Annotated in this window: 738 protein-coding genes, 4 tRNA genes, 3 other RNA genes, 8 pseudogenes and 1 riboswitch (1 of these 754 running past the window's edge); of the genes and pseudogenes, 426 read left to right on the forward strand and 327 right to left on the reverse strand. The window is 67.4% G+C overall.

Translation table 11 applies throughout. The features are described from left to right. The 6 genes from UCD39_RS22060 to UCD39_RS22085 form a co-directional block, all read left to right on the forward strand. Nucleotides 1-327, forward strand: partial view of a F0F1 ATP synthase subunit gamma gene (locus tag UCD39_RS22060; protein WP_145729825.1) — the final stretch only. It extends 564 nt beyond the left edge of the window; the window shows 327 of its 891 coding nt (coding positions 565-891); its start codon lies beyond the left edge, outside the window; its stop codon occupies nucleotides 325-327. A 44-nt stretch (nucleotides 328-371) separates the two neighbouring features. Next, nucleotides 372-1,811, forward strand: coding sequence for a F0F1 ATP synthase subunit beta (atpD, locus tag UCD39_RS22065; RefSeq protein WP_145729824.1), 1,440 nt, complete (start codon nucleotides 372-374; stop codon nucleotides 1,809-1,811). Nucleotides 1,812-1,929: 118 nt separating this feature from the next. Then, nucleotides 1,930-2,355: a F0F1 ATP synthase subunit epsilon gene (locus tag UCD39_RS22070; protein WP_145729823.1), complete on the forward strand. Its 426-nt coding sequence runs from the start codon at nucleotides 1,930-1,932 to the stop codon at nucleotides 2,353-2,355. A gap of 415 nt (nucleotides 2,356-2,770) precedes the next feature. Then, a complete protein-coding gene (locus tag UCD39_RS22075; RefSeq protein WP_330497891.1) occupies nucleotides 2,771-3,628 on the forward strand; it encodes an acyl-ACP desaturase in 858 nt (285 codons plus the stop codon). A 142-nt stretch (nucleotides 3,629-3,770) separates the two neighbouring features. Then, nucleotides 3,771-4,040, forward strand: a complete 270-nt coding sequence (locus tag UCD39_RS22080; RefSeq protein WP_145729822.1) for a ribbon-helix-helix domain-containing protein — start codon at nucleotides 3,771-3,773, stop codon at nucleotides 4,038-4,040. Then, nucleotides 4,037-4,366 (forward strand): type II toxin-antitoxin system RelE/ParE family toxin, encoded by a 330-nt coding sequence (locus UCD39_RS22085; protein WP_330497892.1) that lies wholly within the window; start codon nucleotides 4,037-4,039, stop codon nucleotides 4,364-4,366. Before UCD39_RS22080 ends, UCD39_RS22085 begins: the two co-directional genes overlap by 4 nt. A 40-nt stretch (nucleotides 4,367-4,406) precedes the next feature. Here the strand turns inward: UCD39_RS22085 and UCD39_RS22090 are convergent, their stop codons facing one another. Further along, nucleotides 4,407-4,886 (reverse strand): RNA pyrophosphohydrolase, encoded by a 480-nt coding sequence (locus UCD39_RS22090; protein WP_330497893.1) that lies wholly within the window; start codon nucleotides 4,884-4,886, stop codon nucleotides 4,407-4,409. 415 nt (nucleotides 4,887-5,301) lie between these two features. On the opposite strand from UCD39_RS22090, the gene UCD39_RS22095 reads away from it, so the two are divergent. Further along, nucleotides 5,302-8,793, forward strand: a complete 3,492-nt coding sequence (locus UCD39_RS22095) for an indolepyruvate ferredoxin oxidoreductase family protein (protein ID WP_330497894.1) — start codon at nucleotides 5,302-5,304, stop codon at nucleotides 8,791-8,793. A gap of 272 nt (nucleotides 8,794-9,065) precedes the next feature. Beyond that, the gene (locus tag UCD39_RS22100; RefSeq protein WP_330497895.1) at nucleotides 9,066-10,313 is read left to right on the forward strand and encodes a threonine ammonia-lyase; all 1,248 of its coding nucleotides are present in this window, start codon (nucleotides 9,066-9,068) and stop codon (nucleotides 10,311-10,313) included. A 24-nt stretch (nucleotides 10,314-10,337) separates the two neighbouring features. Here the strand turns inward: UCD39_RS22100 and folB are convergent, their stop codons facing one another. The 4 genes from folB to rnhB all read right to left on the reverse strand — a co-directional run bounded on the left by folB (nucleotide 10,338) and on the right by rnhB (nucleotide 12,770). Next, nucleotides 10,338-10,673 (reverse strand): dihydroneopterin aldolase, encoded by a 336-nt coding sequence (gene folB, locus UCD39_RS22105; RefSeq protein ID WP_330497896.1) that lies wholly within the window; start codon nucleotides 10,671-10,673, stop codon nucleotides 10,338-10,340. Beyond that, complete coding sequence (locus UCD39_RS22110) at nucleotides 10,655-10,801, reverse strand: hypothetical protein (protein ID WP_330497897.1); 147 nt, start codon at nucleotides 10,799-10,801, stop codon at nucleotides 10,655-10,657. The genes folB and UCD39_RS22110 overlap by 19 nt, the downstream gene beginning before the upstream one ends. 44 nt (nucleotides 10,802-10,845) lie before the next feature. Further along, nucleotides 10,846-11,883 carry a site-specific DNA-methyltransferase gene (locus UCD39_RS22115; protein WP_330498503.1) on the reverse strand — a complete coding sequence of 346 codons (1,038 nt, stop codon included), beginning with the start codon at nucleotides 11,881-11,883 and terminating at the stop codon, nucleotides 10,846-10,848. Between the two features lie 197 nt (nucleotides 11,884-12,080). Then, entirely contained in the window at nucleotides 12,081-12,770 is a 690-nt protein-coding gene (rnhB, locus tag UCD39_RS22120; RefSeq protein WP_330497898.1) for a ribonuclease HII, read from the reverse strand. Nucleotides 12,771-12,948: 178 nt separating this feature from the next. Here rnhB and hemN point away from each other — a divergent pair, with 178 nt between their 5' ends. The 6 genes from hemN (at nucleotide 12,949) to UCD39_RS22150 (ending at nucleotide 19,031) form a co-directional block, all read left to right on the forward strand. Then, nucleotides 12,949-14,355, forward strand: coding sequence for an oxygen-independent coproporphyrinogen III oxidase (gene hemN, locus UCD39_RS22125; protein ID WP_330497899.1), 1,407 nt, complete (start codon nucleotides 12,949-12,951; stop codon nucleotides 14,353-14,355). Nucleotides 14,356-14,979: 624 nt separating this feature from the next. Next, complete coding sequence (locus UCD39_RS22130) at nucleotides 14,980-15,642, forward strand: energy transducer TonB (RefSeq protein ID WP_145729811.1); 663 nt, start codon at nucleotides 14,980-14,982, stop codon at nucleotides 15,640-15,642. Between the two features lie 81 nt (nucleotides 15,643-15,723). After that, nucleotides 15,724-16,647 (forward strand): MotA/TolQ/ExbB proton channel family protein, encoded by a 924-nt coding sequence (locus UCD39_RS22135; RefSeq protein ID WP_246130146.1) that lies wholly within the window; start codon nucleotides 15,724-15,726, stop codon nucleotides 16,645-16,647. A 3-nt stretch (nucleotides 16,648-16,650) separates the two neighbouring features. After that, nucleotides 16,651-17,097 (forward strand): ExbD/TolR family protein, encoded by a 447-nt coding sequence (locus UCD39_RS22140; RefSeq protein WP_211101905.1) that lies wholly within the window; start codon nucleotides 16,651-16,653, stop codon nucleotides 17,095-17,097. A gap of 25 nt (nucleotides 17,098-17,122) precedes the next feature. Further along, on the forward strand, nucleotides 17,123-17,545 hold the full coding sequence (locus UCD39_RS22145) for an ExbD/TolR family protein (RefSeq protein WP_145611263.1): 423 nt from the start codon (nucleotides 17,123-17,125) through the stop codon (nucleotides 17,543-17,545). A gap of 238 nt (nucleotides 17,546-17,783) precedes the next feature. Further along, the gene (locus tag UCD39_RS22150) at nucleotides 17,784-19,031 is read left to right on the forward strand and encodes a hypothetical protein (protein ID WP_330497900.1); all 1,248 of its coding nucleotides are present in this window, start codon (nucleotides 17,784-17,786) and stop codon (nucleotides 19,029-19,031) included. 98 nt (nucleotides 19,032-19,129) lie between these two features. Here UCD39_RS22150 and UCD39_RS22155 read toward each other — a convergent pair whose 3' ends face one another. The 8 genes from UCD39_RS22155 to fdxA form a co-directional block, all read right to left on the reverse strand. After that, nucleotides 19,130-20,233, reverse strand: coding sequence for a PA0069 family radical SAM protein (locus tag UCD39_RS22155; RefSeq protein ID WP_330497901.1), 1,104 nt, complete (start codon nucleotides 20,231-20,233; stop codon nucleotides 19,130-19,132). Between the two features lie 150 nt (nucleotides 20,234-20,383). Then, nucleotides 20,384-21,619, reverse strand: coding sequence for an acyl-CoA desaturase (locus tag UCD39_RS22160; protein WP_330497902.1), 1,236 nt, complete (start codon nucleotides 21,617-21,619; stop codon nucleotides 20,384-20,386). 194 nt (nucleotides 21,620-21,813) lie between these two features. Continuing rightward, nucleotides 21,814-22,545, reverse strand: coding sequence for a cell division ATP-binding protein FtsE (ftsE, locus tag UCD39_RS22165; protein WP_330497903.1), 732 nt, complete (start codon nucleotides 22,543-22,545; stop codon nucleotides 21,814-21,816). 89 nt (nucleotides 22,546-22,634) lie between these two features. Continuing rightward, entirely contained in the window at nucleotides 22,635-23,465 is an 831-nt protein-coding gene (locus tag UCD39_RS22170) for a hypothetical protein (RefSeq protein WP_246130145.1), read from the reverse strand. 256 nt (nucleotides 23,466-23,721) lie between these two features. Then, entirely contained in the window at nucleotides 23,722-24,258 is a 537-nt protein-coding gene (gene moaB / locus UCD39_RS22175) for a molybdenum cofactor biosynthesis protein B (protein WP_330497904.1), read from the reverse strand. Between the two features lie 63 nt (nucleotides 24,259-24,321). Beyond that, complete coding sequence (locus tag UCD39_RS22180) at nucleotides 24,322-25,137, reverse strand: metallophosphoesterase family protein (RefSeq protein WP_330497905.1); 816 nt, start codon at nucleotides 25,135-25,137, stop codon at nucleotides 24,322-24,324. Nucleotides 25,138-25,304: 167 nt separating this feature from the next. Further along, nucleotides 25,305-25,805, reverse strand: coding sequence for a CarD family transcriptional regulator (locus UCD39_RS22185; RefSeq protein ID WP_145729803.1), 501 nt, complete (start codon nucleotides 25,803-25,805; stop codon nucleotides 25,305-25,307). A 384-nt stretch (nucleotides 25,806-26,189) separates the two neighbouring features. Continuing rightward, nucleotides 26,190-26,528: a ferredoxin FdxA gene (fdxA, locus tag UCD39_RS22190; protein WP_145729802.1), complete on the reverse strand. Its 339-nt coding sequence runs from the start codon at nucleotides 26,526-26,528 to the stop codon at nucleotides 26,190-26,192. A 327-nt stretch (nucleotides 26,529-26,855) separates the two neighbouring features. On the opposite strand from fdxA, the gene UCD39_RS22195 reads away from it, so the two are divergent. Then, nucleotides 26,856-28,739: a PAS-domain containing protein gene (locus UCD39_RS22195; protein WP_330497906.1), complete on the forward strand. Its 1,884-nt coding sequence runs from the start codon at nucleotides 26,856-26,858 to the stop codon at nucleotides 28,737-28,739. 184 nt (nucleotides 28,740-28,923) lie between these two features. Beyond that, nucleotides 28,924-30,507: a peptide ABC transporter substrate-binding protein gene (locus UCD39_RS22200; RefSeq protein WP_330497907.1), complete on the forward strand. Its 1,584-nt coding sequence runs from the start codon at nucleotides 28,924-28,926 to the stop codon at nucleotides 30,505-30,507. A 183-nt stretch (nucleotides 30,508-30,690) separates the two neighbouring features. On the opposite strand, the gene UCD39_RS22205 is transcribed toward UCD39_RS22200, so the two are convergent. The 6 genes from UCD39_RS22205 to ffh all read right to left on the reverse strand — a co-directional run bounded on the left by UCD39_RS22205 (nucleotide 30,691) and on the right by ffh (nucleotide 35,173). Next, nucleotides 30,691-31,083 carry a hypothetical protein gene (locus tag UCD39_RS22205; protein ID WP_330497908.1) on the reverse strand — a complete coding sequence of 131 codons (393 nt, stop codon included), beginning with the start codon at nucleotides 31,081-31,083 and terminating at the stop codon, nucleotides 30,691-30,693. Nucleotides 31,084-31,345: 262 nt separating this feature from the next. Further along, nucleotides 31,346-31,732, reverse strand: a complete 387-nt coding sequence (rplS, locus tag UCD39_RS22210; RefSeq protein WP_145729941.1) for a 50S ribosomal protein L19 — start codon at nucleotides 31,730-31,732, stop codon at nucleotides 31,346-31,348. 43 nt (nucleotides 31,733-31,775) lie between these two features. Then, the gene (gene trmD, locus UCD39_RS22215) at nucleotides 31,776-32,612 is read right to left on the reverse strand and encodes a tRNA (guanosine(37)-N1)-methyltransferase TrmD (protein WP_330497909.1); all 837 of its coding nucleotides are present in this window, start codon (nucleotides 32,610-32,612) and stop codon (nucleotides 31,776-31,778) included. A gap of 4 nt (nucleotides 32,613-32,616) precedes the next feature. Further along, nucleotides 32,617-33,258 (reverse strand): ribosome maturation factor RimM, encoded by a 642-nt coding sequence (rimM, locus tag UCD39_RS22220; protein WP_330497910.1) that lies wholly within the window; start codon nucleotides 33,256-33,258, stop codon nucleotides 32,617-32,619. Between the two features lie 135 nt (nucleotides 33,259-33,393). Then, complete coding sequence (gene rpsP, locus UCD39_RS22225; protein WP_145729793.1) at nucleotides 33,394-33,747, reverse strand: 30S ribosomal protein S16; 354 nt, start codon at nucleotides 33,745-33,747, stop codon at nucleotides 33,394-33,396. A 70-nt stretch (nucleotides 33,748-33,817) separates the two neighbouring features. Further along, entirely contained in the window at nucleotides 33,818-35,173 is a 1,356-nt protein-coding gene (gene ffh, locus UCD39_RS22230) for a signal recognition particle protein (RefSeq protein ID WP_322482821.1), read from the reverse strand. 548 nt (nucleotides 35,174-35,721) lie between these two features. Here ffh and UCD39_RS22235 point away from each other — a divergent pair. The 13 genes from UCD39_RS22235 (at nucleotide 35,722) to UCD39_RS22295 (ending at nucleotide 47,567) form a co-directional block, all read left to right on the forward strand. Next, complete coding sequence (locus UCD39_RS22235) at nucleotides 35,722-36,561, forward strand: pentapeptide repeat-containing protein (protein ID WP_330497911.1); 840 nt, start codon at nucleotides 35,722-35,724, stop codon at nucleotides 36,559-36,561. Continuing rightward, entirely contained in the window at nucleotides 36,504-37,028 is a 525-nt protein-coding gene (locus UCD39_RS22240; protein ID WP_330497912.1) for a pentapeptide repeat-containing protein, read from the forward strand. Before UCD39_RS22235 ends, UCD39_RS22240 begins: the two co-directional genes overlap by 58 nt. A gap of 123 nt (nucleotides 37,029-37,151) precedes the next feature. Beyond that, nucleotides 37,152-38,852: a hypothetical protein gene (locus tag UCD39_RS22245; protein ID WP_330497913.1), complete on the forward strand. Its 1,701-nt coding sequence runs from the start codon at nucleotides 37,152-37,154 to the stop codon at nucleotides 38,850-38,852. A 26-nt stretch (nucleotides 38,853-38,878) separates the two neighbouring features. Then, nucleotides 38,879-39,856: a glycosyltransferase family 2 protein gene (locus UCD39_RS22250; protein WP_330497914.1), complete on the forward strand. Its 978-nt coding sequence runs from the start codon at nucleotides 38,879-38,881 to the stop codon at nucleotides 39,854-39,856. 6 nt (nucleotides 39,857-39,862) lie between these two features. Next, a complete protein-coding gene (locus UCD39_RS22255) occupies nucleotides 39,863-40,327 on the forward strand; it encodes a GtrA family protein (protein WP_330497915.1) in 465 nt (154 codons plus the stop codon). 86 nt (nucleotides 40,328-40,413) lie between these two features. Beyond that, complete coding sequence (dapF, locus tag UCD39_RS22260) at nucleotides 40,414-41,256, forward strand: diaminopimelate epimerase (RefSeq protein ID WP_330497916.1); 843 nt, start codon at nucleotides 40,414-40,416, stop codon at nucleotides 41,254-41,256. Then, a complete protein-coding gene (gene mtaB, locus UCD39_RS22265) occupies nucleotides 41,256-42,584 on the forward strand; it encodes a tRNA (N(6)-L-threonylcarbamoyladenosine(37)-C(2))-methylthiotransferase MtaB (protein WP_330497917.1) in 1,329 nt (442 codons plus the stop codon). The genes dapF and mtaB overlap by 1 nt, the downstream gene beginning before the upstream one ends. 202 nt (nucleotides 42,585-42,786) lie before the next feature. Beyond that, entirely contained in the window at nucleotides 42,787-43,728 is a 942-nt protein-coding gene (gene ftsY, locus UCD39_RS22270; RefSeq protein ID WP_330497918.1) for a signal recognition particle-docking protein FtsY, read from the forward strand. Between the two features lie 238 nt (nucleotides 43,729-43,966). Next, nucleotides 43,967-45,475: an AMP nucleosidase gene (locus tag UCD39_RS22275; RefSeq protein WP_004273344.1), complete on the forward strand. Its 1,509-nt coding sequence runs from the start codon at nucleotides 43,967-43,969 to the stop codon at nucleotides 45,473-45,475. 76 nt (nucleotides 45,476-45,551) lie between these two features. Next, nucleotides 45,552-46,046, forward strand: coding sequence for an inner membrane-spanning protein YciB (locus UCD39_RS22280; protein ID WP_330497919.1), 495 nt, complete (start codon nucleotides 45,552-45,554; stop codon nucleotides 46,044-46,046). Between the two features lie 2 nt (nucleotides 46,047-46,048). Beyond that, complete coding sequence (locus UCD39_RS22285; RefSeq protein WP_330497920.1) at nucleotides 46,049-46,717, forward strand: hypothetical protein; 669 nt, start codon at nucleotides 46,049-46,051, stop codon at nucleotides 46,715-46,717. Next, entirely contained in the window at nucleotides 46,666-47,079 is a 414-nt protein-coding gene (locus tag UCD39_RS22290; protein ID WP_330497921.1) for a hypothetical protein, read from the forward strand. The genes UCD39_RS22285 and UCD39_RS22290 overlap by 52 nt, the downstream gene beginning before the upstream one ends. 161 nt (nucleotides 47,080-47,240) lie before the next feature. Continuing rightward, nucleotides 47,241-47,567 carry a hypothetical protein gene (locus UCD39_RS22295; protein ID WP_330497922.1) on the forward strand — a complete coding sequence of 109 codons (327 nt, stop codon included), beginning with the start codon at nucleotides 47,241-47,243 and terminating at the stop codon, nucleotides 47,565-47,567. Here UCD39_RS22295 and UCD39_RS22300 read toward each other — a convergent pair. The 6 genes from UCD39_RS22300 to sdhC all read right to left on the reverse strand — a co-directional run bounded on the left by UCD39_RS22300 (nucleotide 47,551) and on the right by sdhC (nucleotide 56,421). Further along, entirely contained in the window at nucleotides 47,551-50,199 is a 2,649-nt protein-coding gene (locus tag UCD39_RS22300; RefSeq protein ID WP_330497923.1) for a hypothetical protein, read from the reverse strand. The two genes, UCD39_RS22295 and UCD39_RS22300, sit on opposite strands and share 17 nt — an antisense overlap. Nucleotides 50,200-50,207: 8 nt before the next feature. Then, nucleotides 50,208-52,832, reverse strand: a complete 2,625-nt coding sequence (locus UCD39_RS22305) for a hypothetical protein (protein WP_442943689.1) — start codon at nucleotides 52,830-52,832, stop codon at nucleotides 50,208-50,210. 166 nt (nucleotides 52,833-52,998) lie between these two features. Beyond that, on the reverse strand, nucleotides 52,999-53,781 hold the full coding sequence (locus UCD39_RS22310) for a succinate dehydrogenase iron-sulfur subunit (RefSeq protein ID WP_145611292.1): 783 nt from the start codon (nucleotides 53,779-53,781) through the stop codon (nucleotides 52,999-53,001). Nucleotides 53,782-53,807: 26 nt separating this feature from the next. Then, entirely contained in the window at nucleotides 53,808-55,595 is a 1,788-nt protein-coding gene (gene sdhA / locus UCD39_RS22315) for a succinate dehydrogenase flavoprotein subunit (RefSeq protein WP_322482836.1), read from the reverse strand. A 12-nt stretch (nucleotides 55,596-55,607) separates the two neighbouring features. Then, complete coding sequence (sdhD, locus tag UCD39_RS22320; protein ID WP_330497925.1) at nucleotides 55,608-56,006, reverse strand: succinate dehydrogenase, hydrophobic membrane anchor protein; 399 nt, start codon at nucleotides 56,004-56,006, stop codon at nucleotides 55,608-55,610. Nucleotides 56,007-56,022: 16 nt separating this feature from the next. Next, entirely contained in the window at nucleotides 56,023-56,421 is a 399-nt protein-coding gene (gene sdhC / locus UCD39_RS22325) for a succinate dehydrogenase, cytochrome b556 subunit (protein ID WP_330497926.1), read from the reverse strand. A gap of 356 nt (nucleotides 56,422-56,777) precedes the next feature. Between sdhC and UCD39_RS22330 the strand changes: the two genes are divergently transcribed. The 3 genes from UCD39_RS22330 to UCD39_RS22340 all read left to right on the forward strand — a co-directional run bounded on the left by UCD39_RS22330 (nucleotide 56,778) and on the right by UCD39_RS22340 (nucleotide 59,683). Continuing rightward, on the forward strand, nucleotides 56,778-57,530 hold the full coding sequence (locus tag UCD39_RS22330; RefSeq protein WP_330497927.1) for a GNAT family N-acetyltransferase: 753 nt from the start codon (nucleotides 56,778-56,780) through the stop codon (nucleotides 57,528-57,530). A 74-nt stretch (nucleotides 57,531-57,604) separates the two neighbouring features. After that, the gene (locus UCD39_RS22335; RefSeq protein ID WP_330497928.1) at nucleotides 57,605-58,636 is read left to right on the forward strand and encodes a hypothetical protein; all 1,032 of its coding nucleotides are present in this window, start codon (nucleotides 57,605-57,607) and stop codon (nucleotides 58,634-58,636) included. A gap of 12 nt (nucleotides 58,637-58,648) precedes the next feature. Then, nucleotides 58,649-59,683 carry a hypothetical protein gene (locus UCD39_RS22340; protein ID WP_330497929.1) on the forward strand — a complete coding sequence of 345 codons (1,035 nt, stop codon included), beginning with the start codon at nucleotides 58,649-58,651 and terminating at the stop codon, nucleotides 59,681-59,683. 12 nt (nucleotides 59,684-59,695) lie between these two features. On the opposite strand, the gene UCD39_RS22345 is transcribed toward UCD39_RS22340, so the two are convergent. Continuing rightward, nucleotides 59,696-60,592 carry an HpcH/HpaI aldolase/citrate lyase family protein gene (locus UCD39_RS22345; RefSeq protein ID WP_330497930.1) on the reverse strand — a complete coding sequence of 299 codons (897 nt, stop codon included), beginning with the start codon at nucleotides 60,590-60,592 and terminating at the stop codon, nucleotides 59,696-59,698. Nucleotides 60,593-60,794: 202 nt separating this feature from the next. On the opposite strand from UCD39_RS22345, the gene UCD39_RS22350 reads away from it, so the two are divergent. Together UCD39_RS22350 and UCD39_RS22355 are read left to right on the forward strand one after the other, a co-directional pair. Next, the gene (locus UCD39_RS22350; protein ID WP_330497931.1) at nucleotides 60,795-61,322 is read left to right on the forward strand and encodes a hypothetical protein; all 528 of its coding nucleotides are present in this window, start codon (nucleotides 60,795-60,797) and stop codon (nucleotides 61,320-61,322) included. Between the two features lie 86 nt (nucleotides 61,323-61,408). Continuing rightward, complete coding sequence (locus tag UCD39_RS22355) at nucleotides 61,409-61,825, forward strand: thioredoxin family protein (RefSeq protein WP_330497932.1); 417 nt, start codon at nucleotides 61,409-61,411, stop codon at nucleotides 61,823-61,825. Between the two features lie 75 nt (nucleotides 61,826-61,900). Here the strand turns inward: UCD39_RS22355 and UCD39_RS22360 are convergent, their stop codons facing one another. Then, complete coding sequence (locus UCD39_RS22360; protein ID WP_330497933.1) at nucleotides 61,901-62,920, reverse strand: aspartate-semialdehyde dehydrogenase; 1,020 nt, start codon at nucleotides 62,918-62,920, stop codon at nucleotides 61,901-61,903. A gap of 187 nt (nucleotides 62,921-63,107) precedes the next feature. Here UCD39_RS22360 and UCD39_RS22365 point away from each other — a divergent pair, with 187 nt between their 5' ends. The 3 genes from UCD39_RS22365 to UCD39_RS22375 all read left to right on the forward strand — a co-directional run bounded on the left by UCD39_RS22365 (nucleotide 63,108) and on the right by UCD39_RS22375 (nucleotide 65,192). Next, nucleotides 63,108-63,449: an Mpo1-like protein gene (locus UCD39_RS22365; RefSeq protein ID WP_330497934.1), complete on the forward strand. Its 342-nt coding sequence runs from the start codon at nucleotides 63,108-63,110 to the stop codon at nucleotides 63,447-63,449. A gap of 44 nt (nucleotides 63,450-63,493) precedes the next feature. Beyond that, on the forward strand, nucleotides 63,494-63,754 hold the full coding sequence (locus UCD39_RS22370) for a hypothetical protein (protein WP_145729771.1): 261 nt from the start codon (nucleotides 63,494-63,496) through the stop codon (nucleotides 63,752-63,754). 145 nt (nucleotides 63,755-63,899) lie between these two features. Beyond that, on the forward strand, nucleotides 63,900-65,192 hold the full coding sequence (locus UCD39_RS22375; protein WP_330497935.1) for a pentapeptide repeat-containing protein: 1,293 nt from the start codon (nucleotides 63,900-63,902) through the stop codon (nucleotides 65,190-65,192). Nucleotides 65,193-65,275: 83 nt separating this feature from the next. Here UCD39_RS22375 and leuB read toward each other — a convergent pair whose 3' ends face one another. Together leuB and leuD are read right to left on the reverse strand one after the other, a co-directional pair. Beyond that, entirely contained in the window at nucleotides 65,276-66,385 is a 1,110-nt protein-coding gene (gene leuB / locus UCD39_RS22380; protein WP_330497936.1) for a 3-isopropylmalate dehydrogenase, read from the reverse strand. 235 nt (nucleotides 66,386-66,620) lie between these two features. Next, nucleotides 66,621-67,235, reverse strand: a complete 615-nt coding sequence (leuD, locus tag UCD39_RS22385; RefSeq protein WP_322482848.1) for a 3-isopropylmalate dehydratase small subunit — start codon at nucleotides 67,233-67,235, stop codon at nucleotides 66,621-66,623. Nucleotides 67,236-67,534: 299 nt separating this feature from the next. Between leuD and zapE the strand changes: the two genes are divergently transcribed. The 5 genes from zapE (at nucleotide 67,535) to sucD (ending at nucleotide 73,624) form a co-directional block, all read left to right on the forward strand. Further along, nucleotides 67,535-68,659 carry a cell division protein ZapE gene (zapE, locus tag UCD39_RS22390; RefSeq protein ID WP_145729767.1) on the forward strand — a complete coding sequence of 375 codons (1,125 nt, stop codon included), beginning with the start codon at nucleotides 67,535-67,537 and terminating at the stop codon, nucleotides 68,657-68,659. Nucleotides 68,660-68,758: 99 nt separating this feature from the next. Beyond that, on the forward strand, nucleotides 68,759-70,036 hold the full coding sequence (locus UCD39_RS22395) for a DUF2336 domain-containing protein (protein WP_330497937.1): 1,278 nt from the start codon (nucleotides 68,759-68,761) through the stop codon (nucleotides 70,034-70,036). Between the two features lie 328 nt (nucleotides 70,037-70,364). After that, the gene (gene mdh, locus UCD39_RS22400) at nucleotides 70,365-71,324 is read left to right on the forward strand and encodes a malate dehydrogenase (protein WP_330497938.1); all 960 of its coding nucleotides are present in this window, start codon (nucleotides 70,365-70,367) and stop codon (nucleotides 71,322-71,324) included. Between the two features lie 225 nt (nucleotides 71,325-71,549). After that, nucleotides 71,550-72,746 (forward strand): ADP-forming succinate--CoA ligase subunit beta, encoded by a 1,197-nt coding sequence (gene sucC / locus UCD39_RS22405; RefSeq protein ID WP_145620517.1) that lies wholly within the window; start codon nucleotides 71,550-71,552, stop codon nucleotides 72,744-72,746. A gap of 2 nt (nucleotides 72,747-72,748) precedes the next feature. After that, nucleotides 72,749-73,624 (forward strand): succinate--CoA ligase subunit alpha, encoded by an 876-nt coding sequence (sucD, locus tag UCD39_RS22410; protein WP_004274388.1) that lies wholly within the window; start codon nucleotides 72,749-72,751, stop codon nucleotides 73,622-73,624. A gap of 137 nt (nucleotides 73,625-73,761) precedes the next feature. On the opposite strand, the gene UCD39_RS22415 is transcribed toward sucD, so the two are convergent. Together UCD39_RS22415 and UCD39_RS22420 are read right to left on the reverse strand one after the other, a co-directional pair. Beyond that, entirely contained in the window at nucleotides 73,762-74,634 is an 873-nt protein-coding gene (locus tag UCD39_RS22415) for a hypothetical protein (RefSeq protein ID WP_330497939.1), read from the reverse strand. An 87-nt stretch (nucleotides 74,635-74,721) separates the two neighbouring features. Beyond that, complete coding sequence (locus UCD39_RS22420) at nucleotides 74,722-75,603, reverse strand: hypothetical protein (protein WP_330497940.1); 882 nt, start codon at nucleotides 75,601-75,603, stop codon at nucleotides 74,722-74,724. A gap of 35 nt (nucleotides 75,604-75,638) precedes the next feature. On the opposite strand from UCD39_RS22420, the gene UCD39_RS22425 reads away from it, so the two are divergent. The 4 genes from UCD39_RS22425 (at nucleotide 75,639) to lpdA (UCD39_RS22440) (ending at nucleotide 83,125) form a co-directional block, all read left to right on the forward strand. Further along, the gene (locus tag UCD39_RS22425; RefSeq protein WP_330497941.1) at nucleotides 75,639-76,883 is read left to right on the forward strand and encodes a hypothetical protein; all 1,245 of its coding nucleotides are present in this window, start codon (nucleotides 75,639-75,641) and stop codon (nucleotides 76,881-76,883) included. Nucleotides 76,884-77,261: 378 nt separating this feature from the next. Then, nucleotides 77,262-80,186, forward strand: coding sequence for a 2-oxoglutarate dehydrogenase E1 component (locus tag UCD39_RS22430; RefSeq protein ID WP_330497942.1), 2,925 nt, complete (start codon nucleotides 77,262-77,264; stop codon nucleotides 80,184-80,186). 86 nt (nucleotides 80,187-80,272) lie between these two features. Next, on the forward strand, nucleotides 80,273-81,505 hold the full coding sequence (odhB, locus tag UCD39_RS22435) for a 2-oxoglutarate dehydrogenase complex dihydrolipoyllysine-residue succinyltransferase (RefSeq protein ID WP_330497943.1): 1,233 nt from the start codon (nucleotides 80,273-80,275) through the stop codon (nucleotides 81,503-81,505). Between the two features lie 207 nt (nucleotides 81,506-81,712). Continuing rightward, nucleotides 81,713-83,125, forward strand: coding sequence for a dihydrolipoyl dehydrogenase (gene lpdA / locus UCD39_RS22440; RefSeq protein WP_145729760.1), 1,413 nt, complete (start codon nucleotides 81,713-81,715; stop codon nucleotides 83,123-83,125). Between the two features lie 69 nt (nucleotides 83,126-83,194). Here the strand turns inward: lpdA (UCD39_RS22440) and UCD39_RS22445 are convergent, their stop codons facing one another. From UCD39_RS22445 to fsa, 6 genes are all read right to left on the reverse strand, one after another. Beyond that, complete coding sequence (locus UCD39_RS22445) at nucleotides 83,195-83,860, reverse strand: DUF8453 domain-containing protein (RefSeq protein WP_330497944.1); 666 nt, start codon at nucleotides 83,858-83,860, stop codon at nucleotides 83,195-83,197. Then, nucleotides 83,832-84,734: a DUF2167 domain-containing protein gene (locus UCD39_RS22450; RefSeq protein ID WP_330497945.1), complete on the reverse strand. Its 903-nt coding sequence runs from the start codon at nucleotides 84,732-84,734 to the stop codon at nucleotides 83,832-83,834. Before UCD39_RS22450 ends, UCD39_RS22445 begins: the two co-directional genes overlap by 29 nt. Nucleotides 84,735-84,745: 11 nt before the next feature. Next, nucleotides 84,746-85,117 (reverse strand): tyrosine-type recombinase/integrase, encoded by a 372-nt coding sequence (locus UCD39_RS28595; protein WP_442943690.1) that lies wholly within the window; start codon nucleotides 85,115-85,117, stop codon nucleotides 84,746-84,748. After that, nucleotides 85,006-85,710 (reverse strand): site-specific integrase, encoded by a 705-nt coding sequence (locus tag UCD39_RS22455; RefSeq protein ID WP_442943691.1) that lies wholly within the window; start codon nucleotides 85,708-85,710, stop codon nucleotides 85,006-85,008. Before UCD39_RS22455 ends, UCD39_RS28595 begins: the two co-directional genes overlap by 112 nt. 61 nt (nucleotides 85,711-85,771) lie before the next feature. Then, nucleotides 85,772-86,482 (reverse strand): DUF484 family protein, encoded by a 711-nt coding sequence (locus UCD39_RS22460; RefSeq protein WP_330497946.1) that lies wholly within the window; start codon nucleotides 86,480-86,482, stop codon nucleotides 85,772-85,774. Between the two features lie 111 nt (nucleotides 86,483-86,593). Then, nucleotides 86,594-87,274 carry a fructose-6-phosphate aldolase gene (gene fsa / locus UCD39_RS22465; RefSeq protein ID WP_088871978.1) on the reverse strand — a complete coding sequence of 227 codons (681 nt, stop codon included), beginning with the start codon at nucleotides 87,272-87,274 and terminating at the stop codon, nucleotides 86,594-86,596. Between the two features lie 340 nt (nucleotides 87,275-87,614). Here fsa and UCD39_RS22470 point away from each other — a divergent pair, with 340 nt between their 5' ends. Further along, nucleotides 87,615-89,855, forward strand: a complete 2,241-nt coding sequence (locus UCD39_RS22470; protein ID WP_330497947.1) for a primosomal protein N' — start codon at nucleotides 87,615-87,617, stop codon at nucleotides 89,853-89,855. Here the strand turns inward: UCD39_RS22470 and UCD39_RS22475 are convergent. Together UCD39_RS22475 and UCD39_RS22480 are read right to left on the reverse strand one after the other, a co-directional pair. Continuing rightward, entirely contained in the window at nucleotides 89,848-90,747 is a 900-nt protein-coding gene (locus UCD39_RS22475; protein ID WP_330497948.1) for a hypothetical protein, read from the reverse strand. The genes UCD39_RS22470 and UCD39_RS22475 overlap by 8 nt on opposite strands. A 45-nt stretch (nucleotides 90,748-90,792) precedes the next feature. Then, complete coding sequence (locus UCD39_RS22480; RefSeq protein ID WP_330497949.1) at nucleotides 90,793-91,950, reverse strand: helix-turn-helix domain-containing protein; 1,158 nt, start codon at nucleotides 91,948-91,950, stop codon at nucleotides 90,793-90,795. A gap of 215 nt (nucleotides 91,951-92,165) precedes the next feature. Here UCD39_RS22480 and UCD39_RS22485 point away from each other — a divergent pair, with 215 nt between their 5' ends. After that, nucleotides 92,166-92,870, forward strand: a complete 705-nt coding sequence (locus UCD39_RS22485; protein WP_330497950.1) for an RT0821/Lpp0805 family surface protein — start codon at nucleotides 92,166-92,168, stop codon at nucleotides 92,868-92,870. Between the two features lie 123 nt (nucleotides 92,871-92,993). On the opposite strand, the gene UCD39_RS22490 is transcribed toward UCD39_RS22485, so the two are convergent. Beyond that, nucleotides 92,994-94,001: an alpha/beta hydrolase gene (locus UCD39_RS22490; RefSeq protein ID WP_330497951.1), complete on the reverse strand. Its 1,008-nt coding sequence runs from the start codon at nucleotides 93,999-94,001 to the stop codon at nucleotides 92,994-92,996. 10 nt (nucleotides 94,002-94,011) lie between these two features. Beyond that, a complete protein-coding gene (locus UCD39_RS22495; RefSeq protein ID WP_330497952.1) occupies nucleotides 94,012-95,364 on the reverse strand; it encodes a TldD/PmbA family protein in 1,353 nt (450 codons plus the stop codon). Nucleotides 95,365-95,846: 482 nt separating this feature from the next. Here UCD39_RS22495 and UCD39_RS22500 point away from each other — a divergent pair, with 482 nt between their 5' ends. The 5 genes from UCD39_RS22500 to UCD39_RS22520 are packed head-to-tail and all read left to right on the forward strand — an operon-like array spanning nucleotide 95,847 to nucleotide 99,803. Next, a complete protein-coding gene (locus tag UCD39_RS22500; protein ID WP_330497953.1) occupies nucleotides 95,847-96,590 on the forward strand; it encodes an amino acid ABC transporter permease in 744 nt (247 codons plus the stop codon). After that, on the forward strand, nucleotides 96,590-97,261 hold the full coding sequence (locus UCD39_RS22505; protein ID WP_330497954.1) for an amino acid ABC transporter permease: 672 nt from the start codon (nucleotides 96,590-96,592) through the stop codon (nucleotides 97,259-97,261). Before UCD39_RS22500 ends, UCD39_RS22505 begins: the two co-directional genes overlap by 1 nt. Nucleotides 97,262-97,275: 14 nt before the next feature. Further along, nucleotides 97,276-98,082 carry an amino acid ABC transporter ATP-binding protein gene (locus UCD39_RS22510; RefSeq protein ID WP_330497955.1) on the forward strand — a complete coding sequence of 269 codons (807 nt, stop codon included), beginning with the start codon at nucleotides 97,276-97,278 and terminating at the stop codon, nucleotides 98,080-98,082. Next, nucleotides 98,079-98,996 (forward strand): glycosylasparaginase, encoded by a 918-nt coding sequence (locus UCD39_RS22515; RefSeq protein WP_330497956.1) that lies wholly within the window; start codon nucleotides 98,079-98,081, stop codon nucleotides 98,994-98,996. The genes UCD39_RS22510 and UCD39_RS22515 overlap by 4 nt, the downstream gene beginning before the upstream one ends. A gap of 9 nt (nucleotides 98,997-99,005) precedes the next feature. After that, nucleotides 99,006-99,803 carry a transporter substrate-binding domain-containing protein gene (locus UCD39_RS22520; protein ID WP_330497957.1) on the forward strand — a complete coding sequence of 266 codons (798 nt, stop codon included), beginning with the start codon at nucleotides 99,006-99,008 and terminating at the stop codon, nucleotides 99,801-99,803. Here UCD39_RS22520 and UCD39_RS22525 read toward each other — a convergent pair whose 3' ends face one another. Next, the gene (locus UCD39_RS22525) at nucleotides 99,804-100,790 is read right to left on the reverse strand and encodes a LacI family DNA-binding transcriptional regulator (RefSeq protein WP_211101902.1); all 987 of its coding nucleotides are present in this window, start codon (nucleotides 100,788-100,790) and stop codon (nucleotides 99,804-99,806) included. On the opposite strand from UCD39_RS22525, the gene UCD39_RS22530 reads away from it, so the two are divergent. From UCD39_RS22530 to UCD39_RS22545, 4 genes are all read left to right on the forward strand, one after another. After that, the gene (locus tag UCD39_RS22530; RefSeq protein ID WP_330497958.1) at nucleotides 100,759-101,862 is read left to right on the forward strand and encodes an ROK family protein; all 1,104 of its coding nucleotides are present in this window, start codon (nucleotides 100,759-100,761) and stop codon (nucleotides 101,860-101,862) included. The genes UCD39_RS22525 and UCD39_RS22530 overlap by 32 nt on opposite strands. Before the next feature lie 17 nt (nucleotides 101,863-101,879). Further along, entirely contained in the window at nucleotides 101,880-102,623 is a 744-nt protein-coding gene (locus tag UCD39_RS22535) for a copper homeostasis protein CutC (protein ID WP_330497959.1), read from the forward strand. 73 nt (nucleotides 102,624-102,696) lie between these two features. Further along, nucleotides 102,697-102,963: a plasmid mobilization protein gene (locus UCD39_RS22540; protein ID WP_330497960.1), complete on the forward strand. Its 267-nt coding sequence runs from the start codon at nucleotides 102,697-102,699 to the stop codon at nucleotides 102,961-102,963. Further along, the gene (locus tag UCD39_RS22545; protein ID WP_330497961.1) at nucleotides 102,960-103,196 is read left to right on the forward strand and encodes a hypothetical protein; all 237 of its coding nucleotides are present in this window, start codon (nucleotides 102,960-102,962) and stop codon (nucleotides 103,194-103,196) included. Before UCD39_RS22540 ends, UCD39_RS22545 begins: the two co-directional genes overlap by 4 nt. A 116-nt stretch (nucleotides 103,197-103,312) precedes the next feature. Here UCD39_RS22545 and UCD39_RS22550 read toward each other — a convergent pair whose 3' ends face one another. Genes UCD39_RS22550 through ubiA form a run of 3 tightly spaced genes read right to left on the reverse strand, consistent with a single transcriptional unit; the run spans nucleotide 103,313 to nucleotide 106,498 of the window. Beyond that, nucleotides 103,313-104,842, reverse strand: coding sequence for a UbiD family decarboxylase (locus tag UCD39_RS22550; protein ID WP_330497962.1), 1,530 nt, complete (start codon nucleotides 104,840-104,842; stop codon nucleotides 103,313-103,315). A 58-nt stretch (nucleotides 104,843-104,900) separates the two neighbouring features. Then, nucleotides 104,901-105,560: a class I SAM-dependent methyltransferase gene (locus UCD39_RS22555; protein WP_330497963.1), complete on the reverse strand. Its 660-nt coding sequence runs from the start codon at nucleotides 105,558-105,560 to the stop codon at nucleotides 104,901-104,903. After that, nucleotides 105,557-106,498, reverse strand: coding sequence for a 4-hydroxybenzoate octaprenyltransferase (gene ubiA, locus UCD39_RS22560; RefSeq protein WP_330497964.1), 942 nt, complete (start codon nucleotides 106,496-106,498; stop codon nucleotides 105,557-105,559). The genes UCD39_RS22555 and ubiA overlap by 4 nt, the downstream gene beginning before the upstream one ends. A gap of 193 nt (nucleotides 106,499-106,691) precedes the next feature. Between ubiA and UCD39_RS22565 the strand changes: the two genes are divergently transcribed. Then, nucleotides 106,692-107,483 carry a 16S rRNA (uracil(1498)-N(3))-methyltransferase gene (locus UCD39_RS22565; RefSeq protein ID WP_330497965.1) on the forward strand — a complete coding sequence of 264 codons (792 nt, stop codon included), beginning with the start codon at nucleotides 106,692-106,694 and terminating at the stop codon, nucleotides 107,481-107,483. 118 nt (nucleotides 107,484-107,601) lie between these two features. Beyond that, nucleotides 107,602-108,969 carry a glutamate--cysteine ligase gene (locus UCD39_RS22570; protein WP_145729737.1) on the forward strand — a complete coding sequence of 456 codons (1,368 nt, stop codon included), beginning with the start codon at nucleotides 107,602-107,604 and terminating at the stop codon, nucleotides 108,967-108,969. 95 nt (nucleotides 108,970-109,064) lie between these two features. On the opposite strand, the gene UCD39_RS22575 is transcribed toward UCD39_RS22570, so the two are convergent. The 4 genes from UCD39_RS22575 to tldD form a co-directional block, all read right to left on the reverse strand. After that, nucleotides 109,065-109,292 carry a hypothetical protein gene (locus UCD39_RS22575; RefSeq protein WP_330497966.1) on the reverse strand — a complete coding sequence of 76 codons (228 nt, stop codon included), beginning with the start codon at nucleotides 109,290-109,292 and terminating at the stop codon, nucleotides 109,065-109,067. Nucleotides 109,293-109,427: 135 nt separating this feature from the next. Then, entirely contained in the window at nucleotides 109,428-109,796 is a 369-nt protein-coding gene (locus UCD39_RS22580) for a hypothetical protein (RefSeq protein ID WP_330497967.1), read from the reverse strand. Between the two features lie 86 nt (nucleotides 109,797-109,882). Then, nucleotides 109,883-110,470: a DUF5655 domain-containing protein gene (locus UCD39_RS22585; RefSeq protein ID WP_330497968.1), complete on the reverse strand. Its 588-nt coding sequence runs from the start codon at nucleotides 110,468-110,470 to the stop codon at nucleotides 109,883-109,885. Between the two features lie 22 nt (nucleotides 110,471-110,492). Next, nucleotides 110,493-111,926 (reverse strand): metalloprotease TldD, encoded by a 1,434-nt coding sequence (gene tldD / locus UCD39_RS22590; protein ID WP_330497969.1) that lies wholly within the window; start codon nucleotides 111,924-111,926, stop codon nucleotides 110,493-110,495. A gap of 556 nt (nucleotides 111,927-112,482) precedes the next feature. Here tldD and coxB point away from each other — a divergent pair. From coxB to UCD39_RS22630, 8 genes are all read left to right on the forward strand, one after another. Next, a complete protein-coding gene (gene coxB / locus UCD39_RS22595) occupies nucleotides 112,483-113,373 on the forward strand; it encodes a cytochrome c oxidase subunit II (protein ID WP_330497970.1) in 891 nt (296 codons plus the stop codon). 54 nt (nucleotides 113,374-113,427) lie between these two features. Further along, complete coding sequence (gene ctaD / locus UCD39_RS22600; RefSeq protein WP_145729731.1) at nucleotides 113,428-115,041, forward strand: cytochrome c oxidase subunit I; 1,614 nt, start codon at nucleotides 113,428-113,430, stop codon at nucleotides 115,039-115,041. Nucleotides 115,042-115,195: 154 nt separating this feature from the next. After that, nucleotides 115,196-116,107, forward strand: coding sequence for a heme o synthase (gene cyoE / locus UCD39_RS22605; protein WP_330497971.1), 912 nt, complete (start codon nucleotides 115,196-115,198; stop codon nucleotides 116,105-116,107). 43 nt (nucleotides 116,108-116,150) lie between these two features. Further along, nucleotides 116,151-116,336 carry a cytochrome c oxidase system small membrane protein gene (locus UCD39_RS22610; RefSeq protein WP_330497972.1) on the forward strand — a complete coding sequence of 62 codons (186 nt, stop codon included), beginning with the start codon at nucleotides 116,151-116,153 and terminating at the stop codon, nucleotides 116,334-116,336. A 134-nt stretch (nucleotides 116,337-116,470) separates the two neighbouring features. Next, on the forward strand, nucleotides 116,471-117,109 hold the full coding sequence (locus tag UCD39_RS22615) for a cytochrome c oxidase assembly protein (protein WP_330497973.1): 639 nt from the start codon (nucleotides 116,471-116,473) through the stop codon (nucleotides 117,107-117,109). 183 nt (nucleotides 117,110-117,292) lie between these two features. Continuing rightward, nucleotides 117,293-118,162: a cytochrome c oxidase subunit 3 gene (locus tag UCD39_RS22620; protein WP_330497974.1), complete on the forward strand. Its 870-nt coding sequence runs from the start codon at nucleotides 117,293-117,295 to the stop codon at nucleotides 118,160-118,162. 42 nt (nucleotides 118,163-118,204) lie between these two features. After that, nucleotides 118,205-118,606 carry a DUF983 domain-containing protein gene (locus UCD39_RS22625; protein ID WP_330497975.1) on the forward strand — a complete coding sequence of 134 codons (402 nt, stop codon included), beginning with the start codon at nucleotides 118,205-118,207 and terminating at the stop codon, nucleotides 118,604-118,606. Continuing rightward, the gene (locus UCD39_RS22630; RefSeq protein ID WP_330497976.1) at nucleotides 118,603-119,388 is read left to right on the forward strand and encodes an SURF1 family protein; all 786 of its coding nucleotides are present in this window, start codon (nucleotides 118,603-118,605) and stop codon (nucleotides 119,386-119,388) included. The genes UCD39_RS22625 and UCD39_RS22630 overlap by 4 nt, the downstream gene beginning before the upstream one ends. 34 nt (nucleotides 119,389-119,422) lie before the next feature. Here the strand turns inward: UCD39_RS22630 and UCD39_RS22635 are convergent, their stop codons facing one another. Together UCD39_RS22635 and UCD39_RS22640 are read right to left on the reverse strand one after the other, a co-directional pair. Next, nucleotides 119,423-119,992 carry a hypothetical protein gene (locus UCD39_RS22635; RefSeq protein ID WP_330497977.1) on the reverse strand — a complete coding sequence of 190 codons (570 nt, stop codon included), beginning with the start codon at nucleotides 119,990-119,992 and terminating at the stop codon, nucleotides 119,423-119,425. Further along, entirely contained in the window at nucleotides 119,989-120,567 is a 579-nt protein-coding gene (locus UCD39_RS22640; protein ID WP_330497978.1) for a hypothetical protein, read from the reverse strand. The genes UCD39_RS22635 and UCD39_RS22640 overlap by 4 nt, the downstream gene beginning before the upstream one ends. Before the next feature lie 349 nt (nucleotides 120,568-120,916). Here UCD39_RS22640 and thrC point away from each other — a divergent pair, with 349 nt between their 5' ends. The 3 genes from thrC to UCD39_RS22655 are packed head-to-tail and all read left to right on the forward strand — an operon-like array spanning nucleotide 120,917 to nucleotide 124,235. Beyond that, on the forward strand, nucleotides 120,917-122,338 hold the full coding sequence (gene thrC / locus UCD39_RS22645; RefSeq protein WP_330497979.1) for a threonine synthase: 1,422 nt from the start codon (nucleotides 120,917-120,919) through the stop codon (nucleotides 122,336-122,338). Then, nucleotides 122,335-123,606: a M16 family metallopeptidase gene (locus tag UCD39_RS22650; RefSeq protein ID WP_330497980.1), complete on the forward strand. Its 1,272-nt coding sequence runs from the start codon at nucleotides 122,335-122,337 to the stop codon at nucleotides 123,604-123,606. The genes thrC and UCD39_RS22650 overlap by 4 nt, the downstream gene beginning before the upstream one ends. A gap of 38 nt (nucleotides 123,607-123,644) precedes the next feature. Next, complete coding sequence (locus UCD39_RS22655) at nucleotides 123,645-124,235, forward strand: GNAT family N-acetyltransferase (protein ID WP_186455596.1); 591 nt, start codon at nucleotides 123,645-123,647, stop codon at nucleotides 124,233-124,235. Nucleotides 124,236-124,314: 79 nt separating this feature from the next. On the opposite strand, the gene UCD39_RS22660 is transcribed toward UCD39_RS22655, so the two are convergent. From UCD39_RS22660 to UCD39_RS22675, 4 genes are all read right to left on the reverse strand, one after another. Further along, nucleotides 124,315-130,320: an autotransporter domain-containing protein gene (locus tag UCD39_RS22660; RefSeq protein WP_330497981.1), complete on the reverse strand. Its 6,006-nt coding sequence runs from the start codon at nucleotides 130,318-130,320 to the stop codon at nucleotides 124,315-124,317. A 420-nt stretch (nucleotides 130,321-130,740) separates the two neighbouring features. Further along, nucleotides 130,741-131,253, reverse strand: a complete 513-nt coding sequence (locus UCD39_RS22665) for an NUDIX hydrolase (RefSeq protein ID WP_330497982.1) — start codon at nucleotides 131,251-131,253, stop codon at nucleotides 130,741-130,743. 291 nt (nucleotides 131,254-131,544) lie between these two features. After that, the gene (locus UCD39_RS22670; RefSeq protein ID WP_330497983.1) at nucleotides 131,545-132,402 is read right to left on the reverse strand and encodes a DUF3108 domain-containing protein; all 858 of its coding nucleotides are present in this window, start codon (nucleotides 132,400-132,402) and stop codon (nucleotides 131,545-131,547) included. Between the two features lie 57 nt (nucleotides 132,403-132,459). Beyond that, a complete protein-coding gene (locus UCD39_RS22675) occupies nucleotides 132,460-133,032 on the reverse strand; it encodes a YqgE/AlgH family protein (RefSeq protein WP_322482898.1) in 573 nt (190 codons plus the stop codon). Nucleotides 133,033-133,344: 312 nt separating this feature from the next. Here UCD39_RS22675 and UCD39_RS22680 point away from each other — a divergent pair, with 312 nt between their 5' ends. Continuing rightward, a complete protein-coding gene (locus UCD39_RS22680; RefSeq protein ID WP_322482899.1) occupies nucleotides 133,345-133,827 on the forward strand; it encodes a peroxiredoxin in 483 nt (160 codons plus the stop codon). A 78-nt stretch (nucleotides 133,828-133,905) separates the two neighbouring features. Here UCD39_RS22680 and rnhA read toward each other — a convergent pair whose 3' ends face one another. Both rnhA and UCD39_RS22690 read right to left on the reverse strand, forming a co-directional pair. After that, a complete protein-coding gene (gene rnhA / locus UCD39_RS22685) occupies nucleotides 133,906-134,382 on the reverse strand; it encodes a ribonuclease HI (RefSeq protein WP_330497984.1) in 477 nt (158 codons plus the stop codon). Then, nucleotides 134,379-135,371: a homoserine kinase gene (locus UCD39_RS22690; RefSeq protein WP_330497985.1), complete on the reverse strand. Its 993-nt coding sequence runs from the start codon at nucleotides 135,369-135,371 to the stop codon at nucleotides 134,379-134,381. Before UCD39_RS22690 ends, rnhA begins: the two co-directional genes overlap by 4 nt. Before the next feature lie 297 nt (nucleotides 135,372-135,668). Between UCD39_RS22690 and UCD39_RS22695 the strand changes: the two genes are divergently transcribed. The 3 genes from UCD39_RS22695 (at nucleotide 135,669) to UCD39_RS22705 (ending at nucleotide 136,902) form a co-directional block, all read left to right on the forward strand. Continuing rightward, on the forward strand, nucleotides 135,669-135,830 hold the full coding sequence (locus UCD39_RS22695) for a hypothetical protein (protein ID WP_330497986.1): 162 nt from the start codon (nucleotides 135,669-135,671) through the stop codon (nucleotides 135,828-135,830). 56 nt (nucleotides 135,831-135,886) lie between these two features. Continuing rightward, nucleotides 135,887-136,564, forward strand: coding sequence for a PspA/IM30 family protein (locus tag UCD39_RS22700; RefSeq protein ID WP_330497987.1), 678 nt, complete (start codon nucleotides 135,887-135,889; stop codon nucleotides 136,562-136,564). 65 nt (nucleotides 136,565-136,629) lie between these two features. Further along, on the forward strand, nucleotides 136,630-136,902 hold the full coding sequence (locus UCD39_RS22705) for a PspC domain-containing protein (RefSeq protein ID WP_330497988.1): 273 nt from the start codon (nucleotides 136,630-136,632) through the stop codon (nucleotides 136,900-136,902). A gap of 135 nt (nucleotides 136,903-137,037) precedes the next feature. Here the strand turns inward: UCD39_RS22705 and UCD39_RS22710 are convergent, their stop codons facing one another. Then, entirely contained in the window at nucleotides 137,038-137,625 is a 588-nt protein-coding gene (locus tag UCD39_RS22710; protein WP_330497989.1) for a methylated-DNA--[protein]-cysteine S-methyltransferase, read from the reverse strand. A gap of 131 nt (nucleotides 137,626-137,756) precedes the next feature. Next, on the reverse strand, nucleotides 137,757-138,704 hold the full coding sequence (gene ispH / locus UCD39_RS22715) for a 4-hydroxy-3-methylbut-2-enyl diphosphate reductase (RefSeq protein ID WP_145729714.1): 948 nt from the start codon (nucleotides 138,702-138,704) through the stop codon (nucleotides 137,757-137,759). Between the two features lie 314 nt (nucleotides 138,705-139,018). Here ispH and UCD39_RS22720 point away from each other — a divergent pair, with 314 nt between their 5' ends. From UCD39_RS22720 to UCD39_RS22750, 7 genes and pseudogenes are all read left to right on the forward strand, one after another. Beyond that, nucleotides 139,019-139,516 (forward strand): hypothetical protein, encoded by a 498-nt coding sequence (locus UCD39_RS22720; protein ID WP_330497990.1) that lies wholly within the window; start codon nucleotides 139,019-139,021, stop codon nucleotides 139,514-139,516. Nucleotides 139,517-139,657: 141 nt separating this feature from the next. Further along, a riboswitch (glycine riboswitch) is annotated at nucleotides 139,658-139,752 on the forward strand. Between the two features lie 223 nt (nucleotides 139,753-139,975). Beyond that, nucleotides 139,976-141,090 (forward strand): annotated as a pseudogene (gcvT, locus tag UCD39_RS22725) (glycine cleavage system aminomethyltransferase GcvT). Nucleotides 141,091-141,162: 72 nt separating this feature from the next. After that, nucleotides 141,163-141,537 (forward strand): glycine cleavage system protein GcvH, encoded by a 375-nt coding sequence (gene gcvH / locus UCD39_RS22730; protein WP_442943692.1) that lies wholly within the window; start codon nucleotides 141,163-141,165, stop codon nucleotides 141,535-141,537. Then, nucleotides 141,537-142,880 carry an aminomethyl-transferring glycine dehydrogenase subunit GcvPA gene (gene gcvPA / locus UCD39_RS22735; protein ID WP_330497991.1) on the forward strand — a complete coding sequence of 448 codons (1,344 nt, stop codon included), beginning with the start codon at nucleotides 141,537-141,539 and terminating at the stop codon, nucleotides 142,878-142,880. Before gcvH ends, gcvPA begins: the two co-directional genes overlap by 1 nt. After that, nucleotides 142,880-144,433 (forward strand): aminomethyl-transferring glycine dehydrogenase subunit GcvPB, encoded by a 1,554-nt coding sequence (gene gcvPB, locus UCD39_RS22740; RefSeq protein WP_330497992.1) that lies wholly within the window; start codon nucleotides 142,880-142,882, stop codon nucleotides 144,431-144,433. The genes gcvPA and gcvPB overlap by 1 nt, the downstream gene beginning before the upstream one ends. Nucleotides 144,434-144,689: 256 nt before the next feature. After that, the gene (locus UCD39_RS22745) at nucleotides 144,690-145,067 is read left to right on the forward strand and encodes a hypothetical protein (RefSeq protein WP_330497993.1); all 378 of its coding nucleotides are present in this window, start codon (nucleotides 144,690-144,692) and stop codon (nucleotides 145,065-145,067) included. Nucleotides 145,068-145,204: 137 nt separating this feature from the next. Beyond that, nucleotides 145,205-146,374 (forward strand): aminotransferase, encoded by a 1,170-nt coding sequence (locus tag UCD39_RS22750; protein ID WP_330497994.1) that lies wholly within the window; start codon nucleotides 145,205-145,207, stop codon nucleotides 146,372-146,374. Here the strand turns inward: UCD39_RS22750 and UCD39_RS22755 are convergent. From UCD39_RS22755 to trxB, 4 genes are all read right to left on the reverse strand, one after another. Beyond that, on the reverse strand, nucleotides 146,343-147,476 hold the full coding sequence (locus UCD39_RS22755) for a tetratricopeptide repeat protein (protein ID WP_330497995.1): 1,134 nt from the start codon (nucleotides 147,474-147,476) through the stop codon (nucleotides 146,343-146,345). The two genes, UCD39_RS22750 and UCD39_RS22755, sit on opposite strands and share 32 nt — an antisense overlap. A gap of 197 nt (nucleotides 147,477-147,673) precedes the next feature. Continuing rightward, the gene (locus tag UCD39_RS22760; protein WP_330497996.1) at nucleotides 147,674-148,177 is read right to left on the reverse strand and encodes a PAS domain-containing protein; all 504 of its coding nucleotides are present in this window, start codon (nucleotides 148,175-148,177) and stop codon (nucleotides 147,674-147,676) included. A gap of 418 nt (nucleotides 148,178-148,595) precedes the next feature. Continuing rightward, a complete protein-coding gene (locus tag UCD39_RS22765) occupies nucleotides 148,596-149,510 on the reverse strand; it encodes a LysR family transcriptional regulator (RefSeq protein ID WP_145617095.1) in 915 nt (304 codons plus the stop codon). Nucleotides 149,511-149,808: 298 nt separating this feature from the next. Further along, nucleotides 149,809-150,777, reverse strand: a complete 969-nt coding sequence (gene trxB, locus UCD39_RS22770; RefSeq protein ID WP_330497997.1) for a thioredoxin-disulfide reductase — start codon at nucleotides 150,775-150,777, stop codon at nucleotides 149,809-149,811. Nucleotides 150,778-151,081: 304 nt separating this feature from the next. On the opposite strand from trxB, the gene UCD39_RS22775 reads away from it, so the two are divergent. Then, nucleotides 151,082-153,199, forward strand: coding sequence for a protein-disulfide reductase DsbD family protein (locus UCD39_RS22775; protein WP_330497998.1), 2,118 nt, complete (start codon nucleotides 151,082-151,084; stop codon nucleotides 153,197-153,199). 72 nt (nucleotides 153,200-153,271) lie between these two features. On the opposite strand, the gene UCD39_RS22780 is transcribed toward UCD39_RS22775, so the two are convergent. From UCD39_RS22780 to UCD39_RS22800, 5 genes are all read right to left on the reverse strand, one after another. After that, a complete protein-coding gene (locus tag UCD39_RS22780; protein WP_145729702.1) occupies nucleotides 153,272-153,562 on the reverse strand; it encodes a type II toxin-antitoxin system RelE/ParE family toxin in 291 nt (96 codons plus the stop codon). After that, nucleotides 153,562-153,771, reverse strand: coding sequence for an addiction module protein (locus UCD39_RS22785; RefSeq protein ID WP_330497999.1), 210 nt, complete (start codon nucleotides 153,769-153,771; stop codon nucleotides 153,562-153,564). Before UCD39_RS22785 ends, UCD39_RS22780 begins: the two co-directional genes overlap by 1 nt. A 108-nt stretch (nucleotides 153,772-153,879) precedes the next feature. Continuing rightward, nucleotides 153,880-155,811 carry a hypothetical protein gene (locus tag UCD39_RS22790; protein ID WP_330498000.1) on the reverse strand — a complete coding sequence of 644 codons (1,932 nt, stop codon included), beginning with the start codon at nucleotides 155,809-155,811 and terminating at the stop codon, nucleotides 153,880-153,882. Nucleotides 155,812-155,907: 96 nt separating this feature from the next. Continuing rightward, complete coding sequence (locus UCD39_RS22795; RefSeq protein ID WP_145729699.1) at nucleotides 155,908-156,600, reverse strand: 2OG-Fe(II) oxygenase; 693 nt, start codon at nucleotides 156,598-156,600, stop codon at nucleotides 155,908-155,910. Between the two features lie 205 nt (nucleotides 156,601-156,805). Next, the gene (locus UCD39_RS22800) at nucleotides 156,806-157,831 is read right to left on the reverse strand and encodes a mitochondrial fission ELM1 family protein (RefSeq protein WP_330498001.1); all 1,026 of its coding nucleotides are present in this window, start codon (nucleotides 157,829-157,831) and stop codon (nucleotides 156,806-156,808) included. A gap of 132 nt (nucleotides 157,832-157,963) precedes the next feature. On the opposite strand from UCD39_RS22800, the gene UCD39_RS22805 reads away from it, so the two are divergent. Continuing rightward, nucleotides 157,964-158,479 (forward strand): Lrp/AsnC family transcriptional regulator, encoded by a 516-nt coding sequence (locus UCD39_RS22805; protein ID WP_330498002.1) that lies wholly within the window; start codon nucleotides 157,964-157,966, stop codon nucleotides 158,477-158,479. Between the two features lie 101 nt (nucleotides 158,480-158,580). Here UCD39_RS22805 and greA read toward each other — a convergent pair whose 3' ends face one another. The 5 genes from greA to carA all read right to left on the reverse strand — a co-directional run bounded on the left by greA (nucleotide 158,581) and on the right by carA (nucleotide 165,139). Further along, nucleotides 158,581-159,054: a transcription elongation factor GreA gene (greA, locus tag UCD39_RS22810; RefSeq protein ID WP_145617113.1), complete on the reverse strand. Its 474-nt coding sequence runs from the start codon at nucleotides 159,052-159,054 to the stop codon at nucleotides 158,581-158,583. A 159-nt stretch (nucleotides 159,055-159,213) separates the two neighbouring features. Further along, complete coding sequence (gene carB, locus UCD39_RS22815) at nucleotides 159,214-162,507, reverse strand: carbamoyl-phosphate synthase large subunit (RefSeq protein WP_330498003.1); 3,294 nt, start codon at nucleotides 162,505-162,507, stop codon at nucleotides 159,214-159,216. A gap of 244 nt (nucleotides 162,508-162,751) precedes the next feature. Then, nucleotides 162,752-163,348, reverse strand: coding sequence for a DUF8265 family protein (locus tag UCD39_RS22820; protein ID WP_330498004.1), 597 nt, complete (start codon nucleotides 163,346-163,348; stop codon nucleotides 162,752-162,754). Nucleotides 163,349-163,483: 135 nt separating this feature from the next. Further along, nucleotides 163,484-163,816 (reverse strand): hypothetical protein, encoded by a 333-nt coding sequence (locus tag UCD39_RS22825; RefSeq protein ID WP_145729695.1) that lies wholly within the window; start codon nucleotides 163,814-163,816, stop codon nucleotides 163,484-163,486. A 153-nt stretch (nucleotides 163,817-163,969) separates the two neighbouring features. Continuing rightward, nucleotides 163,970-165,139 (reverse strand): glutamine-hydrolyzing carbamoyl-phosphate synthase small subunit, encoded by a 1,170-nt coding sequence (gene carA, locus UCD39_RS22830; protein ID WP_330498005.1) that lies wholly within the window; start codon nucleotides 165,137-165,139, stop codon nucleotides 163,970-163,972. A 391-nt stretch (nucleotides 165,140-165,530) separates the two neighbouring features. On the opposite strand from carA, the gene UCD39_RS22835 reads away from it, so the two are divergent. The 6 genes from UCD39_RS22835 (at nucleotide 165,531) to UCD39_RS22860 (ending at nucleotide 171,047) form a co-directional block, all read left to right on the forward strand. Further along, nucleotides 165,531-165,989, forward strand: coding sequence for a GatB/YqeY domain-containing protein (locus UCD39_RS22835; protein ID WP_322482923.1), 459 nt, complete (start codon nucleotides 165,531-165,533; stop codon nucleotides 165,987-165,989). 87 nt (nucleotides 165,990-166,076) lie between these two features. Beyond that, nucleotides 166,077-167,519, forward strand: coding sequence for a DNA primase (gene dnaG, locus UCD39_RS22840; protein ID WP_330498006.1), 1,443 nt, complete (start codon nucleotides 166,077-166,079; stop codon nucleotides 167,517-167,519). Next, nucleotides 167,429-167,941 carry a hypothetical protein gene (locus UCD39_RS22845; RefSeq protein ID WP_330498007.1) on the forward strand — a complete coding sequence of 171 codons (513 nt, stop codon included), beginning with the start codon at nucleotides 167,429-167,431 and terminating at the stop codon, nucleotides 167,939-167,941. Before dnaG ends, UCD39_RS22845 begins: the two co-directional genes overlap by 91 nt. A 390-nt stretch (nucleotides 167,942-168,331) precedes the next feature. Further along, nucleotides 168,332-170,323 carry an RNA polymerase sigma factor RpoD gene (gene rpoD / locus UCD39_RS22850; RefSeq protein ID WP_330498008.1) on the forward strand — a complete coding sequence of 664 codons (1,992 nt, stop codon included), beginning with the start codon at nucleotides 168,332-168,334 and terminating at the stop codon, nucleotides 170,321-170,323. Between the two features lie 132 nt (nucleotides 170,324-170,455). Then, nucleotides 170,456-170,743, forward strand: a complete 288-nt coding sequence (locus UCD39_RS22855; protein ID WP_330498009.1) for a BrnT family toxin — start codon at nucleotides 170,456-170,458, stop codon at nucleotides 170,741-170,743. After that, nucleotides 170,730-171,047: a BrnA antitoxin family protein gene (locus tag UCD39_RS22860; RefSeq protein WP_330498010.1), complete on the forward strand. Its 318-nt coding sequence runs from the start codon at nucleotides 170,730-170,732 to the stop codon at nucleotides 171,045-171,047. Before UCD39_RS22855 ends, UCD39_RS22860 begins: the two co-directional genes overlap by 14 nt. A 129-nt stretch (nucleotides 171,048-171,176) precedes the next feature. On the opposite strand, the gene UCD39_RS22865 is transcribed toward UCD39_RS22860, so the two are convergent. The 5 genes from UCD39_RS22865 to ssrA form a co-directional block, all read right to left on the reverse strand. Continuing rightward, nucleotides 171,177-171,482 (reverse strand): type II toxin-antitoxin system RelE/ParE family toxin, encoded by a 306-nt coding sequence (locus tag UCD39_RS22865; protein ID WP_330498505.1) that lies wholly within the window; start codon nucleotides 171,480-171,482, stop codon nucleotides 171,177-171,179. Beyond that, on the reverse strand, nucleotides 171,479-171,658 hold the full coding sequence (locus tag UCD39_RS22870) for a hypothetical protein (protein ID WP_330498011.1): 180 nt from the start codon (nucleotides 171,656-171,658) through the stop codon (nucleotides 171,479-171,481). Before UCD39_RS22870 ends, UCD39_RS22865 begins: the two co-directional genes overlap by 4 nt. Nucleotides 171,659-171,712: 54 nt before the next feature. Then, nucleotides 171,713-172,114 carry a TfoX/Sxy family protein gene (locus UCD39_RS22875; protein ID WP_330498012.1) on the reverse strand — a complete coding sequence of 134 codons (402 nt, stop codon included), beginning with the start codon at nucleotides 172,112-172,114 and terminating at the stop codon, nucleotides 171,713-171,715. A 40-nt stretch (nucleotides 172,115-172,154) separates the two neighbouring features. Further along, a complete protein-coding gene (locus UCD39_RS22880; protein WP_330498013.1) occupies nucleotides 172,155-172,637 on the reverse strand; it encodes an SspB family protein in 483 nt (160 codons plus the stop codon). A 128-nt stretch (nucleotides 172,638-172,765) separates the two neighbouring features. Next, nucleotides 172,766-173,091, reverse strand: a transfer-messenger RNA (tmRNA) gene (gene ssrA, locus UCD39_RS22885). 140 nt (nucleotides 173,092-173,231) lie between these two features. Between ssrA and thyA the strand changes: the two genes are divergently transcribed. Then, nucleotides 173,232-174,122, forward strand: a complete 891-nt coding sequence (thyA, locus tag UCD39_RS22890; protein WP_330498014.1) for a thymidylate synthase — start codon at nucleotides 173,232-173,234, stop codon at nucleotides 174,120-174,122. Nucleotides 174,123-174,134: 12 nt separating this feature from the next. On the opposite strand, the gene UCD39_RS22895 is transcribed toward thyA, so the two are convergent. Then, complete coding sequence (locus UCD39_RS22895) at nucleotides 174,135-174,902, reverse strand: COG4705 family protein (protein WP_330498015.1); 768 nt, start codon at nucleotides 174,900-174,902, stop codon at nucleotides 174,135-174,137. Nucleotides 174,903-175,189: 287 nt separating this feature from the next. Between UCD39_RS22895 and UCD39_RS22900 the strand changes: the two genes are divergently transcribed. The 11 genes from UCD39_RS22900 (at nucleotide 175,190) to UCD39_RS28600 (ending at nucleotide 183,508) form a co-directional block, all read left to right on the forward strand. Next, the gene (locus tag UCD39_RS22900; protein WP_330498016.1) at nucleotides 175,190-175,720 is read left to right on the forward strand and encodes a hypothetical protein; all 531 of its coding nucleotides are present in this window, start codon (nucleotides 175,190-175,192) and stop codon (nucleotides 175,718-175,720) included. Between the two features lie 132 nt (nucleotides 175,721-175,852). Beyond that, nucleotides 175,853-177,352, forward strand: coding sequence for a serine hydrolase (locus tag UCD39_RS22905; protein ID WP_330498017.1), 1,500 nt, complete (start codon nucleotides 175,853-175,855; stop codon nucleotides 177,350-177,352). Between the two features lie 68 nt (nucleotides 177,353-177,420). Then, entirely contained in the window at nucleotides 177,421-177,717 is a 297-nt protein-coding gene (locus tag UCD39_RS22910) for a nucleotidyltransferase family protein (RefSeq protein WP_330498018.1), read from the forward strand. A gap of 25 nt (nucleotides 177,718-177,742) precedes the next feature. Further along, nucleotides 177,743-178,402 (forward strand): hypothetical protein, encoded by a 660-nt coding sequence (locus UCD39_RS22915; protein ID WP_330498019.1) that lies wholly within the window; start codon nucleotides 177,743-177,745, stop codon nucleotides 178,400-178,402. 140 nt (nucleotides 178,403-178,542) lie between these two features. Next, entirely contained in the window at nucleotides 178,543-179,076 is a 534-nt protein-coding gene (locus tag UCD39_RS22920; protein ID WP_330498020.1) for a dihydrofolate reductase, read from the forward strand. Further along, the gene (locus tag UCD39_RS22925; RefSeq protein WP_330498021.1) at nucleotides 179,073-179,720 is read left to right on the forward strand and encodes an elongation factor P hydroxylase; all 648 of its coding nucleotides are present in this window, start codon (nucleotides 179,073-179,075) and stop codon (nucleotides 179,718-179,720) included. Before UCD39_RS22920 ends, UCD39_RS22925 begins: the two co-directional genes overlap by 4 nt. A 137-nt stretch (nucleotides 179,721-179,857) precedes the next feature. Further along, entirely contained in the window at nucleotides 179,858-181,273 is a 1,416-nt protein-coding gene (locus tag UCD39_RS22930) for a pyridoxal-phosphate dependent enzyme (RefSeq protein WP_330498022.1), read from the forward strand. A gap of 48 nt (nucleotides 181,274-181,321) precedes the next feature. After that, on the forward strand, nucleotides 181,322-182,515 hold the full coding sequence (locus UCD39_RS22935) for a cystathionine gamma-synthase (protein ID WP_330498023.1): 1,194 nt from the start codon (nucleotides 181,322-181,324) through the stop codon (nucleotides 182,513-182,515). 193 nt (nucleotides 182,516-182,708) lie between these two features. After that, entirely contained in the window at nucleotides 182,709-182,927 is a 219-nt protein-coding gene (locus UCD39_RS22940; protein WP_330498024.1) for a hypothetical protein, read from the forward strand. A gap of 75 nt (nucleotides 182,928-183,002) precedes the next feature. Continuing rightward, nucleotides 183,003-183,230, forward strand: coding sequence for a hypothetical protein (locus tag UCD39_RS22945; protein WP_184796784.1), 228 nt, complete (start codon nucleotides 183,003-183,005; stop codon nucleotides 183,228-183,230). After that, nucleotides 183,227-183,508, forward strand: a complete 282-nt coding sequence (locus UCD39_RS28600; RefSeq protein WP_442943693.1) for a type II toxin-antitoxin system RelE/ParE family toxin — start codon at nucleotides 183,227-183,229, stop codon at nucleotides 183,506-183,508. The genes UCD39_RS22945 and UCD39_RS28600 overlap by 4 nt, the downstream gene beginning before the upstream one ends. Before the next feature lie 2 nt (nucleotides 183,509-183,510). Here the strand turns inward: UCD39_RS28600 and UCD39_RS22950 are convergent, their stop codons facing one another. Both UCD39_RS22950 and UCD39_RS22955 read right to left on the reverse strand, forming a co-directional pair. Next, a complete protein-coding gene (locus UCD39_RS22950) occupies nucleotides 183,511-184,194 on the reverse strand; it encodes an MT-A70 family methyltransferase (RefSeq protein ID WP_330498025.1) in 684 nt (227 codons plus the stop codon). A gap of 120 nt (nucleotides 184,195-184,314) precedes the next feature. After that, nucleotides 184,315-185,229 carry a uracil-DNA glycosylase gene (locus UCD39_RS22955; protein WP_330498026.1) on the reverse strand — a complete coding sequence of 305 codons (915 nt, stop codon included), beginning with the start codon at nucleotides 185,227-185,229 and terminating at the stop codon, nucleotides 184,315-184,317. A 162-nt stretch (nucleotides 185,230-185,391) separates the two neighbouring features. Here UCD39_RS22955 and UCD39_RS22960 point away from each other — a divergent pair, with 162 nt between their 5' ends. The 3 genes from UCD39_RS22960 (at nucleotide 185,392) to UCD39_RS22970 (ending at nucleotide 189,858) form a co-directional block, all read left to right on the forward strand. Beyond that, nucleotides 185,392-187,053: an electron transfer flavoprotein-ubiquinone oxidoreductase gene (locus tag UCD39_RS22960; protein WP_330498027.1), complete on the forward strand. Its 1,662-nt coding sequence runs from the start codon at nucleotides 185,392-185,394 to the stop codon at nucleotides 187,051-187,053. Nucleotides 187,054-187,221: 168 nt separating this feature from the next. Next, entirely contained in the window at nucleotides 187,222-188,910 is a 1,689-nt protein-coding gene (locus UCD39_RS22965) for a tetratricopeptide repeat protein (RefSeq protein WP_330498028.1), read from the forward strand. Nucleotides 188,911-188,964: 54 nt separating this feature from the next. Further along, nucleotides 188,965-189,858, forward strand: a complete 894-nt coding sequence (locus UCD39_RS22970; protein ID WP_330498029.1) for a 4-(cytidine 5'-diphospho)-2-C-methyl-D-erythritol kinase — start codon at nucleotides 188,965-188,967, stop codon at nucleotides 189,856-189,858. A gap of 155 nt (nucleotides 189,859-190,013) precedes the next feature. On the opposite strand, the gene UCD39_RS22975 is transcribed toward UCD39_RS22970, so the two are convergent. Next, nucleotides 190,014-190,994: a peptidoglycan-binding protein gene (locus UCD39_RS22975; protein ID WP_330498030.1), complete on the reverse strand. Its 981-nt coding sequence runs from the start codon at nucleotides 190,992-190,994 to the stop codon at nucleotides 190,014-190,016. Between the two features lie 142 nt (nucleotides 190,995-191,136). On the opposite strand from UCD39_RS22975, the gene UCD39_RS22980 reads away from it, so the two are divergent. The 3 genes from UCD39_RS22980 (at nucleotide 191,137) to UCD39_RS22990 (ending at nucleotide 194,172) form a co-directional block, all read left to right on the forward strand. Further along, a tRNA-Gln gene (locus UCD39_RS22980) sits at nucleotides 191,137-191,211 on the forward strand. 507 nt (nucleotides 191,212-191,718) lie between these two features. Beyond that, nucleotides 191,719-192,966, forward strand: a complete 1,248-nt coding sequence (locus UCD39_RS22985) for an EAL domain-containing protein (protein ID WP_330498031.1) — start codon at nucleotides 191,719-191,721, stop codon at nucleotides 192,964-192,966. 165 nt (nucleotides 192,967-193,131) lie between these two features. Then, nucleotides 193,132-194,172: a DUF349 domain-containing protein gene (locus UCD39_RS22990; protein ID WP_330498032.1), complete on the forward strand. Its 1,041-nt coding sequence runs from the start codon at nucleotides 193,132-193,134 to the stop codon at nucleotides 194,170-194,172. A 33-nt stretch (nucleotides 194,173-194,205) separates the two neighbouring features. On the opposite strand, the gene UCD39_RS22995 is transcribed toward UCD39_RS22990, so the two are convergent. The 4 genes from UCD39_RS22995 to UCD39_RS23010 all read right to left on the reverse strand — a co-directional run bounded on the left by UCD39_RS22995 (nucleotide 194,206) and on the right by UCD39_RS23010 (nucleotide 201,044). Further along, complete coding sequence (locus UCD39_RS22995) at nucleotides 194,206-196,341, reverse strand: hypothetical protein (protein WP_330498033.1); 2,136 nt, start codon at nucleotides 196,339-196,341, stop codon at nucleotides 194,206-194,208. Then, nucleotides 196,338-199,109 (reverse strand): DUF4159 domain-containing protein, encoded by a 2,772-nt coding sequence (locus UCD39_RS23000; RefSeq protein WP_330498034.1) that lies wholly within the window; start codon nucleotides 199,107-199,109, stop codon nucleotides 196,338-196,340. Before UCD39_RS23000 ends, UCD39_RS22995 begins: the two co-directional genes overlap by 4 nt. After that, nucleotides 199,109-199,966 (reverse strand): DUF58 domain-containing protein, encoded by an 858-nt coding sequence (locus tag UCD39_RS23005; RefSeq protein ID WP_442943694.1) that lies wholly within the window; start codon nucleotides 199,964-199,966, stop codon nucleotides 199,109-199,111. The genes UCD39_RS23000 and UCD39_RS23005 overlap by 1 nt, the downstream gene beginning before the upstream one ends. 115 nt (nucleotides 199,967-200,081) lie before the next feature. Next, nucleotides 200,082-201,044, reverse strand: coding sequence for an AAA family ATPase (locus UCD39_RS23010; protein WP_416211147.1), 963 nt, complete (start codon nucleotides 201,042-201,044; stop codon nucleotides 200,082-200,084). Between the two features lie 228 nt (nucleotides 201,045-201,272). Here UCD39_RS23010 and UCD39_RS23015 point away from each other — a divergent pair, with 228 nt between their 5' ends. The 3 genes from UCD39_RS23015 to UCD39_RS23025 all read left to right on the forward strand — a co-directional run bounded on the left by UCD39_RS23015 (nucleotide 201,273) and on the right by UCD39_RS23025 (nucleotide 203,870). Next, complete coding sequence (locus tag UCD39_RS23015; RefSeq protein ID WP_330498035.1) at nucleotides 201,273-201,893, forward strand: DUF1285 domain-containing protein; 621 nt, start codon at nucleotides 201,273-201,275, stop codon at nucleotides 201,891-201,893. Beyond that, nucleotides 201,890-202,522 carry a CoA pyrophosphatase gene (locus tag UCD39_RS23020; protein ID WP_442943695.1) on the forward strand — a complete coding sequence of 211 codons (633 nt, stop codon included), beginning with the start codon at nucleotides 201,890-201,892 and terminating at the stop codon, nucleotides 202,520-202,522. Before UCD39_RS23015 ends, UCD39_RS23020 begins: the two co-directional genes overlap by 4 nt. 85 nt (nucleotides 202,523-202,607) lie before the next feature. Continuing rightward, on the forward strand, nucleotides 202,608-203,870 hold the full coding sequence (locus tag UCD39_RS23025) for a CCA tRNA nucleotidyltransferase (RefSeq protein WP_330498036.1): 1,263 nt from the start codon (nucleotides 202,608-202,610) through the stop codon (nucleotides 203,868-203,870). Between the two features lie 78 nt (nucleotides 203,871-203,948). On the opposite strand, the gene UCD39_RS23030 is transcribed toward UCD39_RS23025, so the two are convergent. The 3 genes from UCD39_RS23030 to UCD39_RS23040 form a co-directional block, all read right to left on the reverse strand. Continuing rightward, complete coding sequence (locus UCD39_RS23030) at nucleotides 203,949-204,389, reverse strand: c-type cytochrome (RefSeq protein ID WP_330498037.1); 441 nt, start codon at nucleotides 204,387-204,389, stop codon at nucleotides 203,949-203,951. A 26-nt stretch (nucleotides 204,390-204,415) separates the two neighbouring features. Continuing rightward, the gene (locus tag UCD39_RS23035; protein WP_330498038.1) at nucleotides 204,416-205,987 is read right to left on the reverse strand and encodes an NAD(P)/FAD-dependent oxidoreductase; all 1,572 of its coding nucleotides are present in this window, start codon (nucleotides 205,985-205,987) and stop codon (nucleotides 204,416-204,418) included. A 328-nt stretch (nucleotides 205,988-206,315) separates the two neighbouring features. Further along, a complete protein-coding gene (locus UCD39_RS23040) occupies nucleotides 206,316-207,302 on the reverse strand; it encodes a hypothetical protein (protein WP_330498039.1) in 987 nt (328 codons plus the stop codon). Nucleotides 207,303-207,486: 184 nt separating this feature from the next. Here UCD39_RS23040 and UCD39_RS23045 point away from each other — a divergent pair, with 184 nt between their 5' ends. Continuing rightward, nucleotides 207,487-208,074, forward strand: coding sequence for an EF-hand domain-containing protein (locus UCD39_RS23045; protein ID WP_330498040.1), 588 nt, complete (start codon nucleotides 207,487-207,489; stop codon nucleotides 208,072-208,074). 352 nt (nucleotides 208,075-208,426) lie between these two features. Here the strand turns inward: UCD39_RS23045 and hemF are convergent, their stop codons facing one another. After that, entirely contained in the window at nucleotides 208,427-209,368 is a 942-nt protein-coding gene (gene hemF, locus UCD39_RS23050; protein WP_330498041.1) for an oxygen-dependent coproporphyrinogen oxidase, read from the reverse strand. A 21-nt stretch (nucleotides 209,369-209,389) separates the two neighbouring features. Next, nucleotides 209,390-209,899 carry a tRNA (cytidine(34)-2'-O)-methyltransferase gene (locus UCD39_RS23055; RefSeq protein WP_330498042.1) on the reverse strand — a complete coding sequence of 170 codons (510 nt, stop codon included), beginning with the start codon at nucleotides 209,897-209,899 and terminating at the stop codon, nucleotides 209,390-209,392. A 291-nt stretch (nucleotides 209,900-210,190) separates the two neighbouring features. Between UCD39_RS23055 and petA the strand changes: the two genes are divergently transcribed. The 5 genes from petA to UCD39_RS23080 all read left to right on the forward strand — a co-directional run bounded on the left by petA (nucleotide 210,191) and on the right by UCD39_RS23080 (nucleotide 214,620). Then, complete coding sequence (gene petA / locus UCD39_RS23060) at nucleotides 210,191-210,763, forward strand: ubiquinol-cytochrome c reductase iron-sulfur subunit (protein WP_330498043.1); 573 nt, start codon at nucleotides 210,191-210,193, stop codon at nucleotides 210,761-210,763. A 23-nt stretch (nucleotides 210,764-210,786) separates the two neighbouring features. After that, entirely contained in the window at nucleotides 210,787-212,118 is a 1,332-nt protein-coding gene (locus UCD39_RS23065; protein ID WP_330498044.1) for a cytochrome b, read from the forward strand. Beyond that, nucleotides 212,118-212,900: a cytochrome c1 gene (locus UCD39_RS23070; protein ID WP_322482961.1), complete on the forward strand. Its 783-nt coding sequence runs from the start codon at nucleotides 212,118-212,120 to the stop codon at nucleotides 212,898-212,900. The genes UCD39_RS23065 and UCD39_RS23070 overlap by 1 nt, the downstream gene beginning before the upstream one ends. A 107-nt stretch (nucleotides 212,901-213,007) precedes the next feature. Next, nucleotides 213,008-213,559, forward strand: a complete 552-nt coding sequence (locus tag UCD39_RS23075) for a DUF924 family protein (protein ID WP_330498045.1) — start codon at nucleotides 213,008-213,010, stop codon at nucleotides 213,557-213,559. A 134-nt stretch (nucleotides 213,560-213,693) separates the two neighbouring features. After that, the gene (locus UCD39_RS23080) at nucleotides 213,694-214,620 is read left to right on the forward strand and encodes a tetratricopeptide repeat protein (RefSeq protein ID WP_330498046.1); all 927 of its coding nucleotides are present in this window, start codon (nucleotides 213,694-213,696) and stop codon (nucleotides 214,618-214,620) included. A 4-nt stretch (nucleotides 214,621-214,624) separates the two neighbouring features. Here the strand turns inward: UCD39_RS23080 and UCD39_RS23085 are convergent, their stop codons facing one another. After that, entirely contained in the window at nucleotides 214,625-215,020 is a 396-nt protein-coding gene (locus UCD39_RS23085) for a VOC family protein (RefSeq protein WP_330498047.1), read from the reverse strand. A gap of 100 nt (nucleotides 215,021-215,120) precedes the next feature. Between UCD39_RS23085 and UCD39_RS23090 the strand changes: the two genes are divergently transcribed. Next, nucleotides 215,121-215,882, forward strand: coding sequence for an AraC family transcriptional regulator (locus UCD39_RS23090; protein WP_330498048.1), 762 nt, complete (start codon nucleotides 215,121-215,123; stop codon nucleotides 215,880-215,882). On the opposite strand, the gene UCD39_RS23095 is transcribed toward UCD39_RS23090, so the two are convergent. Continuing rightward, nucleotides 215,815-216,765, reverse strand: coding sequence for a LysR family transcriptional regulator (locus UCD39_RS23095; protein WP_330498049.1), 951 nt, complete (start codon nucleotides 216,763-216,765; stop codon nucleotides 215,815-215,817). The two genes, UCD39_RS23090 and UCD39_RS23095, sit on opposite strands and share 68 nt — an antisense overlap. 152 nt (nucleotides 216,766-216,917) lie before the next feature. On the opposite strand from UCD39_RS23095, the gene UCD39_RS23100 reads away from it, so the two are divergent. Beyond that, nucleotides 216,918-217,943 (forward strand): aldo/keto reductase, encoded by a 1,026-nt coding sequence (locus tag UCD39_RS23100; protein WP_330498050.1) that lies wholly within the window; start codon nucleotides 216,918-216,920, stop codon nucleotides 217,941-217,943. A 157-nt stretch (nucleotides 217,944-218,100) separates the two neighbouring features. Here UCD39_RS23100 and ychF read toward each other — a convergent pair whose 3' ends face one another. The 4 genes from ychF to gloB form a co-directional block, all read right to left on the reverse strand. Further along, nucleotides 218,101-219,198 carry a redox-regulated ATPase YchF gene (ychF, locus tag UCD39_RS23105; RefSeq protein ID WP_330498051.1) on the reverse strand — a complete coding sequence of 366 codons (1,098 nt, stop codon included), beginning with the start codon at nucleotides 219,196-219,198 and terminating at the stop codon, nucleotides 218,101-218,103. A 73-nt stretch (nucleotides 219,199-219,271) separates the two neighbouring features. Further along, nucleotides 219,272-219,748, reverse strand: coding sequence for a cupin domain-containing protein (locus UCD39_RS23110; protein WP_330498052.1), 477 nt, complete (start codon nucleotides 219,746-219,748; stop codon nucleotides 219,272-219,274). 19 nt (nucleotides 219,749-219,767) lie between these two features. Further along, a complete protein-coding gene (locus UCD39_RS23115) occupies nucleotides 219,768-220,373 on the reverse strand; it encodes a glutathione S-transferase N-terminal domain-containing protein (RefSeq protein ID WP_330498053.1) in 606 nt (201 codons plus the stop codon). A gap of 39 nt (nucleotides 220,374-220,412) precedes the next feature. Further along, a complete protein-coding gene (gene gloB / locus UCD39_RS23120; RefSeq protein ID WP_330498054.1) occupies nucleotides 220,413-221,201 on the reverse strand; it encodes a hydroxyacylglutathione hydrolase in 789 nt (262 codons plus the stop codon). A 138-nt stretch (nucleotides 221,202-221,339) separates the two neighbouring features. On the opposite strand from gloB, the gene UCD39_RS23125 reads away from it, so the two are divergent. The 6 genes from UCD39_RS23125 to UCD39_RS23150 all read left to right on the forward strand — a co-directional run bounded on the left by UCD39_RS23125 (nucleotide 221,340) and on the right by UCD39_RS23150 (nucleotide 226,417). Beyond that, on the forward strand, nucleotides 221,340-221,963 hold the full coding sequence (locus UCD39_RS23125; protein WP_330498055.1) for a hypothetical protein: 624 nt from the start codon (nucleotides 221,340-221,342) through the stop codon (nucleotides 221,961-221,963). A gap of 8 nt (nucleotides 221,964-221,971) precedes the next feature. After that, nucleotides 221,972-222,508: a hypothetical protein gene (locus UCD39_RS23130; RefSeq protein WP_330498056.1), complete on the forward strand. Its 537-nt coding sequence runs from the start codon at nucleotides 221,972-221,974 to the stop codon at nucleotides 222,506-222,508. Between the two features lie 222 nt (nucleotides 222,509-222,730). After that, the gene (locus UCD39_RS23135) at nucleotides 222,731-223,216 is read left to right on the forward strand and encodes a hypothetical protein (protein ID WP_330498057.1); all 486 of its coding nucleotides are present in this window, start codon (nucleotides 222,731-222,733) and stop codon (nucleotides 223,214-223,216) included. A gap of 151 nt (nucleotides 223,217-223,367) precedes the next feature. Continuing rightward, nucleotides 223,368-223,742 (forward strand): c-type cytochrome, encoded by a 375-nt coding sequence (locus UCD39_RS23140; RefSeq protein WP_330498058.1) that lies wholly within the window; start codon nucleotides 223,368-223,370, stop codon nucleotides 223,740-223,742. A gap of 207 nt (nucleotides 223,743-223,949) precedes the next feature. Next, nucleotides 223,950-225,809, forward strand: coding sequence for an autotransporter domain-containing protein (locus UCD39_RS23145; protein ID WP_330498059.1), 1,860 nt, complete (start codon nucleotides 223,950-223,952; stop codon nucleotides 225,807-225,809). Nucleotides 225,810-225,913: 104 nt separating this feature from the next. After that, nucleotides 225,914-226,417 carry a hypothetical protein gene (locus tag UCD39_RS23150; RefSeq protein ID WP_330498060.1) on the forward strand — a complete coding sequence of 168 codons (504 nt, stop codon included), beginning with the start codon at nucleotides 225,914-225,916 and terminating at the stop codon, nucleotides 226,415-226,417. Nucleotides 226,418-226,549: 132 nt separating this feature from the next. Here the strand turns inward: UCD39_RS23150 and UCD39_RS23155 are convergent, their stop codons facing one another. The 10 genes from UCD39_RS23155 to UCD39_RS23200 all read right to left on the reverse strand — a co-directional run bounded on the left by UCD39_RS23155 (nucleotide 226,550) and on the right by UCD39_RS23200 (nucleotide 242,819). Next, entirely contained in the window at nucleotides 226,550-228,928 is a 2,379-nt protein-coding gene (locus UCD39_RS23155; protein ID WP_330498061.1) for an efflux RND transporter permease subunit, read from the reverse strand. 68 nt (nucleotides 228,929-228,996) lie between these two features. Continuing rightward, nucleotides 228,997-230,049 (reverse strand): WD40/YVTN/BNR-like repeat-containing protein, encoded by a 1,053-nt coding sequence (locus UCD39_RS23160; RefSeq protein ID WP_330498062.1) that lies wholly within the window; start codon nucleotides 230,047-230,049, stop codon nucleotides 228,997-228,999. Between the two features lie 108 nt (nucleotides 230,050-230,157). Further along, nucleotides 230,158-232,383 (reverse strand): DUF1302 domain-containing protein, encoded by a 2,226-nt coding sequence (locus tag UCD39_RS23165; protein WP_330498063.1) that lies wholly within the window; start codon nucleotides 232,381-232,383, stop codon nucleotides 230,158-230,160. 238 nt (nucleotides 232,384-232,621) lie between these two features. Then, nucleotides 232,622-235,636, reverse strand: coding sequence for an EAL domain-containing protein (locus UCD39_RS23170; RefSeq protein WP_330498064.1), 3,015 nt, complete (start codon nucleotides 235,634-235,636; stop codon nucleotides 232,622-232,624). Between the two features lie 126 nt (nucleotides 235,637-235,762). After that, nucleotides 235,763-236,161: a hypothetical protein gene (locus UCD39_RS23175; RefSeq protein WP_145729636.1), complete on the reverse strand. Its 399-nt coding sequence runs from the start codon at nucleotides 236,159-236,161 to the stop codon at nucleotides 235,763-235,765. A 63-nt stretch (nucleotides 236,162-236,224) separates the two neighbouring features. Next, nucleotides 236,225-236,644, reverse strand: coding sequence for a VOC family protein (locus tag UCD39_RS23180; protein ID WP_330498065.1), 420 nt, complete (start codon nucleotides 236,642-236,644; stop codon nucleotides 236,225-236,227). 114 nt (nucleotides 236,645-236,758) lie between these two features. Then, nucleotides 236,759-237,541 carry a GIN domain-containing protein gene (locus UCD39_RS23185; RefSeq protein ID WP_330498066.1) on the reverse strand — a complete coding sequence of 261 codons (783 nt, stop codon included), beginning with the start codon at nucleotides 237,539-237,541 and terminating at the stop codon, nucleotides 236,759-236,761. A 182-nt stretch (nucleotides 237,542-237,723) separates the two neighbouring features. After that, complete coding sequence (ligA, locus tag UCD39_RS23190) at nucleotides 237,724-239,982, reverse strand: NAD-dependent DNA ligase LigA (RefSeq protein WP_330498067.1); 2,259 nt, start codon at nucleotides 239,980-239,982, stop codon at nucleotides 237,724-237,726. Between the two features lie 54 nt (nucleotides 239,983-240,036). Beyond that, nucleotides 240,037-241,719, reverse strand: a complete 1,683-nt coding sequence (recN, locus tag UCD39_RS23195) for a DNA repair protein RecN (protein WP_330498068.1) — start codon at nucleotides 241,717-241,719, stop codon at nucleotides 240,037-240,039. Between the two features lie 113 nt (nucleotides 241,720-241,832). Beyond that, on the reverse strand, nucleotides 241,833-242,819 hold the full coding sequence (locus tag UCD39_RS23200; protein ID WP_330498069.1) for an outer membrane protein assembly factor BamD: 987 nt from the start codon (nucleotides 242,817-242,819) through the stop codon (nucleotides 241,833-241,835). A 300-nt stretch (nucleotides 242,820-243,119) separates the two neighbouring features. Between UCD39_RS23200 and UCD39_RS23205 the strand changes: the two genes are divergently transcribed. The 6 genes from UCD39_RS23205 to UCD39_RS23230 all read left to right on the forward strand — a co-directional run bounded on the left by UCD39_RS23205 (nucleotide 243,120) and on the right by UCD39_RS23230 (nucleotide 245,499). Further along, nucleotides 243,120-244,037 (forward strand): hypothetical protein, encoded by a 918-nt coding sequence (locus UCD39_RS23205; protein ID WP_330498070.1) that lies wholly within the window; start codon nucleotides 243,120-243,122, stop codon nucleotides 244,035-244,037. A 242-nt stretch (nucleotides 244,038-244,279) separates the two neighbouring features. Next, the gene (locus UCD39_RS23210; RefSeq protein WP_186455587.1) at nucleotides 244,280-244,417 is read left to right on the forward strand and encodes a hypothetical protein; all 138 of its coding nucleotides are present in this window, start codon (nucleotides 244,280-244,282) and stop codon (nucleotides 244,415-244,417) included. Nucleotides 244,418-244,449: 32 nt separating this feature from the next. Then, nucleotides 244,450-244,596, forward strand: coding sequence for a hypothetical protein (locus UCD39_RS23215; protein ID WP_330498071.1), 147 nt, complete (start codon nucleotides 244,450-244,452; stop codon nucleotides 244,594-244,596). Nucleotides 244,597-244,663: 67 nt separating this feature from the next. Further along, the gene (locus tag UCD39_RS23220) at nucleotides 244,664-244,804 is read left to right on the forward strand and encodes a hypothetical protein (protein WP_186455585.1); all 141 of its coding nucleotides are present in this window, start codon (nucleotides 244,664-244,666) and stop codon (nucleotides 244,802-244,804) included. Nucleotides 244,805-245,158: 354 nt separating this feature from the next. Next, nucleotides 245,159-245,296, forward strand: a complete 138-nt coding sequence (locus tag UCD39_RS23225; RefSeq protein WP_330498072.1) for a hypothetical protein — start codon at nucleotides 245,159-245,161, stop codon at nucleotides 245,294-245,296. Nucleotides 245,297-245,373: 77 nt separating this feature from the next. Continuing rightward, nucleotides 245,374-245,499, forward strand: a complete 126-nt coding sequence (locus UCD39_RS23230; protein WP_330498073.1) for a hypothetical protein — start codon at nucleotides 245,374-245,376, stop codon at nucleotides 245,497-245,499. A 179-nt stretch (nucleotides 245,500-245,678) separates the two neighbouring features. Here the strand turns inward: UCD39_RS23230 and lpxC are convergent, their stop codons facing one another. The 18 genes from lpxC to UCD39_RS23320 form a co-directional block, all read right to left on the reverse strand. Next, a complete protein-coding gene (gene lpxC / locus UCD39_RS23235; RefSeq protein ID WP_330498074.1) occupies nucleotides 245,679-246,635 on the reverse strand; it encodes a UDP-3-O-acyl-N-acetylglucosamine deacetylase in 957 nt (318 codons plus the stop codon). A gap of 495 nt (nucleotides 246,636-247,130) precedes the next feature. Continuing rightward, a complete protein-coding gene (ftsZ, locus tag UCD39_RS23240) occupies nucleotides 247,131-248,888 on the reverse strand; it encodes a cell division protein FtsZ (RefSeq protein ID WP_330498075.1) in 1,758 nt (585 codons plus the stop codon). A gap of 157 nt (nucleotides 248,889-249,045) precedes the next feature. Beyond that, complete coding sequence (ftsA, locus tag UCD39_RS23245; protein ID WP_145729628.1) at nucleotides 249,046-250,323, reverse strand: cell division protein FtsA; 1,278 nt, start codon at nucleotides 250,321-250,323, stop codon at nucleotides 249,046-249,048. 13 nt (nucleotides 250,324-250,336) lie between these two features. Then, entirely contained in the window at nucleotides 250,337-251,299 is a 963-nt protein-coding gene (locus UCD39_RS23250) for a cell division protein FtsQ/DivIB (protein WP_330498076.1), read from the reverse strand. Next, nucleotides 251,287-252,219: a D-alanine--D-alanine ligase gene (locus UCD39_RS23255; RefSeq protein ID WP_330498077.1), complete on the reverse strand. Its 933-nt coding sequence runs from the start codon at nucleotides 252,217-252,219 to the stop codon at nucleotides 251,287-251,289. Before UCD39_RS23255 ends, UCD39_RS23250 begins: the two co-directional genes overlap by 13 nt. A 248-nt stretch (nucleotides 252,220-252,467) precedes the next feature. Next, a complete protein-coding gene (murB, locus tag UCD39_RS23260; RefSeq protein WP_442943696.1) occupies nucleotides 252,468-253,442 on the reverse strand; it encodes a UDP-N-acetylmuramate dehydrogenase in 975 nt (324 codons plus the stop codon). A gap of 1 nt (nucleotide 253,443) precedes the next feature. After that, nucleotides 253,444-254,889 carry a UDP-N-acetylmuramate--L-alanine ligase gene (gene murC, locus UCD39_RS23265; RefSeq protein WP_330498078.1) on the reverse strand — a complete coding sequence of 482 codons (1,446 nt, stop codon included), beginning with the start codon at nucleotides 254,887-254,889 and terminating at the stop codon, nucleotides 253,444-253,446. Between the two features lie 106 nt (nucleotides 254,890-254,995). Further along, on the reverse strand, nucleotides 254,996-256,105 hold the full coding sequence (murG, locus tag UCD39_RS23270) for an undecaprenyldiphospho-muramoylpentapeptide beta-N-acetylglucosaminyltransferase (RefSeq protein WP_330498079.1): 1,110 nt from the start codon (nucleotides 256,103-256,105) through the stop codon (nucleotides 254,996-254,998). Next, entirely contained in the window at nucleotides 256,102-257,226 is a 1,125-nt protein-coding gene (locus UCD39_RS23275; RefSeq protein ID WP_330498080.1) for an FtsW/RodA/SpoVE family cell cycle protein, read from the reverse strand. The genes murG and UCD39_RS23275 overlap by 4 nt, the downstream gene beginning before the upstream one ends. Next, entirely contained in the window at nucleotides 257,223-258,650 is a 1,428-nt protein-coding gene (gene murD, locus UCD39_RS23280; protein ID WP_330498081.1) for a UDP-N-acetylmuramoyl-L-alanine--D-glutamate ligase, read from the reverse strand. The genes UCD39_RS23275 and murD overlap by 4 nt, the downstream gene beginning before the upstream one ends. A 6-nt stretch (nucleotides 258,651-258,656) precedes the next feature. Next, nucleotides 258,657-259,739, reverse strand: a complete 1,083-nt coding sequence (mraY, locus tag UCD39_RS23285; protein WP_442943707.1) for a phospho-N-acetylmuramoyl-pentapeptide-transferase — start codon at nucleotides 259,737-259,739, stop codon at nucleotides 258,657-258,659. A gap of 13 nt (nucleotides 259,740-259,752) precedes the next feature. Continuing rightward, nucleotides 259,753-260,232 (reverse strand): glutamate ligase domain-containing protein, encoded by a 480-nt coding sequence (locus tag UCD39_RS23290; RefSeq protein ID WP_330498083.1) that lies wholly within the window; start codon nucleotides 260,230-260,232, stop codon nucleotides 259,753-259,755. Between the two features lie 11 nt (nucleotides 260,233-260,243). Next, nucleotides 260,244-261,218 carry a UDP-N-acetylmuramoyl-tripeptide--D-alanyl-D-alanine ligase gene (locus UCD39_RS23295; RefSeq protein WP_330498084.1) on the reverse strand — a complete coding sequence of 325 codons (975 nt, stop codon included), beginning with the start codon at nucleotides 261,216-261,218 and terminating at the stop codon, nucleotides 260,244-260,246. Continuing rightward, nucleotides 261,215-262,711, reverse strand: a complete 1,497-nt coding sequence (locus UCD39_RS23300; protein ID WP_330498085.1) for a UDP-N-acetylmuramoyl-L-alanyl-D-glutamate--2,6-diaminopimelate ligase — start codon at nucleotides 262,709-262,711, stop codon at nucleotides 261,215-261,217. Before UCD39_RS23300 ends, UCD39_RS23295 begins: the two co-directional genes overlap by 4 nt. A gap of 104 nt (nucleotides 262,712-262,815) precedes the next feature. Continuing rightward, a complete protein-coding gene (locus UCD39_RS23305) occupies nucleotides 262,816-264,567 on the reverse strand; it encodes a peptidoglycan D,D-transpeptidase FtsI family protein (RefSeq protein ID WP_330498086.1) in 1,752 nt (583 codons plus the stop codon). Beyond that, nucleotides 264,564-265,271 carry a cell division protein FtsL gene (ftsL, locus tag UCD39_RS23310; RefSeq protein ID WP_330498087.1) on the reverse strand — a complete coding sequence of 236 codons (708 nt, stop codon included), beginning with the start codon at nucleotides 265,269-265,271 and terminating at the stop codon, nucleotides 264,564-264,566. Before ftsL ends, UCD39_RS23305 begins: the two co-directional genes overlap by 4 nt. Further along, a complete protein-coding gene (rsmH, locus tag UCD39_RS23315) occupies nucleotides 265,268-266,269 on the reverse strand; it encodes a 16S rRNA (cytosine(1402)-N(4))-methyltransferase RsmH (protein WP_330498088.1) in 1,002 nt (333 codons plus the stop codon). The genes ftsL and rsmH overlap by 4 nt, the downstream gene beginning before the upstream one ends. After that, nucleotides 266,244-266,759 carry a division/cell wall cluster transcriptional repressor MraZ gene (locus tag UCD39_RS23320; RefSeq protein WP_330498089.1) on the reverse strand — a complete coding sequence of 172 codons (516 nt, stop codon included), beginning with the start codon at nucleotides 266,757-266,759 and terminating at the stop codon, nucleotides 266,244-266,246. Before UCD39_RS23320 ends, rsmH begins: the two co-directional genes overlap by 26 nt. Nucleotides 266,760-267,552: 793 nt before the next feature. Here UCD39_RS23320 and UCD39_RS23325 point away from each other — a divergent pair. The 3 genes from UCD39_RS23325 to UCD39_RS23335 are packed head-to-tail and all read left to right on the forward strand — an operon-like array spanning nucleotide 267,553 to nucleotide 271,575. Continuing rightward, nucleotides 267,553-270,390, forward strand: a complete 2,838-nt coding sequence (locus tag UCD39_RS23325) for a PAS domain S-box protein (protein WP_330498090.1) — start codon at nucleotides 267,553-267,555, stop codon at nucleotides 270,388-270,390. Nucleotides 270,391-270,422: 32 nt separating this feature from the next. Further along, on the forward strand, nucleotides 270,423-270,620 hold the full coding sequence (locus tag UCD39_RS23330; protein WP_330498091.1) for a hypothetical protein: 198 nt from the start codon (nucleotides 270,423-270,425) through the stop codon (nucleotides 270,618-270,620). Beyond that, the gene (locus UCD39_RS23335; RefSeq protein WP_330498092.1) at nucleotides 270,613-271,575 is read left to right on the forward strand and encodes a response regulator; all 963 of its coding nucleotides are present in this window, start codon (nucleotides 270,613-270,615) and stop codon (nucleotides 271,573-271,575) included. The genes UCD39_RS23330 and UCD39_RS23335 overlap by 8 nt, the downstream gene beginning before the upstream one ends. Before the next feature lie 13 nt (nucleotides 271,576-271,588). On the opposite strand, the gene rnpB is transcribed toward UCD39_RS23335, so the two are convergent. From rnpB to UCD39_RS23380, 9 genes are all read right to left on the reverse strand, one after another. Further along, nucleotides 271,589-272,018: RNase P RNA component class A (gene rnpB / locus UCD39_RS23340), an RNA gene on the reverse strand. A 117-nt stretch (nucleotides 272,019-272,135) separates the two neighbouring features. Further along, nucleotides 272,136-272,846 carry an N-acetylmuramoyl-L-alanine amidase gene (locus UCD39_RS23345; RefSeq protein ID WP_330498093.1) on the reverse strand — a complete coding sequence of 237 codons (711 nt, stop codon included), beginning with the start codon at nucleotides 272,844-272,846 and terminating at the stop codon, nucleotides 272,136-272,138. Then, on the reverse strand, nucleotides 272,846-273,718 hold the full coding sequence (locus UCD39_RS23350) for a DMT family transporter (RefSeq protein WP_330498094.1): 873 nt from the start codon (nucleotides 273,716-273,718) through the stop codon (nucleotides 272,846-272,848). The genes UCD39_RS23345 and UCD39_RS23350 overlap by 1 nt, the downstream gene beginning before the upstream one ends. Then, nucleotides 273,715-274,245: a GNAT family N-acetyltransferase gene (locus UCD39_RS23355; RefSeq protein ID WP_330498095.1), complete on the reverse strand. Its 531-nt coding sequence runs from the start codon at nucleotides 274,243-274,245 to the stop codon at nucleotides 273,715-273,717. The genes UCD39_RS23350 and UCD39_RS23355 overlap by 4 nt, the downstream gene beginning before the upstream one ends. A gap of 8 nt (nucleotides 274,246-274,253) precedes the next feature. Continuing rightward, nucleotides 274,254-274,559 (reverse strand): type II toxin-antitoxin system TacA family antitoxin, encoded by a 306-nt coding sequence (locus UCD39_RS23360; RefSeq protein ID WP_330498096.1) that lies wholly within the window; start codon nucleotides 274,557-274,559, stop codon nucleotides 274,254-274,256. Nucleotides 274,560-274,612: 53 nt separating this feature from the next. Next, nucleotides 274,613-276,430, reverse strand: coding sequence for an ATP-binding cassette domain-containing protein (locus tag UCD39_RS23365; protein ID WP_330498097.1), 1,818 nt, complete (start codon nucleotides 276,428-276,430; stop codon nucleotides 274,613-274,615). 27 nt (nucleotides 276,431-276,457) lie between these two features. Then, nucleotides 276,458-277,240, reverse strand: coding sequence for a TerB family tellurite resistance protein (locus UCD39_RS23370; RefSeq protein WP_330498098.1), 783 nt, complete (start codon nucleotides 277,238-277,240; stop codon nucleotides 276,458-276,460). 143 nt (nucleotides 277,241-277,383) lie between these two features. Beyond that, nucleotides 277,384-277,728: a cupredoxin domain-containing protein gene (locus UCD39_RS23375; RefSeq protein ID WP_330498099.1), complete on the reverse strand. Its 345-nt coding sequence runs from the start codon at nucleotides 277,726-277,728 to the stop codon at nucleotides 277,384-277,386. A gap of 26 nt (nucleotides 277,729-277,754) precedes the next feature. After that, nucleotides 277,755-278,978 (reverse strand): hypothetical protein, encoded by a 1,224-nt coding sequence (locus UCD39_RS23380; RefSeq protein WP_330498100.1) that lies wholly within the window; start codon nucleotides 278,976-278,978, stop codon nucleotides 277,755-277,757. Between the two features lie 244 nt (nucleotides 278,979-279,222). Between UCD39_RS23380 and UCD39_RS28605 the strand changes: the two genes are divergently transcribed. The 6 genes from UCD39_RS28605 to UCD39_RS23405 all read left to right on the forward strand — a co-directional run bounded on the left by UCD39_RS28605 (nucleotide 279,223) and on the right by UCD39_RS23405 (nucleotide 282,721). Next, on the forward strand, nucleotides 279,223-279,534 hold the full coding sequence (locus tag UCD39_RS28605) for a DUF4339 domain-containing protein (protein WP_442943697.1): 312 nt from the start codon (nucleotides 279,223-279,225) through the stop codon (nucleotides 279,532-279,534). After that, complete coding sequence (locus tag UCD39_RS23385; protein WP_330498509.1) at nucleotides 279,516-280,259, forward strand: AIM24 family protein; 744 nt, start codon at nucleotides 279,516-279,518, stop codon at nucleotides 280,257-280,259. Before UCD39_RS28605 ends, UCD39_RS23385 begins: the two co-directional genes overlap by 19 nt. Nucleotides 280,260-280,310: 51 nt before the next feature. Then, the gene (gene fumC / locus UCD39_RS23390) at nucleotides 280,311-281,717 is read left to right on the forward strand and encodes a class II fumarate hydratase (protein ID WP_330498101.1); all 1,407 of its coding nucleotides are present in this window, start codon (nucleotides 280,311-280,313) and stop codon (nucleotides 281,715-281,717) included. Nucleotides 281,718-281,825: 108 nt separating this feature from the next. After that, nucleotides 281,826-282,056: a hypothetical protein gene (locus tag UCD39_RS23395; protein ID WP_145729606.1), complete on the forward strand. Its 231-nt coding sequence runs from the start codon at nucleotides 281,826-281,828 to the stop codon at nucleotides 282,054-282,056. A gap of 101 nt (nucleotides 282,057-282,157) precedes the next feature. After that, nucleotides 282,158-282,292: a type II toxin-antitoxin system HicA family toxin gene (locus tag UCD39_RS23400; protein ID WP_330498102.1), complete on the forward strand. Its 135-nt coding sequence runs from the start codon at nucleotides 282,158-282,160 to the stop codon at nucleotides 282,290-282,292. 21 nt (nucleotides 282,293-282,313) lie between these two features. After that, nucleotides 282,314-282,721, forward strand: a complete 408-nt coding sequence (locus UCD39_RS23405) for a type II toxin-antitoxin system HicB family antitoxin (protein ID WP_330498103.1) — start codon at nucleotides 282,314-282,316, stop codon at nucleotides 282,719-282,721. Between the two features lie 2 nt (nucleotides 282,722-282,723). On the opposite strand, the gene bioD is transcribed toward UCD39_RS23405, so the two are convergent. Then, nucleotides 282,724-283,422 (reverse strand): dethiobiotin synthase, encoded by a 699-nt coding sequence (gene bioD / locus UCD39_RS23410; protein ID WP_330498104.1) that lies wholly within the window; start codon nucleotides 283,420-283,422, stop codon nucleotides 282,724-282,726. After that, a complete protein-coding gene (locus tag UCD39_RS23415; protein WP_330498105.1) occupies nucleotides 283,419-284,600 on the reverse strand; it encodes an aminotransferase class I/II-fold pyridoxal phosphate-dependent enzyme in 1,182 nt (393 codons plus the stop codon). The genes bioD and UCD39_RS23415 overlap by 4 nt, the downstream gene beginning before the upstream one ends. 481 nt (nucleotides 284,601-285,081) lie before the next feature. On the opposite strand from UCD39_RS23415, the gene bioB reads away from it, so the two are divergent. From bioB to UCD39_RS23430, 3 genes are read left to right on the forward strand one after another with little or no spacing between them, the layout of a single operon-like run. Beyond that, nucleotides 285,082-286,179, forward strand: coding sequence for a biotin synthase BioB (bioB, locus tag UCD39_RS23420; protein ID WP_442943698.1), 1,098 nt, complete (start codon nucleotides 285,082-285,084; stop codon nucleotides 286,177-286,179). A gap of 2 nt (nucleotides 286,180-286,181) precedes the next feature. Next, a complete protein-coding gene (locus UCD39_RS23425; RefSeq protein ID WP_330498106.1) occupies nucleotides 286,182-287,492 on the forward strand; it encodes an adenosylmethionine--8-amino-7-oxononanoate transaminase in 1,311 nt (436 codons plus the stop codon). Next, the gene (locus UCD39_RS23430) at nucleotides 287,489-287,704 is read left to right on the forward strand and encodes a ribbon-helix-helix domain-containing protein (protein WP_330498107.1); all 216 of its coding nucleotides are present in this window, start codon (nucleotides 287,489-287,491) and stop codon (nucleotides 287,702-287,704) included. Before UCD39_RS23425 ends, UCD39_RS23430 begins: the two co-directional genes overlap by 4 nt. On the opposite strand, the gene UCD39_RS23435 is transcribed toward UCD39_RS23430, so the two are convergent. Then, nucleotides 287,705-288,505, reverse strand: coding sequence for a helix-turn-helix transcriptional regulator (locus UCD39_RS23435; protein WP_330498108.1), 801 nt, complete (start codon nucleotides 288,503-288,505; stop codon nucleotides 287,705-287,707). A gap of 132 nt (nucleotides 288,506-288,637) precedes the next feature. On the opposite strand from UCD39_RS23435, the gene UCD39_RS23440 reads away from it, so the two are divergent. Continuing rightward, entirely contained in the window at nucleotides 288,638-289,432 is a 795-nt protein-coding gene (locus UCD39_RS23440) for a class I SAM-dependent methyltransferase (protein WP_330498109.1), read from the forward strand. Between the two features lie 54 nt (nucleotides 289,433-289,486). Here UCD39_RS23440 and UCD39_RS23445 read toward each other — a convergent pair whose 3' ends face one another. Further along, nucleotides 289,487-289,672 (reverse strand): DUF1192 domain-containing protein, encoded by a 186-nt coding sequence (locus UCD39_RS23445; protein ID WP_040847295.1) that lies wholly within the window; start codon nucleotides 289,670-289,672, stop codon nucleotides 289,487-289,489. 142 nt (nucleotides 289,673-289,814) lie between these two features. Here UCD39_RS23445 and UCD39_RS23450 point away from each other — a divergent pair. Both UCD39_RS23450 and UCD39_RS23455 read left to right on the forward strand, forming a co-directional pair. Beyond that, nucleotides 289,815-290,791, forward strand: a pseudogene (locus UCD39_RS23450) (NAD(P)H-quinone oxidoreductase). A gap of 215 nt (nucleotides 290,792-291,006) precedes the next feature. Further along, a complete protein-coding gene (locus UCD39_RS23455) occupies nucleotides 291,007-291,642 on the forward strand; it encodes a DUF1013 domain-containing protein (RefSeq protein WP_330498110.1) in 636 nt (211 codons plus the stop codon). A gap of 144 nt (nucleotides 291,643-291,786) precedes the next feature. Here the strand turns inward: UCD39_RS23455 and UCD39_RS23460 are convergent, their stop codons facing one another. Continuing rightward, the gene (locus UCD39_RS23460) at nucleotides 291,787-292,875 is read right to left on the reverse strand and encodes an alkene reductase (protein WP_330498111.1); all 1,089 of its coding nucleotides are present in this window, start codon (nucleotides 292,873-292,875) and stop codon (nucleotides 291,787-291,789) included. A gap of 247 nt (nucleotides 292,876-293,122) precedes the next feature. Here UCD39_RS23460 and UCD39_RS23465 point away from each other — a divergent pair, with 247 nt between their 5' ends. After that, nucleotides 293,123-293,719: a UbiX family flavin prenyltransferase gene (locus UCD39_RS23465; RefSeq protein WP_330498112.1), complete on the forward strand. Its 597-nt coding sequence runs from the start codon at nucleotides 293,123-293,125 to the stop codon at nucleotides 293,717-293,719. Between the two features lie 71 nt (nucleotides 293,720-293,790). Here the strand turns inward: UCD39_RS23465 and UCD39_RS23470 are convergent, their stop codons facing one another. Continuing rightward, nucleotides 293,791-294,867: a glucokinase gene (locus UCD39_RS23470; protein WP_330498113.1), complete on the reverse strand. Its 1,077-nt coding sequence runs from the start codon at nucleotides 294,865-294,867 to the stop codon at nucleotides 293,791-293,793. A 742-nt stretch (nucleotides 294,868-295,609) separates the two neighbouring features. On the opposite strand from UCD39_RS23470, the gene UCD39_RS23475 reads away from it, so the two are divergent. Then, complete coding sequence (locus tag UCD39_RS23475; RefSeq protein ID WP_330498114.1) at nucleotides 295,610-296,677, forward strand: cellulase family glycosylhydrolase; 1,068 nt, start codon at nucleotides 295,610-295,612, stop codon at nucleotides 296,675-296,677. 195 nt (nucleotides 296,678-296,872) lie between these two features. Further along, a tRNA-Val gene (locus UCD39_RS23480) sits at nucleotides 296,873-296,947 on the forward strand. Nucleotides 296,948-297,091: 144 nt separating this feature from the next. On the opposite strand, the gene UCD39_RS23485 is transcribed toward UCD39_RS23480, so the two are convergent. After that, nucleotides 297,092-297,844: an enoyl-CoA hydratase-related protein gene (locus UCD39_RS23485; RefSeq protein ID WP_330498115.1), complete on the reverse strand. Its 753-nt coding sequence runs from the start codon at nucleotides 297,842-297,844 to the stop codon at nucleotides 297,092-297,094. Between the two features lie 347 nt (nucleotides 297,845-298,191). Between UCD39_RS23485 and UCD39_RS23490 the strand changes: the two genes are divergently transcribed. Further along, a complete protein-coding gene (locus UCD39_RS23490; protein WP_330498116.1) occupies nucleotides 298,192-299,157 on the forward strand; it encodes an RNA polymerase factor sigma-32 in 966 nt (321 codons plus the stop codon). A gap of 133 nt (nucleotides 299,158-299,290) precedes the next feature. On the opposite strand, the gene ggt (UCD39_RS23495) is transcribed toward UCD39_RS23490, so the two are convergent. The 3 genes from ggt (UCD39_RS23495) to UCD39_RS23505 all read right to left on the reverse strand — a co-directional run bounded on the left by ggt (UCD39_RS23495) (nucleotide 299,291) and on the right by UCD39_RS23505 (nucleotide 303,799). Beyond that, nucleotides 299,291-301,144, reverse strand: a complete 1,854-nt coding sequence (gene ggt, locus UCD39_RS23495) for a gamma-glutamyltransferase (RefSeq protein WP_330498117.1) — start codon at nucleotides 301,142-301,144, stop codon at nucleotides 299,291-299,293. A 312-nt stretch (nucleotides 301,145-301,456) separates the two neighbouring features. Next, nucleotides 301,457-302,044 (reverse strand): cold-shock protein, encoded by a 588-nt coding sequence (locus UCD39_RS23500; RefSeq protein WP_145729590.1) that lies wholly within the window; start codon nucleotides 302,042-302,044, stop codon nucleotides 301,457-301,459. Between the two features lie 294 nt (nucleotides 302,045-302,338). Then, on the reverse strand, nucleotides 302,339-303,799 hold the full coding sequence (locus UCD39_RS23505) for a sigma-54-dependent transcriptional regulator (protein WP_330498118.1): 1,461 nt from the start codon (nucleotides 303,797-303,799) through the stop codon (nucleotides 302,339-302,341). 277 nt (nucleotides 303,800-304,076) lie between these two features. Here UCD39_RS23505 and UCD39_RS23510 point away from each other — a divergent pair, with 277 nt between their 5' ends. Together UCD39_RS23510 and ykgO are read left to right on the forward strand one after the other, a co-directional pair. Next, a complete protein-coding gene (locus UCD39_RS23510; protein ID WP_330498119.1) occupies nucleotides 304,077-305,075 on the forward strand; it encodes an SAM-dependent methyltransferase in 999 nt (332 codons plus the stop codon). A 97-nt stretch (nucleotides 305,076-305,172) separates the two neighbouring features. Further along, nucleotides 305,173-305,298 carry a type B 50S ribosomal protein L36 gene (gene ykgO / locus UCD39_RS23515; protein WP_012973122.1) on the forward strand — a complete coding sequence of 42 codons (126 nt, stop codon included), beginning with the start codon at nucleotides 305,173-305,175 and terminating at the stop codon, nucleotides 305,296-305,298. Nucleotides 305,299-305,518: 220 nt separating this feature from the next. On the opposite strand, the gene UCD39_RS23520 is transcribed toward ykgO, so the two are convergent. The 4 genes from UCD39_RS23520 to UCD39_RS23535 form a co-directional block, all read right to left on the reverse strand. Beyond that, nucleotides 305,519-307,573, reverse strand: coding sequence for a M13 family metallopeptidase (locus UCD39_RS23520; protein ID WP_330498120.1), 2,055 nt, complete (start codon nucleotides 307,571-307,573; stop codon nucleotides 305,519-305,521). 98 nt (nucleotides 307,574-307,671) lie between these two features. After that, nucleotides 307,672-309,771, reverse strand: coding sequence for a M13 family metallopeptidase (locus UCD39_RS23525; protein WP_330498121.1), 2,100 nt, complete (start codon nucleotides 309,769-309,771; stop codon nucleotides 307,672-307,674). 179 nt (nucleotides 309,772-309,950) lie between these two features. Then, complete coding sequence (locus UCD39_RS23530; protein ID WP_330498122.1) at nucleotides 309,951-310,442, reverse strand: TIGR02444 family protein; 492 nt, start codon at nucleotides 310,440-310,442, stop codon at nucleotides 309,951-309,953. 7 nt (nucleotides 310,443-310,449) lie between these two features. Beyond that, complete coding sequence (locus UCD39_RS23535) at nucleotides 310,450-311,544, reverse strand: ATP-dependent 6-phosphofructokinase (protein WP_330498123.1); 1,095 nt, start codon at nucleotides 311,542-311,544, stop codon at nucleotides 310,450-310,452. 185 nt (nucleotides 311,545-311,729) lie between these two features. Here UCD39_RS23535 and UCD39_RS23540 point away from each other — a divergent pair, with 185 nt between their 5' ends. From UCD39_RS23540 to UCD39_RS23550, 3 genes are all read left to right on the forward strand, one after another. Beyond that, on the forward strand, nucleotides 311,730-311,930 hold the full coding sequence (locus UCD39_RS23540; RefSeq protein WP_145729585.1) for a YdcH family protein: 201 nt from the start codon (nucleotides 311,730-311,732) through the stop codon (nucleotides 311,928-311,930). A 164-nt stretch (nucleotides 311,931-312,094) separates the two neighbouring features. Further along, a complete protein-coding gene (purE, locus tag UCD39_RS23545) occupies nucleotides 312,095-312,559 on the forward strand; it encodes a 5-(carboxyamino)imidazole ribonucleotide mutase (RefSeq protein ID WP_145729918.1) in 465 nt (154 codons plus the stop codon). Further along, nucleotides 312,556-313,635 (forward strand): 5-(carboxyamino)imidazole ribonucleotide synthase, encoded by a 1,080-nt coding sequence (locus UCD39_RS23550; RefSeq protein ID WP_330498124.1) that lies wholly within the window; start codon nucleotides 312,556-312,558, stop codon nucleotides 313,633-313,635. The genes purE and UCD39_RS23550 overlap by 4 nt, the downstream gene beginning before the upstream one ends. 22 nt (nucleotides 313,636-313,657) lie before the next feature. Here UCD39_RS23550 and UCD39_RS23555 read toward each other — a convergent pair whose 3' ends face one another. Next, complete coding sequence (locus tag UCD39_RS23555) at nucleotides 313,658-313,846, reverse strand: DUF4169 family protein (protein ID WP_330498125.1); 189 nt, start codon at nucleotides 313,844-313,846, stop codon at nucleotides 313,658-313,660. Between the two features lie 285 nt (nucleotides 313,847-314,131). On the opposite strand from UCD39_RS23555, the gene UCD39_RS23560 reads away from it, so the two are divergent. Both UCD39_RS23560 and UCD39_RS23565 read left to right on the forward strand, forming a co-directional pair. Beyond that, on the forward strand, nucleotides 314,132-315,250 hold the full coding sequence (locus tag UCD39_RS23560) for a patatin-like phospholipase family protein (protein WP_330498126.1): 1,119 nt from the start codon (nucleotides 314,132-314,134) through the stop codon (nucleotides 315,248-315,250). Nucleotides 315,251-315,510: 260 nt separating this feature from the next. Continuing rightward, nucleotides 315,511-317,409 carry a propionyl-CoA synthetase gene (locus tag UCD39_RS23565; RefSeq protein WP_330498127.1) on the forward strand — a complete coding sequence of 633 codons (1,899 nt, stop codon included), beginning with the start codon at nucleotides 315,511-315,513 and terminating at the stop codon, nucleotides 317,407-317,409. A 325-nt stretch (nucleotides 317,410-317,734) separates the two neighbouring features. On the opposite strand, the gene UCD39_RS23570 is transcribed toward UCD39_RS23565, so the two are convergent. Next, nucleotides 317,735-318,211: an Hsp20 family protein gene (locus UCD39_RS23570; protein ID WP_330498128.1), complete on the reverse strand. Its 477-nt coding sequence runs from the start codon at nucleotides 318,209-318,211 to the stop codon at nucleotides 317,735-317,737. A 337-nt stretch (nucleotides 318,212-318,548) separates the two neighbouring features. On the opposite strand from UCD39_RS23570, the gene UCD39_RS23575 reads away from it, so the two are divergent. Further along, nucleotides 318,549-319,001, forward strand: coding sequence for a DUF1465 family protein (locus UCD39_RS23575; protein ID WP_276509081.1), 453 nt, complete (start codon nucleotides 318,549-318,551; stop codon nucleotides 318,999-319,001). Between the two features lie 226 nt (nucleotides 319,002-319,227). Here UCD39_RS23575 and rpmE read toward each other — a convergent pair whose 3' ends face one another. Continuing rightward, nucleotides 319,228-319,449, reverse strand: a complete 222-nt coding sequence (rpmE, locus tag UCD39_RS23580; protein ID WP_040848326.1) for a 50S ribosomal protein L31 — start codon at nucleotides 319,447-319,449, stop codon at nucleotides 319,228-319,230. A 286-nt stretch (nucleotides 319,450-319,735) separates the two neighbouring features. On the opposite strand from rpmE, the gene UCD39_RS23585 reads away from it, so the two are divergent. From UCD39_RS23585 to UCD39_RS23595, 3 genes are all read left to right on the forward strand, one after another. Then, nucleotides 319,736-321,535 (forward strand): ABC transporter transmembrane domain-containing protein, encoded by a 1,800-nt coding sequence (locus UCD39_RS23585; protein ID WP_330498129.1) that lies wholly within the window; start codon nucleotides 319,736-319,738, stop codon nucleotides 321,533-321,535. A 71-nt stretch (nucleotides 321,536-321,606) separates the two neighbouring features. Beyond that, entirely contained in the window at nucleotides 321,607-321,990 is a 384-nt protein-coding gene (locus tag UCD39_RS23590) for a type II toxin-antitoxin system RelE/ParE family toxin (protein ID WP_330498130.1), read from the forward strand. Beyond that, entirely contained in the window at nucleotides 321,971-322,303 is a 333-nt protein-coding gene (locus tag UCD39_RS23595; RefSeq protein WP_330498131.1) for a helix-turn-helix domain-containing protein, read from the forward strand. Before UCD39_RS23590 ends, UCD39_RS23595 begins: the two co-directional genes overlap by 20 nt. On the opposite strand, the gene UCD39_RS23600 is transcribed toward UCD39_RS23595, so the two are convergent. From UCD39_RS23600 to UCD39_RS23635, 7 genes and pseudogenes are all read right to left on the reverse strand, one after another. Continuing rightward, nucleotides 322,304-323,029 (reverse strand): ABC transporter ATP-binding protein, encoded by a 726-nt coding sequence (locus UCD39_RS23600; RefSeq protein WP_145729574.1) that lies wholly within the window; start codon nucleotides 323,027-323,029, stop codon nucleotides 322,304-322,306. Beyond that, a complete protein-coding gene (gene livG / locus UCD39_RS23605; RefSeq protein ID WP_330498132.1) occupies nucleotides 323,029-323,859 on the reverse strand; it encodes a high-affinity branched-chain amino acid ABC transporter ATP-binding protein LivG in 831 nt (276 codons plus the stop codon). Before livG ends, UCD39_RS23600 begins: the two co-directional genes overlap by 1 nt. Continuing rightward, nucleotides 323,859-325,159: pseudogene (gene livM, locus UCD39_RS28610) on the reverse strand (high-affinity branched-chain amino acid ABC transporter permease LivM). Before livM ends, livG begins: the two are co-directional and overlap by 1 nt. Before the next feature lie 4 nt (nucleotides 325,160-325,163). Then, nucleotides 325,164-326,096, reverse strand: a complete 933-nt coding sequence (locus tag UCD39_RS23620) for an ABC transporter permease subunit (RefSeq protein ID WP_004273582.1) — start codon at nucleotides 326,094-326,096, stop codon at nucleotides 325,164-325,166. Between the two features lie 213 nt (nucleotides 326,097-326,309). Beyond that, the gene (locus UCD39_RS23625; RefSeq protein ID WP_330498134.1) at nucleotides 326,310-326,858 is read right to left on the reverse strand and encodes a GNAT family N-acetyltransferase; all 549 of its coding nucleotides are present in this window, start codon (nucleotides 326,856-326,858) and stop codon (nucleotides 326,310-326,312) included. Nucleotides 326,859-326,875: 17 nt separating this feature from the next. Continuing rightward, a complete protein-coding gene (locus UCD39_RS23630; protein ID WP_330498520.1) occupies nucleotides 326,876-327,247 on the reverse strand; it encodes a cupin domain-containing protein in 372 nt (123 codons plus the stop codon). An 83-nt stretch (nucleotides 327,248-327,330) separates the two neighbouring features. Further along, nucleotides 327,331-327,468: pseudogene (locus tag UCD39_RS23635) on the reverse strand (helix-turn-helix domain-containing protein); the annotation flags it as partial. 172 nt (nucleotides 327,469-327,640) lie between these two features. Between UCD39_RS23635 and ggt (UCD39_RS23640) the strand changes: the two are divergent. From ggt (UCD39_RS23640) to UCD39_RS23660, 5 genes are all read left to right on the forward strand, one after another. Continuing rightward, nucleotides 327,641-329,353, forward strand: coding sequence for a gamma-glutamyltransferase (gene ggt, locus UCD39_RS23640; protein WP_330498135.1), 1,713 nt, complete (start codon nucleotides 327,641-327,643; stop codon nucleotides 329,351-329,353). A gap of 194 nt (nucleotides 329,354-329,547) precedes the next feature. Continuing rightward, nucleotides 329,548-329,841: a hypothetical protein gene (locus UCD39_RS23645; protein ID WP_330498136.1), complete on the forward strand. Its 294-nt coding sequence runs from the start codon at nucleotides 329,548-329,550 to the stop codon at nucleotides 329,839-329,841. Nucleotides 329,842-329,968: 127 nt separating this feature from the next. Further along, on the forward strand, nucleotides 329,969-330,181 hold the full coding sequence (locus tag UCD39_RS23650; RefSeq protein ID WP_145729569.1) for a YMGG-like glycine zipper-containing protein: 213 nt from the start codon (nucleotides 329,969-329,971) through the stop codon (nucleotides 330,179-330,181). A gap of 270 nt (nucleotides 330,182-330,451) precedes the next feature. Further along, nucleotides 330,452-331,021: an elongation factor P gene (gene efp / locus UCD39_RS23655; RefSeq protein WP_145729568.1), complete on the forward strand. Its 570-nt coding sequence runs from the start codon at nucleotides 330,452-330,454 to the stop codon at nucleotides 331,019-331,021. Between the two features lie 140 nt (nucleotides 331,022-331,161). Beyond that, nucleotides 331,162-331,971 carry an inositol monophosphatase family protein gene (locus UCD39_RS23660; protein WP_330498137.1) on the forward strand — a complete coding sequence of 270 codons (810 nt, stop codon included), beginning with the start codon at nucleotides 331,162-331,164 and terminating at the stop codon, nucleotides 331,969-331,971. A 57-nt stretch (nucleotides 331,972-332,028) separates the two neighbouring features. Here UCD39_RS23660 and UCD39_RS23665 read toward each other — a convergent pair whose 3' ends face one another. Continuing rightward, nucleotides 332,029-333,417, reverse strand: a complete 1,389-nt coding sequence (locus UCD39_RS23665; RefSeq protein ID WP_330498138.1) for an ATP-binding protein — start codon at nucleotides 333,415-333,417, stop codon at nucleotides 332,029-332,031. Next, complete coding sequence (locus tag UCD39_RS23670; RefSeq protein ID WP_330498139.1) at nucleotides 333,414-334,142, reverse strand: response regulator; 729 nt, start codon at nucleotides 334,140-334,142, stop codon at nucleotides 333,414-333,416. The genes UCD39_RS23665 and UCD39_RS23670 overlap by 4 nt, the downstream gene beginning before the upstream one ends. A gap of 202 nt (nucleotides 334,143-334,344) precedes the next feature. Between UCD39_RS23670 and UCD39_RS23675 the strand changes: the two genes are divergently transcribed. Continuing rightward, a complete protein-coding gene (locus UCD39_RS23675) occupies nucleotides 334,345-335,184 on the forward strand; it encodes a MipA/OmpV family protein (protein ID WP_330498140.1) in 840 nt (279 codons plus the stop codon). A 60-nt stretch (nucleotides 335,185-335,244) separates the two neighbouring features. On the opposite strand, the gene UCD39_RS23680 is transcribed toward UCD39_RS23675, so the two are convergent. Then, nucleotides 335,245-335,754: a glutathione peroxidase gene (locus tag UCD39_RS23680; protein ID WP_330498141.1), complete on the reverse strand. Its 510-nt coding sequence runs from the start codon at nucleotides 335,752-335,754 to the stop codon at nucleotides 335,245-335,247. 243 nt (nucleotides 335,755-335,997) lie between these two features. Between UCD39_RS23680 and UCD39_RS23685 the strand changes: the two genes are divergently transcribed. The 3 genes from UCD39_RS23685 (at nucleotide 335,998) to UCD39_RS23695 (ending at nucleotide 339,165) form a co-directional block, all read left to right on the forward strand. Further along, the gene (locus tag UCD39_RS23685; RefSeq protein WP_330498142.1) at nucleotides 335,998-336,867 is read left to right on the forward strand and encodes an OmpA family protein; all 870 of its coding nucleotides are present in this window, start codon (nucleotides 335,998-336,000) and stop codon (nucleotides 336,865-336,867) included. A 69-nt stretch (nucleotides 336,868-336,936) separates the two neighbouring features. Next, nucleotides 336,937-338,112, forward strand: coding sequence for a flagellar motor protein MotA (locus UCD39_RS23690; protein ID WP_330498143.1), 1,176 nt, complete (start codon nucleotides 336,937-336,939; stop codon nucleotides 338,110-338,112). 3 nt (nucleotides 338,113-338,115) lie between these two features. Continuing rightward, on the forward strand, nucleotides 338,116-339,165 hold the full coding sequence (locus UCD39_RS23695) for a peptidoglycan -binding protein (RefSeq protein WP_330498144.1): 1,050 nt from the start codon (nucleotides 338,116-338,118) through the stop codon (nucleotides 339,163-339,165). Here UCD39_RS23695 and UCD39_RS23700 read toward each other — a convergent pair. After that, the gene (locus UCD39_RS23700; protein WP_330498145.1) at nucleotides 339,162-340,148 is read right to left on the reverse strand and encodes a lipid II:glycine glycyltransferase FemX; all 987 of its coding nucleotides are present in this window, start codon (nucleotides 340,146-340,148) and stop codon (nucleotides 339,162-339,164) included. The two genes, UCD39_RS23695 and UCD39_RS23700, sit on opposite strands and share 4 nt — an antisense overlap. Before the next feature lie 116 nt (nucleotides 340,149-340,264). On the opposite strand from UCD39_RS23700, the gene epmA reads away from it, so the two are divergent. The 3 genes from epmA (at nucleotide 340,265) to UCD39_RS23715 (ending at nucleotide 342,029) form a co-directional block, all read left to right on the forward strand. Then, entirely contained in the window at nucleotides 340,265-341,320 is a 1,056-nt protein-coding gene (gene epmA / locus UCD39_RS23705; RefSeq protein WP_330498146.1) for an EF-P lysine aminoacylase EpmA, read from the forward strand. 65 nt (nucleotides 341,321-341,385) lie between these two features. Beyond that, nucleotides 341,386-341,643 (forward strand): type II toxin-antitoxin system Phd/YefM family antitoxin, encoded by a 258-nt coding sequence (locus UCD39_RS23710; protein ID WP_330498147.1) that lies wholly within the window; start codon nucleotides 341,386-341,388, stop codon nucleotides 341,641-341,643. Between the two features lie 5 nt (nucleotides 341,644-341,648). Beyond that, nucleotides 341,649-342,029 (forward strand): type II toxin-antitoxin system VapC family toxin, encoded by a 381-nt coding sequence (locus tag UCD39_RS23715; protein ID WP_330498512.1) that lies wholly within the window; start codon nucleotides 341,649-341,651, stop codon nucleotides 342,027-342,029. A 14-nt stretch (nucleotides 342,030-342,043) separates the two neighbouring features. On the opposite strand, the gene thiE is transcribed toward UCD39_RS23715, so the two are convergent. From thiE to tkt, 6 genes are all read right to left on the reverse strand, one after another. Next, nucleotides 342,044-342,673, reverse strand: a complete 630-nt coding sequence (gene thiE, locus UCD39_RS23720; protein WP_330498148.1) for a thiamine phosphate synthase — start codon at nucleotides 342,671-342,673, stop codon at nucleotides 342,044-342,046. 4 nt (nucleotides 342,674-342,677) lie between these two features. Further along, entirely contained in the window at nucleotides 342,678-343,607 is a 930-nt protein-coding gene (locus UCD39_RS23725; protein WP_330498149.1) for a class I fructose-bisphosphate aldolase, read from the reverse strand. 145 nt (nucleotides 343,608-343,752) lie between these two features. Continuing rightward, the gene (locus UCD39_RS23730; protein ID WP_330498150.1) at nucleotides 343,753-346,887 is read right to left on the reverse strand and encodes a ligand-binding sensor domain-containing diguanylate cyclase; all 3,135 of its coding nucleotides are present in this window, start codon (nucleotides 346,885-346,887) and stop codon (nucleotides 343,753-343,755) included. Between the two features lie 229 nt (nucleotides 346,888-347,116). After that, the gene (locus UCD39_RS23735) at nucleotides 347,117-347,518 is read right to left on the reverse strand and encodes a hypothetical protein (protein WP_330498151.1); all 402 of its coding nucleotides are present in this window, start codon (nucleotides 347,516-347,518) and stop codon (nucleotides 347,117-347,119) included. Nucleotides 347,519-347,611: 93 nt separating this feature from the next. After that, nucleotides 347,612-348,619 (reverse strand): type I glyceraldehyde-3-phosphate dehydrogenase, encoded by a 1,008-nt coding sequence (gene gap, locus UCD39_RS23740; protein WP_322483077.1) that lies wholly within the window; start codon nucleotides 348,617-348,619, stop codon nucleotides 347,612-347,614. Nucleotides 348,620-348,822: 203 nt separating this feature from the next. Continuing rightward, complete coding sequence (gene tkt / locus UCD39_RS23745; protein ID WP_330498152.1) at nucleotides 348,823-350,838, reverse strand: transketolase; 2,016 nt, start codon at nucleotides 350,836-350,838, stop codon at nucleotides 348,823-348,825. 447 nt (nucleotides 350,839-351,285) lie between these two features. On the opposite strand from tkt, the gene UCD39_RS23750 reads away from it, so the two are divergent. From UCD39_RS23750 to thiD, 21 genes are all read left to right on the forward strand, one after another. Continuing rightward, nucleotides 351,286-351,540: a hypothetical protein gene (locus UCD39_RS23750; RefSeq protein WP_330498153.1), complete on the forward strand. Its 255-nt coding sequence runs from the start codon at nucleotides 351,286-351,288 to the stop codon at nucleotides 351,538-351,540. A gap of 6 nt (nucleotides 351,541-351,546) precedes the next feature. After that, nucleotides 351,547-351,897 carry a cell division protein ZapA gene (locus tag UCD39_RS23755; RefSeq protein ID WP_330498154.1) on the forward strand — a complete coding sequence of 117 codons (351 nt, stop codon included), beginning with the start codon at nucleotides 351,547-351,549 and terminating at the stop codon, nucleotides 351,895-351,897. 14 nt (nucleotides 351,898-351,911) lie between these two features. Then, nucleotides 351,912-352,071, forward strand: a non-coding RNA gene (gene ssrS / locus UCD39_RS23760) — 6S RNA. Nucleotides 352,072-352,139: 68 nt separating this feature from the next. Continuing rightward, nucleotides 352,140-352,850, forward strand: a complete 711-nt coding sequence (locus UCD39_RS23765) for a 5-formyltetrahydrofolate cyclo-ligase (protein WP_330498155.1) — start codon at nucleotides 352,140-352,142, stop codon at nucleotides 352,848-352,850. Between the two features lie 26 nt (nucleotides 352,851-352,876). Then, entirely contained in the window at nucleotides 352,877-353,707 is an 831-nt protein-coding gene (locus UCD39_RS23770) for a TIGR00282 family metallophosphoesterase (protein ID WP_330498156.1), read from the forward strand. A gap of 240 nt (nucleotides 353,708-353,947) precedes the next feature. Next, entirely contained in the window at nucleotides 353,948-354,697 is a 750-nt protein-coding gene (locus UCD39_RS23775; protein WP_330498157.1) for a YebC/PmpR family DNA-binding transcriptional regulator, read from the forward strand. 26 nt (nucleotides 354,698-354,723) lie between these two features. Continuing rightward, on the forward strand, nucleotides 354,724-355,248 hold the full coding sequence (gene ruvC / locus UCD39_RS23780; RefSeq protein ID WP_330498158.1) for a crossover junction endodeoxyribonuclease RuvC: 525 nt from the start codon (nucleotides 354,724-354,726) through the stop codon (nucleotides 355,246-355,248). 22 nt (nucleotides 355,249-355,270) lie between these two features. Further along, on the forward strand, nucleotides 355,271-355,897 hold the full coding sequence (ruvA, locus tag UCD39_RS23785; RefSeq protein ID WP_330498513.1) for a Holliday junction branch migration protein RuvA: 627 nt from the start codon (nucleotides 355,271-355,273) through the stop codon (nucleotides 355,895-355,897). Further along, on the forward strand, nucleotides 355,894-356,979 hold the full coding sequence (gene ruvB / locus UCD39_RS23790; protein WP_330498159.1) for a Holliday junction branch migration DNA helicase RuvB: 1,086 nt from the start codon (nucleotides 355,894-355,896) through the stop codon (nucleotides 356,977-356,979). The genes ruvA and ruvB overlap by 4 nt, the downstream gene beginning before the upstream one ends. Continuing rightward, the gene (locus UCD39_RS23795; protein WP_330498160.1) at nucleotides 356,972-357,562 is read left to right on the forward strand and encodes a YbgC/FadM family acyl-CoA thioesterase; all 591 of its coding nucleotides are present in this window, start codon (nucleotides 356,972-356,974) and stop codon (nucleotides 357,560-357,562) included. The genes ruvB and UCD39_RS23795 overlap by 8 nt, the downstream gene beginning before the upstream one ends. Before the next feature lie 8 nt (nucleotides 357,563-357,570). Further along, a complete protein-coding gene (gene tolQ / locus UCD39_RS23800; protein ID WP_330498161.1) occupies nucleotides 357,571-358,299 on the forward strand; it encodes a protein TolQ in 729 nt (242 codons plus the stop codon). Nucleotide 358,300: 1 nt separating this feature from the next. Beyond that, nucleotides 358,301-358,750, forward strand: a complete 450-nt coding sequence (gene tolR / locus UCD39_RS23805) for a protein TolR (RefSeq protein WP_145729544.1) — start codon at nucleotides 358,301-358,303, stop codon at nucleotides 358,748-358,750. Between the two features lie 20 nt (nucleotides 358,751-358,770). Then, complete coding sequence (tolA, locus tag UCD39_RS23810; RefSeq protein WP_330498162.1) at nucleotides 358,771-359,727, forward strand: cell envelope integrity protein TolA; 957 nt, start codon at nucleotides 358,771-358,773, stop codon at nucleotides 359,725-359,727. Beyond that, a complete protein-coding gene (gene tolB / locus UCD39_RS23815; protein WP_186455577.1) occupies nucleotides 359,727-361,061 on the forward strand; it encodes a Tol-Pal system beta propeller repeat protein TolB in 1,335 nt (444 codons plus the stop codon). Before tolA ends, tolB begins: the two co-directional genes overlap by 1 nt. A gap of 173 nt (nucleotides 361,062-361,234) precedes the next feature. Further along, entirely contained in the window at nucleotides 361,235-361,738 is a 504-nt protein-coding gene (pal, locus tag UCD39_RS23820; protein WP_330498163.1) for a peptidoglycan-associated lipoprotein Pal, read from the forward strand. Between the two features lie 295 nt (nucleotides 361,739-362,033). Further along, the gene (gene ybgF / locus UCD39_RS23825) at nucleotides 362,034-363,065 is read left to right on the forward strand and encodes a tol-pal system protein YbgF (protein WP_330498164.1); all 1,032 of its coding nucleotides are present in this window, start codon (nucleotides 362,034-362,036) and stop codon (nucleotides 363,063-363,065) included. A 21-nt stretch (nucleotides 363,066-363,086) separates the two neighbouring features. Continuing rightward, complete coding sequence (gene tilS, locus UCD39_RS23830) at nucleotides 363,087-364,511, forward strand: tRNA lysidine(34) synthetase TilS (RefSeq protein ID WP_330498165.1); 1,425 nt, start codon at nucleotides 363,087-363,089, stop codon at nucleotides 364,509-364,511. Between the two features lie 155 nt (nucleotides 364,512-364,666). Further along, entirely contained in the window at nucleotides 364,667-366,607 is a 1,941-nt protein-coding gene (gene ftsH / locus UCD39_RS23835; RefSeq protein ID WP_145729540.1) for an ATP-dependent zinc metalloprotease FtsH, read from the forward strand. 156 nt (nucleotides 366,608-366,763) lie between these two features. Then, nucleotides 366,764-367,879 carry a dihydropteroate synthase gene (gene folP / locus UCD39_RS23840; protein WP_330498166.1) on the forward strand — a complete coding sequence of 372 codons (1,116 nt, stop codon included), beginning with the start codon at nucleotides 366,764-366,766 and terminating at the stop codon, nucleotides 367,877-367,879. Nucleotides 367,880-367,901: 22 nt separating this feature from the next. Continuing rightward, a complete protein-coding gene (gene glmM / locus UCD39_RS23845; protein WP_330498167.1) occupies nucleotides 367,902-369,281 on the forward strand; it encodes a phosphoglucosamine mutase in 1,380 nt (459 codons plus the stop codon). A 4-nt stretch (nucleotides 369,282-369,285) separates the two neighbouring features. After that, nucleotides 369,286-370,098, forward strand: a complete 813-nt coding sequence (gene thiD / locus UCD39_RS23850; RefSeq protein ID WP_330498168.1) for a bifunctional hydroxymethylpyrimidine kinase/phosphomethylpyrimidine kinase — start codon at nucleotides 369,286-369,288, stop codon at nucleotides 370,096-370,098. A gap of 6 nt (nucleotides 370,099-370,104) precedes the next feature. Here the strand turns inward: thiD and UCD39_RS23855 are convergent, their stop codons facing one another. Then, nucleotides 370,105-371,496 carry an aminotransferase-like domain-containing protein gene (locus tag UCD39_RS23855; RefSeq protein ID WP_330498169.1) on the reverse strand — a complete coding sequence of 464 codons (1,392 nt, stop codon included), beginning with the start codon at nucleotides 371,494-371,496 and terminating at the stop codon, nucleotides 370,105-370,107. Between the two features lie 115 nt (nucleotides 371,497-371,611). Between UCD39_RS23855 and UCD39_RS23860 the strand changes: the two genes are divergently transcribed. The 6 genes and pseudogenes from UCD39_RS23860 to UCD39_RS23885 all read left to right on the forward strand — a co-directional run bounded on the left by UCD39_RS23860 (nucleotide 371,612) and on the right by UCD39_RS23885 (nucleotide 379,609). Next, nucleotides 371,612-372,421, forward strand: a complete 810-nt coding sequence (locus UCD39_RS23860; protein ID WP_330498170.1) for a PhzF family phenazine biosynthesis protein — start codon at nucleotides 371,612-371,614, stop codon at nucleotides 372,419-372,421. Between the two features lie 400 nt (nucleotides 372,422-372,821). After that, nucleotides 372,822-374,528 (forward strand): hypothetical protein, encoded by a 1,707-nt coding sequence (locus UCD39_RS23865; RefSeq protein ID WP_330498171.1) that lies wholly within the window; start codon nucleotides 372,822-372,824, stop codon nucleotides 374,526-374,528. Nucleotides 374,529-374,799: 271 nt separating this feature from the next. Next, nucleotides 374,800-375,968: pseudogene (locus UCD39_RS23870) on the forward strand (phosphoserine transaminase). Nucleotides 375,969-376,084: 116 nt separating this feature from the next. Then, on the forward strand, nucleotides 376,085-377,668 hold the full coding sequence (gene serA / locus UCD39_RS23875) for a phosphoglycerate dehydrogenase (protein WP_145729532.1): 1,584 nt from the start codon (nucleotides 376,085-376,087) through the stop codon (nucleotides 377,666-377,668). A gap of 250 nt (nucleotides 377,669-377,918) precedes the next feature. Then, entirely contained in the window at nucleotides 377,919-378,266 is a 348-nt protein-coding gene (locus UCD39_RS23880; RefSeq protein ID WP_004273812.1) for a methyl-accepting chemotaxis protein, read from the forward strand. Between the two features lie 293 nt (nucleotides 378,267-378,559). Further along, nucleotides 378,560-379,609, forward strand: coding sequence for a GGDEF domain-containing protein (locus UCD39_RS23885; protein WP_145729531.1), 1,050 nt, complete (start codon nucleotides 378,560-378,562; stop codon nucleotides 379,607-379,609). Nucleotides 379,610-379,662: 53 nt separating this feature from the next. On the opposite strand, the gene UCD39_RS23890 is transcribed toward UCD39_RS23885, so the two are convergent. Further along, the gene (locus UCD39_RS23890) at nucleotides 379,663-380,019 is read right to left on the reverse strand and encodes a hypothetical protein (protein ID WP_145729530.1); all 357 of its coding nucleotides are present in this window, start codon (nucleotides 380,017-380,019) and stop codon (nucleotides 379,663-379,665) included. Nucleotides 380,020-380,242: 223 nt separating this feature from the next. On the opposite strand from UCD39_RS23890, the gene UCD39_RS23895 reads away from it, so the two are divergent. Beyond that, the gene (locus UCD39_RS23895) at nucleotides 380,243-382,672 is read left to right on the forward strand and encodes an ATP-dependent helicase (protein WP_330498172.1); all 2,430 of its coding nucleotides are present in this window, start codon (nucleotides 380,243-380,245) and stop codon (nucleotides 382,670-382,672) included. Nucleotides 382,673-382,726: 54 nt separating this feature from the next. Here the strand turns inward: UCD39_RS23895 and UCD39_RS23900 are convergent, their stop codons facing one another. Further along, complete coding sequence (locus tag UCD39_RS23900; RefSeq protein WP_330498173.1) at nucleotides 382,727-383,386, reverse strand: YbhB/YbcL family Raf kinase inhibitor-like protein; 660 nt, start codon at nucleotides 383,384-383,386, stop codon at nucleotides 382,727-382,729. Between the two features lie 113 nt (nucleotides 383,387-383,499). Here UCD39_RS23900 and UCD39_RS23905 point away from each other — a divergent pair, with 113 nt between their 5' ends. From UCD39_RS23905 to UCD39_RS23915, 3 genes and pseudogenes are all read left to right on the forward strand, one after another. Beyond that, entirely contained in the window at nucleotides 383,500-384,138 is a 639-nt protein-coding gene (locus tag UCD39_RS23905; RefSeq protein WP_330498174.1) for a TetR/AcrR family transcriptional regulator, read from the forward strand. A gap of 95 nt (nucleotides 384,139-384,233) precedes the next feature. Continuing rightward, nucleotides 384,234-385,091 (forward strand): 2OG-Fe(II) oxygenase, encoded by an 858-nt coding sequence (locus UCD39_RS23910; RefSeq protein WP_330498175.1) that lies wholly within the window; start codon nucleotides 384,234-384,236, stop codon nucleotides 385,089-385,091. Then, nucleotides 385,073-385,330: pseudogene (locus tag UCD39_RS23915) on the forward strand (2OG-Fe(II) oxygenase); the annotation flags it as partial. The gene UCD39_RS23910 and the pseudogene UCD39_RS23915, both read left to right, overlap by 19 nt. On the opposite strand, the gene UCD39_RS23920 reads toward UCD39_RS23915, so the two are convergent. Next, nucleotides 385,327-386,952, reverse strand: a complete 1,626-nt coding sequence (locus UCD39_RS23920; RefSeq protein WP_330498176.1) for a tetratricopeptide repeat protein — start codon at nucleotides 386,950-386,952, stop codon at nucleotides 385,327-385,329. The pseudogene UCD39_RS23915 and the gene UCD39_RS23920 sit on opposite strands and share 4 nt — an antisense overlap. 222 nt (nucleotides 386,953-387,174) lie before the next feature. Here UCD39_RS23920 and pepF point away from each other — a divergent pair, with 222 nt between their 5' ends. The 4 genes from pepF (at nucleotide 387,175) to UCD39_RS23940 (ending at nucleotide 393,641) form a co-directional block, all read left to right on the forward strand. Next, entirely contained in the window at nucleotides 387,175-389,076 is a 1,902-nt protein-coding gene (gene pepF / locus UCD39_RS23925) for an oligoendopeptidase F (RefSeq protein WP_330498177.1), read from the forward strand. 112 nt (nucleotides 389,077-389,188) lie between these two features. Beyond that, on the forward strand, nucleotides 389,189-390,058 hold the full coding sequence (locus UCD39_RS23930) for a 50S ribosomal protein L11 methyltransferase (RefSeq protein WP_330498178.1): 870 nt from the start codon (nucleotides 389,189-389,191) through the stop codon (nucleotides 390,056-390,058). Nucleotides 390,059-390,435: 377 nt separating this feature from the next. After that, on the forward strand, nucleotides 390,436-392,475 hold the full coding sequence (locus UCD39_RS23935; RefSeq protein ID WP_330498179.1) for an aminopeptidase P family protein: 2,040 nt from the start codon (nucleotides 390,436-390,438) through the stop codon (nucleotides 392,473-392,475). Between the two features lie 89 nt (nucleotides 392,476-392,564). Further along, nucleotides 392,565-393,641: a S66 peptidase family protein gene (locus tag UCD39_RS23940; protein ID WP_330498180.1), complete on the forward strand. Its 1,077-nt coding sequence runs from the start codon at nucleotides 392,565-392,567 to the stop codon at nucleotides 393,639-393,641. Nucleotides 393,642-393,651: 10 nt separating this feature from the next. On the opposite strand, the gene UCD39_RS23945 is transcribed toward UCD39_RS23940, so the two are convergent. From UCD39_RS23945 to UCD39_RS23965, 5 genes are all read right to left on the reverse strand, one after another. Further along, on the reverse strand, nucleotides 393,652-395,160 hold the full coding sequence (locus UCD39_RS23945; RefSeq protein ID WP_330498181.1) for an ABC transporter permease: 1,509 nt from the start codon (nucleotides 395,158-395,160) through the stop codon (nucleotides 393,652-393,654). Continuing rightward, on the reverse strand, nucleotides 395,157-396,131 hold the full coding sequence (locus UCD39_RS23950) for an ABC transporter ATP-binding protein (RefSeq protein WP_330498182.1): 975 nt from the start codon (nucleotides 396,129-396,131) through the stop codon (nucleotides 395,157-395,159). Before UCD39_RS23950 ends, UCD39_RS23945 begins: the two co-directional genes overlap by 4 nt. 178 nt (nucleotides 396,132-396,309) lie before the next feature. After that, a complete protein-coding gene (locus UCD39_RS23955; protein WP_145729520.1) occupies nucleotides 396,310-397,719 on the reverse strand; it encodes an NAD(P)(+) transhydrogenase (Re/Si-specific) subunit beta in 1,410 nt (469 codons plus the stop codon). Nucleotides 397,720-397,734: 15 nt separating this feature from the next. Beyond that, on the reverse strand, nucleotides 397,735-398,163 hold the full coding sequence (locus tag UCD39_RS23960) for an NAD(P) transhydrogenase subunit alpha part 2 (RefSeq protein ID WP_040848625.1): 429 nt from the start codon (nucleotides 398,161-398,163) through the stop codon (nucleotides 397,735-397,737). Between the two features lie 5 nt (nucleotides 398,164-398,168). Beyond that, nucleotides 398,169-399,353 (reverse strand): Re/Si-specific NAD(P)(+) transhydrogenase subunit alpha, encoded by a 1,185-nt coding sequence (locus tag UCD39_RS23965; RefSeq protein WP_330498183.1) that lies wholly within the window; start codon nucleotides 399,351-399,353, stop codon nucleotides 398,169-398,171. 531 nt (nucleotides 399,354-399,884) lie between these two features. Here UCD39_RS23965 and UCD39_RS23970 point away from each other — a divergent pair. The 3 genes from UCD39_RS23970 (at nucleotide 399,885) to UCD39_RS23980 (ending at nucleotide 402,423) form a co-directional block, all read left to right on the forward strand. Beyond that, nucleotides 399,885-400,085, forward strand: coding sequence for a hypothetical protein (locus UCD39_RS23970; RefSeq protein ID WP_244909245.1), 201 nt, complete (start codon nucleotides 399,885-399,887; stop codon nucleotides 400,083-400,085). A gap of 42 nt (nucleotides 400,086-400,127) precedes the next feature. Continuing rightward, the gene (locus tag UCD39_RS23975) at nucleotides 400,128-400,484 is read left to right on the forward strand and encodes an HNH endonuclease signature motif containing protein (protein WP_330498184.1); all 357 of its coding nucleotides are present in this window, start codon (nucleotides 400,128-400,130) and stop codon (nucleotides 400,482-400,484) included. Between the two features lie 229 nt (nucleotides 400,485-400,713). Next, the gene (locus UCD39_RS23980) at nucleotides 400,714-402,423 is read left to right on the forward strand and encodes a methyl-accepting chemotaxis protein (RefSeq protein ID WP_330498185.1); all 1,710 of its coding nucleotides are present in this window, start codon (nucleotides 400,714-400,716) and stop codon (nucleotides 402,421-402,423) included. Nucleotides 402,424-402,607: 184 nt separating this feature from the next. Here the strand turns inward: UCD39_RS23980 and rpsU are convergent, their stop codons facing one another. Beyond that, complete coding sequence (rpsU, locus tag UCD39_RS23985; protein ID WP_012567245.1) at nucleotides 402,608-402,811, reverse strand: 30S ribosomal protein S21; 204 nt, start codon at nucleotides 402,809-402,811, stop codon at nucleotides 402,608-402,610. Between the two features lie 301 nt (nucleotides 402,812-403,112). Here rpsU and def point away from each other — a divergent pair, with 301 nt between their 5' ends. Together def and UCD39_RS23995 are read left to right on the forward strand one after the other, a co-directional pair. Next, on the forward strand, nucleotides 403,113-403,652 hold the full coding sequence (gene def / locus UCD39_RS23990; protein ID WP_330498186.1) for a peptide deformylase: 540 nt from the start codon (nucleotides 403,113-403,115) through the stop codon (nucleotides 403,650-403,652). Nucleotides 403,653-403,773: 121 nt separating this feature from the next. Next, nucleotides 403,774-404,514 carry a COQ9 family protein gene (locus tag UCD39_RS23995; RefSeq protein ID WP_330498187.1) on the forward strand — a complete coding sequence of 247 codons (741 nt, stop codon included), beginning with the start codon at nucleotides 403,774-403,776 and terminating at the stop codon, nucleotides 404,512-404,514. 94 nt (nucleotides 404,515-404,608) lie between these two features. Here UCD39_RS23995 and UCD39_RS24000 read toward each other — a convergent pair whose 3' ends face one another. Beyond that, entirely contained in the window at nucleotides 404,609-406,279 is a 1,671-nt protein-coding gene (locus UCD39_RS24000) for an MFS transporter (RefSeq protein ID WP_330498188.1), read from the reverse strand. A gap of 572 nt (nucleotides 406,280-406,851) precedes the next feature. On the opposite strand from UCD39_RS24000, the gene UCD39_RS24005 reads away from it, so the two are divergent. Continuing rightward, nucleotides 406,852-406,927: transfer RNA gene (locus UCD39_RS24005), tRNA-Ile, on the forward strand. 151 nt (nucleotides 406,928-407,078) lie between these two features. Here the strand turns inward: UCD39_RS24005 and UCD39_RS24010 are convergent. Beyond that, a complete protein-coding gene (locus UCD39_RS24010) occupies nucleotides 407,079-408,299 on the reverse strand; it encodes an ATP-binding protein (protein WP_330498189.1) in 1,221 nt (406 codons plus the stop codon). Between the two features lie 299 nt (nucleotides 408,300-408,598). Between UCD39_RS24010 and UCD39_RS24015 the strand changes: the two genes are divergently transcribed. From UCD39_RS24015 to UCD39_RS24030, 4 genes are all read left to right on the forward strand, one after another. Further along, nucleotides 408,599-409,819: an FAD-dependent oxidoreductase gene (locus UCD39_RS24015; RefSeq protein WP_330498190.1), complete on the forward strand. Its 1,221-nt coding sequence runs from the start codon at nucleotides 408,599-408,601 to the stop codon at nucleotides 409,817-409,819. A gap of 158 nt (nucleotides 409,820-409,977) precedes the next feature. After that, nucleotides 409,978-410,742 (forward strand): class I SAM-dependent methyltransferase, encoded by a 765-nt coding sequence (locus UCD39_RS24020; RefSeq protein WP_330498191.1) that lies wholly within the window; start codon nucleotides 409,978-409,980, stop codon nucleotides 410,740-410,742. Nucleotides 410,743-410,846: 104 nt separating this feature from the next. Further along, nucleotides 410,847-411,752: a phosphorylase family protein gene (locus UCD39_RS24025; RefSeq protein ID WP_330498192.1), complete on the forward strand. Its 906-nt coding sequence runs from the start codon at nucleotides 410,847-410,849 to the stop codon at nucleotides 411,750-411,752. Between the two features lie 113 nt (nucleotides 411,753-411,865). After that, the gene (locus UCD39_RS24030) at nucleotides 411,866-412,870 is read left to right on the forward strand and encodes an LLM class flavin-dependent oxidoreductase (RefSeq protein ID WP_330498193.1); all 1,005 of its coding nucleotides are present in this window, start codon (nucleotides 411,866-411,868) and stop codon (nucleotides 412,868-412,870) included. 85 nt (nucleotides 412,871-412,955) lie between these two features. On the opposite strand, the gene UCD39_RS24035 is transcribed toward UCD39_RS24030, so the two are convergent. From UCD39_RS24035 to rimO, 3 genes are all read right to left on the reverse strand, one after another. Then, complete coding sequence (locus UCD39_RS24035; RefSeq protein ID WP_330498194.1) at nucleotides 412,956-414,632, reverse strand: M28 family metallopeptidase; 1,677 nt, start codon at nucleotides 414,630-414,632, stop codon at nucleotides 412,956-412,958. A 173-nt stretch (nucleotides 414,633-414,805) separates the two neighbouring features. Beyond that, nucleotides 414,806-416,482, reverse strand: coding sequence for a M28 family peptidase (locus UCD39_RS24040; RefSeq protein ID WP_330498195.1), 1,677 nt, complete (start codon nucleotides 416,480-416,482; stop codon nucleotides 414,806-414,808). Between the two features lie 148 nt (nucleotides 416,483-416,630). Then, nucleotides 416,631-417,986, reverse strand: a complete 1,356-nt coding sequence (gene rimO / locus UCD39_RS24045; protein WP_330498196.1) for a 30S ribosomal protein S12 methylthiotransferase RimO — start codon at nucleotides 417,984-417,986, stop codon at nucleotides 416,631-416,633. A gap of 540 nt (nucleotides 417,987-418,526) precedes the next feature. Here rimO and rpsL point away from each other — a divergent pair. From rpsL to UCD39_RS24215, 34 genes are all read left to right on the forward strand, one after another. Next, nucleotides 418,527-418,898 (forward strand): 30S ribosomal protein S12, encoded by a 372-nt coding sequence (gene rpsL / locus UCD39_RS24050; protein ID WP_004274236.1) that lies wholly within the window; start codon nucleotides 418,527-418,529, stop codon nucleotides 418,896-418,898. Nucleotides 418,899-418,909: 11 nt separating this feature from the next. After that, entirely contained in the window at nucleotides 418,910-419,380 is a 471-nt protein-coding gene (rpsG, locus tag UCD39_RS24055) for a 30S ribosomal protein S7 (RefSeq protein ID WP_004274237.1), read from the forward strand. Nucleotides 419,381-419,410: 30 nt separating this feature from the next. Next, complete coding sequence (fusA, locus tag UCD39_RS24060; protein ID WP_330498197.1) at nucleotides 419,411-421,480, forward strand: elongation factor G; 2,070 nt, start codon at nucleotides 419,411-419,413, stop codon at nucleotides 421,478-421,480. A 32-nt stretch (nucleotides 421,481-421,512) separates the two neighbouring features. Continuing rightward, complete coding sequence (gene tuf / locus UCD39_RS24065) at nucleotides 421,513-422,703, forward strand: elongation factor Tu (protein WP_330498198.1); 1,191 nt, start codon at nucleotides 421,513-421,515, stop codon at nucleotides 422,701-422,703. A gap of 76 nt (nucleotides 422,704-422,779) precedes the next feature. Further along, a complete protein-coding gene (gene rpsJ / locus UCD39_RS24070; RefSeq protein WP_040848411.1) occupies nucleotides 422,780-423,088 on the forward strand; it encodes a 30S ribosomal protein S10 in 309 nt (102 codons plus the stop codon). Between the two features lie 58 nt (nucleotides 423,089-423,146). After that, complete coding sequence (gene rplC, locus UCD39_RS24075; RefSeq protein WP_145729958.1) at nucleotides 423,147-423,854, forward strand: 50S ribosomal protein L3; 708 nt, start codon at nucleotides 423,147-423,149, stop codon at nucleotides 423,852-423,854. A gap of 5 nt (nucleotides 423,855-423,859) precedes the next feature. Next, complete coding sequence (rplD, locus tag UCD39_RS24080; RefSeq protein ID WP_145609111.1) at nucleotides 423,860-424,480, forward strand: 50S ribosomal protein L4; 621 nt, start codon at nucleotides 423,860-423,862, stop codon at nucleotides 424,478-424,480. Beyond that, nucleotides 424,477-424,794: a 50S ribosomal protein L23 gene (locus UCD39_RS24085; RefSeq protein WP_044564206.1), complete on the forward strand. Its 318-nt coding sequence runs from the start codon at nucleotides 424,477-424,479 to the stop codon at nucleotides 424,792-424,794. Before rplD ends, UCD39_RS24085 begins: the two co-directional genes overlap by 4 nt. Before the next feature lie 11 nt (nucleotides 424,795-424,805). After that, the gene (rplB, locus tag UCD39_RS24090) at nucleotides 424,806-425,633 is read left to right on the forward strand and encodes a 50S ribosomal protein L2 (RefSeq protein ID WP_145729959.1); all 828 of its coding nucleotides are present in this window, start codon (nucleotides 424,806-424,808) and stop codon (nucleotides 425,631-425,633) included. A gap of 11 nt (nucleotides 425,634-425,644) precedes the next feature. Beyond that, a complete protein-coding gene (gene rpsS, locus UCD39_RS24095) occupies nucleotides 425,645-425,923 on the forward strand; it encodes a 30S ribosomal protein S19 (RefSeq protein ID WP_004273665.1) in 279 nt (92 codons plus the stop codon). Between the two features lies 1 nt (nucleotide 425,924). Next, entirely contained in the window at nucleotides 425,925-426,320 is a 396-nt protein-coding gene (gene rplV / locus UCD39_RS24100) for a 50S ribosomal protein L22 (protein WP_004273664.1), read from the forward strand. Nucleotide 426,321: 1 nt separating this feature from the next. After that, nucleotides 426,322-427,002, forward strand: coding sequence for a 30S ribosomal protein S3 (gene rpsC, locus UCD39_RS24105; RefSeq protein WP_040848406.1), 681 nt, complete (start codon nucleotides 426,322-426,324; stop codon nucleotides 427,000-427,002). A 29-nt stretch (nucleotides 427,003-427,031) separates the two neighbouring features. Next, nucleotides 427,032-427,457, forward strand: coding sequence for a 50S ribosomal protein L16 (gene rplP / locus UCD39_RS24110; RefSeq protein WP_044564203.1), 426 nt, complete (start codon nucleotides 427,032-427,034; stop codon nucleotides 427,455-427,457). Continuing rightward, nucleotides 427,454-427,660, forward strand: a complete 207-nt coding sequence (rpmC, locus tag UCD39_RS24115; protein ID WP_145729960.1) for a 50S ribosomal protein L29 — start codon at nucleotides 427,454-427,456, stop codon at nucleotides 427,658-427,660. Before rplP ends, rpmC begins: the two co-directional genes overlap by 4 nt. A gap of 13 nt (nucleotides 427,661-427,673) precedes the next feature. Beyond that, nucleotides 427,674-427,943 carry a 30S ribosomal protein S17 gene (gene rpsQ / locus UCD39_RS24120; protein ID WP_145729961.1) on the forward strand — a complete coding sequence of 90 codons (270 nt, stop codon included), beginning with the start codon at nucleotides 427,674-427,676 and terminating at the stop codon, nucleotides 427,941-427,943. Between the two features lie 25 nt (nucleotides 427,944-427,968). After that, on the forward strand, nucleotides 427,969-428,337 hold the full coding sequence (gene rplN / locus UCD39_RS24125) for a 50S ribosomal protein L14 (RefSeq protein ID WP_004273662.1): 369 nt from the start codon (nucleotides 427,969-427,971) through the stop codon (nucleotides 428,335-428,337). Continuing rightward, a complete protein-coding gene (gene rplX / locus UCD39_RS24130; RefSeq protein WP_145729962.1) occupies nucleotides 428,338-428,652 on the forward strand; it encodes a 50S ribosomal protein L24 in 315 nt (104 codons plus the stop codon). It abuts the gene before it with no gap. Between the two features lie 8 nt (nucleotides 428,653-428,660). Next, nucleotides 428,661-429,203: a 50S ribosomal protein L5 gene (rplE, locus tag UCD39_RS24135; RefSeq protein WP_040848402.1), complete on the forward strand. Its 543-nt coding sequence runs from the start codon at nucleotides 428,661-428,663 to the stop codon at nucleotides 429,201-429,203. Between the two features lie 16 nt (nucleotides 429,204-429,219). Further along, on the forward strand, nucleotides 429,220-429,525 hold the full coding sequence (gene rpsN / locus UCD39_RS24140) for a 30S ribosomal protein S14 (protein WP_004273661.1): 306 nt from the start codon (nucleotides 429,220-429,222) through the stop codon (nucleotides 429,523-429,525). 15 nt (nucleotides 429,526-429,540) lie between these two features. Continuing rightward, on the forward strand, nucleotides 429,541-429,939 hold the full coding sequence (rpsH, locus tag UCD39_RS24145) for a 30S ribosomal protein S8 (RefSeq protein WP_004273660.1): 399 nt from the start codon (nucleotides 429,541-429,543) through the stop codon (nucleotides 429,937-429,939). 12 nt (nucleotides 429,940-429,951) lie between these two features. Continuing rightward, nucleotides 429,952-430,485 carry a 50S ribosomal protein L6 gene (gene rplF, locus UCD39_RS24150; RefSeq protein WP_004273659.1) on the forward strand — a complete coding sequence of 178 codons (534 nt, stop codon included), beginning with the start codon at nucleotides 429,952-429,954 and terminating at the stop codon, nucleotides 430,483-430,485. Nucleotides 430,486-430,496: 11 nt separating this feature from the next. Next, nucleotides 430,497-430,859: a 50S ribosomal protein L18 gene (rplR, locus tag UCD39_RS24155; RefSeq protein WP_145729963.1), complete on the forward strand. Its 363-nt coding sequence runs from the start codon at nucleotides 430,497-430,499 to the stop codon at nucleotides 430,857-430,859. A gap of 12 nt (nucleotides 430,860-430,871) precedes the next feature. After that, a complete protein-coding gene (gene rpsE / locus UCD39_RS24160) occupies nucleotides 430,872-431,474 on the forward strand; it encodes a 30S ribosomal protein S5 (RefSeq protein ID WP_145729964.1) in 603 nt (200 codons plus the stop codon). Next, nucleotides 431,474-431,665, forward strand: coding sequence for a 50S ribosomal protein L30 (gene rpmD / locus UCD39_RS24165; protein WP_040848399.1), 192 nt, complete (start codon nucleotides 431,474-431,476; stop codon nucleotides 431,663-431,665). Before rpsE ends, rpmD begins: the two co-directional genes overlap by 1 nt. A 33-nt stretch (nucleotides 431,666-431,698) precedes the next feature. Further along, nucleotides 431,699-432,172 carry a 50S ribosomal protein L15 gene (rplO, locus tag UCD39_RS24170; protein WP_145729965.1) on the forward strand — a complete coding sequence of 158 codons (474 nt, stop codon included), beginning with the start codon at nucleotides 431,699-431,701 and terminating at the stop codon, nucleotides 432,170-432,172. A 180-nt stretch (nucleotides 432,173-432,352) separates the two neighbouring features. After that, a complete protein-coding gene (gene secY, locus UCD39_RS24175) occupies nucleotides 432,353-433,687 on the forward strand; it encodes a preprotein translocase subunit SecY (RefSeq protein ID WP_145729966.1) in 1,335 nt (444 codons plus the stop codon). After that, the gene (locus UCD39_RS24180; protein ID WP_330498199.1) at nucleotides 433,684-434,331 is read left to right on the forward strand and encodes an adenylate kinase; all 648 of its coding nucleotides are present in this window, start codon (nucleotides 433,684-433,686) and stop codon (nucleotides 434,329-434,331) included. Before secY ends, UCD39_RS24180 begins: the two co-directional genes overlap by 4 nt. Nucleotides 434,332-434,743: 412 nt before the next feature. After that, entirely contained in the window at nucleotides 434,744-435,112 is a 369-nt protein-coding gene (gene rpsM / locus UCD39_RS24185; protein ID WP_004273657.1) for a 30S ribosomal protein S13, read from the forward strand. A 19-nt stretch (nucleotides 435,113-435,131) separates the two neighbouring features. Further along, complete coding sequence (rpsK, locus tag UCD39_RS24190) at nucleotides 435,132-435,530, forward strand: 30S ribosomal protein S11 (RefSeq protein ID WP_004273656.1); 399 nt, start codon at nucleotides 435,132-435,134, stop codon at nucleotides 435,528-435,530. 230 nt (nucleotides 435,531-435,760) lie between these two features. After that, nucleotides 435,761-436,777: a DNA-directed RNA polymerase subunit alpha gene (locus UCD39_RS24195; protein ID WP_040848396.1), complete on the forward strand. Its 1,017-nt coding sequence runs from the start codon at nucleotides 435,761-435,763 to the stop codon at nucleotides 436,775-436,777. Between the two features lie 179 nt (nucleotides 436,778-436,956). Next, nucleotides 436,957-437,379 (forward strand): 50S ribosomal protein L17, encoded by a 423-nt coding sequence (gene rplQ, locus UCD39_RS24200; protein ID WP_040848395.1) that lies wholly within the window; start codon nucleotides 436,957-436,959, stop codon nucleotides 437,377-437,379. A gap of 152 nt (nucleotides 437,380-437,531) precedes the next feature. Beyond that, the gene (locus UCD39_RS24205; protein WP_330498200.1) at nucleotides 437,532-439,127 is read left to right on the forward strand and encodes an aq_1923 C-terminal domain; all 1,596 of its coding nucleotides are present in this window, start codon (nucleotides 437,532-437,534) and stop codon (nucleotides 439,125-439,127) included. Nucleotides 439,128-439,266: 139 nt separating this feature from the next. Further along, complete coding sequence (locus tag UCD39_RS24210; RefSeq protein ID WP_330498201.1) at nucleotides 439,267-439,530, forward strand: hypothetical protein; 264 nt, start codon at nucleotides 439,267-439,269, stop codon at nucleotides 439,528-439,530. A 55-nt stretch (nucleotides 439,531-439,585) separates the two neighbouring features. Further along, a complete protein-coding gene (locus UCD39_RS24215; protein ID WP_330498202.1) occupies nucleotides 439,586-441,025 on the forward strand; it encodes a DegQ family serine endoprotease in 1,440 nt (479 codons plus the stop codon). Between the two features lie 33 nt (nucleotides 441,026-441,058). Here the strand turns inward: UCD39_RS24215 and UCD39_RS24220 are convergent, their stop codons facing one another. Continuing rightward, complete coding sequence (locus UCD39_RS24220; protein ID WP_330498203.1) at nucleotides 441,059-441,721, reverse strand: TlpA family protein disulfide reductase; 663 nt, start codon at nucleotides 441,719-441,721, stop codon at nucleotides 441,059-441,061. Nucleotides 441,722-441,914: 193 nt separating this feature from the next. On the opposite strand from UCD39_RS24220, the gene UCD39_RS24225 reads away from it, so the two are divergent. Together UCD39_RS24225 and UCD39_RS24230 are read left to right on the forward strand one after the other, a co-directional pair. Continuing rightward, complete coding sequence (locus UCD39_RS24225; RefSeq protein ID WP_330498204.1) at nucleotides 441,915-443,240, forward strand: replication-associated recombination protein A; 1,326 nt, start codon at nucleotides 441,915-441,917, stop codon at nucleotides 443,238-443,240. A gap of 122 nt (nucleotides 443,241-443,362) precedes the next feature. Then, nucleotides 443,363-444,361, forward strand: a complete 999-nt coding sequence (locus UCD39_RS24230; RefSeq protein WP_330498205.1) for a proline iminopeptidase-family hydrolase — start codon at nucleotides 443,363-443,365, stop codon at nucleotides 444,359-444,361. A gap of 41 nt (nucleotides 444,362-444,402) precedes the next feature. Here the strand turns inward: UCD39_RS24230 and UCD39_RS24235 are convergent, their stop codons facing one another. Continuing rightward, on the reverse strand, nucleotides 444,403-446,520 hold the full coding sequence (locus tag UCD39_RS24235; protein WP_330498206.1) for an FUSC family protein: 2,118 nt from the start codon (nucleotides 446,518-446,520) through the stop codon (nucleotides 444,403-444,405). A 189-nt stretch (nucleotides 446,521-446,709) separates the two neighbouring features. Between UCD39_RS24235 and UCD39_RS24240 the strand changes: the two genes are divergently transcribed. Together UCD39_RS24240 and UCD39_RS24245 are read left to right on the forward strand one after the other, a co-directional pair. Beyond that, complete coding sequence (locus tag UCD39_RS24240) at nucleotides 446,710-447,111, forward strand: hypothetical protein (protein WP_330498207.1); 402 nt, start codon at nucleotides 446,710-446,712, stop codon at nucleotides 447,109-447,111. A gap of 11 nt (nucleotides 447,112-447,122) precedes the next feature. Beyond that, on the forward strand, nucleotides 447,123-447,713 hold the full coding sequence (locus tag UCD39_RS24245; protein WP_330498208.1) for a hypothetical protein: 591 nt from the start codon (nucleotides 447,123-447,125) through the stop codon (nucleotides 447,711-447,713). A gap of 9 nt (nucleotides 447,714-447,722) precedes the next feature. On the opposite strand, the gene UCD39_RS24250 is transcribed toward UCD39_RS24245, so the two are convergent. After that, on the reverse strand, nucleotides 447,723-449,513 hold the full coding sequence (locus UCD39_RS24250) for a tetratricopeptide repeat protein (protein ID WP_330498209.1): 1,791 nt from the start codon (nucleotides 449,511-449,513) through the stop codon (nucleotides 447,723-447,725). Nucleotides 449,514-449,600: 87 nt separating this feature from the next. Next, a complete protein-coding gene (locus UCD39_RS24255) occupies nucleotides 449,601-450,656 on the reverse strand; it encodes a hypothetical protein (protein ID WP_330498210.1) in 1,056 nt (351 codons plus the stop codon). 578 nt (nucleotides 450,657-451,234) lie between these two features. On the opposite strand from UCD39_RS24255, the gene UCD39_RS24260 reads away from it, so the two are divergent. The 3 genes from UCD39_RS24260 (at nucleotide 451,235) to UCD39_RS24270 (ending at nucleotide 452,635) form a co-directional block, all read left to right on the forward strand. Next, entirely contained in the window at nucleotides 451,235-451,543 is a 309-nt protein-coding gene (locus tag UCD39_RS24260) for a flagellar motor protein MotB (RefSeq protein ID WP_330498211.1), read from the forward strand. Nucleotides 451,544-451,599: 56 nt separating this feature from the next. Next, entirely contained in the window at nucleotides 451,600-452,064 is a 465-nt protein-coding gene (locus tag UCD39_RS24265; RefSeq protein WP_330498212.1) for an OmpA/MotB family protein, read from the forward strand. A gap of 79 nt (nucleotides 452,065-452,143) precedes the next feature. After that, nucleotides 452,144-452,635, forward strand: a complete 492-nt coding sequence (locus tag UCD39_RS24270; RefSeq protein ID WP_330498213.1) for a heme-degrading domain-containing protein — start codon at nucleotides 452,144-452,146, stop codon at nucleotides 452,633-452,635. 1 nt (nucleotide 452,636) lies between these two features. On the opposite strand, the gene UCD39_RS24275 is transcribed toward UCD39_RS24270, so the two are convergent. Next, nucleotides 452,637-453,098, reverse strand: coding sequence for a hypothetical protein (locus tag UCD39_RS24275; protein WP_330498214.1), 462 nt, complete (start codon nucleotides 453,096-453,098; stop codon nucleotides 452,637-452,639). A 218-nt stretch (nucleotides 453,099-453,316) separates the two neighbouring features. On the opposite strand from UCD39_RS24275, the gene UCD39_RS24280 reads away from it, so the two are divergent. The 6 genes from UCD39_RS24280 to UCD39_RS24305 all read left to right on the forward strand — a co-directional run bounded on the left by UCD39_RS24280 (nucleotide 453,317) and on the right by UCD39_RS24305 (nucleotide 457,564). After that, on the forward strand, nucleotides 453,317-454,327 hold the full coding sequence (locus UCD39_RS24280) for a hypothetical protein (RefSeq protein ID WP_330498215.1): 1,011 nt from the start codon (nucleotides 453,317-453,319) through the stop codon (nucleotides 454,325-454,327). Continuing rightward, on the forward strand, nucleotides 454,324-454,704 hold the full coding sequence (gene crcB, locus UCD39_RS24285; protein WP_145729979.1) for a fluoride efflux transporter CrcB: 381 nt from the start codon (nucleotides 454,324-454,326) through the stop codon (nucleotides 454,702-454,704). Before UCD39_RS24280 ends, crcB begins: the two co-directional genes overlap by 4 nt. Continuing rightward, the gene (locus tag UCD39_RS24290; protein WP_330498216.1) at nucleotides 454,701-455,714 is read left to right on the forward strand and encodes an RluA family pseudouridine synthase; all 1,014 of its coding nucleotides are present in this window, start codon (nucleotides 454,701-454,703) and stop codon (nucleotides 455,712-455,714) included. Before crcB ends, UCD39_RS24290 begins: the two co-directional genes overlap by 4 nt. A 15-nt stretch (nucleotides 455,715-455,729) precedes the next feature. Then, nucleotides 455,730-456,407, forward strand: a complete 678-nt coding sequence (locus tag UCD39_RS24295; protein WP_330498217.1) for an HAD-IA family hydrolase — start codon at nucleotides 455,730-455,732, stop codon at nucleotides 456,405-456,407. Nucleotides 456,408-456,456: 49 nt separating this feature from the next. After that, nucleotides 456,457-457,167, forward strand: coding sequence for an ATP12 family chaperone protein (locus UCD39_RS24300; RefSeq protein ID WP_330498218.1), 711 nt, complete (start codon nucleotides 456,457-456,459; stop codon nucleotides 457,165-457,167). Between the two features lie 97 nt (nucleotides 457,168-457,264). After that, nucleotides 457,265-457,564, forward strand: coding sequence for an SCP2 sterol-binding domain-containing protein (locus UCD39_RS24305; RefSeq protein WP_145729983.1), 300 nt, complete (start codon nucleotides 457,265-457,267; stop codon nucleotides 457,562-457,564). A gap of 63 nt (nucleotides 457,565-457,627) precedes the next feature. On the opposite strand, the gene UCD39_RS24310 is transcribed toward UCD39_RS24305, so the two are convergent. Together UCD39_RS24310 and UCD39_RS24315 are read right to left on the reverse strand one after the other, a co-directional pair. Continuing rightward, nucleotides 457,628-459,160, reverse strand: coding sequence for an FAD-binding oxidoreductase (locus UCD39_RS24310; RefSeq protein WP_330498219.1), 1,533 nt, complete (start codon nucleotides 459,158-459,160; stop codon nucleotides 457,628-457,630). 98 nt (nucleotides 459,161-459,258) lie between these two features. Continuing rightward, the gene (locus UCD39_RS24315; protein ID WP_330498220.1) at nucleotides 459,259-459,957 is read right to left on the reverse strand and encodes an NUDIX hydrolase; all 699 of its coding nucleotides are present in this window, start codon (nucleotides 459,955-459,957) and stop codon (nucleotides 459,259-459,261) included. Between the two features lie 134 nt (nucleotides 459,958-460,091). Between UCD39_RS24315 and UCD39_RS24320 the strand changes: the two genes are divergently transcribed. Together UCD39_RS24320 and UCD39_RS24325 are read left to right on the forward strand one after the other, a co-directional pair. Next, nucleotides 460,092-461,111, forward strand: a complete 1,020-nt coding sequence (locus UCD39_RS24320; RefSeq protein WP_330498221.1) for an SPFH domain-containing protein — start codon at nucleotides 460,092-460,094, stop codon at nucleotides 461,109-461,111. Between the two features lie 3 nt (nucleotides 461,112-461,114). Then, nucleotides 461,115-462,068 (forward strand): diacylglycerol kinase catalytic domain-containing protein, encoded by a 954-nt coding sequence (locus UCD39_RS24325; RefSeq protein ID WP_330498222.1) that lies wholly within the window; start codon nucleotides 461,115-461,117, stop codon nucleotides 462,066-462,068. Between the two features lie 10 nt (nucleotides 462,069-462,078). On the opposite strand, the gene UCD39_RS24330 is transcribed toward UCD39_RS24325, so the two are convergent. Then, nucleotides 462,079-463,455: a tetratricopeptide repeat protein gene (locus UCD39_RS24330; protein ID WP_330498223.1), complete on the reverse strand. Its 1,377-nt coding sequence runs from the start codon at nucleotides 463,453-463,455 to the stop codon at nucleotides 462,079-462,081. Between the two features lie 30 nt (nucleotides 463,456-463,485). Further along, nucleotides 463,486-464,241, reverse strand: a complete 756-nt coding sequence (gene lepB, locus UCD39_RS24335) for a signal peptidase I (RefSeq protein ID WP_330498224.1) — start codon at nucleotides 464,239-464,241, stop codon at nucleotides 463,486-463,488. A gap of 164 nt (nucleotides 464,242-464,405) precedes the next feature. Between lepB and UCD39_RS24340 the strand changes: the two genes are divergently transcribed. After that, nucleotides 464,406-464,723: an acylphosphatase gene (locus UCD39_RS24340; protein ID WP_330498225.1), complete on the forward strand. Its 318-nt coding sequence runs from the start codon at nucleotides 464,406-464,408 to the stop codon at nucleotides 464,721-464,723. A 72-nt stretch (nucleotides 464,724-464,795) separates the two neighbouring features. Here UCD39_RS24340 and ctrA read toward each other — a convergent pair whose 3' ends face one another. Then, nucleotides 464,796-465,500 (reverse strand): response regulator transcription factor CtrA, encoded by a 705-nt coding sequence (gene ctrA, locus UCD39_RS24345; protein WP_145729990.1) that lies wholly within the window; start codon nucleotides 465,498-465,500, stop codon nucleotides 464,796-464,798. 211 nt (nucleotides 465,501-465,711) lie between these two features. Here ctrA and fliI point away from each other — a divergent pair. The 3 genes and pseudogenes from fliI to UCD39_RS24360 all read left to right on the forward strand — a co-directional run bounded on the left by fliI (nucleotide 465,712) and on the right by UCD39_RS24360 (nucleotide 467,897). Further along, a pseudogene (fliI, locus tag UCD39_RS24350) lies at nucleotides 465,712-467,051 on the forward strand (flagellar protein export ATPase FliI). Between the two features lie 16 nt (nucleotides 467,052-467,067). Continuing rightward, nucleotides 467,068-467,505, forward strand: coding sequence for a flagellar FliJ family protein (locus UCD39_RS24355; RefSeq protein WP_145729992.1), 438 nt, complete (start codon nucleotides 467,068-467,070; stop codon nucleotides 467,503-467,505). A gap of 8 nt (nucleotides 467,506-467,513) precedes the next feature. Next, on the forward strand, nucleotides 467,514-467,897 hold the full coding sequence (locus UCD39_RS24360; RefSeq protein WP_330498226.1) for a hypothetical protein: 384 nt from the start codon (nucleotides 467,514-467,516) through the stop codon (nucleotides 467,895-467,897). Nucleotides 467,898-467,911: 14 nt separating this feature from the next. Here the strand turns inward: UCD39_RS24360 and UCD39_RS24365 are convergent, their stop codons facing one another. Next, a complete protein-coding gene (locus tag UCD39_RS24365; protein WP_330498227.1) occupies nucleotides 467,912-468,739 on the reverse strand; it encodes an aldo/keto reductase in 828 nt (275 codons plus the stop codon). A gap of 106 nt (nucleotides 468,740-468,845) precedes the next feature. Next, nucleotides 468,846-470,858, reverse strand: coding sequence for a hypothetical protein (locus tag UCD39_RS24370; RefSeq protein WP_330498228.1), 2,013 nt, complete (start codon nucleotides 470,856-470,858; stop codon nucleotides 468,846-468,848). 454 nt (nucleotides 470,859-471,312) lie between these two features. Here UCD39_RS24370 and UCD39_RS24375 point away from each other — a divergent pair, with 454 nt between their 5' ends. After that, nucleotides 471,313-471,519, forward strand: coding sequence for a hypothetical protein (locus tag UCD39_RS24375; protein WP_330498229.1), 207 nt, complete (start codon nucleotides 471,313-471,315; stop codon nucleotides 471,517-471,519). Between the two features lie 194 nt (nucleotides 471,520-471,713). Here the strand turns inward: UCD39_RS24375 and UCD39_RS24380 are convergent, their stop codons facing one another. From UCD39_RS24380 to fliF, 8 genes are all read right to left on the reverse strand, one after another. Further along, a complete protein-coding gene (locus UCD39_RS24380) occupies nucleotides 471,714-472,529 on the reverse strand; it encodes a MinD/ParA family protein (protein WP_330498230.1) in 816 nt (271 codons plus the stop codon). Then, nucleotides 472,526-473,518, reverse strand: coding sequence for a flagellar biosynthesis protein FlhF (locus UCD39_RS24385; RefSeq protein ID WP_330498231.1), 993 nt, complete (start codon nucleotides 473,516-473,518; stop codon nucleotides 472,526-472,528). Before UCD39_RS24385 ends, UCD39_RS24380 begins: the two co-directional genes overlap by 4 nt. Nucleotides 473,519-474,024: 506 nt before the next feature. Beyond that, nucleotides 474,025-476,181, reverse strand: a complete 2,157-nt coding sequence (gene flhA, locus UCD39_RS24390) for a flagellar biosynthesis protein FlhA (RefSeq protein WP_145729998.1) — start codon at nucleotides 476,179-476,181, stop codon at nucleotides 474,025-474,027. 38 nt (nucleotides 476,182-476,219) lie between these two features. Then, complete coding sequence (gene flbD / locus UCD39_RS24395) at nucleotides 476,220-477,644, reverse strand: sigma-54-dependent transcriptional regulator FlbD (protein ID WP_330498232.1); 1,425 nt, start codon at nucleotides 477,642-477,644, stop codon at nucleotides 476,220-476,222. Between the two features lie 58 nt (nucleotides 477,645-477,702). Continuing rightward, a complete protein-coding gene (locus UCD39_RS24400) occupies nucleotides 477,703-478,638 on the reverse strand; it encodes a motility protein A (protein ID WP_330498233.1) in 936 nt (311 codons plus the stop codon). Between the two features lie 29 nt (nucleotides 478,639-478,667). After that, nucleotides 478,668-478,970 carry a flagellar motor switch protein FliN gene (gene fliN, locus UCD39_RS24405; protein WP_004273939.1) on the reverse strand — a complete coding sequence of 101 codons (303 nt, stop codon included), beginning with the start codon at nucleotides 478,968-478,970 and terminating at the stop codon, nucleotides 478,668-478,670. Between the two features lie 119 nt (nucleotides 478,971-479,089). After that, nucleotides 479,090-479,800, reverse strand: a complete 711-nt coding sequence (locus tag UCD39_RS24410; RefSeq protein WP_330498234.1) for a FliH/SctL family protein — start codon at nucleotides 479,798-479,800, stop codon at nucleotides 479,090-479,092. Nucleotides 479,801-479,816: 16 nt separating this feature from the next. Continuing rightward, nucleotides 479,817-481,478 (reverse strand): flagellar basal-body MS-ring/collar protein FliF, encoded by a 1,662-nt coding sequence (gene fliF / locus UCD39_RS24415; RefSeq protein ID WP_330498235.1) that lies wholly within the window; start codon nucleotides 481,476-481,478, stop codon nucleotides 479,817-479,819. 288 nt (nucleotides 481,479-481,766) lie between these two features. On the opposite strand from fliF, the gene UCD39_RS24420 reads away from it, so the two are divergent. Continuing rightward, a complete protein-coding gene (locus UCD39_RS24420) occupies nucleotides 481,767-482,075 on the forward strand; it encodes an autorepressor SdpR family transcription factor (RefSeq protein ID WP_330498236.1) in 309 nt (102 codons plus the stop codon). A 183-nt stretch (nucleotides 482,076-482,258) separates the two neighbouring features. After that, the gene (locus UCD39_RS24425) at nucleotides 482,259-482,756 is read left to right on the forward strand and encodes an SdpI family protein (protein WP_330498237.1); all 498 of its coding nucleotides are present in this window, start codon (nucleotides 482,259-482,261) and stop codon (nucleotides 482,754-482,756) included. A 3-nt stretch (nucleotides 482,757-482,759) separates the two neighbouring features. On the opposite strand, the gene UCD39_RS24430 is transcribed toward UCD39_RS24425, so the two are convergent. Both UCD39_RS24430 and UCD39_RS24435 read right to left on the reverse strand, forming a co-directional pair. Next, nucleotides 482,760-483,191, reverse strand: a complete 432-nt coding sequence (locus tag UCD39_RS24430; RefSeq protein ID WP_330498238.1) for an MAPEG family protein — start codon at nucleotides 483,189-483,191, stop codon at nucleotides 482,760-482,762. Between the two features lie 152 nt (nucleotides 483,192-483,343). Continuing rightward, a complete protein-coding gene (locus UCD39_RS24435; protein ID WP_330498239.1) occupies nucleotides 483,344-485,623 on the reverse strand; it encodes a TonB-dependent receptor in 2,280 nt (759 codons plus the stop codon). A gap of 312 nt (nucleotides 485,624-485,935) precedes the next feature. On the opposite strand from UCD39_RS24435, the gene UCD39_RS24440 reads away from it, so the two are divergent. From UCD39_RS24440 to UCD39_RS24450, 3 genes are read left to right on the forward strand one after another with little or no spacing between them, the layout of a single operon-like run. Further along, nucleotides 485,936-487,255 carry an efflux RND transporter periplasmic adaptor subunit gene (locus tag UCD39_RS24440; RefSeq protein WP_330498240.1) on the forward strand — a complete coding sequence of 440 codons (1,320 nt, stop codon included), beginning with the start codon at nucleotides 485,936-485,938 and terminating at the stop codon, nucleotides 487,253-487,255. Continuing rightward, nucleotides 487,252-490,395, forward strand: coding sequence for an efflux RND transporter permease subunit (locus UCD39_RS24445; RefSeq protein ID WP_330498241.1), 3,144 nt, complete (start codon nucleotides 487,252-487,254; stop codon nucleotides 490,393-490,395). The genes UCD39_RS24440 and UCD39_RS24445 overlap by 4 nt, the downstream gene beginning before the upstream one ends. Nucleotides 490,396-490,400: 5 nt before the next feature. Continuing rightward, nucleotides 490,401-490,643: a DUF6968 family protein gene (locus tag UCD39_RS24450; RefSeq protein ID WP_330498242.1), complete on the forward strand. Its 243-nt coding sequence runs from the start codon at nucleotides 490,401-490,403 to the stop codon at nucleotides 490,641-490,643. Between the two features lie 81 nt (nucleotides 490,644-490,724). Here the strand turns inward: UCD39_RS24450 and UCD39_RS24455 are convergent, their stop codons facing one another. Then, the gene (locus UCD39_RS24455) at nucleotides 490,725-491,063 is read right to left on the reverse strand and encodes a DUF1491 family protein (protein WP_330498243.1); all 339 of its coding nucleotides are present in this window, start codon (nucleotides 491,061-491,063) and stop codon (nucleotides 490,725-490,727) included. Nucleotides 491,064-491,203: 140 nt separating this feature from the next. On the opposite strand from UCD39_RS24455, the gene surE reads away from it, so the two are divergent. Both surE and UCD39_RS24465 read left to right on the forward strand, forming a co-directional pair. Then, nucleotides 491,204-491,971 carry a 5'/3'-nucleotidase SurE gene (gene surE / locus UCD39_RS24460; RefSeq protein WP_330498244.1) on the forward strand — a complete coding sequence of 256 codons (768 nt, stop codon included), beginning with the start codon at nucleotides 491,204-491,206 and terminating at the stop codon, nucleotides 491,969-491,971. 123 nt (nucleotides 491,972-492,094) lie between these two features. Beyond that, the gene (locus tag UCD39_RS24465; RefSeq protein ID WP_145730011.1) at nucleotides 492,095-492,289 is read left to right on the forward strand and encodes a hypothetical protein; all 195 of its coding nucleotides are present in this window, start codon (nucleotides 492,095-492,097) and stop codon (nucleotides 492,287-492,289) included. A 29-nt stretch (nucleotides 492,290-492,318) separates the two neighbouring features. Here the strand turns inward: UCD39_RS24465 and UCD39_RS24470 are convergent, their stop codons facing one another. The 3 genes from UCD39_RS24470 to UCD39_RS24480 are packed head-to-tail and all read right to left on the reverse strand — an operon-like array spanning nucleotide 492,319 to nucleotide 494,356. Beyond that, nucleotides 492,319-493,500: a diguanylate cyclase gene (locus tag UCD39_RS24470; protein ID WP_330498245.1), complete on the reverse strand. Its 1,182-nt coding sequence runs from the start codon at nucleotides 493,498-493,500 to the stop codon at nucleotides 492,319-492,321. Continuing rightward, nucleotides 493,464-493,952 carry an Hpt domain-containing protein gene (locus UCD39_RS24475; protein WP_330498246.1) on the reverse strand — a complete coding sequence of 163 codons (489 nt, stop codon included), beginning with the start codon at nucleotides 493,950-493,952 and terminating at the stop codon, nucleotides 493,464-493,466. Before UCD39_RS24475 ends, UCD39_RS24470 begins: the two co-directional genes overlap by 37 nt. Next, a complete protein-coding gene (locus tag UCD39_RS24480; protein ID WP_330498247.1) occupies nucleotides 493,949-494,356 on the reverse strand; it encodes a response regulator in 408 nt (135 codons plus the stop codon). Before UCD39_RS24480 ends, UCD39_RS24475 begins: the two co-directional genes overlap by 4 nt. Before the next feature lie 391 nt (nucleotides 494,357-494,747). On the opposite strand from UCD39_RS24480, the gene fusA (UCD39_RS24485) reads away from it, so the two are divergent. Next, on the forward strand, nucleotides 494,748-496,889 hold the full coding sequence (gene fusA, locus UCD39_RS24485) for an elongation factor G (RefSeq protein WP_330498248.1): 2,142 nt from the start codon (nucleotides 494,748-494,750) through the stop codon (nucleotides 496,887-496,889). A gap of 216 nt (nucleotides 496,890-497,105) precedes the next feature. Here the strand turns inward: fusA (UCD39_RS24485) and UCD39_RS24490 are convergent, their stop codons facing one another. Together UCD39_RS24490 and UCD39_RS24495 are read right to left on the reverse strand one after the other, a co-directional pair. Further along, the gene (locus UCD39_RS24490) at nucleotides 497,106-504,695 is read right to left on the reverse strand and encodes a hypothetical protein (RefSeq protein WP_330498249.1); all 7,590 of its coding nucleotides are present in this window, start codon (nucleotides 504,693-504,695) and stop codon (nucleotides 497,106-497,108) included. After that, nucleotides 504,692-505,336, reverse strand: coding sequence for a hypothetical protein (locus tag UCD39_RS24495; RefSeq protein WP_330498250.1), 645 nt, complete (start codon nucleotides 505,334-505,336; stop codon nucleotides 504,692-504,694). The genes UCD39_RS24490 and UCD39_RS24495 overlap by 4 nt, the downstream gene beginning before the upstream one ends. A gap of 518 nt (nucleotides 505,337-505,854) precedes the next feature. Here UCD39_RS24495 and UCD39_RS24500 point away from each other — a divergent pair. The 3 genes from UCD39_RS24500 to UCD39_RS24510 all read left to right on the forward strand — a co-directional run bounded on the left by UCD39_RS24500 (nucleotide 505,855) and on the right by UCD39_RS24510 (nucleotide 509,447). Continuing rightward, nucleotides 505,855-507,567, forward strand: coding sequence for a methyl-accepting chemotaxis protein (locus tag UCD39_RS24500; RefSeq protein WP_330498251.1), 1,713 nt, complete (start codon nucleotides 505,855-505,857; stop codon nucleotides 507,565-507,567). A 179-nt stretch (nucleotides 507,568-507,746) separates the two neighbouring features. Continuing rightward, a complete protein-coding gene (gene argC / locus UCD39_RS24505; protein ID WP_330498252.1) occupies nucleotides 507,747-508,790 on the forward strand; it encodes an N-acetyl-gamma-glutamyl-phosphate reductase in 1,044 nt (347 codons plus the stop codon). 105 nt (nucleotides 508,791-508,895) lie between these two features. Continuing rightward, nucleotides 508,896-509,447: a gamma carbonic anhydrase family protein gene (locus UCD39_RS24510; protein ID WP_330498253.1), complete on the forward strand. Its 552-nt coding sequence runs from the start codon at nucleotides 508,896-508,898 to the stop codon at nucleotides 509,445-509,447. A gap of 443 nt (nucleotides 509,448-509,890) precedes the next feature. On the opposite strand, the gene UCD39_RS24515 is transcribed toward UCD39_RS24510, so the two are convergent. From UCD39_RS24515 to UCD39_RS24535, 5 genes are all read right to left on the reverse strand, one after another. Continuing rightward, entirely contained in the window at nucleotides 509,891-510,661 is a 771-nt protein-coding gene (locus UCD39_RS24515; RefSeq protein ID WP_145730019.1) for an Hpt domain-containing protein, read from the reverse strand. Nucleotides 510,662-510,804: 143 nt separating this feature from the next. Beyond that, a complete protein-coding gene (hemA, locus tag UCD39_RS24520) occupies nucleotides 510,805-512,022 on the reverse strand; it encodes a 5-aminolevulinate synthase (protein ID WP_145730020.1) in 1,218 nt (405 codons plus the stop codon). Between the two features lie 383 nt (nucleotides 512,023-512,405). Continuing rightward, a complete protein-coding gene (locus UCD39_RS24525) occupies nucleotides 512,406-512,597 on the reverse strand; it encodes a hypothetical protein (RefSeq protein WP_330498254.1) in 192 nt (63 codons plus the stop codon). Next, nucleotides 512,555-513,943 carry an aminotransferase-like domain-containing protein gene (locus UCD39_RS24530; protein WP_330498255.1) on the reverse strand — a complete coding sequence of 463 codons (1,389 nt, stop codon included), beginning with the start codon at nucleotides 513,941-513,943 and terminating at the stop codon, nucleotides 512,555-512,557. The genes UCD39_RS24525 and UCD39_RS24530 overlap by 43 nt, the downstream gene beginning before the upstream one ends. 243 nt (nucleotides 513,944-514,186) lie before the next feature. Further along, the gene (locus UCD39_RS24535) at nucleotides 514,187-514,453 is read right to left on the reverse strand and encodes a hypothetical protein (RefSeq protein ID WP_330498256.1); all 267 of its coding nucleotides are present in this window, start codon (nucleotides 514,451-514,453) and stop codon (nucleotides 514,187-514,189) included. A 328-nt stretch (nucleotides 514,454-514,781) separates the two neighbouring features. Between UCD39_RS24535 and UCD39_RS24540 the strand changes: the two genes are divergently transcribed. The 4 genes from UCD39_RS24540 (at nucleotide 514,782) to UCD39_RS24555 (ending at nucleotide 518,765) form a co-directional block, all read left to right on the forward strand. Next, entirely contained in the window at nucleotides 514,782-515,498 is a 717-nt protein-coding gene (locus UCD39_RS24540) for a response regulator (RefSeq protein WP_145730023.1), read from the forward strand. Then, nucleotides 515,495-516,814 (forward strand): ATP-binding protein, encoded by a 1,320-nt coding sequence (locus tag UCD39_RS24545; RefSeq protein WP_145730024.1) that lies wholly within the window; start codon nucleotides 515,495-515,497, stop codon nucleotides 516,812-516,814. Before UCD39_RS24540 ends, UCD39_RS24545 begins: the two co-directional genes overlap by 4 nt. Before the next feature lie 172 nt (nucleotides 516,815-516,986). Continuing rightward, on the forward strand, nucleotides 516,987-518,165 hold the full coding sequence (locus UCD39_RS24550) for a M20 aminoacylase family protein (RefSeq protein WP_330498257.1): 1,179 nt from the start codon (nucleotides 516,987-516,989) through the stop codon (nucleotides 518,163-518,165). 234 nt (nucleotides 518,166-518,399) lie between these two features. Further along, nucleotides 518,400-518,765 (forward strand): hypothetical protein, encoded by a 366-nt coding sequence (locus tag UCD39_RS24555; RefSeq protein WP_330498258.1) that lies wholly within the window; start codon nucleotides 518,400-518,402, stop codon nucleotides 518,763-518,765. A 117-nt stretch (nucleotides 518,766-518,882) separates the two neighbouring features. Here UCD39_RS24555 and UCD39_RS24560 read toward each other — a convergent pair whose 3' ends face one another. Both UCD39_RS24560 and UCD39_RS24565 read right to left on the reverse strand, forming a co-directional pair. Next, nucleotides 518,883-520,649 (reverse strand): polysaccharide biosynthesis protein, encoded by a 1,767-nt coding sequence (locus UCD39_RS24560; protein ID WP_246130170.1) that lies wholly within the window; start codon nucleotides 520,647-520,649, stop codon nucleotides 518,883-518,885. A 586-nt stretch (nucleotides 520,650-521,235) separates the two neighbouring features. After that, nucleotides 521,236-521,571 (reverse strand): hypothetical protein, encoded by a 336-nt coding sequence (locus UCD39_RS24565; protein WP_330498259.1) that lies wholly within the window; start codon nucleotides 521,569-521,571, stop codon nucleotides 521,236-521,238. A gap of 345 nt (nucleotides 521,572-521,916) precedes the next feature. On the opposite strand from UCD39_RS24565, the gene UCD39_RS24570 reads away from it, so the two are divergent. Further along, nucleotides 521,917-522,720 (forward strand): BglII/BstYI family type II restriction endonuclease, encoded by an 804-nt coding sequence (locus tag UCD39_RS24570; protein ID WP_330498260.1) that lies wholly within the window; start codon nucleotides 521,917-521,919, stop codon nucleotides 522,718-522,720. Nucleotides 522,721-522,760: 40 nt separating this feature from the next. Here UCD39_RS24570 and UCD39_RS24575 read toward each other — a convergent pair whose 3' ends face one another. Then, on the reverse strand, nucleotides 522,761-524,047 hold the full coding sequence (locus UCD39_RS24575) for an NAD(P)/FAD-dependent oxidoreductase (RefSeq protein WP_330498261.1): 1,287 nt from the start codon (nucleotides 524,045-524,047) through the stop codon (nucleotides 522,761-522,763). 1 nt (nucleotide 524,048) lies between these two features. Beyond that, nucleotides 524,049-524,714: a phosphatase PAP2 family protein gene (locus UCD39_RS24580; RefSeq protein ID WP_330498262.1), complete on the reverse strand. Its 666-nt coding sequence runs from the start codon at nucleotides 524,712-524,714 to the stop codon at nucleotides 524,049-524,051. Between the two features lie 278 nt (nucleotides 524,715-524,992). Here UCD39_RS24580 and UCD39_RS24585 point away from each other — a divergent pair, with 278 nt between their 5' ends. Beyond that, nucleotides 524,993-526,333, forward strand: coding sequence for a glutamine synthetase family protein (locus tag UCD39_RS24585; protein WP_330498263.1), 1,341 nt, complete (start codon nucleotides 524,993-524,995; stop codon nucleotides 526,331-526,333). A gap of 175 nt (nucleotides 526,334-526,508) precedes the next feature. Here UCD39_RS24585 and UCD39_RS24590 read toward each other — a convergent pair whose 3' ends face one another. Further along, nucleotides 526,509-528,194: a methyl-accepting chemotaxis protein gene (locus UCD39_RS24590; protein WP_330498264.1), complete on the reverse strand. Its 1,686-nt coding sequence runs from the start codon at nucleotides 528,192-528,194 to the stop codon at nucleotides 526,509-526,511. Nucleotides 528,195-528,325: 131 nt separating this feature from the next. Then, nucleotides 528,326-528,811: a GNAT family N-acetyltransferase gene (locus UCD39_RS24595; protein WP_330498265.1), complete on the reverse strand. Its 486-nt coding sequence runs from the start codon at nucleotides 528,809-528,811 to the stop codon at nucleotides 528,326-528,328. A 298-nt stretch (nucleotides 528,812-529,109) separates the two neighbouring features. On the opposite strand from UCD39_RS24595, the gene UCD39_RS24600 reads away from it, so the two are divergent. From UCD39_RS24600 to UCD39_RS24635, 8 genes are all read left to right on the forward strand, one after another. Then, nucleotides 529,110-529,388, forward strand: coding sequence for a hypothetical protein (locus UCD39_RS24600; RefSeq protein WP_330498266.1), 279 nt, complete (start codon nucleotides 529,110-529,112; stop codon nucleotides 529,386-529,388). 12 nt (nucleotides 529,389-529,400) lie between these two features. Further along, nucleotides 529,401-530,612, forward strand: a complete 1,212-nt coding sequence (locus UCD39_RS24605) for a glutathionylspermidine synthase family protein (protein WP_330498267.1) — start codon at nucleotides 529,401-529,403, stop codon at nucleotides 530,610-530,612. Nucleotides 530,613-530,767: 155 nt separating this feature from the next. Then, nucleotides 530,768-532,591: a monovalent cation:proton antiporter-2 (CPA2) family protein gene (locus UCD39_RS24610; protein ID WP_330498268.1), complete on the forward strand. Its 1,824-nt coding sequence runs from the start codon at nucleotides 530,768-530,770 to the stop codon at nucleotides 532,589-532,591. Nucleotides 532,592-532,781: 190 nt separating this feature from the next. Beyond that, nucleotides 532,782-533,864 carry a polyamine ABC transporter substrate-binding protein gene (locus tag UCD39_RS24615; protein ID WP_330498269.1) on the forward strand — a complete coding sequence of 361 codons (1,083 nt, stop codon included), beginning with the start codon at nucleotides 532,782-532,784 and terminating at the stop codon, nucleotides 533,862-533,864. A gap of 378 nt (nucleotides 533,865-534,242) precedes the next feature. Continuing rightward, nucleotides 534,243-535,370, forward strand: a complete 1,128-nt coding sequence (locus UCD39_RS24620) for an ABC transporter ATP-binding protein (protein ID WP_330498270.1) — start codon at nucleotides 534,243-534,245, stop codon at nucleotides 535,368-535,370. Between the two features lie 82 nt (nucleotides 535,371-535,452). Beyond that, nucleotides 535,453-536,388 (forward strand): ABC transporter permease subunit, encoded by a 936-nt coding sequence (locus UCD39_RS24625; protein WP_442943708.1) that lies wholly within the window; start codon nucleotides 535,453-535,455, stop codon nucleotides 536,386-536,388. Next, nucleotides 536,388-537,218 carry an ABC transporter permease subunit gene (locus tag UCD39_RS24630; protein WP_330498271.1) on the forward strand — a complete coding sequence of 277 codons (831 nt, stop codon included), beginning with the start codon at nucleotides 536,388-536,390 and terminating at the stop codon, nucleotides 537,216-537,218. The genes UCD39_RS24625 and UCD39_RS24630 overlap by 1 nt, the downstream gene beginning before the upstream one ends. Before the next feature lie 98 nt (nucleotides 537,219-537,316). Further along, the gene (locus UCD39_RS24635; protein ID WP_330498272.1) at nucleotides 537,317-538,345 is read left to right on the forward strand and encodes an agmatine deiminase family protein; all 1,029 of its coding nucleotides are present in this window, start codon (nucleotides 537,317-537,319) and stop codon (nucleotides 538,343-538,345) included. A 41-nt stretch (nucleotides 538,346-538,386) separates the two neighbouring features. Here the strand turns inward: UCD39_RS24635 and UCD39_RS24640 are convergent, their stop codons facing one another. After that, complete coding sequence (locus UCD39_RS24640; protein ID WP_145730040.1) at nucleotides 538,387-538,719, reverse strand: hypothetical protein; 333 nt, start codon at nucleotides 538,717-538,719, stop codon at nucleotides 538,387-538,389. Nucleotides 538,720-539,044: 325 nt separating this feature from the next. On the opposite strand from UCD39_RS24640, the gene UCD39_RS24645 reads away from it, so the two are divergent. Continuing rightward, nucleotides 539,045-539,977, forward strand: coding sequence for a bestrophin family protein (locus UCD39_RS24645; RefSeq protein ID WP_330498273.1), 933 nt, complete (start codon nucleotides 539,045-539,047; stop codon nucleotides 539,975-539,977). A gap of 55 nt (nucleotides 539,978-540,032) precedes the next feature. On the opposite strand, the gene UCD39_RS24650 is transcribed toward UCD39_RS24645, so the two are convergent. The 12 genes from UCD39_RS24650 to UCD39_RS24705 form a co-directional block, all read right to left on the reverse strand. Next, complete coding sequence (locus UCD39_RS24650; protein WP_330498274.1) at nucleotides 540,033-540,392, reverse strand: hypothetical protein; 360 nt, start codon at nucleotides 540,390-540,392, stop codon at nucleotides 540,033-540,035. Between the two features lie 144 nt (nucleotides 540,393-540,536). Then, complete coding sequence (locus UCD39_RS24655; RefSeq protein ID WP_330498275.1) at nucleotides 540,537-540,995, reverse strand: SRPBCC family protein; 459 nt, start codon at nucleotides 540,993-540,995, stop codon at nucleotides 540,537-540,539. Between the two features lie 72 nt (nucleotides 540,996-541,067). Further along, complete coding sequence (locus tag UCD39_RS24660) at nucleotides 541,068-541,880, reverse strand: anti-sigma factor family protein (RefSeq protein WP_330498276.1); 813 nt, start codon at nucleotides 541,878-541,880, stop codon at nucleotides 541,068-541,070. Continuing rightward, the gene (locus tag UCD39_RS24665) at nucleotides 541,877-542,443 is read right to left on the reverse strand and encodes a sigma-70 family RNA polymerase sigma factor (protein ID WP_330498277.1); all 567 of its coding nucleotides are present in this window, start codon (nucleotides 542,441-542,443) and stop codon (nucleotides 541,877-541,879) included. The genes UCD39_RS24660 and UCD39_RS24665 overlap by 4 nt, the downstream gene beginning before the upstream one ends. A gap of 29 nt (nucleotides 542,444-542,472) precedes the next feature. After that, nucleotides 542,473-543,012 carry a cytochrome b gene (locus tag UCD39_RS24670; protein WP_330498278.1) on the reverse strand — a complete coding sequence of 180 codons (540 nt, stop codon included), beginning with the start codon at nucleotides 543,010-543,012 and terminating at the stop codon, nucleotides 542,473-542,475. Beyond that, the gene (locus UCD39_RS24675) at nucleotides 543,009-544,139 is read right to left on the reverse strand and encodes a catalase family peroxidase (RefSeq protein WP_330498279.1); all 1,131 of its coding nucleotides are present in this window, start codon (nucleotides 544,137-544,139) and stop codon (nucleotides 543,009-543,011) included. The genes UCD39_RS24670 and UCD39_RS24675 overlap by 4 nt, the downstream gene beginning before the upstream one ends. A gap of 120 nt (nucleotides 544,140-544,259) precedes the next feature. Then, nucleotides 544,260-544,556, reverse strand: a complete 297-nt coding sequence (locus UCD39_RS24680) for a hypothetical protein (protein ID WP_330498280.1) — start codon at nucleotides 544,554-544,556, stop codon at nucleotides 544,260-544,262. Continuing rightward, nucleotides 544,514-546,277 (reverse strand): methyl-accepting chemotaxis protein, encoded by a 1,764-nt coding sequence (locus tag UCD39_RS24685; RefSeq protein ID WP_330498281.1) that lies wholly within the window; start codon nucleotides 546,275-546,277, stop codon nucleotides 544,514-544,516. Before UCD39_RS24685 ends, UCD39_RS24680 begins: the two co-directional genes overlap by 43 nt. Nucleotides 546,278-546,551: 274 nt before the next feature. Beyond that, nucleotides 546,552-547,748: an MFS transporter gene (locus UCD39_RS24690; RefSeq protein ID WP_330498282.1), complete on the reverse strand. Its 1,197-nt coding sequence runs from the start codon at nucleotides 547,746-547,748 to the stop codon at nucleotides 546,552-546,554. Between the two features lie 195 nt (nucleotides 547,749-547,943). Beyond that, on the reverse strand, nucleotides 547,944-550,913 hold the full coding sequence (locus tag UCD39_RS24695) for a TonB-dependent receptor (RefSeq protein WP_330498283.1): 2,970 nt from the start codon (nucleotides 550,911-550,913) through the stop codon (nucleotides 547,944-547,946). Between the two features lie 257 nt (nucleotides 550,914-551,170). Further along, nucleotides 551,171-551,947 (reverse strand): hypothetical protein, encoded by a 777-nt coding sequence (locus tag UCD39_RS24700; RefSeq protein WP_330498284.1) that lies wholly within the window; start codon nucleotides 551,945-551,947, stop codon nucleotides 551,171-551,173. A gap of 99 nt (nucleotides 551,948-552,046) precedes the next feature. Beyond that, nucleotides 552,047-552,682 (reverse strand): ATP-dependent Clp protease proteolytic subunit, encoded by a 636-nt coding sequence (locus UCD39_RS24705; RefSeq protein ID WP_416211127.1) that lies wholly within the window; start codon nucleotides 552,680-552,682, stop codon nucleotides 552,047-552,049. 281 nt (nucleotides 552,683-552,963) lie between these two features. Here UCD39_RS24705 and UCD39_RS24710 point away from each other — a divergent pair, with 281 nt between their 5' ends. From UCD39_RS24710 to UCD39_RS24725, 4 genes are all read left to right on the forward strand, one after another. After that, the gene (locus UCD39_RS24710; RefSeq protein WP_330498285.1) at nucleotides 552,964-553,770 is read left to right on the forward strand and encodes an ABC transporter ATP-binding protein; all 807 of its coding nucleotides are present in this window, start codon (nucleotides 552,964-552,966) and stop codon (nucleotides 553,768-553,770) included. Next, complete coding sequence (locus UCD39_RS24715) at nucleotides 553,767-554,063, forward strand: ABC transporter permease family protein (protein WP_330498286.1); 297 nt, start codon at nucleotides 553,767-553,769, stop codon at nucleotides 554,061-554,063. The genes UCD39_RS24710 and UCD39_RS24715 overlap by 4 nt, the downstream gene beginning before the upstream one ends. Before the next feature lie 8 nt (nucleotides 554,064-554,071). Continuing rightward, nucleotides 554,072-554,545 (forward strand): ABC transporter permease, encoded by a 474-nt coding sequence (locus UCD39_RS24720; RefSeq protein WP_330498287.1) that lies wholly within the window; start codon nucleotides 554,072-554,074, stop codon nucleotides 554,543-554,545. Between the two features lie 97 nt (nucleotides 554,546-554,642). Beyond that, the gene (locus UCD39_RS24725; RefSeq protein ID WP_330495033.1) at nucleotides 554,643-555,740 is read left to right on the forward strand and encodes an IS5 family transposase; all 1,098 of its coding nucleotides are present in this window, start codon (nucleotides 554,643-554,645) and stop codon (nucleotides 555,738-555,740) included. 251 nt (nucleotides 555,741-555,991) lie between these two features. Here UCD39_RS24725 and UCD39_RS24730 read toward each other — a convergent pair whose 3' ends face one another. Then, entirely contained in the window at nucleotides 555,992-556,507 is a 516-nt protein-coding gene (locus tag UCD39_RS24730) for an adenine phosphoribosyltransferase (RefSeq protein WP_145730052.1), read from the reverse strand. Between the two features lie 245 nt (nucleotides 556,508-556,752). On the opposite strand from UCD39_RS24730, the gene UCD39_RS24735 reads away from it, so the two are divergent. The 7 genes from UCD39_RS24735 (at nucleotide 556,753) to bla (ending at nucleotide 563,516) form a co-directional block, all read left to right on the forward strand. Continuing rightward, on the forward strand, nucleotides 556,753-557,892 hold the full coding sequence (locus UCD39_RS24735) for an MlaE family lipid ABC transporter permease subunit (RefSeq protein ID WP_330498288.1): 1,140 nt from the start codon (nucleotides 556,753-556,755) through the stop codon (nucleotides 557,890-557,892). A 32-nt stretch (nucleotides 557,893-557,924) separates the two neighbouring features. Further along, nucleotides 557,925-558,698 (forward strand): ABC transporter ATP-binding protein, encoded by a 774-nt coding sequence (locus UCD39_RS24740; RefSeq protein WP_330498289.1) that lies wholly within the window; start codon nucleotides 557,925-557,927, stop codon nucleotides 558,696-558,698. Between the two features lie 20 nt (nucleotides 558,699-558,718). Further along, nucleotides 558,719-559,687, forward strand: coding sequence for an MlaD family protein (locus tag UCD39_RS24745; RefSeq protein WP_330498290.1), 969 nt, complete (start codon nucleotides 558,719-558,721; stop codon nucleotides 559,685-559,687). A 41-nt stretch (nucleotides 559,688-559,728) separates the two neighbouring features. Continuing rightward, nucleotides 559,729-560,367, forward strand: coding sequence for an ABC-type transport auxiliary lipoprotein family protein (locus UCD39_RS24750; RefSeq protein WP_330498291.1), 639 nt, complete (start codon nucleotides 559,729-559,731; stop codon nucleotides 560,365-560,367). A gap of 20 nt (nucleotides 560,368-560,387) precedes the next feature. After that, entirely contained in the window at nucleotides 560,388-561,167 is a 780-nt protein-coding gene (locus tag UCD39_RS24755) for a DUF6969 family protein (protein WP_330498292.1), read from the forward strand. A 229-nt stretch (nucleotides 561,168-561,396) separates the two neighbouring features. Beyond that, nucleotides 561,397-562,503, forward strand: a complete 1,107-nt coding sequence (spbR, locus tag UCD39_RS24760) for a SpbR family protein (protein ID WP_330498293.1) — start codon at nucleotides 561,397-561,399, stop codon at nucleotides 562,501-562,503. A gap of 5 nt (nucleotides 562,504-562,508) precedes the next feature. Beyond that, nucleotides 562,509-563,516 (forward strand): class A beta-lactamase, encoded by a 1,008-nt coding sequence (gene bla / locus UCD39_RS24765; protein ID WP_330498294.1) that lies wholly within the window; start codon nucleotides 562,509-562,511, stop codon nucleotides 563,514-563,516. 22 nt (nucleotides 563,517-563,538) lie between these two features. Here the strand turns inward: bla and UCD39_RS24770 are convergent, their stop codons facing one another. Then, nucleotides 563,539-564,204 carry a response regulator transcription factor gene (locus UCD39_RS24770; protein WP_330498295.1) on the reverse strand — a complete coding sequence of 222 codons (666 nt, stop codon included), beginning with the start codon at nucleotides 564,202-564,204 and terminating at the stop codon, nucleotides 563,539-563,541. Next, nucleotides 564,201-565,100, reverse strand: coding sequence for a sensor histidine kinase (locus UCD39_RS24775; protein ID WP_330498296.1), 900 nt, complete (start codon nucleotides 565,098-565,100; stop codon nucleotides 564,201-564,203). The genes UCD39_RS24770 and UCD39_RS24775 overlap by 4 nt, the downstream gene beginning before the upstream one ends. 1,146 nt (nucleotides 565,101-566,246) lie before the next feature. On the opposite strand from UCD39_RS24775, the gene hisE reads away from it, so the two are divergent. From hisE to UCD39_RS24790, 3 genes are all read left to right on the forward strand, one after another. Next, a complete protein-coding gene (hisE, locus tag UCD39_RS24780) occupies nucleotides 566,247-566,645 on the forward strand; it encodes a phosphoribosyl-ATP diphosphatase (protein WP_330498297.1) in 399 nt (132 codons plus the stop codon). A gap of 4 nt (nucleotides 566,646-566,649) precedes the next feature. Beyond that, nucleotides 566,650-568,524, forward strand: a complete 1,875-nt coding sequence (locus tag UCD39_RS24785; protein WP_330498298.1) for an NRAMP family divalent metal transporter — start codon at nucleotides 566,650-566,652, stop codon at nucleotides 568,522-568,524. A gap of 417 nt (nucleotides 568,525-568,941) precedes the next feature. Beyond that, nucleotides 568,942-571,272 carry a TonB-dependent receptor gene (locus UCD39_RS24790; protein WP_330498299.1) on the forward strand — a complete coding sequence of 777 codons (2,331 nt, stop codon included), beginning with the start codon at nucleotides 568,942-568,944 and terminating at the stop codon, nucleotides 571,270-571,272. 13 nt (nucleotides 571,273-571,285) lie between these two features. Here UCD39_RS24790 and hrpB read toward each other — a convergent pair whose 3' ends face one another. Next, the gene (gene hrpB / locus UCD39_RS24795; RefSeq protein ID WP_330498300.1) at nucleotides 571,286-573,793 is read right to left on the reverse strand and encodes an ATP-dependent helicase HrpB; all 2,508 of its coding nucleotides are present in this window, start codon (nucleotides 573,791-573,793) and stop codon (nucleotides 571,286-571,288) included. 57 nt (nucleotides 573,794-573,850) lie between these two features. Further along, nucleotides 573,851-574,273, reverse strand: a complete 423-nt coding sequence (locus tag UCD39_RS24800; RefSeq protein ID WP_322483241.1) for a response regulator — start codon at nucleotides 574,271-574,273, stop codon at nucleotides 573,851-573,853. Nucleotides 574,274-574,608: 335 nt separating this feature from the next. On the opposite strand from UCD39_RS24800, the gene UCD39_RS24805 reads away from it, so the two are divergent. Together UCD39_RS24805 and pssA are read left to right on the forward strand one after the other, a co-directional pair. Continuing rightward, nucleotides 574,609-575,301, forward strand: a complete 693-nt coding sequence (locus tag UCD39_RS24805) for a phosphatidylserine decarboxylase (RefSeq protein WP_330498301.1) — start codon at nucleotides 574,609-574,611, stop codon at nucleotides 575,299-575,301. Continuing rightward, entirely contained in the window at nucleotides 575,301-576,251 is a 951-nt protein-coding gene (gene pssA, locus UCD39_RS24810; protein ID WP_330498302.1) for a CDP-diacylglycerol--serine O-phosphatidyltransferase, read from the forward strand. Before UCD39_RS24805 ends, pssA begins: the two co-directional genes overlap by 1 nt. Here the strand turns inward: pssA and UCD39_RS24815 are convergent. From UCD39_RS24815 to UCD39_RS24825, 3 genes are all read right to left on the reverse strand, one after another. Further along, nucleotides 576,191-577,060, reverse strand: a complete 870-nt coding sequence (locus UCD39_RS24815; RefSeq protein ID WP_330498303.1) for a class I SAM-dependent methyltransferase — start codon at nucleotides 577,058-577,060, stop codon at nucleotides 576,191-576,193. The two genes, pssA and UCD39_RS24815, sit on opposite strands and share 61 nt — an antisense overlap. Then, nucleotides 577,023-577,340: a hypothetical protein gene (locus UCD39_RS24820; RefSeq protein WP_145730071.1), complete on the reverse strand. Its 318-nt coding sequence runs from the start codon at nucleotides 577,338-577,340 to the stop codon at nucleotides 577,023-577,025. The genes UCD39_RS24815 and UCD39_RS24820 overlap by 38 nt, the downstream gene beginning before the upstream one ends. Nucleotides 577,341-577,453: 113 nt before the next feature. Beyond that, a complete protein-coding gene (locus UCD39_RS24825) occupies nucleotides 577,454-577,792 on the reverse strand; it encodes a hypothetical protein (RefSeq protein ID WP_145730072.1) in 339 nt (112 codons plus the stop codon). A gap of 326 nt (nucleotides 577,793-578,118) precedes the next feature. Here UCD39_RS24825 and UCD39_RS24830 point away from each other — a divergent pair, with 326 nt between their 5' ends. Beyond that, nucleotides 578,119-578,721, forward strand: a complete 603-nt coding sequence (locus UCD39_RS24830) for a response regulator (protein WP_330498304.1) — start codon at nucleotides 578,119-578,121, stop codon at nucleotides 578,719-578,721. Between the two features lie 64 nt (nucleotides 578,722-578,785). Then, nucleotides 578,786-579,343 carry a hypothetical protein gene (locus UCD39_RS24835; protein WP_330498305.1) on the forward strand — a complete coding sequence of 186 codons (558 nt, stop codon included), beginning with the start codon at nucleotides 578,786-578,788 and terminating at the stop codon, nucleotides 579,341-579,343. Nucleotides 579,344-579,417: 74 nt separating this feature from the next. Here UCD39_RS24835 and UCD39_RS24840 read toward each other — a convergent pair whose 3' ends face one another. Beyond that, nucleotides 579,418-581,850 (reverse strand): Tex family protein, encoded by a 2,433-nt coding sequence (locus UCD39_RS24840; protein ID WP_330498306.1) that lies wholly within the window; start codon nucleotides 581,848-581,850, stop codon nucleotides 579,418-579,420. A gap of 532 nt (nucleotides 581,851-582,382) precedes the next feature. Between UCD39_RS24840 and UCD39_RS24845 the strand changes: the two genes are divergently transcribed. From UCD39_RS24845 to UCD39_RS24860, 4 genes are all read left to right on the forward strand, one after another. Further along, entirely contained in the window at nucleotides 582,383-583,039 is a 657-nt protein-coding gene (locus UCD39_RS24845) for a tetratricopeptide repeat protein (protein WP_186455630.1), read from the forward strand. Next, nucleotides 583,036-584,463 carry an outer membrane protein assembly factor BamB family protein gene (locus tag UCD39_RS24850; protein ID WP_246130172.1) on the forward strand — a complete coding sequence of 476 codons (1,428 nt, stop codon included), beginning with the start codon at nucleotides 583,036-583,038 and terminating at the stop codon, nucleotides 584,461-584,463. The genes UCD39_RS24845 and UCD39_RS24850 overlap by 4 nt, the downstream gene beginning before the upstream one ends. A 12-nt stretch (nucleotides 584,464-584,475) precedes the next feature. Beyond that, on the forward strand, nucleotides 584,476-585,864 hold the full coding sequence (gene der / locus UCD39_RS24855) for a ribosome biogenesis GTPase Der (protein ID WP_145730077.1): 1,389 nt from the start codon (nucleotides 584,476-584,478) through the stop codon (nucleotides 585,862-585,864). A 251-nt stretch (nucleotides 585,865-586,115) separates the two neighbouring features. Beyond that, complete coding sequence (locus UCD39_RS24860; protein ID WP_330498307.1) at nucleotides 586,116-587,324, forward strand: hypothetical protein; 1,209 nt, start codon at nucleotides 586,116-586,118, stop codon at nucleotides 587,322-587,324. Between the two features lie 8 nt (nucleotides 587,325-587,332). On the opposite strand, the gene sciP is transcribed toward UCD39_RS24860, so the two are convergent. From sciP to UCD39_RS24890, 6 genes are all read right to left on the reverse strand, one after another. Beyond that, complete coding sequence (gene sciP / locus UCD39_RS24865) at nucleotides 587,333-587,671, reverse strand: CtrA inhibitor SciP (RefSeq protein ID WP_330498308.1); 339 nt, start codon at nucleotides 587,669-587,671, stop codon at nucleotides 587,333-587,335. A 169-nt stretch (nucleotides 587,672-587,840) separates the two neighbouring features. After that, complete coding sequence (locus UCD39_RS24870; RefSeq protein ID WP_330498309.1) at nucleotides 587,841-588,557, reverse strand: flagellar hook assembly protein FlgD; 717 nt, start codon at nucleotides 588,555-588,557, stop codon at nucleotides 587,841-587,843. A 25-nt stretch (nucleotides 588,558-588,582) separates the two neighbouring features. After that, nucleotides 588,583-590,709, reverse strand: a complete 2,127-nt coding sequence (locus tag UCD39_RS24875) for a flagellar hook-length control protein FliK (protein WP_330498310.1) — start codon at nucleotides 590,707-590,709, stop codon at nucleotides 588,583-588,585. 299 nt (nucleotides 590,710-591,008) lie between these two features. After that, nucleotides 591,009-591,512: a hypothetical protein gene (locus UCD39_RS24880; protein WP_330498311.1), complete on the reverse strand. Its 504-nt coding sequence runs from the start codon at nucleotides 591,510-591,512 to the stop codon at nucleotides 591,009-591,011. Next, nucleotides 591,509-591,979 (reverse strand): rod-binding protein, encoded by a 471-nt coding sequence (locus UCD39_RS24885; RefSeq protein WP_330498312.1) that lies wholly within the window; start codon nucleotides 591,977-591,979, stop codon nucleotides 591,509-591,511. The genes UCD39_RS24880 and UCD39_RS24885 overlap by 4 nt, the downstream gene beginning before the upstream one ends. Next, complete coding sequence (locus UCD39_RS24890) at nucleotides 591,979-593,070, reverse strand: flagellar basal body P-ring protein FlgI (RefSeq protein WP_330498515.1); 1,092 nt, start codon at nucleotides 593,068-593,070, stop codon at nucleotides 591,979-591,981. Before UCD39_RS24890 ends, UCD39_RS24885 begins: the two co-directional genes overlap by 1 nt. Nucleotides 593,071-593,485: 415 nt before the next feature. On the opposite strand from UCD39_RS24890, the gene UCD39_RS24895 reads away from it, so the two are divergent. Both UCD39_RS24895 and dksA read left to right on the forward strand, forming a co-directional pair. Beyond that, the gene (locus UCD39_RS24895; protein ID WP_330498313.1) at nucleotides 593,486-593,908 is read left to right on the forward strand and encodes a flagellar assembly protein FliX; all 423 of its coding nucleotides are present in this window, start codon (nucleotides 593,486-593,488) and stop codon (nucleotides 593,906-593,908) included. Between the two features lie 277 nt (nucleotides 593,909-594,185). Then, entirely contained in the window at nucleotides 594,186-594,605 is a 420-nt protein-coding gene (gene dksA, locus UCD39_RS24900; RefSeq protein ID WP_145730085.1) for an RNA polymerase-binding protein DksA, read from the forward strand. Nucleotides 594,606-594,642: 37 nt separating this feature from the next. Here the strand turns inward: dksA and UCD39_RS24905 are convergent, their stop codons facing one another. After that, the gene (locus tag UCD39_RS24905) at nucleotides 594,643-595,638 is read right to left on the reverse strand and encodes an AraC family transcriptional regulator (protein ID WP_330498314.1); all 996 of its coding nucleotides are present in this window, start codon (nucleotides 595,636-595,638) and stop codon (nucleotides 594,643-594,645) included. A gap of 414 nt (nucleotides 595,639-596,052) precedes the next feature. Here UCD39_RS24905 and UCD39_RS24910 point away from each other — a divergent pair, with 414 nt between their 5' ends. Continuing rightward, nucleotides 596,053-597,528 carry a methyl-accepting chemotaxis protein gene (locus UCD39_RS24910; protein ID WP_330498315.1) on the forward strand — a complete coding sequence of 492 codons (1,476 nt, stop codon included), beginning with the start codon at nucleotides 596,053-596,055 and terminating at the stop codon, nucleotides 597,526-597,528. A 220-nt stretch (nucleotides 597,529-597,748) separates the two neighbouring features. Here UCD39_RS24910 and flgH read toward each other — a convergent pair whose 3' ends face one another. From flgH to UCD39_RS24935, 5 genes are all read right to left on the reverse strand, one after another. Then, complete coding sequence (gene flgH / locus UCD39_RS24915) at nucleotides 597,749-598,504, reverse strand: flagellar basal body L-ring protein FlgH (protein ID WP_330498316.1); 756 nt, start codon at nucleotides 598,502-598,504, stop codon at nucleotides 597,749-597,751. Nucleotides 598,505-598,515: 11 nt separating this feature from the next. Continuing rightward, on the reverse strand, nucleotides 598,516-599,490 hold the full coding sequence (flgA, locus tag UCD39_RS24920) for a flagellar basal body P-ring formation chaperone FlgA (RefSeq protein ID WP_330498317.1): 975 nt from the start codon (nucleotides 599,488-599,490) through the stop codon (nucleotides 598,516-598,518). A 25-nt stretch (nucleotides 599,491-599,515) separates the two neighbouring features. Further along, the gene (flgG, locus tag UCD39_RS24925) at nucleotides 599,516-600,301 is read right to left on the reverse strand and encodes a flagellar basal-body rod protein FlgG (RefSeq protein ID WP_330498318.1); all 786 of its coding nucleotides are present in this window, start codon (nucleotides 600,299-600,301) and stop codon (nucleotides 599,516-599,518) included. A 37-nt stretch (nucleotides 600,302-600,338) separates the two neighbouring features. After that, nucleotides 600,339-601,058 (reverse strand): flagellar basal-body rod protein FlgF, encoded by a 720-nt coding sequence (flgF, locus tag UCD39_RS24930; protein WP_145730091.1) that lies wholly within the window; start codon nucleotides 601,056-601,058, stop codon nucleotides 600,339-600,341. Nucleotides 601,059-601,355: 297 nt separating this feature from the next. Next, entirely contained in the window at nucleotides 601,356-601,832 is a 477-nt protein-coding gene (locus tag UCD39_RS24935; protein ID WP_330498319.1) for a peptidylprolyl isomerase, read from the reverse strand. 356 nt (nucleotides 601,833-602,188) lie between these two features. Here UCD39_RS24935 and UCD39_RS24940 point away from each other — a divergent pair, with 356 nt between their 5' ends. Genes UCD39_RS24940 through UCD39_RS24950 form a run of 3 tightly spaced genes read left to right on the forward strand, consistent with a single transcriptional unit; the run spans nucleotide 602,189 to nucleotide 604,682 of the window. Beyond that, complete coding sequence (locus UCD39_RS24940) at nucleotides 602,189-602,752, forward strand: hypothetical protein (protein ID WP_330498320.1); 564 nt, start codon at nucleotides 602,189-602,191, stop codon at nucleotides 602,750-602,752. After that, nucleotides 602,707-604,458 (forward strand): intermembrane phospholipid transport protein YdbH family protein, encoded by a 1,752-nt coding sequence (locus UCD39_RS24945; RefSeq protein WP_330498321.1) that lies wholly within the window; start codon nucleotides 602,707-602,709, stop codon nucleotides 604,456-604,458. The genes UCD39_RS24940 and UCD39_RS24945 overlap by 46 nt, the downstream gene beginning before the upstream one ends. Then, the gene (locus tag UCD39_RS24950; protein ID WP_330498322.1) at nucleotides 604,449-604,682 is read left to right on the forward strand and encodes an intermembrane phospholipid transport YdbH family protein; all 234 of its coding nucleotides are present in this window, start codon (nucleotides 604,449-604,451) and stop codon (nucleotides 604,680-604,682) included. The genes UCD39_RS24945 and UCD39_RS24950 overlap by 10 nt, the downstream gene beginning before the upstream one ends. Before the next feature lie 95 nt (nucleotides 604,683-604,777). Here the strand turns inward: UCD39_RS24950 and UCD39_RS24955 are convergent, their stop codons facing one another. From UCD39_RS24955 to UCD39_RS24990, 8 genes are all read right to left on the reverse strand, one after another. Beyond that, nucleotides 604,778-605,515, reverse strand: a complete 738-nt coding sequence (locus tag UCD39_RS24955; protein ID WP_330498323.1) for a hypothetical protein — start codon at nucleotides 605,513-605,515, stop codon at nucleotides 604,778-604,780. A 50-nt stretch (nucleotides 605,516-605,565) separates the two neighbouring features. Beyond that, entirely contained in the window at nucleotides 605,566-609,255 is a 3,690-nt protein-coding gene (locus UCD39_RS24960) for a hypothetical protein (protein WP_330498324.1), read from the reverse strand. Nucleotides 609,256-609,338: 83 nt separating this feature from the next. Further along, entirely contained in the window at nucleotides 609,339-609,659 is a 321-nt protein-coding gene (locus UCD39_RS24965) for a hypothetical protein (RefSeq protein ID WP_330498325.1), read from the reverse strand. A gap of 667 nt (nucleotides 609,660-610,326) precedes the next feature. After that, the gene (locus UCD39_RS24970; protein ID WP_145730094.1) at nucleotides 610,327-611,091 is read right to left on the reverse strand and encodes a PilN family protein; all 765 of its coding nucleotides are present in this window, start codon (nucleotides 611,089-611,091) and stop codon (nucleotides 610,327-610,329) included. Between the two features lie 140 nt (nucleotides 611,092-611,231). Further along, nucleotides 611,232-611,849, reverse strand: a complete 618-nt coding sequence (locus UCD39_RS24975; protein ID WP_330498326.1) for a glutathione peroxidase — start codon at nucleotides 611,847-611,849, stop codon at nucleotides 611,232-611,234. A gap of 93 nt (nucleotides 611,850-611,942) precedes the next feature. After that, entirely contained in the window at nucleotides 611,943-614,246 is a 2,304-nt protein-coding gene (locus UCD39_RS24980) for an LPS-assembly protein LptD (protein ID WP_330498327.1), read from the reverse strand. Between the two features lie 233 nt (nucleotides 614,247-614,479). Further along, nucleotides 614,480-614,722 carry an Lrp/AsnC ligand binding domain-containing protein gene (locus UCD39_RS24985; protein ID WP_330498328.1) on the reverse strand — a complete coding sequence of 81 codons (243 nt, stop codon included), beginning with the start codon at nucleotides 614,720-614,722 and terminating at the stop codon, nucleotides 614,480-614,482. Between the two features lie 32 nt (nucleotides 614,723-614,754). Then, nucleotides 614,755-616,341 (reverse strand): DEAD/DEAH box helicase, encoded by a 1,587-nt coding sequence (locus UCD39_RS24990; RefSeq protein WP_330498329.1) that lies wholly within the window; start codon nucleotides 616,339-616,341, stop codon nucleotides 614,755-614,757. 541 nt (nucleotides 616,342-616,882) lie between these two features. On the opposite strand from UCD39_RS24990, the gene UCD39_RS24995 reads away from it, so the two are divergent. From UCD39_RS24995 to UCD39_RS25005, 3 genes are all read left to right on the forward strand, one after another. Beyond that, a complete protein-coding gene (locus UCD39_RS24995) occupies nucleotides 616,883-617,032 on the forward strand; it encodes a hypothetical protein (RefSeq protein WP_186455631.1) in 150 nt (49 codons plus the stop codon). A gap of 506 nt (nucleotides 617,033-617,538) precedes the next feature. Continuing rightward, entirely contained in the window at nucleotides 617,539-618,924 is a 1,386-nt protein-coding gene (locus UCD39_RS25000) for a tetratricopeptide repeat protein (RefSeq protein WP_330498330.1), read from the forward strand. Between the two features lie 61 nt (nucleotides 618,925-618,985). Next, entirely contained in the window at nucleotides 618,986-622,633 is a 3,648-nt protein-coding gene (locus UCD39_RS25005) for a beta strand repeat-containing protein (RefSeq protein ID WP_330498331.1), read from the forward strand. A 150-nt stretch (nucleotides 622,634-622,783) separates the two neighbouring features. Here the strand turns inward: UCD39_RS25005 and parE are convergent, their stop codons facing one another. Next, nucleotides 622,784-624,772: a DNA topoisomerase IV subunit B gene (gene parE, locus UCD39_RS25010; protein ID WP_330498332.1), complete on the reverse strand. Its 1,989-nt coding sequence runs from the start codon at nucleotides 624,770-624,772 to the stop codon at nucleotides 622,784-622,786. A 146-nt stretch (nucleotides 624,773-624,918) separates the two neighbouring features. On the opposite strand from parE, the gene UCD39_RS25015 reads away from it, so the two are divergent. Further along, nucleotides 624,919-625,314 carry an acyl-CoA thioesterase gene (locus UCD39_RS25015; RefSeq protein WP_145730100.1) on the forward strand — a complete coding sequence of 132 codons (396 nt, stop codon included), beginning with the start codon at nucleotides 624,919-624,921 and terminating at the stop codon, nucleotides 625,312-625,314. Nucleotides 625,315-625,656: 342 nt separating this feature from the next. Here the strand turns inward: UCD39_RS25015 and UCD39_RS25020 are convergent, their stop codons facing one another. The 3 genes from UCD39_RS25020 to UCD39_RS25030 form a co-directional block, all read right to left on the reverse strand. After that, nucleotides 625,657-625,908, reverse strand: coding sequence for a hypothetical protein (locus UCD39_RS25020; RefSeq protein WP_145730101.1), 252 nt, complete (start codon nucleotides 625,906-625,908; stop codon nucleotides 625,657-625,659). Nucleotides 625,909-626,182: 274 nt separating this feature from the next. Then, nucleotides 626,183-626,611 (reverse strand): response regulator, encoded by a 429-nt coding sequence (locus tag UCD39_RS25025; RefSeq protein ID WP_330498333.1) that lies wholly within the window; start codon nucleotides 626,609-626,611, stop codon nucleotides 626,183-626,185. 171 nt (nucleotides 626,612-626,782) lie between these two features. Next, entirely contained in the window at nucleotides 626,783-629,392 is a 2,610-nt protein-coding gene (locus UCD39_RS25030; RefSeq protein ID WP_330498334.1) for a M1 family metallopeptidase, read from the reverse strand. Nucleotides 629,393-629,745: 353 nt separating this feature from the next. Here UCD39_RS25030 and UCD39_RS25035 point away from each other — a divergent pair, with 353 nt between their 5' ends. The 6 genes from UCD39_RS25035 to UCD39_RS25060 all read left to right on the forward strand — a co-directional run bounded on the left by UCD39_RS25035 (nucleotide 629,746) and on the right by UCD39_RS25060 (nucleotide 635,038). Next, on the forward strand, nucleotides 629,746-630,963 hold the full coding sequence (locus UCD39_RS25035) for a YdcF family protein (protein WP_330498335.1): 1,218 nt from the start codon (nucleotides 629,746-629,748) through the stop codon (nucleotides 630,961-630,963). Between the two features lie 116 nt (nucleotides 630,964-631,079). Then, complete coding sequence (locus tag UCD39_RS25040) at nucleotides 631,080-631,472, forward strand: RidA family protein (RefSeq protein WP_330498336.1); 393 nt, start codon at nucleotides 631,080-631,082, stop codon at nucleotides 631,470-631,472. Nucleotides 631,473-631,486: 14 nt separating this feature from the next. Further along, nucleotides 631,487-632,020, forward strand: coding sequence for a GNAT family N-acetyltransferase (locus tag UCD39_RS25045; protein ID WP_330498337.1), 534 nt, complete (start codon nucleotides 631,487-631,489; stop codon nucleotides 632,018-632,020). Between the two features lie 90 nt (nucleotides 632,021-632,110). After that, the gene (locus tag UCD39_RS25050) at nucleotides 632,111-634,354 is read left to right on the forward strand and encodes a molybdopterin-dependent oxidoreductase (protein ID WP_330498338.1); all 2,244 of its coding nucleotides are present in this window, start codon (nucleotides 632,111-632,113) and stop codon (nucleotides 634,352-634,354) included. Nucleotides 634,355-634,424: 70 nt separating this feature from the next. Continuing rightward, nucleotides 634,425-634,649 (forward strand): AbrB/MazE/SpoVT family DNA-binding domain-containing protein, encoded by a 225-nt coding sequence (locus UCD39_RS25055; protein ID WP_330498339.1) that lies wholly within the window; start codon nucleotides 634,425-634,427, stop codon nucleotides 634,647-634,649. Further along, nucleotides 634,646-635,038, forward strand: coding sequence for a type II toxin-antitoxin system death-on-curing family toxin (locus tag UCD39_RS25060; RefSeq protein ID WP_330498340.1), 393 nt, complete (start codon nucleotides 634,646-634,648; stop codon nucleotides 635,036-635,038). Before UCD39_RS25055 ends, UCD39_RS25060 begins: the two co-directional genes overlap by 4 nt. A 10-nt stretch (nucleotides 635,039-635,048) precedes the next feature. Here UCD39_RS25060 and UCD39_RS25065 read toward each other — a convergent pair whose 3' ends face one another. Then, nucleotides 635,049-635,432 carry a thiol-disulfide oxidoreductase DCC family protein gene (locus tag UCD39_RS25065; RefSeq protein WP_330498341.1) on the reverse strand — a complete coding sequence of 128 codons (384 nt, stop codon included), beginning with the start codon at nucleotides 635,430-635,432 and terminating at the stop codon, nucleotides 635,049-635,051. Nucleotides 635,433-635,564: 132 nt separating this feature from the next. Here UCD39_RS25065 and UCD39_RS25070 point away from each other — a divergent pair, with 132 nt between their 5' ends. The 3 genes from UCD39_RS25070 to dcp all read left to right on the forward strand — a co-directional run bounded on the left by UCD39_RS25070 (nucleotide 635,565) and on the right by dcp (nucleotide 639,167). Next, nucleotides 635,565-636,191 carry a LysE family translocator gene (locus UCD39_RS25070; RefSeq protein WP_330498342.1) on the forward strand — a complete coding sequence of 209 codons (627 nt, stop codon included), beginning with the start codon at nucleotides 635,565-635,567 and terminating at the stop codon, nucleotides 636,189-636,191. Between the two features lie 44 nt (nucleotides 636,192-636,235). Continuing rightward, a complete protein-coding gene (locus tag UCD39_RS25075) occupies nucleotides 636,236-636,835 on the forward strand; it encodes a hypothetical protein (RefSeq protein WP_330498343.1) in 600 nt (199 codons plus the stop codon). A gap of 190 nt (nucleotides 636,836-637,025) precedes the next feature. Beyond that, nucleotides 637,026-639,167, forward strand: coding sequence for a peptidyl-dipeptidase Dcp (gene dcp, locus UCD39_RS25080; RefSeq protein ID WP_330498344.1), 2,142 nt, complete (start codon nucleotides 637,026-637,028; stop codon nucleotides 639,165-639,167). A gap of 97 nt (nucleotides 639,168-639,264) precedes the next feature. Here dcp and UCD39_RS25085 read toward each other — a convergent pair whose 3' ends face one another. Both UCD39_RS25085 and UCD39_RS25090 read right to left on the reverse strand, forming a co-directional pair. Continuing rightward, nucleotides 639,265-640,329, reverse strand: coding sequence for a hypothetical protein (locus UCD39_RS25085; protein WP_330498345.1), 1,065 nt, complete (start codon nucleotides 640,327-640,329; stop codon nucleotides 639,265-639,267). 56 nt (nucleotides 640,330-640,385) lie between these two features. Next, a complete protein-coding gene (locus UCD39_RS25090) occupies nucleotides 640,386-641,477 on the reverse strand; it encodes a hypothetical protein (protein WP_330498346.1) in 1,092 nt (363 codons plus the stop codon). Nucleotides 641,478-641,624: 147 nt separating this feature from the next. Here UCD39_RS25090 and UCD39_RS25095 point away from each other — a divergent pair, with 147 nt between their 5' ends. Together UCD39_RS25095 and UCD39_RS25100 are read left to right on the forward strand one after the other, a co-directional pair. Continuing rightward, nucleotides 641,625-641,972, forward strand: a complete 348-nt coding sequence (locus UCD39_RS25095) for an ArsR/SmtB family transcription factor (RefSeq protein WP_330498347.1) — start codon at nucleotides 641,625-641,627, stop codon at nucleotides 641,970-641,972. Next, nucleotides 641,969-642,940 (forward strand): SRPBCC family protein, encoded by a 972-nt coding sequence (locus UCD39_RS25100; protein ID WP_330498348.1) that lies wholly within the window; start codon nucleotides 641,969-641,971, stop codon nucleotides 642,938-642,940. Before UCD39_RS25095 ends, UCD39_RS25100 begins: the two co-directional genes overlap by 4 nt. An 81-nt stretch (nucleotides 642,941-643,021) precedes the next feature. Here UCD39_RS25100 and UCD39_RS25105 read toward each other — a convergent pair whose 3' ends face one another. Continuing rightward, nucleotides 643,022-644,764 (reverse strand): J domain-containing protein, encoded by a 1,743-nt coding sequence (locus UCD39_RS25105; protein ID WP_330498349.1) that lies wholly within the window; start codon nucleotides 644,762-644,764, stop codon nucleotides 643,022-643,024. Continuing rightward, nucleotides 644,761-646,461 carry an Hsp70 family protein gene (locus tag UCD39_RS25110; RefSeq protein WP_330498350.1) on the reverse strand — a complete coding sequence of 567 codons (1,701 nt, stop codon included), beginning with the start codon at nucleotides 646,459-646,461 and terminating at the stop codon, nucleotides 644,761-644,763. Before UCD39_RS25110 ends, UCD39_RS25105 begins: the two co-directional genes overlap by 4 nt. A gap of 219 nt (nucleotides 646,462-646,680) precedes the next feature. Here UCD39_RS25110 and glsA point away from each other — a divergent pair, with 219 nt between their 5' ends. Then, entirely contained in the window at nucleotides 646,681-647,736 is a 1,056-nt protein-coding gene (gene glsA / locus UCD39_RS25115; protein WP_330498351.1) for a glutaminase A, read from the forward strand. A 112-nt stretch (nucleotides 647,737-647,848) separates the two neighbouring features. Further along, on the forward strand, nucleotides 647,849-648,760 hold the full coding sequence (locus UCD39_RS25120) for a hypothetical protein (protein WP_330498352.1): 912 nt from the start codon (nucleotides 647,849-647,851) through the stop codon (nucleotides 648,758-648,760). A 45-nt stretch (nucleotides 648,761-648,805) separates the two neighbouring features. On the opposite strand, the gene tnpC (UCD39_RS25125) is transcribed toward UCD39_RS25120, so the two are convergent. Genes tnpC (UCD39_RS25125) through tnpA (UCD39_RS25135) form a run of 3 tightly spaced genes read right to left on the reverse strand, consistent with a single transcriptional unit; the run spans nucleotide 648,806 to nucleotide 651,230 of the window. After that, entirely contained in the window at nucleotides 648,806-650,458 is a 1,653-nt protein-coding gene (gene tnpC / locus UCD39_RS25125; RefSeq protein WP_442943529.1) for an IS66 family transposase, read from the reverse strand. A 59-nt stretch (nucleotides 650,459-650,517) separates the two neighbouring features. Then, a complete protein-coding gene (tnpB, locus tag UCD39_RS25130; protein ID WP_330494124.1) occupies nucleotides 650,518-650,865 on the reverse strand; it encodes an IS66 family insertion sequence element accessory protein TnpB in 348 nt (115 codons plus the stop codon). Further along, nucleotides 650,862-651,230 carry an IS66-like element accessory protein TnpA gene (gene tnpA, locus UCD39_RS25135; protein ID WP_330494123.1) on the reverse strand — a complete coding sequence of 123 codons (369 nt, stop codon included), beginning with the start codon at nucleotides 651,228-651,230 and terminating at the stop codon, nucleotides 650,862-650,864. The genes tnpB (UCD39_RS25130) and tnpA (UCD39_RS25135) overlap by 4 nt, the downstream gene beginning before the upstream one ends. A 654-nt stretch (nucleotides 651,231-651,884) precedes the next feature. Between tnpA (UCD39_RS25135) and UCD39_RS25140 the strand changes: the two genes are divergently transcribed. After that, nucleotides 651,885-652,040: a hypothetical protein gene (locus UCD39_RS25140; RefSeq protein WP_330498353.1), complete on the forward strand. Its 156-nt coding sequence runs from the start codon at nucleotides 651,885-651,887 to the stop codon at nucleotides 652,038-652,040. 128 nt (nucleotides 652,041-652,168) lie between these two features. Here UCD39_RS25140 and UCD39_RS25145 read toward each other — a convergent pair whose 3' ends face one another. Beyond that, nucleotides 652,169-654,019, reverse strand: coding sequence for a DUF885 domain-containing protein (locus tag UCD39_RS25145; RefSeq protein WP_330498354.1), 1,851 nt, complete (start codon nucleotides 654,017-654,019; stop codon nucleotides 652,169-652,171). Between the two features lie 297 nt (nucleotides 654,020-654,316). Here UCD39_RS25145 and UCD39_RS25150 point away from each other — a divergent pair. Next, a tRNA-Ser gene (locus tag UCD39_RS25150) sits at nucleotides 654,317-654,404 on the forward strand. 157 nt (nucleotides 654,405-654,561) lie between these two features. On the opposite strand, the gene UCD39_RS25155 is transcribed toward UCD39_RS25150, so the two are convergent. Together UCD39_RS25155 and UCD39_RS25160 are read right to left on the reverse strand one after the other, a co-directional pair. Beyond that, nucleotides 654,562-654,948, reverse strand: coding sequence for a nuclear transport factor 2 family protein (locus tag UCD39_RS25155; protein WP_330498355.1), 387 nt, complete (start codon nucleotides 654,946-654,948; stop codon nucleotides 654,562-654,564). Nucleotides 654,949-655,034: 86 nt separating this feature from the next. Further along, nucleotides 655,035-655,772: an SDR family oxidoreductase gene (locus UCD39_RS25160; RefSeq protein WP_330498356.1), complete on the reverse strand. Its 738-nt coding sequence runs from the start codon at nucleotides 655,770-655,772 to the stop codon at nucleotides 655,035-655,037. A 102-nt stretch (nucleotides 655,773-655,874) separates the two neighbouring features. Between UCD39_RS25160 and UCD39_RS25165 the strand changes: the two genes are divergently transcribed. Beyond that, nucleotides 655,875-656,813: a LysR family transcriptional regulator gene (locus tag UCD39_RS25165; protein WP_330498357.1), complete on the forward strand. Its 939-nt coding sequence runs from the start codon at nucleotides 655,875-655,877 to the stop codon at nucleotides 656,811-656,813. A gap of 43 nt (nucleotides 656,814-656,856) precedes the next feature. Here UCD39_RS25165 and UCD39_RS25170 read toward each other — a convergent pair whose 3' ends face one another. Further along, nucleotides 656,857-657,708, reverse strand: coding sequence for a helix-turn-helix transcriptional regulator (locus UCD39_RS25170; RefSeq protein WP_330498358.1), 852 nt, complete (start codon nucleotides 657,706-657,708; stop codon nucleotides 656,857-656,859). A 153-nt stretch (nucleotides 657,709-657,861) separates the two neighbouring features. On the opposite strand from UCD39_RS25170, the gene UCD39_RS25175 reads away from it, so the two are divergent. Further along, nucleotides 657,862-658,758 carry an SDR family oxidoreductase gene (locus UCD39_RS25175; RefSeq protein ID WP_330498359.1) on the forward strand — a complete coding sequence of 299 codons (897 nt, stop codon included), beginning with the start codon at nucleotides 657,862-657,864 and terminating at the stop codon, nucleotides 658,756-658,758. Between the two features lie 258 nt (nucleotides 658,759-659,016). Further along, entirely contained in the window at nucleotides 659,017-660,333 is a 1,317-nt protein-coding gene (locus UCD39_RS25180; RefSeq protein WP_330498360.1) for a sensor histidine kinase, read from the forward strand. 41 nt (nucleotides 660,334-660,374) lie between these two features. Here UCD39_RS25180 and UCD39_RS25185 read toward each other — a convergent pair whose 3' ends face one another. Continuing rightward, nucleotides 660,375-662,264: a hypothetical protein gene (locus tag UCD39_RS25185; RefSeq protein ID WP_330498361.1), complete on the reverse strand. Its 1,890-nt coding sequence runs from the start codon at nucleotides 662,262-662,264 to the stop codon at nucleotides 660,375-660,377. Nucleotides 662,265-662,400: 136 nt separating this feature from the next. Then, nucleotides 662,401-663,042, reverse strand: coding sequence for a hypothetical protein (locus UCD39_RS25190; protein WP_330498362.1), 642 nt, complete (start codon nucleotides 663,040-663,042; stop codon nucleotides 662,401-662,403). Between the two features lie 296 nt (nucleotides 663,043-663,338). Between UCD39_RS25190 and rpsB the strand changes: the two genes are divergently transcribed. From rpsB to lpxB, 15 genes are all read left to right on the forward strand, one after another. Next, nucleotides 663,339-664,118 (forward strand): 30S ribosomal protein S2, encoded by a 780-nt coding sequence (rpsB, locus tag UCD39_RS25195; protein WP_040843524.1) that lies wholly within the window; start codon nucleotides 663,339-663,341, stop codon nucleotides 664,116-664,118. A gap of 271 nt (nucleotides 664,119-664,389) precedes the next feature. Continuing rightward, a complete protein-coding gene (tsf, locus tag UCD39_RS25200; RefSeq protein ID WP_330498363.1) occupies nucleotides 664,390-665,307 on the forward strand; it encodes a translation elongation factor Ts in 918 nt (305 codons plus the stop codon). 374 nt (nucleotides 665,308-665,681) lie between these two features. After that, nucleotides 665,682-666,404, forward strand: coding sequence for a UMP kinase (gene pyrH, locus UCD39_RS25205; protein ID WP_322483299.1), 723 nt, complete (start codon nucleotides 665,682-665,684; stop codon nucleotides 666,402-666,404). A 17-nt stretch (nucleotides 666,405-666,421) separates the two neighbouring features. Next, on the forward strand, nucleotides 666,422-666,964 hold the full coding sequence (gene frr / locus UCD39_RS25210; RefSeq protein WP_145730452.1) for a ribosome recycling factor: 543 nt from the start codon (nucleotides 666,422-666,424) through the stop codon (nucleotides 666,962-666,964). Between the two features lie 123 nt (nucleotides 666,965-667,087). Beyond that, the gene (locus UCD39_RS25215; protein WP_330498364.1) at nucleotides 667,088-667,768 is read left to right on the forward strand and encodes an isoprenyl transferase; all 681 of its coding nucleotides are present in this window, start codon (nucleotides 667,088-667,090) and stop codon (nucleotides 667,766-667,768) included. Next, a complete protein-coding gene (locus UCD39_RS25220) occupies nucleotides 667,704-668,639 on the forward strand; it encodes a phosphatidate cytidylyltransferase (protein ID WP_330498365.1) in 936 nt (311 codons plus the stop codon). The genes UCD39_RS25215 and UCD39_RS25220 overlap by 65 nt, the downstream gene beginning before the upstream one ends. Then, nucleotides 668,630-669,859, forward strand: a complete 1,230-nt coding sequence (locus tag UCD39_RS25225; protein WP_330498366.1) for a 1-deoxy-D-xylulose-5-phosphate reductoisomerase — start codon at nucleotides 668,630-668,632, stop codon at nucleotides 669,857-669,859. The genes UCD39_RS25220 and UCD39_RS25225 overlap by 10 nt, the downstream gene beginning before the upstream one ends. A gap of 204 nt (nucleotides 669,860-670,063) precedes the next feature. Next, a complete protein-coding gene (gene rseP, locus UCD39_RS25230) occupies nucleotides 670,064-671,206 on the forward strand; it encodes an RIP metalloprotease RseP (protein ID WP_330498367.1) in 1,143 nt (380 codons plus the stop codon). 13 nt (nucleotides 671,207-671,219) lie between these two features. Next, nucleotides 671,220-673,550 (forward strand): outer membrane protein assembly factor BamA, encoded by a 2,331-nt coding sequence (gene bamA, locus UCD39_RS25235; protein ID WP_330498368.1) that lies wholly within the window; start codon nucleotides 671,220-671,222, stop codon nucleotides 673,548-673,550. 17 nt (nucleotides 673,551-673,567) lie between these two features. Next, nucleotides 673,568-674,209, forward strand: a complete 642-nt coding sequence (locus UCD39_RS25240) for an OmpH/Skp family outer membrane protein (RefSeq protein WP_330498369.1) — start codon at nucleotides 673,568-673,570, stop codon at nucleotides 674,207-674,209. Between the two features lie 73 nt (nucleotides 674,210-674,282). Continuing rightward, nucleotides 674,283-675,326 carry a UDP-3-O-(3-hydroxymyristoyl)glucosamine N-acyltransferase gene (gene lpxD / locus UCD39_RS25245; protein WP_330498370.1) on the forward strand — a complete coding sequence of 348 codons (1,044 nt, stop codon included), beginning with the start codon at nucleotides 674,283-674,285 and terminating at the stop codon, nucleotides 675,324-675,326. Beyond that, entirely contained in the window at nucleotides 675,310-675,792 is a 483-nt protein-coding gene (gene fabZ / locus UCD39_RS25250; protein WP_330498371.1) for a 3-hydroxyacyl-ACP dehydratase FabZ, read from the forward strand. The genes lpxD and fabZ overlap by 17 nt, the downstream gene beginning before the upstream one ends. A gap of 12 nt (nucleotides 675,793-675,804) precedes the next feature. Beyond that, nucleotides 675,805-676,605, forward strand: coding sequence for an acyl-ACP--UDP-N-acetylglucosamine O-acyltransferase (lpxA, locus tag UCD39_RS25255; RefSeq protein WP_330498372.1), 801 nt, complete (start codon nucleotides 675,805-675,807; stop codon nucleotides 676,603-676,605). 91 nt (nucleotides 676,606-676,696) lie between these two features. Further along, nucleotides 676,697-677,434: an LpxI family protein gene (locus UCD39_RS25260; protein WP_330498373.1), complete on the forward strand. Its 738-nt coding sequence runs from the start codon at nucleotides 676,697-676,699 to the stop codon at nucleotides 677,432-677,434. Beyond that, the gene (gene lpxB / locus UCD39_RS25265; protein WP_330498374.1) at nucleotides 677,431-678,624 is read left to right on the forward strand and encodes a lipid-A-disaccharide synthase; all 1,194 of its coding nucleotides are present in this window, start codon (nucleotides 677,431-677,433) and stop codon (nucleotides 678,622-678,624) included. The genes UCD39_RS25260 and lpxB overlap by 4 nt, the downstream gene beginning before the upstream one ends. A gap of 39 nt (nucleotides 678,625-678,663) precedes the next feature. Here the strand turns inward: lpxB and UCD39_RS25270 are convergent, their stop codons facing one another. Further along, complete coding sequence (locus UCD39_RS25270) at nucleotides 678,664-679,590, reverse strand: DMT family transporter (RefSeq protein WP_330498375.1); 927 nt, start codon at nucleotides 679,588-679,590, stop codon at nucleotides 678,664-678,666. 143 nt (nucleotides 679,591-679,733) lie between these two features. Here UCD39_RS25270 and UCD39_RS25275 point away from each other — a divergent pair, with 143 nt between their 5' ends. Beyond that, the gene (locus UCD39_RS25275; protein ID WP_330498516.1) at nucleotides 679,734-681,122 is read left to right on the forward strand and encodes an aminotransferase-like domain-containing protein; all 1,389 of its coding nucleotides are present in this window, start codon (nucleotides 679,734-679,736) and stop codon (nucleotides 681,120-681,122) included. Here UCD39_RS25275 and UCD39_RS25280 read toward each other — a convergent pair. The 4 genes from UCD39_RS25280 to gltX form a co-directional block, all read right to left on the reverse strand. Further along, a complete protein-coding gene (locus tag UCD39_RS25280; RefSeq protein ID WP_330498376.1) occupies nucleotides 681,110-681,817 on the reverse strand; it encodes a 2-phosphosulfolactate phosphatase in 708 nt (235 codons plus the stop codon). The two genes, UCD39_RS25275 and UCD39_RS25280, sit on opposite strands and share 13 nt — an antisense overlap. A gap of 257 nt (nucleotides 681,818-682,074) precedes the next feature. Beyond that, complete coding sequence (locus UCD39_RS25285; RefSeq protein WP_330498377.1) at nucleotides 682,075-682,299, reverse strand: hypothetical protein; 225 nt, start codon at nucleotides 682,297-682,299, stop codon at nucleotides 682,075-682,077. Nucleotides 682,300-682,318: 19 nt separating this feature from the next. Continuing rightward, on the reverse strand, nucleotides 682,319-683,638 hold the full coding sequence (gene gltA, locus UCD39_RS25290; RefSeq protein WP_145730134.1) for a citrate synthase: 1,320 nt from the start codon (nucleotides 683,636-683,638) through the stop codon (nucleotides 682,319-682,321). Nucleotides 683,639-683,750: 112 nt separating this feature from the next. Continuing rightward, on the reverse strand, nucleotides 683,751-685,157 hold the full coding sequence (gene gltX / locus UCD39_RS25295; protein WP_330498378.1) for a glutamate--tRNA ligase: 1,407 nt from the start codon (nucleotides 685,155-685,157) through the stop codon (nucleotides 683,751-683,753). A gap of 462 nt (nucleotides 685,158-685,619) precedes the next feature. On the opposite strand from gltX, the gene UCD39_RS25300 reads away from it, so the two are divergent. Next, nucleotides 685,620-687,656 carry a ComEC/Rec2 family competence protein gene (locus tag UCD39_RS25300; RefSeq protein ID WP_330498379.1) on the forward strand — a complete coding sequence of 679 codons (2,037 nt, stop codon included), beginning with the start codon at nucleotides 685,620-685,622 and terminating at the stop codon, nucleotides 687,654-687,656. 48 nt (nucleotides 687,657-687,704) lie between these two features. On the opposite strand, the gene lexA is transcribed toward UCD39_RS25300, so the two are convergent. The 7 genes from lexA to UCD39_RS25335 all read right to left on the reverse strand — a co-directional run bounded on the left by lexA (nucleotide 687,705) and on the right by UCD39_RS25335 (nucleotide 692,817). Then, nucleotides 687,705-688,418 (reverse strand): transcriptional repressor LexA, encoded by a 714-nt coding sequence (lexA, locus tag UCD39_RS25305; RefSeq protein WP_145730137.1) that lies wholly within the window; start codon nucleotides 688,416-688,418, stop codon nucleotides 687,705-687,707. A gap of 152 nt (nucleotides 688,419-688,570) precedes the next feature. Further along, on the reverse strand, nucleotides 688,571-688,750 hold the full coding sequence (locus UCD39_RS25310; protein ID WP_330498517.1) for a hypothetical protein: 180 nt from the start codon (nucleotides 688,748-688,750) through the stop codon (nucleotides 688,571-688,573). Next, nucleotides 688,672-689,769, reverse strand: a complete 1,098-nt coding sequence (locus tag UCD39_RS25315; protein ID WP_330498380.1) for a molybdopterin molybdotransferase MoeA — start codon at nucleotides 689,767-689,769, stop codon at nucleotides 688,672-688,674. The genes UCD39_RS25310 and UCD39_RS25315 overlap by 79 nt, the downstream gene beginning before the upstream one ends. 31 nt (nucleotides 689,770-689,800) lie before the next feature. Next, complete coding sequence (gene moaC / locus UCD39_RS25320) at nucleotides 689,801-690,307, reverse strand: cyclic pyranopterin monophosphate synthase MoaC (RefSeq protein ID WP_330498381.1); 507 nt, start codon at nucleotides 690,305-690,307, stop codon at nucleotides 689,801-689,803. 1 nt (nucleotide 690,308) lies between these two features. Further along, nucleotides 690,309-691,115 carry an indole-3-glycerol phosphate synthase TrpC gene (gene trpC, locus UCD39_RS25325; protein ID WP_330498382.1) on the reverse strand — a complete coding sequence of 269 codons (807 nt, stop codon included), beginning with the start codon at nucleotides 691,113-691,115 and terminating at the stop codon, nucleotides 690,309-690,311. Continuing rightward, complete coding sequence (trpD, locus tag UCD39_RS25330; protein WP_330498383.1) at nucleotides 691,115-692,200, reverse strand: anthranilate phosphoribosyltransferase; 1,086 nt, start codon at nucleotides 692,198-692,200, stop codon at nucleotides 691,115-691,117. Before trpD ends, trpC begins: the two co-directional genes overlap by 1 nt. Continuing rightward, complete coding sequence (locus UCD39_RS25335) at nucleotides 692,197-692,817, reverse strand: anthranilate synthase component II (RefSeq protein ID WP_330498384.1); 621 nt, start codon at nucleotides 692,815-692,817, stop codon at nucleotides 692,197-692,199. The genes trpD and UCD39_RS25335 overlap by 4 nt, the downstream gene beginning before the upstream one ends. 258 nt (nucleotides 692,818-693,075) lie before the next feature. Here UCD39_RS25335 and UCD39_RS25340 point away from each other — a divergent pair, with 258 nt between their 5' ends. The 6 genes from UCD39_RS25340 to UCD39_RS25365 all read left to right on the forward strand — a co-directional run bounded on the left by UCD39_RS25340 (nucleotide 693,076) and on the right by UCD39_RS25365 (nucleotide 701,158). After that, nucleotides 693,076-694,215 (forward strand): divergent polysaccharide deacetylase family protein, encoded by a 1,140-nt coding sequence (locus tag UCD39_RS25340; RefSeq protein ID WP_330498385.1) that lies wholly within the window; start codon nucleotides 693,076-693,078, stop codon nucleotides 694,213-694,215. A 40-nt stretch (nucleotides 694,216-694,255) separates the two neighbouring features. Further along, a complete protein-coding gene (locus UCD39_RS25345) occupies nucleotides 694,256-695,590 on the forward strand; it encodes a hypothetical protein (RefSeq protein WP_330498386.1) in 1,335 nt (444 codons plus the stop codon). Between the two features lie 174 nt (nucleotides 695,591-695,764). Continuing rightward, nucleotides 695,765-695,968, forward strand: coding sequence for a heavy-metal-associated domain-containing protein (locus UCD39_RS25350; RefSeq protein WP_330498387.1), 204 nt, complete (start codon nucleotides 695,765-695,767; stop codon nucleotides 695,966-695,968). 170 nt (nucleotides 695,969-696,138) lie between these two features. Next, nucleotides 696,139-699,141: a tubulin-like doman-containing protein gene (locus UCD39_RS25355; protein WP_330498388.1), complete on the forward strand. Its 3,003-nt coding sequence runs from the start codon at nucleotides 696,139-696,141 to the stop codon at nucleotides 699,139-699,141. Continuing rightward, nucleotides 699,141-700,709 carry a phosphate ABC transporter substrate-binding/OmpA family protein gene (locus UCD39_RS25360; protein WP_330498389.1) on the forward strand — a complete coding sequence of 523 codons (1,569 nt, stop codon included), beginning with the start codon at nucleotides 699,141-699,143 and terminating at the stop codon, nucleotides 700,707-700,709. Before UCD39_RS25355 ends, UCD39_RS25360 begins: the two co-directional genes overlap by 1 nt. A 26-nt stretch (nucleotides 700,710-700,735) precedes the next feature. Continuing rightward, nucleotides 700,736-701,158 (forward strand): hypothetical protein, encoded by a 423-nt coding sequence (locus UCD39_RS25365; RefSeq protein ID WP_330498390.1) that lies wholly within the window; start codon nucleotides 700,736-700,738, stop codon nucleotides 701,156-701,158. Between the two features lie 71 nt (nucleotides 701,159-701,229). Here UCD39_RS25365 and trpE read toward each other — a convergent pair whose 3' ends face one another. Together trpE and UCD39_RS25375 are read right to left on the reverse strand one after the other, a co-directional pair. Further along, the gene (trpE, locus tag UCD39_RS25370; RefSeq protein ID WP_330498391.1) at nucleotides 701,230-702,756 is read right to left on the reverse strand and encodes an anthranilate synthase component I; all 1,527 of its coding nucleotides are present in this window, start codon (nucleotides 702,754-702,756) and stop codon (nucleotides 701,230-701,232) included. 6 nt (nucleotides 702,757-702,762) lie between these two features. Continuing rightward, nucleotides 702,763-704,646: a peptidylprolyl isomerase gene (locus UCD39_RS25375; protein ID WP_330498392.1), complete on the reverse strand. Its 1,884-nt coding sequence runs from the start codon at nucleotides 704,644-704,646 to the stop codon at nucleotides 702,763-702,765. A gap of 303 nt (nucleotides 704,647-704,949) precedes the next feature. On the opposite strand from UCD39_RS25375, the gene tpiA reads away from it, so the two are divergent. The 10 genes from tpiA to UCD39_RS25425 all read left to right on the forward strand — a co-directional run bounded on the left by tpiA (nucleotide 704,950) and on the right by UCD39_RS25425 (nucleotide 712,822). Next, a complete protein-coding gene (gene tpiA / locus UCD39_RS25380) occupies nucleotides 704,950-705,699 on the forward strand; it encodes a triose-phosphate isomerase (RefSeq protein ID WP_330498393.1) in 750 nt (249 codons plus the stop codon). 127 nt (nucleotides 705,700-705,826) lie between these two features. Beyond that, entirely contained in the window at nucleotides 705,827-706,240 is a 414-nt protein-coding gene (gene secG / locus UCD39_RS25385; protein ID WP_145730147.1) for a preprotein translocase subunit SecG, read from the forward strand. A 108-nt stretch (nucleotides 706,241-706,348) separates the two neighbouring features. Continuing rightward, the gene (gene pyrG, locus UCD39_RS25390) at nucleotides 706,349-707,980 is read left to right on the forward strand and encodes a CTP synthase (protein ID WP_145730148.1); all 1,632 of its coding nucleotides are present in this window, start codon (nucleotides 706,349-706,351) and stop codon (nucleotides 707,978-707,980) included. A 77-nt stretch (nucleotides 707,981-708,057) separates the two neighbouring features. Further along, nucleotides 708,058-708,897 (forward strand): 3-deoxy-8-phosphooctulonate synthase, encoded by an 840-nt coding sequence (kdsA, locus tag UCD39_RS25395; RefSeq protein ID WP_330498394.1) that lies wholly within the window; start codon nucleotides 708,058-708,060, stop codon nucleotides 708,895-708,897. Nucleotides 708,898-709,061: 164 nt separating this feature from the next. Further along, the gene (locus UCD39_RS25400; protein WP_330498395.1) at nucleotides 709,062-709,340 is read left to right on the forward strand and encodes a lysophospholipid acyltransferase family protein; all 279 of its coding nucleotides are present in this window, start codon (nucleotides 709,062-709,064) and stop codon (nucleotides 709,338-709,340) included. A 36-nt stretch (nucleotides 709,341-709,376) separates the two neighbouring features. Further along, nucleotides 709,377-709,811 carry an IS66-like element accessory protein TnpA gene (gene tnpA / locus UCD39_RS25405; protein WP_330494635.1) on the forward strand — a complete coding sequence of 145 codons (435 nt, stop codon included), beginning with the start codon at nucleotides 709,377-709,379 and terminating at the stop codon, nucleotides 709,809-709,811. Continuing rightward, nucleotides 709,808-710,155 carry an IS66 family insertion sequence element accessory protein TnpB gene (tnpB, locus tag UCD39_RS25410; protein ID WP_044559820.1) on the forward strand — a complete coding sequence of 116 codons (348 nt, stop codon included), beginning with the start codon at nucleotides 709,808-709,810 and terminating at the stop codon, nucleotides 710,153-710,155. Before tnpA (UCD39_RS25405) ends, tnpB (UCD39_RS25410) begins: the two co-directional genes overlap by 4 nt. Before the next feature lie 96 nt (nucleotides 710,156-710,251). Beyond that, nucleotides 710,252-711,847, forward strand: a complete 1,596-nt coding sequence (gene tnpC, locus UCD39_RS25415) for an IS66 family transposase (RefSeq protein WP_330494634.1) — start codon at nucleotides 710,252-710,254, stop codon at nucleotides 711,845-711,847. Then, nucleotides 711,844-712,419: a plasmid pRiA4b ORF-3 family protein gene (locus UCD39_RS25420; RefSeq protein ID WP_330494633.1), complete on the forward strand. Its 576-nt coding sequence runs from the start codon at nucleotides 711,844-711,846 to the stop codon at nucleotides 712,417-712,419. Before tnpC (UCD39_RS25415) ends, UCD39_RS25420 begins: the two co-directional genes overlap by 4 nt. Continuing rightward, nucleotides 712,343-712,822 (forward strand): 1-acyl-sn-glycerol-3-phosphate acyltransferase, encoded by a 480-nt coding sequence (locus UCD39_RS25425; protein ID WP_330498396.1) that lies wholly within the window; start codon nucleotides 712,343-712,345, stop codon nucleotides 712,820-712,822. Before UCD39_RS25420 ends, UCD39_RS25425 begins: the two co-directional genes overlap by 77 nt. A 46-nt stretch (nucleotides 712,823-712,868) precedes the next feature. On the opposite strand, the gene UCD39_RS25430 is transcribed toward UCD39_RS25425, so the two are convergent. Both UCD39_RS25430 and UCD39_RS25435 read right to left on the reverse strand, forming a co-directional pair. Continuing rightward, nucleotides 712,869-714,230: a DUF6438 domain-containing protein gene (locus UCD39_RS25430; protein WP_330498397.1), complete on the reverse strand. Its 1,362-nt coding sequence runs from the start codon at nucleotides 714,228-714,230 to the stop codon at nucleotides 712,869-712,871. Continuing rightward, nucleotides 714,227-715,885, reverse strand: coding sequence for a DUF6438 domain-containing protein (locus UCD39_RS25435; RefSeq protein ID WP_330498398.1), 1,659 nt, complete (start codon nucleotides 715,883-715,885; stop codon nucleotides 714,227-714,229). Before UCD39_RS25435 ends, UCD39_RS25430 begins: the two co-directional genes overlap by 4 nt. Before the next feature lie 249 nt (nucleotides 715,886-716,134). Between UCD39_RS25435 and eno the strand changes: the two genes are divergently transcribed. The 9 genes from eno (at nucleotide 716,135) to UCD39_RS25480 (ending at nucleotide 726,216) form a co-directional block, all read left to right on the forward strand. Next, nucleotides 716,135-717,415: a phosphopyruvate hydratase gene (gene eno / locus UCD39_RS25440; protein WP_330498399.1), complete on the forward strand. Its 1,281-nt coding sequence runs from the start codon at nucleotides 716,135-716,137 to the stop codon at nucleotides 717,413-717,415. Between the two features lie 196 nt (nucleotides 717,416-717,611). Continuing rightward, entirely contained in the window at nucleotides 717,612-717,983 is a 372-nt protein-coding gene (locus UCD39_RS25445) for an FtsB family cell division protein (protein WP_330498400.1), read from the forward strand. Between the two features lie 204 nt (nucleotides 717,984-718,187). Further along, nucleotides 718,188-719,201, forward strand: a complete 1,014-nt coding sequence (gene pdhA, locus UCD39_RS25450) for a pyruvate dehydrogenase (acetyl-transferring) E1 component subunit alpha (RefSeq protein ID WP_330498401.1) — start codon at nucleotides 718,188-718,190, stop codon at nucleotides 719,199-719,201. 22 nt (nucleotides 719,202-719,223) lie between these two features. Then, nucleotides 719,224-720,609, forward strand: a complete 1,386-nt coding sequence (locus UCD39_RS25455; RefSeq protein ID WP_330498402.1) for a pyruvate dehydrogenase complex E1 component subunit beta — start codon at nucleotides 719,224-719,226, stop codon at nucleotides 720,607-720,609. A 116-nt stretch (nucleotides 720,610-720,725) separates the two neighbouring features. Beyond that, nucleotides 720,726-722,057 (forward strand): pyruvate dehydrogenase complex dihydrolipoamide acetyltransferase, encoded by a 1,332-nt coding sequence (locus UCD39_RS25460; RefSeq protein ID WP_330498403.1) that lies wholly within the window; start codon nucleotides 720,726-720,728, stop codon nucleotides 722,055-722,057. A 134-nt stretch (nucleotides 722,058-722,191) separates the two neighbouring features. Beyond that, the gene (gene lpdA / locus UCD39_RS25465; protein WP_330498404.1) at nucleotides 722,192-723,592 is read left to right on the forward strand and encodes a dihydrolipoyl dehydrogenase; all 1,401 of its coding nucleotides are present in this window, start codon (nucleotides 722,192-722,194) and stop codon (nucleotides 723,590-723,592) included. 274 nt (nucleotides 723,593-723,866) lie between these two features. Then, nucleotides 723,867-724,850: a lipoyl synthase gene (gene lipA, locus UCD39_RS25470; protein ID WP_330498405.1), complete on the forward strand. Its 984-nt coding sequence runs from the start codon at nucleotides 723,867-723,869 to the stop codon at nucleotides 724,848-724,850. Nucleotides 724,851-724,855: 5 nt separating this feature from the next. Then, nucleotides 724,856-725,317, forward strand: a complete 462-nt coding sequence (locus UCD39_RS25475) for a type II toxin-antitoxin system RatA family toxin (protein ID WP_330498406.1) — start codon at nucleotides 724,856-724,858, stop codon at nucleotides 725,315-725,317. Nucleotides 725,318-725,487: 170 nt separating this feature from the next. Then, a complete protein-coding gene (locus UCD39_RS25480) occupies nucleotides 725,488-726,216 on the forward strand; it encodes an SDR family NAD(P)-dependent oxidoreductase (RefSeq protein WP_330498407.1) in 729 nt (242 codons plus the stop codon). Nucleotides 726,217-726,219: 3 nt separating this feature from the next. Here UCD39_RS25480 and rtcR read toward each other — a convergent pair whose 3' ends face one another. Then, complete coding sequence (gene rtcR, locus UCD39_RS25485) at nucleotides 726,220-727,812, reverse strand: RNA repair transcriptional activator RtcR (protein WP_330498408.1); 1,593 nt, start codon at nucleotides 727,810-727,812, stop codon at nucleotides 726,220-726,222. A 249-nt stretch (nucleotides 727,813-728,061) separates the two neighbouring features. Here rtcR and UCD39_RS25490 point away from each other — a divergent pair, with 249 nt between their 5' ends. From UCD39_RS25490 to rtcA, 3 genes are all read left to right on the forward strand, one after another. Continuing rightward, a complete protein-coding gene (locus UCD39_RS25490; protein WP_330498409.1) occupies nucleotides 728,062-729,621 on the forward strand; it encodes a vWA domain-containing protein in 1,560 nt (519 codons plus the stop codon). 640 nt (nucleotides 729,622-730,261) lie between these two features. Then, nucleotides 730,262-731,491 carry an RtcB family protein gene (locus UCD39_RS25495; RefSeq protein WP_330498410.1) on the forward strand — a complete coding sequence of 410 codons (1,230 nt, stop codon included), beginning with the start codon at nucleotides 730,262-730,264 and terminating at the stop codon, nucleotides 731,489-731,491. A 30-nt stretch (nucleotides 731,492-731,521) separates the two neighbouring features. Further along, entirely contained in the window at nucleotides 731,522-732,535 is a 1,014-nt protein-coding gene (rtcA, locus tag UCD39_RS25500; RefSeq protein ID WP_330498411.1) for an RNA 3'-terminal phosphate cyclase, read from the forward strand. Between the two features lie 16 nt (nucleotides 732,536-732,551). Here rtcA and UCD39_RS25505 read toward each other — a convergent pair whose 3' ends face one another. Together UCD39_RS25505 and UCD39_RS25510 are read right to left on the reverse strand one after the other, a co-directional pair. Next, nucleotides 732,552-733,211: a hypothetical protein gene (locus UCD39_RS25505; protein ID WP_330498412.1), complete on the reverse strand. Its 660-nt coding sequence runs from the start codon at nucleotides 733,209-733,211 to the stop codon at nucleotides 732,552-732,554. A 4-nt stretch (nucleotides 733,212-733,215) separates the two neighbouring features. Further along, a complete protein-coding gene (locus UCD39_RS25510; RefSeq protein ID WP_330498413.1) occupies nucleotides 733,216-734,214 on the reverse strand; it encodes an MBL fold metallo-hydrolase in 999 nt (332 codons plus the stop codon). Between the two features lie 176 nt (nucleotides 734,215-734,390). Here UCD39_RS25510 and UCD39_RS25515 point away from each other — a divergent pair, with 176 nt between their 5' ends. Continuing rightward, nucleotides 734,391-735,167, forward strand: a complete 777-nt coding sequence (locus tag UCD39_RS25515; protein ID WP_330498414.1) for an alpha/beta hydrolase — start codon at nucleotides 734,391-734,393, stop codon at nucleotides 735,165-735,167. Between the two features lie 11 nt (nucleotides 735,168-735,178). Here UCD39_RS25515 and UCD39_RS25520 read toward each other — a convergent pair whose 3' ends face one another. Continuing rightward, the gene (locus tag UCD39_RS25520) at nucleotides 735,179-735,670 is read right to left on the reverse strand and encodes a CinA family protein (protein WP_330498415.1); all 492 of its coding nucleotides are present in this window, start codon (nucleotides 735,668-735,670) and stop codon (nucleotides 735,179-735,181) included. Between the two features lie 5 nt (nucleotides 735,671-735,675). After that, nucleotides 735,676-736,851, reverse strand: coding sequence for a bifunctional 2-C-methyl-D-erythritol 4-phosphate cytidylyltransferase/2-C-methyl-D-erythritol 2,4-cyclodiphosphate synthase (locus tag UCD39_RS25525; RefSeq protein WP_330498416.1), 1,176 nt, complete (start codon nucleotides 736,849-736,851; stop codon nucleotides 735,676-735,678). A gap of 243 nt (nucleotides 736,852-737,094) precedes the next feature. Here UCD39_RS25525 and dusB point away from each other — a divergent pair, with 243 nt between their 5' ends. The 16 genes and pseudogenes from dusB to UCD39_RS25605 all read left to right on the forward strand — a co-directional run bounded on the left by dusB (nucleotide 737,095) and on the right by UCD39_RS25605 (nucleotide 755,202). Next, nucleotides 737,095-738,195 (forward strand): tRNA dihydrouridine synthase DusB, encoded by a 1,101-nt coding sequence (gene dusB / locus UCD39_RS25530; protein ID WP_330498417.1) that lies wholly within the window; start codon nucleotides 737,095-737,097, stop codon nucleotides 738,193-738,195. Continuing rightward, nucleotides 738,195-739,318 (forward strand): annotated as a pseudogene (locus UCD39_RS25535) (two-component system sensor histidine kinase NtrB). Before dusB ends, UCD39_RS25535 begins: the two are co-directional and overlap by 1 nt. A 3-nt stretch (nucleotides 739,319-739,321) precedes the next feature. Then, the gene (gene ntrC, locus UCD39_RS25540; RefSeq protein WP_145730170.1) at nucleotides 739,322-740,776 is read left to right on the forward strand and encodes a nitrogen regulation protein NR(I); all 1,455 of its coding nucleotides are present in this window, start codon (nucleotides 739,322-739,324) and stop codon (nucleotides 740,774-740,776) included. A gap of 288 nt (nucleotides 740,777-741,064) precedes the next feature. After that, nucleotides 741,065-743,395 carry a sensor histidine kinase NtrY-like gene (locus tag UCD39_RS25545; protein WP_330498418.1) on the forward strand — a complete coding sequence of 777 codons (2,331 nt, stop codon included), beginning with the start codon at nucleotides 741,065-741,067 and terminating at the stop codon, nucleotides 743,393-743,395. Between the two features lie 30 nt (nucleotides 743,396-743,425). Then, a complete protein-coding gene (ntrX, locus tag UCD39_RS25550) occupies nucleotides 743,426-744,829 on the forward strand; it encodes a nitrogen assimilation response regulator NtrX (RefSeq protein ID WP_145730172.1) in 1,404 nt (467 codons plus the stop codon). Between the two features lie 65 nt (nucleotides 744,830-744,894). Beyond that, entirely contained in the window at nucleotides 744,895-745,767 is an 873-nt protein-coding gene (locus UCD39_RS25555; protein WP_330498419.1) for a D-amino-acid transaminase, read from the forward strand. Then, a complete protein-coding gene (locus tag UCD39_RS25560; protein WP_330498420.1) occupies nucleotides 745,764-746,459 on the forward strand; it encodes an HAD family hydrolase in 696 nt (231 codons plus the stop codon). Before UCD39_RS25555 ends, UCD39_RS25560 begins: the two co-directional genes overlap by 4 nt. 147 nt (nucleotides 746,460-746,606) lie before the next feature. Then, nucleotides 746,607-746,855: an RNA chaperone Hfq gene (gene hfq / locus UCD39_RS25565; RefSeq protein WP_040843434.1), complete on the forward strand. Its 249-nt coding sequence runs from the start codon at nucleotides 746,607-746,609 to the stop codon at nucleotides 746,853-746,855. Between the two features lie 70 nt (nucleotides 746,856-746,925). Beyond that, nucleotides 746,926-748,332: a GTPase HflX gene (hflX, locus tag UCD39_RS25570; RefSeq protein ID WP_503629722.1), complete on the forward strand. Its 1,407-nt coding sequence runs from the start codon at nucleotides 746,926-746,928 to the stop codon at nucleotides 748,330-748,332. A 139-nt stretch (nucleotides 748,333-748,471) separates the two neighbouring features. Then, the gene (locus UCD39_RS25575; protein ID WP_145616338.1) at nucleotides 748,472-748,759 is read left to right on the forward strand and encodes a co-chaperone GroES; all 288 of its coding nucleotides are present in this window, start codon (nucleotides 748,472-748,474) and stop codon (nucleotides 748,757-748,759) included. 157 nt (nucleotides 748,760-748,916) lie between these two features. Further along, nucleotides 748,917-750,575, forward strand: a complete 1,659-nt coding sequence (groL, locus tag UCD39_RS25580; protein WP_145730174.1) for a chaperonin GroEL — start codon at nucleotides 748,917-748,919, stop codon at nucleotides 750,573-750,575. A 163-nt stretch (nucleotides 750,576-750,738) separates the two neighbouring features. Then, nucleotides 750,739-751,602: an inositol monophosphatase family protein gene (locus UCD39_RS25585; RefSeq protein ID WP_330498421.1), complete on the forward strand. Its 864-nt coding sequence runs from the start codon at nucleotides 750,739-750,741 to the stop codon at nucleotides 751,600-751,602. A gap of 63 nt (nucleotides 751,603-751,665) precedes the next feature. Beyond that, on the forward strand, nucleotides 751,666-752,265 hold the full coding sequence (locus tag UCD39_RS25590) for a hypothetical protein (protein WP_330498422.1): 600 nt from the start codon (nucleotides 751,666-751,668) through the stop codon (nucleotides 752,263-752,265). Between the two features lie 45 nt (nucleotides 752,266-752,310). After that, on the forward strand, nucleotides 752,311-752,676 hold the full coding sequence (locus UCD39_RS25595; RefSeq protein ID WP_330498423.1) for a cupin domain-containing protein: 366 nt from the start codon (nucleotides 752,311-752,313) through the stop codon (nucleotides 752,674-752,676). Nucleotides 752,677-752,779: 103 nt separating this feature from the next. After that, on the forward strand, nucleotides 752,780-753,388 hold the full coding sequence (locus UCD39_RS25600; RefSeq protein ID WP_330498424.1) for a hypothetical protein: 609 nt from the start codon (nucleotides 752,780-752,782) through the stop codon (nucleotides 753,386-753,388). A gap of 20 nt (nucleotides 753,389-753,408) precedes the next feature. After that, nucleotides 753,409-755,202, forward strand: coding sequence for a S9 family peptidase (locus tag UCD39_RS25605; RefSeq protein WP_330498519.1), 1,794 nt, complete (start codon nucleotides 753,409-753,411; stop codon nucleotides 755,200-755,202). Here UCD39_RS25605 and UCD39_RS25610 read toward each other — a convergent pair. Then, on the reverse strand, nucleotides 755,199-755,906 hold the full coding sequence (locus UCD39_RS25610) for a glycosyltransferase family 32 protein (RefSeq protein ID WP_330498425.1): 708 nt from the start codon (nucleotides 755,904-755,906) through the stop codon (nucleotides 755,199-755,201). The genes UCD39_RS25605 and UCD39_RS25610 overlap by 4 nt on opposite strands. Then, the gene (locus tag UCD39_RS25615) at nucleotides 755,903-756,703 is read right to left on the reverse strand and encodes a glycosyltransferase family 2 protein (protein WP_330498426.1); all 801 of its coding nucleotides are present in this window, start codon (nucleotides 756,701-756,703) and stop codon (nucleotides 755,903-755,905) included. Before UCD39_RS25615 ends, UCD39_RS25610 begins: the two co-directional genes overlap by 4 nt. A gap of 791 nt (nucleotides 756,704-757,494) precedes the next feature. Between UCD39_RS25615 and UCD39_RS25620 the strand changes: the two genes are divergently transcribed. Beyond that, nucleotides 757,495-757,749: a hypothetical protein gene (locus UCD39_RS25620; RefSeq protein WP_330498427.1), complete on the forward strand. Its 255-nt coding sequence runs from the start codon at nucleotides 757,495-757,497 to the stop codon at nucleotides 757,747-757,749. Between the two features lie 235 nt (nucleotides 757,750-757,984). Here the strand turns inward: UCD39_RS25620 and UCD39_RS25625 are convergent, their stop codons facing one another. The 3 genes from UCD39_RS25625 to UCD39_RS25635 all read right to left on the reverse strand — a co-directional run bounded on the left by UCD39_RS25625 (nucleotide 757,985) and on the right by UCD39_RS25635 (nucleotide 760,543). Continuing rightward, complete coding sequence (locus UCD39_RS25625) at nucleotides 757,985-758,761, reverse strand: SDR family NAD(P)-dependent oxidoreductase (RefSeq protein ID WP_330498428.1); 777 nt, start codon at nucleotides 758,759-758,761, stop codon at nucleotides 757,985-757,987. Nucleotides 758,762-758,773: 12 nt separating this feature from the next. Further along, nucleotides 758,774-759,610 (reverse strand): nucleoside triphosphate pyrophosphohydrolase, encoded by an 837-nt coding sequence (gene mazG / locus UCD39_RS25630; protein WP_330498429.1) that lies wholly within the window; start codon nucleotides 759,608-759,610, stop codon nucleotides 758,774-758,776. A 93-nt stretch (nucleotides 759,611-759,703) separates the two neighbouring features. Further along, nucleotides 759,704-760,543 carry an isopenicillin N synthase family dioxygenase gene (locus UCD39_RS25635; protein ID WP_330498430.1) on the reverse strand — a complete coding sequence of 280 codons (840 nt, stop codon included), beginning with the start codon at nucleotides 760,541-760,543 and terminating at the stop codon, nucleotides 759,704-759,706. Between the two features lie 265 nt (nucleotides 760,544-760,808). Between UCD39_RS25635 and UCD39_RS25640 the strand changes: the two genes are divergently transcribed. The 3 genes from UCD39_RS25640 (at nucleotide 760,809) to UCD39_RS25650 (ending at nucleotide 763,164) form a co-directional block, all read left to right on the forward strand. Continuing rightward, nucleotides 760,809-761,336, forward strand: coding sequence for a hypothetical protein (locus UCD39_RS25640; RefSeq protein ID WP_330498431.1), 528 nt, complete (start codon nucleotides 760,809-760,811; stop codon nucleotides 761,334-761,336). A 27-nt stretch (nucleotides 761,337-761,363) separates the two neighbouring features. Next, nucleotides 761,364-761,801: an EamA family transporter gene (locus UCD39_RS25645; protein WP_330498432.1), complete on the forward strand. Its 438-nt coding sequence runs from the start codon at nucleotides 761,364-761,366 to the stop codon at nucleotides 761,799-761,801. 94 nt (nucleotides 761,802-761,895) lie between these two features. After that, the gene (locus UCD39_RS25650) at nucleotides 761,896-763,164 is read left to right on the forward strand and encodes a hypothetical protein (protein WP_330498433.1); all 1,269 of its coding nucleotides are present in this window, start codon (nucleotides 761,896-761,898) and stop codon (nucleotides 763,162-763,164) included. On the opposite strand, the gene UCD39_RS25655 is transcribed toward UCD39_RS25650, so the two are convergent. The 6 genes from UCD39_RS25655 to UCD39_RS25680 form a co-directional block, all read right to left on the reverse strand. After that, a complete protein-coding gene (locus UCD39_RS25655) occupies nucleotides 763,161-763,754 on the reverse strand; it encodes a YdeI/OmpD-associated family protein (protein WP_330498434.1) in 594 nt (197 codons plus the stop codon). The genes UCD39_RS25650 and UCD39_RS25655 overlap by 4 nt on opposite strands. 77 nt (nucleotides 763,755-763,831) lie before the next feature. Continuing rightward, a complete protein-coding gene (locus UCD39_RS25660; protein ID WP_330498435.1) occupies nucleotides 763,832-764,896 on the reverse strand; it encodes a transglutaminase family protein in 1,065 nt (354 codons plus the stop codon). Beyond that, nucleotides 764,874-767,420, reverse strand: a complete 2,547-nt coding sequence (locus UCD39_RS25665; RefSeq protein WP_330498436.1) for a circularly permuted type 2 ATP-grasp protein — start codon at nucleotides 767,418-767,420, stop codon at nucleotides 764,874-764,876. The genes UCD39_RS25660 and UCD39_RS25665 overlap by 23 nt, the downstream gene beginning before the upstream one ends. Before the next feature lie 7 nt (nucleotides 767,421-767,427). After that, complete coding sequence (locus UCD39_RS25670; protein ID WP_330498437.1) at nucleotides 767,428-770,754, reverse strand: transglutaminase family protein; 3,327 nt, start codon at nucleotides 770,752-770,754, stop codon at nucleotides 767,428-767,430. 154 nt (nucleotides 770,755-770,908) lie between these two features. Beyond that, nucleotides 770,909-772,813: a tetratricopeptide repeat protein gene (locus tag UCD39_RS25675; RefSeq protein WP_330498438.1), complete on the reverse strand. Its 1,905-nt coding sequence runs from the start codon at nucleotides 772,811-772,813 to the stop codon at nucleotides 770,909-770,911. 137 nt (nucleotides 772,814-772,950) lie between these two features. Then, a complete protein-coding gene (locus UCD39_RS25680; protein WP_330498439.1) occupies nucleotides 772,951-775,923 on the reverse strand; it encodes a TonB-dependent receptor domain-containing protein in 2,973 nt (990 codons plus the stop codon). On the opposite strand from UCD39_RS25680, the gene UCD39_RS25685 reads away from it, so the two are divergent. Beyond that, complete coding sequence (locus tag UCD39_RS25685; RefSeq protein ID WP_330498440.1) at nucleotides 775,904-776,101, forward strand: hypothetical protein; 198 nt, start codon at nucleotides 775,904-775,906, stop codon at nucleotides 776,099-776,101. The genes UCD39_RS25680 and UCD39_RS25685 overlap by 20 nt on opposite strands. A 245-nt stretch (nucleotides 776,102-776,346) precedes the next feature. On the opposite strand, the gene UCD39_RS25690 is transcribed toward UCD39_RS25685, so the two are convergent. Beyond that, nucleotides 776,347-776,799 carry an Lrp/AsnC family transcriptional regulator gene (locus UCD39_RS25690; RefSeq protein WP_330498441.1) on the reverse strand — a complete coding sequence of 151 codons (453 nt, stop codon included), beginning with the start codon at nucleotides 776,797-776,799 and terminating at the stop codon, nucleotides 776,347-776,349. A 105-nt stretch (nucleotides 776,800-776,904) separates the two neighbouring features. Here UCD39_RS25690 and UCD39_RS25695 point away from each other — a divergent pair, with 105 nt between their 5' ends. The 4 genes from UCD39_RS25695 (at nucleotide 776,905) to UCD39_RS25710 (ending at nucleotide 781,480) form a co-directional block, all read left to right on the forward strand. Further along, nucleotides 776,905-778,017: a saccharopine dehydrogenase family protein gene (locus UCD39_RS25695; protein ID WP_330498442.1), complete on the forward strand. Its 1,113-nt coding sequence runs from the start codon at nucleotides 776,905-776,907 to the stop codon at nucleotides 778,015-778,017. 44 nt (nucleotides 778,018-778,061) lie between these two features. Next, a complete protein-coding gene (amaB, locus tag UCD39_RS25700) occupies nucleotides 778,062-779,585 on the forward strand; it encodes an L-piperidine-6-carboxylate dehydrogenase (protein ID WP_330498443.1) in 1,524 nt (507 codons plus the stop codon). 14 nt (nucleotides 779,586-779,599) lie between these two features. Beyond that, on the forward strand, nucleotides 779,600-780,613 hold the full coding sequence (locus tag UCD39_RS25705) for a 2-oxoadipate dioxygenase/decarboxylase family protein (RefSeq protein WP_330498444.1): 1,014 nt from the start codon (nucleotides 779,600-779,602) through the stop codon (nucleotides 780,611-780,613). A 192-nt stretch (nucleotides 780,614-780,805) separates the two neighbouring features. Beyond that, nucleotides 780,806-781,480: an invasion associated locus B family protein gene (locus tag UCD39_RS25710; RefSeq protein WP_330498445.1), complete on the forward strand. Its 675-nt coding sequence runs from the start codon at nucleotides 780,806-780,808 to the stop codon at nucleotides 781,478-781,480. Between the two features lie 66 nt (nucleotides 781,481-781,546). On the opposite strand, the gene UCD39_RS25715 is transcribed toward UCD39_RS25710, so the two are convergent. Then, a complete protein-coding gene (locus tag UCD39_RS25715; RefSeq protein WP_330498446.1) occupies nucleotides 781,547-782,884 on the reverse strand; it encodes a pectate lyase family protein in 1,338 nt (445 codons plus the stop codon). A 291-nt stretch (nucleotides 782,885-783,175) separates the two neighbouring features. On the opposite strand from UCD39_RS25715, the gene UCD39_RS25720 reads away from it, so the two are divergent. The 5 genes from UCD39_RS25720 (at nucleotide 783,176) to UCD39_RS25740 (ending at nucleotide 789,031) form a co-directional block, all read left to right on the forward strand. Next, complete coding sequence (locus tag UCD39_RS25720; protein WP_330498447.1) at nucleotides 783,176-784,288, forward strand: LacI family DNA-binding transcriptional regulator; 1,113 nt, start codon at nucleotides 783,176-783,178, stop codon at nucleotides 784,286-784,288. A 167-nt stretch (nucleotides 784,289-784,455) separates the two neighbouring features. Continuing rightward, nucleotides 784,456-785,874, forward strand: coding sequence for a glucuronate isomerase (gene uxaC / locus UCD39_RS25725; RefSeq protein WP_330498448.1), 1,419 nt, complete (start codon nucleotides 784,456-784,458; stop codon nucleotides 785,872-785,874). An 84-nt stretch (nucleotides 785,875-785,958) separates the two neighbouring features. After that, nucleotides 785,959-786,804, forward strand: a complete 846-nt coding sequence (gene kduI / locus UCD39_RS25730; RefSeq protein WP_145730197.1) for a 5-dehydro-4-deoxy-D-glucuronate isomerase — start codon at nucleotides 785,959-785,961, stop codon at nucleotides 786,802-786,804. Between the two features lie 14 nt (nucleotides 786,805-786,818). Continuing rightward, complete coding sequence (gene kduD / locus UCD39_RS25735) at nucleotides 786,819-787,616, forward strand: 2-dehydro-3-deoxy-D-gluconate 5-dehydrogenase KduD (RefSeq protein ID WP_330498449.1); 798 nt, start codon at nucleotides 786,819-786,821, stop codon at nucleotides 787,614-787,616. A 176-nt stretch (nucleotides 787,617-787,792) separates the two neighbouring features. Beyond that, entirely contained in the window at nucleotides 787,793-789,031 is a 1,239-nt protein-coding gene (locus tag UCD39_RS25740) for a hypothetical protein (RefSeq protein WP_330498450.1), read from the forward strand. Between the two features lie 18 nt (nucleotides 789,032-789,049). Here the strand turns inward: UCD39_RS25740 and UCD39_RS25745 are convergent, their stop codons facing one another. The 8 genes from UCD39_RS25745 to UCD39_RS25780 form a co-directional block, all read right to left on the reverse strand. Beyond that, entirely contained in the window at nucleotides 789,050-790,381 is a 1,332-nt protein-coding gene (locus tag UCD39_RS25745; RefSeq protein WP_330498451.1) for a carbohydrate porin, read from the reverse strand. Between the two features lie 196 nt (nucleotides 790,382-790,577). After that, complete coding sequence (locus tag UCD39_RS25750; RefSeq protein ID WP_330498452.1) at nucleotides 790,578-791,858, reverse strand: TRAP transporter large permease; 1,281 nt, start codon at nucleotides 791,856-791,858, stop codon at nucleotides 790,578-790,580. 4 nt (nucleotides 791,859-791,862) lie between these two features. Beyond that, nucleotides 791,863-792,387 carry a TRAP transporter small permease gene (locus UCD39_RS25755; protein WP_330498453.1) on the reverse strand — a complete coding sequence of 175 codons (525 nt, stop codon included), beginning with the start codon at nucleotides 792,385-792,387 and terminating at the stop codon, nucleotides 791,863-791,865. Nucleotides 792,388-792,390: 3 nt separating this feature from the next. Then, nucleotides 792,391-793,386 carry a TRAP transporter substrate-binding protein gene (locus tag UCD39_RS25760; protein WP_330498454.1) on the reverse strand — a complete coding sequence of 332 codons (996 nt, stop codon included), beginning with the start codon at nucleotides 793,384-793,386 and terminating at the stop codon, nucleotides 792,391-792,393. 79 nt (nucleotides 793,387-793,465) lie between these two features. Then, complete coding sequence (locus tag UCD39_RS25765) at nucleotides 793,466-794,287, reverse strand: 2-keto-4-pentenoate hydratase (protein WP_330498455.1); 822 nt, start codon at nucleotides 794,285-794,287, stop codon at nucleotides 793,466-793,468. Nucleotides 794,288-794,533: 246 nt separating this feature from the next. After that, a complete protein-coding gene (locus UCD39_RS25770; RefSeq protein ID WP_330498456.1) occupies nucleotides 794,534-796,006 on the reverse strand; it encodes a mannitol dehydrogenase family protein in 1,473 nt (490 codons plus the stop codon). A gap of 45 nt (nucleotides 796,007-796,051) precedes the next feature. Beyond that, nucleotides 796,052-797,068: a sugar kinase gene (locus tag UCD39_RS25775; protein WP_330498457.1), complete on the reverse strand. Its 1,017-nt coding sequence runs from the start codon at nucleotides 797,066-797,068 to the stop codon at nucleotides 796,052-796,054. A 217-nt stretch (nucleotides 797,069-797,285) separates the two neighbouring features. Next, complete coding sequence (locus tag UCD39_RS25780; RefSeq protein ID WP_330498458.1) at nucleotides 797,286-798,317, reverse strand: alpha/beta hydrolase; 1,032 nt, start codon at nucleotides 798,315-798,317, stop codon at nucleotides 797,286-797,288. A gap of 136 nt (nucleotides 798,318-798,453) precedes the next feature. On the opposite strand from UCD39_RS25780, the gene UCD39_RS25785 reads away from it, so the two are divergent. The 3 genes from UCD39_RS25785 (at nucleotide 798,454) to UCD39_RS25795 (ending at nucleotide 804,141) form a co-directional block, all read left to right on the forward strand. Continuing rightward, the gene (locus UCD39_RS25785; RefSeq protein WP_330498459.1) at nucleotides 798,454-800,076 is read left to right on the forward strand and encodes a carboxylesterase/lipase family protein; all 1,623 of its coding nucleotides are present in this window, start codon (nucleotides 798,454-798,456) and stop codon (nucleotides 800,074-800,076) included. A 539-nt stretch (nucleotides 800,077-800,615) separates the two neighbouring features. Then, complete coding sequence (locus UCD39_RS25790; protein WP_330498460.1) at nucleotides 800,616-803,519, forward strand: TonB-dependent receptor; 2,904 nt, start codon at nucleotides 800,616-800,618, stop codon at nucleotides 803,517-803,519. 406 nt (nucleotides 803,520-803,925) lie between these two features. Beyond that, on the forward strand, nucleotides 803,926-804,141 hold the full coding sequence (locus tag UCD39_RS25795) for a hypothetical protein (RefSeq protein WP_330498461.1): 216 nt from the start codon (nucleotides 803,926-803,928) through the stop codon (nucleotides 804,139-804,141). 4 nt (nucleotides 804,142-804,145) lie between these two features. Here the strand turns inward: UCD39_RS25795 and UCD39_RS25800 are convergent, their stop codons facing one another. From UCD39_RS25800 to UCD39_RS25810, 3 genes are all read right to left on the reverse strand, one after another. Beyond that, nucleotides 804,146-805,234: an NAD(P)H-dependent flavin oxidoreductase gene (locus UCD39_RS25800; RefSeq protein WP_330498462.1), complete on the reverse strand. Its 1,089-nt coding sequence runs from the start codon at nucleotides 805,232-805,234 to the stop codon at nucleotides 804,146-804,148. Continuing rightward, nucleotides 805,231-805,557 carry a SlyX family protein gene (locus tag UCD39_RS28615; RefSeq protein WP_442943699.1) on the reverse strand — a complete coding sequence of 109 codons (327 nt, stop codon included), beginning with the start codon at nucleotides 805,555-805,557 and terminating at the stop codon, nucleotides 805,231-805,233. The genes UCD39_RS25800 and UCD39_RS28615 overlap by 4 nt, the downstream gene beginning before the upstream one ends. Nucleotides 805,558-805,682: 125 nt before the next feature. Next, nucleotides 805,683-806,240, reverse strand: coding sequence for a helix-turn-helix transcriptional regulator (locus UCD39_RS25810; protein ID WP_330498463.1), 558 nt, complete (start codon nucleotides 806,238-806,240; stop codon nucleotides 805,683-805,685). Between the last annotated feature and the right edge of the window lie 174 nt (nucleotides 806,241-806,414).

An 806,414-nucleotide genomic window follows, 5' to 3' on the forward strand; every position in this document is an offset into this window, starting at 1 on the left:
ACCGTCCAGCAGATCGTCCCGTTCGCCGTGACGGCCACGACGGAAGAGGCCCCGGCCTCCACCGAGCCCAAGGCCATCTACGAGTTCGAGCCGTCGGAAGAGGACATCCTCAACGACCTGCTGCCGCGCAACCTTTCCATCCAGGTGTACACCGCCCTGTTGGAAAGCTCGGCCTCGTTCTTCGGCGCGCAGATGACCGCCATGGACAACGCCACGCGCAACGCCGGCGACACGATCAAGAAGCTGACGCTTAACTACAACCGCACGCGCCAGGCCTTCATCACCAAGGAGCTGATCGAGATCATCTCCGGTGCTGAAGCGGTCTGACGGCGCCACGACAACATTCGCAAGGGTCCGAGGGAGCTTACCCCATGGCTACGACTAACCAGGCGACCAACGCCGTCGGCCGTATCACGCAGGTGCTGGGCGCCGTGGTGGACGTGCAGTTCGATGCCGAACTGCCCGCCATTCTGAACGCCCTCCACACGCAGAACGAGGGCAAGACCCTTGTGCTCGAAGTCGCCCAGCATCTGGGTGAGAACACCGTCCGCTGCATCGCCATGGACAGCACGGACGGTCTGGTGCGTGGCACCTCGGTGTCCGACACCGGCTCGCCCATCCAGATGCCGGTGGGCCCCAACACCCTGGGCCGCATCCTGAACGTCATCGGCGAGCCGATCGACGAGCGCGGTGCCGTCGCCTCCGAGAAGACCTACCCCATCCACCGGTCCGCGCCGGAGTTCGCCGAGCAGGCGACCGACGCGCAGATCCTGGTCACGGGCATTAAGGTCATCGACCTGCTGGCCCCGTACCTGAAGGGTGGCAAGATCGGCCTGTTCGGCGGCGCCGGCGTGGGCAAGACCGTCACCATCATGGAACTGATCAACAACGTCGCCAAGGCGCACGGTGGTGTGTCGGTCTTCGCCGGCGTGGGTGAGCGCACCCGCGAAGGTAACGACCTGTACCACGAAATGATCGAGTCGGGCGTCATCAAGCTCGACGGCCCCGGCTCCAAGGTGGCGCTGGTGTACGGTCAGATGAACGAGCCGCCGGGGGCCCGCGCCCGCGTCGCCCTGTCCGGCCTGACCATCGCGGAATACTTCCGTGATGAAGAAGGCCAGGACGTGCTGCTCTTCATCGACAACATCTTCCGCTTCACGCAGGCCGGTGCCGAGGTGTCGGCGCTGCTGGGCCGCATCCCCTCCGCGGTGGGTTACCAGCCGACGCTGGCCACCGACATGGGCGCCCTGCAGGAACGCATCACCTCCACCAAGAAGGGCTCGATCACTTCGGTGCAGGCCGTGTACGTGCCCGCCGACGACCTGACCGACCCGGCTCCCGCCACCTCGTTCGCCCACTTGGACGCCACGACGGTGCTGAGCCGCGCCATCGCCGAACAGGCCATCTTCCCGGCCGTGGACCCGCTGGACTCCACCTCCCGCGCGCTGGACCCGCGCGTCGTGGGTGAGGAGCACTACCAGACGGCCCGCTCGGTGCAGAAGGTGCTGCAGACCTACAAGTCGCTGCAGGACATCATCGCCATCCTGGGCATGGACGAACTGTCGGAAGAGGACAAGCTGACGGTCGCCCGCGCCCGTAAGATCCAGCGCTTCCTGTCCCAGCCCTTCCATGTGGCCGAAGTGTTCACCGGCACGCCCGGCGTGCTGGTCAGCCTGGAAGACACCATTCGCGCGTTCAAGGGCATCGTGGCCGGCCAGTACGACCACCTGCCGGAAGCGGCCTTCTACATGGTCGGCACCATCGAGGAAGCCGTCGAGAAGGCCCGCAAGATGGCCGCCGAGGCCGCTTGATCGCCTGAGGAGTGCCAGGACGGAAGGGGCCGCCCCTTCCGTCCGTTTTCTTACCCGTGCGATCGGCCGCAGGCCGTGAATCGCACGACGAAACAAGTCGCCGAACGGAAGCCCCATCATGGCCGATAAGGTTGAATTCGAGCTGGTGTCGCCGGAAAAGCTGCTGGTTTCCCAGCCGGTCGACATGGTGGTCGTCCCGGGCAGTGAAGGCTACCTGGGCGCCCTGCCGGGCCACGCCCCCCTGATCACCACGCTGAAGCCGGGCGTCATCGACATCTATGCCGATGGCATCACCACCATCAGCAACCGTATTTTCGTCGCCGGCGGTTTCGCCGAGGTGACCGAGACGCGCTGCACCGTCCTGGCGGAAGAAGCGGTCGAGGTCACGGCCCTGGACCGCGCCGCCGTTGAGCAGCAGGTGAAGGATCTGGCCGAAGATCTGGCCGACGCCGCCAGCGATGTCGAGAAGCGGGCCGCTGAGGGCAAGTTGCTGGTTGCCCAGGCCAAGCTGGAAGCGCTGGGCGGCACCCAGACGGCCCACTAAGGCCGGCGCCAGACGGGTTGAGAGCGAATCGCAAGACCGCGTTCGCGGGCTAGGACACAGGGCCTAGCCCCCTCGGCCTTGGGGCCGAGGCTTGAGGGTCAGACCTAGCCCGTTGATTTAGCACAATTGTTTCCGCCCCTGTCGGGTGCGCATATTGCCAATCCGGGACGTCGTGCTAGTTTGGCCCCTGCCAAGCGTGGCGGATGTTACGGATTTGTGGCATACCGGCCGGCGGGGCATCATGGAAAGCCCACCGGCCTTTTTGCTTTCAGGCGGACTTTCCGAAAAATCGAGTGGGGTCTGATCGTCGCAGTGGGGGCGCGGCGGCGGTATCGGCCCCGTATAATGGTCATAGGTTGCCGGCGCTCCGCCCAGTGGACCGCGCCGGCCCTGGGGCACAAAGAACGGAACGCGCATGGCAGACGTCAACGGCATGGACTCCCCGGCTACCGATCCCCGCAACGGCCACTGGACGGTCGCGGGTTTGCCCTGGGACAAGCTGGACCCCTCCAAGGTCGACGCCGATATCCTGAAGCTCATCAAGGCCGCCGCCCTGGTGGAATACAACGGCGACAGCTACGCCGATTACCTGTGCAACGTGTTCGCCGACAACGCCGATTTCTGCGCCACGGCCCGCCAGTGGGCGGTCGAGGAGGTGCAGCATGGCGAGGCGCTGGGCACTTGGGCGGAGCGCGTGGACCCCAGCTGGAGCTTCCAGGCGGCGGTGAAGCGCTTCCGTGAGGGCTACAAGATCGACATCAATGTCAGCCAGTCGGTGCGCGGGTCCCGCGCGGGTGAGCTGGTGGCGCGTTGCATCGTCGAGACCGGCACCAGCAGCTATTACACCGCCCTGGCCGAGGCCACGGACGAGCCGGTACTGAAGCAGATCTGCCGCCACATCGCCGCCGACGAGTTCCGGCACTACAAGCTGTTCTATGACTACCTGGGCGACTATCTGGCGCAGGAGCGTCTGGGCACCTTCGGTCGCCTGCGCATCTCGCTCTCGCGCATCAACGAGACGGAGGATGATGAGCTGTCCTTCGCCTACCACGCCGCCAACAACGGCGACGCCCCCTACCACCGCGAGACGGCCTTCGCCAACTATGTGCGCCGGGCCTACAGCTATTACCGGCCCCACCACCTGGACCGCATGGTCGCCATGGTGTTCAAGGCCAGCGGCCTGAACCCCCAGGGTTGGCTGCGCGACATCGCCTCGCGCTACGCCTACAAGCGCATGATGAAGAAGGCCGGCGTGCCGCCCTTGGCCGCCTGACGCCTCTTCCGCGCTAAAAATCAGAACGCCGCCCTGGATGACCGGGGCGGCGTTTTTGTTTTCGCGGCGCATGCCATTTTGCGGAGCTGTCCTCCAGTGCCTAAATAGGATTTAATCCTATTTCAGCCCAAGGGACCCAACCATGCGAACCACCCAGCAAATGAGCATCACCTTGCCCAATGACATGGCGGATGTCGTGAAGGCGAAGGTGCGGTCTGGTGAATACGCCAGTGAAAGCGAAGTGATCCGGGATGGTTTACGGGCCTTGATGGCGCGGGACCGTGCCGTGGAAAGCTGGCTGCGTGATGAGGTCGGCCCCGCCTATGACGCCTTGAAAGCCGACCCGTCCCGCGCCGTCACCGCAGAGGACGTACGTGCCCGTTTGGCAGCCGAACACGCGAAGGCGCGATGAGCCAGAGTGTCGTCTTCACGCCCGAGGCGATGGAGCAACTCGCTGCGCTGTACCGCTACGTTGCCGAGGCGGCCTCGCCTGACATTGCGGCCCACTATACTGACGCGATCGTCAGCTACTGCGAGAAACTGACGACATTTCCCCATCGTGGCATTGTCCGGGATGACGTCCGGCCCGGCCTCCGCATCACCAATTACAAGAAGCGCGCGATCATCGCCTTCAACGTGGACGCGGAGTTGGTTTCCATCATCGGTGTCTTTTATGGCGGTCAGGATTATGAGGCCATCCTGGGAGACGACACGGGCAACGACGAAGGGTGGGGATAATCGCTGGTTTAATCGCCCGTAGCCCTCAACCAGATCGCGCTTACGTCACCAAATGCCGGAAGGCCGCGACCACCTGCACATAAATCTCCCGCTTGAAGGGCACGATCAGGTCCACCGTCCGCTCCAGCGGCACCCACTGCCAGGCGTCGAACTCGGGATGCTCGGTCTCCAGGTTGATGTCGCCGTCCTGGCCGGTGAAGCGGCAGGCCAGCCATTTCTGTTTCTGGCCGCGGTATTTGCCCTTCCACGCCACGCCCACCAGTTCGGGCGGCAGGTCATAGCGCAGCCACTCCGCCGTTTCCTCCAGCAGGGCGGCTTTGTCGGTGCCGATTTCCTCCATCAGCTCGCGCAGGCCGGCCTCCGCCGCCGTCTCGCCCTTGTCGATGCCGCCCTGGGGCATCTGCCAGGCGCCGGGCGTGTCCCGCCGCTGCCCGACGAATACCAGGCCTTGGGCGTTGAACAGGCAGATGCCGACGCAGGGGCGGTAGGGCAGGGTGCTGGGGTCGACCGGCTTGGCCATGGGATGCTCATCATCGCTGGGGGTGTCGCCCGCAGACTAAACAGGGACGGGCCGTCAAGCCAGCGCCGGCTCCCGAGTCGCGGGCCCAAAAAACGGCTGGATGGTGGCTGGGGCGGCGTGCGCGCATGGCTGGGTCGCGCCTACGTAAGGATCGAACCCAAATGGCGCCCTCTGGGAACGAGTCGGCGCGATTGCTGCGGTGCTTCCGACAGGAAATATGTCAGCATAGGTGACCTATTTTCGGGGCCTTGCATCCCTGCTTAGATGGATGGGTAAGCCGGGAGAACATCGGCGCCGGACCTTGCGGACCCCCAGGCCGCCAGGCTCCGTTCCCTGGAAGGTTGCCATCCGACCGCATCGGGCCGGCGCTCCGGGGCCAGGCAGGGGACAGGTTCACCCGAGTGGGAGATGCGTTATGACGCTGGCCGCCGTTACCCTCGATGACAAGTACGTCCTGCGGGACGGCCGGGTCTATATGACCGGGACCCAGGCGCTGGTGCGCCTGCCCATGCTGATGCGCGACCGCGACCGTGCGGCTGGCTTGAACACCGCCGGCTTCATCTCGGGCTATCGCGGTTCCCCCCTCGGCGCCTATGACCAGGCGCTGTGGCAGGCGCGCAAGCACCTGGCCCGGCATGACATCCATTTCCAGCCCGGCGTGAACGAGGAACTGGGTGCCACCGCCGTCTGGGGCAGCCAGCAGGTCAACCTGTTCAAGGGCGCCAAGGTCGATGGCGTGTTCGGCATCTGGTACGGCAAGGGCCCCGGCGTCGATCGCTCGTTGGATGCGCTGAAGCACGCCAACTTCGCCGGCACCGGCCGCTACGGCGGCGTGCTGGCCATCGCCGGCGACGACCACGCCTCCAAATCCTCCACCCTGCCGCACCAGTCGGATCACGCCTTCATCCACGCCTTCATGCCGGTGATGAGCCCGGCCGGCGTGCAAGAGTTCCTGGATTACGGCCTGATCGGCTGGGAGATGTCGCGCTATTCCGGCTGCTGGGTGGGCTTCACCGCCCTGGCCGACACCATCGACACCTCCGCCATCGTGCGGGTGCCGGACATCACCAGCGGCGTGGTGCTGCCCGCCGATTTCGAGATGCCGCCGGGCCGGTTGAACATCCGCCTGCACGACACGCCGCTGATCCAGGAAGATCGCATGATCCAGTGGAAGCTGGACGCGGCGCGTGCCTTCGCCCGGTCCAACCGCCTGGACAAGGTCATTCTGGGGGCCGCCAAGCCGCGCCTGGGCATCGTCACGGTGGGCAAGTCCTATCTGGACGTGCGCCAGGCGTTGGATGAGCTGGGCATCACGGCCGAGATGGCGGCGGACCTCGGCATCGCCATCTTCAAGGTGGCCATGACCTGGCCGCTGGAGCCCCACGGCATCCGCGACTTCGCCGAAAGTGCCGAAGAGCTGCTGGTGGTGGAGGAGAAGCGCGCCCTGATCGAGGCGCAGCTGAAGGAGCAGCTGTACAACTGGGACCGCCGTCCCCGCATCCTGGGCAAGACCGATGAGGAGGGGCGCCCCCTGCTGTCGGAAAAGGCGGAGCTGTCGCCCACCACCATCGCGCTCGCGCTGGCCGGCCGCATGGCCAAGCTGGGCCTGATGGTCGACCGCGTGGCGGAGCGGGTGAAGGCTTTGGAGGCGCAGCTACGCCCCTCCGCCTCTGCCAGCACCGTGGTCCGCGCGCCCTTCTATTGCTCCGGCTGTCCGCATAACACCTCCACCCACCTGCCCGAGGGCAGCCGCGGCCTGGCCGGCATCGGCTGCCACTACATGGTGACGTGGATGGGCCGCAACACTGACGTCTTCAGCCAGATGGGCGGCGAGGGCGTGCACTGGATCGGCCAGGCCCCGTTCGCGGGGGAGGAGCATGTCTTCGCCAACCTGGGCGACGGCACCTACTTCCACTCCGGCATCCTGGCGGTGCGCGCCTCCGTCGCCGCCAAGGTCAACATCACCTACAAGATCCTCTACAACGACGCCGTGGCCATGACCGGTGGCCAGAAGGTGGACGGCAGCCTGTCCGTGCACCAGATCGCCCGCCAGCTGGAGGCCGAGGGGGTGGAACGCATCGTCGTGGTCAGCGACGATCCGGAGAAGTATGGCCTGGGCCAGGGCCTGCCGCCCTTCACCACCATCGAGCACCGCGACGACCTGGACCGGGTGCAGCGCGAGATGCGCGAGATCAAGGGCGTCAGCGTCCTGATCTATGAACAGACCTGTGCGGCCGAGAAGCGCCGCCGCCGCAAGCGCGGCACCTTCCCCGACCCGGCCCGCCGCGTGGTGGTGAATGAACTGGTGTGCGAGGGCTGCGGCGATTGCTCGGCCAAGTCCTCCTGCCTGTCCGTGGTGCCGGTGGAGACGGAGTTCGGCCGCAAGCGTCAGATCGACCAGTCCAGCTGCAACAAGGATTTCTCCTGCCTCAAGGGCTTCTGCCCCAGCTTCGTGACGGTGGAGGGCGGCTCTTTGCGCAAGCCCAAGCCGGTGGGGGGCAAGGCCGACGCGTTCGAGGCCCTGCCGGAGCCGGTGCGCCGCACCCTGGACCGTCCCTGGAACATCCTGGTGACGGGCGTGGGCGGCACCGGCGTGGTCACCATCGGCGCCATTGTCGCCATGGCGTCCCACCTGGAAAGCCGGGGCTGCACCGTGCTGGACATGGCGGGCCTGGCGCAGAAGGGCGGGGCGGTCACCAGCCATCTGCGCATCGCCGAACGGCCGGAGGACATCCACGCCACCCGAATCGCCGCCGGCGGCGCCGACGTGGTGCTGGGCTGCGATATCGTGGTGGCGGCCAATGCCGACGCCCTGACCAAGATGGCCAAGGGCCGCACCCACGCCATCCTGAACACCCATGAGGCCATCACCGCCGCCTTCGTCACCAACCCCGACTTCCAGATGAATGGCGGGTCCATGGTGGCGACCGTGGCCAAGGCTTGCGGCGCTGACGCCGTCAACGCCGTGGATGCCACCCGCATCGCCACCGGCCTGTTGGGCGACAGCATCGCCACCAACCTGTTCATGCTGGGCTACGCCTACCAGAAGGGGCTGGTGCCGGTCAGCGCCGAGGCCCTGGAGAAGGCCATCGAGATGAACGGGGCGGCGGTGAAGATGAACACCGACGCCTTCCGCTGGGGCCGTCGCGCCGCCCTGGACCAGGCGGCCGTGGAAAAGATCGCCACGCCCAAGGGCCCGGCCGCCGACCAGCCCCACCGCCGCCTGTCGCAGACGCTGGATGAGGCCATCGAGCGCCGCGCGGCCTTCCTGACCGACTACCAGGACGCGGCCTATGCCGACGCCTATCGCCAGTTCGTGGCCAAGGTGCGGTCGGCGGAGACGGCCAAGGTGCCGGGCGCCGACCAGCTGACCGAGGCCGTGGCCCGCACGCTGTTCAAGCTGATGGCCTACAAGGACGAGTACGAGGTGGCGCGCCTCTACACCCAGACCGGCTTCCTGGACCAGGTGCGCCAGCAGTTCCAAGGCGACTACAAGCTGGTCTTCCACCTGGCCCCGCCCACGGCGTCGCACACCGACCCGGCCACGGGCGAGGTGCGCAAGCGCGCCTTCGGCCCCTGGATGCTGACGGCCTTCCGCGGCCTGGCCCGCCTGAAGGGCCTGCGCGGCACGGCCTTGGACATCTTCGGCCGCACGGCGGAACGGCGTATGGAGCGCCAGCTGATCGTGGACTTCCGCGCCACGGTGGAGGAACTGCTGGCCGGCCTTGCCGAGGACAACCACGCGCTGGCCGTGGAAATCGCCGAACTGCCGCAGAAAATCCGCGGCTACGGCCACGTCAAGGAGAAGGCCTACGCCGAGGTCAAGGCCAAGGAGCAGGCCCTGCTGCGCGACTGGCGGGCCCCCGCTGGCACGCCCGGCCGCTCCGCGCCCCTGGCGGCGGAGTAGGCATGAATGGGCACCAGCGGCTTGAGGCTGTGCCTTAGGCCGCTGTAGGCCACGACCGTGGCCGCCGGACCTTTCCGGGTAACGGAGTGGACCGGAAAGGGAGGATAGCCAAGCCAGCGGATGCTGGCGCCGGCGTCTGAGGCGATAGCATAGCCACCGCGACAAATACCCTGTCGCGGGCCGTTGCTTGAGGTCTATGGTTGGCGCCCCGGTGGTTGGCGCCCAGGGTGGCTGGCGCCAAGTGGGACGCCTCATTTCCAAGGACGGATGGCATGGACAGCAAGGTTGGCGTGGGGGAAGCCGGTATCGAGCCGGTGACCCTGGAGGATGTGCGGGCGGCGGCCCTGGCGCTGGGCGGCCAGGTGATCGACACGCCCTGCATCCCGTCGCGCACGCTGTCACGCATCGCCGGCTGCGAAATCTGGGTGAAGTTCGAGAACCTGCAGTTCACCGCCAGCTTCAAGGAACGCGGCGCCCTGAACCGCCTGCTGTCCCTGACGGAGGAGGAGCGCCGGCGCGGCGTCATCGCCATGTCCGCCGGCAACCATGCCCAGGGTGTGGCCTATCACGCCGGCCGCCTGGGCATTCCCGCCACCATCGTCATGCCCGAGGGCACCCCCTTCATCAAGGTGGAGCATACGGAGAATTTCGGCGCCAAGGTGGTGCTGAAGGGCGCGGTGCTGGCCGAGGCGGCGGCGGAGGCCGAGCGCCTGCAAAAGGAACACGGCTACGTCTTCGTCCATCCCTATGACGACCCGCTGGTCATCGCCGGCCAGGGCACTGTGGCGCTGGAGATGCTGAACGCCGCGCCCGACCTGGACGTGCTGCTGGTGCCGGTGGGTGGCGGCGGCCTCATCTCCGGCATGGCCGTGGCAGCCAAGGCGCGCAAGCCGGACATCGAGGTCATCGGCGTGGAGGTCACGGCCTACCCGCCCATGTACCAGGCCCTGCACAACCTGCCGGTCAGCGTGGGCGGCGACACCATCGCCGAGGGCATCGCCGTCAAGAACGTGGGCGCCACCACGCTGGAGATCGTCCGCCGCAAGGTGGACGACATCATCCTGGTGGAGGATTGGGAGGTGGAACGGGCCGTGGCCCTGTTCCTGAACATCGAAAAGACGGTGTCGGAGGGGGCAGGGGCCGCGGGCCTGGCCGCCGCCCTGAAGCATCCGGAACGCTTCGCCGGGCGCAAGGTCGGCCTGGTGCTGTCCGGCGGCAACATCGACAGCCGCGTTCTGGCCAGCGTCATCCTGCGCCAGCTGGTGCGCGAGGGCCGCATCGTCACCCTGCGCGTGGTCATCCCCGACCGCCCCGGTGCGCTGGGCCGCATCACCACCCTGATCGGCGAGGCCGGCGGCAATATCATCGAGGCCGTGCACCAGCGCCTGTTCAGCACCGCCAACGTCAAGGCCACCGACATCGACATCACGGTGGAATGCCGCTCCGCCAACCACGCCGGACGGGTGGTGGAGGCGCTGCGCAGCAATGGCTTTCAAGTCAAAGCGTTGGCGGGGGAGTAATCCCCCACCACAACTGTCGCCGGATCACCGCTGCCGCGTGATCTCGATCCCGGCGGAGGCCGCGTCGGGGAAGACGTCCAGTTTTTCCACGCGCACGGTGACGCTGTGCACCCGGGTGTCCTTCAGCAGGCGCTGGGCCACCGTTTCGGCGAAGGTTTCCACCAGGTTCAGGTGGCCCTGGGCCGCCAGGTCGCGGACGATGTTGACGCCGTCCTCATAGGACACCACGTCGGCGATGTCGTCGCGGCGCTGGCCGTGGCGGTCCAGCACCATCATGTCCAGGTTCACGCGCAGGCGCTGGGCCTGACGCTTCTCATGGTCGTAAATGCCGATGACGGCCATCACCACCAGGTCGCGCACGAAGATGCGGGCCAGGGGGGGGCGGCCACCTGCGGGTTGGCCAGCGGCGGATTGGCGACGGCGGGCCGGGCCTGGGCGGGCGCGGCCTTCGCGGCCGTGCCCGTCACTTGGGCGAAGAGCTTGTTCATGGGCCGCTCCTCTACCACCGCCGGCGGATGGCGGGAAGGGCCGCTCAATGCATCTCGGCGATGACGCGCTGGCGCAGCATGTCGATGGGGGCCAACTGGCCGCCCTCGACATAGTGCCAGAAGGTCCAGCCGTTGCAGGCCGGCAGGCCCTGCATGGCGGCGCCGACCTTGTGGATCGACCCGTTGTGCTCGCCCAGATGGTTGGCGCCCACCAGGGTGCCGTCGGCCTTGATGCGGGCGCTGTGGCGGCGGCGGGTGTCATAGAGGGTGGTGCCGGGCTGCAGCAGGCCGCGCTCCACCAGCCAGCCGAAGGGCACACGCGGCTGGGCGCGCTTGGACGGCGGCTCCAGCAGTTCGGCCTCTGCCGCCGGCTCCACCGCCGCGATGCGCGACAGGGCGACCTCGGCGTAGGTCTTCTCCCGCTCGATACCGATCCAGTTGCGGCGCAGGCGCTTGGCCACCGCCCCCGTGGTGCCGGTACCGAAGAACGGGTCCAGCACCGTGTCGCCCACGCGGGTGGAACTGGACAGCACGCGGTACAACAGGGCCTCCGGCTTCTGGGTGGGGTGGGCCTTGTTGCCGTCGGCGTCGCGCAGGCGCTCCGACCCCGTGCACAGGGGGAACAGCCAGTCGCTGCGCATCTGCAGCTCTTCATTCAGGTTCTTCATCGCCTCATAGGCGAAGAAGTATTTGGCGTCCTGCGACTTGGCCGCCCAGATCATGGTCTCGTGGGCGTTGGTGAAACGCTTGCCCCGGAAGTTGGGCATGGGGTTGGTCTTGCGCCAGATGATGTCGTTCAGGATCCAGTAGCCCAGGTCCTGCAGGATGGCGCCCACGCGGAAGATGTTGTGGTAGCTGCCGATGACCCACAGCGTGCCATCGTCCTTCAGCGCATGGCGGGCGGCGGCCAGCCAGTCGCGGGTGAAGCGGTCGTAGGTGGCGAAGTCGGCGAAGCGGTCCCATTCCTCATCCACGCCGTCGACGCGGGTGTGGTTGGGCCGCATCAGGTCGCCCGACAGCTGCAGGTTATAGGGCGGATCGGCGAACACCATGTCGACCGATCCAGCCGGCAGGTCCTGCATCAGGGAAACGCAGTCGCCCACAAGTATCCGGTTGGCGGGGGCTGCCGCGCGCACCTTGGATTTGGTCTTGGAGTCAGTACGGGTTTCCGGGGTCTTCAACATGGGGAGTATTCGCCGAATCGGGGGTTGATTTTTGCCGACAATGAGTTGGCCCCGAGTCGCCGTCAATGTAAATTTTTAGCCAAGAGTCAGTAGAGTCAAAGGTTTAGGGCGAGTTGTTCTGAAATTGGAGCAAATGTACGGCGGTGAACGGGTGTGACCCCCAATATCTTGATTGCGTCACGATGTTCGGCCGTGCCGTAACCAGCGTTGCGTTCCCACCCGTAACCGGGGTGCGACAGGGCTAAATCGGTCATCAGGCGGTCGCGGGTGACCTTGGCGATGATCGACGCGGCGGCGATGGACAGGCTCAGCGCGTCGCCGCTGACCAGGGTGGTGATGCGGGGGCAGGGCAGGCCCGCGGGACGCTGGTTGCCATCCACCAGGGCATGAACGGGGGCGGGGCCGCCATCGGTCGCCAGCTGCTCCACCGCCCGGCGCATGGCCAGGAAGGTGGCCTGCAGGATGTTGACGGTGTCGATCTCCTCCACGCTGCTGATGCCGACCCCCACGCGGGCGTTGGCGCGGATGGCGTCGAACAGGGCCTCGCGCGCGGCGGCGGTCAGCTTCTTGCTGTCATTGATGCCGGCGCACCAGGCGGGCGCCTCGGATGCTACCGGCAGGATGACGGCGGCGGCCACCACCGGGCCCGCCAGGGGGCCGCGCCCGGCCTCATCCACGCCGCAGACCAGGCTATCGGGCCCGTGGCCGGCGTCCAGCTCATGCCGCAGGGTGGGCGGGCCCAGCTGGATGACGATTTCGGAGGCGGGTTTGCGGGGGCGGGGCATAAGACACAGGCTTTGGCAGGGGGAACGGAGGGTCGCCATGATGGCGGTGCCGCCGATCCCGGGCAAGGCCCCCGGCGTCATCGACGGGCGCGGTTGAGGCAGATCATTTTGCCACCGACGCATCAGGCGCAGCATGCGGCCATCCCGCTTCCCGCCCCTTTTTGCGTCAGGCCGTCCCATGCGCCCCGATCTCGTCGCCAAGTACCGTAACCAGCGCGTTCCCCGGTACACCAGCTATCCACCGTCGCCGCAGTTCGGCGCGGCGGTCACGGCCGACGACTACCGCCGCTGGCTGGGACAGCTGACCGCGGCCGATACCCTGTCGCTCTACCTCCACGTCCCCTTCTGCCGCAGCATGTGCTGGTACTGCGGCTGTCACACCACCGTGGTGAACCACGAGGCGCCCATCCGCCGCTATCAAGCGGCGTTGGAGGCGGAGATCGACGCCGTGGCGGGCGCCCTGGTTCCCGACCCCACGCTGTCCAGGGGGGGCGGCCTGCCCCTCGTCACCCATATTCATTTCGGGGGCGGAACGCCCACCTTGCTGCCGCCCGATGCCTTCCTGTCGCTGATGGACCGGCTGGCCCTGCGCTTCGGCCGCCCGGCGGCCACGGCGGAGATCGCGGTGGAGATCGACCCGCGCACCCTGACCCCGGCCATGGCGGAGGCCCTGGGGCAGGGGGGCGTCACCCGCGCCAGCCTGGGCGTACAGAGTTTCGATGAGCGGGTGCAGCGCGCCATCAACCGCATCCAGCCTTACGCCGCCACGGCGGAGGCGGTGGCCCGCCTGCGCCAGGCCGGCGTCGGCGGCATCAACCTGGATTTGATCTACGGCCTGCCCCACCAGACGGTGGAAAGCTGTGTTCAATCCGTGACCAAGGCCCTGGAATTGGCGCCGGATCGGCTCAGCGTCTTCGGCTATGCCCACATGCCCTCGCTGAAGGGGCACCAGGGGCGCATCGACACCAGCGCCCTGCCCGGCGCCACCCAGCGGACGGAGCAGGCGGCCGCGATGGCGGCGGTGCTGGAGGCGGCGGGTTATGTCGCCATCGGCCTGGACCACTACGCCCGCAAGGACGACGTCATGGCCACGGCCTACGCCGCCGGGCGCCTGAAACGTAATTTCCAGGGGTACACGGTGGACACGGCCACGGCCCTGCTGGGCTTCGGCGCTTCCGCCATCGGCCGCACGCGCGGCGGCTACATCCAAAACCGGGTGGAGGTGCCGGCCTACCTCAAGGCGTGGGAGTCCGCCGCACAAGGGGATGGTGACGGCTGGGCGGTGGCCAAGGGCCTGGCGCTCACCGATGACGACCGGTTGCGCGCGGATATCATCGAGCAGCTGATGTGCCGCTTCTCCGTCGACCTGGAAGAGACGTGCCGCCGCCATGGCGGTTCTTTGGATGAGGTGCTCACGCCGGCGACCCGCCACGCCTTGGCCGCGCTGGCGGACGATGATATGATCATCTGTGACAAAACGAGGGTGGAGGTACGGGAGGAGGCCCGGCCTTTGGTCCGGAGTGTCGCGGTCCTGTTCGATGCCTATTTCGATCCAGGATCGGGTCGTCACAGCTACGCCGTGTAGATTTTTTTCAGAAATTTTCAAGATGGGGCGGATTGACGCGCCCGCGAAGCGCCCCTGGTTGCCTGCCTGCTTTCACAATGCGCCTTAGAAGACTGAAAACAAACAGTCCCACAGGTTAACGGAGGAGAGCCCCGAACCCGCTGCTGCAATGCAGCATTATGGCGATCGTGCCCCGCGAAAGTTGCATGAAATTACGAAGGCTGGCTGGTTTAAGACAGGCAGTGACCGAGAGAGTCATTTCCTGCATACCTGCCGCTTGCGTGCGTCTTAGAAATCGGGCATACGAAAACCCAACAAGGTTCGACTGTGAAGGTCGACAACGATCGCGAGCGGTGTTCAGGTCCGGGTAAGACGGGCCGTGGTGCTTGGGGCTAGCGCTCGTCAGGTTATGAAATAACCGGATGCGCGTTACGGGTGCCGGATACTGCTTCGCAAACGAATTGGAGGCAGATGTGGGAAGGTCGGTGTTGGTCGACCCCAGGAACGCAGTTCGATGTCCAGGTGAACCCTCGGTTCCAGACGTCGCGGATTCCGCCCGCTCTGCCACCCATGAATCACTTCCGCTCGGATGCGCCGTGGCGTTTTCCGATGCGGTGTCTTCCTTCGTGATGTGACCGCAGGAAAATGCCTTACACCGCAAAACAATCGTCAAGCAGCCGGTTGATCGGGCTGGTCGCCACGGTCCTGATCCAGGCCGGTATCGTTTACGCTCTCGTCACCGGCCTTGCGAACAAGGTCGTTGAGGTGGTCAAGGGTCCTGTCGAGACCAAGATCATCGAAGAGATCAAGGACGAGACCCCGCCGCCGCCGCCGCCGCCGCCGCCGCCGCCGCAGACCGTCCAGCCGCCTCCGTTCGTGCCGCCCGTCGAGGTCAATATCGAGACCCCGCCGCCGCCGGTCATGCAGCAGGTGGCGACGACCAAGCCGCCGGCGCCCCAGCCGCCCGTCGCTCCGGTGCAGCCGAGCGCCCCGCCGGCGCCGGCTGCCAGCCCGGTCAAGATCGACCCGAGCAGTTTCTCCCGCTACCTGCCGGAATACCCGTCCGCGTCCTCGCGCCTGGGTGAGGAAGGTCGTGTCGTGTTCGTCGTGTACTGCGACGCCAGCGGCAAGGTCACCGACGCCAAGGTCGTGGAATCCAGCGGTCACGATCGCCTGGATGAGGCGGTGGTCCGCCAGGCCCAGCGCGGCGTGTGGAAGTGCACGGCGGAGCAGCAGGAAGGCAAGTCTGTGGGTACCTGGTCCTCGACCCGTGTCCCCTTCCGCTTCCAGCTCAAGGACGCGCGTTAACAGTTCAAGAAAACCGGGGCCTCTTAGACGCTGATGCGCAAGGGTTCCTCATCCCCTCAACCCAAATGTGTTGGAATTGTCATGAGCATTAGGGAGCGTTTCAAGCTGACCGCCGGTTCCATGGTGCGCTTTGCCATGGTCGCCCTGGTCGTCGGTACCTTCACCTCGGTCGCGGTCGCCCAGACCACGACCCCGTCCACCGACAGCTCGGCCCCGGCCGCCGCCGCTCCGGCCGCTGACCAGGCCGCCCCGGCCGCCGCGCCCGCCGCTGACGCCGCCGCCAGCGACGTCGCCGCTCCGCCGGCCGCCACCGAGACCGTCGAGAACCCCTACGGCCTGAACGCCCTGTGGAAGGGCGGTGACTTCGTGTCCCGTGGCGTTCTGATGATCATGGTCATCATGATGACCGGCACCTGGTACATCATCGTCACCAAGCTGATCGAGCAGACCCTGCTGCTGCGCTCCGCCGCCCAGGCCGACAAGTCCTTCTGGACCGCCCCGTCCCTGGCCGATGGCGCCGCCAAGCTGAACAAGAACAGCGTGTTCCGCATGCTGGTCGAAGACGGCCTGCGCGCCACCGAGCACCATGAAGGCACCCTGGTCGACCAGATCGACCTGCACACCTGGGTGACCATGCAGCTGCAGCGCTCGGTCGACAGCATCAGCAACCGCATGAAGTCCGGCCTGGCCTTCCTGGCCACCGTGGGCTCGACCGGTCCGTTCGTCGGTCTGTTCGGTACGGTGTGGGGCATCTATCACGCCCTGACCAACATCGGCATCGCCGGTCAGGCCTCGATCGACAAGGTCGCCGGCCCCGTCGGTGAAGCCCTGATCATGACCGCTATCGGTCTGGCCGTCGCCGTGCCCGCCGTGCTGGGTTACAACTGGCTGCTGAGCCGCAACAAGACCGCCATGGACCGCGTCCGCAACTTCTCCGCCGACCTGCACGCCCTGCTGGTCAGCGGTGGCCGCCTCGGCGCTGGCAAGTCCGCCCGGAGCGCGTAAACCATGGGGATGAACGTCGCTTCCGGCGATGCTGATGATGATGGCGAGGTCGTATCCGCGATCAATACGACCCCCCTCGTCGACATCATGCTGGTGCTGCTGATCATTTTCCTGATCACGGTCCCCGTCGTGACCCACACGGTGCCGGTGGACCTTCCCAAGGAACGTAATCAGCCAACCAAGACGAAACCGGAGAACATCGTCATCGCGGTAAACCGGGACGGCGACATCTTCTGGAACGAAACCAAGATGCCGGACTACACGACCCTGCTTGACAAGCTCAAGCAGCGGGCCGTGGAGCAGCCCCAGCCGGAAGTTCACATCCGTGGCGACAAGAACGCGCGCTACGAATATGTGGGCCGGGTCGTGGTTGCCGCCCAGCGGGCTGGTATCGTGAAGATCGGTTTCATCACCGAGCCGCCGGCGGGCGCGATCCCGGCCGCGCAGTAACGGTTCCGCCGAAGGAGTTTAAGCCATGGGTATGAACGTTGGCGGAGGTGGTGAAGACGAAGCCATGATGGACATCAACACCACGCCGCTTATCGACGTGATGTTGGTGCTGATCATCATGCTGATCATCACCATTCCGATCCAAACCCATGCGGTGAAGTTGGACATGCCGTCGGCGACCCCGCCGCAGTCCAATACGACACCGCCTGAGGTGGTCAATATCATGGTGGATTTCGACAACACGATTCAGTGGAACGGAACCACCGTTGATCGCCATGAACTTGAGCTGCGTCTCAAGGACGCCGCCCTGAAGAACCCACAGCCCGAGGTTCATCTTTGGCCGAATAAGTTGGCCAAGTACAACACCGTGGCGATGGTCATGGCCTCGGCCCAGCGCTTGGGCGTGACCAAGCTGGGCCTGGTGGGTGCGGAACAGTTCATGGATTAAGTCCGTGTCGACGGCGGCCTCTCGTTACCCAAGCTTGTCTGGGGTGCGGGGCCGCCGTTACCGTTTCCGCCGTTACCATGTTCCAGGGTCCGTGATCTTTTGGGGCGCGGGCCTTGCATCGGGTTGTCGTCCCGATTTCACCCCAATCATCGATTAGATTTCCCGCCAGTCTCGATTTCCCGACATGAGGGGCCGCTCGTCGGTCCAGCCCTTCAACAAAGCAGGTAGAGTCCTCGGAATGATCGCCACGCACTTCCTTCGTGCCGCACTGCTCGCCTCGGCGCTCACCATGGGCGGCGCCGTTGTCATCAGCGCCACCACGCCGGCCCACGCCGCCGAAGCCAAGAAGTTCAGCCCGGAAGTCGGCAAGCCGCTGCAGGAAGCCCAGACCGCGCTGAAGGCTGGCAAGTTCAAGGAAGCCTTGGACAAGATCGACGAGGCCGAGAAGGCCAGCAAGACCAAGTCGCCGTTCGAGACCTGCACCTTCGAGACGCTGCGCGCCTCGGCCTACAGCGGCCAGAAGGACATGGGCAACTTCGCGAAGTCGCTGGAAGCGACCCTGTCCAGCTGCCAGCTTCCGGACACGGACAAGGTGAACCGCGACAAGCTGATCGCCGAGGCTTATTTCAGCGTGAAGAACTATGCGAAGTTCTCCGCCGCCTCCGACCGCTATTACAAGGACGGCGGTACCGACAACCGCCTGAAGGAACTGGCCATCCAGATTTATCTGGACCAGAAGGACTACGCCAACGCCTCCAAGGCCGCGCGCGCCATGATCCAGGCCCAGGGTGGCAAGCCGTCCAAGGTGCTGCTGCAGACCATCGCCAGCGCCGAATACAACATGGATCACAAGCCGGCCTTCGTTGAGGCCATGGAACGCATCCTGATCAACTACCCCGATCAGGAAAGCTGGGAGAGCGTGATCCGCGGCGTGCAGAAGCTGCCGGGCTTCAACTCCAACCGTCTGCAGATCGACGTGCTGCGCCTGCAGCTGGGCGCCGGTCTGGTCAAGGATCCCGGTCCGTACCTGGAATTCGCCCAGCTGGCCATGAGCGACGGCCTGGGCGCTGAGGCCAAGGCCGTGATGGACAAGGGCTTCAAGGCCGGCATCCTGGGTAAAGCCCAGGGCGACCGCGAGAAGCGTCTGGCCGACATGGCCGGCAAGCAGGTCGATGACGATCAGCGCAAGCTGCCGGATGACGAGAAGGAAGCCAATGCCCAGCCGGACGGCAAGCAGCTGGTCCGCGTCGGCACGCAGTACCTGGCCCTGGGCAACGCCGCCAAGGCCATCGAGGTTATTCAGGCCGGCATCAAGAAGGACCAGCTGAAGTACCCGGAAGAGGCCAAGCTGCGCCTGGTCCAGGCCTACATCGCCGCTGGCCAGAAGCAGAAGGCCGTGGACACCATGAAGGCCATCAAGGGCACCGACGGCACCGCCGACATCGCCCGCCTGTACCTGATCCAGGCTGGCATCACCCAGTTCTGATCCGCTTGCTTCCAGCGCCCCCGGCGCCCGTGGAAACAGCAAAGGCCGGTCCCTCGCGGGGCCGGCCTTTTGGCATTTCAGGGCCGTGGGAGCGGCCGTCAGAACAGCGCCAGTTGGTTGCCCGGCTGCGGCGGCGGCTGGAACAGGTCACAGCGCATGTCCCAGCGCCGCTGATCCAGGCCCAACCGCCGCGTTGCCAGCCTGTGGCGCGCGGCCAGCAGTTGGGCGTAGGCGCCGGTGCCGCGCATCCGGGTGCCGAATTGGGAGTGGTTGTGGCCGCCATCGCGGCATTGCCGGATAAGGCTCAGCACACGGTCGGCCCGGTCGGGTACGTGCAGGCGCAACCATTCCTCCATCAGGCCCGCCAACTCGCGCGGCAGCCGCAGCAGGATGTAATGGGCCTGGTGGGCTCCCGCGTCCTTGGCTGCCGCCAGGATGGCTTCCAGTTCATTGTCGTTCAGGGCAGGGATCATGGGGGAGGCGAGCACGCTGACCGGCACGCCGGCCTGGGACAGCTGGCGTACCGCTTCCAGCCGGCGTTGCGGCGTGCCGGCGCGCGGCTCCAGCCGGCGGGCCAGATCGCGGTCCAGCGTGGTGATGGAGATGGCGACCCGGGCCAAGCCGTCGGCCGCCATGGGGGCCAGGATGTCCAGGTCACGCAGCACCAGGGGGGACTTGGTGATGATGCCCACCGGGTGGCGGAAATCTCGCAGCACCTCCAGCACGCCGCGGGTGATGCGCTCCGCTCGCTCCACCGGCTGGTAGGCGTCGGTGTTGGCACCCAGCGCGATGGGGCGGGGAACATAGCCCTTGGCCCGCAGTTCCTTGGCCAGCACAGCGGGGGCATCCCGTTTCGCATAGAGGATGGTTTCGAAATCCAGGCCGGGGGAGTGCCCCAGATAGGCATGGCTGGGCCGGGCGAAGCAGTAGACGCAGCCATGCTCGCATCCCCGATAGGGGTTGATGGACCGGTCGAAATTGACGTCCGGGCTGTCGTTGTAGCTGATGACACTGCGTGAGGTGTCCAGGCGCACCTGGGTGGCCGGCGCCATCTCCAGGTCCGCCTCCCCGTCCCAGCCATCGCTTCCCACCCGGGCCCAGCCGTCATCGGTCCGCAGGCGGCTGTGCGCCTCGAACCGTCCCGCGCGGTTGGAGTGCGTGCCTCGGCCTTTCAGCGGGCGGTCATCCAGGATGTCGACCATGGCTTCCTCCGTTACCCGGAGGATAGCCTATCGCCGTCAAAAACAGAACACAACATGAACATTAGGGTGGGCGCAGCGGCCAACTCCGAGTTCCAGATAGCAAAAAGGCCGCCAGGGAAAGCCCCGGCGGCCTTTTCACGCTGGTTGGTGTCAGGCGGCGGCGACGGCCAAGCGGGCGCAGACGGCCTCGATCAGCAATTGCCGGGCCCGGTCGACGATGTCGTCCATCGACGGCGTGCGCACGAACATGGCGGCCGCCCGGTCCTTCAACTCATCGCGCGTCGGCAGGGTGGGCATGGTCGGCATGTGCAGGTCGGGCAAGCTGGGCATGTGTAGCTCGGGCATATGCAGCGAGGCCAGCATGGCCTCCGCCTGGGCCCGGGCGTTTTCCAGCTTGTGCTGCAGTTCGGCCTTCACGTCGGCCAGCGAGGGCGTGTCGGCCAGCGTGGCCTGCAGCCGGGCGGCGATCTGCTCCACATGGAAGGTGGCGACCAGTTGGCTAGCGGCCTTTTCGATGATGGCCTTCCCCAGCCGCTGCTCCCCCCGCACCACGGCGGCGGGCGGGCGATGCAGGTCCCAGGTGATGCCCACCCAGGACAGCGCCTTCAGGATGTAATAGGTGGTGTCGATCTCCCACCAGCGGAAACCCTGGCAGGCGGCGCTTTGATAGGCGTGGTGGTTGTTGTGCCAGCCCTCGCCCATGGTCAGCAGGGCGAACCACCAGTTGTTGCGGCTATCGTCGCCGGTCAGGTAACGGCGGCGGCCGTACACATGGGCCAGGGAGTTGATGCAGAAGGTGCCGTGATAGGTGGCGACGGTGCTCCAGAAGAAGCCCACCACCAGGCCGGACCAGCCGGCCGCGAACCACACGGCGACGGCCAGGATGAAGGCCGGCAGGTAGTGGAACCGATCCAGGAAGCGCAGCTCGGGGAACTTGGCCAGATCCGGCACGGCGGCCAGGTCGGTCTTGTCATGGCGGGCCGTGAAGATCCAGCCCATGTGCGCGTACCAGAAGCCGCGCTGGGCCGGGGAATGGACGTCCGCCGGGGTATCGGAATAGCGGTGATGGTGGCGATGCTTGGCCGCCCACCACAGGATGCCGCGCTGGGCCGAGGTCTGGGCGATGAACGCCAGGATGAACTGGAACCAGCGGCTGGTCTTGTAGGCGCGATGCGAGAAATAGCGGTGATAGCCGCCGGTGATGCCGAACATGCGCAGGCCGTAGAGGCCCACCGCCAGGGCCACGTCTTGCCAATAGACCCCTGTCCAGATGGCGCCCAGGCAGGCCAGATGCACGAGGATGAAGGGCAGGGCGCCGGCGGCCTGGATATCGTCCAGGTAATGGTCGGCCGGCTTTTGGGCGGCGTCGCGGGCGGGCTTGGTCACCGGGGTCGGTACTCCGTCAGGGGCGGCCGAAAGGCCGCGAAGAGGGTGAGGCGATCGATTGAATACCAGGAATCGGCGGCCAAGCCGACTCCGCGTTTGGTACGGATGTCCCCGACGCCGAGGGTAAAGGACAACCCTGAAGGGGAGATTAACACCAGGGGCCGCATCCGCGATTTGTGCTGGGTCAAAAGGGCTCAGAAGTCGGGGGACAGATCGTCCGGCAACTCCTGGCCGGGGGCGCCGCCACTGACCACCCCCTGCATCCACCAGCCGGATTCGGCCAGCTTGCCCTCGTAAAGCTCCATCACCGGCTTCTGCAGGCGATCGACCAGCACCATGTCGTGGGTTGCCACCAGGCAGGTGGTGCCCAGCTTGTTCAGCTCGATGAACAGCCGCATGATGCGCAGGCTCATCTCGCGGTCGATGTTGCCCGTGGGCTCGTCGGCGATGATCAGCTTGGGCCGGGTGACCACGGCCCGGGCGATGGCCACCAGCTGCTTCTGGCCGCCCGACAGGCGCAAGGGGCGCTCATCCAGCTTGGCCTTCAGACCCACCCACGACAGCAGCTCCGTCACGCTTTCCTGCACATGGGCCTCATCCTGGCCGGCCAGGCGCAAGGGCAGGGCGACGTTGTCGAACACCGTCAGGTGGTTCATCAGGCGGAAGTCCTGGAACACCACGCCGATCTGGCGGCGGAGGGCCGGCAGAGCCTTGCGCGGGGTCTTTGACAGTGGATGGCCCAGCAGGGTGATGAGGCCGCGGGATGGGCGTTCCGCCAGGTACAGCAGCTTCAGCAGGCTGGATTTGCCGGCGCCGGTGGGGCCGGTCAGGAAATGAAAGGACCCGGGCGCCAGTTCGAAGCTGATGTCGCGCAGCACCTCAGGCCCGGTGCCATAGCGCAGACCGACATTCTCGAAACGGACCAAAGGCGGGGCATCCTTGAAATGGAAAGAGCCCGGCCCGCCCGCTTATGGGCGGGGCGGGACCGGGCCCGATCCAGAAAACGGAGGGGCGCTTACTCGGCCGAGGCCGCTTCGGCGTCCGCGCGATCGGTGGTCGGGAACAGGCCGGCCTTCTCGAACGCGGTCAGGGTTTCCTGCGCCCAGGCGCGCAGGTCGGTCAGGCCGCTGTGGCCGGTCCACACGTCGATGCCGTAGCGCTTCTCCAGGTCGGCGTCGGTCATCTTCAGCGCGTCACGGACGGAGATGAACTCCTTTTCCAGCAGCTTCCAGATGTCGCTTTCGCAGCGCTTGATGGTGATCAGGCCGACGCCCTGGCTCTGGAAGCTCTTCAGGCGGCGGAAGGACTGGTCGTTCTCATAGGGGCCGAAACCGCCGGCCACCTCGTTCAACACCACGAAGCGGCGGCCGAAGGGCAACCACTCGTTCTTGTCGAACGAATACTGGATCAGGGCGCGGGCATCCTCGATGGCCTGGGCCTCGGCCTTGGTGGTGACGATCAGGTCGATGGGGTTGCTGTTGCGGCGGCGCAGCAGGGCGCCGGCGTTGCGCGCCTCGGCCCAGGCGAACAGGTCGGCGGCCACGTTGGCGCCCACGTCCACGACGTAACCACCCTCCAGCAGGGTGCGGCCGAACTCGTCCCAATACTTGATGGCCAGGTTGGGGTCGGTCGAGGTCTTGATATTGGTCAGCTGTTCGCCGATGCCCAGTTCCTTCACGCCGGCGAACAGGCGGCCGAACTTGGACCGCTGGTTCAGCGTGTCGCTGTCGGCGGCGGCCAGCTTCACGGGCGCGCCCTTCTGCTCGTGCTGCAGGACCAGCATCTGGGCCACCAGCGTCTTGCCCTGGCCGCCGGTCTTGGCCATCGAGATATAGGTTCGCGTCATGGGGTCGTTCTCCTGGTCCCGCATTCTTGGTGCCGGCGTCCTTGGCCGCCCACGTCCTGCCGCCTGTCGCCGATGCCGGCCGCCGGCGGTTTCCCTCGGGGACGGACCTCGGAACGCGTCTGGCCACGGGGGTGGACGGCGTCGGGAGGACCCGTCCGGCCGGGCCTTGAATCGATACAGGTTTTCCCCCCGCGCTTCAACTGCGGGGGGCGGTCTTAACCGAAATCGCGTCCCGCCGGCCCCGGCGCCGCCGTCCTCAGGCGCGGTGTTCCTGCAGGCGGGGCATGATTTCCACCAGGTTGCAGGGGCGGAAGCGGTTGTCCAACTGATAGCGCAGGATCAGGTCCCAGCCGTCGCGGCAGGCGCTGGGGCTGCCCGGCAGGGCGAACAGGTAGGTGCCCCCCGCCACGCCGGCCGTGGCCCGGCTTTGCAGGGACGACGTGCCGATCTTCTCATAGGACAGGGTCCGGAACATCTCGCCGAAGCCGTCGATTCGCTTCTCGTAAACGCTCTCGAACGCCTCGGGGGTGACATCGCGGCCGGTCAGCCCGGTGCCGCCGGTGGAGATGACGACGTCCACCGCCGGGTCGGCGATCCAGGCGCGCAACTGCGCCGTGATGGCCGCCTGGTCATCCCTCACGATGGTGCGGGCCACCAGCACATGACCGGCGCCGGTCAACCGTTCCGCCAGTGTGTCGCCGGATTTGTCCGTGGTGGAGTTGCGGGTGTCGGACACCGTCATCACGGCGATCTGCACCGGCAGGAAGGGGCGGGTTTCGTCGATGCGGGACAAGGGGGCGCTCCTGTTCTGAACGCCCCTTAAGTGAGGCGCCGGGCGCCGGTCGTCAACCGGGGATCAGACCTCGACCACTTCCAGCAGTTCGCCATCGGGGCCGAAGCAGCCGCAGACCAGGGCGCCGTTGAAGCCGCAGCCGCCGTCCAGCGTGACGGCATGGGGCGTGGCCGCCGGCCCGCCATGGCTGGGGTCATAGCCGCGCACCACGCGGCGGAAACCAGCGTAGGCGCCCTCGATGCGGTGCCAGGCGCCACCGCCCCACCAGAAGCTGTCGCCCTGGGCGGCCAGTGGGCGGGAGATGTCGATGCCGGCGTTCACGAACAGAAGCTCGGGCAGGCCGTCCTGCCGCCGCTCGGTATAGGCCGCGCGGCGCAGGGCGGCGAACAGGGTGTCATGGCCGGGGGCGGCGCGCTGGGCGGCGCGCAGTTGCCCGGTCCAGCGCGCCAGCGACACCGCACCGTCGCGCGCGGCGGCCACCCCCTGGTAGGCGCTGCCGCCGTAGGCCGCCAGGGTGGCGTCCACGCCCTGGCTCATCATCCATTGCAGCACTTCGATGGGGTTGGGCGCGAATTGCAGCTGCAGCAGCTTCTGCCACATCTCCTCCTGCCCGCCGCGCAGGTAGACCAGGTCGCTGACGATGACCCCGCGCACCGACAGCACGGCGCGACGGAAGGACAGCAGTTCATCCACCGTGTCCCGCACGCGCGGGCCGCGACCGATCAGGTTGCCGAGATAGACCAGCCGGTCCCCGGGCTGAAAACGGGCGCCGATGTCGTCGTGCAACGCGGCCAGCCGGTCGACGTCGCCATGAATCGCCCCCACGGCCCAGATGCGCCGTGGACGGCCCAGCACGACAAAGCGCTCTTGTTCGTTCATGCGAAGGGTCAGACCGGCAGGAGAAAGTTACCGGTCAGTGTATGCGCCACCGCCCCATGAAAAAAGGGGCGATCGACCGGGATCGCCCCTTTTTCCACTAAGTATAGTGATGTCGGCGCACCGTACCCCCAATGGGCGGGGATAGACGAGCCTTGGCGGCGGACGGCTTACGCCGCCTTCGCCAGCACCGCTTCCAACCGCTCGGTGGCCTTGCGCTCATCGATCTTTTCCACGGCGGCAAGCTCGCGCGCCAGGCGCTCCAGCGCCGCGTGGTAGATCTGCCGCTCGCTGTAGGACTGGTCGGACTGGTCGGTGCCGCGATGCAGGTCGCGCACCACCTCGGCGATGGACACGGGGTCACCGGAGTTGATCTTGGCCTCATACTCCTGGGCGCGGCGGCTCCACATGATCCGCTTGATCTTGGACGGACCCTGCAGGGTCTCCATCGCGTCCTTGATCCGGTCCTTGCTCGACAAGCGGCGCAGGCCGGCGTTCTTCGCCTTGGTCACGGGGACCTTCAGCGTCATGCGCTCCTTCTCGAAGGTGATGGCGTACAGCACCACCTCCATATCGGCGATGGCATGCTTTTCGATCGCCACGATGCGTCCAACCCCGTGGGCCGGGTAAACGACGTAATCACCAGTGACGAAATCGAGCTTATCGGTCATTTGGATCGGCTCTCACAATTCGGCTTTTAAAGTCCCGCCTCGGGGAGGCGGGCCTGGACGCCCGGAACGGCATGCAAAGGTCGCTGTCGGCCTGCCAGGGGCCGCGACAACGGACAGACAGCACGAAGGCGCTGGGGGAATGGGGCACGCTTAAGCGTTCGCGAACGGCGTGCCTATTCTCGCGTCCAGAACTATAACCGATATGACGATGCGATGACAGGTCAACAAGACCGCGTTCGACTTAAGTTCCTGGTATGGGCCAGGATGTCGGACATGCGAATCGCGCATGTCTTAGGCAGAAGCCGCTTAAGATTTGGGCGGCTCCGCCCAAAGGAAAGACAAAGCGCCGCCCGGCCCGGTGGCTGGCGGCGCCTGACGCCTGTCTCAGTTGCCGTTGCCGGGCTTGTCGCTGAAATAGGTCTTGAACTTGTCCGGCACGCCCTTGAAGGCGTCGGCGTCCGCCGGGGCGGGCTTCTTGCGGTTCAGGTTGGGCCAGGCGGCGGCGTACTGCCGGTTCAGTTCCAGCCATTCCTCGGCCCGGCCGTCGGTGTCCGGCAGGATGGCCTCGGCCGGGCATTCCGGTTCGCAGACGCCGCAGTCGATGCATTCATCGGGATGGATGACCAGCATGTTGTCACCCTCGTAGAAGCAGTCCACGGGGCACACTTCCACGCAGTCGGTGTACTTGCACTTGATGCACTGCTCGGTCACGACATACGGCATTGCTCGCACTCTCCTTGAAAACCCGGTTCCCCAGGCGCCCGGATCAGGGCAGCCTCCAGCGGGGTGGCACGGGGGCACGTATAGCCCGATATCGCCCGAGGGTATAGCACCCGCGAGCGTCGGCGAAACCTACGTCCTCCGGATAGCGGCCGGATGACAGCGGGAGAGGTAGAACATGCGTGGGGCGGGCGCAACAGGGTTCAGCGTGCGCGGGAGGTGGCCCGCGTCCGCGTCCAGCGCACGCCACACGTAAAAAGAGCACGTCCGATTGAAATTGACTTACCGTTACGGATAGTCTGGCCAGGGACCGGGAGAGGCAGGAACGGTATGACGGCGCACGGCAACAACGGCCAAGCGGAGGACCCACCGGAAATGTCCAGGCGGTGGGACTCGGGCTCCATCGAGCCGTCGCCGGCCATGGCGGCCGAGCTTTATGCCGTCCTTCAGCGCTTTTCCCAAGCCATCGTCGTGTTCGGTCCCGACGACCGGGTGGTGTTCGCCAACGACCGCTATCACGACATGTTTCCCCGGTCGCCGCCGCCGGGAGCCATCCTGGGCTGGCGCTTCGAGGATCTGCTGCGCCATTCCATCGCCGCCGGCCAGGTGCCGCAGGCGGAGGCGGATCCAGAGGCCTACATCGCCCGGCGCCTGGCCCAGCGCGGCATGTCCCAGCGCGGCCTGGCGCGCGAGGGGCTGATCGGCGACCGCTGGTACCGCGCGGTGGAGGAGCGCATCCCCGGCGGCGGCCTCGTCCTCAGCTACAACGACATCACCGACCGCCGCCTGGCCGAGGACGAGGTGCGGCGCAAGTCCGCCATCCTCAGCGCCGCCATGGAGGCGGTGCCCGGCGGCTTCATGGTGATGGACGAGGACTTCAATTTCGTGGTGTGGAGCCGCAATTGGCCCGCCATCGGCGGCGCCACGGACGAGATCATCCGCACCTATCCCAACATGCCCGATCTGGCCCGCTGGCAATCGCGCCGGGGTGACTATGACGGCATCCGGCTGGATCCCGGCCAGTTCGACCCCGCGGCCATCGCCTCCATCCCCTGGCTGGGTCGTCTGCTGGCCTTGCAGGCGGCCCGTCCCCCGCAACTGATCCCCAGCGATGAGGAACGGGAGCTGCTGGTGCAATGGCAATTGCTGCGCTACCGGCCCGAAGGCCGGCCCGATGGTGAGCGCGCGGAAGGCACCGGCACCATCCACATCGGGGGTGAGGACGGCCGCATCGTCGAATTCCGCCGCAACCGCATGCCCGGCCTGGGTTGGGTGTCGATCTACAACGATGTCACCGAACGCTACCGCCATGAGGAGGAGACGGCGCGCGCCCACGCCGAGACGGCGCGCGCCCTACAGGAACTGCGGGACACCCAGGAAAGCCTGGTGCAGGCGGAAAAGCTGGCGTCGCTGGGCGAACTGGTGGCCGGCGTGGCGCATGAGCTGAACACGCCGGTGGGCATCAGCTATACCGCGGCCACCTTCCTGGCCGACCGCCTGCGCGACTTCCGGGCGGAATTGGCGAACGGCCCACCCCGCCGGGCGGCCCTTATGGACTTCCTGGATTTGGTGGAGGAGACGGCCAGCCTCATGACCGTCAACGCCGGCCGCGCCGCGCGTTTGGTGCAGAGCTTCAAGAACATCGCCGTCGACCAGACCAGCGATGAACGGCGCCTGCTGTCGCTGAAGCCGTATCTGGAGGAAATCGCCATCAGCCTGGGCCCGCAATGGAAGCGGCCGGGCCACACGTTGACGATAGAGTGTCCCGCCACCCTGGTGCTGGACACCTACCCCGGGGCGCTCAGCCAGGTGCTGACCAACCTGATCGTCAACGCCACCTTGCACGCGTATTCGCCGGGGCAGGCGGGGCGGCTGACCATCACGGCCTCTTCCCTGCCGCCGACGCCGGGGGCGGTGGGGCGGCCGCCGGCGGAGCATGTGGAAATCCTGTTCGCCGACGATGGCAAGGGTATCCCGGCGGAGGCCTTGCCCCGCATTTTCGACCCGTTTTTCACCACCCGCCGCGGGGCGGGGAGCACGGGCCTGGGACTGAACATCGTTTTCAACCTGGTGACCCGCACCCTGGGCGGCCGCATCGAGGTGGACAGCGCCCCCGGCCGTGGCACCCGCTTCTTCCTGCGCCTGCCCAAGGTCGCGCCCCAGCCGCCGGCATCGCCACCCGCCGAGGCGGAGGTCGTGGCCGTCCCGGGCTGACCCCGGCTGGTGGGGCATCGGCGGGCAGCCAGGGCTTGCCCCCGTTTGGCCGCCCCACTACGGTGGAACGGCGGCCGGCACCAACGCCAGCGCGCGGGGGGCTTTGGGGGCCGTGCCTATGGGGATATCGTCGCGCTGCCGGGCGGGGGGCCGCCGTCTGGCGCTGTGGGCTGGCCTTCTCCTGATGGCTGGCCATCCGCTTCCTGTCATGGCCGCCAATCCCCAGCCCGGGAAAACGCTGGTCCGCTCCATCGGCGGGGTGCCGCTGACCTTGGATCCGCAACGCGCCGACCTGGGATCGGAAGGCCTGGTGATCAATGACCTGCTGGAAGGTCTGCTGGCGCCCGATGGCCGTGGCGGCGCCCGGCCCGCCTTGGCGGAAAGCTGGACGGTCTCACCCGATGGCCGCATCTACACCTTCAGGCTGCGCGGGGACGCCGCCTGGTCGGACGGCACGCCGGTGACGGCGGATGACTTCGTCTTTTCCTGGCAGCGCCTGGCGGACCCGCGCACGGCGTCGCCCTTCGCCTTCTACATGGGCATCGTGGTGAATGGGGAGGCCATCGCCAAGGGTGTGATCAAGGACCCGCGTCGCCTGGGCGTGACGGCCCTGGACGCCCACACCTTCCAGGTGGAGCTGGTGCGGCCCACCGCCTATTTCCTCGCCATGTTGCAGCACCAGGCCTTGTTCGCCGTGCAGAAGGCCAGCGTGCAGGCCTATGGCGACGCCTTCACCCAGCCCGGCCATTACGCCGCCAGCGGGCCCTATGTCCTGGTTGAAGACGTGGCTGGCGATCACCTGACCCTGGCGCGCAATCCCGCGTATTACGACCGGGCCAAGGTTGCCATCGACACCGTCCGGGACCTGCCGCTGGAGGACCGCGAGGCGGAGACTCGGCTGTTCCAGGAGGGACGGCTGCAGGCGACGTACGAGTTGCCGGTGGATCAGGTGGCCTGGGCACGGACGGCATTGCCGGACGCCTTCGTCAGCGCCGAGGCCTACGACACCTATTTCCTGAGTTTCAACCTGCGCAATGAGCCGTGGAAGTCATCCCCCGCCCTGCGGGAGGCGCTGACCCTGGCCGTGGACCGGGAGGCGCTTGCCACCGGCGTCCTGGCGGGGGAGAGGCCGGCCTACAGCTATGTGCCGCGCCTGGCGCCCAGCCCCGGCGTGCCGGGGTATGAACCGGGCTGGCCCGCCTGGCGCGACCTGCCGCAGGCGGAGCGGGAGCGGCGGGCGCGGACCTTGATGGCCGAGGCCGGTTACGGCCCCGGGGCCAAGCCGCTGCCGGTCATCACCCTGTTGCATCCCACGGGCGCCAACTGGCAGTCCGCCGCCGCCGCGGTGGCCCGCCAGTGGCACGCGGTGCTGGGTGTCGAGGTGCGCCTGGAGGATCGGGACTTCCAAACGGTGACCACCAAGGCCAGTGAAAAGACTTTCAAGGATGTGGTGTTCGCCTCCTGGATCGGCGACTACCCCGATGCCAACAGCTTCCTGGCGGTGATGCGGGCGGATGCCGGCCGCGAAAACTACCCAAGCTATGCCAATCCCCTGTTCGACGCGCTGATGGAGGAGGCCAATGGCGAGGCCGATCCGGGGCGCCGCGCCGGCCTGCTGCGCCGGGCGGAACGGTTGATGATGGATGACACCCCCATCATCCCGCTGTTCCACAAGAGCATGCGGCGGCTGGTATCGCCCCATGTCACCGGCTGGGTCCCCAATCCCCTGGATCTGACGCCCAGCCGCTTTCTGGATGTGTCGCCCTGACTGGGTGTGACGCCCTGAGGCCAGCGGCACGAGGCGGAGGCTCGTGCTGCTGTAGCCCGCGACCGCGGGCACCGGAGCGAGCACCGCAGGGCGCAGCGAGGAAGCCAAGCCAGCGGATGCTGGCACCCGGCAAGGGGGTGTTTGAGCGGCCACGATCAAACACCGCGCGCATAAGGCCGGCCGCTATCGCCCCTTATCCACGGCCGGACGGCGGGCGTTGGGCGCCGTGGGCGGGCTGTCAGGCTCCGGCGGCGTGTCCCAGCCATGGGCAAGGGTGCTCTCCGCCATGGGGATCAGGAACTGCCCCAAATCCACCGGCACCTGGAACCCGGGTCTGCCTGGATCGGGACAGGAGGCGGACTTGGCGCGCAATGCCCAGCCATCGGGCAGGGGCCGGTCCCAGACGAACACGGCGCAGTGCCCCGTCAGCGGCGGCCGGGGCCTGTAGGTCTCGTCGATCTGGAAACCGGGATAGTTGCCCCGGATGCTGCCTGCCGCGCCGGCGAAGGTCTGCGGGGTGAGCGGCGTTGCCGCCGGGGGAGGCGGCCCCGGTTCGGCGCACGCCGACAAGCCCATCAACGCGCCACCCACGCACCACCATCGCTTTGCCATTGTGCCCCCTTGCGCGACCTATGCGCGCGCCCATTCCGACGATGGATGCGGGGCGACGGCGGCGGCCGTGGGGCGGAACTGTGGCATTTCGGGGGCGACCGGGGGACGCCGATCCCCAAACGAAAACACCCGCCGGACGCGCTGTCCGGCGGGTGTCTTGGTACTTGGTCAAGCGTGCGACCGGGGCGGCGCCTGAGGGCTGCCACCTGGGTTCACAACAGGCGCCTTAGGCGTCCTTGTTGTTCATGCCACGGCCGGTGGTGCGCTCGGAGATGCGGGCCGACTTGCCGCGGCGATCGCGCAGGTAGTACAGCTTGGCGCGACGCACGTCACCCTTGCGGATCAGCTCGATGCTGTCCAGGCGCGGGCTGTACAGCGGGAACACGCGCTCCACGCCTTCGCCGTAGCTGATCTTACGGACGGTGAAGCTGGAGTTCACGCCGGCGTTGCGGCGGGCGATGACGACGCCCTCGTAGGCCTGCACGCGCTCGCGCGAGCCTTCGACGACCTTCACGTTCACCTTCACGGTGTCGCCCGGGGAGAATTCCGGGACCGCACGGGTGGCGGTCAGCTTTTCAATCTGCTCTTGCTCGAGCTTCTGGATGATGTTCATGGCACTCAACTCCACATGATGACAATGGCCAGCCTCACGGCGGTCAATCCAGGTTTGGCACAGGCGCCGTTTCCGCAGTGGAGTCCACCAGGGAAACGCCATCCTCTAGGGTCGAACCGCTTCGCGGCTTGCGCCGGCGGCGGCTCTTGGTTTCGACCTTGGGCCGGCTCTCCTCGTAGCGCTGCCACAGGTCCGGTCGCCGGTCCCTGGTGATGCGCTCCGCCTCGGCCAACCGCCAGGCTTTCACCTTCTCATGGTGCCCGGAGAGTAGAACCTCGGGCACCGCGCGGTCCTGCCAGACGGCCGGCCGCGTATAGTGGGGATACTCCAGCAATCCCCGCTCGAAACTCTCTTCGCCAGCCGTCTCGACGTTGCCCATGACGCCCGGCAACAGCCGAACGCAGGCGTCGATCAGGCAGAGCGCCGCGGGCTCGCCCCCCGAAAGCACGAAATCCCCGAGGCTCACTTCCTCGAGGCCCTGCGCTTCCAGGACCCGTTCATCCACCCCTTCATACCGGCCGCATAGCACTGTGAGGCTGGGCGCCGATACGAGTTCCCGTACCAGCGCCTGGTCCAGCACACGGCCACGCGGCGAGAGGTAGATCGCCCGGCCCCGTTCCCTCTGGTCCTGGCTCAACCGCGACCGGCTGGCGGTCAGGGCTGCGTCCAGGACGTCGGGCCGCATGACCATACCTGGTCCGCCGCCGAACGGGGTGTCGTCCACGGAGCGGTGTTTATCACTCGCGAACGACCGGATGTCCACTGATTCCAGTGACCAGGTGCCATTTTCAAGCGCTTTCCCTGCCAGGCTCATGCCCAGCGGCCCCGGAAACATCTCCGGGAACAGGGTCAGCACCGTCACATGCCAGACGGCCGTCATCGAATCAGCCCTCGTGGGCCTCGGGCGCGTCGTCATCCGACGCCACCGCCTCGTCATTTTCCGAGGCTACCGCCTCATCGGCGGCGGGCCCGCCTTCCATCTCGGCCAGTTCCTCCGGCGTCGGCTTGACCTTCTCGAACAGGCCGGCCGGCGGTTCCACCGTCACCACGCCCGCCTTCACGTCCACCACCGGCACGGCGGCGCGGGTGAAGGGGATGGTGACCGTCTTGCCCGAAGCCGCGTGCGCGATCTCCAGCATGTCGCCGCCACCGAAATCGTAGATGGCCTTGATCTCACCGAAGGGCTCGCCATCCGCGGTGGTCGCCACCAGGCCGATCAGGTCGGCGTGATAGAACTCGTCCTCGTCCTCGGGGGCCGGCAACTGGTCACGGGCGATGTACAGGCGGGTGCCCTTGAGCGCGTCGGCCGCGTCGCGGTCGCGCACGCCCTGCAACTCCGCCAGGAAATGATCCTTGCCCATGCCGGTCATGGTCAGGGCGAAGGCGCGGGCGCCCGATTCGTCGGTCAAGGTGCCATAGGCGAACAGCGACTCCGGCACAGCCGTGAAGCTCTTCACCTTGACGCGGCCGCGCACCCCGTGGCTGCCCACGAACTGCCCGACGCAGATGCGCGTGGCGGTTTCCATAACGATACTCTCTCGAAGACTGTAAGCGGCGGAAAAGCTGAACGGGGGCGGTCACCCGCCCCCGTCGCAACCCGTCAACCTGGATACCGGCCAACCCACCCCTGTCGCCAAGGGGGGCGGCTGGCGTCAGGTCAATCAGCCCTCGGTGCTGGCGGCGGCAGCGGCGGCCAGCTTGGCGCGCTCCTGGGCCTTCGCCTTGGGGGCGGACTTCTTCGGGGTCTCGCGGACCTTCGGCAGCTCGATGATGTTGGCGCGGCCCAGGAACAGGGCGACGCGGTCGGTCGGCTGGGCGCCCACAGACAGCCAGTGGCGGGCGCGCTCTTCCTTCAGGGTGACGCGCTCGGCGTGCTCACGCGGCAGCATCGGGTTGTAGGTGCCGATCTTCTCGATGAAGTTGCCGTCGCGGGGCGAACGGCTGTCGGACACGACGATGCTGTAGAACGGACGCTTCTTGGCGCCACCGCGGGCCAGACGAATCTTGAGGGACATTTCTTACTTCCTGACTCTGATGTTGAACTAACGATGAGGGTGAAACGCGGATACTAAATTTGGCTGGGGATCAGCGGCCCTTGGGCATCAGGGCCGACAGGCCCTGGCGCATCAGGCCCTTTTTCCCCAGTTTCTTGAACTTGCGCATCATGTCGGCCATGTCCTGGTACTGCTTCAGCAGCCGGTTGACGTCGGCCACCGTGGTCCCGGACCCCAGCGCGATGCGGCGCCGGCGCGATGCGTTCAGCAACTTGATGTCGCGGCGCTCTTTCTGGGTCATGGAGGTGATGATCGCCTCCTGACGCTTCAGCATGCGCTCGTCGATGTTGGCCTTGGACAGCTGGTCCTTGATCTTGCCCACGCCGGGCAGCATGGACAGCATGCCGCCCATTCCGCCCATCTTCCGAATCTGGCGCAGCTGGGACAGCATGTCGTCCAGGTCGAAATTGCCCTTTTCCATCTTCGCGGCAAGCTTCTCGGCTTCCTCGCGGTCGATGGTCTCGGCGGCCTTCTCCACCAGGCTGAGCACGTCGCCCATGCCCAGGATGCGGCCAGCGATGCGGTCGGGGTGGAAGGCCTCTAGCGCGTCGATCTTTTCGCCGGTGCCCAGCAACTTGATGGGGCGGCCGGTGATCTGGCGCATCGACAGGGCGGCGCCGCCCCGGGCGTCGCCATCGATGCGGGTCATGACGATGCCGGTGACGCCGACCTTGTCATTGAAATTGGTGGCGACGGTGACGGCGTCCTGGCCGGTCATGGCGTCCACCACCAGCAGGCTTTCCACCGGCTTGGTGACGTCGCGGATGCGCACCACCTCGTCCATCAACTCCTCGTCGATGGCAAGGCGGCCGGCGGTGTCCAGCATGACGACGTCATAGCCTTCCAGCCGGCCGACGCGCATGGCGCGTTGGGCGATGGTCACCGGATCTTCGCCGGGAACGATGGGCAGGGTGGCCACGTCCACCTGCTCACCCAGCACCCGCAGCTGTTCCTGGGCGGCCGGGCGTCGCGTGTCCAGCGACGCCATCAGCACCTTTTTCTTCTCGCGGGTCTTCAGCAGGCGGGCGATCTTGGCGGTGCTGGTGGTCTTGCCCGAGCCCTGCAGGCCCAGCATCAGCACCGGCACCGGCGCCTCGGCGTTGAGGTTGATGCCCTCGTTCTGCTCGCCCAGCATCTCGACCAGATGGTCGTGGACGATCTTGATGACCATCTGGCCAGGGGTGATGGAGCGCAGCACCTCCTGCCCAACGGCCTTTTCCTTCACGCCGTTGATGAAGGACTTGACCACTGGCAGGGCCACGTCGGCCTCGAGCAGGGCCACGCGCACTTCGCGCAGCGCCGCACCAACGTCCTCTTCGGTGAGGGCGCCGCGCCGACGCAGCCGGTCGAAGATATCGCCGAGCCGTCCTGTCAAGCCGTCAAACATAACCCGTCCTGGCCATTGCCGTTCCGATCTTCACACGCCCCCCTAGTCCAAGCGTCCGCTCAGGCCCATTTGCCCAAACGAAAAGCGCCAGTGCACGAAACTCGTGGACTGGCGTCGCGCCTTGGCGCGGGGTGCGGTTCAACCTGGCTTCCGAACCGGAACCCGTGGTCGAGGTTGGGCTATCTAGACCGATGGTGGGCGTATGTCAATGCTTCAGAAGGGCGGCGAGATGCGCGAAACAGACGATGGACGGCCCACCAGGCACGGTATGCCGGCGGCGGGGGCCAGGCAAAATGGGGGACGACCAAAGGCCTGCGGATGTGTGACAGATCATATACGGCGCCCGCCATTTCACTTAAAGCCTAGCCTCGTGTGCGCGGGGCCTCTTCCAGCCAGCATTTAAGATAATGTATGAACGGATTATCGGGATAATCTTAGATTAATCTCACCGCCCCGAGGCGAAGATGGATTGCGGGGGAGGACCGGCCCCCGCGGAGGCTTGTATGTCGATGTCGTCCGGCAGAAATGCCGAACCCGAACGGTCAAGGATGAGCCAGACGGAGTTGCTGGCGATCATAGGCAAGCATCGGGCCTTCCTGATGAAGCAGCCCGGGGGCGTGCGTGCCAGCTTCAAGCTGCGTGACCTGTCCCATATGGATCTGTCGGGCCTGAACCTGGCGGAGGCCGACTTCTCCGGCGCCAAGCTGTTCGGCGCCCGCATGGTCGACTGCATCCTGACCGGCGCGTCCCTCTATGCCGCCGACTTGCGCCTGGCCAACCTGGAACGCTCGGACCTGCGCCGGGCCGACCTGCGCGGCGCCTGCCTGCGTGGGGCCGTGCTGAACCAGGCCTCCATGGCGGAGGCGGACCTGCGCGAAGGCACGATCATGCACGTCCGCAAGGACGGCAGCATCACCCCCCATGAGTTCGACGACGTGCCGGTGCAGACAGAACTGTCATGCGCCACGGTGGTGGGGGCGGATCTCAGCCGGGCCAAGCTGTCCAACACCTTCCTGGTGCAGTCCGACCTGACCGATTGCATCATGCGCGGCGCCAAGATGGCGCGCGCCAACCTCACCAACACCAACCTGACCGGCTGCGACCTCAAGGGCGCCGACCTGACCGGCGCCAACCTGACCGGCGCCAAGCTGCACGGGGCGGATTTGTCGGGCGCGGAACTGGGGTTGGCCCGTTTTGCCGGCGCCCTGATGATGGGCACCATTCTGGACGACAACGCCCGGCGCGCCGAAGAGGTGCTGGAGGGCATTCACGCCCCGACGCCGGAGGACGCCGGCCTGGACCTGTCCGCCATGCTGGTCCTCCATACGGAATGGGTGGAGACGGGGGGCGCGAGGGCGCCCGCGCCGACCTGTCCAGCCTGGATCTGAGCGGTGTGGATCTCGCCGGGGCGAACCTGTCGGCGGCGCTGCTGCATTGCGCCTGCCTGCGCAAGGCCAGCCTGGTGGGCACGTCGCTGCCCATGGCCGACCTGTCGCTGGCCGACCTGCGCGACGCCGACCTCAGCCGGGCCGACCTGCGCGGGGCTTCGCTGGAGCGGGCCACCCTCAATGGGGCGCAACTGGTGCGGGCGGATCTGGGCCCCGTGCTGATCCAAAGTTCCACCGGCCGGTTGTGGAGCGCCAACCTGCACCGCGCCCGCCTGGACGGCGCCAATCTCACCGGCGCCATGCTGAAGCGCGCGGTGCTGTCCCAGTCCTCGCTGGTGGGGGCGGTGCTGAAGGACGCGGAACTGTCGGATGCCAAGATGGCGGGGGCGGACCTGCGCGATGTCGACCTTGCCGAGGCGGACCTGGACGGAGCCGACCTGGCGGACGCGGTCGGCATGGTTCACTGACCTGGGTTCACTGATTCGGGTTCCCTGATCCGGCATCCTTTCCTGGGCCTAGTTTCGCCCTATTTTCTGGCAAATCTGTCGCACGATTTCCGCCGCCCGCCTTCCCCTGTTTGACGGACGCCCATGTTGCTGCCCACACAAGACCGCCCCGTCCGCCGCCTCACGCTCGGCCTCCTGGTGGCCGGCCCCTTCCTGTTCGGCCTGTGGGCCGTGCTTCTGGGCCAGGACGGCAATTGGGACCTGCGCAACTATCATTGGTACAACGCCTACGCCTTCCTGACCGGGCGCTGGGGCATGGACGTGGCGCCGGCGCAGGTGGCCAGCTTCTACAACCCCACCCTGGACCTGCCTTTTTTCCTGGCGGCGCAGGTCTGGCCGGCCCGGGTGGTGGAATTCCTGCTGGGCAGCATCCAGGGTGCCAACCTTGTGCTGCTGTACGGCCTGGCCTGGACGGTGCAGCGCCCGGCGACACCCGAAGGCCGGCGGGCGCTGGTGGCCTTGGCCGTGGCGGTGTGCGGCATGGTGGGCGGCGGCCAGGTGGGCCTGCTGGGCACCACCTTCTATGATAACGTCATCAGCCTGTTCGTGCTGGGCGGCCTGCTGGTCGCCATCGGCGGTGGCCAGTTGGGCGGCGAGGGTGCCGCGTGGACCGCGCCCGGCGGCCCCGCTTTCCGCCGTGTGGCGTTGGCGGGATTGCTGGTCGGCAGTGGCGTGGGCCTGAAGCAGCCCACCATCGTCTTCGCCGTGGGCACCTGCGCCGCCTTCTTGCTGGCCGGCGGCGCGCCGTGGCGCCGCCTGTTCCTGTCCTTTTTCTTCGGGCTGGGGGTGCTGGCCGGCATGGCCCTCTTCTCCGGCCATTGGATGTGGTTCCTGTGGAGCCATTTCCAGAACCCCCTGTTTCCTTATTTCAACAACGTCTTCCATTCCCCCTGGGGCACGCCCGATCCCTACCGGGACGACAAGTTCATCCCCAAGGGGGCCTTGGCCGCCGCCGCGTTCCCCTTCGCCTGGGCCCGCGACCCCAAGCTGGTGGGCGAGATCATTTTCCGCGATTACCGGGTGCTGGCGGCCTATGTCGTGCTGCTGCTGACGGGGACCATGGCCCTGGTCCGTTGGGTGCGAGGGCTGTTCGCCGTCCAGGCCCCGGTGGTCGACACCACGGGCCACGCCCGCGCCCGGCGCTACCTGCTGCTGGCAGGCGCCTTGAGCTACCTGGTGTGGCTGAAGCTGTTCGCCATCTACCGCTATCTCATCCCGCTGGAGATGCTGGCGCCGGTGCTGATCCTGGCGGCCGTGTCGCTGTGGCCGGCCCCGGCCCGGGCGCGGGGCGCCTTCATCGCCCTGCTGTTGCTGTTGCTCGCCGTCACCGGCCAGTCGGGCACCTGGGCCCGCGTGCCCTGGGGCGAGCGCCCCTTCGGCGCCAAAGTGTCGGAGGTGCAGGCGCCCGTCCTTCCCCGGCCGGACCATACCGTCATCCTCATGACGGGCTACGCCCCCACCAGTTTCCTTATCCCCGGCTTCCCGCCGCAGATCCCGTTCCTGAGGGTGCAGAGCTATTTCATCCACCCCGACCAGGGCGACATCCTGCTGAACCGGCAGATGCGCCAGCGCATCGACCAGGGCATCGCCAACGGGGACGATTTCTATCTGCTGGTGGCGCATTGGGAGACGTGGACCATGGACCAGATTTTGCCACGCTATGGCCTCAAGGGTGCCGGGGAACCCTGCCAGCCTGTGACATCAACCTTGGACGAACCCATGCTGTTGTGTCGCATCATCCCGCTGCAACCGGCGGCGGCCCGTGATATGAACCCCGTCAACTGACGCCTATTTTTCGAGGATTCCCCGCGATGGTAGACACCACCGCCGCCCCCCTGGACGCCGTCCGCCGCCCCACCGTGGCCGTCCTGGTGCCCTGCTACAACGAGGAAGCCGCCATCGCCAAGGTGGTCGCCGATTTCAAGGCGGCCCTGCCGGACGCCACCGTGTACGTCTACGACAACAACTCCAAGGACCGGACGGTGGAGGTGGCGCGGGCCGCCGGTGCCGTCGTGCGCACCGAGCCGCTGCAGGGCAAGGGCAATGTGGTGCGCCGCATGTTCGCCGACATCGAGGCGGACGTGTATGTGATGGTCGATGGTGACGACACCTATCATGCCGCCAGCGCCCCGGCCCTGGTCGACCGGCTGGTGACCGAGCAGCTGGACATGGTGAACGGCGCCCGTGTCACGGAGATCGAGGCGGCCTACCGTCCCGGTCATCGGTTCGGCAACCTGTTGCTGACGGGCCTGGTCACCTTCATTTTCGGCAAGCGCACCAACGACATGCTGTCGGGCTACCGCGTCTTCTCCCGCCGCTTCGTGAAGTCCTTCCCGGCGCTGGCCGGCGGCTTCGAGACGGAGACGGAGCTGACGGTGCATGCGCTGGAGCTGCGCATGCCCATCGCGGAGGTGGAGACCCCCTACAAGGACCGGCCGCCTGGGTCGGTCAGCAAGCTGTCCACCTACAAGGACGGCATGCGCATCCTGTGGATGATCACCAAGCTGGTGAAGGAGGAACGGCCCATGCTGTTCTTCGGCGTGGCCGCCCTCCTGTTCGCGCTGCTGTCGGTCATCCTGGGCATCCCCATCTTCGTCACCTTCGTGGAGACGGGCCTGGTGCCCCGCCTGCCCACGGCGGTGCTGGCCACCGGCCTCATGATCCTGGCCTTCCTGTCGCTGACCTGCGGCCTGATCCTGGACACGGTGACCCGTGGCCGGCGCGAGATGAAGCGCCTGCGCTATCTGGAAATTCCGGCGCCGGATTTCGCCCCGCTGGGCCGGGGCTGAGTGGCGGTGACGCATCAGCCTGAGGTCCAGCCTCCCGGCACCCCGAAGCAGGTGAAGGCGGAGGTCATGTCCTTCGCCCTCATCGGCGTGGCCGGCCTGTTCGTGGACATGGGCGCCCTGTGGGTGGCCATGAACCCGCTGGGGCTGGACAAACACAGTGCCGGTTTCTTCTCCTACTTCGTGGCGGCCACCTTCACCTGGTGGATGAACCGGCGGTTCACCTTCACCGGTGCCAGCCGGCGGCGGGCCTTGCACCAGTGGGCCAAGTTCCTGGCGGCCAACGCCGTGGGCGGCGTGGTCAACCTGACAGTCTACAACCTCATCGTCTGGCTGGACGCCCCGGCCTTCGCCGTGGCGATGATGCCTTGGCTGCCCGCGCTGTGGCCCTACGGGGCCAAGGGCGCCGGTTCCCTCGCCGGCATGGGCTTCAACTTCGTCCTATCCAAGATGCTGGTGTTCGGCCGGAAATAATCTCTCCAACCTGCAGTGGGGACAGAACCGCTCTGCCGGGCACGCCCATGGACAGGGGGCGGATCGTCGCCATATAACCGGGCATCATGGCGCGCCGGTTTCTCAAGATGCACGGGCTGGGCAACGACTTCGTCGTTCTGGATGCCCGCACCACCCCCCTGTCCTTGACGGGCGCGCAGGCGCGCGTCCTCGCCGACCGCCGCTTCGGTGTCGGCTGCGACCAGATCATCATCCTGGAGCCGCCGCAAACGGCCGGCGCCGATGTCTTCATGCGCATCCTGAACCCCGATGGCAGCGAGTCCGGCGCCTGCGGCAACGCCACGCGCTGCGTCGCCTCGCTGATCGCCGCCGAGGGGGCTGGACGCGACCGCCTGACGGTGGAAACCATCAGCGGCCTGCTGCCCGCCGTCCGCCATGCCGACGGTCTGGTGACGGTCGACATGGGCCCCGCCCGCCTGGACTGGCAGCAGATCCCCTTGGCTGAACCCGCCGATACTCTGTCGCTGGACGTGGCCGCCGGCCCGCTGTCGCGCCCCTGCGCCGTCAACATGGGAAATCCCCACGCCGTGTTCTTCGTGGACGATGCGGAGGCGGTGGATCTTCCCCAGTGGGGACCGCAGTTGGAACATCACACCGCCTTCCCGGAGCGCGCCAATATCGAGGTCGCGACCGTTGTCGCGCCCGGCCGGGTGCGCATGCGGGTGTGGGAACGCGGGGCCGGCATCACCTTGGCCTGCGGCTCCGGCGCCTGCGCCACCCTGGTGGCGGCCGCCCGGCGGGGCCTGACCGGCCGCAAGGCCGACATCGTCATGGATGGCGGCACGCTGACCATCGAGTGGCGGGAGGACGGGCATGTGCTGATGACCGGGCCGGTGGCCACGGCCTTCAGCGGCGAGCTGGATGACGCCTTGCTGGCGGGCGCCACGTGATGAGTGCCGAGCACGCTGACACTGATCATGGGCACGAGCACCGCCAGGAAGGCTCCGGTCCGGAGATTTCCGGCGAGGCCGGCGGGCCGCAGGTGGTCACCTTCGGTTGCCGCCTGAACGCCTACGAGTTCGAGGTGATGCGCGACCACGCGCGCGCCGCCGGCTTGGGCCCGGTGCTGATCTTCAACACCTGCGCCGTGACCTCGGAAGCCGAGCGCCAGGCCCGCCAGGCCATCCGCAAGGCCCGGCGCGAGAACCCGGACACCCGCATCGTCGTCACCGGCTGCGCCGCCCAGGTCAACCCCGGCACCTTCGCCGCCATGCCCGAGGTGGACCAGGTTTTGGGCAACGATCTGAAGCTGAAGGCCGACAGCTGGACCAGCTTCGGCGCCGGCCAGGCGGAGCGGGTGATCGTCAACGACATCATGTCGGTGCGCGAGACTGCCAGCCACCTGATCCAGGGCATGGAGGGGCGTGCCCGCGCCTTTATCCAGGTGCAGAACGGCTGCGACCACCGCTGCACCTTCTGCATCATCCCCTATGGCCGGGGCAATTCCCGCTCCGTCCCCATGGGCGAGATCGTGACCCAGGTGCGCACTCTGGTGGAGCAGGGCTACCGTGAGGTGGTGCTGACCGGCGTGGACGTCACCAGCTACGGCCCCGACCTGCCGGGCGCGCCCACCCTGGGCCAGATGATCCGCCGGCTGCTGGCCCTGGTGCCGGAACTGCCGCGCCTGCGCCTGTCCTCGCTGGACCCGGTGGAGGTCGACGACGACCTCTGGCGCCTGATCGCCGAGGAACCGCGCCTGATGCCCCACCTGCACGTCAGCCTGCAGGCCGGCGACGACATGGTGCTGAAGCGCATGAAGCGCCGCCACAGCCGCGCCGACGCCGTGGCCTTCTGCCAGCGCGCGCGCGACCTGCGGCCCGACATGGTGTTCGGCGCCGACCTCATCGCCGGCTTCCCCACGGAAACCGATGAGATGTTCCAGAACACCCTGGACGCCGTGGCCGACTGTGGCCTGACCTGGCTGCACGTCTTCCCCTACAGCCCCCGCCCCGGCACGCCCGCCGCCCGCATGCCGCAGGTGGACAAGGCGGTGCGCAAGGAACGGGCGGCCCGGCTGCGCGCCGCGGGGGAGGAGGCGGTGCGCCGGCACCTGGCTAGCCAGCAGGGGCGCACCGTCGCGGTGCTGGTGGAAAAGGGCCGTATCGGCCGTACGGAACAATTCGCCGAGGTGCGGCTGGATCGCGATTTCGCGCCGGGCACGCTCGTGGAGGCCCGCATAGCCGGGCTGGATGGCGACATGCTGATGGGTTGCTGCTGATGTTCGATTGGATCAAGCGTAAGAAGCCCGCCGCCGAAGCCCCGGCCGCCCCGTCCACGCCTGAGACCCCAGTCGCCGTCGAGCCTGTTGCGCAACCGGAACAACCGCCGGCATCGCCTGAAATGGCCGAGGAGTCGGTGGTGGTGGCGCCCGTCGCGGCGCCCAAATCCGCCCTGGTCCTGGACGCCCCCCGGCGGCGCCGGTGGAAGAGGCGCCCCAGGGCGGCTGGCTGTCGCGCCTGCGCCGGGGGTTGTCCAAGTCCACCTCTCGCCTGACCGACGGCATCGGCGGCATCTTCACCAAGCGCAAGCTGGATGACGAGACGCTGGAGGAGCTGGAGGAGCTGCTGATCCAAGCGGACCTGGGGCCCGCCATGGCGGCGCGCGTCACCGGCGACCTGGCCAAGAGCCGCTTCGGCAAGGAGATTTCGCCCGATGAGGTGAAGCGCTTCCTGGCCGATGAGATCGCCAAGGTGCTGGTCCCCGTGGCCCAGCCCCTGGTGCTGGACGGCAACCACAAGCCCCATGTCGTGCTGGTGGTGGGCGTCAACGGCACGGGCAAGACCACCACCATCGGCAAGTACGCGCGGGAATTGCGCGCCGCCGGCAAGACCGTGTGGCTGGCCGCCGGCGACACCTTCCGCGCCGCCGCCGTCAGCCAGCTGCAGATCTGGGGCGAACGCACCGGCGCCCCCGTGATCGCCAAGGAGACGGGGGCGGACGCCGCCGGCCTGGCCTATGAGGCGCTGGAGAAGGCGCGGGCCGCCGGCGCCGACGTGCTGCTGATCGACACCGCCGGCCGCCTGCAGAACAAGCAGGGCCTGATGGATGAGCTGCGCAAGATCGTGCGCGTCATCAAGAAGGTGGACCCCACCGCCCCCCACACCACCCTGCTGACCCTGGACGCCACCACCGGCCAGAACGCCCATTCGCAGGTGGAGGTGTTCAAGGAGATGGTGTCGGTCAACGGCCTGATCCTGACCAAGCTGGACGGTTCGGCCCGCGGCGGCGTGCTGGTCTCGCTGGCGCAGAAGTTCGGTCTGCCGGTCCATGCCATCGGCGTGGGCGAGGGCATCGACGACCTTCGCCCCTTCGACGCCCAGTCCTTCGCCGCCTCGCTGGTTGGCCTGGACGAGGGGCGCTGAGGGGGGCTGGCCCGGTGTCTGGCCCCGGTGGCTGGCCGGATGACGGAAGGTCGCGCAACGGTCATCAGGGTGCGCTTGACACCTTCCGTTCCTTGACGGACTATCTTTGCAAAGCCGCACACGGGGACAGCCCGGTGCGGCTTTTGTATTTTTAAAAGACTTTGCTGACCCAGGGGGTCCGCCGGCGGCAATCCGGTCGCGGGCGTGTAGGACCCCAGAATAAAAAAGGAGTTCTCGATTGAACGCACCGGTTTCCCTGCAGACGGACAAGGTCGTCACCTTCACCGACGCGGATGCCGCCTTCACCCACGTGCTGGCGCTGTACAATGACGCGGTGGGGCATTTGCGGGCCCGTTTCCAGGATTACGCCAAGGGCGACAGCTTCACGGGCCGGGTGCGGCGCTTCTATCCCTTCGTGCAGGTCACGGTGGACCATGAGCCCCGGGTGGACAGCCGCCTGGCCTATGGTTTCGTTTCAGGCCCCGGCACCTACCGCACCACGCTGACGCGGCCCGACCTGTACGCCCATTACTACCGCCACCAGTTCCAGCAGCTGCTGCGCAACCACACCACCAGCATCGAGGTGGGGGTGAGCGACATGCCCATTCCCATCCAGTTCGCCTTCCCGGAAGGCATGCATGTGGAAGGCGACCTGCCGCCGGAACATCTGCGCAAACTGCGCGAGGTCTTCGATCTGCCAGACCTGGCGGTCATGGACGACAGCATCGTCAACGGCACCTATGAATGCCCGCCGGGCTCGCCCGAGCCGCTGGCCCTGTTCACCGGTCCGCGCGTGGACTACAGCCTGCACCGGCTGAAGCACTATTCCGCCACGGCGCCGGACCACTTCCAGAACTACGTGCTGTTCACCAACTACCAGTTCTACATTGATGAGTTCGTGCGCCGCGGGCTGGAGACCATGCAGCCGTCGGACGATCCGGAGGTGCAGGCTTATCGCTCGCAGTATGTGGCCTTTGTCGAGCCCGGTGACCATGTGACCTTCAACCAGGCGCTGGAGCCCGGCCGGGCCGCTGAGGGGGAGCGGATCAAGCGCCTGCCGCAGATGCCCGCCTATCACCTGAAGCGGGCCGACGGCAACGGCATCACCATCGTCAACATCGGTGTCGGCCCCAGCAACGCCAAGACCATCACCGACCATATCGCCGTGCTGCGGCCCCACGTCTGGCTGATGCTGGGCCACTGCGCCGGCCTGCGTGAGACGCAGCGCCTGGGCGACTATGTCCTGGCCCACGGCTATGTGCGCGAGGACAAGGTGCTGGACGCCGACCTGCCCACCTGGATCCCCGTGCCGCCCCTGGCCGAGGTGCAGGTGGCCCTGGAAAAGGCGGTGGGCCATGTCACCGGGTTGGAGGGGTGGGAGCTGAAGAGCCTCATGCGCACCGGCACGGTCGCCACCATCGACAACCGCAACTGGGAACTGCGCGACTACCGCGAGCCGGTGCAGCGCTTCAGCCAGAGCCGCGCCATCGCGCTGGACATGGAATCGGCCACCATCGCCGCCAACGGCTTCCGCTTCCGGGTACCGTACGGCACCCTGCTGTGCGTATCGGACAAGCCGCTGCATGGCGAACTGAAGCTGCCCGGCATGGCCAACCACTTCTACCGCGCCCGGGTGGACCAGCACTTGGCCATCGGCATGCTGGCCATGGAACTGATGCGGGAGAACGGGCTGGAGCGCCTGCACAGCCGCAAGCTGCGCAGCTTCGTCGAGGCGGCGTTCCAGTAATGTCGCAACTGATCCGTCTGCTCCTGGAATGGGGCCCGTTGGTCATCTTCTTCGTGGCCAACGCCAAGGGGGGATCATGGTCGCCACCGCCGCCTTCATGGCGGCGGCGGTGGTGGCCCTGCCCATCTATCGCAAGCTGGATGGCAAGTGGCCGCTGATGCCCCTGGTCACCTGCGGCTTCGTGGTGGTGTTCGGCGGCCTGACCCTGTGGCTGAACGATGAGACCTTCATCAAGGTGAAGGCCACCATCATCTACCTGCTGTTCGCCGTGGCCCTGGCCGTGGGCGTGGCCCTGCGCCGCAACCTGCTGGCCCACGTGCTGGTGGGCGTGGACCTGGACCCCGTCGGCTGGCGTCGCCTGACCGTGCGGTGGATGGCCTTCTTCCTGGTGCTGGCCGGCGCCAACGAGGTGGCGTGGCGCTTCCTCACCACCGACCAGTGGGTGACTTTCAAATCCTTCGTCGTCATTCCCCTGTTCGTCCTGTTCAGCATGGCGCAAGTGCCCCTGATCCTGAAGCACCAGAAGCCGGAGGCGGAGGCTGGGGCGGACCGCAAGGGCGGAGAGGGGTGAGGATGCGCAACCGGCGGACCGCGCTTGCTGGGGCGATGATGCTGGGCTTGGCCGCGTGCGCCGGCAACAATGCCCAGGAGCATGGCACCGCCCTGCATCACCTGGGCGGCCCGGCCGATGGGGTGATGGTGCCGCCGGCGATGACCGTCCCCCCGACCCAGGCCGAAGGGCCCGGCACACAGCAGGCGCAGGCGAATGGGGCCACGCCGTCCGGCGGCACGCCGCGCAACCGCGCGGCCGCATCAATCCGGCCGGCACCCGCCCCCGACACCGCATCCCCCACGGCCGCCGGGCCGTTCGCGCCGCCGCCGGATACCGAAATGCGGGAGGTGGTGATCACGCCGCTGGACGTCAGCGGCTATTGGAAGATCACCGCCCGCTCCACCTTCGGGTTGGGCGAATCGGCGTTCTACAAACGCTATGAGAACGACACCCATATCTGCCGGTTCGAGCAGACCCGCGCCCGCCTGCTGGCTTACTGCCCCCTGCTGGATTCGGTGGGGGAGGGGGAGTTGCGTGAGCGCCATCTCAGCCTGTCGTGGAGCCTGGCGGGTGGCATCGCTTTCCATGTCGATGCCGAGGTCGAGGGGGGGCCCGGTAGCGGGACGGGGGACAGCAATTGTCCTTCACCGGCCAGGCCGCCGGCCGGCTGGTGGGCATCCTGCCGGTGACGGCGGAGGTGCCGGCGCGCGGCGTGCGGTTCGAGCCGCCGGCGGACGCGGCCCCACCCAGCCTTGGCCCCTTGCGCCAGGCCCTGGCCGATTGGGACAGCGGCCATCTCACGCCCGACCTCTACACGCCCAACCTGCTGCCCCGCCTGGCCAAGCTGCTGGCTCGCCCGAACCGGGCCGCGGGACGGGGCGCCTTGCAGGGCCTGCGCTACATCGGCAGCATCGAGCGCGCGCTGAACAAGAAGGACACCCCCGACGCCCGAGTCAGCCATGACGTCTATGAGGCACGCTACGCCGCTGGTACCTGGCTGTGCGTGGTCCATCTGGAGGGCGACGGCAAGATCAGCGACTTCGCGTGCTGATCCCTGTTTGTTGGCTGGCCCGTTACCAAACGGCCTGCCGCGTTACCGTCCGGTAAATTCGGGTAACCCCCTGGTTTCGCAGCCTTGTCCTTCCCCACCGTCCTTGTAGAGAGGGTGGGGGCGCCGCGTTGCGCCATCGCCATGTAAGGGGAGAACGGGGCATGCGTAACCGGGTGATCATGGGCGCCGCCGTCGGCTGCCTGTCCTTGGGGGGCTGCGTCATCAATGCCGATGACAGCGGCCATCACTATGACATGCCGCGCACCGCCACGACCGTGTGCCGGCGCGAGGTCGATCACGTGTACGACGATTATTACAAGATCGCCTTCGACCTGCCGGTCCTGTCCACCGAGGTGGATGGCCGCCAGACCGTGGTCCAGCCCTTCACCCTGATGCCCCGCCGCGACATCACCGCCGCCGCCGGCCGCCATGTCATGCGCTGTGTCGTCAAGGATACGGCCCTGATCTCGGTCAGCGAGGATCGGTGAGGCTTCGTTGCCGGCCTGGACCCGCGCCGAGCAGGGTCAAGGCCACGCCGGCGGCCAAGGCGGCGTAGCCCCAGCCCATGTGGGGCGGGCTGTACCGGAAAACCACCTCCGACTGCCCGGCGGGTAAGGCCAGTTTCTGGAACAGCGGGCCGTCTGTCGCCACCGCCTGTTCCCGGCCGCTCACCGTGGCCGTCCAGCCCGGCATGAACAGTTCCAGCCGGGTCAGGCTGGATGGCGCGGCGCAGTCCGCGGTCAGCCGCTCCCGCGTGGTCGGTGTCAGTCGGCAACCGTCAGCGTTGAAGTATGGCCGGGGGTTCGTGAGGGCGTCGACCTGCATCACCTCGTCGCGGAAGACGGGTCCACCGCCGTCGGCTGGCGCCGCCGCCACCAGGGCAAGGGCGAGATGGGGTTCCATGCCCCCGACCGGGGCGCCGTTCAGGGTAAGGGTTCGGCCCGCATCGGCGGCCATCGTCCACATGGCCAGGCCAAAACGCTTGTGTCCGCCCACCCGGCGCATCTCCAGCGTCAGGGGCATGTCGCCCGCCAGTGGGACGGTCCCGGACAGTGGGATCAGGACGTAGCCGCCCCCCGCGATATCCGACAATCCGCGCCCGCCCTCCGCGCAGGTGCCGCCGCCGCACAGGCGCAGCGTCAGGCGGCCGTCGGCGGCGCCGTTCTTCAGGGAACGGACAGTCAGTCCCACGGCGGCCACCTGGTCGCGCCTGGCATCGAATGGCGCCCTGCCGGCATCCGCCGGCAGGGTCAGGATGGCCGCGTCCCCGTCAGCCAGGACCAGGGGGCGCTGCTCCTGGTCGCTCATCCCGGAAGGCTGCCAATCGAAGGGGCCCTGGCCCGGTATGGAAACAACATAGCGAACGCCCACATCGCGGTAGGCGTCCATATCGCGCCGCACATTCTCCACCGCGCTGGCTCCGGTGGCAGAGCGGCGATCCCGTCCGTCGAAAGCGATGGAGTGCGTGTTGTCGTCCAACCGATGGATGACGTGGTCCACCCAGGCGGCCGGCAAGGGCAGGTCGTTGTGGTTGATGCCGGCAATGCCGTAATAGGCGCCATAGTTGGGTTGGACGGGGCCCACGGTGTAAAAGCGCTGCAGGCCCAGATGGCTTTGCAGAAAGGCGATGCCGTCCTCCCGGAGGACGCCGGCGCGCGGATAGAACACGGTGGGTATCAGCAGCAGTAGCATCGCCTCCGCCACCGCCAGACCACCCAGCCAGCGGGCGCGACGATGGCCGTCCAGGGTGGGCCGGCGCAGCACGGCGGCCATGCCGCCCAGGACCAGGACGGCCACGACCAGCGAACCCCACAGCCAGGGCCCACGGTAGGGCTTCAGCGCCAGCAGCGGGGCGGCAAGGCCCAAGGCCAGGGCCGCGAAGGCCATCACCGCAGTGACACCAAGCCGCTGCCGGCGGGTCGGCTTGGCCGCGCCCGCCACATCCTGGCAGCCCAGCCCCGCGAGGATGGCCAGGGCGAAGGCCACCGACGGGGCGAAATAGCGAAAGAACATGGCCCAGCCGACGCCCGGGATGGCGGTCACCACGGCGTTGACCAATGGCAGGCCATAAATGGCGCCGGTAACGATGGCGACCCACGCGGCCAAGGCCAGGCGCAGGGGACGCAGGTGGCCTCCGACGGCGCCGATCGCCCCCAAGGTGAGCAGACCGATGCCGGTATAGCCACCCACCGCCCCCCAAAAGCCGAAGCTTTCCGCCGTGCCGGGGTCGCTCAGCCGGCCCAGGCCGTAGGGCAGGATCAGCGTGATCAGGCGGGCGGCGGAGAGATGCACATGGCGGAAGCCGCCATCGCTGTGATCGCCCAGGTTGGCGTACGGCAGATAACCCAGGAAAGCGATCAGGATCGGGGCCGCGACCAGCAGGCCCCCGAGGGCGCCCAGCGCCACCCGCGCGAGATAGGCCAGGCGCTGGCGCCCGGCAAGGCCGGCCAGCCGCGCCAGTGTCCAGACGGCTATCAGCAGGCCGTTGAAATAGGCGACTTCGGGAAAGCCGGCATAGAGGGACAAGGCCAGCCCCAGGATGATCCAGGACCAACCGCCCCGCCCGCCCGACTGGACGCGGCTTCGCACGGCTTCCACGCCCAGAAGGGTCATGGGCAGGAAGCAGATGGGGTTGACGACGGCGTTGGCCAGCCAGGCGTAGGTGCCGTTGAACTCGAACAGCAGGGCCGCGACGGCCGATGCCATCGGCGCCAGGCCCAGCCGCCGCAGCAGCAACCAGGTGAACAGGCCGGCCAGGATCTGCAGGCTGATGTGCATGTAGAGCTGGCCGTTGGGCAGGGCCAGCAGCAAGGTTGGCGGGAACAGGGCGGCGGATTGCATGTCACCGGCCAACGGCATGCCGACGCCGGAATAGGGATTCCACCAGGGAATGGTGCCCGACAACCAGTCCAGCGCCGCGCGGTGGCCCAGGGCTTGGCTGGTATAGGCGATGTTGGGGTCCAGCGTGGCCAGGCTGCGCCTGAGGACGTTGGCGGCGATGCCGCTTTCCAGGAAGCGGGCATCGGCCAGCCGCCAGCCCAGGATCAGGTGCAGTTTGGCCAGGATGGGGGTGAGGATGACGAGGAGCAGCCCCCGGCCGCTGGTGGTGTTTGATGTCATCGGTACCATCACGGCATCGCAGGAGCGCGGCGGTTACGGCCGAAGGGCGGCGCGCTGGCCGCCGCCAGGGCAAGCCCGGCAAGGAAGGCGGCATAGCCCCAGGCGATGTGCGGCGGCTGGTATTGGAAGCGCACCTCCGACCGGCCGGCGGGCAGGTCGACCGTCTGGAACAGCGGGCCTTCCCGGCCAACCGGCCGCGCCGCCCCGTTCACGGTCGCGGTCCAGCCCGGCATGAACAGTTCCAGACGTGTCAGCGTGGCCGGGGCGCTGCAGTCGGCGGCAACGCTGTCGCGGCTGATGGGGGCCAGCTGGCATCCCTCCGCCGTGAAATAGGGCCGGGCGCCGGGCAGTTCGACGATGTCCATGATGCCGTCGCTGGCCGCGGGTGAATCGAAACGCAGGGTCACCTGGGGGTGCCGCCCGGGTGCCGGTGTGGTCCACAGCCCCACCGGGACGTCGCCGCCGACCTTGCGGAAGGTGATGGTCAGCGGGCCGGCGAAAGGCACTGGGGCGTCAAGGGGAATGGACAGGTACTGGTTGTCGACCGCCGTGGCCAGGTCCCGCCGACCCTCGGCGCAACGGTCGGCCGCGCAGAAGCGCACGGCCAGCGTGCCGGTGCTTGTCCCCAGATATGTCGCCACCAGGACGCCGACCGATCGCACCTCGCGGTCGGCGTTCATCGACGGGTCAGGCGGCAGGGGCAGGCTGGCGCTGTCGCCGTCCTCCAAGCGCAAAACCTCGGTCCGATGGATGGCCGTGCCCGGGGGCCACCAGTCGAAGGGGCTTTGGCCGGTGGGCGCCACCAGGTACTTCACGCCCAAGGCCCGGTAGGCGTCCAGATTGGCGCGCAGGTTCTCCGCGGCGGTTGGTCCCGACGGTACCTTGCGATCTTGGCCATCGAAGGCCGACTCGATGGTGTTGTCGTCCAGATGATCGTGGACGTAATTCACCCAGGTCGCCGGCAAGGGCAGGTCGTTGTGGTTGATGCCCGCGATGCCGTAATAGGCGCCGTAGTTGGGTTGGATGGGCCCCAGGGTATAGAAGCGTTGCAGGCCCAGGTTCTGTTGCAGGAACTCTATGCCTGCGGTCTGTAGCTGCCCGCCCTTGGGATAATAGCGCAGGGGCAGCACGAACAGGACCACGGCTTCAGCCACGGCCACCGTGCCCAGAACCAATGCCCGGGTGCGGTTGCCGATGAAGGTGGCGCCGCCCAGCTCGCGGATGCCCAGCATCACCACCACGGCGTAGATCAGGGATTTGGCCAGGATGGGCGTGAGGGGAGCGTTCATATACAGCATCCGGGACAGCCACAGCGCCGCCGCCAAGCAGGTCCACCCCACTGCCCAGCCGACCCAATAGGTGCGGTTCGGCCGCCGTTCCGTCCCACACTCCACCAAGTCCTGGCAGGCCAAGCCGGCCAACACGGCCAGCGCGAAGGAGATCGAGGCGCTGAAGTAGCGGTAGAACATCGCGTCGCCGACGGCCGGGATGGCGGTGAGCAAGAACACCGTCGCGTGCTGACCATAGATCGCGGTCGTCACCACCAGGCACCAGCCGGCCAGCGTCAGCCGCAAGCTGCGCAACCAGGGGCGCCAGACCGCCATCACGGCGGCGACCACCAGGACCAGGCCGGTATACCCGCCAACGCTGCCCCAGAACACCACGTCCTCAGGGGTCTTGGATTCGCCCGCCTCGCCCAGTGCATAGGGCAGGAACAGGGTCAGCCCCCGTTGGATGTTGAGATGCGACTGGCGAAAGACGCCCGTGGCATGGTTGCCCAGATAGGCGTCGCCCATATAGACCAGGAAGGCGATCAGGATGGGGGCGGCCAGCAGCAGGCCGGCGACCGCGCCGGCGGCGACACGCGCGAGGTACGCCACGGAATGGCCCCGCAGGTCCGCCAGCCGCGCCAGGGTCCAGGCGGCGATCAGCAGGCCGTTGAAATAGGCGACCTCGGGAAAGCCGGCGTAGAGTGACAGCGCCAAGCCGCCGGCGATCCATCCCCATCCGCCCGGGCGGCCGGCCAGCGCGCGGGCCCGCGCCTCCTCCACCCCCAGCAGCACCATGGGCAGGAAGGGGATGGGGTTGATGACGGCGTTGGCCAGCCAAGCGAAGGTGCCGTTGAATTCGAACAGCAGGCCAGCCACCGTGGCCCCCAGCATCGCCACCCCTAGGCGGCGCATGAGCAGCCAGGTGAACACCCCCGCCGTGATCTGCAGGCTGATGTGCATGTACAACTGGCCATGGGGCAGGGCCAGCAACAGGGTGGGCGGGAACAGGGCGGCCGACTGCATGTCGCCGGCCAGCGGCATGCCGATGCCGGAATAGGGGTTCCACCACGGGATATGGCCGGACAGCCAGTCCAGGGCGGCGCGGTGGCCCAGCGCGTGGCTGGTATAGGCGATGTTGGGGTCCAGGGTGGATAACCCCCCGCGGACCACACCGGTGGCCAGCCAGCCTTCGATGAAGCGGGCATCCGCCAGGCGCCAGCCCAGGATCAGGCCGAGCTTCGCCAGGATGGGGGTGGCGATGAGCAGGGCGATTGCGCGGAAGCCGGCGGAACGCCACAGAGCGGGGCGGGACCGCGCGCCGGCGGGCGGTGGCGGCAGGGGGGGCGTCAAGCTATTCGGCAAGGCTTCCATCACGGCGCTGAAGAGGCGAGGGGAACGCTTCCTCATCGGCTATGGCGGACACTTTTTCAATCGCCCAGTGCCGTTGATGCCGCCCCTGCAGGCCAAGAAAACGCCGCGGCGGGCGAACCGTCGCGGCGTTTGTCATCGTGGGCCTTATCGGCTGGCGTCAGGCGGCGCGGGCCACCATCAGCTTCTTGATCTCGGCGATGGCCTTCGCCGGGTTCAGGCCCTTGGGGCAGGTCTGGGTGCAGTTCATGATGGTGTGGCAGCGGTACAGCCGGAAGGGGTCTTCCAGGTTGTCCAGGCGCTCACCGGTCATTTCGTCGCGGCTGTCGGCGATCCAGCGGTAGGCCTGCAGCAGGATGGCCGGGCCCAGGTACTTGTCGCCGTTCCACCAATAGCTGGGGCAGCTGGTGGAGCAGCAGAAGCACAGGATGCACTCATAGAGGCCGTCCAGCTTCTCACGCTCCTCCGGGCTCTGCAGCCGCTCACGCGACGGCGCCGGGCTCTGGCTCTGCAGCCAGGGTTTGATGGAGGTGTACTGGGCGTAAATCGTGTTCAGGTCCGGCACCAGATCCTTCACCACCGGCATGTGCGGCAGCGGGTAGATCTTGACGTCGCCCTTCACGTCCTCGATGGCCTTCAGGCAGGCCAGCGTGTTGCGCCCGTCGATGTTCATGGCGCAAGAGCCGCAGATGCCCTCACGGCACGACCGGCGGAAGGTCAGCGTGCTGTCGATGTCGTTCTTAATGTGGATCAGGGCGTCCAGCACCATGGGGCCGCACTTGTCGAGATCGATCTCGTAGCGGTCCTCGGTGGGGTTGCTGCCCTTGTCCGGGTCATAGCGATAGATGCGGAAGGTCTTGGCCCGCTTGGTGGCGGACGTCTTCACCGACGTGGTCTTGCCGGCGTGAACCTTGGAATTGGCGGGAAGGGAGAACTCGGCCATGGCATCGGGTCCGTTCGGCTAAGGCGTCAGTAGACGCGCTTCTTGGGCGGGATGACGTCAATGTCACCGGTCAGGGTGTACATGTGGACGGGGCGGTCACCCAGGGTGACGGTGCCCTTCTCATCCACCCAGGACGTGGTGTGCTTCATCCACTCGTGGTCGTCGCGCTCGGGGAAGTCCTCGCGGGCATGGGCGCCGCGGCTTTCCTTGCGGTTGGCCGCCGAATTGATGGTGACCACGGCCTGGCGCATCAGGTTGTCCAGCTCCAGCGCTTCCACCAGGTCGGAGTTCCAGATCAGCGAGCGGTCGCTGACGGCGATGTCGTCGCGCTTGGCCCACACGCCCTTCATCAGCTCCACGCCTTCCTCCAGCACCTCGCCGGTGCGGAAGACGGCGCAGTTGTTCTGCATGATCTTCTGCATTTCCAGGCGCAGGTGGGCGACGCGGGTGCCGCCCTTGGCGTTGCGCACCTTGTCCAGGTGGGCCAGCGCCTTGTCGGTCACGTCCTGCGACAGCGTCTTGTGCGCGGCACCCTTCTTCACCGTCTCGGCGGCGCGGTTGGCGGCGGCACGGCCGAACACCACCAGGTCCAACAGCGAGTTGGAGCCCAGGCGGTTGGCGCCGTGCACCGACACGCAGGCCGCCTCGCCGATGGCCATCAGGCCCGGGACCACCTGGTCCGGGTTCTCGGCCGTCGGGTTGATGACCTCGCCATGATAGTTGGTCGGGATGCCGCCCATGTTGTAGTGCACGGTCGGCAGCACGGGGATGGGCTCCCGCGTCACGTCCACGTTGGCGAAGACCTTGGCGGTCTCGGCGATGCCGGGCAGGCGCTCGTGGATGATGGCCGGGTCCAGGTGCTCCAGGTGCAGGTGGATGTGGTCCTTGTGCTCACCCACGCCGCGGCCTTCGCGGATTTCCACGGTCATGGAGCGGCTGACCACGTCGCGGCTGGCCAGGTCCTTGGCCGACGGGGCGTAGCGCTCCATGAAGCGCTCGCCCTGGCTGTTGGTCAGGTAACCGCCTTCACCGCGCACACCCTCGGTGATCAGACAGCCGGAGCCGTAGATGCCGGTGGGGTGGAACTGCACGAACTCCATGTCCTGCAGGGGCAATCCTGCGCGCAGCACCATGCCGCCGCCGTCGCCGGTGGAGGTGTGGGCCGAGGTGCAGCTGAAGTAGGCGCGGCCGTAGCCGCCGGTGGCCAGCACCGTCTGGTGGCCACGGAAGCGGTGGATGGTGCCGTCGTCCAGGTTCCAGGCCAGGACGCCCTTGCACTCGCCATCTTCCATCAGCAGGTCCAGGGCGAAGTATTCCACGAAGAACTCGGCTTCGTGCTTCAGGCTCTGCTGATACAGGGTGTGCAGGATGGCGTGGCCGGTGCGGTCGGCGGCGGCGCAGGTGCGCCGGGCCTGGCCTTCGCCATAGCGGGTGGTCATGCCGCCGAAAGCGCGCTGGTAGATCTTGCCTTCCGGGGTGCGCGAGAAAGGCACGCCGTAGTGCTCCAGCTCGATGATGGCCGGGACGGCCTCACGCACCATGTACTCGATGGCGTCCTGGTCGCCCAGCCAGTCCGACCCCTTCACGGTGTCGTACATGTGGTAGCGCCAATCGTCCTCGCCCATGTTGCCGAGCGCGGCGGAGATGCCGCCCTGCGCCGCCACGGTGTGGCTGCGGGTGGGGAACACCTTGGTGATGCAGGCCGTCTTCAGGCCCTTTTCGGCCATGCCGAAGGTCGCGCGCAGACCGGCGCCGCCGGCGCCGACGACGACGACGTCGTACTGATGGTCGATGATGGGGTAGGCGTTAGCCATGACAGTCCTTCCTCACGCCCCGAAGGCGATCTTGAGCACGGCGAAGACGCTCGCGGCGGCCAGCAGGATGGCGGCGCCGTTGGTCAGCCCGATGGCGACCAGGCGCGCCAGCTTGCCGTGGATGTAATCTTCATAGACTTCCCGCATGCCGTAGGCGGCGTGGTGGAAGGTGGCGATCAGGGTGACCAGCAGCAGGACGGCGTGCACCGGCTGATGCAGCCAGGCGATGGCGTCCGCGTGTTCCGCCTTGGCCAGGCGGACGATGGACACCAGGAACCAGACGGTCAGCGGGATCAGCAGCGCCGCGACCATGCGATAGGCCAGCCAATGGGCGCCGCCGCTTTTGGCGGAGCCAAGGCCGCGCACGCGGCCGAGACGCGTGCGGAAGCCGTTGTCGGACGTAGAAGCCATGGAATGCGCGCTCCCGTCAGAGGGCGAAAGCGGCGATCCAGACGATCGCCGTGAGAACGAAGGACCCGCCGAACACCAGGGCGGAGTTGCGCTGCGCGCTCGCGGTATTTACGCCGACGCCGGCGTCCCAGATCAGGTGCTGGATGCCTTTCAGCAGGTGGTAGCCGAAGGCCCAGGTCCAGCCCAGCAGGCAGAGCAGGCCGATGGGGCTGCCCAGTACGCGCTGCGCCGTGTCGAAGTCGTCCGGGCCGCTGGCGGCGGCGACCAGCCACCAGGTCAGCACCAGGGTGCCGACGGCCAGGGCGATGCCGGTGAAGCGGTGCGTGATCGACGACACGGCCGGCAGGGGTAGGCGATAGACCTGGAGGTGGGGCGACAGCGGCCGTGCCTTTTTGGCCACGCTGGTCTCGCTCATGATTCGCGCGTCCTCGTCCTTTTGGATTATCAGGTGCCGGTGCCGCACCGGCCACGTGGCGCCCCCGACATGCGGGTCGGGACGCCGGCCGAATTGTTGCACCGCCGGGGGCGGATAGGATGTGAAGTCAATTACGCCCCTGCCTCCGGTCCGTCAACGCTCTGTCTGGGGACGACTTTTTGGGAATGCAAGGGGGTGGCGCATAGGTGCGTGATTTTTTTGGCATGGCTGGGGACGCCCTGTCGCCGGGGGCTTCCTCGACCGGACCTGGGGCCGGACCTGGGCCGCGTTGCGGCGCAGCATCGGGGCCGGTACAGTCCGACCGTCAACGCCCCGGCTGTCCGAAAGTTTCCGTCTTGCCCGCCAACGACTTGTGCCGCCTGCTGGAAGAGCTGTGCCTGACGGCCTGGCCCGCCCTCAAGACCATCCATGACGACGGCTGGCTGTTGCGCTTCGCCCAGGGGCATACCGGCCGCTCCAATTCTGTCACTTGCCTCGCGGAGGGCGCGCTGCCGATGGCGGAAAAGGTGGACCGGGTGGAGGGGGCCTACATCCGCGAAGGCCTGCCCCCGCGTTTCCGCATCACCCCGCTGGCGCCGGCCGGGCTGGCGGCGGAACTGGACCGGCGCGGCTATCTGCGGCAGGAGGAGAATTTGGTGCAGGCGGCCGCCATCCCGCCGGGCTTGGCGCCAACGGCGGATGGCTTGGACTGGCGGGTCGAAACGGCGCCCGCCGCCGACCTGCTGGACGGCTACGCCCAGGCCTTGCCGCTGCCGTTGGGGGAGGTGGGGCCGATGCGCCGCCTTTTGGACGCCATCGCCGTCCCCACCCTGTATGTCAGCGCTTGGGAGGGCGGCCGCTATGCCGCCAGCGCCCTTGGAGTTGCGGATCGCGGTTGGCTGGGCATCTACAAGGTGCTGGTGGCGCCGGAGCAGCGCGGCCGGGGCCTGTCGCGCCGCCTGCTGACCCGCCTGCTGATGGCCGGGGCGCAGGCGGGTGCCGCCCATGCCTATCTCCAGGTGGGCGGCGCCAACCACCCGGCCCTGGCGACATACGCCCGGGCCGGATTCCAAACCGTTTATCGCTACCAGTATCGGCAGAAATCTTAGTTGCATCATTGATAAGGTAGGCGCCCACAAGTAGATTGCCGGGAGGGCAACCTGTGGGTTGGAGCATAGGAAGGATGAGCGGCGTCGTCGTCGTCCTGGTTTCGAGCGTGGCTTTGGTCCTGTTGGGCACCGGCATGGCCAAGGCGGAGGAACCGACCAAGGAGTCGCTCACCAAGACCGTTCAGGCCCAGCTTTATCAGGATGATCCAGAGGGGCGTGGCGGCTTGGTGGCAGTCAGTGACGGCTACAAGTTCGTTCAGTGCTGGCATCTGCCACACCAGACCCTCATCACCTGCGAAGCGGCTGGAAAGCGGGGGCAGCCCTGGATGCGCCACGTCCTGACCAAGGAACGCCGTGCCGCCTTGAAGGAGATGGGTTTCACCGCCGACCGGCAAACAGGGAACTTCATCCGGCGTTGGGATCCGCCGCCGGGGCCCGAGGCGCTGTTGGCCTTCATGGTCCGCACCCTGGAGGTTGGATACGGCAAGAGTGGCCAGGACCCCATGATCCGACATGGGTGGTTTCCGGCCGCCGAGTGCCCGGCGCGGGTTGCCGCGGGCAACCCTAATGGCGGGGAGATCGTGGCGTTCGGCGCCTCGGTGAAGAACGTGGCCGAAGGCTGCCACCTTGAAGGGCAGGATGACGACGGTGATGACGATTCCCTGCCACTCCGGCCGCCCCTGCCGGACAACGCGGCGGATCTGCTGTCCGGGCAATACAAGACCATCGCGGAGGCGGTGGACTGGGTGGCCGGCGGCACGGGGCCGGAGCATCACATCGCCATCTTTTCCTGGGGCGACTTCTACATCCAATGCATGAAGGCGGGGGACCCGTCGATGCAGTGCGAGGTGGTGTCCGCCGACATCATGCCGCGGTTGAAGCCGGTGCTGAACGCCGCCGCCGGCCGCCGGCTGGAAAAGCTCGGGTTCCTGGAGCCCGGCTATTCCCTGAACTACGCCCAGAACTTTCCGCTCCACAAGGGTGCCCGGGACAAGGACACCAAGGCCATCGCCGACACGCTGGCGCAGGCGGCGCGGCAGGGCTTTGGCAACTACGTGTTCCTGCCGTTGCAGGTGGAACGCCATACCTCCAAACCCGCCAAATAAGGAAGGCTTCGAATGAAGGTTCTGAGGATCGTTGTCGTGGGCATGGCGATGGCGTTTCCCACCATCACCGGGGCCCACGCGAAAGGCTCGCCCCAGGAGGCGTTGGCCAAGGCGGTCGCGGTGCTGGCCCATGCCGACCAGATGGATGGGCGCGGCGCCGCGGTGGAGGCGCATGATGGTGACCAGTTCGTGCAGTGCCGGCGGGCGCCCCATGAGACGGTCATCACCTGCGAGGCGGCCGGGCCACGGGGGCAGCCCTGGATGCGCCATGCCCTGACCAAGAAGCGACGGGCGAACCTGAAGGAGCTGGGCTACGTCTCCGACCGCAAGACCGGCAATTTCGTCGCGCGTCTGGACCCGTCGCAGTGGTCGGACGGCAAGCTGGCCGGCTTCATGGTCGCCACGCTGGTCGGTGGCTACGACGTGAGTCTGGGGGACATCGAGACCGAGACCGGATCCTACCCCGCGGTGGCCTGCCCGCCGCGCAATCCCTCCGGCCGCGACTTCGGCGGGGAGGTCGCGTTCAACGACCGCTCCCCAAAGGACCTGGGGGAAAACTGCGAGGTCGCGGGCATGGATGACGAGGATGAGGACGAGTCGCACATGCCCAAGCCGCTGAAGTCCATCCCCGTGGAGGCGGACGCGGCAGAGGCACTGGTCAAGCAGAACGTCAAGGAGATCGCTGACGCCTACACCTGGCTGCTGGGGGTGAGCGGTCCTGGCCGCCGGGTCGTCATCCTCAGTTGGGGCGAATTTCATATCCAATGCAGCAAGACGGGTGAGCCCGTGATCCCATGCGAGATCGAGTCCGCGGAGGCCAATCCAGCCCTGCGCCGCGTGATCACGGCGGCGGTGGGCCGTAAGTTGAGCAAAATGGGGTTCCGGGAGCCGGGATATTCCAAGAACTACGTCGGGTGGTTCAGGCTGAACGATGGCAAGCCCGAGAATTGGGCCTGGTCGACGATGCAGGCGGCGCTGACGGCTTTCGGTGGCTACGCCATCCAGCCGGTGACCGTGGAGCGCCGCGTCACCAAAGGGGAAACTTGAGCGCGCACCGTGTCAGCCGCTGATCGCGTCCGCCCCAATCGCCGCCGCCCCAATCGCCGCCGCCAGCGTCACCAACCGGTGGGCCTCCGCCACATGCAGGGCCTCCACCAGCCGGCCATCCACCAGCACCACGGCCTTGCCCTGGGCCATGGCCTCGGCATGGGCGGCGATGACGCGGCGGGCGCGGTCTAGGGACGCCGCGTCGGGGGCGAAGGTGGCGTTGGCGGCCGCCAGCTGCTTGGGATGGATCAGGGTCTTGCCGTCGAAGCCCAATTCCATCCCCTGGCGGCAACTGGCCTCCAGGCCGGAATCGTCGTCCAGGTCCAGATGCACGCCGTCCAGGATGGCCAGGCCGTGGGCGCGGGCCGCCAGCAGGCACAGGCCCAGGGCCGTGATCATGGGCAGGCGCAGGGGCGTGTGATGGGCGTGTAGTTCCTTGGCCAGGTCCGAGGTGCCCAGCACCAGGCCGGCCAGCCGGGGGGAGGCGGCGGCGATCTCCTTGGCGTTCAGCATGCCCAGCGCCGTTTCCATCATGACCCACAGGGCAAGCTCCCGAGGCGCGCCATGGGCCGCCAGCAGCCGGTCCGCCTGGCGCACCGCCTCATCCGACTCCACCTTGGGGATCAGCACCCCATGGGCCCCGGACCGGGCGGCGGCCGCCAGGTCGGCATGGCCCCAGGGCGTGTCCAGGCCGTTGGTGCGGATCAGCACCTCGCGCCGGCCAAAGCCGCCGGCGGCGACGACGGCCAGCACCTGGGCGCGGGCCTGCTCCTTGGCGTCCGGCGCCACCGCGTCCTCCAGGTCCAGGATCAGCACGTCGGCGTCCAACTCCCTGGCCTTTTCCAGCGCGCGGGCGTTGGATCCGGGCATGTACAGGGCGGAGCGGCGGGGGCGGACGGATGCGGGCATGGCGGCTCACAAAAAAGGACGGGCGAGGGCGATAGTGTGACGGCGGCGACGGCTGGCCGCCATCCCCGCGTGGTAACAGGGTTTGCGTCCCTATGTCCCGTGTCTTGCGGCTTGCCGACAGGCCGCCGCGGGGCTACCCCTAGGACAGGCCGCCGCCCTTCCCGCAGGGGCGCGGTCCATTGCCACGAGGAGCCGTTCCCCGATGCCGTCGCGCACCCGCCGTCCTTCCCCTTTTTCGCCCCTCTACGCGGCGGCCCTGTTTTACCTGACCGCCGGTGTCGCCGTGGCCCAGGTGGCCCCGCCGCCCCAAGGAACCGGACAGTCCGACGGCGCGCCCGGCGCCGGTGAATCGGTGACCGCCAACCAGCCCCTGCTGCGCGATCCCCGTCTGGTGGGCAATGCCAAGGCGCCGCCGCGCGACGTGGAATGCGTGGTGGGCGTGGGCAGCCCCTGCGCCGGGCGGCTGGATTTCAACGACGGCCGCAGTTTCGGCTTCAAGATCAGCGGCCCGGGCGAGGCGATGTTCCACAACACCGGCAACCGCCGCTGCACCCTGGAATACATTCTGACCGACAGCACGGTGGCCACCGCCGGCCGCACCATGGACCTGGCGGCCGGCGCCGCCACCACCCTCAAGGTGCGCGACGCCCAGGGCATGCATGTCCGCCTGTCGGCGCGCGGCATGGCCTCCCCCGTTTGTGAAATGGAAGTGACGGCCAAGCAACCCTGAAAGGACAGCCCATGCGGCCCTTCCTAACCACTTTATCTCTGGGGGCATTCCTGGTGGCGGCGCCCTTGACGGTCCAGGCGCCAGCCATGGCCGCGAACGCTGCGGTGGAGCCGTTCGATCCCGCCCGTGACGCCGCGCAGGACGTGGCGGCGGCCGTGGCTCAGGCCAAGGCGCAGGGCAAGCGCGTGCTGGTGGACGTGGGCGGGGAGTGGTGCGTGTGGTGCCATCGCTTCGATGCCCTGTTCGCTGACGAGTCCCGTCTGCACGCGTTGCGCGACCAGGGCTTCGTCACCGTCAAGGTGAACTGGAGCAAGGAGAACAAGAACGAGGCGCTGCTGAGCCAGTGGCCCAGGGTGGCCGGCTATCCCCACCTGTTCGTGCTGGATGGGGACGGCAAGGTGCTGCACTCCCAGGACACCGGCCTGCTGGAGCGGGGCAACGGCTATGACGCCGGCAAGGTAGCGGCCTTCCTGACCCAATGGAGCGTCAAGGCGCCGTCCTGATGTCGAAGCGGCAAGATGAAAAAGGGCGCCGGCTTGGCGAAGGCGGCGCCCTTTTTGTCAGCCGGCGGCCGAGGCTCACTTCTTGGCCAGATGATCCTTGATCAGGCGTTCGGCGATCTGCACGGCATTCAGGGCGGCGCCCTTGCGCAGGTTGTCGGACACCACCCACAGGTTCAGCCCGTTCTCCACCGTAATGTCCTCGCGCAGGCGGCTGACGAACACCAGGTCGTCACCGGCTGCCTCGACCGGGGTGACATAGCCCTCGTCGGCGTGGTGGTCGATCAGCGACACGCCCTTGGCCTTGCGCAGGACGGCGCGCGCCTCGTCGGCGCTGATGGGGTTCTCGAACTCCACATTGATCGCTTCGGAATGGCTGATGAACACAGGCACGCGCACGCAGGTGGCCGTCACCTTGATGGACGGGTCCAGGATCTTCTTGGTCTCCACCGTCATCTTCCACTCTTCCTTGGTGGTGCCGTCGTCCATGAAGACGTCGATGTGGGGGATGACGTTGAAGGCGATCTGCTTGGTGAACTGCTTCTTCTCGACCGGGTCGTTCACATAGATGGCGCGGGTCTGGGTGAACAGCTCGTCCATCGCTTCCTTGCCGGCACCCGACACGGACTGATAGGTCGACACCACCACGCGACGGATGCGGGCCAGGTCGTGCAGGGGCTTCAGCGCCACCACCATCTGGATGGTGGAGCAGTTGGGGTTGGCGATGATGCCCTTCTTCTTGTAGCCGGCGATGGCCTCCGGGTTCACCTCGGGCACCACCAGGGGCACGTCCGGGTCCATGCGGAAGTGGCTGGTGTTGTCGATGACCACGGCGCCGGCGGCGGCGGCCTTGGGGGCGAACTGGGCCGATACCTTGGCGCCGGCCGAGGACAGCACGATGTCGGTGCCGGTGAAGTCGAACTTGGCCAGGTCCTGCACTCGCAAGTCATCGTCGCCGAAGCTGATCTCCGACCCGATGGACCGTTCGGACGCCAGGGCCACGACCTCGCTCACCGGGAATTCCCGTTCCGCCAGGATCTGCAGCATCTCGCGCCCGACATTGCCCGTGGCGCCCACGACGGCGACTTTATAGCCCATGGTCATGCTCCTCATATCTCTGGCGGGGATCCCCAGGGGCCGCCGCTTGCGGGGGCGGGGGCCGCTCTGGTCTAATTCGGCGGAGACTTAAGACGGGCAGGCGGGCTTTGCAAGCGCGCAGGCGTCAGTGCCGCCCCGCGAGCGGATTGACTGCGGGTGGCGGCGGCCGGGACGGGAAGGAAAAGCCATGACGGTGCACGAACCGCGCATCACCACCTATGAGGCGTTCTGGCCCTTTTATCTGGGGGAGCACGCCCTGCCAGCCACGCGGGCCTGGCACTTCGTGGGGACGGGCCTGGTCCTCCTGGCGTTGGCGGCCGGGGTGGTATCGCGCGACTGGCGCTTTTTCGCCGCCGCGCCCATCTGTGGCTACTTCTTCGCCTGGGTCAGCCACTTTTTCGTGGAGCACAACCGCCCCGCCACCTTCACCTATCCCCTCTGGTCGCTGGTCAGCGATTTCCGCATGTTCTTCCTGTTCGTGGCCGGCCGGCTGGGGGCCGAACTGCGCCGCCACGGCATCGGTCGCTGACGACCGTTCCACCACCCAGGCCAGCCACCGAAGGATAAGCCGCCTTGGCTCAAATCGTCGAAACCATCGCCCAGTCCATCAAGCGGGCCGACAAGACCTTCTTCAATGAGAATTACGTCAAGCAGGCCCAGGCCGTTGTTGATGGCCTGCGCAAGGCCGGTTTCGAGATCGTCCCGGTGAAGCCGCCGGAAGTCCTGGTGGAATACGCGATCGAGAACATACCCTTCGGTCGCTTGCGCCCGTCAGAGTTGATCAGGGCGCTCTATGGAACAATGGTAGAGAATTGTCGAAAGTTCGTTTCCTGATTTGGTAAGTTTATTTCAGTTTTTGTCAGATTCTTTTGCCGAATACAGGAGTGAATCCCCTTCTAAAAACTCCGTTTGGGGTGCAACAATGCGGTAACGCACCGGCTGATCGGGGCGATGGTGGTAAGTCGGGTGGCTAATCCGCATGCATCCTGAACGGCAGTACCAGGACGGTTTCGAATGGCGACGGGTAACCCCGACGGAGGTGTTGGAAGCGGCCCGCAAGCATGAGCGGCTGATTGAGGGGCGCATTGGCGGCGCCCGCTTCGCCTTTGTGCTGCATGACCTCCGGGGCGCCGTTCTTTCGACCCTGAACCTCACCGACGCCGATCTGACCGGCAGCCGCCTGGATCAGGCCCAACTGGTGGGGACGCGGCTGCGCAGCGCCTCTCTCTTCGCCTGTGATTTCCGCTTGGCCTGTCTGCGCCAGGCCGACCTGTCCAAGTCCGACCTGCGGGGCGTCAGCATGCGCGGTGCCGACCTGACCAAGGCGCGCATGCGCGAGGCCGACGTGCGCGAGGCGGTGCTGGCCGTCTATCGCGGCGGCAAGCCCCTGCCCGAGACCTTCGACGGCCGTATTCCCGACCTGACCTCCGCCATCGCGGTCGGCACCGACCTGTCCGACAGCCGCCTGAACGGTGCCTGGACGCTGAACGCGGACTTCAGCGACGCCAACCTCACTGGCGTGGATTTGCGCGGCGCCGATTTGCGTGGCGCGGTCTTCAAGGGCGCCAACCTCCAGGGCGCCAACCTGTCGGAAACCAAGCTGAGCGGCACCACCTTCGCCGGTGCCGTGCTGACCGACGCCATCTTCAACGACGCCCTGCTTGAGGATGCCAATTTCCGGGGCGCCATCATGGAAACCGGCTTGATCGGCCGCTTGCGCGGCAAGGGCGCCGTCCTACCCGGTGAGGGGGAGGAGGGCGCCCGCCCGGTGATGGATATCGTCGAGGATCACGCCACCTGGGTCGCCGCCGCCGGGCGATCCGGCACCCGGGCCGACCTGTCGGGCCGTGACCTCACGGCGCTCAACCTCTCCGGCCGCAACCTGACGGCTGCCAAGATGGCCTACGCCATGGCCCGGCGCCTGGTGCTGACGGGGGCGTCCCTGGTCATGGCCGACCTGGAATGCACGGACCTGCAGGACGCGGTGCTGGTGGGCGTGGACGGGCGGGGCGCCAATTTCGAGCGCGCCCACCTCAACGGCGCCGACTTGCAGGATGCCAACCTGGGCCTGTTGGAAAGCGCCGAGCAGCCGGACCGCAAATGGCCGGCACGGTTCACGCGGGCCCGCCTGCGGGGCGCCAACCTGCGGGGGACCAACCTGCGCGGCGCGGTCTTGCGCGAGGCCGACCTGACTGGTGCCGACCTGCGCGACGCCCAGGTGGAGGGGATCGTCCTGGACGGCGCCATCACCGCCCAGGTCCGGTCGAAGTAGCGTCGGCGGAATGCACGAAAAGGAAAGGCCTGGAGCCGGCGTGGCTCCAGGCCTTTCCTTTTCACGGGTGTGAGGCGTGGGCCTCAGCCCACCAGCTTGTCCAGCTCGCGCAGGATGCTGTCGCCCATCACGGAGGTGGAGCAGCGGGCCATGCCCGGGGACATGATGTCGGCCGTGCGCATGCCGCCCTTCAGGACGTTCTGCACCGCCTTGTCCAGGAGGTCGGCTTCCTCGCCCCGGTCGAAGGAATAGCGCAGCGCCATGCCGAAGCTCAGCAGCGAGGCGATGGGGTTGGCGACGTCGCGGCCGGCGATGTCGGGGGCGGAGCCGTGCACCGGCTCATACAGCGCCTTGCGGCGGCCATTGGCATCGGCGGCGCCCAGCGAGGCCGACGGCAGCATGCCGATGGAACCGGTCAGCATCGCGGCCTCGTCCGACAGGATGTCGCCGAACAGGTTGTCGGTGACGATGACGTCGAACTGCTTGGGATTGCGCACCAGCTGCATGGCGGCGGCGTCGGCCAGCATGTGGCTCAGTTCCACGTCCTTGTATTCCGCCGCGTGCAGGGCCGTGACGTCCTGGTTCCACAGCAGGCCCGACTCCATGACGTTGCGCTTCTCGCAGGAGCAGACCTTGTTGCCGCGCTTGCGCGCCAGCTCGAAGGCGACGCGGGCCACGCGCTGGATTTCCGGGGTGGTGTAGACCTGGGTGTTCACGCCGCGGCGGATGCCGTTGCCCAGGTCCTCGATGCCCCGCGGCTCACCGAAATAGACGCCGCCCGTCAGCTCACGGACGATCATGATGTCCAGGCCGCGCACCACCTCGGGCTTCAGGGTCGAGGCGTCGACCAGGGCGTCGAACACCACGGCCGGGCGCAGGTTGGCGAACAGCTCCATCTCCTTGCGCAGGCGCAGCAGGCCGGCCTCGGGCCGCTTGTCGAAGCTGACGCCATCCCACTTCGGGCCGCCCACGGCGCCCAGCAGCACGGCGTCGGCGGCCAGCGCCTGGGCCATGGTCTCGTCGGACAGGGGCACGCCGTAGGCGTCGATGGCGCAACCGCCCACCAGGCCTTCCGACACGGTGAACTCCAGATCACGGCGCCGGGCCATCCAGTCGATGACGCGGCGGACCTGGCGCATGACTTCCGGCCCGATACCGTCGCCCGGCAGCATGAGAAGAGAGTAAGCGGCCATGGATGAACCCTTTTTGTCGGATGGTGCGGCGCCGCCACGGCTGCCGGCTTCCCGTCCCCGGGAAGGCCCAGCCGGGCATGCGGCCTAGCGGCTGCTGGTTAGCGAAAATATCGGGTGGGCCCGCGTCCTGCAAACCCCCCGTTGGGCCGGAACCCGCGCCAAAGGCGCGCGTCCCTGGGCCGTCACAGCGAAATCACCGGCGAGGGCAGGCGCCCCCTCCGGGCCGGTCAAGCGGTCAGCGGGCCCAGCGCCAGGGCTGGCCTGTCTGCTGCTGCGCCTCGAACGCGTCGATGGCGCTGACCTGCTGCAGAGTCAGGCCGATGTCGTCCAGGCCGTTCAGCAGGCAATGGCGGCGGAACGGCTCCACATCGAAGCCGACGCTTTCGCCATCCGGGGTGGTGATGGTCTGCTTCTCCAGATCCACGGTGAAGGTGGCGTTGGCGCCCTTGGACGCCTCTTCCATCAGGCGGTCCACCACCTCTTGCGGCAGGGCGATGGGCAGGATGCCGTTCTTGAAGCAGTTGTTGAAGAAGATGTCGGCGAAGCTGGGGGCGATGACGCAGCGGATGCCGTAATCCAGCAGGGCCCAGGGCGCATGCTCCCGCGAGGAGCCGCAGCCGAAATTGTCGCCCGCCACCAGGATGCTGGCCTTGCGGTAGGCCGGCTGGTTCAGGATGAAGTCCGCCCGGTCGCTGCCGTCCTCGTTGAAACGGAGGGAGGAGAACAGCCCGCTGCCCAAACCGGTGCGCTTGATGGTCTTCAGATACCGCGCCGGGATGATCATGTCCGTGTCGATGTTCTGGATCGGCAGGGGGGCGGCGACGCCGGTCAGGATGGTGAACTTGTCCATGGGCTCTCGTCCGGTGACTGTAAAACGGGTGACGCTGCCCCTTTCTGCCACAAGGCGGATCGGGCCAACAACCATCCGCGATGATACGTCAACGCGCGACTGACCCCACCGAAACGCAAGGGAAGTACGACAACGGGTCAATTGACGCACTTATATTGCGCCGTGGCGTCGGTGCACCGGGCCCGCTTCCGACGATGGCATGGGCGGCGCAAGGGTGCGTTGAGGCCGCGTCTGTTGTTGGCGGCGAACCGTTTCGATATGAGGAACCGCCCGTTTCCCAGCACTGCGGTGGCCGCCCCATGACTGAAGGTCCCTTGTCCGTCTACCGCGCCCGGCGCGGCACCGGCACGTTGAAGGACGACCCCGCGCAGGAACTGGCGGCGGAAAAGCTGCAAAGCCTTTACCAGGCGCTGAAGGACTACCGTCCGGCCCAGGGCCAGTCCGGCTGGCGCGCCCGTTTCGGCCTGGCGCGGCGGCCCGATCCGGCGCCGCAGGGCCTGTACATCTACGGTGATGTGGGGCGGGGCAAGTCCATGCTGATGGACCTGTTCTATGAGACGGCGCCGGTGCTGCGGCGCCGCCGCGTCCATTTCCACGCCTTCATGCAGGAGGTGCATCAGTCGCTGCACGCCCTGCGGCAGCGTCCGGACCTGCGCAAGAGCGGCGCCGACGAGTCGCTGCCCGAACTGGCGCGCACCATCGCCGACCAGGCCTGGCTGCTGTGCTTCGACGAATTCCATGTCACCGACATCGCCGACGCCATGATCCTGGGCCGGCTGTTCACCCACCTGTTCGAACTGGGCGTGGTGGTGGTGGCGACCAGCAACTGGGCGCCCGACGACTTGTACAAGAACGGCCTGCAGCGCGACCTGTTCCTGCCCTTCATCGCCCTGCTGAAGGAAAAGCTGGACGTCCTGCACCTGGAAGGGGCCCGCGACTATCGCCTGGCCCGCATCCGGGGCCGTCAGGTCTACTTCGACCCGTTGGGGCCGGCGGCCACGGCGGCGCTGGAAAAGACCTTCACCGAGCTGACGGACACCCAGCCCACCGCCACCCACCTGATGGTGCAGGGGCGCACGCTGCCGGTGCCGCGCCAGGCCAAGGGTGTGGCCTGGTTCACCTTTGACGAGCTGTGCCGCCAGCCCCTGGGGGCCGGCGACTACCTGGCCATCGCCACCCACTATCACACCGTGCTGCTGGACGGCGTGCCCATGCTGGACCCGAGCTTGCGCAACGAGGCCAAGCGCCTGATGACCTTCATCGACGCGCTGTATGAGCACAAGGTGCACCTGATCATGGCGGCGGAGGCGGCGCCGGGCCAGCTCTACCCCGAGGGCCAGCACGCATTCGAGTTCCAGCGCACCGTCAGCCGCCTCATGGAAATGCAGGCGGAGGATTATCTGGCGGCGGGGCATCTCACGTAACGGGGTGCCCCGTTGGCGGTGTTCCCCTCGGGCGCGCTGACGGTTCCCCCGCCGACATGTTAATGTACCTCCGACCCTGTGACCCAGCCGGAGGGGCCCTTGCCGCCGTCCACGCCGACCATCGATTATGAGACCGCCAAGACGGTGGCCGCCGGTGGCGATGTCGCGGCGCGCGTGGCGTTGGCCAACAGCCCCGACACGCGGCCCGAACTGCTTTATTACCTGGCCGATGACGATGACGAGCGGGTGCGTGGCGCCGTCGTGACCAACGCCATGACACCGGTGCGCGCCTTCGGCCGCCTGGCGCGCGACCCCAGCGAGCGGGTGCGGGCTCTGCTGGCGGACAAGCTGACCCGCCTGTTGCCCGACCTGTCCCGTCCCGAGGTTGGGGCCATGCGCGACGTTGCCTTCGCCGCGCTGGAATTGCTGGCCGCCGATCAGGTCATCCGTGTGCGCACCGCCTTGTCCAGCGCCCTGGCCGATGTGGAATGCGCCCCGCCCAAGCTGGCGGTGACCCTGGCCCGCGACGTGGCCCAGGATGTGGCGGGGCCGGTGCTGCGCTGGTGCATGGCCCTGTCGGATGAGGAGCTGCTGGACATCCTGTCCCGCCGGCCCGAGCCCTGGGTGGTGGAGGCGGTGGCCGGGCGGCGCACCGTGTCCCAGCCCGTGGGCGACGCCGTGGTGGCGATGGGCGATCACCAGTCCTGGGCCACCCTGGCCGGCAACCCCGGCGCCGACCTGTCGCCCAAGGCCCGCCGTCTGCTGGCGGAGCGGGGCCACACGCCCATCGGCGGGGTCGCGGCCGGTGACGGTGCCGAAGAGGTACCTGATCCGAATGCGCTCATCGGTGGCCCTGGGGCGCCGCCCGCCGGTCCGGCGCAAGTATCGCAACGCCTGGCCGACGCGGTGCAGGACGCCATCCGGGACGGCCTGGCGGGGCAGGGGCTGGACCGGGAAGGGGTGGAGGCGGTGGTGGCCGCGGCCGCCCGCCGGTTGGATTGGGCGGCGGGCTACGCCAAGCGCGAGGGTGCCGCGGAGAAGGCGGCGCGCCTGGCGGCCGGCGGCGGCCTGAACGAGGATGTGGTGTGCGACGCCCTCAGCTGGGGCGACCGCGATTTCGCCCAGGAGGCGGTGGCGCTGCTGGCCCGCGTGCCGGCGGACGCCGTGCGCCGCATCCTGGCGACGCAAAGCCCCAAGGCGGTGACGGCGCTGGCCTGGCGGGCGGGCTTCTCCATGCGGGGGGCCCGTACCCTGCAGGCCCGGGGCGCCGGCATCGCGCCGCGCAAGCTGCTGAACGCCCGGCTGGGAACGGACTATCCCATGACCGATGTCGAGATGCACTGGCACCTGGAACTGTTCGACATTCGGCCCAAGTGAGGCTTTTCGCTGCTGGGGGCCGCCAGGGATTGGAGATCGTGCGCCCGCCCCTCGGTTCCGGGCCATACCTTTTGCCGGAAGCCTGCCATGGCGGCGGCGCGCGCCTGCGGCTGCAAGGGGCGCCTTGCCCGGCGGGCGGATTCAGGCTAAGCAGCCCGCCGCGGGCTCCCTCGTTCCTCGGGCCCCGAAGGCCGGGCGCCCTGGCGCCTGGGACCCCGCACGGCGACTTTCCGGGACCTTGCCCGATGCCTTTCCGTCATTGGCCGGGCGTGGTCCCCTTGGTTTCGTGACGCCTTTTCATTCAACCCGAAGTTCGAGGAACCCAACCATGGCACGCAAGAAGATCGCGCTGGTCGGCGCCGGCCAGATCGGCGGCACCCTGGCCCTGTTGGCCGGCCTGAAGGAGCTTGGCGACATCGTCCTGTTCGACATCCCTGATTTCGAGGGTGTCGCCAAGGGCAAGGCGCTGGATATCGCCGAAGCCGCCCCCGTGGAAGGGTTCGACAGCGCCCTGACCGGTGCCTCCGACTATGCCGACATCGCCGGCGCCGACGTGGTGATCGTCACCGCCGGCGTGCCGCGCAAGCCGGGCATGAGCCGTGACGACCTGGTGGGCATCAACGCCAAGGTGATCAAGAGCGTCGGCGCGGGCATCAAGGAACACGCCCCGAACGCCTTCGTCATCGTCATCACCAACCCGCTGGACGCCATGGTCGGCCTGATGCAGCAGGTCACCGGCTTCGACCCGGCCAAGGTGGTCGGCATGGCCGGCGTGCTGGACAGCGCCCGTTTCCGCCACTTCCTGGCGGATGAGTTCAAGGTCTCGGTCGAGGACGTCACCGCCTTCGTGCTGGGCGGCCACGGCGACACCATGGTCCCCTCCGTCCGTTACTCCACCGTCGCCGGCATTCCGCTGCCCGACCTGGTGAAGATGGGCTGGACCACGCAGGAGAAGCTGGACCAGATCGTGCAGCGCACCCGTGATGGTGGCGCCGAGATCGTCGGCCTGCTGAAGACCGGTTCCGCCTTCTACGCCCCGGCCGCCTCCGCCATCGCCATGGCCGAGAGCTTCCTGAAGGACAAGAAGCGCGTGCTGCCCTGCGCCGCCAAGCTGACCGGCCAGTACGGCGTGGACGGCCTGTACATCGGCGTGCCGGTGATCATCGGCGCCGGCGGCGTCGAGAAGATCATCGAGATCGAGCTGAACGCCGAGGAAAAGGCCAACTTCGACAAGTCCGTTGCCGCCGTGCAGCAGCTGGTCGAGGTGACCGCCAAGGTCGCCGGCTGATCGTTCGGGTTCCGGTATGACGTTCTGAATGGCCCCGCCCGCCGCGCGCAGGCGGGGCCATTTGGCAAAGAGATACCGGAATAGCGTTCAAAGCCACCCTTCCGTCACTTACGCGGTTGATCGCCCCGGCATTGCTCTCTACAGTGCCCGCGGCGCGGGGTTGGCCCCGCGATCGGCCGCAAACTTTGCGAGGCCGTTTCCCAACCGGAAGCGGGCGATCCCCGAATGAATATTCATGAATACCAGGCCAAGGGCCTGCTGAAGAAATACGGCGTCGCGGTACCCCGCGGCGGCGTTGCCTACACCCCCGAAGAGGCCAAGACCGTGGCCACGGACCTGGGCGGCCCGGTTTGGGTCGTGAAGTCCCAGATCCACGCCGGCGGCCGTGGCGCCGGGCGGTTCAAGGAGAACCCCGAGGGCAAGGGCGGCGTCCGCGTCGTGAAGTCGATCGACGACGTCGTGTCCAACGCCAAGGAAATGCTGGGCCACACGCTGGTGACCAAGCAGACCGGTCCGGAAGGCAAGGAGGTCAAGCGCCTCTATGTCGAGGAAGGCTGCGACATCAAGCGCGAGCTGTACCTGTCCCTGCTGCTGGACCGCGCCACCTCCCGCGTCACCGTGATCGCCTCGACCGAGGGCGGCATGGAAATCGAGGAAGTGGCCCACAGCCACCCCGAGAAGATCGTCAAGATCGCCATCGACCCGGTCGGCGGCCTGCAGGGCTACCACGCCCGCCAGATCGCCTTCGGCCTGAAGCTGGAAGGCAAGCAGGTCGGCGCCGCGGTGAAGTTCCTGTCCGCCATGTACAAGGCGTTCGTGGAGCTGGACGCCTCGCAGGTCGAGATCAACCCGCTGGTCGTGACCGGCGCCGGTGACATCATCGCCCTCGACGCCAAGATGAACTTCGACGACAACGCCCTCTACCGTCACAAGGACATCGAAGAGCTCCGTGACGAGAGCGAGGAAGAGGCGTCGGAGACCGAGGCCACGAAGCACGGCCTGAACTATGTGAAGCTGGACGGCAACATCGGCTGCATGGTCAACGGTGCCGGCCTGGCCATGGCCACCATGGACATCATCAAGTTGTACGGCGGCGAGCCGGCCAACTTCCTGGACGTGGGCGGCGGCGCCACCCGTGAGCGCGTGACCACCGCGTTCAAGCTCATCCTGTCCGATCCGAATGTCGAAGGCATTCTGGTCAACATCTTCGGCGGCATCATGCGCTGCGACGTCATCGCCGAGGGCGTGGTGGCGGCGGCCCGTGAGGTCAGCCTGCACGTTCCGCTGGTCGTCCGCCTGGAAGGCACCAACGTCGAGCTGGGCAAGAAGATCCTGGCCGAGTCCGGCCTGCCGATCCTGTCCGCCGACAACCTGGCCGACGCCGCTGAAAAGATCGTCAAGGCCGTGAAGGAGGCCGCGTAATCATGGCCGTGTTGGTTGACAAGAACACCAAGGTGATCTGCCAGGGCTTCACCGGCGCGCAGGGCACCTTCCACTCCGAACAGGCCATCGCCTACGGCACCAAGATGGTTGGCGGCGTGACCCCCGGCAAGGGCGGCACCACCCACCTCGACCTGCCGGTGTTCGACACCGTGGCCGAGGCCGTGCACACCACCGGCGCCAACGCCTCGGTGATCTACGTGCCGCCGCCCTTCGCCGCGGACGCCATCCTGGAAGCCATCGATGCCCAGATCCCGCTGGTGGTCTGCATCACCGAAGGCATCCCGGTGCTGGACATGGTGACGGTGAAGCGCGCCCTGGCCGGGTCCAAGACCCGCCTGATCGGCCCGAACTGCCCCGGCGTCATCACCCCGGACGAGTGCAAGATCGGCATTATGCCCGGCCACATCCACAAGCGTGGCAAGATCGGCATCGTCAGCCGTTCCGGCACCCTGACCTATGAGGCCGTGGCGCAGACCACCGCGGCCGGCCTGGGCCAGACCACCTGCATCGGCATCGGCGGCGACCCGGTCAACGGCACCAACTTCGTGGACAGCCTGCAGCTGTTCCTCGATGATCCGGAGACCGAGGGCATCATCATGATCGGTGAGATCGGCGGTTCGGCGGAAGTCGACGGCGCCGAGTTCATCCGCGACAGCAAGACGAAGAAGCCGGTCGTCGGCTTCATCGCCGGCCGCACGGCCCCCCCGGGCCGCCGCATGGGCCACGCGGGCGCCGTGATCTCCGGCGGCAACGACACGGCCGACTTCAAGGTCGAGGCCCTGCGCGCCGCCGGCATCCATGTCGCCGACAGCCCCGCCAGCCTGGGTTCCACCATGCTGAAGGCGCTGAAGGGCTAAGGCCTGGCGTCGGCCCCCTTTGGGGTGGTTTTGATGGAATGGAAAACGGCGGTCCCCGGTAACGGGGCCGCCGTTTTTCTTTGCCCGGGCTGGCGGGGGTGGCTACGCCGAGTTGGGGAGGGGCGGCTCGCCCCGGATTAGGGTGTGGTGGGAATGGTGGTGAAGTCGCCTTTTTGCTGGATTCCCTGTGGCATGCGCCAGGGTGCCCATGGCTTCTGGATCGAATACTGAATGCCATGATCGTTGGCCTGGTTGACGATCAGCGTCAGCATGAGAGGAGCCAGGGCGGGTGCCGAGAATGCCTCCGGTATCGACATGCCATCGAAGGGCAGTAGCGGGATGGTCAGCGTGACGGGCTGCTGTTGCGGAACGGGGGCGAAGAATTTGCGCCGGTAGACGATGGCGTCGTCACGGCCCTCTTCGTGCAGGCGATGCTCAATGACGGCGTAGCCGTCCTGCACGCCGTCGAAAACCAGGTCACTCTGCACCGACATTGGACCGAACGGAACCATGCCCGCGTGATAGGGGGCGGGCGCGACCGTGAAGGTCATGAGAAAGCGATAGGCGGTGGCGGATGAATGCCCCCCATGGGTATTGGTGAATTCGAACATCTGAATTTTGGTGAGATGCCCGTCCTTATTCTCATCCACGAAACAGAAGCTGTTGGCGTCAAGCCCCGAGCTGGTGGGGGGCTCGCTCTGGGGGCAGTAATAGTTGGTGTTGTTGTAGGGGTAGGTGATCAGCGTGTCGCCGGGGTGGAACTTAATGTCCCCAAACAGGCGATTGAAATCGATCTCTCCATCGAGGATCACACCGGGGACGAGGCGGGAACTGACATCACTGTAGAGGACGGCACCCTTGTTCCTGGTGGTCTGGGTGTTGGCAGCCAATGAATGCGTGATCATGGGGGGCCGGGGCGTGTTGAAAGAGGCATCGGGCGGGATGGTGGCTCCGCAACCCGTCAGGATCAGAAGGCCGGCGGCTAGGGCTATGCGCGTCTTGTGCGTCACGTGTCGCTTCCCAAGGAAGGTGGGGGCCAAGGAAGGTGGAGCCCAAGAAAATTGAGGGGTGGTTACGCGGGCCGGTGCCCGCGTTCGCTAGTGGCCGGCCGGCGTCGTGGGCGTGGCCGCTGTGGCTGGAATGGTCGTGAAGGCGCCACGTTCCTTGATGCCCTGGGGCATGCGCCATGGTGTCCAGGTTTTCATCACGGAATACTGGATGCTCTGCGCATCGGCCTTGGTGATGACCAAAGTCAGCATGAAGGACTGGAGGAGGGGGGAGCTAAAGCTGGCGGGCACGCTCATGCCATCGAAGGGCAGCAGCGGGATGTTCAGCGAAACGGGATTCTGCTGCGGCACCGGGGCAAAGAATTTCCGGCTATAAGGAATGCTGCTTTGCTGCACGTCCCCATGCAACCGATGCTCGATGACGACGTAGCCATCCTTCACTCCGTCGAAGACCAGGTCGCTTTGCATGGTCATAGCGCCGAAGGGGACAAGCGCCGTGTGATAGGCGGCAGGGGCGGGTGCAACGTCGAAGGTGGGCCCCAAGTTCATGACTTGGGTGCTGGTCTTGAAACCAAGCACGTGGATTTTGTTTAGGTGCCCGTCGCCCTTTTCATCGACAAAGCAAATGCTGCCGATGCTGAGTCCGCTGTCGGAATTCTGATCCCCTCGAGTACAATAATAATCGACCATGTTGTAGGAAAATTTAAGGAGACTGTCGCCCGGAGAGAATTTCATGTCCTTGAAAATTCTCTGAAAGTCGATGGGACCATCGACAATGGCGCCCTCCGTAGTTCCCGAGCTGGTCTCACTGTATATAACGTCACCAGCCTTCCTGGTGTCGAATACGCCGACAGTGTGTGAGCGGGTCATTATTGGTGTACGTATCGAATTGAAAGAAGCGTTTCTGGGCATTTCGTGTGAGCAGCCGGCCAGCGCCATCGCTATGGCCGCGGCGGTATAGATCTTGCGCATTCCCGGTCCCAAAATGTTGCTAGAGGATACAATATATGGCAATTATACATAATTTTTCTGCAAAAAGAATTTACATATTCAAGGGGCGGCAACTTATGCGACAGGGACTTTGTGCGGCGGTCGTCGTCGGACTGGCATTGACAGTGGCTGGCGCAAGCGCGGCTGTAGACTCCAAATCGGACGAAACGTGGATTCAGTGCGATGGGCGCCCGCGTCCCCCCGACGCCGGAGTGATCAAGGCCGCGCATGTTCTTTTCTTTCTGCCGCGCATGATCTGGAAGAACGACAGCCCGGCTCAGCGTGGGGCAGCGGACCAGGCCCATGTCGCCCACGGGATAGAAGGGGTGGCTGCATGCGAGGCGGCCATGTCGGACGTCCGTTCGCGTGACTGGCCGTTGCGCCGGGCCAGCCAATGGGTCGCCTTGACACTGCATGCCCTGACTGCCGGCTTGCAGGACCCGGCGCGCCTGCCGGCTTTCGCCGACGTGGTCGCCCGGTATCAGGCGGAGCGGGCGCAGGCGAAATGGCCAGATACCGTCCTCTGGGAGGCCGACGGCTGGATCGACGCCATGACGGCGGTGGCGGCCATGGCATCCGGTGAAAAGGATGGAGGCTCCCGCCTGGCGACCCTGGTGGCGCGCCGGCCCGCCGACTTCGACTTGCTGCGCTTCGTGGCTACGGCCGCCCTGTTGCCTGACTGCGACCAGCCTACCCGATTGGCCCTCTGGATGCGGCTGGCCGCTTTCGATCGTAGCCAGCGCCCCATTGTCAACGCTCTGCAAACTGCGCCTAGCTTGCCCTTCCTGCCGTCGGGGGAGGAATTGGTGGCGGAGCTGTGGCGCCAGTTGGTGCCCAACCTGAACCTGGTGGAAGGTGCGGCAGAGGTGGACAAATATGGACAGTCGGGCTTCGGTGGCCGCGGTTTTGACTCTCAGTCCATCGACCAGGGGACGGGCGCCAGGGTGACATACGAGGGCTCCGTCACGTCACCGGAGATGGTGCAAGAAATGGCCCTGTACCGGGCGGCCGAGATGGCTGAGGCTGCCGGCGCCCCCCGCTTGCGCATCAAGGCTTTTCTGCCCTGGAAGACGATAATGACGTCGCACACGTTCATGAACGGGGCCATGATTGGGGGCAGTAGCCATATCGTCAGTTACAAGGTCGCTTACGATGTGACCTTCGTGCGCGACGACGCCGACGCAGACTCGACGATCGAGGTGGCGTCGCTGGTGACAAGCCTGCGCCAGGACTTCATACCCATGCTGAACCGACAGCGTTAGGCGCCGTGCCTTTTTTCACCATGGCTGGCATGCCGCCCAGGCGCCCGCATTGTGGCTTGACCCTGCGTAAAGCTGGTGCCACCTCACTATTGGCATCCGGTGTCACTTGTTTGATTTCGGCGCCTTACGTCGAAGGTGGCCATCGTGTTGAACATCGCGCAACAAAAGGCACTAGCGTTTCTCGCCCTTGGTGGCTTTGTTGCGGGAACTGGGCGTTTCTTATGCGTGGTAGGCGTTTTCGTGGCAACGGCCCCCGCGCCGTCGCATATTGAAGGCGCTGGTATCATGGCGTAAAAGAACGCGAATTTCGGTCCCATCGGGACGCCCTGCCACGTAGACGCGGGCGCCCTATCCCTCCCAGATCAAGCGCAGAGCGCCATGGTAACCGATCAAAGCTCCCTGTTTTTCGCCGGCAACGCGACCTTCCTCGCCGAGCTTTACGCCCGCTACCTGCAGGATCCGGCCTCCGTCGATCCTTCGTGGAGCAGCTTCTTCGCCGGGCTGGATGACGATGCCCGCGTCGTGCTGGGCGAGATCAAGGGGGCGAGCTGGGCGCCCAACAAGGCCGCCGTCATCGGCGTGCCCGACCCCGACGCCAAGCCGGCCGCCCCGGCCAAGGGCGCCAAGGGTGCCAATGGCGCCGCCGCCCCGGCCGGGACCGGCGCTGTGGCGGGGGGCATCACGCCCGAGCAGTTGCGCCAGGCCCAGTTGGACAGCATCCGTGCCCTGATGCTCATCCGCGCCTACCGCGTCCGCGGCCACCTGATGGCCAAGCTGGACCCGTTGGGCCTGGAGAAGCGCAGCGAGCATCCGGAGCTGGATCCCAAGTCCTACGGCTTCACCGACGCCGACCTGGACCGTCCGATCTTCATCAACAACGTGCTGGGGATGGAGACGGCCACCCTGCGCCAGATCGTGGACGCGGTGCAGCGCACCTATTGCGGCCACATCGGCGTGGAGTTCATGCACATCCAGGATCCGGAGCAGAAGGCCTGGATCCAGGAACGCATCGAGGGCATCCGCAACCAGACCGACTTCACGCTCCAAGGCAAGAAGGCCATCCTGCAGCGCCTGACGGCCGCCGAAGGCTTCGAGCGCTTCCTGCAGCTGAAGTACACCGGTACCAAGCGTTTCGGCCTGGAGGGTGGTGAGGTCTGGATCCCGGCCATCGAGCAGATCCTGAAGCGCGGCGGTCAGCTGGGCCTGAAGGAACTGGTGATCGGCATGGCGCACCGCGGCCGCCTGAACGTGCTGGCCAACGTGATGAACAAGCCGTACAAGGCCATCTTCTCCGAATTCCAGGGCAACGCCGCCAATCCCGAGGACGTGCAGGGCTCGGGCGACGTGAAGTACCACCTGGGCACCTCGGCCGACCGCGAGTTCGACGGCAACTCCATCCACCTGTCGCTGACGGCCAACCCGTCGCACCTGGAAGTGGTGAACCCGGTCGTGTGCGGCAAGGTCCGCGCCAAGCAGGTGCAGCGCTCCACCATGCCGCCGTCCGATGAGGCGCGGCATGAGGTCATCGGCCTGCTGCTGCACGGCGACGCCGCCTTCGCCGGCCAGGGTCTGGTGCCCGAGACGCTGCTGCTGTCCGAGCTGAAGGGCTACCGCACCGGCGGCATCATCCACATCATCACCAACAACCAGATCGGCTTCACCACCGCTCCGCAGTACGCCCGGTCCGGCCCGTACCCGACGGAAGTGGCCAAGGCCATCCAGGCGCCGATCTTCCACGTCAACGGCGACGATCCCGAGGCCGTGATCCACGTCACCCGCATCGCCGTGGAGTTCCGTCAGAAGTTCCTGAAGGACGTGGTGCTGGACATCGTGTGCTATCGCCGCCAGGGGCACAACGAAGGCGACGAGCCGGCGTTCACCCAGCCGCTGATGTACAAGGCCATCCGCAACCACCCCACCACCCGTGAGCTGTACGCCAAGCAGCTGATCGCCGAGGGCGTCATCACGGCCGAGGAGGCTGATGGTTTCGTGACGGACTTCCATAAGGCCATGGAAGTGGAGTTCGAGGCCTCCACCACCTACAAGCCGAACAAGGCCGACTGGCTGGAGGGCAAGTGGCAGGGTCTGAGCGCCGCCAAGAACGACGACCGCAAGGGCAAGACCGCCGCGTCCATGGACCTGCTGCAGGAAGTGGGCAAGGCCATCTCCGCCGTGCCGGAAGGCGTGGACGTGAACGCCAAGGTGGTGCGTCAGCTCAAGGCCAAGCAGGAGATGTTCGCCACCGGCAAGGACCTGGACTGGGCCACGGCCGAGGCGCTGGCCTTCGGCACCCTGCTGGTGGAAGGCGTGCCCGTGCGCCTGTCCGGCCAGGACGTGGGCCGCGGCACCTTCTCCCAGCGCCACTGCGTGCTGGTCGACCAGACCACCGAGGCCAAGTACGTGCCGCTCGATCACATCCGGGGTGACCAAGCCCGGTTCGAGGTCCACGACAGCCCGCTGTCCGAAGCGGCGGTTCTGGGCTTTGAATATGGCTTCACCCTGGCCGAGCCGCATGCCCTGGTCCTGTGGGAGGCGCAGTTCGGCGACTTCGTCAATGGCGCCCAGTCCATCATCGACCAGTTCATCAGCTCGGGCGAAAGCAAGTGGCTGCGCATGTCCGGCCTGACCATGCTGCTGCCGCACGGCTATGAGGGCCAGGGTCCGGAGCACAGCTCCGCCCGCCTGGAGCGCTTCCTGCAGCTGTCCGGCGAGGACAACTGGCAGATCGTGAACTGCACCACCCCGGCCAACTACTTCCACGTGCTGCGCCGCCAGGTGAACCGCGAGTTCCGCAAGCCGCTGGTGGTCTTCAGCCCCAAGTCGCTGCTGCGTCACAAGCTGTGCGTCAGCGACCTGGCCATGTTCACCGGCAACGAGTCCTTCCACCGCGTCCTGTACGAGACCGGTGTGGACCTGGTCGAGCCGGCGAAGATCCGCCGCGTCGTCCTCTGCTCGGGCAAGGTCTACTACGACCTGTTCCAGGAGCGGGAGAACCGGGGTGTGAAGGACGTGGCCTTCCTGCGTCTGGAGCAGCTGTACCCCTTCCCGCACGACGCCCTGAAGGTGGAGCTGGCCAAGTATCCCAACGCCGAGGTGGTGTGGTGCCAGGAAGAGCCCGCGAACATGGGCGCCTGGAGCTTCGTCGACCGCCGTATCGAGGCCGTGCTGAAGGAGCTGAACCACAAGGCGGGCCGTCCGTCCTATGTGGGCCGCGCCGAGGCCGCCTCGCCGGCCGCCGGCCAGCTGAAGCGCCATAACCAGGAACTGGCCAAGTTCCTGGACGAGGCGCTGACCATCGCTTGATCCAATGACGTTCCGGGGCCCGTTGCGGCCCCGGAATGATTTTATTCTGAAACCCTTTGTTAGAAACGAACCAAGGTCCCAAAAACATGGCGACGGAAATCCTGGTGCCCACCCTCGGCGAGTCCGTGTCGGAAGCGACGGTCGCGCGGTGGCTGAAGAAGGTTGGCGACAGCGTCAAGGCGGATGAAACGCTGGTGGAGCTGGAGACCGACAAGGTCACCTTGGAAGTGAACGCCCCGGCCTCCGGCACGCTGGGTGAGATCCTGGCCGCCGAGGGCGCCAACGTGGGCGTCAGCGCCGTGCTGGGCCTGATCACCGAGGGTGGCGCCGCCGCGGCCGCCGCTCCCGCCCCGGCCCCGGCCAAGACCGCCGCCCCGGCGCCGGTCGCCGCCCCGGTTGCCGCTCCGGCCGCTGGCGCCTCGGCTGGCGTGATGCCCGCCGCCGCCAAAATCGCCGCCGACGCCGGCGTCAACCCCGCCGCCATCGCCGGCACCGGCAAGGACGGCCGCGTCACCAAGGGTGACGTGATCGACCACCTGGCCGCCCCGAAGGCCGCCCCGGCCCCGGTCGCCGCTCCGGCCCCGATCGCCAAGGCCCCGGCCGGCCCGCGCGCCCGCGCCGACCTTGAGGAGCGGGTGCGCATGACCCGCCTGCGGCAGACCGTCGCCGCCCGCCTGAAGGATGCCCAGAACACCGCGGCCATGCTGACCACCTATAACGAGGTGGACATGACCAACGTGATGAAGCTGCGCAACGAGCTGAAGGACCAGTTCGAGAAGAAGCACGGCGTGAAGCTGGGCTTCATGTCCTTCTTCGTGAAGGCCTGCCTGGTCGCCCTGAAGGAAATCCCGGCCGTCAACGCCGAGATCGAGGGCACCGACATCATCTACAAGAACTACTATGACATCGGCGTCGCCGTCGGCACGCCCACCGGTCTGGTGGTTCCCGTGGTGCGTGATGCCGACCAGATGGGCTTCGCCAAGATCGAGCAGAGCATCAATGAGCTGGGCAAGAAGGCCCGCGACGGCAAGCTGTCCATCGCCGACATGACCGGCGGCACCTTCACCATCTCCAACGGTGGCGTGTACGGCTCGCTGATGAGCTCGCCCATCCTGAACGCCCCGCAGTCGGGCATCCTGGGCATGCACAAGATCCAGGAGCGTCCGATGGTCGTCGGCGGCCAGATCGTCATCCGCCCGATGATGTACCTGGCCCTGTCCTACGATCACCGCATCATCGACGGCCGCGAGGCCGTGACCTTCCTGGTGCGGGTCAAGGAATGCCTGGAGAACCCGGAACGCATCCTGCTGGATGTCTGATCCGACGGACGGGGGGCCCACGGCCCCCCGTTTGCTGACTGCCTGATCGCAAACTCAAAAGTTCGGTGCCGAGTTTCTCCTTTTTGGGAGCGCAGCGACTAGGACGCGACCGCGTCCGCCGGAGCTTTCCGGGAAGCGTAGCGGACTGGAAAGCGAGGATAGCCAAGCGGGCGGATGCCCGCGCCCGGCGCCTGAGGGAATCTAAACATGACCACCGAAACCCAATTCGACCTCGTCGTCATCGGCAGCGGCCCCGGCGGCTATGTCGCGGCCATCCGCGCGGCCCAGCTGGGCATGAAGGTCGCCTGCGTCGAGATGCGCAAGACCCTGGGCGGCACCTGCCTGAACGTGGGCTGCATCCCCTCCAAGGCCCTGCTAGTGGCCAGCGAGAAGTTCGAGGAGGCCAGCCACTCCCTGGGCAACTTCGGCGTCAAGGTGTCGGGTGTCGAACTCGATCTGCCGACGATGATGAAGCACAAGGACGACGTGGTTAAGTCCAACGTCACTGGCGTGGAATTCCTGTTCAAGAAGAACAAGATCACCCGCTTCACCGGCAAGGGCAGCATCGCCGCTCCGGGCCAGGTGACGGTGACCAAGGAGGACGGCGCCACCGAGACCGTCACCACCAAGAACATCCTGATCGCCACCGGCTCTGACGTCATGCCCCTGCCGGGCGTGACCATCGACGAGAAGCGCATCGTCTCCTCCACCGGAGCGCTGGAGCTGGCCGGCGTGCCGAAGCGCCTGGTGGTCATCGGCGGCGGCGTCATCGGGCTGGAGCTGGGCTCCGTCTGGCAGCGCCTGGGCGCGCAGGTCACGGTGGTGGAGTTCCTGGACCGCATCCTGCCCGGCATGGACGGTGAGGTTTCCAAGCAGTCGCAGCGCATCCTGGCCAAGCAGGGCCTGTCCTTCAAGCTGTCGACCAAGGTCACCTCGGCCGTGGCCAGCGACACCGGCGTCACCCTGACGGTCGAGCCCGCCGCCGGCGGCACGGCTGAGACCATCGAGGCCGACGTGGTGCTGGTGGCCATCGGCCGCCGCCCCTACACCGAGGGCCTGGGCCTGGACAAGGTCGGCGTCGAGCTGGACGAGCGCAAGCGCGTCAAGACCGACCACCACTTCCGCACCAACGTGCCCGGCATCTGGGCCATCGGCGATGTCATCGCCGGCGCCATGCTGGCTCACAAGGCCGAGGAAGAGGGCGTGGTCTGCGCCGAGGTGATGGCGGGCCAGTCCGGCCACATCAACTACGACGCCATCCCGGGCGTGGTCTACACCTGGCCGGAAATCGCTTCCGTCGGTAAGACGGAGGAGCAGCTGAAGGCCGCCGGCGTCAACTACAAGGTCGGCAAGTTCCCCTTCACCGCCAACGGCCGCGCCCGCTCCATGCAGGCCACCGAGGGCTTCGTGAAGCTGCTGGCCGACGCCCATTCCGACAAGCTGCTGGGCGCCCACATCATCGGCGCCTCGGCCGGCGAGATGATCGAGGAACTGGCGCTGGCCCTGGAATTCGGCGCCTCGTCCGAAGACATCGCCCGCACCAGCCACGCCCACCCCACGCTGACCGAGGCCATCAAGGAAGCGGCCCTGGGCGTGCTGGGCCGCACCATCCACATGTAAACCTTCCCATTCGGGAATGCTGAAACGGCGCCGGGGTGACCCGGCGCCGTTTCTGCTTGAGGAGGATCGTTAGGGAGTTTCGTCGTTATACCAATCGCACCATTCGAAACGGTTATTTGTTATCAGGCCTTTGTTGAAGTTGATGCAGAAATGCAGCGTATGGTTCTCTCCAAACGCGTCAGAGTATTTCGCTGATCCCCAAACATACAACCTTTTTCTATCGGTTATTAAATCAAGATAATTGTCACCAATATTGCGTTCTGCCATATAATTGGCGAATGTTTCTTTGTATAACATAACCCGATTCGGGGTGGCTGAATCATTCATGTACTGTTGAGCTTCTACATCAAATTTATTGATGGGAACTGTTAACGGATATGGCAATATCGCAATGAAGACCTCACCCATTACGCCGTATGCAGGTGTTTCCCCGCCGTTTTTAATTTGAATATTCACACGGAATGGATTTTTTGGGGGGCTTTCCCATGAGACTGTGCTAAGAAACAAGTATGCTCGTAGGCTTCGTTTTTCTGTATTCTGCGCCGTATCCAATTGTCGGCCGGCATAGAAGGCAGCAAATCCAGCCGCTAAAGCTCCTATAACAGTGCAAAATAATGTTACGTGAGCTATAAAATTCTTCTTAATATTTTCCCACATCTTTCTTTCTCGTGTTGTGTGAAATGACTTGCTGAGAAATAACTGTGTCTTAAGACCAGGGCCCTTTGTGGCCGTCATGATCCTCGTGCCTGGGCGGTGAGGGCGGCGGGGCGGGCGGCTCTTGGTCCCGCGCCGGCGCCGGGGGCGGCTTCGGCCCCCAATAGCGGCTGAGGCGGGGGGCCCCGAGCATCACGATCAGCACCGCCACCAGATAAATGAAGCTCTGGCTGCGGATGCCGGCCCACAGATGGTCCAGCAGGCCGCCCTTCACCAGGGCGTCACCGGCGATCAGGCCGCTGAGGCCCAGGGTGACGGATCGGTCGGCGATGGCCACGTAGTCGCGGTAGCCGTTGCCCGGCGTGAAACGGATCATGGACAGCAGCGCCGGCATTTCCCCTTCGATGGTGGGCAGGTCGTTCATGCGGGCGGCGATGTCCAGGTTCAGCACGCCGCGCCGGCCCAGCAGGCGGACGTGATAATCCAGCGCATCCACCGCTCCGCCATCCGCCAGGCTGCGGGTTGCCCAGACCAGGGTGTGGCTGGAGTCATCATACCGGGGCGGCTGGGCCCAGCCGGTCAGGCGGGGTGTGCCGCCACCGGCGGACTTCAGCGCGGCCAGCAGGGCGTCGGCATCCAGCCGGCCGGCATCCAGGTCGCTGACATGGCCGCCGCCGTCATAGCTCAGGACCACCAGCCAAGCCGGCTCCGGCGCTGATCCGACAGGGATCAGCAGGCCCAGCCCGGCGCCGCCGGCCAGGGGACGGCCCCGCCAATGCCGCTCCAGGAAGGCTTTGGTGTCGCCGGCGGCCACATAGCGGAAGGCGGGGTTGGGCGTCAGGGTGACCGCCTTGTCCGCCAGCGACAGGGGCGTTTCCTCGGTGGCGCGCGCCGGTGACGGAATGCCGGACAGCAGCGCGCACACCAGGGGGATGACCAGATTCAGCAGCCGCATGGGGCTTGTCCTCAGGAACGGGGCCCGCCGCGCCGGGCCCGGGGGTGCGCCGTCTCATAGACCGACAGCAGTTGCTCGGCGTCCACGTCGGTGTAGCGCTGGGTGGTGGACAGGCTGGCATGGCCCAGCAGGTCCTGGATGGCGCGCAGATCGGCGCCCCCGCCCAGCAAGTGGGTGGCGAAGCTGTGGCGCAGCGCGTGCGGCGTGGCGGTGTCGGGCAGGCCCAGCAGTTGCCGCAGGGTCTGCATGGCCAGGCGCGCCACCCGGTCGTTCAGCCGGTCCCCGCGCACGCCCACGAACAGCGGCCCGGTGGCGGGCAGCGGGTGGGGGCAGGCCTCGATATAGGCCGCCAGCGCCTGTCGCACGGCCGGCAGGACGGGCACGTCGCGCTGTTTGGCCCCCTTGCCGGTGACGCGCAGGGTGTCGCTGTTAAGCGGCGCCTCCCCCGGGTCAGGCGCAGGGCCTCATCCATGCGCAGGCCGCAGCCGTACAGCAGGGTGAACAGGGCCCGGTCGCGCAGGCCCACCCAGGGCGATTCGGGAATGTCGGACGACTCCTCCAGCAGCGTGCCGGCGTCGTCCACCGTCAGCGGTCGGGGGATGGGGCGCTTCACCTTGGGGGCGTTCAGCAGGCCGATGGCCGGGTTGTGCAGCCGGCCGGAGCGGTCCAGCCAGCGAAACAGGTTGCGTACACCGGAAATGGCGCGGGCCCGGCTGGCGGCGATGGCGCCATCGCTTGCCCGGTCGGCCAGCCAGGCGCGGAAGTCGCCCAGCTTCGCCCCGCCCAGGTCGTTCAGGCTGGGCGCCCGGCCCAGATGCTCCGTCAGGAAGGACAGGAAGGCGGCGACGTCGCCCTGATAGGCGCGCAGCGTATGGGGCGAGGCCGTCTTATCCGACGTCAGCCAGCGCCGCCACTCCTCCAGCGCCGCCGCCACGTCCGGCGCGCAGGAATATCCCAGGGCGGGGGGCTTGGTCATGATGATCTCTCTAGCGCACCTTTTATAGGCGCCGACTGAGGCCGCCGGTGCTTGAGGCAACTCAAAGAGCCAACCAACCTTTTATACACCGCTCCACCACGCGCGCCAGGAAGCTCAGCAGCTCGGTGCCCTGGCCGGGGTGGAACAGGTCGGCGTCGCGGGAGCCGAAGGCCAGCAGGCCCGTCGGCGCGTCGGGGGCCACCTGCAGGCGGACCAGCGCCTCGGAGCGGACGATGGGGGCGGCGGGGCCGTAAATCTCGGGCATGCCCTGGATGTTACCGCGCAGGATGACCTCGCGCCGGTGCATCCATTGGCCGATGGTGCCGGTTCCCACCAGTTGCAGGCCGCTGCGCTCGGCATGCAGGACCAAGCGGCTGTCCTCCGGCTGTTCCATCACCAGGCAGGCCATGTCCAGGTCCAACAGCACGGCCAGGTCGGTGGTGATGGTCTGGATCAGGTGCTCGAAACTCTGCGCGTCCATCAGGTACAGGGCCGCGGCATGTACCCGGTTCTGGTTGTTGATGTTGGCGCGGGCGGTGGCGATCAGCTCTTCCTGTTGGGCGGTCAGGTCGGCCACTTCCCGCCGCAGCTTCAGCAGCATGAAATGCTGCAGGTCCGCCACCCCATTGCCCCGGTTCTCGGGCGGCGGGATCAGGTGGTGGACCACGTCCGGGTGCTGCTGCAGGAAGTCTGGGGTCTCGCGCAGGTATGTGGCCACATCCTCCGCGGTCAGGGCGTCGCCCAAGGCGCTGTGCGGTGTCTTGCCGCCCATATGCTGCTCTTCCCTTCAGGCCGGTCGCCCGGCGTCCCATGGGTTCAAACGCAAACCGGCCCGCCCATCGCTGGGCGGACCGGTCAGGCATCCGCTGGAACGCGACAGGGATCAGCGGGTCGGCAGCGGCTGATCCAGGATAGTCTGCCCGGTCTTGGCCCAGTCCGCAACGAACTGCGCCAAACCCTTGTCGGTCAGCACATGGTTGAACAGCTGACGGATGACCGAGGGCGGCATGGTGGCGACGTGGGCGCCCATCTTGGCCGACTGGGTCACGTGGATGGGGTTGCGGATGGACGCGACCAGGACCTCGGTCGTGAAGTCCGGGTAGTTGTCATAGATGGTGACGATCTCTTCGATCAGGCTCAGGCCGTCCTGGCCCATGTCGTCCAGGCGGCCGACGAAGGGGGAGACGAAGGTGGCGCCGGCCTTGGCGGCCAGGATGGCCTGCGCGGCGGAGAAGCACAGGGTCACGTTGACCATGGTGCCTTCCTGCGACAGGTGGTGGCAGACCTTCAGGCCGGCCGGGGTCAGGGGCACCTTCACCGCCACGTTGGGGGCGATCTTGGCCAGGTGCTTGCCTTCCTTCAGCATGGTCTCGAAATCGGTCGAGGCGACTTCGGCGCTGACCGGGCCCTTCACCACGTCGCAGATCTCGGCGATCAGGTCGATGAAGCTGCTGTGACCGGACTTGGCGACCAGCGACGGGTTGGTGGTGACGCCGTCCAGCAGGCCGGTGGAGGCCAGCTCGCGAATGTCGTTGATGTCCGCGGTATCGACGAAGAACTTCATGGGGGAATGCCCTCGAGATCTGAATGGGACCGGGGCCCGCCCCCGGGTTGGCCGGCACTCTAACGGAGGGGGCGCCCGGGTGCACGGGCAGAAATGGCGGGGCGGGGGATAGGGGGCATGCGCGCTTGAAGGCTGCTCCTCATGCCGTTGTAGGCCCCGACTGGGGCCGCCGCAGGTTTCCAGGGAGCGTAGCGGACTGGAAACCGAGGAAGCCAAGCGGGCGGATGCCCGCGCCCGGCATCTGAGGGCGGTATTTGACCGGCCACGGTCAAACGCCCTGGTATAAGACCATATAGGGAACAGTGGCGCCCAGGGGGCGCCCGGTGGTAACAGCAGGATCATGGATCTGTTGACGGCAAGCGGGATGGAGACGGCGGCCCCACCGGTGCGGCGGGTGCGCGTCCTGCTGCCCTTGCCGCTGGCCAGCCCTTACGACTACCGCGTGCCCGACGACATGGAGCTGGAGGCCGGCGCCTATGTCGAGGTGCCGCTGGGCCCCCGCCACGTCTTCGGCGTGGTCTGGGCCGTGGGCGGTCCAGGGGACAATTGGGAGGCCGGCGTGGCGGCCAACCGATTGAAGCCGGTCATCCGCCGCTTCGACCTGCCACCCATGCCCGAGGTGTCGCGCCGCTTCGTCGACTGGGTGGCGGCCTACACCCTGTCGGCGCCCGGTTCCGTGCTGCGCATGGCGGTCAGCGTCTCGGCGGCGCTGGAGGACCCCAAGCAGATGCTGGCCTATCTGCCATCGGGCGAGGGGCCCCCGCCTGGCTTCAAGATGACGGACGCGCGCCGCCGCGTGCTGGCGCTGATGGAGGAGGACGGGCCGCCCCGCACCCCCGCCGACCTGGCGCGCGACGCCGCCTGCGGCATCGGCGTGATCCGGGGCCTGGCCGAATTGGGCCTGCTGACGCCGGTGGCCCTGCGCGCCCAGCCGCGCCCGCCCATCCCCGACGCCGACATGCCGGGCCCGGCGCTGTCGCCTGACCAGGCGGCGGCGGCCGATGCCCTGCGCGCCGCCGTGAACGACCATCGCTATTCCGCCACGCTGGTCGACGGCGTCACCGGGTCCGGCAAGACGGAGGTCTACTTCGAGGCCATCGCCGCCTGCCTGAAACAGGGGCGCCAGGCCCTGGTGCTGCTTCCCGAGATCGCCCTGTCCAGCCAATGGCTGGACCGCTTCGCCCGGCGCTTCGGCGTGCGGCCGGTGGAATGGCATTCCGATCTGGCCGGCGCCCACCGCCGCGCCGCCTGGCGCTCCATCGCCAATGGCGAGGCGCCGGTGGTGGTGGGCGCCCGCTCCGCCCTGTTCCTGCCTTATCCCGACCTGGGCCTGATCGTGGTGGATGAGGAGCATGAGGCTGCTTTCAAGCAGGAGGACGGCGTCATCTACCATGCCCGCGACATGGCGGTGGCGCGCGCCTTCCTGGGTGGCATCCCGGTGGCCCTGGTCAGCGCCACCCCGTCGCTGGAGACGCTGACCAACGCGGAGACAGGGCGCTACAGCCGTATCGACCTGCCGGCCCGCCACGGCGGCGCCAGCCTGCCCGAGGTCACGCTGATCGACCTGCGCCGCCCCGACAGCCGGCCGCCGGCCCGGCACTGGCTGTCCCCCATCCTGACGGAGGCGATGGCCGAGACGCTGGCGGCGGGCGAGCAGGGCATGCTGTTCCTGAACCGCCGGGGCTATGCGCCGCTGACCCTGTGCCGCAGTTGCGGCTTCCGCCTGCAATGCCCCAACTGCACCGCCTGGCTGGTGGAGCACCGCCTCAGCCGCCGGCTGCAATGCCACCATTGCGGCTACACCGACCGGCTGCCCGAAACCTGCCCGTCCTGCGAGGCGGAGCATTCCTTCGTTGCCTGCGGCCCGGGGGTGGAGCGGGTGGCGGAGGAGGTGGCGCAACTGTTCCCCGACGCCCGGGTGGCGCTGATGACCAGCGACACCCTGGTGGGGCCCCACGCCATCCAGACGGTGATCGAGGAGGTGCGGGCCCACAAGGTCGACATCCTGATCGGTACCCAGGTGATGGCCAAGGGCCACCATTTCCCCATGCTGACCCTGGTGGGGGTGGTGGACGGCGACCTGGGGCTGGGCGGTGGCGACCTGCGCGCGGCGGAGCGCACCTTCCAGATGCTGCACCAGGTGGCGGGGCGCGCGGGCCGCGAAAGCCGGCCGGGTCGGGTCTTCCTGCAAACCCATATGCCGGAACATCCGGTGATGCAGGCGCTGGCCGCCCATGACCGCGACGCCTTCCTGGCGGCGGAGGCGGAGCAGCGCCGGGCCATGGACCTGCCCCCCTACGGCCGGTTGGCGGCGCTGATCGTCTCGGGCGAGGATGAGCGCCAGGTGGACAAGCTGGCCCGCGACCTGGCCCGCGCCGCGCCGCAGGGGGATGATGTGCTGGTCCTGGGGCCGGCGCCGGCCCCCCTGGCCCTGCTGAGGGGCCGGCACCGGCGCCGCCTGCTGCTGAAGACGGCGCGCGGCGTGGCGGTGCAGCCGCTGCTGCAATCCTGGCTGGCAGCGGTGCCCATCCCGGCGGCCCTGCGGGTGCAGGTGGATGTGGACCCCTACAGCTTCATGTAGGGGGAACCCGGCTCAGCCAATAGGCGTGGCGCAGCAGCGCCGGCCTGCCGGGTTGGGCGCTGGACGTGCTGAAGGACAGGGTGCCATCGCGGCGGGCCAGCACCAGGCGTAGCGTCACCGCCCGCCCATTCTCCGTCCCCGTTCCCTCCGCCACCAGGGTGATATCGCTCGGCCCCGGGCCGGCGTGGAACGTCACCACGCGGTAGCAGTGGCTGGTGGTTTCCGCGATGCACCAGGCCGTTGGGTCCAGGGACCAGGACTCGCGGGAGCGGACGGTCTTGCCCGGCCCGTCATCGAAGGTGAAGGCCAGTACGGGAACCGGCCCGCCGGTGGCGGTCAACCGTGTCGGCAGGATGACGCGGCGGTCGTTGCCATAATCCCGATAGTCCAGCGTGCCGACCCAGGCGCCGGCCAATGCCGTGCCAAGGCGCACCGCATCCGCCGGCGTCTCCTGACCGAGGCGGTCCATGCCGCGGACCAGGTCGATCACCGTGGAAATGGATCGATTGTACGCGTCGGAACCGGCTGGCGGTATTGGGGCGGTGGCCGGGGCCAGGTCGGACTGTGTCAGCCGGCTGTCACCCAGCCGCTTCCATTGGATGGACCAGCGGTCGGGCGCGCCACCGGGGGCCGGCCAGCGGTCCGCCGGGGCGGCGGCCAGGCCCAGCCCGGATAGGGTCATGGGCACGGGTTCGCCGTTGATGGCGGTGACCTCCGCTCCCGACGGCGGCGCCCCCGGCTGCCCGTCGTTGGATAGGACGATCATCCGCCCCTCCACCAGCGCGAAGCGAAAGGGCAGGGGCGCGTCATTCGACGTCTGGGGCGCGGCCAGCGGCGACCGGCACAGGGCTGCAGCCAGCAGCAGGGGGGCGAGAAGGCGGTGCGGGCGCATTGGCTTCCTCAAATGGGCGCCGGACCACCCGGCACGCCGCCCCACCTAGGCCGCATCGCCGCCCGCCGTCGCCTCATTCCCCGTAAATCCGCGACTTTCCGTCTTTTGAGCCGCGCGCCAGGCGCTGGGACTCATCCCCGTGTGGTCCCGGAACACGCGGTTGAAGCTGGCCTTGGAGGCGAAGCCGCAATCCAGCGCCATCGACAGCAGTTCCCCCTGTTCGGTCGTCGGCAGGCGGGCCTGGACCGCCTCCACCCGCAGGCCGTTGATCAGGGCGCTGAAGGTGCGGCCCAGGCCCTGGTTGAGGGCGCGCGACAGGTAGGTCTCGTTGGTGCCCAGGCGCTGAGCCACCTGGGCCAGGGTCAGGCCGGGTTCCCGCCACCACCCCGCTTCGCGGATCGTGTCGCGCCAGCGCCCCGCCTGGGCCGTCCAGTCACGGTCCCGCGCCGGGCTCGATACCGATTCCGGCAGGGGGCTGGCGGTCATGACGGGGAACGCGGCGCCGGCATGACGCCAGCCCTCCAGCCCCAGGCCCAGGATGATGGCGGCGAACGCCAGGTATTGGGGGAAGCGGTCATAATAGCTGAGGGGGGCCACCAGGCCATCCACCGCGTCGAAGGCCACCGCCACCAACAGCCACAGCGCCAGGGCCGCCAGCAGGGTGCGCAGCCAGGGCTGGCGGTGGTCCGCCGGGTTGCCGACCGCGCCGGCCAGCCAGGCTTGATAGCGGCGATGGAACCGGGCGGTGATCACAAGGTACGCCGCCAGCGACAGGGTGGTGGCCCAGGTCTCCGCCGGGGCTATCCACCGCATGTGGATGGCGTCGTTCCAGCGCATTTTTTCCGCCAGCGGCAGGCTGAAGGCCCAGGCGGTATAGGTCAGGTTCAGCGCGGCGGGCGCCAAGTGCCCGGCCCAGCCACGCGGCAGCCCAGGCTCCACCAGGCGCCGGACATACAGATAAAGCAGCGGGCCGGTGGCGAGACCCAGGTTGAAGGGGGCGAAGGACAGCCAGGGATAAGCGTCGTAGAAGCCGGCGAAACCCAGGACATAAGGCATCAGCCGCAGCACGGCCACGGCCAGCAGGGCGGCCAACAGGCGGTTGGCGACGCGGTTGCCGGGGGACGCCAACAGCAGCGCCACCACCACGGCGCCGAAACCGGCGGCCATGCCCAACATGGTACTCCAGGGACCGAAGCGGATCATGACCCCTCCGACCAATAGTCTAAAACATTCCGCCTGCCGGCCGAAGTGCCAGCCACTTCACCTACACCGGAAGCACAGATGGCGGCCCGACGGCGACTGCCCCAAGGTCGCCATGATCGGCGGCATAATGCCGCTGGTACGACCCCCTGTCCGGTGGCGCGTCCCTTGCTGGGGACCCCGCGCCACCCCAGCACCGGAAGAAATCGAAGGCCATCATGAAGCGCGCTTCCCGTCTCATCGCCGCCGCCGCGACCGCCGTTGTCGCCCTGGGCGCCACCCTGCCGGCGTGGGCTGATCCGCCGCCGTGGGCGGAGGCGTCGGGCTATCGCTACCAGGATCGGGACTGGCATGACGATCATCGCGGCGATGACCGCCGGGATGACGACCGCTGGCGCGACGATCACCGGGGGGATTGGCGCGACGACCACCGGGGCCCGCCGCCCCGCTATGTCGATCACCGTTCCCCCCATTACCGGGAGTTCTACGCCACCGATGTCGGTATCGACCAGGGGCGCTGCGACCGGGGGGCGGTGGGCCTGAACGTCGGCACCCTGGTGGGCGCGCTGCTGGGTGGCCTGGCCGGCTCGCAGTTCGGCCACGGCGGCGGCAAGGCCGCCATGACCGGCGCCGGCGTGCTGCTGGGCGCCCTGGCCGGCAACGCGGCCTTCAACAGCATGGACCAGAGTGACGAGGGCTGTTTCGCCCAGGCCATGGAAAAGGCGCCGGACGGCCAGCAGATCGTCTGGAACAACCCCGACAACGGCGCCCGCTATCAGATGACCCCGGTCAAGACCTGGCAGGAATCATCGGATACCTATTGCCGGGAATACCAGAGCGTCGCCGTGGTGGGCGGCCGACGGCAGAACGTGACCGGCACGGCCTGCCGTCAGCCCGATGGCCAGTGGAAGATCGTGAATTAAGGTCAGTACGCAGACTGGCTTAGTCACCAACCAGCGGCATGAGGTTCGTCCTCATGCCGCTGTAGGCTGTGATCGCAGCCGCCGCAGGTTTCTGGCGAGCGGTCAGCTGAGGCAACGCTAAACTCACACAAAACCATGCCGGCCGAGCCAGCGGTGGTACAGGTCTGGCCAGGGTTCGGCGGGGCGGCCGGGTATTTCGCGCAGGGCGAAGCCGTGGCCGCCGGATTCGAAGATGTGCATTTCCGTCGCCACGTTCTGGCGGCGCAGGGCCTGGAACATCGCCAGGCTGTTGCCCACCGGCACGGCGCCGTCATCGGCGGCGTGGAACAGGAAGGTGGGGCAGGTACCGGCCCGCACCGTCTGGTCCGGTGAATAGGCGGTCACCTGGGCGGCCGTGGGCGCGTTGCCCAGCAGATGCTGCCGCGATCCGGCGTGGGTCAGCGACTCGTCCATCGAGATGACGGGATAGGCCAGGCAGGCCAGCTGCGGGCCGGCCGGCAGGGTGTCGGCCTCATCCACGGGCTGATACACGGCGGCGTCATGGCGGGTCAGCAGGCTGGCGGCGAGGTGGCCGCCGGCGGAAAAACCGATGATGCCGATGCGACCGCCATCCACCGCCCAGGTCTTGGCCTTGTGGCGCAGCAGGCGCATGGCGCGCTGCGCGTCCTGCAGCGGCACGTCGGGGCCGTTCTTCCAGCCCTCCGCCGGCAGGCGGTAGGTCAGGACGGCGGCATGCACGCCGGTGGTGTTCAGCCAGCGGGCGATTTCATAGCCTTCCTTGTCGAACCAGACATTGGTGTAACCGCCGCCGGGAATGACCAGGATGGTGGCGCGCGGGCCGGGGCTGGCGCTGCGGAAGAAGGCCAGGGTCGGCATGGCGACACCGTCCGCCGAACGGTCGGGCGGGCCGCCCACAGGGCCATGGTCGATGACCAAATCCTTGACCGCCAGGCCCTCGCCACCCGGCGGGGTGCCGGGCCACAGGGGCAGCACGACATCGGGATCGCGGCGCTGGCGCGACAGCCGCACCAGATCGGCGGCGGACGTGCCCTCGGCTTTCGCGGTTCCGGCCAAGGTGGCGCCGGCCAGTGCTGCCAGGGCCAGGCCCCGGCGGTTCAGGGTGAAGGTCATAGGGGCTGCCTCAGGTGCCGGCCACGGTCATGCCTTCCACCCGCAGGGTGGGGCTGTCCACGCCGTGGCGGAACTCCAGGTCGTTGGCGGGCCGCAAGGTCAGGTACATGTCCTTGAGGTTGCCGGCGATGGTGATCTCGGCCACCGGGTAGGCGATCTTGCCATCCTCGATCCAGAAGCCCGAGGCGCCCCGGCTGTAGTCGCCGGTGATGCCGTTGACGCCGCTGCCCATGAGCGAGGTGACGTAAAAGCCCTGGCGGATGTCGGCCAGCAGCTGTTCCGGCGTTTCCTCGCCCGGCGCCAGATAGACGTTGGTGGCGCTGGGGCCGGGGGGGCCGCCGGTGCCCCGTGAGGCGTGGCCGGTGGAGGTCAAGCCCAGCTGGCGGGCGGAGCGGCAATCCAGCAGCCAAGTGGTCAGGACGCCGCCGTCGATCAGGTTGCGGCGCTTGTTCGCCTGCCCCTCCGCATCGAAGGGTTTGGAGCGCAGGCCCCGGCGGATGTGCGGGTCATCCACGATGGTGATGCCGGGCGCGAACACCGCCTGGCCCATCTTGTCCTTCAGGAAGCTGGTGCCGCGCGCGATGGCGGCGCCGGAGATGGCGCCCGTCAGGTGGCTGACCAGGCCGCCGGCCACGCGCGGGTCAAACACCACGGGCACCGCCTGGGTCGCCACCTTGCGCGGGTTCAGGCGGGCCACCACCCGCTCCCCGGCGCGGCGGCCGATGGTGGCCGGGGCTTCCAGATCACCGGCATAGACGGCGGAATGATAGTCGTAGTCCCGCTCCATGCCCGTGCCGCTGCCCGCCAGGACGGAAACGGACAGGCTGCGCCGGCTGACGCTGTAGCCGCCGGAAAAGCCGTTGCTGGCCGCCAACGTGACGGTGGAGCGCGACCAGCTGGCGTCCGCCCCCTCGGAATTGCTGACGCCGGGCACCGCCAGCGCCGTCTCCTCCAGCTCCGCGATCTGGGCCAGCAGATCCTCGGCCACCGGTTCCGCGAGATCGCACAGGTCCAGGTCCGGCCAGTCGCGGGCCAGGCTGTCAGGGTCGGCCAGGCCGCAGAAATCATCCTCCGGCACCAGGCGGGCCATGGCCACGGCCCGTTCCGCCAGCTCCTTCAGCAGGGTGGGGCTGCGGTCGGTGGAAGAGACGATGGCCTGGCGCTTGCCCACGAAGACGCGCAGGCCCAGGTCACCCGATTCGGCGCGCTGCACCTCCTCCGGCTTGCCCAGGCGCTGGCTCATGGACATGGCGGCGCTGTCGACCAGCAGGGCGTCGGCGGCATCGGCGCCGGCCTTGCGCGCCAGGATCAACAGGTCGTCCAGGATGCCGGCGGCGGTGGCGTCGGGGGGCAGGGGAGGCATGGGGGCGTAGGCTCCAGGCTTCAGATACGGGCGCCGCCGGGGTGATCCCGCCGGGCCATCAGGGGGCCAGCTTGCCAGTCCTGGGGGGCGAGGGGGAAGCCTGACGTTGGATTGGGGTGGAATGTTTCTGAACGGTAACAGGCGGCACAATTGCAACGATCTGTTTCTTCACCTATTAAAGGCTGACATCCGTCTGTTACCGACCGGGGCTAGGGTGCCCGAGCCAATGCGCGAAGGCTGCCCCGCCTGGCGCGTTCGGTCGGCCGGACGGACCATCCGGGGATTTGCCTCCCCGGTTCGTTCGGTCACCTTTCGGGTTTCGTTCCCGGAAGTAGTCCATCTACCTTGCAGGGCCGCGGGTGCCAACTCCGCGGCCCTCTTTATTTTCCGTCATCGGCTGCAGACAATTTCCGTGATAACGGCCCAAAAAAGCGGTAGTTGTATATGCAACTGAAACCGATTTCACCGAACAGGGATCGTCTTTGTCCTTCGACCTCACGGTGCTGACCCCCCATCTGGAGCCGCTGCTGGCGGGCGCCCTGCTGACGGCCGAGGTCTGCGCGCTGGGCATCGTGGGCGCGTTCGGCCTGGCCACGGTCCTGGGGCTGGCGGCGGCGGGCGGGGGAGGAGGCCGGGGATGGGCCCAGCGGTCGGCGTGGCTCTACGTCGACGTCTTTCGCAACGTCCCCTTCGTGGTCCAGGTCTTCTTCCTCTATTACGGCCTGCCGGAGATTGGCGTTTACATCGACGCCTTCTGGACCGGCGTGCTGGCGCTCAGCCTGGTGGGCGGCGCCTATGGCGGCGACGTGGTGCGCAGCGGCATCCTGGCGGTCGACCCCGGGGTGGTGGAGGCCGCGCGGGTCGGCGGCCTGCCGCGCCTGGACATCATCCGCCGCATCGTCCTCCCCATCGCCCTGCGCGCCGCCATCCGGCCCCTGGGGTCCGTGTTCGTCAACCTGGTGCTCAGCTCCTCCATCCTGTCCATGATCACCCTGGATGAGGTCACGGGCACGGCCCGGGGGGTGGCGGCCGAAACCTATCGCCCGTTCGAGGTCTACGCCTTCCTGCTCGTGGCCTACGCCGTGCTGACCTACGCCGTGTCGCTGGGCATCGCGGCCCTGCACCGGCACCTGAACCGGCACATGGCGGCGGGCAACATCACAGGGGGCCACGGGGCAGCGGGGCCTGGTGTGGCGGGCCCTGAAGTGGCGGGGAAGGGGGCCTGATGCGGCACGCCGGCTTCACCTGGCACGACGGTGCCTTGCTGGCCCAGGGCCTGGGCGTCAGCCTGGGCCTGTTCGCGGTCACCTTCCTCATCGGCCTGGTCCTGGGCTCGGGCGCGGCCGTGGTGCGCCATTTCCGGGTGCCGGCGCTGTCGCCCCTCCTGCATGCGGGGTTGGAGCTGCTGCGCAACTCCCCCGTCCTGGTGCAGCTGTTCCTGGTCTTCTTCGGCATTCCGGCCCTGATCCACCAGCCCCTGGCGCCCCTGTCCGCTGCGGGGCTGACCTTGTCGGCCAACACGGCGGCCTTCGTCTATTTCATCGCCGTCGCCGGCCTGGACGCCGTGGGCCGCGACCAGGTGGAGGCGGCGCGCGCCTTCGGCCTTACCCGGATGCAGGTGGTGCGGCACATCCTGGCGCCCCAGGCGGCGGCCTTCGCCGTGGCGCCCCTGGTGGGCCTGGCGGTCAACCAGCTTCAGGTGACGTCGCTGGTTTCGGTCATCGGGGTCATGGACCTGACCAAGGCCGGCGACATCCTCAACCTGCGCACCCTGCGGCCCTTCGCCGTGTGGACCATGGTGGGCGCCCTGTACTTCGCGGCGGCCAAGGCGCTGACGCTGTTGGGCAATCGATGGGAGCGGCGGCTGCGCGCCCACGCCGCCCCGCTGGAGCTTTGAGGGGGATAGTCCGGATGATCGCGGTGGAGGGGGTGGTCAAGCGTTTCGGCGCCCAGACGGTGCTGGACGGCGTCAGCCTGGCGGTGGCGCCGGGCGAGGTGGTGACCATCCTGGGGTCCAGCGGGTCGGGCAAAAGCACCCTGATCCGCTGCATCAACGGGCTGGAACGGCTGGACGGCGGGCGCATCACCGTGGACGGGCTGGACGTGGCCGACCCGCGGCAACTGGCCCAGGCCCGACGCCTGTCCGCCACGGTGTTCCAGCTGTTCAACCTTTATCCCCATATGACGGTGCTGCGGAACGTCACCCTGGCGCCGGAGGTGGTGCTGAAGCGCCCCCGCGCCGAGGTGGAGGCGGAGGCCCGCGCCCTGCTGGCCAGCGTCGGGCTGGCCGCCAAGGCCGACGCCTATCCGGCGCAGCTCTCGGGTGGCCAGCGCCAGCGGGTGGGCATCTGCCGCGCCCTGGCCATGAACCCGCGCTACCTGTTGCTGGATGAGGTGACCAGCGCCCTGGATCCGGAAATGACGGCGGAGGTGCTGTCCATCCTGGGCCGGCTGGCCGGCCGGCCCAGGGGGGACGGGGTGGCGGCGGATGGGGTGGGGGACGCGGGTACCACCATGCTGTTCGTGACGCATGAGGTGGAATTCGCCCGCCGCATTTCCACCCGCATCGTCTTCCTGGACCAGGGGCGGTTGATCGTCGACCTGCCCACGGCCCGGTTCTTCGCGGATGACGGGGGTCTGGCCCACCCGCGCATCCGACAATTCCTGTCCAAGATGGCGCCATCGAACACGGTGGCCGGCGCCGAGGTAACCGTATGATCCTGATTGCCAATTCCGAGGCCTGGCCCGGGTTCCAGACCACCGTCGACCGCCTGAAGGCCGGGGAGGGGGGGCCGGACCCGCTGGTCGCCGGCATCGCCCATGTGGAACGGGAAGTGACCGTGCGCAGCGTGGGCTATGGCGGCTGGCCCAACATGCTGGGTGAGATGGAGTTCGACGCCGGCGTCATGGACGGCACCACCCGCCAGGTGGGCGCCGTGGGCGCCCTGCGGGACATCATCCCGGCCAGCGCGGTGGCCTTGCAGGTCATGCGCCGGCTGCCGCACACGCTGCTGACCGGCGACGGCGCCCGCCGCTTCGCGCTGGAGTGCGGCTTCACGGCGGAACCGACCCTGCTGGAGGAGTCGCGCCGGGTGTGGTGGGAGCGGCTGGAAAAGGAGCTGCCGCCCCAGGACTTGGCGGCCTTCCCCAACATCCCGCTGGCGCCCTTGAGCCGCGCCATCACCGACCCCGAGCGGGTGCGTGACACCACGGTCTTCCTGGGCCAGGACGCCGCCGGCGGCCTGCACGCCGCCACCAGCACCTCGGGCTGGGCCTGGAAATACCCGGGGCGCCTGGGCGACTCGCCCATCGCCGGCGCCGGCTTCTACGCCGACAGCCGCTATGGCGCCGCCGCCTGCACCCATACGGGCGAGATGACGGTGCGCTGCGGCACCGCCCGCGCCATCGTGCTGGCCCTGCAATTGGGCAAGACCCTGACCGAGGCGGTGGACATGGCCGTCGCGGACTTGGCAACCTTGAGCGAGGGCTTTCTGGCCGGCGTGGTCATCCATGCCCTGGACGCCCACGGCAAACACGAGGTGGTCAGCTTCCGCTGCGGTCCCGCCATCCGCTATTGGTACTGGGACCCCTCGCTGTCCGCGCCTGAGGAGCGGGTCGCCCGCACCGTCTGAGGAGCCCCCATGCTGCGTAAGTTCCTGCCCGCGCTCGCCGCCCTTCTCCTTGCCCTTCCCCTTCCCGCCTGGGCGGGCAAGCTGGACGATATCCGCCAGCGCGGGGTGCTGCGCGTGGGCGTCTCCCTGGGCGGGGAGCCCGTCGGCTTCCGCGATGACCGCAACGCCCCCGCCGGCTATGACGTGGACGTGGCCAAGCGGCTGGCGGACAAGCTGGGGGTGGCGGTGGAGTTCACCGACGTTTCCGGCGACGCCCGGGTCAGCATGCTGGTGTCTGGCCAGATCGACGTGGCGGTCGCCAACCTGACGGCCACGCCGGAACGGGCCAAGACCATCGCCTTCACCATCCCCTACAACCGTGTCGGCCTGCGCGTCATCGCGCAGAAGAGTGCCGGCATCAACCAGCTGTCGGACCTGGCCGGCAAGAAGGTGGTGGTGGGCCGGGGTACGACGGGTGAGGCATTCCTGCGCCAGGCGGTGCCGGGGGCGAAGCTGGTGTTCACCGACACCTTCGCGCCCGACGGCGTGCTGCTGCTGGTGCAGCGGCGGGTGGACGCGGGCATCGAGGATTTGTCCATGATGGATTACCTGGCCAGCACCAACCCCGCCCTGAAGACGCTGCCCGACCTTTATTCCAACGCCCCCATCGCCATTGGCCTGGCCCAGGGCGACCCGGACTTCCTGCGCTGGCTCAACGGCTTCGTCGCCGACTACATCACCTCCGGCGCGTACCAGGCCAACTACCGCAAATGGTGGGGAAAGGACGCGGCCGTGCCGGCGCTGTCCGCCGTCCCCCCGGCGGGCTGATCAGCCGGTCAGCCGGGGATGGAAGCGCGTGGGCAGGGTCAGGGGCCAGGGGCCGGTGGCGGCCCCGGTCAGCACGGCGATGACCGCGGCCACATAGGCCTGCTTGTCGAAGCCGATGGACGAGATGGGATAGGCGTCGAAATCCGTCAGCGACAGGTTGTCGAAGCCGTACAGCCGGGTTGTCGTGGCGCGCCCGCCGGGGAAGTCGCCCCGCAGCCGGTCCAGCACGCCCATGGCCATGGCGTCGGAGGTGCAGAAGATGGCGTCCGGCCGGGGCGCCTGGGCCAGCTCCTCCCCCGCCTTGTGCCCGCTGGCATAGGAATAGTCGCCCTGCAGGCTGGCGGTCAGGCGGATGCCGTGGGCGGCCAGCGCTGCGTGATACAGCCGGATGCGCGCCTGTTCCAGGACGGAGGTGGGGCGCCCCGTCACCAGGGCGGCCGTCCTGACCCCCTGGGCGGCGGCATGGGCCACCGCCTCGGCGATGCCCACCCGTTCATCGGGGATGACGGCGGGCGACTCAGGGTCATGCCGGCCGTTCAGCATCAGCACCAGCTCGCTGCGGAACAGGGTGCGGACGGTGGCGGCGTCGGCGAAGTCGGAAAAGACGATGGCCGCGTCGACGTGATAGGCGACACCGGTGCGCAGGAAGGACTCCACCCGGTCGCTGGACCCGACGCGAACGAAGATCACCTGCTTGCCCGTGTTCTGCACCGCCGCCAGCAGGGGGTCGAACAGGTCCAGGTCGCTCAGGTCGTGGATGTGGTTGACGACGACGGCCACCAGATTGACGCTTTTGGTGGTCAGGCTGCGGGCCAGCAGGTTGGGGCGGAAGCCCAGCTCCTGCGCCGCCTGCAGCACGCGCGCCTTCTTTTCCGCCGAGACCGGGCGCTGTTCATCCGACAGGGCCCGGGACGCCACCGCCCGCGATACCCCGGCCCGCTGGGCCACGTCGCTGATGGTGGGGTTGGTCGGCAGGGGCGCACCCAATTTGTCAGTCCCGGTCCCATCCATCCCAGCCACGACCTCCCCATCCCTTTCCGGCACTGGTAACGCGCAGCCGGTTTCCTATAAAACCGGGTGCCACGGTGAAAGAAGATTTCAAATCTTGATATACTGTTTCGATATCGGCGGGTCATACATTTCCCTGGGGACAGCCCATACGGATGTCGCGGTGACGGGTGCCGTCACCCGCGTGGGCCGGGTGCCCACCCCGGCCCATGACCGCGCCGCCTTTATCCAGGCGCTGGCGGACCTGCTGGCCCAGGCGCCCGGTCCCGCCGACGCCCCTGTCGCCGACGCCCCGGTGGCCGACGCCCCGGTGGCCCTGGCACTGGCCGGCGGCATCGACCCCGCCACGGGCCTGGCCAGTTGCGCCAACATCCCTTGTCTGACCGGCACGCCCCTGGTGGCCGACCTGACCGCGGCGCTGGGGCGGCCGGTGGTGGTGGGCAACGACGCCGCGTGCTTCGTCCTGGCGGAGGCGATGGTGGGCGCCGGGCGCGGCCAGGATGTCGTGTTCGGCATCATCCTGGGCACGGGCGTGGGCGGCGGCCTGGTGGTGGACGGTCGCCTGGTGCCGGGGGCGGGGGAGTGGGGCCACGGCCCGGTGGTGAAGCATATCGCGGGCGATCCGCCCGTCACCCTGCCGCGCCTGCCGTGCGGCTGTGGCCATGCGGGCTGCGTCGATACCATCGGCGGCGCGCGCGGGCTGGAGCGTCTGCACCAAGCCCTGCATGGCGTCCGGCGGGACAGCCAGGCGCTGACGGCGGCCTGGGCGGAGGGGGAGCCCGCGGCGATGCGGACGATGGAGATCTATGTCGATCTGGTGGCGGATCCCCTGGCGGTGGTGGTGAACGCCATCGGCCCCGGCCTGGTGCCGGTTGGGGGCGGATTGTCGTCGGACGCCGCCCTGGTTTCGGCGTTGGACCGGGCCGTCCGGGCCCGTATCCTGCGGCGCACCAACGGTCCGCTGTTGGTGCCCACGGCCCTGGGGGGCGCCGCCGGCATGCTGGGCGCCGCCATCCTGGGGGCGCAATGGTTGAACTCGAACAGGGCTTGAAGAAGGGGAATGCGGGGATGACGCGGGTGGAGACGAATTGCGTGCGGCTGGAAGTGTGCGTGGACAGCCCGGCGGGGGTGGCCGCCGCCGTCAAGGGCGGGGCCGACCGGCTGGAACTGTGCGCCGCGCTGGTGGTGGGCGGCCTGACCCCGTCCCGCGGGCTGATGGCCCTGGCGGCGGCCTGCGGCAAGCCCGCCTACGCCATGATCCGCCCCCGGCCCGGCGACTTCGTCTATGGCCCGTCCGACCTGGACGTCATGGGCGACGACATCGATACGGCGCGGGCCCTGGGCCTGCCGGGGGTGGTGCTGGGCGCCAGCCTGCCCAACGGTGAACTGGACGCGGCGGCGCTGTCCATCCTGGTGGACCGGGCCGGCGGCCTGGGCCTGACCCTGCACCGCGCCATCGACCTGACCCCCGACCCCATCGAGGCGCTGGACATCGCCATCGAACTGGGGTTCGAGCGGGTGCTGACCTCCGGCGGCGCCCGCTCGGCGGTCGAGGGGGTTGAGACCATCGCCGACTTGGTGGAACACGCCCAGGGCCGCATCAGCATCATGGCCGGCAGCGGCGTGAACGCCGACAACGCCGTGGACCTCATCCGCCAGACCGGCGTGACCGAGGTCCACGCCTCCTGCGGCATGGCCCCGGCGGTGGTGGATGAGCATCTGCTGCACTTCGGCTTCGTCCAGCCCGGTGCCCGCGAGACGGACGCTGCCACGGTCATGTGGCTGGCGGCGGCGATCCGGGATATTTACTGACGGCGCCTTGCCGTCGTCGGCCCTTGGTGTGATCATGTCCATGGGATGTCCATGGACATGAAGGAAAACGGCGATGGCTGCGACAGCCCGACTGGTGGTTCAGATGACGCCGACGGAAAAGCGGCGTCTAACGGCACAGGCCAAGCGTCTGGGCGTCTCCACTTCCGAGTTCGTGCGCCGGCGGGTCGCTGAAGACGATCTGGCGGAAAACCGCGATGAGATCGAAGCGCTGCTGGCTACCCTGGCGGACGCCGCCCCGCGCATCCTGGCCAGTCTGGACCGATCCATCGCCGAAGCCGAGGCGGCGATAGATGAGGTGCGGGAGCGTCGCTCCTCATGAGTTTCGGCGAAAAGATCCTGAGCGGCCTGCGCACTGTCGTGCTGATTGAGGAACGGGTGCAGCGGCTGGATGGCACCGTTTCCGATCTGCGCCGCGAGACGACCAAGGCGCTGGCCGATCATGAGCGCCGTCTCACCCGGCTGGAGACCATTGTCGAGATCGCACGGCCGGATGGCGCCACTCTGCGCATCAGCCGCCAACCGGAAAACGACAGCGGTTCCGGCGGCGGCTGAATTTAGAGCCGAGCGCGTTTAACCAGAAACGCGCTCGGCTCTAAGTCCTTATTAAGCGAGCGGATTCACGCTCCAAAGCGATTCCGCTTTTCCGCGATCCGCTCTGGGCATCCGGCTCACTTCCGCCAGATCGGCTTGCCACTGCCCGGCAGGCCGTAGCTGGCCCATTTGCGGCTGACCTCCTCCACCGTCTTGGCGTCCATGGCGATCTTCTCACCCCATTCGCGGTGGGTTTCGGGGGGCAGCTTGTTGGTGGCGTCCAGGCCGACCTTGCCGCCCAACCCGGACTCGGGGCTGGCGAAGTCCAGATAGTCGATGGGCGTGCCCTCGATGACGGTGATGTCGCGGGCCGGGTCCATGCGGGTGGACACCGCCCACATCACGTCCTTCCAGTCGCGGGCGTTGATGTCGTCGTCCACGACGATCACCCATTTCGTGTACATGAACTGCCGCAGGAAGGACCACACGCCCATCATCACCCGCTTGGCGTGGCCGGGATAAGCCTTGCGCATGGACACCACGGCGATGCGGTAGGAACAGCCCTCCGGCGGCAACCAGAAATCGATGATCTCCGGGAACTGCTGGCGCAGCAGGGGGATGAAGACTTCGTTCAGGGACTCGCCCAGGACCGAGGGTTCGTCCGGCGGCCGGCCGGTGAAGGTGGAGAGATAGATGGGGTCGCGGCGCATGGTGATGGCCGTGACCTGGAAGACGGGGAACTTCTCCACCGAATTGTAATAGCCGGTGTGGTCGCCGTAGGGGCCCTCGTCGGCGTATTCGTCCAGCGAGACATAGCCTTCCAGGATGATCTCGGCCTGGGCCGGCACCTTCAGGGGCACGGTCTTGCAGTCCACCAGGTCGACCTTCTTGCCGCGCAGCATGCCGGCGAACTGGTACTCCGACAGCGTCTCGGGCACCGGGGTCACGGCGGCCAGGATGGTGCCGGGGTCGGCGCCCAGCACCACGGCGGCGGGCAGGGGCTCCCGCTTGCCGGCGGCCTTCCAGCGGTGATGGTGCTGCGCCCCGCCACGGTGCTTCAGCCAGCGCATGATGGTGCGGTCGCGCCCCAGCACCTGCATGCGGTAAATGCCCAGGTTGAAGCGGTCCTCCGCCATGCCGTCCCGGTCGTTGGCGGTGGGGCCCTGGGTCACCACCAGGGGCCAGGTGATCAGGGGACCGGGCTCACCGGGCCAGCAGCTCTGGATGGGCAGGCGGCCCAGGTCGATCTGGTCGCCGGTCAGCACCACCTCCTGGCACGGGGCGCTGCCCACCGTGCGCGGGCGCATGGCCATGACGGTCTTCACAAGGGGCAGCATCTCCCACGCGTCGCGCAGGCCGCGCGGCGGCTCCGGCTGCTTCAGGAAGGCCAGCGTCTCCCCCACGTCGCGCAGCTCATGCGGCTCGCGGTCCATGCCCCAGGCCACCCGCTCCACCGTGCCGAACAGGTTGACCAGCACCGGCATCTCCGACCGGGTGCCGTCCGCCTTGGTCACGTTCTCGAAGATCACGGCGGGGCCGCCCTCGGCCAGCAGCCGGGTCTGGATCTCGGTCATCTCCAGCACGGTGGACACCGGGGTCTTGACCCGCACCAGGCGGCCCGACTGTTCCAGCCGGTCGATGAACTCACGCAGGGAGGCGTAGGGCATGGGGAAACGTCCAGGGTAGGGAATTAGGCGGTAAAGGAGCGGATGCGGCCCCGCCAGGTCAAGCCTCCACCCGCCAGACGACGCTGTCGCGGTGGGTGCGGTCCTCCAGCTCCAGCGTCGTGGGCACGCGATAGGTCGCCAGGGGGACCAGGCCGTCCTTCGGCAGGTATGTACGGCCGGGATCCCCCATCAGGATCACCAGCCCATCGCCGGCCAGGGCGCGCAGCCAGGCCATGACCCGCTCGGCCATCGGCTTCTCGTAACAGACATCGCCCACCAGCACCACGTCGATGTCCGCCAGGGGCTGGCCCACCACGTCGCGCTCCTCCGCCGTCACGGACACGCCGTTCAACTGGGCATTCAGCGCGATGGCGGCGATGGCGTAGGCGTCGATCTCGACGGCGGTGACGCTGGCGGCGCCGGCCTTGGCCGCCGCGATGGCGATCAAGCCGGACCCGGCGGCGAAATCCAGGACGCGGCGGCCGCGCACCAGCTCCGGATGGTCCAGCACATGGCGGGCCACCGCCTGGCCGCCGGCCCAGGGGAAGGCCCAGAAGGGCGGCGGCAGATCCTTGGCGGCCAGCGTCTCTTCTGTCGCCAGCCACAGGGGCGTGATCTCGGTCGCGGTCAGCAGGGTCAGCTCCGGCACCAGGGCCGGGGCCTCGGGCGCCGTGTTGGCGCGGATGAAGGCGGGGCGGTCCACCGGGCCGCCGCTCAAGACGCGCCCGCCATGCCCAGGATAATGCTGCCCAGCAGCACCCAGCCGGCGATGCGCGCAGCCTTGAAGGCGGCCAGGCTGTCGGCCGGGTCATCGGGCCGCCAGTGCCAGGCCTGGCGCAGCAGCAGGGCGCCGGTGGCGCCCACGCCCAGATAGGCCAGGGGGTGGATGCCGGCGGCGGCCACCGCCGCCACCCACAGCGCCGTGGCGCCGGCGTAGAAGCCCAGAATCCAGCGCTTGGACGCCGCCCCCAGGCGCAGCGCGGTGGACTTCACGCCCACCTTCACATCGTCCTCCCGGTCCTGGTGGGCGTAGATGGTGTCATAGCCTAGGGTCCACAGGATGCCGCCGGCGTAGAGCAGGACGGGCGGCCAGGCGATGTCCCCCCGCACCGCCATCCAGCCCAGCAGCGCCCCCCAGTTGAAGGTCAGGCCCAGGAAGGCCTGAGGCCACCAGGTGATGCGCTTCATCAGGGGATAGGCCGCCACAAGGACCAGCGAGGCCGCGCCCAGCGCGATGGTGGCGCCGTTCATTTGTACCAGAACGCCCAGGCCCACCAGGCATTGGGCGATCAGGAAGGCGATGGCCTGGGGCACGCTGACGGCGCCGCTGGGGATGGGGCGCACGCGGGTACGCTCCACCAGCGCGTCGAACTTCCGGTCCAGGATATCGTTGATGGTGCAGCCGGCCCCGCGCATGACCACGGCGCCGATGGCGAACAGGACCATCAGTCCCAGGTCCGGCGCGTGCCCCGGCTGGACGGCCAGCGCGATGGACCACCAGCTGGGCAGCAGCAGCAGCCAGGTGCCGATGGGCCGGTCCAGCCGCGCCAGGCGCGCGTAGGGCCGCGCCGGGGCCGGCAGGTATCGGTCCACCCAGTTGCCCCGCCGGATGTCGGTATGGCCGGCGCCTAGGGGTTCGCTGGTCTCGCTGGGCATGGAGTGGGGCCTCGGCTTCGGGTCGGTCGGCGGGACCTTAGCGGGAACGGGCGGGCCGGTCACCTGTCCGGCGGCTGGGCAGACCCATGAAAAATGCTTGAGTGTTAAATGGTAGAATGGACAAAAGGACGAATGTTCCGCATCTAGTCCGTACTCGTTCCGTCTACTTTCTCCATCCCCGCGATTGACACCCATGGCTGACCGTCCCCGCACCCGCCTGCATCTCGACGCGCCCCTGGCGGCTGGCCAGGCGGCCGGGCTGTCGGGCGACCAGGCGCATTACCTGCGGGGTGTGCTGCGCCAGGCGCCTGGGGACCGGCTGCTGGTTTTCAACGAGGCGGGCGGGGAATGGCTGGCGGAAATCGCCACCCTCACCAAATCCGGCGGCACGGTCGCCGTGCTGGAGCGGACGCGCCCGCCGGCGCCCGTGCCGGACGTGTGGCTGCTGTTCGCGCCGCTGAAGGGCGGGCGGACGGAATATGTGGTGGAAAAGGCCACGGAGCTGGGCGTCGCCCGCCTGTGCCCGGTACTGACCCGCCGGGGCGACGTGCCCCGCGTCAACCTGGACCGGCTGCGCGCCAACGCGGTGGAGGCGGCGGAACAGTGTGAGCGCCTGTCCGTGCCGGTGGTCGATCCGCTGGCCGATCTGGACGACGTGCTGGACGCCTGGCCCGACAATCCCGCCACCCAGGACCGCCCACTGTTCGTGGCGGCGGAAACGGGGGCGGCCCAGCCCTTGGCCGCGGCTGTGATGGCGGCTACTGCGGCGGGGGGCAAAGCGGCGTTCCTTGTGGGGCCGGAGGGGGGCCTCCATCCCGGTGAGCTTGACCGGCTCGCCAAAACACCTTTTGTTGTCCCGGTAGGACTGGGTCCCCGCATTCTGCGGGCGGATACGGCCGCCTTCGCCGTGCTTGCCGTTTGGCAGGCGCTGGCCGGTGACTGGACATCCGCCCCGGGGCAGGACGCGCGCCCGCCGTTCCGCTGAGTATGGTTCGGCGATATGGTGGGGCGGTGGCGCCGCCATCATCACCCCCGCCGTCCCGCCGCCTTGTGCCTCTACCCCGTGCCTTGTGAACCAAGCCTTGTGAAGAAGGACTGACCAGATGTCTGCGCCGCCTAAGAGCCCGGGTACCCCTGTCACTGACCGCCGCGAGCTGGTCGAATACCTGGAACAGGGCTGCAAGCCGGCGGACGCCTGGCGCATCGGCACGGAACATGAGAAGTTCGCCTTCCGCCTGGGCGACAACCGCCCGCTGCCCTACGAGGGGGAGCAGGGCATCGGCCGCATCCTGACCGAAATGGCGTCGCGCTATGACTGGACCCCGGTGAAGGAGGGCGACAACATCATCGCCCTGACCAGGGGACAGGCCAGCATCACCCTGGAGCCGGGCGGCCAGTTCGAGCTGTCGGGCGCGCCGCTCAGCACCATCCACCAGACCTGTGGCGAGGTGTCGGAGCATCTGGCCCAGGTGCGGGCCATCGGCGCGGACCTGGGCATCGGGATGATCGGCCTAGGCTTCAACCCGAAGTGGGCGCGGGAGGACATTCCCTGGATGCCCAAGGGCCGCTACCGCATCATGCGCGACTACATGCCCAAGAAGGGCACCATGGGCCTGGACATGATGACCCGCACGTCCACCGTGCAGGTCAACCTGGACTTCAGCTCCGAAGCCGACATGGTGAAGAAGTTCCGGGTCAGCCTGGCGCTGCAGCCCATCGCCACGGCGCTGTTCGCCAACAGCCCCTTCAAGGAGGGCAAGCCCAACGGCTTCCAGAGCCTGCGCAGCCATGTGTGGACGGACACCGATCCCGACCGCTGCGGCGACCTGCCCTTCGTGTTCGAGGACGGCTTCGGCTTCGAGCGCTACGCCGATCACGCCCTGGGCGTGCCCATGTACTTCGTCTATCGCGATGGCCAGTACATCGACGCCTCGGGCCAGGACTTCCGCGCCTTCCTGCGCGGGGAACTGCCGGCCCTGCCGGGTGAGCGGCCGCTGATCACCGATTGGGTGGACCATCTGACCACCCTGTTCCCGGAGGTGCGGCTGAAGCGCTTCCTGGAAATGCGCGGCGCCGACGGTGGACCGTGGCGCCGCCTATGCGCCCTGCCGGCCCTGTGGGTGGGCCTGCTGTACGACACCACGGCGTTGGACGCCGCCTGGGACCTGATCAAGGACTGGACGGAGGAGGAGCGGGCGCAGTTGCGCAACAACGTGCCGCGCCTGGGCCTCGACACGCCGTTCCGTGGCGGCACGGTGCTGGATCTGGCGCGCCAGACGGTCGCCATCTCCCGCGCTGGCCTGGATGGGCGGGCGCGCATGGCGGGCATGGGTGACAACGAAAGCCACTTCCTGGACGCGCTGCAGGAGATCGTGGATAGCGGCGTCTCGCCGGCCACTGAGCTGCTGAACAAGTTCAATGGGGAATGGGGCGGCGATATCGACCGCGTTTACGCCGAGTACGCTTACTGAGGCTGGTCCGTTGACGGACCTTGGCTTACTCCCGGCCTGGGCGGGCCGGGATTCCTCCCTAATTTGGCGCTCTTTCAGCCGCGCTTGGCGGGGCCTCAGGAGCCGGGGGTCTTGCCGGTCATCGGACGGTTCAGCAGGTCTTTCGGGTCGGCGTGGCTGACATCGTTGCAGCTGCGGGCCAGTCGGCTGCCTGTGTTCACGCACTGTGTCTGCGCGGCTTTCGGGGCCGCGTTGGCGGTCTGCTCAGGGGCGGGCTGAGTCTGGCAGCCCGCGGTCAGCAGGGACAGGGAGAAAGCGGCCAGCAAAAGCGGATGACGACGCATGAAACCTCCGTTTGTTTTGTGAGCGGTAACAAACGGATTAATGCGCGCTATGGTCGTGTGGGCAAGCCGTATCTTAATCCCAAGCATTGCTCAGCGGGCGCCCCGTTCCAAAAAGGATGAGCGCGTCCAAAAACCTCAATGGGGCGGCAGCATGCCCGAGGGGTTGGTGCGATTCTCCAGCACCTGGCGCGGGTCCGCCTGCCCGCCCGCCTGGCAATCGCCTCCCAACCGGCTGCCCGTGGTGGGGCAGTGTTTCTTGACTGGCTTCTGCTTTGGCTGATTGTCCGTCGACTCCGGGGCGGTTGTTGCCGTGGCATCCGCCGGGGTGGCGGTCGCAGAGGGGGGCGCCGCCTGATCCTTTGTCGGGTCGGAGGCCGCCGAGGCCGAGGAGGCAGGGGCCGGGGTGGCGGGCGTCTGTGTGGTCGCGTCTTGGGCCGTGGCCCCGATGGCGGGCGCCGCCAGCGCGATCATGATCAGAAACGACGGAACCAAATACTTGCCCATGGCGGATGCCCCCTGCTCACCTGTGTCGCCCTTACACGGGTGAGGATGAGGCCCGCTGTCGCCGTTGTGTCCTTAGGGGCGCGATCTCAGGGCCCGCGGCCGCGTGTCCGGGCGTGGGCGCGCGACAGCCAGTCGGCCACGTCGCCGGTGATGGCGTCGACCGAGGTCAGGGGGATGCGATAGGTGATGCGGTCGCGGGCGTCCGCCGTCTTCACCGGGATCAGGGGCAGGGAGATCATGGGACCCGGATCGCGTCCCAGCGCCAGGCCCAGATCGATCCGCCCCTTGCCGACCGGCTTCGCCTCCGCGAACTTCAGACCCGCGCTGAAGGAGATCATCGTGGACAGGACGGTGCTGGTGACCTCCGCCCCCAGGCCCTGCGCCAGGATGGTCAGGCGGTCGCCGATGGGGCGCAAGGCCTCCCGCCCGTCATACAGCTTGTCCAGGCGCTGGGCCGGGGGCAGGTCATGGATGCCCCCCAGGGCGTGGGCTGCCAGCACCTGGGCGGTGGCGCCGCCCAGGCCGTGGATTTCTTTCAGCCAGCGGGCGCAGACCTTGGGTTCCACCAGCCCCTCGGCCTTGATTAGGGCCGTCCAGGCATCCGCATCCCGGCCGGTCTTGGCCGGCAGGTTGCGCAGGATGGCGGCCATCATCTCGTCCGGGCTCTTACCCATGGCCGCCTCCCGTTTGCCTGGATCAGGCCGCCGTGCCGCCGACGGTCAGGCCGTCGATTTGCAGGGTGGGCTGGCCCACGCCCACCGGCACGCTCTGCCCCTGCTTGCCGCAGACGCCGATGCCCTCGTCCAGGCAACTGTCATCGCCGATCATGGTGACCTTGGTCAGGGCGTCCGGGCCGTTGCCGATCAGCGTGGCGCCCTTGACCGAGGGGCCGATCTTGCCGTCCTCGATCAGATAGGCTTCAGAGGCGGAGAAGACGAACTTGCCCGAGACGATGTCCACCTGGCCGCCGCCGAAGTTCACGGCGTACAGCCCGCGCTTCACCGAGGCCAGGATCTCCTCCTTCGTGCGGTCGCCGGAGCGCATCATGGTGTTGGTCATGCGCGGCATGGGCACGCTGCTGAAGCCCTGGCGGCGGCCGTTGCCGGTGGGCTTCACCCCCATCAGGCGGGCGTTCATGCGGTCCTGCATGTAGCCGACCAGGATGCCGTCCTCGATCAGGGTGTTGCACTGGCTGGGCGTGCCCTCGTCATCCACGGTGATGGAGCCGCGGCGGCCTTCCAGGGTGCCGTCGTCCACCACGGTCACGCCGGGGGCGGCCACCCGCTGGCCGATGAGGGAGGAGAAGGCGGAGGTGGCCTTGCGATTGAAGTCGCCCTCCAGCCCATGGCCGATGGCTTCGTGCAGCAGGACGCCGCACCAGCCCGGCCCCAGCACCACGGGCATTTCCCCCGCCGGGGCCGGGATGGCCGCCAGGTTCACCAGCGCCTGGCGCAGGGCCTCGTCCACATGGCGACGCCAGGTTTCCGGCTGCATGTACCGCTCATAGGCGACGCGGCCGCCGGCGCCGAAGCTGCCGGCCTCCATGCGGTCGCCTTCGCCAACGACGACCGAGACGTTGAGGCGCACCAGCGGGCGGACGTCGGCCACGCGGTGGCCGTCGGCGCGGATGATCTGCACCGCCTGCCACTCGCCGCTCAGGCTGGCGCTGACCTGGCGGACGCGGGGGTCGCGGCCCCTGGCGTAGGCGTCGATGTCGGCCAGCAGCTTCACCTTGGCCTCGAACGGCACCAGGGCCAGCGGGTTGTCGGCGGCGTAGAGGGCGCGGTTGGTGCCCACCGGCGGCTCGGCATAGGTGCCGCCGTGGCCGGCCTGGACCGTGCGCACGGTGGCGGCGGCGCGCTTCAGCGCGTCCTCCGACAGGGTGGAGGCGTGGGCGAATCCGGTGGTCTCGCCAGCGACGGAGCGCAGGCCGAAGCCCTGGGTGGTGTCGAACGAGGCGCTCTTCAGCTTGCCGTCATCCCAGAAGACGCCTTCGGACTGCGCATATTCCAGGAACAGCTCGCCGTCGTCGCCGCCCTTCAGCGCGTCGGCGACGATCGATTCGGTGCGCGCGCGGTCCAGCCCCGCACGGGTGAAGAACAGATCGTCGGTCTGTGCGAGCAAGCTCATGGGTCAGGAACTCCAAACAGCGGGCAGGGGGCAAAGGGCGACGGGCCAATGCCCCAGGTGGGCGTGTCCCTCTTAACATGGCGTGCCGGTGCCGCCATCGCCAGGGGAAAGGCGCTGCGCGCAATTCGCGGTGCCGTTCCAAGACCATGGCGGCAATGCCCGGCCGCGCCACCTTGGCGGGTTCGGCCGGTGGCCCTGTACGCCCAACGGTGTCGGCTGGGACGCGTTGTCCGCTTTACGTCAAGGATTGGGGACGGTATGGTCTGCCATGATGCAGGTGTTCCTTAGCCATAGGGAAGGCTTGCGATGCTGGGTCTGAACTCCCGGGCAGGTGCCTCGATAGCCGAACGCCATCTCCGCTCCGCCCGCCGCAACGGGAGGGAGGGGAGGGCCCAGGCGATAAACGACGGGGCCCCATAATAATCGGGAGGATGGGGCGGCATCCCGCGCTTTGGCTGGCGCCTGAACAGGGGGCGCGCAAGGCCGGCGTGGGTCACCAGGACAATCTTCGGGTGGGACGTGTCACGCGTCCCCGTCAACGAGAGAGTGGTAAGGGATGTCCGTACGCAAGAACGCCGCCGCCTTCGCGGCCCTTTTGACGGCCCTGGCGGGGCGCGCTTCCGTGGCGCTGGCCGACCCGGTGGTGAGCATGCCCGAGGCGGGCAAGCTGAGCATGCAGCATGCCTATTCGCCCGTGGCGGTGCAGTTGGAGAATTTCCACAGCCTGCTGCTCTACATCATCATCGGCATCGTCGCCTTCGTGTCGCTGCTGCTGCTGACGGTCATGGTGCGCTTCAACCGCCGCGCCAATCCCGTTCCGTCCAAGACCAGCCACCATACCTTGCTGGAGGTGGCGTGGACGGTGGTGCCGGTGCTGATCCTGGTGATCGTGGCCGTGCCGTCCTTCCGTGTCCTGTACTATGGCGACCGCACGCCCAATCCGGAACTGACGGTGAAGATCACCGGGCACCAGTGGTACTGGTCCTACGAATACCCGGACAACAACGACATCGCCTTCGACAGCAACATCGTCTCCGACAGCGACCTGAAGCCGGGCCAGCCCCGCCTGCTGACGGTGGACAATGAAATGGTGGTGCCCGTGGGCACGCCCGTGCGCCTGCTGCTGACCGGCGCCGATGTCATCCATTCCTGGTACGTGCCTTCGCTGGGCGTGCAACTGCACGCCGTGCCCGGCCGCATCAACGAAACCTGGCTGCAGGCCAGTGTCGAGGGAACCTTCTACGGCCAGTGCACGCTGATCTGCGGCACCAACCACGGCTTCATGCCCATCGTCGTCCATGCCGTCAGCAAGGAGGACTACAAGACCTGGGCGGAGAAGACGAAGACCGCGGGCATCGATGCGGGCCGTGAATTCCTCGCGTCGCTGGAAGCGGCGAAGGCGACCACCAAGACGGCCCTGGCGACGGATAATGGCGCCGCGCGCTGAACCGTCCCTGTCTGATTTAAACCCCGGCAGAGATTAACGAGGGGAACTGGAATTATGGCGCACGCAGCCCACGATACGGCTCACGACGCGCATCACGACCATAAGCCCGGGTTCGTGAAGCGGTGGTTGTTCTCGACCAACCACAAGGATATCGGCACGCTCTACCTGATCTTTTCCGTGATCGCCGGCCTTATCGGCGGCGCCATCTCGGTGGTCATGCGCATGGAATTGCAGGAGCCGGGCATCCAGATCCTGAACCACCTGTCCGCTGATATCGGCCAGCAGTGGAACGTGCTGATCACCGCCCACGGCCTGATCATGGTGTTCTTCGTGGTCATGCCCGCCGTCATCGGCGGTTTTGGCAACTGGTTCGTGCCGTTGATGATCGGCGCGCCGGACATGGCCTTTCCCCGGCTGAACAACATCAGCTTCTGGCTGTTGGTGCCCGCCTTCCTGCTGCTGGTTTCCTCCTCGCTGATCGGGCCGGGTGCTGGCACCGGGTGGACCATCTATCCGCCGCTGTCCTCCGCCCTGGGGCACAGCGGGCCGTCGGTCGACATGGGCATCTTCGCCCTGCACCTGGCCGGCGCCTCCTCCATCCTGGGCGCGGCCAACTTCATCACCACCATCTTCAACATGCGCGCGCCGGGCATGACCCTGCACAAGATGCCGCTGTTCGTGTGGTCGATGCTGGTGACCGCCTTCCTGCTGCTGCTGGCCGTGCCCGTGCTGGGCGGCGCCATCACCATGCTGTTGGCCGACCGCAACTTCGGCACCCACTTCTTCGACCCGGCCGGCGGTGGCGACCCGCTGCTGTTCCAGCACCTGTTCTGGTTCTTCGGCCACCCCGAAGTCTACATCATGATCCTGCCGGCCTTCGGCATCATCAGCCAGATCATCTCCACCTTCTCGCACAAGCCGGTGTTCGGCTACCTGGGCATGGCCTACGCCATGGTCGCCATCGGCGTGGTCGGCTTCATCGTCTGGGCGCACCACATGTTCACGGTGGGTCTGAGCGTCGACACCCGCGCCTATTTCACCGCGGCGACCATGATCATCGCCGTGCCCACGGGCGTTAAGATCTTCTCGTGGATCGCCACCATGTGGGGCGGCTCCATCGAGTTCAAGCCGCCCATGGTCTGGGCCATCGGCTTCATCTTCCTGTTCACCGTGGGTGGCGTGACCGGCGTGGTCCTGGCCAATGGCGGCCTGGACGTCATGCTGCACGACACCTACTACGTCATCGCCCACTTCCACTATGTGCTGAGCCTGGGCGCCGTCTTCGCCATCTTCGCCGGCTACTACTACTGGATCGGCAAGATGTCGGGCCGGGAGCATCCGGAGTGGGCGGCCCACCTGCACTTCTGGACCACCTTCATCGGCGTGAACCTGATTTTCTTCCCCCAGCACTTCCTGGGGCTGCAGGGCATGCCGCGCCGCATCCCGGATTACCCGGACGCCTTCCACATGTGGAACCAAATCTCCTCCATCGGGGCCTACATTTCCTTCGGCTCCACCTTGTTCTTCGTCGTGATGGCCCTTTATACCCTGATGTTCGGCCGCCGCGTCGGCGCCGACTACTGGAACACGGGTGAGACGACGCTGGAATGGACCCTGTCCAGCCCGCCGCCGTTCCACCAGTTCGAGGTTCTGCCCCGCATCAAGTGAGGTGCTGAGGGTGGCACCGGCTGCATAGGCGACGACCGCGCGGGAGGGGTGGCTTCCCGCGCGGTTTTGCCTGATTAAAGGCGCTGCCCTTCCCCCGCATGGGAAGGGTCCCCTATCATCCAGGGGTACAGGCGTCAGATGAGATGCGAGACAGATGACCGATACCGCCTTTGAAGGCCAGACCGTTCCCGCCCAGGCCACCGGCCTGCCGGGTACCGTTGCCGACTACATCGCCCTGCTGAAGCCCCGGGTCATGTCGCTGGTGGTGTTCAGCGGCCTGGCCGGCCTGGTGGTGGCGCCGGGAACCCTGCATCCCGTGCTGGCGGTGGTGGCCCTGCTGTGCATCGCCGTGGGCGCGGGCGCCGCGGGCGCCATCAACATGTGGTACGACCGCGACATCGACGCGGTCATGGAACGCACCCGCGGACGCCCCATCCCCCAGGGCAAGGTGAACCCGGATGAGGCGCTGGCCTTCGGTGTGGTGCTGTCGGTCGCGTCCGTCCTGCTTATGGGCTTGGCCGTCAACTGGGTGGCGGCCGCCATCCTGGGCGTGGCCAACGCCTTCTATGTCTTCGTCTACACCATGTGGCTGAAGCGCCGCACGCCGCAGAACATCGTCATCGGCGGGGCGGCCGGGGCCTTCCCACCCATGATCGGCTGGGCGGCGGTGACGGGCGATGTCAGCATCGGCCCCATCCTGCTGTTCTGCCTGATCTTCTTCTGGACGCCGCCGCACTTCTGGGCGCTGGCCCTGTTCCGCAGCGGCGATTACAGCCGCGCCGGCGTGCCCATGCTGCCCGTCGTGGCGGGCGAGGCGGCGACCAAGCGCCAGATGCTGGCCTACACTCTGCTGCTGCTGCCCATCGCCATCGCCCCGCACTGGTTCGGGGTCGGCGGCGTCGCCTATCTGGTGGGGGCCACGGTGCTGAGCCTGCTGTTCATCCTGTGCGCCGTGCGGGTCATGCTGGACAAGACCCACCGTGCCGCCAAGCAGATGTTCGCCTATTCCATCCTCTATCTTTTCCTGCTGCTCGCCATCCTGATCGGTGAGAAGCTGGTGGCCTGACCTCTCCGTCGAGAGGGCCCCTCCGCATAGGAACCCTGACCGTATGGCTGACACCACGACCTCCTCCAACGCTCCCCCTTCCGCCGCAGAGCCTGTGGTCGACGCGGCGGAGCGGGCGCGCCGCCAGCGTGGCAAGAACCTGACGCTATTCTTCTCGCTGTTGGGGTTCGTGGCATTGATCTATGTCGTGGCCATCGTGCGCATGGGGCTGCACGCGCAAGGCCAGTAAACCGCCCTTCCGGCGGTTCGAGAGTGTTCAGAACAAAAGTGGGCGGGTGAAACCCGCCACCGGCGTCAAGGCCAGGGCCATCCATCACGGGCAATCGCCCGGATGGCCGCTGTCAAAGCCAGGGAGGTGACAGGTTGAGTGAGACCCCACGCCCCGAGTTCCCCATGAAGCCGCCCGCGTCCGACTTGGCCCGGCGCAACCGCCGCATGCTGGCGGGGGCGTTCACGCTGGTCGCCGGCATGGTGGGCCTGAGCTTCGCCGCCGTCCCACTCTATCAGGTGTTTTGCAAGGCCACGGGCTTCGGCGGCACCACCCAGGTGGCGGAAAAGGGGGCGGACCGCGTGGTCGACCGCACCGTCACCGTTCGTTTCGATGCCGAAGTGAACCGCGAGTTGCCTTGGCAATTCAAGCCCGTGCAGAACGCCGTGCAGGTCAAGTTGGGCGAGGTGAGGGAGATCCGCTACCACGCCAAGAACCTGTCGGACAAGGCGCTGGTCGGCACCGCGACCTTCAACGTCACCCCCGACAAGGCCGGCATCTTCTTCAACAAGATCCAGTGCTTCTGCTTCACCCGCCAGCGGCTGGAGCCGGGGCAGGAACTGGACATGCCCGTGACCTTCTTCGTCGACCCGTCTCTTGCAGACGACCCCCATATGAAGGACGTGGCCACCATCACCTTGTCCTACACCTTCTTCCTGGCGGCCGACCAGACGGCGGCAGCCGTGCAGGACCAGGCCCCGGCCGGGGCCGCCGCTGTTCGTCCAGGGGGCTAAAGCGTCCCCGGGCAATGGCTTCGCCACCGTACAACCTCTGGACGGGGGGCGTAGGAAAGTTTACCAAGGGAGTGTCCAATCCCCGAACAGGGGATCAGGGAGGGCACCAATAAGGACCGGGGCGGCAATGACCGCCGCAATCTGACGACCACCGCGTTGTTTTGATCCGAGGGAAACAAGAACATGGCTGACGTCCAGGCTCACACCGCTCCCGGCAACTCTGAGGGCATCAAGCAGCCCTATCACCTGGTGGACCCCAGCCCATGGCCCTTGGTCGCCTCCATCGCGGCCGGCCTGCTGACCAGCGGCACCGTCCTGGGCATGCATGGCCATGGTTGGTATCTGGCCATCGCCGGCGGCCTGGGCGTGCTGGGTGTTATGTTCGCCTGGTGGCGCGACGTCATCGGCGAATCGGTGGTGCGCAAGCTGCACTCCCCTGTCGTGAAGATCGGCCTGCGCTACGGCATGACGCTGTTCATCGCCTCCGAAGTGATGTTCTTCGTCGCCTTTTTCTGGGCCTTCTTTGACACCAGCATCTATTTCAACGAGGCGCAGCAGGTGGGGCGCGTGGCCGCCAACGGCGGCATGTGGCCGCCCAAGGGGATCGAGCCCGTCAATCCCTTCGACATGCCCATCCTGATGACTGTCATCCTGCTGCTGTCCGGCACCACGGTCACCTGGGCTCACCACGCGCTGGTCGAGGGCCGCAACAAGGAAGCGGCCAAGGCCCTGGGCTTCACCATCCTGTTGGGCCTGCTGTTCACCTGCTTCCAGGCTTACGAATACATTCACGCCGAATTCGGTTTCGCCCAGAACGCCTACACCTCGGCCTTCTTCATGGCGACTGGCTTCCACGGCTTCCACGTCATCGTCGGAACCATCTTCCTGATCGTCTGTTTCTTCCGCACCCGCGCCGGCCATTTCACGCCGAAGAGCCACTTTGGCTTCGAGGCCGCGGCCTGGTATTGGCACTTCGTCGACGTGGTCTGGCTGTTCCTGTTCGTCAGCATCTACTGGTGGGGTTCCACCCCGCGTGGCGTGATCCCCCATTGATCCAGGAAGCCGGCCCTTCCGCCCATCTGACGGAAACCTGTCTTGGACTCTGACGCCTCCACCGTCGCCCCGATCCTGGCGGGCTTGCGCTGCAAGTGCCCGCGCTGCGGTCGGGGCGATTTGTTCACGGGTTACCTCACGGTGGCGCAGCGGTGTTCCGTGTGCGGCCTCGAATTGGCGCGGGGCGACAGTGGCGACGGGCCGGCCGTTTTCCTCATCTTCATCCTCGGCTTCATCATCGTGCCCGTCGCGCTGATGGTGTCCATGCGCGTGGACTGGCCCCTGTGGTTGACGGGCCTGGTCTGGGGCGTGGTCATCCTGGGCGGCACTCTGGGCCTACTGCGCCCGGCCAAGGGCGTGGTGTTCGCCCTGCAATACCGTTACCGCCGGGCCGAGTTCGAGGGGCCGGACGACAGTGACAGCGATAGGACTCCCGGCGCATGACTTCCTCCCCCATCACCGCCGCCCCGGCCGCCGCAGGCAAGGCCCCCGGGACTAAGGCCCCCGGAACCAAGGGACGCCGGCGCTTCCGGCCCACCTTCTGGGGGGGGCTGGTGGCCGGTGGGGCCATCGTCTTCATGGCCGGCCTCGGCACCTGGCAGGTTCAGCGCCTGTTCTGGAAGCAGGGTATCCTGGACCATATCCAGCAACAGATGGCCGCCGCCCCCGTCGAATTGCCCGCCAAGATCGACGACCCCAAGGCGTGGGATTACCGCCGGGTGCGGATCAACGGGCATTTCCTGAACGATCATGAACTGTACCTGGGCGCCCGGTCCCTGAAGGGCGCGCCCGGCTATGACGTGGTGACACCCTTCGTGCGGGCCGATGGCGGCGGCGTGGTGCTGGTCGATCGCGGCTGGGTCCCCACCCAGGGCAAGGACCCCGCCCGCCGGCCGGACGGCCAGCTTGAGGGGGAGGTGACGGTGCAGGGGGTGGCGCGCGTGCCGCCGCCGCGCGGCTGGATGCAGCCGGACAATCTGGTGAACGACAATTTCTGGCTGTGGTACGACCTGCCGGCCATGGCGGCCAAGGCGGGGACGGACGTGCCGGAGCCCGTGGTGGTGGAGGCCGATGCCACGCCCAACCCCGGCGGTTTCCCCGTCGGTGGCCAGACCCGCGTCACCATTCCCAACGATCATCTGCAGTACGCCATCACCTGGTACTGCCTGGCCATCGCCCTGGCCGTCATCGCCTACCTGCGCTTCAGCCGGGTGGAGACGGACTGAGCCGGCTCGGCGCTGCTGCCGCCTGAGTACCAGATCAACTGGTGGCCAGCCGCGCCGCCTTGGCCGCGCGGGTTTCCAGTTTGGCGGCCGGCGTGGCTGCGGCGTGGCTGGGGCGCAGCATCAGCTGGGTGATGCGGAAGCCGCTGCCGTGGGGAAACCGCCGCTCCAGGCGGGCGCGGGCGGCCTCGTCGTCCGCGGCCCACAGCAGGAACTGGCGGCGTTGCCACGGCACGGCGGCGGCCACGGCGCTGTCGGCGACGGTGCCGCCCACCTCCACCGTGGCCAGCCAGGCGGCGTCGGCGGCATTGCGCCGTTCCTCCAACACGAAGATGCGGTTTTCCGGGCGGGACGCGCGCTTGATGTCCTGCTCCAGCCGCGTACACTCATCCTCCAGTGTCTCCAGGGTCAGCCGGACATGGCGGCGCTGCTGCTTCATGGCATAGGTGGCGCGGGCCAGGCGGCGGATGCGCTGGCTCTGCTCCCGCGCGCGGGTCAGTATCTGGCGGCGGCGGGTCTTGGCTTCGGCCACCCGGTTCCAGGCGCGCTCCCCCGTCAGCCCGGCGGCCACCGTCACGGCCAGCAGGGTCAGCAACAAGGCCATCATGCCATGCTCTCCGTCTCGGTGACCGTGTCCTTGGCGGCCTTGCCGCTGTTGGCCAGCTGTATGCTCAGCAGCACATAGCCCAAGGGGGCGGGAAAATAGCGCAGGAGGTCGCGCCGGGCATCGGACAGGTTCTCCGACCACACCTCGATCACCTGCGGGCCGGCCCATTCGGGGTCCAGCGCGATGACGGTCCTGGCGTCGGTCTGGGCCTGCTGGACCAAGCGGTTGACCATCCAGGCGACGAAGCGGTTCAGGCCGGCATCCTCCCGCCCGACCACGCGCACAGGGGCCTGGGCGCCGCGCCGCGCGTCCTCCAGCTCCTTATCCAGGGCGTAGCGGCGGCGGCGCGCTTCGCCCAGGGCGTTTTGCAGGGCGGCGAGTTCGGCGCGCACGTCGGCCTCCCGCCCCTCCAACCGGTTTTCCATCTGCGCGCCAAGCGGCAGGCGGCTGGCGGCACGGCGCATCTCGGGGTGGCGCTCCACCGCCGCCTCTCCCAGCTTGCCGATGACCATGATGATCAGGCCCACCACCACCGCCAGGGTGCCGGCCAGCAAGATCGCGTGCAGAAGCCCCATGGTGCCCTGGGATGCCCCATCCAAAAGACCCCGGCGCGTCCCGGAGTCGCTGCTTCGATCCGGGTCGGCCAGTCGGGACTGTTGCGAGTGAATGGCGGATCAACCGCCCACCCTATTGCACCGCAACCAAGGCCGGTTTCCAAGTGTCATTTCCAGGAAATTTAGACGCACCCCACCCTGAGGCTGCCGTCAGGGATGTGAGGGGCGGGTAGGGCGGGGAATGCCGCCCTCGGGGCCGCTGCCCATCCATGCGAATCCCCCATGCGGATCCTGGGGGTTTGGCGGACTTGCGGGACATTGGCGGCACTGGCTACTGTAGGGGTTCGAGTTAAGCCAAGGGATGCCTAGGGTGGATTATATCAGCACGCGGGGCCGGGCGCCGGTCCTGGGCTTTGAGGACGCGCTCCTGGCGGGGTTGGCCCGTGATGGCGGCTTGTACGTGCCGGCCACTTGGCCGACCTTCGATTCGGCCGATCTGCGCGCCCTGCGTGGCCTCAGCTATGGCGAACTGGCCACCCGTGTCATGGCGCCCTTTATGGGCGGGGCCATTGCGCCGGATGAGCTGCGTGCCCTGGTGCAGGACGCTTATGGCAGCTTCGCCCATACCGCCGTCACGCCGCTGATCCAGCTGGGTCAGGAGGAATGGGTACTGGAGCTGTTCCACGGTCCCACCCTGGCCTTCAAGGACGTGGCGCTGCAGTTGCTGGGCCGCCTGTTCGACCATGTGCTGGCCAAGCGGGGACGCCGCATCACCGTGGTCGGCGCCACCTCGGGTGACACCGGGTCGGCCGCCATCGAGGCCTGCCGGGATCGTGAGTTGGTGGACATCGTCATCCTGCACCCCAAGGGCCGCACGTCCGAGGTGCAGCGCCGGCAGATGACCACGGTGCTGTCGCCCAACGTGCACAACGTGGCGCTGGAGGGGACTTTCGACGACTGTCAGGCCATCGTGAAGGCCCTGTTCAATGACCAGGCCTACCGGGATGAGCTGAACATCTCCGCCGTCAATTCCATCAACTGGGCCCGCATCCTGGCCCAGGTGGTGTACTACGTGGCGGCGGGCGTGGCCCTGGGCGCGCCGGACCGGCCGGTGGCGTTCTCCGTTCCCACCGGCAACTTCGGCAACGTCTATGCCGCCTATGGCGCGCGGGCCCTTGGCCTGCCCATCCAGCGCCTGGTGGTGGGCACCAACAGCAACGACATCCTGACCCGCTTCTTCCAGTCCGGCACCATGGCCACCAACGGCGTGGTCCCCACCATCAGCCCCAGCATGGACATCCAGGTGTCCAGCAACTTCGAGCGCCTGCTGTTCGACCTGCTGGGCCGCGACGGTGCCGCCGTGACGGGCGTGATGGACGGCTTCGCCGCCAGCGGCCGCTTCACGGTGGAAGAGGGGCAGCTGGCCGAGGCGCGCGGCCTGTTCGACGGCTTCCGCGCCGATGAGCATGAGACGGCGGAAACCATGCGCCGGGTGTTCGAGACCACGGGTTACCTCTTGGACCCGCACACGGCGGTGGGCGTGCATGCCGCCGCCCAGGCCCGCGCCGCCGGCACCGTGCCGGCCGAGGTGCCGCTGGTGTCGCTGGCCTGCGCCCATCCGGCCAAGTTTCCGGATGCGGTCAAGGCCGCGACCGGCGTTCATCCGCCGCTGCCCCGCCACCTGGCCGACCTCTATGAGCGGGGGGAGCGGGTGACCGTCCTGCCGAATGATGTGGAGGCGGTGAAGGCCTTCGTGCGCGCCAAGTCGCGTGTGACGGGAGGCGCCCAATGAGCGACGGCAGCGGAATCCAGGTCACCACGCTGGACAATGGCCTGCGCGTCGTCACCGACAGCATGGCCGGGGTGGAGACGGTGTCGCTGGGCGTCTGGGTCGGCGTCGGCACCCGGGACGAGGCGCCGGAGGTCAACGGCGTCGCCCATCTGGTGGAACACATGCTGTTCAAGGGCACGCCCAAGCGCGACGCCTATCAGATCAGTCGCCAGATCGAGGATGTGGGCGGCCACCTTAACGCCTACACCACGCGGGAGCACACGGCCTATTACGCCAAGGTGCTGAAGGAGGATGCGGCCCTGGCGTTGGACATCGTGGCGGACATGGTGCAGCACGCCAGCCTGGACGCCGAGGAGCTGACCAAGGAGCGCACGGTCGTCCTGCAGGAGATCGGCCAGGCGGAAGACACGCCCGACGACATCATCTTCGACCATTTCCAGGCCACGGCCTTCCCCGGCCAGGCGCTGGGTCGCCCGGTGCTGGGCCTGCCGGACATCGTGGAGAGGCTGAGCCGCGACGACCTGGTGGCCTATGTCCAGGGCCATTATTCCGGCCCCGCCATGGTGGTGGCAGCCTCGGGCCGCATTGAGCATGCCCGCATGGTGGAGATGGCGTCCGACATGTTCGGCGCCCTGCCCAAGCCCCAGGCCTGGACGCAGGAGGCGGCGCGCTACAGCGGCGGCGACTTCCGGGATGAGCGCGACCTGGAACAGACCCATGTCGTGCTGGGGTTCGAGGCGGTGGGCGTCCATCACGAAGACAACTACGCGACCCAGGTGCTGTCCACCCTGCTGGGGGGCGGCATGTCGTCCCGCCTGTTCCAGGAGGTGCGGGAGAAGCGCGGCCTAGTTTACAGCATCTACAGCTTCGCCAGCCATTTCGCCGAGACCGGCCTGTTCGGCATCTATGCCGGCACGGGACCGGACCAGGTGGCCGAACTGGTGCCGGTGGTGTGCGGCGAGGTCGCCAACCTCGTGGGGGACATCCGCGAGGAAGAGGTGGCCCGCGCCCGCGCCCAGCTGAAATCCAGCCTCGTCATGGCCCTGGAAAGCAGCATGGCCCGGTGCGAGCAGGTGGGGCAGCAGATGCTGGTTCACGGCCGGCCCGTTCCGACGGCGGAGATGCTGGCCCGGGTGGACGCGGTCGACGTGGCGGCGGTTGAGCGCTGCGCCCGCCGGCTGCTGGACAGCGTGCCGGTGGTCACCGCCCTGGGGCCGGTGACGGGTTTGGAATCGTACGACCGCATCCGTGCCCGGCTTGGGCACTGAGCAACCGCGGCAACGGGGGTAGGGAGGGGCTGGAGGCGGTGATACGGCTGTTGCACGCCGATATCCTGAGCGCACCGTCCATACGGCTGGACGGACCGCAGACCTATCTGCGTCCCGCCCAGGTCAAGGACTGGCGGGAATGGGCGGATTTGCGGGAACGCAGCCGCGACTTCCTGGCGCCGTGGGAGCCCACCTGGCCGGCCGACGCCTTGCTGCGCTCCTCCTTCCTGCGCCGCGTGCGCCGGCATACGGCGGAATGGCGCAATGACGAGGCGTACAGCTTCCTGATCTTCGAGCGCGCCAGCGACCGGTTGGTGGGCGGCATCGGCCTGTCCAACGTCCGCCGGGGCGTGGCCCAGATGGCCACCATGGGCTATTGGGTGGGCAAGCCCTATGCCCGCCGGGGCTACACCAGCGAGGCGGCGAAGGTCAGCCTGGGCTTCGCCTTCGGCCAGCTCGGCCTGCACCGGGTGGAGGCCGCCTGCCTACCCACCAACCAGCCCAGCCAGGGCCTGCTGGAAAAGGTGGGCTTCGTGCGCGAGGGCTATGCCCGGGGTTATCTGCGCATCGACGGCCGCTGGGCCGACCATGTGCTGTACGGCATCCTGCGCGACGACTGGCGCGGTTAGAAAGCAGATGGGGCGCCCATAAACAAGTGGCCCGGCAGGTTTCCCCGCCGGGCCGTTGTTGTTTTGAGACTGCCCCGTCTTACCAGCTAAGGCGGAAGCCGGCGGTGAAGACGTGGTCGGTTTCATGCCGGCGGAGCGTGCCGTCGTAGTTGGCGTAGAGGTTCAGGTTGTCGCCTTCCTGCAGGGTCAGGCCGCCGCCGATGCCTAGCGCGTTGGCGCCGGTGTAGGGGCCGGTCACGGCGAAGGGGGTGCCGGCCCCTACACCGGATAGGCTCGCCTGGCTGGTCAGGGCCCGGTCGCGGAAGTCGTGCAGCCAAGCCGCCCGCAGGGCTGGGGTGATCACCGTGCCGCCGTCCGTCTTCCAGCTGGCCGAGGCGCGGCCGCCCACGCTGCTCTGCAGGGCCGTGGCGTCCAGGTCCTGCAGCACCAGGTTCAGGGCGCCGGCGCCCGTCTCGGTGAAGCCGTCGCGGCCCACCTTCAGCCACTGGATGCCGGCCTGCGGCTCCAAGGTCAGGTTGGACACCCGCACTCGGTAGCCGGCCGTGACACCCGCGCTCAGCTCATCCCCGGTGGTGTGGCCGAAGGCCGTGCGGCTGAGGCCGCCGAAGCCCATGGTCCGCGCCGTGTCGTACCGGTCGTAGGTGTAGCCGGCGTTGCCGGTGACGAACGGGCCGTCCCCCAGATCGACGTTACCGTAGGCCGACAGGCCATAGCTGCTGGTCTCGTTGGCGCCGCCGGAGGTGCTTTGCAGCAGCACGCCGGCCAGGCCCACGGTCACGCCCGGCGCCACCGCCCGGTCGCCGCCGAACAGGCCGCCGCCGGTGTTGCTGTGGCCGCCCGCGGCGTTGCCGTCGCTGTCCACCCGGGTGAACGCCCCCAGGCCCTGGGCCCAGAAGTGCCAGCCCTCTTGCGGTGCCGAGCCGGCCGCCGCCCCCCGCTCATCCCCCACCGGGGCGCCATCGCCGCCGCTGGCGACGCTGGTGTAGAGGGTGCGGCCCACCAGCTGGGCCTGCATCGTGCCCTGCATGCCGCCGGCCACGCCGTCGCGCACCGCCGCCAGGCGCTGGCCCAGCACCTGCGTCACCGCCAGGCCCCGGTTCAGGCTGTAGGCGACGATGTTGGCCTGGCTGCTGCCGCCGATCTGGGCCAGGGCGTCCAGCGACGCGCCCACCGTGGGCAGGCTGTACAGCGCCTTCAGCACGGTGCCGAGGTCGGCGTTGCCGGCCCCGGTCAGGCCCGCCACCACGCGGCCCAGGGTCTGCTGGTTGGCGCTGGCGCCCAGGCTGGCCAGGGAGCCATAGGTGGGGGTGACGAACAGGTCGATGGCGTTGCTGCCGTACAGCGCCGTGAACTGCGTGCCGGCCAGCAAGCCGTTGGCCGGCTGGGTGACGCTGGCGAAGGTGCCGGAGACGCCGCCCGCGGCCTGCACGATGGCGAAGTCCGTGCCCAGGCCGGGGGTGTAGGTGTTGCTGGCGCTGCCGGTCATGCCGCGCAGGTTGGGTTGCAGCACGGCACCGGAGCCGATGACGTAGCTGCCGCCCGTGACCAGGACGCGGGAGTAGTTGCCGACCCCCTTGCCTGTGCCCGTGCCGTCGATGTCGATGGACAGCACCGACTTGGCGCTTTGCGTCAGGCCGTTGGTGAAGGTCAGGGTGCCGGGCGAGTTGCCCGGACGCAGCACACCGGCCACGGTGGCCGCCCCGGTGATGACGCCGGACCCGCGCAGGGTGCCGCCGCTGCCCACGGTGACGGGGCCGGAGGCGGTGCCGTTCAAGGCCACCAGGCCGCCGTTGATGGCCAGGGGCGCCTGCACCGTGCCGCCCAGGGTCAGGCTGCCGCCCTGGACCAGCACCGCCGTGGTGCCGGCGATGGTGGACCCGACGCTTTGGATCAGGGTGCCGCCGCTGATGGTGCCTAGGGTGGCGCTGCCGCCGGCCAGCGCGATGGTGCCGCCCGTAACGGTGCCCACCGTCGGCGTGCCGCCGGTGATGGCCAGGCTGCCGCCCGTCATCTGGTCCAGGGTCCCGGCGCCGCCGGCGATGGTGGCCGTGCCGCCTGCCGTCAGGCTGCTGTTGCCCACGCGGACGATCAGGTCGGTCTGGCCGCCCACCACGGTGCTGGTGACGGTGGTGGAATTGTAGCCCGGGGCCAGCGCGGTGACGCTGGTGTAGCTGGAGGCGGCGTCGCCGGCCGCCACGATGGTGTAGCTGGCGCCGCTGGTCAGGCCATAGGCGTATTGCGAGGTCAGCACCACGGTGGCGCCGCTGATGCTGGCGCTGCCGCTGATCTGCAGGCCGCCCACGGTGCCGCCGGCCGCCAGAGCCGTCAGCGTGCCGCCCGCCTGGGCATAGTTGCCGGTGACGGTGGTGGGGGCCGTCAGCACCAGGCTGCCGCCAGTCGCCACCAAGGTGTGGCCGGCGATGCTGACACTGTCGTTCAGCACCAGGTTGCCGGCCAGGGTCACATTGCTGGCGGTGCTGGACAAGGTGCCGCGAGCGCCATTGACTCCCGTCAGGGTGCCGAATGTGGTGCCGCTGCCGCCGGTGATGGACAGGTCGGATGCGGCGGTGTGGATGATGGCGCCGGCGATGACGCCGGTGTTGCTGACCGGGCCCAGCGTGCCGCTGTCCCGGATGGCTGCCCCGGCGCCGGTGAGGGTGCCGCTGTTGGTCAGGGTACCGATGGTGCCGGCGTTGATGATGCCCGTCTGGCCGCCCTGGATCAGGCCGCTGTTGACCAGCGTGCCGATGACGGCGGCGGCGGCGCCGTTGTCGATGCCGGCGGTTGCCGTGCCCAGGATGGTGCCACTGTTCAGTAGCGTGCCAATGGTGCCGCCGACGGGGCCCGTGGTGCTGACAACCGAACTGGCCACCGTCTGCGGGCCGCTATAATAGGTGGATGTCACGGTGGACAGGGTGCGCGTCCCCGTCACGCCGTTGACGATGCCGCTTTGGCCACCGGTGACCAGCCCAACATTGGTCAGCGTCCCGATGGTGCCGCCTCGGCTGCTCACCGTGCTGATGGTGGTGTAGCCCCAAGAGAAGCTGTTGGGCAGATAGTTATAAAGGATGGTGGAGGACGTTACCGAGCCGATGTTGTGGACGCCGTCCCCTGTTCCGCCGGTGATGGTGCCGCTGTTGGCCAGCGCGTCGATCCGGCCCGCCACCTGAACGCCATTCACGCCGCCCCCAAGGACCCCGCTGTTGTTCAGCGTCCCAATGCTGCCGGAATGGGTGGCCGCCGTGCTGGAATAGGTGGACGCCTGGCCCAGGCTGACTGCGGCGACACCACCCCGGATCACGCCTTGGTTTTCCACGGTGCCGATGGTGCCCGAGACCTGCAGGCCGGCGCCCGGCGCGGTTATGGTGCCAGCCGCGAGATTGAGCAGGGTGCCCAGGGTGCCGCCGACCACGGCCACCGCGGAGGCGAGGGTGGAGGTGCCCTGGTCGGCGATCAGCCCAGCGTTCCGCAGGGTATCGACCGGCCCGTTAAGCATGACGGCCGCTTGAGAGCCGGTGCCGATAAGCGAGCCGCCCACCAGATTGTCAACCAGGCCGACGCTGCCCACCGCCACGCTGTTGTTCAGCGTCGTGGCGGATGCGTAAAGGGCCATCGCGCCTGAAATCAGGCCGCTATTGGAAAGGGTGCCGACGTTGACACTGCTTAAGATGACGGCCGTCCCGGAAATCGAGGAGGCTTGCACAGCACCGGTGGCGGTCAGGGTTCCGAGGTTGATGATTTGGCCAATAGAGGGTGTGATGGTGACGTAGGCGTAGGCATTGAGGTTGCTGGCCACGATCGCCCCTTGCGTGCCCGTGACTAAGCCTCGGTTCACCAAGGTGGACAGCGTGCCCGACGAGACAAATATGCCTGCATAGCCCCCGGCGATGGTGCCCGTGGTCCCGTTGACCAGGGTATCAAAGGCCGGTGTGACGGAACCGGCACCATAATAGTAATCCCCAATCTTGACGCCGCCGTTGGTCGATCCTTGGATCAAGCCATCGTTGCTAAGGGTGCCGATGTGGCTGGCGCCTGTCAGCTGGACCCCCGTGGCGCCCGTGATCGTTCCGGAAGCGCTATTGGTCAGGGCGGTGATCTGCGCGGCGACGTAGGTGGTCCCATAGGTGCCGTGAACGGTGTCGTACGTGTAAAATCTGTTCCCGGCGACCGAAATGCCGCTGCTGCTGCTGCCTAGCGTGGCGGCGATCAAGCCATCATTGATCAGCGTTCCGATGGTGCCCTTATACAGGATGCCGCCGTAGTAACCCTGGATGGTGCCGCCAGCCGCATTGGACAGGGTGCCGATGCTGGCCGTCGAATACTCATAGCTCGACGTCGCAGTGTTGTAAGAGGACTTGAGGCCGCCGGTGATGGCGGCGTCGTTCCGGCTCGTGATAAGGCCGCTGTTGCTCAGCGTCCCGACATCCGTACCGTTCAGGTTCAGACCGACCAAACCGGTGAGGGTGCCACCCGCCTCGTTCGTGATGACACTGGCCGTGGAGTTGCCGGCAAGGTACAGGCCATAGGGGTTGTAGGAGGAGGTGCCGATGGAGCCGATCATGCCCGCATTATCGAACGTTCCCAGCGTGCCGCCGATGTAGACGCCACGGGTGATGCTGGCGTTGGCCTTGTTGATCAGCGTGCCGATGGTGGAGTCCACGCTGGAATACGTACTGCTGTACGTCGTCCCGTTGGAGCTGAAGGTGGAGGTGCTGGCCCCGGCGAGATACACGCTGCCCTGGATCATGCCGGCGTTGGTGAGTGTGCCGATGGAGGCGCCGGTCGCCGTCAGGCCGCCGCCACCGGTGATCCCACCGGTGATCGTGGCGCCGGCCGCGTTGGTCAACTGGCCGATGGTGGAGGTCACCGCGCCGTAGACATAGCTGTAGCCCGTCCCGTTGCTGGAATAGGTGTAGGGGGTCGCGACGCCCAGGTTGACGCCGCCGCTGATCAGGCCGGCGTTGGTGAACGCGCCGATGGTGGACGCCACAGCGGCCAAGCCCCCCGAGATGGTGCCGCCGGCCTGATTGTTGATGGTGCCGATGTTGCTGGACGTTACGCTTTCGCCGTACCCGAAATAAGAGATGTTCGCACCCAGATTGACGCCGCTGTTGAACGAAAAACTGCTAGGGGCCGGTGCGACGACGCCGCTGTTGATGAAGCTGCCGATACTGCCGCCGGTCAGGCTGACCCCCACCAGACTTCCGCCCACCTCGTTACGGAACGCACCAATGGATGTTAAGGAGCCGGTTATGGCGCCGGTGACAATGCCGGCGTTGTCGAGCACGCCCACTGTGCCACCGCTGATCCACACGGTACCGACGATGCTTCCGCCAGCGGCGTTGGTGATGGTCCCTATTTGACCCAGGGCGACCACCGGCTGATAGCTGGAAACCGATCCGTTATAAACCCAGGGGGAGAGGAGGGCGTTTCCGATGGAGATTGCCGTGTTGGAAAGATTGCTGCCCGCGCTGATGGTGCCCGAATTGACCAGGGTGCCGATCGTACTGCCGGCGAAGCTGATTCCGCCTACGATGACGCCGTTGGCGGCATTGGTCAGGGTGCCGACATTAGCTGTTCGCAGGGTCAAGTCCGAGGGGAAGCTGGCGGCACCATTAATGCCCCACCCCCAGTAGCTTGGTTGGTCGGTCTTTATCGTGCCGCTGTTCGCAATAGTGCCGATGGTGGCGCCATCGATCCGAATGCCCGAGGCCCCGCCCTGAATGGTCGCGCCCACCCCGTTACTCAATAGGCTGATGCTGCCCGGTTGGTAGGTGCCGGCGATTGTGGAGCCCTTGATTGACATGCCGACGCCGAGAAACTCCACATAAGGCAGGGCCTGTTTGATTGTACCGGTGTTGGCGATGGTTCCCAGGGAACCGGAGGCGCTCACCGCGGGGACGTACGTGCTGCTGCTGATGATGGTGCCGCTGTTCGCCAACCCACTCGAGGTGATGGTCACCGGTCCCGAATTGCCCGTGTTGACGGTGTCCGCACGCGCGGCGCTTTGCCACGACGTGGCGAGCGCCAGGACGGAGGCGCCCAGCAGCAGGGCCTTGGTACGGGTGGGGGCAGCGATGCGCATGCGGGGAAAGCTCCTGGCAATATGGATTTGGCATAAAGAGAGGGCCCGGGGCCGATGGCGCGCCGGGATGGATGTGTTTCAAAGGCGGGGGAATGACGTAAGTCCGGTGCGGGGGACATTCGGGCAGTGGCGCGACTGGATAAATTCGCCACGACGCGCGGGGAGGGGGCCCGGCTGGCGGTAACAGGCATCAACCATGGACTGTCACACCCATCCCGTATGCAATTTGGTCTAGCTTATCGGTCGGATGGGCAATTTGTTAATTCATTTTTGTAAATTTCTAATGGCGTCTGACGCGGAAGCGTTACCCCGGCTGACCGATGAGGCGTTGCCACTACACTTGTAGCGGGCAAGGCGCTTGGCGGGCGTCCGCTACCGCCTGGGCGTGAAACGCAGGTCTGCTCTGGAACGGACTCGGCCTCAGCCTTCCTCGTCCACCGCCATGCTGGCCAGCGACAGCAGGATGCTGACCAGGCCGCCTTCGGCCACCATCAGGGCGGCCTGGGACGGGCTGACCCAGCGGCGTTCGCGCTGGTGCTTTTCCGGCCAGTCCTCCAACTCCCGCTCCACCTCGAAGAGGTAGGCGTCCACGGCGCAGGGCAGGTGCTTGCCGGAGGGCATGACCTTGAAATAGTGGAAGGTGCCCAGGGGCTTCTTATGGATGGTGCCGATCAGGCCCGCCTCTTCGAACGCCTCGTTCGCCGCCACACCGCGCGCGTTCAGCTTCTTTTCCGGCCATCCCTTGGGCACCACCCAGCGCCGCGTCTCCCGCGAGGTGATCAGCATCACCTGCAGGTGCCCGTCCCGGATGCGGACGGGAATGGCGGCGTATTGGCGTTCGGTGGCCTCGCAGGGCGTGCTCGGCGGCTCCGAAACGAGGATGGGGGCGGCGTGGGGCAGGGGATGACACCTTGTCGAACGGGGTTGGTCCAAAGAGATAAGAAGCGATGTTGCCAAGGCATCGCCGGATATAAGATAGCTCCCCATCGTACACCAGCGGCCTTGTTTCATATAATCCCCGAACGGTTGCCAAGCCGTAAACGTTTTCAGTCCCCTACACCGAATAACCTGGTGTGCCGGCCTATATGGCCGATGCGGCGTCATTCGACCTATCCTGACCAGATGGTCAATCAAAACAGGGAGACCGAGGCGGATTGCGGCATGGCCGCCCAGTCCGTTTGCGCTGGGCGCTGGGGGAAGGCGGCAACTCGGGACTTTGGCGGGTCAGGGCTGTGGCGGCACCACCTCGACCTGCGCCAGGTGGCCCACGACGTGGGTGAAGAACAATTCCCCCGCCTCCAGCCGCACGGGCACCACCGGCCCTCCCGGCACCGGCCGGCCGATCCACAGATCGAAGCCGCGCGGCTTGCCGTCCGGCGCCGCCGTCCAGAAGTTCTGGCTCCCACGGCCGGCCGGCTTGAAGCCCGCCACCGGCACGATGGCGACATGGCAGCCGATGGCGTCGCCTGCGAACACCGTGTAGTCGGACTTCTCAATGTGTCGGCCGGGCCGGCTTTCCATCACCACGTCATAGCGGCGGCGGCCGTCATAGACGGGCAGGCGGCTGGCGCAGTCGCCCCCCTCCGCATGGCGGCTGATGGCGGCCGCGGCGCTCAGCAGGTCGACGGTGCCGGGACGCTGGTCCAGGGGCACGGCGTCCGCGTCCTCCGGCGACGGGGGTGGCGTCTGGGTGAAGCTGACCGCAGTGTCGCGGGAGCCGTAGGGGGCGGTGTAGCTCAGCGTGGCGTCCCAGCTTTTGTCGCGCAAGGTGCGCAGGCTGTGGAAGTGGCGTGGGGCCACGCCGTGCACCCCGCCGAACGTACCCTCCGCCTCGGCGGTGTAGGACCATTTGATCAGGCGGGCCAGCATGTCGCCGGCCTCCGCCGCCACGCTGACGCGATAACCGTCGCCCTTGATGTCCGTTTCCAGGGTCATGCGACCCAGTTTCAGGCCGCCGACATAGACATCGTAGCCCAGCCGCAGATGCTGGGGGGCCTCCGCCGCGCCGGCCCTGGGCGGCAAGGCCAGCAGGAGCACCAGGACGGACGCGTGCAGGGGCGGCGGGCGGGACGGGGGTTTCATGACGCCCATCCTCCGGCAGGAAGATGGCGGCGGCAAGGCGGCCAGTCCGGGCGCGGGTCAGGCGTGTCCCACCTCGGCCGATAGCATGGGCAGGCTGACGCCCAGCTTGGCGATGGCCCGTTCCCACTTGGTATCCATGTCGTCATCGAACAACAAGGTGGGATCGGCCGGCACGTGCAGCCAGCCATTGGCCTGCATTTCCTGATCCAGCTGGCCGGCGGCCCACCCGGCATAGCCCAGGGCCAGCAGGCATTGACGCGGCCCGCGTCCCTCGGTGATGGCGCGCAGGATGTCCACCGTGGCGGTCAACGCCACCTCATCCTCCACCTTCAACGTACCCTCGCGCTGATAATCGGTGCTGTGCAGCACGAAGCCCCGGCCGGGTTCCACCGGCCCGCCGAAATGCACGCGCAGCCGGTCGTCCGGGTCGCCGCCATCGATGCCCAATTGTTCCAGCAGGCCCCCGGCGTCGATGCCGTCGAACAGCCGGTTGATCACCAGGCCCATGGCGCCGTCGTCGGTATGGGCGCACACATAGATGACGGTCCGGGCGAACCGCTCATCGGGCATGGACGGCATCGCGACCAGCAGCTGCCCGGTCAGGAAACGTCGGATGGTGGTGTCCTTCATGGCCGGCGCCTTCCCTCTTCACTTCGCGGCCGGCCCACATGGCCGGCACTGTCATACTGCCTGTCCCTATCGTTCAGCCTAACATGGGCATCACGCGCCGTCGCTGCCGCTCGCCAGCCGGAACAGGCTTCATTCTGGTCATATTGAGCGGCGCACCCGGGTGACAAGGGGGGACATCCGTTTCCCTTGCCGCCCGGCCCTCTGGGACATAGAACCACGGGTGACCAGAACAATTTCCCGCCGGCGGCATTACCTATGCTCCGTGCCTCCGTCCAGAACCCAAACGTCCACCACCCCAAGGGACCCCAGACCATGACCATCAAGGTTGGCGACACCTTCCCCAGCGTCACGATCAAGCACCTGACCGAAGCCGGCATGCAGGAAACCAGCACCGACGCCCTGCTGAAGGGCAAGAAGGTGGTCCTGTTCGCCGTTCCCGGCGCCTTCACCCCCACCTGTTCCGCCAAGCACCTGCCGGGCTTCGTCCAGAATGCCGGGGCGCTGAAGGCCAAGGGCGTGGACACCATCATTTGCCTGGCGGTCAACGATCCCTTCGTGATGAACGCCTGGGCCAAGGCCAACGACGTGGGCGACACCGTGTTCATGTTGCCCGACGGCAACGGCACCCTGACCAGCCAACTGGGGCTGACCATGGACGGCACCGCCTATAACCTGGGCCAGCGCAGCCAGCGCTTCGCCCTGGTCATCGACGACGGCGTGGTCAGCCGCGTGGATGTGGAAAAGCCAGGCGCCTTCGAGGTGTCCAGCGCCGAAGCCGTGCTGAAGAACCTGTAAAACCAAGCATATAACGCCAAGTGGCCCGCGCCGGTTCCATGAACCCGCGCGGGCTTTTTTGCGTCTGAGGCAACCGGCCTACCTACCGCGCGCTTCCGCCAGCCCTTCGCGGGCCAACTGGTCGGCGCGTTCGTTTTCCGGGTGGCCGGCATGGCCGCGCACCCAATGGAACACCACCTCGTGCCGGTCGGCCTGGGCGGACAGGCGCTGCCACAAGTCGACGTTCTTCACAGGCTTCTTGTCGGCGGTGAGCCAACCCTTGGCCCGCCAGCCGTGGATCCATTTTGTGATGCCGTCGCGCAGGTATTGGCTGTCGGTGTGCAGATCCACCTTCACCGGCCGCTTCAGCGTTTCCAGCGCCTGGATGGCGGCCATCAGCTCCATGCGGTTGTTGGTGGTGTCGGGCTCCCCGCCCTTCAATTCGCGCTCCGTGCCGTTCCAGCGCAGGATGGCGCCCCAGCCGCCGGGGCCCGGGTTGCCGCTGCAGGCGCCGTCGGTGAAGATCTCCACGCGCGGGCTGGCCGGTTTCGCGGCGGTGGTGGGCGTATCGGTCACGTCAAATCCTCGGGCGCCAAGCCGTAATCCGCCAGGCTGCGGGCCTGCTGGTGGAAGCGCAGCTTGTGCAGGTATTCCAGCGGGTCCTTGCGTTTCACCAGGGCGCCCGCCGGCGTGTTCACCCAGTCATAGAGCCGGGTCAGCAGGAAGCGCAACGCGCTGCCGCGGGCCAGCAGCGGCAAGGCAGCCACCTCCGCCGCCGTCAGCGGCCGCACCTTGGCGTAATTGGCCAGCAGCAGGCGCGACTTGGTGACGTTGAAGGCGCCGTCGGGCTCGAAGCACCAGGCGTTCAGGCAGATGGCCAGGTCATAGGCCAGCATGTCGCTGCAGGCGAAGTAGAAATCGATCAGCCCCGACAGGGCGCCGTCGCGGAAGAAGACGTTATCGGGGAACAGGTCGGCGTGGATGATGCCGCGCGGCAGGTCCGGGCGGCCGTCCCGGCCGGGCCATAGCGCGGAGAGCGCCGCCAGCTCCTCAGCCAGTGCCGCTTTCAGGCCGGGCTTGACGCCATCGGCGCCATCCGCCGTTGCCGTCACCAGGGCCCGCCAGCCGTCCAGCGACAGGCTGTTGGCGCGGGGGACGGGATAATCCGCACCGGCCAGGTGCAACCGGGCCAGCGCCGTGCCCAGGGCCGCGCAATGGTCGGGCAGGATGCGGCGCGGCCACATGCCGGTCAGGAAGGTGACGATGACGGCCGGCCGGCCGGCCACGACACGCAGGGCCTCGCCATCGCGTCCGGGCACCGGCTGCGGGCAGGTGATGCCCCGCGCCGCCAAGTGGCGCATCAATCCCAGGAAGAACGGCAAGTCGGCCGGGTTCACCCGCTTTTCATAGAGGGTGAGGATGTAGGGCCCCTGCGTGGTCACCAGCAGGTAGTTGGAGTTCTCCACCCCCTCGGCGATGCCCTTGCACGAGATCACCTCGCCGATCGCGTAATCGGCGATGAACGCGCGCAATTCCTCATCGGTGACTTCGGTATAGACGGCCATGCCTTGCGAGGTAGCGGGATTCCCGGCTGGGGTCAATGGCCGCCGGGCGTCGGGTGAGCCTTTTCAGGCGGGCAGATGGCTCGCAAATGGCGCGAATGGCGAATTTGGCGATTTAGTGGCACAAAGATTCACCGCATCGTCCTTTGCGGATGGGGGTGAAATTTTTTATTAAGCAAAAACAATACATTAGGGATCGGCCCCGCAACTGGCACGGCGGTTGCTTTTAAGGGGACATGGCCGACCCCGCCACCGGCGACCGGCCCCCGAGACAACCAAGCTTCCTCTACGGAGATTGACATGACCGACCTGACCATGACCGCCGCCGCCCGCACCTTCAACGCTTCTGCCGGCAACGCCCACGCTGGTGACACCCCCCGGCGCCTGGCCGCCCTGGCCCGCCACCTGCCGCTGTTGGCGGTCACCGCCCTGCTGTCGGTCGCCATCGTCAGCCTGTTCTAAGCGCCCGCGTTCACCGCTTCCGTCCGCCACCGCCTCATCTCTTAAGGACGCCTGCCATGGGACTGTTTTCCCGCCTCGGCGACATCATCGATGCCAACCTGAACGCCATGCTGGACCGCGCGGAAGATCCGGAGCGCCTGATCGGCCTGGTCATCCAGGAGATGGAGGACACGCTGGTCGAGGTGCGGGCGGAGGCCGTCCGCTCCATGGCCCGCCGCAAGGAGCTGGAGGCCCGTTACCGCGACGTGGAGTTCGAGCTGCTGGAATGGGACCGCAAGGCCGAGCTGGCGGTGACCAAGGGCCGGGAGGATCTGGCCCGGGGCGCCCTGGTGGCCAAGGCCCGGCTGGCCGATGCCGCCGACCCCATCCGCCGCGAGATCCAGGCCATCAGCGACAGCCTGGTCAAGGGGGCGGATGACGTGGCGCGGCTGGAGGCTAAGCTGGCGGATGCCCGCGCCCGCCAAGGCGCCCTGCTGGCCCGCCACCGCAGCGCCACCGCCCGCCTGCGGATGCGCAGCCAGATCCACGACAACCGTCTGGAAGAGGCGCTGTCTCATTACGGCACCCTGCAGCGCGACATCGACCTGCTGGAAAGCGAGGCCGAGGTCATGGAGATGGGCCGCCAGCCGCGCGGCCTGGCCGCGGAGATCGACGCCCTGGGCGACGACAAGGTGACCGCCGAGCTTGAGGCGCTGAAGGCCCGCGTGGCCAGCCGCAACAACCCGCAAGGGTAAGACAAATCTGTAAACGACCCGGGCGCCGCCGGTGCCCACCATCATCGAACAGTGGAGAGGGGATTATGAGGAGCTTTGAGCGTATTTCCGCCACGATGCGCCGTCATCGCCTGGCCAAGGACCCCAGCCGCGCCGTGCTGTTCGGCGTCTGCGCCGGCCTGGCCCGTTACACCGGCCTGCCGGCCACCTTCATCCGCATCCTGACGGTGCTGAGCCTGTTCTGCTTCTTCGGCGCGACCCTGGTGGTCTATGCCGCCCTGGCCCTGGTGCTGGACAGCGAATACGCCGACCGCGAGGAAATCCACGTCAGCCGCAGCTTTTACCGCGCCCACTGGTAATTGAGGCTTAGGTGACGATTGGACGGTTCGCGGGGGACCGTCCCGACCGGCCTCCACCGCCACGGGAACCCGGCCCATGGGCCAAGGGAAGCCCGGCCGTGCGGTGGGGGCCGGTTTCACTTTCAGCGTTTGGGTTCAGCGTTTGGGCTTGATCGCCAGTGGCAGCGTATCGAACAGGCTGGGTGGCTCGTTCTCCGGGCGGGCCTGTTCGATGGCCAGGATGCGGAACTTGGTATCGATGCCGCCTTGGGCGGAAAAGCCGCCGGTGCCGCCCCCTGACGCCAGCACGCGATGGCAGGGGATCAGGATGGGGATGGGGTTGTGGCCCAGCGCCTGTCCCACCGCTCGCGCCGCGCCCTTGGGCGCCCCGATGCGGGCGGCGACCGTTCCATAGGTCAAGGTCTGTCCCCGCGGAATGGCGCGGGTGACGGCATAGACCTGCAAGGCGAAGGGATCGATTCCGGTGAGGTCCAGGGGGATGTCGGCGATGTCCACCGCCTCCCCGGCCATCAGGGCCCGGATGCGCGCCCGGACCTGGGCGATGACGGGCGGGAGAGCATCCTCATCCGCGGCCGTGGCGCCGGGAAAGCGCCGCGCCAGGCGGGCCCTGGCCTGCTCGGGCCCACTCTCCGGCAATTGGGCTCCCACGATCCCGTCCGGCCCCCACACCAGCACGCAGGCGCCGATGGCGGTGTCGAACAGGATATGGGCATGCGCCGTCATCACTTTCCTCGTCCCGCCAAAGGCGAAGCACCCTTAGGCCGCGACCGCGGCCGCCGGAGCGTTTCCGGGAAGCGCAGCGGACTGAAGCCAAGCCGCCGGATGGCGGCGCCCGGCGATTGCGGGACCCGGAATTACTCCGCCGCCAGGCCGCGCGGCAGCTTGAAGGTGATGTTTTCCACCGCGGTCACGACTTCCTCGATCTGGACGTCATAGCGCTCACGGCAGGCCTCGATGACCTCCTGCACCAGGATGTCCGGGGCCGACGCGCCGGCGGTGATGCCCAGCACCTTGACCTTGTCCATCATGGACCAGTCGATCTGGGTGGCCCGCTGCACCAGCATGGAATTGACGCAACCGTGCTTGGCCGCGACCTCCACCAGGCGCATGGAGTTGGAGCTGTTGGGCGCGCCCAGCACCAGGATGGCGTCCGCCTTCTCGGCGATGGCCTTCACCGCCGTCTGGCGGTTGGTGGTGGCGTAGCAGATGTCTTCCTTGCGCGGCCCGGCAATGGCGGGGAAACGGGCCTTCAGCGCCGCCACGATCTGCACCGTGTCGTCCACCGACAGCGTGGTCTGGGTGACGAAGGCCAGGTTCAGCGGGTCGTCCACCTGGACGGTGCGCACGTCCTCCTCCGACTCCACCAGCAGCACGGCACCTGGCGGCAGTTGCCCCATGGTGCCCACCACCTCGGGGTGGCCGGCGTGGCCGATCAGGATGATCTGGCGGCCGTCGGCGAAATGGCGTTCCGCCTCACGATGGACTTTGGACACCAGCGGGCAGGTGGCGTCGACATACATCAGCTTCCGGTTTTCAGCCTCGGCCGGGATGGATTTGGGCACGCCATGGGCGGAGAAGACCACCGGACGGCCATCCGGCACCTCGTCCAGTTCCTCCACGAAGATGGCGCCCTTGGCCTCCAGGCCCTGCACGACGTAGCGATTGTGCACGATCTCGTGCCGGACATAGACCGGCGCGCCGTACCGCTGCAACGCCACCTCCACGATCTGGATGGCGCGGTCCACACCGGCGCAGAAACCGCGCGGGGAGGCCAAGAGGATGTTGAGCGTCGGCTTGGTCATGGTGATCAGGTCTACTCGGGTTCCGGTAAGCCCCGGCGCGCGGGGCCGATCATGGCGGCGGATCATAAAACGGTGCGGCTGAGGATCGCCAGCGCCGATACGTTAAATCTCGTCGCCCATCAATATAAGGATGGCGCAGGCGATGTCTTGTGCCGGTATGGCTGCTTCTCTATTGTCGCGGGGCCCCGACGCCGGCCGGCGTCCAACTCCAGACGAGCCCCGCTTCAATGAACATCCACACGGACACTAATATAGGTTGGCCCCCCAGGAAAGGCACCCGCAGCCGCCTGGCCCTGCTTTTGGGGATGCCTCTCATGCTGTCGCTGGCGGCATGCGCCAACAAGAACGTCGGTTACCGTCCCGGCTGCCCCACCGTGGCCATCGTCCGCGACGCGTCGTCGGTGGGCGTGCCCGGCGCCAACGGCCAGCTGAGCTACACCGCCGTGATGCCCAATATCGAGGGTCGCTGCGAGTACAGCGAAAAGGGCGTCACCATGACCGAGAATCTGCGCGTGGGCGCCAGCACCGGTCCCGCCTACACCGGCGGCCCGTTGCCGCTAACCTATTTCGTCGCGGTGACCGACGCCGATCGCAAGATCCTGACCAAGCAGACCTACAACGTCACCCTGGATGTCAGCGGCGGCAGCGGCGGTTCGGTGGAGCGGCTGACCCAGTTCATCCCGCTGAGCCCGGAAGTCGACGGCCGCTACTACGAGGTGCTGGTGGGCTTCCAGCTGACGCCGGAGCAGTTGGAGGCCAACATCCGCTTCAATTCCAAGCCGCCGGCCCCGCCGGTTCCGGCCGGGAAATAAGCAAAGGCACAAGGCGTACGGGTTCGACCGGCCGGGCAGGGGCGCCCAAGGCCGGGGACCCTCGGGGAAGGCGGGTCGCGGGGCAGCGGCCCGCCTTTACTTTTGGGGGGCCATTGGATTAGGGTGCGTGCGCGAAGCTGATGACACCTCGCGGGAGAGACTGGTCCCGTTCGGGTCTGGCGCCGAAGGAGCAACCGCCCCCGGAAACTCTCAGGCAAAAGGACCGCGAGGAAGAAGCGCATCTGGAAAGCGGTCCGGCCTCACGGCAATGCCTGTCGCCACCCCCTGCGGGTGGCTTTCCGGCGTTGGAGGCCAAAGCCCACCGACGGAGTAAGCGGGTCCGACCTGATGACAGGGTCGTCCCCCGTGAATCTCTCAGGGTCCGGGACAGAGGGGGGCGAGCCCACACGGAATCCGTCCGTGCGGGATGAACTCGTCCGCCGGGAGTCCTTGGCACCTATGGTTACCGAAACCAATTCGCCCCTGCTCACTACGCCGCTGAACGCCCTCCACCGCGAGCTGGGTGCCAAGATGGTGCCCTTCGCCGGCTATGACATGCCCGTCCAGTATCCGCTGGGCGTGCTGAAGGAACACCTTCACACCCGGGAGCAGGCCGGCCTGTTCGACGTGTCGCACATGGGCCAGGTCGTCCTGCGCGGCGACGGTGTCGTCGAGGCGCTGGAAAAGCTGGTGCCGGGCGAGCTGAAGGCGCTGAAGGAAGGCCGCATCCGCTACAGCTTCTTCACCAACGACCAGGCCGGCATCCTGGACGATCTGATGATCGCCAACCGGGGCGACCACCTGTTCCTGGTGGTGAACGCCGCCTGCAAGGTGCAGGACATCGCGCACCTGACGGCCGGCCTGCCGGGTATCGAGGTTGAGTATCTGGGCGACGACCGGGGCCTGCTAGCCTTGCAGGGCCCCACGGCGGCGGCCGTGCTGGCCCGCTTCGTGCCCGAGGTCGCCACCATGCCCTTCATGTCCATGGTCAACGCCAGCCTGAAGGGCATTCCGGTCACCATCGCCCGGTCCGGTTACACCGGCGAGGACGGGTACGAGATCGGCATTGATGGCGCCCGCACCGAGGATGTCGCCCGCCTGCTGTTGGCGGAACCCGAGGTGGCGGCCATCGGCCTGGGCGCCCGCGACAGCCTGCGCCTGGAGGCCGGGCTGTGCCTCTATGGCCATGACATCGACACCACCACCACGCCTGTCGAGGCCGGCCTGACCTGGGCCATCTCCAAGCGCCGGCGGGAGGAGGGGGCTACCCCGGTGACGCCATCGTCCGCCGCCAGCTGGCCGAGGGGGCCGCGCGCTACCGCGTCGGCATCCAGCCGGAGGGCAGGGCGCCGGCGCGCGAACATACCGAAATCCAGGACGCCAGCGGCCAGACGGTGGGTGAGGTCACTTCCGGCGGCTTCGGCCCCAGCGCCAACGCCCCGGTCGCCATGGGCTATGTCACCGCCGCCAACGCCGCCGTGGGCGCGCCCCTGTCGCTGATCGTGCGCGGCAAGGCCCTGCCGGCCAAGGTGGCCGCCCTGCCGTTCGTGCCGCAGCGCTACTACCGCGGCTGATCCCGATCGCGCGGCCCGGCCTGCGCCGGGCCCGCCTTGCCATTGAACGCCTTTCCCCCGAGGAGCAGAATCATGACCATCCGTTTCACCGAAGACCATGAGTGGATCAGCCTGGACGGCGACGTCGCCACCGTCGGCATCACCACCTTCGCCCAGAGCCAGCTAGGCGACGTGGTGTTCGTCGAGGTGCCCGAGGCCGGTCGCGCCCTGACCAAGGGCAAGGACGCCGCCGTGGTGGAATCGGTGAAGGCCGCCAGCGAGGTGTTCGCGCCGGTGGATGGCACGGTGGTCGAGGGCAACCAGGCCGTGGTCGATGACCCGTCCCTGGTCAACAGCGACCCGCAGGGCGCCGGCTGGTTCTTCAAGATGAAGCTGGCCAGCCCGGCCCAGCTGGACGGCCTGATGGACCAGGCCGCCTACGACGCCTTCGTGGAAGGTCAGCACTGATGCGGTATCTGCCCCTTACCGAGGCCGACCGGCAGGAGATGCTGGCGGCCATCGGCGCCCCGTCGGTGGACGCGCTGTTCGGCGACGTGCCGGCGGCGGCCCGCCTGGATCAGCCCATCGCCGGCCTGCCCGCGCACCAGGGCGAGCTGCAGGTGGAACGCGCCCTGTCGCGCCTGGCCGCCCGCAACGTGCCGGCGGGCAGCTGCCCCAGCTTCCTGGGCGCCGGCGCCTACCGCCACCATGTGCCGGCCTCGGTGGACCAGCTGCTGACGCGCGGTGAGTTTCTCACCAGCTACACGCCCTACCAACCCGAGGTGACGCAGGGCACCCTGCAGTACCTGTTCGAGTTCCAGACCCAGGTGGCGCTGATCACCGGCATGGATGTGGCCAACGCCTCCATGTACGACGGCGCCACGGGCTGCGCCGAGGCGGTGCTGATGGCCAACCGCGTCACGCGCCGCAACCGCGCCGTGCTGTCCGGCGGCCTGCACCCGCACTATCGCGACGTGACGGCCACCACCACCGGTGTGCTGGGCGTGGACCTGGTGACCCTGCCGGTTGATCCCAAGGGAATCGAGGACCTGGCGGCTGCCATCGACGACAAGACCTCCTGCGTCGTGGTGCAGAACCCCACCCTGTTCGGTCATGTCGCCGACCTGACCCCGCTGGCGGAGGCCTGCCACGCCAAGGGCGCCCTGCTGGTGGTGGTGGTGACCGAGGTGGTGAGCCTGGGCATGATGCCGTCGCCCGGCTCCATGGGCGCCGACATCGTGGTGGCCGAGGGCCAGAGCATCGGCAACGGCCTGAACTTCGGCGGGCCCTACCTGGGCCTGTTCGCCACCCGCGACAAGTTCGTGCGCCAGCTGCCCGGCCGCCTGTGCGGCGAGACGGTGGACGCGGATGGCAAGCGCGGCTTCGTGCTGACCCTCTCCACCCGCGAGCAGCACATCCGCCGCGAGAAGGCCACGTCCAACATCTGCACCAACTCCGGCCTGTGCGCGCTGGCCTTCACCATGCACCTGTCGCTGCTGGGCGAGGTGGGCTTCACCGGCCTGGCGCGGCTGAACCATGCCAAGGCGGTGCAGCTGGCCGACAAGCTGGCCGCGGCCGGCGTGACCGTGCTGAACCAGGGCTTCTTCAACGAGTTCACTGTCCAGGTGAAGGGCGACGCCGCCGTGCTGGTGGACAGGCTGGCGGCGGAACCCCTCTTGGCCGGCGTGCCCGTTTCCCGCCTGCACCCCGGCGAGAAGGACCTCGCCGACCTGTTGCTGGTGGCGGTGACGGAGACGACCACCGAAGACGACATGGACGCCCTCGTTCAGGCCCTGGGAGGGTCGAAGTGATGAACACCCAAGGACGCAAGACCACGCCGGACGTGGAATCCGCCGCCGGCACCGACGTGGCCACCTACACGGGGAACCGGGCGCTGGTGCATGAAGAGCCGCTGATCTTCGAACTGGACAACCCCGGCGTCACCGGCGTGGACCTGGAGGCGGCCCCGGCCGTCGCCATTCGCCTGGGCGGCCTGAAGGCCCGCGAGGGCATCGGCCTGCCCGGCCTGTCGGAGCCGACGGTGGTGCGCCACTACACGCGCCTCAGCCAGAAGAACCTGGGCATCGACAGCACGATGTACCCTCTGGGCTCGTGCACCATGAAGCACAACCCCCGCCTGAACGAAAAGCTGGCGCGCCTGCCGGGCTTCGGCGACATCCACCCGATGCAGCCGCAGTCCACCGTCCAGGGCGCCTTGGAGCTGATCGACCAGCTGGCCCACTGGCTGAAGACCCTGACCGGCATGCCGGCCGTGGCCATGTCGCCCGCCGCCGGTGCCCATGGCGAGCTGTGCGGCCTGATGGCCATCCGCGCCGCGTTGCAGGCCCGGGGCGAGACCAGCCGCACCCGCGTGCTGGTGCCGGAATCGGCCCACGGCACCAACCCGGCCACGGCGGCCTTCTGCGGCTTCACCGTGGACGCCATCCCGGCGGAGGCCAATGGCCGCGTCAGTGTCGAGGCGGTCAAGGCCAAGCTGGGCCCCGACGTCGCCTGCATCATGCTGACCAACCCCAACACCTGCGGCCTGTTCGAGCCCCAGGTGAAGGAGATCGCGGACGCGGTGCATGCCGCCGGCGGCTATTTCTACTGCGACGGCGCCAACTACAACGCCATCGTCGGCCGGGTGCGCCCGGCGGACCTGGGCGTGGACGCCATGCACATCAACCTGCACAAGACCTTCTCCACCCCGCATGGCGGTGGCGGTCCGGGCTCCGGCCCGGTGGTCCTGTCGGACGCGCTGGCCCCCTACGCGCCGCTGCCCTTCGTGGTGCATGGCAAGGACGGCCTGCGCCTGGTGGAGCATGCGGGCGAGGTGGACGGGGCGGCCAAGCCCTTCGGCCGCATGAAGGCCTTCCACGGCCAGATGGGCATGTTCGTCCGCGCCCTGGCCTATATCATGAGCCACGGTGCCGACGGCCTGCGCCAGGCTTCCAGCGACGCCGTGCTGAACGCCAACTACCTGAAGGCGCGGTTGCAGGACCTGATGAGCGTGCCGTTCGACGGCTACTGCATGCATGAGGCCCTGTTCGATGACCGCTTCCTGAAGGACACGGGCATCACCACCCTCGACTTCGCCAAGGCGATGATCGACGAAGGCTTCCATCCCATGACCATGTACTTCCCCCTGGTCGTGCACGGCGCCTTCCTGATCGAGCCGACGGAAACCGAGTCCAAGGCCACGTTGGACCAGTTCGTCGGCGCCATGCGGCACCTGGCGGGTAAGGCCAAGGCGGGCGATGCCACCCACTTCCTGGCGGCCCCCCGCTACACTCCGCGTCGTCGCCTGGATGAGACCGCGGCGGCGCGCAAGCCAGTCCTGCGCTGGACGCCGCCGGCGGCGTAACGATGGCTTCGGGCCACCACCATGGCCCGGCGGCATGATTGGAAAAAGGGCGGAATCCTTGGGTTCCGCCCTTTCTCTTTTGGCGTCCCCCCTGGTTTGGTGGCCTCTCCATCGGATCACCTGAATGGGTTGCAGCGCACACAAATCGGCATTGCCCCGCGGGGGCCTAGCTTCCATCTCAATTTCGGCCAAATCTGCCGCCATCACTGATCACGCGGCCGATCCGACGCCGCGACCTTCCGCCGGGACCATCCCCATGTTGACCGTTGCCAGCTTGCCCAGGGTTGAGATTGCCCGCCTGCGCCGTCCGGCGCTGCAGGCGTCCGGCTGGCTGGTCATGGGCCTGGGTGTACTGTCCCTGCCCATTCCCGGCCCGGTCTCCACACCGCTGCTGGCGGTGGGTGGCCTGATGGTGCTGCGCAGCTCCGTTTCCGCGCGTCGGCATTATGTCCGGGCCCGCGACCACGCCCCGCGCCTGGTTCGCCCCCTGTTCGGCCGCTTTGACGCCTGGCGCCATCGTCACCGTGCCGCCCAAGTCCGGGTGCCCGCCAAGGTGCTGGCCGCGGCCAACGACGTTGCGGCCAACGACAGCGCTCGTGCCCTGGCGTTGCAGGCGCCCGCCGGCAACGCCTGAATCACCCTTTCTTTTTGCCGATGGGCCGGAGCGTGATTTTCGCTTCGGCCCTTTGCTTTTCAGCACCTTGACCATTGCCTGTTTGCCCAGGACCATAAGCGCCGCCGCGCGGGGCTGAAAAAGTTGGGAGGAACTGGGTGCGATCGGGCAACGCCATCCTGTCGGGATACGGAACCACCATCTTCGAGGCCATGTCGCGGCTGGCGGCCACGCACAACGCCATCAACCTGGGCCAGGGCTTCCCGGACGACCGGGGGGCGGAGGATGTGCTGCAGGTGGCCGCCCGCGCCCTGTTGGAAGGCAATAACCAGTACCCGCCCATGATGGGGCTGCCAGCCTTGCGCCAGGCCGTGGCGACCCACGCCGCGCGCTTCTACGGGCTGGAGGTGGATTGGGAGCGCGAGGTGATGGTGACCTCCGGTGCGACCGAGGCGCTGGCCGCCTGTCTGTTCGGCTTGATCGAACCGGGCGACGAGGTGGTGCTGTTCCAGCCGCTCTACGACAGCTACGTCCCCATCATCCGCCGGGCCGGCGGCATTCCCCGTTTCGTGCGGCTGCAACCGCCGGGCTGGACCGTGGACCCGGACGAACTGGCCGCCGCCTTCAGCTCCCGCACCAAGCTGGTGGTGCTGAACAACCCCTTGAATCCGGCGGCCAAGGTCTGGTCGGCCGACGAGTTGCAGTTGCTGGCCGATCAGATCATGGCCCACGACTGCCTGGCGGTGTGCGACGAGGTCTATGAGCATCTGGTGTTCGACGGTCGCCGCCACCTTCCCCTGATGGCGCTGCCCGGCATGCGGGAGCGGACTTTACGCATCGGTTCCGCCGGCAAGACCTTCTCCCTGACGGGATGGAAGGTGGGCTACGTCACGGCGGCGCCGGATCTGCTGCAGCCGGTGGCCAAGGCGCACCAGTACCTGACCTTCACCACCCCGCCCAACCTTCAGGCGGCCGTGGCCTATGGTCTGGCCAAGGACGATGCCTATTTTGGCCTGTTGGCGGCGGCGCTGGAGGCCAAGCGCGACCGGCTGTCGGCGGGTCTGGCCTCCTCCGGCCTGCCCGTGCTGCCGTCGCAGGGGACCTACTTCGTCGTCGCGGACATCAGCGGCGTTGGCGGACGGCGCGCCGCCGAGGATGACGCCGCCTTTTGCCGGCGCCTGACCACCGACGCCGGCGTGGCCGCCATCCCGGTCAGCGCCTTTTATGAGCAGGACGCGCCCCCCCACCTCATCCGCTTCTGCTTCAGCAAGCAGGACGCCATCCTGGACAGCGCCGTCATGCGCCTGAAGGAGTTCTTTGGCCGGTAAGGCTTTGCGCCAGCGCGATCAACCGTTGTGGCGCCGGGTGACCATTAGCCATCGCTGTCTCAACCGTCCGCCACAAGTCGAGTGTATCAGACGCGGCCTGTGCGGGGACGGGGGCGTCTTCCAGCGCGAGGAGGGCGGCGTCCTGTTGGGCCGCGTCGCCATGGGCGTAGCGCAGGAAATTCACGGCCGCCGTGAACCAGCTTGATAAGAGCGGGCCGAGGTCGGCCAGGCGGGGATGTGTCGCCACCTCCGCCGCCAGCTTAAGGCCTTCCGATTCCCGCCCTGTCGCCGTCAGCATATGGGCAAAGGCCAGGGTGGCATACACGTCGCCCTTGGAGCGGGTCCGCGCCAGGCGAAACCAGGTTTCCGCTGTGACCGCGTCGCCGTTGCGCCAGGCCATGGTGGCGTAGATGCCTTGGTAAATGGCCTGGGCGAGGGGATGGGGGGTATCGCCTTCCGCAGCGATGCGCGCGAACCGCAGGGCTTCGCTTGGGTTGCCCCGTTCATGCCAGAGGAAGGCGGCGTAATGATGGGCGGCCAGCAGGTTGTCGCCCATGGCCAAGGCCCGGCGATAAATCTCCTCCCGCCCTTGTAGGTCGACCATGCCGGCGGCTTGGGCGAAGGTGGCGTAAAGGGCAAGGATGGTGGCGGTGGGCATGCGCAGCAGCCGGCGGAAAATGGCGCGCGCCTCAGCCCTGCCGTCAGGGCGGGTTAACAGGAATAGGGCGAAGTTCGCTTCCAATTCCGCCAGACCGGCCGGGTTCCGCGCGATCAGGGCGCGATAAGCCGACTCCACCGCTGAGCCATCTCCCCGGGCGTGGGCTTCGGCCGTCATGCGTGCCAAATCCCAACCCCAGTCATAAGGCAATTCAGGCGTATTGGCGGCGATAGGGCGCAGCAAGGCCACCAGCCGGCGCCAGCTTGTGAACCCGTAATCGCGGGCCACATCGCGTTGCGCCTCAGCCAGCAAGGCGCCGGGTGCCGACTGGCGCAAATCCTTGAGGCGTCGTTTCGCCTCTTTGCGCAGATGGTCGAGATTGGGATGGGCGGGCAGTGCCCGCACGGGGCTTTGCCGCGTGTCGCCGGGCGACTTGTCGGTCATGATAGCCTTCCTTCCATGGGCCCGGGGTCCGCGATGATCGGGCAGGAAGTCAGGGAGGAGAGGATGCTATCGACTGGGCTGAGCCCTTTACGCGGACCGTGGGCCTGTCGATTGGCCGTTGGCTTAGGTTAGCAGTGCCCGCCGCGTTGGTCCATGGCGAGCCAGTTGATAGCGTTACCAGCTGCACCGCAAAAAAATCAGCCGATGACCTGCAAGCCCCGGCGCTTGCGGTCGAAGGCGCAGCCGACCAGCAGGCGGGCCACCTTGCCGTCCGGGCCGCCCAGGGGCAGCACCACCAGTTCGACGGCAGGAATGTTCATGGAAGGCGCGGCCGGCAGGCTGCGGGCCTGGGGCTGGCAGTTATCAGCGGCCCGTCTCAGCATTTGCGCAAAGGGCACGGTGTTGGGGGAGGGGGGCAGGTCCTCCAGCTGCAGGCCGGTGGATTCCCGGCGCAGCCATAAAACATAGTCCGTTCCCACCCAGTGCAGGGTGAAGGCCATCTGGTTGGGCGCCACGTCCACCAGCATCACGCCACCGGGCGACATTGGAAGATCCACCACATCCACTTCGGATGTTTCGGGAAAGGCGCGATCACCGCGCATGATTTCCCAATAGTCGTGCAGAAGGCGCAAGTTGTTGCTTTGAATCTGCAAGGGGAATCGGGCGACCGATGTCGCATTCCACATGGCTGGGCCAGTCATTTTTCGTCCCTATCCTTATATTCCACAGAGGCGCCACATATCGGCGTGGCCTTTTTCCTGTAAGGCCTGGATGGGGCGCAAAAAACGGCAACAACCCGTCCTCATCCCGGCGTGGAATGTGCGACGGCTGTTTTGGATCAGGCAAGTGAACCAGAGTGCCAGGTCCGTGGCGTTTCACAGAAGCCTGGTGGTAACCCCAGCGGGTTACTTTAAAACCACCTAGTAAAAAAACTGCCGGTAAGTCGATGACTTACCGGCGAGTTGAACAGGGAGGCTTCACGTCTGGGAGACGTTGGGCCCGAAGGCCCACTCCAGGACGGGCATCCTGGAGGAAACATCGGATGCTGCGTCGCAACATCCGATGACCAGATATTTAATCTTTTGATGCCCCGTTTAAAGGGGTGATTAGCCGTCTCAGCTATGCGGTAGGCGCATGCGTCGCGGGGAAAGTTTCCGCGACCTTCTTGACCAGGAAGTCGCGGAAGACCGCGATGCGCTTGGAATGGCGCAGTTCCTCGGCATAAACGAAGTAGGCGTCGATGCGCGGGCCCGTCACGTCCGGCAGGATGCGCACCAGGTCGGGATTGCTTTCGGAGATGATGTAGTCGGGGATGGCCGCGATGCCCAGGCCGCTCTCCACCGCCTTGTACAGGGCGTACAGGCTGTTGACGCGGAAGATGGTGTCGCGCTCCCCGCCCGGCGGGTCGCCCAGCGCCAGCAGCCAGTTGATGTTGGGCACCGGCGCCTTGGCGTCGGACGGATAGGCGATGAGGTCGTGCTTCTGCAGTTCCTCCACCGTTTCCGGCGTGCCGCGCTTCTCCAGATAGGTGCGGTGACCGTAAAGGTGCGTGCGCACCGTCATCAGGTGGCGCTGGATCAGGTCGGGCTGGCGCGGCGGCACCATGCGGATGGCGATGTCCGCCTCACGCATGGACAGGTCCAGCTCGTTATCGTCCAGCAGCAGGGTCAACTGCACGTCTGGATAGATCGACAGGAATTCCCGGATGCGGGGCGTCAGCCACGTGGAACCGAAGGCGACCGTGGTGGTCACCTTGAGCGGGCCCTTGGGGTGTTCCTTGCTTTCCGAGAGCATCGCCTCTGTCATCGACAGCTTGGCGAACACCTCGCGGGCGGTGCGGTACAGCAGCTCGCCCTGTTCTGTGAGGATCAGGCCGCGGGCATGGCGATGAAACAGCGGCACATGGAGGCTTTCCTCCAGCGCGCTGATCTGCCGGCTGACGGCCGATTGGCTGAGGTTCAGGGTCTCGCCAGCATGCGTGAAGCTGCCGGCCTCCGCCACCGCGTGGAAAACGCGAAGCTTGTCCCAGTCCATTCCCGGTCCTTATGCGTCAAAGACGTTGCGGTCCCGCAGGGCGGGACCGTCGGAAATGACGGCCTCAAGCGGGCCGCCATGCAAAGAATATATACCCAGCTTGTCCGGGACGCTACCGATTGTGGGTGTCCACACGGTTAGGCCATAGACTGATAAGGCATTTTAGCCCCATAGCGTGCCGTTTTGGCAACGCCCAACCGTTCATCCCCTGAACGGATACCATACACCGGTACAAAGAAGGGCGCCGCCGTACCAGGGCGGGGCGCCCTTCCCCCTGACTCGGGAGCCTGGGTGGCGGTCAGTGGCCGCCGAGGAAGCGTTCCGCCTCCAGCGCGGCCATGCAGCCCATGCCGGCGGCGGTGACCGCCTGGCGGAAGACCTTGTCCTTCACGTCGCCGGCGGCGAACACGCCCGGCACGTTGGTGCGGGTGCTGTCCGGGGCGGTGACGACATAGCCTTCGTCATCCATCTCCACATGCCCCTTGAAGATGGCGGTGGCCGGGTCGTGGCCGATGGCGACGAACACGCCGTCCAGCGGCAGTTCCCGTCCTTCGCCGGTGACGGTGTTGGTCAGGGCCAGGCCCGTGACCTGCTTGGGGTTGTTGATGTCGAAACCGCCGTCGGCGGCCCCGCCCTTGCCCAGCACCCGCTCGACCTTGTGGTTCCACAGCACCTCGATCTTCGGGTTGGCGAAGACGCGGTCGTGCAGGATCTTCTCGCCGCGGAAGCTGTCGCGGCGATGGATCAGGGTGACCTTGGCGGCGTGGTGGGTCAGGTAAAGCGCCTCTTCCAGCGCGGTGTTGCCGCCGCCGATGACCGCGACCTCCTTGCCCCGGAAGAAGAAGCCGTCACAGGTGGCGCAGGCCGACACGCCGGCGCCCTGGAACTCCTGCTCGCCGGGCACGCTCAGCCAACGCGCCTGGGCGCCGGTGGCGATGATGACGGTGTCGGCCACGAATTCGTCGCCGCTGTCGGCCTTGCAGACGAAGGGGCGCTGGCTGAAATCGACGGAGGTGATGACGTCGTAGACCAGGGTGGTGCCCACATGCTCCGCCTGCTGACGCATCTGTTCCATCAGGTCGGGACCCTGAACCGCCTGGGCGAAGCCCGGGTAGTTCTCCACCTCCGTGGTGATCATCAGCTGGCCGCCCGGCTGCATGCCCTGAACCAGGATGGGCTGAAGGTTGGCGCGGGCGGCGTAGATGCCGGCGGTGTAACCGGCGGGGCCGCCGCCGATGATCAGGACCTTGGTGCGATGGGTGGTCATGGAAACTGTTCCTGGCCGGGGAGGGGGCCCCCTTCATTGGGGGCCGGGCCCTCGCCGCCCTCTAGATATGGTGGGACAGGCGCGGAAGTTCACGTCGGGGCGGACGATACCGGCAAGCGGCCCGGCGCTCAACGGCAGACGTCACAGAGAGGGCCGCGCAGCCTTGCTTCCGCATCGGGGCGGCTGGGCTTGGACGTGCGGCCATTCCCCCATGGCGGCGGGCGCCATCATGCACTACATCAGGGGGATGGGTTTTGTGGACGAACTGTGGGATGCGGCGGTGATGGGCGGTTTCAGGAAATGGATGGCGGCTTTCTTGGCGCTGGCCGGCCTGGCGGGCGGTTCGGCGCTCGCCGCCCCGGTCAAGACCGAGCATACCCTCAGCCAATTGGTGGCCGAGGGGCCCGCCGTTCCCGGCCAGCCGCTGTGGGTGGCGCTGGACCAGACGTTGCAGGAGGGCTGGCACACCTATTGGGTCAATCCCGGCGACTCGGGCCTGCCGACGGAGGTCACCTGGACCCTGCCGGTGGGCTGGTCGGCGGGGCCGCTGACCTTCCCGGCCCCGCATCGCTTCACCACCGGGCCGCTGGTCAACTACGGCTATGAGAAGGCCACGCGCATCCTGGCGCGCCTGGACGTGCCGGCCGATGCCAAGCCCGGCGAAACCGTCACCCTGACCGCCGCCGCCAACTGGCTGATCTGCGCCGATGTCTGCGTGCCCGAGGACGCTACCCTGACTTTGGATGTACCGGTCACCGCCAGCGGAGGTGCTGACCCGGCCGTGGCGTCCCTGTTCGCGGAGGCGCGGGCGGCCCTGCCGGTGCCCAGCCCCTATGCCGCCAGCGTCAGCAGCACCAAGACCGCCGTCACCCTGCGCCTGGCCGCCCCCGGCCTGACGGAGGCCCAGGTCAAGGATGCCTATTTCTTCGCCGAGAACCCCGATTTGGTCGAGGCTGGCGCGCCGCAGCCGCTGTCCGTCACCAAGGATGGCCTGACGCTGACCTTGAAGCCCACGGGCCGCGCCAAGCCCGGCCCGGTGAGCGGCATCCTGGAGGTGACCGAACTGGTGAACGGGCAGCCCACCACCCAGGCGCTGGCCATCGCCCTTCCCGCCGAGGGCGCAGCGGCGACGCCGGCGGGTGGGACAGCGGCCCCTGCCACCTCTGCCGACGGTGCCGCCCTGCCCCTGTGGCAGGCGGTGCTGTTCGCGTGCCTGGGCGGCATGGTCCTGAACCTGATGCCGTGCGTCTTCCCCGTGCTGTCGATGAAGGCCATGGCCCTGGTGCGCCACCAGGGCGCCCACGCCCGCGTGCACGGCCTGGTCTACACCGCCGGCGTCCTGGCCTGCTTCGCCGCCATCGCCATCGTGCTGATGGCCCTGCGTGCCGGTGGGCAGGAAATCGGCTGGGGCTTCCAGCTGCAGTCGCCCCTGGTGGTGGCGGTGCTGGCCTATGTCATGTTGCTGCTGGGCCTCAGCATGTCCGGCGTCTTCACCGTGGGCGACCAGTTCATGGGTGTGGGGCAGGGGCTGACCCAGGGGGACGGCTATGCCGGCTCCTTCTTCACCGGCGTGCTGGCTTCCGTCGTCGCCACGCCGTGCACGGCGCCCTTCATGGGGGCGGCTGTGGGCTATGCCCTGGTCCAGCCCTGGTATGTGGCGCTGGCCGTCTTCCTGGCCCTGGGCTTCGGCATGGCCTTGCCCTTCCTGGCGCTGGCCTGCAGCCCCTGGCTGCTGCGCCACCTGCCCAAGCCCGGCGCGTGGATGGAGCGGCTGAAGCAGGTGCTGGCCTTCCCCCTCTATGGTTCCGCCGCCTGGCTGGTCTGGGTGTTCGCGGTGCAGGTTGGGGCGGAAGGGATGGTCTGCATCCTGGTGGGCATGGTGCTGGTGGGCTTTGCCGCCTGGCTCTATGGCGCCACCCATTATGTCGACGGCTGGGGGCGTCGCGCCGGGGCTATCGGCGCCGCGGTTGCCTTGGTTCTGGCGGTGGTGGGCGTGACGCCACAGACCGGAGGCAACGCCACCCCGGCGGCGGGCGGCAAGGCCGTGGCCATGACGGATGGGTTCGAGGCCTTTTCCCCCGCCACCCTGGACAAGCTGCGCGCCGATGGCCGCCCGGTGCTGGTGGATTTCACCGCCGCCTGGTGCATCACCTGCCTGGTGAATGAGCGCGTCGCCCTGTCCAGCGACACGGTGCACGCCGCGTTCAAGGCCCACAACGTGGCCCTGCTCAAGGGCGACTGGACCAACCGCGATGCCGAGATCACCCGCGTGCTGCAGGCCCACGGCCGCAGCGGCGTGCCCCTCTATCTGTTCTACCGCCCCGGCCAGGCGGAGGCCGACGTTTGGCCGCAGATCCTGACCGAGGCCCAGGTGCTGGAGGCCGTTGGCAGCCTGCCCAAGCAAAGCGCCAGCGCGCAGTAACATCCCGATGCGTCAATGGGAAAGGGCCGACGGAGAGATCCGCCGGCCCTTTTCCTTACTGGGGGCTCCCCGTCACATCCGGCGTTGCCACCGCCGCGGGCTGCGACTGGTGTGGAAAAAGGCGATCACCTGCACGGTATCACCCGCGAGCCGGTAGACGACAAGGTATGGAAAGTCCCGGAGCCGGGCACGGCGGGTGTCCGCAATCGCTGCCGGGAAGCGCAAAGGACCGGCGGCGATCCGTTTGCGCGTATCGGTAAAGGCTGCACGAAGGCGTTTATCGAGACCGGGCGCCTGCTGCCGATACCATTCAATCGCTTCGATGTATTCAGCCTGTGCCTGAGGTGTGAGGATCACCCGCATTACGGAAAGCGGCGGTCAATCTCCGCCTCCAAGGCGTCAGCATCGATGCCGTGACGGATATCGTCATCCAGCGTATCAAGCCGTCGCTTGATTTCGGCGTTTTGCGCTTCGGTCAGGGGAATCGCGTCGGCCTCGATGCTTTCCCAAATCTCGCCAATAAGGGAGAGCTTCTCGGCGGGCGTCATGTGGCTATAGTCGATCGTGGCCATGTCCAAATGCTCCCAGCGGTGGGCAGAAGCGGAGTGGATGGAGGCATTAGACACCCAAGCTGAAACAAGGCGCAACCGTGCGGCTTGCTCGCAACGCCACCCCCACCCTCAGAACCCGAACATATGATCCAGCGCGAAAGCCCCCTGGGCGCCCTCGCGGATCAGGCCGTGATAGCCGAACAGGCGGCAGGTGGTGTCGCGGATCAGGACATAGGCGTCGCGGCCGGCCTGTTTGATCTCACCGCTGGTGAAGGTCTGGCCGACGCGGAAGTGAAAGCTGCCGGAGCAGGCGATGGCGACCATGCGGCGGGCGACCTCCTCCCCGTCCTTGGTCATCAGGATCAGCGCGGTGTTGGAGCGCGCGTTCCAGGGGGTGCTGGCGGGGTAGATCAGGTGGCACAGCGTGTCCACGTCCGCCGCCATGCCGGTGCGCAGGAACAGCCGGGTGGACAGGCCCGGCGCCCGGCCGGAATAGGACTGCGGCTCATTCTTGTAGGTCAGCACCGTGTTGAACATGTGGGCGCCGAAGCTGGTTTCCGCAGCATGACCGCTGATACCATCCTCATAGCGGAACAGGGCGTGCAGCCAGCCGTCGGCGTCGTTCTCGCCGGCGGCGAAGTCATAGATCAGTTCCAGGTGGCCATAGCCCGAGGGCAGGCTCTTGCCGTCCAGGATGTCGGCCGCCTCGAACACCGTCTCATGGTCGCGGGGCAGGCGGCCCAGGTCGCGGCGCGCCACCTCCGTGCCATCGGCGTCATAGACGATGGCGGTCAGCGGCAGGTGCGTTTGCGTCGTGCCCATGGGGGTGGGCAGGGCGATGGTGCGGAAGCGGCCGGCCGGGAAGATGGGGGCGGGCAGGATGAAGCCCTTGCCCATCAGGTTGGTCAGGGTGGCCAGCTTGGGGTCCGGCTTCAGGTCCACGCGCTCCACATTCGGATGCGCGATGCGGTGGCGGGTGGCGCCGGCGGCATCGGTGCGGATGACCTCATAGCGCGGGCGGACGAAATGTTTGCCGGCGCGGATCTCCACCTGCTGCGGCCAGCGGGCGTCGGGCAGCAGGTCGGCCACGTCCAGGGCATAGGTGGCGTAGGGCGGCACCTCGCGGTCCAGCGCCACGGCCGTGTCGTGGCCCATCAGGTTCAGGGCGACGGCACCGGCGGGGATGGAGCAGGGGTGGCTGTTCTGCACCCACAGGATCACCCGTTCGTCCGTGCGCGGGGCGGGCAATCCCGCATAGAAGTCCGACGGCCAGGCGTTGGCGTCGTGGGTGCAGGACAGGGTGTCGGCGGCGTCACCGTAGGTGTCCAGCGCGTACTTCACCACATCGTGGCCGGCGGCCCCCACCACATGGATGAACAGCTGGCCGGTGAAGTCGGCCAAGTCGAACTTCCGGCGCACGGCGGCGCTGTCGATGACCACGGTGCCGTCGGCGCCCGGCAGCTCCTGCGTCCAGCGCGCCAGCACCTGGCCATCCTCCCCGAACAGGCAGAGCCATAGATAGGGCTCGGCGGCGCCATAGCTGGACCAGTAGTTGGCGGTCACCACCCGGGTGTGGTGGCCGGCGCCATCGCGGAAGAAGGCGTAGTTGGTGGCGAAGTTTAGCGGCGCCAGGTAGGTGCGGCGGTCCGTCAGCAACTCCTCCGGCAGCTTCAGCGGGTCCAGGGAATAGACCTTGGCGCCGGCGGGGATCAGGTGCCGGATGTGGGCCAACAGCCGATCGGCATCGAAGGCGGCCACGAACACGGCGTCCACAGCCGTCCCGGCCAGGGCGGTGACCGGCTGCGCCGGGCGACCCAGCAGCGGCTGGCCGATCTTGGCCACGTCCTGGGCGTAGACCGCCACCACGTCGACACTGGTGAGGTGGTGGATCTCGTCGAACGGCTCCAGCATGTTCAGCGGGTCGTACACGGCGACCCGGCCGGCCGCCCGCAGATCGGCCAGCAGCGCCTGCGCCGGTTCCGCCGCCAGCGGGTGGCCTATGGCCTTGAAGTAGCTGCTGCCGCCGGTGACGTTGCTGAAGGTTTCGATCTTGAGGGGCATGGACGGGTCCAAATGACGAGGGGACCGCCGGCCCTTGAGCCGGCCGGCGGTGACGCATCAGGGCGTTATACGGGCAGACGCGCCGTTTTCACAGATTCAGCGGAAGGGGTTCAGCCGCTTCATCTTGGCCGATAAGGCGTGGCGGAACTGCTCCCGCTTCACCACGCCGTCGTCCTGCACCCAGTTCAACTGGATGACCCGGCGGGGGCCGACGAAGCTGGTGTGGCCGTGCCAGGCGGTGGGGCCGTTGACGAAGGCCAGCAGGGTGCCCTCGGCCGGCGGAATCTCGGCCACCGCGTTGTCCAGGCTCTCCGGCCCGCGCAGCAGGCGCAGGCGGCCATCGGCGGTTTCCCAGGCCGGGTTCATGTAGATCAGCACGGTGATGATCTTGCTCTTGCTGTCGACATGGATTTGGCCGTCCTGGGCCTTGGCCCGGCCGCGCACGGTCACCATGGTCGGATGGCCGGTCAGGTCGATGCCGAATTTCTCCTCGAACGCCGCCGTCATGGCCGGTCCCTGGATTTCCTCCAGCAGGGCGGCGAAGGCGGGGCCGAAGCTCAGTTCCCGCGCGGGGAAGCTGCCCGGCTGCGCGATCTCCGGAAAGTCGCGGTGGATGGCCTCCCGCACCTCCGCCCGGACGAAGCCGGGGATGATGACATGGGCGAAGGGGTTATGGTCCACCGGCTTGGCGCGGAACGCGTCCAGGTCGATGGCCCGGCCGGGATCGGTCGTCCGGTTGGCCGGGGTGGCGCCAAGGGGGGCGGACGAGGGGGAGGAGGTGCCGATCATCGTGCTGCTTCTTTTAGGCTGGCGCCCAGCGGGCCGAAAGGGGACGGTACTTTAGAATCGTTCTTGATGAGATGGGTTCGCAAATACCGCACCCCAGATGGGGTGGCGATGCATCGGGGTCAATGATCGCCCGCCACATCGGGAAAGGACGGCCAAGGATGCACGCACCATAGCACAGGCCGTGCCCATGCGTCCCGTCGGGGCCCTAATGCCGGGCGGCCATGCGTCGCACCACCTCGGCCGCCACGCGCGGCGTGTCGTCCAGCGGCGCCGGCGTCCAATCCTCGACAACGCCGGTGAAGGGGCGGGTGACACCGCGTTCCACCATGAGCGCGTGGAAGCGGTCGAACTTCGCCGACGTGCCCTCCAGCCCGATGACGTAGGTGGGTTTGCCGGTGCTGGCCGCCTCCGACACCATGGACACGCTGTCGCCGGTGCACAGCACGGCGTCGGCCAGGCCCAGATAGCCGAAATAGGGGTTGGGACCCGTGCCGTCCCAGACCACGGCCGCGTTCGGGGGCAGATCCGGGCCGGCCAGGCGGTGGCGCAGGACCGCTTCGTTCTCCGCCCCCGTGCGGCGGGAAGGGGTCACCATCAGGCCCATCCCCCGGCGCGCCAGGTCGGCCAGCCGGTCCGCCAATTGCGCCGTCACCGCTGGTGTCAGCTGATAGACGCCATTGGAACCGCCGACCAGCACGGCGACACGCGGCCGGGGCAGGTGGTCCAGCTGGGGGGCGAACCGTGCCGCCTCCGTCGCCAGGCGCGCCGTTGTCACGCGGTGCAGGGCCCCCAGGCTTTCCACCACGTTGGGTCCGTCCTTGCGGTCATGCGCCGGCATGACCACAAGATCCAGCAGGCCGAAGGGCACGCCGGGGTTCTGGATGTGGACGCAGAAGGTGTGGCCGCCGCTTCGGCGCCGGATCGCCAGGGCCGCCCCCACCGCTTGCCGGCCCGACGTGATCAGCAGATCGGGCCAGGGTGGCGCCAGGGGATCGGAGTCGGGCGCCAGACTACTGTCCAGGCTCAGCGGCAGATAGGGGCTGAGCTGCCGCCAGGGTGTCTTCAGGTGGATGCGCTTGACCACCGGGGTCGCGCCCACCGCCTCCGCCAGGCCGAGGCACTGGTTTTCCATGCCGGCCTTGCCGTCGGATAAAACCCAGCAGGTGGGCGGGCTTGCGGGCGTCGGGGTGGGGGCGGCGGCCGATGCCGCCAGGGGGCTCTGGGCGTTCATGCCGGCACTGTAGCGCGCATCGCAAAAGGATGGGACCGTTTCGCGCGCAACAATCTTTCTTGCCTGGGGGCGCACGGCATTCTATGTAATATCCTTTCCACCCCACCCCTCCCGGGAGCACAAGACAATACCATGCGGCGGGTCAAACTCGACCGAATTGATCGGCGTATCCTGCGCGACTTGCAGGCGGACGGCCGAATGACGAACGTGGAACTTGCCCGGCGGGCCGGCATTTCTGCGCCCCCTTGCCTGCGGCGCGTCCGCGCGCTGGAAGAGGCTGGCTTCATCCGGGGCTACCATGCGGACATCAATCCCGAGGCCCTGGGCTTCGGCGTGACCGTGTTCGCCCAGGTCGGCCTGTCCTCCCAGGCGGAGGCGGATCTGAAGAAATTCGAAGGCATGGTCAACAGCTGGCCCGAGGTTCGGGAATGCAGCATGCTGGCCGGCGAAACCGACTTTCTGCTGAAGATCGTGGCCGCCGACTGGGACAGCTACCAGCGCTTCCTGACCACGAAGCTGACCGCGGCCCCCAACGTCAGCCACGTGAAGTCGGCCCTGGCCATCCGCCAGTCCAAATACACCCCCGGTGTTCCCATCGACGTGGACGTCGGGCCGGAGATCTTGGAGGACGAGGACGACGAGGAATAACCTCGTCCCTTGCCCCGATCCAGCGATCGCCATGAAAGAAAGGCCCCCGCCGGTTATCCGGCGGGGGCCTTTCTTTCATGTGTCGTGAGTGCGTTCCCGCGTCAGCGGAAAGCGATCTCGACGATCTCGTAGCTCTTTGAGCCGCCGGGCGTCGTCACTTCGACATTGTCGCCGACATGCTTGCCGATCAGCGCGCGGGCCAGCGGGCTGGTGATCGACAGGAAGCCGTTCTTGATGTCGCTCTCGTCCGCGCCGACGATCTGGTACGTGGACTCCTCATCGGTGTCCTCATCCGCGAGGCGGATGGTGGCACCGAACTTCACGGCGTTGCCGGTCAGCTTGCTGACGTCGATCACCTCGGCCCGGCTGATCTTGTCCTCAAGCTCCATGACACGCCCTTCGATGAAGCTCTGGCGTTCACGGGCGGCGTGGTATTCCGCGTTTTCCGACAGGTCGCCGTGTTCGCGCGCCTCGGCGATGGCCTTGATCACGGCCGGCCGCTCGATGACCTTCAAATGCTTCAGTTCTTCCTGGAGGCGGGTATAACCCGCAAACGTCATCGGGATTTTTTCCATAGCCTTCGATATTCCGTTACTCAGAACCCAGGGGCGTTGCCCCTGGGGCGAGCCCCGAGGGGCCGCATCGCGACAACGAGAAACCCTCCCGAGGGTGATCTTGATCCCGGGATGGCGGCCGGTCGGCCGTCATCCCCAGGTCGATCGATCACCCGCAGGTTAGTAAGTCCCGCTCAGATAGGACTGAAGCGGCGCAACCTCAAGGCTGCCGGTACGCAGCGCCGAGATGGCGTCCACGGCGGCGCGGGCACCCGCGACCGTCGTGTAATAGGGAATGTTATTGACGAGCGCGGTGCGGCGCAAGCTGAAGCTGTCGGAGACGGCTTGCGCCCCCTCGGTGGTGTTGAACACCAGCTGGACCTCACCGTCGATCATGGCGTCGACAATGTGGGGCTGGCCCTCCAGCACCTTGTTGATCTGGCTGACCGCGATCCCGGCCGCCGACAGCACCTTGGCGGTGCCGCAGGTGGCGACGATCTTGAAGCCCATATCGACCAGGCGGCGGGCCACCGGAACCAGGGCAGGCTTGTCTCGTTCGCGAACCGAAATGAACACCGTGCCGGTGGTCGGCAGGGTCACGCCAGCGCCCAGCTGGGCCTTGGCGAAGGCCATGGCGAAGTTGGGGTCCAGGCCCATGACCTCACCGGTGGAGCGCATCTCCGGCCCCAGCAGGATGTCGACGCCGGGGAAACGGTTGAAGGGGAACACCGCCTCCTTCACCGCCGTGTGCGGCGGGAAGGCGCCACCCAACTTGAAATCCGCCAGCTTTTCGCCGGCCATGACGCGGGCGGCGACCTTGGCGATGGCGGTGCCGGTCGCCTTGGCCACGAAGGGCACGGTGCGCGAGGCGCGCGGGTTCACTTCCAGGATGTAGATGTCCTGGCCGGCCGGGCCGGTGCCGTCGGGGTTCGCCTTGATGGCGAACTGGATGTTCATCAGGCCGACGACGTTCAGACCGTGGGCCAGCGCCTCGGCCTGGCGGGACAGCTCGTCCACCACCGGCTTGGGCAGGGTGTAGGGGGGCAGGGCGCAGGCGCTGTCGCCGGAATGGATGCCGGCTTCCTCGATGTGCTCCATCACGCCGGCGACATAGACCTGGGTGCCGTCGCAGACGGCGTCCACGTCCACCTCGATGGCGTCCTGCAGGTAGCTGTCGATCAGCACCGGGTTCTTGCCCGACACCTTCACGGCGTTGCCCATATAGCGCTTCAGGCCGGCCTGGTCATGGACGATCTCCATGGCGCGGCCGCCCAGCACGTAGGACGGGCGGATGACGACGGGGAAGCCGATCTGCTCCGCCACCTTCTCCGCCTCTTCCAGCGACCGGGCCAGGCCGTTGGCCGGCTGGCGCAGGTTCAGCTTGTGCAGCAGCTGCTGGAAGCGCTCGCGGTCCTCGGCCAGGTCGATGGCGTCGGGGCTGGTGCCCAGGATGGGGATGCCAGCCTCTTCCAGGTCGCGGGCCAGCTTCAGCGGCGTCTGGCCACCCAGCTGCACGATGACGCCCAGCACCTCGCCGTTGGCCTGCTCCGTCCGCACCAGCTCGATCACGTCCTCGGCCGTCAGCGGCTCGAAGTACAGGCGGTCGGCGGTGTCATAGTCGGTGGAGACGGTCTCGGGGTTGCAGTTGACCATGATGGTCTCATAGCCGGCCTCGCGCAGGGCGTAGACGGCATGGACGCAGCAATAGTCGAACTCGATGCCCTGGCCGATGCGGTTGGGACCGCCGCCCAGGATGACGACCTTCTTCTTGTCCGTCGGTTCGGACTCGCAGTCGCCGGGGACGCTGCCGTCACCCTCGTACGTGGAGTACATATAGGGCGTCTTGCTGGCGAACTCGGCGGCGCAGGTGTCGATGCGCTTGAACACCGGGCGGATGCCCAAACCGCGGCGCGCGGCGGCCACGGCGGCCTCTGTGCTGCCGGTCAGGGTGGCCAGGCGGGCGTCGGAGAAGCCCTGGGCCTTCAGCGCGGCGAAATCGCGCTTGGTGAGGCCGCTCAGGCCGCCCTTCTGAACAGCGGCCTTCACCCCGGCCTCGGCCTTGATGATCCCTTCGATCTGGCGCAGGAACCACGGGTCGACGCGGCAGGCGGCATGGATTTCCTCCACCGTCAGGCCGTGGCGGAAGGCCTGGGCGATGACCAGGATACGGTCGTGCGTGGGCTTGGACAGGGCGGCGCGAATCTTCAGCGGGTCGACTACGCCGGTGCCGCCGGTCAGGTCCACCTCATCGAAGCCGGTCAGGCCGGTCTCCATGGAGCGCAGGGCCTTCTGCACCGATTCGGCGAAGCTGCGGCCGATGGACATGGCCTCGCCCACCGACTTCATCGAGGTGGTCAGCAGGGCGTCGGCGCCGGGGAACTTCTCGAACGCGAAGCGCGGCATCTTGGTGACGACGTAGTCGATCGTCGGCTCGAAGCTGGCCGGCGTGGACCCGGTGATGTCGTTGTCCAGTTCGTCCAGGGTGTAGCCCACGGCCAGCTTGGCGGCGATCTTGGCGATGGGGAAGCCGGTGGCCTTAGAGGCCAGTGCCGACGAACGGCTGACACGCGGGTTCATCTCGATGACGACGACGCGGCCATTCTCCGGGTTCACGGCGAACTGGACGTTGGACCCGCCGGTGTCCACCCCGATTTCGCGCAGCACGGCGATCGAGGCGTTGCGCATCAGCTGGTATTCCTTGTCGGTCAGCGTCAGCGCGGGCGCCACGGTGACGCTGTCACCGGTGTGGATGCCCATGGGATCGATGTTTTCGATGGAGCAGATGATGATGCAGTTGTCGCGGCAGTCGCGCACAACCTCCATCTCATACTCCTTCCAGCCCAACACCGATTCCTCGACCAGCACCTCGCTCACCGGGCTGGCGCGCAGGCCGCCGCGGACGATCTCGATGTACTCCGCCTTGTTGTAGGCGATGCCGCCGCCGGTGCCGGCCAGGGTGAAGCTGGGGCGGATGATGGCGGGCAGGCCGACATAGGCCAGGGCGTCGGCGGCCTCGGCCTCCGACTTCACCATGCGCGACTTGGGGCTTTCCAGGCCGATCTTGTCCATGGCGTCGCGGAACAGCAGGCGGTCTTCCGCCTTCTCGATGACGTCGGCCTTGGCGCCGATCAGCTTGACCCCCAGCCGATCCAGCGTGCCGTCATGGAACAGCTTCAGCGCCGTGTTCAGCGCCGTCTGGCCGCCCATGGTGGGCAGCAGGGCGTCGGGACGCTCCTTCTCCAGGATCTTGGCGACGACGGCCGGGGTGATGGGCTCGACGTAGGTGGCGTCGGCCAGGCCCGGGTCGGTCATGATGGTGGCGGGGTTGGAGTTGACCAGGATGACCCGGTACCCCTCTTCCTTCAGCGCCTTGCACGCCTGCACACCGGAATAATCGAATTCGCAAGCCTGGCCGATGATGATCGGGCCGGCGCCGATGATGCAGATGGACTTGATGTCTGTGCGTTTAGGCATGAGGGTCAGCCGCCATTTTTTGAATTCTACCGTCCGGTCCGTCCGGCATCCGCAAGGGACGCTCCAGACGCCGGCCACACAAAACAATCCCCCGCCCTGGAGTGGTGGCGCGGGGGATTGTTCGGCTGAGCCGCTTATATAAAGGGGCGCCGCCCCGGGGGAAGCGCTGCATATGGGGTGGGGGGGTGCGCCTACCGCAACCCCAAGGCCGAAACCAGGGCTTGATCCGCGTGGGACCAGGGGTTTAGGGGGCTTGGGGCGGCCCGCCGGGAACCGGCGCCGCGCCGGCCGGGTCCTTGCCATAACCGCCGCCGGGGCCGTAGTACCAGGGCAGCAGCACGTCCTGCCGGGCGGTGTAGACGGTGCAGCGCGCCGTGTCCTGCTTGTCGAAGAAATAGACCGTGCCCGCCTCGCGCTTGCGATCAGGGTCCACCAGGTTGATGGCCCAGGTGCCATAGGCCACGCCCAGCGGCGTCTCCTTGGTGCCGAAGGCGCGGTACAGCATGTTGATGCGCTGGGTGAAGCGGCCCCGGCGGCAGGCGTCCGACAGCTCCCGCGACACCGTCATCATGCGTGCCGCCGGCCCGGCGAAGGCGTAGACGATGCGCGATTGGGTATGAGGCGGCGGCAGGGGCAGGGCGACCGCCGGCGGCGGGCTGGGATCGTAGGGGCCCGCGCCCATGTGGCCCGGCTGGGGCTGGGCCAGTTTCATCGGGTCTTGCGACGGGGTGGGGCGCACCATCCACTGCGCCGGGCTGCCGGACACGGGTGTCACCTGCGGCGTCATCTGCGGCACCGTTTGCGCATGGGCCATCGTGGCGACCAGAAAGGTCACCGTCATGATTGCCGGCAGAAGACAGGAATAGACGCGCATCACTTGAGACTATCACCGATCGACCTTGGGCGGGAGTCGGTGTGTCAAATGATGGAAACTGTATTAGATGGATTTATTTAAAATTTTATCAGACTGCGTCGATCAACGGGACCGCAGATAGCGCGTCAGGAATCCAGCGACCTTCAGGCGGCGGGCCTCATCCAGGTTGACGAAGTTGATCTTGGCATCCTTGCCCACCACCGACGCGACCTGGCCATCGCAGATGAAGGCGATGTTTTCCTTGCTGTCCTTGAACGCCACCTTCATGCGGAAGGTGGCCCCCTGGCCCAATCCGCCGGCGCCGGTGGCGGTAAAGCTGTTGGCCGCCATGTTGTTGATGGCATAGGTCTTCGAGTTGATGACGACGCTGGCGGCCAACGCCGGCACCTTCACCTTTTCAATCACGTCCTTTTTCAGGAAGTCGAACACGCCCATTATTGGCCTCACGCCGCTGTCAAACGAAATTTATAACAGCGGTTCGGAATTTTTACGAGGGGGTCGGCCGGGCGCAAAAGGTGAGGGCCGGTGAAGCTGGCTTCACCGGCCCTGCAACCCTAAACCCGTCAGTATTTCCGCCAGTATTGCGGCTTAACGGGCGGCGATGTTCTCGATGAACCGATCGAACAGGTAATGGCTGTCCTCCGGGCCGGGGCTGGCCTCCGGGTGATACTGGACGGAGAACACCGGCTTGTCCTTCAGGCGGATGCCCTCGTTGCTGCCGTCGAACAGCGACACGTGGGTCACCTCCACCGTGTCCGGCAGGCTTTCCGGCAGCACGACGAAACCGTGGTTCTGGCTGGTGATCTCCACCCGGCCGGTGGCCAAGTCCTTCACCGGGTGGTTGGCGCCGCGGTGGCCCTTTTCCATCTTGGTGGTCTGGCCGCCGAGCGCCAGGGCCAGCAACTGGTGGCCCAGGCAGATGCCGAACAGGGGCAGGCCGCTGGCCACGATCTGCTGGATCATGGGTACGGCATAGGTGCCGGTGGCGGCCGGGTCGCCGGGGCCGTTGGACAGGAACACACCGTCCGGCTTGTAGGCCAGGATCTCCTCCGCCGTGGCGGTGGCGGGCACCACCGTCACGCGGCAGCCTGCATTGGCCAGGCAGCGCAGGATGTTCCGCTTGGCGCCGAAATCGACGGCCACGACGTGATGCTTGGGGTCGGTCTGGCGGCCATAGCCGCCGGCGATGGTCCAGGCGCTCTCATCCCAGGTGAAGGTCTGGCCGCAGGTCACGTCCTTGGCCAGGTCCATGCCTTCAAGGCCCGGCCACGCCTGGGCCTGCGCCACCAGGGCGTCCAGGTCGAACTTGCCGTCAGGGGCGTGGGCGATGACGCCGTTGGGGGCGCCGCCGTCACGGATGCGGCGGGTCAGGGCGCGGGTGTCCAGGCCGCCCAGGCCCACCAGGCCGTGGCTTTTCAGCCAGGCGTCCAGGCCACGCGTGGCGCGCCAGTTCGACGGCTCCGTGATGTCGGCGCGCAGGATCAGGCCGCGGGCCGCCGGGGTCACCGTCTCGATGTCCTCGTCGTTGGTGCCGACATTGCCGATGTGCGGGAAGGTGAAGGTGATGATCTGGCCGGCGTAGGACGGATCGGTCAGGATTTCCTGGTAGCCGGTCATAGAGGTGTTGAAGCAGACCTCGCCCACCGACTGGCCGGCGGCGCCGATGCCCTTGCCCCAGTGGACGCTGCCGTCCGCCAGGACCAGCACGCCGGTGGCGCCCTCAGGCTGCGGGGGTCGGGTGGGGGCGGCTGCGGTCATGTCGTCAATCCATTCGCTGCGGGGCACATTCTGGACGGCGGTCGTGGCAACCGCCCTTGAATGTGCCCTCTCAATCTCTTCCGGTTCGACCTTGTGGGCGCGCGTCTAGGCGGGGCGGGAACCGCCCCCTGGAGCGCGGGCATGCCCCATGGGCCGCCCCAATATCGTCGGAAATTCTCTGTGACATAAAGAAGGCGGGCGGCCGGGTCAAGCGATGGCCCCCATGCTTGCGGCGCGGGGGCGCCTCCGTCATCTGGGCGCTGGCGCTCAAGGGATAGGGCGGTTAAGGTTCGTCCTTCCCCATTGATTGGCTTCAGTCCCGTGCGCGCCCCGAACCAGGGTCACCGGGCTGGATGCCGGTTGCCGTGATGCCTCTTGAGGAAGCCGACCCATGCTGCGCGAACGTTTCACCCAGGCCATGAAGGACGCCATGAAGGCGAAGGACGCGCAGACGCTGTCCGCCGTCCGGATGATCATGGCGGAACTGAAGAAGCGGGACATCGACGCGCGCCCCAAGGGCCAGATGGATGGCATCCCCGAGGCCGAGATCGGCAGCATGCTGCAGAGCATGGTGAAGCAGCGCCGTGAGTCGGTGGCCCTCTACCGCCAGGGCGGCCGTGAGGAGCTGGCGGCGCAGGAGGAGGCGGAGATCGCCGTCATCATGTCCTTCCTGCCCAAGCAGCTGACGGAGGAGGAAACCAAGGCCGCCGTCGCCCAGGCCGTGGCCGATACCGGCGCCGCCAGCGTGAAGGACATGGGCAAGGTCATGGCCGTGCTGAAGGACAAGTACACCGGGCAGATGGACTTCTCCACCGTCGGTCCGCTGGTCAAGGCCGCCCTGAACGGCTGAGTTCCGGCCGGGGCCGGCGGCATGCGTCCGCCCCTTCCGAGTCCTTATTGCTGATCAACCCAACATTTCCGGATCCGTCCACGTCCCATGGCCCTGCCGCCCCAATTCCTGGAAGAGCTGCGGAACCGGCTGACCCTGTCGGACGTGGTGATGCGGCGCGTGCGCCTGCAGCGGGCGGGGCGGGAGTTCCGCGCGCCTTGCCCCTTTCATAACGAAAAGACGCCCAGCTTCTACGTCAACGACCAGAAGGGCTTTTTCCACTGCTTCGGCTGCGGCGCCCATGGCGATGTCATCGGCTTCGTCATGCGCAACGACAATTTGTCGTTCATGGAGGCGGTGGAAGCGCTGGCGCCCGAGGCCGGCCTGACGGTGCCCAAGGCCAGCCCGCAGGAGCGGGAGCGGTTCGAGCGCGAGAAGTCGCTTTATGATCTGGTGGAACGCGCCACCCGCTGGTTCGAGGGGCAACTGCGCGCCCCCGTGGGACGCCATGGCCTGGCCTACCTGCGCGGCCGCGGCCTGGATGACGAGGCCATGGCCCGTTTCCGCCTGGGCTACGCGCCCAGCGACGGCGCCGGCCTGAGGGCGGAACTGGTCACCGCCGGCTATACCGAGGCCGACATGGTGGAGGCCGGGCTGTTCAAGCGGCCGGACGACGGCCGCGCGCCCTTCCCCTTTTTCCGCAACCGGGTGCTGTTCCCCGTCACCGACCGGCGGGGCCGGGTGGTGGCCTTCGGCGGCCGCATCCTGGAGGGGGAGGGGCCGAAGTACATCAATTCCGCCGAGAACCCCCTGTTCCACAAGGGCGACATCCTCTACGGCATGAGCCGGGCGCGCCAGGCGGCGGCGGACGGCAAGCCGGTGATCGTCACAGAAGGCTATATGGATGTCATCGCCAGCGTCATGGCGGGGTTCGAGGGGGCGGTGGCGCCACTGGGCACGGCGCTGACGGAGACGCAGATCCAGGCCCTGTGGAAGCTGGCGCCCGAGGGGCAGCGCATGCCCATCCTGTGCTTCGACGGCGACAACGCCGGCCGGCGCGCCGCCTTCCGCGCGGTGGAGCGCGTGCTGCCCCTGTTGATGCCCGATCATTCCGTGCGTGTCGCCTTCATGCCGGAGAAGGAGGACCCCGACAGCCTGATCCGCGCCGGCGGCGCCGCCGCCTTCCAGGCGGTGCTGGACCGCGCGCGGCCGCTGACGGACGTGCTGTGGGACATGGAGGCGGCGGAGCGCGACCTGGCCCAGCCCGACGCCCAGGCCGGCATGCAGGCGGCCCTGGAGGCGCAGCTGGAGCGCATTCCCGACGCCCGGGTGCGCAACGCCTATCACCGCGCCTTCAAGGATCGCCTGTACCAGTTGGGCCGTCCCCCGCGCCCGGCGTTCCAGCCGGGGGCGGGGGAGGCTTCACGCGCGGGCAGCGCCCCGGCGCCCCGCCTTTCCCAGTGGCGCGGCAGTGGGACAAGCGTTTCCGCGCCCGCGTCGAGATCGGGTCGGCGCGCTGGCGCGAGCGCCTGCTGCTGGCCGTGGTGCTGAACCATCCCGTGCTGTTCGAGACACTGGGCGAGACGCTGGCCATGATCAGTTTCGCCACCGAGGGGCTGGAACGGCTGCGCCAGGCCCTGGTCGAATGCCTGTCCCACGATTCGGGACTTGACGCGGCGGGTTTGCGACGCCACTTGTCAGCGTGCGGCTTTGCCGATGAACTGGATGAAACGTTGGGGGCGGACCTGCCCTCCTACGCCCGTCCGGAGGCGACGCCCGAGTCCGCCCGGGCGGGCTGGCAGGAGGTTTGGCTCAATTCCCAGGAATTGGTGTTCCAGACCGAGTTGCGCGAGGCGGAGCGGCGCCTGGCCGAGGATCCCAGCGAGGAGACCCTGGCCCGGCTGATGGCCCTTAAACGGGAAGAGTTGATACGCCGGGGCCATGCCCTGGATCCGGAGGGTGAGGGCGTCTGACGCCGCCACCCGAGGAACGTTTGATGTTGGCGCTGGGGAGCGACGATTACGCGAAAAGGCGATGCGGGTCCGGCCTGGACGGACGGTTAGGATGTCGAGGGGGTGGCGTTACCGGGGGATTTTGTCCGGTGCGGCGCCTTTTTTCGTCCCAAGCCCTGTTTTTGGTGGGAACGCGCGCTTTCTTTGGGTATCGGGTGTCCGCGGTATTGGCAATGCCGGCTTCGTCGCCCTGGTCGCGGCGATCCGGTGCCGACGGGCTCAGGCCCCGGTTTCGAGTAAAGGGCCTGGTTTGGAGTAAAGGGTATGGGCCGGCGCCCATGAAGGCCGGCTGTCAGGGTTGAACCGGCGTTCAGTTGGTTTGCATTTCAGTTAGTCGGGGACATTGAGCGAATGGCCACGAAAGCAGCGCAGAGTGCGGACGTTTCCGAGGCGCGTGAGGAACAGTTGGACGGCCCGCTGATGGACGGCATGGGCCTCGCCTTCAAGAAGATGATCCAGCGCGGCAAGGAGCGGGGGTTCGTCACCATTGACGAACTGAACGCGGCCGTGCCCCCCGACCAGTCCTCCTCCGAGCAGATCGAGGACACGATGGCCATGCTCAATGAGATGGGCATCAACGTCATCGAATCGGAGGAGCAGGACTCCGAGGCCAGCGGTGAAGGCGGCGGCGACGGCGAAGGCCGCGTCTCCGGCAACCTGGACGATGACGACATCGGCCGCACCGACGACCCCGTGCGCATGTACCTGCGCGAGATGGGCTCGGTGGAGCTGCTGTCGCGCGAGGGCGAAATCGCCATCGCCAAGCGCATCGAGGCCGGTCGCGAGATGATGATCGGCGCGATCTGCGAATCGCCCCTGACCATCCGCGCGATCATCCAGTGGCATGAGGCCCTGAACGAAGGGAAGATGCTGCTGCGCGACATCATCGACCTGGATGCGACCTATGGCGTCGACCCGGAGTCCGGTGAGCTGACCGAGGCCGTGCTGGGTGCCGAGGAGGCCCCGCGCGAGGAAGGTGCCGCCGAGGGTGGCGAGGGCGCCGGCGACGGCGAGGGCGGTGAGCGTCCCGAAGGTGCCGAGGGCGGTGAACCCGGCGAGGGCGGCGAGGAGGAGGGCGGCATTTCCCTGGCCGCCATGGAGGCCGAGCTGAAGCCCATGGTGCTGGAGACCTTCCAGACCATCGAGGACACCTACGAGAAGCTGCACAAGATGCAGGAGCTGCGGCTGGCGGCCATCCAGCGCGGCGAGGATCCGGGCAAGGCCCAGGACAAGAAGTACGACAAGCTGAAGGCCGAGCTGACCGAGCTGGTCAACTCCGTGCGGCTGAACAACAGCCGCATCGAGGCCCTGGTCGAGCAGCTGTACGGCATGAACCGCAAGCTGATGGGTCTGGAAGGCAAGCTGCTGCGCCTGGCGACCGACTGCAAGGTGAAGCGCGAGGACTTCCTGCACCACTACTACGGTTCCGAGCTGGACCCGAACTGGCTGGACCGGGTGAAGGGCAATTCCAAGGCCTGGGCCAAGTTCGCCGAGCGCAGCGCCACCGAGATCGTGAAGGTCCGCGAGGGCATCAACGAGATCGCGGAAGGCGTGCGCCTGCCCATCGGCGAATTCCGCCGCATCGTCTCCACGGTGCAGAAGGGCGAGAAGGAAGCCAGCCGCGCCAAGAAGGAAATGGTGGAGGCCAACCTGCGCCTCGTCATCTCCATCGCCAAGAAGTACACCAACCGCGGCCTGCAGTTCCTGGACCTCATCCAGGAGGGCAACATCGGCCTGATGAAGGCCGTTGATAAGTTCGAATACCGCCGCGGCTACAAGTTCTCGACCTACGCCACCTGGTGGATTCGCCAGGCCATCACCCGGTCCATCGCCGACCAGGCCCGCACCATCCGCATCCCCGTGCACATGATCGAGACGATCAACAAGCTGGTGCGCACCTCGCGCCAGATGCTGCACGAGATCGGCCGCGAGCCGACGCCGGAGGAATTGGCCGAGCGGCTGATGATGCCGCTGGAGAAGGTCCGCAAGGTCCTGAAGATCGCCAAGGAGCCGATCAGCCTCGAGACGCCGATCGGCGACGAGGAAGACAGCCACTTGGGCGATTTCATCGAGGACAAGAACGCCGTCCTGCCGCTGGACGCCGCCATCCAGGCGAACCTGCGCGAGACGACCACCCGCGTCCTGGCCTCGCTGACCCCGCGTGAGGAGCGTGTGCTGCGCATGCGCTTCGGCATCGGCATGAACACCGACCACACCCTGGAAGAGGTGGGCCAGCAGTTCAGCGTGACCCGCGAGCGTATCCGCCAGATCGAGGCGAAGGCGCTGCGCAAGCTGAAGCACCCGTCCCGCTCGCGCAAGCTGCGCAGCTTCCTGGACACCTGATCCCCACCGGGGTTGGGTATTGAGTAGCGACAAGGGCGGCTCCCACCGGGGTCGCCCTTTTTGTTTGGGCCATCTTGTCGCCAGATATGTTTGTAGCTACATTTATGTAGCTACAAAGAGGGGCTGGATGCCTTGCGCTGGACATGGGATCCAAAGAAGGCCGAGGCCAATTTTCGGAAGCACAAGGTCGGATTCGAACTGGCCGCCCTGGCGCTTGATGATCCCTATGCCTTGACCATGGAAGATCCTTATCCCGATGAGGAACGCTGGGACACCGTATGCTCTGTGGTCAAAGGCGCTGCGGATCTGATTTTGTTCGTGGTTCACACCCTTCCCGATGATGGGGGAGGGGCCGCCGGCCGGATCATCAGCGCCAGAAAGGCGACGGCAAGGGAAAGGGCTGATTATGAAGATGGCTGAGAAGCGGGCGATCTTCAGGGCGCGCAAGCGGCGCGAATCTGCCGCTGATCTGTCCCCTGAATTGGAAGCGCAGATTAAGGCCCTGGTCGCGATGCCGGATGAGGAAATCGACACGGTCGACATTCCGGAACGGACCGACTGGACTGGCGCGCAACGAGGCATGTTCCGGCCGGTGAAGCAGCAACTGACCCTGCGTCTGGATGCGGATTTGATTGCCTGGTTCCGCAAGCATCCCCAAGGGCGGGGCTATCAAAGCCGTATCAATCAAGCCCTGCGGGAATATGTGGACCGCCACGAGGACTGATCGGGGGGCGCGTGGCATGTCCCGCTTGCGCAAGCTGCGCAGCTTCCTGGACACCCGATCCCCACCGGGGTTGGGCACTGATGCGAAAAGGACGGCTCCCACCGGGGTCGCCCTTTTTGTTTGGTGGGGTTAAAGGCGGCGTGGAATGTTGGCGGTATCGTAGATCACGGCCTGAATGACGGCGGGTTGCGTAAGTGTATAGGCGATCCAATATGCGCCAATGTGCAGCCACAGGCGGCCAGGTTTGGCCAGGGTGTGATAGAGGCGCGGTGCCGACAGTCCCGCAAGGGGATTGGCCTCAATGCGCTGGGCGACTGTTTCCAGGGGAGCCAGGAGATTGTGTGCGGCGGCCAATCGACCCAGCCGCTCATAGTGCGCGATCAGCGCGTCCACCTGTGCTTCGGCTCGAGGACTGAGGCGGACGGTTACAGTCAGGCTTTACGGGGCTGAGCCTGCGATTTGCCCTGCCGCGCTTCCATCCTGGCAATGCTCGCCTTGATCCGGCCGAGTACGGGTGCCAGGGGCACGGTATCGCCGCGTGCGGTCTCGGCCTCGCTGGCCGCAAGAACCGCCTCGACTTCGGACAGCGTGTGTTTGGTTGGGCTGTTCATGCGATTACAGTGCCACGGCGCCGGTCAACTGTCGAGGCGGTCCCAAGAACCCCTCTACTCCAGCAGCATGTCCGCCAGGGTCTTCTTTTTCGCCACCGGCCCCTTGGCCTTCTTCGGCGCCTTGGCCGGGGCGCGCAGGGCGGCGTCGACGGCCAGGCGGGCCCAGCGCAGCAGTTCGTCGGGCTCGTCCAAGGCGCCCTCGGGCGGGGTGTAATAACCCAGCGAGCGGTGGGGCTTGTCGGCCCAGGGGGTGAAGCGGACGCAGCCGGCGGCCTCGAACGTGGCCTGGCTGATGGCATCGGCCTTCAGGTAGAGGGTGTCGTCACCGGTGATGAGGCCGAAATTGCGGCCATGCAGGGTCAGGCCCCGGCCGCCGAACAGGCGCGGGGCCTCCACCGGCCCTAACGGAGCCAGCAGGTCCAGGACGTGGTCCAGGAAATCGGGGGAGACGGCCATGGTACTCCCCCTTCTCGCGGGCGCTTACGTCCTGCGGCCCTTACTTCTTGCGGAAGGCGTCCAGCGCCACGACGGTGCCGCCCTGCTTGGGCGTGTCGTCATCCTCGGCCGCAGGCGCGGCCTCTTCCTCGACGGCCTCGTCCACCACCTCTTCCGCCTCCTCCTCATCGGGGGGCTGGAACTGCAGGGCGAAGTTGACCGAGGGGTCGGCGAAGGTGGTGATGGCGGCCATGGGCACCACCAGGCGCTCATGGTTGCCGTTGAAGCTCAGCGTCACTTCCACCCGCTCATCGTTCACGTCCAGTCCGTAGAACTGGTACTGCAGGACGATGGTGATCTCATCCGGGTACTTGGCGCGCAGGAATTCCGGCATGCGCACGCCCGGATACTGGGTGCGGAAGCTGATGAAGAAGTGGTGTTCGCCGGGCAGGCCATGCTCCTGCACTTCCTTCAGCGCATCGCGCACGACCCGGCGCAGGGCGGCCTCGACCATACGGTCGTAGCGAAGGAGATCAGTGGACATGGTAGGCAAAACGCTCCGGTAGCGGGATGACGACGCCACCAATAGACCCGCCCGGCGCGCGATTTGCAAGCCTGGGCGCGCGAACCGCTGTTGGCGGGGCCAGGGGCGAGGCGATTGGTCGCCGATTCAGTGGGGGGCTTCTGTTGCCGGGTGCCCCCCGAACCCCGTTCTTAGCTAACCACTAATACCCCGTTGAGGGTATTAGGCGGCCATGCGAAGAGCAGGCGCCGTGTTATCGTTGGCACCTATGAAACGGCCCGATGACGGCGGAACCATGCCGAGCGAAAACCATGCCTTTACCACGCACGTCGATCCTGATTCGCCCCCATGATGGTGGAGGCGCCGGGTACCGCCCCCGGGTCCGCAACGCTTATTCCGCAAGGCGTTTATCGCCATAGTCGGAGCAAGCCCCGACATCCCTAATATAGGGACGCGGAACCAAAAGTGAAAGCCCTTCGGGGAATGGCAGGGCCGCGCCCGGCCGATCCCTGCCGCGCCATGAGATATGGGGTTCCGGCGACCCGGCCGCTACATTATGTAGGGACACCGTTGACAGCGCCGGGCCACCCGGCGCGCACCTGCGAGGGGGCCGCCATGGCGCATCCGGAACACCAGTACCTGTCGCTGCTGCGCCGCCTGATCGACCAGGGGGCGACGCGGGTCGACCGCACCGGCGTGGGCACCAAGGCGCTGTTCGGGGAGCTGATGCGCTTCGACCTGTCGGCCGGCTTCCCCCTGCTGACCACCAAGAAGATTTTCCACCGCCAGGCCATCCACGAGATGCTGTGGTTCCTGTCGGGCGACACCAGCATCCGCCCGCTGCTGGCCAACAAGGTGCGCATCTGGACGGACTGGCCGCTGGCCAACTACCGCAAGAAAACGGGCGAGGACATCAGCCAGGAGGATTTCGAGGCCCGCGTGCTGGCCGACGACGCCTTCGCCGCCCAGTGGGGCGACCTGGGGCCCGTCTATGGCAAGCAGTGGCGGCGTTGGCAGGGGCCGGACGGCACGGTCATCGACCAGATCCAGGAGCTGGTGGACGGCATCCGCACCAACCCCACCAGCCGGCGCCTGCTGTTCACCGGCTGGAACGTGGCCGACCTGCCGGCCATGGCGCTGCCGCCCTGCCACATGACCTATCAGTTCTTCGTGGCGGACGGGAAACTGTCGGGCCTGATCTTCCAGCGCAGCGCCGACACCCTGCTGGGCCTTCCCTGGAACCTGTGCGAGGGCGCGCTGCTGATCCACATGCTGGCCCAGCAGTGTGGGCTGGGCGTGGGGGACCTGGTGTGGCAGGGCGGGGACGTTCACCTCTACCTCAACCACATCCCCCAGGCGGAAGAGCAGCTGACGCGTGAGCCGCGGCCCTTCCCCCAGCTGGTGATCAAGCGCAAGGCCGACAGCCTGTTCGACTATCGCTTCGAGGATTTTGAGATTACCGGCTATGACCCCCACCCGCACATCAAGGCCGACGTCGCGGTGTGACTCGGGGCGGCCTCAGTGCCGGCTTGACGCGGCGCGCTGCGGCACCAGCACCAGGCAGGCGGCCACGAAGGCCAGCAGCAGGGCGGAGGCGGCGTAGCGGCTGAGGTCCAGGCCGCCCGCGTCCGCCGGCTTGTCCAGGAAATCGCCCACCACGGCGCCCAGGGGCCGGGTCAGGATGAAGGCCGCCCAGAACAGGGCGGTGCGCGACAGGGACGTCCAGGCATAGGCGGCCGCCACCAGCGCCAGCAGGCCGGCGAACACCAGGATGCCGCCGCCATATCCCAGCCCCTCGCTGTCCGCCGCCCAATCGCCCAGGGCCGTGCCCAGCGTCTGGGAAAACAGGATGGTCACCCAGTAGAAGATTTCCGCCCGGGCGCCGGTGACGCTGGCGACCGAAACCGTGCCCAGCGCCAGCCGCCAGCCGGTGAGGCTGAGCGCCAGCAGGCCCGTCAGCAGCGCCGTGCCGCCGGCATAGCCGATGCCCAGCGAGCGGTCGGCGAAATCGGCCAGGGTGGTGCCCACCGTCGTCGTGGCCAGGATGGTCAGCCAATACAGGGCGGGATGGAAACGGCGGGCGCCGATCTGCGCCGCCACGGCGGCTGCGAAGGCGACGGCGAAGACGGCGGTGCCGGCCAGATAGCCCAGGCCCATGGACAGGGTGACGGCATCGCCGCCCGTTTCCCCCAGGGTGGTGGCGGCGATCTTGATGACCCAGAACATCAGGGTCACCTGCGGCACCTTGGCGCCCTCGTCGGTCTTGGGGGCGTCTGTCTTGGGCATGGCGGTCACGGGGGCGGCTTAGGCGGCGGTTATGGGTGCGCGCATGCAGCCTGAGCCTGGCCACCGGGACAAGGCCGGGGCAGGGGGTGCGACATTTTGGCCTGCTGAAGTCGGCAATTTCTGCCTAGCCAGGGGCGGATTCTGCCGACCCGCCCCCTTTTTGCCCGGCTGGCTTCGCGTCTTGAACGAGAGAACCATCCCGTATTCCCCAGCGGGGCGGCGGATCGCCGCTGTCTGGCACGGCGGGTGCTTGCACTTTTGTCATCACCGATGAAAAGGGGGCGAAAGTGACGGTCAGTTCGGTATCCAACCTGTACGCCGGCCTCGGCCAGGTGGGTTTGGGCCAGATGGGTTTGGGCCAGATGGGCCTGAGTAAGGGGATGGTGCGGGGCACGCCGCTGGGCCAGACGCCGGCGCAAAGCGGCGCCGCGCCGGCCAGCGCGACCCCGAAGGACATCATCGGCCAGGACGCGAGCGCCGGCGGCGCCAAGGCGGACGACAGCAAGGCCGTCGACTATCACCACATGACCCGCAAGCAGATGATCGCCGCCTCGAAGGAGTTGGCCAAGGCCGGCAAGATCGACCTGACCGAGATGGGCATGCTGCAGATGGCCGGCCCCATCGGCAAGGTCGGTCCCAACGGCGAATTCGTCCCCTTCACCGCGGCGGAGCGCGCGCAGATCGACAACCGGCCTGTGGATTACGTCGACACGGCCCAGCAGGCCATCCGGGGCCTGGAAAGCCAGGGCCGCAGTTCCGATCCCACCTCGGGCTATCAGGGGTGGAAGCATATCCTGCTGGCCTTGCAGGAGGTCTGACCCGCCCGCTCCGAGTTCCCGGGCGCGTCCGGGCCGATCGTGCCGGCCTTGGGGCCACCGGAGTGGCCCTCCGCACCCCGTCCCGCCCTTGCTAGCATGACGCCCGTTGAGCGAACGATGCGGGGACGGATCATGCGCGCACGGGTGGGGATCGCGGCGGTGCTGCTGCTGGGGATGCCCATGGCCGGCCTGGCCGGCACGGGCAAGGCGGTGGTGGCCGCAAACCGGGCACCGCCGGCCGCCGTCGCGGTGGATACGGTGGCGGCCCAGGTGGACGCCTTCCTCCAGGGGCAGATGCGGGCGCTGGGCATCCCCGGCCTGCAGGTGGCCGTCATCCAGCAGGGCCGCTTGGTGCTGTCGCGCAGCTATGGCGTGGCCAACCTGCAGACGCCGGTGCCGGTGACGAATGAGACCATCTTCGCCGTCAATTCCATCACCAAGGCCTTCACCGGCGTGGCCGCGATGCGGCAGGTGCAGGCCGGGCGGATGGACCTGGACGCGCCCGTCGGCCAGTACCTGGACGACCTGCCCGCCGCCTGGCGCCCCGTCACCATCCGCCAATTGCTGACCCACATGTCCGGCCTGCCCGACATCAACCGCGCGCCCGGCGACCGGGATGAGCGGGTGGGGGGTGAGGCCATTTGGGCCTGGGTGCAGGCCCAGCCCCTGAAGTTCACGCCCGGCGAACGCTTCGACTACTGCCAGACCAACTACACCCTGGTGCAGCGGGGGGTGGACAGGCTGACCGGCCAGGCGCCCGACACCCCCATCATCGGCTGGGAGATCGAGGCGGCGGGCATGACCCACACCGCCTTTGGCGACAGCAGCATGGTCACGCCCGGCAAGGCCGCCGGCTATCGCAACAGCTATGCGCCCAATCCCGCTGGGGGGCCGGATGGCGCCCCGGTGGCCACACCCCACCCGGTCTATGAGCTGTTCCGCCCCATGCACCGCGCCTCCTCCGGCCTGGACAGCACGGCGGAGGATATGGCGCGCTGGATGATCGCCCTGTCCCAGGGCCAGTTGCTGGACGCCGACAGCCTGCGCCTGCTGTGGACGCCCGCCGCCTTCAACGATGGCCGTTCCGGCCAGTGGGGCTTGGGCTGGGAGGTGCTGGACCATGGCGGCCACCGCGCCGTGGGCATGACGGGCGGCGGCCGCTCCGCCTTCTTCCTCTACCCTGAGGACGACGTGGGCGTGGTCATCCTGACCAACCTGTCCGGCGCCTTCCCTGAGGACATGATCGACCAGGTGGCCGCCCTCTACGGCGCCAAGCTGGCCGGCTTGGCCGCCCTGCGTGTGGACATCCAGCGCCACGGCTTCGACCAGGTGCCGGCGCTCTACGCCGCCTTGCAGGCGCGCGAGCCGGGCGTGACGCTGGCGGAGGCGGAATTGAACGACTGGGGCTATCGCCTGCTCAGCAATGGCCAGCCCCGGAATGCGTTGGCCATCCTGAAGCTGGCCGCCGACCTCTATCCCGACAGCGGCAACGCCCAGGACAGCCTGGCCGAGGCGCTGGCCGCCAGCGGTGACAAGCCGGCCGCCATCCTGGCCTACCAGCGCGCCCTGGAACTGGACCCGAAGAACCAGAACGCCGAGCGGCGGCTGTTGGCGCTCAAGGCGGGCGGCTGATGGGCGTGGACAGGGCAGGTGGGCGGACTTACCTTTAAGGCGTCCGTTGCCGATACGATCACGCCCAAATGAACCGCGCCCACGCCATAGACTTGCTGAGGCAGCACGAGCCGGAATTTCGCCACGCCGGCATCGGCGCGCTGTTCCTGTTCGGCTCCGTCGCGCGGGATGAGGCGACCGACACATCCGATGTGGATGTCTTCTTCGACCTGGACCGGCCCCAGGGTTTCACCTTGTTCAGCCTGGCAGCAGTGCAAGAGCGCCTGCAGGATATCCTGGGTGCCAAGGTGGACGTCATGACCCGCGAGGGGATTCATCCCCGGCGGCGGGGACGGATCGAGGCGGACGCCGTGCGGGTGTTTTGATTAATAAATATATTGGAGAAATACATTGGAAACACTTAAATTATTTCTGGATTTCTTAAAAGGTGTATCTTGGCCGGCGCTTGTTTTATTTTTTATTCTCACGTTCAGAGAAGAGTTAAAAAAATTATTCCCTGCGATCGAGGCGCTTATTGGTAGGATTTCGAGTATAAAGAAAGATGGCGTTACATTTGATCCGACAAAAGAACAAGAGAATGAAAAAAATAACGCCAATATTCTGGAGAATATTTTCTCTAAGATCGACTATGATAAAAATAAAATAGTTGAAATGGAAAGAATTGCAATTAAATCAGAAATTGATTCGAAGAGCATTTCATCAAACACAGATGAAAAAATTGATTATCTTGTGACTCATCTAGCGATACTGAGAGTTATTTCTGAATTCTCAAACATATTCTCTGTTATATTTTCCAGTCAGATTAGCGCCATGAGAGAAATGAGAGTTCGCGGTTTTCTTGATAAATCCAGCGTTATGGAATTCTTTAACGCCGCAAAGGCTAAATACCCAGAAGTTTACAGTAATTATAGCTTTGATAATTGGGCTAGCTTTCTGATTAACAAAGGCCTGGTCCATTCCGCTAACGATATTTTCTCAATCACCGACCTTGGTCGAGAGTTTCTTAGGTATGTGGATATAGCGCGGCCGAATGAAATTAAGGCATTTTAGCCGGCCCTGAAAAAGCTTTAGACTGCGCTCCCGGTATTCCTCAACGCACCCCCGCCCTTTGATCTTCCGCATTCTCACCACCCCCCATTTGCCGTAAAACCGCAGGCCTTGAGCGTTCATCAGCCAGGCCCCTTGATCCCATGCCCGATTCCGCGCCCATTCCCTTGGCCCTCATCGCCGCCGTGTCGACCAACAACGTCATCGGGGTGGAGAACCGCCTGCCGTGGCGGTTGAAGGGAGACCTGAAGTATTTCAAGGAGATGACCCTGGGCAAGCCGGTGGTCATGGGCCGGCGGACGTGGGAGAGCATCGGGGCCAAGCCCCTGCCGGGCCGCACCAACATCGTCGTGACGCACAAGAAGGACTACCGCGCCCACGGCGGCGTGGTCTGCCACAGCCTGGAGGCCGCCATCGAGCAGGCCCGCCTGGTGGCGGCGGCCGATGGCGCGGCGGAGGTCATGGTCATCGGTGGGGAGCTGCTGTTCGCCACCGCCCTGAAGACCGCGCACCGCCTGTACCTGACCGAGGTGCACGCCAGCCCGGAGGGCGACGCCTTCTTCCCCACCTTCGACCGGGCGGAATGGCGCGAGGTGTCGCGGCGCGATGTCCCGGCCCTGGAGGTGGAGGCCGACCCGGCCCCGGCGCACAGCTTCGTAGTGCTGGAGCGGGCATGATCCTCACCCCCATTCCCCTGGAGGAGCTGCCGCCCATCCTGGCCGACCTGCGTGGTCGCCTGGCGGGGGCGGACCCGCTGGTCGCCGAGGTGTTCGAGCGCATCGCCGGCACCCTGGACCTGGTGCCGCTGGGTGTGGACACGGCCCAGCATCGCGCGGACGGCATCGCGCTGGCCCATCGTTTTGGTATCGAAACCATCGATGAGCTGCCCATGCAGGCCTATAGCTGGGACGGCCGCGCCATCCGCACACAGAGCGAGTCCTATGTGCTGATCCATGAGATCGGCCACTGGCTGGTGGCGCCGCCGGAGCGGCGGGGCCTGGTTGATTTCGGCCTGGGCGCCGGGCCGGAGACGGGCCGGGTGAATGAGGCCAACGCTGCCATCTGCGTCGACCAGGAAACCCAGATCGAGGAAGAGGCCCTGTCCTCCCTCATCGGCATCCTGTGGGAGGTGGAGCTGGGCCAGCCCGCCATCATGGCCTTCCTGGAGCAGAATTGGCTGGAAGGCTGGGATCGCGCCGCCTGCATCGACAATCTGGCCGACAATCTAGCCACTTTGCATAGTCGCGGATTGATTGATGCGAATTACCGCCCCATTCCGCCAGAACATTTCGAAGTAAAGCGGCACGTCGCAAGCTTGTAATATTTTGCGCTGCGGCAAAAGCAATAAGCCTTTCCGGCCGGCGTGATTGTCCCAGGGGTCTATACAGACGGGGGATTGCCAGCCCCCCGCCCATCGGTCACTGTTTTGTTTAACAAACAGACCGAGAGGGTTGCCCCATGTCGATCGCGCACGCGTCGTCCGCCCCCGTCCCGTCAGCAGAGAACACCTCGGATGGCCCCGCCATCCTGTCCCTGATCGGCAACACGCCGCTGGTCCGCGTCACCAAGATCGATACCGGCCCGTGTGAGCTGTACCTGAAGCTGGAAAACCAGAACCCCGGCGGCTCCATCAAGGACCGCATCGGCCTCGCCATGGTGGAGGGGGCGGAGAGATCCGGCCGGCTGAAGCCCGGCGGCACGGTGGTGGAGGCGACGGCCGGCAACACCGGCCTGGGCCTGGCCCTGGTGTGCGCCGCCAAGGGCTATCGCCTGGTGCTGGTCATCCCCGACAAGATGGCGGCGGAGAAGATCAACCACCTGCGGGCCCTGGGGGCCGACATCCATGTCACGCGCAGCGACGTGGGCAAGGGCCATCCCGACTATTACCAGGACATCGCCGAGCGGCTGGCGGCCGAGATCCCCGGTGCCGTCTACATGAACCAGTTTGCCAACCCCGACAACCCGTCGGCGCATGAGCGCTGGACGGGGCCGGAGCTGCTGCGCCAGATGGACGGGCGCCTGGACGCCATGGTGGTGGGCGTGGGCTCCGGCGGCACGCTGACCGGCCTGGGGCGCTATTTCCGGCAGGCCAGCCCGCGCACCCGCATGGTGCTGGCCGACCCCCAGGGCTCCATCCTGCGCGACCTGGTGAAGACCGGTCGGCATGATGAGCCCGGCAGCTGGGTGGTGGAGGGCATCGGCGAGGATTTCGTGCCGCCCAACTGCGACCTGCAGTATGTGGAGGACGCCTACACCATCCCCGACGCCGAAAGCCTGAACGCGGCGCGGGAGCTGCTGCGCCGGGAAGGCATCCTGGGTGGTTCCTCCAGCGGCACGCTGTTCGCCGCCGCCCTGCGCTATTGCCGGGCGCAGACGACACCGAAGCGCGTGGTCACGCTGGTGTGCGACACGGGCAACAAGTACCTGTCCAAGATGTTCAACGACGGCTGGATGGCCGACCAGGGCTTCCTGCCCAGCGAGCGCACGGGCGACCTGCGCGACCTCATGACCCGCCGGGTGGACAAGGGTCAGGTGGTGACCGTCTCCCCCGACGACACCCTGCTGACGGCGTACAAGCGCATGCGCATTTCCGACGTGTCGCAACTGCCGGTGATGCAGGGCGGCCGCGTGGTGGGCCTGCTGGACGAGTCCGACCTGCTGCTGCATGTGGAGCCCGACCCCGCCCGCTTCCGCGAGGCGGTGCGCGCGGCCATGACCTCGCGCCTGGAAACCGTGCCGGTGACGGCACCCATCAGCGCGCTGGACGCCATCTTCAGCCGCAACATGGTGGCCCTGGTCACGGAGGGCGACGCCTTCCTAGGATTGCTGACCCGCGTCGACCTGCTGAACCATTTGCGCCGGCAGCTGGGCTGACGCCCGCCCTCTGTCCCGCGCCCCCGCTTTCATTCCCAAGGAATCCCCATGGCCGATCGTAGCCACAACCGTCCCCTCTCCAACCAACGGGCCTTCGCCACCCGCACGGTGCACGCGGGGCAGGAGCCGGACCCCAGCACCGGCGCCATCACCGTGCCCATCTACGCCACCTCCACCTATGTGCAGGAAAGCCCTGGCGTCCATAAGGGTTATGAGTACAGCCGCAGCCAGAACCCCACCCGTATGGCCTATGAACGCTGCGTGGCGGATCTGGAGGGCGGGGCGCGGGGCTACGCCTTCGCTTCCGGCCTGGCGGCGGAGGCCACCATCCTGGAACTGCTGGACGCCGGCAGCCACATCGTCGCCATGGACGACCTGTACGGCGGCAGCTATCGCCTGCTGGAACGGGTGCGCAAGCGCTCCATGGGCCTGACCTCCCGCTTCGTCGACATGACCGACCCGGCCAAGCTGGAGGCGGCGCTGACGCCCCAAACCCGCATGCTGTGGGTGGAGACGCCGACCAACCCGCTGCTGAAGCTGGTGGATTTGGAGGCGGTGGCCGCCTTCGCCCGGCGGCATAACCTCATCTCGGTCTGCGACAACACCTTCGCCACGCCCTATGCCCAGCGGCCGCTGGAACTGGGCTTCGATATCGTCGTGCATTCGGCCACCAAGTACCTCAACGGCCATTGCGACATGGTGGGTGGCGTCGCCGTGGCGCGGGAGGAGGGGGAGCTGGCCGACCGCCTGGGCTTCCTGCAGAACGCCGTGGGCGCCGTGGCCGGCCCCTTCGACAGCTTCCTGGCCCTGCGCGGCCTGAAGACCCTGGCCCTGCGCATGGAGCGGCACAGCGCCAACGCCGCCGCCATCGCCGAATGGCTGGAGCGTCATCCGGCCGTGGCGGGGGTGCGCTATCCCGGCCTGGCCAGCCATCCGCAGCACGCCCTGGCCCAGCGCCAGATGCGAGGCGGCGGCGGCATGGTTTCCGTCAGCCTGAAAGGCGGGCTGGAGGCGGCGCGGCGCTTCCTGGAGCGGACGGAGCTGTTCTCCCTGGCCGAAAGCCTGGGCGGGGTGGAAAGCCTGATCGAGCATCCGGCCATCATGACCCACGCCTCCATCCCGGCGGAGCTGCGGGCCGCCGCCGGCATCGACGACGGTCTGGTCCGCCTGTCGGTGGGCATCGAGGATGTGGACGACCTGATCGCCGACCTGGACGCCGCCCTCAGCACCACCCTGACCTAATCTTGTGGCCTAGCCTGGCGGCTAGGCCTGTCAGTTGTAACAGCCTAACCTTTTGCTACATGGTCTTTGCCGGTAAAACGCGGCATCCCATGGGCTGTTGTTTTGTCATCGTGCCCATGAAAATCGGCCCCGGGACTCGGTCCAGAATCGGGAAGCCGTTCGAATGTTTGGCGGTTTGGCTTGAGGTTAGGCGATGCGGCGTCTGTTCGGTTCTGATGCGAAGCGGGCCCCCGCTCATCGGGGCGCCTCCGGTGGGCGCGTGGCCAACCCCGCGTCCGACATCGATTACCTGCCCCTGGGCCTGACGGCGGAGCAGATCGCGGCGCTGGAGCAGGCCTTCCTGGAGGAGCAAGCCGCCACCCGCGCCACCGGCCGCAAGGCCGGCCTGTTCTGGGGACGGCGGGGGCGCTGAACCGAGCCCGCGTCTCGACACGGCGTGGCGTCGATGCCATCTTCAGGGAGTTTGGCATCCTCCGGAGTATGGGCAATGACCCGCTTACTTGAACAAGCCGTTGAAGCGGTGCGCGTTTTGCCGGATGCGGTTCAAGACGAACTCGCCCATGTCCTTCTCCAACTTGCTGGTTTGGATCAGGCGGCGGTCGAATTGACGGATGAGGAAATGGCGGGGCTGGAGGAGTCGCTGGCTCAGGCTGAGCGTGGTGAGTTCGCCAGCGATGAGGAAATTCAGGCGATTTGGGCCAAGCACGGTCTATGAAGGTCCGTTATACGCGGGCAGCCAGTGCCGAACTTGCGGCCATACTGGATTATATTGACGAGCACTCGCCGTCAGGGGCTCTGAACGTCAAGCGCAGACTTCAGGACATTGTCGCCATATTGGCGGCCCACCCTTATGTCGGGCGTCTGACGAAGCGCCCAGGCATTCGACGCGCGGTGGCCACCCCATACCCGTACCTGATTTTCTATCAGGTCATTGGGGACAGTATCGTCATCCACGGTTTCCGCCACACTGCCCGGCGCCCAAGCGAAGACTGAGCCTACTCCGCCGCCGCCACGCGGCGCTGGGTGGCGGAGTTGTGGGCGTAGGTGTCCCAGGTGGGTTCGTAGCTGTCGTCGGCCTGGTTGCCCCACACGGTCCATTTGGGCCGGGCGCCGCGGGCGAACATCTCCAGATAGGGGCCGGGGCTGCAGGCCTCGATCAGGTCGTACTGCTCATCGGGCTTGCGCGAATGCTCGCGCTTGCGCGTGCCCAGATAGTTCACCTGGGTGCGGCCGGGGTTCAGGGTGCGGGCGTTCTTGCCGCGCACGCCGAACAGGATCAGTTCGGTGACGTTGCGGAAGTAGAAGCCCACGCCGCGCCCGTCGGAGCCGCCGTCCTTGCGCAGCTTGTGCCACACCAGGTTGGTCTTGTACTGGAAGCCCCAGGCCTGCATGACCTGCAACCCCTCCGGCAGCAGGGCGTTGGGCACCCACAGGTACAGATGCGCCGTATCGGCCAGCACCTTGGACACCGGCAGGGCGCAAATCTCATCCACCGACATGGTGCCATAGCGCGACAGGCGGTGATGCTCCGGCGCCATCTTGCCGGTGCGGTTCACGAATCGCCAGGGCGGATCGGCCAGCACGGTGGCGAAGCGCTTCTTGCCGGCCACGGCCAACAGGTCGCGCGCCGGGTCCAGATCTTGCGCCGGGGACGGGGAGGAATGCTGCGGGGAAGTCATGGGGCCATGCTGCCTATTGCGGACCGGCCCGTCAATCATCGGCCTAGGAACATAGATAGAACAAGGGTGTGCCAAAACGCAAGCCCGCCCCGCTTGGGGTTCCTCCTCTGGGAGGTGGCTTCAGGGGCGCTGCGGCAGGGCCCGCAGCTTCTCCCGCAGGGACAAGAGGTCCCGCCAGGTCTCGCGCTTGGCGCCCGGGTTGCGCAGCAGGTAGGCGGGGTGCAGCAGGGCCAGGGCGGGCAGGGGGCGGGTCAGGCCCGGGCTGCCGTAATCGAACCAGCGGCCGCGCAGGCGGGTGATGCCCTCCGTCTTGGCCAGCAGGGTCTTGGCCGAGATGCCGCCCAGGAAGACCAGGATGTCCGGGTCCGCGATCTCCACATGCCGCTGGATGAAGGGCAGGCAGGCGGCGATCTCGCTGTCCGTGGGGTTGCGGTTGCCGGGCGGGCGCCAGGGCAGGATGTTGCTGATATAAACCGCCTTGTCCGGTTCCTCGGCATGGCGGTCCAGGCCGATGGCGGCCAGCATCTTGTCCAGCAGCGCGCCGGCCGGCCCGACGAAGGGCTTGCCCTGCCGGTCCTCCTGCTCCCCCGGCGCCTCGCCCACCAGCATGACGCGCGCCTTGGGGTTGCCGTCGGCGAAGACGGTGGAACTGGCGGTTTGCTTCAAGGGGCAGCCGTCGAAGGCCAGCAGGGCCTTGTGCAAATCCTCCAGCGTGGTGGCGGCCATGGCGGCGCCGCGGGCGCTGGCGCGGGCCTCGGTCATGCCCAAGGGGCTGCCGGGCGGGGCGTCGGCACCGCCCAGGGCGGGGGCGGCCGCCAGGGCGGGCGAATTTTTTTCCGGGGGTGTGGCGGAACGGCCAGGGGCGGCGGCGGGCGGAGCGCTGGCCGGCGATCGGGCCGGGCCGGCCTCGCGCGCAGTAGGCGCCCTGCGGCTGACCACCTGGGTCCAGTCCGTCGGCTGGTCGTTGATCGCTTCGTCGGCACCGATCTCGACCAGCCAGGCCAGATCCGCGACGGCTTTTGCCGTGTCAATCATGATTTGACCCTACCATCGCCGTTGTGTTTCTTCATCAACCGCATGGAGCGGTCGCGCGCGAATAATGACGCGTCCCCCGGTGGGACCCATCCCGCGCGGGTCCCCATCGAAACGCCACGGGAACTCCGCACCGGTAACCAGGGAAGAAGAAGGCGACAGGACATGGAACGGGAGTCGATGGAGTATGACGTCGTCATCGTCGGCGCCGGCCCCTCGGGGCTGTCGGCCGCGATACGGCTGAAACAGCTGGCCGCCGCCGCGGACAAGGACATCAGCGTCTGCGTCATCGAAAAGGGATCGGAGGTCGGGGCCCACATCCTGTCGGGCGCCGTCATCGACCCCATCGCGCTGAACGAGCTGATCCCCGACTGGAAAGAGAAGGGCGCGCCGCTCAACACCCCCGTCACCGACGACCGCTTCCACATCCTGACCGAGGTCGGCTCCATGCGCATTCCCAATGCGCTGCTGCCGCCGCTGATGAACAACCACGGCAACTACATCGTCAGCCTGGGCAACGTCTGCCGCTGGCTGGCGCAGCAGGCCGAGGAACTGGGTGTGGAGATCTACCCCGGCTTCGCCGCGGCCGAGGTGCTGTACCACGATGACGGCTCGGTCAAGGGCATCGCCACCGGCGACATGGGCATCGGCAAGGACGGGGAGCCGACGGACCGCTACACCCCCGGCATGGAGCTGCACGGCAAGTACACGCTGTTCGCCGAGGGCGTGCGCGGCAACCTGTCGAAGGAGCTGATGGCCCGCTTCAACCTGCGCGACGGCGTGGACCCGCAGAAGTACGGCCTCGGTATCAAGGAACTGTGGCAGATCGACCCCGCCAAGCATAAGCAGGGCCTGGTGCTGCACAGCCAGGGCTGGCCCCTGGACAGCAAGACCGGCGGCGGTTCCTTCATGTACCACCTGGAGGACAACCAGGTGGCCATCGGCTTCGTCGTCCACCTGAACTACACCAACCCCTATCTGTCGCCCTTCGAGGAATTCCAGCGCTTCAAGCAGCACCCGCTGATCCGCCCCTACCTGGAGGGTGGCAAGCGCCTGTCCTACGGCGCGCGCGCCATCAACGAGGGCGGGTTGCAGTCAGTGCCGAAGCTGACCTTCCCCGGGGGCGCCCTCATCGGCTGCGCCGCCGGTTTCGTCAACCTGCCGCGCATCAAGGGCAGCCACAACGCCATGAAGACCGGCATGCTGGCGGCCGAGGCGGTGTTCGACCGCCTGGCGGCGGGCGGCGAGGGCCATGACGAGCTGACGGCGCTTGAAGCCAAGTGGCGCCAGAGTTGGGTCTTCCAGGACCTGTACAAGGTGCGCAACGTGAAGCCCAGCCTGAAGCACGGCCTGTGGCTGGGCACGGCGCTGGGCGGCCTGCACATGTGGCTGAACGACCTGAAGCTGGGCTTCCTGGTGGGCTGGACCCAGCATCATGGCAAGCCGGACCATGAGAGCCTGGTGCCGGCGGCCGACGTCAAGAAGATCGTCTATCCCAAGCCCGATGGCGTCATCAGCTTCGACCGCCTGTCCTCGGTGTTCATCTCCAACACCAACCATGAGGAAGACCAGCCGGCGCACCTGAGGCTGAAGGACCCGACGGTTCCCATCGCCTTCAACCTGCCCACCTATGACGAGCCGGCGCAGCGCTACTGCCCCGCCGGGGTCTACGAGGTGACGCGCGATGACAACGGGCAGAACCCGCGCTTCGTCATCAACGCGCAGAACTGCGTGCACTGCAAGACCTGCGACATCAAGGACCCGACCCAGAACATCAACTGGACGGTGCCGGAGGGCGGCGGGGGCCCGAATTATCCCAATATGTGAGCCCGTTTCAGGAAAAGGCGCCCCGCACCGGGCGCCTTTTTCGTTTCCGGGTGGGGCGACCGGGGCGGTTGTTCCGGCCGCGTTTCCCGATTAGCTTGAGGGATCGGGACTTAAATAGACGGCGGCGATCTCGTGCGGTTCTTGCGGCGGACATCATCCGGATTGGTTTTGGCGGGCTTGCTGGTGACGGCGGCTCCGTACGGTTCCGCCTGGGCGGCCAAGGCGCCGGAACAGACGGGCGGGCCCGACCCGCTGGCCGCCTTCGTCGCCGGCAAGGTGGCGCAAGGGGCGGGGGACTGGACGGCGGCGGCCGATTTCCTGGCCCTCAGCCTCAAGTCCGACCCCGATGACCTGACCCTGCTGCGCCGCGCCGTGCTGATCAATGTCGGCCTGGGGCGCACCAAGGTGGCGCTGCCGCTGGCCAAGCGCCTGATCGCGGCCAAGGATGGCAACCCCGTGGCCCTGACCCTGCTGGCGGCCGACGCCGTCGCGGCGGGGGATGAGCCGGGCGCCCTGCGCGCCATCGACCTGCTGCCCAAGGATGGCTTGGGCACCTTCATGCGCCCGCTGGTGACCGCCTGGGTCAAGGCGCGCAAGGGCGACTGGCCGGCGGCCAAGGCGGCGCTGGAACCCTTGGAGGCGCAGCCCAGCTTCCGGGCCATGGCGGCGCTGCACGCCGCCCTGATCGAGGATCTGGCCGGCCATGAGGAGGCGGCGCGCACCTGGTACGCCCAGGCGTCCGATGGCGGGCAGGTGCTGCGCGTGGCCATGCTGCGCGCCAATTTCGAGATGCGCATGGGCCATGCCGACCTGGCGCAGGCGGCGGTCGCGGCCATCCTGCAGGCCGATCCCAAGGGCCCCATGGGCGATGCCGCCCGCGCCCTGCTATCCCGCCCGCACCCCGGCCGCATGGTGGCCAACGCCCCCGAAGGCCTGGCGGAGGCGCTGTTCGACGTGGCGGCGGCCATCAACCAGGAAAAGGTGGCGGAGGTGGCGCTGCTCTACGCCCGCCTGGCCCTGCATCTGGACCCGTCGCTGGCCCCCGCCCGCATGCTGGCGGGTGAGACGCTGACGGAGTTGGGCCGCGACCCGGAGGCGGCGGCCGAATACGCCGCCGTGGTCGCCGACCTGGGCATGAAGACCGGGGACAAGGCGGATGTGGGCCTGTTGTGGGCCGCCCGCCTGCGCCAGGCCGACGCCCTGGCCCGTCTGCAAAAGACGCAGGAGGCCGCCGGCATCCTGCGGGCGATGGCGGCGGAGCGGCCCGACCGCAGCGACGCCCTGGTGCGCCTGGGCGACCTGCTGCGGGCCGACCGCAAGCTGCCGGAGGCGCTGACCGCCTATAACCAGGCCATCGAGCGCCTGGGCGGACGGCCGAGCGGCGGCGACTGGTTCCTCTACTACGCCCGCGCCACGGTGCAGGACCAGATGGGCCATTGGCCGGAGGCGGAGTCGGACCTGCTGCGCGCCCTGCAACTGCAGCCCAACCAGCCCGGCGTTCTGAACTACCTGGGCTACGCCTGGTCGGAGCGCGGGGAGAAGTTGGATCAGGCGCGCCAGTTGCTGGAGCAGGCGGTGAAACTGCGGCCCAATGACGGTGCCATCATCGACAGCCTAGGCTGGGCCAAGTACCGCTCCGGCGACATCCCCGGCGCCGTGGACCTGCTGGAGCGCGCGGCGGAGCTGAAGTCCCGCGATCCGGCCATCAATGACCATCTGGGCGACGCCTATTGGGCCACCGGCCGCCGGCTGGAGGCGCACTATCAGTGGCAGCGCGCCGCGCGGGAGAATCCGGAGGACAGCCTGAAGGCCGCGTTGGATGAAAAACTGAAGCGCGACCCCACCGCTGCGCAGTAAACCCCTGACATCCAAGATTTGTTACACCCGAGATTTGTTGAAGGACCTATCCCCGTGACCACGGTAAGTGCCGCCGCCGCCGCCAAGCTGAACCTGTACCTGCACGTCCTGGGCAAGCGGCCGGACGGCTATCACGAGCTGGACAGCCTGGTGGTGTTCGCCACCGCCCACGACCTGATCACCGTGACCGAGGCGCCGGGCTTCAGCCTGGCCATCGACGGACCGTTCGGCAGCACCCTGGTGGCGGAGGGTACTGGCCGCAACCTGGTGTCGCGCGCCGCCCATGCCCTGGCGGAGATGCTGGGCCGCGACCCGCATGTTGCCATCCGCCTGACCAAGAACCTGCCCGTGGCGTCGGGTATCGGCGGCGGCTCGGCCGATGCCGCCGCCACGCTGAAGGCGCTGGCCCAGTTGTGGGGCGTGCCGCAGGACGATTCCCGCCTGGTGGAACTGGCGCCCACGCTGGGTGCCGACGTGCCCGTGTGCCTGTTCGGCCGCACCGCTTACTTTGGTGGCGCGGGGGAACAGGTGGTGGCGGGCCCGGCCCTGCCGCCGGCGGCCTTGCTGCTGGTGAATCCGGGCGTCCACATGCCGACCAAGGATGTGTTCGCCGCCCGCACCGGGGCCTGGTCCTCCGCTGGCCGGCTGGAGCGTGATCCCGTCGACGTCGTGGACTTCGCCCAGTTGCTGCGGGCGCGCGGCAACGACCTGGGGGCCGCGGCCGAGAGCCTGTCGCCGGCCATCACCGACGTGCTGGCGGCCCTGGACGCCACGCCGGGCTGCCTGCTGGCCCGCATGTCGGGCAGCGGCGCCACCTGCATCGGCCTTTATGCCGATGTTGAAGCCGCGGCGTCGGCCGCGGCGCTGATCAACCGTGTGCGCCCCACCTGGTGGGTCAAGGCCACCGCGTTGCTGCCGGAGGTGCCGCCGGCCGAAGTGGTGGACTGATAGGCGCGGCATTTGAACGTGGCCGTTCAAATGCTCCCTCAAGCGCCGGGCGGCGGACGTCCGTCCGCCTTGGCTAATCCTCGCTTTCCAGTCCGCTTCGCTCCCCGGAAATCTCCGGCGGACGCCGTCGCGTCCTACCCTGCCGGATGGGGGCGTCAGTAACGCACCAAGCGTGCCAGCAGGTCGCGGCTGGGCCAGCCGTCCGGCGGTGGCGCGGATTCGTCCCACCGCGCCGGGTGCGCCACCTGATAGGCCAGGATGGCGTTGGCGGTGCGGGCGCCCATGCGGCCATCCGCCGGCGCCGTCAGATACCCCAGGGCGTGCAAGCGCCGCTGGATAAGGCGCAGGCCGTCCCGGTCCACGGCGGGCGGCGGCGTGCGCGCTTGGCCGGGTGCAAGCTGGGGCGGTGGCTTGGCGGTAGCGGGGTCCTGGGTCTGCGCCGCCAAGGCCACACCCACCAGCTCCGGCGCCCGCCCACCCCGCCGCAGCCGGGCCAGGGCTTGGTTGGCGGCGGTGTCGCCCTGGGCGGCGGCCCGGGCGTACCAGCGCGCGGCACCGGCGCGGTCGCCCGTCCGCTCCGCCAGCGCGCCCAGGCGTTCCAGGGCCAGCACCAGGCCGCCCCGGGCGGCGCGGCGGTACCAGGCGCGGGCCCTGGCGCCATCCGGCGGCACGTCCACCCCCTCGTCATACAGCAGGCCCAGGGTGAACTGCGCCTGGACGTCGCCCAGCTTGGCGGCGCAACGGTACCAGGGCAGTGCCGCCGCCACGTTCTCCGGCCACCCCATGCCGCCGGCTTCGATCATGCCCAGGGCGGCGCAGGCCTGGCGGCGGATGGCGCCGTCCCGCGCGGTGGCCGCCAGACGGTACCAGGCGCTGGCGCGCGCCACGTCGGTGGCCCGGTCGAAAGGGACGTCGCCGTAGGCGTCGGCCAGGTCCAGCTGTGCCTGCGCGTCACCGCCACGGGCTCGGCTGTCCAGCGTCATCAGCGCGGCGTCGGCCTCCTTCGGCGGCGATTCCGGCAGGGGGGGTGACGCCAGGGCCGCACCCGCCAGCATCAGGGCCATCAGCCCGGCGATGGCGGGAAGGGGGCGCCTCAGGGCGGGGCGTCCGGCTGGAAGGGGCGGGATGAGCGGCATGGGCTGACCAACGGGGAAGGGCCCCGCCATAGTGCCATGTCCCGGTCCGCGTGCCAGCGGTGACGCGATGGGCGATTTGGGGCGTTGCGTCCGCCGGGCTTTCTGATTATGGTGCCGCCCTCCCCGACGGGAGGCCCGGTGATGGGGCGTCGCCAAGCGGTAAGGCAGCGGATTTTGATTCCGCCATGCGGAGGTTCGATCCCTCCCGCCCCAGCCATCCCCTTTTCTATTACGTAATTCATGATGTGGCGCGCCTGGGGTGTGCTACCTGCGGTGGCGTTACTGCCCAGCGACCCGATGTCATTGCCGGCGGTCCCAACCAATACTCCGGGATGCTTTGAAAAGGCGCGCGCCGGCCGCCCGCTGTCAGAATTTGTCAAATTTTATGTATCGCCTGCGGCCCTTCCAAAGTAATATTGCCGCAAGGATAGGTTTTCCCTACGCGGGTGCCATCCCGAAGGGTAGCGGGATATTGAATTGGCACCGGTATCGGCCATGATATCCTGATAGGTAAGGTTGTGCGCCAGCGGTTTGGGGGAAGGGGCGGCGATGGGTTCCACCCCCCGGTTCGCGGTGCATGCAGCCGTTTTGCGTTACTTGGGGCTAAGCGCGTCGGCCCGTCCGTGGTGGAATGAGATGCGCGCGCTAGTTGTTGGCCGGGGCGTTGGAAGCCCGCGGTTGCGGAGATGAAATGAATTGTCCGAATGCGCCAAAACGGGATTGGGTGCGGGTGAAGCCCGGCGAACGCCCCGTGGCGTTGCCTGAAAAGCCGGAATACGACGATCAGAAGTTGCTGACCCTGTTGCAGTCCGCGAAGCGTGAACTGCAGGGCTTGCGCCTCATTCATCTGCATTTGTCCCTGCTGAAGGACAAAAGCAACCTCGACCTCCTGTCCATCAAGCGCGCGATGCAGGAAACGGCGGATAATTCCTCCTACCTGCAGGTTTTCAATCTTTCCAACGATGACGTCATCGTCCTGTACAAGGGTATCAAGTTCTCCCTGATCAGCGATGTCTGCTCGAAGATCGAGAAGCTGCTGCTGTCGCGCACGACGATGACGAAGCAGAATCCCTACCGGGAAGACAGCCTCTATTCGATCATGGAGCTGTCGCTCAACTTCGTGAACGTCATCCGCTTCATCGAGGGCCTGCAGAAGGGCGAGGGCGGCGACGCCCCGGTGGAGCAGACCAAGCCCCCCATCACGCTGGAGGAGCTGGGCAAGATCGAACGCGCCGTGCAGATGTTCGACCTGTCGCCCTTCATGTTGAACCAGCCGGTGGTGAACATCCAGAACCCCACCGAGAACGAGCACGAGTATTTCGAACTCTACATCGCCATCAAGGCGCTGGAGGAGCGGCTGTCGCCCGGGTACGACATCACCGCCAACCGCTGGCTGTTCAGCTATTTCACCTCGCAGCTCGACCAATCCGTCCTGCGCGCGCTGAACTACGGCGTGGATTTCCTGCGCGGCAAGCGGCTGGGCCTGAACCTGAACCTGTCGACCATCCTGTCGGCCAGCTTCGTGAAGTTCGACGAGCGGCTGACGACGGACCTGCGCGGCAACGTCATCCTGGAAATCAACAAGACCGACCTGATCGAGAATGTCTCGATGTACAAGGAGGTCGTCGATTTCGCCGCCACCCGCGGCTACAAGATTTGCATCGATGGCTTGAACGACTTCTGGGTCACGCACATGGACCTGGAATACATGGCCTGCGATTACGCCAAGATCATCTGGTCCCCCGACATGGAAAGCATGAGCGAGGAGGAGATCGACGCGTTGCAGGAAAAGGTGCGGCAGCAGGAAAACTGCCGCTACATCCTGGCCCGCTGCGGCACCGTTTCCGGCCTGATCTGGGCGGAGAAGATGGGCATCAGCCTGGTCCAGGGCCGCGTCATCGACAACATCCTGCGCAAGGGCGTGCTGGTCCGCGACGCCCTGAAGACGGCGCAGGTGATGAACGACGACTGAGCCGGTCCATTTCGGAAAGGCCCGTTAAAACGAGATTATCGCCGCGCCGGCAAATCTGTGTCACCTTCAGCCCGGAAAGGGCGCCCGGTCGCGGCCGGGGGCGAAGCCAAGCCCCCCAGGTCGATAAGGGGGCGCCTCCGTTTGGGGCGGAACTGACCGGAGACGATGTTGGCACGTGACTTCCCGGCGCAGGCGGTGGATGCGGAGGATGGCGCGGGCGAGGGTGCGACGCCGGCCGCCGGGGCGCCCGCCGCCGCCGCAAGCGAGGCGCACGCCAGCCGCAGCACCCACTTCCTGTTTGAGAACAAGGTCTTTTCCGTTCCGGGCGCCTTCTTCTCCTTCGCCTATGACAGCAACGAGGCGGTCTACAACGTCCAGCTGGGGGATGTGTGGGGCAAAATCCCATTCCGCACGCTGCGCGAGGCCTTCGGCATCGACGACACCAGCTCCGACGCCGTCTTGCTGGGCGTGGTCGAGCGCAGCCTGAAATACGTGAAGACCATCCGTCCCGGCGACAGCATCCCGCGTGAGCTGTTGGACGGCACCGCGTCCTGGCGGGTGGAGGACAGCCACCTGCAGATCGCGCGCGGCCGCATCACCGTGCAGCTGGTGTCGTGGATCACGGGGAAGGAAACCCTGGTCACCGACCGCGGCCAACTGGAACAGGTGGTCGAGGATCCGCAGACCAAGCAAAGGGCGCAACAGGCCTTCAGCGAACTGGCCCGCCAATTCGGCATCCCCGAGGAACGCAAGCAGGAGATCGTGGACAAGGTCGAGTCCATCGCCCGCGAGCTGTCCTATATCGAGGCCTTGCGCGACCGATACCACAAGCTGCAGCAGATCATCACCGGCATGGGACAGGCGGGACGCATCTACAAGACCGACCGCCAGATGCAGTCGGACCTGTCCCGCATGATGGCCCTGGTCAAACAGCCCATCCTGGATTTCGAGGATATCTTCGGCCAGCTGGACGCCCAGACCGGCGAGATCATGGCGGTGCTGAAATCCTATGACAGCCAGGTGAGCTTCATCCGCCGCATGCGCGACGAACTGCACACCCGCCTCATGCTGTGGGACGACGTGATCTATGCCTGGGATGGGGAACCGGTGGAGCGTGGCCCGGAGCTAGAGGCCCGCCTGAAGAAGACCTACCATTTCCTGGCGCAGCATTTCCTGGTGACCAAGGTCTGGCAGCGGGGGGCGTGAGACGCCCCCCGGCCGCACCGTTCCGGTGCCGTGTCAGCGGCCCTCGCGCCGCCAGCCCAGCACCAGCAGGGCCGCCATCGCCAGCAGCGCGATCCAGGCCGGCACCAGCGGCACCCGGGCCACGCCCGTAACGGTGTAGTCGCCGTTGGCCCGCAGGCCCAGCCAGCCGCTTCCGGCGGCGCTTTGCCCCGCGTCCACGCGGCGCAGGTCGGGCAGGCCGCCATTGCCGGACCGGTCCACCAGCCAGAAGACGCCCCCGCCCGTGGCCTTGGCCAGGGGGGCCAGGCGGTCGGGTGTGGTGCGCATGTCGGCCAGCTCCGGCGGGTTCAGCGCGCCGACCACGGCCAGCGCCGTCCGGTCGCCGTCCTTCACCCGCCACAATCCGGGTTCGCTCGCCTCCAGGCTGCCGCGCGCCACGCCATCGGGGCTGTCGACCAGGGGTAGGCTGGTGACGGCGTCGCTGGGGGACCGCACCTCCACCGGATCGGCGTCCGGCTTCAGGGAGCGGCGTTCCACCACCAGGCGGTCGCCGTCCACATGGGCCTTGAGGTCTTCCTCCTCCAGCGCCGGCTCTTTCATCAGCCAGTGGGCCAGGCGGCGCAGCAGCTCCGCCGCGGGTCCGCCCCCCTCGAAGCCGCGTGACCACAGCCACATATGATCGGACGCGATCTGGGCCACGCGGCCCTTGCCCACGCGGTCCAGCACCACCAGCGGCTGGTTGTTGGCGCCCGTCATGACCACCGTACCCTGGCGCGGCACGATGTCGATCTGGCGGAACCAGCGGCCCCAGGGCGCCTTCTGCTGTCCGGCCTGCGCCGGGGCGGTGTCGCCGTAGCCGTCCAGGCCGGCGGTGACAGGGTGGCGGCGGCCGGCATCGGTCAGGGCGGGGGTGAAGGGCTGTTCCGTCACCGTGCCCGTGGGCTCACCCGGCAGGATGGCGCCCAGGGGCGTGCGGTACAGCGACAGCGGCGTGGCGTAGGCGGGGCCGCTGGCCTCCAGGAAGGCGCCGCCGTTGCGCACATACTCCGCGATATTGGCCAGATAGCCCATGGGCAGGACGTTGCGCTGGCGATAGCGGTCGAAGATGACGAGGTCGAAGTCGTTCAGCTTCACCTCGAACAGCTCGCGGATGGGGAACTGGATCAGCGACAGTTCGCGGATGGGGGTGCTGTCGGATTTCTCCTGCGAGCGCAGGATGGTGAAATGCACCAGGTCCACCGCCGGGTCGGCCTTCAGCAGGTCGCGCCAAGTGCGCTCACCGGCGTGGGGTTCGCCCGATACCAGCAGCACGCGCAAGCGGTCGCGCACGCCGTTGACGATGAAGGCGGTGCGGTTGTTGGCCATGGACAGCTCGGCTGGGCCGGCGTTGACCGACAGTTCCAAAAGGTTGGGGCCGCCATGGCCCACGGTGACGGTCAGGGGCACGTCCTCCCCTACCGGCACCGGCACCTGCCGCTCGGGCTGGCCGTCCTGGCGGATGGTCAGCAGGGCGCTGTCCGCACCCTTTCCCGCCCCATTGGTGTTCAGGGGCAGGTCCTCCACCCGCACGGTGGCCGTGACCGTCTTGCCGACGATGCCGTAGCTAGGGCCGTGCACCAGCACCAGGCGGCGGTCGCCCTCGCCATGCTCGCCCGTCAGCAGGGTGTGGATGGGGCCCAGGTCGGCCAGGCTGTCCGGCTTGTCCGGCACATCGTGCACCTGCCCGTCGGTCAGCAGGATGGCGCCGGCCAGCCGCCGCCGGGGCACGTCGGCGACGGCCTGGGTCAGGGCGTCGATGGCGCGGGTTTCCTCCCCCTTGCCGCCGGCGGTGGAGGTGCCGGTTTCCACCACCCGCAGGTCCAGGTCGGGCACCTGGGACAGTTTGGCCTTCAGCGCGGCCAGTGCTGCGTCCGTGCGCTCCTGCCGGTGGCCCACCTTCTGGCTGGCGGAGGTGTCGACCACCACCACGGCCACGTCCTTCAGCGGGTGGCGGTCCTCCCGCACCAGGGCGGGGTCCAGCAACAGCAAGGCCAGCGCCGCCAGCGTGGCCAGGCGCCAGGTCAGGCCCCGCGCGCGGCGCCACGCCATGAGGCCCAGGCCGATGAGCGACAGGACGCCCAGCAGGATCAGCAGCCAGGGGGGCAGCAGGGGCTGGAAACTGACGCTGAGGCCGGAAAACAGGTTCATCATTGGCCCAGCCGCTCCAGAATCGCCGGCACATGCACCTGGTCGGCCTTGTAGTTGCCGGTCAGGGCGTACATCACCAGGTTGATGCCGAAGCGGTAGGCCATCTCACGCTGGCGCTCGCCTCCTGGCACCACGGCGTTCAGCGGCCGCCCCTGGCCGTCGATGGCCCAGGCGCCCGCCCAGTCGTTGCCGCCCACCAGCACGGGCGAGACGCCGTCGTTCACCCGCCCCTCCGACGCCTCCGCCCACACCTGGCCGCCGGCCTGCCGGCCGGGGAAATCCTGCATCAGGAAGAAGGTGCGGCTCAGCACATGGTCGGGCCCCACAGGGGCCAGGGGCGGGACGTCCAGCCCGTGGGTCAGGTCGCGCAGCCGCGCCTGGACGGCGCTGTCGGGCGCGCCCTGGTCGCGGGTGTCGAACAGGATCATGCCGCCGGCGTGCAGGTACTGGTTCAGCTTGGCCACCGCCGCGTCCGACAGGGAGGGCTGGCCCGGCGTCACCACCCAATAGAGCAGGGGGAACAGGGCCAGGTCGTCCTTCTCCACGTTCACGCTCATGGCGCCCGCCACCTCCACCGCCGTACGGCGGTTCAGCTGTTCGCCCAGGCCCAGCAGGCCGGCCTTGGTGGTGGCGTCGGCGGTGCGGTCGCCCGTCTCGACATAGGCAAGCCAATTGGCGGTGGTGGCCTTCACGATCTCACTGTCCGGTGTCGCGGCATGTCCGCGCGGGGCCGCCAGCACGGTCGCCAGCGCCAGCACGGCCGCTGTCGCCCCCCGGCGCCAGTTGCGGCCGGGCGACGGCCGCAGCGAGGTGGGCAGCAGGCCGCGCACGAACAGCGACAGGAACAGGTCCGCCACCCACAGCGCCGCCGCCGCGCCCAGGAACCAGGGGCGCAAATCCGTCTCCCGCATGCCGCCGAAGCCCTGGTAGGTGACGCCGGCCAGGGTGGGCAGGGGCACCAGCGGCGCCACCGCCCCGGCCAGGTTCAAGGCGCGGCGCCGATCGCCCACGCCGTAATAGCCCGGCGGGTGCAGCGGGCCCACCTGGACCTCCGTCCCATCCTTGCCCTCCGGCTCCAGCGGCTGCGCCAGGGCGGAGGGGGCGACCAGCCGGCCCTGGCCGTCCAGCAGCATAAGGGGGGGCAGGGCGCCGCCGGCATTGCCGCCGATGCCACCCGGCAGGCCGTCGCTGAGCGCCACCAGGCGCCGCAGCATGTCGACATACAGACCGGACAGGGCCAGGTTGGACCAGGCGGGATCGGCGCTGGTGTGCACCAGGACCAGCCAGCCCTTGCCCCGCCGCTCGCCCGTCACCAGGGGCGTGCCATCCTCCAGCCGGGCCCAGACCTTGTCGCCCAGGTCGGGGCCGGGCTCGGCCAGGACCTGGCGGCTGACGGTCACGTCGGGCGGCACCTCCAGCCCCGCGAAGGGGCTCTTGTCGTCGAAGGGCGACAGGTGGGCGGGCGTGGTCCAGGACAAGGCGCCGCCCAGCGAGCGGTCACCGCCGCGCAGGCGGACGGGCAACAGGGTTTCGGCACCGATGGGTTCCTGCTCATGGGCCAGGCGGGTGCCGCCGAAGCGGACCAGCACGCCACCCTGGTCGATCCACCGGCTGACGCGGTCCGTGTCGCTGTCGCTCAAGGCGCCGGTGTCGGGCAGCACCAGCACGGAAACGCCGCCCTCCAGCAGGGCGGGGATGGTTCCGCGCCGCACCTCGGCATACGGGGCCAGCGCCCGGTCCAGATAATACAGGCTGGACAGCAGCGGCTGGCTGTCGCCGCCCGGCCCGGCGGTGGCCAGGCCCACGGGCCGTCGGCGCCAGCGGTCGTCCAGCAGCAGGCTGGCGCCCACGCCGGTGCGCTCTTCCAGATGCAGGCGGACGGCGGCGTTGCGCAATTCGCCAGGCAGGGTCAGGGGCAGGGTCAGTTGACGCTCGCCCGGGGCGAAGATGCCCTCGGCCCGGCCCAGGGCCCGGCCATCCTCGCCCAGCGCCTCCACGGCGATGGGCTGGGCCTGTGCGCCCTCCGCCCGTTCCACCGGCACCATCAGGGCGCCGCCATCGGTACGGGCATCGCTGTTGGGCGCCCGCAGCAGCAGGGGGCCGTGGTCGGCGCCGGCGGTCAGCACCGTGACGCGACCCAGGGCGCGCAGCCGGCCGGCCAGGGCTTCCACGCTGCCGTCGTGCAGGCCGTCGGCCAGCCAATAGCTGTCGGCGGCCAATCCCGCCAGCGGCCCGGTCTTCTGGGCCGTGTCCAGGGCGGCCAGGGCCGCCGCGCGGTCGCTGGGCCAAGGCTGGGGCGCCAGGGCCTGCGCCAGGCGGCGGGCCGCCGTGGCGCTCATGGGGCCCTGCACCTGGGGCGCCTGCCCATCGGCGCCGGCGGCGGTGGGCAGCAGCAGGACCGGGCGGTCCTGGCGTTCGGCCTGGGTCACCAGCCGGTCCAGCGCCTGTTGCCGCTCCGGCCAGTCGCGGCCAGCGGCCCAGCCGGTGTCAACCACCAGCAGCATGGGCGCGCTGCCGGGGGCCGGCGCCGCGTCCGGATGCAGCAGGGGACGGGCCAGGCCCACGACCAGCAGGGCGCACAGCGCCAGGCGCAGCACCAGCAGCCACCAGGGCGTGCGCGCCGGCGTTTCCTCCTTCGCCGCCAGGCCCAGCAGCAGGCGCAAGGCGGGGAAGGTGACGCGCTTGGGGGCCGGCGGTGTCAGGCGCAACAGCCACCACAGGCCCGGCAGCAGGATCAGGGCCCACAGCACCAGCGGGCTGGCGAAGGCCATCAGACGCCCCCCTCATTCATGTGCGCCACGCCGGAATGGGCGGCGGCACTGCGCATGCTTTCCTGGGACAGGGCACCCCACAGGCCCAGCAGGGCGGCCTGCGGCGGCGTGTCGGTGCGGTGCAGGGAGAAGGTCCAGCCGCAGGCGCGGGCGATTTGGGCCAGGCCGGTGCGGTGGGCGGCCAGCCGCTCCCGGTACGCATCGCGCAGGGCGTCGACCCGGGGCACCAGCAGGCGCCGCTCCCCCTCCGCCGCCCCTGCCACGGACTGGAACTCCACCCGCCCGTCATAGGGCAGCGTTTCCTCCGCCGGATCGAGGATCTGCAGAAGGTGGCCGCGCACGCCATGGCCGGCATGGAAATCGACGGCCGCCTGGATGTCCTCCAGCGGCGACAGCAGGTCGCCCATCACCACCAGCCGCGCATGGCGGGCCAGCGGTTGGGCGGGCGGCACCGGCGGTGGCGGGGCAGGCTGGGCGCGGGTCAAAGCCAAGGCCAGCGGCTCCAGCGCCGGGCGGCCGGGCAGGGGGCGGGGACCGCCCATCAGGCCCACCCGCTCCCCGCCGCGTACCAGCAGGCAGGCCAGGGCCAGTGCCAGCAGGTCGGCGCGCTCACGCTTCAGGGGCAACTCCCGGTCCGACCGCCAGTCCATCGACGGGCCGGCGTCACGCCACAGCCAGACGGTTTGCGCCGCCTCCCACTCGTTTTCCCGGACGTAGACGTGATCGCCCTTGGCCGATTGGCGCCAGTCGATCTGGTCGGTGTCGTCGCCCTGCTGATAGCGGCGGAACTGCCAGAACGCCTCGCCCGTGCCGACGCGGCGGCGGCCGTGCAGGCCGGGCGACACGGTGGCCGCCACCCGCTCCGCCGCCACCAGCAGCGGTGGCAGGCGCTGTGCCAGCGCGTCGGCGCGGTCGCGCAGCCGGCTGGCCGCCGGCGCTTTATCGAGAGGGGCCTTTGGGGGGCGGCAGACATCAGGCCAGCGGCGCGCACAGGCGGTCGATGACGGCGTCCAGGGTGATGCCCTCGGCCCGCGCGCTGAAGTTCAACGCCATGCGGTGGCGCAGCACCGGCTTGGCCAGGGCCACCACGTCATCCCGCGACGGGGTATAGCGGCCATCCATCAAGGCGCGGGCGCGGCTGGCCAGCATCAGGGCCTGGGCGGCGCGGGGGCCGGGGCCCCAGGCCACATGGCGCCGCACCTCCGCCACGTCGCTGGTCTCAGGCCGGCCGCTGCGCACCAGGTCCAGGATGCCGTCGACCACGCTGTCGCCCACCGGCACCCGTCGCACCAGTTCCTGGGCCGCCTGCAATTCCGCCGCCGTCAGCACAGGGCGGACGGTGGCGGAGGCGGCGCCGGTGGTGGCGATCATCATCAGCCGCTCGGCGTCGCGCTCGGGATAGGTCACGTCCACCTGCAGCAAGAAGCGGTCCAGCTGCGCCTCCGGCAGGGGGTAGGTGCCCTCCTGTTCCAGCGGGTTCTGGGTCGCCAGCACATGGAAGGGGCGGGGCAGGGGGTGGTACTGCCCGGCCACGGACACGCGGCCCTCCTGCATCGCTTGCAGCAGGGCCGACTGGGTGCGCGGGCTGGCACGGTTGATCTCGTCGGCCATCAGCAGCTGCGCGAAGACCGGACCGGGGATGAAGCGGAAGGCGCGGCGGCCGTGCTCCCCCTCCTCCAGCACCTCGGACCCCAGGATGTCGGCCGGCATCAGGTCGGGGGTGCATTGCACCCGGCGCTCATCCAGGCCCAGCACGGTGCCCAGCGTTTCCACCAGGCGGGTCTTGGCCAGGCCGGGCACGCCCACCAACAGCAGATGGCCGCCGGCCAGCAGGGTCACGAGGCTAAGGTCGATCACCTCTTCCTGGCCGAAGATGGCCTGGCCGATCATGGCGCGCACACTGGCCAATTTCAGGCCGGTGTTTTCGATGTCCAACGCCAGGCTTGCATCCGGGTACACGTGGTCACGGGGCAGGTCGGTGATGCTCAACACGGGGTCTCCCAGGGAATGGTTCACCAGCAATGCCAAAAACGCCGGCTCCGGGCCTGTATGCCAGCCCCCTTTATGCTAGCTTTGTGGCCGAAATCGGAAAATTTTCCGGACCACCCACCTCGGCAGATAGGCTGAGGCGGTGGTTCCTGCGGCTTGATGGTTGATTGCGTCATGACGGAAAGCAAGCCCGATGCCGGTTCCCAGGCCGGCCAGCAGACGGCCGGTACGGCCGCGCCCGCCGCCGAAGGCCCCGCCGATCTGACCGGCTTAAGGGCGGCGACGACCTCGGACGGCGGGGCTTCTGACACCCGCCCGGATGAAGGCTACGATATCCGCATCGCCCGGGACGGCACCTGGTTTTACCACGGCAGCCCCATTGGCCGGCTGCCCTTGGTCAAGCTGTTCGCCACCGTCCTGCGCCGGGACGAGGCTGGCGACTATTGGCTGATCACCCCAGCGGAGCGCGGCCGCATCCGGGTGGACGACGCACCCTTCGTGGCGGTGGAGATGCGGCGGGAGGGCGAGGGCCCGAACCAGGCGCTGTCCTTCCGCACCAACCTGGACCACTGGGTGACGGCGGGGGCGGAGCATCCGATTCGGGTGGCCATCGATCCGGAAACAGGGGAGCCAGGCCCCTACATCCACGTTCGCGGCGATATCGGCCGTGGGCTGGAGGCGCGGCTGAACCGGCCCGTCTTCTATGAGCTGGCCGATCTTGCCCTGGCTGGTGAGGGCGAAGGACCGGCGGGGGTGTGGAGCCAGGGCGTGTTCTTCCGGCTGGAGGCGGCGTGACCACGGCGGCGGCGATCCGCCGCGCCTTCGCCGGGCGCTGGCAGGGGGCCTTCGCGTTCGACGGGCCCGGCATCAATGCCCGGGGCGACCGCGACGGCAACATCCCGGACGCCGTGTTCGATGTGCCGGCGGTGCGCGATGCCGCCGTGCTGGTGCCCCTGGTCGACCGGCCCGATGGCATGACCGTGCTGCTGACCCAGCGCACCGCCCACCTGGCGGCCCATGGCGGCCAGATCAGTTTCCCCGGCGGCCGGGTGGAACCGGAGGATACCGACGCGGTGGCGACGGCCTTGCGCGAAACGGAGGAGGAGGTGGGCCTGGCGCCCACCCAGGTGGAGGTGGTGGGGCGCCTGGACACCTACTATACCCGCACGGGCTTCCGCGTCGTGCCCGTGGTGGGCCTGGTCCACCCGCCCTTCTTCCTGCAGCCCGACCCGTCGGAGGTGCAGGAGGTGTTCGAGGTGCCGTTGGCCTTCATCCTGGATCCCGACAGCCGACAGCGCCAGTCGCGGGAGTTCAAGGGTGCGCTACGCCACTTCTGGGTCTTCCCCTACAATGAACGCTACATTTGGGGCGCTACGGCGGGGATGCTGGTGAATCTCTGCGATGTGCTGGGCGTATCCGGCTGACCCCAGGCCCCGGGCGAAGCGACGGAGCGTTGCCCACCGACCGGTGGCTTGCTAAACTCTCATCGAAATACAACCATTAGGCGTCATGACTTCCGTCCGCTCCCTGGTGCCCGCTGGCCCCTTGGCCTCCGTGGCCAGCCGCCGCGTCCTGCAATCGCTCATGCGCACCGGGCAAGAGGCGCGATTCGTCGGCGGCTGCGTGCGCGACTGCCTGCTGGAGGTGCAGGCGGCGGACATCGACATCGCCACGCCGCTGCCGCCGGAGGAGGTGATGCGCCGCCTGAAGGCCGACGGCATCCGCGTCATCCCCACGGGCCTGAAGCACGGCACCGTCACCGCCATCATCGGCAGCGAGACGTTCGAGATCACCACCCTGCGCCAGGATGTGGAAACCTTCGGCCGCAGCGCCCGGGTGGCCTTCACCGACGACTGGCTGGCCGACGCCGCCCGCCGCGACTTCACCTTCAATGCCCTGTCGCTGACGGTGGATGGGGAACTGTACGACCCCTTCGGCGGCGTGCCCGACCTGATGGCGGGGCGCGTGCGCTTCATCGGCGACGCCGAGACACGCATTCGTGAGGATGTGCTGCGCCTGCTGCGCTTCTTCCGCTTCTACGCCCGCCTGGGCAAGGGGCCGCCGGACGCGGCGGCGCTGGACGCCTGCACCCGCCTGGCGCCCCTGGTCAGCGGCCTGTCCGGCGAGCGGGTGCGGGAAGAGGTGCTGAAGCTGCTGGCCACCGACCGCGCCGCCGATGTGTGGCGCATCATGGTCGACCAGGGAATCATGGAGCATGTCCTGCCCCAGGCCATGGCGGTGGACCGGCTGGCCGCGCTGGACCGCCTGGAATGGATGGTGGGGGAGACGGAGCCGCTGGCCCGCCTGGCCGCCCTGCTGCCCGCCGGCCCCCTGGCCCACGGCGCGGCCGAGGCGGTGGCCGACCGCCTGCGCTTCTCCAACTTCCAGCGGGAGCGGCTGAAGGCCATCGCCGCGCCGACGGTGGATGTCCATCCCGAGCTGCCCTTCAAGTCGCGGCGAATCGCCCTGCACCGCCTGGGACCGGAGGTCTACCGCGCCGTGCTGCTGCTGTCGGCGGCGGGCATGGGCACGCCGGCCTTCGAGCTGTTCGAGCCCCTGGCCGAGGCATCCGCCTGGCGGGAAATCCCCTTTCCCCTGCGGGGACAGGATGTCCTGGACCGGGGTTTGCCTCCGGGACCGGAGGTCGGCCGCCTGATGGCGGAGCTGGAACGCTGGTGGATCGCCCACGATTTCCAGCCCGACCGCGATGCCTGCCTGGCGGAGCTGGAGCGGCGGTTGGTTCAATCACCATCGTCGCCGAGCGGGAGCTGATGACAGCGGCATAAGTCTTCGCTCATGCCGCTGTAGGCCACACCAGCGGATGCTGGCGCCCGGCGATTGAGGGAACGACTAACGCGCCGCCTTCACGTCCGCCGCCGTGACCGCGTCGGTGTAGTGGTTGCCGAAGTTGGTGCGGACATAGTTCACCACCGCCGCCACTTGGTCGTCGTCCAGGAATTCGCCGATGGGCGGCATGGCGCGCTGGCCGTGCACCACCATGGCGACGGGGTAGCCCGCCGCCTCCAGGTTGGGGTTGCCGGCCAGGGCGGGGTAGGTGCCGGCGCCGGTGGCGCCCTTGGCGTCCGGCATGTGGCAGCCCTGGCAGATGGCCTGGTACAGCGCGGCGCCGTCCTTCTGGCCGAAATGATGGGGGCTGGCGAAGGCGGCGGAACTGGCGTCCGATGCCTGGGCGTGGGCGGCGTGGGGCAGGCAGCCCGCCGCCCCGTAAAGGCCGGCCAGCAGCGCCGTCAGGCTGGCCGCCTTCACCGTGAAAGACTTGAAGATCGTCATGGATGGGTCTCTCGGGATAGGGGGCGTCAGGCGGTCACGACCCGCTTGTGCAGGCGGGTGATGGCGTCGAGGGAGGACAGGACGGCCCCCTCCTGCCAGCCGGTGATGTAGCTGGCGTGCTCACCCGCCAGGGCGATGCGCCCGTCCACCTGGCACAAATCCTGGTAGTGCGCGGCCCGCGTCTCCTCGGTCCAGGCGGCGTGGCAGCCCAGGGTCCAGGGCACGCGGTGCCAGCCCACGGCCACGCCGGTGTCGAACTCCTTGGTGTATTGCGGGTGGATCTGGGCGCCATAGGCCAGGGCGCGCTTCACACGCTCCTCCGGCGGCATGGCGGTGTACTCCATGGCGTAGGGGCCGAAGACGTAGGTGCCCAGCAGCACCCCCTTGCCCGGGCTGCCATAGCCGCTGTTGGGATAGCCAATCATGGCGATGGGCAGGTCGGTGAAGCTGATGCCGCCGTAGATGGCCTCGTCCTGTTCCCAGAAGCGGCGCTTGAACTGCAGGCCCACCTTGGCCGCGGCCTCATAGGGCACGGCGTTGATGGCGTTGGCCATCTTGGCGCCGACGTTCAGCTTGATCTGGCTCAGCACCGTCAGCGGGATGGTGCATAGGCACCAGTCCGCCTTGGCCGTCTGGGGCGCGCCGCCCTTCACGGTGTCGGTATAGGTGACGGTGACGCCGTGGTCGTCCTGCCGGATCTCCGTCACCTTGGTGTTGTAGCGGATCAGGTCCTTCACCTGCCGTGCCAATGCCGCGGGGAACTGGTCCATGCCGCCCACCGGCTGGAAGATGGTGGACTGGAACTCGTCGCGCATCCCCATGCCCAGGAAGCGCCACAGGCCGCCCTGCATCACGTCGCTGAGGCTGGCGGGGGTGGAAGGGACCGGCGCACCGTTCACGCCGCCGCCCGGCGCCTTGGCATAGCCGCGCACGTTGCTGGACTCCAGGCCGGCGGTGTAGGCGTAGTTCTTGTCCAGGCCGCCCCAAGCGCGCAGCGATTCCAGCAGCTTTTCCTGGTCCTCCTTGCCCACCGTGCCGTCCAGCGCCCGCTGGTTGGTCAGCTTGGCCAGCAGTTCCGCCACATGGCCGTGGTAGTCGGCCTGGATTTCGCGGAAGCGCTGCGGCTTGCCGCCGTAGGCCTGGCTGGAATGAAGGTAGGCGTTGTAATTGACTTGGTTGAACGGCTCCAGCGCCACGCCGTAGCGGTGGCAGTAATCCAGCACGGCGCGGTGGTGATAGGGAATGCGCCAGGGACCGGGGTTGATGTACAGCCCGGGATCGAAGCCCACCGTCTGCTTGAATCCGCCCAGTTCGGTGTAGGTGTCGCCGCCGCGCAGGGACCAGCTGCGGCCGCCGGCCTTCTCCCGGTATTCCAGCACCTGGACCTTGTAGCCCGCCTTGCGTAGCTCGATGGCCGCGACCAGGCCGGCCACGCCGGCCCCCAGGATCAGGATGGAGGCGCCCTTGGCGTCGCCGTCCAGCTTGATGGGACCAGTGTAGGTGGTCTCCGCCGCCAGGCCCAGGCTGGTGGCCGCCTGATACATCACGGCGCTGCCCGCCACCGTGCCGATCATGGCCAGCAGGTCGCGCCTTTTCATGTCCCTAAAACCCATGCCCGTTCCGCCTCCGTTATTTTGGAAAGGCGGCGAGTCTCCCTGTTTATTTTTTCGCAGGCGGCATGACCGCCCGGCTACCTGACATCCCCCAAGCCGGGGAACGGGACGCCAACGACCGAACGCGATGGAATCCCCGGGTTAGATGTCTGATTTAATTAAATGAACTGCCCGATTTTCCCCGTTTTCACGGAATTTCGCTGACATGCCGCCGGCCCCTGTGAAACCGCGTCCAACAGCGGAATTCAGCGTTACATGGGCCGGCGGGGCTGTCAATTCGATTGCCGGGTCGATTGCCGGGGGACCAGCGGGCCTATTCGCCCAGGGTCGCGGCGTAGCTTTGGATGCCGCCGCTGGCCGGCTGATAGATGCCGATTAGCGTGTTCCCCAGAATGGAATTGGCGGTGCAGAGGCCGGTGGTGGCGGGGTTGGTGCTGGCCAGCCAGCGCGCTTCGCCGAAGCCGCCGCCCGTCTCCCGGGCCACATGGGCGAAGGCCGCCCCGGCATCGGTGGTGGCGGCCAGGGCATAGCCGCCGGGGATGCCGGTGATGCCTTCGAAATGGGTGATGATGCCGGGCAGGTTCTTGTAGCTCAGCTCCGTGATGTTGCTGAGCGCGCCGGTGGCCGGGTCATAGTCGGCCAGCAGGCCCACGTTCAGGCCCTTGCCGTTCTTGTAGCCGCCGGCCACGGTATAGGCGGCGGGCCCGTCGGCGGCATTTTGCCAAATGCCATACAGCGTGGCCAGGGGCCCGATGTCCAGTATCTGGAAGGTCCCGGTTTTCAGGTTGTGGATGAAGCCGTTGCCAGAGGCCGGGTTGCCCGCCACGTCATAGTTGCCCACGACCAGGTCGCCCATGGTGCTGTGGGGAATGGTGTTCGCCACCGTGCCGCCGGCCACGTCCGCCGGCACGTCGATCTGGGTCCAGGTGCCCGACCCGTCCGGGGCGCCTTGGTAGATCATGCCGTGGTCGGCCTTGCCGCCCTCGCTGTACTTGTAGCTGCCGACCGCCCGGATGTTGCCCTTACCCAGCGTGGGATCGAACAAGGGGGTGTTGGGCCCGTAGAAGATGGACGAGGTAACGGTCTGGCCGGGGAAGGTGGGCGTCAGGAAGATATAGCCGTCGCTGTCGGTGGGCGACAGCGGCCCGCGATACAGCAAACACTGGGGCGCTTTGCTGTCGCTTGTCTCATAGCTGCCGGTGATGACCACCGGGTGGCCATCGCCCCCGTCCTGCCGGATGCCGGTGACGGAGTAGTTCGGGGCGAAAATGTCGGTGTAGGTGACGGTCGGCGTGCTCATGACGGGCAACTCCCGCTCGGGTTGTGTTCCACTGGCTTATATACACGAGCGTGACATGGCATCTCTTTCTCTTTTGGGTAGTAAATCCTTCTCCGCAGGCGGGGCGCGTGGTTTTGGCTTGCAAATGCGAATGACTCTCATTAGTGATGGTGTCACACGCTGATGACTGCGGTTGAGGGATGGGATGATGAGGGAAGCGGAACGAAAGGCTGATGGCTGGCATTCGGCCTCGCGCGCCTTGGCCCACAGCCGAACCGCCTTAAGCCGCAGTCCGGCCCGTTTCGCCGCCACCGCTCTGGTCGGCGCGGCTTTCCTGGCCTTCGGTGTCGCCCCTATCGGGGATGCTCATGCGGCGTCCCACGACATCGCCAGCTTCATCAAGGAACATGACCGGAACGGCGACGGCGTGGTCACCGCCCAGGAATACCAGGCGGTGCGGGACCAGCAGTTCAAGGCGCTGGACACCAACGGCGACGGCTGGGTGAGCGAGGCGGAGTACTCCGCCGAGTTCGAGGCGCGGCTGACCAAGGAGAACGTGCCGGCGGAGCGCAAGGCCCAGCAGTTGAAGCAGACCCACATCCGCTTCGCCGCCATTGACCTGGATGGCGATCAGAAGATGTCGCGGGAGGAGTTCATGGCGTCCGGCTGGCGCATGTTCGGCTTCCACGACAAGAACGGCGACCAGAAGGTGGATCCGGCCGACGTGGCCCTGGCCGCGTCTTTCAAGCCGCTGTTGGACAAAGATCGCGAGGTGGCCGGCAAGGCGCCCTGAGTTTCAATTTTCGAGTTCCTATCGGTGCCTGGGGCCTGGGCGATGCGGAGTCCACGCCCCCGTTTAGACAGGGCACCGTACAGCCGGTCGGCGGCGTGCTAGTCGTGTGGCGCGACGGGCGGAATGGCGGCCTCCTTTCCCCTTCCGTCGACCGGCTCTTTTTATCGGGCCCCGGAGTTCATCTCCGGGGTCCTTGTTTTTCGCCCTCAGACGGCGGGCGGATGCATCCGCGTCCTTGCCTTGTCCTCGATTTCCAGTCCGCCTTCGGCTCCCCGGAAATCTCCGGCGCCCGCCGTCGCGGGCTGCCAGCGGCTTTGCCGCTGGGGCGACGCCCGGCGTTTGAGGGCCTGCATCAGGGCCACTTCACTTCCGGCGGCAGGCTCATCAGGATGGCCTCGATGTTGCCGCCGGTCTTCAGGCCGAACAGGGTGCCCCTGTCGTGCAGCAGGTTGAATTCCACGTACCGGCCCCGGCGCACCAGCTGGTGATGGCGCTGCGCCTCGGTCCAGGGCAGGCGCATGCGGCGGCGCACGATCTGGGGATAGACCTCCAGGAAGGCCTGGCCCACCGCGCGGGTGAAGGCGAAGTCGGCCTCCCAGTCGCCGGTGTCGTGCCGGTCGTAGAAGATGCCGCCGATGCCGCGCGGCTCGTTGCGATGCGGCAGGAAGAAATAGCGGTCGCACCATTCCTTGAAGCGGGCGTAGTAGTCGGCGCCGTGCGCGTCACAGGCGGCCTTCAGCGCCGCATGGAAGGTGGCGGCGTCCTCCGCCGTTTCGGCGCTGTCCAGGAACATGGGCGTCAGGTCTGAGCCACCGCCGAACCAGGCCTCCTGCGTCACCAGGTGGCGGGTGTTCATGTGCACCGCCGGCACCAGGGGGCTGCGCATGTGCGCCACCAGGCTGATACCGCTGGCCCAGAATTGGCCGGTGGCCGCGGCGCCGGGAATCTGGGCGCGGAACTCCTCGCTGAAGGTGCCGTGGACGGTGGAGATGTTGACGCCCACCTTCTCGAACACCCGGCCGCGCATCAGCGACATGACGCCGCCGCCGCCTTTGCTCTCGCCATCGCTGTCCGGTCGATTCCAGCTTTTGCGCTCGAAGCGGCCGGGCGCGCCCTCGCCATAAGCGGGTAGGTCGGCCGCCTCATCCTCGATGGCCTCGAAGGCGGCGCAGATGCGGTCGCGCAAATCCTGGAACCAGGCGGCGGCCCGGGCCTTGCGCTCCTCGGCCAGGGGGGCGTCGCCCGCGAGCGCTTGCGGGGACAGGAGGCTGGCGGACAGGGGGATGTCGGTCATGGGTCGGGATTCCGGAGCAGGTCAGCGGGGCCAGGCGTCCAGCTGGCGTATGGCCTCACCCACCACCATGGCGGCGGCCATGGCGACGTTGAGGGAGCGCAAGCCCGGGCGCATGGGAATGGCGAGGCGCGCGTCGGCGGCGGCGTGAACCTCCTCCGGCACGCCGGCCGATTCCCGGCCCAGCAGCAGGATGTCGTCCGGCTGGAAGACGAAATCGGTGTACCACATGGCGGCACGGGTGGTCAGCAGCAGCAGGCGCGGCATGACCGCACCCTGCCCGGGGCGGGGCTGCCCTGCGTCGCCCCCGGATTGACCGTTCGCCCGCCGACGGGTCTCGAACGCCGCCCAGGACGTGTGGCGCACCAGGTCCACACCCTCTAGGTAGTCCATGCCCGACCGGCGCAGGCGTTTATCGTCCAAAACGAATCCGCACGGCTCGATGATGTCGATGCCCACATTCAGGCAGGCGCCAAGGCGCATCAAGGTTCCGGCGTTCTGGGGGATGTCTGGTTGGTAAAGGGCGATGCGCACGGGAAAGTAGTCCGGTAAGGTGTTGGAAAGACTAGCTCTTCGGCCGCCAAACCTTTCGTTTGTGCAGCTAAGAATAGCGCTGGGGCTGCATACACACGCTTCCCAAGCCACGGGGGCGCATGTATATGGATTTACCGCGACCGGACAAGACGCCGGCCGTCAACCTTATTCTCGGGTGCACCTGCGCAAGGCAGGTTCGCTCAGGATAGGGTTATAACAATATTGGGAAACCCTTGTGAGGCGGGCGCCGGGGCGTTTTCAGGTGCCCCTGACTTCGAGGAGAAGCTTGGTATGGCGGACACGACCCAAACGGCCGGTCACGGGCCGGGGAGCGGCTCTCACAGCGGCGGGGATCCTACACGTCGCGACTTCATTTATCTTGCTGCCGCCGCGACCGGTGTCGTGGGTGCCGCCGTCACGGCCTGGCCCTTCATCGACAGCCTGAACCCGGCGGCGGATACCCTGGCCTTGGCCAGCACCGACGTGGATCTGTCGCCGGTGCAGGTGGGGCAGTCCATCACCGTCACCTGGCGCGGCAAGCCGGTGTTCATCCGCCATCGCACGCCTGAGGAAATCAAGTCGGCCGTGGACGTGAACGTCTCCGAACTGCGCGACCCCCAGACGGACGCCGCCCGCGCCAAGAAGCCGGAATGGCTGATCGTCGTCGGCATCTGCACCCACCTGGGCTGCATCCCGCTGGGCCAGAAGAATTCCGATCCCCGCGGCGAATACGGCGGATGGTTCTGCCCGTGCCATGGTTCGGTCTACGACACGTCCGGCCGCATCCGCAAGGGTCCCGCGCCGCGTAACCTGGAAGTGCCCAGCTACGCGTTCAAGACCGACACTTCGATCCGTATCGGCTAAGCCGGACCCCCAGGGAGCGAGAAATGGCTCACGGCCCTTCATCCTCTTTCAAGAACCCGGTGGTCAACTGGCTCGACCAGCGGCTGCCGATCTTCACCATGATCCAGAAGGAATACGGGGTGTTTCCCACCCCGCGTAACTTCAACTACTTCTGGAACTTCGGCGCCATCGCCATGATCATGCTGGTGACGATGATCGTCTCCGGCATCGTGCTGGCGATGCACTACACGCCCAACACCAACCTGGCCTTCAACTCCGTCGAGCGCATCATGCGCGACGTGAATTTCGGCTGGTTGATCCGCTACATCCACATGAACGGCGCGTCGTTCTTCTTCATCGCCGTTTATATCCATATCTTCCGTGGCCTCTACTACGGCTCCTACAAGAAGCCGCGTGAGCTGCTGTGGATGATCGGCGTGGTGATCTTCCTGCTGATGATGGCCACGGCCTTCATGGGCTACGTGCTGCCGTGGGGCCAGATGAGCTTCTGGGGCGCCACCGTCATCACCAACCTGTTCTCGGCCCTGCCGCTGGTGGGCCAGGACATCGTGACCCTGCTGTGGGGCGGCTTCTCCGTCGACAACCCGACGCTGAACCGCTTCTTCGCCCTGCACTACCTGCTGCCCTTCGTCATCGCCGCCGTCGTGTTCCTGCACGTCGCCGCCCTGCACATCACCGGCTCCAACAATCCGCTGGGGGTGGAGCCCAAGGGCCCGCAGGACACGCTGCCCTTCCACCCCTACTACACGGTGAAGGACAGCTTCGGCACGGTGGTCTACCTGGCCATCTTCGCCGCCTTCGTCTTCTACGCCCCCAACTTCTTCGGCGAGCCGGACAACTACATCCAGGCGAACCCGATGGTGACCCCGCCGCACATCGTGCCGGAGTGGTACTTCCTGCCCTACTACGCGATCCTGCGCTCCATCACCTTCGACATCTCCATCCCCTTCACCGGGCTGAAGCTGATCGAGGCCAAGCTGGGCGGCGTCATCGCCATGTTCGGTTCCATCGCCATCCTGTTCATCCTGCCCTGGCTGGACACCTCGCCGGTGCGCAGCGCCCGCTTCCGTCCCATCTTCAAGAAGGGCATCCTGGCCTTCCTGGTCGCCTTCTTCCTGCTGATGTACGTGGGCGCCCAGACGGCCGATGCCGCCTGGCACCTGGGGGGCCTGGAAATCCCGCTGGTCTATGTTGGCCAGTTCGCCACCCTCGTCTACTTCGGCTTCTTCCTCTCGCTGCCGTTCGTCGGCCTGATCGAGAAGCCCCTGCCGCTGCCGGCCAGCATCGCCAAGCCCGTCCTGGGTGGTGGGGCCACCGCCGCCGGTGCCGCCGCCAAGCCGATGGAGAAAGCCTGATGCGTCGTCTTCGGTCCCTGATCCTTGCCGGTCTCGTCGCCGTCGCTGCGGCCGCTCCCGCGGTCGCCAGCGAAGAGATGGAGTATCCGAAGAACGAATGGAGCCACGGTGCCGTCACCCGCGGTTTCAGCAACATCTTCGGCACCTTCGACCGCAAGGCGCTGCAGCGCGGCTTCCAGGTCTACAAGGAAGTCTGCTCCGCCTGCCATTCCATGAACCTGCTATCGTACCGCAACCTCAGCGCGCTCGGGTACAACGAGGCGGAGATCACCGCCATCGCCGCCGGCTACGACATGACCGACGGGCCCAATGACGAGGGTGAGATGTTCACCCGCAAGGGCGTGCCGGCCGACCATTTCAAGGCCCCGTTCCCCAACGAAAAGGCAGCAGCCGCCGCCAACGGCGGCAAGGCCCCGCCGGATTTGTCGCTGATCGTGAAGGCGCGCAAGGGGGGTGAGGATTACATCGTCGCCCTGATGACGGGCTTCGAGCCGGCCCCGGCCGGCTTCACCGTCCCGTCGGGCGGCAACTACAACAAGGCCTTCCCCGGCCATGTCATCGCCATGCCGCCGCCCCTGTCGGACGGTGGCGTGACCTTCGCCGACGGCACCAAGGCCACGGTGGAGCAGCAGGCCAAGGACGTGGCCACCTTCCTCGCCTGGGCGGCCGAGCCCAACCTGGAAGCCCGCCACGAAATGGGCCTGAAGGTCATGATCTTCCTGATCGTGCTGGCCGGCATCCTCTACGCCGCCAAGCGCGCCGTGTGGGCGGACCAACATTAAGCCGGTCCCCCGGACGGGAGAGTGAAAAGGGCGCCTCGGGATGACCGGGGCGCCCTTTCTGTTTGATCCGCTTGCCCAGGCGGCGGCGAAAGGAATGGAGGGACGGCATGGGCGTGCTTACTGCGGCGGAGGTCTTGGCCTTCTGGTTCCAGGGCCTAACACCGGACGATTGGTTCAAGGGCGGGGCGGACGTCGACGCGCGTGTCCGCGACCGGCTGGCCGGCAGCTACCACGCGGCGGCCGAAGGGGCGCTGGACGCCTGGGCCGACACGTCGGACGGCGCCTTGGCCTTGCTGATCCTGCTGGACCAGGTGCCGCGCAATATCTTCCGGGGCGACGCGCTTGCCTTCGCCACCGATGCGCGGGCGCAAGCGCTGGCCAGCCGCGCCGTGGCCCGGGCGCAGGATCTGGAACAGCCGGTGGAGCGGCGCCTGTTCTTCTATCTGCCGTTCGAGCATGCGAAGGAGATCGTGCTGCAGGATTGCTGCATCGCCCTGGTGGGGGAGCGAATCGGTGCTGGTGATCACTTGGACCATGCCGAGCGCCACCGCGAGATCATCCGCCGCTTCGGCCGCTTCCCCCATCGCAACGGCATCCTGGGCCGCGCCTGCACGACGGCGGAACGGGAGTATCTGGACCAGCCCGGGGCCGGCTTCTGACGGTTGAGGTGCGGCGTACCGCCGCAGGCCATCCCGCCAATGGGCACGTCCTTAAGTGGTTCTATGACCGATCTACCATCGCCCTTACCATTCCCGCCGAAGGGTTCGACCGAACCCATCGCGGGGAGCATGAGATGAGCGCGTATACCAAGGCATTGACCTTGAACGGGATTTTAATGGGCGTCGGTTTGGGGCTGCTGCTGGGGGCCAGTGTTCCGGCCTGGGCGGCGGCGACGCCGGAGCAGGTGAAGAAAGCGGTGGACGCCGGCGACCTGCCGGCGGCCGAGCACATGCTGCGCGACGCCATTCGGGAGCATGGCGACAGCGCCCGCGCCCATTATGAGTTGGGCGAGGTGCTGGGCATGGAGGGCCTGCATAAGGACGCCGTGGGCGAACTGGAACTGGCCCGTAAGATCGACCCGACCCTGCATTTCGCGCGCAGCCCGGAGACGTTCCAGCAGCATCTGGCGCGCGAACAGTCCTTCCTGAAGCCGGCGGCGGCGGAACCGGCGGTCCAGCCCACCCCGGCGCCCAAAGCCACCGCGCCGGTCGCGTCGCAGACGGTGTCCCATCCGCCAGCCTCAGCGCCCAAGACCTCCGACGATGGCGGCATGACCATCATCCTGGTGGTGGGCGGGCTGCTGCTGGCGGCCCTGGCCATCTTCATGGTGTTCCGCCGCAGCCGTCCGGCCTATGGCGGCGGCTATCGCCCCGCCACTGGCCCGGTGCCGCCGCCCTATCCCCAATCGGCGCCCCCTGTCTATGGCCAGCCGGGCTATGCCCCGGTGGTGGTCCAGGACAACAGCGGTTCCAGCTTCCTGACCGGCATGGTCGTGGGGGAACTGATGTCCGGCGGCCATCACCACGACACCGTGATCCACGAGACGGTGGTGAACAACGTCACGGAAAACCGCGTTTATGAGACCGAGCGCCGGCCGGACCCCAGCTTCGATTCCGGCAGTTCGTCCAGCGATGGCTGGGGCGGTTCGTCGGACGGGGGCGCCTCGTCCAGCAGCTTCGACAGCGGCAGCAGCAGCGGGAGCGACAACAGCAGCTGGTGAGGTGTCAGAAGAACGCGGCGGCGTAGGCCGGGTCGTACTGCATGGCGCCGACCCGGTTGCCCTCCGTGTCCTCCAGGTAGATCAGGCGGCCCACGCCGTCGATGGTATAGGGCGGCATGGCGATGGTGCCGCCCTGGGCCGTCACCTTGGCCATGATTGCGTCCAGGTCATCCACGCCCACAGTGCATTCAAAGCCCTTCATGCCCGTGCCGGTCACGGGTTCGTGCCGTTGCTGCAGAGCGCCGCCCACGGCCCGCTCCCCCTCCACCCCGGTCTGGATCAGGTAAAAGCCGGGCGGCCCCCAGGGGGTGATGCGCCAGTCGAACACCGCTTCATAGAACGCCTTGGCACGCTCCACATCCTCGGCATGGATGGCGAAGAAGCGCAGGTGGTTGGCCATGGGGACCTCCGGCCGTTGGGGTTGGGATCAACGGATGATGCCCTAGGGGGCTTTGGCCGTCTTGCGCTAGGATGACGATCCCTGTCGCAAAGGCGCCAAGATGGCCGACCCCTTCCTTATCCGCAGCCTGGCCCTGACCTTCAGCGATGGTCACCGCCTGCACGCGCACCGGCATGACTGGGGCCAACTGCTGTACGCCGCGCGCGGTGTCATGCGGGTGACGGCGGGCGATGTCGTCTGGCTGGTGCCACCGGCGCAGGCGGTGTGGCTGCCCGCTGGAGCCGGGCATGCGGTGGACATGCGCGGCGCCGTCGCCATGCGCACACTGTACATCGCCCCGACCCTGGCGGCTGATGGCCATGCCTTGCCCACCGCCTGCCAGGTGCTGGGCGTGGCGCCGCTGCTGCGCGAACTGATCCTGCATGTGGTGTCCGTGGGCATGCTGCGCGCCGACCAGCCCGATCAGGCGCGGTTGGCCGGGGTGCTGATGGATCGGTTGGCGGTGGCGGAGCGGCTGCCCCTGTCGCTGCCCTGGCCGCGTGACCGCCGGGCTATCGCGGTGGCCGAACGCCTGCGCATCGATCCCGCCGACGAGGCGGACCTGGATGCGCTGGCCGCCGCCGCGGGCGCCAGCGCCCGCACCCTGCAACGCCTGTTCAAGGAGGAAACGGGCCAGCGCTTCGGCGAATGGCGGCAGCGCTTGCGCCTGTTGCACGCCGCCAGTTTGCTGGGAAGCGGCCTGTCGGTCACCCAGGCTGGGCTGGAGGCTGGCTACGACAGCACCAGCGCCTTCGTCAGCGCCTTCCGCCGCCGTTTGGGCGTGACCCCGGCGCGCTACCGGGCGCCCATCTCCGCCTCATAGGTCTTCCGCATGAAGTCGATGAAGGCGCGCAAGGGCGCCGGCACATGGCGACGGCTGGGGTAGTAGAGATAAGGGCCGGGGAAGGGGGCAGCCACTCCTCCAACGCCGGCATCAGCCGCCCGGCGGCCAAGGACGGGGCTAGAAAGCCCTCGAAGGTGCAGATCCAGCCCAATCCAGCCTCCGCCGCGCTGACGGCGATGGGCACGCTGTTTCCCACAAGGCGCCCGTCGGGCACGATGCGCACCACCTCATCCCCCCGCTCGAACTCCCAGGGCAGGACGGCGCTGTCGGCGAAGCGGTGACGCAGGCAGGGGCGGCCGATCAGGTCGCGCGGGTGACCGGGCAAACCTTCGCGCGCGATCAGGTCCGGCGATGCGGCCAGGACGTAGCGCTGCGGCGGGCTGATGGGCACGGCCACCACGTCCTGGGCCAGCGCTTCGCCATAGCGGATGCCGGCGTCGAAGCCCTCGGCGAAGACATCGACGAAGGCGTTGTTCTCGATCACCTCCAGCGTGATGCCGGGATAAAGCGCCAGAAAGCGGGGCACCAGCGGCGCCAGGGTCAGCCAGGACACGACGACGGGCACGTTCAGGCGCAAGGGGCCCGTGGGCGTGTCGCGGAAGCTGTTCACCTCGTCCAGCGACTCCGCCACCTCGGTGAACACGGGCGCCAGCCGGGCCACCAGCCGCTGGCCCGCCTCGGTCGGGGTGACGCTGCGCGTCGTGCGGTTCAGCAGTCGCACGCCCAAATCCTCCTCCAGCCGTTTCAGCGCCAGGCTGAGGGTGGAGGGGGCCACCCCCCGTTCCTTGGCGGCGCGCCGGAAACTGCGGTGCCGGGCCACGGCCAGGAACAGGTCGAGATCGGCCAGATTGGGCGCGGGCATGGGGCTCACCATTGTTCGATTAGTCGAACAGCACATTGAGGATTAGCCAGATTATCACGCGGCATGCGTTGGCGGCATAGTCTGGTTCATCAACGCCCCGCCCACACGCCTGGGCCGCGTCGCACCCACCCGTTTTTCCAAAGGAATCAACGATGCAGCAGCGCTTTCTCGGCATGCCCGGCGGTGCCCAAGGTCTTGCCACCTCCGCCCTCGGTCTCGGCTGCATGGGCATGTCCGGCATGTATGGCCCCAGCGACCGCTCCGAAAGTGTCGCCACCCTGCATGCCGCCATGGACGCCGGCATGGTCCTGTTGGACACCGGCGACTTTTACGGCATGGGCCATAATGAGATGCTGATCGGCGATGCCTTGGCCGATGCCGGCTTCACCCGCGCCCACCAGCGCGATGAGGTGCAGATCAGCGTGAAGTTTGGTGCCCAGCGTGACCCGGCCGGAAACTGGATCGGCTTCGACGCGCGCCCCTCGGCAGTCAAGACCGCGCTGTCCTATACTCTGCAGCGCCTGCGGGTGGACCATATCGACATCTATCGTCCGGCTCGCTTGGACCCCAACGTTCCCATTGAGGACACGGTGGGGGCCATCGCCGATATGGTGAAGGCAGGCTACGTCCGCCACATCGGCCTGTCTGAGGTGGGTTCCGACACATTGCGCCGCGCTGCGGCTGTCCACCCCATCGTCGACCTGCAGATCGAATATTCCCTGATCTCTCGCGGTATTGAGCGGGACATCCTACCCACCTGCCGCGACCTTGGCATCGGCATCACCGCCTATGGCGTGCTGTCGCGCGGCCTGATCAGCGGGCACTGGAACAAGGAGTGGGAGAGCAAGGGCGCCGACTTCCGCGCCCACAGCCCCCGTTTCCAGGGGGAAAACCTGGACCATAACCTGGCCCTGGTGGAGGAACTGCGCCGCGTGGCGGCGGAGAAGGGCGTCAGCGTCGCCCAGATCGCCATCGCCTGGGTGTTAGCCCAGGGCCAGGACATCGTTCCCCTGATCGGCGCCCGCCGCCGCGACCGGCTGGCGGAATCGCTGGGGGCTTTGGACGTGACCCTGACGCCGGACGACTTGGCTGCCATCGAACGGGCGGTGCCCAAGGATAGTGCCGCCGGCGATCGCTACAATGCGCACGCCATGGCCTCGCTGGACAGCGAGCGCTGAAAACAGGAAGGGCGGCTGGGTCACCCCGGCCGCCCTTTTTCATTTCGTTCGCGTAACCAAGCTGTGCAGCTAAGGGTTCCTGTTCCTAAACTCTCTAGGACCCTAAACTCTCTAGGAAGGCACGGCCCCGGATGGGGCCGCCCGCCGCTTCAGGGCATCAAACGTTAAACCGGAAATGGAAGATGTCGCCGTCGTGGACGACGTATTCCTTGCCTTCGATGCGCAGCTTGCCGGCATCCTTGGCGCCGGTTTCGCCGCCCAGGGTGATGTAGCTGTCGAAGTCCACCGTCTCGGCCTTGATGAAGCCCCGTTCGAAGTCGGTGTGGATGACGCCGGCGGCCTCGGGGGCCTTGGCGCCGCGGCGCACGGTCCAGGCGCGCGCTTCCTTGGGGCCGACGGTGAAGAAGGTCAGCAGGTTCAGTAGGCCGTAGCCGGCGCGGATCAGGCGGTTCAGGCCCGGCTCCTCCAACCCCAATGAGGACAGGTACTCGGCCTTGTCCTCATCGCTCAGCTGCGCCAGTTCCGATTCGATGGCGGCGGAGATGACAACCGACACGGCACCCTGGGCCTTGGCCATCTCGGCCACCTTGGCCGACAGGCTGTTGCCGGAGGCGGCGGACGCCTCCTCAACGTTGCAGACGTACAGCACGGGCTTGGCCGTCAGCAGCTGCAACTGGCGCCAGTATGGGCGCTCCTCCTCCGACACCTCGGACACGCGGGCGGGCTTGCCATCGCGCAGCACGACCAGCGCCCGTTCGATCAGGTCGGCGAAAATCTTGGATTCCTTGTCGCCGCCCTTGGCCTTCTTCTGCAGCGCGGGCAGGCGCTTCTCTAGGCTGTCCATGTCAGCCAGCATCAGCTCGGTCTCCACCGTCTCCGCGTCGCGGGTGGGGTCGATGGAGCCTTCGACGTGGGTGATGTCGCCATCCTCGAAGCAGCGCAGCACATGGACGATGGCGTCCACCTCGCGGATGTTGGCCAGGAACTGGTTGCCCAGGCCTTCACCCTTGGAGGCGCCGCGCACCAGGCCGGCGATGTCCACGAACTCCAGCTGGGTGGGGACGGTCTTCTGCGACTTGGCGATGGCCGCCAACTTGTCCAGGCGCGGGTCGGGCACGCCGACGCGGCCCACATTGGGCTCGATGGTGCAGAAGGGGTAGTTGGCCGCTTCCGCGGCCGCCGTGCTGGTCAGCGCGTTGAACAGGGTCGACTTGCCGACATTGGGCAGGCCGACGATGCCGCAATTGAATCCCATGGGAATACTCTAGATGTAAGGGGCCGCTTTGGCCGCGTTTATCAGGCAAAGACGGCCGGATTGCAAACCGCCGTTACGCAGATCCGCCATCGGCGGGATGGCCGTTCCCAGGCGCCCAGCCGGCGGGCGCCATCTCGAACGCCTGGAACTCGAACGCCGGGGCCACGGTGCAGCCGACCAAGGTCCACGCGCCCAGGGATTCGGCCGCCTGCCACTGCCCGGCCGGAACCACGCCTTGGGGCCGCTGGCCGGCGATCAGGTTGGCGCCCAGCGCCAGATCGGCCGTGGCCAGGCCATCGGCCGACAGCGACAGGCGCAGGGGGGCGCCGGCATGCCAGTGCCATACCTCGTCCGCGTCCAGCACCCGGTGCCAGTGCGACCGCTCCCCGGCCTTCAGCAGGAAGTAGATGGCGGTGGAGCTGCCCCGGCCACCCTCCGCTGGGGCATGGCGGTAGGTTTCCACATAGTGCCCGCCCTCGGGATGGGGCTTGAGGCCCAGCAGGCGGATGATGCTGTCTGCGTCCAGGGCGGCATCCAGGGCGGCGTCCAAGGAGGTGGGCTCCATCGGCTCAGCCCCGCGGCGGCACGGTCAGGCGGAAGCTCTCCCGGTCCGACGCCTGGGCGAACCAGGTGGCCAGTTTGGGCGCCCGCTCACGCCAGTGGTCGCAGTCCCAGCGCAAGTCCAGGTAGGCGAGGGCGATCAGCACCGACAGGGTGCCGATGGTCAGGCCCTGCAGCTGGTCGACTTCGGCCTCCAGCAGGTCCACGGCACGGATCATGGCCTGGCGCTGGCGTTCCGTCCAACTGGCGGAACGCAGGTTCTCCGGCCGCAGGCCCTCCATGCGGCGCAGGATGGCGGCGTCGCATATGCCGTCGGCGATGGCCTGCTGCCGCAGCGCCAGCCAGCGCGCCGGCCCCGCGGCTGGGAACAGGGGCTGGCCCACCGTGCCCAGGCTGTCCAGGTACTCGGCGATGACCGGGCTGTCGAATAGGGTCAGGCCGTCATCCGTCACCAGGGTGGGGATCTTGCCCAGGGGGTTCAGGGTCGGCACCACCGTTTCCGGCGACCAGACATCGGTTGGCGACAGGTCGATCCGGGATGCCAGTCCCCGCTCATGGGCGACCATCAGCGCCTTGCGCACGAAGGGGGACGTCTGGCTGTAGAAGAGCTTCATGAGGCGGGCTTTCGGGAAAGGCTGGAACGCAAGGGCTTCTTATCCCCGGAAATCGTCTTTCCGGCGGCGGATTTCGGCGAAGACGGCCACCGGGTCGCCACCCGCCAAACCCACGGCGGCGGCCAGGGCGGGCAGGTCGGCGCGCAGGAAGGGGTTCGTCGCCCGTTCCACAGCCAGCGTGGTGGGCAGGGTGGGGCGATCATTGGCGCGCAGGGCGGTGACCTCCCTCATGCGGGCCGCCAGGTTGGTGTTGTCCGGCTCCAGCGTCAGGGCGAAGCGGCCGTTGCCGGCGGTGTATTCGTGGCCGCAATAGACGGTGGTTTCCGGCGGCAGGACGCGCAGCCGGGTGAGGGAGCGCCACATCTGCGCCGGCGTGCCCTCGAACAGGCGGCCACAGCCCATGGAGAACAGCGTGTCGCCGGAAAACAGCACCGCGTCCTCCGGCCCATGGAAGGCGATGTGACCCCGGGTGTGGCCGGGCACGTCGATGCCGATGAAGGGGCAGGCACCCACGGTGAAGCTTTCCCCATCCGCGATGGCGCGGTCGATGCCGGGGATGCGGTCGCGGTCGGCGGCGGGGCCGACGATGGCGGCGCCATAGCGGGCCTTCAGCTCCAGGTTGCCGCCGACATGGTCGCCGTGGTGGTGCGTGTTGATGATCAGGTCCAGGGTCCAGCCGCATCGCTCCAGCGCCGCCGTCACCGGGGCGGCCTCGGCCGGGTCGACGACCGCCACCGTGCCCGTGGCGCCGCAGCGCAACAGGTGGATGTAGTTGTCGCTGAGGGCGGGGATCAGGGCGACGTCCAGGCGGGGTGGGGTCTGTGTCATGGGCGCAAACCTATCGCAGCGTGGCATGTAATGCTAATCCTTGCGGCAGGCGCCCGCGCCATCGCTTGACAGCGCCGCGGCGCCGGGATTGCCTACAAGGGAAAGCCCTTTGCAACCATATCTGAACCGAAACGGCTCATGAGCGATCTGCTGACGGCGGTGGCGATCTTTATGATGGTGGCGGGGCTGTCCTACCTCGCCGCCCTGGCCGTTTCCCATCTGGTCGAACGCCACCTGCACCTCAGCGAAGGGGTGGACCGGGTGGATGAGCGCTTTCAGGAGGCGAACATCCTGCACCGCAAGTTCGAGGACCGGGGCGCCAAGATCATGCCCCGCGTCGCCCGTCTGGACAATACGCTGAAGTCCGCCCGCCGCCAGAACTACATGTCCACCCGCCGCGTCGCGGATTTGGAGGCCAGGCGCGACCAGTTGATCCGCGTGCTGGGGGAGGAGGAGGCATTCTCTCGCCCTGGTCGTCCCGCCCGCCATTTCGTGGCGGCCGTCATCAACCGTCACGTGCAACGAGCCGTTCTGGAGCAGAAGGAGGTGCTGGGCCTGTCGCGCAGCTGGGCGCGCACCCAGAACGTCCACGCCTGGGCCCCCAACGCCGGTGACGCCAAGACCCTGGTGGAGAGCTATTACCCCCATTCCATGGGCTTCCACATCATCGAGATCCGCGAGCCGTCGCAGGACGCTCCGGGGGACGAGGAGGGCGATCAGGTCATGCTGGACGAGGTGGATGCCTCGCCCGCCCGGTCCTAAGCCCGCCCATGTCCATCAGCTTTTCCCTGCTGTTCGGTATCGCCGCCGGTCTCACCGCCGCGGGACAGGTGGCCAGCACCACGGCGCGGCGCATCCGGCGCATGCGGCGTGACACCCGCGCCCGCCGCACGCAGGTGGAGGAGCTGTTCCAGGCCGTGCGCGCCAAGGCCAAGCTGACCCTGGATCTGAAGCGCGAGGAGCGCAAGATGACGGCGGAGCTGGAGCAGTTGCGCAGCAGTGTCACGGAACATGACCGCCTGGCCGAGGCTCGGCGCGCGGATGAGGCCCTGCTGTATGTCTATGACGAGCGCCGCATGCCCAATGACAGCGGCTTCACCGTCACCATCAGCCATTCCAATTTTCAGATGGTGTCGCGGGGCGCGCCGGAGCAGGTGGTGACGTCCTGGCGCCTGGGGCGTCGCTATCTGGTGTGGGCGTCCAGCGCCAAGCTGGCCGTATCCAAGACCTTGCAGCGCTTCCCGCCCGAGCGGGGCTACGCGGTCAAGGGCGGAGAACCCTATCCCAGTGACCCGGAAGAATTGTAGGGCGGATGGTGCGGGATGACGCGGGGCGATGCGTCGCCTTGCGGTGGGTGTGTGACCGCCCCGAACGCCCCGGCATGGTCCCAGCCTCGCCCGCCTTCTGCCGCAATCCCGGTGTTGAATAAGACCATCAACGGTCGCTTCCCCCCACGCTCCCACCAATGGTGGCCGCCAATCGGGGTAGGGGCCGGCCAGATGTTCCTCCTTCGGGATCAGCGTGACGCCATGTTGCTCAAGACAGTCTTCCTTCCCCTAACCGCTGCGGGCTTTGGCGCCGTGGCCGGGTTGTGGGACCTGACGTCCGCCAGCCTGGACGGCACCTTGGTCATGCTGGCCCTGGCGGGCTTCCTATTGGCCGTGGCTGCGCCCCGGCAATGGGGCGTGTGGGTCCTGGTCATCGGCGTGGGCGTGTTGCTGGCCCATTTGGTGACGCCCGCGCGTCCCGGCATGCTGTTCGATCTGACGGTGGTGTCCGGCTTGGTGGCGGGTGCTGTGGCCCTGTTGCCGGCGGCGGTGGGAGCGGTGGTGGCCCTGGCCCTGCTGTGGGTCCTGCGCCCCACGCTCTCGCCCGCCACCCTGTCCCCGGCCACCCTGGCCCACCGGGGCGCGGACGCCGCCCGCCGCATGGCCGGCCGGGTGGCAACCTTTAACGGCAGTTCCCTGGGTGTCAGTCACTTGGGCGGGCGGCCCAGCCTGGACGCCGGCGACTGACGCTCCGCACCATCCGGTGGACGTCTGGAATGGTGCCAGGGATTGTACCCAGGGCGTTGGTTGACAGCGTCATCGCGCACCCCCTACGGTCACGCCGCCCCCGCCGCCGCAGGGTGGGGATGGACACACGCAACGCCGTAGGGACCCTCCCATGAAAATTGCCGCCGCCGTCGCCTTCCTGGCCGTCGCCGTCGCCGGTTCCGCCGCCGCCGATCCGGCCGGTGATCCCGTGAAGGGTGAAAAGGTCTTTCGGCGCTGCAAGGCCTGCCACAGCGCCGAAAAGGATGGCGCCGACAAGCTGGGCCCCAACCTGTGGGGCGTGGTCGGCCGCGTCTCCGGCAGCAAGGACGGCTTCAACTACTCCCCCGCCATGAAGGGCGCCGGCAAGACCTGGGATGCCGCCACGCTGGACACCTACCTGACCAACCCACGGGCCTTGGTCCCGGACAACCGCATGGCCTTCCCCGGCCTGCCCAACGCCCAGGACCGCGCGGACGTGATCGCCTATCTGTCGACCTTGAAGTAAGCGCCGGTATCCGGTCCGGGCCCCGATGGGTCAGGGCCGGATCGTTGCAGTCGCGCGACTGCTGCCGCCGCGACACAACCGGGGACATTCGCCGGAATGTGACTTTTGATCCCTTGACGGCAGGGGATGCTTTCATGGGACTCTGCCTCCGCGTCAAGAACGAGCAGGCCGCCTGAACGGCCCGCCGTGGAGGGATAGAGGGAGCCCATGACCAGCCGGATGTTACGCACGACCACCGCCATGGCGGTGGCGATGATGGCGTCTTTCGTCGGTTTCACCGCGCACGCGCAGCAATATTCCGCCGGCATCGTCTTCGGCGACAGCCTCAGCGATCCGGGCAACCTGGTGCCGCTGGGCCTGGCCCCGCCGCCGCCCTATTACAACGGCCGCTTTTCCAACGGGCCGTTGTGGGATGAAAAGGTGGGCGCGCTGATCGGCGGCGTGCCGTTCAAGAGCTACGCCTATGGCGGCGCGCGCTCGACGGCCGAGCGGCCCATCGACTTCCTGAACCAGATCAACGCCTTCCTGGCGGCCAAGCCGACCATTACCAGCAGCCAGCTGTATTCCCTGTGGATCGGCGCCAACGACTATTTCCAATACGCCACCAGCGGCTCCTCCGTCGATGCCGCGACCGAGGCGGCCACGGTCGTGGGCAACATCGGCACTGGCGCCAGCAAGCTGATCGCCGCCGGCGCCCGGAATTTCCTGATCTTCAACCTGCCCAACCTGGGCAACACCCCCTCCATCTCGGCGCAGGGGGCGACGGCGGCGCTGCAGGCCAACCAGCTGACGGCCATCCACAACGCCGACGTGCTGAACCTGACCAAGAGCCTGAACGGCACCAGCGGCGCCCGGGTCATCCTGGTGGATGTGAACACCATCTTCAGCATGATCCAGGCCAACCCGTCGGCCTATGGCATCACCGACGCCACCCATTCCTGCCTGCTGGGTGGCAAGGCCACGGGGTACTGCACCGCGTCCAACATCAACACCATGCTGTTCTGGGACGACGTGCACCCCACCACCACCGGCCATACCCTGGTGGCGGAATATGTGGCGGGCACCCTGACCACCGTGCTGCAGGCGCCGCAAGCCGCCGTGGCGGCCACGCAGCTGAACTTCATCGCCGATGACGGCATGACCGGCGCCGTCCGCGCCCGTCTGAACGGCATCCGCTCCGGCACTGCGGTGGCCGGCGTCGGTGGCGGCATGGGGACCGGCACGTCGACAGGGCGCGACGGCCGTGTCGGCGTCTTCCTCTACGGCAACTACGGCACCGGTGACCGTCAGGCCATCGACGGCCAGATGGGCTATAATTACGACAGCTACACCGGCGCGCTGGGCGTGGACTACCGGGTGTCGGACTTCGTCACCACCGGCATCGCGCTGGGCTATGGCGACAACCGCATGCGCTTCCAGAACAATTTCGGGAAGGATGAGCTGCACGCCTACAACCTGATGGCCTACGCCACCGCCACCATGGGTTCGTTCTACGCCGACGGCATGATCACCTACGGCTATGACGAATTCACCCAGATGCAGCGCCAGACCGGCTTCGCGCCGCAGCCCTGGGGTAACGCGACGCCCAACGGCACGACCTATGGCGCCAGCCTGTCGGGCGGGTACAGCGTCACTCTGGGCAACGTGGCCCTGGGGCCCACGGCGGGCCTGCGCTACACCCGCGCCAGCATCCACAGCTACACGGAAAAGGATGCCGGCGCCCTGGCGATGAGTGTGCCGGACTTCGATGCCGAAAGCTTCCGCGCCCAGGCGGGTGGGCAGCTGGCCGTTCCCTTCGTGATGGGGGACGTGGTGGTGGCACCGCAGATCCAGGCCGGCGTGCAGCATGAGTTCCTGAACTCGGGCCGCATCTTCCAGGCCACCCTGCCGGGCGGCCAAGTGGCGGAGACGAATGGGGGCGCCGGCAAGCGCACCTCCTACTATGGTGGTGGCGGCATCGCCATCCAGGCCAACGGCTTCAACGTCGCCGTCTCCTACCAGGGGACGTTCGACAATGGCGACCGCACCGACCATGCCGTCATGGGCCATATCCGCGTCGGCTTCTGAGTCCAGAAGGACAGCGCAAGGTTGACTGAAGGCGCGGGATATTCCCGCGCCTTCTTTGTTGCTACCCTGGCGGTCAGGACAAGGACGCCAGGGAGGATAAGCTTATGTCCCGTTTACGTTTTCCCCTGGGCCTGGCCGCCTGTGCCCTGGCTGTGCCCTTGGTGGTGGGCGCCGGCCCTCTGCCCGGCGCTTCCGCTGCCACTAACGCCGCTCAGGCGATCCTGGACGCCGACCGCGCCTTCGCCGCCAAGGCGCGGGAGGTCGGGGTGGGGGCCGCGTTCCAGGCCTTCGCCGCCGATGAGGTCACCCTGCTGAACCGTCCCCAGGCCAAGGTGGACAGGGCGGCGCTGGCCACCCTGTTTCCCGCCGGGCTGGAGCTGGAATGGGCGCCGGAGGATGCCGCCATCTCCGCCGACGGCACCCTGGGCTATAGTTGGGGCAAGGCCCGCTCCCGCTTCACGAAGCCGGACGGCACGGTGGTCGAGCGCCCACCCGTGCGCTACGTCACCGTCTGGCGCCGGGCGACCGGGGATGCCCCCTGGCGCTTCATCCTGGACGGCGGCACGGTCGATCCGGAATGGGAGGCGGCGCAGTCGAAGGCGCAGTAAAGGTGCCGAAAACGAAAGCTCCGTCGGACGTAGCTTCAGGCCTGCGACTGCAGGCCCCGGAGTGAGCACCGCAGGGTGGAACGAGGATAGCCAAGCCAGCGGATGCTGGCGCCGGCGCCTGAGGCAAACGATCTAGTGCGCCGCGAAGGTCCGCTTCTGCGCGCGCTTGACCTCGCCCTCGAACAGGCGGGGGAACAGGCGATAGAGCGTGGCGGCGATGGCGGGCAGCAGGATGATGGCGCCCAACATGTTGGCGATGAAGACGAAGGTCAGCAGTTCGCCCATGTTGGCCTGGAACTTCAGGGCGGAGAAGGACCAGGTGGCGACGCCCACCGCCAGGGTGAGGGCGGTGAACAGGATGGAGCTGCCGGTTTCCTGCAAGGTCTTGTAGTAGGCCTCGGCGAAGCCCAGGCCATGCTTCAGGTAGGATTGCAGGCGGTTGAAGATGTAGAGGCCGTAGTCCACGCCGATGCCCACGCCCAGGGCGGTGACCGGCAGGGTGCTGGTCTTGAGGCCGATCTTCAGCTCGGCCATCAACGCGTCGCACAGCACCGAGACGACGATCAGGGGCAGGACGGTGGCGATGGTGCCGACGACGGAGCGGAAGGTGATGGCGCAGAACACCAGCACGGTGGCGTAGACCCACAGCAGCATGGGCGTCTCGGCCGCCGTCACCGCCTGGTTGGTGGCGGCCATGACGCCGACATTGCCCGTGGCCAGGCGGAAGTGGATCGCCCCCTTGTCACCGGCGTCCGTGCCGTTGGCCTTGTTGTAGGCTTCCACCGCCTTGACCACACGGTCGATGGTCTCAGCCTTGTGGTCCTTGGTGAAGATCATGACGGGCATGACCGAGCAGTCGGCGTTCAGCAGGCCGGTGGACGTCTCGACCGGCGAGACGGCGCGCACCAGCACCTGGCTGTTGCGGGGCAGCACCCGCCAGTTCAGGTTGCCCTCGTTCCAGCCCATGTTGACGGTCTTCATGACCTGGGGCAGCGACAGGGTGGACTGCACGCCATCGACATTGCGGATCCGCCAGGCGAAGTCATCCACCTTCGAGATGACGTTGTAGTCGATGCAGCCGTTGGCCGGCGCCTCGGCGATGACCTGGATGATGTCCACGCCAATGGCGAAGTGGCTGGCGATGAAATCCGCATCCTTGTTGTAGCGGCTGTCCGGCCAAAGCTCCGGCACGCCGGCCTCGGCGTCGCCGATGACGCGGCGGCCGGACTCGTGGTGCGCCCAGGCGAACACGGCCAGGCCGATCATCAGGGCTGGAATGGCGCCCTTGGGCCGGGCGAAGACGGTGAAGACCTTCCACACCGCGTCGAAGCGATCCACCTGGCCCGACACCCGCCGGCGGTAGCTGTCGCCCAGCGACAGGAAGGACAGGGCCACCGGCAGGATGACGAGGTGGGTAACGACGATGATGACCATGCCCACGGACGCCGACAGCGCCAGTTCCTGGATCATCTGGATCTTGACGATGCGGATGGTGAGAAAGGCGATGGCGTCGGCCACCAGGGCGCTGGTGCCCGGCACCAGCAGGCGCTGGAAGCTGATGCGGGCGGCGGAAAAGGCGTCGGCGCCCTTGCCGATCTCCTGCGTGATGGTGCCCACGTTCTGCACGCCATGGCTGATGGCGATGGCGAACACCAGGAAGGGTACCAGGATGGACATGGGGTCCATGGCCAAACCCATCAGCACCAGCAGGCCCAGCTGCCACACGACGGTGACGACCGACAGGGCCAGCAGCACGGCGGTCATACGGAAGGACCGGCCGTAGACATAGACCAGGATGGCGGTGATGACGAAGGCGACGCCGAAGAAGCCGATGACGCCCACCGTGCCGTCGGCCACGTCGCCCATGGCCTTGGCGAAGCCGATGATATGGATCTCGACGGCGTCATCGGCGTACTTGGCGCGGATGGCCTCCAGCTTCTTGGCCACCTCCATGTAATTCAGCTTGGCGCCGGTGCTGGGGTCGCGGTCCAGTAGCTGGATGCTGACCAACGCCGCGGTGAAGTCCTCCGCCACCAGGCGGCCCACCTGGCCGGATTTCAGCACGTTGCCGCGCACCACGTTCAGCCAGTCCGGCGTGGCCTGGAACTCCGCCGGGATGACGTTGCCGCCGCTGAACCCGTCCTCCACGATCTCGATGAAGCGGACGTTGGGGGTGAAGAGCGAGGTGACGCTGGCCCGGTCCACGCCGGGAATGAAGAACACCTCGTCCGTCACCTGCTTCAGCTTGGTGAAGAACTCCGGCGTGTAGATGTCGCCCTTCTTGACGCTCAGCGCCACCACCACCCGGTTGGCCCCACCGAACTCCTTCTGATACTGCAGGAAGGTCTTCATATAGGGGTGTTCTTGCGGCAACTGCTTCTCATAGGCCGTGTCCACCGCCAGGTGGCTGGCCTGCCAGGCGAAGAAGGCAGTGGCCAACGCGAACAGAACCAACACCACCTGCCGGTGGCGGAAGATCACGGCGTCGAGGAAACGGGGCAGGGAGGTCATCGGGCACTCGGGGAAACGGGGAAACCGGAAAGGGCGTAAGCGGCCGGGGAGCCGGATTGTCAGGGGCGTTAGGGCAGCGCGCCCACCAGCTTGGGCCCCTCGTCGCCCAGCAGGACCAGGCTGCCGTCGGCGCCCCGCACCGCGTCGGCCAGCGCCAGGCGATCGGGCCGGTAGCTCAATGTGAAGCCGCCGCCGCCGTCGGCGCTGCTCAACACCGTGCCCAGGGCGCCCACCAGCACGACATGGCCGTCCGGGGTGGCGACCCCGCCCATCAGGCCGGCCTTGGTGCCGGTGTCGATGGACTGCCAGCTTTGGCCGCCGTCGGTGGAACGGAAGGCATGGCCTTGCAGGCCAAAGACCAGGACCGTCTTGTCGTCCACCACCAAGCCGCCGAAGAGCGAGCCCTCATAGGGCAGGGCGCGCTTGGTCCAGGTGTGGCCCTTGTCCGGGCTGGTGTAGACGCCGCCAGCCTCACCCACCACCATGCGGCTGTCGCCGCCGGTGGCGAAGATGGCGTTGAGGTGCAGGTCGTCGTCGGTGATGCGGCGCTTGGTCCAGGTCTTGCCGCCATCGGCCGTTTCCAGGAACAGGCCGTAGGCCCCCACCGCGATGCCATGGTCGGCATCGTCGAACAGCACGTCCATCAAGGGCTGTTCCCAGTCGGGCGCGAAGTTCTGCAGGGTCCAGCTTTCGCCGCCATCGGTCGTGTGCAGGATGGTGGCGTCGTGGCCCACGGCCCAGCCCTGCTTGGCGTCGATGAAGCGCACGCCGGTCAAGGTGGCGTTGGCCGGGGCCGGCACCTGGCGCCAGCTGTGGCCGTTGTCGTCGGACAGCAGGATGTGCCCGCGTTCCCCCACCGCCACCAGCCGCGTGCCCGCCAGCGTGCCGGCCAGGATCAGGGAACGCGGGGCGAGAGGGGCCAGCAGCGCCGGGATGGGGGCATTGGCGGCCGGGGTCTTCGCGGCGATGGGCGCGGTGACCTTGATCGCGGACGATGAGGGGCTGTCGCCGGCCGCCATCTCCCTCGCTCTTAGGTTGTCCCCAGGGGCAAGGCTGAAGGCCAGGACCAGGGACAGGGCGCCGGTGGCAAGCCGGGCGGCGAGGGGGCGGCATCTCATCATTCAAGTCGCCGGCCACCTCTCGGCGGCCGACGCCCATAAAACCGGGAAAGGGATTCTGCTCTGTCACGGACCGCCGGGAAAATCCGGCGGTCCCGTGACGGCGCAGGATTAGAAGGAATACTTCAGGCTGAAGCTGATGAAGTCACGGTCGTTGATCAGGTTGAAGTCACCACCGCCGAAGAAGTTGGTGTAGTTCACATCGGCCGACCACTTGTCCAGGAAGGTGGCGGTCAGGCCCACGGACACGGCCTTGCGGCCATCGATGAAGGTGCCGACGGGCAGCGGCGTGGTGCCGTGGACGTCATGCTCCCACACGATGCGCGGCATCAGGTTGACGCCGCCGATGGCGTTCAAATAGTCGAAGCGGGCGACGATGCGGTAACCCCAGGAGAATTCGGTGCCGAAGCCGCTGGTGGCCACGCTGTCCATGCCGCCCAGGCCCAGGAAGTTGGCGTTGCCGCCCACATTGGTGCCCGTGCCGCTGAAATGCACGCCATCGGGCATGTTGTGCACGATGTCGGCGCCCACCTCGCCCAGCAGGATGACCTGGCTGGCGCCCATCATGGGCGGCAGGTCCTTGGTGAAGGTCATCTGCACCTGGCTGATGTCGTAGCGGCCATAGCCCTGGATGGTGCTGCCGAACAGGCGGGACGCGCTTTGCTCGATTTCCGCCGTCGTCGTGCCCTGGATGCCGCCCAGGCGCTTGATCAGCGCGTTGGTGTTGAAGATGTGGGCGGCGGCGGTGGCCGCCTGCTGGGCACCGGCGGTGGCGCCGGCGGTGCGGCCGGCGGCGGCGCCCTGGGCGGCGCCCGCCGCCTGGGCCGCGGCCAGCGAGGCCGGCCCGCCAGCGGCGGCGATGGCAGCCTGCACCGATGCCTGCACCGGGGCCGGCAGCGAGCTGAAGCTGGTGCCCACCAGGGACGGGGCGGCGACGGACAGGACCCGGTTCACCGCCGTCTGATAGGCGGCGGTGGCCGCGGCGGTGCCCTGGGCGGCACCCTGGGAGGCGCCCAAGGCCGCGCCCTGCTGCGTGCCGGTCTGGATGAAGCCGAAGACCGAGGGTGCGGCCAGCATGGCCTGCAGCACGTCCACGGCGTCATACTGCAAGGGTTGGCCCTGGCGGAACGAGTATTCGCCCTGGATGGCGATGCCTTCAACACTGGTGTTGAAGCTGACGCCGTACATCTTGATGTCGTTGACGTAGTCGGCGTAGTAGCCGCTGTGGTTGCTGAACGTTTCGGGGTTTGAGGCGAAGTCACCGAAGCTGCCCACCTTCACCGACAGGTCCGGCACCCGGTTGTTGTACTTCATGAAGAAGAAGCCGAAGTCGGTGTCGTCCAGTTCCGGTACGGAATAATGGACGCCGAAGCCGAACTGCCCGTCGTCGCGGCCATTGTGGTCGTTCAGGCGCGGCACGTTGGTGCCGAACGGGGCGATGGGGGTGACCTGGCCCAGGATGGGGTTCTTGACGGTGCCGTTGGTCTCGATGGCGCCCTGGAAGGGGCTGTCCTTGGCCAGCGGGTTGCCGAAGGGCAGGGACAGATAGCGAGCGCCCGGTGACAGCGCGTCGTCGCTGCTGAAATAGGTGCCCGCCGGGTCCAGCAGCGTCTTCTCCCATTTGAACTGGTAGAAGGCTTCCAGGCTGAGGTTGTTGGTCAGGCCCAGGTTGGCGCTGATCATCGGCACCGGCAGGAACACTTCCTTCAGTTCCGTGCCGGGCTGGTGCAGCGCCGAGACGTCCACCGGGTTGATGGCGTTGATGCCGTTGGGGATGAAGGTGCTTTCACCCCAGCTCAGCACCTGGTTGCCGAGGCGCATGCTGAGCGAGGTGCCGCCGCCCAGGTCGAAGTTGCCATAGGCGTAGGCGTCCAGCAGCCGGGCGTAGGCCGCCGACTGGTCGCGGGCGGTGGAACTCAGCGTGAAGGCGCCGGTGCGGGCGCCGGCCGTGCTGTTCGCGTCGTTGTTGATGGGGTCGTAGAAGAAGGTCGCGCGGCCGAAGAAGCCGATGTTGTCGTAATCCAGCTTCAGTTCGTTGGTCATGCGGCCGGTGGCCGACACCAGGCCGGTGCCATAGTTCAGGTCGCCGTTGTCCTGGTTGATGGAGGCGGCGTTACCGCCGTTGGCCTTGCCCACCAGGTTCTTGTCACGCTCCTGCACGCGGATCAGGCCGCCGAAGGTCAAGGTGGTATTGAAGCTGCCCTGAAGGTCGCCGGAATTGAAGTCCAGGGCGCGTGCCGGCGTCGACGCGAACAACGACGTGCCCAGCGCGGCAACGCTGACGCCCGTCAGAATACGAGATTTCAGGCACGACTTTCCAAAGACGTTCGCCACCATGCGTCTTTCCTCCCTGCACGTTATTTTTTGAGACGCGGCCGTTCCTGGCATTCCTGTCAGGGACCGTGTCCAGCCTCTCTGGGCAAAGCGTCGGTTTTCCCGTTCGGCTCGTCAAGCATTGATGAGCCGGATCAAGGGATTCCGGGGCGAATAGGGCAAATCTGCAACGCCGTTCAACTCGGATTCCGAGGGGCGGGCAGGGGTGTTTGGAGGGTTGCCAGTAGGCGTCAAGCCGGGTTCAGGAGGCCACCGCCTGCATCTTTGTCGGCTTCAAAAAAGTTTTGCAGAAGTCGTCCGCGGGCCGCGGTTTTGAGAAGAAGAAGCCCTGAAGCTGGTCGCATTGGTGCCGGCGCAGGAAGTCCAGCTGCTCTTCCGTCTCGATTCCCTCCGCCACAACCGTCAGGCCCAACTGCCGTCCCATGGCGATGATGGTGGCGGCGATGGCGGCGGTGTCGGTGTTCGACGTGGCCTCCGACACGAAGGACCGGTCGATCTTCAGCGTGGTGATGGGCAGCCGGCGCAGATAGGACAGCGAGGAATAGCCCGTGCCGAAATCGTCAATGGCGATGGAGATGCCCTGCGACCGCAATTCAGCCAGGGTGTCGGCGATGTAGGCCAGGTTGGACATCATCGCCGTTTCGGTGATCTCCAGCTCCAGGAACTCCGGCCCCACGCCATACTCCTGCAGCAGCTGGCGCACCCGTTCCGCGAACTGGCCGGACGACAATTGGCGGACGGAGACGTTGACCGCCACGGGCAGGGGTTGCAGTCCCTGCTCCTGCCAGGTGCGGATCTGGGCCAGGGCGGTGCGCATCACCCATTCGCCGATGGGTACGATCAGGCCGTTCTCCTCCGCCATGGGGATGAAGCGGGCGGGGGAAACCGAGCCCATCTCCGGGTGGTTCCAGCGGATCAGGGCCTCGGTGCCCACCGGATTCAGCGTTTCCAGGTCGATCTTGGGCTGGTAGTGCAGGCTGAACTGGTTGAGGTCCAGGGCTTCCCGCAGCGCGTGCTCCATGGACAGGCGGGCCACCGCCTCCTCGTTCATGCGCGGGGTGAAGAACTGATAGCTGTTGCCGCCCGCCGCCTTGGCGTTGTCCATGGCGGTGGCGGCGTCGCGCAGCAGGGCGTCTGTGTCCGTGGCGTCGCCCGGGAACAGGCTGATGCCGATGGACGTGGTGATGAACAGCTGCTGGCCGTCGATGGCGAAGGGCCGGGTCAGGCCCACCAGGATGGCCTCGGCGATGCGGGCGGCCACCTGCGGCTCCGGCAAATCCTCCGCGATCACCATGAACTCGTCGGCCCCCATGCGGCCCACCGTGTCGGCGGCGCGTACGCAGGACACCAGGCGCTGGCCCAGGGCGCGCAGCAGCTTGTCGCCCACCTGGCTGCCCAGGCTGTCATTGACCAGCTTGAACCGGTCCAGATCCATGACCAGCACGGCGACGGAGGTGCCCTTGCGGGCGCCGTGGGCGATGGCGTGCTGCAACCGGTCCTGCAGCAGGGTGCGGTTGGCCAGACCGGTCAGGGGGTCGTGGGTACTGACGTACAGCAGCTGCTCCTCGAAGCGCTTGCGGTCGGTCACGTCCGTCATGGTGCCGGTGAAGCGCATGGGGCGGCCCCGCTCGTCCCGGATGGCCAGGCCGCGCGCCTCGATCCACAGCCAGCTGCCATCGCTCTTGCGCAGGCGGAAGACGCTGAGATAGTCGCCGCTTTCCCCAGACAGATAGCGCTCGATGGTGCTCATGGTCGCCGGCGCGTCGTCGGGGTGCAGCAGCGCTTCCAGCGGCTTGTCGTGCCAGGGGCTGGCGCCGCCAGGATAGCCCAGCATCTCCAGGAACTCCGGGCTCCACCACGTCAGGCCGGTGGCGAAGTCGGCGTCGAACACGCCGGAGCGGGTGGCGCTGACGGCCTGCTTCAGCCGCTCTTCGCTTTCCCGCAAGGCCCGTTCCGACCGTTTGCGCTGGGTGATGTCCTGGACGACGCAGATGGCGGTGCGACGATCGCCCAACCGCATCTGGCTGACGCCGAAGGCCATGGCGAAGGTGGTGCCGTCCTGCCGGCGGCCCTGCACCTCCGCCCGCTGCTCGCCGCCATGGCTGCCCCCCTGGCGGCGCAGGCAGGCCATCAGTTCCGTCGAAACGCGCGGCCAATCCTCATCGGCGATGAAGCCAACGAAGGGCTGGCCCGCCGCCTGGCCCGGCTCATAGCCGAACAGCAGGTGGGCCGCGCGGTTCATGGTGGCGACCCGCAAATCCTCATCCAGGGTGATGATGCCAACGGCCACGTTGTCCATGATGCCGGACAGGTGCGTCTCCCGCTCGCGCAGGCGGGCCTCCACCCGTTCGCACTCCACCAGCGCCCGGTCGAATTCCAGCAGCAGGTCGTTGGTGGTGCGGGCCAGCAGGCCCAGCTCGTCATCGGCATGCTGCGGGGGCACGGTCAGCAGCACATCGGCCGGACGGCGGGCATCCACCGCGGCGATGCCGTGGGTCAGCCGCAGGAAGGGCTTGGACAGCGAGATGTAGAAGACCACGACCAGGATCAGGGCCAGGGCCACCGTCCACACCAGGCCGACGCCCAGCACGATGGCGGAACGACGGAAGAAATCCAGCGCGATCAGGTAGCGGTCGACGCTGACCTTCAGCACGCCCACGTTCTGGTTATGGCGCTCGATCACCAGCTGGATCGAGAAGGTCTTCTCTTGCGGCAGCAGGATCTCCGCCAGCCATTTCAGCCCACCTTCCGCTTCCGGCCGGTCCTTGGCGGCCAACTGGTTGCCGAAGTCCTCATAGATCACGGCGTGATACAGCGGCCGGTATTCGAACAAGCCGGTCAGCACCCGTTCCGCCAGCGCCTGGTCGAAGGCGTAGGCCGCCTCCGCCGCCGGCTGGCGCGCCGTGCTCAGCACCTGTTGCACCAGCTGATCGGTCTGCTGCTCGACATTGAACAGGTCATAGGTGATCTGGGCGGTGTTGAGGATGACGCCCAGCGCCAGGGTCAGCAGCGCCGTGTTGCGCGCCTGCTTGTACGAGAGGCGCTTGCGCAGCGGCAGCCGCCCCTTCCCGCCGTCGCCGCCCTTGCCGTCCGTCTCCGTGCCTGTACCGGTGTGTTGGGGGTCCGTGTGTTGGGAAGCCGTGTCCTGGGGGCGCGCTCCATCGCGGGGGGCGCCGTTGGTGACGGCGTGCGCGGTACCGAACCGCGCCAGGATGCGGGACGACGACGGTGCCTCGGAGGACGGTGGGGGCGTCATGCCAACCTTCTGGTCACGGGGCGTTCACGGGCGGCGGGGGCGGCGACACCGCCCCTGGGTCGACCTTAAGACTTATGGGGGGCCGGAGTCTCGCACTTCCGTATGATTGACCCGCTGGGATAGGTGTCAGCGACCCTCCACGATGTTGCGGAAAATCTTGAGCCATTCGTCCGCGGTAGCCCGTTTGCGGAAGCTGACGACAAGGGGTTGGGGGAAGCGGCGCGCCCGGAGGGTCATCTCGAAATGCTGGTCCTTGGCCTGGTAGCGCCAAGCCGTCAGATCCTTGGCCGCCAGCAGCACGGGTGGTCGTCCGCCCAGGCCCTTGCCGATCACCGCGACTAGCCCGCGCGCCTCATCGGCGGCGATGCCGGTGCCCTCATGCGCGTGGCGTTCGGTGATGGTGAAACCGTCCAGCGCGTCGAAGCGGCGGAAAATCTCCCCCTCCGACGGGCCACGCGTCGCTAGCCAGGCGACCAGCGCCAGGACCAGCCCCACCCCCATGACGGTCAGCACGATCAACAGCATGGGGTATGGATAGAATGAACGGGCGCCCCCCCGCAACCCTGCGCTGCGGGGGGCGCCTTTCCCTTACCAGGACCCGGTGTTGGGCATGGAGACCCAGGGCTCCTGCGGGGGCAGGGCGTCGCCGGCCTGCAGCAGCTCGATCGAGATCTGGTCGGGGGAGCGGACGAAGGCCATGTGGCCATCGCGCGGCGGGCGGTTGATGGTGACGCCCGCGTCCATCAGACGCTGGCACGTGGCATAGATGTCATCCACGGCGAACGCCAGATGGCCGAAGTTGCGGCCGCCGGTATAGACCTCCGGATCCCAGTTCCAAGTCAGCTCGACCTCCGACTCCGGGGAGCCGGGGGCGGCCAGGTAGACCAGGGTGAAGCGGCCCTTCTCGTAATCGCGGCGGCGCACCAGTTCCAGCCCCAGCTTGTTGACGTAGAAGTCCAGCGAGGCGTCCAGGTCGGTGACGCGGACCATGGTGTGCAGGTATTTCATCGACGCATTCCCGGATGATGGCGTGTGCGCCGACCTTAGGCCCTTGGCCTCAAAGACGAAAGCCCACCGGTTTCCCGGCGGGCTTTTTCCGATGGCACCGGGGTGGAGCCTGGCTCAGCGACCGTTGCGGATATGCACCTGACCGGACCCGTGCTGACTGATGGACTGGTTGGTGGCGACCCCGTCCAGGGTGAAGTCGCCCGAACCGGCGATGTCCACCGACAGGGGGTCGGCCTTGCCGGCATGAATGGTGACGTTGCCGCTGCCGTGGATTTCAGCCGACACCGCGCCGTTGACCGAGGCCATGTCGACATTGCCCGAACCGCTGATCTCCAGCGACACCGCGCCGCTCGTCTTGCCGGTGCGCACTTTGCCGGAGCCTTTGATCTCCACCGAGACGGCCTTGGCGACGTCGCCCACGGTGATGTCGCCACTGCCTGTCACGTCCAAAGCGGCCGCCTGCACCCGTCCCACGGTGATGGAGCCGGAGTGCAGATCCGCCACCGCCAAATCGGCGTTCAAGTCACCGGCGGTCAGGTCCCCGACGAAATCATCGACCGACAGGGCGGTGCCGGCGGGCAGGGTGACGCTGACCTTCATGAAGTCGCGGTCGCTGTAGTGTTCGCGGTGGCGGTGCTCCTGCTCCACCTTGGCCTTGTCGCCCTCGCTATGGAAGGACAGTCGGCTCACCTGGTCATCATCGCCGGTGGCGGTGACGGAGATCTCCTTGGCGGAGGATGACACCGTGATCTCGACATGGGCCACCAGGCCCTCCAGCTCCAGCGTGCGGCCATGCAGGGTCTGCGGGCCGACGTTGGCGGCTTGGGCCGGGATGGCCAAGGGCAGCGTGGACAGGACGACGAAGGCGGCGGCCAAGTGGTGGGGCATACGAAACATGGAACGGGATTCTCCCTCACGGATGGGTCCGGGGCCCGGATGTCGTCCGGGCAATCGACCCCCTTTACGCAAGGGGTATGCCAATGCCGCAGCCTACGGAAAGCCTAGGAGGAGAGTCCAGGATCGGCAAATAAACGGCGATTTAATCGCCGTTCAGGCCAATAGCATGGCGAATCTCGCGACTATTCCGACGTGGCGCTTTTGCCGCTGATGAGGTCCACCCACTCCTGTTCCGTCAGGATGGTCAGGCCCAGGTCGCGTGCCTTGGTGGCTTTTGAGCCCGCGTCGGCACCGACGACGACATAGTCGGTCTTGGCGCTGACGGAACCCGCGACCTTGGCGCCCAGGCTTTCCGCCTTGGCCTTGGCCTCGCTGCGGCCCATGGTTTCCAGCGTGCCGGTGAACACCACGGTCTTGCCCACCACGGGGGACCCGGTGGTGCTGGGCCGCTGGTAGGTCTCCACGGTGATCTGGGCCAGCAGGCGGTCCAGCAGGGCGCGGTTATGCTCTTCGCGGAAGAAGGCCATCATGTCGTCGGCCACGCCCACGCCGATCTGCTCGATGGCGCACAGCTCGGCATAGGCCTCGCCCACCAGTTCCGGCTTGCGCTCGGTGGGCTGGGCCGCCCGTTCCTCCGCCGCCTTGATCATGGATTCCTGCCAGTGGTCCACCGTCAGGTAGTGGCGGGCCAGCAGCTTGGCCGTGGCCTCGCCCACCTGGCGGATGCCCAGGGCGTAGATCAGACGGTCCAGGCCGATGGTGCGGCGGGCCTCGATGGCGGCGAACAGCTTTTCCACCGACTTCTTGCCGAAGCCGGTCATGGTGACGATGCGGTCCAGCCGCTCGTCTTCCCGCTTTTCCAGGGTGAAGATGTCGGCGGGTTCGCGGATGCGCCCCTGGCTGAAGAACAGCCGCATGCGCTCGATGCCCAAGCCCTCGATGTCGAAGGCCAGGCGGCTGGTGAAGTGGATGAGGCGCTCCACCGCCTGCGCCGGGCAGATCAGGCCACCGGTGCAGCGGCGCACCACGCCGTCGGGCTCGGCCGCCGTTTCAATGGACTCGCCCGGCGGGGCTTCGGCCGCGTCCGTTCCGCCTTCCACGGCGGCCGTTTCCGCCGCCATGTCCGCCTTCTCGGCGGTGGAACGCACGGCCAGGCTGCCGCAGGCGGGGCAATGGGTGGGAAATTCATAGGGCTTGGCGTCGGCCGGGCGCAGGGACGCCACCGAACTCACGATCTGCGGGATGACGTCGCCGGCGCGCTGGACGATGACCGTATCGCCCACTCGCACGTCCTTGCGGCGGATCTCATCCTCGTTGTGCAGGGTGGCGCGGGAGACGACGACCCCGCCGACGGTGATGGGCTCCAGCTCCGCCACCGGGGTCAGGGCGCCGGTGCGCCCCACCTGGATGCTGATGGCCTTGAGGATGGTCTGCGCCTGTTCCGCTGGATATTTGTGCGCCGTCGCCCAGCGCGGCGTGCGGGTGCGGAAACCCAGGCGTTCCTGCAGATCCAGCCGGTTCACCTTGTAGACCACGCCGTCGATGTCGAAGGGCAGGGTGGCCCGCTGGGCGCCAATGGCACGGTAATAGTCCAGCAGCTCGTCCGCCGTGCGACACAGGCGCGAGGGCTCACTGAGGGTGAAGCCCAGCTCGGCCAAGCGCTGGCGGCTTTCCGACTGGGTGGCGCCCAGCGGTTCCGACAGCTCCCCCCAGGTATAGGCGAAGAAACGCAGGGGCCGGCCGGCGGTTATGCTGGCGTCCAACTGGCGCAAGGACCCGGCGGCGGCGTTGCGTGGATTGGCGAAGACTTTCTCGCCCTTCTCCGCCTGGGCCTTGTTGAGCGCCAGGAAGTCCTCGCGCCGCATATAGACCTCGCCCCGCACCTCCAGGACGGCCGGGGCCCCTTTTCCGGAAACTGGGCCCGTCAGCGTGTTGGGGATGTCGCCGATGGTGCGCACGTTGGCGGTGACGTCCTCGCCCTCCGCCCCGTCGCCGCGCGTGGCGGCCTGCACCAGCCGGCCGTCCTCATAGCGGATGGACAGGGACAGGCCATCGATCTTGGGTTCCGCGACGAAGTCCAGCGGGGCCTCGTCATCCAGCACCAGGAAGCGGCGGATGCTGGCGACGAAGTCGGTGACGTCCTCATCCTCGAAGGCGTTACCCAGCGACAGCATGGGCACCCTGTGCTTCACCTTGCCGAAGCCGGCGGCTGGGGCGGCCCCCACCGTGGCCGTGGGGCTGTGGGCGCCGGCCAACGTCGGGAAATGCTTCTCCAGGGCCGCCAGGCGCTTTTCCAGCGCGTCATACGCGGCGTCGGAAATCTCCGGCGCGTCCTTCTGGTAATAGAGGGCGCGGTGGTGCGTGATTTCCGCCACCAGGCGGGCGTGTTCCGCCTGGGCATCCTCAGGCGTCAGGGTGTCGATGGCTTGCGTGGCGGCCATGGCATGTACTCAGGCAGAGGCGAGGGGGCAAGGGCGGAGAGAGGGGCGCCGGGCTCAGCCGGCGGCCATCAGTTCGGACGCGGCGGCGCGGGCGGCGGCGGTGATCTCGGCGCCCGACAGCATGCGGGCGATCTCCTCCCGCCGCTCCTCGGGCGATAGCATGACCACGTCGGTGGTGGTCTTGCCGGCGGCCACGCGCTTGCGCACGTTCAGATGCTGCTGGCCGCGCGCCGCGACCTGCGGGCTGTGCGTCACCACCAGCACCTGGACACCGGCTCCCAGGCGGGCCAGGCGTTCGCCCACGGCGTTGGCCACGGCGCCACCGATGCCGGTGTCGACCTCGTCGAACACCAGGGTGGGCACGGTGCCGACCTGGGCCAGGATGACCTTCAGCGCCAGCATGAAGCGGGCGAGTTCGCCGCCCGACGCGATCTTGGCCAGGGGCCCCGGCGGGGCGCCCGGGTTGGTGGCGACGGTGAAGGCCACGCGGTCGCCGCCGCCAGGTCCCCAGTCGGCCTCCGCCACCGCCTCCACGGCGGTGACGAAGCGGGCCCTGTCCAGCTTCAGCGGCGCCAGTTCGGCCATCACGGCCTTGTCCAGTTTGCCCGCGGCCTTGCGCCGCTCCTCCGTCAGGGCGGCGGCGGCGGTGGCATAGGCCTGCTTGGCCTCGGCGGCGTCCTTGGCCAGGCGGGTCAGCAGGTCGCCCTGATCCTCGATCAGCGACAGCCGACGGGCGAAGTCGGCGCGCAAGGTCGCCAGGCCGGCCACGGCGATGCCGTGCTTGCGGGCGCAGGCGCGCAGGGCGAACAGCCGTTCCTCCAGCTTTTCCAGGCTGGCGCCATCATGGTCCATGTCGCCAGCCATGACCTGGAGCGTGCGCGCGGCCTCCCCGATCTCGGCGGCGGCCTGGTCCAGTACGGCGATCAGCGGGTCCAGCTGGCCGGCGGCCTTGTCGGCCACGCGGGTCAGGTGGCGCAGGGCGTTGGCGAGGGCGCGTTCCGCCCCACGCTCGCCGGAGATTTCGCCGGCCGCCCCCGTCAACGCCTCCACCAGCTTTTCCCGGTGCATCATGACGGCGCGCTTTTCCGCCAGCGCCTCTTCCTCATTGTCCTTGGGGTCCAGCGCGTCCAGCTCGGCCAGCGCGTGGCGGACGTAGTCCTCCTCCTCGCGCGCCCGGGCGGCCTCGCGGTCGGCGTCGGCCCGCGCCGTTTCCGCCGCCTGCCAGGCGCGGTAGAGCGCGGTCAGGGCGGCGCGCTTCGGCGCCAGCCCGGCGTAATCGTCCAACAGGTCGCGGTGGGTCAGCGGGTTCAGCAGGCCATGGGTGTCGAATTGGCCGTGCACCTCCACCAGCGTCTCGCCGATCCGGCGCAACAGCGCCACGCCAACCGGCTGGTCATTGATGAAGGCGCGGGAGCGGCCATCGGCGGTGACGGTGCGGCGCAAGACCAGCGTGGTGTCGGCGTCCAGATCCTGTTCACGCAGCAGGGTCAGCGCGGGGTGGCTGTCGCCGCCCTTGGCGAAGGCGCCAAGATCGAACTCCGCCACCACCGTCGCCTGGTCGGCGCCGTGGCGCACCAGGCCGCTGTCGCCCCGGCCGCCCAGCGCCAGGCCCAGCGCGTCCAGCAGGATGGACTTGCCGGCGCCGGTCTCGCCGGTCAGCACGCACAAGCCTTGGCCGAACGACAGGTTCAGCCGTTCGATCAGGACCACGTCACGGATCGAGAGGGACGCCAGCATGGCACTCACCCGGTTTTGCGAGCCTTGGGACGATACTCCCCAGACGACAAGGGCCCCGGACCGGTCCGCGACCGATCCGGAGCCCCGCTGTCGGGATATGATTTTTCTAGGGCTTAATCGCCGAAAAGCCAACCCAAGAAGCCACGGCTCTTGCCTTCCTGGCGGGGCTTGTCGGCTTTCTCGTCCGCCGGCTTCTGGTCGGCGGGCTTGTCGGCCGCCGGGGCCGCTTGGTCCGCCGGCGTCGCGCCGGCCGCCGGGGCGGCGGCATCGGCAGGGGCCTTGGCGGTCAGGTTGACCGGGATGATCCGCGGCTTGGGCAGATCCTTCATCAGGTCGTAGGTGTTCTGGTACCAGTCGCTGCCCGGGTAGTTGTAACCCAGCACGGCGGCGGCCTTGCGCGCCTCATCCAGCATGCCCAGGGACAGGTAGACCTCCACCAGGCGGTGCAGGGCCTCCGGCACATGGCTGGTGCTCTGGTACTGGTCCACCACCTGGCGGAAGCGCTTCATGGCGGCCAGGTTCAGGCCCACGCTCTGGTAATAGCGGCCGATGTCCATTTCCTTACCCGCCAGATGGTCGCGGGTCAGGTCGATCTTCAGCTTGGCGTCGCGGGCGTAGGGGCTGTTGGGGAAGCGGCGGATCACCTCTTCCAGGGCCTTCAGCGACTGCACGGTCGGGGTCTGGTCGCGCCGCACGTCGGAGATCTGCTCATAATAGCAGAGGCCCTTCAGGTAATAGGCGTAGGCGACGTTGGGGTTGCCGGGGTGCAGGCTGATGAAGCGGTCCAGCGAGCCGATGGCCTCTTCATACTTGTTGGCCTGGTAATAGGCGTAGGCCGCCATCAGCTCGGCGCGCATGGCCCAGGTGGAGTAGGGGTGCTGCTGCTCCACGGCGCCGAACAGCAGGGCCGCCTTCTGGTATTCGCCCCGGTCGATGGCGTTGCCGGCTTCGGAATAGATTTGCTCCACCGGGCGCTCGATGTAGGGCGCCTCCTTCTCATCGCTGGAGCAGGCCGCGACCGCGAGCAGCGCCACGGGGGCGGCGAGCGGGATCAGGCGGCGGAGGCGACGGGGCGACAAGGCAATGCGAGGGAAGGACAAGGGCATCTTCTCGGAGCGGAATAGGCGGCGGGATGCGCGACGGCGTGTTATAGCACGGTCATCCCGCCCATCGCCAAGCGGCACATTGTCGGGCGAACAGCGAATTTTTTCAAAAAACCCGTCCGCTCGACAGGGCGGGATGCCGTTCCCCCACCCTACACGGGCGTATAGGGTTGGCTCTCGCGGGGCATTTTCGCCTCGACAGGCGCGTTCGATGGCGCTGGATGTGCGATACGTCAATCTCCACTTTACTATTTGGACGCTATCGTAAAACGCCTCCCAGGACAGCTTTCCATCGCCATGTTCGACAAGTCGGCCAAGCCCAACGTCACGGAATTCCGCTTCGCGCACCCGGCGTTGTGCCTGCCCAATTCCTTTTTCACGCTCAGCCACGGTGAGCCGGTGCTGCAGGTCGACTTGGGCGACGCCCGGGGCGCCATACCCTTGCGCCAAGTGTCGCAGATGTTCGCCATCGCGCCCGACAGCGGCGACGGCCAGTTGCTGGGCATGATCGCGCAGAGCCTGAAGTTCGTGCGCATCATCCATAATGGCGACCGCATCCCGTCGGAAATCCTGGACGGCAGCGCCAGTTGGTCCATTGAACCCCGCCACCGCGACATGGCTTTCCTCAAGATCGGCGGCTCCCTGTTGAAGGCCATCGCCGGCGCGCGCGACACCGCCACCCTGGATGAGAGCGAGGAAGCCAAGCGCCGCATGCGGGAGCAGGCGGCGGAGATCGCCGCTCTGGTCGGACTGGCGGTGGAGCGCAAGCAGGAGGTGGTGGACAGGGTGGAGGTGCTGGCCAATGAGCTGGCCTTCCTGGAAGCGCTGCGGGAGTACTTCAAGCCCGTGTTCGACATCGGCCGCAAGCTGCGCGAGATGCAGAAGCTGGCGCGCGGTGACCGGGAGCTGGACCATCAGCTGCGGCGCATCCAGTCCCTGCTGAAGGTGCCGGTGGATAAATACCGCGGCTGGTTCGATGAGGTGGAGGCCGGCACCGGCGAGGCTGTGGCCGCGCTGAAGCAGTTCGAGGGCACGGTGGCCATGCTGCGCCGTCACCGGGACAACCTGCACGCCGAAACCCTGGCCTGGGAGGACATTCCCCAGCGCTGGAAGTCCGTGGACCCGGCCAAGGACGAGGCGATGCTGGAGATCGGCCGCCTCTATCAATTCCTGGCCTCCCGCTATCTCGATACCAAGGTGTGGTTCGGCGCCTGAGCGGTGCCGATGTCCAGCGGTGGACGATGAAACTGTCCGTTTGCGGACAGTGGGCGATTCCGGACGCTGGAATGGTAGCCGTATTCGCCAAATGTGGCGAATGCGGCCATTTAGTGGCGACCACTCGTCAACGACCCATAAACCTTAAGCCGTGACCGACGGAAATCCGCGGGTTTCGGCGGTTGGCACACCCCTTGCTGATATGGGGTCATCCTCACCAACCGCCTCCGATGGAGAAAAAGATGTCGTCCTTCACCGCCGCGCCCCGCACCGCTTCCTTCCGCTTTTTCAAGTACTTGCCCAGCACCGACCTCATCGAGTCCGTCGCCATGCTGGCCGTGGCGCTGGTGATCAGCGTCAGCGTCAACGCGATGCTTTGATCCAGACAGCTTGACCGAAGGGAAACGCCATCATGACCATCCTGACCGCCACCCGTCGCGCCGCCGCCCGCCGTACTGTCGTCCCTGGCCTGATGAGTCGCCTGACCGGCCTGGTTGAAACCGCCGGCATGCTGGGCGTCGCCGCCGTCATCGCGCTGTGCATCAACGCCATGCTGTAAGCCTGACCGACCACCGTTCAACCGCCGCCCGACCCGCGGCCCGCCAGAAGAGAAGGGGATAGCCATTATGACCACCATCACGACCAGCCATACCGCCAGCCGCACCGCCACCCCCAACCTGATGAGCCGCATGACTGGTCTGGTTGAGGTCGCCGGCATGCTGGGTGTCGCCGCCATCATCGCGCTGTGCATCAACGCCATGCTGTGACACCGCTGAATAATCCGCGCGCCCTGCGGTGATGGGGCGCGCCGGCCGGGGTCCGGCGCAAACGAAAAGGCCTTCTTCCCTAATGCGGAAGAGGGCCTTTCGCTTTTGGGGGTGGGTGGTGGCGTCCGCCGGCGGACAGCGCGGGGTGTCCGTATACGGACAGTGTTCGTCACCGCACAGCGGGAAATATCTGGAATCGCCACTAAATCGTCATTAAGGCAAAAATCTGGCACTGCTGTGGTGGGGGTGCGGAGCGGCAGGGTCTAAACCCCAGGATTTCCGCCATTTCCATTGGTTGGCACACCCCTTGCTATTATGGGGACATCACCGACCAACGCACCGATGGAGACAGAAATGACCGCCTTCGCCGCTTCCAGCCGTACTGCTTCCTTCCGCTTTTTCAAGGGGTTGCCCGACATCGCCGTTGTCGAGGGCGTGGCCATGATGGCCGTGGCCCTGCTGATCGCCGCCAGCATCAACGCCATGCTGTAACCGCCGCCGGACCCGCCACTTCCTGCCAACCGACCATCGCCCGACCAGCGATCATCATTAAAAAGGGGACCAAGATCATGACCACCGCCACCGAAACCGCTGTCACCACCGGCTTCGCCACCCGCCTGTCTGCCATCGTTGAGGCCGCCGGCATGCTGTCCATCGCCGCCGTCATGGCCCTGTGCATCAATGCCATGCTGTGAGGGGCGCGCCGATCCAGACCTGGCGGCGGGGCAGTCCCGGCCGGAAACGGAAAAGGCCTTCTTCCCGGGATGGGGAAGAAGGCCTTTCGTTTGAGGCTCAGTTATTGGTGTTTGTTTGATTCTGGTGCTTGTTGGCCGGACGGAGAACGGCGTGGTTTCGCCTGATCCGTAATGACGGATCAGGCGGTGGCGGCCAGGCGCGGACGCTCCCAGGCCGGAACGAAGGCGGCATCCACCTCTTCGACGATCTCGTAAGCGGAGGCGTCGGCGAACAGGGCATGCAGCAACTTGTTGTTCAGGGCGTGGCCCGACCGGATGCCGGAGTAGTGACCGACGATGGCGTGACCCGCCATGTACAGGTCGCCCACGGCGTCCAGGATCTTGTGGCGCACGAACTCGTCATCGAAGCGCAGACCACCCTCATTCAGGATGCGGTCACCGTCGATGACGATGGCGTTGTCCATGGAACCGCCCCGCGCCAGGCCGGCACGGCGCAGCATGTCCACTTCCTGAAGGAAGCCGAAGGTGCGGGCCTCGGCCACCTCATCCTTGAAGCTTTCGGCTTCCAGCTGGACGAAACCTTCCTGGCGGCGCACGGCGGCGCTGGCGAAGTCGATCTCGAACGCGAAGCTGGAGCCCGAGGCGGGGGTCAGGGTGGCGACCTTCTCGCCCTCTACCACCGACACGGGGCGCAGCACGCGGATGACGCGGCGGGCGGCGTCCTGCTGGGTCACGCCGGCGCATTCGATCAGGAACACGAAGGGGGCGGCGCTGCCGTCCATGATGGGAACTTCGGCCCCGTCCAAGTCGATGACCAGGTTGTCGATGCCGCAGCCGCGCAGGGCCGACATGACATGCTCAACGGTGCCCACCGTCGCGCCGGTGGCGTTGGCCACCACCGTGCACAGGCGGGTGTCCACTACCGCGTCCCAGCGGGCCGGGACGGTGGCCTGGGCCTCCGTCGCGCCGCCGCGCAGCAGGTCCACCCGACGGAAGACGATGCCGGTGTTCACCGGCGCCGGGCGCATCGTCATGGCAACGGGCAGGCCGGAATGCAGGCCGACACCGGTGCAATTGATGGGGGCCTTCAGCGTCTGCTGGCGGGCGGCGATGATGGGTTCACGATCGGCGTACACGGTTCCAACTTCCTTATTCGGCCGTGATACGGATGGGCCGGGGCCTTTCCTGCATCACGCTCGCCCCAAGGTTTCATCCCTGGGGGCTTGGGTTCGGACGGGGAGGGACGGAGCGGGCGGTCCAACCGTGACTGCCTCAATCGCGACTGCGAGCCCTGTCATCCACGTCCGGCGACCGGTCCGGCTTGCGGTCTAATTTTCGACCGTGCCGCCTTGCCGCCTTGGACTTGACCCTCCGCCTTATGGCTTTCACCGCGTGTTGCGGTGCATCCAAAGCGGAACGTCACGCTGCCTAAGTAACAACGTAGGCGCCAGGCATCAAATCACTCTTTGTTACCGAATGTTACGCGGCGCTATGCGTATCTATTTGAGCACAAATGCAATTTCGCCTTCTTTTCGCCGCAAATGAAAAGGGCCGCTTCCCTGCGGAAGGCGGCCCTCGACATGATGCAATGCAGTGATGCCAGTCACACGACGGGCATCAATTCACCAGGGTCAGTTCGCCTGGCGACGCAGGAAAGCGGGGATGTCCAGCGAGCTGTCCTCACCCGGCGCGCGGCCCAGGCCCGGCTCCTGGTGGACGGCGGGGGCGGGTTGGCGGGGGGCCATCTGCGGGGCCGGGGCGTGCTGCTGCACCGGCTGCTGATGCTGGACCTGCGGGGCATGCTGCTGCGGCGCGTAATGCGCGGCGGGGGCCGGCTGACGCGGCATCGGCTGCGGGTGCTGGACCTGCGGGGCCGGAGCCGGCTCGTCGCCGCCAAAGCCGAACATGCGCTGGAAGATGCCCTTCTTGCGCGGCTCCGCCTGCGGCGGCGCGTAACGCTCTGGGTTGGGCGCACCCAGGCGCGGACCGGCATCGGCCGGACGCGGCGGGATGAAGCCGCCGGCGCTGCGCTCGCCACGCAGGGCACCCGGGGCCGGCGCGCGCATCGGCACCTCGGCACGGGGGGCGGGCTGCTCGGCCACCGGCTCCGGCGCCATCTCGGCGACCGGCGCCGGTGTCGTCTCAACCGGGCTGTAGGGCGACGGCGCGGACACGGCCACCTGCGGCGCCGGGGCGGCGGCCGCGACCGGGGCCGCGGCGGGCGTCGCGGCCGGCGCGGGGGCCGTGGCCGTGGGCGCCACCGGGGCCGGCGTCAGCGTGGAGTGATAGCTGGCCGTGGCGGGGCGCACCGGCGTGCTGACCGACGGCGTGGTCGCCGGGGCGGGGGCGCGGCGCACGGCGGTGGTGCTGACGACGGACAATTGCGGGGCGGCCGGCTGCTGGCGCGGCTGCTGGCCGGCCAGGGTCTCGATACCCGTGGCCACCACCGACACCCGCATCTTGCCATCCAACTGGGCGTCGAAGGTGGAGCCGAAGATGATGTTGGCGTCGGGGTCGACCTCGTCGCGGATGCGGTTGGCCGCCTCATCCACCTCGAACAGGGTCATGTCGTAGCCGCCGGTGATGTTGATCAGGACGCCGCGGGCACCCTTCATCGACACGTCGTCCAGCAGCGGGTTGCTGATGGCGGCCTCAGCGGCCTCCACGGCCCGGCGCTCGCCCGTGGCCTCGCCCGTGCCCATCATGGCCTTGCCCATCTCCGTCATCACGGTGCGGATGTCGGCGAAGTCCAGGTTGATCAGGCCGGGCATGACCATCAGATCGGTCACGCCGCGCACGCCGGAGTGCAGCACGTCGTCGGCCATCTTGAAGGCGTCGGCGAACGTGGTCTTCTCATTCGCCACCCGGAACAGGTTCTGGTTGGGAATGATGATCAGCGTGTCGACGTAGCCGGCCAGCTCATTGATGCCGGATTCGGCGATGCGCATGCGGTGCGCGCCTTCGAAGTGGAAGGGCTTGGTCACCACGCCCACGGTCAGGATGCCCTGTTCCCGCGCGGCGCGCGCGATCACCGGGGCGGCGCCCGTGCCCGTGCCACCGCCCATGCCGGCGGTGATGAAGCACATGTTGGTGCCTTCCAGGTAGGAGAGGATCTCCTCCAGCTGCTCCTCGGCGGCGGCCCGGCCCACGTCCGGGCGCGAGCCGGCGCCCAGGCCGCGGGTGATGGTGCTGCCCAGCTGCAGGCGCTTGGTCGCCTCGCTACCGGTCAACGCCTGCGCGTCGGTGTTGGCGACCACGAACTCCACCCCTTCCAGGTTGGAGCGGATCATGTTGTTGACGGCATTGCCGCCGGCGCCGCCGACACCGAACACGGTGATGCGCGGGCGGGTCAGCACTTCCACCGGCGGAATGGTGACTTTGATGGTCATGGCGTTGTCCCCTTTGCGGAGCGTCCGGAATACGGTGCGGTTAGGTCTTTGGCGTGTTTCGGTCTTCGACCGACGGATCGGGGGCCGGTACATCGGCCCGTCCTGGCGGACGGGCGCGATGGGGGCGGCCTGAATTTCTGAAGGGAAATGGCTGAGGTCATAGGTTGTCCCTCAGCCAGTTGCCCATGCGGCCCAGCCAGCCGGTGCCGGCGGGCTCCATCAAGGGGGCCAAGGCCGGGGCCTCGGCATGTTGTTGGACGGCGTAGGCCAGCAGGCCGGCGGCGGCGGAAAAGGCGGGACCGCCCACGGATTCCGCCAGGCCCCCGATGCGCAAGGGGCGGCCCAGCCGCACCTGCTTGTCCAGCACCTGCTGGGCCAGCTCGCGCATGCCGGGCAACTGGCTGGCGCCGCCGGTCAGCACCACGCGGCGGCCGGCCAGCTTGGCGAAGCCCGAGGCGTCCAGGCGGCCACGCACGAACTCGAACACCTCCTCCAGCCGGGGCTGGATGATGCCGACCAGCAGGGACTTCGGGACGTGGTGGGCCTGGGCCCGGTCCTCTTCCCCGATCTGGGGCACGTCGATGATCTCGCGCTCATCCGACGGGGCGGGCAGGGCGCTGCCGTACAGGGTCTTCAGCCGCTCCGCATGGGCCAGCGGCGTGGTCAGCCCGCGGGCGATGTCGCTGGTGACATGGCTGCCGCCGATGGGCACGCTGTCCGTCCACACCATCTTGCCGTCGAAGAAGACGGAGATGCTCGTGGTGCCGCCGCCCATGTCGATCAGGGTGACGCCCAGGTCCATCTCATCCTCCACCAGGCAGGACAGGCCTGCGGCGAAGGGGGACATGACGAAGCCTTCCACACCCAGGTGGCAGCGGCCGACGCAGGAGTTGAGGTTGCGCACCGGGCCGGCGGCCGCCGTCACCACATGCAGGCGCACGCCCAGCCTCTCCCCCACCATGCCGCGGGGATCGCGGATGCCGCTGGAGCCGTCCACCGTGTAGCCCACGGGGATGGAGTGGATCAGCTCCGCGTCGGCGGAGACGTTCAGGTTACGGGCATGGGCCAGGGCGCGGCGCAGGTCGTGGTCGGTGATCTCGGAACCGGAGATGCCCGTTTCCACCGTCAGGGTCTGGCTTTCCGGCTGGCCGCCGGACAGGCCCACCAGCACTTCACGGATCTGTTCGCCGGCCATGGTCTCGGCGGCATGGACGGCCGTGCCGATGGCGGTTTCGGCCGCCTCCATATCCACGATGGCGCCGGCGCGCACGCCGCGCGACACCTGGTGGCCGATGCCGACCACGCGGATGGCCCCGGGCTCTTCCACCCGGGCGATGAAGCACACGACCTTGCTGCTGCCCACGTCGAGCGCCGCGATGGTGCCGCCGCGCGCCACGCGCTTAGGCTTGGACCGGCCGGTTACGGTGAATGCCATGGTCTGGTCCGCCTCAGTTCTTCTTCGCCGCCGCCTGGGCGGCCGCCTGGCGCTTCTTGTCCGCTGCCTTCGCCGCCGCTTTGGCCGCGATCGCGGCGGGTGACGCCTGGACAACAAGCCGGTCCGGCACGCGCAGGTCGATGGCGACCGCATCGCGTTCCAAAATCTTATCCGATGCTTCAAGGGCGGCCAGCTGATGGATGGCCGCGTCGTAATTCAATTCCGGCAGGCGCACTTCCATCCCACCCTTGAGGTGCAGGTCCCAGCGCCGGGCGCCCACCAGCACGGCGGCGTCGACGCGGGACTGGATGGCGGGCTCGGACGCCAGTGCCGCCAGCAGGGCACGGCCCTGCTTGGGGGCACCCTCGCCCACCAGGATGGGCAGGTTGGGGAAGTGGTCCAGGTTGTGGTCGGTCAGCACCGTGCCCTCGGCGTCCACCAGGGCCAGCTTCTGGTCATGCTGCCAGATGGCCATGGGCTGGCGCTCCGTCAGCACGACGAACAGGGTGTCGGGCAGGCGCCGCTCGATACGGGCGCTGGCGATCCAGGGGATCTGCTCCAGCTGCTTGCGCGCCGCGTGCGGATCGAAGCCCAGGATGGGCGAGCCGCGCTGGACCCCCAGCGCCGCCAGGACCTGAGCGCCGTCGGTTTCCTTGCGGCCCTTGACCAGCACTTCCTGCACCTGCAGGCCGCCCCGGGCGGTGATGTCCAGGAAGGCGGCGTCCACGGCGTTGCCGGCAGCGGTCAGCTTGCCGCTGGCCCAGCCCCAAAGCGCAAGGCCGCCGACCAAGGCCAGCGGCACGATGATGGTGGCCCGGCGGCCCAGGAACTGCTGCCAGCGCGGAACGGCGCGGCGGCGGTTGGCGGCCTGGGCGGCCTTCTGCGTCGTCCGCCGCGTCTCGTACGCGATGCGGCTGCGCGGGGTGTCGCCCTCGGGGAACAGCCCGGGGCTGGAGGGATGCGTCACCCGTGGCATGCCGCGTGCTCCACAATCCAGCCGCACAGGTCGGCGTAGCTGAGGCCAACGTAAGCCGCCTGTTCCGGCAGCAGCGACAGGGGCGTGAAGCCCGGCTGGGTGTTGGTTTCCAGGAAGCAGAGGCCGGTGACGCCGGGCTTGCCGTCGTCCCAGCGGAAGTCGCTGCGGCTGACGCCGCTGCAGCCCAGGGTCTGGTGCGCCAGCAGGGCCAGGCGCTTGGCCTCCTCCGCCACCTCGGCCGGGATCTGGGCCGGGCAGACATGGACGGCGTGGCCCTCGGTGTACTTGGCCGTGTAGTCGAAGAACTCGGTGCTGGCCACGATCTCGGTCACGGTCAGGGCGCGGTCGCCCACCACGCCCACGGTCAGCTCCCGACCGGGGATGAACTTCTCCACCATCACGGTGTCGCCGTAGACCCAATGCTCCGCCTCGACGGCCGGCCCGTTGTGGCCGGCATGGACGATGCGCACGCCGACGCTGGAGCCTTCGTCCACCGGCTTGATGACGTAGGGCGGTTCCATGACGTGGCCGGCCAGCACCGCCTCGCGGGTGGCGATGACGTCCTCGGCGATGGGCATGCCCACGGTGCCCAGCACCCGCTTGGTCATGGCCTTGTCCATGGCGACGGCGGAGGCCATGACGCCGGAATGGGTGTAGGGCACGCCGAGATATTCCAGGACGCCCTGGATCAAGCCGTCCTCGCCGCCACGCCCGTGCAGGGCGTTGAAAACGACGTCCGGCTTGGGCGTCAGGGCTGCCAGCAGGCCGGCCAGATCGCGCTGCACGTCCACGGCGCGCACGACATATCCCTTGGATTCCAAGGCGGTGACGATGGACGCGCCGCTGACAAGCGACACCTCGCGCTCGGCAGACCACCCGCCCATCAGGACGGTGACATGCTTAGGCTGGTGACCACTCATCAAACGGCTCCCTATCGGCTGAGGCGGTTCAGCCAGGCGACACAATCCCTAGAGGATAGCCCACCTTTGCAGAACCGCTGGGAAACGCAACATTTTGTGAGTTTCTTGGCGCCTCTTTTTGAAAACCGCTAGCTATAGCGTTGAAATGTCCAGGCCGCTGCAACCGGGGTATAACTACCCGTAGTCTTTCCCTATGTCCTCTGGATGGGTCGAAAATCGACTCGGGCTCCAGAGGTTGCTGCACCCGCTCAGGACTGATTCGCAGGCGTGTCACACGTGTCCAAGGGCACCCCGATGCGGCGGATTTCCCAGCGCAAGGTGATGCCCGAGGTTTCCAGGACGCGGCGGCGCACTTCCTCGCCCAGGGCCTCGATATCGGCCGCGGTGGCGTCGCCCAGGTTCAGCATGAAATTGGCGTGCTTTTCCGACATCTGGGCGCCGCCCACCACCAGGCCACGGCAGCCGGCCTTGTCCACCAGGGCCCAGGCCTTCTCCCCTGGCGGGTTGGCGAAGGTGGAGCCGCCGGTACGGGCGCGCACGGGCTGGCTGGCTGCGCGCGCGGCCGCGATCTCGTCCATGCGGGCCTGGATGGCGGCCTTGTCGCCGGCCGTCCCGCGCAGGGTGGCGGCGGTGAAGATCACCTCCTCCGGCACGCCGCAGTGGCGGTAGGTCAGGTGCAGGTCGTCGCGGCTGTAGACGTGACGGCGGCCCTGGCGGTCGATGCCCACGGCGCTTTCGATCACGTCCACCGTTTCCCCGCCATAGGCGCCACCGTTCATGCGGATGGCGCCGCCGATGGTGCCGGGGATGCCGGACAGGAACTCCAGCCCCGACAGGCCGGCGGCCTGGGCCGTCTGCGCCACGGTCAGGTCCAGGGCGCCGGCGCCGGCGCGGACCCGGTCACCCTCGACGGAAACCTGGGCGAAGCTGCCGCCCAGGCGGACGACCACGCCCCGCACGCCGCCGTCGCGGACCAGCAGGTTGCTGGCGACACCGATGACGGTGAACGGCACGTCGGCGGGGCAGGCGGCCAGGAACTGGGCCAGGTCGTCCTCGTCCGCCGGGCGGAACAGCACGTCGGCCGGGCCGCCCACGCGGAACCAGGTCAAGGGGCCCAGGGGGGCATCGGGCGTCAGGCGGCCGCGCACGGCTGGCAGGCGGCGCAGCAGGGCGGTGCCCCGGCTGATCTCTCCTTCATCCATCGTGCGCCGTTCCGCCATCATGTCAGCCCTGGCTCCCCCCGTGATGCGAACCGGGAATGGCCGTGCCGAACAGCCGGTCCAACTCCGCCGGCAGGGCGTTGGCCCAGCTGGTGATGTTGCCGGCACCCAGGCAGACCACCAGGTCGCCCGGCCGTGCCATATCGCGGATCATGGACGGCAGCGCCTCGGGCGAGGGCAGGGGCAGGGCGTGGCGATGGCCGTGGGTGCGCAGGCCGTCGACCAGCGCCTCCTTGGCGACGCCGGGGATGGGCGTCTCACCCGCGGCATAGACATCGGCGACGATGACGGCGTCGGCATCGTTGAAGCAGGTGCAGAACTCCTCGAACAGGCTCTGCAGGCGGGTGTAGCGGTGGGGCTGGACCACGGCGATGGTGCGGCCGGTGCCGGCGGTGCGGGCGGCGCTCAGCACCGCGGCGATCTCCACCGGGTGGTGGCCGTAATCGTCGATGACGACGATGCCGTTGCTCTCCCCCGTCTTGGTGAAGCGGCGCTTCACACCGCTGAACTTGGCCAGGCTCTGGCGGATGCTGTCGTCGCGGATGCCCATGTTGAGGGCGACGGCGATGGCGGCCAGGGAGTTCTGCACGTTGTGCAGGCCGTACATGGGCAGGTGCAGGCCGGTGATGGTCCGCTCCTCCCCCGCCACGCGGTCGGAAACGACGACGTCGTAGAAGGCACCCTGCACCGTGGTCTGCAGGTTGGTGGCCCGCAGGTCGGCCTGGGGGTTGAAGCCGTAGGTCACAATGCGGCGGTCCACCCGGCTGATCAGGGCTTGCACCTCGGGATGGTCGATGCACAGCGCCGCGAAGCCGTAGAACGGGATGTTCTGCACGAACTGGTCGAACGCCTCGCGCGCCTTGTCGAAGGTGCCGTAGAAGTCCAGGTGCTCGGGATCGATGTTGGTGACCACGGCGATGGTGGACGGCAGCTTGGTGAAGGTGCCGTCGCTTTCATCCGCCTCGACCACCATCCAGTCGCCGGAGCCTAGCTTGGCGTTGGTGCCGAGGGCGTTGATGATGCCGCCGTTGATGATGGTGGGGTCGAAGCCGGCGCCGTCCAGCAGGGCCGACACCAGCGAGGTGGTGGTGGTCTTGCCGTGGGTGCCGGCGATGGCCACCGACCACTTCAGGCGCATCAGCTCCGCCAGCATCTCGGCGCGCCGCACCACGGGGATCAGCGCCGCGCGGGCGGCCATGACCTCGGGGTTGTCGCGCTTCACGGCGGAGGAGATGCAGACGACGGCGGCGTCGCCCAAATTCTCCGCCCGCTGGCCGATGGACACGGGAATGCCCAGGTCGCGCAGGCGCTTGACGTTGTAATTATCGGCCAGGTCGCTGCCCTGGACGGAATAGCCCAGATTGTGCAGCACCTCGGCGATGCCGGACATGCCGATGCCGCCGATGCCCACGAAATGAATGGTGCCGATGGACAGGGGCATCGCCCTCATTGGCCGTCTCCGCTGCGATAGGGGGATTGCGCCCGGGCCGGCCCCGGGGCGGCGGGACCATAGGCGAACGGCGCCACGGGTGGGAAGCCTGTCTTACGAGGGGGGCTCATGCGGCGGCCCTCCGGCTCTGTGCCGTGTCCAACACGGCGTCGGCCAGGCGCTCGGCCGCGTCCGGGATGGCGAAGGACCGGGCGCCGGCCGCCGCCAGGGCCAGTGGCGCCGGGTCGTCCAGGAAAGCGGCCAGGCGGTCGGCCAGCGCTTCCGCCGTGAACTGGGCATGGGGCATCAGCCAGGCGCCGCCAGCCTCCACCAGGGCCTTGGCGTTGGCGGTCTGGTGGTCATCCATGGCCTGGGGGTAGGGCACCAGGATGGCGGGGCGGCCGGCGACGGCCAATTCCGCCACCGTTCCGGCACCGGAACGACAGATGGCCAGGTGGCAGGCATCCAGCCGGCCGGCCATATCGCGGAAGAAGGGGGCCAGCTCGACGTCCACGCCCAGGCCGGCGTACCCCTCCCGCGCCTGCTCCATCGTCTCCGGCCGGGCCTGCTGCTTGATGCTCAGGCGCAGGCGATGCTCCGGCGACAGGCGGGCGGCGGCGGCGGGCAGGATGGTGCTGAAGACGGAGGCGCCCTGGCTGCCCCCGGTCACCAGGATGGACAGGGTGCTGGTGGGGGCGGTGTAGGGGCGGCCGGCCAGGTCCAGGATGGCGGGGCGCACGGGGTTGCCGGTGCGCACGGTTGCCACATGGCGCGGCAGGCCGCTGACCTGGGGGAAGGAGGTGGCGATCAGCCGGGCGCCGCCGGCCAGCAGCTTGTTGGCCCGGCCCATCACGGCGTTCTGCTCATGCAGCACGACCGGCAGGCCCAGGCGCTGGGCCGCGAACACCGTGGGGACGGAGGGATAGCCGCCGAAGCCCACCACCACGGCGGGCTTCAGGGTCTTCAGGATGCGGCGGGCCTGCATCGTGCCGGCCAGCAGCGACAGGGCGGTGCGCGCCTTGGATGCCAGGCCACGGCCGGGCGTGCCGGCGCTCACCCGGTGGACGGGGATGTCCGCCAGCCCCTCGCCAAAGGCGTGGCCGCGCGTGTCGGTCACCAGCACCACGGCATGGCCCCGGGCGCGCAGGGCCCTGGCCAGCGCCTCCGCCGGGAACAGGTGGCCGCCGGTGCCGCCGGCCGCCAGGACGATCGGGCCTGTGGGGGGCTGCTGGGTCATGGCAAGTCCCCCTGGCCGAAGCGCTTGCGGGTCAGGGCCAGCAGCATGCCGACGCCGATGCCCAGCGCGATGAGGGAGGAGCCGCCATAGCTGATGAAGGGCAGGGTCATGCCCTTGGTCGGCATCATGTGCAGGCTGGAGGCCATGTTGATGCAGGCCTGCAGGCCGAACTGCATGGCCAGGCCGGCGGCGCCCAGCATGACGAACAGGCTCTGCTCGCTATACGCCCGGGCGAAGCTGCGCATCACCACCACGCCGAACAGCAGCACGATGAACAGGCACCACAGCATGCCCAGTTCCTCCCCCGCCACGGCGAAGATGAAGTCGGCATGGGCGTCGGGGATGGTCATCTTGACGGTGCCCTGGCCGGGGCCGGTGCCCCACAGGCCGCCATGCTGGAAGGCGTCCAGGGCGCGCTGGACTTGGTAGTTGTCGCCGGCGGCGGGATCCAGGAAGCGGTTCACGCGGCTCTGCACATGCGGGAACAGGAAGTAGGCGCCGACCAGGCCGGACAGGCCGCAGACCACCAGCACCGCCACCAGCAGGATGGGCAGGCCAGCGATGAAGAACTGGCCGAACCATACGGCGCTGACCACGAAGGTCATGCCCAGGTCCGGCTGCATCAGCAGCAGGGCCACGATCATCAGGTAGAAGAGGATGCAGACGCCGAAATAGACCACGTTATTGGTGTGCCGGGCCTGGGCGAACAGCCAGGCGGCCACCACGGCGAAGGCGGGCTTGATGAATTCCGACGGCTGGACCGACAGGCCCGGCAGATGGATCCAGCGCGTGGCCCCCTTGATCTGCACGCCCGACACCAGGGTCAGGGCCACCCCCGCCAGCGACAGCAGGAACAGGATCATGGCCATGCGCCGCACCCCCTTGGGTGACAGCAGCGACACGCCCACCATGACGATCAGGGTGGGGATCAGCATCATGACGTGATGCTGGATGAAGTGGAAGTTATCCAGGCCGATGCGCTCCGCCACCGGCGGGCTGGCGGCCTGGATCAGCACCACGCCAATGGTGGCGATGAGGAAGACGGTGGCCAGGGTCCAGCGGTCGACGGTCCACCACCAGCGGCCGATGACGGATTGGTCGGTACGCGACAGCGTGATCATGACGCCCCGTCCTTTCCGGTTTCCAGTTGGCGCACGATGCGGACGAAGGCGTCGCCGCGCACCTCGAAATTGGGATACTGGTCGAAGCTGGCGCAGGCGGGTGACAGCAGCACCGTGCCGCCGCCGGCCTGTTTCGCCAGGGCGTAGGCGGCCGGCACGGCCTGGTCCAGCGTGCCGTAGCGGCCATAGCTGACCTTGCCCTCCAGCCAAGGGGCGAATTCCTCCGTCGCCTCGCCGATCAGCAAGGCGTGGCGCACCCGGCCCATGAAGGGTTCCAGGCCGCTGAGCCCGCCCTCCTTGGCCTTGCCGCCGACGATCCAGTACATGTCCTCGTAGCAGCCCAGGGCCTTGGACGCCGCGTCGGCGTTGGTGGCCTTGCTGTCGTTGACGAAGCGGATGCCGTCGAGGGTGGCGATGGTCTGCTGGCGATGCACCAGGCCGGGGAAGGTGCGCATCGCCTCGGCGATCACCTCCGGCGGCACGCCCACGGCGCGGGTGGCGGCATAGGCGGCGCAGGCGTTCTGCCAGTTATGGCGGCCGGGCAGGGCCGCGCACTGGCGCAGGTCGACCACGGCTAGAGCTTGGCCTTCGGTGTCATCCACCAGCACGCCATCGGCGGCGTGAACGCCGCCCGGCACCCCGCGTTCCGATGAGATGCGGATGATCCGGCGACTGCCCTCGGCTTCTAGGCTGTCAGCCATGGCGGCGGTGTTGGGCTCATCCACGCCCAGGATGGCGACGGCCGGGGGCTTGGACGGATCGCGGGCGCCCGGCTGGAAGATCAGGCGCTTGGCGGCGATGTAGCCGTCCATGCCGCCGTGGCGGTCCAAATGGTCGGGCGTGATGTTCAGCAGGACGGCGGCGTCGAAGCCCAGGGACGGCGTCAGTTCCAGCTGATAGCTGGACATCTCCAGCACATAGACGTCGCCCTTGGGATTATTGGGGGCACCGAGTGCGGGGAAGGTCAGGACGGGGATGCCCAGGTTGCCGCCCACGGCCAGGGTGCGGCCGGCATGGGCCAGGATATGGCCGGTCAGGGCGGTGGTGGTGGACTTGCCGTTGGTGCCGGTGATGCCGACGTAGGCGGCGTCCGGCTGGGCCAGGCGCAGCAGCTCCACATCGCCGATGATGGGCACGCCGGCCGCCTTGGCCCGCGCCGCCACCGGGTGTGGTGCCGGGAAGGTGTGGGGAATGCCGGGCGACAGCACCAGGGCCGCGACACCCGAAAGATCTGCCTCATGCAGGTTGGTCAGGGGGATGCCGGCGGCCTCCGCCGCCTTCTGGCCTCCGGCGCCGTCGTCCCAGGCCAGGACCTCCGCCCCGCTGGCGGCCAGCACGCGCGCTGCCGCCAAACCGGAGCGCGCCAAGCCCATCACCGCCACGCGGCGGCCTTTGAAAGTGGGGAGGAGGATGGGCTGGGACATGGGGGCTTAACGCAGCTTCAGGGTGGACAGGCCGGCCAGGGCCAGGATGACGGCGATGATCCAGAACCGGATGACGACGGTGGGCTCCGACCAGCCCTTTTTCTCGAAATGGTGATGCAGCGGCGCCATGCGGAACACCCGCTTGCCCGTCAGCTTGAAGCTGGCGACCTGCACGATGACCGACACCGTCTCCAGCACGAACAGCCCGCCGATGATGGCCAGCACCAGCTCATGCTTGGTGATGACGGCGACGGTGCCCAAGGCACCACCCATGGCCAGCGACCCCGTGTCGCCCATGAACACCATGGCTGGCGGCGCGTTGAACCACAGGAAGCCCAGGCCGGCGCCCACCAGGGCGCCACAGAACACCGCCAGCTCACCCGTGCCGGGCACGTGGTGGATCTGCAGGTAGTTGGCGAACACGGCGTTGCCCGACAGATAGGCGATCAGACCGAAGCTGGCGGCGGCGATCATGATGGGCACGATGGCCAGGCCGTCCAGGCCGTCCGTCAGGTTCACGGAATGGCTGGACCCCACGATGACGAACACCGCCCAGGGCCCGAACAGGAAGCCCAGGGGGACCAGCACATCCTTCAGGAACGGCACGGCCAGGCTGGTGTCCAGCGGGCTCTGCGCCACATGCAGGTACCAGGCGGTGGCCACACCGGAAACCGCGATCATGGCCACCATCTTGCCCCGCCCGGACAGGCCCTTGGTGTTGCGCTTGGTCAGCTTCAGGAAGTCGTCGCCAAAGCCCACCAGGCCGAAGCCCACGGTCACCAGCAGCACGATCCAGGTATAGGCGTTGGTCACGTCCACCCACAGCACGGTGGAGATCAGGACCGAGATCATGATCATCAGGCCGCCCATGGTGGGCGTGCCCTTTTTCTTCAGGTGCGTCTCCGGCCCGTCGGTGCGGATGGGCTGTCCCGCGCCCTGCATCGACTTCAGCCAGCGGATGACCCCCGGGCCGATCAGGAAACTGATGATCAGCGCCGTCAGCATGGCCCCGCCCGTCCGGAACGTGATGTACCGGAACAGATTGAAAAGCTGGAAGTCGTCGGCCAGCGGGAACAGCAAATTGAACAACATGGGACGGGTCTTAGCTCCCGGAGACGGCGGGTGAGGGGGGCGGAGGCGGAGTATCCAGGGCTTTCAGGGCGTCGACCACCAGCGCCATGCGGCTGCCGGCGGACCCCTTGACCATGACGATGTCGCCGGCGCGCACGGCGGCCCCGACCAGGGGGGCCAGCTCGGCGCTGCTGTCGGCGTGGGCGCCCCGGCGGTCGGCCGGCAGGCGGTTGAACAGGTGGCGCATGAGGGGGCCGCAGGTGAAGACCAGCCGCACGTCGGCGCTGACCAGGGGCTCGGCCAGGCCGGCGTGCAGGGCGGGGGCATCGGTGCCCAGCTCCAGCATGTCGCCCAGCACCGCGATGCGCCGGCCGCCCGGGCCCGGCTGGGCCTGGCCCAGCACGGATGCCGAGGCCGCCACCGACACGGGGCTGGCGTTGTAGCTTTCGTCGATCAGGGTCAGGCTGCCGCCGCCATGAGGCGTGGTGGGCAGCGGCACGGTCTGGCGCACACCCCGGCCCTTCACCGGGGCCAGGGTGGCCAGGGCCTGGGCGGCGACGGTGACGTCCCCCCCGCCGCGGCCACGGCCAGCAGCACCGCCAGGCTGTTCAGCGCCTGGTGGCGACCGGGCACGGCCAAGGTATAGCGGATGACCTCGCCTTGGATTTCGGCGGTCACGTCGCTGCCGGTCGGGCCCAGATCCAGGTCGATCAGGCGGGCGTCGGCCCCGGCGGTGGCGCCGAAGCTCAGCACCTGGCCCACGCCCTGGGTGCGGGCGGCGGCCAGCAGGCGGGCGTATTGCGGGTTGTCCCGGTTCAGGATGGCCGTGCCCTGGCGCGACATGCCCTCGAAAATCTCGGCCTTGGCGTCGGCGATGCCTTCGATGGAGTCGAAGAACTCCAGGTGCACCGCCTCGACCGTGGTGATGATGGCGATGTCCGGCCGCGCCATGCGCGACAGCGGGCCGATCTCCCCCGCATGGTTCATGCCCATCTCGAACACGCCATAGCGCGCATCGGACGGCAGGCAGGCCAGCGACAGGGGCACGCCCAGATGGTTGTTCAGGTTGCCTTCGGTGGCGAAGGCGGGCCCCAGCGCGCCGAGCGCGGTGCGCAGGAACTCCTTGGCGCTGGTCTTGCCGACTGACCCGGTGACCGCGATGATCTTGGCGGTGGCGTTCAGCCGGGCCACCCGCGCCAAATCCTCCAGCGCCGCCTGGGTATCATCCACCAGCAGCAGCGGGGCGTCCGCCGGCACCCCCTCCGGCACATGGCTTACCAGGCAGGCGGCGGCACCGCGTTGCAAGGCGACCGCGACGAAGGCGTGGCCGTCGAAGTTGGGGCCCTTCAGCGCCACGAACAGGTCGCCGGGCTTCAGGGTGCGGGTGTTGATGGACACGCCGGTCGCGGCCCAATCGGCGCCCAGCGCGCGCCCGTTGGCGGCGGCGGCGGCATCGGCCGCCGTCCACAGTACTTTGCTGGCGGGGGGCGGGGTCATGCCTGCCCTCCCTGGGGTGTTCCGCCCGTGAGGCCCAGCACACCACGGGCGACGGCGGCGTCGTCGAACGGACGCACTTCCTTGCCCACGATCTGGCCCTGTTCATGGCCCTTGCCGGCGATGACCAGCACGTCGCCAGCCTTCAGCTCGCCGATGGCCAGCGCGATGGCGGCGGCGCGGTCGTCCACCTCGGTGGCGCTCGGGCACCCGGCCAGCACCTCCGCCCGGATGGCGCCGGGGATTTCCGTGCGCGGGTTGTCGTCGGTGACGATGACGCGGTCGGCCAGGCGGGCGGCGATGGCGCCCATCATGGGGCGCTTCCCCCGGTCGCGGTCGCCGCCGCAGCCGAAGACGACGGACAGGCGTCCCTCGGCATGCGGACGCAGGCTGTTCAGCACCGTCTCCAGCCCGTCGGGCGTGTGGGCGTAATCGACATAGACGGCGGCGCCGTTGTCCAGCGTTGCCACCAGTTCCAGCCGGCCGCGCACGCCGTCCAGCTGTGACAGCAGGCCGGCGGCGGCCTGGGGTTCGGCACCGCTGCCGATCACCATGCCCAGCGCGCACAGGGCGTTCCACACCTGGAAGCGGCCGACCAGCGGCAGGACGATGTCGTGGCGGGTGCCCATGACTTCCAGGGTCAGGGCCTGGCCCTGGGGCAGGGGGCGCAGGGCGGTCACCGCCAGCTCGCGGCCCCGCTCGCCAAAGCCGATCAGGGTCTGCTTGCGGGCGCGCGTCAGGTCGGCCAGGGCCTGGAATTCGGGAATGTCGGCGTTGACCACGGCCGTGGCGCCGCGCGGCATCACCCGGTCGAACAGCATGGCCTTGGCCTTGAAGTAGGCCTCCATGGTGCCATGATAATCCAGGTGGTCACGGGTCAGGTTCGTGAAGCCGCCCACGGTGACCAGCACGCCGTCCAGGCGGAACTGGTCCAGGCCGTGGCTGCTGGCCTCCATGGCCAGGTGGGTGATGCCGCCCTCGGCGAGGCGCGACAGCGTGCTGTGCAGGGCCACCGGGTCGGGCGTGGTCAGGCTGTCCTCGCGCGGGAAGCCGGGGGCGATGAGGCCCAGGGTGCCCATGGCGCCGGCCTGGTGCCCCTGCAGGGACCACAGCTGGCGGGTGAACTGCGCGGTGGAGGTCTTGCCGTTGGTGCCGGTGACGGCGGCGATGGTGGCGGGCTGGCGCTTGTAGAAGGCCGCCGCCAGCAGGGCGAAGCGCCGCCGGGGGTTGGCATCCTCGATCAGGCTGACGGGATGAGGCAGGTTTTCAGGCAGCGTGGTGCCCTTGGGCGCCAGCACGGCCACGGCGCCGGCGGCCACCGCCTGGGGTATGAAGTCCCGCCCGTCGCGGGCACTGCCCGGCATGGCGGCGAACAGCATGCCCGGCTTGACGGCGCGGCTGTCCGCGGTCAGGCCGGTGATCTCGGGGTCCCGTTCCAGGGCCAGCGCCGATACGGCGATTTCGGTGCGCGATGCCATCAGATCGGTCAGACGCAAGGGTCCCTCTCACACGTGATGCCGGGGCGGGTTGATAGCGCGCTCCCCGGCATCGGTCGACCCCCACCTTACGGTGCCCTGTCGTCGGGTTTCAGGGGGGCTGGTTAATTGATGGCCATGGCCTGCAACACCTCGGGATCGTTGCGGACCACCGGCTTGACCCCCAGCAGGGGGGCGGCCTGCCAGACGATGCGCTGGACGGCGGGAGCCGCGACCCAGCCAGCGGTGGCGAAACCGAAGCTCTTCTTGTTGCCATGCGGCTCGTCCACCATGACGAACACCACATAACGGGGATCGGTCATGGGGAAGGCGCCGGCGAAGGAGGTGCGCAGCGACTTGTGGGCGTAGCCCTTGCCGCTGACCTTTTCCGCGGTGCCCGTCTTGCCGCCCACCAGATAATCCAGGGTGTCCGGCGCCTTCAAGTCGCCGGTGCCGAAGGCCGTCTTGCCCGTGCCCTCGGTCACCACCAGGCGCATCAGCTTGCGCAGGATGGCCGAGGTCTGGGGCGAGATCACGCGCGTCTCGGGGATCTCCGCGTTGGGATCGCGCTTCAGCAGGGTGGCGGGGCGCATGATGCCGCCGTCCACGACCGCGCCCACGGCGGACACCATCTGGATGGGGCTGACGGACAGGCCATGGCCGAACGCCACGGTCAGCAGCGTCGTCTGGCGCCACGGGTTGGGCACCAGCGGGGCGCCCACCTCGGGGATTTCCAGGGACGGGGCCTTCAGCATGCCGAAGCGCCCCATGTAGTCGCGCTGGACGTCGATGCCGAACTTCTCCGCCATCTTGGCGGAACCGATGTTGGACGACTTGCGGAAGATGTCGACCACATCCATCCAGTAGTTCACCGGCTCGTCGTCATGGATGGTGAAGCGGCCGATCTTTAGCGGGTGGTTGGTCTCGAACGTCTCGTGCAGCTTCACCGATCCCGTTTCCAGCGCGATCGCTGTGTTCAGGATCTTGAAGACCGAGCCCATCTCGTAGACGCCCAGGGTGGCGCGATTGAACTTCGAATCGTCATGCATCTCCCCCGGGTTCTGGGGGTCGAAGTCGGGCAGGCTGACCATGGACAGGATTTCGCCCGTCTTGATGTCCATGATCAGGCCGGCGCCGCCGATGGCGTTGAAGTCCTGGATGGACTGCGTGATCTCCTTGCGCATGATGTGCTGCAGGCGCACGTCGATGGACAGGCGCAGCGGCTCCGAATTCTCGCGAAGGCGCTTGTCGAACGACTGCTCGATGCCCATCAGGCCGTTGTTGTCTATGCCGGTCAGGCCGATCAGGTGGGCGGTCAGGCTGCCCTGCGGATAGATGCGGTGCTCCTCCTGCTGGAAGAACACGCCGGGGATGCCCAGCTTGTTGACCTCGAACTCCTGACGCGGTGTCAGGTTGCGCTTGATCCAGACGAAGCGCTTGTCGCCCTTCAGGTCCTTCAGCACCTGGCGATAATCAAGGTCCGGCAGGGTGGCCACCAGCTTGCGCGCGGCCTCCTCCGCGTCGATCACCAGCTTGGGATCGGCGTAGGCCGACGCGGTGGCCAGCGAGGTCGCCAGCAGCACGCCGTTGCGGTCGGTGATCTCCGCCCGGGTGACGGGCAGGGGCCGGGCGGTGGTGTTCTCGGCCACCGGCGGCTCCGCCTCGCGGCTGAACACCATGGTGTCGGCCAGGCGCACGCCGATGGCGCCCAGCACCAGCGCGAACAGGGCGGCCGTCACCAGCAGGCGCGACCGCCCCTGTTCCAGAGCGTGGCTGGTGGGGTTGTTCAGGCGGACCCTGCCTTCCGGTCGCGGGGCCTGGATACGCTCCATGCCCGCGATGTCGAAGCCGGTCAGGGAAAAGGGCGCGTCGCTCATCGTGCCGCCCCCAATTTGGCGCTCAGCGTCTGCTCCGCCATCACCATGGGCTGGGCCTTGGACTTGGCGGCGGCGAGGGTCACCTTGCCGTCCCGGCCGGCCTTGTCGGCGGCGTCCAGGCTGGCCATCAGCGCGCCGATGCTGTCCATGCGCTCAGGGCGGGTGGGCTGCTTGGGCGCCGTGGCCGCCGGCTTGGGGGCGGCCACGGCCTTCACCGGGGCGGTCTGCACGTCCGGCGCCTTCAGCGCCACGACCTGCGCCTTGGGCTGGGCCAGCGGCACGCGGGCGGGGGCCTGGGCGGCGGCCATCTGCACCGCTGGCGCCGCGCTGGCGACGTAGGTGGACTCGGGCGCGGGGACCGGCTTGACCGTGGGCTGGTCGGCCGGGGCCGGGCCCGCCGACGGCGGCGTGACCGGCGCGGGCGCCTCGGGCTTCACCGGGACGGCGGCCATGGCCACCATCTGCTCGGCCTTGGTGGGGCGCAGCGTCAAGTGTTCGGTCGCCAGCCGTTCCAGCCGGGTGGGATCGTTCAGGTAGGCCCATTCGGCCCGCAGCACCTGGATGGACTGCTGTTCCTGAGCGATCTGCCGGTTCAGCGAGGCCAGGTGCTCCTGCTCCTCCTGCACGCGGTAGCTGGTGTGGTAGAGGATGCCGCTGGCGACGGTGGCGAGGCACAGCCAGACGAGCGTGGACTTGCCTATCATGCTGCTTCTCCCATGGGCCAAGCGGGGGCGTTGGTGCGTTCGGCGGCGCGCAACCGAGCGGATCGGGCGCGCGGATTGTGGCGAAGTTCCGGCTCGCCAGGGGTGACCCCGCTGCGGCCCAGAAGCTGGAAGGTGGGGGCGGGGCCGCTGTGCGCGGCCGGCATGTGGCGCGAGGGCGCGCCCTCCGACCCGCTGCGCTGGCGCAGGAAGTCCTTGACCCGGCGGTCTTCCAGGGAATGGAAGGAAACGACGGCCAGGCGGCCACCCGGCGCCAGCACCCGCTCGGCGCCGGCCAGGCCGCGGTCCAGCTCGCCCAGTTCATCATTCACATGCAGGCGCAGGGCCTGGAAGCTGCGGGTGGCGGGGTCGATGCCGTCCTTTTTCGACCGGGGAACGACGCCGCGGATGATGTCCGCCAGCTGTGCCGTCGTCTCGATTCGCGCGGTCGCACGGGCCGCCACGATGGCGCGGGCCACGCGGCGGGACAGGCGTTCCTCTCCCAGGCGCCAAAGGATGGTGGCGATGTCGGCCTCGTCGTAATCGTTGACCACGTCGGCGGCGGTGGGGCCGCTCAGGCTCATGCGCATGTCCAGCGGGCCGTCGAACCGGAAGGAGAAGCCGCGCGAGGGATCATCGATCTGGGGGGAGGAGACGCCGATGTCCAGCGCCACGCCATCCACCGGGCCGATGCCGTGGGCGGGCAACAGCTCCGCCATGTCGCCGAACTGGCCCTCGATGATGCGCAGGCGGCCGGGGAAGCGGGCCAGCAGGGGCTCCGCCCGCTTGATGGCGGCGGGGTCGCGGTCGATGCCCACCACCTGGCAGTCCGCCGCCTCCAGGATGGCGCGGGTGTAGCCGCCGGCGCCGAAGGTGCCGTCGACATAGACGCCGCCGTCGCGCACGGCCAGCGCCGTCAGCACCTCCGCCAGCAGGACGGGGATGTGGACCTGAGTGCCCCCAGCTTGGGCGCCCTCAACCTGGGTAACGGTCGCGGTCATTGCGCCCCCCACCATTGGACCCGGCCGCCAGCACGGAGTTGGTGCGGGCCAGGATGGTGGACAGCGAGATGTTCTGGGCGCGGCTGCGGTCGCGGCTGGCGGCCTCGTGGGCGGACAGCGCCTCGGGGTCCCAGATCTGGAAGGTGTGGCGGCGGCCGACGAAGGCGGCCCCCTCGGTGATGCCGGCGAACGCCAGGAAGTTTTCCGGCAGGACGATACGGCCCTCCGGGTCGAGGGCCAGGCGGACGGATCCGCCGAACACCGTCGTCTCGATCAGGTCGCGCATGTCATCGGGCATGTTGGGGTTGTCCAGCGCCTCTGACAGGCGATCCATATAGTCGACGCTGCACGCATCGATGGCGTTAGCCTGCAGCGACCGGAAGACGATCAACTCCGTCTGTCCACCAAGGACGCCGCGGAAGGAAGACGGGACTGAAACCCGACCCTTCTTGTCGACCTTGTTCACATATGTGGACAGGAACAAGCCCATCGATCCCCGCGTCTCCTGCGCCTCCGCGCCCCATCCGATCCGGCACCAGGCCCGCCTTCAGAATGCGCCGCACCTCCGGGTAAGACCGGACAGGCATGCGCGCCCTGTTTTTGGGTCCATATGGGGTACCATGGGAAGTTATGGGCGTCAATGGGAGGAGGGGGCTGAATGCTTGTCCACACTGTGCTTTTCCACAGTTGTGGATAAGGTTCTTCTTGGTTGCGACCTTAAATCGAATGGGTAGGTGCGCTTGCCCCATATTCCTGGGTTTCCGCCGAATTTAATAGGTGGCGGCCAAGCGACACCTATCCTGTGGATAAAGGTCTGGCCGATGCCACTGTTAATGAAAAGGGCGTGAAATCTTTTGGATATGCCATCCTGGTTATTCGGTGGCCGCATTTAAGGCCAAGTAGTCGTCAGCCTTAAGTCACCCACCAAATATGGTAAGGGAAAGGTGATAGGCCCCCGATATGTAGGCCGCTAGGGTGGCTGGCAGGGATTTTCCCATCATTCGCCCATGAATTCCCATGACGGGCCCATGCCGAGCCGTCCCGCCCGTGCCTTCCCAAGGCGCGCCCTCAGGCACCCATTGTCCCGGCACTTTCCCATGCCAGCCCATGTCGGGGCTGTGCCGGCGCGGCGCGCCCCGCCGAGCGAAGGGAACCTATTCGATTGCACCAAGGCCCACGCGCGATGTCGTTGCCGCAGCCAAGATAAAATTAAGCATTCCCATCGTATCACCGCAGATGGAAAGGGAGTTTCTCCCCATTGTATTCCCGGAAGGGTGTGATTCGTGGCGGCACTGTTCCCTTCGGAGGTTGACCACCGGTTCGGCGGCATCGTCCTGAGCCGCCAATTCCTGCTCCTGTTCCTGCCCATCGCCGTCCTTCTTCTGGCCGGTGCGCTGCTGATCGGCCAAGCGCGGGTGAAGGCGGAAATGGACCGCATGGTCATGGCCGACGCCGGCGGCGTCGATTTGGGCGCCGGCCGTTTGCGCGACCGTCTCGAGGAACCGCAGCGGGATTTGCGCTCCCTCGCCACCGAGGCCGCCACCCGCGCGGCGGTCGACGCGCCCACGGCCGCCGCCCTCGCCCAGTTGACGGGGGAACTGACGACCCTGCTTCGCCGTGACCCGCGATATGACGGGGCGGCGTGGGTCGACCAGAGCGGCAAGGAACGGGTCCGGGCTTGCCGGGCCGGGTCGGGACCCGACCCGGTCGCCGTCCCGCCGGAGAGGCTGGCGGACCTGTCGAGCGACGCCTTGTTCGTACGGACGGTGAACGGGTTGCCTGGCGCCATCCAGATCATCGGGCCGGACGGGGGCCCGGCCGGCCGGGCAACCGGTCGGGCCCTGCGGTTGGCGACGCCGGTGGCGGCTGCCGATGGCACGGGCCGGGGCGCGATGATCCTGGGGGTGTCGAAGACCTACCTGTTCCAGGACCTGATGGCGCCGCCCGGTGGCGCATGGCCCATGGTCCTGGACCACTCCGGGAATTGGCTGTTCGGTGGCAGCGAGACGGACCGGTGGGACCTCGTCGTCGGCCGTCAGTCCCTGGCCAACGCCTATCCCAAGGTTTGGACACGGATGACCGCGGCGCCGAATGGCCGGTTGGTTGATGCCAGCGGCATCTGGACCTGGCGCCTGGTTCGGCTCGGGACCGTGGGCTTTGCCACGGAAGACCCTGGAGATGCCCGCTGGCTGGTGGTCACCCATAGAACCGCGGCGGATGTGGCCGGGGCGCGGGCGTCGATTTGGGAACTGGTGATGGGCGTGACGGCACCCCTACTGGGATTGTTCGCGCTCCTGTCCTGGTTCGCGGCGGCGCATACCCGCGCCCGGGAACAGGCGGCGCGCGCCGCGCTCGCGGCCGAGGTGGCGGAGCGGGAGGGCCGGCGCCGCGTCGCTGAACTGGAGCAGGCCCACCGGGCCAGCGCCATGCTGGCCGCCATCGTCACCTCGTCGGACGACGCCATCGTCAGCAAGACGGTGGAGGGACGCGTCACCAGTTGGAATCCCGGCGCCGAGCGGCTGTTCGGCTACACCGCCGAAGAGATGGTCGGCCAGTTCGTGACGGCCATTTTCCCTGCCGACAGGTTGGAGGAGGAGACGGCGATCCTGGAGCGGGTGCGGCAGGGCGAGACGGTGGGCCATTTCGACACCGTCCGCCGCCACAAGGATGGTCATCTCGTCGATATTTCGGTTGCCGTGTCCCCCATCCGCGATACGGCGGGCCGGATCATTGGCGCGTCCAAGATCGCGCGCGACATCACCGAGCGGAAACGGGCCGTCGACCAGATGGCGGAGTATCGCCGCAGCCTGGAAATGCAGGTCGCGGAACGCACGCAGGAGATCGTCTCGGCCAACAGCCGGCTGGAAGCCGCGCTGCGGCAGGCGAACGCGGCCAACGATGCCAAGAGCCGGTTCGTCGCCAACATGAGCCATGAGCTTCGCACCCCCATGAATGCCGTCCTGGGCTTTCTGGCCCTGGTGCTGGAGCGGGACCCACCGCCGGAAATCCGGAGGCAGCTGCTGATGGCGCATCGGGCCGCGCAGGCCCTGCTGGCCCTGATGAACGATCTTTTGGACCTCTCCCGCCTGCAAAGTGGCAGCCTGGTTCTGGATCCGGTGCTTTTCGATCTGCACGGGCAGATGCGCGCCTGTTTGGGCCAGGTCGGGGAAAAGGCGCGGGAGAAGGGGCTGACCCTGGCGCTGGACTACGGCCTGGGTTCCGACCAGGCGCATATTGGCGACCCCGCGCGTGTCCGCCAGATCGTCCTCAAGCTGCTCGACAACGCGATAAAATTCACTCAGAGCGGCGACGTGCGGCTATCCGTGCGGGCGGGGCCGAAGCCGGGGCTGGTGGAACTGGCGGTCACCGATACCGGAATCGGCATGACGGCGGACCAGGTGGACCGCATCGTCGATCCCTTCTTCCAGGCCGACAGCCGGCCGACCCGCCGGTTCAACGGACTGGGCCTGGGGGTTTCCATCTGCAAGGAACTGGCCGAACTCATGGGCGGGGCCATCGCGGTGGAAAGCCGTCCGGGTCAAGGAAGCACGTTCCGAGTGCGCCTGTGGCTGCCGGCGGCGCCGGGTGGGCTTCCCCCGGCGGCTGGTTCCGCAAGCCTGGTCGAGGGCACCGCCGCCCCCCGTCATTTCACCGTCCTGCTGGTCGATGACGTGGTGGAGAACCTGGAGCTTGCCCAGCTTCATCTCAAGGAACGGGGCCATGCCGTCGTGACCGCCCGGGATGGCGAGGAGGCGGTGGCGCTCTCGCGGGACCGGCGCTTCGACATCATCCTCATGGATGTGCAAATGCCGCGCTGCTGCGGTAAGGAGGCGACGCGCCGCATCCGCCAGGGGACAGGCGCCTGCGACCCCTCCGTGCCCATCCTCGCTCTCAGCGCGGATGAGAGCCTGGGGGAACGCCAGGCCTGCCTGGATGCCGGCATGACCGCCTATGTCACCAAGCCCGTCGATTACGACGCCCTGGCCGACCTGATGCAGCGGCTGGTTCCCGGCGGCGTTGCGGCGTCGCCAGCCGTCCCGGCCCCATCCCCGGCGGTCCAGTCCGCTCAAGCGGCGGTCCCGCAGGTGGGGGCCGCTTCCCCGACGCCCGCCGGGCATTAACCGCATTGCGCCATGCCCTGGAAAGTGATGACGTGGAGCGTATCGACCCCGCCCTGCACAACCTGCGCGAAACTGGGCTGGCGGGCCGGCAGATGAGGACATTGGAACGCCTGGTGCACGAATTCGAGTTCGAGCAGGCCCGCGCCATGGTCGCCGGCCTGGATGAAGCCCTGGCCGCCCGGGGGGCGCTTCCGGTGGCCGTCAACCAAGGATTATCCGTCCATGGATAAGCTATGGAAGATACTGATCGTGGACGACGAGGCGGTGAATCTCCACGTTTTGCGCGACATCCTCTCCGACAGCTATGCCCTGGTCTTCGCCAAGGGTGGTCGGCAGGCGCTGGACTCCGCGCACCGGCACCGGCCGGACCTGATCCTCCTCGACGTCATGATGCCGGACATGGATGGCTATGAGGTCTGCCGCCGGCTGAAGGCGGAGCCGGATTTGCGCCATATCCCCGTGATCTTCGTGTCCGCGATGGGAACGGTGGATGATGAGGCCCGCGGGTTCGAGGTGGGGGCCATAGATTATGTCACCAAGCCGGTTTCAGCCCCCCTGGTGCGGGCGCGCGTGCGCACCCAAATCGCCCTGGTCGACCAGGCGTCCATCCTGGACCGGCTGTGCGTTGCCGGCGAGTACAAGGACCAGGAAACCGGCGACCATGTGCGTCGCATCGGTCATTACGCCGAACTGCTGGCCCGGGCGCTGGGGTGGGGGGAAGATTGCTGCCAGGCCCTGCGGCTTGCGGCGCCCATGCACGACATCGGCAAAATCGCCATACCCGACAGCATCCTGTTGAAGCCAGGCAAGCTGGACGCGGAGGAAATGGCCGTCATGCGCACCCATCCCGAGCGGGGGGCGGCGATCATTGGCACCAACGGTCCGGCCCTGCTGCGGCTGGCCGCCAGCATCGCCCTGACCCATCACGAGAAATGGGATGGAAGCGGCTATCCCCGCGGCCTGTCGGGAACGGACATCCCCATCGAGGGGCGCATGGTCGCGCTGGCGGATGTCTATGACGCCCTGCTGTCACCCCGGCCGTACAAGCGGCCCTGGTCGCTGCCGGAGGTCACCGCCCACCTGAAATCCGAGGCGGGCCGCCATTTCGACCCCACGCTGACGCCCCTGTTCCTGGAGGCGGTGGCCGCGGACCATGCCGCCGCCGGTGCCGTGGGCGGCAGGTGACCTACGGGGGTAATCTGCCAGACGGTCTGTAAGCCGGGTTCTGTCCTCCGGCCCGTCCCCCGTGAAGGGGGCAGCGGCCGTGGGATGGCCATTCATCTGGGACGCCTGTCGCCAGGCGCCTCGCGCGACCTACCCGGGCGGCGGCTCGGAAGATGCTTTGGCCGGTTGCCCGGCCGTGCCGCCCCTATTCGATCTTGCTCCCGGTGGGGTTTACCGTGCCGCCCCTGTTGCCAGGGGCGCGGTGCGCTCTTACCGCACCCTTTCACCCTTACCCGGCGACCATCCCCCGAAGGCGATGGTCGACTGGCGGTTTGCTTTCTGTGGCACTTTCCCTAGGGTCGCCCCCGCCAGGCGTTACCTGGCACCGTTCTTCCGTGGAGCCCGGACTTTCCTCCCCCCGGCGGCTTTCGCCATTGCCGAAAGGCGGCCATCCGACCGTCTGGCAGGCGGCGACCCTAGGCGCACGGGGGCAGGGATGCAAGCGCGCAAAACAGGGCCCGTGGCATGAGAGGTCTACCCAGGACGGGCGGCCAGGGGACGGGCGGCCAGGGGATGGACGGTCAGGCCATTTCCTGTTCCGTTTGGGCGAGCAGGCTGCGCAGGCGGCGCACGGTTTCGGCGTCCGCCGGCTGGCCCAGCGCCTCCGGATGCCAATGGCGCTGGAAGGCGGTCAGCGTCTCGGTGAAGGTGGCTATTCCCAAATCATAGCCCAGGCGGGCCAGCAGCCGGGCCACGTGGTCCTGACTCCCATCCCAGTCGGGCCCCGGTGCGGCGATGCCCGGCCACAGGCCGATGCCGGCGCCGGCCAAGCCCCGCCAGTCGAACAACTCACCCGGGTCCTGCTTGCGGGCGGGCGCCATGTCGGAATGGGCGATGACGTTGCCTGCCGGGATGGGGTGTCGCGCCAGGATTCCCTGGCAAAGATCGGCGACGGCCCGCATCTGCGCGTCCGGGAAGGGGCGGTAGCCGTACTCGTGCCCCGGGTTCACGATCTCCACCCCGATGGAGTGGCTGTTGACATCGCTGATCCCGCGCCAGGCTCCACGGCCGGCATGCCAGGCGCGGCGGCCCTCATCAACCAGCCGCCAGACGGTGCCATCCTCCGCCACCATGTAATGGGCGCTCACCTCCGCCGCCGGGTCGCACAGCCGGTCCAGGGCGGCCTCGGCCGATACCATGCCGGTGTAGTGCAGCACCAGCATGTCGACGCTGGCCCCATCCGGCCGGGGGCCATGGTTGGGTGAGGGGCGGTCACGGAAGCGCATGCGCATCAACTCGCCGTTCGGGCCGTCACCAGGCGGGGGCGGCGCAGCAGCACCACGCCCACGCCGGCGATGGTCACCAGCGTGCCCGCCGCCAGGTGCCAGGACAAGGGCTCACCCAGCAGGACAACGCCGCCCGCGACACCGAACACCGGCACCAGCAGCATGAAGGGCATGGTCTGGTTGACGGCGTAGCGCTGCACCAGCGGGAACCACAGCACATAGGCCAGGATGGTGGAGACCAGCGCCATGAACAGGATGGAGGCCCAGGCCGCCGGTGGCGCCGTCTGGATCGCCGCCCACTGCCCGTCCTCCAGCACCGCGGACATCAGCACCAGTTGCGGCACGGCGAATAGAGCCATGTAGCCGTTCAGGGTGAACGGGTCCATGGGCGGCATCCATTTCAGCTGGATGCTGGAAAAGGCGAAGGCCGCCGCCGCCAGCACCACCAGGCCCAGATGGGCGGGGTCGTCGGTCCCGCCAGGATGGTAGGCGATGATGCCGACGCCGGCGATGGCCGCCGCCATGCCCACCGCCCGGCGCCAGCCCAGCCTATCCTTGAAGAACACCGCCGCCATGAGGGAGGCGAAGGGCACCTGCAACTGGATGGCGACGGAGGCCGCGGCGGCGCTGCATCCCATCAGGCCACTGAACACCAGGGGGAAATGCAGGCCCCCCAGCACGAAGGAATAGGCCAGCACGGGCCGCACATGGCCCCAGGGCAGCCGCCGCCAGGGCACCAGCACCAGTGCCACCAGCGCGAAGCGGATGGCCATGGCGGTGATGGGATGGAACTGGCGCAGCGCGAACTTCGAGACGGAGAAATTGATTCCCCAGATGGCCACGACGGCCAGGGCGCGCAGGACGTCCAGCGGCCTCACGCCCCGCTCTCCTCGAACAGCCGCGCGATGTCGGCCAAAGGCCGGAACAATTTCCGGGGCGTATCGGGCAGGGCGAGAAAACTCATGGCCTCATAAAAGCGGCGGGCGTTGTCGTCATAGGCGTCCACGATCACGGCAAACGACGCGATTTCACTGCGCAGACAACGGCGCAGCGCATCCGCCAGCAGATATCCTCCATATCCATGGCCATGGTAGCGCTTGTCTACGGCCAATCGACCCAGCAGCGTGGCTGGCACCAAAGGATAGCGCTGCAGCTTGCGCGCTGTTTCCGCAGGCAGGTCCGCCAAGTGCAGGGCGGTGGCGGATAAGGTGTAGTAACCGGCGACTGTCCCGTCTGGCAGGACCAGGACAAATGGCGCGGCAATGTTCTTGCGGGCGTCCTGCCCTATGTGCATTTGGAAATACCGATCCAGCACTTCCACACCGCTGGCAAAGTGGGATCGGTCATGCTGCGGGCCCAGCACCTCGACCCGGAGGGAACGCAGTCCAGGATCGGTCGCCGTCATGCCGACCGTCAGGCGCCGGTAGCGTCGCGATACCGGCGAATTGTGTCGCGCAACCGGTCATTCATGGGCTGCGGCTTGCTCAGCGCTTCGACGAAAGCCTGACTGTCCCGGATCGACAGTTCCAGGCGCTGGTGTTCGTCGATGGCGCGTCGCGCCGCGTCCTGCACGCTGGTCAAGACGAAATCGGTGATCGACCGACCCTGCAGTGCGGCCGCGCGCTCTATCAGATCTTTCTGCTCGGCGGTGATACGCGCTTCCAGCCGTTCGCTGCGGACACGGCGCTGAGGGGCATCTGTCGCGGGGTGGGCCATCATATCCTCCATTTATGCACTGTACGGCTATTGGCCGGGCATGCAAAGGGGGAACCTCACGTCCCGCTCTCCAGCTCCTCCTTCAGCGCCTCCAGCTCCAGCCAGCGCTCCTCGGCCGTGGCCAGGTCCTGGTGCACCTTGTCCAACTCGGCCGTGGCCTTCTGGAAGGCCGCCGGGTCGCGGGCGTAGAGGGTGGCGTCGGCCAGCTTGGCCTCCAGCTTCTTCACCTGGTCGCCCAGCTTGTCCATCAGCGCCGGCAGCTGGTCCAGCTCACGCTGTTCCTTGTAGCCCAGCTTGCGCTTGGCCTTCGGGGCCTCCGCCGCCTTGGGGACGTCCGCCGTCTTGGCCGCGGCGCCGGCGGCCGGGGTGCGGGCCGGACGCTGGACCAGATAGTCGCTGTAGCCGCCGGCGTACTCCGCCACCACGCCATCACCTTCCACCGCGATGGTGGAGGTGACCAGCCGGTCCAGGAAGTCACGGTCGTGGCTGACCAGCAGCAGGGTGCCGGGATAGTCGCTCAAGACCTCCTCCAGCAGGTCCAGCGTGTCCATGTCCAGGTCGTTGGTCGGTTCGTCCAGCACCATCAGGTTGCTGGGCTGGGCGAACAGCTTGGCCAGCAGCAGGCGGTTGCGCTCGCCACCCGACAGCGCCCGGGTCGGCTGTTCCAACATGCCGCCGTCGAACAGGAAGTCCCGCATGTAGGAGGCGACGTGACGGGGCGTGCCGCCCACCACCACGCTGTCGCCGCCGAAGGGCAGCAGCACCTGGCGGATGGTCTGGTTGGGGTCCAGCTGGGCACGGCGCTGGTCGAACACCACCGTCTCCAGGTTGGTGCCCCGGCGGATGGTGCCGCTGTCCGGCGCCAGTTCGCCCATCAGCATCTTCAGGATGGTGGTCTTGCCCGCACCGTTGGGGCCGATCAGGCCCACCCGGTCGCCGCGCAGGATGCGGGTGGAAAAATCGCGGGCGATGACACGGGTGTTGCCTTCCGCATCCTGGAAGCTCTTGGCGATGTTGGTCGCCTCGATCACCAGCCGGCCGGAGTTCTCGGCATCCGACACCGCCAGCTTCACCTGGCCCTGGCGGTTGCGGTCGGCGCGCTCCTTGCGCAAGCCTTGAAGAGCGCGGACACGGCCCATGTTGCGGGTGCGCCGGGCGCTGATGCCCTCGCGCAGCCACTTCATCTCCACCGCGATCTTGCGGTCCAGCTTGGCGTAGGCCAGGTCCTCGGCCGCGAACACCTCATCCCGCCAGGCCTCATACTCGGCGAAGGGTCGTTCCGTCTCGCGCATGGTGCCGCGGTCCAGCCACATCGTCTTGCGCGCCAGAGTGTTCAGGAAGGTGCGGTCGTGGCTGATCAGCAGCAGACCGCCGCGGAAGGCCTGCAGCGCCTTTTCCAGATACTCGATGGTCGGCAGGTCCAGGTGGTTGGTCGGCTCGTCCATCAGCAGCACGTCGGGGTCGCTGACCAGGGCCTGGGCGATGGCGGCGCGGCGCGCCTCGCCGCCTGACAGGGTCGCGGCCGCGCGGTCGCCCGGCAGGCTCAGTTCGTCCAGCACCGCCTGGACGCGATAGGGCGCGTCCTCCACCAATCCGGCGCTGACGAAGTCCGCCACCGTGGCATGGCCGCTGAAATCCGGTTCCTGGTGCAGATAGCCGATACGGGCGCCGGGCTGGATGTAGCGCTCCCCCTTGTCCAGGTCGACCACGCCGGCGAGGGCCTTCAGCAGGGTGGACTTGCCGCTGCCGTTGCGGCCGACCAGGGCGATCTTGTCCCCCCGGCCGATGGCGACGTCCACGTCCTGGAACAGGGTGGTGGCGCCCAGGGTGATCTGGGCGTTCTTCAGGGCGACGATGGGCGGGGTGGGGGCCATGGAAGCGGTATGCTCTGAGATGCGGGGTTACTGGTTTGGGCCGGTGGGCGTGCCGGCCCGCAGGCTTTGGACCTTGTCATAGGCGGCGTTCAGCGCGGCCGTCTTTTGGGTGGCGACCTCCACGAACTCCGCCGGCAGGCCCTGGGCCATGACCGTGTCGGGATGGTTGTCGCGCAAGGCCTTGCGCCAAGCCAGCTTGATTTCCGCATCGCTGGCGGTACGGGGGACGCCCAGCACGGCGTAGGGATCGTCCAGCGGGTCGTCATAGCCGCAGGCGGCCCCGCCGTGGATGCGGCGGATGCCCTCGAACGTGGTGTCGGGAATGCCGAAGAGGCGGGCGACCTCCGCCAGGAAGGCCAGTTCGGCCGGATGCAGCCGGCCATCAGCCGCGGCGATGTGGAACAGGCAGCCCAGCAGGTCCTCCAGCACGGTCGGCCGGTCGTGGAACATGCCGGCCAACTGGCGGGCATAGGATTCAAAGCCCACGCTGTCACGCCTGGCCATATCGAAGACGCGGCCCACGTGGCGCGCCTCCTCCGCCGGGATCTGGAACACGCGCTTGAAGGCGTCGATCTCCGCCCGGTCCACCACGCCATCGGCCTTGGCCATCTTGGCGCCCAGGACGATGACGCCGATGGTGAAAGCCATGCTGCGCGTTTGATCCGGCTGGCCGTCCGGGCCCGGCGGCACCGGAGGCTGGGACGCCCAGGCGTCGGCGGCATGCCCGGCGGCCACCCCCAACAGCGCACCCAGCGGGCCGCCCACGGCGAAGCCCGCGACCCCGCCCACGATCTTTCCCCAGATGCTCATCGATCCCAGCCTCGGCCCTAGCTAGGCCCGCCGGATTTGCCGGGCCGGCCGCACCATAGCCGGCTGGCCCGGTCACGCCAATGGGCTCAACCGGCCGCCCCCGGCTTCACCTCGGGGTTCGCCTGAGGGTTCGCCCGTTGGGCTCATTGCTGGACGGTGACCAGCAGCTCCATGTTGTGATGGATGTCGCAGCTGACGACGACCAGCTTTTCCGTGGTGTCGAAGACGATCTTGTTCTCCTGGCCGGGCGCCTGAAGGTCCAGGTCGAACAGGAAGTGCGGGGTGTAGGAAACCACGTGGTGCGGCTGCTTGTCGTCATTGCGGATGATGACGATGTCGCCGCGCTTGATGGTCAGGGTCGAGGGCACGTACTGCCCGTTCTTCTGCGTGACGGTATAGGTCGCCGGCTCCGCCCGCGCGGCGACGGAAAAAAGGCCCAGGGCCAAGGTCAGGGCGGCGCTACGGATGGCGGTACGGATGGGGGACATGGTGTTTACTTCCTTAAGGGAGGGGATCAGATGCTCAGGCGGGCGGACAGTTGGAACTGCCGGTTCGTCGTGTCCGCTGGCTGGTCCAGGACGGTGCGCAGGGGACGGTTGCTGTCGATGTTCATCAGTTCGCCGGTCAGGGTGAGATAGCGGGTGGCGCGCCACCCGGCGCTCAGCACCTCCGCCTTGCCGTGCTCGCTGAAATTCACCCGATCGGCGGGGCCGCGCTCGGCGGTGCCGAAGGCGTCGACGCGGAAGCCGAAGCGGAAATCCCGCCAGTCATAGCCCAGAAGAACGTAGGCGGACTCGAACTGCGTCGTGCTGCGGCTATCGGGGGTGGGGGCGATGATGGTGACGCCGCGCATGGCCTGCGACATCAGAACGAAGCCATAGGGCAGACGCTGTTCCAGGCTGGCACTCCAGAACCGCGTCTCCCAGGCCAGTTGCACGCGGAAGGCGGAGGGGTCGGCATTGTTGTCGTAGCGCATGACGGACAGGCGGGGCAGGCCCGGCATCTGCCAAGTGCCGCCCGCATACCAGCCGGGGGTGTCGTCGATCTCGCGGTACATGTCGATGCGGATGGGCGGCTGGCGGAAGGAGTCGGCGATGGCGTCGGGCTCGCGCGGGCGATCCAGCAGGCCCACGGGCCGGTCGTTGAAGGTCCAGCCGCGCACGGACAGCAGCGCGCCCGCCGGGTCGTTCCAGCCATAGACGGCGCCGAACAGGTCCACCCGCCCGATGTCGCCGTGCCAGGTGTAGTTGATCTCGCCGCCGATGGTGCGCAGCTCATCCCCCACCCAGCTGTTGATGGCGGACGGTGTCAGCGTGTAAGTGGGCGTCCAGCCCGGCCCGTCGTTCTCCAGCGAGATGGGCGGGAAGAAGGCGCCCACCTTGATCGTGACGTCGCTGGCGAAGGCGGGATGCCAGCGGGCGTAGGATTCGATGACGTCGAAGATCGTCTTCTGCTTGGGGTCGATGCGGATCTGGCCCTGAACGTCCAGACCCTGCGCCACCTTCCACACGCCCATGACGTCGGCCTCGGCGAATTCCTCGGTGACGGAACCCGACCGGCCGTCCCCGCCGTAGCGGGTCTTGCCCAGGCCGCCGTCCAGCCAGGATTTCTCGGCACTGGTGGCGACGGTGCGGAAGTCGGCGAAGCCGTTGAAATAAAGATCCATGGCCTGTGCCGGCAAGGCCGACAGGCCGGTCAGCAGTACCGCCGCGCATGCCGGCAGGTGGGATGGGCGCATTCCCCGTAAGCTCCTTTTCGGTCCGGGCCCTTTGATTCGGCCTTACAGGAAAGACGGGAGAGCGAAGGGAATATTCCCTAAGAGGTACAGAATCTTTTGTTTGTGGCTAAGGGGCCACATGGCCGGCCCGGGATGGGGCCAGCGCTGGCCGGGGCGGTGGCATCTTGGTAAAAGGGGGCGATACCAAGGGCGGGTCCGCGGGGGACATGAACGGCCCGGTTGGACAGGGAAAGGGCGTGGCGCCATGGCGGAATGGTTCTTCCACAACGGTCAGCAGCAGGCGGGGCCCCTGGATGACGCGGCGGCGCGCAATTTCGCCCGCGCCAATCCAGGCGCCCATTGCTGGCGGGAGGGCTTCGTCGACTGGCTGCCCGTGGGCCAGGTGGCGGAGCTTTATGGCGGCACCGCCTCATCCCCCCGCCGCCCCCGCCGGGCGGCGGCGGCATCTGGGGCGCCTTCACCGGGGGCGGCAACCCCTTCGCCGCGGCCCCGCCGGGTCCGGCCAGTGCCCTGGACTACACCATCCACGGCCATGAGATGCAGTATGTGGCGGTGACCCTGGCGCCCGGCGACAGCGCCATCGCCGAGGCGGGCGCCCTGCTGTACAAGGATGCCAGTGTCGAGATGGCCACCATCTTCGGCGATGGCTCCGCCCGCGATGGCGGCAGCGTCCTGGATCAGCTGTGGGGGGCGGGCAAGCGCGTGCTCTCCGGCTCCACCCTGTTCACCACCGTTTTCACCCAGCGGGGATCGGGGCCGGGCACGGTGGCCTTCTCCGCCCCCTATCCCGGCACCATCTCGGCCCTGAAGCTGTCGGACTACGGCGGGCGCCTGATCTGCCACAAGGACAGTTTCCTGGCGGCGGCGCGGGGTGTCGCCATCGGCATCTACTTCCAGCGCCGCATCCTGACCGGCCTGTTCGGCGGCGACGGCTTCATCATGCAGAAGCTGGAGGGCGACGGCGTCGTCTTCATCCATATGGGCGGCACTCTGGTGGAGCGCACGCTGGCCCCCGGCGAGGTCATCCATGTGGACACGGGCTGCCTGGCCGCCATGACCGCCGACATCGATTTCGACGTGGAACAGGTGGGCGGCATCAAGTCCATGCTGTTCGGGGGCGAGGGGCTGTTCTTCGCCCGCCTGCGCGGCCCCGGCAAGATATGGCTGCAAAGCCTGCCCTTCTCCCGCCTGGCCGGCCGCATGCTGGCCTCTTCCCTGGTGGGAACCCGGGAGGAGGGGGGTGTGTTCGGCGCCATAGGCAACATCCTCGACAAGCGCTGACATCGGGCGCCGGGGTAATCTCGGCGTCCCACAGCCTGGAGGATCAATCCCATGACCGCCCCATCGCCCCAAGGTTTCCGCACCGAAACCGACAGCTTCGGCCCGCTGGAGGTTCCCGCCGACCGCTACTGGGGCGCCCAGACCCAGCGATCCCTGGGCAACTTCAAGATCGGGGGGCATCGCATGCCCCCGGCCCTGATCCACGCCCTGGGCATCCAGAAGCAGGCGGCGGCCCAGGCGAACGTGAAGCTGGGCGAACTGGATGGGGCGCTGGGCCGCGCCATCATCCAGGCGGCGGCGGAGGTGGCGGCCGGTAAGTGGGACGACCACTTCCCCCTGGTGGTGTGGCAGACCGGCTCCGGCACCCAGAGCAACATGAACGCCAACGAGGTCATCTCCAACCGCGCCATCGAATTGCTGGGCGGGGAGATGGGGTCCAAGAAGCCGGTGCACCCCAACGACCATGTGAACCGGGGCCAGTCGTCCAACGACAGTTTTCCCACCGCCATGCACATCGCCGCGGCGGTCGAACTGCACCGCACCCTGGTGCCAGCGCTGGAGCATCTGCGCGACGCCCTGGCCGCCAAGGCGGAGGCGTTCAAGGCCATCGTCAAGATCGGTCGCACCCACCTACAGGACGCGACACCTCTGACCCTGGGCCAGGAATTCTCCGGCTACGCCCAGCAGCTGGCCTATGGGGTGGAGCGGGTGAAGGCCGCCCTGCCGGCGCTGCTGCGCCTGGCCCAGGGCGGCACGGCCGTGGGCACGGGCCTGAACGCCCGGAAGGGCTTCGACGCCGCCTTCGCCGCCGAGGTGGCGGACCTCACCGGCCTGCCCTTCGTCACCGCCCCCAACAAGTTCGAGGCGCTGGCGACGCACGACAGCCTGGTGGAGGTGTCGGGCGTGCTGAACACGCTGGCGGTTTCGCTCATGAAGGTGGCGAACGACATCCGCCTGCTGGGCTCCGGCCCGCGCTGCGGTATCGGGGAGTTGAGCCTGCCGGAGAACGAGCCCGGCAGTTCCATCATGCCGGGCAAGGTGAACCCGACGCAGTCGGAGGCCATGACCATGGTGTGCGCCCAGGTGATGGGCAACCACACCACCGTCACCATCGCGGGCGCCACCGGCCATTTCGAGCTGAACGTCTTCAAGCCCGTCATCATCCACAACGTGGCGGAGTCCATCCGCCTATTGGCCGACGCCGCCGTCAGCTTCACCGACAATTGCGTGATGGGCATCACGGCCAACGAGGACCGCATCGCCAAGTCGCTGCATGAAAGCCTGATGCTGGTGACCGCCCTGAACCCGCACATCGGCTATGACAAGGCGGCCAAGATCGCCAAGAAGGCCCACGCCGAGGGCACCACCCTGAAGGCCGCCGGCCTGGCCCTGGGCTTCCTGACCGAGGCGGAGTTCGACGCCTGGGTGCGGCCGGAGGACATGATCCATCCCAGCTGATCCAGAGATGCGGGCAAGGGGACACAAAATTCCCCTTGCCTGAATTCCTGTTCTGTGCCTTGATTGTTCCTAGTTTGTTCTTTCGCAATGTCAGCGATGGAGGACGATATGGCCGGCGCGTTTCAATGGGGGCATCTGGACCAGACGAGCATCGTGGCTGACATGGCCACCGCCGTGGCGGTCTACGCCAACCCCCGCGATGAAATCGTCATCCGCCGCCAGGGCGGGTTCGACGCCGAGGACGACGTGGTGGTCGTGCCGCTCAGGGTGGCCGAGGCCCTGCTACGTCGCATGGAAAACCTGATCCGTGAGATCAGGGCGGAGACGGCGCTGAGTTGAGGCTGAACCTCTTTGGCGTTTCCCTTGCCCTACCCTCTGGCCAGTGTGTATCATACACATGAAAAGCGTCGACCTTCCGGGAACTTCAAGCGGTAGGTTAGATGCTGGATCGTGTGCGCGGTTCGCACCATGTCTTCAAGCATCCGCATCGCCCCGGTACTCTGGTGGTCCCTCATCCCAAGAAGGATTTGGGCATGGGCTTGGTCGCCGCCATCCGCAAGCAGGCGGGATTATGAGGGCGCGCGATGGAGGACGGAATGCGGTATCCCGTAGTAATTGAGCCGGGAGACGAGGCCACCGCCTATGGCGTCGTTGTTCCCGATTTGCCGGGCTGTTTCTCCGCTGGCGATACGCTGGATGAGGCGCTGAAGGCGGCGGAGGAAGCGGCCGCCGCTTGGCTGGACGCCACGCTGGATGAAGGCGGCTCCGTTCCATCGGCCTCCCTTCTGGAGGCGCTGCGGGCCAACCCCGACTATGTTGGCTGGATCTTCGCCATGATCGAGGTGGATCCCGCCGTGCTGGACGACAAGGTGGAGCGGGTGAACATCACGTTGCCGCGCCGGATTCTGCGCCGCCTGGATGTCCTGGCCAAAGCGGCGGGTGAAACCCGTTCCGGCTATATCTCTTCCATGACCTTGCGCGACGCTGCCCGTAAGCGCGCCTGATTTTACAGGCCCAGCGCCGCCAGCAGCGCGTCGAACGCCGTGTCGGCCTCTGCTACCCGCTCCACCCTCGGTATCGCCGTCAGGGGGGTGCCGGGGGCGAAGCGGGCGAGGGTGGTGAGCGTCTCGGCCAGGGGCACGGTGGCGCCGGGGGTGGCGCTGACGGCGATGGCGGCGACCCGCAGCCCCCGGCGGGCCAGCACGTCCAGGGCGGTCAGGGTGTGGCTGAGGGTGCCGAGATAGCTGCCCGTGACCAGCAGCAGGGGCAGGTCCAGCGCCACCATCCAGTCCAGCACCGTGCGGCTGTCGTCCAGCGGCACCATGGCGCCGCCGACACCCTCCACGAACAAAGGCGCGGCGGCGAAGGCCGCCTTTTCCCGGCACCATTCGATCATGCCGTCCACGTCCAGGGGCCGGCCCTCGCGCGCCGCCGCCATGTCGGGCGAGAGCGGTGCGGCGTAGCGGTGCGGGCTGATGCGCGCCACCTCGGCCGGCGTCACCGGCCGGCCCATGGCGATCAGCAACTGCGCGGGGTCGCTGGCGGCCAGGCTGGCTTCGTCGTCCACATCGATGCCGCTGACCACGGGTTTCAGCGCGGTGGCGGCGATGCCCTTGGCGCGCAGGCGGCGCACCAGGCCGGCTGTCACGAAGGTCTTGCCGATGTCGGTGCCGGTGGCGGTGACGAAAAAGGCGGGGATGGTCATGTGGGGTTCTCGACACTCTTGAGCGGCAGCACGCGGTCGCGGATCAGGCCGGCCAGGCGCTCGATCTCCGCGTCCGGCGTGCGGGCGGTGAAGGTGATGCGCAGGCGGGCGGTGCCGGCCGGCACGGTGGGTGGGCGGATGGCGGTGACCAGCAGGCCCTCTTCCTCCAGCAGGCGCTGGGCCCGCAAGGTCACCTCGGCGCCGCCCAGCACGATGGGCACGATGGGGCTTTCGGCGGCGGGCAGGTTCAACAGGGCGGTGAATTGCCGGGCCTTGGCCACGGGCAGGGCGCACAGGTCGGCATCACCCTGGATGATGTCCAGCGACGCGATGGCGCCGGCCACCGTGGCGGGTGGCAGGCCGGTGGAATAGATCAGGGTACGGGCGCGCGTCTTCACCAGGTCGATGACCGCCTGGGACGCGCAGAGATAGCCGCCATAGCCGCCCACCGCCTTGCTCAAGGTGCCCATCTGCAGCGGCACCAGCGGCTTGTCGCCGAAGGCGAAGCTGGAGCCGCGGCCCGCCGCCAGTACGCCGATGCCGTGGGCGTCGTCGGTCATCAGCCAGGTGTCATGCTGCGCGCACAGGCTGGCCAGGGCGGGCAGGGGGGCCAGATCCCCGTCCATGGAAAAGACGCCGTCCGTGACCAGCAGGGCGCGTCCATGGCGCGGCCGGTAGGTGCCCAGCACCTGGGCGGCATGCTCCACATCGTTATGGCGGAAGATGCGCAGCGTGGCGCCGGACAGCTTGGCGCCGGCCCAGATGCAGGCGTGCGCCAGTTCATCCACCACCACCAGATCCTTGGGCCCCACGAACGTGGGGATGATGCCGGCGTTGGCCAGATAGCCGGAGCCGAAGACGCACGCCGCTTCCGTCCCTTTCAAGGCGGCCAGCTTTTGCTCCAGCACGGTGTAGAGCGGGTGGTTGCCGGTGACGAGGCGCGAGGCGGCGGCCCCCACGCCATACCGTTCCACCGCCGCCACGGCCGCCGCCTTCACCCGGGGGTCGTGGGCCAGGTTCAGGTAATCGTTGCAAGAGAAGGACAGCAGGCGCCGGCCCCGGCGGGTGATCCACAGCCCGCCCTCGCCATCGCGGTCGCTGTCCACCAGCCGGCGGCGCAGCGAGGCGGCGTCCATCTCGGCCAGCTTGGCCTCGGCGAATTTGGTCAGGGACTGCATGGGCGTGCCATTCATTGAAGAAGTCGGCCGGAGATTAGCCGCAAGAGTCCGTAATACGCTTGCGAAAGTGCGGCGCCTGGGTTGCGGGCGTCAAATTCCGTGCCCATCTCAGCCTACGGATGCACTAGGCTGTTGCTCACCCTGTTTTGATGCGCGGGCGTGAAGAGGGGACACCTTTGGCTGAGGAAGAGTCCCGTTTGGCGGAACGCCTGAACGATTGGTCCTGGCTGTTCGAGATCGTCGGCCAGATCGTGATCTCAATTCTTGAAACGGTGTTCAAGGCGCTGGTTTAGCGCTGTCGCGCAATCATCTGTCGCGCACGGCATGTCGACTTTCACCAAGTTTCCCCGAGATCCCCCGGCAGCAGGCGCATCCCCGGTTTTTCTTGACCGGTCTTCGCCGCTGCCGTTAGGTGCGCGCTGGCCTTGAGCTTCGGCCCGGCCCCGGTATCGCCCCCGGTCTTCCCCAAGGAAACGCACCCGTGACCGCCATCGACATCAGCCGCCCCTCCGCCGCCTTTACAGACAATAGGGGCACCCCGGCCCTGGAGAGCGACGACGTGCGCACAGACTGGACGCGCGCCGAGATCCAGGCGCTGTTCGACCTGCCCTTCACCGAGCTGGTGTTCCGGGCCGCCGCCGTGCATCGCCGCCGCTTCGACCCCACCCAGGTCCAGATTTCCACCCTGCTGTCCATCAAGACCGGCGGCTGCCCGGAAGATTGCGGCTATTGCTCGCAGAGCGCCCACCATGAGACGGGCCTGAAGGCGTCCAAGCTGATGGAGGTGCAGAAGGTTCTGGCGGAGGCCAAGGCCGCCAAGGACGCCGGCGCCACCCGCTTCTGCATGGGCGCCGCCTGGCGCAGCCCCAAGGACCAGGATCTGGAATCGGTCTGCGCCATGGTCGAGGGAGTGAAGGCGCTGGGCATGGAATCCTGCGTCACGCTCGGCATGCTGAACGCCGGCCAGGCCCTGCGCCTGAAGGAGGCGGGGCTGGACTATTACAACCACAACATCGACACCTCGCCCGAGTACTACGGCAACGTCATCACCACCCGCACCTATCAGGATCGGCTGGACACCCTGGCCAACGTGCGTGAGGCCGGAATCAACGTCTGCTGCGGCGGCATCGTCGGCATGGGCGAGGATCTGACCGACCGTGTGGGCATGATCCACACGCTGGCCACCCTGCCGCAGCACCCCGAAAGCGTGCCGATCAACATGCTGATGAAGGTGGACGGCACGCCCCTGGGCGGCAAGGACGCGCTGGACGCCATCGATTTCGTGCGCACCATCGCCGTGGCCCGCATCACCATGCCGGCCTCCATGGTGCGGTTGTCCGCCGGCCGCGAGGGCATGAGCGACGAGACCCAGGCCCTGTGCTTCCTGGCCGGCGCCAATTCCATCTTCTACGGGCCGAAGTTGCTGACCACCGCCAACCCGGTGGCCGACCATGACAAGCAGCTGCTGGCCCGCCTGGGCATGACCACCATGGACGTGGTGGAAGAGGGCTGCGCGGATGAGAACCACGCCCACTCCCCCTCGGCCGAGGGGGGCTGCTCCGGGGCGTGCGGCCACTGATCATGGCTGGCCCTGAATCGTTTCCCGTCCGGAATGAAGGCCGAAACGACTGGTATGAGCAGGGCGGCCGGCACATCTGGCTGCCCTACACCCAGATGAAGACGGCCCTGCCGCCCCTGCCGGTGGTGGCGACGGAAGGGGTGCGCCTTACCCTGGCCGATGGCCGGCAGCTGGTGGATGGGGTGGCCAGCTGGTGGACGGCCTGCCATGGCTACAACCACCCCCACATCCGCGAGAAGGTGGCTGACCAGATGGCGCGCATGCCGCACGTCATGTTCGGCGGCCTGGCGCATGAGCCGGCCTATACCCTGGCGGCCCGCCTGGCGGCGATGCTGCCCGGCGACCTCAACCGCGTGTTCTTCTGCGACAGCGGCTCCGTCTCCGTCGAAATCGCCATGAAGATGGCGACGCAATACTGGCTGAACCGGGGGGTGCCCGGCCGCACCAAGCTGGCGGCCTTCCGCGGCGGCTATCACGGCGACACCATCGCCACCATGGCGGTGTGCGACCCGGAGGAGGGCATGCACAGCCTGTTCGCCGGCCTGTTGCCCGAACACCTCATCCTGGACCTGCCGGTGGATGAGGAGTCCACGGCGCGGTTTGAGCGTGACCTGGCCGCCCATGCCCCCACCCTGTCCGCCATCCTGGTGGAACCGCTGGTGCAGGGGGCGGGCGGCATGCTGTTCCATGACGCCCAGGTGCTGCGCACCTTGCGCGCCGCCGCCGACCGCCACGGCCTGCTGCTCATCTTCGATGAGATTTTCACCGGCTTCGGCCGCACCGGCACGATGGTCGCGTGTGAAGCCGCCGGCGTGGTGCCGGACATCGTCACCCTGTCCAAGGCCCTGACCGGTGGTACCATGGCCCTGGCCGCCACCGTGGCCAGCGACCGGGTTTTCCAGGCCTTCTGGTCGGACAACGCCCAGGCGGCGCTAATGCACGGCCCCACCTACATGGCCAACCCGCTCGCCTGCGCCGCCGCCAACGCCTCCCTCGACCTGTTCGAGAGCGAGCCCCGGCTGGCCCAGGTGGCCGCGATCTCCCAGGGCCTGGCGGCGGGGCTGGAGCCCTGCCGTGACCTGCCCGGCGTGACGGACGTGCGTACCCTGGGCGCCATCGGCGTGGTGGAGCTGGAGTGCATCGCCGACATGAACGGCCTCAAGCGGCGCCTGATCGACCGGGGCGTCTGGGTGCGGCCTTTCGGTCGCATCGTCTACCTCACCCCGTCCTTTACCATGGACGCCGACGACCTGGCCTTCCTCACCCGCGCCGTGGTCGACGCCGTGGCTGATCACCAGAAAGCGACCGCATGACCCTGCGCAAGCGTTCCGTCCTGATCGCCGGCCACCCCACCAGCGTGACGCTGGAGGAACCGTTCTGGGAAACGCTGAAGGACATGGCCGTGGCGCGCGGCCTGTCGATCAACGCCCTGGTGGAAGAGATCGACGGCAACCGCGACGGCAACCTGTCCAGCGCGCTGCGCGTCGCGGCGCTGCTGTGGGTGAAGGGACGGCTCCCGGCCTGATCAGCTGACTGGCACCAGCGTTACCAGCTTCACATCCGTCTGCCCCGCCAGGGCGAAGGTCAGCTGCTCATAGCGCAGGGGGCCGTCGGTCGGGTGGTGGAAGGCGCGCTCGCCACCGGCGCGGGCGGTGACGGCGTGGGTGTGCCAGAGGTCGGCGAACAGGGGGCTGCGCTGGCTGAGGTCCGCCACCAGGGCCCGCATGCCGGGGTCGTTCAGATGGTGGCTGTAATCCACCCGGAACTCCGCCACCACCCGCCGCGCCCGCTCCGCCCAATCCGGGATCAGGGCTTGGGCGGCGGGGTTCAGGAACAGATAGCGCAGTTGGTTGCGGTCGGTCCCCTGGTCCGGCGGGGCCAGCCAGCCGGTGAACAGGCGCGCGGCCGCCACGTTCCAGGCCAGGGCGTTCCAGCATCGGTCCAACAGATAGGCGGGGTGGGCGATTCCCCGCACCAGGGCGTCCAGCGCCGCCGGCACCGTGGCGTCGTCGCCCCCCATCTTCCCATCGGGGTCCCGTTTTCCCGCCAGGTCGAACAGATAGGCGCGCTCCGCCGCCGACAGGCGCAAGGCCTGGGCCAGACGCGTCAGCGCGGCGGGGGAGATGGAGACGTCGCGGCCTTGCTCTATCCAGGTGTACCAGGTGACGCTGACGCCGCTCAGCTGCGCCAACTCCTCCCGCCGCAGTCCGGGCGTGCGGCGGCGGGGGCCAGGTGCCAAGCCCAGGGCCGCCGGTGACAGCCGTTCCCGCTGCGCCCGCACGAATTCCCCCAACTCCCGCCGTTTTGAGGTGTCCAGGATGTCCATGGGGGGCCTTTGCCGCAGGGTGGTAGGTATTGATACCAGTATAAACCTGGATCTTGTACCAGTTTAAAGGGATGCCATCCTGCCGCTCCACGCCGCCGCATCGGCGTCGTCTCAAAAGAAGGGGAATAGGGAATGACCACCCAGCAAGCGCCTCAAACGGTTGGCGGGCGGGACCAGGAATCGCTGGTGGCCGGCCAGTTCGGCCCGCAGGCCGCCGCCTATGTCGCCAGCGCCGTCCACGCCCAGGGGGAGGATTTGCGGCAGTTGGCCGGCCTGGTGGCAGGCAAGGGCTACAAGACCGTCCTGGATTTGGGCTGTGGCGGCGGGCATGTCGCCTTCACCGTGGCGCCCCATGTCGGCCAAGTGGTGGCCTGCGACCTGTCGCCCGATATGCTGGCCGCCGTGGCGGCGGAGGCGGAGCGGCGCGGCCTGGCCAATATCGGGACGCGGGTGGGCCGGGCTGATGCGGTGCCGGCCGATGACGCCCACTTCTGCGCCGTGGTCAGCCGCTACAGCGCCCACCATTGGCCGGACCTGGCGGCGGGCCTGAGGGAGGCGCGGCGGGTGGTGAAGCCCAATGGCGTCGCCGTCTTCATGGACGTGGTGACGCCGGGCCAGCCGCTGCTGGACACCTTCCTGCAAAGCATCGAGCTGCTGCGCGACCCGTCGCATGTGCGCAATTACTCGGTGGCGGAATGGCGGGCGGCCCTGGCGGCGGCGGGCTTCCGCGTCACGGGTGTCACGGAGCGGCGCCTGCGCCTGGAGTTCGGCAGCTGGATTGCGCGCATGACCCCGCCGGACAGCCATGTGGCTGCCATCCGCTCCCTGCAGGCGCGCACGGCGGACGCCGTCACCGGGCATTTCGCCATCGAGGCCGACGGCACCTTCACCCTGGACACGGCGACCTTCGAGGCCGTTCCGGTTTGATGTTTGGAAAGTCCTCAGTCCCCGGCGCCCCGCATCCGAAAGCTCAGGCCGCCGCTAGCTCTTAAAAAACGCGGCGGCGGCGTTCAGCGAGGCCTGCTTGGCCTTGATGGCGTCGTCCACCCGCGCGATCTCCGCCTCCAGGCTGTTGCGATATTCGCGCAGTTCACCCACCGACAGGCGGGCGATGTCCAGGAAGCTGCTGGGGCGGCTCGGCGGTGGGGCGATGTCGTCGGTGTCCATGGGGCGGTAGCCTTATCCTGGGGAGGGCTGGCCCTCCAGCCGTGTCGGTTGTCACTGTGCCGCCGGGGGCCTACATGGTGCAAGACCCCAAGCGGCGAGGGGGCCATCCCCCGCCGGATGTAAGAACGGAGATTTGGAAGCCATGCGCGCCATCGCCATCACCGAACCCGGCGGGCCTGAGGTCCTGAAGCCCATCGAGCGGCCGCTGCCGCAGCCGGGCCCCGGCCAGGTTCTGATTCAGGTGGCCGCCGCCGGTGTCAACCGGCCGGATTGCCTGCAGCGGGCGGGCCTCTACCCGCCACCGCCCGGCGCCTCCGACCTGCCGGGGCTGGAGGTTGCGGGCACCATCGCCGCCCTGGGCGAGGGGGTGACGGGCTGGGCCGTGGGCGATGCCGTCTGCGCCCTGGTGAATGGTGGCGGCTATGCCGACCACGCCGTGGCGCCGGCCGGTCAGTGCCTGCCCGTCCCGGATGGCTTCAGCATGGTGGAGGCGGCGGCCCTGCCGGAAACCTTCTTCACCGTCTGGACCAACGTCTTCGACCGCGGCCGTCTGGCCGCGGGGAAAGCTTCCTGGTCCATGGCGGCACCAGCGGCATCGGCACCACGGCCATCCAGTTGGCCAGGGCCTTCGGCGCCCGCGTCTTCGCCACCGCCGGCGGGCCGGATAAGGCCAAGGCCTGTGAGGAGATCGGCGCCGAGCGCGGCATCGACTACAAGACGGAGGATTTCGTCGCCGTGGTGAAGGAGGCGACGGGCGGACGCGGCGTCGACGTCATCCTGGACATGGTGGGGGGCGATTACCTGCCCCGCAACATTGACGCCCTGGCCGACCAGGGCCGTCACGTCACCATCGCCTTCCTGCGCGGGGCCAAGGTCACCCTGAACATGGTGCCGGTGATGACCAAGCGCCTTGTTCTGACCGGGTCCACCCTGCGGCCCCGCACGGCGGAGGAGAAGGCCGCCATTGCCGCCAGCCTGGCGGAAAAGGTGTGGCCGCTGCTGGCGCAGGGGAAGGTCCGCCCGGTGATCCACAAGACCTTCCCCTTGGAAGAGGCGGCGGCGGCGCACGCGCTCATGGAAAGCAGCGGCCATGTCGGCAAGATCGTTTTGACCGTTTAAGGCCGCGGTCTACCCAAGGCAAGAGGGGCCGGGCCTATAAAAAGGCGTGGCCTCGCCCGCCGCGTGCCTCTATATAGCAAGTGTACGCGTCACAGTTTTCCGTCCGGCTGCGTGGGGCCTTCAGCCCGCGCGACGGGCGGATATTGCTTTTCGCTACCGTATTCACGGGTTTTAGGCGTGTTGGCGGGACGCCCCGCCACGGGTTAGGAGGAAGCATGGCACTGCCCTTGATGCCGAAGGCCACCGCGGTCTGGCTGGTTGAGAACACCGCGCTGTCCTTTGAGCAGATCGCCGAGTTCTGCGGCATGCACTCGCTGGAAGTGCAGGCCATCGCCGATGGCGAGGTGGCGATTGGCATGGTCGGCCGCGATCCGGTGGGCAACGGCGAGTTGACCAAGGACGAGATCGAGCGCTGCGAGAAGAACCCGGACCTGAAGCTGCAGATTCGTATCCACGACCTGCCGCAGCCGATCGCGCGCGCCAAGGGCCCGCGCTACACCCCGGTGACCAAGCGTGGCGACAAGCCCGACGGCATCGCTTGGCTGCTGAAGAACCATCCGGAACTGTCGGACGCCGCCATTTCCCGCCTGATCGGTACCACCAAGCCGACCATCGCCGCGGTGCGCGACAAGACCCACTGGAACACCAGCAACATCAAGCCGCGCAGCCCCGTGCTGCTGGGCCTGTGCAGCCAGCGTGAGCTGGAGGCCGCCCTGTCCCGCGCCCGCCGTGGCCTGCCGGAACCGGAGATGGAGACCACCACCCTGCTGGAGACGGCAGAGGACCGCGCGCTGGCCGCCGAGCAGGCCGCCTTGGAGGATGAGGAGCGCGAGGAGGAGATCGAGGAGTGATCCTCTGATCGGTCCCAGTGACGTGAAAAGGGCGGCCCCGCGAGAGGCCGCCCTTTTCTTTTCCCAAACGTCTGGCGCCCCCCACCGGCATGAAATGTCATGGCGGTGTTAGCCCGCGACCGCCAGCGTTTGAGGCAACCGGCGTCACGCCGCGTTGGGCCAGTCGGTGTAGCCCTTGGCGCCACCGCCGTAGAACGCCTCCTGCGGGGCCTGGGCCAGGGGCGTGCCGGTCTTCAGGCGATGGACCAGGTCGGGGTTGGCGATGAAGGGGCGGCCGAAGGCCACCATGTCGGCGCGGCCCTCGGCGATGGCGCGGGCCGCCAGGTCGCGGTCATAGCCATTGTTGGCGATGTAGGCGCCGCCGAACTTCCGGCGCAAGGCCTGGAAGTCGAAATGCTGCGCGCCGTTGGGGCCGCGCGTCTGTCCCTCCACGCAATGCAGATAGGCCAGGTTCAGCTCGCCCAGGCGTTCGGCCAGGAAGCCGTAGGTGCCATTGGGGTCGCTGTCCAGCGGGGTGTTGCCCGCCGCCTGGGTGATGGGCGACAGGCGCAGGCCTACGCGCTCCGGCCCCCACACTTGGGTCACGGCCTGGGCCACCTCCACCGTCAGGCGGGTGCGGTTCTCCACGCTGCCACCATAGCGGTCGGTGCGATGGTTGGTGCTGTCGCGGATGAACTGCTCCAGCAGGTAGTTGTTGGCGGAATGGACCTCGACCCCGTCGAAGCCGGCGGCCTTGGCGTTCTCGGCGGCGCGGCGGTAATCGGCGATGATGCCGGCGATCTCCTCCGTTTCCAGCGCGCGGGGCAGGGAGGGTTGGGCGAAGCCGCCCTCGACATAGGTTTCACCGCCCGCCTGCAGGGCGCTGGGCGCCACCGGGGCGGCGCCGCCCTCCTGCAGACTGGTGTGGGAGATGCGGCCCACATGCCACAGCTGCAGCACGATGTGCCCACCCGCCTGGTGCACGGCGTCCGTCACCGCCTTCCACGCCGTCACGTGCTCCGGCGTGTAGATGCCGGGGGTATAGGCATAGCCGCGTCCCTGGCGGGAGATGTTGGTGGCCTCGGTGATGATCAGGCCGGCGCTGGCGCGCTGGCGGTAATACTCCACCGCCAGCGGGGTGTGGACCCCGTCCATGCCGGCGCGGGCGCGTGTCAGGGGCGCCATGGCGATGCGGTTGGCGACGGGGATGGCGCCGATATGCGTCGGCGCGAAAAGGTCGGGAGTGGTGGTCATGATGGAACCCATTCCTATCGGGACGTGCCAGGGGGGGTAGGGGCGGTGGGCGGGGGACGGTGGGTAACCACCCGCCCCTGAACATAGGTCCATGCGGCCGCCGCTTTTAGACCGCAGCCGCGACAGGACCCTTCACGATACGGAAAGAATGGCGGCCCGTTCTCAACGTCATGGACCAGCCAACCGCAAATCGATGGACGCCATGCCGGGGCGGCGTTAAATCCCGGGGATCATGGACAGAGGTATCATGACCACCGCACCCTCCCGCCTTATTGTCGGCATCAGTGGCGCCTCGGGCGTGCTCTATGGCGTCCGCCTGCTGGAAATGCTGCGCCCTTTGCCTATCGAAACCCACCTTGTGATGAGCCGGTCGGCGGAGATGACGCTGGCGCATGAGACGGACCTGAAGCCCGCCGACGTGCGGGCCCTGGCCGACGTCAACCACGCCGTCGCCAATGTCGGCGCCGCCATCTCCAGCGGCAGCTTCCGCACCCTGGGCATGGTCATCGCGCCGTGCTCCATCCGCACCATGAGCGAGATCGCCACCGGCGTGACGTCCACCCTGCTGACCCGGGCGGCGGACGTCGTGCTGAAGGAACGGCGGCGCCTGGTGCTGATGGTGCGGGAGACGCCGCTGCACCTGGGGCACCTGCGCACCCTGACAGCCCTGGCCGAGATGGGGGCCGTTATCGCCCCGCCGGTGCCGGCCATGTACATCCGGCCGGACAGCGTGGACGATCTGGTGGACCACACCGTCGGCCGCATCCTGGACTTATTCGACATCGACGGCGGCCGCCTGCGCCGCTGGGGCGAGGCGCCGCCGGAGGATGCGGAGACGGAGTGAGCACAAGAAAACGGCGCCACCGATCATCGGGGCGCCGTTTCATTTAACCGTGACGGGGATATGGCCGGCGATCAGCCGTCCAGCTTGGCCGTCAGGCCCAGGAAGGCGGGCAGGGGGTGGGTCACCACGTAAGTGGGAATGGGGCCCAGATAGTCGCGCATGCGGCCCTTTTCCACGAAGCGCTTGCGGAAACGGCTGTGGGTGAAGAAGGGCAGGATGCGGGGGGCGATGCCGCCGGCGATATAGACGCCGCCGCGCGCGCCGATGGACAGGGCCAGGTTGCCGGCCACCGTGCCCAGCATGCCGCAGAATAGGTCCAGGGCCTCGATACAGGCGGGGTCGCCGGCGTGCTGGGTGCCGGCGGCCGTGACCTGGGCGGCGGTCAGGCGCGCCGGCTCCCTGCCGTCGGCCAGGCACACCGCCTCATACAGGTTGACCAGGCCGGGGCCGGACAGCACGCGCTCCGCCGACACATGGTCGAACTGCTTACGCAGCACCGCCAGGATGGCCGACTCGCGGTCGTTGATCGGGGCCATGGTGACATGGCCGCCCTCGGTCGCCAGGGCCGTCCAGCCCGGTTGGCCGTTGCTGCGCTTGCGCGGGACCAGGGCGGAGACGCCGAGGCCGCTGCCGGGCCCCAGCACTGCGATGGGCGCGTCCGCCACCGGGGCGCCGTCGCCTACCTGCACCCGGTCGTCGGGCACCAGGGTGGGGATGGACAGGGCCACGGCCGTGAAGTCGTTGATCACTTCCAGCCGATCCAGCGACAGCGAGCGGCGCACCCCGTCGATGGAAAACTCCCAGGGCAGGTTGGTCATGCGGATGCGGTCGCCGGTGACCGGGCCGGCCAGCGCGATGGCCGCCTGCTTGGGCCGCACGCCCGGCGCCTCCAGCGCCAGATAGGCCTCCGCCGCCGCTTCCAGCGAGGGGTAGTCCGCGCAGGGCAGGATGCGCACGCCGGAGATGGTGGCCGCGTGCGCGTCGTTTGACGCCGCGTCCGAGGACTCGGAGAGGGCGAAGCGGGCGTTGGTGCCGCCGATATCCGCCAAGAGCGAGAGGCCCTGCATGGGTGACGCCTTCCTTTCCCGTTTCCGTCCCAATTCACTTGTTCCCGCCACCTTGTGAGCGGTGGCGGTGAGCGCGCACACCGTTCCCTAAGGGGAAGGCGCGGGCGGGCGGGCCACATCCTGCCCGCACGATTTCCACTCCCGTCTTAAAACGTGGCGGCGACAGCGCTGTCAATATCGTTGGTACAGGAAATTTAGAGGGGAGCTTGTCCGGCGGATGTAACGCAATTACACGAACTTCTCTTGAATCAACGTGTTGCGTCGCACAACGGTTGAGGTAGGCCGATTTTCGTCCGCCATACGCAATAGCCTGAATAATCAAGATTCTTCCGTCGGCCTTCATTTTCCGCTTGATCAACCGGGCTTCGATCGGCATATTGTGCAGTGCGACATGGCCGCGATCGCGGTTCTGTCGTAACGCACTTCTTGGGCGTTTCCTCCCTAAACTCAGGGCCGTGCCGATAGGCGCGGCCCTTCTTTATTTCCGGGCCCGGAATCATCTCTGGATGCCGCAGCCCGGGTGGAACACTCGCGAGTCGCCGTCCCAGGGAGTGCCTATCGCTTGCGCGGTCCGCTGTTGGCGTCGCCAGTGCGGATGGATGGGCGGGGCGCCTTCGGCGCAGTTCCGTGTCAATCCGCGCCATTCCAACTCCACGCCCAATCGTATCCTATGGCCAATCGCCTCCTATGGGATCGTGGCTGTGCTCCATCGGGCCACGTCACGTCTTTGGATGCTGTGTGGTTGCGCCGCCGCTGCGGCACGCGCCCGCTGGTTACGGATGTCGCTTCATTCCAAGCGGATGGATGTGGATGGGAGGGTGAGATGGTGCTGCGCCTCCTCTTGCTGTTTGTGCTGTTGTTGCCATCGGCTGTGGCTACGGCCGCATCCGGTGCCGTTACCCTTCAAGGCAGGGCCTTCTACCTAGATGGTCAGCCCTGGTTACCCAAAGGCGTCAATGTTGCGGCTTTCGTTCGTCCGAAGTTCATTCCGTCCGCGCCCAAATGGATGAATGACGAGAGCAATAACCCCGGCCGGCAATGGTGGGGGCAAGCCGAATTCAACGCGATCAGATCCGTGTTGGGGGGTAGCGTGATCCGGTTCCAGATCAGTCAGGCCGCGCTCGACCCCCGCTCCCCCATCCACGACCCCGCGTATTTGGTCGAACTGACCGGCGCGATCAAGCAGGCCCGTGCCGCCGGTTTTGTGGTCATTTGCTCGATGAGTTGGGGGGATAGCGGCGGTCTGCAGAATATGGCCGGTATGCCCGACGACGGCACGACGCGCGCTTGGCAAGCGCTGGCGCCGCAGTTTGTGCATGACCCAGGGATCATGTTCGAGCTGTTTAACGAGCCCAAGTTGGGCTGGACCCAACCTGGCAGTCACCAGATTTGGGCGCAGGGCATGCAGACGCTGATTGATGAGGTGCGGTCGCTGGGGGCGGCGAACATCCTGCTTCTCGACGGCCTCGGTTATGCGCAGTGGACCAATGATCTCTTCCCAATGGTTCACGACCGCCTGCCTGACCGTATGGCGATGGCCGTTCATCCTTACCTCGACCCGATGCGCAACGAAGCCCATCTCAACTCGGCGGATTATTGGCGCAGGCATTTCAGTGCCAGCGCGGCGCAGGTCCCCATGATAGCGACAGAATGGAACGCGACCCCGAAGGGGGGCTGTGCCGGTCCCCGAACTCCAGAGCTGTCGCTGGAACTGATGCGACTTCTGGCGTCACTCCATGTGGGCGTGATCGGCTGGTCTATCGATACGTCGGCAAAGCTGGTCAAGGATCATACTGCCTACGAGCCGACGGATTACACATCCTTCAAGGATTGCTTGGACGGATCGGATTCCGGCGGTGGCCGGTTGCTGGCCAACTTTCCCAATAATTGAAGGGGCCTACCCAGACAGGCGGCCAGCCGGCCGAAGAGAAGGGGGGCCATCCAACGCCGTGGTGGGGCATGGGAAGAAAATTTTCGGTTTGATGAAACAGAAGGGTTGCCAGCCGGTTCGGGCGATGCTACACACCCGCCCACGCCGATGACCCCGGCAACGGGGCCCCGCAAAAATCGGCGGATTTCGAAGGATGGGCGCGTAGCTCAGCGGGAGAGCACTACCTTGACATGGTAGGGGTCACAGGTTCAATCCCTGTCGCGCCCACCATCCTTCACCAGAAAATCCAGATTTGAAATCAATAGCTTGAAGCCGCGACGGATCACCGGACGCGGCTTTTGTCTTGCTGGCCGCCCGATGCCCTCGGGGGAGGGCCCACCCGCGCCGGCGGGCGGGATGGGCCCCATCCGGCGTTCAGGCCTTGCCCTTGGACAGGAAGGCCTGGAAGGCGGCCTTGGCCTCCGGGCTGGCCAGCGCCTGGCTGAACAGCACGGCCTCTCGCGCCATGGTTTCCAACACCTGGGGCGTGTCATGGCGCATCAGGGCCTTGGTCTGGGCCATTGCCGCCCGGGGCTTCGCCGCCAGCGCCGCCGCTTTGGCGGCGGCATGTTCATACAGCGTGTCGGTGGGGATGACGGCGTTGATCAGGCCCGCCGCTTCCGCCGCGTCCGCCGTGAGCGCTTCGCCGGCCATCAGCATGGCGGCCGCCTTGGGATGGCCCAGCAGGCGGGCGGCCAGCAGGCTGGACCCCGCCTCCGGCACCAGGCCCAGGCTGACGAAGGGCATGGCGAAATGGGCGCTGGGCGCGGCATAGACCAGGTCGCAGTGCATCAGCAGGGTGGTGCCGATACCCACCGCGTGGCCCTCCACCGCCGCCACCACGGGCTTGGGGAAGGTGGCGAGCGCGCGCAGGAAACGCATCACCGGATTGTCGGCGGTCAGCGCCGGGCCGGCCAGGAAGTCCGCCAGATCGTTGCCAGCGGTGAAGCTGCCGCCCGATCCCTGGATCAGCACGGCCCCCACCGACTCGTCGGTGGCGGCGCCGGTCAAGGCATCGGCCAGGGCGGTGTACATGGCGCCGGTCAGGGCGTTCCGCTTTTCCGGGCGGTTCAGCACCAGGGTGCGCACCCCGTTCCCATCCTCCACCAGGACCGTGGCGTGACTCATCTCATGTCTCCCGAGGTGCCCCGGCGGCGGCGCAAGAACCCGCCCCGGGGTTAGTGATTGCTTATTCCCGGATGCTGCCGTAGGGGCGCCCGCCGGGCAAGGTTTGGTTGGCGCCTGTCTCCGCCTGTCCACCCTGTGGTGCGGAACCGCCGTCCCGATGCCGCGGTTGGCGGGGCGTTGGGTATGCCGCGCCGTTGTTCAAGACTGTTAACCCAATCTTTAGATGTCCCGGCCAAAGATGACAGCGTGGTGAACGGGATGCGGCGGATTTGCTGCCCCGCGCCACGGCATTCTGGGCCAAGTCCGGCGCCGAGGCGCATCCGGACGGTACTGAAAGGGGACGGGCGATGGGTTCATTCTCTTCTGAGTCGGTCGACCTGCTGCGGGCCTACACGGCCCAGGCCAACCGCTACCCCATGCTGTCGCCTGAGCGCGAGATTGAGCTGGCCAACCGCTGGGCCACCAGCCAAGACCAGCGCGCCGCGGACGAACTGGTACACAGCCATATGCGGCTGGCCATCAAGATCGCCTCCCGCTATGCCCGCTCCGGCCTGCCGGTGGGCGATCTGATCTCCGAAGCCAACATCGGCCTGGTGAAGGCGGTGCAGCGCTTCGACCCGGCGCGCGGCTTCCGCCTGGCGACCTACGCGCTGTGGTGGATCCGGGCGGAAGTCCAGTCCTATGTCCTGCACAACTGGTCCATGCTGAAGGGCGGCAACACCGCCGCGCTGAAGCGCCTGTTCTTCAACCTGCGCCAGGCCCAGCGTCGCCTGGGCATCCACGACCGCATGATGACGGACGAGGAGGCGGAGCGCATCGCGGTGGAGATGGACGCCACGGTGGAGGAGGTGCGGGAGATGGAGCACCGCTTCGCCACCCCTGTCGCCTCCCTGAACGTCGCCATGGGCGACGAGGGCGAGCAGGAGGCCATGGACCTCCTGGCCGATGACACCGAATCCGTGGAAAGCCGCCTGGCCGAGGGCAGCGAGCTGAGCCAGCGCAAGGGGCTGATGCTGGACGCGTTGAAGGCCCTGGGGGACCGTGAGCGCCACATCTTCATCTCCCGCAACCTGGCGGAAGAGCCGGTGACGCTGGAACGGCTGGCCCAGCATTACGGCGTCAGCAAGGAACGCATCCGCCAGATCGAGACGGGCGCCTACAGCAAGGTGGCGCGCAGCGTGCGCCGGGCGGCCGAGGGCGGCACCGTCACCGCCCCCATCCTGCCCATGGCCGCCAAGCGCGCGAAGTCCGGCATGGGCCGCGTGCCCACCGCCAACGACATCATGGCCCAGGCCGCCCGCACGGCGGCTTGAGGCTTAATGCAGGTTCCCTCAGGCGGCGGGCGCGGGCATGCGCCCGCTTGCCTTGTCCTCGCTCCGCCCTCCGGCACTCGCTCCGGCGGCCGCAGTCGCGGCCTAATCAAAAGGTGAAAATGGCGGCGGCGCTTCAGTCCCCCGCTGCCAACCCCTCGCGGCGGGGGTCGACGCCGCCTTCCAGGCCGGTGGCGGTGCGCTTGATGACGTGCAGGCCGCTGGGCATGGACTTCAGCTCCACCGTCTGGCCCAACGCCTCCAGCCCGGCCTTCAGGGGCGGAGCCCAGGGGCCGTTCTCCAGGGCGGTGGTGCCGTTGCGGTTCACGATGCGCGGCAGGCTGACTGCCTCCTGCGCGTCCAGGCCCCAGTCCAGCGCCGCGATGATGGTTTCCGCGACATAGCCGATGATGGCCGGCCCGCCGGGCGAGCCCACCACCAGCACGGGCTTGCCCGCCTGGTCGAAGACGATGGTGGGCGCCATGGAGGACCGGGGGCGCTTGCCCGCCGCCACGGCGTTGGCCACCGGCAGGCCGGTGCCCGGGCTGGTCGGGATGAAGGAGAAGTCGGTGAGCTGGTTGTTCAGCACATAGCCGTCCACCGCCATGCCCGAGCCGAAAGCGAACTCCACCGAGGTGGTGAAGGACACGGCCATGCCGCTGCCGTCCATCAGCGACATGTGCGAGGTCGAGGGGATGTCGGCCTGCCATCCGGGGCCGTACAGCGCACCCTGCTTCTGCGGTGGCACGCCGGCGGCCACGGGGCCCTGGGCGGCGTGCGCCGGGTCGATCAGCTTGGCGCGGTCGGCCAGATAGCCCTTGTCCAGCAGACCCTTGGGCACGGTGACGAACGCCGGGTCGCCGACATAGAGATCGCGGTCGGCATAGGCCAGGCGGCTGGCCTCCACCATCAGGTGCCAGGCGGTGGGCGAGTCCTTGCCCAGGGCCTTCATGTCGAAATGCTCCAGCAGGCCCAGCATCTCCACGATGGCGATGCCGCCGGAACTGCTGGGCCCCATGCTGCACACCTTCCACTGGCGGTAGGGTGTGCACAGGGGATCGCGCTCCTCCACCTTGTAGGCGGCCAGATCCTGGGCGGTGACCAGGGCCGGAGACCCGCCGGGCGTATTGGCCGGCAAGGCGCTGTCGGCCAGATGCTGGACCAGGTCCTGGCCCAGGGGGCCGTGGTAGTAAGCATCGGGCCCCTGTGCCGCCAGCACCTCCAGCGTATGGGCCATGGCCGGGTTGCGGAAGGTCTCCCCCGCCTGCAGGGGCGCCAGGCTGCCATCCGGCCCGGTGTGGAAGAACAGGGCCACCATGTCCGGCCGGTCCTTCAACTGTGGTGTCAGGCCTTTCAGCAGCAAAGCCAGGCGCGGGCTGACCACGAAGCCGTCGCGGGCCAGTTGGATGGCGGGTTGGAACAGCGTGGCCCAGGGCAGCTTGCCATAGCGCTTGTGTGCCTCCGCCAGCAGGGCGGGAATGCCGGGGGTGCCCACCGCGCGGCCGCCGTCGAAGGCGCGCATCAGGGGCATGGGGCGGCCGTCGCCGCCGACGAAGCGATCAGGCAGGGCGCCCGCCGGCGCGGTTTCCCGCCCGTCCAGCGAGACCAGCTTTTTGGCCTTCGGGTCCCAGATCAGCATGTAGCCGCCGCCGCCCAGGCCGGAGGACTGGGGTTCCACCAGGCCCAGCACCAGTTGCACGGCGATGGCGGCATCCACGGCGCTGCCGCCCTGTCGCAGCATCGCATGTCCCACTTCCACCGCCAGCGGATTGGCCGCCACCACCATGTCGGACTTGGTGCGCACCAGCGGCCGGGGTGCGAACGGGGATGCCAGTTCCGGATCGCCGCCCTGGGCGTGCGCCGGGCCGCTGGCGGCCAGCGGCGCCAGGGCCAGGGCCAGGGATGCGGCCAGCAGGGCCGGGGCCAGCGCAAGGCCCAGGATGGAACGATGGGGACGGGCGGGGGCGGTCTGCCGGGCGGTCTGGTGCATGTCGCAACAATGACATGGCGCTACCGGCCGGGGAACAGGGGAACGGCCGCGCAGCGGGCCGCCTATCCCGGGCGTCGTCCTGCTAGCGCTACCATGTGCAAAAGACAAAACGCGCCGCCCTGGTGGACGGCGCGTTCCGTGTCTCCGGCCCGCAAATAAAGCTCCCCAACGCCGGCACCCGGATCGTTCCCCCTGAGGGGCGTCGCCATCAGGCACCAGCGGGTCGAGGACGAAGCAACTTACTCAGGTAAACAGGAAAGCCGGCGCCAGGAGCCCCCGGCGCCGTTCCTTCCCTTCCTCAAACCCGATGGATCAGAGGACTTCCACGCGGTTGGCCTGCGGACCCTTCTGACCCATGCTGGTCGTCAGGCGAACCCGCTGCTCCGGCGCCAGGGCGCGGACGCCCGAACGCTCCAGCGCGGTGATGTGGACGAACACGTCCTTCCCGCCGCCATCGGGGGTAACGAAGCCGAAGCCCTTGTCGGCGCTGTAGAACTTCACAGTGCCTTCGACGGTCTCGGTCGGGCCGCTGGCTTCCCAGCCGCCGGCGCGGCGCGGGGCGCCACCACCGAAGCTGTCGCGGCGACCGCCGCCCATGCCACCGCCCATGCCGCCGCCCATTCCGCCGCCGCCCGGGGTGGCGGTGGACTCATCCACACTGTGGATGGCGGCAACCTGCGGACCCTTCTGGCCCTGGGACAGGTCGCAATTGATGGTGGTGCCGTCCGCCAAGCTGTCGTGGCCGAAGGCCTGCACGACGGAGGCGTGCAAGAAGGCGTCCGGCGACCCGTCGGACAGGGTCACGAAACCAAAACCTTTCGTGGGGTTGTACCATTTGACGGTGGCGTTGACGCCCCGGCGGGTGATCTGCGGGCTCTGCGGAGAACGGCGCTCATACATGTGATTTGAACTCGAATGTAGTCGATAAAGTGCTTGGCCGGGGGCACCGGTCGCAAGAAGGATCCCCACCACGCGCCCCTCCCAAGCCGGATCTGGCTGCGCAAGGATTTCCTCCTGTGTGGCAGCTTATACCGGAAAAAGCGGGACTGCACCAGCCATGCTATGGCCGGGCGCCAAGTCATTTCGTGCGCGGGCGGCGGGCCCAGGCGCGTAACGGGCGCTCGGGCATGAATAGACCGCAATAACGGGTGGCGTCAGGGGAAGTGGGGCCCCAGATATTGCGTCCAAGTCACCTCAGCCGGTTATCTTGATTTTCCATTGCTGAAGCTTGCGGTAGATGGTCGACGGGCTGATTTCCAGCAGGGCGGCGGCGCGGGGCACGTCATCCCCCGTCAGCGCAAGCGCACGTTGAATCGCTTGCTTCTCCAGCTGCCACAAGGGCACGATTTCACCCGTCTCGGCCGATAGGGCGGACGCCGGCGGGGCGGCCGGATGCGTGGCCGCCGCAGCCGCCACCCCCTTGGGAACCTTGGGTTCCTGCGGGTTCAGGCGCAGGGGCGTCGCGTCGGCTGAGGCGCTGCGCAACGGTTCCGGCAGCATGGCGCGGGTGACCGCGGCGCCGTCATTCAGCACCACGACATTGCGCAGGATGTTCTGCAACTGCCGGACGTTGCCGGGAAAGTCGTAGGCCATCAACGCCGATTCGGCGTCCGCGTCCAGGCGTTGGAAGGCCTTGCCCTCCTCCTCCGCCATGTCGATCAGGAAGTGGCGGGCGATGAGGCAGACATCGCCCTCACGATCACGCAAAGGGGGCAGATGGATGGGCACCACGTGCAGGCGATAATACAAATCCTCGCGGAAGCGGCCGGCCGCCACCTCCGCCAGCGGGTCGCGGTTGGTGGCGGAGATGAAGCGGACGTCCACCTTTTCCATCTGCGTGCCCCCCACGGGCTGGAAGGTGCCGGTCTGGACGAAGCGCAGGATCTTGGCCTGCAGCTCCATCGGCATCTCGCACACCTCATCCAGGAACAGGGTGCCGCCATCGGCCTGGCGCGCGGCGCCCGCGCGGTCCCCCACCGCCCCGGTGAAGGCGCCCTTCACATGGCCGAAGATTTCGCTTTCCAGCAAATCCTTGGGGATGGCGGCGCAGTTGATGGCGATGAAGGGATGGCCCCGGCGGGGGCTGCAGCGGTGTATGGCGTCGGCCGCCAGTTCCTTGCCCGTGCCGCTTTCGCCCGTCAGGAAGACGCTGGCCCGGCTGGGCGCCACGCTCTCGATCAGGCGGTAGACCGTCTGCATGGGGGCGGAGGCGCCGACGAAAGCGTGAAAGCTGCCCCGGTCCAATTCCCGCCGGTAATGCGCCACGATTCGCGTCAGGCGGCGGCGTTCCAGGGCGTTGCGCACGGTGACGATCAATCGCGCGGCGGTGAACGGTTTCACCAGGAAGTCGAAGGCGCCGTCGCGCATGGCCTCCACCGCCACGCTGATGGAGCCGTGGGCCGTCACCACGATGACCGGCAGGTCGGGGTGGCTTTCCCGCGCCGCGCGCAGCACCTCAAGCCCGTCCATGTCCGGCAGCTTCAGATCCAGCACCAGGGCGCCGGGCGGCGCGGCCCGCAGGCTGTCCAGCGCCAGGGTCCCGGTCTCCTGATGCTCTACCTCGTAGCCTTCGCTGCGCAGATATTCCATGTAGACCCGCGCCAGGGGGGCGGTGTCCTCGACAAGCAGCACCCGGTTGTGATCCGACTCGGTCATGGGGCTATCCAGTAAGCGGCGGGCCGGTGGGGTGGCAGGAAAAGCGGAGCAAAACGAGCGTACGACACCCGCCGTTGGAAAAGAGGCATATTTGCCAGGTGGGTGGGATGCGCAAGCGTCAGGGGCCGGTCGGCTGTTCCACCAAGGGCTTCACCGGCGGCCGTCACCAGCGGGCGTCAACGGACCGCACGCGCGTTTCAGTATGGCCATTTCAACCGCCGCGCAATGACTGTACAATATGTTTCCGTGTTAATGATCCATGGGGCTGGTTCCACGCATGTCCGCCCAGCAGGGCTCCAAGGGTGCGGCGTTGCCGCAGGCGACCCTTCCGCGGGCGACCCTGCGGGACCGTTTCGTCGCCTGGTGGGAGGGCTATGACCTCGCGGCGCTACTCAGCCGCCGGCCACACCCGGATGAGGACGAGGCCGGTGCCGGCGGGGTGCCGGGGGGCAAGCAGTCGCCGCAATCCGCGGCCGACCGCCGCGTCCTGAACCGTTCCGGCAAGCCGTTATGGACGGCCACCCGCGTGCAGGTGGCGGAAAAGATCTGGGGCGACGGCTATGCCACCCCCGGCGGCAACGACCATATCCCGACCCTGGTGAAGCCTTTGGGGCTGAATCCGGCCATGAGCGTGCTGGACCTCGCGGCGGGCCTGGGCGGTTCCACCCGCAGCATGGCGTCGCAGTTCGGCGCCTGGGTGACGGGCCTGGAATCGAATCCGGTGTTGGCGGAAGCCGGCATGTTCCGCTCCCACAAGGCCGGCATGGCCCGGCAGGCCCCGATCCAGCCCTACGATCCCGAAACCTTCTCCTGGCCCAAGCGCGTGGACGCGGTGTTTGCCAAGGAGGGTTTCTACACCGTCCGCAACAAGGATGGCCTGCTGGACGCGGTGGAGGCGGCGTTGAAGCCGCGCGGCCACTTCCTGTTCACCGACTATGTGCTGGACAAGGCCAAGGCCGGCGGCCCGGTGTTCAAGGGCTGGCTGGACCATGAGCCGGTGGAACCGCACCCCTGGACCGTGGACCAATACGCCCAGGGCCTGCAGCAGCGTAACCTCGACATCCGCATCACGGAGGACATCTCCGACCTGCACCGCGGCCTGATCCTGTCCGCCATCCAGGGGCTGGTGACCCATCTGGAGCAGCACAGCATGGATCATGAAACCAAGGTCGCGGTGGTGGAGGAGGTGGAGCTGTGGGCCCGCCGGGTCGCGGTGCTGGACGCCGGCATCCGCCTGTACCGTTTCTACGTGTTGAAGCCGGCGGATATCAGCTGATCGATTTTACGATATGACTCAGGTTGACAGCGGGGCCGGCCCTTACTATTTTCCCGGCCTCGAACCGTGATCCAATCCAAGTGCCCGAGTCCAAATCATGAAGATCGTGAACTCCCTCAAGTCGATGAAGACCCGCCACAAGGCTTGCCGCGTTATCCGCCGCAAGGGTCGCGTGTACGTCATCAACAAGCAGAACCCGCGCTTCAAGGCCCGTCAGGGCTGATTTAAGCGTTTCTGCCCAGTGGCCGGTTCGCCGGCCATCGGAACCAAAAACCGCGCCTGGATGAAGGCGCGGTTTTTGCTTTTGGTTCTTCCCTTTTTCGGGGCCTTTTTCTTTCCCAAGGAAAAGCCCCGCCAGCGGGTGCGGCGGGGCTTTGACGGTTTGGTCCGGGTCCGAATCGCTGGCGGCCCCCCTTGCGGAGGGGCCGCCGAATCGCGGCGTCTTACCAGACCTTGCAGGCCTTGGCACCCCGGTTCATGGGGGCGTCGGCCTTGCAGTTGAACGCCTTGGCGAACTCTGGATTGTTGGAGACGACGCCGTTCACCCGGTACTCCGACAGGGAATGGACGTCGGTGATCGCCTGGTCGCGCTTGGCGTCGTCCCGCTGGTTGCTGCACCACACCTGGGCATAGCCCAGGAAGAACTTCTGCTCGGTGGTGAAGCGCCCGTCCTTCTTGGCGGCCTTGCCCTTCAGGGTGGCCATCAGGGCCTTCAGCGCGATGGCGTGGCCGCCGTTGTCGGCCAGGTTCTCGCCCAGCGTGGCCTTGCCGTTCAGGTGCACGTCGTCGATGGCGACGAAGCCGTCATACTCATCCACCACGCACTGGGCGCGGGCCTCGAACTTCTTGGCGTCCTCGGGCGTCCACCAGTCCTTCAGGTTGCCGTTCTTGTCGTACTGGCGGCCCTGGTCGTCGAAGCCGTGCGTCATCTCATGGCCGATGACCGCGCCGATGGCGCCGTAGTTGATGGCGTCGTCGGCGTCCGCGAAATAGAACGGCGGCTGCAGGATGCCGGCCGGGAAGTTGATGTCGTTCTCGGTCGGGTCGTAATAGGCGTTCACGGTCGGCGGGCTCATCTGCCATTCCGACCGGTCGTGGGGCTTGCCGATCTTGTTCAGCTGGCGCTTGGTCTCGAACGTTGCGGCGCGTTCCACGTTGCCCACGAAGTCGTCCTTCTTGGTCACGACCGAGGAATAGTCGCGCCACTTGTCGGGATAGCCGATCTTTTCGGCGATGGCGTCCAGCTTCTCATGCGCGCGCTTCTTGGTTTCGGCGCTCATCCAGTCCAGCTGGTCGATATCGACCGAGTATGCCGCCTTCAGGTTCTTCACCATGGTCAGCATCTTGGCCTTCTGCGCGGCGCCGAAGGCGGTCTTCACATAATACTTGCCCAGGTCCTCGCCCAGCGCGTCGTCCGTCTCCATGACGCAACGCTTCCAGCGGGGCATGTTCTGGTCCACGCCGCGCAGCTTCTTGGAATAGAAGCTGAAGCGCTCATCCACGAAAGGCTTGGACAGGCGGCTGGAGAAGGCGTGGGCGACGTGCCAGGACAGATAGGTCTTGACGTCATCCACCGACGCGCCGGCCAGGATGGTCTGCAACGCCTTGAAGAAATCGGGCTCCGTCACGTTCAGGGTCTGGAACGCGGGGGCGCCGGCGGCCTTGAAGTAGTCGCCCCAGGCGAAGCCGGGGGCCAGGGTGGACAGGGCGCCCACCGGCTTCTTGTTGTTCACCTTCTGCGGATCGTTGCGGTCGGCCAGGCTCAGCGACGCCTTGGCCAGGTCCGTCTCGATGCGCATCACCGTCTTGGCCTTGGCATCGGCCGCCGCCGGGGCGTCGCCCAGAAGCTGGAAGGTGCGCGACACATGCTCGACATAGGCTTGGCGGATGCCGTCGAACTTGGCGCCTTCGCGGACGTAGTAATCGCGGTTGGGAAGGCCCAGGCCGCCCTGGTCGATCGCGGCGATATCCTGCCGTGCGTCCTCGAAGTCGGTCTGCGCGCCAAAGCCGAAGAACACGTCCACGCCCACAGCGTGCAGGGCCGCCACCAGGGCCGGCAACTGCTCCTTGCCCGGCAGCGCCTTGACCTGGTCCAGCAGCGGCTGGATGGGCGCGGCACCCTTGGCGTCGGCCCCGGCCTCGTCCATGCACGCGGCGTAGAAGTTGCCGACGCGCTCGTTGTCGGCATTGGGGTGGGCGACGATGTCCTCCAGCGCGGCCTTCAGGATTTGTTGGTTGCGCTCATGCAGGGCGTTGAAGCTGCCCCACCGGGACTGATCGCTGGGGATGGGGTTGGCCTTGATCCACGGGCCGCAGGCGTACTGGTAGAAGTTCTGGCAGGGGTCGACGGTGTCGTCGACCTGGGGCAACGCCGACTCCGTGGCGGACGCCTTTTGGGGGGCGTCCGCGGCCTTGGCGGCGAGCGGCAGCGCCACCAGGGCGGTGGCCAGGGCGATGGGGGCCGCGCGATTCAAAATCCCCGCGATCGGTTTGCTCATAAGGGGTGCTCCACCTTCGTTATGTTTCTTTGAACGCTCTGTTCTTTGAAATGAAGGGGGCGCCGGCGGTGTGCGCCGGCGCCCCTGTCAGATACCCATCACCAGACGCGGCAGGCCTTCTCGCCGGCCACCATCTTGTCGGTGGGCTTGCAATTGAACGCCTCCGCGAACTCCTTCATGTTCGAGAGGGTGCCGTTCACCCGGAATTCCCCCAGGGAATGCGGGTCGGTCTGCGCTTGCAGGCGCCGGGTTTCCGGCCGCGCCTCGCCACACCAGACCTGGGCGAAGCCATAGAAGAAGCGTTGCGCCGCCGTCAGGCCGCCGATCTTCTCGTCCTTCCTGGCGCCCAGCCGTTCCATCAAGGCGCGGTAGGCCACGCGGATGCCACCGTTGTCGGCGGTGTTCTCGCCCAGCTTTAGCTTGCCGTTCTCCTTCACGTCGCCGTCGGCGACATAGCTGCCGTACTGGTCGACCAGGCACTGGGCGCGGGCCTTGAACTTCTCCGCGTCGTCGGCCGTCCACCAGTCCTTCAGGTTGCCGTTGCCGTCGAACTTGCGGCCCTGGTCATCAAAGCCGTGGGTGATCTCATGGCCGATGACCACGCCGATGGCGCCGTAGTTGGTGGCGTCGTCGGCGGCATCATTGAAGAAGGGCGGCTGCAGGATGCCGGCCGGGAAGTTGATGTCGTTGTGGGCGGAGGAATAGTAGGCGTTGACCGTCGGCGGGGTCATGGACCACTCGCCTTTGTCCACCGGCTTGCCGATCTTGGCCATGTCGTAGTGGAACTCGAAGGTCTCGGCCCGCAGGGCGTTGCCCAGGGCGTCGCCGCGGCTGACGGTCAGGGCGCTGTAATCGCGCCATTTGTCTGGATAGCCGATCTTGGCCGTGAAGGCGTCCAGCTTGGCATGGGCCTTGGCCTGGGTCTCGGGGCTCATCCATGTCAGGGTGGGGAAGGTCTCGTCCAGCGCCTTGCGGATATCGGCCACCATCTGCAGCATGCGGGTCTTCTTCTCCGGCCCGAAGGCGCGGGCGACGAAGTACTTGCCCAGATCCTCGCCCAGGGCCGCGTCGGTCGCGGCGACGCACCGCTTCCACCGGGGCTTCATCTCCCGGGCGCCGCGCAAGGTGCGGTCATAGAAGTCGAAGTTCTCCTGGACGAAGGCATCCGGCAGCCAGGCGGCATAGGCCGACAGCGTGCGCCAGGTCAGGTAGGTCTTGATGTCCGCCAGGCTCAGCTCCCGGATCAGCTTGCTCTCCCGCTTCATGTAGTCGGGATTGCTGACATTCAGCGTGGCCGGGGGCTTCAGGCCGGCGCCATGGATGTAGGCCGTCCAGTTGATCGCCGGGTCCAGGGCCTGCAACTCGGCGAAGGTCTTGAGATGGTAACGGTTCTCCGGCTCGCGCATGGCCGTGCGGTCCAGCGAGGCGTCGGCCAGCTGCGTCTCGATGCGCATCACCGTCTGCGCCTTGGCCTCGGCGTCCGGCAGGCCCGCCAGCGCCATCATCTTCCCGATATGGGCGACGTAGGCGGCGCGCTGCTGCTTGGACTTGTCGTCATCCTTGAAATAATAGGGCTTGTCGGGGAGGCCCAGGCCGCCCTGGTAGACGCCGGCGATGACCTGGGTCGCGTCCTTGAAGTCCTGTTGCTGCCCGACCCGGTGGAAGGCGTTGACGCCGGCCATGTGCAGGTCGATCAACAGGCCGCTCAGGGCCTTCTTGCTCTTCAGGCCGTTGATGCGGGCCAGCAGCGGCTGCAAGGGCGCCAGGCCGCGGGACTCGATGCCCGCCTCGTCCATGCAGGCGGCGTAGAAGTCGGCGATGCGCTGCCCCTCGTAGGAAGCATTTGCGGAGGTCGAACGGGCCGCCAGCTTTTCCAGCTCATCATGCAGCAGGGCCAGATTGTCGTCGGCCAGCTTGTTGAAGGTGCCCCAGCGCGACTGGTCGGCGGGGATGGGGTTGCGCTTGTTCCAGACGCTGCAGGCGTGAAGGAAGAAGTTGTCACACGGGCTGACGCTGGTATCCACCACCGGCAGGCCGGGGCGGCCGGGGTGTCCGGCGCCGGTTGCGCCGCGGCCGTCGGCGGTGCCGGGGCCTTGGTGTCGGTGCTGTGGCAGCCGGCTAGGCCGGCGGCGGCGATCAAGGCGGCCACGGCGGCCGATGTGGAAAGGCTGCGTACCCCTGACATGATGACCCATCATCTGTTGTTGTCGTTGTTCCCCGGCGGGAAGCCCCAATCAGGATCCCGCTGCCGGCCGATACCGCTGCCCTCGGGCATCGGGCCTGGAACCCAGATGGGGGTCAAAATCGACGTCGCCTGAAATTTTGATGTCGGGCGAAATGATTTGACGGTCGCGACCATATCATAGCCGTCGCGGCGTCAGGAAAGCGCCTTGTGTAACCGCTCTGTAACCGGCCCCGCGTCCGGGGGCAGCAGCCGCGCCAGATTGTCGCGCAGGGCCGTCGCCCAAGGGACGGGGCAGGGCCCCGGCGGCGCGGGCCACCCCGCTGACAGCGCCTCCAAGGCCGCCAGGTAGAGCCGCTCGGCCTCCAGCTCCGCCGCCTTGACCGTCTGACGCAGCGCCTCGCCGCCGGCTAAGTTCTTCAGGGCCCGGCGAGCTTGGCGCAGGGGCGTGATCACGGGTCCCCGCCATTGGTCGGCCAGGGCCCGCGCGGCGTTTACGTCCGCATCGGTCAGGACACGCCCCCCGGCGGCGGCCCATGCCCCCCACAACAGAAGGGGCACGTCGGCGCCGGCCCTGTCCTGGGCCTCCAGGCACAGGGCGGCCACGCCGGGTCGCGCATAAATCTCGAGGGCGAAGGGCCAGAGCGGGGCAGGGGCCTGCTCCCCCAGACCCGTGTCCTCGATCACCCGATTTTCAGCCAACGGGTTCGCCCACGTAAATGCCCAGGCCGCGCGCGGTGCGCACCAGGGTGCCGTCCACATCCACCGCGGCGTAGGCCTTGATGGCGTCGGCGATGGGCACGTCGATGACCTTGCGGTTGGACCAGGCCACCATGCGGTCGTACCGACCTTGCGCGATCAGGTCCACGGCATGCACGCCGAAGGCCGAGGCGATCAGCCGGTCACGGGGGTTGGGGGACCCGCCGCGCTGCACATGGCCCAGCACGGTGACGCGGGTCTCCGCCCCGGTCGCCTCCGCGATCAGGTGGCCGATATAGCCGCCGATGCCGCCATAGCGCTTTTGCCCATCGCTGAACTCCTGCCGCGCCTTGCCGCCGCCCGGCAGGGTCGCCGCCTCCGACACCACCACCAGGGCGAAGTTGCGGCCATGGGCCCGGATCTGGCGGATGCGGTTGGCCACCCCCTCCACCGTCCACGGAATCTCCGGCAGCAGGATCACGTCGGCGCCGCCGGCGATGCCAGCCGCCAGCGCGATGTGGCCGGCATCCCGGCCCATGACCTCCAGCACCATGACGCGGGCATGGCTGGCGGCGGTGGGCTGCAGGCGGTCCAGCGCCTCCGTCGCCACGGCCACGGCGGTGTCATAGCCCACCGACACCTCGGTCAGGCCCAGATCGTTGTCGATGGTCTTGGGGATGCCGACCAGATTCAGGCCTCCCTCCTGCGCCAGGCGGCGCAGGATGGCTAGGCTGCCGTCGCCGCCTATGCCGATCAGGGCATCCAGGCCCAGTTCGCGGCAGCCGCTGATGATCTCTTGCGACCGGTCCTTCTTGCTGCCGTCCGGCATGGGATAGGCGAAGGGGTCGCCCTTGTTGGTGGTGCCCAGCACGGTGCCGCCCTGGCGCAGGATGGTTCCGTCCACGTCGGCGGGCAGTAGCACGCGGTGGCGCACCGGGCGGTCCAGAAGGCCATGGGTGCCTTCCTCAATGCCCACGACCTGCCAGTTATAGGTCGTGACGGCGCGGTGGACCACGGCGCGGATGACGGCGTTCAGGCCGGCGCAATCGCCGCCGCTGGTCAGGATGCCGATGCGCTTGCCGTTGCTCATGCCGTCGCTCATCATCAGGGAAAGGTTCAGGGGGCGCGACCGATACGACGGTCGAGACCTGAGTTTGAGGAAAACCGGACCTGCCCGCAATCGCCGAAAGACATGCCGAAAGGCAGCACCCCTGCCTGCGGATTTCTGGTATAGATCGCCCGATGATCGAGATCAGCGAACGCTAAAAGGCACGGATGACTGAACAACACACCCTGAAGGAGAAGCTGGCGACGCTTCGGGTGGAGCATCGTGACCTCGACGACATCATCACCCGGCTGACAAGCCAGTTCCCGGTGGATCAGTTGCAGATTCAGCGGCTGAAGAAGCGCAAGTTGCTGCTGAAGGACTTGATCGCCCGGCTGGAAAGCGAGTTGCTGCCCGACATCATCGCTTGATGTCATCTCCCACCCCGGATGGCCCCCACCCGGGCGTGGCGGGCATGCGGCGCCGGCACTTGCGCGGTTGCCGCCCGCTCCTATAATCCGGCGCTTCTTTTATCCCGGGGGGAGCATCACCGGTGAGCCAGAAGCCTGAAAGCGCGCCGCTAGTCGGTATCATCATGGGCAGCCAGTCCGACTGGGCGACCATGCGTCACGGTGCCGCCGTCCTGGAAGAACTGGGCGTGCCCTTTGAGACGCGTATCGTCTCCGCCCACCGTACCCCCCATCGCCTGGTCGACTACGCCACCACCGCCCGCGACCGTGGCCTGAAGGTCATCGTCGCCGGTGCCGGCGGTGCCGCCCATCTGCCGGGCATGGCGGCCGCCATGACCCCGCTGCCCGTGTTCGGCGTGCCGGTGGAAAGCCACGCGCTGAAGGGCATGGACAGCCTGTTGTCCATCGCGCAGATGCCGGGCGGCATCCCCGTGGGAACCTTGGCCATTGGCAAGGCCGGCGCCATCAACGCCGCCCTGCTGGCCGCCGCCGTCCTGGCCTTGTCCGACACGCGGCTGGCCGACGCGCTGGACGCCTGGCGTGCCGCCCAGACGGAGCGTGTGGCCCTGGAGCCGCAGGACGAGGCATGAGCAAGACCGCGCTTACCGTCGTGCCCCCCGGTTCGACCATCGGCATGCTGGGCAACGGCCAGTTGGGCCGCATGACGGCTCTGGCCGCGGCCAACCTGGGCTATCGCGTCCATGTTTTCGGGCCGGATCAGGACAGTCCCTGTGCCCAGGTGGCGGCGACGGAAACCCTGGCCGCGTTCGACGATTGGGCGGCGCTGGAGGCTTTCGCGCGCTCGGTCGACGTCGTGACGCTGGAGTGGGAGAACATCCCCACCGCCACCATCGATTTCCTGGCCGCCCGCGTTCCCACCGTTCCCGGCTCGGCGGTCCTGGCCGTGGCCCAGGACCGGGTGGCGGAAAAGACCTTTGCCAATAACCTGGGCATCGGCACCGCCCCCTTCCGCGCGGTGAACGATGTCGAGTCCCTGCGCGCCGCCGTGGCCGAGCTGGGCACCCCCTCCATCCTCAAGTCCACGCGCATGGGCTATGATGGCAAGGGCCAGGTGCGCCTCGCCCCCGACAGCGACCTGGCCGCCGCCTGGGAATCGCTGCGCACCGATGCCGCCGTGCTGGAAGGCTTCGTGACGTTCGCTTGCGAGGTTTCCGTCATCGTCGCCCGCCGGTCCGATGGCGTCATGGCCGCGTTTCCGGTGGTGGAAAACCGCCATGCCAAGGGCATCCTGGATGAAACCGTGGTTCCGGCGGCGGTGACCCCGGCCGTGGCGGAAGAGGCCACGCGCATCGCCCGGGCCCTGACCGAGGCGCTGGGCGTGGTCGGTCTGCTGGCGGTGGAGATGTTCGTGACGCCGGACGGGCGGGTGCTGGTGAACGAGATGGCGCCCCGGCCGCACAACTCCGGCCACTGGACCATGGATTTCTGCGCCACCAGCCAGTTCGAGCAGCTGGTGCGTGCCGTCTGTGGCCTGCCTTTGGGCGCCACCGACATCCTGGCCCCCTGCATGATGAAGAACCTGATCGGCGACGACGTGGACCAGTGGCATGCCCTGCTGGCCGAACCGGGTGCCCGCCTGCACCTGTACGGCAAGGCGGAGGCGCGGCCCGGCCGCAAGATGGGGCATGTGAACCGCCCACGCTGAGGTGGGCGGTAACTGACGCGGGTTACGGCTCCTCGTCCGGGTTCAGATGCTTACCGTCCAGGTCGGCGGTTTGCCGGTCCTGGCGCTGTTGCTCCGCCGTGCGTTCCGCCTTGGTGCGGCCATGGACGACACGATTCTCGGCCGCCTTGGCCGCCCGTTCCTCCTTGGCTTTTTGCTTGCGAAACCGGTTCAGGTTGACCACGTCACCCACGGTCGTCTTCCCCTCGTCATGATGCCTGGAAGGGGCGCGGCCATCGAAGATGGCGGTTCGTACGCGCCCTGCATCCAAAGTCACTAACCTAACCTTAACCCAGGATCAGCATTGTTCAAGACGGGTTTGTTCCGCTTGACAGGGCGGGGTATGAATTATCCGCGAAATGGGCTGGACTTTTTCGACAAGCCCCGGCGGTTGTTAACCATGTTGTGCCTGCGGGGCCGGCGAATTCTGTGATTCGCTTTCACCGCGATGGCGCTTTTCTTCGAGGGTTCGGACGGTATGGACGGTTCTGCGGGTGGTGCGGTCAAGGGACGGCGGCGGCGGACGACACCGGTGTCCCCGGCGCCGGCGGCGACCCCGGGGGCATCGGCCCCGGCCCGGCGCACCGTCAATCTGGCGCTGCAGGGCGGTGGCTCCCACGGCGCCTTCACCTGGGGCGTGCTGGATCGCCTTCTAGAAGATGGCCGCCTGGATGTGGAGGGCATCAGCGGTACCAGCGCCGGGGCCGTCAACGGTGCCCTGCTGGCCTATGGCCTGCTGACCGGCGGGGCGGAGGAGGCGCGGGGCCTGCTGCACCGCCTCTGGCGGCGCATGGCCAAAAGTTCGGCCACCGGCCCGCTGCAACCCACCTGGCTGGATTGGATGACGGGCGGGGCCCGCCGCAACCTGGACCATTCTCCGGTCTATGCCGGGCTGGATCTCATGGTGCGCATGATGTCGCCCTACCAGTTCAATCCGCTGGGCCTGAATCCCATGCGGGACGTGCTGGAGGGGCTGATCGACTTCGACGTGCTGCGCCGGTCGGAGACCGTGCGCCTGTTCGTCAGCGCCACCAACGTCAACCGCGGGCAATTGCGGGTGTTCAAGGGCCAGGATCTGTCGATGGACGCCCTGCTGGCTTCCGCCTGCGTGCCCATCCTGTTCCAGGCGGTGGAAATCGAGGGTGAGCCGTATTGGGACGGGGGCTACATGGGCAACCCCACGCTCCACCCCCTGCTGCACGACTGCCGCGCCACCGACATCCTGGTGGTCCAGGTGACGCCGCTGCAGCGGCCCACCGTGCCCACGGCGCCCAGCGCCATCGTTGACCGCATGAGCGAGATCGGCTTCAACGCCACCCTGCTGCGGGAACTGAAGTCGCTGGAACTGGTGAACCGCCTGTGCGCCGACCACGGTATCGACCCGGCGGAGGCCGGCGTGCGCCCCGTGTTCCTGCACCTGGTGGAACCGGGCACGGGCATGGCGGACCTGGGCGTCTCCAGCAAGCTGAACGCCGACTGGGGCTTCCTGACGGAGTTGCGCGACATGGGCCGCGCCGCGGCGGATGATTGGCTGGCCCGCTGTTACGACCAGGTGGGGCGCGAAAGCAGTTTCGCCGCCGGTCGCGCCATCATCTGAGCGGCGGTCAGGCGAGCCCGGCCTTCTTTTCCCCTTTTGTGCCGGTGTCTATGGCGGGTGCGTGCGCCCCGGCGCCTGAATCGGTCTAGCCCTGTCCTGACGGGTGGGACAGGCGGTTCAGGCTTGGCGGCGGCGGACGACTCGGTAGGATGGTCGGACGCCGTTGATCTGCCTCAAGGCTGCCTTCCCGTTGGCCTGCGACGATCAGGGCATCAAGCAAGAAAGGGACCCGTGCGGCGGGTCCAAGGGGGGATGCGCGGATGAGCGGACGCTACGCGGAACTATACAACTGGTCCCTGGACGACCCCGAGGGTTTCTGGGCGGAGGCGGCGCAGGCCATCGATTGGATCCGCCCTTGGGATCAGGTGCTGGACGACAGCCGGGCTCCCCTGTTCCGCTGGTTCACCGGCGGCCAGTTGAACACCTGTTGGAACGCGTTGGACCGCCATGTGGCGGCGGGCCGGGGCGATCAGGTGGCGTTGATCCATGACCGGCCCATCACCAACACCGTCGAGACCTACAGCTACCGGCAATTGCTGGACCTGACGGCCCGCTTCGCCGGCCTGCTGGCGGCGCAGGGGGTGGGGAAGGGCGACCGCGTCATCCTCTACATGCCCATGGTGGCCGAGGCGGTCGTCGCCATGCTGGCTTGCGCCCGGCTGGGTGCCATCCACTCCGTGGTGTTCGGTGGTTTCGCCGCGCGCGAACTGGCCACGCGCCTGGACGACGCCAAGCCCAAGGTCGTCGTCTCCGCCTCCTGCGGGATCGAGGGCGCCCGAATCATCCCCTACAAGCCCTTGCTGGACAGCGCCATCGACCAGGCGGCGCACAAGCCCGACCGATGCATCATCCTGCAGCGGCCGCAGGAAGCCGCGCCGCTGGTGCCGGGCCGCGACATCGACTGGGCGGAGATCGAGGAGGCTGCGCCGCACGATTGCGTGCCGGTGGCCGCCACCGACCCGCTGTACATCCTGTACACCTCCGGCACCACGGGCCAGCCCAAGGGCGTGGTGCGCGACAATGGCGGCCACGCCGTGGCGCTGAAATGGACCATGGAGCATTTCTACGGCCTGAAGCCGGGGGAAGTGTTCTGGGCCGCCAGCGACGTCGGCTGGGTGGTGGGCCACAGCTACATCGTCTATGCCCCGCTGCTGCACGGCGCCACCACGGTGCTGTATGAGGGCAAGCCCGTGGGCACCCCGGACGCCAGCGCCTATTGGCGGGTGATCAGCCAGCATAAGGTCAGCATGCTGTTCACCGCCCCCACGGCCTTCCGCGCCATCAAGCGCGAGGACCCGGACGGGCTGCTGCTCAAGAATTTCGACCTCAGCCACTTCCGCCAGCTCTATCTGGCGGGCGAGCGGTCGGACAGCGACACCCTGCGCTGGGCCGAAACCCATCTGAAGGTGCCGGTCATCGACAATTGGTGGCAGACGGAAACGGGCTGGCCGGTGGCGGGCAATCCCGTCGGGTTGGGGCTGATGCCGGTCAAGCACGGTTCCGTCTGCAAGCCCCTGCCGGGATGGGATGTGCGGGTGCTGGACGCCCAGGGGCATGAGGTGCCGCCCGGCACGCTGGGGGCGGTCACCATGCGCCTGCCGCTGCCGCCGGGGGCGCTGCCCACCTTGTGGAACGCGGAGGAACGCTTCATCCGCAGCTATCTGGCGGAATACCCGGGCTTCTACCAGACGTCCGATGCCGGCTACATTGACGAGGACGGCTACCTGTTCATCATGGCCCGCACCGACGACATCATCAACGTCGCCGGCCACCGCCTGTCCACCGGCGCCATGGAAGAGGTGCTGGCGGGCCATCCCGACGTGGCGGAATGCGCCGTCATCGGCGTGCATGACACCCTGAAGGGGCAGTTGCCCTTGGGCTTCCTGGTGCTGAAGGCCGGGGTCACACGGTCGCATGACACCATCGTGGCTGAGGTGGTCCAGCGGGTGCGCGAAATCATCGGGCCCGTCGCCGCCTTCCGCCAAGCCCTGGTGGTGGACCGCCTGCCCAAGACGCGGTCCGGCAAAATCCTACGGGCGACCATGCAGAAGATCGCGGATCAGGAGGCGTGGGCCATGCCGGCCACCATCGACGACCCGGCGATTTTGGAGGAGATTGGACACGCCCTTTCCGAAGCTGGATTTGGGCGGAAAAGATAGGAAAAACAATGGAATAGCCGCGCCGATCTGCCGCTTCGGGTTACCCTCGATGTGGCAAAATTGTGACGGTGCGTTGACTGATCTGCGGTCTTTGTTGCCAAAGTGGGTTGACTGGCCCGCGTGCCCTGCATACCGTCCGTTTCGAAGTTTGGTACGGGTTGAACGGGCGGGCAAAATCGGCAGCCGGAAAAACGGCGCCACTGGGAGTGTGAAAGAGGCCGCAGCGCAAATGCTGCGGCCCTTTCCATTTTTGGCGTCTGCTTGGCACCGATGGGTGGGGCCAGGCGTCATCCGCCCGGCCCCTTTTGGTCACTTACCCTCCGCTTTAATTGGCGACCTGGCCGGTGGGCAGCGCGGTCGTCGTCTGGCTGAGGTTGGTGATAGGAATATGGCGCGGCTTGGCCGTCTCCGGCACCTCCCGCACCAGGTCGATGTGCAGCAGGCCGTTTTCCAGCGTGGCACCGGTCACCCGGATATGCTCCGCCAACTGGAAGCGGCGCTCGAAGGCGCGGCCGGCGATGCCCCGGTGCAGGTAGTGCGCCTGCTGGGCGGACGACTCGTCCTTGCGGGACTTGCCGATCACCGTCAGCGCGTTCTCCTGCGTCACGATGTCGATCTCTTCCTGACCGAAGCCGGCGACCGCCATGGTGATGCGATAGTCGTCATCGCCCCGCTTTTCGATGTTGTAGGGCGGATAGGCGTTGCCCTGGTCCTCGGTCTTTAGCGCCGACTCCATGAGGCGGGTCAGGCGGTCGAAACCGACGGTGGAACGGAACAGCGGGGACAGGTCGTAACTGCGCATGATAATCCTCCGGTAGAGCGATCACCCCGGCCCCTGGGCGCCATCCTGGCCGTCCCGGTGGGTGGGGTTTCATGCCGGCTCCAGGAACCCCTCCAGGGCATTCCCGCCGACGATCTTTCATCTGTGAACGCCCGCGCCGGATTTCAATAGGGGTGCCGCCGGCCCCGTGCCCACGTGGGATTTGATTAAAAACCCCGCCCCTATTTCCAAAGATTTAAGCCTTTCGCGGCACTCTGTATTCACACCTCCTGTGACCAGAAGGTGATCATGGGCCGGCGTATATTGCGGGGCGGGTCAATTCGGCCCTACAGTCAACGTCCGTGCCCGGGTTACGCCGGTGGGAACCCCCCATGCGGTATCCAGGACCAGCCCGGAGAAAGGGACGTCGTTGCTCGAGTCCAATGCCTTTTTTGATCGGACGTACGAGGAGACGATGGCCCTCTTGGTTGAGGCGCGCAACTACGTCGCCTTTCAGGAAGCCAAGGACCAGCGGGGCCTGCCCCCCCAGGTTCGACTGCAGATCAGCTACGAATCGCTGCGCGTCACCAGCCGCCTGACCCAGGTGATGGCTTGGCTGCTGGCCCTCAAGGCGGTGCATGCCCACGAGCTGACGGCCGATCAGGTGCTGGGCGATCAGTTCGCGCTGTCCGGCGGCGCCATCTGCAGCGATCCCTCGGGCCCCGACAATGGCGAGTTGCCCGCCGGCTTGCGCTCATTGCTGCAACGCAGCCATAGCCTCTATATGCGGGCGGAGCGCCTGGAAGACCAATACCGGCGCAGCGTGGCTTGACGCCTTCCCCAGATGGCGGCAGCCGTATCTGTGCCTTCGGTCGCCCCGAAATATCCTGCCCCGACACCTCCCCCCGACATCTCCGGGAACCTGCGGTCGGTCCTTGGGCGCCCTTGATCGACCGGGGCGGGGCTTGGCGCCTGGTATCAGGCAGCAAAAAAGAGCGCCCCGGATGGGACGCTCTTTTTTGAAAGCGTGAGCGGCGTGCGGCGTGGCCGCCCGCGGCTTACTTCAGGCCCAGGCCCGAGAAGCGGCGGTTGAACTTGGCGATCTGGCCGCCAGTGTCGACCAGCTTCTGCACGCCCGTCCACGCCGGATGCGACTTCGGGTCGATGTCCAGGCGCAGCGTGTCGCCGGCCTTGCCCATGGTGCTCCGGGTCTTGAACGAGGTGCCGTCGGTCATGACGACGGTGATCTCATGGTAGTCCGGGTGAATGTCAGCTTTCATGATCGCCCAAGTCCCAAAACAAAAATCTCGAAATGCGAAGCCGGGCTTATAGCCAAAACCGTCCCCGGGATCAACACCCGATCACGCGCTTCTTGCGCGCGCAGGCGCCACAGCCACGCATGGCTGTGCCACAGGGTGGTTGAGGAACGGTCTGGCGGTGGTTGCCCCACGGCCGTCCAGGCATTACCTAAGCCATCACGCGCGCGGGGCCAAGCTGATTGTTCAGGACCGTTGAATGATGGGGGCGACCGCGCATGCCGCTTGATACAGATTGGGAATATCGCCGGTGACCGACGCCAGCCCGTCCACCCCGCCCGCCCGCAAGTCGTTGCGCCCCCTGGCCTTTCTGCTGCCCTTTGTTCGGCCTTACGTTTGGCACTCGGTGGGGGCGGGCGTCGCCCTGCTGCTGGCGGCGGCCACCACCATCGGCATGGGCCGCGGCCTCCAGGCGGTGGTGGACCAGGGCTTCGTCACCAGCAATCCGCACCTGCTGGACCATGCGCTGCTGGTCATGCTGGGCGTCATCCTGGTGCTGGCGGGATCTACCTATGTGCGCTTCTCCCTGGTTTCCTGGGTGGGGGAACGGGTGGTTGCCGACATCCGCCGCGCGGTTTTCGACCATCTGGTGACCTTGTCGCCCGGATTCTTCGAATCGACCCGCACGGGTGAGGTGCTGTCCCGCCTGACCACGGACACGACGCTGTTGCAGACGGTGGTGGGCTCCACCATCTCCATCGCCTTGCGCAACTCCCTGATGCTGTTGGGCGGGCTGGTCATGCTGGCCATCACCAGCGCCAAGCTGACGGCGCTGGTGCTGATCGTCGTGCCCCTGGTGGTGCTGCCCATCGTCATCCTGGGCCGGTCGCTGCGTAAGCTCAGCAAGGACAGCCAGGACCGCGTGGCCGATGTGGGCGCCCAGGTGGATGAGACGCTGGGCGGCATTCGCATCGTCCAGGCTTTCGGGCATGAAGCCATCGAGACGGCGCGCTTCGGCAGCCGGGTGGAGGACGCCTTCACCACCGCCGTGCGCCGAATCCGTGTGCGGGCATTGATGGCCATGATCATCATCTCCCTGGTCATGGGGGCCATCGGTGTCATCCTGTGGATCGGTGGGCACGACGTGCTGGCCGGCCGCATCTCCGCCGGCCAACTCTCCGCCTTCATCTTCTATTCCGTGCTGGTGGCTGGCGCCGTCGGCGCCATCTCGGAGGTCACGGGTGAGTTGCAGCGTGCCGCCGGCGCCATGGAGCGGCTGGTGGACCTGCTGGACACCAAGTCCGACATCGTGGCCCCGGCCAATCCGGTGGCGCTGCCCACCCCAGCCATCGGCACCGTTGCGTTCGAGGGCGTGCGCTTCCACTACCCAGCGCGGCCCGATTACGCCGCGCTGGAGGGCCTGGACCTGACGGTGGCGCCGGGCGAGACGGTGGCGATCGTCGGCCCCAGCGGTGCCGGCAAGACCACCCTGTTCCAACTGCTGTTGCGCTTCTACGACCCGCAGGATGGCCGCGTGCTGGTGGATGGCGTGGACGTGCGCACGGCCACTCCCGGGGACGTGCGCGCCCGCTTGGGCATCGTCCCGCAGGAGGCGGTGATCTTCTCCACCAACGCGTGGGAGAACATCCGCTATGGCCGGCCCGACGCCACGGATGACGAGGTGCGCGCCGCCGCCCGCGCCGCGCACGCGCTGGACTTCCTGGAGGCCCTGCCCGACGGCTTGGGCACCTATCTGGGGGAGAAGGGCGTGCGCCTCTCCGGCGGCCAGCGCCAGCGCATCGCCATCGCCCGCGCCATCCTGCGCAACCCGAAGATCCTGCTGCTGGACGAGGCGACCTCCGCCTTGGACGCGGAGAGTGAGCGGGGGGTGCAACTGGCCCTGGAAAACCTAATGAAGGACCGCACCACCCTCATCATCGCCCATCGCCTGGCCACCGTGCTGAACGCCGACCGCATCATCGTCCTGGACAAGGGAAAGATCGTCGCCAGCGGCCGCCATGAGGAGCTGATCCGTCAAGGCGGCCTCTACGCCCGGCTGGCGGCGCTGCAGTTCGATGCGGCCAAGGGGATCGGCGACGCGGCGGAGTAGGGGAGATGGCGCTTGTGCAAGTTTGATTTTATGGCACTATGAACTATAGTTTATAGCGTGGGATCGGGAGTGTGCGGGTCTTCAAGACGAAAGGCGTGGCCCGATTCGCGCGCCGTGAACGGTTGACCGACGGTGGTTTACGGGAAGCGATCGATCGCGCTGAACGAGGTATTATTGATGCCGACTTAGGCGGCGGCTTGATCAAGCAGCGAGTTGCCCGAGCAGGTCAGGGCCGGTCGGGCGGATATCGGATGATCGTCGCTTACCGAGCCGCCGGTCGCGCCGTATTCCTCTATGGATTCGCCAAGAGCGACCGCGAAAACATTGAGGAAGATGAACTGCAGACCCTCCGCACCATCGGTGCCATCTGGCTTGCGGCGGCGGGGGATAAAATCACGCAGGCCCTGGAAAACGGCGATTTGCAGGAGATCCTGGATGACGACCAAGAAGCCTAGCCGACTGGCTCAGGAGCTATTGGAAATGGCTGGTGACCAGCATCGCCTTGGCCTCATGGATGAGGCCACCTATAGCAAGATCACGGTGCGGCACCTCGGTTCAAGCGCTTCTCCCATGGCGGAACCCATCTCAGGACAAGAGGTGAGGGCGATGCGCGAACAAGCGCACCTTAGCCAGGCGGCGCTCGCCAAGTATCTTAACCTGACGACAGGTTATGTCTCGCAGCTTGAACGCGGGACGAAGCAGGCCAAAGGCGCTGTCCTGGCATTGCTGAATGTCATTCGCCGCAAAGGGATCGAGGCGCTTCAGTAATTAATGCGCCCCACCCTCCAGGTAAGCCGCGCGCACCTGCTCGTTGGCCAGCAGCTCACGCCCCGAGCCGGTCAGCACCACCTCGCCCGAGGCCAGGACATAGGCGCGGTGGGCCAGCTTCAGGGCGTGGTAGGCGTTCTGCTCCACCAGCAGGATGGTCATGCCGCGTTCCCGGTTCAGCTGCTCGATGACCTGGAAGATCTGGCGGATGATGAGGGGGGCGAGGCCCAGCGAGGGCTCGTCCAGCAGCAGCACGCGCGGCCGGCTCATCAACGCGCGGGAGATGGCCAGCATCTGCTGCTCCCCGCCCGACAGGGTGCCGGCGCGCTGGGCCTGGCGCTTCTCCAGGATGGGGAACAGGCCGTAGCAGGTGGCCAGATCCTCGGCGAAGTGGGCGGGGTCGGCCAGGGTGGCGCCCAGCCGCAGGTTTTCCAGCACCGTCATGCGCGGGAAGATGCGCCGCCCCTCCGGCACCTGGGCGATGCCTTGCGCCGCGATCAGGTGCGGGGGCAGGCCCACCAGGCTCTTGTCCTGGAACAGGATCTGGCCCTGGCTGGGCCTGGGGTTGCCGCACAGGGTCATCAGCAGGGTGGACTTGCCGGCGCCATTGGCGCCGATGAGGGTGACGATCTCCCCCTCGTTCACCGTGACGTTGACGCCGCGCAGGGCGTGCACGGGGCCATAGCTGGCGTGGACGTCGGACAGTTGCAGCAGCGGGCCGGCCATCAGTGTGCCCCCGTCCCAACCGCCAGATCGTCCGCATCCGGTTCGCCCAGATAGGCCTTGATCACCCGCGCGTCATTGCGGATTTCGGCCGGCGTGCCGGCGGCGATGCGGGCGCCATGGTCGACGACGAAGATGTGGTCGGAAATGTCCATGACCAGGCCCATGTCATGTTCGATCAGCAGGATGCCGATGCCGTGTTCGGCGCGGATGCCGGCCAGCAGCTCGGCCAGCGCCCGCGTCTCGCGGGGGTTCAATCCCGCCGCCGGCTCATCCAGGCACAGCAGCAGCGGGTTGGTGCTCATGGCGCGGGCGATCTCCACCCGGCGCTGCATGCCGTAGGACAAATTGCCCGCTGCCTCATCCGCCACGGCCAGCAGGTCCAGCCGGCGCAGCCAGTCGCGGGCGGTGTCCACCGCCGCCTCTTCCGCCGCGCGCCAGCCCTTCAGGTTCAGCAGGCCGGCCAGGGAGAAGACGGACTTGGGCATCAGCGTCTGGTGCTGGGCCACCAGCAGGTTTTCCAGCACCGTCATGCTGGGGAACAGGCGGATGTTCTGGAAGGTGCGGACGACGCCGGTGCGGGCGACGCCATAGCCCTTCAGCTTTTGCAGCTCGAGGGGGCCCCTGGTCGGGTGGCGCAGCAGCAGCCGGCCGGCCGTGGGTCTGTAGAAGCCGGTCAGGCAGTTGAAGATGGTGGTCTTGCCGGCGCCGTTGGGGCCGATCAAGGCGGTGATGCGGTTTCGGTCGGCGGTCAGGTCCACGCCGTCCACGGCCAGCAGGCCGCCGAAGCGCATGGTCAGGCCCTGAACATCAAGAAGGGGCTCAGTCGTCATTACGCGGCCTCCGCCACGGGCTTGGGCTTGGCGGTCGACAGCCGGATGGTCGGCAGGCGGCCGGCCAGCAGGCCGCCCGGCTTCCAGATCATGATCAGGATCATGGCCAGGCCGAAGGCCAGCATGCGGTAGTCGGCGAAGCCGCGCGCCAACTCCGGCAGCACGACGATGAACAAGGCCGCGATGATCACGCCCGCCTGGCTGCCCATGCCGCCCAACACGACTATGGCCAGGATGGTGGCCGACTCCATGAAGCCAAAGCTTTCCGGGCTGACGAAGCCCTGGCGGGCGGCGAAGAAGCAGCCGGCCAGCCCACCCATCAGGGCGCCGGTGGCGTAGGCCGACACCTTCACCATGGTGGGGTTGATGCCCAGGGAGCGGCAGGCGATCTCATCCTCGCGCAGGGCCTCCCAGGCGCGGCCGATGGGCAGGCGGCGCAGGCGGGCCACGGTGTAGGCCGCCAGCGCGGTCAGCGCCAGGATGAGCAGATAGAGGAAGATCAGCCGGTGTTCCGGCGCGTAGGCGATGCCGGTGATTTCGCTGAAGGTGTGGCCGCCCTCCGGCGCCCGCCGGTCGAAGGTCAGGCCGAACAGGGTGGGCCGGGCGATGCCGGACACGCCGTTGGGGCCGCCGGTCAGGCCCTGCCAGTTCAGGATGACGATGCGGGTGATCTCGCCAAAGCCCAGGGTGACGATGGCGAGATAGTCGCCGCGCAGCCGCAGGATGGGCAGGGACAGCAGGACGGCGAACAGGCTGGACGCCAGCCCCCCGCCGCCAGCGCCGGCCAGAACCCCCAATGCAACTGCGTGGTGGTCAGGGCGCAGGTATAGGCGCCGATGGCGTAGAAGGCGGCGAAGCCCAAATCCAGCAGCCCGGCCAGGCCCACGGTGATGTTCAGGCCCGTCGCCAGCAGGATGTAGATCAGCGCCGTGGTGCCCAGGTCGATGACATAGCGGTTGGCGAAGGGCAGGAAGGGCAGGGCGGCGGCGGCCAGCACCAGCAGCGGGCCACCCCAGGGACGCAGGCGCTGGGTACTGGCCGGCGGTCGCCAGTTGGCGAGGGGGGCTGTGGCTTTGGCCAGCGGACCCGCCAGGAGGCCCAGGATCAGCCGGCCCAGGAAGACGAGGACTCCGGCCAGGGGCACATAGGCCAGGTTGGCCTGCACCACCAGCCCCTGGTCCAGGTTGACGGTGCGCAGGCCCAGGAAGGGCACGGCCAACGCCATGGCGACCAGGCCGGCAATGCCGGCGTCGCGCAGGCGATGGGGGAAAGGAATCGGGGCGTTAGCGGGTGCGGCCATGACCTCACACCTTCTCGATGTCAGGACGGCCCAGCAGGCCCGAGGGGCGGACCACCAGCACCAGGATCAGGATGGAAAACGCCGCCACGTCCTTGTAGGCGCTGGAGACGTAGCCGGAAAAGAAGGCCTCGATCAGGCCGATCAGCAGGCCACCCAGCATGGCGCCCGGCAGGCTGCCGATGCCGCCCAGCACGGCGGCGGTGAAGGCCTTCATGCCGGCCAGGAAGCCGATGTAGAAGTCGATGACGCCGTAATAGAGCGTGACCATGACGCCGGCCACCGCCGCCAGCCCCGCCCCCAACACGAAGGTGAGGGAGATGGTGCGGTCGACATTGATGCCCAGCAGTGCCGCCATGGTCCGGTCCTGTTCGCACGCCCGCTGGGCGCGCCCCAGGGCCGTGCGGTTGATGACCAGGGTGAACCCGGCCATCAGCGCCACGGTCAGCAGGATGATGAACATCTGGATGTTGGTCAGGCCCAGGCTGAAGTCGCCATCGTGCCACAGGGTGACGCCGCCCGTCATGACCGGGGGCAGCGACTTCGACCGCGCGCCCTGGGTCAGCATGACGAAGTTCTGCAGCAGGATGGACATGCCGATGGCGGAGATGAAGGGCGCCAGCTTGGGCGCCGTGCGCAGCGGGCGATAGGCCACGCGCTCGATGGTCCAGCCATAGGCGGCGGTGAAGGTGCAGGAGATGGCCAGCACGATGACCAGGGCCAGCGGCACGGACGTCACGCCCGCCCCCAGCAGCAGGGTGAAGGTGGTGACGGCGATGAAGGCGCCGATCATGTAAATCTCGCCATGGGCGAAATTGATCATGCGGATGATGCCGTACACCATGGTGTAGCCGATGGCGATCAGTCCGTAGATGGCGCCCAGGGTCAGGCCGTTGATCAAATGCTGTAGGAATGTGCCGACTGCCAGCGTGAAACCCATTGCCGCCTTAACCGCCCCTATTCATGGCTGTCCGGCGCGTTTCGGGCCGGTTCCCCGCCGGCTTTGGCGCGGGTCCGCCCTGCCGGGACCGGCTGCGACCTTAACCCTAGTGCGCAGGGGCGGCAAGGCGGGGGCAGGGCGCGCGGGGGTGAAAATGCTGCTGGCGCAACATTTTTTACTGGCGAGGCGGGTAATTGGCCGGGGTAACGCCGTTCAGCTACCGTAATTTCCCGTCGTTGATCCTGTTAAATGCTTGTACAGGATGGTCGTGGCCAGTGCTGAACCATCGACATGGATGGCATAGCCCGGGATGTCGCCCACGGTCTGGAACCCGACGGAGCGGTACAGCGCCCGGCCCTCGTCACTGCCGGTGTCCAGCAACAGCAGGGTGCGCCCCTCCGTCCGGGCCAGCGCCTCGACGGCGGTCATCAACGCGCGGCCGATGCCGCGTTGGCGGGCGTCGGGATGGACCAGCATCTTGGCGACCTCCGCCCGGTGGCGGCCGTTGGGCGGGCCGGCCAGCAGCAACTGCACCGTGCCGACCAGGCGCTCCCCCAGCCAGGCACCCAACAGACGTCGCCCTCCCGTCTCCAGGCCCGGCCGCAGGCCTTGCCAGAAGGCGGCGGCCTCGCCCTCGGTGAAGGGCAGGATGAAGCCGACGCTGGCCCCGCCCAGGACGCAGGCGTGCAGGATGCCGCTCAGCGCCGGGGTCAGGGCGTCCAGCTCGGCGGCGGGGATTTCGCGGATGGTCAGGCTGGTCATGATGGCTCGGGGGTGGCTCAGGGGCGGGTGATGGCGATGACGTAATGCGCGGCGTCCGGGCCGGGGCAGTGGAAGCGGCTGCCGCCCGTCAGTCGGTAGCGCAGCGTGTCCCCCGCTGACAGGGCATGGCGGGTGCCGTCCAAGGTCAGATCCAGCCGGCCCGACAGCATCCACAAATGATGTTCCAGCCCCGCCACCGGCGGCGCCTGATAGGCGATGACGGCACCGGGTGGCAGCGTGCCCTCCACCATCTCCGTCATATAGCCACTGGCGGGCGGGGAGACGCCGCGGCGGTGAAAGCCGGTTTCCGGATCGGTCCAGACGGGCTGGGACGCGCGGGGGATGAACTGCTGCGGGTCGGCCTCCACCTCCGCCAGCAGGCGGGACATGGGCCGTTCGTAGGCGGTGCACAGGCGCCCCAGCAGGGCGGCGGTGGGGCTGGTCTCCCCCGCTCCAGGCGGGACAGGGTGGCCCGGCTGATGCCGCTGCGCTCCGCCAGGGTTTCCAGGGTCCAGCCACGTTCCAGGCGCAGGCTGGCCAGGCGGGCGGCTAGGCGTTGCTCGAAAGGGTCGGGGGAGGGTGTCTGTTCCATAATGGGAATATTTCCCATATATGAGATAAAGATCAAGTCTCGCTCATCCTATCGCAGCGCAAAATCATCTTATCTTTCGCGGGCGACCTGGGCATGCTGAACGCTTCCGCGGTTGAGCGGACAACGATGCAAACAAGAGGGGTGACCGATGGGGTCCTGGCAGGGTGGCGATGGTGGCAAGGGTCGGTTGATGAAAGGCGTCACGCGCCGGTGGGTTCTCAATGCCCTGGGCGGGACGCTGGTTGGGTTGGCACTGGTCGCCGCCCTGCCGCAGGTCCAGGCCAAGGAGAGCGCCGCGGCGCCCGCCGCGCTGCTGTCCGGAGGCGCCGTGGCCTCGGCCGACAGCTTCGGCACGGCGGCGGGGGCGGAGATCCTGAAGGCCGGCGGCAACGCCGTGGACGCGGCCGTGGCCACCGCCTTCGCCCTGGCCGTGACCTATCCCGAAGCCGGCAATATCGGCGGCGGCGGGTTCATGACCCTGTTCGTCGACGGCAAACCCTACTTCGTCGATTACCGGGAGGTGGCACCCAAGGCTGCCACCCGCACCATGTACCTGGATGCCCAGGGCAACGTGATCCCCAAGCTCAGCCTGGTGGGGGCCAAGGCCGCCGGCGTGCCCGGCACCGTCATGGGGCTGTGGGAGGCGCACCACCGTTTCGGCACGCTGCCCTGGGCGCGGGTGATCCAGCCTGCCATCACCCTGGCGGAGAAGGGCTTTCTACCCTCCGACAAGATCATCGCCTACCGCACCGACATGATGGCGCAGTTCGCGGGCACCAACTTCGCCCGGTATTTCGGCGAGATGCAGGCGGGCAAGACCTTCATCCAGCCGGAATTGGCCGAGACGCTGAAGCGCATCGCCAAGGACGGACCCAAGGAGTTCTACACCGGCAAGACGGCGCAGCTGCTGGTCGCGCAGATGAAGAAGGACGGCGGCCTGATCACGGCGCAGGACCTGGCGGACTATAAGGCCAAGTGGCGGGAGCCCATTCAATTCACATGGCAGGGCAACGTCGTCTATACCGCCCCACCACCCAGCTCGGGCGGGGAGGCGCTGGCCCAGCTCTTGAAGATGAAGGAGCTGCGCGCCGCCGACTTCAGGGACGTGCCGCTGAACTCCGCCAAGTACATCCACCTGCTGGCGGAGATCGAGAAGCGGGTGTTCGCCGACCGTGCCGAGTACCTGGGCGACCCGGACTTCTATAAGGTGCCGGTGGAAAAGCTGATCAGCGACGACTACCTGGCCAAGCGGGCGGGGGAGATCAACCCGAACGCCATTTCCCCCACGCCCGACGTGAAGCCGGGGCTGGAGCCCAACGAGACCACGCACTTTTCCGTGGTCGACAAGTGGGGCAACGCCGTCTCCAACACCTACACCCTGAATTTCGAGTTCGGGAATGGCGAGGTGGTGGAGGGCGCCGGCTTCCTGATGAATGACGAGATGGACGACTTCGCCGCCAAGCCCGGCGTGCCCAACGGCTTCGGCGTGGTGGGCAAGGATGCCAACGCCATCCAGCCGGGCAAGCGCATGCTGTCCTCCATGACCCCCACCATCGTGACCCGCGACGGCAAGGTCAGCCTGGTACTGGGCACGCCCGGCGGCTCCCGCATCTTCACCGGCGTCTTCCAGGTGATGAGCGACGTCTATGACTTCCACATGCCCTTGCAGGCGGCGGTGGCGGCCCAGCGGGTGCATCACCAGCTCCTGCCCAAGGACACCATCTATTACGACCCCTACGCCCCGCTGACCGGCCCGGAGGCCGACAAGCTGAAGGCCATGGGCTACACGCTGGTCAACCAGGGCTGGAACATGGGCGACGTGGAGGCCGTGCGCGTGATCGGCACGGATCTGGAAACCGCGTCCGATCCGCGCGGGCGCGGCACCGGCCAGGTCGTCCGCTGACAGAACCGACAGTGCATTGAATTAATTGGTGAGACGGCCGAGAGTGCACTGCTCCCGGCCGTTTTTAATTGCGGTCGCATTAAGGCAAACATCGCCCTTAAATCGTCAACATCCACCTTCAGATTACCAGTCATGGGAAGCCGACGACGGCACGAGCCGACAGGCGAGCGTCCCACCTTTTGGAGGTTAAGATCATGACGAGCGATTTCCTGCGTCTGGCGAAGGTAAAGCGCTTTGCCGCGGTTGCCGCCCTGGTCGTGGTCGGGGTCGCCGCATCCGGTCTGACCGCGACCAAGGCTAAGGCTGATGAGTACTGGCACCATCACCACGGCTATTACCGCTATCACGATTACTACGGTCCCCGGGTCTACGTGGCGCCTCCCCCGTACTACTACGCCCCGCCGCCCCGCCCGGTGTACGTGCCGCCGCCCCCGGTGTACTACGCCCCCCGCCGCCCCCGCCGGTCTATTACCCGCCGGCCGGCCTGAACGTGGTCATCCCGATCCGTTAACCCAGGCCATCTAGCCCATCCCATTCAGTCGGCATCAAGTCCGGCCCGGGGCGGCACCCTTCAGGTTCCGCCCCGGTTCAAAACAAGAGAGCACTGAGGCCATCATGTTGAAGAAAGCTGTCATCGTCGTTGTCGCCGGTTCCCTGCTGGCCGGTTGCTCCGGCCTTAACGCCCGCCAGCAGCGCGCGCTGTCCGGTGGCGCCATTGGCGCCGCGGGTGGTGCCGCCCTGACCGCCATCGTGGGCGGCCCGGTCCTGGCTGGTGCGGCCATCGGCGCCGCGGGCGGTGCTGCGGTCGGCGCCCTGATTAAGCCCTGAGTTTCGTTGACCGCCTTTCCATCTTCTTGAGTCCCCTCATTCCCTGTTTCCCATCCCAAACTTGACCAGGCCCGGCCGGCATCCGCTCGCCGGGCCTTTTTCCATGGGCGCCCGCTTCCGTCTCTTACCGCTGGGCCGCTTCGCCCCCTTTTGCGCGGGATAACGCCGAAGGGGCATGCGCCCGGGGAATTTCGGCCGATCTTGTCCGGCCGGCCACAAGCTGCTAGGGTCCCCGCCGCTCACAAACACCCAGGTTAAAGTTGAAGCACCATGAAGGTTAACGCCAACACCATGCGCCCCGGCCACGTTATGGAGAATAACGGCAAGCTGTGGGTGGTCGTGAAGACGCAGATCGTGCAGCCCGGCAAGGGCGGCGCCTTCATCCAGATCGAGATGAAGGACGTGCGCACGGGCACCAAGACGATCGAGCGCTTCCGCACCCAGGAAAGCGTGGAACGGGCCCGCCTGGACGAACATGAGATGACCTTCCTGTTCGCCGAGGACGGCGACAGCTACACCTTCATGGACAAGGAAACCTTCGAGCAGGTGTCCATCCCCGGCGATGTCGTCGGCGACGGCAAGGTCTTCCTGACCGACGGCATGGAAGTGACGGTGCAGACCTTCGAGGGCGCGCCGCTGTCCGTCGAACTGCCGCAGACCGTGACCCTGCGGATCACCGAGGCTGACCCGGTGGTGAAGGGCCAGACGGCCTCTTCCTCCTACAAGCCGGCCGTGCTGGAAAACGGTGTGCGCATCCTGGTTCCGCCGCACATCGAGGCCGGCACCCGCGTGGTGGTCAGCACCGCCGAGGGCGAATATATGGAACGCGCGAAGGACTAAGCCTCCTTCCCGCCGCCGCCCTCGGGCGGCTGGTTCGTTGCCAGAGCGAATTCCGCCTTCCGGTGGAATTCGCTCTCGGCTTTTATGGTAGGGCGGTCCCCCGGGGACCCGCCTTGTGATGAGATCAAAAGGGACACCCCATGGCCGCCCGTTCCGCTATCCTCAACGTCATGACCAAAGCCGCCGAGAAGGCGGGCCGCGCCCTGGTGCGCGACTTCGGCGAGGTGGAGCAGCTGCAGGTTTCCCGCAAGGGCCCGGCGGACTTCGTGTCCGCCGCCGACCGCAAGTCGGAAAACATCATCCGTGAGGAACTGGCCAAGGCCCGCCCCAGCTTCGGCTTCCTGCTGGAGGAGACGGGCACCGTCGCCGGCAGCGACCCGTCGCATCGCTGGATCGTCGATCCGCTGGACGGCACCACCAACTTCCTGCACGGCCTGCCGCACTGGGCCATCACCATCGCGCTGGAGAAGGAAGGCGAGATCGTCGCCGGCGTGGTGTACGAACCGGTGCATGACGAGATGTTCTGGGCGGAAAAGGGCGCCGGCGCCTTCCTGAACCACACCCGCCTGCGCGTCTCCGCCCGCCGCAACCTACCCGACGCCCTCATCGCCACCGGCATACCGTTCAAGGGCCATGGCGACCACGCCGCCTATCTGCCCCAGCTGCAGGCGGTGATGGGCGAGGTCGCCGGCATCCGCCGTCTCGGCGCCGCCGCCCTGGACCTGGCCTATGTCGCGGCCGGCCGTTTCGACGGTTTCTTCGAGACCAACCTGAAGCCGTGGGACGTGGCGGCGGGTCTGCTGATGGTGACCGAGGCCGGCGGTTTCGCCACCGAGATCGCTGGTGGGCGCAACCCGCAGAGCGGCGCCAGCGTGCTGGCCGCCAACGCCCATCTGCACCTGCCCCTGGGCACGCTGCTGCGCAACGCCGGCAAGAAGGCCGCCGGCTGACGGATTATCCCGATTGGTGGAAACGGCCCGGACCATCCCGTCCGGGCCGTTTCATTTTCAGGTGACGGGCAGCGTCACCCGGGCGTCCAGCCCCCCGCCCGTCCGGTTGAACAGGATGATGTCTCCGCCATGGGCGCGGATGATGGCGAGCGCGGCGGTTAGCCCCAGGCCCACGCCCCCCGTGACCCGATTGCGGGACCGGTCCAGGCGGAAGAAGGGGCTGAACACCTGATCCAGCGCGTCGTCCGGGATGCCCGGTCCGTCATCCCGCACGGTGATCGCCAGCATTCCGCGCGCGTCTTGGGCCGTTCCGTTTTGCGCCGGCACTTCTTCAAGCGTCACCGTCGGCGGTGTGGCGTGCCTGACGGCGTTCTCGATCACATTGGTGAACGCGCGTTTCAGCGCGAACGGCCGGCCGCGATAGACGGCATGGGGCGGCCCGGTATAGGGAATGGTGATTCCCTGGTCGGCGAATTCGTCGGCGATGGTGGTCAGCAGCCCCGCGAGGTCGAAGGCCGTCACGGCCTCTTCATCCGCGTCGTCGCGGAAAAAGGCCAAGGCCCCGTCCACCATGGCCTGCATCTCGTCCACATCGCGGAACAGCCGCGCCTGTTGCACCGGATCCTCCACGAATTCGCCGCGCAGCCGCATGCGGGTCAGGGGGGTGCGCAGGTCGTGAGAAATGGCCGCCAGCATGGCGGTGCGGTATCCCACGAACTTCTGGATCTGCCCCTGCATATCATTGAAGGCCTGAATGACGCCGCGCAGTTCGCGGGGTCCCGACTCGATGATGGGGGGCGCCTTGGGATCGGTGCCGAATTGCCGCGCGGCGGCGGCGATGCGTTCGATGGGGCGGGACAGTTGCCGCGCCGCGATCAGCGAAACGGCCGCGGCCGACAGCAACAGCAGCACCAGGGTGATGGCGACGCGGGAAAGGCGCACCAGATCCCGCGACCAGTCCCGGGCCATGTAGACCAGCCAGCTGCCGTCCCTCAGCGGCACGCCCAGGAAGCGTGGACGCGGGTGCGTTCCCACGGCGGCCCGCAGACCCAGGCGCCCGGCGTCCGCCGCCGTCGCCGTGAACACCAGGGCTCGCCGGCCCAGCGCCTCCAGCCAGGGGCTGGGCAAGGGGTGGATGTCCTCCGCTCCCGATTCCCGGTCCAGCGCCACCGCCAGGGGGCTCGCCGCGTCGTACCAGTCGACCTCATACAGCTTGGTCGAAGCCGCGCGGGCCAGGGTCGGCCGCATCTCCGGCGGGGCGACGTCTATGGCGTGGCTGATGCTGGTGACCGCCTGGAACAGGCCGGCCTCGTTGGCGGGCGAAGACAGCCAGCTTCCGGCGAAGCTGACGGCCAGGGCGCTCAAGGTCGCGGCCACCGTCACCGCCGCCATGATGGTCAGGGCGAAACGACGGGCGATGGTGTCCTGCGGCCACGGCGACTTCATTGCCGCCGGACCTGGGGCGTGAAGATATAGCCGCCGTTGCGGACGGTGCGGATCAGGGATGGATTTTTGGGGTCGTCCTCCAGCTTATGGCGCAGGCGGCTGACCTGCACGTCGATGCTGCGGTCATAGGCCCCGTGGCTCAGGCCCCGCGCCAGGTCCAGCAGCTGGTCGCGGGTCAGCACGCGCTGCGGATGCTCCACGAAGGCCAGCAGCAGGTCGAACTCCCCGCCGGACAGCAGCACCAGGGTACCGTCCTCGGACCGTAGCTCGCGCCGCGCCACGTCCAGTCGCCAGCCGGCGAAGCCCAGGCAGGGGCGGGTTTCGGCCACCGCGCCGCCCCCCTCGCGGGTGCGCCGCAGGACGGCCTTGACCCGGGCCAGCAACTCGCGCGCGTCGAAGGGCTTGGTCAGGTAGTCGTCCGCCCCGATCTCCAGCCCGACGACGCGGTCGGTATGGTCGGCCATGGCGGTCAGCATGATGACCGGCACGCGGGACGCCGTGCGCAGGGAACGGCACAGGCTGAACCCATCCTCCCCGCGCAGCATGACGTCCAGGATCACCAGATCCACCGGCTCCGCCGCCAGGGCCGCGTGCATGCCCCCGCCATCCTCCGCCACGCGCACGCTGTAGCCGTGCTTTTGGAAGAACAGGGTCAACAGGGACAGGATGTCCTCATCGTCATCGACGATCAGCAGGGTGGGGGAGGGCGGCGGCGTCAGGGTCATGGCCGCATGCTAGCACGCCCGTTCCCCGCGCCTGTGTCCGTTGTCCCGGCCGATTATTTCAGGCCGGACACATTGTGCCGCCGCCGCAGCAAACACGACATCAGCCGCCAAGATTGGCAAGGCACGATCCCCGCGTCTTGGCGGTCGGCGCAGTTGGGGGCCGCCACCGGACGCCGTTTCCCCTGTGAGAGGCCAAGCGCCCATGTTTCCCCGCAAGATTCTCCTTCCCGTATCCACCCTTGTGACGGCCGTCGCCTCCCTGCTCGCCGCGACCGCGCTGGCCGACGATGGAACCGCCCAGCCAACGTCGGTCTGGCCAGCGCCGGTCTCGCCAGCCCCGGTCTGGGACGTCAGCCTGGGTGCAGGCGTGGCGGTACGCCCGACATACGAGGGCAGCGACCGTTACCAGGCCAGCCCCATGCCGCTGTTCAGCGTCCGCTATAACGACATGCTGACCATGGGGCCGGAGGGGCTCAGCGCCTATTGGCATCACGGCGATTTTCGCGTCGGCGGCGGCCTGACCTTCGACCCCGGCCGCAACGACAGCAAGGGCAACGGCCTGTTCAACAACGGCGACGACCGGCTGAAGGGCATGGGCGACGTGGACAAGTCACTGGGCTTCAAGGTCTTCGGCGCCTATCAGCTGGGGCGGCTCAGCCTTGACCTGTCTGCCGTGAAGTACACCGGGGACCAGAACGATGGCGTGGTGGTGACAGGTGGCGTCGGCCTGCCCCTGAAGTTGGCTGAGCGCCTGACCCTGATGCCCCATGTCGGCGTGAGCTGGGCCAGCGACAGCTATATGCAAACCTATTTCGGCGTCACCCCGGCCCAGGCCAGCGCCAGCCGTTTCGCCGCCTACAGCGCTGGGGCCGGCTTCAAGGATGTCAGCGCCGGTGCCCTGGCCCGGTATCGCATCACCGACCATTGGTTCGTGACCGGTGATGTGACGGTGAAGCGCCTGTTGGGCGACGCGGCCGACAGCCCTGTGACCTACACCGCCACCAGCGCCCGCGCCTTCGCGGCGGTGGGCTATCGTTTCTGACGAAGCCGCCCCCGGTGCCGGTGGCGCCGGGGGCGGTTCAGTCGCGCGCGGGAGGGGCGATCAGGCCAGGGCCGTTTCCACCGCCTGGATGATGGCCTCATTGGATGGGCGGAAGACGGACGACCAGTAACGGACCAGACGGCCATCCTTGCCCAGCAGGTACTTGTGGAAGTTCCAGCGCGGGGCGGCGTCCTCGCCGGCGACATCCACCAGCCACCCGAAGAACGGATGGGCCGTGGCGCCCACCACCACTTCCTTGTCCGCCATGGTGAATTCGACGCCGTAGTTGCGCTGGCAGAAGGCGCCGATTTCCGAGGCGGAGCCGGGTTCCTGCTTGCCGAAGTCGTTGGACGGCACCCCCAGCACCACCAGGCCGCGGGGGCCGTACTTGGCGTGCAGGGCCTGCAAATCCTCATACTGGTTGGTGAAGCGGCAGTTGCTGGCGGTATTCACCACCAGAACTGGCTGCCCGGCGAAGGCAGCCAAGGGGATGGCGCCTTGACCGCCCAGACGCTGGAACGTGAAGGCGTGGGCGGAAGGGGCGGCGGCGGTCTGCGGCTGGGGCAGCATGGGGTAGGCTCCTGACCGGTGGTCTGGTGGGGCGGCGCCTGATGGGCCGCCGATGTTAATCAGTGAATTAGAATTATTCTAAATCATGGGTTGGCGTCAAGCACGGGATGCGGCAGGCGGCGTCATGAAACAGGGCCGGTGAGCCAAAGCGGTGATAAAAAGGTTGCGCGGACCATGGATTGGCCACATTTCCAAGGTCTAGTCAGCCTGCCGAAAGCCGTTACCCGTATGCGTCGCCCCACCATGTCCCCTGTGCCCGTTCTAGCTGTTGTGGCCGCCGCGTTGTTGGCGTTTCCGGCCTATGCCCAGACCTCCCCGACCGATGTTCCGGCCGCTGGCGCTTCTCCCACAGGCGCCCCTCAGGGCGGAACCACCGACGCCGGAAAGGGATCCAGCCCGCAGGAGCCGGCGGCGCATCCCGCCCCGAAGCCGAAGGCCGCCCAGCATAAGGCGCCCAAGGCCGCGCCGGCGCCGGCCGTTCCCGGCCAATCCACCGACAGCCAGTCGGGCAAGGCGACCACCCCGCCCAGTTCCGGTGAGCTGGGCACGCCTACCATCGAACGGGCCAAGCCTGCGCCCACGCCCAAGGTGGTGCCGGTGCCCGACATGCCGAAGGCGCTGACCAAGCCGGAGGCGACGCCCGTCCCCGGCCGCACGCCGGAACCGGAGGGGGCCCAGCCGCCCGTGACTTCCGACATCCGGCCACGGGGCGTCACCCATGTGGACAAGGGCACGCCCGCCACCCCGGCGGACCATCTGGTCGTGCCCTTCACCGCCGGGTCCACCACCCTGGACAAGAAGCAGGAGGCGGCCCTGACCGCCGTCGCGGGCCGTCTGGGCCAAGACCCCAACCGTCGTCTGGAGATACGGGGATATGCCCCGCTGCCGGCCCTGGACCGGGAGGCCGCCGCCCGGCGCTTGTCGCTCATCCGTGCCAACGCCGTGCGCGACCGCCTGATGGCCTTGGGCGTACCCAAGGAGCGGCTGGTGGTGTACGCCATGGGGTCCGTCAATGGCGACCAGGATGACAAGAACGCCGTGCGCGGGGCCGCCAAGGGCTCCGACCTGCCGCCTGAGGTCTTCGACCGGGTGGAGCTGACCTTCATCCACTGAGCCAGTCCCCGCGGGCCGGGACGGTGGCAGCCGTCCGGAGCCAACCCGCCGCAGCGATAAAGGAAAACAATGTCGCGCCCGACCCCCTATCTGTTCCGCATGTGTGTGTTCCTGGCGGCCATCGCCGCCGTGATGGGGGTGCTCTACCCGCAGGTGGAGCGGTTCTTTATGGCCAATCCCGCCCTGAACGGCTTGATCCTGGGGGCGCTGGCCATCGGCATCCTCTACATCTTCCGCCAGGCCATGATGCTGCGGCCCGAGGTCGAATGGCTGGAAACCTTCCGCAGCGGCGGCGCCACCTCCACCCAGCCGCGTCTGCTGGCGCCCATGGCCCACATGCTGGGCGATCGCGGCCGTGGCGGCACGGCGGGCATGGCTGGCAGCCGCCTCAACCTGTCGGCCATCGCCACCCGCTCCCTGCTGGATGGTGTCAGCGCCCGCCTGGATGAAAGCCGGGAGATCAGCCGCTACCTGATCGGCCTGATGATCTTCCTGGGCCTGCTGGGCACCTTCTGGGGCCTGCTACAGACGGTTTCTACCATCGGCGGCGTCATTTCCGGCCTGAAGGTGGGCAATGGCGACGCCGTGGCCATCTTCGCCGACTTGCAGCAGGGCCTCGCCGCCCCGCTGGCCGGCATGGGCACGGCCTTCAGCGCCAGCCTGTTCGGCCTGGCCGGCTCCCTGGTGCTGGGCTTCCTGGAGCTGCAGGCCGGCCAGGCGCAGAACCGCTTCTACATGGATCTGGAGGACTGGCTGGCCGGGTCCACCCGCATCGGCGGTGGCGGCTTGGTGGAGGTGGGCGACCAGCCGGTGCCGGCCTACATCCAGGCCCTGCTGGAAACGACCGCCGAGAATATCGAGAAGCTGCAATACACCATGGCGCAGGGGGAGGATAACCGGCGCAACGCCAACAGCCACCTGGTGGCGCTGACGGAGCGGCTGGCCACCCTGTCGGACCAGATGAAGGCGGAGCAGCAGCTGATGGTGCGGCTGGCGGAGGGGCAGCTGGAGATGCGCCCCGTGCTGCAGCGCTTGGCGGAACAGCTGGGAAGCGGCGGCGGCGCCCTGGGCGGTGGCGGCCTGGACGACGCCAGCCGCGCCCACCTGCGCAACCTGGACCTTTACCTGGCCCGCCTGGTGGAGGAGGTGGCCACCGGCCGCGTCCAGTCGACCCAGGAAATCCGCACCGAGATCAAGATCCTCACCCGCACAATCGCGGCGCTGGGCGAAGGGGCGGAACGCTAAGCCATGGCGGGCATTGGCCGGCGGGCTTCACGCCGTCACCTCGACATCTGGCCAGGCTGGGTGGACGCGCTGTCCTCCCTGGTCATGGTCATCGTCTTCCTGCTGATGGTGTTCGTGCTGTCGCAGTTCGCGCTGTCTTCCCTGCTGCACGGCAAGGATGAGGCGCTGGCCCAGCTGAACAGCCGCATCGCGCTGCTGGCTGACCAACTGGCCATGGAACAGGCGGACAAGGCCAAGCTGACCGCCGACATGGCGGCGCTTACGGAGCAGTTGCAGGCGTCGCTGGCCAAGAATACCCAGTTGCAGGCGGACCTGGACGCGGCGGGCAAGGCCAAGGACGACCTGGCGGCCCAGGTGCAGGCCCTGACCGATGCCGCCGGCGCCAAGCAGGCGGAACTGGATAACGAGAAGAACGTCAGCGCCCAGGCCAAGGCGCAGGTGGACCTGCTGAACCAGCAGTTGGCGGCGCTGCGTCAGCAGCTTGCGCAACTGAACGCCGCGCTGGCCGCGTCGGAGCAGAAGGACAAGGAACAGCAGGTCCAGATCGTGGATCTGGGCAAGCGCCTGAACGCCGCCCTGGCCGGCAAGGTCGCGGAACTGGCCCGCTATCGCTCCGAGTTCTTCGGCAAGCTGCGCGAGGTGCTGGGCGACCGGCCGGACATCCGCATCGTCGGCGACCGCTTCGTCTTCCAGTCCGAGGTGCTGTTCGACAGCGGCAGCGCCGAGTTGGGCGACCGGGGCCGCAAGCAACTGGCCAGCCTGGCCAAGACCCTGTTGGACATCTCCAAGAAGTTTCCCAAGGACCTGAACTGGATCCTGCGCGTGGACGGCCATACCGATGCCGTGCCCATCCATACCCCCGCCTTCGCCAGCAACTGGGAACTATCCTCCGCCCGCGCCACGGCGGTGGTGAAGTTCCTGATCCAGCAGGGCGTGGCGCCGGAGCGCCTGGCCTCCACCGGTTTCGGTGAGTTCCAGCCGCTGGAGCCGGGCGACACCCCCGACGTCCGCGCCCGCAACCGCCGCATCGAGCTGAAGCTGGACCAGCGCTAGTTCCACACGCCGGCCAGTTCCACTTCCTCACCCCCCAGGCCGCGCTTGAAGGTGTTGATGCCCTCCACGTCCGGGGTCAGGCCGCCCAGGTCGAAGGCGACGCGGCCCTGGGCCTTCAATTCCAGGCAGGCGCGCCACAGCAGCAGATGGTGGGCGCGGGTGCGTCGGCCTTCCGGGCCGCTCCACCCCACCTGATAGGTCGCGGCGACGCCGTGGCCGAAGATCAGCATGCCCGCCACGGGCTCCCCCTCCAGCAGGGCGCGCAGGACCAGGACGTCGCCATCCTTGTGCATGGCGGTGCGTAGGCGGGTCAGCAGCTTGGTGCCGGCAGCGCGGTACTTGCGTTCCTTGCGGTCGGCCTCGTGCTTTTCCAGCAGCCAGGGCAGGGTGGCGCCGTCGCGGTCCACCTCCACCGCTAGGCCGGACTTCTCGCCCTGGCGCAGCTTGTTGCGCCATTTGGGGTCCAACTTGGCGCGCAAGGCGGCCTCATCCGGCGTCAGGTCCAGCCAGATGGTCCGATAGCCGGGCCCCGGCTGATGACGCCAGCCGGCCCAGGTCAGCGCCGTGGTGGCCAGGGGCCCGGCCGGCACCTCGGCGATCACGCTGGGCCAGCGCAGCAGGCCGGTGGGATAGGCCTGGCGCAGCAGGCGGTAAACTACGCCCACGGTGCTCCAGTCCTGCGCCTCCGGCACCAGCAGGGGGCCGCGATGCACCTTGGCCACCTGCACGGCGCGGGCCAGGCGCTTCTCCAGCACCAGCACCAGGCCGATGGGCTGGCCGTCCCGTTCGAAGATGCCCAGGCGCGGCTTCCAGCCTTCCACCGTCATCATGGCGGCGGCGTAGCCGAAGCACTGCGTCAGGCTGCTGCGCGGCACGCGCTTCAGCAGGGCGTTCCATTCGCTGATGCGGGCGCCGTCCCAGCGCAGGGTGACGTTGGGGGCCGCGCCCGGCGCCTTGGGCTCCGGCTGGGGCGCGGGCGTCACCGCGGGCGGGCTTTTGGATTTTTTGACGGGGGTGGATTTGGCCACGGGACTCGACAGCGGCAGGTGGGAACGGTATGCCGCCCAGCATATCGCTTGTCGTGGAAGGACCACCAGCCATGAAGACCCCGACCCAACCCTGGTGGCACCCCGACCGTATGGCCCGGCGCGCCGCCAACCTGAAGGCGCGCGGCGCCATGACCCGCGCCCTGCGCCGCTGGTTCGAGGATGGGGACTTTGAGGAGGTGGAGACGCCGGCCCTGCAGGTGTCCCCGGGGCTGGAGCCGCACCTGATGGCCTTCGCCACCGAGTTGGTGGGCAGCCATCCCGACGACCGGCTGACCCTGCGCCTGCACACCAGCCCCGAATTCACCATGAAGAAGCTGCTCGTGGCGGGGCTGCCGCGCATCTTCCAACTGGCCCACGTCTACAGGAATGGCGAGCGCTCCCCCACCCACAGCCCGGAATTCACCATGCTGGAATGGTACCGGGTGGGGGCGGGCTATCGCGACCTGATGGACGACTGCATCGGCCTGACCCGGGCGCTGTGCGCCGCCGCTGGCGTGGACATCCTGCGCCGGGGCGATCTCACCTGCGATCCGCTGGCGGAGTGGGAGGTGCTGACGGTGCAGGAGGCGTTCCAGCGCCATGTCGGCATCGACCTGCTGGCGACGGCGCCCGATCCCGCCCGGCCGGACGTGGCCCTGCTGGCCCAGGCGGCCGAAGCCGTGGGCATCCACGCCCATGCCGGCGACACCTGGGAGGATTTGTTCTTCCGCATCAGCCTGGATCGCATCGAGCCGCACCTGGGCATGGGCCGGCCGACCTTCCTGACCGACTACCCCGTGTCCATGGCCGCGCTGTCGCGGCCCAAGCCGGAAGACGGCCGCGTGGCGGAACGGTTCGAGCTGTACGCCTGCGGCGTTGAGCTGGCCAACGCCTTCGGGGAGCTGACGGATGCCGCTGTTCAGAAGGCTCGTTTCGAGGCCGATATGGATTTGAAGCAGGCGCTGTATGGCGAGCGCTATCCCATCGACGCCGATTTCCTGGCGGCCCTGGAATTCGGCCTGCCCGACTGCGCCGGCATCGCCCTGGGCTTTGACCGCCTGGTCATGCTGGCCACCAACGCGGCCGCCGTCGACGACGTGCTATGGGCGCCGGTGGCGCTGCCGTGAGGTGATTCGACTCGGCGGTGGGGCTGGCGTAAAATTACCAGGCCGCGTGGGCAATGGAGGCGGTTGTGGATATTGCGATCAAAGAAGCCGAGGCTCAGCTTACTGACTTGGTGAACAAGGCTGTGGCAGGGGAGGACGTAGTGCTTACCCGTCAGGGCCAGGCGCTCGTCAGGCTGGTGCCGGTCACGCCGCCACTCACCAAGGCGCAACGACATGCCCTGACCTTGGAGATTATTGCCGAGGCCCGCGCCAACCCTGTCAGCGGGCCCAACTCCTTGCGCAGCCAGGATTTTCTTTACGACGATGATGGCTTGCCCGCATAACGGCTATCGTCGTCGACACCTCCGCGATTATCGAGATCGCCTTGGGCGACCCGCTGGCCTTGGAATGCGCTGAATGTCTGCATCGGGCGGATGGCGTCTTCATCAGTATGGGAACACTGGTTGAAACCTTGATCGTCGGACGCAGGCGGGGTGTTGGGGGGCGTGTGGATCGATTGCTGCAGGGGTGGCGGCTGACTGAAGTGCCCGTGACATCGGACGGGGCTCGGCAGGTTGCTGAGGTTTATGATCACTGGGGGCGGGGTGTTCATCCCGCGTCGTTGAACATGGGCGATTGCTACGCCTATGCCCTGGCGAAAGAGATGAACCTGCCGCTGCTCTTCGTCGGGGACGACTTCTCCAAGACCGACGTGATCCCGGCGCTGTAGGCGCCGGGTCTGTGTCACGCCTCCGCGATGGCCTTGTTGAAGGCCCGTACCGCAGCACCTGGCCCCTCCGGGTGCTGCCAGACGGAGGAGACCACCGCCAGGAAGTCGGCGCCGGCGCGCACCACGTCGCCGCAGTTCTCCGGTGTGATGCCGCCGATTGCGACGCAGGGGATTTCCATCATCTCCTGCCACCAGGTCAGCAGCTCGGGCATGGCCCGGTGCTCTGTTTCCTTGGTGCCGGTGGGGAAGAAGGCGCCGAAGGCGACGTAGTCCGCCCCGTCCTCGCCCGCCACCATGGCCAGGTGGCGACTGTCGTGGCAGGTCACCCCGACGATGGCGTCCCCGCCCATGATCTTGCGCGCCTCGCGGTAGGGCATGTCGGTCTGGCCGACATGGACCCCGTCGCAGCCCATCTCCTTGGCCAGGCGCGGATGGTCGTTCAGGATGAAGGCCACCTCGCGCTCCTGCGCCACCGGGCGCAGGGCGTCGATGGCGCGACGCACCGCGTCATCGTCCACATCCTTCAGCCGCAGCTGGACGCAGGCGACATCGCCCGCGTCCAAGGCCGTGGCCAATTGAACGGCGAACGCCGCCGGCTCCAGGGCCGGCGGCGTCACCAGGTAAAGACGGCAATCAGCCTTCAAAAACTTATTCCTTGCCCTGGTAGATGCGAACGATCCGGTCCAGCAGGGCCAGCGCGTCCTCACGGCTGCGCTGGAAGCTGTTGCGGCCGATGATGGAACCGTTGCCGCCGCCATCACGGATGGCGCGGGCGTCCTCGAACACCGCGTCCTCGCCCTTGGCGGCGCCGCCGGAGAAGACCACCAGGCGCTTGCCGTTGAAGGCGGAGCGCATGACGTCGGCCACGCGCTCGGCCTGGGTGGACCGGGCGATGCCCTTGGACTCGTAGACCTTCTTGGACTCCTTGTTGCCCAGATGGTCGGTGGCCAGCTTCACCTTGATGATGTGGGCGCCCAGCAATGCCGCCATATGGGCGGCATAGGTGCTGATGTCGATCGCCAGCTCGGCGTCCTTGTCCAGGTCGCCGCCGCGCGGGTAGGACCACAGCACGGTGGCCAGGCCGCAGGCCTTGGCCTCGGCCGACAGCTCGCGGAATTCCTCGAACTGGTCGAACATGGCGTCGGAGCCGGGGTAGATGGTGAAGCCGATGGCGGAGCAGCCCAGGCGCAGGGCGTCGGCCACGGTGGCGGTCACCGCCTGGTCCGGGGCGTCACCGCCGCGCGACAGGCTGTTGGAGCTGTTCATCTTCAGGATGGTGGGGATGGCGCCCGCGAAGGTGGCGGCGCCCTGCTCCAGCATGCCCAGGGGGGCGGCATAGGCGTTCAGGCCGGCGTCGATCGCCAGCTGGAAATGGTAGTGCGGGTCGTAAGCCGGCGGGTTGGGCGCGAAGCTGCGCGCGGGGCCATGCTCAAAGCCCTGGTCGACGGGCAGGATGACCATCTTGCCGGTGCCGCCCAGGCGGCCTTCCATCAGGATGCGGGCCAGGTTGGCCTTGGTGCCGGGATTGTCGCTCTCGTACCAGGAAAGGATTTCCTTAACGCGGCGGGTCAGCTTCATGGTTACGGTATCCCCGAGTTTGTTTTGAATGTTTGTGTTTATTGTACGCGTGATGCCGGGTTGATATCCCAGCACCGGGTGCTTGGCAATCTGCCCCAGGCTCGGGGCGAGATCATGGCAGATTTCCGCCAATCGCGACGGTGGACTAGTGATCTTCCTGGGGCCGGGCGTCGCGTTCTTCGCCCTTGCCAATTCCGCCCCGGTCCCCGGTGTACGCCGCCACCCGATCGCGTCCCGCCCGCTTGGCGGCATACAGGCCATGGTCGGCCCGGTCCAGCAGCTGCTTCAGTGTCACCGGCGGCAGGGCGGCGGCGACGCCGATGCTGATGGTCACGGCGATGGACGTGTCGTCGTCCACGCCGTAGGGCGTCCCGCCTACCGCGCGCCGCACGCGGTCCGCCACCGCCAGGGCCGTGGCTTCGTCCGCGTCGGGCAGGAGCAGGGCCAATTCCTCACCACCCAGGCGGGCGAAGACGTCGGTCTTGCGCAGCAGGGTGCGGATGCGGCCCACCACCGCCAGCAGCACCTCGTCGCCCGCGCTGTGGCCCAGGGTGTCGTTCACCTGCTTGAAATGGTCGATGTCCATCATCAGCAGGGCGGTCGGCTTGGGCATGGGACGGGCCCGGGCCAGCGCCGCCTCCGCCAGTTCCATGAAATGGCGGCGGTTATGGATTCCGGTCAGCGGGTCCCGGCTGGCCAGGTCCTTCAGCCGCTCATTGGCGGACAGCAGGTCGCGGGTCTGGCGGGCGACTTGTTCCTCCAGCATGGCGCGGCGGCGGCGAAGATAGGCGGTGCGAAACTGGACCAGGGCGACCACCCCACCCAGCGCCAACGCGGCGGCGGCCAGCCTGGCCCACAGCGTCTGCCACCAGGCCGGCTGGACCTTGATGGACAGCTTCAGCGGCGTGGACCAGTCGCCCGCGCTGGTACCGGCCTTGATCAGCAGGCTGTACCGGCCGGGCGGCAGGTTGGTGTAGGAGGCGACCCGCTGCGTGGCGTCGGTTTCCGTCCAATCCTTATCGAAGCCGGTCAGCTTGTAGGCGTAGCGCATCTCCTCCGGCGCGGCGTAGTTCAGCGCGGCGAAGGCCACCTCCAGGCTGCGGTCGTGGTGTCCCAGCCGGATGGGTGCGGGGGCCGTCGCGGTGCCGGTGGGGACCGCCTGGCCGGCGATGCGGACGGCGGTGACGGCCAGCGGCGGAGGGGTGGTCCGGGGCTTGAACCGCTCGGGATGCACCACCGTCGCACCGCCACCGCCGCCGAAGATCAGGCTGCCGTCTGGCAGGACAGCGCCGGAGTGGATCCAATAGGCGGGAAGGGCGACGCCGTCGGCACGCCCCAGGGGCCGCGCGGCCCAGGTCCGCGGGTCGATGACAGCCAGGCCATCGGCCGTGCTGGCCCAAACCCGGCCGCCCCCGTCCAGCAGCAGGGTGCCGATGTTGTCGTTGGGCAGGCCGTCGCCCACGCTCAGCCGCCGGAACACGCCATGGGGGTGGCCGGGGCCGGCGGCTTGTTCCAGGATGCCGATTCCCCCACCCAGGGTACCTGCCCAGAGCCGGCCCTCGCCGTCGCGCAGCAGGGTGGTGACCAGGTCCGCCGGCAGGGATTGGCGATCGGCCGGGTCATGCGTGTAATGGCTGAAGGCGCCGGTGGCGGGATCCAGGCGGTCCAGGCCGTGGCGGGTACCCACCCACAGCCCGCCGGCGCCATCGTCCAGCATGACGTTGACGCTGTCATCGACCAGGGAGGCGGGATCGGCGCTGTGCCGGTATACCGTCGTCTCCCCAGTGGCGGGGGTATAGCGCACCAGCGGCCCGGCGGCGAACCACAGGGTGTCGCCCTTCGCCAGCCCATAGATGACTGGGCCGATGGCGGCGCCGGGGAAGGCGCGCTGATCCAACGCGCCGCTGTGGGGGTCATGACGGAACAGGGCGCGGCCGGCACCGGCGCCCAGCCAAACGCTGCCGTCCGGCGCCCCCGTGATGCTGAGCACACCGCCGGGAGGGAGGGAGGCGACATTGGGCAGGGGGGTGATCGTGCCTGCCGCGGAATCCAGCAGCGCCGCCCCATGGTCCTTGAACCCCATCCAGGCGCGCCCGTCCGGGGTGGTGGCGATTCCCAGCACGTTGTCATCGGGTAGGCCCCTGCCGGTGCCCCCACCAACGCCTGGGTCGGGCAACAGGGTATCGATGGCCTCGGCGTGCAGGTCCGTGCGGCTGACCCCCAGGTTGGTGGCCGCCCATAACACGCCCTTCCGGTCGCGCAGCAGGGCGCGGACGCTGTCGTCCGCGATGCTGGAAGGGGTCAGCGGATTGTGGCGCACCGTGCGCAACGCGCCCGTGGCGGCGTCGATGATGGTGATGCCCCCGGCCAGCCGGCCCACCCAGATTTCGCCGGGCCGGCCCTCGGTCAGGCAGAACACCAGGGGGCCGCCCAGCGCCTGCGGGCTGGCCTCCGGCACCAAGCGGGCGACGCCCCAGCCACTGGCGCCGGGAGGGTCGGTTTCGGCGGGCAGCACCCGTCCCAGGCCGGAGCGCACGGTGGCGAACCACACGCGGCCGGCGCTGTCCTGGGTCATGGCCATCACTTCATCCACCACCGGGCGGCCCTGCGTGTCCAGCAGCGGGACGGACGTGAACCCTTGGGTGCCAGGCGCGCGCCGCAGCAGGCCGGTGACCGTGCTGACCCACAGGCTGCCATCCTGGGTGCGCAGCAGGGACCGGATGCGGTCTGCGGGGGCGGAGGTGGCGTCGCCGTCACGGTGCGCCTCCCGCGTCACGGTGCCGTCGGGGGCGATATGCTCCAAGCCCGCGTTGGTGCCCACCCACACGCCATCGCCGCCGTCGCTGATCATGCTCAGCACGCCGCCCCGGGCGGCCTGGCCCTGCGGTTCTGGAAAGGTTTGGAACTTGCCGCTCGTCGGATCGTAGCGGGCCACGTCCCCGGTGGCGGTGGAAACCCACAGCCGGCCGGCTGTGGCGGGAACCAGGGCGGTGATGACGTTGCCGGGCAGGCTGCCGTCCACGTCGTCGCGGTGGAAAAAGGTGCGGAAGCGGTAGCCGTCATAGCGGGACAGGCCGCCTTGGGTGCCCACCCAGATGAAGCCGTCGCTGTCTTGCGCCAAGGCCATGGCGATGGGGTGGGGCAGCCCCGCCTCCCGACCAACGTTGGTGAAGACGGTGGCGCGCAGCCGGTCCCAGCCGCTGACCTCCGCCTGCGCGCCGCCACCGGCGAACAGGGGCGATATCGCCAGGAGGGTTACGATTTGTCGTAATCGCCGCACAGGGACTCCCGCAAGCCTGGAATCGCCGGACCTGAGGCTAAGGTTGCACACGGTTCGGTCGTCTGGATAGGGCGATTGATGGAGGATGGGGACGGCCCATGATTGGACATGCTACGGGCCGATCCCTCCATCACCCGCGTCGTCCTTAAGGGAGGAAGTTTGAGGAGAGGTTAATTCCAATCAATATTGGCAGTTGTAGGGGCGCACGCCCAATCTGAACCGCCCAAGATCAGGGGTGCGCCAACCAGTCGCGGCAGGCGGACACCGGCTCGCGATGGCCGCGCAGATCCAACACCTCCCCGCCCTCCGCCGGGTGCAGCCGTGCCCCGAGGGATCGGGCGATGTCAGCCAGCCGGGCCGTGGCGGCATGCTCCCCGGAAAAGGCGATGTCGGGGATGCCTGCGGCCAGGGCCGCCACGGCATGGCCCGCCGCATCGCCACAGTCCAGCACGGCCATCAACGGCGCGCCGGGAAACTCGGCGGCGATGCGGTCCAGCAATGCCCGCCAACCGCCGGCCCCCAGGGCGCCAGCGGCGTCCGGCGCACTGACCAGGCGCACGGGAACGCCGGCCGCCGCCGTCAGCGCGGCACGGGCGTGATCCAGCGACAGGATGCGGATGGGGCGGCTCATGCCCGGCGTTCCAAAAGAGCTTTCCCAGAAGAAAAGGCGCCCCGGCCGGAACCGGGACGCCTTTACCTTAACTCAAACCAAATCCCGTGGGGATCAGCCAACCTTGTGCATGGCGACGGCGGTGTCGCTCATGCGGTTGGAGAAGCCCCACTCGTTATCATACCAGGTCATGATGCGCACGAAGGTGCCGTCGATGACCTTGGTCTCGTTCAGCGCGAAGATGGACGAGTGCGGGTCGTGGTTGAAGTCGGTGGACACCAGCGGCTCGGCATAGGCGCCCAGGATGCCCTTCAGCGGGCCCTCGGCGGCGGCCTTGATGGCGGCCGAGACTTCCTCGACCGTGGTGGCCTTCTTGGCCACGAACTTGAAGTCCACGACCGAGACGTTGGGGGTGGGGACGCGCAGCGACGTGCCGTCCAGCTTGCCCTTCAGTTCCGGCAACACCTTGCCCACGGCCTTGGCGGCGCCGGTGGAGGTCGGGATGATGTTCAGGGCGGCGGCGCGGGCGCGATGCAGGTCCTTGTGCATCGTGTCGACCGTGTTCTGGTCGCCGGTGTAGCTGTGGATGGTGGTCATGAAGCCGTGCTCGATGCCGATGGCATTGTTCAGCACGAAGGCCACCGGGGCCAGGCAGTTGGTGGTGCAACTGGCGTTGGAGACGATCTTGTGTTCCGGCGTCAGCTTGTCGTGGTTCACGCCATAGACGACGGTGATGTCCTCATCCGTGCCGGGGGCGGAGATCAGCACCTTCTTGGCACCGGCGGTCAGGTGCTTGGCGGCGGCGTCGCGGGCGGTGAAGATGCCCGAGCATTCCATCGCCACGTCGATGCCCAGGTCGCCCCACGGCAGCTTGGCCGGGTCGCGTTCCTGCACCACCTTCACCGTGTGGCCGTTGACCACCAGGTTGCCGTCCACCACCTCGACCGTGCCGGGGAAGCGGCCGTGCACGCTGTCATACTTCAGCAGGTGGGCGTTGGTCTTGGCGTCGGCCAGGTCATTGATGGCGACCACTTCGACGTCCTTGCGGCCGCTTTCGTAAATGGCGCGCAGCACCAGACGGCCGATGCGCCCGAACCCGTTGATGGCAACACGAACAGCCATGTGTCTTCCTCCGACATCGTTGAACCGCCCGAGGGATCGGGCCGGCTATGCTGAAACCTTGAAGATGGTAAACGTCACGCCACCCTTTTAGGCGCTATGGGGCTTGCATGGCAGGCCTACCATAGTGGGACGTCTCATCCCTTACCCTGCGTCGAAGCGGGGCGCCCCGGATTTGACACCGGCCGCCCCGCTCCTTGTTCTGGTTACAGGCGCGCCTTGGCGGCCGCGACCACGCCGTCGACGGTGATGCCGAAGTGCTGGTACAGCTCCTTGTAGGGGCCGGACTCGCCGAAGCCGGGCATGCCGACGAAGCCACCCTTGGGGCCGATCCAGCGGTCCCAGCCCATGCGGACCATGGCCTCCACGCCCACGCGGACCACATCGTCACCACCCAGCACCTGGGCCTGGTAGGCATCGCCCTGCTCGACGAACAGTTCCCAGCTGGGCATGGAGACGACGCGGGTGGGGACACCCTCGGCCTGCAGCACGTCGCGGGCCTGCACGGCGATCTCCACCTCCGAGCCGGTGGCCAACAGCACCACCTTGGCCGCCCCGCCCTCAGCCTCGCGCAGGACATAGGCGCCCTTGGCGGTCAGGTTCTCATCGGTGTGTTCGGTACGCAGCGTGGCCAGGTTCTGACGGGTCAGCGCCAGGACCGACGGACGGGTCTTGGAGCGCAGCGCCAGCTGCCAGCACTCCGCCGTTTCCACCTGGTCGGCGGGGCGGAAGACCAGCAGGTTGGGGATGGCGCGCAGGGCGGCCATATGCTCCACCGGCTGGTGGGTCGGGCCGTCCTCGCCCAGGCCGATGCTGTCATGGGTCATGACATGCACCACGCGCTGCTTCATCAGCGCGCCCAGGCGGATGGCCGGGCGGCTGTAGTCGGCGAAGCACAGGAAGGTGCCGCTCAGCGGGATCAAGCCGCCGTGCAGGGCCATGCCGTTCATGGCGGCGGCCATGGCGTGCTCACGCACGCCATAGTGGATGTAGCGGCCCTCGTACTTGTCGCGCTGCAGGCTGACGACGCCCTTGGTGCGGGTGTTGTTGGAGCCGGTGAGGTCGGCGGAGCCGCTCATCAGTTCCGGCACCACGTCGAAGATGGCGTCCAGCACGTTGCCCGAGGCTTGGCGGGTGGCCACGCTGGGGCGGGCCTCGCTGGTGGCGCGTTTGAAGGCGGTGATGGTGGCGTCCAGCTCCGCCGGCGCGTCACCCGACTGGGCGGCCTTGAAGGCGGCGCCCAGGCTGGCGTCGGCGGCGGCCAGGCGCTGGTCCCAGGCGCCGGCGGCGGCGGCACCCCGGGCGCCGTACTGGCGCCAGGCGTCCAGGATGGTGGCCGGGATTTCGAAGGGGCCATACTCCCAGCCATAGGCGGCGCGGGCGCCGGCGATCTCGGCGGCGCCCAGGGGCGAACCGTGGCTGGAGTTCTTGCCAGCCTTGGTCGGGGCGCCCAGGCCGATGGTGGTGCGGCAGGCGATCAGCGACGGCGTGCTGGTGGTCTTGGCCTGGGCGATGGCGGCGGCCACGGCCGCCGGGTCATGGCCGTCGACGGCCTGCACATCCCAGCCATAGGCGACGAAGCGGGCCTTCACGTCCTCGGACAGGGACAGGTTGGTGGGGCCGTCGATGGAGATGCTGTTGTCGTCCCACAGGACGATCAGGCGGTCCAGGCCCAGGTGGCCGGCCAGCGAGGCGGCCTCATGGCTGACACCTTCCTGCAGGCAGCCGTCGCCGGCGATCACATAGGTGTGGTGGTCCACCAGGGCGTCGCCGAAGCGGGCGTTCAGGTGACGCTCCGCCAGGGCCATGCCCACGGCGGTGGCGATACCCTGGCCCAGCGGGCCGGTGGTCATCTCGATGCCGCGGGCCATGCCGTATTCTGGGTGGCCGGCGGTGCGGGCGCCCAGCTGGCGGAACTTCTTGATCTGCTCCAGATCGATGTCCTCATACCCCGTGAGGTAGAGCAGGGCGTAGATCAGCATGGAGCCGTGGCCGGCCGACAGCACGAAGCGGTCGCGGTCGGCCCAGTCGGGACGCTTGGGGTCGAACTTCAGAAACTGGGTGAACAGCACCGTGGCGACATCGGCCATGCCCATGGGCATGCCGGGGTGGCCCGACTTGGCCGCCTCGACGGCATCCATGGCCAGGACGCGGATGGCGGTGGCGAGGTCCTTGTGGGGGACGCCCCCGACGACATCTCCGGTGGCGGGCTGGGACGACATGGGCAGAGGGCCTTTCATCAAGCGGGTGCGCTGTTCAGTGGCGTTGTTCGGTGGCGCTCGGGGGCCGTCCGGGAAAGCAGCCACGGGAAGGGGCTTCCCGGGAACCGATCCCGGGCCCGATGCTCCCGATCATTTGCGCCGCCGCACCACCCTTTTGCCGGGTGTCGTGCGCGCACAATCCGGGCGCGAGGGGCGGCGGCACCATGACCGCCACCGCCGGCCGCGTCAAGGTCCGGGGCCCACCGAAAACTGCAAGCGCGGCCAGCGTTAACGCCTGAGTCCACGGGGCCTGTGCGGCCGTCTTTTCCCTCATCCCTCACTACGGCTGTTTTTCGCTGGTCCCCGTCACATTATTTCTTTATTCGACGCCACACCTTGATCCATCCTGTTCCGCCTGACACCCGTCCATTGCCATCTGGCCATTGCCAACCGGACCCGTTCCATTCCATGGATAGACTGAAGACCGCGCTGGATCGTCTGGACGCCGCCGTCCTTGTTCTGGATGGTGCGTTGGAACGCCGTCTCGCTCAGCCGGTGGCCGTCCCTGGTGACAACGAGGCGGCCAAGGCCCGCATCGCCGAATTGGAGCGGGCGCTGGCGGCGGCGGAGGGACGGGAGCAGGGTGCCAAGGCCGCGACCGCGGCCTTGTCGGAGCGGCTGGACCGGACCATCGGGCAGCTGCGTGCGGTGCTGGAGGACTGATTACAGATGGCCCGCGTGGACATCATCCTGAATGGACGCCCCTATGGCCTGGCCTGCGACGATGGCCAGGAACAGCGCCTGCGCGAGCTTGGCTCCTACGTCGACGCCCGGCTGCGCGAGGTGGCGCATGACGCCTCTGGCGGCAGCGAGACGCAGCTGCTGGTGCTGACCGCCCTCATGCTGGCCGACGAGATTTTCGACCTGCGGGCGGAGCTGGGCGGGCCCCGTCGTCCGGCGCCCATGCCGGTGCAGGACCCGACCCCTGCGCCCCGCGCAGAGGACGAAAGCGTCATCGCCGCCGTCGATAGCCTGGCAAAACGCATCGAAGACATTGCGGCCCGGCTGGATCGCTCCTAAATTAGGGTTCTGGAAGGGGGCTGCGCGGTTCGACAGGACGCATTATCCCCAGGGCCGATACCCAATCCTCTAGGGGGCTGTCCCTGCCGACGCCGTGGTGTCGGACATATGGCTCCCACCTGCCTTGGCAGGCCGTGGAGGATACGCTTGTCCATCGGCCGTCGCGGCTCCTTCCAGACCTCTTCGCCCTCCGGTCCCTGACGACAAGGTCCGGGCCATCCTTCGAGGGACCTCATCCTCCCGTGACCGCCGCATCGTACCGTACCCACGACGCCTCGCTGACCCACGCCGCCGCGACAGGTACGGATCCTGTCGCTCCCCACCCCTCGGCGGAGGAGGCGGCGCGCGCCGCCAAGAAGTCGGTCCGGTTATCCGCCCGCCGCGTCCGTGCCGCGTTGGAGTTGGACCGCGCGGCGGCCTCCAAGACCCTGGCTGACAATTTTCTCGACGCCTTGCCCCAGATCACCGACGGATTGGCCCCGGTGGGCCTGACCGTCGCCTTCTACTGGCCGGTGGGCGATGAGATCGACCCCCGTCCGCTGATGCACCGCGTGGTCGCCACCGGCATCAAGGGGGCCCTGCCGGTCTGCCAGGCCAAGGGCCTGCCCCTGCTGTTCCGCCGCTGGTGGCCCGGCACCCTGCTGTCACCCGACATCATGGGCGTGCCCGCCCCGATGGAGGAGGCGGCGCCCGGCGGTGGCGCCGTGGTGCCGGACGTGGTGTTGGTGCCGCTGCTGGCCTTCGACCGGCGGGGCGGCCGCCTGGGATACGGTGCGGGGTTCTATGACCGCACCCTGGCCCAGTTGCGGCGGGAACGCGCCATCCAGGCGGTGGGCATCGCCTTCGCCGATCAGGAACTGGACAAGGTGCCGTGCGACGCGCATGACCAGCGATTGGATTGGATCGTCACCGAGCGCTATGCCGTTCGGGCCGGGCAGCGCCGCAAGCGCTGAGCCCGTTCTTTTATTGGGGTTGGGTCATGCGGTTGTTATTCCTGGGTGACGTGGTGGGCCGCAGCGGCCGCGACGGCGTGATGCGGCACCTGCCGGATCTGCGCAAGGCGCTGTCGCTGGATTTCGTCATCGTGAACGGTGAAAACGCCGCCGGCGGCTTCGGCATCACCGAGAAGATCGCGCAGGAGTTCTTCGTCGCCGGCGTCGACTGCCTGACCACGGGTAACCACGTCTGGGACCAGAAGGAACTGGTTGGCCAGATCGACCGGCTACCCAATGTGCTGCGCCCCTTGAACTATCCAGAGGGCACGCCCGGCCGTGGCGCCTCGCTGCTGCCCACACGCGACGGACGGCGCAAGGTGCTGGTGGTCAACGTCATGGCCCGCCTGTTCATGGACGCGCTGGACGACCCCTTCGCCGCGGTGGAGAAGGTGTTGCGCACCTATCGCCTGGGCCCCAACGCGGCAGACGCCATCGTTATCGACGTGCATGGCGAGGCGTCGTCGGAAAAGATGGCCATGGGCCATTTCTGTGATGGCCGCGTCACCCTGGTGGTGGGGACGCATACCCACACGCCCACCGCCGACACCCAAATCCTGAACGGCCGCACCGCCTATCAGACCGACGCCGGCATGTGCGGCGATTATGACAGCGTCATCGGCATGAAGAAGGAGGCGGCGGTGCTGCGCCTGACGCGCAAGCTGCCGACCGATCGCCTGACCCCGGCGGAGAATGACGCCACCGTCAGCGTCTGCGGCGTGTTCGTCGAAACGGACGACCGCACCGGTCTGGCCGTGCGGGCGGAGGCGGTCCGCGTCGGTGGCCGTCTGGCGCAGGCCATCCCCGTACTGGGCTGAAAGGGCGCGTGGCGGAGACGTTCAAGCCCCTTTCCGGGGTGCGTTGCAGAAACCGCCTTGGCGACATTGCCGGAATTCCGCCATAAAGCCGCCGTACCTCGGACGGAAAGCATCGTCCTGTGACAAGCCTGTGGCCAGCAGTGCCCCCAGGTCTGTCCCTGGGCGTGCCTGATGCCACAATATGTGGTATAAGCTGCCCGGATATACCCCCGCTCAACCCCATATAGAGTTCAGGGTCCCATGGCTGGACATTCACAGTTCAAGAACATCATGCACCGCAAGGGCGCCCAGGACGTCAAGCGGTCCAAGCTGTTCAACAAGCTTGCGCGTGAAATCACCGTGGCCGCCAAGGCAGGCCTGCCCGACCCCGGCCACAACCCGCGCTTGCGCGCCGCCATCCAGGCCGCCCGCGTGCAGAACATGCCGCGCGATCGCATCGACCGCGCCATCAAGCAGGGCACGCCCGGTGCCGGCGACGACACCAACTATGATGAGGTACGGTACGAGGGCTACGGTCCCGGCGGTGTCGCCCTGATCGTCGAGGCGCTGACCGACAACCGCAACCGCACCGCCTCGGAAGTGCGCTCCGCTTTCTCCAAGCATGGTGGCACGCTGGGCGAGACCAACTCGGTCAGCTTCATGTTCAACCGCATCGGCCTGATCACCTATCCGGCCGCCGTGGCGGATGCCGACACCGTGCTGGAGGCCGCCATCGAGGCCGGCGCCGACGATGTCAGCAGCGATGAGGAGAACCACTCCATCATCACGAGCATCGACAGCCTGGGCGAGGTGCGCGACGCGCTGGAAGCCAAGTTCGGCGCGCCGGAAGGCGCCAAGCTGACCTGGCAGCCGCTGAACACGGTGGCCCCGTCGGAAGACGCGGCGCAGAGCCTGCTGAAGCTGCTGGACGTGCTGGACGACAGCGACGACGTGCAGAACGTCATCGGCAACTTCGAGCTGTCGCCGGAGCTTCTGGAGAAGCTGGGCTAAGCCGGACGGGAAGGGGGACGGCGGCCATGGGGGATCGGTCGATCCGCGTGCTGGGCCTTGATCCGGGACTGCGCAACACGGGCTGGGGCGTCATCGACGTTTCCGGCAACCGCTTGACGCATGTCGCCGACGGGGTCGTGCATTCCGACGACCGGGACGATTTGGCCCGCCGTCTCGTCACCCTGTACGAAGGTTTGCAGGACATCATCCGGACCTGGACGCCGGATGAGGCCGCGGTGGAAGAGACCTTCGTGAACAAGAACCCCGTTTCCACGCTGAAGCTGGGGCAGGCGCGGGGCATCGCCCTGTTGGCCCCGGCGCGTGAAGGGCTGCCCGTGTCGGAATACCCGCCCAACCTGGTGAAGAAATCGGTGGTGGGCGCCGGTCACGCCGACAAGACCCAGGTACAGGCCATGGTGCGCATGCTGCTGCCCGGCTTCCAGTTGTCCAAGGCAGATGCCGCCGACGCCTTGGCCGTCGCCATCTGCCACGCCCACCACAGCCAGACCCGGCGCCTGGTGGGCGGCATCATGGCGGGAGCGGCCCGATGAACACCCACGCGGGGGCCGCATGATGATCGCCAAGCTGAAGGGTCTTTTGGACAGCACCGGCCTGGACTGGGCCATCATCGACGTGGGCGGGGTGGGCTATCTCGTCTCCGCCTCCTCCCGCACCTTGCGCCGCTTGGGGGGCACGGGGGAGGCCGTGTCGGTCCTGACCGAGATGTGGGTGTCGGAAGACAAGATGCAGTTGTTCGCCTTCGTCGACGTGGCGGAGCGGGACTGGTTCCGCCTGCTGACCACGGTGCAGGGGGTGGGCGCCCGCGTGGCCTTGGCCGTGCTGTCCGTGCTGTCGCCGGAACAGATCGCCCAGGCCCTGATGGCCCAGGACAAGACGGCGTTGACCCAGGCTGATGGCGTGGGGCCTAAACTGGCCACCCGCATGATCAGCGAACTGAAGGACAAGGTGCCCGCCCTGGCGCTGGCCCCCACCCTGGCGGGCACCGCGCCCGGCAAGACGGACGCGGCCGCCGTGCCCGCCACCAACGGTGCCGTGGCCGACGCCGTCTCCGCCCTGGTCAACCTGGGCTACAAGCGGCTGGAGGCTTTCGCCGCCGTCACCGCCTGCGCCGCCCGCCTGGGGCCCGAGGCCGGCGTTTCCGAATTGATTCGCGCCGGGCTTAAGGAATTGAGCGCATGAGCGGCGGCCCGGAGTCGGATCGCCTGGTCAGTCGCGAGCGCACCGCCGGCGATGGGCAGGACGTGTCGCTGCGCCCCATGACCCTGGCCGACTTCACCGGCCAGAAGCAGGTGCGCGAGAACCTGTCCATCTTCATCCAGGCCGCCCGGTCGCGCGGCGAGTCGCTGGACCATGTGTTGCTGTTCGGGCCGCCCGGCCTGGGCAAGACCACCCTGGCCCAGATCGTGGCCAAGGAGATGGGGGCCGGGTTCCGCGCCACCTCCGGCCCGGTCATCGCCAAGGCGGGCGACCTGGCGGCCCTCCTGACCAATCTGCAGCCGCACGACGTGCTGTTCATCGATGAGATCCACCGCCTGTCGCCGGCGGTGGAGGAAATCCTCTATCCGGCCATGGAGGATTTCCACCTGGACCTCATCATTGGTGAGGGGCCGGCCGCGCGCTCCGTCCGCATCGACCTGCCACCTTTCACCCTGGTCGGCGCCACCACCCGGTCGGGCCTCATCACCCGGCCCCTGCGGGAGCGGTTCGGCATTCCGCTGCGCATGCAGTTCTATGAGCCGGAGGAGTTGCAGCTGATCGTCAGCCGCGCCGCCCGCCTGCTGGACATGCCGCTGCTGCCGGAGGGCGCCTTGGAAATCGCCCGCCGGTCGCGCGGCACGCCGCGCGTGGCCGGCCGGCTGCTGCGCCGGGTGCGCGACTTCGCCGCCGTGGCGGGAGCGGAGGTCATCGACGCCCGCGCCGCCGACATCGCCCTGACCCGGCTGGAGGTCGACCGCCTGGGCTTCGACGCCATGGACCGGCGTTACCTCAACTGCATCGCCAACAACTACGGCGGCGGCCCGGTGGGGGTGGAGACGCTGGCGGCCGCCCTGTCGGAACAGCGCGACGTGTTGGAAGAGGTGATCGAGCCCTATCTGATCCAGCAGGGCCTGCTGCAGCGCACGCCGCGCGGTCGCCTGCTGACCGACATGGGCTATCGCTATCTGGGCCTGCCCGCCCCCGCGGCCACCCCGGCGCGGCAACTGGACCTGCTGGGCGCAATCGGCGGGGAGCCGGATGCGGAGGAGGGGCCCGATGTCTGAGGCGCCCAACCGCTCTGTTTCCCACTTGTCCGGCTACATGGTGGGCGACGTCCACCACTTCCCCGTCCGGGTCTATTACGAGGACACGGACGCCGGCGGCATCGTCTACCACGCCAACTACCTGCGCTATGCCGAGCGGGCGCGGACGGAAATGCTGCGGGTTCTGGGCGTGCCGCATGCGGAACAGGTGGCGGCCACCGGTGTCGCCTTCGCGGTGCGCCGCTGTGTCATGGACTTCCTGGCGCCGGCGCGGCTGGAGGAAACGCTGGAGGTGCGCAGCCGCATCACCGGTGTCACCGGCGCCACGGTTTTAGCGGAACAGACCATATACCGGCCACAAAGTGGTGGCAGCATGCCGACGGCCATGGTCGGCGGCGACGCCCAAACCCTGGTCCGGCTGAGCTTGAAACTGGCCTGCATCAACGCCCAAGGCCGGGCGGTGCGGGTCCCGACACCGGTGGCGCAGGCATTCGCCCGCTTGGGCGTGGCCCGCGGCTCCGGTGACAACACGCGCCGCGGCGACGGCGGAAAGATCAATTCGAAGGGTGACGGCGCGTCGATGGGCGCCCCGTTGGAAGAGTGAGAGTGGCGATGCAGCATCAGATCATGAATTTCGTGGCCCTGGGCGCCAATCCGACAGCGGACCTGTCGGCCCTCAGCCTGTTCATGACGGCCAACTGGCTGGTCAAGGCCATCATGCTGGGGCTGTTGGCGGCCTCGGTCTGGGTGTGGGCCATCATCTTCGACAAGTCGGTGAAGCTGCGCCGCATGAAGGCCGCCGCCGCTGATTTCGAGGAGCAATTCTGGTCCGGCGGCTCGCTGGACCAGCTGTATGAGGAGGTGGGCAAGGCCCCCAGCGATCCGCTGTCCGCCACCTTCGCCGCCGGCATGCGCGAATGGCGCCACGCCAACGAGCGCGGGCTGACCTCCTCCGGCGCCATGCGCGCCAACCTGGCCCAGCGCATCGAGCGCGTCATGTCCGTGACCGTCAGCCGCGAAATGGCGCAGACGGAACGCTACATCACCGTGCTGGCCACCGTCGGGTCCAACGCCCCCTTCGTCGGCCTGCTGGGCACGGTGTGGGGCATCATGCACAGCTTCACCAGCATCGCCGCGGCCGGCAACACCAGCCTGGCGGTCGTGGCCCCCTCCATCGCCGAGGCGCTGTTCGCCACGGCCCTGGGCCTGGTGGCCGCCATCCCGGCCAGCATCGCCTACAACAAGTTCTCCTCCGACATCGCCCGCTTCGGCGACCGGCTGGACTCGTTCGTGACGGAATTCAGCGCCATCCTGCAACGCCACCTGGAAGAGCGGGGCTGACATGGGCGCGTCGCTGTCGGGAAAGCAGTCCACCGGCCGGGGGCGGCGCCGCGCGCGTCCCATGGCCGACATCAACGTCACGCCCATGGTGGACGTGATGCTGGTGCTGCTCATCATCTTCATGGTGACCGCACCCTTGCTGACCGTGGGCGTGCCGGTCGACCTGCCCAAGAGCAAGGCCCCGGCCCTTCCCGGCCAGGATGAGCCGCTGGTGGTGTCGATCCGTGACAACGGCGATGTCTACCTGAACGAGACCAAGACGGACCTGACCGACCTGGTGCCGCGCCTGGCCGCCATCAGCCAGAACAACGCCGACGCCCGCATCTTCGTGCGTGGCGACAAGTCGCTGGCCTATGGCCGCATCATCGAGGTCATGGGGGCGATCAGCAGCGCCGGCTACAAGAAGGTGTCGCTGATCGCGCAGTTGCCCGACGCCCCGGCCCGTCATTAGCAGGAAGCCAGACCAGTCCCATGCGTCCGGCCATCATCTTTTCAACCGTCCTGCACATCGCGCTGCTGCTGCTGGCGATCCTGGGCCTGCCTTTGCTGAAAAGCGAACCGCTGGTCATGGATGAGCCGGTTGCGGTGGAGATGGACATCAGCCAGCTGACGAACACCTCGGTCAAGCCGCCGGAGACGCCGCAGCCGCCGGCACCCAAGGCGCCCGAGCCGCAGCCCGATCCGACTCCGCCCACCCCGCCGCAGCAGGCCGAGTCCGAGCCGACCCCGCCACCGCCGGAAAAGGTGCCGGAGCCCCCCAAACCCGAACCTCCCAAGCCGGAACCGCCCAAGCCCGCCCCGCCGCCCCCGCCGGAACCCGAGGCCCTGCCCATCAAGAAGATGGAGGTGCCGAAGGTGGAGGAGCAGAAGACGGCGGAGCTGGAGCAGCCCAAGCCGGTGCCGAAGCCGGAACCGCCGAAACCGGAACCCAAGCCCGAGCCGCCCAAGCCCGACCCCAAGAAGCCTGAGCCCAAGAAGGATGTGCCGTCACTCGACAGCATCCTGAAGAACGTGGACAAGCTGAAGGAAGACAAGCCCAAGTCGACGGCGAAGGATACCCCGGCGAAAGACACGCCGAAGACACAGCAGACGTCGACGGCTCAGCCTCAATCCGACCATCTTTCGGTGTCAGAGCAGGATGCCCTGCGCTCGCAATTGGCGGGATGCTGGGCGGTGCCGGCTGGCGGCAAGGATGTGGACAAGATGAGCGCCGACATTCGCGTCACCTTCGACAGTTCCATGCACGTCACCAAAGTGGACTACGTGTCCGGCAACGGCTCGCTGTCCAACCCGACTTATCGCAGTTTCGTGGAAAGCACTCTCCGCGCGCTGCAGAAGGACCAGTGTTCGACCTTGCGCCTGCCCAAGGAAAAGTACGGCGGGGCCGGGTCCATCGTGTTCACGTTCAGCCCGAAGGACATGTTCTGATGATCACGCGACAGACGCTAACCGCCCTACGGCGCGCCATCGCCCTGGCGGCGGTGATGCTTATGGCGGTCGCGGTTCAGGCCAAGGCCGAACTGCATCTCGATATCACCAAGGGCACGGTCCAGCCGCTGCCCATCGCCGTGACCCAGTTCTACGGTGAGGCGGTGGGCGCCCAGATCGCCAACGTGATCGAGGCCGATCTGGAGCGTTCCGGCCTGTTCCGCCCCCTGGACCACCGCGCCTTCATCCAGACGCCGGAGCAGCTGGCCAACGGCCTGCCGCGCTATGGCGACTGGAAGGTCATCAACGCCCAGGCGCTGGTCAGCGGCACCGCCAGCGTGCAGCCCGACGGCCGACTGAAGGTGGAGTTCCGCCTGTTCGACGTGCTGGCGCAGCAGCAGCTGACGGGCTTGGCCTACTTCACCCAGCCCGACGGCTGGCGCCGCATCGCCCACATCATCGCCGACGCCATCTACAAGCGCGTCACGGGCGAGGATGGCTATTTCGACACCCGCATCGTCTACATCGCCGAATCAGGTCCGGCGACGTCGCGGCAGAAGCGCCTGGCCATTATGGACCAGGACGGGGAAAACAACCTGTATCTGACCGATGGACGGGTCCTGGTGTTAACGCCACGTTTCTCGCCAACGGCTCAGGAAATTACATACCTGAGTTACTTCAACAACAAACCTCGGGTATATATCTTCAACGTGGACACCGGCCGGCAGGAAATCCTGGGTGATTTTCCGGGCATGACCTTCGCCCCGCGCTTCTCGCCGGATGGCAACAAGGTCATCATGAGCCTGGCCCAGAACGGCAACACCGACATCTATCTGCTGGACCTGCGCACCCGTCGTCAGACCCGCCTGACCGACAATCCGGCCATTGATACCGCGCCTTCCTTCTCGCCCGATGGAAGTAAAATTACTTTCGAGTCCGATAGAGGCGGAAGTCAGCAGATCTATACGATGAATGCTGACGGCACGAATGTTCAGCGTATTACTTTCGGCGCCGGAAAGTATGGCACGCCGGTGTGGTCCCCCCGCGGCGACCTCATCGCCTTCACACGGATCAACGGCGGCCGGTTCTCAATCGGCGTGATCCGTCCCGACGGCACCGGTGAGCGCGAACTGAGCACCGGCTACCTGGTTGAGGGCCCAACCTGGGCGCCAAATGGTCGCGTCCTGATGTATTTTAAGGAGAAGCCGGTGGGCGAGGGCGGTCGTCAGCGGCAGGTAAGGCTTTACTCCATCGACCTTACCGGTGCTAATGAACGGCAGATGCTGACCCCCACGGACGCCTCCGACCCCGCTTGGTCGCCCTTGATTCCGTGATGGGCCCACAGTATTTTCGCAGCGCAAGAGCGACGTAAGACTTGTCGGTCTACAGAGACGGGAATAAGTGGTGGCTGCGGCTTGACGGCCGCGGCCGCTGCCTCACTTCAATCGAGATCGCGGTCGCGATAATATCAATCCCACTTAAAGTTGTCCGTAGGGGGTCTCAAACTATGCGCATGAAATACCTGAGCCTGTGTGCGGCTCTGGCCCTGGTGGCCGCTTGCTCCTCCACCCCGGAGAAGGCCAAGACCGAAGTCGCCACCGGCAAGTCTGAAGTCACCCAGCCGACGGCTCCGGTGAAGCCGACCGGCCCGGTCCCGGGTTCCAAGGAAGACTTCGTGGTCAACGTTGGTGATCGCGTGTTCTTCGGTTACGACAAGTTCGACCTGACCCCGGAAGCCACCGCGACCCTGGATAAGCAGGCCGCTTGGCTGAAGAAGTACGGCCAGGTCACGATCACGATCGAAGGCCACACCGACGAGCGCGGCACCCGCGAGTACAACCTCGCCCTGGGCGAGCGTCGCGCCAACGCCGTGAAGAACTACCTGACCGCCACCGGTGTCGACCTGGCCCGCGTGCAGGTGATCAGCTACGGCAAGGAGCGTCCCGCCGTCCTCGGTTCCAACGAGGCCGCTTGGGCGCAGAACCGTCGCGGCGTGACGGTCATCAACTAAGCTGCCCCATAAGGGTGGTTGGTTCAGGGGCGCCGTTCGACCCATGGGGTCGGGCGGCGCCCTTTTACTTTGTGCATATTACTTTCAGTTTGGTCTTTATTACTTTCGAGGTGGCGCGGTAGGTGGTCCCCTCCTTCGGGGGCGCGTCGGCCGCGCTATCCCCACCGCCGAGCGGAGTCCCGTCCAAAGGCGATTTCCCCTTTGGGCGAACTGCTCTAAGGTCGCGCGTGGCCGGCGGTCTGGACCCGGCCCAAGTTCTTCTCCCCGTCCCGCTGATTCTTGCCGGAACCGATCCATGACGCCGTCGCTGTCGTCCCCCCTTTCCCTCCGCACGCACAACCGCGCCGGCGCTTGGTCGCGTGGTGTGTCCCGCTGGGCTGCCTTGTGCGGCATGGCCGCCGCCGTCGTGGCGCCGCTGCTGGCGCCGGTGCCGGCCCAAGCGCAAAGCCGGGACATGCAGGATCTGCTGAACCGCCTTTCCCGGCTGGAGACGGACGTGCAGACCCTGTCGCGCGACGTGTACCGCAATGGCGTGAAGCCCTCCGGCCCCATGAACGGCGCCCCCGGCGGCAACGGCCCGTCGGCCGCCGCGGAGATCGAGGTGCTGAAGCTGCAGATGGAAACCCAGACGCAGCAGCAGACCGGCAAGTATGAGGAACTGGCCTATCAGGTCAGCCAGATCAAGGAACGGCTGGACAAGCTGTCGGCCGACATCGACCTGCGCCTGCAGAAGCTGGAGGACAAGGCCGGCATCGGCCTCGGCGCGTCCGTTGGCGGCGCCGGGGGCGGTGATGCCGGCGCCCCGCCAACCGACATCAAGGGCGGCGGCAAGCCGCCGCTGCCCGCTACCGACGCCGGCCCGGTGCCGCCGCCGGGCGGGAACAAGGGGGCGGCCAATTCCGCCGCCGGGGCGCCCGCCGACTCCACCGGCACCCTGCCGGCCGGCCCGGTGCAGGACCAGTACGACTATGCCTTCAACCTGTTGCGCCAGGGCGACGCGCCCAACGCGGAGAAGGCCTTCTCCCAATTCCTGAAGCAGAACCCGGACAGCCCCCTGGCCTCCAACGCCCAGTACTGGCTGGGCGAAACCTTCTATATGCGCGGTAACTACAAGGCCGCCGCCGTGGCCTTCGGCGATGGCTACAAGAAGTACCCGAAGAGCAACAAGGGCGCCGACTATCTGCTGAAGCTGGCGCTGTCCCTGGATGGCCTGGGCGACAAGACCAGCGCCTGCGTGGTGCTGAAGCAGTTGGACGCCGACAAGGACGCGGCCCCCACGCTGAAGCGCCGGGGTGAGGACCAGAAGAGCCGCCTGGGCTGTAAGTAAGTCCGACGCCCCCGGGGCGGGATGGTGACGACAGGGGGCGACATGGGCGATGGCGAGTCGGTCCCCTATGGCGGATTGGACGGGGTGGCCGTTGACGACGCCCTGTTCGCCCGCCTCATGGCGCCCCTGGGGCCGTTCGAGAACGCCCCCCTTCTGGCCGTGGGGGTTTCCGGCGGCCGGGACAGTCTGGCGCTGACCCTGCTGGCCGACCGCTGGGCCCGCGCCCGGGGCGGCGGGGTCCACGCGCTGACCGTCGATCACGCCCTGCGGCCGGAGTCGGCGGCGGAGGCGGCGCAGGTCGGCCGCTGGCTGGCCGGCCGGGGCATCACCCACACCATTCTCACCTGGACCGGGCCGAAGCCCGCCAGCGGTTTGCAGGCCGCCGCGCGGCAGGCCCGCTATGAGCTGCTGGCCGGCGCCTGCCGGGCCCGGGGCATCCTGCATCTGTGCCTGGCCCATCATCGCGAGGACCAGGCCGAAACCGTGGCCCTGCGACGCGCCGCAGGCAGTGGCGCCGACGGCCTGGCCGGCATGGCGGCGGCCCGCGCCCTGGCCGATGTTCGTCTGCTGCGGCCCTTGCTGGCCGTGGGCCGTGCCGACCTGGCCGCCACCTGCGGCACCTTCGGCCAGCCCTGGATCGACGACCCGTCCAACCTGATGGATCGCTATGCCCGCGTCCGCTTGCGGCGCCAGGGGCTGCCGGTGGCGGCGCTGCTGGCCGACGCGGCGGCGGCGGGCCGGGCGCGGGCGGCGCTGGACGGTGCCGTCGCCGATGCCGTCGCCCGCCATGTGCTGCTGGCGCCAGAGGGGTACGCGGTGGTGGATGCCGATGCGCTGCTGACGGACATGCCCCGGCCGGTGGCCCTGCGCCTGTTGTCCAGCCTGGCGGCGGCGCTGGGCGGCCAGCCTTATCCCGCGTCGCCGCAGGGGGCGGAGCGGTTGCTGGCGGCGCTGCCGGGCCTATGGCGGGGCGAGGCCGGCGCCTTGGCCCTGACCCTGGCCGGTTGCCAGGCGCGGCGTCTGGCCGGCGCCGGGGCGGAACGCCGGCTGCTGTTGTTGCGCCAGGCGGGACGCATGGCGCCGCCCGTTCCCCTGGATGGGGCGGGGGCGCGCTGGGACGGGCGGTTTCAGGCAATCGGCGGCGGCATCGTCCCCGGCCTGACCCTGGGTGCCCTGGGCGCGGCCGACGCCCGGCGGATGGCCGCGCTGAAACTGGCGGCGCTGGCCCGGAGTCCCAAGGCGGTATGGCCCACCTTGCCGGCCTTACGGCGGGACGGGGCGCTGGTGGCGGTGCCACATCTGGATTGGGCCATGGGGCCGCTTGCCGGCGAGGCCAACGGGGCAGCCGGCGGGCCGGAGGGGGAAGGGGCCTTGCCCCGGCTGGCTTTCCGTCCGCTCTCGCCCCGGCGCCTCCCCCGTTTTTGCCGTCCATGGAGACCGGACTAAACGTGATGGCAGTTGTCTCGGACGCGCGCGTCATTATCTAATGGGAACAGACCCGGTGGGTGGCATATTCATCGGGTGGGCTGCGGCCCCCGCCATTGAAACCGATCGTGCGGACCGGGTGGCAGGGCGCGGTTGTCGAGGAAAGGCTGAGAGACGTGAACAACTTCGGTAAAAATTTGGCGCTGTGGGCGTTTATCGGCGTCTTGCTGTTCGTTCTGTTCAACCTTTTCCAGACCTCCACCAATCGGACGACGCAAACCAGCATCCCCTTCAGCGAACTGCTGGAAGAGGTTGAGCGCGGTACCGTCGCCGACGTGACGATCAAGGGGCCGCAGGTCACTGGCCATTTCCGTGACAACCGTACCTTCTCGACCTACGTGCCCCCGGAAAGCAACCTGGTGAGCCGCCTGGCCGATAAGAACGTGAAGATCACGGCGGTGCCGGACGACAGCGGCAACCCCACGCTGTTCAGCATCATCATCTCCTGGCTGCCCATGCTGGTCCTGATCGGCGTGTGGATCTTCTTCATGCGCCAGATGCAGTCCGGCGGCGGCAAGGCCATGGGCTTCGGCAAGAGCCGCGCCCGCCTGCTGACCGAGAAGGTGGGCCGCGTCACCTTTGACGACGTGGCCGGCATCGACGAGGCCAAGCAGGAACTGGAAGAGATCGTGGAGTTCCTGAAGGACCCGCAGAAGTTCCAGCGCCTGGGCGGCAAGATCCCGAAGGGCGTGCTGCTGGTCGGCCCGCCGGGCACGGGTAAGACGCTGACGGCCCGCGCCGTGGCGGGTGAGGCCAACGTGCCGTTCTTCACCATCTCCGGCTCCGACTTCGTGGAAATGTTCGTCGGCGTGGGCGCCTCCCGTGTCCGCGACATGTTCGAGCAGGGTAAGAAGAACGCCCCCTGCATCATCTTCATCGACGAGATCGACGCTGTCGGCCGGCATCGTGGTGCCGGCCTGGGCGGCGGCAACGACGAGCGTGAGCAGACCCTGAACCAGCTGCTGGTCGAGATGGACGGCTTCGAGGCGAATGAGGGTGTCATCCTCATCGCCGCCACCAACCGCCCCGACGTGCTGGACCCCGCCCTGCTGCGCCCCGGCCGCTTCGACCGTCAAGTGGTGGTGCCCAACCCCGACGTGCAGGGCCGTGAGAAGATCCTGAAGGTCCATATGCGCAAGGTGCCGCTGGCGCCCGACGTGGACGCCCGCACCATTGCCCGCGGCACCCCCGGCTTCTCCGGCGCCGATCTGTCCAACCTGGTGAACGAGGCCGCGCTGCTGGCCGCCCGCGCCGGCCGCCGTGTCGTCGGCATGGGCGAGTTCGAGGCCGCCAAGGACAAGGTCATGATGGGCGCCGAGCGCCGGTCCATGGTCATGACCGACCGGGAAAAGAAGCTGACCGCCTATCATGAGGCCGGTCACGCCCTGGTCGGCCTGTTCATGCCGGAAAGCGACCCGCTGCATAAGGTCACCATCGTGCCCCGTGGCCGCGCCCTGGGCGTGACCATGAGCCTGCCGGAGCGGGACAAGTACGCCTATTCCAAGATCGAGCTGGAATCCAAGCTGGCCATGATGTTCGGCGGCCGCGTGGCGGAAGAGCTGATCTTCGGGGCGGAGCAGGTGACCACCGGCGCCGGCAACGACATCCAGCAGGCCACCAACATGGCCCGCCGCATGGTGACCGAGTTCGGCATGAGCGCGCGTCTGGGCCGGGTCCGCTACAACGCCAATGAGCAGGAAGTGTTCCTGGGCCACTCCGTGACCCAGCAGCAGAACATCTCCGAGGCGACCTCCCAGCTGATCGACGAGGAAATCCGCCGCATCATCGAGGAGGCCGAGGGCCACGCCCGCCGCATCCTGACGGAGCACATGGACGACCTGCACAACGTGTCCAACGCCCTGTTGGAATACGAGACGCTGTCCGGTGACGAGGTCCGCGCCCTGTTGCGGGGCGAAAGCATCGTGCGGCCCGAGTCGACCGAGCCCCCCAAGGTACCGCCGCGTGGCGTCGGCCGCCGCACCTCGGTGCCCACCGCCGGTGGCACCACCAGTGCGGAGCCCGGTCCGTTCTCCCCGGAGCCCCAGCCCGGCACCTGATCCAAGGCTAGACCCCTTCGTGAAACCCCCGGCCCCCAGGCGCCGGGGGTTTTGTTTTTTCGGTGGCGGTCCGCGGTGGGGCAGGGCTGTTCCCAGGACGGGTGACGCCGCCGCGGGCAGGGGGCTAGAATCGCGGCGTTGCGTGAGAGGACATTCATGCCATCCGACCTGCCTTCCGTCCCCTTGGACCCGCGGGCGTCCGGGGCGCCCGTCGCCGCCGAAGACGTGTATCTGACCCCTGTGGGCGTGTTGTCCGGCCTGCATGCCCCGGATGGCCAGCCGCTGGCGGGTACCGTCCTGTCCTTCACCCAGGTGGAGCTGGCGGTGCGCCGCCCTGATGCGGTCGCCCGCAAGGTGATGGGCTTGCACGACCTGGCGGCTTGGGCGACAGCGGCGGGCGTGGTGCCAGCGGTTGAGCGGCGCCTGGCCGCCCTGTCGGCGCCCCGCCCGGCCTTCGCCGGCCTGGACCTTTCCCGCCCCCTGGTCATGGGCATCGTCAATGTCACGCCCGACAGCTTTTCCGACGGCGGTGACTTCGCCGCGGCCGATGCCGCCATCGCCCATGGCCGGGCGCTGATGGCGGCGGGTGCCGACATCCTGGACATTGGCGGGGAGAGCACCCGGCCCGGCGCCGCCCCGGTGTCGCCGGCGGAGGAGGCCGCGCGCGTCGTGCCCGTCATCCGCGCGTTGGCGGTGGCGGGGGCGGTCATCTCCGTCGATACCCGCCACGCCCAGGTCATGGCGGCGGCGCTGGATGCCGGCGCCCGCATCATCAACGACATCAGCGCGCTGGAAGGCGACCCCGATAGCCTGGCCCTGGTGGCAGCGCGCGGCTGCCCGGTCGTGCTCATGCATATGCAGGGCGATCCACGCACCATGCAGCTGGAGCCGCGCTACACCGACGCCGCCCTGGACGTGATGGATTACCTGATGGCGCGGGTGGAGGCGTGCGTGGCCGCCGGCATCCCGCGCGGGCGCATCGCCGTCGACCCCGGCATCGGCTTCGGCAAGACGGTGGCGCATAATCTGGACATTCTGCGCCACACGGCGCTCTATCATGGCACCGGCTGCGCCCTGCTGGTGGGGCTCTCGCGCAAGCGCTTCCTGGCGGCCCTGTCGCGGGGGGAGGCGCCCAAGGACCGGCTCGCGGGATCGCTGGCTGGCGGCCTTGCGTGTCTGGATCAGGGCGCGCATATCCTGCGGGTGCACGATGTGGCGGAGACGGTGCAGGCGCGGGCCCTGTGGCAGGCGCTGCATGGGCGCAATATCTAGACTTCTGATGGCGTGAAAGACGATGGCGCGTAAACTCTTTGGTACCGATGGCATCCGGGGCACGGCCAATACCGAGCCCATGACGGCGGAAACGGCCCTGAAGGTGGCCATGGCGGCCGCCTTGCAGTTCCGGCGTGGCAATCACCGCCATCTGGTGGTCATCGGCAAGGACACCCGCCTATCGGGCTATATGCTGGAACCGGCGCTGGTGGCCGGCTTCGTTTCCATGGGCATGGACGTGACCCTGGTGGGCCCCATGCCCACGCCGGCGGTGGCCATGCTGACGCGCTCCTTGCGCGCGGACATGGGCGTCATGATCTCCGCCTCCCACAACCCCTTTTACGATAACGGCATCAAGCTGTTCGGGCCGGACGGCTACAAGCTGTCGGACGAGGTCGAGGCCGCCATCGAGGCGCGCATGATGGAGGGCTTCGCCGGTGATCTGGCCGGCGCCAAGGATTTGGGCCGCGCCCAGCGCCTGGACGACGCCATCGGCCGCTATATCGAGCAGGCCAAGGCCACCTTCCCGCGCGGCCTGCGCCTGGATGGACTGAAGATCGTGGTCGATTGCGCCAACGGCGCCGCCTACAAGGTGGCGCCCAAGGTGCTGTGGGAACTGGGGGCCGAGGTGATCCCGGTCGCTGTCGCGCCCGATGGCTTCAACATCAACAAGGACTGCGGCGCCACGGCGCCCAAGGCGATGCGGGACGCCGTGGTGGCCCATGGCGCCCACCTGGGCATCGCCCTGGACGGTGACGCCGACCGCCTGATCCTGGCGGATGAGACCGGTACCCAGATCGACGGCGACCAGGTCATGGCCCTGATCGGCTGCGCCTGTGCCGATGCCGGCACCCTGCGCGGCGGCGGTGTCGTGGCCACGGTCATGTCCAACCTGGGCCTGGAACTGCACCTGAAGGGCCGGGGCCTGAGCCTGGCCCGCACCCCCGTGGGCGACCGTTACGTGGTGGAGCATATGCGCGAGCATGGCTTCAACGTCGGCGGCGAACAGTCCGGCCACATCGTCCTGTCCGACCATGGCACCACCGGCGATGGCTTGGTGGCGGCCTTGCAGGTGCTGGCGGTCATCCAGCAGTCGGGCAAGCCGGCGTCGGAGGTGCTGCGCGTCTTCCAGGCGCTGCCCCAGGTGCTGAAGAACGTGCGCTTCGATCCGGCCGGCGGGGCCACCCCCCTGGCCGCCGCCAGCGTCCAGGACGCCATCCGGGCCGGCGAGGCGCGGCTGGGAGCCACCGGCCGGGTGCTGATCCGCAAGTCGGGTACGGAACCGCTGATCCGTGTCATGGCCGAGGGCGATGACCAGGGCCTGGTGACGGCGGTGGTGGACGACATCGCCGCCGCCATCAAGGACGTGGCGCCGGCGCCGGCCGCCAAGGTGGCGGAATAAGACCATGCGCGGCCGTGTCCTGATCGTCGCCGGGTCTGACAGCGGCGGCGGCGCCGGCATTCAGGCGGACATCAAGTCGGTCACGGCCCTGGGCGGTTATGCCATGACGGCGGTGGCCGCCCTGACGGCGCAGGACACCCATGGCGTCCGTTCCGTCATGCCCGTCCCGCCGGACTTCATCGCCCTGCAGATGCGGCTGTGCCTGGCCGACATCGGTGCCGACGCGGTGAAGACCGGCATGCTGGCGTCAGCCGAGGTCATCGAGACGGTGGCCGAGGTGCTGAGCGAGGTGGGCGTGCCCGCCCTGGTGGTCGATCCCGTCATGGCGGCCAAGGGCGGCCAGCGCCTGCTGGAAGACCGCGCCCTGTCGGTGGCCATCGAGCGTCTGCTGCCCATCACCACCCTTCTGACCCCCAACACGGTGGAGGCCGCCGCCCTGACCGGCCTGCCCCCGGAGAGTTTCGAGGGGGACAGCCTGGACGGCATGCGCCGGGCGGCCGACCGTCTGCTGGAGTTCGGCGCCCAGGCCGTGCTGGTCAAGGGCGGCCACCGCGCCGGTCCCGTCGTTACCGATTTGTTGGTGACCCGAGGCGGGGAGCACAGCTACACCGCCCCCCGCATGGAGACGGTCCACACCCACGGCACCGGCTGCACGCTGGCGTCCTCCATCGCCTGCGGCCTGGCCCAGGGGCTGGAGCTGCCCCAGGCGGTGGCTCGGGCGCATGCCTACGTGCAGGAGGCCATCCGCACGGCCCCCGGCTTCGGCGGCGGCCATGGCCCCCTGAACCACGCACACACGGTTCGGCCGTTTCCGTAAAGCGTCTCAGACGAAACTCTCGCCCATCGCCGCCGGCTCCGCCAGCAGGGCGGCCACGATGCGCAGGCCCTGGTCCAGCAGGTCCGTCCGCTCCACCCCGCCGATGCAGACGCGCACGGCGTGCGGCGTGTCCCCCCGGGCCACGGCGAAGGCGTCGGCTGGCGTGACGCGCACGCCCCGGGCCAGCAGCGCGCGGGCGAAGTCCTCCCGCCGCCAGGGCTCGGGCAGGTTCAGCCACAGGTGGGGGCAGGCGGTATCGGAGGTGGCGCCGGGTATCAGGCGGCGCGCCTGGGCCTGGCGCTCCGCCACCAGGACTCGCCGCTGGGTGGCGCTTTCCAGGGCGGCACCGGACAGGATGAATTCCGCCGCCAGTTCCGCGCCCAGGGGATTGATGCCCAGCAGGGTGGCGCGGAGCAGGGTGCGCACCCGGTCCATCAAGGGCGGGGGGCACAGCAGGAAGCCGGTGCGCAGGCCGGGCATCAGGTTCTTCGACAGGCTGGTCAGGAACAGCACCCGCTCCGGGTCCAGCGCCGCCAGGGGCGGCAGGTCTGGGCCATCGGCCAGGAAACCGTAGACGTCATCTTCCACCACCCGGATGCCGGCGCGGCGGCACGCGGCCATCACCGCCCGTCGCCGCTCCGCCCCTTGCGTCACCGTGGTGGGGTTGTGCAGCCGGGGCATGCAATAGAGGGCGTGGGCGCCATGCGCGTCCGCCGCCTGTTCCAGCGCGTCGGGCAGCAGCCCCTCGCCATCCATGGCCACCGGTACCAGCCGCAGATCCAGCAGGCCCGCCAGCGGCTTCACCGCCGGATAGGACAGTTGCTCCACCAGCAGGCTATCGCCCGGCCGGGTGATGGCGGCCAGGGCCAGGTGCATGGCGTTCTGTCCCCCGGCGGTGGGCAGCACACGGGCCGGGTCGACGGCCAACCCGGTGGTCTGTTCGATCCACAGGGCGCCCGCTTGGCGGTGCCGGGCGCTGCCGTTCACCGGTGGATACTGCATCAGGCCCGACAAATCGTTGCGCTCCGCCAGGGAGGCCAGGGCCCGGCGCAAGCGGTCTTCGTTCGGGTGTTGGGTCAAGGCGTTCACCGACAGGTCGATGATGCCGCTGTCGTCCCCGGGTGCCTCCGCCGGGCGGGTGTCGCGCACGAAGGTGCCGCGCCCCACCTCGCCGCCGATCAGGCCGCCGCGTTCCGCCTCGGCATAGGCGCGGGTGACGGTGCCCACGGTCACGCCCAGGCGCCAGGCCAGGTCACGATGGGTGGGCAGCTTGGCGCCGATGGGCAGCGCGCCGCTGTCGATGTCGTCCCGCAAGGCGGCGGCGATGGCGCGATAGCGCGGCCCGGGACGCTGACTGATGTCGGGTAGCCAGCGCGGCGGCTTCTCCATCATTGTCATGGCGACAATATCCACATTGATGGGGGTAATGTCCCTGTTCTATTCCGGGATTGTGCCTATTGTCATCTGCCTTCATACGGAGACAGGGCCATCCCCGCAAAGGAGTGTCATCACCATGCGCTTGCCCATCTATCAGATCGACGCCTTCACCAGCGCCGTGTTCAGCGGCAACCCCGCCGCGGTCGTGCCTTTGGAAGCCTGGTTGCCGGCCGCGCAGATGCAGGCCATCGCGGCGGAGAACAACCTGTCGGAAACCGCCTTCACCGTGCCGCCGGGTGACGCCGACGGGGGCGCCTGGGGTTTGCGCTGGTTCACGCCGGAGGTGGAGGTGGATCTGTGCGGCCATGCCACCTTGGCGACGGCGCACCTGATCATGAACATCCTCCAGCCTGGGAAGGAACGGGTGGTGTTCAGCACCCAGAAGGCGGGCTTGCTGACCGTGACACGGGGGGAGGGGGGGCGCCTGACCCTGGACTTTCCCAGCCGGCCGCCGCAGACGCCGGACACGATCCACTCCGGCTTGGTGACCGCCTTGGGCGGGCCGGCGCCCGCCGCCATCCTGGCGGCGCGGGACTATCTGGTGGTCTACGACCATGCCGCCGATGTGCGGGCGCTGACGCCCAATGCGGCCGGACTCATGGGCATCGACCGTTTCGCGGTTATCGTCACGGCCCCCGGCGACGAACCGGGTGTGGACTTCGTGTCCCGCTTCTTCGCCCCGGCCAAGGGTGTGCTGGAAGACCCGGTCACCGGTTCCGCGCATTGCACCCTGATCCCCTACTGGGCGGAGCGGTTGGGTGTTGACCGCTTGTCCGCCCGGCAGGTGTCGCGCCGGGGTGGGGAACTGGCTTGCCGGCTGGCGGGCGACCGCGTGCATATCAGCGGCAACGCGGTGCTGTTCCTGGAGGGGCACATCCACATCTGATGCAGGGCATCGGATGCCGGCGCCTGGCCATCGCTGGGCGCCGGCGGCGGCCTATGCCGTTCAGCCGATTGATCCCGACCATGCCTTTTGGGGAGGATGCGGCCCTGCCTCGGAGTCGGAAGGGGTATGACACCGGTTGGTCTGCCCCCATCCGGCGCGTCCGCCCTTCCGCTCCGGGCTAGCCCAACCCGGGGTGGCGCCCGCCGATGATTTACCCTGGTATGCCGCTCCCGGAAGTGGTGGTTGCGGACATTCCCGTTTACCCGGCCCGTTGGATGCGGGATTATGGACCACGCAGTTATAAAATCGGGCGTTTAAGCTGTATTAATCATACGGCCGCGCCCCGCTATTGGTCGGAGCCAGGGTCCCAGTGGAAAGGCAACAGCATCTGGTCGGAACGGTGAAAACCGCGTTCGAGCTGCACAGCCTGCACAATGACCAGTGGCTTCTGGTCAAGGAAGGGCCCGACCTGCGGCAGATCGAGCCGGCCGCCGCCCTGCTCATCGACCGCAAGGAGGTCGACGGCGTGCGCATCGTCCGGCGCCGTGACTATCTGGACCACGACTTCAAAAGCCATATCACGGTGCGCAAGCGCCTGCGTCCCGGCGTGGCGGAGACGGATCCGCTGCAGATCGCCAACCCCGGCCGTGACGCCTCCTGGTGCGACAAGCCGGAGGATTTCACCGGGGACATCCAGCGCCAGGTCATCCGCGGACTGTTCGCCCGCTACCTCGATGAGAATCGGCTGACCCCGCTGGAGGTGCTGTATTACGAGGTGGCGGCGCGAGCGTTGGACAACGCCGGCACCCTGGTGCAGGGCGCCCTGCAGCGCCTGGCCAGCCAGCAGGTGCGCGGCAGCCAGCAGACCGCCGTGTCGCGCATGAAGGAACTGATGGCCATGGTGGATGACGGCCTCAGCCGTCTGGTGGCCAAGGCCAAGGGCAACCCTGTGCCGCCGCTGGCGCCGGGCGGCCTGAAGGCGCTGTCGGAAAAGCTGGCCGCCGGCGGGGCCGACCCCATGCCCGGCCTGTACCGCGCCACCGCCGCCTATCTCGCGGGCACCAAGACCTGGATGGAAAAGCTGGACCGGCTGTTCCGGCTGTTCACCCCCGACCTGACCGTGCGCGAGATGCGCATCATCGACAGTATCGCGGCGGAGATCATGGGCTCTTCCCTGGCGCTGCGGGAACTGGTGGGGAAGGAGGCGGACCGCATCGAACTGGTGCTGAACGCCATCAATCTCTATGTCGGCAAGTTGGGCAAGGTGGAGATGGACGCCGGCGGCAGCCACCCGCCGGGGGTCATCGCCCTGTCCGAATTGCTGGCCCAGGGCGTGCTGCCCCGCACGCTGGCGGAATTGCGCCTGGGTCTGCTGCGCCATCTGCATGCGCGCCTGCCGTTCCATGGCGAGCGGCACATCCAGGACGAGCTGCGCGCCCTGGTCCGCATCCAGGACCATCTCAAGGTCACGGCGCCGTCCTTGGTGAATGACGAGGAAATCCAGGAAGCCATCGCGCTGCGCGCCGATAAGCTGATCCAGCCCGAAGCCATGGCCGACGTCATGGCCATGGCCAGGGGCACCTACGCCAAGATCAACCTGGTGCTGAGCCTGGTGAACATGGCGCCGGGGCGTCAGGCCCGGGCCAAGCTGGCGCCCTATTTGCGCTCGCTCATCGTGCCGGATGACATCGTCTGGGACATGGGTTGCCAGAACCGGCGCATGGACATCATCCCGCCGTTGAGCGAACTGGCCGACCGCATCCAGAACGCGGGCCTGCCCGACGCCTCCAAGCGCGAAATCCTGGACATCCTGGACAGCGCCTTGTTTGAGACGGTGCGGACGGACATTGTCGGCAACCAGGCCATGGGCTTCGCCGACCGCATGCTGGCCCTCATCAATACCTGCGGCGGTTTGCCGGAGGGCAGGGCCCGCACCTTCGCCAGCGACACGCTGACCACGGCCCTGCGCCGGCCGGAGTTCATTCTGAACTATCTGGAACGCTTCGACAGCGCGACGGAACGCCGGGACAACTACTTCAAGCTGTGCGAAGCCCTGGCCGCCAGCCGCCTGGTGCCCCCCGCCTTGATTCCCCACGCGGCGGCCTGAGAGCACCATGTCAGGGATGGCGCCGTTAAAGGCCGCCGACTGGCCGCCCGGCGCTCATGCGCTGTACGCCGAGGCCACGGATGTGGCCGCCCGGCATCTGGGGGGCAAGCAAGACTCCTTATCCGAAAGGATGTTTCGCGGCGCATTCCGGCATGGCAGCAATGTGTCGCCGCCATGCCGTCATGATTGACGTTCTTGCGCGGCGCTCATAAGGTCCGCAGCGGGACACGCCTCCCCAACGAGGCGCAACTATTCTGCAAGGAATAGCATCATGACCGTACCGCCGAAGCCCGAGAGCCGGCCGTCGAATCCGAATTTCTCCTCTGGTCCTTGCGCGAAGCGTCCGGGTTGGACGCTGGAAGCCTTGAAGGGCGCCCTGGTGGGCCGCTCGCACCGGTCCAAGCCCGGCAAGGCCAAGCTGCAAGAGGTTATCGACCGCAGCCGCGCCCTGCTGAACATTCCGGCTGATTACCGCATCGGTATCGTCCCGGCCTCCGACACCGGCGCCGTGGAAATGGCCCTGTGGTCCCTGTTGGGCGCCCGTGGCGTCGACATGGTCGCCTGGGAAAGCTTCGGCAAGGATTGGGTCACCGACGTCGTGAAGCAGCTGAAGCTGGCCGACGCCCGCACCTTCACCGCCGGGTACGGCAAACTGCCCGACCTGACGCAGGTCGATTTCAAGAACGACGTGGTCTTCACCTGGAATGGCACCACCTCCGGCGTGCGCGTGCCGAATGGTGACTGGATATCGTCCGACCGCGAAGGCCTGACCATCTGCGACGCCACTTCCGCCGCGTTCGCCATGGACCTGCCCTGGGACAAGCTGGATGTGGTCACATGGTCCTGGCAGAAGGTGCTGGGCGGTGAGGCGGCCCACGGCATGCTGGTGCTGAGCCCCCGCGCCGTCGCCCGTCTGGAAAGCTACAAGCCAGCCTGGCCGCTGCCCAAGATTTTCCGCATGACCAAGGACGGCAAGATCGTCGAAGGCATCTTCAAGGGTGAGACCATCAACACCCCCTCGATGCTGGCGGTGGAAGACGCCCTGGACGGCCTGCGCTGGGCCGAGGCCGTGGGCGGCCTGAAGGGCCTGATCGAGCGCTCCGAAAGCAACCTGGCCGCCGTGGCCGATTGGGTTGCCGCCGGCACCACCGCGGCCTTCCTGGCCGAGGTGCCCGCCACCCGTTCCTGCACCTCCATCTGCCTGAAGTTCGCCGATCCGAAGCTGGCCGGCCAGACGCCGGAAATCCAGGCCGAAGTGGCGAAGAAGGTGGCGGCCCTACTGGAAAAGGAAGGCGTGGCGCTGGACGCCGGCGCCTACCGCGACGCCCCCCGGGCCTGCGCATTTGGGGCGGCGCCACGGTGGAGCGGTCGGATATCCAGGCGCTGCTGCCCTGGATCGACTGGGCCTATGCCACGGTCGCGGCCGAACTGGTCGCGTGAACCGCGCCTTTAGCGTCTTAACGCCTATTCCCGAGACATAACGGCTTGGCGCCGCCATGCACCTGGACTCAATCCAGCGGCGGCGCCGGCCCATCCTCTAGAAGGATCAGAGAGCCATGCCCAAGGTTCTTATTTCGGATAGCCTGAGCCCCCGCGCCGTCGAGATTTTCAAGGAGCGTGGCGTCGAGGTCGACGTCATCACCGGCCTGAAGCCCGATGAGCTGAAGGCCATCATCGGCAAGTACGATGGCCTGGCCATCCGCTCGTCCACCAAGGTCACCAAGGAAGTCCTGGCCGTCGCCACCAACCTGAAGGTGGTCGGCCGCGCCGGCATCGGCGTCGACAATGTGGACGTGCCCGCCGCCACCGCCCATGGCGTGGTGGTCATGAACACCCCGTTCGGCAATTCCATCACCACCGCCGAGCACGCCATCGCCATGATGTTCGCGCTGGCCCGTGAAATCCCGGCCGCCAACACCTCTACCCATGCCGGCAAGTGGGAAAAGAACCGCTTCATGGGTGTGGAGCTTTACGGCAAGACCCTCGGCGTCATCGGCTGCGGCAACATCGGCTCCATCGTCGCCGACCGCGCCGTCGGCCTGAAGATGCGGGTCGTCGCCTTCGACCCGTTCCTGTCGGCCGAGCGCGCCCAGGACCTGGGCGTGGAGAAGGTGGAGCTGGATGAGTTGCTGCGCCGCGCCGACTTCATCACCCTGCACACGCCGCTGACCGACGCCACCCGCAACGTCCTGGACGCCAAGGCCCTGGCCAAGACCAAGCCCGGCGTGCGCATCATCAACTGCGCCCGCGGCGGCCTGATCGTCGAGGCCGACCTGAAGGCGGCGCTGGACAGTGGCCATGTCGCCGGTGCCGCCCTGGACGTGTTCGCCGAAGAGCCGGCCAAGGAAAGCATCCTGTTCGGCAATGAGAAGATCATCTGCACGCCGCACCTGGGCGCCTCCACCACCGAGGCGCAGGAGAACGTGGCCCTGCAGGTGGCCGAGCAGATGTCCGACTTCCTCGTGACCGGTGCCGTGGTCAACGCGCTGAACATGCCGTCGGTCTCCGCCGAGGACGCGCCCAAGCTGAAACCCTACATGAAGCTGGCCGAGCAACTGGGCGGCTTCGCCGGCCAGATCACCGAGACCGGCCTAAAGTCGGTGACGGTGGAGTATGAGGGCCAGGTCGCCGACCTGAACACCCGTCCGCTGACCGCCATCGTCCTCATGGGCCTGCTGTCGCCGCTGCTGGCGTCGGTCAACATGGTCAACGCCCCCGTGATCGCCCGCGAGCGGGACATCAAGGTGGCGGAAACCAAGCGTGAGGAGGCCGCCGACTACCAGACGCTGATTCGCGTGGTGGTGCAGACCGAGCGCGCGACCCGCACCGTGGCCGGCACGCTGTTCGGCGGTGAGAAGCCCCGCATCGTGCAGATCGAGGAAGTGCCGGTCGAAGCCGAACTGAGCGAGCACATGCTGTTCATCCGCAACGAGGACAAGCCCGGCTTCATCGGCAAGTTGGGCACGACTCTGGGCGATGCCGGCGTGAACATCGCCACCTTCCACCTGGGCCGCACCGAGGCCGGCGCCAATGCCATCGCGCTGGTGTCCGTGGACCAGGAGGTCAACGACGCCCTGCTGGAACGTATCCAGGGCCTGCCCAGCGTGGTGCGCGCCAAGGCGCTGCGTTTCCAGGCCTAAGGCCACGCTGACGGGACCATGGAAAGCCGCCCCGGGCACGATCGCCCAGGGCGGCTTTTCTTATGGTCCGGTCGTCTATCCCTTGATCATTCCGGCTCCGAACCAAATAAATCGGACCATATGCATATGGTCCGATTTTGTGCGTCCCGGCCCCTGTTCTTCTGTGGTATTAGAAAGCACCGGGTTGGCCGTCCCGGCAGGGACCCCCGGCCACCGTTCAGCGACACTCATTCAACCCTAGGTGCCATCGATGAGCTCCACGCCCACCAGTCTGTCGAAGACCGAGTTGTCCTCCGCCCTCCAGGAAATCAGCCGGGAACTGGAAGGCCTGCGCGCCGAGATCGAGAAGGTGGGCACCGTCGCCCAGCAGATTGACGCCATTGCCAAGCAGACCAACCTGCTGGCGCTGAACGCCACCATCGAGGCGGCCCGGGCGGGTGAGGCCGGCAAGGGCTTCGCCGTCGTGGCCGGTGAGGTGAAGAACCTGTCGGGCCAGACCGCCGCCGCCACCGCGGAAATCTCCGCCGTGCTGCAGAGCCTGACCAAGCGCACCCAGCACCTGGGCCAGCTGGTGGAACGGGCGATCACCTCCGCCTGACAAGGTTCCGAGCGACCTGGAAAGAGTCGCCCTGTATTCACAGGCCCGCGCCCGGGGACGGTCCCCAGGCGCGGGCCTGTTTCTTTAGCGGCCGCGGATGATTTCTCGGCCGCACCCTTTGCCGGGTAGCCCGAGTGCCCGGCTGACAATTTTGGATAAGGCCGCGCCGCCCGCTTTCCCTTATTGGCAACCTTGGCGGTTTGTGACTTATTCTTATGGGGTAGATGGGGGCGGTCGAGAGGACCGGCGCCCTGGCCCTTTGGCCAGCCCACTCACAGATGGCGGGAGAGTACGTGCTGTTCGCGGAGGGACCCCAGGCTGCAGGCCAGCTCGCCCAGCAGGCGATGGATCGCATGCGCGCCGAGGCGGTGGCCCCGCATCCCCACAACTTCACCGTTTGGTACGCTTATTACAGCGGCCGCTATCCGGACCTGATCCGCGCCGTCGATATCATCGCCAGCAATGGCCTGCCGTTCACCGAGGCGCGGTGCGGTGATCTTTACCATAAGTTCTTCGCCGCCGATGGCGAACTCCAGGCGATGCAGGAGATCGGTGACAAGCTGACCGAAGCCCTGGCCGGCATCGCCAGCACCCTGTCCACCGCCGGTAATGACGCCGGCAATTTCGGCGCGGCGCTCAAGACATTCCAAGGCCAGGCCGAACTGTCGGACACGCTGGCCCAGTTGCGCGGCATCATCCGCGTGATGACGGAGCAGGCGCAGCGTGTCGCCGTGCGTAACCAGTTCCTGCAAACCCAGCTGACCGACAGCGCGCACCAGCTGGAGAATATGCGCCGGGATCTGGACACCGTCCGGCGCGAAGCCATGACCGACGCGCTGACGGAGCTTGCCAACCGCAAGCAGTTCGACCAGGCCCTGCGTGAGGCCGCCGCCGCCGCCATGGAGGATGGGCGCCCGCTGTGCCTGCTGATGATCGACATCGACTTCTTCAAGAAGTTCAATGACAACCACGGCCATGTCGTCGGCGATCAGGTGCTGAAGCTGGTGGGCCGCACCCTGAAGGACTCGGTGCGCGGCCGGGATACCGCCGCCCGGTTCGGCGGCGAGGAATTCGCCATCGTCATGCCGGAGTGCACCTTGGACGAGGCGCTGGCCTTTGCCGAGAAGACCCGGGCCACCATCGCCAACCGCCGCATCGTCAAGCGCACGTCCGGCGCCCCCATCGGCAATATCACCCTGTCCGTGGGCGTCGCGCTGTATGAGCCGGGCGAGTCGCTAGGCCGCTTCATCCAACGCGCGGATGAGGCGCTGTACGTCGCCAAGCATGAAGGGCGCAACCAAGTGCGGGCGCATGTCCACGCGGGCGAGGCGGCGTTTGTCTGAGAGGCCGGCGAGGCCGCCGGCCGATAGGGCATTCTAGGCGCGAAGGCGCGTCCTTACCACTTGCGCTCGGTCTTCATGCCGCCGGCGTTGATGGCATCCAGGAAGGCGCTGCCGGTGGATTTGCGGTCACGGGTGGCGCGCAGCGTGCCGGGCGACCGGGTGGTGGACACCACCTTGACCGCCGCCTCCGTCGCGTCGGTTTGGATTTGCCGGCGCACGTCGGGCTCCAGCGACTCGAACGCCTCCCGGGCGAAGACCAGCGCGTTTTCCGACCGGGTTTCCAGAACCTGACGCAAGGCGTTGGCCGCCATGAGACATTCCAACCGCTCCGGCCCGGACAGGTCGTCCAGGACATCGGCCAGGATGCCGATCGCTTGCAGCGTCTTGGTATCGTTCAAGCGCAGGTTCATCGGTTCACTCCCCGCTTCGCCGGCCGCCACCCATACAGCATGGGCCGGACGAAGGGCTTCATCACGTTGACCCTCATCTTTCCACCATATGAACCACTTGTGCAACGGGATAGGTGCTCTGGCTTTCGCCGGGGCGTCCTTCCGGCGGATGGGGTAGCCTGCCCGACCCATCCCCCACGCGGGGGCAGACGCGGGCGGCGCGTGTGCTATATATGTTCCCATCATGACCGATCTGTTTTCCCGTCTGGACCCGCCAGCGCCGCCCAAGCCCGCCCAGCCTGAAAAGGACGGGCGCCAGGCGGGCGCACCCCTTGCCACGCCCGCCGCCGCCCCCCGTCCGGCGCCAGCGCCACCCCCGCCGCCACCGCCCGGCTGGTCGCCCGCCTATCTCGACGCGCTGAACCCGGCGCAGCGCGAGGCGGTGGAGGCGTTGGACGGTCCCGTCCTGGTGCTGGCCGGCGCCGGCACGGGCAAGACCCGGGCCCTGACCACCCGCCTGGCCCACCTGCTGATGACCCGGCGCGTCAGCCCGTGGAACATCCTGGCCGTGACCTTCACCAACAAGGCGGCGCGCGAAATGCGCGAGCGGGTGGGCGCGCTGGTCGGGGGCGATACCGAGGGCTGGTGGATGGGTACCTTCCACGCCCTGGCCGCCCGCATCCTGCGCCGCCATGCCGAACTGGTGGGCCTGACCTCCAGCTTCACCATCCTGGACACCGACGACCAGCTGCGCCTGCTGAAGCAGCTGATGGAGGCGGAGGGGGTGGACGCCAAGAAGTGGCCGGCCCGGCTGCTGCTGTCGGTCATCGAGCGGTGGAAGGACCGGGCCCTGCCGCCCGACCGCCTGCGCCCCGAGGACGCGGGCGAGGCCGCCGGTGGCAAGGTGCTGAGCCTCTACCGCCAGTATCAGGAACGCCTGCGCACGCTGAACGCCTGCGACTTCGGCGACCTCTTGATGCACAACATCACCCTGTTCCAGGCCCATTCGGACGTGCTGGCGGATTACCATCGCCGCTTCCGCTACATCCTGGTGGATGAGTACCAGGACACCAACGTGGCGCAGTATCTGTGGCTGCGGTTGCTGGCCCAGGGGCATCACAACATCTGCTGCGTCGGCGATGACGACCAGTCCATCTACGGCTGGCGCGGGGCGGAGGTGGGCAACATCCTGCGGTTCGAGCAGGACTTTCCCGGCGCCAAGGTCATCCGCCTGGAACAGAACTACCGTTCCACCGGCCATATCCTGGGCGCCGCCGCCGGCGTCATCGCCCACAACCAGGGCCGCCTGGGCAAGACGCTGTGGACCGAGGCCGAGGGCGGGGAGAAGGTGCGCCTGCGCGGCCTGTGGGATGCCGACAGCGAGGCGCGCTGGGTGGGTGACGAGGTGGAGGCGCTGCAGCGCAAGGGCATGGGCCTGGACCAGATGGCTGTGCTGGTGCGCGCCGGTTTCCAGACCCGTGAGTTCGAGGAGCGCTTCATCACCCTGGGGCTGCCCTACCGCGTGGTGGGCGGCCAGCGCTTCTATGAGCGCCTGGAAATCCGCGACGCCATGGCCTATCTGCGCGTGGTCGCCCAGCCGGCGGACGATCTGGCGTTCGAGCGCATCATCAACACGCCTAAGCGCGGCATCGGCCCGGCCACCATCCAACAGCTGTACCAGACCAGCCGCGCCCTGGGCGTGCCGCTGCTGGAGGCGACCTGGCGCCTGACCGAGACGGATGAGCTGAAGCCCAAGGTGCGCGGCACCCTGCGCGGCCTGGTGGAGGACTTCGCCCGGTGGCGGGCGCAGATGGACACCGTGCGCCACACCGACCTGGCCCAAGCCATCCTGGATGAGAGCGGCTACACCCGCATGTGGCAGGAGGACAAGACGCCGGAGGCGCCGGGCCGCCTGGAAAACCTCAAGGAACTCGTTAACGCCATGGGCGAGTTCGAGAACCTGCTGGGCTTCCTGGAGCATGTCAGCCTGGTGATGGAGAACGCGGAGACGGTGGATTCCGCCCAGGTCTCGCTCATGACCCTGCACGGCGCCAAGGGGCTGGAGTTCAACGTGGTCTTCCTGCCCGGCTGGGAGGAGGGGGTGTTCCCCAGCCAGCGCACCCTGGATGAGAATGGCATCGCGGGGTTGGAGGAGGAGCGGCGCCTGGCCTATGTCGGCATCACCCGGGGCCGCAAGCGCGTCTACATCAGCCACGCCGCCAACCGTCGCATCCACGGCACCTGGTCCACCAGCCTGCCGTCCCGCTTCATCGGCGAACTGCCGGAGGAGCACATCACGGTGGAGAACGACCCCGGCCTGACTTCAGGGCATTGGGGTCAGGGTATGGGCGGCGGCGACGGGGGCTATAGTCGGGGCGGGTCGTCCTGGGGTGCGCGCAGCGACAGTTTCAGCGACAGCTTCAACCGCATGGGACGCCAGGCGCCCGCCGGGAACCGCACCAGCCGCCTGATCGAGGGCACGGCCCTGGACGTCACCCCGCGCGCCCGTCCCGACGCCCCTTTCCGCCCCGGCGCCCGCGTCTTCCACCAGAAGTTCGGCTACGGCGTCGTCAAAGCGGTGGAGAACGACAAGCTCGAAATCTACTTCGAGCATTCCGGCACGAAGAAGGTCATGGACAGTTTCGTCGTGCCGGCTGACCAAGCGGGGAAATAGCGGGCTTTATTGTTCCCTCAGGTGCCGGGCGCCGGCATCGCCGGCCCGGCTTCCTCAAGCCCGCTCGAACGTTCCTGTCAGGGCGCCCCAGGCCAGCACGGTCTGGGGCGTCAGGGCTGCCAGCAGGTCGCCCAGGCTGGGCAATTCCGGCAGGGCCAGCGGGTGCTCCAGGGCCAGCAGCTGGAAGACATAGCGGTGGGGGCCATGGCCGCGCAGGGGCCTGGGGCCGGCATATCCCACCCGGCCGAACAGGCCCCGGCCCAGGGTGACGCCGTTGCCCACCCGGGGGCACAGCTCACCCTCATCAAAGGTCTTGCGCGTGGGTGCGATGCCGGTGGCCAGCAGATGGGTGGCCGGCCGGGGCAGGGGCGCGTCCGGGTCCTGGACCACCAGCGCCAGCGCCGCCGTGCCGGTGGGCGCCCCCGTCCAACTCAAGGCGGGCGACAGGTTGTCGCCCAGGCCGCCGCCGGCATGGCGCAGGGGGATGGCGCCGCCCTCGGCGAAGGCGGGGCTGCTCAGGCGCAAGGTGGCCGGCGCGTCCTTGACATAGGCGTGGTTGATGACCAGGCGTCCATCGCCGGCGCGCACGCCCCGCAGCAGACGTCCCAGCCAATGGCCCTGGGCGCCGGGGACACCATGCGAGGGTCGGCCGGACGGCAAGAACTGGCGGGCGAGGTGTTGGGGAATCAGGCGGTTGTCCAGGGTGGTCCTCATGCGGCTCCTCCCGCTGAAGTCCGGCCCCCTTTCCTGACGTCGCTCTCGCGGAACGTGACGGCGGCGGTGGCCCGTGTTATGCGAGGATGGTCTCGCATAACGGATAGTTGAGGATGTCCTCGCAAAAGTCAACATCCGCCGATACGGCTGTGACCGGTGTCCTGGATGCCGACCGGGCGCCCAAGCGGGCGCGTGGGCGCATGCGCGTGGCGGCGCTGCTGGACGCGGCCACCCTGGTGTTCGCGGAAAAGGGCTATGACGCCGCCACGATGACGGAAATCGCGGCGCGGTCCAGCACGGCCATCGGCTCCCTCTACCGCTTCTTCCCATCCAAGGAGGCCTTGGCCGAAGGGCTGCTGCACCGCTATGGCGAGCGGGCGGGGGCGGGACTGGACGCCATCGCCGCTCGGGCGTCCGACATGACGGCGACCCAGATGGCGGATGCGTTGCTGGATCTGATGATGGCGCTGAAAAGCGAGCGCACGGCCCTGAAGGTGCTGATGGATGCCCGTGTGGACGGCGCCAACCGGCGGCGGTACCTGCTTGGCGTCATCCGCGGCCGTATGGCGGGCGTGCTGTCCGCCCATGCGCCTGGGCTGTCGGCGGAACGGGCCGATCTCCTCTCCATCATGCTGCTGCACCTGATGAAGACCATTCCCGAATTGGCGCAGGAGGCGGAGGCGGCGGCCCTGTTCCAGGAGATGCGGCTGGTGCTCTCCGCCTATCTCACGGCGGCGGTGGCTGGCGGCTGACAGGCCGGGGCCAGCGGCAGAACGCCCCCTGGCGGCCGGGGGGCGGGTTGCTGCTATGGTGGACATCATCGGTGCGCTTAGGAAGTCAGATGGTCATGTCGGCATCAACCCCTTGGGAACGGTTTTCCTGCGGCGAGTCCGTTCCCTGGTTCAACGGACCCACGCACAGCCATCCGCGCTATGCCCTGGACAGCGTGGCCGGCCGCCATGTCCTGCTGGGCTTCTTCGCCTCCGCCGCGGACGCGGACGGGGCGGCGATGCTGGGTGCCGTGGCCGCGAACCGCGTGCTGTTCGATGATGAGCGGCTGTGCTTCTTCGGTGTGACCACCGATGCCGGGGACGATGCCGCCGGCCGTGTGGCGCCCCAAATCCCGGGCATCCGCTACTTCCTGGATTACGACGCCAGCCTCAGCCGGGGATATGGCGCCGTCGACGCTGACGGGGGGCACGCCGCCTTCTGGCTGCTGCTGGACCCCACCTTGCGGGTGCTGATGGCGGCCCCGGCGGCGGAGACGAATCGGGTCATGGCAGCGCTGGCGTCGCTGCCGCCCCCCGCCCTGCATGCCGGCGTCGAGGTGCGGGCGCCCGTGCTGGTGGTGCCCCGGGTGTTCGAGCCGGACTTCTGCCGTGTGCTGATCGCTCTGCATGAGCGACACGGCGGCCTGGATTCCGGCGTGATGAACGAGGTCGACGGCCGCTTGGTGGGCGTCTACGACTATGATCGCAAGCGCCGCCGCGACTATTTCATGGAGGAGGAGGCGGTGTGCCAGGCCGCGACCGAGCGCATCGCCCGCCGCCTGTTGCCCCAGGTGCGCCAGGCCTTCGCGTTCGAGGCCACCCGCATGGAGCGGCACGTCGTCGCCTGTTATGACGCGGCGGAGGGGGGCACTTCCGGGCCCACCGCGACAACACCGCCGCCGGCACGGCCCATCGCCGCTTCGCCGTCACCGTGAACCTGAACGCGGAGGAGTATGAGGGGGGCGACCTGCGCTTTCCCGAGTTCAGCCCCCACACCTACCGTGCCCCCACCGGCGGTGCCGTGGTCTTTTCCTGCAGCCTGCTGCACGAGGCCATGGCCGTCACCCGGGGACGCCGCTACGCCTATCTGCCCTTCCTGTTCGATGAGGCGGGGGAGCGGCAACGGCAGGAGTATCAGGCGCGGGTGGCCCAGGCCGCCGACGAACAGGGTTAGGGCGCGCTCTCAGTCTCAAAACTATCCAGGGCCCTGTCCACCGCCGCCACGACGGCGGCCCAGTCACCGGGGGTGGGCTGGCGGAACAGCCGCATGGACGGGTACCACGGACTGTCATCGCGGTTCTCCAGCCAGCGCCACTCCGCCACATGGGGCAGCAGCAGCCAAGTGGGCCGCCCCAAGGCGCCCGCCAGATGGGCGACGGCCGTATCCACGGTGATGATGAGGTCCAGCCCGCTGATGGCCGCCGCCGTTTCAGCGAAGTCCGTCAGATCCCGCCCCAGGGATATGAACCCGGTAACGGGCCCGCCGTCTTTTTGCAGGCTGTGCCACGCGATGTCCGTTCGGCGCGACAGTAGGCTAAGGGCGCTCGGGGGTAGGGAGCGCCGCCGATCGTTCCAGTGGCTGGGGCTACCCTGCCACACCACGCCGGCAGCCAGGCGCTTGCCGTCGCGGCCTTCCATGATGCGCCCGGCCCACCGGCGGCGGCTGTCTTCCGGGGCCTGTAAATAAGGGATCGGTCCGCCAGGCAGCGTTTCCAGGGTGATGCCCAGGCACCCCGGCAGGCTCATCATCGGCAGGTGCGCATCGGCGGGGGGCAGGCCCGAGACGCCGGGGAAGTCCGTTGCCAGGGGCAACAGGGTCGGGGCTGTATCCAGGTCCAGGGGTGCCAGGCTGGCCTCGATCAGGCGTATCAACTCGGGCCGCGTCTCCAGCACCAGGCGGGCATTGGCCTGCCGTGCCGCAGGCGCCAGGAAGCGCAGCATTTGCAGGGTGTCGCCCCAGCCTTGCTCGGAATGGATGAGCAGGGTTCCGCCGCCCAGATCCTGTCCTTGCCAGAGCGGGGCCGTGAAAGCCCGGCGCTGGGTCGCCAGTCGGCTGTTACCCCACCATCGCCATTCGAACTCCTGCCAGCCCTCGGCTAGGCGCCCCAGCTTCAGCAGGGCCTGGGAGCGATTCCAATGGAGCTTTGCGTCATCGGGGGCCAGGGCCAGTCCGCTGTCATAGGCGGCGAGGGCGCCCGCGCTGTCCCCCGCCAGGTCCAGGACGACGCCCAGGTTGACCCAGGCCGCCTGATGGCGGGGGGACAGGGTCGCCGCTTGGCGATAGGCGCGGATGGCGGCCGGCAGATCGTCCAGTCCCTCGTGGACCTTGCCCAGATTATGCCAGAAGTCCGCGCTGTCAGGCGCCAGCGTCACCGCCCGCTCCAGGCACCGCAAGGCCCCCTGCAGGTCGCCCTGTTCCGTCAGACAGATGCCCAGGTTGCTATAGGCGCTGCCCCGGTCGGGGCTGGCGCCGATGGCCAGGCGGTGATGCTCCGCCGCTTCGGCGAGGTGGCCCAGGCTTCGCAACGCCACCCCCCGGTTATCCAGCAACTGCGCATCGCGGGGGGCGAGGGCCAGTCCCACCTGGAACAGGTGGTCGGCCTTGGCGGCGTCTCCGCGGGTCAGGTGCAGGGCGGCCAGGTTGCTGATCGCGTCGCGATGTTCCGGCTGGTCGGGACGGGTCTGGTCGATCAGGCGTTGATAAGTTGCGGCCGCCGTCGCCAGATCCCCGGCGCGGTGAGCGATCAGCGCCGTCCTGAACAGGGTGGCCGGATCCTGGATGTCGGGCGCGGACATTTGCGGCCAGCGGTTGCCATGAGTGGGGATGATATGAATCCGTCGCGCGGATCAATGCAAGCCCATTGCCCAGGCCAGGGCGCCGGGCGCCCGTAACGCACTGGTTACAAACCATCGCGCGCCGTGCTTCCAAGTGCCTGATATAAGGGGCGTAATCTGCGGGCCGCCTCTCGCTGGCCCGCCCGTGCCCATGTGGGCCGTGAACATTGGGGGCTCTGCTTGATGTCGGGCAATATCACTCAACACCACGCCAAATTGCGCCGCGCCGTGTTGGCGGCGGCGTCGGCCGTTTCCCTGCTGGCGCTGGCCGTGCCGGCGCGCGCCGCGGATGATCCCAAAGTCGACCCCAAGTACATCTGGGACCTGAGCGACTATTACAAGTCGACGGCCGACTGGGACGCGGCGCGGGCCAGGATCAAGGCGGAACTGCCGGGCCTGGCCAAGTACAAGGGCACGCTGGCCCAGGGCCCCGCCGCCACCCTGGCGGCGCTGGAGGCCATTTCCCACGTCAATCATGAGCTGGAACAGGTGGGCACCTACGCCAGCACCATCGCCAACACCGACACGCGCGACGCCGCGGCGCAGGAGCGTGACGGCTTGGCGCAGGATCTGGCGGGCGAGGTGTCGGCCGCCATCGCCTGGCTGTCGCCGGAAATCCAGGACCTGGGGGCCGCCAAGATCGACGCCTACCTGAAGGCCGAGCCCAAGCTGGCCAAGTTCGGCTTTGGCCTGCACGACGCCCTGCGCCTGAAACCCCACACCCTGGGGGCGGAGGCGGAGGGGGTGCTGGCGGCGCTGGGCCCGGCGTTGGGCGGTGGTGGCACCACCTACAACCTGCTGGCCAACGCCGACATCGACTGGCCCACCATCACCCTGCCGAACGGCAAGTCGGTGAAGCTGACCCAGGCCAATTACCAGAAGTACCGGGAAGACCCGGACCGCGCCGTGCGCAAGGCCGTGTTCGACGCCTTTTGGACCAAGTTCGGCCAGTACGCCAACACCATGGGTTCCACCCTGGGCAACACGGTCCAGGGCGACGTCATCCAGTCCAAGCTGCGCCATTACCCGTCGGCGGTGGCGGCGTCCCTGTCCAGCAATGACATTCCCGAAGCCGTCTATCGCACCCTGGTGGCGGAAGCCAACAAGGGCCTGCCCACGCTGCACCGCTATTTCAAGCTGCGGCAGCGCATGCTGAACCTGCCCGACCTGCACTATTACGACATCTATCCGCCCCTGGTGCAATCGGACGCCAAGTTCCCCATCCAGGAGGGGGAGAAGCTGGTGCTGGCGGCGGTGAAGCCGCTGGGCGAGGAGTACCAGAAGGCCCTGGCGGACGGCTTCAGCCACCGCTGGATGCACGCCTACCCACAGGAGGGCAAGCAGTCCGGCGCCTACCAGACCGGTGTCTACGGCCTGCACCCGGTGGTTTTCCTGAACTATCAGGACAATTACAACTCCGTCTCCACGCTGGCCCATGAGTGGGGCCACGCCATGCACACCACCTTCGCCAACCGCAGCCAGCCGTATGAACTGGCGGGCTATTCGCTGTTCATGGCGGAGATCGCGTCGACGGCCAACGAATTCCTGCTGTCCGACTACATGCTGGCCAACGCCAAGACACGCCAGGAAAAGCTGCTGTATCTGGGCAATGAGCTGGAGACCATCCGCGCCACCTTCTTCCGCCAGACCATGTTCGCCGAGTTCGAACTGCGGGTGCATGACGCGGTGGAGAAGGGGGAGCCCATGTCGGGCAAGCGCATGACGGAGATCTATCTGGATCTCCTGCGCAAGTATCACGGCGCCGACCAGGGCGTGATGCAGATCGACCCGGTGTATGCGGCGGAATGGGCTTTCATCCCCCACTTCTACCGGCCCTTCTACGTCTACCAGTACGCCACCTCGATCTCCGCCTCCGCCTATTTCACGGAGAAGATCCGCGACGGCGGGCCGACGGCGCGCGACACCTACCTGGCGGCGCTCAAGGCCGGCGGGTCGGACTATCCGGTCGACGTGCTGAAAAAGGCCGGCTTGGACATGGCCTCGCCGGCGCCTTACCAGGCGCTGGTGCGGCGCATGGATACCGTCATCACCGAGATGGAACGGTTGCTGGATCAGAAGGACTGATTTCCTTCACAGGCGAATCAGCACCGTTTATAGAGGATGCGCAGGTTCCGGCGGGGCAGCTCGCCGGAGCCTTTTCCCATGGGCTTCATGATTTTTGCGGGGAGTGTCGGTGATGTCGGGCATGTGGCGGGTCGCACTGACGGTGCATGAGGACGTGGTGCAGAACTTCGCCCAGGTGCTGGAAAGCCATGTTGACGCCGTGTCCACCTTCGATCTGGAAGAGGGCGGCAACTGGCTGATCGAGGGCACCAGCCATGGAGAGCCCGACCAGTCCCGCCTGGTGGCCCGTGTCACCGTCCTGGCCATGGCCCTGGGGGTTCCCCAGCCGCAGATCGAGGTGGAGCCGCTGGCCCCCATCGACTGGGTCACCCAGACCTATCTCAGCTTCCCGCCCATCCGCGCCGGCCGCTTCTTCGTCCACGGCAGCCACCACAAGAAGCCGGTGCCCGCCGGCTGCATCGGCCTGCTGATCGAGGCCGCGATGGCCTTCGGTTCCGGCGAGCATGCCACCACCCAGGGCTGCCTGCGGGCGTTGAGCGACCTCAACAAGTCCATGCCCGTGACCCGGGCGCTGGACATGGGCTGTGGCTCCGGCATCCTGGCCTTCGCCATCGCCAAGCTGTGGCACGCCCCGGTGGCGGCGGTGGATATCGACGCCCTGTCCATCATGATCGCGGCCGAGAACGCCCGCCTAAACAAGGTGGACAAGCTGGTGACCTGCCGCGGTGGCGACGGCTATCGCACCCCCATCGTGCGGCAGAAGGGCCCCTATGACCTGATCGTCGCCAACATCCTGGCGCGGCCGCTCGCCCGCATGGCGCCGCAGCTGCGCCGCAACCTGCGCCGGGGGGGCGTCGCCGTGCTGTCGGGCCTGCTGGCCCGGCAGGAAAAGCTGGTGATCGCCGCCCACCGCCGCCAGGGCCTGAAGCTGGTGCGCCGGTATCAGATTGGTGAGTGGAACACGCTGGTGATGAAGGGCTGACAACCGCCCTTCCGGATGGCGTTTTCCCTTCTGTAAATTCATGTAACCAGACTGTAAACGCGGCAGACAGCCCCGGGGGCGGGGCGTATCACGAAGTCCGATGGTGACCGGTCGCCCTTGCTGGGGCTACCGGTTCCCGCGAATACGGCATCGGGCGACCGGCGCCGGTAAGTCGCGGCGGGGGTCTTCTCCCCGCGTTGGTCCCCGCCGCGACGCTTCCTCTCCCCACCAAAAAATTTGATGACGTCAAAAGCCTCGCCTACACTGGCGAAATCGGGCTTTGGGACTGCCCTTGCGTGCGGTCATGCCGCGTCCTAGGTTCGTCCCCCAAATCAATCGGCCGCCCGCTTGCCGGTCTTGAGAGAGGCGTCTTACCCGTGGATAGCACCCATATTCCCCCCGCCGCCGTCCCCTATCGTGGCGATGCCGAATTGGCCCGCCTGCTGAAGGTGGCCGGTATCGACCGTGACGTCGCCGGGGTGAGGGAGCTGCTGCGCGGCGTGCGGGCGGCGCCGGAGGATGTGGACCCCGCGCATTTCCTATCCCTGTTCGGCGCCGATTTGCCGGATGAGCTGGCGGCGCAGCTGACGGCGCTGAAGTCGCTGATCGAGGCGCCGCCCCCGCCGCAGGGGGGCGATATTGCCGCCCGGGTGGCGGCGTTGCGGGGTGAATTGGCCCGCGCCGATTTGGACGGTTTCATCATCCCCAGGGCCGATGAATACCAGGGGGAATATGTGCCGGCGCGCGGTGAGCGCCTGGCCTGGATCACCGGCTTCACCGGGTCGGCCGGCGTGGCCGTGGTGCTGCGTGACCGCGCCGCCATTTTCGTCGACGGCCGCTATACCCTGCAGGCGCAGGCCCAGGTCTCCGGCAGCCTGTATGAACGCCACCACCTGACCGAGACCTTCCATGGCGACTGGGTCGCCGGTGTCGTGAGGCAGGGCGGGCGCATCGGCTATGACCCGTGGCTGCATACCGTCGGCTGGATCGAGCGCATGAAGACGGCGCTGGCCCGCGCCGGCGCCACGCTGGTGGCGGTGGACAGCAACCCGCTGGACGCCATCTGGCATGACCGCCCCTCCGCCCCGCTGGGGCCGGTGGTCGCCCACGCCCTGGCCCATGCCGGCCAATCGTCCGCCGACAAGCGGGCGGAGATCGCGGCCGAGCTGAAGCGCAATGGCGAGCTGGCCGCCGTGCTGACCCAGCCGGATGGCATCGCCTGGCTGCTGAACATCCGGGGCGGCGACGTGCCCAACACGCCCCTGCCGCTGTCCTACGCCCTGTTGACCAACGATGGCGATGTCGACCTGTTCATCGACAACCGCAAGCTGGTTCCGGGGCTGGAGGTCCACCTGGGCAACCAGGTGTCCGTCCGCAAGCCGGAGGAGCTGCGCGGCGCCCTGGATGCCCTGGGCGCCACGGGCGGCAAGGTGCGCGTCGATCCCGTCTGGACCGCGTCCTGGGTGTTCGACCGCCTGACCGAGGCCGGTGCCCAGGTGGTGAAGGAGCGCGACCCCACCGTCTTCCGCAAGGCGGCCAAGAACACGGTGGAGATCGCCGGCTCCCGCGCCGCCCATGTCCGTGACGGTGTCGCCGTCACCCGCTTCCTGCACTGGCTCAGCGGGGCCGCCGCCGGCGGCACGCTGACCGAGATCGACGCGTCGGACCGCCTGTTTGAGTTCCGCAAGGAACAGCCGCTGTTCCGGGGCACCAGTTTCGACAGCATTTCCGGCGCCGGGCCCAACGGCGCCATCGTCCATTACCGCGCGGCCCCCGAAACCAACCGGGTGCTGGAAAAGGACAGCGTCTACTTGATCGACAGCGGCGGGCAGTACCTGGACGGCACCACCGACATCACCCGCACGGTCGCCATCGGTACGCCCCCGGCGGAGGCCAAGCGCCACTTTACCCTGGTGCTGAAGGGCCATATCGCGCTGGCCACCCTGCGCTTTCCCAAGGGCACCACCGGGTCGCAGATCGACATCCTGGCCCGCCAGTTCCTGTGGGCCCAGGGCCTGGATTACGACCATGGCACCGGCCACGGGGTGGGCAGCTTCCTCTCGGTGCATGAGGAATCGGCCCGTATCGCCAAGGTGCCGAACACCGTGGCCCTGGTCCCGGGCATGATCCTGTCGAATGAGCCCGGCTATTACCGCACTGGCGCCTACGGCATCCGCATCGAGAACCTGGTGCTGGTGCAGCCGGCCACCGCCATCCCCGGCGGCGACCTGCCCATGATGGCGTTCGAGTCCCTGACCTTGGCACCCATCGACCGCAACCTGATCGAACCGTCGCTGCTGACGGAGGCGGAAAAGGCCTGGTTGAACGCCTATCACGCCCGTGTGGCGGAAAAGGTGGGACCGCACCTGGAGGCGGAGGCCGCCGCCTGGCTGGCCGCGGCCACCGCGCCGATCTGAGCATGCCGATCTGAACATGGTGGACGCCGGCGGGTTTGCGGGCCCGCCGGCATCCTTTAAGCTGCCGTTCTCATGATAGGGGGGCGGCAGTGGATCGGCGTTCATTCCTGGCGACGGCGGGCACCGTCGCCGCCATCGCGTCTTCAGCTCCGGCGGTGGCGGGCGGCCCAGACCCGGTCAAGCCCTCCCTGGTGCGCCCCCCGATGCTGTGGCCCCCCATGTTGCGGCCCCCCATGTTGCGCCAGGGCGACAAGGTGGGCGTGCTGGACCTCAGCACCGCCGTTTATGATCCCGCCATCGCCGACCGCGTTGCCGCCGTCATCCAGGCGCTGGGCCTGGTGCCGGTGCTGTCCCCGCATCTGCTGGACCGCTCGCGCGCCTTCACCGCGTCCGTTCAAGAGCGGTTGTCCGACCTGCATGGCTTCGTCGACGACCCGTCCATCCGGGGCGTCTTCTGCGCCCGGGGCGGCTATGGCGTCAGTGAGATCGTGGACCGCGTGGATTACGAGCTGATCCGCCGCCATCCCAAGGTCTTCCTGGGCTTCAGCGATCCGACGCTGCTGCACCTGGCCATCGCCCGCCAGGTGGGGCTGGTCACCTTCCACGGCCGCATGCCGGGCCTGGCCAAGTTCACCCCCTATTCGCTGGAGGCGCTGCGCCGCGCCGTATGCGCGCCGGAGCCCGTGGGCATCCTGCGCAATCCAGAGGAGGGCAACCCGCTGCGCCCCGCCTATCCCCTGCGCACCATCGCGCCGGGCCAGGCCAGCGGTCGCCTGGTGGGCGGCAACCTGTCCATGATCATGGCCGCCATGGGCACGCCGTGGGAGATCGACACGCGCGGCGCCATCGTCATGGTCGAGGACGTGGATGAGGTGCCCTACGCCATCGCCCGCATGCTGTGGACCCTGCGCCATGCCGGCAAGCTCCAGGCGGCGGCCGGCATCGCCGTTGGCGCCTGCGCTGGCTGCGACAAGCCCTCCGACGCCTCACCCTATGGCCTGAACGAGGTGTTCGACCTGGTGCTGGGCGACCTGGGCATCCCCGTCTTCTCTGGCTTGGCCCTGGGCCATACCGATGACACCCTGACCGTGCCGCTGGGCGTCCAGGCCCACCTGGACGCCACGGCGCGCACCTTGACGGTGTTGGAGAGCGGGGTGGTGGGGTAGGGCCCCCCGCTCAAGACCGGCGCATGCGGGCGATGATGGTGGCCAAGTTGGGCCGGGAGCCTGCGGCCAGGATACTGGCCTGGAACAGGCGGCCCAGCAGCATCACCTCCACCACGGCGAACAGGGCGAGGGTGGCGCCGGCGCCCAGCACCTCCCACGTCGGCATGCCCAGGCCCAGGCGCGCCAGCACGGCGAAGGGCGTCCAGATGGGGACCCAGGTCAGGATTTCGATGCCGATGCCGCCGCCGCCCGCCAGGATGCCCTGGATCAGGGCAATGACCGGCATCAGGATGATCAGCATCACCGGCGTCAGGTAGGCCTGGGCATCGCGCATCGACTCGCTGATCCCGCCGATGGCCAGGAACACCACGGAGACGGCGATATAGCCCATCACCAGGAAATAGACGATCACGGCGACGGCGCCCGGTGACGACAGCGGCGCCAGCGCCGGCCGGATCATGTCAGCGATCACGCCATGGGTGGCATAGGCGGCGACAAAGGCGCAGCCGATCCAGACCGCGATCATGGCCAGGCCCACGGCGATGGTTCCGGCCAGCTTGCCATACATCAGCTCATGCGGCGTCACGCAGGACAGCACGGCCTCGATCAGCTTGCTGGACCGTTCCTCCACCGTGCTCTGCAGCATCCAGCTGCCGGACAGCATCAGGCTCATCATCAGCATGTAGGCGGCGACCAAGGGCAGGATGGAGCGGACCAGCATCGCCTCCCGGGCGCCGCCGCCCGGTGGCGGCGCGGTGATGGTGACGATGGGCGTGATCGTCGCGGCCGCGTCGGCGACCTCGGCCGTAGTGCCATGGGTCACCAGGAAGCGGGTCCTCAGGTCACGGGTCAGCACCTGCTGCAAACGATCGACGAAGCCGCCATGCGGCTGCCCGTTGGCCCAGAGCCTGACTTGGCTGGCAGTCCCGAAGTCGGCGGGGATCAGCACCACATAATTGATCGCGCCGTCCTGACCCCCAGGAGCGCCCCCGCTGGTGCTGTCCGGATGCAAAAGGGGATGCAGGGCCGTGTCCAGCCCGGCGTCGGGTGTCGCGGTCACCGATGCCGGCGCCGCCACGAAGGAATAGTCCGGCCTGGGCGCCGTAAAGGCCGGCAGCTCCGGCGGGGCGACGGCCTGAATCCGGGCCAGCGCCGCCGACAGGCCGCCATTGGCCCGGAACTGGCGGACATCCTGGTCGGTATACCAACGGCCGTGCGCCGCCCAGGGCGCCTGCGGGTCGGCGCTTTCCAGGTGGTGGCGCTCGACATAGCGACCCAGTTGCACCAGCGTGGCGCGCTGCTGCTCCTGCTCGAAGGTGTCGCGGATGGCGGCTTCCACCCCGCCGTCACCCCGGTCGATGATCATGACCCGCTCGATCTCGTCCCGGCTCATGATGCTTTGGATGACGGGCCCCGCCGCCAGCATGATGGGCAGGATCAGCAGGGTAATCCAGAAGCCGCGGGTGCCGGTGATCTGGCGGAATTCACGGGTGGCGACAAGCAGGATGTGGCGGATCATGCCGCTTCTCCCTGGCTGGGCTTATTGGGGGTGGGCTTCCCGGTCGAGTCGATGAACGACGGGCCGACGATGTGGACGAAGGCGTCGTGCAGGCTGGCCCGTTGCTGTTCGAAGCGGCGGAGGGGCACACCCTCGGCGACGCAGCGTTCCAGCACATCCCCCGGGTCCACCCCGGGCACCAGCTTCACCTCCCACTCCCGCCAGCCGTCGCCCCCATCGCCGGCCAGGGGCGCACCGGCGTCGGCCGATTGCACCCCGGGTAAGGTCGCCGCATCGGCCCGGGTGATCACAGACAGGCGGGCGGGCAGCAGGGCGCGCGCCTCATCCTGCGTGCCCTCGAACCGCTTGCGCCCCTTGGCCAGCAGCAGCAGGCGGTCGCACAGCCGTTCGGCATGCTGCATGACGTGGGTGGAAAAGATGACCGTGGCGCCGCCATCGCGCGCCCGCCGGATCTCATCCTCCAGCAAGCCCTGGTTCAGGGGATCGAGCCCGGAGAACGGTTCATCCAGGATCAGCAGGCGCGGCTTGTTCACCACCGCCGTGGCCAATTGCACCTTCTGCGCCATGCCCTTGGACAGCTTGTCGATCCGGGTTCGCTCGAAGGCGGCCAGGCCAAACCGTTCCAGCAGGGCCCGTCCCTCGGCGCGGGCGTCGGCGGCGCTCATGCCCTTGAGCTGGCCATAATAAACGATGGTGTCCAGCACCTTCATGGTGCGGTACAGGCCCCGTTCTTCCGGCAGGAAGCCGATCTCGCCCGACCGCTTCCGGTCCGGCGGCCGCCCGAATATCGAGATGGCGCCCTCATCCGGGCGGATGATGTCGAGGACCATGCGCAACGAGGTGGTCTTGCCCGCGCCATTGCCGCCGAGGAAGCCGAACACCTCACCGTCGCGCACCTGGAAGCTCAAATCGTCGACGGCGACCAAATCGGCGAAGGATTTGCGGATCGCGGTGAATTCCAGAGCGTTCATGCCCGCCGCCAGCCCCGTATTGTTGTTTGGCGCATCAAGAATGCACTGGGGAGTTGAGGCGGTAAAGGGCCGCCAGCGCGTCTGTTTGTCCCGGCCAAGAGAAAGGCCCGGCGGATCGCTCCACCGGGCCTCGTCTCTTGCACTTGCCGAAAAGGCTCAGCGCCCGCCGGGGGGCTTGTCAATGTCCTCCGGACATGGCCTTCACGATCTCCTCGGTGACCTTCTTGGCGTCGCCGAACAGCATCATGGTGTTGGGGCGGAAGAACAGTTCGTTCTCCACGCCGGCATACCCGGCGCCCATGGACCGCTTGATGAACAGCACGGTCTTGGCCTTCTCCACGTCCAGGATGGGCATGCCGTAGATGGGGCTGCTGGGGTCGGTCTTGGCGGCGGGGTTGGTGACGTCGTTGGCGCCGATGACGTAGGCGACATCCGCCTGGCTGAAATCGCGGTTGATTTCGTCCAGCTCGAACACCTCGTCATAGGGCACGTTGGCCTCGGCCAGCAGCACGTTCATGTGCCCGGGCATGCGGCCCGCCACCGGGTGGATGGCGTACTTCACGTCCACGCCTTCCTTCTTCAGGATGTCCGCCATTTCACGCACGGCGTGCTGGGCCTGGGCCACCGCCATGCCATAGCCGGGCACGATGATGACGCTGGACGCGTTCTTCATGATGAAGGCGGCGTCGTCGGCGGAGCCGGACTTGAAGCTGCGGTCGCCCGCCGGGCCCGCAGCGGCGCCGGCGGCGGCGTCACCACCGAAGCCGCCCAGGATGACGTTGAAGATGGACCGGTTCATCCCCTTGCACATGATGTAGCTGAGGATGGCGCCGGAGGAGCCGACCAGCGCGCCGGTGATGATCAGCAGCGGGTTCTGCAGGGTGAAGCCGATGCCGCAGGCCGCCCAGCCGGAATAGCTGTTCAGCATGGACACGACCACCGGCATGTCGGCGCCGCCGATGGGCAGGATCAGCAGGAAGCCCAGGCCCAGCGACACCAGGATGATCAGCCAGAAGAAGAAGGCGCTTTGCGTCGCGCACAGCAGCAGGATCAGCAGCACCAGGCCGGCCGCCAGGGCGGCGTTCAGCGGGTGCTGCATGGGGAAGACCAGGGGCTTGCCGCTCATGCGGCCATCCAGCTTCAGGAAGGCGACCAGCGAGCCGGTGAAGGTGATGGCGCCGATGGCGATACCCAGGCTCATCTCGATGAGGGAGCCGACATGGATGTCGCCGTCCGTGCCGATGCGGTATTCCTCCGGCGCGTAAAAGGCGGCGGCCGCGATGAACACGGCGGCCAGGCCCACCAGGCTGTGGAAGGCCGCCACCAATTGCGGCAGCGAGGTCATCTTGATGGTGCGGGCGATGTGCGCGCCCGCCGTGCCGCCCAGCGCGATGCCGACGATGATGAGCACTGCCGCCAGGAAGGAGAACTGCGGCAGCACGAACAGGCTGGTGATGATGGCAATGGCCATGCCGGCGATGCCGAACATGTTGCCGTTGCGGGCCGTTTCCGGGCTGGACAGCCCGCGCAGCGCCATGATGAAGCACACGGCGGCCGCGAGATAGGCGAGCGAAGTCGCGATCAGCATGATGGTCCGGCCCCCTTACTTCTTGGCGCCCTGGGCAGGGGCCTTTTTCTTGTACATGGCCAGCATGCGCTGCGTGACCATGAAGCCCCCGAAGATGTTCACCGACGCCAGGATGACGGCCAGGAAGCCCATCACCATGGAGAAGCCGAAGTGGTGGGCGCCGGTGGCGATCAGCGCGCCGACGATGATGACCGACGACACGGCGTTGGTGACGCTCATCAGCGGGCTATGAAGGGCCGGCGTCACCCGCCAGACCACGTAGTAGCCGACGAACACCGCCAGCACGAAGACCGTCAGGCCGGTGACGATGAAGGGCATGCCCTGCTGGGCCTGGTCGGTGGCGATCTGGGTCGCCTGGTTGGCCACGTTGGCGGCCTGCTCGGCCAGCTTCTGCGCGTTGGTGGCGAGGTCGGCCGCGTTCTTGGCGTAGTTTTGCGCGTCCATGGGGCTTACTCCGCTTTCTCGGGCGCTGGCTCGACAGGGGCCGGCGGGGCCGGTGGGGCTGCCGGGGCGAAGGTCGGATGCACGACGGCGCCGTCATGCGTCAGGGCCGTGCCCTTGATGATCTCATCGTTCCAGTCGATCTTCAGTGCCTTCGCCTCCTTGTCCACCAGGGGGGTCAGGAAGTTCAGCAGGTTCTTGGCGTACAAGGCGCTGCTGTCCACGGCGATGCGGCTGGGCACATTGGTGTGGCCCACGATCTTCACGCCGTACTTCTCCACGATCTTCCCGGGCTCGCTGCCCTCGACATTGCCGCCCTGTTCCACAGCCAGGTCCACGACCACGGCGCCGGGCTTCATGGTCCGCAGCATGGCGTCGGTCACCAGCACGGGGGCCTTGCGGCCGGGGATCAGCGCCGTGGTGATGACGATGTCCTGCTTCTTGATGGTCTCCGCCACCAGCGCCGCCTGCTTGGCCCGATACTCGGGGCTCATCTCCTTGGCGTAGCCGCCGGCGGTCTGCGCCTGCTGGAACTCCTCGTCCTCCACGGCGACGAAGGTGGCGCCCAGCGACTGCACCTGTTCCTTGGTGGCCGGGCGCACGTCGGTGGCCGAGACGATGGCGCCCAGGCGGCGGGCGGTGGCGATGGCCTGCAGGCCCGCCACGCCCACACCCATGATGAAGGCGCGGGCCGGCGGCACGGTGCCGGCGGCCGTCATCATCATGGGGAAGGCGCGGCCGAACTCATAGGCTGCGTCCAGCACCGCCCGGTATCCGGCCAGGTTGGCCTGGCTGGACAGCACGTCCATGCTTTGCGCGCGGGTGATGCGGGGAATGAATTCCATGGCGAAGGCGTCGACGCCGGCGTCGGCGTAGCTCTTCACCCGGTCGGCGTCGCCATAGGGGCTGAGGATGGCGGCCAGTTTGGCGCCGCGCTTGATCAGCGCCAGCTCCTCCGGCTCCGGCCGTTGCACCTTCAGCACCACGTCCGCATCCGCCAGCGCTGCGGCGGCGTCGGGCGCGATCGTGGCGCCGGCGGCGGCGAACGCGTCATCGGTGATGGCGGCGCCCAGGCCGGCGCCCGTCTCGATGGTGACGTCGAAGCCGAGCCCGACGAATTTCCGTACCGTCTCGGGCGAGGCGGCGACGCGCAGCTCCCCCGGTCGACGTTCTTTGGGTACGCCGATTTTCATTGGTTACGCTCCCCATGATCGCCGGCCCTGGCCGCGATGGCCAAGGCTGGCTTAGAGTCAGTTCAGCCGCAGGAAAACTTCCCCCGCGGAAGGGTGATGACGCCGGGCCACCATGACCTATCCGGTAATCTTTGTGAAGAAGCGGACAGGCATGCGCGTGGAACCGTCATTATCCGCGCGAGCCCCCGCAGCAAAAATGATTAACGTCATTCACGCCCCCCTGCCGCGCCTCCCCGCGCACAACCAGGATGTACGGGCGGAAGTGTAATTGTCCACCGGTTACCATAAGGGCCAGCCATGCGGTTGGGGTGTGGCAACTTGGCCGGAAGGGGCCCCGCCAGGGGCATAGGGTCGCGGGGATGGCCCGCGCCGACAAGGGGTGAAAAAGACCTATGCGGGACATTGGGGTGGTTTGGTCCACAACACGCCGTTAAACTGCGCCCGGTGTCCGCCCTTCCGCCGTTGAACCGACATCAGACCGCAACGGCCATAGAAGGATAGGCGCACCCCATGTGGACGAGAGAATTCGTGATGACCGATTCCCATGCCCTGGCCGCGGCCGGGCGCGCCCTGTTCAAGGAACTGACGGAAGCCGGTCGCCCCGTGGTGGGCGTAGGCATCGGCGAGGGGCTGATCTATCTGCGCGTCACGGCGCCCGACCACGGCGCGCCGGAGAATTACAACGGCTATCCCGTGGTGGTGTTTGGTGAGGACGGCGCCCGCCGCCACTGAGGTTCCGCGGCGCACCTGGCCCCTCTCCCGCAGGGCCAGGTGATGCCCCATGGGACGCCAGCCAGCGAAAGCCCGCGCAGGCGGGGTGTCATCACTCCCGCCGCGCCCCGCCAAGACGTCTCCTCAGGCGTCTGCGCTCTCTGTGGCCGGCCCTTAGTGCCTGGGCCATCAGTTGAGCTACATCACTTGGTCCCCCGCAGCGAGGGCGGCCGCGTGACCGTCCCCTTGCATCGCGTGTGTCATCGCAAAATCCACGCTGAATTGACGGAGCGGGAACTGGCCGTGGCCTATGCCACGGTGGCGGCCCTGCGCGCCCATCCCGCTATCGCCGCCTTCATCCGCTGGGTGGCCAACAAGCCCCCCGAATTCACGACCCGGACCGCGCCCCGGCGGCGTTGAGCGTCGTGCCCGGCCCGGCCCCGTGCGCCGGCCCCAAGATCGCCCTTGATCGAAGAATTGTAAGAGAAAGCAAATTTGGTTGAATTGCTGAATGTTGGGGGCTTTATATCCAAAAGGATATGGGACTTTAGGACTTAATAAATAATTATTTAATGCACATCAATAGTCATCCCGGAGGGCCGGCCGTCTGACGCGGCGTCGGCCATAAACATTTCCTGCCGGGGGGATCATGTCCGCTTTCGCGAATCTCAAGATCACCGCCAAGATATTGGCGATGCTGGGCTTACTGGGCGTGTTCGCCTTGGTCGCCTCCAGCTTTGCCGCCACACGGATGTCCGCCATCGATGACAGCTACGGTCGTTTGCTGAGCGGTGCGGGCAAAGCCGCCATGGCGTTGTCGCGTGCCAACCGCTACCTGGTGTTCATGGAGCGTTCCATCTATGAAGGCATGACGGTGACCGATGACGCCGGCAACGCCAAGGCTGCGGAAAACTATCGCAAAGGCGTCGAGGCTTATGAAACCTACATGGATCAGGCCAAGACCGCATTGCCGGCTCGGGCGTCGGACATTGCGGCTTTGCAGCAGGAGATGCAGGCCTTGATGGCTCCCACCGGCGTGTGCGGGCAAACGCTCGATGCCGCGACGAAATCCGCCTCCGCTGAGGAGAATGTCCGCATCAGCACCACCATGATGGGGCCTAAGTGCGACCCGGCGATGCTGGGTCTGCTGAACCGTCAGGCCAAATTGGCTGACAGTATTCGCGGCGACGCCGATGCCATAGCCGGCCAGAACCATGAGGGGACCGTCAGCACGATCTGGCTGGTGTTCGGCCTGGTGGTGGCCGGCCTGTGCCTGGTGGGCGGCCTGGCCTTCTATCTGACGGTGACCGGCATCGGCCGGCCGCTGCAGCGGGTGAGCGGCGGGCTGGTCAGCCTGGGGCAGGGGGACTACGGCGTCGACCTCGCCGGGTTGGATCGGAAGGACGAGGTCGGCCAGATGGCCCGCGCCTTCAACGACCTGAAGGCCGGCCTGATCCGGGCCCGCGAGTTGGAGAACGCGCAACGGGCCGAGCAGGAGGAGAAGACCCGCCGGGCGGAGCGCGTGGCCCGCATCACCCGCGATTTCGAGGCCAAGATCTCCGAACTGTCCACCAGCCTGGCCAATGCCGCCAACGAGATGGACGCCACGGCCAAGGCCATGTCCAATAACGCCGAGGAAACCAACCGCCAGTCCATGGTGGTGTCGTCGGCGGCGGAGCAGACCTCCGCCAACGTGCAGACGGTGGCGGCGGCGGCCGAGGAGTTGTCGGCCTCCATCCAGGAGATCGGACGCCAGATGGGGCGCACCATGGACACAGTCAATGACGCGGTCACCGAGGCGCGCAACACCGACCACGTGGTCCAGACCTTGTCCAGCGGCGCGGAACGCATCGGTGATGTCGTCCAACTGATTGCCGATATCGCCGCGCAGACCAACCTGCTGGCCCTGAACGCGACCATCGAGGCGGCCCGCGCGGGCGAGGCCGGCAAGGGCTTCGCCGTCGTGGCCAGCGAGGTCAAGAGCCTGGCCACCCAGACGGCCAAGGCGACGGAGGAGATCGGTGCCCAGGTGGGCGAAATCCGCCAGGCAGCGTCCAACGCGGTGGGGGCCATCCAGGCCATCGCCCAGCGCATCCAGGACATCAACGGCATCGCGTCGGCCATCGCCGCGGCGGTGGAGGAGCAGGAGGCCTCGACCCACGAAATCGCCCGCAACGTTCAGGAAGCGGCGCGGGGGACGGAAGCGGTGACGACCAATATCGCCGGTGTTTCGGAAGCCGCGTCCAGCACCGGTGTCGCCGCCAGCCAAGTCCAGTCCTCGGCCTCGCTGCTGGCGCGGGACTCCGACACCCTGAAGCGGACGGTCAGTTCCTTCACGGCGGAGATGAGCGCCGCCTGATGCGGCGTTTGTAATCCAGCGGCTTCATCCAAGCGGCCCGGGGCGTTTCCCGGGCCGTTCCTTTTCAGGCCGGCTTCAAGGGGGCGGCCCGGCACGGCCACCCTCCAAAACGCGCGCATGACAAAAGCCGCCCACTGAGATTCAGGGGCGGCTCCGTCCGTGCGTCTAACAGCGCGTGAAAGGCTTAGTAGCCCTCGCGCTCCAGACGCTTGCGCAGCAGCTTGCGGGCGCGGCGAATGGCCTCGGCCTTCTCACGGGCGCGCTTCTCCGAGGGCTTCTCGTAGTTGCGACGCAGCTTCATCTCGCGGAAAATGCCTTCGCGCTGCATCTTCTTCTTGAGAGCGCGGAGGGCCTGATCGACGTTGTTGTCACGAACCAGCACTTGCACGGGACGTCACCACTCCAAACAGAGTAAAAGGTTAACGGGTAATAGCCAAGACGCACGGTCGCGCAGGCAGCCCGATCGGAGGCCGGTGGTATAACACAGCCCCCCGGCCCTGTGAAGCCTTTCCCGCCATCCGCACGCGGGGCCCCCATGCGCCCCGCGGATGGGCGGTGGCCTCCGCCACAAAAGGACAGGCGGCCCAGCATGGGGTGACAGAGGCGCGCAACCCATGGAAACTAGCCCGATGCTGCCTATATCGCATGCGGCCGCCACCATACGGATGGGGGCGGGGAGAGGGGGAACATTGGCAATCCTGAAGATCGCCCGCATGGGCCACCCGGTGCTGCGGCGCCCGGCGCTGCCGGTGGAGGAGCCGATACCCGCGGTGGTGCGCCAATTGGCCCAGGACATGATCGAGACCATGATCAATTCGTCCGGCGTTGGCTTGGCCGCGCCGCAGGTGCATGTCGGCTGGCGGGTCATCGTCTTTCGTGTCCCGGCCGAGCGCGCGGCCGGCGATGGCGTCGAGGCCCAGGTGCTGGTCAACCCGGTGGTCGAGCCGCTGTCGGAGGAGATGCAGTTCGGTTGGGAGGGGTGCCTATCGATCCCGGGGTTACGCGGGGCGGTGCCCCGCTACAACCACATCCGCTATTGCGGCCTGGCGCTGGACGGCTCTGTGGTGGAGCGTGAGGCGCGGGGCTTTCATGCCCGCGTGGTGCAGCATGAGTGCGACCACCTGGACGGCGTGCTGTATCTGGACCGCATGGACGACCTGCGCTTCCTCAGCTTCACCGAGGAAATGAAGTATTTCGGCACCGATTCGGTCCCCCGGCTGCCCGGCTGATGCCGCCTGGCCACCCTCTGGGAGCCGACTTGGGGGGTGGAGACGGGCGGGGCCCGCGCCTATACTGGCGCCAGTTTTCGGCCACCCGGTGGCCGCAGCCCCGTGCAAGGGAGTGTTTCCCATGGTCGCCCCCGATACCGACGCCCCGACCGATTCGACCGTTGCTCCGCCGTCTTCCCCATCGCCAACCACCCCGGTGGATGAGCGGCTGGCCCTGCGGGACCGGCTGATGCTAGCCATCCTGCCCCATGTCGCCTTCGACGGCTGGTCGGCGGCGGCGCTGCGCCAGGGGGCGGCGGACGCCGGCATGGGTGCGGCCCAGTTGGTGGCGCTGTTCCCCGGCGGTGTCGCCGATGGGGTGGCGCAGTTCAGCGATTGGGCGGACCGCGCCATGCTGGCGCAGCTGGCGGGGCGGGACCTGTCGGTCATGAAGGTGCGGGCGCGGGTGACCCTGGCGGTGCGCCTGCGCCTGGAACTGCTGTCCCCCTGGGCGGAGGCCGTGCGGCGCACTTCCTCCTTCGTGGCGCTGCCCACGCATACGGCGCTGGCCGCCCGCCTGCTGTATCGCACGGTGGACGCCATCTGGTACGCCGCCGGTGACCAGTCGACGGACTTCAACTATTACACCAAGCGGGCCTTGCTGGCCGGTGTGCAGACGGCCACCGTGCTGTACTGGCTGGGTGACCGGTCGCCGGATTACGCCGACACCTGGGCCTTCCTGGACCGGCGCATCGAGAATGTGATGGCCTTCGGCCGCACGCTGTCCACCCTGTCCCCGCCCAAGCTGTCGTCGCTGAAAAATGTGGGTGACCTGCTGCCCTCGCCCCTGCGCTTCTCCCGCCATCTGCGCCAGCGCGCCTGAACCGCCGATAATCCCGGTTCCTGAAACGGGAAGGGCCCGGACGGGTGAGGTCCGGGCCCTTCGACTTTAAGCGCCCCGCTTGCGAGGCGCGCGCTCAGTTGTCGTGGCTGACTTCCACGTCCTTGGTTTCCCGCACGAACAGCAGGCCGATCACGAAGGTGATGGCGGCCACGATGATCGGGTACCACAGGCCGGCGTACATCTGGCCGGTGGTGACCACGATGGCCAACGAGATGGCGGGCAGGAAGCCGCCGAACCAGCCGTTGCCGATGTGGTAGGGCAGGGACATGGAGGTGTAGCGGATGCGCGACGGGAACATCTCCACCAGCATGGCGGCGATGGGGCCGTAAACCAGGGTCACGTAGATGACCAGGATCCACAGCAGGAAGGTCAGCATCGGCTTGTTGATGGCGGCCTCATCAGCCTTGGCCGGATAGCCAGCGGCCTTCACCGCGTCCGCCACCGCCTTGTCGAAGGCGGCCTTCTTCTCCTTCATGTCCGGCGCCTTGGCGTCGTAGCTGTCGATCACCGTGTCGCCGATTTTGATCTGCGCCACGCTGCCGGCGCCGCCGTCCACTGCGGTGTAGGGCACGCTCTTGCCCACCAGGGCCGCCTTGGCCACGTCGCAGCTGGAGGTGAACTTGGACGTGCCGGTGACGTTCAACTGCCAGGTGCATTCCGCCGGGTCGGCGGTCACCGTGGCCGGGGCCGCCGCCATGGCCGCCTCCAACGCCGGATTGCCGTAGTGGGTGATGCCCCGGAAGATGGGGAAGTAGGTCAGGATGGCCAGGGCCAGGCCGGCCAGGATGACCTTCTTGCGGCCGATGCGGTCGGACAGGCTGCCGAACACCACGAAGAAGGGGGTGGCGAACAGCAGGGCGATGGCCGCCAGCGTGTCGGCGGTGTTGGGGTCGATCTTGAGCGTGCTCTTCAGGAAAATCTGGGCATAGAACTGGCCGCAGTACCAAACGACGGCCTGGCCGGCGACCACGCCGAACAGGGCCAGCAGCACGAACTTCAGGTTATAGAGGTTGCCGAAGCTGTCCAGGATGGGGGAGGAGGAGGTCTTGCCTTCCTCCTTCATCTTCTTGAACAGCGGCGATTCGTCCAGCTGCAGGCGGATCCACAAGGACACGGCCAGCAGAGCCAGGGACACCAGGAAGGGAATGCGCCAGCCCCATTCCTTGAAGTCCGCCTCCGGCAGGCTGGTGCGGCAGGCCAGGATGACCAGCAGCGACAGGAACAGGCCGCCGGTGGCGGTGATCTGGATCCAGGCGGTGTAGGCTCCGCGTTTGCCATGGGGCGCGTGCTCCGCCACGTAGGTGGCCGCACCGCCGTACTCACCGCCAAGCGCCAGGCCCTGCAGCAGGCGCAGGGAGATCAGCAGGATGGGCGACAGCACGCCCACCGACTCATAGCTGGGCAGGAAGCCGATGACGGCGGTCGACAGGCCCATGATCACGATGGTGACCAGGAAGGTGTACTTGCGGCCCACCAGGTCGCCCAACCGGCCGAAGACCAGGGCGCCGAAGGGGCGGACGAAGAAGCCGGCCGCGAAGCCCAGCAGCGTGAACACGTCCTTGGCGCCCTGCGTGGGCAGGCCCGAGAAGAACCGGGCGCTGATGATGGAGGCCAAGGCGCCATACAGATAGAAATCATACCACTCGAACACGGTGCCGAGGGACGAGGCGAAGATGACCTTGCGCTCCTCCTTCGTCATGCGGGTCGAGGCCCCACTGGTACTGCTGCTGGCGATGGTCGCCATCGTGACTCCTCCCATGGATGTTTTAATCGTGTGCTGGCGGCGGGGCGGTCCGGGAGGCGCCTCGGCCCCGCCGGTCGAACGCGGGCGTTCGGGTAGGGGGCAGAGGTCGCGCCTGCTGCCGGTAGCCCGCCATCGGGCCAGAATCGGCGTGCCGGATAGCGCTCGGATATCTGGCGTTGATGTCAGATTGCTGCCGCTGGCCCCCCTTCGCGTCCGTCCCCTTGGCGCAAGGCGCGGACGCCCTGGCCTGACACTCAACCGCGCCTTGGCGGGCCCCGTTGGCCGGAGCCTCGTGCGGGTTCCCGCTGCCGGGTCCCGCGTTCGCTTGAGGTGTTAGCGCTACCCCCCGCCTGCCCGCGCGGCCATTTGCCGCCTGGACAATTGGTTTCGGCACCGTCTCAAGCCTTGCAAAGGTAACACCTCAGTCTTGACCCGGCAACATGGCAATCGTCCCTCAATGCCCGTCGAATCAAAAGGATAGGGGCTTCTTTCCAACGGTTTGGCGGCTGTCGTAAAAAATTGATGAAGGGTGTTGCATGCCGCCGCCGCACCCGGCAAAGTGCGGCCCGCGTGGGCCTGTAGCTCAACGGTTAGAGCCGGCCGCTCATAACGGTCTGGTTGCAGGTTCGAATCCTGCCGGGCCCACCACTTTTTTCAAAGGCATAGCCATTGGCGGCGGGATGCGCTCTAGGCTCATAAGTGAGCTTTAAGTGCAAAACGCGGGGGCGAACATTCGAGGACGGTCAAGTCATTACCGTCTTGGTACGGCCCGTTTGCGAGCTTTTTTCGACACGCCAATTCAGTCCCACAAACACGAGAGCGGCGCGGCGGCCAGCTTGTCCCCAAAGGGAACGAAGTCGGCGCTGTCATATAGGATGACGCCATAAGCGAACCGCTCCCTGCAGGCTTCAGCTAACGCCTTCAGGCCGGTGAAATCGGTGGCCTTGACGGTGGCGCTGGCCTTGACCTCGATGCCGACGATCATCCCATCATCGCGCTCCAGGACGACATCCACCTCGCGGCCGTCGCGGTCCCGGAAATGGTGGGCGGTCACCCGCAGGTCTGAGCCGCTGATGAGCTTCAGCACTTCCGAGAAGACGAAGCTTTCCAGCAGGGCGCCGAAGGCCGTGCGGTCAGCCTTTATCCGGTCGAACGTAAGCCCCCGCACGGTCGCCAGCAGGCCGGAATCCAGGAAATGCAGTTTCGGCGTCTTGATGATTCGCTTCAGGGCGTTGGCGAACCAGGGCTGCACCGTCGCGACCAGGAAAACCTGCTCCAATAGCCCGACGTAGCGCTGGCCGGTCTTGTGGCTGACGTTGATGCCCGCGCCGAATTGCGAGTAGTTGACCAACTGGCCGGCGTGCTCGGCCAGCAGGCGCACGAATTTCGGCAGTTCGGTGAGCTTTTCCACATCGGCGATGTCCCGCAGGTCCCGCGTCAGGATCGATGTGAGGTAGGCGCGCGCCCAATCTTGTCGGCGCCGTTCGCTGTCGCGGCTGATCGCTTCCGGGTAGCTCCCGGCCAGTACGAGGCGGACCATATCGTCACCGACCAGCGCGTCTGGTTGAGGGCTTAGCCTGCCCTCGAACAGGCGTTCCAGGAAGCTGGGCGTCCGGCCAGCGATTTCGGCCCTGGCCAACGGCAGCATCCGGATGGTTTCCATCCGCCCCGCCAGGCTATCGGCGATCTTGGGCAGGGTGAGTACGTTGGCGGAGCCCGTGAGCAGGAAGCGGCCTGGGCGATAGTCCTCATCAATGGTCCTCTTGATCGCCAGCAACAGGTCTGGCGCGCGCTGCACCTCATCGATGATGGCCTGATCCAGGCCCCGGATGAATCCAGCCGGATCGGATTGGGCGGCGGCGAGGGCGGTTTGATCATCGAGCGTGATATAGGTGCGGCTGTCCGTTCCCATCTTGCGGACGAGCGTGGTCTTGCCGGCCCGGCGCGGCCCCACGACCAGGACGACGGGGGTGTCGGAAAGGGATTCCTCCACCCGATGCGCCACAAACCGCTCGAACATGCTTACCCTCAAAGCGCCGGCTGATTGGGACTATCAGCGTCGGCTGATTGGAAGTCAACCATCCGCCAATTGGGAGTCACATGGGTGCTATCTGGCGGCCACGGGCCGCCCGTCCGTGGCGGAATCAGTCCCGCGCCAGGGGGTGATCTTTTCGAACATGGCGGCCGCCAGGTCCCGCCGCTCGCGATATGCCGTGTCCCGCCCTCTCGCCAAGTCCTGATTTCTCAAGTCCCTCTTTTCCCGTATCGTCTTTGCCTACGCGGCCCTGGATGCCGTCCGGTAACGATAAGGGGGATGGCATGGCGGTTGAGCGCTGGGACGGTCTGGCCGGCGGGATGGGCCGGCGCACTGTGTTGATGGGGGCGGGTGCCGCCCTGGCGCTCGCGGGCTGCGCGGTCAAGGGGGAGGATGGGCGGCATGGCGGCATCTCCGAAGCGGCGCGGTCGCCCCTGATGCTCACGCCCATCCGGGCCACGCCCGACCGCATCACCCGCGTCACCGTCTGCACGCGCCCCTTCCGCCCCCAGGGCCCCCGGCTGGAGGTGGAGCGCATCGGCCAGAAGCTGGTGGTGCATCACTATGGCCATGGCGGCAGCGGCTGGTCCCTGTCCTGGGGTACGGGGCTGGTCGCCACCGAAAGGGCCATGGCCCTGGGCGAGCGCGACATCGCCGTCATCGGCTGCGGCGCAATCGGCCTGACCACGGCGCTGCAACTGCAGCGCGCCGGCGCCAAGGTCACCATCTATGCCAAGGATCTGCCGCCCGACACCCGGTCCAGCCTGGCTACCGGCGTGTGGTCGCCGGATTCGCGCATCTGCCTGGAACAGTACGCCACGCCGGAGTTCAAGGCGCTGTGGGCGCGCATGTGCCAGACCTCCTTCCAGGCCTACCAAAGCCTGCTGGGGCTGCCCGGAACGCCGATCGAGTGGGTGGACAACTATAACGTGGCCGACCCGGCCAGCCACGAGCGGCAGGAGGAGGGGACCGACACCCGGCCCCCCTTCGCCGACAGCTTGCAGCACGATTTGCTGCCCACCCTGACGCCGCACCCCGTCGAGGTGCCCGCCGGCCTGCATCCCTTTGGCCGCCGGGTCGTGCGGCGCGGCACGAACATGGTGTTCAACATCTCCAGTTACGCCCGCCTGCTGCTGGACGATTTCCACGCCAACGGCGGCCGCATCGAGGTGCAGGAGTTCCACACGCCGGCGGATTTCGCCAGGCTGCCGCAGAAGGTGCTGGTGAACTGCACCGGCTATGGCGCCCGCGCCCTGATGGGCGACACCTCCATCGTGCCGGTGCGCGGCCAGTTGGCGCGCATGATCCCGCAGGACGATGTGCACTATGGCCTGTACTACAACGGCGTGTCCTTCGTGCCCCGGCGCGATGGCTTCGTCTTCCAGGTCATCGGGCCGGACGACTATTACGGCTATGGCGACGACAGCGTGGAGCCCGACCGCCCCCTGGCCGAGCAGGCGGTGCGCACCATCGCCAGCCTGTTCCCGCCGCCGGCCATCGGCTGATCGCCCATCCCGGCATCAAACTTTCCCGCGAGGCGGGATTGATTTATGGCCGCGGCGCCGCACTTTCTAGCGGCAGCCGTGTGCCCCAAGGGTTCAAACTGAGCCAAAAGATGGGGGCCGTCCAGGCCCCGGCTGACATTCAGGGAGGGAAGGGTACCATGTCTCGCGTTTCCGTTATCGCGCTGGCCTTGGGGCTGGTCGCGTCCAGCCTGGCGCTCAGCGCCGGCGCCGCCACCGCGCCGTCGCCCGCCATCACCGCCGCCGTCGCCGATGCCAGCCGCCCGCAGGCCGACAAGGACCGCGATGCCGACCGCAAGCCGGCGGAGATGCTGGCCTTCGCCGGGGTGAAGCCGGGTGACAAGGTGGTGGATTTCATGCCGGGTGCGGGCTATTTCACCCGCCTGTTCGCCAAGGCCGTGGGGCCCAAGGGCCGCGTCTATTCCCTGCTGCCCGGCGAGATCGCCAGCCGGTCGCAAAAGGCCGTCGACGGGCAGAAGGCCCTGGCCGAGGACAAGGCCTATGGCAACATCGTCCCCCTGGTCGAGCCGGCCGCCGCCCTGTCCCTGCCGGAGAAGGTGGACGTGGTCTGGACCTCGCAGAATTACCACGACGTCCACGCCTTCATGGGGGCCGAGACGGCGGCGGCGGTGAACAAGGCCGTCTTCAACGCCCTGAAGCCCGGCGGCGTGTACATCGTGCTGGACCATGCGGCGGAGGCGGGGTCCGGCCTGCGCGACGCCAACACCCTGCATCGTATCGACCCCGAAACGGTGAAGAAGGAGGTGGAGGCGGCGGGCTTCGTGCTCGATGGCCAGGACGACGCCCTGCGCAACACGGCGGACAACCACACCCTGAAGGTGTTCGATCCCGCCCTGCGCGGTCATACCGACCAGTTCGTCTTCAAGTTCCGCAAGCCCAAATAAGCGCTGTCGCTCACGACGGGGCTGCGCCCATGGCACTTTGCCCATTGCGCAGCCCCTTGTTTTTGCGGACCCTTTTCCCCTCTACACAATAAGGGGAACAGGGCATGGCGAAGGGGATGGTGGCGCTGATCGCGGCGCTGGGGATGATGGGCCTGATGGGGGCCGCCGGGGCGGCGGAAACGCCCTATCAGGTGCTGGGCGGTTATGCCCACCATGGCCATGAAGAACGCTTGAACACCCCGGCCGATGAGGTCGCCTGGCTGCGCAAGAACCGCTTCGTCCATGGCGAGCTGGACGATTTCCCCGCCGACGCCATCGTGCTGCACCGGGTGGATATCGAGTCCTACCTGGACCAGGCGGGATTCCAGGGCCACTACACCCACCTGTCCTACGGCTTCACCGACCCCACCGACCTGTGGGTGGTGCGCAAGCCGGGCACGACGCCCTTCACCGTGGTGCGCGGCCTGCCCGGCGCCGGCGGCATCACCACCCAGGTGGCGGAGTTGCAGGCCCTGGGGGCCCGCCGGGTGATCCATGTCGGGACAGCGGGCCTGCTGTCGCCGGACGTGCCCTATGGCCAGATCATCGTGTCCGACGGCTCCTACCGCGATGGTGGCGCCTTCCTGCTGGCCCCCGACGCGCGGCAGCAGGTGGCGCGCCCGGATAAGGACTTCACCGCCCGCGTGCGCGCCGCCGCCGCCCGCTCCGGCCTGCCCAGCGCCCGGGGCATCGGCTACACCATGCCCATCTATTATTTCCAGCCAGGCAGCATCCTGCGCGACCTGCTGGCCATCAAGGGCCCGGACAAGCCCACCTTCGTGGAGATGGAGGAGGGGCCGTTCTTCACCCTGGCCACCCTTATGGGCCTGAAGGCCGCCAGCGTCGTGGTGGGGTCCGACCGCCTGGTCAATGAGGACGGGCGCCTGCACCAATCGCTGTGGGACGGCGACCTGGACGCCCTGGAACTGGCGGCGTTCAAGGTGGCGGTGGCGGCGGTGACCACCCCTTGAGGGTGCTGGAGGGAAGGACACCTGTGACCGGCCTCACCTCGAAAAGCCGTGCGGGCATGCTTAGCTAACCCTTGGCAGTTCTGTCGTGGTTCGAAGAAAGGGCCGGTCCCCCCGTGTCGCTTCCCATTCCCCTGTCCGTTCTGGACCTTTCCCCCATCGTCGAGGGTGGCACCGCCGCGCAGGCTTTGCGCAACACCCTGGACTTGGCCCGCCATGCGGAGGCCTTGGGCTACCGCCGTTTCTGGGTGGCGGAACACCACAACATGACGGGCATCGCCAGCGCCGCCACCGCCGTTGTCATCGGCTACATCGCCGGCGGCACCAAAAGTATCCGCGTGGGCGCCGGCGGCATCATGCTGCCCAACCATGCCCCGCTGGTGATCGCGGAACAGTTCGGCACGCTGGAATCCCTCTATCCTGGGCGTATTGACCTAGGCTTAGGCCGCGCGCCGGGCAGTGACCAGCGCACCGCCTGGGCGCTGCGCCGCGACCGGACGGACAACGGCGACAACTTCCCCCGCGACGTGCAGGAACTGCAGGCCTATTTCCGCCCGGCCCAGCCGGGGCAGGCGGTGCGCGCCGTCCCCGGCGCCGGCCTGGACGTGCCGATCTGGATTCTGGGCTCCAGCACCTTCGGCGCACGGCTGGCGGCGGAGTTGGGGTTGCCCTACGCCTTCGCCTCCCACTTCGCCCCATCCCAGTTGCTGGAGGCGCTGCACGTCTACCGCCAGCATTACAAGCCCACCGCCGCCAACCCCAAGCCTCATGCCATGGTGGGAGTGAACGTCTTCGCCGCCGACACGGACCGCGAGGCGGAGGTGCTGTTCACCTCCCTGCAGGATCGGTTCGTGGCTTTGGCCCGCGGCAACCCCGGCCCCTTGCGCCCACCGCAGCCCGGCGTGCAGTGGAGCCCGGAGGAGCGCGCCTGGGCCGACCAGGCGTTGCGCTATTCCGTTGTGGGTGGGCCGGAAACGGTGCGCCATGGCCTTGGCGCCATCCTGCAACAGACCGGCGCCGACGAGATCATGGTGACCGCCGCCATCCACGACCATGCCGCCCGGCGGCGGTCGTTCGAGATCACGGCCCAGGTGGCCGGGCTGGCGCCGCGTATCAACTGAGGCACCGCGCGACAACCCGAACGTGGAATAAGAAAGGGCCGCATCTCCGGCGTGGGGATGCGGCCCTTCTCGTCACATCATGCGTCTACTTGCCCATGGACTTGTCGCGGGCGGCCTTGAACTCGGCCTTGTCGTACCATTTCGGCCAATCGGTGCCGAAGGCCAGCGGGCGGCTGAGGTCATAGATCATGTTGACCTCCATCGCGCCGCCGCTGAGGTCCAGGTCGGGCGACCATTTGTCCGATGGCTGGTGGTAGTGGAGGCGCGTGAACTCATCCTCCTTCGCCTTGCCCCATTCGGCACCGTGCGCCACGCTGTCGATGCCGCTGTGGGCATAGATCACTGGGATGCCGACCTTGGCCAGGTTGAAGTGGTCGGAGCGGTAGTAGTAGCCGCGCTCGGGAAAGGGCTCGGGGTTCAGGGCCATCATGTGGGCGTCGGTCCAGGCCTTCAGCCTATCCTCCAGATCGGACTTGTGCCCGCCCACCAGCACGATGTCGCGGGTCAGGCCCACGCTGCTCAGCATGTCCATGTTGAAGCCCGCGACCGTCTTGTTGGGCGCGAACAGCGGATGCTGGGCGTAGTATTCCGAGCCCAGCAGGCCCTGTTCCTCGGCAGTGTAGGCGATGAACAGCAGGGTGCGGTCCGGCTTCGGGCCCTTGGTGTAGCGCTTGGCCAGCTCGATCAGGCCGGCGACGCCGGAGGCGTTGTCCATGGCGCCGTGATAGATGGTGTCGCCGTCGATGGCCGGGCCGATGCCCAAATGGTCCCAATGCGCGCCGATCAGCACCATCTCATCGGCACGTTTGGCGCCCGGAATGGTGCCGATGACGTTGTGGGAGACGACGTCACGCTCCGTCGGCGTGATGCCGACCGACATCTTGAGGGGCAGGGGCACGGCCTTGAACCCCCGCCGGGCGGCGCTGTCCTTAAGCGTGTTGAAGTCCAGCCCGGCCGCCTGGAACAGGGCCTTGGCCTGGTCCAGCTGAATCCAACCCTCCACGGCGGAACGGCTTTTCAGCCCGCCGTCGGCCGGCATCAAGGTCAGCTTGGGAATGCTGCCGCCATTGGCGACCACGCCCCATGGGTAACCCGCGGCGCGCGTCTCATGCACGATGATGGCGGCGGTGGCGCCGTGGCGGGCGGCCTCCTCGAACTTGTAGATCCAGCGGCCGTACCAGGTCATGGCGCCGCCGCCGAACAGCTTGGGGTCGCCGGTGGCGTAGCCGGGATCGTTCACCAGGATGACCACCGTCTTGCCGCGCACGTCGACGCCGGCATAGTCGTCCCAGCCGAATTCGGGGGCGGTGATGCCGTAGCCCACGAACACCATGTCATTGTCCTTGACCTGGACATGGGGCGTGCGCTGGCGGGTCCAGACGATCATGTCGCTGAAATACGCCAGCGACAGCGGCTCCGCCTTGGGGCCGGTGATGACCATGGGGCCGTCGGCCTTGCTGACGATCTCCGTCAGGGGGACGTCCTGCAGATAACTGCCGTCCACGGCGGGGGTCAGGCCGATCTTCTTGAACTGGTCCTGAATGTAGGCGATGGCCTTGGCCTCGCCCTCCGTGCCCGGCTTGCGGCCTTGGAAGTCATCGGATGCCAGGATGCGGATGTGATCGGACAGGGCCTGGGCCGTCACCGGCGCCACATCCTTGGTGGCCTTGGCGGTCGCCACCGCCGGCAGGGCCATGGCCACTGCGAGAGCCAGCGCCGCCGTGCCTTTCAGCAGGCGGGCGCGTCTGGTGTGGGTTCGCATGGGTTTCTTGCGTTCCTTATCTTTCCCGGGGCGCGTCCATTGGCGTCCCTCAAACCGCCCATACCCCCTGCCTGGGGTTACAGGCGCCGGCAAGGTTACGGCCCCGCTGGGCCGCTTCCCCGACTGAAAAAGGCCGCCCGCACCCCCTGCCAGGGCGCCTGCGGCCCTTATACTCATTTGCCCTGGGACTTGTCCCGGGCGGCCTTGAACTCGGCCTTGTCGTACCATTTGGGCCAGGCGTCGCTGGTGGCCAGGGCGCGGCTGATGTCGTACCACATGTTGACCTCGACGGCGCCGCCACGCAGGTCCATCGCCGGCGACCATTCGTCCGACGGCTGGTGGTAGTGCAGGCGGGTGTACTCTTCCTCCTTCGCCTTGCCCCACTCGGCCCCATGCTCCACGCTGTCGATGCCCATGCTGGCGTCGATCACGGGAATGCCGACCTTGGCCAGGTTGAAATGGTCGGAGCGGTAGTAATAGCCGCGCTCGGGGAAGGGCTCGGGGTTCACGACCATGCCGTGGGCATCGGTCCAGGCCTTCAGCCGTTCCTCCAGGTCGGACTTCTTGCCGCCGACCAGCACCACGTCGTGCACCGGGCCCAGCACGCCCAGGCCGTCCATGTTGAAGCCGGCCACGGTCTTGCCCGCCGGGTACAGCGGGTGCTGGGCATAATATTCGGAGCCCAGCAGACCCTGCTCCTCCGCCGTGTAGGCGATGAACAGCAGGGTGCGGTCCGGCTTGGGGGCATGGGTGTAGCGCTTGGCCATCTCGATCAGGCCGGCGATCCCCGTGGCATTGTCCAGCGCGCCGTTATAGATGGTGTCGCCGTTCACCGCCGGGCCCACGCCCAGGTGGTCCCAATGGGCGCCGATCAGCACCACCTCATCCGGGCGCTTCGCGCCGGGAACGATGCCCACCACGTTGTGCGAGATGACATCGCGTACGACGGGGGTGATGCCCACCGACATCTTGGCGGTCAAGGGCACGGCCTTGAAGCCGCGCCGGGCGGCGCTGTCCTTGAGGGTGGAATAGTCCAGGCCGGCGGCTGCGAACAGCTCCTTGGCCACGTCCAACTGCACCCAGCCTTCGACGGCCGAACGACTCTGCAGGCCGCCATCGGCCGGCATCAGGGTCAGCTTGGGCACGCTGTTGCTGTTGGCGACCACGCCCCAGGGATAGCCGGCCGCGCGGGTCTCGTGGACGATGATGGCGGCGGCGGCGCCATGGCGGGCCGCCTCTTCATATTTGTAGGGCCAACGACCGTACCAGGTCATGGCGCCGCCGCCGAACAGGGCGGGGTCGCCGGTGGCGAATCCGGGATCGTTGACCAGGATGACCACCGTCTTGCCCTTCACGTCGACGCCGGCATAGTCGTCCCAGCCGAACTCGGGGGCGGTGATGCCATAGCCGACGAAGACCAGGTCGCTGCCCTTGACCTCGGCATGCGCGGTGCGCTGCCGGTTCCAGACGATCATCTGGCTGAAATACTCGTAGGACAGCGTCTTGACCTGGCCGTCCTTGCCCGTCGCCGTGAACACCAGGGGGCCGTCGGCCTTGCTGGTGATCTCCGTCATGGGCACGTCCTGAAGGTAGCCCTGGGCGCCGGGTGCCGGCTTCAGGCCGACCTTTTTGAACTGGTCCTGGATATAGGCGATGGTCTTCTCCTCACCCACCGTTCCAGGCTTGCGGCCCTGGAAGTCGTCGGAGGCGAGGATTTTGACGTGGGCCGACAGGGCCTCGGGCGTTACCGGGGCGGCGTCCTTCGCCTGCCCCGTGGACGGGCTCCCTAGATTGATCGCCAGGACTGCGGCGAACAGTGCCGCCGTGCCTGTGCGTGGTCTCACTCCCATAAGCGTGAATCCCCATTATCTTGGCCATGGCGCCGACCGGGCACATCCGCGATGGCGCCGCTTGGGGCGGCAGCATACGGATGTACCGCTCGGGATGCCATGGCCTGGGGCGGGGAGTCTGACGAAAGTTGGATATTGGATAAGGGCGTCAGGCGTCGACGCGGGTGCCCCACAGGTCGTATTCCTCGGCATGTTCTACCGTCACCTGGACGATGTCGCCCACCGCCACGCTGGTGTCGCCGTTCAGGAAGACGCTGCCGTCGATTTCCGGCGCGTCCGCCGCGGACCGGCCGATGGCGCCCTCCTCATCCACCTCGTCGATGATGACATCGATGGTACGGCCCACCTTGGCCTGCATGCGCTCCTCGCTGATGGCCTGCTGGTGGGCCATCAGGCGGTTCCAGCGCTCCTCCTTCACCTCTTCGGGCACGGCGCCCTCAAGGGCGTTGGCGGGGGCGCCGTCCACGGCCTCATACTTGAAGCAGCCCAGCCGGTCGATCTTGGCTTCCGACAGCCAGTCCAGCAGGAACTGGAAATCCTGCTCCGTCTCGCCGGGGAAGCCGACGATGAAGGTGGAGCGGATGGTCAGGTCGGGGCAAACCTCGCGCCAGCCGCGAATCCGGTCCAGTACCTTTTCTTGGTTGGCCGGCCGCTTCATGGCCTTCAGCACATTGGGGCTGGCGTGCTGGAAAGGGATGTCCAGATAGGGCAGCACCAGGCCCTCCGCCATCAAGGGGATGACCTCGTCCACATGCGGGTAGGGGTAAACGTAGTGAAGGCGCACCCAGGCGCCCAAACCGCCCAGCTCGCGGGCCAGATCAGTCATGTGGGCGCGGACTTTGCGGCCCTTGAACTCGCTCTCGGCGTGGCGCAGGTCCAGGCCATAGGCGCTGGTGTCCTGGGAGATGACCATCAGTTCGCGCACGCCGGCGTTCACCAGCCGCTCCGCCTCCCGCAGCACGTTGCCGGCCGGCCGGCTGGCCAAGTCGCCGCGCAGCGACGGGATGATGCAGAAGCTGCAGCGGTGGTTGCAGCCCTCGGAAATCTTCAGATAGGCGTAGTGGCGCGGCGTCAGGCGCAGGCCCTCGGGCGGCACCAGGTCGGTGTAGGGATTGTGCACCGGGGGCAGGTGGTCATGCACCGCCGACACCACCTGCTCATACTGGTGGGGGCCGGTGACGGCCAGCACGTTGGGGTACATCTGCCGGATGCGGCCCTCTTCCACGCCCATGCAGCCGGTGACGATGACGCGGCCGTTCTCGCGCATGGCCTCGCCGATGGCGTCCAGGCTTTCCTGCTTGGCGCTGTCCAGGAAGCCGCAGGTGTTGACCAGCACCACATCGGCGTCGTCATAGCTGGGCGACACCTCATACCCTTCCGAGCGCAGCTTGGTCAGGATGCGTTCGCTGTCCACCAGCGCCTTGGGGCAGCCCAGGCTGACGATGCCGACCTTGGGCGCGCCAGTCGGGGAGGGGGGCGTGGTGATGAGGGTGGGCTTGCTCATGGCGGCGCTCGGGAATCCAAAAGGGCGCCATCGGCGACGCCTCGCGCCGCATGCGGTCGGCGGAGGTCTCTCTCGAAAGCGCGCTTACTCTATACTATAAGGTGAGCGTCCGCCCCTGGTGGCGCGGGCACCCGTCTGGCCCGGGTATATAGCGGCACCGGGCCCGTTTGCCCATCCCCCGCGCTGTTGGGAGCGCGTGCCAGAGGCGCAGGGGAGGGGTCCGCAAATGTGGGGCCGCCCCCTGTCCTGCACGCACGGCTTGCCCTGTATTTTTACGTGTAGGGCGCTTGACGGGCGGGGCCGACCTCCATATAGTCCGCCCACATTTTTCGAGGGGCAGGCTGTAGGCCGCCCTTGCGGGCTAGACGCTGTCTCTCAAAAAGACCCCCTCGAAAATCTGTATAGCCGCACCCGAGTCCTTGTTCGGACGGCGTTTGCAAGGCCCGCGCGGAGCCAGTTGGTGCTTCGTGACGGGACTTTCGTCGTTCGGGGCATGGGTTTGGGTGCCTTGTTGTTGGAACTGTGAACCGAGAGCGGTAGATGCCGACGATCAACCAGTTGATCCGCAAGTCCCGTGAGGGCGTGCCGGAGCGGGACAAGGTCCCGGCGTTGCAGGAATGCCCCCAGAAGCGCGGTGTCTGCACGCGCGTCTACACGACCACCCCGAAGAAGCCGAACTCGGCGCTGCGTAAGGTCGCCCGCGTGCGGCTGACCAACGGCCACGAGGTCATCAGCTACATCCCGGGCGAGGGTCACAACCTGCAGGAACACTCCGTGGTGATGATCCGCGGCGGCCGTGTGAAGGACCTTCCCGGCGTGCGCTATCACATCATCCGCGGTTCGTTGGATACCCAGGGCGTGAAGGACCGTCGCCAGCGCCGGTCCAAGTACGGCGCCAAGCGTCCGAAGTAAGGAGTTATCTCATGTCCCGTCGTCGTCGCGCCGAGAAGCGTGAAGTCCTGCCGGACGCCAAGTATGGCGATATCGTGCTGACGAAGTTCATGAACTGCCTGATGTACGACGGTAAGAAGTCCGTCGCCGAGCAGATCGTGTACGGCGCTCTGGAGCGTATCGAGGGCAAGGTGAAGGCTGATCCCATTCAGCTGTTCCACGACGCCCTGAACAACGTTCGTCCCTACCTGGAAGTGCGTTCCCGCCGCGTCGGCGGTGCGACCTACCAGGTGCCGGTTGAGGTCCGTCAGGACCGCGCCCAGGCCCTGGCCATCCGTTGGCTGATCGCCGCCGCTCGCGGCCGGTCGGAAAACACGATGACCGAGCGTCTGTCGGGTGAGCTGCTGGATGCGGCCAACCAGCGCGGCGTTGCCGTGAAGAAGCGTGAAGACACCCACCGTATGGCGGAGGCCAACAAGGCCTTCTCGCACTACCGGTGGTAAGGCTGGGAAAAGCTTAGGCCTTCAGGAATCATGGCGCGCTCCCATCCTCTCGACCGTTATCGGAACATCGGCATCTGTGCCCACATTGATGCCGGCAAGACGACGACGACCGAGCGGATCCTGTACTACACCGGCAAGTCTTATCGCATGGGCGAGGTCCACGAGGGCACCGCCGCGATGGACTGGATGGAGCAGGAGCAGGAGCGCGGCATCACCATCACTTCGGCGGCCACGACCTGTTTTTGGCGTGACCACCGGGTGAACATCATCGACACCCCCGGGCATGTCGACTTCACCATTGAGGTCGAACGGTCCCTGCGGGTGCTGGATGGTGCGGTGGCGCTGTTCGACGCCGTGGCCGGGGTCGAGCCCCAGTCGGAAACCGTGTGGCGGCAGGCGGACAAGTACCGCGTGCCGCGCATGTGTTTCGTGAACAAGATGGACCGGGTCGGCGCCGACTTCTTCGGCACCGTCCAGATGATCCGGGAGCGGTTGGGCGCCAATGCGGCGGTCCTGCAGCTTCCCATCAAGACGGAAGCCGGTTTCACCGGCGTCGTCGACCTGGTGAAGAACAAGGCCATCGTCTGGAAAGAAGAGACGCTGGGCGCCGAGTTCTTCGAGAGCGAGGTTCCGGCCGCGATGGTCGAGCAGGTGGACGCTTACCGCGCCCGTCTGGTCGAACAAGCGGTGGAAATGGATGAGGCGGCTACCGAGCGCTACCTCGAGGGTGAGGAACCCGACGAGGCGGCGCTCAAGGCGCTGATCCGCAAGGGGACGATCACGCTGCGCCTGGTTCCGGTGCTGTGTGGATCGGCGTTCAAGAACAAAGGCGTTCAGCCGATGCTGGACGCCGTTGTCGACTTTCTTCCCTCGCCGCTTGACATCGCCGATGTCGCCGGCGTGTCGCTGGACGGGGAACCGACCAGCCGGAAGACGGACGACGCGGCGCCCTTCGCCGGCCTGGCGTTCAAGGTCATGAACGATCCTTTCGTCGGCGCGCTCACCTTCGTCCGGGTTTACTCGGGCCGGGTGGCGGTCGGTGATCGCGTCCTGAACGCGAGCAAGGGTGAGAAGGAGAGCGTCGGCAAGATGTTGCTGATGCACGCCAACACCCGGGAAGAGATCGAGGCGGCCTGCGCGGGTGACATCGTCGCCCTGGCGGGGTTGCGGGACACGACGACGGGCGAAACCCTGTGCGATCCAGAAGCGCCGCTGGTGCTTGAACGCATGGAGTTCCCGGAGCCGGTGATCGAGGTGGTGGTCGAGCCTAAGACCCAGGCGGATCACGACCGGATGGCGATGGCGTTGCAGCGTTTGGCGTCGGAGGATCCGTCCTTCCGCGTCGGTCGTGACTCCGAGACGGGGCAAACCGTCATCGGTGGCATGGGCGAGTTGCACCTGGAGATCATCGTCGATCGCATGCGCCGGGAATACCGGGTTGAGGCCGATGTCGGCGCGCCGCAGGTGGCGTACCGGGAGACTATCGCCCAGAAGGCTGAGGTCGCCCACACGCTGAAGCGGCAGGTCGGCGCCATGGGGCAGTTCGCCCAAGTGACGCTGTCCTTCGAGCCGTCAGAGCCCGGCAGCGGGTTCCGGTTCGAGAACAAGGCGGGCGGCAAGCTGCCCAAGGAATTCGCCCACGGGGTCCAGAGCGGCGTCGATGCCGCGAAGGACGGTGGGGTGATCGCCGGGTTCCCGGTGATCGATCTGAAGGTCGAGTTGGTGGACGGCGGTTTTCACGACGTCGACAGCTCCGTCGAGGTGTTCGAGCAGGCCGCTCGCGCCGCTTTCAGGGAAGGGATGGCGAAAGCCAAGCCCGTCCTGCTGGAGCCGGTGATGGCGGTCGAGGTGGTCACCCCCGACGATTACATGGGTGATGTCATCGGCGACCTGAACAGCCGCCGGGGACAAGTGACGGGAATGGATCAGCGGGGCAATGCGCGCGTCATCATTGCCAGGGTCCCGCTGGCCAACATGTTTGGGTATGTGAACAACCTGCGCTCGATGAGCCAGGGCCGGGCGCAATACTCGATGCAATTTGACCACTATGAGCCGGTGCCGGCTGCCATCGCGGATGTCGTTCGCGCCAAGATGGCCTGATCTGGCAGAAGTCAAGAGAAGGAAGAGTAACCATGGCGAAGGCGAAATTCGAGCGCACCAAGCCGCACTGCAACATCGGCACCATTGGTCACGTTGACCATGGCAAGACGTCGCTGACGGCTGCGATCACGAAGGTGCTGGCTGAGACCGGTGGCGCGACGTTCACCGCGTACGACCAGATTGACAAGGCGCCGGAAGAGAAGGCGCGTGGCATCACGATCTCGACCGCCCACGTCGAGTACGAGACGGCCAACCGTCACTACGCCCACGTCGACTGCCCCGGCCACGCCGACTATGTGAAGAACATGATCACCGGCGCCGCGCAGATGGACGGCGCGATCCTGGTGGTGTCCGCCGCCGACGGCCCGATGCCGCAGACCCGCGAGCACATCCTGCTGGCCCGTCAGGTCGGCGTGCCGGCTCTGGTGGTGTTCATGAACAAGGTCGACATGGTCGACGACCCCGAGCTGCTGGAGCTGGTGGAGCTGGAAGTGCGCGAGCTGCTGAGCAGCTACGACTTCCCTGGCGACGACATTCCGATCGTGAAGGGCTCCGCCCTGTGCGCCCTGGAAGACCGCAGCCCCGAGATCGGCAAGGAAGCCATCCTGGAGCTGATGAAGCAGGTCGATGCCTACATCCCGCAGCCGGAGCGTCCGGTTGACAAGCCCTTCCTGATGCCGATCGAAGACGTGTTCTCGATCTCTGGCCGTGGCACCGTGGTGACCGGCCGTGTCGAGCGCGGCATCGTGAAGGTGGGCGAGGAAATCGAGATCGTCGGTCTGAAGACCACGGTCAAGACGACCGTGACCGGCGTGGAAATGTTCCGCAAGCTGCTGGACCAGGGCCAGGCTGGCGACAACATCGGCGCGCTGCTGCGCGGCACGAAGCGTGAAGACGTCGAGCGTGGTCAGGTTCTGGCCAAGCCCGGCTCGATCACCCCGCACACCAAGTTCGTGGCCGAAGCCTACATCCTGACGAAGGAAGAAGGCGGCCGTCACACCCCGTTCTTCACCAACTACCGTCCCCAGTTCTACTTCCGCACCACGGACGTGACGGGCATGGTCTCGCTGCCGGAAGGCACCGAGATGGTGATGCCGGGCGACAACGTGCAGGTGACCGTGGAGCTGATCGCCCCGATCGCCATGGACGAAGGCCTGCGCTTCGCCATCCGTGAAGGCGGCCGCACCGTCGGCGCCGGCGTGGTCGCGAAGATCATCGCCTGATAGTACCCACTGATTTGATTGACCGGTGTGCGGTGCCGTTGCTATACGGCACCGCTTCCAACCAAGGTTTAGGACGATGGAAAGCCAGAATATCCGGATCCGCCTGAAGGCGTTCGATCATCGCGTGCTCGATCAGTCGACCAGCGAGATCGTGAATACGGCCAAGCGGACCGGTGCCCGGGTGCGCGGTCCGATCCCGCTTCCGACCCAGGTCGAGAAGTTCACGGTGAACCGCAGCCCGCACATCGACAAGAAGTCGCGTGAGCAGTTCGAGATCCGTACCCACAAGCGCCTGCTGGACATCGTCGATCCGACCCCGCAGACCGTGGACGCGCTGATGAAGCTCGATCTGGCCGCCGGCGTCGACGTCGAGATTAAGCTGTAAGTTTTGAGTAGTGGGACCTCTCCCCTGAGGATGTCCCCTGTTAGGAGAAGAGACTAAAATGCGATCCGGTTTGATCGCGCAGAAGCTCGGCATGACCCGCATCTTCACGGATGAGGGTGAGCACGTGCCGGTGACTGTGCTGAAAGTCGACAATTGCCAGGTCGTCTCCCACAAGACCGAGGAACGGGACGGATACACCGCCCTGGAGATCGGCGTGGGCAAGGCCAAGGTGAAGAACGTCACGAAGGCTGAGCGCGGCCACTTCGCCAAGGCGAAGGTGGAGCCGAAGAAGAAGACCGTGGAGTTCCGGGTGACCCCGGACGCCCTGGTCGAGGTCGGTGCGGAGATCACCGTCGACCATTTCGTTGCTGGCCAGTTCGTGGACGTCACCGGGACGACCATCGGTAAGGGCTTCGCCGGTGGCATGAAGCGCTGGAACTTCGGCGGCCTTCGCGCCACGCACGGTGTGTCCGTGTCGCACCGTTCGCACGGTTCGACCGGTCAGCGTCAGGATCCGGGCCGCACCTTCAAGAACAAGAAGATGGCCGGTCACCTGGGCGTTGAGCAGGTCACCACCCAGAACCTGAAGGTCGTCTCGGTCGATGTCGAGCGCGGCCTGATCCTCGTCCGCGGCGCCGTCCCCGGCTCCGAAGGCGGTTACATCCTGGTCAAGGACGCCGTGAAGAAGAAGCTGCCGGAGGGTGTTCCCTTCCCGGCCGCCTTCCGTGCGCCGACGCAGGACGCTCCTGCCGCGCAGGAGGGCTGAGCATCATGAAGACGACCGTTAAGAACCTGAAGAACGAGCAAGTCGGCGAGATCGAGCTGGACGACGCCGTGTTCGGCCTGCCGGCCCGCGCCGATCTGCTGGCCCGCATGGTGAACTGGCAGCTGGCCAAGCGCCGTCAGGGCACGCACAAGACCAAGGGGATCTCCGAGATCTCCGGCACGACCAAGAAGCCGTGGAAGCAGAAGGGCACCGGCCGTGCCCGTCAGGGCTCCCTGCGGTCGCCGCAGTTCCGCGGCGGCGCGGTGATCTTCGGTCCGGTGGTGCGCAGCCATGAGCACGACCTGACGAAGAAGGTCCGCAAGCTGGCCCTGAAGACCGCCCTGTCGGTGAAGGCCGCCGAGGGCAAGCTGGTCATCCTCGACGATGCCCGCGCCGAGACGCACAAGACCAAGGCTCTGGTCGAGCAGTTCGGCGCGCTGGGCCTGAGCTCGGTGCTGATCATCGACGGCGCCAACCTGGATGAGAACTTCGTCCGGGCCGCTGGCAACATCCCGCACGTGGATGTGCTGCCGGAGCAGGGCGCCAACGTGTACGACATCCTGCGGCGCGACACCCTGGTGTTGACCCGCAACGCGGTCGAGCAGTTGGAGGCTCGCCTGAAATGAGCAAGAACGCGAAGCCGTTTGTGAGCGCCGAGCGCATGTACGATCTGATCGTCGCGCCCGTCATCACCGAAAAGTCCACCATGGGCTCCGAGCATAACCAGGTCACCTTCCGGGTGCCCCTGGATGCGACGAAGCCCGAGATCAAGCAGGCCGTCGAAGGCCTGTTCAAGGTCAAGGTGACGGCCGTGAACACCATCGTCTCGAAGGGCAAGACCAAGCGCTTCCGGGGCATCGTGGCTCGCCGGTCCGACTTCAAGAAGGCCATCGTGACCCTCGCCGAAGGGCACACGATCGACGTCACCACCGGCGTGTGAGGGCATTAACGATGGCACTTAAGACTTACCGTCCCATTACCCCGAGCCTGCGCCAGCTGGTGCTGGTCGACCGCTCGGAGCTGTACAAGGGCAAGCCGGTTAAGCGTCTGACGGAGGGCCTGAGCGGCACCGGCGGTCGTAACAACACCGGTCGCATCACCGCGCGTCGCATGGGCGGCGGCCACAAGCGCCGTTACCGTCTGGTCGACTTCAAGCGCAACAAGTTCGACGTCCCGGCGACGGTCGAGCGTCTGGAGTACGATCCGAACCGGACCGCCTTCATCGCTCTGATCCGCTACCAGGACGGCGACCTGGCCTACATCCTGGCTCCGCAGCGCCTGAAGGCCGGCGACGTCGTCGTCGCTGGTGAGAAGGTCGACGTGAAGCCCGGCAACGCCATGCCGCTGAAGAACATCCCGGTTGGCACCATCGTCCACAATGTGGAGCTGCGTGCGGGCAAGGGTGGGCAGATCGCCCGCTCCGCCGGTACGTTCCTGCAGCTGGTCGGTCGCGACCAGGGTTATGCCCAGCTGAAGCTGCCCTCGGGGGAGCTGCGCATGGTCCGGGGCGAGTGCCTGGCCACCATCGGCGCGGTGTCCAACCCCGACCAGTCCAACACCGTGATCGGCAAGGCCGGTCGCAACCGTTGGCTGGGCCGTCGTCCCGCCGTCCGTGGCGTCGCCATGAACCCGATCGACCACCCGCACGGTGGTGGTGAAGGCCGTACCTCCGGTGGCCGTCATCCGGTCACGCCGTGGGGCAAGCCGACCAAGGGCAAGAAGACGCGTAGCAACAAGAAGACCGACGGGCTGATTATCCGTCGTCGTCGCTCTAAGTAAGGAGTAGGACCGTGACCCGTTCCGTCTGGAAGGGGCCGTTCATTGACGGCTACCTTTTGAAGAAGGCAGAGAAGGCGCGCGCGTCCGGCCGCAACGAGATCATCAAGATCTGGTCGCGCCGTTCCACGATCCTGCCCCAGTTCGTCGGTCTGACCTTTGGCGTGTACAACGGCCATAAGTTCCTGCCGGTGCTCGTGACCGAGAACATGATCGGCCACAAGTTCGGTGAGTTCTCTCCGACGCGGACTTTCTACGGCCACGCGGCCGACAAGAAGGCGAAGAGGAAGTAACATGAGCAAGCCTCAATCTGAACGGCCTTTCGCCGACAACGAGGCTGCGGCGCACGGTCGGATGATCAAGTCCAGTGCCCGCAAGCTGAACCTCGTCGCCCAGATGATCCGCGGCAAGGAAGCCGGCACCGCCCTGGCCATGCTGACCTTCTCCAAGCGCCGCATCGCCGGCGAAGTGAAGAAGGTTCTGCAGTCGGCCATCGCCAACGCCGAGAACAACCACCAGCTGGACGTTGACCGTCTGGTGGTCGCTTACGCCACCGTGGGCCGCGCCCTGGTGATGAAGCGCTTCCATGCCCGGGCCCGCGGTCGCGGCGCCCGTGTCGAGAAGTCTTACAGCAACTTGACCGTGGTCGTGCGCGAGCGCGCCGAGGAAGCCACGGGGGAGACCGCGTAACATGGGTCAGAAAGTCAACCCCATCGGGCTCCGCGTCGGTATCAACCGGACCTGGGACAGCCGCTGGTTCGCCAGCCGCGATTACGCCACGCTGCTGCACCAGGACCTGCGCCTGCGCAAGCACCTGCAGGGCAAGCTGGCCGCGGCCGGCGCGTCGCGCATCATCATCGAACGTCCGGCCAAGAAGGCCCGCGTCACCATTCACACGGCCCGTCCGGGTGTGGTGATCGGCAAGAAGGGCGCGGACATCGAGAAGCTGCGCACCGATTTGGGCCGCATGACCGGTTCCGAGGTCAGCCTGAACATCGTCGAGATCCGTAAGCCGGAACTCGACGCCCGGCTGATCGCCGAGAACATCGCCAGCCAGCTGGAGCGTCGTGTCGCCTTCCGTCGCGCCATGAAGCGCGCCGTGCAGTCGGCCATGCGCCTCGGCGCCCAGGGCATCCGCATCAACTGCGGCGGCCGTCTGGGTGGCGCTGAGATCGCTCGTATGGAGTGGTACCGCGAAGGTCGCGTGCCGCTGCACACGCTGCGCGCCGAGATCGACTACGGCACGGCCACGGCGAAGACCACCTACGGCACCTGCGGTGTCAAGGTGTGGGTGTTTAAGGGCGAAATTCTGGCGCACGATCCGTTCGCCCAGGACAAGCGCGCCGATCAGCAGCCCGTCGCGGCGCGCTGAGGGTGAACGGATACTAGAGGGCAATTGCCATGCTGAGTCCGAAACGTACTAAGTACCGCAAGCAGCACAAGGGGCGCATCCACGGCGCCTCCAAGGGTGGCACCCAGCTGAACTTCGGCGCCTTTGGCCTGAAGGCGGTCGAGCCGGCGCGCATCACCGCGCGCCAGATCGAAGCGGCCCGCCGCGCGATCACCCGTCACATGAAGCGTCAGGGCCGGGTCTGGATCCGGATTTTCCCGGATGTGCCGGTGTCGAGCAAGCCCGCCGAAGTCCGCATGGGCTCCGGTAAGGGTTCGCCCGAGTTCTGGGCGGCCCGCGTGGCCCCCGGCCGCATCATGTTCGAGCTGGATGGTGTGCCGGCGGACCTCGCCAAGCGCGCCTTCGAGCTGGCGGCTGCCAAGCTGCCGATTAAGACCCGATTCATCACCCGCCTGGGTGAGGGAGCTGAGGCATGACCAAAGCCGTCGACCTGCGCACGAAAAGCGTGGATGAGTTGCAGGACCAGCTCTTGCAGCTGAAGAAAGAGCAGTTCAATTTGCGCTTCCAGCGCGCCTCCGGGCAGCTGGAGAATACCGCGCGTGTCGGCCAGGTTCGGCGCGACATCGCTCGGATCAAGACCATCCTGGGCCAGCGGGAAACCGCTGCGCCCGCGTCCTGACAGGGGAAGCGTAATGCCCCGGCGTGTTTTGCAGGGCACGGTGGTGAGTGACAAGGGCGATAAGACCGTCATCGTACTGGTCGAACGTCGCGTCATGCACCCCGTGTACAAGAAGTTTATTAAGCAGTCGAAGAAGTATGCTGCTCATGACGAGCAGAATGCTTATAAGGCTGGCGACACGGTCACCATCGAGGAATGCCGTCCGATTTCCAAGCGGAAGCGGTGGGCCGTCGTGATCGAAGGTGCCGTGGAGAGCGCCGCCCCGTCGGGCGCCGCCGTCTAACTGTTTTGCTTAAGGAAGCCAAACCATGATCCAGATGCAAACCAACCTGGAGGTCGCTGACAACAGCGGCGCGCGCCGGGTGCAGTGCATCAAGGTGCTGGGCGGCTCCATGCGGAAGGTCGCGGCCGTTGGCGACGTCATCGTCGTCTCGGTCAAGGAGGCCATTCCGCGGGGTCGCGTGAAGAAGGGTGACGTGCACCGCGCCGTCATCGTTCGCACCGCCAAGGAAATCCGTCGCACCGACGGTTCCGCCATCCGCTTCGACCGCAACGCGGCCGTGCTCATCAACAAGCAGGGTGAGCCGATCGGGACCCGTATCTTCGGGCCGGTCACGCGTGAGCTGCGCGCCAAGAAGTTCATGAAGATCATCTCCCTGGCGCCGGAGGTCCTGTAAATGTCGAAGATTAAGAAGGCCGACAAGGTCATCATCATCGCCGGCAAGGACAAGGGCAAGCAGGGCGAGGTGATCGCCGTTCTGCCGAAGGAGAACCGCGTCAAGGTGCGCGGCGTGAACCTGGTGAAGAAGCACCAGCGTCCGACTCCGACGCAGCAGGGCGGCATCGTTGAGCTCGAGGCGTTCATCGACGTCTCCAACGTCGCCCATGTCGACCCCAAGACCAACAAGCCGACCCGCGTCGGCTACCGGATCCTGGAAGACGGCCGCAAGGTCCGTTTCGCCAAGGTTTCCGGTGAAGTCATCGACCTGTGAGGCGCGTTATGGCTGCCAGGCTTAAAGAACATTACGATTCCGTCGTTCGTGCGTCGCTGAAGAGCGAATTCAACTACGCCAACGACCTGGAAGTGCCGCGGATCGAGAAGATCATCATTAACATGGGTGTTGGCGAAGCCACCTCCGATGGTAAGAAGATCAACGCCGCCGTCACCGACCTGACCGCTCTGTCCGGTCAGAAGCCGGTGGTGACCCGCGCCCGCAAGTCCATCGCCCAGTTCAAGCTGCGCGAGGGCATGGCCATTGGTTGCAAGGTGACCCTGCGCCGTGACCGCATGTACGAGTTCCTGGACCGTCTGATCACGATTGCCCTGCCGCGCGTCCGCGACTTCCGCGGCGTGTCGGGCACGAGCTTCGACGGCCGTGGCAACTACGCCATGGGTCTCAAGGAGCAGATCATTTTCCCGGAAATCGACTACGACCGCGTCGATGAAATCCGGGGGATGGACATCATCATCGTCACCACGGCGAAGACCGACAAGGAGGCCAAGGCCCTCCTGAAGGGCTTCCAGATGCCGTTCGCGAACTGAGCGGCAGGAGCTTCCCATGGCCAAGACCAGTTCTGTTCAGAAGAACAAGCGCCGTGAGCGCCTCGCCAAGCAGTACGCCGGCAAGCGTAATGCTCTGAAGGCCATCGCGTCCGATCGCACCCTTCCGCCCGAGGAGCGGTTCGCCGCTCGCCTCAAGCTCGCCGAGCTGCCGCGCAACTCCAGCCCGACCCGTATTCGGAATCGCTGCGAGCTGAGCGGTCGTCCGCGTGCTTTCTACCGCAAGTTTAAGCTGTCTCGTATTGCCCTGCGTGACCTGGCCTCGACCGGCCAGATCCCGGGCATGACGAAGTCCAGCTGGTAATCGGAGGTTCGGGAAATGGCGTTGAGCGATCCCTTGGGCGATATGCTGACCCGCATCCGTAATGGACAGCGGGCTCGCATGCAGTCTGTCACCAGCCCGGCCTCGAAGCTGCGCACCAACGTTCTGGAGGTGCTGAAGCGCGAGGGTTATATCCGTGGCTACTCCCTGGACACGGTTCGTCCGGGCGTCCATAGCGTGCGTATCGAGCTGAAGTATCACGAAGGCGAGCCTGTCATTAAGCAGGTGCAGCGCGTGTCGAAGCCCGGCCGCCGCATTTACTCCAAGATCGCCGATCTGCCGCGGGTCTTTAATGGCCTCGGCATCTCGATCCTGTCGACGCCCCGTGGCGTCATGTCGGACAGCGAGGCCCGTGCCGCCAATGTTGGCGGCGAGGTCCTCTGCAAAGTGTTCTAAGGAGCTGGCCACATGTCTCGTATCGGCAAGCATCCGGTGCCCGTTCCGGCTGGCGTGACCGTTCAGGTCACCGGCCAGGACGTCACCGTGAAAGGCAAGCTGGGCCAGCTCAGTCTGACCCTGGTTGACGACATCTCCGCCACGCTGGAAAACGGCGCTGTGGTGGTGAAGCCCGCGAACGACAGCCGCAAGGCTCGCGTGAACTGGGCCACCTCCCGCACGCTGCTGGCCAACATGGTCAAGGGCGTCGACACCGGCTTCACCAAGAACCTCGAGATCACCGGCGTGGGTTACAAGGCCGCGGTCCAGGGCCAGGAATTGCTCCTGAACCTGGGCTTCAGCCATGACGTGCGCTTTCCGATCCCGGCCGGCATCACGATGAAGTGCGACAAGCCCACTTCCATCTCGATCACCGGTTTCGATAAGCAGAAGATTGGCCAGGTTGCGGCTGAGATCCGCGCGTATCGTCCGCCCGAGCCCTACAAGGGCAAGGGCATCCGGTACGCGGATGAGGTGATCATCCGTAAAGAAGGCAAGAAGAAGTAAGGCGCACGATCATGAGCAATGCGAAAGTTCTGAGCGCGCGCCGCAAGCAGCGGGTGCGCACGCGGATCCGGAAGCTGGGGCAGGGGCGTCCGCGCCTGTCCATCTTCCGCTCCAGCCAGCATATCTACGCCCAGGTCATCGACGACGTGGCCGGCCAGACCAAGGCCGCTGCCTCGTCTATCGACAAGACCCTGCGCGAGCAGCTGAAGACCGGTGCCGACATCGAGGCGGCCAAGGCGGTTGGCAAGCTGATTGCCGAGCGGGCCAAGGAAGCCGGCATCACGGAAGTGGTGTTCGATCGCGGTTCGTACCTGTTCCATGGCCGGGTCAAGGCCCTGGCCGACGCCGCGCGCGAAGCCGGCCTGCAGTTCTAAGGGGTAGCGATTATGGCACGTAACGAAAGGGACGGCGGCAACAGCGGCGGTCGCGAGCGTGGCGGGGACCGGGATCGTACGCCCCGGGACCGTGAGGAAAGCGAGCTCGTCGAAAAGCTCGTTGGTATTAACCGCGTCGCCAAGGTGGTGAAGGGTGGCCGTCGCTTCGGCTTCGCCGCCCTGGTCGTGGTGGGTGACGCCAAGGGTCGCGTCGGCGTGGGTTCGGGCAAGGCCCGCGAAGTGCCGGAAGCCATCCGCAAGGCGACCGACCAGGCCAAGCGTTCCATGATCCGCGTGCCGCTCCGCGAGGGCCGGACGCTGCATCATGACGTCCATGGTCACTTCGGCGCCGGCCGGGTGGTGCTGCGCACCGCCGACGCCGGTACCGGCATCATCGCCGGTGGTCCGATGCGCGCGATCTTCGAGGCTCTCGGCGTCCAGGACGTCGTGACCAAGTCGGTCGGCACGTCGAACCCGCACAACATGATCAAGGCGACCTTCGACGCCCTGTCCCAGTGCGTCAGCCCCCGCGCCGTCGCCGCTCGCCGTGGCCGTCGCGTCAGCGACATCCTGGGCCGCCGTGAGGCCGGTGCCGAGGTGAAGGAGAGCGCGTGATGAGCGAGAAGAACACCGTCATCGTGACCCAGATCGGCAGCCCGATCGGCCGCCAGAAGGACCAGCGGGCGACGCTGGTGGGTCTTGGTCTCAACAAGCTGCACCGTACCAGCGAGCTGGAGGATACCCCTTCGGTCCGTGGTATGATCGCCAAGGTGCAGCACCTCGTGCGCGTCGAGAAGGCCTCCTGAGGCCTTTCCGATACGGCTTGAAGGGATAAAGTCATGAAGCTTACGGATATTCGCGACAACCCGGGCGCCCGCAAGGCGCCCACCCGGGTTGGTCGGGGCATCGGCTCCGGCAAGGGCAAGACCGGCGGCCGTGGCGTGAAGGGTCAGACCTCGCGTTCCGGTGTGTCGATCAACGGCTTCGAAGGCGGTCAGATGCCCCTGCATCGCCGCCTGCCGAAGCGCGGTTTCAACAACCTGTTCGGCACCGACTACTCGGTGGTGAACGTGGGCACGGTGCAGAAGGCCATCGATGAGGGCCGTCTGAACGCCGCCGACGTGATCACCGCTGACGTGCTGGTCGCCGCTGGTCTGGTGCGTCCGTCCCGCGACGGCGTGCGCCTGCTGGCCAAGGGCAGCATCACCGCGAAGGTGGCGTTCGACGTCGCCGGCGCCTCCGCCGCGGCCGTGGCCGCCGTGGAAGCGGCTGGTGGCTCGGTCAAGGTGCCCGCTGAAGCGGCTGCCGAGTAATTAAGGAAGTGCGGCCGGCGTTCGTGTTAAAAGCGAGCGCCGGCCGTCTTTCTTTCTGCCGCAGGTCTCCCCATCTGGGGTGGGACCCGTTAGGGGGACCGGCGACGGTCCCTTTTCTTTTGGCCTTTTGATACTGTCTGTGCCGCGCCGATAAAGGCGCCTCGATAGGATACGGATTCCATGGCTTCAGCCGCCGAGCAGCTCGCCGCCAATCTTAATTTCGGCTCCTTCGCCAAGGCCACGGAACTGAAGAAGCGGCTCTGGTTCACCCTGGGAGCGCTCATCGTTTTCCGCCTGGGCACCTACATTCCCCTGCCGGGTATTAACGTCCAGGCCTTCGCCGACGTTTTCAACCAGGCCAAGGGCGGCATCCTGGGCATGTTCAACATGTTCGCGGGTGGCGCCATCGAGCGCATGAGCATCTTCGCGCTCAACATCATGCCCTACATTTCCGCCAGCATCATCGTGCAGCTGCTGACGGCGGTGATCCCCAGCCTCGAGACCATGAAGAAGGAAGGCGAGGCGGGTCGCAAGAAGATCAACCAGTACACCCGCTACGGCACCGTCATCCTGGCCATCTTCCAGTCCTACGGCCTGGCCGTGGCGCTGCAGGGCGCCAAGGGCGGTACGGTGATCGACCCCGGCCCCTTCTTCATCATCAGCACGGTCGTCACCATGGTTGGCGGCACCATGTTCCTGATGTGGCTGGGTGAGCAGATCACGGCTCGCGGCGTCGGCAACGGCACCTCGCTCATCATCTTCACCGGCATCGTCGCGGCCTTGCCCAAGGCGCTGATGCAGCTGCTGGAATTGGGCCGCACCGGCGCCATCGGCGTCCCCCTGCTGCTGCTGCTGCTGATCATCGCGGTGGGCGTGATCTTCTTCATCGTCTTCATGGAGCGCGCGCAGCGTCGGTTGATCGTGCAGTATCCGAAGCGCCAGGTCGGCAACAAGGTCTATGGCGGCGAAGCCTCGCACCTGCCCTTGAAGCTGAACACCTCGGGCGTCATCCCGCCGATCTTCGCCAGCTCGCTGCTGTTGCTGCCCGCCACCGTCACCGGCTTCTCGGGCGGCACCGGGCCGGAGCTGCTGCAGACCGTGGCCCGCTACATCACCCATGGCCAGCCGCTGTACATCGCCCTCTACATGGCGTTGATCGTCTTCTTCAGCTTCTTCTACACCGCGGTGGTGTTTAACCCGACCGAGACGGCGGAAAACCTGAAGAAGTATGGCGGTTTCATCCCTGGTATCCGTCCGGGTAAGAACACGGCCGACTATCTGGACTTCGTCCTGACCCGTTTGACGGTGTTGGGTGCGGGCTACCTGGTCATCGTTTGTCTATTGCCCGAACTGTTGATGGCCAAGAACGCTATTCCTTTTTATTTTGGCGGCACCAGCCTGCTAATTGTGGTAACGGTGACTATGGACACCGTCGCCCAGATCCATTCGCATCTGCTGGCGCATCAATATGAAGGCCTCATCAAGAAGGCAAAGCTGAGGGGGAGGCGTGGATGAACCTGATTCTTCTGGGGCCGCCGGGCGCCGGCAAGGGAACGCAGGCGCAGCGGCTTGAACGGAAGTTCGGGTTGGTGCAGTTGTCGACGGGCGACATGTTGCGGGCGCTGGTCGCAGGCGGCAGCCCGTTGGGACAACAGGCCAAGGAGATCATGGGGGCCGGCAAGCTCATGCCGGACGCGCTCATGGTCCAGATGATCGCGGACCGCATCACCCAGCCCGATTGCGCCAAGGGTTTCATCCTGGACGGCTTCCCCCGCACGGTTCCCCAGGCGGAAGCGCTGGATCGGATGCTGGCGGAAAAGAACCTGAGGCTGGACCACATCATCGAGATGGTGGTGGACGATGCCGCCCTGGTGGAGCGCGTGACCGGCCGCTATACCTGCGCCAAGTGCGGCGCCGGGTATCATGACACCTTCCATCAGCCCAAGGTGGCTGGGGTGTGCGATATCTGCGGGTCGACGGAGTTCAAGCGCCGTGCCGACGACAACGCCGAGACCTTCACCAAGCGCCTGGCCGAATACCACGCCCTGACCGCGCCCATCCTCCCCTATTACCAGGGCAAGGGTGTGTTGAAGCAGGTGGATGGCATGGCGGAGATCGACGAGGTCACGCGCCAGCTTGAGGCCATCATCGGCGCCTGATCCCAGGGGCAGGCCCAAGGTTATGAAAGGCCGCGGTCCCGGTGGGATGCGGCCTTTCTCTTTGTCCCCTCCAGGCATGCGCAAGCCGCGCAGGCCGGGGGGGGGGAGCGTTGCGCGGGCGTGGTTGACATCCAGGCGCGCCTGCGTATACTCCCGCATCCGATCCGTGTTGGGCTTTGCCCACCTCGTATCTGGATGAAACCGTATCTCAGTCCGCACCTCTTCGGTGGCGGGGTGGGGTTGGTTCGTATGTGCATTTGGAGATCCTGGGTTTCCAGGTTTTCTTCGGATGAGATGCCCCGAAGGTCATTGGATGTCCCCGCCACGGGAGCCGGTGATCAGGCGGGGTGTGGACGAAGATCGCATCGCCCGGGTGTGACGCCGGGGCGGGCATGAACGATGGAGAAAGCGCGTGGCGCGTATCGCTGGCGTTAATATTCCCACCGCGAAGCGGGTGGAAATCGCCCTTCAGTACATTCACGGCATCGGTCCCTTCATGGCGAAGGAGATCTGCGGCAAGGTCGGCATTCCGCTGGAGCGCCGCGTGCATCAGCTGACCGACGACGAAGTCCTGCGTATCCGCGAAGTCATCGACAGCGACTACTCGGTCGAAGGCGACCTGCGTCGCTCTGTCGCCATGAACATTAAGCGGCTCATGGACATGGCCTGCTACCGCGGCCTGCGTCATCGCAAGGGTCTGCCGGTCCGCGGTCAGCGCACGCACACCAATGCGCGCACCCGCAAGGGCCCGGCCAAGCCGATCGCCGGTAAGAAGAAGTAAGCTGAAGGACTGATAAGAAATGGCAAAGCCCAACGCTTCTGCCGCCCGGCTTCGTCGCCGCGAGCGCAAGAACATCACCTCGGGCGTGGCGCATGTGAACGCCTCGTTCAACAACACCATGATCACCATCACCGACGCCCAGGGCAACACCATCGCCTGGTCCTCGTCGGGCATGATGGGCTTCAAGGGTTCGCGTAAGTCCACCCCCTACGCCGCCCAGATGGCTGCCGAAGACGCGGGCCGCAAGGCCCAGGAACACGGCATGCGCACGCTGGAAGTGGAAGTGAAGGGTCCGGGTTCGGGCCGTGAGTCCGCCCTGCGCGCCCTGCAGTCGGTCGGCTTCCAGATCACGTCCATCCGCGACGTGACGCCGATCCCGCACAACGGCGTTCGCCCGCCGAAGAAGCGCCGCGTCTGATCGTTCTGCCGATTACGGGGGCGGCCCTAGTGGTCGCCTCCGGTCCAAACGCTTCCGCGTTTCCCCGCCGCCCCGGGACCGGCTTTCGCATGCCATCGCGATCGCCCATGCATGGGGGAGGTGGTCAGGTCAGGACGGGGCGCCGGTCGCAAGGCCGGTGTCCTGATCCGCACCCGACAGCGGTGAAACCGGGTGTCGTGTCCTCCTGATGGCATTAGAGGCAACTACCCGTGATTCAGAAGAACTGGCAGACCCTGGAAAAGCCCAGCAAGCTCGACGTGAACGTCGGTGCCGATCCGCGCCGTGAGGCCACGATCGTCGCCGGTCCGCTGGAGCGTGGCTTTGGCCTGACCCTGGGCAACGCCCTGCGCCGCGTCCTGCTGTCGTCCCTGCAGGGGGCGGCGGTCACCGCCATCCACATCGATGGCGTCCTGCACGAATTCTCCTCCATCCCCGGCGTCCGCGAGGACGTGACCGACATCGTTCTGAACATCAAGAACATGGGGCTGAAGATGGAGGGCGAGGGCCCGAAGCGGCTGCGCCTGCGCGCCGAAGGCCCCAAGGAAGTCACCGCCGGCATGATCGAGGTGACGGGCGACATCGAGGTGATGGATCCCGACCTGGTGATCTGCACCCTGGACGCCGGCGCCCGCCTGAACATGGAACTGACGGTCGAGAAGGGCAAGGGCTACGTCCCCGCCAGCCAGAACCGTCCGGAAGACGCCCCCATCGGCCTGATCCCGATCGACGCCCTGTACAGCCCCATCCGCAAGGTGGCGTACAAGGTGGAGAACACCCGCCTGGGTCAGCGCACCGACTATGACAAGCTGTCGCTGTCGATCGAGACCAACGGCGCCGTGACGCCCGAGGATGCCGTGGCCATCGCCGCCCGTATCCTGCAGGACCAGCTGCAGCTGTTCATCAACTTCGAGGAGCCGCAGGCCGTCACCGCGTCGGAGAAGTCCGATGAGGTGCCGTTCAACAAGAACCTGCTGCGCAAGGTGGACGAGCTGGAACTGTCGGTCCGTTCGGCCAACTGCCTGAAGAACGACAACATCGTCTACATCGGCGACCTGGTGCAGAAGACGGAGGCGGAAATGCTCCGCACCCCGAACTTCGGCCGCAAGTCGCTGAACGAGATCAAGGAAGTGCTGTCCCAGATGGGCCTGCACCTCGGCATGGAAATCCCGAACTGGCCGCCCGAGAACATCGAGGACCTGGCCAAGCGTCTGGAAGAGCCGTACTGAGCTTGATTTGAGGTTCTCCGCATCCGGTTTCGGCCGGGTGCGGAGCACAGGGCATAGGGCCCACCCCCGTCGTACCGACCGGCGCCTCCAGGATGCGAGTCCAAGGGGGTGAAGGCGGGCGGTTCGGGGTTCGTCACAGGTGTCGGCATCCGACACCCGGACATGAAAGGAGAAGCACCATGCGTCACGGCGTTTCCGGGCGTAAGTTCAGCAAGACCTCTACCCACCGTCTGGCCATGTTCTCCAACATGGCCAATGCCCTGATTAAGCACGAGCAGATCAAGACGACCCTGCCGAAGGCCAAGGACCTGCGGCCGATCGTCGAGAAGCTGATCACGCTGGGCAAGAAGGGCGGCCTCGCCAACCGTCGCCTGGCGTTCGCGGAACTGCGCGACAACGCCATGGTCGACAAGCTGTTCACCACCATCGCCGAGCGCTACAAGGACCGTCAGGGTGGCTACACCCGCGTCCTGAAGGCCGGCTTCCGCTACGGTGACATGGCCGCCATGGCCGTCATCGAGCTGGTGGACCGCGATGTCTCCGCCAAGGGCCAGGACAGCGGTCCGGTCCAGGTGACGGAGACCGAGGAAGAGGCGGCCTGAGGTCAGGCTGGTCGAATTCTGGACAAGTAGGGAAAGGGCGGACCCGCGAGGGTCCGCCCTTTTCCATGGGCGGCCACGATCCCGCTGGCGCATGCCTCACGCTTTTGCAACCATGCGGCGGCTTTTATCGGCTCAAGGGGACGAGGCTGTCGATGCGTATGGGGAAGGTTCTGGGTGCCGCCGCCGGTGTGGCGGTGCTGGCGGGGATCGGCTACTGGGGTGCCGGCTATTACATGGGGCAGAAGGTCATTCGGGAGCTGGATGCCGCCCTGGCCCAGGTTCCGGAAGGGGTGAAGGTCACCCGCGGATCCGCGACCTTCTCGCTGGCCACCCAGACCTTGCACGTGGAAAATCTGGTCATCGCCGGTGCCAACCTGCGGGGTGAGGCGGCGGCCCTGGATATCCAGGGCCTGTCGATGCGGGCCCTGGCCTCGGGGCTGCGGGCCGATGACACGACCGCGACCGAGCAGGACGTGGTGCCCGTCGCCAGCCACATCACCCTTCGCGATATCAAGGTCAGCGGCGAGGGGGTGGAGGAAACCATCGCCCTCTCGGAGATGGACCAAATCGGTTTCCGCCCCTGGGCCTTGCACCAGCCGGGCACCCCGACCTTGGATCAGGTGAAGGCCGCCTTTGCCGCGGTGTCCGACCGTTTGGCGACGGCCCCCCAGGCGCCGTTGTTGCCGTTGGAGATGAGCGGCCCGTTTCAGATCCTGGCCCAAGCCATGGCGGTCGGCCTGCTGGTGGTCGATTATGGCGACATCACCCAGACCGGTATCAGCGCCCGGCTCAAGGTGCCCGTTGTCGGGCCGACCGGGGTGGGGGCGAGTCCGGGGCAGGTCGTGGCCGGCTATGACCGGGTGGTGTTGAAGGGCTTTCACGCCGGTGTGTACGGGCCCATGGAGATGACCGGCCTGACGGAAACCCTGCCGCAGGGTGTGGTCAAGGTGGCCCAGTCCACCTGGGCGGGCGGGGACCTGCGCGCGCCGGCCCACGCCCTGCTGCGCGGTGAACCGCTGAGCGAGGCGATGTTCAACGGCGTTTCCGTCGGCTCCTTCTCCATCAACGGCCTGTCGGGCCAGGGCCCCAACGGCCAGCCCCTCCAATTGGGCAGCATGACGCTGGACCCCATTGTGGTGGCGGACGGCCACATTCCCGCCGGTGGTTTGACCTTGCAAGGATTGGTGATCGACACCGCCGGCCTGGGCGATCCGCAGACGGGCGCCCTGGCCAAGGCCATGGGCCTGACCAAGCTGACCATGGGCATGGCGCTGCACTACAAATGGGACGTCAAGGGCAGCGCCGTGACCCTGGAGCGCACCAGTGTCAAGGTGGATGAGCTGGGGGAACTGACCCTGGATGCCCAGTTCCACGGAACGGCCAGCAACCAGGACCTCACCACCTTGCTGCAATCGGCCCAGCTGGATCAGGCGCGGCTGAGCTATGTCGACCATACGCTGGTCGACCGCCTGCTGCGGTTCAACGCCAGCCAGCAAGGCAAGACTGTCGATGCCGCGCGCGACCAAGTGGTGGCGACCCTGCAGGCCAATGGCCAAGTGCTGGCTGCGTCCCCGCGCGGGGAGGCCCTGTTGAAGGCGGTGGTCGCCCTGGTGCGTAAGCCCGGCACGCTGACCCTCGATGCCAAGCCGGCGGCGCCCGTGCCCCTGGTTCCGTTTTTCACCAGCGCGATGCCCGCGCCGGCCGTCGTTATCGACACGCTGGGCCTGGACGCGACCACGGCGCCCTGAGGTGCCCGTGTAAGGGGAGGAAAGCGCTGCGCGGGCGGCGCTTTTCCGCTCTCGACGGGCGGGGTCCGATCGCGCATCCTGCGGCCCGTCCGGACTCCGCGCGACGGCGCGCGGAGGCGTCGGACAGGAGGAGGATTTGGTGCGTACTTTCGGGATCAAGGCGGCGGTCAGGGTGGTGTCGGGCGGCCTGGTGCTGCTGGGGCTGGCGGGCTGCATGGCCCTGCCGTCGCAGCGTGAGGGCAAGCTGGACAGCCACGCGGCGTGCGTCGCCCGCTGCAACCGCGACAGCCAGGTGTGCGGCGACACCAAGGCCGGGCAGAGCGACCATACGCCCGAGCTGAACAACGGCATGTGCCAGCGCGATCTTAAATCGTGCCTGAACCGTTGCGGCGACCCGGGCTGAACCCTATTTCAGCGCAGAGCCACTTCGTTTCGACCAGACGTGAGAGTTTTTCCCCGTGACGCTTGAAACGCCGTTCCGCCGCGCCCTGTTTCGCCGGACTCTATCCCGCTGCGCCCTGATGGCCGTCGCCGCCGGCCTGGCCCTGACGCCGCCCGCCATCGCCCAACAGGTGCCGCAAAGCCGGGAGCAGATCACGCTGAGTTACGCGCCGCTGGTGAAGCGGGCGGCCCCGGCGGTGGTCAACATCTACAGCCGCCGCGTCATCAAGCAGCGCGTCTCCCCCTTCATGGAAGACCCGTTCTTCCGCCAGTTCTTCGGCGACGCCTTCCGCGGCGTTCCGCGGGAGCGGGTGGAATCTTCCCTGGGGTCCGGCGTCATCGTCCGGCCCGACGGGCTGATCGTCACCAACGACCACGTCATCAAGGACGCGGACCAGATTACCGTGGTGCTGGCCGACCGGCGGGAATTCCCGGCCAAGGTCATGAGCGCGGACGAGAAGGTCGACCTGGCGGTCCTACGCATCGACACCAAGGGCGAGAAGCTGCCCACCCTGGAACTGGGCGACAGCGACAGCATCCAGGTGGGTGACCTGGTGCTGGCCATCGGCAACCCCTTCGGTGTCGGCCAGACGGTCACCAGCGGTATCGTCTCGGCCCTGGCCCGCACGGGCGTGGGCGTGTCGGACTTCAATTTCTTCATCCAGACCGATGCCGCCATCAACCCCGGCAACTCCGGCGGCGCGCTCATCACCATGGATGGCAAACTCGCGGGCATCAATTCCGCCATCTATTCGCGCAGCGGCGGCTCCGTCGGCATCGGCTTCGCCATTCCGGCGGACATGGTGCGGTCCGTCGTCACGGCGGTGGAAAGCGGGGGCAAGCTGGTGCGGCCGTGGATGGGCGCCAGCGGCCAGCCGGTGACGCAGGAACTGGCCACCAACCTGGGCTTGCCCCGGCCCCAGGGCGTCCTGATCAACCAGCTTAACCCCAAGGGCCCGTTGGAGCAGGCGGGCGTGAAGGTGGGCGACGTGGTCACGGCGGTGAACGGGCATCTGGTCGACGATCCGGAAAGCCTGCGCTATCGCATCGCCTTGTTGCCCGTGGGCGGCAACGCCACCCTGACCATCATCCGCAAGGGCGCCGAAACCAAGCTGCCGGTCAAGCTGATCGGCCCGCCGGAGGACCCGCCCCGTGACGAGACGGCGCTGGACGGCCGCCAGCCCTTCGCCGGGACCACCGTGGCCAACATCAACCCGGCGCTCGCCGAGGAGGTCGGTTATGCCGGCAGCTCCGATGGTGTCATCGTCCTGAAGGTGCAGCCGGGCACCACCGCCCAGGCCCTGGGCTTCCAGCCGGGCGACGTGGTGGTGAAGGTGAACGGCCAGCCCATCACCCGCGTGGCCGACCTGAAGCGCCTGTTGAACCAGCCCCAGCGCCGCTGGGACCTGGCCGTCCGCCGGGGTGACCAGGTGCTGACGCTGAGCGTCGGGGGCTGAGGCCTGTGGCGGCTGACGCGGTTTCCCGCCGCGTCAGCCTGCTACCTTGGCGGCCCATTGGGTCAGGGTTTTGACCAGCAAATCCACGTCGTGCGGGTTCTGTGGCTCACCCGCCTGGGTTACCGGGACGGGATGGCGGTCGAATTGCAAGCCCTGACCATCCTTCCCCAGGAAGGTGCTCATGGGGAGGGCGGTGCCGATGGCCGGTTGGTCCGGCGGGTTCATCGAGACGTCGGCATACAGCTCCAGTGACGTGCCGGGGGGCAGGTCCAGTACCACCTGCCGCCAGGGCAGGTCATGTTCCTTCACATAGGCCTGGTCCTTTTCCCAGTCCCGCAGGCGGGACACCAGGACGATTTCCAGCTTGTCGGCGCCCACCTGCTCCTGCACCTGGCGCATCACGCGGAACTCCGCGACGCAAGGGGCGCACCAGTGCGCCCACTGGTTCACCCACACCACCTTGCCCTTCAGGCTGTCGAAGTGGAACGGCTGCCCGGCCGTGTCCTTGAAGGGGGCGGTGTGCAGGGCGGCGATATGGCGGGCCAGCTCCGCCGCATTGTCCGTACGCATGACCCGTTGAACCGGCGGCGGTGTGGGCGCCGTGGGGATGCCGTCGCTGGCCATGGCCGCCAAGGGTAGGCTGGGGACCAATGCCAAGGCCGTGCCCAGGATCAGCCGCGTCAGCGTGTGGCTCATCGATATGCCCCATGTCCATCGGGCCCGCCGGCAACCGGCTGCCCACTTTGGTTTATACGGGGAAGGCTTATACAACCCGGCGCGGGTGCGATGGGAGTCCCCTATGAAATGGACGATGCCAAGGCGGGTCCCACTCTGGCATGGTGTTCCGGGGCCCGGTGTTCCGGGTTTGTATCCTCATGGGTAAGGCGCGATGGTGAAGAGCGGATCGGGTTCCCTGTTCGAGGCGGAGGCGCCGCGCCCGCTGGCCGACCGGCTGCGGCCCACCGCGCTGGATCAGGTGGTGGGGCAGGAGCATCTGCTGGGGCCTAAGGGCCCCATCGGCCGCATGGTGGCGGCCCATCGCTTGAGTTCCATGGTGTTGTGGGGCCCGCCGGGCTGCGGCAAGACCACCATCGCCCGCCTGCTGGCCCAGGCCACCACCCTGGCGTTCGAGCCCCTGTCCGCCGTCTTCTCCGGCGTGGCCGACCTGCGCAAGGTGTTCGAGGCGGCCAAGCAGCGCCGGCAGGCGGGCCAGGGCACCCTGCTGTTCATCGACGAAATCCATCGCTTCAACCGTTCGCAACAGGACGGATTCCTGCCCTATGTCGAGGACGGCACCGTCACCCTGGTGGGCGCCACGACGGAGAATCCGTCGTTCGAGCTGAACGCCGCCTTGCTGTCCCGTGCCCAGGTCTTCGTCCTGAACCGGCTGGGGGAGGAGGCCCTGGAGAAGCTCATCGGCCGGGCGGAGGCGGAGGAGGGGCGCGCCCTGCCGCTGACCGAGGATGCGCGTGCCGCCCTGAAGGCCATGGCCGATGGCGACGGCCGCTATTTCCTGAACCTGGTGGAGGAAATCTACGCCGTGGTGCGGCCGGGCGAAGACCCGCTGGACACCAACGCCCTGACCGTGGCGGTGCAACGGCGCATGCCCCTCTATGACAAGGCGCAGGAGGGGCACTACAACCTCATCAGCGCCCTGCACAAGTCCTTGCGCGGCTCGGACACGGATGCCGCCCTCTACTGGTATTCCCGCATGCTGGCGGGGGGCGAGGATCCGCGCTACATCGCCCGCCGCCTGGTGCGCTTCGCCAGCGAGGATATCGGCATGGCCGATCCCCAGGCCCTGACCATCGCCCTGGCCGCCTGGGACGCGTATGAGCGCCTGGGCAGCCCGGAGGGGGAGTTGGCCGTCGCCCAGTGCGTCATCTATCTGGGCACGGCGCCCAAATCCAACGCCGCCTACATGGCCATCAAGCAGGCGCAGCGGGCCGCCAAGGAGACGGGCAGCCTGATGCCGCCCATGCACATCCTGAACGCGCCCACCCGCCTGATGAAGGATTTGGGCTACGGCAAGGGCTACAACTACGACCACGACACCGCTGACGGCTTCTCCGGCCAGAACTATTTCCCCGACGGCATGGCGCGGCGGGAGTTCTATCAGCCGGTGGAGCGCGGCTTTGAGCGCGAGATCAAGAAGCGGCAGGACTACTGGGCCAAGCTGCGCCAGCGGGCCAGCGAGGGCGGCGGGGAAGGCTGAGCGTCCCGCGCCAAGGACAGGAGCCGCCCTATTGCCTTGTATCGACCGTTTCCACGCCGCAAACGCAAAGCGGCTTGCGATAGGGTCCCGGCCTCCGTTTCAGTTCCCTTGACGAGGATTCCATGGATCGCAGGCAGTTTCTGTCCACCGCCGCCGTTCTCGCCGCGACGCCCGCCCTGACGCCGGCCCCAGCCGCCGCCGCGCCGGCGACGCCGCCGGCCGATCCCCTGAACCCGGCGGGTATCCGCGTGGCCGGCATCCGCATGATCCCGGTGGCGGGCGGCAAGTACAAGGTATGGACCAAGAAGATCGGCAGCGGCGCCGTGAAGGTGCTGTTGCTGCACGGCGGCCCCGGCTTCACCCATGAATACCTGGAGGCGATGGAGTCCTTCCTGCCCGAGGCCGGGATCGAGATGTATTATTACGACCAGCTGGGGTCGAACAATTCCGACCAGCCGGACGACAACAGCCTCTGGACCTTGCCGCGCTTCGTGGAGGAGGTGGAGGAGGTGCGCCGTGGACTGGGGCTGGACCAGTTCGTGCTCTACGGCCATTCCTGGGGTGGCATCCTGGCCATCGACTACGCGCTGAAATATCAGAAGCATCTGAAGGGCCTGGTCATCTCCAACATGGCGGCCGGCATCCAATCCTTCCTGAAGCGCGTCAACTCCCTGCGCGGTCTCATGAAGCCCGAATCCCAGAAGCTGATCCGCGAGCTGGAGGCGAAGCAGGCCTACGACGATCCCGCGTACGAGAAGATCATGATGGAGGAGCTGTATCCCCAGATGATCTGCCGCCTGGACCCCTGGCCGGAGCCTGTCACCCGCGCCTTCCGCCATGCCAATCTCACCATCTACAACCAGATGCAGGGCAAGAGTGAGCTGGAGGTGACGGGCAACCTGAAGGATTGGGAGCGCTGGGACGCGCTGCCCCAAATCAAGGTGAAGACCCTGACCATCGGCGCCACGCATGACGAGATGGACCCAGAAGACATGAAGCGTATGGCGACGCTGATGCCCAACGCCCGCTCGGTCATCTGCCCGCACGGCAGCCACCTGTGCATGTGGGACGACCAGGACTTCTACTTCAAGAACCTGATCCCCTTCCTCAAGAGCGTGTGACCGCTGCGGGCGGCCGTTCCCGCTGAAACAGCGGAATGGGCTCAGGCCCGCGCCTTGGCATCCGCCGCCATGGCGTGGGCGTAGGTCTTGGCCGCCTGCACCACATGCGTGACGGCGCGGGCGATGTCGTCCGGCGGCTCTCCCTCGCGGGCCAGGGCGCTGTCGTCCGTCGCCACGCCCCGCACCAGGGCGCCCAGGCGGGCCGTGGCCGCCTCGCAATAGCCGATGCGCCGGGCGTCTGGCGGGCCGGGGATGGTGCGTTCGTCCAGCCAGGCGACGGTGGCGGCCCCCGCCAAGCGGCGTAGCGTCTCCAGCAAGGCGGCCGCCTCATCCAGGTGCGCCTTGCGCCGCCGGCCCTCCAGCACCATGCGCTGGCGCGTCACCTCGGCGGCGGTGCTGGCCAGGCCGGCGGCCCGGCGGGCGGCGTCGATCTCGGCATAAGGCGTGTGCCCCGCCCGCACCACCAGGATGGCGTAGCGCATATTAGCCTCCACCGCCGCCGCCAGCTTGTGCGGGAAGCCCTTGGGCTCCCGCTCCGGCCACAGGACCAGGCAGCCAGCCAGGCCGATAAGGCTACCCAGCGTGTTGTTGAAGGCGCGGGCCAGGGCGATGCCCTCGCCATGCGCGTTCAGGCCCGGGTGCAGCAGGTCGGCCACCAGCACGAACAGCGGCGTCAGGAAGGTGACGAACAGGCTGTAGCTGACGGAGCGCAGGGCGATGGTCGCGGCGGCCAGGGGGAAGATGGCGGCCAGCAGCCACAGGGGCGTGGGCAGGGCCACGGCCAGGAAGGCCGCCGCCGCACCGCCGATGACGCTGCCCACCACCCGTTCCAGGGTGCGGGGCCAGGTGGTGGCCGCCTGCGGCTGCATCACCACCACCGCCGCCATGGTGGCCCAATAGGCGTAGGCGACGTCCAGATAGGCTGTCACGGCGTAGGTGGCGGTCACCACCAGGGCCACGCGCAGGGCATGCCGCGCGATGGGGGAGGAAGGGGCCAGAGCCAGGCGCAGGGCGCGGGCCGGCGTCAGGCGGCGGCGCGGCGCCTCGTCATTTTCCGGCACGGTGGCCAGCGCGCCGTCATCCACCGGCGGCGCCCAGGCGCGGGTCAGGTCGGCCAGGGCCTGGGCGCAGACCTGGGCCACCCGGCCCACCAGGTCGTAGGCCGGCCGCGCGACACGGTCCAGCACCTCCGCCTCATAGGCCACCAGGGTGCCGTCGGGTGCGGAGCGCAGGACTTGGCGGCCGGTACGGACCAGCGCGGCGCGCAGTTGGCGCAGGGGCAGGGTGTCGGCGTCGGTGGGCGTGCCAGCGGCGTGCGGCTCCAGGTCATAGCCCAGCGCGATCAGGCCGGCGAAGATGCGCTCCCCCGCTTCGATGGCGGCCAGCAGGGCCCGGCGGATGTCGCGTCCGGCCCCGCGGCCGGCGGAGAACCGGCCCACGGCGGCGCGTGCCCGCTCGATGGTGTCGCGCACCGCGCGGCGATGTTCGGCCGCATGGGCCTTCCAGCGCGCGTCCTGGGTGGCACCGCTGCTGTGCAGGGCCAGCAGCTCGGCCGTCATGTCGCCCAGCTCGGTATAGATGGCGGCCACGGCGCGGCGGGCGGGGGCATAGGGGTGGATGGGCCACAGCACCAGGCACAGCGCCACGGCCCAGCCGCTGCCCAGCAGGAACACGCCCGACAGGCGCAGGGCGTCCGCCGGCGGCATGGGATAGCCCACCGCCACCACGGCGACGCAGCAGGCCAGCACGCCCACCTGGGTGGCGGCCGGGCCATAGACGCGGCTGAGGCAGCAGATGGACAGGGCGGCGAACAGAACGGCCGCCGCCCAGCCATGCCCCAGGGCCGCCACGGCGCTGATCGCCCCCGCCAACACCGTGCCGATCAGGGCGAAGCCGCCCATGGCCCGCAACCGCACGCCGAAGGGTCCGCCGGGATCGGCCAGGCAGGCCCAGAAGGCGGCGAATGCGGCCCAGGACAGGACGGGCTGGTCCAGATACAGCGCCAGCGTGACCATCAGCGCCACCGCCGTGGCGGCGCGCAGGCCCTCGGTGATGCCGATCTGCTCCGGCGTCAGCGCGAACGAGCGCGCCTGCAGCCAGCGTGCAAGCCGGCTCAGCGGGGAGGAGCGGTCGGTGGGCACCGTGTGGGCGTGGGACATGGAATCTCAAATAGGCGAACGAAGGACCGGGACAACGGTAGCGAAAGTCGTTCGCAGATGCAGCATTGGTGTGTGCAATGCGGTATTGCCATGCGGGCAGGTTTGCGCATTGGGGCCCGAAAAGTCTTGCGGGTGGAGGGAACGGCGCCAGAATGGGCATCAACGGAACGGACGCTTGAGGGGGCGGGCGTGACCATTTGGAACCAGCGCGTGATCAGGGCCGGCATCGCTCTGCTGTCCTATTTCATGGCCACCTTTTTCACCTTCCTGCCGGACGGCAATGGTGAACACGGTTTGCAAAACCTGTTCTGGGGCTTGCTCTACGGTTTCGGCTGGCACGTGTCGGGAACCCTGACGCACTACAGCCATGGCGCCGACATTTTCGGGTTCTTCATCTGGCCATTCATCATTTGGGTGATTGTATTCCTGACGGCGGGCATTGGTTTCAACTCCTCACGCCCGCTGCGGCGTCGCTTGGTCTGGGCGGTGCTGGCGCTGTCGCTGTGCATCGTCCTGCCCGGGAAGATGGCGTTTGCGCTTGGCTTCAAACGTCTGCCGACGTTCAACAACCTGGTGGCAGCGGCGTACTGATGGGTAGGCGGATGCTGCGTTGGCTGGTGCGCATCGCTGTGTGGCTGGGCCTGTCGCTGGCTACTGCCGTCGTCATGTTGGTGCTGTTGTGGAAGGCGGCGGATCTGGACTACGTCGCGGATGCCGATGGCCGCCTGCCGGAAGACGAGGCCCTGGTGGAAGGGTTGGCTGACGCTCTCGGGCATTTCGGTAGTGAGGGTCCAACCTACCTTTCTTTTCATGGACGAATTTTTCCAGACGATCTCCTGGCGGCAATGCGCGCACGGCGGTCGGAGGTGGCTCTCTTGTCCTGTCCTCCAATGTCGAAACGGGACCGGACATGTGCCATTGGATATCGAAATGCTTCGGACGACGGTGGGGGCCATATGACGCTCATCGACGTAACGCGGGTGGAGATACCTCTCTGGCACCTCGCACAGATTCGCTATTCCTTCTACAATGGCGGAGGCGAACGGATCCTGGTCAAAGCTTTCGGCAAATGGCGGATCATCCACCGCTGGGACATCCATGTGCTGGTGACAAGAATCTTGGATGAAGACGATGGCGAATCCTCTCCTGATGAGGCGCCGCAGCAGCTAAAGGTGCCACGGAGCGACCCCTAAGCCAGCCTGTCAGCGGGCCGCCACCCGCTCCATCAGTGCCGCCTTGACCGCCGACACCGGTGCCGTCCAATCCCCTAGGCGGGTTTGCCGGAACAGGCGCAGGGACGGGTACCACGGGCTGGTGTCGCCGGTGTCGTGCCAGCGCCAATCGGTGGTGGGGGACAGCAGCAGGAAGGCCGGCACGTTGAGCGCGCCGGCCAGATGGATGCAGGCGCTGTCGGAGCCGATGACCAGGTCCAGCCCGGCCACCAGGGCGGCGGTGTCGGCCCAGTCGCGGATGGAGGCGGCGGCGTCGCGGATGCGGCCGGGCGGTACGGCCGGGTCAGTCAGGGCGGCCTTGGCCGGGCCCATCTGCAGGCTGACGAACTCCACTTCCGGCACGTCCAGCAGCGGCAGCAGGGGGGCGAGGCCGGGGGAGCGCCAGCGGTCATCCGGAAACTCGGGATTGCCCTGCCAGAACAGGCCGACGCGCAGGCGGCCCCTCTTGGCACCCAGCATTTGCCGCCAGCGCAGCGTGCGGCTGGGGTCGGCCTTGATGTAGGGTCCTGTCCAAGGCACGGCGGCGGGTTCGGGGCAGAAACGGCCCGGCAAATCCATCATGGGCACCTGCGCATCCCAGGGCGGCGGTGCTAGGGAGGCCGCGCCCGGCACCGGGGTCTGCGCGTCAACCACCACGGCGCCATATCCCTGGGCGGCCACCAGCGGGGCCAGGCCGGCCGGCACCTCGATGGTCAGCCGGGCGCCGGCCGCGGCCAGCAGGGGCAGGAAGCGCAGGCACATCAGGGTGTCGCCCACCCCCTGTTCATGCCACACCAGCAGGCGCAGCCCCGCCGGCTCTTCGCCGGTCCAGGCGGGCAGGTTCTGGTGCCGGGGCGGCTTGGCGGCCGAGGGCCAGCGCCAATGGTAGGCATCGAAGCCCTCCCGATACCGGCCCAGGCGCAACAGGCACAGGGCCGCGCCGAAATTGGCCACGGGGTCCGTGGGCGCCAGGCCCGCCGCCGTGTGGAAGGCGTCCAACGCCTCCTCCGTCCGGCCCAGCAGCCGCAACAGCACGCCCAGGTCGCGATGGGGCAGCATGGCGTCCGGCCGCCGCCGCGCCGCCTCCGCCAGCTGGGCCTCCGCCTCCTCGAAACGCGAAAGGCTGGTCAGGGTGTTGGCCAGGGCGCAGCGGGGGAGGGGCGCGTCCGGCGCCGCGCTGACGGCGCGGGTCAGCAGGCCGACCGCTTCCGCCGTGTCGCCGCCGCGCCGCCGCAACTCCCCCAGGTTGTTCAGCGCCAGGATGTCGAAGGGATCGCGTGCCAGGATGTGCCGGTACCAGGACTCCGCCTCTCCGACGCGGCCCAGCCGCTCGCACAGGCGGGCCAGCTCCGTCACCAGGGACAGGTCATCCGGCGTCCGTTCCACGCAGGCGCGCAGGGCATCGGCGGCAGCCGACAGCCGTTCCAGCCGGGCCAGCAGGCGGGCCATGTTGCGCAACGCGTCGGGATGGTTGGGATTCAGGCGCAGGGCCTGGGTGTAGGCGGTCAGGGCCTCATCCGCGCGACCCAGCGTATCCAGCACTTGGGCGTGGTTGGCGTGGTAATCCGCCACGCCCGGCTGCCGCGCGATGGCCCGCGCGATCAGGGATTCAGCCTCCGCCGGCCGTCCCGCCTGGGCCGTGGCAACCCCCAGCAGGTGCAGGGCGTCCGGCTGTTCCGGCTCCTGCACCAAGAGCGAGGTGTATAGGGCGCTGGCGTCCGCCAGGCGGCCCGCCCGGTGGTGATCCAGCGCCACCGTCAGGACCTCCCCGACGGTGCGCATGCCTTTGGTCCTGGGTGCCTCGGGTGCCATGCCGCAGTGATACCCCCAAGGAGGGAGTTAGGCTAGCGCGGGCCGTGGTCCTAAAGGTCACATCCGGGTAGGGCCGTCTCCCCGCGTCCCTTGGTCCGGCCTGCCATCGGCCCCGCCGCGGGTGAGGTGCAGCCAGCCCAGCATCCGCCCCCAGGGGCTGAGGCCGGACGACGGCGTTTCCGACTCTGCAGTCACCGCCTCATCCTCCGCCGTGCCATCCTCCGGTGTGCCGGCCGGGATCTCCGGCGTCGCGGTGGACGTCACCTGGGCCCGCATCTCCGCGAAGTCGGCGACAGCCTGCCCCTGCAGCATGCGCACGCCGGCGTCCAGCGCGCTATGCACCACGGCCAAGCTGTCGCAATGGGTGAGGATGCAGCGCTCCGCCCCCAGCACGCGCAGCGCATGGCGGAGGGCGGCCGCGGTGGGCACGTCATGCGCGCGCAGCGGCGTGGCGGGGCCGTCGGGGCCGTTGGGCAGCGACGGCATCAGGCGCAGCAGCACGTCTTTGGGCAAGGACAACTCCGTCGCGCGGTCCAGGGGCACATGGTCCAGCACCATCAGGCACTGCCGCAGGCGGCCAATTCGCAGCGCTTCCCCCACCGCGTCCGGTGCCACCAACCACTCGGCGTAGGGCAGCTCGATGGCCAGGCGGGCATGCCAGTGGGCGGGCAACTCGTCCAGCAGCGCGGCGAAGGTTCCGTTGCGCACCGTGCCGGCGTGCAGCTTCACGGCGATGGGAAGGCGGGGGGACGCGTCCTCGTGCAACAGATGCCGCAGCATCCGCTGGTCCAGCACCTCGGTCACGCGGGCGTGCATCCACGGGACCCCGACGATGGTGACCTGGAACAGCCGTTCCAGCGCCGCCAGGTCCACCGTCTGCTCCAGCATGACCGGTTCCAGCGAGGTGCCGTCATCCCTGACGCGGTAGATGGGATGGCGCCGCACCAGCGACGACATATCCGCGCCATGCAGTCCCCGTTCGATGCGCAACAGGGTCGCCACCTCATCGGTCGCGGGGGCGGGCGAAAGCAGCGAACCCTCCCCCGTCAGCGTGCGCAGGCAGGTGACCAAGGCTTTGGCCTCCCGGGGGAGATCGAACCAGTGCGCGTCCACCTTCCCCTGGTGCGCGTCGGCGAATACGGAGCGAACGCGGTCAACGGCGGCCAGCAGGGTCCCGGCGCTCCGTGTATCGCCGACAAGAAGCCAGCCGTAAGGGCCTATCCTATAAGTATTAATCCTAAGGGCGTGGCCGGCCGGGGCTGTGACAGCCTTTAGTTCGCTGCCCATAATCCTATGAATAACCGGCTCACAGGCATCCGGGAGGCCCGAAAGATCAAGCATGGCAGCCCGGTGCGGCGCACTATTCTGTGTGATACTGCCAATATCTTCTAATATATTTGCTATTTTTCTGGCCATGACGGGCCTTCCCCGCGACAGGTATGGTGTCTGTTTCTCATATTTGCTCTGGCGTTATTATATAGCGCTTAAAATTTCCCTGGTTATGATTTGAATCAATTCAGTTTTTTGGGTGATCATTAGGCTTGTGGAGCTAACATCACCCTGACTGATCTTCCCGTCGGGATGTTGGGTCTTGTCCGGTGCGGGCTGATGCCCGCCTGGCAAGCACCTGAAATTCCACAGGAAGCCCGGCCCCGCAGATAAGAATGACAGACTTTTGGCAGACCCAAGGGATGGCGGCTCCCAAGGCCGGCGCGGTATCAGCCAGTGCTCCCGCCAAACGCCCGGACCCCGCGAAGTTCACTACCCTGCCGCCCCCTGTCGAGGAGTCGGAGGAGTGGATCATCAGCTACATGGATATGGTGACCCTGCTGATGGTCGTCTTCCTGGGCATGGTGGCCATCTTGGGCGTCAAGAACCGGGCACCTGACGCCGCCGTCAAGGAGGCCGCCAGCGGGGCCCCCAACCGCGCCACCGGGGGGCGGTCCTGGCGCAGGGCCCGTCGCTGGACGGGGGCCCCATCGCCGTCCTTCCCACCATAGCGATCACCGGGCTGCCAGTACCCTCCGCGCCGCCGCCGCCCACCGGTGGGGAGCCGGTGCCGGCCGGTGGGGAGGAGGAGGGCGGCGGGGAAACCTTGTCGCCGGCGGCCCGGGACTTGCTGAACCAATTGGAAGCCGCCGGCCGCCCCGCGGGCCTGGATGTCATCGTCTCGGATCGCAAGCTGACCATCGCCATCAAGGACCGCATCCTTTTCGCCTCCGGCAAGGCCGACTTGGCGGCACCTGGCCGCCAGTTGCTGGGGCAGGTCGCCCACAGCCTGCGGGCCCTGACCGGGGTGATCACGGTCGAGGGGCACACGGACGATGTGGCCATCGCCACGGCGCGGTTCCCCACGAATTGGGAACTGTCCTCCGCACGGGCCACCGCCGTGGTGCGGGAACTGATCGCCGATGGGGTCGAGCCCGGCCGGCTGCGCGCCGTGGGGTATGCGGACACCAAGCCGCTGGACCCGCACGACCGCGCCGCCAACCGCCGGGTCACCATCGTGGTGGAGCGCTAATGCGGTGCCGTGCTGGGCCTCTCAGATCAAAGGCGTTACCCTGCGCCCAGGCATCAACCGGACCGGAGAGCCCCGCCCCATGTCCCCCGACGACGATCTGCGCCGCATCGCCTTGCAGGAAGAGCGCCTGGTGTTCACCCAGTTTGGACAGGAAGAGGCGTGGGCCGTGGGTCTATGGCTGCGCCAGGCGGGGCTGGCGCGCGGCGGGGTCATGGTGGTGGATGTTTCGCTGCATCACCAGCAGATGCTGCGCCTCACGGTGGGTCGCGCCACACCGGATCACGATGATTGGGTCAGGCGCAAGCGCAACACCGCGCTGCACTTCGCCCGGAGTTCCTACGCCATCGGCCTGACCCTGGCGCAGCAGGGAACGACGCTGGAAGCTAAAAGTGGCCTGCCCCACCGGGATTACGCCACTCATGGCGGGGCGGTGCCCCTTGTGGTGACAGGGGCCGGCTGTATCGGGGCCCTGACCGTTTCGGGCTTGCCGCAGCGGGAGGACCACACCCTGGCAATGGCGGCCCTGGCCCATGTGCAGGCCCGCGATATCAGCGACATCACGCTGACGTGACTTAGCGATCCAGGGTGATCGGACCGTCGCGGGTGGTTCCGGTATTGGTTTCCGGCGACTTGGTCAGGTTGTCGCCCCGGCTGCGCTTTTCCTCATGCTTGCCGTAGATTTTGTCCAGGCGTTCGAACTCCGCCTTGTGGAAGGCCTCGACCTCCTCACGGTTGCCGAACTGGGGTGCCGTGATGATGATGTCGTCGATGGGGCCGTCGGTGCGGGGCGGCTCCACCGCCTCCGGGTCCTTGGGCGGGGCCGCGACCTTGACCACCGAGGTCGGCAGGCCGTTCTTGTCCAGGCCCGGCTTGGGGGCGTCCGGCTGCTGTGCGGCGGGCTGCCCCGCCGTGGCGGGTTGGGCGCTGGTCTGGGCCGAGACGGCGGGGGCGGTGAGAACCGTCAGCGCAAGGGCGGCCGGGCCGAAGACGGCATGCAGCGGGCGGATGGAGGAAGGCCAGGTACGGGCGAGCACGGGGATAACTCCGCAGCGACGGTCATATAGCTTACCACGTGGGACCGTCCTGCCAACTGTTGCCTGACCGCTTGTCGTGCGCGCATCCGTTGCAATCCGGACAGGTGTGCCGGGGGGATGGGGCGCTTTGGGGGCTGGAAAGGCCGTGCGCAGGACGCGCGGCGTGCCGCCGCCCATGTATAATGCCATTTCTGATCAAGGGATTGAGGGGGAAGACGGTGCCCGTCTTCGATGAATATATCGGTATCGATTGGACGGGGGCCTTACCCGCCCGGGGTATCGCCATCGCCTGGGTGCGCCCGGACGATGGCGTCGTGCGCCTGGTGCCTTCCCCTGGTCGGCACTGGACCCGGCGGGCCGCCATGGATTGGGTCGGCGACCGGCTGCTGGCACATCACCAGATGGGCACCCGGGCCTTGGTGGGCATCGACTGCGGTTTCGCCCTGCCGTATGTCCCGGGTGCGGGCTACCTCGATGGTCGCGCCGCCGGCGTCGATGACCTGTTCGCCCTCTGGGATTTGGTGGACACGGCCGCTGGCACGGGCCCCGGCGCGGACGATTTCTGTGGCACCCCCGCGCTGGCCGATCCCCGCCTTGGGCCCAGCTTCTGGGTGGCGGGGCGCCGCCCGCCGCACTGGACCGACGCCGAGGGCGGCGGCAAGCGTCGACGGGTGGAGTTGGTGGCCGCACGCACCGGGGTGGGCACGCCCGTCTCCGTCTTCAACCTGGCTTCCGCGTCCAAGCAGGTGGGCAAGGCCTCTCTGGCCGGCATGCGCTCCCTGCGCTACCTGAAGGGCCGGGTGGGAGAGGGGCTGGCGGTGTGGCCGGCACAGGCCCCGTTGGTCACCGATGGCGGGGCGGCGTCGGTCGTGACGGAGATTTATCCCACCCTGTTCCGCCGCCGTGCCCATGGCCTGGCCAAGATTCGCGACTGGTCCGCCATGGCGGTGGCGCTGGCCCGGCTGGGGTGTGGCCTGGCGGGACGTGAAGCGGATGAGGGCAGCCATGCGGGGACGGTGGCGCCGCCAGCCTTTGACGACCACGCCGGCGATGCCATGATCGCCGCCGCCGGCATGATGCGTTGGGCGGTGCGGGACGATGTCTGGGCGCCCAAGGGGCTGGACACCGCGACGGCGCGGCGTGAAGGATGGATTTTTGGCGTCACCGGCGATATGTCCGGCGATGCCGAAGCCGTCTTGCGCGATGGTGCCGCCGGGGGTGGAACATGATCCAGGTTATGGCCGTCGCCTTGGGCGGTGCCTTGGGCTCCGTCCTGCGGTATCTGTCGCAGGTCTGGCTGGGGCGCCTGCTGGGGTTGGATTTCCCTTGGGGCACCCTGTTCGTGAATGTGGTGGGCTCGCTGATCATGGGCGTGCTGGCGGAGTTGGCGGCGCGGGTGTGGAGTCCGACGCCGGAACTGCGCGCCTTCCTGGTGGTCGGGGTGCTGGGTGGTTTCACCACCTTCTCGTCCTTCTCGCTGGACATCGGCATGCTGGTGTCGCGGGACGACTGGATGGTGGCGATGCTGTATTTTATGGCGACGCTGGTGGTCGGCGTCGGCGGTCTTTTCGTGGGCATGGCCCTGGTACGTGCGGTGGTGACATGAGTGAAGAGGGTGGCCGTAAGGTCGAGACGCGGACCGTGACCGCCGATGAGGCGGAGATGCGTCTGGATCGCTGGTTCAAGCGGCATTACCCGGCGCTGAGCCATATCCAGCTGGAAAAGCTGCTGCGGACCGGCCAGGTGCGGGTGGATGGCGGCCGCGTCAAGGGCGCCACGCGCCTGGAAGCTGGGCAGTCCGTGCGCATTCCCCCCATGCCCGACCTGGCGCCCCTGGCGCCGGGCGCCGTGACGCGCAAGGAGCGGCCGCTGCTGTCGGACAAGGAAGTGAAGGCCCTGCGCGACGCGGTGCTGTACCGCGACAGCGACGTCATCGTGCTGAACAAGCCCGCCGGCCTGGCGGTGCAGGGCGGCACCGGCCAGAACAAGCACCTGGACGCCATGCTGGACGTGCTGACCTTCGACGGGAAGGAGCGGCCCAAGCTGGTCCACCGCCTGGACAAGGACACCAGCGGCTGTCTGGTGCTGGCGCGCAGCAGCTTCGCCGCCACCCGGCTAGCCGGCTATTTCCGGGGCAAGGACGCGCGCAAGTATTACTGGGCCGTCACCGTGGGGGTGCCCAAGCAGTACCAGGGCAAGATCGACGCCGCCCTGGCCAAGGAAGCCGGCACGCGCGGCGAGCGCATGGCCGTGGACGAGGATGAGGGCGCCCGCGCCGTCACCCTGTACCAGGTGATCGAAAACGCGCACCGGCAGGCCGCCTTCGTCGCCCTGTGGCCGCTGACGGGCCGCACGCATCAGCTGCGCGCCCACATGGTGGCCATCGGCACCCCCATCCTGGGCGATGGCAAGTACGGGGGGCAGGAGGCCTTCCTGCCCGGTGGGGCCGAGCTGCCGCGCCAGTTGCACCTGCACGCCCGCCGCATCGTCATCCCCAACCCACGGGGCGGCAAACCCATCGACGTGTCGGCCCCCTTGCCGCCGCACATGGCGCAAACCTGGGACTATTTCGGGTTCGATATGAAAGACGGCGACCCGTTCGCCAGCTACGCGTGATTCCGGGACCAGCCGATGACCGGTTTCAACCGCTTGGCCCTGTTCGATTGTGACGGCACGCTGGTGGACAGCCAGCATGCCATCATCGCCGCTATGGCCGCCGGGTTCGCTGCCCAGGGGCTGACCCCGCCACCGGATGAGGCGGTGCGCCGCCAGGTGGGCCTGTCCCTGGACGTGGCCATCCTGGGCCTGCTGCCCGAGGGGGTGGGGCCGGGCGCCGTGGCTGGCATCGTCGCCGCCTACAAGGCCGCGTTCTTCGAGAACCGGGAGCGGGGCGGCGCGGTGGAACCGCTGTATCCCGGCCTGGTGGCGGCCTTGGACGCGCTGGAGGCGGCGGGCTTCCTGCTGGGCATCGCCACCGGCAAGTCCCACCGGGGTCTGGTGGCGACGCTGGAGCAACACGGGTTGAACGGGCGTTTCCTAACCTTGCAGACGGCGGACCGCGCCGCAGGCAAGCCGGCGCCGGACATGGCCTTGCGGGCCATGGCGGAGGCGGGCGCCGACCCCGCCGCCACCGTGGTCATCGGCGACACCAGCTATGACATGATGATGGCGCACGCCGCCGGCGCCGCCGCCCTGGGCGTGGCCTGGGGCTATCACGCCCCCGAGGCTCTACTGGCCGCCGGTGCCGCCCGCGTTTGTCATGATTATGCCGAGGTTCCGGCGGCGGTGGCCGCGCTGGTCGCGGTGTGAAGCCCTGGACGTGGTGTGAAAATCGCGGCGCGAAAATGGACCTGAACGAATGAAGCGCATTTACAAGACCGTGGCCGTGGTGCCGGGGCCGACAGTGAACAGCAACGCCGGCTGGCAGGTGCGGCTGGACGCCCATCTCCTGAAGTCGCCGGCCAAGGCCGACCTGGTATTGCCGACACAGGCTTTGGCGCAGGCGGTGGCCGCCGAATGGGATGCCCAGGGCGACACGGTGGTGCCGGCCAGCATGCCGATGATGCAGTTGGCGTCCACCTGCGTGGACCGGGTGGGACCGCAGCGCGCCACCATCCTGGAGGGCGCCGCCGCCTATGGCGGCACGGACCTGCTGTGCTATCGCGCGGCGGAGCCGGCCAAGCTGGTGGAGCGGCAGGCCAAATCATGGCAGCCGCTGCTGGATTGGGCGGCGCTGCGCTATGACGCCCTGCTGCAGGTCACCACCGGTATCATGCACCGCGCCCAGGACCCGGCGGCGCTGAACGCGCTGAAGCGCGCGCTGGAGGACTTGGACGACTGGCAATTGACCGGCGTGCAGAATGTCGTGGCCCTGACCGGGTCCCTGGTCCTGGGCCTGGCCCTGTTCGAGGGGCGCATCGACGCCGATCAGGCGTTCGACCTGGCGGAACTCGACGAGTCGTTCCAAATCGAGCTGTGGGGCGAGGACGATGAGGCCAAGGACCGCCGTCAGTCTTTGAAGGCCGACCTGGTTGCCAGTTTACGTTACCTGGACTTGTTGAAGGGCTGAGCGACGCGGGGCGGAAAAAAAGTGGAATTGGCCGTCCAACGGCGCCTTATATGCGGTGCAACAGCCGTTCAGCACCGTATGCAAGGAGCCTGCCCCCATGACTTTCGATCAGCTTGAAGCCAAGATGCGCGCCTCGCTTTCCCAGTTCACCGGGCTGGGGGCCAAGGTGAAGTTCGACTTCGGCGCCGATGGGGCCCTGTTCCTGGACGCGACCAAGGTGCCCACCGTGTCGCGCGACCCGGTGGACGTGAACACCACACTGAAGATCTCCCTGTCCGACTTCGTGAAGCTCAGCGAAGGCAAGCTCAGCCCCACCCTGGCTTTCACCTTCGGCAAGCTGAAGGTCCAGGGCGACATGGGTGTCGCCCTGAAGCTGGCCGGTATGCTGGACGACTGAGGGTCTGATTTCCGGCCGCCAGGGGGCTGGAGCATAGCCCCCTGGCGCCTCCGTTGCCCTTGGTCAAACCGGCTTGATGCCCTGGGCATAGCTGAACAGCGACTTCGGATCGACCTTGGTCTTGACCGCCCGAAGCTTGGCGTAGTTGTCGCCATAGTAATCCTGCTGCCAGTCCTTCAGCGACGGATCGGGGAAGTTCTGGTAGGCGCCCACGGCCTTGGTGCGTGCCAGCGCCAGCGCATAGAAGCCTTCCTGCCAGGCCAGTGCCTCGTTCACCAGGGAGTCGGGGTCCTTGGGGGCCCACCAGTTGACTTCGCTCGAGAACAGCCAGTCATAGCCGCGATGCACAAAGGCCGTCTGTCCGGGCTTCTTGTTGTTCACAGCGCCGCCGACCTGGAAGAACTTGAAGGCTGAGCCCATGCTGGTCCGGGGCATGCCTCGGGCGGAATCCATCAAGGCCGCCACGGTGTCCTTGGTCAGGGTGGAGGTGTTCATGAAGGTCGACTTTTCCCGGTAATAATAGGGGAAGGTGGCTTCCGACAGGACGTCCTGGGCCGACCAGTAAGCCATGTCGGCTTCGACCTTCTTTTTGTCCGCCGCCTGCCAGAGGTCCCCGAACAGTTTTTCCACCGCCGCCTGGCCGAAATGCGCCTGGCCCAGGACCGACACAGTCATGCCGGCGTTGGCGAAGCAGTTGGCGTCCCGGGCGGGAACGCTGACCGAGATCTTGCAGCCAAAGCCGTTGGGGGCCTCTTGCAAGCGGTGCAGCAGATTATACAGGACCGTGTCCAGGTCCTTGGACCAGCTCAACTCGAACACGGTGACTGTGGAGACCTTGAAGGTTTGCAGCGTGAAGCTGGTATTGATGCCGAAGTTGCCGCCGCCGCCGCCTTGGCACGCCCACAGCAGGTCGTCACCATCCGAGGCGGTGATCGTGGTCCCATCGGCCAGCACCAGATCCGTTTTGTGCAGCAGGTCAGAACCGATGCCGTACAGGCGCATGTTGAAACCGATGCCGCCGCCCAGCAGGAAGCCCGCGGCGCCGACGCCATCGCACCGGCCATGGGTGATGGTGCGGCCCAGCCGTTCCAGCGCCTTGTAGACCAGGCTGTTGATGGTGCCGCCGGCGATCTTGACCGTCCCGCTTTTCTCATCGACCTCCAGGATGCCCGCCATGGGCGACATGTCGATCAGCAGGCCCTCGGTATTGGAGTAGCCAGCGTAATTGTGGCCGCCGGAGCGTACGGCGAACGGCGTGTTGGTCGTCTTGGCCCAGTTCAGGCAGGCCGCGACGTCGTCGGCGGATGAGCAGCGGGCGATGCCGCCCGGCCTCTTGATGAAGCGCAGGTTGTTGGGGCGGTAATAGTCACCGAAGAACGGGTCATCGGGCATCACCAACGCGCCCTTGAGCGCCCGTGCCAGGTCGGACCAGGCGCTGGGCGGCGGGCAATGCACCTGCGGATGCAGTTCCACGCCCGGGTTGGCCAGCAGCTTTTGCCCCCAGGCAGCCTTGGCCGGCAGGCTGGCGCCCACCGCCAATGCCCCGAACCCCTTCAGGATGGATCGCCGCGCCGTCGCCGTCTCGAATGCCCCCACCACGCATCTCCCTTTAGCCGAGTGTTGAATGTCAACTGACTCTACTAAATGGATTGGTAGTGCAAGAGAGAACTTTTGCCACCCCCTGCGTAGGCCCGTCACAAGACGCGATCAAAAAACGCGGTGGAGCGCGCTTCCTTCAACCGATAAATCTGGGCCGGCCGGTTGCTGCCCCGGCGCATTTCGCCCGGCACCGGTTCCACGAAATCCACCTCCGCCATGCGCTTGCGGAAGGCGGACTTGTCCAGCCGCCGGCCCAACACCCGTTCATACACCGATTGCAGCTCGCTCAGGGTGAAGCGCTCCGGCAGCAGGTGCACGGGCAGGGTGGAGTATTCCACCTTGCGGCGCACCCGCGCCAAGGCGAGACCCAGCAAGTCGCCGTGATCGAAGGCCAAATCCCCGGCTTCCGCCAACACCGTCTCCACCGGCCGCCATGCGGCGTCAGCGGCGTTGCCGCCCCGGACGGCAGGCGCCTGGCCGGGGCCGATGAGGGCGACATAGGCAACGCTGAGGCTCCAGCCCCGCGGGTCGCGGGTGGCATTCCCCACCGTCTGCAACTGCTCGATATAGGGCGTCGCCACGCCGGTCTTCTCCCGCAGGATGCGGTGCGCGGCGGCGTCCAGGTCGGCGTCCTCATCCGTGTGGATCCAGCCGCCGGGCAGGGCCCAGGCGTCGAGGAAGGGGGCTGACCCCCGGCGGATCAGCAACACCTCCAATCCCGCTTCGCCCAGGGCGAAGAGGATGAGGTCGACGGTGGCGATGGCGGGCGCTGCGGCGGTGTCCAGGGTCTTCATGCGGGGATATTACCCTTTCCGCCACTTAGTGTCGATCATCAACTAACTTAGTTGACAATCGCCACTAAGTGGCGCTTGCTATGGTCATCCGCGGCCGGCAGGGGCTGGCCGCTCCGGCAGCAAGGACCGAGCCCATGTTTGGTTTCCGCTACATCAAGACCGAGCCCACCCAATACGTGATGCAGATGCGCGACGGCCGCGTGCGACGCGAGGGGGCGGGACTGGCCTTCTGGTATTTCGCGCCATCCAGCTCGATCATGCTGGTGCCCACCGCCAGTGTGAACGAGCCCTTCATCTTCCCCGAGGTCACCGCCGACTTTCAGGAGGTGACGGTGCAGGGCCAGATCACCTACCGCGTGGCGGAGCCCAAGCGCACGGCGGCTCTGCTCAATTTCACCCTGAATACGAAGGGTGTTTACGCCTCCGAAGATCCGCAGAAGCTTTCGCAGCGGCTGATCGACCAGGTGCAGGTGGCCATGCGGGCCGAGGTGCAGGCCCTGACCCTGACGGAGGTGTTGGCCGCCAGCGACGCGTTGGTTGCCCGCGTGGCCGCCCTGCTGCGCGCCAACGCCGCGCTGGAGGCCCTGGGCCTGGAAATCCTGGGTTTGTCGCTGTTGGCCGTGCGGCCCAAGCCGGAAACGGCCAAGGCGTTGGAGGCGGAGGCGCGCGAAGCCCTGCTGCGCCGCGCCGACGAGGCCATCTACAGCCGCCGCAACGCCGCCGTGGAACAGGAGCGCCGCATCAAGGAAAACGAGCTGTCGACCGAGATCGCGGTGGAAAACAAGAAGCGCGAAGTGCGCGAGGCGGAGATGGAGGCGCAACGGGCCGTGCAGGAACGCCGCCTGCAAATCCAGCGGGAGGAGATGGCGGGCAAGATCGGCCTGGAACAGCAGAACCAGGATCTGGTGGCGCTGGCCACGGCCAACGCCAAGGCGGAGGCCGACGCCCGGGCTTACGGCCTGTCAGCCATGATGAACGCCTTCGGCGACGCCGATCCCAAGGTGCTGCAGGCGTTGGCCTCGGTCGGGATGAAGCCTGGCCAGCTGATGGCCCTGGCCTTCCGTGATCTGGCCGACAACGCCGCCAAGATCGGGCAGCTGAACGTCTCGCCCGACCTGCTGCGGGAAATGCTGCAGCCGGTGGCGCGGGGGTGAGCCATGGCCGCTTCGGAAAGCCGCAAGGCGGAAGATCGCAAGATCATCCTGGTGGTGCGCGACACCCGGCTGGATGAATTGATCGCCCGCTTCAACACCCTGCAACAGGCGCAGTTCTATATTGAGCATTTGGGGGCCGATTTCGGCGACTACCTGGCGGAGCGGGAGCAATACCGCGCCGCCACGCGGCAGGTGGAAGAGGCGTTACGCCGCTTCGGCCGGGTGCAGCGACTGGATCGCCGCTATCTCAGCACCTTCCTGTTCGGTGCGGACGATGTGGTGGTGGTGCTGGGCCAGGACGGACTGGTGGCCAATACGCTGAAATACCTGGATGGCCAGCGCGTCGTCGGCGTGAACCCGGATGCCCGGCGCTGGGACGGGGTGTTGCTGCCCTTCCAACCCAACGATCTACCCCGCCTGATGGGCGAGGAGATGCGTGCCGGCCGGCCGGTGAAGCACGTCACCATGGCCAAGGCGCAGTTGAATACCGGTGCCGTCCTCTATGCCGTCAACGACCTGTTCATCGGTCCGCGCAGCCACGCGTCCGCCCGCTACACCCTGACGGTGGGGCAGGTGGCGGAGCGGCAGTCGTCCAGTGGCATCATCGTCTCCACCGGCATGGGGTCCACCGGTTGGCTGAAAAGCCTGTACGCCGGCTGGGCCGGGGCGGCGGCGGCCATGGGTGTGGCGCCGCCGGCGGGCACGCTCAATGCCGCCTTTCCCTGGGATGCCGAACGCCTGCACTACTTCGTGAGGGAGCCGTTTCCCAGCCGCACCACGGGCGCCAGCCTGGTGGCGGGCCCCGTCTCAGCGCAGGTGCCGCTGCAGGTGGTGTCGGAGATGGCCGACAACGGCGTCATCTTCAGCGACGGCATCGAGGCCGACTTCCTGGAATTCAACGCCGGCACCCACGCCACCATCGGCCTCGCCGAGCGGCGCGGGCATCTGGTTGTCTAGGCTAGTCGATTCAGCGCTTCAGGCTGAGCCAGACGTTATGCCCGTCGTGGAAGACGTCAATGTCGACCGTTTCGCCGGCCATCAGGTCCACGGGCCGGCGGGGCAGGTAGAGGCCGGGTTGCCAGCCCGAGGACTCGGTGGGGGACAGCGGGCTGTTCTCGAACTCCACCCCGTCCCACAGCTTCAGCCAGATCCATTGCAGCAGGCCGACGCAGCGGCCGTCCGCCGTTACAGGCAGCGACAAGTGCCCGCGCCAGTTCTGCCCCGGCTGCGGATCGACCAGGTCCACGGTCAGCGCCTGGAAGGGGGCGGACAGCGCCTTGAACGGCACCACGCGTTCCAGCCGGACGGAGCGGGGCGCCAGGCGGTTGAAGGCGTCAAGGTCGAAGCCGCTGGCCTGCTCCACAAAGAAGGTGCGTTCCATCACCCGGCTTTCCGCCAGCAGGGCGCGCACCCCGCCGGCCTGGGGGATGATGCGGGCACCGGGGGCCAGCAGCCGGTCCTTGGCGTCGCGCACCGCCGGCAGCACGCGCTCCGACAGCAGGTCGCTGGACAGGATTTCCGATACCAGCAGGTCGGCCGGGCGCGGCAGGTCGGCGCCCAGCGTCACGGCGGTGGAAGGCTTGGCGATGACGGTGACGCGGTCGGCATAGCCATTGTTGGCGATGATGGTGCGCGCGGTCTCCGCGATGACCGGATCGGCCTCGCAGGTGTAGACATGGGCGGCGCCGGCGCGGGCGGCCATCATGGCCAGCAGGCCGGAGCCGGTGCCGATTTCCAGGACGATGTCGCCGGGGCGCACGGCGGCGGTGATGGCCGCCTCATAGGCCGCGTTGCGCTCGATATCGTTCATCATCGGCACATGCCACCGCGGCGTCAGGGCGGTGCGCAGCTTGTTCAGCTGCAATTCGGCCTCGATGAAATCCGGCTTCAGCTCCAGCGCCATCTCGCTGTGTGTCACCGCTTCGGCGATACGGCCCAGGTCGCGCAGCGCCGCCGCCAGGTTGAAGCGGTTGATGGGGTCGTCCGGCTCCGCCGCCACGGCGCGGGCGAAACTCTCCGCCGCCTCGGTCGCGTGGCCCAGCTTCTGGTGGCACAGGCCGATGTTGAAGTCCCGGCCCCGCCAGGTGGGGTCCAGGCTGACGGCCTTGCGGAAGGACTCCAGCGCCTCCTTCCAGCGGCCCAAATGCTTGCGCACCGTGCCCAGGTTCCAATGCACCGCCGACGCCCGCGGCAGCAGGCGCGCGACCTCGCGGTACGTGGCCTCCGCCTCCGCCCAGCGGCCCTGGTTCTGGTGTTCCACCCCCTGGGCGAACAGCTCTTCGGCGGGGCCAATGGCCGTTTGGGCGGGGGCTTTGGGGGCGGACGGTTTGGGGGGCTTGGCCATGGGGCAGGCAGTTCTTTCAGGGGGACGGGATCAAGGCTTCAGGTTGCGGCCAAACCGGGTGGTCCAGTCGCCGCCAGGGCAGGTCAGGGCGCTCTCGGCTTTGCAGAAGCTGTTGGTGTAGGCGGTGAACTGGGCCCGGGCGATCACCCGGTCCAGCGGCACGAAACCCAGGTCGGGGTAGGGGAAGCGGCTGTCCTGGCTGTTGTCGCGGTTGTCGCCCATCAGGAAGACGCGGCCGGCGGGCACGGTGTACACGCCGGTGTTGTCGGCTGGGCCATCGTCACCGCGCTGCAGGATGGCATGACGGGCGATCCGCCCGTCCGTGGCCGGCAGATCCTCCACATACTCGGTCACATGGATGGTGCGTCCATGGTCGTCGCGATAGTCGTAGGCGCCGCTTTCATGGCGGTCGACCACCTGGCCGTTCAGCACCAGCCGGCCATGCACCAGTTGCACCGTGTCCCCCGGCAGGCCGATCACCCGCTTCACCAGCGCTTCCGGCGCGCCTTCCGGTTTCAGCACCACGATGTCGCCCCGCTGCGGCAACTGGCCCAGGACGCGGCCGTCGACGGTGGGGATGAAGCCCTCCGGCAGTGAGATATCGGGCGAATGCCGGCTGTAGCCATAAGCGTACTTTGCGGCGACGAAGTGATCACCCACGGCCAGCGTGGGCAGCATGCTTTCTGAGGGGACGTAATAGCTGCCGAAGGCGAACGCCCGGAAGGACAGAACGCAGACGGCCCAAATCAGGATGAACCGGCCCCAGTCCACTATCGCGCGTCGCATCGTTCCACTTCCTCCCGTCCTACATCAGGGGCCCGGCCCCACCGGCTGCCGCCGCCGATGATGCCGAAGGGCGGGCGGCCTTGTCCATCGCGCCTTGGCCATTGGCAGGCGGCGGCGGTTCGCTCTATACCGCCGTTAGCGCGTTCCGTACCGATGGAAGCCCCATGCCCCCGTCCGCCATTCCGCCCCTCGATCCGCCCGCCGGTCGCGTCGCGACCCACGTCATCCTGCACGGCCGGGTGCAGGGGGTCTTCTACCGCAATTGGACGGTGGAGCAGGCGCTGGAACTGGGTCTGGATGGATGGGTTCGCAACCGGAACGATGGCACGGTGGAGGCGTTGTTCGCCGGCCCGTCGGCTGCCGTGGCGGAGATGGTGTCCCGATGCCACCAGGGCCCGACCCACGCCGTGGTGACGGACGTTGTGGCCACCCCGGGCGCCGATCCTGGCGCCACCGGCTTCCACAAGCTGCCGACGGTTTAGACTGGAAATGAGAAAAGGCCGCGCGTCCTGTCAGAACACGCGGCCTTACCGGTTCGGCGCCCCGACCGCGGGTCAGCTTGCGGCCTGTTGCTGTCGTGCCTCGTTGGGATCACGCAGGACATAGCCGCGGCCCCACACGGTCTCGATGTAATTGCTGCCGTCCGTCGCCTGCGCCAGCTTCTTGCGCAGCTTGCAGACGAAGACGTCGATGATCTTCAGCTCCGGCTCATCCATGCCGCCGTAGAGATGGTTCAGGAACATCTCCTTGGTCAGCGTCGTGCCCTTGCGCAGGGACAACAGCTCCAGGATGCCGTATTCCTTGCCCGTCAGGTGCAGGGGCTGGCCCGCGACCTCCACCGAGCGGGTATCGAGGTTGACGGTCAGCGCGCCGGTGCGGATGACGCTTTCCGAATGGCCCTTGCTGCGGCGGACGATGGCCTGCATGCGGGCCAGCAATTCGCGCTTGTCGAAGGGCTTGGTCAGATAGTCATCGGCGCCGAAGCCCAGGCCCTTCAGCTTGGCGTCCAGTTCCGTCAGGCCCGACAGGATCAGGATGGGCGTGGTGACGCGGGCCGAGCGGAGGCGCCGCAGCACCTCATACCCGTCGATGTCCGGCAGCATCAGATCCAGAATGATGATGTCGTAGTCATACAGCTTGCCGATCTCCAGGCCATCTTCGCCGAGATCGGTTATGTCGACGATGAAACCTTCGGACTTGAGCATCAGTTGGATGCTCTTGGCCATCGACGGATCGTCTTCTACGACCAGCACTCTCATAGGCTTCTTCCTTGAAAGGGGTGTAGTCTCAAGGGAGCGGAAACATCCACTGCCGACTAGGTTAACAGATGCTGCGACATTATGCTACGCGAGTAAGGCTATCCTTTAGCTAACTCATCCGTTGTGGACGCAACCGGCGGGTGCATCCGCCCCTGCAGCCGACCCGCGCGGCTAAGATATTGTCTTTAAAGGGTTCAAGGGCTCGATGGCCATGATCTACGATCCCAGTGTCCTGATCCCGGAGATCGAGGCGCTGCCCCCGTTCAAGATTTTCGGGCGCGTCAGCTCGGTCCTGGGCATGCTGGTGGAGGTCGGCGGGGTGGAGCGCCGGCTGTCCATTGGCGGTCGGTGCCGAGTCATCTCCCGCGGCGGTCGCCCCGTGCCCTGCGAGGTGGTGGGTTTCCGCAACGGCAAGGCCCTGCTGCTGCCCTATGGCACGCTGGAGGATATCGGCCTGGGCTGCAGGGCGGAGGTGACGGAGGGCCAGCCCGAGATCCACCCCACCCCCGCCTGGCTGGGCCGGGTGATCAATGCCCTGGGCGAACCGCTGGACGGCAAGGGCCCCCTGCCCATGGGGCCAGTGGGCAACCCCATCAAGGCGGCGCCCCCCAGGCCAGCACGCGTAAGCGGGTGGGGGCGAAGATCGATTTGGGCGTGCGGTCCATCAACACCTTCCTGTCCTGCTGCCGGGGCCAGCGCATGGGCATCTTCGCCGGTTCCGGCGTGGGCAAGTCGGTGCTGATGTCCATGCTGGCGCGCTACACGGCGGCGTCGGTCACCGTCATCGGCCTGATCGGCGAACGTGGCCGCGAGGTGCAGGAGTTCATCGAGGACGACCTGGGGGAGGAGGGCCTGGCCCGCAGCGTGGTGGTGGTGGCCACCAGCGACGAGCCGCCGCTGATGCGCCGCCAGGCGGCCTACATGACCTTCGCGGTGGCGGAGCATTTCCGCGACCAGGGCCAGGACGTGCTGTGCATGATGGACAGCGTCACCCGCTTCGCCATGGCCCAGCGCGAGATCGGCCTGTCCGCCGGTGAGCCGCCCACCACCAAGGGCTATCCGCCCACTGTGTTCGCCGAGCTGCCGCGCCTGTTGGAGCGGGCGGGGCCGGGGGCGGGTGACGGCACCATCACCGGCCTGTTCACCGTGCTGGTGGATGGCGACGACCATAACGAGCCCATCGCCGACGCCGTGCGCGGCATTCTGGACGGCCACATCGTCATGGAACGCCGCATCGGCGAGCGCGGGCGCTATCCCGCCATCAACATCCTGCGCAGCGTGTCGCGCACCATGCCCGACTGCAACACGGATGAGGAGAACGCGCTGGTCACCGCCGCGCGCCGCCTGATGTCCTCTTACAGCGACATGGAGGAGATGATCCGCCTGGGCGCCTATCGCCGGGGCAGCGACCCCCAGGTGGACCGCGCCATCGAGCTGAATCCCCATATCGAGGGCTTCCTGCGCCAGGGCCGGCATGAGCGCAGCGACCTCGCCACCGGCTATGCCCAGTTGCAGGCCATCCTCAACGGCGCCCCCTGGCCGGTGGGATGAGGCCGCCGGTTAAGCGATGAAAAGCCTGAAGACCCTGATCCGGCTGCATAAGAACGAGGTGGACGAAAAGCGCCGCCACCTGACCCAGCTGCGCGAGCACGACGACCAGCTGACCCTGCGCCGCCAGCAGTTCGAGGCGCAGGTGGAGATGGAGCGCCAGCTGTCCGGCACCTCCGTCGACATGGCGGTGGCCTTCGCCAACTTCCTTCCCCAGATCAAGCTGCAGCGCAACGCCCTGGAACAGGCGCGCCAGCAATTGCTGATCGCCATCCACCGGGCGGAGGAGGACCTGGCCCAGGCCTTCCAGGAGCTGAAGCGCTTTGAACTCGCGGAGGAGGAGCGCATCCGCAAGGAGAAGGCGGAACTGGCCCGCAAGGAGGCCATGATGCTGGACGAGATCGCCGCCCAACGCCACCTGCGCCAGCAGGAAGAGGGCGGGACAGGTGAGGAGTAGGGGACGGCATGCGTGCTTTACGCCCCCTCTTGCTTCTGCCGTTGGCGCTGGCGGCTCCCGTCCAGGCCCAGCCCACCTCCTTCGTTATCAAGAGCGTGCACGTCGACCAGGCCGGCATCTGGCAGGAAAAATCGGACGACGGGGACAACTGCGCCCGTTTCCACCTCAGCGACAAGGCGGCCACGCGCTGGTTCCATAAAGCCAAGGAAGTGACGGAGCGCGCCTGGCGGGAGGAACTGGACTGGACCCCCTGCTTTGCCACCGGCACGCTGACCACGTCGGACGGCAAGACTTACGCCTGGGACCTGGACCGCTCCGGCCGGGGCCAAGTCAAGATTTCCGACACCGTTTCGACGTTCCTGTCGGGGTCGGAGCTGCCCTTCGCCAAGTAGCCCTCAGATGGGCATCAGTTGAAATCGTCGGGATGGGGGCCCAGCCGGCCGCGTGGATCGTCCAGGCCGGCGATACGGGCCATGTCGGCCTCGTCCAGGCGGAAGTCGAACACGGCGATGTTCTCGCGGATGCGATGGGGGGTGGCCGATTTCGGAATGACCCCCAGCCCAAGGTCCAGATGCCAGCGGATGACGATCTGGGCCACCGTCCGCTCATGCTTGCGCGCGATCTCCGTCAGCACCGGATGGTCCAGCAGCGTGCCCTGGCCCAGGGGGCTCCAGGACTGGGTGATGATGCCGTGGGCCTCATGGAAGGCGCGCAGTTCGCGTTGCTGGAACCGGGGATGCAGTTCGATCTGGTTCACCGCCGGCACCACGCCCGTATTGTCGATCAGCCGGGCCAATTGCGGGGCGGTGAAATTCGACACGCCGATGGACCGGGCCTTGCCCGTCGCCCGCAAGGCGATCAGCGCCCGCCAGGTTTCGGTGTAGCGACCCCGCGCGGGTGTCGGCCAATGGATCAGGTAAAGGTCCACGGCCGGCAGGCCCAGCCGTCCCAGGCTGTGGTCCAACGACAGTGCCGGCGCCTCGCTGCCATGGCTGTCGTTCCACAGCTTGGTGGTGATGAAAATCCTGCTGGCGGGTATGCCGGTGCTGCGCAACCCCCGGCCTACGCCGCCCTCATTCCGGTAGATGGAGGCCGTGTCCACCAAACGGTATCCCGCTTCCACCGCCGTCGCCACGACCGGGGCGGCTTGGCTGTCCATCGTTTGCCATACGCCCAGGCCCAGCTGCGGCATGACGCGGCCATCGTTCAGGGTAAGGGTGGGCTGCTCGGCCATGGCGGGTTCCGCTTGCTGCGCGTGCACGCTGATGCCAACCAAGATGGGACGCCGCCGGCCGCCGGCAAGGGTGGCCAGATCCGGGCCGTGCCAGATCCGGGCCCTGTCAGATACGGGTGACGGGGCTGGCGCCGCTGGCCGGTGCCGCTTGGTCGACCCAGCCGTGGGCGCCGGTCTGGAAGGCCAGCGCGCCGCTGTAGCCCACGGCCGCCAGGCTGTTGCTGTAGATGCCGTGCAGTTCCCGCGTCAGGCTGGTGGGCAGCAACTGTCGGGTGCGGATCACCAGATCGAAGCGGCCGGTCCAGATCAGGCCGTCCAACTGAATGGGGCCCAGGCGGGACAGGGTCAGGTCGATCAGGAAGCGGCGCAGCGGCCGGTTGCGCTGGGCGCGGGCGGGGCCTTCCGCCTCCTCGCCCTCCTCCTCATTGATGGCGCGGACATGGACTTGCAAGCGGCCGACCTCGTCGCCGAAGGGTACGGCATAGGTGCGCCAGCCGTCCTTGTTCGGTTCCGCCGCCTGGTTCGCGATGGTGTTGAAATCGTCGGTGAGGCGGGCGGACAGGCGGCCGCGTCCCGCCTTGCCCAGGGTCGAGAGGGCGTCCGACCCCAGCCAGCCGCCGGCGTCGCCGCCGCGCAGGGCCGCCAGGAAGATCACCAGCGTCTTGGTGAGCTGTGGCGTGGGTCGGGGCAGCACGCTGTCGATGAGATGACGCGCGAGGGCTGGGTCGGTGGCGGCGATGACGGCCAGCGCCTCCCGCAGGGCCGGCCAGTCGCGGCCCCGCGCCGGGTCGATGGCGGGCGGCACGGGGTCCAGGTCCGGCGCGGGCAGGGCGGCGGGGGCCAGCCGCACCTTGGTGCCCACCGGCAGGTCCGACCGCGCCTGCAAGAGAAGGGTGCCGCGCGGCGTTTCCACCACCGGCTGGCCGGCGCGCGTCACCCCCACCACCGTACCGGGAATGGCCGCTCCGGGAACAGTAGGGGCGACGCCAGGGCGGACCAGGGCGGGATCAAGCGGCGCGTCGTCCATCGTGGGCGCCATGTCCCCCGGCGCGCCAGGCATCACCTCCACCGCCATGCCCGGCCGTTGAACGGAGACCACAGTCAGGTTGATCGTCTGACCCGGATTGGGGGCGGTGGACACCTGCCCGGGCGCCGTATAGGCGCTGGCGCCCGGGGGTGTCGCCGCGGGCAGGGGGGGCGCTGTCGCTTCCTGCGGGGACAGGGCGCCCGGCGGCAGGGTCATGGCCGGCGTCATGCCGACGGGCCGTGCCGGCCCGGCCAAGGGTGACGCGGTCTTGCCGTCCGCCGCCGGGGCGTGGGGCGGCGTGAGCTGGCCGGGTAATCCGGCCAGGGGCCGCGCGCCAGGCGCTTGGGGGGCCGTCGCGCCTGTCCAATCCGGGACAGCCGGGCTGGCGGATGGGATTGTCGACCCAGCCGCCACCGAGGTCGCCGGGGGGCCGGGGACGGATGACCCCTGTGCGATCGGGGGGCTGGCTGGGGTCGGGAGGCTGGCCGGAGAGGGGGAGAAGGGGGGGCCGGAGGGCAGGCCGGTGCGCACGAAGCTGGGACGGCCGCTCAGGAACACGCCACCACTGACGAACGGTGTCGCGCCGTCCGCTGACGGGGCCGGGCCGCTGGACGATGCCGGCTGTGGACTGGTGGGCAGTGGACTGGCGACCTGTGGATTGGCGACCCGGGGAACGGCCGGCGCGGGAATGCCGAGCGGGGGACCAGAGGATTGCGCCGGGCCGGATGCGCCAAGGTCGGGCAGGAAGCCCAGGGTTGCCAATGCGGACGCCAGCGGGGAGGCGGGCCCGCCACGCGGCTGCTCCGGGCTGGGGGGCGCGTTGGGCGCCGTATCGACCTGCCCCTGGGGTGCCGGCGCGGCCGGCGCTGATGGCGCGCCGCTGGAGGGTGCCTCTGGGGCCGGCGACGTGCCCGTCGGCTGAGACGCCGCCGCCTGCGTCGATGTCGCGGCACTTCCCCCCGGTGTTGGGACGGTGGGGGCGGACGGTGGCGCGATGTCGGGCAGCAGGTCGCCCAGCGACGGCGGATTGGCGGTTGCGGCCGGCGTGCCGCCGGTGGCCCGCGCGAATAGCAAATCCGCCAGGCTGCCCACCGTCCAGGGCGTGGGCAGAGGTCCGCTGGTGCCCGCCGGCGGGTTTTGGGGGCCGGGGTTGGGGGGGCCTGGGGCGACGCACCTGGGGGGCGGCCTGTCCCGCCGTATCGCCGTCCGTCGTCGCCTGGCCGCCGGTTCCGGTCTGTGGCGCGGTGGGGCGGCCTTGGGAGGGGGGCGCGGCTGGGCTGGGCTGCTGCTGCTGCGACGGGGAGTCGTCGGTGAGATCGGGTTGGTCCCCCGTATCCCCCCGGGCGCCCACGATCAGGCCGAGCCCCAGCCCTTGGTTGATGTCGGAGGATGGCGCCGGAACGCTGGATGGGGCGGCGGTGCCGCCGCTGGCCGGTGCTGGACTGAGCAGGACGGCGGCCAAGGTGGCCCCCACCTGTAACGGGGGCAGATTGGATGCCGCCGGGGGCGGGGCCGCCTGTGGGGGCGCGCTTGCCTGGCTGGTGCCTTGAGCCGACTGGGCCGCCGATTGGGCCACAACCGTGGCGGTCGTGGCGGCACCGGCGGCTTGGGCCGGAATTTGCAGGGTGACGGGTCGGTCGGTGGGCAGTGGCGCCTCGGTGCGCACCTGGACGTCGCCGGCGGCGGTGCGGACCGTCGCCTGGTCGCCCTGCTGTTCCGTCACCATGCCGCTGACGGCCAGGGCCCGCGCTAGGCCCGTCAGCTTATCCGGCAACTGGGTGACCGTTACCTGGCCCAGCACCGCGGGCGCGGCCCCGCCGCCGGTTCCGGGGGCCAGCGTCTGGATGAGAACGGACGGGGTTTGGACGCCGCTCATGGCCAGAGCCTCCGCCGCATTGGGCGTGTTCCCCGCCTGGACCGTCCCGTCCCGCCGCGGGCCACGCCGGGTCAGCCCCCCAGGTTCAGGCGGTTGGCCACCATCTCGATGTCATGGGCGGCATCGGAGGTGGGGAAGCGCATGAACAGGGGCGATTGGCTGCGGATGGCCTCGCGCACCTTGGCGTCGCGCCGGACGATGCCGCCCAGCTTGGGCGACATCTTCAGGTACCGCTGGCAGACGGTCAGCAGCTTTTCATACGTCCTCTCGCCCAGCGCCTTGCTGTCGGCCATGTTGATGACCACGCGCAGGTCGGCCATGGGGTTGGCCTGGTAGCTGAGCTTCAGGAAGGCGTAGGCGTCGGTGATGGAGGTAGGCTCGTCCGTCGTCACCACCAGGGTGGTGCCGGCGGGACCGGAGAAGGTGCGGACCATGCGGTCGACGCCGGCGCCCAGGTCGATGACCACCCAGTCATAGCTTTTGGCCACGTCCGCCAACTCGGTGCGCAGCTGGGTCAGCCGCGCCGGCGGCAGGTTGGCCAAGCTGCCCGAGCCGGAACGGCCGGCGATGATGTCGAAGCCACCCTCGGGGAAGCGCTGGGCCGCCCCTTGCAGGGTCACCATGCCGTCAATCACCTGGCCCAGGTCGCGCTTGGGCATCAGGCCCAGCTGGATGTCCACGTTGGCCAGGCCCAAATCGCCGTCGAACAGCAGGGTGCGCTTGCCGCTGCGCGCCAGCGCGTGGGCCAGGGTGACGGAGAAGAAGGTCTTGCCCACGCCGCCCTTGCCGCTGGCCACGGCCAGGATGTTCTGGCGCCGCAGGGGCATGACGTTGTCGGCGGTGGCGAAGCCGGCCGGCGCGCCGGTTGGGGAGAGAAGGTCGTTCATGCGTGGGTCCCCGTTTGCTTGGCGCGGCGTTCGCTGGTTTCAGAGCCGGGCATCATCAGGCGGGCGAGCGATGTGGGTGAAAGGGGTGTCAGGCCTTCGGCGGCGCGCGGGCTGGTGCTGGCGTCGCAGAGGGCAAGGCCGGCCTCATGCGCGGCGGTCAGCATGCTGCCCAGGCGGCGCGCCATGTCCAGGCGCGTGGTCAGCAGCCGGCGGGCGCCCAGGGCGCGGAAGGCACGGGCCATTTCCGCCGCCTCCACCGCGTCCATGCCGGCCGGCAGCACCAGCACGGGTTCGATGTCGGCGGCCACCAGGAAATCGCGCAGGTCGTTCAGGTCGGCCTGGTTGTAGGGGTTGCGGCCGGCACTATCGACCAGAACCTGCTCGGCGCCCCGTTGCACATCCAGCGCGTCGGCCAGGGCCAGCGGATCCTCCACCGTCATCAGGCGCAGCTTCAGCACGCGGGTGAAGGCCGCCAGTTGGTCGATGCCGCCGGCGCGCACCGTGTCGGTGGAGATGACGCCCACCGGCCGGCCCTTCAGCGCCGCGCGGGCGCACAGCTTGGCGACCGTCAGCGTCTTGCCGGCGCCGGGCGGGCCCACCAGCATCAGGGGCCTGGGGAACCGGCCCTCGGGCAGGGGCTGGAAGGTGAACACGGACTCCAGCGCGGCGGCCAGCAGGGTCTGGGCGTCCTTGGCGTCGAAATCGGCGATGCTGTCCATCAGCCGCTGGTTCAGGTCGGCGGGCAGGCCGTGGCGGAACAGGATGTCCGTCACCTGGTCGGCGGGATCGGGCGCCAGCGGGTTGGGATAGCGGTCGTTGATGGCGGAGCCGCCGGGGCCAGGGATGGATTCCTCCACCGCCGCCGTCACCCGGACGCCGACGCCTTCCTCCTCGCGCGTGGCGACGATGATGGCGTCATCCCCCAGCACCTCCCGCACGAGGCGCATCGCCTCGCCCATGGTCGGGGCGTGAAAGGACTTCAGCCGCATGATTGTCCTGCCCTAGGGGCCATATCCACTCCACCTCCCCACAGGGGCCCACCCCCGCGGGACCCTGCCACCGGAACCGCCGCGGCTGCACCCGCCGCCCACGGCAACTGAAACCCCAACCTATCCCCGCGCCACCGGGGTCGAATCCCCGCGCCGCCGGGGGCGAACGCTTCCCGGCCGACCATCCTGGCACGGCGCCCCATCATGGGCGCTGCGCCAGGTCATTCGCGCGCCAGGTCATTCGCGCGTATGCGGGCATTAACCCGGCTTGTCTGCCGTCAAAAGGACAAATACGTCAAGGACCCAAGGATGGCATTTTATTCGGACCGTTGCATCAGCGATAAGGGCGTGCGGGCGCAGCTTCCGGCCCGCCGTGTCATTTACACCGCGCTTGCTTAATTTTGCGTTAGCCATGTTCGGCGACGCCCCCGCGTCATCCGGGCGGAAGGCCGCTTCATCCTGCCACCCACCCGCTATTTCTATACCCCCAGCCGCCGCGGCGGCTCTTACACTTGCCCCAAGGTCTTGATCTTGGCCTTGGGGTGGATTTCGTTCTGTGACATGACGGCGGTGGCCGGGCGAAAGCGTTCGATGATGGACCGCACGAAGGGCCGGATGCCCGGGCTGGTCAGCATCACCGGCGATTCCCCCATCATGGCGTGGCGGTCATAGGTCTGGCGCACGGCGGTGATGAACTGCTGCAGGCGCGACGGCGCCATGGCCAGGTTGCGCTCATCCCCCTCGCCGACGACGGATTCGGCGAAGGCCTGCTCCCACTCCGGCGACAGGGTGATGAGAGGGATGTAGCCCTGGTCGTTGGTATGGCTGTCGGAAATCTGGCGCGCCAGCCGGGCGCGCACATGCTCGGTGATCTGGGTGATGTTGCGGGTGTAGCCCGTCGCCTCGGAAACGCCTTCCAGGATGGCCGGCAGGTCGCGGATGGAGATGCGCTCGCCCAGCAGGTTCTGCAGCACCCGCTGCAACGCGCCGATGCCGATCTGGCCGGGGATGACGTCGGCCACCAGCTTCTGCTGTTCCTTGTTCAACTCGTCCAGCAGCTTCTGGGTCTCGGCGTAGGACAGCAGGTCCGCCATGTTGTCGCGCACCACCTCCGTCAGGTGGGTGGTCAGCACCGTGGGCGGGTCTACCACGGTGAAGCCCTTGAACAGCGCCTCTTCGCGATAGGCCGGCTCGATCCACATGGCGGGCAGGCCGAAGGTCGGCTCCGTCGTGACCTCGCCCGGCAGTTGTATGGGCTCGCCGCGCGGGTCCATGCACAGCAGCATGTTGGGGCGCACGTCGCCCCGTCCGGCCTCGATCTCCTTGATGCGGATGACGTAGCTGTTGGGCGGCAGCTGCAAATTGTCCTGGATGCGCACGGCCGGCATGATGATGCCGATCTCGCTGGCCAACTGGCGGCGCAGGCCCTTGATCTGGTCGGTCAGGCGGTGGCCGGCGTCGGTGTTGATCAGCGACAGCAGGCCGTAGCCCAGCTCCAGCCGGATGAGGTCGATGGCCAGCGCGGAGGAGATGGGCTCATCCGGCGCAGGGGCGGGCGGGCCGCCGGGGCCACCCGGGGCGCCAGGGGCGCCGCCGGCCATGGCTTCCCCGCCCCCCATCTGGTCGCCGCGCGCCTTGCGCAGCCGCGGCAGGTAGTAGGCGCCGGCGAACAGGGCGATGGCCAGCGAGATGAAGGGCAGGAAGGGCAGGCCCGGCAGCAGGGCCAGGGCGCACAGCAGGAAGGCGCTGAGCCCCATGGCCGAGGGATAGAAGCTCAGCTGCCCGAACAGCGCCTTGTCGGCGGAGCCCGACTGGCCCGACTTCGACACCATGAGGCCGGCGGCCAGCGAGACGATCAGCGCCGGGATCTGGCTGACCAGGCCGTCGCCGATGGTCAGCTGGGTGTAGGTGGCACCGGCCTTCAGGAACGACATGTTCTTCTGGCCGACGCCGATGATCATGCCGACGACGACGTTGATGAAGGTGATGACCATGCCGGCCACGGCGTCGCCGCGCACGAACTTGGACGCGCCGTCCATGGCGCCGAAGAACTGGCTTTCCTCTTCCAGCTCGCGGCGGCGCTTCTTGGCCTCGTCCTCGTTGATCAGGCCGGCCGACAGGTCGGCGTCGATGGCCATCTGCTTGCCGGGCATGCCGTCCAGGGTGAAGCGCGCCGCCACTTCGGCGATACGGCCGGAACCCTTGGTGATGACGGTGAAGTTCACCATCACCAGGATGGCGAACACCGTCACGCCGATGATGAAGTTGCCACCCATGATGAAGCCGCCGAACGCCTGGATGACGTGGCCGGCGGCCTGGGTGCCCTCATGCCCATGGCCCAGGATCAGGCGGGTGGACGCCATGTTCAGCGCCAGGCGCAACATGGTGGACACCAGCAGGATGGTGGGGAAGGAGCTCATCTCCAGCGGCTTCTGGATGCTGAGCACCGTCATCAGGATCAGGACGGAAAAGGTGAAGGAGACGGCGAGGCCGAAGTCCAGCAGGAAGGTCGGCAGAGGGATGACCAGCATGACCAGGATGGTCACGATGCCCAGCGCGAACAGAATCTCCGTCCGTTTCAGCAGGGCCGGCCCATTGTTCCGCAGGTTGCCGAACAAGTTGTTCAGCGGATTCCCGCCGGAGGCCGCGGTCTGGTCAGCCATGGTCTTTCTTTCCGGTGTCCGTCAGGTCCCCGATCCCCTTAAATCGCCGCCCGGTCCAGCTCACCGCCCGCCGGCGGCGGCACGGCCACGCCCTCGTCGCTGTACTGCTTCAGCTTGTTGCGCAGGGTGCGGATGGAAATGCCCAGGATGTTGGCGGCATGGGTGCGGTTGCCCAGGCAATGGCTGAGCGTGTCGATGATCAGGTCGCGCTCCACGTCCGCCACGCTGCGGCCCACCAGGCCGGCGGTGCCGGAGGCGCCGGGCTCACCGGTGGGGGCCGCGTAAGCGGGCGTTTGCGCCGCCGCCGTGGCACGGGCGGCCACCGGGGCCACCGCGCCATAGCCGGGGCTGGATGCCGCCGGTTCGGCGCCGGTCAGCAGGATGGCGTCGGGGCCGATCTCCGTCCCCCGCGACAGCAGCACGGCGCGGTGCATGGTGTTTTCCAGCTCACGCACGTTGCCGCGGAAGCGATGGGCCTGCAGCATGGCCATGGCTTCCGGCCCAACGGTGCGTTCCGGCAGGCCGTTGGCCTCCGAATACTTCGTGGCGAAATGCTGCGACAGGATGGCGATGTCGGCCGGGCGTTCGCGCAAGGGGGGCAGGATCAGGTTCACCACGTTCAGGCGGAAGAACAAGTCCTCGCGGAACCGGCCGGCCCGCACCTCCTCCTCCAGCAGGCGGTTGGAGGTCGCCAGCACGCGGATGTCCACCTTCACCGGCTGGGTCCCGCCCACCCGGTCGATCTCGCGCTCCTGGATGGCGCGCAGCAGCTTGGCCTGCAGCCGGATATCCATTTCCGAGATTTCGTCCAGCAGCAGCGTGCCGCCGTTGGCCTCCTCGAACTTGCCGACGCGTCGGGCCACGGCGCCGGTGAAGGCGCCCTTCTCATGGCCGAACAGCTCGGACTCCAGCAGGTTCTCCGGGATGGCGGCGCAGTTCACAGAGACGAACACGGCGTTGGCCCGGCGGCTCTTGCGGTGGATGTAGCGGGCCATCAGCTCCTTGCCGGTGCCGGACTCGCCGGTGATCAGCACGCTGGCGTCGCTGGGCGCAATCTGGTCGGCCAGGCGCAGCACGCCACCCATGGACGGATCGCGGCTAACGATGGCGTGGCTTTCCTCCGCCACCGCTTCCAGCACGGCGGCGATCAGTTGCGCGTCCGGGGGCAGGGGGATGTATTCCTTGGCACCGGCGCGGATGGCCTTGACCGCGGCTTGCGCGTCGGTCGCGACGCCGCAGGCCACCACCGGCACGGTGATACGCTCTGTCTTCAGCGCCTCGATCAGCATGCCGACGTCCAGCTTCACGTCGATCATCACCAGGTCGGCGCCCTGGCCGCCCCGCAGAGCGGTGAGCGCGCCGCCGATGCTGTCGGTGTGGGCGACCTTGGCGCCCTTCTGGAGCGCGATCTTGCCCGCCGCCGTGATGTAGCCTTCCAGCGTTCCTACGATCAGCAACCGCATCGCTCAAAACCCTTTCAAACCGGGACGCCCCGTCACGGGCGCGTCCGTCGTCCAACCGTCAGTCATAATGGCTCAGCCGCAGCTCCGGCGGCAGAACCGTGTTCATCATCATCTCCAGCCGGCGCGGGTTTTCCTGCCGCGCGATGGAGATGGCGCCCAGCATGAACAGCGTGTCCACGATGGTCTGGGCGTCGGTGTTCCGTTCCAGCTTTCCCGCCAGGGGCGCCAGGGCCATGTTGCCCACCAGCGCGCCGTAGAAGGTCGTCAGCAGGGATATCGCCATGGCCGGGCCGATGGCGGTGGGGTCCTGCAGGTTGCCCAGCATCTGCACCAGGCCGACCAGGGTGCCGATCAGGCCCATGGCCGGCGCCACTTCCGAGGCGCGGCGCAGCACGGCGGCACCGTGGCGGGACCGGGCCTGCTGCGCCTCGATCTCCGTGCGCAGGATGCGCTCCACATCCTCCGCCGCGACACCGTCCACCACCAGCTCGATGGCGCGGGCCTGCAACGGCTCCACGCCTTTGTCCTTCAGCAGCGGCTGCAGGGTCAGCGGGCCGTTGCGGCGCGCCGCCTCCGCCATCTGCAGCACATAGCCGGAAACGTCGGCGATGTCGGCCACGGGGCGCATCAGCGCCCGGCCCAGCTGGCGGCGGCAGGCCGCCAGATCCTCACGCGCGAAGGAGACGATGGTGACGGCGATGGTGCCGCCCACCACGATCATCAGCGACGGCACGTTGATGAAGGCGCGCGCGTGGCCACCGAAGGCCAGGGCCGAGAACACCAGGGCGAAGCCCGCCACCAACCCCAGGACCGTGGTCAAGTCCAGCCCATGGCGGACCCGCACCGGTTCCGGCAGGGGGGCTGCCGGCGCTTGGCCGCCGCCCCCCTTGGACGCCTCGTTCGCGGCCTCCGGCACAGGCGCGGCCGCGCGGGCGCCGGCTCCGGCGGTGGGGCCGGCGGCGCGCAAGGTCGGGGAGGGGGGACGGGTGCTCAAGGGGGGCTCTCGCGTCTCGACTTAAATGATCAGGTGCGTTCGGACTTGATGATTTCCGTCATGGTCACGCCCAGGCGGTCTTCCACCACCACCACTTCGCCGCGCGCCACCAGGCGGTTGTTGACATAGATGTCGATGGCCTCGCCCACCTTGCGGTCCAGTTCCACCACGGCGCCACGGCCCAGCTTCAACAGCTGGCTCACCTGCATGGTGCACTTCCCCAGCACGGCGGAAATCTGAACCGGGATGTCATAGACGGCCTCCAGGTCCTTCACGATCGGGGCGCCATCGGCGTCCATACCCGCTTGGCCGTCGAAATCGTCCAGGCTCATCGCTTCCCTCGTTTCTCACCGCCGGGGCGGGCCCCGGTCACGTCGCATAACACATTGGCCGCTTACATCGGCCACAGCAGCACTGGCCATAACATACTGGCCTATTAGGGCCTATACGCTCATTCGGCCGCGTCGCGGCCATCCTCCAGCGGCCGGCCCAGATGGCCGGCGATGCGGTCGATCTCGGCCCACAGGGCGCTGATGTCGCGCTCGGCGCCGCCATCCCCCCAGTCCGCCTTGCAGTCCAGCTCCCCGGCGCGGGGATCGGCCACCACGGCGACGGAGCCGGCAAATCCCTGACGCGCGGCCATGTCCTCGATCTTCTCCTTGATCGGGCCCAGCCAGTTCTCATGCACCCGCACCAGCAGGCGCGGCTCGTCCGACAACTCGGCCAGGAAGGCGTTCACCGTCGCCTCCACCTCCACCAGCCCCTGGCGCTTGACCATGGCGGGGAACAGCTTGCGCACGATGGCGAGCGCCATGCGCATGGCGTTCTGCGAGCGTAGGGCCCGCCCCGCCGTTTCCGCCTGGATCAGCTGGGCGACGCTGCCCTGCAACTGCGCCAGCACGTTGGCCAGGGCCAGGGCTGACTGGTCGGCGCCCGCCTGCATGCCCTCGGCATGGCCCTGGGCATAGGCGGCCTCGCGCGCCATGCGCACCTGCTGCTGCAGGTCGGCCAGGCTGAAAGTCGGCTCCGGCGGCGGGGGCGGTGGCGGCGGGGGTTCCGGCGGCAGCTCCGGCTCGGGCGGCAGCTGTTCCTCCGGCACCTCGACGCGGCGGCCCTCGGGATCGAAGGAGTTGTCGAACAGGAACCTGCGGATATTGGTCATAGGCTCACGTCCGCGCTCAATTTTCCTGGTACAGCCAGTTACGGATGATGGACACGGCCTCTTCCGGATGCTTCTCGACGATTTCGCCCACCTTGCGCAGCGAGGACGCGCGCACGCGGCCGTCGACGCGGTTGATGTCGATCATCTGTTCCAGTTCCTCGTTGGCCTGCGCCGCCTCCAACGCCAGCTCGCGGGCCAGGGCGCCGCCGCCGGGGCCGGCCAGCTGTGGCACGCCGCCGCTGTCGGACAGCAGGTCCGGCTCCTCATCCAGCTGCGGCGTGCGGTCCAGGGCGCGGGCCACCAGCGGCCGGATGACCAGCAGGATGACCAGGATGGCGACGATGGCCAGCACGATGGTTTCGGCGATGCGGAACACATCCTGCTTGGGCAGGCCGAACAGCGTCTCTTCCTTCGCGTCCAGCTCGCCCTCCGGCGTGGCGAACTTCATGCTGACCACGTCCACCGTGTCCCCGCGCGAGCCGTCATAGCCGATGGAGGAGCGCACCAGCGCCGCCAGCTTCTGCAATTCGTCGTCCGAGCGCGGCTGGTACTGGGCGACGCCCTTGTCGTCCGGCACGTAATTGCCGTCGACCAGCACGGCGACCGACAGGCGGCGCACCTGGCCGGCCTCGCGCTCGTGGACCTTCACGGTCTTGCTGATCTCGTAATTGATGCGCTCGTTGGTCTTGGTGGACTTGGAGCTGGAGGCGCCGTTGCTGGCGTTCTCCGCGTTGGCGGAGGGCAGGTTGTTGGCCACCGTGACCGGGTCCTGCCCCTCCTTGTTGATGTCTTCCGAGTTCTCGTTGTTGGTCTCGGTGGAGCGCACGACCTGGCTGTCGGGGTCGAAGATTTCGCTGTTGGTGGTGATGCGGTCGAAATCCATGTCGACCGTCACCTCCGCCCGCACCTTGCCCATGCCCACGGTGCGGCCCACGATCTCCTCGACCTTGTCGGTCAGGCGCTGCTGATAGGCGAGGCGCTTTTCCTCCGCCGTCGCCATCATGGCTTCCTTGCTGTCGGAGCCCATGCCCCGGGCCAGCAGGTTGCCCTTGTCGTCCACCACCGACACCATGTCGGGCTGCAGCCCCGGCACCGACGCGGCGATCAGGTGCTGGATGCTGGCGACCTGTTCCTTCTTCAACTGCTGGCCGGGGCGCAGGCGCAGCACGACGCTGGCCGTGGCCTTCTGCGTCTCGCGGCTGAACAGCTCACGCTTGGGCAGCACCAGGTGGATGCGCGACTGCTGCACCGGGGCCAGGGTGTTCACCGTGCGTGACAGCTCCCCCTCCAGCGCGCGCAGCTGCTGCACCGACTGCATGAAGCTGGTGGTGCCCAGGCTTTCGGCCTGGTTGAAGATTTCATAGCCGACGTTGCCGCCGGTGGGCAGGCCCTGCTGCGCCATCAGCATGCGGATGCGGCCCACCTGGTCGGCCGGCACCTCGATGCGGGTGCTGTCGGGGCTGACCTGATAGGGCACCTTCGGCTGCATCTGGTCCAGCTGCTGCACGATGGCGCCGCCGTCGCTGGGCGACAGGTCGCTGTACAGCAGGGCCATGTTGGGCGACGAGCCGTTGAACAGCAGGAAGCCGAACAGGGCGATGATCAGCAAGGCGACGCCACCGATGGCGCCCAGCCGTACCGGCCCCAGATTACGCAGGGTCTGCAACAGGTTTTCCAAGGTCCGCTCCCGGCCGGCGGTCACCGAAAAGTCACAGCGGAGTCTATAGCGTCGACTCCGCGTTTGCCAGGATTCTGGGAATGTTCAGGGGTTGAAATAGGGGGTGCTCGGCAAAAATTTCCTACACCCCGCAAAGTGTGTCATTTGCGTCACGCATTTTGCGATGAAGTCGAGTATTGCACTTAACAAGAGCTACCCCGTTCGCTGAATTTGCAAAAAGCAACGGCCGCGGGGCGGGCAGCCATAAACCACTTGCGGCTATTTTGGTAATTTGCTAAATACCAATCCATGAATCGCGTCTTCAAAGCCCTGGCCGATCCCAGCCGTCGCCGCATCCTGCAGTTGCTGCGGGAGGGGCCTCTGTCGGCCGGTGACATCGCCCGGCATTTCGACCTGGCCAAGCCCACCCTGTCCGGCCATTTCGCCGTGTTGCGCGAGGCGGACCTGGTGGACCAGGAGCGTCAAGGCACCACCATCTATTACCGCCTGAACCTGTCGGTACTGGAAGAGGCGTTGTCGGGCCTCATGGACAGCCTGGGGATCGCGCAAGGGGATGGGGTGGCCCGCGATATCCCCTTGGTCAAGCCTGGGAAATAGCCACCGGGAGGAGCAGCGTCATGTCCGCACGGTTCTATTGGATGGCGACGGTTCAGATCCTGGTCGTCATGGCCCTGGCCAGCATCTACGTGCTGACCAGGGTGGGCCCGGACGCCCTTCTGCCGGTGCATTGGGGGAGACGGACAGGTCAACGGCTACGTCCGGTCGCCCTGGGCGCTGGCCTTGTCGCCACTGCTGACCCTGGTCTTCGCGGTGGCGCTGCCGGCCCTGGCGCGCTTCACCCCACGGGCGGCGAACCTGGAACGCTCCGCCACCGCCTGGCGTACAGCGCGCCTGTCGCTGACCGGTATGCTCGCGCTAACCCATTTCGTCATGGTGGGGCGGGCTCTAGGCTATCCGGTGGATTTCACCCGGACCCAGCCGCTGATATTTGGCGTCTTCATGATCCTAATGGGCAATGTGCTGGGCAAGATCCGCCAGAACGATCTCCTCGGCATCCGCACGTGGTGGACGCGCGATGACGAATGGGTATGGGACCGGACGCACCGCTTTGGTGGCCGGCTGTTCGTGGCGGGTGGTTTCCTGCTGCTGGCCCTGGCCTTGTGGCTGCCGCCCTTCCATATGCGGGGCCCAGGTCTGACCATGGCGGTGCTGCTGCCCGTGGTCTTGGCGTCCGTCCTCCGCTCCTACCTCTACTGGCGCATCCGTCCCAGCCGTTGAGCGTCAGCCGGGGAAAGCCAGCAGCGCCAACCCCAGCCGCACCCATAGGGCCGTCAGCACCGCCATGGAGGCCATGTAGACCGCCGCCCGGTGCAGGACATTGTTGTAGGTCAGGTGGATCAGGCCCTGGACGACGCGCAGCACGACATAGGCCCAGGCCAGCGCCTCATACAGATGGTCGCCCTGGCGCAGCACCATCAACACCACGCAGATGACGTAGAACAGCGCCGGCACCTCCAGCAGGTTGCCGTAGGCGCGCTGGGCCGTGGCGCACCCCTCCGTCTGCGTGCCGGCGGTGAAATTGCGGAAGTAGGACAGGCGGACATTGCCGCGCCTCACCGCCCGCACCCGCACGATGAACAAGCGCAGGCCCACCAGCACCGTGAACAGGCACAGGGTCAGCATGGGGAAGAACAGGGCGATGCTGCTTGTCATGGCAATCCGTCGTGTCAGTAAGCGTGATGAAACAACTTAAGATTTTTCACGACGGAGAGAAGGGGCGCCGGCATCCAGGCATTGCCCCGATGACATGAAAAAGGGCCACCCGGCTTCCCGGATGGCCCCCTCAACACCGTTTAGTACACGATTTAGAACCGGACCTTGACCGTGCCCAGGATTTGGCGCGGCGGCTGGGGGAAGGCGCCCAGCGGGCCGTTGTCGTCGGCCTCGATCAGGTTCACCTTGCGGTCGAACAGGTTGCGCACCGTCAGGCCCAGATCCACCGTGTCCTGATGGGGCGGCGTCCACGTCCAGGTGGTGTTCCACAGGGCGTAGCCGCCGCTGATGCGGCTGTTCTGGCTGTCGTAGGCGTAGTCGCCGAACATCTCCACCCATAGCTTGGCCGACAGGCCCCAGGCCGGGATGCCCTGGTTCAGGGCGATGCTGCCGGTGTGCCGGGGCATGCCCTGCACCCGCTTGCCGGTGAAGTCGCGCTGGATCAGCGTGTCGCTTTCCACGAAGCGGTCCTGCAGCCAATAGGACTCGGTATAGCCGTAGGTGACGTCGGCCGACAGGTGGGGCACCAGCGCGTCCAGCCGGGCGCTGCCCGCCAGTTCAACACCCTGGGACAGTTGCTCGCCGGTGTTGAAGGTCTGGGGCACGCCGTTGACCTCCACCACCTGCAGCAGGTCGTGGCGCTGCAGGCGATACACGGTGACGCTGCCCGACAGCAGGCCGCCGAAGGCGTCGCCCTTCACGCCGGCCTCGACATTGTCCGCCAGTTCCGGGTTCAGGCCGGTCTGGCGGGTGCGGAAGGACCACAGCGGCCCGAAGGCGGCGGAGAAGCCCTGACCATAGGCGACGTAGGCGCTGACCTGGGGCGTCACCTTCCAGGTGACCGACGCCTTGGGGCTGAAATGCGCGTTGTCGTCATAGGCGGTGCCGCCCGGCGTGATGCTGCCGTTGGGGCCGCCGCTGGTGGTGTCGCCGTAAACGACATGCCGCTCGAAATAGTCATAGCGCCCGCCGACGTCCAGGGTGACGGGCCCGAAGGTCCGGTCCACCTGAAGATAGGCGGCATAGGCGCGCTCGCGGCCATAGGCGTTCAGCTGGGTGTCCGTCACCCATTCATCGGTGTCGATGTTCTGGCCGGTCAGAATGCTGCGCTGTTCACCATAGTAATAGGTGTTGTCCAACTGGCCGGTCCAATGCTCGGTATGGTGGGCGCGCACCTGTTCCGCGCTGACGCCGCCCAGCACCTGCCAGGGACCACGGGTCCAGGACAGTTGCTGCTCGCCGTACCCCGTGACCGTGTTGCCGTCGACGCGGAAGCCGGTGAAGGTGACCGAGCCGGCGGTGGGATCGTACTCGGTGGCGAAGCCTTGCAGGGCCGAGGTCAGGGCCTGGCGGATGTGCAGCTTGGTGGTGGCCACCAGGCCATCGGCCAGGTCCCGCTCATACGTCGCCGTGGCGGTGGCCATGCGCTTGTAGAAGCCGGCGTTGTCCTCGTTCCAGTTGGCCTCGCGGCCGCCGGGCAGGTTGATCAGCTCACCCCGGCTGTCCACCGGCAGTTCGCCGGCCAGCTGCTGGCGGGTGTCCACCCAGGTGGCGGTGACGGTCAGCCGGCCGGCATCGCCCATGTCCAGCTGATGCTTCAGGAACAGGTTGGTCTCGTTGCGGCCGGTGCGGTCGCGCCAGCCGTCGCCCCGCTCATGCCCCACGTCCAGCAACAGGGCGCCGCCCTTCACGGTCGGCGTCTGCAACAGGGCGTCGCCATGCAGCCAGCCGTCGCTGCCGGCCTGTAGGGTGACCTCGCCCTTGGTCTCGTCGGTGACCTCGCGGGTCAGGTAGTTGATGGTGCCGCTGATGGCGCCCCGGCCGTACAGCGCCGACATGGGGCCGCGCACCACGTCCACCCGGCCCACCGCGCTGTAGGGCAGCTGTTCCAGGTCGACCTCGTCATCCCCGGTGACATAGGGGATGCCGTCCATCATCACGACCAGCGTGTCGTTGTGCACCTTGCTGGGCACGCCGCGCAGGGTGATCGAGGTGTAGGTGCCCATGTCGTTCTTGGACACCAGCACGCCCGGCAGGTCCGTCAACTCATCACCGATGAACAGCACGCCCTTCTGCTCGAAGTCTTCACGCGACACGGTGGACACGCTGGCGGGCACGTCGCGCAGGGCCTCGGCCCGGCGGGTTGCGGTGATGATGATCTGGTCCAGCGGGGATTGCGCGTCGTCCGTCGTCTGGGCGGCAGCCTGCGGCGCGGCGGGGGTCTGCCCGCCGGTGGTATGTGGGTCGTCGGTATGTCGGCTGGTGGTATGGTCGGCGGTATAGGAGGACGAAACGTCTGCAGCCAGGGCGGCCGAAGCCGAGAGGACGGGCGAACCCGCCAGGATGGTGGACAGCAGCAACAGACGGCGCATCGTTTCAGAAGCCTCCTCAGGTCTTTGGCAGTGGAAATGTTGGAAACGGCGCCGGTGTACCCTATTCGCCCCGGGCTGCGAAGGGACGAACGTGCGGCGGATGGAGATGGGCGGTATGCCGCGTCGCAGCCGGCCTGAGGGGCGGGGGGTGCCCCACCATTCGAATGAAAACCGGCCGCATCCCTCACTTTAAGGGTAGTGCCAGGACGGCGTGTATATCCTATAAGACTGCAAAATCGGTGATCTGCGGCATTATGCGCTCTTGGGGCCTCCATCCCATGATGCCGCGTCCCGTTTCCGGAGAGGTCCCCCATGAATTGTCGCCTGGCGGCCGTCGCGCTTTCCGTGGTCCTGGTCGGTGCCTATGGCGGCTATCGCATGTGGACCAAGTCCGCGGATGGGCGCGCGGCGCCGGCCAAGGCGGCCGGCGCCAGGGGCGGTGACGCCCCGGTGCCGGTGGCGACGGCGCGGGTGGTGCGCGGCCCCATGCCGGTGGACGTACCGGCCGTGGGCACGGTGCAGCCCATCGCGACCGTCCAGGTGCGCGCCCGCATCGACAGCCAACTGATGGCCGCCAAAGTGGAGGAGGGGCAGGAGGTCAAGGCCGGCGACCTGTTGTTCCTGCTGGACCAGCGCCCGCCCAGGGCGGCCCTGATGCAGGCGGAGGCGAACCTGGCCCGGGACCAAGCCAACCTGGCCCAGGCGCGGTCGGATGCCAAGCGCACCGCCGGCCTGTTCGCGCGGGGGGCCGTCTCGCTGCAACAGAACGAGCAGACCTTGGCCACGGCCAAGGCGATGGAGGCGACGGTGCTGGCCGACCAGGCGGCGGTCGACCAGGCGCGCCTGACCCTGTCCTTCACCGAAATCCGCTCCCCCATCGACGGGGTGGTGGGCGCCATCCAGCTGCGCCCCGGCAATCTGGTGAAGGGCAGCGACAGCGGGTCCACCCTGACCACGCTGGTGCAGGTGGCGCCCATCAACGTCACCTTCACCGTGCCGGAACGGCATGTCACGGCGGTGCGTCAGGCCCTGCGCGGTGCCCGCCCATCCCCGGTTTCGGCTCCCCAAGCGTCTGCCCCCTTGGTGTCCGCCCGGACCACCGATGGCCTGGTCAACGCCACCGGCCGGCTGGTCTTCGTCGACAACAGCGTGGACGCGCAGTCCGGCACGATCCAGCTGAAGGCCCTGTACGACAACAAGGACCGCGCCCTGTGGCCGGGCCAGTTCGTGGACGTGACCCTGCACCTGGGCATGGAGGCCGACGTGCTGTCCGTGCCGGCGGTGGCGGTTCAGCGCGGCCAGGCCGGTCCTTATGTCTTCGTCGTCAAGCCCGACGACACGGTGGAGATGCGCGCGGTGACCGTGGCCCGCTTCGCCCAGCAGGGGGCCGAGCAGGGGGCCGTGATCGCATCCGGCGTCGACGCGGGTGAGCGGGTGGTGACCGAGGGGCAGCTGCGCCTGATTCCCGGCGCCAAGGTCACGGAGCGTCCCCCAGTGCAAGGGGCCCCAGTGCAAGGAGGTGGCGCCGAAGATGGCGGGGTGGAGGCGGACGGCGCCAAGTCCAGCGCCGCCAGCCCTGGCGCCACCATCGGCGCCGGTGCCGCGCAAGTCAGCGGAAAGGCCCGGACGTGACCCTCTCCGAGCTATGCATCCGCCGGCCGGTGATGACCGTCCTGCTGACGGCGGCCCTGATCTTCGGCGGCATCCTGGCGTACCGCTACCTGCCGGTGGCGGCCTTGCCGCGCGTGGACTTCCCCGTCATCAGCGTGTCGGCCAGCCTGCCGGGGGCGAGCCCGGACACCATGGCCTCGTCGGTCGCCATCCAGTTGGAGCGTGAGTTCTCCACCATCGCCGGCATCGACAGCATCACCTCGACCAGCGTGCAGGGCAGCACCACCGTTACCATCCAGTTCGCTCTGGACCGTGACATCGACAGCGCCGCGCTGGACGTGCAGGCCGCCCTGTCGCGGGTGCAGCGCCGGCTGCCGATCGAGATGACCACCCCGCCCAGCTACCGCAAGGTGAACCCGGCTGACCAGCCGGTGCTGCTGCTGGCCTTGAGCAGCTCGACCCTGCCCTTGAGCCGAGTGGACGAATACGCCGAAACCCTGCTGAGCCCGGCCCTGTCGACACTGAGCGGCGTGGCGCAGGTGCAGGTCTGGGGGGCGCAGAAATTCGCGGTGCGCATCCGCCTGAACCCGGAGGCCCTCGCCGCCCGGGGCATCGGCGTGGATGAGGTGCAGAACGCCATCGCCGCCGCCAACTCCAGCTCGCCCGTGGGCGTGGTCGCCGGGGCCGCCCAGCAACTGATCCTGGAAACCAACACCCAGCTGTTCGACGCGCAAAGCTTCGCCCAACTGGTCATCGCCACCCGCAACGGCGCGCCGGTGCGCCTGGGGGACGTGGCCAGCGTCATCGATGGGGTGGAGAACGACAAGACCGCCAGCTGGTTCAACGGCACCCGCACCATCGTCCTGGCCATCCAGCGCCAGCCAGACGCCAACACGGTGGAGGTGGTGGACGCGGTGAAGCGGGTCATCCCCACCTTCAAGGCCAGCCTGCCGCCCTCCATCGCCATCAACGTGCTGATCGATCGCTCGCTGTCCATCCGGGCGGCGGTGGAGGATGTGCAGTTCACGCTGTTCCTGACCATCGGCCTGGTGGTCATGGTCATCTTCCTGTTCCTGCGCAAGGTCAGCGCCACGCTGATCCCTGGCATCGCCGTGCCCATTTCCCTCATCGGCGCCGCCGGCGCCATGAAGGCCTTCGGCTTCTCCATCGACAACATCTCGCTGTTGGCGCTGACCCTGTCGGTGGGCCTGGTGGTCGATGACGCCATCGTCATGCTGGAGAACATCGTCCGCTACATCGAACAGGGGATGACCCCGTTCGAGGCGGCGCTGAAGGGTAGCCGGGAGATCGGCTTCACCATCGTCTCCATCACCCTGTCCCTGGTGGCGGTGTTCATCCCCATCTTCATGATGGGCGGCGTGGTCGGCCGGCTGTTCCATGAGTTCGCGGTGACGGTGACCCTGGCCATCGCGGCCTCGGCCATCACGTCGCTGACGCTGACACCCATGCTGTGCAGCCGCTTCATCAACCACGACCACCACGCCCCGCCCAACCGGTTCGAGCGGGTGACGGAGGCGGGGTTTCAGGCGTGGCTGCGGGGATATGATCGCACCCTGACCTGGTGCCTGGCCCACCGCCGCGTGGTGGTGGCGGTGTTCTTCGCCACCCTGGTGGGCACCGTCGTGCTGTTCCAGCAGGTGCAGAAGGGCTTTTTTCCTGTTGAGGACAACGGCCAGATTTTCGCCCAGACGGAGGGGCGTCAGGACATTTCCTTCGATGCCATGATCGCGCTGCAGCAGCAGGCGGCGGCCGCGGTGGCCAGGAACCCCTATGTCGAGACCTTCATTTCCTCGGTCGGCGGCGGGGGCGGCGGCAACGCCACCAACACCGGCCGCATCTTCATGTCGCTGAAGGACCGCGCCCACCGCCCCGATATGGAAACGGTGATCCAGAGCCTGCGCCGCGACGTGGCCGGCATCGCCGGCATCAACGTTTTCTTCCAGCCGGTGCAGAACCTGAACGTCTCGGGCCGCCAGTCCAAGAGCCAATACCAGTACACGCTGCAGGGCCTGGACCAGCCCCAGCTTTATCTGTGGTCGGATCGGCTGCTGCGCCGGATGGCGCAAATGCCCCAGTTGCAGGACGTGACCAGCGACCTGCAGCTGTCCGGCCAGAACGCCTCCATCCATGTGGATCTGGACAAGGCCTACATGCTGGGCCTGACGGCGGAAAACCTGCGCTCCAGCCTCTACAGCGCCTTCGGCACGCGGCAGATTTCCACGATCTACACGCCGACCAATGATTATGAGGTGATCCTGGAACTGTCGCCGGAGGCGCAGAAGTCGGCGGACGTGCTGAACCGCGTCTACATCCGGTCCGACAGCGGCAAGCTGATTCCGCTGGGGGCCGTGGCCCGCATCGACCGCACCTCCGGCCCCATCAGCGTCAACCATCAGGGCCAGTTGCCGGCCGTCACCTTGTCTTTCAACTTGGCGCCGGGCATCTCGCTGGGCGCCGCCGTGACGGCCATCGAGGGCGTGCAGCGCGACATCGGCATGCCGGACAGCATCACCGGCAGCTTCCAGGGCACGGCGCAGGTGTTCCAGCAGGCGCTGGCCAACCAGGGCCTGCTGCTGCTGGCGGCGGTGGCGGTGATCTACATCGTGCTGGGCGTGCTGTATGAAAGCTTCATCCACCCGCTGACCATCCTGTCCGGCCTGCCTTCGGCGGCGGTGGGGGCGGTGGGCTCGCTCATGCTGTTCGGTTTCGACCTCAGCGTCATCGCCATCATCGGCGTGCTGATGCTGATCGGCATCGTCAAGAAGAACGCCATCATGATGATCGACTTCGCGCTGGAGGCGCGGCGCGAGGGGACGGCGCCGCGGGACGCCATCTACCGAGCCTGCCTGCTGCGCTTCCGCCCCATCATGATGACCACCATGGCGGCCCTCATGGGCACGCTGCCCATAGCACTCGCCTCCGGCGCCAGCGCCGAGCTGCGCCAGCCCCTGGGCGTGGCCGTGGTGGGCGGCCTGGTGGTGTCACAGCTGCTGACGCTCTACATCACCCCGGTGCTGTACCTCTACATGGAGGATTTCAGCCGCTGGATCGACCGCCAGCTGCACCGCGGCAAGACCCGCCGCGCCGCCCGCCGGCTGGTCCCGGCCAACACCGACGGACAGGCCAGCGCGGCGGAGTAGGCGGAATGGACGAGATGCCTTTCGTGGAGCGAGTGTTCGAGCTGGAAGGACGGGGCCTAGCTGTGCGCTTCTATCGGCCCGAACTGGGACCTGAAGGTGATTTCAGTTGCCGCTGGGTGATAGATTGGCCGGACGGTCCAGCCGGCGGGGTGATATTCGGCTTGGATGGTATCCAGGCGCTGATGCTCTCGATGCGCCACGCTCGTGCCCATTTGATCGAGAGCGATGCTTATCGGGGGGAAGACTGACTTGGTTGGAACAGGAGGATCTCGACCTGCCGACTAGATGAAGAGTGGGTCGCTGTACGATGTGCCGTTGCGCTCTGCGGATTAGATCACCTTGCCCTCGAACGGATGGCTGCCGTCGCGGCTCTCCACCTCGATCACCCACAGGTCGGGGTCGCGCTTGGTGGCACGCTCGATGAAGGCGTCGGCCTCCGATTCCGGCACCTGGGCGCCGTTCAGCCCGGGGAACCAGCCCAGCTTGCCGGCCATGTCCCGGCTTTGGGTGTAGACCTTGGCACCCTGGAAGGGGATGACCACCTTCAGCAGGATCAGGCCGCTTTCCGCCTCGCCCTTGCGCAGGACATAGACGGGGATGCTGTCGGCGGCGCAGCGGCGCAGGTGCAGTTGGACCCAGAGGGCGGTGGACAGCCGGTCTTCGGGCATGGCCTTCAAGCTCCTGAAAAATCGAACGGAAAAAGCGTTCAAGCGGGCGGTGCGAACGACATTGCGGCTTGCCATCCACGGCCCGGCCCTGGAAGCTGCGCCGGTATCTATAGGGTTCCACCGTCCTTGAGGCCAGTTCCATGCCGCTTTCCTCCACTTCGCCCCGCCGCCTGGGCCGCGCCCTGCTGACCAACGATGACGGCATCAATGCCCCGGGCCTGGCCCTGCTGGCCGAACTGATGGCCGAGGTGGCGGACGAGGTCTGGGTGGTGGCGCCGGAAAAGGACCAGAGCGGCATGTCGCGCGCCGTCACCCTGACCGCCCCCTTGCGGGTGGAGGAGCGGGGCGCGCGCCGCTACGCCCTGACGGGCACGCCCAGCGACTGCGCCATCTTCGGCCTGCGCCACCTGCTGAAGGACGCCCCGCCGGACATCGTGCTGTCCGGCATCAACCGGGGCGCCAACGTGGGGGATGAGGTGCCGTATTCCGGCACCGTGGCCGCCGCGCTGACCGCGCGCCTGTTGGGCGTCCCGGCCATGGCCTTCAGCCTGGCCCTGACCGACAGGGCGCATGTGCGCTGGGACACGGCGCGGGCCCTGCTGCCCCGGGTGCTGGACCATGCGCTGGGCTTGCGGGTGGCCGCCAATGCCGTGCTGAACATCAATTTCCCCGACCTGGACGCATCCGACGTCAGCGACATCGTGGTGACGCGGCAGAGCCGGGGCACGTTGGACCGCATTGATGTCGAAGCCCGCACCGACATGCGCGGCGGTACCTATCACTGGATGGCCTTCCGTCGGCATATGCCCATCCTGGGGCCGGATACCGATGCCGGGGCCCTGAAGCATGGCCTGGTGTCCATCACCCCCATCGGCTTCGACATGACCGCCTCTGACGGCATAGCCTGATTGATACCGGCCTGGCCCGACCCTTGCTTGCGTATAAAGCGAGGGGGGCCGGCGGCCGGTCCCCAGGTTTCCCACCCGCCGTCGCGGATGGCCGGGAAGCCAAGGCAACTAAGGGGGTTCGCCATGTCGGGCATGTCGCCGCTTCAGGGTAAGATTTGCCGGGTAGGCAGCCGAGTGCTGCTGCTGGGCCTGGCGCTGGGCGGGCTGGGCGGTTGCGTGGTGGTGGACGCCGCCGGCACCGCCGTGGGTACTGCGGCCGACGTGGCCGGCACCGCGGTCAGCACCACGGCCAAGGTGGTGACGGCGCCGGTGCGGTAAGTATCCGCCCGAACGCCGCGCCGGGCGCCCTATCCCAACTCGATACGGTTCCGGCCGGCGTTCTTCGCCCGATACAGGGCGGCGTCGGCCATCTGGTTCAGCGCCTTGGCGTCCCGCCCGTCCTGGAACCCGGCCACACCGCCCGAGAACGTCACCTGGAACTGCGTGTCCCCATGGACATAGGGGATGTCGCTGAATTGCTGGCGCAAAAGGTTCAGGCGATCCGCCGCGTCCTGAGGGGACGTATGGGGCATGATGACGGCGAACTCCTCGCCCCCATAGCGGCCGATCATGTCGGTGCGACGCAGCCGCTGGTGCAGCAGCCGTGACAATCCCTTGATGACGCGGTCTCCGGCACCGTGGCCGTATCGGTCGTTCACCTTCTTGAAATGGTCTATGTCCAGCATCGCGAAGGCCAGCGCCGTTCCCTCGCGCCGGGCGCGCGCCACCTCCGACGCCAGCAGATCCTGGATCATCAGGTGGTTGTACGCGCCGGTCAGGCCGTCGCGCACCATCAGCGCCTTGAGCTGCCGGGCCCGCCGCGCGCGGGCCCGCACGGTTTCCGCCAAGTCGCCCAGATCCACGGGCTTGGTCATGTAGGCGTCGATGCCGGTGCGGACGGCGGAACGATAGGTCTCCGCGTCCAGATCCGCCGTCAGGAAGACGATGGGCAGGGCCAGCAGCCCGTCATATTGCCGCAAGACCGCCGCCAGCTCGAAGCCGGTGCACTGCGGCATGATCAGGTCGGTGACCACCAGGTCGGCGTTGTGGTCGTAGATCGCCTCCATCGCCTGCATCGGGTCCGTCACCAGCCGGGTCCGCATGCCGGCCGACTGCAGGGCCATTTCGTAATAGGCGCCCAAGGTGGCGTCATCGTCCACGATCACGATGCGCAGGGGCTGGTCCGGGTCGCGCTCCGTCAGGCGGTCCAGATGGTCCACCAGCGCGTTGACGTCGGGCGGCTTCACCACATAGGCGTCGCAGCCGGCGCGCGCCGCCGCCAAGCGGGCAGCGAAGCCGGTGGAGGACGACAGCGCCACCGCCGGGATCTTGCGCCCTTTGGCATCCGCCATGTGGGCGCCGCCAGGTGCCAGGTCACAGGGGTTCAGGTCCAGAATCACCACCTCCGGCGCCTCTGTGGCGGCGGCCAGGGCCTGCGCATCCGGGAAGACGGTCAAGGCATAGCCATAGGCGGCCAAGACCTCAGCCAAGTCATCCGCGGACGCGCTCTCGGGTCGGACCATATGGACGGGGCGCAGGGGGCCTTGGGGGGAAGGTCCGGTGCTGACGGCAGGGGCGTGGCGGGGGCGGCCGGTGCCGCGACCGTGGCCGCGTCCTGTAACGCCCGCAGGGCGTCCCGCAGGGCATCGGGGGCCACCGGTCCCGGCTGGTTCAGCAACCGCTCCAGCGTGCGGGCCGCCCCGCTCAGGTCCGGCAGGCCGAAGGTGGCGCCCGACCCCGCCAGGGAATGGCTGTGGCGCGCCAGATCCGCGTAGGCGGCGGCGTCACCCGTTTCAATCAAGGTTCGCGCCGCCTGGTGAATCAGCGCCAGGCGGCCGGGCAGGCCGGTCATGAAGTCCTGCCGGATTTTCTCCATCCGGGCCAGCAAGTCCTCGGGCAGGGCAGGGTGGGGTGAGGCGTCGGGGCGGCTGTCCAGGGTCATGGGCGGATCGTGGCGCCCCAAACGTCACGGACGCTGCCTGGCAGGTCCATGGGATTGAAAGGCTTGGCGATGACCCCCACGGCGCCGAGGGCCAGGAGACCGTCAACCTCAGTGGCTTGGGTCATGGCGGTGACGAAGGCGACCGGTATCCCGTCCAGGGAGGGGTGGTGCCGGATGGCGGCCAGCGTGGCCGGCCCGTCCATGCCCGGCATTACCGCATCCAACAGGATCAGTTGCGGCACCCAGCCCTCCAGGATGGCCCTCTCCAGCAGGGCCAGGGCTTGGCCGCCGGACTCGGCCAACCGCACATCGAGGCCGCCGACATGGCGCAAACTGAGTTCCACGATCGCCCGGATATCGGGCTCATCATCGACATAAAGGACGCGGCTCAGTGTCTCGGCCATGACGGGGTCCAAAGCATCGGCTGGAGAAAGTTTTCCCACCGCACTAACGTGTTTATCACCGTACCCGCGTGAACCAATGCGTGCAAATGGAGTCCTGGGCCGCTCGGCGGGCAACAGGGCGGGTCATTGGCCGCGTCAGCCCCCATTGTGCGGTGGTGCGCCGGGGCCATGCGCCTGAATCTCCCCTGCTCACGGGTGACATGCCGCATGAGCCCTTGGAAAAGGTGGCGGAACGCGCTAGATATCCGCCCGCCCGGGAGGTAATGCGGCGTGCCGTCGGACCCCCCGGCTTTTTTCATGCGGGTCCTTGTCAGGGCCCGCGCTCGTTTTTGAACTTCCCCCGCGCCGGCTTCATTCTTTTGCACCGGACGTTGGACGACGGAGCCCTCTAATGCCCCGCAGCACACCGCTGGACGACATTCGCAACATCGGCATCATCGCCCACGTCGATGCCGGCAAGACGACGACCACTGAGCGCATCCTGTACTACACGGGTCGCAAGCACACGATCGTCGACATTCATGACACCAAGGACCTGAAGTCGTCGACCACGACCGACTATCTGGAACAGGAACAGAAGCGCGGCATCACCATTCAGTCCGCTGCCGTGTCCTGCTTCTGGAAGGACAAGAAGATCAACCTGATCGACACCCCAGGCCACGTGGACTTCACCATCGAGGTGAACCGCTCCCTGCGCGTGCTCGACGGTGCCGTGGTGGTGTTCGACGGCGTGGCCGGTGTGGAGCCCCAGACCGAGACCAACTGGCGCCTGGCGGACAACTACAACGTTCCGCGTATGTGCTACGTCAACAAGATGGACCGTTCGGGCGCCAGCTTCACCCGCTGCGTGGACATGATCCGCAAGCGCCTGGGCGCCACCCCGGCCGTCATCCAGCTGCCGCTGGGCTCGGAAGACAACTTCCAGGGCATGATCGACCTCGTCGAGATGAAGGCTTACGTCTGGTTCTCCGAGGAAAAGGACAGCCAGTGGGAAATCTGGGACGTCACCGACGACCTGGCCGACAAGCTGAAGATCACCAACGCCTATGACCGTGAGCTGCTGAGCAAGGTCGCCGAATACCGCGCCGAGCTGATCGACACCTGCCTGATGCAGGATGACGCGGCCATGGAGCAGTACCTGGAGTCCGGTGAAGAGCCGGCCCCCTCCGTGCTGAAGGAATGCCTGCGTCTCGGCACCCTGAAGGGCGACTTCACCCCGGTTCTGTGCGGTTCCTCGTACAAGAACAAGGGCGTGCAGCAGCTGCTGGACGCGGTCGTCGCCTTCCTGCCGTCGCCGACGGACGTTGAGGCCATCAAGACCGTGGACCCGGACGGCAACCCGAACGGCGAGCGCAAGTCGTCGGACGATGAGCCCTTCGCCGGCCTGGCTTTCAAGGTCATCAACGACAAGTACGGTTCGCTGACCTTCGTGCGCGTCTACTCGGGCGTCGTCGCCAAGGGCACCTCCCTGCTGAACACCACCCGCGGCAAGCGTGAGCGCATCGGCCGTATCGTGGAAATGTTCGCCAAGGAAGCGAACGACCTGGAAGAAGCCCGCGCGGGCGACATCGTGGCCTTCGTCTCGCTGGCCGAGACGGATACCGGTGACACCCTGTGCGACGCCACCGCCCCGGTGGTGCTGGAGCGCATGCGCTTCCCCGACCCCGTGATCAGCGTGTCGGTGGAGCCGAAGAACCGGGCTGACCAGGACAAGTTCGGCGCCGCCATCGGCAAGATGGTCCGCGCCGACCCGTCGCTGCGTCTGGAAACCGATCGCGACACCGGCCAGACCCTGCTGCGCGGCATGGGCGAGCTGCACCTGGAAGTGACGCTCGACCGTATGCGCACCGAGTTCGGCGTTGAAGGTGTGATGGGCCGTCCGCAGGTGGCCTATCGTGAGACGATCACCAAGACCGTCGAATACACCTACACCCACAAGAAGCAGACCGGTGGTTCGGGCCAGTTCGCCGAAGTGAAGATCCGCTTCGAGCCGAAGGAACGCGGCGCCGGCTTCGCTTTCGTCGACAAGGTCGTCGGCGGCACCGTGCCGCGCGAATACATCCCGTCGGTGGGCAAGGGCCTGGAAGTCCAGAAGGAAGACGGCGTCCTGGCCGGCTACCCGACCGTGGACTTCGAAGCCACCCTGCTGGACGGTAAGTACCACGAAGTCGACTCGAACGCCCTGACGTTCGAAATCGCCGCCAAGGCCTGCTTCCGCGAAGGCATCCGGACCGCCGGTCCGATCCTGCTGGAGCCGGTGATGAAGGTCGAAGTGGTGGTTCCCGACGACTACCTGGGTGACGTGATCGGCGACATCAACCGTCGTCGCGGCACGGTGCTGGGCCAGCTGGAGCGTGGTCACAACATCGCCGTCGAATCCCACGTGCCGCTGTCCGAAATGTTCGGTTACATCGGTCAGCTGCGTGGCATGACCTCGGGCCGTGGCTCCTACACCATGGAGTTCTCGCACTACGACCCGGTGCCGAAGAACGTGGCCGACGAAATCATCGCGAAGAGCGGCAAGGCCGCCTGAGCCTGATTTCCAAGGCGCTGTAGTACCAGAGCGGCCGTCCCAATGGGACGGCCGTTTCTTTTTGGGGTGGGCGTGAGGCCATGGCGTGGGCCCATGGTCGTGCAGGGACCAAGCGGTATCGCCGACCGGCCCCAACCTTGCCTCATATCGAAATTGCAGTAATGCCCACCGGGCCTGGACTGGAAGCCAGGACCCGACCTCAGCCGCACTGTCGCCTTAACTGGACGCGCTCAGGACGCTTGCCAGCCAGGCGTTCATCTGGTCGGTGGTGAAGGCGGCGGCCTGGGCGCTGGTGACGGCCTGGGCCAGGGTACGGCCCATGGTGGATAGCTGATCGGTGGTCAGGGCCTGGGCCTGGGCGGTGGTCAGCGCCGCCACTTGCGCGGTGGTGAATTCCCGAATGTCGTCCGTGGTCAGGGCCCGCAGCTGACTGGTGGTCAGGGCCCGCACCTGGTTGGACGACAGGCGCGCCACCTGGGCGCTCGTCAGCGCTGATAGGTTGTCGGTGGTCAGGCTCGCCAACTGGCCGGTGCTGAGCGCCGCCACCTGGTTGGTGCCCAGCCGCTGGACCGTGTCGGTCGACAGGCCGTCCAACTGAGCCGTGCCCAGCGCCTGCACCTGCGCCGTGGTCAGGGCGCGAACGTCCACGGCGGGCAGGGCGTTCAACTGGTCCGACGTGAGCGCCTGCACCTGGTCGGTGGTCAGCCTGGACACTTGCGCGCTGCTCAAGGCCGCCACGCTATCGCTGTTCAAGGCCGACAGTTGCGCGGTGGTCAACGCCGTCACCTGGGCGCTGCTCAGGATGCGCAGGTCGGCCGTGGACAGGGCGTTCAACTGGGCCGTCGTGAGGGTCTGGATCTGGGTGGTGCTGAGGCCCGTGACCTGCACCGTGGTCAAAGCCCCCAACTGATCCGTGGTCAACGCATTCAACTGGTCGCTGGTCAGCCCCACCAGTTGGCCGGTGGTGAAGGCCGCCAGGTTGGCCGTTCCCAGGTTCGCCAACTGATCGCTGCCCAGGGCTCCGATTTGGGCCGAGGTCAGGCTGCGGATATCGGCCGTCGGCAGCGCCACCAGCTGATCGCTGGTCAGGGCCTGGATCTGGTCCGTACCCAGCCTGGATACCTGCGCGCTGGTCAACGCCGCCACATGGGCCGTGTCGAGCGCCGCCACCTGGGCGGTGGACAGGCCGGCCAGCTGTGTCGTCGACAGGGCGCGGACGGCGGCCGTGGTGAGGGCGTTCAACTGGTCGCTGCCCAGGGCCCCCACCTGATCGGTGGTCAGGCGCGCCACCTGGACGGTGCTCAGGGCCGCCAGGCCGTCACTGCCCAGCCCCGCCAGCTGGGAAGTGCGGAGCGCCGTGATCTGGTCCGTGGTCAGGGCCCGAATGTCCACGGTGGTAAGGGCGTTCAACTGATCGGTGGACAGCGCCTGGACCTGGTTGGTGGCCAGGCGGATGACTTGAGCGCTGGTGAGGGCGGCGACGTTGGCGGTGCCGACGCTCGCCACCTGGTCCGTGGACAGTGCCGTCACCTGGGCGCTGGTCAAGGCCCGCACCGCCGCCGTCGTCAGCGCGTTCAACTGGTCGCTGACCAGCGCCCGCACCTGCGCGGTGCTGAGTCCGGCCACCTGGCTCGTGGCCAGGGCGCCCACGGCGTCGGTGTTGAGGGTGGCCACCTCATCGGTGCTGAACGTCGCCAACTGGGCGGTGGACAGGGCGCGGATGTCGGCCGTCGAGAGCGCGTTCAGCTGACCGCTGGTCAGCGCCTGCACCTGGGCGGTGCCCAGCTTCGACACCTGCAGCGTGCTGAGGCCCGGGATCTGGTCGGTGGTCAGCGCCGCCGCCTGGTCCGTCGTCAGGCCGGCCAATTGCGTGGTGGTCAGGGCGGCCAAATTACCGGTGACCAGGGCGGCCACCTGGGCCGTGCTCAGCGCCCCCAACTGGGCGGAGGTGAATTCCCGGATGTCGGCGGTGGACAGGCTGTTCAACTGGTCGGTGGTCAGCGCCCGCAACTGGTCGCTGGACAGCTTCGAGACCTGAATGGCGTTCAGGGCCGACAGATTATCCGATCCCAGCGTGGACAGTTGCGCTGTGGTCAGCGCCGCCACCTGCGCTGTGGTCAGCGCCCGTACGTCGAGGGTTGACAGGGCGTTCAACTGGTTGCTGCCCAGCGCCTGGATCTGGTCGGTGCCCAGGCGGGCCACCTGGGCGCTGCTGAGCGCCGCGATGCTGTCGCTGCCCAAGCTAGAGAGCTGGTTGGTACTGAGCGCCTGTAGCTGGGCGCTTGTCAACGCCTGGATGTCCAGCGTGGTCAGGGCGTTCAACTGGTCGGTGCCCAGGACGCGAATCTGGTCGGCGGACAGTCTGGCCACCTGGCTGCTGCTGAGCGCCGCCACCGTATCCGTGCCCAGGCTGGCGATCTGGCTGGTGCGCAGCGCCAGCAATTGCGCCGTCGTCAGGGCGCGCACGTCCGCGCTGTTCAGCGTGTTCAGCTGGTCGGTGGTCAACGCCCGGGCCTGGTCGGTGCTGAGCTTGGACACCTGCTGGGTGCCGAGGGCCGACGTCTGGTCGGTGGTCAGGGTCGAAATCTGCGCCGTGGTCAGGCCCGCGAGCTGCACGCTGGTGAGGGCGGCGACATTGTCGGTGCTGAGGGCGGATAGCCGGCCGGTGGTGAGCGCCGACAGCTGGGCGGAAGTGAACTCCCGGATATCCGCCGTGGTCAGGCCGTTCAGCTGATCACTGGTCAGCGCCCCCACCTGGTCGGTGGATAGCTTGTTGATCTGGGCGCTGGTCAGGGCGGACAGGGTGGCGGCCGTCAGCGCCGACAACTGGTCGGTGGTCAGCGTCGCCACCTGGGCGGAGGTCAGGGCCCGCACGTCAACCGAGCCCAGCGCGTTCAACTGGTCGCTGCCCAGCGCCGCCACCTGCGCGGTGGTGAGCTTGGCGATCTGCACGCTGGACAGGGCGGCGACGTTGTCGCTGCTGAGGGTGGCAACCTGGGCGGTGGTCAGCGCCGCCAGCTGGGTGCTGGCCAACGCGCGGATATCGGCCGTGGACAGCGCGCCCAGCTGGTCGCTGTTCAGCGCCTGAATCTGGGCGGTGCCCAGCTTGGACACCTGCAGCGTGCTCAAAACCGCCACCTGATCGGTAGTCAGGGCGGTCGTCTGGCCCGTGGTCAAGCCGGCCAGCTGCACGGTCGACAGGGCGGCAACATTGGCCGTGTTCAAGCCCGACAGCTGGTCGGTGGTCAGCGCCGACAGCTGTGTCGAAGTGAATTCCCGGATGTCGGCGGTGGTCAGCGCGTTCAGCTGGTCGCTGCCGATCCCCCGTATCTGGGCGCTGGTCAGGCCGGCGACCTGGCCGCTGGTGAACGCCGACAGGTTGTCGGAGGTCAGGTTGGCCAGCTGGTCGGTGGTCAGCGCGGACAGCTGGGCGGAGGTGAATTCCCGCATGTCGGCGGTGGTGAGGGTGTCCAGCTGGTCGCTGGTCAGGGCCTGGATCTGGCCGCTGGACAGCTTGGACACCTGGACGCTGCTGAGGGCCGACAGGTTGGTCGAGCCCAGCGTGGACAGTTGCGCGGTGGTCAGGGCTGTGACCTGCGCGGTGGTCAGGGCGCGGATATCGGCGGTGCTGAGCGCGTTCAGCTGGTCGCTGCCGAGCGCCCGCACCTGATCGGTGGACAGGCGGCCCACCTGGGCGGTGCTCAGCGCCGCCACGGTGTCGCTGCCCAGCGTGGCGATCTGGTCCGTGTTGAGCGCCTGCAACTGGGCGCTGGCGAGCGCGCGGATGTCGGTGCTGGTCAGCGCGTTCAGCTGGTCGCTGCCCAGGGCCCGGATCTGATCGGTGGATAGCTTCGACACCTGCAGCGTGGTCAGACTGGCCACCTGGTCGCTGGTCAGGGCCGTCAGTTGCGCCGAGGTCAGGCCGGCCAGTTCCGTCGTCGTCAGCGCGGAAACCGCCGCCGTGCTGAGGCCCGCGATCTGGCCGGTGGTCAGGGCCTGCACCTGGGTCGAGGTGAACTCCCGCATGTCGGCGGAGGTCAGCGCCCCCAACTGGTCCGTGGTCAGCACCCGCATCTGGGCGCTGGTCAGGCCGGCGACCTGGCCGCTGGTCAGGGCCGACAGGTTGTCGGACCCCAGGTTGGTCAACTGGTCCGTGGTCAGTGCTGACAGCTGGGCGGAGGTGAATTCCCGCATGTCGGCGGTGGTCAGGGTGTTCAGCTGGTCCGACGTCAGGGCCTGGAGCTGGCTGCTGGACAGCTTGCCGACCTGGGCGCTGGTCAGCGCCGACAGGGCGTTCGACGCCAGGGCCGACAGCTGATCCGTCGTCAGCGCCACCACCTGGGCGGTGGTCAGGGCGCGGATGTCGGCGCTGCCCACCGCGTTCAGCTGGTCGCTGGTCAGGGCCCGCACTTGGCTGGTCGACAGGCGCGACACCTGCGCCGTGGTCAGGGCCGCGGTGTTGTCCGTGCTGAGTGTGGACAGCTGGTCCGTGGTCAGGGCGGCCACCTGGGCGCTGGTCAGGGCGCGGATATCGGCGGTGTTCAGGGCGTTCAGCTGGTCGCTGGTCAGCGCGGTCAGCATGCCCGCTGACAGGCTGGCCACCTGGGCGGTGCTGAACGCCGCGATGGTGTCGCTGCTGAAGGAGGACAGTTGGCTGCTGGTCAGGACGGCCATCTGCGCCGTGGTCAGCACCCGGATGTCGGCGCTGGTGAGGGCGTTCAGCTGATCGGTGTTCAGCGCCCGGAATTGGGCGGTGGACAGCCTGGCCACCTGCGAGGTGTTCAGCGCCCCCACTTGGTCGGTGGTCAGTGCCGCCACCTGCGCGGTGCCCAGGCCCACCACCTGCGCGGTCGTCAGGGCGGCGACGGCCTGGGTGCCCAGGCTGGAGACCTGATCGGTGGTCAGGGCGGCCAGCTGGGAGGAACTGAACTCGCGGATGTCGGCGCTGCCCAGCGCGTTCAACTGGTCGCTGGTCAAGGACCGCAGCTGGGCGCTGCTCAGCCCGGCCACCTGGGCGCTGCTGAGCGCCGATAGGTTGTCCGACCCCAGCGCGGACAGCTGATCGGTGGTCAGCAAGGAGATCTGGGCCGAGGAGAACTCCCGCATATCGGCGGTGTTCAGGGCGTTCAACTGGTCCGTGGTCAGGGAGCGCAGCTGTCCGCTGGACAGTGCCAGGACCTGCGTGCTGCTCAGCGCCGACAGGTTGTCGCTGCTGAGGGTGGACAGCTGGTCGGTGGTCAGGGCCGCGATCTGCGCGGTGCCGAGGGCCCGCACATCGGCGGTGGACAGGGCGCCCAGCTGGTCGCTGTTCAGGGCGCGTACCTGGGCGCTGGTCAGGCGGGTCACCTGCGCCGTGGACAGGGCGCCCAAGGCATCGGTACCGAGGCTGGAGAACTGTCCAGCTCCCAGCGCCGCGATCTGCGCGGTGGTCAGCGCGCGAATATCGGCGGTGGTCAGCGCGTTCAGCTGATCGCTGTTCAGGGCCCGCACCTGGGCGGTGGTCAGGGCCGCCACCTGGCTGGTGGCCAAGCCCGCCACTTGGTCACTGGTGAGGGAGGTCACCTGGGCGGTGGACAGCCCCGACAACTGCGAGGTCGCCAGCGCGGACAGGCTGGCGGTGGTCAGGCCGGACAGTTGGTCGGTGGTCAGCTGGGCGATCTGGGCGGAGGTGAATTCGCGCAGGTCCGCGCTGCCCAACGCGTTCAGCTGGTCGGTGGTCAGAGACTGCAACTGACTGGCCGACAGACGATTCACCTGGGTGCTGCTGAGGGCGGATAGGGCGCCGCTGGCCAGGGTCGACACCTGGTCCGTGGTCAGGGCCGCCACCTGCGCGGTGGTCAGCGCCCGGATATCGGTGGTGGACAGGGCGTTCAGCTGGTCGCTGGACAGGGCGCGCACCTGCGCACTGGTCAGGGCGGCCACCTGGGCGGTGCTGAACGCCGCCAGGCTGTCGGAATCCAGCGCCGCCACCTGCGTGGTGGACAGGGCGGCGGTCAGCGCGGTCGCCAGCACCCGGACATCGGCGGTGTTGAAGGCGTTGATCTGGTCGCTGTTCAGGGCGCGCAGTTGGCCGCTGGACAGGCCCAGCACTTGGCTCGTGGCCAGGGCGGCGACCTGGTCCGTGCTGAGCGCACCCAGCTGGTCCGCCGTCAGGCTGGCGATCTGGGCCGAGGTCAATGCCGCCAGGTTGGCGCTGCTGAGGCCCGTGACCTGATCGGTCGTCAGCACCTTCACCTGGGCGGTCGTCAGGGCTCGGGCATCGGCCGTGTCGAAGGCGTTGATCTGATCGCTGGTGAGCGCCTTCAGTTGGCTGCTGGTCAGGCGCGAAACCTGTAGGCTGGTCAGGGCCGCCACGTTCGTGGTGGTCAGGTTGGACAGCTGGTCCGTGCTCAGCGCCGCCAGCTGCGAGGTGGTCAGCGCCGCCATGTCGGCGGTGGTGAAGGCGTTCAGCTGGTCGCTGGTCAGGCCACGGACCTGGGATGAGGCGAAGCCCGCCACCTGCTGGGTCGTTAGGCCGGCCATCTGGTCGGTGGTCAGCGCCGCCAGCTGGGTCGAGGTGAAGCCGTTCAGCTGCGTGGTGGTGAAGCCGGCGATGGCGCTGCCGCTCAGTGCCGACAACTGATCCGTCGTCAACGCCCGCAACTGGGCGGAGGTGAGCACGCGCACATCGGCGGAGGGCAGGGCGCCCAACTGGTCGGTGGTTAGGACCTTGATCTGCGCCGTCGTCAACTGCGCCACCTGGGCCGAGGACAGGGCCGCCACGCTGGCCGTGGCCAGGTTGCCCACCTGGTCGGTGGTGAGGCCGGCGACCTGGGCGGTGGTCAGCGCGCGAATGTCGGCTGTAGCCAGGGCGTTCAACTGATCACTGGTCAGGCCCCGGATCTGGGGCACCGCCAATTGCGCCACCTGGCTGGTGGTCAGCGCCGCCAGGCTGGTCGTCGCCAGGTTACCCAGCTGCGCGGTGGTCAGGACCTGCAGCTGGGCGGAGGTCAGGGCTTGGACGTCCGCCGTGGTCAGCGCGTTGACCTGATCGGTGCTGAGTGCCCGGACTTGGGCGGAGGTGAGGCGCGTCACCTGGGCCGTGGTCAGGGCGGCCAGCGCGTCGGTGTCCAGCGCCCGGATCTGCCCGGTTCCCAGGGACGTCAGCTGGGCGGTGGACATGGATTGGACCTGGCCCGCGCCCAGGGCGCCAACCTGCGCCGTGGTCAGCAGCGCGACCTGGTTGACGCTGAGTGCCGCCAAGCTGGCGGTGGACAGGCTGGCCACCTGGTCGGTGGTCAGCGCGCCCAACTGCGTTCCCGTCAGCAGGCGCAGGCCGGCCGTGGACAGCGCGTTCACCTGATCGGTGCTAAGCGCGCGGATCTGGGCGGCCGTCAGCAGCAAGGTTTGACTGGTCGTCATTGCCGACACGCCGGCAGTGCTGAGCCCGCTGATCTGGTCGGTGGTCAGCTGTTGGACCTGCGTTGCGGACAGTTCCTGCACGTCGGCGCTGGTCAGTCCGTTCAGCTGGGCCGTGGTCAGGGCCCGGATCTGGCCGCTGGTCAACCGCGTCACCTGGGCGCTGGTCAGGGCCGACAGGTTGGCGATGCTCAGGCTCGCCACCTGATTGGTCGTCAGGCCGGAGATCTGCGTTATGCCCAATGCTTGGATATCGGTGGTGCTCAGCGCATTCAACTGCGCGCTGTCCAGCCCCCGCAACTGCACGGCGGTCAACACGCCGGCCTGGGCCGACGTTAGGCTCGCCACCTGGGCGGTGGTCAGGGCGGCGACCTGGGCCGAGGTCAGGCCGGTGACCTGGGACGTCAACAACGACGACAGGTTGCGGGTGCTGAGCCCCCCAGCTGGTCGGTGGTGAGGGCGCCAAGTTGCGTTGCCGAGAATTCGCGCATGTCGGCGGTCGACAGCGCGTTGAGCTGGTCGGTCGTCAGGGCCCGGACCTGGGCGGTGGTCAACTGCGTCACTTTGCTGCTGAGCGCCGACAGGTTGGCCGTGCTGAGGGCCGCCAGTTGGCCGGTGGTCAGGCCGCCCAGCTGGGCGGTGCTTATCGCCTGGATCTGGTCGGTGGAGAGGGCGTTCAACTGGGCTGTGGTGAGATAGCCCACCTGGGCGCGGCTGAATTCGCGGATCGAGGCGGTGGACAGGCCGGCCAACTGGCCGCTGGTGATGGCGTCCACCTGGCCGGCGGATAGCGCCTGGACCTGGTTGGATTTCAGCGCCTCGATATCCGCCGGGCTGAAGGCCGCGATGTCGTCATTGCTGAAGGCCTGCAGCTGCTGGGCGCTGAACACCATCTGGCTGACGGTGAAGGCCGCCACCTGGGTGGTGGAAAGGATGGCGATCTGGGCGGTGGTGAGGGCGGCGACGTCCTGGGTGGTCAGCGCTTGAATATTCGCTGTCGTATAGGTCGCGATTTGCGACGGTGGGACAGAACCAATGGACGAAGCCATCACCTTCTCCGATCACATCTCTTTGAGATGTTTCATACTCGGCACCGCGACGCCTCTTTTAGGCGTGCCCGCAGCCACGCGGGCCATTCATCCCCCGGCATAGCCCTTATGGCGATGGCAGGGGTACCTGAAGCGGGGCGGGGCCGCCCTCTTCTAAGGCGGCGGGAACCCCAGGGGTGTGCCAGTATTGGTCTGAAGCCGACTTACCCTATGTGCATACACCAGGTCACTTTAATTTGGATAAAAGCCAACCTCAAGGATCGTCTCGCAGACTTGCCTCAAGAACATCGCTTTTGGTGATTAGGCTGTCCTCATGACCATCGGTGCCTGGGTGGAATTCAAAGCTGGTTAATGTTGCGGGGCATTGCGCAGGGTACATTCGGTGGTCGGTGACAATTTATTGGCAGAGGGGGTGTAGCATAAACCTAAGCGTGGCGGCTGGCGGTTGAAGAAGGCGAGGCGTCGCGTATATAGCTGGCGTTCTATTACATATGGGTAATTCAAGATGGGGCGCAGCGATGGCTTGGTTTGGTGACAGAACAATTAACCAACGGCTTGGTGTTCTTGTGGCGGTCGCCATCCTGGCGGCCTTGAGCTTCATCATTATTGGCGCGGCGCAACAGCGGGCCCATCTATTTGAGGGGCGCCGCGACATGGTGCGACATGCGGTCGGCGCCGTCCAAACCATCGTCGATGCCTATATCCAGCAGGAAAAACAGGGCACCTTGTCCCGCGCGGACGCCCAGGCCGCCGCGCTGGTGGCGCTGAAGGCCGCCCGGTTCGCCGGGGAGTATGTGTTCGTCACCGACACCAAGGGCGTCATGGTCATGCATCCGACCCAGCCGTCCCTGGATGGCAAGGACATGATCGATTTCAAGGACCCCGGTGGGACCTATCTATTCCGGGACTTCGTTGCCATGGCCACCGGGCCGGAAGGGCGGGGCTTCGTTCCCTACAAATGGCCCCGTCCCGGCCAGACGGAGCCGGTGGACAAGCTGTCGTATGTCACCCTGGTGCCCGCCTGGGGCTGGGTCGTTGGCTCGGGCGTCTATCTCGACGATGTCCAGGCGCAGGGCCGCGCTCTGGTTCTGCAAGGGGTCATCGAGGGTGGCGCGGCCCTGCTGGTCGTTGGGGCGCTGTCCTTGTTCATCGCCCGGGGGCTGTCGCGGGGGCTGGGCGACATGACGCGCACGATGCGCCAGCTGGCCGAGGGAGACTTGACGGTCAGCGTCACCGGCGCCGAGGCGCCCAACGAGCTGGGGGAGATGGCGCGGGCGCTGCGGGTGTTCCGTGATAACGCCCAGGCCAACCGCCGGATGGAAGAAGAGCGCGCTGCGGCACAGGAGGCTCGGCAACGCCGGCATGACGCGTTGGAGGTCCTGGTCCGCGACTTCAAAGCCATGGTGTCGGGCAAGCTGCGCTCCGTCGCGGCCGCTGCGACGGAGTTGGAGGCGACCTCCGGCGGCCTGCGGCAACAGGCGGAAACCACCAGTGGTCTGGCGGTGACGGTGGCCAGCGGGGCCACCGCCGCCAACCAGAACGCCCAGACGGTGGCCGCCGCGACGGAAGAGCTGACGGTTTCCAGCGCGGAGATCGGCCGCCAGGTTGAGCTCACGGCCTCCACCACCGCGCGGGCTGTGACGGAGGCGCGCAAGGCCGGGACCGTCATGGCGGAACTGTCGGAGGTCGCGGCGGGGGTGCAAACGGTGGTGCAGCTCATCAACGACATTGCCGGTCAGACCAATCTGCTGGCGCTGAACGCCACCATCGAAGCCGCCCGCGCGGGCGAGGCGGGCAAGGGCTTCGCCGTGGTGGCGCATGAGGTGAAGTCGCTGGCCGGGCAGACGGCCAAGGCGACGGAGGACATCGCCAGCCGGGCCAGCGCGGTGCAGGCCGCCGCCGCCGATGCCGTTTCCATCATCACCTACATCACTGATGTCATTGAGCAGATGGGCGGCAACGCCGCCACCATCGCGTCGGCCGTGACGCAGCAGGGGGCGGCCACCACCGAAATCAGCCGTAACGTGCAGGAGGCGGCGGCGCGCACGGCCGAGGTCGCCGCCAACATGGACACGGTGGGGGAAAGCGCCGACTTCACGCTCAGCGCCTCCAGCCAGTTGCTGGCCGCGGCGGGGGAATTGTCCGTCCAGGCGGAGCAGCTGCAGACCGAGGTGGAGGAGTTCCTGACCGCGATGGAACATGCGGGGGAGAAGACCGCGCGCTCGGCATGAAGCGACATTCCGATGCCGTGGCGCGCCGGGCGTGACGCTTTGACGTCAGACGGGCGGACAATAACGCATGGCTGAGGGGACGAGGTGTCCTTGGCCATGCGTATCCCTTGGTTGCAGTATCGGCGGCGATTGATTATCTGGCCCTTACCAACCCTTCCGCCTTCAGGAGAACGCATCCCATGTCCACCGCCCTGCGCGTCGCCATCCTCGGTGCATCCGGCTATACCGGCGCCGAACTGGTCCGCCTGCTGGTCCGTCACCCCGACGTCCGCCTGGTGGCCCTGACGGCGGAGCGACAGGCCGGCAAGCCCTTGGCCGAGGTCTTCCCCCACCTGGGTGGATATGATCTGCCCGATCTGGTGAAGATCGACCAGGTGGATTGGGACGGGGTGGATTTCGTCTTCTGCGCCCTGCCGCATGGCACCACGCAGGAGGTTATCGCCAGTCTGCCGTCGCGGCTGAAGGTCGTGGACCTGTCGGCCGACTTCCGCCTGCACGATGTCGAGACCTACGCCACCTGGTACGGCCACGCCCACAAGGCGCCGGACCTGCAGACGGAGGCGGTCTATGGCCTGGTGGAGGCCAACCGCGACGCCGTGAAGGCCGCGCGCCTGGTGGCCAACCCCGGCTGCTACCCCACCGCGTCGCAACTGCCCCTGCTGCCCCTGCTGCGCCAGGGCCTGATCCTGGCGGAGGATATCATCATCGACGCCAAGTCGGGCGTGTCCGGCGCCGGCCGTGACGCCAAGCAAGCCAATTTGTATGGCGAGGTGGCGGAGGGTGTGCATGCCTATGGTGTCGGCAGCCATCGCCACGCGCCGGAGATCGAGCAGGGCGTCAGCGAGGCCGCCGGCAAGCCGGTGGTGCTGAACTTCACCCCCCACCTGATGCCCATGAGCCGTGGCATCCATTCCAGCATCTACGTGAAGCTGGCGCCGGGCAAGACGGCCGACGACCTGCGCGCCGCCCTGGTGGACGCCTACAAGGGCGAGACCTTCGTGCGTGTGCTGCCCGCCGGCGTGGCGCCGCAGACCCGCCATGTGAAGGGCAGTAACCATTGCCTGATCGGCGTCTTCCCGGACCGTGTGCCCGGCCGCGCCATCCTGCTGTCGGTCATCGACAATCTGGTGAAGGGCGCTTCCGGCCAGGCCATCCAGAACATGAACCTGATGATGGGCTATCCCGAGGATCGCGGCCTGGAACAGGCGCCGCTGTTCCCGTGATTGGGAGCCTGTGACCGGGTTTCCGTAAGCGGGCGACAGCCTTATGGTTAAAGGGCCCGGGTGTTAAGCGCTCGGGCCCTTTTCATTCTGCGCGTGGAGACAACCATGACCAATGTCAGCGAGGCCCTCACGACCGTGCGGCCCACGGTGCTGCCCTACAAGGGCGTGCTGCCCCGCATCCACGCCAGCGCCTTCCTGGCCAACGCCGTCGTCATCGGCGACGTGGAGATCGGGGAGGAGGCCAGCCTCTGGTACAATGTCGTCGTGCGCGGCGACGTGAACCAGATCCGCATCGGCAAGCGCACCAACATCCAGGACGGCACCACCGTTCACTGCACCCACCAGCGCTTCGCCACTGTCATCGGTGATGATGTGACGGTGGGCCACATGGCCCTATTGCACGGCTGCGTCATCGAGGACGGCGCCTTCATCGGCATGAAGGCCTGCGTCATGGACGGGGCCGTGGTGGAAAGCGGCGCCATGGTGGCGGCCGGCGCGCTGGTCACGCCGGGCAAGCGGGTCAAGGCCGGGGAACTCTGGGGCGGCAGCCCGGCGCGCCTTTTGCGCCCCCTGACCGACCAGGACAAGGCCACGCTGCCCCTGACCGTCCCGCATTACGTCCGCCTCTCCCGGCAATACCTTGACGAGGTCGGGTGAGGCGCCTCGGGTTGCCGAATGGGCTGATTTGAGTCATGGTCACGGTGGTCGCGCGTAGCATAATGGGAGGCGCGTCGACCATCTCGCGTCGCGGGGCGCCCATATCAAGGCTGGAACGACCCCGCAAGCGTGTCCATGTGACCTTGTGGAGGACACTCCATGACCAAGCCGTCACTTAGAGCCGTGCGCCGTTATCGTCTCGCCGCCGTCCGGCAGGCATCCGGTCTTTTATCCAGGCTGCGCCGCTTGTCCCCGATGGAGGCCAGCGAACAGATTTTCCGTGCCGTCAGTGCTTTGGCCTTGGCGGAGGCTGTCTTCGGGGATAGGGGTAGGGCCCTGGCATGGCTGCGCCACGCGGGCTACCCCATGCATGACGTCCCTGAACGCCACACGAGGCAGTAAGCCTCGACGACCCGGTGGCGGCCGGGGCACGCGTCTGGCGATCAACCCAGGTTGAAGCGGGTGATGGCGGAGGCGATGTCGTCGCCGAAGCCGGGGCCCAGGCGCACCATGGCCACGTCATCGGGCACGCCCTTCAGGCTGGTGGCGTCCAGGCTGGTCAGCAGGGCCATGGGCACCGTCTCGGTCAGCGAGATGGCCTTCAGCGCGCGGATCAGATCGACACCGCCCAGCCCGTCCATGACGGCGGAGGCGATGATCATGTCCGGGGGCACACGCACCGCCACGGACAGCGCCTCGATGGGGTCGACCAGGGTATTGACCTTGAAGCCGCAGGCGGCCAGTTCCGCCGCCACCCGCCGGGCCACGATCTTGTTGGGGCTGACCAGCATGATGTCGACATCGTGGATTTCCACGTCGGCGATGTCGAATTCGTACCGCGAGGGCAGGGCGCGGATGACGGCGTTGGTGGCCGCCAAGTCGGGCGTGTCGTCGCGGTCCGCCGCCTCGGCGATACGATCGGCGAAGGTGTGAAGGTCGACGATCTGGCTTTCCGTCAGATCCTTCAGGTTGGTCAGGTAGGCTTCCAGGCGCTGGGCGATCAGGCTGACCAGCGGGAACCCGAAAGAGCTGCCCGCGCCGCGCAGGCTGTGGGAGTCGCGGCGGATGGCCAGCAGCCCGTCGGTGGAGGACATGCGGCCGAGCGAGACGGCCTTCAGCGTTTCGTACAGGGCCCCCAGGCGGTCGTGGACATCGTCCCTGAACTCGACCTTGAGCTGTTCCACAAGATCATCGAAATCAGTCTGCTCAACCATGGTGCCCCTCGAACCCGACCCCAAGATTTAGCCTGGGGCCGCGCCGAAGCGCAAGACGCGTCCCGTCGTGGCGCTTCGGTGCATTGGTATCGGTTGAATGAAAAAGGCCGCCCGGGTGGGCGGCCTTTGACCAGTAGGCGGCGTCACGCCGCTTTGCGCAGTTCCAGTCGGCTCCACACATCCAGCAAGGCGTCCACCAGACGGGCCATGTGGTGGTCGTCATGGAAGGGCGTAGGCGTGATGCGCAACCGCTCCGTCCCGCGGGGAACGGTGGGGTAGTTGATGGGCTGGACGTAGATGTCGTGCTTGGTCAGCAGGTCATCGCTGGCCTGCTTGCACAGGCGCGGGTCACCCACCAGCACCGGGACGATATGGCTGACCGACGGCATGACCGGCAGCCCCGCCTCGCGCAGCAGGCGCTTCAGGGTGGCGGCCCGCTCCTGGTGCAGCGCGCGCAGCTCGTCATGCTCCTTCAGGTAGCGGACGGAGGCGGCGGCGCCGGCGGCGATGACCGGGGCGATGGAGGTGGTGAAGATGAAGCTGGAGGCGAAGCTGCGCACGCAGTCGACCAGGGCGGCCGAACCGGTGATATAGCCGCCCATCAGGCCGAAGGCCTTGCCCAGCGTGCCCTCGATGACCGTCAGCCGGTCCAGCACGCCGTCACGCTCCGCCACGCCGGCGCCGCGACGACCGTACATGCCCACGGCATGGACTTCATCCAGGTAGGTCATGGCGCCGTGCTTGTCGGCCACGTCGCAGATTTCCGCGATGGGGGCGATGTCGCCGTCCATGGAATAGACGCTCTCGAACGCCACCAGCTTAGGCCGGTCGGCCGGATAGCGGCTCAGCATCTGGTCCAGATGCTCCGGGTCGTTGTGCCGGAAGATGTGCTTCTCAGCACCACTGTGCCGGATGCCTTCGATCATGGAGGCGTGGTTCAGCGCGTCGGAGAAGACGACGCAGTTCGGCAGCAGCTTGGGCAGCGTCGACAGCGACGCCTCGTTGGAGATGTAACCCGAGGTGAACAGCAGTGCCGCCTCTTTGCGGTGCAGGTCCGCCAGTTCCCGCTCCAGCAGCACGTGGTAGTGGTTCGTGCCGGAGATGTTGCGCGTGCCGCCGGCACCGGCTCCGGACTTGGCCAGCGCCTCGCGCATGGCCGCCAGCACCACCGGGTTCTGGCCCTGGCCCAGATAGTCGTTGCTGCACCACACGGTCACGTCGCGCGGCGGCTCATCCGGGGAAGGGTAGTAGGAGGCGGTCGGGAACTCACCCACGCGGCGTTCCAGATCGGCGAAGACGCGGTAACGGCCCTCACGGCGGAGGCCATCGATCTGGGAGCGGAAAAAGGCTTCGTAATCCATCTGTCCGATGGCTCCTTCGTGGAGCGGTCCTCTAATCCTAGAAGACCAGCGGCAAGCTACCGGTCGACACACAACCACCACCGACCGAGGGCATGACTGCCATAGTGGGCAGTAAAACCACCGCTGGCAAGTGCCGGCAGGCCGCGACCGAGCAGATGTACCATGCCAGTGGACCGAGGCCATCAGCTTTGATGTTGATCAATTCGGCGGGCAAATGGACCTTAACTCCGAACCCCTGGGGCTGAAAAGCCCGCATGCGCTGGACAAATTGCCCAGGTCCTCCGTCTTTGGTGCAATGGCGGTGGGCTTGGGCTGCTCGGCGCGCACGCACGGACGCGCAACGATATTTCCCTCGCGGGGCGACGCCGCGCAACCAGCGGATGTCAATAGGCGCAGGCGGCGCCCGCATGCGCGTCCAATGTCTCCGCCAGACGTTGCGCCGCTTTCAGGATCAGCGGAGGTGAAAAGGCGGCATAGCCCAGCACCAGGCCTTGGGGGCAGTCGCGGCCGGCGTGGAAGCCGCTGAGCGGCGTCACGTCGATCGACCGGGCGCGGGCGGCGTTGCGCAGGGCCATGTCTGGCGCCAGTACCATACTGGGGGCTGGAGAGGGGGGGCGAGCCGGGACGAGGCCGGCACCCCTTTCAGCGCCAGGCCGTCCGCCAGGCGGGCCGCCATCTGCAACCCGGCCGCCGCCGGCGTCAGGGTCAGGGCGCCCGCCCACAGCCGCCGGGCGGCGTCGATCAGCGTCTCCCGCCGTTCCTGGTAGGTCAGGCGCGCCCGGCGCAGATGGGAGGCCAGGTGCCCCTCATCGATGAATTCCGCCAGCGCGCTCTGCTCCACCACGGGGGCGTGCAGCTCGAACAGCGCGCGCATTTCCAGCGCCCGGTCCAGCAGGTCCTCCGGCACCACCAGGTAGGCGATACGCAGGCCGGGATAGAGGATGCGCTCGAACCCGCCGACATGCAGGACCCGGCCGCCCCGGCCAGGGGCGCGGTCCAGGCTCATCAATGTCGCGGGCGGGCGGGTGTCGAAGGTGAAACCGCCGTCGCCGTCATCCTCGATGATGCGCGCGTCCGCCCGGGCGGCCCAGTCCAGCAGCGCATGGCGGCGGTCCAGGCTCATCACCGTGCCCAGGGGCATCTGGCAATTGGCGGTGACCACGGCCAGCCGGGCGTCCGGCGCCAGGGCCGTGCCCTTGGCCGGATCCAGCCCGTCGGCGTCGGCGGGCACGGGCACAGGCGTCATGCCCAGGCGCCGCACCAGCGCCCGCGTCAGCGGGCATCCCGGGTCCTCTGTCCATACCCGGTCGCCCGGCGCGGCGGCCAGGCCGACGGCCAGGTCCAGGGCGGCGGCACGGCCGGGAAGGATCAGAATCTGATCGGGATGGCAGCGCAGGCCGCGGCTGGCCTCCAGGAAGCCGGCCAGCGCCACGCGCAGAGGGCGCCAGCCCGGGGCGCTGTCACGCTCCAGGGCGCGGGCCGACAGGCTGCGCCAGGAACGGCCCAGCACCCGACGCCAGGCCTCGATGTCCAATTGGTCGCCGGCGGCGATACCGGGGCGGAAGGGCAGGGTCGGTGAGGGCAGCGCCGCCTCCGTCGCCGTCGCCCCCTGGGGTCGCGGGGCCGGGGCGCGGCTCTCGGCCGGGGCGTAGTCGGGCGGCAGGTTTTCCACGACGAAGGTGCCGGAGCCAACACGGGATTCCAGGTAACCTTCGGCCGTCAGGCGCTCAATGGCGGCGACGGCGGTGTTGCGCGACAGGCCCATGTCCCGCGCCAGGGTGCGGGTGGAGGGCAGGCGCTCGCCGGGGGCGACGATGCCGGTGGCGATGGCGTGGCGCAGGCGTTCGAACAGGCGCTGCTGCAGGGAGCCGCCCTCACCGCCATCCGTCAGCGTGAGCAGGGGCCCGCGTCGGCTTTTCATGATGAGGCGTCTCCGAAGGTGGGAGGCTGGGAAAGTGGGTGGCTGGCAAGGCCGGGGAGAAGGGTGAAACCGGCGGACGGTGCTTTACGGGTCACCGTCCGCCGGGTGCGATCAGGGATGGCCACACGACCATCTGGCCATCCCGTTTCGAACCGGCGTTGGGGAAGGGGCGCCACCGCCGCCGGTCTCGCATCGATGCGGATCGTGCCAGGCGGCGCATCCGCGAACGCTGTTCATTCGGGTTTAGCGATCCATGACCTTGCCGCTGGCGGCGTCGACGCGGAACGAGGTCACGGGGATGCCTTCGGCGGTGGCGACGGGGACGTTGTAGTAGCTGTCCTTACGGGTGGCGTTGCCAACCCGCAGATTGCCCTTGTCATGGGACTGCAGGTAGGCCTGGACGGCCTTGCGGGCGTCGGAGCTGCTGACCGTGGCGTCATCGGCGAAGGCCGGGGCGGCGGCACCCAGCATCAGGGCGGTGGCGGTCAGGAAGGCGGCGAAGCGGTTCATGGTGGTTCTCCTCAAGGACGGTTCGGCATGGGGAACCGGGGGTGTCGGGTGAAGATCAGCCCGCGCTTGGGCTCCCCGGCCCCAGGCTTCCTGTTGTTCGTTGACGATCTCATCCCACCATGTGCCTGTTTCGCCGTGATTTCCGGCGGTGCCGCCGAATGAAACAGTGCGTAACCGCCCTTGCGGGCATTTACAGTGTCGTTACAACATCACCATCGGACGCGACGGGGATTGCCGGTACAGTTGGCCATGCTTGGACAAGCACCCCGGCGCCGCCGCCATTGCCATCGCCGGGGGGCGGGTTCAGGGCCCGCATATGGGACGAGAGATGTCTGAGAACATTCATTTGCTGGTGGTCGACGACGATCGGGAAATCCGCGACCTGCTGACCCGTTACCTGACCCGCCACGGCTATCGCGTCACCGCCGCCCGCGACGGGCAGGAGATGCGCAAGTTCCTGGCCGACCGGAACATCGACCTGATCGTCCTGGACCTGATGTTGCCGGGCGAAGATGGCCTGGCCCTGTGCCGTGCCATCCGCGCCGAATCCGGCCCGCCGGTGGTCATGCTGTCCGCGATGGGGGAGGATGCCGACCGGATCCTGGGCCTGGAGATCGGGGCCGACGATTACCTGCCCAAGCCGTTCAATCCCCGCGAGCTGGTGGCGCGCATCAAGGCCGTGCTGCGCCGGTCCCAGTCGGCGGCGCCCGGTGGCGGTCCGGCGGCGGGGGCGTTCAGCTTCGCCGGCTACATGCTGGACCCGGCCCAGCGGCGCCTCAGCGCCGCCTCGGGCGAGGAAATCGCGCTGACCGCCGGCGAATATGAACTGCTGCTGGCCCTGGTGCAGCGACCGCGCCGGGTGTTGTCGCGCGACGATCTGCTGGAAATCACGCGGGGCCGGGCCGCCGGTCCCTTCGACCGGTCCATCGACGTGCAGATCAGCCGCCTGCGCCGCAAGATCGAAACCGATCCGGCCGATCCCGCCATCATCAAGACGGTGCGATCCGGCGGCTATATCTTCTCCGCCGAGGTGGGCACGCCATGAGGGCCCTGACCGACCGCATGTCGTATTCCATTTTTGCCGTGCTGGTCGGCGGCATTCTGCTGAGCCAGGCCATCGCCCTGGGCCTGTACCGGACGGACCGGGCGGAGGCGGTGGCCGCGGCCCAGAGCGGGCAGCTGGCGGGCTGCCTGGCCAGCATCGCCGGCGTGGTGGACCACCAGCCGGCGGACATCCGCGACAAGATGCTGGCCGGCCTGCGCGATGGCAATTTCAAGGTCAACGTCGGCGGCACCACGCAGGAAGTGTCGCTGGATGTGTTTGAAAAGCCCAACGTCAGCGCGCCGGGCCCGCATCATACCGACATGATCGCCCTGCCGCCCTTCGGCACCATCACCACCCCCCCGCCGGAGCCGAAATACGTCATGGCCAGCCACCAGTTGGCCGACGGCAGCTGGCTGAACGTTCACATTCCGATGGCGGGGGCCGACGCCCTGTCGGAACCGGGTTTCCTGGCCTCCCTGGCCGGCAGCGCCGCCGTGGCCATCCTGTTGTCCGCCTGGGTGCTGGGCTTCACCACGCGACCGCTGCGCCGCTTCGCCGCCGCGGCCGACCGGCTGGGCGTGGACATGAACGCCCCGTCCCTGGACGAAACCGGCCCGCGCGAGGTGCGGCTGGCCGCCGCGGCCTTCAACAAGATGCAGCGCCGCCTGCGCGCCTTCGTGGAGGATCGCACGCGCATGCTGGCCGCCGTGTCGCATGACCTGCGCACGCCGCTGACACGGATGCGCCTGCGGGCCGAGTTCGTGGACGATGACGGCGTGCGGGAGAAGATGCTGGAGGATCTGGGGGAGATGGAGTCGATGATCGGCGCCACCCTGGCCTTCGCCCGCGACGAAGCGGCGCAGGAGACGCTGGAGCCTCTGGATCTCAACCTGCTGCTGGCCCGCGCGGCGGAGGATTACCGTGACGCGGGCAAGCCCGTCGGCTTCAGCCCCGCGCCCGGGCCGGTGCGGGTGGTGGGGCGCCGTACCGCCCTGAAGCGCGCCTTCACCAACGTGGTCGAGAACGCCCTGAAATATGGCGTCAGCGCCGATGTGGCCGTGGCCGTGCAGGGGGAGACGGTGGCGGTTTCCGTCACGGATGAGGGACCGGGCATTCCAGAGGCGGAATGGGATAACGTCTTCCGCCCCTTCTACCGGCTGGAGGCGTCGCGGTCCCGCGACACCGGGGGCACCGGCCTGGGCCTGTCCGTCGCCAATGACGTGGTTCGGGCCCATGGCGGCGAAATCCGGTTAGAGAACAGGGAGGAAGGCGGACTTCGGGTGATCCTGCACCTGCCGCTGGAGACGGCGTCGTAAGGTTTCGCCCTAGCCTTTGAACCCGCTAGTCGGGGAACCCCCTGGCGGGGACCCCCTTGCCGTGGCTATGATACGTTAATCAAGTTCGCGCGATCGAAGCCGCCCCCAAGAGGGGGGCTTCGGCGCGTTGTCGTCCTTCGTTTCGCCTCGCGTGCGTCCCGAGAACCCGGTCATGGCCATTCAAAACCGCATAGCCGACTTCCATGCCGACATGACGGCCTGGCGGCATCACATCCACGAACATCCCGAAGTCGCGTTCGAGGAGACGCGGACCGCCGCTTTCGTGGCGGAGAAACTCACCGGCTTCGGCATCGAGGTTCACCAGGGCCTCGCCGGCACCGGTGTGGTGGGCGTGCTGAAGGGGGAGGGGCGCGACACCGGCAAGACCATCGGCCTGCGCGCCGACATGGACGCCCTGCCCATGCAGGAGGAGAACACCTTCGCCCACGCCTCCAAGGTCGCGGGCAAGATGCACGCCTGCGGCCATGACGGGCACACCACCATGCTGCTGGGGGCCGCGCGCTACCTGGCGGAGACCCGCAACTTCTCCGGCACCGTGAACTTCATCTTCCAGCCAGCGGAGGAGGGGGCCGGCGGCGGCAAGCGCATGGTGGAGGAGGGGCTGTTCGACCGCTTCCCCTGCGACATGGTCTTCGGCATGCATAATTGGCCGGAACTGCCGCCGGGCAAGATGGGTGTGCGCCAGGGCCCGGTCATGGCCGGTGCCGACCGCTTCGAGATCACCATCCAAGGGCGCGGCGGCCATGCCGCCCAGCCGCACCTGGGCGTGGACCCCGTGGTGGTTGCGGCCCAGCTGGTGGTGGCGGCGCAGACCCTGGTCAGCCGCACCCTCTCCCCCGTGGAGTGCGGGGTGGTCAGCATCACCCGCATCCATGCCGGCACCGCCTACAACATCATTCCCAACGAGGTGAAGCTGGCCGGCACCGTGCGCGCCCTGACGCCCGAGATACGGCAGCAGCTGGAGGACGGCTTGCGCAACCTGGTGACCACCCTGCCGCCCGTGTTCGGCGCCACGGGTGAGCTGGTCTATCACCTGGGGTATCCACCCACGATCAACCACGCCGAACCTTCGGCCATCGCGGCGGCCGTGGCGGCCAAGGTGGCGGGGCCGGAGAATGTGTTGGGCGACATGGGGCCCAGCATGGGGGCTGAGGACTTCGCCTATATGCTGAATGCCCGTCCCGGTTCCTATGTCTGGCTGGGCCAGGGCGGCAGCGCGCTGGGGTGCGCCCTGCATAACCCACGCTATGACTTCAACGACGATGTTCTGCCGATGGGCGCCAGCTATTGGGCGACCTTGGTGGAAACCGTCCTGCCCCGCGCGGCATGATGCGCCCCCGGGCCATCCGCCGGGAGGGTTCCCGGAGCCAAGCCATCGCCCGACGCGACAGCCGGGCGGGGGGACGCATCGTCATCGACGGACGTCCTTGCGCCGCCTTGCGGCCTTGGGGGTCGCCATCGGAATGGGAATGGCCCTGAGCGGCTGCTCCAGCAGCATGGCCTGGTTGGGGGGGAGCCGCCACCTGATGACAACGCCCTGCCGCCGGCCGTCTCTCCCAGCCTGGTGGGCCGGGGGGAGTGGCATGGCACCCTCAGCCGGGCGCAGAGCACGACCTATCTGGTGGCCCGCAACGCGGCTGAATGGCAATCGCTGTGGGATCTGGTGGGAACGCGCGCCCCCGGCACCCTTCCGGACCGGCTGATGGCCCTGGGGGTGTTCCTGGGGTCCCGCAACTCATCGGGGGCTGGCGTCGAGGTGGTCAACACCCGGGTGGAACATCGCGACGGCATGCGCGACCGGCTGGTGGTGGAGTACCACGAATTCGACCAGTCCTCCCGCAACAGCGCCACCGGCAGCCTGACCAGCCCCTATGCCATCGTCCTGGTGGACTGGTCCGACGCGCCCGTGCGCTTCGCCCGGGTGCCATAAGCAAGACGCGTTTGCCCGGCACGCCCGCTCCATCGGGCGCAGGCCCCCCAAAAAGGCGAAGGCCCGGAACACCAGGTTCCGGGCCTTCGTTTTTGCCTTCGTCTTTCGGGAGCTACATTACGCCTGGTTCGGCAGCACGGTTTCCGAGGGAAGGGGAACCGGGTCCAACTGGCTGTAGTCCGGGACGATGTGGTGCAGCAGGGCCTGCAGACGGACGGCGTCGGCGGTGGCGCAGGCGGCATCCAACTCGTCCAGCGAGCGACGCAGGATGGCCAGGTCCACCGCGCGGGGAGAGGCCACCAGCACCCCCTCGGCGGAGGTCTGCTCCGGCGGCTCGGCGGCGGCGAACATTTCCTCGTACAGTTTTTCGCCGGGACGCAGGCCGGTGAAGGTGATCTTGATGTCCTTGTCTGGACGCAGGCCGGCCAAGCGGATCATCTGGCGCGCCAGGTCCACGATCTTCACCGGCTGGCCCATGTCCAGCACGAAGATGCGGCCACGGTCATCCCTGCCGGCATTCATGCCGTAAGCGGATGCCTGCAACACCAGTTCCACCGCCTCGCGCACCGTCATGAAGTAACGGCATACTTCCGGATGCGTCACGGTCAGCGGCCCGCCGGCGCGCAGCTGGCGGCTGAACAGTGGAACCACCGACCCGGTGGAGCCCAGCACATTGCCGAAGCGCACGGTCATGAACCGGGTTTGCCAGCCCTTGCCGGCCCCGCTTGAGGCGACAATGTCCAGGGCCTGGCAGTAGCATTCGGCGATACGCTTGGTGGCGCCCATCACGTTGGTGGACCGCACGGCCTTGTCGGTGGAGATCAGCACCATGGCGGCGGCGCCTGCGGCGATGGCCGCGTCGGCCACGTTGCGGGTGCCCATGACGTTGGTCAGCACGCCTTCCACCGGGTTCAGTTCCACCATCGGCACATGCTTCAGCGCGGCGGCGTGGAACACCAGTTCCGGCTTCTCCTCGTGGAACACCTCAAGGATACGGCTGCGGTCGCGCACATTGCCCAGCACGGCGCGGCAATCCAGCTCCGGGCAATTCTCCCGCATCTCCATCTCAATGGAGTAGAGGTTGAACTCGCTGTGATCCAGCAGGATCAGCCGGCGGGGCTTCAATTGGGCGATCTGACGCGTCAGTTCCGAGCCGATGGTGCCGCCGGCGCCCGTGACCAGCACGGTCCGGCCGGCCACCAGGCCATCGATGGCGCCCTTGTCCAGCGCCACCTGCGGGCGACCCAGCAGATCCTCGATGACGATGGGGCGCACGGTCATGGGCCCATCGTTCACGGCGTCACGGAAATCAGTCAGGTCGGGCAGGCGGGCCAGCACCAGGTTCAGCGCTTCGCACTTTTCGACCAGGGCGCCCAACCGCGTGCCCGACAAGCGGGCGCGGGGACGCGTTAGGATCAGGCGGCGCGGGCACTGGCCACCAGCGGCGAGATCGCCCACGACGGATGACAGCTCGGCCAAGCGGCCTAGTACCTTAACGCCATGGATTTCACGACCGATGCGCCCGCCCTTGTCATCCAGGATGCCGACCACGCGATAGGCCGCGTCCCGGTCGGTGGCCATGGCGCGGATGAAGATCTCCGCCTCGTCACCGGCGCCGACCAGCAGCACCGGGATGCGGTCGCGGGCATTGCTCTCAAGGATACCCGCCAGACGACGGTCCTTGGCCAGGCGGTAGAGCAGGCGCGGGCCGCCCAGCAGGACGACCAGCACGAACCAATTGATGAGCGGGACGGAGCGCGGAAGGTCATCCAGACGCGTCACCAGGAACATCAGCAACAGGAACACGAGGATGCTGGTGGTGACGGCCCGGGCAATGGCCATCAGGTCGCGCAACGAAGCGTAGCGCCAGACACCGGAGTTCATGCCAAACAGTCGATAGGCCGCCGCCGCAATCACGGTGAACAGAATGACGCCTGGAACCAGTGCTTGGGTATAATGGACAATCCCATCCCCAACCCGCAGGTACAGCGAAACAATAAACGAAACCCCGGCAACCAAAATGTCATGAAAGTATGCAAGGAAGCGCCGGTCCAAAATGAGCGGCAGTCCGAGGGTTTCTTTTAATTTGCGCATGGCTCCAGCCTGCGGTTGATTGTTTATGGGCGATTAACAGTAAGGGGCGCGGCCCCTGAAATCGCTAACCATCGAGTATATTTCTAAACGTCTGATGCGATCCTGACACCATCCGATATTCTGCTGCAAGTGCGAAAAAGGATTGGCCGGGCATAGGCCTACTCCATTAGGCAGCCAATTCTTCACTGCGCGGGCCGGGCGGAAGGACATATGTACGGGCCCTGCACCCCCCTTTTGCCAATGGGAGGTGCGAGAACTTAGGCGGCAAACGTGGCAAAGTTATGAATTCCATTAGGAATCTAAAGTGGCCCGAGGCGGGGAAAATAGGTCTTTCCGTTTAGAAGGGAAGCGATAATCACAGGGGGCAGCCGCGCCATCATGACCGTAGCCACGCAAAAAGCCCCTTGCTCCTCGGCTTTGCCGGCAGGGCTCCCTTTCCGCCACCGTGCCGGGCGCCCGCCGTGGCCGTGGCGGTCTTGATGCCGGCATAGTCGCGCTTGAACCGCTCCAGATCTTCGCGCAGGCCGAAACGGAAGGAGACATGCAAGACTTGGGACCGGCGGTTCAGGCCGGGGTCCAGTTTTTCTTCCATGCCCAGGAACTCCACGGCCCAGCGCCCGCGAATATTGGCCCGGATCCAATCCTCCGCCTTGTCCATGTCCCCGGCGGACTTCAATTGCAGTGTTGTCGTGAAATCCTGCTGTCCGGTCACGGTCGCCTCTTAGATCATTTCCGGTCGAACGGATCGGCGCGATCACATTCGGGTATTTCCAGCCGAATTCTGCCGCGCACCCCGCGGCCGCCGAGTCGGCGGCGAACGGCCTTCACGGCCCGGACCTTAGTCGACCAACCGGCCGGTCGACTACGCATCTCCCGGACAGCCAGCCGCCCAAAGCGGTATGGTCAAAGGTGATAAATGCCTACGGGAGTACCCGTCGCCCCGATCGGCAGCGGCCTTTGGGCGCGGCGTCGCCACGGGTGTGCGATCCGGTATCGCCAGGGGCCCGGGATCGGGTAGGGTCGCGCCCTCGATATCGCCAGCGGACGTTTTTTCCAGATGTTTCCGACCTTGCTAGAGCGCGGCTTCCAAGTGGAGTTCCTTTCCCACGCGCGGGCCATCCTGGGTGTCGACTTTCCCGGCGCCATGGCCGAACTGGATGCCGTCATCGGCGCGCTGTCCATTCCCATCACCGAAATCGTGGGCTCCGGCGGCGGTGAGGCCAAGATCACCCAGCGCCTGCGGCGCTCATTGGCGGAGCATGGCTGGGAAAAGGCGCACTTCACCATCGAGAAGCGGGTGAACGGCAAGCGCCGTGAATCCATCAGCCATGAGGTCGACCATGTGCGGGACATTCCCGGCGTGGGCGTGATCGCGCTGGAGATCGAGTGGAACAACAAGGACCCGTTCTTCGACCGCGATCTGGAGAATTTCAAGCGCCTGCATGCGGAGGGCGTCATCTCCGTCGGTGTCATCGTCACGCGCGGGCGCAGCCTGCAGGATGAGATGGTGCCCATGGTGCGCCGCTTCGCCCAGAGCCGCAGCCTGACCTGCGACGGTGACGTGCTGGCCCTGGGGCTGCGGCCCACCACCCGCCAGCAGGACGACGTGGCCCGCCGCATGGCCGGCGGCGCGCCGTCGTTCGCCGAGGCCTGGGCCGCCTCCTTCTGCCAAGACAAGTACGGCGCCGCCACCACCCATTGGCGCAAGCTGGAGGACCGGGTGCATCGGGGCGTGGGCAACCCGTGCCCCCTGCTGCTGATTGGCATTCCGGCCAGCGTCGTCACCTTCGACGTGCCGCTGTCGGAAATGCCCAAGGCCCCGGTGCAGGAGCCGGTCGAGGCGGAACTGCCTTTCTTCTAGGTCGCGGCGCCCCGGTTTCCCTACGCTTGGCGCGGGATGCTCAGAGCAGATCGCGCAGGCGGTACCACAGGCCGGCCAGCCTTAGCAGCGGCACGCGCCAGGGCGGTCCCACGAAGGTCTGCTGGGGCAGGCGGGCGAAGACGTCGTAACGCTCAGCCTGGCCCATGATGGCTTCCGCCAGCAAATGGCCGCAGATGCCGGTCAGCGCCACGCCATGGCCGCTGTAACCATGGGCGAAATAGGCGGTGGGTGACAGGCGGCCCAACTGGGGCAGGCGGCTGACCGTCATGCCGACGCTGCCATGCCAGAAATGGTCGATGCCCACCCCGGCCAGCTGGGGGAAGCAGTGGCGCAGCGCCCGCGCCAGCGTGGGTTGGGCGTCCGCCGTGGCCCGGTTGGCGAAGTTGACGCCACCGCCGAACAGCAGGCGGTGGTCGGCGCTGCGGCGGAAATAGTGCAATCCGACATGGGTGTCCGACACGGCGTGGTCGCCGGGCAGCAGGGCGGCCGCCCGCTCGGCCCCCAGGGGTTCCGTCGCCAGCATGTAGGTGACGATGGGCACCAGCGTGCGCGTCAAGGCTGGCGCCAGGCCGCCTAGATAGGCGTTGCCGGCCAGCACCAGGAAGCGCGCCCGCACCCGGCCGCGCGGAGTGGTCACCACAGGGGCGGCATCGGTGCTGATCGCCAGGGCGGGCGTGTGCTCATAAAGCCGCGCGCCGGCCGCGCGCGCGGCGCGGGCCAGTCCCTGGGCGTAGGCCAAGGGGTGGAGGTGGCCGCTGCCGCTGTCCTCAAGCCCGCTGTCATAGCGCGGGCTGGCCACCAGGGCGCGCAGGTCGTCGCCCTCCACCAGGCGCAGGCGGTCATAGCCCACGCCCTGGGCGTCGCGCAGTTGCGCCAGCAACCCGGCGCGGTGGCGGGGGCGGGCGGCGGCGTTGATGTAGCCCCAGCGCAGGTCGCAGGCGATGGCGTGCCGCTCCACCCGCTGGACCAGCAGGGCCTTGGCCTCTTCCGCCAGATCCCATAGACGGCGCGCGTCTTCGGGGCCGCTGAGGCGGGCCACGGCGCCGACGGATTTGTTGTAGCCGCTGATGAGCTGCCCGCCGTTGCGGCCCGATGCGCCCCAGCCCACCCGTTCCGCCTCGACCACCGCCACGTCATAGCCGCGCTCCGCTAGGGTCAGCGCGGCGGATAGGCCGGTGTAACCGGCGCCAACGACACAGACGTCGCAGGTGGTGTCGCCGTCCAGCGCCGGCGCGGCGGGTCCCGGCGGTGAGGAGGAGTGGTACCAGCTGTCAGGCCAGCTATCGGCGGCGGGGGAAAGCGTCATGTCAGCCGGGCAGCCAACGGCACCACAGCCCCAGGGTGGCCCGGCGGCCGTAGAAGGCGGCGTGCAGCAGCGCGCTGGTCAGCACCGCCAGCAGGCCGGCATACACCACGTCGCTGAAGAAATGGCCGCCCATGCCGATGCGCAGCAGGCCGACGCCGGCCCCCACACCCAAGCCGCCAAAGAGCCACAGCCGCTGCCGCCGCCGGGCGGTGTAGGCGAAGCTGTGCAGGAAGAAGGCCAGCACCGCGTCCCCCGACACGAAGGAGCAGTTGCGGCCGCAATTGGCCTTGGGCGCCGGTAGCACGGGCGGGGTGTAGGGGGCGGCCCCACCGAATTCCACCACCTGGACGGGACGGGCGCGGTGCCAGTGATCCTTCAGCACCGCGTTGCCGATGAGTCCCGGCCCGATGGCCAGCGAAAGCAGCAGGAAGCCCCAGGCGCGCCCGTCGGCACCCAAAAGCGTGGCGTGCTGGGGGGATCGGCGGTGCCAGGCCGTCCAGGCGGTGCCCAGCACCAGGACGCCGGCCAGGACGCGGGCGCCAATCTGCACCGCCTCATGCAGCACGTTGGCGACTGGGTCCGCCCGCCAGGCGAAGCCGCCGGCCGATGTCCAGAACCAGCCGGCGATGGTCAGATCCGGCAGGGGGGAGACGGTCGCAAACGCCATGAGCCCGGCCAGCAGGGCAAGCGCCAGAAAGCTTAGTGCCCTCGGGCCAGAAAAACGCGGGCCAGAAAAACGGATCATGGCGACGGGAGGTCCGGTTGGTTGAGGGGACGTTGCCCTTCGCACATATCACCGGGGCGGGGGCGATGTCACCCCGGCATAGGCCGCAAGCGCTAGGGCGCCGGCCCGCTTTGGCCGCTGCCCTGCCGCATTCTCGCCCCGATATCATGGGACCGTCCCCGCCAATTCCGTCCGATCCTCTCATCGAGGTGCATGACCCCATGTCTGTCCTGGAAGAATTCATCCGCGGCAATCGCATCACCGAAGTCGAATGCCTGGTCCCCGACCTGTCCGGCATCGCCCGGGGCAAGATCGTCCCGGCGGAGAAATTCCTGCGCATCCTGCGCGACCGGGGCCTGCGCCTGCCCGAAAGCGTGTTCATCCAGACCGTGACGGGCGACACCCCGCCCAACAGCGTCACCAACCCGGAAAACTCCGACGTCTACATGCTGCCCGATCCCGGCAGCGTGCGACTGGTCCCCTGGTACGACGCGCCCACCGCCGCCGTCATCTGCGACTGCGTCTACGCCGATGGCGGCAGCGTTGACATCAGCCCGCGCTGGGTGCTGAAGCGGGTGCTGGAGCTTTATGCCGAGCGTGGCTGGAAGCCCTTGGTGGCGCCGGAGCTGGAGTTCTTCCTGGTGGCGGTCAACAAGGACCCCGACTATCCCCTGATCCCGCCCGTCGGCCGCTCGGGTCGGCAGGAAAGTGGGCGCCAGGCCTTCGGCATCGACGCGGTCAACGAGTTCGACCCCATCTTCGAGGCGGTCTACGACTACTGCGAGAAGCAGGACATCGACGTCGACACCATGAGCCATGAGGCCGGTGCCGCCCAGATCGAGATCAACTTCAACCATGGCGACGCGCTGAGCCTGGCCGACCAGGTTTTCCTGTTCAAGCGCACGGTGCGGGAGGCCGCGATCCGCCACGGCATCTATGCCACCTTCATGGCCAAGCCCATGCAGAACGAACCGGGCAGCGCCATGCACATCCACCAGTCGCTGGTCGACGCCGAAACCGGGCGCAACCTGTTCGGCCGGCCGGATGGCGGCGACACCCCCCTGTTCATGAGCCACATCGCCGGCCTGCAGAAGTACCTGCCCAGCGCGATGCCCTTGCTGGCGCCCAATGTGAACAGCTATCGCCGCCTGGTGCAGGGGTCGGACGCGCCCATCAACGTGCATTGGGGGCGGGACAACCGCACCACCGGCTTTCGCGTCCCCCTGAGCCCGCCGGAGGCGCGGCGGGTGGAGAATTGCGTGGCCGGGGCCGACGCCAACCCCTATCTGGCCATCGCCGCCAGCCTGGCCTGCGGCTACCTGGGCATGGTGCAGGAACTGGAACCGACGGAGCCGGTGAAGGGCACGGCCCACCGCCTGGCCTTCACCTTGCCCCGCCACCAGGGCGACGCCCTGGCCAAGCTGAACGCCAGCCGCCCCTTGCGTGAGCTGTTCGGCGAACGCTTCGTCGCCTGCGTCACCGCCGTGAAGCAGGCGGAGGACGCCGCCTACCAGCAGGTGATCTCCAGCTGGGAGCGGGAGAACCTGCTGCTGAACGTGTGACGGCTTTGTTGGAGGGGCTTATACCAAGGAGCGATGATTCCCATTCATCGCTCCTTGGTATCGGCGGCGACTGCCGCCGCGCGCCGTAAGGCGCGGAAGCCAAGCCGCCGGATGGCGGTGCCGGCGACTGAGGGCGATGAGCCTGGCCATAGGTCAGGATCATCGCTACTTGGTATTAGCGTATGTTGGCCAGGAAGGCGTGCACCTGGCCGCGCAGACGCTCCGCCTCCGTCGACAGCTCACCGGCGGCGTGGCGCACGGTATGCGCGACCTCGCCGGTTTCGCTGACCGCCCGGCGGGCGGCGGCGACGTTGCCGGAAACCTGCTGTGTGCCGGTCGCGGCCTGCTGGACGTTGCCGGCGATTTCCGCCGTGGCCGCACCTTGCTCCTCCACCGCCGCCGCGACGGCGGACGTGATCTCGTTCATGCGGTTCACGGTCTGGCCGATGCCGGCGATGGCGTCCACCGCCGTGTCGGTCATGCCCTGGATTTCGGCGACCTTGGCCTGGATTTCCTCCGTCGCCTTGGCGGTCTGGGTCGCCAGGTTCTTCACCTCGCTGGCGACGACGGCGAAGCCCTTGCCGGCCTCGCCCGCCCGGGCCGCCTCGATGGTGGCGTTCAGGGCCAGCAGGTTGGTCTGGCCCGCGATGCCGGTGATCAGCGCCACGATGTCGCCCACCCGCGCGGCGGAGGCCGCCAGCTCGCCCATGGCGGTGCTGGTGCGGCCCACTTCCTCCACGGCGTCGGCGGCGATGGCCGACGACTGGCTGATCTGGCGCGCGATCTCGGTGATGGAGGCGCTCAGCTGATCCGTGGCGGCCGCCACCGTGGCGACGTTGGCGCTGGTCTGCTCCGCGGCGGCGGCGGCCGACGTCGTCTGGTTTTCGGCCTGGGCGGCGGCTGTGGCCGCGGCATTGGCGCCTGTCGCCATCTCCGTCGTGGCGGTGGCGATGCCGTTGACCACCTGCATCACGCTGCCCTCGAAGTCCTGAGCCAGGCGGGACAGTGCCGCCTTGCGCTCCCGCTCCGCCTCTTCCTTCATGCCTTCCTGCTGCTGGCGCAGGTGCACGGCGTCGGCGGAACGGTCGCGCAGCACCAGAATGGCCTGGGCCAGCGTCCCGATCTCATCCTTCAGGTCCACGGCCGGGACGGGGGTCGCCAGGTCGCCGTCGGCCATGCGGTTGGTGGCGTTCGCCAGACGGAACAATGGCCCGGTGATGCTGCGGCTCAGCCACAGCGCCAGGCCCAGGGTCAGCAGCGCCAGTGCCGCCACCAGGCCCGCCGTGCGCTCCGTGCTGCTCCGGGCGGCGGCCTCCACATCGTCCAGATAGATGCCCGACGACACCACCCACTGCCAGCGGGCCGTGCCCTTGGAATAGGTGACCTTGCGGGCCGGCGGCGCACCGACCTTGGGGGGCCAGACGTAATAGTTGAAGCCGCCGCCATCCTTGGCACGGTCCAGCATTTCCTGGGCGTAATGGACGCCATTGGCGTCGGTGGCGTCCAGGTTGCGCTTACCCTCGGTCGCGGGGCCCTGGCCGTTGGCCAGGGTCATACCGGTCAGGTCATGGATGATGGCGTAGTGGTTGCCGTCATAGCGGAAGCCCCGCACCAGGTCGATGGCCAGGGCCTGGGCTTTGTCCTGGGTGATTTCCCCGGCCTGCGCCTTCTTTTCCAGCACCTCGATCATGCTCACCACCCCCTCGGTGGCGATGCGGGCGCGGGCCTGGCGCTCCTCCAGGATGGTGCGGTTGGAATTGATCACCATGTACCCGCCCAGGGCGGCCAGCGTGAAGAAGGCCAGGGCGGGAACGACCAGGATGCGGCCGCTGATGCCGCGCAGCGATTTCAGGAAAGGCATGAGGCAAACCACCAGCCGGTAAGGGGTGCGGCACGATGCCGCGTCATTCTCGCGGGCAGGCTATACCCTGACTTTTGGCTGAGCGTGATCTGCTATATCGGCATCGCCGTTATTACTTAAGATGGAACAATTTAAAGTAATTTGCCCATATAGACGGCATCCTCGCCATAACTGGTCACGTCGACGGACGCTTCTTGTATGGCCACAAAACCTTTCCGTGACCAGAACGCCGTGGAATTGTTGACCGACAGCAGCCGCATTTCGGTGAAGCCGGCGCTGCGGGCGTGCTCGGTCAGTATCTCCACGGCTGCATCCGCATGGCCCCGGCCGCGCGCGGCGGCGTCGATGGCGACATCGTGGATGTAATAGATGTCGGCCCCCGCCGGCAGTCCGCCCAGCATCTGGTTCAGCTTGGGCACACGCCCCCGGGCGTAGGGATGGCTGAGGACATAGCCGCCGATGCCGCCCTCAGCCCGCGCCAGGGTCAGGCATCCGGCGGGATATGCCGCCAGCTTGTCGGCCATGACCTCGAACGCCTCGAAGAAGTCGACATGGATGGCGCAGGCCAGGGTGAAGACGGACGGCAGGTCGGCCACCGTCATGGGACGCCAGAACATGGGGAAACAGCACCGTGGAAAGACAGCGATGGGCCGGGTGTGCGGCCCCGACGCCCGGTCGTCAAGGGCGCAGGTGCCCTTCCCGGGTCGCGGGCACAACCCGTGTCTCGCACAATTATGCATGGACAGACATGTTATGGCGCCATTGGTGCAAAGATGCGGGCCGGCGCACCCTTCATCGCGCGGGGTTGCCCCGACGGACGGGGTTTCGAACGAACTTGCTTTCGAACGAACTGGGCTTGCGATATGAGCCGGCTGACGGGGGCACCCCGGTGCCAACCCTTTGGGAACCAAATCCATGAAACGCAGTCACCACATCACGTTGGCGGCCCTGGCCGCCGCGACGACGTTGTCGTTGGGCGGGTGTGATTCAAAGCACGATCAGGATTGCAAGGCGAACCAGAACCAGCAGCAGGCCGACTGCCGTTCCGGCGGCGGCGGTGGCCATGGCGGAGCCTATTTCTCCAGTTCCAAGTCCGGCGGCGTCGAAACCGGCGGCTTCGGTGAAAGCGCCGCCGCCCATGGCGGTGGCGGCGAGGGTGGGGGCGGACACGGCGGTGGCGGGGGTGGCGAGTAGGGGAGCCCCATCATGGACCGTGTTTCCTGCACGCCCCGCCCCGATTGGACCCGGCGCATCGAAGCCCAGGGCCTGACCTACCATTCGCTGGGCTTGCCGCCCGGCGGGGGGCCCAGTGGAGGGCCCGGTGGGGGAGAGGACGGGCTGTGGTGGGACGAGAGCGCCGCCTACGCCTTCACCGCGGTGGAGATCGACCATCTGGAGGCGGCCGCCAACACCCTGCACCAGCTGTGTCTTGAGGCGGTGGCGGCCATCGTGGCGACGCCGGCCCTGATGGACCGCTTCGGCCTCAGCCCGGCCTACCGCGCCTATGTCATCGAGAGTTGGCGGCGGGGCGATCCCGCCCTCTATGGCCGCTTCGACCTGGCCTTCAACCCGGACCGGGAGGAACTGGCCGAGCCCAAAATGCTGGAATACAACGCCGACACGCCCACCACCCTCATCGAATCGGCGGTGGTGCAGTGGTTCTGGCTGCGTGACGTGATGCCCGACGCCGACCAGTTCAACTCCATCCATGAGCGGCTGATCGCGCGCTGGCGGGAAATCGGTCGGCGGCAGCCGCCCGGCGCCCTGGTGCACCTATCGTCCTACGCCGATTATGAAGAGGAGTTGCGGACGGTGGAGTACCTGGTGGACACGGCGCGCCAGGCCGGCCTGAACGCCACCCATCTGCCCATCACCCAGGTGGGCTGGGACAAGGGCAAGAAGCGCTTCGTCGATGAGCAGCGCCGGCCCCTGGGCCTGTGGTTCAAGCTCTATCCCTGGGAATGGCTGGCGGCCGAGCGCTTCGGCGCCCACCTTCCGACCGCCGGCATGACAGTGGGCGGCCTGACGGTGGTGGAGCCGCCATGGAAGATGCTGCTGTCGCACAAGGCCATCCTGACCGTGCTGTGGGACCTGTTCCCGGGCCATCCCAACCTGCTGCCCGCCGGCTTCTCCGCCGCGGCCGTGGGGCCGGACTGGATCGCCAAGCCCATGCAGGCGCGCGAAGGCGCCAACATCCGGCTTGTCCGCGACGGGTGGGAGGTGGCGCGCACGTCCGGCGGCTATGGGCAGGGGCCGCTGGTTTATCAGCGTGCCGTGGACCTGGGCCGCGAGGATGGCCGGTATGTCGTGCTGGGCGCCTGGGTGGTGGGCGATGAGGCCGCCGGCCTGTGCGTCCGCGAGGATGCGGGGCCCATCATCACCGGTGCCTCCCGCTTCCTGCCGCATTACTTCCGCTGACTGGATTTCCGCTGAGCCCGTGTCACTGGTCCGCCGCGGGCGGGGCAACGGTGCCCGCCTTGCCCCGCCCGCGGCATCCTTGTTAGGGTCCGCCCTGGTGTGGGGGTCCAGCCGTTCGGGTGGCATCCCCCTAGATGATATTTAGGGGAACCCGCGTGACCGACACGTCGTCCGGCGTCGACCTGGTGCAGATCGTGGCGGTGCTGGGCGCCGGCGTGGTGGCGGCGCCCTTGTTCAAGCGGCTGGGCTTCGGCTCCATCCTGGGCTATCTGGCGGCGGGCCTGGCCATCGGCCCCTTCGGCTTCGGCGTCCTGGCCGATCCGGCCGCGGTGCTGCACTTCGCCGAACTGGGCGTGGTCATGTTCCTGTTCCTCATCGGGCTGGAGATGCGACCGGCCAAGCTGTGGACCCTGCGGCGCCAGATCTTCGGCCTGGGCGTGGCGCAGGCGGCCGTCTGCGGTGCGCTGATGACCGTCGCCGGCGTGGTCGCCGGTTTCCCGCCCGCGGTGGCCTTCGTCGCCGCCATGGGCTTTGCCCAATCCTCCACCGCCGCCATCATCCAGACGCTGGAGGAGAAAGGGGAGATGTCGACCCCCTTCGGCCAGCGCGCCATGTCCATCCTGCTGCTGGAGGATTTGTCGGTGGTGCCCCTACTGGCCGTGGTGGCGCTGTTGGCGCCGGAGGCCAGCCACGATTTGCGCGGCAGCTGGGTGGGCGTGGCGGCCGCCGCCGCCGCCCTGGCCGTGGTCGTGGTGGCCGGGCGCTGGGTGCTGAACCCGCTGTTCGGCCTGTTGGCCGGGTCGCGGGTGCGGGAGGCGATGACGGCGGCGGCGCTGGCCGTGGTGCTGGGCACGGCGCTGCTCATGGAAAGCTCGGGCCTGTCCATGGCCATGGGCGCCTTCCTGGCCGGCGTGCTGTTGTCCGGGTCCGGCTTCCGCCATCAGCTGGAGGCGGATATCGAACCCTTCCGCGGCCTGCTGCTGGGCCTGTTCTTCATGGCCGTGGGCATGTCGCTGGACCTGGCGGTGGTCGTGGCGGAATGGCGCCTGGTGCTGCTGGTGCTGGCCGGATGCGTCATCACCAAGGCGGCGGGCATCTATGCCGTGGCCCGGGTTTCCGGCGCCGATGGCCGCGAATCTCTTCAGCGCACCACCCTGTTCGCGCAAGGGGGCGAGTTCGCCTTCGTGCTGTACGGCGCGGGTGCCGCCGTGGGTGTGCTGGACGGGCAGGTCAACGCCGTCATGACCGCCACCGTCATCTTGTCCATGGTGCTGACCCCCATGACCGTGCGCCTGGTGTGGAGCCTGTTGCCCGCACCGGCGCCGGATACGGAGGGGCTGGCGCGGCCCGATGGGCTCAATGGCACCGTGCTGATCATCGGCTTCGGCCGTTTCGGCCAGGTGGTCAGCCAGACGCTGCTGGCGCGCGGGCTGGACGTCACCATCATCGACACGGATGTGGAGATGATCCAGGCGGCCGCCGGCTTCGGCTTCCAGATCTATTACGGCGACGGCACCAACCTGGACGTGCTGCACGCCTCCGGCGCCGGCCGGGCGCGGGCGGTGGCGGTGTGCGTGGACAACAAGGACGCCGCCAACAAGATCGTGGATCTGGTGAAGGCCAGCTTTCCCCACGCCGGCCTGCTGGTGCGCGCCTACGACCGTCGGCACACCCTGCACCTGATCGCGGCGGGGGTGGACCTGCAGGTGCGCGAGACCCTGGAATCGGCGCTGGCTTTCGGCCAGGGCGCGCTGGAGTTCCTGGGCCTGTCGGAGGAGGAGGCGCGCGAGACGGCGGAGGAGGTGCGCCGGCGCGACCAGGAGCGCGTGGCCCTGGAACAGGCCAGCGGCAAGCTGACCGGCTTCAACCAATTCCGGCCCAAGGAGCCCAAGCCCATGCCCCTGTTCCAGGCCGGCAAGGAGGCGCGGCCGCTCACGCCGGAAACGCGCGAGATCGCGGCGCGGGGGACGCCCGGCTGATCCTGATACAAGGGCGAAGGCGCTTGGTTTTCCGGGGCTTGCCGCGAATGGCATAGGCTGCCGGCATCCGCCGTCTCCAAAAAGGCGCGCGCCTTTGCCCGTGGCTTGACAGGGCCGGCGGCATGGGGTGCAAATGCCCCCCGACCCAGGGCCTTATGGCCCGGCCGATGTTCCAAGAACGGGGAAGTGGATGAAAAAGAAGCTGGTGCCGCTGTTGGCGGGATTGGTGGCGGTGGTCGCGGGCGCCGCCTGGGCGCAGAGCAGGACGGTCCACGTCTATAACTGGACCGACTATATCGGCGAGACCACGCTGGCCGACTTCACCAAGGCCACCGGCATCCAGACCAAGTATGACGTCTACACCGACCTGGAAACCCTGGAAGCCAAGCTGCTGACGGGCAATTCCGGGTACGACGTCATCGTCCCCACGGCCCAGCCCACCCTGCGCAAGTTCATCCAGGCGCAGGCGGTGCAGAAGCTGGACAAGTCCAAGATTCCCAACCTGAAGAACCTGGACCCCGTGCTGATGTCGCGCCTGGCGGAGGTGGACCCGGGCAACGAGTACGCCGCCATCTACCAGTGGGGCACCGTCGGCATCGGCTATAACCCGGACAAGGTGAAGGCGGCGCTGGGCACCGCCACCATCGACAGCTGGAAGCAGGTGTTCGATCCGGAGAACGCCAAGAAACTGGCCAGTTGCGGCATCGTCGTGCTGGACAGCCCGGCCGACATCCTGCCCTCCGTCCTGAACTATCTGGGCCTGCCGCCCAGCAGCGAGAAGTCGGACGACGTGAAGAAGGCCGGGGAGCTGATGTCCAGCATCCGCCCCTATATCAAGACCTTCGTCCCCTCCGTCATCGATCCGCTGGCCAGCGGCGACGCCTGTGTCGCCATCGGCTATTCCGGCGACGTGCTGCAGGCGCAGGCCCGCTCCGGCGGCAAGGTCAAGATCGACTACGCCATTCCCAAGGAAGGCGCGCAGCTGTGGTTCGACACCCTGGCCATCCCGGCCGGGGCGCCGGACGTGGCCGAGGCCTACGCCTACATCAACTACATGCTGGACCCCAAGGTGATGGCCGGCATCAGCAACGCCGTCTCCTACGCCAACGCCGTGCCGGCCTCGCTGCCCCTGCTGAAGCCGGAGATCAAGGACAACCCGCGCATCTATCCGCCCAAGGAGGTGATGGACAAGCTGTTTACCATCAAGCAGCTGGCGCAGCGGGCGGAGCAGGAGCGCAACCGCACCTGGACCCGCATCAAGACCGGCCGCTGAGCGGATTTCCCGGTCACGGGGGAAGGGGGCGCCGCCTTTGGGCGGGCGCCCCTTTTTCATACCGGCACCCCGGCCGGCGGCCCCATCATTTAGGGGCAAATTTGCAGTTGCGAAAAAACGCGCGGCCCCGGGTCGCGGACCCCATAGTTCCAGTGGACAGCGGGGGCGCACCCTGGCATTCAGCAAGTTCGGAACGCTTTTCCGGGCAAGCGGTTCCCAACCAGGAAGCGCCCATCGGACGTCCGCATCCGGCCCACTTCCAGCCTCGTGATCCGCCGCCTCATGTCCGACGCCCCCGACCCACGTCCCCGGCCGGCCGCTTCCGGTCCCGCCGCTTCTGGTCCCGTTGGCAAGCCCCCGGCCGCCAAAGGCCCCGCCATGAAGTTCGAGCCCTGGCACGATCCGGCGGCCAAGCCCTATGTCCAGATCGAGAAGGTGACGAAGCGCTTCGGCGATTTCACCGCCGTGGACAATGTCAGCCTGTCGATCTACCGGGGGGAGTTCTTTTCGCTGCTGGGCGGTTCGGGCTCGGGCAAGACGACGCTGCTGCGCATGCTGGCCGGGTTCGAGCAGCCGACCGAGGGCCGCATCTTCATCGACGGCGTCGACATGGCGGGCATTCCGCCCTATGACCGCCCGGTCAACATGATGTTCCAGTCCTACGCCCTGTTCCCCCACATGACGGTGGAGAACAATGTGGCCTTCGGCCTGCGCCAGGACGGCGTGCCCAAGGACGAGATCCGTACCCGCGTGGCGGAGATGCTGGAGCTGGTGAAGCTGACCCCCTTCGCCAAGCGCAAGCCGCACCAGTTGTCCGGTGGCCAGCGGCAGCGCGTGGCGCTCGCCCGCTCGCTGGTCAAGAAGCCCAAGCTGCTGCTGCTGGACGAACCGCTGGGGGCGCTGGACAAGCGCCTGCGCGAACAGACGCAGTTCGAGCTGGTGAACATCCAGGAAAAGCTGGGCGTCACCTTCGTGGTCGTGACCCACGACCAGGAGGAGGCCATGACCATGTCCTCGCGCATCGCGGTCATGGACCATGGCCACATCGCCCAAGTCGGCACGCCCACCGAGATCTACGAATACCCCAACAGCCGCTTCACGGCGGAGTTCATCGGATCGGTGAACGTGTTCGAGGGCAACATCGTGGAGTCGGAGCCCGACCACTCCCTCATCCGCTCGGCGGAGGCCGGCTGCGACCTGTACGTCACCCACGCCGCCCACCTGGCGGCCGGCAGCCATTGCTGGGTCGCCATCCGGCCGGAGAAGGTCAGCATCACCAAGGAAAAGCCGGCGGACGCCGACACGGGGCGCAACGTCACCCGGGGCGTGGTGCGCGAGATCGCCTATCTGGGCGACATCTCGATCTATCAGATCGACCTTCCCTCCGGGAAACGCGTGCGGGCGACCGCGCCCAACGTCACCCGGCGGACCGAGCTGCCCATCACCTGGGACGATGAGGTCTGGTTGTGCTGGCGCCCGTTCGCCGGCGTCGTCCTGACGGACTGAGGGGAGGGGAGCCGCCGTGCCCGCGCAAGACCCATCCCAGTCCTCCCCGGTTCCGGCCGGCACCTCCGCCGGCCTGCCCCCCGTGGCGCCCCGCACCCTCAGGGACCGCGTCCTGGGCGTCACCCGCCGCCTGGGCCTCACGGGCCGGGGCGGCGTCATCCTGGGCCCTTACGCCTGGTTGGTGCTGTTCTTCTTCATCCCCTTCCTGATCGTGCTCAAGATCAGCGTGGCGGAGCCGGCGGTGGGCATCCCGCCCTTCACCAAGCTGGTCGAATGGGTGGATGGCGGGCTGGACCTGCATATCCGCTTCAGCGGCTTCCAGGCGCTGTTCGATGACGACCTCTATCTGCTGGCCTACCTGAACTCGCTGAAGATCGCCTTCGTCTCCACGCTGTGCTGTCTGATCATCGGCTATCCCATGGCCTATGCCATCGCCACCGCGCCGGAGAAGCGGCGCGGGCCGTTGCTGATGCTGATCATCCTGCCGTTCTGGACCAGCTTCCTCATCCGCGTGTACGCCTGGATGAGCATCCTCAAGGACGAGGGGCTGCTGAACAACCTGCTGATGGGCCTGGGCCTCATCCACGAACCGCTGAAGATCCTGTACAGCGACCTCGCGGTCTATATCGGCATCACCTATTCCTACCTCCCCTTCATGATCCTGCCGCTGTACGCGACGCTGGAGAAGATGGACCACACGCTGTTGGAGGCGGCGGCCGACCTGGGCGCCCGGCCGTGGAAGTCCTTCCTGACCATCACCCTGCCGCTGTCGCTGCCGGGCATCGTCGCCGGCTCGCTGCTGGTGTTCATTCCGGCGGTGGGTGAGTTTGTCATCCCCTCGCTGCTGGGCGGGTCCGACACGTTGATGATCGGGCGGGAGCTGTGGAACCTGTTCTTCAACAGCCGTGACTGGCCGTCCGCCTCGGCCGTGGCCATCGCCCTGCTGGCCTTCCTGGTGGGCCCCATCATGATCTTCCAGCACTTCCAGGGCCGCGACCAGGACAAGGGGACCGCGTGATGAGAAAGTCCCGTCTGCCGATGGTCCTGCTGGGTGTGGGGCTGGCCTTCCTGTACCTGCCCATCGTCCTGCTGGTGGTCTATTCCTTCAACGACAACCGCTCGCTCACCGTTTGGACGGGTTTCTCCCTGCGCTGGTATCATGAGCTGTTGGCCGACAGCCAGATGCTGGAGGCGGCGTGGCTGTCCCTGCGCATCGCCTTCGCCACCGCCTGCGGCGCCGTGGTGCTGGGCACGCTGGCGGGGCTGATGCTGGCCCGGTTCGGCGCGTTCCGCGGCCGGGCCCTGTTCGCCGGCATGATCTCCGCCCCCCTGGTCATGCCCGAGGTCATCATGGGCCTGGCCCTGCTGCTGCTGTTCGTCAGTGCCGAACAGTTGATCGGCTGGCCGGCGGGGCGCGGGGTGCTGACCATCGTCCTGGCCCACATCACCTTCACCATGTCCTTTGTGGCCGTGGTCATCCAGTCGCGCCTGGTCAGCATGGACGTGTCGCTGGAGGAGGCGGCGATGGATCTGGGCGCCCGCCCGGCCAAGGTGTTCTTCGTCATCACCCTGCCCATCATCGCGCCCGCCATCGTTTCCGGCTGGCTGCTGGCCTTCACCCTGTCGCTGGACGATCTGGTCATCACCAGCTTCGTCTCCGGGCCCGGCTCGACCACTTTGCCGATGATCGTGTTCTCGTCCATCCGCTTAGGCCTGAAGCCGGAAATCAACGCGCTCGCCACCATCGTGGTGGCGGTGGTGGCCACCGGCATCGCCCTGGCCGGTTTCCTGGAGGCCCGCCGCGCCCGCATCCGCGAGCGTGAGGAAAGCCAGGCGGGGCGGGTGTGACCCCTCATCCAAAGCGCCGGTTGCCAGCCTGCGCCCAGGCTGAATACTCTCTTTTCTGACAGCCCCCCGCTTCCGGGGCGGCGGCGGAGTGGACGCCCATGACCTTCACCCCCGGTTCCCCCGCTGCGGCGGGCTTCGTGATGCCCGGCGAGTGGCATCCCCACGACCGCTGCTGGATGGCCTGGCCCAACCGGGCGGAGACTTTCCCCAATGGTCTGGACGCCGCGCGCCAGGCCTACGCCGCCGTGGCCAAGGCCATCGCCCAGTTCGAGCCGGTGACCATCGTGGCCCCACCGGGGGAGGTGGCCGACGCCTCCATCCTGTGCTCGGGCGCGCCGGTCAGCGTCATCCCCGTGCCCCTGTCGGACAGCTGGCTGCGCGACAACGGCCCCAGCTTCGTCATTGACGGCAAGGGCGGCATCGGCGGTGTGGATTGGGACTTCAACGCCTGGGGCCGCAACTATGAGGATTTCCAGGCAGACACCCAGGTGGCGGCGGAAATCCTGAAGGGCTTGGGACTTCGCCGTTTCAAGGCGCCGCTGATCATGGAGGGCGGCTCCTTCCATGTGGATGGCGAGGGCACCCTGATCACCACCGAGGAATGCCTGCTGAACCCCAACCGCAATCCCGCCCTGACGCGGGGCGAGATCGAGGGGCATCTGCGCGACTTCCTGGGCGTGCGCCAGATCATCTGGCTGGGCCGGGGGTATGAGCAGGATGAGACCGACGGCCACATCGACGAGATCGCCTGCTTCATCCGGCCCGGCCTGGTGCTGGCCATGACCACGGACGATCCGGACGATCCCAACTTCGACACCTTCCAGGATAATATCGAGCGGCTGTCCATGGCGACGGACGCGCAGGGCAGGGAATTGGACATCGTCACCCTGCGCACGCCGGCGCGCCAGGAACAGGATGGCGTGCGCCTGACCCTGTCCTACACCAATTTCTACCTGGCCAACGGCGGCGTGGTCCTGCCCGCTTTCGAGGACCCCATGGACGCGGAGGCCGCCAAGCTGTTCAGCCGCCTCTACCCCGACCGCCAGATCGTCCAGGTCCCCGCGCTGGACATCGTGCGCGGCGGTGGCGGCATCCACTGCATCACCCAGCAGCAGCCGCGTCCTTGATGATTGGGCACGCCAGCCCTTGGCCAGCTTGGCGCTACGGCTCAGTTGCCGCTGAGCTGAGCCTGGGCCAGGGCGCCGTTGAGGTTGGCGACGCAGCGGTCGAAGGCGGGGGAGCCTTCGGTCAGGCCGGCCTCGCTGCAGGCGGTCTGGCAGCGCTCCGCATGCATCTTCTTGGTGGCGCTCAGGGTGTCCTTCAGGCTGGCGACGCAGGCGGCGTAGAGGCTGTCATTGGGGCCGACGTGCAGGGCGTCCTGGCAGGCACGATCGATGGACGGATGGATCGTGATGGTCGGCATGGTGTCGGCGGCCAGGGCCGGCTGCATGCCCAGGGTCAGCAGGCCCAGGGTCAGCAGGGCGGCGGAAGACTTCAACATATCATGATCTCCTTGACGGTCCGGTGAAGGGCCCCGCGCGGTGTCCACCGCACAAGCCCGTGCGTCCGTTGTATAGGCAGCGATCGCGCCGGGATTGGACAGTCCTGCTGTTTCTGGAAAATTCACCGATGTTATTTCTGTGAGTATTTGAACGCTCTCGCGGTCTTTTGATGTTTTTGTTGCCGCTGGGCCAGGCGGCCGCCTGGCGGATGCCAGCCGCCTGATTTTGCGTTTGGATTTGGCGGTGGCGCGGGCGCATGGTCCACAACGCCGCCGGCCCCTTCAACCCACAAGACCGGTGGTCCTTGTTGGGGGAAGTGGCGCCATGATCGTCCGGGACCGGCCCGGCCTGCTGCGGCTGTTCTTCATCCTGCGCGGCTCCATCATCTTGCGCATCCTGCCGCAGGTGCTGGTGATCCTCGCGCTGTCCATCCTGGTGGTCTGGGTGCGGGGCAGCCATCCCGGCTGGGCGCCCGCCTTCAACGGCGCGCCCTTCGCCCTGCTGGGCATCGCGCTGTCAGTCTTCCTCGGCTTCCGCAACAACGCCTGCTATGACCGCTGGTGGGAGGCGCGCAAGGATTGGGGGCAACTGCTCACCACCGTGCGCGACCTGGGCCGGCAAACCCTGGTCCTGGAGAGGGATGGACAAGAGGAGAGGGAGCCCAGGGCCGCGCGGCGCCAACTGCTGCGCCTGGCCATGGCTTTCGGCCACGCCTGCGTCTGCCATCTGCGGCCGGGCGGCGACATGACCAAGCCCCGCCGTTTCCTGTCGGCCAGCCAGTTGGCGGGGTTCGAGGCGTCCCGCAACCGGCCGGACTATCTGCTGCGTCAGATGGGCCAGGTGCTGGCGGACCTGCTGGCGGGCGGGCACCTCAGCGATATCCAGTACGGCGTGCTGGACGGGACGCTGGGCCGCATGTCGGCCGTCCTGGCGGCCTGCGAGCGCATCCGCAACACGCCAGTGCCCTTCGCCTACACCCTGCTGCTGCACCGCACCGCCTATCTGTTCTGTTTCCTGCTGCCCTTTGGTTTCGCGGACGTGTTGCACTGGGGCACGCCGGTCATCACCGCCCTGGTGGCCTATACCTTCTTCGGTCTCGATGCCCTGGGGGATGAGCTGGAGGACCCGTTCGGGACCCAGGCCAACGCCCTGCCCATCGAGGCGCTGGCCGACACCATGGAGATCAACCTGCGCGAGGCGCTGGGGGAAACCGATCTGCCGCCCCTGCCGCAACCCAAGGGGCATGTGCTGATGTGAGCATCGGCCCGCACCCTTCTTGGCGCGGGCCGATGGAGTCTTGGGCTTACCACCGTCAGTTCGGGGCCAGCCGTGCCTGGTCCAGGGCGCCATCCAACAAGGCGACGCATCGCGCGAAGTCGGCGCTACCCGGTGCCGTGCCGACTTCAGCGCAGGCCCGGCCGTCAGGCATCGGGGACGGGTCGTGGATGTGAGCGGTGGTCGCTGCCTGGGTCAGGGTGGCGACGCAGGCGGCGTAATCGGTGTCATTGACCGCCAGGCCCAGCGTCTGCTGGCAGGCGTGCCGCACGGCGTTGGCGGCCACGGTGACCGTCATGGCCGGCGGTGCGGCGAAGGCGGACGGGGTGAGGGAAAGGGTGCCCACCATGAGGGCGGCGGCGACTTTGCTCAATAGGGACGGATTCCGGGCGGTCATGGCCTCAGCTCCTTTATGTCGGCATTGGGGGGAATAATGCGTCGTCCCCGATTGGGGATGCCGATAAGACGCCAGCCATCGGGATTTATTCCCGGCGCCTGATCTTTTTTGGTGGCTTTGTGATATCCCCGGGGGACGGTCGGGTCAGTCCTGCACGGGACCGTCGACATGGGCGCGAATATTATGCGCCTGCACCGTCCACCCGCCCTCATTCATGCGCAGCGCCTCGACGCGCCGGTTGTCGGGCAGGGTGTCGAAGCCGCTTTCCGTGATGGTCAGCAGGGTACCGCCGTTCCGCTCCTCCAGAGCGAACTCCACCAGGGTGGGGGTTTCGGTGGAATAGTCCTTTTCCGGGTCCACGGCGTAGGGATGCCAGGTGAAGGAGAACAGGCGCGGTTCTTCCATTCGAACGACGGTGGCTTGCCACCGTACATGCTCATAGCCTGGGTGGGTGATGCGGCCCGTGGCCTCCCGGCCAGGCACGAAGGGGGCGTCCAGCTTCACCCGGAACCAGGCGCCGAATTCCTCAGGATCGGTCAGCGCTCGCCAGACCCGGTCCACCGGCGCCTTCAGTTCGATGTGCTTGCGGATGTGATCGGTCATCGGGGCGACCTCCTGGCCCACCCCCTATAAGATCTGAGGCGGCGTTTGGTTCGCCGCCATCCCAGCGAAATCTCAAATCTTGGCGCGCAACTGTCGTCGGGCTTCGTCCGCCAGAGGGTGCAGCGCTTGCGGCGGGGCGTCGGCCACCAGGCTGTAGCCCAGGCCGCTGTTAGCCCAGGTCACGCCGCCCACGGCGTCCTTCCGGTGCTCGGTCATGGGGGCGTCGCCATCCAGTTTCATGGGACGGACCAGCATGGCGATGCGGTTGCCGGCGCTGTCGTCATAAAAGAACATGGCGCCGGGCCCATGTGGCGTGGCGACCAGACGCCCGCCCATGAAGCGATAGCCGGCGGCCGACAGGTCGGGCACGGCCACCTTGCGGTCCAGGCGCTGCGACACCCATTGCAGCAACTGCTCCTGGTCGCTGGCGGGCATCTCCACCGGCCGCGTCCTGTCGGCGGCATAAACGCGATAATTGTCCATCGCCTCCTGCGTCAGCATGGCCACCGGGGTCATGGGCGCCCTGCCGGCGGTCATGCCATGCATGGACCAGCCACCAACCCCGCCGACCAGCACCAGGGCGATGGCGGCGGCCATGCTGCGCCATGGCCCGGCGCCAGCGGGGGAAAGCCAGGACCGCGTCCGTCCATGGCGCCGCGCTTCGATCAGGTGGGCGAGGTTCAGACGGTCCGGCACCGGTTCCTCCGCGATGGGGGCCAGGGCGGCGCGCAGGGTGGCGCGCTGGCCGGCGTATGCGGCCACCCGGTGGGCGGCGTCGGCGTGGGTGGACAGGTACTCCTCCACCTCCACCTGCCGCCGGGCGTCCAGGGCGCCATCGACATAGGCGTGCAGATCTTCCTCGGTGATGGGGCGGCCGGCGGTCATTTCACTCTCCTGAAGATTCCCGTGCCGAAAGCGGGGCGATGAATGGTGGCGCCGCCTTTCGTCGTTTCATGGGGCGGCGCCCCCTCCATCTTCTGCGACAGTTTCTCCCGTGCGCGTGCCAATCGGGACATGACGGTGCCGATGGGAATGTCCAGCACCCGCGCCGCCTCGGCATAGGTCAGGTCCTCGACCGACACCAGCAGCAGCACGCTGCGCTGCTCCTCCGGCAGGGTGTGCAACGCCCGCATCACGTCGGCGTGGTGCAGGGCGTCTTCCTGTGTCGCGGGGCGGGCGATCATGGCCTCGTCGATCCCGGCGTCCAGCGCGACATGGCCGCCGCGCCGGCGGTTCTGGCGGATATGGCTGACGGCCAGGTTGTGCAGGATGGTGAACAGCCAGGTACGGGCGTCACCATCCGCCCGCCGCTGGTGCCAGCGGCTGACGGCGCGTTCCAGGCAATCCTGCACCAGGTCGTCCGCCGTGGCGTGGTTCTTCACCAGCGCCCGCGCATACCGGCGCAACGCCGGTATCAGCGGCTCCACCAGCAGCATCATATCCTTCATGGCCGTGCCCCTGGGTCCAGGTTCCGCTGTCAGCGCCGGGTGCGCCAGGCCGCCATGCTCTGGAACACCCCATCCTTGAACAGCAGGCCATGCATCAGCGCGGCGGACAAGTGGGCGATCACCGTGAGGAACAAAGTGTACGCCAGGTAGGTGTGCAGGTGGCGCAAGGTGGCGTACAGCGCCCGGTCCGGCGACAGCAGCGGCGGCAGGTGCAGCGCCCCCCAGACGGTGATGGGATAGCCGCCCGCCGACAGCATGGACCAGCCCACCAGCGGCAGGGCGATCATCAGGGCGTACAGCAGCAGGTGCGACAGATGGGCGATGGCCTTTTGCGGGCCGGGCATTTCCGCCGGCAGTGGCGGTGGCCGGTGGATGGCGCGCACGGCCAGGCGGACCAGCACCAGCACCAGCAGCGTGGCGCCCACGGACTTGTGCAACGGCACCAGCCAGTTGTGGCTGCTGTTCACGGTGGCGACCATGGCCACCCCGATGAACAGCATGGCGACGATCAGGACCGCCATGGTCCAGTGCAGCAGGCGGGCGGGGCCGCTGAAGGTTGTCGACGTCATTGCGCGGGCTCCTTCGCGGCGGGCTGGCCGGAAACGGGGGCGGGGAAGGCCTTGTCGTTGGCCAGGGCGCTGGGGGCCGCCGGCTCACCCGTGCGGCGGGTGTAGCCCACGGCATAGACGGAAGACCGCGCGGCCAGCAGCGGATCGTCGGAGGGCGCCACCCCGGCCGGCAGGATGGTGGGGTCGAAGTTCACGTCGCGGCAGGGGCCCTCATCCTCAGTGACCGCGCGGTCGATGGTCAGGGTGCCGACCTCCACCCGCTGGCGATCGTCCGGCCATGGCTTGGTGGCGTCATCGGTGGGGTCGCCCGCGTTGGGCAGGATGATGGACAGGTGCCACACCAGCGGCCCCTGCGCCAACCGCCCCGCCACTTCGTCGAACAGGAAGTCGCGCGGCAGGCTGGCCAGCGTCGTCTTGTCCAACTCCCCAAAGGGCGCCTCGGGCGTGAAAATCCAGCGCACCAGCCGGGTTTGGCCCTGGTCGTTGGTGAAGCGGAAGGCGTTGACGCTGTTATAGCTGGCGTTGGCGAAGCTGTTGGGCAGGGGGGCCTTGGCCATGTAGTCGGCAAACGCCTTGGTTTCAGGATGCCGGGCCATATAGGCCTGTACCTTGGCGGGGTCGGGTTTGCCGGTGGCGGGGTCCGGCGTGGTCGCCAACTGGAAATCCAGGAAGGCCTGGGGGGTGGCGACGGGGAAGACCGGCACATGGTTTAGCGCCATGCGCCATTGCTCTCCGCCCGGCAGGTCGAACTTCAGCGCCAGACTGTGGAAGGTGACCCGGCCGTCCCCCGCGTTGGGCACGCCGCCCGCCAGGGAGAAGCGGCCGATGACTGGCGTGGTGGCGTGCCGGAACAGGCTGGCCTTGCTCAGGGCCAAGCCTTGGCCGTTGCCGTCGAAATGGCCCACCACGCACAGGCCCTTGGCATGGGCGCGGCGAAATCCTTCATGCCGGCCGTCGTGCCCCTCCAGGGCGTTGACGATCTGCGCGGGATGCAATCGGCCAGGCGTCAGCCAGCCGCCGGCGTAGGCGAAGGCGGCGGTGGCGCCGCCGGCCACGGCGCCGATGGCCAGCAGTGGCAGCAGCCCGCCGCGGCGGAGGATGTCCTTGATCGTGTATGAGGCTGGCATGGGCCGGCGTTCCTCTGATCCATGGGGATGGATGGGCCCGGTGGTGGGCCCTTACCGAGGTGGACGCCGCCGCCGCCGGTTTATTCCGGCGGCCGGCAACTTTTTTTGGGGCGAATGGTTTCAGGCCGCTTTGACCGCGTCCAGGAAGCGGCTGACCACGGCGCGCAGGGTGTCGGCTTCCTTGCCCAGCAGGTCGGAGGAGGCGATGACGCTGCCGGTCGCGGCCCCTGTGCCATCCGCCGCCTCGCGCACGCCCACGATGTTGGCGGAGACGGCCCGGGTGCCGATGGACGCCTCCTGCACGTTGCGGGCGATTTCCCGTGTCGCCGCCCCTTGTTCCTCCACCGCCGAGGCCACGCCGGTGGTGATCTCGTTCATGCGGGCGATGGTGGCGGCGATGCCCTCGATGGCGGCCACGGCCAGGGCGGTTTCCCCCGGATCGCGTCCACCTGCGACTGGATCTCCTCGGTGGCCTTGCCCGTCTGCCCGGCCAGCGCCTTGACCTCACCCGCCACCACCGCGAAGCCCTTGCCCGCATCACCGGCACGGGCGGCCTCGATGGTGGCGTTCAGCGCCAGCAGGTTGGTCTGGCTGGCGATGGCCTGGATCAGGTCCAGCACCTGGCCGATGCGCTGCGCGGCCGCGGCCAAACCGTCGATGGACCGCTTGGTGACGGAGGCCTCGTGGACCGCCGTGTTGGCGGTGTTGGCGGCATCGCTCATTTGCCGGGAGATCTCGGTGATGGACTGGCTCAACTGCTCGGCCGCCGCCGCCACCGTCTGCACGTTGGCGGAGGTCTCCTCGGCGGCGCCAGCCACATTGTTGGACAGGGCCATGGTATCGTCAGCGGAGACGGTGAGGCTGCCGGCGGCGTTGCGCAGGGCCTGTTCGGCGCCGGAGAAGCCCCGCACCACCTTGTCGATCGAGTCCGCGAACTCCCGCGTGGCGGCTTCCAGGCGCTGGCGACGGGCTTCCTTGGCCCGTTCCTCGGCCAGTTGCTGGGCGGCCAGCGTGTCGGCCGCCATGGCGTTGGTCCGCAGGATGGCGACGGCCCCGGCGATCTCGCCCACCTCATCGGCGCGGTCGCAGAACGGAACCTCCACCGCGTAATCTTTGGTGGCCAACCGATTGATGACCTGGCGCAGGGTGTCCAGGGGGCGCAGCAACTGCCGCGCCACCACCCACAAGGTGACCAGCACGACCAGGACGCACACGCCGGCCAGGCCCAGGCTGAACATCAGGTTCAGCCAAGCCGCCCGCCCGAACGCCCGGATGTGGTTCCGCGCCAGTTCCTCGACAGCATGCCGGGCCGTGACCGCCTTGCCGATGGCCTCCGTCGCCGATGCGAACCAGCTTTTGCCGTCGATGGGATAGGCTGTCCCTTGGTTGGACGCCGCGACGATGCCGCTGATGGTGTCGTTGATGCCCTTGAGCGCGTCTTCGGTGGCGGCGGTCGCCGCGACGAAGTCCGCGCCGTGCCGCGCCGCCCTCGCGCCGACGGAGGTCGCGCTTTGTGCGGCGGCACCTTCCGCGCGGCCCAGGCTTTCCATCTGGGAGGGCGACAGGGGCTTGCCAGCCGCCAGAACGCCCGCCAGCAGGCCGCGTTCGCGCCCGATCTGCTCGCTGAGCTGTGCCAGGTCGGCCGCCAGGGCCAAGGTGTCGACCAGGCGGGTGTCGGCCGAGGCGGGCAGGGCATCGCCGATGCGGTCCTTGAACGCCAGCATGGCGTCGATGGCCCGGGTGGCTGGTCCGAACCAGGCGGCCGCGTCCCGGGGACCCGCTTGGTCCACCGCTTGCCAAGCCGCCTGACGCGCCGTGTCCAGCGCCTGCCAGGCGGTGCGGGCGGCCTTCGCGTCCAGTCCCGCGGCCTCCGCCTGGGCCAGGGCGGACTGCCCCTCCCGCACGGCGGCGTCGCGGGCGTCGGCCGCCGCCTTGCGTGCCGCCGGGTCCACCGTGGCCGACGACAGCAGGACATTGGTCAGCCCGCGCTCCACCGCCATCCGCGTGGCCGCCTCCAGCACCGCCGATGCCGCCCCTTCGGCCACCGAAACACGACGGGCCGCCGCCAGGTTGTCAATCGCCTGAACAGCGCGCTGGACGGCAAGTAGACATGTTAACAATGCCAGTAAACCAACCATGCCAAGCAATTTCTGACGAATGGTCATTCCCAAGTCTCACTTCCGGAAAGGGGGTTTACTGGATTGATGCGTTTCCTATGAATGTATAATGAAAGGGGCGAAACGGGTAAAAGAAGAGTTAACGCTTTCGGTGGTTTGCCGATGAGGGTGGGGCGCTGCGCCAAGTTTGATCTGGCGCAAGTGTGGGCAGCGGAATTTGGTTAACGGGGCCCGTCGGCGTAAACGGGCCACAATCAAAGGATGTGCGCGGGAGGGGGTAGGGGCGCGCCACGTGTCAATGGGCGTAGCCGGCGCACGCTTGCTCCCCCTCCTCACCAGCTTGGGGCTGGCCCCGGTCGGTCGCGGCGGCGATGGCGGTCAGCGTCAGCGCGCAGATGGCCAGGCCGGCCCCCAGCCAGGGCAGGTGGACGTAGCTCATCCCATGGTCGATGGCGATGCCGCCGAACCAGGCGCCCAGGGCGTTACCCATGTTGAACGCCCCCTGGTTCAGGGTGGAGGCCAGGTTGGGCGCTCCGCGCGCCTGGTCCACCACCCGCATCTGCAGCGGCGATCCGACGCAGAAGGCGGCGATGCCCCACAGCACCAGGGTCGGAACCGCGCCCATCGGCGTGGCGCTGGTCCACACCAAGGCCACCTGGATCAGGGCGATAATGCCGAAGGTGGTCATCACCACGGGCATCATCTTCCAATCCGCCAGGCGCCCCCCCAGAAGGTTGCCCACCGTCAGCCCCACGCCGAACAGCAGCAGGACATAGGTCACCTGATCGGGCGTGAAGCCCGTGACATGCTCCAGTAGCGGGGTGATGTAGGTCAGCACGCTGAACAGGCTGGCGGAGGAGATGACGCTGATCATCATGGCCATGGCCACCTGGGGGCGCCCCAGCACGCGGAACTCGCCCAATAGACTGCCGCCGCTGCTGCCAGGCAAGCCACGGGGCAGCCACAGGGCCAGCGCCGAGGCGGCGATGATGCCGATGGCGACCACTGCCCAGAAGGTGGCGCGCCAGCCCAGCTCATGCCCCAGGGCTGTGCCCAGCGGCACGCCCAGCACGTTGGCCAGCGTCAGGCCGGAAAACATCAACGAGATCGCTTGGCCGCGCTTGTGCCGCGGCACCAGACCGGCGGCCACCACGGCGCCGACGCCGAAGAAGGTGCCGTGCGACAGGGCGGTGACGATGCGCGCCGCCATCAGCAGGCCATAGCTGGGGGCCAGCGCGCAGAACAGGTTGCCGAGAATGAAAATGCCCATGAGGCCGATCAGCGCGCTCTTGCGCGGCAGGCGGGCCGTGGCGACCGCCAGCACGGGCGCGCCCACCACGACGCTGAGGGCATAGGCGGTGACCAGCATGCCGGCCTGGGGAATGCTGACGCCCAAATCCTGCGCCAGATCCGGCAACATGCCCATGATCACGAACTCGGTCGTGCCGATGCCAAAGGAAGCGATGGCGAGGGCGAGCAGGGGCAAGGGCACGGGGAGGCACTCCGGGAAAACAACAGCGGCTGAACGATGTGGCCCTAGCATGGCCGAAAATGGGTAAGCGTTGTCATGCTGCATTGCAGCGTGAGCCATGCGGCCAGTGACGTCTCCACAATGACGGCCCCCAAAATGACAGAAAGGCGCACAGGCTCTTGGGCCCGCGCGCCTTCCGTCATCGAAAAGTTGGGGTCAGTAGGTGTAAGTCGCGTTGATCATATAGCTGCGGCCCGGTTCCACGATTTCCGGGATGGCGTTCGCCGTGCGGCCGATGGTGCGGTAGTAGCTGTAGTCGTCCAGCAGGTTCTGAACGGCCAAGCCCACCTGCAGGCCCGTGGCGAAGGTATAGCCGGCCGACAGGTCCAGCCGCTGAGTGGCGCGCAGCCATTCGTTCAAGGCATTGCCGCCGAAGGTGCCGAAGCGATAGCGCACCAGGCTGTCACCGCTGTAGCGGTAGGACAGGGTGGTGTCGAACCCGCCCCTGTCATAGGACAGCGAGGCGTTGAACAGAACCTTGGGCGTGCCCTGCATGGGCGAGGTGTCCTCGATGCCGCTGCTGTTCAGGTGAACAGCCGCCTGCTGAAGCGTCAGGTTGCCCCCCAGGCTGAAGCCGTCCAGGGCGCCGGGCGCCAAGGTGCGCAGTTCTTGGTTAGCCGTCAGCTCGATGCCGTAGACATGGCCGCTGCCGCCGTTCACCGGCTGGGAAATGCTGGACACCCCCGTCTGTGCCACGGCCGACGCGTGGTAGTCGGTGCCGCGGTCATAGAGGTAATGCGACAGCGCCTTGTAGAAGGCGCCGGCCATCAGGTGGGTGCCGGTATCCAGGACCCATTCGCCCGACAGGTCGTAATTGACCGATTCCGTCGGCTTCAGGTTGGGGTTGCCCTGGGTGATGCTGATGCTGCCATCGGAATTGAGCGAGGTCTGCGACCCGCCGCCCAACTGGTAGAGGGCCGGCCGCATGTAGCTGGTCCAGATGGCGGCACGATAGACGCCGCCGTCGTCCGGGCGGTAGTTCACATGCAGGCTGGGCAGCGCCTCGTTGTAGACGGTGCTGTTGGACTGCCACGACGACACCTGGCCATCGCCCGACGCCGTGTTCCAGTAGGTGTTGTTGATGCGCGTGTGCTCAAAGCGCAAGCCGGGGATGACCTCCCACCCGTCGCGCTTGATGCCGGCCATGATGTAGGCGGCGTAGACCGCCTCACCCCCGCGCAGGGTGTTGCCGTTGTAGTCGTCGGCCGACAGCGTCCGCTGATAGGCCCGCTTCTTCAGCGCGGCGGACAGCCCGTCGCCATCGCCCAGGGGCACGGTGTAATCGTAGACGCCAGGGATGATGGCGGAAAGCTGGCCGTCCTGGATGTAGGGGTTGCTGGCCAGGCTGGAGCCGGCCGGGTAGGGCTGCAGGTCGCTGTAATCGCGGGAATAGGCGAAGCGGTGGCTGTCCACCATCTTGGCGCCGGCCTTGATGTAGTCCAGCAGCCCATCGCCCATCTGGTAGGTGGCGTCCAGGTGGGCGCCCAGCTTGCGCTGTTCGCTGTAGGACTCGGTGAATTCCCCGCTGCCGTCGATGGCCGTGTAGTTGGCGGTGTTGTTGAAATAGGCCCGCTGGGCGGCCGTCAGCACGGGGATGGGATATCCCGCGCTGTTGTAGGTTAGCAGGAAGGGGCTGCCCAGGCCGCCCGTCTGATAGGCGAATTCGGCGTGGTCGGGCGCGGAATTCTGCCCCCAGCTGTAGAACACGTCATAGTCCAGGGTCAGCCGGTCCAGGTGGGTCGTGCCGCCCAGTTGGCTGGTCATCAGTTCCGAGACTTCCGGCGCCGTTTCGAACCAGTAATGTTCGTCGGCGTCGCTTTCCGCGTTCAGGTACAGCCCGTTGGATAGCTGGGTGGCTGCCGAGTAGCCGTCGGCCTGCAGGCCCTTCTGATAGACCTCCTGGCGGATGTCGGATTTGGCGTAGGTGGTGCGCAGGTGCAGGCTGGTGGCGTCACCCTGCCAATCCAGCGACAGGTTGCCGCCATAGCGTTCCTGGGTGCCCCGCGTGAACTGGGCGTTCAGGCTCGTCAGCAGCAGGTTGCTGGCCTTGTCCACGCCGGGGGCGCTTGCGCCCTGTTCCGAGGTGGTCTGCAGGAATTCCCACTGACCGACCTGGTAATCCTGCATGCTGCTGACGAAGTTGCGCTTGCCGTAGTAGGCGGTGACATAGGCGCCGAACCGCTTGTCGGGACCGAAGCGGTCCGCCACCTCCACCTGGCCGATGCCGCCGCCGGCGTCCAGGCCGTAGTCCAGCGCCCGGCCGCTCAAGGTGCCCTGGGCGTAGACCCGCAGCAGCGGCGCGTCGAAATCGAAGGCGGAGTGGGTGCGGAAGTCGAAGGTGCCGCCCACCGCGTCACCGTCCATATCGGGGGTGGAGGTCTTGGACACCACCACCTTGTCCATGCCGAAGGGCGGCAGCAGGCTCAGTTCCACCTGCCGGCCATAGGGCATGCCCTCGGCCACGTTGGCGCCGTTGATCAGGTTGACGTTGTATTCCGGGTCCATGCCCCGCAGGGACACGAACTCACCCTGGCCGCGACCGGCCGCATCCACGCCATTGTGGTTGCCCTGGCTGGGCGAGCCGGAGGTGGCGTTGGTGGCGACCGCGACGCCGGGCAGGCGGGCCAGCGCCTCGGCGACGTTGGTGTCGGGGTTGCGCTTCATGGCCTCGGCGGTCAGGACGCTGACAGTGCCGGGGGCGGCCATCTGGTCGACGATGGAGCGATCCCGCTCTTTCTGGCCGGTGACGACCACTTCGCCGACACCGCTCGCCGCCACGCCAGCCAGCACGACGTCGCTGCGCGCATCCCCCTGGGCTGGGATTTCGACCGGCTGGCGCACCGGCGCCCCATCCCCCACCCGAACCGACAGGTCGTACTTGCCGGCGGGCAGGTCGGGAAAGGCGTAGCGCCCATCCCGGCCACTGACCACGGTGTGGCCGCCCAGGGACAGGACCGCGCCCCCGACGGCCGCGCCACTGGCCCGGTCGGTTACCTGACCGGACACCACACCCGCCTGCGCCTGGTTCTGGGCGGACAACGCCGCCAGCATCAGGACGGGCAACAAAACGGCGCTTCCGCTCAAGGCGGAGCACGCCAGCAAAAGGCTCTTAGCCTTCTTGTGCATAGCGAGGATCCCAATTGCCATGATTTGTGTCGCGCCGACCGTTCCGGTGGGCACGGGTGGCCTCTATCGGGCCGAATATTAATGAAAATTAAATTATCTTATGTGAATGACGGGCCGATGACGGTGCCGTGAAGGAATGGCAACACGGTTAAGTCATTGCATTATTGTGCATATTTTGGTCAGCGCTGTGGGACCTCAGCACCCCTCCCGGGGCCAAAGGGGACGACTGGCAGGCGAGGGGGTGCCGGGACGGGGAGTCAAACTGCTGGCGGTGTCCCGTCGCTGTAGGCTGCTTTTAAGGGGGATTGCAGGCGTCGTTGCGCGGCGCGCGCCATCTTGTCGGCGTAGTCCGGCTGGCCCGGGCCCAGCAGGGGCAGGTTCCATTCGCCCATCACATGGGCGATGCCCGCGTCGTCCAGCGGCAGCCCCAACTCTTTCAGGCGCCAGGCGATGTTCATTTCCTGGCCCCAGAAATAGACGCCCTTGGCGCCGGTGTTGGCGGCCATGGCCTTCACCTCTTTCTCGCGCCCGGCGCCGTGCAGGCCCAGCCAGATGTCGGCCATCAGCGTGTCGCAGGCGACGCCGTCCTCCGGCCGCCAGCGATGGGCATCCCCTTGGCGGATGCTGATCTTGGCGGCAGCCTCCGGCGGTAATTGCCGGAAGATGCCGCTCTGCTCCACCGCCGCCAGCACCTCGGAATCGTATTCCACCACCATGACCTCGGTGACGGCGGGATTGATCGCGGCGTTGCAGGCGGCCCAGCCCATGCCCATGCCCATCACCACGGTGCGGCCCCAGGCCAGGCGGCAGCCGATTTCCTGGCTTTCGATCTCGAACGGGGTCATGGACATCCAGACGTGGGTCGGCTGGCCTGGGCGGCGGCGCACCAGGGTGGCCATGTCCCGCACCATCGTTGCGTCCGACCAGTAGCCGGGGCACAGGATCAGCGGCACCACGTCCATGTCCCACCGCTCCCCCTTGAAGGACTGGTAGGTGGGGATGAACAGGGGGCCGTCATAGCGGGGCGGGGTCATGGGCTGCTTTCCAATACGGGGGCGAACGGCCAAGAAAAAAGCCGCCGACGCCGGTGAGGGCGAGGGCGGCTTTGATCGTCGTCTCAAGGCATGGCGATCTTACTTCAGATCGTCGGCCTTGCTGATGATGTGGGTGACGATGCCGTAGTCCTTGGCCTCTTCCGCCGACATCCAGAAATTACGGTCGGTGTCCTGCTCGATCTTTTCCAGCGGCTGACCGGTTTCGCGGGCGATGATAGTGTTGAGACGCTTGCGCATCTTCACGATCTCCCGCGCCTCGATGGCGATGTCGGTGGCCTGGCCGCCGGTCCCGCCCATCGGCTGATGGATCAGGAAACGGGTGTTGGGCAGGCAGTAGCGGTTTTCCTTGGCCGCACCCAAGAAGATGTGCGCGCCGGCGCTGGCCACCCAGCCGGTGCCCAGAACCAGGACGCGCGGGCGGATGAACTGCAGCACATCGTGGATGCTGTCGCCGCTTTCGACATGGCCGCCCTGGGAATTGATCACCAGGCGGATGGGGTCGTCGCTCTCGGCCGCCATGGCGAACAGCTGGGCGACCGTGCTTTCCGCGATCTTCTGGTTGATCTCACCGAAAAGCAGGATGGTGCGGCTCTTGAACAGGCTCTGCGCCACGGGTGAGAAGGGCGCGCCCTTGCCCTTTTCCTCCTTGCCGCCTTCCGGCGCGGTCTCGGGGCTATCGGGTTCTTCGTCGTCGAAGCGGATCGGCAGGGTCACCAGGATCTCCTTGGGAACGAACAAGACGGGGGCCAAACCGGCGGCCCAACCGCCCACCCTTATCAGGTAGCGGGATTCGGCGCCCCGTTCAACCCGTGCGTCGCACGGTAAACGCCGCCATGATCGGTTACCCCGCCCGGTCTAGCAAGTCTGGTGTGGCCAGTCCGGTGTGGCAAAGGGGGCGTCCGCCTCTGGCGCCCGGGCCCGTCCCTCGGGTAAAGGTTAAGGCCGGTATCCTTCCGGTATTTCCATCCAGTATTTCAATGACGCGAGGTCGCGCGATGGGGCAGGGCCCGGCACCCTCTCTGGAACCGCCATTCCTGGAATTGCGGGGTGTCAGCAAGCGCTACCCCAACGGGACGGTGGCGCTCAGCGACATCTCGATGGCGGTGGGCGAGGGGGAGTTCCTGGCCATCGTCGGCGCCAGCGGCTGCGGCAAGAGCACCATCCTGCGCCATGTCGCCGGCCTGGTGGCCCCCTCGGCCGGCGACATCCGCTGGTCCCGGCCGCCGGCCGCCGGCGGGATCGGCATGGTGTTCCAGGAGCCGACGCTGATGCCCTGGGCCCGCATCCAGGACAATGTCCGCCTGCCGCTGGACCTGGCCAAGGTGCCGCGCGTTGAGGCCGACGCCCGCGTCGCGGCCTTGTTGGCCCAGGTGGGGCTGGCCGATTTCGCCCAGGCCTATCCGCGTGAGCTGTCGGGCGGCATGAAGATGCGCGCCTCCATCGCCCGCGCCCTGGTCACCCGTCCGCGTCTGCTGCTGATGGATGAGCCCTTCGCCGCCCTGGATGAGATCACGCGCCAGAAGCTGAACGACGACCTGCTGGCCCTGTGGGGGGAGCAGCGCTTCACCGTGCTGTTCGTGACCCACAGCGTCTATGAGGGCATGTACCTGGCCAATCGCGCCATTGTCATGGCCCCGCGGCCGGGCCGCATCCATGCCGACATCCCGCTGGACCTGCCCTATCCCCGGGACGAGGCCTTGCGCACCGACGCCCGCTACGCCGCCGCCTGCCGCCAGGTTTCCCTGGCCTTGGCCGATGCCATGCGTTCGCCGGGCCATTCATCGGGGGAGACCGCGGCATGAGCGCGTTGCGCCGCCTGGCGCCCCTGATTCTGGGCGTCATCGTCCTGGCCGCGTGGGAGGGGGGCGTGCGCCTGCTGGCCATTCCCGCCTTCGTCCTGCCGCCACCCAGCGCCGTGGTGGCGGCTTTGCTGGCCGACCCGGACACGCTGGGCCTGTCGCTGTGGTTCACCCTCACCGTGACACTGCAGGCCTTCGCGCTGGCGGTGGCGGGCGGGGTGGCGCTGGCCATCCTATTCACCCGCTCCCCCTGCTGGCGTCCGCCCTCTATCCCTACGCCGTCATCCTGCAGGTGACGCCGGTGATGGCCATAGCACCCCTGCTGCTGGTCTGGGTGGGGTATGAGCGGGTGGATCTGGCGCAGCTGATCCTGGCCTGGATCGTCGCCTTCTTTCCCATCCTGGGCAACACCACCCTGGGCCTGCGCTCCGCCGACGCCGGCCTGCGCGACCTGTTCCGTCTCTATGGCGCCAGCAAGTGGCAGGTGCTGTGGCGGCTGGAACTGCCGTCGGCCTTGCCCTACCTGTTGGCGGGCATGAAGATTTCCGGCGGCCTGGCGCTTATCGGCGCGGTGGTGGCGGAGTTCGTGGCGGGGTCGGGCACGGGCAGCGGCCTGGCCTGGCGCATCGTGGACGCCAGCAACCGCCTGAACACCCCGCGCATGTTCGCGGCCCTGGCGCTGCTGTCCCTGCTGGGCATCGCCATTTTCGCCGTGTTGTCGCTGGTGCAGCGCCTGGCGCTCCGGCGCTGGCACGACAGCGAGGCCGCAAGCCGTTAAGTCCAGCCAACAGCATGAGCTTTAACAGGATGCGGAAAAACCCTTCCGTCTGAGTTCCTGTCGTGATTCGCTTCCTCATGACGCTGAGGAGGATGGGATGCGTGGCGGAGACATTCGGACGGAAGGCTTGTTTTCGTACGTGAGTTGCGAAGCGCGTGTTCCGCCAAGGCATCCGCTTCGGGCGATCCGGGCGATCTGTGACGAGGCGCTGGAGGTTTTGTCGCCGGACTTTGAGGCGATGTACGCGAAGGTGGGTCGTCCTTCGATCCCGCCGGAGAAACTGCTGCGGGCGCTGCTGCTCCAGGCCTTCTATTCGGTCCGGTCGGAGCGACAACTGATGGAGCAGATGGACTACAATCTGCTGTTCCGCTGGTTTGTCGGGTTGGCGATGGACGCCCCGGTGTGGGACGTGACGGTGTTCACCAAGAACCGTGAGCGGCTTCTTGGAGGCGACGTCGCGGCGAAGTTCCTGGGGGCGGTGGTGGCCCAGGCGCGAGGCCGGAACTTGCTGTCGGACGACCACTTCTCGGTGGATGGCACGCTGATCGAGGCCTGGGCGTCGATCAAGAGCTTCCGGCCCAAGGATGGCGGTGGCGACCCGCCGGGCCCCGGTCGCAACGGGGAGCGCGACTTCCACGGGGAGAAGCGCTCCAACCAGACCCACGCGTCCACCACCGACCCTGAAGCCAAACTGTACCGCAAGAGCAATGGCCAGCCATCGCGCCTAGCCTACATGGGGCATGTGCTGATGGAGAACCGCAACGGCCTGGTGGTTGGTGCGACGCTGACCCAAGCGACCGGCACCGCCGAACGCGAGGCGGCGTTGGCATTGGTCGACGGGCTGAAGCCGACGCGGCGGATCACCTTGGGCGCCGACAAGGCCTTTGATGCGCGTGAGTTCGTCCGGGAACTCCGTGCCCGCAAGGTGACGCCGCATATCGCCCGGAATGATCACCTGACCAAGACCGGGGCGCGGCGCACGTCCGCCATTGATGGACGCACCACCCGCCACCCCGGCTATGGCGTGTCCTTGCGTATCCGCAAGCGTATTGAGGAGGTCTTCGGCTGGATCAAGACCACCGGCACCTTGCGCAAGACGCGCCACAAGGGAACCGATCGCGTCGGCTGGGCCTTCATGTTGACCGCCGCCGCCTACAACCTCGTCAGACTGCCCAAGCTGATGGTGGCGGCCTGACCATGCCCGGATTCCGCCTGCAAACGGCGGAAGCCGGGGAAGATGGCCGCAAAAGCGGCCCGTAGCCCCTCGATCAAGCCTTCAATCGGCTTGGCTCATGGGGAAAGGGGCCTTAACGCTCCATTCTTCCGCACCCTGTTAACTCATGCCGTTGTAGGACGCGACTGCGTCCGCCGGAGCGAGCACCGCAGGGCGGAGCGAGGAAGCCAAGCGGCCGGATGGCCGCGCCCGGCGAGGGCGAACTAAACCAATTACTTGTCGTAGTTCAGCAGCGACAGCACCGGCACGTCCAACTTCTTGCGGCCTTCCAGGAAGTCCAGCTCGATCAGGAAGGCGGCGGCGCGCACGTCGGCGCCGACGTCGCGCAACAGCTTGATGGCGGCGGTCATGGTGCCGCCGGTGGCCAGCAGGTCGTCCACCACCACCACGCGCTGGCCGGGCTTCACCAGGTCGGCCTGGATTTCCACCGTGTCGCTGCCGTACTCCAGGTCATAGGAGTGGCGGACCACGTCGCCCGGCAGCTTGCCCTTCTTGCGCACCATGGCGAAGCCCAGGCCCAGCTTCAGCGCCAGGGGGGCGGCCATCAGGAAGCCGCGGGATTCGATGCCGACGATGAAATCGACGCCCGTTTCCTGGATCAGGCGGGCCATGCGGCCCATGGCGACGGCCCAGGCGTCGGCGTGCGCCAGCAGCGGCGAGATGTCGTAGAATAGGATGCCGGGCTTGGGATAGTCCGGGACGCCGCGGATGTGGCTCTTGAGATCCATGGGGAAAGGCCTCGGGGGAAACGGAAATGCCCCGGTCCCGGGGCGCGAAATCATAGGGGAGGCTGGTCTGGCATGCCAGGGCCATGCGCCGTGACGGTGCCCGGATGGGCATGTCGCGGCCGCTGCTGTTGACCCGCGACGGGCCTTTCTGTCAAGTGAAGGACGAGCAAGGCCGCCCGGCGCCCCCGACAGGATGGGGGCGGGGGCCGCCGGAGAGCCGCGCCCTGGGGGCGGCAAGGGGTAAGATGGCGGCGGCAGGCATCGGCGTGATCAGGACGGCATGGGACGGCGACCACTGGCTGCTCGCGGCCCAGGGCCGTTGGGACCTGGCGGCGGCGGAACAGCTGGATACAGCACTGAGCCGCCTGACGCCGGAACGCAAGCCGGGCCAGGTTCTGCTGGACCTGTCGGGCCTGTCGGGCATGGACACCGCCGGCGCCCTGGTGCTGGACCGCCTGATCGAGCGCCTGCGGGCGGAGGGGGAGACGGTGGCCGTGGTGGGCGCCACGCCCGCGCAGTGTACCCTGCTCCGCGACGTGCGCCGCGCCGTGGTGCGCCACCCCGACGTCAGCACGCCCTTCCATCCCTTCCATGATTTGCTGGAGCGGGTGGGCAAGGGCGCCTTCAGCCTGGCGCAGGACGCCTATCAGCTGCTGAGCTTCTTCGGGCTGGTGTTCCTCACCATCGCCCGGGTGGCGCGCGATCCGCGCCGCTTCCGCTGGACGGCCTTTTTCTTCCATCTGGAACAGGTGGGCCTGAACGCCCTGCCCATCATCGGCCTGTTGACCTTTCTGATCGGCGTGGTGCTGGCCTATCAAAGCGCTGACCAGCTGCGGCGATTCGGCGCGGAGATCTTCGTCGTCAACCTGTTGGGCATCGGTATCCTGCGCGAGCTGGGGGTGCTGATCACCTCCATCATCGTGGCCGGCCGCTCCGGCTCCGCCTTTACGGCGCAGATCGGCACCATGAAGGTGAACCAGGAGGTGGACGCCATGCAGGTGCTGGGGCTGGACCCCATCGAGATGCTGGTCCTGCCCCGGCTGGCGGCCCTGTTCGTGGCCCTGCCGCTGGTCAGCTTCTACGCCGACGTGGTGGGCCTGTTTGGTGGCGCCGTCATGTCCTATGCCACGCTGGACATCACGCTGGGCCAGTTCCTGCGGCAATTGCAGGTGGCCGTCAGCCCGACCACCCTGCTGGTAGGCCTGATCAAGGCACCGGTCTTCGCCATGGTGATTTCGCTGGTCGGCTGTTTCGAGGGCCTGAACGTGACCGGCAGCGCCGAAAGCGTGGGCAAGCTGACCACCCGCTCGGTGGTCGAGTCCATCTTCCTGGTGATCGTGCTCGACGCCCTGTTCTCCATCCTCTTTTCCTACCTCAAGATATGACGGCGGCGATGATCCAGGATGGCCCGACCGACATGGCGATGGGAAACAATGCCGAGCCCGTCATCCAGGTGCATGGCCTGGTCACGCGCTTCGGCCGCCAGACGGTGCATGACGGCGTGGACCTGGAAGTGCGGCGGGGCGAGGTCATGGGCGTCGTCGGCGGCTCCGGCACCGGCAAGTCGGTGCTGCTGAAGGAGATCATCGGCCTGCTGCGCCCCACCGCCGGCCGGGTGGAGGTGCTGGGCACCAATATGTGGACGGCCGACAGCGCCGCCCGCCGCCGCATCCAGAGCCGCTGGGGCGTCCTGTTCCAGGACGGCGCGCTGTTCAGCTCCATGACCGTGGCGGAAAACGTCATGGTGGCGCTGAAGGAGCATACGCACCTGGACGCCTGCCTGATCCAGGAACTGGCCCGCATCAAGATTTCGATGGTGGGCCTGCCGCCGGACAGTTGCTCCAAATACCCGTCCCAGCTGTCGGGGGGCATGCGCAAGCGCGCCGGCCTGGCCCGCGCGTTGGCGCTGGACCCGGAAATCCTATTCCTGGATGAGCCGACGGCGGGCCTGGACCCCATCGGCGCCGCCGCCTTCGATGAGCTGATCGGCACCCTGCAACGCAGCCTGGGGCTGACCGTCGTCATGGTAACCCACGATCTTGACAGCCTTTATGCCATTTGTGATCGCATTGCGGTGCTGGTCGACCGTAAGATGACGGTGGGAACCATTGACATGTTGCTGGCCGACACGCATCCCTGGATCCATGACTACTTCCATGGCCCACGCGGACGCGCGGCCGTGAAACGCTGAGCAGTTGGGGACTGAAACTCATGGAAACGCGCGCCAGCTACGCGCTCGTCGGCGGCTTCATCCTGGCACTGACGGCGGCTCTGTTCATCGCCATCGTCTGGCTGGCGAAAGTCCAGTTCGACAAGGCGTCGACACCGTATCGCATCTATTTCTCCGGCTCGGTCACCGGGCTGGTGGCGGGCAGCCCCGTGCGCTATCGCGGCGTGGCGGTGGGCCGCGTCACTGACATCCGCATCGACCCCGGCAATGTGGAGCGCATCGAGGTCAAGGTGGAGGTGCCGAAGGACACCCCCATCAAGTCCGATGCCGTGGCCTCGCTAGAGCCGGTGGGCGTTACCGGCGGCGTCTATGTCGAGATCGCCGGTGGCAGCCAGGAGGCGCCGCTGCTGCGCGAGACGCAGAACAACGTGGACGTCCCCGTCATCCCCTCGCGCCCCAGCAACATCGCCTCCCTGTTGCAGGAGGCGCCGCACCTGCTGGAAAACCTGATCAAGCTGTCGGACAGCCTGGCGGGCTTCATGACGCCCGACAACCAGAAGGCCTTCGCCTCCATGCTGGCCAACCTGGCCTCCACCGCCGGTGCCGCCAACGGCACGGTGCAGGACGCCGGCCACCTGGTGAATGAGCTGCGGGGCAGCGTGCGCCAGATCAGCCAGCAGACCGAGGCGCTGCTGGTTGATACCCGTACCACCGTGAACACGGTGGGCAGCGACGCCAAGCGTATCAGCGGCAACCTGAACCAGTCGGCGGAGGATGTGAAAGTCCTGACCCGCAACCTGAACCAGACGGTCGAACAGCTGCGCGGCATGGTGGAGGAGAATCGTGGTCCCATCCGCGACTTCACCTCCAGCGGCCTTTACGACTTGACCCAGCTCATCGGCGACCTGCGCACGCTCAGCAATAATCTGTCGCGGGTGACCAACCGCATTGAGAACGATCCGTCCGGCTTCCTCTTCGGTGGCCGGCAGCGTGGCGTGGAGGTGAAATGAGGGGGGCCGGTAAGGGAGCGTTGACGGCGGGGCGGGGGGCGTTGACGCGCCGCGGCCTACTGTCACGCGGCATGGGTCTGGTGGGGGGCGGTCTGGCGCTGGGGGCGCTGCCGGCCTGTTCCATCTTCGAAAGCCCGCCGCACGTGGTGCGCCTGACGGCGGCGCGGGAGTTTTCGCCCGCCCCGCCGGTGGGCTGGCAGTTGCTGGTGGGCGTGCCGGTCACCACCTCCGTCCTCAACACCAGCCGGGTGCCGCTGCGTCAGATGGAGGCCGGCTTCGGCTATTTCGACGCCGAATGGCAGGACCCGTTGCCGGAGATGCTGCAGGGCCTGCTGATCGAGTCCTTCGAGTATTCCGGCCGGATCACGGGCGTCGCGCGTGAGGGGTCGGGCCTGCGTGCCGACTACGTGCTGCTGACCGACATCCGCGATTTCCAGGCCGAATATCCCCACGCGACCGTGGAGGATGTGCCGACCGTTCATGCCCGGGTCGAGTGCAAGATGGTGACCTTGCCCCGGCGTACCATCCAGGAAAGCCAAGGCTTCGAGATCAGGGTGCCGGCCAAGGGCACGGGCTTCACCGCTGTGCTGGCCGCTTATGACGAGGCCTTCCACATGCTGGCCCGCCAGGTGGCCGAATGGGCCTTGCAGCCCGGACGGCGCGCCGGCGGCGGCGTCTGACCTGGGAAGGAGCCAGCCCCATGCCCTTCCTCCGTGGGGCCGACAGCGACGCTTCCGCCATCGACGGAATGCCGCCCGAAACCTTGACCCGGCTGGTCGAGGCGGCGCGGGAGGTGACGCTGTGCGCGCGGGTGCTGGCCAAGACCGGCGATACCGTGCTGAGCGAGGCGATGCAGGACGCCGTGCCGCCGTTCGTTCCGTGGCAGCATCATCCGCCCGGCGACGTTTACGATAGCGAGTACCACGCCCAATTCTACTTCCACGCCCACCCGGAGTCGGAACTGGTTGGGGAGGAGGTGGGGCACTTTCACACCTTTATGCGGCCATTGGGCATGCCGGACGGGGTGACGCCCGCGCCCCTGCCGGATCTACAGCCCGACGTTGACGGGAACGGTGCCCTCAGCCACCTGGTGGGTATTTCCGTCGATGGCATGGGCCGGGTGACGCGGCTGTTCACCACCAACCGATGGGTGACGGGGGAAACCTGGTACGCCGCCGAGGATGTCGTGCGCATGCTGGAGGGGTTCCAGATCGACCATGCGCGGCCGTCCTGGCCGCTCAACCGCTGGATCACGGCGATGGTCAGCCTCTACCGCCATGAAATCGCTGAACTTTTACGGGAGCGGGATGCGACGGTCGCGCGCTGGCAGGCGGCACATCCGGGCAGTTACGTCTATGAGGACCGGGCCTTGGAGGTGACATCGGAACGCCTGGTGGACGTGGAGGGACGCGTCCAGGAACTGGAGCGCGCGCTGCGCCGCCGCAACCGGCGGCGGTCCGCCGCTGCTGACCCCGCCTAACGCCCCCAGGGGCGACGCCCCGGGGCAAGGCGTGGAATATCACCCAAATGGCGTTGGCCAAGATGGGGAAGGCTGTATTATTAATGACAGTGGTGACCCGATGCCCATCGGGGACACCTAATTGTGGCGAAACCTGGCGCCGTCCATTCCTGCCGCGCGATATCGAGGTGGGGTAGCGACGACAAGCCAGGTGGCCGGCCGGTAGCGAAGGGAGCGGGTTGCCCTGCCAATGTCCGAGACCTTGACGCATCAGGATGTGCAACGGCTTTTGGCCGATCCATCCGCCACGACACGGGCCGAGATGGCCACCAAGGTCGCCGCCCAGTTCGGCGCCGACCAGCTGTCCCCGTCCGAACGGGCCCTGGCCGAAGATATCGTCCGCCTGATGGCCCGGGACGCCGCGGTGCGCGTCCGGTCCGCGCTGTCGGAAAGCCTGAAGACCTATCCCGCGATTCCCCGCGACGTGGCGCTGCAACTGGCGCGCGACGTGGAGGAGGTGTCGCTGCCCTTCATCGAGGTCTCGTCGGTCCTGACCGACGCCGACCTGATCGAACTGATCAAGACCGGATCGGACGCGAAACAATCGGCGGTGGCCAAGCGGCCCGAGGTGTCCGAGGGCGTGGCCGATGTGCTGGTGGAGACAGGGGGCGAAACCGCCGTCGCCACGCTGATGGGCAACGAGGCCGCCCGGGTGACGGAGGCCGCGCTGACCCGCGTGCTGAACCGTTTCCCCAAGAGCGACGCCGTCCATGCCCCCCTGATCGAGCGGGGTAGCCTGCCGGTCACCATCGCCGAGCGGCTGGTGACCATGGTGTCGGAACAACTGCGCGAACGACTGGTGGAGCGGCACGAGCTGCCGGCCGACGTGGCGAGCGACATCGTCCTGCAGGGCCGGGAAAAGGCGACCTACGGGCTGGTGGGCGTCGCCACCGATGCTCAGCTGGAAACGCTGGTGGAGCAGTTGTATCGCAACGGCCGCCTGTCGCCGTCGCTGCTGCTGCGGTCGCTGTGCATGGGCGACGTGGCCTTCTTCGAGGTGGCGCTGGCCCAGTTGGCCCGCATCCCCACCCCCAACGCCCGCATGCTGATCCATGACGCCGGCAAGCTGGGCATGAAGGCGCTGTTCGACCGCACCGGCATGCCGCAGTCCATCTATCCGGCCATCAAGGTGGCGCTGGATGTCGCCAGCGAGACGGAATTCGATGGCGGGGAGCATGACCTGGAACGCCATCGCCGCAAGATGCTGGAACGCATCCTCACCCAGTTCGAGGAAATGGCCAGCGATGATCTGGATTACCTGCTGAGCAAGCTGACGGACCTGACCACCAAGGTCTGAAAGCGATGCGCAAACCCCTCCTGGGCGCGGTTTGCGCGGCCGTGCTCACCCTCACGTCCACCCTGTCCACGGCTACCGCCGGAACGCTGGACATGCGCGGCCTTCAGGCCCGCCTGGACCGGCTGACCCACGATTTCCCGGGCCACGCCGGCATCGCGGTGCGCGATCCGGCGACGGGCGCCGTGGCGGGGGTGAGGGCGGACCAGCGCTTTCCCGAGCAAAGTGTATTCAAGCTGACCGTCGCCATCGCGCTCTTGGACTTGGTGGACAAGGGGGCCATAGACCTCGACCGCAAGGTCACGCTCTACCCCGAGGACCGGTCCGTCTATTGGCAGCCCTTGGCGAAGAACATTACGCCCGCCGGCTGGACCACCACCCTGGGGGACCTCATGGTCCGCATGGTGGCGGACAGTGACAACATCGCCGCCGACACCGTGCTGCGCCTGATCGGCGGCCCGGCGACGGTGCAGGCCGCGCTGAACGCCCGGGGGCTGGAAGGCATCCGTGTGGACCGGGATGAGCGTCACCTGCAAAGCGATATCCTGGGCCTGACCTGGACGGACGCCTATCGAGAGCCGGCGGCGTTCCAGGCCGCCGCCGACGCGGTGCCCACGGCCACCCGCATCGCCAAACGCGACGCGTACCTGAGCGATCCGCGCGACACCGCCACGCCCGCGGGCATGGCCCTGCTGCTGGAGCGGCTGAACAAGGGCGACCTCCTGAGCCCCGGCAGCACCCGCCGCCTGCTGGGCATCCTGGACCATACGACGACCCAAGCCCACCGCCTGAAGGCCGGGCTGGGCGCCGGCTGGACCGTGGCGCACAAGCCGGGCGCCGGCCCGTCGGTCGAGGGCGTGACGCTGGCCAACAACGACGTGGGCCTGATGACGGCGCCCGATGGCGGCCGCTACGCCATTGCGGTCTATGTCGCCAGCGTCCATGGACCACGGGAAGAGGCGGACGCCTTCATCGCCGCCGTGGCCCGCGCCGTGGTCGAGTCCTGGCGGGCCTAAGGGGGGCGGGCCTAAGGTGCCATCACGCGCCGGGCCCCTCTTCGGGGTTCGGTTTGGCCACCCCCTGAATCTTCTCCGCCATGCGGCCCAGTTCCAGAAGGGATGTCGCCTGCATCTTGCGCATCAGTTGCGCGCGGCAGATCTTCACGGTGATTTCACTCAGCTTCAGCGTGGCCGCGATCTGCTTGGACAATTGTCCATTCAGGATCATGTCCATGACTTGGCGCTGACGCGGCGACAGGGTTGCGTACCGGGCGTACACGTCCGAAACCTTGGCCCTTTCCGCCCGATGCGCGGCACTTTTGGCCAAGCCCGCGTAAATGGCATCCAGCAGGTCCTGTTCCTTGAACGGCTTGGTCAGGAACTCGATGGCGCCGGCCTTCATGGCGCGGACGGACATGGGGATGTCACCATGGCCGGTGATGAACACCACCGGGATTTCCTCATGCGAGGGCGCGAACTCCTCCTGGAAGTCCAGGCCGTTCTGGCCGGGCATCCGGATGTCCAGCACCAGGCACAGGGGGATGTCAGGCAAGGGCCAATCCAGGAATTCCTGCGTCGAGGCGAAGGTGTGGACCGTCAGGTCGAGGGAATTGAAGAGGTTGGTCAGCGCCTTGCGCATCGAGGGATCGTCATCGACGACGATGATGGCGCCTTTGGCTTCGGGGGAGGGTTGATTGGTGGTCATGGTGTCTTCTTCCTCTCGCCGGGCACGGTGAAATGGAAGGTCGCGCCGGCTGTTCTGTTGGGCGTCGCCCAAATGGCGCCGCCGTGGCTTTCAATGATGGATCGGCATATGGAAAGCCCTATTCCCATGCCGCCCTGCTTGGTCGACTTGAAGGCGTCGAACAGGGTGCTCATGACGCTTGGGGAAATGCCGACGCCTTCGTCCTCGACACTGACCATGACGTCGTCCTTGTCGACTTTCGCGGACTCGATCCTGATCTCGCGTTTGGCTCCCGGCGCCGCGTTGATCGCGTCCACGGCGTTCGTCAGCAGATTGAGCACGACCTGTTGCAATTGGACCTGATCGCCGACGATCAGGGGCAGGTCCTCGGCCAGATGGGTGCGCACGATCACCTGATCTTCCCGTAGGCGGGACTGCATCAGGGCGACCACGTCCCGGATCACGTCGTTGATCCCCACCGGGGCCTTCTTCAACTCCCCATGCGTGGCCAGGGCGCGGATGCGCCGGATGATATCGCTGGCCCGTTCCGCGTCATCGACCATGCTTGCGATGGACTCGCCGATCTTCTCCAGATTGGGGGGCGTGGCGCGCAGCCAGCGCGTGCAGGCGTTGGCGTTGGTGATGATGGCCGCCAGGGGCTGGTTGACCTCATGCGCGATGGACGCGGCCATTTCACCCAGGGTGGTGACACGGGCGACATGGGCGAGATCGGCTTGCGCCCTCTCGGTCAATAGACGCGCCGTCTCGATGCGGATCGCCAGATAGGTCGTGGCCCCGATCGCCAGAAGGCTGATCGACGCGTTGGCGATGCCAATTTGGAAATTATAATCGTTAGTCAAAATAAAACCAACTACTGTTAGTGTGAAGCACACGCCAGAAACATATAATACGCCCAATGTCCGACAGATAGTTGACGATAAAAGAATTGTAACCACGTAGAATGTGGCTACTGAGATGCCATATGGGGTGACAATATCTATTATAAAGACGGTTGCTGTTATAATAATGGCAATGATAGGGACGATGGTCGACCCTAGGCCATTGCTCTTCTTGGTGTTCCAGAAGGCGCTCTGTGGGGGGCGCTGTTCGGTAGGGGGGGCATTTTGGCTCGCATGCGCTCCTCAACGATATGTACGATGCTACTGCAGGCGATGCCGGAGGGCGCGCGCTCAGACGCATGAGGTAAAAGCAACCCTCGCCCGCGACCAGCGCGCTGTACGGCATCGAATAGGACCATGGGTGCTAACCCTTTAAAAAAGCGTCCTTTCTTCTGTGGAGGTATGATGCGCCCTTGACCCTTCATACCCGCGTATACTTGTAATATACGCGATGAATTAATTAAGACTTTGGGGCGCCGCGATGGTCATAGGGCCGACGCCGCGTGTTCCAGCCTCTCCGGGCTGGGGCTGTCCTGCACCGTAAGGGATCACATGAACCCGCGATCTAGCACCGAACCCCTGGAGGGCGATAGTAGGCGCACGCCGCCTGCCGTCGGCACTTCACAGGGGTGGATCGTCCCGGGGTCCGTCCTGTCACCGTAGCAGCGCCAGCGCGTCGACGCTGACCTTGTTTCGCCAGGCCGCCCGGGTTCGAGCAACCGCTTGACCTCATGGAGGTGGCCATGGCCGCTTTTCTCGACTTTGACGCCCGCCGGGCGTCCACCGCGTCCGCCCGTCCGTTTGCGCCCCTGGCGCTGGCGCACTCTCTGGCGCCGACTGGCTTTCAGTGCCAGCGGCCGAAACTCCGCCTGCGCTGGAAACTGGGGCCGAATGGCCGGCCCGTTTCCGACTGGGGGCCCCAGGCCCAGGGCTGAGACATCCCCGCGCGGAGCCCCACCGCGTGGTTGATGGCCGGGGCGGGGCCGCCGTTGAGTGGCCCCGCCCCCGCGCTTCCATACCCGAAATCCGCCTGATCAGAGGCCATCACGACGGGGCCCGCCGCCGGTTGTCGACTCATGGGGAACATGCCCGTTGAGGCGTGTGGCCGTGCGCGCCGCTGGCCACGTCCACCCCCCCGCCGGGGGTGGTCTCAGGAATGAAATCATGAACTCCTCGGTAGTATTATTGTCGGCACGCGCCGAAAGCGTCGCCGTGCCCTGTTGCGCGCCTGCCGTGGCCGATGAAGTGGCGCGGTTATATGGCGCCCTGGACCATGTGTCGCCCGCGAACAATCCCCGCACCGCCCAGCTCTTGCGGGCTGGTTTGCGCAAGATCTCCCAGAAGGTTGTGGAGGAGGCCGCGGAAGTGGCGCTGGAGGGGGTGCGCAAGCGTCCCGATGCGACGGTCCGCGAAAGCGCCGACCTTCTCTACAATCTCGTGGTCCTGTGGCACGCCCTGGACATCCGACCGGAGGATGTCGGGGCCGAAATGCGCCGCCGCGCGGATGCCTTCGGCCTGGCCGAAAAGCTGCCCAAGCGGCCGTGTGTCGTGGGGGAGGTCTGAGAGCATGGACCACCGCATCCCCCGCCGCGAGCCCGGCCACAAGGCCTCGGATTTTTCCGACCACTCCCCCACCGCGCTGGAGCAGATCGAGTTAGCGTCGAGTGCGCCGGCGGTGCTGGACGCCGCCCACATCGGCGACATCCAGGGCGCGTTCGGCACGATCCGGCGCGGTGACACCGCCGTCCGCAAAACATGGCGGGCGCGGCTGCTCACCCTGTTGGCCATCATCGGTCCGGGGCTGATCGTTATGGTCGGCGACAACGACGCGGGCGCCTTCGGCACCTACACCCAGGCCGGCCAGAACTATGGCCTTACCCTGCTATGGACGCTGATCCTGCTGATTCCCGTGCTGTACGTGAACCAGGAGATGGTGGCGCGGCTGGGGGCGGTGACGGGCGTCGGCCATGCCCGCCTGATCTTCGACCGTTTCGGCAAATTCTGGGGCGCGTTCAGCATCATCGACCTGGTGCTGCTGAACGCGCTGACCATCGTCACCGAGTTCATCGGCATCACTTTCGTGCTGCGCTATTTCGGCCTGCCGAAGATTCCCGGCCTCATCGCCGCGTCCGTGCTCATTATCGGCGCCGTCAGCACGGGCAGCTTCAAGCGGTTTGAGCGCTTCGCCCTGTTCCTGGTGGCCGGCAGTCTTCTCCTACTGCCTGTGCTTTTCGCCGTGCATCCCCCCGTCGGGGACATCGCCCGCGGCCTGTTCGTGCCGCAGTGGCCGGCCCATTCGGACATGGCGGCGGTCATGCTGCTGATCATCGCCATCGTCGGCACGACCATCGCGCCCTGGCAGCTGTTCTTCCAGCAAAGCTATATCATCGACAAGCGCATCACGCCCGCGTTCAGCACCTATGCCAAGGTCGACCTCTGGATCGGGATAGGGCTGGTCATCATTGGTGCCGTCGCCATGATGGCGTTTTGCGCGGCATTGTTCGCCGGCAAGCCCGAGTTCGGCCATTTCTCGGACACGGGCGGTGTCCTCGTCGCGTTGCGCGACTATGTCGGGCCCGTTCCGGCGGCCTTCTTCGCCATCGCGCTGCTGGATGCCTGCCTCATCGGTGCCGCCGCGGTTTCCCTGGCGTCATCCTACGCCATCGCCGATGTCCTCCGGGTTCGCCATTCCCTGCACCGCAAGATCACCGATGCCACCGGGTTCTATATGGCGTATGGCGCGCTCATTGCCGTCGCGGCCGTGCTGGTGGCGTTTTCCAGCGATGCCTTCCTGGGCTTCCTGACCAACGCCGTGCAGGCCCTGGCGGGTGTGCTTCTTCCCAGCGCGACCGTTTTCCTGCTCCTGCTGTGCAATGACAGGGCGGTATTGGGGCCCTGGTGCAACGGAACGCGGCGCAATCTGTTCACGGGCCTGGTGATCTGGGTCCTGGTGCTGCTGTCGATCATCTTGACTGTGGCCACCATCTTCCCGGACATCGGTGCCCTCGTCATCCTGAAGATCCTCATCGGCGGCATCATGCTGGGGCTGGTTGGTCTGGTCGCGCTGGCGCCCCATGTGCGGCGCCATGTCGGGCGGAACGACCTGATCGGCAATGATGATGATCGGCGCTTTCAGGTAATGGCGCCGGCCCGGCGCCGGACATGGCGGATGCCGCCGCTGGACCAGCTGCCGCCGCCCAAGATGACCGGGATGACCCGGCTGTGGATGGGGGTGCTGCGGGGCTATCTCTTCATCGCCGTCGCCCTGATTTTCCTGAAAATCCTGGAGACGGCCATCGGATTGGACGCCCCCATTCCACAGATCGGTGCCCTGTGGCATCCGACGGGGACGACGACCGCTGTTGCATCGCACGGGCTGTCCGTTTCCCCCGCGCCCGGTGGGAGTGAGGCCCGCGAGGGCGAGGGAAGGGTACTCAAATGACCTGTCCCCACCCCCACCATGCCCTGCCACTGCGGCTCCGCCTTCAACTCTGGGCGCTCTGGCAGGTTGAATCCTTCCTCCTTTCCGTCCTTCCGAAAGGGCGTCTCAAGCGGCTCGGCCTGGACTGGGTCGACCGCCGCTACCAAGCGATCCACGCATGGGTTGAGCGGCAGGGAACCAGCAGGCGTTCGCGATAGGAAATACTGAGGATCTCTCAGTATTCAGCTGAAATTTCCAAAACAAACAAAATAGACGGAGCGCCCTTCGAATATTGGGGAAGGGCGTCTTTCCGCGTGGCCGGAATGGAACATCATGACCCTCTGTGAACTTTTTCACCATCCCCGCGTGTCGCCACCGGGGACGTCGCCCGCCCGGGACGGGCTTGCCCCCGTTCCAGGTATGGCGGGCAGCCTTCGGGTGTCCGCGCTTGCCCTTATTCTTGGCGCCTTTTCTTCGCCGGCCCTGGCTCAGGGACCGATCACCGCTTCCCGGGGCGATGGCGCCTCGGCGGAGACCGCGTCCGGGGATGCGCCGGTCGAGGAGATGGAGATCGTCATCGTCGGCCGGCGCGGAAGCGTTACCGATGGCACCGTCGTGCCGGTGGCCCCCAACCAGTTCGTGCTGAACAGCAACGACTGGGCCGACGCCATGGCCGGCACCAGTGCCCTGGCCCTGGTGAAGAACCTGCCCGGGGTGACTTTCACCTCGACCGACGCCTATGGCCTGGACCTCTCGGACGGCTTCCTGTTGGTCCGGGGGTTCCGTCAGAACGAGCTGGCGATCACCTTCGAGGGCATTCCGCTCAATGACGGCAGCTATGGCAGCGTCACCGGGACGGCGCCGCTGAACATCGGCGTGACGGATGATATCGGCAGCATCAAGGTCGCCCCCGGGGCCGCCGGCGTGGACACGTTCTCGAACTCGGTGAATGGCGGTGAAATGCGCTATGCGCTGATCGACCCCGATACCAAGCCGTCGCTGAGCGTGACCCAAGGCTATGGCAGCAACGACACCCTGGTCACCAGCGTCACCGGGCAGACTGGGCGGATCGGGGACAACGGCCCCCGCGTCCTGCTGGGCGTCGAGCGGATTTCCAAGGACAAATACACGGATGCGGGCACGCAATACATGCTGCACGCTAACGCCAAGGTGGTTCAGGACGTGCCATGGGGCGATTTTACCGCGTTCTTCTCCTACTCCCGCGCGGAGATCTGGGGATACAACAATACGTCGTTCGATATGTTGTCCAAGCTTGGCTGGAACGGGACCGACATCCTTTATCCCAGCTACGCACGGGCGGTCTATGTGGCGTCCCCCCAGAATGCCAACGCATCATGCGGGGCCTACACCTGCGGTGAACTGGCATCCCTCGTCCCCTATGACACCGGGCAGGCCACGGACGATTTCGTCGGCAACCTGACGCACGATTTCCGCCTGTCGGACGCGCTGTCAGGCAGCGTCATGGCCTATGGCGCCGTCAGCGACTCCAACATCGAAATCTCGGATGTCACCACCCCGTCTCAGACCGGCGCCCCGTTCTCTTCGCAGGTTTGGCGGACCCGGCCCCAACGTTTCGGAGGCACCGCCACCCTGTCCTATGACTGGGGCGCGCACACCCTTTCCACCGGGCTGTGGATCGAGCGCGCGACGTCCACCTCCCAATTCGCCTGGTATAATCAGCCCCTGCCGGGGCAGGGCGCCCCGCTGAAGGCCATCGGGCCCTATGACACCTACGGCCCCGCCTTCCAGACCGCGAACGACTCCCGCTGGAGCACCGATTCCCGGCAGGTGTATGTGCAGGACGTGTACAAGCCGACAGAGACGCTGACGATCAAGGGCGGCTTCAAGGCCGTGGATTTCACGACCAGCGGCGGCGGCATCGGCCCCGACCAGGCGCCGAACGGAACGTTGAGCGCCCGCGATTCCTTCCTGCCGCACCTATCGGCCGATTGGCGTCCGAACCCCGATACCTCGCTCTACGCCGATATCGGGGAAACCATGATCGGTTACCGCGTCTCATCACGCGGCAACATCGGCCCCGTGTCCTCCGCCTGGGCGGCGGACAGCCAGGACATTTTCGACGCCGCGCGCGCCATGCTGAAGCCGGAGCGGGACTGGAACTTCACCGTCGGCGCCTATCATGACTTTGGCGACCTCAGCCTGACCGTCGATGCCTATTACGGTATCGTCCTCGACCGTTTGCTGAACGGTACCAGCGGGCCGCAGTTCAATCCCGTGCGCACCGTTGGCATCGTGTCCCGGTCCAGCCTGGTGGGCGGGGACGCGACCGTTAGCGCCAAACCGGCGTCGTGGCTGACACTGTCCCAGTCGGTGTCGGTCAGCAAGCTGCGCTATGAGTCCGACCTGACGATGCCGGACGGCACCAGTCCGCTGAAGGGCCATTATCAACCGGGCTATCCCGGCGTGTCCCTGATCACCCAGGTCACGGCGCGGTACGACGGGTTTGAAACCGGCGTCACCAGCACCGTCTATCTGGACAACCCGTTCACCTACACCAACGACATCCATGTCCCGGATTATTGGGAGATGAACGCCTACGTGGCCTATCATCTTCCCCAGGGGAACACCCTGCCGGACCTGACTTTCCGTCTCAGCGTCAACAACCTGACGGACCGGCACAACATCGGTTCCGTGGGCATTGGCGGTTACTCCGTGTCCGGCGATTACCAGACGTTCATGCGGTCGGCGCCGCGGCAGTACCTGTTCACCGTCACGACGAAATACTGAACCGTGCGCTCCGTCACGTCCCGCGCCGCTTGGCCCGGGCCGTCGGTTCCGCCTCCAGCGGGTTGTCGGGCCAGTAATGGCGGGGGTAGCGCCCCGCCAGATCCTTCTTCACGTCCCGATAGGTGTTGGCCCAGAAGGAGGCCAGGTCGCGGGTGACCTGGATGGGCCGGTGGGCGGGGGACAACAGGTGCAGCAGCACGGGGACGCCCGCGACTGTCGGCGTCTGGGCCAGGCCGAACAGCTCCTGCAGGCGCACCGCCAGGGTGGGGATCTCGCCGGAATAGTCGATGGGCAGGCGCGACCCGCTGGGCACGTCGATATGGGTGGGCGCCTGGCGCTCCAGCTCCTGGCCCTGCGGCCAATCCAGCATGCCGGTCAGCGCGCTGTGCAGGTCCAGGCGCGGCAGGTGGCCGGCGCGGCTGATGCCCGCCAGATAAGGGGCCAGCCAAGTCTCCAGAGTGGCCAGCAACGCCTCGTCCGACAGGTCGGGCCAGACATCCTGGCCGCCGGAACGGTGCAGGAAGCGCACGCGTTCCCGCCACGCCTCCAGCGCCTTGGTCCAGGGCAGGGCCGCCAGGCCCATCTCGCGGATGCCGGCCATCATGGCGGCGGCCACGGCCTCGGCCGAGGGTTGGCTCAACGCCTCGTCCTTCAGCACCAGGCCGAACAGCCGGCGGCGGCGGCGGGCCAGCACGGCTTGCTCCCGCCCGTCCCAGCTCACCAGCTCTTCCGTCACGATGCGGTCGGCGTAGACCTCCTCGATCTCCTCCCGGGTGATGGGGGCCGCCAGGTAGATGCGGGCTTCGCGCGTGTCGCCGTCCAGGTCGCCGACCGCCAGCCAGTCCTGGCGCGACAGGGCGTCGGCGGTATCCAGCGCCGCGCCCTTGCCGTTGGCCAGGCGGTATTGCCCTTGGCCGCCGGGACGCTTCTGCGCCAGCCGGTCGGGATAGGCCAGCGCCAGAAGACGGCCGGCATCCTCGCCGGTGAAGCCGCGGTCGGTGATGCGCAGCTGGCGCATGGTCTGGCGGGCGCTTTCCCGGATTTGGCGCAAGGCGTTGCGGTCGGCCATGCCGCTCTCCTGGCCGGACAGCAGGTCCAGCCTGCGGCGCAGGTCAGCGTCGCGGGAAATGCCGCGCAGGGGGTCGCGCTCCTCCAGCAGGGCCGCCAGATGGGCGGCGGCGGCCCCCATTCCCAAATCCATGCCCGCCAGCACCATGTGGGCCAGGCGCGGATGCATACCCAGCGCCGCCATGCGACGGCCGTGGGGGGTGATCTTGCCGTCGGCGCCGAGGGCACCCAGTTGGCCCAGCAAGGTGCGGGCCTGGGCCAGGGGCGCCGCCGGCGGCAGGTCCAGCCAGGGCAGGGCGCTCACGTCATCGACACCCCAGGCCGCCAGCTCCAACGCCAGGGGCGCCAGGTCGGCGCGCAGGATTTCCGGTGGGGCGTAGGGGACCAGCGCGCGGTCCGCCTGCTCGCTCCACAGGCGATAGCAGACGCCCGGCTCCAGACGGCCGGCACGGCCCCGGCGCTGGTCGGCCGACGCGCGGGAGACGCGGGCGGTTTCCAGTCGGTTCATACCGCTGCCGGGGTCGAAGCGGCCCAGGCGGGCCTGGCCGGCGTCGACCACGATGCGGATGCCGTCGATGGTCAGGCTGGTTTCGGCGATGGCCGTGGCCAGCACCACCTTGCGGTGGCCCGCCGGCGCTGGACGAATGGCGGCCTCCTGCTGGTCCAGCGCCAGGTCGCCATACAGGGGCGCCACCACGGCATCGCAGGGCAGGCCGAGGTCGGCCAGGGCCTTTTCCGTGCGCCGGATTTCCCCGGTCCCGGGCAGGAAGACCAGGGCGCTGCCCGGCTCGTCGCCCAGCGCCCGCTTGACCACCCGCGCCACCGCCGTTTCCAGCCGGTCGGTGGGCGCCGGTTCCACCCAGCGCGTTTCGACCGGATAGGCGCGGCCCTCGCTGGTCACCATGGGAGCCGCGTCCTGTCCCCCGTTGGCCAGGAGTGTGGCCACGGCGGCCCCGTCCAGGGTGGCGGACATGACCAGCAGGCGCAGATCCTCGCGCAGCAGCCCCTGGGCTTGCAGGCAGAAGGCCAGCGCCAGGTCGGCGTCCAGGCTGCGTTCATGGAACTCGTCGAACAGCACCGCGCCGATGCCGTCCAGCGACGGATCGCCCTGCAACTGGCGCAGGAAAAGGCCTCCGGTCACCACCTCGATGCGGGTGCGCGGGCCCACGCGGGTGTCCAGGCGGACCCGGTAACCCACCGTCTCGCCCACGGCCTCGCCCAGAGTGTCGGCCATGCGCTTGGCGGCGGCCCGGGCGGCCAGGCGCCGGGGTTCCAGCATGATGATCTTCCGGCCGGCCAGCCAGGGCTGGTCCAGCAGGGCCAGGGGGACGCGTGTGGTCTTGCCGGCGCCCGGGGCCGCCTGCAGCACGGCATTGGGCGTGTCGGCCAGGAACCGCAACAGGTCCGGCAGCACGGCGTCGATGGGAAGGGCGGTTTGGGGCAGGGGCGGCATGGCGCCGTCATACCGCGCGGCCGCAAGCTCTGCCAGTCCCTACGGTTGGTCAGGCCGTCAGGCGAGGCTCAGGGCGCCCAGGCTCCGCTGGAAATCCTCGGGGCGATAGGGCTTGGTGATGAAGCCCAGGGAAACGGAAGGGGCCCGGCTGCGCAGGATGTTGGCGTCGACCGCACTGGTAAACAGGCTGCGGATGCCGAAGCGCTTCCAGATGCGATCCGCCGCCTCAACGCCATCGCCGCCGCCGCGCAGCATGACGTCCATCAACACCAAATCGGGGCGGTGGCGGTCCACGGCATCGACCGCCTCGTCCACCGAGGACGCCACGGCGCAAACCTCATGCCCCTGGAGCAAGAGGATTTGCTCAAGGCCGAGGGCGATGAGCGCCTCATCCTCCACCACCACGATGCGATACCGGGGGCGACGGGCCGTGGAGGACCGCTGCGTCAATTCCCGATCGATTGTCTGTTCGGCACGCACGGCTTCAACCTGTCAACGTCGCGAAGTACATAGGGCGCGCCGTTGCCAGAGGCCGACCCACAGTGACTACATTTTTCCTCAAAACGAACCGAAAGGGTATCCGCCCTTGCGGAAGAGCCTGGTAGGCAACCCGTTATAGTTCGCTGGGTGGGTCATTGGGCCGCTGCCCCTAACAAGGGGTAGCGCGAAAAATGGCCTTGAACAGGCCCGGTCCATTGCAGTCGACCCGAACGACATGGAATGGCACTTAAAATCCGGGGCGGGGGTGTCTACACTAAGGGATCGACCGTCCTCCTTGGGCCCCTCCCGCGTGGGCCCGTCTTCGGAAAGTGCAAATGTCCGCTCTCAGCACCGTCATCGTGCCGATCAACCGCGCCGGCTGGCCGTTCATCCTGGCTTTCGCCGTGGCGACCCTCATCCTGTTCTGGCTTTCCACCTTCCTGGGCTGGATCGGGGTGATCCTGACGGCATGGTGCGCCTATTTCTTCCGCGACCCCGACCGCGTGGTGCCCACCCGTCCCGGCCTGATGGTCAGCCCGGCCGACGGCGTGGTGCAGATGATCACCCAGGCCGTGCCGCCGCCCGAACTGGGCATGGGCCCGGCGCCGATGACCCGCGTCAGCATTTTCCTGAACGTGTTCAACGTGCACATCAACCGCACCCCCATCGAGGGCACGGTGACGCGGGCCGAATACCATCCGGGCAAGTTCCTGAACGCCGCCCTGGACAAGGCCAGCGACCTGAACGAGCGTATGAGCATCCGCTTGGCCATGCCCGATGGCCGTGAGATCGCCTTCGTCCAGATCGCCGGCCTGGTGGCCCGCCGCATCATCTCCACCTTGAAGCCGGGGCAGGTGGTGTCGACCGGGGAGCGCTATGGCCTCATCCGCTTCGGCAGCCGCACCGACATCTACCTGCCGGATGGGGTTCAGCCCTTGGTGGTCGTCGGGCAGAAGGCGCTGGGCGGCGAAACCATCCTGGCCGACCTGACCAGCGTCGAGCCGCAGCGTCAGGGTGTGGTGCGCTGATGGTACAGCGTCCCCCGGCCCTGGGCGGGGGCACGCTGGGGCGGCGGCGCCGGGCCATCCGGCCGCCCCGCCTGGGCGGCCTCACCATCAACAAGCTTCTGCCCAACATGCTGACCGTGCTGGCGCTGTCGGCCGGCATGACGGGCATCCGCTTCGCCACGGACCAGCGCTGGGAACATGCGGTCGTCGCCATCGTGGTGGCCGCCGTCCTGGACGCGCTGGACGGCCGAATTGCCCGTTTGCTGAACGCCCAGAGCAAGTTCGGCGCGGAACTGGACAGCCTGTCCGACGTGGTCAGCTTCGGCGTGGCGCCGGCCATGATCCTGTACATGTGGGGGCTGAACGAGGCGCGCAGCTTTGGCTGGATCGCCTGTCTACTGTTCGGCGCCTGTGCCGCCCTGCGCTTGGCGCGGTTCAACACCGCCCTGGGCTCCGCCGCGCAAAAGCCGGTCTGGGCCTATAATTATTTCACCGGCGTGCCGGCCCCGGCCGGCGCCGGTTTGGCCCTGTTGCCCATCGTCGCCAGTTTCGAACTGGGACGCACGGTGGTGGGCCATCCGGTCTTCGTCGTGATCTGGACCGTGGGCATGGCCGCGCTGATGATCAGCGCCATCCCGACTTTTTCGCTCAAGGGCCTGCGCATCCACCCGCGCTATGTCGTCTTCGTCTTCCTAGGCTTGGTTCTGCTGGCGGCGGGCGTGGTCAGCGCCCCCTGGACCACCCTGCTGATCCTGGGCGTGGGGTATCTTGTCACCCTGCCGTTCAGCGTGCGCCAGTATCGGCGCCTGATGGATCAGGCCGAGTCCTTGGTGGGGGGGAGGACGCCCCCGCGGCCGAAGCGGTGGCGGAGGGGCCACAGGCGGCACAGGCGGAACAGCCGCCCGCCTGATCAGGTCTTCCGGGCCACCAGAAGCCGGGCATGGAGATGGACGGGCACCCGCCCGTCCTGATCCGCCTGCGCCCGCACGCTGGCGGCGATGCGATCCTCCAGCGCCGCGCGGTCTTCCTTCGCCAGTCGGGCCAGGGCGGGGGCGAAGGCCATGTCCAGGGTGGGGCGCCAGAACGGCTTGGCCGTATCGGCCAACGCCGTCTGACGCACGGGTGTTTCCGACACGGCGTCGAAGCCGGCGGCCTGGAACAGGCGGGCCAGGCTCCCGTCCTCCGCGAAGCGGAACAGCACCGTCAGTTCGGGCATTCCCCCCAACGCATCATCGACCAGCCGGAACAGGGTGTTGTCGGCTCGCGGCCCCCAGCACAACGCCGCCGCGACGCCGCCGGGCCGCAAGGTCCGGTGCATCTCCGCCACGGCGCGCGCGGCGTCCGGCACGAACATCAGGCCAAAGCGGCAACTGACGCGGTCCACGCTGGCGCTGCCCAGGGGCAGGGCCGTCATGTCAGCTGTCATGAAGGACAAGGCGTCGACGCCGACGCCACGCCGGCGGGCGCCGGCCAGCATGGCGGGCACCAGGTCGCTGGCCAGCACGCGGCCGGTGGGGCCCATGCCCTTCGCGGCGGTGATCGCCGGTTCGCCGGCGCCGCTGGCGAGGTCCAGCAGGATGTGATGGGGGCGGAGGTCCAGGGCCGCGAGCAGAGGTCCGTTCAGCCGGGCGGCGGGGTCGGCCATGGCGTCGGCCCAGCGGTCCCAGGCGTGGCCGCTTTCATGCCAGCGGCGTATCTCGTGTTCCCGAACGGGGGGACGCCGGCGGTCCTGCCGCCGCCGCTCAATGCAGGACCCGGGGGTGGTGGTCCTGAGGCTCATACCCGCCATCGGCCAGGCGATGGCGCAGCATGTCCACTTCTTCGGCCAGTCGCTGATTGAACTCACCCAACCGCTGCACTTGGCCCGCCAAATCGGTCAGGTCGCCTTGCAGGCGGGTCAGGTGGTCGGACGCGGTACGCGCCAGGTTGGATTGGCGCACGGCCAAGCGTCCCAGGCGCCGCCATACGTAGCCGACGCTGAGGCCGGCGGCGGCCAGCACGGCGACGCAGGCGAAGACCAGGAACAGGGCGGGGTGGGCGTTGTCCAACTGCGACAGCATGTGCGTTCAACCATGGCGGCCGCGGATGGGATGGCGGCGGTTGACGGGGGCGGTGACCCTTTACAGATAAGCCTGGCACCGTCCGGTGAAAAGGCCGCGATTGCGGCCGCGGGTCACGACAGGCTGGTCGTGGCCTCGGCGAAGTGGTCGGGCGTCAGTGCTGCCAGCTTGTCGCCGAAGGCGCGCAGGACCGGCAGGAAACGGTCGATCTGCTCCCGCGTCACATGGGCGTCGGTGCGCAGGATGATGTCGGGGGCGGCTTGCAGCAGCTGTGTCATGCGGAAAGGGCCGATCTGATCATCCAGGAACATGGACAGCCCCATCAGCATGCCCAGCGTCACGTCGTCGGGCGCGCTGGGCGTGTTCAGCACATCGTGCAACTGCTCCATCAGCGTGTAGGTCAGGACCGACGTGCGTTCGATGAGATTGTTATGGGGGATAGGCCGGGACATGGGACTGGCGCTCCTTTCAACACCTCCCCTGGGGAATGGTTCGCCACAGGGGCGCTCCGTCCGGGGATGGGGAACCTTAAAGCGGCGCTTGTCACCAAACCGTTAACTGCGTGCGAACCCCTGGCGGCAATACGGCGGGGCGGGTGCGCAACGGGATAGGGTGACGGTTGTCGCCGGGGGCGATGCCTGGTTTCGCCGCTTTAATTCGCGCGTCCCAGCACGGAAGGGGCTACACTGCCCTGTATCGAGGGGGCCGGCTGGCATCAGGCGTTATGGCATCAGCAAAGTCCGGAAAATATTACCGCTTGGACGGATTGAGCGTTCTGGTGGCCGATGACAACCGCTTCGTGCGCACCATCCTGGTCGGGGTGCTGCGAGGCTTGGGGATAGGCCGCGTGCTGCAAGCCGAAAGCGGGGAGGAGGCGACCGCCATCCTGGATGTGTCGACCCAGATGCAGGGCGCCAGCGATATCGACATCGTCTTCGCCGACCACCTTATGTCGCCGGTCGATGGATTGGAATTGCTGCGGTGGGTGCGCGCCCATGAGCATGAGAAGCTGAAGTTCATCCCTTTTGTCATGATGAGCGGCGAGGCTGATGACAAGGCCGTGTTCCTGGCGCGCGACAGCGGGGTGACCGAATACCTGGCCAAACCCATGTCGGTGGCCAATGTCGCGTCACGGCTGCTGGCCATCGTCGACAAGCCCAGGCCTTTCATTCGCGCGCCCGGTTACATGGGCCCGGACCGCCGGCGCCAAACCTTGCCCTATAATGGCGAAGACCGCCGCGTCATGGCTGGCCAGCGGGTCACGCTGGAGGAATCGCGGGAGGAGGCGTTGCCGCCCGTGGGCCAGGCCGTTCCGGAAGTGGCGGCCGGGGAGGTCTCCGCCGATGGCACGGCGGAAGGCCTGACGGAAACAGTGGATTAAGACCAATGATGAAGCCGGCGGACCATGTGCTGGACAGTTGTGATCCCTTAGAGGAGGGACGGGTATGACGGACAAGTCCGACAAGGAAGCGCCTGGAAAGCCGCTGCCGGGTCCACTGCCGGGTAAAGGAACCCGGGTGGTGGAGATCATCGAGCTGCCGAACAAGCTGCGCGCCAAGGTGGGCGGGACGGACGGCAAGCCTGGGCAGATCGACCCCGCGGCCATCGAGCGGGCCAACAACCACGTGGCCCGCATGGCGAAGGCGCACCAGGCCCAGACCCGCATCGACCTGACCAGCCTGCAGGCAGCGTTTGAACAGGCGAAGCGCGACCCGGAAAATCGCGTCCGGCACCTGCGCAAGGTTTACAAGATTTCCGACGGCATCATGACCCTGGGCCGCACCTTCGGCTACAATCTGCTGTCGGATTTCGCCAATTCCATGAACCAGTTCTTGGTCGACCTGGAAAGCCCCACCGACGCCTTGCTGACGGTAGTGGGCCTGCATATCGATGCCATGCACGTCGTGGTGCGCGACGATATCAAGGGGGATGGCGGTGAACTGGGGCAGGCCTTGACCAAGTCCCTGGCCCTGGCCCGCGCCAAGATGATCCACAAGCGTTAAGGCCCCCTTGGGCGCCAGCACCCGACAGCGGCATGAGCGTCGGGCTCATGCCGCCGGGGGCCGTTCTTCCCCTCTTACTTGTCTTTCCGAGCGCGGGCGAAGGCGTCGGCCAGGGCGCCGCCGAAGGCGTTGCCGAAGCTGCCGCCGCGCGACTCCTGGGGCTTGCCGCCGCCCGGCTTACGATCACCGGCCTTGTGACCATCCTGGGGGCGCTCGCCGGCGGGACGGTTACCCTGGGGACGGTTGGCGCCGGGGCCGCGGCCGTCGCCACGGTTGCCAGGGCGGGCGTCGTCCTGGCGGGGGCCGTTGCCGGCCGGACGCGCCGCCTGCTCCTCCAGCCGCATGGTCAGGGCGACACGGCGGCGCTTCAGGTCCACCTCCAGCACCTTGACCTTGACGATGTCGCCGGCGGTGACGACGGCGTGCGGGTCCTTCACGAACTTGCCGGCCAGCTGGCTGATGTGGACCAGGCCATCCTGGTGCACGCCCACGTCGACGAAGGCGCCAAAGGCGGTGACGTTGGTGACCACGCCTTCCAGCACCATGCCGGGCTGCAGGTCCTTCAGTTCCTCCACGCCCTCCTTGAAGGCGGCGGTCTTGAATTCGGGACGGGGGTCGCGGCCAGGCTTTTCCAGTTCCTTAAGGATATCCTCGACCGTTGGGACACCGAAACGATCATCGGCATAGTCCGCCGGGTCCAGCGACCGCAGGAAGGGCACGTCACCGATCAAGGTCGACAGGGTGCGCCCCGTCTTGGCCATGATGCGTTCCACCACGGTGTAGGATTCGGGGTGCACGGCTGAACCGTCCAGCGCGTTGTCCCCGTCGCGGATGCGCAGGAAGCCCGCCGCCTGTTCGAAGGCCTTGGGGCCCAGGCGCGACACGTCCAGCAGCTGGCGGCGGTTGCGGAAGGCGCCGTGGGTGTCGCGGTGCTCCACGATGTTGCGGGCGATGCTGTCGCTCAGGCCCGACACGCGGGCCAGCAGGGGCACCGAGGCGGTGTTGAGGTCCACGCCCACGCCGTTCACGCAATCCTCGACGACGGCGTCCAAGGTGCGGGCCAGCTTGGTCGGGCTGACGTCATGCTGGTACTGCCCGACACCGATGGATTTGGGGTCGATCTTCACCAGCTCGGCCAGGGGGTCCTGCAGACGGCGCGCGATGGACACGGCGCCGCGCAGGCTGACGTCCAGGTTGGGGAACTCCTTGGCCGCCACTTCGGATGCCGAATAGACCGAGGCGCCGGCCTCCGAGACCATGATCTTGGTCAGCTTCAACTGCGGGAACTGGGCCATCATGTCGGCCGCCAGCTTGTCCGTCTCGCGGGAGGCCGTGCCGTTGCCGATGGCAATCAGCCCGACGTCATGGCGGCCGGCCAGGGCCGCCAGCGTGGCGATGGACCCGGCCCAGTCGCGGCGTGGCTCGTGCGGGTAGATGGTGGTGGTTTCCAGCAGCTTGCCGGTGGCGTCCACCACGGCCACCTTCACGCCCGTGCGGATGCCGGGATCCAGGCCCAGCGTGGCGCGCTGGCCGGCGGGCGGGGCCAGCAGCAGGCCCTTCAGGTTGCGGCCGAAGACGGCGATGGCCTCATCCTCCGCCCGGTCGCGCACCGTGCCCATCAGGTCCAGTTCCAGGTGTAGGGCGATCTTGGTGCGCCAGGCCCAGCGGCAGGTGTCCAGCAGCCAGCGGTCGGCCGGGCGGCCCTGGTCCTGGATGCCGAATCGGTTGGCGATGGCGACTTCACACGGATGCTGCTGGCCGGGTGTCGGATCCTCACCCACCTTCATGGCCAGGTCCAGGATGCCGCCGGCGCGGCCCCGGAACAGGGCCAGGGCGCGGTGCGATGGCAGGTTGGCCAGGGGCTCGGCCTTGTCGAAATAGTCGGAGAACTTGGCGCCCTCCTCGGCCTTGCCCTCGACGACGGTGGAGACGAGGCGGCCGTGTTCCTGGCAATAGCCGCGCAGGAAGCCCAGCAGCTCCGCGTTTTCGCCCATGCGCTCGACCAGGATGGCGCGGGCGCCGTCCAGAGCGGCCTTGGTGTCGGCCACGCCTTTCTCGGCGTCGATATAGGTCTGGGCGGCGGCCTCCGGCTCCTGCGACGGGGCCGTCAGCAGCAGGTCGGCCAAGGGCTCCAGGCCCGCCTCACGGGCGATCATCGCCTTGGTGCGGCGCTTGGGCTTGTAGGGCAGGTACAGGTCTTCCAGCCGCGTCTTGGTGTCGGCGGTGGCGATCTGGGTCTGCAACTCGGGCGTCAGCTTGCCCTGTTCCTCGATGGACTTGAGGATGGTGGCCCGCCGTTCCTCCATCTCGCGCAGATAGCGCAGGCGCTCGTCCAGGGTGCGCAGCTGGGTGTCGTCCAGGCCGCCCGTCGCTTCCTTGCGGTAGCGGGCGATGAAGGGCACGGTCGAGCCTTCGTCCAGCAGTGCGACCGCCGCCGCCACCTGTTCGGGGCGGGCGGACAGTTCGGTGGCGATGAGGCCGACGATGCGGCGCGCGGTGTCAGTCATGGCGGCTATGGATCACGCGTGGTGGCAAGGCAATGGCCCGGGATGGGGCCCAGGCTCATTACCGCGACGCGGCGGGGACCGCCAGTCTTTGCTTCGTCTATTTCCTTGGGGTGGGATTATCCACCTTTCGGGCAGGGGAATCGGGACAGGGACGGTGGCACCATTCCTGGCGTTTTACGGGCGGGTGGCTCTATAGCTGGGGTGCGGCAGGGCGCCGGCTCTGTCTTTTGGACAGGGATGCAATGGTTTTCCCTGCCACGCTCCACAGACTTATCCACAGCAGCGGTTTATTTTGCGCGGCAAAAGCGACCGACCGATAGGAAATGGCCTCTCCGCCCGTGCCAAGGTCGGCTGATTTAATCTATGCTGCCCGCCCGGCCATGATTGGCGGGGCGATGTCGCCGTTTTCGGGGACGGCGGGCAGGGGGATTGGGGGACAATCGATCCGGACTTTCCTTGACCGTCACGCGCCCCTCTGGTATCGGCGCGGATTGCTGTTATGGTGCCGGCCTCGGTGTCGAAGAGTGAGCTGATGAGCGATATTTTCCGCGAGGTCGATGACGACCTTCGCCGCGAACGACTGGAAAAACTGTGGCGCCAGGTCGGGCCTTACCTGCTGGTGGGGGCTGTTGCCATCCTGGCCGGCACGGCCGGCTACGTGGCCTGGAACCAGCACCGCACCCAGCAGGCGATCGAGCGCACCAGCGCTCTGATCTCCGCGACGGAGAAGGTGGCCCCCGCCCTTGATGGCGGCAACGTCAAGGATGCGCTGGCCGCGCTGGCGGCCGTGACGCCCCAGTTGGGCGGCGCGCCGGCCACGCTGGCCCGCTTGCAAGAGGCGGGGCTGAAGGCCGCCAGCGGCGACGCCGCCGGCGCCATCGCCATTTATGACCAGATCGCCGGCAGTGCCGACAATGATCCCCTGTTCCGCGACCTGGCCCAGATCCTGGCCGTGATGCAGCAGGTGGACACCGGCAACCCGGCGCAGCTGCAGTCGCGCATCTCGGGCCTGACCAAGGGCCCCTGGCGTTACACCGCGCAGGAACTGTCCGGTTTGCTGTACCTGCGTGCCAACGACCTGGCCAAGGCCAGGGAGATTTTCCAGTCCCTGTCCGCCGACCCGGCCGCACCCCAGGGTGTCCGCGCCCGCGCCGCCGATCTCGCCGCCCTCTACGCCGAGCAGAAATGACCGACAAGAACGCCGTCACCGGCCTGATCTCCACCGTGGCCTCCGCCTTCGCCGCCGGGGGCCCCTCGGCGGCCCGGCCCATGCGCGTCCGCCGCGCCATCGGTCTCAGCAGCGCGCTGGTGGCCTGCACGCTGCTGACCGGCTGCGGCATGTTCGATTGGCTGGGCTTCGGCGATGACAGCAAGCCCAAGGAAAAGCTGGCCGGCAACCGCATCTCGGTGCTGCAGCTGGACCAGCAGATCGAGCCGGACAGCCAGGCCCAGTCCAAGCAGGTCACGCTGCCCGACGCCGTGACCAACACCGACTGGACCCAGCCCGGTGGCAACGCCGCCCATAACCCGGGCCACGTCAGCCTGCCCAAGACCTTGAAGGAGGTTTGGAAGGCCAGTGTCGAGGGGTCGTCCAGCGACAATCGTCTGCTGGATGGTCCGGTGGTTTCGGACGGCAAGGTCTATCTGCTGGACACCGACTTCGTGCTGCATGCCTTCGATGAGGCCACCGGCAAGAAGATTTGGGACAGTGAGATGAAGCGGCCGGACCAGGAAGGTTCCGCGATGGGCGGCGGCGTCGCGGTGGGCGACGGCGCGGTGTTCGTCACCACCGGCTATGGTGAGGCCATCAAGGTCGACCCCAAGGATGGCAAGGTCGCCTGGCGGCAGCGTATCGCCGCCCCCATCCGTTCCGGCCCCACGGTCGCGGGCGGCCGCGTGTTCGTCGTGACCATCGACAACCAGTGCATCGTCCTGGCGTCCAACAACCGCGTGCTGCAATGGACGCATGCCGGTTTCCCCGAGCCGGCGGCCCTGCTGGGCGGCGCCAGCGCCGCGGTCGAGAACGACATCACCATCATCCCCTATTCCTCGGGTGAGCTGTACGCCCTGCGCGTGGACAACGGCCATCCGGCGTGGAGCGACAACCTCGCGTCCTCGCGCCGGGGCGCCAACCTGGCCAACCTGGCGGACATCAAGGGCCTGCCCGTGGTGGATCGCGGCCAGGTCTACGCCATCAGCTATTCCGGCCGCATGGTCGCCATCGACCAGCGCACCGGCCAGCACGTCTGGGAACAGGACGTGGGCGGCCAGAATCAACCGGCCGTGGTCGGCGACTGGGTTTTCGTCGTGAACAACGAGGCCCAGCTGGTGGCGCTGACGCGCGACACCGGCCGGGTCCGCTGGATCAAGCAGTTGGAACGCTGGGAGAATCCGGAGAAGCGCAAGGATCCGATTAACTGGGTTGGTCCTATTGCAGCCGGTGGACGCTTGATTATGGCCAACAGCCTGGGGCAGGTTGTGGAAGCGTCGCCCGCCAACGGCGACATCCTCAACAAGATTGAGTTCGACGACCCGATCAGCGTTGCCCCTATTGCGGTCAACAACACCCTGTTTGTGCTGACGGACGCCGGCGACCTCTTCGCGTATCGATAAGGCGTTTTAGTTATGGCGAGTCCCCGCCGCTTGACGGTCGCGATCATCGGCCGGCCCAATGTCGGCAAGTCGACTCTGTTCAATCGACTTGCCGGTAAGAAGCTGGCCATTGTCGACGATACCCCCGGGGTCACCCGGGATTGGCGTTCCGCTGACGGCCATCTGGCCGGCATCGAGCTGACGGTGGTGGACACCGCCGGCCTGGAAGAAGCGTTCGACGACAGTCTGGAGGCGCGTATGCGCCGCCAGACGGAGCGCGCCATCGAACGGGCCGACGTCGGCCTGTTCATCGTGGACGCGCGGGCCGGCATCACCCCCCTGGACCGCCACTTTGCCGCCTGGCTGCGCAAGGGCAAGACCCCCATCATCCTGGTGGCCAACAAGTGCGAGGGCAACGCCGGCAAGCCGGGGCTCATGGAATGCTATGAGCTGGGCCTGGGCGATCCCGTCCCGCTGTCCGCCGAGCATGGCGAAGGCATGGCCGACCTGGTGGAGGCCCTGACCCCCTATCTGCCCCCGGACGAGCCGGAGGACGAGGAGGCGGAGGCCGAGGAGCCGCTGGACGACGAGGCGGCCGAGGCCAGGGACAACGCCAAGCCCCTGCAGTTGGCCATCGTCGGCCGCCCCAACGTGGGCAAGTCCACCCTGCTGAACAGCCTGCTGGGCGAGGAGCGGGTGCTGACCGGCCCCGAGGCCGGCATGACCCGCGACGCCATCGCGGCGGAGTGGAGCTGGCGTGACCGGCCGGTGAAGCTGGTCGACACCGCCGGCCTGCGTCGCCGCGCCCGCGTGGAAGACAAGCTGGAGAAGCTGGCGGTCGCCGACACCCTGCGTGTCGTGCGCATGGCGCATGTGGTGGTGCTGGTGCTGGACGCCGACGCCATCCTGGACAAGCAGGACCTGACCATCGCCCGCCAGGTGATCGAGGAAGGCCGCGGCCTGGTCATCGCCGTCAACAAGTGGGATGCCGTGGCCAACCGCGCCGAGGCCCTGCAGCAGTTGAGCGATCGGCTGGAAACCTCGCTGCCGCAGGCGCGGGGCATCCCCACCATCACCATCTCGGCCCTGAAACAGCAGAAGCTGGACGTCCTGCTGGACGCGGCGTTCGAGGTCTACCGCCTGTGGAACCGCCGCATCCCGACCGCCCAGCTGAACCGCTGGCTGCAAGGCATGCTGGAATCGCACCCACCGCCCCTGGTGGACGGCCGCCGCCTGAAAATCCGCTACATGACCCAGGTGAAGGCCCGCCCGCCGACCTTCGCCCTGTTCAGCAGCCGCCCCGTCGAAATCCCGGAACACTACACCCGGTATCTGATCAACGGCCTGCGCGAAACGTTCAAGCTGCCGGCCGTGCCGCTGCGCTTCCTGTTGCGCAAAGGCAGCGACAACCCGTTTGATTGAAGCCAAGGCTGGTTCCGGGGGACCAGTTCTTGGAATGACTGTCCGGGAAAAGGGAAGTGGTCCGCCGCTTCCCTTTTTTGCTGCCGGCCAAGGGGTTCCCTATTTTCTTCTGGGGGCGGGCCCAATCGCCTATAGTGTGGTTAGGGATCGATTCCGGGGGCGCCGGGTCGTGGCCTGGGGCTGGGGCGCAAGCCCAGGGCGTGAGCAAGCTCAGGAGATGGGCGCGCTCAGGACAGGGGCAAGATCGGGACATGGGCTTAAAATTCCGCAGCTGCAAGTTTGAGCTGCTGGGCCTGGAAGAGGGCCGCTGGACCATCCTTTTCATCGGTGACACCGAGGAAATCGCGGTGACCGAGGCCAATCGCCGCCTTGCCCAGGGGAAACTGAAGGCCGTCCGGGTGATGGCTGTGCGTACGGTCCTGAACGCCTTTCCCAGCGGCACCCTGATATTCGAGAAGACCGCGCCGGAGGTGGTCAAGCCCTCCATCCTGCGGGAGGCGCCGGACGGCACGCCGCTCTGTTCCGCGCCCGAAGACTTGTATGGCCCGCAGTCCCGCCGCGCCATCGGTTTGATTTTACGGGATTACCTGACCCGGCAGCAGATCAGCCCGACGGAATTGCTGCACGGCGCCACCCACCTGCGCCGCTTGCAGGATACCGGCGCCATGTTGCAGGCGGCCCTGCACAAGGCGGCGACGCTCCAATCCAAGATCACCGGCCAGAACACCCGCGCCCGCATCGCGGACCTGGATCGCTATGTGGACGTGGTGGCCCAGAAGGCGCGGGAATTCCAGGCGGCCAGCCGGAAATGGTCGGTCCCCTTGAACGGCGACGCCGCCGGGCTGAGCGCGGCGGTGGAGCGGTTGGTGGGCCCCGAGGGGCACGACCACGCCTTCCACAGCCTCATGACCGTGCGGTTGGCCGGTATCCGCACCCTGGGCGGCAAACTGGAAGAGGTGATGCGTCTGGCCACCCCGGACACGCCGTGGCGGTTGCAGGAGATGCTGGGCGGCATCGCCGCCGACCTGCTGCGCTTCCCCGATGTCATTCAGGATCTGTTCGGCAACCAGCGCTCCCTTTCGGATTTTCTGGTCGCGTTGATCGATCTTTTGCGCGATCCGGCGGCCGTCGCCGCGCGCATCGAGGCGGAAACCAAGGTGCCGACATCCATGGGCCTGCTGGCCCGCCTGTTGGCTGATGAGCGCCTACCGGAGGGGCGCGAGGTGCTGGTGGAGTGGCTGACCACCGAACTGGCCAGCGAACATCCCCTTAATCGCCACGACCCCAAGGGGGAGGCGCAGGAACTGGCCCGCGTGGCCGCGGCGCTGAACGCGGGTGGCGCGATGGTTGGGGGAGAGGCGGTCGAACAGGCCCTGGCCACCCGCCGGTTGATCCAACGCCAGCAGACCCTGCGTGGACAGGGCCTGCATATGATCGCCGACAGCCTGAAGAAGGACTGACGCCGGCCTTATCCCGGCGTCCCTGGGGCTGGACTCAATCCATGCCGCGTTTTGGCATCCGCCTCGTCCGGACGATGGTCGGTGCGACGGTAGTCCTGCAAGCGGGTGGTGCGCAGGGCGCGGGGGCCGTGGGCTTCGATCAACCGCTGCCAGGACAGGAATTCCTCCTCCGACAGCGTGTAGCGCGCGCAGGCCTCATGCATGGTCAGGAGGCCGCTGCGCACCCCCTCCACCACCTGTGCCTTGCGGCGCATGACCCAGCGCTGGGTGTCCGGCGGCGGAAGGTCATCCAGCGTCAAAGCCTTGGAGCCGCCGTTTCCGGCGGTCCCGGCCATACCGTGGGCCATTGCCCCGTTCCGCGGCGTGCGGGGGCCGCGCCCGGCTTCGTCTGCCGACATCCCTTACCTCATACAGTGCGTACCGACCCCGGGTTGGACCAGGGACCGCATCACCATACGGGTGGGGGCGTTAATAAGACCTGAACGTCCCTATCACTTTCGGTCAGGTTTGGCCCGCTTAGGAAGCGGACAGCACGGTGGTGACGTCGCTCATGTTCACGGTCATGTCACCCATCTGCAGGGTGGGCGTGTCGCCGGACATATCGACGCCGGTGACCTTGCCCGCCACCTTCACCGTCGTGGCCACGGCCTTGCCGCTGCTGTCCGTGGCGCTCACCTTCACGCTGTAGGTGCCGTCGGGCAGCGTGTTGCCAGAGCTGTCCTTGCCGTTCCAGGAGAAGTTGTGGGTGCCGGCGGCACCGGAAACGTCGGTGGTGCTGACCAGCTTTCCGGTGCTGTCATAGACGTTCATGGTGGCGCTGGCCGCCGCGCTGGCATAGGTGACGGAGACGTTCGCCGTGCTGTTTTGCAGCGGGAACTTGTCGCCCTCCATCTCCACATACTTGCCCAGATAGTTCAGCGCCTGGCTGCTCTGGCCGGAGGCCAGGGTGGACTGGATGGCCTTCAGCTGATTGTTGGCCTCGATCTGCTGTTCGACCGAGCTCATCTGCACCAGCTGCTGGGTCATCTGGTTGGTATCCATGGGCGACGTCGGGTCCTGGTTTCTCAGCTGCGTCGTCAGCAGCGTCAGGAAGGTCGTGTAATTGTTCGTCAGGTCGCTCAGCGGATTGCTGGTCTTGGTGGAGCTGCCGCTGGACGAGCCGGTGCCCGACGTGTTGTTGGTCGTGTTGTTCGTGGTGGTGTTGTTGCTGGTGCCGCTGACGCCGGTGGTCATGATCCTACTCCCTGAAGCCTATTCCTCAGATCCGCACGTCGACGCGGCCGAGCGAGGGGATGATGATGTTTTCGGACGCGGCGTCCTCGGTGGTCGCCGTGTCGTCCATGGAGAATTGCTGGCCGCGTGATCCGCCGCGGCGTTCCTGCTGCTGCTGGGCTTCGCTGTCGTCCTTCAGGTTGAAGGACAGGCTGTCGCTGTCGGTCTGCAGGCCGGCGTCCTGTAGGGCGTTCTTCAGGTCGTCGGAATTGCGCTGCAGCAGGTCCAGCGTCTTGGCGTTGTCCGCCGTCACGCTGGCGTGAACCTTGCCGTCCTTGTGGAAGTCCAGCTTCACATCGATGCTGCCCATGTCGTCCGGGGACAGCTGGATGGTGACGCTGTCCATGCCGTTGCTGGCGGCCTTCTGGAAGCCCATGGTCACCTGCTGCAATACCGGCGGGTATTGCGGCGGGCGCGCCGCCTGGCTGGTGCCCGCCATTTGCGCGGCGAAGCCGGTGGCGAAGGTGTGCTGGCCGTCGACCAGACCCATGAAGCCGCTGGCGTTCAGCGCCGCGTCGCTGGTCGAGGTGGATGTGCTGGTCGTTTCCGCGGCGGCGGGCAGCAGACCGTTCTCGGTCGTCGCCAGCAGGCCATTGCTTGCCGTGTTGGTGCGGCCCGCCTGCTGCTGTTGCAGCAAAGTCTGCAGGGTGGCCTGGGCCGTCGCCGTGGCCGTTTGAGTGGCGGTCGCGACGGTGTTGCCGCCGGCCACGGTGGCCAGGGCCGCCATGGGGGCCGCCGCCGGTGCCGCCGCATCGCCCATCTTGGTCAGGGGCGCCGCCGCCGCCGTGTGGGCATCGGCGTAGATCATCCCCTCACCGGAGGTGTTGGCGAGCAGGCCATTGCTGCCGTTGCCATCGGTGGCGCTGTCGGCCGTCTGCTGGCGGGTCTGGTCCGCCGTATCGGCCGCGCCGGCCTTCTGGTCGGTCGCGGTGGCGCTGACGCTGACACCCGGCAGCTTGACCGTATCGCCCTTGGCGTTGGCCTTGTTGGGTGTGCCGCCCTTCAGGCCCGAGCCAGAGACACCCTCGGCCTTGCCCGTCTTGGCGTCCACCGTGCCGGCGGCGACGGCGGCAGTCGTGGCGGCCAGCGCCGCGGCGTCGGTCTGGGCTTTCTGGGCCTGCGCCGTGGCGGCTGTCGGGGCCGGCGAGGTGGTGGGGGCTGGCGTGGCGCCAGCGGTGGTGGCGCGGGCGCTGGCCACCGGGGTGCCTGCCGCCAACGCGGCGGCCTTCTGGTCAGCCACGGCGAGGGAGGTCGCGGCGCTGGCGGCCGCACTGCCCTTGGCGGGCGTGGTCGTCGCTTGGCCGGCCGCCAGGGCTGCGGCGGCCTGGGCGGCCAGCGTGGCGTCGGCGGCCGTGGGCTGCCCCACGGGTGTCATGCCGGCCAGGGCAGCGGTCCCGGCGCCTTCAGTCTGCGCCTTGGTGCCGGACAGGGCTTCGGTGGTGCCGCCTTGGGGCAGGGGCGCCTGGCCTGCGGCCGTCTGGGCCAGCGCGGCATCGGCGCCCTTGGCGGCGGTGAGGTCCGCGATCTTGGTGGCATCCTGTGCCGCTTGGCCGGTCGCCGCAGGGGTGGACGCGGCAGGGGTGGGCGCCGGTGTCGGCAGAGGCTGTTGTTGCGCGCCCGCGGCCAAGGCGGCCAGCGTGGCATCGGTGGCCGTGCCGTCCGGGCTGGTGGCGGCGTCCTTGCCATCCCCGGTCGTGACGGCGTCCGTCGTGGCGGTCGCTGCCGACCAATGGGTTTGTGTCCAACCGGTGCCCGCCTGCAAGGCGGAGGGGCTGTTGGCGGTGATCCCGGTCATGAGCGCCGTCACGGCCGTTCCCGTCGTGGTTCCCGCCGGGGCGACGCCGTTCTTGCCGGCCGCGCCCGCCTTGCCGGTGGCGAAGGGCACGGTGGAGGGCGTGAAGGGGGATGCCGCGCCCTGGCTCGCCCCCAGGAACGCGGTTCCCTGGCCGGTGGACTGGCTGCCGACATTGTCGGCCTCGACCATGCCGCTCAGCAATTGCGTGAACAAATCCGTGGCGCCGTCGCCGCCCGCCGCCGTTCCGCCGCCCAGGATGCCGGCCACGGATGTCCCCTGGGTGGGGAACAGGCTCTGAACGGGCTGGAAACCGGTCATGTGTCGCTTCCTTGGGCCGAGGCAGGTCCCCACCGGGATGGCAGGGATGGTGACGGGCAAAAGTGCCCATCGCCCAAGGAAAGCAATCGACGTGCCAGGATCTCGTGCCGGCGAAACCAAGGTTTCCGGCGGATGTTGGCCGAAGCGGCATGCGGTGCCGCGTGTCGGCCGGCGGTGGGAGAGGGAGCTTATTGCCGCAGGGGGCAGATTCTGCCGCCCCATCAGGCGGCTCAGGCGCCAAAGCCCGCCACCGGCTCACGGCCGGGGCGGGGGAGGGGCTCAGCGGCGCGAGCGCGCGCTCACAGGCACTGGTTCACGGCCAAGGGCGGAATGCCGGCGCGGCGATAGCCCGCCGGCCGGGCGGCGCCATGTCTGGCGACGTAGCCCTGTTCCTGGTTGCGCTGCTTGTTGATGGTGTTGACCATGATGTTGACCACCGATTGGGCCACGGCCGCGGCGGCCCGCAGCGCGGTGGCGTTCTCCATGGACTCGCGGTGGAACACCTCCGCCAGGCTTGTCATCCGCGTCTTCAGTTCCGGATCCAGGGCGCGCAGTCCGGCCATGTCCAGGCTCATGATGCGCACCGCGTCCTCATACCCCTTGGTCAGCAGGTGCTTGCGCTCCACCAGGGCCAGCATGGCCTTGATGTCGCGCTTCTTCAGCAGCGCCGTTTCCTCCTGGTAGAGGGCCATCAGCCGTTCCATGGCGGAGATCAGCGACTGGGCGCGCGCCTCCGCCGCGCCGGGGCCGGCCGGGGGCGAGGTTGGGGCCAGGGGTGGGAAGACGATGTCGGTGGGGGTCATGGGGTGTCATCCGATGCGGTGCCGGTGGCGGCCGGGGCGTCCGCCGTGGTGTCCAGCGGCATATGCTGGGCCAGGCTCGCCTGCGCCTGGGCGTAGGCGTTCCGTGGCCGGCGCAGCGGGTCGGTGGCGCCCGCCTTTTCCTGCATGCGCACCATCTCCTTCTTGATCTCGTCGGCGATGCCCAGGCCACCCCCCTTGGTGATGGCCTTGGCCTGTTCCTCGATCATCATGCCGCGGAACATTTCCTCGGCGTGGCCGCCGCCGAAGTTGGGATCGACCTCCACGCCTTCCCACATGTGTTGCAACATCTGGCTGATGAAGACGGATTCGAATTCCTTGGCCGCCTTCTCGACGGCCGCGTCGTCCTTGGTTCCATCGCCGGCGCCTTGCGGCCTGGGCGTGCCCTTCGCGTCCATCAGGGCCTTGGCGTCGTAGCCGGGCGGCGACAACCTCATCTCGTCGCTCATCACATCACCTTCAGTTCGGCCTGCAGGGCGCCGGCGGCCTTGATCGATTGCAGGATGGAGATCATGTCGCGGGGGCTCACGCCCAGGGCGTTCAGGCTTTGCACCAGGTCCTGCAGGGACACGCCGGAGGGCAGGATGGCCAGTTTCTTGCCCTGTCCGTCGTCGACCTGGATGTTGGTGCGGGGAACGGTGGTGGTGGTGCCGTTGCTCAAGGGGCCGGGCTGGGAAACCTGCGGCGTCTCCGTGATCTTGATGGTCAGGTTGCCCTGGGCGATGGCGACCGTGTTGATGCGCACGTTCTCGCCCATCACGATCACGCCCGACGCCTCGTCGATGACCACGGTGGCCGGGTTGTCGGGGGCGACCCGCAACTGCTCGATATCGCGCATGAAGCCAACCAGGTCCGCCTTGCGGCCGGCCGGCACGTTGACCGTCACGTTGGACGGGTCCATGGCCAGGGCGGTACCGGTGCCGATGGCGGCGTTGATGGCGTCGGCGACGCGCTTGGCCGTGGTGAAATCGGGGTTGTGCAAGGCCAGGTGCAGGGCCTGCATGTCGGACATCCGGAAGTCGACCGTGCGTTCCACCAGCGCGCCGGCGGCGATGCGCCCGGCGGTGGGGACGCCGCGCGTGACGCTGGCGGCCGCCCCCTGGGCCGTAAAGCCGGAAATGGCCACGGGGCCCTGGGCCACCGCGTAGACGTCGCCGTCAGGCGCCAGCAGGGGCGTGCCCACCAGGATGCCGCCTTGCAGGCTCTTGGCGTCGCCCAGCGTGCCCACCTGCACATCGATGCGGGTTCCCTGCGCCGCGAAGGGGGGCAGGGTGGCGGTCACCATCACCGCCGCCACGTTCTTGGTGGTCAGCGTCGTACCGCGGATGTTGACGCCCAGGCGCTCCAGCATGCCGTACAGGCTCTGCTGCGTGAAGGGCGCGTTGTTGATGGTGTCGCCCGTGCCGTTCAGGCCGACGACCAGGCCATACCCCACCAGCACGTTGTCGCGCACGCCCTCCACATCCACGATATCCTTCAGGCGCGACTGCGCCTGGGCGGGCTGGGCGGCGCCCAGGGCCAGAAGCAGGATTGCGGCCATCGCGGCGGCGGCGCGCTTGAGGCCCTGGCCCCAGGCGGTGGCGGCGGGACGGGTGGGGGCGGTGGTGGACACGGGCGGGATACTCCCTGAAACAGATGCCAATCCCTTAAGCGAACTTCATGCCAACTTCAGCATGCGCCCAAATCCGGCGGATTCCCAGGCGCGGCGCGGGGAATGCGGCGCGCCGTCCCGTGGACGCCGGTGTTTCGGGTGGGGGGAATGGGCCGGCGGCGGCGGTTTATCCCCGGCAAAATTTGCCCTATGCGGCTCTTCCCCACGGGTGGTAACAATAAGACAGGCCGCAGGCCCGCCAAACCGGCGGAATTGCCCCTTTTCCCGGTCCTTAAACCTGGGCTGGCGGGGCATCGGTCCGGATGCGCCGGGCGGCCGGCCCTGATTGCGGTGGCGGCACGACATGAAGATCGAAGGTCCTGGTTCCTCCCTCCCCACCAGCCAGACGCGCAAAACGCAACGGGCTGGTGGCGACAGCTTCCGCACCCATGTGTCGGAAAGCGATGGTGATGAGAGCGCCAAGTCGGTGACCGGCGCCCAGACCGCCATGGCCATCACCCCCCTGCTGGCCTTGCAGGAGGTGGACGACGCCCTGAACGCCAAGCGCAAGGCGCGCCAGCGGGCGGAGACGCTGTTGGACAAGCTGGAGGAACTGCGCCTGGGCCTGCTGGCGGGTACCTTCCCGCGTGAACGGCTGCAGGAGCTGGTGCGCATGGTGCAGAGCCGGCGCGACACCGTTTCCGACCCGCGCCTGCAAGAGGTGCTGGACGAGATCGACCTGCGGGCCCAGGTGGAACTGGCCAAGTTCGAATCGGCGCAACGCTGAGGACCGTTGTGCCGCTTCGCCGGGGCGCCGCCGGGGCTGGCCGGGCCGGCGCATCCCCCGGGACCCGTCCTTGGGCCAACCGCCCTATTCTCATATGCTTAATACCGGTAATCCAAATGGCTGGCCGCGCTCCCGCTTTGGGTGGGCGCGGTGACAATCGTCATTGCTATCAATAGCTTAAACCTGGCCTTGTGAGGCTGCGGTCAGTATTGCGGGTTGCGTGCGCTCTCCCTATACTCCGCGCCGTCTCGATCACACTGGATTCGGACCAAAACATATGTCGTCTCCGATACTTCCCCCGGATTACCACCCGTCCGAGGATGAGCCGTACATGAGCCCCGTGATGACGGAGTATTTCCGTCAGAAGCTGCTGCAATGGCGCGCGGAGCTTTTGAAAGAGTCCACTGAAACCCTGGTCAGCTTGCAGGATGGCGGGATCCAGGAACCGGACATCGCCGACCGCGCCTCCGCCGAGACCGACCGCTCGCTGGAACTGCGCACCCGGGATCGGGAGCGCAAGCTGATCAGCAAGATCGACGAGGCCATCGAGCGAATCGAACTGGGCGAGTACGGTTATTGCGAAGAGACGGGGGAGCCCATCGGCGTCCGCCGGCTGGAAGCCCGCCCCATCGCCACCCTGTCGGTGGAAGCGCAGGAACGGCACGAACGGATGGAGCGCACGCAGCGCGACGACTGAGGTGCTTGGCGGCGGTCTTCGAACCGCCGCCCCAGCTTTAGGCGCGATGCCTGCGCAGGACCGCCGACGGGGACTCGCCGAAAGCGGCCAGGAAGTCCTTGCTGAAATGGCTTAAGTCGGCGTAGCCGCAGGACAGCGCGATCTCGGTAACGGTGAGGGCGGCGGCGCCGCTTTCAGCCAGGCGCCGAGCCCGTTGCAGCCGTATCCGTTTCAGAAACTCCATGGGCGAATAGCCGCGGTGTTGCGCGAAGGCCCGGAAGACGCTGCGCGCGCTGGCCCCCGTCGCCGCGACGATGTCCTCAATGGTCAGCGGTTCCTCGGCGTGGGCCGCGATAAACTCCTCGGCACGGCGGACCTGCCAAGGGGCGATTCCCTGGGCGGGGCCTTCGAGACGGTGCTGATGGTTGTGCCGGGCCGTGACCAGCAGGGTTGTCACCAGCGCCTGTTCCAACTCTTTCAGAACCAGTTGGCCGGCTGGTCCTGACAGGTGGTCGGCCGCATTGGCCAGGTTGATCAGAATCCCTTTCAGCGTCTGCCCCTCGGGGGACTGGAGATCCAGGGGGGCGTCGAACCGCAGCGGCCCCGTGATCGCTTCACCGGCCAGCGAGGCAAGTTTGCGCGTCAAGGTGACGACGGGCACCCGCCAGGCGAATTGCTGGAAGTCCTGGTGGAAGTCGATCGTTGCGTCGGCGGAGGAGATGCACGCCATGGCTGGGGCCAAGGCGACGTCCGCGTTGGCCGTCCTCGTCACGCCATGTCCCGTCCAGGGCACTTGCAGGCGCAGGTAGGCCCCTTCGGAAAAACGCAGGGTGACGGGAAAATCATAAGCGCAGAACCAAAGGTCGCTTTCGGCTAGAGGGCAGTGGTTTGCCCGCATGTCGCAGGCCGGTGCGCCGATGGGTGCCCTCAAGGCGGTCGCCGCCAAGCGCCCTTCGGCGAAAGCGATGGCTTCGTCCACCGTCGAGGTCTTGAACGAGAGATGATGGGCCAGCGGCAGGCTTGCGCCGCCTTTGCTTATCCGTTCTGTGCTCAAGGGCGTGGCATCCTCGCGTTCGGTTAAACCAACCGCACACAATCCGCATAACGCTTATCATGCCCAAGTCGCCGTGACCACAGCGTGGGCAAAACCTAGCCGATTGGACTGCCTATTTGGCATTTTTTGCCAAGACCTGGCGCTACTGGCCAAGAAAGGTGATTGTTGGGTGGTATATAGTAAAAATTTATAATTGAAAAGCAGTAAAAATATTAATAACCTTTAACCAAACATGAAAATATCTATGCTTTCGATTACATACTTAATTATAGTGATCCAATATTTTCTTTAAACATGCCGTTAACGGATTTATGAGAGGGTCGTCTGGCGCGACCAATCGCCATTGAAATTTGTCAATGAGACATAATGACTCGGAATAGATTGGTCACAAAACAATTATTAGGAGGCTTCCTCATGTTTGGAACGCGTCGCACTCTTGAACTGGCGGGCAAGCTCGCCGCTTTGGACAAGTCCCAGGCCATCATCGAATTCGCCCTCGACGGTACCGTCCTGGCGGCGAACGCGAACTTCCTGAAGGCCATGGGCTATACATGGGGGGAGATCCAGGGGCGCCATCACAGCATGTTCGTCGAGCCGCAGGTCAAGGAGAGCGCCGACTACGCCCGCTTCTGGGAAGCGCTGCGGCGGGGTGAGTTCCAGGCGGCACAGTTCAAGCGGATCGGCAAGGGCGGGAAGGAGGTCTGGATCGAGGCCTCCTACAACCCGATTTGCGACCCGAGCGGGCGTCCGTTCAAGGTGGTCAAATTCGCCACGGACGTGACGGCGCAGAAGATGGAATACGTCAACATGCGGGGCCAAGTGGAGGCGATCAACAGGGCGCAGGCCGTTATCGAGTTCTCGATGGACGGCACCATCCTGACGGCCAACAGCAATTTCCTGGGTGCGGTTGGCTACACCTTGGACGAGATCAAGGGCCGCCATCACAGCATGTTCGTGGAGCCCGCGATGCGGGAGAGCGCCGAGTATCAGGCGTTCTGGCGGGACCTGCGGCGGGGCGACTATTGCGCGGCGCAGTTCAAGCGCATCGGCAAAGGCGGCAAGGAAATCTGGATCGAGGCGTCCTATAACCCGATCTTCGACCTGAACGGCACCCCCTTCAAGGTGGTGAAGTATGCCACGGACATCACGGCCCAGGTCCAGATGATGGTCGACCTCAAGGTGTTGATCGACCGTAACTTCGGTGAAATCGATCAGGCCGTGGCTCAATCCAGCCGCCAATCCGAGGATGCCGCCCACGCCGCGGGCGAAACATCGGGCGCGGTCCAGATGATGGCGTCCAGTGCCGAGGAATTGGCCGCCTCCATTCGTGAGATCGCGCAGAGCATGGCGCAGTCCCGGTCGGCGACGGACAGCACGGCCGAATTGGCCCTGCGCGCGGACGCCGCCACCCAGCGCCTGGCCGAGGTGGCCAAGTCCATGGAGGGGGTCGTGGACGTGATCCGGTCCATCGCGGGGCAGATCAATCTGTTGGCCCTGAACGCCACCATCGAGGCCGCGCGTGCCGGTGATGCGGGCAAGGGCTTCGCCGTGGTCGCCACAGAGGTGAAGAATTTGGCCAACCAGTCGGCCAGCGCCACCCAGAAAATCTCGGAGGAGATCGGGGGGATGCAGGCGGTCTCCGACGATGTGGTCACCTCGTTGGAAGCCATCCGGCAGTCCATCAGCGCGGTTCGGGAATTCGTGGCCTCAACCGCCAGCGCGGTGGAGGAGCAGAGCGCCGTGACCCGGGACATGTCGTCGAATATGCAGAAGACCGCCGGTGCCGTTGAAACGGTGACCCGCAGCCTTTCCAATATATCGGCCGCCAATCAGCAGGTGGGCCAGGCGGTGTCCCGGACGAAGGAGGCCGCCAGGATTTTGGCCCGCTGAGCCCAGCCTTTATCCTACCCTCATAAAAGAAGGGCCGGTGCATGCGACACCGGCCCTTTTTAGTTTGTTCGAGGTCAACAAGGTCCACAGAAGCCCCGTGGACAGGGGGACTAACAGGCGAAAATGGAAAGGGGAACCGGCATCGCCGGCGGCGGTGTGATGGGGAAACCCGGCGGCGGGGGCACCGCCGGATCGCTGGATATCGAAGAGCTGAGTTCGATCAGAAGGGCAGCAGCACGTCCAGCAGCTGCTGGCCATAGCGTTCCTGCTGCACGTCGGTGATCTGGCCGCGACCGCCATAGGAGATGCGGGCTTCGGCGATCTTCTCGTAGGAAATGGCGTTGGTGTTGTCGATGTCCTCGGGCCGGATGATGCCCTGGATGGTCAGCTCACGCAGTTCGTAGTTCACGCGCACTTCCTGCTTGCCCTGGATGACCAGGTTGCCGTTGGGCAGGACCTGGGTGATCAGGGCGGCGATCTTCAGGTCGATCTGTTCGGAGCGGGCGACGGTGCCTTTGCCGTCCGACGATTTGGCGCTGGAGGTGGACACCAGGCTGGAGGCGCTGGTCTTGGAATTCAGCACCTTGGGGATCTGGGCCTCCAGGCCAAAGAAATTGGGAATGCCCATGCTGTCGGAATTGGCGCGCGACCGCTTGGTCTCATCCGACACGTTGGCGCTGTCGTTGATGGAGATCGAGATGGTCAGGATGTCGCCGGTCTGGCTGGCGCGCTGGTCCTTGAAGAAGGCGCGCGCGCCCGGGCGCCACAGCGAGTTGGCCTGCCGCTCCAGCACCGGCGGGGTGGGCATGGGCATGCGCACCGGCTGGTAGCCCTTCTGGGTCGTCGGGTCGGACAGGTTGCTCATGTCCGGCGCCTTGCCGATGTTGTTGATGCGGTCGACGGCGCCGCAGCCGCTCAAGGCCACGGTGGCGACGGTGGCGATGAGGAGAGCGCGGATGGTGGAAGGCACAGGCATGATGTCTCTCCTCAATTCAGGGCGGTACGGGTGGTGCGGGTCGCGGCGACGGGGGCTTGGGCCGCCGGCTGCACCATGACCAGGTTGGGGCCGGCGACGCGGGCATCGATGGTCCGGTTGCTGGCGGTGTTGGTGACGCGGATGATCTCGTTGATGCCGCCTTCGGTCTGGGCGCGGCCCTGGACTGTCAGGGTCATGTTGCCCGACTGCAGCATCATGGTGACCACGGCGCCGCGGGTGACCACCACCGGCGCCCGCACCTCATCGGTGCGCACCGGCTGATAGGGGCTGGCGCCGTGGCGCACGGTCAGGCCGATCAGGTCGCGCGCCTCGGTCACCACGTCGCCGCTGATGCGGGTGCGCGGCACCTTGGTCCATTCCACATCGCTGGCGGCGATGGTTTCGCCCGGGGCGACGCGGCGGTTCAGTACCGGCAGGGTGACCATGACGGCCACGCGGGCGCCGAAGCTCTGGCGGATGACGGGCTCGCCCTTGGCGGGGATCACCAGGTCGCCGGTGGCGCGGCCGCGGGCGGCGTCATAGTTCACATTGGTGAAGCCGATGCTGCTGTCGCTGTTGGCCGGCAGGCGCAGGACGGTGCCGGGATTGTCCAGCTGCACCTCCATGCCCGCCGGCGCGCCGGCATCGGCCAGGGCTTTGGTGAACGCCGCCTGAATCTGGTCGGCGGTCACGTCCACCGACGGGCGGCTGACGATCACGCGTTCATTGCCGGCGGGCTTCCAATCGACGCCGTTGGCGGCGGCGATGCGCTCCAGCACGGAGGCGTCGTAGGTGATGCGGTGGCCGGGGGCGGGGGCCTGGCCGATGACGATGGTGGCCTGGTTGGGGCCCAGCGCGTCGAACAGGTCGCCCAGGTGGATGGTGTCGGCGTTGACATCCACATCGCCATGCAGGTCGGCGGCCGTGGCGGCGCCGGCGCTGAACAGGATGCTGGTGCCCAGCAGGATGGTGGCCAAGGCTTTCATGACTGTTCTCCGCTATCCGCCGTCATCACTTCATGTTGGTGATGGACTGCAGCATCTGGTCCGTCGTGGTGACGACGCGCGAGTTCATCTCGTAGGCGCGCTGGGCCTGGATCAGGTTGGTGATCTCGGTCACGACGTTGACGTTCGAGGTTTCCAGCGCGTTCTGGGTGATGCGGCCGAAGCCGGTGGAGCCGGGGACGGCGGTGGCGGGCTGGCCCGAGGCCGGGGTTTCCAGCAGCAGGTTGTCGCCGATGGCCTCCAGGCCCGCCGCGTTGGGGAAGTTGGCCAGGGTCAGCTGGCCGACGATGGCCGGGTTCACCTGGCCGTCGATCTTGGCCTGCACCTGGCCCGAGGCGTCGACCGAGATGTCCACCGCGTTCTGCGGGATGGTCAGGCCGGGGTTCAGCAGATAGCCGTCGGAGGTGACGATCTGGCTGTTGGCGTTCAGCTGGAAGGAACCGGCGCGGGTGTAGGCGATCTGGCCGTTGGGCAGCGTCACCTGGAAGAAGCCGTTGCCGTTGATGGCCAGGTCCAGGCTGTTGCCCGTGGTGTTGATGTTGCCCTGCTCGTTGATGCGGTAGACGGCGGCCGTCTTCACGCCGGCGCCGATCTGGATGCCGGTGGGGACGATGGTGCCGGCGTCGGACGAGTTGGAGCCGACGCGGCGCATGTTCTGATAGAGCAGGTCCTGGAACTCGGCGCGCTGACGCTTGAAGCCCGTCGTCGTCATGTTCGCGATGTTGTTCGAGATGACTTCGACGTTGGTCTGCTGGGCCTGCATGCCCGTGGCGGCGATGGAGAGGCTGCGCATGATCTGTGTCTCCTAATTCTTCGGCGTCACGGGTGCGTTATTGGGCTTTGGCGAGGTGGGTGATCGCGTTGCGGATGCGATCGTGTTCCTCTTCCACCAGCTTCTGGGCGATCTGGTACTGGCGCAGCACGTCGATCATCATTGTGGACTCGACGATGGGCTGGACGTTGGAGGCCTCGATGGCGCCCTGCGTCACCTGCGGGTTGGCCGAGGGGCGCGGCGTCTGGGTGGTGGTCATCAGGCCGCCGCCCAGGGTTTGCATCTGCTGCTGGTCGTCGAAGCTGACGATCTTCAGCTTGGCCAGCTGGGCGCGGTCGGCCATGACGGTGCCGTCGCCCTGGATTTTGATGTCGGTGGCGCCATCGGGGATGGTGATGCGGTTGTCGTTGGTGTCCAGCACGGGAAGCCCGTTCTGGTCCACCAGTTCGCGGCGGTCGTTCAGCTGGAAATTACCGGCGCGGGTGTAGCGGGGGCCGGACAGGGTCTCCAGCGTGAAGTAGCCGTCGCCCTTCAGCGCCAAGTCCAGGGTGTTGTTGGTCACCTGCAGCGCGCCGGCGCGGGTGTCGCGCATCAGGCCGTAGTCCTGGACGAAAGAGACCCGTTCGCCGCGGGCCGGCTTTTCCAGGTACTCCTGGAACAGCATGCGCTGCTGCTTGTAGCCCGTCGTGTTCATGTTGGCGATGTTGTTCGCCACCACATCCAGCTGCCGGGACAGCGCTTCCTGACGGGACAGCGCCACGTAAATCGGGTTTTCCATTTTCGCCTCGAACGCTGCTTCCGGTCGATGCCGGCCGCTTGTTAGTCGCCTCCCTATATGCAGGGGGCATGCCAACATTCGAGATTTAGGAAAATCAATAACTTATCTGGGTGCTGGGTCGGCATGACCGGCAGGGAAGGGCCGTTGCGGCAGTTTCTGCCGAACCTTGCCTGCCCCAGCCGCCCTGGGCGGCTGTTTTTACCCCATCCCCAAACGCGGACCGCCCGCCCCCCTAAGGGGGGCGGGCGGTCGAACCTTTGAACCCGGGCCTTGAACCCGGGATACGGACCGTTGGGGTCAGGCGGCGTCGGCCGCGACCTGCATCTTCACGATCCGGTCGGGGTCGGTGACGCTGCCGTTGTTACCGCGGCTGCCCTTCTTCAGGGCGTCGACGAATTCCATGCCCTCGGTGACCTTGCCCCAGACGGTGTACTGACGGTCGAGGAAGGTGGCGTCGTCGAAGCAGATGAAGAACTGGCTGTCGGCGCTGTCCGGGTTCATGGCGCGGGCCATGGAGCAGACGCCGCGAACGTGCGGTTCGGCCGAGAATTCCGCCTTCAGCTTCTTGCCGGAACCGCCAGTGCCGTCACCGGTGGGGCAGCCGCCCTGGGCCATGAAGCCCTCGATGACGCGGTGGAAGCTCAGGCCGTCGTAAAAGCCGTCGCGGGCCAGTTCCTTGATGCGGGCGACGTGGTTGGGGGCCAGGTCGGGGCGGAGCGCGATGACGACGCGGCCGGCAGGCAGGTCGAGATACAGGGTGTTCTCAAAATCCATTTTGGGAAGCTCGTTTTTGTGGTGGGCGCGTCCGTATCCGGCTTTGCCGGTCGTCGGACCATAGCGCCCCCGCCCGCCGATTTGAACCGCCCTTGTGGCGGAGCCGCCCCCTGCCTGTGGCAAGGTTGCCGGATGGGGGTGCCGAAATGGCCAGGGGGCAGGAACGGCAAGGACCTTGCATGGGAGGTCGATCGGGACCGCGTGATGGAGGTTCATGCCGGGCGCAGGGGGCTGCGTCCTGGCTTGTCCACCGTCGCCTGTCTTGTCACTCTCCACCATGGTTCCGGGTGCCACCGGGGCCGGGAAGGGATCGGTACGCCCTCATGTCCATACCCCCATTACGGCCGCCGCCTGGGATGCGGCCGCCCGACATCCGGGCCGCCAAGCCCCGGCGGCACCTGCCGCCTTGGGGCAAGCGATGGCTATGGGCGCTGCCGCCGGCTGGCCTCGCCGTCGCCGGGGCCATTCTGGCCGGTCGGCTGTTTTTGCCGGCAACGGCGGAGCCGCGGCTGGCGGCGGCCCTGGTCGAGGCCGGTTTTCCCCAGGCGCAGGTCACGGTGCGCCATGCCGGCTGGGGCTGGCTGGAGGCGGGCGTGCGCCTGCAACCCGGGCTGGAGGCGGACACGGCGCTGGTGACCTTCACCGGCCTGGTCCCGTGGGGCACACCCGCGCGCCTGGCCCTGACGGGCGTCAGCGTGGATGCCGGGCTTGTCGATGGCCAGGCCTTGGCCCGGCTGATGGACATGCCCATCGACCATGTCGAAATCGGCGCGGCGCAGGTGGTTCACGGTGATTGGTCCGTGCCGCTGGTGGTGAACGCCACCCTGGACCGGCAGGGACGGGGGGAGCGCCGACCGGCTGGCAGGGCCAGGCGGTGCTTGAACCGGGGGAAGGCTGGCCGGCATGCGCCCTGGCCCTGAACCTGTCCAGGACGCAGAATGGGCTCAAACTGACGGTGGAGCCGGCGCCGGGTGCCGGACCGCAGGTATCTGGCACCGTGGCCGCCGGTGGCGACAACACGACCAAGGCCGACTTGACGGTGACGGGCTTGCGGGTCCGCGATTGGCCAGGCCCCGTGGCCGGGCATATGACCGGCCAATTTGTGGGGCGGGGCGACACCGCCCGCTGGACGATCAGCGCCATCGTCGACACGCCCGATGCCCACCTGACGCTGGAGGGCGCCCGGCCCTGGGTGGGGGATCAGCATCCGGTGGGGACGGCAGCGGCGCCGTGGGGCGTGGTGGTCAAGGCCCAGGGAACCGGCACTCCTGCGGCCGCGGGTTGGAGCGGTTCCGGCCAACTGACGCTGACTGGAACCGCTGATGGGCGCGCGCTGGCCCTCGCCTTGTCGACGGAGGGGGTGACGGCGCCGGAATTGCCCCTGATGGCATCCTTCTTGAGCCTCACCGCGACCGCGACGCCGCGGGGCGACGGAGCCTGGACGTTGGCCCTGGTCGGTCCGGCGCAGGCCGGAGGGCGCTTGCGGGACGGACAGGGTACGCCCGTCAGCCTGGGCTGGGACCCTGGCGCGGATGGCCATCTGGCGGTGACATGGCGGGGTGGGCTGGGCAAGGAGCGGCGCGGCCATGTGGATGTGCAGGGTGCGGTGGTGGGGCGGCTGGGGCCGGCCAACGCGCCCCTGGTCGCCGGTGGCACCACCGACCTGCGTGCCGCCGCCGACTGGGACGCGGGCGGCTTGAGCACCCTGGAGGCCACCGCCGCCTCGCTGGCGGCCCCCGTGTTGCTCAACGCCCGCCTGGAAGGCGCGCACCTGTCCGCCGGCTTTGATCGCACCCATCGGGGCAGTCCCTGGCAGGTCACCCTGGATGGGGGCCGCGTGCAGGGGACCGTGCTGCCGCCCCTGGCCCTGGCGGTCACCCTGTCGGGCGATCCCGCCGGCACGCTGACGCTGGCCGGCCAGGCCCGGGGGCTGGGCACGCCGCTGGTCCTGGGGGTGAGTGGGCATTGGACGGCGGCGGATCAGCGGGGGGAGGCGGCGGCGGTGCTGGAGCCGCTGACCCTCTCGGCTGTGCCGGACCTGACCCAGTTGCTGCCGGGCGCCGGCTTGGCGGCACCGATAAGCGGGTTGGGCACCATTGCCGGTGGCGCCCGGCTGTCCTGGGACCAGGGGCGTTTGGCGGGCTCCGGCGATCTGCGGGCCGAGGGGGTCAGCTTGTTTGGGCCGCGTCTGTCCATCGACGGCCTGGACGGCCAGGTGACGCTGGACGGGCTGTTCCCGCTGCACAGCCCACCGGCGCAGCGCCTCAAGGCCAAGGCGATCGGCGCCGCGTTGGCGATGGGCGATGTCGGGGTGGAGTTCCAGTTGGCCGATGGCCGGGTATTGCTTCAGGGGGGTGATCTGAGCTGGGCCGGTGGTCATGTCCACCTGGCCCCCGACGAGGACGGGGGATTTAGCGCCACCGTCAGCGGGGTGGACCTCGCCCGGGCGCTGCCGGGCTGGTCGGCGGCGGGCTACACGCTCCAGGGCACGCTGGGCGGCCGTCTGCTGGGACGCTTTGAGGGGCTGACGCCGGTGCTGACCTATGGCGGGCTGGAAGCGGAAGGGCCGGGCCACATCGGTTACAGCGACCGGTCCGGGGGGAGGCCGGGATCCCCGTGGTCCTGAACCCGGACCACAACGGCAAGGTCGCCCTGGTCACCCGGGCGCTGGCCGACTACGACTACCAGGCCCTGACAATGCAGCCGACGGGACCCATTCTGATCGACCCGCGTGCGCGTCTATTGCTGCGCGGCGTGAACCCGGAATTCTACGGCGGCTACCCGGTCGACCTCGATCTTGAACTGGATGCCGGCGACCTGTCCGCCACCGGCATTCGGGAGCGGCATTAATAAGCAAGGGTCTTGGACCGTCGTAGGCCAACGATCGCGTCCGCCCTAGGTTTACAGGGAACAAAATGGGCTGCGAACCGAGAACAATTCAGCTGTCAACTCCCCGTGGTCGTGATGGTGAAGGTCAGTGCGCCAAAATTGTCACGCAGCCCCATGCCGTAGCGCCCGTCGAGATCGTCGTTGATGCATAGCGACAAATCGCCGGTTGGGCCGGGCTGCACGACATAAGCGCTGCCGACCAGGAAGGGCGCATTGTTGCCGATGCGCCCGATCATCGCTCCCTGCGGCGCAGTGGGCAGGGTATAGCCGGGCCTGGCCGATGGAAACTGCGGATAGCCATCGGGTCCGGTCGTGCCGTCCGCGGGATTGGCAGACCAGGAGCCGCTGACGAAGGCGAGGTGGGTGACCTGCTGTCCAGTCAGGGTCACGCCGGCCGCCTGCCAAGCCTGGTTGGCCTGGATGGCGATAGTAACCGGATAGAGGATGTTGACGGCGCCCTGGCTGTCGTTCGCCGGCAGGCCGGCGCCGACCAGAGCGGCCAGCATGTCCGCCCGGCTGGTGCCGGGCAGACCGGCAAGCACCGCCTCGGCCACGCCGAGCGCCGGCAAATCCGGGAATTGCGTATGGATGATCTGCGCCAGCTCGGCCGGCGTGAGGCTGCCCGGGAACACCTGCTCCAAAGCCTGCGCCAGGCTTTCCGGGCTGATCTCAAACGGCGGGGCACCGCTGCCGCCTGCGCACGCCTGCGCCACCAAAGCCGCCGCCGCAACAGGAGACAGGCCGGCGGCCTTGGAATTTGAGAGGGACTCGACCAGGGGGGAAATGTCCGACATCGTGAGAACTCCTCTGTTGGGGTGGGTCGGGGGCGCGGCCATTCGGTGGTTCAGGGGTAAGCCGCCACCAGCGCCTGCGCCAGGGTGTTGGGCGTGATGTTCGGGAACGCGGCATGCAGCCCGTCGGCCGTTCCGGCAGGTTCGTAGCCACCAACGGCCATCGCGATCGCCAAGGCCTGCGGGTCTAGCGTTGAGAAGGCCTGGATCAGCCGCAGGCCGCAGGCGGCGCCCGACAGATTGTCGTCGTGGCAACGCGCCGCCAACTGCGCCGCGGTCTGCGGCGGCGGCGGATAGGCGGCGGTCAGCGCCTGCGCCAGGGCGTTGGGCGTGATGTTCGGGAACGCGGCATGCAGCCCGTCGGCCGTTCCGGCAGGTTCGTAGCCACCGGCGGCCATCGCGATCGCGAGGGCCTGCGGGTCCAGCGTTGGGAAGGTCTGGATCAGTCGCAGGCCGCAGGCGGCGCCCGACAGATTGTCGTCGTGGCAACGCGCCGCCAACTGCGCCGCGGTCTGCGGCGGCGGCGGATAGGCGGCGGTCAGCGCCTGCGCCAGGGCGTTGGGCGTGATGTTCGGGAACGCGGCATGTAGCCCGTCGGCCGTTCCGGCAGGTTCGTAGCCACCGGCGGCCATCGCGATCGCGAGGGCTTGCGCATCCAGCGTTGGGAAGGCCTGGATCAGCCGCAGGCCGCAGGCGACCCCCGCCAAGCCAGCAGCATGACACGCGGCCGCCAGCTGTTGCGCCGATTGCGGCGCGGCCACCGTGACGCTTTGCAACGGGCTGATAGCACTGGCGACGACCGTGCCGGACCCTACGGGAGGCAGCGCCTGGACGGCAATGGACCAGCGTCCGGTCGGCACTGGGCTAGGCAGCGGAATGCGGCCCTGCTGGGGCGTTCCCGGGCTGGCCGCGACGCTCTGCACCCCCGTCTTGCCGGCTGGATCGGTCCAGTACAGCGCATAGGAGCCGCCGCCCGTGCCGGTCCACTGGGCAGTGATGGCGAGGGAACCGGCGTTGAGCGAGAGCCCGCTCGGCGTTGCCAGGCGGGTGAGGCTGAGCGGCGCTGACGGCGGGCTGCCGATGGCTTGCGCACTGCCCAGCGCCGTCACGGTCACGGCATAGGCGCCCGGCGGGTCGGTCGGGGCGAAGCTCAACGGCAGTGACGGGCCCTTTGCCATCAGCCGGGCCATCTTGCCGCCCGACAAATCGACGATATAGCCGCTGGCGCCGGTGACCGACTGCCAGCCGAGCGTCACCTCGACCGTTGGCGCGGGCGGGGCGGCGGCGGTGAGGGTCAGCCCGCTCGGCGCATTGAGATAGGTGACGTTGGTGTTGACCGGCGGGCCGGTACCGGCCGGATTGCTTGCCGTCACCGCGACGGTGCAGAGGGCGGGCAGCGTCTTGGGCGGCCGCGCGTTGGCGAAGGTGTAGCTCGTCGTGCTGTAGGACAGCGAACCGCTATCTGCCAATATCACGCCGCTGGGATCGCTGAGCGTCGCGCGGTAGGAATGCGCCCCGCCGATGAGCCACCAGCTGGCGGTGACGAGGGAGCCGTCGATGGCGATGGCGAGATGGGTCGGTGCCGCCGGCGGTGTCGAACCGCCCCCGCCACCACCGCCGCCGCTGCCACCGCCGCCGGAGAAGATACCGGCCACGCCGGCGACGACCGCCGCCACCGAGACGCCCGCAGTTCCCAGGCCGGAACCCGCCGCCGCCGAACCCGCCTCCGCGCCGGCCTCCGCGCCGCCGCCCGCCAAGCCCAGGCAGGCCAGGGTCGCGGCATAGTTCACCGCCTGCTGACCGGCCGTCAGGACTAAGAACTTGGCGGTCGCTTCGGGATCGTCGAGCAGCGCCTGAACGAAGGATTCCGCCGCCGCCCCGATGGCGTCGATGATCACGGTCCAGAGATAGTTCGGGCTACTGCTGTCGAGTGTGACGTTGGAGGGGATGGGGATGACGAACGCGTTCTTCAACTTGACCGTGGCGAATTGCGTGCCGGCAAAGCTCAGCGAGTAGCTGATGTCGAGGTGGAGGCGGAGCCCGCCGTCGTCGGTGCTGAAGCTCGGCACCATGCTGTAGCTCTGCGTCAGCAGCTCACCCTGGATGAAATCGGCGATCGCCCCGCAGCCGGACCCTTTCTTCGCGGACATTGTCGTCAGGACCGAGATGAAATCGATCAGGTCCTGGACCGCCTGGATCGCCGGCCAGTTGGTGACCTGGAAGCCGGTGTCGGCGCTATATGAAAACGACAAGGAGTCCGACGTCTTCAGCAGCGGCGGGTAATTCCGCGTCGGCGACAGAGTCGTGGTGATCCGCAGATTGTTCCGCGCGTTGCGCGTGGCAGTTACAGTGGCATTGACGCCGAAAGGCTCCGAGAAGAACAGCAGCGCCCCGCTGAACCCCATGCTGCCCCGGCTGCCGCCGGTGCTGATGGAGAGCACCGGTCCCTTGGTCGCGTCGCCCTGGCGGGTGATCTGCAACACATAGATGTCGATCGGGTCGTCGATATCGATCGCGGCGGTAACGCCATTGCCGTTGACCACGACCGTGCCCGCGACATCAATGCTGTCCAGCAGCGTCAGGACGAAGGTGGCTGCGAGGTTGAAGCCCTTTGCATAGGTTACCTGGGTGGGGTTGGGCGGCACCAGCGCGCCCGTCCCGCCGCCCGGTGGCGTCGGCACCGGTAGCACGGTCGGGCCGGTCCCGTCGTTCGACAGCGTCAGGGTCAGCGGTCCGCTGGTGTTGTTGTAATAAACTTGGCACCCGGCCAGTAGCGTGAGGTCAATCAGCGACGAGGGCCAACTGCCGTTCGGGATGCACTGGTCGAACAGCGTGGAGATTGAGGCCGACTGGGTGAAGACGACGCTGCCCAGCACCGGGGTCGAACCCTGCATATAAAGCAGGCCGGTGAAGACCAGGCCGGCGAAATCACACGTGCCGCGCATCATGAACTGCGCGGCGGCCTTGTTCTTGCCGTAGGGGTAATAGAGGTTGAAAGCGAGGTCGCTGAACGAGACGTTGGTAAAGGCGCCGCCGAACAACGATGAAAGATCGGCCTTACCCTCGGCCGTGATGTCGGCCGTAACCGCTTGCACGCCGCTGTCGGACAGGATATCGCCCTTGAAGGTGAAATCACTGCCAAACAGCGACAAGGCAACCGTGCCGCTGACCGCGATCCGGGTCGAGGCAGCGACGCTGTAATTGAGGACGATATCCTGCAGCGTGAAGATATCGAAGAGCTGGACCTTGCCGTCGAGGCTGATGCTATAGGTGGCGCTCTTGATCGCGGTCGCCGCCTTGGTGTTCGACGTGAAGGTGGCGGCCAGCGAGATCGCGGTGCCGCTCGCCACGTTCATGTCGACCAGGCTCGAAAACAGGCCGGCATTGCCGCTGCCCAGATCGATGGTCAGCCACAGGCTGGTCGTGTTGGTTACCGGCGTCGCGGTATTCGCCACGCTAGCCGGCACGGGAGCGTTTGGGAAGGCTGCGCTCAGCACCTTGCCGGGCGAGCCCCCGGCCTGGTCGGAGAAGGTGAAGAAGCCGGCCGACGCCACCGTCAGCGAATGGCCGGCCAAGCCCAGATCGAAAGCCTGATTCAGCGCGGCGATGATGTCGAGATCGGTAATCTCGGCATAGATCAGGCTGTACCCGTTGGCGATGACCAGAGTGCATCCGGTCGTGAAGTCGAGACGCCCCCCGAAGATCTCGGAAAATTCAAAAGTCCCACTGACACCGACCTGCATGGCATCGGTCTTCCGCGGTGGAGGCGAACGGCGGGGCGAACCTCCGGCCCGCTCCCGTGCTGCCGGGCGTGGCGGTGCTAGGGTCAGGTCGAGCTGAAGGTACCCTTGCTCGGGTCGAAGGTGCCTTCCGACACGACCACGTCGAGTGCGGACACGATGTTGCTGCCGGCCGCTGCGGCGATCAGGTCGGCGGGCGGAGCGATCGCGACATAGACCTCGCTGGTGCTGCCGACGGCGACCGTGAGAAGCGTGGTCAAATTGGTCGGCGTCGTGGTCGGGGCGGACGTGACCTTGAACAGGAACGGCGCCGCGCCGGTCGGGGCGGCGGTCGGCAGGCTCATACTGGCGGTATAGGTGTTGCTGTCGATGTTAAAAACGGCGTTCAGTTGGACACCAATCGGCATGATACCCTCCAGACTCGGCTCGGTTTTGCGCAGGGAGCGGTACAGTGAACAATTATAAATCGTTATAAAAAGGAACCACTCCCGGTATGCGAGTTATTTGATGATATATTCATTCAAAAGTTTATTCAACTAGGGATTATCAACCTCGACATTGGGACGACATGCCACAGCACATGGCGACAAATCTGCTCACGCCGCGCGCGGGCCATCGTTAAGGAGTGGTCGCATTGGGTTTTACGGGCATGGCGCTAGTATCTCTGCACGGAGGTTTTGACGAATTGGGGGTGGACCGCCGCGGGATTGGTGAGGGCGGGGCTAGTGGGATGAGGTCCCGGATGCGACGCGCGGCGTTGGCTCGTGCTTTAGGAAGCTGTTTCGTTTGAGCGTGAGCGCCATCTGACGAATAAATGGAGCAGTGACGCTCAACTATCGCAGCATGCTGGCTGCGGTGGGCGGCCGTCCGAGCTGTCGCACAAGGGAGGTGGCTTCCCAGGCTTTCTGAAGCCCCGCCCCATGGCGAAGAAGATGCAGCCCCTTGTGATCCTGGAAGCCGGCATCCAAGGCAGATCCAGTGTCTCCGCAAGGTGGTCCGGTCCAGGCCATGGGCTTGGCCGGCATACTCGAGAGCACAAGCCGCGGACGCCCGCGCCCGGCGCTTCAGGGACCTTTACGGGAAGGGGCAGTGATCGCCGACGACGTCGACGAAGGAGCGTGAGCCGGGGCTGATCTTGAAGCGGTATTCGGTGTCATCGATGATCACCGAATGCTGTAGCGGCAGCATACCCGTCGTCTGGGTTTCCTTGCCGTTCTTGTCCGTGAACTTCAGGGTCACGGGCTTGGCCGGATCGAACCAGGATTGCGGCGCCCCATCGGGGCTGCGCGAGGTGGCGCCTTCGCCCGAGACGGTGATGGCGCCATCGGCGAAGCCGGCCGAGGTGTTGGGGCCCTTGTACAGGGAGGTCGACAGCACGAAGCGCTTGGTCTCCGCCTTGCCGCAGGAACGCGGGGTGCCCGTCTGCTCGATGATCAGGGCCAGGCGGCCGGCATCGACGCCCTCCACCATCTTCTTGGCCAGCAGATCCTTCAGCCGGCCCAGGTCACCGGTCGGCACGTCGCGGTCATAGCGCACCTGCAGCTCACTCACCCGCACCTCGGCCGTCTGCAGGGCCGCCTGCAACTGGGCGACCTTGCGCTCGGTCTCTTCCTTGGAGGCCTGGGCCTGGTTCAGCTGGGTTTGAAGGTTCTGTTCCCGCCGGATCAGCTGTTCCTGTCCCACCTCGTAACTGAAGGCGCAGGCCACGCCGACAACGCCGGCCAGCAGCAGGAACTTGCCCAGACGCCCCCAGAAACGGCGGCGGGCCCGGCGGCTGTAATCATAGAGGCCATAACTCATGGTGGCGCCAACACCCAGCAGATAGGTCAGGGAGAACAAGGAATTAGTAAGCCCGGGAAACGATGTCTCCCGGGCCTGACCCTAGCGGGGCCGCCCCGCAAACTCAAGCGGCTGTCGGCCTTATACCGTCGGCGGCGGCGGTCGCCGTCGACACCAACCATGACCAAACGGATTGGGTCTCAGCCGTTATGGGGCAGCGCCGCGTTGATGGCGGCCTTCAATTCCGGCGATTCCGGCTCCACCCGGCTGGGGAAGGCGGCGATCAGGGCGCCCTCGGGGCTGATCAGGTACTTGTGGAAGTTCCACTTCGGCGCCCCCTTGGCGGCGCTGGCCCATTTGTAGAAGGGGTGGGCCTTGTCGCCCGTCACGACTTCCTTTTCCGTCATGGGGAAGTCGATGGCGAAGGTGGATTCGCAGAAGTGCTTGATTTCCTTGTTGCTGCCCGGCTCCTGGTCCAGGAAGTCGTTGGCCGGCACACCCAGCACCACCAGGCCCTTGTCCTTGTAGGCGGTGTAGAGCGCCTCCAGCCCCTTGTACTGGGGGGTGAAGCCGCAGAGCGAGGCGGTGTTCACCACCAGGATGGCCTTGCCCTTGAACTGGCTGAGCGGCAGCGGGTCGCCATCGATGGAGGTGAACTTGTAGTCATAGGCGGAGCCGGCGGCGGAACTGGGCAGGGCCGCGGCGGCATCGCCCCGTTGGGCGGTGACCAGGCCGGTGGCGGCCATGCCAGCGACGGCCAGGGCGGCGAGGGCCAGGCCCCGGAACAGGGAACGGCGGTTAGGCGGGGAAGCGGGCATCGGTTCTCTCCCTCGGGGTGGGCGGGCCCCTGCCGGGAGCCCGCCGGATCGCGATACGGAACTATGGGCCCGATGCCCGCCGACGCCGATGCGTCAGTGCGCGGTGCCGGTGAAGGCCGGGCTGACGAACATGCCGAGCTTGTTGAAGATCATGCGGAAGTAGATGCGGTTACCCGACGCGATGCCGATGCGCTGGGAATAGTCGCGCTCCATGATCAGCGAGAAGGTGTAGCAGTCGTCCTGATAGGTCGTGGTCAGGCTGGTGGACACGGGCCCGCCGCCCTCGGCCAGGTTGTACCGGGTGGACAGTGCCACCGTGTAGTATTTCAGGAAGGACGAGCTGACGCCGCCGCTGACTTCCTGAAGGTTGGTGGTGGTGTCGGCGACCGTGCCGTTCTGCAGTTCCAGCTTGTTGATGTAGAGATAGCTGCCGGACACGCGGAAAATCGACGGGCCGAACGACCCGGTGAAGTCATGCATGCGCTGGGCGCCGGTGGTCGGATCCAGGCGGAAGCCATAGCTCACGTCCATCCAGGGGCTGGGGGTCAGCTCCAGGCGGCCGACGTAGTCCGACTGACGGCTGTACAGGCCGGAATTGACCGCGAAATCGGTGTTGTGCTGCAGACGGTAACTCTGGCCGAAGAACAGTGTGCTGCTGCCACCGCCGTTGCCGTACACGCCGGCGCGAATGCCGTAGGTGACGCGCTGGCCGCCATCCAGGAGGTCGACGCCGGGATAGCGGCTGAGGCGGAACAGGTTGGTGGAATCGAATTCGATATCCTCGCTGTCCTCGTTCGGCAGGTCGCGGCTGTTGTGATAGTTGGGCGCGGCGGTGAAGGCCACGATGGGCTCGATCATTTCCGACACCGTGCCATCGTCGCGCACGAAGGGCAGGCGGGTCATGATCTGGCCCTGGGGGAAGATGCGGAAGCGGTTGAAGCTTTCGCGGTCCCCGGTGACGCTGTTCTCCTGGTTGGCGATGGAATAACCGTCGGTGCGCACCAGGGCGTTCACCGTCGTCACCATGCCCAGGCTGTTGGTGTAGTCACCCTGCCAGCCGGCGACCTGCGAGGCCCGGCGGGACCGGGTGCCCTGCTCCCGCCATAGGTCCAGGATCTGGGCGTCATAGGACCAGCGGCCGCCCAGCGTCTCACCCGGCTCGCCCATGGCGCTGTAGGTGATCAGCGGCAGGGCCACCGGCTCTTCCAGCGTATTGGCCGGGCGCAGGTCCTGGAAGCCGTAAATGCCGGCGTTGAAATAGTCGCGGCCGGCGAAGCGCTCGGTATACAGGCGGCTGGTCAGCAGCTGTTCGGAACTGTAGCTGTAGCGCAGCAGGAAGTTGTCATCCGTGACGCGGTTGAGGTCGAAGCCCCAACGCCAGGCGTCATCGATGTCAAAGCGCCCGATGCCCTGAACCCAGCCGCGCAGCTCTTTGGGGCTGATGGTGCCGGTGCTCGAGCTTTGGGTGTTTTCGGCGTAGGTCGCGGCGCCCTGCACCTCGAAATAGCCGTTGGTGAAGCGCTCCCGATACTTGCCGCCGATCAGCAGGCCGTCATTGGCGCTGGGCGTCAGGTCGAACAGCAGGTCCTTGTCCGGCGAGATGTCGTAATAATACTTGACCCGTGCGAACATGCCCAGGTTGCTGCTGTAGCCGATGGTGGGCGTCAGGAAGCCGCTGCGCCGATCCACCGAGGGATCGGGCATGGAGAAGGCGGGCAGGTAGGTGATGGGAACGCCCGCCACCTCGATGGTGGCGTCGCGGAAGTAGATGTCGTGCGACGTGCTGTCGTGCGTCACCTGCTTGGCCCGGATCTGCCACGTGGGCGGCTGCGTCGGATCGTCCTCGCACAGCTTGCACGGGCTGTAGGTCCCGCGGGTGACCCGGGTGTAGCGGCCGTCGATGCGCTCCGCCTGATACCCGGCCAGGCGGCTGTTGTCCTGCAACAGCATGCGGGACTGGTCGACGAAAGCCTGCTTCTGGTCCTCCGTCAGCTCCGCGTAATCACCGAACATGACCTCGCCATCCGGCTGAATCATGACCACGTGGCCGCTGGCGGTGATGACGTTCGTCCGCTCGCTGTAGCTGATGGTGTCGGCCAGGACGACGTGGCCGCCCTGCGACAGCTGGACATTGCCGGTGGCCGTGGTGATGCCCAGCTCGTTGTCGGTATCGACCTGGTCGGCCTCCAGCAGAACGGGGGGCTGGTCCTTCTTGGGGGGCTGTGTGGCCGCCTGCGCCCCAGAGGGGGTGGCCCCAGGGGGCGTGGCCGCTGCCGGCTGTTGTTGCGCCAGCGCCGTGGTCGACAGCAGGCCGACCATCAGGGCACCGATGACGGCGGCACGCTTGCCTTGGGGCCGGGTCGTCAGCGGGGAGGCGATCAGGGGGCATGCGTTCAACGGGACACACTCCTCAACGGGTCGCCCAGGGTTTCGTCCAGGGGCCCGCCGATAAGGGTGGGGCTGCCGCCGTTCCAGGCCATGTGGCCGATGTCCTTGCTCCGCTTCATGGATCACCTTCTTGCCCATGCCGTGGGCCAAGTCAACACGGCTGGCCCGTTCCACGGGCGCATCTCCCGATATCGTCGGCGTCCGCCGCGCGATCCCGGTCCGCCGGCGGACCGGCGGGAGTCTCAGGTGAACGCCTTGAAGGTGATGATGGTGAAGGTGTCCTTGACGCCCGGCAGGGTCTGCAGGCGCTGGGTGACGAAATGGCCGATATCGGCCCCGTCCGCCAGATAGCACTTCATCATCAGGTCATATTGACCGGAGATGGAGTACACCTCGGACACCTCTTCCAGGGTCTCCACCGCCGAATCGGCCACGTCATAGGCCTTGCCCAGCTCGCACTTGATCTGCACGAAGATGGTCTGCATGGGATGCTTTCAAGCCTCCGGCGTTTCGGCCGTCACGCCTCGGGCGTGTCGGCGTCCTCGAAAGTTTCCGGCGCGGCGGCGCGGGCCACGGGCCGGGCGACGCGCAGCATGAAGGCTGGCACGTCGTCGCCGAACCCGACCACGCTCGGACCGTCATCCTCGTCACGCCAGCGGCGGCGCGGCTCACCCCGGTCATCCTGGCGGGGCGGGCGGGTTTCCGCCCGCGCCACGTCGCGCGGGGCATCTGCACGGCTGTCCCGGTTGCGACCGCGATCACGGTCACGGCCGCTCCGCTCGGGACGTTCCGCGCGCTCGGGGCGGCGGGCTTCCGCCACTTCCTCGGCCTGCGGGGCCGCTTCGACGGCGGCCTGATTCTCGCGGGGGGTGTCCGAGCCGCCGCGGCGGCGCGGGCCCTTGGCGTCGCCGCGCGGGTTGCCACCCCGCGCGGGACGGCGGCGACGACCGCCCTCGCTCTCGCCTTCCGACATGTCCGGGGTTTCCAGGCCATCGATCATGATGCGCGGAATCTCGCGCCCGATCAGCTTTTCGATGGCGCCCAGGGTGCGGCCGTCGTCCGGCGTGGCCAGCATGAAGGCGCGGCCGGTCTTGCCGGCGCGGCCGGTGCGGCCGATGCGGTGGACATAGTCGTCGGCGTGGTGGGGCACGTCGAAATTGAACACGTGGCTGACGCCGGCGATGTCGATGCCGCGGGCGGCCACGTCGCTGCAGCACAGCAGGGCGATCTCACCCTGGCGGAACTGCTCCAGCGTCTCGGTGCGCTTGGACTGCACCATGTCGCCATGCAAGGCGCCGGCGTTGAAGCCGTGCTTGGTCAGCGACTGGTGCAGGATGGCGACATCACGCTTGCGGTTGCAGAAGATGAAGGCGTTCTTCACGTCCTCCGTCCGCAGCAGGTGGCGCAGGGCCTCGCGCTTGTCCTCGCCCCGCACCATGGCCACCGCCTGGGTGACGGTGGCGGCGGGGGAGGCCGGCGGGGCCACCGTGATCTCGCGCGGGTTCATCAGGAAGGCGTCGGCCAGGCGGCGGATCTCCGGTGGCATGGTGGCCGAGAAGAACAGCGTCTGGCGCATCTTGGGCAGCAGGCCCACGATCCGCTCGATATCCGGGATGAAGCCCATGTCCAGCATGCGGTCGGCTTCGTCGATCACCAGGATCTTGATGTCCGACAGCAGGATGTTGCCGCGGTCGAACAGGTCCATCATGCGGCCGGGGGTGGCGATCAGGACGTCGACGCCGCGCTCCAGCTTCTTGATCTGGTCGCCGAAGGACTCGCCACCGATCAGCAGCGCCATGTTCAGCTTGTGGTACTTGCCGTAGACTTCGAAGTTCTCGGCCACCTGGGCCGCCAGCTCGCGCGTCGGCTCCAGGATCAGGGAACGGGGCATGCGGGCGCGGGCGCGGCCGGACGCCAGGATATCGATCATCGGCAGGGTGAACGACGCCGTCTTGCCAGTGCCGGTCTGGGCGCAGCCCAGCACGTCGCGGCCCTGCAACACCCAGGGGATCGCCTTTTCCTGAATCGGGGTCGGCTGGCTATAGCCCGCGTCTTCAACCGCGCGAAGGACTTCCGGGCCTAGCCCAATTTCCGAGAAAAGCATGCGACCTTATATCTGTATGGTGTGCGTCGTAAGGGGCGGGCTCGACAGGATTGCCAACCCGCCCTGGACCAAGCGCCAGGCCGACGGGGCCGCCATTCCCACGCCAAAACCCGTCTCAACGTAACTGGAGGCGGCCTCCAAGACCAGTAAAGACGGCCCGGCGCTGCCCACACTGGAGCCATGCGCGACTTGGCGGAAGGTCACGACATGGTCAAGGGTCGCGCGTTCGATATCAATTTCGGGCTGTAAGGGCAAGGATTTCCTTTGAAGTCAACTGCCGCGTCTCCTTCTTCCCCAGGGCCTGGGGTGGGGTCCCCCGAGTCGTCGGCGCATGCCCCCGCCTCATGCGGATGGCGCGGCATCGCGGCGCGGGTCTGGAAAGGGGCGCGGTTGTCCCGCCGGCCCTTGTTTCCGCCGACCGGCCCCCCATCATCTGGATAGATGACACGACATTGTCACCTGGCCGGTTGCATAACGCGCGAAAACTGGTCTAGGCTTCCCTTGTTGGCTCAACCGCCTTTCGCATTGAAGGATGACACCCATGGTCACCATCGGCATCGCTGCTTTCCTCGGCCTCAGCCTGCTCGCCGCGCTGTCCATCGCCGCCGTGAAGCCGGCCGAAGCCAGCAGCCATCACGGCCACGGCGGCCATGGCCATGACGACCACGGTCACGGCGGTCACGGCCACTGAGCCATCCATCCGCTGATTTTCTGAGTTAGGGGCGGCGCTGGGCCAGGGGTCTGGCCGTGTTCAAGTCGCTCATTCGAAAAAGGCTGCGGCGACGCGGCCTTTTTTATTGCCATCACCGCCAGCAACAGCGCCGAAACCATCAATGCCACCGGGGATGTGATCCTGCTGCAGGGCAGCGGCGACACCGTGACCTTGAGCGGAACGGGAAGCAAGGGGGGCGCCGCCGCTGGCGGCGCCTGGCTCTGACCAGGGCAGAAAATACCCCGAGCCTGGCACCGCTGAGCCGGCGGCCTGTAAGCGATAAGTTACAGGTTCGCTGGAAAATACTCGCAAAAATCATTTGCCGTACTGCGATATTCCTATTTAGATGGCCTCCGCCGTTGGGGGTAATCATAACCTGTGCTGTCAGTGCCGCTTGGGCGTGAGCCGCTGGCGGTGGTGTGCAAGTGACGACGTCTCCAGCGATGAACTGACGCCTGGTTCATGGAGCAGGAGCACAGTCGCCCATGTCTGCAATCGGTGCCCTCACCCTTCCCCTGTCCAGTGTGGAGGTCATGCGCCGGGCCACGGCGTTGCATGACCAAGGCGAATACGCCGAGGCGGAGGTGTTGATCAGCGGCGCCCTGGCACGTGACCCCGGCAATGCCGACCTGTTGAACGCCCGTGGCGTCATGTTCGCCCAAATGGAACGCCACCTGGACGCGCTGTGGTGCTATCGCGACGCCGTGGCGGCCAATCCGCGTGGACCGGGCATCTGGACCAACCTGGGCAATGCCCTGACCAAGCTGAAGTACCTGGAGAGCGCGGTGAACGCCCACCGACGGGCCATTGAGCTGGCGCCGAACGATGTGCTGCTTCACCACAATTTGGGAACCTCGCTGGCCGAGGCCGGTAATCACGGCGAGGCGGTCGCGTCCTTCAGCCGGGCATTGGACCTCAATCCGGAATTCCACAAGGCGCGGTGGGACCGGGGGCGCAGCTATCTCTATCTCGCCAACTATCGGCAGGCCTGGCCCGATTATGAGGTGCGGCTCATCAGCGGCCAGGTGCCCGTCCGTGACTTGGCCAGCACGAAGTGGGAGGGGCAGCCGTATGCCGGCCGCCGCCTGCTACTTCTTTGCGAACAGGGCTTCGGCGACACGCTGTGGGCGGCGCGTTACCTGTCCCGGGTTAAGGCCCTGGGCGGCGAGTTGGTCATCGAGTGCCAGCGCGAACTCATCCCCCTGCTGGCGGAACTGCGGGTGGCCGACCGCCTGATCCCGTGGGGCGAGCCGCTACCGGAAGCGGATTTCCACGCCCATCTATGCAGCTTGCCAGGCTTGTTCACGCCGGACATCGCCAGCATCCCGACCCAACCCTATCTGCGGGTGCCCATGGACCGCCGCGCCAAAGCGGCCCAGGTGCTGGGGCCGCGCGACGGCCGCCTGAGGGTGGGTGTCGTCTGGTCGGGCAACACCAGCTTCAAGCGCAACCACGAGCGAGCCCAGCCCCTGCTGCGCTTCTTCCAGGCCTTCGCCCTGCCCGGCGTGCAGCTCTACAGCCTGCAGAAGGGGGCGCCGGAGCAGGCGCTGAGCGAGTTGCCCCGGGGCGGCCCCATCATCGACCTGGCTCCGCACCTGGGTGACTTCGCCGACACCGCCGCCTTCGTGGAACAGATGGACCTGGTCATCATGACCGACAGCGCCGTCGCCCACCTGACCGGCGCCCTGGGCAAGGAGGTGTGGGTGCTGCTGGGCGATGTCGCCCATTGGCTGTGGCTGCTCGATCGCACCGACTGCCCCTGGTACCCGACTATGCGTCTGTTCCGTCCCCGCGCCGAAGGCGACTGGGACCACGTCTTCGACCGCGCCTCGAATGAGCTGACGCTCAGGACGCGGATTTTGGAGATGTGAGGGCGCACGTCCACGCGCGAGTGTTCTTTTTAGTTGAACCTCAAGACAAAAAGGACGAGACATGACGACGATCTCAGCAAGTAACGCTACCACAGTAATTAGCAATGATCCTGCTGTTTTTGTTACCGGTACGCTTGATGTAATAAATGGTGATAATAACATCATAACACAAAAAAACACTTCGATGGCGGTGAATGGCAATGGTAATAATGTTTCCCTAACGGCGACTGGTCAGGTGCTGCGCATAATCGGAAATGACACGGTTGTTATAACGCCTGGACTTGTCGAATATATAACTGTTGGTGCCGGGTCCTCGGTGTCGGTTGTGAGTTCAAACGCCGCCGGAAGTGCCATAACCGCAACGGCCACCAACGCCGGTGGAGGATCGACACTATACCTTAATAGCCAAGGTTTGATTGTTAACGCCAATTCGGGAACGATATTCGCCAATAACAATAATGAAAGGATCAGCGGCGCGAATAACACCGTGACTCTTGCCGATAGTGTAGCCGCTACGGTGACAGGCGGCTCTGGAAACACGTTGGCCGCTGGCGGCAGCCACGCAGCACTCATCGCCGCAGCAGGAACGTCCATTCTGGTGGGAAATGGGAAGGGGAATACCCTTAAGGATTTGGGGGGGCATGGCACGGCCCGGTACGCCGCCGACAACATGTCCATTTCCCTATCTATTTCCCCAAGCAGCCCAACAACCAGCACCGGCACGGCCGCGCAGGCGGGCTCCACGCTCTCGGATACCCTGACGGGAATCAGCACGCTGCAAGCGTGGGGGAACAATGACACGATCACGGCCACGGGCGGCGGCGCCTATCTGTCGCTGACCGGTACAGGCGACCTCGTCAGCCTGGGCGGAAGCGGCAACACGGTGTCCATGTCCAGTGCCGCCGCCAAAGCGGTTATTTCCATTGCGGCGACCAACGCCATCGAAACTCTGACGGTGAACAACAACAGCAGTGTTTCGCTAAGCGGGACGGGGGATACGGTCTTCCTCGCCGGTGCCCACAGCACCTTTACCAGCGCTGGTGCCGTTACGGTCACCGTCAGCGCCTCAGATGCAAGCCAGACGCTGACTCTCAATGGCGCTACCGTCAGCACCATCTGGGCCACCGGTTCTCGTGACGACATAACGCTCAACGGGGCCGGTGGTGTCAGCAACGTTGCCGTCACCACTGGTACTGACAATACGCTGACCGCCGGCGTCGGTGCCGCCACGTTGAAAAGTGCCGGCGGCAACGCGACCCTGGTAGGGAACGGTGCTGGGAGCACCTTGTGGGCGGCCTCCGGGAGCCAGGCCGTAGCTCAATACACCGCCAGTAATATGATCATAGACTTGTCTGCGGGCACCGCGCGGCTGGCAGGCAAGACTGTGTCCGACACGTTGATTGGCATTGGTGCTCTGATTGCAAGCGGGAATAACGATACTATCGTGGCTGGCGGAGGAGCGCTTTTATCTCTAACCGGCACCGGTGAGACGGTGACGTTGACGGGATCTGGCGCCAGCGTGTCGGGCGACAATGCTGGTACGGCCACAGTATCGATCATCGCCGCCAGCAGTAGCGAAGTCGTGAATGTTTCCAATAGCACTATCAAGGTTTTGGCCGACCAAGCGACTGTTTCGGTCGGGGGGATGAACAACACAGTGCTAGCCAGTAGTAACGCAACCCTCTCCCTAACCGGCACCGGCGAAACCGTAATCTTGACGGGCTCCAGCAACACCGTGTCCGGCATCATCACCAGTACAGCCACAGTCTCGATAACAGGTGATGGCAGCGTTAATGCGCTTAACCTTTATAACAGTGTGGTGGAAGTTACATCCCAAAAAGCCGCGACTGTAAATGTTGCAGGTAGCAAAACATCAGTGACCTTGAGTAGTGCTGGAGACGTTGCTATTTCCAGCGGTGCCAATAATACGCTGATCGCCACCGCCAGCAATGTTACGCTCAAAAGTACCGATGGTAGCGCAACGCTGAGGGGCACTGGCACGGGGGACGTGCTGATTGCCGCAGGTGGTATTTCCATTGCCAATTATGTGGTTAACAATATGACCATCGATCTTGTCGGAGGCACAGCCGGAGTTACCGGTAGCGGTGTCGCCGATAGTCTGGTGGGTATCAATACGCTCATCGCCTCCGGCAGTAATGATCAAATAGTTATCGGAAGTGGCGCATTTATTTCGCTTATGGGGTTGCAAAATACAGTAACCGCAGTCGGTAGCAACGATATAATCAATATTTCCAATGGCACGATTTGGGGGGCGCCCAGCGACACACTAACGGTCAATGGGTCCAACAATTGGATCGCCGATGGGACCAGCAGTTCTACCACGATCAACGGTAACGGCAACTTCCTTCAGGATTACGTCAACGCGGCGAACTCCACCATCGTCGGCAACAACAACCAGGTCACCACCGGTAACGGCAGCACCATTGTCGCGGTCGGCACCGGAAACACGGTGAACGTTTCCAGCGGCACGGTTTGGGGGGCGCCCAGCAATGTGCTGACAGTGAATGGATCCAACAATTGGATCGCCGATGGGGCCGGCAGTTCCACCACCGTCAACGGTGACGGCAACTTCCTTCAGGACTATGCCAACGCGGCGAACTCCACCATCGTCGGCAATAACAACCAGGTCACCACCGGTAACGGCAGCACCATTGTCGCGGTCGGCACCGGAAACACGGTGAACGTTTCCAGCGGCACGGTCTGGGGGGCGCCCAGCAATGTGCTGACAGTGAATGGATCCAACAATTGGATCGCCGATGGGGCCGGCAGTTCCACCACCGTCAACGGTGACGGCAACTTCCTTCAGGACTACGCCAACGCGGCGAACTCCACCATCGTCGGCAATAACAACCAGGTCACCACCGGTAACGGCAGCACCATTGTCGCGGTCGGCACCGGAAACACGGTGAACGTCTCCAGCGGCACGGTCTGGGGGGCGCCCAGCAATGTGCTGATAGTGAATGGATCCAACAATTGGATCGCCGATGGGGCCGGCAGTTCCACCACCGTCAACGGTGACGGCAACTTCCTTCAGGACTATGCCAACGCGGCGAACTCCACCATCGTCGGCAATAACAACCAGGTCACCACCGGCAACGGCAGCACCATTGTCGCGGTCGGCGCCGGTAACACGGTGAACGTTTCCAGCGGTACGATCTGGGGGGCGTCAGGCGACACACTAACGGTCAATGGATCCAACAACTGGATCGCCGATGGGGCCGGCAGTTCCACCACCATCAACGGTGACGGCAACTTCCTTCAGGACTATGCCAACGCGGCGAACTCCACCATCGTCGGAAATAAAAATACGGTTTCCACCGGCGGTGGCAGTAACATCAATGTGAATGGTAATGCAAACATAATAAATGTCCTCGGCGCCAACACCGCTGTTGCCCTCTCCACCAACGGCGTGGGCCCCAGCGGCGAGCTTGACCTCTTCGTCTCTCACGATCAGGTGTGGCTGCAGCAGTCCGGCAACGACCTGATCATCGAACAATTAAATGGAGCCAAGGACGTGACGCTTTCCAACTGGTTCCTGCAAAGCGCGACGGGCAGTTATGACCACCAGGTCGCCACGATCAAGGCCAGCGATGGCGTCACGCTATCCAGCGGCACCATCACCAATTTGTTTAGTAGTTCCCACACCGGGGGCAACGACAGTGTGCTTCTCAACTCTTGGAAGTCCTGAAAGAAGGGCGGCTCTCGGATTTCCCGGGGGCCGCCTATCCCAAAACTCAAGCTGAGAGGGCTTGCCCTTCAGGGGCTTTTCGCAGCGGCCAAAACCCTTAAGATCATTGGCACAGCTGAAATGCCCGGACGGTGCCGTCCAGGCATTTGGTTAGACGTCCAGGTCCTGCGCGAACTTGGCGTTTTCCTGGATGAACTTGAAGCGCAGCTCCGGCTTGCGGCCCATCAGGCTTTCCACCAGGCTGGCGGTGCTTTCCGCGTCGTCCTTCTGCTCGGGATCGCGGATGTCCGGCACCGTCACGCGCAGCAGGGTGCGGCGCGCCGGGTCCATGGTGGTTTCCTTCAACTGGCTGGGCTGCATCTCCCCCAGGCCCTTGAAGCGGCTGATCTCCACCTTCTGGTTGGCCTTGAACACGCTGGCCAGCAGCTCGTCCTTGTGGGCGTCGTCGCGGGCGTAGCGAACGGTGCTGCCCTGGGATAGGCGGTACAGCGGGGGCAGGGCCAGGTAGAGGTTGCCGTTCTGGATCAGCGCCGGCATCTCGCGATAGAAAAAGGTCATCAGCAGCGAGGCGATGTGCGCGCCGTCGACGTCGGCGTCCGTCATGATGACGATGCGCTCATAGCGCAGCCGGTCGGGGGAGAAGTCCTTGCCGGCGCCGCAGCCCAGGGCCTGCACCAGGTCGCTCAGTTCCTGGTTGCCCCGCAGCTTGTCCGTGCTGGCCGAGGCCACGTTCAGGATTTTGCCGCGCAGGGGCAGGATGGCCTGGGTTTCGCGGTTGCGCGCCTGCTTGGCGCTGCCGCCGGCGCTGTCGCCCTCGACGATGAAGATTTCGGTGCCTTCGGAGCTTTGGCGCGAGCAGTCGGCCAGCTTGCCCGGCAGGCGCAGCCGCCGGGTGGGCGTCTTGCGCGCCATATCCTTGGCGGCGCGACGCCGCGCCCGCTCCTCCGCCTTTTCCACCAGGCGGTCCAACAGCACCTTCGCGGCGTCGGGGGCGGCCGACAGCCAATGGTCGAAATGGTCCTTGATGGCCGCCTCGGTCAGGCGGACGGCCTCCGCGCTCACCAACTTTTCCTTGGTCTGGCCTTGGAACTGCGGGTCGCGGATGAAGACGGACAGCAGGATGGTGGCGCCGTCCACCACGTCCTCGGCCGTCAGGGACGGGCCCTTGCGGTTGCCTACCAGCTCGCCATAGCCCTTCAGGCCGCGCGTCAGCGCCTGGCGCAGGCCCTGTTCATGCGTGCCGCCCTGGGGGGTGGGAATGGTGTTGCAGTAGGTGTGGCTGAAGCCCTCGTCATCCTCGGGCCACGCCACCGCCCATTCCACGCGGCCGGCCTGGTTGGGGAAGTCGGCCTGGCCGGCGAAGGCGGTGGGGGTGACGGTGCGCCGGTCCTTCAGGGCCGACATCAGATAGTCCAGCAGCCCGTTGGGGAAGTGCAGGGTCTCTGACGCCGGGACGGGGCTGTCGTCGCTCAGCAGCGACGGATCGCAGCTCCAGCGGATTTCCACGCCCCGGAACAGATAGGCCTTGGACCGCGCCATGCGGTACAGCCGCTCCGCCTTGAAGTGCGCGCCCTCGCCAAAGATCTGGGCGTCGGGATGGAAGCGGACCAGGGTGCCGCGCCGGTTGTTCACCGGGCCGGCGTTCACCAGCGGCGTCAGGGGTACGCCGCGACTGTAGCTTTGGGTGTAGAGCGTGCGGTCGCGCGCGACCTCCACCGTCAGCTGGTCGGTCAGCGCCGTGACCACGGACAGGCCCACGCCATGCAGGCCGCCGGAGGTGGCGTAGACCTTGCCGCTGAACTTGCCGCCGGAATGCAGGGTGGTGAGGATCACCTCCAGCGCCGACTTGCCGGGGTATTTCGGGTGATCGTCCACGGGGATGCCGCGGCCGTTGTCCCGGATGGAGACGGTGCCGTCGGCGGCCAATTCCAGGTCGATGCGGTTGGCGTGGCCGGCCACCGCTTCATCCATGGCATTGTCCAGCACCTCGGCCACCAGATGGTGGAGGGCGCGTTCGTCCGTGCCGCCGATGTACATGCCGGGACGGCGGCGGACAGGCTCCAGCCCCTCCAGGACCTCGATGTCCTGGGCGGAATAGCTGTCTTGCTTGCGGGCGGTGTTCTGGAAAAGGTCGCTCATACCCCATTATAGGAGTGGGCGTCGCCGCAGTTCAAGGACTGGGGCGGCGGGGCATCCCCGCCAACCACCACATTTTGTAAGAACGGACCCGCCAGCCTCCCACATCGGGGGTGGGCGGCCTGTATCGCTTTCAGGAGTACGGATCGATGAACGACCAGCCGCCCACCCCCGACTTTTCCACCGCGCCGGCGCTGCGCACGTTCGCCATGCCGGCGGACACCAACGCCAACGGCGACATCTTCGGCGGCTGGGTGCTGTCCCAAATGGACCTGGCGGGTGCCGCCAAGGCCATACGCCGGGCCCGGGGCCGGGTGGCCACGGTGGGGATCGAGGCCATGAAGTTCTATCGTCCGGTGGCGGTGGGCGACGAATTGAATTGCTACACCGAGATCCTGGCCGTGGGCCGCACCTCCATCCGCGTCCGCATTGACACCTGGGTGCGCCGCGGCGCCACCGGCGAGGCGGTGCAGGTGACCGAAGGCGTTTTCACCTATGTCGCCATCGGCGAAGACGGCCGCCCCCGCCCTGTCGAGGTGGAGTGAGGGGCGCTTATCAAAGCGGCTGATGCCGCCACCCTGCGTTTAAGCGAACCCGAAACCTAGGACGCGACGGCGTCCGCCGGAGATTTCCGGGTAGCGTAAGCGGACTGGAAATCGAGGATAGCCAAGGGGCGGATGCCCCGCCGGCGTTTGAGGGCCCCCGAAACCTAGGACGCGACGGCGTCCGCCGGAGATTTCCGGGTAGCGTGAGCGGACTGGAAATCGAGGATAAGCCAAGGCGGCGGATGCCGCCGCCCGGCGTTTGAGGGAACCTGAAACGAAAACGGGCCCGTTCCGGTGAGGAACGGGCCCGTAAACGTTAGGCCAAAGCCCCGACGAAATGGCTTAGTTGCCCTTCGGGGGTTCGGTCGTGGAGGGCTCCGGCGTGGCCGGGGCCGGGGTGGCGTCGGACGGGGCCGGCGCCGGGGTGGCGGAGCTGTCAGCCGGGGCGGCCGGGGTGGCCGGCGTTTCAGCCGCAGGGGCCGCCGGGGCGGCGGCGGGGGCTTCGGTCTTCGCCGGGGCCGGGGCGTCGTGCTTGTCGCAAGCAGCCAGACCGACCAACAGAACCGGGGCGAGCATCAGGGCTTTAAAGCGCATATTCCTCTCCTTCTATGCGTCTTTACGCGCGGATTGGTTCCGCACGTCTTGACGTCGTGGCCCGAGGCTCACGGACCACGACAATGATTTTGCAACACCTTCCGGCGGAAATAAGGCAAAGCCGCCGAACGACGTGTGAAACTTTGACAGCGCATTAACCAGGAAGGCGACGCTATCGTCCTGATAACACGACAGATGGGCCGCCATTCCAAGAAAGAATTCGTCCTAGGCCTTTTTGAGCCCTGGCCGGCCGGCGCTCAACGGCGATTTCGCCCTAGTCCTTGGGTGCGGCAAGCCGCCGCAACGCCAAATCCAGGGCGGATTTCAACTGTCCGGCGGAATAGGGCTTTTGCACGAAGCCCAAGGGATAGGTCTGGCTGGCCCGGGCCATCGTCTGCTCATCCGTATAGGCCGATAGGAAGACCGAGCGCAGACTGAATTCATTCCGCAGCCGCCGGGCCGTGTCGATTCCGTCGACCGTGCCTTTCAGGCGGATGTCCATGAGCGCCAAGTGGGGGTGGGTGCTGGCGGCCAGGGCGATGGCCTCCGGCTCCGACGCGGCGATGCCGCAGACCTCATACCCCAAATCCTCCACCGTCAGGCGGATGCCCAAGGCGACCAACGCATCGTCCTCGACGATCATCAGGCGTATCGCCACATGGTCAATCGGTCCGGCGTCCTCGTTGATTGCTACCTGACTCATGCGTCCCCTGAACCTGGTCATCCACCGCGATGCCTATGACGCTGCGGGACGGAAGCCCCCCCGGCGTCGCCGCCCCCAGCGGGGACACTGTCCATTCAGTTGGTACAGTAAGCCATTGGCTTAAACAATTCAGCCAGATGACCGAAACTTTCGGGAGGTAAGCTTGAGGGGTTATGGCCTTTGCCCCGGCGGCGGCACGGGGGCGGGGGGCGTTTGGGACAGGGTGCTGGCGCGTTGCGCCGCGCAGAGGCGGATGCGTTCCACCGCTTGGTCAACGGTGCGCCCGCCGCCTTCCAGCTCCCCGGCCAGGGGCCGGAAAAAGGCTTCGACCTGATCCGCCGCCGGTGCACTGCACAGCCCCTCCAGCGGCAGGGGCAGCGCACCCATGGTGGTGGTGGACCCGCGCGCGCGGATGTGGGCGATGTTGGCCTGCACCCAGGCCCAGTAGGCTGGCAGGTGACTGGATTCTCGGCCCTGGCCACGAACCAGCATGTTGACCTCGTTCAGTTTCAGCCAGGGGGCGAAGACCAGGTCGCGGATTTGGGCCGCCAGGACGGGGTCGGTCACGCGGTTGAGGGCGTCCAGCGCCATCTCCCGGCGCTCCGCGTCGGTGGACGTCTTCACCTGGTCGATCAGGCCGTCGACGTAGGGGTGCCCCAATTCCTGCGCCAGGACCGCCATGCCTGTCGCCTGTACCTCCGCCGGGGGCGCGGCGCTGGGGTCGCGCATCAGGGCCATCAGTTGGGCCCGCACGGTTTCGTCCCGCAGTTCCAGGGCAAGGAAGGCCACCAGTCGGTCCCGCAACAGGGCCGTGTTTTCCGGCGCCACCCGGTCCAGCTTGCCCGGGGTCAGGCCCACCCGGGCCATGACGGGCCGCCACGCCTGCAGCAGGAACAGGCGCAGCGCCGCCCGGTCCCCTTCCGTGGGGGCCAGGTCCAGCAATTGCTTCAGCCGGGGGAAGGGGGCCGAGGCCACGTCCCAGGCGGGCACCCCGGCCAGGCTGACGGCGGCGGTCAGGTACAGCGACGGGGGCTGGTGGCCGGCCACCACCTCTCCCCACAGGCTTTCCAGCAGCGCCATCTGCTCCGCCGCCGGCAGGCGCGGCAGCACGATGATGAGCCGGCGCCAGTGCTCGGTCGTCAGTGACAGGCGGAAATAGCCGGTGCCGGTGGCGTTGGGCACCAGCACCGCCGGGCAGGCGTACTGGCCCAGCGGAAAGGTCTGGCGCGCCGCCGTCACCATCATGCAGGCCGGCGCGCTTGCGGCGTTGGGCTGGACGCACAGCGGCAGGGTCCAGTGCGCCGCCGTGCTGGCCTCGGAGCCCAAGGGGCGGTAGCGGCGCTGGGCTGTCAGGACTTGCAGTCCCGTGCGGGGGCAGGTCCATCCCAGGGACAGGCGGGGCACGCCCGGAAGATTGATGTAGGAACGCAGCGACTCCACCAGCACCGGGTCGTGCATGGTGTCGGCCAGCGCGCCGAAGAAGTCCTGGGCGGTGGCGACGCCGTCGATATGGCGCCGCAGATGGGTGGTCACCGCCTTGCGGAAGGCGGCGGGGCCGACATAGGACTCCATCATCGCCAGCACGCCCGCACCCTTGCGATAGGTGATGTTGTCGAAGGCGGTTTCGATGTCGCTGGTGGTGGTGATGGGCTGGCGGATGGCGCGGGTGGAGGCCAGGGAATCCAAATCCATGGCCTCCAGCGCCTCTTGCTCCACCATCCGGGCGGTCAGCATGCGCGGTTGCCAGGAATCCACCGCCTTGGGCGCCAGCCAGCTGGCGAACGCCTCGTTCAACCAGATGTCATCCCACCCCGCCGGGGTCACCAGGTCGCCGAACCATTGATGGGCGATCTCATGGGCATGCAGCACCAGGAAGCGCCGGCGGGCGTCCACCGTGTCGTCGGCCGCCACCAGCAACCGCTGCTCGCTGTAGAGGATGGTGCCCGCGTTTTCCATGCCCACGGCGTCGAAGTCGGGGGCGGCGATCAGGTCCAGCTTGCCGTAGGCGTAGGGGATGCCGAAGTAGCGTTCCAGCGTCAGGAACAGGCCGGGCGTGACCGACAGGGCATAGGCCAGGCGGGGCCCCTTGCCGTGCAGGGCCACGCCGCGCACGGGGATGGGTTTGCGCCGGGCGCCGTTGGGCGGAATGGTCGGGCCCTTCACGATGTCCAGCGGGCCCACCGCGAACGCCAGCAGATAGGTGGGCAGCGGCCGGGTGGTGGCGAAGGTCAGGCGTCGGCCGCCGCCGGGCAGCGTCTCCTGCCGGACCGGCAGGGTGTTGGTCACCGCCTCGTCCCCCGCCTTCACCGTCAGGGTGATGTCGTAGGGCGTCTTGAAGCGCGGCTCGTCAAAGCAGGGCCAGGCCTGCCGGGCGCTGATGGCCTCGAACTGGCTGAAGGCGTAGTTCAGGCCCTTCTCGCTGACCCGGTAGAGGCCATCCAACGAGGGGTCGAATGGGGCGCTGTAGGTGAAGCGCAGGGTCAGGGTCTGCGCCTGCAACGGCTGGGCGAAGTCCACCCGCGCCACGCCGTCCGGCGTCACCTGCTCCCAGGTGGCGGGCAGATGCTCCCCCGCCGCGGTCACCACCTCCACCGCCGCCATCTCCAGGTCGCGGCCATTCAGCCAGACGTGGTCCGCCGCCTTGGTCAGCGCGATCTTGATGTCCACCTGCCCGGAATACTCGCTCTGGTCCGGGTCGATGGTCAGGTTCAGGCGATAGCGCAAGGGGCGCGCGGTATCGGGTAGGCGCACCGTGGGCACCATTTCGGCGCCGTCGTCCACCTGCACCTTGGCCGTCTTGGGGCGGGCGGCGCCCAGGCCGTGGTCCCGGGAACGAGCAGGGGGACCAGGATCAGCACCAGGAGGGAGAGGCGGGACAGGGTGGGCAAGGTGGTCGAGGGTCCTGGCTGGGCGATAGTGAAGCGCCGCGCACTATGACTGCGGGTTTCCACTGTGCGCAATGTTCCGATGGGGCGGGGACCTTCGGATGCGGAACGGCGCGCATGGTCATGCAAGCGACGCCGTTCCCGTGTAGGGTCCCTGCTTTAACGGGGCCATCCTTTAACGGACTGGGGGCGAGGAATATGCGGTGCTGGGCGCGGGCGGTGGTGATTGCGGCAGCGGTCGGGATGGCGATGGTGGGACCGGCGCTGTCCGCCGAACCCCCGGTGCCCGCACCCAAGCCCCTGGTCTATAAGCAGCCGCTGCGTGACAAGCTGTTCTACGGCCTCAGCCTGCTGGCCCGCGACCCGCAGGCGCTGGCCGCCGTGGCGACCTCGCCGGACCTGAGCCGCCTGGCGGCGGAGCGCCGCGCCCGGGCACGCGGGGCGGTGGAAGCCTGCGGTGGCGATACCGGCTGTTACGTGCGCGGCTTCGATTGGTCGGAGGCCGAGGTCGACGCGGTGGGCCAGGCATTGGCCGCCACGTTGAAGGCCCATCCCAAGGCCGCCCGGCGCCTGGTGGCGACGCTGGACGCCAGCGGCCTCTACCCGGCGATGCCGGGCCAGGACGCCGACGTGGTGGTCCGCGCCTGGACCCAGGCCGCCGCCACCGCCCACCACATCCTGGCGGTGTACGGCGGTGGGGAGAAGCCCCGCGGACCCGCCATCGATGGCCCCGCCTATGACGTGGCCACGCCCGCCTATGGCGCGCTGGTGAAGAGTGCGGCCTCCGTCCTGGCGGATGGCCTGGCCGACGACAGCCTGTTTTTCGAGCCGACCGAGGCCTTCGCCCTGCTGCTGCTGGAGATCAACCGCCGGGACGAGGCCGGGCGCCTGGAACCCCTGGAGGCGGGGGAGAACAAGGCGGCGCTGGCCCGCCTGAAGACCGTCAAATGGGCCAGCTATCCCTACACGGCCCTGGTGGTGCCGGGCTATGGGCCGGAGACCGCGGGCGTGGCCCTGTCGGCCCCCAGCCTGTTGCGGGTGAAGCTGGCCGCCAAGCGCTTCCACGACGGCAAGGCGCCGGTCATCATCGTCAGCGGCGGCTACGTTCACCCCAACCAGACGCCCTATAACGAGGCGCTGGAGATGAAAAAGGCCCTGGTCCAGGACTATGGTGTGCCCGCCGACGCCATCCTGGTGGAACCGCACGCCCGCCACACCACCACCAACCTGCGCAACGCCGACCGCCTGATCTATCGCTATGGCATGCCCATGGACCGCAAGGCTCTGGTGGTCACCGACCTGGGGCAAAGCGGCTATATCACCGAGGACCGCTTCGCCACCCGCAACCAGGAGGATCTGGGCTATGTCCCCTTCACCGGGCTGGAGCGGGTGTCGCCCTTCGACGTGGCCTATCTGCCCACCCTGTCGGCGCTGACGCTGGACGCCGGCGACCCGCTGGACCCTTGAGCCCGCGTGGCAGCCTTGCTTCGGCATCGCTGGATAACAAACCGACGTTTGTTATGGTGCGGGCGCAACTAAGATGCGCCGGGCTGCAGGTTCGGTGCTGGAAAGGGACTGAAAGCATGGGTAGGCAAAAGGTTGAAGTGGCGTCCGCCTGGGGGGCGGCCATCGGCTATTCGCGGGCGGTCAAGGCCGGCGACCTGATTTTCGTGTCCGGCACCACCGCCAGTGGCGGCCCGGACGGCAAGGCCTTCCACCCCGGCGATGCCGGCGGCCAGGCCAAGGTGATCCTGGAGCGCATCGTGGCCGCCCTGGCCGAGCTGGGCGCCGGGCCCGAGCATGTGGTGGAAACCCGCATCTACCTGACCGACATGGCAACTTGGCAGGATGTGGGCCGTGCCCACGGCGCTGTCTTCGGCGGGGCCAAGCCCGCCACCACCATCGTGCAGGTGGGGCCCCTGATCTCCCCCGACCTGCTGGTGGAGATCAGCGCCACGGCGTCGCTGGCGCCGTAAGGCTGGCGCGGGGCATGGCGCTGACCGTCAGACAGGAGGGCCCGGATGATGCCGCCGCCATCGCGGCGGCGGTGCGGCGGGCCTACGCCGACGTGCCCTACAGCGATCATCGTGAGCATCTGATGATCGCCCGCCTGCGCGACAGCGCCGCCTGGATACCGGCGCTGTCGCTGCTGGCGGAGGAGGACGGCCGGGTGGTGGGGCACATCTTGCTGACCCGGGCCGCCATTCGCGGGGCCCGAGGTTCCGCCCCGACCTTGGCCCTGGCGCCCCTGTCCGTGGTGCCGGAACGGCAGGGGCGTGGCGTGGGCGGCCGGCTGGTCAGGGCGGCGCACCAGCGGGCGCGGGATTTGGGCTATGGCTCCGTCGTCCTGGTCGGCATCCCGGACTATTATCGGCGCTTCGGCTACCGGCCCATGGCGGACCATGCCATCGTCGTGCCCTTCACGGTGCCGGCGCGGAACTGCATGGTTCTGGCGCTGACGCCCGATGGTCTGAGCGGGGTGGAGGGCATGGTGCAGTATGCGCCGGAATGGATGGACGGCTGAGAGACGGGCTAGCGACCGCTAGCGTCCATACTGGACAGCGACACCGTCACCACCGATAGTTGGGCCACAATAAACCTGGGAGGCCCGGCCGTGACCGGTATCGAAACCATCGCCCACCGCATTTGCCCGCTATGCGAAGCCTGCTGCGGGCTGGAGGTCACGCTGGTGGACGGCGCCGTCACCCGCATCCGGGGGCATGACGCCGATGTGTTCAGCCACGGCTTCATCTGCCCCAAGGGCGTCGCGCTCAAGGACTTGCATGAGGACCCCGACCGGCTGCGCACGCCGCTGATCAAGCGCGACGGCCGCTTCGTCGAGGCCACGTATGAAGAAGCCTTCGCCGAGATCGAGCGGCGGCTGACGCCTCTGCTGGAAACCCACGGCGGGGACGCGGCGGCGACCTACATCGGCAACCCCGCCGCCCACAAGATGGGCCTGCTGCTGTACACGCCGGTGCTGGCGCGGGCGCTGGGGACGCGTAACATCTATTCCGCCTCCACCCTGGACCAGATGCCCAAGCAACTGTCCAGCGGCCTGATGTTCGGCCATTGGCTGAGCATTCCCGTGCCGGATATCGAGCGCACCCGGCTGATGGTCATCCTGGGCGGCAACCCCATGGCGTCCAACGGCAGCCTGTGGACGGTGCCGGACTTCCGCGGCAAGGCGCTGGATCTGAAGGCGCGCGGCGGCCGGCTGGTGGTGATCGACCCACGGCGGACGGAGACGGCGGCCCTGGCCGATGAGCATCACTTCATCCGCCCGGGCAGCGATGTCTTCCTGCTGGCGGCCCTGGTCCACACCCTGTTCGAGGAGAACCTGGTGCGCCTGGGCCGGCTGGCGGACCATGTGACGGGCGTGGAGGAGTTGCGCGCCGCCATCACACCGTTCACCCCGGAACGGGCCGCCGCCCACACGGCCATCCCGGCCGACACCATCCGGGCCCTGGCGCGCGATCTGGCGGGCTCGGCGCCAGCGGTGCTGTATGGCCGCATCGGCACATGCACCCAGGAATTCGGCACCCTGGCCAGCTGGCTGGTGGACGTCGTCAATGTCCTGACCGGTAATCTGGACGCGCCCGGTGGGGCGATGTTCCCCAAGGCCGCCGCCTTCGCCGCCAACACGGTGGGCGCCGGCGGCAAGGGACGCGGCGTGCCGTTGGGCCGCCGCCGCTCCCGCGTGTCCAATGCGCCGGAGGTGTTTGGCGAGCTGCCCGTGGGCTGCCTGGCGGAGGAGATCGAGACGCCGGGCGAGGGCCAGGTGCGCGCCCTGTTCACCGTGGCCGGCAATCCCGTCCTGTCCTCCCCCAACGGTGACCGTCTGGCGCGCGCCCTGGACCAGCTGGATCTGATGGTCAGCGTCGACATCTACCTGAATGAGACGACGCGCCACGCCGATGTCATCCTGCCTGGCGTCTCACCCTTCCAGGACAGCCACTACGACGTGGCCTTCCCGCAACTGTCCTATCGCAACCACGCCCGCTACAGCCCGGCGCTGCTGCCGCGACCGGCGGGCGCGCTGGCGGAATGGCAGGTGCTGCTGAAACTGGCCGCCATCGCCGAGGGGAAGGGGGCGGCCGCTGACCCCGCGGCCTTGGACGACGCCATGGCGACGGCTGAGGTGAGCCGTTGGGCCGGCGAACACACGGGTGCCGTCCTGGCCGCCGTCTCCCGCTGGACGGGGCCGGAGCGCCTGTTGGACCTGGCGTTGCGCGCGGGCCCCTATGGCGATGGCTTCGGCCGCAAGCCGGACGGCCTGACCCTCGCCCAGGTGAAGGACAGCGTCGGCGGCATCGACCTGGGCGCGTTGCGGCCCCGCATCCCCGAGGTGTTGCGCACCCCCAGCGGCCGCATCGAGCTGGCGCCCGAGCTGCTGGTGGCGGACCTGGCCCGCGCCGTGGCGGCGCTGGACCAGCCGGCACCGGACCTGGTCATCATCGGCCGGCGCGACCTGCGCTCCAACAACAGTTGGATGCACAACCTGCCCATCCTGGCCAAGGGCCCGTTCCGTTGCACCGTGCTGGTGCATCCCGACGACGCCCGCCGCCACGGTGTCGTCCATGGCGGCCAAGCCCGACTGTCCCGCGCCGGCCGTTCCATCGAGGCCCAGGTGGCCGTCAGCGCCGACATGATGCCCGGCGTCATCAGCCTGCCCCACGGCTGGGGCCACGACGCGGACGGCGCCCGTCTGGGCCTGGCCAGCCAGCGCCCGGGCGCCAACCTGAACGCCCTGCTGGACGAGACCCTGCGCGATCCCTTGTCCGGCAACGCTGTGCTGAGCGGCGTGGCGGTGACACTGGAACCCGTCCCGCTGCCGGCGGTGCAGGCGGCGGAGTAGTCAGTTATGGGGTATATTGACGTAAGTACGGTTGTTATTACATAGTGGCTTGGATGTGAGGAGCGCACCTATGCACACTACCAAGCTGACCAAGGTCGGGAACTCTACCGGCATCACCATTCCCCGCGACGTGCTGACGGAGGCGCGCTTGGATCGGGGGGATGAGGTCACGCTGTCTGTGCGCGATGGTCGTATTGAAATCGCCAAGTCCAACGATGACTACAGCAAAGCCATGGAGGCTGGACGGGCGTTTTCCACCCGGTATCGCCGCGCCATGGCAGTGCTGGCCAAGTGACGGGACTGGTTCTCCCTCCCATAGAGGCGATCATTGACCTGCATGCGGAACTACTGGCCGAACACGGCGGCGCGCCGGGCTTGCGGGATCGTGGAGGTTTGGAGGCATCGTTGGCACGGGCCCATCAGATTGTCGCCTATGCCGAGAACCCGGTTACGGTGTTCGATTTAGCGGCGGCGGTATGCGTCAGTATCCTGCGCAACCACCCCTTCGTCGATGGCAACAAACGCGCGGGCTTCGTCGCGTTGGGAACGACCCTGATCCTGAATGGACTTTTCCTGGATGTGAGCGAGCGGGAAGCCGCTGACATCATCCAGTCGGTCGCAGCCGGGGACTTGTCGGAAGAAGCGTTTCGCCGATGGGTTGCCGACAACTGCGTCGAAGGGTGATCGCCATGGATCACCAGTGCCCCTTGCGTCGGTTCCAGGCGTACAGGACGTCGGCGAAGCGGTCATAGGCGAGGCGGGTGAGGGGACGGATCGCGCGGTTGCCCAGCAGGATGGCCAGCCAGGCGTCGCCGGGGGTATGGCGCCAGATGGCGATGGCGCAGTCGGCGCCGACCAGCAGCCGACCTTCGGCATCCATTCCATGCAGGCGGCGGCGCACCGCCTCCACATCCGCGCCGAAGGGGGCCAGCGCCTCGGGCTCCAGATTGATGTCGCGGAAGGCGATGATACCGGCGCGGGCCGCCTGCACCAGGCGGTTGGTCTGCCAGTCGATGCCCGCGTTACAGACGGGGCATTTGGTGTTGTACCAGACCGTCAGTTGGGCAGGGGCGGACAAGGCGGCTCTCGATGCGGGTATAGTCCGGGCAGTATAGCGGCCGCACGCGATAAGGACAGTGGTGGGAAGGACCAAAGTCTGGAAGGATTGGTGGTTGAATAACCGCCGCGCAGAACCCTGAGACCCGCACCCATGATTCCTGTGGAAACCCTGCTGGCCTTCCTCACCGCCGCCGTCGTGCTGGCCTTCGCGCCGGGGCCGGACAATCTGTTCGTGCTGACCCTGTCGGCGGCGCGGGGATGGCGGGCCGGGGTGGCGGTGACCCTGGGCCTGTGCACCGGCTTGGTGGTGCATACCACGGCGGTGGCGCTGGGTGTGGCCGTCATCTTCCAGCAATCGCAACTGGCCTTCACCCTGCTGAAGGTGGCCGGCGCCGCCTACCTGCTGTACCTGGCCTACAAGGCTTTCCGCGCGCCGGCGGAGGCGCTGGGCGGGGCCAAGGCGGCGGCGGACGGCTACCCCGTCCTGTATCGCCGGGGCATCGTCATGAACGTGACCAATCCCAAGGTGGCCGTCTTCTTCCTGGCCTTCCTGCCGCAGTTCGCGGCACCGGAGCGGGGCAGCGTCACGGTGCAGATCTTCCTGCTGGGGGCGGTGTTCGCCGCCGTGGCGCTGGCCTGCTTTTCCACGATCGCCGTCCTGGCCGGCGGGTTGAACCGCTGGCTGGCCCGGTCCGCCCACGCGCAAACCATCCTGAACCGCATCGCCGGCGTGGTGTTCGTCGGCCTGGCCATCAAACTGGCGACCGCCCAACGCTAAAGGGCGTCGCCCTCTGAACGGGGAATATCGAACGGGGGCACGTCATGGGTCTGGAGGCACTCTGTCATGCCACCTGGAACGGGGGCGCCGGTGAGGTCAAGGCGCTGCTGGAAAGCCGGGAGCTGATTCTGCGGGGCGACTTGCGGCGCACCATCCCGGTCGCCGCCGTGGACGCCTTGGTGGTCGAGGGCGACGCTCTGGTCATGGCCACGCCGGACGGGCCGTTGACCTTGGCGTTGGGGGCCGATGCCGCCGCCCGTTGGGCCAAGAAGCTGACCACCCCGCCGCCCAGCCTGGCGCGCAAGCTGGGCGTGGGCCCCGGCACGCCGGCCCTGGTCATCGGCACGGCGGATGATCCCGCCCTGGTGGAGGCGCTGGCGGGGGCCGTGGCCCCCACCCCGGCGGACGCCCGCCTGGCGCTGGCCGTGGCGCGGGACGCGGCCGACCTGGAGCGGGCGGTCGCCGCACACGCCGCCTTGCCCGCCGGGACCGCCCTCTGGATCATTCACGGCAAGGGCCCCAAAGCGACCTTCGGCGAGGCGCCGGTGCGCGCCTGGATGCGCGCGGCCGGGTTCAAGGACACCAAGATCAGCGCCGTGTCCGAGACGCTGTCGGCCACCCGCTACAACGCCGCTTCCCGGTAGGAAAACGGCTCCGCTGAAATGCCGCACGTCTTGCCCCCGCCTCGGCGCGGAAGGGGCAACGATTCCCCGCCAGACGTGGTACAACCACCCGCCTTGGCGGGACCCTGCGGGGGGGACACCGCCGAATGCCCCGTCCATCGCCACGGGTGATGGGCGGGGGGATGAAACAAGAGACTGTCAGGGGATCCCGATGACACGTACCGTTCTGCTTGGAACCGTGGGCGCGCTGGCGCTCGCGACGCTCGCCGCCACCCCGGCGCTGGCGGCGAAGCCCGCCGCGGCTGGCGCCAATCCCTTCGCCGCCGCCAGCACCCTGCCGTTCGAGGCGCCCCGCTTCGACATCATCAAGGACGCCGACTATCTGCCCGCCTTCAAGGAGGGCATGAGGATCCAACTGGCCGAGATCAAGAAGATCGCCGACAACCCGGCGGCCCCCACCTTCGACAACACCCTGGTGGCCATGGAGAAGTCCGGCCGCATGCTGGACCGGGTTGGCCAGACCTTCTCCGGCGTGGTGCAGGCCAACACCAACGACGCGCTGGATGAGGTGCAGACCACGGTGTCGCCCCTGCTGGCCCAGCACAATGACGCCATCTACCTGAACGACAAGCTGTTTCAGCGGGTCAAGACGCTGTACGACAAGCGGGACAGCCTGAAGCTGAACCCGGAGCAGGCCCAGCTGCTGAAGGTCTATTACCAGCAGTTCATCCATGCCGGCGCCATGCTGAACGACGCCGACAAGGCCACGCTGCGCGATCTCAACACCAAGCTGTCGTCGCTGGAGACCGCCTTCCAGCAGAAGCTGGTGGCGGCGGCCAAGGAAGGCGGCCTGGTGGTGGATGACAAGGCCAAGCTGGCCGGCATGGGCGATGGTGCCATCGCCGCCGCCGCCGAAGCCGCCAAGGGCCGCAAGCTGGAGGGCAAGTACCTGGTGCCGCTGCAGAACACCACGCAGCAGCCGGCCCTGTCCTCCCTGGATGACCGGGCCACGCGCCAGGCCCTGTTCGAGCGCAGCTGGACCCGCGCCGAGAAGGGTGACGCCAACGACACCCGTGCCACCATCTCCGACATCGCCCACCTGCGGGCGCAGAAGGCCAAGCTGCTGGGCTTCCCCAACTACGCGGCCTATGTCCTGGCCGACCAGATGGCGGTGACGCCGGAGGCGGCGGAAGGCTTCATGAAGCGCATGGTTCCCGCCCTGGCGGCGGAGCAGAAGCGCGAGGCGGCGGAGATCCAGGCGCAGATCAAGAAGGACGGCCAGGATTTCGCCCTGAAGCCCTGGGACTGGGACAAGTATGCCGAGCAGGTGCGCAAGGCCAAGTACGACCTGGATGAGGGCGCGCTGAAGCCCTATTTCGAGGTGCACACCGTGCTGGAGGAAGGCGTGTTCTACGCCGCCAACCAGCTGTACGGCCTGACCTTCAAGCGCCGCACCGACATCCCGGTCTACCAGCCCGACGTGCTGGTCTATGAGGTGATCGACAAGGACGGCTCCAGCCTGGGGCTGATGTACTTCGACTACTTCAAGCGCGACAACAAGTCGGGCGGGGCCTGGATGTCCAACTTCGTCCAGCAGTCCAAGCTGCTGGGCACCAAGCCCGTGGTCTACAACGTCTGCAATTTCACCAAGCCCGCCCCGGGCCAGCCGGCGCTGATCAGCTTCAGCGACGTCACCACCATGTTCCACGAATTCGGCCATGCCCTGCACGGCCTGTTCGCCAACCAGACCTATGAGACGCTGTCGGGCACCAACGTGGCGCGCGACTTCGTCGAGTTCCCGTCGCAGTTCAACGAGCATTGGGCCCTGGACCCCAAGGTCCTGGCCCACTATGCCAAGAACTACCAGACGGGCCAGGCCATGCCGGCCGACCTGGTGGAGAAGATCAAGAAGGCCGCCACCTTCAACCAGGGCTATGCCCTGGGTGAGGTCGTCGCCGCCGCCATGCTGGACCTGGAATGGCACAGCCTGCCGGCCGACGCGCCCAAGCAGGACGTGGACACCTTCGAGAAGGAGGCCCTGGCCAAGACCGGCCTGGACGTGGACGACGTGCCCCCGCGCTACCGCTCCAGCTACTTCCTGCACATCTGGGGCAACGGCTACGCCGCCGGCTACTACGCCTATCTGTGGACGGAGATGCTGGACGACGACAGCTACGCCTGGTTCAAGGACCATGGCGGCCTGACGCGGGAGAACGGTGAGCGCTTCCGCCAGATGATCCTGTCCAAGGGCCATACCGAGGATTACGGCCCCATGTTCCGCGCCTTCTACGGCAAGGACCCGGACATCGCACCCATGCTGCAGAACCGCGGCCTGGCGCCCGAAGGCAAGTAAGCCCACCCTTCGGGGTTAGCTGGATACGAGAGGGGCCGGTGGCACATGCCGCCGGCCCTTTTTCACGACCCTTTCTTGGTCGCCATGGGTTCAGCTGTCAGTAGGATATGAGCAGCGGCCCATAACTTCCGATGGCTTTACGCTGATCAGCCATGATCAGCACCAGATGCGGATGATCGAAGCTGATCCACAGGCCGCCGATCTTGCGGAAAGCCGGCAGGGAAACATGCTGCGCCTGACCCTGGGACGACAGGCGATACAAGCCGCTGATGCTGGAGACCCATAGGCTGTCGCCGTCGCTCGCCAGGCCATAGAAGGCGGCCAAGTTGTAATTGGGTGCACGGTTCCGCCGTTGCCACACCAGCCCATGCGTGTTGGGGAAGACGTAAGGCTGGCGATAGAGGGTGTCCACCACGTCGCCGCAGAGTTGCGCCACCCCGCCGTCGGCGGAAAAATGGATCAGGCCTGCGGCCAAGGCCAGGCAGTCGGATCGCCAGGGTAGGGGCAGGACGGCGTTGACCGGCAAGCTGCCTGCGCGGCCGAACTCCGGATTGATCTCTTTCATCCGCCCCGTCCGCCGGTCGATGCGGCGCAGCCCGCCGCCCCATTCGCCGGCATTCAAGCCGACAAACAGATAATCAGATGTGCCGTAGGTGGCGGCGACGGCGCCCACCATCTCCAGCGGTTCGGACAGTGGCACGGCGTCGACGGTCGCCCCGTCCAGCTGAATGATCCGGCGATCGGTCAGGACGGTGAGGATGCCGCCGGTGCAGTCCAGCGCCATGGCCCGGTCCCCTTCCGCCGGTACCGTCGCCAGCACCGTCCAGCCGTCGGGCGAGCGATGGCGCACTGTCCAGGGCCCGGCGCCGTAAGGACCGCCGGTCAGAACCAAAGGGCGGCTGTTCAGCACACATAAGCCGGCCGCTGGTTCCGGCAAGGACTCGGGAATGCGCGTCGATCCACCGATGGCGATGCGGGATAGCCGACCCAAGTCCGATAGAAGCCAGAGTTGCCCGTCCGTGGCGACCGCGCGGGCCAGGATGATGTCCTGGTCCACCCGCAAGTCCCGGCCGTCAGGCCGGGTGACGCCGGGCCTGAGTAGCGAAAACGCCATAAGCGCGAGCAACAGCAGCGTCACCAGCTTGCCGCACAGGAGGGCCATTGCTGGCGAGCGTTTCGAAAGCGGGAAAAGGCTTTCCATGGTGGGACGCTTGTTCCTTACCGCTGGACCAGTATCGGCTCCCAGAAGTTGGTGGGAGAGGGGGCGGGGTTGCGGATCACCACCACGTGAGGCAGGGCGAAGCTGATCTCGATGTCGCCGACCCGCTTGAAGGTGGGTGTGGGGATTTTGGCGGCTTTGCCATCGGCGTTGATGCGGTAGAGACCATCCATGCCGGATGCCAGCAAGGCATCGCCATCCGCAATCAGCCCATACATAGGAACGGTGTAGGGTCCCTCATGAGTTTGGGATTCGTATCGCCCATCGGGCGCACGGTCCATGGGGGATTTGCTTAGGGTGGTGAGGACGTCGCCGCACACTACGCCGATCTCCCCGGAGGGTTCCGGGTAGGTTTTGCCAATGGTAACGGCCAGGCATCCGCTCTGTTCACGACCGTCTTTCCCAAGGCGTCGCCAGGGCAGGGGAGCCACAGCATTGACCGGTGATAGGAATGGCCCGACGCCAGGCCCCATGAAAGACGGTTTCCGTTTGATCTTGGTAACAGCACCGGTGGTTCGGTCGATACGCCACAGGCCTCCTCCCCATTCTCCGCCGTTGTAGCCCACCCAGAGACGATCGGTAGTGCCGTAGACCGCATCGACATGGCTGTTGAAATTATAATTCTCCAACAGGTCGCCCTTCAGCTTCAGATCGTTTTGTCGACCGGAGCGGATCTCGATCAATCTATGGGTGGTCAGCAGTTTTAGGCTGTCTGTTTGGCAATCCATGGCTTGTAGGTGGTCGTCGCCGGCGATAACGGTTCCCTCTACCTGCCAGGCCCCCGCCACCCGGCGGTAAACGGTCCAAGGATGGGCCTGCCACTCCGCAGCGGTTACCGCCACGAGTTGGCCGCCCTGCACGCACATATCGACGATCACTCCCGATGGGATCTCTTCCGGTACCAGCTCGTTTCCATTTTCGGTGACATGGAAAAGGTGTGTCCTGTTCGATAGTAGCCAGAGTTGGCTATCAGCGATGCCCGCCCATGACACCCCAAAATCAGGTTCGTCGTCTGCCCACGCTGGCAGGGATGCCATCAAGGCCAGAAGCAGGGCCAGAACTCTCAAGATGCGCAAGGCGGCGACGGGCACGGGTATCCTCTCGAGAGATGGGAATTGTTCATTGAACGTCCCGTGAACATACCCGCATAACGCGCATCTGTCTTTAAATTTCATGCCGTTTAAGCAACCAAACACTAAACGTGTTGCTTTAGTATCCGTGCCGCGATACTAAAGCATATGCTTAACCAACCATCCCCCCTCGACCTGACCTTCCAGGCGCTCGCCGACCCGACCCGCCGCGCCTTGGTGGAGCGGTTGGTGCGCGGGCCGGCGTCGGTCAGTGAGTTGGCGCGGCCGCTGGACATGTCCCTGCCGGCGGTGATGCAGCATTTGGCCGTGTTGGAGAGTTCCGGCCTGGTGCGGTCGGAGAAGGTGGGGCGGGTGCGGACCTGCCGCATCGACGCCGCGCAGTTGAGCCTGGCGGAGCAATGGATCAACCAGCGCCGCCTGGAATGGGCCAGCCGCCTGGATCGGCTGGGCGACTATCTCGAAACACTGAAAAACGACGATGGAGAGGAATCATGACCCAGGGTGGACCGGCCGGGGCCTTGCGCCCCGACCCCGTACGCATTTCCCGCACCATCCCGGCCCTGCGCGAGACGGTGTTCAGGGCGTGGAGCAAGGCGGAGCATGTGCGCCATTGGTTCGCGCCGGAGCATTTCACCGTGCCCGAGGCCACGGTGGACATGCGCGTGGGCGGCGCTTTCGAGGTGTGCATGCAGGCGCCGGACGGCACGCGACATTGGACGCGCGGCAGCTTCGCCGAGGTCACCCCCGTGGACCGCCTGGTGCTGGACCTGCGCGTGGACGGCGGCGACGGCACGGTGCTGTTCACCGCCTGGACGGAAGTGACCTTCGCCGACGCCGTGGGCGGCACACGGCTGGACATCGTGCAGACCTACACCGTCTATGACCCGACAATGCTGGCGGCCATCGGCGGCGCGCCGGAGGGCTGGTCGCAGACGCTGGACAAGCTGGGGGCCGAGGTGGCGCGCATGGAGCCCGGTGCCGTGCAGGCGCCGGCGGCGCGGTCCGTCGTCCACGCCATTTTCAGCCTGGAGCGGACCTATGACGCTCCGGCGGACCGGGTTTGGCGCGCCCTGTCGGACCTGGAAGCGAAGTCCAAATGGTTTGCCGGCGGTGGCGATTGGGTGCCGCTGGAACGCAGCCTGGATTTCCGCATGGGCGGCAGGGAACGGGCGCGCGGGCGCTGGCAGGGGGGCTCCCACGGCAACACCACCACCACCTTCGACGCCCACTACCTGGACATCGTGCCCAACGAGCGCATCGTCTACAGCTATGAGATGCACATTGATGAGCGCAAGATTTCCATCTCCCTGGCGACCATGGAGCTGAAGCCGGCGGGGCATGGCCGCACCACGCTGAAGGTGACCGAGCAGGGGGCCTTCCTCGACGGTTATGAGGACAACGGGTCGCGCGAGCACGGCACCGGCTTCCTGCTGGATCGGTTGGGCGCGTCGTTGGCGGAGTGATCCCAGCGGCACGAGAGGTTGACCCGTGCCGCCGTAGGACGCGACGGCGTCGGTCGCCCTCACGTATAAATAAAGGGCCGATCAGGCGGTCCTGATCTGCCTCAACTGATGAATGGTCATCATCAGCACGCTGGCCAGCAGCATCAGGCCGCCGATCTGCAGCACATCGCGCGTGTCCACCGTCATGGTTCCGGTATGGGCGATGCGCAACATCACACCCATTCCCCAAAGGACGTAATAGCGCATCTTGGCCAACTTTGCCGGCAGGGCGAGCGAGGGCACGCGTTCAAGGATCTGCACCAGGGTAATCGCCGCCACGGCCCAGGGCAGAAGCTCGGCCGTGCTGTCCGCGATGGACAAAAGACCGAGGGCAGCGAACACCGCGACCTGCAAGCCCCTGAGCGCCCGGCGGCGATGCGCCGGGCCGATCTCGGCATACCACCAGCGGCTCAACAGGCCGCCGCCGATGCTGGTGGCCAGCAGCGCCCCCGTCACGGCCACGGTGAAGGCCGGCATGGGGGCCGGCGGCATCAGCGGGCCGATCCAGAACAGCCAGAACACCAGCGGAATGCTGTTGGCCAGCAGGACGCGCACAGCCTGGCTGTTGGTGTCGTTGGCGTAGGTCCGCTGGAACAGTCCCGCCCACCACAGGGCCAACGTGGCCGCCGCCGCCGTCACCGGGATGCCGATGGAGGGCGGCAGCGCCAGCGACAGGGGAATCAGCGCCAGGCTGAACGGCGCCCACCCCAGCCGCACGGCTGGCCCGGCATCCCGGGCCCAGCGCTGTCGCAGCCAGCGCGCCGGCATCTGCACGCCCAGCCGGTAGGCGAGGCCGCAAGCGGCCAAAAGGGGGCCCGCCAGCAGGAAACCGGTGGGCCACTGCGCCAAGGTCGCCGTTGGCAGGCCGACCTGCAGGCCGGCATAAACCACCAGGAACAAGGGCGCGGTCACCAGCAGCCAGGCCAGGGGGGCGCCCACCGGTTCCTCCGCCAGATAGCGCTCCCACGCCGTCAGCACGTCCGCGTCAAAATTGGCTTGCAGGCTGGGATAGTCATGGCGGATCAGGGTGATCAGGCTGCGTACGTCCTTCGTCAGGTCCGGCACTGTCAGGCGCAGCCGTGGGCTGAAACGCGCCGGGGGGGCCTGCAGCAGACGATAGGCCGTGGCGTAGGCGTGGGTCCGGCTCCGCAGCTTCTCCAGGAAGGCCAGGTCGTGCCCGCGCTTGCCGACGGCGGCCAGCAGGGGCGTCTGCAGTCCGGCCTTGGCCTCGTCCCAGCGGAAATGGGTGATGGCCGGGATGACCAGCGCGTCCGACCGAGGGACGGTGGACAGCAGCAGGCGGGCCAGCCAATCCTCCGTCCGGTTCTGCACGTCGATATGGGCCAGCGCGGGGGAGGCCAGCACCGTCGCCAGGGCTTCCTTCAGCGCGCCGGAGTCCGCTGGTGCCGGGGCGGACAACAGGCCGGCCAGGTGGTTGCACAGGGCGACATGGCGAGCGATGGCCGCGTCCAGGTCCGTTTCCACCTCGGTTTGGGGCGGCGGTTCGGCCTGTCGCTTCGCCTCCGGTTCGGCCGCCTTGTCCGCCGCCTCCGGCTCGGTGTTATTTTCCGCCGCCTGCGGCTCGGCGGTCTCTTGCGCCGTCACTTCATCGGCCGGTGCCTGTCGGCGGGCGTGCAGCAAGGCTTCCTCATAGGCCTGGCGCAGGGCCTGGAAGCCGTCCGGGTCATCCTCCGGGTTGGTGACCTTCAGGCGCCGGGCATAGGCGCGACGGATGGCCAGTTGGTCGCCCGTGGGCTCCAGCGCCAGAATATCCCAGGGGCTCACAGGAACGTCTCGCCTTCCAACTGGTCCAGCGCCTCGCTCAAGGCCAGGCGGGCCGTCTCGATGGCGCGCGGCTCCTGCCCCTCCAGGATGCCCTCGAACTGCGCCATCAGGTGGGCGACATAGGCGCGCTTGTCGCCCAGGAAGTCCTCATAGCAGCGAGCGGCGCGGGCCAGCACGGCGCGGTTGGCCTCGGTGTCGCGCGGGTGGACCTTCAGTGCGGCCAGCGCTTGGCGCCGGGCGTCCAGGTCGTCCGGCTGGGCGTCCCCGTCGGTGATGACCAGGGTGCGCTGCTCCCCGGTTTCCGGAACATGGACATCCACTTCCAGCAGGCCGTTGATGTCATAGGTGAAGCGGCAGTCGACCGTGACGCCACCGGCCGGCCGGGGCGGGACGGGGATGCTGACCTCGCCTAAGGCGACGTTGTCCTGAACGTCGCGCGATTCCCCCTGGTAGATGGTGAAGGTCACCGCCTTCTGGTTGGCCTGCAGGGTATGGAAGCTGCTCACCCGGCTGGCGGGGATGACGGTGTTGCGCTCCAGGATGGGGGAGAAGATGCCGGTGCGCAGGCTGCCGTCGGGGTTGCGCTCCGCCACGTCCACGCCCAGGGAATAGGGGCAGACGTCGGTGATGACCACCTCGTTCAGGGCGGCGTCACGGCTTTTAAGCCCGGCCTGGACGGCGGCGCCCAGGGCCACGGCCTCATCCGGATGGACGGAATGGGCAGGGAATCGGCCGAACATGCGGGTGACGGCGCGGCGGACCGCCGGCATGCGCGTGGCCCCGCCCACCAGCACGATCTCACGCAGCGACCGCGCCTCCAGCTGGCCATCGCGCAGCGCGCGCAGCACCGGCTCGCGCAGGCGGTTCAGCAGGCCCTCGGCCCGGGCCTCGAACGCCTCCGCCGTCAGCTCGTACTCGTAGGTCTTGTCTTTCCAGACGGCGCGCACCGGGGCGGCCGACTGCTCGCTCAAGGTGCGGCGGGCCCGCTCGGCGGCGGCGCGCAGGCGCTGGTACAGGGCGTCGCTCTCGCGCGCGTCGCGGCCCCAGTCGGCACCGAAGCGCTGGCGCAGGTCGTCCACGATCAGCTCATTGAAGTCCTCGCCGCCCAGGCGATTGTCACCGGCGGTGGCGCGCACCTCGATCACGCCCTCGAAGATTTCCAGGATGGAGACGTCGAAGGTGCCGCCGCCCAGGTCGAACACCAGGAAGCGCGTCTCCGCCTCCAGCTGGTGGATGCCGTAGGCCAGGGCCGCCGCCGTGGGCTCGTTCAGCAGCCGATCCACCTTCAGGCCCGCCAGCTCGCCCGCGCGGCGGGTGGCCTTGCGCTGCTTGTCGTTGAAATAGGCGGGCACGGTGATGACGGCCTCGGTCACCGGCTCGCCCAGATAGGCCTCCGCGTCGGCCTTCAGGGACTTCAGCACCAGGGCCGACAGTTCCTCCGGCAGGAAGTCGCGTTTTCCTAAGCGGGTGACGCGCTGCGACCCCATCAGGCGCTTGAAGGCGGTGGCGGTCAGGGTGGGGTGGGTGGCCTGGCGTTCGCGCGCCGGCAGGCCCACCAGCACCGTGCCCTGCTCATCCAGGCTGACGGCGGATGGGGTCAGCCGGTGGCCCAGGCTGTTGGGGATCAGGTCCGCCTTGCCATCCCGAAAGACGGCCACCGCGGAATTGGTGGTGCCCAAATCGATACCGACGATCAACCCAACACTCCTCCCGAAACACCAGGCGCCCGCAACATCGACGTCAAGCCCGCATGATGCCATCCCCGTTCTATCTCCCGGCGCGGCGCGGGGAAAGGGGCGGATGGTCACTGCAGGCAAGAGATAGGGCGTATGACCGCGCCGCCCACGTCGCTACAGTGATGGTAAATGCCGGCGCCGATTGCCGGCCGGTCTGAATGCAAGGGGGATCATACGTCGATGACATCCGGTTTGACCCGGCGGGCGCGCGCCTGGGGTGCCGCCGCCATACTGTCTCTGGTCCTGATGGCGGCGGGGACGGCCCGCGCGCGCGAGGTCTTGCCGCCCGACGCCGCCATCCAGCAGGCGGTGGACCAGGCCTATGCCAAGTTCAAGGGCGTCATGGATGGGGAGAACGCCAGCTACATCCCCTACCTCGCCAAGGCGGACCCCAAGCTCTACGGCATCGCCGTGGTGACGGCGGGCGGCCGGGTGTTCAAGGCCGGCGACGCGGGGCAGGAATTCCCGGTCGAGTCGATCGCCAAGGTCTTCACCCTGGCCCGGGTGCTGAAGGATCAGGGGCCGGAGGCGGTGATGACCAAGATCGGCGTGAACGCCACGGGCCAGCCCTTCAACTCCGTCCTGGCCATCGAACTGAACAACGACAAGCTGACGGGCAGCCCGCCGGCCGGCAACCCGCTGGTCAACGCCGGCGCCATCGCCGCCGCCAGCCTGGTGCCGGGTGCCGACCTGGCCGCGCGCTGGAAGACGGTGTTGGACACCGCCTCCGGCTTCGCCGGCCGGACGCTGGCCCTGAACCAGGACGTCTATCAGTCGGAAATGGCCAGCAACCAGCACAACCAGGCCATCGCCCTGCTGCTGCAAAGCTATGACCATCTCTACGCCGACCCGGCGATGACGGTGGACCTCTACACCCGCGAATGCTCCTACAATGTCAGCGCGGTGGACCTGGCCACCATGGGGGCGACGCTGGCCAACGGCGGCACCAACCCGGTGAGCCGCAAGGCGGTGGTCGATCCCGCCACCAGCGCCCGTGTGCTGGCCGTCATGGCCACCGCCGGCCTGTACAACACCACCGGCGAATGGCTGTTCAAGGTGGGCCTGCCGGGCAAGAGCGGCGTGGGTGGCGGCATCCTGGCGGTGGCGCCGGGCAAGCTGGCCATCGGCGTCTACTCCTCTCGCCTGGACGCCGCCGGCAATAGCGTGCGCGGCCAGTTGGCGGCGCAGTTTATCGCTGAGACGCTGGGCCTGAACCTGTTCGCGGCGGGGAAGTGATGGATACGGGAGGGGGCGGCCAGCCAATAGCGCGGCTGGTTCTTTCTCGGTATGGTTGACTGGAACAAAATAAGAACATACGATGCTCCTCCAGCAACAGGGAGTGTCGGACATGGATGGTTGGCAACGTCGATATCGTTTGAGCAACGGGCCGGGTGGCCTGGGTGTAAGCTGTACGGGCGAGGGGCTGGCCCTGGCCGGCGTGCCCCTGCTGGCCAAGGGCGCCGGTGGTTTCCGCGCCCGGCCGGCGGCGGAGGTGGCGGTGCAGCTGGGGCGTGCCTATGCGGGGGCTGAGCCGGGTGCCGCCGTGTTGCCCGGCCTTGCCAAGATCGCCGACGCCCTGAACCGGGGCGACCTGGCCCAGGCCATGATCCGCGCCGTCCACCTGCGTCTGCCGGAATTGGATTGGGACGCCGCCGTCCGCCTGACCCGCGCCAACGACAATCTGGCGAAGTACAGTCCAGACCAGCCGCGTGACGAGCGGGGGCGTTGGACGGATGGTGGTGGCGGAGAGGATGAGGCGGGGGAGGCGGTCGAGGCGAAGCCAGCCACTTCGGGCGGGCGGGAAGCGACAGCCAAGCCGAAAAAGCGGGACGCGGATATTCCCAAAGCACAAGCGCTTCCTCCTGTTTCGACCGCATCCGATTTCGCCATTCCAGCGAACCCGTATCACGCCCCGCGGGTGTTCAGATTCGCCGATGACATTGAGCAGGTGAACAATTCGCTTTGGCAGGAAAGCTTGGCGCCTCTGTCACAGCCAAATGCGCCACGGTGTTTAGAAACAGGTGAAAAGGTCAGGGAGCACGGTGCCACTGTAGTGGCCCGGCAAGATGGAACGCTGGAATTTCAGAACAAGGACGGGAAGGGTGTCACTTGTCGGGATTTCAGGCCGGACCTTCAGGTCAAGGACCCGACACATTACAGCCTCCTCGGAACAACCCATACCCATCCGTATGACGATGGCAGGGTGGGGGTGTCATTCAGTGGCGGTGATACCCAGGTTCTTCGTAAGCATGCGGCGTAGGCCGCAGGGTGCTGACGGCCTCGTCGCCCGGGCCGTAATTCCCGGTCAGGCCGCCACGGCGGGTGTCGCCGCCGCCTTGAGTGTCCAGCGCCAGGGCAGCAATTCGTCGAGCCGGTGGGCCGGGTGCGCGGCAATCCGGGCTAGGACGTCGGCCAGCCAGGCCTGCGGGTCGACGCCGTTCATCTTGGCGGTGACGATAAGGCTGTACAGGGCGGCGGCACGCTGGCCGCCGCGGTCGGAGCCACAGAACATCCATGACTTCCGTCCGAGCGCAATGCCGCGCAAGGCGCGTTCGGCGGCATTGTTCGACAGGCAGACGCGGCCGTCGTCCAGGAACAGGGTGAAGGCAGACCATCGCTTCAGGATATAGTCGATGGCCTTGGCGAGGTCGTGGCCACGGGACAGCTTGGCGCGCTGCTCGTGCAGGTAGGCCCGCAGGTCCTCGACCAGCGGCTTGCTCACTTCTTGGCGGACCGCCCGGCGTTCGTCCGCGCTCTTGCCATTGATCGGCCGCTCGATGTCGAACAGGGCATCGATGCGGCGCACCACCTCGATGGCGATGGGCGAGAGCGCGATCGTCTTCTTGCCCGCCGCCTGGCGCCGGGCGTTCTCCTCAAGATCGGCCATGGCGAAGAACGGCCGCCGGGCATGCACCCAGCATCCCGCCTCCCGGATGGGGCCGGGACTTCGGTCGGCCGCGTAAAGCGCGCGATAGCCGTCAAAGGCGTCGGCCTGGAACAGCCCGGCATATCCGGCCAGGTGGCCCTGCGGATGCTCGCCCTTGCGGTCGCGCGAGTAGCGGAACAGCGCCGCCGGCGGCGCCGTCCCGCCGAACGGCCGGTCGTCACGGACATAGACCCAGCAGCGCCCGGTGTCGGTCTTGCCCTTGGCCAGGACCGGCACGGTCGTATCATCGCCATGCAGGCGCTCCGCCGCCATCACATGGGCCTCGACCCGCCGCAGCAGCGGCTCCAGCGCGGCACAGCTCGCCCCCACGGCGTCGGCCATGGTCGACAGGCTGACCGGCACGCCTTCCAGCGCATAGCGCTCGGCCTGCCGGTTCAGCGGCTGGTGCTGGCCGAATTTCTCAAACAGGATCATCGCCAGCAGGCTGGGGCCCGCCCATCCCCGGGGAATGGCATGGAAGGGGGCGGGGGCCTGGCTCACCTTCTCGCAGTCCCGGCAGCTGAACTTCTCCCGCACCGTCTCGACCACCTTCCACTGGCGCGGGATCACTTCCAGCGTCCGGGTCACGTCCTCGCCCAGCTTGCGCAGCCGCGTGCTGCCGCAACAGCCACAGGCCGTCGGCGGATCGATCACCACCCGCTCACGCGGCAGATGGTCGGGGAATGTGGCGCGCTCGGCATGCTTGCGGGTGAAGCCCGCCACGGTCGTGGTCTTGGCGACGGCGGTCTCCGCCGCCAGCTCGTCCTCGGTGGCGCTGGCCTCCAGTTCCTCGAACCGCAGGGCCAACTGATCGACCAGCCGCGCCGACCGTTCCGAGCGCTGGCCATAAACCTGGCGCTCCAGCTGGGCGATCCGCAGCTTCTGGTGCGCGATCAGGGCCAGGTCTTCCGACGCCCGCGCCCGTGCCACCGCCAGCTCCGCCGCCGCTTCCAGCGCCTGCGCGCGCGCCATCACCAGTGCTGCTTTCAGCGCATCGATGTCGTCCGGCATGGGGGCATGATCGGTATCCATGACGCTGAGTGAATCATGAATCCGCCCCCGCCGCTCCTGGAAAGTGGCGCTGGTCGACCCTATCCGGCACTGCTCGGCCGCCAGGTGTGCCGGGGGTTGCGCCAATCGATGCCGTCGAGCAGATAGGCCAGCTGCGCCGCCGATATCCCCACCACGCCGTCGGCCGGTGACGGCCACAGGAAGCGCCCCTTCTCCAGCCGCTTGGCGTAAAGCGACATGCCCAGGCCGTCATGCCACAGGATCTTGATCAGGTCGCCCCGGCCGCCCCGGAAGACGTAAAAGTCACCCGCGTGCGGATCGCGGCCCAGCGCCTCCTGCACCTGCAGGGCCAGGCCGGTCATCCCCCGCCGCATGTCCGTCCGGCCCACCGCCAGCCAGACCCGCACCCCCGACGGCACCGGGATCATCGCCGCTCCAGAACATCAAGCACACGGCGGAGCGCCTTGCCATCAACCGTGGCCTCAACCCGAAGGCGGTAGCCGTTCGGCAACTCGATCTCGATCCGCCCAGCATCCGCCGGTGCCGACCTCTTCTCCGCGCTTCGCACGTCCGTGATCGTCACCGGCAGCAACGCGGGGCCGGCCTCACACGTAGGGGCCAGCAGACCATCGCCATACTGCCGCCGCCAGATGAACAGCTGGTTGGTGTTCACGTCGTAACGCCGCGCGACCACCGAAGCCGACGCGCCCGGCTCGAACGACGCCGCCACGATCTCACGCTTCAGCGCTTCACTCCACGTCCGACGCCGGCGCTTGCCGCCCATCGTGTCCATTATCCCGCTCGTGGACACTTCACACCCTCACAGGCCAGATCTCCTGCCATCTTCAGCGAGCGGTATCACAGATGGAAGGCGGCCCTCAGCGGAGGGGTACGGTTCTTCTCGACAATCCGATCAATTTCTCTCTTGTACAAAGTGGCGACAAACAGTTCATGTTCCTAAAAACAAAACAAACGCGCCGATCTGATAGTTATGAAAATGTGATCAAATATCAGGATGAAAGAGTCAAGTATCTAGTGAATGACCTTGGGTATTCTAATGATGTAGCCAATAGGATAGCGAACGTTGAGGCTGCCAGAAACTATGGACTTGCTTATTATGAGGGTGATCATGGCATCCTGCGTCGCATCTATCCGGAAGTCCATTAAGGCAGCCATGTGGTCCGCCGTCATGGCCCTAACCCTTATCTGTCAGCCGATGGGGGGCGCGTCGGCTGCTGGCGGTGGGCCAATCTGCAGCGCTGACGGGGATGCGCATCGGGGAGACGACCCGACCATTCCCACGATAAATCCGGCCCAGTTTAAGCGAGTTATGGAAAACTGGAGTTGGGCCAGGATGTCGTTCGCGCGCCAAGACTATCGTCGGGCCAATCAGGATCTGTTGAGGGCGTTAGGTGCGCTAGGGACGTGCAATCCAAGGGAAATGAGCATGAACGATATGCTCTCTCATGTCATGGAGATGGATGACGTCGAAATAGCGGGGGACTATGAGACGGCGGCCAGATCGCGCATGGCCATACTTGGATATTATTTTCAGGTTTGCATGGAGCTGTATCTTGTGCGTGATGTCAATAAATCTGACTAGGAAGCTCTTATTCGGATCGCTTTTTCGATCACCCACAGCTCGTTCTTTGTTCATATGCGAGTGACTTGAGCCAATGGGGTGCCTAGCGGGGGCGGCGGCCAGGTTTCCCCAGCCGCCGCCCGTCAGCCTTACCCCTTCATCGCCGCGATGTGCTGGTCGATGATCCGTTCCAGCAGGGTCAGGGGCACGTTGCCCGACAGTACCAGGGCGTCGTCGAAACGTTTCAGATCGAAGCGGGCGCCCAGGGCGGCCTCGGCCTTCCGGCGCAGCATGTTGATCTGGTTGTGTCCCATCTTGTAGCCGCAGGCCTGGGCCGGCATGGCGCAATAGCGGTTCAACTCACTACGCAATTGGGCCACCGGCATGCCGGTGTTGGCATGGAACCAGTCCAGCGCCTGTTGGAAGCTCCAGCGCTTGGCGTGGATGCCGGTGTCCACCACCAGGCGGCAGGCGCGGAAGCCGATGGATTGCAGGTATCCCAGCCTGCCCAGCGGGTCGTCGTCATAGGCGCCCAGCTCGTTGCCCAGCTGCTCGGAATACAGCGCCCAGCCCTCGGAATAGGCGTTGAAGGCCAGGTGGGTGCGGATCAGCGGCAGCTTGTTGGCGTACTCGCCCTGCCAGATGTGGCCGGGGATGCCCTCATGATAGCACAGCGTGGGCAGCGAATAGCGCGGCCAGATGCTCGTGTCCTTAAGGTTGATGTAGTAGTAGCCGGGCACGCTGCCGTCGATGCTGCCGGCCGAGGCATAGCCGTTGGGGGCGCCGTCCTGGATGGCCGGTGGCACGCGGCGGATGACGAGGTGGCCCTTCACCAGGGTAGCGAAGGCGCGGGGCAGGCGGGTGCGGATGTCGGCGATGCGGCCGTTCAGGTATTCCAGCAGCTTGGCGCGGCCGGCATCGTCGTTGGCGAACAGCAGGTCTGGCCGCTTGCTCAGCACCGTCATGCGCTCGCCCACCGTGCCCTGGGTCAGGCCCTGGGCCTTCAGCAGGGTGTCCATCTCGGCCTGGATCTGGGCGATCTGCTCCCGCCCCTGGGCGTGCATCTCCTCCGCCGTGCGGGTGGTGGTGGTGCCGGCCTTCAGCGCCCAGGTGTAGAAGTCCTCGCCCTGCGGCCGTTTCCAGATGCCGGGCTCCGCCACCGCCACGGCGCGCTGGGCCTTCAGCGCCGCGATCTGCCGGTCCAGCGCCGGCGCCACCTTGGCGGTGCACAGCGTCTCCACCTCCTGGGCGTAGCGGGCCGGCAGCTTGGCCTTGGCGGCGCGCTGGCGCAGGGACTCGACCAGGCCCCATTGGGCGATGGGCTCGGCGCGGGCGGGCACCATCTGGCCCAGCATGATGTCCAGCACGAAGTCGGGCGCCACCATGCCCAGGCCGCGCTCGTGGTCCAGGCGCTCCGCCTCCGCCGTCAACTGGCCGGCGTAGGCCTCCACCCGCGCCAGATAGGCGTCGGCATCGGCCGCGGTCTCCACCGTGTGCTGGGTGTCCAGGAAGGTGGGCTCGTCGACATAGGCGCCGCCCAGCTGCGTCACGGAATAGGGCATGTTGCGGAAGCTGTTCTGCCCGGACAGCGTGCCCACGTCGCCGAAGGGGAAGCGCCAGCCCTCCACCGCCGTGCGGAACGATTCTTCAGTCACGTCCACGTTCAGGGCCTGGGCGGGCGACAGCCGGGTGCGATCCACCGCCTGCAAGGTCTTCAACGTTTCCGCCGCCCAGGCGGCGCGCGCCCGGTCGGCGGCGGCGGAACGGTCGGTGAGGCGGCCGTGCAGGGCGGCGCGGGCGTCCTTGTCGATGCCCAGGGCCGTGGCGTTTTCCGGATACTCTACCAACAGCCGCTCGGCGATACCGGCCAGCAGCGTTTCCGCCGCCGCGTCGCCCGGCGCGGCGGCGCCCTCGGCGGCCCGCACGGTCAAGGGCAGGGCCAGGCTGGTGGCCACGGCCGAGGCACCCGCCAATAAGGCGCGGCGGCTGATATCCGACATGTCTTGCTCCCTGTTGCACCACGAGGTCATGGCAACTGCCTGGCATCGCTTTTACCTGGCCTTGGGCAAGGGGCGCGAGGGGGAATTGCCGGGATGGATGCCCGCCGCTTCCATTCGTCCCGACCCTCGCGCCGAAATCGTGAGCGGCGCCCGCGCAACCGTATGGACGCGGGCGGGGCGGGAATGCTAGACGATGGGTCCGCCCGGCCCCGAAGTGCCGGGACGTCGGTGGAAATCGGGTGGCCAAGCCTCTTGCCTTGGTTGAGAGATGTCCGGTAAACCCCTGACGTATAAGATGGATGGGTGGCCGAGTGGTTTAAGGCAGCGGTCTTGAAAACCGCCGTGGGGCAACTCACCGTGGGTTCGAATCCCACCCCATCCGCCACACTCAGATTGCCATCTATGCCGAGATAGGCCGCAGCAGGCGCGCAACGGACTATAAAGCCGGTTCCTGCTTTGGCGTGGTTCCGCTCGTTACGTGACCTTTCGCTGGGACGCGCCGGGCCGCTAAGAACTCCGAGGCGGAGGTCGCTGCCGGCGGATCATGGGGACGGCGGCGTGTCGAGAAGCACCCAGAGCCTGACAATCCTGCCGCTCTCGAATTCAGCGGCGTCTGCCCCAGTGACCATCACCGGCCCACCGTGTGGACCCGCATGCCAGCGCAGAACGGCGAGGCCGTGATGGCCGACGGCGGCGCCATCCGGTGAAAAGGAGAATGTCGGGCCAAACTGGTCGAGCAGCTTGCCCGCCACTGCGCCGATCGCGTCCCGGCCTCGGACGACACCGTCAGGCTCGAACATGATTGGATCTTCGACGTAAAGCTCTGCCAGTGCGGCCGCGCGCCGCTCCGGATCTCGTTCATTGAATACCCGTTCCAGGTTGGACCGGAGCAGGGAGTTGTAGTCGGTGTCCGTTTCAGTCTGTGACATGGGTTCGCTCCTTCAGGTTTGTGCAGTTTCCTCAGTCAGGCGGCCAGGCCGCCCTGTCGGATGGGGGGTGAGACTGTCAGCTGAGTTCAGACGAGGCGAGAGCCGCCGTCGATGTTGAGCGTCGCGCCGTTCATCCAGCCATTGGTCATCAGGAAGACGACAGCAGCACCCGCCTCCTCGGCAGTGCCGAGCCTGTGCAGTGGCAGTGTTTCGGTCAGATGGGTGACATAGGCATCGCGCCCTGATCCAAGTGCCTTTCCGAGAAGGGGAGTGTCGATCGGGCCGGGCGAAAGTGTGTTGACCCGCCGCGGCGCCAACTCGAGCGCGAGGCCGCGGGCCAGCGCTTCCATCGCCGTCGATGCGGCGGCCAGGACTGCCGTGCCAAAGCCGCTTGGACGATCGCCGAGCGCGCCCGAGATGAAGGTGATCGAAGCGTCGGGTGCCAGCCGGTCGCCCAACGCCCTGAGTGTGTGGATTGCAGCCCAAATGCGCTCGTCGAAGGCGCGGCGCAGGAGCGCGGGATCCGCCTCAAGTACCTTGCCGACGATGAAGCTGCCGGCGAGAAGCACAAGGTGATCGACATGGGCGATGTCGGCCAGCGCTGCTTCTATCGTGTCGGGTTGTGTCACGTCCGCCGCGCGCCAATCTGCGAAGCCGTGTTCGCGCGCAACTTGTTCGGCCCGGACGGCATCGAAACCGAGCACCGTGACTTCGGCGCCAGCGGCCGTGGCTTGGATCGCGGCGGACAGGCCGATGCCCGAAGTGCCCCCGACAATCAAAACCTGGCGGCCTGTCAGCTGGGAGAAGGGGAAACTGGTGTTCATGGGCTTGGCTCCTTGGGAAGCGCCTGCTGTGGCGCCGATGGCCAAGACCTACGTCTTTTCTACCTACTTGATAATTGGCCTCAATCTCGCTTTACTTATTCCATGACAGCACAAATCGGCTTGGAGCGCCTTACGGGCATTATCGCATTCGCACGCGCGGCCTCGCTCGGTAGTTATACAGCGGCGGCTCGGGCGCTCGGTGTGTCGCCATCGGCGGTGAGCAAGAGTGTGCAGCGGCTGGAGCAGCAATTTGGTCTATCGCTTTTCACCCGCACCACCCGGTCGCTCACGCTGACTCCGGAGGGCCGCGATCTCCACGAACGCGCCTTGAGATTGCTGCAGCACGCCGATGAGATCGAGCAGGCGGCGCTCGCTTCCCGTGCGGAGCCGAACGGAACGATCAAGATCGCGGCACCGCTTCCCATCGGCGTGCATGTGCTGTGTCCGGCGCTTCCGCGCTTTCGTGAGCAATATCCCAAGCTGGTGGTCGATCTTCGGCTCGCCGACCGCGTCGTCGATATCATTGAAGAGGGGATCGACGTTGCGATCCGCGTCGGCGATCTTGCCGACTCCCGATTGTTGTCTCGTCGGTTGGGGCCCCACCGGCTCTGCGCCTATGCCGCGCCCTCTTATTTGAGGCGGCACGGGACTCCGCAGCACCCTGACGATCTTGCCAACCATACGTGCGTGAACTTCCGCTTCCAGAACAGCGGACAGGCGCTGCGCTGGCCGTTCCAGATAGGGGGGCGGCTCGTGGAACGCATGCCTGCGGCGGGCATCACCATCGATGCCAGCGACGGGGTATCGGCGGCGCTGGTCGCAGGCGGCGGGATCGGTATTTCGGCAAGTTACATAGCGGCTCCTCATGTCGCGCGCGGCGACTTGGTGCCTATCCTCACGGATTTCGCGGTGGAGCGCTCTTCAGTCACAGCCCTGTGGCCGGAAAGCCGGCGGGGCAGTCCCAATGTGAAGGCGTTTCTAACCTTTCTCAGCGAACTTTGGACTGAAGTTGGCGAGCCCACCAACCAATCCGACCCATAGTCTAATAGGTTAGCGGATAACTCTCATATAACGCATGAGCCTGTCAGGGCTCTTCCAACGTGTCATTTCCCGGCATCAGCGATTGAATCCGCCGGGCGTCCTCCTCCGTCGCCGGATTGTAGACCACCATGCTCAGGTCGGTCCGGCCGTCCACGGCGAATGTGGAGAACTCGAAGGCGAGCGGGCCCAGGGTGGGGTGCCGGATTTGTTTCACGCCCTCGTGTGGGGAACTCACCACGTCGTTGTCACGCCACATCGCGGCGAATTCGGGGCTGAGCCGGCTCAGTTCTTCCACCAGCGGTTCCACCGCCGCCATGGCGCCCGCGCGGGCCGCGTCAACGCGGAAGGCGCCCAGGACGAACCGGGCCACGCTTTCCCAATCGTACTGCAGGGTGCGGGCGCTGGGGTCGAGGAACAGGGTGCGCAGGATGTTGCGCCGCTCCGGCGGCAGCGCGCCGTAGTCGGTCAGCATCACGGTCGCGGCCCGGTTCCAGGCCAGCACGTCCCAGGTCGCCGTCCGGATGATGGCGGGGCAGGGGTTCAGCGCGTCCAGCACGCGCTGCAATCGGGGGGTGATGCTGTCGTTCCGGCGATAGCGCGCCTCTGGCGGGCGTCCCAGGCCCAGCAGGAATAGATGCTCACGCTCCGCCTCCGTCAGCATCAGGGCGCGGGCGATGCGGTCCAGCACATCGGCAGAGGGGGCGCCGCCTCGGCCCTGTTCCAGCCAAGTGTACCAGGTGGGGCTGATGTTGGCCCGCTGCGCCACCTCTTCCCGCCGCAGGCCCGGTGTGCGGCGGCGGCCCGCGGGGAAGCCCAGGGCAGCGGGATCCAGTTTCAGGCGCCGGTCGCGCAGGTAGGTGCCCAGGCTGGTGCTGGCGGTTGCGGCGTCGCTCATCCGGGTAACCATTTTAATAGAATAACGTCACTACTTTACCAGCATAACGCCGTCGCCAAGACTTGTCGCTATGAAGCCGGGGACTGGGCACCGACCTCCGTCGTTCGGCTTCTTTCCGCGAAAACACTGACATCTGGATAAGGGATTCGGATCATGCGCGTGTTCGTCACTGGCGCCACCGGCAACATCGGCTCGGCCGTGGTCAGGGAATTGATCGCGGCCGGGCATCAGGTGCTGGGCCTGTGCCGCTCGCAGGACAAGGCGGCCGCGTTGGCGGCGGCCGGGGCGGAGGTGCATCACGGCACCCTGGAGGATGAGGAAAGCCTTCGCAGCGGGGCCGCCCACTGCGACGGTGTCATCCACCTGGCGTTCAACCACGACTTCTCCCGCTTTGTGGCCAATTGCGAGGATGACCGCCGGGTGATCCGGGTGCTCGGCTCGGCGCTGGCCGACTCCAGCCGCCCGCTGGTCATCACCTCCGGCACACCCATCGCCAACACCGTCCCTGGTGAGCCCGCGAAGGAGGATAACCCCATCGTCGGCTCGACGGTCCATCCCCGCGCCGCGTCGGAGGAGGCTGGCGCCGCCCAGGCGGCCGAAGGGCGCAACGTGTCGGTGGTGCGGCTGCCCCAGGTGCATGACCCGGTGACCCAAGGTCTGATTACCCCTCTAATCGGCATGTTCCGGCAGAAAGGGGAATGCGTATATGTCGGTGATGGCTTGAATCGGTGGCCGTCCGCCTATGTGCTGGACGTCGCCCGTTTGTACCGGCTGGTGGTGGAGCGGGCTGAGCCCAACGCGAAGTACCACGCGGTGGCGGAGGAGGGCGTACCGATACGCGCCATCGTGGAGGCCATCGGCCGGCGGCTGGAGTTGCCTGTGCGGTCCGTCCCTGCGGCGGAGGCCGCGGACCATTTCGGCTGGATGGCGCGCTTCGCCGGGCTGGACATGCCTGCGTCCAGCGAGCAGACCCGGCGGGTGCTGGGGTGGGAACCGGTCGGGCCGGGCCTCATCACCGATCTGGAGCGGCTGCAGGTTGCAGGACGCTAAGGCCAAGGGACAGTAAAGGGGGGAAGCGGCGCGCAACCCTGGCCATGGCGCGCCGCTTCCCATGACGGGGTAAGGACAGACTGGGCTTCCCCTTCGTATCGCCGGTTGTCCGATATATGCTGGCGGCCTCTTCGGCTGCGCAGCGTCACTTTGCCGTCCATGCCCACCGTATTGATCGTCTTCTTCTTTATGAAGATCCTGAACGCCGGAATTTCGGCGCTGATCTGGAATGCCTATCGGCATTTGAGCGGCGTCCGAATGATTGCGACAGGGTTCATTATCGGTGCCGGTGCCTCGATCACCGGCCTGCTTTATAAGCCGGGCACCGATTTCCTGACCGGCATGACCGGCTTCACCACGGCGGTGCTGATCAATGCCGCGCAATCCACCTGCATAAACGGGGCGATCATTTTTCTGGGCCAGCCGTCCCGCAAATGGCTGGTGCCGTTCTGTGTCATCGCCACGGCTATTTACTGGCCGCTTCTCCTGTATATCAACCCGACGGACGGCGCTTTGCGCGCCGTCGCGGGTGCCATCATCACCACCATCGCCCATGGTGCGGCTGTTCCCGTGCTGTGGCGTCAGACGGGGCATTGGTCCTGGCTGCGCCTGACCCTGCTGCCGTACATCTTCCTTCATCTGTCCATTCAGGATGGCTGGGCGCTCTACCGGATCGGGCGGAGTTTGGCGGGGATGCCTGATCCGACGATGTTCTATCCGTGGATGGTCATCGAGGCCGGCTTGGCCCACCACCTCTGGTTCGCCTGCTTTCTCGCCATGCTGGGGTCGCGCCTGCGGGTCGATGTCCTGCAGCGCAACCAGGAACTGGCGCTTGAAATCGACCGGCGGCGTCACCTGGAACAGCAACTGGCCGCGACCTTGGCCACGGAACGCGAAATCAATGCCGAGCATCAGCAGCTGCTGGACGTCCTGGTTCATGAAATCCGCACGCCCTTGACCGGCATCGACCGGGCCACGGAAATGCTGGAAATCACGTTATCCCCCTTGCCGGAGGCCGGCGAGAAGAGGTTGGCCAGCGTTCGTGACGGCGTGCGCCGCGTCGCGGCCCTGGTCGATCGGATCGTGACCGACAAGCGGGAGCCACGCTCGGCGCCGGTGGTGCAGGATCTGGAATGGACGGAGGTGCTGCGGACCGTGCTCGGGGGGCTGTCGCACATGGATGCGGAAAACCGTGTCCGTGCGTTGGTTTCCCAACCGCCCCTGGTCTTCAGGGCGGACCGTGACATGATCATCGCCGTCCTGCGCAACCTGGTGGAAAACGCCCTGAAGTATTCCCCCGCCACCGAGGGCGTGACCATCACCGCGGCCGGGGGCGCGGATGAGGTGCGCTTCCAGGTCATCGACCGGGGCATCGGGATTCCGGAAATGGAACGGGAATCGGTGGGCCGGCGCTTTTACCGCGCGTCCAATGCCCAGGGGCGGCCGGGGATCGGGCTGGGGCTGTTCATCGTCCGCCGCATGTTGTCCCAGGCGGGGGGCACGCTGCGCCACGGTCCCGGCCCCGCCAACATCGGCACGACAGCCACCGTGACGCTGCCGCAAAGGCCAGCCTGAGTCAGGCGATGCCGCATTCCGGCCCGGCGTCCCCGCCACCGTCATTTATCGGGGGGCGGCTCCATGATCCGTGCTTCCACGGGCTTGTCAGTGCCCTTGCAGGCGCCATCATCGGGATCAATGTGCAGCCGGACGCCCGCCACCAGCAGATCCGGACGGTTGGGCGGGACGGGCGCGGCGTCGCCGCGCTGCAAGGCATCCCGCACGCGATCACACCCCGTCAAATCCCGGATCGTGCCGGTTTGGTGCCAGGCGTTCTGGCCGTCCCGCTCGAACACCACCGCGGCAGCGTAACCGTCTTCCATCAGCACCGCGACGGGGCCGCCCGTTTGCACGCTGATGAGGTAGGCGTTGCAGGGGCCGTTTCCCGCGATGACGCAGCCTCCATAGCCCTGCCGCTGCTTCAGGGCGCCGTAGGCCTGAAGGAAATCCGGAGGCAGGCTTTGGCCGGCGGGATAGACCTTGATCCGGCTGGCCAGGTTTGGGGCTGTCACCGGATGTTTCAGGGCGCCTTCCAACAGATAGCGATTGTCCTTGGTCAGCGCGGTGTTGGCGTTGGCATGCAGGGTGTCGGTCTGCTCCGCGCTCCATCGGCTGTCGGTCGCCTGGCGCAGGGTCATGAGCGCATCGCGTCCCCACCTGGCGCCGTCGAAGCGCAGGGCGGTCACGTCAAGATCGGTGGGGGCGACAACGCCCGATCGCAGACGGGCCATCTGGCTGACGACCATCAACCGCGCCGGATCGGCGAGTGGGGTGAGCAGGGCCAGCAACAAGACCAGCGCGAAATGGGCGGTCAGGTGGTTGGTGGTTTCCAGCCGGCGCAGCCAGTGGGGACCGCTTGGGCGGGGGGCGCGCAACACGGCGACGACATAGCCGGCGGTGTACGCGGAGATGCCCAGGGTGATGATCGCCGCATCCACCCGCTGGGGGGTCCACCCGTATTGCCCCACCCGCAGGCCCAGGGCCCAGGCGGCCAGCGTCACCAGCGGCGCCAGGGTCAGGGCGCCCACCGAACCGGCCCAGCGCTTGGCCAGGATGGTCGTGCGCTCCGCCGCGCCATCCTGATAGCAGCAATTAATCAGGAAGATCAGCAGCGCCGCCGTCGCCAGCAGCAGCCCGCAGGAGAAATGGGTATTCCATAAAGGGGCGAGTGACAGAAAGGGGAGGCTGCCCAGGAAACCAACCACGATCACCACCAACAGCGGCAGCAGCCAGGAAAACAATGTCAGCGCCAGGGTGCGGGCCCCCCGGATCAGGGCCGGCTGCACATCGGTGACATGGATGGCGGTGGCCATGGCCAGGGTGGTGGCGGGTAGGGCGAACCAGTCATGTTCGATCAAGCGCCGGAAGAAGGTGATCTTCAGCAGCTCGAACAACCCCGCGCCTAGGTGCAGCGTCAGCCAGAAGACGGCGACGAAGACTCCGGTCAGGGCCGCCTGGACCCCCTGCTTCCAGGCGGTGTCGAAATGGCGGACGTAGCTGGGGCGCCAGCGCCCTTCCGTGATGGCGTCCACGACCAGGGTGTGGGCGATGAACAGGCCGATGGCCATGCGCAGCCACAGGTTGGCATAATTCCAAATCTGTGGCGGGGGGGCGTGCGGATTGTCGGTCACCGTGGGAAGCCCCGGCAGTCGCCACCCGGCGTACCAGCCAAGGCCGGCGACCATAACCGTCGCTGCCAGCAGCCAAAGCAGCAATGGCCGCCGGGATAACTGCCCCACCCCCAGCAATGCCAATAGGGGAATCAGCGACCAGATCATGAGCAGGGGAATAAACAGGGTGGGAACCGTGGCAGGCCAGGCCAGCGGCTGGGACGCTGCTTCGATCAGCAGATAGAGGCCCGCCGCCTGGACCAGTGCGACCGCCAGCCGTGCGGTGAATGTTCTGGAATTCCAGGAGGACTGGTCCGGCGCGCCCGTGTCTGTCGTCATGCTCACCCCATCACTTGGTGTTTTTTCCACCATAAGCGGGACCCACCATAAGCGGGACGCTGTGCAGGAGCGATGCAGGATTTAAGGATTCTCAGCGGTGGCGATCGGGTTTCAACCCTGGACCCAGGGCGCCGCGCTATTCCCGCAGAATCTCCACCACCCGGGCCACGGGGTGCTCGGCGCCGGGGGCGGTCAGGGCCAGATGGGCCAGGCGGCCGTAGAGCGTCTCCCCCTCATGGCCGCCCAGCAGGCGGGCCAGCGGCGCATCCGCCACCAGACGGAAGAACAGCCGCGGCCGGCTGAGGAAGGACAGGCCGGCATTGGCCAGCAGGGTGCCGAAGGGCGTCCGTTCCGCCAGCGCCTCCGCCGCCACGGCCGGGGGCAGGGCCAGCAGGTCCACGGCCAGCAGCCCCAAGGCCAGGGGGCTTCCATCCGTCTGCTTGGCAAGGATGACCCGGCGGCGCAGGCGATCCAGGCCGGGGCCCTGGTCCCGGACACGCGCCTGGACGTTGACGCTGACCGGGCACCCGGCATGCCGGGCCAGGGCGGCGGTCATGCCGTCGATATGGTCCAGGCGTGGCCGCACCGCGTTCGGCAAGGCGTCGGCCGCGATGGGAGTGAAGGCCGGCGGCGCCCGGCCCAAGTCGGCATGGCCCAAGTCGGCATGGCCCACATCTGCATGGCCCAAGTCCATATGACTGAGCGCCAGGGCGGCGCGCGCCTCGGCAACCGCGGCGGCCTCATCGGGGTGGGAGGGCGTTTCCAGGGGGGCGAACATGCCGGCACCATAGGCGCGTGCCCCCGGTGTCGCAACCCAGGTGCCGCACCATCGGCGTGGGGGCCTCAAGGCGGCACGCGTGGGGCGCGGGGGCCCCCTTTCGTTCACGCAAGGCCGGGGCTGTGCTTCGGGGTTGAAATCGCCGGGGCGGCGGAGTATCACACCGGCCATCGTCAATCCCACACGTGGGCTTGCGGGGCGTCCTTATTATCTGGGCGGTCCGCTTCCGGTGTCTCGAGGCCAGGTGGTCGAGAGGCATTGCCCACGGAGGCCAAACCGGAGAAAGGTTCCGTTTCATGGCTATGCCTACCTTTACCATGCGCCAGCTGCTGGAAGCCGGCGTTCATTTCGGTCACCACACCCGTCGCTGGAACCCGAAGATGGCCCCGTACATCTTCGGTGTGCGCAACGGCGTGCACATCATCGACCTGGAGCAGTCGGTGCCCATGCTGCACCGTGCCATGCAGGCCGTGCGTGACGTGGTCGCCGGCGGTGGCCGCGTCCTGTTCGTCGGCACCAAGCGCCAGGCCCAGGAGAAGGTGGCCGAGGCCGCTGGTCGTTGCGGCCAGTACTACGTCAACCACCGTTGGCTCGGCGGCATGCTGACCAACTGGAAGACCATCTCCCAGTCCATTAAGCGCCTGCGCGAGATGGATGAGCTGCTGGGCGGCCAGATCGCCGGCCTGACCAAGAAGGAACTGCTGAACCGCACCCGTGACCGCGACAAGCTGGAGCGGGCGCTGGGCGGCATCAAGGAGATGGGCGGTCTGCCGGACATCCTGGTCATCATCGACACCAACAAGGAGTCGCTGGCCGTTCAGGAAGCCAACAAGCTGGGCATCCCCGTGGTGGCCGTGCTGGACAGCAACAGCAACCCCGATGGCGTGACCTTCCCGATCCCCGGCAACGACGACGCCCTGCGCGCCATCGAGCTGTACTGCGAGCTGATCTCCGGCGCCGTGCTGGATGGTCTGCACGCTGAGATGGCCGCCTCGGGCATCGACGTCGGCGCTTCGGAAGAGGCCCCGGTGGAAGAGATCCCGGCCGAGGAAGCCGAAGTCGCGGCCGAGGCCTGAGTTTAAGCGAAACGGCCGGGCCGGGGCTTCCGTGATGGAGGTGCCGGTCCGGCCGCGTTGCTGTCCGGGGGCAGGGTGCCCCTGGGATGTCCGGAGGCGGTCCCGTCTTCGGTCGACCACCGCCCCGCTTCGGGGCGGCTGTCATATGGGTGCTGCCCCAGAGGGGTGGCGACCCAGCGAAATTTCCGGATGCGGACGGCGACGTCCCTCCGACCCCTGATCAAAATCCCTGCGGACGCCCGTCCGCCCTGACGCGATGAGAGAGGCGAAGATGGCTGAGATTACGGCTGCGCTCGTTAAGGAGCTGCGCGAGAAGACCGGCGCCGGCATGATGGACTGCAAGAAGGCCCTGAACGAGGTCGCCGGCGACATCGAGGGCGCCATCGACTGGCTGCGCAAGAAGGGCCTGGCCGCCGCCGCCAAAAAGGCCGGCCGCGTCGCCGCCGAGGGCCTGGTTGGTGTCGCCTCCCAGGGCACCGTCGGCGCCGCCGTCGAGATCAATGCCGAGACCGACTTCGTCGCCCGCAACGACCTGTTCCAGGCGCTGGTGTCCGGCGTGACCAAGCTGGCCCTGGCCGATGCCGACGTCGAGTCCCTGAAGGGCCAGGCTTTCGGCAACGGCCGCACCGTCGCTGAAGAGCTGACCCACCTGGTCGCCACCATCGGCGAGAACATGAACCTGCGCCGCGCCGCCCGCCTGTCGGTCACCGACGGCGTGGTCGCCACCTATGTCCACAACGCCCTGACCGGCGGCCTGGGCAAGATCGGCGTGCTGGTCGCCCTGGAGTCGACCGGCGACAAGGCCAAGCTGCAGGAGCTGGGCCGCCAGATCGCCATGCACATCGCCGCCGCCCGTCCGGAAGCCCTGGACATCGCCGACGTCGACACCGCCGCCCTGGATCGTGAGCGCAACGTGCTGGCCGACCAGGCCCGCGCCTCCGGCAAGGCCGAAGAGATCATCGCCAAGATGGTCGAAGGCCGCCTGCGCAAGTACTACGAGGAAGTGGTGCTGCTGGAGCAGACCTACGTGATCGACCAGGAGACCAAGATCCGCAAGGTCGTCGAGAACGCCGCCAAGGACGTGGGCGCCCCCGTGAAGCTGACCGGCTTCGTGCGCTTCGTGCTGGGCGACGGCATCGAGAAGGAAGAGAGCGACTTCGCGGCCGAAGTGGCCTCGATGGCGCGCTGATCCGTCAGCCTTCCGAGCGTTGAGTAAAACCGGCGCGTCCAGCGATGGACGCGCCGGTTTCTTGGGTGCCTTACCTCGGAGCGGGGGCGCCCGCCCATGCCGGCGGCACCTTTTCTGTGTCAGCGCGGGATGGCGATTTCATCGACATTTCCCTGTAGGTAGAGTGGCCGCCGGCGCCATTACCGGCGCCGCTCTTTTCGTGCGCCTCGATTTCGGCTCAATTCGGGGCTCCATTGCATGAGCCCCCTGCAACGCCAGGCTTGGCGGCGGGGGCCGGTTTGCAGTAGAGCTAAGCCGGATCTGACCCCGGACACTCGTGGCTTCCCAACCCGGCTTGTCGCCGGGCCCACCCATCGGCGAGAGGACCTGACCCCGTGGCTGCCCGATACCAACGCGTACTTCTGAAAATCTCGGGCGAGGCGCTGATGGGGGACCGTGAATTCGGTCTCGACCAGAAGGTCGTCAATCGCGTCGCCGACGAGGTCAAGACCGTCATCGCGATGGGCGTCCAGGTTTGCCTGGTCATTGGCGGCGGCAACATCTTCCGCGGTGTTTCCGGCGCCGCGTCGGGCATGGAACGCGCCACGGCCGACAACATGGGCATGCTGGCCACCGTGATGAACGCGCTCGCCATGCAGAGCGCGCTTGAGCGCATCGGCGTTCCCACGCGCGTGCAGTCCGCCATCCCCATGGCCAGCGTGTGCGAGCCCTTCATCCGCCGCCGCGCGGTGCGCCACATGGAAAAGGGCCGGGTGGTGATCTTCGCCGCCGGCACCGGCAACCCCTTCTTCACCACCGACACGGCCGCCGCCTTGCGCGCCTCGGAAATGGGCTGCGAGGCGCTGCTGAAGGGGACCAAGGTCGATGGCGTCTACACCGCCGACCCCAAGAAGGACCCTACGGCGGAGCGCCTGTCGTCGCTGAGCTATCTCCACGTCCTGTCGAACGATCTGCAGGTCATGGACGCGACGGCGATTTCGCTGGCGCGCGAAAACAACATTCCCATCCTCGTCTTTTCCATCCATGAGGAAGGCGCCTTCGCCGAGGTCATGGACGGACGGGGTCATTTCACGATCATTACGGAAGAAGAGGCTTGAACGTGGCCGCTCCCTCAATGGACGACATCACCCGGCGCATGGATGGCGCCGTCGAAAGCTTGCGCAAGGAATTTGCCGGCCTGCGCACTGGCCGCGCGTCGGCCAGCCTGCTGGAACCGGTGACGGTGGAGGCCTACGGGTCCCACATGCCTCTGACCCAGGTGGCCACCGTCAGCGTGCCGGAGCCGCGCCTGATCACCGTGCAGGTGTGGGACCGCACCATGGTCAAGGCGACCGAGAAGGCCATCCGCGAGGCCGGCTTGGGCCTGAACCCGCAGACGGATGGCCAGATCATCCGCGTGCCCATCCCCGACCTGAACCAGGAGCGCCGCCAGGAACTGGTGAAGGTGGCCAACAAGTACGCCGAGCAGGCCCGCGTGGCCGTGCGCAACGTGCGGCGCGACGGCATGGACATGCTGAAGAAGCTGCAGAAGGACGGCGACCTGTCCGAGGACGAGCACAAGACGTGGTCGGACAAGGTGCAGGCCCTGACCGACGCCCACATCAAGAAGATTGATGAGGCGTTCACCGCCAAGGAAAAGGACATCACGCAGATTTGATGTCCCGTTTCCCCGCCCGCGCCCCAGGCCGCGTCCCAGGCCGTCCCAGTTCCTGCCCGAGAGTCCCATGTCCGGTGCCGCAGTGCCCCTGAACGTCCGTCCCCCGCCCATATCGCCATCATCATGGATGGCAATGGGCGCTGGGCGACGCGCCGCGGCCTGCCCCGTACCGCCGGCCACAAGAAGGGCGTGGAGGCGGTGCGCCGGGTGCTGGAGGCGGCGCGGGAAATGGGCGTCTCCTACCTCACGCTGTTCAGCTTCTCGTCCGAGAACTGGGGCCGGCCGGAGGGGGAGGTCAGCGAGTTGATGCACCTGCTGCGGTTCTATCTGCGGGGGGAGATCGCCACCCTGCACAAGAACGGCATCCGGCTGCGCATCATCGGCGACCGGTCACGCTTGGCGCCGGACATCATAACGTTGATCCAGAACGCCGAATCCCTTACGGCGAACAACACCGGCCTCACGCTGGTGATGGCGCTCAGCTACGGCTCGCGCCAGGAGATCGCCAATGCCGCCCGCCATCTGGCGGAAGAGGTGCGGGCCGGCCGCATGACGCCCGATCAGGTGACCGTGGAACGCCTAGGCGCATCCCTTTATACCCAGGACATCCCCGACCCGGATCTGTTGATCCGCACCAGCGGGGAAAAACGCATCAGCAACTTCCTGCTGTGGCAGATGGCCTATGCGGAGCTGGTGTTCGTGGAAACGCTGTGGCCGGACTTTGGTCGCCAGGAATTGGATGATGCCATCCAGGAATTCCATCGACGCGATCGCCGGTATGGGGCAACGGTTGGAACGCGCTGAAGGGCTGTTGGCCAAGCTGCCGGGTGATCTGAAGACCCGTATCCTCTCCGCCTTGGTCCTGGGCCCGCCGGTATTGGCGGCCGTATGGCTGGGCGGCCTCGTCTTCCAGGCGGTGCTGGTGGCGGTGGCCGTCATCGCCGGTCTGGAATGGCTGCGCCTGGTGGTGCCGGGCCGCCAGCCCTGGGCCACGGCCATGGGCCTTATGACCATCCTGGTGACGCTCAGCGGCGAGTTCGTGGCCGGCCCGCTGTACGGCCTGGTCCTGCTGGCGGCGCAGACCGTGCTGCTGTGGTGGGCTGCCGCCGGCGGACGCCCCGGCGCGCCGCCCGTCGATGACACCCCGATGGGGCAGGGCGGACGCTTGCCGGCGCCGTTGTTTTTCGCGCTGATCGTCCCCTATGTGGGCGGTGGTTGCCTGGCGCTGGACTGGATACGCAACCGCGCCGGTCCCGAGGCCATCTGGCTGTTCCTGTTCCTGCTGCTGGCCATCTGGGCCACGGATATCGGCGCCTATGTCGCCGGCCGCGCCATCGGCGGCCCCAAGCTGGCGCCGCGCATCAGCCCGAAGAAGACTTGGGCGGGCCTTTTGGGCGGCATGTCGGCCGCGGCTTTGGTAGGGTTGGCGTTGTCGCCGCTGGCGACCGTCTCCTCGCCCGGCGCTGGCGCCTTGGTGGCGGCCGTGATCGCCGTGGTGGGACAGGCGGGCGACCTGTTCGAATCGTATATGAAGCGCCGCTGCGACGTGAAGGACAGCGGGTCGCTGATCCCCGGGCACGGCGGATTGTTGGATCGTATTGATGGGCTGGTCATGGCGGCGCCGGTGTTCGCGCTGTTCCACGCCCTCATTGGGGAGAATGGGTCATGGTGGTGAGTTCCCTGCAGGCCGTTGCGGCGGCCCAAGTGGCGGTACCCGAGGGGGCGGGCGCCCCCGCGCCGGCCACGCGCACGGTGACCATCCTGGGCTCCACCGGCTCGGTGGGCTGCAACACGGTCGAACTGGTCGCCGCCGATCCGGAGCGGTACCAGGTCGAGGCGCTGGTGGCCCGCAAGAACGTGGACCTGCTGGCCCGCCAGGCCAAGGAATTGCGCGCCAAGGCCGCCGTGGTGGCCGATGAGGCCCACTACGCCGCCTTGAAGGACGCGCTGTCCGGCACCGGCATCGAGGTCGCGGCGGGCGCGCAGGCGGTGGTGGACGCCGCCGCGCGTCCCGCGGATTGGGTCATGGCCGCCATCGTGGGGGCCGCCGGCATGGAGCCGACGCTGGCCGCCGCCCGGCGGGGCGCCACCGTGGCCTTCGCCAACAAGGAGGTGCTGGTTTGTGCCGGCGCCCTGATGATGGCCGAGGTGAAGCGCCACGGCGCTACCTTGCTGCCCGTCGACAGCGAGCACAGCGCCATCTTCCAGGTCTTCGACTCCGAGCGGGTGGACGGTGTCAGCCGCCTGATCCTGACCGCCTCGGGCGGGCCGTTCCGCAACAAGACCCGGGAAGACATGGCCCGCGCCACGATCAAGGAAGCCGTGGCGCATCCCACCTGGGACATGGGCGCCAAGATCTCGGTTGACAGCGCCACCATGATGAACAAGGGCCTGGAGGTCATCGAGGCCCACCACCTGTTCGGCATGCCCGAGGACAAGATCGACGTCCTGGTCCATCCGCAGTCGGTGGTGCACAGCCTGGTGGAATATGTCGACGGCTCCGTCCTGGCGCAGTTGGGTACGCCGGACATGCGCACCCCCATCGCCGTGGCCCTGGGCTGGCCGCGCCGCATCGCCACCCCGGGGGAGCGGCTGAACCTGGTGACGGCCGGCCACCTGGAATTCTACGCCCCGGATCCGGAGAAGTTCCCGGCCCTGCGCCTGGCGCGCGAAGCCATGCGCGCCGGGGGCTGCGCCGCCTGCGTCATGAACGCCGCCAACGAGATCGCCGTGGCGGCCTTCCTCGATGGGCGCATCGGCTTTCTGGATATCGAGCGCATCGTCGAGCACACAATGACGACTGTGCCGCATTCGCGCCTTAATTCACTGGACGATGTGCGCGAAGTCGATACCGTGGCGCGGCGGATTGCGTCCGAAGCGATTCAGGCGCGATAGGAAACGGGGGTCCCGGCCGTTCAAGGATGACCGGGGCCTGCCAGTCAGGTTGCGATGCCTCCATCGGTGACGTTTTGTTCACCAAGGGGGCGCACCATCGCGGCCAGGCGAATGGGCCCCTTCGTATGCGTGTCCCAGGTCCCCGGCCTTGCGGCGGGATGGCGGGAAGCCCGGAAGGAGGGGGTGTTATTGGAGTTTGGGACGATGCATCAGATCGTGAACTACGCCAGCACCTATGGTGGCACCTTCCTGGTGGTGTTGACCGTCCTCGTGTTCGTGCACGAGTTCGGCCACTACTACGTGGCCCGGCGCAACGGCGTGCGGGTGGAGGTGTTTTCCATCGGCTTCGGCCCGGAAATCTGGGGGTTCAACGACCGTGCGGGCACGCGCTGGAAGTTCAGCCTGATCCCGCTGGGCGGTTACGTGAAGATGTTCGGCGACGCCGACGCGGCCAGCCGGCCCGGCGCCGAAACCCGCGCCATGACGCCGGAAGAGCGCGCCGTGTCCTTTCACCATAAGCGGGTGGGCCAGCGCGCCGCCATCGTGGTGGCCGGACCCATGGCCAACTTCCTGTTCGCCATCGTCGCCTTGTCCATGCTGTTCATGTTCTACGGCCAGCCCTTCACACCGGCCGTCGTGCAGCAGGTGGAACCGGACAGCGCCGCTGCGGCCGCTGGCTTGCAGGCCGGTGACCGTGTGCTGGAACTGGGTGGCCACAAGATTGAGCGTTTCGAGGATCTGCAACAGATCATCGCCGTCAATCCCGGCGTGACGCTGGATGTGACGGTGCAGCGCGGCGACGCGCAGCTGGGTCTGAAGGTCACGCCGCGCGCCGTGGAGTCGGAAGACCGCTTCGGCAACAAAAGCCGCATCGGACGCCTCGGCGTCGTTCGTGGCCAGGATGAATACCACCGCCGTGATCCGCTGAACGCGGTGTGGGCGGCGGGCAAGGCGACCTGGGCGCTGGTCGTCGGCACGCTGAACGCGGTGGGCCAAATGATCGCAGGCACCCATGGCACCGAAGATTTGGGCGGCCCGCTGCGTATCGTGCAAATGTCCGGTGAAATGGCGCAATTGGGCTTGGTCCAGGTCATCTGGTTCATGACCGTGCTGTCCGTCAACTTGGGCCTGATCAATCTCTTTCCCGTCCCCATGCTGGACGGCGGGCATCTTATGTACTATGGCCTGGAAGCTTTGCGGGGCCGTCCCCTGGGCGAGCGCGCTCAGGAATATGGTTTCCGGATCGGCCTGGCTTTGGTACTTAGTCTCATGATTTTCGCCACTTGGAACGATCTGATCCACTTCGGTGTGGGCAGCTTCGTTAAGTCTCTGATCTCCAAAGTTTGACCGGGGGAAATAATTGGGTTCGGTTTCGAGAGTAGCGGCGCTGTGCCTGGTTATCGCCGGCACCACCGCAACGTCAGCTGTCGCTCTTTCGTCCGGTGCCTGGGCTCAGGGGATCCTGTCCGGTGGCGTCATCAAGGACATTCGCGTCGAAGGCACGCAGCGTATCGAGCAGGCGACCGTCCGCTCCTACCTGGTGGTGTCGCAGGGCGACGCCTTCAATCCGGACAAGATCGATAAATCGCTGAAGGCCCTGTTCGCCACCCAGCTGTTCGCCGACGTGACCCTGCGTCGTGATGGCGACACCCTGGTGGTGTCCGTGGTCGAGAACCCGATCATCAACCGCGTGGTGTTCGAAGGAAACAAGCGCGTCAAGACGGAGGACCTGCAGTCCGAAGTCCAACTCCGCTCGCGCCTGGTGTTCACCCGGTCCCGCGTGCAGCAGGACGTGCAGCGCATGCTGGACGTCTACCGCCGCAATGGCCGTTTCGCCGCCCGCATCGAGCCCAAGATCGTCCAGCTGGAACAGAACCGCGTCGATCTGGTGTTCGAGATTGATGAAGGCCCGCTGACCGGCGTGCAGCTGATCAGCTTCATCAACAACAACATCTATGACGACAGCGATCTGCGCGACGTCATGGTCACCAAGGAATTGCGTTGGTGGCGCTTCCTGTCCAGTGACGACACCTACGATCCCGACCGTCTGGCCTACGACAAGGAACAGATCCGCCGCTTCTACTTCCGCAACGGCTATCCCGATTTCCGGGTGATGTCGTCCGTCGCGGAACTGACGCCGGACCGTGAGAAGTTCTTCATCACCATGTCCCTGGACGAGGGCAAGCGCTACAAGTTCGGCAAGATCGAACTGACCAGTGCCATCAAGGACATCGACCTCGCCCCCCTGCGCGAGGTGATCGAGACCAAGGAAGGCGACTGGTTTAACGCTGACAAGATCGAAAGCACGATCAACAAGCTGCAGGACAAGCTGGGTGACCAGCAGTACGCCTTCGTGCAGGTGGATCCCAATGAGGAGCGCCACCCCGACACGCAGACCGTCGACCTGCACTTCGAGATCAACCCCAGTCCGCGCGTGTTCGTGGAGCGCATCGACATCAACGGTAACCTCATCACCCTGGACAAGGTGGTGCGGCGTGAGCTGCTGCTGGCCGAAGGCGACCCCTTCAACGCGTCCAAGGTCAAGCGTTCCGAGCAGCGCGTTAAGGACCTGGGCTTCTTCGATGACGTGAAGATCAAGCCGAGCGAGGGCAGCACGCCGGACCAGGCGGTCCTGACCGTCGACCTTAGCGAGCAGTCCACCGGCGAAATCCAGGTGGGTCTGGGTTACTCCACCACCGAAGGCGCGCTGATCGACTTCTCGATCCGGCAGCGCAACTTCCTGGGTACGGGCCAAGACATCCGTTTCTCGACGATGTGGTCCTACTACTCCAAGGAATTCACCATTTCCTATACCGATCCCTACTTCATGAACCGGGATCTGGCGATGGGCGTGGACCTGTTCCGCACCGACCGCAACGCGAACACGACGGAAGAGTCCTACAGCTACGACATGTCCAGCACGGGCTTCGACATCCGTGCCGGCTTCCCCATCTCCGAACGCTTGCGCGAACTGGTGACCTATACGCTGTCCCACACCCGGATCAGCGACATCACCTATGAAACCACACGCTTCGTGCAGGAGCAGGTGGGTGCGACGACGACCTCGTCCATCCAGTCAGCCCTGACCTTCGACGCCCGTGACAGCCGCCTGAAGCCCACCTCGGGCTACTACTTCACCGTCAGCAACCAGGTGGCCGGCCTGGGCGGCAGCGTGCACTTCCTGCGCAACCGCCTGACCTCCGGCATTTACTTCCCGCTGTTCAGCAACGTCGTGCTGAAGATCGAGGGCGAGGTCGGCTACATCCTGGGCTTGGGTGGCGAGTTCGTGCGTATTCAGGACCGCTTCTTCCTGGGCGGCGACACCCTGCGCGGCTTCCAGGTGGCTGGCGTCGGTCCCCGCGCCTTCAGCAGCAACGGCGGCAACGACGCCCTGGGCGGCAAGCGGCTGGTGCGTGGCACCTCGGAAGTCACCTTCCCGCTGGGCCTGCCGGAGGAATTGGGCGTGGACTTCCACGTCTTCACCGATATCGGCGCCCTGGACCAGAGCGGCGAGTCGCCGTTGCCGGGCGACGATTTCCATGACGAGTTCGCGTTCCGCGCCTCCTCCGGTGTCGGCGTGTCCTGGAAGTCGCCTTTCGGCCCCATCCGCATCGACTTGGCTTATCCGTGGATGAAGAAGAGCTACGACCGCATTCAGCAGTTCCGCTTCAGCTTCGGGTCGCAGTTCTAAGAACGAAGGGACGGGACATGATGGCGTTCGTACGCCGCACCACTTCCCCGGCCGTTTACGTTTCCGGTGCGAGGGCCGCCTTGGCGGCCCTCGTTCTTGGTTTTGGGGCCATCGCCCATCCCGCGGCGGCGGCACCGCCGGCCAAGGCTCCACCCAAGCCGGCCGCCAGCGAACCCCAGCAGAAGCCGGTCACCACCATCGCCGTTGTCGACGTGCAGTTCCTGCTGGAAAAATGCTCCGCGATGCAGAGCATGAAGCGCCAGGACAGCGAGCAGACCCAGAAATTCCAGGCGGAACAATCGCAGCAGGAACAGTTGCTGCGGCAGGCGGAAAAGGAACTGGCCAACCAGCGCACCGTGCTGGGCCAGGAGGCCTTCGACGCCAAGCGCAAGGATTTCGAGCAGCAGGTGGCGGAGGTGCAGCGGCGCCTGCAGGAGCGCAAGCGCCAGCTGGACAACGCCTTTTCCGCCGCCAGCGCCCAGTTGCGCGACAGCATGGTGCATGTCGTGGGTGAGGTGGCGCGGGAAAACGGGGCCACCTTGGTCATCCCCCGGTCCAGCATCATCTATATGGCGGATGACGCGCAGGACATCACCAACACCGTGCTGTTGCGTTTGAACGCCACTTTGCCGCAGATAACGGTCAACATTCCGAACTGACCGGTTCCCGGGCGCCCCCGTTTCGCAGGATGGGGCGCGCGGGCCCCGCCACCGTCCTCGAAAGGTCCGCTTCATGGCCGATCCCCGTTTCTTCAACCGGGCCGGGCCCTTCACCCTTGCCGATTTGGCGCAACGGTCCGGCGCCGAGATCGCGCCCGGCTGCGACCCTGGCCTTGTGCTCAGCGATGTCGCCGCCTTGGATGCCGCCGACCAAGGGCAACTGAGCTTCCTGGACAACAAGAAGTACGTGGCCGCCTTCAGCGCTACCAAGGCCGGTGCCGTTGTGGTGCATCCCGCGCTGGCGTCCAAGGCGCCGGCCGGCGTCGCCCTGCTGCTGTCGCGCAACCCCTACAAGGCCTACGCCTTGTGCGCCCAGGCCTTCTACCCCGCGACGGCCCCCACCGGGGCGATCAGCGCCGGGGCCCATGTCGACCCCACGGCCGAGGTGGGGCAGGGCACCGACATCGCCGCCGGTGCCGTGGTCGAGGCGGGGGCCGTGATTGGCGCCCGGTGCCGTATCGGCCCCAATGCCACCATCGGGGTCAACGTCCGGCTGGGCGATGACACGGTCATCGGCGCCAACGCCTCACTGACCCACTGCATCATCGGCTCGCGCGTCACCATCTACCCCGGCGCCCGCATCGGCCAGGACGGTTTCGGTTTCGCCATGGATCTGGCAGGGCATGTCCGCGTGCCCCAGATGGGGCGTGTCCTGATCGAGGATGACGTGGAAATCGGGGCCAATGCCACCGTGGACCGGGGGGCGGGACCCGATACGATCATCGGCCGGGGCTGTATGATTGATAATTTAGTGCAAATCGGGCACAACGTGCACCTCGGTGCCGGCTGCGTCATCGTGGCCCAGGCGGGGATATCGGGCAGCACGCGGCTGGATCACCATGTCGTGCTGGCGGCGCAGGCCGGCGTGACGGGGCATTTGAAGATCGGTGCGGGCGCGCAGATCGCGGCACAAAGCGGTGTCATGCGGGATGTGGAGCCAGGGGAAAAGGTCGGCGGATCGCCGGCCGTGCCCATGCGCCAATGGCTGCGCCAGGTAGCGGCGCTGGGCCGTCTGGTGCGGGGTAGGAATGGACAAGGTGATGGACGTGACGACTGAAGAGCAGAAGGTTCCTGGCAAGGTTCCCGACCTGGACATCCTGCGGATCATGCAGATGATTCCGCACCGTTATCCCATGCTGTTGATCGACAAGGTCGTCGACATCGTGCCGGGTGAAAGCTGCACGGGCATCAAGAACGTCACCATCAACGAGCCGTTCTTCACCGGCCATTTCCCGCAGAAGCCCGTCATGCCGGGCGTCATGATCGTGGAAGCCATGGCCCAGACCTCCGCCGTGCTGGTCATGCACACGCTGGGAGAGTCGGCCGAAGGCAAGCTGGTCTACTTCATGTCCATCGAGGAGGCGAAGTTCCGCCGTCCGGTGGTGCCGGGCGACCGCGTGGAGATCAAGGTCCAGAAGATCCAGAACCGCCGCAACGTGTGGAAGTTCAAGGGCGAGGGCTGGGTCGATGGCCAACTGTGCGCCGAGGCGACCTACGCCGCCATGATCGTGATGGACAGCTAGGCCCTATAGCAGATGAGCGCTTCCGCAGCCGAGACCGTGATCCATCCGACCGCCGTGGTCGACCCGGCCGCCCAGATCGGCGCCGGCGTCAAGATCGGCCCGTTCTGTGTGGTGGGCCCCCATGTCACGCTGGGCGATGGCGTGGACCTGAAGAGCCACGTGGTGGTCGAGGGGCGCACCCAGGTGGGCTCGGGCACCGTCATCTATCCCTTCGCTTCCATCGGCCATGCGCCCCAGGACCTGAAGTTCAAGGGCGAGCCGGCGGAACTGATCGTCGGGCGCAACAACCGTATCCGTGAGCATGTGACCATGCACATCGGGACGGAAGGCGGCGGCATGGTCACCCGCGTGGGCGACGGCTGCCTGTTCATGGCGTCCTCCCACGTGGCGCATGATTGCATCGTCGGCGACAATGTCATCCTGGCCAACAACGCCACCTTGGGCGGCCATGTCGAGGTGGGCGACAACGCCATCCTGGGCGGGCTGTCGGCGGTGCACCAGTGGGTGCGTATCGGCGCGCACGCCATGATCGGCGGCATGTCCGGTGTGGAGAGCGATGTCATCCCCTATGGCTTGGTGAAAGGGGACCGCGCGTTCCTGGCCGGGCTGAACCTGGTGGGGCTGACCCGCCGCGGCTTCACGCGCGAGGATGTGAACGCCTTGCGCGCCGCCTTCGAGGGCATCTTCGGACCGGAGGGTACCCTGGCCGATCGCATGGCGGCGGTTGAAACCGCTCACCCGGCGCCGGTGGTGGGGGAGGTCCTGACCTTCATCCGCGGCCGTGGCGGCCGCGCCTTGTGCCAGCCGCGCTGATGCCCGAGGCCCCTGTAAAGCTGGGGATCCTGGCGGGCGGGGGGACCTGCCCGGCCGGCTGGTCGATACCTGTCGCGCCCTGGGCCGCCCGGTGTTCGTGGTGACGCTGGAGGGGCAGGGCGCTACCTTGCCGGCCGACGTTCCCCAGGCCAGCTTCCGCATTGGCGCCGCCGGCGCCATCCTGGATCGCCTGCGCGCCGAAGGCGTGGGGGAGATTGTCCTGGCTGGCCGTGTGCGCCGCCCCAGCCTGGCGGAGATGCGGCCCGACTGGTTCGCGGCCAAGTTCTTCGCCCGCATCGGCGCCAGGGCCCTGGGCGACGATGGCATCCTGCGCGCCCTGGTGGCGACGCTGGAGGAGGAGGGCTTTGGCGTCGTCGCCGTGCAGGCTCTGGTGCAGGGCTTGCTGAGCCCCGTGGGCCCCATGGGCGCCTTGGCACCGGACACGGACGCTGAGGCCGACATCCGGCATGGCGTGAGCGTTGCCCGCGCCCTGGGCCTGCTGGATGTTGGGCAGGCCGTGGTGGTGCAGCAGGGCTTGGTCCTGGGCGTCGAGGCCATCGAGGGCACCGACGCGCTGATCGAGCGCTGCGGCAGCCTGCGCCGGGAGGGGCCCGGCCCCATCCTGGTGAAAATGCGCAAGCCCCAGCAGGACATCCGCCTGGATCTGCCCACCATCGGCGTTACAACGGTGCAAAAGGCGGCGGCCCATGGCTTCCGGGGCATCGCGGTGGAAGCGGGCGGTACCCTGACCCTGGGTCGGGAACAGGTGGCCCAGGCGGCGGATGGCGCCGGCCTGTTCGTCACCGGAATCGTTACGGAGGCGGTATGAACGAGGATGTGCCCCTGGTCTTCCTCGTCGCGGGGGAACCGTCGGGCGACGTGTTGGGCGGTCGGCTCATGTTGGCCCTGAAGCAGGAGACGTTTGGCGCCATCCGCTTCGCCGGTGTGGGCGGTGAGCGTATGAAGGCGCAGGGTCTGAAGAGCCTTTTCCCCATGGAGGAATTGGCCCTGTTCGGCCTGGCGGAACTGCTGCCCAAGCTGCCCAGCCTGCTGCGCCGCATGAAGGAAACGGAACAGGCCATCCTGGAGATGAAGCCGGCGGCGGTGGTGACCATCGACGCGCCGGACTTTTGTTTCCGCGTGGCGCGCCGGGTCAAGAAGGCCAACCCGGCCATTCCCCTGATCCATTACGTGGCGCCCACCGTCTGGGCCTGGCGTCCCGGCCGGGCGGCCAAGATCGCCAAGTTCCTGGACCATCTGCTGGCCTTGCTGCCGTTTGAGCCGCCCTACTTCGAGAAGGTCGGCCTGGACGCCAGCTTCGTCGGCCATCCCATTGTGGAAAGCGGCGCCGACGCCGGTGATGCCGACCGTTTTCGCGCCAGGCACGACCTCGGGTCCGACACCCGCATCGTGACCATCCTGCCCGGCAGCCGGCGCAGCGAGGTGACCAAGCTGCTGCCCGATTTCAAAGGGGCGCTGGACATCCTGGCACCCCGCCTGCCACGCGTGGTAGCGGCGGTCCCGACGGTGCCCGCCACCAAGGCCCTGGTGGAGGAGGCGGTGAAAAGCTGGCCCCTGCCGGCCGTGGTGGTGGAGGGCGACCAGGACAAGTACGACGCCTTCGCCGCCAGCGAGGCCGCCCTGGCGGCATCCGGCACGGTGGCGCTGGAGTTGGCGCTGGCCCGTCTGCCGGCCGTCATCGCCTATCGCATCCACCCGCTGACCTATCGGCTTTATCGTGGGCTGATCAAGGTGCGCTTCGTCAATCTGGTCAACATCATGCTGAACCGCATGCTGGTGCCGGAGCTGTTGCAGGAGGAATGCCGCCCCTCCCGCCTGGCGGAGGCCCTGGGCCGTCTGCTGGACGACCCCGCCGCCCGTCAGGAGCAGATCGAGGGTGTGGCCGAGGTGGCCGCCTGGTTGGGCCAGGGCGACACCCCGCCCAGCCGCCGCGCGGCCGAGGTGGTCATGCGCGTCATCCATACGCGCCAACGCGAGGCGGAGCAGGCGGGCCTGTAATTACGGTCGCGCCATGAGCTTTGCTCCGCCGGCGGTGCCTTATCCCCGGCGGACGGCACGCCGGGCGCCCGCGACGCAGAGGACCACCACCAGGGCCGTGCCCAGAAGGGCCAGCCCCACCGGCTCGCCCAGCAACAGCGCCGCCAAGCCGAAACTGCAGAAGGGTTGCAGCAACTGCAACTGCCCCACCGCCGCTGTGCCGCCCAGGCTCAGGCCGTGGTACCAGAACAAAAACCCGATCAGCATGCTGAACAGGGTGACGTAGCCCAGTGCCGCCCAGGCCGACGGGGGAACCGCCTGCCAGTTGACGGGGAAGGTCGTCCAGGCCAGAGGCGCCGTCACCGGCAGGGACAGCACCAGCGCCCAGCAGATCACGGGCCACCCGCCCAGATGGCGCGACAGTCGCGTTCCCTCCGCATAGGCCAGGCCGCAGACGGCGACGGCCAGGATCATGAGCCCGTCGCCCGGTGCCAGCCGCACGCCGCCCTGTGACAAGGCGGGCGCCAAGGCGTAGGCGGCGATGGCGCTTGCACCGGCGCAGGAGTACAGCCAGAAGGGCGCCCGGGGCCGGTCGCCGCCCCGTAGCGCACCGAAGACGGCGGTTGAGATGGGCAGCAGGCCGCTGAAGACGATGGCGTGCGTGCTGGGCATCCAGTGCAGGGCCAGGGCCGATAGCAGGGGGAAGCCCACCACGGCGCCGCCGGCGACGACCGTCAAACCCGGCAGGTCACGCACCCTGGGCCGGCGGGGGCGCAACAGGGCCAGCAGACCCACGGCGATGATTCCCGCCAGGGCCGCCCGCGCCAGGCTGAGGAAATTGGCGTCCAGCCCCATCAGGCCGATCTTGGTCACCGGCAGGCTGCCGCTGAAGATGATGACGCCGATCAGGCCGTAGATGAGGCCGGCGGCGGGCTGGCGCGCCGGGGCCGTCGTGAGGGCGGTGGGGACGACGGTGGTGTCCGTCATGGTGGGGCATCCTGGGCTCGTGACGCCGCCGATGCTGCCTTCCGCTGGGAAGGGTCACAAGGTATGGTGCAGTACGGTTTGACTAAACTGTACTGGTCCAAATGGCGATACAGTCAACAGAAGCATCCGCTGGCTTGACCCTGGTGGAAACGGTGATGGCCGATATCCAGGCCCGTGTGGACGGCCGGATACTGGCGATTGGCGCCCGGGCGCCGTCCATCCGCGTGCTGGCGGAGCGGTTGGGCGTGTCCAAATCCACGGTGGTGGAGGCCTACGACCGGCTGGTGGCGGAGGGCGTGCTGACCGCCCGGCCGGGCTCCGGATTCTATGTCGCCAAGCGGGCGGCTCCCCTGGTGCTCATGGGGGCGTCGTTGGCGGGGGCTGAGCCGCCGCCGGACCGGGCGGTGGACCCGCTGTGGCTGATGCGGCAGGCGTTGGAACCGGGCGAGGGTGTGCTGAAGCCTGGTTGCGGCTGGCTGCCCGCCGATTGGATGCCGGAAGCGGCCGTCAGGCGCGCCTTCCGGGCCCTGGCGCGAGCACCATCCAGCGCCCTGTTGGATTATGACAATCCCCTGGGCTATCCGGCCCTGCGCCGTCATCTCTCCGACCGCTTCGCCGGGCGGGGCATCCCGGCGGCTGTCGACCAGATCCTGCTGGCCGACAGCGGCAGTCAGGCCATAGACTTGGTCTGTCGCTACCTTTTGGAGCCGGGCGACGTCGTGCTGTTGGACGACCCCTGTTACTACAACTTCAAGACCGTGGTGGCCGCCCACCGCGCCCGCGCGGTACCGGTGCCCTATACGCCCGCGGGACCGGACCTGGCCGCTTTCGCCCAGGCGGCCGCCACCCATCGGCCGCGCCTCTACATCACCAACGCCGCCCTGCACAATCCCACAGGTGCCAGCCTGACGGCGCCGGTGGCGCACAAGCTGCTGACCCTGGCGGCCGCCCATGACATCCTGATCGTAGAGGACGATATCTTCAGCGACTTCGAGGCTGAGCCGTCACCCCGGCTGGCCGCCTTCGACGGCTTGGAGCGGGTGATCCATATCGGCAGCTTTTCCAAGACGCTGTCGGCGGCGGTGCGCTGCGGCTATATCGTGGCCCGCGCGGACTGGGTCCAGGGCATCGCCGACGTGAAGCTGGCCACCGCCTTCGGCAACGCCACCACCAATCCCCGGATCGTCCATCAGTTGCTGACCGATGGCAGCTACCGGCGGCATATGGAAGGTGTACGCGGGCGCCTGGCCGGTGCCATGGGGCGTACGGTGCGGCGGCTCGAGGCCCTGGGGCTCAAGCCCTGGGTGGAGCCACGGGGCGGCATGTTCCTCTGGGTGGCGCTGCCGCCTGGGGCATCGTCCGTGGCTCTTGCCCGGGCCGCGCTGGACCAGGGCGTGGTGCTGGCGCCGGGTGACGTGTTCAGCCTGACCAACAGCGCGGACGGCTTTCTACGCTTCAACGTCGCCCAATGCGACCATCCCCGAACCTTCGAGGTGTTAGCGCAGGTGCTGGAGACGGCTCAGAGCGCCTGATAGGCCCCATCCCGAAGGATGGGGGTCGTGGTGCTGGTGTTGACGCCCAGGGCAATCTCCACATCCCCGGCGTAGCCCCATTCGGTCAACTCTCGGCCGGATCGGCTGTCCCGTATGATGTCGGCCAAATCGCCGCGTGCGGCCGCGTACGCGTCCCGTGCCACTCGCGCCTCTGCCGACGGGGGCAGGTCCAGCGCCGCGATGATGGCGCCGGCCCCCAGCAGGTCTTCCACCGCCGGGCGCAAACCGCCATCGGGCCAGCGCTCACCCGCCGGTACGACGGCGATATCCCCGCCGTTGGCCAGCATGCGGGCCTTGCTGGCGACAGCGGCGGCGTTGCGCAGGCAACCGGCCAGCACCGTTGTGGTACCGCCCGCCAACGACAGGCGGGAGCCATTGGGCGACGGCAGCATCAGGCGCGTTCCCGCCGGAATGGTCATGAGAGACTGGGGTGACAAGCTCAATTGGCCGCCGGCGTTGCGTGGGGCCGCCAGCAGGGCGCCCGCGTCCTTGGCGGCCGCCTGTGCCGCTGCCACGTCCCCATAGGGAAAAGGCAGTATGACCGCGCTGCGGCCCACGGCGACGTCGACGGCGGTGGAGAAGGACAACACGTCGACGATGATCAACACCGCCACACGATCACGCCAAGCCTCCACCCCAGCCAGGCCCCACTCACTGCATACGGTCTGGGTCATGGGCGTACGGTTTCCATTAGGCGTCCGATATGCAGGTACGCTCCCCGTTTCAGGGACGCGTCCCTATTCACGTATCTGCCGTATCCGACATGGTGTGCCATCAACGCCATCAACGAAGGCGTTGATGGCGGCAGTCGGTACGGGAGCGCCCTCATGCCGAGGGAGGCGGTGATGGGCAGCAAGGCGAAAAGGAAAAGGCCGCCCGGTTGCCCGGACGGCCTTTCCAGAAACAGGGGAAGGTCTGCTCCATCCCCCCCTCAGTGCAGCAGGGACACCACGGTCGCCGCGATGCCCAGGACCACGCCCAGGGTGGTGACGGTCATTAAGGCCAGCCGCTTCAACCGCCGGCCCGGGGGCACGGGGTTGTCATTGGCCGGCAGGTGGCCTTCCAAGGAACGGGCGGGCAGGATGCGCGCGCGGGGCTGGGACCGGCCGCCGCCGCGCCCATTATCGCCATCACTGGGATGAACCCGCTCGCCCATCGTTCCGCCCGCCTATGCCTCAGCGCTGTTCGACCGGGACATAATCCCGCGTCGTGGCGCCGGTGTACAGCTGGCGCGGACGGCCGATCTTCTGCGACGTGTCCGCGATCATCTCCTGCCACTGGGCGATCCAGCCCACGGTGCGGGCCAGGGCGAACAGCACGGTGAACATGCTGGTCGGGAAGCCGATGGCCTTCAGGATGATGCCCGAGTAGAAGTCGACGTTGGGGTACAGCTTCTTCTCGATGAAGTACGGGTCTTCCAGAGCGATGCGCTCCAGCTCCACCGCGATGTCCAGCAGCGGGTCGTCCTTGATGCCCAGTTCGGACAGGACTTCCTTGCAGGTCTGCTGCATGACCTTGGCGCGGGGGTCGTAGTTCTTGTAGACCCGGTGGCCGAAGCCCATCAGGCGGAAGCTGTCGTTCTTGTCCTTGGCGCGGGCGATGAACTCGGGGATCCGGTCCTTGTGGCCGATCTCCGCCAGCATCTTCAGCACGGCCTCATTGGCGCCGCCGTGGGCGGGACCCCACAGGCAGGCGATGCCGGCGGCGATGCAGGCGAAGGGGTTGGCGCCGGAGGAGCCCGCCAGACGCACCGTGGAGGTGGAGGCGTTCTGCTCGTGGTCGGCGTGCAGGATGAAGATCTTGTCCATCGCCTTGGCGATGACCGGGTTGATCTTGTACGGCTCGCACGGGACGCTGAACGTCATGTTGAGGAAGTTCTCAGCATAGCTCAGGTCGTTGCGCGGATACACGAAGGGTTGGCCGATGGAGTACTTGTAGGCCATGGCGGCCAGGGTCGGCATCTTCGCGATCAGGCGGTGGGAGGCCACCATGCGCTGGCGCGGATCCTCGATGTCGGTGCTGTCGTGGTAGAAGGCGGACAGGGCGCCGACCACGCCGCACATGACGGCCATGGGGTGGGCGTCGCGGCGGAAGCCGCGGAAGAACTGCGACAGCTGCTCATGCACCATGGTGTGATAGGTGATGGAGCGCTCGAAATCGCCCTTCTGCTTGGCGTTCGGCAGCTCACCGTGCAGCATCAGGTAGCAGACTTCCATGAAGTCGCTCTTCTCGGCCAGCTGCTCGATGGGGTAGCCGCGGTGCAGCAAAACACCCTTGTCGCCGTCGATGAAGGTGATCTTGGACTCGCAGCTGCCGGTCGAGGTGAAGCCCGGGTCGTAGGTGAAGTAGCCGGTCTCGCCGTAGAGCTTGCGGATATCGACCACGTCAGGGCCGGTCGTGCCGTGCATGACCGGGAATTCGTAAGACTTACCGGTTTGGTTGTCGGTGAGGGTGACCGTTTTCTTTCCGGCCGCCGGTGTCGTCGTATCGCTCATTTCGGCACGTCCTTGTTTATACGAAGTGGGGCCCTCTGCCCCTTATTGGTCTTTATGACGCGGTGCGGAGTGTAGTGTTCCGCACCGCCGAAGGCAATGACGCCAGGAGGGTTCACGCACCCCCTGCGACATCGCTGATACGGGCCAGGGTTTCAACCCGGCCCAGGACTTCCGCCACCTCGAAAATCGGTGGCGACACGGTGGAACCGGAGAGTGCGGCGCGTAATGGCTGGGCCAATTTGCCCAGCTTCAGGCCCGTCTCCTCGGCGTACGCGCGTACGACCCCCTCCAGGGTGGCCGCGGTCCAGTCTGACGCGTCCGCGAAGCGGGTGGCGATCACCGCCAGCTGGGCGCGCGCGTCTTCCGTCAGCAATTGGGAAGCCTTGTCGTCCAGCGGAAGGGGGCGCGTCGTGACATAAAACTGTGCGCCGGCCGCAAGTTCCACCAGGGTCTTGGCCCGTGCCTTCAGGCCCGGCATGGCGCGGCGCAGCAGATCGCGGTCGGCCTCGGTCAGGTCTCGTCCCAGCGCCGTGGCCAGGCGGGGGGCGATCAGGCCCACCAGCCGGTCATCATCGGCCTGGCGGATGTAATGGCCGTTCAGGTTGTCGAGCTTGGCGTAATCCATGCGCGACGGGGAACGGCCGATGCCTTCCAGGTTGAACCAGGCGACGGCGTCCTCGGTGCTGATGATCTCGTCATCGCCATGGCCCCAGCCCAGGCGCAGCAGGTAGTTGCGCAGCGCTTCCGGCAGGTAGCCCAGGTCACGGTAGGCCTCGGCCCCCAGGGCGCCGTGGCGCTTGCTCAGCTTGGCGCCATCGGGGCCATGGATCAGCGGGATGTGAGCGAAGTCCGGCGGCGTCCACCCCATGGCCTGGTAAATCTGCAGCTGGCGGAAGGTGTTGGTCAGGTGGTCGTCACCGCGGATGACCTGGGTGACGCCCATGTCCTGGTCGTCCACCACCACCGAGAGCATGTACGTGGGCGTACCGTCGGCGCGCAGCAGCACCATGTCGTCCAACTGGCTGTTCTGCACCCGCACCTCGCCCTGCACCTTGTCGTGCAGCACCGTCTCGCCTTCGCGCGGAGCCTTCAGGCGGATGACCGGGGCGACGCCGGCGGGCGCCTCCGACGGGTCCCGGTCGCGCCAGCGGCCATCGTAGCGCACCGGCAGGCCGGCAGCCTTCTGCTGCTCCCGCATCGCTTCCAGCTCTTCCGGCGAGCAGTAGCAATAATAGGCGTGGCCCTGGGCCAGCATGGTGCGCGCCACCTCGGCATGGCGCTCGCGCCGCTCGAACTGGCTGACCGCGTCGCCATCCCAGGTCAGGCCCAGCCAGCTCAGGCCATCGATGATGGCGTCGACCGCCGCCTGGGTGGAGCGCGCCCGGTCCGTATCCTCGATGCGCAGCAGGAAGGTGCCCCCGTGATGGCGGGCGTACAGCCAGTTGAACAGGGCGGTACGGGCGCCGCCGATGTGCAGGTAGCCGGTGGGGGATGGGGCGAAGCGGGTGACGACACTCATGGGAAACGCACTCTCCGGCATGCGGGCGGGCGGCGCTTCGCCAGGCGCTTCGGGGACGGTCTCCCTGGGGGACGTCATCCAAAGGTTGACGACGCGACGCGACTATCGAGATAGCTGGTGATAAGGTCCGGCGGCAGGATAGCCGCCAAGGGCGCATCACCAGGATGCGGAAGCCGCTCAGATAGCACACCCGGAACGAAGATGCACCCTGAGGCGGGCCCCGCTGGACAGACTGGCAGTCCTCCGAATCTTGCGCCCGCAGGCCGGCCGCCCGGCAGTGGGGAACAGGACTGGAACGCGGGCGTCCCGTCCTATTTAGCTACTGGGCGGAGCGAATTTGGAACCGAGCCACCCCCTTCAGATGTGATGCGCGTCACACATCGTGTGCTCGCCGCGTTACTCAGCATTGTCGCATCTGCGTATGTCAATTTGGTGGAAGAGCGCGAACGCTGGGTGCTTTGGGTGCCCGTCTTTCTCGGGGCCGGCATCGCCCTCTATTTCGCGCTGCCGGGGGAACCGCCGCCGTGGAGCGGCCTGCTGTTCACCCTGGGCGTCCTGGGCCTGTACCTGCTGGCGGGCGACCGGCTGCCACTCCGCCTGACGTTGGGCGCCTTGCTGGCCCTGGGGGTGGGATTCACGGCGGTGCAGGCGCGCACCACCTGGCTGAAGACACCCATTCTCCAACGCCCTTTGGGGCCTGTTCCCTTGGAGGGGCGCGTCGCCAATGTCGAGCGCCTGGACAAGGGCGTACGGGTCACCCTGGCCGATCCCCATATTCCCCGCCTGGCGGCGGAAGCGACGCCCCCGGCCGTACGCATCCGCTTGCGGCCGACCGACGTGGCCCCGCCGGCGGGCACGCGCGTCCGTATCCTGGCCGCCCTGCGCCCGCCGCCCGACAGCCCCGAGCCCGGCGCCTATGATTTCCGCCGTTCCGCCTTTTACCAGGGCATTGGCGCCGTGGGTTTCGCCTTCAAGACGCCGGAGGTGGTGGCGCCGGCACCGGTGGGCGTGATCGGCTGGGTGAATGACCGGGTGGTGGCCTTGCGCGAGTTGATCGCCGCCCGCGTGGCCGAGCGGCTGACGGGCGCGCCGGCCATGATCGCCATCGCCCTGCTCAATGGTGAGCAGACGGGCATTCCGCCCGATGACCTGCAGGCCATGCGCGTATCCGGGCTGCAGCACATCCTCTCCATCTCCGGCCTGCACATCAGCCTGGTGGCGGCCATCTTCTATTTCGCCGCCCGTGCCGCGCTGGCGCTCTGGGAGGGGGTGGCGCTGCGGTACTCCATCAAGAAATGGGCGGCCGCCTTCGCCATCCTGGCGACCCTGGCCTATATGATGCTGGTGGGCGCGCAGGTGCCGACCTTGCGCTCCGTCCTTATGACGGCGCTGGCCATGGTGGCCATCCTGGCCGACCGCTCGGTATTGAGCCCTCGGGCCATCGCCGTGGCCGGCATCCTGTGCCTGCTGTATCAGCCGGAGCAGTTGCCCGGTCCCAGTTTCCAGATGAGCTTCGGCGCCGTGCTGGCGCTGATCAGCGCCTATGAGGTGCTGCGGGCGCCGCTGAGCCGGTGGCGCAAGGAGGGCGGCTGGCCGCGGCGTGTCCTGCTGTTCGTGGGGGGCCTGTGCCTGACCTCCATCATCTCCACCATCGCCACCATGCCGTTCTGCCTCTACCACTTCCAGCAGGTAGCCAATTACGGCGTGCTGGCCAACCTCATCGGCATCCCCATCACCGAGCTGTGGATCATGCCGCTGTGCCTGGTGGCCTATGTCGCCATGCCGTTCCACTTGGAGGGGTGGATCATCGACATGATCGGCTGGGGCTGCCAGGGCATCCTGTGGACGGCCCGTGTCACCGCCGCCTTGCCAGGGGCGGCCCTGCACGGCGCCGCCCTGTCCGACATGGCCTTCGGCCTCATGGTGGTAGGGGGGCTGTGGCTGATGCTGTGGCGCCGCCGCTGGCGCCTGATCGGCCTGGCGCCCGTCGCCCTGGGCTGCGTGTTGGCGCCGCTGACGCCCCGGCCGGACATGGTGGTGTCGGGCGGCGGCACCATGGTGGCGGTGCGCGATGGGGGCGGCAAGCTGTGGCTGTCGTCGTCGCGCGGCGGCGGTTTCGAGGTGGAAACCTGGGGCAAGCGCGATGGCGGGGAGGGGCGGCCGCCCGCCTGGCCCACTGTGGGCACGGATGACGGCAGCTTGCGCTGCGACAGCCTGGGTTGCCTCTACCACCCCGATCTCTATCGACCGGACCAGCGCGATCCAGCCGCGCCGGACGGTCGGCTGGTCGCCATCGCCTGGACGCGCGATGCCCTGGCGGAGGATTGCGACAACGCCGATTTGGTCATCTCCCGCGTGCCGGCCGCCGGCTGTGACGCCCCCCAGGTCATCGGCCCCGACGTGCTGGCCGCGCGCGGCGCCCACGCCCTGTATTTCGAGCGGGGCGCCATCCGCATCGAGACGGTGCATGATCCGCAAAGCAAACGGCCCTGGGACTGACGTCACCAGGGCCCGGACGCAGTCGCGGCCTAGGTCGGCAGGGAATGATCAATACCGGCGGAACAAGCCCACCAGGCGGCCCTGCACCCGCACCCGGTCGGCGCCGAACACCCGCGTTTCGTAAGAGGGGTTGGCCGGTTCCAGGGCGATGGAGTTGTTCTTGCGGCGCAGGCGCTTCAGCGTCACCTCGGCGGCGTCCACCAGGGCGACGACGATGGCGCCGTTCTCCGCCGTCTCGCAGCGCTGGATGATGACCGTGTCGCCATCATGGATGCCGGCCTCGACCATACTGTCGCCGGCCACCTCCAGGGCGTAATGCTCCCCGATGCCCAGCATGGAGACGGGTATGTCGATGCTGCTGCCGCTGTCGCGCAGCGCCTCGATGGGCAGGCCGGCGGCGATGCGGCCATACAGCGGCAGGCTCACGGAGCCGACGGCATCGCCCGGGTCCTTGCCCGGCAGCCCGGCCTGGAAGTCGGCCTTGATGACATTGGGCTTGAACCGGGGTTCCACCTCGGCAGGAGCGGCCTTCTTGGGCGCCGGCGTCGTCTCCGGCAGGCGCAGCACCTCCAGCGCGCGGGCGCGGTGCGGCAGCCGGCGGATGAAACCACGCTCCTCCAGCCCGGTGATCAGGCGGTGGATGCCGGACTTGGACTTCAAGCCCAAGGCGTCCTTCATCTCATCGAAAGAGGGGGAGACGCCGCCTTCACCCAGGTGCTGGTGAATGTACAGCAGAAGCTCCTGTTGCTTACGCGTCAGCATATCGCCCCCTTTGCTGTGTCGAACCGCTATATATGGAACAAACCCGAAACGTACTTGCCATGTTCTATTTTGGTTCACGGCCGGCGTCAAGCGTTAGCGATCAAAAACCACCAGACGATGACAGATTTAGGGCGGGTTCAGGGGACACTGGCTTAAATTCCGTCCAGCGGCACGATGTCCACAGGCTCTCCGGCCTCGGCGGCGGCGGCATGGGGCGGCCGGACGATCAGGCAATCCGCCGCCGCCAGGCGACTCAGCATGGAACTGTCCTGCTGGCCGAAGGTGGTCGCGATGGGCAAGGCGCCATCGCCGGGCCGCAGCGTGGCGCGCAGGTAATCCTGGCGGCGGTCGTTGGCGGGCAGGGGGGCACCCAGGACCGCGCGCGCCCGGGGGGCTCCGCCGGGTCCAGGCCCTGCAGGCGCCGCAGCGCCGGAACCAGGAACAGGGTGGCGCACACCAGGCTGGAGACGGGGTTGCCCGGCAGCCCCAGCAGGGGCGTGGCGCCCAGGCGCCCGAACATCAGCGGCTTGCCCGGCCGCATGGCGATCTTCCAGAAGTCCAGTTCCAGGCCCTGGGCGCCCAGTACGGTGCGGATCAGGTCGTGTTCCCCGACGGAGGCGCCGCCGGTGGTGACCAGCAGGTCGCAGCCCGCGGCCCCGCGCGCCAGGATGCCAAGGGTGTCGGCGTCGTCGGGCGCGATGCCCAGGTTGACGGGAATGCCGCCCTGGCGCCGCACCAGGGCCGCCAGGGCCAGGCCGTTGCTGCTGACGATCTGGCCCGGGCCCAGCGGCTCGCCCGGCATCACCACCTCGTCGCCCGTGGCCAGGATGGCGACGCGGGGGCGGCGGCGCACCGTCAAGAAGGGGTGGTTCATGGCGGCGGCCAGGGCCACGTCGCGCACGGTCAGGCGGCGGCCTGCCCTCAGGCCCACGGTGCCGGCGGTGAAGTCCAGGCCGGCGGCGCGCACCCAGCGGCCGGGCCTGCCCTCGCGCACGCGCACGCTGTCGCCCAGGTCGTCGCAATCCTCCTGCAGCACCACGGTGTCGGCGCCATCCGGGATGACGCTGCCGGTGAACAGGCGCACGGCTTGGCCGGGGGCGACGGCGCCGGTGTAGGGCCGGCCGGCCGGCGCCTCGCCGATGCGGGCCAGGGTGATGGGCAGGGTGGCCAGGTCCGATCCGCGCACGGCCCAGCCGTCCATGGCGGAAACGGCGGTCGGCGGCTGGGTCACGCGGGCCACGACATCGGCGGCCAGGACGCGGTCCTCCGCCTCGCCCACCCCCACCAGCTCCCCGGCCACGGGCTGGAAGTGCGACAGGATGCGCGTCAGCGCTTCATCAACGGGGATCATGGGGCGGGCCTTGGCGAAGCTGGGGGCGGGGTCAGGGGGTGTCCGCGCGGTAGGGGCCGCTCTTGCCGCCGTCCTTGGCGATCAGGCGGATATCGGCGATGACCATGCCCTTATCCACCGCCTTGCACATGTCATAAAGGGTCAAGGCCGCGACGCTGACGGCGGTCAGCGCCTCCATCTCCACGCCGGTGCGGCCCTTCAGCTTGGCCGTGGCTTCGATCTCCACCGCGTTCTGGTCGGCCAGGCAGGTCAGGTCCACCGTCACCTTGGTCAGGGCCAGCGGGTGGCAGAGGGGGATCAGGTCGGGCGTGCGCTTGGCCGCCATGATGCCGGCCAGACGCGCCACGCCCAGCACGTCGCCCTTGCCCACCTGTCCCGCCTGGATCAGGGCCAGCGTTTCCGCCTTCATGACCACGCGGCCGCGGGCGGTGGCCAAGCGCTCCGTCTCCGCCTTGTCGGAGACGTCGACCATCACCGCCTGCCCGGCGGCGTCGAAATGGGTGAAGCCGCTGGTCTCCGCCATGTCAGTCTCCGCCATGTCAGGCGACCTTCTGGTCCAAACCCAGCAGGGCGCGGGTGGCGGCCGCCACGTCGGCCTGGCGCATCAGCGATTCGCCCACCAGGAAGCGGCGGGCGCCCACGATCTCCATGCGCAGCAGGTCCTGCGGGCTGTACAGGCCGCTTTCCGCCACCAGATGGCGGCCGGGCGGCACCATGCCGGCCAGCATTTCCGTGGTGGCGAGGTCGATGGACAGGGTCTTGAGATTGCGGTTGTTGACGCCCAGCAGGCCGCCGGGCAGGGCCAGGGCCCGGCGCATCTCGTCGGCGTCATGCACCTCGACCAGCACGTCCATGCCCCAGCCAGTGGCGGCGTCGTACAGCTCCGCCGCCTGGGTGTCGTCCAGCGCCGCCATGATCAGCAGGATGCAGTCGGCGCCCAGGGCACGGGCCTCGGCGACCTGATAGGTGTCGAGCATGAAGTCCTTGCGCAGCACCGGCAGGTCACAGGCCGCGCGGGCCGCCACCAGATACTCGTCGGCCCCCTGGAAATAGGGCACGTCGGTCAGCACCGACAGGCAGGCGGCGCCGCCCTCCTGATATGCCCTGGCCAGGGCCGGCGGATCGAAATCGGCGCGGATCAGGCCCTTGCTCGGGCTGGCTTTCTTGATCTCGGCGATCAGGGCGTAAAGCCCCGCATCCACCTTGGCCTGCAGGGCGCGGGCGAAACCGCGGGTGGGGCCGGCGTCGCGCGCCGCCCGTTCCACCTCCGCCTGGGGGCGGGCGGCCTTGGCCGTGGCGATATGGTCGCGTTTGTCGGCGCAAATCCGGGCCAGGACATCGCTCATCAGCGGGTTCCTTCGTTCTTCGCCGCCGCCGCCGGGACGGCTTCTTCCGTCACCGGGGGCGGCAGGGAGCAGTGGTGGACCAGGGCCGCCAGCTTGGCGGCGGCGCGGCCGTCGTCCAGGGCTTGGGCCGCTTGGGCCACGCCGTCACGCAAAGTGGTGGCCTTGTCCGCGACGATCAAGGCGGCGGCGGCATTGATCAGAACAATGTCACGGTAGGCGCCCCGCTCCCCCGCCAGCAAAGCGCGCAGCGCGCGGGCGTTCTCCACCGCGTCACCGCCCTTGATGTCCTGCGGCCGGGCGCGCGGCAGGCCGGCATCCTCCGGTGTTACCTGGAAGCGGCGGATGGCGCCGTGGCGCAATTCCGCCACATGGGTGGCGCCGGTGGTGGTGATCTCGTCCAGCCCATCCTCGCCGCTGACCACCCAGGCGACCTCGGTGCCCAGGCGGTTCAGCACCTGCGCCAGCGGTTCCACCCAGCGCTCGGCGAACACGCCCATCAACTGGCGCCGCGCCCCCGCCGGGTTGGACAGGGGGCCGGTCAGGTTGAAGATGGTGCGGGTGCCCAGTTCCACCCGCGTCGGGCCGACATTGCGCATGGCGCCGTGGTGGCGGGTGGCCATCAGGAAGGTGATGCCGTCCTGCCATAGGGCCGCGCGTACGGCCTCCAGCTCCGCCTCCACGTTCACGCCCAGTTGGCCCAGCACATCGGCGGCGCCGGACTTGGAGGACAGGGCGCGGTTGCCGTGCTTGGCCACCGGCACGCCGCAGGCGGCCAGGACGAAGGCCACGGCGGTGGAGATGTTGTAGGTGCCGCTGGCGTCGCCGCCGGTGCCGCAGGTGTCGATGGTGCCGGGGGGGCAGTCGATACGCGCCGCGCGGCCGCGCAGGGCACGCACCGCGCCCGTGATCTCGTCCACCGTTTCGCCGCGCACGCGCAGCGCCATGAGGAAGCCCCCCATCTGCGATGGGGTTGCGTTGCCGGACATGATGATGTCGAAGGCGGCCAGGGCCTGATCCTCCGACAGGCGCTTGCCCTCGGCCACCCGGCCGAGCAGCGCCTTCATGTCGCCGATGTCACCGCTCATGCCGCCAGGCCGGTCTTCTTCACGGCCTTGCGCGCCACGCCGGCGAAATCCAGGAAGTTCGCCAGGATCTGGTGGCCATGGTCGGAGGCGATGCTCTCGGGATGGAACTGCACCCCGTGGATGGGCAGGGTGCGGTGGCGCAGGGCCATGATCATCCCCTCCTCGGCGCCCGTCAGCCAGGCTACCGACTCCAACTCCGCCGGCAGGGTCTCGCGCTCCACGATCAGGGAGTGGTAGCGCGTGGCGGCGAAGGGCGAGGGCAGGCCCTTCATGACGCCGCCGCCCTCATGGGTGACCTGGCTGACCTTGCCGTGCATGGGCACCGGGGCGCGGATGACGCGGCCGCCGAAGGCCTGGCCGATGGCCTGGTGGCCCAGGCAGACACCGAACAGGGGGATGCGCTTGTCCGCGGCTGCAGCGATCAGGGGCAGGCAGATGCCGGCCTTGTCGGGATCGCAGGGGCCGGGGGAGAGGACGATGGCCTCCGGCTTCAGGGCCAGCGCGTCGTCCACACTCAGCGCGTTGTTGCGCCAGACGGCCACGTCGGCGCCCAGCTCGCCGATGTAATGCACGAGGTTGTATGTGAAGCTATCGTAATTATCGATGAGCAGCAGCATGATCTGGGACCCGTTCGGGGAATTGGACATGGCCAAAGGCGGCTTACAGTAGTCCGGCCGATGTTGGCAGGGCAACCGGATTGGGCGCGGATCCGATAAGCGGCATAAGCCGCCTAGGAGATTGCCAGTGCGCCGGCGCTGTAGCACTAGTGGGGGGCCGGCCGGCGCAACGTGGCCGGTGCTTCTTCAAGGGACAGGCATGACCGTTTCCACCGCGTCCGTTCCCGCCACGTCCGTTCCCACCATGGGGGCTCGCTGATGCCCCGCCGCGTCACTCCCCCGCCGCCGCTGGGGCGGCCCAGACAGGGCGGGGCGGGTCAGAAAGGCCCCAAGCGCGCGCCCGCGCGCCGGCGCGAGGGCGCCCGGATCAGCCTGACTCGGGCGCAGTTGGCCGGTATCGTCGGCCTTACGGCCATCGTCGCCTTGCTGGGCGCCTATGCGCTGGGCAACCGCCATCCGCACAAGCCCACGGTGGCGACCGCGCCCGCCCCATCGGCACCGGCCAAGACCGGCCCCCGCCCGCCCGGCACACCGCCGGCCCCGCCGGTGACGCCGCCGGAACAGCATGCCGAAGCGCTGACGCCCCCGCCTCCAGCCGCGTTGCCTAAGACCGAAGCGCCGAAGGCTGAGCCGGGCAAGCCGGAAACAGGGAAGGCCGGCGCCGCCTGGCGGCGCAATGCCGTGCCGGCGCCGCAGATGGCGGCCCCCGCGCCCGGCGCCGCGCGTGCCCGCATCGTGCTGGTGATCGACGACCTGGGCCTGGACCGGCCCCGCTCCACCCGCGCCGTGGCCCTGCCGGGTCCGGTCACCACCGCCTGGCTGCCCTATGCCCACGATCTGGCCGAGCAGACGCGGGCGGCAAGGGCGGCAGGGCATGAATTGATCGTCCATGTGCCCATGGAGCCGATGGGCAAGGCCGACCCGGGCCCCGGCGCCCTGACCGTGAACCTCAGCGATGAGGAAATACAGCGGCGGCTGGAGACGGATTTCGCTTCCTTCGATGGCTATGTCGGCATCAACAACCACATGGGCAGCCGCTTCACCGCCAACGAGGGCAAGCTGGCCGTCGTGCTGGCCGAACTGTCGCGGCGCGGCCTGATGTTCCTGGACAGCCGGACCACGCCGGACACCAAGGGGCCGGAACTGGCCGCGCGTTACCACCTGCCCCTGGTCAGCCGCGACGTGTTCCTGGATGACGACCAGTCACCCAAGGCGGTGCAGGCCATGCTGGCCAAGGTGGAGGAGGTGGCCCGCCGCCATGGCACCGCCGTCGCCATCGGCCATCCGCACGACGTGACCTTGACCGCCCTGGAGCATTGGCTGCCCACCCTGGCCGCCAAGGGTTTCACCCTGGTGCCCCTGACGGCGGCGGTCCCGTCCACTCCTGGGGGAAGCTGAGGCAGGGTGTCCGACATGTCCGACGTGTCCCGAACGGCGGTTGGATACGCTGCAGGCGCGTAATTACATTGAAATAAGAGATAATAATTTTGGCACGACATATGCTTACCCCCTTTTTGGGGTTGGTTTTTGCCTGCTGGGCCAAGTCAAGAACCCCTGCCGTACCCACGGCGTATTTTATTTCTCTACCTATAAAAATGGAGGACTCTTTATGTCGAACTGCTGGAAAGATATCTGTGAAAAAATTATATCGAATAATTCTTCATCTTTTTATTCTATACCCGTAAATATTCTACGAAATGGATCTTCGTATAAGGTCGGAATAAGTGCGAATGTGACCGTCAGCGTTTATAAGAATCCGCAAAATCAAAATGATGGAACGACGACCGTCACACTTAGCGGTCTTTATGAATTCGATACTGGCGGGCCTGGTGCCTACATTGCTTTTAACCCCAATGGGGGATCGACTCTCGGGGCGTCTAGCAGCATCGCCAATCCGATCGCCCAAGTTACCCAGGGGTATTACAGCGGCATTCAGTATCAGGCCACCGTCGCGCCCACGGTTGTCACGCTCCAGGGATTGGGACCGGCCGGCAACCTCGTGGTGCCTGCGAACGTCGCCCTCGTGACTTCCATTACCAACACAAAGTCGGATGAGGGCGTGGGGTACAACGGCTTCCCCATTTATGAGGGGTTCTATGGTGACTTCGGCGCCGCGTTGGGAGTGGTGCCGCTGACGGCCATAAGCCCTTTGTTGGCCCCGGCAGTACCGGCCAATCCGCCCTACATGATCAGCGTATTGGCACAGGTCATTGCCAATGGAGCCCAGCAGGCTTTCATGGTTCTGCTGCCGCCGGCGTCCGAGGTTGGCAGTGACCCCACAGGGTACATCTTGATCGGCGACACCGCCTCGCTTCTGTCGATCTTGAGCGACTATGGGCAGTTCTCCATGGGCGGGCAGAAATCCGTGAACGTTGGCGCATCCACGGACGTGAACAGCTATGCGGAATGCCTGATTCAAGATGCGGTTCTGACCGCTGACGTTCCCCAAAGCAATCCGCAGCAGAAGAGATTCACCCCCATCGGCGTGTGTTTCGACACGGGGGCGACGACCACCGTGCATCCCGGGTCCAACCTTGAGGTCACCTCCGATGCGGTCTCGAATATCGCGCTGGGGGCGTCGACCGTTGGCGGCCAGTCCTGGAACCTCATCCATGATCGAGGCGCCACCACGCCGGTTGCGCCCAAGCCTTCCAAGAATGATCTCCAGGGCTACGTCAATACCGGCGTGGAGTTCTTCATGAAAAACGCGGTGCTGTATGATCTGGCGGGGGGCAATCTTTACGTTATGCCTTATTCGTCCACGAACGGCTGAACGGACCGTTGGCGGCGCCCTGGCTGCCCGGGCGGGCTGACCCCCGCGCCACCGCCTGGGCGTTGAGCGGGGGCAACGACCGGGTTGGCTTTTCCCGCCGAATGGGTTCCATTGATCGCGGCACCGCCCCCGTCAAGGGTCTCGGTGCCGCGATCAAACCGTTTGGAGAGAGATGTGAACGCCTCATATCGGATCGACGGCATGACCTGCCAGGGCTGCGCCCGTTCGGTGACCAAGGCCATCCAGGCCGTCAGCCCCATGACCGAGGTGGCCGTGGACCTTGAGGCCGGCGTGGTGGCCGTCACCGGCCCCGCCGATGGCGATCAGGTGAAACGCGCTGTGGAGGACGCGGGCTTCGACTTCGTCGGGCCAGTCTGATCCGAGCGTCTTGTTCGTCATAAAAATGAAATAATCAAGTGTATGCTCGCCTTTATGGGCCTGAAACCGACCAATCACACCACCTGGACTTAAAATCCGCCTACGCCCACAACGCCACATAGAGTATATCCCGAAGAAACGGGTATTGGCTTTGGTGGTGGGCGGAATCGATGGGGCATCTCGTCATAGGTCTTGGCGGAACGGGCGGCAAAGTCATCCGGGCGCTGCGTAAGCAAATCTATGCGGAGATGCGGGCGGAAAATCCCGGGGACGTGAAGATCGCCTATCTTTACGTCGATTCCAGCGGCGAGATGATGGCGCAGGACGATCCCAGCTGGAAGGTGCTGGGCTATTCCGTCCAGCTTCCCTTAGGCAGCCAGCTGCGCATCACGGGGGAGGATCTGTCGGCCCGCCTGGCCAATATCGACACCTACGCCGGCATCAAACCCTGGATCGGGGATCGCGCCACCTGGGGCGACGTGCTGGGCAGCGTTGTCGGGGCCGCCCTGGGCGGCCAGAAACGGCGCCTGGGCCGCTTCCTGTTCGCCTGCAAGATCGACCAGTTCCGCAAGCAGGTGCAGTCCGCGGTGAAGGAGTTGCAGTCCACCGGTGTGGGGGAGGTCACTTTCCACGTCGTGGCCGGCCTGGCGGGCGGCACGGGCAGCGGCGCCATCATCGATGCGTTGGCCCAACTGCGGGATCTCTATGACGATTCCCTGCGCTATCGCATCATTCCCTATCTCTTGCTGCCGGAGCGTCATCCCAACCCCAACTGGGACACTGGCAACTATCATTCCAACGGCTACGCGGCCCTGCTGGAACTGAACGCCCTGTCCACAACCGCCTACAAGCCGTGGGATGTGACCGGCGTGCGCGGGCGGCTGACCCTGAGGGACGCGTTCAACGGAGCCTATCTGTTCGGCAACGAGAATGAGAATGGCTACCAGGCGGATGTGGACCGGGAGCTGCCGGGCATTCTGGCCGATTTCCTGTACCAGAAGATCGTCGTCGCCTCGCAGGTCGGCTGGCGGTCGCTGGAGCGCATGGAGAACGCCGAGAATGGCGATGGCGCGCCGGAAACGGCGCCGGGCCAGAAGGTGGGGGAGCGTTCGAAGCGGTTCCTCAGCTTCGGTATAAAGCGGGTCGCCATCCCGGAAGAGGAGATCAAGGAATACCTGACGCTGGGCTTCGCGCGGCAGGCCATCCAGCAATTGCGCTTCAACAACTGGCAGGAGGCGGTGGGCTTCGTTGATGAGGCGCGCAACGCCGATTATGGCGCCTTCGTCCGCCAGGCCGACGTGCTGGCCCGCTGGTTGCTGACCGAGGAGCATGTGACGCTGTCCGTGGCGCTGTTGCCGCAAGACGACGCCGGACGCAAGTGGAAGCCCATCACCCAGGAGTGGGAGGCGGTGCTTCCCACCTTCAAGTCGCTGGTGCGGGAGCGGGAACGCAGCACCTGGCTGGATGAACTGGCCAAGCTCTGTCAGAAGCGCTTCGATGAGGATTACCGCAATCTGGGCGTCCCCACCTTCTACCGCACCAAGTTGAAGGCCAAGAAGGACATGGCCCGCGAAATCCGCGTGCAGGTCGAACGCGAATTGTTCGGGGATTGGCGGACGGGTGTGCGTTCCGCCGCCGAGGTGGGCAGGGTGGTCGAGGCCCTGATCGACCTTCTGCGTGAACGGCAGGCCGGCGTCGATGAGGCGCTGGGCAAGCTGGGCAGCGCCATCGCCGATTGCGAGGCGCGGCTGGCGGAGAACCTGCGCGCCTGGGCACAGATGGGCTTCCTGTCCAAATCGGTGTTCGGCAAGCCGGACAGCCTGCTGGACAGCCACGCCATCTATCTTCAGGAACTGTATGTCCGCCGCACGCGGGCGGAAGCCTGGGGCTTCGCCCGGCAACTGATCGCGGAGGTCGTCACCGAGATCACGGAGCTGAAGGGCATCATCGACGGCATCGCCTCCACCATGCGCGACGCGCTGAAGAAGGTTGAGGCGGGGATAGACCAGCGACTGGGCGGGGCGGCGGCCGACGATTTGCGCGGCCATCTCATCCGCTTCTACGATCCAGCCCTGGTTAAGTCGGTGGGCCGCGCCCTGATGACCGATTCCGCCGAGCAGCGCACCCAGACCAATGCCGTGCGGGCGGCCTTGATCGCGCGTCTGGGGGATAACCAGACCTTCACCGCCTTCAAGGAACGGGTCGATTTCTCCGCGCTGACCGACACCATCGAGACGGTGTGCGCCCGCAACGCCCAGGTAGCCCATGCCAACCTGGTGACCAACGCGCGCGACCGCATCCTGGGCGTTTCCATCATTGAGAGGCTGAAGGAGCGTTTCGGCACCGACCCGCAGGAACTCAAGGCTTTCGTCTCCAAGCTGGTGACCCAGGCGGGCTGCTTCCTGACCATGAACCCGCTGGAGGTCAACAAGTCCGCACCCGGCATCCCCGTGGGCGTGCAGACCCTGACCGCCAAGTACATCGTCATCCTGCCCAAGGCGCCGGACCATGCCCTGTTCGTGGAGGCGCTGAAGCAGGCGTTCCGCATGGCCCAGCCCGGTGATTTGGAGTTCATCGAGTCCGAGGGGCGCGAGAACGAGATCACCATGATCGCCATCAAGAACCTGTTCCCCGTGCGCTACGTGCACGTCCTGCCCGTGCTGCAGGAGAAGTACGAGTACCGCATCGCCGGCAATCCCGTGCGCGCCAGGCTGGAACTGCACACGGAGGGTGACGGGAAAGATTTCCCCCCGCTGTTCGTGAAGTCAGGGGACGAGGTGCGCAAGGAGGCCGTGCCCTATCTGCTGCTGGCGGACGCGACGGGCCTGATCCATGACGGACGGACGGCCACGGGGGCCGCGCAGCTGCTGCTGGTCACCAAGGACGCCGATGGCTTCGACAACGACCCCATCGTGCTGGGCGCCAGCCTGCTGGAAGCGCCGGACCGTGTCGACCTGGTGGCGCTGGCGTCGTTGCGTGACGGTGTCACCGCCGCGTTGGCGGGGGCCGCGTGCAGCGGGTCCGACGCGCGCGCCGCGCTGCAGCGGCGCATCCTCGGCCGCATCGATGAGATGAAGGCGGCGACCGGCGGGGATCCGCAAAATCCGCAATACCGGGCATTCGTGGAAGGCGGCAAGGCGGCCGTCCGTCTACTGAAGGGGGAAGCGATCTGATGACGGGCCAGATGGGGCATTGCACGAATTTCGGGAACTGTTCCCTTGCCGACAGCCGAAAGCTTCTGGCCCGCCAGCCGGGCCAGGATTTCGTGTGTCCCGAATGCGGCAAAGGGCTGTTGGTGGCCCAGGCGCGGTCGGGAACCTCGGGGAAGGGCGTTCTGGCGGCGATCGCCGGGCTTGTCGTCGTCGCCATCGTCGGTGGCGGCGTCCTGCTGTGGGGCAAGGGATGGTCGAACAACGCGTCGCCCACCGCCCAGCAGCCCGCGGCGGCGTTGGCCGCCGCGGCCAAACGAGACCCCCAGCCGGCACCGCCGGCGGCAACGGTGATTCTGCGCCTTGCCGGTTCCAACACCGTTGGCGCTGGCCTGGCCCCGGCCTTGGCCGAGGCCTATCTGAGTGGCCAGGGGTATCAGAACATCCGCCGCGTACCCGGTTCCACGCCGACCGACATGACGGTGGTGGGGGAGCGCGCCGGCCAGACCGACGCCATCAGCATCGTGGCGCGCGGCACCAAGACGGGCTTCAGCGGCCTGCTGTCGAACGACGCGGACATCGCCATGGCGTCACGCCGTGTCACGGCGGAGGAGGCCAGCGGCCTCGCGTCCCAGGGGGACATGATGGGGCCCGCCAACGAGCATGTGTTGGCCCTGGACGGCGTCGCGGTGGTGGTCAACCGCTCCAATCCGGTGTCCACCCTGTCCAAGGACAAGGTGGCCGCCATTTTCAACGGCCTGATCAAGGATTGGTCGCAGGTTGGCGGAACGCCGGGACCCATCCATGTCCACGCGCGCGATGATAATTCCGGCACCTTCGACACCTTCCAGAGCCTGGTCCTGGGCAAGTCCCAATTGGTGGCGGGCGCCAAGCGGTTCGAGGACAGCGGTGAACTTGCCGGCGCCGTGGCGACGGACCCCGCGGCCATCGGCTTTGTCGGCCTGGCCTATGTCGGTCCCACCAAGGCCGTCGCCATCGCGGAACCTGACGCCACCCCGCTGGTGCCCAACCGTTTCACGGTCGGTACGGAGGATTACCCGCTCGCCCGCCGTCTATACCTCTACACGGCGGCCGCGCCGGCCAATCCGAACGTCTTCAAGTATGTCGAGTTCGCCTTGTCCGCCGCAGGCCAGTCGGTGGTGGAGAAAAGCGGCTTCGTGCCGCTGACCATCCGGTCCGAGGCGGTGGCCGCTTCCTCCGCCTCGCGGCAATTCGCGGACCTGACCAAGGGGGCGCAGCGGTTGTCCACCAACTTCCGCTTCGTCACCGGATCGTCCGCTCTGGACAACCGCGCCATGCGCGATCTGGCGCGGGTGGTTGACTTCGTTTCCATCGCCGGCGTGCGGCCCGACAAGCTGTTGCTGATTGGCTTCGCTGACAGCCGGGGACGGCCCGAAATGAACGACACCCTGTCCAAGCAGCGCGCCCGTGCCGTGGCGGATGCGCTTGGCCAGCAGGGCGTTCGGGTGGGCCTGACCACATGGCTGGGGGCTGACATGCCCGTGGCGGACAACAGCACGGAAGAGGGGCGGGAAAAGAACCGCCGGGTGGAAATCTACGTCCGCCCTTGAGGTGGCCTGCGGTAGGGGATTTTATGATGCGTGGTTTTCTTGGCGCCATGTCGATGGTGGCGCTAATGGGGGCGGCGTCGGTCGCCAGCGCGGCTTCCCGGTCTTTGCACTATGAGCCTGCGGTGGTGGAACTGACCGGCACGGTGGTCGTCGAAGACCATTACGGCCCACCCAATTTCGGCGAAACGCCGGAAGAGGATGCCAAGCTGCGGGTGCCGATGCTGCGCCTCGACGCGCCGGTCGATGTGGCGGGCGATCCCCACAGCGACACCAATCTTTCCAGCTTCGAGGATGTCGATCAGATGCAGATCGTCCTGGTGCAGGGGCGATCGGTCGACGGTTTCATCGGCAAGCATGTGACGGTGACCGGCACTTTGGCGGAGAAGCTTGAGGGCGGTGACTTCACCCAAGTGCTGATCACCATGAGGACCATCAAGCTGGCGCGCTGAACCGGCGGCGCGGCCATGAAAAAAGCCGCCGGCAGGGGCCCCCACCGGCGGCGTTTCTTTTGAAGCGAGCCTCAGATGTTCCGCGTCGACCGCTTTTCCTGGGCGTAGCGCACGGCTTCCTCGGCGGCCTTGAACAGGGCCTTGGCCTTGTTCACGGTCTCCTGGTATTCGGCTTCGGGATCGCTGTCGGCCACCACGCCGCCCCCCGCCTGGACATGCATGACGCCGTTTTTGATGACGGCGGTGCGCAGCGCGATGCAGGTGTCCATGGTGCCGTTGGCGGCGAAATAGCCGATGCAGCCGCCATAGATGCCGCGCCGCGTTCCCTCCAGCTCCTCGATGATCTCCATGGCGCGCACCTTGGGCGCGCCTGAGACGGTGCCGGCGGGGAAACCGCCCACCAGGGCGTTGATGGCGTTGAAGCGGGACTTGTCCAGCTTGCCCTCAACGTTGGAGACGATGTGCATCACGTGGGAATAGTGCTCGATGGTGAAGCGCTCGGTCACCGTGACCGTGCCCACCTCGGCCACCCGGCCCACGTCGTTGCGGCCCAGATCCAGCAGCATCAGGTGCTCTGACAGCTCCTTGGGATCGGACAGCAGATCCGTCTCCAGTTCCTTGTCCTCCGCCGGGGTCTTGCCGCGGCGGCGGGTGCCGGCGATGGGGCGGATGGTGACGGTGTCGTCCCGCAGCCGCACCAGGATTTCCGGGCTGGAGCCGACCACGGCCAGGTCGCCGAAATCCAGGAAGAACAGGAAGGGCGAGGGGTTGATACGCCGCAGCGCGCGATAGAGCGAGAAGGGCGGCAGGGCGAAGGGGACGGAGAAGCGCTGGCTGGGCACCACCTGGAAGATGTCGCCGGCGCGGATGTACTCCTTCGCCTTCTCCACCATGGCGTGATAGTCGGCGCGGCTGACGTTGGACGACGGGTCGGGCAGGGCCTCGACCTCGCCCACCGCGTCGTGGCCCACCGGCAGCGGCCGGTCCAGGTCGGCCACGGCCTCGGCCAGGCGCTCCTTCGCGGCGATGTAGGCGGCCTCCGCCGACACCCCCGCCTGCGGCCGCACCGGGGTCACCAGCGTGACCACGTTCTCGATGCTGTCGAAGATGGCCATGATGGTCGGGCGGATGAGGACGGCATCCTCCACCCCCAGCGCGTCCCGGTTCTTCTCCGGCAGCTTTTCCATAAGCCGGACCATGTCATAGCCGAGATAGCCGAACAGGCCGGCCGACATGGGCGGCAGGTGCCCCGGCAGGTCGATGCGGCTTTCTTCCAGCACTTCGGCCAAGGCGTCCAGGGGCGGGGCCGACAGCGGCTCGAACGCCGCCGGGTCGGTGGCGGCCCGCCGGTTGATCCAGGCCTGGGTCCCCTTGCTCTTCCAGATCAGGTCGGGCTTCAGCCCGATCAGGGAATAGCGCCCGCGGACAGAGCCGCCGGTGACCGACTCCAGCAGGAAGGAGAACGGGCGCCCGTGCGCCAGCTTCAGCATGGCGGCGACGGGGGTCTCCAGGTCGCTGACCAGCCGTGTCCAGACGACCTGCGCCTGTCCCGCTGCGTATGCCGTGCCGAAGGCCGTCTCATCGGGGAAGGGGGTCACGACGCCTTACTCCTGGTGTTCCAGGCGCTGCAGCAGCGTCCGGTTCTCGGTGATGCGGTAACGCTGGCGCAGGGCGTCCAGGAACTGGACGTAGAGGTCGCCGGCCACGCCATCGCGCAGCTGCTTGGCGGCCACCGTGGCGCGGTCGGCCAGCAGCGGTTCCGGCATGGGTACCAGCGCCGCCAGACGCACGACCATCTGGCCATCGGCGACGGCGCCGGTGGTCACCTCGCCCGGCTTCAGGGTGAACAGGGCGTCCACCAGCTCGGGCGTCAAGGGGCTGTCCTTCGGCGGGGTGCGGCCCACGGGCGGCTGGCGGGTGTAGACGGCGCCCGTCTCCTTGGCCACCTGCTCGGGCGAAGCGCCGGCCTTCAGCTTGTCGGCGATCTCCTTGGCCTTGGCCTTGGCGGCCTCGTCACGCTTGCTGGACTTCCAGTCGGCGATGACCTGGTCCTTCACCTGGTCCAGCGGCTTCAGGGCCGGGGCCTGCACGCTGTCGACGCGCACGGCGAAATAGCTCTTGTTGCGCTCACCTTCCGTGGTGCTGCTGGTGTCGCCGGAGGCCAGGCCGAAGGCGGTCTGCACCACCTTGGCGATGGGGGCGGCCAGGCCGGTCACCGGCTTGCCGGCGGCATCCTTGCCCTCACGGTCCACGGCGGCGATCTTGGTCACCGTCGCATCCACCTTCTTAGCGGCCTCTTCCAGCGAGGCGCCGCCGGAGATGGCGTCGTCCAGCTTGTTCGACAGGTCATACAGCTGGTCGGTGGCGCGCTCGGCCTTCACCTGCTCCACCAGTTGGGCCTTCACCTGATCCAGGGTCTGGGTGCTGCCGGGGACGATCTTGGTGACGGCGACGACGTGCCAGCCGAACCCGCTCTTCACCGGTTCCGACACCTTGCCTTGGGGCAGGGAGAAGGCGATCTCCTGCAACTCCGCCGGCAGGTCGGCCTTGGTGATGCCGGCCAGTGGCAGCATGGTCACGCCGGCGGCCTTGGCGGCGTCGGCCAGCGACTTGCCGCCCGCGGCGGCCTGCACCACCTTGTCGGCCTGCTCCTTGGTGTCGACCAGCACCTGGTCCAGGTCGCGGCGTTCCGGCTTCACGAACTCCTTGGCGCGGGCGTCATAGGCCTTCTTCAGGTCCTCGTCGCTGACCTCCTCGGTTTTGGCGATGGCGTCGGTCGACAGGGTGACCACGGTCAGGGCGCGGTATTCCGGCGCGGTGTAGCGCGCGGCCTGGGCCTTGTGGAAAGCCTCCAGCGCCGCCTGGTCGGGCATGCCCGGGTCCGGCATGGCCTTGTCGGCCACAAACAGGGTTTCCGCCCCGCGCTGCTCACCGCGATAGCGCACCAGGTCGCGGGCCAGCGTCTGCGGCACGCGCACGCCGGCGGCCAGGGCCTCCGTCACCTCGGTGCGGGCCATGTCTTCGCGCACCTCGCCGACGATCTCTTCCTCGGTCAGCTGGTTCTGGCGCAGCAGGGCGCGCATCAGCATCGGATCGAACTGGCCGGACTTGTCCTTGAACACCGGCATGTCGGCGATCTTCTGCGCCGCCGCCTGTTCCGACACGCGCAGGCCGAAATCGTGGGTGGCCTGCTTGATCAGGGCGCGCTGGATTTCATCCTGCAGCGCCGCGCGCATCAGGCCCATCTGCTTGGCCTGCTCGGCGGTGAACTCGGGCCCCATGGTCTGGCGCAGCCGGTTCACCTGCTGGCGGAAAGCGCGGTCGACGTCTTGCGGGGTGATCTCCGTGTCGCCGACGCGGGCCACAGCTTGGTCACTGACGGTGGTGCCCACCCGGCCCACGCCCCAGATCCCGAAACTGATGATCAGGAACACGAACAGGATCTTGGAGAACCACGAGCCCGAGAATTTGCGGATGAACTGAAGCATGTGCCTGCTGCGTCTTGCGAATTGGCTTGCGGGTGGGGAAAGGGGCCAAGGCCCATACCCACCCTCCCGTCAGGGCGCGGCATCATAGAAGCAGGCACCATGGCCGGCAATAGATGGTTGGGCGGGTGACGCGCATGGGCCGGACGTGCCGACTCACGGCCTTGTCACGGCCTGAATCATGGAAATGCCGGCGCATGACTGTTACAGCATGACGACAGGGACAGGCGTGACAAGGCGGGCCACCCTATAAAGGCCCCCGCGCGTTTGTTCCTTTGAGTGCGTTAAACTCGGGGAGATAACAAAATGCGCCGCAAGTTCATTGTCGGTAATTGGAAAATGCATGGGCTCAGGGAAGGGGGCGCGGCATTGGCCTCCGACCTCGCCGGCCGCATGCTGGGGGCGGGTGACGTCGCCTTCGACATGCTGCTGTGTCCGCCCGCCACCCTCATCCATACCGTGGTCCAGGCCGTGTCCGACGCGCCGGTCAGCGTCGGCGGCCAGGATTGCCATGGCAAGGATTCGGGGGCCCATACCGGGGACATCGGGGCCCCCATGCTGGCGGATGCCGGCTGCCGCTATGTCATCGTCGGCCATTCCGAGCGCCGGCAAGGGCACGGCGAACTGAGCGGGGAGGTCAAGGCCAAGGCCGCGGCCGCCCACCGCGCTGGCCTGATCGCCATCGTCTGCGTCGGCGAGACGGAGGCGGAGCGCGATGCCGGCCGCGCCTTGGACGTCATCGCCCGCATGGTGGACGAGTCCATGCCCGACGGGGCCACGGCGGCCAACACCGTGGTGGCCTATGAGCCCGTCTGGGCCATCGGAACCGGCCGCACCCCCACGCCCGCGGATGTGGGAGCCATGCATTCCATGATCAGGCGCCGTCTCGCAACGCTGGTTGATCAGCCGGACGCCGTGCGCATCTTATATGGCGGTTCCGTCAAGCCGGACAACGCGGCCAGCCTGCTCCACATCGACGATGTGGACGGGGCCCTGGTGGGCGGCGCCAGCTTGAAGGCGGACGAATTCTGGGCCATCGCGGAAACTTGCCGCTAGCGCCCCGGGTTCGGACTGGGTAAAGAGATGCGCTTGAAGGTCGGCCGCCCCCGCATGGGGGCGGGCGGCTATTTTATGTTTTGCCAACACCTCCTGTTTTGGCCTGCTGGATAGGATTGCTGCTTCGATGTCCACCGTCGTCCTGGTTTTGCACATTCTGATCGGCATCGCGCTGGTCGGCGTCGTCCTGGTCCAGCGTTCCGAAGGCGGCGGGCTGGGTATGGGCGGCGGCACCATGGGCGGCTTCATGACGGCCCGGGGCAGCGCCAACCTGCTGACCCGCACCACCTCCATCCTGTTCGGCGCCTTCCTGGTGACCAGCCTGGTGCTGGCCCTGCTGAACCGCGCCGCCACGCACCAGGGTTCGGTGTTCGACAAGCTGCCGGCGGCTCCCGTCACGGCTCCGGCGCCGGCCACGCCCGCGCCCGGCGCCGTGCCCACCGGCGACCAGCCGGCCGCGCCAGCGGCGCAGCAGCCGGCCCCGGCGACCACCACCCCGGCTCCCTCCTCGGGCGAGCCCAAAGTTCCGACCGGCCAGTAAAAGGCGGGCGACACACTAACGGAGGCGGCGAAAGCCGCCTCTTTCAATTCGGGGGGCCGGCGCATTCGCGTTGGCCCGACATGCGGCCTTTAGCTAAACTAGGCTTCCATGACGCGCTTCATTTTCATCACCGGCGGCGTGGTCTCTTCCTTGGGTAAGGGACTGGCGTCGGCCGCTCTGGGTGCTTTGCTCCAGGCCCGTGGCTACAAGGTCCGCCTGCGCAAGCTCGACCCCTATCTGAACGTCGACCCCGGCACCATGAGCCCTTACCAGCATGGTGAGGTGTTCGTGACCGACGACGGCGCGGAGACCGACCTGGACCTGGGCCATTACGAGCGCTTCACCGGCGTCTCGGCCCGGCAGTCGGACAACATCACCACCGGCCGCATCTACTCCAACGTCATCGCCAAGGAGCGCCGCGGCGACTACCTGGGCGCCACCGTGCAGGTGATTCCGCACGTCACCGACGCCATCAAGGAATTCATCCTGGGTGATGTGAAGGATGAGGACTTCATCCTGTGTGAGATCGGCGGCACCGTCGGCGACATCGAAAGCACCCCGTTCCTGGAGGCGATCCGCCAGCTGGGCAACGATTTGGGGCCGGAGCGGGCGCTGTTCATCCACCTGACCCTGCTGCCCTACATCCCGTCGGCGGGTGAGCTGAAGACCAAGCCCACCCAGCATTCGGTGAAGGAGCTGCTGTCGGTCGGCATCCAGCCGTCCATCCTGCTGTGCCGCTCCGACCGTCCGATCCCGGAGAACGAGCGCCGCAAGATCGCCTTGTTCTGCAACATCCGGCAGGAGCGGGTGATCGCCGCCCTGGACGTGGACACCATCTACCACGTGCCGGTCAGCTATCACGAGCAGGGCTTCGACGAGCAGGTGCTGCGCTACTTCGGCCTGCCGGCCGACGAGGCGCCGGACCTGACCCGCTGGAAGGAGATCGCCGCCCGCGTCCGCCAGCCGGAGGGCGAGGTCACCATCGCCGTGGTCGGCAAGTACACCAGCCTGCTGGACAGCTACAAGTCGCTGGCCGAGGCCCTGACGCATGGCGGCATCGCCAACAACGTCAAGGTCAAGCTGGATTGGATCGATAGCGAAATCTTCGAGGGCGGTGGCGCCGTGCAGCGTCTGGAAGGGGTGCACGGCATCCTCGTTCCCGGCGGCTTCGGCGAGCGTGGGTCCGAAGGCAAGATCCGCGCGGCCCAGTTCGCGCGTGAGCGCAACGTGCCCTATTTCGGCATCTGCTTCGGTATGCAGATGGCGGTGATCGAGGCCAGCCGCCACCTGGCGGGCCTGGAGGACGCCGGTTCCTCCGAGTTTGGCCACAAGTACAAGCATCCCGTGGTCGGCCTGATGACCGAGTGGGTGCGCGGCAACGAGATGGAGAAGCGCGGCGCCGAGGGCGACCTGGGCGGCACCATGCGGCTGGGCGCCTATCCCTGCCAGCTGCTGCCGGGCTCCAAGGTTGCGGAGGTCTATGGCGCCAACCATATCGAGGAGCGTCACCGCCACCGGTATGAGGTGAACATCACCTACAAGGACCAGCTGGAGAAGGTGGGCCTGAAGTTCTCCGGCCTGTCGCCCGACGGCGAGCTGCCGGAGATCGTCGAGATCCCGTCGCACCCGTGGTTCATCGGCGTGCAGTTCCATCCGGAGCTGAAGTCCAAGCCGTTCCAGCCGCACCCGCTGTTCACCAGCTTCATCAGCGCCGCCATCGCGCAGAGCCGGCTGGTTTAAGCAGCAACGCCCGTATCAGTCCCAGGGGGCCGCCGCATCGTCAGCGGCGGCCCTTTGGCTTTTGGGAGCATCTTGAGATGACCGACATCCGCACCGTCCGCATCCGCGACCTGGACGTGGCCAACGACAAGCCCTTCATGCTGATCGCCGGCCCCTGCCAGCTGGAAAGCCGTGAGCACGCGCTTGAGATGAGCCACGCCCTGGTGGAGATCACCGCCAAGCTGGGCATCGGCCTCGTCTACAAGACCAGCTTCGACAAGGCCAATCGCACGTCGGTCAGCACCGCGCGCGGCCTGGGCATGGAAAAGAGCCTGCCCATCCTGGCCGAGGTGCGGGAGAAGTTCGGCTGCCCCGTCCTGACCGACGTGCACACGGCGGAGCAGTGCGCCCCGGTGGCCGAGGTGGTGGACGTGCTGCAGATCCCGGCCTTCCTCTGCCGCCAGACCGACCTGCTGCTGGCCGCCGGGGAGACCGGCAAGGTCATCAACGTGAAAAAGGGCCAGTTCCTGGCGCCGTGGGACATGAAGAACGTGGCGGCCAAGATCGCCTCCACCGGCAATGAGAACATCCTGCTGTGCGAGCGTGGCGCCAGCTTCGGCTACAACACCCTGGTCAGCGACATGCGCAGCCTGCCCATCATGGCGCAGACGGGCTATCCGGTGGTGATGGATGCCACCCATTCCGTGCAGCAGCCGGGCGGGCAGGGCACCACCAGCGGCGGCCAGCGCGAGTTCGTGCCGGTCCTGGCCCGCGCCGCCTTGGCCGTGGGTGTCGCCGCCGTCTTCATGGAAACCCATGAGAACCCCGACTGCGCCCCCAGCGACGGCCCCAACATGGTCAAGCTGAAGGACCTGCCGGCCCTGCTGGAAACCATGGTCGCCATCGACCGCATCGCCAAGGCCAACCCGATCTTCTGATCGGTGGCTTCTGATCCGTGGGTGAACCAGGCCGGACGCACTTCGTCGACCGGCCGCATCCTCCGTATGGGCGGGCTGCGAGCGGCTTCCCAAGCGCGCGGACCTTCGTCATGCTGCCGTCCGTAAGCCGCCTGACCAACTAGCGGCGGCGGGAGGAAATCAGCATGGATGGTGCGGTGGGAGCACGGGTTCCCCGGCGGGGGAACGCCTTCACGCGTGGCCTGGGCCGCCTGACGATGCGCCTTATGGGCTGGCGTCTGGTGGGGCAGGTTCCCGACATTCCAAAATTCGTCGCCATCGCCGCGCCCCACAGTTCCAATTGGGATTTCGTGGTGGCCATGGCCGTCGCCTTCGCCATCGGCGTGCGCGTCACGGTGCTCGGCAAACACACCCTGTTCAAGGGTAAGCGTCAGCGCAGCCCCGCCTTCCCAGGGCGTTATTGATGGGCATGCTTGCCGCTCGGCTTGAGTGGTGGACGCATGGATGACGTGACGGTGATCGGCAAGGAGGCGCTTCGAAGTGCTCATACGAGCGCTTCGGAGTTGCACGGCGAGGTTTTGAGCGGGCCGGAGCGGCGGCGGCGCTGGAGTACCGAGGAGAAGCTGCGGGTTCTGGCGCAGAGTGTGGCGCCGGGGTCGTCGCCGAGCCTGACGTGCCGGATGCACGGTATCAGCACCGGTCAGCTGTCGACGTGGCGCAAGCAGTTCCGGTCGGGTGAGCTGACGGGGTTCGTGCCGGTCTCGGTCGTTGCCGATGCGGCGTTGCCTGAACCAGCTGTCGCTCCTCAAGCGGCGGAGCGGGCCCCCGTTGCCATCGGCGTGATCGAGGTGGAGCTGCCGACCGGCGTGCGGCTGCGGATCACCGGCGATGTCGGCGAAGCGGCGTTGCGCCGGGTTTTGGCGGCGTTGTCGTGATCGGCATTCCGGGCAATGTGCGCATCTACCTGGCGTGCGGCGCGACCGATATGCGCCGTGGGTTCGACAGCCTGGCCGCCCAGGTGCAGACGATGCTGAGGCTTGATCCCCACGACGGCGCGCTTTACGCCTTCCGGGGGCGGCGGGGCGACCTGATCAAGATTTTATGGTGGGACGGCCAGGGCCTTTGCCTGTTCTCCAAGCGGCTGGAGCGCGGCCGGTTCGTCTGGCCGCAGGCCCGGGAGGGCTCGGTCGTGCTCACCTCCGCCCAGGTTTCCATGCTGCTGGAAGGGATCGATTGGCGGACGCCGGTGCGCACCTGGCAGCCGGACGCGGCCTGCTGAGCACGCTCGGTTCCATGCGGCCCCCGGCGCGTCATAGTGACTCGGATGCTGTCCACCACCCTGCCGGTGGTGGTGTTTTCGGGTAGAATCCGCCCCATGACCGACGTTGCCGCAGAGATCGCCGAGCTTCGTGCCCGGCTCGCCGAACGCGAGGCCGAACTGGCCGCGGCGCGGGCGGAACTGACCGGCGCACGTCTCCTGATCGAGCAGTATAAGGCGCAACTGGCCAAGCTTCGCCGGATGCAGTTCGGCCGCTCGTCGGAGAAGCTCGACCGGCAGATCGCCCAACTGGAACTGATGCTGGAAGACCTGGAGGAAGGCGAGGCCGCCCGGACGGCGCCGTCGCTGGATGGCGGGAACGCGGCCCCGGAACGGCGCCAGCGGGACCAGCGTCATCCGGTGCGCCGTCCTCTGCCGGAGCATTTGCCACGCGAAGAGGTCGTCCATTCCCCAGGCGACGTCTGCCCCGGCTGCGGCGGCACGCATTTCTCCCGGTTGGGTGAGGACGTGACCGAGGTACTGGAGAAGATCCCGGCCCGGCTCAAGGTGATCCGCCACATCCGGCCGAAGCTGTCTTGCCGGGCGTGCGAGGCCGTCCTCCAGGCGCCGGCCCCGGACCTGCCGGTGGAGAAGGGCCGCCCCGGGGCCGGCCTGCTGGCCAATGTCGTGGTGTCGAAGTACCTGGACGGGCTGCCGCTCTACCGGCAGTCGGCGATCCTGGCGCGTGAGGGCATCGCGATCGAGCGCGCGACCTTGGCCGATTGGGTCGGCCATGCCGCCTGGTGGGTAGCCCCCCTGGCCGGTCTGATCGGCGCCCATGTGATGGCGGCGCCAATCATCCACACCGACGACACGCCGGTCAAGGTGCTGGCCCCCGGCAACGGCCAGACCAGGCTCGGTCGGCTCTGGACCTATCTGGTCGATGAGCGGCCCTGGTGCGGTGACCGTGCGCCGGCGGCGTTCTATCGCTTCAGCCCGGACCGCAAGGGCGAGCGCCCGCGTGAGCATCTCTCCGGGTTCAGCGGGGTGATCCAGGCCGACGCCTACACGGGCTATGAGGCCCTGACCCGGCCATCGGGCCTGGTCCCGCCCGGTATCGTTCCACCAGGTATCGTCCATGCGGCCTGTTGGGCGCATGCGCGGCGGCACCTCTACGACCAGTACGAGAAGACCAGGTCACCCATCGCCGAAGAGGCCTTGCGCCGGATTGGGCGGCTCTACGAGGTCGAGGCCACGATCACCGGCCTGTCGGCCGACCAGCGCCGGGACGCGCGACGGCAACTCGCCGTTCCCATCCTCGACGACCTCAAACCATGGCTGGAGGCGCAGCAGCGGCGCCTGTCGGCCAAGAACACGCTGGGCAAGGCGATCGGGTATGCGCTGAACCGCTGGAACGCGCTCACCCTCTATGTCGCCGACGGCCGCATCGCCATCGACAACAATCCCGCCGAGCGCTCCCTGCGTGGCATCGCCCTTACCAGGAAGAACTTCCTGTTCCTGGGCTCCGAGGCGGGCGGCGACCGGGCGGCACTCCTCTACTCCGTCCTGGAGACGGCGAAGCTGAACGGGCTCGACCCCGAGGCCTATCTGGCGGATGTCCTGGACCGCATGGCCAAGGGCCATCCGATCAACCGGCTGGCCGAACTTCTGCCCTGGAACTGGACACGCCGGGCTGACAAACTCGCGGCATGACCGCCGACGCCCCCCTCCCGCCAGAGCTCATCGCGACAGTCCGCATCGATCTGCTCGACACCGACCCGCCGATCTGGCGCGAGGTCGAGGTGCCGATCACGATGACGCTGAAGCAAGTTCATGGCGTCATCCAGGCCGCCATGGAATGGCAGGATGCCCATCTCTGGTCATTCGCCAGCGACAGCGAGGAGATATCCCAAAGCCGGGCCGCCAAGCTGCCGCTTCAAGACCTGCTGCGGCCTCGCAAGACCAAGCTCCTCTACACCTACGACTTCGGTGACTGCTGGGAACATCAACTGACTGTGACCCGGCCCCGTCCGCCCGAAATGGGTGTCGCCTATCCCCGCTACGTCGCCGGGGAAGGTGCCGCGCCGCCGGAGGATTGCGGCGGCATTCCTGGCTTCTATGCTCAACTCGACATCCTCGCTGACCCGAACCATCCCGATCACGATGAGGTCAAGGAGTGGCTCGGTGACTACGATCCTGGCGCCTTCGATGAGCAACCGGTCAGGCAAAGACTCGCCCGCATCGCCGCTCGCCGGTCAGCACCGAAAAAGGCAAAGACGCGGTGATCCGCTGACGCTTACGTTCAAGGGGCCGCTGGCTCCGCTGATGCGCTTCCTGGACGTGATGCCGGTGAATCGCGCCGCGCCACAAGGCGTTGTAGGCGCCTGCGTCGCGGCATTCGATGCCGCCGACCAACTGGTCATCGGCGTGGCCCCGGACGGCACTCGGGGCGGGAAGCCCGGTGCCGGCGGGGACGTCGGCCGTTGGAAAAGCGGCTTCTATCGCATCGCGCGCGCGGCCGGGGTTCCGGTACTGCCCGTGGCCCTGGATTATGGCCGCCGCGAAGCGCGCTTCGGGTCCGTCTTGATCCCCACAGGCAACGAGGCGGCGGACCTGGCCCAGTTGTCGCTGTTCTATGCGGGCACACGTGGCAAGCGGCGCAGCATCGGGGCGGGGGTGTCATTTTAAGGTGGAGCGGAACACCGGTCGGGGGCGACCTGCCGCCGGTGTTTTGTCATTGGATACCGCGCGCCGCCAGCCAGTGGGCGGTGGTGGGCATGTCATAAATTTTGGCACGCTGGGCCAGCGTATGCCCCTCCTCGTCGCGCCCCTGCGGGCTGGCGCCCGCCTGCAGCAGGCGTACAACGATAGTGTCGTTCCAATTTGCGAAGGCGGGCCCCAGGCCGTTCTCGTCCCGGATCGTGACATCGGCGCCGTTGGCCAGCAGTGTCTCCACCATGTCCAAATCGTCTGCCTCGAACAGTGGGGTGCGGCCCCGCCTGTCACGATGGTTGGGGTCGGCCCCCAAGGCAAGGAGCCGTTTGGCGGTGGCCAAGCGGGCGTCACGAGGTTTCCATCGGAAGCTTTGGAGGGAGGCCAGCGCCGTCTGTCCACCGCCTTTCTGCGGGCTTGGCTCTGCCACTGTGACGGCATCGACGGGGATCCCTGCCGCCACTGCGGCTTCAGCCAACGCTGGGTCACACGCGGCGCCCCAGCGCGCGAATAGGTGATTGGCCTCACCGGGGCGCAAACGTGGCAGCCAACCGGCGGCGGCCAGCCGTTGGAAAACTGGGGCGCGCCCCTCCTTTATTGCATCGCGCAGCAAATCGAGGCCCAACAAGCTGTCGGACTGGCCGTCACGGCCCTTGGTGACCGTCTCCAGCGGCAGGCTGCGGTCGATCATGCCCAAGAGTGTTTCAGTGGGCGGCACATCGGGACCGTGCAGGGCGATGGCGGCGGCGGATACGGACGTGAAGTCGAACCCGATGGCGGCCAGCCAATCAACCAGCCCCGGCGCACCGTTAACCCATCGGCCGGTATTGGCGACGCGGTCGACCTCATCTTCCAGCGCTTTGACCACGGCGGGCATTCCCATCCCGCTTCCGGCATAATCCTCGACGTGCTTGGTACCCCTGCCGGTTTCCAGGGTCAGGCTGAAGTGCGGCGCATCGGTGATCATGGCGAGGTCGCTGTCGGCCAACTCGAGGAAATGCGCCTCCTCGAAGCGGCGCGCTAGCGCCGCCACCGCTTCTGGCGGCACATGGTCCTCCTGCCGGCCGGGCACGACCACATCTGAGGAGAAGAAGGGCGGACGGCGATAGACGGCGGTGGGGAAACGCTGGCCCGCCGGCAGATCGCCGCCGCCGTCGAAGATGATACGGCCCGATCCCTCGATCTCCACACTGTATTGTGGGCAGCGCCCTATGCCGCATCCCAGGCGAGTCAAGGTTATCCGCAGCTTGCTGGCGTCCTCGGCGGGAAACGGCTGCGGCTCTGGCGCCGCCCGCGCTGGGAAGCCCGCCAGGCCCAGGAGCAACAGCCCGGCCGCGCTGAGGCGGCGGAACGGCAAGGTGGGGGACCATGACAGCAGTCTCATATTTTGCCCCCTTGGGACGTCGTTTGTCCATGCGCCGCCAGCCAGCGCGCGGTGGCGGGCATGTCATAGAGCGCCGCCCGTTCGGGCAGGGTGTGACCGTCCTCGTCGCGCCCTTCCGGGCTGGCGCCTGCCTCCAGCAGCCGCAGGGTTATAGCGTCTTCCTGGCTGCACAGGGCCGCGCTGTTGCCGGCCAGGTTCCGCAGCGTCACGTCGGCGCCGTGGGCCAGCAGCAATTCCAGGAGGTCGAGATTGCGGACATGGAACAGGACCGTGCGGCCATCTTCATCCCGCCGGTTGGGATCGGCGCCCAGTTTCAGCAACTGGGCGGCGGTGTCCAGCCGGGCCTGCTCCGACGCGCAGGAATAGCGGGTGGCAAGGGTGATGAGCGCTGTGCCATTGGGGCCGTTCTCCAATCCGGCGGCGGGTCCGTCCACTGCCAAGCCCGCCGCCACGGCCGCCCGCGCGAAGCCGGCATCGCAGTTGGCTCCTGCCAAGGCGAACATGCGGTCCGCGTCCCCCGGCTGCAGCCGCGCCAACCAGCCGCCCGCCATCAGGCGGGCAAAGACGGTGGTCTGCCCTTTGGACAGGGCTTGGCGCATCAGCATGATGCCGACCGGCCCTATCCGGGGTCGATCAGCGGTCGAGGTCTTCTCCAAATCCAGGCCGCGGTTCATGACCTCCAGCACAGTGGCCTGGGCATTCCAGCCATAGTCACTGACGGCGAGGACAGCGGCCATGTCGGATTTGAAATCGAAGCCGGTGGCGGCCAGCCAGCCAATGACGCCCGGCGTGCCCCTCGTCCAGCGCGCTGTGCCGGCGATGCGGTCCACCTCGTCTTCCAGATCCTTCGCCGACTGCGGCAAGCCCACGTCGCGGCCAATATAATCTACGACCCGGCGGCTGCCGTGGCCGGTATCCAGGGTGAGGGTAACGAACGGAGATTCACGACTTCGCGCCTTGTACTCCGGTGCCACGCCGAAGAAGCGTGCCGCCTGGAATTTGGCTACCAGGGCGCGCACCAAGGCCGGATCGATGCTGTCCTCATGTCGGCCAGGCAGGAACAGGCCGCGCGGCAATAGGGCGCGGTTGGTGAAGGTGGCCATGTCGGGCTGGGCGGGACTTTCGAAGACGACATGGCCATCGCCTGCCACGGTGACCGTATACTGGCCGCCAAAGGGCACATCGCGGCTCAGGCTGATCCTCAGCTTGGACCAATCCACCTCGGGAAAGGGGGCGTCGGGCTGGGCCCAGCGTTCGGCCGGCAGCACCCGCACCGCTACCGTGGCCCGCGTTGGCACGGGGTGACCCCGATAGAGAAGGGGCCGGAGGCGCCAGCGCCGGGCCGCATCCACGGCCGTCTTTACCGCTGGGTCATCGGCCTTCTGCGGCCAATCAACCCCATAGGCGTGGGCCTGGGGCGGTGCGGTCACGGCGGTGACGCGGCCGTCCTCGTTGGCCCGCACCTTTAGTTCGACGGTGGTCGCCTCCACTAATGAGGGTTCACGGATGTCCGCCTGGTTGGTCAGGTGGCCGAAGAATGTCGTGGAACTGAGGCGGATGGCGTCATCGGTGTCCCGGTGCAGGGCACACGCGCTGAGGAGGGGAAGCAGGGCTGCGACCAGTAGAGGCGTGACGCGGCGTGGCGCTTGCGGCAAGGCGGGCTCCCCAACGGCTCAGTCGGGCCAACTCTGCCATAACGGGAACAAAGTGGCCAATCTTCCCGTGAGAAAGGCGCTGTTCCGGTCAAGTCAGGCGGGCGCTGGGTCAGTCCACAACCGCCGCCTTCAAAACGTCATAGGCGATACCGCGCCTGCTGGTCTTGCCTGGGGCCGGCCCTAAAGGCTATGACGGGCACCGTCCCGCCACGACGCATTCGCCGTCACGACGCATAAAGGGAAGAACCCATGTCCGCGATCATCGATATTCAGGGCCGCCAAATTCTCGACAGCCGGGGCAACCCGACCGTTGAGGTCGACGTTCGGCTGGAGTCCGGCGCCTTCGGCCGCGCCGCCGTGCCCTCCGGCGCCTCCACCGGCGCGCACGAGGCCGTTGAGCTGCGCGATGGCGACAAGAGCAAGTACCTGGGCAAGGGCGTGCTGAAGGCGGTCGAATTGATCAACAGCGAGATCTTCGACACCATCGGCGGCCTGGAATCCACCGACCAGGTGGCCATCGACACCGCGATGATCGAGCTGGACGGCACCCCGAACAAGGCCCGCCTGGGCGCCAACGCCATCCTGGGCGTGTCGCTGGCCGTGGCCAAGGCGTCGGCGGCTGAGCTGGACCTGCCGCTGTACCGCTATGTCGGCGGCACCAACGCCCGCATCCTGCCGGTGCCGATGATGAACATCATCAACGGCGGCGCCCACGCCGACAACCCCATCGACATCCAGGAATTCATGGTGATGCCGGTGGGTGCGGAGAGCTGCGCCGACGCCATCCGCATCGGCGCCGAGATCTTCCACGCCCTGAAGAAGAAGCTGAAGGACGCCGGCCACAACACCGCCGTGGGTGACGAGGGCGGCTTCGCCCCCAACCTCGCCTCCACCGACGAAGCCCTGTCCTTCATCATGAAGGCGGTCGAGGCCGCCGGCTACAAGCCCGGTGACGACGTGGTGCTGGCGCTGGACGCCGCCTCCACCGAGTTCTTCAAGGACGGCAAGTACGTGCTGGCCGGCGAGAACAAGACCCTCGATCCCGACGCCATGGTGCGCTACTGGACCGACCTGGTGGGCCGCTACCCCATCGTCAGCATCGAAGACGGCATGGCCGAGGACGACTGGGCCGGCTGGAAGGCCCTGACCGATGCCATCGGGTCCAAGGTGCAACTGGTGGGCGACGACCTGTTCGTCACCAACCCGGCCCGCCTGTCCGATGGCATCAAGAAGGGTGTCGCCAACTCCATCCTGGTGAAGGTCAACCAGATCGGCAGCCTGACCGAGACGCTGGAGGCCGTGCGCATCGCCCAGGCCGCCGGCTACACCGCCGTGATGTCGCACCGCTCGGGCGAGACCGAGGACGCCACCATCGCCGACCTGGCCGTCGCCACCAACTGCGGCCAGATCAAGACCGGCTCGCTGTCGCGTTCCGACCGGATCGCCAAGTACAACCAGCTGATTCGGATTGAAGAGGCGCTGGATCTGGCGGCGGTGTTCCCGGGACGTGGCGCGCTGAAGCGCGGCTGAAACCGGGCATCGTTCCGGTATCGTCCGGAATAGCCGGAAAGTGGGGGTGGGGGCCTGGCTTCCACCCCTTTTTCTTTGCCCTATAGTCAGTTGAAGTCGCGCGCCGGTTGGTATTTCAGATGAATTAAATGCGGCAGCCAGACTAGGCGCCGCTTTCCATTTGACGGTTGCGGAACCCTTGTGGAACCATGGGCCCATGATTGGCGCCCGTTCTTTCCGTACCGCACTGAACCGCGCCCTGCGCCAGGTGGTTGCACCTGTGGTGGGGGCGTCCGTCGTCGCCTATTTCGCGTACCACACGGTGCAGGGCGAACGCGGGCTGATGGCGCTGACCCAGCTGCAGACCCAGGTCAGCCAGGCCAAGGCCCAGCTGGATCAGGTGCGCGCCGAGCGTGAGGCGATGGAGCGCCGCGCCCGCCTGTTGCGCCCCGACAATCTGGACCCCGACATGCTGGAGGAAGAGTCCCGCAAGGTGCTCGATTTCTCCCGCCCGGATGACCTCGTGATCCTTCTTCCGGGCAAGCCTGCCCCGCATGAAGACAAGGACGCGCCGGCCAAAACGCCCTAAACCGCTGATAATCCACCGATTAGCCAGAATTAGGTTAATCGTAAATAATCCTTTTGAAGCAAGGTATTGCAGTGCACACTCCTTGCATTGCACCGCACTTGTGGTTAGCAGTGATGCCGTGCCGGCCGACCCGGCCCGGAGTGCACCTGGGGCCGACCCCCGGGGACCGCGACGCAATGCCCACGCTTGAGAAGGGAGACGCCAGTGGCCACGACCACGAGACGCCGTGCCAAGCCCGCTGAGAACGCAGCGCCGGAGCCGACCCAGGAGGAACTCCTCCGCTACTACAAGGAAATGTTGCTGATCCGCCGCTTCGAGGAGAAGGCCGGTCAGCTGTACGGCATGGGCCTCATCGGCGGCTTCTGCCACCTGTACATCGGCCAGGAGGCCGTGGTGGTGGGCATGCAGGCGGCGCAGCTGCCGGGCGACAGCGTCATCACCAGCTATCGTGACCACGGCCACATGCTGGCCTGCGGCATGGACGCCAAGGGCGTGATGGCGGAACTGACGGGGCGTGAGGGCGGCTATTCCAAGGGGAAGGGCGGCTCGATGCACATGTTCTCGCGCGAGAAGAATTTCTACGGCGGCCACGGCATCGTCGGCGCCCAGACGCCCATCGGCACGGGCCTGGCCTTCGCCCACAAGTACAAGAAGGACGGCTGCATCGACGTCTGCTATCTGGGTGACGGCGCCGTCAACCAGGGCCAGGTCTATGAGTCCTTCAACATGGCGGCCCTGTGGAAGCTCCCGGTGATCTACGTCATCGAGAACAACAAGTACGCCATGGGCACCTCGCAGCAGCGCGCGTCGGCGGGTGAGCTGTACCTGCGCGGCAGCGCTTACGGCATCCCGGGCAAACAGGTCAACGGCATGGACGTGCTGGAGGTCAAGAAGGCCGCCGACGAGGCCGTAGCCTACGTCCGTGGCGGCAACGGCCCCATGATCCTGGAGATGAAGACCTACCGCTACCGCGGCCACTCCATGTCCGACCCGGCCAAGTACCGCACCAAGGAAGAGGTCAACAAGATGCGGTCGGAATATGACTGTATCGACCACCTGAAGGCGATGCTGTTCGAGAAGGGCTATGCCGACGAGGAAAGCCTGAAGGTCATCGACCGCGACGTGAAGGCCGTCGTCACCGAGGCCGCCGACTTCGCGACCACCAGCCCCGAGCCCGACGCTTCGGAGCTGTGGACCGACATCCTCGTGGAAGCCTGATCGCTGGCCGGAGAATAAGAAAATGCCCATCGATATCCTGATGCCGGCCCTGTCCCCCACCATGACCGAAGGCAAGTTGGCCAAGTGGGTGAAGAAGGAAGGCGACACCATCAAGGCGGGTGACGTCATCGCCGAGATCGAGACCGACAAGGCCACCATGGAAGTGGAAGCGGTCGACGAAGGCACCCTGGCCAAGATCCTGGTGCCGGAAGGCACCGAGAACGTGGCCGTGAACACCGCCATCGCCCTGCTGGCCGGTGAAGGCGAGAGCGCCAGCGACGTGACCGCCGCCCAGGCCCCCGCCGCGCCGGCCCCCAGGGCCGAGGCGCCCCGGGAAGAGGCCAAGCCGGCCGCCGTTCCCGCCGCCCCGGTGGTGTCGGCCCTGGTGGCCCCGCCGCCGTCGGACGAGGACCGCTTCTTCAAGAACACCCAGACCATGACGGTGCGCGAGGCCCTGCGCGACGCCATGGCCGAGGAGATGCGCAAGGACGCCAACGTCTTCGTCATGGGCGAGGAAGTGGCCGAATACCAGGGCGCCTACAAGGTGACCCAGGGCCTGCTGCAGGAGTTCGGCCCCGACCGCGTGATCGACACCCCCATCACCGAGCACGGCTTCGCCGGCCTGGCGGTGGGTGCGGCCTTCGGCGGTCTGCGCCCGGTCGTGGAGTTCATGACCTTCAACTTCTCGATGCAGGCCATCGACCACATCATCAACTCCGCCGCCAAGACGCTGTACATGTCCGGCGGCCAGATGGGCTGCCCCATCGTGTTCCGTGGCCCCAACGGCGCCGCCGCCCGCGTGGCCGCGCAGCACAGCCAGGAATACAGCAGCTGGTACGCCCACATCCCGGGCCTGAAGGTGGTGTCGCCCTACAGCGCCGCCGATGCCAAGGGCCTGCTGAAGGCCGCCATCCGTGATCCGAACCCCGTGGTCTTCCTGGAAAACGAAATCCTGTACGGCCAGCACTTCGAGGTGCCGACCGATCCGGACTTCATCATCCCGATCGGCCGGGCCAAGATCGAGCGCGCCGGCACGGACGTGACCATCACCGCCTTCTCGCTGCAGGTCGGCATGGCCCTGGCCGCCGCCGACAAGCTGGCGGAGCAGGGGATCAGCGCCGAGGTCATCAACCTGCGCAGCATCCGTCCCCTGGATGTCCACACCATCGTGGAAAGCGTGAAGAAGACCAACCGTCTGGTCTCGGTGGAAGAGGGCTGGCCCTTCGCCGGCATCGGCGCGGAAATGTCCGCGGTGATGATGGAACACGCCTTCGACTACCTGGATGCGCCCGTGGTGCGCGTGCACGGCAAGGACGTGCCCATGCCCTACGCCGCCAACCTGGAAAAGCTGGCCCTGCCGCAGGTGGATGACGTCGTCACCGCCGCCAAGGCCGTGCTGTACCGCTGAACCGGCTGGGAAGGCGCCTCCCGCCCCGATAGGGGCAGGGGGCGCCTTCTGCCGCATCCGTCAGAGATTTGGGGCGCCTGGCCTGACGCCACGGCCCCCTGGGGGAGAGCAAACCCATGCCGATCGATATCCTGATGCCGGCCCTGTCGCCCACGATGACCGAGGGCAAGCTGGCGAAGTGGGTGAAGAAGGAAGGCGATACGATCAAGGCGGGCGATGTCATCGCCGAGATCGAGACCGACAAGGCCACCATGGAAGTGGAGGCCGTGGACGAGGGCACGCTGGGCAAGATCCTGGTGCCGGAGGGGACCGATGGCGTGGCGGTGAACGCCAAGATCGCCATCCTGCTGGAGGAAGGCGAGAGCGCCGACGCCCTGAGCGCCGCGCCCAAGCCCGCCGCCCCTGCGCCGGCCCCCACGGCGGCGAAGGCGGAAGCCGCCGCTCCGGCCCCGGCCAAGAGCGAGGCCGCCCCGGCCGCCGCTGCGGCGCCGGCCCCGGCGCATGACGGCAAGCGCGTGTTCGCCAGCCCGCTGGCCCGCCGCATGGCCGCCCAGGCCGGCCTGGACCTGGCCAAGGTCTCCGGCACCGGCCCGTCCGGCCGCATCGTCAAGGCCGACGTCGAGGCTGCGCTGAAGGGCGGGGCCGCCAAGGCCGCCCCGGCCGCCGCCGCCGCTGCCCCCACCGCTGCCGCTCCGGCCGCCGCCGCGCCGGCTCCGGTCGCCGCTCCGAAGGGCATCGACGCCAAGGCTTTGGCCGACAAGCTGGGCATGAAGTACAAGGTCCTGCCCAACAGCGGCATGCGCAAGACCATCGCCAAGCGCCTGACCGAAGCCTGGCAGACCATCCCGCACTTCGGCCTGTCGGTCGATTGCGAGATCGACGCCCTGCTGGCGCTGCGCGCCCAGTTGAACGAGAAGTCGGGCGAGAAGGTGTCGGTCAACGACTTTGTCGTGAAGGCCGTGGCCGTCGCCCTGCGCAAGGTGCCGGAGGCCAACGTCTCCTGGCATGAGGACGGCATCCTGCAGTATGAGGGCGTGGATGTCTCCGTGGCCGTGGCCACCGATGGCGGCTTGATCACCCCCATCGTGAAGAACGCCGACCAGAAGGGCCTGGCCACCATCTCCGCCGAGGTGAAGTCCCTGGCCGCCAAGGCCAAGGAAGGCAAGCTGAAGCCCGAGGAGTTCCAGGGCGGCACCTTCAGCGTGTCCAACCTGGGCATGTTCGGGATCAAGAGCTTCACCTCCATCATCAACCCGCCGCAGAGCTGCATCCTGTCCGTGGGTGCCGGTGAGAAGCGGCCGGTGGTGAAGGGCGACGCCCTGGCCGTGGCCACGGTCATGAGCCTGACACTGACGGTGGACCATCGCTCGGTCGACGGCGCTGTGGGTGCCCGTTACCTGCAGGTCCTGAAGAAGCTGATCGAGGACCCCATCACGCTGATGCTGTGATGCCCATCCCCGGAAGCGCCCGACGCTTCCGGGGATTTCTCTTGTCGTTGACCAAAAGCGCGGGGCGGGCGCCCCCCCGAGGGTTGTCCCCAGCTATGGGCGGGCCCTGCGCCTTTTGAAGGGAACAGACCGAAATGGCCGATACCGAATTCGACGTGCTGGTCCTGGGTGCCGGCCCCGGTGGCTACGTCGCCGCCATCCGCGCCGCCCAGCTGGGCCTGAAGGCCGCGGTGGTGGAACGTGAACACCTGGGCGGCATCTGCCTGAACTGGGGCTGCATCCCGACCAAGGCCCTGCTGCGCTCCGCCGAGATCTACGGCTACATGAAGCATGCCGACGCCTATGGTTTGTCGGCCGGCGCCATCGGCTTCGACCTGCCCAAGGTGGTGAAGCGGTCCCGCCAGGTGGCGGGCCAGCTGTCGGCGGGCGTGAAGGGCCTGCTGAAGAAGAACAAGGTGCCGGTGTTCGACGGCAGCGCCAAGCTGGCCGGCGGGGGCAAGGTCACCGTCACCGCCAAGGACGGCGGCACCCAGACCCTGGCGGCCAAGCACATCATCATCGCCACCGGCGCCCGCGCCCGCTCCCTGCCGGGGCTGGAGCCGGACGGCAAGTTCGTCTGGTCGTACAAGGAGGCTCTGGTCCCCGACACCATGCCGAAGTCGCTGCTGGTCGTCGGTTCCGGCGCCATCGGCATCGAATTCGCCAGCTTCTTCCGCACCCTGGGTGCCGAGGTGACGGTGGTGGAGGTCATGGACCGCGTCCTGCCGGTGGAGGATGAGGAAATCTCCGCCTTCGCCCGCAAGCAGTTCGAAAAGCAGGGCATGAAGATCGTCACCGGCGGCAAGGTGACCAAGCTGGACAAGGGTGCCACCACCGTCACCGCCCATATCGAGGTGGGCGGCAAGGTGGAGACCCTGACGGTGGAGCGTGTCATCACCGCCGTCGGCATCCAGGCCAACACCGAGAACATCGGTCTGGAGAACACCAAGGTGAAGCTGGACCGTGGTCACATCGTGACCGACGGCTACCTGCGCACGGACGAGCCGGGCGTCTACGCCATCGGCGACGTGGCCGGCGCCCCCTGGCTGGCTCACAAGGCCAGCCACGAAGGCGTGATCTGCGTGGAGAAGATCGCCGGCGTGAAGGACGTCCACCCGATGGACAAGCTGAACATCCCGGGCTGCACCTACTGCAACCCGCAGGTGGCCAGCGTCGGCCTGACCGAAGCCAAGGCCAAGGCCGCCGGCTATGAGGTCAAGGTCGGCCGCTTCCCCTTCATCGGCAATGGCAAGGCCATCGCCCTGGGTGAGCCGGAAGGCATGGTCAAGACGGTGTTCGACGCCAAGACCGGCGAGTTGCTGGGCGCCCACATGGTGGGGGCCGAGGTGACGGAGCTGATCCAGGGCTATGTCGTCGGCAAGACCCTGGAGACCACCGAGGCTGAGCTGATGCACACCATCTTCCCGCACCCGACCCTGTCGGAGATGATGCATGAGTTCGTTCTGGCCGCCTATGGCCGGGCGATTCATTATTAAGCGTTCCCTCAGGCGCCGGGCGCCGGGCGCCGGCATCCGCCGGCTTGGCTTCCTCAGTTTTCAGTCCACCGCGTTCCCCGAAAACTTCCGGCGGATGCAGTCGCATCCTACAACGGCATGAGGTGCAGCCTCATGCCGTTGGTGTGGGGCTCGGGGCTTAGGGGTTTTGATATTGGGGCCGGGGCGGGTGGTGCATGCGTGGGGTTCGCCCGGCGCACTTGGCCTTCCGCTCCGGCCCCCTTATGTTTCAGGAAACATTCGTTTCAAAGGCTGCATGCCCATGACCGCCGACAAGATCCGCCATCCGGAAAAGCAGAACCGCCCGGACAACCCCATCCAGCGCAAGCCGGAATGGTTGCGGGTGAAGGCCCCGGCCGGCGGCGTGTTCAATGAGACGCGCAACCTGATGCGCGGCCTGAAGCTGAACACGGTGTGCGAGGAGGCGGCCTGCCCGAATATTGGCGAGTGCTGGAAGCAGCGCCACGCCACCTTCATGATCCTGGGGGCGGTCTGCACCCGCGCCTGCGCCTTCTGCAACGTTGCGACCGGCCGGCCCGATCAGTTGGACCCGCACGAGCCCGATAACGTGGCCGAGGCCGTGGCCCGCATGAAGCTGCAGCATGTGGTGGTCACCTCCGTCGACCGCGACGACCTGGCCGATGGTGGCGCCGAGCATTTCGCCCGCACCATCCGCGCCATCCGGCGCGAGGCCCCCGGCGTGACCATCGAGGTGCTGACGCCCGACTTCATGAAGAAGCAGGGCGCCATCGAGACGGTGGTGGAGGCCCGCCCCGACGTCTTCAACCATAATCTGGAGACGGTGCCGCGCCTGTACCCCGGCATCCGCCCCGGCGCCCGCTACTTCACCTCCCTGTCCTTGCTGTCGCGGGTGCGGGAGCTGGACCCCAGCATCTTCACCAAGTCCGGCATCATGGTCGGCCTGGGCGAAACCAAGGAGGAGGTGGGCCAGGTCATGGACGATCTGCGTGCCGCCGACGTGGATTTCATCACCATCGGCCAGTACCTGGCGCCGACGCCCAAGCATGCGCCGGTGGACCGCTTCGTTACCCCCGATGAGTTCGCCAGCTATGCAACCGTGGCCCGGGGCAAGGGGTTCCTGATGGTGTCCAGCTCCCCGCTGACCCGCAGCAGCCACCATGCCGGCGATGATTTCGTGAAGCTGCGGGAAGCCCGCGAGGCCAAGCTGGCCGGTCGTTCCCCGTTGGCCGTCCCTGCCGCTGACGCCGCCGCCGAGTAAGCCTGATGCCCACGCATGCCGAGAAGCGCGTCCTGCCCTACACGCCGGAACAGCTGTTCCAGCTGGTGGCGGACGTGGAGAAATATCCCGAGTTCCTGCCCTGGGCCGTGGCGGCCCGCATCCGCCGCCGCGAGGGCAACACCTTCTGGGCCGACCTGGTGATCGGCTTCAAGATGGTGCGGGAGCGTTTCACCTCCAAGGTGGTGCTGAGCGAACCCGGCCGCCGCATCGACGTGGCCTATACCGAGGGCCCGTTCCACTATCTGAACAACCACTGGATCTTCGAGCCCCACCCCGACGGCTGCCTGCTGGATTTCTATGTGGATTTCGAGTTCCGTAACGTCATCCTGCAGAAGATCATCGGCGCCCTGTTCGGCGAAGCCGTGCGCCGCATGGTCGCCGCCTTCGAGAACCGGGCGCACCAGCTGTACGGCGCGCCCGGCGGCCGACCGGTGGGCGCCGTCTGACGGCTGGTTCGGCCTTGCCTGAAGCGGTAAGGTCGCCCTCGGGTTACCCCATGCGGGTTGCCTCTTAAGCCTAGGCCCTGATCTTTTCCGCCGTCCGACACGTACCATCAGGCCAAGGCCCGCTCCGAAGCGGAGCCTTGGTCTTGAGCGGGTTGCGTGAGAGGAGTGGCATGGGTGGCTTCAATGGGCAGGCGCCGGAAGGATGCGCCGTGGTGGTGGGCGCCGGCGGGGTGGGCAGGGCGCTCGCCGCGGCCTTGGTGGAGCGGGGCGCCCATGCCCAGGTGATGTTGGCCGGCCGGCGGGAGGACCCACCCTGTGACATCACCAACGAACGGTCCGTCGCCGCTCTGGCGGCGCGGGTGTGGGATACGGGCGTACCCTTGCATACTGTGATCGTGGCATCAGGCTTCCTGCATGGGCCGGGGCCGGAACCGTATCAGGCCTTCGCGCCGGAAAAGACCTGGCGCCAGCTTGATCCCGCCCACCTGGCCCATGCCTTCGCCGTCAACGCCATCGGCCCGGCGCTGCTGGCCAAGCACCTGCTACCCCTGTTCCCGGCCAGCCGGCGCTGCGTCTTCGCCGCCCTCTCGGCCAAGGTCGGGTCCATCGGCGACAACGCCACTGGCGGGTGGTACTGCTACCGCGCCAGCAAGGCGGCGCTGAACCAGATCATCCGGACGGCGGCCATCGAGCTGGCCCGCACCCGCCCCTTGTCGCTGTGCGTTGCCGTCCATCCCGGCACCGTGGACACAGCCCTGTCGGCCCCCTTCGCCAAAACCGGCCTGGACGTCCGCCCGCCGGATCGCGCCGCGGCCCAAATCCTGGACATGCTGGATCGCCTGCACCCCGATGACACCGGCCGCTTCTTCGCCTACGACGGCCGCGAACTGCCGTGGTGAGGGTCAGGGCGTTGTCAGACTGGACCACTCCAGCCCGAATCGCTGCAGGTACTTCCGCAGCCGGTCGGCGTCGTTCGATGACGCCCGGCGGGCGCGGGAGGCGCTGAATAGCTGACGTCCCGCCTCCGACAGGCTGCGGCAGGCGCGGCAGACACGGACCACTTCGGCCAACTGTACCCGGTCGAACAGGTCCAGGGTGTCCAGCGCGTCGGCCGTCAGCAGCGCCGCCAGGCCGTCGTCCGACGCGGCGGGGCCCCACAGCCGGCGCAGGCGGGCGATCTCTTGCTCCACCGTGTCCTGGTCGATGCGGGCCGAGGGGGCCAGGGTGGCCATGCGGGTGACACTGGCCCCCAAATCCCGGAAATTGCCTGGCCAGGAGGCCTCCGGCCCGGTGGCGAAGGTCAGGTAGCGCGCCCGCGCCTCCTTGTTGAAGGTTACGCGCTGACCGTCGCGCTGGGCGTGGCGGTCCAGCTCATAGTCCAGGTTGGGCTCGATATCCTCCGGCCGCTGGGCCAGGCCGGGCAGGGTGAAGGTCCACAGGTTCAGGCGGGCGTAGAGGTCGTCGCGGAAGGCGCCCTTGGCCACGGCCGCACCCAAGTCGCGGTTGGTGCCGGCGATCAACTGGAAATCCGACGCCACCTCCTTGTCCGAGCCCACGGGCAGGAAGCGCTTGTCCTCGATGGCGCGCAGGATCATGGCCTGCTCATCCAGGCCCAGTTCCCCGATCTCATCCAGGAACAGCATGCCGGTGTCGGCGGCGCGCAGCAGCCCCGGCCGGTCGCTGACGGCGCCGGTGAAGGCGCCCTTGCGGTGGCCGAACAGGGCGGACATGGCGCCTTCGCCCCGCAGGGTGGCGCAGTTCACCTCCACGAAGGGGCCGGACACCTGGTGCTTCAGGCGCTTCAGCTCATAGACGCGGCGGGCCAGGTGGCTCTTGCCGGCGCCGGTGGGGCCCATCAGCAGCAGCGGTGCCTTGCTGCGCAGGGCCACCCGCTCAATCTCATCCACCATGCGGTTGAAGGCGGCGTTGCGCGTGTCGATACCGGACTTCAGGAAGGAGGAGCCCTCCGCCGCCGCCGCCGCGAAGCGGGTAGCGATGCTGTCATAGCGCGACAGGTCCAGGTCGATGGCGCTCCATTCCCCCGCCGGGTTGAGGCCTTCGCCGCGGGAGGGTTGGGTCTGCAGCAGGCGGCCGGGCAGGAAGCGCGCCTCCGTCAGCAGGAACAGGCAGATCTGGATGACATGGGTGCCGGTGGTGATGTGGACCAGATAGTCCTCCTGCTCCGGCTCGAAGGGGAAGGCGCGGGCGAAGTCCAAAAGCTTGCCGTAGACCTCCTCGAAGTCCCACGGGTTGGTGAAGCCCAGGGTGCGCTGTTCCACCGTCGTCTCGGGGGAGACGGTGCGGATGTCCTCCACCACCTGCTCGGCCAGGCGGACGTGCCGCTCCCCATGCAGCAGGACGAAGCGGTCCACCCGCAAATCCTCATGCATGCAGATGCCCACACTGGGCCGCCACTTCTGCCAGCGGCCGGGCCCGAACTTGGCGGCGTCCAAGGTGGAGCCCAGGAAGCCGATGACGGTGAGGGGGTAAGGCACAGGACTTATCCATTTTTATAAGATCGTATCTATTGATATCAAAATTTCCAGGGCGACGAAAGGCATCTTTCCGGGGGTGGCTTCGGAAGAAATTAAAATTATCTATGAGAATCAATTAGATGATAAATAATCTTGTCCTGCTGTCATGCTCTGGCACGGCTGTTGCTTTATATCCCGGCATGAGATCGGGGCCGCCGGAATGCGCCGGCGGCCCCGGGGCGAAGGCCCCAGGAGAGAGGAGCGAGGACCATGGCCAATAAGCAGCTGTTCGCGTCGATGATCGCGAAACTGATGCCGGATACGCGGAACCGCGAGGGCGCGCCGGCCTACAGCTATGGTCCGGAGCACACGCTGGCCCAGCTGGCCGCCACCGGCACGCTGAATGACGGCTTCTACGGCACGGCCGAGGCCCAGTTGGCCGAGGTGCTGGCGGTGGCCAAGGCGGTTGACCCGCGCTTCGTGGCCCAGGCCGCCGTCTATGCCCGCACCAAAGGCGTGATGAAGGATATGCCGGCGCTGCTGACCGCCTGGCTGACCGTGGCCGATCCCGACCTGTCGGTGGCCGTGTTCCGCCGCGTCATCGACAATGGCCGCATGCTGCGCACCTTCGTGCAGATCATGCGGTCGGGCGCGGTGGGCCGCACCTCCCTGGGGACGCGGCCCAAGCGTCTGGTGACCCAGTGGCTGGAGCAGGCGTCGATGGCGCAGTTGATGCGAGCGGCGACGGGCAGCGACCCGTCACTGGCCGATATCGTCAAGATGGTGCACCCCAAGCCGGTCGATGCGACCGCACGCGCCTTCTACGGCTGGTTGATCGGCAAGCCGTACGACGTGGCGGCCCTGCCGGCGGAGGTCGCGGCGTTCGAGGCCTGGAAACGGGACCGTTCGCTGCCTCTGCCGCCGGTGCCCTTCGAATGGCTGACGGCGGAGCCGCTGACGTCCGCGCAATGGGCGGAGATGGCGGACCGCATGGGCTGGCAGGCGCTGCGCATGAACCTCAACACCCTGGCGCGCCACGGCGCGTTCGCGGTGGAGGGGCTGGCGGAGCGTGTCGCCGCGCGGCTGGCGGACGCCGACGCCATCGCCAAGGCCCGTGTTCTGCCCTATCAGCTGATGGCGGCGCGGGGCATGGTGGGCAAGGACGTGCCGCCGGTGGTGGTCGCGGCGCTGGAAATGGCGCTGGAGCTGTCGCTGGCGTCCGTGCCGGCGCTGCCCGGCCGGGTGGTGGTGTGCCCCGACGTGTCTGGGTCCATGGCCAGTCCCATCACCGGCCACCGCAAGGGGGCGACGACGGCGGTGCGCTGCATCGATGTCGCCGCCCTGGTGGCGGCGGCGGTGATGCGGCGCAACCCCGGCGCCTTGGTGCTGCCGTTCGAGACCAAGGTGGTGCCGCTGGACCTGGACCCCCGGGCCCCGGTGTCGGTGAACGCCGCCAAACTGGCCGCCATCGGCGGCGGTGGCACCACCGTATCCGCCCCGCTGGCCTTGCTGAACGCGCAGCGGGCGGTGGCGGACCTGGTGGTGATCGTTTCGGACAACCAGTCCTGGGTCGACGCCCGGCGCCAAGGCGCCACGGCGACGATGCAGGAGTGGGAACGCCTGAAACGGCGCTGCCCCCGGGCCAAGCTGGTCTGCATCGACTTGCAGCCCTATGGCACCACCCAGGCGGTGGAGCGCCCCGACGTGCTGAACGTCGGCGGCTTCTCCGACGCTGTGTTTGAAACCCTGGCCCGTTTCGCCGCTGGTTATCAGGCAGGGGGCGGAGCGGATCGGGATTGGGTCGCGGAGGTGAGCGCGACGGTCGTCTGACCGGGATGATGCGTTGGGTCGTGGCGAATGCTGATGGAACTACATCTTCCACAGAAAGCCCGTGGTAGAGCGCCCAGCCCGCGAGGGAGGGGAGATGCGGTTCGAGCCCGCCTTGGAAAAGATAGCTCAAAGGGCGGTTCCATCCCCCTGGTCGCCACGACCCAGCCCGTCCGTCTTCGGTCACCGCCGGTGAATGCGGTGGGGAGTCCATGTCAGGAAGGGCCGAAAGGCCTGCGGTTCGACTCCGCTAACCTCCCCATTCCCCTTGTCACCGGCGGCTTGGCCGTCGTGCTTTCCAACGTGAGCGGCGCTGGCGAATGCTGGCCGGACTACAGGTAGAGCGCCCGCCGTAAGGCGGGAGGTCGGCGGTTCGAGTCCGCCCCCGGTGCGCCCTCGGGCAAATCGGGTAGCTCAGTAACAAAACGTCCGGCCATCCCTGGTCGCCAGTGTCGTTTTTCAGATCAGTCTTCCGGGCGAATGCCGCAGGGAACTACAGTGTCGCCGGTTCGAATCCGGCCAAGCCTTTGATGGCTTGTAGCTCAGTGGGTAGAGCATGTGCCGTTTCCCGCATCCCCTCGCATCCCCTCGTCGCCACCCCACCCAAACTGCTAAAGCTATGAAAGGACAAAAAGAAATAACCATGAGTGAACATGGCTATGAGGTGACGGTGGCCGACGGCGCCGTGCCCATCAAGATGTGGACCAAGGGCGTGGCCGTGGACGACCAGGCCCGTGCCCAGCTGGCGCGGGTGGCGCGCCTGCCCTTCGTGTTCAAGCATGTGGCCGCCATGCCCGACGTCCATGTCGGAATCGGCGCCACGGTTGGTTCCGTCATCCCCACGCTGGGCGCCGTCATTCCGGCGGCGGTGGGGGTGGACATCGGCTGTGGCATGATGGCGGCCCGCACCTCGTTGGCCGCCGCCGACCTGCCGGACAATTTGGCCGGGCTGCGCACGGCCATCGAGCGCGCGGTGCCCCATGGCCGGGATGTCGGGCGGGGCCGGCGCGACAGCGGCTCCTGGGGCGATCCGCCCGCCGACATCGTGGCGGCGTGGAGCACGCTGGCGGAGCGCTTCGCCCGCATCACCGCCAAGTATCCCAAACTGGCCGGCGCCAACACGCTGGTGCATCTGGGGACGCTGGGCACCGGCAACCACTTCATCGAGCTGTGCCTGGATGAAGGCGGGCAGGTGTGGGTGATGCTGCATTCCGGATCGCGCGGGATCGGCAACGCCATCGGCACCTTCTTCATCGAGCTGGCGAAGAAGGACATGCGCCGCTGGTTCATCAACCTGCCGGATGAGGATTTGGCGTATTTCCCCGAGGGCACCGACCACTTCAACGACTATGTCGAGGCGGTGGGCTGGGCCCAGGATTTCGCCGCGCTGAACCGGCGCATGATGATGACCAACGTCATCGCCGCGATGCGGACCGTCATCACCAAGCCGTTCGACGCGGCGATGGAGGCCATCAACTGCCACCACAACTACGTCCAGCGGGAACGCCATTTCGACCGCAACAACGTCCTGGTCACCCGCAAGGGCGCGGTGAATGCGGCCGAGGGGGTGATGGGCATCATCCCGGGGTCCATGGGCGCCAAGTCCTTCATCGTGCGGGGGAAGGGGAACGCGGAGGCGTTCAACAGCTGCTCCCACGGGGCCGGGCGCCTGATGTCCCGGCATGAGGCCAAGCGGCGCTTCACACTGGAGGACCATGCTCACGCGACTGAAGGCGTCGAATGCCGCAAGGACGCCGACGTCATCGATGAGACGCCGGCCGCCTACAAACCCATCGAGGCCGTCATGGCGGCGCAGGCCGACCTGGTGGAAATCGTGCATACGTTGAAGCAGGTGCTGTGCGTGAAAGGCTAAGGCGTTCGCGCAGCACCGATGGGGGTGAACGTGATCATCATTGATGGATCGGAAGGTGAGGGCGGCGGGCAGGTGTTGCGTACCGCCCTGTCCCTGTCGCTGGTGACGGGACAAGCCTTCCGCATCGACAACTTCCGCGCCAAGCGGGACAAGCCCGGCCTGATGCGTCAGCATCTGACGGCGGTGGAGGCCATCTGCGCCATCAGCGGCGCCACCGCCGACGGGGCGGCCATCGGTGCCGCCAGCCTGACCTTCACCCCGGGCCGGGTGAGGGCGGGCGACTACACCTTCGCCGTCGGCACGGCGGGCAGCACCAGTATGGTGCTTCAGGCCGTCCTGCCGCCCTTACTGCTGGCCGATGCGCCGTCGCGTCTGGTGCTGGAGGGCGGGACGCATGCCCATGGGGCGCCACCCTTCGATTTCACCGCCCAGACCTTGTTGCCGCTGTTGTCCCGCATGGGCCCGGCGGTGGCGGCCACGCTGGTGCGCCCGGGATTCTACCCGGTCGGGGGTGGCCGTGTGGAGGTGTCGGTGGCGCCGGGCCCCTTGCTGCCCCAGGAGTTCGTGGAGCGGGGCGCCTTGCGCGGGGTGCGCGGCCGGGCGCTGCTGTCCAACCTGCCGGCCAATATCGCCGAGCGGGAACTCGCGGCCGCCCGCCAGGTGCTGGACTGGCCGGATGAGGCCTGGGGCGTGGAGACGGTGGCGGAGGGGCGGGGCCCCGGCAACATCCTGATGCTGTCGGCCTGCTTCGACCAGGTGACGGAGGTGGTCAGCGCCGTGGGCCGCGTCGGGGTGCGGGCGGAGGATATCGGCCGCCAGACGGCCAACCGCCTGGCCGGCTACATCGCCTCGGGCGCCTTTGCCGGGCCCTATCTGGCGGACCAGCTGCTGCTGCCCCTGGCGCTGGCCGGCGGTGGGTGCTTCACCACCGTGCGGCCGACGCGGCACACCCTGACCGCCGTCACCATCATCCGCCGCTTCCTGGACCGGGACATCCGGATCGAGGAGCGGGCCGACGGCACCCATCTCGTGACGGTGGCATAAGCCTCAACCGCGGCGCCTACTTCGCCAGCGGCGTTACCTTGACCGCGTTCTGCGGGCCGGCGGTGATGGTGGTGCCGGTGGCGTCCGGGATGAAGCGGATGGGAACCTCGATCCGCTTGGTGCAGGTCTGCAAGGTCCACACCTCGCGCCAGGGCGGCGACTTGCCGCCGGGGGCGGGAAGTGCCTCGCGGTCTACGAACCGGGTGTCCGCGACATACTCGCGGGCGCAGCCTTCCTCGGTGGCGCCGGGGGTGATCTTCACCAGCTGATCCACCTGCTGGATGGCGTCGCGCTGCAGCAGGACGTCGGTATGCGTGCCGCCGGGCAGCAGCGCGCCCATGGCGATGGCCTGGCCCGCCTGCTTCCAGCCCAGGACGTTCAGGGTGCGGGTGACGCCGCAGCCGGCCAGCGTCACCTGCTGGCGCCAGATGCCGGTCTGCAGCTGGCCGGCGGCGTCGAACACCAGCGGCTGGAACACCGCCACGTCGGCTGAGGCGGTGGCCTGGGCGCCGGGGCAGGGGTTGTTCATGACCACGGCCGACTGCTGGGCCGTGGCCAAGGTCATTTGCCGCACGCCGGGATCGGCGAACAGCCGGGCCGTGTTGGCCTGGTCGTAGGCGAGGGCGGTGCCGGACGCCAAGCAGAGGGCGAGAGCGGCGGTTACGGTACGCATCATGGACTCACTCTCCCAGGCTGTATTGCGCCGGTTCCCACACATAGCTCTTGGGATCGGCCTTGCCGTCGGTGGTGTCCTTGGGGCGGATGTGGCCGATGCCGGGGAAGGAGATGTGGGCGGCGGCCACCCAATAGCCGTCCTTGGCGGCCTCGGCGAAGATGCGGGCTCGCTCCTTGGCGGCGGCGGGGCTGTCGCTGTCGAACTGGACGGTGGTGGCCGGGGTGTCGAACTGCACCGCCGCCACGTGCATCAGATCACCCCAGAACAGGATCTTCTGGCCCTTGCTCTCGGCGGCATAGACGGTGTGGCCGGGGGTATGGCCGTGGGCGGGGATGGCGGTGATGCCGGGGAACAGCGAGGTCACGCCATCGAAGGTCTTCAGCTTGCCGGCGGCGGCGTAGGCGTCCAGCAGCTTATGCGCGGCGGTGAAGCCGCGCTTTTCATCCACCGGGGCCTTGGCTTCGGCTTCGGGATTCAGCCAGTGGCCCTTTTCCGCCGCGTCGACATAGACGGTGGCGTTGGGGAAGGTCGGGTGGCCGTCCGTCATCAGGCCGCCGATATGGTCGCTGTGCATATGGGTGATCAACACGGCGTCCACCTGATCCGGCGTGTAGCCGGCGGCCTTGAGGTTGGCCAGCAGGTGGCTGGGCGCCTGGGGGCCTGCCAGGCCGTTCAGGCCGGTGTCGACCAGGATCAAGTGCGCGCCGGTGTTGACGAGGAAGGCGTTGACCGAGGTGGGCGTGGGACTGGGCTGATGGTTGCGCGCCAACGCCGCCGCCACCTTGGCCGGCGTAGTGTTGGTCATCAGCTTGTCCATGGGCAGCGTCAGGATCGTGTCATTCAGCGCCGTGATCTCGAAATCCCCCAGCATCAGGCGGTAGTAGCCCGGCGCCTGGGTCTTCACCTGCGGGGCGGCGGCACGGGCCGTCAGGGGCAGGGCGACCAGGGACAGCGACAGGGGGGCGGCGAGCGCCAGGGCCAGACCAAGGGAACGCGGCGACATGGGGGAACTCCGGCAGGCGGGACCGTGAACGCGATGTCCGAAACAGGGGACAGGGTGCCAGACTATGCCCCAGTCTCCCCGGCATGCAACCGGGCGGAGTCCTGGCGCCATCGGTTGACGCGGGGGCGACCCCTCCCCCAAGCTGGCGGCGCGGGGAAGCGGGCCGGGGGAACGGGATGCGCGGGCGTGTGGTTTGGGTGTTGGCCTGCCTGCCGCTGCTCCTGACGGTGCTGGCGCGGGCGGATGATTTGGTTCATCTCACGGCCCGCCCACAGGTTACGCCCGTGGCGGCGGAGGAACCGGTGGGTCCGGTGCGCCTGGACGATGGCATGGTCCTCATCCCCCGATCCTATCGGCCCGGCCAGCCCCTGCCAATGCTGGTGATACTGCACGGTGCCAGCCAGCGGGGCGCCGACATGGTGGCCCGCTTGGCGCCGCTGGCGGAGACCCGTGGGGTGATCATCGCGGCCCCCGACTCCAGGGACTACACCTGGGACATGCTGGCCGCGCGCAAGCATGAGGCGGATGAGCGCTGGGGGCCGCGCTATGGCGCCGATCCAGCCCGCATCGACGCCTTCCTTGCCCGGGTCTTCGCCCGCTATGCCGTGGACCCGGCCCGGGTGGCGCTGGCGGGATTTTCCGATGGGGCGACCTATGCCCTGTCGCTGGGACCGGAAAACCTGGGCCTGTTTCCCACGCTGATCGCCTTTTCCCCCGGGCACATCGCCCCGTTACACACCCAGGGGACATTGTCCGACGGCGGCCAAATCCGGGTGTTCATCAGCCACGGCACGGCCGACCGCGTGCTGCCCCTGGAGGAAACGGCGCGCGCCACCGTGCCTACGTTCAAGCGGCGGGGGTTCCTGGTGGATCTGCGGGTGTTCGACGGCGGGCATGCGATGCCGCCGGAGGTGGTCGAGAGCGCGTTGGACTGGTGGCTGGGCCCGGCTTAGACCGCCATGCCTCAACTCTCCGCGGCGGCCAGGCCCATCGCCAGCGCCCGCGCCACCGCCGCCAGGCGCACCGCGTCACGGTCGCCGGGGAAAACGTGCCGCTCCACCACCACCGGGTGGTCGCGGCGTGCGCAGCCCATGTAGACCAGGCCCACCGGCTTTTCCAGGCTGCCGCCGCCGGGACCGGCGATGCCGGTCACCGACAAGGCGATGTCGGCGCGGGAGCGGGCCAGCAGCCCCTCCGCCATGGCGTGCGCCACCTCGCGGCTGACGGCCCCGTGCCGGGCGATCAGGCCGTCGGGCACGCCCAGCAGGTCGATCTTGGCCTGGTTGCTGTAGGTGACCACCCCCCGGTCGACCACGGCGGAGGAACCGGCAATGGCAGTCAGGCTGGCGGAGATCAGGCCGCCGGTGCAGGACTCGGCCGTGGCCAGCCACAAGCCGTCCTTTTGGCAGGTGGCCAGCAGGCGTTCAGCCGCGTCCGTGATCTCCGCCGGGAACATGGGCGTCAGGCTCCGGCGGCCGGCCAGGGGAGGCGAACCGTGCAGGTCGCCATGGCGGCGATGCCCTCGCGCCGGCCGGTGAAGCCCAGGCCCTCGGTGGTGGTGGCCTTCACCGACACGCGGTCGGGCGCGATCTCCAGCAACTCGGCCACGCGGGCCACCATGGCCTCGCGGTGCGGGCCCACCTTGGGCCGCTCGCAAATGACGGTGATGTCGCAATGGGCGATGACGCCGCCCTTGGCCGTCACCAGGCTGGCGGCGTGCTGCAGGAACTTGCCGCTGTCGGCGCCGCGCCAGCGCTCATCCGTCGGCGGGAAGTGGCTGCCGATGTCGCCGGCGCTGATGGCGCCCAGGATGGCGTCGGTCAGGGCGTGCAGGCCCACGTCGGCGTCGGAATGGCCTTCCAGCTTGTGGGTGTGCGGTACCTTCAGGCCGCAGAGGACGATGTGGTCGCCCTCCGTGAACTTGTGCACGTCATAGCCGTGGCCCACGCGGACGTCGCCCAACTGGTTCATGATGATCTTCTCCGCCCGCGCCAGATCCTCGGCATGGGTCACTTTCAGGTTGTCGGGGTTGGTGGGCACGAGGCGGACCGGCAGGCCGGCCTTTTCCGCAACCGCGGCGTCGTCGGTCAGTTCCTGCCCCGCCAGATCGCGGTGTGCCGTCAGGATGTCGGCGAAGCGGAAGCCTTGCGGTGTCAGGGCTCGCCACAGGGCGGTGCGGTCCACCGTGGCGGCCACCGCGCCGTCCGTGTCGGCCCGCTTCAGCGTGTCACTGACGCTGGCCGCCGCCAGGGCGGCCGGCACTTCCGCCAGGGCGCCGATGACGGCGGAAATGCTGGCGGCGTCGACCAGCGGACGGGCGGCGTCGTGGATCAGCACCAGATCATAGCCGCCCTCGGCCGCGGCGGCCTCCAGCCCGTTGCGCACGCTGTCCTGGCGGGCGGCGCCCCCGGCGATGGGCGGGGGCAGGTCCAGGCCGTCCACCGCCGCCTCATACAGGTCGCGGTGGGCGGGGTTGATCACCACGCGCACCGCCGTCACTTCCGGATGGTTCTGGAAGGCGGCCACGGTGCGGGCCAGGACCGGGCGGCCGGCCAGGGACAAATACTGTTTGGGCATGTCCCCGCCGAAGCGGGAGCCACTGCCGGCGGCGACGATCAGGGCAAGGCAGGACGGCATGATGGGTCGAGACACCGGAAAGCGATGAGATGAAAAGAAGCTCGGGGTCAGAGACGGCCCCTTTGCCCCGAGAGAGATATCGCGTGTTAGAAGGCCGCCGCCAGGGGTGTTTGGTCGCTGGCCCCCACGACCTGCCATACCATAGTCGCATCTGCCACCTTCGGCGGCATCGCTTCCCTTTGCCGGGGCCTCATGATAGCTTGAACGCCTAATTTTGAAGCAGTCACGGAAAGCGCCTAGGAAATGGGCAGTAAGTTAGCGCCGATCCAGGTCGGCCCCATCACCATCGAGGATCCGGTGATCCTGGCGCCCATGTCGGGCGTCACCGACACGCCCTTCCGTCGCCTGGTGAAGCGCGCCGGCGCCGGCTTGGTCGTTTCCGAGATGATCGCCAGCCAGGCGATGATCCGCGCCACCCGCGAATCCGAGAAGAAGATCGACCCGGATGCGCAGGAGGGCGTGCTGTCCGTCCAGCTGGCGGGCTGCGAGCCCGAGGTGATGGCGGAGGCGGCCAAGCTGTGCGTGGACCGGGGCGCCTCCATCATCGACATCAACTTCGGCTGCCCGGTGAAGAAGGTGGTGAACGGCTACGCCGGGTCCGCCCTGATGAAGGATGAGCCGCTGGCCGGCCGCATCCTGGACGCGGTGGTCAAGGCCGTGCCCGTGCCCGTGACCCTGAAGATGCGCAAGGGCTGGGATGAGCGGAACCTGAACGCGCCGCGCCTGGCCAAGATCGCGGAGGAGTGCGGCATCCGCCTGATCACCGTGCATGGCCGCACCCGCAACCAGATGTACAATGGCACCGCCGACTGGGCCTTCATCCGCCAGGTGAAGGACGCCGTGTCGCTGCCCGTCATCGCCAATGGCGACATTGTGGATTTCCCGGACGTCACCCGGTGCCTGGAAGAGAGCGGCGCCGACGGGGTCATGATCGGCCGCGGCACCTATGGCCGCCCCTGGTTCATCAACCAGGTCATCCAGATGCTGCGCACGGGCGCGGCCCCGGCTGAGCCGACGCTGGCGGAACAGCGCGACCTGGTGCTGGAGCATTACGACGCCATTCTGGAGCATTACGGCACCGAGGCCGGCCTGAAGATCGGGCGCAAGCACATCGCCTGGTATTCCAAGGGCCTGCCGGGCTCCGCCGAGTACCGCGCGAAGGTGAACACCATCGAGAAGGCGGACCTGGTTCAAGACTTCGTGCGGGGCTGGTACCAGGATCTGCTGGACCGGGGCATCGTCGGGCGCGATCTGTCCGGCCGGGGCCTGACGACGGAGGCCGGCTGCGACGTCGAAGACGGTGGGGACGACGTTACCGCCGGCGACAAGAAGGCGGCCGCCTGATGGGGAGGACGGCGGCCCTGCCGGCCCCGGCGAACGGCGTGGTCGATCCAACGGCCATCCTGTCCGCCCTGCCGGAACCCATCCTGGTCATCGACCGGCAGCGCCGTGTCCACTTCGCCAACCTGCAGGCGGAGGAGTTTTTCGACGCCAGCGCCACCTTGCTGGTGGGCAGCCTGCTCGACACCTTGATTCCGGGTGATAGCCCCGTCCATTCGCTGATCGACCAGGCGCGGATGACGGGCGGTAGCGTGTCGGACTACAGCATCATGCTGGAGACGCCGCGCATCGGCCTGCATTTCCTGACGGCCAAGGCCGCCCCCTGTCCGATCCGCCGGACCTGGTGGTGCTGTCGCTGCATGAGCGGTCCATCGCCCGCAAGATCGACAACCAGCTGACCCACCGGGGGGCCGCCCGCTCCGTCGTCGCCATGGCGGCCATGTTGGCGCATGAGGTGAAGAACCCGCTGTCCGGCATCCGCGGGGCCGCCCAGTTGCTGGAGGAGAACGCCTCGGAAGGCGACCGCATGCTGACGCGCCTCATCTGCGATGAGGCCGACCGCATCGTGGCGCTGGTGGACCGCATGGAGGTCTTCACCGATGGCCGGCCGCTGGAAAAGACGGCGGTGAACATCCATGGCGTGCTGGAGCATGTGCGCCGCGTGGCGCAGAGCGGCTTCGGCCGCGCCATCCGCTTCATCGAGCGCTACGATCCGTCCCTGCCGCCGGTGCTGGGCAACCGCGACCAGCTGATCCAGGTCTTCCTGAACCTGGTCAAGAACGCGGCCGAGGCCTGCCCCGACAAGGGCGGGGAGATCGTCCTGTCCACCGCTTATCAGCATGGAGTGCGCCTGGCGGTGCCGGGATCGGACAGCCGGGTGCATCTGCCGCTGCTGATCAGCGTGCAGGACAATGGCGACGGCATTCCGGAAGACCTGCGGGCCAACCTGTTCGACCCCTTCGTCACCACGAAGATGAACGGGACCGGCCTGGGCTTGGCCTTGGTGGCCAAGATCATCGGCGACCATGGCGGGGTCATCGATTTCGACAGCGTGCCGCGTCGCACGATCTTCAAGGTTTCGCTGCCGGTTGCCCCTGGGCGGACGGCGTCAGAGGGGGGCGTTTAATCCATGGGTCCATCCACCATCCTTGTCGCTGACGACGACAGGGCGATCCGCACCGTCCTGAACCAGGCCCTGCTGCGCCTGGGCCATGACGTGCGGGTCACCGGCAATGCCGCGACCTTGTGGCGCTGGGTCCAGGATGGGGAGGGCGATCTGGTCATCACCGACGTGGTGATGCCGGATGAGAACGGCCTGGACCTGCTGCCGCGCATCAAGAAGCTGCGCCCCGAACTGCGCGTCATCGTCATGAGCGCGCAGAACACCCTGCTGACCGCCGTGAAGGCGGCGGAACGGGGGGCCTTCGACTACCTGCCCAAGCCCTTCGACCTGAAGGACCTCATGGGCATGGTGGAGCGCGCGCTGTCCACGCCCCAGCCGGCCCCGCCGGCGGCGGCCGGCGCCGCGGCCGCGCAAGCGGAGGAGGAGGCGCTGCCCCTCATCGGCCGGTCGGCGGCGATGCAGGAGATCTACCGCGTCCTGGCCCGCCTGATGGGGACGGACCTGACGGTCATGATCACCGGCGAGTCGGGTACCGGCAAGGAGCTGGTGGCCCGCGCCCTGCACGATTACGGCAAGCGGCGCAACGGCCCCTTCCTGGCGGTCAACATGGCCGCCATTCCGCGCGAACTGATCGAGTCCGAGCTGTTCGGCCACGAGAAGGGTGCCTTCACCGGCGCCACCGTGCGCTCCACAGGCCGGTTCGAGCAGGCGCAGGGCGGCACCCTGTTCCTGGATGAGATCGGCGACATGCCGCTGGACGCCCAGACCCGCCTGCTGCGCGTGCTGCAGGAGGGGGAGTACACCACCGTCGGCGGGCGTACGCCCATCAAGACCGACGTACGTATCGTCGCCGCCACCCACCGCGACCTGCGCACTCTGATCCGTCAGGGGCAGTTCCGTGAGGATCTGTTCTACCGCCTGAACGTGGTGCCCATCCGCCTGCCGCCGCTGCGTGAGCGGACCGAGGACATCCCGGCGCTGGCGCGCCACTTCTTCGGTCTCGTGCACCAGCAGGGCCTGCCGTTGAAGAGCATGGACAACGCGGCGCTGGAACGGCTGCGGCGCCACCGTTGGCCCGGCAACGTGCGCGAGCTGGAGAACATGGTGCGGCGCCTTGCCGCGCTGTACACCCAGGAAGTCATCAGCATCGACGTCATCGAGCAGGAGCTGGCCGACTTCGCCCCCGCCGCAGCCCCGGCGGAGGAGCCGCAGAACGAGGGACTGGGGGCCGCGGTGGAGCGCCACCTGAAGGATTACTTCGCCGCCCATAAGGACGGCGTGCCGGCCGCCGGCCTGTACGACCGCGTGCTGCGCGAGGTGGAGCGGCCGCTGCTGTCCCTGTCGTTGATCGCCACGCGGGGCAACCAGATCAAGGCCGCGCATATGCTGGGCCTGAACCGCAACACCCTGCGCAAGAAGATCAGGGATCTGGATATCCAGGTGGTCCGCGGCCTGAAGTAGCAGCGGTTAGTTCTACCAAGGTGCGTAAGACGGACGGCTGGAAACGCGCGTTGCATTCTGGTAACAGAGGTGGGCGCCTGGGCCACAGCGGCATTTCCGGGCGGCACCCATCCGATGGATGTCGGATCGGTGCCGTTCGGTGGCTTCGCCCGCCCACTTCCCATGTCGGGGGCGCCCGTGTCATCCCCTTGGGCCCACCGACTTGGCAGCAACCGTGCTTCGTTTCGCCTTTCACGCGGTCTTATATCCAATAGCCCCGGCTATGGCGCCGGCCCTGGTTCTCGCGCCATGACGGCCACCCCGCCGGCGTTGATCACGCCGCCCCCCGGCCCGGAAGTTCCGCACGCCGCCAAGGCTGACGGCTGGTGGCGCCGTCTGTCCGTCAGGGCCACGCGATTCGGGTTGGGCAACAAGCTGGCGGTGGCCTTGGCCTTCGCCGCCGTGCTGTCGGGTTTCGCCACCTATGCGGCGCTGACGCAGCAGCCGCCCTTCGGCAACAACGCCAACACCGTCAGCCTGCTGCTGACCCTGGACGGCGCCCTGCTGCTCATGCTGCTGGCGCTCATGGCCCGGCGCATCGTCGGCCTGTGGATCGAGCGGCGGCGCGGCCTTGCCGGCTCCCGCCTGCATGTGCGGCTGGTCGCGGTGTTCAGCCTGCTGGCCGTGTTGCCGGCCATCGTCATGGCGGCCTTCTCCGCCTTTTTCTTCTATCTGGGTGTCCAGTCCTGGTTCAGCGACCGGGTGCGCACGGCGGTGAACGAAAGTCTGGTGGTGGCGCGCGCCTATCTGGACGAACACCAGATCGCCATCAGCAACGACGCCCGCTGGGTGGCCAACGACCTGTTCCGCCTGGGCCCGCTGATCACCCTGGACCCGCTGTACCTCTATTCCTTCCTGCGCAACGAGTTGTTTCAGCGCTCCTTCACCGAGGCGGTGATCTTCGACGGGCAGGGGCGGCAGTACGGCAGCTACACCTTGGGGTCGGTCTTCCAGGCCGAGGCCTTCCCCAAAGAGCGCATGGAAAAGGCGCGCAAGGGCGATGTGGATGTGGAGTTCAACGAGGCCGACAAGCGCATCACCGCGCTGATCCGCCTGGATCCGGACTTCGACATCTTCCTGCTGCTGGGACGGCCGGTGGAGGCCAAGGTCATGGAACACATGACCGCCGCCCAGACCGCCGTGCATGAATATACCGAGCTGGAGGGGCAGCGCTTCGGCCTTCAGACGAAGATGATGCTGATCTTCATCGTCGTCTCGCTGCTACTGCTGCTGGTGGCCATCTGGGCCGGCCTGAACTTCGCCAACGCCCTGATCACCCCCATCAGTGCGCTGATCATCGCGGCGGAGCGCATCCGCACCGGCGACCTGAACGCCCGCGTGCCCGAGACGCTCCCCGGACCGGAGGATGAGTTGACCTCCCTCAGCCGCGCCTTCAACCGCATGACCAGCCAGTTGTCGTCCCAGCGCAGTGACCTGGTGGAAGCCAACCGCCAGCTGGACTTGCGCCGCCGCTTCACCGAGGCGGTGCTGGCGGGCGTGTCGGCCGGCGTCATCGGTCTGGATGAGCAGGGCTTCATCAACCTGCCCAACCAGTCCGCCGCCCAGTTGCTGGACATCCCCGACCTGCATGAGATGGTGGGGCGCGACATCCTGGCGGTGGTGCCGGAGCTGGAGGAGCTGATGTCCGCCATCCGCCGGCGTCCGTCGCGCCTGGTGGAGGCGCAGGTGCAGATCCGCCGGGGCAACACCCAGCGCACCCTGCTGGTGCGGGTGGCCGCCGACACCAGCGCCAACGGTATCCGCGGCTTTGTCATCACCTTCGACGACGTGTCGGAACTGCTGTCGGCGCAGCGCAAGGCGGCCTGGGCGGACGTTGCCCGCCGCATCGCCCATGAAATCAAGAATCCGCTGACCCCCATCCAGCTGTCGGCGGAGCGTCTGCGGCGCAAGTACTTAAAGGAAATCCAGAGCGATCCGGAAACCTTCAAGGCGATGACGGACACCATCGTCCGCCATGTCGACGACATCGGCCGCATGGTGGATGAGTTCTCCGCCTTCGCCCGCATGCCTACGCCGGTGATGAAGCCGCAGAACATCCAGGAGCTGTGCCGCCAGGCTGTGTTCCTGCAGGCGACGGCCCAGACCGCCATCAAGTTCGAAAGCATCCTGCCGCCCCAGCGGATCGAGGTGGAATGTGACGGGCGCCAGATCTCCCAGGCCCTGACCAACCTGCTGAAGAACGCGATGGAGGCCATCGAGGGCCGGATCGAGGAAGATGCCGCCAGCGGCCGTGAGGGCCCGCCCGGCCACATCACCCTGAAGGTGGAGGGCATGGACGACCACATCGTCCTGACCATCGCCGACAACGGCAAGGGATTGCCGCACGAGGGTCGCGACCGCCTGACCGAACCCTATGTCACCACCCGGGCCAAGGGGACGGGACTGGGGCTGGCCATCGTGAAGAAGATCCTGGAGGACCACGGCGGCACCCTGGGGCTGGATGACAACCCCGGGGGCGGCGCCCGCGTCACCCTTATGCTACCGCTCATTCAGGCGGCCGCCCCGCAAGACGCGGACGCGGCGGCCAGCCCGGTCCCGGCGACCGGCACCAGTGCCTAAAAAGGCGTTTGACTCCAAAGGCGTTGACCCATGGCGCATGATATTCTGATCGTCGATGACGAGGCTGACATCCGGATGCTGATCGCTGGCATCCTGGAGGACGAGGGCATGAAGACCCGGGAGGCGGCGGACGCCGACCAGGCCCTGGCCGCCGTCGCCGCCCGCCGCCCCAGCCTGATCATCCTGGACATCTGGCTGCAGGGTAGCCGCCTGGACGGCCTGCAGATCCTGGATGAGATGAAGCGGGACCACCCCGACGTGCCGGTGGTGATGATCAGCGGCCACGGCACCATCGAAACGGCGGTGGCGGCCCTGAAGAAAGGCGCCTACGACTTCATCGAAAAGCCGTTCAAGTCCGACCGCCTGCTGCTGCTGGTGGAGCGCGCCATCGAGGCGGCCCGCCTGCGGCGCGAGAACCGGGAGCTGCGCCTGCGCGCCGGCGGCGAGGTCGAACTGATCGGCCGGTCGCTGCTGATCAACCAGTTGCGCCAGTCGCTGGACAAGGTGGCACCCACGGGCAGCCGCGTCCTGGTCAGCGGCCCGCCGGGTAGCGGCAAGGAGATCGTGGCCCGCATCATCCACGAACACTCCCGCCGGGCCGATGGCCCCTTCGTGGCGCTGAACTGCGCCACCATGCGGCCGGACCGGCTGGAGGTTGAGCTGTTCGGGACCGAGCATGCCATCGATGGCGCCGGCCGCAAGGTCGGCACCTTCGAGCAGGCGCACGGCGGCACCCTGTTCCTGGACGAGGTGGCGGACATGCCGCTGGAAACCCAGGGCAAGATCGTGCGCGTGCTGCAGGAACAGACCTTCGAGCGCGTGGGCGGCAGCACCCGGGTGGAGGTGGACGTCCGCGTCATCGCCAGTACCAATCGCGACTTGGCGGCGGAGATCGAGGCCGGGCAGTTCCGCCAGGACCTGTATTACCGCCTGGCGGTGGTGCCCCTGAAGGTGCCGGCCCTGCGCGAGCGGCGGGAGGACATCCCGCTGCTGGCGCGCTATTTCCTGCAGCGCTCCGCCACCGCGTCGGGCCTGCCGCAGCGCATCCTGGGGGAGGACGCCATGGCGGCGTTGCAGGCCTATGAATGGCCGGGCAACGTGCGCCAGCTGCGCAACGTCATGGATTGGCTGCTGATCATGGTGCCGGGCGACCCGGATGAGCCCATCCGTGCCGACATGCTGCCGCCGGAAATCGGCTCCATCACGCCGACGGTGCTGCGCTGGGAAAAGGGCGGGGAGATCATGTCCCTGCCGCTGCGCGACGCCCGCGAGGTGTTCGAGCGTGAATACCTGCTGGCCCAGGTCACCCGCTTCGGCGGCAACATCTCCCGTACCGCCTCCTTCGTGGGGATGGAGCGGTCGGCCCTGCACCGCAAGCTGAAGTCGCTGGGGGTTCATGGCAATGACCGGGGTGATGGAAAGGGTGAGGAATAACGCGCAATAGGCTGACGTAACGTCAGTTTTTGCCTGCGCTTCAGATTTTAGATGAGGTTCATCCCATGCCGCGGACCGCTTATGTCAACGGTCGCTACGTCCCGCACGGTGACGCCCATGTCCATATCGAGGACCGGGGTTTCCAGTTCGCCGATGGCGTTTACGAAGTAGTTTCGGTGGTCGACGGCGTCTTCGCCGACGAGGACGGGCATCTGGCCCGCCTGTCGCGCTCCCTGAACGAGTTGGACCTGCCCTGGCCCATGCATCCCATGAGCCTGCGCTTCGTCATGCGCGAGGTGGCGCGCCGCAACCGGGTAAGCAACGGCCTGGTCTATGTCCAGATCACCCGGGGTGAGGCGCCGCGCGATTTCCGCTTCCCGGTCGATCCGGCGCCCACGCTGGTGGTCACCTGCCGCGCCACGAAGTTCAGCGCGCCGCAGCACCTTGAGAAGGGGGTTTCCGTCATCACCATTCCTGACATCCGCTGGGCCCGGCGCGACATCAAGTCGGTGGCGCTGCTGCCCCAGGTGCTGGGCAAGCAGCGGGCGGCGGAGGCGGGCGCCTTCGAGGCGTGGCAAGTTGACCCCGACGGCACGATCACGGAGGGCTGCTCCAGCAACGCCTGGATCGTCACCGAGGCGGGGGTGCTGGTCACCCGGGCCGCCAGCAACCGCATCCTGAACGGCATCACCCGCCTGTCGCTGCTGGCCGAGGCCGAGGCGGCGGACATCCCGTTCGAGGAGCGGGCGTTCACGGTGGAGGAGGCCTACGCCGCGCGCGAGGCCCTGATCTCCAGCGCCAGCACCTTCTGCGTTCCCGTCACCCGCATCGACGGCCGGCTGGTGGGCGACGGCGTCCCGGGTCCGCTGGGCCGGCGCTTGCGCGAGGCCTATCTGGCGCATGTCGGCGTGGCCGACCCGGTGGCGGCCAGGTCGTGAGCGTGCGCGACACCGTGTCCACCTCGGCCGTGGCCGTGCCGCCCCTGGCACTCCCCAGGGCGGTGCTGTTCGACTGGGACAACACCTTGGTCACCAATTGGCGCTGCGTCCATGCCGCCACCAACGCTGCGCTGGACGCCTTCGGCCTGCCCACCTGGACGCTGGAGGAAAGCTACACCCGCGTGCGCCAGAGCTTGCGCGACGCCTTTCCCGCCCTGTTCGGTGACGGGTGGGAACGGGCGCGGGACATCTTCTACGCCCACTTCGAGGCCCACCACCTGGAATACCTCGACCCGCTGAGCGGGGCGGGCAGGCTGCTGGAAAGGCTGGCCGCCCGTGGCGTCTATATCGGCGTGGTCAGCAACAAGACCGGCCGTTTCCTGCGCACGGAGGCTGGGGCCCTGGGCTGGGACCGCTGGTGCGGCGCCCTGGTCGGGGCGGGCGATGCCGAAGCCGACAAGCCGCACCCAGCACCGGTCCACCTGGCGCTGAAGCCGTCGGGGATGACGCCCGGGCCGGATGTCTGGTTCGTGGGCGACGCCGATATCGATATGGAGTGCGCCCACCGCACCGGCTGCGTGCCGGTGATGGTCGGGGCTACCCCGCATGGCGAGGGCGCCTTGGGCGCTTTTCCCCCCTTGCGCCACTTCCCTGGCTGCGACGAACTTTGCACCTTGGTGGATGCGCTCTAGCACCCCATATCAGTTCCTGTGCTAGGATGGCGGACGCTCCGGGATGTGCCCGGGGTCGCCGGCATTTTGACGCACGGCTCCATAACCGCCGAAAAGGCAACCCCCGGGCCCTCCCAAGAGGGCCCGCAATAAAGAGCGAGGCATGCAATGTCCGAAAAGTCGCAAAACGTTCAGGACGTGTTTCTGAACCATGTGCGGAAGAACAAGACCCCTGTGACGGTCTTCCTCGTCAACGGCGTGAAGCTGCAAGGCATCATCACCTGGTTCGACAATTTCTCGGTGCTGCTGCGCCGGGACGCCCATTCGCAGCTGGTCTACAAGCATGCGATCTCGACCGTGATGCCGGCGCACCCCATCCAGTTGTTCGAGTCGGCCAAGGAAGGCGACCACGATTGATACGCGTGACCAGTCGGCCCCGTCCCGCATCGGGACGGCCAGGCCGGTTGACGGAAAGGACGGCGGCGCTGTGACGGATCGTCCGGCGGATGTGTCCGCCCCCCTTTCCGATAGGCCAGAGGCGCCGCCGGTGGAGCAATCCGCCCGGCGCGCCCTGGTGATCCATCCCATTTTACGTGAAGACCTCGACGATAAACGCAGCCCCGAATCCCGGCTTGAGGAAGCGGTCGGCCTGACCGCCGCCATCGAGCTTGAGGTGGTGGCGGCCGAGTGCGTGCGCGTCACACGGCCCAAGCCCGCCACCCTGCTGGGCGGCGGCTATCTTGAGGAGGCAGCCCAGCGCATTGCGGAGCAGGGTATCGGCCTGGTCGTGGTGGACCACGCGCTGTCGCCCGTGCAGCAGCGCAACCTGGAGCGCGACCTGAAGGCCAAGGTCATCGATCGTACCGGCCTGATCCTGGAAATTTTCGGGGCGCGGGCGCGCACCCGGGAAGGCCAGCTTCAGGTGGAATTGGCGGCGCTGACCTACCAGCGTTCCCGCCTGGTGCGGTCCTGGACCCACTTGGAGCGGCAGCGCGGCGGCTTCGGCTTCCTGGGCGGCCCTGGCGAAAGCCAGCTGGAAATGGACCGCCGCCTCATCGGCGACCGCATCATCAAGCTGAAGGCGGAACTGGAGGAGGTGCGGCGCACCCGCGGCCTGCATCGCAAGGCGCGCGAGCGCGTGCCCTATCCGGTGGTGGCCCTGGTGGGCTACACCAACGCCGGCAAGTCCACGCTGTTCAACCGCATGGCGCGGGCCGACGTGTTCGCCAAGGATCTGCTGTTCGCCACGCTGGACCCCACCATGAGGTCCATCGTCCTGCCGTCCGGCCGCAAGATCATCCTGTCGGACACGGTGGGCTTCATTTCCGATTTGCCCCACCATCTGGTGGAAGCGTTCCGCGCCACCCTGGAGGAGGTGCTGGCCGCCGACATCATCCTGCACGTGCGTGACGCCGCCCATCCGGACAGCGAGGCGCAGCGTGCGGACGTGGAGTCGGTGCTGGGCGAACTGGGGATCGATGTCGAGACCGATCCGCGGGTGGTGGAGGTCCTGAACAAGATCGACAAGCTGCCGCCGCTGGACCGCGACGCCCTGGTGCGCCAGAGCCGCCGGCCCGACGGCCTGGTGGCGGTGTCGGCCCTGACCGGGGAGGGGCTGGAGAGCCTGTTCAACGTCCTGGACCGCCGCATGGTGGCGGGCCGCGATGTGGTGAAGGTCCGTGTTCCGGTCAGCGATGGCGCCGCCATGGCCTGGCTCTATGCCAAGGGCGAGGTGACGGAGCGCGAGGACGACGACGACAACGCCCACCTGACGGTGGCGCTGGAGCCGGCGGACGTGGCCCGTTTCCGTGACCGCTTTCCCGCCTGTTCCGTGACGGAGACCCCGCCGCTCACCGAACGGGTTGCTCCGGACAGACAGGTCCAGGTGTCCTGACCCGCCATCCCGTCGGCATTCCGCCCTCAGCCGCGCATCCCTTGCTTCCCGCCGCCTTGGCGGTTGGGCTAAGGTGCCGGCCACCCGACGCCGGCCCGCTTCATGAGAAGGGGCCGGCGCCCATCCCTGGAGGTTCCAAATGAGTTTCAGGCCCCTGCACGACCGTGTGGTGATCCGGCCCATCGAGCAGGATCAGAAGACCGCTGGCGGCATCATCATCCCCGACACCGTCAAGGAAAAGCCCCAGCAGGGCGAAGTCCTGGCCGTGGGTAGCGGCGCCCGCAACGAGAAGGGCGAGATCGTCGCCCTGAGCGTGAAGGCCGGCGACAAGGTGCTGTACGGCAAGTGGTCCGGCACCGAGGCCAAGATCGACGGCAAGGACGTGCTGATCATGCGCGAGTCCGACCTGCTCGGCGTCCTCGAATAACACCGCAAAATCAGCGGCTGAGCTTGTCTCAGCCGTAGCCCACGACCGTGGGCGCCGGAGATTTCCGGGGAGCCGCAGGCGGACTGGAAATCGAGAATAGCCAAGGCCACGAAGGTGGCCGCCCGGCGCCTGAGGGAAAACGAAAAAGGATTTAAAGATGGCTGCCAAGGACGTGAAGTTCAACACGGATGCCCGCGACCGCATGCTGCGCGGCGTGGACATCCTGGCCGACGCCGTGAAGGTGACCCTGGGTCCCAAGGGCCGCAACGTGGTCCTGGACAAGAGCTACGGCGCCCCGCGCATCACCAAGGACGGCGTCAGCGTCGCCAAGGAGATCGAGCTGGCCGACAAGTTCGAGAACATGGGCGCCCAGATGGTGCGCGAAGTGGCCTCGAAGACCAACGACGTCGCCGGTGACGGCACCACCACCGCCACCGTGCTGGCCCAGGCCATCGTGCGCGAGGGCGTGAAGGCCGTGGCCGCCGGCATGAACCCGATGGACGTGAAGCGCGGCATCGACCTGGCGGTCACCGCCATCGTCGACGACCTGAAGGGCCAGTCGCGCAAGGTTTCCACCTCCGGTGAGATCGCCCAGGTCGGCACCATCTCCGCCAACGGCGAAGCCGAGATCGGCGAGATGATCGCCAAGGCCATGGACAAGGTCGGCAACGAGGGCGTCATCACGGTGGAAGAGGCCAAGAGCTTCGACACCGAGCTGGAGGTCGTCGAGGGCATGCAGTTCGACCGCGGCTACCTGTCGCCGTACTTCGTGACCAACGCGGAGAAGATGACGGCCGAGCTGGAAAGCCCGTACATCCTGCTGCACGAGAAGAAGCTGGGCAGCCTGCAGCCCCTGCTGCCGGTCCTGGAGGCCGTCGTGCAGAGCAGCCGTCCGCTGCTGATCGTGTCGGAAGACGTGGAAGGCGAGGCGCTGGCCACCCTGGTGGTGAACAAGCTGCGCGGCGGCCTGAAGATCGCCGCGGTGAAGGCCCCGGGCTTCGGCGACCGCCGCAAGGCGATGCTGGAGGACATGGCCATCCTGACGGGCGGCCAGGTCATCTCCGAAGATCTGGGTATCAAGCTTGAGAACGTGTCGCTGGACATGCTGGGCACCGCCAAGAAGGTGGTGATCACGAAGGACGCGACCACGATCGTGGACGGCGTCGGCGCCAAGGCCGACATCGAGGCCCGCATCGGCCAGATCAAGGCGCAGATCGAGGAGACCACCTCGGACTACGACCGTGAGAAGCTGCAGGAGCGTCTGGCGAAGCTGGCGGGCGGCGTTGCCGTCATCCGCGTCGGCGGCGCCACCGAGGTCGAGGTGAAGGAGCGCAAGGACCGCGTTGACGACGCCATGCACGCCACCCGCGCCGCGGTGGAAGAGGGCGTGGTGGCCGGCGGCGGCACCGCCCTGCTGCGCGCCACCCGGTCGCTGGCCAATGTGAAGCCGGCCAACGACGACCAGCGCGTGGGCGTGGACATCATCCGCAAGGCCCTGCAGTCGCCGGTCCGTCAGATCGCCTTCAACGCCGGCACCGACGGTTCCATCGTTGTCGGCAAGCTGCTGGACAACAACGACGCGGCCTTTGGCTACAACGCCCAGACCGGTGAGTTCGGTGACATGTTCGCCTTCGGCGTCATCGACCCGACGAAGGTGGTCCGCACCGCCCTGCAGCATGCCGCCTCCGTGTCCGGCCTGCTGATCACCACCGAGGCGATGGTCGCCGAGAAGCCCGAGCCCAAGTCGGCCCTGCCGGAAGGTGGCATGGGCGGCGGCATGGGTGGCATGGGCGGCATGGGTGGCATGGGCTTCTAAGCCTTGCCATTCCCAGGGCCCGGCTTTCCGGCCTGTTTTTGGAAGGGGTCGCCTCCTGGTTCGTCCAGGGGGCGGCCCTTTTCCTTTTTGGGGCTTTATGGTTTGGCCTATCGATTTTATTGCTAGGGGGCACGCCGCCGCCGCAAACCATAGATGTGCCCAGATGAGTCCCACGACCGCGCCCCTGCCTGTGCCCGATCTGCCCCCCATCGACTTGGCCGCCGTCGATGCCCTGATCCGTTCCGTGGCCGAAACGGAAATCCTGCCCCGCTTCCAGCATCTGGCTGGCGATGACGTGCGGGAAAAGGGACCAGGCGACCTGGTGACCGTGGCCGATGAGGCGTCGGAACGCGCCCTGACCGCCCGCCTGACGGCCTTTCTGCCCGGCAGCACCGTGGTGGGGGAGGAGGCGGTGTCGGCCGACGCCGCCGTTCTGGACCGTTTGCTTGGCGCCGATCCCGTCTGGATCGTGGACCCCATCGACGGCACCGCGAATTTCGTGGCCGGCAAGCCCCGCTTCGGCGTCATCGTGGCGCTGTCGGCCCACGGCCGCACGGTGGCCGGCTGGATCCATGACCCGGTGGGCCGGCGCACCGTGCGCGGCCGGCTGGGGCAGGGCGCTTGGCTGGTGGGGGCGGATGCCGCCGATCCCGGCACCCGCTGCGTCGCGCTGCCGCCCGTGGCGGTGGCGCAGATGCGCGGCATCGCCAACATCCGCTTCTTCGACAGCGACATGCGCCGCCAACTCACCCAGCGGCGGGAACGCGTGGCCGAGGCCTACACCCAGCGCTGCTCCGCCCACGATTACCTGGACCTGTTGACCGGCCAGGCGCATTTCAGCCTGAACAACATGATCAAGCCCTGGGATCATGCCGCCGGCGCCTTCCTGTATGCCGAGGCCGGCGGTTACGCCGCCAAGCTGGACGAAACGCCCTACGGTCCCACCGATCGCGATGGCGGCCTGCTGATGGCCCCCGACGCCGACAGTTGGCGCGCGCTGCACTCCACGTTGTTCAACGTGGAGTGAGGGGAACCGAAGACGCTGGGACCGGTACCAGGGCAGGGGTATCTCGGATAGGAGAGTCAGGAAATGGCGGTGAAAGCGTTCCATCCCGGCCTCATCCCGCTCGTACGCCTGGCGCCATTTCCGCTCATCGCCTTGGCGTCCCTGGTCATCCGCACGCCCTGGGCGGCGGGGCATGCCGGTTTGGCGGCACTGCTGTTCCTGTGGATCACCGCCGACAGCCTGGCCACCAGCTTCGCCGTGGCGGAGCGGCTGCGGCAGGGGCGACCGCCTGGCGCGCGCGCGATGATGTCCGCCATCGCCTTCGGCCTCGTCAGCGGCGTGCTCGGTCTCACCCCGCCCTTGCGCACGGCCCTGGCGGCCATGCCCTGGGCCGTGGCGGGTGTGGCCGGATTGGTCGGCGGCCATGTGCTGTGGGGGACCGTGGGCGCTTGGCATGCCTGGCGCCGCACGGGTGACGGGCGGGCCGCCGGCCTGACGCGCCGGGGACCGGAAAACGTGAGCCGGCTGGTGGCGCCCAATGTCGCCCTGGCCTTGACGGTTCCGCAGGTACGCCGCCGCTTCCTCCGGTCCGCCCGGACCGTGAGCACGGTGGCCTTTGCCGTTGATGACCCGCAAGGCTTTATCCGGGCGCTGCGGGCCAGGATGGCGCCCGTTGCCGGGTGACCGTGAGGACAAAGTTTCACCCATGTTCCGATGCAGGAGATCCTGATGCTGTCCCCGACCACGCTTGCCGCCGCGTTTGATCGCGTGACCGATTACTGGTCGCCCAAGGTGATCGGTCGCGTGAATAACCAGTTGCTCAAGGCCGCGAAGCTCAAGGGCGAGCTTGTCTGGCACGCCCATGATGGGGAGGACGAGCTATTCTATATCGTGAAAGGCTCCCTGCGCATCGAGTTTGAGGACGGGCCGGTCGATCTCGCCCAGGGGGATTTTCTGACCGTGCCCAGCGGTGTCCGCCACAATCCCGTGGCGCGGGAGGAGTGCTGGGTGCTGTTGATCGAGCCAGCGTCCACGAAGCACACCGGCGATGAGATGACACCGCGCACGCGCAGCCTGGAAGAGCAACTCAGCTAGGCTCGCGGTTCGCCGGGCCACCGAGGACGGCGGTTAAAAATCCCCTTGTTCGGATATTGTATACATTCTTAAATGGCGGTTCCGATAAAGGGGAGCCGTTTCCATGCGTCGTCGTTCGTTCATCGCTGCCCTGCCTGCCGCCGCGGCGGCGGCCCATTCCGTCGGCGCCCGGGCGGCCGGCCAGGCGGCGGGAACCGCCGGATCGCTGCCCACCGGCGGCGCCTCCGCACCGGCCGCCGGCCCGGTGCCGGGGGCGGCGGATTATGAGCGTGCGCTGTCCTTGCGCGACCGTTGGATGGGCCTGACAGAGAATGTCGCCTGGCCCGCCCATTGGGTGGGCAAGAGCGGTGGTTTCCTGTACCGCAAGACGGTGCCGGGCGGCTTCCAGTTCGTCATCGTCGACGCGGCGACGCTGAAGAAGAGCCCCGCCTTCGATCATGACCGGCTGGCGGCCGAGCTGGGCAAGGCCACGGGGCGGCGCTTCACCGGCCTGGAGTTGCCCTTCGACCGGGCCGAGTTCAGCGACGATGGCCAGACCCTGACCTTCGAGTGGGACGAGGCGGAATGGTCCTGCCGCCTGTCAGACTACGCCTGCAAGCAGGAGCCGGAGGAGGGCGGGCGCCGCCCGCGGGGGTTCGGCGTGGTGCGCGACCTGACCCAGCCCGGCGACACGGCGCCCAAACGCTCCCCGACGGGCGGTGGGAGGCCCTGATCCAGAACCAGAACCTGGCGCTGCGCGAGGTCGCCACCGGGACGGTGACGCTGCTCAGCACCGACGGCAGCGAGGGTGATTTCTATGACGGCGAGACCATCGCCTGGTCGCCGGACTCGCAGAAGCTGATCCTCTACCGCGTGCGGCCCGGGTACCGGCGCGAGGTCCACAAGGTGGAATCCTCGCCCAAGGACCAGATCGAACCCAAGCTGCACACCCAGCTGTACCCCAAGCCGGGCGACGCCGTGGACCAGGAGCAGCCGGTGCTGTTCCATGTTCCGCGCGCCGGGGCGCCTGGACGCCAGTTGGCCATCGATGCCGCCCTGTTCCCCAACCCCTATCTGATGACGGATTTCGAGTGGCGGGCCGACAGCACCACGGTGGTCTTCGAGTACACCCGGCGGGGCCACCAGATGGTGCGGGTCATCGAGGTTGACGCAGCCACCGGCACCCCCCGCGCCGTGGTGACGGAGACGGCCACCACCTTCGTGAACAACGAACGCCGCTTCCGCCACGATGTGAAGCAGGGCGCCGCCGAGGTCATCTGGCTGTCGGAGCGGGATGGCTGGAGCCACCTGTACCTGATCGACGGGCGCACCGGGAAGGTGAAGACCCAGATCACCAAGGGGGAATGGGTGGTGCGCCATGTGGCCCGGGTGGATGACGACCGGCGCCAGATCTACTTCGCCGCCGGTGGCATGCGGCCAGGCGAGGACCCTTACTTCCAGCACTATTACCGCGTGGATTTCGATGGTCGCAACCTGGTGCCGCTGACCAGCGCCGACGCCTATCACGACGTCAGCCTGTCCGACGACCTAGCCTATTACGTCGACACCTATTCCCGCATCGATCAGCCGCCGGTCATGGAGTTGCGCCGCACGGCCGACCGGTCGCTGGTGGCGGAGATCGAGCGGGGCGACATCACCCGCCTGCTGGCCGCCGGCTTCCGCCCGCCGGAGGTGTTCAAGGCCAAGGGCCGCGACGGCAAGACCGACATCTGGGGCGTCATTGTCCGTCCCCTGGGCTTCGACCCCGGCCGGCGCTATCCGGTCATCGAGAACATCTACGCCGGGCCGCATGACAGCTTCGTGCCCAAGACCTTCTGGCCTTTCGGTTTCCACACCGGGGGCGACAAGGTCATCGGCATGCAGGCCCAGGCGGAAATGGGTTTTGTTGTCGCCCAGATCGACGGCATGGGCACCATGAACCGGTCCAAGGCCTTCCACGACGTCTGCTGGAAGAACCTGAAGGATTCCGGTTTCCCCGACCGCATCAAGTGGTGGCAGGCCGCCGCCGCGCAGTATCCGCAACTGGACATCAGCCGGGTGGGCATCTATGGCGGTTCCGCCGGCGGGCAGAGTTCGCTGGCCGCCCTGCTGTTCTTCGGCGACTTCTACAAGGCCGCCTTCTGCTACGCCGGTTGCCATGACAACCGCATGGACAAGATCAGCTGGAACGAACAATGGATGGGCTGGCCGGTGGATGAGAGCTACGCCCAGTCGTCCAACGTCGACAACGCCCACCGGCTGACGGGCCAGGTGGCCCTGGTGGTGGGCGAGTTGGACGACAATGTCGACCCGTCGTCCACGATGCAGGTGGTGAACGCCCTCATCAAGGCGGACAAGACCTTCGATTTGCTGGTGGTACCCGGCGAGGGGCACTCCGCCGGCCGCTCCACCGGCCCCATCCGTTATGCCCTGCGCAAGCAGTACGGCTTTTTCCTGAAGCACCTGGGCGGCGCCGACGCGCCCGATTGGAACGCCCGGGCGACCTCGGCGGCGTCCGCGCCGGCGGTTAGCGGTAACGCCAGCTAACGGTAACGGGCGAAGGCGGGCTGGATGGGCGCCTGGATGATTTGGTCCCGGAACTCATGGACCAGTGGGTGGAAAATGTCGCCCAGCAGCTCCGTCCATTTCAGCGGATAGGGTGACGGCCTGCCGTCCGGCAGCAGGATGCCCTGGCGGTCCAGCGGGTGGATTGCCGGGTGGCGCCGCAATTCCGGCAGCTTCCGGTCCAGCAGCGTCTCCGTCCGCTGCAGCCAGGCGGCGGTCAGGGGCGTGCCCTTGCGGAAGATGAAGGCGCAGAGGCCGATGAGGTCGGCATAGTCACGCCGCAGGTCATCACCCAGGGGGCCTTCAATGGGGGCGACGCCGTTGGGCAACTCCTGGTAACCCAGCGCCAGCTTGTCGGACTGGGCCAGCTGGTCGAAGAATGTCCCCCAGGTCTTGGACGTGGTCTTGATGTCGGTGTAGCCGCCGCCGTAATGGTGCATGAGGTAGCAGCGCAGGTAATCCGCCTTGTGCGTGGCGCTGAGATGGGGCCAGGCGGGATGCAGTGGATGCTCCGGCTTCACCCAATCGTCCAGTGTGTTTCGGTTCAGGAAGGCCACGGCGCAGCCGGTGTTGCGGAAGATGGTCCATAGCGCCCGCAGCCGGTCGTCCGACATCTCCTCATACCCCGTCCACAGGCAGAACAGGGTGCGGCTTTCCAGCGCGTCCAGGTCGTGTGGCACGGTCACACCATCTCCGCCGTGACGGGGATGTTGAAGCTGTTCAGCAGGCTGGCGCGCCGCTGGCCCAGATCGGCGTTGGGCGCAGGATGGCGGCGATAGACATAGAGATAGTCGAACACGGCGTTGTAGTCGTGCGACTGCTGGCTGACCCCGCGCCGCTCCGATTCCTCCCCGCTGTCCTTGAAGATGCGCGCCCCGATCAGGGGCACATGCACTGCCTTCTGCCGGGCGTAGACGGCCAGCATGAACTCCCAATCCTCATACGCCCGCATGTGCGCGTCGAACTTCAGGCCGGCCAGCAGGGCGCGGGGGAAGGCGAAGCAACAGACCGGGATCTGGTTCTTCAGATAAATCTCATCGGTCAGGCGGCCCGCCAGATCGGCCCCGCCTTCCGACAGGATGGCGGCGTCGGCCCCCCGGCGCTCATTCACGATGGAGCAGTTGAAATAGACCGGCAGCCCCTGCTGCACCGCCGGCTGGGCCCGCAGCGCCGGCAGGAAGCCGTCGTGCCAGGAGTTGTCGTCGTCCAGGAACAGGATGTAGGCGCCCTTGGCCAGCGCCAGCCCCATGTTGCGGCTGGCCGACGGGCCGGAGGGGCCGTTGCGGCGGACATACATGTCGGCGGGGGTCAGCAGCTCGGCGCAGGCGGCGTCGGTGTCGCCATCGGTGGCGTCGGAAATCACCAGGATCTCCACGCCCCCAACGCCTTCGCGCTGGGCGTTGATGGACGCCAGCGTCCGGCGCAGCAGGGGCGCCCGTTTATGGGTGGGCACGATGACGGAAAACAACGGTAGCTCGGCCATCAGGCCCCCCGACCCTGAATGATGACGGCCCGCGCTTGGGGCCTTGGCGCCAGTCTCTCAGACTGGTGGTGGGATGCCAAGGCGGGTTTGGTTCGACGCGCAACCAGTGGCATAAGATTTTCTCTCATGCCGCTATATGACCTGATGAGATTTTGGTGGGCCCATTTGCGCGGAGTAAATCAAGTAAAGCTTAATAAAATTGCGATGCCATAGATTGGGAATTTTGTTATTTAATTGTATTGTAGTTTATTGTTATTAAATTTTATTTATTTTTTTATCATCGTAACTGGTGTGTTGGTGCTGTTTCTGTTATGTGATTGCGCATAATTGAATCGTAAGCAGTTCTATCTGTGATTAATGCATTCGTGCTTTAAATTAATTGACAACTTAAGGATGGGGCGTTACGCTCCGGATGTTTGTTGCGTGATTCTGATAATAAAATTTCTAATTTTGGCAGCCAGTCCAGGCTCCCCGCGACCATAATCCGCCCTAAAAAGCAGCTTATCGCAATGGGTTATGTAACTTTAAAATGCATAATGGGTCACCCGGGATCATGGGATAAGGTCAAAATACCTCCCTGGGTATAACTGAGCCTTAGCCTTTTGGAGCCTGCCCAGTTACTTATGTGAAATCTTCTAAACTAAAAATTGCGGCCATGCTCTTAGCCCTTAGCTCCTATCATCTCTGGCTGACCAAGTGCTCTCGCGGCGGTTGAATGCCGTTGGCGAGCCAAGGGGAATGCTTGCCCCAAGATCAAGTCAAGCAGTTAACAACCTGGAGGGTATGCAAGTATGCGTGACCTGAGCATGATCGAAGTCGAAGCCGTGTCCGGCGGGGCGGATATTGGAAGCCGTCTTCCGGGTGGCACTGAGATTTCCCCGACCGGTTCGTATTCTGGCTTCGATGGCTTCATAAACGGTGGCACGCCCGCCTCCTCTGCCGAGCAGCAGGAATACAAGAAGGCGCTGGCTTGGGTTGCCGCTCACCCGGGATCGACCATTGTCGATTATCCCGGCGGACTTATCGGTGGTGGCGCGATTCCTTGATCATAATGTACGTCATGTTGACTTTTGGCTTCCATTCGTTGCAAGAACTTATAGCGAAAACGCTTGGGAGCGCGAATTCGCTGGCTAAATAAGGTCTTGGAGCCGAGCGCGTATCTAGCCGAATGCGCTCGGCTCTCATTCAAGCAACGAATGGAACTCAAGGATGTCCGTTGGTCAAAGACGGATGCGCACTACCATTGCAACTGAGCGATTGAGGGCGTAGTGACTGAGGGACCTACTTATTAAACCGATGCACGGCCAGGCCGGCCGGCGCCTGGACCGTCGGCATGATTTCCACGCGGTTGACGTTGAAGTGCGGGGGCAGGGTGGCGGCCCAGGTCACCAACTCCGCCACGTCCTCCGCCGTCAGGGGCGTGGTGTCGGCATAGACCTTGGCGGCCTTCTCGGCGTCGCCCTTGAAGCGCACCAGGCTGAAGCTGGTCTCCACCATGCCCGGCTCCACCGAGGTGACGCGCACACCGGTGCCCAGCAGGTCCGCGCGCAGGCTGAGGCTGAACTGGGTGACGAAGGCCTTGGAGGCGCAATAGACGTGGCCGCCGGGGTAGGGGTAGCTGCCTGCGGTGGAGCTGAGGTTGATGATGTGGCCGCGCCCCCGCTCCACCATGCCGGGGAGGATCAGGCCCGTCATGATCGCCAACGCCTTGTCGTTGGTGTCGACCATGACCTCCCAGTCGTCCAGGTTGGCCTTCTGCGCCGGTTCCATGCCCAGGGCCAGGCCAGCGTTGTTGATCAGCAGGTCGATCTCGGCGAACTCCGCCGGGATGCTGGCCACGGCCGCCTCCATGGCCTTGCGGTCGCGCACGTCGAAGGCCAGGGTGTGGGTGGGCACGTCCAGGCTGTCGGCCAGGGCCTTCAGCTTCTCCGTGTTGCGGCCGGTCAGGATGAGGCGGCTGCCCAGGGCCGCGAAGCGGCGGGCGAAGGCGGCGCCGAAGTCACCGGTGGCCCCGGAGATCAGGACGATGCCGGGGATGTGGGGCGGGGCGTAACTCATCAGACTGCCTCCTTATTTGCTTTGGCGTTCCAGGCCCTTGGCCTTCTGCCACAGGGCTTCCATTTCATCCAGGGTCGCGTCGGTGGGGCCGCGTCCGCCCTCGGCCAGCCAGGCCTCGATCTGGCGGAAGCGCCGCTCGAACTTGGCGTTGGTGCCGCGCAGGGCGGTTTCGGGGTCCACGTCGATATGGCGGGCCAGGTTGGCCAGGGCGAACACCAGGTCGCCCAGCTCATCCTGCATGCGGGCCTTCTCCGGCACAGCATGCTCCATCTCCGCCCGCAGCTCGCCAATCTCTTCCTCGATCTTGTCCAGGATCTCCTTGGCCTGGGTCCAGTCGAAGCCCACGCGGGCGGCGCGCTTCTGCAGCTTCACCGCCCGGGTCAGGGCCGGCAGGCCGCTGATGACGCCGTCGAGGGCGGAGGCCTTGGCGCCGCTGGCGGCGGCCTTGGCCGCGCGCTCCCCCGCCTTCTGGGCTTCCCAGTTCTTCACCTGGTCGGTGGCGTCGGCCACGGCGCCGACCTGCTCACTGAACACATGGGGATGGCGGCGCACCATCTTGTCGCTGAGCGCCGTGGTGATGTCGTTGAAGTTCCACAGGCCGCGCTCGCTGGCCATCTGGGCGTAGAACACCACCTGGAACAACAGGTCGCCCAGTTCCTCCTTCAACGCCGGCATGTCGCCCTGCTCGATGGCGTCGGCCACCTCATACGCCTCCTCGATGGTGTGCGGCGCGATGGTGGGGAAGTCCTGTTCCAAATCCCAGGGGCAGCCGCCGTTGGGGTCGCGCAGCTTGGCCATGATGGCCAGCAGGCGGTCGATTGGGGCGGTCGCGGACGGGCGGTCGGTCATGGGCTGGTCCCGGAAAAGCGAAGGGGGGCCGGATGGCCCCCCTTCCTACACCGAACCATGCGCCCCAGGCCACCGGCCCGGCGGCATGGGGCATCACTTCTTCAGGCCGATCTCGCGCAGCCGCTGGTCCAGGTACTCACCCGCCGTGTAGGCGTCGCTGAGGCGCACGTCCGGCCGGGGGTGCAGGAACATGGGCATGGAATAGCGCGAGACGTTGTGCTCCGGCGGCGGGTTCACCACGCGGTGGGTGGTCGCCGGGAAGTAGCCGCCCGACGCCTCCTTCAGCATGTCGCCGCCGTTGACGGCGATCATGCCGGCGTCGCAGGGCACGTCGTGCCAGTTGCCGGCGGTGTCCTTGGCCTGCAGGCCGGGCTCGCTGCCCGTGACCAGCAGGGTGATGAGGTTGATGTCCTCATGCGCCGCCGCGCGCACGGCACCGGGCTCGAAGCCGTCGGCCAGGGGCGGGTAGTGCAGCACGCGGAACAGGCTCTGCGTGCTGCCCACCATCATGTCCGGCAGGGCGACGGAGAACTTCGTCTTCACCCCGTCCGGCGTATGCTGCTGCAGCCAGCCCAGCAGGTCGGCGCCCAGCTGGGTCAGGGCGGCGTACATGGCCTCCGTCGCCTCCTTCACACCCGCCGGCAGGGGCCGGTTGGGGTAGACGTGATAGAATTCCTTCAGGTCCTTGATGGGGCTGTCCTTGGCGTTTTCCGACCGGAAGGGGAAATAGCCGTCCTGAGTCTCGGGTGAGAACAGGTGGTCCATCTTGGACTCGGACGCGAAGAACGCCGCCCATTCCTTGTATAGGCGGTCGATCAGCGCCGGATCGATGGGGTGGTTGCGCAGCACGGCGAAGCCGGTCTCGTGCATGGAACGCACGAACTCGGCCGGGGCCGTGGACATGGTGCAATCAACACTGGCGATATCGAACATGGGTGTTCCCTGAAAGCGCCCGTCCGCCCCGCCGACCGCCCCGCCTCTGCGGGAAACGGGGGACATGCGGACGCCGTTACATCCGCCCCCGGGCCGCGGGCCAGGGACTGTTTTTAAGGATCAAGGCCGGCCGCGGGCAGCCATGTCGAATTTCCGCGACTATCAGCAGGCCGGCGCCCTGCCGTCAACCATGCAGATGTTGGAGAGTGTTTCCGTTTTTTGCGGGGGTGTGATGAACTGACGCCAACCCTCTGGAGGCATCACGATGCGCCTATTCCTTGCCATGGCCTTGACGGTAGTGCCCGGCACCGCCTTGGCGCAGCAGAACCCGCCCACTTTGGCCCCCGCCCTGGCGCCGCTGGGTTTCCTGCTGGGGGATTGGAATGGCGGGGGAAAGACGGCCGATGGGGGCGCGGCGCGTGGCACTTCCACCATTCAGGTCGTCGCCGGCGGGGGCGGCTTGCTGCGCCAGGACCACACCGAGGTGATCGGCAAGGACGGCCGGCCGATGCCGGGCGCCGGTTTCGACCAGATCATGCTGATCTACCCCCAAGGCGGCACTTTGCACGCCGATTACCTGGATGGTCAGCACACCATCCACTACACCAGCGCCCATGTGGTGCCGGGCGAGAGCGTGACCTTCCAGGCCGAAGCAACGCCCGAGGCGCCCGGCTTCCGCCTGGGCTACACCAAGCTGGACGCGACCACCCTGCACGTGAAGTTCGAGATGGCCCCACCCGGTGCTCCCGGCTACATGATGGTGGCCGAGGGCGACGTGAAGCGGCGGCAGTAGTCCGGTGGGAAGTAGTCGGGCGGCACGATGACCTCAGCCCCTCTCAGCTGGCAATTTTGGGCCCTGCTGTCCGCCGTTTTCGCGGCCCTGACCGCCATCTTGGCCAAGGTGGGGGTGGAGGGCGTGAATTCCGATTTCGCCACCCTGGTTCGGACGGCGGTGATCCTGCTGGTCATCGCCGCCCTGCTGCCCATCACCGGGCAGTGGCAGGCGCCCGCCACCGTGTCCGCCCGCAGTTATCTGTTCCTGGTGCTGTCAGGCTTGGCCACCGGTGGATCCTGGCTTTGCTATTTCCGGGCGCTGAAGCTGGGAGAGGCGGCACGGGTAGCGCCCATCGACAAGATGAGCGTGGTGCTGGTCGCCCTGTTCGGGGCGCTGTTCCTGGGGGAGCGGCTGAGCCTGCCCAATTGGCTGGGTGTGGCCCTTATCGCGGCGGGGGCGGTGCTCGTGGCGTATCGCGGATAATAACCAAAGGTAGTAGGCCGTCCTTTGGCAAGTGTTTTTTAAGGTCTTGGCGCCAACCTTATCCTGAAATAACGGTTAGGTCAGGCGGTGGGTTATGCACGGATCGGCACCACAAGAACCGGGTGGCGGGCACTTCACCGAAGCCGCACCCAAGCTGCGCGCCATCTTCCAGGCACAGACCCAGGCCTGTGCCGGCAGCCTGCACATGGTGGGCCTGGAAAGTCTACATGCCCGGCTGGGCGAGCGCTGGCCCCTGGTGTCGGATCGCGTCCATATGTTGGCCGAGCGCCTGCTGGGCCAGATGTTGAACCCCAAGGACGCGTGGTTCCGGTTCGGCGAAGAGGCTTACGTCGTCGTCTTCTCCCAGCTGGGCCGGACGGAGGCGGGCCTGATCTGCGCCAAGCTGGTGGAGCAGTTGCAGCGCCTGCTGTTGGGCGATGTCGACACCGCGACCGTGCGCGTCCATTCCGCCGTGCAGGAGGTCGGGGGCGAGCTGTTGTTTCACAGCCATAGCCTACGGGACATGCTGATGGGGGCGGCGCTGCAAGTCCCCCCGTCCCAGGTGCAGGGGGCCGGTGCCGACAAGACAAACAATCCGTGGCAAGATTTTATCGCCCCGGCGGATGAGCCGGTGGAGGTCGTCTATCGCCCCATCTGGGACGTGCGCAAGGAAGTGCTGTCCATCTACCAGGTTCGCGCCAAGCGCCCGCGGCGGGGGCGCCAGCCGCTCTGGGGCTATGACTGCGCCGCCGACCCGCACGAGCCGCAGCAGATACTGATCCTGGACCTGACGCTCCTGCGCCAGACGATGGAGGTCTATGCCGAGCTGTACCGTAACCAGTTCCGCTGCTTCCTGTCGGTGCCGGTGCATTTCGAGACGCTGGCCGGTCCCACCCGCCGGCGGGAGTATCTGGCGGCGCTGCAGGCGATCCCCAAGGAACTGGTGGCCTTCCTGACCTTCCAGGTTTACGGCCTTCCCCATGGCGTGCCGGTTGGCCGCGCCACGGAGATCGTCACCCTGCTCCGGCAGTTCAGCCGCGTGGTCATCGCCACGGTGGAGGGAAGCCATGACCTGCCCGCCCTGGCGGCGGCGGGTGTCTATATCGCCACCATGCAATTGCCGCCCGGCGCGGCCCCCAAGCGCTGGGGGCCGGAGCTTTCGCACTTCGCCCATGAGGCGTCGCGCCTGCGCCTGCGGGCGGGGGTGGAAGGCGTGGACACCAGCCTCATGGCCTCTTACGCCGATGGCGCGGGTTTCCACTACATTGCCGGCGATATCATCGGTACCTGGTCCGAGGTGCCGGAGAACGCCTTGCGCCTGACCCGTGCCGACCTGCGCGCCCGCATCATGGCGGATAACTAATCGCTCAGCCCCTTGCCCGCCAGGATCAGCGGCGCGCATTTCCCGATGCGCGCCACCCGGGTCTTGGCCTGCTTGGCGGCGGCGAAGTGCAGGAGATAGCCGCGCTGGCGGCCGGGTGTCAGCGCCTCGAACGCCGTCTTCAGGGTCGCGTCGTCGCGCAGCCTTTCCTGGAATTCCTCGACCATGGTGAAATCCGCCGTCGGCTTGAACGCCACCTTCAGCCCGGCCCGCTCCACGGCGATGGCCTCCAGGATGTAGGCCTTCAGCGTGGGCGCCAGTTGCGCGATCTCCCCGCTGTTGGTGAAGCGGATCTGGCGGCCGGCCTGCACGTTTTCCGTCTGCTGGACCAGGATGCCATTGGGGTCGCCCATGAGCGAGCCCTTGAAGAACAACAAGGCGCAATAATCCTTGAAGCCATGGATCAGCACGATGTTGGCGCCATCGGCGGTGTAGCAGGGGTGGCCCCACTTGAAGTCTTCCACGACCGGGCAGTCCCGCGCGATGGTGCGCAGCCGGGTCAGTTCGTCCCGCCACTGTCCGACCCTGTCCAGATAGGCGTCGACCTTGGGGTTGGGGCTGTCCATGGTCATGGGGGTTCCTCCCAGCCGGCCCGCGTTCGCCGGCCCTTTTTTATGTGCCGGCCCCCTGTATACAGGGCGTGTTCGTATCAGTCAGTTGCCCCTATTGGGTAGGGCGACTCCGTTAGGCAGCATGACTGTGTTTGGGTCTGCATCATGGCCCCATTCCAGTCTTGGTCCACGCCCTGACTTTGCGCCTGGGCGATGGCGGGCGGGTCATCCGCCACTTCCTCCACATCGACACTGACGTGCAGGGCATGCGCGTCACCGCCCAGGATGACGCCGCGCAAGGGGCAGACATCGTCATAGTCGCGGCCATAGGCCAGGGTGATGTGGTTGCGGTCGACCAGCGCGTCGTTGGTCGGGTCCATGTCGACCCAGCCGGCATCGGGCCCACACCACACCTGAACCCAGGCGTGGCTGGCGTCCGCCCCCTGCAGGCGCGGCTGGCCCGGCGGCGGCAGGGTGCGCAGATAGCCGCTGACGTAGCGGGCGGGCAGGCCCAGGGCGCGCAAGGCGCCGATCATGACATGGGCGAAATCCTGGCAAACCCCGCGCCTGAGGGCCAGCGCCTCCAGCACCGGGGTGCCTACGCTGGTGGCGGTGGCGTCGAAGGTGAAGCTGTCATGGATGCGGCGCGTCAGGTCGCGGGCACCGGCACCGATGGGCCGGCCGGCCGGGAAGCTCGCGGCGGCGAAGGCCGCCAGTTCCGGGCTGGGCTGCGGCAGGCGGGGCGACGCCTCGATGAACTCCGCCACCGCCAATTGGCCGGGCGCCCGGGCCGCGATCTCCTCCCATGCCGGCGTGGCCATCAGGTCGGGGGCTGGCCGCGGCGTCAGGGTGACGTCCAGATCCACGGTCATCGACAATTCCAGGTGCGGCGTGTCGATGGCGACATACCGGGTGGGGTTGCCCAGCCAGTCCAGCCGATCCGCCACGACGGCGGGCGTGGGCGTGACCGTCAGCGCCACGACCCGTGCCCGCTGGCCCGGCACGTCGCGCGGCCCCAGATGGGTGATGAGCTGGGAGGAGACGACCTGCACTGTATAGCTGTACCGCGTGGTATGGCGGCAGCGGTAACGGATGGGCGCCCCTGGGGAAGCGGTGGCGGAGGCCAAGGCGGGGGGCTGGTCAGGCGGCACGGGCGTGGACATGGCTGAAATAGGCTTGCGACAGCAGGTTCGACATGTCCGGCAGCGCCCACCCCAACTGGAACAGGGTGGCGCTCAGCAGCGCCATGTCCCGGGTCAGGGCCAGGTCCTGCAGGCGATAGCTGGCCTGGGCCACCAGTTCGCCCAGGCGGGTCAGCGGGTCTTCACCGCCGCCCACGCCGAAAGTCGGCAGCGAGGGCAGGCGTGACACCTGGCGGCGGAAGGTTTCCAACTGGAAAAGCAGGGAGTGCGGATGCTCCGGGTCCGTCAGCAGCAGGCTCAAGGCCGCCTCACGCTGCACGCCCACGGGGAAGCGCTCGCGGTAGGCCGGGCCGGCCTCCGCCAGTTCCAGCAGAACCTCCTGCGTGGCGGCGTCGGAACGGTCGTTGGTGATGCCGCTGGCTTGCAGCCGCTCCACGGCGTCGATGGCGCGTTCCAGCCGGCGGCCCAGCACCAGGAAGCGCCAGCCGGCGCCCCGCGGCATGCTGTCCAGTTCCAGCCCCGTCTGCGCCGCCAGCACCTGGCTGAAATCGCCCAGCAGCACGGCCAGGGCGGCGCGGTCGGCCTTGGCCAGGCTGGCCCCCAGCACGTCCAGGCGGCCCAGGATCTGGCGGCTGTCCAGGGGCAGCCGGTCGCGCACGCTGCCCATGGCGCGGCGCAGGCGGCCGGTGGTGGCCACTAGGCTGCCGGGGTTGGCGGGATCGACGGCGATTTCCAGCGCCTGGCGCATACCGCGCACGGCGTCGCTGTCGGGCAACTGGGCGATCTCCTGCGGAATCAGGGTGGCGCGGCCCATCAGGCGCAACAGCGGGGCCAACTCCTCCCGCGCGGCCGGCCGGCTGTCATCGGAAAGGCGTACGGTGGCGCTGCGCAGCAGGCGCACGGCGGCGGCGGCCCGCTCGGCGTAGCGGCCCACCCAGAACAGATGGTCGGCCGCCCGGCTGGGCAGGTTGCCCGGCACGGGGCTGGGCTCGCGCGCGCCATCCGGCGGGCCGGCCGCCAGGCGACGGACGGGGCCGGTCGGCTGCGCCCCGACGATCCACAAATCTTTGGAACCCGCCCCCTCCTGCAGGGAAACGGCGGCGTGGCGGGCGTCGGCGCTGATGCGCACCAGGCCGCCGGGCATGACCGTCCAGCCGCCGTCGCTGGCGGCGCACAGGAAGGCGCGGACCACCAGGGGCCGGGGTTCCACCCGGCCATCGCGCCACAACGGGGCGGTGGAGGGCGCCACCGGCAGTTGCCCCGCCCAGTCCTGCGGCCGCGCCCGGATGCGGGCGGCGAGCGCCGCGCGGGCGTCCTCGTCCAGGTCGGGGCCATTGGCGACATGGCCGGGCAGGCTGGAGAAGGCGGGCCGGATGACCATGCGGTCCAACTGCGCCAGCATCGCCTCGCGCTGGTCGGCGTCGCCGCCCCAATAGGTGGGCACGTCGGGCAGCAGCAAGTCCTCGCCCAGTAGGCGACGGCTGAGCGCCGGCATACGGGACAGCAGCGCCATGCTCTCGGCCATGCCCGAGCCCAAGGCGTTGACCACGGCGACGGCGCCGGCGCGCACCGCCTGCAACAGGCCGGGCACGCCCAGCGCGCTGTCCACGCGCAGTTCCAGCGGATCGCAGAAGGCGTCGTCCACGCGATGCAGGATGACGTCCACCCGCTCCAGCCCCGCCAGCGTCTTGAGGTAGACGGCCTGGTCCCGCACCACCATGTCGGCTCCCTCCGCCAAGGTCATGCGCAGGTGCCGGGCAAGGTAGGCGTGCTCGAAATAGGCTTCGTTGAAGGGGCCGGGCGTCAGAAGCACGGCCCGGGGATGGCCGTCCACGCCTGAGCATTGCGGGGCCGCGCGGGCCACCGCGGCGCGCAGGGCCTCGAAGAACGGCGACAGGCGTTCGACATTGCAGGCGCGGAAGGGGTCCGCCAGGGTCTGGCTCAGCACCGCGCGGTTTTCCAGGGCGTAGCCGACGCCGGTCGGCGCCTCCGTCCGGCAGGTCAGCACCCGCCATTGGCCGTCGCCATCGCGCACCAGGTCGGCGGCGAACAGGGCCAGACGCCGCCCGCCGGGCACGGCCAGGCCCTGGCAGGCGCGCAGGTACCCCGGGTCGGCATACAGCAGCGACGGCGGCACGGTGCCGTCGCTCAGCAGGGTCTGGGGGCCGTAGAAATCCTCCAGCACCTTTTCGATCAGGCGGGCGCGCTGCACCAGGCCGGCGCTGAGGACCTGCCATTCCCGGGCGGACAGCAGCAGCGGCACCGGGTCCAGCGGCCACGGCCGTTCCGTCCCTTGGGGATCGCGGTAGGAGTTGAAGGTGACGCCGTTCAGGAACAGGCGCTGGCGCGCCGCCGCCCACCGGTGCGCCATCTCATCCGGCGAAAAGGGACCGTGGGCGGCGAAGAACTGCTGCCAATGCGGACGCAGATGCCCCGTGCCCGTCACCATCTCATCAAAGACGGGACCGATGCCGTAGCCGAGGTCGCCGGCATCGTGGAACAGCGAGGGCTGTTCCGGCGGCGGTTGGGGCGCGCGGTCAGGCAAATCCTACTCAGCCAAGTCTCAGGTCCAGGGTCATGGGATAATCCGGGTTCCGTGTTTCGGGCGGGATGGTCATAGGCCCCGGTGTATGCCCGAAGGGGTGGAAGCGCGCCAGGCGGCGGCCTTCCGCTTCGTTGGCATTGACCGGGAAGGTGGTGAAGTTGCGCCCTCCTGGATGGGCGACATGATAGGTGCAGCCGCCGACGGACCGTTCGGTCCACAGATCCAAAATATCGAAGACCAAAGGCGTATGCACGGGGATAGTCGGATGCAGGCATCCCGGCGGCTGCCAGGCGCGATAGCGTACCGCCGCCACATATTCCCCCTCGGTGCCCGTGGGGTGCAGGGGCAGGCGCCGGCCGTTGCAGGTGACCGCGTAGCGGTCGCCCACCATTCCGGTCATCCGCACCTGGATGCGCTCCAGGCTGCTGTCGACATAGCGCACGGTGCCGCCGCCGCCCGGTTCCTCACCCAGCACGTGCCAGGGTTCCAGGGCGGTGCGCAGTTCCAGGCTCAGGCTGCGCTGGCTGACGGCGCCGATCTTGGGGAAGCGGAAGTTAAGGTGCGGGGCGAACCACGACTCCTCGAAGGCGTATCCGGCCTCACGCAGTTCCGTCACCACATCCTGGATATCCTGGGTCACGAACTGCGGCAGCAGGAAGCGGTCGTGCAGCTTGGTGCCCCAGCGCACCAGGCCGGCGCGGTACGGTTCCCGCCAGAACCAGGCGATCAGCGTGCGCAGCAGCAACTGTTGCACCAGGCTCATCTGCGCGTGCGGCGGCATCTCGAAGCTGCGCAGTTCCACCAAGCCCAGCCGGCCGGTGGAGCTGTCGGGGCTGTATAGCTTGTCGATGCAGAATTCGGAGCGATGGGTGTTGCCCTGCACGTCCACCAGCAGGTGGCGCAGCGCCCGGTCCACCAGCCAGGGCGGCGGGTTGGGGCCGGCGCGGTCCAGCTCCTTGAAGGCGATCTCCAGCTCATACAGGCTTTCGTGCCGCGCCTCGTCCACCCGGGGATGCTGGCTGGTCGGCCCGATGAACATGGTGCTGAACAGGTAGGACAGGCTGGGGTGGTTCTGGAAATAGGTTAGCAGGGACCGCAGCACGTCCGGCCGGCGCAGGAAGGGGCTGTCCGCCGGGGTGGGACCGCCCACCACCACATGGTTGCCGCCGCCCGTGCCGACATGCCGGCCGTCCAGCGCGAACTTTTCCGTGCCCAGGCGGGTCTGGCGCGCGTCCTCGTACAGGGTGGTGGTGGTATAGACCAGGTCCGTCCAGTTGGACGCGGGATGGATGTTCACCTCGATCACGCCCGGGTCCGGCGTCACCGCGATGCTGTTCAGGCGCGGATCGCGGGGTGGGGGGTAGCCTTCCAGGACGACGGCCAGATCCAGGTCCACGCAGGTGGCCTCGATCTGGGTGACCAGTTCGATCCAATCCTCCAGGTAGCTGGTCGGCGGCAGGAAGATATAGAGGCGGCCGTCGCGCGGCTGCACGCAGAGGGCGGTGCGCACCAGCCACCAGGCGCTGGCGCCCTTTTCCGGCACCTTGTCCTGCCGGTCCCGGACATCAGCCATAAGGCGCTGACGCAAGGGTTCCGTCTGGCCCTTGCGCAGAGCCATCTGCTTTTCCAGTTCCTCGCGTGCCGGCAGGTCCGGCCGGCTGTCGAACGGGTCCTGCTCGTAGGAATAGACGCGGTCGATGGCGTCGACCCAGGGTAGGGAACCCAGGGGCAGGCGATAGCCGATGGGGCTGTCGCCGGGGGCCAGCAGCAGCCTGTCGCTGCGCGTGGCCCAGGCGCTGGACAGCCAGACGGGGCCGCTGGCCTCATGCCGGCGCTGAACGGGCAGGGCGTAGCCGACGGGGGTGCCCAGGCCGGTCTCGAACACTTTGGCCAGGCGCGCCCGCTCCTCCGCGTCCTCCAGCTTGCTGTCGAAGGGATCGACATTCACCGGCAGCTCGCGTTCCTTGCGGATGTAGTGCCAGGGGTCCTCGAAGGCGCCGCGGGCGTAGTCGGGGTCTATGCCCAGCCGCTCTGCCAGGCGGCGGATGAACGCCTCCGACTCCGCCAGCCCATAGCCGTAATGGCGCCGTTCGTCGGCCAGGTATTCGCCGTGGGTCCACAGCGCGTCGCCATCTCGGCGCCAATACAGCTGCAGGGCCCAGCGCGGCAGGCTTTCGCCGGGATACCATTTGCCCTGGCCGAAATGCAGCAGGCCGCCCTGGGCGTAGCGGGCTTGCAGGCGGCGGATCAGGTCACCGGACAGCAGGCGCTTGGTCGGGCCCAGCGCCGCCGTGTTCCACTCCGCCCCCTCCATGTCGTCGATGGAGATGAAGGTGGGCTCGCCGCCCATGGTCAGGCGGATGTCGCCGTCCACAATCTCCCGGTCCACCTGATGCCCCAGGCGGTCGATCGCCCCCCACTGGTCGGGGGTGTAGGGCTTGGTGGTGCGCGGCTGCTCCCGGATGCGGGTGACCGACATCGCGTGCTCGAACGTCACCTCGCACATGTCCAGCCCGCCCGTGACCGGGGCGGCGGAGAAGGGGTCGGGCGTGCAGGCCAGCGGGATGTGCCCCTCACCCGCGAACAGGCCGGAGGTGGGGTCCAGGCCGATCCAGCCGGCGCCGGGCAGGTAGACTTCCGTCCAGGCGTGCAGGTCGGTGAAGTCGGCACTGGGGCCATCCGGTCCCTCCAGCGGCTTCTGGTCGGCTACCAACTGCACCAGGTAGCCTGACGCGAACCGCGCCGCCAGGCCCAGGTTGCGCAGCACTTGCACCAGCAGCCAGGCGGTGTCGCGGCAGGACCCGGTGCCCAGCGCCAGCGTTTCCTCCGGCGTCTGCACGCCCGGCTCCAGGCGGATGACGTAGCCGATACGCTGCTGCAGCTTCAGGTTCAGGTCGGCCAGGAAGGCCACGGTGCCGGTGGGTGTGCGGTCGATCCCGTCCAGCAGGGACTGGACCAGCGGGCCGGGTTCCTCCGCCTCCAGGAAGGGCTTCAGATCCTTGGCCAGCCACGGCTCATAGGTGAAGGGGAATTTCTCGGCCGCCGGTTCCAGAAAAAAGTCGAACGGGTTGATGACCGCCATGTCGGCCACCAGGTCCACCTCCAACGTGAATTCCTCGGTCTTCTCGGGGAAGACCAAGCGCGCCAGCCAGTTGGATTGGGGGTCCTGCTGCCAATTCAGGAAATGCTGCTTGGGCGTGACCTTCAGCGAATAGGACAGGATGGGCGTGCGGCAATGCGGCGCCGGCCGCAGGCGCACCAGCTGGGCCCCCAGATTGATCAGCCGGTCGTAACGGTAGATCGTCTTATGGTTGATGGCGACGTGGATGCTCATGACTTCCCCTGTTCGCGGAAGCGATGGCAACCCATAGCCCCCGGTGCCCTGACACCGGTCACGGTATCATCATTGGCCTCGATGGTTAAAGCGCATTGCAGCATGTTTTTTGGGCAGCGCAAAAAATAGGCAAACCGCGCCGCGCTTTTTCCTGTCAGCCCCGGCCGCCGATGTCGAAGGCGACGGTCGTGCGCGTCTGGTCGCCGTTGAAGGGGATGGTCCCGTGCCACATGTAGCTGGGGAACAGCACCAGCAGGCCGGGCCGGGGCTGGATGGCCCGTTCCCAGGGCAGGGTGGCGCCGTTGCCCTGGGCGAAGGCGCCGAAGGTGATCCAGCCCTGTTTGCCTTCCGCGTCCGCGACCGCGTCGGGCATGTCCACGTAGTAGCAACCGCTGATCCACCCCTCGGGGTGGATGTGGTTGGTGTGATAGCCCTGGCTGCGCAGCCGGGCGGACCACGACCCGGCCCAGTGCAGTTCCTGGCCCTTGCGGCGCAGGAAGGGATGCGTGCCGTCATCCGGCAGGCCGGCGATATAGCGCCGGGCGGCGGCCATGACGTTCTCGCGCAGGGCCAGGATGGCTGGGGCGGCGCCGGCACGGGTGAACAGGTTTTCGCGCGTCTGGGTGCCGTTGCGCAGGGTCTGCTCGATCGGCTCGTGCTGTGCCACATGCTGCACGTCCAGCGCCGCCATCAGGTCGGCATGGAAGGCGCCCAGGTCGGCATAACCCACGGGCGCGGGCAGATCGATGGCGTGGATGAAGCGGTCATAATCGTAAAGCCCGCGTGGGTCCGCCTGTCCCATCAGGCGATGGGCCGTCGCCTCGAACGCCACGGCGAACTGGCTGTCCGGCACCAGGGCCCCCAGCCGGCGGGCGGCGTCCAGCGCGTCGGCCGGGCGGTTCAGGCGCAGGGCGGCCTCGGCCGTGCGGTACAACAGCCGCTGGTCGTCCGGCGCCGTCTTCAGTCCCTCCAGCGCGACCTCCAGCGCCTCCGCCACGCGTTCCTGGGCCAGCAGCAGGGTGGCGCGCAGGCGGGGCAGCGAGGGGGATTCCGGACGCAGGGCGGCGGCGGCGGCGATGTTGGCCCCCGCCTCATCATGGCGCCCGAACAGGATGTAGGCCTCCGCCGCCATCTCCAGCAAATCGGGGTCGTTGGGCTTGCGCTCCTTGGCCCATTCGTAGGAATTCAGCAACTGCGCGTGCTGTCCCGTCTCCCACAGTGCCTGGTTCAGGGCGGCTTGGGCCGCGTAATTGCCGGGGTCCAGCACCACCACCTTTTTCAGGCAGGTGATGGCCTCATCCAACTGGCCCAAGGCCAGCAGGGTGTTGCCCAGGTTCAGCCAGATCTGCCAGCGGTCCGGCGCGCGCTCGGCCGCGCGCCTCAGGTACGGGGCGGCATCCTCGAAACGCTGTTGTCGGCGCAGGGCCGTGCCCAGGCTGTTGTTCAGGTAGAAGTCGTTGGGCAGCCGGGTCAGCCCGGCGCGTAGCGCTTCCTCCGCCCGCTCCGCCTCGTCCAATTGCAGATAGGCTTCGGCGATGCCCACCCGGGCCGCCACGTAATCGGGCTGCAACTGCAAGGCCCGGCGATACAGGGGCAGGGCGGCCTCCAGCAGCGGCCGCGCGTTGGCCGGTTCCTGTCCCGCCATCGCCACCAGGCACTCGGCACGGTTGCTGTACGCCTCGACATAGTCGGACTTGTGCAGGATGGCCTTTTCATAGAACGGCAGGGCCTGGGACGGGCGGCCGGTGTCCTTCAGCAGGTTGCCCAGGTTGTAGTTCACGTGGGGCTGCCGGCTGTTCACGGCCAGCGACCGGCGCAGCAACTGCTCCGCCTGGTCCAAATCCCCGTGACGCTTGGCGATCAGCCCCAGGAGCTGCAGCGCGTCCGGCTCGGCGGCGTCCAACGCCAGCACCTGGCGCAGGATCTGCTCCGCCTCATGCAACTGACCCCGCGTCTGGAACGTCAGCGCCTGCTGGATCAGCGATTGGATACGCTGACTCTGGGCGGCGGAGGCGGCGCGCGGGACGGGGATGGAAAAGGGGGACTGGCCATTGGTCATGAGGCGGTGCCGGTATGGTGAGCGGAAGGGTGTGGTGAGCGGAAGCGAGAGCGGCGGGCCCCTAGGCAGGGACCCGCCGCGTATCGATATTATACGATAGGCCGTCTCGGAAGTCGGCGGTTTAGAAGTGATCCGCTTTAGAAATCGGCGGTGATGCCCAGGAAGAACACGCGGCCCAGGGTGTCGTAGATGCCGGGATAGGTGTTGCCGTTGCCGTAACCGCCCAGCACGCTGACGTAATCGTCGTTGGCGGACTGGATGGGCGGGTCCTTGTCGAACAGGTTGTTGACACCGAACCGCAGCGTGTAGTGGTCCATCAGGTTGATGGTTCCCGCCAGGTCGAAGTAATTGTAGGCGCCGATTTTGCCGTCGATGTTGTTATAGATGCCTGAATTGGCGTTCAGGCTGGGGTCGGTGCTGTTGTTGTCCAGGCTGCTGCCGCCGATATAGCGCCAGTTGACCGACAGGTCGGCGTTCCACGGCGTATTCCAGGTGACGCGGAACTGGTGGCGCCAATGCGGCGTGGGCTGGCCGCAGGTGCTGCCGTATAGGCCGGCGCAGTCGTACTTGGCCTCATGCAGCAGCGGCTGGTAGCGGTTGAACTGCGTCCAGGAGCCGATGAACTTCAGGGTCACGGCGCCCAGGTCCTTGATCCCGAAATCCTCCAGGTCCTGGCGATAGGTGCCGGAGACGTCCACGCCCGCCTGCTGGCGATAGCCGGCGTTGATGTCGGTGGTGATGTAATAGCCGTCGCTGGAGTTCAGGCTGCCGGCCGCCCCACGGTGGATCAGGTCGCAGTAGTAGGAATTGCCGGTGTTCAGGCACTGGGTCATGATTTGCGAGGTGGGCACGGTACCGATCAGATTCTCGATCTTGATATTGTAATAGTCGACCGTGGCCGCGAAGTTGGGCACGAAGGTCGGGGTGAAGACGAAGCCGGCGGTGTAGGTGTCCGCCGTTTCCGGCTTCAGCGCCTTGTTGCCGCCGCTCAGCGTGTTGCAGCCGTCGACGGCGGTACAGTCGGAGATGTTGCCGTATTGGGCGGCCGAGACACCGGTGCGGCCGCACTGGGCCAGCGACGCCGACGGGTTGGAACCGGAGCAGGGGTCCAGCGCGCCACCGATGCCAGAGGTGTTGGTCTGGAACAGCTCGATGATGTTGGGGGCGCGGACGGCGTGGTTGTAGCCGCCGCGGAAGGCGACGTCGCTGACGGGGGCGTAGTTCAGGCTGGCCTTGTAGGTGTTGGCCTTGCCCGCCAGGTTGTAGTCTGACCAGCGGTAGCCGGCGTCGACCGACAGGTCCTTGATGAACGGCTTGTCGCTGACCAGGGGCAGGCGCAATTCGCCGAATATGTCCTTCACCTCGGTGGCGCCCACCGCCGGCTGCGTGGTGCCGGCGCCGGAACCGGACAGGTCGCCGGACAGGACGTTCTCGCTGTATTTCAGGTCGATGGCGTCGCGCCGCCATTCGCTGCCGAAGGCCACGGCCACCGGGTCCTTGGCGAAGGGGCTTTTCACGCCCCAGGCGCCGAAGTCGCCGGAGACGGAGCCGCTGACGATGTCCTGGGTGGTGGTGCCTTCCTTGAAGCTGGTGGTGTAGACGTAGTTGTAGGCGGCGCTGCTGATCTTGCCCAACTGGAAGATGTTGATGGGCACGCAGCTCGAGTCCGTGCCGTTGATCACGAACTCGCAGGTGGCGACGCCGTTGACGTTCTTCACCTGCAGGGCGTTCTGCAGCTTGGTTATGGAAACGTCGTTCTGGTAGGTCTCGTTGTAGATCACCGCCGCATGCTGGGCGTAGACGTCGTAGGACCAGCCGCCGCCCAGGTCACCCTTGGTGCCGATGACATAGCGGTAATCGGTGTGCCGCAGGTCGTCGTAGCGCGGGGCGTTGTTGTCGGTGAAGCGGTAGCCGATATAGCCCTTCCAATTGGCGCTGCTGCTGCCGGCGTTGGCGCCGCACAGCGTCGTCGCCTCGGACGCCGACATCAGCGGGTTGTCGCAGTTGATGGAATAGGTCGTGCCGCTGAAGAAGCCGGACGGGGCGATCTGCGCCTTGGTGTGGTCCGACATGAACATGAAGTCGGTGTAGACGTCGAACGCCGGATTGATCTCGTAATGGGCGAAGGCGCCGCCGGTATAACGCTCATCCTGGCGCTGGATGTAGTTGTAGGGGCCGTAGTTGAAGGCCAGGCCGCTGTTGTATTTGACGAAGGACGCCGATCCGTCGGGGTTCAGCGAATAGCCGGTGCCCGAACCGTTGGTGCGTAAGCGGCCGTAGGCACTGTTTGACGAGCCGGAGCAGTACCGTTGGTTATCCTGGGTGGCCAGGGTGCTCTCATCGCTACTTGTGGTCGCCATGGTGCAAGCCGACCAGTCGCGCGTCGCCTGGGTGACGGGCTCCGTCCAGCGGTAGGTGGCGTAGGCGGTGACGTTGCCCTTGTTGTTGGGGGCGTTGGCGCCAATGATGAAGGAACTGTCGCGGACGAAGCCGTCGAAGCGGTCGCCCGGCACCGTGACCGGATACTTGGAGCTTTTCAGGACCTTTTGGGCGTCGTCGTTCTCATTGCTGTGCTGGGCGGCGGAGAACTGGTAGTCAACCTTCACCCCCTCGAAGTCACGCTTCATCTTGAAGTTCACGACGCCGGCCACGGCATCGGAACCATAGACGGCCGAGGCACCGCCCGTGACCACGTCCACGCTTTCCACCAAGGCGCCGGGGATGAAGTTCACGTCGGCGTAGGGGTAGGTCGGATCGCCCAACGGCATGCGGCGTCCGTCGATCAGCACCAAGGTGCGGGATTCGCCCAGATTACGCAGGTTGATGGTGGCGGTGCCGGTGGCGCCGTTGGACTGCGCGTTGGTCTGGGCCGCCGTGATGCCGGGCAGGTTGTTCAACATCGTTTCGACGTTGGTCGTGCCCTGCAGCTTCATCTCCACGCTGTCCACCGTGGTCAGCGGGCTGTCGCTGGTCAGGTTCGCGGCCTGTTTGATGCGCGACCCGGTGACGACGATTTCCTGCATGTCGGTGCTGGCACTGGCCGATTGTTGCGCCGCAGCATCAGTCGCCGCCGCCAAGGCGCCGACAAGCATGGTCGAAGACAGCAGCAATGCGCGCCGCCCGAATTTTGGCATGCCCATGAGTTTCCCCGCAGTTCTGGAGATTGTTGATATTGCTGGCCCCAACCAGACAAATCTCTTGTGGAGTCGTGTCCCCCTTGTGCCAGGACCAACGGGGAAAGGTTATTTTGGATATTTTATGGAGGTCAATGGTGCGTCGCAAAATTGACGGTTCCGGCAACCGGTTTCACAGTGATGTGTAACTGCCTTGTAACAGTCGTGCGCACATCTGAAACGATTTGGAAACATAATTACCGGCACATTTGCCTAGATCGAACGGAATAGACAAAAGCCGTACGACTCGCGCCATTTTTACACGCGATTGAGGGGCTGCAGGGCAATCTTCGGAAAAGGGGCATGGCGCTGGCATGGGCCCCCGACCAACTCAGCCTCGGACCAGCCAGCCGCAGCCGGTCAGCGGGCCAGGCGCTGCGACAGGATGATGGAGGAGTTGGTGCGTTCCACCCCGTCCACTGCGCCGATGTCGTCGATCACCGTGTTCATTTCGGCAATCGATTCCGTGGAGACGACGGCGATCATGTCGAAGGGGCCGCTGACGGCGTAAAGCTGGCGCACCTGGGGCATGGCCTTCAGCCGCGTTTCGACCTGCCGCGCCGCCTTGGGCAGGAGGGTGATGGCGACATGGCCCTGGATGCGGCGGGCGAGGTAGTCCGCATCCAGCCGGATGGTGAAGGCGGTGATGACCCCACGCGCCACCAGACGCTCCAACCGCGCCTGCACCGTGGTGCGGGATACGCCCAGGCGCTTGGCCAAGGTGACGGTGGGCAGGCGGCTGTCCGCCTCCAGCAGGCGCAGCAGCGCGATGTCCAGATCGTCCGGTTGAAAAATGTCAGTCTGACTGTTCATTTTGCCCACCATATTGCATCAGATTGGTCGCATTGGCTGTTCATTCCGTCAAGGGTTTGTCGGACAGTCGTTTTCACAGGGAACTTTGAAAACGGGAGAGCGCACATGCGTCGCATCGTGGTCGTCGGGGCGGGCAAGATCGGGTCCATCATCGCGGAGAACCTGGCGGGATCGGGCGATTACCTGGTGACGGTCCTGGACCGCTCGGCCAAGGCGCTGGAAGGCGTCTCCAAGCGCCTGCCCATCGAACGGCGCGAGGTCGATATCGGCGACGTGGCCGCCCTGACCGAGGCGCTGGCCGGCGCCTATGCCGTGCTGAGCGCCGCCCCCTATCACCTGACCATCAAGGTGGCGGAGGCGGCGGCCCTCGCCCGTTGCCATTACCTGGACCTGACGGAGGACGTGGCCACCACCCGGCGGGTGAAGGAACTGGCGGCCAACGCCCCCAACGCCTTCATCCCCCAGTGCGGGCTGGCGCCAGGCTTCATCTCCATCGTCGCCGGCAGCCTGGCCAAGAAGTTCGACACGCTGGAAGCCGTGCGCCTGCGCGTCGGTGCCCTGCCGCGTTATGCCAGCAACTCCCTGGGCTACAACCTGACCTGGAGCACGGACGGCGTCATCAATGAGTATTGCGAGCCCTGCGAGGCCATCGTCGAAGGCACCCTGCGCGAGGTGCCGGCGCTGGAGGAGCGGGAGGAGTTCTGGCTGGATGGCGTGCCGTATGAGGCGTTCAACACCTCCGGCGGCCTGGGCAGCCTGGCTGAGGTATTGAAGGGCCGGGTGCGCACCTTGAACTACAAGACCATCCGCTATCCCGGCCATTGCCAGTTGATGAAGACCCTGCTGAACGACCTGCGCCTGCGCGACCGGCGCGACCTGTTCAAGACGGTGCTGGAGGGGGCCTTGCCTGCCACCCTGCAGGACGTGGTGGTCATCTTCGTCACCGTCAGCGGCATGCTGGACGGCCAGCTGACCCAGGAAAGCTATTCCAGTCGCGTCTTTGGCGACTACGCTCATGGCCGTCAGCGCACCGCCATCCAGACCACCACCGCCGCCGGCATCTGCGCCGTGCTGGACATGCTGGCCGATGGCCGGTTGCCGTCGCACGGCTTCATTCGCCAGGAGGACATCGCCCTGGACGATTTCCTGGCCAATCGCTTCGGCCGCGCCTATCAGGGGGCGAACCCGGTGGACCAGGTGGTGGCGCGCGTCGCCTGATCGGGCCAACCGTTTAAGCAAGAAGCAGCATGAGGGAAGAAGCGATGACGGCAGTGGGCGAAACCCGGCGTGATATTCTGGCGGTGCTGGACCGGCTGGGCGTGGAGCGGGCCGTGCTGGCGGGCGGCGATATCGTGGCGCGCAGCCCCATCGATGGCGCCGAGGCGGGCCGGGTGAAGGCCCTGACCGCCGCCGACGTGGACGCGCTGGTGCGCAAGGCGCACGCAGCCCACCTGGAATGGCGCCTGGTGCCGGCCCCCCGTCGGGGTGAGCTGGTGCGCCTGCTGGGCGAGGAACTGCGCGCCGTGCGCGGCGACCTGGGCCTGCTGGTGACCTTGGAGGCCGGCAAGATCCTGTCCGAGGGACTGGGCGAAGTGCAGGAGATGATCGACATCTGCGACTTCGCCGTCGGCCTGTCCCGCCAGCTTTACGGCCTGACCATCGCGACGGAGCGGCCGGGCCACCGCCTCATGGAAACCTGGCACCCGCTGGGTGTCTGCGGCGTCATCAGCGCCTTCAACTTCCCCGTGGCGGTATGGTCATGGAACGCCGCCCTGGCCCTGGTCTGCGGCAACAGCGTCGTCTGGAAGCCGTCGGAGAAGACACCGCTGACCGCCATCGCCGTGCAGGCGGCCTTTGATCGCGCCGCCGCCAAGTTCGGTTCCGCGCCCGATGGTTTGTCCATCCTGGCCGAGGGGCAGGCCGATGTGGGGCAGGCGCTGGTGGACCACCCGCTGGTGCCGCTGGTGTCGGCCACCGGCTCCACCCGCATGGGCCGGGCCGTGGCGCCCCGTCTGGCGGCCCGCTTCGCCCGCGCCGTCCTGGAGCTGGGCGGCAACAACGCCGCCATCGTCGCCCCCTCGGCCGACCTGGAACTGGCGATACGCGGCATTGCCTTCGCCGCCATGGGCACGGCCGGCCAGCGCTGCACCACCCTGCGCCGCCTGATCGTGCACGAGGCCGTGGCCGATCGTCTGCTGGACCGGCTGGCCGCCGCCTACCGCAGCGTCAAGGTGGGGGACCCGCGCGAGGCCGGCACCCTGGTGGGCCCGCTGATCGACAAAGCCTCTTACGAGGGCATGGTCAAGGCGCTGGCCGCCGCCAAGGCCGCCGGCGGCACCGTGATCGGTGGGGAGCGTGTGGATGTGGGCTCCGGCGACGCCTACTACGTCCGCCCGGCGTTGGTGATCATGCCGGATCAGGCCGGGCCGATGCTGGAGGAAACCTTCGCCCCCATCCTCTATGTCGTGCGCTACCGCGACCTGGACCAGGCCATCGCGCTGCAGAACGGCGTGCCCCAGGGGCTGGCGTCCAGCATCTTCACCACCGACATGCGCGAGGCGGAAACCTTCATCAGCGCCGCCGGGTCGGACTGCGGCATCGCCAACGTCAATCTGGGCCCCTCGGGCGCCGAGATCGGCGGCGCCTTCGGTGGCGAAAAGGAAACCGGCGGCGGGCGCGAGGCCGGTTCCGACAGCTGGAAGGCCTATATGCGGCGGGCCACCAACACCATCAACTATTCGAGATCACTGCCGCTCGCCCAGGGTGTGCAGTTCGATATCGGTTGAAGAGGGACGGTCCCATGAAGACGCCCACCGTTCAGAAGATCGCCCAAGCCCTGGTCGGCAATGACGAGGCCGGCCGGCTGATGGAGATGCTGGCGCTGCATCCCGCCTTTCTGGCCGACCATGGTGACGCCGTGCCGCGCGCCGTGGTGGCCCAGGCCCTGACCATGCAGCTGTTCCGTGGCCTGTTGCGCGAGGTGCCGGAAGGCGCCCGCTATGTGCGGGAGCAGGGCGGTCGCATGGTGTTCGACCACGGCGCCCTGCGCACGGTGAACGCTCCCGGCCTGGGGGCCTTGCCGCCGGGCCACGCCGCCTTCGCCCGGGTGCTGGAGCCGCTGGGCTATCATGTCGGCGGGACCTACCCGCTGGAGCGGTTGCGCATGATGGGCTACGCCTACACCCACCGCGACTATCCGGAGGATATCGCCCAGTTCTTCGTCAGCGAAATCTTCCCCGACCGCTTTTCGCCCGAGGTGCAGGCGGCGGCGCTGGAGGTGTTCCAGGTGAAGGACGATCCCTTGGCAGCCGACGCCAAGGGCCTGCTGGACCGGCTGGGCGCCGGCGGCACGCTGACGCTGGACGAGGCGACGGCCCTGGTGGGCGAGTTGCTGCGCCTGTTCGACCGCCATCATCCGGTGCCGACCCTGGCGCAGTATGAGACCCTGCTGGCGGAATCGGCGGAATTGGCCTGGATCGCCACCGAGGGCAACCGCTTCAACCACGCCACCGACCGGGTGCCCGATGTCGAGGCGCTGGCCGATGACCTTAAGGCCCGGGGCTATGAGATGAAGCCCAAGGTGGAGGTGTCGCGCGACGGCACGGTGCGCCAGACAGCCTTGCGCGCCGCGATGGTGGAGCGCCCCTTCATCGACGCCCGAGGTAATCTGACCAGCCGCGTCGTGCCGGGGTCGTTCTATGAGTTCATTTCCCGCGATCCCCTCAAAACGGAAACCGGCCGCCTGGACCTGCAATTCGACAGCGGCAACGCCCAGGGCATCTTCAAGATGACGGCGGCGGTATCGGGCTGCTGATCAATTCTGACGGCGCGGGGCCCCGCGCGGCACGAGCCTGGGTGCGCGGCCACAATATCGCCACCCAGGGCGGGCTGCCGCGCGCGACACGAGGCGGGAGAGGTTGACCGCGCCGCCGCGATGTCCCAACAATTCCCGCCTTATCGCGGCCATACCCGGCGGCGTCGCGCCCATAACAGAAAAAGCATACCCATGACCCATAAAGAGGACCCCGCGCCGGCCCGTCCCACCGTCGTCATCGGCGGTTCGCGCACCCCCCTGATCGTGATCGGCCTGCTGTTCCTGCTCGGGTTGCTGACGGTGGGCGGCATCATGCTGTACCAGCACCACAAGGCCAGCGGCGCCAAATCGGCCAGCGCCGGGGCGCAGAAGCCGGCGGGGCCGCCCTGGGCCAAGAATTGCGCCAAGGGGGCCGGCGGCGAGGACGTCTGCTTTGTCGAGCAGTTCGCCATCGCCAACCCCGCCAACGCCATCGTCCTGCATGTCCAGATCGGTTACATGTCGACGGATGGCAAGCCAGTGCTGGCCATCACCGTGCCCCTGGGCACGCCGGTGCAGCCGGGACTGCAACTGACCCTGGATGGCGCCAAGCCCATCGCCCTGCCGCTGACGCTGTGCCAGGCCGGCGGCTGCATCGCCTCGGCCAACCTGGACCAGGAGGTGCTGAAGCAGTTCACCAGCGGCAAGGTGCTCATGGTGCGCTATGCCAAGCCGGACAAGAGCCCCATGGACGTGCCCGTGCAACTTGATGGCTTGGCGGCCGCCCTGCAAAGTCTGGGGCCCCCGCCGGCGCCGAAGCCCGCCGCGGCGCCCGCCGACGGGGCCAAGCCCGATGAGGCCAAGCCGGCGGATCAACCGAAGAAGTGAGCCGGTTTCCGGTCAAAGAAAAAGGGCGGCCTCGAGGGGCCGCCCTTTGTCGTAGGGGTGGCCGCCTCAGGTGCCCCTGGCCTTGGACTTGGCGTCCAGCGCCGTGGCCGTGCGCGGCGTCATGTCGTCCAGGTTCCAATCGGCCGGGTTGAAGGGCCGGGTGTTGGGCTTCTCGGTGGGATAGCCGTGGATGTCGTCCTGGCTGTTGATGATTTCTCCCCGGCCTTCCGCCACGTCAGCCAGCAGGCGGACGTCGTCGTAATCCCGGTCCCAGGGGCGGGCGCCGGCGTTGTGCAGCACGGACTTCTGCACGTCCACCGCCGGCAGCGGCGTCAGGCCCTCCGGCCACAGCGGCGCCTTGTCCATCTCGATGACCTTGGCGGCAGAGGTGGTGTAGCGGCCCATCAGGGGCAGCGGCCCGCCCGCCCGGTCCACGGCGATGTTGTCCTTGCCGTAATATTCCAGGTCGCCATAGCCGCCGATTTCCAGGAAGGCCAGCGGCGTAGGGGTGGAGGGGCCGGCGCGCAGCACGTTGCCCACCGCCGCCATCTGGCCGACCTGGTAGGGATGGTCGCCCCATTCCTCGGCCTGCAGGTTGTAGTGGACCGCCCGCTGGCCGGGGTCATAGATCAGGTTGTTGACGATGACGCCATGGACGCCGCCCTTGAACAGGGGGCTGCGCTCCACATTGTGGGCGTAGAGGTTGCCGACGATCAGGATGTCGGTGACGTTGTCGTGGATGAGCGAGCCCTTGGAATGCTCGATCTTCATATGGGTGGCGCGGGCCAACCCCTCCGCGATGATGTTGTTGGAATAGGTGATGCGGTGGGAGGTGTTCTGCCGCCATTCGTCCGGCGTGTCGCCCTTGAAGCGGGGGCCGGAGGCCGACAGGTTCTCGTCCGTCGCCCAGGTCAGGCTGCAATGGTCCACGATGACGTTGTAGGCCGCCCCCACGGTGCTGACGGCGTCCTCCTCCCACCCGCTTTTCTTGGGCGCGCCCGCGTCACCCACGCGGATGCGGATATGTTGCATGACCACATCATGGGCGCCGATGTCCATGCCGCCCCGGATCAGCGTGATGCCGGGGGAGGGGGCTGTCTGCCCGGCGATGGTCACGAACGGCTCCATCACCTTGATGGTCTTCTGGTTCAGGTCGATGACGCCGCCGACCTCGAACACGATGATGCGCGGGCCCTTGGCCTCGATGGCATCGCGGAAGGAGCCGGGCCCCTCGCTGTTCAGGTTGGTGACCTTGATGATCTTGCCGCCGCGTCCGCCGGGCGTGTGCGCCGCCCAGCCCTGGGCACCGGGAAAGGCCAGCGCGTCCGCCTTGTCGGCGGCGGTGGCCGTGCCGGCGGCCAGCACAGCCGCGAGCGCGGTCGTCGCCAGGATACGTTTGATCACGGGTCTATCCTCCCACATGTTTGTTATGGCGATGGTGGGGCATGGCACGTCAAGCGCGCTAGACCCCAGTCCGTCGGTCCAATAAATGACACCGGTTTCCTAATGGGGCAAGGGGGCAGTTTCGGGGGTGCGGCGGAATGACGCCCGGGGGGCGACCGGGGTGGGTAGAGGGAGTTCCGGCCCCGTCACCCGCAAATCCCTTTTGTGACGGCGGCCGGGACGCGGCATGCTAGGAAGTGGAACGGACCTTCGACGGAAGTCCTGACAAGAAGAACGAGAAGCAGCCAAGACATGACACAGGACACGCCGCCAAAAGCACGGGCCCGGCGCGGTCGCGCCGCCAGCATCCAGACCCTGGCCGTCGAAACCGTGACATGGACCCTGGATCGGCCGCCCACCATCAATGACGTGGCCCGGCTGGCGCATGTGTCCAAGAAGACGGTGTCGCGGGTCATCAACCAGTCGCCCTTCGTCAACGAAGAGACGCGCACCATCATCAACGGCATCATCGAGCAGATCGGTTACGTGCCCAGCCCCCAGGCGCGGGGCCTGGCCTTCCAGCGGTCCTTCCTGCTGGGGCTGGTTTACGACAACCCCAACGCCCAGTTCATCGTGAACATCCAGGAAGGGGTTCTGGCCGCCTGCCGCCTGGCTGGGTTCGAACTGGTGGTGCATCCCTGCGATCAGAAAAGCCCGCATTTCCTGAACGATGCCAAGCAGTTCGTGCAGCGGCAGAACCTGGATGGCGTGATCGTCGTGCCGCCGGCCTCGGAAAACCCGCAGTTGGTGGAGGTGTTGCGCGACCTGGGCTGTCGCTATGTGCGCCTGTCGGCCGTGTCCCTGGACGAGGCGGCGAACATGGTGGTCTACAACGACCGCCAGGGGGCGGCGGAGGTGGCGGAGCATCTGGCGGCGCTGGGACACCGCGATATCGGTTTCATCGCGGGGCCGTCGCGCCACCGCTCCGCCCATGAACGCCGGGAAAGCTTCGTCAGCACCCTGAAGAACCATGGCATCGTCCTGCGCCCGGAAATGGTGGAGGAGGGGGCCTATACCTTCGAATCGGGGGAGGTCTGCGCCACCCGCCTGCTGACGCGGGAGCCCCGGCCCACCGCCATTTTCGCCAGCAACGACGAAATGGCGGCCGGCGTCTACAAGACGGCGCAGCGCCTGGGCATCAGCATTCCCCGCGACCTGACCATCGTGGGCTTTGACGACAGCCCCATCGCCACCCGCCTATGGCCGTCGTTGACCACCGTGCGCCTGCCGGCCAAGGACCTGGGGCGCCTGGCGGCGGAAAAGCTGATCATCCGCATCTCCAGCGATGAGGAGGAGGGGCACACCGCCACCGGCGTCGTCAGCCGCATGGTGGTGCGCGAGTCCTCCGTTCCACCCCGGGGGTGATCGCCCCCAGGCGCGCATTTCGACACCGGGTTATGCGATGCGAAATTGACACCGGTTACCAAGACCGGTACCAAATGGGGCGGGAGGAGAGCGGCCCACCGGGCATCCGGACGCCGTTCCAGCAACAACGGTTGCCGCGTTTTGGCGGATAGTGAAGGAAGGCCCCGATGGCCCAGCACCTGACCCTGCATGACGATCGCCTGTTTCCCGCCGATCCGGCGGTTCGCGCCATCGCCCGGCGCCTGTACGCCCTGGTGAAGGGGCTGCCCATCATCAGCCCGCACGGCCACACCGACCCGTCATGGTTCGCCGGCAACGAGGCGTTCCCCAACGCCACCGCTCTGCTGCTACAGCCCGACCACTATCTTTACCGCATGCTCTACAGCCAAGGCGTGACGCTGGAGCAGCTGGGCATTCCGGCGGCCGGGCAGCCGGCCCCGGATGTCGACCCGCGCGAGGCTTGGCGACTGCTGGCCAGTCATTTCCACCTGTTTCGGGGCACGCCGTCCTCCACCTGGCTGAACCACGTCTTCACCCAGGTCTTCGGCCTGGATGTGAAGCTGAGCGCCGACACCTCCGACCTCTACTTCGACACCATCACCGCCAAGCTGGCGACGGAGGAATTCCGCCCCCGCGCCCTGTTCGAGCGGTTCAACATCGAGGTCATCGCCACCACGGAAAGCCCGGTGGACACGCTGGCCCACCACGAGGCCATCCGCGACAGCGGCTGGAAGGGCAAGGTCATCACCGCCTATCGCCCGGACGCCGTCATCGACCCTGAGCATGAGAACTTCCGCCCGGCCATGGAGCGGTTCGCCGCCATCACCGGGGAGGACGTGTACAGCTGGCGGGGCTATCTCGATGCGCACCGTAAACGCCGCATCGACTTCAAGGCCGTGGGCGCCACCAGCAGCGACCATGGCCATGTCACCGCCGCCACCGCCGACCTGTCGCCGGCCGAGGCCGAGGCCCTGTTCGCCCGCGTGGTGAAGGGCACCTTCACCGCGGCGGATGCCGAGCTGTTCCGCGCCCAGATGCTGACCGAGATGGCGGGCATGAGCCTGGAAGACGGGCTGGTCATGCAGATCCACCCCGGTTCCTTCCGCAACCATAACCACCAGATCTTCCAGCGCTATGGCCGCGACAAGGGCGCCGATATCCCGCTGCGCACCGAATACGTCCATGCGCTGAAGCCGCTGCTGGACCGCTACGGCAACGATCCCCGCCTGTCCGTCATCCTGTTCACCCTGGATGAGACGGTCTACGCGCGCGAACTGGCGCCGCTGGCCGGGCATTACCCGGTGCTGAAGCTGGGGCCCGCCTGGTGGTTCCACGACAGCCCGGAGGGCATGATGCGGTTCCGCGAGCAGACGACGGAAACGGCCGGCTTCTACAATACCGTGGGCTTCAACGACGATACCCGCGCCTTCCTGTCCATTCCCGCCCGCCACGACGTGGCCCGCCGGGTGGACTGCGCCTTCCTGGCGCGCCTGGTGGCGGAACACCGCATCGACGAGGACGACGCGGCGGAGGTGGTGGTGGACCTGGCCTACCGGCTTCCGAAGCGCGCCTACAAGCTGGACTGACGACAGGGTGCGGCGAGGGCAACGACGTCCGCGCCGCACCTCTTCCCCAGACGGGGAAACCACAAACAAACGGGGAGAATGGCCATGTTCAAGAAGGTCTATCAGGCGACCCATCCCGACATGATGGATGGCGCCCGTAACCAGCAGCTGCGCGACCGCTACCTCATCACCGACCTCTTCGTGGCCGGTGAGGTCAGCCTAAATTATTCCCACAACGAACGCTTCATCATTGGCGGCGCCGCCCCGGTGGAGGCGCCCCTCGATCTGCCCCTGCAGACGGAGCCGGCCTCGGCCGCCGGCAAGCCCTTCCTGGAGCGGCGGGAACTGGGCATCGTCAATGTCGGCGGCCCCGGCACGGTCACGGTGGACGGCGCGGTCTATGAGCTGGCGTCACGCGACGGCCTGTATGTCCCCATGGGGACGGAGACGGTGGTGTTCGCCTCGGCCGATGCCGCCCATCCCGCCAAGTTCTACCTGGCCAGCACCCCGGCCCACGCCCGTTTCAAGACGGTGAAGATCTCCATCGACCAGGCCGTGCCGCTGGAGCGCGGGGCCCTGGAGACCAGCAACGAGCGCACGATCTATCAATACATCGTGCCTCAGACCTGCCAGTCGGCGCAGCTGCTGCTGGGCCTGACCATGCTGAAGCCGGGCAGCGTGTGGAACACCATGCCGCCGCATCTGCATGACCGCCGGTCCGAGGTTTATTTCTACTTTGATATCAAGGACGACCAGCGCGTCTTTCATTTCATGGGTGAGCCGGAATTGGCCCGTCACATCGTGGTCGCCAATAACGAGGCCGTGGTGTCACCGCCCTGGTCCATCCACATGGGCTCCGGCACCGCCAACTATTCCTTCATCTGGGCCATGGGCGGGGAGAACCTCGACTACACCGACATGAAGGTCCTGGACATCTGCCAGCTGCGCTGAGGAAGGGCGATCCCATGGCTTACAACCCGTTCGACCTGACGGGCCGCGTGGCGCTGGTCACAGGCGCCAACACCGGCCTGGGGCAGGGTCTGGCCGTTGCCCTGGCGCGCGCCGGTGCCGATATCGTGGCCGCCGGGCGCAGCACGCCCACGGAGACGCAAGCGGCGGTGACGGAGGTGGGCGCCCGCTTCCACTTCGTCCATGCCGATCTCGACAGCGTCGGCGTGGTGCAGGCGGTGGTGGACCAAGCCGTCGCCGCCTTCGGCCGTATCGACATCCTGGTCAATAACGCCGGCACCATCCGCCGGGCCGACGCCCTGGAGTTTTCCGAGGACGATTGGGACCTGGTGATGAACGTCAACCTGAAGACGCCCTTCTTCCTGGCCCAGGCCGTGGCGCGTCAAATGGTGGAGCAGGGGGCGGGCGGCCCAGGGGGCGGGCAAGCGGGCGGCCAAGCGGGCGGAAAGATCATCAACATCGCCTCCATGCTGTCCTTCCAGGGCGGTATCCGCGTCGCCTCCTACACCGCCAGCAAGAGCGGCATCGCCGGGTTGACCAAGCTGTTGGCCAACGAGTGGGCGGCCAAGGGCATCAACGTCAACGCCATCGCGCCCGGCTATTTCGCCACCAACAACACCGAGGCGCTGCGCAACGACGAAACGCGCAACCGCGATATCCTGGCCCGCATTCCCGCCGGACGCTGGGGCCGTCCGGAGGATCTGGGCGGTGCCGCGGTGTTCCTGGCCTCCGCCGCCGCAGACTATGTCCACGGCACCGTCCTGGCCGTCGATGGTGGCTGGCTGGGTCGGTGAGCGACCTTAATCACCTGGGGGGCTTGTCAAAAGGATACCGTCGCCGTCCACGGATGCGGTACATATCGCCGATTGCAGATCGCGATGGCGATACCGTGAGATGAGCCCCCACTGTGACTGATGCGCGTCTTCCGCTGAGCCTCCGACCTGGCGTGGCCGGCTATTTGACCAGCCCCATGCTCGGCAAAATCCTGGCCGTTGTTGTCTTCTCCGCCTTGCTGATCAGCCGTGACGCCGATTGGGTGTTGCATCCCACCTTGTGGGCGGAAGACGGCGTCATCTGGTTCCAGAACGCCTATGCCAAGGGCTTGAGGGTCCTCCTCATGCCCAGCGCCGGATACCTGAACGTCTTCCCCTATGCCATGGCGCTGGTCGCCCGGGACCTGCCGCTGGGATGGCTGCCGGGCTGGATGATGGCGGGTGGGTTCATGGCCCAATTGGCGCCGGCCCTGTACCTGCTGTGGCGCGGGGCGCCGTTGGTCCCATCGGTCTGGGCTCGCTGGGCTATTGCCATCTTTTATTTGGGCGTCCCGAACTCTTTCGAAATCCATTTGAACCTGACCAACGCCCAGTGGCACCTGATGCTGCTGTCCTTCCTGATGCTGGTGCTGCCGGCACCTAAGGGGCGAGGCTGGCGGGTGCTTCAGTATGGCGTGCTGTTGGTCAATGGGCTGAGCGGGCCGTTCTGCCTGTTCCTGGCACCTGTCGCGCTGTGGCAGTGGCGGGGCTCCGGCCCCGATCAACGGCGATATGCCCTCATTCAGGCTGCGATTGTCGGCGCGGCAGCGCTGATCCAGGCTTTGTGCCTGCTCACCATCGGTGCAGGGGAACGGCAGAGCATGGTGCTTGGCCCCAGTGCGACGCGGCTGGCCCGCATATTGACGGACCAACTGTTCTTGAGCAGCCTGCTGGGCACCACCAACGTCAATCACCTGCAGCAGGACGCGTTCTGGCATCACCCTCTTATGGCTTGGTGTATCGCGTTGGCGGGCTTGTCCATCATCGCCCTCGCGCTGGTCAAGGGACCATCGAGCTTTCGGAAATTCTTCCTGGCCGGCCTTGTCTTGCTGGCTTGCGGGTTGATCAGCCCGGCCAGCGGGGCGTTCGGCGATCAATGGGTCCTATTCGACATACCGGGCTACGGCGGTCGCTACTTCGTCATCCCCATCCTGATCTTCTTCGTCGCGTGCCTGATTCTGGTGGGCAAGGCGCCGGGCAAGTTCCGCATTCCCGCCTGCGCCCTGCTGGGCGTTTTCGTCGTGGGAATGCAGGCGGACTGGCTATACCCCCCGCGCGGCGGCACGTTCACCGCCTATCATCAAGCGGTGGAGGCTTTTGAGAAGGCGCCGCCGGGGACCCAGGTCTCCTTCCCCGAGGCCAGCCCCGGCTGGGCCATGGTGTTGACCAAGCGCTGAGGCCGGCGGTGGCGCGCCTCAGATCTCGGCATGGAACCGGATGCCCAGCACGTTGGCGGGACCCCGGTCGCGGTTGTAGGCGGGATTGGCCACGAACTGATAGTCCAGCGTCAGGTTGATGCCGGTCCACAGGGCGGCGCTGTAATAGGCTTCCAGGATGCGCTCGCTGCTGTAGCTGAGGCGGCCGTCGCCCACCAGGATGCCCAGGCCGCCGGCGGCCAGATAATCGCGGGCGTCGGCGTTCAGCATGTTCACGACACCGGCCAGGCCGGCGGCGTCCTTGTCGCGGCCCCAGGAGGCGCCTGTGACCGAGGCGCCGATGGATACCGACTTGTTCACGTCGGTGAACTCATAGGCCTCCTTGGAGCCGTCATTGGCGCTGGCGCGCAGGAACAGGCCCCAATCGTCGCCCATCTGCTGTTCCGCGTTCAGCGCGAAGCCGGCGCGGGTGGCATAGCGGCGAACGTCGCCCGTGTCCGGCGTGCCGCCGGTCAAGGCGGCCACCCGCAGGGCGTCGCCATAGCTGCCCATATTGGCGTGGTTCTGGAAGACCAGCACCTTCACCTTGCCGTCGCGGCCCATCAGCTGATGCCGCTCCTCCGCCTCCACCACCAGCTCATACTGGCCGAAGCCGCGCACCAGGGCCTTGTCGTTGGGCTTGCGCGACAGGTCGAACAGGCCGGCGCGCAGGGTCCACCAGGACTGCGTCCATTCCGCCGCCGCGCCATAGCTGTATCCCCAGGCGTCGGCGGCATAGTCGAAGGCGCCGCTGTCCACCACGGTCCAGTTCAGGAAGTCCTTGCGCGGATCGTGGGCGTAGGTGTTGGCGTCGAAGATGTCGGTGACGGAGAATTTTCCGGCGGTGATGACGATGTTGTCGGCGGTGCGGCTGCCGCCCAGCTGGTTGGCGGCGGCCTCCAGCGGCTGGACCTCACCACCCAGGTTGAAGGTCTGGCGAAAAAAGGCCCGGTCCAGGCGGATGTAGGGTTCGCTCTCCCCCACCTTGTAGGCTTCGGCGCTGGGGAAGCCCGCCACGCCCAGCGTGTTGCTGAGGCCGAAGCCCTGGTCGATCTCCGGATTGGCGTAGAACTCCATGCCCGGCCATAGGCGCACGCCAGCGTACAGCGTGGCGTCCATCGTCTCATTGCCCCGAGCGCCGGGATCCAGGCTGTTGGCGCCCCGGTAGGGGGAGGTGAAGCTGGGGTGATACTGCTCCACCAGGGTGAACTGGCCATGCAGGCTCCAGCTTTCCGCCTCCGGCAGGTCGGCGTCGGCGGCGCTGGCGGGCCCGCAGAACGCCACGCCACAGGAGAAAGCCAGGATAGGGGTGATGGTGAGAAGCGTTTTCATTTAAATAACTCGCCCGCCGGAGCTTGGATGCGACAACGATGCTTCTCTGGCAAAGTTCCGTTACGGATTTGCGATGGGAGACAAAGTCGTTCTGTGGGTCCGGCGGGCGATATGCGCCCCAAAACAGAATATGGCAAGCTGGGCGTTTTGTCGCAGGTTGATTCAAATGTTCTGTTATTTCATAACGTTAGTGACGTTATTTCATAGCATTGGGCAGCCATAGCGACAGGAAAGGTATGTAGGAGACAAGCATCAGGACCACGCCCGCCGCCAAGTAAAACGGCCAGATGGAGCGCATGAGCTGGCCCACCGGCACCTTGCCGATGGCGCTGCCCACGAACAGGACGGAGCCGATGGGCGGGGTGATCAGGCCGATGCCGCCGTTCAGCATCATGATGACGCCGAACTGCACCGGGTCGATACCGAAAGCCTTGGCCACCGGCAGGAAGATGGGGGTGCAGATGATGATCTTGGGCCCCATGTCCATGAAGGTGCTGAGCGCCAGCAGGATGAGGTTCATGATCAGCAGCACCATGACCTTGGTCCCGGCCATGGCCTTCAGCGCCGCCACCGCCGCCGCCGGCACCTGCAGGTAGGACATGAGCCAGCCGAAGGCGCTGGCCGCCCCGATCATGAACAGGATGATGCCGGTGGTGTGGGCGGACCCGGCGCAGCACTCCTTGAAGTCCTTCCAGCCCAGGCGGCGGTAGACCGCGACCGTGACGATGACGGCGTAGACCACGGCGATGGCCGCACTCTCCACCGCCGTGAAGATGCCGGCGCGCACGCCGCCGAACACCAGCACCACCAGCAGCAGGCCGGGACTGGCGGAAATGAAGCGCCGCACCACCGCCGCCAGGCCGGGGAAGGGTTCCACGGCATAGCCGCGCTTGCGGGCGATGAGATAGGCCGTGACCATCAGGGCGGCGGCCATCACCACGGCGGGCAGGATGCCGGCGGCGAACAGGTCGGCGATGGAGATGCCGCCGCCCCCCGCTGCCGAATAGAGGATCATGTTGTGCGACGGCGGCACCATCAGCGCCACCAGGGCGGAGGTGATGGTGACGTTGACGGCGTAGTCGCGGTCGAAGCCCCGCGCCACCATCTGCGGGATCATGGTGCCGCCGATGGCCGAGGCGTCGGCGATGGCGGAGCCGGAGACGCCGCCGAAGAAGGCGGAGGCCAGCACGTTCACCTGGCCCAACCCCCCGCGCAGATGCCCCACCAGGGCGGAGGCCAGGCCGATGAGCCGTTCGGAGATGCCGCCGCGCATCATCAATTCACCCGCGAAGATGAACAGCGGGATGGCGATCATGGCGGTGGAGCTGATGCCGGAGGTCATCTGCTGCACCAGCACCATGGGCGGCAGGCCCATGGCGACGATGGCAGCCACGGACGCCGCGGCGAGGGAGAAGCCCACGGGCACGCCCAGCAGCAACAGGACGGCGAAGGCGCCGAAGAGGATGGCGATATCCATGGGCTCAATCCTCCACAATCAGGTGATCGGGGCTGGGCAACGGCACCACCAGCCGTTCCGCCGCGAACAGGGCGATCAGCGCCCCGCCCAGCGACAGGGGCAGGTAGTTCAGGCCCTCCGGCAACGCGGTGCCGGGCATGGTGATGGACCAGTTGTCGGCCATCAGGTCCCAGCCCCAGATGGCCAGCGCCGCCCCGATGGCCAGCACCACCAGCCGGGCGAAGGCGTTCAGCAGGGCCTGCACCCGGGGCGGGGCCACCTGGGCCAGGGCGATGAAGCGGAAGTGCATTTCCCGCCGCACCGCCACGGCGGCCCCCATCAGGGCGGTCGTGGTCATGAACAGCAGGGTGAGGGGTTCGGTCCAGCCGGGACTGTCGTTCAGGACATAGCGGGCGAAGACCTGCCAGCCCTCGGCCAGGCTCATCCCCACCATGCCGATGGCGGCCAGCACGGTGGCGGCATGGGACAGGCCGGTGAGGAGGGTGCCGGCCAGGCCAGTGGGGGCCGGTACGGCTTGGGTCGCGTGCATGGGTCAGGCCTCCTGCCGGATGCGGCGGTAGAACTGATTGCGGTCGGGGTCGGCCAGGTAGGTCTTGAGCACCGGTTCCGTGGCACGACGGAAAGCGTCCTTGTCCACCTCTGTCACCTGGACGCCATTGGCGATACAATGGGCGCGGGCGGCGGCCTCATCCTGGTCCCAAAGCGCCCGCATCATGGTGACGGAGCGGGTTGCCAGATCCAGCACCAGGTCGCGGTCGGCCTTGGTCAGGGCCTGCAGGCTGCGTTCGGAGATGAACAGCAGTTCCGGCGACATGGAATGGTGCGTTTCCGCCCAGTAGTGCGCCACCTCGAACTGGCGGGTGGAATCCAGGCTGGGCCAATTGTTCTCGGCGCCGTCGATCAGGTGGGTTTGCAGGGCGGTGAACACCTCGCCGAAGGACAGCGGCGTCGGGTTGGCGCCCATGGCCTGCGCCATGGACATGAAGATGTCCGACAGCGGGACGCGGATCTTCATGCCGTGCAGGTCGCGCGGCTCATGCACCGGCCGGCGGCCGTTGTAGATGCAGCGCGCGCCGCTGTCGTAGAAGCAGGCCGCCACCAGGCCCCGTCGGCTCAGCGCCGCCAGCAGGTCGCGCCCCACGGCGCCGTCCAGGGCGCGGCGCATATGGGCGACGTCGTCGAACACATAGGGCAGCGTCAGCACGCCGGAGACGGGGAAGATGTTGGTCAGCGCCGCGAAGTTCACGCGGGTGAAGTCCAGCGCGCCATAGCGCGTCAGGTCTATGGTGTCATTCTCCCGACCGATCTGGCCGGAATGATAGACCCGCATGGACAGGCGCCCGTCCGTCTCCTTAGCCATTTGCTCCCCGATCCACTGGATGGCCTGGACGGTGGGGTAATCCTGCACATGCACGTCGGAGGCGGTGAAGGTTCCGGGCGGCGGGGCGCCGGCCCGGGCCGCACGGCCCCCGAGCGCCATGCCCATGCCAGCGGCCAAGCCCCCCAGCAGTTGTCGGCGCTTGATCAATCCATCCCTCCCGTTCGTTTTATTGTCTCGGAACCCTGGTGGCGCGCCCGCCCTTAGGGGACGCCCTCAGGGGACGCCCTCAGGGCGGGCCGTCTGGCAGTGGTGTCGCCGCCACGGCGCGACAACGCAGGACGCCATCGCGGCCGAAATCCACCGTTGCGGTTTGTCCCGCCACGATATCGTGAATGCCGGTGCTGGCACCGGTGGAAATCAGGTCGCCGGCCTTCAGCGGCCGGCCGCGCCCTGCCAGGTGGCTGGCCAGGAAGCGCAGGGCCGACAGGGGGCCGCCCGGGATGGATGACGCCCCGCCGGTACCGACGCGCACCCCGTCGATGACGGTCTCACACCGCATGCTGTCCCAGCCGCGCGCCCGCCAATTAGATATCTCGGGCCCCAGGATAAGGCCGGCGTTGTTGCCGAAATCGGACACCACCACGGGCGGCCCCAGATCATTGATGGTGGCCAGCGGGCTGCCCGCTGGCTCGATCCCGATGTGCAGGGTGGCCACCAGTTCCGCCGCTTCGTCCTCCGTCCATGCCGTCTTGCCCGATGGGGCGTCGGCACCCAGGCGGAAGACATATTCCGCCTCCACCGCGGCGAAGCCGCCGACAAAGACGGGGAATGGCGTCACGTCCGCGTCCCCGGCTTGCCAGACGTTGCGGGCGAAGATCGGGCCGGCCAGGCGCGGTTGGCCCAGCGTCTCCTCCCAATCCAGGGGAATGCGGCCGATCTTCCATCCGGCGATGCGGTCAGGCCACAGGCCGATGGCCACCTCTTGCGCGGCATAGCCTTGTGCCAGGTCGATCGGGGCGGGCCCTGGATACCCCGGCAGGAACCGGGCGGCGCGCCGGGCCGCCACGAAGGCGGCTGCGGCGGTGTGGGGCGCGAAGGCGGTGGTCATGGCCGGAACATCCCGTGGCAATTCTTGTCCTGGACGGTGGCTGCCCTGGCGGCGAGCGTGGCATGCCGCGCCATGGTCGACCCTCCCTTGGATCCCGTCATTTCTTGTCCATCGTGTCTAAAGGAAACCGGTGTCATTTACAAGCCAACTCTACCGTGAGGAGGGCTGCGCCCTCGGGGGAACAGGCTTTTATCGAGGGCTTAGAGCGAGATGCGATCAGGTGACCCCACCTGATCGCGTTCCGCTCTAAATCGCGGCGACGGCGGCCAGCACCGCCTCGCGCCGGCCATCGCCCAGGTGGACGTAGGCTTCTTTCACCGTGTCGCGGAAACGGGGGGCGGCCGCCAGGGTGGGGGCGAACACCGCCTCCAGCGCCAGGAAGCGGTCCACGTCCCCGGTGCCGCCATCGCACTGGCCCGCCCTGTCCAGCAGGGTGGAGGCCAGTGGGTCGGTCAGGCCGGCGCCCTCGGCGGCCCGGCGGCGGACGAAATGCATCCAGCCGGCGACCACCAGGGCGGGCCGGGAAATGTCGCGCCCCTGGGCCAGCCGGTCCTCGATCACCCCGAACAGGCGATAGGGCAGCTTCTGCGACCCGTCCCAGGCGATCTGGGCCAGCAGGTGGCGGATGGCCGGATTGCGGAAACGGTCCAGGATCTGGCCCGCATACCGGGCCAGGTCATAGCCCGCCGGTGGTGTCACCGTGGGCAGCACATCCTGGAGCATCAGCCGTTCCAGGAACCCCGCCAGTTGGGGCGTGTTCATGGCCTCGGCCACGGTTTCCAGGTCCGCCAGGCTGCCCAGGTAGGCCAGCGCGGAGTGCGGGCCGTTCAGCAGGCGCAGCTTGGCCCGGCCGAAGGCGCCGACGTCGTTGGTCAGGATGGCGCCGGCCTTGTCCCAGGCCGGCCGGCCGTTGCAGAAGCGATCCTCGATCACCCACTGGGTGAAGGCCTCGCGCTGGATGGGCCAGGCATCGGCCAGACCGGTGGCGTCCAACACGCGCTGGCGCAACGCGTCATCGGTGGCCGGGGTGATGCTGTCCACCATGGTGCTGGGGAAGGCCACATGCTCCCGCACCCAATCGCCCAAATCGGCGTCCAGGGCGGCGGCGAATTGCGCCGTGGCCCGGCCCAGCCGCTGGCCGTTGTCCGTCATGTTGTCGCAACTGATGACGGTGTAGGGCGGCAGGCCGGCGGCGCGGCGGCGGCGCAGGCCGGCCACGATATAGCCGATGACGCTGACCGGCGTTTCTGGATGGGCCAAGTCGTGAACGATGTCCGCATGGGCGGTGTCCAGTTCCCCCGCCGCTGTCAGGCAATAGCCCTTTTCCGTGACGGTGATGGTGACGACGCGGGTGGCCGGGGCGGCCAGGCGGTTCAGGACCTGGTCCTGCGCCTCCGGTGCGCACAGCACCTCGCGGATGGAACCGATGACGCGGTGACCGATGGTACGATCCAGCGTCACCAGGGTGTAGAGCCCATCCTGAGGGACAAGGGCGTCGCGCACGCCTGGGCTTTTCAGCGACACGGCGCTGATCGCCCAGTCGCCGCCCTCCAGCGCCAGGGCGTCGTCGGTGTACACGGCCTGGTGGGCGCGGTGGAAAGCGCCAGGGCCGAAATGGACGATGCCGATGCCGCAGACCGATCGCTCATAGCCGGGACGGGCCACGGCCGCGGGCAGGGCGGCCAGGGTAGCGGCGGACAGGGGGGCGGGGGCGGTCATCAGGCGGGGCTCCGAAGGCCAAAGGAGGGATATCGACGGCGGGGATCAGCGGCGCACGTCCAGCCCGCCGGCATCCTGGGCGGCCAGGATGTCGGCCTCGGCCAGGGGCAGGGCGTCGCCGGGAATGGAATGCTTCAGGGCGGCGGCGGCAACGGCGAAGGACAACGCCCGGTCAGGCTCCCACCCCTGGATCAAGCCATGCAGCAATCCCGCGGCATAGGCATCGCCGCTGCCGATGCGGTCGACGATGCCGGCCAGCGCGTGCGTGCGGCTCTGATGCAGGCTGTGGCGGGTGGCCAGCTTGCCGTAGAAGTCCTGCTGGTCCACGCCGTGGTGGCTGCGCACCGTGGTGGCGATGGTCTGCAGGCGGGGGCAGGCGTCGAACAGGGCCTGGGCGGCGGCGGGAAAGCGCGCCCCCTCGTCCAGCTTGTCCACGTCCAGGTCCAGCAGCAGGGCGGCGTCCCGCTCGTTGGCGAACAGCAGGTCGCACTGCTCGATGAAGCCGCGCAGGATGGCCGGGGCGTTGCCGCCGCGCGCCGTCCACAGCTTCTGCCGGAAGTTGCAGTCGAAGGAGATCTTGAGCCCCAGGGCATGTGCGGCCTGCAAAGCGGCGCGGGCGGCGGTTTCCGCCTGCGGACTGACGGCGGGGGTGATGCCGCAAAGGTGCAGCCAATCGGCGCCGGCCAGCAGGGCCTGCCAGTCGTAGGTGGCCGGATCGGCCTCGGCGAAGGCGGAGCGGGCGCGGTCATAGATGACCTCCGACGGGCGGGTCACGGCGCCTGTGGCCAGGAAATACAGCCCCATGCGGCCGTCGGCGTACCGGATGCCGTCCGTGCCCACGCCGTGGCGGCGCAGTTCCCCGGCGCAGGCGCGGCCCAGGGCGTTGTCGGGCAAGGTGCTGATGGCCCGGACCGCGTGGCCCAGGTGCGCCAGGCCCACGCCGACATTGGCCTCCGCCCCGCCGAACAGGGCTGTCAGGCTGGGGCTTTGCAGCAACATCTCATGGCCGGGGGCGGCCAGACGCAGCAACAGTTCCCCGAACACCACGACATGTCCGCGCATCGCAGGCCCACCCATTCGCATGTATCCCTCTTGGCCATCCTGGTCGCCGCTGGGGATGGACGAAACCATCCCCCAAAATCCTCCCGCGGCCCGTCTGTCATGCGGGCTTGGCGTCATCCATCCTGCCAGCGGCCCGGGACTGGATCAACGACCAATTGACACCGGTGACAATAAACGCATCGGCACGTCACCGTGACAGGGGGGTGCGAAAGGACCTCTACGGCATCATCCCTAGGCCACGGACCCAGGCGATGTAAAGGTCCGGCCACGCCGCGACGGGCAGCCCACGGGCGCCGCGAAGGCCGAAGCCATGCCCGCCTTGCCGGAAGATATGCAGTTCCGCCGGGACCTTGGCAGCGTGAAGGGCGGCATAGAAGCGCAGGCTGTTCTCCACCGGCACGGACGGGTCGTCATCGGCATGCAGCAGGAAGGTGGGTGGTGTCTGGGACGTGACCGACCGCTCGGTGGAATAGGCCGCGTCCTGCGCCGGGGTGGGCGTGGCGCCCAGCAACTGGTTGCGCGACCCCTTGTGGGCGATGGCCGGATCCATGCTGGCGACCGGATAGATCAAGGCCAGGAAGTCGGGGCGGGCGCTCTGCTGGTCGGCGGCGTCCACCGGCGCGTAGACCGGGGCGTCGTAGCGCGTGCCCAGGCTGGCAGCCACGTGCCCGCCGGCCGACAGGCCCATGGCGCCGATCCTATGGGGATCCAGGCCCCATTCCGCCGCACGGGCGCGGATCAGGCGCAGGGCGCGCTGCGCATCCTGCAGAGGCACGTCGGCGGCTTGGGCATGGCCTTCACCCGGAAGGCGGTAGGTCAGGACGAACACGGTGACGCCGGCCGCGCTGAGTTGCCGGCCGATCTCATTCCCCTCCTTGTCCACCACCACCCAGCGATAGCCGCCGCCCGGCATGACCAGCAGGGCCGTGCCGTTGGGATGGTTGGGGCGGTACGCCGCCAGGTGCGGCCGCGTGATGCCAAGGGTGTAACGGTCATGCAGGGTGGGATCGGCGCTGCGTTCCACCACCAATTCCTGGATGGTCACCCCCTCCGATCCCGGGCCGACGCCGCCAGGCCAGATGGGAAAGGGAACGGGCAGTTCATCGGCCTGGGCTTGGCCCAAGGGAACGCCGGCCGTGATCCAGCCGGCCAAGGCCGCCAAGACGACGCAGGCCGCACGTAGCTTCTTCACAAAAGGCTGGAAACCGGTGTCATATGTGCGCCCGGGATCGGGACGGGTAGGGGCCATGGCATCCCTCCTGCTTTTGATCGGCGATAATAATAGGGTAGTGGGAGGAAGCATGGACCCGGTTCGAGTCATCCGCCAAGCGGAAAGTCACGTTTCCTTGTCATGTGCCGGCTTGCCCTCCGTTGATCGGCGCCAGATGCTGGGACTCGGGCTGGGGGCCACGGCGACCCTGACCCTGCCGGCGCGCGCCTGGGCGGCGTCCGACCCGGTGGTGGTCACGGGGCACGGTCCCGTGCGCGGCCTGCGCCAGGACGGTATCCATGTGTTCAAAGGCATCCGCTACGGCGCCGATACTGGTCCGCACCGTTTCCAGCCGCCACAGCCACCGGCCCCCTGGCGGGAGGTGCGGGATGCGCGGACCTATGGTGCCGCCTGTCCCCAGACGCATTTCGATGAGCCGCAGTCGGAGGATTGCCTGTTCCTGAACGTCTGGACGGCGGAGGCCAAGGCGGGCGGCAACCGGCCGGTCATGGTCTATATCCATGGCGGGGCGTATTCCCATGGCTCCGGTAGCGATCCCCTCTATGACGGGACCCGCCTGGTTCACCGGGGGGATGTGGTGGTGGTGACGCTGAACCACCGCCTGAACGCCCTGGGCCACCTGTACCTCGGCCGTCTCGCCGGACCGGCCTACGCCCAGTCCGGCAATGCCGGTATCCTGGACCTGGTGCTGGCGCTGCGGTGGGTGCACGACAACATCGCCGCGTTTGGCGGCGATCCCGGCCGGGTGATGCTGTTCGGCCAGTCCGGCGGCGGGGCCAAGATCGCCACGCTGATGGCCACGCCGGCGGCCCAGGGCCTGTTCCATCGCGCCGCCACCATGAGCGGCCAGCAGGTCACGGCTTCCGGCCCGTTGAATGCGACGGCGCGCGCCACGGCCTATCTGGCGGCGCTGGGCCTGACGCCCGAACGGGCGGCGGAGGCGGCGGCCCTGCCGGTGGACAGGCTGTTGTCGGCCCTGAACGCTGCCGACCCCATCCACGGCGTCGCGGGCCAGGGTATGGGGGGCCTCTACTGGGGCCCCGTGCTGGATGACCAAGTGCTGGCCCGCCATCCCTTCTACCCCGACGCGCCGGCGCAATCGGCCGCTGTCCCCATGATCATCGGCAACACCCATGATGAGACGCGGCTGCTGATCGGCGGAAGCGATCCCTCGACCTTCACCCTGACCTGGGACCAGGTGCCCGGCCTGTTGGCCAAGCACATGCGGGTGGACATCAACCCCGACCTGGTGGTGGCGGAGTACCGGCGGCTGTATCCGGCCTACAGCCCCAGCGATGTTTTCTTCGCGGCGACGACCGCCGGCCGCTCTTGGCGCGCCGCCGTGGTGGAGCTGGAGGCGCGTGCCGCCCAGGCGCAGGCGCGGGGCCAGGAAGCGCGGGGCCAGGGAGCTGGTGGCCAGGGGGCCGCTCCCACCTACGCCTACCAACTGAACTGGGGCAGCCCCAAGGACGGCGGCAAGTGGCGGGCGCCGCATACGCTCGACATCCCCCTGGTGTTCGACAACACCGCCGTGCCGGACGCCCTGTCCACCGACAGCGCGGAAGCGCGGCGCCTGGCGGACCAGATGAGCAACGCCTTCATCGCCTTCGCCCGAACCGGCGATCCCAACGTCGACGGCGCGCCCCGCTGGACGCCCTACACGCTGGCGGGGCGGGAAACCCTGGTGTTCGACCTGGAGTCGCGGCTGGAGCCCGATCCCAGGGGGGCGGAGCGTCGCCTTTTCGCCCGGGTTCCCTTCACCCAGCAAGGGACCTGAAGGCCTCCGGACGGCCCTCAAATCCGCGGGGGAAACGGCATTTCCGCGACGGATGCCAGCCGGTGACAGGGATGACACTGCAAACAACTCTTGGTGCTTGCATCGATCGGTAACCGGTGTCATTTTACAGGCAACGGCGATGGCCAAAAAGGCCGCCAAGACGCCGATAAACGGGAGGGTGCGGGATGCCGACACGGATGGGCAAGGGCTTTGGCGCCGATGAGGGCGGCCACGCCTCACATATTTTCCTCAACACATCATCGGAAGATCGGGGCGCATTGCAGCCATTGGCGCGGCGCTGACACGGCTTTCTTGATCCGCCTGGCGGCCGGCCCTCTGCGCCGGTCTGGGTGGCGGATTAAAATTGACACCGGTCCCAAAAAGGATCGGACGGACGGGGAGGCCGGACGGTGGGCATGGCCAGGCGACAACGTCTGGTTTTTCTGGGAACACTTCGCCGGGGCCATCCGGCCAAGTCCTTCCCGGGACGCACAGGCCGGCAAAGCAAAACAACAAGGTTGAACGGAGGATTACGTCAAATGCTCAAGACCACGAGCCGGGCGCGGCGTCGCACACTGTCCACCCACGTTTCCGGGGTGGCGTTGCTGCTGGCCTTGACCGCGGGGGGCGCCGGTTCGGCGTACGCCGCCGACCAGGCTTCGGACGCGCCTGCTCCGCTGGCGGCGGACCAGGCGGCCGCACCGGCGGAGCAGGCGGGCCAGGCTTCGCCGCCCCAGACCGCGGTGCCGCCGGGGGCTGGTGACGCGCTGGATGAAATCGTCGTCTCCGGCTTCCGTCGCAGCCTGAACATCGCGTTGCAGGCCAAGCGCGAGAGTTCCGGTGTGGTCGACAGCATCGTGGCGGAAGATATCGCCAAATTCCCCGACAAGAACCTGGCCGAATCCCTGCAACGCATTCCCGGCATCGCCATCACCCGCGATGCGGGCGAGGGGCGGCAGATTTCCGTGCGCGGCCTGGGCCCGGCCTTCACCCGCGTGCGCATCAACGGCATGGACGCGATCGCCACCACCGGCAGTTCCGACGCCCAGGGCGGCAACAACCGGTCCCGCGCCTTCGACTTCAATGTCTTCGGGTCCGACCTGTTCAGCAATCTGACCGTCCACAAGACGCAGTCGGCCGACCAGGAGGAAGGGTCGCTGGGCGCCGGTGTGGACTTGTCCACGCCCCATCCCCTGGACTTCGGTGGCTTCAAGCTGGCCATCAATGGCAAGGCCACCTACAACGACCAGAACAAGAGCAAGCAGCCCAACGGCGCCGTGCTGGTCAGCGACACCTTCAACGATGGCAAGCTGGGCTTCCTGGTCGGACTGTCCTATTCCAAGCGCGACACGCAGCAGCTCAGCTCTGAAACCACGCGCTGGGCGTCCAACGCCTCCAACGCGTCGGGCAGCTACAATGGTGGCGTCGCCGCGTCGGGCGCGCTGGCCGGTTTCAACGCCCCCAACGTTTTCATGCCGCGCATCCCGCGCTACAGCGTTTATGAGTACAACCAGAGCCGCGCCGGCCTGGTGACCTCGCTGCAGTGGAAGCCGGACGAGGACACGGAGATCAGCCTGGACGGTGTGTTCTCCGACCTGTGGGGCACGCGCTCGGAAAACGACCTGGAGGCCATCAGCTTCAGCCAGGCGCGCACCACCGTGGGCAGCATCGTCACCGGCAAGCCGGTCATGCAGATCACCTCGGGCACCTTGGACGCCAATGGCAACCTGATCGCGGGCACCTTCAACAATGTCGGCATCCGGTCCGAGGCGCGCTATGACGTGCTCAGCACCCAGTTCGGGCAAGAGACGCTGAACATCAAGCACAGCTTCTCCCCCAGCTTCCGCATGAACGCGCTGGGCGGCTACTCGATCTCCGCCTTCAACAATCCGGTGCAGACCACCATCACCCTGGATCGCACGGGCAGCAACGGCTACTCCTTCGATTATCGCGCCAACAGCCAGCTACCCGTGCTGTCCTATGGCTTCGACGTCACCGACCCGGCGAACTGGAAGCTGGTGAACGGCCTGTCCAACATCCGCCTGCGGCCCAACGGCACCCAGAACACCTACGGCAACGGCGACCTGGACTTCGAATATGACGTCAGCAACGAGCTGACGCTGAAGGCGGGCTTCCAGTTCAAGGACTTCACCTTCACCACCTACAACAAGACGCGTGCTTCGGAAATCGCCGTTCCCAACCTGCCGGCCGGCGTCACCCTGGCCAGCCTGACCAAGATCGGCGGCGGCGTGGGCGGCTTCGCCCCGGCGGGCACCCCCAGCAATTGGCTGGTGGCCGACATCGACGCCTTCGCCAACGCGCTGAACATCTACAGCAAGACCGGCACCTTCTCCGTCAGCCAGACGGGCACCGGCTCGCTGGGCAGCAATTACGCGGTGGAGGAGAAGGACTACGGCGGCTACGTCCAGGCCAACTTCAAGACCGACCGGCTGGGCCTGCCCATCCGCGGCGATGTCGGTGTCCGCTTCGTCACCACTGATCAGAGTTCGTCCGGTTACCAGGCGGTCGGCAGTAGCCCGACCTGGGTGACGGTCGGGACCGACTATCATGATGTGTTGCCATCCATGAACCTGGTGGGCGAGGTCACGGATGATTTCCTGATCCGCGCGGCTTTGGCCAAGGTCATGGTGCGCAACGATCTCAGCGGCCTGAACCCGGGCGGCAGCGTCAACGTGGCCGGCACCAACCGCACGGTCACCTCGGGCAATCCCTACCTTAAGCCCATCCGCGCCAATACCGCCGACCTGTCCTTCGAGTATTACTACCAGCCGGGCGCCTTGATCTCGCTGGGCCTGTTCTACAAGGACATCAACAGCTACGTGCAGACGCTGAGCGAGAACAAGGTCTACAACGCGTCCGGTCTGCCGCTCAGCCTGCTGAACGGCACCGGCCTGACCGGCAACGAGGTGTTCACCTTCAGCACGCCGGTGAACACCAAGGGCGGCGACCTCAAGGGCTTGGAAGTGAACTTCCAGCAGCCGTTCAGCTTCCTGCCGGACTTCTGGAGCAACTTCGGCATCCTGCTGAACTACACCTACGTGGACAGCCGCATCAATTATCTGCTGTCGGCGACTTCCACCACCACCACGCTGGCCGACCTGGTCGGCCTGTCGAAGAACGCCTACAACGGCACCCTGTACTATGACGACAAGGTGTTTAGCGCCCGTATCTCCGCCGCCTATCGCAGCGGCTACCTGACCCAGGTGCCGGGCCGCAACGGCAACGATGTCGAGGGCACCAACTCCACCATGAACGTGGATTTCGCCTCTTCCTACGCCGTCAACGAGCGCCTGACCTTCAGCTTCAACGCCATCAACCTGACGAACGAGTGCAACAGCCAGTATGTCGGCTCGGTCAACCGGTTGAACTATTACAACTGCACCGGCCGCATCTACGAAGCCGGCTTCGCGTTCAAGTACTGAGCCGGCTCAGGCCGGGGCGCGGGTGAGGCGGCGTCCCGGTTCTTCCCGTAGCCTCAAGACCCTTATGTGCTCCAACTTCCCGACGCGCGCTGGCACCCGTCCGGCGCGCGTTTTTTCATTCGCGCTTTTCTATGCCGCTGGCGTACCCGAAGTTGTGCGGGCGCTGTCGGCATGGTTCACTGAGCGAAAGGCGTGGCAGCGGACGGGGCAGGGCATGCGGTGCGCGCGATGGACTTGTCTGCTCGGCGTCCTTTTGCTGGGCTCGGGGTCAGCTTTGGCCCAAACGATCTCTCCGCCCCCATCATCGCCCACGGCCCTGATACCGGCCAAGCCCAAGGCGGCCCCACCCGTACCAGCGGAACCCGAAGGCACGCTGCCCGACTTTATCATCCAGGCTCCCGATTTCGTGTTGCCCGACCCCTTGGAGCAGGACCGGTTCTTGCGGGAGGAGGCGGAGAAATGGCGCTTCAACAATATGGAGACGTACTTGAACCCCGGTAAGGAGGACAGATACCTGCGCCTGCCGGAGATGAACACGGGCACGACCCGGGACCAGCGCTATCTGGGAACCCTGTTGCATCCCTGCAAACTGACCAAGGATCACGTCCTCACCTGTCGCTGATCCATCAATTGCCCAGCGGTTCCCCACCCAGGCGTTTCAGCGCGTCCGCCGCCAGCGTCCGTGTCAGGTCGCCGGCGGGCAGGGCGCGACCCAGGCGGGCCGCTTGTCCGGCCCATTGGTTGGTGAAGTCGCCATGGCCCGCCGCCTCGGACTTGGCGCGCAGGGGGGCCAGGGCGCCGCCGGCAGTGGGAAAGGCGGTGGGGGCGTCAGACAGGGGCCCCACCTCCCGCATCAGGCGGTTCACGATGCCGCGCGCGGGGCGGCCGGTGAACAGGTTGGTCACGGCCGTGCCATCGTCGGTGACGCTGTCCAGGGCCTGGCGATGGACCTCGGGTATCTTGATCTCCGGACAGAACAGGTAGGCCGTGCCGATCTGCACGGCCGACGCGCCCAGGGCCAGGGCCGCGACGATGCCGCGCCCGTCAGCGATGCCACCCGCGGCGATGACCGGCACCGAAACGGCGTCCGCGACCTGCGGCACCAGGGCGAAGGTGCCGACTTGCGTGGCCATGTCGTCCGACAGGAAGTTGCCGCGGTGACCGCCCGCCTCCAGCCCCATGGCGATGACGCCGTCGACGCCGTGGTGCTCCAGCCAGCGCGCCTCGGCCACCGTGGTGGCGGACGCGATGACCTTGGCCCCCGTGGCCTTCACCCGGTCCAGCAGAACCTTGCCCGGCAAACCGAAATGGAAGCTCACCACGGCGGGCTTCACCTCTTCCACCAGGGCGCAGAAATCAGCATCGAACGGGGTGCGGCCGCCGGTCGGGGGCGTGTCGGCCGGGTCCAGTCCCAGCTCAACGTAATAAGGCGCCAGACGGGCGCGCCAGGACAGGAGGCGGGCCGGATCCGGAACGGGGGGCGTGTGGCAGAAGAAGTTCAGATTGAAGGGCCGGCCCGTGCCTTGCCGTACCTCTGCCACCGCGGCTTTCAGGCCGTCCAGCGTGTATTGCGCGCCGGGCAGGGAGCCCAATCCCCCCGCCTCGCTGACCGCCACCGCCATGGCGGGCGTGCTGGCATTGGCCATGGGGGCCTGCAGGATGGGATGGTCGATGCCAAACAAATCCAGGATGCGGCGATCGGGCCAGGCGGTCATGGACGGTCTCCCGTGGGCGATGAGGACTGCCCAGGATGTAGGACCGCCATTACCGCCGCGCCATGGAAATCTGGGAAAATTGCGCGGCCGGTAGGGCCAGCCGCATCGCCATCAATAATGCGGCGGCGGCTTTTCATCCTGGGGGAGGGGCGCCAGCCCGCCTCCGCCTCTTGCAGGCGGGCGACCAAGCGGCGCATCCGGGCGGTCAGCATGTCGATGGTCCGGCCCTGGTCGGCCACCACCTGCGACAGTTCCTCGGCCATGCGCTCATGATGGGCGATGCGTGTTTCCAGGTCGATAAGACGTTGTTCGACGGAATCCATGGGGCCGGCTACTTCCTGGGGCTCGGGTCAACCAGGGCCTCTATAGCACCGGGGATGCCAGAACTTGCCCCATTATTTTTCAACCAGCCGCATCCGCAAACCCCGTCCGTCACGGGCGGCACAGGTCAGGCCGCCTGCGGCTCGCTCACGGCCTGGGCGTCGGCCACCACGTCGGGAAAGTCCTGCACCCGGCGTCGCCAGGCCGCCGGTGTCACGCCCATGGTCTGGCGGAACAGCCGGGTGAGATGCGCCTGATCGGCCAAGCCGCAACTCAGCGCGATGTGGGACAGCGGTTCCGTCGTGGTGGTCATCAGCCGCTTGGCCTGTTCCATGCGTTGATGGATGACATATTGGGTGAAGGGCACGCCGAAGGTGATGCGGAACGCGCGCGAGAAATAGCTGGTGCTGAGGCGCACCGGCAGGGCGACGTCCCGGATGCGGATGGGGGCCGTCAGATGCTCCTGGATATAAGCGTGGACCCGGCGCACTTGCCACGGGGCCAAGCCACCGGCGACGGGCGGCGTCTCCGCCGCCTTGTCCCGCAACAGCTCCGCCGCCTTCTGCAGGCAACTCGCCGCGGCATGGCTGTCGTTGTCCAGCAACGTCAGGGCGTCGCGGAGCAGGACGGCGATCTCATCCCGGCGCCGTGTGACGGCATCGGGCACAGGTGCGATGGTCAACATGGCTTACATCCCGGCTTGGATATGCGCCCATTCTTGGTGCCGCCATGCGCCGATGTCGAATAAATGAGTGCAAATCGGCTGTAAGCCGTGACGCACCAGCGCCGTCCCGGCGCGTGCCGCGTAAAGGTCCACTCCACACATATTTTTCCATAATCTTCCTTATCGGCTTTATCG

This window comes from Nitrospirillum karajorum, assembly GCF_036348415.1.
Taxonomy (GTDB): Bacteria; Pseudomonadota; Alphaproteobacteria; order Azospirillales; family Azospirillaceae; genus Nitrospirillum; species Nitrospirillum amazonense_B.

Bases quoted from the DNA above. Each gene is read 5' to 3' on its own strand.
- UCD39_RS24025 (WP_330498192.1), top strand. From the start codon at position 410,847: ATGGCGAAGGGGATGGTGGCGCTGATCGCGGCGCTGGGGATGATGGGC.
- UCD39_RS22880 (WP_330498013.1), bottom strand. From the start codon at position 172,637: ATGTCCACTGATCTCCTTCGCTACGACCGTATGGTCGAGGCCGCCCTG.
- UCD39_RS22720 (WP_330497990.1), top strand. From the start codon at position 139,019: ATGCTGTCGCTGGCGGCATGCGCCAACAAGAACGTCGGTTACCGTCCC.
- rplX (WP_145729962.1), top strand. From the start codon at position 428,338: ATGTCGAAGATTAAGAAGGCCGACAAGGTCATCATCATCGCCGGCAAG.
- UCD39_RS23520 (WP_330498120.1), bottom strand. From the start codon at position 307,573: ATGAGCAAACCGATCGCGGGGATTTTGAATCGCGCGGCCCCCATCGCC.
- UCD39_RS23735 (WP_330498151.1), bottom strand. From the start codon at position 347,518: ATGAGCCGCCCCATCCGCATCCTGTCGCTGGATCACGCCCGTGCCGCG.
- UCD39_RS23505 (WP_330498118.1), bottom strand. From the start codon at position 303,799: ATGACCGAGTCGGATCACAACCGGGTGCTGCTTGTCGAGGACACCGCC.
- UCD39_RS25340 (WP_330498385.1), top strand. From the start codon at position 693,076: ATGCCCCGCCGCGTCACTCCCCCGCCGCCGCTGGGGCGGCCCAGACAG.
- UCD39_RS23295 (WP_330498084.1), bottom strand. From the start codon at position 261,218: ATGACCCCGCCCCCCGCCAGCAAAGTACTGTGGACGGCGGCCGATGCC.
- UCD39_RS25545 (WP_330498418.1), top strand. From the start codon at position 741,065: ATGACGGCCACCCCGCCGGCGTTGATCACGCCGCCCCCCGGCCCGGAA.
- UCD39_RS23525 (WP_330498121.1), bottom strand. From the start codon at position 309,771: ATGATGGGTCATCATGTCAGGGGTACGCAGCCTTTCCACATCGGCCGC.
- UCD39_RS23385 (WP_330498509.1), top strand. From the start codon at position 279,516: ATGCAGTATGTGGCGGTGACCCTGGCGCCCGGCGACAGCGCCATCGCC.
- rpsG (WP_004274237.1), top strand. From the start codon at position 418,910: ATGTCCCGTCGTCGTCGCGCCGAGAAGCGTGAAGTCCTGCCGGACGCC.
- UCD39_RS22925 (WP_330498021.1), top strand. From the start codon at position 179,073: ATGATCCTCACCCCCATTCCCCTGGAGGAGCTGCCGCCCATCCTGGCC.
- UCD39_RS22445 (WP_330497944.1), bottom strand. From the start codon at position 83,860: ATGACGGCCACAAAGGGCCCTGGTCTTAAGACACAGTTATTTCTCAGC.
- UCD39_RS25490 (WP_330498409.1), top strand. From the start codon at position 728,062: ATGGCCAATAAGCAGCTGTTCGCGTCGATGATCGCGAAACTGATGCCG.
- ftsL (WP_330498087.1), bottom strand. From the start codon at position 265,271: ATGATAGGCAAGTCCACGCTCGTCTGGCTGTGCCTCGCCACCGTCGCC.
- ctrA (WP_145729990.1), bottom strand. From the start codon at position 465,500: ATGAGAGTGCTGGTCGTAGAAGACGATCCGTCGATGGCCAAGAGCATC.
- UCD39_RS25625 (WP_330498428.1), bottom strand. From the start codon at position 758,761: ATGAGTTACGCCCCGCCCCACATCCCCGGCATCGTCCTGATCTCCGGG.
- UCD39_RS23135 (WP_330498057.1), top strand. From the start codon at position 222,731: ATGTTGCTCAAGACAGTCTTCCTTCCCCTAACCGCTGCGGGCTTTGGC.
- UCD39_RS25425 (WP_330498396.1), top strand. From the start codon at position 712,343: ATGAGCAACCGGTCAGGCAAAGACTCGCCCGCATCGCCGCTCGCCGGT.
- ruvB (WP_330498159.1), top strand. From the start codon at position 355,894: ATGAGCGGCGGCCCGGAGTCGGATCGCCTGGTCAGTCGCGAGCGCACC.
- UCD39_RS24500 (WP_330498251.1), top strand. From the start codon at position 505,855: ATGGCTTGGTTTGGTGACAGAACAATTAACCAACGGCTTGGTGTTCTT.
- UCD39_RS22475 (WP_330497948.1), bottom strand. From the start codon at position 90,747: ATGCGCCCGCACCGCCTTCTCGCCCCCCTGCTGCTGGCTGCAGCCCTG.
- UCD39_RS23205 (WP_330498070.1), top strand. From the start codon at position 243,120: ATGTTCGACAAGTCGGCCAAGCCCAACGTCACGGAATTCCGCTTCGCG.
- groL (WP_145730174.1), top strand. From the start codon at position 748,917: ATGGCTGCCAAGGACGTGAAGTTCAACACGGATGCCCGCGACCGCATG.
- UCD39_RS24450 (WP_330498242.1), top strand. From the start codon at position 490,401: ATGGACGAGATGCCTTTCGTGGAGCGAGTGTTCGAGCTGGAAGGACGG.
- UCD39_RS22455 (WP_442943691.1), bottom strand. From the start codon at position 85,710: ATGACCAAGCCCCCCGCCCTGGGATATTCCTGCGCGCCGGACGTGGCG.
- UCD39_RS24180 (WP_330498199.1), top strand. From the start codon at position 433,684: ATGAACCTGATTCTTCTGGGGCCGCCGGGCGCCGGCAAGGGAACGCAG.
- flgA (WP_330498317.1), bottom strand. From the start codon at position 599,490: ATGAAAGCCTTGGCCACCATCCTGCTGGGCACCAGCATCCTGTTCAGC.
- UCD39_RS23460 (WP_330498111.1), bottom strand. From the start codon at position 292,875: ATGACCACCACTCCCGACCTTTTCGCGCCGACGCATATCGGCGCCATC.
- UCD39_RS25520 (WP_330498415.1), bottom strand. From the start codon at position 735,670: ATGTTCCCGGCGGAGATCACGGACGCGGCTGAACGCCTGCTGGCCACC.
- UCD39_RS25635 (WP_330498430.1), bottom strand. From the start codon at position 760,543: ATGTTCGATATCGCCAGTGTTGATTGCACCATGTCCACGGCCCCGGCC.
- UCD39_RS22550 (WP_330497962.1), bottom strand. From the start codon at position 104,842: ATGCCCTACGCCTCCCTGCGTGAGTTCATCGACCGGCTGGAACAGTCG.
- UCD39_RS25220 (WP_330498365.1), top strand. From the start codon at position 667,704: ATGATGCCATCCAGGAATTCCATCGACGCGATCGCCGGTATGGGGCAA.
- UCD39_RS24085 (WP_044564206.1), top strand. From the start codon at position 424,477: ATGAGCAAGAACGCGAAGCCGTTTGTGAGCGCCGAGCGCATGTACGAT.
- UCD39_RS25035 (WP_330498335.1), top strand. From the start codon at position 629,746: ATGGTGGGACCGGCGCTGTCCGCCGAACCCCCGGTGCCCGCACCCAAG.
- leuB (WP_330497936.1), bottom strand. From the start codon at position 66,385: ATGGCCGCTTACTCTCTTCTCATGCTGCCGGGCGACGGTATCGGGCCG.
- UCD39_RS24235 (WP_330498206.1), bottom strand. From the start codon at position 446,520: ATGTCCCACGCCCACACGGTGCCCACCGACCGCTCCTCCCCGCTGAGC.
- UCD39_RS23230 (WP_330498073.1), top strand. From the start codon at position 245,374: ATGACCACCGCCACCGAAACCGCTGTCACCACCGGCTTCGCCACCCGC.
- sdhC (WP_330497926.1), bottom strand. From the start codon at position 56,421: ATGAGCGAGACCAGCGTGGCCAAAAAGGCACGGCCGCTGTCGCCCCAC.
- UCD39_RS25750 (WP_330498452.1), bottom strand. From the start codon at position 791,858: ATGGATATCGCCATCCTCTTCGGCGCCTTCGCCGTCCTGTTGCTGCTG.
- UCD39_RS23405 (WP_330498103.1), top strand. From the start codon at position 282,314: ATGCGGTATCCCGTAGTAATTGAGCCGGGAGACGAGGCCACCGCCTAT.
- UCD39_RS24465 (WP_145730011.1), top strand. From the start codon at position 492,095: ATGTCGGGCATGTCGCCGCTTCAGGGTAAGATTTGCCGGGTAGGCAGC.
- UCD39_RS25675 (WP_330498438.1), bottom strand. From the start codon at position 772,813: ATGACCAATGGCCAGTCCCCCTTTTCCATCCCCGTCCCGCGCGCCGCC.
- UCD39_RS23995 (WP_330498187.1), top strand. From the start codon at position 403,774: ATGGTCGCCCCCGATACCGACGCCCCGACCGATTCGACCGTTGCTCCG.
- tnpC (WP_442943529.1), bottom strand. From the start codon at position 650,458: ATGGATACCGATCATGCCCCCATGCCGGACGACATCGATGCGCTGAAA.
- UCD39_RS23905 (WP_330498174.1), top strand. From the start codon at position 383,500: ATGTCCTCGCAAAAGTCAACATCCGCCGATACGGCTGTGACCGGTGTC.
- UCD39_RS22520 (WP_330497957.1), top strand. From the start codon at position 99,006: ATGCTGCGTAAGTTCCTGCCCGCGCTCGCCGCCCTTCTCCTTGCCCTT.
- UCD39_RS23625 (WP_330498134.1), bottom strand. From the start codon at position 326,858: ATGACCAGCCTGACCATCCGCGAAATCCCCGCCGCCGAGCTGGACGCC.
- rpoD (WP_330498008.1), top strand. From the start codon at position 168,332: ATGGCCACGAAAGCAGCGCAGAGTGCGGACGTTTCCGAGGCGCGTGAG.
- UCD39_RS22495 (WP_330497952.1), bottom strand. From the start codon at position 95,364: ATGCCTCCCCTGCCCCCCGACGCCACCGCCGCCGGCATCCTGGACGAC.
- UCD39_RS25100 (WP_330498348.1), top strand. From the start codon at position 641,969: ATGACCCAGGGTGGACCGGCCGGGGCCTTGCGCCCCGACCCCGTACGC.
- UCD39_RS25005 (WP_330498331.1), top strand. From the start codon at position 618,986: ATGACGACGATCTCAGCAAGTAACGCTACCACAGTAATTAGCAATGAT.
- UCD39_RS24960 (WP_330498324.1), bottom strand. From the start codon at position 609,255: ATGCAGGTCGGTGTCAGTGGGACTTTTGAATTTTCCGAGATCTTCGGG.
- UCD39_RS25160 (WP_330498356.1), bottom strand. From the start codon at position 655,772: ATGAACACCAGTTTCCCCTTCTCCCAGCTGACAGGCCGCCAGGTTTTG.
- UCD39_RS22640 (WP_330497978.1), bottom strand. From the start codon at position 120,567: ATGGGGCTTCTGCACGCGATCTTGCTGGCCGGCACCCTGGCGGTGGTG.
- UCD39_RS25710 (WP_330498445.1), top strand. From the start codon at position 780,806: ATGACCCATAAAGAGGACCCCGCGCCGGCCCGTCCCACCGTCGTCATC.
- UCD39_RS25055 (WP_330498339.1), top strand. From the start codon at position 634,425: ATGCACACTACCAAGCTGACCAAGGTCGGGAACTCTACCGGCATCACC.
- hfq (WP_040843434.1), top strand. From the start codon at position 746,607: ATGTCCGAAAAGTCGCAAAACGTTCAGGACGTGTTTCTGAACCATGTG.
- tolB (WP_186455577.1), top strand. From the start codon at position 359,727: ATGATCACGCGACAGACGCTAACCGCCCTACGGCGCGCCATCGCCCTG.
- UCD39_RS23095 (WP_330498049.1), bottom strand. From the start codon at position 216,765: ATGCCCGCGCCCAATCTGGCCGATCTCGACCTGTTCCTGGCCGTGGCC.
- UCD39_RS23725 (WP_330498149.1), bottom strand. From the start codon at position 343,607: ATGAAGCTGACCCGCCGCGTTAAGGAAATCCTTTCCTGGTACGAGAGC.
- UCD39_RS25590 (WP_330498422.1), top strand. From the start codon at position 751,666: ATGGCGGTGAAAGCGTTCCATCCCGGCCTCATCCCGCTCGTACGCCTG.
- UCD39_RS22375 (WP_330497935.1), top strand. From the start codon at position 63,900: ATGCATCCTGAACGGCAGTACCAGGACGGTTTCGAATGGCGACGGGTA.
- UCD39_RS22705 (WP_330497988.1), top strand. From the start codon at position 136,630: ATGAGGAGCTTTGAGCGTATTTCCGCCACGATGCGCCGTCATCGCCTG.
- UCD39_RS24355 (WP_145729992.1), top strand. From the start codon at position 467,068: ATGAAAAGCCTGAAGACCCTGATCCGGCTGCATAAGAACGAGGTGGAC.
- UCD39_RS22710 (WP_330497989.1), bottom strand. From the start codon at position 137,625: ATGACGGCGCATGCCCATATCCTGTTCGACACCGCCATCGGCGCCTGC.
- ybgF (WP_330498164.1), top strand. From the start codon at position 362,034: ATGACGCCGTCGCTGTCGTCCCCCCTTTCCCTCCGCACGCACAACCGC.
- UCD39_RS24435 (WP_330498239.1), bottom strand. From the start codon at position 485,623: ATGCGCCGTCTGTTGCTGCTGTCCACCATCCTGGCGGGTTCGCCCGTC.
- UCD39_RS22515 (WP_330497956.1), top strand. From the start codon at position 98,079: ATGATCCTGATTGCCAATTCCGAGGCCTGGCCCGGGTTCCAGACCACC.
- gcvPA (WP_330497991.1), top strand. From the start codon at position 141,537: ATGCGGTATCTGCCCCTTACCGAGGCCGACCGGCAGGAGATGCTGGCG.
- rplC (WP_145729958.1), top strand. From the start codon at position 423,147: ATGCGATCCGGTTTGATCGCGCAGAAGCTCGGCATGACCCGCATCTTC.
- UCD39_RS23665 (WP_330498138.1), bottom strand. From the start codon at position 333,417: ATGAAGTCGCCGTGGCCGCAGGACACCATCGCCCGTCGTTTCGCCCTG.
- UCD39_RS24735 (WP_330498288.1), top strand. From the start codon at position 556,753: ATGGCGGCGGCAGGCATCGGCGTGATCAGGACGGCATGGGACGGCGAC.
- UCD39_RS25775 (WP_330498457.1), bottom strand. From the start codon at position 797,068: ATGCGCGGACATGTCGTGGTGTTCGGGGAACTGTTGCTGCGTCTGGCC.
- tsf (WP_330498363.1), top strand. From the start codon at position 664,390: ATGGCTGAGATTACGGCTGCGCTCGTTAAGGAGCTGCGCGAGAAGACC.
- rpmC (WP_145729960.1), top strand. From the start codon at position 427,454: ATGACCAAAGCCGTCGACCTGCGCACGAAAAGCGTGGATGAGTTGCAG.
- UCD39_RS23485 (WP_330498115.1), bottom strand. From the start codon at position 297,844: ATGAGTCACGCCACGGTCCTGGTGGAGGATGGGAACGGGGTGCGCACC.
- flgG (WP_330498318.1), bottom strand. From the start codon at position 600,301: ATGCGCAGCCTCTCCATCGCCGCCACGGGCATGCAGGCCCAGCAGACC.
- UCD39_RS23090 (WP_330498048.1), top strand. From the start codon at position 215,121: ATGGCCGACCCCTTCCTTATCCGCAGCCTGGCCCTGACCTTCAGCGAT.
- ykgO (WP_012973122.1), top strand. From the start codon at position 305,173: ATGAAGATCGTGAACTCCCTCAAGTCGATGAAGACCCGCCACAAGGCT.
- UCD39_RS22335 (WP_330497928.1), top strand. From the start codon at position 57,605: ATGAGCGGCGTCGTCGTCGTCCTGGTTTCGAGCGTGGCTTTGGTCCTG.
- tolR (WP_145729544.1), top strand. From the start codon at position 358,301: ATGGGCGCGTCGCTGTCGGGAAAGCAGTCCACCGGCCGGGGGCGGCGC.
- UCD39_RS25585 (WP_330498421.1), top strand. From the start codon at position 750,739: ATGAGTCCCACGACCGCGCCCCTGCCTGTGCCCGATCTGCCCCCCATC.
- UCD39_RS23695 (WP_330498144.1), top strand. From the start codon at position 338,116: ATGGCGGGCATTGGCCGGCGGGCTTCACGCCGTCACCTCGACATCTGG.
- fusA (WP_330498197.1), top strand. From the start codon at position 419,411: ATGGCGCGCTCCCATCCTCTCGACCGTTATCGGAACATCGGCATCTGT.
- UCD39_RS25155 (WP_330498355.1), bottom strand. From the start codon at position 654,948: ATGTCACAGACTGAAACGGACACCGACTACAACTCCCTGCTCCGGTCC.
- tolA (WP_330498162.1), top strand. From the start codon at position 358,771: ATGCGTCCGGCCATCATCTTTTCAACCGTCCTGCACATCGCGCTGCTG.
- UCD39_RS25335 (WP_330498384.1), bottom strand. From the start codon at position 692,817: ATGCTGCTGCTCATCGATAATTACGATAGCTTCACATACAACCTCGTG.
- ntrC (WP_145730170.1), top strand. From the start codon at position 739,322: ATGGGTCCATCCACCATCCTTGTCGCTGACGACGACAGGGCGATCCGC.
- UCD39_RS22245 (WP_330497913.1), top strand. From the start codon at position 37,152: ATGTTGCTGCCCACACAAGACCGCCCCGTCCGCCGCCTCACGCTCGGC.
- UCD39_RS25365 (WP_330498390.1), top strand. From the start codon at position 700,736: ATGCGTGGTTTTCTTGGCGCCATGTCGATGGTGGCGCTAATGGGGGCG.
- UCD39_RS24430 (WP_330498238.1), bottom strand. From the start codon at position 483,191: ATGACAAGCAGCATCGCCCTGTTCTTCCCCATGCTGACCCTGTGCCTG.
- UCD39_RS22950 (WP_330498025.1), bottom strand. From the start codon at position 184,194: ATGACTTCCCCGCAGCATTCCTCCCCGTCCCCGGCGCAAGATCTGGAC.
- UCD39_RS23550 (WP_330498124.1), top strand. From the start codon at position 312,556: ATGAGCAAGACCGCGCTTACCGTCGTGCCCCCCGGTTCGACCATCGGC.
- odhB (WP_330497943.1), top strand. From the start codon at position 80,273: ATGGCGACGGAAATCCTGGTGCCCACCCTCGGCGAGTCCGTGTCGGAA.
- UCD39_RS22930 (WP_330498022.1), top strand. From the start codon at position 179,858: ATGTCGATCGCGCACGCGTCGTCCGCCCCCGTCCCGTCAGCAGAGAAC.
- UCD39_RS22340 (WP_330497929.1), top strand. From the start codon at position 58,649: ATGAAGGTTCTGAGGATCGTTGTCGTGGGCATGGCGATGGCGTTTCCC.
- UCD39_RS25175 (WP_330498359.1), top strand. From the start codon at position 657,862: ATGCGCGTGTTCGTCACTGGCGCCACCGGCAACATCGGCTCGGCCGTG.
- UCD39_RS22745 (WP_330497993.1), top strand. From the start codon at position 144,690: ATGTTGACCGTTGCCAGCTTGCCCAGGGTTGAGATTGCCCGCCTGCGC.
- glmM (WP_330498167.1), top strand. From the start codon at position 367,902: ATGGCGCGTAAACTCTTTGGTACCGATGGCATCCGGGGCACGGCCAAT.
- carA (WP_330498005.1), bottom strand. From the start codon at position 165,139: ATGACCGCAGCCGCCCCCACCCGACCCCCGCAGCCTGAGGGCGCCACC.
- fumC (WP_330498101.1), top strand. From the start codon at position 280,311: ATGACCGCCCCATCGCCCCAAGGTTTCCGCACCGAAACCGACAGCTTC.
- UCD39_RS28600 (WP_442943693.1), top strand. From the start codon at position 183,227: ATGAAGGTCCGTTATACGCGGGCAGCCAGTGCCGAACTTGCGGCCATA.
- UCD39_RS23960 (WP_040848625.1), bottom strand. From the start codon at position 398,163: ATGGACGCGCAAAACTACGCCAAGAACGCGGCCGACCTCGCCACCAAC.
- sucD (WP_004274388.1), top strand. From the start codon at position 72,749: ATGGCCGTGTTGGTTGACAAGAACACCAAGGTGATCTGCCAGGGCTTC.
- surE (WP_330498244.1), top strand. From the start codon at position 491,204: ATGCCGCTTTCCTCCACTTCGCCCCGCCGCCTGGGCCGCGCCCTGCTG.
- UCD39_RS22960 (WP_330498027.1), top strand. From the start codon at position 185,392: ATGGAACGGGAGTCGATGGAGTATGACGTCGTCATCGTCGGCGCCGGC.
- UCD39_RS24720 (WP_330498287.1), top strand. From the start codon at position 554,072: ATGGCCATAGCACCCCTGCTGCTGGTCTGGGTGGGGTATGAGCGGGTG.
- UCD39_RS24225 (WP_330498204.1), top strand. From the start codon at position 441,915: ATGGTGAAGAGCGGATCGGGTTCCCTGTTCGAGGCGGAGGCGCCGCGC.
- ruvA (WP_330498513.1), top strand. From the start codon at position 355,271: ATGATCGCCAAGCTGAAGGGTCTTTTGGACAGCACCGGCCTGGACTGG.
- UCD39_RS25695 (WP_330498442.1), top strand. From the start codon at position 776,905: ATGCGTCGCATCGTGGTCGTCGGGGCGGGCAAGATCGGGTCCATCATC.
- UCD39_RS23770 (WP_330498156.1), top strand. From the start codon at position 352,877: ATGCGGTTGTTATTCCTGGGTGACGTGGTGGGCCGCAGCGGCCGCGAC.
- glsA (WP_330498351.1), top strand. From the start codon at position 646,681: ATGACATCCGGTTTGACCCGGCGGGCGCGCGCCTGGGGTGCCGCCGCC.
- UCD39_RS23360 (WP_330498096.1), bottom strand. From the start codon at position 274,559: ATGATGGCCCACCCCGCGACAGATGCCCCTCAGCGCCGTGTCCGCAGC.
- UCD39_RS23675 (WP_330498140.1), top strand. From the start codon at position 334,345: ATGTTTCCCCGCAAGATTCTCCTTCCCGTATCCACCCTTGTGACGGCC.
- hemN (WP_330497899.1), top strand. From the start codon at position 12,949: ATGCGCCCCGATCTCGTCGCCAAGTACCGTAACCAGCGCGTTCCCCGG.
- lpdA (WP_145729760.1), top strand. From the start codon at position 81,713: ATGACCACCGAAACCCAATTCGACCTCGTCGTCATCGGCAGCGGCCCC.
- UCD39_RS23250 (WP_330498076.1), bottom strand. From the start codon at position 251,299: ATGCCACGGGTGACGCATCCCTCCAGCCCCGGGCTGTTCCCCGAGGGC.
- UCD39_RS24325 (WP_330498222.1), top strand. From the start codon at position 461,115: ATGGCCGCTTCGGAAAGCCGCAAGGCGGAAGATCGCAAGATCATCCTG.
- tilS (WP_330498165.1), top strand. From the start codon at position 363,087: ATGGTGACGACAGGGGGCGACATGGGCGATGGCGAGTCGGTCCCCTAT.
- UCD39_RS24975 (WP_330498326.1), bottom strand. From the start codon at position 611,849: ATGCCCGCTTCCCCGCCTAACCGCCGTTCCCTGTTCCGGGGCCTGGCC.
- lexA (WP_145730137.1), bottom strand. From the start codon at position 688,418: ATGCTGACGCGTAAGCAACAGGAGCTTCTGCTGTACATTCACCAGCAC.
- UCD39_RS24635 (WP_330498272.1), top strand. From the start codon at position 537,317: ATGACCTTCACCCCCGGTTCCCCCGCTGCGGCGGGCTTCGTGATGCCC.
- rplQ (WP_040848395.1), top strand. From the start codon at position 436,957: ATGCGTCACGGCGTTTCCGGGCGTAAGTTCAGCAAGACCTCTACCCAC.
- UCD39_RS24205 (WP_330498200.1), top strand. From the start codon at position 437,532: ATGCGTATGGGGAAGGTTCTGGGTGCCGCCGCCGGTGTGGCGGTGCTG.
- rplN (WP_004273662.1), top strand. From the start codon at position 427,969: ATGATCCAGATGCAAACCAACCTGGAGGTCGCTGACAACAGCGGCGCG.
- ruvC (WP_330498158.1), top strand. From the start codon at position 354,724: ATGGGGGATCGGTCGATCCGCGTGCTGGGCCTTGATCCGGGACTGCGC.
- ispH (WP_145729714.1), bottom strand. From the start codon at position 138,704: ATGACCAAGCCGACGCTCAACATCCTCTTGGCCTCCCCGCGCGGTTTC.
- UCD39_RS23750 (WP_330498153.1), top strand. From the start codon at position 351,286: ATGGATAGACTGAAGACCGCGCTGGATCGTCTGGACGCCGCCGTCCTT.
- rplS (WP_145729941.1), bottom strand. From the start codon at position 31,732: ATGAACATCATCCAGAAGCTCGAGCAAGAGCAGATTGAAAAGCTGACC.
- murB (WP_442943696.1), bottom strand. From the start codon at position 253,442: ATGATGGCGGAACGGCGCACGATGGATGAAGGAGAGATCAGCCGGGGC.
- rpsQ (WP_145729961.1), top strand. From the start codon at position 427,674: ATGCCCCGGCGTGTTTTGCAGGGCACGGTGGTGAGTGACAAGGGCGAT.
- UCD39_RS24230 (WP_330498205.1), top strand. From the start codon at position 443,363: ATGGATCGCAGGCAGTTTCTGTCCACCGCCGCCGTTCTCGCCGCGACG.
- UCD39_RS23620 (WP_004273582.1), bottom strand. From the start codon at position 326,096: ATGGGTTTCACGCTGGCAGTCGGCACATTCCTACAGCATTTGATCAAC.
- UCD39_RS22610 (WP_330497972.1), top strand. From the start codon at position 116,151: ATGGCTGACACCACGACCTCCTCCAACGCTCCCCCTTCCGCCGCAGAG.
- UCD39_RS24540 (WP_145730023.1), top strand. From the start codon at position 514,782: ATGTCTGAGAACATTCATTTGCTGGTGGTCGACGACGATCGGGAAATC.
- UCD39_RS25555 (WP_330498419.1), top strand. From the start codon at position 744,895: ATGCCGCGGACCGCTTATGTCAACGGTCGCTACGTCCCGCACGGTGAC.
- UCD39_RS23595 (WP_330498131.1), top strand. From the start codon at position 321,971: ATGACGACCAAGAAGCCTAGCCGACTGGCTCAGGAGCTATTGGAAATG.
- rpmE (WP_040848326.1), bottom strand. From the start codon at position 319,449: ATGAAAGCTGACATTCACCCGGACTACCATGAGATCACCGTCGTCATG.
- UCD39_RS25455 (WP_330498402.1), top strand. From the start codon at position 719,224: ATGCCCATCGATATCCTGATGCCGGCCCTGTCCCCCACCATGACCGAA.
- UCD39_RS22490 (WP_330497951.1), bottom strand. From the start codon at position 94,001: ATGACCTTCACCCTGAACCGCCGGGGCCTGGCCCTGGCAGCACTGGCC.
- lpdA (WP_330498404.1), top strand. From the start codon at position 722,192: ATGGCCGATACCGAATTCGACGTGCTGGTCCTGGGTGCCGGCCCCGGT.
- UCD39_RS23035 (WP_330498038.1), bottom strand. From the start codon at position 205,987: ATGAAAAGGCGCGACCTGCTGGCCATGATCGGCACGGTGGCGGGCAGC.
- UCD39_RS23145 (WP_330498059.1), top strand. From the start codon at position 223,950: ATGACCAGCCGGATGTTACGCACGACCACCGCCATGGCGGTGGCGATG.
- UCD39_RS22480 (WP_330497949.1), bottom strand. From the start codon at position 91,950: ATGATCCGCTTCGGTCCCTGGAGTACCATGTTGGGCATGGCCGCCGGT.
- greA (WP_145617113.1), bottom strand. From the start codon at position 159,054: ATGGAAAAAATCCCGATGACGTTTGCGGGTTATACCCGCCTCCAGGAA.
- UCD39_RS28605 (WP_442943697.1), top strand. From the start codon at position 279,223: ATGGCGGAATGGTTCTTCCACAACGGTCAGCAGCAGGCGGGGCCCCTG.
- fdxA (WP_145729802.1), bottom strand. From the start codon at position 26,528: ATGCCGTATGTCGTGACCGAGCAGTGCATCAAGTGCAAGTACACCGAC.
- dusB (WP_330498417.1), top strand. From the start codon at position 737,095: ATGGGCAGTAAGTTAGCGCCGATCCAGGTCGGCCCCATCACCATCGAG.
- UCD39_RS25040 (WP_330498336.1), top strand. From the start codon at position 631,080: ATGGGTAGGCAAAAGGTTGAAGTGGCGTCCGCCTGGGGGGCGGCCATC.
- UCD39_RS24590 (WP_330498264.1), bottom strand. From the start codon at position 528,194: ATGCCTTTCCTGAAATCGCTGCGCGGCATCAGCGGCCGCATCCTGGTC.
- gcvH (WP_442943692.1), top strand. From the start codon at position 141,163: ATGACCATCCGTTTCACCGAAGACCATGAGTGGATCAGCCTGGACGGC.
- UCD39_RS22875 (WP_330498012.1), bottom strand. From the start codon at position 172,114: ATGGCCGTCTCCCCCGATTTCCTGGACCACGTCCTGGACCTGCTGGCT.
- lpxA (WP_330498372.1), top strand. From the start codon at position 675,805: ATGAGCGCTTCCGCAGCCGAGACCGTGATCCATCCGACCGCCGTGGTC.
- UCD39_RS22285 (WP_330497920.1), top strand. From the start codon at position 46,049: ATGCGCAACCGGCGGACCGCGCTTGCTGGGGCGATGATGCTGGGCTTG.
- UCD39_RS22995 (WP_330498033.1), bottom strand. From the start codon at position 196,341: ATGATGAACCTGTTTTCCGGCCTCAGCGTCAGTTTCCAGCCCCTGCTG.
- UCD39_RS23255 (WP_330498077.1), bottom strand. From the start codon at position 252,219: ATGAGTGGTCACCAGCCTAAGCATGTCACCGTCCTGATGGGCGGGTGG.
- UCD39_RS22680 (WP_322482899.1), top strand. From the start codon at position 133,345: ATGACCATCAAGGTTGGCGACACCTTCCCCAGCGTCACGATCAAGCAC.
- UCD39_RS23685 (WP_330498142.1), top strand. From the start codon at position 335,998: ATGTCCCCTGTGCCCGTTCTAGCTGTTGTGGCCGCCGCGTTGTTGGCG.
- UCD39_RS24495 (WP_330498250.1), bottom strand. From the start codon at position 505,336: ATGGCTTCGTCCATTGGTTCTGTCCCACCGTCGCAAATCGCGACCTAT.
- UCD39_RS22250 (WP_330497914.1), top strand. From the start codon at position 38,879: ATGGTAGACACCACCGCCGCCCCCCTGGACGCCGTCCGCCGCCCCACC.
- UCD39_RS23140 (WP_330498058.1), top strand. From the start codon at position 223,368: ATGAAAATTGCCGCCGCCGTCGCCTTCCTGGCCGTCGCCGTCGCCGGT.
- UCD39_RS24755 (WP_330498292.1), top strand. From the start codon at position 560,388: ATGCCCTTCCTCCGTGGGGCCGACAGCGACGCTTCCGCCATCGACGGA.
- UCD39_RS24985 (WP_330498328.1), bottom strand. From the start codon at position 614,722: ATGCAGACCATCTTCGTGCAGATCAAGTGCGAGCTGGGCAAGGCCTAT.
- UCD39_RS22905 (WP_330498017.1), top strand. From the start codon at position 175,853: ATGCGCGCACGGGTGGGGATCGCGGCGGTGCTGCTGCTGGGGATGCCC.
- hemF (WP_330498041.1), bottom strand. From the start codon at position 209,368: ATGACCGACATCCCCCTGTCCGCCAGCCTCCTGTCCCCGCAAGCGCTC.
- UCD39_RS24550 (WP_330498257.1), top strand. From the start codon at position 516,987: ATGGCCATTCAAAACCGCATAGCCGACTTCCATGCCGACATGACGGCC.
- UCD39_RS23855 (WP_330498169.1), bottom strand. From the start codon at position 371,496: ATGACAATGATGGAGAAGCCGCCGCGCTGGCTACCCGACATCAGTCAG.
- kdsA (WP_330498394.1), top strand. From the start codon at position 708,058: ATGACCGACATCCGCACCGTCCGCATCCGCGACCTGGACGTGGCCAAC.
- UCD39_RS24815 (WP_330498303.1), bottom strand. From the start codon at position 577,060: ATGAGCCTCAGGACCACCACCCCCGGGTCCTGCATTGAGCGGCGGCGG.
- gcvPB (WP_330497992.1), top strand. From the start codon at position 142,880: ATGAACACCCAAGGACGCAAGACCACGCCGGACGTGGAATCCGCCGCC.
- UCD39_RS23900 (WP_330498173.1), bottom strand. From the start codon at position 383,386: ATGAGGACCACCCTGGACAACCGCCTGATTCCCCAACACCTCGCCCGC.
- UCD39_RS22075 (WP_330497891.1), top strand. From the start codon at position 2,771: ATGGCAGACGTCAACGGCATGGACTCCCCGGCTACCGATCCCCGCAAC.
- UCD39_RS23170 (WP_330498064.1), bottom strand. From the start codon at position 235,636: ATGACGCCCCCACCGTCCTCCGAGGCACCGTCGTCGTCCCGCATCCTG.
- UCD39_RS23510 (WP_330498119.1), top strand. From the start codon at position 304,077: ATGTCCGCCCAGCAGGGCTCCAAGGGTGCGGCGTTGCCGCAGGCGACC.
- UCD39_RS25045 (WP_330498337.1), top strand. From the start codon at position 631,487: ATGGCGCTGACCGTCAGACAGGAGGGCCCGGATGATGCCGCCGCCATC.
- UCD39_RS23100 (WP_330498050.1), top strand. From the start codon at position 216,918: ATGCAGCAGCGCTTTCTCGGCATGCCCGGCGGTGCCCAAGGTCTTGCC.
- UCD39_RS24715 (WP_330498286.1), top strand. From the start codon at position 553,767: ATGAGCGCGTTGCGCCGCCTGGCGCCCCTGATTCTGGGCGTCATCGTC.
- UCD39_RS25420 (WP_330494633.1), top strand. From the start codon at position 711,844: ATGACCGCCGACGCCCCCCTCCCGCCAGAGCTCATCGCGACAGTCCGC.
- UCD39_RS22690 (WP_330497985.1), bottom strand. From the start codon at position 135,371: ATGGCCGTCTATACCGAAGTCACCGATGAGGAATTGCGCGCGTTCATC.
- UCD39_RS25660 (WP_330498435.1), bottom strand. From the start codon at position 764,896: ATGTCCACGCCCGTGCCGCCTGACCAGCCCCCCGCCTTGGCCTCCGCC.
- UCD39_RS22895 (WP_330498015.1), bottom strand. From the start codon at position 174,902: ATGCCCAAGACAGACGCCCCCAAGACCGACGAGGGCGCCAAGGTGCCG.
- UCD39_RS24600 (WP_330498266.1), top strand. From the start codon at position 529,110: ATGAAACGCAGTCACCACATCACGTTGGCGGCCCTGGCCGCCGCGACG.
- UCD39_RS25800 (WP_330498462.1), bottom strand. From the start codon at position 805,234: ATGACCGCCTGGCCCGATCGCCGCATCCTGGATTTGTTTGGCATCGAC.
- UCD39_RS24630 (WP_330498271.1), top strand. From the start codon at position 536,388: ATGAGAAAGTCCCGTCTGCCGATGGTCCTGCTGGGTGTGGGGCTGGCC.
- trpD (WP_330498383.1), bottom strand. From the start codon at position 692,200: ATGAGCGGTGACATCGGCGACATGAAGGCGCTGCTCGGCCGGGTGGCC.
- UCD39_RS22920 (WP_330498020.1), top strand. From the start codon at position 178,543: ATGCCCGATTCCGCGCCCATTCCCTTGGCCCTCATCGCCGCCGTGTCG.
- UCD39_RS23380 (WP_330498100.1), bottom strand. From the start codon at position 278,978: ATGCGCCCATCCCACCTGCCGGCATGCGCGGCGGTACTGCTGACCGGC.
- UCD39_RS23965 (WP_330498183.1), bottom strand. From the start codon at position 399,353: ATGAAAATCGGCGTACCCAAAGAACGTCGACCGGGGGAGCTGCGCGTC.
- UCD39_RS24695 (WP_330498283.1), bottom strand. From the start codon at position 550,913: ATGCACAAGAAGGCTAAGAGCCTTTTGCTGGCGTGCTCCGCCTTGAGC.
- UCD39_RS22085 (WP_330497892.1), top strand. From the start codon at position 4,037: ATGAGCCAGAGTGTCGTCTTCACGCCCGAGGCGATGGAGCAACTCGCT.
- UCD39_RS23320 (WP_330498089.1), bottom strand. From the start codon at position 266,759: ATGGGCTTGTTCCTGTCCACATATGTGAACAAGGTCGACAAGAAGGGT.
- UCD39_RS22570 (WP_145729737.1), top strand. From the start codon at position 107,602: ATGTCTGCGCCGCCTAAGAGCCCGGGTACCCCTGTCACTGACCGCCGC.
- UCD39_RS23600 (WP_145729574.1), bottom strand. From the start codon at position 323,029: ATGGCCGGCCCGCTGCTGCAACTGTCCGACGTCCACGCCAGCTATGGC.
- UCD39_RS25640 (WP_330498431.1), top strand. From the start codon at position 760,809: ATGCGCCTATTCCTTGCCATGGCCTTGACGGTAGTGCCCGGCACCGCC.
- amaB (WP_330498443.1), top strand. From the start codon at position 778,062: ATGACGGCAGTGGGCGAAACCCGGCGTGATATTCTGGCGGTGCTGGAC.
- UCD39_RS22800 (WP_330498001.1), bottom strand. From the start codon at position 157,831: ATGAACGCCCAGAGCCCCCTGGCGGCATCGGCCGCCGCCCCCACCCCG.
- UCD39_RS23880 (WP_004273812.1), top strand. From the start codon at position 377,919: ATGAGCTCCACGCCCACCAGTCTGTCGAAGACCGAGTTGTCCTCCGCC.
- UCD39_RS22695 (WP_330497986.1), top strand. From the start codon at position 135,669: ATGACCGACCTGACCATGACCGCCGCCGCCCGCACCTTCAACGCTTCT.
- mdh (WP_330497938.1), top strand. From the start codon at position 70,365: ATGGCACGCAAGAAGATCGCGCTGGTCGGCGCCGGCCAGATCGGCGGC.
- UCD39_RS24585 (WP_330498263.1), top strand. From the start codon at position 524,993: ATGTCTGTCCTGGAAGAATTCATCCGCGGCAATCGCATCACCGAAGTC.
- UCD39_RS22345 (WP_330497930.1), bottom strand. From the start codon at position 60,592: ATGCCCGCATCCGTCCGCCCCCGCCGCTCCGCCCTGTACATGCCCGGA.
- UCD39_RS24850 (WP_246130172.1), top strand. From the start codon at position 583,036: ATGACCGACAAGAACGCCGTCACCGGCCTGATCTCCACCGTGGCCTCC.
- UCD39_RS24675 (WP_330498279.1), bottom strand. From the start codon at position 544,139: ATGCCAGCCTCATACACGATCAAGGACATCCTCCGCCGCGGCGGGCTG.
- UCD39_RS23475 (WP_330498114.1), top strand. From the start codon at position 295,610: ATGGTGCTGCGCCTCCTCTTGCTGTTTGTGCTGTTGTTGCCATCGGCT.
- UCD39_RS22860 (WP_330498010.1), top strand. From the start codon at position 170,730: ATGAAGATGGCTGAGAAGCGGGCGATCTTCAGGGCGCGCAAGCGGCGC.
- UCD39_RS25810 (WP_330498463.1), bottom strand. From the start codon at position 806,240: ATGTTGACCATCGCACCTGTGCCCGATGCCGTCACACGGCGCCGGGAT.
- UCD39_RS22100 (WP_330497895.1), top strand. From the start codon at position 9,066: ATGGACAGCAAGGTTGGCGTGGGGGAAGCCGGTATCGAGCCGGTGACC.
- UCD39_RS24940 (WP_330498320.1), top strand. From the start codon at position 602,189: ATGCGGCCGCCCGACATCCGGGCCGCCAAGCCCCGGCGGCACCTGCCG.
- dapF (WP_330497916.1), top strand. From the start codon at position 40,414: ATGGCGCGCCGGTTTCTCAAGATGCACGGGCTGGGCAACGACTTCGTC.
- tnpA (WP_330494635.1), top strand. From the start codon at position 709,377: ATGGATGACGTGACGGTGATCGGCAAGGAGGCGCTTCGAAGTGCTCAT.
- rpsJ (WP_040848411.1), top strand. From the start codon at position 422,780: ATGGAAAGCCAGAATATCCGGATCCGCCTGAAGGCGTTCGATCATCGC.
- moaC (WP_330498381.1), bottom strand. From the start codon at position 690,307: ATGGCGGAGACTGACATGGCGGAGACCAGCGGCTTCACCCATTTCGAC.
- UCD39_RS22945 (WP_184796784.1), top strand. From the start codon at position 183,003: ATGACCCGCTTACTTGAACAAGCCGTTGAAGCGGTGCGCGTTTTGCCG.
- UCD39_RS25505 (WP_330498412.1), bottom strand. From the start codon at position 733,211: ATGATGCGTACCGTAACCGCCGCTCTCGCCCTCTGCTTGGCGTCCGGC.
- UCD39_RS23455 (WP_330498110.1), top strand. From the start codon at position 291,007: ATGGCACTGCCCTTGATGCCGAAGGCCACCGCGGTCTGGCTGGTTGAG.
- coxB (WP_330497970.1), top strand. From the start codon at position 112,483: ATGTCCGTACGCAAGAACGCCGCCGCCTTCGCGGCCCTTTTGACGGCC.
- UCD39_RS24730 (WP_145730052.1), bottom strand. From the start codon at position 556,507: ATGGATCTCAAGAGCCACATCCGCGGCGTCCCGGACTATCCCAAGCCC.
- UCD39_RS24420 (WP_330498236.1), top strand. From the start codon at position 481,767: ATGAATCGCGTCTTCAAAGCCCTGGCCGATCCCAGCCGTCGCCGCATC.
- UCD39_RS25240 (WP_330498369.1), top strand. From the start codon at position 673,568: ATGATGGCGTTCGTACGCCGCACCACTTCCCCGGCCGTTTACGTTTCC.
- UCD39_RS23630 (WP_330498520.1), bottom strand. From the start codon at position 327,247: ATGTCCCGCCTGCTGGCGGAGGTGGAGGCCGACCCGCAGCAGTTCATC.
- UCD39_RS24785 (WP_330498298.1), top strand. From the start codon at position 566,650: ATGGACCACCGCATCCCCCGCCGCGAGCCCGGCCACAAGGCCTCGGAT.
- UCD39_RS22095 (WP_330497894.1), top strand. From the start codon at position 5,302: ATGACGCTGGCCGCCGTTACCCTCGATGACAAGTACGTCCTGCGGGAC.
- UCD39_RS22310 (WP_145611292.1), bottom strand. From the start codon at position 53,781: ATGGCCGAGTTCTCCCTTCCCGCCAATTCCAAGGTTCACGCCGGCAAG.
- tldD (WP_330497969.1), bottom strand. From the start codon at position 111,926: ATGAGCTTGCTCGCACAGACCGACGATCTGTTCTTCACCCGTGCGGGG.
- UCD39_RS24700 (WP_330498284.1), bottom strand. From the start codon at position 551,947: ATGACCCCGCCCCGCTATGACGGCCCCCTGTTCATCCCCACCTACCAG.
- UCD39_RS22070 (WP_145729823.1), top strand. From the start codon at position 1,930: ATGGCCGATAAGGTTGAATTCGAGCTGGTGTCGCCGGAAAAGCTGCTG.
- ffh (WP_322482821.1), bottom strand. From the start codon at position 35,173: ATGTTTGACGGCTTGACAGGACGGCTCGGCGATATCTTCGACCGGCTG.
- UCD39_RS22470 (WP_330497947.1), top strand. From the start codon at position 87,615: ATGGATCTGTTGACGGCAAGCGGGATGGAGACGGCGGCCCCACCGGTG.
- UCD39_RS23950 (WP_330498182.1), bottom strand. From the start codon at position 396,131: ATGAACGCTCTGGAATTCACCGCGATCCGCAAATCCTTCGCCGATTTG.
- lpxD (WP_330498370.1), top strand. From the start codon at position 674,283: ATGGCCGATCCCCGTTTCTTCAACCGGGCCGGGCCCTTCACCCTTGCC.
- UCD39_RS25025 (WP_330498333.1), bottom strand. From the start codon at position 626,611: ATGAGTCAGGTAGCAATCAACGAGGACGCCGGACCGATTGACCATGTG.
- tuf (WP_330498198.1), top strand. From the start codon at position 421,513: ATGGCGAAGGCGAAATTCGAGCGCACCAAGCCGCACTGCAACATCGGC.
- UCD39_RS24530 (WP_330498255.1), bottom strand. From the start codon at position 513,943: ATGAAAAGCCGACGCGGGCCCCTGCTCACGCTGACGGATGGCGGTGAG.
- lepB (WP_330498224.1), bottom strand. From the start codon at position 464,241: ATGCGACGCGCGATAGTGGACTGGGGCCGGTTCATCCTGATTTGGGCC.
- UCD39_RS25600 (WP_330498424.1), top strand. From the start codon at position 752,780: ATGCGTCGTCGTTCGTTCATCGCTGCCCTGCCTGCCGCCGCGGCGGCG.
- flgH (WP_330498316.1), bottom strand. From the start codon at position 598,504: ATGCCTGTGCCTTCCACCATCCGCGCTCTCCTCATCGCCACCGTCGCC.
- UCD39_RS24525 (WP_330498254.1), bottom strand. From the start codon at position 512,597: ATGGCCCTGCGCAACGCCGCCCGCGCCCGGTCGATCGACGTGACGCCG.
- UCD39_RS22540 (WP_330497960.1), top strand. From the start codon at position 102,697: ATGGCTGCGACAGCCCGACTGGTGGTTCAGATGACGCCGACGGAAAAG.
- flbD (WP_330498232.1), bottom strand. From the start codon at position 477,644: ATGCGGTTGCTGATCGTAGGAACGCTGGAAGGCTACATCACGGCGGCG.
- UCD39_RS23165 (WP_330498063.1), bottom strand. From the start codon at position 232,383: ATGGTGGCGAACGTCTTTGGAAAGTCGTGCCTGAAATCTCGTATTCTG.
- tnpC (WP_330494634.1), top strand. From the start codon at position 710,252: ATGACCGACGTTGCCGCAGAGATCGCCGAGCTTCGTGCCCGGCTCGCC.
- purE (WP_145729918.1), top strand. From the start codon at position 312,095: ATGGGCAGCCAGTCCGACTGGGCGACCATGCGTCACGGTGCCGCCGTC.
- trmD (WP_330497909.1), bottom strand. From the start codon at position 32,612: ATGACGGCCGTCTGGCATGTGACGGTGCTGACCCTGTTCCCGGAGATG.
- UCD39_RS22650 (WP_330497980.1), top strand. From the start codon at position 122,335: ATGAGCGACGGCAGCGGAATCCAGGTCACCACGCTGGACAATGGCCTG.
- trpC (WP_330498382.1), bottom strand. From the start codon at position 691,115: ATGAGCGATGTCCTGGCCCGGATTTGCGCCGACAAACGCGACCATATC.
- UCD39_RS25740 (WP_330498450.1), top strand. From the start codon at position 787,793: ATGCTCGGCAAAATCCTGGCCGTTGTTGTCTTCTCCGCCTTGCTGATC.
- UCD39_RS23225 (WP_330498072.1), top strand. From the start codon at position 245,159: ATGACCGCCTTCGCCGCTTCCAGCCGTACTGCTTCCTTCCGCTTTTTC.
- UCD39_RS22140 (WP_211101905.1), top strand. From the start codon at position 16,651: ATGGGGATGAACGTCGCTTCCGGCGATGCTGATGATGATGGCGAGGTC.
- UCD39_RS22510 (WP_330497955.1), top strand. From the start codon at position 97,276: ATGATCGCGGTGGAGGGGGTGGTCAAGCGTTTCGGCGCCCAGACGGTG.
- uxaC (WP_330498448.1), top strand. From the start codon at position 784,456: ATGGCCCAGCACCTGACCCTGCATGACGATCGCCTGTTTCCCGCCGAT.
- UCD39_RS23030 (WP_330498037.1), bottom strand. From the start codon at position 204,389: ATGACGATCTTCAAGTCTTTCACGGTGAAGGCGGCCAGCCTGACGGCG.
- UCD39_RS22535 (WP_330497959.1), top strand. From the start codon at position 101,880: ATGACGCGGGTGGAGACGAATTGCGTGCGGCTGGAAGTGTGCGTGGAC.
- UCD39_RS25445 (WP_330498400.1), top strand. From the start codon at position 717,612: ATGATTGGCGCCCGTTCTTTCCGTACCGCACTGAACCGCGCCCTGCGC.
- thyA (WP_330498014.1), top strand. From the start codon at position 173,232: ATGGCGCATCCGGAACACCAGTACCTGTCGCTGCTGCGCCGCCTGATC.
- UCD39_RS23755 (WP_330498154.1), top strand. From the start codon at position 351,547: ATGGCCCGCGTGGACATCATCCTGAATGGACGCCCCTATGGCCTGGCC.
- UCD39_RS22280 (WP_330497919.1), top strand. From the start codon at position 45,552: ATGGTCGCCACCGCCGCCTTCATGGCGGCGGCGGTGGTGGCCCTGCCC.
- atpD (WP_145729824.1), top strand. From the start codon at position 372: ATGGCTACGACTAACCAGGCGACCAACGCCGTCGGCCGTATCACGCAG.
- UCD39_RS23540 (WP_145729585.1), top strand. From the start codon at position 311,730: ATGACTGAACAACACACCCTGAAGGAGAAGCTGGCGACGCTTCGGGTG.
- UCD39_RS22235 (WP_330497911.1), top strand. From the start codon at position 35,722: ATGAGCCAGACGGAGTTGCTGGCGATCATAGGCAAGCATCGGGCCTTC.
- UCD39_RS24885 (WP_330498312.1), bottom strand. From the start codon at position 591,979: ATGAGCGACGAGATGAGGTTGTCGCCGCCCGGCTACGACGCCAAGGCC.
- UCD39_RS25285 (WP_330498377.1), bottom strand. From the start codon at position 682,299: ATGGGCGAGCGGGTTCATCCCAGTGATGGCGATAATGGGCGCGGCGGC.
- UCD39_RS24020 (WP_330498191.1), top strand. From the start codon at position 409,978: ATGTCTCGCGTTTCCGTTATCGCGCTGGCCTTGGGGCTGGTCGCGTCC.
- UCD39_RS23465 (WP_330498112.1), top strand. From the start codon at position 293,123: ATGACCACCGCACCCTCCCGCCTTATTGTCGGCATCAGTGGCGCCTCG.
- ligA (WP_330498067.1), bottom strand. From the start codon at position 239,982: ATGGCCGCCACGCAAGCCATCGACACCCTGACGCCTGAGGATGCCCAG.
- UCD39_RS22200 (WP_330497907.1), top strand. From the start codon at position 28,924: ATGGCTGGCCATCCGCTTCCTGTCATGGCCGCCAATCCCCAGCCCGGG.
- tnpB (WP_330494124.1), bottom strand. From the start codon at position 650,865: ATGATCCCGGTGCCGTCGGGGGTGCGGGTCTGGCTGGCGGTGGGCCGG.
- UCD39_RS22185 (WP_145729803.1), bottom strand. From the start codon at position 25,805: ATGACCGATAAGCTCGATTTCGTCACTGGTGATTACGTCGTTTACCCG.
- leuD (WP_322482848.1), bottom strand. From the start codon at position 67,235: ATGGACAAGTTCACCATCCTGACCGGCGTCGCCGCCCCCCTGCCGATC.
- parE (WP_330498332.1), bottom strand. From the start codon at position 624,772: ATGAGCGACCTTTTCCAGAACACCGCCCGCAAGCAAGACAGCTATTCC.
- rimM (WP_330497910.1), bottom strand. From the start codon at position 33,258: ATGGAAACCGCCACGCGCATCTGCGTCGGGCAGTTCGTGGGCAGCCAC.
- UCD39_RS24250 (WP_330498209.1), bottom strand. From the start codon at position 449,513: ATGCGCACCGTCGGGGAGGTCCTGACGGTGGCGCTGGATCACCACCGG.
- UCD39_RS24620 (WP_330498270.1), top strand. From the start codon at position 534,243: ATGAAGTTCGAGCCCTGGCACGATCCGGCGGCCAAGCCCTATGTCCAG.
- rpsP (WP_145729793.1), bottom strand. From the start codon at position 33,747: ATGTCCCTCAAGATTCGTCTGGCCCGCGGTGGCGCCAAGAAGCGTCCG.
- UCD39_RS23680 (WP_330498141.1), bottom strand. From the start codon at position 335,754: ATGCTGCCCCAGCCGCAGACCGCCGCCGCCCCTTCCGCCCACGCCTTC.
- UCD39_RS24315 (WP_330498220.1), bottom strand. From the start codon at position 459,957: ATGAAGACCCTGGACACCGCCGCAGCGCCCGCCATCGCCACCGTCGAC.
- UCD39_RS24845 (WP_186455630.1), top strand. From the start codon at position 582,383: ATGAGCGATATTTTCCGCGAGGTCGATGACGACCTTCGCCGCGAACGA.
- UCD39_RS23365 (WP_330498097.1), bottom strand. From the start codon at position 276,430: ATGGCCCCCACCCCGCCCATCGTCGCCCTGAAGAACGCCCAGATCACC.
- UCD39_RS23930 (WP_330498178.1), top strand. From the start codon at position 389,189: ATGTCGGGCATGTGGCGGGTCGCACTGACGGTGCATGAGGACGTGGTG.
- UCD39_RS25685 (WP_330498440.1), top strand. From the start codon at position 775,904: ATGGTCGAAGACAGCAGCAATGCGCGCCGCCCGAATTTTGGCATGCCC.
- UCD39_RS23500 (WP_145729590.1), bottom strand. From the start codon at position 302,044: ATGTATGAGCGCCGTTCTCCGCAGAGCCCGCAGATCACCCGCCGGGGC.
- fusA (WP_330498248.1), top strand. From the start codon at position 494,748: ATGCCCCGCAGCACACCGCTGGACGACATTCGCAACATCGGCATCATC.
- UCD39_RS24770 (WP_330498295.1), bottom strand. From the start codon at position 564,204: ATGACCACCAATCAACCCTCCCCCGAAGCCAAAGGCGCCATCATCGTC.
- UCD39_RS22580 (WP_330497967.1), bottom strand. From the start codon at position 109,796: ATGGGCAAGTATTTGGTTCCGTCGTTTCTGATCATGATCGCGCTGGCG.
- UCD39_RS24545 (WP_145730024.1), top strand. From the start codon at position 515,495: ATGAGGGCCCTGACCGACCGCATGTCGTATTCCATTTTTGCCGTGCTG.
- UCD39_RS22240 (WP_330497912.1), top strand. From the start codon at position 36,504: ATGGGTGGAGACGGGGGGCGCGAGGGCGCCCGCGCCGACCTGTCCAGC.
- pal (WP_330498163.1), top strand. From the start codon at position 361,235: ATGCGCATGAAATACCTGAGCCTGTGTGCGGCTCTGGCCCTGGTGGCC.
- flgF (WP_145730091.1), bottom strand. From the start codon at position 601,058: ATGGAAAACCCGATTTACGTGGCGCTGTCCCGTCAGGAAGCGCTGTCC.
- UCD39_RS22820 (WP_330498004.1), bottom strand. From the start codon at position 163,348: ATGACGGTGACCTTTCTGGTCGCCACGATGGCCCATGCGCAAACGGTG.
- UCD39_RS22825 (WP_145729695.1), bottom strand. From the start codon at position 163,816: ATGGGCGTGTTCGACTTCCTGAAAAAGGACGTGATTGAAAAGGTGAAG.
- UCD39_RS24725 (WP_330495033.1), top strand. From the start codon at position 554,643: ATGCGTGGCGGAGACATTCGGACGGAAGGCTTGTTTTCGTACGTGAGT.
- UCD39_RS22870 (WP_330498011.1), bottom strand. From the start codon at position 171,658: ATGAACAGCCCAACCAAACACACGCTGTCCGAAGTCGAGGCGGTTCTT.
- fabZ (WP_330498371.1), top strand. From the start codon at position 675,310: ATGGACGTGACGACTGAAGAGCAGAAGGTTCCTGGCAAGGTTCCCGAC.
- UCD39_RS22130 (WP_145729811.1), top strand. From the start codon at position 14,980: ATGCCTTACACCGCAAAACAATCGTCAAGCAGCCGGTTGATCGGGCTG.
- murG (WP_330498079.1), bottom strand. From the start codon at position 256,105: ATGACCCAGCAGCCCCCCACAGGCCCGATCGTCCTGGCGGCCGGCGGC.
- UCD39_RS23115 (WP_330498053.1), bottom strand. From the start codon at position 220,373: ATGAAGCTCTTCTACAGCCAGACGTCCCCCTTCGTGCGCAAGGCGCTG.
- UCD39_RS23080 (WP_330498046.1), top strand. From the start codon at position 213,694: ATGAGCGCGTATACCAAGGCATTGACCTTGAACGGGATTTTAATGGGC.
- UCD39_RS25315 (WP_330498380.1), bottom strand. From the start codon at position 689,769: ATGATCCCCGTTGATGAAGCGCTGACGCGCATCCTGTCGCACTTCCAG.
- rplO (WP_145729965.1), top strand. From the start codon at position 431,699: ATGAAGCTTACGGATATTCGCGACAACCCGGGCGCCCGCAAGGCGCCC.
- gloB (WP_330498054.1), bottom strand. From the start codon at position 221,201: ATGACACAGACCCCACCCCGCCTGGACGTCGCCCTGATCCCCGCCCTC.
- UCD39_RS24615 (WP_330498269.1), top strand. From the start codon at position 532,782: ATGAAAAAGAAGCTGGTGCCGCTGTTGGCGGGATTGGTGGCGGTGGTC.
- UCD39_RS22505 (WP_330497954.1), top strand. From the start codon at position 96,590: ATGCGGCACGCCGGCTTCACCTGGCACGACGGTGCCTTGCTGGCCCAG.
- ctaD (WP_145729731.1), top strand. From the start codon at position 113,428: ATGGCGCACGCAGCCCACGATACGGCTCACGACGCGCATCACGACCAT.
- lipA (WP_330498405.1), top strand. From the start codon at position 723,867: ATGCCCATGACCGCCGACAAGATCCGCCATCCGGAAAAGCAGAACCGC.
- UCD39_RS22565 (WP_330497965.1), top strand. From the start codon at position 106,692: ATGGCTGACCGTCCCCGCACCCGCCTGCATCTCGACGCGCCCCTGGCG.
- UCD39_RS25645 (WP_330498432.1), top strand. From the start codon at position 761,364: ATGACCTCAGCCCCTCTCAGCTGGCAATTTTGGGCCCTGCTGTCCGCC.
- ggt (WP_330498135.1), top strand. From the start codon at position 327,641: ATGAAAGGCGTCACGCGCCGGTGGGTTCTCAATGCCCTGGGCGGGACG.
- UCD39_RS24895 (WP_330498313.1), top strand. From the start codon at position 593,486: ATGAAGATCGAAGGTCCTGGTTCCTCCCTCCCCACCAGCCAGACGCGC.
- UCD39_RS25720 (WP_330498447.1), top strand. From the start codon at position 783,176: ATGACACAGGACACGCCGCCAAAAGCACGGGCCCGGCGCGGTCGCGCC.
- UCD39_RS25790 (WP_330498460.1), top strand. From the start codon at position 800,616: ATGCTCAAGACCACGAGCCGGGCGCGGCGTCGCACACTGTCCACCCAC.
- UCD39_RS25575 (WP_145616338.1), top strand. From the start codon at position 748,472: ATGAGTTTCAGGCCCCTGCACGACCGTGTGGTGATCCGGCCCATCGAG.
- UCD39_RS24880 (WP_330498311.1), bottom strand. From the start codon at position 591,512: ATGACCCCCACCGACATCGTCTTCCCACCCCTGGCCCCAACCTCGCCC.
- der (WP_145730077.1), top strand. From the start codon at position 584,476: ATGGCGAGTCCCCGCCGCTTGACGGTCGCGATCATCGGCCGGCCCAAT.
- UCD39_RS23345 (WP_330498093.1), bottom strand. From the start codon at position 272,846: ATGCGCATGCGCTTCCGTGACCGCCCCTCACCCAACCATGGCCCCCGG.
- UCD39_RS22760 (WP_330497996.1), bottom strand. From the start codon at position 148,177: ATGACTGGCCCAGCCATGTGGAATGCGACATCGGTCGCCCGATTCCCC.
- UCD39_RS22110 (WP_330497897.1), bottom strand. From the start codon at position 10,801: ATGAACAAGCTCTTCGCCCAAGTGACGGGCACGGCCGCGAAGGCCGCG.
- UCD39_RS24575 (WP_330498261.1), bottom strand. From the start codon at position 524,047: ATGACGCTTTCCCCCGCCGCCGATAGCTGGCCTGACAGCTGGTACCAC.
- UCD39_RS24595 (WP_330498265.1), bottom strand. From the start codon at position 528,811: ATGTTCTGGCGTCCCATGACGGTGGCCGACCTGCCGTCCGTCTTCACC.
- rplB (WP_145729959.1), top strand. From the start codon at position 424,806: ATGGCACTTAAGACTTACCGTCCCATTACCCCGAGCCTGCGCCAGCTG.
- UCD39_RS23375 (WP_330498099.1), bottom strand. From the start codon at position 277,728: ATGTCCCCCATCCGTACCGCCATCCGTAGCGCCGCCCTGACCTTGGCC.
- UCD39_RS24040 (WP_330498195.1), bottom strand. From the start codon at position 416,482: ATGGGAGTGAGACCACGCACAGGCACGGCGGCACTGTTCGCCGCAGTC.
- UCD39_RS24000 (WP_330498188.1), bottom strand. From the start codon at position 406,279: ATGGCGACCATCGCCAGCAGCAGTACCAGTGGGGCCTCGACCCGCATG.
- UCD39_RS22675 (WP_322482898.1), bottom strand. From the start codon at position 133,032: ATGAAGGACACCACCATCCGACGTTTCCTGACCGGGCAGCTGCTGGTC.
- thiD (WP_330498168.1), top strand. From the start codon at position 369,286: ATGCGCGGCCGTGTCCTGATCGTCGCCGGGTCTGACAGCGGCGGCGGC.
- UCD39_RS22365 (WP_330497934.1), top strand. From the start codon at position 63,108: ATGACGGTGCACGAACCGCGCATCACCACCTATGAGGCGTTCTGGCCC.
- UCD39_RS24955 (WP_330498323.1), bottom strand. From the start codon at position 605,515: ATGTCGGACATTTCCCCCCTGGTCGAGTCCCTCTCAAATTCCAAGGCC.
- rpsN (WP_004273661.1), top strand. From the start codon at position 429,220: ATGGCCAAGACCAGTTCTGTTCAGAAGAACAAGCGCCGTGAGCGCCTC.
- hrpB (WP_330498300.1), bottom strand. From the start codon at position 573,793: ATGCCGCCCCTGCCCCAAACCGCCCTTCCCATCGACGCCGTGCTGCCG.
- UCD39_RS23045 (WP_330498040.1), top strand. From the start codon at position 207,487: ATGATGAGGGAAGCGGAACGAAAGGCTGATGGCTGGCATTCGGCCTCG.
- UCD39_RS23570 (WP_330498128.1), bottom strand. From the start codon at position 318,211: ATGCGCAGTTACGACCTGTCCCCGCTGTTCCGTTCCACCGTCGGTTTC.
- rnhB (WP_330497898.1), bottom strand. From the start codon at position 12,770: ATGCCCCGCCCCCGCAAACCCGCCTCCGAAATCGTCATCCAGCTGGGC.
- UCD39_RS24300 (WP_330498218.1), top strand. From the start codon at position 456,457: ATGAAGCGCATTTACAAGACCGTGGCCGTGGTGCCGGGGCCGACAGTG.
- rplE (WP_040848402.1), top strand. From the start codon at position 428,661: ATGGCTGCCAGGCTTAAAGAACATTACGATTCCGTCGTTCGTGCGTCG.
- ubiA (WP_330497964.1), bottom strand. From the start codon at position 106,498: ATGCCCAGCGAGACCAGCGAACCCCTAGGCGCCGGCCATACCGACATC.
- UCD39_RS24455 (WP_330498243.1), bottom strand. From the start codon at position 491,063: ATGCCCGAAGACCGGCTGTCCACCGCCCTCTGGGTCCAACTGCACCTG.
- UCD39_RS24010 (WP_330498189.1), bottom strand. From the start codon at position 408,299: ATGTTCGAGCGGTTTGTGGCGCATCGGGTGGAGGAATCCCTTTCCGAC.
- UCD39_RS22485 (WP_330497950.1), top strand. From the start codon at position 92,166: ATGAAGCGCGCTTCCCGTCTCATCGCCGCCGCCGCGACCGCCGTTGTC.
- cyoE (WP_330497971.1), top strand. From the start codon at position 115,196: ATGACCGATACCGCCTTTGAAGGCCAGACCGTTCCCGCCCAGGCCACC.
- UCD39_RS24220 (WP_330498203.1), bottom strand. From the start codon at position 441,721: ATGAGCCACACGCTGACGCGGCTGATCCTGGGCACGGCCTTGGCATTG.
- UCD39_RS24995 (WP_186455631.1), top strand. From the start codon at position 616,883: ATGGTCACCATCGGCATCGCTGCTTTCCTCGGCCTCAGCCTGCTCGCC.
- UCD39_RS22755 (WP_330497995.1), bottom strand. From the start codon at position 147,476: ATGACCGACAAGTCGCCCGGCGACACGCGGCAAAGCCCCGTGCGGGCA.
- UCD39_RS22430 (WP_330497942.1), top strand. From the start codon at position 77,262: ATGGTAACCGATCAAAGCTCCCTGTTTTTCGCCGGCAACGCGACCTTC.
- UCD39_RS22300 (WP_330497923.1), bottom strand. From the start codon at position 50,199: ATGACATCAAACACCACCAGCGGCCGGGGGCTGCTCCTCGTCATCCTC.
- secY (WP_145729966.1), top strand. From the start codon at position 432,353: ATGGCTTCAGCCGCCGAGCAGCTCGCCGCCAATCTTAATTTCGGCTCC.
- UCD39_RS23065 (WP_330498044.1), top strand. From the start codon at position 210,787: ATGGCTCACGGCCCTTCATCCTCTTTCAAGAACCCGGTGGTCAACTGG.
- UCD39_RS23185 (WP_330498066.1), bottom strand. From the start codon at position 237,541: ATGTTTCGTATGCCCCACCACTTGGCCGCCGCCTTCGTCGTCCTGTCC.
- recN (WP_330498068.1), bottom strand. From the start codon at position 241,719: ATGCTGGCGTCCCTCTCGATCCGTGACGTGGTCCTGATCGAACGGCTG.
- lpxB (WP_330498374.1), top strand. From the start codon at position 677,431: ATGAACGAGGATGTGCCCCTGGTCTTCCTCGTCGCGGGGGAACCGTCG.
- UCD39_RS25225 (WP_330498366.1), top strand. From the start codon at position 668,630: ATGGTGGTGAGTTCCCTGCAGGCCGTTGCGGCGGCCCAAGTGGCGGTA.
- ntrX (WP_145730172.1), top strand. From the start codon at position 743,426: ATGGCGCATGATATTCTGATCGTCGATGACGAGGCTGACATCCGGATG.
- UCD39_RS25475 (WP_330498406.1), top strand. From the start codon at position 724,856: ATGCCCACGCATGCCGAGAAGCGCGTCCTGCCCTACACGCCGGAACAG.
- efp (WP_145729568.1), top strand. From the start codon at position 330,452: ATGAAGGTTAACGCCAACACCATGCGCCCCGGCCACGTTATGGAGAAT.
- UCD39_RS24475 (WP_330498246.1), bottom strand. From the start codon at position 493,952: ATGACCCTGGACAGCCGCCCCGACGCCTCACCCCACCCTGCCCTGCCC.
- UCD39_RS23975 (WP_330498184.1), top strand. From the start codon at position 400,128: ATGCCCCATGGGACGCCAGCCAGCGAAAGCCCGCGCAGGCGGGGTGTC.
- UCD39_RS25515 (WP_330498414.1), top strand. From the start codon at position 734,391: ATGCGCGGGCGTGTGGTTTGGGTGTTGGCCTGCCTGCCGCTGCTCCTG.
- UCD39_RS23890 (WP_145729530.1), bottom strand. From the start codon at position 380,019: ATGAACCTGCGCTTGAACGATACCAAGACGCTGCAAGCGATCGGCATC.
- rplF (WP_004273659.1), top strand. From the start codon at position 429,952: ATGTCTCGTATCGGCAAGCATCCGGTGCCCGTTCCGGCTGGCGTGACC.
- UCD39_RS25705 (WP_330498444.1), top strand. From the start codon at position 779,600: ATGAAGACGCCCACCGTTCAGAAGATCGCCCAAGCCCTGGTCGGCAAT.
- UCD39_RS25170 (WP_330498358.1), bottom strand. From the start codon at position 657,708: ATGAGCGACGCCGCAACCGCCAGCACCAGCCTGGGCACCTACCTGCGC.
- UCD39_RS23210 (WP_186455587.1), top strand. From the start codon at position 244,280: ATGTCGTCCTTCACCGCCGCGCCCCGCACCGCTTCCTTCCGCTTTTTC.
- UCD39_RS22670 (WP_330497983.1), bottom strand. From the start codon at position 132,402: ATGAAACCCCCGTCCCGCCCGCCGCCCCTGCACGCGTCCGTCCTGGTG.
- UCD39_RS23025 (WP_330498036.1), top strand. From the start codon at position 202,608: ATGACTTCCGTCCGCTCCCTGGTGCCCGCTGGCCCCTTGGCCTCCGTG.
- UCD39_RS24365 (WP_330498227.1), bottom strand. From the start codon at position 468,739: ATGGCCGAGCAGCCCACCCTTACCCTGAACGATGGCCGCGTCATGCCG.
- UCD39_RS23085 (WP_330498047.1), bottom strand. From the start codon at position 215,020: ATGGCCAACCACCTGCGCTTCTTCGCCATCCATGCCGAGGATGTGGAG.
- UCD39_RS22080 (WP_145729822.1), top strand. From the start codon at position 3,771: ATGCGAACCACCCAGCAAATGAGCATCACCTTGCCCAATGACATGGCG.
- dcp (WP_330498344.1), top strand. From the start codon at position 637,026: ATGACACGTACCGTTCTGCTTGGAACCGTGGGCGCGCTGGCGCTCGCG.
- UCD39_RS22990 (WP_330498032.1), top strand. From the start codon at position 193,132: ATGTTGGCACGTGACTTCCCGGCGCAGGCGGTGGATGCGGAGGATGGC.
- UCD39_RS24835 (WP_330498305.1), top strand. From the start codon at position 578,786: ATGACGGACAAGTCCGACAAGGAAGCGCCTGGAAAGCCGCTGCCGGGT.
- UCD39_RS25375 (WP_330498392.1), bottom strand. From the start codon at position 704,646: ATGCTTCAGTTCATCCGCAAATTCTCGGGCTCGTGGTTCTCCAAGATC.
- kduI (WP_145730197.1), top strand. From the start codon at position 785,959: ATGTTCAAGAAGGTCTATCAGGCGACCCATCCCGACATGATGGATGGC.
- UCD39_RS25755 (WP_330498453.1), bottom strand. From the start codon at position 792,387: ATGCACGCGACCCAAGCCGTACCGGCCCCCACTGGCCTGGCCGGCACC.
- murC (WP_330498078.1), bottom strand. From the start codon at position 254,889: ATGAGGGCGATGCCCCTGTCCATCGGCACCATTCATTTCGTGGGCATC.
- UCD39_RS23795 (WP_330498160.1), top strand. From the start codon at position 356,972: ATGTCTGAGGCGCCCAACCGCTCTGTTTCCCACTTGTCCGGCTACATG.
- secG (WP_145730147.1), top strand. From the start codon at position 705,827: ATGTCCACCGTCGTCCTGGTTTTGCACATTCTGATCGGCATCGCGCTG.
- UCD39_RS25780 (WP_330498458.1), bottom strand. From the start codon at position 798,317: ATGGCCCCTACCCGTCCCGATCCCGGGCGCACATATGACACCGGTTTC.
- UCD39_RS24440 (WP_330498240.1), top strand. From the start codon at position 485,936: ATGAATTGTCGCCTGGCGGCCGTCGCGCTTTCCGTGGTCCTGGTCGGT.
- UCD39_RS24825 (WP_145730072.1), bottom strand. From the start codon at position 577,792: ATGTCCCGGCCTATCCCCCATAACAATCTCATCGAACGCACGTCGGTC.
- UCD39_RS24015 (WP_330498190.1), top strand. From the start codon at position 408,599: ATGGCGGTTGAGCGCTGGGACGGTCTGGCCGGCGGGATGGGCCGGCGC.
- UCD39_RS22180 (WP_330497905.1), bottom strand. From the start codon at position 25,137: ATGAACGAACAAGAGCGCTTTGTCGTGCTGGGCCGTCCACGGCGCATC.
- UCD39_RS23560 (WP_330498126.1), top strand. From the start codon at position 314,132: ATGGACGGTTCTGCGGGTGGTGCGGTCAAGGGACGGCGGCGGCGGACG.
- fliN (WP_004273939.1), bottom strand. From the start codon at position 478,970: ATGAGCCTGGACGATTTCGACGGCCAAGCGGGTATGGACGCCGATGGC.
- UCD39_RS22090 (WP_330497893.1), bottom strand. From the start codon at position 4,886: ATGGCCAAGCCGGTCGACCCCAGCACCCTGCCCTACCGCCCCTGCGTC.
- rpsH (WP_004273660.1), top strand. From the start codon at position 429,541: ATGGCGTTGAGCGATCCCTTGGGCGATATGCTGACCCGCATCCGTAAT.
- gltX (WP_330498378.1), bottom strand. From the start codon at position 685,157: ATGAGTGTCGTCACCCGCTTCGCCCCATCCCCCACCGGCTACCTGCAC.
- UCD39_RS22150 (WP_330497900.1), top strand. From the start codon at position 17,784: ATGATCGCCACGCACTTCCTTCGTGCCGCACTGCTCGCCTCGGCGCTC.
- UCD39_RS24330 (WP_330498223.1), bottom strand. From the start codon at position 463,455: ATGGCCAAGCCCCCCAAACCGTCCGCCCCCAAAGCCCCCGCCCAAACG.
- UCD39_RS24560 (WP_246130170.1), bottom strand. From the start codon at position 520,649: ATGAACTCCGGTGTCTGGCGCTACGCTTCGTTGCGCGACCTGATGGCC.
- UCD39_RS25140 (WP_330498353.1), top strand. From the start codon at position 651,885: ATGAACGATATGCTCTCTCATGTCATGGAGATGGATGACGTCGAAATA.
- UCD39_RS23125 (WP_330498055.1), top strand. From the start codon at position 221,340: ATGAGCGATCTGCTGACGGCGGTGGCGATCTTTATGATGGTGGCGGGG.
- UCD39_RS23445 (WP_040847295.1), bottom strand. From the start codon at position 289,672: ATGGACACCGACGACATCGCCCCACCGCCGAGCCGCCCCAGCAGCTTC.
- UCD39_RS24650 (WP_330498274.1), bottom strand. From the start codon at position 540,392: ATGACCGCCCGGAATCCGTCCCTATTGAGCAAAGTCGCCGCCGCCCTC.
- pssA (WP_330498302.1), top strand. From the start codon at position 575,301: ATGGTACAGCGTCCCCCGGCCCTGGGCGGGGGCACGCTGGGGCGGCGG.
- rseP (WP_330498367.1), top strand. From the start codon at position 670,064: ATGCATCAGATCGTGAACTACGCCAGCACCTATGGTGGCACCTTCCTG.
- epmA (WP_330498146.1), top strand. From the start codon at position 340,265: ATGAAGACCCCGACCCAACCCTGGTGGCACCCCGACCGTATGGCCCGG.
- UCD39_RS23670 (WP_330498139.1), bottom strand. From the start codon at position 334,142: ATGACCCTGACGCCGCCGCCCTCCCCCACCCTGCTGATCGTCGATGAC.
- UCD39_RS24685 (WP_330498281.1), bottom strand. From the start codon at position 546,277: ATGGTTGGTTTACTGGCATTGTTAACATGTCTACTTGCCGTCCAGCGC.
- sdhD (WP_330497925.1), bottom strand. From the start codon at position 56,006: ATGGCTTCTACGTCCGACAACGGCTTCCGCACGCGTCTCGGCCGCGTG.
- argC (WP_330498252.1), top strand. From the start codon at position 507,747: ATGTCCACCGCCCTGCGCGTCGCCATCCTCGGTGCATCCGGCTATACC.
- UCD39_RS23175 (WP_145729636.1), bottom strand. From the start codon at position 236,161: ATGCTGTTGATCGTGCTGACCGTCATGGGGGTGGGGCTGGTCCTGGCG.
- UCD39_RS28615 (WP_442943699.1), bottom strand. From the start codon at position 805,557: ATGGATTCCGTCGAACAACGTCTTATCGACCTGGAAACACGCATCGCC.
- bla (WP_330498294.1), top strand. From the start codon at position 562,509: ATGCGCAAACCCCTCCTGGGCGCGGTTTGCGCGGCCGTGCTCACCCTC.
- UCD39_RS22635 (WP_330497977.1), bottom strand. From the start codon at position 119,992: ATGATGGCCTTGTTGCTGACCCTGCTGGCCGTGACGGTGGCCGCCGGG.
- UCD39_RS25075 (WP_330498343.1), top strand. From the start codon at position 636,236: ATGGGTCTGGAGGCACTCTGTCATGCCACCTGGAACGGGGGCGCCGGT.
- ftsA (WP_145729628.1), bottom strand. From the start codon at position 250,323: ATGGCATTCACCGTAACCGGCCGGTCCAAGCCTAAGCGCGTGGCGCGC.
- UCD39_RS23275 (WP_330498080.1), bottom strand. From the start codon at position 257,226: ATGATCACGCTGTCGCGTACCGACCAATCCGTCATCGGCCGCTGGTGG.
- rpmD (WP_040848399.1), top strand. From the start codon at position 431,474: ATGAGCGAGAAGAACACCGTCATCGTGACCCAGATCGGCAGCCCGATC.
- rpsE (WP_145729964.1), top strand. From the start codon at position 430,872: ATGGCACGTAACGAAAGGGACGGCGGCAACAGCGGCGGTCGCGAGCGT.
- trxB (WP_330497997.1), bottom strand. From the start codon at position 150,777: ATGACCACCCATCGCACCAAGGTCCTGATCATCGGCGGCGGCCCCGCC.
- UCD39_RS23415 (WP_330498105.1), bottom strand. From the start codon at position 284,600: ATGCAGTCCCTGACCAAATTCGCCGAGGCCAAGCTGGCCGAGATGGAC.
- UCD39_RS25400 (WP_330498395.1), top strand. From the start codon at position 709,062: ATGGATGGTGCGGTGGGAGCACGGGTTCCCCGGCGGGGGAACGCCTTC.
- UCD39_RS22780 (WP_145729702.1), bottom strand. From the start codon at position 153,562: ATGCGGGTGATCCTCACACCTCAGGCACAGGCTGAATACATCGAAGCG.
- tolQ (WP_330498161.1), top strand. From the start codon at position 357,571: ATGCAGCATCAGATCATGAATTTCGTGGCCCTGGGCGCCAATCCGACA.
- UCD39_RS24655 (WP_330498275.1), bottom strand. From the start codon at position 540,995: ATGACCGATCACATCCGCAAGCACATCGAACTGAAGGCGCCGGTGGAC.
- UCD39_RS24290 (WP_330498216.1), top strand. From the start codon at position 454,701: ATGAGTGAAGAGGGTGGCCGTAAGGTCGAGACGCGGACCGTGACCGCC.
- UCD39_RS25145 (WP_330498354.1), bottom strand. From the start codon at position 654,019: ATGTCGGATATCAGCCGCCGCGCCTTATTGGCGGGTGCCTCGGCCGTG.
- UCD39_RS25280 (WP_330498376.1), bottom strand. From the start codon at position 681,817: ATGACCCAGACCGTATGCAGTGAGTGGGGCCTGGCTGGGGTGGAGGCT.
- UCD39_RS24340 (WP_330498225.1), top strand. From the start codon at position 464,406: ATGCCCCCGTCCGCCATTCCGCCCCTCGATCCGCCCGCCGGTCGCGTC.
- UCD39_RS22620 (WP_330497974.1), top strand. From the start codon at position 117,293: ATGGCTGACGTCCAGGCTCACACCGCTCCCGGCAACTCTGAGGGCATC.
- UCD39_RS23440 (WP_330498109.1), top strand. From the start codon at position 288,638: ATGACCACCCAGCAAGCGCCTCAAACGGTTGGCGGGCGGGACCAGGAA.
- UCD39_RS22145 (WP_145611263.1), top strand. From the start codon at position 17,123: ATGGGTATGAACGTTGGCGGAGGTGGTGAAGACGAAGCCATGATGGAC.
- UCD39_RS25165 (WP_330498357.1), top strand. From the start codon at position 655,875: ATGACAGCACAAATCGGCTTGGAGCGCCTTACGGGCATTATCGCATTC.
- rpsL (WP_004274236.1), top strand. From the start codon at position 418,527: ATGCCGACGATCAACCAGTTGATCCGCAAGTCCCGTGAGGGCGTGCCG.
- UCD39_RS23305 (WP_330498086.1), bottom strand. From the start codon at position 264,567: ATGAGCGACGCGCCCTTTTCCCTGACCGGCTTCGACATCGCGGGCATG.
- UCD39_RS23130 (WP_330498056.1), top strand. From the start codon at position 221,972: ATGTCCATCAGCTTTTCCCTGCTGTTCGGTATCGCCGCCGGTCTCACC.
- UCD39_RS24710 (WP_330498285.1), top strand. From the start codon at position 552,964: ATGGGGCAGGGCCCGGCACCCTCTCTGGAACCGCCATTCCTGGAATTG.
- UCD39_RS22195 (WP_330497906.1), top strand. From the start codon at position 26,856: ATGACGGCGCACGGCAACAACGGCCAAGCGGAGGACCCACCGGAAATG.
- UCD39_RS24660 (WP_330498276.1), bottom strand. From the start codon at position 541,880: ATGACCGCCGGCCGCCCCATCACCGAGGAAGATCTGCACGCCTATGTC.
- rplV (WP_004273664.1), top strand. From the start codon at position 425,925: ATGAGCAAGCCTCAATCTGAACGGCCTTTCGCCGACAACGAGGCTGCG.
- ggt (WP_330498117.1), bottom strand. From the start codon at position 301,144: ATGCACCAGACCGCCCGGCAGACCGCCCCCGCCCGTCCCCATCGTTCC.
- zapE (WP_145729767.1), top strand. From the start codon at position 67,535: ATGACTGAAGGTCCCTTGTCCGTCTACCGCGCCCGGCGCGGCACCGGC.
- carB (WP_330498003.1), bottom strand. From the start codon at position 162,507: ATGCCTAAACGCACAGACATCAAGTCCATCTGCATCATCGGCGCCGGC.
- UCD39_RS24535 (WP_330498256.1), bottom strand. From the start codon at position 514,453: ATGAACCGCTTCGCCGCCTTCCTGACCGCCACCGCCCTGATGCTGGGT.
- UCD39_RS24360 (WP_330498226.1), top strand. From the start codon at position 467,514: ATGCGTGCTTTACGCCCCCTCTTGCTTCTGCCGTTGGCGCTGGCGGCT.
- UCD39_RS25270 (WP_330498375.1), bottom strand. From the start codon at position 679,590: ATGACGGACACCACCGTCGTCCCCACCGCCCTCACGACGGCCCCGGCG.
- rpsC (WP_040848406.1), top strand. From the start codon at position 426,322: ATGGGTCAGAAAGTCAACCCCATCGGGCTCCGCGTCGGTATCAACCGG.
- UCD39_RS23920 (WP_330498176.1), bottom strand. From the start codon at position 386,952: ATGTCCGCGCCCGACATCCAGGATCCGGCCACCCTGTTCAGGACGGCG.
- UCD39_RS24875 (WP_330498310.1), bottom strand. From the start codon at position 590,709: ATGACCGGTTTCCAGCCCGTTCAGAGCCTGTTCCCCACCCAGGGGACA.
- rsmH (WP_330498088.1), bottom strand. From the start codon at position 266,269: ATGACCGCGACCGTTACCCAGGTTGAGGGCGCCCAAGCTGGGGGCACT.
- UCD39_RS24295 (WP_330498217.1), top strand. From the start codon at position 455,730: ATGACCGGTTTCAACCGCTTGGCCCTGTTCGATTGTGACGGCACGCTG.
- UCD39_RS25670 (WP_330498437.1), bottom strand. From the start codon at position 770,754: ATGAGCATCCACGTCGCCATCAACCATAAGACGATCTACCGTTACGAC.
- kduD (WP_330498449.1), top strand. From the start codon at position 786,819: ATGGCTTACAACCCGTTCGACCTGACGGGCCGCGTGGCGCTGGTCACA.
- UCD39_RS22700 (WP_330497987.1), top strand. From the start codon at position 135,887: ATGGGACTGTTTTCCCGCCTCGGCGACATCATCGATGCCAACCTGAAC.
- rplP (WP_044564203.1), top strand. From the start codon at position 427,032: ATGCTGAGTCCGAAACGTACTAAGTACCGCAAGCAGCACAAGGGGCGC.
- hemA (WP_145730020.1), bottom strand. From the start codon at position 512,022: ATGGATTACGAAGCCTTTTTCCGCTCCCAGATCGATGGCCTCCGCCGT.
- UCD39_RS24305 (WP_145729983.1), top strand. From the start codon at position 457,265: ATGACTTTCGATCAGCTTGAAGCCAAGATGCGCGCCTCGCTTTCCCAG.
- UCD39_RS24605 (WP_330498267.1), top strand. From the start codon at position 529,401: ATGGACCGTGTTTCCTGCACGCCCCGCCCCGATTGGACCCGGCGCATC.
- UCD39_RS23155 (WP_330498061.1), bottom strand. From the start codon at position 228,928: ATGACCTCCCTGCCCCGTTTCCTCGACGCCGTGATCTTCCGCCACCGG.
- spbR (WP_330498293.1), top strand. From the start codon at position 561,397: ATGTCCGAGACCTTGACGCATCAGGATGTGCAACGGCTTTTGGCCGAT.
- UCD39_RS24910 (WP_330498315.1), top strand. From the start codon at position 596,053: ATGTTTGGAACGCGTCGCACTCTTGAACTGGCGGGCAAGCTCGCCGCT.
- rplD (WP_145609111.1), top strand. From the start codon at position 423,860: ATGAAGACGACCGTTAAGAACCTGAAGAACGAGCAAGTCGGCGAGATC.
- UCD39_RS22630 (WP_330497976.1), top strand. From the start codon at position 118,603: ATGACTTCCTCCCCCATCACCGCCGCCCCGGCCGCCGCAGGCAAGGCC.
- UCD39_RS25360 (WP_330498389.1), top strand. From the start codon at position 699,141: ATGACGGGCCAGATGGGGCATTGCACGAATTTCGGGAACTGTTCCCTT.
- UCD39_RS23150 (WP_330498060.1), top strand. From the start codon at position 225,914: ATGTCCCGTTTACGTTTTCCCCTGGGCCTGGCCGCCTGTGCCCTGGCT.
- UCD39_RS24410 (WP_330498234.1), bottom strand. From the start codon at position 479,800: ATGACCAATATCCGCAGGTTCCTGTTCGACAACTCCTTCGATCCCGAG.
- UCD39_RS24840 (WP_330498306.1), bottom strand. From the start codon at position 581,850: ATGACTGACACCGCGCGCCGCATCGTCGGCCTCATCGCCACCGAACTG.
- fsa (WP_088871978.1), bottom strand. From the start codon at position 87,274: ATGAAGTTCTTCGTCGATACCGCGGACATCAACGACATTCGCGAGCTG.
- UCD39_RS24805 (WP_330498301.1), top strand. From the start codon at position 574,609: ATGTCCGCTCTCAGCACCGTCATCGTGCCGATCAACCGCGCCGGCTGG.
- UCD39_RS22115 (WP_330498503.1), bottom strand. From the start codon at position 11,883: ATGCAGGACCTGCCGGCTGGATCGGTCGACATGGTGTTCGCCGATCCG.
- UCD39_RS25430 (WP_330498397.1), bottom strand. From the start codon at position 714,230: ATGAGACTGCTGTCATGGTCCCCCACCTTGCCGTTCCGCCGCCTCAGC.
- UCD39_RS22940 (WP_330498024.1), top strand. From the start codon at position 182,709: ATGCGGCGTCTGTTCGGTTCTGATGCGAAGCGGGCCCCCGCTCATCGG.
- UCD39_RS23660 (WP_330498137.1), top strand. From the start codon at position 331,162: ATGGCCGCCCGTTCCGCTATCCTCAACGTCATGACCAAAGCCGCCGAG.
- UCD39_RS25085 (WP_330498345.1), bottom strand. From the start codon at position 640,329: ATGGCCCTCCTGTGCGGCAAGCTGGTGACGCTGCTGTTGCTCGCGCTT.
- sucC (WP_145620517.1), top strand. From the start codon at position 71,550: ATGAATATTCATGAATACCAGGCCAAGGGCCTGCTGAAGAAATACGGC.
- UCD39_RS24870 (WP_330498309.1), bottom strand. From the start codon at position 588,557: ATGACCACCGGCGTCAGCGGCACCAGCAACAACACCACCACGAACAAC.
- UCD39_RS24990 (WP_330498329.1), bottom strand. From the start codon at position 616,341: ATGCTTTTCTCGGAAATTGGGCTAGGCCCGGAAGTCCTTCGCGCGGTT.
- UCD39_RS22765 (WP_145617095.1), bottom strand. From the start codon at position 149,510: ATGGACTGGGACAAGCTTCGCGTTTTCCACGCGGTGGCGGAGGCCGGC.
- UCD39_RS23220 (WP_186455585.1), top strand. From the start codon at position 244,664: ATGACCACCATCACGACCAGCCATACCGCCAGCCGCACCGCCACCCCC.
- UCD39_RS22660 (WP_330497981.1), bottom strand. From the start codon at position 130,320: ATGCGCATCGCTGCCCCCACCCGTACCAAGGCCCTGCTGCTGGGCGCC.
- UCD39_RS24385 (WP_330498231.1), bottom strand. From the start codon at position 473,518: ATGCGGCTGAAGTCCTTTCACGCCCCGACCATGGGCGAGGCGATGCGC.
- ychF (WP_330498051.1), bottom strand. From the start codon at position 219,198: ATGGGATTCAATTGCGGCATCGTCGGCCTGCCCAATGTCGGCAAGTCG.
- frr (WP_145730452.1), top strand. From the start codon at position 666,422: ATGGACGACATCACCCGGCGCATGGATGGCGCCGTCGAAAGCTTGCGC.
- rpsK (WP_004273656.1), top strand. From the start codon at position 435,132: ATGGCAAAGCCCAACGCTTCTGCCGCCCGGCTTCGTCGCCGCGAGCGC.
- UCD39_RS24580 (WP_330498262.1), bottom strand. From the start codon at position 524,714: ATGGCGTTTGCGACCGTCTCCCCCCTGCCGGATCTGACCATCGCCGGC.
- UCD39_RS25615 (WP_330498426.1), bottom strand. From the start codon at position 756,703: ATGGCCGAGCTACCGTTGTTTTCCGTCATCGTGCCCACCCATAAACGG.
- UCD39_RS23970 (WP_244909245.1), top strand. From the start codon at position 399,885: ATGACCGATTCCCATGCCCTGGCCGCGGCCGGGCGCGCCCTGTTCAAG.
- UCD39_RS23075 (WP_330498045.1), top strand. From the start codon at position 213,008: ATGGGCGTGCTTACTGCGGCGGAGGTCTTGGCCTTCTGGTTCCAGGGC.
- rplR (WP_145729963.1), top strand. From the start codon at position 430,497: ATGAGCAATGCGAAAGTTCTGAGCGCGCGCCGCAAGCAGCGGGTGCGC.
- UCD39_RS24480 (WP_330498247.1), bottom strand. From the start codon at position 494,356: ATGGCCGAGACACTGAGCCGCGTCCTTTATGTCGATGATGAGCCCGAT.
- UCD39_RS23160 (WP_330498062.1), bottom strand. From the start codon at position 230,049: ATGATGAGATGCCGCCCCCTCGCCGCCCGGCTTGCCACCGGCGCCCTG.
- UCD39_RS22425 (WP_330497941.1), top strand. From the start codon at position 75,639: ATGGCAATTATACATAATTTTTCTGCAAAAAGAATTTACATATTCAAG.
- UCD39_RS22785 (WP_330497999.1), bottom strand. From the start codon at position 153,771: ATGGCCACGATCGACTATAGCCACATGACGCCCGCCGAGAAGCTCTCC.
- UCD39_RS23355 (WP_330498095.1), bottom strand. From the start codon at position 274,245: ATGACGGCGACCGATCCTGGACTGCGTTCCCTCCGGGTCGAGGTGCTG.
- UCD39_RS22350 (WP_330497931.1), top strand. From the start codon at position 60,795: ATGCCGTCGCGCACCCGCCGTCCTTCCCCTTTTTCGCCCCTCTACGCG.
- UCD39_RS25015 (WP_145730100.1), top strand. From the start codon at position 624,919: ATGAACGACCAGCCGCCCACCCCCGACTTTTCCACCGCGCCGGCGCTG.
- rpsB (WP_040843524.1), top strand. From the start codon at position 663,339: ATGGCTATGCCTACCTTTACCATGCGCCAGCTGCTGGAAGCCGGCGTT.
- UCD39_RS23650 (WP_145729569.1), top strand. From the start codon at position 329,969: ATGTTGAAGAAAGCTGTCATCGTCGTTGTCGCCGGTTCCCTGCTGGCC.
- UCD39_RS22575 (WP_330497966.1), bottom strand. From the start codon at position 109,292: ATGCGTCGTCATCCGCTTTTGCTGGCCGCTTTCTCCCTGTCCCTGCTG.
- UCD39_RS23535 (WP_330498123.1), bottom strand. From the start codon at position 311,544: ATGAGCAACGGCAAGCGCATCGGCATCCTGACCAGCGGCGGCGATTGC.
- UCD39_RS24245 (WP_330498208.1), top strand. From the start codon at position 447,123: ATGCTGCGTTGGCTGGTGCGCATCGCTGTGTGGCTGGGCCTGTCGCTG.
- UCD39_RS23425 (WP_330498106.1), top strand. From the start codon at position 286,182: ATGGCTGGCCCTGAATCGTTTCCCGTCCGGAATGAAGGCCGAAACGAC.
- UCD39_RS22935 (WP_330498023.1), top strand. From the start codon at position 181,322: ATGGCCGATCGTAGCCACAACCGTCCCCTCTCCAACCAACGGGCCTTC.
- gap (WP_322483077.1), bottom strand. From the start codon at position 348,619: ATGGCTGTTCGTGTTGCCATCAACGGGTTCGGGCGCATCGGCCGTCTG.
- UCD39_RS25510 (WP_330498413.1), bottom strand. From the start codon at position 734,214: ATGTCGCCGCGTTCCCTTGGTCTGGCCCTGGCGCTCGCCGCCCCCCTG.
- UCD39_RS25120 (WP_330498352.1), top strand. From the start codon at position 647,849: ATGGATGGTTGGCAACGTCGATATCGTTTGAGCAACGGGCCGGGTGGC.
- UCD39_RS22775 (WP_330497998.1), top strand. From the start codon at position 151,082: ATGGCGGCTTTCTTGGCGCTGGCCGGCCTGGCGGGCGGTTCGGCGCTC.
- UCD39_RS23910 (WP_330498175.1), top strand. From the start codon at position 384,234: ATGTCGGCATCAACCCCTTGGGAACGGTTTTCCTGCGGCGAGTCCGTT.
- UCD39_RS25595 (WP_330498423.1), top strand. From the start codon at position 752,311: ATGCTGTCCCCGACCACGCTTGCCGCCGCGTTTGATCGCGTGACCGAT.
- rimO (WP_330498196.1), bottom strand. From the start codon at position 417,986: ATGAGCAAGCCCACCCTCATCACCACGCCCCCCTCCCCGACTGGCGCG.
- UCD39_RS23690 (WP_330498143.1), top strand. From the start codon at position 336,937: ATGTCGCGCCCGACCCCCTATCTGTTCCGCATGTGTGTGTTCCTGGCG.
- UCD39_RS23490 (WP_330498116.1), top strand. From the start codon at position 298,192: ATGGGTTCATTCTCTTCTGAGTCGGTCGACCTGCTGCGGGCCTACACG.
- UCD39_RS22170 (WP_246130145.1), bottom strand. From the start codon at position 23,465: ATGACGCGAACCTATATCTCGATGGCCAAGACCGGCGGCCAGGGCAAG.
- pyrG (WP_145730148.1), top strand. From the start codon at position 706,349: ATGACGCGCTTCATTTTCATCACCGGCGGCGTGGTCTCTTCCTTGGGT.
- UCD39_RS25655 (WP_330498434.1), bottom strand. From the start codon at position 763,754: ATGACCATGGACAGCCCCAACCCCAAGGTCGACGCCTATCTGGACAGG.
- UCD39_RS25070 (WP_330498342.1), top strand. From the start codon at position 635,565: ATGATTCCTGTGGAAACCCTGCTGGCCTTCCTCACCGCCGCCGTCGTG.
- petA (WP_330498043.1), top strand. From the start codon at position 210,191: ATGGCGGACACGACCCAAACGGCCGGTCACGGGCCGGGGAGCGGCTCT.
- UCD39_RS25095 (WP_330498347.1), top strand. From the start codon at position 641,625: ATGCTTAACCAACCATCCCCCCTCGACCTGACCTTCCAGGCGCTCGCC.
- UCD39_RS22135 (WP_246130146.1), top strand. From the start codon at position 15,724: ATGAGCATTAGGGAGCGTTTCAAGCTGACCGCCGGTTCCATGGTGCGC.
- gltA (WP_145730134.1), bottom strand. From the start codon at position 683,638: ATGAGCGATACGACGACACCGGCGGCCGGAAAGAAAACGGTCACCCTC.
- UCD39_RS22205 (WP_330497908.1), bottom strand. From the start codon at position 31,083: ATGGGCTTGTCGGCGTGCGCCGAACCGGGGCCGCCTCCCCCGGCGGCA.
- pepF (WP_330498177.1), top strand. From the start codon at position 387,175: ATGTCGGGCAATATCACTCAACACCACGCCAAATTGCGCCGCGCCGTG.
- UCD39_RS24035 (WP_330498194.1), bottom strand. From the start codon at position 414,632: ATGCGAACCCACACCAGACGCGCCCGCCTGCTGAAAGGCACGGCGGCG.
- UCD39_RS23955 (WP_145729520.1), bottom strand. From the start codon at position 397,719: ATGCTGATCGCGACTTCGCTCGCCTATCTCGCGGCCGCCGTGTGCTTC.
- UCD39_RS25620 (WP_330498427.1), top strand. From the start codon at position 757,495: ATGCGTGACCTGAGCATGATCGAAGTCGAAGCCGTGTCCGGCGGGGCG.
- UCD39_RS24270 (WP_330498213.1), top strand. From the start codon at position 452,144: ATGTCCCCCGACGACGATCTGCGCCGCATCGCCTTGCAGGAAGAGCGC.
- UCD39_RS22460 (WP_330497946.1), bottom strand. From the start codon at position 86,482: ATGGGCGGCAAGACACCGCACAGCGCCTTGGGCGACGCCCTGACCGCG.
- UCD39_RS24260 (WP_330498211.1), top strand. From the start codon at position 451,235: ATGGCGGCTCCCAAGGCCGGCGCGGTATCAGCCAGTGCTCCCGCCAAA.
- UCD39_RS25020 (WP_145730101.1), bottom strand. From the start codon at position 625,908: ATGCGCTTTAAAGCCCTGATGCTCGCCCCGGTTCTGTTGGTCGGTCTG.
- UCD39_RS22975 (WP_330498030.1), bottom strand. From the start codon at position 190,994: ATGCCGCTCATCCCGCCCCTTCCAGCCGGACGCCCCGCCCTGAGGCGC.
- sciP (WP_330498308.1), bottom strand. From the start codon at position 587,671: ATGGCCCACGGTATGGCCGGGACCGCCGGAAACGGCGGCTCCAAGGCT.
- UCD39_RS25185 (WP_330498361.1), bottom strand. From the start codon at position 662,264: ATGACGACAGACACGGGCGCGCCGGACCAGTCCTCCTGGAATTCCAGA.
- UCD39_RS25000 (WP_330498330.1), top strand. From the start codon at position 617,539: ATGTCTGCAATCGGTGCCCTCACCCTTCCCCTGTCCAGTGTGGAGGTC.
- mazG (WP_330498429.1), bottom strand. From the start codon at position 759,610: ATGACCGACCGCCCGTCCGCGACCGCCCCAATCGACCGCCTGCTGGCC.
- UCD39_RS24640 (WP_145730040.1), bottom strand. From the start codon at position 538,719: ATGTTGAAGTCTTCCGCCGCCCTGCTGACCCTGGGCCTGCTGACCCTG.
- UCD39_RS25190 (WP_330498362.1), bottom strand. From the start codon at position 663,042: ATGTTCGCCCCCCTGGAAACGCCCTCCCACCCCGATGAGGCCGCCGCG.
- UCD39_RS23860 (WP_330498170.1), top strand. From the start codon at position 371,612: ATGCGCTTGCCCATCTATCAGATCGACGCCTTCACCAGCGCCGTGTTC.
- serA (WP_145729532.1), top strand. From the start codon at position 376,085: ATGCCCAAGGTTCTTATTTCGGATAGCCTGAGCCCCCGCGCCGTCGAG.
- UCD39_RS24380 (WP_330498230.1), bottom strand. From the start codon at position 472,529: ATGAACGACCTTCTCTCCCCAACCGGCGCGCCGGCCGGCTTCGCCACC.
- UCD39_RS22795 (WP_145729699.1), bottom strand. From the start codon at position 156,600: ATGATCGGCACCTCCTCCCCCTCGTCCGCCCCCCTTGGCGCCACCCCG.
- hisE (WP_330498297.1), top strand. From the start codon at position 566,247: ATGAACTCCTCGGTAGTATTATTGTCGGCACGCGCCGAAAGCGTCGCC.
- UCD39_RS25765 (WP_330498455.1), bottom strand. From the start codon at position 794,287: ATGACCACCGCCTTCGCGCCCCACACCGCCGCAGCCGCCTTCGTGGCG.
- UCD39_RS22355 (WP_330497932.1), top strand. From the start codon at position 61,409: ATGGCCGCGAACGCTGCGGTGGAGCCGTTCGATCCCGCCCGTGACGCC.
- tpiA (WP_330498393.1), top strand. From the start codon at position 704,950: ATGCGCCGCAAGTTCATTGTCGGTAATTGGAAAATGCATGGGCTCAGG.
- UCD39_RS23335 (WP_330498092.1), top strand. From the start codon at position 270,613: ATGGATAAGCTATGGAAGATACTGATCGTGGACGACGAGGCGGTGAAT.
- UCD39_RS23180 (WP_330498065.1), bottom strand. From the start codon at position 236,644: ATGAAATACCTGCACACCATGGTCCGCGTCACCGACCTGGACGCCTCG.
- UCD39_RS22910 (WP_330498018.1), top strand. From the start codon at position 177,421: ATGAACCGCGCCCACGCCATAGACTTGCTGAGGCAGCACGAGCCGGAA.
- UCD39_RS23070 (WP_322482961.1), top strand. From the start codon at position 212,118: ATGCGTCGTCTTCGGTCCCTGATCCTTGCCGGTCTCGTCGCCGTCGCT.
- UCD39_RS22585 (WP_330497968.1), bottom strand. From the start codon at position 110,470: ATGGGTAAGAGCCCGGACGAGATGATGGCCGCCATCCTGCGCAACCTG.
- UCD39_RS25480 (WP_330498407.1), top strand. From the start codon at position 725,488: ATGGGTGGCTTCAATGGGCAGGCGCCGGAAGGATGCGCCGTGGTGGTG.
- UCD39_RS23980 (WP_330498185.1), top strand. From the start codon at position 400,714: ATGTCCGCTTTCGCGAATCTCAAGATCACCGCCAAGATATTGGCGATG.
- tnpA (WP_330494123.1), bottom strand. From the start codon at position 651,230: ATGGACACGATGGGCGGCAAGCGCCGGCGTCGGACGTGGAGTGAAGCG.
- UCD39_RS25785 (WP_330498459.1), top strand. From the start codon at position 798,454: ATGCTGGGACTCGGGCTGGGGGCCACGGCGACCCTGACCCTGCCGGCG.
- murD (WP_330498081.1), bottom strand. From the start codon at position 258,650: ATGTCCCAGCCCATCCTCCTCCCCACTTTCAAAGGCCGCCGCGTGGCG.
- UCD39_RS24890 (WP_330498515.1), bottom strand. From the start codon at position 593,070: ATGGCCGCAATCCTGCTTCTGGCCCTGGGCGCCGCCCAGCCCGCCCAG.
- crcB (WP_145729979.1), top strand. From the start codon at position 454,324: ATGATCCAGGTTATGGCCGTCGCCTTGGGCGGTGCCTTGGGCTCCGTC.
- flhA (WP_145729998.1), bottom strand. From the start codon at position 476,181: ATGGCTGACCAGACCGCGGCCTCCGGCGGGAATCCGCTGAACAACTTG.
- UCD39_RS25525 (WP_330498416.1), bottom strand. From the start codon at position 736,851: ATGCCGTCCTGCCTTGCCCTGATCGTCGCCGCCGGCAGTGGCTCCCGC.
- UCD39_RS22955 (WP_330498026.1), bottom strand. From the start codon at position 185,229: ATGATTGACACGGCAAAAGCCGTCGCGGATCTGGCCTGGCTGGTCGAG.
- UCD39_RS24320 (WP_330498221.1), top strand. From the start codon at position 460,092: ATGTTTGGTTTCCGCTACATCAAGACCGAGCCCACCCAATACGTGATG.
- dksA (WP_145730085.1), top strand. From the start codon at position 594,186: ATGTCGTCTCCGATACTTCCCCCGGATTACCACCCGTCCGAGGATGAG.
- UCD39_RS22790 (WP_330498000.1), bottom strand. From the start codon at position 155,811: ATGCCCCTCAAGATCGAAACCTTCAGCAACGTCACCGGCGGCAGCAGC.
- UCD39_RS24510 (WP_330498253.1), top strand. From the start codon at position 508,896: ATGACCAATGTCAGCGAGGCCCTCACGACCGTGCGGCCCACGGTGCTG.
- livG (WP_330498132.1), bottom strand. From the start codon at position 323,859: ATGACGACTGAGCCCCTTCTTGATGTTCAGGGCCTGACCATGCGCTTC.
- UCD39_RS25215 (WP_330498364.1), top strand. From the start codon at position 667,088: ATGGATGGCAATGGGCGCTGGGCGACGCGCCGCGGCCTGCCCCGTACC.
- UCD39_RS22360 (WP_330497933.1), bottom strand. From the start codon at position 62,920: ATGGGCTATAAAGTCGCCGTCGTGGGCGCCACGGGCAATGTCGGGCGC.
- tkt (WP_330498152.1), bottom strand. From the start codon at position 350,838: ATGTCGTCCCAGCCCGCCACCGGAGATGTCGTCGGGGGCGTCCCCCAC.
- UCD39_RS24670 (WP_330498278.1), bottom strand. From the start codon at position 543,012: ATGACGTCGACAACCTTCAGCGGCCCCGCCCGCCTGCTGCACTGGACC.
- UCD39_RS22805 (WP_330498002.1), top strand. From the start codon at position 157,964: ATGCGGCGGGTCAAACTCGACCGAATTGATCGGCGTATCCTGCGCGAC.
- UCD39_RS22420 (WP_330497940.1), bottom strand. From the start codon at position 75,603: ATGCGCAAGATCTATACCGCCGCGGCCATAGCGATGGCGCTGGCCGGC.
- eno (WP_330498399.1), top strand. From the start codon at position 716,135: ATGTCCGCGATCATCGATATTCAGGGCCGCCAAATTCTCGACAGCCGG.
- UCD39_RS22545 (WP_330497961.1), top strand. From the start codon at position 102,960: ATGAGTTTCGGCGAAAAGATCCTGAGCGGCCTGCGCACTGTCGTGCTG.
- UCD39_RS24745 (WP_330498290.1), top strand. From the start codon at position 558,719: ATGGAAACGCGCGCCAGCTACGCGCTCGTCGGCGGCTTCATCCTGGCA.
- UCD39_RS23400 (WP_330498102.1), top strand. From the start codon at position 282,158: ATGCTGGATCGTGTGCGCGGTTCGCACCATGTCTTCAAGCATCCGCAT.
- UCD39_RS23430 (WP_330498107.1), top strand. From the start codon at position 287,489: ATGACCCTGCGCAAGCGTTCCGTCCTGATCGCCGGCCACCCCACCAGC.
- UCD39_RS23945 (WP_330498181.1), bottom strand. From the start codon at position 395,160: ATGATCCGCCACATCCTGCTTGTCGCCACCCGTGAATTCCGCCAGATC.
- UCD39_RS22295 (WP_330497922.1), top strand. From the start codon at position 47,241: ATGCGTAACCGGGTGATCATGGGCGCCGCCGTCGGCTGCCTGTCCTTG.
- UCD39_RS23395 (WP_145729606.1), top strand. From the start codon at position 281,826: ATGGCCGGCGCGTTTCAATGGGGGCATCTGGACCAGACGAGCATCGTG.
- UCD39_RS23895 (WP_330498172.1), top strand. From the start codon at position 380,243: ATGACCGATCTGTTTTCCCGTCTGGACCCGCCAGCGCCGCCCAAGCCC.
- UCD39_RS24665 (WP_330498277.1), bottom strand. From the start codon at position 542,443: ATGAAGGATATGATGCTGCTGGTGGAGCCGCTGATACCGGCGTTGCGC.
- UCD39_RS25460 (WP_330498403.1), top strand. From the start codon at position 720,726: ATGCCGATCGATATCCTGATGCCGGCCCTGTCGCCCACGATGACCGAG.
- UCD39_RS23215 (WP_330498071.1), top strand. From the start codon at position 244,450: ATGACCATCCTGACCGCCACCCGTCGCGCCGCCGCCCGCCGTACTGTC.
- sdhA (WP_322482836.1), bottom strand. From the start codon at position 55,595: ATGGCTAACGCCTACCCCATCATCGACCATCAGTACGACGTCGTCGTC.
- UCD39_RS23775 (WP_330498157.1), top strand. From the start codon at position 353,948: ATGGCTGGACATTCACAGTTCAAGAACATCATGCACCGCAAGGGCGCC.
- UCD39_RS24645 (WP_330498273.1), top strand. From the start codon at position 539,045: ATGATCGTCCGGGACCGGCCCGGCCTGCTGCGGCTGTTCTTCATCCTG.
- UCD39_RS23435 (WP_330498108.1), bottom strand. From the start codon at position 288,505: ATGGACATCCTGGACACCTCAAAACGGCGGGAGTTGGGGGAATTCGTG.
- ftsZ (WP_330498075.1), bottom strand. From the start codon at position 248,888: ATGACCATCAAAGTCACCATTCCGCCGGTGGAAGTGCTGACCCGCCCG.
- UCD39_RS25650 (WP_330498433.1), top strand. From the start codon at position 761,896: ATGCACGGATCGGCACCACAAGAACCGGGTGGCGGGCACTTCACCGAA.
- UCD39_RS22155 (WP_330497901.1), bottom strand. From the start codon at position 20,233: ATGGTCGACATCCTGGATGACCGCCCGCTGAAAGGCCGAGGCACGCAC.
- UCD39_RS23645 (WP_330498136.1), top strand. From the start codon at position 329,548: ATGACGAGCGATTTCCTGCGTCTGGCGAAGGTAAAGCGCTTTGCCGCG.
- UCD39_RS24820 (WP_145730071.1), bottom strand. From the start codon at position 577,340: ATGCTGTCGCAGTTGGACAACGCCCACCCCGCCCTGTTCCTGGTCTTC.
- UCD39_RS22530 (WP_330497958.1), top strand. From the start codon at position 100,759: ATGGTGGGGTTGGTCGGCAGGGGCGCACCCAATTTGTCAGTCCCGGTC.
- UCD39_RS25180 (WP_330498360.1), top strand. From the start codon at position 659,017: ATGATTGCGACAGGGTTCATTATCGGTGCCGGTGCCTCGATCACCGGC.
- bioD (WP_330498104.1), bottom strand. From the start codon at position 283,422: ATGACCATCCCCGCCTTTTTCGTCACCGCCACCGGCACCGACATCGGC.
- UCD39_RS25690 (WP_330498441.1), bottom strand. From the start codon at position 776,799: ATGAACAGTCAGACTGACATTTTTCAACCGGACGATCTGGACATCGCG.
- folP (WP_330498166.1), top strand. From the start codon at position 366,764: ATGCCATCCGACCTGCCTTCCGTCCCCTTGGACCCGCGGGCGTCCGGG.
- UCD39_RS22835 (WP_322482923.1), top strand. From the start codon at position 165,531: ATGCTGCGCGAACGTTTCACCCAGGCCATGAAGGACGCCATGAAGGCG.
- UCD39_RS24515 (WP_145730019.1), bottom strand. From the start codon at position 510,661: ATGGTTGAGCAGACTGATTTCGATGATCTTGTGGAACAGCTCAAGGTC.
- UCD39_RS23040 (WP_330498039.1), bottom strand. From the start codon at position 207,302: ATGAGCACGCCGACCGTCACCTACACCGACATTTTCGCCCCGAACTAC.
- UCD39_RS22450 (WP_330497945.1), bottom strand. From the start codon at position 84,734: ATGCGGCTGCTGAATCTGGTCATCCCCCTGGTGTGCGCGCTGCTGTCC.
- mtaB (WP_330497917.1), top strand. From the start codon at position 41,256: ATGAGTGCCGAGCACGCTGACACTGATCATGGGCACGAGCACCGCCAG.
- UCD39_RS23015 (WP_330498035.1), top strand. From the start codon at position 201,273: ATGACGGAAAGCAAGCCCGATGCCGGTTCCCAGGCCGGCCAGCAGACG.
- dnaG (WP_330498006.1), top strand. From the start codon at position 166,077: ATGGCCCTGCCGCCCCAATTCCTGGAAGAGCTGCGGAACCGGCTGACC.
- UCD39_RS23370 (WP_330498098.1), bottom strand. From the start codon at position 277,240: ATGAGCATCTGGGGAAAGATCGTGGGCGGGGTCGCGGGCTTCGCCGTG.
- UCD39_RS24935 (WP_330498319.1), bottom strand. From the start codon at position 601,832: ATGGATTTTGAGAACACCCTGTATCTCGACCTGCCTGCCGGCCGCGTC.
- UCD39_RS24860 (WP_330498307.1), top strand. From the start codon at position 586,116: ATGGGCTTAAAATTCCGCAGCTGCAAGTTTGAGCTGCTGGGCCTGGAA.
- UCD39_RS24965 (WP_330498325.1), bottom strand. From the start codon at position 609,659: ATGCCGATTGGTGTCCAACTGAACGCCGTTTTTAACATCGACAGCAAC.
- UCD39_RS25495 (WP_330498410.1), top strand. From the start codon at position 730,262: ATGAGTGAACATGGCTATGAGGTGACGGTGGCCGACGGCGCCGTGCCC.
- UCD39_RS23565 (WP_330498127.1), top strand. From the start codon at position 315,511: ATGAGCGGACGCTACGCGGAACTATACAACTGGTCCCTGGACGACCCC.
- UCD39_RS24740 (WP_330498289.1), top strand. From the start codon at position 557,925: ATGGCGATGGGAAACAATGCCGAGCCCGTCATCCAGGTGCATGGCCTG.
- UCD39_RS24570 (WP_330498260.1), top strand. From the start codon at position 521,917: ATGTTTCCGACCTTGCTAGAGCGCGGCTTCCAAGTGGAGTTCCTTTCC.
- UCD39_RS23000 (WP_330498034.1), bottom strand. From the start codon at position 199,109: ATGGCCTTCGCCAGCCCGCTGGTGCTGTGGGCCCTGATCCTGCTGCCG.
- UCD39_RS25355 (WP_330498388.1), top strand. From the start codon at position 696,139: ATGGGGCATCTCGTCATAGGTCTTGGCGGAACGGGCGGCAAAGTCATC.
- UCD39_RS25745 (WP_330498451.1), bottom strand. From the start codon at position 790,381: ATGAAAACGCTTCTCACCATCACCCCTATCCTGGCTTTCTCCTGTGGC.
- UCD39_RS25770 (WP_330498456.1), bottom strand. From the start codon at position 796,006: ATGACCGCCCCCGCCCCCCTGTCCGCCGCTACCCTGGCCGCCCTGCCC.